This is a genomic window from Crassaminicella indica, from assembly GCF_019203185.1.
GTDB lineage: Bacteria > Bacillota > Clostridia > Peptostreptococcales > Thermotaleaceae > Crassaminicella > Crassaminicella indica.
Window position 1 is genome coordinate 1,211,100 of the sequence record NZ_CP078093.1, and the last position, 922,746, is coordinate 2,133,845.

The 922,746-nt window shown below is 31.2% G+C and carries 842 protein-coding genes, 8 tRNA genes, 6 rRNA genes, 1 other RNA gene, 9 pseudogenes, 2 CRISPR repeat arrays, 13 riboswitches and 10 other annotated features (2 of these 891 running past the window's edge); of the genes and pseudogenes, 743 read left to right on the forward strand and 123 right to left on the reverse strand.

Annotated elements, in window-relative coordinates; all coding sequences use genetic code 11:
- From KVH43_RS05730 to KVH43_RS05750, 5 genes are all read left to right on the forward strand, one after another.
- Positions 1 to 205 carry the 3' portion of a sensor histidine kinase gene (locus KVH43_RS05730; RefSeq protein WP_218283884.1) on the forward strand. The gene continues 635 nt to the left of window position 1, outside the view, so the window shows 205 of its 840 coding nt (coding positions 636-840); its start codon lies off the left edge, out of view; its stop codon occupies positions 203 to 205.
- A 346-nt stretch (positions 206 to 551) separates the two neighbouring features.
- Positions 552 to 2,027 carry a putative glycoside hydrolase gene (locus KVH43_RS05735; protein ID WP_218283885.1) on the forward strand — a complete coding sequence of 492 codons (1,476 nt, stop codon included), beginning with the start codon at positions 552 to 554 and terminating at the stop codon, positions 2,025 to 2,027.
- Positions 2,028 to 2,112: 85 nt separating this feature from the next.
- Complete coding sequence (gene pyrE / locus KVH43_RS05740) at positions 2,113 to 2,745, forward strand: orotate phosphoribosyltransferase (protein WP_276572123.1); 633 nt, start codon at positions 2,113 to 2,115, stop codon at positions 2,743 to 2,745.
- 308 nt (positions 2,746 to 3,053) lie between these two features.
- Positions 3,054 to 5,180, forward strand: a complete 2,127-nt coding sequence (locus KVH43_RS05745) for a ribonucleoside triphosphate reductase (protein ID WP_218283886.1) — start codon at positions 3,054 to 3,056, stop codon at positions 5,178 to 5,180.
- 110 nt (positions 5,181 to 5,290) lie between these two features.
- Positions 5,291 to 5,977 carry an anaerobic ribonucleoside-triphosphate reductase activating protein gene (locus KVH43_RS05750; protein ID WP_218283887.1) on the forward strand — a complete coding sequence of 229 codons (687 nt, stop codon included), beginning with the start codon at positions 5,291 to 5,293 and terminating at the stop codon, positions 5,975 to 5,977.
- A gap of 241 nt (positions 5,978 to 6,218) precedes the next feature.
- Here the strand turns inward: KVH43_RS05750 and cobO are convergent, their stop codons facing one another.
- On the reverse strand, positions 6,219 to 6,734 hold the full coding sequence (gene cobO, locus KVH43_RS05755; protein WP_218283888.1) for a cob(I)yrinic acid a,c-diamide adenosyltransferase: 516 nt from the start codon (positions 6,732 to 6,734) through the stop codon (positions 6,219 to 6,221).
- Positions 6,735 to 7,178: 444 nt separating this feature from the next.
- On the opposite strand from cobO, the gene KVH43_RS05760 reads away from it, so the two are divergent.
- From KVH43_RS05760 to typA, 9 genes are all read left to right on the forward strand, one after another.
- Positions 7,179 to 7,352: a hypothetical protein gene (locus KVH43_RS05760; RefSeq protein ID WP_218283889.1), complete on the forward strand. Its 174-nt coding sequence runs from the start codon at positions 7,179 to 7,181 to the stop codon at positions 7,350 to 7,352.
- 308 nt (positions 7,353 to 7,660) lie between these two features.
- Positions 7,661 to 9,187 (forward strand): 16S ribosomal RNA (locus KVH43_RS05765).
- Between the two features lie 65 nt (positions 9,188 to 9,252).
- Positions 9,253 to 9,328 (forward strand) — tRNA-Ala (locus KVH43_RS05770).
- A gap of 47 nt (positions 9,329 to 9,375) precedes the next feature.
- A 23S ribosomal RNA gene (locus KVH43_RS05775) occupies positions 9,376 to 12,299 on the forward strand.
- 38 nt (positions 12,300 to 12,337) lie between these two features.
- Positions 12,338 to 12,454, forward strand: a 5S ribosomal RNA gene (gene rrf, locus KVH43_RS05780).
- The 16S, 23S and 5S rRNA genes sit together here with 4 tRNA genes alongside, the layout of an rRNA operon.
- Positions 12,455 to 12,460: 6 nt before the next feature.
- Positions 12,461 to 12,536: transfer RNA gene (locus KVH43_RS05785), tRNA-Val, on the forward strand.
- Between the two features lie 39 nt (positions 12,537 to 12,575).
- Positions 12,576 to 12,659 (forward strand) — tRNA-Leu (locus KVH43_RS05790).
- A gap of 11 nt (positions 12,660 to 12,670) precedes the next feature.
- Positions 12,671 to 12,762, forward strand: a tRNA-Ser gene (locus tag KVH43_RS05795).
- A gap of 112 nt (positions 12,763 to 12,874) precedes the next feature.
- Positions 12,875 to 14,689 (forward strand): translational GTPase TypA, encoded by a 1,815-nt coding sequence (typA, locus tag KVH43_RS05800; RefSeq protein WP_218283890.1) that lies wholly within the window; start codon positions 12,875 to 12,877, stop codon positions 14,687 to 14,689.
- 28 nt (positions 14,690 to 14,717) lie between these two features.
- Here the strand turns inward: typA and cls are convergent, their stop codons facing one another.
- Complete coding sequence (cls, locus tag KVH43_RS05805; RefSeq protein WP_218284089.1) at positions 14,718 to 16,334, reverse strand: cardiolipin synthase; 1,617 nt, start codon at positions 16,332 to 16,334, stop codon at positions 14,718 to 14,720.
- A gap of 151 nt (positions 16,335 to 16,485) precedes the next feature.
- Between cls and KVH43_RS05810 the strand changes: the two genes are divergently transcribed.
- Positions 16,486 to 17,418 (forward strand): DMT family transporter, encoded by a 933-nt coding sequence (locus tag KVH43_RS05810; protein ID WP_218283891.1) that lies wholly within the window; start codon positions 16,486 to 16,488, stop codon positions 17,416 to 17,418.
- A gap of 6 nt (positions 17,419 to 17,424) precedes the next feature.
- Here the strand turns inward: KVH43_RS05810 and KVH43_RS05815 are convergent, their stop codons facing one another.
- The 3 genes from KVH43_RS05815 to KVH43_RS05825 all read right to left on the reverse strand — a co-directional run bounded on the left by KVH43_RS05815 (position 17,425) and on the right by KVH43_RS05825 (position 20,591).
- Positions 17,425 to 18,498: an NAD(P)H-dependent flavin oxidoreductase gene (locus KVH43_RS05815; RefSeq protein WP_218283892.1), complete on the reverse strand. Its 1,074-nt coding sequence runs from the start codon at positions 18,496 to 18,498 to the stop codon at positions 17,425 to 17,427.
- Between the two features lie 127 nt (positions 18,499 to 18,625).
- Positions 18,626 to 19,873, reverse strand: coding sequence for a pyridoxal phosphate-dependent aminotransferase (locus KVH43_RS05820; protein ID WP_218283893.1), 1,248 nt, complete (start codon positions 19,871 to 19,873; stop codon positions 18,626 to 18,628).
- Positions 19,874 to 19,913: 40 nt separating this feature from the next.
- Positions 19,914 to 20,591 (reverse strand): metal-dependent hydrolase, encoded by a 678-nt coding sequence (locus KVH43_RS05825; RefSeq protein ID WP_218283894.1) that lies wholly within the window; start codon positions 20,589 to 20,591, stop codon positions 19,914 to 19,916.
- A 233-nt stretch (positions 20,592 to 20,824) separates the two neighbouring features.
- Between KVH43_RS05825 and KVH43_RS05830 the strand changes: the two genes are divergently transcribed.
- A complete protein-coding gene (locus KVH43_RS05830) occupies positions 20,825 to 21,004 on the forward strand; it encodes a hypothetical protein (RefSeq protein ID WP_218283895.1) in 180 nt (59 codons plus the stop codon).
- Between the two features lie 11 nt (positions 21,005 to 21,015).
- On the opposite strand, the gene KVH43_RS05835 is transcribed toward KVH43_RS05830, so the two are convergent.
- Together KVH43_RS05835 and nhaC are read right to left on the reverse strand one after the other, a co-directional pair.
- Entirely contained in the window at positions 21,016 to 21,489 is a 474-nt protein-coding gene (locus KVH43_RS05835; protein WP_218283896.1) for a zinc ribbon domain-containing protein, read from the reverse strand.
- Between the two features lie 117 nt (positions 21,490 to 21,606).
- Positions 21,607 to 23,016 carry a Na+/H+ antiporter NhaC gene (gene nhaC, locus KVH43_RS05840; protein WP_218283897.1) on the reverse strand — a complete coding sequence of 470 codons (1,410 nt, stop codon included), beginning with the start codon at positions 23,014 to 23,016 and terminating at the stop codon, positions 21,607 to 21,609.
- 346 nt (positions 23,017 to 23,362) lie between these two features.
- Positions 23,363 to 23,552, forward strand: a riboswitch (Lysine riboswitch).
- Between the two features lie 108 nt (positions 23,553 to 23,660).
- On the opposite strand from nhaC, the gene KVH43_RS05845 reads away from it, so the two are divergent.
- From KVH43_RS05845 to KVH43_RS05870, 6 genes are all read left to right on the forward strand, one after another.
- The gene (locus KVH43_RS05845) at positions 23,661 to 24,863 is read left to right on the forward strand and encodes an aspartate kinase (RefSeq protein WP_218283898.1); all 1,203 of its coding nucleotides are present in this window, start codon (positions 23,661 to 23,663) and stop codon (positions 24,861 to 24,863) included.
- A 219-nt stretch (positions 24,864 to 25,082) separates the two neighbouring features.
- Positions 25,083 to 25,376 (forward strand): hypothetical protein, encoded by a 294-nt coding sequence (locus tag KVH43_RS05850; RefSeq protein WP_218283899.1) that lies wholly within the window; start codon positions 25,083 to 25,085, stop codon positions 25,374 to 25,376.
- A gap of 147 nt (positions 25,377 to 25,523) precedes the next feature.
- A complete protein-coding gene (locus KVH43_RS05855) occupies positions 25,524 to 26,303 on the forward strand; it encodes a short-chain-enoyl-CoA hydratase (protein ID WP_218283900.1) in 780 nt (259 codons plus the stop codon).
- 43 nt (positions 26,304 to 26,346) lie between these two features.
- Positions 26,347 to 27,195 (forward strand): 3-hydroxybutyryl-CoA dehydrogenase, encoded by an 849-nt coding sequence (locus KVH43_RS05860; protein WP_218283901.1) that lies wholly within the window; start codon positions 26,347 to 26,349, stop codon positions 27,193 to 27,195.
- A gap of 123 nt (positions 27,196 to 27,318) precedes the next feature.
- On the forward strand, positions 27,319 to 28,287 hold the full coding sequence (locus KVH43_RS05865; protein ID WP_218283902.1) for an LCP family protein: 969 nt from the start codon (positions 27,319 to 27,321) through the stop codon (positions 28,285 to 28,287).
- A gap of 155 nt (positions 28,288 to 28,442) precedes the next feature.
- Positions 28,443 to 29,591, forward strand: a complete 1,149-nt coding sequence (locus KVH43_RS05870; RefSeq protein ID WP_218283903.1) for a hypothetical protein — start codon at positions 28,443 to 28,445, stop codon at positions 29,589 to 29,591.
- 20 nt (positions 29,592 to 29,611) lie between these two features.
- On the opposite strand, the gene murC is transcribed toward KVH43_RS05870, so the two are convergent.
- The gene (murC, locus tag KVH43_RS05875; protein WP_218283904.1) at positions 29,612 to 31,000 is read right to left on the reverse strand and encodes a UDP-N-acetylmuramate--L-alanine ligase; all 1,389 of its coding nucleotides are present in this window, start codon (positions 30,998 to 31,000) and stop codon (positions 29,612 to 29,614) included.
- Positions 31,001 to 31,232: 232 nt separating this feature from the next.
- Here murC and purR point away from each other — a divergent pair, with 232 nt between their 5' ends.
- The 26 genes from purR to KVH43_RS06005 all read left to right on the forward strand — a co-directional run bounded on the left by purR (position 31,233) and on the right by KVH43_RS06005 (position 60,892).
- Positions 31,233 to 32,048 carry a pur operon repressor gene (gene purR, locus KVH43_RS05880; RefSeq protein ID WP_218283905.1) on the forward strand — a complete coding sequence of 272 codons (816 nt, stop codon included), beginning with the start codon at positions 31,233 to 31,235 and terminating at the stop codon, positions 32,046 to 32,048.
- Between the two features lie 97 nt (positions 32,049 to 32,145).
- On the forward strand, positions 32,146 to 32,412 hold the full coding sequence (gene spoVG, locus KVH43_RS05885; protein WP_218283906.1) for a septation regulator SpoVG: 267 nt from the start codon (positions 32,146 to 32,148) through the stop codon (positions 32,410 to 32,412).
- Between the two features lie 235 nt (positions 32,413 to 32,647).
- Positions 32,648 to 34,015, forward strand: a complete 1,368-nt coding sequence (glmU, locus tag KVH43_RS05890; protein WP_218283907.1) for a bifunctional UDP-N-acetylglucosamine diphosphorylase/glucosamine-1-phosphate N-acetyltransferase GlmU — start codon at positions 32,648 to 32,650, stop codon at positions 34,013 to 34,015.
- A gap of 29 nt (positions 34,016 to 34,044) precedes the next feature.
- Positions 34,045 to 34,992, forward strand: coding sequence for a ribose-phosphate diphosphokinase (locus tag KVH43_RS05895; RefSeq protein ID WP_218283908.1), 948 nt, complete (start codon positions 34,045 to 34,047; stop codon positions 34,990 to 34,992).
- A gap of 86 nt (positions 34,993 to 35,078) precedes the next feature.
- Positions 35,079 to 37,079: a methyl-accepting chemotaxis protein gene (locus KVH43_RS05900; RefSeq protein WP_218283909.1), complete on the forward strand. Its 2,001-nt coding sequence runs from the start codon at positions 35,079 to 35,081 to the stop codon at positions 37,077 to 37,079.
- 126 nt (positions 37,080 to 37,205) lie between these two features.
- Positions 37,206 to 37,763 (forward strand): aminoacyl-tRNA hydrolase, encoded by a 558-nt coding sequence (pth, locus tag KVH43_RS05905; RefSeq protein ID WP_218283910.1) that lies wholly within the window; start codon positions 37,206 to 37,208, stop codon positions 37,761 to 37,763.
- Positions 37,764 to 37,841: 78 nt separating this feature from the next.
- Positions 37,842 to 41,366, forward strand: coding sequence for a transcription-repair coupling factor (gene mfd / locus KVH43_RS05910; RefSeq protein ID WP_218283911.1), 3,525 nt, complete (start codon positions 37,842 to 37,844; stop codon positions 41,364 to 41,366).
- A 51-nt stretch (positions 41,367 to 41,417) separates the two neighbouring features.
- Complete coding sequence (locus tag KVH43_RS13240) at positions 41,418 to 42,377, forward strand: peptidylprolyl isomerase (RefSeq protein WP_255547842.1); 960 nt, start codon at positions 41,418 to 41,420, stop codon at positions 42,375 to 42,377.
- 394 nt (positions 42,378 to 42,771) lie between these two features.
- A complete protein-coding gene (spoVT, locus tag KVH43_RS05920; RefSeq protein WP_218283912.1) occupies positions 42,772 to 43,323 on the forward strand; it encodes a stage V sporulation protein T in 552 nt (183 codons plus the stop codon).
- Between the two features lie 141 nt (positions 43,324 to 43,464).
- A complete protein-coding gene (locus tag KVH43_RS05925; RefSeq protein WP_218283913.1) occupies positions 43,465 to 45,081 on the forward strand; it encodes a putative polysaccharide biosynthesis protein in 1,617 nt (538 codons plus the stop codon).
- 31 nt (positions 45,082 to 45,112) lie between these two features.
- Positions 45,113 to 46,600, forward strand: coding sequence for a bifunctional methyltransferase/pyrophosphohydrolase YabN (gene yabN, locus KVH43_RS05930; protein ID WP_218283914.1), 1,488 nt, complete (start codon positions 45,113 to 45,115; stop codon positions 46,598 to 46,600).
- A 70-nt stretch (positions 46,601 to 46,670) separates the two neighbouring features.
- Positions 46,671 to 46,949 (forward strand): HU family DNA-binding protein, encoded by a 279-nt coding sequence (locus KVH43_RS05935; RefSeq protein ID WP_218283915.1) that lies wholly within the window; start codon positions 46,671 to 46,673, stop codon positions 46,947 to 46,949.
- Between the two features lie 54 nt (positions 46,950 to 47,003).
- The gene (locus tag KVH43_RS05940) at positions 47,004 to 47,246 is read left to right on the forward strand and encodes an RNA-binding S4 domain-containing protein (RefSeq protein ID WP_218283916.1); all 243 of its coding nucleotides are present in this window, start codon (positions 47,004 to 47,006) and stop codon (positions 47,244 to 47,246) included.
- A gap of 103 nt (positions 47,247 to 47,349) precedes the next feature.
- Complete coding sequence (gene yabP / locus KVH43_RS05945) at positions 47,350 to 47,640, forward strand: sporulation protein YabP (RefSeq protein WP_218283917.1); 291 nt, start codon at positions 47,350 to 47,352, stop codon at positions 47,638 to 47,640.
- Between the two features lie 57 nt (positions 47,641 to 47,697).
- Positions 47,698 to 48,207 carry a spore cortex biosynthesis protein YabQ gene (gene yabQ, locus KVH43_RS05950; protein WP_218283918.1) on the forward strand — a complete coding sequence of 170 codons (510 nt, stop codon included), beginning with the start codon at positions 47,698 to 47,700 and terminating at the stop codon, positions 48,205 to 48,207.
- Between the two features lie 65 nt (positions 48,208 to 48,272).
- Positions 48,273 to 48,584, forward strand: a complete 312-nt coding sequence (locus tag KVH43_RS05955; RefSeq protein ID WP_218283919.1) for an FtsB family cell division protein — start codon at positions 48,273 to 48,275, stop codon at positions 48,582 to 48,584.
- Between the two features lie 110 nt (positions 48,585 to 48,694).
- The gene (locus KVH43_RS05960) at positions 48,695 to 49,123 is read left to right on the forward strand and encodes a S1 domain-containing RNA-binding protein (protein ID WP_218283920.1); all 429 of its coding nucleotides are present in this window, start codon (positions 48,695 to 48,697) and stop codon (positions 49,121 to 49,123) included.
- A gap of 47 nt (positions 49,124 to 49,170) precedes the next feature.
- Complete coding sequence (locus KVH43_RS05965) at positions 49,171 to 50,085, forward strand: Ppx/GppA phosphatase family protein (protein ID WP_218283921.1); 915 nt, start codon at positions 49,171 to 49,173, stop codon at positions 50,083 to 50,085.
- A gap of 305 nt (positions 50,086 to 50,390) precedes the next feature.
- Positions 50,391 to 52,781 carry a stage II sporulation protein E gene (spoIIE, locus tag KVH43_RS05970; protein ID WP_218283922.1) on the forward strand — a complete coding sequence of 797 codons (2,391 nt, stop codon included), beginning with the start codon at positions 50,391 to 50,393 and terminating at the stop codon, positions 52,779 to 52,781.
- Between the two features lie 118 nt (positions 52,782 to 52,899).
- Positions 52,900 to 53,631: a vWA domain-containing protein gene (locus tag KVH43_RS05975; protein WP_218283923.1), complete on the forward strand. Its 732-nt coding sequence runs from the start codon at positions 52,900 to 52,902 to the stop codon at positions 53,629 to 53,631.
- Between the two features lie 56 nt (positions 53,632 to 53,687).
- On the forward strand, positions 53,688 to 54,581 hold the full coding sequence (locus KVH43_RS05980) for a protein kinase domain-containing protein (RefSeq protein ID WP_218283924.1): 894 nt from the start codon (positions 53,688 to 53,690) through the stop codon (positions 54,579 to 54,581).
- A gap of 95 nt (positions 54,582 to 54,676) precedes the next feature.
- Positions 54,677 to 56,068, forward strand: a complete 1,392-nt coding sequence (tilS, locus tag KVH43_RS05985; protein WP_218283925.1) for a tRNA lysidine(34) synthetase TilS — start codon at positions 54,677 to 54,679, stop codon at positions 56,066 to 56,068.
- Positions 56,069 to 56,130: 62 nt separating this feature from the next.
- Positions 56,131 to 58,065, forward strand: coding sequence for an ATP-dependent zinc metalloprotease FtsH (gene ftsH, locus KVH43_RS05990; RefSeq protein ID WP_218283926.1), 1,935 nt, complete (start codon positions 56,131 to 56,133; stop codon positions 58,063 to 58,065).
- Positions 58,066 to 58,292: 227 nt separating this feature from the next.
- Positions 58,293 to 59,135, forward strand: coding sequence for a fumarate hydratase (locus tag KVH43_RS05995; RefSeq protein ID WP_218283927.1), 843 nt, complete (start codon positions 58,293 to 58,295; stop codon positions 59,133 to 59,135).
- A gap of 14 nt (positions 59,136 to 59,149) precedes the next feature.
- Positions 59,150 to 59,716, forward strand: coding sequence for a Fe-S-containing hydro-lyase (locus tag KVH43_RS06000; RefSeq protein WP_218283928.1), 567 nt, complete (start codon positions 59,150 to 59,152; stop codon positions 59,714 to 59,716).
- A 3-nt stretch (positions 59,717 to 59,719) separates the two neighbouring features.
- Positions 59,720 to 60,892 carry an NAD(P)-dependent malic enzyme gene (locus tag KVH43_RS06005; protein ID WP_218284091.1) on the forward strand — a complete coding sequence of 391 codons (1,173 nt, stop codon included), beginning with the start codon at positions 59,720 to 59,722 and terminating at the stop codon, positions 60,890 to 60,892.
- 52 nt (positions 60,893 to 60,944) lie between these two features.
- On the opposite strand, the gene KVH43_RS06010 is transcribed toward KVH43_RS06005, so the two are convergent.
- Positions 60,945 to 61,118 (reverse strand): hypothetical protein, encoded by a 174-nt coding sequence (locus KVH43_RS06010; protein WP_218283929.1) that lies wholly within the window; start codon positions 61,116 to 61,118, stop codon positions 60,945 to 60,947.
- Positions 61,119 to 61,305: 187 nt separating this feature from the next.
- Between KVH43_RS06010 and KVH43_RS06015 the strand changes: the two genes are divergently transcribed.
- From KVH43_RS06015 to KVH43_RS06140, 26 genes are all read left to right on the forward strand, one after another.
- The gene (locus KVH43_RS06015) at positions 61,306 to 63,471 is read left to right on the forward strand and encodes a sensor histidine kinase (protein ID WP_218283930.1); all 2,166 of its coding nucleotides are present in this window, start codon (positions 61,306 to 61,308) and stop codon (positions 63,469 to 63,471) included.
- A complete protein-coding gene (locus KVH43_RS06020; RefSeq protein WP_218283931.1) occupies positions 63,452 to 64,786 on the forward strand; it encodes a sigma-54-dependent transcriptional regulator in 1,335 nt (444 codons plus the stop codon). The genes KVH43_RS06015 and KVH43_RS06020 overlap by 20 nt, the downstream gene beginning before the upstream one ends.
- 253 nt (positions 64,787 to 65,039) lie before the next feature.
- On the forward strand, positions 65,040 to 66,422 hold the full coding sequence (locus KVH43_RS06025; protein ID WP_218283932.1) for an aspartate-alanine antiporter-like transporter: 1,383 nt from the start codon (positions 65,040 to 65,042) through the stop codon (positions 66,420 to 66,422).
- Between the two features lie 134 nt (positions 66,423 to 66,556).
- Positions 66,557 to 68,056 carry an acetyl-CoA hydrolase/transferase family protein gene (locus KVH43_RS06030; RefSeq protein ID WP_218283933.1) on the forward strand — a complete coding sequence of 500 codons (1,500 nt, stop codon included), beginning with the start codon at positions 66,557 to 66,559 and terminating at the stop codon, positions 68,054 to 68,056.
- Positions 68,057 to 68,202: 146 nt separating this feature from the next.
- Positions 68,203 to 69,879, forward strand: coding sequence for an acyl-CoA mutase large subunit family protein (locus tag KVH43_RS06035; protein ID WP_218283934.1), 1,677 nt, complete (start codon positions 68,203 to 68,205; stop codon positions 69,877 to 69,879).
- 51 nt (positions 69,880 to 69,930) lie between these two features.
- On the forward strand, positions 69,931 to 70,329 hold the full coding sequence (locus KVH43_RS06040) for a cobalamin B12-binding domain-containing protein (protein WP_218283935.1): 399 nt from the start codon (positions 69,931 to 69,933) through the stop codon (positions 70,327 to 70,329).
- 83 nt (positions 70,330 to 70,412) lie between these two features.
- Complete coding sequence (gene meaB, locus KVH43_RS06045) at positions 70,413 to 71,348, forward strand: methylmalonyl Co-A mutase-associated GTPase MeaB (RefSeq protein ID WP_218283936.1); 936 nt, start codon at positions 70,413 to 70,415, stop codon at positions 71,346 to 71,348.
- Between the two features lie 109 nt (positions 71,349 to 71,457).
- Positions 71,458 to 71,862, forward strand: a complete 405-nt coding sequence (gene mce, locus KVH43_RS06050; protein WP_218283937.1) for a methylmalonyl-CoA epimerase — start codon at positions 71,458 to 71,460, stop codon at positions 71,860 to 71,862.
- A gap of 50 nt (positions 71,863 to 71,912) precedes the next feature.
- Positions 71,913 to 73,460: a methylmalonyl-CoA decarboxylase subunit alpha gene (gene mmdA, locus KVH43_RS06055; RefSeq protein WP_218283938.1), complete on the forward strand. Its 1,548-nt coding sequence runs from the start codon at positions 71,913 to 71,915 to the stop codon at positions 73,458 to 73,460.
- A 95-nt stretch (positions 73,461 to 73,555) separates the two neighbouring features.
- Positions 73,556 to 73,963, forward strand: coding sequence for an OadG family protein (locus KVH43_RS06060; RefSeq protein WP_218283939.1), 408 nt, complete (start codon positions 73,556 to 73,558; stop codon positions 73,961 to 73,963).
- Between the two features lie 43 nt (positions 73,964 to 74,006).
- Complete coding sequence (locus KVH43_RS06065; protein ID WP_218283940.1) at positions 74,007 to 74,396, forward strand: biotin/lipoyl-containing protein; 390 nt, start codon at positions 74,007 to 74,009, stop codon at positions 74,394 to 74,396.
- A 37-nt stretch (positions 74,397 to 74,433) separates the two neighbouring features.
- Positions 74,434 to 75,573: a sodium ion-translocating decarboxylase subunit beta gene (locus KVH43_RS06070; RefSeq protein ID WP_218283941.1), complete on the forward strand. Its 1,140-nt coding sequence runs from the start codon at positions 74,434 to 74,436 to the stop codon at positions 75,571 to 75,573.
- A gap of 130 nt (positions 75,574 to 75,703) precedes the next feature.
- Positions 75,704 to 76,693, forward strand: coding sequence for a biotin--[acetyl-CoA-carboxylase] ligase (locus KVH43_RS06075; protein WP_218283942.1), 990 nt, complete (start codon positions 75,704 to 75,706; stop codon positions 76,691 to 76,693).
- 128 nt (positions 76,694 to 76,821) lie between these two features.
- Positions 76,822 to 77,592: a type III pantothenate kinase gene (locus KVH43_RS06080; protein ID WP_218283943.1), complete on the forward strand. Its 771-nt coding sequence runs from the start codon at positions 76,822 to 76,824 to the stop codon at positions 77,590 to 77,592.
- A 214-nt stretch (positions 77,593 to 77,806) separates the two neighbouring features.
- On the forward strand, positions 77,807 to 78,784 hold the full coding sequence (gene dusB, locus KVH43_RS06085) for a tRNA dihydrouridine synthase DusB (RefSeq protein ID WP_218283944.1): 978 nt from the start codon (positions 77,807 to 77,809) through the stop codon (positions 78,782 to 78,784).
- Between the two features lie 248 nt (positions 78,785 to 79,032).
- Complete coding sequence (greA, locus tag KVH43_RS06090) at positions 79,033 to 79,509, forward strand: transcription elongation factor GreA (RefSeq protein ID WP_218283945.1); 477 nt, start codon at positions 79,033 to 79,035, stop codon at positions 79,507 to 79,509.
- Positions 79,510 to 79,527: 18 nt separating this feature from the next.
- Positions 79,528 to 81,003, forward strand: coding sequence for a lysine--tRNA ligase (gene lysS / locus KVH43_RS06095; RefSeq protein WP_218283946.1), 1,476 nt, complete (start codon positions 79,528 to 79,530; stop codon positions 81,001 to 81,003).
- A gap of 691 nt (positions 81,004 to 81,694) precedes the next feature.
- Positions 81,695 to 83,221: ribosomal RNA gene (locus KVH43_RS06100) — 16S ribosomal RNA — on the forward strand.
- 65 nt (positions 83,222 to 83,286) lie between these two features.
- A tRNA-Ala gene (locus KVH43_RS06105) sits at positions 83,287 to 83,362 on the forward strand.
- 47 nt (positions 83,363 to 83,409) lie between these two features.
- Positions 83,410 to 86,333: ribosomal RNA gene (locus KVH43_RS06110) — 23S ribosomal RNA — on the forward strand.
- A gap of 100 nt (positions 86,334 to 86,433) precedes the next feature.
- Positions 86,434 to 86,550 (forward strand): 5S ribosomal RNA (gene rrf / locus KVH43_RS06115).
- Between the two features lie 407 nt (positions 86,551 to 86,957).
- Positions 86,958 to 87,464 (forward strand): thioredoxin family protein, encoded by a 507-nt coding sequence (locus tag KVH43_RS06120; protein WP_218283947.1) that lies wholly within the window; start codon positions 86,958 to 86,960, stop codon positions 87,462 to 87,464.
- 388 nt (positions 87,465 to 87,852) lie between these two features.
- Complete coding sequence (gene nrdJ, locus KVH43_RS06125; RefSeq protein WP_218283948.1) at positions 87,853 to 90,207, forward strand: ribonucleoside-triphosphate reductase, adenosylcobalamin-dependent; 2,355 nt, start codon at positions 87,853 to 87,855, stop codon at positions 90,205 to 90,207.
- A 91-nt stretch (positions 90,208 to 90,298) separates the two neighbouring features.
- Entirely contained in the window at positions 90,299 to 91,105 is an 807-nt protein-coding gene (locus tag KVH43_RS06130; RefSeq protein ID WP_218283949.1) for an AIM24 family protein, read from the forward strand.
- Between the two features lie 12 nt (positions 91,106 to 91,117).
- The gene (locus KVH43_RS06135; RefSeq protein WP_218283950.1) at positions 91,118 to 91,819 is read left to right on the forward strand and encodes a TerD family protein; all 702 of its coding nucleotides are present in this window, start codon (positions 91,118 to 91,120) and stop codon (positions 91,817 to 91,819) included.
- A 168-nt stretch (positions 91,820 to 91,987) separates the two neighbouring features.
- Positions 91,988 to 92,074: riboswitch (cyclic di-GMP riboswitch) on the forward strand.
- A 160-nt stretch (positions 92,075 to 92,234) separates the two neighbouring features.
- Positions 92,235 to 94,202, forward strand: coding sequence for a methyl-accepting chemotaxis protein (locus tag KVH43_RS06140; protein WP_218283951.1), 1,968 nt, complete (start codon positions 92,235 to 92,237; stop codon positions 94,200 to 94,202).
- Between the two features lie 38 nt (positions 94,203 to 94,240).
- On the opposite strand, the gene KVH43_RS06145 is transcribed toward KVH43_RS06140, so the two are convergent.
- Complete coding sequence (locus tag KVH43_RS06145; RefSeq protein ID WP_218283952.1) at positions 94,241 to 95,452, reverse strand: SpoIIE family protein phosphatase; 1,212 nt, start codon at positions 95,450 to 95,452, stop codon at positions 94,241 to 94,243.
- A gap of 157 nt (positions 95,453 to 95,609) precedes the next feature.
- Positions 95,610 to 95,843: a binding site (T-box leader), on the forward strand.
- A gap of 37 nt (positions 95,844 to 95,880) precedes the next feature.
- Between KVH43_RS06145 and asnS the strand changes: the two genes are divergently transcribed.
- From asnS to KVH43_RS06170, 5 genes are all read left to right on the forward strand, one after another.
- Positions 95,881 to 97,272 carry an asparagine--tRNA ligase gene (gene asnS / locus KVH43_RS06150; RefSeq protein WP_218283953.1) on the forward strand — a complete coding sequence of 464 codons (1,392 nt, stop codon included), beginning with the start codon at positions 95,881 to 95,883 and terminating at the stop codon, positions 97,270 to 97,272.
- Between the two features lie 30 nt (positions 97,273 to 97,302).
- On the forward strand, positions 97,303 to 97,728 hold the full coding sequence (locus KVH43_RS06155) for a nucleoside recognition domain-containing protein (protein WP_255547825.1): 426 nt from the start codon (positions 97,303 to 97,305) through the stop codon (positions 97,726 to 97,728).
- On the forward strand, positions 97,722 to 98,192 hold the full coding sequence (locus KVH43_RS06160; RefSeq protein ID WP_218283954.1) for a nucleoside recognition domain-containing protein: 471 nt from the start codon (positions 97,722 to 97,724) through the stop codon (positions 98,190 to 98,192). Before KVH43_RS06155 ends, KVH43_RS06160 begins: the two co-directional genes overlap by 7 nt.
- Positions 98,193 to 98,204: 12 nt before the next feature.
- On the forward strand, positions 98,205 to 98,576 hold the full coding sequence (locus KVH43_RS06165; protein ID WP_218283955.1) for a VOC family protein: 372 nt from the start codon (positions 98,205 to 98,207) through the stop codon (positions 98,574 to 98,576).
- Between the two features lie 159 nt (positions 98,577 to 98,735).
- Positions 98,736 to 100,787 carry a sensor domain-containing protein gene (locus tag KVH43_RS06170; protein WP_218283956.1) on the forward strand — a complete coding sequence of 684 codons (2,052 nt, stop codon included), beginning with the start codon at positions 98,736 to 98,738 and terminating at the stop codon, positions 100,785 to 100,787.
- A gap of 35 nt (positions 100,788 to 100,822) precedes the next feature.
- Here the strand turns inward: KVH43_RS06170 and KVH43_RS06175 are convergent, their stop codons facing one another.
- A complete protein-coding gene (locus KVH43_RS06175) occupies positions 100,823 to 101,257 on the reverse strand; it encodes a hypothetical protein (RefSeq protein WP_218283957.1) in 435 nt (144 codons plus the stop codon).
- Positions 101,258 to 102,065: 808 nt separating this feature from the next.
- Here KVH43_RS06175 and fusA (KVH43_RS06180) point away from each other — a divergent pair.
- The 9 genes from fusA (KVH43_RS06180) (at position 102,066) to disA (ending at position 113,351) form a co-directional block, all read left to right on the forward strand.
- Positions 102,066 to 104,132, forward strand: coding sequence for an elongation factor G (gene fusA / locus KVH43_RS06180; RefSeq protein ID WP_218283958.1), 2,067 nt, complete (start codon positions 102,066 to 102,068; stop codon positions 104,130 to 104,132).
- A gap of 250 nt (positions 104,133 to 104,382) precedes the next feature.
- A complete protein-coding gene (locus KVH43_RS06185) occupies positions 104,383 to 104,853 on the forward strand; it encodes a CtsR family transcriptional regulator (protein ID WP_218283959.1) in 471 nt (156 codons plus the stop codon).
- A gap of 2 nt (positions 104,854 to 104,855) precedes the next feature.
- A complete protein-coding gene (locus KVH43_RS06190) occupies positions 104,856 to 105,362 on the forward strand; it encodes a UvrB/UvrC motif-containing protein (protein ID WP_218283960.1) in 507 nt (168 codons plus the stop codon).
- A gap of 17 nt (positions 105,363 to 105,379) precedes the next feature.
- A complete protein-coding gene (locus tag KVH43_RS06195; RefSeq protein WP_218283961.1) occupies positions 105,380 to 106,408 on the forward strand; it encodes a protein arginine kinase in 1,029 nt (342 codons plus the stop codon).
- 62 nt (positions 106,409 to 106,470) lie between these two features.
- Positions 106,471 to 108,918, forward strand: a complete 2,448-nt coding sequence (locus KVH43_RS06200) for an ATP-dependent Clp protease ATP-binding subunit (protein WP_218284093.1) — start codon at positions 106,471 to 106,473, stop codon at positions 108,916 to 108,918.
- A 395-nt stretch (positions 108,919 to 109,313) separates the two neighbouring features.
- Positions 109,314 to 109,754: an ACT domain-containing protein gene (locus KVH43_RS06205; protein WP_218283962.1), complete on the forward strand. Its 441-nt coding sequence runs from the start codon at positions 109,314 to 109,316 to the stop codon at positions 109,752 to 109,754.
- A 40-nt stretch (positions 109,755 to 109,794) separates the two neighbouring features.
- Entirely contained in the window at positions 109,795 to 110,676 is an 882-nt protein-coding gene (gene thrB / locus KVH43_RS06210) for a homoserine kinase (RefSeq protein ID WP_218283963.1), read from the forward strand.
- Positions 110,677 to 110,810: 134 nt separating this feature from the next.
- The gene (radA, locus tag KVH43_RS06215; protein ID WP_218283964.1) at positions 110,811 to 112,181 is read left to right on the forward strand and encodes a DNA repair protein RadA; all 1,371 of its coding nucleotides are present in this window, start codon (positions 110,811 to 110,813) and stop codon (positions 112,179 to 112,181) included.
- A gap of 117 nt (positions 112,182 to 112,298) precedes the next feature.
- Complete coding sequence (disA, locus tag KVH43_RS06220; RefSeq protein ID WP_218284094.1) at positions 112,299 to 113,351, forward strand: DNA integrity scanning diadenylate cyclase DisA; 1,053 nt, start codon at positions 112,299 to 112,301, stop codon at positions 113,349 to 113,351.
- Between the two features lie 28 nt (positions 113,352 to 113,379).
- Here disA and KVH43_RS06225 read toward each other — a convergent pair whose 3' ends face one another.
- A complete protein-coding gene (locus KVH43_RS06225; RefSeq protein WP_218283965.1) occupies positions 113,380 to 113,775 on the reverse strand; it encodes a nucleoside triphosphate pyrophosphohydrolase family protein in 396 nt (131 codons plus the stop codon).
- 274 nt (positions 113,776 to 114,049) lie between these two features.
- On the opposite strand from KVH43_RS06225, the gene KVH43_RS06230 reads away from it, so the two are divergent.
- The 70 genes from KVH43_RS06230 to rpsI all read left to right on the forward strand — a co-directional run bounded on the left by KVH43_RS06230 (position 114,050) and on the right by rpsI (position 168,556).
- Positions 114,050 to 114,526, forward strand: a complete 477-nt coding sequence (locus KVH43_RS06230) for a CarD family transcriptional regulator (RefSeq protein WP_218283966.1) — start codon at positions 114,050 to 114,052, stop codon at positions 114,524 to 114,526.
- Between the two features lie 142 nt (positions 114,527 to 114,668).
- Positions 114,669 to 115,790 (forward strand): PIN/TRAM domain-containing protein, encoded by a 1,122-nt coding sequence (locus KVH43_RS06235; protein ID WP_218283967.1) that lies wholly within the window; start codon positions 114,669 to 114,671, stop codon positions 115,788 to 115,790.
- Positions 115,791 to 115,856: 66 nt separating this feature from the next.
- Positions 115,857 to 116,558 (forward strand): 2-C-methyl-D-erythritol 4-phosphate cytidylyltransferase, encoded by a 702-nt coding sequence (gene ispD / locus KVH43_RS06240; RefSeq protein ID WP_218283968.1) that lies wholly within the window; start codon positions 115,857 to 115,859, stop codon positions 116,556 to 116,558.
- Between the two features lie 10 nt (positions 116,559 to 116,568).
- A complete protein-coding gene (gene ispF / locus KVH43_RS06245; RefSeq protein ID WP_218283969.1) occupies positions 116,569 to 117,054 on the forward strand; it encodes a 2-C-methyl-D-erythritol 2,4-cyclodiphosphate synthase in 486 nt (161 codons plus the stop codon).
- A gap of 41 nt (positions 117,055 to 117,095) precedes the next feature.
- Positions 117,096 to 117,317 (forward strand) — a binding site (T-box leader).
- An 83-nt stretch (positions 117,318 to 117,400) separates the two neighbouring features.
- Positions 117,401 to 118,843: a proline--tRNA ligase gene (gene proS / locus KVH43_RS06250; RefSeq protein ID WP_218283970.1), complete on the forward strand. Its 1,443-nt coding sequence runs from the start codon at positions 117,401 to 117,403 to the stop codon at positions 118,841 to 118,843.
- 61 nt (positions 118,844 to 118,904) lie between these two features.
- Positions 118,905 to 120,494, forward strand: a complete 1,590-nt coding sequence (gene proS / locus KVH43_RS06255) for a proline--tRNA ligase (RefSeq protein ID WP_218283971.1) — start codon at positions 118,905 to 118,907, stop codon at positions 120,492 to 120,494.
- 192 nt (positions 120,495 to 120,686) lie between these two features.
- Complete coding sequence (gene gltX / locus KVH43_RS06260) at positions 120,687 to 122,165, forward strand: glutamate--tRNA ligase (protein ID WP_218283972.1); 1,479 nt, start codon at positions 120,687 to 120,689, stop codon at positions 122,163 to 122,165.
- Positions 122,162 to 122,373 (forward strand) — a binding site (T-box leader). Its footprint overlaps the gene before it by 4 nt.
- Before the next feature lie 73 nt (positions 122,374 to 122,446).
- On the forward strand, positions 122,447 to 123,124 hold the full coding sequence (gene cysE / locus KVH43_RS06265; protein WP_218283973.1) for a serine O-acetyltransferase: 678 nt from the start codon (positions 122,447 to 122,449) through the stop codon (positions 123,122 to 123,124).
- On the forward strand, positions 123,111 to 124,508 hold the full coding sequence (gene cysS, locus KVH43_RS06270) for a cysteine--tRNA ligase (protein ID WP_218283974.1): 1,398 nt from the start codon (positions 123,111 to 123,113) through the stop codon (positions 124,506 to 124,508). Before cysE ends, cysS begins: the two co-directional genes overlap by 14 nt.
- A gap of 131 nt (positions 124,509 to 124,639) precedes the next feature.
- On the forward strand, positions 124,640 to 126,295 hold the full coding sequence (locus KVH43_RS06275; RefSeq protein WP_218283975.1) for a glutamine--tRNA ligase/YqeY domain fusion protein: 1,656 nt from the start codon (positions 124,640 to 124,642) through the stop codon (positions 126,293 to 126,295).
- 151 nt (positions 126,296 to 126,446) lie between these two features.
- Entirely contained in the window at positions 126,447 to 126,872 is a 426-nt protein-coding gene (locus KVH43_RS06280; RefSeq protein ID WP_255547827.1) for a Mini-ribonuclease 3, read from the forward strand.
- Between the two features lie 13 nt (positions 126,873 to 126,885).
- Complete coding sequence (locus KVH43_RS06285; RefSeq protein WP_218283976.1) at positions 126,886 to 127,260, forward strand: hypothetical protein; 375 nt, start codon at positions 126,886 to 126,888, stop codon at positions 127,258 to 127,260.
- 11 nt (positions 127,261 to 127,271) lie between these two features.
- Complete coding sequence (gene thyX, locus KVH43_RS06290) at positions 127,272 to 128,045, forward strand: FAD-dependent thymidylate synthase (RefSeq protein ID WP_218283977.1); 774 nt, start codon at positions 127,272 to 127,274, stop codon at positions 128,043 to 128,045.
- Between the two features lie 42 nt (positions 128,046 to 128,087).
- Positions 128,088 to 128,831: a 23S rRNA (guanosine(2251)-2'-O)-methyltransferase RlmB gene (gene rlmB / locus KVH43_RS06295; protein ID WP_218283978.1), complete on the forward strand. Its 744-nt coding sequence runs from the start codon at positions 128,088 to 128,090 to the stop codon at positions 128,829 to 128,831.
- 7 nt (positions 128,832 to 128,838) lie between these two features.
- Positions 128,839 to 129,354 (forward strand): NYN domain-containing protein, encoded by a 516-nt coding sequence (locus tag KVH43_RS06300; protein WP_218283979.1) that lies wholly within the window; start codon positions 128,839 to 128,841, stop codon positions 129,352 to 129,354.
- A gap of 120 nt (positions 129,355 to 129,474) precedes the next feature.
- Complete coding sequence (gene sigH, locus KVH43_RS06305) at positions 129,475 to 130,128, forward strand: RNA polymerase sporulation sigma factor SigH (RefSeq protein WP_218283980.1); 654 nt, start codon at positions 129,475 to 129,477, stop codon at positions 130,126 to 130,128.
- A gap of 74 nt (positions 130,129 to 130,202) precedes the next feature.
- Positions 130,203 to 130,279: transfer RNA gene (locus KVH43_RS06310), tRNA-Thr, on the forward strand.
- 89 nt (positions 130,280 to 130,368) lie between these two features.
- Entirely contained in the window at positions 130,369 to 131,562 is a 1,194-nt protein-coding gene (gene tuf, locus KVH43_RS06315) for an elongation factor Tu (RefSeq protein ID WP_218283981.1), read from the forward strand.
- Positions 131,563 to 131,871: 309 nt separating this feature from the next.
- The gene (gene rpmG, locus KVH43_RS06320) at positions 131,872 to 132,021 is read left to right on the forward strand and encodes a 50S ribosomal protein L33 (protein ID WP_218283982.1); all 150 of its coding nucleotides are present in this window, start codon (positions 131,872 to 131,874) and stop codon (positions 132,019 to 132,021) included.
- Positions 132,022 to 132,073: 52 nt separating this feature from the next.
- A complete protein-coding gene (secE, locus tag KVH43_RS06325) occupies positions 132,074 to 132,292 on the forward strand; it encodes a preprotein translocase subunit SecE (protein WP_218283983.1) in 219 nt (72 codons plus the stop codon).
- A 12-nt stretch (positions 132,293 to 132,304) separates the two neighbouring features.
- Positions 132,305 to 132,823 carry a transcription termination/antitermination protein NusG gene (nusG, locus tag KVH43_RS06330; RefSeq protein WP_218283984.1) on the forward strand — a complete coding sequence of 173 codons (519 nt, stop codon included), beginning with the start codon at positions 132,305 to 132,307 and terminating at the stop codon, positions 132,821 to 132,823.
- Between the two features lie 83 nt (positions 132,824 to 132,906).
- Positions 132,907 to 133,332 (forward strand): 50S ribosomal protein L11, encoded by a 426-nt coding sequence (gene rplK, locus KVH43_RS06335; protein ID WP_218283985.1) that lies wholly within the window; start codon positions 132,907 to 132,909, stop codon positions 133,330 to 133,332.
- A gap of 60 nt (positions 133,333 to 133,392) precedes the next feature.
- Positions 133,393 to 134,091: a 50S ribosomal protein L1 gene (gene rplA / locus KVH43_RS06340; protein WP_218283986.1), complete on the forward strand. Its 699-nt coding sequence runs from the start codon at positions 133,393 to 133,395 to the stop codon at positions 134,089 to 134,091.
- A gap of 60 nt (positions 134,092 to 134,151) precedes the next feature.
- Positions 134,152 to 134,286, forward strand: a sequence feature (ribosomal protein L10 leader region).
- Positions 134,287 to 134,335: 49 nt separating this feature from the next.
- Positions 134,336 to 134,833, forward strand: coding sequence for a 50S ribosomal protein L10 (rplJ, locus tag KVH43_RS06345; protein WP_218283987.1), 498 nt, complete (start codon positions 134,336 to 134,338; stop codon positions 134,831 to 134,833).
- A gap of 30 nt (positions 134,834 to 134,863) precedes the next feature.
- The gene (gene rplL / locus KVH43_RS06350) at positions 134,864 to 135,226 is read left to right on the forward strand and encodes a 50S ribosomal protein L7/L12 (protein ID WP_218283988.1); all 363 of its coding nucleotides are present in this window, start codon (positions 134,864 to 134,866) and stop codon (positions 135,224 to 135,226) included.
- Positions 135,227 to 135,772: 546 nt separating this feature from the next.
- Positions 135,773 to 139,516, forward strand: a complete 3,744-nt coding sequence (gene rpoB, locus KVH43_RS06355; RefSeq protein WP_218283989.1) for a DNA-directed RNA polymerase subunit beta — start codon at positions 135,773 to 135,775, stop codon at positions 139,514 to 139,516.
- A 47-nt stretch (positions 139,517 to 139,563) separates the two neighbouring features.
- Positions 139,564 to 143,052: a DNA-directed RNA polymerase subunit beta' gene (gene rpoC, locus KVH43_RS06360; RefSeq protein WP_218283990.1), complete on the forward strand. Its 3,489-nt coding sequence runs from the start codon at positions 139,564 to 139,566 to the stop codon at positions 143,050 to 143,052.
- A 144-nt stretch (positions 143,053 to 143,196) separates the two neighbouring features.
- Positions 143,197 to 143,442, forward strand: a complete 246-nt coding sequence (locus KVH43_RS06365) for a ribosomal L7Ae/L30e/S12e/Gadd45 family protein (protein WP_218283991.1) — start codon at positions 143,197 to 143,199, stop codon at positions 143,440 to 143,442.
- A gap of 102 nt (positions 143,443 to 143,544) precedes the next feature.
- On the forward strand, positions 143,545 to 143,961 hold the full coding sequence (gene rpsL / locus KVH43_RS06370) for a 30S ribosomal protein S12 (RefSeq protein WP_218283992.1): 417 nt from the start codon (positions 143,545 to 143,547) through the stop codon (positions 143,959 to 143,961).
- A 125-nt stretch (positions 143,962 to 144,086) separates the two neighbouring features.
- Positions 144,087 to 144,557, forward strand: coding sequence for a 30S ribosomal protein S7 (rpsG, locus tag KVH43_RS06375; protein ID WP_218283993.1), 471 nt, complete (start codon positions 144,087 to 144,089; stop codon positions 144,555 to 144,557).
- A gap of 83 nt (positions 144,558 to 144,640) precedes the next feature.
- Positions 144,641 to 146,710: an elongation factor G gene (gene fusA / locus KVH43_RS06380; protein WP_218283994.1), complete on the forward strand. Its 2,070-nt coding sequence runs from the start codon at positions 144,641 to 144,643 to the stop codon at positions 146,708 to 146,710.
- Positions 146,711 to 146,801: 91 nt separating this feature from the next.
- Positions 146,802 to 147,995, forward strand: coding sequence for an elongation factor Tu (tuf, locus tag KVH43_RS06385; RefSeq protein WP_218283981.1), 1,194 nt, complete (start codon positions 146,802 to 146,804; stop codon positions 147,993 to 147,995).
- A 387-nt stretch (positions 147,996 to 148,382) separates the two neighbouring features.
- Entirely contained in the window at positions 148,383 to 148,694 is a 312-nt protein-coding gene (gene rpsJ / locus KVH43_RS06390) for a 30S ribosomal protein S10 (RefSeq protein WP_218283995.1), read from the forward strand.
- Between the two features lie 105 nt (positions 148,695 to 148,799).
- Positions 148,800 to 149,429, forward strand: a complete 630-nt coding sequence (rplC, locus tag KVH43_RS06395; RefSeq protein WP_218283996.1) for a 50S ribosomal protein L3 — start codon at positions 148,800 to 148,802, stop codon at positions 149,427 to 149,429.
- A gap of 29 nt (positions 149,430 to 149,458) precedes the next feature.
- Positions 149,459 to 150,082 (forward strand): 50S ribosomal protein L4, encoded by a 624-nt coding sequence (gene rplD, locus KVH43_RS06400; protein WP_218283997.1) that lies wholly within the window; start codon positions 149,459 to 149,461, stop codon positions 150,080 to 150,082.
- Complete coding sequence (gene rplW / locus KVH43_RS06405) at positions 150,082 to 150,375, forward strand: 50S ribosomal protein L23 (protein ID WP_218283998.1); 294 nt, start codon at positions 150,082 to 150,084, stop codon at positions 150,373 to 150,375. The genes rplD and rplW overlap by 1 nt, the downstream gene beginning before the upstream one ends.
- A 34-nt stretch (positions 150,376 to 150,409) precedes the next feature.
- Entirely contained in the window at positions 150,410 to 151,243 is an 834-nt protein-coding gene (rplB, locus tag KVH43_RS06410; RefSeq protein ID WP_218283999.1) for a 50S ribosomal protein L2, read from the forward strand.
- Between the two features lie 92 nt (positions 151,244 to 151,335).
- A complete protein-coding gene (gene rpsS / locus KVH43_RS06415) occupies positions 151,336 to 151,620 on the forward strand; it encodes a 30S ribosomal protein S19 (RefSeq protein ID WP_218284000.1) in 285 nt (94 codons plus the stop codon).
- 29 nt (positions 151,621 to 151,649) lie between these two features.
- On the forward strand, positions 151,650 to 151,985 hold the full coding sequence (gene rplV / locus KVH43_RS06420; protein ID WP_218284001.1) for a 50S ribosomal protein L22: 336 nt from the start codon (positions 151,650 to 151,652) through the stop codon (positions 151,983 to 151,985).
- A gap of 16 nt (positions 151,986 to 152,001) precedes the next feature.
- Positions 152,002 to 152,745: a 30S ribosomal protein S3 gene (rpsC, locus tag KVH43_RS06425; protein ID WP_218284002.1), complete on the forward strand. Its 744-nt coding sequence runs from the start codon at positions 152,002 to 152,004 to the stop codon at positions 152,743 to 152,745.
- A gap of 30 nt (positions 152,746 to 152,775) precedes the next feature.
- The gene (gene rplP / locus KVH43_RS06430) at positions 152,776 to 153,216 is read left to right on the forward strand and encodes a 50S ribosomal protein L16 (RefSeq protein ID WP_218284003.1); all 441 of its coding nucleotides are present in this window, start codon (positions 152,776 to 152,778) and stop codon (positions 153,214 to 153,216) included.
- Positions 153,206 to 153,406: a 50S ribosomal protein L29 gene (gene rpmC, locus KVH43_RS06435; protein ID WP_218284004.1), complete on the forward strand. Its 201-nt coding sequence runs from the start codon at positions 153,206 to 153,208 to the stop codon at positions 153,404 to 153,406. Before rplP ends, rpmC begins: the two co-directional genes overlap by 11 nt.
- Positions 153,407 to 153,434: 28 nt before the next feature.
- Entirely contained in the window at positions 153,435 to 153,689 is a 255-nt protein-coding gene (gene rpsQ, locus KVH43_RS06440) for a 30S ribosomal protein S17 (RefSeq protein WP_218284005.1), read from the forward strand.
- Positions 153,690 to 153,715: 26 nt separating this feature from the next.
- A complete protein-coding gene (gene rplN / locus KVH43_RS06445) occupies positions 153,716 to 154,084 on the forward strand; it encodes a 50S ribosomal protein L14 (protein ID WP_218284006.1) in 369 nt (122 codons plus the stop codon).
- Between the two features lie 18 nt (positions 154,085 to 154,102).
- Positions 154,103 to 154,414: a 50S ribosomal protein L24 gene (rplX, locus tag KVH43_RS06450; protein WP_218284007.1), complete on the forward strand. Its 312-nt coding sequence runs from the start codon at positions 154,103 to 154,105 to the stop codon at positions 154,412 to 154,414.
- A 28-nt stretch (positions 154,415 to 154,442) separates the two neighbouring features.
- The gene (gene rplE / locus KVH43_RS06455) at positions 154,443 to 154,982 is read left to right on the forward strand and encodes a 50S ribosomal protein L5 (protein WP_218284008.1); all 540 of its coding nucleotides are present in this window, start codon (positions 154,443 to 154,445) and stop codon (positions 154,980 to 154,982) included.
- A 12-nt stretch (positions 154,983 to 154,994) separates the two neighbouring features.
- Positions 154,995 to 155,180: a type Z 30S ribosomal protein S14 gene (locus KVH43_RS06460; RefSeq protein ID WP_218284009.1), complete on the forward strand. Its 186-nt coding sequence runs from the start codon at positions 154,995 to 154,997 to the stop codon at positions 155,178 to 155,180.
- Positions 155,181 to 155,208: 28 nt separating this feature from the next.
- The gene (gene rpsH, locus KVH43_RS06465; protein WP_255547829.1) at positions 155,209 to 155,604 is read left to right on the forward strand and encodes a 30S ribosomal protein S8; all 396 of its coding nucleotides are present in this window, start codon (positions 155,209 to 155,211) and stop codon (positions 155,602 to 155,604) included.
- A gap of 31 nt (positions 155,605 to 155,635) precedes the next feature.
- On the forward strand, positions 155,636 to 156,175 hold the full coding sequence (rplF, locus tag KVH43_RS06470; protein WP_218284010.1) for a 50S ribosomal protein L6: 540 nt from the start codon (positions 155,636 to 155,638) through the stop codon (positions 156,173 to 156,175).
- A 17-nt stretch (positions 156,176 to 156,192) separates the two neighbouring features.
- Positions 156,193 to 156,555, forward strand: a complete 363-nt coding sequence (rplR, locus tag KVH43_RS06475; RefSeq protein ID WP_218284011.1) for a 50S ribosomal protein L18 — start codon at positions 156,193 to 156,195, stop codon at positions 156,553 to 156,555.
- Positions 156,556 to 156,572: 17 nt separating this feature from the next.
- A complete protein-coding gene (gene rpsE, locus KVH43_RS06480; protein ID WP_218284012.1) occupies positions 156,573 to 157,079 on the forward strand; it encodes a 30S ribosomal protein S5 in 507 nt (168 codons plus the stop codon).
- Positions 157,080 to 157,092: 13 nt separating this feature from the next.
- Positions 157,093 to 157,275: a 50S ribosomal protein L30 gene (gene rpmD, locus KVH43_RS06485; RefSeq protein ID WP_218284013.1), complete on the forward strand. Its 183-nt coding sequence runs from the start codon at positions 157,093 to 157,095 to the stop codon at positions 157,273 to 157,275.
- A 17-nt stretch (positions 157,276 to 157,292) separates the two neighbouring features.
- Positions 157,293 to 157,733, forward strand: coding sequence for a 50S ribosomal protein L15 (rplO, locus tag KVH43_RS06490; RefSeq protein ID WP_218284014.1), 441 nt, complete (start codon positions 157,293 to 157,295; stop codon positions 157,731 to 157,733).
- A gap of 1 nt (position 157,734) precedes the next feature.
- Complete coding sequence (gene secY / locus KVH43_RS06495; protein WP_218284015.1) at positions 157,735 to 159,012, forward strand: preprotein translocase subunit SecY; 1,278 nt, start codon at positions 157,735 to 157,737, stop codon at positions 159,010 to 159,012.
- A gap of 60 nt (positions 159,013 to 159,072) precedes the next feature.
- The gene (locus KVH43_RS06500; RefSeq protein WP_218284016.1) at positions 159,073 to 159,717 is read left to right on the forward strand and encodes an adenylate kinase; all 645 of its coding nucleotides are present in this window, start codon (positions 159,073 to 159,075) and stop codon (positions 159,715 to 159,717) included.
- 4 nt (positions 159,718 to 159,721) lie between these two features.
- Complete coding sequence (gene map, locus KVH43_RS06505; RefSeq protein ID WP_218284017.1) at positions 159,722 to 160,468, forward strand: type I methionyl aminopeptidase; 747 nt, start codon at positions 159,722 to 159,724, stop codon at positions 160,466 to 160,468.
- Between the two features lie 18 nt (positions 160,469 to 160,486).
- The gene (locus KVH43_RS06510; RefSeq protein ID WP_338028365.1) at positions 160,487 to 160,765 is read left to right on the forward strand and encodes a KOW domain-containing RNA-binding protein; all 279 of its coding nucleotides are present in this window, start codon (positions 160,487 to 160,489) and stop codon (positions 160,763 to 160,765) included.
- Positions 160,766 to 160,792: 27 nt separating this feature from the next.
- On the forward strand, positions 160,793 to 161,017 hold the full coding sequence (gene infA / locus KVH43_RS06515; RefSeq protein WP_218284019.1) for a translation initiation factor IF-1: 225 nt from the start codon (positions 160,793 to 160,795) through the stop codon (positions 161,015 to 161,017).
- A 16-nt stretch (positions 161,018 to 161,033) separates the two neighbouring features.
- Entirely contained in the window at positions 161,034 to 161,147 is a 114-nt protein-coding gene (gene rpmJ / locus KVH43_RS06520; protein ID WP_029267374.1) for a 50S ribosomal protein L36, read from the forward strand.
- 165 nt (positions 161,148 to 161,312) lie between these two features.
- Positions 161,313 to 161,684: a 30S ribosomal protein S13 gene (gene rpsM / locus KVH43_RS06525; protein ID WP_218284020.1), complete on the forward strand. Its 372-nt coding sequence runs from the start codon at positions 161,313 to 161,315 to the stop codon at positions 161,682 to 161,684.
- Between the two features lie 19 nt (positions 161,685 to 161,703).
- The gene (gene rpsK / locus KVH43_RS06530; protein ID WP_218284021.1) at positions 161,704 to 162,102 is read left to right on the forward strand and encodes a 30S ribosomal protein S11; all 399 of its coding nucleotides are present in this window, start codon (positions 161,704 to 161,706) and stop codon (positions 162,100 to 162,102) included.
- Between the two features lie 24 nt (positions 162,103 to 162,126).
- Positions 162,127 to 162,747, forward strand: a complete 621-nt coding sequence (gene rpsD, locus KVH43_RS06535; protein ID WP_218284022.1) for a 30S ribosomal protein S4 — start codon at positions 162,127 to 162,129, stop codon at positions 162,745 to 162,747.
- A 63-nt stretch (positions 162,748 to 162,810) separates the two neighbouring features.
- Complete coding sequence (locus KVH43_RS06540; protein ID WP_218284023.1) at positions 162,811 to 163,758, forward strand: DNA-directed RNA polymerase subunit alpha; 948 nt, start codon at positions 162,811 to 162,813, stop codon at positions 163,756 to 163,758.
- Positions 163,759 to 163,782: 24 nt separating this feature from the next.
- Entirely contained in the window at positions 163,783 to 164,124 is a 342-nt protein-coding gene (gene rplQ, locus KVH43_RS06545; RefSeq protein WP_218284024.1) for a 50S ribosomal protein L17, read from the forward strand.
- Positions 164,125 to 164,268: 144 nt separating this feature from the next.
- Positions 164,269 to 165,105: an energy-coupling factor transporter ATPase gene (locus KVH43_RS06550; protein WP_338028366.1), complete on the forward strand. Its 837-nt coding sequence runs from the start codon at positions 164,269 to 164,271 to the stop codon at positions 165,103 to 165,105.
- A complete protein-coding gene (locus KVH43_RS06555; protein ID WP_218284026.1) occupies positions 165,093 to 165,944 on the forward strand; it encodes an energy-coupling factor transporter ATPase in 852 nt (283 codons plus the stop codon). Before KVH43_RS06550 ends, KVH43_RS06555 begins: the two co-directional genes overlap by 13 nt.
- Before the next feature lie 5 nt (positions 165,945 to 165,949).
- Positions 165,950 to 166,747: an energy-coupling factor transporter transmembrane component T family protein gene (locus KVH43_RS06560; protein ID WP_218284027.1), complete on the forward strand. Its 798-nt coding sequence runs from the start codon at positions 165,950 to 165,952 to the stop codon at positions 166,745 to 166,747.
- A gap of 89 nt (positions 166,748 to 166,836) precedes the next feature.
- Positions 166,837 to 167,589, forward strand: coding sequence for a tRNA pseudouridine(38-40) synthase TruA (gene truA, locus KVH43_RS06565; protein WP_218284028.1), 753 nt, complete (start codon positions 166,837 to 166,839; stop codon positions 167,587 to 167,589).
- A gap of 120 nt (positions 167,590 to 167,709) precedes the next feature.
- Positions 167,710 to 168,138 (forward strand): 50S ribosomal protein L13, encoded by a 429-nt coding sequence (rplM, locus tag KVH43_RS06570; RefSeq protein WP_218281769.1) that lies wholly within the window; start codon positions 167,710 to 167,712, stop codon positions 168,136 to 168,138.
- Between the two features lie 25 nt (positions 168,139 to 168,163).
- Positions 168,164 to 168,556: a 30S ribosomal protein S9 gene (rpsI, locus tag KVH43_RS06575; RefSeq protein ID WP_218281770.1), complete on the forward strand. Its 393-nt coding sequence runs from the start codon at positions 168,164 to 168,166 to the stop codon at positions 168,554 to 168,556.
- Positions 168,557 to 168,672: 116 nt separating this feature from the next.
- On the opposite strand, the gene KVH43_RS13430 is transcribed toward rpsI, so the two are convergent.
- Positions 168,673 to 168,774, reverse strand: coding sequence for an IS3 family transposase (locus tag KVH43_RS13430; RefSeq protein WP_218284097.1), 102 nt, complete (start codon positions 168,772 to 168,774; stop codon positions 168,673 to 168,675).
- 18 nt (positions 168,775 to 168,792) lie between these two features.
- On the opposite strand from KVH43_RS13430, the gene KVH43_RS06585 reads away from it, so the two are divergent.
- The 20 genes from KVH43_RS06585 (at position 168,793) to KVH43_RS06680 (ending at position 188,692) form a co-directional block, all read left to right on the forward strand.
- Positions 168,793 to 169,059: a hypothetical protein gene (locus KVH43_RS06585; protein WP_218281771.1), complete on the forward strand. Its 267-nt coding sequence runs from the start codon at positions 168,793 to 168,795 to the stop codon at positions 169,057 to 169,059.
- 225 nt (positions 169,060 to 169,284) lie between these two features.
- Complete coding sequence (locus KVH43_RS06590; protein WP_218281772.1) at positions 169,285 to 170,235, forward strand: Rpn family recombination-promoting nuclease/putative transposase; 951 nt, start codon at positions 169,285 to 169,287, stop codon at positions 170,233 to 170,235.
- Between the two features lie 2 nt (positions 170,236 to 170,237).
- On the forward strand, positions 170,238 to 170,441 hold the full coding sequence (locus KVH43_RS06595) for a hypothetical protein (RefSeq protein ID WP_218281773.1): 204 nt from the start codon (positions 170,238 to 170,240) through the stop codon (positions 170,439 to 170,441).
- A gap of 111 nt (positions 170,442 to 170,552) precedes the next feature.
- A complete protein-coding gene (locus tag KVH43_RS06600; RefSeq protein ID WP_218281774.1) occupies positions 170,553 to 171,728 on the forward strand; it encodes an AI-2E family transporter in 1,176 nt (391 codons plus the stop codon).
- 65 nt (positions 171,729 to 171,793) lie between these two features.
- Positions 171,794 to 172,123: a MazG-like family protein gene (locus KVH43_RS06605; protein WP_218281775.1), complete on the forward strand. Its 330-nt coding sequence runs from the start codon at positions 171,794 to 171,796 to the stop codon at positions 172,121 to 172,123.
- A 98-nt stretch (positions 172,124 to 172,221) separates the two neighbouring features.
- Positions 172,222 to 172,941 (forward strand): N-acetylmuramoyl-L-alanine amidase CwlD, encoded by a 720-nt coding sequence (gene cwlD, locus KVH43_RS06610; RefSeq protein WP_218281776.1) that lies wholly within the window; start codon positions 172,222 to 172,224, stop codon positions 172,939 to 172,941.
- Between the two features lie 574 nt (positions 172,942 to 173,515).
- The gene (locus tag KVH43_RS06615) at positions 173,516 to 173,761 is read left to right on the forward strand and encodes a (2Fe-2S) ferredoxin domain-containing protein (RefSeq protein WP_218281777.1); all 246 of its coding nucleotides are present in this window, start codon (positions 173,516 to 173,518) and stop codon (positions 173,759 to 173,761) included.
- A 2-nt stretch (positions 173,762 to 173,763) separates the two neighbouring features.
- The gene (locus tag KVH43_RS06620) at positions 173,764 to 175,488 is read left to right on the forward strand and encodes a [Fe-Fe] hydrogenase large subunit C-terminal domain-containing protein (protein ID WP_218281778.1); all 1,725 of its coding nucleotides are present in this window, start codon (positions 173,764 to 173,766) and stop codon (positions 175,486 to 175,488) included.
- Complete coding sequence (locus tag KVH43_RS06625) at positions 175,485 to 176,654, forward strand: SpoIIE family protein phosphatase (protein ID WP_218281779.1); 1,170 nt, start codon at positions 175,485 to 175,487, stop codon at positions 176,652 to 176,654. Before KVH43_RS06620 ends, KVH43_RS06625 begins: the two co-directional genes overlap by 4 nt.
- 14 nt (positions 176,655 to 176,668) lie before the next feature.
- Positions 176,669 to 178,135 carry a 4Fe-4S dicluster domain-containing protein gene (locus tag KVH43_RS06630; RefSeq protein ID WP_218281780.1) on the forward strand — a complete coding sequence of 489 codons (1,467 nt, stop codon included), beginning with the start codon at positions 176,669 to 176,671 and terminating at the stop codon, positions 178,133 to 178,135.
- 167 nt (positions 178,136 to 178,302) lie between these two features.
- Positions 178,303 to 179,856: a spore germination protein gene (locus tag KVH43_RS06635; RefSeq protein WP_218281781.1), complete on the forward strand. Its 1,554-nt coding sequence runs from the start codon at positions 178,303 to 178,305 to the stop codon at positions 179,854 to 179,856.
- Positions 179,857 to 179,860: 4 nt separating this feature from the next.
- On the forward strand, positions 179,861 to 181,018 hold the full coding sequence (locus KVH43_RS06640; protein ID WP_218281782.1) for a Ger(x)C family spore germination protein: 1,158 nt from the start codon (positions 179,861 to 179,863) through the stop codon (positions 181,016 to 181,018).
- Between the two features lie 3 nt (positions 181,019 to 181,021).
- Positions 181,022 to 181,231, forward strand: coding sequence for a hypothetical protein (locus KVH43_RS06645; protein WP_218281783.1), 210 nt, complete (start codon positions 181,022 to 181,024; stop codon positions 181,229 to 181,231).
- Between the two features lie 5 nt (positions 181,232 to 181,236).
- On the forward strand, positions 181,237 to 182,397 hold the full coding sequence (locus KVH43_RS06650; RefSeq protein WP_218281784.1) for a Ger(x)C family spore germination protein: 1,161 nt from the start codon (positions 181,237 to 181,239) through the stop codon (positions 182,395 to 182,397).
- Between the two features lie 98 nt (positions 182,398 to 182,495).
- Positions 182,496 to 184,463, forward strand: a complete 1,968-nt coding sequence (locus tag KVH43_RS06655; protein WP_218281785.1) for a methyl-accepting chemotaxis protein — start codon at positions 182,496 to 182,498, stop codon at positions 184,461 to 184,463.
- Positions 184,464 to 184,623: 160 nt separating this feature from the next.
- Positions 184,624 to 185,499 (forward strand): metal ABC transporter solute-binding protein, Zn/Mn family, encoded by an 876-nt coding sequence (locus KVH43_RS06660; RefSeq protein WP_218281786.1) that lies wholly within the window; start codon positions 184,624 to 184,626, stop codon positions 185,497 to 185,499.
- Between the two features lie 10 nt (positions 185,500 to 185,509).
- Positions 185,510 to 186,280: a metal ABC transporter ATP-binding protein gene (locus KVH43_RS06665; protein WP_218281787.1), complete on the forward strand. Its 771-nt coding sequence runs from the start codon at positions 185,510 to 185,512 to the stop codon at positions 186,278 to 186,280.
- Complete coding sequence (locus tag KVH43_RS06670; protein ID WP_218281788.1) at positions 186,273 to 187,088, forward strand: metal ABC transporter permease; 816 nt, start codon at positions 186,273 to 186,275, stop codon at positions 187,086 to 187,088. Before KVH43_RS06665 ends, KVH43_RS06670 begins: the two co-directional genes overlap by 8 nt.
- A gap of 121 nt (positions 187,089 to 187,209) precedes the next feature.
- Positions 187,210 to 187,377, forward strand: coding sequence for an alpha/beta-type small acid-soluble spore protein (locus tag KVH43_RS06675; protein ID WP_218281789.1), 168 nt, complete (start codon positions 187,210 to 187,212; stop codon positions 187,375 to 187,377).
- Positions 187,378 to 187,519: 142 nt separating this feature from the next.
- Positions 187,520 to 188,692, forward strand: a complete 1,173-nt coding sequence (locus KVH43_RS06680; RefSeq protein ID WP_218281790.1) for a polysaccharide deacetylase family protein — start codon at positions 187,520 to 187,522, stop codon at positions 188,690 to 188,692.
- A gap of 26 nt (positions 188,693 to 188,718) precedes the next feature.
- Here KVH43_RS06680 and KVH43_RS06685 read toward each other — a convergent pair whose 3' ends face one another.
- Complete coding sequence (locus KVH43_RS06685) at positions 188,719 to 190,047, reverse strand: sodium-dependent transporter (protein WP_218281791.1); 1,329 nt, start codon at positions 190,045 to 190,047, stop codon at positions 188,719 to 188,721.
- A gap of 347 nt (positions 190,048 to 190,394) precedes the next feature.
- On the opposite strand from KVH43_RS06685, the gene KVH43_RS06690 reads away from it, so the two are divergent.
- The 23 genes from KVH43_RS06690 (at position 190,395) to eutM (KVH43_RS06800) (ending at position 209,981) form a co-directional block, all read left to right on the forward strand.
- Positions 190,395 to 191,498 (forward strand): GerAB/ArcD/ProY family transporter, encoded by a 1,104-nt coding sequence (locus KVH43_RS06690; RefSeq protein ID WP_218281792.1) that lies wholly within the window; start codon positions 190,395 to 190,397, stop codon positions 191,496 to 191,498.
- Between the two features lie 138 nt (positions 191,499 to 191,636).
- Positions 191,637 to 193,265 (forward strand): Na/Pi cotransporter family protein, encoded by a 1,629-nt coding sequence (locus KVH43_RS06695; RefSeq protein ID WP_218281793.1) that lies wholly within the window; start codon positions 191,637 to 191,639, stop codon positions 193,263 to 193,265.
- A gap of 539 nt (positions 193,266 to 193,804) precedes the next feature.
- Positions 193,805 to 194,896, forward strand: a complete 1,092-nt coding sequence (locus KVH43_RS06700; RefSeq protein ID WP_218281794.1) for a hypothetical protein — start codon at positions 193,805 to 193,807, stop codon at positions 194,894 to 194,896.
- A gap of 1 nt (position 194,897) precedes the next feature.
- Positions 194,898 to 195,164, forward strand: coding sequence for a hypothetical protein (locus KVH43_RS06705; RefSeq protein WP_218281795.1), 267 nt, complete (start codon positions 194,898 to 194,900; stop codon positions 195,162 to 195,164).
- A gap of 47 nt (positions 195,165 to 195,211) precedes the next feature.
- Positions 195,212 to 195,508, forward strand: coding sequence for a BMC domain-containing protein (locus tag KVH43_RS06710; RefSeq protein ID WP_218281796.1), 297 nt, complete (start codon positions 195,212 to 195,214; stop codon positions 195,506 to 195,508).
- A gap of 27 nt (positions 195,509 to 195,535) precedes the next feature.
- Positions 195,536 to 195,838 (forward strand): BMC domain-containing protein, encoded by a 303-nt coding sequence (locus tag KVH43_RS06715; RefSeq protein ID WP_218281797.1) that lies wholly within the window; start codon positions 195,536 to 195,538, stop codon positions 195,836 to 195,838.
- A gap of 61 nt (positions 195,839 to 195,899) precedes the next feature.
- Positions 195,900 to 197,393 carry an aldehyde dehydrogenase family protein gene (locus KVH43_RS06720; protein ID WP_218281798.1) on the forward strand — a complete coding sequence of 498 codons (1,494 nt, stop codon included), beginning with the start codon at positions 195,900 to 195,902 and terminating at the stop codon, positions 197,391 to 197,393.
- A 69-nt stretch (positions 197,394 to 197,462) separates the two neighbouring features.
- Entirely contained in the window at positions 197,463 to 200,003 is a 2,541-nt protein-coding gene (gene cutC / locus KVH43_RS06725) for a choline trimethylamine-lyase (protein WP_218281799.1), read from the forward strand.
- 34 nt (positions 200,004 to 200,037) lie between these two features.
- Positions 200,038 to 200,988 (forward strand): choline TMA-lyase-activating enzyme, encoded by a 951-nt coding sequence (gene cutD, locus KVH43_RS06730; RefSeq protein ID WP_218281800.1) that lies wholly within the window; start codon positions 200,038 to 200,040, stop codon positions 200,986 to 200,988.
- A 32-nt stretch (positions 200,989 to 201,020) separates the two neighbouring features.
- On the forward strand, positions 201,021 to 201,374 hold the full coding sequence (gene eutS / locus KVH43_RS06735; RefSeq protein ID WP_218281801.1) for an ethanolamine utilization microcompartment protein EutS: 354 nt from the start codon (positions 201,021 to 201,023) through the stop codon (positions 201,372 to 201,374).
- Positions 201,371 to 201,826, forward strand: a complete 456-nt coding sequence (locus KVH43_RS06740) for a EutP/PduV family microcompartment system protein (protein ID WP_218281802.1) — start codon at positions 201,371 to 201,373, stop codon at positions 201,824 to 201,826. The genes eutS and KVH43_RS06740 overlap by 4 nt, the downstream gene beginning before the upstream one ends.
- Before the next feature lies 1 nt (position 201,827).
- Positions 201,828 to 202,499, forward strand: a complete 672-nt coding sequence (locus KVH43_RS06745; protein ID WP_218281803.1) for an ethanolamine utilization protein — start codon at positions 201,828 to 201,830, stop codon at positions 202,497 to 202,499.
- On the forward strand, positions 202,481 to 203,326 hold the full coding sequence (gene eutJ / locus KVH43_RS06750) for an ethanolamine utilization protein EutJ (protein WP_218281804.1): 846 nt from the start codon (positions 202,481 to 202,483) through the stop codon (positions 203,324 to 203,326). Before KVH43_RS06745 ends, eutJ begins: the two co-directional genes overlap by 19 nt.
- Positions 203,327 to 203,339: 13 nt before the next feature.
- The gene (locus KVH43_RS06755) at positions 203,340 to 203,645 is read left to right on the forward strand and encodes a BMC domain-containing protein (RefSeq protein ID WP_218281805.1); all 306 of its coding nucleotides are present in this window, start codon (positions 203,340 to 203,342) and stop codon (positions 203,643 to 203,645) included.
- Positions 203,639 to 203,902, forward strand: coding sequence for a EutN/CcmL family microcompartment protein (locus KVH43_RS06760; RefSeq protein ID WP_218281806.1), 264 nt, complete (start codon positions 203,639 to 203,641; stop codon positions 203,900 to 203,902). The genes KVH43_RS06755 and KVH43_RS06760 overlap by 7 nt, the downstream gene beginning before the upstream one ends.
- A gap of 17 nt (positions 203,903 to 203,919) precedes the next feature.
- Positions 203,920 to 205,248 (forward strand): 4Fe-4S dicluster domain-containing protein, encoded by a 1,329-nt coding sequence (locus tag KVH43_RS06765; protein ID WP_218281807.1) that lies wholly within the window; start codon positions 203,920 to 203,922, stop codon positions 205,246 to 205,248.
- A 1-nt stretch (position 205,249) separates the two neighbouring features.
- A complete protein-coding gene (locus KVH43_RS06770; protein ID WP_218281808.1) occupies positions 205,250 to 205,798 on the forward strand; it encodes a BMC domain-containing protein in 549 nt (182 codons plus the stop codon).
- 39 nt (positions 205,799 to 205,837) lie between these two features.
- The gene (locus tag KVH43_RS06775) at positions 205,838 to 206,515 is read left to right on the forward strand and encodes a cupin domain-containing protein (RefSeq protein WP_218281809.1); all 678 of its coding nucleotides are present in this window, start codon (positions 205,838 to 205,840) and stop codon (positions 206,513 to 206,515) included.
- Between the two features lie 18 nt (positions 206,516 to 206,533).
- On the forward strand, positions 206,534 to 207,103 hold the full coding sequence (locus KVH43_RS06780) for a BMC domain-containing protein (protein WP_218281810.1): 570 nt from the start codon (positions 206,534 to 206,536) through the stop codon (positions 207,101 to 207,103).
- Positions 207,104 to 207,122: 19 nt separating this feature from the next.
- Positions 207,123 to 208,646, forward strand: coding sequence for an acetaldehyde dehydrogenase (acetylating) (locus KVH43_RS06785; protein ID WP_218281811.1), 1,524 nt, complete (start codon positions 207,123 to 207,125; stop codon positions 208,644 to 208,646).
- 1 nt (position 208,647) lies between these two features.
- Positions 208,648 to 209,298 carry a phosphate propanoyltransferase gene (locus tag KVH43_RS06790; RefSeq protein ID WP_218281812.1) on the forward strand — a complete coding sequence of 217 codons (651 nt, stop codon included), beginning with the start codon at positions 208,648 to 208,650 and terminating at the stop codon, positions 209,296 to 209,298.
- A 20-nt stretch (positions 209,299 to 209,318) separates the two neighbouring features.
- Complete coding sequence (eutM, locus tag KVH43_RS06795) at positions 209,319 to 209,612, forward strand: ethanolamine utilization microcompartment protein EutM (RefSeq protein ID WP_218281813.1); 294 nt, start codon at positions 209,319 to 209,321, stop codon at positions 209,610 to 209,612.
- Positions 209,613 to 209,699: 87 nt separating this feature from the next.
- Positions 209,700 to 209,981, forward strand: a complete 282-nt coding sequence (eutM, locus tag KVH43_RS06800; protein ID WP_218281814.1) for an ethanolamine utilization microcompartment protein EutM — start codon at positions 209,700 to 209,702, stop codon at positions 209,979 to 209,981.
- A gap of 362 nt (positions 209,982 to 210,343) precedes the next feature.
- On the opposite strand, the gene KVH43_RS06805 is transcribed toward eutM (KVH43_RS06800), so the two are convergent.
- The 3 genes from KVH43_RS06805 to KVH43_RS06820 form a co-directional block, all read right to left on the reverse strand.
- Positions 210,344 to 210,496 (reverse strand): hypothetical protein, encoded by a 153-nt coding sequence (locus KVH43_RS06805; protein WP_218281815.1) that lies wholly within the window; start codon positions 210,494 to 210,496, stop codon positions 210,344 to 210,346.
- 679 nt (positions 210,497 to 211,175) lie between these two features.
- Positions 211,176 to 211,940: a response regulator transcription factor gene (locus KVH43_RS06815; RefSeq protein WP_218281817.1), complete on the reverse strand. Its 765-nt coding sequence runs from the start codon at positions 211,938 to 211,940 to the stop codon at positions 211,176 to 211,178.
- A 5-nt stretch (positions 211,941 to 211,945) separates the two neighbouring features.
- Positions 211,946 to 213,136, reverse strand: a complete 1,191-nt coding sequence (locus tag KVH43_RS06820) for a histidine kinase (RefSeq protein ID WP_218281818.1) — start codon at positions 213,134 to 213,136, stop codon at positions 211,946 to 211,948.
- 703 nt (positions 213,137 to 213,839) lie between these two features.
- On the opposite strand from KVH43_RS06820, the gene KVH43_RS06825 reads away from it, so the two are divergent.
- Positions 213,840 to 214,754: a choline kinase family protein gene (locus KVH43_RS06825; RefSeq protein ID WP_218281819.1), complete on the forward strand. Its 915-nt coding sequence runs from the start codon at positions 213,840 to 213,842 to the stop codon at positions 214,752 to 214,754.
- Positions 214,755 to 214,989: 235 nt separating this feature from the next.
- Positions 214,990 to 216,639: a phosphoenolpyruvate carboxykinase (ATP) gene (locus tag KVH43_RS06830; RefSeq protein WP_218281820.1), complete on the forward strand. Its 1,650-nt coding sequence runs from the start codon at positions 214,990 to 214,992 to the stop codon at positions 216,637 to 216,639.
- Positions 216,640 to 216,695: 56 nt separating this feature from the next.
- Here the strand turns inward: KVH43_RS06830 and KVH43_RS06835 are convergent, their stop codons facing one another.
- Positions 216,696 to 217,121 carry a hypothetical protein gene (locus KVH43_RS06835; RefSeq protein WP_218281821.1) on the reverse strand — a complete coding sequence of 142 codons (426 nt, stop codon included), beginning with the start codon at positions 217,119 to 217,121 and terminating at the stop codon, positions 216,696 to 216,698.
- Between the two features lie 380 nt (positions 217,122 to 217,501).
- On the opposite strand from KVH43_RS06835, the gene KVH43_RS06840 reads away from it, so the two are divergent.
- A complete protein-coding gene (locus KVH43_RS06840) occupies positions 217,502 to 218,605 on the forward strand; it encodes a GerAB/ArcD/ProY family transporter (protein ID WP_218281822.1) in 1,104 nt (367 codons plus the stop codon).
- Positions 218,606 to 218,625: 20 nt separating this feature from the next.
- Here KVH43_RS06840 and KVH43_RS06845 read toward each other — a convergent pair whose 3' ends face one another.
- Both KVH43_RS06845 and KVH43_RS06850 read right to left on the reverse strand, forming a co-directional pair.
- On the reverse strand, positions 218,626 to 219,315 hold the full coding sequence (locus KVH43_RS06845; RefSeq protein ID WP_218281823.1) for a Crp/Fnr family transcriptional regulator: 690 nt from the start codon (positions 219,313 to 219,315) through the stop codon (positions 218,626 to 218,628).
- Between the two features lie 42 nt (positions 219,316 to 219,357).
- Entirely contained in the window at positions 219,358 to 220,578 is a 1,221-nt protein-coding gene (locus KVH43_RS06850) for a NupC/NupG family nucleoside CNT transporter (protein WP_218281824.1), read from the reverse strand.
- A 356-nt stretch (positions 220,579 to 220,934) separates the two neighbouring features.
- On the opposite strand from KVH43_RS06850, the gene KVH43_RS06855 reads away from it, so the two are divergent.
- The 3 genes from KVH43_RS06855 (at position 220,935) to pfkA (KVH43_RS06865) (ending at position 222,994) form a co-directional block, all read left to right on the forward strand.
- Complete coding sequence (locus KVH43_RS06855) at positions 220,935 to 221,753, forward strand: purine-nucleoside phosphorylase (protein WP_218281825.1); 819 nt, start codon at positions 220,935 to 220,937, stop codon at positions 221,751 to 221,753.
- A 43-nt stretch (positions 221,754 to 221,796) separates the two neighbouring features.
- Positions 221,797 to 221,958: a XapX domain-containing protein gene (locus tag KVH43_RS06860; RefSeq protein ID WP_218281826.1), complete on the forward strand. Its 162-nt coding sequence runs from the start codon at positions 221,797 to 221,799 to the stop codon at positions 221,956 to 221,958.
- Positions 221,959 to 222,034: 76 nt separating this feature from the next.
- Positions 222,035 to 222,994 (forward strand): 6-phosphofructokinase, encoded by a 960-nt coding sequence (pfkA, locus tag KVH43_RS06865; protein ID WP_218281827.1) that lies wholly within the window; start codon positions 222,035 to 222,037, stop codon positions 222,992 to 222,994.
- Positions 222,995 to 223,185: 191 nt separating this feature from the next.
- Here pfkA (KVH43_RS06865) and KVH43_RS06870 read toward each other — a convergent pair whose 3' ends face one another.
- The gene (locus KVH43_RS06870) at positions 223,186 to 223,317 is read right to left on the reverse strand and encodes a transposase (protein WP_255547695.1); all 132 of its coding nucleotides are present in this window, start codon (positions 223,315 to 223,317) and stop codon (positions 223,186 to 223,188) included.
- Positions 223,274 to 223,432: a ribbon-helix-helix domain-containing protein gene (locus KVH43_RS06875; RefSeq protein WP_218281828.1), complete on the reverse strand. Its 159-nt coding sequence runs from the start codon at positions 223,430 to 223,432 to the stop codon at positions 223,274 to 223,276. The genes KVH43_RS06870 and KVH43_RS06875 overlap by 44 nt, the downstream gene beginning before the upstream one ends.
- A gap of 99 nt (positions 223,433 to 223,531) precedes the next feature.
- On the opposite strand from KVH43_RS06875, the gene KVH43_RS06880 reads away from it, so the two are divergent.
- From KVH43_RS06880 to KVH43_RS06905, 6 genes are all read left to right on the forward strand, one after another.
- Positions 223,532 to 223,942 carry a hypothetical protein gene (locus KVH43_RS06880; RefSeq protein WP_255547696.1) on the forward strand — a complete coding sequence of 137 codons (411 nt, stop codon included), beginning with the start codon at positions 223,532 to 223,534 and terminating at the stop codon, positions 223,940 to 223,942.
- A gap of 63 nt (positions 223,943 to 224,005) precedes the next feature.
- Positions 224,006 to 225,147, forward strand: a protein-coding gene (locus tag KVH43_RS06885; RefSeq protein WP_420829623.1) for an IS3 family transposase whose coding sequence is annotated in 2 segments (ribosomal slippage) — positions 224,006 to 224,246 and positions 224,246 to 225,147 — 1,143 coding nt in all. Because the reading frame shifts where the segments join, the coding sequence is not laid out codon by codon here.
- A gap of 52 nt (positions 225,148 to 225,199) precedes the next feature.
- Entirely contained in the window at positions 225,200 to 226,033 is an 834-nt protein-coding gene (locus tag KVH43_RS06890; RefSeq protein ID WP_218281830.1) for an RNA-guided endonuclease InsQ/TnpB family protein, read from the forward strand.
- Positions 226,034 to 226,227: 194 nt separating this feature from the next.
- Positions 226,228 to 226,374, forward strand: coding sequence for a hypothetical protein (locus KVH43_RS06895; RefSeq protein WP_218281831.1), 147 nt, complete (start codon positions 226,228 to 226,230; stop codon positions 226,372 to 226,374).
- A 63-nt stretch (positions 226,375 to 226,437) separates the two neighbouring features.
- Complete coding sequence (gene galE, locus KVH43_RS06900) at positions 226,438 to 227,424, forward strand: UDP-glucose 4-epimerase GalE (protein ID WP_218281832.1); 987 nt, start codon at positions 226,438 to 226,440, stop codon at positions 227,422 to 227,424.
- A gap of 199 nt (positions 227,425 to 227,623) precedes the next feature.
- Positions 227,624 to 228,076 (forward strand): Hsp20/alpha crystallin family protein, encoded by a 453-nt coding sequence (locus KVH43_RS06905; protein ID WP_218281833.1) that lies wholly within the window; start codon positions 227,624 to 227,626, stop codon positions 228,074 to 228,076.
- 52 nt (positions 228,077 to 228,128) lie between these two features.
- On the opposite strand, the gene KVH43_RS06910 is transcribed toward KVH43_RS06905, so the two are convergent.
- On the reverse strand, positions 228,129 to 228,524 hold the full coding sequence (locus KVH43_RS06910; RefSeq protein ID WP_218281834.1) for a DUF134 domain-containing protein: 396 nt from the start codon (positions 228,522 to 228,524) through the stop codon (positions 228,129 to 228,131).
- A 276-nt stretch (positions 228,525 to 228,800) separates the two neighbouring features.
- Between KVH43_RS06910 and KVH43_RS06915 the strand changes: the two genes are divergently transcribed.
- From KVH43_RS06915 to KVH43_RS06970, 12 genes are all read left to right on the forward strand, one after another.
- Positions 228,801 to 230,054, forward strand: coding sequence for a GntP family permease (locus KVH43_RS06915; RefSeq protein ID WP_218281835.1), 1,254 nt, complete (start codon positions 228,801 to 228,803; stop codon positions 230,052 to 230,054).
- Between the two features lie 43 nt (positions 230,055 to 230,097).
- Positions 230,098 to 231,255 carry a glycerate kinase family protein gene (locus KVH43_RS06920; RefSeq protein ID WP_218281836.1) on the forward strand — a complete coding sequence of 386 codons (1,158 nt, stop codon included), beginning with the start codon at positions 230,098 to 230,100 and terminating at the stop codon, positions 231,253 to 231,255.
- Positions 231,256 to 231,367: 112 nt separating this feature from the next.
- Positions 231,368 to 232,408 (forward strand): CdaR family transcriptional regulator, encoded by a 1,041-nt coding sequence (locus KVH43_RS06925; RefSeq protein ID WP_218281837.1) that lies wholly within the window; start codon positions 231,368 to 231,370, stop codon positions 232,406 to 232,408.
- 621 nt (positions 232,409 to 233,029) lie between these two features.
- Positions 233,030 to 233,872, forward strand: coding sequence for a CPBP family intramembrane glutamic endopeptidase (locus tag KVH43_RS06930; RefSeq protein WP_218281838.1), 843 nt, complete (start codon positions 233,030 to 233,032; stop codon positions 233,870 to 233,872).
- 133 nt (positions 233,873 to 234,005) lie between these two features.
- On the forward strand, positions 234,006 to 234,407 hold the full coding sequence (locus tag KVH43_RS06935; RefSeq protein ID WP_255547843.1) for an RNA-guided endonuclease TnpB family protein: 402 nt from the start codon (positions 234,006 to 234,008) through the stop codon (positions 234,405 to 234,407).
- Between the two features lie 192 nt (positions 234,408 to 234,599).
- Positions 234,600 to 235,085, forward strand: a complete 486-nt coding sequence (locus KVH43_RS06940) for a CPBP family intramembrane glutamic endopeptidase (RefSeq protein ID WP_218281840.1) — start codon at positions 234,600 to 234,602, stop codon at positions 235,083 to 235,085.
- Between the two features lie 252 nt (positions 235,086 to 235,337).
- The gene (locus KVH43_RS06945) at positions 235,338 to 235,928 is read left to right on the forward strand and encodes a DUF3137 domain-containing protein (RefSeq protein ID WP_218281841.1); all 591 of its coding nucleotides are present in this window, start codon (positions 235,338 to 235,340) and stop codon (positions 235,926 to 235,928) included.
- An 86-nt stretch (positions 235,929 to 236,014) separates the two neighbouring features.
- On the forward strand, positions 236,015 to 236,332 hold the full coding sequence (locus tag KVH43_RS06950; protein ID WP_218281842.1) for a CPBP family intramembrane glutamic endopeptidase: 318 nt from the start codon (positions 236,015 to 236,017) through the stop codon (positions 236,330 to 236,332).
- Between the two features lie 254 nt (positions 236,333 to 236,586).
- Positions 236,587 to 236,931 (forward strand): SunI/YnzG family protein, encoded by a 345-nt coding sequence (locus KVH43_RS06955; RefSeq protein ID WP_218281843.1) that lies wholly within the window; start codon positions 236,587 to 236,589, stop codon positions 236,929 to 236,931.
- Between the two features lie 215 nt (positions 236,932 to 237,146).
- A complete protein-coding gene (locus tag KVH43_RS06960) occupies positions 237,147 to 237,914 on the forward strand; it encodes a L,D-transpeptidase family protein (protein WP_255547697.1) in 768 nt (255 codons plus the stop codon).
- A gap of 206 nt (positions 237,915 to 238,120) precedes the next feature.
- Positions 238,121 to 239,149 carry an amidase domain-containing protein gene (locus KVH43_RS06965; protein WP_255547844.1) on the forward strand — a complete coding sequence of 343 codons (1,029 nt, stop codon included), beginning with the start codon at positions 238,121 to 238,123 and terminating at the stop codon, positions 239,147 to 239,149.
- Between the two features lie 126 nt (positions 239,150 to 239,275).
- Positions 239,276 to 240,742, forward strand: coding sequence for a methyl-accepting chemotaxis protein (locus KVH43_RS06970; protein WP_218281845.1), 1,467 nt, complete (start codon positions 239,276 to 239,278; stop codon positions 240,740 to 240,742).
- Between the two features lie 101 nt (positions 240,743 to 240,843).
- Here KVH43_RS06970 and KVH43_RS06975 read toward each other — a convergent pair whose 3' ends face one another.
- A complete protein-coding gene (locus KVH43_RS06975; RefSeq protein ID WP_255547698.1) occupies positions 240,844 to 241,110 on the reverse strand; it encodes a hypothetical protein in 267 nt (88 codons plus the stop codon).
- Between the two features lie 139 nt (positions 241,111 to 241,249).
- Between KVH43_RS06975 and KVH43_RS06980 the strand changes: the two genes are divergently transcribed.
- The 9 genes from KVH43_RS06980 (at position 241,250) to KVH43_RS07020 (ending at position 251,393) form a co-directional block, all read left to right on the forward strand.
- Positions 241,250 to 242,842, forward strand: a complete 1,593-nt coding sequence (locus tag KVH43_RS06980) for an NAD(P)/FAD-dependent oxidoreductase (RefSeq protein WP_218281846.1) — start codon at positions 241,250 to 241,252, stop codon at positions 242,840 to 242,842.
- A gap of 554 nt (positions 242,843 to 243,396) precedes the next feature.
- Positions 243,397 to 244,527: an NAD/NADP octopine/nopaline dehydrogenase family protein gene (locus tag KVH43_RS06985; protein WP_218281847.1), complete on the forward strand. Its 1,131-nt coding sequence runs from the start codon at positions 243,397 to 243,399 to the stop codon at positions 244,525 to 244,527.
- Positions 244,527 to 246,179, forward strand: coding sequence for a cobalamin B12-binding domain-containing protein (locus tag KVH43_RS06990; protein ID WP_218281848.1), 1,653 nt, complete (start codon positions 244,527 to 244,529; stop codon positions 246,177 to 246,179). The genes KVH43_RS06985 and KVH43_RS06990 overlap by 1 nt, the downstream gene beginning before the upstream one ends.
- Positions 246,180 to 246,312: 133 nt before the next feature.
- Positions 246,313 to 246,873 carry a hypothetical protein gene (locus tag KVH43_RS06995; protein WP_218281849.1) on the forward strand — a complete coding sequence of 187 codons (561 nt, stop codon included), beginning with the start codon at positions 246,313 to 246,315 and terminating at the stop codon, positions 246,871 to 246,873.
- A gap of 537 nt (positions 246,874 to 247,410) precedes the next feature.
- Positions 247,411 to 247,902, forward strand: a complete 492-nt coding sequence (locus KVH43_RS07000) for a 4Fe-4S binding protein (protein ID WP_218281850.1) — start codon at positions 247,411 to 247,413, stop codon at positions 247,900 to 247,902.
- A gap of 96 nt (positions 247,903 to 247,998) precedes the next feature.
- Positions 247,999 to 248,229 carry a glutaredoxin family protein gene (locus KVH43_RS07005; protein ID WP_218281851.1) on the forward strand — a complete coding sequence of 77 codons (231 nt, stop codon included), beginning with the start codon at positions 247,999 to 248,001 and terminating at the stop codon, positions 248,227 to 248,229.
- A gap of 45 nt (positions 248,230 to 248,274) precedes the next feature.
- On the forward strand, positions 248,275 to 249,372 hold the full coding sequence (locus tag KVH43_RS07010) for an acyl-CoA dehydratase activase-related protein (protein WP_338028329.1): 1,098 nt from the start codon (positions 248,275 to 248,277) through the stop codon (positions 249,370 to 249,372).
- Complete coding sequence (locus tag KVH43_RS07015; protein WP_218281852.1) at positions 249,326 to 250,435, forward strand: acyl-CoA dehydratase activase-related protein; 1,110 nt, start codon at positions 249,326 to 249,328, stop codon at positions 250,433 to 250,435. Before KVH43_RS07010 ends, KVH43_RS07015 begins: the two co-directional genes overlap by 47 nt.
- Complete coding sequence (locus KVH43_RS07020; RefSeq protein ID WP_218281853.1) at positions 250,410 to 251,393, forward strand: acyl-CoA dehydratase activase; 984 nt, start codon at positions 250,410 to 250,412, stop codon at positions 251,391 to 251,393. Before KVH43_RS07015 ends, KVH43_RS07020 begins: the two co-directional genes overlap by 26 nt.
- A gap of 72 nt (positions 251,394 to 251,465) precedes the next feature.
- Here KVH43_RS07020 and pyrB read toward each other — a convergent pair whose 3' ends face one another.
- The 3 genes from pyrB to KVH43_RS07035 all read right to left on the reverse strand — a co-directional run bounded on the left by pyrB (position 251,466) and on the right by KVH43_RS07035 (position 253,910).
- Positions 251,466 to 252,386 carry an aspartate carbamoyltransferase gene (gene pyrB / locus KVH43_RS07025; protein WP_218281854.1) on the reverse strand — a complete coding sequence of 307 codons (921 nt, stop codon included), beginning with the start codon at positions 252,384 to 252,386 and terminating at the stop codon, positions 251,466 to 251,468.
- Positions 252,387 to 252,593: 207 nt separating this feature from the next.
- On the reverse strand, positions 252,594 to 253,136 hold the full coding sequence (gene yyaC, locus KVH43_RS07030; RefSeq protein WP_218281855.1) for a spore protease YyaC: 543 nt from the start codon (positions 253,134 to 253,136) through the stop codon (positions 252,594 to 252,596).
- Between the two features lie 60 nt (positions 253,137 to 253,196).
- Complete coding sequence (locus KVH43_RS07035; RefSeq protein WP_218281856.1) at positions 253,197 to 253,910, reverse strand: tRNA lysidine(34) synthetase; 714 nt, start codon at positions 253,908 to 253,910, stop codon at positions 253,197 to 253,199.
- Between the two features lie 259 nt (positions 253,911 to 254,169).
- On the opposite strand from KVH43_RS07035, the gene KVH43_RS07040 reads away from it, so the two are divergent.
- The 32 genes from KVH43_RS07040 (at position 254,170) to KVH43_RS07195 (ending at position 282,344) form a co-directional block, all read left to right on the forward strand.
- On the forward strand, positions 254,170 to 254,637 hold the full coding sequence (locus tag KVH43_RS07040) for a COG2426 family protein (protein WP_218281857.1): 468 nt from the start codon (positions 254,170 to 254,172) through the stop codon (positions 254,635 to 254,637).
- Positions 254,638 to 254,722: 85 nt separating this feature from the next.
- Positions 254,723 to 254,825, forward strand: a riboswitch (SAM riboswitch).
- Positions 254,826 to 254,919: 94 nt separating this feature from the next.
- The gene (gene metK / locus KVH43_RS07045) at positions 254,920 to 256,110 is read left to right on the forward strand and encodes a methionine adenosyltransferase (protein ID WP_218281858.1); all 1,191 of its coding nucleotides are present in this window, start codon (positions 254,920 to 254,922) and stop codon (positions 256,108 to 256,110) included.
- A gap of 272 nt (positions 256,111 to 256,382) precedes the next feature.
- Complete coding sequence (locus KVH43_RS07050) at positions 256,383 to 256,688, forward strand: sigma factor (protein WP_218281859.1); 306 nt, start codon at positions 256,383 to 256,385, stop codon at positions 256,686 to 256,688.
- A 92-nt stretch (positions 256,689 to 256,780) separates the two neighbouring features.
- A protein-coding gene (locus KVH43_RS07055; protein WP_420829625.1) for an IS1182 family transposase occupies positions 256,781 to 258,240 on the forward strand; the annotation gives its coding sequence in 2 pieces (ribosomal slippage) (positions 256,781 to 257,363 and positions 257,363 to 258,240; 1,461 coding nt in all).
- A 26-nt stretch (positions 258,241 to 258,266) separates the two neighbouring features.
- Complete coding sequence (locus tag KVH43_RS07060) at positions 258,267 to 258,536, forward strand: sigma-70 family RNA polymerase sigma factor (RefSeq protein WP_255547845.1); 270 nt, start codon at positions 258,267 to 258,269, stop codon at positions 258,534 to 258,536.
- Between the two features lie 30 nt (positions 258,537 to 258,566).
- Positions 258,567 to 258,710 carry a YvrJ family protein gene (locus KVH43_RS07065; RefSeq protein ID WP_218281860.1) on the forward strand — a complete coding sequence of 48 codons (144 nt, stop codon included), beginning with the start codon at positions 258,567 to 258,569 and terminating at the stop codon, positions 258,708 to 258,710.
- A 134-nt stretch (positions 258,711 to 258,844) separates the two neighbouring features.
- Positions 258,845 to 261,064 carry an SF1B family DNA helicase RecD2 gene (gene recD2, locus KVH43_RS07070; protein WP_218284102.1) on the forward strand — a complete coding sequence of 740 codons (2,220 nt, stop codon included), beginning with the start codon at positions 258,845 to 258,847 and terminating at the stop codon, positions 261,062 to 261,064.
- A 119-nt stretch (positions 261,065 to 261,183) separates the two neighbouring features.
- Positions 261,184 to 261,918, forward strand: coding sequence for a ComF family protein (locus KVH43_RS07075; RefSeq protein WP_218281861.1), 735 nt, complete (start codon positions 261,184 to 261,186; stop codon positions 261,916 to 261,918).
- Positions 261,919 to 261,946: 28 nt separating this feature from the next.
- Positions 261,947 to 262,366, forward strand: a complete 420-nt coding sequence (locus KVH43_RS07080) for a TIGR03826 family flagellar region protein (protein WP_218281862.1) — start codon at positions 261,947 to 261,949, stop codon at positions 262,364 to 262,366.
- A 79-nt stretch (positions 262,367 to 262,445) separates the two neighbouring features.
- On the forward strand, positions 262,446 to 262,721 hold the full coding sequence (locus tag KVH43_RS07085) for a flagellar biosynthesis anti-sigma factor FlgM (protein WP_218281863.1): 276 nt from the start codon (positions 262,446 to 262,448) through the stop codon (positions 262,719 to 262,721).
- Positions 262,722 to 262,781: 60 nt separating this feature from the next.
- On the forward strand, positions 262,782 to 263,279 hold the full coding sequence (locus tag KVH43_RS07090; RefSeq protein ID WP_218281864.1) for a flagellar protein FlgN: 498 nt from the start codon (positions 262,782 to 262,784) through the stop codon (positions 263,277 to 263,279).
- Positions 263,280 to 263,291: 12 nt separating this feature from the next.
- Positions 263,292 to 265,067: a flagellar hook-associated protein FlgK gene (flgK, locus tag KVH43_RS13245; RefSeq protein WP_255547702.1), complete on the forward strand. Its 1,776-nt coding sequence runs from the start codon at positions 263,292 to 263,294 to the stop codon at positions 265,065 to 265,067.
- A gap of 26 nt (positions 265,068 to 265,093) precedes the next feature.
- Positions 265,094 to 266,026, forward strand: coding sequence for a flagellar hook-associated protein FlgL (flgL, locus tag KVH43_RS07100; RefSeq protein ID WP_218281865.1), 933 nt, complete (start codon positions 265,094 to 265,096; stop codon positions 266,024 to 266,026).
- 20 nt (positions 266,027 to 266,046) lie between these two features.
- The gene (locus KVH43_RS07105; RefSeq protein ID WP_255547703.1) at positions 266,047 to 266,613 is read left to right on the forward strand and encodes a DUF6470 family protein; all 567 of its coding nucleotides are present in this window, start codon (positions 266,047 to 266,049) and stop codon (positions 266,611 to 266,613) included.
- Positions 266,614 to 266,641: 28 nt separating this feature from the next.
- Entirely contained in the window at positions 266,642 to 267,076 is a 435-nt protein-coding gene (gene fliW / locus KVH43_RS07110; RefSeq protein ID WP_218281866.1) for a flagellar assembly protein FliW, read from the forward strand.
- An 11-nt stretch (positions 267,077 to 267,087) separates the two neighbouring features.
- On the forward strand, positions 267,088 to 267,312 hold the full coding sequence (csrA, locus tag KVH43_RS07115; RefSeq protein WP_218281867.1) for a carbon storage regulator CsrA: 225 nt from the start codon (positions 267,088 to 267,090) through the stop codon (positions 267,310 to 267,312).
- A gap of 90 nt (positions 267,313 to 267,402) precedes the next feature.
- Positions 267,403 to 267,945, forward strand: coding sequence for a coiled-coil domain-containing protein (locus tag KVH43_RS07120; protein WP_218281868.1), 543 nt, complete (start codon positions 267,403 to 267,405; stop codon positions 267,943 to 267,945).
- A gap of 217 nt (positions 267,946 to 268,162) precedes the next feature.
- The gene (locus tag KVH43_RS13340) at positions 268,163 to 269,821 is read left to right on the forward strand and encodes a flagellin N-terminal helical domain-containing protein (RefSeq protein WP_218281869.1); all 1,659 of its coding nucleotides are present in this window, start codon (positions 268,163 to 268,165) and stop codon (positions 269,819 to 269,821) included.
- A 417-nt stretch (positions 269,822 to 270,238) separates the two neighbouring features.
- Entirely contained in the window at positions 270,239 to 270,412 is a 174-nt protein-coding gene (locus KVH43_RS07130; protein WP_218281870.1) for a carbon storage regulator, read from the forward strand.
- 196 nt (positions 270,413 to 270,608) lie between these two features.
- Positions 270,609 to 271,757, forward strand: a complete 1,149-nt coding sequence (locus KVH43_RS07135) for a flagellin N-terminal helical domain-containing protein (RefSeq protein WP_218281871.1) — start codon at positions 270,609 to 270,611, stop codon at positions 271,755 to 271,757.
- Positions 271,758 to 271,879: 122 nt separating this feature from the next.
- Positions 271,880 to 273,736: a motility associated factor glycosyltransferase family protein gene (locus KVH43_RS07140; protein ID WP_218281872.1), complete on the forward strand. Its 1,857-nt coding sequence runs from the start codon at positions 271,880 to 271,882 to the stop codon at positions 273,734 to 273,736.
- Positions 273,737 to 273,747: 11 nt separating this feature from the next.
- Positions 273,748 to 274,092: a DUF8042 domain-containing protein gene (locus tag KVH43_RS07145; RefSeq protein WP_218281873.1), complete on the forward strand. Its 345-nt coding sequence runs from the start codon at positions 273,748 to 273,750 to the stop codon at positions 274,090 to 274,092.
- 25 nt (positions 274,093 to 274,117) lie between these two features.
- On the forward strand, positions 274,118 to 275,173 hold the full coding sequence (pseB, locus tag KVH43_RS07150; protein ID WP_218281874.1) for a UDP-N-acetylglucosamine 4,6-dehydratase (inverting): 1,056 nt from the start codon (positions 274,118 to 274,120) through the stop codon (positions 275,171 to 275,173).
- 85 nt (positions 275,174 to 275,258) lie between these two features.
- Positions 275,259 to 276,455, forward strand: a complete 1,197-nt coding sequence (pseC, locus tag KVH43_RS07155; protein ID WP_218281875.1) for a UDP-4-amino-4,6-dideoxy-N-acetyl-beta-L-altrosamine transaminase — start codon at positions 275,259 to 275,261, stop codon at positions 276,453 to 276,455.
- A 9-nt stretch (positions 276,456 to 276,464) separates the two neighbouring features.
- Positions 276,465 to 277,211 carry a cytidylyltransferase domain-containing protein gene (locus KVH43_RS07160; RefSeq protein ID WP_218281876.1) on the forward strand — a complete coding sequence of 249 codons (747 nt, stop codon included), beginning with the start codon at positions 276,465 to 276,467 and terminating at the stop codon, positions 277,209 to 277,211.
- 24 nt (positions 277,212 to 277,235) lie between these two features.
- Positions 277,236 to 277,871: a formyltransferase family protein gene (locus KVH43_RS07165; RefSeq protein WP_218281877.1), complete on the forward strand. Its 636-nt coding sequence runs from the start codon at positions 277,236 to 277,238 to the stop codon at positions 277,869 to 277,871.
- 4 nt (positions 277,872 to 277,875) lie between these two features.
- The gene (locus KVH43_RS07170) at positions 277,876 to 278,523 is read left to right on the forward strand and encodes a formyltransferase family protein (protein ID WP_218281878.1); all 648 of its coding nucleotides are present in this window, start codon (positions 277,876 to 277,878) and stop codon (positions 278,521 to 278,523) included.
- Entirely contained in the window at positions 278,501 to 279,205 is a 705-nt protein-coding gene (locus KVH43_RS07175; RefSeq protein WP_218281879.1) for a WbqC family protein, read from the forward strand. Before KVH43_RS07170 ends, KVH43_RS07175 begins: the two co-directional genes overlap by 23 nt.
- A 5-nt stretch (positions 279,206 to 279,210) precedes the next feature.
- The gene (locus tag KVH43_RS07180) at positions 279,211 to 280,251 is read left to right on the forward strand and encodes an N-acetylneuraminate synthase family protein (protein ID WP_218281880.1); all 1,041 of its coding nucleotides are present in this window, start codon (positions 279,211 to 279,213) and stop codon (positions 280,249 to 280,251) included.
- On the forward strand, positions 280,248 to 280,931 hold the full coding sequence (locus KVH43_RS07185) for a PIG-L deacetylase family protein (protein ID WP_218281881.1): 684 nt from the start codon (positions 280,248 to 280,250) through the stop codon (positions 280,929 to 280,931). The genes KVH43_RS07180 and KVH43_RS07185 overlap by 4 nt, the downstream gene beginning before the upstream one ends.
- A gap of 1 nt (position 280,932) precedes the next feature.
- Positions 280,933 to 281,991: a UDP-2,4-diacetamido-2,4,6-trideoxy-beta-L-altropyranose hydrolase gene (pseG, locus tag KVH43_RS07190; protein ID WP_218281882.1), complete on the forward strand. Its 1,059-nt coding sequence runs from the start codon at positions 280,933 to 280,935 to the stop codon at positions 281,989 to 281,991.
- 191 nt (positions 281,992 to 282,182) lie between these two features.
- The gene (locus KVH43_RS07195; RefSeq protein ID WP_338028330.1) at positions 282,183 to 282,344 is read left to right on the forward strand and encodes a YjfB family protein; all 162 of its coding nucleotides are present in this window, start codon (positions 282,183 to 282,185) and stop codon (positions 282,342 to 282,344) included.
- A 93-nt stretch (positions 282,345 to 282,437) separates the two neighbouring features.
- Here the strand turns inward: KVH43_RS07195 and KVH43_RS07200 are convergent, their stop codons facing one another.
- Positions 282,438 to 283,799, reverse strand: a complete 1,362-nt coding sequence (locus KVH43_RS07200) for an RCC1 domain-containing protein (protein ID WP_218281884.1) — start codon at positions 283,797 to 283,799, stop codon at positions 282,438 to 282,440.
- A gap of 531 nt (positions 283,800 to 284,330) precedes the next feature.
- Between KVH43_RS07200 and KVH43_RS07205 the strand changes: the two genes are divergently transcribed.
- Both KVH43_RS07205 and KVH43_RS07210 read left to right on the forward strand, forming a co-directional pair.
- Positions 284,331 to 284,699 carry a hypothetical protein gene (locus KVH43_RS07205; protein WP_218281885.1) on the forward strand — a complete coding sequence of 123 codons (369 nt, stop codon included), beginning with the start codon at positions 284,331 to 284,333 and terminating at the stop codon, positions 284,697 to 284,699.
- Between the two features lie 54 nt (positions 284,700 to 284,753).
- On the forward strand, positions 284,754 to 285,155 hold the full coding sequence (locus KVH43_RS07210) for an RpnC/YadD family protein (RefSeq protein ID WP_218281886.1): 402 nt from the start codon (positions 284,754 to 284,756) through the stop codon (positions 285,153 to 285,155).
- A gap of 153 nt (positions 285,156 to 285,308) precedes the next feature.
- Here KVH43_RS07210 and KVH43_RS07215 read toward each other — a convergent pair whose 3' ends face one another.
- Positions 285,309 to 285,755, reverse strand: coding sequence for a YaaR family protein (locus tag KVH43_RS07215; RefSeq protein WP_218281887.1), 447 nt, complete (start codon positions 285,753 to 285,755; stop codon positions 285,309 to 285,311).
- A 145-nt stretch (positions 285,756 to 285,900) separates the two neighbouring features.
- Here KVH43_RS07215 and fliK point away from each other — a divergent pair, with 145 nt between their 5' ends.
- The 17 genes from fliK to KVH43_RS07300 all read left to right on the forward strand — a co-directional run bounded on the left by fliK (position 285,901) and on the right by KVH43_RS07300 (position 309,736).
- The gene (fliK, locus tag KVH43_RS07220; protein ID WP_218281888.1) at positions 285,901 to 288,432 is read left to right on the forward strand and encodes a flagellar hook-length control protein FliK; all 2,532 of its coding nucleotides are present in this window, start codon (positions 285,901 to 285,903) and stop codon (positions 288,430 to 288,432) included.
- 11 nt (positions 288,433 to 288,443) lie between these two features.
- Positions 288,444 to 288,623, forward strand: coding sequence for a hypothetical protein (locus KVH43_RS07225; protein ID WP_218281889.1), 180 nt, complete (start codon positions 288,444 to 288,446; stop codon positions 288,621 to 288,623).
- A gap of 83 nt (positions 288,624 to 288,706) precedes the next feature.
- The gene (locus KVH43_RS07230) at positions 288,707 to 289,063 is read left to right on the forward strand and encodes a flagellar protein FlaG (protein WP_255547704.1); all 357 of its coding nucleotides are present in this window, start codon (positions 288,707 to 288,709) and stop codon (positions 289,061 to 289,063) included.
- Positions 289,064 to 289,101: 38 nt separating this feature from the next.
- The gene (gene fliD, locus KVH43_RS07235; protein WP_218281890.1) at positions 289,102 to 291,090 is read left to right on the forward strand and encodes a flagellar filament capping protein FliD; all 1,989 of its coding nucleotides are present in this window, start codon (positions 289,102 to 289,104) and stop codon (positions 291,088 to 291,090) included.
- A gap of 20 nt (positions 291,091 to 291,110) precedes the next feature.
- Positions 291,111 to 291,497, forward strand: coding sequence for a flagellar export chaperone FliS (fliS, locus tag KVH43_RS07240; RefSeq protein WP_218281891.1), 387 nt, complete (start codon positions 291,111 to 291,113; stop codon positions 291,495 to 291,497).
- 12 nt (positions 291,498 to 291,509) lie between these two features.
- On the forward strand, positions 291,510 to 291,995 hold the full coding sequence (gene flgN / locus KVH43_RS07245) for a flagellar export chaperone FlgN (protein ID WP_218281892.1): 486 nt from the start codon (positions 291,510 to 291,512) through the stop codon (positions 291,993 to 291,995).
- Positions 291,996 to 292,921: 926 nt separating this feature from the next.
- Entirely contained in the window at positions 292,922 to 294,595 is a 1,674-nt protein-coding gene (locus KVH43_RS07250) for an AAA family ATPase (protein WP_218281893.1), read from the forward strand.
- A 189-nt stretch (positions 294,596 to 294,784) separates the two neighbouring features.
- Positions 294,785 to 296,452 carry an AAA family ATPase gene (locus tag KVH43_RS07255; RefSeq protein ID WP_218281894.1) on the forward strand — a complete coding sequence of 556 codons (1,668 nt, stop codon included), beginning with the start codon at positions 294,785 to 294,787 and terminating at the stop codon, positions 296,450 to 296,452.
- A 340-nt stretch (positions 296,453 to 296,792) separates the two neighbouring features.
- Positions 296,793 to 297,323, forward strand: a complete 531-nt coding sequence (hpf, locus tag KVH43_RS07260; protein WP_218281895.1) for a ribosome hibernation-promoting factor, HPF/YfiA family — start codon at positions 296,793 to 296,795, stop codon at positions 297,321 to 297,323.
- 180 nt (positions 297,324 to 297,503) lie between these two features.
- Positions 297,504 to 297,995, forward strand: a complete 492-nt coding sequence (locus KVH43_RS07265; protein WP_255547846.1) for a DUF5317 family protein — start codon at positions 297,504 to 297,506, stop codon at positions 297,993 to 297,995.
- 105 nt (positions 297,996 to 298,100) lie between these two features.
- On the forward strand, positions 298,101 to 300,788 hold the full coding sequence (gene secA / locus KVH43_RS07270) for a preprotein translocase subunit SecA (RefSeq protein ID WP_218281897.1): 2,688 nt from the start codon (positions 298,101 to 298,103) through the stop codon (positions 300,786 to 300,788).
- 20 nt (positions 300,789 to 300,808) lie between these two features.
- Positions 300,809 to 301,907, forward strand: a protein-coding gene (gene prfB, locus KVH43_RS07275; RefSeq protein ID WP_218281898.1) for a peptide chain release factor 2 whose coding sequence is annotated in 2 segments (ribosomal slippage) — positions 300,809 to 300,883 and positions 300,885 to 301,907 — 1,098 coding nt in all. Because the reading frame shifts where the segments join, the coding sequence is not laid out codon by codon here.
- 74 nt (positions 301,908 to 301,981) lie between these two features.
- On the forward strand, positions 301,982 to 304,141 hold the full coding sequence (locus KVH43_RS07280) for a Tex family protein (RefSeq protein WP_218281899.1): 2,160 nt from the start codon (positions 301,982 to 301,984) through the stop codon (positions 304,139 to 304,141).
- A 19-nt stretch (positions 304,142 to 304,160) separates the two neighbouring features.
- Positions 304,161 to 305,873, forward strand: a complete 1,713-nt coding sequence (locus KVH43_RS07285) for a LytS/YhcK type 5TM receptor domain-containing protein (RefSeq protein ID WP_218281900.1) — start codon at positions 304,161 to 304,163, stop codon at positions 305,871 to 305,873.
- 1 nt (position 305,874) lies between these two features.
- Positions 305,875 to 306,609, forward strand: coding sequence for a LytR/AlgR family response regulator transcription factor (locus tag KVH43_RS07290; protein WP_218281901.1), 735 nt, complete (start codon positions 305,875 to 305,877; stop codon positions 306,607 to 306,609).
- Between the two features lie 141 nt (positions 306,610 to 306,750).
- Positions 306,751 to 307,725, forward strand: a complete 975-nt coding sequence (locus tag KVH43_RS07295; RefSeq protein ID WP_218281902.1) for a TAXI family TRAP transporter solute-binding subunit — start codon at positions 306,751 to 306,753, stop codon at positions 307,723 to 307,725.
- A gap of 43 nt (positions 307,726 to 307,768) precedes the next feature.
- Positions 307,769 to 309,736 carry a TRAP transporter permease gene (locus tag KVH43_RS07300; protein ID WP_255547705.1) on the forward strand — a complete coding sequence of 656 codons (1,968 nt, stop codon included), beginning with the start codon at positions 307,769 to 307,771 and terminating at the stop codon, positions 309,734 to 309,736.
- 38 nt (positions 309,737 to 309,774) lie between these two features.
- Here KVH43_RS07300 and KVH43_RS07305 read toward each other — a convergent pair whose 3' ends face one another.
- Complete coding sequence (locus tag KVH43_RS07305) at positions 309,775 to 310,272, reverse strand: DUF1850 domain-containing protein (RefSeq protein WP_218281903.1); 498 nt, start codon at positions 310,270 to 310,272, stop codon at positions 309,775 to 309,777.
- 202 nt (positions 310,273 to 310,474) lie between these two features.
- Here KVH43_RS07305 and KVH43_RS07310 point away from each other — a divergent pair, with 202 nt between their 5' ends.
- The 10 genes from KVH43_RS07310 (at position 310,475) to KVH43_RS07355 (ending at position 318,699) form a co-directional block, all read left to right on the forward strand.
- Entirely contained in the window at positions 310,475 to 310,945 is a 471-nt protein-coding gene (locus KVH43_RS07310; RefSeq protein ID WP_218281904.1) for a hypothetical protein, read from the forward strand.
- Between the two features lie 49 nt (positions 310,946 to 310,994).
- Positions 310,995 to 311,112, forward strand: a riboswitch (FMN riboswitch).
- 102 nt (positions 311,113 to 311,214) lie between these two features.
- On the forward strand, positions 311,215 to 311,841 hold the full coding sequence (locus KVH43_RS07315) for an ECF transporter S component (RefSeq protein WP_218281905.1): 627 nt from the start codon (positions 311,215 to 311,217) through the stop codon (positions 311,839 to 311,841).
- A gap of 273 nt (positions 311,842 to 312,114) precedes the next feature.
- Entirely contained in the window at positions 312,115 to 312,570 is a 456-nt protein-coding gene (gene tsaE, locus KVH43_RS07320; RefSeq protein WP_218281906.1) for a tRNA (adenosine(37)-N6)-threonylcarbamoyltransferase complex ATPase subunit type 1 TsaE, read from the forward strand.
- Positions 312,567 to 313,289 carry a tRNA (adenosine(37)-N6)-threonylcarbamoyltransferase complex dimerization subunit type 1 TsaB gene (gene tsaB / locus KVH43_RS07325; RefSeq protein ID WP_218281907.1) on the forward strand — a complete coding sequence of 241 codons (723 nt, stop codon included), beginning with the start codon at positions 312,567 to 312,569 and terminating at the stop codon, positions 313,287 to 313,289. The genes tsaE and tsaB overlap by 4 nt, the downstream gene beginning before the upstream one ends.
- Positions 313,276 to 313,737 (forward strand): ribosomal protein S18-alanine N-acetyltransferase, encoded by a 462-nt coding sequence (rimI, locus tag KVH43_RS07330; protein ID WP_218281908.1) that lies wholly within the window; start codon positions 313,276 to 313,278, stop codon positions 313,735 to 313,737. Before tsaB ends, rimI begins: the two co-directional genes overlap by 14 nt.
- Before the next feature lie 125 nt (positions 313,738 to 313,862).
- Positions 313,863 to 315,101, forward strand: a complete 1,239-nt coding sequence (locus tag KVH43_RS07335) for an efflux RND transporter periplasmic adaptor subunit (protein ID WP_218281909.1) — start codon at positions 313,863 to 313,865, stop codon at positions 315,099 to 315,101.
- A gap of 1 nt (position 315,102) precedes the next feature.
- Positions 315,103 to 315,816 (forward strand): ABC transporter ATP-binding protein, encoded by a 714-nt coding sequence (locus tag KVH43_RS07340; protein ID WP_218281910.1) that lies wholly within the window; start codon positions 315,103 to 315,105, stop codon positions 315,814 to 315,816.
- A 10-nt stretch (positions 315,817 to 315,826) separates the two neighbouring features.
- The gene (locus KVH43_RS07345; RefSeq protein WP_218281911.1) at positions 315,827 to 317,044 is read left to right on the forward strand and encodes an ABC transporter permease; all 1,218 of its coding nucleotides are present in this window, start codon (positions 315,827 to 315,829) and stop codon (positions 317,042 to 317,044) included.
- 108 nt (positions 317,045 to 317,152) lie between these two features.
- Positions 317,153 to 317,344 carry a hypothetical protein gene (locus KVH43_RS07350; RefSeq protein ID WP_218281912.1) on the forward strand — a complete coding sequence of 64 codons (192 nt, stop codon included), beginning with the start codon at positions 317,153 to 317,155 and terminating at the stop codon, positions 317,342 to 317,344.
- Positions 317,345 to 317,397: 53 nt separating this feature from the next.
- A riboswitch (Fluoride riboswitch) is annotated at positions 317,398 to 317,462 on the forward strand.
- Positions 317,463 to 317,517: 55 nt separating this feature from the next.
- Positions 317,518 to 318,699, forward strand: a complete 1,182-nt coding sequence (locus KVH43_RS07355; protein ID WP_218281913.1) for a cation:proton antiporter — start codon at positions 317,518 to 317,520, stop codon at positions 318,697 to 318,699.
- Positions 318,700 to 318,738: 39 nt separating this feature from the next.
- On the opposite strand, the gene KVH43_RS07360 is transcribed toward KVH43_RS07355, so the two are convergent.
- Positions 318,739 to 318,960 carry a hypothetical protein gene (locus KVH43_RS07360; RefSeq protein ID WP_218281914.1) on the reverse strand — a complete coding sequence of 74 codons (222 nt, stop codon included), beginning with the start codon at positions 318,958 to 318,960 and terminating at the stop codon, positions 318,739 to 318,741.
- A gap of 133 nt (positions 318,961 to 319,093) precedes the next feature.
- Here KVH43_RS07360 and KVH43_RS07365 point away from each other — a divergent pair, with 133 nt between their 5' ends.
- Both KVH43_RS07365 and tsaD read left to right on the forward strand, forming a co-directional pair.
- On the forward strand, positions 319,094 to 319,534 hold the full coding sequence (locus KVH43_RS07365; protein ID WP_218281915.1) for a hypothetical protein: 441 nt from the start codon (positions 319,094 to 319,096) through the stop codon (positions 319,532 to 319,534).
- A gap of 83 nt (positions 319,535 to 319,617) precedes the next feature.
- Positions 319,618 to 320,670, forward strand: a complete 1,053-nt coding sequence (gene tsaD, locus KVH43_RS07370; protein ID WP_218281916.1) for a tRNA (adenosine(37)-N6)-threonylcarbamoyltransferase complex transferase subunit TsaD — start codon at positions 319,618 to 319,620, stop codon at positions 320,668 to 320,670.
- Positions 320,671 to 320,902: 232 nt separating this feature from the next.
- Here the strand turns inward: tsaD and acpP are convergent, their stop codons facing one another.
- Together acpP and abc-f are read right to left on the reverse strand one after the other, a co-directional pair.
- Entirely contained in the window at positions 320,903 to 321,136 is a 234-nt protein-coding gene (gene acpP, locus KVH43_RS07375) for an acyl carrier protein (RefSeq protein WP_420829651.1), read from the reverse strand.
- Between the two features lie 154 nt (positions 321,137 to 321,290).
- On the reverse strand, positions 321,291 to 323,204 hold the full coding sequence (gene abc-f / locus KVH43_RS07380; RefSeq protein ID WP_218281918.1) for a ribosomal protection-like ABC-F family protein: 1,914 nt from the start codon (positions 323,202 to 323,204) through the stop codon (positions 321,291 to 321,293).
- A 198-nt stretch (positions 323,205 to 323,402) separates the two neighbouring features.
- On the opposite strand from abc-f, the gene KVH43_RS07385 reads away from it, so the two are divergent.
- The 5 genes from KVH43_RS07385 (at position 323,403) to KVH43_RS07405 (ending at position 328,362) form a co-directional block, all read left to right on the forward strand.
- Positions 323,403 to 324,053 carry a redox-sensing transcriptional repressor Rex gene (locus tag KVH43_RS07385; protein WP_218281919.1) on the forward strand — a complete coding sequence of 217 codons (651 nt, stop codon included), beginning with the start codon at positions 323,403 to 323,405 and terminating at the stop codon, positions 324,051 to 324,053.
- A gap of 463 nt (positions 324,054 to 324,516) precedes the next feature.
- On the forward strand, positions 324,517 to 325,656 hold the full coding sequence (locus tag KVH43_RS07390) for an acyl-CoA dehydrogenase (protein WP_218281920.1): 1,140 nt from the start codon (positions 324,517 to 324,519) through the stop codon (positions 325,654 to 325,656).
- A 59-nt stretch (positions 325,657 to 325,715) separates the two neighbouring features.
- Positions 325,716 to 326,501, forward strand: coding sequence for an electron transfer flavoprotein subunit beta (gene etfB / locus KVH43_RS07395; protein WP_218281921.1), 786 nt, complete (start codon positions 325,716 to 325,718; stop codon positions 326,499 to 326,501).
- 18 nt (positions 326,502 to 326,519) lie between these two features.
- Positions 326,520 to 327,746, forward strand: coding sequence for an electron transfer flavoprotein subunit alpha (locus KVH43_RS07400; protein ID WP_218281922.1), 1,227 nt, complete (start codon positions 326,520 to 326,522; stop codon positions 327,744 to 327,746).
- Between the two features lie 124 nt (positions 327,747 to 327,870).
- Entirely contained in the window at positions 327,871 to 328,362 is a 492-nt protein-coding gene (locus KVH43_RS07405) for a MarR family winged helix-turn-helix transcriptional regulator (protein WP_218281923.1), read from the forward strand.
- Positions 328,363 to 328,386: 24 nt separating this feature from the next.
- On the opposite strand, the gene KVH43_RS07410 is transcribed toward KVH43_RS07405, so the two are convergent.
- Positions 328,387 to 328,557: a DUF362 domain-containing protein gene (locus tag KVH43_RS07410; RefSeq protein ID WP_218281924.1), complete on the reverse strand. Its 171-nt coding sequence runs from the start codon at positions 328,555 to 328,557 to the stop codon at positions 328,387 to 328,389.
- Between the two features lie 165 nt (positions 328,558 to 328,722).
- Between KVH43_RS07410 and KVH43_RS07415 the strand changes: the two genes are divergently transcribed.
- The 3 genes from KVH43_RS07415 to KVH43_RS07425 all read left to right on the forward strand — a co-directional run bounded on the left by KVH43_RS07415 (position 328,723) and on the right by KVH43_RS07425 (position 333,028).
- Positions 328,723 to 329,535 (forward strand): Asp23/Gls24 family envelope stress response protein, encoded by an 813-nt coding sequence (locus KVH43_RS07415; RefSeq protein ID WP_218281925.1) that lies wholly within the window; start codon positions 328,723 to 328,725, stop codon positions 329,533 to 329,535.
- A 242-nt stretch (positions 329,536 to 329,777) separates the two neighbouring features.
- Positions 329,778 to 331,142 (forward strand): NADP-specific glutamate dehydrogenase, encoded by a 1,365-nt coding sequence (gdhA, locus tag KVH43_RS07420; RefSeq protein WP_218281926.1) that lies wholly within the window; start codon positions 329,778 to 329,780, stop codon positions 331,140 to 331,142.
- A gap of 143 nt (positions 331,143 to 331,285) precedes the next feature.
- The gene (locus KVH43_RS07425; RefSeq protein ID WP_218281927.1) at positions 331,286 to 333,028 is read left to right on the forward strand and encodes a CAP and S-layer homology domain-containing protein; all 1,743 of its coding nucleotides are present in this window, start codon (positions 331,286 to 331,288) and stop codon (positions 333,026 to 333,028) included.
- A 59-nt stretch (positions 333,029 to 333,087) separates the two neighbouring features.
- Here KVH43_RS07425 and cobT read toward each other — a convergent pair whose 3' ends face one another.
- Positions 333,088 to 334,131: a nicotinate-nucleotide--dimethylbenzimidazole phosphoribosyltransferase gene (cobT, locus tag KVH43_RS07430; protein ID WP_420829626.1), complete on the reverse strand. Its 1,044-nt coding sequence runs from the start codon at positions 334,129 to 334,131 to the stop codon at positions 333,088 to 333,090.
- Between the two features lie 158 nt (positions 334,132 to 334,289).
- On the opposite strand from cobT, the gene KVH43_RS07435 reads away from it, so the two are divergent.
- Complete coding sequence (locus KVH43_RS07435) at positions 334,290 to 335,171, forward strand: DNA-3-methyladenine glycosylase family protein (RefSeq protein WP_218281928.1); 882 nt, start codon at positions 334,290 to 334,292, stop codon at positions 335,169 to 335,171.
- Positions 335,172 to 335,180: 9 nt separating this feature from the next.
- Here the strand turns inward: KVH43_RS07435 and KVH43_RS07440 are convergent, their stop codons facing one another.
- Complete coding sequence (locus tag KVH43_RS07440; protein WP_218281929.1) at positions 335,181 to 335,843, reverse strand: TetR/AcrR family transcriptional regulator; 663 nt, start codon at positions 335,841 to 335,843, stop codon at positions 335,181 to 335,183.
- Between the two features lie 148 nt (positions 335,844 to 335,991).
- Between KVH43_RS07440 and KVH43_RS07445 the strand changes: the two genes are divergently transcribed.
- The 9 genes from KVH43_RS07445 (at position 335,992) to KVH43_RS07485 (ending at position 347,449) form a co-directional block, all read left to right on the forward strand.
- Positions 335,992 to 337,884 carry an OPT family oligopeptide transporter gene (locus KVH43_RS07445; protein WP_218281930.1) on the forward strand — a complete coding sequence of 631 codons (1,893 nt, stop codon included), beginning with the start codon at positions 335,992 to 335,994 and terminating at the stop codon, positions 337,882 to 337,884.
- A gap of 452 nt (positions 337,885 to 338,336) precedes the next feature.
- The gene (locus tag KVH43_RS07450) at positions 338,337 to 340,256 is read left to right on the forward strand and encodes an OPT family oligopeptide transporter (RefSeq protein WP_218281931.1); all 1,920 of its coding nucleotides are present in this window, start codon (positions 338,337 to 338,339) and stop codon (positions 340,254 to 340,256) included.
- An 88-nt stretch (positions 340,257 to 340,344) separates the two neighbouring features.
- The gene (locus tag KVH43_RS07455) at positions 340,345 to 340,704 is read left to right on the forward strand and encodes a PqqD family protein (RefSeq protein WP_218281932.1); all 360 of its coding nucleotides are present in this window, start codon (positions 340,345 to 340,347) and stop codon (positions 340,702 to 340,704) included.
- 1 nt (position 340,705) lies between these two features.
- Entirely contained in the window at positions 340,706 to 341,053 is a 348-nt protein-coding gene (locus KVH43_RS07460) for a hypothetical protein (protein ID WP_218281933.1), read from the forward strand.
- A gap of 538 nt (positions 341,054 to 341,591) precedes the next feature.
- Positions 341,592 to 342,461: a DUF3100 domain-containing protein gene (locus tag KVH43_RS07465; protein WP_218281934.1), complete on the forward strand. Its 870-nt coding sequence runs from the start codon at positions 341,592 to 341,594 to the stop codon at positions 342,459 to 342,461.
- Positions 342,451 to 342,924 carry a hypothetical protein gene (locus tag KVH43_RS07470; protein WP_255547707.1) on the forward strand — a complete coding sequence of 158 codons (474 nt, stop codon included), beginning with the start codon at positions 342,451 to 342,453 and terminating at the stop codon, positions 342,922 to 342,924. Before KVH43_RS07465 ends, KVH43_RS07470 begins: the two co-directional genes overlap by 11 nt.
- Positions 342,925 to 343,008: 84 nt before the next feature.
- Positions 343,009 to 344,325: an amidohydrolase gene (locus KVH43_RS07475; protein WP_218281936.1), complete on the forward strand. Its 1,317-nt coding sequence runs from the start codon at positions 343,009 to 343,011 to the stop codon at positions 344,323 to 344,325.
- 133 nt (positions 344,326 to 344,458) lie between these two features.
- Positions 344,459 to 345,481, forward strand: a complete 1,023-nt coding sequence (locus KVH43_RS07480) for a TAXI family TRAP transporter solute-binding subunit (protein WP_218281937.1) — start codon at positions 344,459 to 344,461, stop codon at positions 345,479 to 345,481.
- A 57-nt stretch (positions 345,482 to 345,538) separates the two neighbouring features.
- On the forward strand, positions 345,539 to 347,449 hold the full coding sequence (locus KVH43_RS07485) for a TRAP transporter permease (RefSeq protein WP_218281938.1): 1,911 nt from the start codon (positions 345,539 to 345,541) through the stop codon (positions 347,447 to 347,449).
- A gap of 31 nt (positions 347,450 to 347,480) precedes the next feature.
- Here KVH43_RS07485 and KVH43_RS07490 read toward each other — a convergent pair whose 3' ends face one another.
- Positions 347,481 to 347,909 carry an Lrp/AsnC family transcriptional regulator gene (locus tag KVH43_RS07490; RefSeq protein WP_218281939.1) on the reverse strand — a complete coding sequence of 143 codons (429 nt, stop codon included), beginning with the start codon at positions 347,907 to 347,909 and terminating at the stop codon, positions 347,481 to 347,483.
- Positions 347,910 to 348,066: 157 nt separating this feature from the next.
- Between KVH43_RS07490 and KVH43_RS07495 the strand changes: the two genes are divergently transcribed.
- The 32 genes from KVH43_RS07495 (at position 348,067) to KVH43_RS07650 (ending at position 403,719) form a co-directional block, all read left to right on the forward strand.
- Positions 348,067 to 349,464, forward strand: coding sequence for an oxaloacetate decarboxylase subunit alpha (locus KVH43_RS07495; protein WP_218281940.1), 1,398 nt, complete (start codon positions 348,067 to 348,069; stop codon positions 349,462 to 349,464).
- Positions 349,465 to 349,479: 15 nt separating this feature from the next.
- Positions 349,480 to 350,667, forward strand: a complete 1,188-nt coding sequence (locus tag KVH43_RS07500) for a pyridoxal phosphate-dependent aminotransferase (RefSeq protein ID WP_218281941.1) — start codon at positions 349,480 to 349,482, stop codon at positions 350,665 to 350,667.
- 134 nt (positions 350,668 to 350,801) lie between these two features.
- Complete coding sequence (locus KVH43_RS07505; protein ID WP_218281942.1) at positions 350,802 to 351,608, forward strand: divergent polysaccharide deacetylase family protein; 807 nt, start codon at positions 350,802 to 350,804, stop codon at positions 351,606 to 351,608.
- A gap of 65 nt (positions 351,609 to 351,673) precedes the next feature.
- Positions 351,674 to 351,839, forward strand: a riboswitch (cobalamin riboswitch).
- A 158-nt stretch (positions 351,840 to 351,997) separates the two neighbouring features.
- Entirely contained in the window at positions 351,998 to 353,104 is a 1,107-nt protein-coding gene (locus KVH43_RS07510) for a DUF4430 domain-containing protein (RefSeq protein WP_218281943.1), read from the forward strand.
- A gap of 13 nt (positions 353,105 to 353,117) precedes the next feature.
- Positions 353,118 to 355,145: a hypothetical protein gene (locus KVH43_RS07515; RefSeq protein ID WP_218281944.1), complete on the forward strand. Its 2,028-nt coding sequence runs from the start codon at positions 353,118 to 353,120 to the stop codon at positions 355,143 to 355,145.
- The gene (locus tag KVH43_RS07520; RefSeq protein WP_218281945.1) at positions 355,138 to 355,839 is read left to right on the forward strand and encodes a hypothetical protein; all 702 of its coding nucleotides are present in this window, start codon (positions 355,138 to 355,140) and stop codon (positions 355,837 to 355,839) included. The genes KVH43_RS07515 and KVH43_RS07520 overlap by 8 nt, the downstream gene beginning before the upstream one ends.
- 3 nt (positions 355,840 to 355,842) lie before the next feature.
- Positions 355,843 to 357,426, forward strand: coding sequence for a hypothetical protein (locus KVH43_RS07525; protein WP_218281946.1), 1,584 nt, complete (start codon positions 355,843 to 355,845; stop codon positions 357,424 to 357,426).
- A complete protein-coding gene (locus tag KVH43_RS07530; RefSeq protein WP_218281947.1) occupies positions 357,407 to 358,378 on the forward strand; it encodes an AAA family ATPase in 972 nt (323 codons plus the stop codon). The genes KVH43_RS07525 and KVH43_RS07530 overlap by 20 nt, the downstream gene beginning before the upstream one ends.
- Position 358,379: 1 nt before the next feature.
- Positions 358,380 to 359,219, forward strand: coding sequence for a DUF58 domain-containing protein (locus KVH43_RS07535; RefSeq protein ID WP_218281948.1), 840 nt, complete (start codon positions 358,380 to 358,382; stop codon positions 359,217 to 359,219).
- The gene (locus KVH43_RS07540; RefSeq protein ID WP_218281949.1) at positions 359,220 to 360,755 is read left to right on the forward strand and encodes a BatA domain-containing protein; all 1,536 of its coding nucleotides are present in this window, start codon (positions 359,220 to 359,222) and stop codon (positions 360,753 to 360,755) included.
- Positions 360,745 to 363,264, forward strand: a complete 2,520-nt coding sequence (locus KVH43_RS07545; protein ID WP_218281950.1) for a VWA domain-containing protein — start codon at positions 360,745 to 360,747, stop codon at positions 363,262 to 363,264. The genes KVH43_RS07540 and KVH43_RS07545 overlap by 11 nt, the downstream gene beginning before the upstream one ends.
- 34 nt (positions 363,265 to 363,298) lie before the next feature.
- Positions 363,299 to 364,786 (forward strand): prenyltransferase/squalene oxidase repeat-containing protein, encoded by a 1,488-nt coding sequence (locus tag KVH43_RS07550; RefSeq protein WP_218281951.1) that lies wholly within the window; start codon positions 363,299 to 363,301, stop codon positions 364,784 to 364,786.
- 458 nt (positions 364,787 to 365,244) lie between these two features.
- Positions 365,245 to 366,039, forward strand: coding sequence for a DUF4430 domain-containing protein (locus KVH43_RS07555; protein ID WP_218281952.1), 795 nt, complete (start codon positions 365,245 to 365,247; stop codon positions 366,037 to 366,039).
- A 90-nt stretch (positions 366,040 to 366,129) separates the two neighbouring features.
- Positions 366,130 to 370,059: an outer membrane protein assembly factor BamB family protein gene (locus KVH43_RS07560; RefSeq protein ID WP_218281953.1), complete on the forward strand. Its 3,930-nt coding sequence runs from the start codon at positions 366,130 to 366,132 to the stop codon at positions 370,057 to 370,059.
- Positions 370,060 to 370,080: 21 nt separating this feature from the next.
- Complete coding sequence (locus KVH43_RS07565) at positions 370,081 to 373,257, forward strand: outer membrane protein assembly factor BamB family protein (RefSeq protein ID WP_218281954.1); 3,177 nt, start codon at positions 370,081 to 370,083, stop codon at positions 373,255 to 373,257.
- 12 nt (positions 373,258 to 373,269) lie between these two features.
- Positions 373,270 to 376,620: an S-layer homology domain-containing protein gene (locus KVH43_RS07570; RefSeq protein WP_218281955.1), complete on the forward strand. Its 3,351-nt coding sequence runs from the start codon at positions 373,270 to 373,272 to the stop codon at positions 376,618 to 376,620.
- 185 nt (positions 376,621 to 376,805) lie between these two features.
- A riboswitch (cobalamin riboswitch) is annotated at positions 376,806 to 376,994 on the forward strand.
- Between the two features lie 169 nt (positions 376,995 to 377,163).
- Positions 377,164 to 377,310: a DUF2292 domain-containing protein gene (locus KVH43_RS07575; RefSeq protein ID WP_218281956.1), complete on the forward strand. Its 147-nt coding sequence runs from the start codon at positions 377,164 to 377,166 to the stop codon at positions 377,308 to 377,310.
- 186 nt (positions 377,311 to 377,496) lie between these two features.
- A complete protein-coding gene (locus KVH43_RS07580; RefSeq protein WP_218281957.1) occupies positions 377,497 to 378,321 on the forward strand; it encodes a DUF4430 domain-containing protein in 825 nt (274 codons plus the stop codon).
- Positions 378,322 to 378,516: 195 nt separating this feature from the next.
- Positions 378,517 to 383,181, forward strand: coding sequence for an outer membrane protein assembly factor BamB family protein (locus KVH43_RS07585; protein WP_218281958.1), 4,665 nt, complete (start codon positions 378,517 to 378,519; stop codon positions 383,179 to 383,181).
- A gap of 21 nt (positions 383,182 to 383,202) precedes the next feature.
- Positions 383,203 to 384,756, forward strand: a complete 1,554-nt coding sequence (locus KVH43_RS07590) for an Ig-like domain-containing protein (RefSeq protein ID WP_218281959.1) — start codon at positions 383,203 to 383,205, stop codon at positions 384,754 to 384,756.
- Positions 384,757 to 384,825: 69 nt separating this feature from the next.
- The gene (locus KVH43_RS07595) at positions 384,826 to 388,188 is read left to right on the forward strand and encodes an S-layer homology domain-containing protein (RefSeq protein ID WP_218281960.1); all 3,363 of its coding nucleotides are present in this window, start codon (positions 384,826 to 384,828) and stop codon (positions 388,186 to 388,188) included.
- A 410-nt stretch (positions 388,189 to 388,598) separates the two neighbouring features.
- Positions 388,599 to 389,849, forward strand: a complete 1,251-nt coding sequence (locus KVH43_RS07600; protein WP_218281961.1) for an S-layer homology domain-containing protein — start codon at positions 388,599 to 388,601, stop codon at positions 389,847 to 389,849.
- A 9-nt stretch (positions 389,850 to 389,858) separates the two neighbouring features.
- Positions 389,859 to 390,032 (forward strand): hypothetical protein, encoded by a 174-nt coding sequence (locus tag KVH43_RS07605; protein WP_218281962.1) that lies wholly within the window; start codon positions 389,859 to 389,861, stop codon positions 390,030 to 390,032.
- A gap of 57 nt (positions 390,033 to 390,089) precedes the next feature.
- Positions 390,090 to 390,308: a hypothetical protein gene (locus KVH43_RS07610; protein WP_218281963.1), complete on the forward strand. Its 219-nt coding sequence runs from the start codon at positions 390,090 to 390,092 to the stop codon at positions 390,306 to 390,308.
- Between the two features lie 146 nt (positions 390,309 to 390,454).
- A complete protein-coding gene (locus KVH43_RS07615; RefSeq protein ID WP_218281964.1) occupies positions 390,455 to 391,393 on the forward strand; it encodes a DUF4430 domain-containing protein in 939 nt (312 codons plus the stop codon).
- A gap of 8 nt (positions 391,394 to 391,401) precedes the next feature.
- Positions 391,402 to 392,286, forward strand: coding sequence for an energy-coupling factor transporter transmembrane component T (locus KVH43_RS07620; protein WP_218281965.1), 885 nt, complete (start codon positions 391,402 to 391,404; stop codon positions 392,284 to 392,286).
- On the forward strand, positions 392,259 to 393,839 hold the full coding sequence (locus tag KVH43_RS07625) for an ABC transporter ATP-binding protein (protein WP_218281966.1): 1,581 nt from the start codon (positions 392,259 to 392,261) through the stop codon (positions 393,837 to 393,839). The genes KVH43_RS07620 and KVH43_RS07625 overlap by 28 nt, the downstream gene beginning before the upstream one ends.
- Before the next feature lies 1 nt (position 393,840).
- Positions 393,841 to 394,470: an ECF transporter S component gene (locus KVH43_RS07630; protein WP_218281967.1), complete on the forward strand. Its 630-nt coding sequence runs from the start codon at positions 393,841 to 393,843 to the stop codon at positions 394,468 to 394,470.
- A 2-nt stretch (positions 394,471 to 394,472) separates the two neighbouring features.
- Entirely contained in the window at positions 394,473 to 395,324 is an 852-nt protein-coding gene (locus tag KVH43_RS07635) for a prenyltransferase/squalene oxidase repeat-containing protein (protein ID WP_218281968.1), read from the forward strand.
- Positions 395,325 to 395,413: 89 nt separating this feature from the next.
- The gene (locus tag KVH43_RS07640) at positions 395,414 to 400,192 is read left to right on the forward strand and encodes an S-layer homology domain-containing protein (RefSeq protein WP_218281969.1); all 4,779 of its coding nucleotides are present in this window, start codon (positions 395,414 to 395,416) and stop codon (positions 400,190 to 400,192) included.
- 439 nt (positions 400,193 to 400,631) lie between these two features.
- Positions 400,632 to 402,011 (forward strand): alanine/glycine:cation symporter family protein, encoded by a 1,380-nt coding sequence (locus KVH43_RS07645; protein WP_218281970.1) that lies wholly within the window; start codon positions 400,632 to 400,634, stop codon positions 402,009 to 402,011.
- 343 nt (positions 402,012 to 402,354) lie between these two features.
- Positions 402,355 to 403,719 (forward strand): aldehyde dehydrogenase family protein, encoded by a 1,365-nt coding sequence (locus tag KVH43_RS07650; protein ID WP_218281971.1) that lies wholly within the window; start codon positions 402,355 to 402,357, stop codon positions 403,717 to 403,719.
- Positions 403,720 to 403,789: 70 nt separating this feature from the next.
- Here KVH43_RS07650 and KVH43_RS07655 read toward each other — a convergent pair whose 3' ends face one another.
- Positions 403,790 to 404,677 (reverse strand): LysR family transcriptional regulator, encoded by an 888-nt coding sequence (locus tag KVH43_RS07655; protein ID WP_218281972.1) that lies wholly within the window; start codon positions 404,675 to 404,677, stop codon positions 403,790 to 403,792.
- Positions 404,678 to 404,793: 116 nt separating this feature from the next.
- Between KVH43_RS07655 and KVH43_RS07660 the strand changes: the two genes are divergently transcribed.
- The 14 genes from KVH43_RS07660 to KVH43_RS07725 all read left to right on the forward strand — a co-directional run bounded on the left by KVH43_RS07660 (position 404,794) and on the right by KVH43_RS07725 (position 423,131).
- Complete coding sequence (locus tag KVH43_RS07660; RefSeq protein WP_218281973.1) at positions 404,794 to 408,564, forward strand: phosphoribosylformylglycinamidine synthase; 3,771 nt, start codon at positions 404,794 to 404,796, stop codon at positions 408,562 to 408,564.
- 227 nt (positions 408,565 to 408,791) lie between these two features.
- A riboswitch (purine riboswitch) is annotated at positions 408,792 to 408,893 on the forward strand.
- A 174-nt stretch (positions 408,894 to 409,067) separates the two neighbouring features.
- Complete coding sequence (locus KVH43_RS07665) at positions 409,068 to 410,396, forward strand: NCS2 family permease (RefSeq protein WP_218281974.1); 1,329 nt, start codon at positions 409,068 to 409,070, stop codon at positions 410,394 to 410,396.
- 161 nt (positions 410,397 to 410,557) lie between these two features.
- A complete protein-coding gene (purE, locus tag KVH43_RS07670; RefSeq protein WP_218281975.1) occupies positions 410,558 to 411,040 on the forward strand; it encodes a 5-(carboxyamino)imidazole ribonucleotide mutase in 483 nt (160 codons plus the stop codon).
- Between the two features lie 116 nt (positions 411,041 to 411,156).
- Complete coding sequence (gene purC / locus KVH43_RS07675; RefSeq protein WP_218281976.1) at positions 411,157 to 411,861, forward strand: phosphoribosylaminoimidazolesuccinocarboxamide synthase; 705 nt, start codon at positions 411,157 to 411,159, stop codon at positions 411,859 to 411,861.
- A 22-nt stretch (positions 411,862 to 411,883) separates the two neighbouring features.
- A complete protein-coding gene (gene purF, locus KVH43_RS07680; RefSeq protein ID WP_218281977.1) occupies positions 411,884 to 413,299 on the forward strand; it encodes an amidophosphoribosyltransferase in 1,416 nt (471 codons plus the stop codon).
- Between the two features lie 10 nt (positions 413,300 to 413,309).
- Entirely contained in the window at positions 413,310 to 414,344 is a 1,035-nt protein-coding gene (purM, locus tag KVH43_RS07685; protein ID WP_218281978.1) for a phosphoribosylformylglycinamidine cyclo-ligase, read from the forward strand.
- Positions 414,332 to 414,961: a phosphoribosylglycinamide formyltransferase gene (gene purN / locus KVH43_RS07690; RefSeq protein ID WP_218281979.1), complete on the forward strand. Its 630-nt coding sequence runs from the start codon at positions 414,332 to 414,334 to the stop codon at positions 414,959 to 414,961. Before purM ends, purN begins: the two co-directional genes overlap by 13 nt.
- A gap of 1 nt (position 414,962) precedes the next feature.
- Positions 414,963 to 416,501 carry a bifunctional phosphoribosylaminoimidazolecarboxamide formyltransferase/IMP cyclohydrolase gene (purH, locus tag KVH43_RS07695; protein WP_218281980.1) on the forward strand — a complete coding sequence of 513 codons (1,539 nt, stop codon included), beginning with the start codon at positions 414,963 to 414,965 and terminating at the stop codon, positions 416,499 to 416,501.
- Between the two features lie 175 nt (positions 416,502 to 416,676).
- Positions 416,677 to 417,939, forward strand: a complete 1,263-nt coding sequence (gene purD / locus KVH43_RS07700) for a phosphoribosylamine--glycine ligase (RefSeq protein ID WP_218281981.1) — start codon at positions 416,677 to 416,679, stop codon at positions 417,937 to 417,939.
- Between the two features lie 336 nt (positions 417,940 to 418,275).
- Positions 418,276 to 418,530 (forward strand): hypothetical protein, encoded by a 255-nt coding sequence (locus KVH43_RS07705; protein WP_255547708.1) that lies wholly within the window; start codon positions 418,276 to 418,278, stop codon positions 418,528 to 418,530.
- Positions 418,511 to 418,825 (forward strand): YbjQ family protein, encoded by a 315-nt coding sequence (locus KVH43_RS07710; RefSeq protein WP_218281982.1) that lies wholly within the window; start codon positions 418,511 to 418,513, stop codon positions 418,823 to 418,825. Before KVH43_RS07705 ends, KVH43_RS07710 begins: the two co-directional genes overlap by 20 nt.
- A 330-nt stretch (positions 418,826 to 419,155) precedes the next feature.
- A complete protein-coding gene (locus KVH43_RS07715; RefSeq protein WP_476695948.1) occupies positions 419,156 to 419,782 on the forward strand; it encodes an ABC transporter ATP-binding protein in 627 nt (208 codons plus the stop codon).
- 12 nt (positions 419,783 to 419,794) lie between these two features.
- Positions 419,795 to 421,792 carry a COG1361 S-layer family protein gene (locus KVH43_RS07720; RefSeq protein WP_218281983.1) on the forward strand — a complete coding sequence of 666 codons (1,998 nt, stop codon included), beginning with the start codon at positions 419,795 to 419,797 and terminating at the stop codon, positions 421,790 to 421,792.
- On the forward strand, positions 421,785 to 423,131 hold the full coding sequence (locus tag KVH43_RS07725; RefSeq protein ID WP_218281984.1) for an ABC transporter permease: 1,347 nt from the start codon (positions 421,785 to 421,787) through the stop codon (positions 423,129 to 423,131). The genes KVH43_RS07720 and KVH43_RS07725 overlap by 8 nt, the downstream gene beginning before the upstream one ends.
- A 44-nt stretch (positions 423,132 to 423,175) precedes the next feature.
- On the opposite strand, the gene KVH43_RS07730 is transcribed toward KVH43_RS07725, so the two are convergent.
- Complete coding sequence (locus KVH43_RS07730) at positions 423,176 to 423,565, reverse strand: CBS domain-containing protein (RefSeq protein WP_218281985.1); 390 nt, start codon at positions 423,563 to 423,565, stop codon at positions 423,176 to 423,178.
- 254 nt (positions 423,566 to 423,819) lie between these two features.
- Here KVH43_RS07730 and KVH43_RS07735 point away from each other — a divergent pair, with 254 nt between their 5' ends.
- Genes KVH43_RS07735 through recX form a run of 8 tightly spaced genes read left to right on the forward strand, consistent with a single transcriptional unit; the run spans position 423,820 to position 428,670 of the window.
- On the forward strand, positions 423,820 to 424,608 hold the full coding sequence (locus tag KVH43_RS07735) for an Mrp/NBP35 family ATP-binding protein (RefSeq protein WP_218281986.1): 789 nt from the start codon (positions 423,820 to 423,822) through the stop codon (positions 424,606 to 424,608).
- Positions 424,608 to 424,973 carry a NifB/NifX family molybdenum-iron cluster-binding protein gene (locus KVH43_RS07740; RefSeq protein ID WP_218281987.1) on the forward strand — a complete coding sequence of 122 codons (366 nt, stop codon included), beginning with the start codon at positions 424,608 to 424,610 and terminating at the stop codon, positions 424,971 to 424,973. Before KVH43_RS07735 ends, KVH43_RS07740 begins: the two co-directional genes overlap by 1 nt.
- 17 nt (positions 424,974 to 424,990) lie before the next feature.
- Positions 424,991 to 425,821, forward strand: a complete 831-nt coding sequence (locus tag KVH43_RS07745) for a 4Fe-4S binding protein (RefSeq protein ID WP_218281988.1) — start codon at positions 424,991 to 424,993, stop codon at positions 425,819 to 425,821.
- A complete protein-coding gene (locus tag KVH43_RS07750; protein WP_218281989.1) occupies positions 425,812 to 426,666 on the forward strand; it encodes an ATP-binding protein in 855 nt (284 codons plus the stop codon). Before KVH43_RS07745 ends, KVH43_RS07750 begins: the two co-directional genes overlap by 10 nt.
- 3 nt (positions 426,667 to 426,669) lie before the next feature.
- Positions 426,670 to 427,026: a NifB/NifX family molybdenum-iron cluster-binding protein gene (locus KVH43_RS07755; protein WP_218281990.1), complete on the forward strand. Its 357-nt coding sequence runs from the start codon at positions 426,670 to 426,672 to the stop codon at positions 427,024 to 427,026.
- A 47-nt stretch (positions 427,027 to 427,073) separates the two neighbouring features.
- On the forward strand, positions 427,074 to 427,511 hold the full coding sequence (locus tag KVH43_RS07760; protein WP_218281991.1) for a Fur family transcriptional regulator: 438 nt from the start codon (positions 427,074 to 427,076) through the stop codon (positions 427,509 to 427,511).
- 4 nt (positions 427,512 to 427,515) lie between these two features.
- Positions 427,516 to 427,974, forward strand: coding sequence for a DUF134 domain-containing protein (locus tag KVH43_RS07765; protein WP_218281992.1), 459 nt, complete (start codon positions 427,516 to 427,518; stop codon positions 427,972 to 427,974).
- A 54-nt stretch (positions 427,975 to 428,028) separates the two neighbouring features.
- Entirely contained in the window at positions 428,029 to 428,670 is a 642-nt protein-coding gene (gene recX / locus KVH43_RS07770) for a recombination regulator RecX (RefSeq protein WP_218281993.1), read from the forward strand.
- Positions 428,671 to 428,737: 67 nt separating this feature from the next.
- Here the strand turns inward: recX and KVH43_RS07775 are convergent, their stop codons facing one another.
- Together KVH43_RS07775 and KVH43_RS07780 are read right to left on the reverse strand one after the other, a co-directional pair.
- Entirely contained in the window at positions 428,738 to 429,661 is a 924-nt protein-coding gene (locus tag KVH43_RS07775; RefSeq protein ID WP_218281994.1) for a pseudouridine-5'-phosphate glycosidase, read from the reverse strand.
- On the reverse strand, positions 429,643 to 430,749 hold the full coding sequence (locus tag KVH43_RS07780; protein WP_218281995.1) for a PfkB family carbohydrate kinase: 1,107 nt from the start codon (positions 430,747 to 430,749) through the stop codon (positions 429,643 to 429,645). The genes KVH43_RS07775 and KVH43_RS07780 overlap by 19 nt, the downstream gene beginning before the upstream one ends.
- Positions 430,750 to 431,004: 255 nt before the next feature.
- Between KVH43_RS07780 and KVH43_RS07785 the strand changes: the two genes are divergently transcribed.
- From KVH43_RS07785 to KVH43_RS07810, 6 genes are all read left to right on the forward strand, one after another.
- On the forward strand, positions 431,005 to 431,577 hold the full coding sequence (locus KVH43_RS07785; protein WP_218281996.1) for a helix-turn-helix domain-containing protein: 573 nt from the start codon (positions 431,005 to 431,007) through the stop codon (positions 431,575 to 431,577).
- 81 nt (positions 431,578 to 431,658) lie between these two features.
- On the forward strand, positions 431,659 to 432,558 hold the full coding sequence (locus KVH43_RS07790) for a trans-4-hydroxy-L-proline dehydratase activase (protein WP_218281997.1): 900 nt from the start codon (positions 431,659 to 431,661) through the stop codon (positions 432,556 to 432,558).
- A 4-nt stretch (positions 432,559 to 432,562) separates the two neighbouring features.
- Positions 432,563 to 434,935 (forward strand): trans-4-hydroxy-L-proline dehydratase, encoded by a 2,373-nt coding sequence (gene hypD / locus KVH43_RS07795; protein ID WP_218281998.1) that lies wholly within the window; start codon positions 432,563 to 432,565, stop codon positions 434,933 to 434,935.
- A gap of 42 nt (positions 434,936 to 434,977) precedes the next feature.
- Positions 434,978 to 435,784 (forward strand): pyrroline-5-carboxylate reductase, encoded by an 807-nt coding sequence (gene proC / locus KVH43_RS07800; protein WP_218281999.1) that lies wholly within the window; start codon positions 434,978 to 434,980, stop codon positions 435,782 to 435,784.
- Between the two features lie 429 nt (positions 435,785 to 436,213).
- Positions 436,214 to 436,717, forward strand: a complete 504-nt coding sequence (gene xrtK / locus KVH43_RS07805; protein WP_218282000.1) for an exosortase K — start codon at positions 436,214 to 436,216, stop codon at positions 436,715 to 436,717.
- Entirely contained in the window at positions 436,710 to 439,466 is a 2,757-nt protein-coding gene (locus tag KVH43_RS07810) for an MSEP-CTERM sorting domain-containing protein (protein WP_218282001.1), read from the forward strand. The genes xrtK and KVH43_RS07810 overlap by 8 nt, the downstream gene beginning before the upstream one ends.
- A gap of 62 nt (positions 439,467 to 439,528) precedes the next feature.
- Here KVH43_RS07810 and KVH43_RS07815 read toward each other — a convergent pair whose 3' ends face one another.
- From KVH43_RS07815 to KVH43_RS07830, 4 genes are read right to left on the reverse strand one after another with little or no spacing between them, the layout of a single operon-like run.
- The gene (locus tag KVH43_RS07815) at positions 439,529 to 439,735 is read right to left on the reverse strand and encodes a hypothetical protein (protein ID WP_218282002.1); all 207 of its coding nucleotides are present in this window, start codon (positions 439,733 to 439,735) and stop codon (positions 439,529 to 439,531) included.
- Between the two features lie 56 nt (positions 439,736 to 439,791).
- Positions 439,792 to 440,616 carry a MetQ/NlpA family ABC transporter substrate-binding protein gene (locus KVH43_RS07820; RefSeq protein WP_218282003.1) on the reverse strand — a complete coding sequence of 275 codons (825 nt, stop codon included), beginning with the start codon at positions 440,614 to 440,616 and terminating at the stop codon, positions 439,792 to 439,794.
- 19 nt (positions 440,617 to 440,635) lie between these two features.
- Positions 440,636 to 441,286, reverse strand: coding sequence for a methionine ABC transporter permease (locus tag KVH43_RS07825; protein ID WP_218282004.1), 651 nt, complete (start codon positions 441,284 to 441,286; stop codon positions 440,636 to 440,638).
- Positions 441,283 to 442,275: a methionine ABC transporter ATP-binding protein gene (locus KVH43_RS07830; protein ID WP_218282005.1), complete on the reverse strand. Its 993-nt coding sequence runs from the start codon at positions 442,273 to 442,275 to the stop codon at positions 441,283 to 441,285. Before KVH43_RS07830 ends, KVH43_RS07825 begins: the two co-directional genes overlap by 4 nt.
- Before the next feature lie 127 nt (positions 442,276 to 442,402).
- A riboswitch (SAM riboswitch) is annotated at positions 442,403 to 442,507 on the reverse strand.
- A 152-nt stretch (positions 442,508 to 442,659) separates the two neighbouring features.
- Between KVH43_RS07830 and KVH43_RS07835 the strand changes: the two genes are divergently transcribed.
- A complete protein-coding gene (locus KVH43_RS07835) occupies positions 442,660 to 442,968 on the forward strand; it encodes a YerC/YecD family TrpR-related protein (protein ID WP_420829627.1) in 309 nt (102 codons plus the stop codon).
- 39 nt (positions 442,969 to 443,007) lie between these two features.
- Here KVH43_RS07835 and ilvD read toward each other — a convergent pair whose 3' ends face one another.
- A complete protein-coding gene (gene ilvD / locus KVH43_RS07840; protein ID WP_218282006.1) occupies positions 443,008 to 444,666 on the reverse strand; it encodes a dihydroxy-acid dehydratase in 1,659 nt (552 codons plus the stop codon).
- A 62-nt stretch (positions 444,667 to 444,728) separates the two neighbouring features.
- Positions 444,729 to 444,989, reverse strand: a binding site (T-box leader).
- A 388-nt stretch (positions 444,990 to 445,377) separates the two neighbouring features.
- On the opposite strand from ilvD, the gene mgtE reads away from it, so the two are divergent.
- The 21 genes from mgtE to KVH43_RS07945 all read left to right on the forward strand — a co-directional run bounded on the left by mgtE (position 445,378) and on the right by KVH43_RS07945 (position 469,920).
- The gene (mgtE, locus tag KVH43_RS07845; protein ID WP_218282007.1) at positions 445,378 to 446,715 is read left to right on the forward strand and encodes a magnesium transporter; all 1,338 of its coding nucleotides are present in this window, start codon (positions 445,378 to 445,380) and stop codon (positions 446,713 to 446,715) included.
- An 85-nt stretch (positions 446,716 to 446,800) separates the two neighbouring features.
- The gene (locus KVH43_RS07850; protein ID WP_218282008.1) at positions 446,801 to 447,406 is read left to right on the forward strand and encodes a hypothetical protein; all 606 of its coding nucleotides are present in this window, start codon (positions 446,801 to 446,803) and stop codon (positions 447,404 to 447,406) included.
- A 99-nt stretch (positions 447,407 to 447,505) separates the two neighbouring features.
- Positions 447,506 to 447,871 carry a holo-ACP synthase gene (acpS, locus tag KVH43_RS07855; protein ID WP_255547709.1) on the forward strand — a complete coding sequence of 122 codons (366 nt, stop codon included), beginning with the start codon at positions 447,506 to 447,508 and terminating at the stop codon, positions 447,869 to 447,871.
- Positions 447,872 to 447,901: 30 nt separating this feature from the next.
- The gene (locus KVH43_RS07860) at positions 447,902 to 449,455 is read left to right on the forward strand and encodes an NAD(P)H-hydrate dehydratase (protein WP_218282010.1); all 1,554 of its coding nucleotides are present in this window, start codon (positions 447,902 to 447,904) and stop codon (positions 449,453 to 449,455) included.
- A 67-nt stretch (positions 449,456 to 449,522) separates the two neighbouring features.
- Entirely contained in the window at positions 449,523 to 450,152 is a 630-nt protein-coding gene (locus tag KVH43_RS07865) for a LolA family protein (RefSeq protein ID WP_218282011.1), read from the forward strand.
- A 74-nt stretch (positions 450,153 to 450,226) separates the two neighbouring features.
- Positions 450,227 to 451,402 carry an alanine racemase gene (gene alr / locus KVH43_RS07870; RefSeq protein ID WP_218282012.1) on the forward strand — a complete coding sequence of 392 codons (1,176 nt, stop codon included), beginning with the start codon at positions 450,227 to 450,229 and terminating at the stop codon, positions 451,400 to 451,402.
- A gap of 146 nt (positions 451,403 to 451,548) precedes the next feature.
- The gene (locus KVH43_RS07875; protein WP_218282013.1) at positions 451,549 to 451,824 is read left to right on the forward strand and encodes a CopG family ribbon-helix-helix protein; all 276 of its coding nucleotides are present in this window, start codon (positions 451,549 to 451,551) and stop codon (positions 451,822 to 451,824) included.
- Positions 451,817 to 452,176, forward strand: a complete 360-nt coding sequence (locus KVH43_RS07880) for a type II toxin-antitoxin system PemK/MazF family toxin (protein WP_476695942.1) — start codon at positions 451,817 to 451,819, stop codon at positions 452,174 to 452,176. Before KVH43_RS07875 ends, KVH43_RS07880 begins: the two co-directional genes overlap by 8 nt.
- A 470-nt stretch (positions 452,177 to 452,646) precedes the next feature.
- Positions 452,647 to 455,451, forward strand: a complete 2,805-nt coding sequence (locus KVH43_RS07885; protein WP_218282015.1) for a phosphodiester glycosidase family protein — start codon at positions 452,647 to 452,649, stop codon at positions 455,449 to 455,451.
- Between the two features lie 183 nt (positions 455,452 to 455,634).
- A complete protein-coding gene (locus KVH43_RS07890) occupies positions 455,635 to 457,191 on the forward strand; it encodes a glycoside hydrolase family 26 protein (protein ID WP_218282016.1) in 1,557 nt (518 codons plus the stop codon).
- Positions 457,178 to 458,263, forward strand: coding sequence for an SGNH/GDSL hydrolase family protein (locus tag KVH43_RS07895; RefSeq protein ID WP_218282017.1), 1,086 nt, complete (start codon positions 457,178 to 457,180; stop codon positions 458,261 to 458,263). The genes KVH43_RS07890 and KVH43_RS07895 overlap by 14 nt, the downstream gene beginning before the upstream one ends.
- A gap of 15 nt (positions 458,264 to 458,278) precedes the next feature.
- Positions 458,279 to 459,688, forward strand: a complete 1,410-nt coding sequence (locus tag KVH43_RS07900; RefSeq protein WP_218282018.1) for an MBOAT family O-acyltransferase — start codon at positions 458,279 to 458,281, stop codon at positions 459,686 to 459,688.
- A 470-nt stretch (positions 459,689 to 460,158) separates the two neighbouring features.
- Positions 460,159 to 460,659: a hypothetical protein gene (locus tag KVH43_RS07905; protein ID WP_218282019.1), complete on the forward strand. Its 501-nt coding sequence runs from the start codon at positions 460,159 to 460,161 to the stop codon at positions 460,657 to 460,659.
- 38 nt (positions 460,660 to 460,697) lie between these two features.
- On the forward strand, positions 460,698 to 462,269 hold the full coding sequence (gene murJ / locus KVH43_RS07910) for a murein biosynthesis integral membrane protein MurJ (RefSeq protein WP_218282020.1): 1,572 nt from the start codon (positions 460,698 to 460,700) through the stop codon (positions 462,267 to 462,269).
- 29 nt (positions 462,270 to 462,298) lie between these two features.
- A complete protein-coding gene (locus tag KVH43_RS07915) occupies positions 462,299 to 464,458 on the forward strand; it encodes a DUF5693 family protein (RefSeq protein WP_218282021.1) in 2,160 nt (719 codons plus the stop codon).
- Entirely contained in the window at positions 464,451 to 465,569 is a 1,119-nt protein-coding gene (gene csaB, locus KVH43_RS07920; RefSeq protein ID WP_218282022.1) for a polysaccharide pyruvyl transferase CsaB, read from the forward strand. Before KVH43_RS07915 ends, csaB begins: the two co-directional genes overlap by 8 nt.
- Positions 465,559 to 466,281, forward strand: coding sequence for a WecB/TagA/CpsF family glycosyltransferase (locus KVH43_RS07925; protein WP_255547710.1), 723 nt, complete (start codon positions 465,559 to 465,561; stop codon positions 466,279 to 466,281). Before csaB ends, KVH43_RS07925 begins: the two co-directional genes overlap by 11 nt.
- A 110-nt stretch (positions 466,282 to 466,391) precedes the next feature.
- A complete protein-coding gene (locus tag KVH43_RS07930; protein ID WP_255547711.1) occupies positions 466,392 to 467,219 on the forward strand; it encodes a transketolase in 828 nt (275 codons plus the stop codon).
- Entirely contained in the window at positions 467,219 to 468,157 is a 939-nt protein-coding gene (locus KVH43_RS07935; protein WP_218282023.1) for a transketolase family protein, read from the forward strand. The genes KVH43_RS07930 and KVH43_RS07935 overlap by 1 nt, the downstream gene beginning before the upstream one ends.
- Positions 468,158 to 468,303: 146 nt before the next feature.
- The gene (locus tag KVH43_RS07940) at positions 468,304 to 468,771 is read left to right on the forward strand and encodes a protease complex subunit PrcB family protein (RefSeq protein WP_255547712.1); all 468 of its coding nucleotides are present in this window, start codon (positions 468,304 to 468,306) and stop codon (positions 468,769 to 468,771) included.
- Between the two features lie 132 nt (positions 468,772 to 468,903).
- The gene (locus tag KVH43_RS07945) at positions 468,904 to 469,920 is read left to right on the forward strand and encodes a muramidase family protein (RefSeq protein WP_218282024.1); all 1,017 of its coding nucleotides are present in this window, start codon (positions 468,904 to 468,906) and stop codon (positions 469,918 to 469,920) included.
- Between the two features lie 87 nt (positions 469,921 to 470,007).
- On the opposite strand, the gene KVH43_RS07950 is transcribed toward KVH43_RS07945, so the two are convergent.
- Positions 470,008 to 470,691: a Crp/Fnr family transcriptional regulator gene (locus tag KVH43_RS07950; RefSeq protein WP_218282025.1), complete on the reverse strand. Its 684-nt coding sequence runs from the start codon at positions 470,689 to 470,691 to the stop codon at positions 470,008 to 470,010.
- Positions 470,692 to 470,808: 117 nt separating this feature from the next.
- On the opposite strand from KVH43_RS07950, the gene KVH43_RS07955 reads away from it, so the two are divergent.
- The 7 genes from KVH43_RS07955 to KVH43_RS07985 all read left to right on the forward strand — a co-directional run bounded on the left by KVH43_RS07955 (position 470,809) and on the right by KVH43_RS07985 (position 480,442).
- Positions 470,809 to 474,660, forward strand: a complete 3,852-nt coding sequence (locus KVH43_RS07955) for an acyl-CoA dehydratase activase (RefSeq protein WP_218282026.1) — start codon at positions 470,809 to 470,811, stop codon at positions 474,658 to 474,660.
- Between the two features lie 19 nt (positions 474,661 to 474,679).
- Complete coding sequence (locus KVH43_RS07960) at positions 474,680 to 475,039, forward strand: cupin domain-containing protein (protein WP_072725055.1); 360 nt, start codon at positions 474,680 to 474,682, stop codon at positions 475,037 to 475,039.
- Between the two features lie 12 nt (positions 475,040 to 475,051).
- A complete protein-coding gene (locus KVH43_RS07965; RefSeq protein WP_218282027.1) occupies positions 475,052 to 475,414 on the forward strand; it encodes a cupin domain-containing protein in 363 nt (120 codons plus the stop codon).
- Positions 475,411 to 476,406, forward strand: a complete 996-nt coding sequence (locus KVH43_RS07970; RefSeq protein ID WP_218282028.1) for an ABC transporter substrate-binding protein — start codon at positions 475,411 to 475,413, stop codon at positions 476,404 to 476,406. The genes KVH43_RS07965 and KVH43_RS07970 overlap by 4 nt, the downstream gene beginning before the upstream one ends.
- Positions 476,387 to 477,217 (forward strand): ABC transporter permease, encoded by an 831-nt coding sequence (locus tag KVH43_RS07975; RefSeq protein WP_218282029.1) that lies wholly within the window; start codon positions 476,387 to 476,389, stop codon positions 477,215 to 477,217. Before KVH43_RS07970 ends, KVH43_RS07975 begins: the two co-directional genes overlap by 20 nt.
- Entirely contained in the window at positions 477,141 to 477,836 is a 696-nt protein-coding gene (locus KVH43_RS07980; RefSeq protein ID WP_218282030.1) for an ABC transporter ATP-binding protein, read from the forward strand. Before KVH43_RS07975 ends, KVH43_RS07980 begins: the two co-directional genes overlap by 77 nt.
- A gap of 212 nt (positions 477,837 to 478,048) precedes the next feature.
- Positions 478,049 to 480,442: a Lon protease family protein gene (locus tag KVH43_RS07985; RefSeq protein ID WP_218282031.1), complete on the forward strand. Its 2,394-nt coding sequence runs from the start codon at positions 478,049 to 478,051 to the stop codon at positions 480,440 to 480,442.
- Between the two features lie 5 nt (positions 480,443 to 480,447).
- Here KVH43_RS07985 and KVH43_RS07990 read toward each other — a convergent pair whose 3' ends face one another.
- Positions 480,448 to 481,017, reverse strand: a complete 570-nt coding sequence (locus KVH43_RS07990) for a 5-formyltetrahydrofolate cyclo-ligase (protein WP_218282032.1) — start codon at positions 481,015 to 481,017, stop codon at positions 480,448 to 480,450.
- Positions 481,018 to 481,286: 269 nt separating this feature from the next.
- On the opposite strand from KVH43_RS07990, the gene ftsE reads away from it, so the two are divergent.
- The 52 genes and pseudogenes from ftsE to KVH43_RS08250 all read left to right on the forward strand — a co-directional run bounded on the left by ftsE (position 481,287) and on the right by KVH43_RS08250 (position 547,513).
- Complete coding sequence (ftsE, locus tag KVH43_RS07995; RefSeq protein WP_218282033.1) at positions 481,287 to 481,973, forward strand: cell division ATP-binding protein FtsE; 687 nt, start codon at positions 481,287 to 481,289, stop codon at positions 481,971 to 481,973.
- A complete protein-coding gene (gene ftsX, locus KVH43_RS08000; protein ID WP_218282034.1) occupies positions 481,963 to 482,859 on the forward strand; it encodes a permease-like cell division protein FtsX in 897 nt (298 codons plus the stop codon). Before ftsE ends, ftsX begins: the two co-directional genes overlap by 11 nt.
- A gap of 20 nt (positions 482,860 to 482,879) precedes the next feature.
- Positions 482,880 to 484,013 (forward strand): murein hydrolase activator EnvC family protein, encoded by a 1,134-nt coding sequence (locus KVH43_RS08005; protein WP_218282035.1) that lies wholly within the window; start codon positions 482,880 to 482,882, stop codon positions 484,011 to 484,013.
- A gap of 190 nt (positions 484,014 to 484,203) precedes the next feature.
- Complete coding sequence (locus KVH43_RS08010; RefSeq protein ID WP_218282036.1) at positions 484,204 to 486,672, forward strand: sugar phosphate nucleotidyltransferase; 2,469 nt, start codon at positions 484,204 to 484,206, stop codon at positions 486,670 to 486,672.
- A 27-nt stretch (positions 486,673 to 486,699) separates the two neighbouring features.
- Positions 486,700 to 495,240: a GH36-type glycosyl hydrolase domain-containing protein gene (locus tag KVH43_RS08015; RefSeq protein WP_218282037.1), complete on the forward strand. Its 8,541-nt coding sequence runs from the start codon at positions 486,700 to 486,702 to the stop codon at positions 495,238 to 495,240.
- Between the two features lie 269 nt (positions 495,241 to 495,509).
- Positions 495,510 to 496,856, forward strand: a complete 1,347-nt coding sequence (locus tag KVH43_RS08020; RefSeq protein WP_218282038.1) for a short-chain fatty acid transporter — start codon at positions 495,510 to 495,512, stop codon at positions 496,854 to 496,856.
- A 76-nt stretch (positions 496,857 to 496,932) separates the two neighbouring features.
- The gene (gene atoD, locus KVH43_RS08025; RefSeq protein ID WP_255547713.1) at positions 496,933 to 497,583 is read left to right on the forward strand and encodes an acetate CoA-transferase subunit alpha; all 651 of its coding nucleotides are present in this window, start codon (positions 496,933 to 496,935) and stop codon (positions 497,581 to 497,583) included.
- A 3-nt stretch (positions 497,584 to 497,586) separates the two neighbouring features.
- Positions 497,587 to 498,237: a CoA transferase subunit B gene (locus tag KVH43_RS08030; protein ID WP_218282040.1), complete on the forward strand. Its 651-nt coding sequence runs from the start codon at positions 497,587 to 497,589 to the stop codon at positions 498,235 to 498,237.
- A 94-nt stretch (positions 498,238 to 498,331) separates the two neighbouring features.
- Positions 498,332 to 500,068 carry a single-stranded-DNA-specific exonuclease RecJ gene (gene recJ / locus KVH43_RS08035; RefSeq protein WP_218282041.1) on the forward strand — a complete coding sequence of 579 codons (1,737 nt, stop codon included), beginning with the start codon at positions 498,332 to 498,334 and terminating at the stop codon, positions 500,066 to 500,068.
- A 182-nt stretch (positions 500,069 to 500,250) separates the two neighbouring features.
- Complete coding sequence (locus tag KVH43_RS08040) at positions 500,251 to 501,090, forward strand: BglG family transcription antiterminator (protein WP_218282042.1); 840 nt, start codon at positions 500,251 to 500,253, stop codon at positions 501,088 to 501,090.
- Positions 501,091 to 501,388: 298 nt separating this feature from the next.
- Positions 501,389 to 503,404 (forward strand): glucose-specific PTS transporter subunit IIBC, encoded by a 2,016-nt coding sequence (gene ptsG, locus KVH43_RS08045; RefSeq protein ID WP_218282043.1) that lies wholly within the window; start codon positions 501,389 to 501,391, stop codon positions 503,402 to 503,404.
- 285 nt (positions 503,405 to 503,689) lie between these two features.
- Complete coding sequence (locus KVH43_RS08050; RefSeq protein ID WP_218282044.1) at positions 503,690 to 503,950, forward strand: HPr family phosphocarrier protein; 261 nt, start codon at positions 503,690 to 503,692, stop codon at positions 503,948 to 503,950.
- A gap of 14 nt (positions 503,951 to 503,964) precedes the next feature.
- Entirely contained in the window at positions 503,965 to 505,668 is a 1,704-nt protein-coding gene (gene ptsP / locus KVH43_RS08055) for a phosphoenolpyruvate--protein phosphotransferase (RefSeq protein WP_218282045.1), read from the forward strand.
- Positions 505,669 to 505,732: 64 nt separating this feature from the next.
- Positions 505,733 to 507,061: a glucose-6-phosphate isomerase gene (locus KVH43_RS08060; protein WP_420829652.1), complete on the forward strand. Its 1,329-nt coding sequence runs from the start codon at positions 505,733 to 505,735 to the stop codon at positions 507,059 to 507,061.
- 29 nt (positions 507,062 to 507,090) lie between these two features.
- Positions 507,091 to 507,948 (forward strand): class II fructose-1,6-bisphosphate aldolase, encoded by an 858-nt coding sequence (locus KVH43_RS08065; RefSeq protein ID WP_218282047.1) that lies wholly within the window; start codon positions 507,091 to 507,093, stop codon positions 507,946 to 507,948.
- Between the two features lie 13 nt (positions 507,949 to 507,961).
- A complete protein-coding gene (gene pfkA / locus KVH43_RS08070; protein ID WP_218282048.1) occupies positions 507,962 to 508,924 on the forward strand; it encodes a 6-phosphofructokinase in 963 nt (320 codons plus the stop codon).
- A gap of 206 nt (positions 508,925 to 509,130) precedes the next feature.
- Positions 509,131 to 509,595: a PTS sugar transporter subunit IIA gene (locus KVH43_RS08075; protein WP_218282049.1), complete on the forward strand. Its 465-nt coding sequence runs from the start codon at positions 509,131 to 509,133 to the stop codon at positions 509,593 to 509,595.
- Between the two features lie 79 nt (positions 509,596 to 509,674).
- A complete protein-coding gene (locus tag KVH43_RS08080; protein ID WP_218282050.1) occupies positions 509,675 to 510,733 on the forward strand; it encodes a PTS fructose transporter subunit IIC in 1,059 nt (352 codons plus the stop codon).
- A gap of 196 nt (positions 510,734 to 510,929) precedes the next feature.
- Positions 510,930 to 511,247, forward strand: coding sequence for a PTS fructose-like transporter subunit IIB (locus KVH43_RS08085; protein ID WP_218282051.1), 318 nt, complete (start codon positions 510,930 to 510,932; stop codon positions 511,245 to 511,247).
- A gap of 30 nt (positions 511,248 to 511,277) precedes the next feature.
- Positions 511,278 to 513,239 (forward strand): BglG family transcription antiterminator, encoded by a 1,962-nt coding sequence (locus KVH43_RS08090; protein WP_218282052.1) that lies wholly within the window; start codon positions 511,278 to 511,280, stop codon positions 513,237 to 513,239.
- A gap of 24 nt (positions 513,240 to 513,263) precedes the next feature.
- Positions 513,264 to 514,250 carry a mannose-6-phosphate isomerase, class I gene (gene manA / locus KVH43_RS08095; RefSeq protein ID WP_218282053.1) on the forward strand — a complete coding sequence of 329 codons (987 nt, stop codon included), beginning with the start codon at positions 513,264 to 513,266 and terminating at the stop codon, positions 514,248 to 514,250.
- 239 nt (positions 514,251 to 514,489) lie between these two features.
- Positions 514,490 to 515,107, forward strand: a complete 618-nt coding sequence (locus KVH43_RS08100) for a TetR/AcrR family transcriptional regulator (RefSeq protein WP_218282054.1) — start codon at positions 514,490 to 514,492, stop codon at positions 515,105 to 515,107.
- A 19-nt stretch (positions 515,108 to 515,126) separates the two neighbouring features.
- Positions 515,127 to 519,371, forward strand: a complete 4,245-nt coding sequence (locus KVH43_RS08105; RefSeq protein WP_218282055.1) for a 2-hydroxyacyl-CoA dehydratase — start codon at positions 515,127 to 515,129, stop codon at positions 519,369 to 519,371.
- Between the two features lie 159 nt (positions 519,372 to 519,530).
- Positions 519,531 to 520,025, forward strand: coding sequence for a DUF2975 domain-containing protein (locus tag KVH43_RS08110; RefSeq protein WP_218282056.1), 495 nt, complete (start codon positions 519,531 to 519,533; stop codon positions 520,023 to 520,025).
- Between the two features lie 11 nt (positions 520,026 to 520,036).
- A complete protein-coding gene (locus tag KVH43_RS08115; RefSeq protein ID WP_218282057.1) occupies positions 520,037 to 520,264 on the forward strand; it encodes a helix-turn-helix domain-containing protein in 228 nt (75 codons plus the stop codon).
- 13 nt (positions 520,265 to 520,277) lie between these two features.
- Positions 520,278 to 520,877 carry a TlpA family protein disulfide reductase gene (locus tag KVH43_RS08120; RefSeq protein ID WP_218282058.1) on the forward strand — a complete coding sequence of 200 codons (600 nt, stop codon included), beginning with the start codon at positions 520,278 to 520,280 and terminating at the stop codon, positions 520,875 to 520,877.
- 74 nt (positions 520,878 to 520,951) lie between these two features.
- Positions 520,952 to 521,061, forward strand: a riboswitch (TPP riboswitch).
- A 62-nt stretch (positions 521,062 to 521,123) separates the two neighbouring features.
- Complete coding sequence (locus KVH43_RS08125; RefSeq protein ID WP_218282059.1) at positions 521,124 to 521,414, forward strand: thiamine-binding protein; 291 nt, start codon at positions 521,124 to 521,126, stop codon at positions 521,412 to 521,414.
- Entirely contained in the window at positions 521,386 to 522,264 is an 879-nt protein-coding gene (locus tag KVH43_RS08130; RefSeq protein WP_218282060.1) for an ABC transporter permease, read from the forward strand. Before KVH43_RS08125 ends, KVH43_RS08130 begins: the two co-directional genes overlap by 29 nt.
- A complete protein-coding gene (locus tag KVH43_RS08135; RefSeq protein ID WP_218282061.1) occupies positions 522,164 to 523,168 on the forward strand; it encodes an ABC transporter substrate-binding protein in 1,005 nt (334 codons plus the stop codon). Before KVH43_RS08130 ends, KVH43_RS08135 begins: the two co-directional genes overlap by 101 nt.
- A gap of 13 nt (positions 523,169 to 523,181) precedes the next feature.
- Positions 523,182 to 523,937 (forward strand): ABC transporter ATP-binding protein, encoded by a 756-nt coding sequence (locus KVH43_RS08140; RefSeq protein ID WP_420829628.1) that lies wholly within the window; start codon positions 523,182 to 523,184, stop codon positions 523,935 to 523,937.
- Positions 523,938 to 524,084: 147 nt separating this feature from the next.
- Positions 524,085 to 524,309 carry a DUF1659 domain-containing protein gene (locus KVH43_RS08145; RefSeq protein WP_218282062.1) on the forward strand — a complete coding sequence of 75 codons (225 nt, stop codon included), beginning with the start codon at positions 524,085 to 524,087 and terminating at the stop codon, positions 524,307 to 524,309.
- A gap of 33 nt (positions 524,310 to 524,342) precedes the next feature.
- The gene (locus KVH43_RS08150) at positions 524,343 to 524,558 is read left to right on the forward strand and encodes a DUF2922 domain-containing protein (RefSeq protein WP_255547714.1); all 216 of its coding nucleotides are present in this window, start codon (positions 524,343 to 524,345) and stop codon (positions 524,556 to 524,558) included.
- A gap of 219 nt (positions 524,559 to 524,777) precedes the next feature.
- The gene (locus tag KVH43_RS08155) at positions 524,778 to 525,377 is read left to right on the forward strand and encodes a competence protein ComK (RefSeq protein ID WP_218282063.1); all 600 of its coding nucleotides are present in this window, start codon (positions 524,778 to 524,780) and stop codon (positions 525,375 to 525,377) included.
- An 80-nt stretch (positions 525,378 to 525,457) separates the two neighbouring features.
- The gene (locus tag KVH43_RS08160) at positions 525,458 to 526,237 is read left to right on the forward strand and encodes a hypothetical protein (RefSeq protein ID WP_218282064.1); all 780 of its coding nucleotides are present in this window, start codon (positions 525,458 to 525,460) and stop codon (positions 526,235 to 526,237) included.
- Between the two features lie 662 nt (positions 526,238 to 526,899).
- Entirely contained in the window at positions 526,900 to 527,439 is a 540-nt protein-coding gene (locus tag KVH43_RS08165) for a DUF5698 domain-containing protein (protein ID WP_218282065.1), read from the forward strand.
- Positions 527,440 to 527,754: 315 nt separating this feature from the next.
- On the forward strand, positions 527,755 to 528,813 hold the full coding sequence (gene cmr1, locus KVH43_RS08170; protein WP_218282066.1) for a type III-B CRISPR module RAMP protein Cmr1: 1,059 nt from the start codon (positions 527,755 to 527,757) through the stop codon (positions 528,811 to 528,813).
- Positions 528,810 to 530,600, forward strand: a complete 1,791-nt coding sequence (locus KVH43_RS08175) for a Cas10/Cmr2 second palm domain-containing protein (RefSeq protein ID WP_218282067.1) — start codon at positions 528,810 to 528,812, stop codon at positions 530,598 to 530,600. Before cmr1 ends, KVH43_RS08175 begins: the two co-directional genes overlap by 4 nt.
- Positions 530,597 to 531,679: a type III-B CRISPR module-associated Cmr3 family protein gene (locus KVH43_RS08180; RefSeq protein ID WP_218282068.1), complete on the forward strand. Its 1,083-nt coding sequence runs from the start codon at positions 530,597 to 530,599 to the stop codon at positions 531,677 to 531,679. The genes KVH43_RS08175 and KVH43_RS08180 overlap by 4 nt, the downstream gene beginning before the upstream one ends.
- Positions 531,680 to 532,987, forward strand: a complete 1,308-nt coding sequence (locus tag KVH43_RS08185) for a Card1-like endonuclease domain-containing protein (protein ID WP_218282069.1) — start codon at positions 531,680 to 531,682, stop codon at positions 532,985 to 532,987.
- A gap of 30 nt (positions 532,988 to 533,017) precedes the next feature.
- On the forward strand, positions 533,018 to 533,872 hold the full coding sequence (gene cmr4 / locus KVH43_RS08190; RefSeq protein WP_218282070.1) for a type III-B CRISPR module RAMP protein Cmr4: 855 nt from the start codon (positions 533,018 to 533,020) through the stop codon (positions 533,870 to 533,872).
- 10 nt (positions 533,873 to 533,882) lie between these two features.
- The gene (cmr5, locus tag KVH43_RS08195; protein ID WP_218282071.1) at positions 533,883 to 534,314 is read left to right on the forward strand and encodes a type III-B CRISPR module-associated protein Cmr5; all 432 of its coding nucleotides are present in this window, start codon (positions 533,883 to 533,885) and stop codon (positions 534,312 to 534,314) included.
- A complete protein-coding gene (gene cmr6 / locus KVH43_RS08200; protein WP_218282072.1) occupies positions 534,304 to 535,251 on the forward strand; it encodes a type III-B CRISPR module RAMP protein Cmr6 in 948 nt (315 codons plus the stop codon). The genes cmr5 and cmr6 overlap by 11 nt, the downstream gene beginning before the upstream one ends.
- Before the next feature lie 183 nt (positions 535,252 to 535,434).
- Positions 535,435 to 536,381: direct repeats of the CRISPR family, unit length 30 nt; unit sequence GTAGAACCGAAACATTAGATGTATTGAAAT.
- Positions 536,382 to 536,514: 133 nt separating this feature from the next.
- A complete protein-coding gene (locus KVH43_RS08205; RefSeq protein ID WP_218282073.1) occupies positions 536,515 to 537,489 on the forward strand; it encodes a helix-turn-helix transcriptional regulator in 975 nt (324 codons plus the stop codon).
- A gap of 22 nt (positions 537,490 to 537,511) precedes the next feature.
- Positions 537,512 to 538,210: a CRISPR-associated endoribonuclease Cas6 gene (locus KVH43_RS08210; RefSeq protein ID WP_218282074.1), complete on the forward strand. Its 699-nt coding sequence runs from the start codon at positions 537,512 to 537,514 to the stop codon at positions 538,208 to 538,210.
- A gap of 4 nt (positions 538,211 to 538,214) precedes the next feature.
- Positions 538,215 to 539,936 (forward strand): hypothetical protein, encoded by a 1,722-nt coding sequence (locus KVH43_RS08215; protein ID WP_218282075.1) that lies wholly within the window; start codon positions 538,215 to 538,217, stop codon positions 539,934 to 539,936.
- The gene (locus KVH43_RS08220) at positions 539,936 to 540,871 is read left to right on the forward strand and encodes a type I CRISPR-associated protein Cas7 (RefSeq protein WP_218282076.1); all 936 of its coding nucleotides are present in this window, start codon (positions 539,936 to 539,938) and stop codon (positions 540,869 to 540,871) included. The genes KVH43_RS08215 and KVH43_RS08220 overlap by 1 nt, the downstream gene beginning before the upstream one ends.
- 1 nt (position 540,872) lies before the next feature.
- Positions 540,873 to 541,619, forward strand: a complete 747-nt coding sequence (gene cas5b / locus KVH43_RS08225; RefSeq protein ID WP_255547715.1) for a type I-B CRISPR-associated protein Cas5b — start codon at positions 540,873 to 540,875, stop codon at positions 541,617 to 541,619.
- A gap of 106 nt (positions 541,620 to 541,725) precedes the next feature.
- A complete protein-coding gene (gene cas3 / locus KVH43_RS08230; protein ID WP_218282077.1) occupies positions 541,726 to 544,266 on the forward strand; it encodes a CRISPR-associated helicase Cas3' in 2,541 nt (846 codons plus the stop codon).
- Positions 544,267 to 544,283: 17 nt separating this feature from the next.
- Positions 544,284 to 544,756 (forward strand): annotated as a pseudogene (locus KVH43_RS08235) (CRISPR-associated protein Cas4).
- An 11-nt stretch (positions 544,757 to 544,767) separates the two neighbouring features.
- The gene (gene cas1b / locus KVH43_RS08240; protein WP_218282078.1) at positions 544,768 to 545,769 is read left to right on the forward strand and encodes a type I-B CRISPR-associated endonuclease Cas1b; all 1,002 of its coding nucleotides are present in this window, start codon (positions 544,768 to 544,770) and stop codon (positions 545,767 to 545,769) included.
- Position 545,770: 1 nt separating this feature from the next.
- Entirely contained in the window at positions 545,771 to 546,058 is a 288-nt protein-coding gene (gene cas2 / locus KVH43_RS08245) for a CRISPR-associated endonuclease Cas2 (RefSeq protein ID WP_218284116.1), read from the forward strand.
- Between the two features lie 181 nt (positions 546,059 to 546,239).
- Positions 546,240 to 546,597: direct repeats of the CRISPR family, unit length 30 nt; unit sequence GTAGAACCGAAACATTAGATGTATTGAAAT.
- Between the two features lie 127 nt (positions 546,598 to 546,724).
- Positions 546,725 to 547,513: a hypothetical protein gene (locus KVH43_RS08250; protein WP_218282079.1), complete on the forward strand. Its 789-nt coding sequence runs from the start codon at positions 546,725 to 546,727 to the stop codon at positions 547,511 to 547,513.
- 18 nt (positions 547,514 to 547,531) lie between these two features.
- Here KVH43_RS08250 and KVH43_RS08255 read toward each other — a convergent pair whose 3' ends face one another.
- Both KVH43_RS08255 and KVH43_RS08260 read right to left on the reverse strand, forming a co-directional pair.
- Positions 547,532 to 548,017 carry a permease gene (locus KVH43_RS08255; RefSeq protein ID WP_420829653.1) on the reverse strand — a complete coding sequence of 162 codons (486 nt, stop codon included), beginning with the start codon at positions 548,015 to 548,017 and terminating at the stop codon, positions 547,532 to 547,534.
- Positions 548,018 to 548,067: 50 nt separating this feature from the next.
- Positions 548,068 to 548,541, reverse strand: a complete 474-nt coding sequence (locus KVH43_RS08260; RefSeq protein WP_218282081.1) for a permease — start codon at positions 548,539 to 548,541, stop codon at positions 548,068 to 548,070.
- 308 nt (positions 548,542 to 548,849) lie between these two features.
- Here KVH43_RS08260 and KVH43_RS08265 point away from each other — a divergent pair, with 308 nt between their 5' ends.
- The 25 genes from KVH43_RS08265 (at position 548,850) to KVH43_RS08385 (ending at position 579,023) form a co-directional block, all read left to right on the forward strand.
- The gene (locus tag KVH43_RS08265; RefSeq protein WP_218282082.1) at positions 548,850 to 550,016 is read left to right on the forward strand and encodes a CdaR family transcriptional regulator; all 1,167 of its coding nucleotides are present in this window, start codon (positions 548,850 to 548,852) and stop codon (positions 550,014 to 550,016) included.
- 220 nt (positions 550,017 to 550,236) lie between these two features.
- A complete protein-coding gene (locus KVH43_RS08270; RefSeq protein ID WP_218282083.1) occupies positions 550,237 to 551,595 on the forward strand; it encodes a GntP family permease in 1,359 nt (452 codons plus the stop codon).
- Positions 551,596 to 551,865: 270 nt separating this feature from the next.
- The gene (locus KVH43_RS13345; RefSeq protein WP_276572119.1) at positions 551,866 to 552,732 is read left to right on the forward strand and encodes a methyl-accepting chemotaxis protein; all 867 of its coding nucleotides are present in this window, start codon (positions 551,866 to 551,868) and stop codon (positions 552,730 to 552,732) included.
- 190 nt (positions 552,733 to 552,922) lie between these two features.
- Complete coding sequence (locus KVH43_RS08280; protein WP_218282084.1) at positions 552,923 to 553,612, forward strand: Crp/Fnr family transcriptional regulator; 690 nt, start codon at positions 552,923 to 552,925, stop codon at positions 553,610 to 553,612.
- 176 nt (positions 553,613 to 553,788) lie between these two features.
- A complete protein-coding gene (locus KVH43_RS08285; protein WP_218282085.1) occupies positions 553,789 to 555,030 on the forward strand; it encodes an ABC transporter substrate-binding protein in 1,242 nt (413 codons plus the stop codon).
- 2 nt (positions 555,031 to 555,032) lie between these two features.
- Positions 555,033 to 555,734: a GTP-binding protein gene (locus KVH43_RS08290; protein ID WP_218282086.1), complete on the forward strand. Its 702-nt coding sequence runs from the start codon at positions 555,033 to 555,035 to the stop codon at positions 555,732 to 555,734.
- Positions 555,727 to 556,737, forward strand: coding sequence for an ATP-binding cassette domain-containing protein (locus tag KVH43_RS08295; protein ID WP_255547848.1), 1,011 nt, complete (start codon positions 555,727 to 555,729; stop codon positions 556,735 to 556,737). Before KVH43_RS08290 ends, KVH43_RS08295 begins: the two co-directional genes overlap by 8 nt.
- 28 nt (positions 556,738 to 556,765) lie before the next feature.
- The gene (gene hcp / locus KVH43_RS08300; protein ID WP_218282087.1) at positions 556,766 to 558,412 is read left to right on the forward strand and encodes a hydroxylamine reductase; all 1,647 of its coding nucleotides are present in this window, start codon (positions 556,766 to 556,768) and stop codon (positions 558,410 to 558,412) included.
- A 21-nt stretch (positions 558,413 to 558,433) separates the two neighbouring features.
- On the forward strand, positions 558,434 to 558,757 hold the full coding sequence (locus KVH43_RS08305; RefSeq protein ID WP_218282088.1) for a cupin domain-containing protein: 324 nt from the start codon (positions 558,434 to 558,436) through the stop codon (positions 558,755 to 558,757).
- Positions 558,758 to 558,925: 168 nt separating this feature from the next.
- On the forward strand, positions 558,926 to 560,131 hold the full coding sequence (locus KVH43_RS08310; protein WP_218282089.1) for an iron-containing alcohol dehydrogenase: 1,206 nt from the start codon (positions 558,926 to 558,928) through the stop codon (positions 560,129 to 560,131).
- A gap of 258 nt (positions 560,132 to 560,389) precedes the next feature.
- A complete protein-coding gene (locus KVH43_RS08315) occupies positions 560,390 to 561,199 on the forward strand; it encodes an EFR1 family ferrodoxin (protein ID WP_218282090.1) in 810 nt (269 codons plus the stop codon).
- Positions 561,200 to 561,410: 211 nt separating this feature from the next.
- Positions 561,411 to 563,291 carry a molecular chaperone HtpG gene (gene htpG, locus KVH43_RS08320; protein ID WP_218282091.1) on the forward strand — a complete coding sequence of 627 codons (1,881 nt, stop codon included), beginning with the start codon at positions 561,411 to 561,413 and terminating at the stop codon, positions 563,289 to 563,291.
- Between the two features lie 154 nt (positions 563,292 to 563,445).
- Positions 563,446 to 564,456, forward strand: coding sequence for a glycosyltransferase family 2 protein (locus KVH43_RS08325; RefSeq protein WP_218282092.1), 1,011 nt, complete (start codon positions 563,446 to 563,448; stop codon positions 564,454 to 564,456).
- Positions 564,457 to 564,479: 23 nt separating this feature from the next.
- Positions 564,480 to 566,216: a GT-D fold domain-containing protein gene (locus KVH43_RS08330; RefSeq protein ID WP_218282093.1), complete on the forward strand. Its 1,737-nt coding sequence runs from the start codon at positions 564,480 to 564,482 to the stop codon at positions 566,214 to 566,216.
- A gap of 50 nt (positions 566,217 to 566,266) precedes the next feature.
- Positions 566,267 to 567,568 (forward strand): UDP-glucose dehydrogenase family protein, encoded by a 1,302-nt coding sequence (locus KVH43_RS08335; protein ID WP_255547716.1) that lies wholly within the window; start codon positions 566,267 to 566,269, stop codon positions 567,566 to 567,568.
- Positions 567,565 to 568,548: an NAD-dependent epimerase/dehydratase family protein gene (locus KVH43_RS08340; RefSeq protein WP_218282094.1), complete on the forward strand. Its 984-nt coding sequence runs from the start codon at positions 567,565 to 567,567 to the stop codon at positions 568,546 to 568,548. The genes KVH43_RS08335 and KVH43_RS08340 overlap by 4 nt, the downstream gene beginning before the upstream one ends.
- Before the next feature lie 380 nt (positions 568,549 to 568,928).
- Positions 568,929 to 569,202: a binding site (T-box leader), on the forward strand.
- 125 nt (positions 569,203 to 569,327) lie between these two features.
- Entirely contained in the window at positions 569,328 to 569,600 is a 273-nt protein-coding gene (gene ilvN, locus KVH43_RS08345) for an acetolactate synthase small subunit (RefSeq protein WP_218282095.1), read from the forward strand.
- Positions 569,601 to 569,657: 57 nt separating this feature from the next.
- Positions 569,658 to 570,650, forward strand: a complete 993-nt coding sequence (gene ilvC, locus KVH43_RS08350; protein ID WP_218282096.1) for a ketol-acid reductoisomerase — start codon at positions 569,658 to 569,660, stop codon at positions 570,648 to 570,650.
- Positions 570,651 to 570,681: 31 nt separating this feature from the next.
- Complete coding sequence (gene ilvB, locus KVH43_RS08355) at positions 570,682 to 572,331, forward strand: biosynthetic-type acetolactate synthase large subunit (RefSeq protein WP_218282097.1); 1,650 nt, start codon at positions 570,682 to 570,684, stop codon at positions 572,329 to 572,331.
- Positions 572,332 to 572,457: 126 nt separating this feature from the next.
- Complete coding sequence (gene cimA, locus KVH43_RS08360) at positions 572,458 to 574,032, forward strand: citramalate synthase (RefSeq protein WP_218282098.1); 1,575 nt, start codon at positions 572,458 to 572,460, stop codon at positions 574,030 to 574,032.
- Positions 574,033 to 574,044: 12 nt separating this feature from the next.
- Positions 574,045 to 575,307, forward strand: a complete 1,263-nt coding sequence (gene leuC / locus KVH43_RS08365) for a 3-isopropylmalate dehydratase large subunit (RefSeq protein ID WP_218282099.1) — start codon at positions 574,045 to 574,047, stop codon at positions 575,305 to 575,307.
- An 11-nt stretch (positions 575,308 to 575,318) separates the two neighbouring features.
- Positions 575,319 to 575,813, forward strand: coding sequence for a 3-isopropylmalate dehydratase small subunit (gene leuD / locus KVH43_RS08370; protein ID WP_218282100.1), 495 nt, complete (start codon positions 575,319 to 575,321; stop codon positions 575,811 to 575,813).
- 31 nt (positions 575,814 to 575,844) lie between these two features.
- Positions 575,845 to 576,915, forward strand: coding sequence for a 3-isopropylmalate dehydrogenase (gene leuB, locus KVH43_RS08375; protein WP_218282101.1), 1,071 nt, complete (start codon positions 575,845 to 575,847; stop codon positions 576,913 to 576,915).
- A 137-nt stretch (positions 576,916 to 577,052) separates the two neighbouring features.
- The gene (locus KVH43_RS08380; protein WP_218282102.1) at positions 577,053 to 578,426 is read left to right on the forward strand and encodes a glycosyl hydrolase family 18 protein; all 1,374 of its coding nucleotides are present in this window, start codon (positions 577,053 to 577,055) and stop codon (positions 578,424 to 578,426) included.
- A gap of 231 nt (positions 578,427 to 578,657) precedes the next feature.
- Positions 578,658 to 579,023 (forward strand): phage holin family protein, encoded by a 366-nt coding sequence (locus KVH43_RS08385; RefSeq protein ID WP_218282103.1) that lies wholly within the window; start codon positions 578,658 to 578,660, stop codon positions 579,021 to 579,023.
- A 20-nt stretch (positions 579,024 to 579,043) separates the two neighbouring features.
- On the opposite strand, the gene KVH43_RS08390 is transcribed toward KVH43_RS08385, so the two are convergent.
- Positions 579,044 to 579,727 carry a DUF421 domain-containing protein gene (locus tag KVH43_RS08390; protein WP_218282104.1) on the reverse strand — a complete coding sequence of 228 codons (684 nt, stop codon included), beginning with the start codon at positions 579,725 to 579,727 and terminating at the stop codon, positions 579,044 to 579,046.
- A gap of 489 nt (positions 579,728 to 580,216) precedes the next feature.
- Between KVH43_RS08390 and KVH43_RS08395 the strand changes: the two genes are divergently transcribed.
- The 5 genes from KVH43_RS08395 (at position 580,217) to KVH43_RS08415 (ending at position 585,890) form a co-directional block, all read left to right on the forward strand.
- The gene (locus tag KVH43_RS08395; protein WP_218282105.1) at positions 580,217 to 580,369 is read left to right on the forward strand and encodes a DUF1657 domain-containing protein; all 153 of its coding nucleotides are present in this window, start codon (positions 580,217 to 580,219) and stop codon (positions 580,367 to 580,369) included.
- A gap of 11 nt (positions 580,370 to 580,380) precedes the next feature.
- Positions 580,381 to 580,860, forward strand: coding sequence for a stage V sporulation protein AC (gene spoVAC, locus KVH43_RS08400; protein ID WP_218282106.1), 480 nt, complete (start codon positions 580,381 to 580,383; stop codon positions 580,858 to 580,860).
- Entirely contained in the window at positions 580,861 to 581,862 is a 1,002-nt protein-coding gene (spoVAD, locus tag KVH43_RS08405; RefSeq protein ID WP_218282107.1) for a stage V sporulation protein AD, read from the forward strand.
- A gap of 17 nt (positions 581,863 to 581,879) precedes the next feature.
- On the forward strand, positions 581,880 to 582,233 hold the full coding sequence (gene spoVAE / locus KVH43_RS08410) for a stage V sporulation protein AE (protein WP_218282108.1): 354 nt from the start codon (positions 581,880 to 581,882) through the stop codon (positions 582,231 to 582,233).
- A 222-nt stretch (positions 582,234 to 582,455) separates the two neighbouring features.
- The gene (locus KVH43_RS08415; protein ID WP_218282109.1) at positions 582,456 to 585,890 is read left to right on the forward strand and encodes a pyruvate carboxylase; all 3,435 of its coding nucleotides are present in this window, start codon (positions 582,456 to 582,458) and stop codon (positions 585,888 to 585,890) included.
- Between the two features lie 49 nt (positions 585,891 to 585,939).
- Here the strand turns inward: KVH43_RS08415 and KVH43_RS08420 are convergent, their stop codons facing one another.
- Entirely contained in the window at positions 585,940 to 587,685 is a 1,746-nt protein-coding gene (locus KVH43_RS08420) for a flavocytochrome c (protein WP_276572120.1), read from the reverse strand.
- 225 nt (positions 587,686 to 587,910) lie between these two features.
- On the opposite strand from KVH43_RS08420, the gene KVH43_RS08425 reads away from it, so the two are divergent.
- From KVH43_RS08425 to KVH43_RS08450, 6 genes are all read left to right on the forward strand, one after another.
- A complete protein-coding gene (locus KVH43_RS08425) occupies positions 587,911 to 590,259 on the forward strand; it encodes an ATP-dependent DNA helicase (protein WP_218282110.1) in 2,349 nt (782 codons plus the stop codon).
- Positions 590,260 to 590,467: 208 nt separating this feature from the next.
- Positions 590,468 to 591,553 carry a putative NPN-dependent ornithine cyclodeaminase gene (locus KVH43_RS08430; RefSeq protein ID WP_218282111.1) on the forward strand — a complete coding sequence of 362 codons (1,086 nt, stop codon included), beginning with the start codon at positions 590,468 to 590,470 and terminating at the stop codon, positions 591,551 to 591,553.
- A 137-nt stretch (positions 591,554 to 591,690) separates the two neighbouring features.
- The gene (locus tag KVH43_RS08435; RefSeq protein ID WP_218282112.1) at positions 591,691 to 593,307 is read left to right on the forward strand and encodes a DEAD/DEAH box helicase; all 1,617 of its coding nucleotides are present in this window, start codon (positions 591,691 to 591,693) and stop codon (positions 593,305 to 593,307) included.
- A gap of 137 nt (positions 593,308 to 593,444) precedes the next feature.
- On the forward strand, positions 593,445 to 593,690 hold the full coding sequence (locus KVH43_RS08440) for a hypothetical protein (RefSeq protein WP_218282113.1): 246 nt from the start codon (positions 593,445 to 593,447) through the stop codon (positions 593,688 to 593,690).
- 144 nt (positions 593,691 to 593,834) lie between these two features.
- The gene (locus KVH43_RS08445; protein WP_255547717.1) at positions 593,835 to 594,623 is read left to right on the forward strand and encodes an ABC transporter ATP-binding protein; all 789 of its coding nucleotides are present in this window, start codon (positions 593,835 to 593,837) and stop codon (positions 594,621 to 594,623) included.
- A gap of 3 nt (positions 594,624 to 594,626) precedes the next feature.
- Entirely contained in the window at positions 594,627 to 596,285 is a 1,659-nt protein-coding gene (locus KVH43_RS08450) for an ABC-2 family transporter permease (protein WP_218282114.1), read from the forward strand.
- A 175-nt stretch (positions 596,286 to 596,460) separates the two neighbouring features.
- Here the strand turns inward: KVH43_RS08450 and cspD are convergent, their stop codons facing one another.
- Positions 596,461 to 596,661 (reverse strand): cold-shock protein CspD, encoded by a 201-nt coding sequence (gene cspD / locus KVH43_RS08455; protein WP_218282115.1) that lies wholly within the window; start codon positions 596,659 to 596,661, stop codon positions 596,461 to 596,463.
- Between the two features lie 83 nt (positions 596,662 to 596,744).
- Entirely contained in the window at positions 596,745 to 598,352 is a 1,608-nt protein-coding gene (locus KVH43_RS08460; protein WP_218282116.1) for an amidohydrolase, read from the reverse strand.
- Between the two features lie 88 nt (positions 598,353 to 598,440).
- On the opposite strand from KVH43_RS08460, the gene KVH43_RS08465 reads away from it, so the two are divergent.
- The 4 genes from KVH43_RS08465 to KVH43_RS08480 all read left to right on the forward strand — a co-directional run bounded on the left by KVH43_RS08465 (position 598,441) and on the right by KVH43_RS08480 (position 603,330).
- Entirely contained in the window at positions 598,441 to 599,892 is a 1,452-nt protein-coding gene (locus KVH43_RS08465; protein ID WP_218282117.1) for an alanine/glycine:cation symporter family protein, read from the forward strand.
- Positions 599,893 to 599,994: 102 nt separating this feature from the next.
- Positions 599,995 to 601,455 (forward strand): alanine/glycine:cation symporter family protein, encoded by a 1,461-nt coding sequence (locus KVH43_RS08470; protein WP_218282118.1) that lies wholly within the window; start codon positions 599,995 to 599,997, stop codon positions 601,453 to 601,455.
- Between the two features lie 188 nt (positions 601,456 to 601,643).
- Positions 601,644 to 602,297, forward strand: a complete 654-nt coding sequence (locus KVH43_RS08475) for a response regulator transcription factor (RefSeq protein WP_218282119.1) — start codon at positions 601,644 to 601,646, stop codon at positions 602,295 to 602,297.
- Positions 602,284 to 603,330, forward strand: a complete 1,047-nt coding sequence (locus KVH43_RS08480; RefSeq protein ID WP_218282120.1) for a sensor histidine kinase — start codon at positions 602,284 to 602,286, stop codon at positions 603,328 to 603,330. The genes KVH43_RS08475 and KVH43_RS08480 overlap by 14 nt, the downstream gene beginning before the upstream one ends.
- Positions 603,331 to 603,576: 246 nt before the next feature.
- On the opposite strand, the gene KVH43_RS08485 is transcribed toward KVH43_RS08480, so the two are convergent.
- Together KVH43_RS08485 and KVH43_RS08490 are read right to left on the reverse strand one after the other, a co-directional pair.
- A complete protein-coding gene (locus KVH43_RS08485) occupies positions 603,577 to 604,416 on the reverse strand; it encodes an ABC transporter permease (protein WP_218282121.1) in 840 nt (279 codons plus the stop codon).
- Positions 604,406 to 605,179, reverse strand: coding sequence for an ABC transporter ATP-binding protein (locus tag KVH43_RS08490; RefSeq protein WP_218282122.1), 774 nt, complete (start codon positions 605,177 to 605,179; stop codon positions 604,406 to 604,408). Before KVH43_RS08490 ends, KVH43_RS08485 begins: the two co-directional genes overlap by 11 nt.
- Before the next feature lie 403 nt (positions 605,180 to 605,582).
- Here KVH43_RS08490 and KVH43_RS08495 point away from each other — a divergent pair, with 403 nt between their 5' ends.
- From KVH43_RS08495 to KVH43_RS08510, 4 genes are all read left to right on the forward strand, one after another.
- A complete protein-coding gene (locus KVH43_RS08495; protein WP_218282123.1) occupies positions 605,583 to 608,561 on the forward strand; it encodes a hypothetical protein in 2,979 nt (992 codons plus the stop codon).
- A gap of 16 nt (positions 608,562 to 608,577) precedes the next feature.
- Positions 608,578 to 611,340 (forward strand): amidohydrolase family protein, encoded by a 2,763-nt coding sequence (locus tag KVH43_RS08500; protein WP_218282124.1) that lies wholly within the window; start codon positions 608,578 to 608,580, stop codon positions 611,338 to 611,340.
- 374 nt (positions 611,341 to 611,714) lie between these two features.
- A complete protein-coding gene (locus KVH43_RS08505) occupies positions 611,715 to 613,043 on the forward strand; it encodes a radical SAM/SPASM domain-containing protein (protein ID WP_218282125.1) in 1,329 nt (442 codons plus the stop codon).
- Positions 613,044 to 613,073: 30 nt separating this feature from the next.
- Positions 613,074 to 615,833 (forward strand): DEAD/DEAH box helicase, encoded by a 2,760-nt coding sequence (locus KVH43_RS08510; RefSeq protein ID WP_218282126.1) that lies wholly within the window; start codon positions 613,074 to 613,076, stop codon positions 615,831 to 615,833.
- 273 nt (positions 615,834 to 616,106) lie between these two features.
- Here the strand turns inward: KVH43_RS08510 and KVH43_RS13440 are convergent.
- Together KVH43_RS13440 and hsp18 are read right to left on the reverse strand one after the other, a co-directional pair.
- A pseudogene (locus tag KVH43_RS13440) lies at positions 616,107 to 616,231 on the reverse strand (spermidine/putrescine ABC transporter ATP-binding protein); the annotation flags it as partial.
- Between the two features lie 626 nt (positions 616,232 to 616,857).
- A complete protein-coding gene (hsp18, locus tag KVH43_RS08515) occupies positions 616,858 to 617,304 on the reverse strand; it encodes a heat shock protein Hsp18 (RefSeq protein WP_218282127.1) in 447 nt (148 codons plus the stop codon).
- A 190-nt stretch (positions 617,305 to 617,494) separates the two neighbouring features.
- Here hsp18 and KVH43_RS08520 point away from each other — a divergent pair, with 190 nt between their 5' ends.
- The 3 genes from KVH43_RS08520 (at position 617,495) to asnA (ending at position 620,330) form a co-directional block, all read left to right on the forward strand.
- Positions 617,495 to 618,208 (forward strand): metallophosphoesterase family protein, encoded by a 714-nt coding sequence (locus KVH43_RS08520; RefSeq protein ID WP_218282128.1) that lies wholly within the window; start codon positions 617,495 to 617,497, stop codon positions 618,206 to 618,208.
- A 245-nt stretch (positions 618,209 to 618,453) separates the two neighbouring features.
- A complete protein-coding gene (locus tag KVH43_RS08525) occupies positions 618,454 to 618,855 on the forward strand; it encodes a hypothetical protein (protein ID WP_218282129.1) in 402 nt (133 codons plus the stop codon).
- Between the two features lie 95 nt (positions 618,856 to 618,950).
- Positions 618,951 to 619,199 (forward strand) — a binding site (T-box leader).
- Between the two features lie 120 nt (positions 619,200 to 619,319).
- The gene (asnA, locus tag KVH43_RS08530) at positions 619,320 to 620,330 is read left to right on the forward strand and encodes an aspartate--ammonia ligase (protein WP_218282130.1); all 1,011 of its coding nucleotides are present in this window, start codon (positions 619,320 to 619,322) and stop codon (positions 620,328 to 620,330) included.
- Positions 620,331 to 620,452: 122 nt separating this feature from the next.
- Here asnA and KVH43_RS08535 read toward each other — a convergent pair whose 3' ends face one another.
- Positions 620,453 to 622,066: a putative manganese-dependent inorganic diphosphatase gene (locus KVH43_RS08535; protein WP_218282131.1), complete on the reverse strand. Its 1,614-nt coding sequence runs from the start codon at positions 622,064 to 622,066 to the stop codon at positions 620,453 to 620,455.
- A 179-nt stretch (positions 622,067 to 622,245) separates the two neighbouring features.
- Here KVH43_RS08535 and KVH43_RS08540 point away from each other — a divergent pair, with 179 nt between their 5' ends.
- The 3 genes from KVH43_RS08540 to KVH43_RS08550 are packed head-to-tail and all read left to right on the forward strand — an operon-like array spanning position 622,246 to position 624,519.
- Entirely contained in the window at positions 622,246 to 623,094 is an 849-nt protein-coding gene (locus KVH43_RS08540) for an amino acid ABC transporter substrate-binding protein (RefSeq protein WP_218282132.1), read from the forward strand.
- Between the two features lie 16 nt (positions 623,095 to 623,110).
- Positions 623,111 to 623,752 carry an amino acid ABC transporter permease gene (locus KVH43_RS08545; RefSeq protein WP_218282133.1) on the forward strand — a complete coding sequence of 214 codons (642 nt, stop codon included), beginning with the start codon at positions 623,111 to 623,113 and terminating at the stop codon, positions 623,750 to 623,752.
- 11 nt (positions 623,753 to 623,763) lie between these two features.
- Positions 623,764 to 624,519, forward strand: coding sequence for an amino acid ABC transporter ATP-binding protein (locus KVH43_RS08550; protein WP_276572127.1), 756 nt, complete (start codon positions 623,764 to 623,766; stop codon positions 624,517 to 624,519).
- A 22-nt stretch (positions 624,520 to 624,541) separates the two neighbouring features.
- On the opposite strand, the gene KVH43_RS08555 is transcribed toward KVH43_RS08550, so the two are convergent.
- The gene (locus KVH43_RS08555) at positions 624,542 to 624,997 is read right to left on the reverse strand and encodes a spore coat protein (protein ID WP_338028376.1); all 456 of its coding nucleotides are present in this window, start codon (positions 624,995 to 624,997) and stop codon (positions 624,542 to 624,544) included.
- 180 nt (positions 624,998 to 625,177) lie between these two features.
- Between KVH43_RS08555 and KVH43_RS08560 the strand changes: the two genes are divergently transcribed.
- The 11 genes from KVH43_RS08560 (at position 625,178) to KVH43_RS08610 (ending at position 634,539) form a co-directional block, all read left to right on the forward strand.
- Entirely contained in the window at positions 625,178 to 625,411 is a 234-nt protein-coding gene (locus tag KVH43_RS08560; protein WP_218282135.1) for a hypothetical protein, read from the forward strand.
- Positions 625,412 to 625,586: 175 nt separating this feature from the next.
- Positions 625,587 to 626,519 carry a cation diffusion facilitator family transporter gene (locus tag KVH43_RS08565; protein ID WP_255547718.1) on the forward strand — a complete coding sequence of 311 codons (933 nt, stop codon included), beginning with the start codon at positions 625,587 to 625,589 and terminating at the stop codon, positions 626,517 to 626,519.
- A gap of 65 nt (positions 626,520 to 626,584) precedes the next feature.
- The gene (locus KVH43_RS08570; protein WP_218282136.1) at positions 626,585 to 627,301 is read left to right on the forward strand and encodes a tRNA threonylcarbamoyladenosine dehydratase; all 717 of its coding nucleotides are present in this window, start codon (positions 626,585 to 626,587) and stop codon (positions 627,299 to 627,301) included.
- 145 nt (positions 627,302 to 627,446) lie between these two features.
- Positions 627,447 to 628,271, forward strand: a complete 825-nt coding sequence (locus KVH43_RS08575) for a transporter substrate-binding domain-containing protein (protein WP_218282137.1) — start codon at positions 627,447 to 627,449, stop codon at positions 628,269 to 628,271.
- Positions 628,272 to 628,368: 97 nt separating this feature from the next.
- On the forward strand, positions 628,369 to 629,031 hold the full coding sequence (locus tag KVH43_RS08580; RefSeq protein WP_218282138.1) for an amino acid ABC transporter permease: 663 nt from the start codon (positions 628,369 to 628,371) through the stop codon (positions 629,029 to 629,031).
- Positions 629,015 to 629,737: an amino acid ABC transporter ATP-binding protein gene (locus tag KVH43_RS08585; RefSeq protein ID WP_218282139.1), complete on the forward strand. Its 723-nt coding sequence runs from the start codon at positions 629,015 to 629,017 to the stop codon at positions 629,735 to 629,737. Before KVH43_RS08580 ends, KVH43_RS08585 begins: the two co-directional genes overlap by 17 nt.
- A gap of 515 nt (positions 629,738 to 630,252) precedes the next feature.
- On the forward strand, positions 630,253 to 631,143 hold the full coding sequence (sleB, locus tag KVH43_RS08590) for a spore cortex-lytic enzyme (protein ID WP_255547719.1): 891 nt from the start codon (positions 630,253 to 630,255) through the stop codon (positions 631,141 to 631,143).
- 15 nt (positions 631,144 to 631,158) lie between these two features.
- The gene (ypeB, locus tag KVH43_RS08595; protein ID WP_218282140.1) at positions 631,159 to 632,499 is read left to right on the forward strand and encodes a germination protein YpeB; all 1,341 of its coding nucleotides are present in this window, start codon (positions 631,159 to 631,161) and stop codon (positions 632,497 to 632,499) included.
- 191 nt (positions 632,500 to 632,690) lie between these two features.
- Positions 632,691 to 632,975 (forward strand): hypothetical protein, encoded by a 285-nt coding sequence (locus KVH43_RS08600; protein WP_218282141.1) that lies wholly within the window; start codon positions 632,691 to 632,693, stop codon positions 632,973 to 632,975.
- A 770-nt stretch (positions 632,976 to 633,745) separates the two neighbouring features.
- Positions 633,746 to 633,819 (forward strand) — tRNA-Gly (locus KVH43_RS08605).
- 75 nt (positions 633,820 to 633,894) lie between these two features.
- Positions 633,895 to 634,539, forward strand: a complete 645-nt coding sequence (locus KVH43_RS08610) for an MBL fold metallo-hydrolase (protein WP_218282142.1) — start codon at positions 633,895 to 633,897, stop codon at positions 634,537 to 634,539.
- 33 nt (positions 634,540 to 634,572) lie between these two features.
- Here the strand turns inward: KVH43_RS08610 and KVH43_RS08615 are convergent, their stop codons facing one another.
- Together KVH43_RS08615 and KVH43_RS08620 are read right to left on the reverse strand one after the other, a co-directional pair.
- Positions 634,573 to 635,661, reverse strand: a complete 1,089-nt coding sequence (locus KVH43_RS08615) for a GerAB/ArcD/ProY family transporter (RefSeq protein WP_218282143.1) — start codon at positions 635,659 to 635,661, stop codon at positions 634,573 to 634,575.
- A 523-nt stretch (positions 635,662 to 636,184) separates the two neighbouring features.
- Positions 636,185 to 636,457 carry a hypothetical protein gene (locus KVH43_RS08620; RefSeq protein WP_218282144.1) on the reverse strand — a complete coding sequence of 91 codons (273 nt, stop codon included), beginning with the start codon at positions 636,455 to 636,457 and terminating at the stop codon, positions 636,185 to 636,187.
- Between the two features lie 573 nt (positions 636,458 to 637,030).
- Here KVH43_RS08620 and KVH43_RS08625 point away from each other — a divergent pair.
- The 10 genes from KVH43_RS08625 (at position 637,031) to rlmD (ending at position 646,958) form a co-directional block, all read left to right on the forward strand.
- Positions 637,031 to 637,288 (forward strand): spore coat protein CotJB, encoded by a 258-nt coding sequence (locus tag KVH43_RS08625; protein ID WP_218282145.1) that lies wholly within the window; start codon positions 637,031 to 637,033, stop codon positions 637,286 to 637,288.
- A 13-nt stretch (positions 637,289 to 637,301) separates the two neighbouring features.
- Positions 637,302 to 637,874, forward strand: a complete 573-nt coding sequence (locus KVH43_RS08630) for a manganese catalase family protein (protein ID WP_218282146.1) — start codon at positions 637,302 to 637,304, stop codon at positions 637,872 to 637,874.
- Between the two features lie 211 nt (positions 637,875 to 638,085).
- The gene (locus KVH43_RS08635; RefSeq protein ID WP_218282147.1) at positions 638,086 to 639,627 is read left to right on the forward strand and encodes an ABC transporter substrate-binding protein; all 1,542 of its coding nucleotides are present in this window, start codon (positions 638,086 to 638,088) and stop codon (positions 639,625 to 639,627) included.
- Positions 639,628 to 639,641: 14 nt separating this feature from the next.
- Positions 639,642 to 640,583 (forward strand): ABC transporter permease, encoded by a 942-nt coding sequence (locus KVH43_RS08640; protein WP_218282148.1) that lies wholly within the window; start codon positions 639,642 to 639,644, stop codon positions 640,581 to 640,583.
- An 8-nt stretch (positions 640,584 to 640,591) separates the two neighbouring features.
- Complete coding sequence (locus tag KVH43_RS08645) at positions 640,592 to 641,401, forward strand: ABC transporter permease (protein ID WP_218282149.1); 810 nt, start codon at positions 640,592 to 640,594, stop codon at positions 641,399 to 641,401.
- 11 nt (positions 641,402 to 641,412) lie between these two features.
- A complete protein-coding gene (locus tag KVH43_RS08650) occupies positions 641,413 to 642,375 on the forward strand; it encodes an ABC transporter ATP-binding protein (protein ID WP_218282150.1) in 963 nt (320 codons plus the stop codon).
- Positions 642,376 to 642,387: 12 nt separating this feature from the next.
- Positions 642,388 to 643,341, forward strand: a complete 954-nt coding sequence (locus KVH43_RS08655) for an ABC transporter ATP-binding protein (protein ID WP_218282151.1) — start codon at positions 642,388 to 642,390, stop codon at positions 643,339 to 643,341.
- 124 nt (positions 643,342 to 643,465) lie between these two features.
- Positions 643,466 to 644,107, forward strand: coding sequence for an HAD family hydrolase (locus KVH43_RS08660; protein ID WP_218282152.1), 642 nt, complete (start codon positions 643,466 to 643,468; stop codon positions 644,105 to 644,107).
- Positions 644,108 to 644,205: 98 nt separating this feature from the next.
- Positions 644,206 to 645,576, forward strand: coding sequence for an RsmF rRNA methyltransferase first C-terminal domain-containing protein (locus KVH43_RS08665; protein WP_218282153.1), 1,371 nt, complete (start codon positions 644,206 to 644,208; stop codon positions 645,574 to 645,576).
- A gap of 17 nt (positions 645,577 to 645,593) precedes the next feature.
- On the forward strand, positions 645,594 to 646,958 hold the full coding sequence (gene rlmD / locus KVH43_RS08670; RefSeq protein ID WP_218282154.1) for a 23S rRNA (uracil(1939)-C(5))-methyltransferase RlmD: 1,365 nt from the start codon (positions 645,594 to 645,596) through the stop codon (positions 646,956 to 646,958).
- A gap of 392 nt (positions 646,959 to 647,350) precedes the next feature.
- Here the strand turns inward: rlmD and KVH43_RS08675 are convergent, their stop codons facing one another.
- Entirely contained in the window at positions 647,351 to 647,509 is a 159-nt protein-coding gene (locus tag KVH43_RS08675; protein ID WP_218282155.1) for a hypothetical protein, read from the reverse strand.
- Positions 647,510 to 649,196: 1,687 nt separating this feature from the next.
- Between KVH43_RS08675 and KVH43_RS08680 the strand changes: the two genes are divergently transcribed.
- From KVH43_RS08680 to KVH43_RS08690, 3 genes are all read left to right on the forward strand, one after another.
- Positions 649,197 to 650,588, forward strand: a complete 1,392-nt coding sequence (locus KVH43_RS08680; protein WP_218282156.1) for a DUF6884 domain-containing protein — start codon at positions 649,197 to 649,199, stop codon at positions 650,586 to 650,588.
- Between the two features lie 994 nt (positions 650,589 to 651,582).
- Entirely contained in the window at positions 651,583 to 652,428 is an 846-nt protein-coding gene (locus KVH43_RS08685) for a 3'-5' exonuclease (protein WP_218282157.1), read from the forward strand.
- Positions 652,429 to 652,591: 163 nt separating this feature from the next.
- A complete protein-coding gene (locus tag KVH43_RS08690) occupies positions 652,592 to 653,314 on the forward strand; it encodes a hypothetical protein (protein ID WP_218282158.1) in 723 nt (240 codons plus the stop codon).
- Positions 653,315 to 653,459: 145 nt separating this feature from the next.
- Here the strand turns inward: KVH43_RS08690 and KVH43_RS08695 are convergent.
- Positions 653,460 to 654,601 (reverse strand): IS3 family transposase gene (locus KVH43_RS08695; protein ID WP_420829629.1). Its coding sequence is split into 2 segments (ribosomal slippage): positions 653,460 to 654,361 and positions 654,361 to 654,601, totalling 1,143 coding nucleotides; the frame shifts between segments, so codons are not numbered across the junction.
- A 279-nt stretch (positions 654,602 to 654,880) separates the two neighbouring features.
- Here KVH43_RS08695 and KVH43_RS08700 point away from each other — a divergent pair.
- On the forward strand, positions 654,881 to 655,267 hold the full coding sequence (locus tag KVH43_RS08700; RefSeq protein ID WP_218282160.1) for a hypothetical protein: 387 nt from the start codon (positions 654,881 to 654,883) through the stop codon (positions 655,265 to 655,267).
- 357 nt (positions 655,268 to 655,624) lie between these two features.
- Here KVH43_RS08700 and KVH43_RS08705 read toward each other — a convergent pair whose 3' ends face one another.
- Positions 655,625 to 656,485, reverse strand: coding sequence for a hypothetical protein (locus tag KVH43_RS08705; protein WP_218282161.1), 861 nt, complete (start codon positions 656,483 to 656,485; stop codon positions 655,625 to 655,627).
- Between the two features lie 504 nt (positions 656,486 to 656,989).
- On the opposite strand from KVH43_RS08705, the gene KVH43_RS08710 reads away from it, so the two are divergent.
- The 9 genes from KVH43_RS08710 to KVH43_RS08750 all read left to right on the forward strand — a co-directional run bounded on the left by KVH43_RS08710 (position 656,990) and on the right by KVH43_RS08750 (position 663,207).
- Entirely contained in the window at positions 656,990 to 657,115 is a 126-nt protein-coding gene (locus tag KVH43_RS08710; RefSeq protein ID WP_218282162.1) for a helix-turn-helix domain-containing protein, read from the forward strand.
- 89 nt (positions 657,116 to 657,204) lie between these two features.
- Positions 657,205 to 657,531, forward strand: coding sequence for an IS66 family insertion sequence element accessory protein TnpA (gene tnpA / locus KVH43_RS08715; RefSeq protein ID WP_218282163.1), 327 nt, complete (start codon positions 657,205 to 657,207; stop codon positions 657,529 to 657,531).
- A 109-nt stretch (positions 657,532 to 657,640) separates the two neighbouring features.
- Positions 657,641 to 658,018, forward strand: coding sequence for an IS66 family transposase (locus KVH43_RS08720; protein WP_218282164.1), 378 nt, complete (start codon positions 657,641 to 657,643; stop codon positions 658,016 to 658,018).
- A gap of 75 nt (positions 658,019 to 658,093) precedes the next feature.
- Positions 658,094 to 658,600: a GNAT family N-acetyltransferase gene (locus KVH43_RS08725; protein ID WP_218282165.1), complete on the forward strand. Its 507-nt coding sequence runs from the start codon at positions 658,094 to 658,096 to the stop codon at positions 658,598 to 658,600.
- Positions 658,601 to 658,784: 184 nt separating this feature from the next.
- Positions 658,785 to 659,483, forward strand: coding sequence for a lantibiotic protection ABC transporter ATP-binding protein (locus tag KVH43_RS08730; protein ID WP_218282166.1), 699 nt, complete (start codon positions 658,785 to 658,787; stop codon positions 659,481 to 659,483).
- Positions 659,480 to 660,238, forward strand: a complete 759-nt coding sequence (locus KVH43_RS08735; protein WP_338028332.1) for a lantibiotic immunity ABC transporter MutE/EpiE family permease subunit — start codon at positions 659,480 to 659,482, stop codon at positions 660,236 to 660,238. The genes KVH43_RS08730 and KVH43_RS08735 overlap by 4 nt, the downstream gene beginning before the upstream one ends.
- Positions 660,238 to 661,023, forward strand: coding sequence for a lantibiotic immunity ABC transporter MutG family permease subunit (locus tag KVH43_RS08740; RefSeq protein WP_218282167.1), 786 nt, complete (start codon positions 660,238 to 660,240; stop codon positions 661,021 to 661,023). The genes KVH43_RS08735 and KVH43_RS08740 overlap by 1 nt, the downstream gene beginning before the upstream one ends.
- Complete coding sequence (locus KVH43_RS08745; protein WP_218282168.1) at positions 661,016 to 661,711, forward strand: response regulator transcription factor; 696 nt, start codon at positions 661,016 to 661,018, stop codon at positions 661,709 to 661,711. Before KVH43_RS08740 ends, KVH43_RS08745 begins: the two co-directional genes overlap by 8 nt.
- 29 nt (positions 661,712 to 661,740) lie before the next feature.
- Complete coding sequence (locus KVH43_RS08750) at positions 661,741 to 663,207, forward strand: HAMP domain-containing sensor histidine kinase (protein WP_218282169.1); 1,467 nt, start codon at positions 661,741 to 661,743, stop codon at positions 663,205 to 663,207.
- Positions 663,208 to 663,466: 259 nt separating this feature from the next.
- Here the strand turns inward: KVH43_RS08750 and KVH43_RS08755 are convergent, their stop codons facing one another.
- Positions 663,467 to 664,600: an MGDG synthase family glycosyltransferase gene (locus tag KVH43_RS08755; protein ID WP_218282170.1), complete on the reverse strand. Its 1,134-nt coding sequence runs from the start codon at positions 664,598 to 664,600 to the stop codon at positions 663,467 to 663,469.
- A 222-nt stretch (positions 664,601 to 664,822) separates the two neighbouring features.
- Between KVH43_RS08755 and KVH43_RS08760 the strand changes: the two genes are divergently transcribed.
- From KVH43_RS08760 to KVH43_RS08780, 5 genes are all read left to right on the forward strand, one after another.
- A complete protein-coding gene (locus KVH43_RS08760; protein WP_218282171.1) occupies positions 664,823 to 665,455 on the forward strand; it encodes a hypothetical protein in 633 nt (210 codons plus the stop codon).
- A 115-nt stretch (positions 665,456 to 665,570) separates the two neighbouring features.
- Positions 665,571 to 666,131, forward strand: a complete 561-nt coding sequence (locus tag KVH43_RS08765; RefSeq protein ID WP_218282172.1) for a hypothetical protein — start codon at positions 665,571 to 665,573, stop codon at positions 666,129 to 666,131.
- 12 nt (positions 666,132 to 666,143) lie between these two features.
- Positions 666,144 to 667,415 carry an ATP-binding protein gene (locus KVH43_RS08770; protein WP_218282173.1) on the forward strand — a complete coding sequence of 424 codons (1,272 nt, stop codon included), beginning with the start codon at positions 666,144 to 666,146 and terminating at the stop codon, positions 667,413 to 667,415.
- Between the two features lies 1 nt (position 667,416).
- The gene (locus KVH43_RS08775) at positions 667,417 to 668,319 is read left to right on the forward strand and encodes a response regulator (RefSeq protein ID WP_218282174.1); all 903 of its coding nucleotides are present in this window, start codon (positions 667,417 to 667,419) and stop codon (positions 668,317 to 668,319) included.
- A 164-nt stretch (positions 668,320 to 668,483) separates the two neighbouring features.
- Positions 668,484 to 669,761: a dicarboxylate/amino acid:cation symporter gene (locus KVH43_RS08780; protein WP_218282175.1), complete on the forward strand. Its 1,278-nt coding sequence runs from the start codon at positions 668,484 to 668,486 to the stop codon at positions 669,759 to 669,761.
- A 32-nt stretch (positions 669,762 to 669,793) separates the two neighbouring features.
- Here the strand turns inward: KVH43_RS08780 and KVH43_RS08785 are convergent, their stop codons facing one another.
- Positions 669,794 to 670,606 carry an NAD(+)/NADH kinase gene (locus KVH43_RS08785; RefSeq protein WP_218282176.1) on the reverse strand — a complete coding sequence of 271 codons (813 nt, stop codon included), beginning with the start codon at positions 670,604 to 670,606 and terminating at the stop codon, positions 669,794 to 669,796.
- Between the two features lie 163 nt (positions 670,607 to 670,769).
- Positions 670,770 to 671,963 carry an RNA-guided endonuclease InsQ/TnpB family protein gene (locus tag KVH43_RS08790; RefSeq protein WP_218282177.1) on the reverse strand — a complete coding sequence of 398 codons (1,194 nt, stop codon included), beginning with the start codon at positions 671,961 to 671,963 and terminating at the stop codon, positions 670,770 to 670,772.
- A 397-nt stretch (positions 671,964 to 672,360) separates the two neighbouring features.
- Here KVH43_RS08790 and KVH43_RS08795 point away from each other — a divergent pair, with 397 nt between their 5' ends.
- The 9 genes from KVH43_RS08795 (at position 672,361) to KVH43_RS08830 (ending at position 679,572) form a co-directional block, all read left to right on the forward strand.
- Complete coding sequence (locus KVH43_RS08795; RefSeq protein ID WP_218282178.1) at positions 672,361 to 673,275, forward strand: RluA family pseudouridine synthase; 915 nt, start codon at positions 672,361 to 672,363, stop codon at positions 673,273 to 673,275.
- Positions 673,276 to 673,393: 118 nt separating this feature from the next.
- Positions 673,394 to 674,428 carry a sensor histidine kinase gene (locus tag KVH43_RS08800; protein ID WP_218282179.1) on the forward strand — a complete coding sequence of 345 codons (1,035 nt, stop codon included), beginning with the start codon at positions 673,394 to 673,396 and terminating at the stop codon, positions 674,426 to 674,428.
- A gap of 94 nt (positions 674,429 to 674,522) precedes the next feature.
- Positions 674,523 to 674,726 carry a thioredoxin domain-containing protein gene (locus KVH43_RS08805; protein ID WP_218282180.1) on the forward strand — a complete coding sequence of 68 codons (204 nt, stop codon included), beginning with the start codon at positions 674,523 to 674,525 and terminating at the stop codon, positions 674,724 to 674,726.
- A gap of 9 nt (positions 674,727 to 674,735) precedes the next feature.
- A complete protein-coding gene (locus tag KVH43_RS08810) occupies positions 674,736 to 675,050 on the forward strand; it encodes a TlpA family protein disulfide reductase (protein ID WP_338028377.1) in 315 nt (104 codons plus the stop codon).
- A gap of 9 nt (positions 675,051 to 675,059) precedes the next feature.
- Positions 675,060 to 675,194, forward strand: a complete 135-nt coding sequence (locus KVH43_RS13265) for a CD1871A family CXXC motif-containing protein (protein ID WP_255547720.1) — start codon at positions 675,060 to 675,062, stop codon at positions 675,192 to 675,194.
- Position 675,195: 1 nt separating this feature from the next.
- Positions 675,196 to 676,029, forward strand: a complete 834-nt coding sequence (locus KVH43_RS08815) for a 4Fe-4S binding protein (protein ID WP_218282182.1) — start codon at positions 675,196 to 675,198, stop codon at positions 676,027 to 676,029.
- 158 nt (positions 676,030 to 676,187) lie between these two features.
- Entirely contained in the window at positions 676,188 to 676,952 is a 765-nt protein-coding gene (locus KVH43_RS08820) for an ABC transporter ATP-binding protein (protein ID WP_218282183.1), read from the forward strand.
- Positions 676,939 to 678,828, forward strand: coding sequence for an ABC transporter permease (locus tag KVH43_RS08825; protein ID WP_218282184.1), 1,890 nt, complete (start codon positions 676,939 to 676,941; stop codon positions 678,826 to 678,828). The genes KVH43_RS08820 and KVH43_RS08825 overlap by 14 nt, the downstream gene beginning before the upstream one ends.
- A 69-nt stretch (positions 678,829 to 678,897) precedes the next feature.
- Positions 678,898 to 679,572: a response regulator transcription factor gene (locus KVH43_RS08830; protein WP_218282185.1), complete on the forward strand. Its 675-nt coding sequence runs from the start codon at positions 678,898 to 678,900 to the stop codon at positions 679,570 to 679,572.
- A gap of 113 nt (positions 679,573 to 679,685) precedes the next feature.
- On the opposite strand, the gene KVH43_RS13270 is transcribed toward KVH43_RS08830, so the two are convergent.
- A complete protein-coding gene (locus KVH43_RS13270) occupies positions 679,686 to 679,814 on the reverse strand; it encodes a hypothetical protein (protein ID WP_255547721.1) in 129 nt (42 codons plus the stop codon).
- A gap of 203 nt (positions 679,815 to 680,017) precedes the next feature.
- Between KVH43_RS13270 and KVH43_RS08835 the strand changes: the two genes are divergently transcribed.
- Positions 680,018 to 680,188 carry a 4Fe-4S binding protein gene (locus KVH43_RS08835; protein ID WP_218282186.1) on the forward strand — a complete coding sequence of 57 codons (171 nt, stop codon included), beginning with the start codon at positions 680,018 to 680,020 and terminating at the stop codon, positions 680,186 to 680,188.
- Between the two features lie 109 nt (positions 680,189 to 680,297).
- On the opposite strand, the gene KVH43_RS13275 is transcribed toward KVH43_RS08835, so the two are convergent.
- Positions 680,298 to 680,420, reverse strand: a complete 123-nt coding sequence (locus KVH43_RS13275) for a hypothetical protein (protein ID WP_255547722.1) — start codon at positions 680,418 to 680,420, stop codon at positions 680,298 to 680,300.
- 619 nt (positions 680,421 to 681,039) lie between these two features.
- Here KVH43_RS13275 and KVH43_RS08840 point away from each other — a divergent pair.
- Positions 681,040 to 682,236, forward strand: a complete 1,197-nt coding sequence (locus KVH43_RS08840) for a dicarboxylate/amino acid:cation symporter (RefSeq protein WP_218282187.1) — start codon at positions 681,040 to 681,042, stop codon at positions 682,234 to 682,236.
- 52 nt (positions 682,237 to 682,288) lie between these two features.
- On the opposite strand, the gene KVH43_RS13445 is transcribed toward KVH43_RS08840, so the two are convergent.
- The gene (locus KVH43_RS13445) at positions 682,289 to 682,543 is read right to left on the reverse strand and encodes a KTSC domain-containing protein (RefSeq protein WP_420829630.1); all 255 of its coding nucleotides are present in this window, start codon (positions 682,541 to 682,543) and stop codon (positions 682,289 to 682,291) included.
- A 250-nt stretch (positions 682,544 to 682,793) separates the two neighbouring features.
- Between KVH43_RS13445 and KVH43_RS08850 the strand changes: the two genes are divergently transcribed.
- From KVH43_RS08850 to KVH43_RS08875, 6 genes are all read left to right on the forward strand, one after another.
- Positions 682,794 to 684,713, forward strand: coding sequence for a PrkA family serine protein kinase (locus KVH43_RS08850; RefSeq protein WP_218284126.1), 1,920 nt, complete (start codon positions 682,794 to 682,796; stop codon positions 684,711 to 684,713).
- A gap of 78 nt (positions 684,714 to 684,791) precedes the next feature.
- Complete coding sequence (gene yhbH / locus KVH43_RS08855) at positions 684,792 to 685,961, forward strand: sporulation protein YhbH (protein ID WP_218282189.1); 1,170 nt, start codon at positions 684,792 to 684,794, stop codon at positions 685,959 to 685,961.
- 14 nt (positions 685,962 to 685,975) lie between these two features.
- Positions 685,976 to 687,349 carry a SpoVR family protein gene (locus tag KVH43_RS08860; protein WP_338028378.1) on the forward strand — a complete coding sequence of 458 codons (1,374 nt, stop codon included), beginning with the start codon at positions 685,976 to 685,978 and terminating at the stop codon, positions 687,347 to 687,349.
- Positions 687,350 to 687,542: 193 nt separating this feature from the next.
- Positions 687,543 to 689,000, forward strand: coding sequence for an IS4 family transposase (locus KVH43_RS08865; protein WP_255547723.1), 1,458 nt, complete (start codon positions 687,543 to 687,545; stop codon positions 688,998 to 689,000).
- A 1,199-nt stretch (positions 689,001 to 690,199) separates the two neighbouring features.
- The gene (locus KVH43_RS08870) at positions 690,200 to 690,670 is read left to right on the forward strand and encodes a hypothetical protein (protein WP_218282190.1); all 471 of its coding nucleotides are present in this window, start codon (positions 690,200 to 690,202) and stop codon (positions 690,668 to 690,670) included.
- A 281-nt stretch (positions 690,671 to 690,951) separates the two neighbouring features.
- Positions 690,952 to 691,149, forward strand: coding sequence for a hypothetical protein (locus KVH43_RS08875; protein ID WP_218282191.1), 198 nt, complete (start codon positions 690,952 to 690,954; stop codon positions 691,147 to 691,149).
- A gap of 231 nt (positions 691,150 to 691,380) precedes the next feature.
- Here the strand turns inward: KVH43_RS08875 and KVH43_RS08880 are convergent, their stop codons facing one another.
- Together KVH43_RS08880 and KVH43_RS13375 are read right to left on the reverse strand one after the other, a co-directional pair.
- Positions 691,381 to 691,944, reverse strand: coding sequence for a tyrosine-type recombinase/integrase (locus KVH43_RS08880; RefSeq protein WP_338028379.1), 564 nt, complete (start codon positions 691,942 to 691,944; stop codon positions 691,381 to 691,383).
- The gene (locus KVH43_RS13375; protein ID WP_338028333.1) at positions 691,920 to 692,048 is read right to left on the reverse strand and encodes a site-specific integrase; all 129 of its coding nucleotides are present in this window, start codon (positions 692,046 to 692,048) and stop codon (positions 691,920 to 691,922) included. The genes KVH43_RS08880 and KVH43_RS13375 overlap by 25 nt, the downstream gene beginning before the upstream one ends.
- A 233-nt stretch (positions 692,049 to 692,281) precedes the next feature.
- Here KVH43_RS13375 and KVH43_RS08885 point away from each other — a divergent pair, with 233 nt between their 5' ends.
- The 3 genes from KVH43_RS08885 to KVH43_RS08900 all read left to right on the forward strand — a co-directional run bounded on the left by KVH43_RS08885 (position 692,282) and on the right by KVH43_RS08900 (position 694,050).
- Entirely contained in the window at positions 692,282 to 692,539 is a 258-nt protein-coding gene (locus KVH43_RS08885) for a peptidoglycan recognition protein family protein (RefSeq protein WP_218282192.1), read from the forward strand.
- 160 nt (positions 692,540 to 692,699) lie between these two features.
- Positions 692,700 to 692,870 (forward strand): LysM peptidoglycan-binding domain-containing protein, encoded by a 171-nt coding sequence (locus KVH43_RS08895; RefSeq protein ID WP_218282193.1) that lies wholly within the window; start codon positions 692,700 to 692,702, stop codon positions 692,868 to 692,870.
- Positions 692,871 to 692,892: 22 nt separating this feature from the next.
- On the forward strand, positions 692,893 to 694,050 hold the full coding sequence (locus tag KVH43_RS08900) for a COG1470 family protein (RefSeq protein ID WP_218282194.1): 1,158 nt from the start codon (positions 692,893 to 692,895) through the stop codon (positions 694,048 to 694,050).
- 19 nt (positions 694,051 to 694,069) lie between these two features.
- On the opposite strand, the gene KVH43_RS08905 is transcribed toward KVH43_RS08900, so the two are convergent.
- Together KVH43_RS08905 and KVH43_RS13505 are read right to left on the reverse strand one after the other, a co-directional pair.
- Positions 694,070 to 695,214 (reverse strand): IS3 family transposase gene (locus KVH43_RS08905; RefSeq protein ID WP_255547724.1). Its coding sequence is split into 2 segments (ribosomal slippage): positions 694,070 to 694,968 and positions 694,968 to 695,214, totalling 1,146 coding nucleotides; the frame shifts between segments, so codons are not numbered across the junction.
- Positions 695,215 to 695,279: 65 nt separating this feature from the next.
- Positions 695,280 to 695,486 carry a transposase gene (locus tag KVH43_RS13505; protein WP_476695944.1) on the reverse strand — a complete coding sequence of 69 codons (207 nt, stop codon included), beginning with the start codon at positions 695,484 to 695,486 and terminating at the stop codon, positions 695,280 to 695,282.
- A 5-nt stretch (positions 695,487 to 695,491) separates the two neighbouring features.
- Between KVH43_RS13505 and KVH43_RS08910 the strand changes: the two genes are divergently transcribed.
- Positions 695,492 to 695,770: a hypothetical protein gene (locus KVH43_RS08910; RefSeq protein WP_218282195.1), complete on the forward strand. Its 279-nt coding sequence runs from the start codon at positions 695,492 to 695,494 to the stop codon at positions 695,768 to 695,770.
- Between the two features lie 33 nt (positions 695,771 to 695,803).
- On the opposite strand, the gene KVH43_RS08915 is transcribed toward KVH43_RS08910, so the two are convergent.
- Positions 695,804 to 696,295: a hypothetical protein gene (locus tag KVH43_RS08915; RefSeq protein WP_218282196.1), complete on the reverse strand. Its 492-nt coding sequence runs from the start codon at positions 696,293 to 696,295 to the stop codon at positions 695,804 to 695,806.
- A 198-nt stretch (positions 696,296 to 696,493) separates the two neighbouring features.
- On the opposite strand from KVH43_RS08915, the gene KVH43_RS08920 reads away from it, so the two are divergent.
- The gene (locus tag KVH43_RS08920; protein WP_218282197.1) at positions 696,494 to 696,919 is read left to right on the forward strand and encodes a DUF4158 domain-containing protein; all 426 of its coding nucleotides are present in this window, start codon (positions 696,494 to 696,496) and stop codon (positions 696,917 to 696,919) included.
- A 148-nt stretch (positions 696,920 to 697,067) separates the two neighbouring features.
- Positions 697,068 to 697,739: a hypothetical protein gene (locus KVH43_RS08925; RefSeq protein WP_218282198.1), complete on the forward strand. Its 672-nt coding sequence runs from the start codon at positions 697,068 to 697,070 to the stop codon at positions 697,737 to 697,739.
- A gap of 19 nt (positions 697,740 to 697,758) precedes the next feature.
- Here KVH43_RS08925 and KVH43_RS08930 read toward each other — a convergent pair whose 3' ends face one another.
- The 7 genes from KVH43_RS08930 to KVH43_RS08955 all read right to left on the reverse strand — a co-directional run bounded on the left by KVH43_RS08930 (position 697,759) and on the right by KVH43_RS08955 (position 701,317).
- Positions 697,759 to 698,136, reverse strand: coding sequence for a CHAP domain-containing protein (locus KVH43_RS08930; protein WP_218282199.1), 378 nt, complete (start codon positions 698,134 to 698,136; stop codon positions 697,759 to 697,761).
- A 541-nt stretch (positions 698,137 to 698,677) separates the two neighbouring features.
- On the reverse strand, positions 698,678 to 699,232 hold the full coding sequence (locus KVH43_RS08935) for a hypothetical protein (RefSeq protein ID WP_218282200.1): 555 nt from the start codon (positions 699,230 to 699,232) through the stop codon (positions 698,678 to 698,680).
- A 14-nt stretch (positions 699,233 to 699,246) separates the two neighbouring features.
- On the reverse strand, positions 699,247 to 699,447 hold the full coding sequence (locus KVH43_RS08940; protein WP_218282201.1) for a hypothetical protein: 201 nt from the start codon (positions 699,445 to 699,447) through the stop codon (positions 699,247 to 699,249).
- 686 nt (positions 699,448 to 700,133) lie between these two features.
- Positions 700,134 to 700,445: a hypothetical protein gene (locus KVH43_RS08945; protein ID WP_218282202.1), complete on the reverse strand. Its 312-nt coding sequence runs from the start codon at positions 700,443 to 700,445 to the stop codon at positions 700,134 to 700,136.
- A 341-nt stretch (positions 700,446 to 700,786) separates the two neighbouring features.
- Positions 700,787 to 700,888: a transposase gene (locus tag KVH43_RS13450; RefSeq protein ID WP_255547725.1), complete on the reverse strand. Its 102-nt coding sequence runs from the start codon at positions 700,886 to 700,888 to the stop codon at positions 700,787 to 700,789.
- A gap of 8 nt (positions 700,889 to 700,896) precedes the next feature.
- Positions 700,897 to 701,202 (reverse strand): IS200/IS605 family transposase, encoded by a 306-nt coding sequence (gene tnpA, locus KVH43_RS08950; protein WP_255547726.1) that lies wholly within the window; start codon positions 701,200 to 701,202, stop codon positions 700,897 to 700,899.
- Positions 701,159 to 701,317 (reverse strand): ribbon-helix-helix domain-containing protein, encoded by a 159-nt coding sequence (locus KVH43_RS08955; RefSeq protein ID WP_218281828.1) that lies wholly within the window; start codon positions 701,315 to 701,317, stop codon positions 701,159 to 701,161. Before KVH43_RS08955 ends, tnpA (KVH43_RS08950) begins: the two co-directional genes overlap by 44 nt.
- A gap of 99 nt (positions 701,318 to 701,416) precedes the next feature.
- Between KVH43_RS08955 and KVH43_RS08960 the strand changes: the two genes are divergently transcribed.
- Positions 701,417 to 702,358, forward strand: coding sequence for an RNA-guided endonuclease InsQ/TnpB family protein (locus KVH43_RS08960; protein ID WP_255547727.1), 942 nt, complete (start codon positions 701,417 to 701,419; stop codon positions 702,356 to 702,358).
- 12 nt (positions 702,359 to 702,370) lie between these two features.
- Positions 702,371 to 702,661 (forward strand): annotated as a pseudogene (locus KVH43_RS13290) (zinc ribbon domain-containing protein); the annotation flags it as partial.
- A 296-nt stretch (positions 702,662 to 702,957) separates the two neighbouring features.
- Here KVH43_RS13290 and KVH43_RS08965 read toward each other — a convergent pair.
- Complete coding sequence (locus KVH43_RS08965) at positions 702,958 to 703,707, reverse strand: Fic family protein (RefSeq protein ID WP_218282203.1); 750 nt, start codon at positions 703,705 to 703,707, stop codon at positions 702,958 to 702,960.
- Between the two features lie 662 nt (positions 703,708 to 704,369).
- Between KVH43_RS08965 and KVH43_RS08970 the strand changes: the two genes are divergently transcribed.
- From KVH43_RS08970 to KVH43_RS09010, 9 genes and pseudogenes are all read left to right on the forward strand, one after another.
- The gene (locus tag KVH43_RS08970) at positions 704,370 to 704,627 is read left to right on the forward strand and encodes a hypothetical protein (RefSeq protein WP_218282204.1); all 258 of its coding nucleotides are present in this window, start codon (positions 704,370 to 704,372) and stop codon (positions 704,625 to 704,627) included.
- Between the two features lie 339 nt (positions 704,628 to 704,966).
- Positions 704,967 to 705,227, forward strand: a pseudogene (tnpA, locus tag KVH43_RS08975) (IS200/IS605 family transposase); the annotation flags it as partial.
- A gap of 42 nt (positions 705,228 to 705,269) precedes the next feature.
- On the forward strand, positions 705,270 to 706,163 hold the full coding sequence (locus tag KVH43_RS08980) for a hypothetical protein (RefSeq protein ID WP_218282205.1): 894 nt from the start codon (positions 705,270 to 705,272) through the stop codon (positions 706,161 to 706,163).
- A 67-nt stretch (positions 706,164 to 706,230) separates the two neighbouring features.
- Complete coding sequence (locus KVH43_RS08985; protein WP_218282206.1) at positions 706,231 to 706,416, forward strand: hypothetical protein; 186 nt, start codon at positions 706,231 to 706,233, stop codon at positions 706,414 to 706,416.
- 245 nt (positions 706,417 to 706,661) lie between these two features.
- Positions 706,662 to 708,122 carry an aminotransferase class I/II-fold pyridoxal phosphate-dependent enzyme gene (locus KVH43_RS08990; protein WP_218282207.1) on the forward strand — a complete coding sequence of 487 codons (1,461 nt, stop codon included), beginning with the start codon at positions 706,662 to 706,664 and terminating at the stop codon, positions 708,120 to 708,122.
- Positions 708,123 to 708,294: 172 nt separating this feature from the next.
- Positions 708,295 to 708,834, forward strand: coding sequence for a helix-turn-helix domain-containing protein (locus KVH43_RS08995; protein WP_218282208.1), 540 nt, complete (start codon positions 708,295 to 708,297; stop codon positions 708,832 to 708,834).
- Between the two features lie 131 nt (positions 708,835 to 708,965).
- A complete protein-coding gene (speE, locus tag KVH43_RS09000) occupies positions 708,966 to 709,820 on the forward strand; it encodes a polyamine aminopropyltransferase (RefSeq protein ID WP_218282209.1) in 855 nt (284 codons plus the stop codon).
- Positions 709,807 to 710,658 carry an agmatinase gene (speB, locus tag KVH43_RS09005; RefSeq protein WP_218284129.1) on the forward strand — a complete coding sequence of 284 codons (852 nt, stop codon included), beginning with the start codon at positions 709,807 to 709,809 and terminating at the stop codon, positions 710,656 to 710,658. Before speE ends, speB begins: the two co-directional genes overlap by 14 nt.
- A gap of 34 nt (positions 710,659 to 710,692) precedes the next feature.
- On the forward strand, positions 710,693 to 711,976 hold the full coding sequence (locus KVH43_RS09010) for a dihydroorotase (protein ID WP_218282210.1): 1,284 nt from the start codon (positions 710,693 to 710,695) through the stop codon (positions 711,974 to 711,976).
- Positions 711,977 to 712,297: 321 nt separating this feature from the next.
- Here the strand turns inward: KVH43_RS09010 and KVH43_RS09015 are convergent, their stop codons facing one another.
- Positions 712,298 to 712,540, reverse strand: coding sequence for a DUF5320 domain-containing protein (locus KVH43_RS09015; protein ID WP_218282211.1), 243 nt, complete (start codon positions 712,538 to 712,540; stop codon positions 712,298 to 712,300).
- 232 nt (positions 712,541 to 712,772) lie between these two features.
- Positions 712,773 to 712,995 (forward strand) — a binding site (T-box leader).
- A 52-nt stretch (positions 712,996 to 713,047) separates the two neighbouring features.
- Between KVH43_RS09015 and ileS the strand changes: the two genes are divergently transcribed.
- Positions 713,048 to 716,155, forward strand: a complete 3,108-nt coding sequence (gene ileS, locus KVH43_RS09020) for an isoleucine--tRNA ligase (RefSeq protein WP_218282212.1) — start codon at positions 713,048 to 713,050, stop codon at positions 716,153 to 716,155.
- Between the two features lie 144 nt (positions 716,156 to 716,299).
- Entirely contained in the window at positions 716,300 to 718,033 is a 1,734-nt protein-coding gene (locus KVH43_RS09025; protein ID WP_218282213.1) for a putative bifunctional diguanylate cyclase/phosphodiesterase, read from the forward strand.
- Between the two features lie 119 nt (positions 718,034 to 718,152).
- On the opposite strand, the gene KVH43_RS13455 is transcribed toward KVH43_RS09025, so the two are convergent.
- Together KVH43_RS13455 and KVH43_RS09035 are read right to left on the reverse strand one after the other, a co-directional pair.
- A complete protein-coding gene (locus KVH43_RS13455) occupies positions 718,153 to 718,542 on the reverse strand; it encodes a hypothetical protein (protein ID WP_218282214.1) in 390 nt (129 codons plus the stop codon).
- A gap of 35 nt (positions 718,543 to 718,577) precedes the next feature.
- Entirely contained in the window at positions 718,578 to 719,021 is a 444-nt protein-coding gene (locus KVH43_RS09035) for a cell wall hydrolase (protein ID WP_218282215.1), read from the reverse strand.
- A gap of 196 nt (positions 719,022 to 719,217) precedes the next feature.
- Between KVH43_RS09035 and KVH43_RS09040 the strand changes: the two genes are divergently transcribed.
- The 6 genes from KVH43_RS09040 to rlmN all read left to right on the forward strand — a co-directional run bounded on the left by KVH43_RS09040 (position 719,218) and on the right by rlmN (position 723,998).
- Complete coding sequence (locus KVH43_RS09040) at positions 719,218 to 720,405, forward strand: DEAD/DEAH box helicase (protein ID WP_218282216.1); 1,188 nt, start codon at positions 719,218 to 719,220, stop codon at positions 720,403 to 720,405.
- A gap of 79 nt (positions 720,406 to 720,484) precedes the next feature.
- The gene (locus KVH43_RS09045) at positions 720,485 to 720,862 is read left to right on the forward strand and encodes a CoA-binding protein (protein ID WP_218282217.1); all 378 of its coding nucleotides are present in this window, start codon (positions 720,485 to 720,487) and stop codon (positions 720,860 to 720,862) included.
- Between the two features lie 131 nt (positions 720,863 to 720,993).
- Complete coding sequence (locus tag KVH43_RS09050; protein WP_218282218.1) at positions 720,994 to 721,668, forward strand: MgtC/SapB family protein; 675 nt, start codon at positions 720,994 to 720,996, stop codon at positions 721,666 to 721,668.
- A gap of 60 nt (positions 721,669 to 721,728) precedes the next feature.
- Positions 721,729 to 722,487: a peptidylprolyl isomerase gene (locus KVH43_RS09055; RefSeq protein ID WP_255547728.1), complete on the forward strand. Its 759-nt coding sequence runs from the start codon at positions 721,729 to 721,731 to the stop codon at positions 722,485 to 722,487.
- Positions 722,488 to 722,644: 157 nt separating this feature from the next.
- Positions 722,645 to 722,890: a DUF1292 domain-containing protein gene (locus KVH43_RS09060; protein ID WP_218282219.1), complete on the forward strand. Its 246-nt coding sequence runs from the start codon at positions 722,645 to 722,647 to the stop codon at positions 722,888 to 722,890.
- Positions 722,891 to 722,951: 61 nt separating this feature from the next.
- Positions 722,952 to 723,998, forward strand: coding sequence for a dual-specificity RNA methyltransferase RlmN (rlmN, locus tag KVH43_RS09065; protein WP_218282220.1), 1,047 nt, complete (start codon positions 722,952 to 722,954; stop codon positions 723,996 to 723,998).
- A 45-nt stretch (positions 723,999 to 724,043) separates the two neighbouring features.
- On the opposite strand, the gene KVH43_RS09070 is transcribed toward rlmN, so the two are convergent.
- Positions 724,044 to 724,286, reverse strand: a complete 243-nt coding sequence (locus KVH43_RS09070) for a hypothetical protein (RefSeq protein WP_218282221.1) — start codon at positions 724,284 to 724,286, stop codon at positions 724,044 to 724,046.
- Between the two features lie 126 nt (positions 724,287 to 724,412).
- On the opposite strand from KVH43_RS09070, the gene KVH43_RS09075 reads away from it, so the two are divergent.
- From KVH43_RS09075 to KVH43_RS09100, 6 genes are all read left to right on the forward strand, one after another.
- Entirely contained in the window at positions 724,413 to 725,684 is a 1,272-nt protein-coding gene (locus tag KVH43_RS09075) for a M14 family metallopeptidase (protein ID WP_218282222.1), read from the forward strand.
- A gap of 183 nt (positions 725,685 to 725,867) precedes the next feature.
- Positions 725,868 to 726,272, forward strand: a complete 405-nt coding sequence (locus tag KVH43_RS09080; RefSeq protein ID WP_218282223.1) for a universal stress protein — start codon at positions 725,868 to 725,870, stop codon at positions 726,270 to 726,272.
- Between the two features lie 38 nt (positions 726,273 to 726,310).
- A complete protein-coding gene (mnmL, locus tag KVH43_RS09085) occupies positions 726,311 to 727,267 on the forward strand; it encodes a tRNA modification radical SAM protein MnmL/YtqA (protein WP_218282224.1) in 957 nt (318 codons plus the stop codon).
- Between the two features lie 222 nt (positions 727,268 to 727,489).
- On the forward strand, positions 727,490 to 728,551 hold the full coding sequence (gene gap / locus KVH43_RS09090; protein ID WP_218282225.1) for a type I glyceraldehyde-3-phosphate dehydrogenase: 1,062 nt from the start codon (positions 727,490 to 727,492) through the stop codon (positions 728,549 to 728,551).
- A 115-nt stretch (positions 728,552 to 728,666) separates the two neighbouring features.
- On the forward strand, positions 728,667 to 729,344 hold the full coding sequence (locus tag KVH43_RS09095) for an HAD family hydrolase (RefSeq protein WP_218282226.1): 678 nt from the start codon (positions 728,667 to 728,669) through the stop codon (positions 729,342 to 729,344).
- A gap of 179 nt (positions 729,345 to 729,523) precedes the next feature.
- Complete coding sequence (locus KVH43_RS09100) at positions 729,524 to 730,327, forward strand: GTP pyrophosphokinase (RefSeq protein ID WP_218282227.1); 804 nt, start codon at positions 729,524 to 729,526, stop codon at positions 730,325 to 730,327.
- Between the two features lie 97 nt (positions 730,328 to 730,424).
- Here KVH43_RS09100 and KVH43_RS09105 read toward each other — a convergent pair whose 3' ends face one another.
- Positions 730,425 to 731,063, reverse strand: coding sequence for a nitroreductase family protein (locus KVH43_RS09105; RefSeq protein ID WP_218282228.1), 639 nt, complete (start codon positions 731,061 to 731,063; stop codon positions 730,425 to 730,427).
- A gap of 143 nt (positions 731,064 to 731,206) precedes the next feature.
- On the opposite strand from KVH43_RS09105, the gene KVH43_RS09110 reads away from it, so the two are divergent.
- From KVH43_RS09110 to KVH43_RS09170, 12 genes and pseudogenes are all read left to right on the forward strand, one after another.
- Positions 731,207 to 731,899, forward strand: a complete 693-nt coding sequence (locus KVH43_RS09110; protein ID WP_218282229.1) for a metallophosphoesterase — start codon at positions 731,207 to 731,209, stop codon at positions 731,897 to 731,899.
- A gap of 90 nt (positions 731,900 to 731,989) precedes the next feature.
- Positions 731,990 to 732,430: a hypothetical protein gene (locus KVH43_RS09115; RefSeq protein ID WP_338028334.1), complete on the forward strand. Its 441-nt coding sequence runs from the start codon at positions 731,990 to 731,992 to the stop codon at positions 732,428 to 732,430.
- Between the two features lie 58 nt (positions 732,431 to 732,488).
- Positions 732,489 to 733,640 (forward strand): N-acetylmuramoyl-L-alanine amidase, encoded by a 1,152-nt coding sequence (locus tag KVH43_RS09120; RefSeq protein WP_218282231.1) that lies wholly within the window; start codon positions 732,489 to 732,491, stop codon positions 733,638 to 733,640.
- A 163-nt stretch (positions 733,641 to 733,803) separates the two neighbouring features.
- On the forward strand, positions 733,804 to 735,552 hold the full coding sequence (gene prdR / locus KVH43_RS09125; RefSeq protein WP_255547729.1) for a sigma-54 dependent transcriptional regulator PrdR: 1,749 nt from the start codon (positions 733,804 to 733,806) through the stop codon (positions 735,550 to 735,552).
- A gap of 345 nt (positions 735,553 to 735,897) precedes the next feature.
- Positions 735,898 to 737,187, forward strand: a complete 1,290-nt coding sequence (gene prdC, locus KVH43_RS09130) for a proline reductase-associated electron transfer protein PrdC (RefSeq protein ID WP_218282232.1) — start codon at positions 735,898 to 735,900, stop codon at positions 737,185 to 737,187.
- Between the two features lie 34 nt (positions 737,188 to 737,221).
- On the forward strand, positions 737,222 to 739,084 hold the full coding sequence (gene prdA, locus KVH43_RS09135) for a D-proline reductase (dithiol) proprotein PrdA (protein WP_218282233.1): 1,863 nt from the start codon (positions 737,222 to 737,224) through the stop codon (positions 739,082 to 739,084).
- A 16-nt stretch (positions 739,085 to 739,100) separates the two neighbouring features.
- A complete protein-coding gene (locus KVH43_RS09140; RefSeq protein WP_218282234.1) occupies positions 739,101 to 739,379 on the forward strand; it encodes a CBO2463/CBO2479 domain-containing protein in 279 nt (92 codons plus the stop codon).
- 28 nt (positions 739,380 to 739,407) lie between these two features.
- Positions 739,408 to 740,133, forward strand: a complete 726-nt coding sequence (gene prdB / locus KVH43_RS09145) for a D-proline reductase (dithiol) protein PrdB (protein WP_218282235.1) — start codon at positions 739,408 to 739,410, stop codon at positions 740,131 to 740,133.
- A 92-nt stretch (positions 740,134 to 740,225) separates the two neighbouring features.
- Positions 740,226 to 741,476 (forward strand): annotated as a pseudogene (gene prdD / locus KVH43_RS13510) (proline reductase cluster protein PrdD).
- Positions 741,473 to 742,480 (forward strand): proline racemase, encoded by a 1,008-nt coding sequence (locus KVH43_RS09160; RefSeq protein ID WP_218282238.1) that lies wholly within the window; start codon positions 741,473 to 741,475, stop codon positions 742,478 to 742,480. Before prdD ends, KVH43_RS09160 begins: the two are co-directional and overlap by 4 nt.
- Before the next feature lie 135 nt (positions 742,481 to 742,615).
- Positions 742,616 to 743,578, forward strand: coding sequence for a sulfite exporter TauE/SafE family protein (locus KVH43_RS09165; RefSeq protein WP_218282239.1), 963 nt, complete (start codon positions 742,616 to 742,618; stop codon positions 743,576 to 743,578).
- 145 nt (positions 743,579 to 743,723) lie between these two features.
- Entirely contained in the window at positions 743,724 to 744,437 is a 714-nt protein-coding gene (locus KVH43_RS09170; RefSeq protein ID WP_218282240.1) for a PrsW family intramembrane metalloprotease, read from the forward strand.
- Positions 744,438 to 744,482: 45 nt separating this feature from the next.
- Here the strand turns inward: KVH43_RS09170 and KVH43_RS09175 are convergent, their stop codons facing one another.
- Entirely contained in the window at positions 744,483 to 745,487 is a 1,005-nt protein-coding gene (locus KVH43_RS09175; RefSeq protein WP_218282241.1) for an ABC transporter substrate-binding protein, read from the reverse strand.
- A gap of 183 nt (positions 745,488 to 745,670) precedes the next feature.
- A complete protein-coding gene (locus KVH43_RS09180) occupies positions 745,671 to 746,087 on the reverse strand; it encodes a hypothetical protein (protein ID WP_218282242.1) in 417 nt (138 codons plus the stop codon).
- A gap of 129 nt (positions 746,088 to 746,216) precedes the next feature.
- Here KVH43_RS09180 and KVH43_RS09185 point away from each other — a divergent pair, with 129 nt between their 5' ends.
- The 6 genes from KVH43_RS09185 to KVH43_RS09210 all read left to right on the forward strand — a co-directional run bounded on the left by KVH43_RS09185 (position 746,217) and on the right by KVH43_RS09210 (position 753,248).
- Complete coding sequence (locus KVH43_RS09185) at positions 746,217 to 746,561, forward strand: hypothetical protein (RefSeq protein ID WP_218282243.1); 345 nt, start codon at positions 746,217 to 746,219, stop codon at positions 746,559 to 746,561.
- A gap of 59 nt (positions 746,562 to 746,620) precedes the next feature.
- Positions 746,621 to 746,836 (forward strand) — a binding site (T-box leader).
- 36 nt (positions 746,837 to 746,872) lie between these two features.
- The gene (locus KVH43_RS09190) at positions 746,873 to 747,067 is read left to right on the forward strand and encodes a hypothetical protein (protein WP_218282244.1); all 195 of its coding nucleotides are present in this window, start codon (positions 746,873 to 746,875) and stop codon (positions 747,065 to 747,067) included.
- 17 nt (positions 747,068 to 747,084) lie between these two features.
- Positions 747,085 to 749,745: a valine--tRNA ligase gene (locus tag KVH43_RS09195; protein ID WP_218284132.1), complete on the forward strand. Its 2,661-nt coding sequence runs from the start codon at positions 747,085 to 747,087 to the stop codon at positions 749,743 to 749,745.
- Between the two features lie 72 nt (positions 749,746 to 749,817).
- Positions 749,818 to 751,110, forward strand: coding sequence for a bifunctional folylpolyglutamate synthase/dihydrofolate synthase (locus tag KVH43_RS09200; RefSeq protein WP_218282245.1), 1,293 nt, complete (start codon positions 749,818 to 749,820; stop codon positions 751,108 to 751,110).
- 18 nt (positions 751,111 to 751,128) lie between these two features.
- Positions 751,129 to 752,985, forward strand: coding sequence for a sigma 54-interacting transcriptional regulator (locus tag KVH43_RS09205; protein ID WP_218282246.1), 1,857 nt, complete (start codon positions 751,129 to 751,131; stop codon positions 752,983 to 752,985).
- 56 nt (positions 752,986 to 753,041) lie between these two features.
- Complete coding sequence (locus KVH43_RS09210; protein WP_218282247.1) at positions 753,042 to 753,248, forward strand: hypothetical protein; 207 nt, start codon at positions 753,042 to 753,044, stop codon at positions 753,246 to 753,248.
- Positions 753,249 to 753,273: 25 nt separating this feature from the next.
- Here the strand turns inward: KVH43_RS09210 and KVH43_RS09215 are convergent, their stop codons facing one another.
- On the reverse strand, positions 753,274 to 753,528 hold the full coding sequence (locus KVH43_RS09215) for a TIGR03905 family TSCPD domain-containing protein (protein ID WP_218282248.1): 255 nt from the start codon (positions 753,526 to 753,528) through the stop codon (positions 753,274 to 753,276).
- Between the two features lie 150 nt (positions 753,529 to 753,678).
- Here KVH43_RS09215 and KVH43_RS09220 point away from each other — a divergent pair, with 150 nt between their 5' ends.
- Positions 753,679 to 754,620: a YncE family protein gene (locus KVH43_RS09220; RefSeq protein WP_218282249.1), complete on the forward strand. Its 942-nt coding sequence runs from the start codon at positions 753,679 to 753,681 to the stop codon at positions 754,618 to 754,620.
- A 31-nt stretch (positions 754,621 to 754,651) separates the two neighbouring features.
- Here KVH43_RS09220 and KVH43_RS09225 read toward each other — a convergent pair whose 3' ends face one another.
- Positions 754,652 to 755,182, reverse strand: coding sequence for a DUF4364 family protein (locus KVH43_RS09225; protein ID WP_218282250.1), 531 nt, complete (start codon positions 755,180 to 755,182; stop codon positions 754,652 to 754,654).
- 108 nt (positions 755,183 to 755,290) lie between these two features.
- Positions 755,291 to 755,494: an alpha/beta-type small acid-soluble spore protein gene (locus tag KVH43_RS09230; RefSeq protein WP_218282251.1), complete on the reverse strand. Its 204-nt coding sequence runs from the start codon at positions 755,492 to 755,494 to the stop codon at positions 755,291 to 755,293.
- A gap of 257 nt (positions 755,495 to 755,751) precedes the next feature.
- Here KVH43_RS09230 and KVH43_RS09235 point away from each other — a divergent pair, with 257 nt between their 5' ends.
- Positions 755,752 to 756,441, forward strand: a complete 690-nt coding sequence (locus tag KVH43_RS09235; RefSeq protein WP_218282252.1) for a 4Fe-4S double cluster binding domain-containing protein — start codon at positions 755,752 to 755,754, stop codon at positions 756,439 to 756,441.
- Between the two features lie 14 nt (positions 756,442 to 756,455).
- Here the strand turns inward: KVH43_RS09235 and KVH43_RS09240 are convergent, their stop codons facing one another.
- The gene (locus KVH43_RS09240) at positions 756,456 to 756,644 is read right to left on the reverse strand and encodes a hypothetical protein (protein ID WP_218282253.1); all 189 of its coding nucleotides are present in this window, start codon (positions 756,642 to 756,644) and stop codon (positions 756,456 to 756,458) included.
- A 218-nt stretch (positions 756,645 to 756,862) separates the two neighbouring features.
- Here KVH43_RS09240 and KVH43_RS09245 point away from each other — a divergent pair, with 218 nt between their 5' ends.
- A complete protein-coding gene (locus KVH43_RS09245) occupies positions 756,863 to 757,936 on the forward strand; it encodes a polysaccharide deacetylase family protein (protein ID WP_218282254.1) in 1,074 nt (357 codons plus the stop codon).
- 11 nt (positions 757,937 to 757,947) lie between these two features.
- Here the strand turns inward: KVH43_RS09245 and KVH43_RS09250 are convergent, their stop codons facing one another.
- A complete protein-coding gene (locus KVH43_RS09250) occupies positions 757,948 to 758,877 on the reverse strand; it encodes a Na/Pi cotransporter family protein (protein ID WP_218282255.1) in 930 nt (309 codons plus the stop codon).
- Between the two features lie 165 nt (positions 758,878 to 759,042).
- Between KVH43_RS09250 and pdaB the strand changes: the two genes are divergently transcribed.
- From pdaB to dapF, 13 genes are all read left to right on the forward strand, one after another.
- Complete coding sequence (gene pdaB, locus KVH43_RS09255) at positions 759,043 to 759,819, forward strand: polysaccharide deacetylase family sporulation protein PdaB (protein WP_218282256.1); 777 nt, start codon at positions 759,043 to 759,045, stop codon at positions 759,817 to 759,819.
- 85 nt (positions 759,820 to 759,904) lie between these two features.
- Positions 759,905 to 760,106: a binding site (T-box leader), on the forward strand.
- Positions 760,107 to 760,186: 80 nt separating this feature from the next.
- Positions 760,187 to 761,683: a sodium-dependent transporter gene (locus tag KVH43_RS09260; protein ID WP_218282257.1), complete on the forward strand. Its 1,497-nt coding sequence runs from the start codon at positions 760,187 to 760,189 to the stop codon at positions 761,681 to 761,683.
- 454 nt (positions 761,684 to 762,137) lie between these two features.
- Positions 762,138 to 762,773: an IS607 family transposase gene (locus KVH43_RS09265; RefSeq protein WP_218282258.1), complete on the forward strand. Its 636-nt coding sequence runs from the start codon at positions 762,138 to 762,140 to the stop codon at positions 762,771 to 762,773.
- Positions 762,751 to 763,944, forward strand: a complete 1,194-nt coding sequence (locus KVH43_RS09270; RefSeq protein ID WP_218282259.1) for an RNA-guided endonuclease InsQ/TnpB family protein — start codon at positions 762,751 to 762,753, stop codon at positions 763,942 to 763,944. The genes KVH43_RS09265 and KVH43_RS09270 overlap by 23 nt, the downstream gene beginning before the upstream one ends.
- A 166-nt stretch (positions 763,945 to 764,110) precedes the next feature.
- Positions 764,111 to 765,331, forward strand: a complete 1,221-nt coding sequence (locus KVH43_RS09275) for a Mur ligase family protein (RefSeq protein WP_218282260.1) — start codon at positions 764,111 to 764,113, stop codon at positions 765,329 to 765,331.
- Between the two features lie 111 nt (positions 765,332 to 765,442).
- Complete coding sequence (locus tag KVH43_RS09280) at positions 765,443 to 766,084, forward strand: single-stranded DNA-binding protein (protein WP_218282261.1); 642 nt, start codon at positions 765,443 to 765,445, stop codon at positions 766,082 to 766,084.
- An 807-nt stretch (positions 766,085 to 766,891) separates the two neighbouring features.
- Positions 766,892 to 767,032: a hypothetical protein gene (locus tag KVH43_RS09285; protein ID WP_218282262.1), complete on the forward strand. Its 141-nt coding sequence runs from the start codon at positions 766,892 to 766,894 to the stop codon at positions 767,030 to 767,032.
- A 111-nt stretch (positions 767,033 to 767,143) separates the two neighbouring features.
- Positions 767,144 to 768,082 carry a 1-phosphofructokinase family hexose kinase gene (locus KVH43_RS09290; RefSeq protein WP_218282263.1) on the forward strand — a complete coding sequence of 313 codons (939 nt, stop codon included), beginning with the start codon at positions 767,144 to 767,146 and terminating at the stop codon, positions 768,080 to 768,082.
- A gap of 58 nt (positions 768,083 to 768,140) precedes the next feature.
- A complete protein-coding gene (locus KVH43_RS09295) occupies positions 768,141 to 769,916 on the forward strand; it encodes a sigma-54-dependent Fis family transcriptional regulator (RefSeq protein ID WP_218282264.1) in 1,776 nt (591 codons plus the stop codon).
- Positions 769,917 to 770,062: 146 nt separating this feature from the next.
- A complete protein-coding gene (locus KVH43_RS09300; RefSeq protein ID WP_255547731.1) occupies positions 770,063 to 771,355 on the forward strand; it encodes an L-cysteine desulfidase family protein in 1,293 nt (430 codons plus the stop codon).
- Between the two features lie 123 nt (positions 771,356 to 771,478).
- Positions 771,479 to 772,003 (forward strand): hypoxanthine phosphoribosyltransferase, encoded by a 525-nt coding sequence (gene hpt / locus KVH43_RS09305; protein WP_338028380.1) that lies wholly within the window; start codon positions 771,479 to 771,481, stop codon positions 772,001 to 772,003.
- Between the two features lie 410 nt (positions 772,004 to 772,413).
- The gene (gene lysA, locus KVH43_RS09310) at positions 772,414 to 773,697 is read left to right on the forward strand and encodes a diaminopimelate decarboxylase (RefSeq protein ID WP_218282266.1); all 1,284 of its coding nucleotides are present in this window, start codon (positions 772,414 to 772,416) and stop codon (positions 773,695 to 773,697) included.
- 44 nt (positions 773,698 to 773,741) lie between these two features.
- Positions 773,742 to 774,575 carry a diaminopimelate epimerase gene (gene dapF, locus KVH43_RS09315; protein WP_218282267.1) on the forward strand — a complete coding sequence of 278 codons (834 nt, stop codon included), beginning with the start codon at positions 773,742 to 773,744 and terminating at the stop codon, positions 774,573 to 774,575.
- A 20-nt stretch (positions 774,576 to 774,595) separates the two neighbouring features.
- On the opposite strand, the gene dapD is transcribed toward dapF, so the two are convergent.
- From dapD to KVH43_RS09340, 5 genes are read right to left on the reverse strand one after another with little or no spacing between them, the layout of a single operon-like run.
- Positions 774,596 to 775,333, reverse strand: coding sequence for a 2,3,4,5-tetrahydropyridine-2,6-dicarboxylate N-acetyltransferase (gene dapD / locus KVH43_RS09320; RefSeq protein WP_218282268.1), 738 nt, complete (start codon positions 775,331 to 775,333; stop codon positions 774,596 to 774,598).
- 39 nt (positions 775,334 to 775,372) lie between these two features.
- Positions 775,373 to 776,122 (reverse strand): 4-hydroxy-tetrahydrodipicolinate reductase, encoded by a 750-nt coding sequence (gene dapB, locus KVH43_RS09325; RefSeq protein WP_218282269.1) that lies wholly within the window; start codon positions 776,120 to 776,122, stop codon positions 775,373 to 775,375.
- Between the two features lie 19 nt (positions 776,123 to 776,141).
- Entirely contained in the window at positions 776,142 to 777,026 is an 885-nt protein-coding gene (gene dapA / locus KVH43_RS09330; protein WP_218282270.1) for a 4-hydroxy-tetrahydrodipicolinate synthase, read from the reverse strand.
- A 48-nt stretch (positions 777,027 to 777,074) separates the two neighbouring features.
- Entirely contained in the window at positions 777,075 to 778,073 is a 999-nt protein-coding gene (locus tag KVH43_RS09335) for an aspartate-semialdehyde dehydrogenase (protein ID WP_218282271.1), read from the reverse strand.
- Between the two features lie 54 nt (positions 778,074 to 778,127).
- Positions 778,128 to 778,889 carry a DeoR/GlpR family DNA-binding transcription regulator gene (locus KVH43_RS09340; protein ID WP_218282272.1) on the reverse strand — a complete coding sequence of 254 codons (762 nt, stop codon included), beginning with the start codon at positions 778,887 to 778,889 and terminating at the stop codon, positions 778,128 to 778,130.
- Between the two features lie 270 nt (positions 778,890 to 779,159).
- On the opposite strand from KVH43_RS09340, the gene KVH43_RS09345 reads away from it, so the two are divergent.
- The 8 genes from KVH43_RS09345 (at position 779,160) to KVH43_RS09380 (ending at position 785,809) form a co-directional block, all read left to right on the forward strand.
- Positions 779,160 to 780,326 carry a M20 metallopeptidase family protein gene (locus KVH43_RS09345; RefSeq protein WP_218282273.1) on the forward strand — a complete coding sequence of 389 codons (1,167 nt, stop codon included), beginning with the start codon at positions 779,160 to 779,162 and terminating at the stop codon, positions 780,324 to 780,326.
- Positions 780,327 to 780,348: 22 nt separating this feature from the next.
- Entirely contained in the window at positions 780,349 to 781,290 is a 942-nt protein-coding gene (locus KVH43_RS09350; protein WP_218282274.1) for a type II CAAX endopeptidase family protein, read from the forward strand.
- Between the two features lie 16 nt (positions 781,291 to 781,306).
- Positions 781,307 to 782,149 carry a DegV family protein gene (locus tag KVH43_RS09355; RefSeq protein WP_218282275.1) on the forward strand — a complete coding sequence of 281 codons (843 nt, stop codon included), beginning with the start codon at positions 781,307 to 781,309 and terminating at the stop codon, positions 782,147 to 782,149.
- 73 nt (positions 782,150 to 782,222) lie between these two features.
- Positions 782,223 to 782,435, forward strand: coding sequence for an alpha/beta-type small acid-soluble spore protein (locus tag KVH43_RS09360; RefSeq protein ID WP_218282276.1), 213 nt, complete (start codon positions 782,223 to 782,225; stop codon positions 782,433 to 782,435).
- 101 nt (positions 782,436 to 782,536) lie between these two features.
- Positions 782,537 to 783,277 (forward strand): class I SAM-dependent DNA methyltransferase, encoded by a 741-nt coding sequence (locus KVH43_RS09365; protein ID WP_218282277.1) that lies wholly within the window; start codon positions 782,537 to 782,539, stop codon positions 783,275 to 783,277.
- Positions 783,278 to 783,378: 101 nt separating this feature from the next.
- Positions 783,379 to 783,579: a cold-shock protein gene (locus tag KVH43_RS09370; RefSeq protein WP_218282278.1), complete on the forward strand. Its 201-nt coding sequence runs from the start codon at positions 783,379 to 783,381 to the stop codon at positions 783,577 to 783,579.
- A gap of 408 nt (positions 783,580 to 783,987) precedes the next feature.
- Entirely contained in the window at positions 783,988 to 784,431 is a 444-nt protein-coding gene (locus tag KVH43_RS09375; protein ID WP_218282279.1) for a MarR family winged helix-turn-helix transcriptional regulator, read from the forward strand.
- 16 nt (positions 784,432 to 784,447) lie between these two features.
- Positions 784,448 to 785,809, forward strand: a complete 1,362-nt coding sequence (locus KVH43_RS09380) for an MATE family efflux transporter (protein WP_218282280.1) — start codon at positions 784,448 to 784,450, stop codon at positions 785,807 to 785,809.
- 49 nt (positions 785,810 to 785,858) lie between these two features.
- On the opposite strand, the gene KVH43_RS09385 is transcribed toward KVH43_RS09380, so the two are convergent.
- Positions 785,859 to 786,185 (reverse strand): hypothetical protein, encoded by a 327-nt coding sequence (locus KVH43_RS09385; protein ID WP_218282281.1) that lies wholly within the window; start codon positions 786,183 to 786,185, stop codon positions 785,859 to 785,861.
- A gap of 764 nt (positions 786,186 to 786,949) precedes the next feature.
- Between KVH43_RS09385 and KVH43_RS09390 the strand changes: the two genes are divergently transcribed.
- Positions 786,950 to 788,284, forward strand: coding sequence for a peptidoglycan bridge formation glycyltransferase FemA/FemB family protein (locus KVH43_RS09390; protein ID WP_218282282.1), 1,335 nt, complete (start codon positions 786,950 to 786,952; stop codon positions 788,282 to 788,284).
- 35 nt (positions 788,285 to 788,319) lie between these two features.
- Here KVH43_RS09390 and alr (KVH43_RS09395) read toward each other — a convergent pair whose 3' ends face one another.
- Positions 788,320 to 789,486, reverse strand: a complete 1,167-nt coding sequence (gene alr, locus KVH43_RS09395; protein WP_218282283.1) for an alanine racemase — start codon at positions 789,484 to 789,486, stop codon at positions 788,320 to 788,322.
- Positions 789,487 to 789,833: 347 nt separating this feature from the next.
- Here alr (KVH43_RS09395) and KVH43_RS09400 point away from each other — a divergent pair, with 347 nt between their 5' ends.
- The 5 genes from KVH43_RS09400 to KVH43_RS09420 all read left to right on the forward strand — a co-directional run bounded on the left by KVH43_RS09400 (position 789,834) and on the right by KVH43_RS09420 (position 797,046).
- On the forward strand, positions 789,834 to 791,357 hold the full coding sequence (locus tag KVH43_RS09400) for a M1 family metallopeptidase (protein WP_218282284.1): 1,524 nt from the start codon (positions 789,834 to 789,836) through the stop codon (positions 791,355 to 791,357).
- A gap of 20 nt (positions 791,358 to 791,377) precedes the next feature.
- The gene (gene yfcE / locus KVH43_RS09405) at positions 791,378 to 791,920 is read left to right on the forward strand and encodes a phosphodiesterase (protein ID WP_218282285.1); all 543 of its coding nucleotides are present in this window, start codon (positions 791,378 to 791,380) and stop codon (positions 791,918 to 791,920) included.
- A gap of 109 nt (positions 791,921 to 792,029) precedes the next feature.
- Positions 792,030 to 792,761, forward strand: coding sequence for an N-acetylmuramoyl-L-alanine amidase family protein (locus tag KVH43_RS09410; RefSeq protein ID WP_218282286.1), 732 nt, complete (start codon positions 792,030 to 792,032; stop codon positions 792,759 to 792,761).
- A 191-nt stretch (positions 792,762 to 792,952) separates the two neighbouring features.
- Positions 792,953 to 794,947 (forward strand): methyl-accepting chemotaxis protein, encoded by a 1,995-nt coding sequence (locus tag KVH43_RS09415; RefSeq protein WP_218282287.1) that lies wholly within the window; start codon positions 792,953 to 792,955, stop codon positions 794,945 to 794,947.
- A gap of 395 nt (positions 794,948 to 795,342) precedes the next feature.
- Positions 795,343 to 797,046 carry a copper amine oxidase N-terminal domain-containing protein gene (locus KVH43_RS09420; RefSeq protein ID WP_218282288.1) on the forward strand — a complete coding sequence of 568 codons (1,704 nt, stop codon included), beginning with the start codon at positions 795,343 to 795,345 and terminating at the stop codon, positions 797,044 to 797,046.
- A gap of 64 nt (positions 797,047 to 797,110) precedes the next feature.
- Here the strand turns inward: KVH43_RS09420 and KVH43_RS09425 are convergent, their stop codons facing one another.
- A complete protein-coding gene (locus tag KVH43_RS09425; RefSeq protein WP_218282289.1) occupies positions 797,111 to 797,377 on the reverse strand; it encodes a late competence development ComFB family protein in 267 nt (88 codons plus the stop codon).
- Positions 797,378 to 797,636: 259 nt separating this feature from the next.
- Here KVH43_RS09425 and KVH43_RS09430 point away from each other — a divergent pair, with 259 nt between their 5' ends.
- The 7 genes from KVH43_RS09430 to KVH43_RS09460 all read left to right on the forward strand — a co-directional run bounded on the left by KVH43_RS09430 (position 797,637) and on the right by KVH43_RS09460 (position 804,639).
- Positions 797,637 to 798,785, forward strand: coding sequence for a DUF362 domain-containing protein (locus KVH43_RS09430; protein ID WP_218282290.1), 1,149 nt, complete (start codon positions 797,637 to 797,639; stop codon positions 798,783 to 798,785).
- A 295-nt stretch (positions 798,786 to 799,080) separates the two neighbouring features.
- Entirely contained in the window at positions 799,081 to 799,791 is a 711-nt protein-coding gene (locus KVH43_RS09435) for an MIP/aquaporin family protein (RefSeq protein ID WP_218282291.1), read from the forward strand.
- 22 nt (positions 799,792 to 799,813) lie between these two features.
- Complete coding sequence (gene glpK, locus KVH43_RS09440) at positions 799,814 to 801,313, forward strand: glycerol kinase GlpK (protein ID WP_218282292.1); 1,500 nt, start codon at positions 799,814 to 799,816, stop codon at positions 801,311 to 801,313.
- On the forward strand, positions 801,295 to 801,456 hold the full coding sequence (locus tag KVH43_RS09445) for a hypothetical protein (protein WP_218282293.1): 162 nt from the start codon (positions 801,295 to 801,297) through the stop codon (positions 801,454 to 801,456). Before glpK ends, KVH43_RS09445 begins: the two co-directional genes overlap by 19 nt.
- A 37-nt stretch (positions 801,457 to 801,493) precedes the next feature.
- Positions 801,494 to 802,990: an NAD(P)/FAD-dependent oxidoreductase gene (locus KVH43_RS09450; protein ID WP_218282294.1), complete on the forward strand. Its 1,497-nt coding sequence runs from the start codon at positions 801,494 to 801,496 to the stop codon at positions 802,988 to 802,990.
- Positions 802,991 to 802,994: 4 nt separating this feature from the next.
- The gene (locus tag KVH43_RS09455) at positions 802,995 to 804,260 is read left to right on the forward strand and encodes an NAD(P)/FAD-dependent oxidoreductase (RefSeq protein ID WP_218282295.1); all 1,266 of its coding nucleotides are present in this window, start codon (positions 802,995 to 802,997) and stop codon (positions 804,258 to 804,260) included.
- 37 nt (positions 804,261 to 804,297) lie between these two features.
- Complete coding sequence (locus tag KVH43_RS09460; RefSeq protein ID WP_218284134.1) at positions 804,298 to 804,639, forward strand: DUF1667 domain-containing protein; 342 nt, start codon at positions 804,298 to 804,300, stop codon at positions 804,637 to 804,639.
- 74 nt (positions 804,640 to 804,713) lie between these two features.
- Here KVH43_RS09460 and plsY read toward each other — a convergent pair whose 3' ends face one another.
- Positions 804,714 to 805,304, reverse strand: a complete 591-nt coding sequence (gene plsY, locus KVH43_RS09465) for a glycerol-3-phosphate 1-O-acyltransferase PlsY (protein WP_218282296.1) — start codon at positions 805,302 to 805,304, stop codon at positions 804,714 to 804,716.
- A 299-nt stretch (positions 805,305 to 805,603) separates the two neighbouring features.
- Here plsY and KVH43_RS09470 point away from each other — a divergent pair, with 299 nt between their 5' ends.
- Positions 805,604 to 806,185 carry an RNA polymerase sigma factor gene (locus tag KVH43_RS09470; RefSeq protein WP_218282297.1) on the forward strand — a complete coding sequence of 194 codons (582 nt, stop codon included), beginning with the start codon at positions 805,604 to 805,606 and terminating at the stop codon, positions 806,183 to 806,185.
- Between the two features lies 1 nt (position 806,186).
- Positions 806,187 to 807,035 (forward strand): DUF4367 domain-containing protein, encoded by an 849-nt coding sequence (locus KVH43_RS09475; RefSeq protein WP_218282298.1) that lies wholly within the window; start codon positions 806,187 to 806,189, stop codon positions 807,033 to 807,035.
- A 79-nt stretch (positions 807,036 to 807,114) separates the two neighbouring features.
- Here the strand turns inward: KVH43_RS09475 and KVH43_RS09480 are convergent, their stop codons facing one another.
- On the reverse strand, positions 807,115 to 807,381 hold the full coding sequence (locus KVH43_RS09480) for a hypothetical protein (protein ID WP_218282299.1): 267 nt from the start codon (positions 807,379 to 807,381) through the stop codon (positions 807,115 to 807,117).
- 440 nt (positions 807,382 to 807,821) lie between these two features.
- Between KVH43_RS09480 and KVH43_RS09485 the strand changes: the two genes are divergently transcribed.
- Both KVH43_RS09485 and KVH43_RS09490 read left to right on the forward strand, forming a co-directional pair.
- Positions 807,822 to 808,508 (forward strand): TIGR01906 family membrane protein, encoded by a 687-nt coding sequence (locus tag KVH43_RS09485; protein ID WP_218282300.1) that lies wholly within the window; start codon positions 807,822 to 807,824, stop codon positions 808,506 to 808,508.
- Between the two features lie 103 nt (positions 808,509 to 808,611).
- A complete protein-coding gene (locus KVH43_RS09490; RefSeq protein ID WP_218282301.1) occupies positions 808,612 to 809,130 on the forward strand; it encodes a peptidylprolyl isomerase in 519 nt (172 codons plus the stop codon).
- 18 nt (positions 809,131 to 809,148) lie between these two features.
- On the opposite strand, the gene KVH43_RS09495 is transcribed toward KVH43_RS09490, so the two are convergent.
- Entirely contained in the window at positions 809,149 to 809,535 is a 387-nt protein-coding gene (locus KVH43_RS09495; RefSeq protein WP_218282302.1) for an NUDIX hydrolase, read from the reverse strand.
- A 310-nt stretch (positions 809,536 to 809,845) separates the two neighbouring features.
- Here KVH43_RS09495 and pssA point away from each other — a divergent pair, with 310 nt between their 5' ends.
- The 9 genes from pssA to aroQ all read left to right on the forward strand — a co-directional run bounded on the left by pssA (position 809,846) and on the right by aroQ (position 818,110).
- Positions 809,846 to 810,361 carry a CDP-diacylglycerol--serine O-phosphatidyltransferase gene (gene pssA, locus KVH43_RS09500; protein ID WP_218282303.1) on the forward strand — a complete coding sequence of 172 codons (516 nt, stop codon included), beginning with the start codon at positions 809,846 to 809,848 and terminating at the stop codon, positions 810,359 to 810,361.
- Positions 810,362 to 810,446: 85 nt separating this feature from the next.
- Positions 810,447 to 811,808: an RsmF rRNA methyltransferase first C-terminal domain-containing protein gene (locus KVH43_RS09505; protein ID WP_218282304.1), complete on the forward strand. Its 1,362-nt coding sequence runs from the start codon at positions 810,447 to 810,449 to the stop codon at positions 811,806 to 811,808.
- A gap of 9 nt (positions 811,809 to 811,817) precedes the next feature.
- On the forward strand, positions 811,818 to 812,543 hold the full coding sequence (locus KVH43_RS09510; protein WP_218282305.1) for a pseudouridine synthase: 726 nt from the start codon (positions 811,818 to 811,820) through the stop codon (positions 812,541 to 812,543).
- An 82-nt stretch (positions 812,544 to 812,625) separates the two neighbouring features.
- Positions 812,626 to 813,681 carry a 3-dehydroquinate synthase gene (aroB, locus tag KVH43_RS09515; RefSeq protein WP_218282306.1) on the forward strand — a complete coding sequence of 352 codons (1,056 nt, stop codon included), beginning with the start codon at positions 812,626 to 812,628 and terminating at the stop codon, positions 813,679 to 813,681.
- Between the two features lie 14 nt (positions 813,682 to 813,695).
- Positions 813,696 to 814,994 carry a 3-phosphoshikimate 1-carboxyvinyltransferase gene (gene aroA / locus KVH43_RS09520; protein WP_420829631.1) on the forward strand — a complete coding sequence of 433 codons (1,299 nt, stop codon included), beginning with the start codon at positions 813,696 to 813,698 and terminating at the stop codon, positions 814,992 to 814,994.
- Entirely contained in the window at positions 814,972 to 816,072 is a 1,101-nt protein-coding gene (aroC, locus tag KVH43_RS09525; protein ID WP_218282308.1) for a chorismate synthase, read from the forward strand. Before aroA ends, aroC begins: the two co-directional genes overlap by 23 nt.
- On the forward strand, positions 816,060 to 817,145 hold the full coding sequence (gene aroE / locus KVH43_RS09530) for a shikimate dehydrogenase (protein ID WP_218282309.1): 1,086 nt from the start codon (positions 816,060 to 816,062) through the stop codon (positions 817,143 to 817,145). The genes aroC and aroE overlap by 13 nt, the downstream gene beginning before the upstream one ends.
- 16 nt (positions 817,146 to 817,161) lie before the next feature.
- On the forward strand, positions 817,162 to 817,680 hold the full coding sequence (locus KVH43_RS09535; RefSeq protein WP_420829632.1) for a shikimate kinase: 519 nt from the start codon (positions 817,162 to 817,164) through the stop codon (positions 817,678 to 817,680).
- Positions 817,661 to 818,110 (forward strand): type II 3-dehydroquinate dehydratase, encoded by a 450-nt coding sequence (gene aroQ / locus KVH43_RS09540; RefSeq protein WP_218282311.1) that lies wholly within the window; start codon positions 817,661 to 817,663, stop codon positions 818,108 to 818,110. The genes KVH43_RS09535 and aroQ overlap by 20 nt, the downstream gene beginning before the upstream one ends.
- A 21-nt stretch (positions 818,111 to 818,131) precedes the next feature.
- On the opposite strand, the gene KVH43_RS09545 is transcribed toward aroQ, so the two are convergent.
- Entirely contained in the window at positions 818,132 to 818,845 is a 714-nt protein-coding gene (locus tag KVH43_RS09545) for a hypothetical protein (RefSeq protein WP_218282312.1), read from the reverse strand.
- A gap of 148 nt (positions 818,846 to 818,993) precedes the next feature.
- On the opposite strand from KVH43_RS09545, the gene KVH43_RS09550 reads away from it, so the two are divergent.
- Positions 818,994 to 819,278: a hypothetical protein gene (locus KVH43_RS09550; RefSeq protein WP_218282313.1), complete on the forward strand. Its 285-nt coding sequence runs from the start codon at positions 818,994 to 818,996 to the stop codon at positions 819,276 to 819,278.
- Positions 819,279 to 819,431: 153 nt separating this feature from the next.
- Here KVH43_RS09550 and KVH43_RS09555 read toward each other — a convergent pair whose 3' ends face one another.
- From KVH43_RS09555 to KVH43_RS13515, 3 genes and pseudogenes are all read right to left on the reverse strand, one after another.
- Entirely contained in the window at positions 819,432 to 820,262 is an 831-nt protein-coding gene (locus KVH43_RS09555; protein WP_218282314.1) for a VCBS repeat-containing protein, read from the reverse strand.
- A 186-nt stretch (positions 820,263 to 820,448) separates the two neighbouring features.
- A pseudogene (locus tag KVH43_RS09560) lies at positions 820,449 to 820,883 on the reverse strand (transposase); the annotation flags it as partial.
- 274 nt (positions 820,884 to 821,157) lie between these two features.
- Positions 821,158 to 821,304 (reverse strand): annotated as a pseudogene (locus KVH43_RS13515) (IS701 family transposase); the annotation flags it as partial.
- Positions 821,305 to 821,407: 103 nt separating this feature from the next.
- Between KVH43_RS13515 and KVH43_RS09565 the strand changes: the two are divergent.
- A pseudogene (locus KVH43_RS09565) lies at positions 821,408 to 822,082 on the forward strand (transposase); the annotation flags it as partial.
- Positions 822,083 to 822,137: 55 nt separating this feature from the next.
- Here the strand turns inward: KVH43_RS09565 and KVH43_RS09570 are convergent.
- Positions 822,138 to 822,716, reverse strand: coding sequence for a hypothetical protein (locus tag KVH43_RS09570; protein WP_218282316.1), 579 nt, complete (start codon positions 822,714 to 822,716; stop codon positions 822,138 to 822,140).
- A gap of 442 nt (positions 822,717 to 823,158) precedes the next feature.
- Between KVH43_RS09570 and KVH43_RS09575 the strand changes: the two genes are divergently transcribed.
- The 11 genes from KVH43_RS09575 to mnmA all read left to right on the forward strand — a co-directional run bounded on the left by KVH43_RS09575 (position 823,159) and on the right by mnmA (position 833,901).
- Positions 823,159 to 824,331, forward strand: coding sequence for an ABC transporter substrate-binding protein (locus tag KVH43_RS09575; RefSeq protein WP_218282317.1), 1,173 nt, complete (start codon positions 823,159 to 823,161; stop codon positions 824,329 to 824,331).
- Positions 824,324 to 825,397, forward strand: a complete 1,074-nt coding sequence (locus KVH43_RS09580; protein ID WP_255547732.1) for a FecCD family ABC transporter permease — start codon at positions 824,324 to 824,326, stop codon at positions 825,395 to 825,397. The genes KVH43_RS09575 and KVH43_RS09580 overlap by 8 nt, the downstream gene beginning before the upstream one ends.
- A complete protein-coding gene (locus KVH43_RS09585) occupies positions 825,394 to 826,179 on the forward strand; it encodes an ABC transporter ATP-binding protein (RefSeq protein WP_218282318.1) in 786 nt (261 codons plus the stop codon). The genes KVH43_RS09580 and KVH43_RS09585 overlap by 4 nt, the downstream gene beginning before the upstream one ends.
- 169 nt (positions 826,180 to 826,348) lie before the next feature.
- The gene (locus tag KVH43_RS09590) at positions 826,349 to 827,239 is read left to right on the forward strand and encodes a DMT family transporter (protein WP_218282319.1); all 891 of its coding nucleotides are present in this window, start codon (positions 826,349 to 826,351) and stop codon (positions 827,237 to 827,239) included.
- Between the two features lie 151 nt (positions 827,240 to 827,390).
- Complete coding sequence (locus tag KVH43_RS09595) at positions 827,391 to 828,362, forward strand: RluA family pseudouridine synthase (protein ID WP_218282320.1); 972 nt, start codon at positions 827,391 to 827,393, stop codon at positions 828,360 to 828,362.
- A 116-nt stretch (positions 828,363 to 828,478) separates the two neighbouring features.
- Positions 828,479 to 829,003 (forward strand): signal peptidase I, encoded by a 525-nt coding sequence (lepB, locus tag KVH43_RS09600; RefSeq protein WP_218282321.1) that lies wholly within the window; start codon positions 828,479 to 828,481, stop codon positions 829,001 to 829,003.
- Positions 829,004 to 829,096: 93 nt separating this feature from the next.
- Positions 829,097 to 829,513, forward strand: coding sequence for a CBS domain-containing protein (locus tag KVH43_RS09605; protein WP_218282322.1), 417 nt, complete (start codon positions 829,097 to 829,099; stop codon positions 829,511 to 829,513).
- Between the two features lie 135 nt (positions 829,514 to 829,648).
- Positions 829,649 to 831,313, forward strand: a complete 1,665-nt coding sequence (locus KVH43_RS09610) for a nucleoside kinase (protein WP_218282323.1) — start codon at positions 829,649 to 829,651, stop codon at positions 831,311 to 831,313.
- A gap of 109 nt (positions 831,314 to 831,422) precedes the next feature.
- On the forward strand, positions 831,423 to 831,893 hold the full coding sequence (locus KVH43_RS09615) for a DUF456 domain-containing protein (RefSeq protein WP_218282324.1): 471 nt from the start codon (positions 831,423 to 831,425) through the stop codon (positions 831,891 to 831,893).
- Positions 831,894 to 831,909: 16 nt separating this feature from the next.
- Positions 831,910 to 832,740 (forward strand): deoxyribonuclease IV, encoded by an 831-nt coding sequence (locus tag KVH43_RS09620; protein ID WP_218282325.1) that lies wholly within the window; start codon positions 831,910 to 831,912, stop codon positions 832,738 to 832,740.
- Positions 832,741 to 832,818: 78 nt separating this feature from the next.
- Positions 832,819 to 833,901, forward strand: a complete 1,083-nt coding sequence (mnmA, locus tag KVH43_RS09625) for a tRNA 2-thiouridine(34) synthase MnmA (protein ID WP_218282326.1) — start codon at positions 832,819 to 832,821, stop codon at positions 833,899 to 833,901.
- A 49-nt stretch (positions 833,902 to 833,950) separates the two neighbouring features.
- Here the strand turns inward: mnmA and deoD are convergent, their stop codons facing one another.
- Both deoD and KVH43_RS09635 read right to left on the reverse strand, forming a co-directional pair.
- Positions 833,951 to 834,649 carry a purine-nucleoside phosphorylase gene (deoD, locus tag KVH43_RS09630; protein WP_218282327.1) on the reverse strand — a complete coding sequence of 233 codons (699 nt, stop codon included), beginning with the start codon at positions 834,647 to 834,649 and terminating at the stop codon, positions 833,951 to 833,953.
- 117 nt (positions 834,650 to 834,766) lie between these two features.
- Positions 834,767 to 835,174: a RusA family crossover junction endodeoxyribonuclease gene (locus KVH43_RS09635; protein WP_218282328.1), complete on the reverse strand. Its 408-nt coding sequence runs from the start codon at positions 835,172 to 835,174 to the stop codon at positions 834,767 to 834,769.
- A gap of 126 nt (positions 835,175 to 835,300) precedes the next feature.
- Between KVH43_RS09635 and lepB (KVH43_RS09640) the strand changes: the two genes are divergently transcribed.
- The gene (lepB, locus tag KVH43_RS09640) at positions 835,301 to 835,831 is read left to right on the forward strand and encodes a signal peptidase I (RefSeq protein WP_218282329.1); all 531 of its coding nucleotides are present in this window, start codon (positions 835,301 to 835,303) and stop codon (positions 835,829 to 835,831) included.
- A gap of 389 nt (positions 835,832 to 836,220) precedes the next feature.
- Positions 836,221 to 838,587 carry a Lon protease family protein gene (locus KVH43_RS09645; RefSeq protein ID WP_218282330.1) on the forward strand — a complete coding sequence of 789 codons (2,367 nt, stop codon included), beginning with the start codon at positions 836,221 to 836,223 and terminating at the stop codon, positions 838,585 to 838,587.
- 20 nt (positions 838,588 to 838,607) lie between these two features.
- Here the strand turns inward: KVH43_RS09645 and KVH43_RS09650 are convergent, their stop codons facing one another.
- From KVH43_RS09650 to KVH43_RS09660, 3 genes are read right to left on the reverse strand one after another with little or no spacing between them, the layout of a single operon-like run.
- The gene (locus tag KVH43_RS09650) at positions 838,608 to 839,186 is read right to left on the reverse strand and encodes a TetR/AcrR family transcriptional regulator (RefSeq protein ID WP_218282331.1); all 579 of its coding nucleotides are present in this window, start codon (positions 839,184 to 839,186) and stop codon (positions 838,608 to 838,610) included.
- Between the two features lie 25 nt (positions 839,187 to 839,211).
- On the reverse strand, positions 839,212 to 842,331 hold the full coding sequence (locus KVH43_RS09655) for an efflux RND transporter permease subunit (RefSeq protein WP_218282332.1): 3,120 nt from the start codon (positions 842,329 to 842,331) through the stop codon (positions 839,212 to 839,214).
- 11 nt (positions 842,332 to 842,342) lie between these two features.
- Complete coding sequence (locus KVH43_RS09660) at positions 842,343 to 843,458, reverse strand: efflux RND transporter periplasmic adaptor subunit (protein WP_218282333.1); 1,116 nt, start codon at positions 843,456 to 843,458, stop codon at positions 842,343 to 842,345.
- 245 nt (positions 843,459 to 843,703) lie between these two features.
- Between KVH43_RS09660 and nth the strand changes: the two genes are divergently transcribed.
- From nth to KVH43_RS09685, 5 genes and pseudogenes are all read left to right on the forward strand, one after another.
- Positions 843,704 to 844,351, forward strand: coding sequence for an endonuclease III (gene nth, locus KVH43_RS09665; protein ID WP_218282334.1), 648 nt, complete (start codon positions 843,704 to 843,706; stop codon positions 844,349 to 844,351).
- A 76-nt stretch (positions 844,352 to 844,427) separates the two neighbouring features.
- A complete protein-coding gene (gene trxB, locus KVH43_RS09670; RefSeq protein ID WP_218282335.1) occupies positions 844,428 to 845,372 on the forward strand; it encodes a thioredoxin-disulfide reductase in 945 nt (314 codons plus the stop codon).
- Positions 845,373 to 845,434: 62 nt separating this feature from the next.
- The gene (gene grdC / locus KVH43_RS09675; RefSeq protein WP_218282336.1) at positions 845,435 to 846,967 is read left to right on the forward strand and encodes a glycine/sarcosine/betaine reductase complex component C subunit beta; all 1,533 of its coding nucleotides are present in this window, start codon (positions 845,435 to 845,437) and stop codon (positions 846,965 to 846,967) included.
- Between the two features lie 5 nt (positions 846,968 to 846,972).
- Positions 846,973 to 847,911: pseudogene (grdD, locus tag KVH43_RS09680) on the forward strand (glycine/sarcosine/betaine reductase complex component C subunit alpha); the annotation flags it as partial.
- Positions 847,912 to 848,056: 145 nt separating this feature from the next.
- Positions 848,057 to 850,060 carry a cell division FtsA domain-containing protein gene (locus tag KVH43_RS09685; protein WP_218282338.1) on the forward strand — a complete coding sequence of 668 codons (2,004 nt, stop codon included), beginning with the start codon at positions 848,057 to 848,059 and terminating at the stop codon, positions 850,058 to 850,060.
- A gap of 23 nt (positions 850,061 to 850,083) precedes the next feature.
- On the opposite strand, the gene KVH43_RS09690 is transcribed toward KVH43_RS09685, so the two are convergent.
- Positions 850,084 to 850,158, reverse strand: a tRNA-Met gene (locus KVH43_RS09690).
- A 302-nt stretch (positions 850,159 to 850,460) separates the two neighbouring features.
- On the opposite strand from KVH43_RS09690, the gene KVH43_RS09695 reads away from it, so the two are divergent.
- From KVH43_RS09695 to KVH43_RS09815, 25 genes are all read left to right on the forward strand, one after another.
- Positions 850,461 to 851,960, forward strand: a complete 1,500-nt coding sequence (locus KVH43_RS09695; protein WP_218282339.1) for a VanW family protein — start codon at positions 850,461 to 850,463, stop codon at positions 851,958 to 851,960.
- A gap of 60 nt (positions 851,961 to 852,020) precedes the next feature.
- Positions 852,021 to 852,716: a DUF2225 domain-containing protein gene (locus KVH43_RS09700; protein ID WP_218282340.1), complete on the forward strand. Its 696-nt coding sequence runs from the start codon at positions 852,021 to 852,023 to the stop codon at positions 852,714 to 852,716.
- Between the two features lie 149 nt (positions 852,717 to 852,865).
- Positions 852,866 to 853,426: a bifunctional adenosylcobinamide kinase/adenosylcobinamide-phosphate guanylyltransferase gene (gene cobU, locus KVH43_RS09705; protein ID WP_218282341.1), complete on the forward strand. Its 561-nt coding sequence runs from the start codon at positions 852,866 to 852,868 to the stop codon at positions 853,424 to 853,426.
- A gap of 11 nt (positions 853,427 to 853,437) precedes the next feature.
- The gene (cobS, locus tag KVH43_RS09710; protein ID WP_218282342.1) at positions 853,438 to 854,163 is read left to right on the forward strand and encodes an adenosylcobinamide-GDP ribazoletransferase; all 726 of its coding nucleotides are present in this window, start codon (positions 853,438 to 853,440) and stop codon (positions 854,161 to 854,163) included.
- 18 nt (positions 854,164 to 854,181) lie between these two features.
- Positions 854,182 to 854,769 (forward strand): alpha-ribazole phosphatase, encoded by a 588-nt coding sequence (gene cobC / locus KVH43_RS09715; protein WP_218282343.1) that lies wholly within the window; start codon positions 854,182 to 854,184, stop codon positions 854,767 to 854,769.
- A gap of 61 nt (positions 854,770 to 854,830) precedes the next feature.
- A riboswitch (cobalamin riboswitch) is annotated at positions 854,831 to 855,009 on the forward strand.
- Between the two features lie 89 nt (positions 855,010 to 855,098).
- On the forward strand, positions 855,099 to 856,502 hold the full coding sequence (locus KVH43_RS09720) for a cobyrinic acid a,c-diamide synthase CobB (protein ID WP_338028336.1): 1,404 nt from the start codon (positions 855,099 to 855,101) through the stop codon (positions 856,500 to 856,502).
- Positions 856,492 to 858,018: a cobyric acid synthase gene (locus tag KVH43_RS09725; RefSeq protein ID WP_255547733.1), complete on the forward strand. Its 1,527-nt coding sequence runs from the start codon at positions 856,492 to 856,494 to the stop codon at positions 858,016 to 858,018. The genes KVH43_RS09720 and KVH43_RS09725 overlap by 11 nt, the downstream gene beginning before the upstream one ends.
- Positions 858,019 to 858,020: 2 nt before the next feature.
- Positions 858,021 to 858,962, forward strand: coding sequence for an adenosylcobinamide-phosphate synthase CbiB (gene cbiB, locus KVH43_RS09730; protein ID WP_218282344.1), 942 nt, complete (start codon positions 858,021 to 858,023; stop codon positions 858,960 to 858,962).
- A gap of 11 nt (positions 858,963 to 858,973) precedes the next feature.
- Positions 858,974 to 860,053 (forward strand): threonine-phosphate decarboxylase CobD, encoded by a 1,080-nt coding sequence (cobD, locus tag KVH43_RS09735; RefSeq protein ID WP_218282345.1) that lies wholly within the window; start codon positions 858,974 to 858,976, stop codon positions 860,051 to 860,053.
- Positions 860,043 to 860,927 (forward strand): GHMP family kinase ATP-binding protein, encoded by an 885-nt coding sequence (locus KVH43_RS09740; protein ID WP_218282346.1) that lies wholly within the window; start codon positions 860,043 to 860,045, stop codon positions 860,925 to 860,927. The genes cobD and KVH43_RS09740 overlap by 11 nt, the downstream gene beginning before the upstream one ends.
- An 11-nt stretch (positions 860,928 to 860,938) precedes the next feature.
- Complete coding sequence (locus KVH43_RS09745) at positions 860,939 to 861,559, forward strand: precorrin-8X methylmutase (protein ID WP_218282347.1); 621 nt, start codon at positions 860,939 to 860,941, stop codon at positions 861,557 to 861,559.
- A 17-nt stretch (positions 861,560 to 861,576) separates the two neighbouring features.
- Entirely contained in the window at positions 861,577 to 862,698 is a 1,122-nt protein-coding gene (cbiD, locus tag KVH43_RS09750; protein WP_218282348.1) for a cobalt-precorrin-5B (C(1))-methyltransferase CbiD, read from the forward strand.
- Entirely contained in the window at positions 862,691 to 863,320 is a 630-nt protein-coding gene (gene cbiE / locus KVH43_RS09755) for a precorrin-6y C5,15-methyltransferase (decarboxylating) subunit CbiE (protein WP_218282349.1), read from the forward strand. The genes cbiD and cbiE overlap by 8 nt, the downstream gene beginning before the upstream one ends.
- Complete coding sequence (gene cbiT, locus KVH43_RS09760; protein WP_218282350.1) at positions 863,304 to 863,900, forward strand: precorrin-6Y C5,15-methyltransferase (decarboxylating) subunit CbiT; 597 nt, start codon at positions 863,304 to 863,306, stop codon at positions 863,898 to 863,900. The genes cbiE and cbiT overlap by 17 nt, the downstream gene beginning before the upstream one ends.
- Positions 863,901 to 863,903: 3 nt before the next feature.
- Positions 863,904 to 864,653 (forward strand): precorrin-4 C(11)-methyltransferase, encoded by a 750-nt coding sequence (cobM, locus tag KVH43_RS09765; protein ID WP_218282351.1) that lies wholly within the window; start codon positions 863,904 to 863,906, stop codon positions 864,651 to 864,653.
- Positions 864,653 to 865,690, forward strand: coding sequence for a cobalt-precorrin 5A hydrolase (gene cbiG, locus KVH43_RS09770; RefSeq protein ID WP_218282352.1), 1,038 nt, complete (start codon positions 864,653 to 864,655; stop codon positions 865,688 to 865,690). The genes cobM and cbiG overlap by 1 nt, the downstream gene beginning before the upstream one ends.
- 3 nt (positions 865,691 to 865,693) lie before the next feature.
- Positions 865,694 to 866,992 carry a glutamyl-tRNA reductase gene (gene hemA, locus KVH43_RS09775; RefSeq protein ID WP_218282353.1) on the forward strand — a complete coding sequence of 433 codons (1,299 nt, stop codon included), beginning with the start codon at positions 865,694 to 865,696 and terminating at the stop codon, positions 866,990 to 866,992.
- A complete protein-coding gene (cobJ, locus tag KVH43_RS09780; protein ID WP_218282354.1) occupies positions 866,985 to 867,725 on the forward strand; it encodes a precorrin-3B C(17)-methyltransferase in 741 nt (246 codons plus the stop codon). Before hemA ends, cobJ begins: the two co-directional genes overlap by 8 nt.
- The gene (gene cobK, locus KVH43_RS09785; protein WP_218282355.1) at positions 867,722 to 868,486 is read left to right on the forward strand and encodes a precorrin-6A reductase; all 765 of its coding nucleotides are present in this window, start codon (positions 867,722 to 867,724) and stop codon (positions 868,484 to 868,486) included. The genes cobJ and cobK overlap by 4 nt, the downstream gene beginning before the upstream one ends.
- A complete protein-coding gene (locus KVH43_RS09790; RefSeq protein ID WP_218282356.1) occupies positions 868,479 to 869,129 on the forward strand; it encodes a precorrin-2 dehydrogenase/sirohydrochlorin ferrochelatase family protein in 651 nt (216 codons plus the stop codon). The genes cobK and KVH43_RS09790 overlap by 8 nt, the downstream gene beginning before the upstream one ends.
- A gap of 13 nt (positions 869,130 to 869,142) precedes the next feature.
- Positions 869,143 to 870,075: a hydroxymethylbilane synthase gene (gene hemC, locus KVH43_RS09795; RefSeq protein WP_218282357.1), complete on the forward strand. Its 933-nt coding sequence runs from the start codon at positions 869,143 to 869,145 to the stop codon at positions 870,073 to 870,075.
- Positions 870,076 to 870,077: 2 nt separating this feature from the next.
- Positions 870,078 to 871,595 carry a uroporphyrinogen-III C-methyltransferase gene (cobA, locus tag KVH43_RS09800; protein WP_218282358.1) on the forward strand — a complete coding sequence of 506 codons (1,518 nt, stop codon included), beginning with the start codon at positions 870,078 to 870,080 and terminating at the stop codon, positions 871,593 to 871,595.
- Between the two features lie 15 nt (positions 871,596 to 871,610).
- Positions 871,611 to 872,585 carry a porphobilinogen synthase gene (hemB, locus tag KVH43_RS09805; protein WP_218282359.1) on the forward strand — a complete coding sequence of 325 codons (975 nt, stop codon included), beginning with the start codon at positions 871,611 to 871,613 and terminating at the stop codon, positions 872,583 to 872,585.
- Between the two features lie 3 nt (positions 872,586 to 872,588).
- Positions 872,589 to 873,878, forward strand: coding sequence for a glutamate-1-semialdehyde 2,1-aminomutase (gene hemL, locus KVH43_RS09810; RefSeq protein ID WP_218282360.1), 1,290 nt, complete (start codon positions 872,589 to 872,591; stop codon positions 873,876 to 873,878).
- 76 nt (positions 873,879 to 873,954) lie between these two features.
- Positions 873,955 to 874,452, forward strand: coding sequence for an SEC-C metal-binding domain-containing protein (locus KVH43_RS09815; RefSeq protein WP_218282361.1), 498 nt, complete (start codon positions 873,955 to 873,957; stop codon positions 874,450 to 874,452).
- 38 nt (positions 874,453 to 874,490) lie between these two features.
- Here the strand turns inward: KVH43_RS09815 and KVH43_RS09820 are convergent, their stop codons facing one another.
- A complete protein-coding gene (locus KVH43_RS09820) occupies positions 874,491 to 875,687 on the reverse strand; it encodes a pyridoxal phosphate-dependent aminotransferase (RefSeq protein WP_218282362.1) in 1,197 nt (398 codons plus the stop codon).
- Between the two features lie 431 nt (positions 875,688 to 876,118).
- Between KVH43_RS09820 and KVH43_RS09825 the strand changes: the two genes are divergently transcribed.
- The gene (locus tag KVH43_RS09825) at positions 876,119 to 877,450 is read left to right on the forward strand and encodes a replication-associated recombination protein A (protein WP_218282363.1); all 1,332 of its coding nucleotides are present in this window, start codon (positions 876,119 to 876,121) and stop codon (positions 877,448 to 877,450) included.
- Positions 877,451 to 877,488: 38 nt separating this feature from the next.
- Here the strand turns inward: KVH43_RS09825 and KVH43_RS09830 are convergent, their stop codons facing one another.
- The 4 genes from KVH43_RS09830 to KVH43_RS09845 all read right to left on the reverse strand — a co-directional run bounded on the left by KVH43_RS09830 (position 877,489) and on the right by KVH43_RS09845 (position 882,432).
- Positions 877,489 to 879,504 (reverse strand): MFS transporter, encoded by a 2,016-nt coding sequence (locus KVH43_RS09830; RefSeq protein WP_218282364.1) that lies wholly within the window; start codon positions 879,502 to 879,504, stop codon positions 877,489 to 877,491.
- Positions 879,479 to 880,378 (reverse strand): ABC transporter ATP-binding protein, encoded by a 900-nt coding sequence (locus KVH43_RS09835; RefSeq protein ID WP_218282365.1) that lies wholly within the window; start codon positions 880,376 to 880,378, stop codon positions 879,479 to 879,481. Before KVH43_RS09835 ends, KVH43_RS09830 begins: the two co-directional genes overlap by 26 nt.
- Positions 880,353 to 880,760 carry a GntR family transcriptional regulator gene (locus KVH43_RS09840; RefSeq protein WP_218282366.1) on the reverse strand — a complete coding sequence of 136 codons (408 nt, stop codon included), beginning with the start codon at positions 880,758 to 880,760 and terminating at the stop codon, positions 880,353 to 880,355. Before KVH43_RS09840 ends, KVH43_RS09835 begins: the two co-directional genes overlap by 26 nt.
- A gap of 385 nt (positions 880,761 to 881,145) precedes the next feature.
- Complete coding sequence (locus KVH43_RS09845; protein WP_218282367.1) at positions 881,146 to 882,432, reverse strand: homoserine dehydrogenase; 1,287 nt, start codon at positions 882,430 to 882,432, stop codon at positions 881,146 to 881,148.
- A gap of 213 nt (positions 882,433 to 882,645) precedes the next feature.
- Between KVH43_RS09845 and KVH43_RS09850 the strand changes: the two genes are divergently transcribed.
- The 36 genes from KVH43_RS09850 to KVH43_RS10025 all read left to right on the forward strand — a co-directional run.
- Positions 882,646 to 883,440 (forward strand): SDR family NAD(P)-dependent oxidoreductase, encoded by a 795-nt coding sequence (locus tag KVH43_RS09850; protein WP_218282368.1) that lies wholly within the window; start codon positions 882,646 to 882,648, stop codon positions 883,438 to 883,440.
- A gap of 52 nt (positions 883,441 to 883,492) precedes the next feature.
- The gene (gene gcvPA / locus KVH43_RS09855) at positions 883,493 to 884,893 is read left to right on the forward strand and encodes an aminomethyl-transferring glycine dehydrogenase subunit GcvPA (RefSeq protein ID WP_338028337.1); all 1,401 of its coding nucleotides are present in this window, start codon (positions 883,493 to 883,495) and stop codon (positions 884,891 to 884,893) included.
- A gap of 37 nt (positions 884,894 to 884,930) precedes the next feature.
- Entirely contained in the window at positions 884,931 to 886,499 is a 1,569-nt protein-coding gene (gene gcvPB, locus KVH43_RS09860) for an aminomethyl-transferring glycine dehydrogenase subunit GcvPB (protein WP_218282369.1), read from the forward strand.
- 399 nt (positions 886,500 to 886,898) lie between these two features.
- Positions 886,899 to 887,360: a chemotaxis protein CheX gene (locus KVH43_RS09865; protein WP_218282370.1), complete on the forward strand. Its 462-nt coding sequence runs from the start codon at positions 886,899 to 886,901 to the stop codon at positions 887,358 to 887,360.
- 5 nt (positions 887,361 to 887,365) lie between these two features.
- Positions 887,366 to 887,836: a tRNA (uridine(34)/cytosine(34)/5-carboxymethylaminomethyluridine(34)-2'-O)-methyltransferase TrmL gene (trmL, locus tag KVH43_RS09870; RefSeq protein ID WP_218282371.1), complete on the forward strand. Its 471-nt coding sequence runs from the start codon at positions 887,366 to 887,368 to the stop codon at positions 887,834 to 887,836.
- Between the two features lie 117 nt (positions 887,837 to 887,953).
- Positions 887,954 to 889,585 (forward strand): Na/Pi cotransporter family protein, encoded by a 1,632-nt coding sequence (locus tag KVH43_RS09875; RefSeq protein ID WP_218282372.1) that lies wholly within the window; start codon positions 887,954 to 887,956, stop codon positions 889,583 to 889,585.
- A gap of 277 nt (positions 889,586 to 889,862) precedes the next feature.
- A complete protein-coding gene (locus tag KVH43_RS09880; RefSeq protein ID WP_218282373.1) occupies positions 889,863 to 890,711 on the forward strand; it encodes a DegV family protein in 849 nt (282 codons plus the stop codon).
- A gap of 116 nt (positions 890,712 to 890,827) precedes the next feature.
- Positions 890,828 to 890,933, forward strand: a riboswitch (glycine riboswitch).
- Between the two features lie 3 nt (positions 890,934 to 890,936).
- Positions 890,937 to 891,010: riboswitch (glycine riboswitch) on the forward strand.
- Positions 891,011 to 891,101: 91 nt separating this feature from the next.
- Positions 891,102 to 891,491 (forward strand): GrdX family protein, encoded by a 390-nt coding sequence (locus KVH43_RS09885; protein ID WP_218282374.1) that lies wholly within the window; start codon positions 891,102 to 891,104, stop codon positions 891,489 to 891,491.
- 31 nt (positions 891,492 to 891,522) lie between these two features.
- The gene (trxB, locus tag KVH43_RS09890; protein ID WP_218282375.1) at positions 891,523 to 892,464 is read left to right on the forward strand and encodes a thioredoxin-disulfide reductase; all 942 of its coding nucleotides are present in this window, start codon (positions 891,523 to 891,525) and stop codon (positions 892,462 to 892,464) included.
- A 20-nt stretch (positions 892,465 to 892,484) separates the two neighbouring features.
- Positions 892,485 to 892,805 carry a thioredoxin TrxA gene (gene trxA, locus KVH43_RS09895; protein ID WP_218282376.1) on the forward strand — a complete coding sequence of 107 codons (321 nt, stop codon included), beginning with the start codon at positions 892,485 to 892,487 and terminating at the stop codon, positions 892,803 to 892,805.
- A gap of 64 nt (positions 892,806 to 892,869) precedes the next feature.
- The gene (locus tag KVH43_RS09900) at positions 892,870 to 894,156 is read left to right on the forward strand and encodes a glycine/sarcosine/betaine reductase component B subunit (RefSeq protein WP_218282377.1); all 1,287 of its coding nucleotides are present in this window, start codon (positions 892,870 to 892,872) and stop codon (positions 894,154 to 894,156) included.
- 45 nt (positions 894,157 to 894,201) lie between these two features.
- Positions 894,202 to 894,672 (forward strand): glycine/sarcosine/betaine reductase complex selenoprotein A, encoded by a 471-nt coding sequence (gene grdA, locus KVH43_RS09905; RefSeq protein ID WP_218282378.1) that lies wholly within the window; start codon positions 894,202 to 894,204, stop codon positions 894,670 to 894,672.
- A 38-nt stretch (positions 894,673 to 894,710) separates the two neighbouring features.
- Positions 894,711 to 896,021: a glycine reductase complex selenoprotein B gene (grdB, locus tag KVH43_RS09910; RefSeq protein WP_218282379.1), complete on the forward strand. Its 1,311-nt coding sequence runs from the start codon at positions 894,711 to 894,713 to the stop codon at positions 896,019 to 896,021.
- Positions 896,022 to 896,290: 269 nt separating this feature from the next.
- Positions 896,291 to 897,823 (forward strand): glycine/sarcosine/betaine reductase complex component C subunit beta, encoded by a 1,533-nt coding sequence (grdC, locus tag KVH43_RS09915; protein ID WP_218282380.1) that lies wholly within the window; start codon positions 896,291 to 896,293, stop codon positions 897,821 to 897,823.
- Between the two features lie 11 nt (positions 897,824 to 897,834).
- On the forward strand, positions 897,835 to 899,022 hold the full coding sequence (gene grdD / locus KVH43_RS09920; RefSeq protein ID WP_255547735.1) for a glycine/sarcosine/betaine reductase complex component C subunit alpha: 1,188 nt from the start codon (positions 897,835 to 897,837) through the stop codon (positions 899,020 to 899,022).
- Positions 899,023 to 899,208: 186 nt separating this feature from the next.
- Complete coding sequence (locus KVH43_RS09925; RefSeq protein ID WP_218282382.1) at positions 899,209 to 900,228, forward strand: BMP family lipoprotein; 1,020 nt, start codon at positions 899,209 to 899,211, stop codon at positions 900,226 to 900,228.
- A gap of 128 nt (positions 900,229 to 900,356) precedes the next feature.
- Positions 900,357 to 901,862 carry an ABC transporter ATP-binding protein gene (locus KVH43_RS09930; protein WP_218284139.1) on the forward strand — a complete coding sequence of 502 codons (1,506 nt, stop codon included), beginning with the start codon at positions 900,357 to 900,359 and terminating at the stop codon, positions 901,860 to 901,862.
- Positions 901,852 to 902,979 (forward strand): ABC transporter permease, encoded by a 1,128-nt coding sequence (locus KVH43_RS09935; protein ID WP_218282383.1) that lies wholly within the window; start codon positions 901,852 to 901,854, stop codon positions 902,977 to 902,979. The genes KVH43_RS09930 and KVH43_RS09935 overlap by 11 nt, the downstream gene beginning before the upstream one ends.
- Positions 902,980 to 903,912 (forward strand): ABC transporter permease, encoded by a 933-nt coding sequence (locus KVH43_RS09940; RefSeq protein WP_276572121.1) that lies wholly within the window; start codon positions 902,980 to 902,982, stop codon positions 903,910 to 903,912.
- Positions 903,913 to 904,054: 142 nt separating this feature from the next.
- On the forward strand, positions 904,055 to 905,443 hold the full coding sequence (gene rpoN, locus KVH43_RS09945; RefSeq protein ID WP_218282384.1) for an RNA polymerase factor sigma-54: 1,389 nt from the start codon (positions 904,055 to 904,057) through the stop codon (positions 905,441 to 905,443).
- Between the two features lie 161 nt (positions 905,444 to 905,604).
- Positions 905,605 to 906,648 (forward strand): sugar-binding transcriptional regulator, encoded by a 1,044-nt coding sequence (locus KVH43_RS09950; RefSeq protein ID WP_218282385.1) that lies wholly within the window; start codon positions 905,605 to 905,607, stop codon positions 906,646 to 906,648.
- Positions 906,649 to 906,680: 32 nt separating this feature from the next.
- Positions 906,681 to 907,694, forward strand: a complete 1,014-nt coding sequence (gene gap / locus KVH43_RS09955) for a type I glyceraldehyde-3-phosphate dehydrogenase (RefSeq protein ID WP_218282386.1) — start codon at positions 906,681 to 906,683, stop codon at positions 907,692 to 907,694.
- A gap of 89 nt (positions 907,695 to 907,783) precedes the next feature.
- Positions 907,784 to 909,028 carry a phosphoglycerate kinase gene (locus KVH43_RS09960; RefSeq protein WP_218282387.1) on the forward strand — a complete coding sequence of 415 codons (1,245 nt, stop codon included), beginning with the start codon at positions 907,784 to 907,786 and terminating at the stop codon, positions 909,026 to 909,028.
- Positions 909,029 to 909,046: 18 nt separating this feature from the next.
- Positions 909,047 to 909,793 (forward strand): triose-phosphate isomerase, encoded by a 747-nt coding sequence (tpiA, locus tag KVH43_RS09965; RefSeq protein ID WP_218282388.1) that lies wholly within the window; start codon positions 909,047 to 909,049, stop codon positions 909,791 to 909,793.
- Between the two features lie 18 nt (positions 909,794 to 909,811).
- Positions 909,812 to 911,104 carry a phosphopyruvate hydratase gene (gene eno, locus KVH43_RS09970; RefSeq protein ID WP_218282389.1) on the forward strand — a complete coding sequence of 431 codons (1,293 nt, stop codon included), beginning with the start codon at positions 909,812 to 909,814 and terminating at the stop codon, positions 911,102 to 911,104.
- 214 nt (positions 911,105 to 911,318) lie between these two features.
- Positions 911,319 to 911,552 carry a preprotein translocase subunit SecG gene (gene secG, locus KVH43_RS09975; RefSeq protein WP_218282390.1) on the forward strand — a complete coding sequence of 78 codons (234 nt, stop codon included), beginning with the start codon at positions 911,319 to 911,321 and terminating at the stop codon, positions 911,550 to 911,552.
- A gap of 56 nt (positions 911,553 to 911,608) precedes the next feature.
- Positions 911,609 to 913,618, forward strand: a complete 2,010-nt coding sequence (locus KVH43_RS09980) for a sodium-translocating pyrophosphatase (RefSeq protein WP_218282391.1) — start codon at positions 911,609 to 911,611, stop codon at positions 913,616 to 913,618.
- Positions 913,619 to 913,669: 51 nt separating this feature from the next.
- The gene (locus KVH43_RS09985) at positions 913,670 to 913,993 is read left to right on the forward strand and encodes a DUF1294 domain-containing protein (protein ID WP_255547736.1); all 324 of its coding nucleotides are present in this window, start codon (positions 913,670 to 913,672) and stop codon (positions 913,991 to 913,993) included.
- A 104-nt stretch (positions 913,994 to 914,097) separates the two neighbouring features.
- The gene (gene rnr, locus KVH43_RS09990; protein WP_218282392.1) at positions 914,098 to 916,215 is read left to right on the forward strand and encodes a ribonuclease R; all 2,118 of its coding nucleotides are present in this window, start codon (positions 914,098 to 914,100) and stop codon (positions 916,213 to 916,215) included.
- 73 nt (positions 916,216 to 916,288) lie between these two features.
- Positions 916,289 to 917,107 (forward strand): Cof-type HAD-IIB family hydrolase, encoded by an 819-nt coding sequence (locus tag KVH43_RS09995; protein WP_218282393.1) that lies wholly within the window; start codon positions 916,289 to 916,291, stop codon positions 917,105 to 917,107.
- A gap of 98 nt (positions 917,108 to 917,205) precedes the next feature.
- Positions 917,206 to 917,673, forward strand: coding sequence for an SsrA-binding protein SmpB (gene smpB, locus KVH43_RS10000; protein ID WP_218282394.1), 468 nt, complete (start codon positions 917,206 to 917,208; stop codon positions 917,671 to 917,673).
- Between the two features lie 12 nt (positions 917,674 to 917,685).
- Positions 917,686 to 918,046, forward strand: a transfer-messenger RNA (tmRNA) gene (gene ssrA, locus KVH43_RS10005).
- 148 nt (positions 918,047 to 918,194) lie between these two features.
- On the forward strand, positions 918,195 to 918,470 hold the full coding sequence (yqfC, locus tag KVH43_RS10010; protein ID WP_218282395.1) for a sporulation protein YqfC: 276 nt from the start codon (positions 918,195 to 918,197) through the stop codon (positions 918,468 to 918,470).
- Positions 918,471 to 918,484: 14 nt separating this feature from the next.
- Positions 918,485 to 919,678: a sporulation protein YqfD gene (gene yqfD / locus KVH43_RS10015; protein ID WP_218282396.1), complete on the forward strand. Its 1,194-nt coding sequence runs from the start codon at positions 918,485 to 918,487 to the stop codon at positions 919,676 to 919,678.
- 55 nt (positions 919,679 to 919,733) lie between these two features.
- Positions 919,734 to 920,690, forward strand: coding sequence for a PhoH family protein (locus KVH43_RS10020; protein WP_338028381.1), 957 nt, complete (start codon positions 919,734 to 919,736; stop codon positions 920,688 to 920,690).
- A gap of 41 nt (positions 920,691 to 920,731) precedes the next feature.
- Positions 920,732 to 922,746, forward strand: partial view of an HD family phosphohydrolase gene (locus tag KVH43_RS10025; protein WP_218282397.1) — the 5' portion only. 82 nt of this gene lie beyond the right edge of the window; 2,015 of the gene's 2,097 nt are visible here — the first part of the coding sequence; the start codon lies at positions 920,732 to 920,734; the stop codon falls past the right edge of the window.

A 922,746-nucleotide genomic window follows, 5' to 3' on the forward strand; every position in this document is an offset into this window, starting at 1 on the left:
TGTATTACCAGAAAATATGCATGAAAAAATATTTGAAAAAGGATTCTCTACAAAAGCAGGAGAAGATCATGGCTATGGTCTAAATATTGTAAAGCAGATTATTAATAAAAATAAAGGAAGAATAACGGTAGAAAGCTATGAAGGTGTAGGGACGCTTTTTACTATATTTTTACCTATGAGAAAGCACATGGCTAAGTGCTCTTAATCTTTTTCTATATTTATTAAATATTTTCCATTATATGCAAGTCTGAAATTCTTTTCAACTAATCTATGTATGCTACATAAAACTGATTATTTAAATAATATACATTTCTATTGTCTAGCTTTCCATATTGTATATATTTTGCTTGTGCTTTTATTTATGGGAGCGCTTTTTTTATTTTTGTCTATTTGTCTGTACTTTAAAAATCCTATATTTGAATATTTACTTTGGAATTTTCTATAAAAAATGTGAATAAATCATTTATAGTAAAAATTTCATAGTAAGAAATCTATAAGTTTTTTGTCATATCATGGTATAATAGAGTAAAATAAAAAAGAGAGGTGTCTAAATGAGTAAAAAAAAGAAAATTTTAGTTGCAGCAGTGATTGCCATAACCATGGGAAGCATTACTATGCTTAGTGGATGCCAGGCACCATCCTCAAAGGCAGATGGAACGACTGCTAACGAGGTTTATGAAGAGAATAAAGGTAGTGAAGAAACTACATCTAAAGAAGCAGAAAAAGAAGAACAAGAAAATATTGTTTATATCAGTGCCAGCAAATTAAATGTTAGACAAGAGGCTAGAAAGGATTCGCCTATTGTAAATAGCTTTATGAAGGGTACTGGCGTTGAGGTTATAGAAGAACAAACAAATGAAAATGGAGACATTTGGTATAAAGTTTCTTTTGATACAATAGATGGAAAAAAGACAGGTTGGATCAAATCCGACTATACAGTAAAGAATCGTACAGAATTATTGGATGAGTCTTTAAAAATATTAGATTTTTCACCTCAGGAAAAGGTAGATGAATATAAAAATAATCCTAGAGTGAAGGTCAAAGGTGTTTATATGACAGAGCATTCCTTTATAGGGCAGGGCTTTGAAAGACTTTTAAAGCTTGCACAGGATACAGAAATTAATGCGTTTGTTATAGATGTAAAAGATGATGATGGGATTATGCTATTCCCAACAGAAGCAGCAGCAAAATATTCTCCAGAAGCAAATGAAAGAGCAAGAATTAGTGTTGAAAAATTTCAAGAAAGAATGCAAATTTTAAAGGACAATGGTATTTATACTATTGCAAGAATTGTTACCTTTAAAGATCCTACTTATACAAAACAGCATCCTGAAAGGGCTATTCTCGATAAAAGAACAGGAAAAACATTTGTAAGCAAAGATAAGCTAAGATGGGCATCTCCTCATGATAGAGAGCTTTGGAAATATGATATAGAAGTAGCTAAGGAAGCTGCAAAAATGGGTTTTAATGAAATACAATTTGACTATGTTCGCTTCCCTGCATCAAATGGAAATAAGCTTGATAAAGTTTTAGATTATAGAAATGATAGTAAAGACTATAGCAAGCCTCAAACTATTCAGCGTTTTTTACAGCAGGCTTATAAGGAGCTTTCAAAAGAGGAAGTTTATGTGAGTGCAGATATATTTGGACTGGTAGGATCTGTTGCAGATGATATGGGATTAGGTCAATATTGGGAAGCTATAAGCAATGTAACAGATTATGTATCCCCTATGATATATCCAAGTCATTATGCGAATGGAACGTATCATTTATCTATTCCAGATGCATATCCTTATGAGACGGTATATCAATCTGCAAAGGACTCTATTGTAAGAAATAAAAATATAGAAACTCCTGCGACTATAAGACCGTGGATACAGGATTTTACAGCTAGCTGGGTAAGGGGACACATCAAGTATGGAGCTAAGCAGGTAGAGGATCAAATTAGAGCATTAAAAGAAAATGGGATAGAAGAATATTTGCTATGGAATGCAGGTAATAAATACTCTAAAGACGCGCTAAAGTAAATTGACAGTAGATGGATCTCGTGATAAACTAAATCAGATTAACCTTTAAAAATAGTCCAGTGAGGCTAACAAGGGAGGAATAAAAATGAATATGAGTAAAGAAATTGCAAAAAAACTTTTAGAAATTCAAGCAGTAACTATAAAAAGTCCAGATGATTTATTTACTTGGGCATCAGGAATCAAATCGCCTATTTATTGCGATAATCGGTTGACCATGAGTTATCCTAAAGTAAGAGAATTGATTGCAGAAGGATTCGAGAAAATCATTAAGGCAAATTATCCTGAAGTAGAAGTAATAGTAGGAACAGCTACAGCTGGAATTCCTCATGCTGCATGGATATCACAAAAAATGAATTTGCCTATGGCTTATGTAAGAAGTTCAGCAAAAGAGCATGGAAAAGGCAATCAAATAGAGGGGATTGTAAAGAGTGGTCAAAAGGTAGTAGTTATTGAGGATTTACTGTCAACAGGAGGAAGTTCTATGAAGGCAGTAAAGGCACTGCAAAAGATAGGAGCAGAGGTTTTAGGGGTTGTAGCAATATTTACTTATGGATTTCCAAAGGTAGATGATATTTTTAGAGAAGCAAAGATCCCATATAAAACGTTGACAAGCTATTCTGTTCTTCTTCCTATGGCAATAGAGATGGGGTATATAAAAGAGACACAGAGAGAGCTACTAGAAAAATGGAGTAAAGATCCTTATATATTTATAAAATAGTAGGATATGCAAAAGCATATCCTTTTATACTTTTTAAATTGTACTTTGTTATAAAAGTGATTTACTTATCTTTCTAAATTCATTTTTTTATATATTTCTTTTTTTATGTTGAAGTTGGATCCCTATATCATTTAAACTAACTTTTTTATAAAACTAAGAACATAAGAGTATCATAGAGAATATATGTTAAAAGGGGTCAAAACTTGTAATAATTAGTCCAAAGGATTATTGTCATAAGTGTGGACAATGATGCATAATATACAATATGTAGTACATACATTTGAAAGCAACACAATAGGAGGGGTATCATGTCAGTTACTAAGGTTCAGAAGAGAAATGGTGAGATTGTCGATTTTGATAGTGTAAAAATTAAAGCGGCTATCTTTGCAGCGGCAAAATCTGTAGGTGGAAAAGACGAAATGGTGGCAACAAAACTTGCAAAGATGGTGGTTGAGATTATAAATGAAACATATGGAGCGAGTATACCATCTGTAGAAGATGTTCAAGATATAGTAGAAAAGGTATTAATAGAGGAAGGGCATGCTAAAACAGCAAAGGCATATATTCTTTATAGAAAGAGACACGAAGAGATTCGAGAAGTTAAGAATTTATTTATGGATGCAGAAAGAATGATCGAGGAATATGTAAATCTAGAGGATTGGCGAGTTAATGAAAATGCTAATATGGGATTTAGTCTTCAGGGACTTAACAATCATATTGTAGAAAGCATTACTAAAAAGTATTGGTTAAATAAAATTTATAGAAAAGAATTAAGAGAAGCACATATCCGAGGAGATTTGCATATTCACGACTTGGGATTGTTAGCTCCTTATTGTTGTGGATGGGATTTAGAAGCTTTTTTAAGATATGGCTTTAGAGGAGCAAAAGGAAAAATTGAGTCAAAACCGCCAAAGCATTTAGAGTCAGCTCTTGGGCAGCTTGTAAATCTACTTTATACACTTCAAGGGGAGTCAGCTGGTGCACAAGCTGTATCTAGTCTTGATACATATTTAGCACCTTTTATTTATTATGATAATCTTAAATATGAACAAGTAAAAAAGGCTATTCAACGATTTGTATTTAACTTAAATGTTCCTACAAGAGTAGGCTTTCAAACACCTTTTACTAATGTTACGTTAGATATTACACCTCATCCACTTCTTAAAAATCAACCAGTAATCATTGGTGGAAAAAGAATGGATAAAACTTATAAAGAGTTTCAAAAGGAAATGGATATATTTAATATGGCCTTTTGTGAAGTTATGATGGAAGGTGATGGTGCAGGAAGAGCGTTTAGCTTCCCTATTCCAACGGTAAATATAACTCCTGATTTTCCTTGGGATTCAGAGCCTGTAAATGCTATTATGGAGATGACAAGAAAGTTTGGAACGCCTTATTTTGCAAATTTCTTAAACTCTGATCTATCACCTGAGGATGTTCGATCTATGTGTTGCCGTCTAAGACTAGATAATCGTGAGCTTAGAAGAAGAGGTGGAGGCTTGTTTGGTGCAAATCCATTGACAGGTTCTATTAATGTAGTTACATTAAATATGGCAAGGATCGGATATACTGCTAATTCGATGGAAGAATTTAAACGTAGAGTAAGAGAGTTAATGGAGATTGCAAAGGAAATATGTGAAAGCAAAAGAGTTGTTTTGGAAAAGTATATGGATGCAGGATTATATCCTTATTCGAGATTTTATCTTCAAGGGGTTAAGGATAGTACAGGAGAGTACTTTAAAAATCATTTTTCAACAATAGGTTTAAATGGTATGAATGAAGCCTGTGTAAATTTATTAGGTGTAGATATCACAACGGAAGAAGGAAATGAATTTGCTGTTGAGATTATGGAATTTATGAATAGAGTTATTCAAATATTCCAAGAAGAAACAGGAAGTTTATGGAATCTTGAAGCATCTCCTGCCGAAGGAGCAAGCTATAGATTTGCTAGATTAGACAAAAAAATGTATCCAAATATTTTCACACAGGGAAATGATGAACCGTACTATACAAACTCTACGCAGCTTCCTGTAGGTTATACAAATGATATTTTTGAGGCAATCGAGCTACAAGAAAGATTGCAGACGTTATATACAGGCGGAACAGTATTACATGGCTTCTTAGGAGAAGAAATTGATAGTATAAAGACATGTAAAACTTTATTGAAAAAAGTTATGGAAAATAGCAGTATTCCTTATATTACTATTACGCCAACCTTCTCTATTTGTGGAGAACATGGATATATATCAGGGGAACATTTTGAATGTCCTCATTGTGGAAAAGAAACAGAGGTTTGGACACGAGTGGTAGGATTCCATAGACCTGTTCAAGCATGGAATAAGGGTAAGCGAGAAGAATTCAAGGATAGAAAAGAATTTTCCTGTGAAGAAAGCTTAAAGCATCATCAAGCTACTGTTAAATTAAATATTGGTTAAGAAATCTAAGATATTTAATAAAACTTTAAGAAAATAGATGAATTTTAAAGGCAAGGGTTAAAACCTTGCCTAAATTCATGAATATATTAATAATCAAAGAGGTGTTGAATGTGAATATTGTAGGGCATGAAAAAACTTCTTTTATTGATTATCCTGATCAAATCTGTACAGTTTATTTTGTAGAGGGCTGTAATTTTCGCTGTTCGTATTGTCACAACAGCCATATTATAAAAGGAGAAGGTAGAACCATTAGTGAAGAAGAAATCTTTTCTTTTTTAAATAAAAGAAAGAAGTTTATAGATGCTGTATGTATTTCTGGAGGCGAACCAACGCTTTATGAAGAAACATATGCATTAATAAAGAAAATAAAAAAAGAAGGATTATTGGTAAAATTAGATACTAATGGCACTAACCCTAAAATGTTAAAGCAATTACTTGAAGAAGGGCTAATAGATTATGTAGCTATGGATGTAAAAGCACCCCTTCATAAATATGAATACGTTACTAAAACAAAGGTGAATATAAAAGATATAGAGAGAAGTATTGATATTATTAAAAATTCGAATATAGATTATGAATTTAGAACAACTGTATGTAAAGAATTATTGACTAAAGAAGATATATTAGAAATAGCAGAATATTTAAAGGGAAGTAAAAGATATTCTATACAAAACTTTAGAGATGGAGAAACGGTATTAGAGGGAAAAAATCAACTGCATCCATATGATGCAGAAACATTAGAAGAAATTAAAGAAAAAATCGAAGGGCATTTCCAAATTTTCAAGGTTAGAAAGTAAAAATATTGATGTATATAATATAAATTTTATAGATAAACAACTTCACTCACTACATTCAAACAATGAAGGTTCTTAACGTATTTTTTATGAAATTTCAGTAAGTTTTTTTACAAAAGTTATCGAAGTCATTCACTTATCTTTATATATTTCTTTTTTATGTTGATGTTGTTTATCTATAATAAAATATTGAAGCTTAAAATATGTTAATAATTGGAATGTGCTTATGATATAACTAATTGTATTATTTATCAATACCTTCTCGACTTAAAACACCTTGTGTATAGTAGTGTTTGATTTCTCTCATTTCTGTTACTAAATCAGCTTTTTTTATAATCTCCTCAGGACAATATCTTCCCGTAATCACTAATTCTGTAGGATCAGGCTTATATTCCAATAGAGATAATACATCTTGAGTAGAAAGGAGTTTGAAAAATACAGCAATAGTAATTTCATCTAAAATCACTACATCATATTTTTTGCTTTTCAAAATATCTTTTACCTTTTTTAAACCTTCCTGTGCAGCTAGTATATCTTCTTTAGCTGGTTCTTTTGTAATAAAGCAGCCGTGTCCATAGAGAGCTACATCAACATTTTCTAGTTTTTTTAATATTTTTAATTCATTATACTCCATAGACTTTACAAATTGAGCAACAAAAACCTTTTTTCCTGCACCTAATGCCCTTATTGTTAAACCTAATGCTGCTGTGGTTTTTCCTTTTCCATTTCCAGTATAGACATGAATATATCCTTTATTCATAAAACTCACCTCTTTCAATAATTCAAACAGTATTGAGGATGATATCTTTTAGGTCAACTAAATTTTATTTTTTATCATCTATTCTTTTGATAAATATATAATTAAAAAACAAGGCTGGAAATATTAAATACTTTAACCCTTCTACGCTCAAAATACCCCTCAACTCCTATTAATACTTACTTATAAAAGTAACATAAAAACATTTTGTTTTCAATAAATTTCCAATAATAATACTGCTTTACAAGAAATCATAAATTGATTGGATATAAATAACAAAATCAGACACCTGAATCTTAGGAATAATTTGGCTAATTAAACAAATGATTTTTCAATTCACTAAAACATGATAATCATATAATGAAAAAATTTGCTATAATGATAGTGAAATATTAAAAAAATGAAATGGCAAGCAGTAGCCTGTGATAATTTTGGGAGATGATAAAAATGAAAAGATATAAAGGAGATTTTTACAAAAGAGACTTTGATTATGAAGAGGATGCTTATGATCGATTGAAAGCTATGCAAAGAAAAAAAATTTTCACAAATAAATCAACTATGAAAAAATATGAATTTGATTATGAAGAAGATCCTTATGAACCCATTGATAGAGAAGAGTAATCATGAAATAATTTACATTGATGTTATGTGCAATATGTGTTATAGTGTTTACTGTTCTTTAAAAAATGCAAAAAAGTTTTTTAAAAAATATTGACAAGCAGTCAGAAACATGGTATAGTATATTTTGTCACGTGCGAGGAATAAAAGAGAAAAATAAAAAGCACTTGACAGATGAATGGAAATGCTATAAGATATAAAAGTCAGCTCGAAAGAGTTGGTTTGAAAAAGTTTGATCTTTGAAAACTATACAGTGTAAGAAATTAAGCCAGATACTCGTTATAAACGAGAAACGTTCAATTCGAATTCTTTTATTTGAGAGTTTGATCCTGGCTCAGGATGAACGCTGGCGGCGTGCCTAACACATGCAAGTCGAGCGAGAAGCTGTCAATGATCCTTCGGGAGATTTGATTAGTGGAAAGCGGCGGACGGGTGAGTAACGCGTGGGCAACCTGCCCTATACACAGGGATAGCCTCGGGAAACCGGGATTAATACCTGATAAAGCTCTAGTACCGCATGGTACATGAGTCAAAGCTTTAGCGGTATAGGATGGGCCCGCGTCTGATTAGCTAGTTGGTGAGGTAACGGCTCACCAAGGCAACGATCAGTAGCCGACCTGAGAGGGTGATCGGCCACACTGGAACTGAGACACGGTCCAGACTCCTACGGGAGGCAGCAGTGGGGAATATTGCACAATGGGCGAAAGCCTGATGCAGCAACGCCGCGTGAGTGATGAAGGCCTTCGGGTCGTAAAACTCTGTCCTAAGGGAAGAAAACTGACGGTACCTTAGGAGGAAGCCCCGGCTAACTACGTGCCAGCAGCCGCGGTAATACGTAGGGGGCGAGCGTTATCCGGAATCACTGGGCGTAAAGGGTGCGTAGGCGGCCGATAAAGTCTGGGGTGAAAGGCTACGGCTCAACCGTAGTAAGCCTTGGAAACTTATTGGCTTGAGTGCAGGAGAGGAGAGTGGAATTCCTAGTGTAGCGGTGAAATGCGTAGATATTAGGAGGAACACCAGTGGCGAAGGCGACTCTCTGGACTGTAACTGACGCTGAGGCACGAAAGCGTGGGGAGCGAACAGGATTAGATACCCTGGTAGTCCACGCCGTAAACGATGAGTGCTAGGTGTCGGAGGTTCATCCCTTCGGTGCCGCAGCTAACGCATTAAGCACTCCGCCTGGGGAGTACGGTCGCAAGACTGAAACTCAAAGGAATTGACGGGGACCCGCACAAGCAGCGGAGCATGTGGTTTAATTCGAAGCAACGCGAAGAACCTTACCAGGACTTGACATCCTCTGCATTAACCTTAATCGGTGAAATCCCTCCGGGGACAGAGAGACAGGTGGTGCATGGTTGTCGTCAGCTCGTGTCGTGAGATGTTGGGTTAAGTCCCGCAACGAGCGCAACCCTTGTCTTTAGTTGCCAGCATTTCGGATGGGCACTCTAGAGAGACTGCCGGGGATAACTCGGAGGAAGGTGGGGATGACGTCAAATCATCATGCCCCTTATGTTCTGGGCTACACACGTGCTACAATGGCTGGTACAACGGGAAGCGAAGGAGTAATCTGGAGCAAATCCTAAAAGCCAGTCTCAGTTCGGATTGTGGGCTGCAACTCGCCCACATGAAGCTGGAGTTGCTAGTAATCGTGGATCAGAATGCCGCGGTGAATGCGTTCCCGGGTCTTGTACACACCGCCCGTCACACCACGGGAGTTGGGGGCACCCGAAGTCAGCTATCTAACCTTATGGAGGAAGCTGCCGAAGGTGAAATCAATAACTGGGGTGAAGTCGTAACAAGGTAGCCGTATCGGAAGGTGCGGCTGGATCACCTCCTTTCTAAGGAGAAAGGCTTAACTTATACTGTATAGTTTTGAAGGATCAAACCTTCAAAAGTTAATTATGGGGACGTAGCTCAGCTGGGAGAGCACCTGCCTTGCACGCAGGGGGTCAGGGGTTCGATCCCCCTCGTCTCCACCACATGTACTTTGAAAACTGAACAATGCATATAAAATACAATTTTTACTGGTCAAGCTATAAAGAGCATAGGGCGGATGCCTTGGCACCAGGAGCCGATGAAGGACGTGGTAAGCTGCGATAAGCCTCGGGTAGCTGCAAGCAAGCGTTGATCCGGGGATTTCCGAATGGGGAAACCTACTTAAGGTAATACTTAAGTAACCATTACTGAATCCATAGGTAATGGTAGGCATACCAGGGGAACTGAAACATCTAAGTACCCTGAGGAAGAGAAAGAAAACTCGATTCCCTAAGTAGCGGCGAGCGAAAGGGGACTAGCCCAAACCTAAAGAATTTTCTTTAGGGGTTGTGGATATACTCATTAAGAAAGAGGTATTGTAGTCGAAGAAGTCTGGAAAGGCTCACCGTAGAAGGTAATAGTCCTGTAGGCGAAACAAGAAGACTTTCGAGTATACTCCAGAGTACCACGAGACACGTGAAACCTTGTGGGAAGCAGGGGGGACCACCCCCCAAGGCTAAATACTACCTGGTGACCGATAGCGCATAGTACCGTGAGGGAAAGGTGAAAAGAACCCCGGGAGGGGAGTGAAATAGAACCTGAAACCCTATGTTTACAAGCAGTGGAAGTTCTTTTTATGAACGACCGCGTACTTTTTGTAGAACGGGCCAACGAGTTACGGTATGCAGCAAGGTTAAGTAGTTATGCTACGGAGCCGCAGCGAAAGCGAGTCTGAATAGGGCGATTTTAGTTGTATGCCGTAGACCCGAAACCGGGTGACCTATCCATGAGCAGGTTGAAGCGGAAGTAAAATTTCGTGGAGGACCGAACCCATGTCTGTTGAAAAAGGCTGGGATGACTTGTGGATAGCGGAGAAATTCCAATCGAACTCGGAGATAGCTGGTTCTCCCCGAAATAGCTTTAGGGCTAGCCTTAAAAGTTGTGATACGGAGGTAGAGCACTGAATGTCCTAGGGGCCCTCACCGGTTACCGAAGACTATCAAACTCCGAATGCCGTAATCATAATTTTAGGAGTCAGACTATGTGTGATAAGATTCATAGTCGAGAGGGAAACAGCCCAGACCGTCAGCTAAGGTCCCTAAGTACAGGTTAAGTGGAAAAGGATGTGGGATTGCATAGACAACTAGGATGTTGGCTTAGAAGCAGCCATTCATTCAAAGAGTGCGTAATAGCTCACTAGTCGAGTGATCCTGCGCCGAAAATTACCGGGGCTCAAACCTGTCACCGAAGCTACGGCATCCCTTTGGGATGGGTAGGGGAGCATTGTATACGGGTTGAAGCTGTACCGTAAGGAGCAGTGGACTGTATACAAGAGAGAATGTTGGCATGAGTAGCGAGAGGCAGGTGAGAATCCTGCCCGCCGAAAACCTAAGGTTTCCTGAGGAAGGTTCGTCCACTCAGGGTTAGTCGGGACCTAAGCCGAGGACGAAAGTCGTAGGCGATGGACAACAGGTTGAAATTCCTGTACCACCGAAAATCGTTTGAGCAATGGGGTGACACAGGAGGATAGGTTAAGCGCACCGTTGGTTGTGTGCGTCCAAGCGTTTAGGAAGTCGAGATAGGCAAATCCGTTTCGATAATTCTGAGACGTGATGGGGAGCGAAAAACAAGTAGCGAACTTACTGATTCCACACTGTCAAGAAAAGCCTCTAGCGAGATTGTAGGTGCCCGTACCGCAAACCGACACAGGTAGGTGAGGAGAGAATCCTAAGGCGAGCGAGAGAACTATTGTTAAGGAACTCGGCAAAATGACCCCGTAACTTCGGGAGAAGGGGTGCCACGTTAGGGTGCAAGCCCGAGGTGGCCGCAGAGAATAGGCCCAAGCGACTGTTTAGCAAAAACACAGGTCTCTGCTAAGTCGAAAGACGATGTATAGGGGCTGACGCCTGCCCGGTGCTGGAAGGTTAAGGGGAAGTGTTAACGAAAGTGAAGCACAGAACTTAAGCCCCAGTAAACGGCGGCCGTAACTATAACGGTCCTAAGGTAGCGAAATTCCTTGTCGGGTAAGTTCCGACCCGCACGAAAGGCGTAACGATTTGGGCACTGTCTCAACAATAGACTCGGTGAAATTGTAGTACCGGTGAAGATGCCGGTTACCCGCAGCAGGACGGAAAGACCCCGTGGAGCTTTACTGTAGCCTGACACTGGATTTTGGTATTACATGTACAGGATAGGTGGGAGACTGAGAAGCATGCACGCCAGTGTGTGTGGAGTCGACGTTGGGATACCACTCTTGTAATACTGAAGTTCTAACCATAAGCTGTGAATCCAGCTTTGGGACACTGTCAGGTGGGCAGTTTGACTGGGGCGGTCGCCTCCTAAAGAGTAACGGAGGCGCCCAAAGGTTCCCTCAGCGCGGTCGGAAATCGCGCGAAGAGTGCAAAGGCAGAAGGGAGCTTGATTGCGAGACACACAGGTCGAGCAAGGACGAAAGTCGGGCTTAGTGATCCGGTGGTTCCGAGTGGAAGGGCCATCGCTCAACGGATAAAAGCTACCCCGGGGATAACAGGCTTATCTCCCCCAAGAGTCCACATCGACGGGGAGGTTTGGCACCTCGATGTCGGCTCGTCTCATCCTGGGGCTGAAGTAGGTCCCAAGGGTTGGGCTGTTCGCCCATTAAAGAGGCACGCGAGCTGGGTTCAGAACGTCGTGAGACAGTTCGGTCCCTATCCGCTGTGGGCGTAGGAAATTTGAGAGGAGCTGTCCTTAGTACGAGAGGACCGGGATGGACGTACCTCTGGTGCATCAGTTGTCACGCCAGTGGCACAGCTGAGTAGCTATGTACGGAAGGGATAAGCGCTGAAGGCATCTAAGCGCGAAGCCCCCCTTAAGATAAGATTTCCCATGGAGTTAATCCAGTAAGACCCCAGAAAGACGATCTGGTTGATAGGTCGGAGGTGTAAGGGCAGTAATGTCTTTAGCTGACCGATACTAATAGGTCGAGGGCTTGACCAAAATATGCATTGTTTAGTTTTGAGGGTATAATATAATAATCCAGTGGCAATAGCGAAGGGGTCACACCTGTTCCCATACCGAACACAGAAGTTAAGCCCTTCAGCGCTGATGGTACTTAGGCGGAGACGCCTTGGGAGAGTAGGTCGCCGCTGGTTATATTTGGGCGCATAGCTCAGCTGGGAGAGCACCTGCCTTACAAGCAGGGGGTCATAGGTTCGATCCCTATTGCGCCCACCATAATTTAATATTTGTTGAATAATATAGTTTATTTGGTATGCGGGTGTGGCGGAATTGGCAGACGCACTAGACTTAGGATCTAGCGCCTTGTGCGTGGGGGTTCAAGTCCCTCCACCCGCACCATCTTGTTATAAGGAGAAGTACTCAAGTAGGCTGAAGAGGACGGTTTGCTAAACCGTTAGGCCGGGTAACCGGTGCGCGGGTTCGAATCCCGCCTTCTCCGCCAATGTATGAAAGATACCTGTCAAGAAGATAGGTATCTTTTTTAATGATTTTACAGCAAATATACTTTTTTGCTATAATGATATATTATTAATTTATTTGAAAGGAAGTTTTCCATGATTCAAACAAACATAAGAAATATTGCCATTATTGCCCATGTTGACCACGGTAAGACAACTTTAGTAGATGAAATGTTAAAGCAAAGTGGGACTTTTCGTAGTAATGAGCAGGTAGAAGAAAGAGTAATGGATTCTAATGATTTAGAAAGAGAGAGAGGGATCACTATTCTTTCAAAGAATACATCTATTATTTATGAAGGTGTAAAAATAAATATAGTAGATACCCCTGGACATGCTGATTTTGGTGGCGAAGTAGAAAGAATCATGCAGATGGTTGAAGGTGTTTTATTGTTAGTAGATGCTTTCGAAGGACCTATGCCTCAAACAAAATTTGTATTAAGAAAGGCTTTAGATGCAGGATTAAAACCTATTGTTGTTGTTAATAAAATTGACAGGCCTGAAGCAAGAGTGGAGGAAGTTTTAGATGAGGTATTGGATTTATTTATTGAGTTGGATGCAGATGATGAACAATTAGATTTCCCTGTAATTTATGCTTCTGCAAAATCAGGAATTGCAAAATATGAGTTGTCAGATACTAATGAAGATATGCTTCCTCTGTTTAATATGATTTTAAAAGAAGTACCAGCCCCAAAAGGGGAAATAGATGATGGACTTCAGCTTAGGATTTCTTCTATTGATTATGATAAATATGTAGGTAGAATTGGTATTGGAAAAATTACTAGAGGTACTATCAAAAAGAATCAAGAAGTTGTGTTATGTAGTGCAGATGGTACACTTCAAAACTTTAGAGTAAGTAAGCTATATACTTTTAGTGGATTAAAAAAGGAAGAAGTCAATGAAGCAGAGTTTGGAGAAATTGTTGCTTTATCTGGAAATGATGATATAAATATTGGGGAAACTATTTGTTCCACAGATAAAATCGAACCACTACCTTTTGTAAAGATTGACGAGCCTACCCTTGCAATGAATTTTATTGTAAATAATAGTCCTTTTGCAGGGAGAGAGGGGAGCTTTATAACAAGTAGACATTTGAAGGATAGACTTGAAAGAGAACTTTTATCAAATGTTGCATTAAGAGTTGAAGAGACAGATTCTCCAGATGCTTTTAAAGTTTCAGGAAGAGGAGAACTACATCTTTCTATTTTGATTGAAAATATGAGAAGAGAAGGATATGAGCTATCTGTGTCTAGACCTGAGGTAATTCTAAAAGAAGTAGATGGCGTTTTATGTGAGCCTATGGAGCATGTAGTAATCGAAGTACCAGAAGAATATATGGGAACGGTTATTGAAACATTAGGACAAAGAAAAGGTGAAATGACCAATATGATTTCTAATGGGAGCGGAGTTGTAAAATTAGAGTTTCATATACCTGCAAGAGGACTCATAGGCTATCGTTCTCAATTTATGACAGATACACGTGGAAATGGTATACTCAATCATGTATTTGCAGGATACGAACCTTATAAAGGTGAAATTCCAACTAGAACAAAGGGTTCTTTAGTAGCATTTGAAACAGGTACAGCTATAACCTATGGATTATATAATGCACAAGATAGGGGAAATTTATTTATAGGACCTGGAACGGAAGTATATGAAGGAATGATTGTAGGAGAAAATTCAAGAAGTGGAGATATTGTTGTAAATGTCTGTAAACGTAAGCAGCTTACTAATATGAGAGCTTCAGGCGCTGATGATGCAATGAAGCTTGTTCCTCCTGTAGATATGTCTTTAGAGAAAGCTTTAGAGTTTATTGCTGAAGATGAATTAGTGGAGGTAACGCCTGAAAATATTCGTTTAAGAAAGAAAATATTAAATAAAGAAATGCGTGCAAAGGCAGCTAATAAAAAGTAGGAAGTGCATAATTGTGCTTCCTACTTTTTTATAATAATGGGGAAAATAATCTTGCTGCCGATTCTTTTATTTTGTTGATCATAGGTCTTTTTAAAAATTCTTCTAAATTTAATTCTATGCTGTCGCTGATATCTATCAAGAAGTTTTTTTCCATTCCTGAAACGATTTTTTCATCATAGATAAAAGCATTTACTTCAAAGTTTATTTGAAAGCTTCTTATATCAAAGTTTGCTGTACCAATAGATGCAGCAACACCATCTACAAGCATTATTTTTGCATGAATAAATCCTTTTGTATATTGATAAATTCTTACACCTGCTTCTAGTAATTCTTCTATATTAGACATGGAGGCCCAAAAAACAGTTTTATGATCTGGTTTGCTCGGTAAAATAATTCTTACATCTACTCCGCTTAATGCGGCGGTTTTTAAAGCCATCATGATACTTTCTCCTGGGACGAAATAAGGTGTATTAATCCATATTCGATCTTCAGCAGATGATATAATAGAAAAATAAGCTTGCATAATAGATTCCCAATCAGAATCAGGGCCACTCGCAGCAATTTGTATCAACTGTTCTCCATAATAATGAAGCTTTGGAAAATAATTTTTATCAAAATCAATTTCTTCCTTTGCGGTGAATAGCCAATCCATCAAGAAAATATTTTGAAGACCATAAACAGCTTCTCCTTCAACCTTTAAATGACTATCTCTCCAAAAACCTAAATTAGGATCTTTTCCTAGATATTCATCTCCAATATTAAGTCCTCCTAAGAAGCCTATTTGACCATCGATGACGATGATTTTTCTATGATTTCTATAATTTAGTTTTCTGCTAAGAACAGGAAAAGCTACAGGAGAAAAACCATATATATGAACGCCTGCATCTCTCATTTCACGCAAATAACCTTTGCCTAATCTCCAGCTTCCTACACTATCATAAATTACTCTTACCTCTACCCCTGCTCTTGCTTTTTCCATAAGAATTTTTTTTATGAGCTTGCCAATATGGTCATTTTTTATAATAAAATATTCTAAGTGAATATGATGCTTTGCCAATTTTAATGCTTTTATAATGGCTGTAAAGGTTTCATCACCATTAGTTAAGACTTTTAATCGGTTATTTATAGTAAATGGGGCTTTAGAATTGTTTAATATTAAACTAATAAGCCTTTTTTTTACAAAGCTTTCGTTATTTTTAAATAATTCCTTATCCTTTATAGCGTCTCTTTGAATATGAGCTACCTGCTCGAAATAAGGAAAGTCTCTAGTTTTTTTATTTTTGAAAATCTTTTTTTTGCGTACATTTTGTCCCATCAATAAATAGAAGATAAAACCAGCAATAGGAATCAATACAAGTACGAGAAGCCATGCAATAGTCTTTGAAGGATTCTTATTTTCCATAAATATAATGATAGCAATAAATATGGTATATATAGAAAATACAGTACCGATATAGCCTTTGAGCTTTTCTACTACTATAGTGAAGCCTTGCTTTGAAAATAGATCATTTAAGATATTGTGGTTAAGGGTTGTAAATTTAAAAAATCCTTGTTCTTGAATAGTTAGAGCATTTCCGACAATGGTAAAAAGGACAAGGATTAGAGCAATACAGATCCATAATTTATATTTATATTTTATATACATGTCATTCACCGTTCTCTCCACCCAAATATAACTACACTATTATTATACGCAAATTTAGCTTATTTGTTTATCCTAAAATAAAATTGATTTAAATATATATATTTATGATATAATCTCTTTGGTAATAAGTTCAAGAAAGAGAGTGACCTAAATGAAAAATAATTGGCTAAAAGGAACATTATTAGTAATACTATCTACATTTGCTTATGGAAGTATACCAGTAATAACAAAACTATCCTTTGAAGAAGGCTTGAATGTTTCTAGTATACTATTTTTTAGATTTTTTATCGCAGCTATTATTACATGGGGATATATTTTTTCAAAGAATATGCATTATAAAACTAGTTTATCACATTTTCTTTATTTATTGCTACTTGGAGCTGTAGGTTTTTTAGGAACTAGTTTCTTTATATGTAGTGCGTATACATATATTTCAGGATCTCTTGCTACTATTATATTATTTACCCATCCAGCAATGATTGCAGGTTATGAAATGGTTGTATTGAAAGAAGAAAAGGATATCAGAAAGCTTTTAGCATTGATAGTTTCAGGAATAGGGATGGTTTTAGTAGTTTGGAGTGACAATATACACATAAATTTAATTGGAGTTATTTTTAGTTTATTGTCTGCCCTTTGTTATTCTTTTTATGCATTAGGGTTAAGTGAAAAGAGGACAAAGGCGATGAATTCTGTTGTTGTAGCTGGATATGTAGCATTTTCATGTGCTGCTGTGTATTTTATACAAGGAATGCTAAATAATAATATTTTCCTGCCAAGCACATCAAAAGGCTGGATGTATATTTTTATTCAAGCATTATTTTGTACAGTATTTCCTACTATTGCATTTTGTAAAGGAGTTCAGTTAATAGGCTCTAGTACATCAGTAATTATAAGCACCTTTGAGCCTGTAGTAGCTTGTATAACAGGATTTTTTATTCTAGGAGAGGTATTGACCCTTCCTATGATGCTTGGAGGAGTACTTATTTTATCAGCAATTTTTATACTTCAAATTCCAAAGGAAATAAAGATAACATTATTAAACGAAAGTGGTCAAAAGAGATTCAATAAAAATAGAGGAGTTTAAGCTCCTCTAAAGATTCTTTAATCCTTCCATAAGTTCATTAATCACTTCTTTTACAGATGTGATTTTTTCAATTTTATAAACCTTTGCTCCTGCGAAGGCAAAGCCTTTTTCAAAGTTTCCCTTTTGTGCTTGAATAAGTGCATCAGCAATGCAGTATAATGTTTCTTTTGGATTGCATGGCTTTAAGCAGTTTATACATTTGATGCCTTTAGGTTTACCTTGTTCATAAACCTTTTTTATGAAATCATTTCTAATAGCACGTCCGGGCATACCTACAGGGCTTTTAATAATCATAATATCTTCTTCTTTTGCATCAATATAAGCTTGTTTGAATGCATCTGAAGCATCACATTCGTGAGTGGCAACAAATCTTGTAGCCATTTGTATGCCTGAAGCACCAGATGATAATATTTCAGCAATATCCTTTGAATCATGAAGCCCACCACCTGCGATGATAGGAATTTTCCGAGCGTATTTTTCTTCGAAAGGCTTAATGGCTTCTAATACTTCCTGAACAATTTTTTTAAGAGAAAAATTCTCTTTATCCTCAAGCTGTTCAACAGAGAAACCTAAATGTCCTCCAGCTTCAGTACCTTCTACTACAATTGCATCAGGTAAATAATTATGTTTTCTATCCCACTGCTTGCAAATCAACCTTGCTACCTTTCCAGAAGAAACAATAGGGGCTATTTTTGTAAGAGAATCTTTTGCTAGCTCTGGTAATTTCATTGGCATACCAGCACCAGAAAAAATAATATCTACTTTTTCTTTTACAGCTACTTTTACCATATCTTCAAAGTTAGAAAGAGCTGTCATAATATTTACTCCAATAATTCCTTTAGGAGCAAGCTCCTTTGCTTTTCTAATATGATAAGTTAGACCATCTATGTTGGCTTGAAATTTATTCCTGTGATAATGAGCTAGATTGAAGCCTGGTTCAACGCCAGAAATCACACCTATGCCACCACAGTTTGCCACAGCCGAAGCTAAGTTTGATAAGGAGATACCCACACCCATACCACCTTGTACGATAGGTACTTTGGCGATTAAATCTCCTATTTTTAATTCAGGTATATTCATTTCAACACTCCTCTGTAAAATACATACTTAGAATTATTATATACCAAAATATGATATTGTACAAAACATTTATTGACAAAGGAGATTGGAAATTTTAGGTGCTATGGATATAAAAGCAAAAAATATATTATTTTTTTACAGCTTTTATAGCTTTTACAAATTTTTCTGGAGCTTTTGAACACTTTTCCTTTGAAACAGAACAAACGGCAAAGCGTATGCCTTTTTTTAGGGGAACAGCAAAAACAGCATCTTTTGTTAATTCTTCACAGACTCTTTCAGGATCATCACAAGGGATTGTAATAAAGAATCCAGCTTTATAAGGACAAACCTTAAGACCTACTCTTTTGGCTTCTTCTAAAAACGCATTAGCTCTTTCATTTAGCATATCATGTAGTTTTTTTCTTTCGGCTTCTACTTTTTCTAGTAATTCCTTATTTTCAAATATTTTTGTTAAGACAACCATAGCAGGTCGTGTACCATTAGACCATACCCCTCTATTAGAGAATGAATTTATTTGCTTAAATTCTTTTGCAACCTCTTCATTAGAGGATATACCAATCATTGCACCACTTCTCATTCCGTATAGTGTATATCCCTTTGACATACTAAAACCTATGATTATCAATATATTTTCTGGCAAATTGTTAAAGTATTTCATAAAAGAACGAGAATTTTCTCCTGCGAAGTCAATATAAGCTAAATCTACAAATAAAATGATTTTTTTATCTTTATTTTTTGCAGCTGTTTTTAAGACATCTATGACATTTTTCCACTCTTCATCAGATAAACTATATCCAGTAGGATTATGAGCTGGAGAATTTAGTAAAATCACTAAGTTCCTTTGTTTTTCCAAAATGGCATTTACTTTTTCTGTAAAAGAAGATAGGTGGAATTTATCATTTTTATCAAAGAGAGTATAGGTTTTTAAATTCCTATTATGTTCTTCTGCGATGGTATGGTATGGGCCCCAATACCAGTCAGAGGTTAAAATATCATCTCCCTCTTTTGAATAATTTCTTATAGTATGTCTAATAGCACCACTACCACCTGGAGTTGCTACAGCTTCTATATATCCTTTAGGAACAAATTCTTTAAATGCAGCTTTTTTTACAGCTTCTAAAAAGCTAGGAAGTCCTGCAATAGGTGCATATGCTGCGAATTCTTCTGATGGAAGGCTTCTAAGTATATCAATTACTGTTGATAAAATAGATAAATTACCTTCATCGTCCATTAAAGCACCAATAGATGCGTTCACAACATGATTAGAGCCAATTTTTTTTGCCATAGCTTGAGCAGCATTATTCACAGCAAAAATTTTATCATTTCCACTAATCGTTCTTGAATGAGGTGCAACCATAAAAAAAGATTTTGACATAATAAAACCCCCTAAATATGTAGGAATATTTTTTTATTTATTAAAATACATATACTTCATTTGGCTTTAAAATGATTACTTCTGCACTATTCATTTCTTCCTTTAAAATATTAGGATCTGCTTCAATGATAGGGAAAGTATTGTAGTGCATAGGAATTACTTTTTTAGGCTTGATAAAATCTATAGCACGAGCAGCATCTGTTATGTCCATTGTAAAATTACCACCTATTGGTATTAAAGCTACATTAATATTTTCTACCTCTAAAAGCTTCATATCCATAGTAAGTCCTGTATCTCCAGCATGATAAAGCTTTTTTTCATTTACTTCAATTACAAATCCACAAGGATTTCCGCCATAAACCATACCTTTTTCTGTTTCTATGCCAGAACCATGAAGTGCAGGGGTCATTTTTACTGTTCCAAAATCAAATGTTGTTCTTCCTCCAATATGCATAGGATGGATAGTTACTCCTTGTTTTTCTAAGAAGCATGCAATTTCATAGTTTGTGATAACTGTTGCATTACATTCTTTTGCAATGGCTAGAGTATCTCCCAAATGATCTGCGTGACCATGGGTAACAAAAATATGAGAGATATCATTAAAATCAGTATGCTTTACTTTAGCTTGAGGATTGTTGGTAATAAATGGGTCAATTAATGCTTTAAAGCTTCCTTCTTCAACATAAAAACAAGAATGTCCTAAAAATTGAATTTTCATTGAATCACTCCTTTTAAAAAGAATATACTTATTATTAGTATACTATAAACAAAATAATTTATAAAAGTGATAAATAGCTTTGTGAAAGTAAATTTGTTATAAAATACAGAATTATTCTAAATTTTCCTTGCAAAGCATATGTTTTTGGTTATAATATAAGTGGAAATGTAGAAAGTAGTCGAAAGCTTAGAGATTTTATATAGTATATATAACCTTAGAGAGGGGGATAACGTATGGATTATGTAAAAAGATTGATGGAAAAGAGAGAGTTATTGATGGATAAATATATTATGTTTATTCAAAAAAATAATTTATCAGAAGATGAAATAAAAGATAAAAAAAGAATCAATAGAGAGCTTATTCATATAGATTTTGAGATTGAAAAAGCAAAAAAAGAAGCAAAGATGAGTTAAAACCTGAGTGACTACTCAGGTTTTTTTTCAATGTCATCTACGGCTGTATGTTCTACTTCTTTGTTTTCATCTGCTTCTTCAAAGTTTACAGCTTCTTCATTAATTTTTTCTAATATTAATAGCTTTAGCTTATTGCCGCAATTAGAACAGTATTTATCATTTTCATCTACTTCATATCCGCATTGTTCACATTTTATAATCCCTTTTAAAGATTCAATTTTTAATTGATATTCTTTTGTTCTTTCTAGAGTAGCTTTTATTTCTATAAGTGAAGACGAAACCTCTTCATCGACTTCTATATGGGGATCTTTTTCAAATAAAGCATACATTTTTTTACCCAAATCATAATAAAGCTCCTCAATTCGTGTTAGATCCTTTGATAGAGCGATTTTTAGCTTTGTAAGCTCAGTTACATCAGAAGAAATTTCTTTAATGGCTTTTGTACTATCAAGCATTCCTTGTTTTACTTTGTTTAATATATTCATAGTGTTTCCTCCTCAAAATAATATTTACTAAATAGATATTTTTGTAGGTATATATTATTCCTATAAAAATAAAAAAATTTAAGAATCCCTTCCCTATGATTTAGGGAAGGGGTTAAGCTATACATCTTCTTCGGTTTTTTCTTCTTTAGAAGCAGGAAGCTTTTCCATTGTTATGCCTGTAAATCCATAGAACATAGATACTAATGGGTTAATCCAGTTTAACAAAGCATATGGTGCATATGCAAAGGGATGTACCATCAATGTAGTATACATGAAGTTACCGCAGGTATTCCAGGGAACGAAAGGTGAAGTAATTGTACCGAAATCTTCAAGGCATCTAGAAAGGTTTTTTGGATGAAGACCTTTTTCTTCAAAAGCTTCTTTAAACATTCTACCTGGAAGAACTATGGACATATATTGATCTCCTGTTGTAAGGTTGCAGAAAATACAAGTTAGGAATGTAGTTACAACAAGAGAACCTCTTGATTTTGCTACTTTTAACATCTGTTCTACGATTGCATGAAGCATGCCTGTTCTTTCTAAAGTACCCCCAAAGGACATAGCAAGCAATATTAAGGATACCGTCCACATCATACTATCCAATCCACCACGAGATAATAAGCTGTCGATTGCTTTGACTCCTGTTGATGCTTCATAGCCATAATGAGCAGCATATATAATTTCTTTCATACCAGCACCTTGGAAAATATAAGCAAATAAACCACCAAGAAAAGTTCCTCCAACAAGTCCTGGTAGAGCAGGAACTCTAAAGATTACCATAGCAATAACTAAAATTGGAGGGATTAATAATAAAGGACTGAGATTGAAATTTGTATTTAAAGTATCTAAAAAAGTATTAATTAAAGCGGTATCAAGTTCTTTACCAGCGTATTTAAAGCCTAATATTCCAAAAATAACACAAGAGATTAATAAGCTAGGACCTGTTGTAAAGCACATGTGTTTTATGTGATCAAATAGATTTGAACCAGCCATAGCAGGCGCTAAGTTAGTAGTATCAGAAAGGGGTGACATTTTATCACCAAAGTAAGCACCAGAAATAATTGCACCTGCAACTATTGGAGAAGCAATCCCAAGACCTGCCCCAACACCCAGTAGAGCAATACCTACTGTACCAGCAGTAGTCCAAGAGCTTCCTGTTGCAAGAGATACAATAGCACAAATAAGGCAAGTTGCGACTAAGAAGATACCTGGAGAAATCATTTTAAGACCGTAATAAATCATTGTAGGAACAACACCAGATAAAATCCATGTACCGATAATACATCCGATGACCATAAGAATGAGTATAGACTGCATAGCCATTTTAATGGTTTCAAGAATTCCCTCTTCGATATAGGCCCATGTATATCCGGCTCTTTTAGCAACTAAGGTTGCAAATACTATTGATGCCAAAATTGCCATATGAGGGTCTCCTTTAAAAATCTTTAGTGTGCTGATGAGTGCCATGATTAAAAATAAAATAACAAGCATAGCTTCTCCAACTGTGATTTTCCTTTTGACTTCCATACAAATTCCTCCCTTTTTTTGATTAGTGGAAATGTAAAATTCTTCAAGGTTATAATAAGTATAACATTCTACTCGAAAGAAAACAATAAAAATTTAGAATTATCAGAATAAAACATGTTATCAAAAAATTTCCTGCAACTTGAAAAAACTATTATTTAAAAGGATGAAATTTTTATTAAATAATACAAAGTCATTCACTTATCTTTAATATATTTCTTTTTTATAAATTGATTTTTAAGTTATTATTTCAAAATATATGCAGAACATTCAGAACTTTAATATTATGATAGAAATTTGACAAAACTAAAAACATATGCTAAGATACGGGAAAATAAAAAATATTTTGTTGTGTCTTAGAGGTTGCGATTGTTCAATAGTACTATGAAGGAAGGATAGGGAACTGATGATAGCATAGGAAAGGGAACATCGCCGAAATGTATAGATTTACCTAAATCTATATGTTGGGTTCATATTGAATAAATATGAAACTGTCACTGATGAATGACCCAGTTTATCAGTGAGGCGCTATTTCACACAGGGTGAAAGTTCAATTTTGCTGAAAAAACAGCTAAGAGTGCTTTTACTCTTAGCTGTTTTTATTTCTAAGATACAATAGCGACACCAAATGATTGGAGGAGAACTGAATGCTGGTAGTGCAAAAATATGGAGGGACATCTGTAGGTAGTATTGATATGATCAAGGCTGTAGCCAAAAGAGTAGCTGATAGAAAGAAAAAAGGCGATAGTGTTGTTGTGGTTGTATCTGCAATGGGAAACACTACAGATAAGTTAATAAGGATGGCAAAAGAGCTTTCAGACCAACCTAAAAGACGTGAGCTTGATATGTTAATATCTACTGGAGAGCAAGTGTCTATATCCCTTTTATCTATTGCTCTGAATGAAATGGGGTATGAAGCTATATCCCTTACTGGATTTCAAGCAGGTATAGAAACGGAAGGATATCATACGAAGGGAAAAATTCAAGATATTGATATACAAAAGGTAAAAAAATATTTAGATGATGGGAAAATAGTTGTTGTTGCAGGGTTTCAAGGAATGAATGGCAGTGGTGATATCATGACTTTAGGGAGAGGAGGATCTGATACAACAGCAGTAGCAATTGCTGCAAAACTGGAATGTGCTTGTGAAATATATACAGATGTAGATGGTATTTATACTATTGATCCAAGATTATTTCCTACTGCAAGGAAGCTTGATGAGATCAGCTATGAAGAAATGATGGAAATGGCAAGCTTAGGGGCTGGTGTTATGGAGACTAGAGCGGTGGAAATCGGACAAAAATTCAACGTGCCTATTTATGTTGCATTAAGCAACGAAGAATGGCCAGGAACGTATATAAAGGAGTTTGATGCGACTATGGAAAGCAGAGCAATTACGGGTTTATCAGCGAGTAATAAGGATTTGATGGTAACAATTAATCATGTGCCTTATGACAGTAAAAATATATCAAGAATCTTTGGGAATTTGGCTGAGAAGGATATCAATATTGATATGATTAGTCAAACAGCACCTTTAAATGGAAAAGTAAATGTGTCTTTTACAGCTCCAAAAACAGATGAAGATATTATTTTAAATATAATGGAAAATTTAAAAAGAGAATTAAACAATATAGAGATTGATATAGAGAAGAATATTACAAAATTATCTGTTGTAGGGATAGGTATGAGAAGTCAATCAGGAGTTGCAGCAAAAATGTTTGAGATATTTGCTGAAAATGATATTGAATTTAAGCAAGTTACTACTTCTGAAATTAGAATATCTTATACAATAGATACAAAGGATACTAAAAAAGCTGTTGAAGCAATTGCAAGGGAATTTAATCTATAAAATCTATAATAGTGCAAAACTCTTTCGATAAATTTCCAGTAGCATAAAATAAAAAAACGAGATGTGAAATTTTCACATCTCGTTTTAGCGTTAATCATTATTTTGTTATAATTAGGGTGAAGTAAATTACAAATAATGTAATTAATCTACTTTGCTTTAAATTATTTTGTTAAAATAGATAGAGACTACTAGCACGAGAAAATTGGAGGTTTTACTTGTATGGATAAAAAGTTAAGAAATATGTTTAAATTTATGTATTTTATTATACAACAGGTAACCGTTGGAGTTATGTATTGGTTGGTACATAGTTATTATAATGTATGTAATAGTATAACAAATAAACTTTTATTAGGTATTGTTTTCATAGTTAGTGTAATTATCCCTAATATACAAAATAATGATAAATTGATAGAAAATAGAACAGTTATTTTATGTTTAGAAACTAGTATCGCTGTTATAGTATTTAGTATTTTATATTCAAAAATTGGAGTTCCCACTATCATATTTAAATAATATAAAAAATGGTATAGTACCAACGATAGTACCATTGGTTGACAAAAAATATATATTTTGTTAAAAATTTATCATTAAAAGGGTTCCTATTTTCCAATATTAGGTGTATAATCAAAAATAGAGAAGCGTAATATAGGAGGTGCAGATATGGATTACAAATTTATTCAAATGGTGCAGCAAGAAAGAATTGCTGTTTTAAAACTAAATAGACCAAAAGCATTGAATGCATTGAACTCTGAAGTTTTAAAGGAATTAGAATTAGCAGTAGACCAATTAGAGGCAGATAACAATGTAGATGTGGTTATTATAACAGGAGAAGGAAAAGCTTTTGTTGCTGGAGCAGATATTTCAGAAATGAAGGATTTAGGAGCAGAAGAAGGTAGAGTATTTGGAAATTTGGGACAGAGAGTATTCAGAAAAATCGAAAAAATGGAAAAACCTGTGATTGCTGCAGTCAATGGTTTTGCTTTAGGTGGTGGATGCGAATTAGCAATGTGTTGTGATATACGTATAGCTAGCAAGAAAGCAAAATTTGGGCAGCCTGAAGTAGGATTAGGGATTATACCAGGATTTTCTGGAACGCAAAGACTTCCAAGACTTGTAGGAATAGCTAAAGCTAAGGAGTTAATTTTTACAGGGGATATAATAAAAGCAGAAGAAGCTGAAAGAATTGGTCTTGTCAATAAGGTTGTAGACCCTGAAGAATTGATGAATGAAGCGATGGATTTAGCAAAGAGAATTGCTAAAAATGCTCAAAGGGCTGTAAGATATGCTAATATTGCAATCAATAGAGGTGTTGAGACAGATATTGAAACAGGCATTGAAATAGAGGCTGATTTATTTGGATTATGTTTTGCTACAAAGGATCAAAAGGAAGGTATGACTGCTTTTGTAGAGAAGAGAAAAGCAGTATTTAAAGGAGAATAAAATTTAGTTTTATCATAAATATTTACATAGAGGGGGTCATTTTATGAAAAAAATTGGTGTTTTAGGAACAGGAACAATGGGTGCTGGGATTATCCAAGTATTTGCACAAAAAGGTTATGAAGTTTATATGAGAGCTAGAAGACAAGAATCTATAGACAGAGGAATAAAAACAGTTACAAAGAACCTAGATAGAAGCGTTAAAAAAGGTAAAATGACAGAAGCGCAAAAGGAAGAGATTTTAGGAAGAATTCACGGTTCTACAGAGCTTGAAATTATCAAGGATTGTGATTTAATTATCGAAGCTGCTACAGAAAATATGGAGGCTAAGAAAAAATTATTTGCAGAAATTGATGAGTTAGTAAGACCTGAAGTAATATTAGCTACAAATACATCATCTCTTTCTATTACAGAAATTGCAGCAGCAACTAATAGACCAGATAAAGTAATTGGTATGCACTTTTTCAATCCAGTACCAGTAATGAAGCTTGTTGAAATCATAAAAGGTCTTGCAACTTCAGAAGAAACAAAAGCTACTATTGTAGAGCTTACAAAAGAAATTGGGAAAACTCCAGTAGAAGTTGAAGAAGCACCAGGCTTTGTTGTAAATAGAATATTGATTCCTATGATAAATGAAGCAGTAGGTATTTTAGCTGATGGTGTTGCAAAGGCTGAAGATATTGATGAAGCAATGAAACTAGGTGCAAACCATCCAATAGGACCTTTAGCTTTAGCAGATTTGATTGGGAATGATGTGTGCTTAGCAATCATGGAAGTATTATACAATGAATTTGGTGATTCAAAATACAGACCACACACATTGCTTAGAAAAATGGTTAGAGGCAATTTATTAGGAAGAAAAACAGGTAAAGGCTTCTACGATTATAGTAAATAAAAAATTTAAGCTCCCTTTGTGGGAGCTTCTTTAGTTTTTTGGGGATTTGTAATATAATTTTAACTTAATGAATATAATGATTGTGATACAATGATTTCAGAAAACCTCTGAAAGGAGAATGGCATGAAAACTTTTTTAAAAATATTTGCAATCGCTTTTTTGTGTTTTATTATAGCTATAGGAGTTGGTGTATGGGTATTTTCTAAGTTTTACAAGCCTCCTACAGATGTGGTAGTAAGTGATAGAGGGAAGATAGAAAATACAGAAATTGTAGACAGTAAAAAAGAGCAAGTAGTAGAAGAGGAAAAAAGCGAGCTAGAAAAACTGATTGAAAATAGTAAAAGAATAAATGTTTTATTATTAGGTATGGAAGGAGCAAGAACAGATACAATTGTTTTTGCAAGCTTTGACCCTGAAAGCAAAAATGTTGATTTAGTATCTATACCGAGAGATACTTATTATGCTCGGAGAGGATATAATGCTCCTGAAGAGAAGAAAATAAATGCTGTTTATGGAGATCATGGCATAAAAGGTACTATGAGTGCCGTTAGCAATGTATTAGGAGGTGTACCTATTCATCATTATGTGAAGGTAACTTATTCAGGAGTAGAAAGAATTGTAAACTCCCTAGGAGGAGTAAAAGTAAATATTCCTATGAATATGGACTATGATGATCCTTACGCTAAGCCTCCACTGCATATTCATCTTAAAAAAGGAGTACAAGTTCTCGATGGAAAACACGCTATACAATTTTTAAGATTTAGAAAAGGAAATAATGGTGGAGGATATCCAGACGGAGATTTAGGACGTATAAAAGGACAACAGCAATTTATGAAAGCGGCAATAGAAAAGGCACTAGGCTTTAGACTTCCAGTTGTTGCTAATACTGTTTTTAAATATGTAAAAACAGATATGGATTTATCAGATATTGGAATACTGGCAAAAAATGCTTTGGGAATGACAAAAGAAAATTTAAAAGCTTATTCTCTTCCAGGGAGAGCATCAAGTCAAAACCATTTATCTTATTTTATACATGATCCAAATGCAGTAGAAAATTTAATAAAAGAAATATATAGTCGTCAAAAGCTATAAAGGAGCAGTATTTGCTGCTCTTTTATGGTTTATAAAAATAGGGGTATAGATAAAATGTGATAATTTGGAAATAATAAATTATAAAAGCATTAGAAGGTTTTTTGCATAAAATGTAGAATAATTATTTTTGATATCACAAATAGGAGTGAAATCAAATGAAAAAAGGAAATATAAGTGCATTTTTAGGAATTTTAGTTGTTGTTGCTGTGGTAAGTGGTGTTATCACTTCGTTTATGCTATTTAATAAACAAAAGGAAAGTATTAAGTTATCGGATAATATAACAGACCCAGTGATAAAGGATGACAAAGAAGAGGCTAGTATAAATATGGATGAAATACTAGCTGGAGTAGATGAAATGTATTTAGAATCTTATTTAGGGTCTAGTCATATTATAGAAATAAATGATAAAGACCTAGCTTCAATTGTTGATCGATTAAAAAGCTTAGAATTGAAGTTGTTAATGAAAGCAGATAATGCAGAGGAAAATATAGAAGTATATAATGACTGTTTGTATGCTATTCACATTAAGAATAAGAATATAAAAATAAAAGTAAACGAAAAATATGTAATGGTTGAGGACGTGCAAGGGGAAACCCATTTGTTTGAAGGAGACTTAGAGCAATTAAAGGCTTTGAATGAAGCATTAAGAGCTATTTACATGGAGCAATACAAGACTAGTGAATTGTTTGAAAATGTTAAGCTTATATGTATTGAAGCGAAAGATGAAGAAAAAAGATGGATATTAAATGAAGAAGGCGCAGAAAAGCTTCTAAAAACTATCCATTTAATAGCTCCTGTTGATGGAAAAGAAATGGCAAGCACTCCTTGCAGCTATCCAGACTATGTAGTTACTATAGAAACGGAAGATCAAAAGTATATAATGCATATTGTAGATGAAGAAATTCTTGCATTAGATACATCGGATAATTTTGTTTATTATGAATATGATAAGAAATTATGGGATTATATTCATGAAAACTATGCTGTAGCATTTAGGAAAGATAGCAATGACTTTAAGTATTTGCTAAAGAGCTCTAAAATTATTGTAGATGATAAAGAAAACTTGTTTGATTTTGAAGATGATACTTATTATACTTTAGAAATACCAAGATGGCTTATGAAATCAAAAACAAAAGAAGTTGAAGAAATTCCTAATGATGAAGCTTTAAAGTATAGTATGCAGTTTATAGTTGATGGAGAGGCTATAGAAGTAAAAATATATGAAAACTATATAGCCTACAAAGGGAAAAATTATTATAGTGAAAAAATTAGTGAAATAATAAAAGGTGCATTAAGCGTATAAAAAAGGTTAAGGAGGATTCCTTAACCTTTTTTATTTAAAAGCATTTGTCCAACCTTATATATATCCCCTGCACCCATTGTTAATACTAAATCTTTTGGCTGAGCTTTGTCTTTTACATAGGCTACTATTTTTTCAAAATTATCCATGTATATGACATTCTTGTTGTAGGATTTTATTTTTTTTACTAAATCCTTTGAATGAATTTCTCCTGTATCCTTTTCTCTTGCTGCATAAATATCTGCAATAATAATTTTATCTGCTTGATCAAAAGAATTAGCGAAATCATTTAATAGTGCTTTTGTACGAGTATAAGTATGAGGTTGGAATATACACCATAATTTATTATGAGGAACTTTAGCTGCTGCTTTTAAAGTTGCTTTTATTTCTGTAGGATGATGGGCATAATCATCAACGATAGTAATATCACCTAATTTGCCTAATATGTCAAAGCGTCTATGTGTTCCGTGGAAATTTTTTAAGTTTTTGATTATTTTTTCTATAGGCACTCCTAAAGAATGACAGCAAGCAATAGCAGCTAGAGCATTGTTTACATTATGTTTACCAGGGATATTTAATGAAAAACTTCCTAAAAATGAATTTTTATGAAATACATCAAAATCTGCAAAACCATTTTCATTAAAATGGATATTTTCTGTCCAATAATCACAAGATGCGTCAGAACCGTAGGTAATGATTGGACAATCAACACTAGAGAGCACTTTTTCAACGTTTGGATCATCTTTAAAAGCAATCAATAAGCCACTCTTTGGAATAAGTCTTGCAAATGCTGTGAAGGTATCTACGATATGATCTATATCCTTAAAATAATCTAGATGATCTTTATCAATATTAAGTATAATCCCGATACTAGGGAAAAATTTTAAGAAGCTTCCTACATATTCACAAGCTTCTGTAACAAAATATTCACGATTTCCTACTTTAACATTTCCTCCTATTTGGTCTAATTCTCCTCCAATAAGGATTGTAGGATCAAAATCGCTATATTCTAAAATGATAGAAATCATAGAAGTGGTTGTTGTTTTTCCGTGTGTTCCTGAAACAGCAATGCTTTTTTTAAATTTTTTCATCAAAAGTCCTAATATTTCGGCCCTTGAAACAATAGGAATATTTTTTTTCTTTGCTTTTACAAGCTCTGGATTATCACTCTTTATGGCGGCAGTATAAACAACTAAATCACAGGAAGGTAAATTATGTGCATTATGTCCGATATAAATTTTTGCCCCTTTTTTTGAAAGCTTTTCAGTAATACTAGAAGCTTTCATGTCAGATCCAGATACTTCATAGCCAAAGGTAAGGAGTACTTCAGCAATTGCACTCATGCTTATTCCACCAATACCAATAAAATAGATATGATTTACATCATGTTTGTCTAAATCAAAATCAACCATAAAAAATTCTCCTTTAATGAAAATTTAATTTTTACTATTATTACCATATTCATATAAATCTATAGATATTTCTTGAAAATGGAAAGAACAAAATAAAAAATCTAGTGAAATTATACCATAAAATTTTTTTGAGGAAAGAATAAAAGAAAAAATATTGGTTGAATAATTTTATAATACCGAATAAAATTATATACAAATGATAAAAATATTCGGAATAGGGAGCGTAAAGAATATGAAAATAAAGAGAAATGGAAGAATTGGAGCTTTAATTAAGATATTGAATGATAATCCTAACAAAATTTTTACTTTAAATTATTTTACAAATAAATTTAATGCTGCAAAATCAAGCATTAGTGAAGATATTGTCATAGCAAAAAAGTTGATGGAGGATCTAAAGCTAGGAAAGATTGAAACAATCCCAGGTGCTGCAGGGGGAGTGAAATATATTCCCTTAATAAGTAAAGAGGATACAAAAGAGATTTTAGAAGATGTATGTAAAAAGCTTTCAGAGCCAAATAGAATTATTCCAGGTGCATTTCTTTATATGGCAGATATTATTTATAATCCTAATATCGTTCGAAAGCTAGGAGAAATATTTGCTACTCAGTTTTCAGGAAAAAAGATAGATTATGTAGTAACTGTTGAAACAAAAGGGATTCCTATTGCTCTTATGACAGCAAATGCACTTAATGTACCACTGATTATTTTAAGGCGAGATAGTAAAGTTACGGAAGGATCTACTGTAAGCATTAATTATTTATCAGGGACAACTGGAAAAATTCAAACTATGTCTATTTCTAAAAGAGCAATAAACACAGGTGCAAAGGTTATTATTATTGATGATTTTATGAAAGCTGGAGGTACGGCAAAGGGAATGATAGATATGATGAAGGAATTTGAAGCGACTGTAGTTGGAATAGGTGTTATGATTGCGACAAAAGAGCCAGAAGAAAAAGTTATTAAAGATTATGTTCCGTTGCTAATCTTAGACAAGGTAGATGAAAAAAATAAATTGATTAATATTTATGCGAATGAACGGTTAGTATAAAAAATTCTAAATCTTTACAAAATAAAAGAAGGAAATCGGGAAAATTTGGAGAATATGTTATTAACTCGTAAGTTAAGACTGGGAAGGTGGTGATAATATGGAGGTTACTGATGTACGTGTACGTAAAATCAGTGATGAAGGCAAGATGAAAGCTATTGTGTCAGTAACTTTTGATAATGAATTTGTAGTTCATGACATAAAAATTATCGAGGGACAAAATGGATTGTTTATAGCGATGCCGAGCAGAAAGATAGGAGAAGGAGATTTTAGAGATATTGCTCATCCTATTAACTCAGAGACTAGAGCAAAACTTCAAGAACATATATTTAATGAATATGAGAAAGTAAAAAACAAGGAAGAATAAAAATTTATTCATTGAATAAGAAAAAAGGCCCTTTGGAGAGATTGTTTGATCATTCAAAGGGTTTTTCTTTTTTTGTGAATCCTTTTAGTATATAAAAAAAAATGATATACTAAATGACGGATAAGCACAGACTTTTATTATTAATAAAAACAAAAAAATTGTCATAATCAGTAGAAAAAAATTAATTTTATAACCAACAATTTGTAAAAATAATGTATAATAAGGAGTGGTGTAGATGGATAATATATCGGCTGTTATTTTAGCTGCGGGTGCAGGGACAAGAATGAAATCAAAATTACCAAAGGTTTTACATGATGTTTGTGGAAAACCTATGGTAGAACATATAATTGATGCAGCAGAAGAAGTAAATGCTAAAAAAACAATCGTAGTAATCGGTCATAAAGGAGATAAAGTAAAGAAAGCTATTGAGCATCGAGGAGTGGATTTTGCGCTTCAAAAAGAACAATTAGGAACTGGTCATGCAGTGATTAAAGCAGAAGAGTTAATTGAAGATGAAGGAAATGTATTGCTTTTATGTGGAGATACTCCTTTGATAAAGGGAGAGACACTAAAAGCTTTAATAGATTTTCATATAAAAGGAAATTTTCAAGGAACTATTTTAACTGCGGATTTTGAAAATCCTAAAGGATATGGAAGAATTGTTCGGGATGATGAAGGAAATGTAGTAAAGATCGTTGAAGAAAAGGATGCAAATGAACAAGAAAAAAGGATTACAGAAATAAATTCAGGTATGTATTGCTATAATGCAAAATTGTTGAAGGAAGCCCTTAAAAAAATCACAAATGACAACAAGCAGCAGGAGTATTATATTACAGATGTGATTGAAATATTAAGAAAAGAAGGGTATAAAGTAGGTGCATTTAAGGTAGAGGATAATGCAGATATTATGGGTGTTAATTCAAGAGTTCAGCTTGCATGTGCTGAAAAAGTTATGAGAGAAAGAATTTTAACAAAGCATATGGAAGATGGTGTAACTATTATTGACCCTAAAAATACATATATTGAGAAAAATGTAAAGATTGGAATAGATACAGTAATTTATCCAGGAGTTATTTTAAAAGGTGATACAAGTATTGGAGAAGATTGTATTATAGGACACAATACACGTATTGAGAATTCTACTATAAAGGATCAAGTACAAATTCAAAATTCAACTATCATTGATAGCTTTATAGATCAAGGATGTACGATAGGTCCGTATGCTTATTTAAGACCAAATAGCAGATTGGGCAAAAAAGTAAAAATTGGAGATTTTGTAGAAGTTAAAAATTCTAGCATTGATGATGGTTCAAAAGCATCTCATTTAGCTTATGTAGGAGATGCAGAAGTTGGAAAAAATGTAAATATAGGTTGTGGTGTAGTATTTGTCAATTATGATGGTAAAAATAAACATAAAACCATCGTTGAAGATAATGCCTTTGTAGGAAGTAATGTAAACTTAGTTGCTCCTGTTGTAGTAAGAAAGAAAGGATATATAGCAACAGGTTCTACAATTACTAAGGAAGTTCCAGAGGGGGCGCTATCTGTAGCAAGAGAGAAGCAAAAAAATATATCTGGCTGGGTAGAAAGAAAGGGCTTATGAAAAAAAGATTAATTTAGGGAGGATCAAAAATGAATATCAATGGACAAGAGATAAAGGTTTTTGCTGGAAATGCCAGTAAGGATTTGGCTCTTAAGATTTGTGAAAGCTTAGGGATAACTTTAGGAGATGCAGAAGTAGGTTCTTTTAGTGATGGAGAGATTTCTGTAAATATCAATGAAACAGTAAGAGGTGCTGATGTATTTGTTGTACAGTCTACCTGTGCACCTGTAAATAGACACTTGATGGAGCTATTAATCATGATAGATGCATTAAAGCGTGCTTCTGCTGGCAGAATAACAGCAGTTATACCTTATTATGGATATGCTAGACAAGATAGAAAAGCAAAAGCTAGAGATCCAATTACTGCAAAGCTTGTAGCAGATCTTATCACTAGTGCAGGGGCAGATCGTGTGCTTACAATGGATTTACATGCAGCACAAATTCAAGGATATTTTAATATTCCTGTAGATCATCTTTTAGGTGTGCCTATTTTAGCAGAATATTTCAAAAAGCTTAACTTAGAGGATATAGTAGTAGTATCTCCTGATCTTGGAAGTGTTACAAGAGCTAGAAATTTTGCAAATATATTAGATGCACCGATTGCGATTATTGATAAAAGAAGACCAAAGGCAAATGTTTCAGAAGTAATGAATATTATTGGAGATATAGAAGGCAAAAATGTTATTTTAGTAGATGATATGATTGATACAGCAGGAACAATTACAAATGGAGCAAAAGCATTAAAGGATTTTGGTGCTAGGGAAGTGTATGCTTGCTGTACTCATCCTGTTTTATCAGGTCCTGCAATAGAAAGAATAAAAGATTCTGTTATAAAAGAACTTGTAGTATTAGATACTATTCAGCTAGGAAAAGAGAAAAAATTAGATAATATAAAAATTTTATCTGTGGCAGATATTTTAGCAGAAGCTATTAGAAGAATATATGAAAATGAGTCTGTAAGTAAATTGTTTGGATAAAAAAAGTGGAGATTTTCTCCACTTTTTATAACACATAAAAATGTTTGGGCAATGGGCAAATCAACTTTTATAGGAGGAAAATATTCATGAAACGAGGGATTCGATTTAAATTAATCGTTAGTTTCATATTATTAATTACAATACCAATGGCAGCAGTAGGGGTGAATTGCTTTAAAAATTCTGTTCATATTATGAAAAAAGAATTAAAAGCTGGAATGGCTACTACTATGAAGGAAGTAGGAAATATGATTGATTCACATTTAGAGGAATTAGAAGAAAATATCAGCATTTTTTCAACAGATGCTAATGTAGAACAAATATTTAATAATCCTGATTCAGTAAAATGGATGATAGAATACTTTGGAAACTATTGCAAAAATCATACTGATGTACTTAGTGTTTATATTGGTACAAGGGATAAAAAATTATATGCATATCCAGTGATAGTAGACCTTGAGGAAGGATGGGATCCAACAACAAGACCGTGGTACAAGGATGCTGTTAGTAAAAATACTTTTGTCTGGTCAGAACCATATGTAGATGATGATACAGGCAAAAATGTTATTACAATATCTAAACCAGTATATGATTCAAGACATGGAAATGAATTTGTAGGAGTTGTAGCTATTGATATTTCATTAGAACAATTATCAAATGTTGTTGATAATGTAAAGCTAGGAGAAAAAGGATATGCTTTTTTAGCAGATCGTAAAGGAAAAATATTAGCACATCCTAAAAAGGATCTGCTTGGAAAGGAAATTTTAAACAAAGCTATAGCTACAGCAATTAATCAGAAAAGCATTGATACTATAGATTATGTAGAAAATGAAGATGGAATAGAAAAAGAAAAATTTGCAGTAGTTACTACGATAGATAGAGTTGGATGGAAGTTAATTGGAAATATGTATGTAGATGAAATAAATGATCAATATCAAACACTGCTAAAATCTACATTAATCATTGGTGCTTTAGCTCTAATCATAGCAATTGGTATATCTGTTTTTATATCAGGAAATATTACTAAACATTTAAGAGCTTTATCAATGGATATGGAGAAAATAAAAGAAGGAGATTTAACAGTTGAGTGTAAAGTTCAGTCAAAGGATGAAGTAGGAACGCTGGCAGAAAGCTTTCATACTATGAAGGAAGGGCTGCGTACCTTGCTAAATGAAGTAAGCAAAGCTAGTAGTGAAGTAGGTCATTTTGCGGAAACTTTAGCTGCATCTTCCCAAGAATCAAGCGCTTTTTCAGATGAAATAGCAAATGCAGTAGATGAAATAGCAAAGGGAGCATCTCATCAGGCAGGGGAAGCAGAAAATGGATCAAACATGGTAGGTGCTTTGGCAAGCAAATTAGAAAGCTTAGAAAAAGATGCTAAAGATATGCTAGATAGTTCTCAGCTTGTTTTAAAAGCAAATAAAAAAGGAGTAGAAACAGTTAATTTATTAAAGGATAAGACGAAGGTGAATAATGAAGCTATTGAAAAAATTGTAACAGCTGTAACAGAACTTGATACACACTCACAAAATATAGGAAGTATATTAGAAACTATTAGCATTATAGCAGAGCAAACAAATTTATTAGCACTAAATGCAGCTATTGAAGCAGCAAGAGCAGGGGATGCAGGTAAAGGCTTTGCAGTAGTAGCAGAAGAAATAAGAAAATTAGCAGAGCAGTCGAAGCAATCAGTAGAAGAAATTAGAGAAATGACTGTAAATATTCAGGAGCATACACATGCAGCTGTAGATGTCATGAAAGAAGTAAAACTGAGAAATACAGAACAGGTGATGGCTGTAGATGAAGTAAATGTATCTTTTGAAGAGATTGTACAAGGAATAGAAATAATTGGGGATAAAATACAAGTCATTAATGAATATATAAAAAATATGAATGATGATGGGCAAAATATTGTAGCAGCTATAGAGAATATATCAAGTATTTCTCAACAAACAGCAGCTTCTTCAGAACAAGTGAGTGCTTCTATGCAGCAGCAAGCAGCTACTATTGAAGAAATAGCAGGAATTTCAGAAAAACTAAATCAATTAGCTATAAAATTAAACGATCAATTGAATCGGTTTAAGGTATAAAGGGCAGTCGCAAAAGCGACTGCTTTATATATTTTTTTTATGTTGATGTTGTTTATCTATAGATGAATAGTTATATAAATATATGTTATAATAGTTTAGAAATTGCAAAAAGAAAGGATGCATAATATGCTTGTAGTTGTTGGTTTAGGAAATCCAGGAAAACAATATGAAGGAACAAGACATAATGTTGGATTTGATACAATAGATGAGTTAGCAAATAAAAATAATATCAGTATGAATAAGGTAAAATACAAGGCAGTAATAGGAGAAGGATTTATTAAAAATAAAAAGGTTATGCTGGTAAAGCCTCAGACATATATGAATTTAAGTGGAAGAAGTGTAGTTGAAATTGTAAATTTCTACAAACTCCCTATGGATGATTTAATAATTATTTATGATGATATTGATACAGAAGTAGGAAAATTAAGAATAAGGAAAAAAGGGAGCGCAGGAACCCATAATGGCATGAGGTCTATTATTTATGAGATACGATCAGATCAATTTCCGAGAGTAAGAATTGGTATAGGAAAGCCAAAATACGGAAATCTTGCAGAATTTGTATTGGGTAAATTTTCAAAAGAAGAAAGACCTTTTATAGATGAAGCTATAAAGAGAGCGGCAGAATCTATAGAAACCTTAATCAGTGAGGGAATAGATATTGCTATGAATAGATATAATGGTTAATAGGAACGTTGTATATTTATATATGAAGCCCAGTCATAAGGTCTGGGCTTATAGTGGTGCAGTCAATGAAGGGTGTGAATGATTTTGCAGGAAAATATATTGATCCAGGGGATTAGGCATTTAAAAGAATATGAGGAGTTAAAGAATAGTTTCAATAAAGGCTTAAGTCCTACTATGGTGCATGGACTTATGGATTCTCAAATTCCTCATATTGTATTTGCTATGCATGAGGCTTTTCACAAACAATGTTTGATTATTACTTATAGTGAATATCAAGCAAAAAGAATTTATGAAGATTTAAGGTTTTTTATAAAAAATAAAGCTTATCAGTATCCTGCTAAGGAATTGGTATTTTATCATTATGATGCGCATAGCCATCAAAGACTTGAAGTAAGATTAAATACGATGATTAAACTTGTTGAAAAACAAGAATGTATTGTTGTAGCATCTATTGAAAGCTTGCTTCATAAATTAATGCCAAAGGATGATTTTGAGAAAAACTTTTTAAGTATAAGGTATGGTGAGACTATTGATCTAGAAAAAATAATAGCTGATTTTATTTTATTAGGATATGAAAGAGTAGATATGGTTGAAGCTAAGGGTCAGTTTAGTGTCAGAGGAGGAATTATAGACTTTTTCTCTGTTACTTCTGAAAACCCTTATAGAATAGAGCTTTTTGACGATGAAATAGATTCAATTCGGAGCTTTGATATTCATTCGCAGTTATCTTTGGAAAAACAAATGGAGGTTTTTATTACACCCGTTAAAGAAGTTTTGTTAGATGATGATAGGAAGAAAGAAGCTATCAAAAAAATAAGGAATGCTTTTAAACAGCATGAAAAGAAAATAAAAGGAAAAAGCTATAATAGATTGAGTGAAAAGATCAACCGTTTTATTGAAGAGCTTGAGCTACAAAAGCATCCTCAAGGCTTTGAAAATTATTTGAATTATTATTATGAAATACAGGAATTATTTATTGACTATTTGGAAAAAGATGCTCTTATTTTCATAGATGATCCCTCTCGTGTAAAGGAAAGAGCAGAGCATGCATACAAAGAAATTGAAGAAAGCTTTAAAGGTTTATTAGAAAAGGGGGAAGTTCTCCCAGAGCAAATAAAGCTGATTGCAAGCTATGAAGATTTTTTATATGCCATAAAGAAAAAGCATATTTTTGTATTAAACAGTTTACCTAAAAAGGATCCTTATTTTGAACCCAAAAATATAGTAAGCTTTTCTTCTAGAATGGCACAAGCCTTCCACGGGAAAATGGATATATTTTCAAATGAGATAAAAGCATATAAATATAGAGGTTACAAAATAGTTTTATTATGTGGGACAGAAAAAAGAGGAAAAAGATTAGAAGAAAGCTTAAAAGAAAAAGGGATTGAAGCTATTTTTATAAATGATATAAATCATCCTATTCAATCTGGTCAGACTTTTATTCTTCAAGGAAATATTAATAAGGGCTTTGAGTATATTTCTAGTAAATTTTTGGTCATTACAGAAGATGAAATTTTTGGCACAGTAAAAAGGAAGAAAATATCGAAAAAGAGAAAAGATGCTAGACCTATTAAATCCTTTATAGACCTTAATATAGGAGATTATGTTGTTCATGAAAATCATGGAGTTGGAAAATATATAGGAGTAGAGCAATTAAAGGTAGAGGGAGCTAAAAAGGATTATTTGAAGGTGAAATATTCAGGAGAGGATATATTATATGTTCCTATTGAGCAGATGGATATGGTACAAAAATATATCGGAGCTGATGGAGCAAGACCTAGGCTAAATAAGTTAGGGACAACAGAATGGAAAAAGACGAAGGCAAAGGCTAAAGGGGCTATTGTAGATATGGCAAAGGATTTATTAAAGCTAAGTGCCATTCGAAAGGAAAGTAAAGGGTATGCTTTTTCACCAGATACCCCTTGGCAACGTCAGTTTGAGGATAGTTTTCCTTATGAAGAAACTCCTGATCAAATTAAATGCATAAAAGAATTAAAGGCAGATATGGAAAAACCTATCCCAATGGATAGATTGCTTTGTGGAGATGTTGGATATGGTAAGACAGAGGTGGCTATAAGAGGAGCTTTTAAATGTGTTATGGATGGAAAGCAAGTAGCTTTTTTAGTACCTACAACAATTCTTGCACAGCAGCACTACAACACATTGATCAACAGATTTAGTCAGTTTCCTATTACTATAGAAATGCTAAGTAGATTTAAAACAGAAAAAGAACAAGCCCAAATCATAAAGAAAGTAAAGGTAGGAGCTGTAGATATTCTTATAGGAACCCACAGGCTGATATCTAAAGATGTAGTTTTTAAGGATTTAGGACTTTTGATTATTGATGAAGAGCAAAGATTTGGTGTGCAGCATAAGGAAGCATTAAAGCGTATTCGAAAAAATGTAGATGTACTTACTCTAACGGCAACACCTATTCCGAGAACACTTCATATGTCACTCATTGGACTTAGAGATATGAGCATTATAGAAGATCCTCCTGAAGAAAGATATCCAGTACAGACTTATGTGATAGAGTATAATGAAGAGATGATAAGAGATGCTATATTAAGGGAGATGGGAAGAGGAGGTCAAGTTTATTTTGTTTTTAATCGTGTAAGAGGAATTCAGCAGATGGCTACGAAAATAAGGGAGCTTATTCCTGATGCAAGTGTTGCTGTTGGACATGGACAAATGAGTGAAAGACAGCTAGAAAATATTATGCTTGATTTTATGAATGGAGAATACGATATATTAGTTTGTACAACTATCATTGAAACAGGACTTGATATACCTAATGTCAATACAATTATTATATATGATGCAGATAAAATGGGACTTGCACAGCTTTACCAGTTAAGAGGAAGGGTAGGTAGATCTAATCGTTTAGCTTATGCGTATCTTACTTATCAAAAGGACAAGATTCTTACTGAGGTTGCAGAAAAAAGATTAAAGGCTATTAAAGAATTTACTGAGTTTGGATCTGGCTTTAAAATAGCTATGAGAGATCTTGAAATAAGAGGTGCAGGAAATCTTTTAGGAAGTCAGCAGCACGGCCATATGGCTGCTATTGGATATGACTTATACTGTAAACTATTAGAGGATACTGTAAGAGAGCTTAAGGGAGAAGAAATACAAGAAGTTCCTGATACAGCTATAGAAATTAATGTAAATGCTTTCATACCTGAAAAATATATAATGAATGAAAGCCATAAATTAGAAATATATAAAAAAATTGCTTCCATTAAGGATAAGCAGGACGTTTATGATTTAGAAGAAGAAATAGAAGATAGATTTGGAAATATTCCAGAAGCTGTTATGAATTTAATTGCTATTGCATATATTAAGGCGATGGCACAAAGAATGGGGATAGTTACTATATCAGAAACAAAGATGCATGCTAAGTTTGTTTTTGATGAAGCTAGTAGAATAAATCCTTTAATGATTAGTGAGATGATTGGATTTTATGGAAATCGAATAGATGTAAATGTTGGAAATAATCCACACATAAGATTAAAATACTATTTTTATAATAATAGGTTAAAAGAAATCAGTGGATTCTTAGAAAAAATTAGTGGTTTTAATAAAAATGAATTTCAGTTATAATAGATTTTAGGGAAAATATGTATATGATAGGGAGAGGATCTTGTGAAATCCATGAAGACAAAAGCAAAAACTATTTTTGTAATGCTACTAGTTTTTACTCTTGTTTTTGCAGCAGGGTGTGCAAAAAAAGCAGTAAATGAAAAAGATATTGTAGCAAAGGTAGGCGATAAGGTAATTAGTAAGGATGCATATAATAAAGTATTATTCATGCACAAAAAAATTATTGAAAGCAAGCGTGGGGATCAGATTTGGACTGAAGATGTAAATGGTAAGACTTATCTTCAGGCAGTACAAGAAGAGGTTTTAGATAAGATGATTATGGAAGAGGCAATTATTCAGTATATGGAAAAGGAAGAAGAAAAGGTTGATGATAAAGAAGTAGACGAACAATATAAAGCTCTTATGCAGGGTATGAAGGGGCAAGAAGGAGCAGAAAACTTTTTTAAAGAATTAAAAGAAGAGGGAATAGATGAAAGCTTTTGGAAAAGTCAAATAAAAAGAGACCTTTATGTAGGCAAGTTTCAAGAAAAAACTGTCAAAGCTTTAGCTTTGACGGATGAGAAATTAAAAAAATACTATGATGAACATAAAGAAGAGTATAAGGATATACAAGTAAGAGCAAGTCATATATTAGTAGATCAAGAAGAAAAAGCAAAGGAGCTATTAAAGAGAGTAAAGAACGGAGAAGATTTTGCTAAGCTTGCAAAAGAAAATTCTAAATGTTCATCTAGTAAGAAAGGTGGAGATTTGGGGTATTTTGGAAGGGGAAAAATGCTACCAGAGTTTGAGAAAGCAGCTTTTTCTTTAAAAGTAGGAGAAATAAGTGATATTGTAAAGACGGAATATGGTTATCATATTATTAAAGTAACTGATAGAAAAGAAGAAATGATAAAGTTTGAAGATATAAAAGAATACATTAGAGGAGTTATGGTTCAGTCTGCTATAAAGAATAAAATGGATCAAGTAAAAGCTTCCTTTAAAATTGAAAAGTTTTTAGAAAATATTCAATAAATCTGTGCTTAGCACAGATTATTTTTTTAGTAAATGATAACAATAGATGAGTATTATTCTATATGCTGAAAATATTAAATATTTAGTTATATATAGGGATCCAACTTAAAAATGAAATATAAAGAATAGTTCATTCCAGATAACTTTTGAAAAAACAAAACTTCATTTTTTTGTGTTGATGTTGTTTACCTATATTGAAAAAACATGAAAATTATAATATAATGGCAAAAAACGAATAAAGTCGAAAAATGTCGAGAAGAAAAAATGTAATATTTTTATAAAGGGTTGTTTAGAAAATTTTCCAAACATGCATAAAAGAAGTATATTAGTAAAATAATAAATTTACAATAATGATGCAAGATTGATCACACAAAGATACTAGGAGGGAAAATAAGTGAAAGCTACAGGAATAGTTAGAAGAATTGATGATTTAGGTAGAGTTGTAATACCAAAAGAAATAAGACGTACCTTAAGAATTAGAGAAGGAGATCCACTAGAAATATTTACAGATAGAGATGGAGAAGTAATCCTTAAAAAATATTCTCCAATCGGAGAGTTAACTGAATTTGCAACTGAATATGTTGAGTCTTTAAATGATGCTTTAGGACAAGTTGCTATTATTGCTGATAGAGATAATATCATTGCCGTAGCAGGAGCTTCTAAAAAGGAATTTTTAGAAAAAAGGGTAAGCAGATCCTTTGAAAAGGCAATGGAAGGCAAAAAAGCATTAATTATTACAGAAAAAGAAAAAGTCTGCCCATTAACTGCTGATGGATCAGATGAAGAGAAATATATATCCCAAGTTATTGTCCCAATTGTTTCTCAAGGAGATTCTATTGGAGCTGTTGCTCTTTTATCAAAAGAGGAGGATAAGCCATTAGGAGAGTTAGAATTAAAGGTAGCAGAAACAGCTGCGAGCTTTTTAGGAAAACAAATGGAGCAATAAATTTGAGGAATAATACATAAAATATTTGTAGTAGCCTATGGCTACTACTTTTATGTTTTTGGAATAAAATAATACAAATACAGCTTTTTTTGATATAATAGATTTGTTTCACTATGATCATTGAATATTGGAGGAGGATTCATGAGCGGTAAATCATTTTTAAAGGGTGCTGCTATACTTGGAATAGCAGGAATTATTGTAAAAATAATGGGAGCTTTTTTTAGAATTCCCCTTGCAAATATGATCACTAGCGAGGGAATGGGATATTATCAAACATCATATCCTATATATGTTGCTCTTTTAACTATATCAACAGCTGGAATTCCAACAGCTATATCAAAGCTTGTTGCAGAGAAAAATGCAATAGGAGATCGATATGGTGCTCATAGGATATTTAAGGTTTCATTTATATTGCTATTTGCACTAGGGCTTATTACATCTTCTATTTTATTTTTTGGGGCAGGAAGTATTGTTAAGTTTATGAAGAATGAAGGAGCTCGTTATTCTATGATGGCTATTGCTCCAGCATTATTATTTGTACCTATTATGGCTGCTTTTCGTGGATATTTTCAAGGACTTCAAGATATGGTACCAACAGCTATTTCTCAGATTATTGAACAATTTGGAAGAACTGTTGTAGGATTTTTACTTGCATATTTTCTTTTAAATAAGTTTAATAAGGGATTAGAGCTTGCAGCAGCAGGAGCATCCTTTGGAGCAGCAGCAGGAGCTATTACAGGAGCTTTGATGATTATTTTTATTTATTTTAAAAGAAGAGATAAAATTTTACATAAAATTAAAGGAGGCGCTCGTTTAAAGCAAGAGCCTGCTGGTAAAATTCTTTCTCAAATACTTGCGATTGCTATTCCTATTACTATTGGAGCTTCTATCCTACCAATAATGAATACGATTGATGCAACTATTGTGATGAGAAGACTTCAAGCTATAGGGTATTCGCCTGATATGGCAAATGATTTGTATGGACAGTTAACTGGTATGGCAGCACCTCTTGTGAATTTGCCTCAAATTATTACAGTAAGCTTAGCAGTAAGCTTGGTACCTGCTATTTCTGAAGCTAAGCAAAGAAGAAATATGACTCTTGTAAGAAATAATATTCAAATGGGTACGAGGGTGGCACTACTTATTGGACTTCCAGCAGCTATTGGGCTAGTAACATTATCAAAGCCTATTATGCTGCTACTTTATCCATTAATACCAGAAAGTGCTGCTAGCGCTGCAGAGTCATTGTCAATTCTTGGATTCGGGGTAATTTTTTTAACATTGGTTCAAACCTTTACAGGAATACTACAAGGGTTAGGAAGACCTACTGTTCCTGTAATAAATTTGTTTATAGGATCGATTTTCAAAGTATTAGCTACTTATTTTTTAACAGCAATACCTTCATTAAATGTAAAGGGAGCTGCTATTGGTACAGTTATGGCTTATATGGTTGCGGCTATTTTAAACTTTTTTGCAGTAAAAAGGCTTACAAGAACAAAGTTCAGCTTGGCTAATTTTGTGATAAAGCCGATTATTGCTGTTGCTGCTATGAGTGTATCTGTTTTATTTGTATATAGATGGTTTGTAGATGTATTTGGGAATAAGCTAACAACATTAGCTGCAATAGGTATTGGTGCTGTTATTTATGGCTTGATGCTTCTTACAACAGGAGGGATTACAAAGAAAGATTTTGAAATGCTTCCTGGAGGAAGAAAGATCAGCAAAATACTGAGTATGATAGGACTTTTAAGGAAATAATAGTTTATAAAGATAGATTGAGGGTGAAGGGATGAAAAAACTTACGATTATAGGGTTAGGACCAGGGAGCAAAGAGTATTTAACCATTGGTGCTATGGAAAAAATGAAAAGTAGCAGTATGATCTATCTAAGAACTTCTATGCATCCTGTAGTAGATTATTTAAAGCTTCAGGGAATTGTTTATGAAAGCTTTGATGATGTTTATGAGAGTCAAAAAAGCTTTGATGATGTTTATGAAACTATCGTAGGAAGAATAATAGATTTATTAAAGGAAAAGGATGTAGTTTATGGTGTTCCCGGTAGTCCTTTTGTAGCAGAGGTTACTGTACAATTACTGCTTGAAAGAGCAGAAAAATTAGGCTTTACTATAGAATTTATTCCTTCTGTTAGCTTTGTTGAAGCGATATTACATGCTTTAAGAAAAGATCCTATTAAGGGATTAAAGATAATAGATGGATTAGCACTTGAGCATCAGTCTCCTGATGTTCAAACAGATGTAATCGTGACTCAGGTATATAATAAATTTGTCGCATCTGAGATAAAATTAAAATTGATGGAATACTATAAAGATGAACATCCTATTGTAGTTATAAGAGCAGCAGGAATACCAGATGAAGAAAAGATAGAAAATATAATGCTATATGAATTAGATCGTATAGAATGGTTAGACTATTTGACAAGTATATATATTCCTAAGATTGGTGATAATACATTAAAAGTATATACGATGAAGGATCTCTTAAAAATAATGAAAAAATTAAGGGGAAAAGATGGATGTCCGTGGGATAAAGAACAAACCCATGCTAGCTTAAAGCCTTATGTGATAGAAGAAGCATATGAAGTTTTAGAGGCTTTAGATAAGCAGGATATGGTTCTTTTGCAAGAGGAATTAGGAGATTTGCTACTTCAAGTTGTTTTTCATTCACAGATCGCTTCTGAGTTTGGAGATTTTGATATTTCAGATGTGATAACAGGAATATGCAGGAAATTGATCGACAGACATCCTCATGTATTTGCAGAACTACATGTAGATTCTACATCAGGTGTAATAAAAAATTGGGAGGAGATCAAGAGGAAAGAAAAAAATGAAAAGACGTATACAGAGAGTTTAAAAAGGATTCCAAAAGCTCTTCCAGCGCTTATGAAAAGCTATAAGGTTCAAGAAAAGGCAGCAAAGGTTGGATTTGACTGGGATGATGTAGGAGATGCTATAAAGAAAGTAAGAGAAGAGCTAGAGGAGTTACTAGAAGTATATAATACAGATAAATATGATCAAATAACAGAAGAAGTAGGAGATTTAATTTTTGCTGTTGTAAATGTGGCTAGATTTTTAAAGGTAGATCCAGAAATGGCATTAAATAAAACTATTCAAAAATTTATAGATAGATTTGAATTTATTGAAATGACAGCACAAAATGATGGAAGAAAATTGGAAGAAATGTCATTAAATGAGATGGACGAGCTATGGAATCTAGCAAAAATACATAAAAATAAAAAAAAAGATAAAAAATATTACTAATAAAGAAGGATTTTTCAATAAAAGATAGAATATGCTAATACGTATTCTAAATATCAAGGAGGTAATGATTGTGAATAAAGCTGAATTAGTTGCTAGTATGGCAGAAAAATCAGGACTAACAAAAAAGGATGCAGAGGCTGCATTAAATGCATTCATTAAAAGTGTAGAAGAAGCTCTTGTAAATAATGATAAAGTTCAGTTAGTTGGATTTGGAACTTTTGATGTAAGAGAAAGAAAGGCAAGACAAGGTAGAAATCCAAGAAATCCTGAACAAATTATTGATATTCCCGCTTCAAAAGCACCTGTATTTAAAGCAGGTAAAGCATTAAAGGAAATGGTAAATGCTTAATAAAGAAAGAAAAAGCAGCTAGTCTGCTTTTTTATTTTTAGGAGAGAAGTGACAATGCGTTTAGATAAGTTTTTAAAAAATAGTAGATTAATAAAAAGAAGAACTGTAGCAAAGCAAGCTTGTGATCAGGGGCGTGTGAGTATCAATGAAAAAGTGGCTAAGGCTTCTAGTGAAGTTGAAGTGGGAGATATTATAACCATTGTATTTGGTACTAGAACAACAAAGGTAGAAGTATTAGCGCTTTCTGATCATGCTACAAAGGATGCAGCAAAAGAAATGTATCAAGTGGTAGAATAGTACCCTATAAGGGTGCTATTTTTTATGCTTAAAATAGGAATAAACAAATATATACAAGCATATGTTTAAAGTAGGATATTAGAGGAAAAGAGGGATAATGTCAATGGAAGAAAGAAAAGTTTCTAAAAACAGGAGCCAGAATATTATTCTTGAAAATAGGGAAAAGCTTAGTGTATCAGGGGTAGAGCATGTGACAAGCTTTGATGAAAATACAATTATTTTAGAGACTGTTAAGGGAATTTTAACAATAAAGGGAAATGGGTTGGATATCAATAAATTAAATTTAGATGATGGGAATGTTGTGGTGGAAGGAACTGTTGATGCAATGATGTATAGTGATCGTGATAGTATGGGGAATAAGGGGATAGGTTTTTTAGGAAAAATGTTCAAATAACCGCAGGGCGGTTATTTTTTTGTGGATTAGACAAGTATTATGAATTGAGGTGGATATATGATCACTTATGTATCTGAGCAGATATATGTTTTTTTAACTACTTTATATGGAGGGATTATTATTGGATTTATTTATGATTTGTATAGAATTCTCCGATGTATATTTAAACCTAAAAAAATTGCAACAATAATAGAGGATCTGATTTTTTGGATTGTTATTGCTATTATAGCTGTTCACGTATTATTATTTAGTAATGATGGGCAGTTAAGGTTTTATGTTTTTTTAGGATTTTTAATAGGAGCTATTCTTTATAATAGGATTTTAAGTAGATTTGTAATCAGAGGTATATTAATTTTGCTCAATAAGCTTAAAAGCTTATTGATGAAGCTTTTAAGGATAATTTTGTTTCCTATAAAAATAATAAAAAAATTTTTTGTAATGTTATTCTGTCCATTAAAGAAGAAATTTTCTCCTTTATATCTTAGAATGAAAAGATTATTTTTGATGGTTAAAATATGGTATCGGGATATGGTAAAATATACTAAATTTATGCGAAACAAAAAATAGAAGGAATTTTTATATTTTTATAGAAGTATGAAGGTAAACTAAGATCAATATGAGGTATAGGGACGATGGGAAAATATAAAAAAAATACGGTAAAAAAGAAAAAAGGATTTTTTCATATAGCTTTATTGATCTTTGGACTTTACATATCTTGGATATTTATAAAGCAGCAGATAGAATTAAAAGAATTAAAGCAGCAAGAGGAAGAGCTTAATAAAAAAATTATAGAGCTTAAAAAGGAAACAGCACGTTTAGAAGAAGAAAAGCAATTAGGAGATGATCCAAAGTTTATTGAAAAAGTGGCAAGAGAGAGGCTTAAAATGGTAAAACCAAATGAAATTATTTATATAGATATTAATAAAGCTAAATATAATAAATAAAAATTATAAAGATAGAAGGGAGCGTATTGACAGGTTTATAAATATAATTTATAATGAGTGCAAATAATATATTGTAATTATTTAATTTTAAAAGGAGGAAGATTAAATTTATGCCCGTTGAAGTTGGAAAAGTTGTAGAGGGCACTGTAACTGGCATTACAAATTTTGGTGCTTTTGTTCAACTGCCAGAAGGAAAAACAGGTTTATGCCACATATCAGAAGTAGCAGATGATTATGTAAAAGATATTAGTACGTATCTTAAGGAACAACAAAAGGTAAAGGTAAAGGTTATCGCTATTGATCCAAAAGGAAAAATTAGTCTTTCTATTAGAAAAGCACAACCAAAACCTCCTAAAAAAACTAATCCTAAACCAGCAGCGTTTGATTGGAAGCAAAGGGAGAAGGATAGACAGATGTCTTTTGAAGATAAATTGTTAAAATTCTTTAAGGACAGTGAAGAAAAACAACAGCAGGTAAGAAAACATATGAAAGACAGTAGAAGAGGAAATGGATTCAATAGAAAAGGAGTTGCTAGATAATAAGAACCGAGACAATGTCTCGGTTTTATATATTGGAGGAATATTTTATGCTTAAATTGGGAGCTATTGATATTGGAACAAATTCTATGCGGATGATTATTGCCAAAATAGAAAAAGGGAGAATAGTTGAAAGCATTAAAATTTTAAAACCAACAAGAATGGGTGAAAAGGTTGATCAAACGAGCAGGTTATCAAAGGATGCAATAGATAGAAATATTAAGGCTTTAAATGAATTCGTAAATATTGCTTGTAAAGAAGGAGTAAATAAACTACCTATTATTGCAACAAGTGCAGTAAGAGATGCAAAAAATAAGGAAATATTCATAAAAAGAGCAGAAGAAGAGGTTGGTGTAAAGGTTGATGTCATCACTGGAGAAAGAGAAGCAGCATTAGGATTTATGGGAGTTTTGAAGGGAATTAATAAAGATGATGAAAATATTTTAGTAATAGATATTGGTGGAGGCAGTACAGAATTTATTTTTGGCAATAAAGAAGGGATCAAATTTCTTTGCAGTTTAGATATGGGTGCTGTAAGAATGACAGAAAAATTTGTAACTACTGATCCCGTTTCTAAAAAAGAAGTAGAGGATATACAAAAGGCAATTGCTGATTGTATGGAATCTATGATTGATTCTTTAGGAAAATTTCAAATCGATAAAATAATAGGTATAGGAGGAACTGCTACGACATTAGCTGCGATTTCAAAGAAGATGAAGGTTTATGATAAAGCTATGATTCATAATACAAAGCTTTGTCATGAAAAAGTGAAAGCGATTCTTTCTGATTTTTTATCTAAAACTTTAGAGAATAGAAAAAAATTAGATGGACTTGAGGAGAAAAGAGCAGATATTATTACAGCAGGAACTATTATTTTAGATAAAATATTAACAATGCTGAATGTAGATGATATCACGATTAGTGAATATGATAATTTAGAAGGGCTGATTTTTGAACAATTATAGTAAAAGTATAGCAACTCGGCAAATGAGTTGCTTTTTAAATTTATATTTTATGCTTTTTTAAAAAAAATATACTAATTTTTTATCGATAAAGTATCACTCTTATCAACAAAGTTTAACAGTAAAAGTATTTGCAGTTTGGTCATATAGATAAGATAGCTGGACAATATAGACTATATTTATGATAATTTGTAAAAATGCATCGTGAGCTGTCTTAAATTTCTTTATAGGAAAGCAGGTAACTTGACAAATCTTTTATTCACCCATTGATATAATTTTCTTAACAATATGAAATGGGTGGTGTAAAAATGGCAGATAAAATAAATGTTATACCTTATCAAAGAGTATATAGTGGACAAGCTCATACATATATGGGAGAAAGGAAAAAAACAGGAATTTTCCATTTGTCTAAAAATATGTTTATGCTTGTGCTAGTAGGATTTTTATTGGGAAGGGCAAATATTTTAGATGGGCTTGCACCCTTTGGGATTGCATTTTACATATCTTTACTAACAAAAGATAAAAAGTATTCATATATAGGATTATTTGTATTGTTAGGAATGTTTACAACTCATATAAATACAGCAAAATATATTATTGCTTTAGCATTATCATTTATTGTATTTTTGGTTATAAGGGATAAAGTAAGAGCTAAAACCTTTATGACAGCAATTGCAGCAAGCTTTGTTATGTTTCTAGCAGGACTTATCTATATGCTTGCTACAGAAATATATATATATGATTTAGTTATGGAAGGCTTTGAGTCGGTTGTTGTTTTTGTATTTGTTTACATACTATCTTATGCAGTGCCAATAATTATACAAAGAAGAAACAGGAAGGTATTATCAAATGAAGAATTGATTTGCATAGCTATATTATCAGCTGTTGTTGTATCAGGGTTAGCTAATATTGTGATAGGAAATTTTAGAATAAAGAATATATTTGGTATTTTATTAACATTAATATTTGCTTATAATGGAGGGGCTAGTATTGGAGCAAGTGTAGGAATAACGATAGGTATTATTACAAGCATGTCAAGTATCGAAACGCCAATGGTTATTAGCATATATGGATTTTCAGGATTGCTTGCTGGTATATTTAAAGATTTGGGTAAAAAAGGTTCTGCTATAGGGATTATTTTAGGGAATGCCATACTTACTTTTTACATAAATGGGTCTACAGAGGTATTAATACAGTTTGAAGAAATCATAGCTAGTTGTATGCTTTTTATTATTATGCCAAGAGCTATGATGCAATATATGGAGAAATTTGCAAATGCTAATAATTATAAAATAGATAAGACACGCAGTGAAAGAATTAAGGAAATGATATATCTTAGATTAAAGGAGTATTCAAATGCATTTTCAGAGTTAGCTACAACTTATGGAAATATTGCGGAGAAAGAAAAGCTTATTGATCAAAATGATATGGCAAATATGGTAGATGAAGTAGCAGAAAAGATATGTAAACATTGTGGTATGTGCAGAAGCTGTTGGCATAATAATTTTTATAGTACTTACAATGATATTGTGAATGTGATTTCTTATTTGGAGTCTTATGGGAAGATAAAATCAGAAAAAATTCCTCAAGTACTGAAAAAGAGATGTATTAAGCTAGATTCTTTAATAGATGCTATAATGGGTCGTTTTGAAGTTCACAAGGTTCATTATGAATGGCAGAGAAGACTATTTGAAAGTAGACAACTGGTAGCTGAACAATTTGAAGGTGTAGCACATATCATTGATGATTTGTCTAAAGAAATAAATATGAAAATAGATTTTAGAACAGAAGTTGAAGATGCTTTATATGTAGCCTTTGATAAGGAAGGAATACCTATTGACAAAATTACTGTGCTAGAGAAGGAAGATGAAAAATTCGAGATTGCAATAGAAAAAAGAGCTTGTTTTGATAGAAAGCAATGTGATGAAAGGATAGCCCCTATAGTTTCTAAAGTAATAGGAAGAGATGTTGTACGAAAACCAAAGCTTTGTAAAGCTGATGCAAAAACAGGAAATTGTTCCTTTACATTGACTGAAGCAGAAAAGTATAGAATAGCAACAGGCGTTGCTAGAGTATCAAAGGATGATATTTGTGGAGATAGCTATTCTTTTATTGATCTACCTGATGGTAAGTATATGATGGCTTTAAGTGATGGAATGGGATCAGGAGAAAGAGCAGCAAAGGAAAGTCAAGCGAGTATATCTGTATTAGAACAGTTGATGGAAGCAGGCTTTGAAAAGGATGTTGCTATAAAAACTATTAATTCTATACTTGTTTTAAAATCCTCTGAAGAGACATTTTCAACAATGGATTTATCTATGGTAGATTTATATACAGGTAAAGTAGAATTTGTAAAGATAGGAGCAGCCTCTAGCTTTATAAAAAGAGCAAATGGAGATGTAGAGGTAATTAGGTCCACATCTTTGCCAATAGGGATTCTTAATAATGTAGATATTGAAAGCTTTGGACAAAGGTTAAATAATGGGGATTTTGTTGTTATGATGTCGGATGGTGTATTAGATGCAGATTCAGATGTAGATGAAAAAGAGCAATGGATTATATCTGCTCTAAAAAAAATAAAAAGCAAGAATCCTCAACGTATTGCAGATGATCTTTTAGATATGGCTATAAAAAAATATGGAAATAAGATAAAAGACGATATGACAGTGATGATTTCGAAGGTATGGGAGGTAAGATAAGAGCCGTAGTGGCTCTTTTTTTAGTTCTTTTCTTTTGATAAATATTAATTTGAATTGTATATAAAAAGCTATATTCGCCAATAATCTAGAAAAAAGTATAGTAAAGGGGAGGATTTGAATGGAGATTAATCAGATAATTTTGGTTACAGATGGAAAATCAAATATCGGAGGAAATCCTGTAACAGCAGCAATGGAGGCAAAAAAAGAAAATATTGTTGTGAATGCTATTGGGATTATGGATAATGGTAGTTGTGATGAAGATGCTTTATGTGAAGTAGAAAAAATTGCACAGGCTGGCGGTGGAGTATGGGAAAATACGATGATTAAAAATTTAGGAAAGACTATGCATGTTCTCACACAAAAAACAGTTAATAAAACTATTGAAACTATTGTAGGAAAACAGTTAAAAAAAATAGTAGGAGCAGACCTTTTTGATATTCCTCCTAAGGTAAGAAGCAAGGTGATCGATTATATGGACCAGCTTGAGGAAGAAGTAGCTATAAAGTGCTGTATTTTAATGGATTGCAGTGCAAGTATGAAAAATAAGATGAGTACAGCAAGGCAAAGCATTATAGAGTTAATGAATTCTTTGAATGGAAGAAAAGGTAAGAGTGAAGTGGCAGTGATTGCTTATCCTGGAGAAAATGGAGAATGTACAGCTTTAATTAGTGATTTTACACAAGATATACAAGCTTTGAAGGATAGGATATTTGCATTAAAGGCTGGTGGTACTACTCCTACAGCAGCAGCTATTAATAAAGCTGTTTTGCTGATAAAAGGTGAGCAAGATGAAAATTTAGAAGATATTATTTTAAATAGTGAACCATTGTTAAAAGAAAGTATGGTATAAAAACGACTAGCAATAGTCGTTTTTTCATATGAAAAGGCGATTAGGAGGTAAAAGAGATGGCGGATATAAAATTATATCCAGGATTTTTAGTGAAGGGAAAGTGGAATAATAATCAATATAAAATCATACAGTTGATAGGAGCAGGAGGGATTGGACAAGTTTATAAGGTTGAAGATGAAAAGAAAAAAATTTGGGCATTAAAAATAAGCAGACAGATGCAGAGCATTACTAAGGAGTATGAGATGTTAAAAAGATTCTCTCATATAGATCTTGTTCCTAAAGTGAATGAAATAGATGATTTTTGCTGTGGAAATAATCAATTATACTATATTGTTATGGAATATATAGATGGAAAGAATTTGAAAGAATATATAAAAATAAAACCTATGAATATAAAAGCTATTATAGGTCTTACTCTACTTATTGGGAAAGCTTTTTTAATTCTTCATAAAAATAATTTTGTTTTTGGAGATTTAAAATTAGAAAATTTAATGATTGATGCAAAAAATAATGTAATAAGAATTATTGATTTAGGCGGGGTAACTCATATAGGATCTTCAGTGAAGGAATTTACTCCTTTATATGATAGAGCTAGTTGGAATATGGGGCTGAGGCGAGCTGATGAAAAATATGATTTGTTTAGTTTGAGTATGTTTTGTATTATTCTTTTGTTACGAAAAAATTTTACTCCAGGAAAAATATCTGTGGATAAATTGATAAAAAAATTAAAAGATATGCACATATCCAAAAAATTAGTTAATATTCTCCACAAGGGGATAAGGCAAGATAATATATCTTTTGAAGTATTTTTAAAAAGCTTAGAGGACATATATATAAATGGTATTGATAAAGAAGGAAATATTGTATGGGATAAACAGAATTTTGCAGTGAATGTTTTATTGGTGAGCAGTATACTACTATTTATAGGGATAATGTATGAATATTTATAAAAAAGTATTTTGTTTTAGGAGGGTTTTACAGGGAACATATAGAAATATAAGAAAGTCCTTTTTAGATAAATAAAGGACTAGATAGGAGTAGATAAATGCTTGAAAAATTTATAAGGACGGTAAAACGGCACAATATGTTTCAAAAAGGAGATGGGATTGTAGTAGGAGTTTCAGGAGGTCCTGATTCGATAGCTCTTTTGCATCTTTTTTGGAGGATAAGGGAGGAATACGATTTAAAGCTTTATGCAGTTCATCTAAATCATCAATTTAGAGGGGAAGAAGCTGATGAAGATGCAGATTATGTAAGAAGGTTTTGTGAAAATATAGGCGTAAAAGCTTTTATATTTAGTAAAAATGTTAGCTTGTATAGTAAAGAAAAGGGGATAACTTTTGAAGAGGCAGGAAGAGAAATTAGATATGGATTATTTGATGAAGTCATGAAAAAAATGAATGCAAATAAAATTGCTGTAGCACAAAATATGGATGATCAAGCAGAAACAGTACTTATGAGGCTAATGAGAGGAACAGGGCTTGAGGGACTAAGTGCGATTGATTATGTAAGAGATGAAAAAATTATAAGACCGATTTTAGATATTAGAAGAAAAGAAATTGAAGATTATTGTAATGAATATAATTTAAAGCCTAGGATTGATAAGACAAATTTAGAAGCTGTTTATACAAGAAATCGTATAAGATTGGAATTGATTCCATATATAGAAAAATATTTTAATAAGAATATTAAAGAAACTTTATCAAGAACTACAAATATTATAAGAGAAGATAAGGATTTTTTAAATATTGCTGCGAAAAAGGCTTATCATCAAGTAGTTATAAAAAATAATTCAGATATAAGAATTAACAAAAAAGCATTTGAAGAAAAGCATCCTGCTATTCAGAGAAGAATATTGCGTGAAGCAATTAATCAAAGCATGGGAGAGCTAAAAGATGTACAGCATAAGCATATAGAAAAATTATTGGATTTTATAAAATATGGTTCTGTAGGTAGAGAAATTCATTTGCCAAAGGGCATTTATGCTGTTTTGGATTATGATGCGATGATGATCAAGAAAGGAAAAAGAAAAATAGAAAGAGATGAATTTGAATACAATATAAATATTGGTGAAACATTAAATATAAAAGAGGACAAAGCCTTTTTAAAAGCCGTAGTAATAGACCGTAAGGATATAAAAAATATATCTAAAGGACAGGATAAAAAGTATTTTGATTTTGATAAAATAAAAAGTCACCTGATTGTTAGAAATAGAAGAAATGGAGATAGATTTACACCTTTTGGAATGAAGGGAAGTAAGAAGCTTAAGGATTTTTTTATTGATGAAAAAATTTCTCGAGAAGAGCGAGATAAAATTCCACTTGTATGTGATGGGGAAGAAATTATATGGGTGATTGGACATAGGATGAGTGAAAATTATAAAGTCGAGAAGGAGACAAAGAATGTATTAGTTATTATATATAAAAAATATAGCTAAAAAATTTTTCAAATATTTAATAATTGAAGGACAGTTTAATTTATTGTTTTATATAAGAAAATATGGTAGAATTAAAAGATGTTAAATTCAAGAAAGACAGTTTGAAGGGAGGGCTTTGGTTGAAGAAGTTTTTTAGGGGAGCTAGCTTCTATATACTAATATTTATTATTATCATTTCTATTGTACACTTCTACGGACAGCCAGCACAAGATAAATTAGATTTATCAGTTTCTGAGTTTATCAACCAATTACAAAAGCAAAATGTGAAAGAAATCACAATAGTTGAAAATGCTATTGTAGGGAAATTGAAAAATAATCAAGAGTTTAAAACATATATACCACCTGTTGTTCGTACGGAAGTATTGACAGAAAAATATATACTTCCCCAAATGGAAAGTGGAAAGTTAACTGTTAAAGGAGAACCACCAGCAAAAACACCATGGTTCTTTGAGATACTACCTTCTATATTTATGGTTTTAATTTTTGTTGTATTCTGGTTTGTATTTATGCAGCAGTCTCAAGGGGGAGGAAGCAGGGTAATGTCCTTTGGGAAAAGTAAAGCAAAGCTGCATAAAGAAGATGAAAGAAAAAAAGTTACCTTTGATGATGTTGCAGGACTTGATGAAGAAAAAGAAGAACTGCAAGAGGTCGTTGATTTCTTGAAGAATCCTAAAAAGTACATGGAATTGGGAGCAAGAATTCCAAAAGGAATTTTAATGGTTGGACCTCCAGGAACAGGGAAAACATACCTTTCTCGTGCTACTGCAGGAGAAGCTGGAGTACCATTCTTTAGTATAAGTGGTTCCGATTTTGTTGAAATGTTTGTAGGGGTAGGAGCATCACGTGTTCGCGACCTTTTCGAACAAGCAAAGAAAAATGCTCCATGTATTGTATTTATAGATGAAATCGATGCAGTTGGAAGAAAAAGAGGAGCAGGTCTTGGTGGAGGTCATGATGAAAGAGAGCAGACTCTAAATCAATTACTTGTAGAAATGGATGGCTTCGGTGTTAATGAGGGTATTATCATTATTGCTGCAACTAATAGACCTGATATATTAGACCCAGCATTACTTCGTCCAGGTAGATTTGATAGACAGGTAATGGTAGGAGTTCCTGATATCAAAGGAAGAGAGGAAATATTAAAAGTACATTCCCAAAATAAACCATTAGCTGAAGATGTAGATTTAAAGGTTTTAGCTAGAAGAACACCAGGATTTACTCCAGCAGATATTGAAAATTTAATGAATGAAGCAGCACTTTTATCAGCTAGAAATAACCTTAAAAAAATAAGTATGAGTATTATAGAAGAAGCTATTACAAAAGTTATTGCAGGACCAGAAAAGAGAAGTAGAGTCATTAGTGAAAAGGACAGAAAGCTTACAGCATATCATGAAGCTGGTCATGCAGTTGTAGCTAAAATGCTACCAAATTCAGATCCTGTACATCAAGTAACAATTATTCCTCGAGGTAGAGCAGGCGGATTTACTATGTATCTACCAAAAGAAGAAAAGACTTATACTACAAAGACAGAAATGGAAGATAGAATTGTACAATTGTTAGGTGGTAGAGTAGCAGAACAATTGGTATTACATGATATTAGTACAGGAGCAAGCAACGACCTAGAGCGTGCTACAAGCATTGCAAAAGCCATGGTAACAAAATATGGTATGAGTGAAAATTTAGGGCCTATTGCTTATAGCTCAGAAGATGAAGTGTTCTTAGGAAGAGATTTTTCAACAAAGAGAAATTATTCAGAAGAAATTGCTTCTAAAATTGATAAGGAAATAAGACTGATTATAGATGAAGGCTATGAAAAAGCTGAACGTTTATTAAAAGAAAATATGGATAAGCTTCATCTTGTAGCCAATACACTTCTTGAAGTTGAGACGCTAAATGCTGAAGAATTTGAAAAATTATTTACTGAGGAGCAAAATTTTGTTGGCTTAGAAAAAAAAGATGATCAAAGTAATGATGATATAGATTTAGACAAAGAATAATGAAAGCCCCTTTGGTTTTGTGCCAAGGGGGTTTTAAAAGCGCAAAAATAGTCAAAGCAACAAAAAAGTATGTAGAATATAAGATGATTTCCCAGGAAATAATAAAATGATGAGGAAAAGAACCGAAGTAGGTTCTTTTTTTGTATAGTGATTTGATATTTTTGAAATTAGTGTATAATATAGGTAAATAGTCTGAAAATGAAATGTAGAAAAGGAGAAGTGAGAATATGAGGAAAATAGATGTAAAAGAGATTGAAAATGCTGTAAGAGACTTATGTATAAAAGCAAATCTTTATTTAGGAGAAGATGTTATGAATGCTTTTGAAGCAGCAGAGAAAAAGGAAACTTCTCCTATTGGAAAGGAAATCATTAAAATTCTTATTAAGAATGCAGAAATTGCAAAAAATGAAGAAATGCCTATTTGTCAGGATACAGGAATGGCTATTTTTTTTGTTGAAGTTGGACAAGCTGTTCAATTGGTTGGAGGGAGCATTACTGAAGCCATCAATGAAGGAGTAAGAAGAGGATACAAAGATGGCTATTTGAGAAAGTCGGTAGTAAAAGATCCACTCATAAGAGAAAACACAAAGGATAATACACCTGCTATCATATATTATGATATTGTACCAGGAGAAAATGTTAAAATTACTTTTGCACCAAAGGGATTTGGTAGTGAAAATATGAGCAGAACAAAAATGTTAAAGCCTTCAGATGGTGTAAAAGGGGTTATAGACTTTGTTACTAATACGGTGATGGATGCAGGACCTAATCCATGTCCACCTATTGTTGTAGGTGTTGGGATAGGAGGAACTATAGATAAAGCAGCAGTGCTTGCAAAAAAAGCATTAACAAGACCTATTGGGAGTTATAATGAAAAAGAGCATTTAAGAGATATAGAAAAGATTCTATTAAAAAAAATAAATAATTTAGGAATAGGTCCTCAGGGTTTAGGAGGAAATACAACAGCTTTAGCTGTACATGTAGAAAGTTATCCAACACATATAGCAGGATTGCCTGTGGCTGTAAATATTAACTGTCATGCTGCAAGACATGAAGAAATTATCATATAGGTGAGGTGAACAATATGACTATAAAAAAAATATCTACACCATTAACAAAAGAAAAGGTAAAAAAGCTTAAAGCAGGAGACACAGTTTATATATCAGGTACTATTTATACAGGAAGAGATGCAGCTCATGCAAGATTGGTAGATGCGATACATAAAGGAGAGGAGCTACCTTTTGATGTAAGAGATGCTATAATCTATTATGTAGGACCAACTCCTGCAAAGCCGGGAAAACCTATTGGTTCTGCTGGACCTACTACTAGCTATCGTATGGATGATTTAACGGTGCCACTTCTGAATAAGGGATTAACTGGAATGATTGGAAAGGGACTAAGAAGTCAGAAGGTAATAGAGGGAATGAAAAAAGAAGGAGCTGTATATTTTGCTGCAATTGGTGGAGCAGCAGCTCTTATTGCTAATGCGATAAAAAAAGCACAGATCATTGCTTATGAAGATTTGGGAACAGAGGCTATTAGAAAATTAGAGGTAGAAGATTTCCCAGTAATTGTTGTCATAGATCATGAAGGGAACAATCTTTATGAAACAGAAAGAGAAAAATATGAAATATTAGAGGAGGAAAAATAAATGATCAACTATAATGAACTAGCTTTAAAAATGCACAAAGAAAATAAGGGAAAAATTTCAGTAGAAAGTAAAGTAGCTTTGGAAAATAAGGATGATTTATCTACTGCATATACTCCTGGAGTAGCAGAGCCTTGCAGAGTGATTCATAAAAATAAAGATGCTGTTTATGAGTATACTTCAAAGGGAAATATGGTAGCAGTAGTGAGCGATGGAACAGCTGTTTTAGGGCTAGGGGATATAGGTGCTTATGCAGCGATTCCTGTTATGGAAGGAAAGGCAGTACTTTTTAAAAGCTTTGCAGGTATTGATGCTTTTCCGATAGTTTTAAATACAAAAGATACAGATGAAATTGTAAGAACTATTAAGATGATAGAGCCAATGTTTGGGGGAATAAATCTTGAGGATATTGCAGCACCTCGTTGTTTTGAGATCGAAAAAAGATTAAATCAGGAATTGGATATTCCTGTATTTCATGATGATCAGCATGGAACGGCTATTGTCGTATTAGCAGGATTGATTAATGGTTTAAAACTAGCAAATAAAAGATTGGATGATATAAAAGTAGTGATTAATGGTGCTGGGTCGGCTGGTATAGCTATTACAAGGCTGCTACTAACTGCAGGGGTTAAGGATATTGTTCTTTGCGATAAAAATGGAGCGATATTCGATGGAGCAGAGGGGCTAAATGAAGCACAAAAGAAAATTGCAAAAGTGACTAATCTTAAAAAACAAAAAGGGAATTTAAAAGATATTATGAAAAATAAAGACGTTTTTATAGGTGTTTCAGCACCTAATATTGTAACAAAAGAAATGGTATCATCTATGAATGAAAATGCGATTGTATTTGCTATGGCAAATCCTGTTCCTGAAATTATGCCAGAAGATGCAAAGGAGGCAGGTGCATTTATCGTTGGAACAGGAAGATCGGACTATCCAAATCAAATTAATAATGTATTAGCATTTCCAGGGATCTTTCGAGGGGCACTTGATGCAAGAGCAAAGCAGATTACAGAAAATATGAAGGTGAAAGCTAGTTTTGCTATTGCAAATGTTTTAAATGAAAGTGAATTAAGTGTAGAAAAAATTATTCCAAATCCTTTTAACAAAGAGGTAGCAATAGCAGTAGCTGAAGCTGTTATGAAAGCGGCTAAGGAAGATGGAGTAGCATGTATTTAATAAATAGAGCCTTTTGTATAATCAAAAGGCTCAGGTTGTATATAAAGAAACCTTATTTACTTAGATTTCGATACTGTGAATAATTATTTTTTACCTTTAGTAATCCATTCATGCTTGGTGTATAGCTCACACCTTTTTCTTCCATGATTTCTCTTTTAATCTTTTCTTGTTGACTTTCTTTTTTTTGACTTTCTTCATTTTCTTTTGGTTTAACTTTATTCTTCATTTTTTCAATTTTGAGCTGTTGTATCTGAGCGTCAATTTGTTTTATTTGATTTTGCAGTTCCTTTGTTTGAGTATTTTTTGTTTTTATGTCTATATCACTTTCCTTGATAGTTTCTATTCTTTTTTATAGAAAATTGTTTAAATATTTTGTACAATAGATACAAAGATAGAATAAAAGGGTGAATAATGTGAAAAGTTTAAAGGTAAAAATACCCATATTGATTATTACTTTGGTTTTATTTGCTGTAATAGGAAGTACTTATGTAACGTATAGGATTGCTAGCAAACAAATGAGACGACATATAATCAATAAAAATACAATTATTGCAAATATGATTTCTGATCAAATCAATCAGTATTTATCAGATGCTAAAAATACGGTGAAATATGTTGCGCAAAATACTGATGTAGAGGATATGGAAAGAATAAAGAAGGAAATTAACCAAATTTATAAAAGCTATAGATGGCTAGATGTAATGTTTTATATGACACCAGATGGAAGAATTACTTATAGTGTTCCTCATAATGATGTTATTTATCGTAGAGATTATGTAAAAAGAGAATATTATAAGCATCTTATTAAGAATAAAGAAACATATATAAGCAAGGTTTTTATAAGCAGTATATTGAATCAGCCTCATATTATGATTGTTTCTCCAATATTAGATGAGTATACAGGAGAAATAAGAGGGATTATCGGTGGAGGTGTTCCTTTAGAAGCTATTCGTAAGATTGTGGAAAAAACACAAAAGTCATATGATGGGAAAATTTATGTAGTTGACGGAGCAGGCAAGGTGTTAGTTAGTCCAGATCATAATGAAATGTTCAAAGAGATTGTATTAAAAAGAAATATTGAAATAGAAAATAAAGTCGTAGAGTTAGAAGAAATATTAAAAAAATATTCACAAGGAGTGGGGCAGTATCAAAGTGATGGACATAGCGTATATGTGTCCTTTAGTAAAATTGAAAATTATAAAGGAATGGTTATGGTCGAACGAAATGAAGAGTATATAGGAAAAGAAATTAAACAAATTCAATATGAACTCATACCATTGATTTTTAGTATTATTGCTATTGCTTTTTTTTTAAGTATATCTTTAGCATATACAATTACAGAACCTATTGAAAAATTAGTAGAGTATGTAAGAAATATTAGTAAGGATATTCATGAAGGTATGAAAGGCTTTAAAGTGACTAAAAATAATGAAATTGGAGAATTAGAGCTTGCTTTTTGTAGGATGAGTAAGGAATTGAGTATAAAAATAGAGGATTTAAAAAGTTCTCATAAAAGAGAAAAGGATACTAGAAAATATTTAAAAAATATATTAAGAAGTGCAGGTAGTGGGATCTTTGTTATTAATGATAAAGAGCAAGTAGTGATTTTTAATAGAGCTGCTGAAAAGATTACAGGGATAAAGAATGAAAATATTGTTGGGAAATATGTAAGCGAATTATTAGAGGGTATAAAATTACCGAAAGCAATTTTTGATAAGTATTCTAATATACATGGGGTGATTGAAGAGGAATATAAAATTAAAAGAATAGATGGTGTAGAGGTTCCGATTACGATAATGATTTCTCCTATATATGATGATTCGGATAAATCTATTGGATTAGTTTGTCTTATGAAAGATCTAACTCAGATTAAGATGCTAGAACAACAATTAAGAAGAGAAGACCGCTTAAAAACTATTGGAGAATTATCCTCATCTATTATACATGAGATAGGTAACCCTCTAGCAGGAATGACAAATCTTTTGGAGGTGTTAAAAGATCATGTGGTGGATGAAAGTTTAAGGGAAGAACTAATTGATGCGATAAGAGAAGAAGTAGATATGCTCAATAATATTGTGATTAATTTTTTAGAGTTTACCCGTATGAATAATAATAAAAAGGTATATATCAATATATTGCATATTATAGATAGTGCCATTAACATTTTAAAACCAGAGATAAAATATAAAACTATAAGAGTGATAAAAAATTTTCCAAGGCAAATCCCTTTTATAAAAGTAGACCCGTCTGCTATGAGACAGGCATTTGTGAATATACTAAAAAACAGTATCCAAGCAGTAGATATGTGTGGAATTATTGAAATAAAAGTGCAAATATTTGAAGGTATATTGATGGTTTCTATAAGAGATAATGGAAAAGGCATAAGTGAGCAAAAGATTGATAAAATCTTTAATCCTTTTTTTACAACGAAAGAAGATGGAACAGGATTGGGGCTTTCTATTGTTCATAAAATTATAACAGATAATGGAGGAACTATTTCTGTAAAGAGTGAAGTTTCAAAGTATACAGAATTTACATTATCCTTTAAGGGGGAGACAGATGAAAATATTAATTATTGATGATGAAAAAAGTATAAGATTGTCTCTACGAGTAGCTTTAAGTAAATTAGGAATAAAAATATTAACAGCAGCTTCTGGTGAAGAAGGAATTAAGATTTTTGATAAAGAAAGACCAGATATATGTATTGTGGATATTCATTTACCAGGAATTAGCGGGATCGATGTATTAAAGTATATAAGAAAAAAGGATAAAGAAAATATTGTCATGATTATTACCTATATTAGTGAGGTAAGGCTTGCTGTTGAAGCTATGAAATTAGGTGCAAATGATTACTTTACAAAACCTTTTAATATAGAAGAAATTAAAGAAAGCATAAACGATAATATAAAATATATCAAAAAGGCACAAGAGATTTCTTATCAGGAAAAGAAGCAAATAGCAAAAATCATTGGAGAAAGTAAGGCAATACATGAGGTGAAATGTATTGCTCAAAAGATAGGGAATATACCTTATGATACGTTTATATTGATTCAAGGAGAGAGTGGAACAGGAAAAGAAATTATTGCAAAAGCAATCCATTTTAATGGAATAAGAAAAAATAAACCTTATGTTGCGTTGAATTGTGCTGCAATTCCTAAAAATCTGCAAGAAAGTGAATTGTTTGGATATGAAAAAGGTGCATTTTCTGATGCAAAACAGCTTAAGAAGGGACTTATAGAAGAAGCAAATGAGGGGACCTTGTTTTTAGATGAAATTGGAGATATGGATATACTCCTTCAAGCAAAGCTTTTAAGGGTGCTGCAGGAAAAAAGATTTCGCCGTATAGGAGGAATAAAAGAAATTGAATTTCGTGCAAATGTTATTGCAGCGACAAATAAAGATTTATTAAAAGAAATAGAAAAAGGAAATTTTAGAGAAGATTTGTACTATAGATTGAATGTAGTTCCAATATACACAACGCCTTTAAGAGAAAGAAGGGAGGATATAGAAGTATTAATAAATTATTTTATTGATCAATATAATGTGGCTTTAAATAAGAAGGTACGGGGAATGACAGAAGAAGCTATGGAAATTTGTAAAAGCTATGAATGGAAGGGAAATGTAAGAGAATTAAAGAATTTTATAGAAAGGGTGATGATTTTTCAAGAAGAAAATTTAATCGATGTGAAAAATTTACCTGAAAATATCATAAGCAAGCACAGTGAAAATAAAGGTAGTCTTATAATAGGTAGCAATCTTGAAGATATTGAGATGCAGGCTATTAATATAGCGTTAAAAGAAAATAACTGGAATATTTCAAAAACAGCCAAACATTTAGGGATTTCTCGTGTAACATTGAGAAGAAAAATAGAAAAATACAGTATTCATAAATAAAATATGGAAACATTTGAACCACAAGTGGTAAAAAATTTACCACTTGTATATTTTTTTTGACTTTTCTAAAAAACAAAAGCTTGTAAATTAGACGTTTTAAAATATTATCCAATTGGAATAGTTTTTGCATTTAAATTTTATTATATACACAAAATAAAAAGAATAAGTTTTTTAACTATAGAAATAGGAGGTGTACCGGGAAAACGATTACAGGGAATGGTTTAGTACAAAAATATAAAGAGGAGGAGATAATATGAAATTTGATGTAGCAGCTTGGCTGATGAATCCATTTATATTAATGTTTATATCAGTATTTATTGGAATGTTATTTGGAAAAATAAAATTCGGTAAATTTAACTTTGGTGTATCTGGAACATTGTTTGCTGGACTTTTAATAGGCTGGTGGGTACTTGGATATGCAAAGGGATTTGCTGAAGGCGATGCAGGATATAGTTCAGCACAGAAATTGATAAAAACAGGAGTGATTGATAAGGGTTTTTTCTATTTATTTCTTATTTTATTTGTTGCAGCAGTAGGGTTATTAGCAGCAAAGGATATGGGGACTGTTCTTAAAAAATATGGAGCAAAATTTGTTCTTTTAGGATTTTTTATTACATTTTTAGGAGCGGCATCTACTTATGGTATGACATTGATGAGTCCATTGTTAGGAGTAAATTCTAATCCATATGAAGTATCAGGTGTTTATACGGGGGCGCTTACAAGCTCGCCAGGACTTGCAGCAGCTATTGAAACAGCAAGAGGACATGCGATGCATAAAGCTGAAGTATATGATACGCTGAAGGATGAGGATAAGGCAAAAATTTTAAATGTAATCGATTCAACAGGGAAGTTAACCCCAGAAAATACACCTTTGTTATCGGAAGCGCAAAAAGCACAATTAATAAAAAATGCAGAAGCGGGGATTGGAGTAGGTCATGCTATAGGATATCCTATTGGAGTATTAATAGTTATTCTTTGTGTAAATTTCTTTCCTAAAATCTTTGGTATGGATGTACAAAGAGAACAGGAACAACTAAGAAAGGAAATGGCAGCAGCAAAATCAAAAACAGAAGGAAAAGAAATTGAAGAAACCAGCTTTGATCTTACAGCATTTGCAATTGCTTGTTTCTTTGGTTATACTATAGGCAAAATTAAAATATATCTTCCATATCTGGGGGATTTTGGTTTAGGTTCTACAGGTGGAGTATTAATTGGTTCGTTAATTCTTGGACATATAGGAAAAATAGGATTTCTTAACTTTAGAATGAATAACAAGATATTAGGTGTTGTAAGACAATTATCTCTTGCATTTTTCTTAGCTATTGTAGGGTTGAGATATGGTTTTAAAGTATTTGATGCTGTATTTGGTGGAGGTTGGTATTTAGCAGTTGTAGCATTAGTAGTAGGTATAATGGCAATGACAATTGGTTTCTTTGTAGGAAGATATGTATTAAAAATTAATTGGATCATGTTATCTGGAGCTATTTGTGGAGGGATGACATCAACACCTGGACTTGGAGCTGCTGTTGATGCTATTGGTAGTGATGACCCTGCTGCAGGATATGGTGCAACTTACCCAGCTGCGTTATTAGGCATGGTGATTTTCACAATAATATTACATAATTTGCCTATGTAAATTGGTATATGTACCAAGAAAGAAAAAATAATTTATGTATTTTGTAGGGATAATAAAAGTATTCAAATACAAGGAATACTTTTAAAAACATAAATTATAAATAGGCATGTTGAATATAAAGGAGGACGATTTATATGTTAGGAAACAGAATTAGAAGAGAGGATTTAAAAGGGAAAATAGTATCTGCAGAAGAAGCAGCTATGCTGATTAAAGATGGAATGACTATAGCTACAAGTGGTTTTACTCCTTCTGGATATCCTAAAGCAGTACCATTAGCTCTTGCTAAAAGGGCTGAAGAAGGAGAAGAAATAGGAGTAACTATTATTACAGGAGCCTCTGTAGGAGATGAATTAGACGGTGCATTAACAAGAAGCGGTGTAATGAAAAGAAGATTTCCATATCAGACAAATAAATATTCAAGAGATGCTATAAATAAAGGGAAATTAATGTATCAAGACATGCATTTAAGCCATGTTCCACAATTTGTAGATTATGGATTCTTTGGTAAAATAGATATAGCAATTGTTGAGGGATTAGCTATAACTGAGGAAGGTGGTATTATTCCTACTACTTCTGTTGGAGTTGCACCTCATGCTGTAAAAAATGCTGAAAAAGTTATTGTTGAAATTAATACAAGTCAACCAATGGCTCTAGAAGGAGTACATGATATATATATTCCAGAAAGGCCACCATACAGAAAACCTATCCCGATCACCCATCCTAAAGATAGAATTGGTACTTCTTATATTCCTTGTGATCCAGAAAAAATTGCAGCAATTGTTATAACAGATATAGCAGATAAAGTGAGACCATTAGGAGCGATTGATGAAAATTCAAAAAAGATATCAGGCTATATAATTGATTTTTTAGAGCATGAAGTAAAAATGGGAAGACTTCCTAAAGATTTATTACCATTGCAATCTGGAGTTGGTTCTGTTGCTAATGCGGTTTTAGGAGGACTTGTTGAGTCTAAGTTTGAAAATCTTACTTGTTATACAGAAGTGATTCAAGACGCTATGTTTGATCTTATTGATGCTGGAAAAGTAACTGTTGCTTCTGGAACGTCATTTACACCATCAGAGGAAGGCTTAAAAAGACTTCTAGATAATATAGATCACTATGCAAAGCATTGTATTTTAAGACCAATGGAAATTAGTAATAATCCTGAAGTGATAAGAAGACTTGGTGTGATTGCTATGAATACAGCAATAGAAGTAGATATTTATGGGCATGTAAATTCAACAAATATAATGGGATCTCGTATGATGAATGGTATAGGGGGATCTGGAGATTTTACAAGAAATGCATATTTATCTATCTTTACAACTGTATCTACAGCAAAAAATGGAGATGTTTCTTCTATTGTGCCTATGGTATCTCATGTAGATCATACAGAGCATGACGTATGTGTTGTGGTAACGGAACAGGGACTTGCTGACTTGAGGGGAACTTCACCAAGAGAAAGAGCAAGAAAGATTATAAAAAATTGTGCACATCCTGATTATAGAGATATTCTTATGGATTATCTAAAAAGAGCTGAAAAAGGAAGGTTTATGCATGAGCCGCATATGATGGGTGAAGCATTATCATGGCATGAAAGATTTTTGCAGACAGGAAGTATGACAATAAAATAACGTACATCTGTATCTAAACACACATGTATGTTATATAACAGAATGTATACACATATACTTTGCTGAACTTACTACAAAAGATTATAATTTGTGGTATGCTAAAAATATATTAGATAAATATATAAGCTTTAAAAAGGAGGAAAAATATGTTTGAAAAAGAGAAACTAGCCAAAGTAAAAGAAAGTTTAAATGCTTATGAAGCAAAGGTAGCAGAAACTATACAAAAAAGACCTGAAAGAAAAGAAGTATTTGAAAGTGGTTCAGGGTCAGTTGTAAATAGACTCTATACCCCTCTTGATATTGAAGATTTTGATTATGAAAGAGATTTAGGAATGCCAGGGAGCTTCCCTTATACTAGAGGGGTACAGCCTACTATGTATAGAGGAAGATTTTGGACAATGCGTATGTATGCAGGATTTGCTACTGCAGAAGAGTCTAATAAACGTTATAAATATTTAATTGAGCAAGGATCAATGGGACTTTCTGTTGCATTTGACCTTCCAACGCAAATTGGGTATGATTCAGATCATCCATTATCAGAAGGAGAAGTTGGAAAAGTTGGAGTTGCAATAGATTCTTTAGCAGATATGGAAATTTTGTTTGATGGGATTCCACTAGATAAAGTTTCAACTTCTATGACCATCAATGCACCAGCATCAGTGCTTTTAGCTATGTATATAGCTGTGGCAGAAAAACAAGGTGTAACACCTGATAAACTAAGAGGTACAATCCAAAATGATATATTAAAAGAATATATAGCTCGTGGAACGTATATCTTCCCAACAGAAGCTTCAATGCGTTTAATTACAAATATATTTGAATACTGCTCTAAGAATGTTCCATTATGGAATACGATTTCAATTTCTGGATATCACATCAGAGAAGCTGGTTCAACTGCTGCTCAAGAGGTTGGATTTACACTTGCAGATGGTATTGCTTACGTAGAAGCTGCAATAAAAGCAGGGCTTGATGTAGATACATTTGCACCGAGACTTTCTTTCTTCTTTAATGCACATAATGATATTTTGGAAGAGGTTGCTAAATATAGAGCAGCAAGAAGACTATGGGCAAGAATAATGAAAGAAAGATTTGGAGCGAAGAAGCCTAAATCAATGGCACTTAAATTCCATACACAAACAGGTGGTTCTACACTTACTGCACAACAGCCAGAAAACAATATTGTTCGTGTTGCTATTCAAACACTTGCGGCAGTTTTAGGTGGAACTCAATCACTACACACAAATTCTAAAGACGAAGCATTGGCGCTTCCTACAGAAGACTCTGTAAGAGTTGCACTTAGAACACAACAAATTGTAGCTTATGAGAGTGGTGTTGCTGATACAGTAGATCCATTAGCAGGTTCATATTATATTGAAGCAAAAACAAAAGAAATAGAAGAAGAAGCGATGAAATATATTAAGAAAATTGATGAAATGGGTGGCGCACCAAAAGCTATTGACAATGGATATATTCAACAAGAAATTATGGATGCAGCATATAACTATCAAAAGGATATTGAGACTGGAAAGAGAATTATTGTTGGTATGAATAAATTCCAAATCGAAGAGGAAGCACCTAAAGGATTATTAAAAGTAGATCCTTCTGTTGGAGAATTACAAAAGAAAAAGATTCAAGAACTAAAAGCGAAAAGAGATAATGAATTAGTAAAAGAAAGACTAGAAGCTTTAAGAGGCGCTTGTCAAACTGATGAAAACTTAATGCCATATATTTTAGATGCTGTAAGAGCGTATGCTACTTTAGGAGAAATATGTGGTGTAATGAGAGAAGTTTTTGGAGAATATCAACAGAGCGTACAATTATAAAAAGTTAAATATAAATAGAATTGGGAAGATTAAATGAGGGAGGAAAAATTTATGGATAGACCTATTAGAGTATTAGTTGCAAAGCCAGGACTTGATGGACATGATAGAGGAGCAAAGGTAATTGCAAGAGCGTTAAGAGATGCAGGGATGGAAGTTATTTATACTGGATTAAGACAAACACCAGAGCAAATTGTTAATGCTGCTATTCAAGAGGACGTAGATTGTATTGCGATGAGTATTTTATCTGGAGCACACAATACATTACTTCCAAATGTTGTAGAGCTTCTTAAGGCAGAAAATGTAGATGATATTTTAGTAATTGGTGGAGGCGTTATTCCTGATGATGATATACCTTTCTTAAAAGAAAAAGGTATAGAAGCAGTATTTACCCCTGGAACACCAACTTCAGTAACGATAGATTATATCAAAAATAATATTAAAAGAAAATAATCAACATAACTATAAGTGCAGATTCAGACCAATTGGTCTGTATTCTGCAATTATAGTATGTTTAGAAAATAGGTGGTGGGTCAATGGATTTAGCAGAGAGATTATTAAAAGGAGAAAAAAGAGCTGTTGCACGATTGATTACAATGGCAGAAAATCATGACAGCGAGGCTATTGAAATATTAAAAAAACTATATAAAAAAACTGGTAATGCACATGTTATAGGGATTACAGGACCTCCGGGAGCAGGTAAAAGTACATTGACAGATAAACTTGTAAAAGCGTTAAGAAAAGAAGGAAAAAGGGTTGGGATTATTGCTGTTGATCCTACGAGTCCTTTTACAGGAGGTTCAATATTAGGGGATCGAGTTAGAATGAATGAACTAAGTATGGATTCAGGTGTTTTCATAAGAAGCATGGGAACAAGAGGGCATTTAGGAGGATTGTCTAAGGCTACAGCTGCTGCTGTTAAGATTTTAGATATATATGGTGCGGAATATATATTCATTGAAACAGTAGGGGTAGGACAGTCTGAAGTAGATATTGCAAAAAATGCAGATACAACGCTTATGGTAATGGTACCGGGTCTTGGAGATGACATTCAGGCAATCAAAGCAGGGATTATGGAAATAGGAGATGTATTTGCAGTAAATAAAGCAGATCGAGACGGTGCAAAAAGAACTGCAACAGAAATTGAAATGATGCTAGATTTCAATAAATCTGACTGGAGACCGCCTGTACAAAAGGTAATTGCTGTCGAAAATAAAGGGATAGATGAATTATTGGCACACATTAAAGAGCATATGAATCATTTAAGAGAAACAGGAAAGCTAGAAAAGAAAAGAACAGAAAACAGCAAGCTAGAGATTGTAGATCTGATTCAGCAGAAATTGATGAATATGATATTAGATCAATCAAGTAAAGAGGAAATGGTAAACCAATTAGCAAAAGATGTTGCTTTAAGAAAATCTGACCCATATTCTGCGGCAGAAATTGTACTGGAAAAAATCAAGAAAGCATAGAGCTTGAAAAGCTAAAATGCAAGAAAAATTGTAATTTTGAAAATGGTAGTGTATGATGTGTTAAGGGTTATTACCCTATGGAAATATTAAAAAATGAGGAGGATGAAAAATGAAAGTATTAAAAGTTGACCATATTGGTGTTGCTGTAAAAAATCTTGAAGAGAGTTTAAAATTTTATCAAGAAATATTAGGACTTGAATTACAAGGAACGGAAATAGTGGAAGAACAAAAAGTAAAAGTAGCATTTTTGCCTGTTGGAGACAGTGAAATAGAATTATTAGAATCTACTGATCCAGATGGTCCTATTGCAAAATTTATTGAGAAAAAAGGAGCAGGACTTCAACATATTGCACTAAGAGTGCCAAATATTGAAGAAGCAATCAAAGAATTAAAAGAAAAAGGTGTTAGAATGATTGATGAAAAACCAAGATATGGTGCTGGTGGTGCAAAAATTGCATTTTGTCATCCAAAGAGTACAAATGGTGTATTGTTAGAACTAAGTGAAAGAAAATAGTTCGCAGCTGTCAAATGTGACAGCTTCACAAGTGATAGGAGGTTAGACAAATGGCAAACAAAAAAATAGAAGATTTGCGTAAACGTAAGGAAAAAATTACTCTTGGTGGTGGACAAAAGAGAATTGATAAGCAGCATGCATCAGGGAAGCTTACTGCTAGAGAAAGAATAAATTTATTATTTGATGAAGGTACTTTTGTTGAATTAGATGCTTTTGTAAAGCATAGATGTACAAACTTCGGAATGGAAAGCCAAGAAGCTCCAGGAGAAGGGGTTGTTACTGGATATGGTATGGTTGATGGAAGACTAGTTTATGCATTTGCCCAAGATTTTACAGTTATTGGAGGTTCTTTAGGGGAGATGCATGCAGCAAAAATAGTAAAAGTATTAGACAATGCATTGAAGGTAGGAGCGCCGGTTGTTGGACTAAACGATTCAGGAGGAGCAAGAATTCAAGAAGCAGTAGATGCCCTTTCAGGATATGGGAAAATATTCTTTAGGAATACTATTTGCTCGGGTGTAATTCCTCAAATATCAGCAATTATGGGACCTTCTGCAGGTGGAGCTGTATACTCTCCAGGAATAACAGACTTTATTTATATGGTAGATCAAACTAGTAAAATGTTTATTACAGGACCACAGGTTATTAAAACAGTTACTGGTGAAGAAGTTTCAGCTGAAGATTTAGGTGGTGCAATGACACACAATTCAACAAGTGGAGTTGCGCATTTTATCGCTCAAGATGATGAAGACTGTATCATGCAAATTAGAAGACTACTTAGCTTCTTACCATCTAACAATATGGAGACAGCTCCTCACTATGAAACAGAAGATGATATTAACAGACTTATTCCAGAACTTGATGATCTACTTCCAGATAATCCAAACAAACCATATGATATGTTTGATGTTATATCTAGAATTGTAGATGACGGTGATTATTACGAGGTTCAACCGTATTTTGCTAGAAATATTATTACTTGCTTTGCAAGGATTAATGGAAATACTGTTGGGATTATTGCAAATCAACCAAAATTCCTTGCAGGTTGTTTAGATATCAATGCTTCTGACAAATCAGCGAGATTTATAAGATTTTGTGATGCTTTTAATATTCCGTTGCTTAATATTGTAGACGTACCGGGTTTCTTGCCAGGAACAAATCAAGAATACGGCGGAATTATTAGACACGGAGCAAAAATGCTTTATGCATATAGTGAAGCAACAGTACCAAAGGTAACATTAGTTACAAGAAAAGCATATGGTGGTTCATATATTGCAATGTGTAACAAAGAATTAGGAGCAGATATAGTACTTGCATGGCCAAGCGCTGAGATTGCTGTTATGGGACCACAGGGTGCTGCAAATATTATCTTTAGAAAGGATATCAAAAATGCAGAAAATCCAGCCGAAGAAAGAGCGAAAAAAATTGAAGAATATACAGCTGAATTTGCAACTCCTTATAAAGCAGCAGAAAGAGGCTATGTAGATGATGTAATCGAACCAAGTACAACAAGACCAAGACTTGTAGATGCATTTAATATGCTTATGTCAAAGAGAGAAACAAGACCTGCTAAAAAACACGGAAATATTCCTCTATAAGGAGTAAAATTAATAAAAACATGCTGAAATATAAAAATAATAATATTTGTTTTATTAATTTTACAAGTTGAAATAGTAAAAAGAGAGGTGAAAACATGGATAAATTATCGTTGTTAGATAAATTTAAAGACCCTAATTTAATACATAATCTATCTGATGGAGATAAAATGCTAGCTTCTTTGCAGGTAATGTTCCTTGGGATGACTGTAACCTTTGTAGCATTATGTATTCTATGGGGATTGATTATAGTAATGTCTAAAATGCTTAATAAAACGGAGAAGGAAGAGAAAAAGGTTGTCGAGGATTCAGCAATAAAACCAGAATTAGCGCTAGAGAAAGAAGATGATGAAGAAGAATTAGTTGCAGTAATTACTGCAGCTATTGCAGCAAGTCTTCAAACTTCTACCCATAATATTATTGTAAGAAACATTACAAGAGTAAGCGATTCAACACCAGTATGGGGGAGAATGGGTAGGATGGAGCAGATGAATAATAACTACTAGAACATTTATATTATGGATAAAAGCTTAGAGGAGGAGTATAAAAATGAGAAAGTTTAATATAACTGTAAACGGAAAAGCATATGAAGTGGAAGTAGAAGAAGTTGGCGGAGCTATAGCTTCAGCACCAGTACAAAGACCTACAGCACCAGTAGCAAGACCAGCAGCGCCAAAGCCAGCACCAGCACAAAAGCCAGCAGCACCAACGCCAGCTCCAGCTGGAGGAAATACAGTGACAGCTCCAATGCCAGGAACGATTTTAGATATAAAGGTAAATGTAGGAGATACTGTAGAAAACGGACAAGTATTATTAATTCTGGAGGCTATGAAAATGGAAAATGAAATCATGGCACCTGCAGCTGGTAAGGTTGTAGCTATCAATACAAGTAAGGGTGCTTCTGTCAATGCAGGAGATACATTGGTAGTATTAGGATAGTCATGTACCCAAAACCAAAAAGAAAGGAGATGTAGCAATGGTACAAACTATCATAAAATTTTTACAAAGTACCGGTTTTTATGGATTTAAAGACTATCCTTTAAATATTGTTATGATTTTTATTGCATTTGTGCTTTTATATTTAGCAATCAAAAAAGGCTTTGAACCGTTACTATTAGTACCGATTGCATTTGGTATATTTTTAACAAATTTGCCATATGCGAATATGATGCTGCCACATGGAGAACATGGTCAACCAGGAGGACTTTTATGGTATTTCTTCCAAGGAGATGAATTAGGAATATTTCCACCAATTATCTTCATGGGTGTAGGAGCCATGACAGATTTTGGACCGCTTATTGCGAATCCAAGAGCTTTATTATTAGGAGCAGCAGCTCAATTTGGTATTTTTACTACGTTTATCGGTTCAATTTTGTGGGGGTTTACAGGACAACAAGCAGCATCTATTGGAATTATTGGAGGAGCAGATGGACCAACAGCAATCTTTTTAGCTTCGAGACTAGCTCCAGAATTATTAGGAGCAATTGCTGTTGCAGCTTATTCATACATGGCACTAGTGCCAATCATTCAACCACCGATCATGAAGCTTTTAACAACAAAAGAAGAGCGTATGATTAAAATGGATCAATTAAGACCCGTTTCTAAAACAGAAAAAATATTATTCCCTATTATAGTTACATTAGTAGTATCTTTAATGCTTCCACCAGCAGCAACATTAATAGGTATGTTAATGCTTGGAAACCTGTTTAAAGAGTCAGGAGTTACTGGTAGACTTGCAGATACTGCACAAAATGCGCTAATAAATATTATTACAATTCTATTAGGACTTTCAGTAGGAGCTACTGCTACAGCAGAGGCATTTTTAACAGCACAGACATTAAAGATTATTTTCTTAGGTGTATTAGCTTTTGGAGTAGGTACAGCAGCAGGTGTGATATTAGCAAAGATTATGAACAAGCTTTCAGGTGGAAAAATAAATCCACTTATTGGTTCAGCTGGTGTTTCAGCAGTTCCAATGGCAGCTAGGGTTTCACAAGTAGTTGGACAGAAAGAAAATCCTTCAAACTTCTTATTGATGCATGCTATGGGTCCTAACGTTGCAGGTGTTATTGGTTCGGCAGTTGCAGCAGGAGTTATGCTTTCATTGTTTGGGTAATATATAAACAGGCAGATTTTTATTTGCCTGTTTATTTTTTTAGGAGTGTATTTTCAAATATGCTTCTGCTTTTTATAGTATAATATTTTTATTAAAACGTAAGGAGTAAGGATGAAGGGGATGTGGATGGATGAAAAAAAATATTTTAGAAGCCCTAAAGAAGAACAAAGATGCTTTTATTTCAGGAGAGGAGTTAAGTAAGAAAATAGGAGTAACAAGAACAGCTGTATGGAAGCATATAAAACAATTAAAAGAAGAAGGATATGAGATAGAATCTGTTTCAAGAAAAGGATATCGACTGACTAAAGAGCCAGATACATTAGATGCAGATGTTCTTGAAATAGAATTAGCAAGTAAAAATATTGGTAGTAAAATTTATCATTTTGAATCTATTGATTCTACAAATAATATGGCAAAAAAAATGGCATCAGAAGGTGCTGCTGAGGGTACTATAATTATTGCTGAGGAGCAGACTGGTGGAAGAGGAAGACTGGGAAGAACATGGGTATCGCCTAAGGGGACAGGTATTTGGATGTCTATTATTTTAAGGCCTAATATAGCACCTACGGAAGCTGCAAAAATCACACAAATCACAGCAGCTGCTGTTGCGAGTGGTTTAAGGAAGATTATTGGGGAGGATGTGGGGATAAAATGGCCAAATGATATTATTATCCACAGGAAAAAAGTATGTGGAATTCTCACAGAGCTGAGTGCTGAATTGAATTCAGTAAACTATATAGTTGTAGGAATCGGTATTAATGTGAATATGGATACGAAAGACTTTCCAGAAGAAGTTAGGCGTATTGCAACATCTATTAAGGCTTGTGTTGGAAGGACTGTTTCGAGAAAAAATATTGTAAAGGAAATACTTCATAGCTTTGAAGAATTGTATTCAGATTTTACATACAATAAAAATATAAAAAAGAGCATTGAAATTTGCAAAAAATATTCTGTTACTTTAGGAAAAGAAGTTAAAATTAAAAATAAGGAAAAAGAAGTTGTAGCAAAGGCTATTGACTTAACAGAAGATGGACAACTCCTTATAAAAAATCAGTCGGGAGTTATCGAGAAGGTTTTTTCAGGGGAAGTCTCTGTCAGGGGGATTGTAGATTATGTATAGAAAAATTGTTAATAGGAAATAATGCATGAATCAAAGGTTAATTTTTTATTGCAAAAGAATTGAGCAGATGATAACATATAGAAAGAAAATTACATATAAAGAACAAGTGAGAAAGGTTGAGCGAAGATATGTTATTAGCGTTTGATGTCGGGAATACAAATATTGTTTTAGGAGCTTATAAAGGAAAAGAATTATTGCATTTTTGGAGATTTGCAACAGATAAATCTAAGAGTTCGGATGAATATGGTATGCTCATCAATCAATTATTTCAATATGAAGGATTAAGTCTTAAGGATGTAAAGGATGTAATTATTTCATCAGTTGTACCGCCAATTATGTATACACTCGAACATACAGCATTAAAATATTGTAATAAAAAAGCTATTGTAATAGGACCTGGCATCAAAACAGGAATGAATATAAAATATGATAATCCAAAGCAAGTTGGAGCAGATAGAATTGTCAATGCTGTTGCAGCATATGAAAAGTATGGTGGTCCTTTAGTTATTGTTGATTTTGGAACTGCCACTACATTTTGTGCTATTTCAAAGAAGGGAGAATATTTGGGAGGCACAATTGCTCCGGGAATAAAAATATCTAGTGAAGCATTGTTTCAGCATGCAGCTAAATTACCTAGAGTAGAGCTTGTAAAGCCCGGAAAAGTCATCTGCAAAAATACAGTAAGCAGTATGCAGTCGGGAATAGTTTATGGATATGTGGGATTAGTGGACTATATTGTGTGTAGAATGAAAGAAGAATTAGGAGATTCTCATACAAAGGTGATTGCTACAGGAGGACTTGCAAGTCTTATAATGAGTGAATCTAAGATGATTGATGCAATAGATAAAATGCTTACCCTTGATGGACTTAGAATTATTTATGAGAGAAATAAAAGGTAATCAATTAGGGTCATTTTTTAGAATTGTTTCTAAGAATGACCCTAATTATACTATTGTTTATATAGGTAAACAACTTCAAAACGAAATATAAAGAACAGTTCATGCCAGATAACTTTTGAAAAAACAAAAGTTATCGAAGTCATTCACTTATCTTTATATATTTCTTTTTTTATGTTGATGATATATATATATATAAAGAGTAGGTGGTAGCAAAATGAAAATTGGAAATGTAGAATTAGCAAATAATGTATTTTTAGGACCGATGGCAGGAGTGACAGATCTGACTTTTAGATTATTGTGCAAGGAACAAGGAGTAGGTTTAGTCTATACAGAAATGGTAAGCTGTAAAGGATTGTACTATAATGATCAAAAAACAGTAAAGCTTCTACAGATAGATGAAAAAGAAAAACCAGTAGCTCTACAAGTTTTTGGCAGTGAACCAGAGGTTATGGCAAAAGCAGCAGAAAAATTAAATGATCATGAAAATGCTATATTAGATATTAATATGGGATGTCCTACACCTAAAATAGTCAAAAATGGAGATGGTTCAGCACTTATGAAAAATCCTAAATTAGCTGGAAGGATCATAAAAGCTGTAGTAAATGCAACAGATAAGCCTGTAACAGTAAAGATTAGAAAAGGCTGGGATGAATCCTCTATAAATGCAGTAGAGATTGCCAAAATTGCAGAGGAAAATGGTGCAAAAGCTGTTGCTGTTCATGGGAGAACAAGAGAACAATTTTATACAGGAAAAGCTGATTGGCATATTATAAAAGAGGTAAAGGAAGCTATATCGATTCCTGTTATTGGAAATGGAGATATTTTTACTGTAGAAGATGCAATAAAAATGAAAGAAATTACAAATTGTGATGCAGTTATGATTGCAAGGGGAGCTCAAGGAAATCCATGGATATTTAAACAAGTAGCACATTATATGAAAACGGGAGAGATACTTCCTAAACCTACTGTAGAAGAAAAAATACAAATGGCATTAAAACACTTAGAAATGCTTATTGAAAATAAAGGAGAATATATTGCTGTTAGAGAGATTAGAAAGCATATAGCATGGTATCTAAAAGGAATAAGAAATTCTGCTAAAATTCGAGGGAATATAAATACTCTACAAACAAAAAAAGAAATAGTGAAGAATCTAATGGATTTTTCAAAAAATTTCCAAAAGGAACACAGCTAATCTTTGTAGTAAAGCTTGACAATGTATACCATGTACATTATAATATTTCGCATATGGTAGAAAAATGAATAAAAAATTTTGAAAATTCATCGTGTGTTATAAAAAGCACTGTATTAACAGTGCTTATTGTAGTACAATAGAAATGTTTTCCATTCGTTTTTAAGAATAAATTTATTTTGGGGACATATAATTATTAACAAATCTTTTTAAAGATTTTGTTCTAAATTGTGGAAAAGGAGAGGAAACCAATGAGTGAGAAGGAGATTATATTAACTCGTGAAGGATTAAAGAAAATAGAGGATGAATTAGAGCATCTAAAAACAGTTAGAAGAAAAGAAGTAGCAGAGAGAATAAAAGAAGCAATTGCTTTTGGAGATATTAGTGAGAACTCAGAATATGATGAAGCAAAGAATGAACAAGCTCAAGTAGAAGAGAGAATTGCAAAGCTTGAAATGATGCTGAGAAAAGCAAAAGTATTGGATGAAGCAGACATTTCTTTAGATACTGTAAATATTGGAACAACTGTAAAAGTAAAAGATTTAGAATTTGATGAAGAGATAGAATACACCATTGTAGGGTCAGCTGAAGCAGATCCGTATGAAGGCAAAATATCTAATGAAGCTCCAGTAGGAAAAAGTTTATTAGGAAGTAAAGTTGGAGATATTGTAACTGTACAAGTGCCAGATGGTATTATTAAATATGAGATTTTAGAAATTAAAAGATAATTTGGGGGTGTACAAAAGATGAGTGAAGAAATGAATCTCAGTGAAGTACTTCAGGTGAGAAGGGATAAGCTTAAAAAGCTTAGAGAAATGGGAAGAGACCCATACAAGATAGAAAAATATGACCAAACACATTTTAGCCAAGATATAAAAGATGCTTTTGAAACAATGGAAGGAAATGAAGTTTCTATTGCAGGCAGAATTATGGCAAAGCGTACAATGGGGAAAGCTGCTTTTATTGATATACAAGACAAGCAGGGAAGAATGCAATCCTATGTTCGTAAAGATGCTATTGGTGAAGAAGAATATGATGTATTTGTTACATATGATATAGGAGATATTGTAGGAGTTAAAGGAACTGTTTTTAAAACAAAGCAAGGAGAAATATCTGTAAGAGCAACAGATGTAAAATTGCTTTCAAAATCACTAAAGCCACTTCCTGAAAAATGGCATGGATTAAAAGACAAGGAATTAAGATATAGACAAAGATATGTAGATTTGATTGTAAACCCAGAAGTGAAAAAGACTTTTATAGCTAGAACAAAGGCTATAAAAGCATTAAGAAAATACTTAGATGATCGTGATTTCTTAGAAGTAGAAACACCAATACTTGATTCGGTAGCGTCAGGGGCTAATGCAAGACCATTTATTACTCACCATAATACATTAGATATTGATATGTATATGAGAATTGCTACAGAACTACATCTTAAGAGATTGGTTGTAGGTGGTCTTGATCGTGTATATGAAATTGGAAGATTGTTTAGAAACGAAGGAATGTCTCCAAAGCATAACCCAGAATTTACTACAATTGAATGGTATATGGCTTATGCTGATTATGAAGTAATGATGAAGATGTGTGAAGAAGTGGTTGCAGAAATGGCAATAGCAGCGTGCGGATCAACAAAGGTTACATTCCAGGGTCAAGAAATTGATTTTACACCTCCGTGGAGAAGAATAAGAATGGTAGATATGGTAACAGAAGAAACAGGTATAAACTTTGAGGAAGTAGAAACAGATGAAGAAGCAAGAAAAATTGCAAAGGAAAAAGGAATAGAAGTAGAAAAAGAAATGACAAAGGGAGATATTATTAATTTATTCTTTGAAGAATTCTGTGAAGAAAAAATAATACAACCTACATTTGTTACGCATCATCCAGTTGAGATTTCACCATTTGCTAAGAGAGATCCAGAAAATCCTCGTTATACACATAGATTTGAAGCTTTTGCTAATACTTGGGAAATTGCAAATGCATTCTCAGAATTAAATGATCCACTAGATCAAAGAGAAAGATTTGAAGCTCAATTGAGAAAGAAAGAATTAGGAGACGATGAAACAGCTATGATGGATGAAGATTTTCTAAATGCTCTTGAGGTAGGTCTTCCTCCTACAGGAGGTATTGGAATCGGTATTGATAGACTGGTTATGCTTCTTACAGATTCCCCAACCATTAGAGATGTGATCTTCTTCCCAACAATGAAGCCAATTGAAAAATAAAGCATAGGGTATACTTTATGTATACCCTGTATTTTTTATGTTATATGATTTATTTAGAAATGGTAATTTAATAATATTTATATATATAGGGATCCAACTTCAAAATGAAATATAAAGAACAGTTCATTCCAGATAACTTTTGAAAAAACAAAACTTCATTCCATGAAAAAATACTAAACCTTCAAAACTCACTTCGTTCAAACAATGAAGGTTCTTAACGTATTTTTCATGAAATTTCAGTAAGTTTTTTTACAAAAGTTATCGAAGTCATTCACTTATCTTTATATATTTCTTTTTTTATGTTGATGTTGTTTACCTATATATATAAGGAAGTTACAAAAAAAATCAAATGAATAATATCTTTAAATAACTATATAAAAAATATATAGAAAAATAGAGAAAACAAGAATAATTTTTAGAAAATCACATATAATGATAAATGTGAATAAAAAAATGAACTTGAAATGTACTTGTATTTATGATATAGTAAATATCGTCGCTGATGAGCAGAAGCTTTCAGCGAAGGAAATTTAAAAGGTTACCATAAAGTACCTTTAAAAAATAGTTGACATAATATATAATACGTGATAAACTGATATATGTCTTCTGATGATGAACCTTGAAAATTATACAGTGTAAGAAATTAAGCCAGATACTCGTTATAAACGAGAAACGTTCAATTCGAATTCTTTTATTTGAGAGTTTGATCCTGGCTCAGGATGAACGCTGGCGGCGTGCCTAACACATGCAAGTCGAGCGAGAAGCTGTCAATGATCCTTCGGGAGATTTGATTAGTGGAAAGCGGCGGACGGGTGAGTAACGCGTGGGCAACCTGCCCTATACACAGGGATAGCCTCGGGAAACCGGGATTAATACCTGATAAAGCTCTAGTACCGCATGGTACATGAGTCAAAGCTTTAGCGGTATAGGATGGGCCCGCGTCTGATTAGCTAGTTGGTGAGGTAACGGCTCACCAAGGCAACGATCAGTAGCCGACCTGAGAGGGTGATCGGCCACACTGGAACTGAGACACGGTCCAGACTCCTACGGGAGGCAGCAGTGGGGAATATTGCACAATGGGCGAAAGCCTGATGCAGCAACGCCGCGTGAGTGATGAAGGCCTTCGGGTCGTAAAACTCTGTCCTAAGGGAAGAAAACTGACGGTACCTTAGGAGGAAGCCCCGGCTAACTACGTGCCAGCAGCCGCGGTAATACGTAGGGGGCGAGCGTTATCCGGAATCACTGGGCGTAAAGGGTGCGTAGGCGGCCGATAAAGTCTGGGGTGAAAGGCTACGGCTCAACCGTAGTAAGCCTTGGAAACTTATTGGCTTGAGTGCAGGAGAGGAGAGTGGAATTCCTAGTGTAGCGGTGAAATGCGTAGATATTAGGAGGAACACCAGTGGCGAAGGCGACTCTCTGGACTGTAACTGACGCTGAGGCACGAAAGCGTGGGGAGCGAACAGGATTAGATACCCTGGTAGTCCACGCCGTAAACGATGAGTGCTAGGTGTCGGAGGTTCATCCCTTCGGTGCCGCAGCTAACGCATTAAGCACTCCGCCTGGGGAGTACGGTCGCAAGACTGAAACTCAAAGGAATTGACGGGGACCCGCACAAGCAGCGGAGCATGTGGTTTAATTCGAAGCAACGCGAAGAACCTTACCAGGACTTGACATCCTCTGCATTAACCTTAATCGGTGAAATCCCTTCGGGGACAGAGAGACAGGTGGTGCATGGTTGTCGTCAGCTCGTGTCGTGAGATGTTGGGTTAAGTCCCGCAACGAGCGCAACCCTTGTCTTTAGTTGCCAGCATTTCGGATGGGCACTCTAGAGAGACTGCCGGGGATAACTCGGAGGAAGGTGGGGATGACGTCAAATCATCATGCCCCTTATGTTCTGGGCTACACACGTGCTACAATGGCTGGTACAACGGGAAGCGAAGGAGTAATCTGGAGCAAATCCTAAAAGCCAGTCTCAGTTCGGATTGTGGGCTGCAACTCGCCCACATGAAGCTGGAGTTGCTAGTAATCGTGGATCAGAATGCCGCGGTGAATGCGTTCCCGGGTCTTGTACACACCGCCCGTCACACCACGGGAGTTGGGGGCACCCGAAGTCAGCTATCTAACCTTATGGAGGAAGCTGCCGAAGGTGAAATCAATAACTGGGGTGAAGTCGTAACAAGGTAGCCGTATCGGAAGGTGCGGCTGGATCACCTCCTTTCTAAGGAGAAAGGCTTAACTTACACTGTATAGTTTTGAAGGATCAAACCTTCAAAAGTTAATTATGGGGACGTAGCTCAGCTGGGAGAGCACCTGCCTTGCACGCAGGGGGTCAGGGGTTCGATCCCCCTCGTCTCCACCATGTGTACTTTGAAAACTGAACAATGCATATAAAATACAATTTTTACTGGTCAAGCTATAAAGAGCATAGGGCGGATGCCTTGGCACCAGGAGCCGATGAAGGACGTGGTAAGCTGCGATAAGCCTCGGGTAGCTGCAAGCAAGCGTTGATCCGGGGATTTCCGAATGGGGAAACCTACTTAAGGTAATACTTAAGTAACTATTACTGAATCCATAGGTAATGGTAGGCATACCAGGGGAACTGAAACATCTAAGTACCCTGAGGAAGAGAAAGAAAACTCGATTCCCTAAGTAGCGGCGAGCGAAAGGGGACTAGCCCAAACCTAAAGAATTTTCTTTAGGGGTTGCGGATATACTCATTAAGAAAGAGGTATTGTAGTCGAAGAAGTCTGGAAAGGCTCACCATAGAAGGTAATAGTCCTGTAGGCGAAACAAGAAGACTTTCGAGTATACTCCAGAGTACCACGAGACACGTGAAACCTTGTGGGAAGCAGGGGGGACCACCCCCCAAGGCTAAATACTACCTGGTGACCGATAGCGCATAGTACCGTGAGGGAAAGGTGAAAAGAACCCCGGGAGGGGAGTGAAATAGAACCTGAAACCCTATGTTTACAAGCAGTGGAAGTTCTTTTTATGAACGACCGCGTACTTTTTGTAGAACGGGCCAACGAGTTACGGTATGCAGCAAGGTTAAGTAGTTATGCTACGGAGCCGCAGCGAAAGCGAGTCTGAATAGGGCGATTTTAGTTGTATGCCGTAGACCCGAAACCGGGTGACCTATCCATGAGCAGGTTGAAGCGGAAGTAAAATTTCGTGGAGGACCGAACCCATGTCTGTTGAAAAAGGCTGGGATGACTTGTGGATAGCGGAGAAATTCCAATCGAACTCGGAGATAGCTGGTTCTCCCCGAAATAGCTTTAGGGCTAGCCTTAAAAGTTGTGATACGGAGGTAGAGCACTGAATGTCCTAGGGGCCCTCACCGGTTACCGAAGACTATCAAACTCCGAATGCCGTAATCATAATTTTAGGAGTCAGACTATGTGTGATAAGATTCATAGTCGAGAGGGAAACAGCCCAGACCGTCAGCTAAGGTCCCTAAGTACAGGTTAAGTGGAAAAGGATGTGGGATTGCATAGACAACTAGGATGTTGGCTTAGAAGCAGCCATTCATTCAAAGAGTGCGTAATAGCTCACTAGTCGAGTGATCCTGCGCCGAAAATTACCGGGGCTCAAACCTGTCACCGAAGCTACGGCATCCCTTTGGGATGGGTAGGGGAGCATTGTATACGGGTTGAAGCTGTACCGTAAGGAGCAGTGGACTGTATACAAGAGAGAATGTTGGCATGAGTAGCGAGAGGCAGGTGAGAATCCTGCCCGCCGAAAACCTAAGGTTTCCTGAGGAAGGTTCGTCCACTCAGGGTTAGTCGGGACCTAAGCCGAGGACGAAAGTCGTAGGCGATGGACAACAGGTTGAAATTCCTGTACCACCGAAAATCGTTTGAGCAATGGGGTGACACAGGAGGATAGGTTAAGCGCACCGTTGGTTGTGTGCGTCCAAGCGTTTAGGAAGTCGAGATAGGCAAATCCGTTTCGATAATTCTGAGACGTGATGGGGAGCGAAAAACAAGTAGCGAACTTACTGATTCCACACTGTCAAGAAAAGCCTCTAGCGAGATTGTAGGTGCCCGTACCGCAAACCGACACAGGTAGGTGAGGAGAGAATCCTAAGGCGAGCGAGAGAACTATTGTTAAGGAACTCGGCAAAATGACCCCGTAACTTCGGGAGAAGGGGTGCCACGTTAGGGTGCAAGCCCGAGGTGGCCGCAGAGAATAGGCCCAAGCGACTGTTTAGCAAAAACACAGGTCTCTGCTAAGTCGAAAGACGATGTATAGGGGCTGACGCCTGCCCGGTGCTGGAAGGTTAAGGGGAAGTGTTAACGAAAGTGAAGCACAGAACTTAAGCCCCAGTAAACGGCGGCCGTAACTATAACGGTCCTAAGGTAGCGAAATTCCTTGTCGGGTAAGTTCCGACCCGCACGAAAGGCGTAACGATTTGGGCACTGTCTCAACAATAGACTCGGTGAAATTGTAGTACCGGTGAAGATGCCGGTTACCCGCAGCAGGACGGAAAGACCCCGTGGAGCTTTACTGTAGCCTGACACTGGATTTTGGTATTACATGTACAGGATAGGTGGGAGACTGAGAAGCATGCACGCCAGTGTGTGTGGAGTCGACGTTGGGATACCACTCTTGTAATACTGAAGTTCTAACCATAAGCTGTGAATCCAGCTTTGGGACACTGTCAGGTGGGCAGTTTGACTGGGGCGGTCGCCTCCTAAAGAGTAACGGAGGCGCCCAAAGGTTCCCTCAGCGCGGTCGGAAATCGCGCGAAGAGTGCAAAGGCAGAAGGGAGCTTGATTGCGAGACACACAGGTCGAGCAAGGACGAAAGTCGGGCTTAGTGATCCGGTGGTTCCGAGTGGAAGGGCCATCGCTCAACGGATAAAAGCTACCCCGGGGATAACAGGCTTATCTCCCCCAAGAGTCCACATCGACGGGGAGGTTTGGCACCTCGATGTCGGCTCGTCTCATCCTGGGGCTGAAGTAGGTCCCAAGGGTTGGGCTGTTCGCCCATTAAAGAGGCACGCGAGCTGGGTTCAGAACGTCGTGAGACAGTTCGGTCCCTATCCGCTGTGGGCGTAGGAAATTTGAGAGGAGCTGTCCTTAGTACGAGAGGACCGGGATGGACGTACCTCTGGTGCATCAGTTGTCACGCCAGTGGCACAGCTGAGTAGCTATGTACGGAAGGGATAAGCGCTGAAGGCATCTAAGCGCGAAGCCCCCCTTAAGATAAGATTTCCCATGGAGTTAATCCAGTAAGACCCCAGAAAGACGATCTGGTTGATAGGTCGGAGGTGTAAGGGCAGTAATGTCTTTAGCTGACCGATACTAATAGGTCGAGGGCTTGACCAAAATATGCATTGTTTAGTTTTGAAGGTATAAGTGTTAATGAAAAGCAGTATATGATAGATTTTAGTAATCTGTTTAAAGTTTATATTTAGCAAAGAAATTATCTAGTGACTATAGCGAAGGAGTTACACCTGTTCCCATGCCGAACACAGAAGTTAAGCCCTTCAGCGCCGATGGTACTTAGGTGGAGACGCCTTGGGAGAGTAGGTCGTTGCTAGATAATTTTTTTTATTTAAAAAAGAAATTACCCTTTATATTTTGTTTTGAAGTTTTTTTCTATAGGTAAACAATTTCAAAATGAAATATAAAGAACAGTTCATTCCAGATAACTTTTGAAAAAACAAAACTTCATTCCATGAAAAAAAACTAAACCTTCAAAACTCACTTCGTTCAAACAATGAAGGTTCTTAACGTATTTTTCATGTAATTTCAGTAAGTTTTTTTACAAAAGTTATCGAAGTCATTCACTTATCTTTATATATTTCTTTTTTAATGTTGATGTTGTTTATCTGTATATTATAAGTCTAAAATAATATGTTGAATCATATATATAAATGGATATGGAAAGAAAACTTTTAATGTTATGATAGATTTGTTTATAATTAGATGAAAATAAGGGGGGATTTGATGAGTGTTCAAGCACTTTTTAAAAAAGGACTTTCCTTTATGGAGTTTGTAAATAAAGATAAAGATACTTATAAAGAAAGAACTTTAGAAGTATATAATAGCATTGAGTTAGATGAAGCTTTGCAAGCGGATATTAAAAAAATTAATCATCTAGTAAATGTTTTGGTATTTGCTGAAATATGGTGTCCTGATTGTATGATTAATGTACCAGCTCTTCAAAAAATGGCAGAGTTAAACTCAAATTTTGTAATTTCTATTGTATCTAGAGAAGGTAATGAAGCTTTTATGGACAACTATAAAGTGAATGGTAAAACTAAAATACCCACCTTTATCATTATGGACAAAGATTTTAATACGTTAGGCACTTTTATAGAGCAACCCCAAATTTTAAAGGATATTGAGGAAAAAGGAAAGCAAGTGGAAGTAATTGTAGCAAAAAGAAAATATAAAAAAGGAGAGTATATTGTAGAGACAATAAAAGAAATATTAAATATGCTGAGAAAATAGATGGCAAATAACCATCTTTTTTTTTGACAATAAAACCTTCAGGTGCTACAATATATAGTGCACATTGAAACTTAATATACCAAATGATGTTATTTAAGATATATTTATACAATATCTAGTACATATTATAGATAAACAAATTTAAAATGAAATATAAAGAACAGTCCATTCCAGATAACTTTTGAAAAAACAAAATTTCATTCCATGAAAAAAAACTAAACCTTCAAAACTCACTTCGTTCAAACAATGAAGGTTCTTAACGTATTTTTCATGAAATTTCAGTAAGTTTTTTTGCAAAAGCTATCAAAGTCATTCACTTATCTTTATATATTTATTTTTTAATGTTGATATTGTTTATCTATATTAATGATTTTGAGAGGAGTATTTTATGATTAAGGTAAAAAAACGGAATGATCAAATAGTAAATTTTGATAGTATCAAAATAAAAAATGCAATCGAACGAGCTATGGCAGAAACAAAATCAGGAATAGATAATGATTTAAGTAAAAAGATTTCTTATTTAATACAAGAAAAAATAAGAAATACAACATCTCCAATACATGTTGAAGCAATACAAGATATGGTAGAAGATTTATTGATGTCAAGTGATAGAAGAGATGTTGCAAAAATGTACATAATTTATAGAAATGAACAAAATCAAAAAAGAAAAATGAGAAAAAGGATTGAGGATCGATTGCTAACAGATGAGTTTATCAGTAAATATAAGCATAAAACTTCACCTATGGAACAACTAGGTAATTTTGTATATTATAGAACTTACTCTAGATGGCTGCCAGAGGAAAAAAGAAGAGAATGTTGGTGGGAAACAGTAAGAAGAGCTGTTGAATATAATTGCAGTTTAGTTCCAACTACAAAGGAAGAAGCAAAAAAGCTGTATGATAATATTTATAATCTTCGTCAATTTTTATCTGGACGTACCTTTTGGGTAGGAAATACACCAGTAGCGAAAAATTATCCAATGGCAAATTATAATTGTTCTTTTTTAAAAATAGAGCAATTTGAGTCCTTTAAGGATTTATTTTATTTACTGATGGTGGGTTCTGGAGTTGGTCTTAGGATTTTAAAAGAGGATGTGAAAAATCTTCCAAAGGTAAGGCTTGATTATGAGCTTATACATGAAGATTATATGCCTGTTCCTAAAAATGAAAGAGAAGATAATACTAGTTTAGAATTTTTCCACAATAATATTGCTAAAATTACAGTAGGAGATAGTAAGGAAGGATGGACCCAAAGCTTAGATTTCTTCTTTAAGCTTTTATATAGTAATGAATATAGAAATGTAAAAACTATAATTGTAAATTATGATAATGTAAGACCAAAAGGAGAGAAACTAAAAACATTTGGGGGAACTGCAAGTGGACATGAAAGTCTTAAAAATATGTTCTTTAAAATTGATCAAGTAATTCGTAAAAACAAACAAAGTCCGCAGCAAAAGAAATATAAACTAAAGCCTATTGACTGTTTAGATATTGCCAATATTATTGGAGAGAATGTTGTTGTAGGTGGTGTTAGAAGAACAGCTGAAATGGTATTAATAGATGCAGAGGATCAAGAATGTATAAATGCAAAATCTAATTTATATAAACAAATTGATGGACAATGGATTGTAGATAAGAGCATTATTCATAGACAAATGAGCAATAATTCAATATATTATAGAAAAAAACCTACAAGGGAAAGGCTTCATTGGCAGATTGAACGAATGAGATATTCAGGAGAGCCTGGATGGATCAATGAGGAAGCAGGATTAAAAAGAAGACCAAATATGAATGGTGTTAATCCATGTGGAGAAATTCTTCTTGATTCACAAGGTCTTTGTAACTTAACAACAGTGAATGTATATGCTTTTGTAGATAAAAATGGAAAATTAGATTTAAAAGGTTTGCTTGAGGCGCAAAGGTTATCTGTAAGAGCAGGTTATAGAATGACTTGTGTGGAGTTGGAGTTGCCAAATTGGGATGCAGTGCAACAAAGAGATAAATTAGTAGGCTGTTCTTTAACAGGATGGCAGGATATGGTCAATGCTACAGGTATTACAAAGGAAGAAGAAGCAGAACTTTTAAGGAAGCTAAGAAAAGTAGCTCATGAAGAAGTGAAAAAATATGCTGCTGAAATTGGAGGAAAAGAACCTTTGTTGGTAACTACTGTAAAACCTGAGGGAACATTAAGCCAGTTGCCTACTGTATCTAGTGGGGTTCACTATTCTCATTCACCTTTTTATATAAGAAGAATTCGTATAAGTTCAGATGATCCATTAGTAAAGGTTTGTGAGGAATTAGGGTATCCGGTATTTCCTGAGGTTGGACAAGAATGGGACAGCTGTGTTACAAAAGTAGTAGAGTTTCCTGTAAAAGCGCCAAAGGGGAAAACAAAATATGATGTTTCTGCAATAGAGCAGCTTGAAAATTATAAAATGTTTATGAAAAATTATGTTGATCACAATTGTTCTATTACGATACATGTAAGAGAGCATGAATGGGAAGAAGTAGAAGAGTGGGTATGGAATAATTGGGATGATATAGTTGCATTATCATTCTTATCACTAGATGATAATTTTTATAAGCTGCTTCCTTATGAAGCAATTACTGAAGAAGAATACAACAAAAGAGTAGATGAAATGAAGCCCTTTATTCCTTCTTTACTTAGAAAATATGAAAAAGAAGAAGCAACATTGGACATAGGAAATGATGGTTGTGATAATGGTATTTGTCCTATAAGATAAAAGTTTAATCAAGTATTTTGAAATACCCTCTAAAATCTATGTTTTAAAAATGATATAATTTATTTAAATAAATAGATAAGGGGAGAATATAATGGGTTTTCAATTATCAACTTATGAACATTTAACAGGAGCAACAAAGCAAACACCAGCATATTCATGTGTAGCACAAGGAAGTGGCTTTTTCTTTGCTAAAAAAGGAGCAATGGTTGCAGATCAGGGTCAATTTAAATATGAAAAAGTATTATTAGATCCAAATGCAGGTGGTGGGATAGCTAGAGGTCTTATTAATAACATCTCTAGAAGATTAACTGGTGAGAACATGGAAATTATGAAGGTAACAGGAAATGGCATGTGTATATTAGCTTTTGCAGGAAGAAATGTGACTATTGTACCACTTGAACCTGGAGAGCAAGTAGGGGTAGAATCTGAAAATATATTAGCTTTTACGGGAAATTTAACATATGGTGTTCGTTTCATAGGAGCAGGAGTATTATCTCAAAAGGGATTATTTACCACAAATTTTAAAAATAATTCAGGAGAAACAGGATATGTAGCTATTATTACAGATGGAAATGCAATTGTGCTACAAACACCTTGCAGAGTAGATCCAGATGCGATTATATGTTGGACAGGTCCAGATCCAAGTTTAAAAGCAGATGTAAACTGGAAAACATTTATAGGGCAAACATCAGGTGAATCTTATATGTTTGAATTTAAACAAGGAGGAAATACAGTAGTGCTTCAGCCTTCAGAAAGGAAAGCAGGATTAGATGTAGGAATTGATAGAGGTGAAACAGTAGGAACTCAATCGAGTGCTTTTGATAACTCTGTAAATAATGCCCAAGATATGATGGGGCAGGTGACAAATACATTAGGAAATTTCTTTAACAATAGATAGGGAGGTATATATATGGGATTAAGTGGTCTTGGCGGACTAGGAGGAAATAGCGGAAACAATCAACCACAAACAGCAGGATTAGGAAGCTTAGGAGGTCTTGGTAGTGGAGCTAGTAAACCAGTATCCCTAAAAAAGGGTCAAAAGGTATCGCTAAAAAAGGCTGCATCAGATATTGGATTAGATGCAAATGTTCTTTCTAAGATTCATATAGGACTTGGATGGGATGTAAATAAATTTGATGGAAGAGATTTTGATTTAGATGTATTTGCATTTGCAGTAAAGAATGATGGAAAGGTAAGAAATGAAAAGGATTTTGTATTTTATGGAAATAAACAACCAGCAGGGCTTGGAATAACATTAAGTGGAGATAATCGAACAGGGCAAGGAAGTGGAGATGATGAAATCGTCTTTGTAGACTTAAACACAGTACCTACTGAAATACAAAAAATTATATTTGCTATTACGATTTATGAAGGAAAAGAAAGAGGCCAAAACTTTGGAATGGTTGAGAATGCTTTTGTAAGATTGGTAGATCAAAATACGAATAGGGAATTTTTAAGATATGACCTTTCGGAGGATTATAGCTTAGAAACAGCTGTAGTTGTTGGAGAGCTATATAGACATAATGGAGAATGGAAATTTAACGCTATTGGTTCTGGCTTTAATGATGGACTTGTTGCCCTTTGTGCTTGTTATGGAGTAGATGCAGAATAAAAAAAAGCAGCGATTGCTGCTTTTTTTATATGAATTTATTCATTTATCTTTACATAAACTATGTAAGGGAATGGTATAAAAAAATAGAGGAAAAAATCAATATATGTCGAAATAAATCAAAATAGAAAACAATATTTTTGATTATTTTTAAAATTGAATAGAAAAGGAGGACGATAATAGCAAACTTATGGAAACATAAGGACGCAAAGACATGGGTCTAAGGTAGAGAACTACTATGATCGCCAGTTTGCCGAAAATCAATGGGCAAAGGTGTCTGATCGAGAGACACCTTTTTATTTTAGAAAATGAGGAGGTGTAAAAAGCTATTAGATTGTTTATAAAAAATAGATGAAATTACAAGGATTGTTGAAAATAAATTATAAGGTACATATAAAATGAATAAGGAGGTTTTTTTGTGAAAAGTTTGAAATATAAAATTACTATACCTGTATTCATATTTTCTATTTTGGTTATTCTTATATTATCAGGAACAGCATATTATCAAGCAAAAGATATTATTATGAATGATATAGAAGAAATAGCACAGAGTAAGGCAGATAAAATTGTAACTATGGCAGATGATAAAATTCAAGGCTGGAAAGAAATTATTGAATTGTTAGGGTCTGTAGAGGTAGTAAAAAAAATAGATTATGAAGGATTAAAAAAGCTTATTTCTGAAAATAAAAATATTTTTAATGAATTTGAAGCAATTATTATGTCTGATATAGATGGAAATTATTTAAGTACAAATGGGCAAGGAGGTAATATAAAGGATAGAAAATATTTTTCTAAGGTCATAGCAGGACAAATTACTATATCAGAGCCAATTGTATCAAAAACCACAAGACAGCCTGTTATAGTAATTGCAGCTCCTATAAAAGATGATATGGGAAATATTATTGGATTAATTGGAGGAACTGTAAATTTATCTACTATCACAGATATAGTCAATGCTGAAAAATTAGGAGATACAGGCTATGCTTATATGGTTGATCAAGAAGGCTTAGTTATGGCACATCCTAAAAAAGAAATGATTCTTAATTATAATGCTTTAGAAAAAGGTAGTGATTCTCAAATTGCACTGACAAAAAAAATGGTAAAAAGAGAAACTGGTGTAGAACATTATGAATTTGAAGGTGGGAAAAAAATAGCAGCGTATGCACCGCTACACTCTACAGGATGGTCTGTTGCAATGACTACATATGAAAGCGAAGTAACAGATAATGTAGCTATATTTAGAAATACTATTACAGGTATTGGAATGATTATGATTATTGTAATGGGATTATTAATTTATTTTCTAATTAATAGATCTATTAAGCCTATTTTGAAAATAGCTGAACTTACAAAAGATGTAGCTAAAGGAAATCTTCAGGTAAAAGTAGATGTACAGACTGATGATGAAATAGGTGTACTTGCTAATAATTTTAATAATATGATTGAAAATATGCGCAGTCTTCTATCAGAAATGAATGAAATGGGTATGACGGTAGCATCTACAGCTCAGCAGATGATGGCTTCAACAGAGGAAGCAAGCACAGTTTCTGAGCAAGTAGCTAATACGGTATCAGAGCTAGCAGAGGGAGCTACAGAACAAGCACAATCTACCCAAAGAGGAAGTAATATGGTAAATGAACTAATAAAAGGTATTGGAAAAATTGTTGATAATACTGAGCATGCTGAAAAGCTTACAGTTATGACAAAGGAAACTGTTGATGCAGGAATTCAGATTGTAGAGTACCAAGAGATTAAGGCAGTAGAGAATAAAGATGCGACAATGAATGTAGGAAAAGAGATTTTATTACTTGATAAAAAATCAAAACAAATTGGGCAGATTATTGAGTTAATCAGTAGCATTGCTGAACAAACCAATTTGTTAGCATTAAATGCAGCTATTGAAGCAGCAAGAGCAGGAGAAGCAGGAAAGGGATTTGCTGTTGTTGCAGAGGAAGTAAGAAAGCTTGCAGAAGAATCAGGAAGAGCAACTAAAAATATTAGTGATTTGATAAATGAGATTCAGACAAGTGTAGAAAATGCTGTTAAGGAAATGGAACAAGCAAAATTGATAGTAACAGAGCAAGAAAACGCTGTAAAAGAAACGGTAAATGTTTTTGAAGATATATTAAAATCTGTTTCAGATCTTACAGATAATATGAAAGGAGTAACGCTTGCCTGTGAAAATTTAAATGAACATGCAGCTGTTGTAGGAGAAAATATTGAAAATATTGCAAGTATTACAGAAGAAAATGCTGCTGGAGCAGAGGAAGTAGCAGCTTCTACAGAGGAGCAATCTGCAACACTTGAAGAGCTATCTTCATCAGCAGAACAGCTTGCAAGTTTATCAGGAAAGCTTCAAGAAACTATAAATAAATTTAAAATATAAATAAAAAATGTATAGCGATTGCTATACATTTTTTAGATCTAATCATGTATTTCCATTCCTAAAATACATACATCATCTTCAAAGGTTTTACTTTTTCTTAAATTGATTATTTCTTCATAGACATGGTTTATGAAGGAATCTATTTTTTTATGAGAATGCTTTAATAAAATGCTATGAAGATCTTTTTGAGATATAGTATGAGGATATTCTTTAGTTTCTGTTAATCCATCTGTATAAAAGATGAGTTTATCTCCTTTTTGAAGAGCTATTGTTTTACTTTCGAAGTTTATATTTTCAAAAACACCTAAAATAGTACTTCCTCCTTCCTTTAATTCTATACATTCCCCGTTTCTAATGATTAAAGGATAAGGATGACCACATCTCATATAAGTAAATCTTTTTGTTTTATTATTATAAAGCCCATAAAATGCAGTTAAGTATAGGTTTTCAGATATATTAATTAGTTTTCTATTGAGATAGTTAATAAAAGCTGCTGGATGCTGAAAAAGATAATTACTCGTTTCCATAATCGCTTTTACCATAGCTGTAATCATAGCAGCAGGAACACCGTGACCAGATATATCACTTAAAAATATTCCTAAAGAGTTTTCATTTATTTTTATAAAATCATATAAATCTCCACCTATTTCTTCTAGAGGCTTGTAGATAGCAGACAAGGATACTCCTTCTAATTGAGGGAGCTTATTTGGGATAAGATTTTGCTGAACATTTTTAGCAAGGGCTAATTCATCTCGAATTCGGCTGTGATAAGCTTCGATCATTTCATTTCTTTTCTGAAGCTCTAATTTGCTATTTTCAAGCTCTGTAATATCATCTAATATAACTAAAACCATGTCTTCACCATTGTAGTTAATATACTTGGTAGTAAATTGGAAATATTTTTTTATGGATTTTTCATTTATATAGAAATTTCTAGTTAATATTTCTTTAAAGGTGGGAGTTTGATCATGAAATGCTTTTAATATAGAGTTTCTAATAATACAGCTTTCACAATTGCTTGTAGTACCACAATTTTTATTTTCATCAACTGAGTATTGACAGCCAATGATATTTCCACATAGTTTGCCAATTATTTTATCTTCTTTTTTATTGAATAAAACGCTGAAAGGTTCATTGAATTGTTGTAACTTCATATTTTTGTCTACTAAAAAAATAGCAGATGTAATATTTTCAAATATAATATTTAAAAAATGATTAGAATCCTTTAATTGTTCTACAGAAAGCTTCATGATATCACCTCGAAAAATTGGACTAAACTCATTGTAACATATTATATAAAAGCATAGGTATATTTTTATATATTAAAAATTTATGGGCAAAATAAATAGGAAAAGTTTTGACATATTATTTTCTAAATATTATAATATCAGTGATACAACTATATTGTAAAAAACAAGGACGAGAAGAGTAGGTATGAGAAAACGTCAAAGCGAGTCGGTGGTGGTGAAAGACCGATACGGGATCTGTACTGAAGAACATCTCTGAGTTTCTAACCGAAATCATTTATGAAAGTAGGCTTAGACGGCTAAAACCGTTATCATTGAAAAGTATTTTTGTACTGATGAGTTGGCCATTTGGCAATAAGGGTGGTACCGCGGAATTTAGCCTTTCGTCCCTAATAAGACGAAAGGCTTTTTGATTGAGGAGGAGAAAAAACATGAAAACAATATTGATTAAAGACATTTATAGACAAACAGAGAAATATCAAGATCAAGTGATTACTATTTCAGGTTGGGTAAGGACTTTAAGAGCATCAAAGGCTTTTGGCTTTATTGAAGTGAATGATGGAAGCTTTTTTAAAAACCTTCAAGTAGTTTTTGAAGAAAATTTAGATAACTTTAAAGAAATTTCAAAGCTTACAATAAGTTCTTCTATTATAGTAGAAGGAAAGCTAGTATTAACACCAGGTGCAAAACAGCCATTTGAGATAAAAGCAACAAAAATTGAAGTGGAGGGAACATCTGATAGAGATTATCCTCTTCAAAAGAAGAGACATACCTTTGAATTTTTAAGAACTATTGCTCATTTAAGACCAAGAAGTAATACTTTTTCAGCAGTATTTAGAGTGCGTTCTATTGCAGCTTATGCGATTCATAAGTTTTTCCAAGAAAGAGGCTTTGTTTATACTCATACACCAATTATCACAGGAAGTGATTGTGAAGGTGCAGGAGAAATGTTTAGAGTCTCTACATTAGACTTAGAAAATCTTCCAAGAAATGAGGAAGGAAATATAGATTTTAAGAAGGATTTCTTTGGAAAAGAAACAAATTTAACAGTGAGTGGACAGCTAGAAGCGGAAAGCTATGCACTAGCTTTTAGAAATGTATATACCTTTGGACCAACCTTCAGAGCAGAAAATTCAAATACTGCAAGACATGCTGCAGAATTTTGGATGATCGAGCCTGAAATTGCTTTTGCTGATCTTGAGGATGATATGGAATTGGCAGAAGATATGATCAAATATGTAATAAATTATGTGCTAGAAAATGCTCCAGAGGAAATGGAATTTTTCAATAAGTTTATTGATAAGGGCTTATTAGAAAGATTAGATAATATTGTCAGCTCTGATTTTGTAAGAGTTACTTATACAGAGGCTATTGAGATATTAAAAAAAGCTGATGCAAAATTTGAATATCCTGTAGAATGGGGCTGTGATCTTCAAACAGAGCATGAAAGATACTTAACAGAAAAAGTATATAAAAAACCTGTATTTGTAATGGATTATCCAAAAGATATTAAAGCATTTTATATGAGACTTAATGATGATGGTAAAACAGTAGCAGCTGCTGATTTGCTTGTTCCAGGAGTTGGAGAAATTATTGGTGGTAGTCAAAGAGAAGAAAGAATAGATGTACTAGAAAAGAGAATAGAAGAGTTAGGTCTTAATAAAGAAGATTATTGGTGGTATTTAGAGCTTAGAAGATTTGGAGGAACGAAGCATGCAGGCTTTGGATTAGGATTTGAGAGACTTATCATGTATATTACAGGAATGAGTAATATAAGAGATGTAATTCCTTTTCCAAGAACAGTAAAATATGCTGAGTTTTAAGAAAGTATAAGTAAAAAGGGGTTGGGAAAGGTGATTGATTCTATTAAAACAGGTATTAAAAAGGGAATAGAGACTACATGGATGCTCGGAAAGATTATTATTCCTGTATATATTTTTATAACTTTTTTAAAACATACACCAGTTCTTGACTGGATATCAAATGTGTTTAAGCCTCTTATGGGGGTGTTTCATTTGCCTGGAGAAGCTGCGATAGTACTGGTTTTAGGAAATGCTTTGAATATATATGCAGCACTAGGAGCAATTAAGGCTATATCATTAACACCTATGCAAATAACTACCATAGGAATTATGCTATCTTTTTCCCATTCTTTATTTGTTGAGACAGCAGTTGTCAAAAAATTAGATGCAAATATAGGGAAAGTTATTGCTTTAAGAGTTGGCTTAGCTGTTATTGTAGGAATTATGGTAGGACAGGTAGGTGCATTATTATGTTAGAAATTTTTAAAGAAGGTTTATTAGGAAGTTTAGAATCTGTATATTCTATAGCAGTTATTGTAATTCCTTTAATGATTATCTTACAGATAGCAAAAGATTATAATGTTTTGAACAAACTATCAGAATATTTTAAAGGGATTACAAAGCTGTTTGGTATATCAAAAGAGGCAGTTCTTCCATTATTAGTAGGTATTATCTTTGGAATATCTTATGGAGCTGGCGTAATTATTCAAAGCTCTAAGGAAGGGGATTTGACAAAGAAGGATTTGATTTTGCTGGTAGCCTTTTTAGTTGCTTGTCATGCAGTTTTTGAGGATACGCTATTGTTTGTTGCAGTAGGTGCAAATGGATATGTTTTATTGGGATTAAGGCTTTTTATAGCCATAGGGATAACATATTTTTTGTCGAAAAGAATAAATTTAAAAGATATTACTTCGTTAGATAATGGTGGTGAAAAAAAATAAAGGAGGTGTATTATGAAATTTTCATTTAATCATAACAATATTAATGTTTTAGATTTAGAAAAAAGTATTGCCTTTTATAAGGAAGCTTTAGGATTAGTAGAAACTAGAAGAAAAGAAGCAGAGGATGGAAGCTTTGTGCTTGTATTCTTAGGAGATGAAACAACTCCTCATAGACTAGAGCTTACATGGTTAAGAGATTGGGAAAGACCTTATAATTTAGGAGATAATGAATTTCATCTAGCGTTTACTACAGATGATTATGAAAGAGCTTATTCGTTACATAAAGAAATGGGATGTATTTGTTATGAAAATAATAAAATGGGTCTTTATTTTATTAATGATCCTGATGGCTATTGGATTGAAATATTACCTGAAAAAAGATAAACTTCTATAGCCAATATATGATTTTATAGAATCAATCATTAAAGTTGAAAGCTCGTGCAAATATAAGCACGAGTTTTTTTGTAAAATAAAAGCGTATAAAATATTGTAAATATATGTTAAAATATGTATAAAAAACAATTAAAAAGAAAGGAATTTGTAATGAAAGAAAAATTAATTTTTCGTAAAATATTAGGATATATAAGAGAATTTCTCCCAAAATATAATATTTTATATATGATAAGCTTATTATTAGTGTTATGGTTTTTATGTGTTCGTATTTCTTTTGCTCAAAATATAGCAACTATTCATATAATGGCTTTGACAGTTTTTTGGTTTACTAATGAAAGCATTCCTTATTATTTTGCATATAGCTTTATTATTTCTTTTATGCTACTAAGAGGAAAAAAGATGATACGAAAAACTTTAGCATTAAAAAATATAGTGTTAAAAGAGAGAGATCAATTATTAAGCACAAAAAATTCACAAACTATAAATCATCAAAAAGAATTAATGAGGGCGTTAAAAGAGCTAAAGGAAAGTGAGGAAAAATTTCGATCCTTTTTTCAAACAGCTATTGATATGATATATGTTTTGGATAAAAATGGAATAATTTTGGAGATGAATCATTCAGTACAAGAGACTTTGGGGTATTCTCAAAGAGAAATGTGTTATAAATCATTGGCTATGTTTTTAACTTCTGATTCAAAAAAATTATTTTATGAGAATCTTTCAATAATTTTCAGCAAGGGTTTTAGCCGTTTAGAAATGCAGTATATATCGAAAAATAATGATATCATTACGGTAGATTGTTCAAGCTCTGTGATCTATGATGAGAAAAATGAGCCTAAGTATATTGTTGCATTTCAAAGGGATATTAGTAAATTGAAAAAGAGCGCAGAAGAAATACAATATTTAGCTTATCATGATACTGTTACTGATTTGCCAAATAGAAGGCTTGGAAAGGATATATTGCAGTTTGCTATCCATAATGCTTTAAGAAAGCAGAGTATGGTAGGGGTTATGTTTGTAGACTTAGATAGATTTAAATGTATTAATGATTCTTTAGGACATGGAATGGGAGATACTCTTTTAAAGTATGTTGGAAAAAGATTTAAGGATTGTGTTCGAGAAGATGATTCTGTTGTACGCTTAGGCGGAGATGAATTTATGATTATATTGAATAACATAAATACTTCAAATAATGTGTGGAACATAGCAGATAGAATGATTAGAACTTTTTCAAAACCATTTTGGTTAAATGAAAAGGAAATACATATTACTTGTAGTATTGGGATTGCTATGTTTCCTGAGCATGGGGAAGATGTAGAAACTCTATTGAAAAATGCAGATATAGCGATGTACCAAGCAAAGGAGAGTGGACGAAACAACTTTAAATTTTTTGACAATAAATTGAATCATAAGGTTGATGAAGAAATGAAAATTAAAGAAGGAATTATAAGTGCCATAAAAAGAAAGGAATTTACTTTATATTATCAGCCTAAAATTCATATAAATTCTGGTGAAATTGTAGGATGGGAAGCATTGGTAAGATGGAATCATCCACATATGGGATTCATTTCTCCAGCTAAATTTATACCTATTGCTGAGAAATCTGGATTGATAAAAAATATAGATAAGTTTGTGTTAGAGATGGCTTGTAAACAAATAAAAGAATTAGTAGATAAAGGGATAAGACCAAAAAGTGTTGCTATTAATATATCTTCTAGTCAATTCAATGATAGCAATTTTATAAATACACTTGATAGGATTATAGCTGAAGTAGGTGTTGATCCTAAATTGTTGAATTTAGAAATTACAGAAACTACGGCTATGCAGGATACTTATTATGCAAAGATGATTTTTGAAAAGATAAAAAAAAGAGGTATAAGTTTATCATTAGATGATTTTGGAACAGGATACTCTTCGCTGAATTATTTAAAATCATTTCCTATAGATGTACTGAAAATAGATAAATCCTTTGTAGATGATATTTGTTCGGATCAAGTAAACAACACGATTGTTGCAGCTACTATTACAATGGCTAAGGTTTTAGATATAATAGTAGTTGCAGAGGGTGTAGAAACAAAGGAGCAGTTAGAGCTTTTAAAAATGGCTGGATGTGAAGAATGTCAAGGGTATTTATTTAGTAAACCAGTACCTATAGAAAAAATGGAGGAGATGCTCATAAAACAAAAATTTTCAAAAGCATAGAAGTGTATAAAAGAAGACAGGATATATACTGTCTTCTAGCCAACCATTAATCGAGTTATATATTTGTTTTGACCTTTTATTGGATATACTCCAAGCATATAGTAAGAACATGGTTTAAGGAAATACTTATCCTTTGGAATATATTCGTCAATAAATTCAGCAATAAAACTACTTTCAAGCTCACTACTGATCATTAATAAAGGCGGCTGGCCTTCATAATCCTTACATGAGAATTCATTAGGTGTTAGAATATGACATTCTTTTTCGATATGTTCTTCAATTAAAATATTTTTAAGCTCTTTCACAACAACATACTGATTATATCCTATATCGAAGGATTCTTTATGATTTCTTCTCAGCCAGCTTCCATATTTTTTCCCTCTATATTTTATTTTTTTTTCAAATTTTTCATTTTCTGAAATACCTAATTTGTTTAGGTACTCTTCGTACATTTTTTTAGTAATTTTCATAATAAAACCTCCATTATTTCATAATATAGATAAACAACTTCAAAACGAAATATAAAAGATATGTTATCGAAGTCATTCACTTATCTTTATATATTTCTTTTTTTTATGTTGATGTTGTTTATATATTTAAAAAAAAATTTATTGTAAGCCGGCTTTTTATTTGTATAAATAAATTTCTGTAAATAATTTCAAAGTCCTGCATAAAAAGGTATATTTTTCTGAATTTTCGATCGACTACATTTTTTTCACTTTTCAATTTTATGTCTATAATTCGAATAAATAGCAATAAATTGTAAAAGCATATGAAAAAACTAAACCTTCAAAACTCACTTCGTTCAAACAATGAAGGTTCTTAACGTATTTTTCATGAAATTTCAGTAAGTTTTTTTACAAAAGTTATCGAAGTCATTTACTTATCTTTATATATTTCTTTTTTAATGTTGATGTTGTTTATTTATAGGTAAACAACTTCAAAACGAAATATAAAAGATAGTTCATTCCAGATAACTTTTGAAAAAACAAAACTTCATTCCATGAAAAAAAAACTAAACCTTCAAAACTCACTTCGTTCAAACAATGAAGGTTCTTAACGTATTTTTCATGAAATTTCAGTAAGTTTTTTTACAAAAGTTATCGAAGTCATTCACTTATCTTTATATATTTCTTTTTTAATGTTGATGTTGTTTACCTATATATACAAAAAAATGCAAATATTCTTAAATAGGAAGGAATTTTCAGAAAAGTAAAGAATATATTTATTAAGGTTATCTAAACATTACAACAAATATTGGAGTGAGGGGGAAGACAAATGAAGGCGTATGTGAGTAATCAGATAAGGAATGTAGCATTAGTTGGACATGGGGGTTGCGGAAAAACAGTTTTAACAGAAGCTATGTTATATACAACGGGAGTTACAAATAGAATAGGCAAAACAGAAGACGGAAATACAGTATCAGATTTTGACAAGCAAGAAATAGCTAGGAAGCTTTCTATTAGTACGAGTTTAATTCCTATTGAATGGAATAAGGATAAATATAATATATTGGATACACCAGGATACTTCGACTTTGTAGGAGAGGTAAATAGTGCTTTAAGAATTGCTGGGGGAGCAATTATTGTAGTAGATGCAAGCTCTGGAGTTGAGGTTGGAACAGAAAAAGCTTGGGAATATACAAGTAAAAGAAAAATGCCTAGATTCATATTTTTAAACAAAATGGATAAGGAAAACGTTAATTATGATAAGGTCATTAATCAGTTAAGAGAAAAATTTGGGAAGTCCATAGCACCTTTTGCTATTCCATTAGGAACAGATCGAGGACTACGAGGACTTGTAAATGTAGTGGATTTAGTTGCAAGAGAATATAATGGAAAAGAATGTGTAGATGCGCCAATTAAAGAAGAATGGATGGATAGAATTCAGCCAATTAGAGATATGCTTATGGAATCTGTAGCTGAAAGTGATGAAGTATTAATGGAAAAATATTTTGAAGGAGAAGAATTTACAGCAGAAGAAATTCATGAGGGGTTGCGTAAAGGTGTTTTGGAAGGGTCTATTGTACCGGTTTTAGTTGGTTCTGCAGTTAACAATATTGGTACTCATACACTCCTTAATATGATTGATACTTATATGCCAACACCAAAGGATATGAAGCCTTATGAAGGAATAGATCCTAAAGACAAAAGCGATGTTCTTAGAAACATAAGTGTTGAAGAACCATTTTCTGCATTAGTTTTTAAAACTATTGTTGACCCTTATGTTGGAAAGATCTCTCTTATGAAGGTTATTTCTGGAGAATTAAAAGGAGATATGGAGGTATATAATCCAGAAAAGGATAAAGTAGAGAAAATAGGAAGCCTATTTTTGATGAGAGGAAAAAGTCAGATTCCTGTTGATAAAGTCGTTGCAGGAGATATAGCAGCAGTTGCAAAGCTTCAATATGCTCAAACAGGAGATACCTTGTGTGATAGAAGCAATCCTATTCAATATAGTAAGATTGAATTTCCTCAGCCTACATTATTTATGGCAGTTGAGCCAAAGGCAAAGGGAGATGAAGAAAAAATTAGTTCAGGACTTAGTAAACTAACAGAAGAAGATCCAACTTTTGTTGTTAAGAGAAATAAGGAAACAAAACAGACGCTTATAGGCGGACAAGGAGATATGCATATTGATGTGATTACAAGCAAGCTTAAAAATAAATTTGGTGTAGATGTAAACTTAGTAGATCAATTAATACCATATAGAGAAACTATAAAAGGAAAATCAGATGTACAAGGAAAACATAAAAAACAATCTGGCGGACATGGACAATATGGAGATGTGAAAATAAGATTTGAACCATGCCAAGAAGAATTTATATTTGAAGAAGAGATATTTGGTGGAGCTGTGCCTAAAAACTATATACCAGCTGTTGAGAAAGGCTTGAAAGAATGTTTAGAATGTGGAGTTTTAGCAGGATTTCCAGTGGTAAATATGAAAGCTACATTATATGACGGCTCTTATCATGATGTAGATTCTTCTGAAATGGCATTTAAGATTGCTGCATCATTAGCATTTAAAAAAGGAATGGAAGCAGCAAATCCTATACTTCTTGAACCTATTATGCATGTAGAGATTATTATCCCAGAGGATTACATGGGAGATATTATGGGAGATATGAATAAACGACGTGGAAGAATACTGGGAATGGAGCCTATTGGAGATGGTAATCAAAAGGTGATTGCAGAAGCTCCTCAAGCAGAGCTATTTAAATATGCAACAGACCTTCGATCCATGACACAGGCAAGAGGAAGCTTTACAATGGAATTTGCAAGATATGAAGAGGTGCCAGCGCATCTTAGTCCAAAAATAATTGAAGGGGTAAAGGCAAAAAAATAAAGATGGTGTAGTTACCATCTTTATTTATGAATACAGAACGATATTAAAAGAGCATAATATATAAGAGAAAAAAGTCAATAATTTATTGGCTTTTTTTAAATGCTAAAAATATAGAAAGAATTATAGAAAAATAAAGATAATTAGATATATATTTGAAAAAATGCGATAAATGGTAAAAAATCAAACTTGAATAAAGAAAATTTTTTTACTAAACTAAAGTCAAAGAAAGTCAAAGATTAGGGAGATGCATATGGCAAGATTAAGTGATCTTATTGAAATTTTTATAAAGGAATTATTAAAGGATGCTAATAACAGAGGGATTGAGATTCAAAGAAATGAATTAGCAAATTATTTTAACTGTGCTCCTTCACAAATCAATTATGTGCTAACAACTCGATTCACTGTGGATAAAGGATATCTTATTGAAAGTAGAAGGGGTGGGGGAGGACATATAAAAATTTTTCAGATAAATGTAGATAAGAATCAGTATATCAGAATGCTTCTAGAAGAAATAGGAGATCAAATCAGTAAAATGAAAGGAGCTTCTATTATTGACGTATTAAAGGAGAAAAAAATGATTACAGAAAGAGAAAGCGTATTGATGAAAGCGGCTATTAGTGACAGAAGTATGAATATACCTATGAATATAAAAGATGAAGTAAGAGCGAATTTGCTAAAGAGCATGATTATTTCTATATGCAACTATAACGGGAGGGAATGAAAATGTTATGTGAAAAATGTCATAAAAGACAGGCTACTGTGCATTTGACTAAAATACTCAATAATAAAAAAACAGAAATTCATTTATGTGATCAGTGTGCAAAGCAAAATGAAGCAGTTGCTTTTGATACATCTTTTTCTATTAACAATTTTTTAGCAAGTATACTTGATTCTATACAGGACTCTCCTATAAAAGTAGATTATGTGAAAGCTACAAAATGTGATTATTGCGGAATGACATATGGAAAATTTAAGCAGTTAGGAAGATTAGGATGTTCAAAATGCTATAATGCTTTTGAAGAAAAATTAAACACTTTGATAAAAAGGATTCAAGGAAGTGAGAGTCATATAGGGAAAATACCAAAAAGAGCAGGAGGTTCTTTGAGAATAAAAAATGAAATAAAGGAATTAAAGATTAAGCTGAATGATGCTGTAAGAAATGAAGCATATGAAGAAGCAGCAGTACTTAGAGATAAAATAAAAGACCTTGAAAAGAATATAAAGGAATAGCTCTAGGAGGTGATTAGATGACAAAGTGGATGCAAGAGTCAGGACCAGATAACGATATTATTATTAGTAGCAGGATAAGGTTAGCTAGGAATGTGGAAGATTTTCCATTTCCAGTAGCACTTACAAAAGGGAAGAGTAAAGAGGTTGCTAAAGTTGTTTCAGATGCAATTCTTCAAGGAAAGAGTACTTTAAGAAATGATTTTGAGTTGATTACATTAGAAGAAGTATCTCAATTAGAAAGACAGGTTTTAGTAGAAAAGCATTTAATTAGTCCAACTTTAGCTACAAATTATGAAAAGGGTGCAGCACTTTTAAATAAAGATGAGTCTGTAAGTATTATGATTAATGAGGAGGATCATATAAGAATACAATGCTTGCTTCCAGGATTTCAATTAGATGAAGCTTGGGACATAGCCAATAAGATTGATGATGTTATAGAAGAGGAAGTAAAGTATGCTTTTGATGAAAATTTAGGTTACTTAACATCTTGTCCTACAAATGTAGGAACTGGAATTAGAGCATCTGTCATGATCCATTTACCTGCGTTGACAATGACTGGATATATAAATAGAATACTTCAAGCTGCAAGTCAGATTGGTTTAGCTGTAAGAGGTATTTATGGAGAGGGAACTGAATTTGCTGGAAATTTATTTCAGATATCTAATCAGTTGACTTTAGGAAGAAATGAAAAGGATATTATAGGAAATCTTAAGGATGTTACAAGACAAATAATTCAAAAGGAAAGAGATGCTAGAAGTACATTATTATCTAATAATGGCATACAGCTTAAAGATAGAGTTTATAGAGCTTTTGGCATTTTATGTAATGCAAGGATTTTAAGCTCACAGGAATGTATGAAGCTTTTATCAGATGTAAGATTGGGGATAGATGTAGGATTGTTAGAGGATATTAATATAGATAATGTAAATGAGATAATGGTAATGACACAACCAGCATATTTACAAAAAATAGCAGGAAAAGCTTTGAGCAGTAATGAAAGGGATATTAGACGGGCAAGTTTAGTAAGAGAAAAGTTAGGAAAATAAAGACTTGTGAATAATTGAGTATGAATAGTCAAACCTAAATATAGGAGGTGCTTTATATGGATATGTTTAGCAGATTTACAGAGAGAGCGCAAAAAGCAATTGTTCTTGCACAAGAAGAAGCAAAAAGTCTTAGACATAATTATGTTGGAACAGAGCATATTTTGCTAGGACTACTAAGAGAAGGGCAGGGTGTTGCAGCAAGAGCATTAGCAAATATGGGAGTAAGTCTAGATTATGTAAGGGAAAGAGTTAAAAATATTATTGGCTTGGGAAATGAGTTAAGTCCACAATTATTAGGTTTTACTCCTAGAACAAAGAGATTGTTTGAGCTTAGCTTTGCAGAAGCAAGAAGGATTGGACATAATTATATAGGAACAGAGCATTTACTTTTAGCTCTTATTCATGAAGGTGAAGGTGTAGCAGCAAAAATTTTGATAGATAGCGGTGTAAATCTATCAAAGGCAAGGAATGAAGTAATGAAGCTTTTAGGAAATTCAAATGAGCATCAAGGAGAAGCTGCTCGTGCTGCAAGTAATAAAAATACACCTACTTTAAATGAATATGGAAGAGATTTGACAGAGATGGCGAGGGAAGGAAAGCTTGATCCTGTAATTGGAAGAAGTAAAGAAATAGAAAGAGTAGTACAAATATTAAGCAGGAGAACAAAAAATAATCCTTGTTTGATTGGAGAACCCGGAGTAGGAAAAACAGCTATTGCAGAAGGATTAGCGCAAAAAATCGTTGCAGGAGATATTCCAGAAACATTAAAGGATAAAAGGGTAGTTACATTAGATTTGGCTTCTATGGTGGCTGGAGCAAAATATCGTGGAGAATTTGAAGACCGACTCAAAAAAGTAATGGTTGAGTTAAGGGAAGCAAAGGATGTTATTCTTTTTATTGATGAGATGCATACAATAATTGGAGCTGGTGCAGCAGAGGGTGCTATTGATGCATCAAATATTTTAAAGCCTGCTTTGGCTAGAGGAGAATTGCAGGTTATTGGGGCAACTACTTTAGATGAATATAGAAAGTATATTGAAAAGGATGCAGCCCTTGAGAGAAGATTTCAACCTATTCAGGTAGAAGAACCAACTGTAGAAGAAACAATACAGATTCTAAAGGGATTAAGAGATAAATATGAAGCACATCATGGAGTAAAAATTACAGACAAAGCGTTAGAAGCAGCAGCAAAGCTTTCTCATAGATATATTACAGATAGATTTTTACCAGATAAGGCTGTGGACCTAATTGATGAAGCTGCATCAAGAATAAGGTTGAAAATTGTAACACAGCCTCCAGAATTAAAGGATTTAGAAGAAAAATTAGAAGAGCTTGCAAAGGAAAAGGAAGAAGCTATCAGCGCTCAAGACTTTGAAAGAGCAGCTAGAGTAAGAGATGAAGAAAAACAAATAAAAGAAGAGCTAGAAAATAGAAAAAATAATTGGAAAGTAAAGGGCAATCAAGAAGCATCTGTAGGAGAAGAAGAAATTGCAGAAACTGTATCAAATTGGACAGGAATTCCAGTTAAAAAGCTTGCACAAGAAGAATCAGAGAAGCTTTTGAATATGGAAAAACTGCTTCATCAACGTGTAATAGGACAAGAGGAAGCTGTAAAAGCTGTTGCAAGAGCGGTAAGAAGAGCTCGTGTAGGACTTAAAGATCCAAAACGTCCAATTGGTTCTTTTATATTCTTAGGACCTACAGGAGTAGGAAAAACAGAACTTTCTAAAGCATTAGCAGAAGCTTTATTTGGAGATGAAGATGCTTTAATTCGAATTGATATGTCTGAATATATGGAAAAACATGCTGTATCTCGTTTAGTTGGTTCACCTCCAGGATATGTAGGACATGATGAAGGAGGACAGCTTACTGAAAAGGTAAGAAGAAAACCATATTCAGTTGTTTTATTTGATGAAATTGAAAAAGCACATCCAGATGTATTTAATATGCTTCTTCAAATATTAGATGATGGAAGACTTACAGATTCAAAAGGAAAAGTGGTTGATTTTAAAAACACAGTTGTTATTATGACGTCTAATGTAGGTGCTCATACTATTAAGAAGCAAAAAACCTTAGGATTTGCAAGTGGAGCAGAAGATGAAAAACAAACTGCATATGAAAAAATGAAGGAAAATGTGATGAATGAATTAAGAAAAAGCTTTAGACCAGAGTTTTTAAATAGAATTGATGAAGTAATTGTTTTCCATTCTTTAGAAAAAGAACATATTAATGAGATTGTAGAGTTAATGGTGAAGGATTTAACTAAAAAAATGAAAGCTTTAAATATAAAGCTTGAAATATCAGAAAAAGCCAAAAAGCTACTTGGAGAAAAAGGATTTGATCAAGAATATGGTGCAAGACCACTAAAACGTGCGATTACTAGAATGCTTGAGGATGCTTTATCTGAGGAAATATTAAAGGAGAATATTTCCAAAGACGATGATATTTTTGTAGATGTAGAAAATGGTGAAATTGTATTTAAAAATAAACTAAAATTAAATAAAGGATAATAAAGCTGCATAAAAATTGCAGCTTTATATATTTATTTTTTAATGTTGATGCTGTTTATCTATAGGTAAACAACTTCAAAATGAAATATAAAGAACAGTTCATTCCAGATAACTTTTGAAAAAACAAAACTTCATTACATGAAAAAATACTAAACCTTCAAAACTCACTTCGTTCAAACAATGAAGGTTCTTAACGTATTTTTCATGTAATTTCAGTAAGTTTTTTTACAAAAGTTATCAAAGTCATTCACTTATCTTTATATATTTATTTTTTAATGTTGATGCTGTTTATCTATAAAGTGTTGTATAGGTTATAAAAATATGTTAATATGATAAATATAGTTCGTGAGAGATAAACAATTGTATATTTTAAGCGAACAAGAGAGGTGAAATAAGTGACAGAAAGAAAATTTTTGATTATTGATACAGCCATTTTGCCAGATATTTATGAAAAGGTACTACAAACAAAAGAGTTGCTAAGAACAGGTAAAGCAAGAGGGGTAACAGAGGCAACACAAATGACAGGGATTAGTAGAAGTACTTATTATAAGTATAAAGATTTTATTTCTACTCCATCTGAAGGAAGCAGGGGGCAAAAGGTAACTATTACTTTATTATTAGACCATACGCCAGGAAATCTATCACATATATTAAATATAATGGCTCAGTGCAATGTTAATATATTGACGATCAATCAAGATATACCTATTAATGGGATTGCTAATATAAGCATTACATTTGATATTTCTGAGGCGAATATGGGAATAGATGAGATATTAGATGAATTAAGAAGCCAAGAAGGTACATCTAAGGTAGAATTAATTGCTATGGAATAAAAATGTATTCAAAATAGAGAGTATTGGATAGGTGGTAGATATGTTTAAGATAAAAGTACCAGCAACAACAGCTAATATGGGATCTGGATATGATACACTTGGGATGGCACTCACATTATATAATGAATTTGAGATAGAAAAAATAAATAAAGGAATAGAGACAGTAGGCTTTGGAGAAATCGGTTTAGAAGAGAATTTGGTGTACATAAGCATGAAAAAAACGTTAGAGCTTTATGGAAAAAAAGCAGATGGATTAAGAATTATTGCAAAGAAAATAGAGGTTCCTATGAGTAGAGGATTAGGGAGCAGTGCTACTTGTATTGTTGCAGGGATTATGATAGCTGACAAATTGATGGATAATATATGCAGTAAAGATGATATCATAAGAATAGGAACGGAAATAGAAGGACATCCTGATAATATTGTACCAGCGGTCATTGGTGGGATGAGTGTATCTATTTATGAGAATAATAAAGTGATATATTCAAAAGTAAATGTTCCTAAAAGCTTAAGATTTGCAGTGCTAATTCCTAATTTTACTGTTTCTACCCATGAAGCGAGAAAGGTTGTTCCAGAAAACTATAGTAAAAAGGATTGCATTTTTAATCTATCAAGAGTAGCAATGCTTGTAGCTAGTATGAATAATGGAGAAATTCATCATTTGAGAATGGCTACTGAGGATAAAATTCATCAACCATTTAGAGCTAATCTAATTCCTAATATAGATAAGATTTTTAGGGCTTCTAAGGATTTAGGATCAAAAGCAGAATTTATTAGCGGATCAGGATCAACTCTGATGGCTATTATTGATAAAGAAAATATTCATTTTGAAGAAAAAATGAATAAATTTCTAACAACTATTGAAGGTACCTGGAATGTTAAAATATTAGAAGTGGATAGGTGCGGTGCATTGTATTTATAAGAGGTTTTATGGCGTTTTGTCATAAAGCCTTTTTTCATACTCAGGTTTCATTGACGAGCATAGAATGAAAGTATAAAATCAAAAGAGAAAGGATATAGTTTTTATAAGAGATAAAACGGAATTTGGAGGAATATATGGCAAAAAAAGAAAAAACTATTTTTGTATGTCAAAATTGCGGCTATGAAAGTCCTAAATGGATGGGGCAATGTGTATGTGGCAGTTGGAACACTATGGTAGAAGAACGGATTAGTGCAACCAATCAGTACAAAAAATCACCAACTATTACAAGTTCTACAAAACCTTTATCGATTAAAGAAATAAAATCAAGCAATTATGATAGACTAAATACTTATATAAAGGAACTTAACCGAGTATTAGGAGGGGGAATGGTAAAGGGTTCACTAACATTAATATCTGGAGAACCTGGAATTGGTAAGTCTACGTTAATATTACAAGCAAGCAGCAATATTGCAAAGGAGTATGGTACAGTTCTTTATGTTTCAGGAGAAGAATCAGAAGAACAAATAAAAATGAGAGCAGAAAGACTTTGCGCAGTAGAAGATAGATTAATGATTGTATCAGAAACTAATGTGGATAGGATTAAGGAATATATACAAGAATTATGTCCTGTATTTGTAATTATTGATTCTATACAAACTCTTTTTAAACCAGATTTATCTTCTGCACCTGGTAGTGTTTCTCAGGTACGAGAATGTACAAATAATATTATGCATCTAGCTAAAACAAAAAATATTCCTATATTTATTGTTGCACATGTGACAAAAACAGGAGAATTGGCAGGGCCGAGGATATTGGAGCATCTTGTAGATACGGTACTTCATTTTACAGGAGAGAGGACTCAAGAATTTAGGGTTGTTCGAGCTTTAAAAAATCGTTTTGGAACAACTAGTGAGATTGGTGTTTTTGAAATGAGAGAAGAAGGATTAATGGAGGTTGCTAATCCATCAGAAATGTTTTTAGAGGGGCTTAACAATATGGAAGGATCTATTGTTATTAGTAGTTTAGAAGGAACAAGGCCTCTGCTTTTAGAAATTCAGGCATTAGTTGCTCCAACCAATCTAGGATTTGCAAGAAGAGCAGCCATTGGTATTGACTTAAATCGATTGAATTTAATTTTGGCAGTTTTAGAAAAAAAGGTAGGAATTCCTCTTATGAATCAAGATGTTTATGTAAATGTAGTTGGGGGACTCAAGCCTGAAGGAACTTCATCAGATTTAGGGGTAGCTCTTGCTATTTACTCAAGTATGAGAGGATTAATAATTCCTACTACAAATACTATTGCTATTGGAGAAATCGGGTTGACCGGAGAATTAAGATCTGTTTCCAATATAGAGAAGATGATTAAAGAGGCTGCAAAAATGGGATTTAAAAGATGTATACTCCCTAAAAAGATTATAAAAAAATTAAAATTAGAGGAACAAATTAAATTGATAGGAGCAAATTCTTTAAAAGATGCCATAGATTGTATGTTTTTTGAAAATTAAATGCAATATGTCTTTGATTAGGATGTATAGATGTAATATAATAGGAAAGATAGGAGAAATAAGATTGGGAGGACAATACAATTGGTAAGAGAAGATAAGGTAAAAGAAGAAGATATAATGGAATCGATTAAGATACTAGCTCCTGGTACGCCTTTAAGAGAAGGACTAGAAAATGTTTTAAGAGCTAAAACAGGGGCTTTGATTGTTATAGGGGATAATGAAGAAGTGATGAACCTTGTAGATGGAGGTTTTTCTATAAATGTTGATTTGTCAACGGCATATTTGTATGAGCTGGCAAAGATGGACGGGGCAATTATACTAAGTTCAGATGCAAAAAAAATATTATATGCAAATACGCAGTTGATTCCTGATCCGTCTATACCTTCTTCGGAAACTGGTATAAGACATAGAACTGCTGAGAGAGTGGCTCGACAGACGGGGCTTATTGTTATATCTATCTCACAAAGAAGAAACATTATAACTATTTACAAAGGCTATTCCAAATATATTGTCCAAGATACCAATAAAATATTAAACAAAGCAAATCAAGCTATTCAAACTTTGGAAAAATATAGAAAAGTTTTAGATCAAGCAATGACTAATTTAAGTGGTTTGGAATTTGAAGATTTAGTTACTATTCAAGATGTAGCTATAGTACTCCAAAGAACAGAAATGGTTATGCGTATTGTTTCTGAGATAGATAAATATATTAGCGAATTAGGAAATGAAGGACGCCTTGTAAGTATGCAGTTAGAAGAATTATTAGCCAATGTCAAAGAAGATGGAAAATATGTAGTTGAAGATTATATGGTGAAGGATGAAAATGTAAATTATAATACAGTAAGTAGGCAAATAAAAAATCTATCTTCTGAAGAACTATTGGATTTATCTAATATTGGCAAGATTTTAGGCTATAATGGAACCTTGAATGATTTATTAGATATACCTGTTTCACCACGGGGTTTTAGAATTTTAAGTAAAGTTCCAAGACTGCCTATGTCTGTAATTCAAAATGTAGTAGAGCATTTTAGCGATTTTCAGAGCATATTAAAAGCATCTATAGAAGAACTAGATGATGTAGAAGGAATTGGTGAGATTAGAGCAAGGGCTATTAAAGAAGGACTAAGAAGGGTACAAGAACAAGTACTACTAGATCGACATATTCGTTAAATAAAAAAGCACCAAATATTGGTGCTTTTTAGTATAAGCTGTATTTTCCAAGAGTATTAATATTTTTACATTGTTTAGTTAATATTTCATGAATATCAAGGTCTAGTGAATTACAAATCGCTACTAGATAGAATAAATGATTTCCCATTTCTTCGTTTATTTTGTCTTTGCAAATATCACAAAGATCTCCAGAAATATGATTTTCTAAAAAATCCTTTAATTCATCATAAGAAATATCTTTTGGTATTTCTTGTGCCTTTGCATTGATATGAATACATCCACAGCTTGTAGCGGCTTTTATAATAGATCTATTTACTCTTGCACAACTCTCTTGATATTTTGATATAATATCAAGAATACTTTTATGTCGAATAAGCACTTCTGAAACACTATTCTGAAATTTATGAAGAATAGAATTGTCCATTGATCTTATCACCTCTGTAAAAAAGTTCTACTCAAGTTTATTCTAGCATATTATAGATAAAAGTTAAAGGTTATTAGATTAAATTTAATTTTAGAGTTGAAAATAGGAAAATTAGCCTGTTTCGTGGTAAAATATGAGAAAAAAGGGGATATTATTCTGAAAAATAAAGTTGACAATGCTTGTAACGTGTGGTAAAATAAATATTTTCTTGACAGAACCTACCCCTTATTGTATACTGAATATAGGGAATGTACAATGTGGGAGGTTTTGCTGGATGTTCAATATCGGTGATAAAGTGGTTTACCCTATGCATGGTGCAGGGATTATTGAAGCCATAGAAGAAAAAGAGATATTGGGGAAGAAGCGTAAATATTATATTATGAAGATGCCTCTAGGAGATATGAAAGTAATGATCCCTCTTGATAATGTAGAAGATATCGGATTAAGAGAAATCGTATCTTTAAAGGAAGTAGATCAAGTAGTAGCTGTATTAAATGACGATATTTCTAAGATGCCTAAAAACTGGAATAGACGATATAGAGCAAATATGGATAAGATAAGAAGCGGAGATATTTATGAGGTTGCTATGGTTGTGAGAAATTTAACCTTAAGAGATAGAGAAAAAGGTTTGTCGACAGGAGAAAGAAAGATGCTAGCGAATGCAAAACAAATCCTAATAAGTGAGATTGTATTGGCTAGAGGCATAGAAGAAAAGGTTGCTGAAGATTTAATTGACACAGCTATTCAATAATGTGAAGCGTCGTGATGACGCTTCACTTTTATCATTGCAGATATGTTTTACCAAAATATACAAATTTTGTTGAAATTAGATCGTGTTTAGTTATAAAATAAAATTAGCATGGTTATACTTTTAAAACAGGAGGTGAAGAAATATGTTCAACAAAATCGTAAGAGGTGCATTAACCTTAGCGGGTGCTTCAGTTGGTTATGCAGCTGCTATATTCTTGATAAAGCTGGCTAAAGTTCAAGACTTTGTACAAATGCCAGAGATTACACCTGTTATGGGAATTGTTGTGAGTGTTATAGGTGCGATATTAGGTGGAATTATATTTTTTACTATTACTCCGTGGTTGATGAAAAAAGGTTTAAGTTCAGCAAACTGGGTAGAGGGAGAGCTTCAAAAAATTCCTACTATGGATATGGTTATTGGAGCTTTAGGATTAATCATTGGGTTGGTTATTGCTTATTTAATTAGCAGCTTGCTAATGGGGATATCTATTCCATTAGTTGGACCTATTTTATCTATCATGCTGTATATATTTTTAGGATATTTAGGTGTGAGCTTAGCAACGAAAAAAAGAGAAGACTTAGGGAATATTTCTATGCTGTTTAAAAAGAATATAGCAGCTAAGGAAAAGGTAGAGACAAAGAAAGAAAATAGTGGTATTCCTAAAATATTAGATACTAGCGTGATAATTGATGGTAGAATTGCAGATATCGTGCAGACAGGCTTTGTAGAAGGACCTATTGTGATTCCAGAGTTTGTTCTTGAAGAATTAAGACATATTGCAGATTCATCAGACAGTCTAAAAAGGGCAAGAGGTAGAAGAGGGTTAGATATTTTAAATCGTATCCAAAAGGAATTGCCTATAGAAGTAAAGATTACAGATAAAGATTTTGAAGAGGTGTCAGAAGTAGATATAAAATTATTAAGACTTGGTCAATTTATGGGTGGAAAAGTTGTTACAAATGATTATAATTTGAATAAAGTTGCTGAACTTCAAGGAGTACCTGTACTGAATATTAATGAGCTTGCAAATGCCATAAAACCAGTAGTTCTGCCTGGCGAGGAAATGGTTGTACAAGTGATAAAAGAAGGAAAAGAATCAGGGCAGGGAGTAGCGTACTTAGATGATGGAACAATGATTGTTGTAGAAGGTGGAAGAAAACATATTGGAGAGACTATGGGGGTTCTTGTTACTAGTGTGTTGCAAACTGCTGCAGGAAGAATGATTTTTGCAAAGCCTAAAATGATGGTTGATAAAACGGCATAATCGTTTATAATAAAATTGTACCCAGCATATGCTGGGTTTTGTTTTGAAATAAATGAGGTGAAAATTTTGAGAAAAGAAAAATTTGTTTCTGTGATTATTGCGGCAGCAGGAAAAGGGAAAAGAATGAATAGCCATATTAATAAACAGTATTTGAATATAGGAGAAAAGCCTGTACTTGCTCATACTATCGAAGTTTTTAATAAGTGCTCTTTTATTGATGAAATAATTGTTGTAACACATCCTGATGAAGTTGCATATTGTAAAGAAAAGGTGATAAATTTTTTTGGGCTTGAAAAAGTAACAAAGGTTGTAGCAGGAGGTAAAGAACGTCAAGAGTCGATATTTAATGGGTTAAAGGCAGTATATCAAAAATGTGATATTGTAGTTATTCATGATGGTGCAAGACCGTTTGTAAGAGAAGAATATATTTTAAAGAGTATAGATGAGGCGATAAAGCATAAAGCCGTAGGGGTAGGTGTACCTGTAAAGGATACAATCAAAGTAGTGGATGAGGAAAAAAATATTAAAAATACGCTAAATAGAAATGTTCTTTGGGCTATACAAACTCCACAGACCTTTGACTATCAGTTGTTGTTGAGAGCCCATAAAAAAGCGATAGAAGATGGATATTTGGGTACAGATGATACTGTGTTAGTTGAAAGATTGGGTGAAAAAGTGAGAATGCTTATGAGTAGCTATGACAATATAAAAATAACTACACCAGAAGATTTGTATATAGGAGAAGCTATTTTAAGGAATAGAAAATAGGAGGTTTTTTATGCGTATTGGTATGGGATATGATGTACATAAATTAGTTGATGGAAGAAAACTTATATTAGGTGGTGTTGAAATACCATATAAAAAGGGACTATTGGGACATTCTGATGCAGATGTACTCCTTCATGCTATAAAGGATGCATTGCTTGGAGCAGCAGCTCTTGGAGATATTGGAAAGCTATTTCCAGATACGGATGATAAGTTCAAGGGGGTTTCTAGTATAAAATTGTTATCAGAAGTAAATACTATTCTTCATACTAAAGGATATATAGTAAATAATATTGACAGTACGATTATTGCACAAAAGCCTAAAATGGCTCCATATATAGAGCAAATGAGAAGAAACATAGCAGATACTTTAGGGATAGGAGTAGATGCTGTGAATGTAAAGGCAACTACTACGGAAGGATTGGGCTTTACAGGAATGGGTGAAGGTATTGCAGCTCAAGCTGTTGCAAGTATTATAAGATTTTCTGTTGACAAATAAGCCAATATTGGTTAATATGTATTTAAGTTTAATTAAAAATGGTAAAAGCTGTGATAGGGAATAGTAGGATAGATGATTCTTTAAGAGAGCAAAGTTCATAGGCTGAGAGACTTTGTAAGAGGTATCTTTTCGAACCCGCCCTGGAGCTTAAGACTGAAAATCAGTAAGTCTTTACGGAGCTAGACCGTTATATCTAGTTTGAGAGGATTCTTTTGAATTAATTAGAGTGGTACCGCGGAAAATTATGCCCTTTCGTCTCTAGATGTAGACGAAGGGGTTTTTTTATGAAAGACTTTGTTGTTTTGATTAGAAATAAGATATTGTCTATGAAGAAAGGAGAAGGGATATGGCAAAGAAGGAAAAAGCATTTGTAAAAGATATAACACCTATGGAGGTTGACTTTCCACAATGGTATACAGATGTTATTAAGAAAACGGATATGGTAGATTATTCACCAGTAAAAGGATTTATGGTTATTAAACCTTATGGCTATGCTATATGGGAAAATATTCAAAGCTATATGGACAAAAGATTCAAAGATACAGGACATAAAAATATGTATTTTCCATTACTTATTCCAGAAAGCTTATTAAAAAAAGAAGCAGAGCATGTTGAAGGATTTGCACCAGAGGTAGCGTGGGTAACTCATGGGGGAAATGAAAAGCTTGCAGAAAGACTATGTGTACGACCTACATCAGAAACTATTATCTGTTCTATGTATTCAAAATGGTTAAATTCATATAGAGATTTACCTTATCTTTATAACCAGTGGTGTAGTGTTGTAAGATGGGAAAAATCTACAAGACCTTTCTTAAGAACATCAGAGTTTTTATGGCAAGAAGGACATACTTTGCATGAAACGGAAGAAGAAGCACAAGCAGAGACTATTCAAATGCTTAACATATATAAAGAAACAGCAGAAGAATTATTAGCGATTCCTGTTATAACAGGAAGAAAGAGTGAAAAAGAAAAGTTTGCAGGAGCTCAGGCTACTTATACGATGGAAGCATTAATGCATGACGGTAAAGCACTTCAAGCTGGTACATCTCATAATTTAGGGCAGCATTTTACAAAAGCATTTGATATTACATTCTTAGGAAGAAATGGAGAAATGCAGCATCCATACCATACATCGTGGGGTGTATCTACAAGATTAATTGGCGGTATTATAATGGTTCATGGAGATAATAGAGGATTAGTACTTCCTCCTAGAGTAGCGCCAACTCAAGTGATTATTATTCCTATTGCACAGCATAAGGAAGGTGTCTTAGACAAAGCTTATGAGCTTAAGAAAGCTTTAGGAGAAGATATTAGAATAGAAATTGATGATAGTGAAAACAATTCACCAGGTTGGAAGTTTAATGAATGGGAAATGAAAGGAGTTCCAATCCGTATAGAGATAGGTCCTAGAGATATAGAAAATAATCAAGTAATGATTTTTAGAAGAGATACCTTAGAAAAGCAAGCTGTTCCAATGGAAGGATTAAAAGAGACAGTAACAAAATTGTTAGATGATATTCATTATAATATGTTAGAGAAAGCTCGTAGATATAGAGATGAAAAAACTTATTATGTAGAAAATTTTGAAGACTTTAAGAAAAAGCAAGAAGAAAAACCTGGTTTTGCAAAGGCTATGTGGTGTGGAGATCGTGCATGTGAAGAACGAATAAAAGCAGAAACAGGTGCGACGATAAGATGTATTCCATTTGAGCAAGAGGATTTGGGAAATAAGTGTCATTTTTGCGGAAAAGAAGCAAAGCATATGGTATACGTAGCAAGAGCATATTAAAAGAGGTGGTTATCATGATAACCACCTTCATTTATAAATAAAAGGGAAAGGGGATTTAAAAATGAGAGCATCAAAACTGTATTTAAATACTTTAAAGGAAGTTCCTTCAGAGATTGAAAAAATATCAGAAAAGCTACTCATTAGAGCTGGTATTATGAGAAAGGTTGGGGGAAGCTATGCCTATTTGCCATTAGGATACAGGATTATTGAGAAAATAAATAAAATAGCAAAAGAAGTATTCGATGAAGCAGGAATACAAGAATTTACTATGCTTTCACAAGCAAGTGAAGAATTATATGCACAACTTGTGAAAAAAGACTTAAAGTCGTATAAGCAGCTTCCGTTTGGATTTTATCAAGTGCAAACAGTGTGTCAAAATGCGGAAAATAAAAAAGGAAATATCAATTTTTCTATAGTTACTTTTGATAAAGATTTAGAGGGCTTAAATAAACACTTTGAAGCTTTACACACATATTATGAAAAAATATTTAAAAAATGTGGATTACCTACAGTACAAGTGAAGGATATCCACAATGAAGAAGAAATATTATCTGGTAAATTTGTAAGGATTTCTGATGAAGGAAAAGAAGAAATCGCTTTATGTAAGGATTGTGGTTATAAGGCTACAAGAAAACGAGCAAAATGCATTGTAGATCTACCTAAACAAGATGAGGAAATGTATCCATTAGAAGAAGTTTATACACCAAATGTAAAAACTATTGAAGAACTAAATAAATTTTTGGATGTAGAAGAAGAACGACTAATGAAATGCTTATTACTAAAAGGAAAGGATAAATTTATAGCAGCATTTATTCGCGGAGATAGAGATTTAAATTTAACAAAGCTAGAAGATGGGCTAAATTTAGAACCGATGGAACTAAGTTTTGCAGAGGCTGAAGATGTAGAGCGTATTACAGGTGCAAAGACAGGTTTTGCAGGTCCAATAGGGATAAAGGATGTTACTATAGTTGTAGATGATGAAGTAGTAGAGATGAAAAATGCTATAGCAGGTGGGAACAAAACAGATTATCATATTAAAAATGTAAATTATGAAAGAGATTTCAAGGCTGATTATATTTTTGATATAAAAACCATAAAAGAAGGAGACAAATGTCCGAAATGTAATGGGCATATATCAATTAAGAGAGCTACCCAATTTGGGCAAATAAAGAAACTAAAAACAGACTATAGTCAACAATTAGGAGTTACATTTATTGATGAGCTTGGAAAAGAAAAACCTGTGTTTATGGGTAATTATATATTAGATATTACAAAAATATTATTTGGTATTGTAGATGCTAATCATGATGAAGGTGGAATTATATGGCCAATGAGTGTTGCACCTTTTCATGTAATAATTACTGTAGTGAATGTAAAGAAGGAAGAACAAGTCCTTTTAGGAGAAAAAATATATAAAGAATTATTAGATGCAGGCATTGAAGTATTGTTAGATGATAGAAACGAAAGAGCAGGAGCTAAGTTTAAAGATGCAGACCTTTTAGGTATTCCTATAAGAATTACGGTAGGAAAAAAAGCAGGAGAAGGTATTGTGGAGTATAAAATAAGAAATAAAGAAGAAAAAGAAGAGATTACTTATAATCAAGCAGTTTCAAATGTATTAAATATGTTAAATGTTGTTATAGATAAATAACTTCAAAAGTTATCAAAGTCATTCACTTATCTTTATATATTTCTTTTTTAATGTTGATGTTGTTTATCTATATAGTATAAAATAAAAGGACTAAAGGGTAAAATAGCATATAAGGGTAAATCAGTTGATAATAAATGTATTTTTCGATATAATGAATGAATATAAAAAGTTTTTTAATTAGGAGGAGCTTGTATGACGGTAAGAGTTAGATTTGCACCAAGTCCTACAGGATTTGTACATATAGGAAGTTTAAGGACTGCTCTATATAATTATTTATTTGCAAAACAAAATAATGGTAAGTATATATTGAGAATAGAAGATACAGATAGAACAAGATATGTTGAAGGTGCCATAGAAAATATGATTGAAGCTTTAAAATGGGCTGGCATTGAGCATGATGAAGGAGTTGTGCTTGAAAATGGAAAGCTTGTTCAAAAAGGAGAAATGGGACCATATGTCCAATCAGAAAGACTTGAAATTTATCAAAAATATATTCAAAAGCTACTTGAAGAGGGACATGCATATTATTGCTTCTGTTCTAAAGAAAGATTAGAAAGAGTAAGAGAAGAACAAAAGAATAATGGAGAGACTCCTAAGTATGATGGTCATTGCAGAAATATTTCTATAGAAGAAGCAAAGAGAAGGATTGCGAGTGGGGAAGAATATGTAGTGAGATTAAAATTTCCTGAAAATAGAGAGATTGCTTTTTCTGATGTAATAAGAGGAAATGTAGTGGTTAATACAAATGATTTAGATGATCAGGTACTGATGAAAACAGATGGATTCCCAACATATCATTTTGCTGTTGTGGTAGATGATCATTTAATGAAGATTACTCATGTAATTCGTGGAGAAGAATGGATTATATCAACACCAAAGCATGCTTATTTATATGAAGTATTAGGATGGGAAGCACCAAAATTTGTACATCTTCCAAATATTTTAAATAAAGATAGAAAGAAATTAAGTAAAAGACAAGGGGATGTTGCTGCAGAAGACTTTAAGAGAAAAGGATATCTTCCGCAAGGACTTGTAAATTACTTAGCACTTGTAGGTTGGAGTCCAGAGGATAATCAAGAGATTTTCTCTATGGAGGATTTGATTGAAAAATTTTCACTAGAGAGAGTATCTAAAAGTGGAGGGGTATTTGATACAGACAAGTTAAACTGGATTAATGCTCACTATATGAAAGAAGCTTCTGTTGAAGAGATTACTGATTTAGCTATTCCTCATCTTGTAGATGCTGGATATATTACAAAAGAAGAAGCGAAAGAGAAATATGAATGGCTAAAGGATATGGTACAATTACTACAGGATAGACTTTCCTTTGCTGGTGAAATCGTAGAAAAAGCAGATATTTTCTTTAAAACAGAAATAACACCAGAAGATGAAAAAGCTGAGGAGGTTCTAAAGCTTGAGCATCTACCGCATCTATTAGAAGTATTTGCACAAAAGGTAAAGGAAGCTGAAATAGTTGATGAATCATTTGGAAAAACAGCATTAAAAGCTATTCAAAAAGAAACTGGGTATAAAGGGAAAAATCTTTTTATGCCGATCAGAGTGGCACTAACAGGAGAAGTACATGGTCCTGACTTGAATTTGATGATGAAAGTTTTAGGGAAACAAAATATACTATCTCGCATAGAATATGTAAAAACACATCTATTATAAATGCAGTGATTAGGAGAGTAGGTTTAAAAAAGCTGACAGAGAAAAGCTATCGTTGGCTGAGAGTAGCTTAAGTGTTTTTTAAACTGAAGTGCACCTATGAGCAGCTGTCCGAAAATTAGTAGGCACAGTCGGTAAGCGCCGTTAATGCTAAATAAGCTGAGGGGAAACCCTAAGCAGAGTGGAACCGCGAATGACCTTCGTCTCTGTATATGGAGAGGAAGGTTTTTTTATTTAACTTTAACAAATTTTGCCACTTATCACTATGGAAAGGAGGATGGGATATGTTAAAATTATTAAGAGCTCTTAATGAAGATATTGAAGCTGTTTTAGATAGAGACCCTGCTGCAAAGAGTAAGCTTGAAGTGCTTTTGTGCTATCCATGTATCCACAGTATTATTAGTCATCGCATTGCCCATGCCTTGTACAATAGAGGATTTGTGGTATTGGCAAGATTTATATCTCAAATGGCAAGATTTTTTACAGGTATAGAAATTCATCCAGGAGCGAAAATAGGCAAAAGGCTTTTTATTGATCATGGTATGGGTGTGGTGATTGGAGAAACAACTGAAATTGGTGATGATGTTACTATTTATCAAGGTGCTACTTTAGGTGGAACAGGAAAAGAAAAAGGAAAAAGGCATCCTACAATAGGAAACAATGTTGTAATAAGTAGTGGTGCTAAAGTATTAGGTCCTTTTAAAGTAGGGGATAATTCAAAAATAGGTTCAGGTTCTGTTGTATTAAAGGAAGTGCCACCAAACTGTACAGTTGTAGGGGTGCCGGGGCGTATTGTTGTTAAGGACAATGTAAAAATAAGGAGCATTAGTAAACCTGATATTGATTTGGATCAAGTTCATTTACCAGATCCAATAATGCAAGAGTTAGAATGCTTGAGAAAAAGAATTGCTCATTTAGAGAAAATGCTTGAGGAGGGGGAAAAGAGAAATGAAGCTATATAATACACTTACAAGAAAGAAGGAAGAATTCATACCAATAGATAAAAATAATGTAAAAATATATGCTTGTGGTCCAACGGTATATAATTACTTTCATATTGGGAATGCAAGACCTTTTGTTGTGTTTGACACATTAAGAAGATATCTTGAGTATAGAGGGTATAATGTAAAATTTGTACAAAATTTCACAGATGTAGATGATAAAATTATTAATAGAGCAAATGAAGAGGGAATAACACCTAAAGAGGTGAGTGAAAAATATATAGAGGAATATTTTAAAGATGCAAAAACTATAGGTGTAAGAAAAGCAGATGTACATCCTAAAGTAACTGAAAATATTGATGATATTATATCATTTGTACAAAAATTAATAGATAGGGGATATGCTTATGAAGTAAATGGAGATGTATATTTTGATACATCAAAATTTAAGGATTATGGAAAATTATCTAAGCAAAGCATAGAGGATTTAGAAGCTGGAGCGAGAATTGAAGTGAATGATGTGAAGAAAAGTCCAATGGATTTTGCTTTATGGAAAAGTCAAAAACCGGGAGAAATTGCATGGAGTAGTCCGTGGGGGAAAGGTAGACCGGGATGGCATATTGAATGCTCTGTTATGGCTACAAAATATTTAGGAGAAACTATTGATATTCATGCAGGGGGGCAGGATTTAATTTTCCCACATCATGAAAATGAAATCGCTCAAAGTGAAGCTTGTACAGGGAAACCATTTGCTAAATATTGGATGCATAATGGATATATTACTATTAATAATGAAAAAATGTCGAAATCAAAGGGGAATTTTTTTACAGTAAGAGATGTACTAAAAGAATTTGACGGAGAAGTAGTGCGTTTTTTCCTATTATCAGCGCAATACAGAAATCCAATTAATTTTAGCAGGGAGCTTATGGAGCAAGCGAAAAATGGCTTGGAAAGACTGTATAATGCGAAAAATAATTTATTTCATTTACTCCAAAATGTAGAAGAAAGAGATATTGATGAAGAAGAAAAAGCATTGTTTAAAGTGTTTGAAAAGTACAGGGAAAAATTTATTGAAGCAATGGAAGATGATTTGAATACAGCAGATGCTATTGCAGCAGTGTTTGAATTAGTAAAAGAAATAAATTCTCATGTAAATGAAAAGGCTTCAAAGGAGTTTGTACAAAAAAGCTTAGAGCTATTTATGGAATTGGCTAGTGTCTTAGGAATTGCTACAAAAGAGCAAGAAAATTTAGATGAAGAAATTGAAAAGCTGATAGAAGAAAGACAGCAGGCTAGAAAGAATAGAAACTTTGCATTAGCAGATAAAATAAGAGATGATTTAAAGGCTAGAGGGATAATTCTTGAAGATACACCACAAGGAACAAAATGGCATATACAAAAATAAAAAAATAGCCGATTAACTGAATCGGCTATTTTCCGTTGAAACTTTTTGATATATTTATATGAATGCGTTATAATTATATTCAAAATACAAATAATTTTAATAAAGCAATGAAGGAGAAAGGTCGTGTATGCATGGAGAATAAAATATCATCAAATTTTATAAGAAATATTATTATAGATGATTTAGAATCAGGAAAACACAAGGAAATTGTTACTCGTTTCCCACCAGAGCCAAATGGATATTTACATATTGGACATGCTAAAGCTATTTTTGTAGATTTTGAATTAGCAGATGAATTTGGTGGTAGAACAAACTTGCGTTTTGACGATACGAACCCAATAAAAGAAGATACAGAATATGTAGAAGCGATCAAGGAAGATATTAAGTGGCTAGGTTATCAATGGGATGGGCTATATTTTGCATCTGATTATTTTGAAGAAATGTATAATAGAGCAGTATTGTTAATAAAAAAAGGAAAAGCTTATGTATGTGATTTGTCTGCAGAAGAGATAAGAGCATATCGTGGAACCTTGAAAGAACCAGGGAAACCAAGCCCTTATAGAGAAAGAAGTGTAGAAGAAAATTTAGACTTATTTGAGCGCATGAAAAATGGTGAATTTAAAGATGGTGAGAAGGTATTAAGAGCTAAAATAGATATGGCATCACCTAATATGAATATGCGAGACCCAGTAATATACCGTATATCTCATACTACTCATCATAATACAGGAGACAAATGGTGTATTTATCCTATGTATGATTTTGCACATCCATTAGAGGATGCAATTGAGGGGATTACGCATTCGTTATGTTCTTTAGAATTTGAAGATCATCGTCCGTTGTATGATTGGTTTGTTAGAGAATGTGAAATGGAGCATGTTCCTCGTCAAATTGAATTTGCAAGACTAAACTTAACAAATACGGTGATGAGTAAAAGAAAATTAAAGCAATTAGTAGATGAAAATTATGTTGATGGATGGGACGACCCACGCATGCCGACACTTGCAGGATTGAGAAGAAGAGGGTATACACCAGAAGCTATTCGCAACTTTATTAAAGAAACAGGTATTGCAAAAAGCAATAGTGTAATAGATTCTATGATGCTTGAACATTTTATCAGAGAAGATTTAAAATTAAAAGCACCGAGAACAATGGGAGTTTTAAGACCGTTAAAGGTAGTTATTACAAATTATCCTGAAGACCAAGTAGAAATGCTTGATGCTGAAATCAATCCTGAAAATCCTGAAATGGGAATAAGACAAATTCCATTTTCAAGAGAAATTTATATTGAACAAGAGGATTTTATGGAAAATCCGCCAAAAAAATATCACCGATTATACCCTGGTAATGAAGTAAGATTAAAGCATGCATATTTTATTAAATGTAATGATGTTATTAAAGATAAAAATGGAAATATATTAGAAATTCATTGTACATATGATAAAGAAACAAAAAGTGGAACAGGATTTACAGGAAGAAAGGTAAAGGGAACTATTCATTGGGTAGATGCAAAAAATGCAGTACCAGCAGAATTTAGACTATATGAGCCTTTGATTTTAGATGAAGAACAAAAGGAAGATAAAACTTTCTTAGAATGTGTAAATCCAAATTCGTTAGAAATACTACAAGGCTTTATTGAGCCAAATATGAAAGATGTAAAACCTCAAGATAAGTTTCAGTTCTTCAGACATGGATACTTTAATGTAGATCCAAAATATACAACAGAAGAAAAGATAGTATTTAATAGAATTGTATCGCTAAAAAGCTCTTTTAAATTAAAGAAATAGCTAGAAAATGTCGTTAGTCTTAAAATGATAAAGATTGACGACATTGCTCTTTTCTGCATGAAACTGCTTTTATGTTTGGGAAAATTATAGTATGATGGAATAAGACTATAATAATGGAGAATATAAAAATACAAATAAGGTAGGGTTTTTGATGGATAAAAATTTTGTTGAATTTATGCACTTGGAGAAAAAAAGTGAAGAAGAAATTAGATTTATATCACCTTTGGTGCTTGCTTATATTGGAGATGCTGTTTATGAAGTTTATATTAGAGAATATATTCTTCACAGATATGGAGGAAATGTAAATAAACTCCATAAAATTGCTACAAGATTTGTAAAAGCAGGAGCACAAGCAAAGGCTGTACATGGTTTGGAAAAAGAGCTACCAGAAAAGGAATGGAATATAATTAAAAGAGGAAGAAATCAAAAATCAGGAACTGTTCCAAAGAATGCAGAGCTTGTAGATTACAAATATGCTACAGGTTTTGAAGCGTTGATTGGATATTTATATTTATTAGGAGATACAGGGAGAATAAAAGAAATTGTTAAAAGAGCTATACAAATAATAGAAGAATAGGTGGATGAAAATTATGAACAAAAGAGAAAAAAGAATGATTTGGATAATACTTATATTGCTAGCGGTATTGACTTGTAAATCATTAATCTTTGATCAGGTAAAGGTTAAAGGGGAGGCTTTGCTTTTCAAGCAATTTGTAGAGAAGACGGTTCAGAAAGAGGAAAGATATAATAATTTTTTGGAGAAAATAGGAATAGCGAGCAAAAAAATAGTTGATATAAAAAAAGTTCACAATGATGGAAGTTCTCGTATTCTTGTTTATTTTGGAGAAAAAGCAAAGGAAATAAAGATTTCTGGAGCTTATCGTGCAACAGTAAGAGGATATATTTTTCATGTTATTCCTTATAAGGAGTTTAAATTAGAAAGTAAATGGGAAGAAGAAAAATAGGAGGAAAATATATGAAAGTAGAATTAATTCAATATACACCACAGCCTGAGAGAGTAGTAGCTGCTGCTGCAAAGCTTTGCTATTCAAGAGTAGGCGTAGATGAAATAATGGAAAATTTGACAGATGAAAAAATAGATAGCTTTTTAAATATGTTAATGGATTTAGGACACGAATCTCCTATAGAGCATATAAGCTTTACATTTGCAGTAGAAGGGGTTAGTAGAGTTCTTACCCATCAGTTAGTAAGACATAGAATAGCTAGTTATTCACAACAATCTCAAAGATATGTAAAGCTTGATCAGTTTGAATATATTATTCCACCTAGTATCGAAGCTATTCCTGAAGCAAGGGAAAAGTTTATACAAGCTATGGAAGATGATCAAAAAAAATATAATGAGTTAGTAGAGATTTTACAAAAGAAGCATTATGATAGATTGCTTGAGGAAGGAAAAAGTGAAAGCTTTGCAAGAAGAATGTCTGAAAAAATGGCGATTGAAGATAGCAGATATGTGTTTCCTAATGCATGTGAGACAAAAATTGTATTTACTATGAATGCAAGAACATTGTTGAATTTTTTTCATCATAGGTGTTGTCAAAGAGCTCAGTGGGAGATTAGAGAAATGGCTACAAAAATGTTAAAGCTAGTAAAGGAAGTGGCTCCTGCTATATTCAAAAATGCAGGACCAAGCTGTATTTCTGGTTCATGTCCAGAAGGAAATATGACTTGTGGAAAAATCGATGAAGTAAGAAAAGCTTTTTTACAACCGATTACCCATAAAATATAAATAAATGGGAAATATAAAGAAAAATGATAAAGAGGTGCAAATATGAATTCGGATAAGATTGAAGGAAGAAATCCAGTAATAGAAGCTCTAAGAGCAGATAGAGCAATAGATAAGATTATGATTGCAAATGGAGCGGAAGGTTCCGTCAAAAAGATTATCGGTATGGCAAAAGATAAAAACATACCTATTCAATACGTAAAAAAGCAAAAGCTTAATGAGATTTCTGTATCTCATGCTCATCAGGGTGTGATTGCTTTTGTAGCAGCTCATACATATGTAGAAGTTGAGGATATATTGAAAAAAGCTGAAGAAAAAAATGAAGATCCATTTATTATTATATTAGATGAAATTACAGATCCTCATAATTTAGGGTCTATTATGAGAACTGCTGATGCTTGTGGGGCTCATGGTGTGATTATTCCCAAAAGAAGGTCTGTAGGGCTTACGGGGATAGTTGCGAAGACTTCTGCTGGTGCTATAGAGTATGTTCCTGTTGCGAAGGTATCTAACATTGTGAGAACTATAGATTTTCTAAAATCACAAGGACTATGGGTAGTTGGAGCAGATATGACAGGAGAGAAGAAGCATTATGAAGAAAATCTAAAAGGAAAAATTGCATTAGTAATTGGAAGTGAAGGTAAAGGGATAGGAAGATTGGTAAAAGAAAAATGTGATTTTTTAGTAAATATTCCTATGAAAGGGGAAGTCAGCTCTTTGAATGCATCGGTAGCAGCAGCTGTTCTTATGTATGAAGTGGTTCGTCAAAGAGAGGAAAGAATAGGGTGATTGGATTTTGAATCAATTTTTATTGGTAGATGGATATAATGTAATAAATGCTTGGCCTCATTTAAAGGAAGTAGGAAAGGTGAATTTAGAGGAAGCAAGAGATGCGCTTGTTCAAGAGTTGGTGGATTATAAGCATTATACAGGATATTCTGTTATTGTTGTATTTGATGCTCATTATGTAAAGGGAAGTGATGTAAAACGCTTTTTTACAAAGGGAGTAGAGGTAGTATTTACAAAAGAACATCAGACAGCGGATTCTTATATAGAAAAAAAGGTAGAAGAACTTATGAAAGACAGAAAAAATTCTGTGATGGTTGCTACATCAGATTGGGCAGAGCAGCAGGTTGTATTGGGTAGCGGTGCTATAAGAATTTCTGCAAGGGAATTAAAAATTGAATTAGATAAAATAATAAAAAAAATCCATAAAAAAGCAGCAGCTTCTAAACAAATACGTTCCACTATTGAAGATCGAATAGGCAAGGATATTGTCGAAAAGCTTGAAAAATGGCGCAGAAATCAATGATTTTCTTGACTAGACGATAAAAGTTAAGTTATAATAAATATACGATTTTGTGCTTTTGTAAGTAGGGGTAGGTTATACATAAAAATTGGGTAGCACAAAACAAAAAAAGTGCTGGAGGAGATGTTGGTGGCAATCGGTAATGAACGAGAGGAAGTTGCTGAAAAAACTGAATTAAGAGTTGATGAAGATGTTGTTGAGGATGCTAGACAAGGTAATTCTAAAGCACAGGAATATCTTATTAAAAAATATAAAAATTTTGTTAGAGCAAAAGCAAGATCTTATTTTTTGATTGGAGCAGATCGGGAAGATATTATTCAAGAGGGGATGATAGGTCTTTTTAAGGCTATTCGTGATTTTAAACCGGACAAGCGATCCTCCTTTAGAGCTTTTGCTGAAATATGTATTACAAGACAGATTATTACAGCGATTAAAACAGCTACAAGACAAAAGCATATTCCTCTAAATTCATATGTTTCTTTGAACAAGCCAATATATGATGAAGAATCAGATAGAACATTACTAGATGTTATATCTGGAGCGAAGATTTCTGATCCTGAAGAATTAATTATATCAAGGGAAGAACTTGCACATATTGAATCGAAGATAGGAGAAATATTGAGTGATTTGGAATGGACTGTACTTATGTCGTATCTTCAGGGGAAATCTTATCAGGAAATGGCTGCTGAACTGGACAGACACGTAAAATCTATTGACAATGCACTTCAACGTGTAAAAAGAAAGCTAGAAAGGTATTTAGAGGTAAGGGGAAGTTAAGTGTTGTAAAAAAATATCAAAGCAAAAACCATTGACTTTAAATTTGATTCGTAGTAAAATAAGTGATGGTGAGTGCCCATGTGGCTCAGGTGGTTAGAGCGTCGCCTTGGTAAGGCGGAGGTCGGCGGTTCGAATCCGCTCGTGGGCTCCATGTTAGGTTTTAATACATAGATACACCCGGATGAGTTTACTTGAAAAATCATCATTATAGAAATCATATATAAAAAGGAGGAGAAACAAATGGCAAAAGCTAAATTTGAGAGAAATAAGCCACATGTTAACATTGGAACAATCGGTCACGTTGACCACGGTAAAACAACATTAACAGCAGCGATTACAATGACATTAAACAAAAGATTTGGAACTGGAGAAGCAGTAGCATTCGAAAATATCGATAAAGCTCCAGAAGAAAGAGAAAGAGGAATCACAATTTCAACAGCACACGTTGAGTATGAAACACCAAACAGACACTACGCACACGTTGACTGTCCAGGACATGCTGACTACGTTAAAAACATGATTACAGGAGCAGCACAAATGGACGGAGCGATCCTAGTAGTTGCAGCAACAGATGGTCCAATGCCTCAAACAAGAGAGCATATCTTACTATCAAGACAAGTAGGTGTACCATACATCGTAGTATTCTTAAACAAATGTGATATGGTAGACGATGAAGAATTATTAGACTTAGTAGAAATGGAAGTAAGAGAATTATTAAACGAATATGAATTCCCAGGAGATGATACACCAATCGTTAGAGGATCAGCATTAGAAGCATTAAACGATCCAGATGGACCATGGGGAGATAAAATCGTAGAATTATTTGAAGCAATCGATGAGTACATTCCTGAGCCACAAAGAGATACAGACAAGCCATTCATCATGCCAGTAGAGGACGTATTCTCAATCACAGGAAGAGGAACAGTAGCAACAGGAAGAGTAGAAAGAGGAATCCTAAAAGTACAAGATGAAGTAGAAATCGTAGGATTATCAGAAGAGCCAAGAAAAGTAGTAGTAACAGGAGTAGAAATGTTTAGAAAGCTACTAGATCAAGCACAAGCAGGAGATAACATCGGAGCACTTCTAAGAGGTGTGCAAAGAGATGAAATCGAAAGAGGACAAGTATTAGCAAAGCCAGGAACAATCAATCCACATACAAAATTCAAAGCTGAAGTTTACGTATTAAAGAAAGAAGAAGGTGGAAGACATACACCATTCTTTAAAGGATACAGACCACAGTTCTACTTCAGAACAACAGATATCACAGGATCAATCGAGTTACCAGAAGGCGTAGAAATGTGTATGCCAGGAGATAACGTAACAATGGAAATTGAGCTAATCAGCCCAATCGCTATTGAAGAAGGATTAAGATTTGCTATCCGTGAGGGTGGTAGAACAGTTGGAGCAGGTGTTGTTGCTCAAATTATTGAATAATTAAAGGTTGGTAAAAAGGACTAGGTTTGAAACCCAAGCCTAGTCCTTTTGAATAAAATTGCAATAAAAATCAACATTATGGCTATACTAAAAAATAACAAATAAATACAGAGAAAAAAGCACTAAAGCACAAGTGTTTTTTTCTGTGTGCTTATAAAGGCAATTTATTGCATTAAGCAATCAGCAAAAACTATGTTGACACAGATGAAAAATTGTGATAGCTTTATTAAGTAATGGTATTATAATGAGATATTTGTGTCGAATTGCAAGATAGTTCATATAAGGGTTAGTATCCTAGGAGGTGTAAGCATGAGAGTAAAAGTAACTTTAGCATGTACAGAATGCAAACAAAGAAATTATCATACTATGAAGAATAAAAAGAACAATCCAGACAGATTAGAAATGAAAAAATACTGCAAATTCTGTAAAACTCACACAACTCACAAAGAAACAAAATAATCCTTTATAGTATTTATGTTTTGTACAATTAACATATAAGGATGTGAATAGTATGGCAGTACAAACAAATACAAATAAATTAGGCAAATCACAAAATGTAGGTAAATACTTCAAAAATGTTAAAGCAGAACTTAAAAAAGTAATTTGGCCAAATAAAAAAGACTTAATTTCGTATACTACAGTAGTAGTAGTAACTTGTGCGATTACAGCAGCTGGAATTTGGCTAGTAGATACAGCTTTAGGGAAAGCTCTTCAGCAAATTATTAAATAGTGAGGGAGAAATATGTCTGAAAAGCCAAAATGGTATGTAGTTCACACCTATTCTGGACATGAAAACAAAGTAAAGGCAAATATTGAAAAGCTTGTTGAGAATAGAGGTATGGAAGATATTATTAGTGAAATTGTTGTACCTACAGAAGAGAAAATAGAAGTTAAAAATGGGAAGAAAAAATCAAAACAGAAGAAAATTTTCCCTGGCTATGTGCTTATTAAGATGATTATGAATGATGAGTCTTGGTATGTAGTAAGGAATACAAGAGGTGTTACAGGTTTCGTAGGTCCAGGGTCTAAGCCGATTCCTTTGAGTGATGAAGAAGTGAAGAAAATGGGAATTGAAGAACCAGTTGCAGAAATCGATGTTGTTGTAGGAGATACAGTAAAAGTTATATCCGGTCCATTTGAAAGTTTTATTGGCGTTGTCAAAGGAATCAACCTAGAAAGACAGATATTGAAGGTGCTTATTTCAATGTTTGGAAGAGAAACACCTGTAGAACTTGATTTTGCACAAGTAGAAAAATTATAATTTGCTTTAAAAAAGCTTATATGCTTTTTAACATAAAAATCTTATATGCAGATTAGCTGTATGAAAAATGAGGAGGTGTACTAATGGCAAAAAAAGTTACAGGAATGATTAAACTACAAATCCCTGCAGGAAAAGCTACTCCAGCACCACCAGTAGGACCAGCACTTGGACAACATGGTGTGAATATTATGCAATTTTGTAAGGAGTTTAATGCAAAAACTGCAGATCAAGCTGGTTTGGTTATACCAGTAGTTATTACAGTTTATCAAGATAGATCATTTACATTTATCACTAAAACACCACCAGCAGCTGTACTATTAAAAAAGGCAGCAGGTCTTGAGAGTGCTTCTGGTGAGCCAAATAGAAACAAGGTTGCAACAATATCAATAGACAAAGTAAAAGAAATTGCTGAATTAAAAATGCCTGATTTAAATGCTGGTAGCTTAGAAGCTGCTATGAGTATGATCAAAGGTACTGCTAGAAGTATGGGTATTGTCGTAGAAGAATAATATCCAGTTTAGTGGGAGGTATACTCAAAAAACCGTTAAAACCACAAAGGAGGTAAAAACATGCCAAAAAGAGGTAAAAGATATCAAGAAAGTGCAAAATTAATAGATAGAACAGCTCAATATGGAACAGAAGAAGCATTAAAGTTAGTAGTAGATGCTGCAAAAGCTAAATTTGATGAGACTGTTGAAGCACACATTAAGCTTGGAGTTGACTCAAGACATGCAGATCAACAAGTTAGAGGTGCGATTGTATTACCACATGGTACAGGTAAAACAAGAAAAGTATTAGTTTTTGCAAAAGGTGAAAAGGTTAAAGAAGCTGAAAATGCTGGTGCAGATTATGTCGGAGCAGAAGACATGGTTCAAAAAATTCAAAAAGAAAACTGGTTTGACTTCGATGTAGTAGTAGCTACACCAGACATGATGGGTCTTGTAGGAAGACTTGGTAGAGTATTAGGACCAAAAGGCTTAATGCCAAACCCTAAATCAGGAACTGTTACTTTCGAAGTAGAAAAGGCAGTAAAAGAAATCAAAGCAGGAAAAGTAGAATATAGATTAGATAAAACAAATATTATTCACGTACCAATTGGAAAGGTATCTTTTGGTGCAGAAAAATTAATTGAAAACTTCAAAACATTAATGGATGCAATAATTAAAGCAAAGCCAGCGGCTGCAAAAGGACAATACTTAAAAAGTATTACTGTAACAAGTACAATGGGTCCTGGTGTAAAAGTTAATCCAACAAAAGTAATGGATTAATTTTCTAAGAAAAAGTCATTGACATGAACTCCATGCAATGATATAATCCATTATGTTGCAAATAAAAATGAATACAAACCGTAGACAGTAGGTACCATATGGTTTAAATAAGCCTACCGAGGTAATTCGATATAGATTCGAAAGAATTTTAGAACCTCTCTATGTCTACGGTAGAGAGGTTCTGTTATTTATATAACAGAACGGTTTTAGCAATTTTAAAATTGCAGAGGAGGTGGACACCAAGATGTCAAGCAACTTAGAGATCAAAAAGCAGATTGTAGAAGAGATCAAAGGAAAGTTTTCTAAAGCACAATCAGCAGTAGTTGTAGATTACAGAGGATTAACTGTAGAAGAAGCAACTGAGTTGAGAAAAAAAATGAGAGAAGCTGGTGTAGAATATAAAGTATACAAAAATACTTTAATGAGATTGGCTGTAAAGGATACTGATTTTGAATCTTTAACAGCAAATTTAACAGGACCAAATGCTGTTGCTTTTGGATATGAAGACCCTGTAACTCCAGCAAAGATCTTAAATGATTTTGCAAAAGATCATAAAGCTTTAGAATTAAAAGCAGGTGTCGTTGAAGGACAATATTATGATGTTGATACAATCAAAGAAATCGCAGAAATTCCTTCAAGAGAGGTATTACTTGCAAAACTTCTTGGAAGTATCAAGTCGCCATTATCAAATCTTGCTTACTTACTTCAAGCTATTGCAGATAAAAATGGCGCAGAAGCATAATTAATGAAAAATTTTCGGAGGTGTAGTAAAATGACAAAAGAGCAAATTATTGAAGCTATAAAAGGTATGACTGTACTTGAGTTAAATGAATTAGTAAAAGCATGTGAAGAAGAATTTGGAGTATCTGCAGCAGCACCAGTTGCTGTTATGGGTGGAGCAGCAGCACCAGCAGCTGAAGAGAAGAATGAATTTGATGTAATTTTAACAAGCGCTGGAAGCCAAAAAATTAAAGTAATCAAGGCTGTAAGAGAGATTACAGGTCTTGGATTAAAAGAAGCAAAAGAATTAGTTGATGGAGCTCCTAAAACATTAAAAGAAGGAGTTGCTAAAGAAGAAGCAGAAACAATGAAAGCAAAACTTGAAGAAGTTGGAGCTGGCGTAGAGCTTAAGTAATCAAATAAAATAAAAAGGCACTCTGGAGAAATCCAGAGTACCTTTTTATAATGCATTAGAAAATAATACCTTCAAAAAGGAAAAATAAAAAAGTCAACCTTGAAATTTTTTCGAAGGAAGACTTTTTTATTTTTAAGGAAATGATTCAAGAACAATGAATAAAAACAAATGAATAAATCAATTATAACATAAAATTGAGGGCTTGACAACAGATAAAGATTATGATAGCATTATATACTGCCATAGGAGGCGAAAACTCGCATTAAATTGTATAAAACCTATCAATAATGGCAATATTATGAATTATGAGAAGAATAGTATTTATGTCTTTGACTTCCAACTTTTACATTTAAAAGTTGTTAATATAGATAAAAATTTGAACAAAAGACCTCCTTTCACATCTAACAATACAACTATAAATTTTTTTGTGTGTGAATATTTGGGGTTTTTTATGATACATAGGAAACTATAACCTTATGTATTTCAAAAAAGTCAATCTTAATATTTAAGGAAGACTTTTTTATACTACTACAAGGGGTGAAAATTATGCCACATCCTATTAAGGCCGGAAAAAGAACGAGAATGAGTTATTCAAGTATTGAAGAAGTTGCACAGATGCCAAATCTTATTGAAATCCAGCGAAAATCTTATGAATGGTTTTTGCGAGAAGGGTTAAGAGAAGTCTTTGAAGATATTTCTCCAATTCAAGATTATACTGGCAATTTGATTTTAGAATTTATTGATTATTCCTTAGATGGAGAACCTAAATATGAAATAGAAGAGTGCAAGGAAAGAGATGTTACATATGCTGCACCGCTTAAGGTGAAGGTTAGACTCATTAATAAGGAAACTGGAGAAGTGAAGGAACAGGAAGTATTTATGGGAGATTTCCCACTTATGACAGACAAAGGGACCTTTATTATTAATGGAGCTGAAAGAGTTATTGTAACACAGCTTGTAAGATCTCCAGGGCCATATTATGCTGTTCAGTTAGATAGAACAGGGAAAAAGCTATTTTCAACGACGGTTATTCCAAACCGTGGTGCATGGCTAGAATATGAAACAGATTCAAATGATATTATATCTGTAAGGGTTGATAGAACAAGAAAGCAACCTATGACAGTATTGCTTCGTGCAATGGGATTTGGTACAGATGCAGAAATCATCAACCTTTTAGGTGAAGATGAAAGATTAATGCATACCTTAGATAAGGATAATACGAAATCTCAAGAAGAAGGATTATTAGAAATCTATAAGAAGCTTAGACCTGGTGAACCACCAACTGTTGAAAGTGCAAAGTCATTAATTGATTCATTATTTTTTGATCCAAAGCGTTATGATCTAGCAAAGGTAGGACGTTATAAATATAATAAAAAGCTATGCATTTCAAATAGAATAGCAGGTCATATAGCTGCAGAGAATATTGTAAATCCATATACAGGTGAGATTTATATAGAGGAAGGCCAAAAAATTAGCAGGGATATGGCCAAAGCAATAGAGAATGCAGGTATTAAAGCGATAAATATTATCGATGAAGAAGGAAAAACTGTAAAAGTAATAGGAAATCATTTTGTAGACATTAAGGAACATATACCTTTTAGTATAGATGATTTGAATATAGAAGAGAAAGTTCATTTCCCTGTACTAAAAGAGATATTAGATACTTATACAGATGAAAATGAAATAAAAGAAGCATTGAAAGAGAGAAGAAAAGATTTATCGCCTAAAAATATTATTATTGATGACATCATTGCTTCTATAAGCTATATATTAAATCTTGCACATGGTATAGGTGAAGTAGATGATATTGATCATTTAGGAAATAGAAGACTGCGCTCAGTAGGAGAGCTTTTACAAAATCAATTTAGAATTGGTCTTTCAAGAATGGAAAGAGTTGTAAAAGAAAGAATGACCATTCAAGATATTGATGTAATTACACCGCAGGCGTTAATTAATATTAGACCAGTAGCAGCTGCTATAAAAGAATTTTTTGGAAGCAGTCAGCTATCGCAATTTATGGATCAAACTAATCCATTAGCAGAGCTTACGCATAAGAGAAGATTATCTGCATTAGGTCCTGGAGGGCTTTCGCGTGAAAGAGCAGGCTTTGAAGTTCGTGACGTTCATCATTCTCACTATGGACGTATGTGCCCTATAGAAACTCCAGAGGGACCGAATATCGGTTTGATTGGTTCACTGACTACATATGGTAGAATCAATGAATACGGATTTATTGAAGCGCCTTATAGAAAGGTAGATAAGGAAAGAGGCGTTGTAACAGAAGAAATTCATTATTTAACAGCAGATGAAGAAGATCCAGTAATTATTGCTCAAGCTAATGAGCCGTTAGATGAAGAAGGAAGATTTATAAATCGCAGAGTTACTGCAAGATGCAAAAATGGAGATATAGATGTTGTACCAAGAGAAGAAGTAGACTATATGGACGTAACTCCAAAGCAAATGGTTTCTGTTGCAACAGCGATGATTCCGTTCTTAGAAAATGATGATGCAAACCGTGCATTGATGGGATCAAACATGCAGCGTCAGGCTGTGCCTCTTGTAAAGCCGGATGCACCAATTATAGGAACAGGTATGGAATATATTGCAGCAAGAGATTCTGGAGTAGTACTTCTTGCAAAAAATTCAGGTGTTATTGAAAGAGTTTCAGCTGATGAGATTGTAATAAAAAGAGATTCGGACGGTGGTCGTGATCGATATAAACTTCTTAAATTCAAGCGTTCTAATCAAGGAACTTGTATTAATCAAAGACCGATCGTAAACAAAGGAGAGCATGTAGAAAAGGGAGAAGCTATTGCAGATGGTCCTTCCACAGATAAAGGAGAAATTGCATTAGGAAGAAACTTGCTTATAGGCTTTATGACGTGGGAAGGATATAATTATGAAGATGCGATTCTTTTAAATGAAAGATTAGTTATGGAGGATGCATTATCTTCTATTCATATAGAAGAATATGAATCCGAAGCAAGGGATACAAAGCTAGGACCAGAAGAAATTACAAGAGATATTCCAAATGTTGGAGAAGAAGCTTTAAAGGATTTAGATGAAAGAGGAATTATTCGTGTTGGAGCAGAAGTGAAATCAGGAGATATACTAGTTGGTAAGGTTACTCCAAAGGGAGAAACAGAGCTTACAGCAGAAGAAAGACTTCTTCGAGCTATATTTGGAGAAAAAGCTAGGGAAGTTAGAGATACGTCTTTAAGAGTGCCTCACGGAGAGAGTGGAATTATTGTAGATGTAAAAGTATTCACAAGAGAAAATGGTGATGAACTTCCACCAGGAGTGAATGTACTCGTAAGATGTTATATAGCTAAAAAAAGAAAGATTAATGTTGGAGATAAAATGGCAGGACGACATGGAAACAAAGGGGTTATTTCAAGAATATTACCAGAAGAAGATATGCCATTTTTAGAGGATGGAACACCTTTACAAGTTGTTTTAAATCCACTAGGAGTACCATCTCGTATGAACATTGGTCAGGTACTTGAAGTACATCTTGGTTTAGCTGCAAAAAAATTAGGCTGGCATGTTGCAACTCCTGTATTTGATGGAGCAAGAGAAAAAGATATACAAGAAGCTTTAAAACAAGCAGGGTATCCAGAGGATGGTAAGCTTCAGTTGTATGATGGTAGAACAGGTATGCCTTTTGATAATAGAGTAACAGTAGGATATATGTACATGCTAAAGCTGCATCACTTAGTAGATGATAAAATTCATGCTCGTAGTACAGGTCCGTACTCTTTAGTTACTCAACAGCCTTTAGGTGGTAAAGCACAATTTGGAGGACAAAGATTTGGTGAGATGGAAGTTTGGGCATTAGAAGCTTATGGTGCAGCTCACACGCTTCAAGAAATCTTAACGGTTAAATCAGATGATGTAGTTGGACGTGTAAAAGCATATGAAGCTATTGTAAAGGGTGAAAACATTCCAGAGCCAGGTGTTCCAGAATCATTTAAAGTACTGATTAAAGAACTTCAAAGCTTAGCTTTAGATGTAAAAGTTCTTACAGAAGAAGACACAGAAATTGAAATTAAAGAATCTGTAGATGATGATGGAAGTGAACTAGACACAATTCTTGATGGAGAAGCTTATTTAGCACCTGAAGAAAATCAAAATAAAGAAAATGAAGAAAGTGAAGAAGATGAAGAAGATGAAGAAGATGAAGAAGATGAAGAAGAAGAAATGGAAAAAAACCTTGATACATTAGATGATATTGATGAATCCGTATTGGAATATTCAATAGAAGATGATTATGATGATTTTAAATTTTAATAAATCTAAAAGATTACTATAAGCCATAATGAAGGGAGAGAAACTCCTTGTTTGAATTAAACAATTTTGAATCTATAAAAATTGGGCTTGCTTCACCAGAAAAAATTAGAAGCTGGTCAAAGGGAGAAGTTAAAAAACCTGAAACAATAAACTACCGTACATTAAAGCCAGAAAAGGAAGGACTTTTCTGTGAAAAAATATTTGGTCCTACTAAGGACTGGGAATGTCATTGTGGAAAATATAAAAGAGTAAGGTATAAAGGTGTTGTTTGTGATCGATGTGGTGTTGAAGTTACAAAATCAAAGGTAAGACGTGAGAGAATGGGGCACATAGAGCTTGCTGCTCCAGTATCTCATATTTGGTATTTCAAAGGAATACCAAGCAGAATGGGATTACTACTTGATATGTCTCCAAGATCCCTTGAAAAAGTATTATATTTTGCTTCTTATATAGTAACTGACCCAGGAGAAACATCACTAAGCTATAAACAATTATTAAATGAAAACGAGTATAGAGAATATAGAGACAAGTATGGCAATGCATTCAAAGCTTCTATGGGAGCTGAAGCGATTAAAGAAATTCTTGAAAAGATTGATCTTGAAAAATTAGCAAAAGAGTTAAGATTAAAGCTACGAGATAGCTCAGGACAAAAGAGAATAAGAGCTGTTAGAAGATTAGAGGTAGTAGAAGCATTTAGAAAATCTGGGAATAAACCTGAATGGATGATTTTAGATGTTGTACCGGTTATTCCACCAGATTTAAGACCAATGGTGCAACTAGATGGAGGTAGATTTGCTACTTCTGACTTAAATGATTTATATAGAAGAGTAATCAATAGAAATAATCGACTAAAGAGATTGTTAGATCTAGGAGCTCCAGATATTATTGTTAGAAACGAAAAAAGAATGCTTCAAGAGGCAGTAGATGCACTTATTGATAATGGAAGACGTGGAAGACCTGTAACAGGTCCTGGAAATAGACCATTAAAATCATTATCAGATATGTTAAAAGGAAAGCAGGGACGTTTTAGACAAAACTTGCTTGGAAAGCGTGTAGACTATTCTGGACGTTCTGTTATAGTTGTAGGCCCTGAGCTTAAATTTTATCAATGTGGTTTACCAAAGAAAATGGCTTTAGAGCTATTCAAGCCTTTTATTATGAAGCGTCTTGTAAAAGATGGATATGCTCATAACATTAAGAGTGCTAAGAGAATGGTAGAAAGAGTAAAGCCAGAGGTATGGGGTGTATTAGAAGAAGTGATAAAAGAGCATCCAGTTCTTCTAAACCGTGCTCCGACTCTACATAGACTTGGAATTCAAGCCTTTGAACCAATATTAGTTGAAGGAAAGGCTATAAAACTGCATCCTCTTGTTTGTACAGCTTATAATGCAGATTTTGATGGAGATCAAATGGCGGTACACGTACCGCTTTCTGTAGAAGCACAAGCTGAAGCAAGATTCTTAATGCTTTCAGTAAATAATATACTAGCACCAAAAGATGGTTCACCTATTACAACACCTACTCAGGATATGATTCTTGGAAGCTACTACTTAACAATTGAAGAAGAGAATCAACCTGGAGAAGGAATGATTTTTAAAGATTTTGATGAGATGCTTATGGCTTATCAAAATGGAGTAGTAGGTTTACATGCAAGAGTAAAGGTTAGAAGAAAATTAGATAAAGACGATGCAGGAAAGCTTGTTGAAAGTACAGTAGGAAGATTTATATTCAATGAAAAAATTCCTCAGGAACTAGGCTTTGTAGATAGAGAAAATGATCCATATAGTTTGGAGATAGATTTCCTTTGCGATAAGAAAAAGCTTGGAAAAATCATTGATAAATGCTTTAGAAAATATGGAAATACTGTTACAGCAATAATGCTTGATAACATAAAGGAAATGGGATTCCATTACTCTACAATAGGTGCTATTACTATCGGTGTAGCTGATATGGAAATACCAAAAGAGAAGGAAATATTACTTTCAGAAGCAGATGCTATTGTAGATAAGTATGAAAAAGCTTATAGAAGAGGTCTTATTTCCGATGAAGAAAGATATGAAAAGGTAATCAGAACATGGTCGGAGACTACTGAAAAGGTAACAGATGCTCTTATGGCAAACTTAGGTAGACTTAATAATGTATTCATTATGGCTCATTCAGGAGCAAGGGGTAGTAAAAACCAGATACGTCAGCTAGGTGGTATGAGGGGGCTTATGGCCAATGCATCAGGTCATACAGTAGAGCTTCCTATAAAAGCTAACTTCCGTGAAGGTTTATCTGTTCTTGAATATTTTATATCAACACATGGTGCTAGAAAGGGTCTTGCAGATACGGCTCTTCGTACTGCTGACTCAGGATATTTAACAAGAAGACTTGTTGATGTTAGTCAAGATGTGATTATTAGAGAAGATGATTGTGGCACAACAGAGGGTATGTATGTAGAAGCATTTAAAGATGGAAATGAACTTATAGAGTCATTATATGATAGAATAGTTGGTAGATATGCAGTAGAGGATGTACTGCATCCTGAAACAGGAGAAATAATCGTAAAGAAAGGCAGCGAAATTAAAGAAGAGGCTGCAGATAAAATTGTTAAAGCAGGTATAGAAAGAGTAAAAATAAGAACAGTTCTTAATTGTAAAGCAAGACATGGTGTATGTGGTCACTGTTATGGAAGGAACTTAGCAACAGGACAATCTATAGATGTTGGAGAAGCTGTTGGGATTATTGCTGCTCAATCCATTGGAGAACCGGGAACGCAGCTTACAATGCGTACTTTCCATACAGGTGGAGTTGCAGGTAACGATATTACACAAGGTCTTCCAAGGGTAGAAGAATTATTTGAGGCTAGAAAACCAAAAGGACTTGCTATTATTACAGAAATTCCAGGTGTAGTATCTATTAATGAAGCCAAAAAGAATAAAGAAGTAATAGTAACAGATGACGATGGACAGCAAAAGACATATTCAATTCCTTATGGTTCTAGGATAAAAGTAAAGGAAGGTCAAAGAATAAAGGCTGGGGACCCTATAACAGAAGGTTCTATAAATCCTCATGACATATTAAAGATAAAAGGTGTAACAGGTGTTCAAGAATATCTTGTAAAAGAGGTTCAAAGAGTTTATAGACTTCAAGGAGTTGATATTAACGATAAACATATTGAAGTCATTGTAAGACAAATGGTTTCAAAGGTTAAGATAGAAACTGCTGGAGATACAGAATTGCTTCCTGGAGGGCTTTGTAATATTCATGAATTTGAAGAAGTAAATAAAAAAGCAGAGGAAGAAGGATTAACACCTGCAACAGCTAAAAGAGTTCTTTTAGGAATTACAAAAGCATCTTTAGCTACAGAATCCTTCTTATCAGCAGCATCATTCCAAGAAACTACAAGAGTTCTTACAGAAGCTGCAATAAAGGGAAAAGAAGATCATCTGATTGGATTAAAAGAAAATGTAATCATTGGTAAATTGATTCCAGCAGGTACAGGAATGAAAAGATATAAAAGTATTGCTATAGAGCGTAGAGATGCTGAATAATGGTAAAAAATTATGAGTTGACAGCATACAAAGTTAGTGCTAGAATGATAAAGTGTGCAATTAAGAGATAGTTGACTTTTTAAATACACATAAAGATTATGCAGTTGCATAATCTTTATGGTGTTTAATAAAGGAGGAAACTATATGCTTGAAGAATTGAAAAATGAAAAGAAGTTAGTAGTAGGCACAAAGCAAGCTTTAAAAATGGTGAAGGAAGATAAGGCGCAGACACTTTTTATTGCAAAAGATGCAGAAAAACATGTTACAAGAACTATTGAAGAAGAAGCTAAGGAAAAAAATGTACAAATTGTTTATGCTGAATCAATGAAGAAGCTTGGAAAAGCTTGTGGGATCAATAGAGGTGCTGCTACTGCTGTCATACTAAAATAGCAGCTTAAATTAAACAAAGCTAATAAATAATGCAAAACATCATAGGAATGCTCCTATGTGAAATAAATTTCTTTTTTGAAATTTTGGAAGGAGGTGCATGGAATGCCTACAATTAACCAATTAGTGCGTAAATCAAGAGAAAAAGTTGAGTATAAATCAACTGCTCCAGCACTACAAAAAGGATTTAACTCTTTACAAAGAAAAGCAACTAATATTAGTTCACCTCAAAAAAGAGGAGTTTGTACATCTGTAAAGACTGTAACTCCTAAAAAACCTAACTCAGCTCTAAGAAAAGTTGCCAGAGTAAGATTGACAAATGGTATTGAGGTTACTGCTTATATACCAGGAATTGGACACAATCTTCAAGAGCACAGTGTTGTTTTAATCAGAGGTGGAAGAGTAAAAGACTTACCAGGGGTTAGATACCACATTGTAAGAGGTACCCTTGATACAGCAGGAGTTCAAAACAGAAATCAAGGAAGATCTAAGTACGGTGCAAAGAAACCTAAGAAAAAATAATTGAACGTCGAGCGAAAATGCGCCCATCTTATTGGGTGGGCTTAATATATATTGCATTAAGCACGACGGCAATCTTTTGGTTGTCGAGTACCGATGAGAGAATGATTGTTAAGGAGGGAAGAAAAGTGCCAAGAAAAGGACATGTACCAAAAAGAGAAGTTTTACCAGATCCGATATATGGAAGCAAGATTGTAACAAAGCTAATCAACAATATCATGCTAGATGGTAAAAAAGGAACTGCTCAAAAAATTGTATATAATGCATTTGAAATGGTAAAAGAGCAAACAGGTGAAGAACCATTAGAAGTGTTTGAAAAAGCAATGAATAATATTATGCCAGTTCTTGAAGTTAAAGCGAGACGTGTAGGTGGTGCAAACTACCAAGTACCAGTAGAAGTAAGACCTGAAAGAAGACAAACATTGGGTCTTAGATGGTTAACAACTTATTCTCGTAATAGAGGCGAAAGAACTATGGTAGAAAGACTAGCGAAAGAAATTATGGATGCTGCTAATAACACAGGAGCAGCTGTTAAAAAGAAAGAAGATACACATAAAATGGCAGAAGCTAATAAAGCATTTGCACATTATAGATGGTAATTACTTCTTATTAGTTATATTGTCGCCGATTTTGGGGACAATATTTTCTGTAGCAATGCGGAACCAAGAAAGGAGGAGAAAATGTGCCTAGAAAGTTTCCATTAAAGAAAACTCGTAATATAGGGATTATGGCTCATATAGATGCGGGTAAAACAACAACAACTGAAAGAATATTATTCTATACAGGAAGAACACATAAAATTGGTGAAGTGCATGAAGGTGGAGCAACAATGGACTGGATGGAGCAAGAACAGGAGAGAGGTATTACTATTACTTCTGCTGCTACAACTTGCCAATGGAAAGGTCATAGAATAAACATTATTGACACACCGGGGCACGTGGACTTTACTGTAGAGGTTGAAAGATCACTTCGTGTACTTGATGGTGCAGTAGCTGTATTCTGTGCAAAGGGTGGTGTTGAACCTCAATCAGAAACAGTATGGCGTCAAGCTGAAAAATATCAAGTTCCTAGAATGGCATTTGTTAATAAAATGGACATCATGGGAGCTGACTTCTATAATGTTGTGGATATGATGAAGGATCGTTTAAAAGCGAACGCAGTGCCAATTCAATTACCTATTGGAAAAGAAGATACTTTTGTAGGACTTGTAGACCTTATAGAAATGAATGCAAGAATCTATAAAGATGATCTAGGAAGAGAAATAGAAACTACTGAAATTCCAGAGGATATGTTAGAACAAGCTGAAGAATACAGAATGGCATTAGTAGAAGCTGTAGCTGAAGCAGATGAAGAATTAATGATGAAATATCTTGAAGGAGAAGAACTAACAGTAGAAGAGATAAAAGAAGGAATCAGAAAGCAAACTATTGCAAATAATATGGTTCCAGTATGCTGTGGTTCTGCATATAAAAACAAGGGTGTTCAGTTAATGTTAGATGCTGTAGTTGACTTTATGCCATCTCCTTTAGATATTCCAGCTATAAAAGGAGTTCTTCCAGATACTGATGAAGAGGCTGAAAGACCTGCAGATGATAAAGGACCATTCTCAGCGTTAGCATTTAAGATTATGGCAGATCCATATGTAGGAAAGCTTGCTTTCTTCAGAGTATATTCAGGAGTGCTTAAATCAGGATCATATGTTTACAATTCTACAAAAGGCAAAAAAGAAAGAATTGGACGTATTCTTCAGATGCATGCAAATAGTAGAGAAGAGATATCTGAAGTGTATGCTGGAGATATTGCTGCGGCAGTAGGTTTAAAAGATACAACAACTGGAGATACTCTATGTGATCAAGATAATCCAATTATCTTAGAATCTATGGAATTCCCAGAGCCTGTAATTGAAATTGCAATTGAACCAAAAACAAAAGCAGGACAGCAAAAGATGGGTATGTCTTTAGCAAAGCTTGCTGAAGAGGATCCTACTTTTAGAACTTGGACAAATGAAGAAACAGGTCAAACAATTATTGCTGGTATGGGTGAACTTCACCTTGAAATTATCGTAGATAGATTGTTAAGAGAGTTTAAAGTAGAAGCTAATGTTGGTAAGCCACAGGTTGCTTACAAAGAGACAATTACTGCTCCAACAGAAGTTGATACAAAATATGCTCGTCAGTCTGGTGGACGTGGACAATACGGACACGTTAAGCTTAGAGTTACACCAAAAGAGCCAGGAACTGGATATGAATTTGTCAACTCAATTGTTGGTGGAGCTATTCCAAAGGAATATATTCCTCACGTTGATGCAGGTATACAAAGTGCTATGGAAAATGGTATATTAGCAGGCTTCCCAGTAGTTGACGTAAAAGTTGAATTATATGATGGTTCTTACCATGAGGTAGACTCATCAGAAATGGCATTCAAAATAGCTGGTTCTATGGCGTTTAAAGAGGCTATGAAAAAGGCAAAACCAGTATTACTTGAGCCATACTTTAAGGTTGAGGTTGTTGTACCTGAAGAGTACATGGGAGATGTTATCGGAGATATCAACTCTAGACGTGGAAAAATTGAAGGAATGGAACCAAGATCAGGAGCACAAGTAATTAGAGGATATGTGCCACTAGCAGAAATGTTTGGATATGCAACAGACCTACGTTCAAAAACACAGGGTCGTGGAACTTATGTAATGCAATTTGATCACTTTGAACAAGTGCCAACTAGCATTGCTGAAAAAATTATTAATGGTAAATAGATTGTTGCCAGATGAAAGTCTGGCAGCAAAATAAATTCCTTAGTGAATAAAAATCACAAAGATATTTGGGATTGAAAAGGAGGAGAAACAAATGGCAAAAGCTAAATTTGAGAGAAATAAGCCACATGTTAACATTGGAACAATCGGTCACGTTGACCACGGTAAAACAACATTAACAGCAGCGATTACAATGACATTAAACAAAAGATTTGGAACTGGAGAAGCAGTAGCATTCGAAAATATCGATAAAGCTCCAGAAGAAAGAGAAAGAGGAATCACAATTTCAACAGCACACGTTGAGTATGAAACACCAAACAGACACTACGCACACGTTGACTGTCCAGGACATGCTGACTACGTTAAAAACATGATTACAGGAGCAGCACAAATGGACGGAGCGATCCTAGTGGTTGCAGCAACAGATGGTCCAATGCCTCAAACAAGAGAGCATATCTTACTATCAAGACAAGTAGGTGTACCATACATCGTAGTATTCTTAAACAAATGTGATATGGTAGACGATGAAGAATTATTAGACTTAGTAGAAATGGAAGTAAGAGAATTATTAAACGAATATGAATTCCCAGGAGATGATACACCAATCGTTAGAGGATCAGCATTAGAAGCATTAAACGATCCAGATGGACCATGGGGAGATAAAATCGTAGAATTATTCGAAGCAATCGATGAGTACATTCCTGAGCCACAAAGAGATACAGACAAGCCATTCATCATGCCAGTAGAGGACGTATTCTCAATCACAGGAAGAGGAACAGTAGCAACAGGAAGAGTAGAAAGAGGAATCCTAAAAGTACAAGATGAAGTAGAAATCGTAGGATTATCAGAAGAGCCAAGAAAAGTAGTAGTAACAGGAGTAGAAATGTTCAGAAAGCTACTAGATCAAGCACAAGCAGGAGATAACATCGGAGCACTTCTAAGAGGTGTGCAAAGAGATGAAATCGAAAGAGGACAAGTATTAGCAAAGCCAGGAACAATCAATCCACATACAAAATTCAAAGCTGAAGTTTACGTATTAAAGAAAGAAGAAGGTGGAAGACATACACCATTCTTTAAAGGATACAGACCACAGTTCTACTTCAGAACAACAGATATCACAGGATCAATCGAGTTACCAGAAGGCGTAGAAATGTGTATGCCAGGAGATAACGTAACAATGGAAATTGAGCTAATCAGCCCAATCGCTATTGAAGAAGGATTAAGATTTGCTATCCGTGAGGGTGGTAGAACAGTTGGAGCAGGTGTTGTTGCTCAAATTATTGAATAGTTAAATAATGAAGCCGAGGGATTTCCCTCGGCTAAAAAATAAATAGAAATGATCATAAAATTTATATGACAAGGCAATTCAAAAAGGCTTGTTTGTTTTCTGTGTAAAATTACTATTAAATCACAAAAAAAAAATAAAGTCAAGACTTGTTTAATGATCAATATTCAAATATACTATAATAGTGTGTTTGCGGGACTGCAATGACGTGGAAGGTTGCCAAATGAATGTTTTGGGAAATTTTCACTGAGAATGTCCGTTCAAGAATCGGGCGACAGAATATCAGTAAGCTTTCCGAATTTAAAACAACTGGGGAACACCCGGGAGAGTGTACTGTGTTCTAGTCGTACGTGAAAAAAGTATGCGTGCGATGAAAAGGAGGGAAACACAATGGCAAACAAACAAAAAATTAGAATTAGATTAAAGGCTTTTGATCACAAAATTTTAGATCAATCATCAGAAAAAATCGTAGAGACTGCGAAAAGAACAGGTGCAGATGTATCAGGACCTGTGCCACTACCAACTGAAAAGCAAATAATTACGATTTTAAGAGCTGTTCATAAGTATAAAGATTCTAGAGAACAGTTTGAACAAAGAACACATAAAAGATTGATTGACATCTTAAATCCAACACCTAAAACTGTTGATGCGTTAATGAGATTAGATTTACCAGCAGGTGTTGATATTGAAATTAAATTATAATGAATGTAGCTACTAAGAAGTAGGTTGATATATATGCCTATACCTCTCTTAGTATGATTACAAAATAAAATGTAATCCGCTGTAAGAACATCAGGAGGTGTAAAAATGAAAGGTATTTTAGGAAGAAAAATAGGAATGACACAAATCTTTAATGAAGAAGGAAGTGTGATTCCAGTAACAGTTGTTGAAGCTGGACCAGTTTATGTAACGCAAATCAAAACTGTTGAAAAAGATGGATACAATGCTATCCAAGTAGGATATGAAGACAAAAAAGAAAATAGAGCAAACAAGCCAGAAAAAGGACATTTTGAAAAAGCTGGTGTAAGTCCTAAGAAATTCGTAAAAGAATTCCGTGTAGAAAATGCTGCTGACTATAAAATTGGTCAAGAAATTAAAGTGGACATTTTTGCTGATGGAATCAAAGTAGATGTTACAGGAACTTCAAAGGGTAAAGGAACACAAGGTCCGATTAAGAGACATAATCAAGCAAGAGGACCTATGGGTCATGGTTCTAAGTATCATAGAGGACCAGGTTCGTTAGGTGCCAGCTCATATCCAAGTAGAGTATTTAAAGGAATGAAAATGGCTGGAAGAATGGGTAATGAAACGGTAACAGTTCAAAACCTTGAAGTAGCAAAAGTAGATGTAGAAAAGAATCTTATATTAATAAAAGGAGCAATTCCAGGACCTAAAGGTGGAGTTGTTACAATAAAAGAAAGTGTTAAAGCTAAGTAATAATCTAGCTACAGAAGGGAGGAAGTAAAATGCCAAAGGTTGATTTATATAATGTTTCAGGTCAACAAGTAGGTGAAATCGAATTAAGTGAAAATATCTTCGGAGCTGAAATAAATACAAGTGTATTGCATGAAGTTGTAAAAAACTATTTAGCAAATCAAAGACAAGGTACACAATCTGCTAAAACAAGAGCAGAGGTTAGAGGTGGCGGTAGAAAGCCATGGAGACAAAAAGGAACAGGTAGAGCACGTCAAGGAAGTATCAGAGCACCACAATGGGTTGGTGGAGGAGTAGTATTCGCACCAAAACCAAGAAGCTATAGATATACATTACCAAAGAAGGTAAAAAGACTTGCTATGAAGTCTGCATTAACTGCTAAGGTAAAAGAAAATGAAATTGTTGTTTTAGATGAACTTAAAATGGATGCGTTTAAAACAAAAGATATGGTAAATATCTTAAACAACTTAAAGGTGGAAAAGAAAGCATTAATCGTTCTTGATGAGAAAAATGATTATGTTATAAAATCAGCTAGCAACATCAAAGGAGTAACAACTACTCTTGTAAACACATTAAATGTTTATGATATTTTAAACCATGATAAGTTTATCGTAACAAAAGACGCTGTACACAAGATAGAGGAGGTGTACGCATAATGAAGACACCATACGATATCGTGAAAAAGCCATTAATCAGTGAAAGAAGTATGGATGATATGGCTGAAAGAAAATATACTTTTATAGTTGATATAAACGCTAATAAAACAGAAATCAAAAAAGCTGTTGAAGAAATTTTTGGCGTAGAAGTAGAAAAAGTAAACACAGTGCGTGTAAAAGGTAAATACAAGAGAATGGGAATGAATGTTGGGAAAAGACCTGATAGAAAAAAAGCGATTATTAAATTAACTCCTAACAGCAAAGAGATCGAATTCTTTGAAGGAATGCAGTAGATAAAAGTACGAGTAAAGAAGGAGGGAAAGAGCAATGGGAATCAAGAAGTTTAACCCAACTTCTCCAGCGTTAAGACAAATGACAGTTTCTACGTTCGAGGAAATCACAAAAAAAGAACCTGAAAAGTCATTGTTAGTACCACTTACAAAAAAAGCTGGAAGAAATGCACAGGGTAAAATTACTGTTCGTCATAGAGGTGGCGGTGCGAAAAGAAAATATAGAATTATTGATTTTAAAAGAAATAAAGATGGTATACCTGCAAAGGTAACTGCTATCGAGTATGATCCAAATAGATCAGCTAATATTGCACTTTTAACTTATGCAGATGGTGAAAAAAGATATATTATTGCTCCTAACAAATTAAATGTGGGAGATACAGTTATGTCTGGAGAAGGTGCAGATATAAAGGTAGGAAATGCACTAAAGTTAAAGGATATTCCAGTGGGTACAGTTATCCACAATATTGAAATGAAGCCTGGAAAAGGTGCTCAATTAGTTAGAGCAGCAGGAAATTCTGCTCAACTTATGGCGAAAGAAGGAAAGTATGCACAGGTTAGATTACCTTCCGGTGAGGTAAGACTTGTAAGTATCAATTGTAAAGCAACAATTGGTCAAGTAGGAAACTTAGATCATGAAAATATTACAATTGGTAAAGCGGGACGTAAACGTCATATGGGTATTAGACCTACTGTAAGAGGTTCTGTAATGAACCCTAACGATCACCCTCATGGTGGTGGAGAAGGTAGAGCCCCTGTAGGAAGACCTTCGCCAATGACTCCTTGGGGTAAACCAGCAATTGGATACAAAACTAGAAAGAAAAATAAATCATCAGATAAATTCATCATCAAGAGAAGAAATCAGAAGTAGTAGAGGAAAAGAGGTCATGGAAAAGATAGTGGCCTTGGCCTCGTAGTCCTCAGGTCAAGCAGATGAAGTTTCCGAAGGGAGGAAAAGTAGGTATGAGTAGATCATTGAAGAAGGGGCCTTTTGTTGAGCCTAAGCTTTTACGCAGAATCGAAGAAATGAATGAAAAAAATGAGAAAAAAGTAATCAAAACATGGTCAAGAGCATCAACAATATTTCCACAAATGATAGGCCATACAATTGCTGTGCATGATGGAAGAAAGCATGTTCCAGTTTATGTAACAGAGGATATGGTTGGTCATAAGTTAGGTGAGTTTGCACCTACAAGAACTTATAGAGGACATGCAGATAACGAAAAATCATCAAAGGTTAAGAAATAGTAAGATAGATACGGAAGGAGGTTGCTAAGGTGGAAGCTAGAGCGATTGCAAAATATGTTCGTATATCTCCAAGAAAAATGAAGCCTGTTGTAGATATGGTTAGAGGAATGAATGCTGATGAGGCGTTAGCTGTTTTAGAATATACGCCAAGAGCTACTGCTAAAATACTTGCAAAGGTAATTCAATCAGCAAAAGCAAATGCAGAAAATAATCATGAGATGGATGCGGATAAATTATATATTGCTGAAGTATATGCAAATCAAGGTCCTACAATGAAGCGTTGGAGAGCAGCTTCAATGGGTCGTGGTGTGAAAATATTAAAAAGAACTAGTCATGTAGGAGTTGTACTAAAAGAAAGAGACTAAGAAGGAGGGAGAAGTAATGGGTCAAAAAGTAAGTCCACACGGCTTAAGGGTTGGTGTGATTAAGGACTGGGATTCTAAATGGTATGCAGATAAAGCAAATTTTGCAGACCTTTTAATCGAAGATAATAAAATTCGTAAGTATATAAAAAAGAAGCTTTATACTTCCGGAATAGCAAGAATCGTTATAGAAAGAGCTGCTAATAATAAAGTAAAGGTAAATATCTTTACAGCAAAGCCTGGTATGGTTATCGGTAAAGCTGGAGCAGGTGTTGAAGAATTAAGAAAAGAAATAGAGAAGCTAACAGGGAAGAGCGTTATTGTAAATATTAATGAAGTGAAAAGAGCAGAGATGGAAGCACAATTAGTTGCTGAAAATGTAGCATTTTCACTAGAAAGAAGGGTATCCTTCAGAAGAGCTATGAAGCAAGCTATTGGTAGAACAATGAAAGCTGGAGCTCAAGGAATTAAAATCATGACATCAGGAAGACTTGGTGGAGCTGAAATGGCAAGAAGTGAGAAGTACAGTGAAGGAAATGTACCTCTTCACACATTAAGAGCGGATATTGATTATGGTTTCGCTGAAGCAGATACTACTTATGGAAAAATTGGTGTAAAAGTATGGATCAATAAAGGAGAAGTTCTTCCTGAAACAAGCGAAGCTGTAAAAGAAATGAGAAGAGCTAATAGAGCAAAGCAAGAATTTAAACCTAGAAGACAAAAAAACGATAGAAGAAATGATAGAAGAAGCGAAAGAAAATAGTTCTAAAGCGAGGGAAGGAGGAAACGGACGATGTTAATGCCTAAAAGAGTAAAGCGTCGTAGAGTGCATAGAGGCAGAATGAAAGGAACAGCACAAAGAGGCAATAAAATAACTTACGGAGAGTATGGAATTATGGCTCTTGAGCCAGCGTGGATTACTTCAAATCAAATTGAAGCTGCCAGAATCGCTATGACGAGATCTATAAAAAGAGGGGGTAAAGTGTGGATTAAGATATTCCCTCATAAGCCAGTAACACAAAAGCCTGCTGAAACACGTATGGGTGCTGGTAAAGGTTCTCCAGAATATTGGGTAGCTGTAGTAAAACCAGGTAGAGTAATGTTTGAATTAGCTGGCGTATCAGAAGAAAAAGCTAGAGAAGCTATGAGACTTGCAATGCATAAGCTTCCTATTAAATGTAAATTTGTAACACGTCAAGATACAGAAAAGGGTGGTGAAGCGAATGAAAGCTAATAAGCTTCGTGATATGACCGTACAAGAATTAAATAATAAATTGATAGAACTTAAAAATGAACTTTTTAATTTAAGATTTCAATTAGCTACAGGTCAGCTTGAAAACCCAATGAAAGTAAAAAGTGTACGAAAAGATATTGCTCGTACAAAAACCATCCTTAGAGAAAAAGAATTAAAGAAGAACGCATAAATAAGGGTACGGAAGGAGGTCTTTACTCGTGGAAAGAACAAGAAGAAAGACAAGAGTAGGTCGTGTAGTAAGTGACAAGATGGAAAAAACTATAGTAGTAGCAGTAGAAGATTTTGTACGTCACCCACTATACGGAAAAGCAGTAAGAAGAACAAAAAAATTCAAAGCTCATGATGAACATAATGAGTGCAGAATTGGCGATCGTGTAAGAATCATGGAAACTAGACCGTTAAGTAAGGACAAAAGATGGAGACTAGTAAATATCGTAGAAAGAGCGAAGTAATTGTATAACCGGAAGGAGGTATTACTATGATTCAACAAGAAACACGCCTAACAGTTGCTGATAATTCAGGAGCTAAAGAGCTATTATGTATTCGTGTACTAGGTGGTTCTAAGCGTAAGTATGCAAATATTGGTGATGTGATTGTTTGTGCAGTTAAAGATGCAACACCAGGCGGTGTTGTTAAAAAGGGACAAGTCGTTAAGGCTGTAGTAGTAAGAAGTAAATTTGGTACTAGACGTGCAGATGGAAGCTATATAAAATTTGATGAAAATGCAGCGGTTGTAATCAAAGATGATAAAACCCCTGTAGGAACTCGTATTTTCGGGCCGGTTGCAAGAGAATTGAGAGAAAGAGATTTCATGAAAATTGTTTCACTTGCACCAGAAGTACTATAGCTTGAGGAGGTGTAATGAATGCACATTAAAAAAGGTGATACAGTAGTAGTGATATCAGGAAAAGATAAAGGCAAAAAAGGTAAGGTGCTAGAAGCACAGCCTAAAAAGAATAGAGTAATCGTTGAAGGCGTAAATATGCTTACAAAGCATCAAAAGCCAAATGCGAAGGTACAGCAAGGTGGAATTATTCATCAAGAAGGACCAATTCATGTTTCAAATGTAATGCTTTGGGATAAAAAGGCTAATGCGCCTACAAGAGTAGGATACAAAGTTTTAGAAGACGGAACGAAAGTAAGAGTATCTAGAAAGACCGGAGAAGTAATCGAGTAAGATTGAAGCTTGAAGGGAGGTTAAATAAGTGGCTAGATTAAAAGAACTATATACTAAAGATATAGCAAAAGCTTTAATGGAAAAGTTCGGGTATAAAAGTGTAATGGAAATCCCAAAACTTGAAAAGGTTGTTGTAAATATGGGATTAGGAGATGCAAAAGATAACTCAAAACTTCTAGAAGTTGCTGTGCAGGAATTAGCAACAATTACAGGTCAAAAGCCTATTGTTACAAGAGCAAAGAAATCTGTTGCAAACTTTAAAGTACGTGAAGGTATGCCTGTAGGTGCAAAGGTAACTTTAAGAGGAGAAAGAATGTTTGAGTTTGTAGATAGATTGTTCAATATTGCATTACCAAGGGTAAGAGACTTCAGAGGTGTAAATCCTAACTCGTTTGATGGAAGAGGTAATTATGCCCTAGGAATTAAAGAGCAATTAATATTCCCTGAGATCGATTATGATAAAGTTGACAAAATAAGAGGAATGGACATTATATTTGTTACGACAGCTAAAACTGATGAAGAAGCACGCGAACTGTTAAGATTGTTAGGAATGCCATTCGCTAGATAAGGAGGGAAAGTAGTGGCTAGAAAAGCTCTTAAAATTAAACAAGCAAGAAAACAAAAGTTCTCAACAAGAGAGTACAATAGATGTAGAATTTGCGGAAGACCACATGCTTATTTAAGAAAATTTGGTATTTGCCGTATTTGCTTTAGAGAATTAGCATACAAGGGTGAAATACCAGGCGTTAAGAAAGCAAGCTGGTAAGGAATATAAGGAAGGAGGTACTTATACTATGATGACAGATCCAATTGCAGATATGCTTACACGTATAAGAAATGCGAATATAGTGAGACATGAAACAGTAGATATTCCTGCTTCAAATATGAAAAAATCAATTGCTGAAATCCTTCTAAATGAAGGGTTTATCAAGGGATATGATGTAATTGAAGATGGAAAGCAAGGAATCATCAGATTACAAATGAAGTACGGAAGCAACAAAGAGAGAGTTATTAGTGGACTTAAGAAAATATCAAAACCAGGTTTAAGAGTTTATGTAAAGAAAGATGAAATACCAAAGGTATTAGGCGGACTAGGAATAGCGATTCTTTCAACTTCTAACGGTATCGTTACAGATAAGGAAGCTAGAAAACTAGGAACAGGTGGAGAAGTAATCTGCTACGTTTGGTAATAGATAATCTTAAGGTATAGGAGGTGCAGCTATGTCAAGGATAGGTAAACTACCAATCACAATTCCAGATGGGGTAGAAGTTAAAATAGATGATAAAAATCTTGTTACTGTAAAAGGACCTAAGGGACAATTACAAGAACAAATCAATAAAGACATGAAGATTACAGTAGAAGAAAATACACTTACAGTAGAAAGACCTACAAATAATAAAATTCACAGATCCCTACACGGTTTAAGTCGTACATTGATCAACAACATGATCGTTGGTGTAACAAAAGGATATGAGAAAAAGCTAGTAATAAATGGTGTAGGTTATCGTGCAGCTAAACAAGGAAATAAATTAACAATGTCTTTAGGGTATTCACATCCAGTTGAGATGATAGATCCTGAAGGTATTACAACAGAAGTTCCAAATCAAAATGAAATTATTGTAAAAGGTATCAACAAGCAATTAGTTGGAAACTATGCTGCGAAGATTAGATCTTGGAGAGAGCCTGAGCCATATAAAGGTAAAGGTATTAGATATGACAACGAAGTAATCCGTCGTAAGGAAGGTAAGACAGGTAAGTAGGAAAGGAGTGAAAAGAAGTGATTAATAAGGAGAGTAAAAACGCAAAAAGACAAAAAAGACACTTGAGAATCCGTAAAAAAGTGTCTGGAACTCCTGAACGCCCAAGATTAAGTGTATATAGAAGTTTGAAAAATATATATGCGCAAATTATCGATGATGTAGCAGGAAAAACTTTAGTTGCTGCTTCAACGTTAGATAAAGAGATAAACGTAAATCATGGAGGCAATAAGGAAGCTGCTAAATTAGTAGGAGAGCTTGTTGCAAAGAGAGCATTAGAAAAAGGAATTAACAATGTTGTATTTGATAGAAGCGGATATATTTATCATGGTAGAATAAAGGAACTAGCTGAAGGAGCAAGAGAAGCTGGGTTGAAATTCTAGCAGAAGGAGGGAAATGAATGAAACGTCAACTTATTGATGCGAGCAAACTGGATTTAAAAGAGACAGTTATTAATATAAGCCGTGTAACAAAAGTTGTAAAAGGTGGTAGAACCTTCAGATTTAGTGCAACTGTTGTTGTTGGAGATGAAAATGGATACGTTGGAATTGGTTCAGGTAAAGCACAAGAAATTCCAAATGCTATTAAAAAAGGAATTGAAGCGGCTAAAAAGAATTTAATTTATGTTCCAAGAGTAGGTACAACAATCCCTCATAGAATAGAGGGACACTTTGGAGCTGGAAGAGTATTAATCATGCCAGCTAAAGAAGGTACAGGAGTTATCGCAGGTGGACCTGTACGTGCCGTTTTAGAACTTGCAGGAATTAAAGATGTAAGAGCAAAATCATTAGGAACAAACAACTCAAGAAATATGGTTAATGCAACAATAGAAGGACTTAAGAACTTAAAAACAGTTGAAGAAGTTGCAAGACTTAGAGGTAAATCTGTAGAGGAACTATTAGGTTAGGAGGGGAAAGACCTTGGCTAATATGTTAAAAATAACATTGGTAAGAAGTACCATCGGGTCCAAGCCTCAACATAGAAAGACAATCGAAGCGCTAGGACTAAAGAAAATTAGACAAACAGTAGAGAAAAAAGACAATCCTCAAATGAGAGGTATGATTGAAAAAGTAAGACATTTAGTAGAAGTAGAAGAAATATAGGTCAAGGAGGTGTAACCATGAAGCTACATGAGTTAAGACCGGCAGAAGGTTCAACAAAGAACAGAAAAAGACTTGGAAGAGGAACTGCTACAGGACAAGGAAAAACTGCTGGACGTGGACAAGACGGACAAAAATCTCGTAGCGGTGGTAATGTAAAACCAGGATTTGAAGGTGGTCAAATGCCTCTATACAGAAGACTACCTAAGAGAGGTTTTACTAATGTATTTAAAAAGCAGTGGACAATTATCAATGTAGATACATTAAATAGATTTGACGAAGGTACTGTTGTAACTCCTGAATTACTTTTAGAAAAAGGAATCATCAAAAAAATCGTTGATGGTGTAAAAGTATTAGGTAATGGAGAGCTACAAAAGAAAGTAACTGTACAGGCACATAAATTCAGCCAGTCAGCTGTAGAGAAAATTGAAGCTGCTGGAGGAAAGGCAGAGGTGATCTAACGTGCTATCTACCCTAAGAAATGCTTGGAAAATTCCCGATTTAAGAAAGAGAATGCTCTATACGTTGATGATGATGGTAGTATTTAGACTAGGCTCATGTATTCCTGTTCCAGGGATAAACAGAGAGATATTAGCTCAATTATTTAAGCAAGGAGAAAATGGTATCTTTGGTTTATTCAACCTATTTTCAGGAGGAGCCTTTGGGAAGTTTACAATATTTGCTCTAAGTATTACACCATACATTACTTCATCAATTATTATGCAGCTTTTAACTATTGCTATACCTAGTCTAGAAGCTCTTGCTCGAGAAGGAGAAGAAGGAAGAAAAAAGATAGCACAGTACACAAGATATGGAACGGTTGTATTGGCTTTAATTCAAGCTACAGGTGTAAGTGTTGGTCTATTCCGTCAAGCACTTATTGCAAGTGATTTTTGGTCAATAACTGTTGTAGTGCTTACATTAACAGCAGGAACAGCCTTCTTAATGTGGCTAGGTGAACAAATTACTGAAAAAGGAATAGGAAATGGTATTTCTCTAATTATATTTACAGGGATCATTTCTAGACTTCCTTTAGGTGTAGCACAAACAATTGAGAAATTAAAAATTGGAGAAGTTTCCATCATTTCTTTATTAACATTTATGGTAATAGCAGTGCTTGTAATAGCAGGTGTCGTAGCAATACAACAAGGTACAAGAAAAATTCCTGTGCAATATGCAAAAAGAGTAGTTGGAAGAAAAATGTATGGGGGACATAGCACACATATTCCACTTAAAGTGAATCAAGCAGGTGTTATTCCTGTAATCTTTGCTATTTCACTACTTCAATTCCCATTAACATTAACATATTTCTTTCAAGGTGGAGCATTTTCAAGCTTTGTACAGAAGTGGCTATCACCAGCAGGAAATCCTGGAGTTTGGATTTACTCTATTTTGTATATGATTCTAGTTATATTCTTTACTTACTTCTATACAGCAGTTACTTTTAATCCAGTAGAAGTTGCAGATAATATGAAAAAGCATGGTGGATTTATTCCAGGAATTCGTCCAGGAAAACCGACTTCTGAGTATTTAGGTAGAGTATTAAATAGAATCACATTAGCAGGTGCTATATTCCTTGCAATCATTGCAGTAATGCCTACGATTATACTGCAATTTACAAATATGCAATTTAGATTTGGTGGAACCTCTCTGTTGATTGTAGTAGGGGTTGCATTAGAGACAATGAAGCAAGTAGAAGCACAGATGATGATGAGACATTACCAAGGCTTCTTAAAATAGATAGGGAATCATGGGGGCTTCCCCATGTGTACCTTCATCAAAATCCGGGAGATGATATTAATGAGATTAGTCTTATTAGGGCCTCCAGGGGCAGGAAAAGGAACACAAGCTTCAGGAATTGTTGAAAAGTTTAATATACCTCATATATCAACTGGAGATATATTCAGAAAAAATATAAAAGAGGGAACGGAATTAGGAAAGAAAGCAAAGGCATATATTGATCAAGGACTTTTAGTTCCGGATGAATTAGTTATAGCCATTGTAGAAGATAGACTTCAACAAGAAGATTGTAAGAATGGTTTCTTGCTTGACGGATTTCCTAGAACAGTAAAGCAAGCTGAAGAATTAGATAAAGTCCTTTCAAAAATGGATACATCGCTAGATAAAGTAATCAATGTAGATGTGGATAAAAGTATACTAGTAGAAAGAGCTGTCGGAAGAAGAATTTGTAAAAGTTGTGGAGCAACATTCCATGTGAAGTTCAATCCTCCTAAAGTGGATGGTGTATGCGATAAATGTGGAAATGAATTATATCAAAGAGCAGATGATACGGAAGAAACAGTCTCTAAAAGGATTGAAGTATATCTTAATGAAACAAAACCTCTAATTGATTATTATGAAGATAAAAAAATTCTAGCAACAATAGATGGACAACAAGAAATAAGCAAAGTATTTGATGATATTGTAGCTGCTTTAGGAGCGTAGTAAAATGATTATCTTAAAGTCGAGCAAAGAGATTGAATATATGAGAGATGCAGGAAAAATTGTTGCTTATGCCCATGAAGCAGTACGTAATGCTATAAAGCCTGGTATTACTACAAAAGAATTAGATGAAATTGCAGAAAAAGAAATAAGAAAGCATGGTGCTATACCAGCTTTTAAGGGCTTATATGGATTTCCTGCAAGCATTTGTGCTTCAATAAATGAGGAAGTTGTTCACGGAATACCTGGATTAAGAATATTAAAAGATGGCGATATTATAAGTGTGGACATTGGAGCTAAACTTAAAGGATATAATGGTGATTCTGCGAAAACTCACCCAGTAGGAAATGTGAGTGTTCAAACGAAAAAGCTCATAGAAGTGACCAAACAAAGCTTTTATGAAGGATTAAAATTTTGTAGAGAAGGGTATCGGTTATCTGATATTTCTCATGCAGTACAAAATTATGTAGAGAGCAATGGTTTTTCTGTTGTTCGAGATTTTGTAGGTCATGGAATAGGGCAGGAAATGCATGAGGATCCACAAATTCCTAATTTTGGACCTCCAGGAAAGGGTCCAAGACTGAAGGCTGGAATGGCTTTAGCAATAGAACCAATGGTTAATATGGGAACTTACAAAGTAAGAGTTCTTAGTGATGATTGGACTGTTGTTACGCTAGATGGAAAGCTTTCAGCTCATTATGAACATACAATCGTCATCACAAAAGATGATCCAATTATTTTAACAAGCCTTTAAGCGTAAGAGGTGAAAAAAGTGAATACGACTCATGAAATTACAGTTGGTCAAATAGTTAAGTCGAAAGCTGGAAGAGATAAAGATAGAGCATTTATTGTGATCGGTATTGTCGATGAACAATATGTTCTAATAGCTGATGGAGACTTAAGAAAAATTGATAAAGCAAAGAAAAAAAAGGTGAAGCACTTACAAAAATATAATATAATCAGTAATGAAGTAAAAAAAAGAATAGAAAATGATGAAAAAATAAGTAATTTATTTTTGAGACGTGAACTGGAAAAACTGGGTCTTAGTTAACCTAGGAATAGGAGGGTTAATTTCCTAATGGCAAAGAATGATGTGATAGAGGTTCAAGGCACAGTTGTGGAGGCTTTGCCTAATGCCATGTTTAAAGTTAAATTGGACAATGGACACGAAATACTAGCACATATTTCTGGTAAGCTTCGCATGAACTTTATCAGAATATTACCTGGTGATACAGTTACAATTGAATTGTCCCCTTATGATCTAACTAGAGGGAGAATTACTTGGCGAGGCAAAGGCAAGTGATTAAGGAGGGATAACAGTGAAAGTTAGAGCATCCGTTAAACCTATATGTGAAAAGTGTAAAATTATAAAAAGAAAAGGCAAAGTAATGGTTATTTGCGAAAATCCTAAGCATAAACAAAAGCAAGGTTAATATTTTTGCTAGTATCGTGTAAATTCGTTTCACGTAATCTCATGATATAAATATTAGTATATGAGTGTGCGGCTGCTTTTAATCTAAATTTAGATTAAAATCTTATAACTAATATTGTATATAAAAAGCTTTTTACAGAGTACAGATTCAGGAGGTGTAAAAATAATGGCAAGAATCGCTGGTGTGGACTTACCAAGAGAAAAAAGAGTAGAAATTGGTTTAACATATATCTACGGTATAGGTAGAAAAACATCTAATAATATACTAGACAAAGCAGGAATTAATCCTGATACTAGAGTAAGAGATCTTACTGAAGAGGAAGTAGGTAAGTTAAGACAAATTATAGATAATGAATATCAAGTTGAAGGTGATCTTCGTAGAGAGATTGCTTTAAACATTAAAAGATTAAAAGAAATTGGTTGTTATAGAGGAATACGTCATAGAAGAGGTCTTCCAGTAAGAGGTCAAAAAACAAAAACAAATGCAAGAACTAGAAAAGGACCTAAGAAAACAGTTGGACGTAAGAAAAAGAAATAGTTAAAGGAGGGTAAATGGCATGGTAGCTAAAAAAGCAGCGAAAACTCGTAGAAAAAGACGCGAGCGTAAAAATATAGAACGTGGTCAAGCACATATTCAATCAACTTTCAACAATACGATTGTTACGCTTACTGATTTACAAGGAAACGCACTATCATGGGCTAGTGCAGGTGGATTAGGCTTTAAAGGTTCAAGAAAATCTACTCCATTTGCAGCACAAATGGCAGCAGAAGCTGCAGCTAAAACTGCTATGGAACATGGACTAAAAACAGTAGAAGTATATGTAAAAGGACCAGGAGCTGGAAGAGAAGCTGCAATTAGAGCACTTCAAACAGCTGGACTTGAAATAAGCTTAATTAAAGATGTTACTCCAATACCACATAATGGATGTAGACCACCAAAACGTAGAAGAGTTTAATAAGGATTAGGAGGTGTAAGAATAATGGCAAGATATACAGGACCATCTTGTAGACTTTGTCGTAGAGAAGGACAAAAGCTATATTTAAAAGGTGAAAGATGTTATTCAGATAAATGTGCAGTAAGTAGAAGAGCATATGCTCCAGGACAACATGGACAAGGAAGAAAGAAATTATCCAACTATGGTTTACAATTAAGAGAAAAGCAAAAAGCTAAGAGATACTATGGGTTATTAGAAACTCAATTCAGAACTTATTTTGAAAAAGCTGAAAAAATGCAAGGTATCACTGGTGAAAACTTACTATCAATCCTTGAAACTAGACTTGATAATGTTGTATATAGAATGGGATTTGCAGCATCAAGAAAAGAAGCAAGACAATTAGTAAGACATGGGCACTTTACAGTAAACGGTAAGAAAGTAGATATTCCTTCTTTCTTAGTTTCTGTTGGTGATGTTATCAAAGTAAGAGAAAAGAGTGCAAAATCTCCTAAGTTTAAAGCAATGACTGAAGCTGCAACAAATGTACCAAAATGGGTAGAAGTAAATGCTGAAAGCTTAGAGGGGAAAGTAGTTTCTCTTCCAACTAGAGAAGATATTGATATTCCAATAGCTGAACACTTAATTGTCGAGTTATATTCAAGATAATAAGTACTAGAATCAGTTACCCTCATAGTGTATAGATAAAAAGGAATAAGGAGGGTTAAAATTATGATTGAGATAGAAAAGCCAAAAATTGAGTGTGTAGAACTAAGTGAAGACAATACGTATGGGAAGTTTGTTGTTGAACCTTTAGAGAGAGGTTATGGGATTACATTAGGAAATAGCCTAAGAAGAATATTGTTATCATCTCTTCCTGGTGTTGCAGTTACATCTGTTAAGGTTGAGGGCGTACTTCACGAATTTTCTACAGTTCCAGGAGTAAAAGAAGATCTTACAGAAATCATCTTAAATCTAAAAGAATTATCTGCAAAAATTCATTCTAATGAACCAAAGGTTGCGAGAATTGAAGCTCAAGGCCCAGGAGTGGTAACTGCAGGTGATATTATTGCAGATGCAGATGTGGAAATATTAAATTCTGATCTTCATATTGCAACTTTAGAAGATGATGCAAAATTAGTGATGGAAATATCACTTTCTAAGGGTAGAGGATATGTTCCAGCAGAGAATAATAAGACACTAGGAATGCCTATAGGTGTGATCCCTGTTGATTCTATCTATACTCCTGTTAGAAAAGTTAGTTATCACGTGGAAAATACAAGAGTTGGGCAAGTTACAGATTATGACAAGCTTACTCTAGAAATATGGACGGATGGTAGTATAAAACCAGATGAAGGTGTTTCTTTAGGTGCTAAAATCATGAATGATCACTTAAGATTATTCATTGATTTAACAGATCACGTAGATAATGTGGAGATTATGGTAGAAAAAGAAGAAGACAAGAAAGAAAAAGTAATGGAAATGACCATTGAAGAGCTTGAACTTTCGGTAAGATCATATAACTGTCTAAAAAGAGCTGGAATTAATACAGTAGAAGAGCTTACTCAAAAATCAGAAGAAGATATGATGAAGGTAAGAAATCTAGGTAAGAAATCCCTTGAAGAAGTACAGCACAAACTACAGGAACTTGGTTTGAGCTTAAAACCTAGTGAAGAATAGTATAGGTCGAAGGAGGGAAAAGACATGGCAGGACATCGTAAATTAGGCCGTCCAACAGGTCATAGAAAGCTAATGCTAAGAAATCTTGTTACAAGCCTGTTAAAAGAAGGACGTATCAAAACTACTGAAACAAGAGCAAAAGAAACGCGTAAGCTTGCAGAAAAGATGATTACTCTTGGAAAAAGAGGAGATTTACATGCAAGACGTCAAGCACTTGCTTTCATATTAGATGAAACAGTAGTAAAAAAGGTATTTGATGAATTAGCTCCAAAGTATCAAGATAGAAATGGTGGATATACAAGAATATTAAAGCTAGGACCTCGTAGAGGGGACGCTGCTGAAATGGTTATTATAGAATTAGTATAAGAAAGTAAGGGATTAAGTGAATAACTTAGTCCCTTTTATTTTTATATTTGTAAACATTTGTTGATAAAAAGGGAACAATCTATTGGTATTCTACAAAATAAGAGGTATAATATATAGGAATAATGTATGAATGAGGTTGATTCAATGAAAAATATTATAAAAATACATGATTTAGTTTATGAATACAGAAAAGATGAAGAAGAAAAGGTTCAGGCACTAAAAAAAGTTTCATTAAATGTAAAAAAAGGTGAATTTTTAGTAGTTATTGGACATAATGGTTCTGGGAAGTCAACGATGGCAAAACATATGAATGCCTTACTTCTTCCAAGTGGTGGTAAGGTTTATGTAAAAGGATTAGATACATTAGAGGAAAAAAATACTTGGGAGATACGACAAACTGCAGGAATGGTATTTCAAAATCCTGATAATCAGATTGTAGCAACTATTGTAGAAGAAGATGTGGCCTTTGGGCTTGAGAACTTAGGGATTGAGCCAGAAGAGATTCGAAAAAGAGTAGAAGAAGCATTAAAGACTGTAGATATGATAGAATTTAGAAAAAAAGGACCTCATTTATTATCAGGAGGACAAAAACAAAGAATTGCCATTGCTGGGGTTATTGCGATGAAACCCGAATGTATTATTTTTGATGAGCCTACGGCAATGCTTGATCCAGTGGGAAGAAAAGAGGTTATGGATACGATTTTAAAGCTGAATAAACAAGAAGGTATTACTATTGTTCATATTACTCACTTTATGGATGAAGCTGTAAATGCGGATCGGATTGTTGTAATGGAGGAAGGAAATATAGTCTTAGAAGGAACACCAAAAGAAGTATTTTCACAAGTAGATACCTTAAAAAAATTAGGATTAGATGTACCTCAGATAACGGAGCTTGCACATCAGCTTAAAAAAGAAGGCATGAATATTCCAACAAATATATTAACAATAGATGAGATGGTGAATTACTTATGTCAATTATAATTGAAAATTTAACGCATGTATATAATGCAAATAGTCCGTTTGAATCAACTGCACTCAACAATATAAATATAACAATTGAAAAGGGAGAATTTATAGGTCTTATTGGGCATACTGGTTCGGGGAAATCTACACTTACTCAGCATTTAAATGGTCTTCTTAAACCTACATCTGGGAAAATAATCATTAATGGATTTGATATTACTAAAAAAGATGTATCGTTAAAAGAAATAAGACGAAAAGTTGGTCTTGTATTTCAATATCCAGAGCATCAGCTTTTTGAAGAAACTGTTTATAAGGATGTAGCCTTTGGACCGAAAAATTTAGGACTTAATGATTCTGAAATAGAAAATAGAGTAAAAGAAGCTATTGAACTCGTTGGATTATCTTATAATGAAATAAAGGAGCGATCTCCTTTTGAACTTAGTGGAGGACAAAAAAGAAGAGTAGCTATAGCAGGCGTCATTGCTATGAAGCCAGAAATATTAATATTAGATGAACCTACTGCAGGTCTTGACCCTAAAGCTCGTGATGAAGTATTAAATCAAATAAAAGAGCTTCATAAAAAATATAAAATGACTATTATTTTAGTATCCCATAGCATGGAGGACATTGCAAGATTGGTAGATAGAATTATTGTAATGCATAAAGGAAATATAGCATTAACAGGAAAGCCTAGTGAGGTTTTTAAGAATGTAGAGCTTCTAAAAAGTATTGGACTTTTGGTACCTCAAATTACCTATCTGATGAAAAAATTGAGAGCTATGGGAATGTCAGTAAGAGAAGAAGTTTTTACGGTAGAAGATGCAAAAAATGAAATATTAAAAATGATAGGGAGATAGGCGAAATGTTAAGAGATATTACAATAGGACAATACTATCCAACAAACTCAGTCATACACCGATTAGATCCAAGAGTAAAAATTGTCTCAACATTTATATATATTGCTTCACTATTTATTGTGAAAGATTTTTTTGCATATAGTTATATATTGTTTTTTTTAGGAACAACCATTTTTTTATCAAAAGTACCTTTTAAATATATGCTAAAAGGTCTTAAACCATTGTTTTTAATAATTATTCTTACCTTTAGTATGAATATTTTTATGACAAAAGGAGAAATAATATATCAATTAGGCCCATTAGATATTACCTTAGAAGGTATCCATCAGGCCGTATTTATGGCTACAAGATTGATATTATTAATTGTTGGAACATCTATTTTAACTCTTACAACATCACCTATACAGCTTACAGATGGTATAGAAAAGCTCCTTAATCCATTTAAAAAAATTGGTGTGCCTGCTCATGAGCTTGCTATGATGATGACTATAGCTTTAAGATTTATACCTACACTTTTAGAAGAGACGGATAAGATTATGAAAGCGCAAATGGCAAGAGGAGCAGATTTTGAGAGTGGGAATATATTAAGTCGTGCAAAGAGTCTAGTCCCTTTATTAGTACCTCTTTTTATCAGTGCTTTTAGAAGAGCAGATGAACTAGCAATGGCAATGGAGGCAAGGTGCTATAGAGGTGGCGAAAACAGAACGAGAATGAGAGAGCTAATGCTTCATAAAAGAGATTTTGTAACTGGTATAGTTACAGCAATCCTATTAATAGCTGTAATTTTAGATCGTTTTATATAAAAAAGTATAAATTATTTATAAAATAGAACCTTGATCGTTTGAACGAACTAAGCAAATTTTAGAAAAGATCTATGATAAAGGTGAAGGATATGAAAAATGTAAAATTAATTATAGAATATGATGGTACAAATTTTAGTGGTTGGCAGATACAGCCAAATGCTAGAACTGTGCAGGAAGTGATTGAAAAATCACTAGAGAAAATAATGAAGAAGCCTGTAAAGATTAATGGTTCAGGTAGAACAGATGCAGGAGTTCATGCTTTAGGACAGGTAGCAAATTTTTGTGAGAAATTTAGCATTCCTGTTGAAAAAATTCCTTTAGCATTAAATGCCTTATTACCAAAGGAAATCTCAATTAAGAATGCGATAGAAGTTCCTAAAGACTTTCATGCTAGATATAATGCTGTTGGGAAAGAGTATATTTATAAAATCTATAATGGAGCGATAAGAAGTCCAATACTTCGAAATTATACATATTTTGTTCCTAAGCCTTTAAATATAGAAAAAATGAAAATGGCTTGTGATTATTTTGTTGGAGAACATGATTTTAAAGGCTTTATGGCATCTAAAAGTGGTGTAGTAGATACTATAAGAAATATTTATGCTTTACAGGTTTATAAAAAAGATGAAATATTAATTATTAAAGCAATAGGAAATGGGTTTTTATACAATATGGTAAGAATAATAGCAGGGACTTTAGTAGATGTAGGAATAGGTAAAATAAAAGTAGAAGATATTCCATATATTATAAAAAGTGGAAAAAGGGAAAAAGCAGGTCATACAGCACCACCTCAAGGATTATATCTATCAAAAGTTTTTTATCAACTGCCTATTATTCCTTGACACACACGGATACATGTAATATAATATTTGGGTAATGTGCATATTAAAAAAACCACTAGCCCCGGTTTTTTTAAATATAGACGCGATAGATTATGAAAAGAAGTGTTAGGAGGGAAACACATGAAATCATTCGTTGCTAAGCCACATGAAGTAGAAAGAAAGAGGTATGTAGTAGACGCTGAGGGAAAAAGATTAGGTCGCTTAGCTTCACAAATTGCAGCAATTCTAAGAGGAAAAAATAAACCAACATATACACCACACGTTGACACAGGAGATTATGTAATTGTGATCAATGCAGAAAAGGTTGAAGTAACTGGAAAGAAAATGGATCAAAAGATGTACAGACATCATACAGGTTATGTAGGTCATATGAAAGAAATGACTTATAAGCAAATGCTACAAAAGCATCCTGAAAGAATTATTGAATTCGCAGTAAAGGGTATGCTTCCAAAAAACAGCTTAGGAAGAAAAATGTTTAAGAAATTAAAAGTATACAGCGGTTCTGAGCATAATCATGAAGCTCAAAAGCCAGAAACTTTAGATATATAAGTTTGATGGGGAAGGAGGAAATATAATGGCGAAAGTACAATACTACGGAACAGGTAGAAGAAAAACTTCTATTGCTAGAGTTAGATTAGTTCCAGGAGAAGGAAAAATCACAATCAATGGAAGAGATATAGATCAATACTTTGATTATGAAACATTAAAAAGAGACGTTAGAATGCCTCTTGTACTTACTGAAACTGAAGGTAAGTTTGACGTTATAGCAAAGGTTCATGGTGGTGGATTCACAGGACAAGCTGGAGCGTTAAGACATGGTATTTCAAGAGCTTTATTAAAAGCTGAAGGAGAGCTTAGACCAATCCTTAAAAAAGCAGGTTTCTTAACAAGAGATCCAAGAATGAAGGAAAGAAAGAAATACGGATTGAAAAAAGCAAGACGTGCACCACAGTTCTCCAAGAGATAATATTTTATCAATTACCAAACAAGTTTGCTTGGAATTACAAAGTATGCTTGTTACGATATCAAAGCGTTGGGAGAATGAACTGATACATGTCAAGTAGACAGGTAATTTAATTAAAATTATACACATATGGGTGCTTGATTTCGATATTCCATCGGAGTCAAGCATCCTAATTTTTTTTGATATCTTCTGTTGTTGTAGAATTCGATAAATTCGATAATCTTTTTTTAGAGCTTCTAATGAAGAGAATTTCTGTAACCGTCAAATATTTTCTGCCTAGTAGTTTGTACCTTACTTATGGAAGAAAAAATATCAAAAAGAAAGATCATCAGGTATTTCATGCTGTCAACCTTAAAGAAAAAACTTCTAAAAACGTATCTACTACATCTACATCGTATCCAGCAAATAGTATTAAAATTGAGATAGGAAAAGCCAAAATATATATTCAAAATAATGACAAGGCTTCTCTATCATCCGTTTTGGAAGCGATTATGAGGACATGTTAAATATAGATATATAGATAAAATAGATATAGTATACTTAGCTTGTGGGACTACGGATCTTAGGAAAAGTATTGATGGATTAAGGTACCAAGCTTTATGAAATCGAAAAAAAGCTTAGAGAAGAGCATAGTGAAAAAGAAGATTACTATAATATATGTTATAAAACAAGACTTATGATGAATTATTTGTATGGTATAATAAATATATACCAAAGAAGATGGTGATTAGATGGGAAAAGATAGGAAACTATATAATGAACATGATTTAGGATATAAACATATACTTTCACATAAAAAGAATTTCATAGATTTTTTAAAAAGCTTTGTAAAAAAAGAATGGGTAGATATAATAGAAGAAGAAAATTTAATACTAATAGATAAAGAATTTATACAAGAAGATTTTAAAGAGGAAGAAGCAGATATAGTATATAAAGTGAATATAGATGGAAAAGATGTAATATTTTATGTATTATTAGAGCTACAATCGAGAGTAGATTTTAGAATGCCAATAAGGCTCTTGATGTATATGACAGAGATATGGAGAGATGAGCTTAAAAATACAGATGAAAATATCAAGAAGAGAAAAAATTATAGATTACCAGTAATAGTGCCGATAGTATTATACAATGGAAAGAATAAATGGACAGCAGTAAGAAGCTTTAAAGAAATATTAAATGGATATGAATTATTCGAAGAAAATGTTGTAAACTTTAAATATTTATTATTTGATGTAAATAGAATGGATAAGGAAGAATTATTTAATATAGCAAATGTAGTAAGTAGTGTATTTTTATTAGATCAAGATGTAGAAATAGAAGAAATAATAAAAAGACTTAAATTAATAGGAAGAATAATAAGAAGTAGTGCAACAAAGGAGCAGGAAAAATCGTTTAGAAGTTGGCTTTTAAATATATTTAAGAATAGATTTGAAGGAGAGAAAAGAGAGAATATATATAGATTACTGGTAGAAGTATCAGAAATGGAGGTGGATGATATGGTGAGCAATTTAGGAAGAAAGCTAGAAGAAGAATTTAATTATAGAGAAAAAAAGGGAATACAGCAAGGAAAGAAAGAAATGATAAGGAATTTATTACTATTAGGAGTAGATATTGAAAAAATTATAAAGGCATCAGAATTAAGTAAAGAAGATATAGAAAAAATAAAAAGAGAAATTAATTAAGTATGACAGGTGAGCTAATAAAAGAGCATGGATATGATGATGAGATTTGTATTGATGAAGAAGGAAAAGAGTATATATGCATTATTAGATTGCAAGATAACAATATTGATCCTAACTATTTAGGAGAAAGGCTAATTAAATGGACTATGATTTTAAAAGAATTTAAAGACTATTATAGAAACTTGTATAGTAATGAAATGATATAGAGATATGGGATATGAATTGGCAACTATCGAAAATGTTAATAAGAATTAAGGATTTACTAAAGAATGATACAATTATATATAATGATTGGTTGAGAAATGGAGAGGATGAGGGTGAAAGGCTGGTACCAAAAAAGAAAATTTGGGCATTATATGAATATACTTATAGTTGTGATTCTTTCTATTGTATTTTATAAGTTTATGGATAATATGAATGATTTATATTCCTCTGTTTCCACGAAAATAGGAAAAATTGTAAATGTATTAAAACCATTTATGGCATCTGTACTAATTGCATATATTTTAAACCCGATGGTGAAATGGTTTGAGCGCAATTTAGTAAACAAAGCTTTTAAGTTAAATAAAAAAACAAAATATAATAGATTAATTAGTACGGTTTTAGTATTTATTATATTGATATTGATTATAGTTCTTATCATTTCTTGGGTTGTTCCAAGAATTGCTATGAGCATTAAGGATTTGTTGAGTACCTTCCCGACATTTATTGAAGAGCATGAACAAAGACTTGTAGCTTGGATTGATAATTTATATAAACATGATGTGTATGATATAGAAGGAGAATTGCGAAAAAATATTAATGAGCTGTTCCATAAAGGTAGTCAAATATTTAAAGCTAGTTTAACTAATCTGATGCTTAGTATTATTGATATTACCTCAAGAACATTAAATATCCTTTTATCATTAGTAGTATCCTTTTATATTTTAATTGACAAGGATAAGTTATTAAAAGGTGCAGAAAGATTATTAAGAGCATTGCTTGAGGATAAATATGTAGATAATTTTAAGAAATTTTGTAAAGAAGCAGATAATACCTTTGTAAAGTTTGTAATAGGAAAATCTATTGATTCATTTATTATTGGAATAATAGCTTTAATAGTTCTATCTTTGATGAAAAGTCCATATACGTTGTTAATAGGAACAATTGTAATGGTTTCTAATATGATTCCATATTTTGGACCTTTTATTGGTGCTATTATAGGATTTATTTTTGTAGCTTTTGTTAGCATAAAAAAAGCATTGTGGGTACTTTTTTTCCTATTTTTATTACAGCAATTTGACGGGTTATATTTAGGTCCTAAAATTTTAGGAGATAAAATGGGTGTTAGCCCACTTTGGATTATATTCTCCATTGTTTTAGGAGGAAGCTTATTCGGTGTCATTGGTATGTTTTTAGGTGTTCCTGCTATATCGGTTATAATCATGGCGATAAGGAGATTTATAGATAGAAGATTGGAAGAAAAGAAAAATAAAACATTGATCTCAAAATAAGTAGATGATAATCTCTGCTTTATTTTTCCAATACTTGATCCTTTAGAAGGGGGAGAAATAAAATAATGGATAATTATACAGCTTTTAAGCAAATTAGTTTGCCAAAGTTAAATAATTTACAGCTAAGTCTTGAGTCTACTTGTTTAAAGCTAATGGAGGAAGCAGGAGAATTGGCACAGGCAATAGGAAAATTTAGAGGAATGAATGGTGAAAAAATACATCTAAAGGAGCAGGAAGTAGTGGAGATGATAAGTAAAGAGCTTTTAGATGTAGCACAGGTTGCTGTGTCTATGATGTTTGTACTTGAGGAAGAATATGGAATAAATATAAAGGAAAAGGTAGATGACCATATCAATAAGCTAGTAAAAAAAGGATATATTAAAATAGAAAAATAGTATTAGGTTATAAAGCAGAGTGAAAACTCTGTTTTTTTTCATATATTTTTTTCTATTGAATAAGATTAAATAGAAAAAAATAGGGAGGATTCAATAAGATGAGCATACTGATCATAAGGAAAAAGTGGTTTGCATTAGGATTTATGATTATTATTGCGATGCTTTTGATTTTTTGTATGAATCAAGCGTTAGAAATATTCAAAACAATCACTTTAAATAAAGTGATTATAATAGATGCAGGTCATGGAGGAATAGATGGAGGAGCTGTTGGGAAAAATGGTATTTTAGAGAGTCATATTAATCTTGAGATTGCACTAAAAGTAAGAAGATTATTAGAGCAGGATGGTGCTATTGTTCTTTTAACAAGAGATAAAGATGTTGGATTATATACTGATGATGGAAGCATCAGAAAGAAGAAAAATGAGGATTTAAGGAATAGAAAGAAGCTAAGAGACGAGAGCAATGCTGATATATTTGTTAGTATACATATGAACAGCTTTAGTGAGTCAAAATATTATGGTGCTCAAACCTTTTACCCTAAAAACTCAGAGGAAAGTAAAAGACTGGCAGAGCTTATTCAGGAAGAATTAATTAGAGTGCTTGATAATGGAAATAATAGAGTAGCAAAACAAAAAAGTGATGTATATTTGTTAAAGGAATGTAGTATACCAACTGTCTTAGTAGAATGTGGTTTTTTGTCTAATCCTATAGAGGAAAGACTGTTTCAGGATGGAAAATATCAAGAGCAGGTAGCATGGAGTATTTATATTGGTATCCTTAGATATTTTCACGAAGAAGGAAAAATGAATAATATGTAAAGCTTCTAAAAATTCAAATTTGCACGATAAAAACAAATAAAAATTATTGTGGATAAAATGTGAATAAACTTTCATAAAAAGTATAAACATGAGTAAAATCAATAGCTGTATATATATTAGTTTATCCACAGATTTATCCATAGCTCTTGTTTTTACTTTTTGTTTATATGTGGACAAGCATTAAAAAGATTATGAAGATATTCAAATATAGCCTATTAAGAGAGCGTATTTATTCACAACATTTATCCACATCTAAATAAATAACCTTTTGAAAAATTGTCCTAGGTAATACAAGAATATTGCCTCTCATATAATGAATTAGCAGGGAGGGGATAGCTTGAACAAAAGGATTCTTTGGATAGGGATATGTATTTTATGCATTATTATATTATTATATGTAGATAAGATTATTGAATAGCATAATATTTTATTTATGGATATATATGTATCCATAAAAATTTTATAAAATGTTGATAATTTTTTAACAAGGTAGTATACTGATGGTAACATTGAAAAACAAAAATTTAATATATATTTCCAATCAATTATTTATATAAAGATGGGAGTGGTAAGGGTGGTAACAATTCGTGTATGTATAGGGAGTGCCTGTCATTTGAAAGGAGCATATAATGTTATCCATAGGCTACAGGAAATTGTAGATGATAGAAATTTAGAGGATAAGGTAACTATTAAAGCTGATTTTTGTCTTGGAGAATGTACTAAGGCTGTTTCAGTAAAAGTAAATGATAGTGATATTATTTCAGTAGATGAAAATAATGTAGAAGCATTTTTTGAGGAATTTGTTCTTGGGAGGTTATAAAATTGGGCATATTAAACTTTTCACAGGCAAATTGTAAAAATTGCTACAAGTGTTTACGGGCTTGTCCTGTAAAGGCAATAAAAATAAAAAATGAACAAGCAGAAATTGTGGAAGAATTATGTATTGGCTGTGGACAATGTTTAATAATTTGTCCTCAAAATGCTAGACAAATAAAGAGTGACCTCCAAGAAATAAAGGATGCAATAAAAAGCAATAGAAGAATGATTGCAAGTATTGCACCTTCATTTGCGGGAGCATTTTCTATGAAAGATGCAAGACAAATCGTAACAGCGCTAAAGCTTTTAGGTTTTCATATTGTTGAAGAAACTGCTATTGGAGCAGAAGCTGTTGCAATATTATATAAAGAGTATGTAGCTTTAGGAAAATATGAAAACCTGATTACCACTTGTTGTCCTTCCGGAAATTATTTAGTAGAAAAATATTTTCCATCGTTGATAAAATATTTAATCCCAGTGGTTTCACCAATGATTGCTCATGGAAAAATACTAAAAAATGAGTATGGTATGGATAGTTATGTAGTATTTATAGGTCCTTGTACAGGAAAAAAAATAGAATCTATCAATTTTCAACATAAAGGTATTATTGATGCAGTGATTACCTTTGAAGAATTAAAAAAATGGTTAGAAGAAGAAAATATTATACTAAAGGAGCTTGCACCAAAAAATTTTGATAAAGAGAGTTCAAGGGAAGGCTGTGGATTTCCAATAGACGGTGGAGTCTTAAAAAGCTTTATAAATGATGATAAAGGTAAGTATGAAATAATTAAAGTAGATGGTATAGACCAATGTATGAAGATATTTCAGTCTATTAAGCAGGGTAATATAAAAAATGCTTGTATAGAGGTAAGCACATGTAGAGGAAGCTGTGTAGGTGGCCCGGGAATGCTTAAACACGAAAATGACTTTTATAAAATTCAAAAGAAAATAAAGGAATATGTAAAAAGTAAAGAAGCTTCCTTTATGGACAAGCGCTATGAGGATATAGAGAATATTAATTTTACAAAGAAATTTTTTGATAGAAATTTGTCAAAGAAGAAAGCAAGTGAAGAAGAAATAAGGAGTATTTTAAGAAAGATAGGAAAATATGAACCAGAGGATGAACTAAATTGTGGAGGCTGTGGATACAATACATGTCGTGAAAAGGCTCAAGCTGTATACGAAGGAATGGCAGAGCTTAATATGTGCCTTCCTTTTATGAGGAGTAAAGCCGAGCGATTGACAAATGTTATATTTGAAAATACGCCAAATATTATTATATTAGTAGATGAAAATATGCATGTGAAAGAGTTTAACCCAACGGCAGAAAAAATTTTTAATATAAGAGCAGAAGAAATAAAGGATAAACCTATTTCTGTGATAATAGATGATCATATATTTCAAAAAGTTAAAGAAACTAAAAAAGATTTTATTGGACATAAGGTTGCTTATCCTCAATATGGTGTGGTATTATTACAAAGTATTTTATATCTAGAAAAACAAAATATTTTGTTGGCCATTATGACAAATACTACATTAGAAGAAAAACATAAAAAAGAATTGATTAGGGTAAAAGAAAAAACTATTGATGCAGCTCAAAGAGTTATTGAAAAGCAAATGCGTGTAGCTCAAGAAATAGCAAGTCTTCTTGGAGAAACAACGGCAGAAACTAAGATGATCTTAACAAAATTAAAACAAATCGCTTTAGATGAGAATGGTGATGCGAAGTGACCTATTTTATAGATGTTGCCTTTGATAGCTTAAATAAATATGGAGAAGAGCTATGTGGAGATAAGGTAGAAATTATCAGAACAGAGGATAGTATGATTATTGTACTAGCAGATGGATTAGGAAGCGGTGTAAAAGCAAATATATTAGCAACTTTAACTTCAAAAATAGCTGCAACGATGTTAATGGAAGGGGCTAGTATTGATGAGACAGTAGATACTATTATGAATACTTTGCCTGTATGTAGTGTAAGAAAAATTGCTTATTCAACTTTTACAATCATAAAGATTAATAATGATGGAGAAGTATATGCTGTTGAATATGATAATCCACCCTTATTTCTTATAAGAGAAGATGCGTATATTAATATAGAAAAAAGAAGTATTCCAATGAATGAAAGATTCATTAAAGAAAGCAATTTTACATTAAGACCTGGAGATACGCTAACTGTAGTAAGTGATGGAGTGATTCATGCAGGAGTAGGTGCAATACTGAATTTAGGCTGGCAATGGGATAATGTAAAAGATCATTTGACTAGGATTTCAGGAAAGGAAAAATGTGCAAAAAATGTTACTAAAAATTTGATAGAAGTATGTCAAAGCCTATATGATAATAAGCCGGGAGATGATACTACTGTAGTTACGGTAAAATTCCGAAAAGGTGAGGAAATAGACATGTTTACAGGGCCACCTAAAGATAAGAATGATGATCCGTATGTTGTTAAAAAGTTTATGCAAGGAGAAGGAAAGAAGGTAGTTTGTGGAGGAACTGCTGCAAATATTGTGGCAAGAGAATTGAAAGAAGAGCTAGTTGTAAATATGGATTTTTATGATAAGGATATTCCTCCTACAGCTAACATCAAAGGCATAGACCTTGTTACAGAAGGAGTTTTAACGCTATGTAAGGTTGTAGAAAAAATAAAAAAATATATTAATACATCTGAAACAAATGTTGCATATAGACCAAAGGATAAGGATGGTGCATCAAGATTAACAAAAATGCTTATTGAAGATTGTACGCATCTAAATTTATGGGTTGGGAGGGCAGTAAATCCTGCTCACCAAAATACGGGTTTTCCACTTGATTTAACCATAAAATTGAAGGTAGTAGATGAGTTAATTGAACTTATGGAAAAGTTAGGGAAAAAAGTAAAGGTAACATATATATAGTGAGGAGTGTGGGGATGAGAAAATTTGAAAGTAATGTACAGTTGATAAAATATGAAGTATTAAGAGAAGTAGCTAGATTTGCTATGGAAGGAACTCTTGAGGAAAATTATGAAAAAATTCCAGAGATGATTATTCCAGGACCAAAACCGAGAACAAGATGTTGTATATATAAAGAAAGAGCTATTATGGTAGATCGAGTAAAGCTTGCAATGGGAGGAGATAGGAGCAATCCTAATATTATAGAAGTTTTAGATATTGCATGTGATGAATGTCCTATTAATCGTTTTACAATTACAGAAGCTTGCAGAGGATGTCTTGCCCATAGATGTTCAGAGGCTTGCCCTGTTGGTGCAATTTTTCATGTTGGACAAAGGGCTTATATAAACCAAGAGAAATGCATAGAATGTGGAAGATGTAGAGATGCTTGTCAATATAATGCAGTTTCTGATGTATTAAGACCTTGTAGAGAAGCTTGCCCTACAAAAGCATTAACTATTGATCCAAATAATAGAAAAGCTGTTATTGATAATGAAAAATGTATACAATGTGGTGCATGTGTTATTCAATGTCCTTTTGGTGCTATTATGGATAAATCATATATTGTAGATGTTATTGATTTGTTAAATACAAGGGAAGAAAATAATATTAATGTATATGCAGTAATTGCACCTGCTATTGCAAGTCAATTTACAGAAGCTAATATAGGGCAGGTGGTAACAGCAATAAAAAAATTAGGATTTCATGATGTAGTAGAAGCAGCTTTAGGTGCAGATATTGTTACCCTTCATGAAGCTCATGAGTTTAAAGATACAATAGAAGATAAAAAAGTAATGACAAGTTCATGCTGTCCAGCTTTTGTCTCTTATATTAAAAAGTGTTATCCTGAATTTGTAGATAATATATCTACTTCTGTTTCACCGATGATTGCAATATCAAGACTTATTAAAAATATTGATCCTTGTGCAAAAGTAGTATTTATTGGACCATGTATGGCAAAAAAAGCAGAAATGCAAGAGGAAGATATTAAGGGGAGTACAGATTATGTCCTTACCTTTGAAGAGTTATGTGCAATGATTGATGCGGCAGGTATTGAAATTGAGAAATGTGAAGAAGATGTTTTAAATAATGCATCCTTTTTTGGAAGAATATTTGCAAGAACTGGAGGACTTACAGAAGCTATTAAGCATGTAATCGAAGAAGAGAATATTTGTGTAGATTTTAAACCAATTTCTTGTGATGGGATTGCAGAGTGTGATAAAGCATTAAAAATAGCAAAAGTAGGCAGACTTCAAGGGAATTTCATTGAGGGAATGGCGTGCAAGGGAGGATGTATTGGAGGTGCAGCATCCTTGCATCATGGACCGAAAGATAAAAAAGAAGTAGATAACTATGGAAAACTTGCTATTGAGAAAGGTGTAAAGGATGCTATTAGAATATTTGATATAGATAAAATAGATTTACATCGAAAGCATAAAAAATAAATCAACTCGTTATTTAAGCTCCTAGATAGTCTAGGGGCTCATTTTTATATTTCAATCAAATAAGAGCATAGCTTTTTAAAATGCATGTGGATAAATATTGCATAGAAAAATGTGTTGTAACAGATAATAGTAAATATCGAAGAATATAGCATTGTTGAGGTGTTTTTATGCTTAGAATATTAAAAGATAAGATTTTAGGAACTAATAGTAAAAAACAGTCTAATAAAACAAAGGATATAAAATTAACAAAATCTCTTGAGGAAAATATAGATTCATTTAAAAAAGTATTTGAGCCTAATGAAACCATTATTTTTAGAAGAGTAGAAAGCAAAGATTGGGATAAGCTAAAGTGTTGTCTGATTTTTATTGATGGAATGGTGGATAAAATAGATATTCATGAAAACATAATATTACCTATGATGAATAGTAAGCCTTTACAGAAAATAGGAGAACAAAATATTTTAGATATATTAGAAAGAAAAATCATTAATGCTTCAGGTATAAAAAAAGAAAAAGATGCTAATGAAATGATGATGAGTATTTTATCTGGAAGTAGCGTTATTTTGGTTGAAGGGTATTGTGAAGGCTTGATCATAGATACAAAAGGATGTGAAAAAAGATCTATTACTGAGCCTACATCAGAGCAAGTAGTGCGAGGACCAAGAGAAGGGTTTACAGAATCTATTATACCGAATTTAGCACTAATCAGAAAGAGAATATTAAGTCCTGATTTAAAATTTAATTTTATGGAAATAGGCGTTAGAACGAAAACAAAGGTATGTATATGTTATATAGAAGGATTAGCAAATGAAAAAATTGTAAGAGAAGTACAAAAAAGATTAGATGATATTCAAATTGATGCAATACTTGAATCTGGATATATAGAAGAATTCATAAAAGATGCTCCATTATCACCCTTTGCTACAGTTGGAAATACAGAAAGACCAGATATTGTTGTTGCTAATCTTCTTGAGGGGAAAATTGGGATTGTGGTTGATGGTACACCATTTGTATTAACACTACCTTATTTGTTTATCGAATATTTTCAAGCAAATGAAGATTACTACAATAATTACATATATTCTTCTATAAATAGATTGCTTAAAGTATTTGCATTTTTTTTATCAACAAGTGTACCAGCTATTTATGTTGCTTTAGTAACATTTCATCAGGAAATGATACCGACTCCCCTTATTTTAAGTATTTCAGCAGCAAGGGAAGGTGTTCCGTTCCCTACTATCATAGAGGCATTGCTTATGCTACTTGCATTTGAATTATTGAGAGAAGGAGGGGTGAGGCTTCCAGCTCCAATTGGTTCAACTATAGGCTTTGTTGGTGCTATTATATTAGGACAAGCAGCTGTAGATGCAAGATTTGTTAGTGCACCTATCGTAATAGTTACAGCCCTTACTGGTATTACCAATTTTTTAATTCCTAAAATGATTGGACCTATGATTGTTATTCGAACAATATTTTTATTTCTTTCAGCATTTTTGGGATTATATGGTTATATATTTGGAATTATTGGCTTGTTTATTCACCTTATGGCGATAAGATCCTTTGGTATTCCTTATATGACTAATATTGGATCTGTGAAAATGCAGGATATAAAGGATACTGCTATTAGAGCTCCGTGGTGGTATATGTATTACCGTCCAAAGCTCATCGGTGGGAAAAATCCTATTAGAAAAAAAGATTCTCAAATTCCAGAAAAGAGGTAACAGAATGAAAAAAATAATCCTTATTTTTATCATATGCATGTATATAATCATTGCTTCAGGCTGCTGGAATTATAGGGAGATTAATGATGTTTCTATAGCAGTAGGTACAGCAGTAGATTATGATAAAGAAAAGGATGAGATTATTTTAACAACAGAAGTTGTATATCCTATGCTAATTGATGGAAAAACCAAAATGAAAACTGAAATTATTAAAACAAAAGGGAAAAATATATTTGAAGCCATTAGGAATATGATTCCTTTAACAGGGAAAAAAGTATTTTGGGCTCATGCAAAGGTTATTATTATTAGTGAGGAGGTAGCAAAGAATGATAAAATCCTTATAAGCTTAGTAGATTTTGTAAAAAGGGATGCTGAGTTTAGGGATGATATATGGATGATATTGTCAAAAGAGAAAACTGCTGGAGAAATTTTAAAAACAGATGCAATGATACAGAATATAGTTTCTTTTCAACTAGAAGAAATTTTAAAAAATGAGAGAGGGATAGAAAAATATCATGCTGTTCCATTATGGAAGTTTGTAGATGATTTAGAGACAGAAGGTATTGATCCTACTCTTCCTACAGTAAAAATAACACCCTATAAAGACAAAAAGATTATTCAAATGCATGGAACAGGTATTTTTAAAGCTTCAAAGCTAGTAGGATGGCTCGATGGAAATGATTCAAAGTGTTTTCTGTTCATCATGGATAAAATAAAGGGAGGAGTTATTATTGTAGAAGAAAAAACACCTAAAGAACCAGTAAGAGTAGCATTAGAAATATTTAAAAACAAGACAAAGACGAAGTCTACATATGAAAATGGAGAAATAACTATAAATATTAATATAAATACAACTGTGAATATAAACGAATTGGAAAATCAGATAGATTTCATAAATGAAAGAGGAAGGAGTATGGTAAAGAAAGATGCTGAAAAATTAATAGAAAATAAAATAAAAAGCATTATAAAGAAGGTCCAAAAAGAATATGATAGTGATATTTTTGGATTTGGTTCTATTATTGAGAGAGAGCATCCAAAGCTTTGGAAAGAGATAAAGGATGATTGGGATAAAATATTTAAGGATTTAAAGATAGAAGTAAAAGCAGAAGTAAATATTAGAGGAAGTGCATTAAGATCAAAGCCAATTAAGGTGGGAAGTTGATATATGGTTATCTTAATTATATTGGTTTATATTATCATTGGTGTTGTTGAAATTGTTCCACTAGTAAAAAAGAATCAGAAAAAAGAATTGATCCTTTATAGCATAACTTTTATAGCTGCATTTATAATGAGTATACTTCTTAGTTTAGGAGTGAAGATTCCAAGTCCTGCAAAGCCTATAGAAAAAGTTGTAAAGATGATTATAGGTGGATAAGAGATATGATGAAAAAAAACAAGCTATTAATTTTTATGATAGCTTTAAGTTTATTGCTTTTTTCGGGCTGTTGGAACTATAAAGATATTGATGAGATGAGGCTAGTTGCAGGCATGGCATTAGATTATGATGAAAAGGGAAAAGAGTATATTACTACTATTGAGATTATAAATCCAGCATCAGAAAAAGAGGCTCAAATGCATGGAGAATTATATCAGAGTAGAGGGAAATTACCTTTTGATGGTGTAAGAGATATTATTACGAAAACAGGAAGGAAATTATATTGGGCACATGCAAAAACTATTATTATTAGTCAGGATATTGCCAAAAAAAGAATAATACCGATTCTTGATTATATATATAGAGATGCTGAATTTAGAGAAGATATGAGACTTATAGTTTCAAAGGAAAAAACTGCTAGAGAAATATTAGAAAGCTATCATGAGAAGGATGTACATCCAATAATTTCATTTCATTTAGATGATGCCATAGAATCAGAAAATAATATTGCAAAGTATCATTGTGCACAAATATGGAAATTCATAAAAGATTTATATTCTGAAGGAATATCTCCTACATTACCTACTATAAGGAATATAGTAGTTGAAGGAAAAATCCAGCCTTATATAGGAGGACTTACAGTATTTAAGGGTGATAAAGCAGTTGGATGGCTTGATGAGGTTGAAGCTCAAGGTTTTTTATGGACTATTGATCATATATATGGAGGGCTTGTTGTAGTAGAATCTACTATGAATAAAAAAGCTACTAGGATAACATTAGAAATATTAAAAAATAATACAAAGGTAAAACCTATATATATAGAAGGTAAACTTACTATGAAAATTGATGCTGAAACAGATGTAATGATAGGAGAAATAGGGGGAACACAAGATTTTATTGGCAAGGAAGGAAGAACGATATTAAAAAAAGATGCTGAAAAGCAAATTAAACAGCAAATAGAAAACGTCATAAAGAAAGTACAAAAAGATTATGATAGTGATATTTTTAAATTCAGCAAAAGCATAAAAAAAGAAATGCCAAATGTGTGGAAAAAAATAAAACCAGATTGGGATAAGGTTTTTAAAGACTTAAAAACAGAAGTAAATGTGGTTGTAAATATTAAAGGAAGTGCATTGAAATCTAAGCCAATTAGAGTAGCAAAATAAATTTTTATAAAACTAAACGATAAAAATATGATAAAATTATGAAAAGAGATAAAATTATAATATATAAGAGGTACAGTGTATTCAAGGGGGGATATAAAATGAAAGTAAAAGCTAAGCTTATATTAGCATTGGTTTTATTATCGAGTATAGCATTGATAACAGTTTCTTCTTTAAGCTATATTAATATCAAAAAAGAGATCGAAAAAAATATTCAGTCACAAATGAAAGGTGTTGCTGACGGGGTAAGTAATCACTTTAATCAGTGGATTTTAACAAAAGAAAAAAATTTGAGCATTACACATAGTATTTTAACAAATTTAGAAAAAGAAGAAATAGACTATAAAAAGTATATGGAGGTATTTAAGGAAGATACTGATTTATCTTCTATGTATATGGGCTTTGAGGATGGAAGGTATTTTGATGGAGGAGATTGGATTCCCCCAAAGGATTGGGATCATAGAAAGCGTCATTGGTATATAAAAGCAAAATCAGAGGGGAAAGTAGTATTTACGGAGCCTTACATAGATTCAGAAACAAAAGATTATGTTGTTTCAGTAGCTATTCCTATAAAGGATGCAGAAAACAATATAGAAGGTGTTATTGCAGAGGATATAATACTTACAGCTATTACGAAAACGGTTGGAAATATTAATATTAATGGATATGGACATGCTATATTAATAGATGATAAGGGGACTATTTTTTCACATCCTAATGAAAAATTGCTAAATACGAATATTTTAGAAAATGAAGAGTTAAAAGCTGTAGGGAATGAGATACTCCATAATGGTGAGGGAAATATAGAATTTAAAATAGATGGTGAAGAACAGTATATGGTATATAAGAAATTTCCAATAACAGGATGGATTTTAGGCGTTATTGCTGCTAAAGAAGATATGTATAAATCTCTTTTTGATATAAAAAAGAAGTATATAATGATTAATGGTATAGCACTTATGCTTATTGTTTTGTTTGCATTGTATTTTTCACGCAGATTAACACTACGCCTTGCAGAGCTTACAAAAAATGCAGAAGAAATTGGAAATGGTAATTTGACTGTTCAATCGAATATGTCAGGAAAGGATGAGATTGCTGTATTGTCTAATGTATTTGACAAAACTGTAAAGAATATAAGCGCTTTGATACATAAAAATAAAAATATAACAGATAAAATAACAGATGCATCTTGTGTTATTATGAATTCAGTACAAGGAGTAAGATATGCTAGTGAAGAAATTTCAAAAGCTGTTGGACAGATTGCAGCTGGTGTAAACAATCAAGCAGTAGAAGCTAATAGTAGCTTTGAGAGGACAAAGGATTTAGCAGAAAAAATTCAATATATGAAGAATTATATAAAAAATGTAACATATCATGCTGAAAACATGAAGGAAAAAACAGAAGAAGGCATTAATTCAATAATGAAATTGAATCAAAAATTTGAGGGAAACACAAAAGCATCAAAAAGTGTTGCAGAAGAAATAGGAAGACTTTCTAAAAAATCAAAATCTATAAGTGGTATAATAGAAACAATAAAAGCTATTGCAGAACAGACAAATCTTTTATCACTTAATGCAGCTATTGAAGCAGCAAGAGCAGGGGAAGCTGGAAGTGGCTTTGCTGTTGTAGCAGCAGAAGTAAAAAAATTAGCAGAACAGTCGTCTAATGCTACAAAAGAAATACAAAATATAATAGATGAAATAAAAGAAGATATTGTTCAAACTAATAACAAAATGGAAGAGGCTCAGGGGATTATTAGAGAAGGGAATGAATATTTAGGAAAAACAACAGAAATTTATAATGAAATTAAAAGATCAGCAGATGATGTAATAGGGCAAATAAAATGGTTAAATGAAAATATACAGCATATGGATCAAGCTAAGAGAGCTGTAGTGACTTCTATTGAAAAAATATCATCTGTAGCACAGCAAGCAGCAGCAACAACACAACAGATTAGTGCATCTGCACAAGAGCAGACCGTTTCTATGGAAGAAGTAGCATTATCTATGAATCAGTTAAATGAAATGATTAATGAACTAGCTCAGTCTATGAAGGTGTTTAAAGTTTAAAAAAATGGAGTTTACTTGCATAAGTAAGCTCCATTTTTTTAAACTTATAAAATTAATATAGTTAGGACAATAATAGAAAATAGACAGATATGAAAATGACTTGCATTTACATTTGCAGTAGGAATATAATATACATATAAAAATAGGAAGGAGTATGAATATGAGAAATGTATTGAAAATATGTTCTTATCTAATCCTTAGTATGATAGTATTTTTTTCTTTAACAGCTTGTAATAAAGAAGCATCTAATATAGAAAAGCTAACTGTAGCAGTATCTATAGTTCCTGAGAAGACTTTTGTAAAATCAGTAGGAGGAGATTTGATTGAAGTTGTTACTATGATTCCACCGGGGAATAGTCCTGAAAATTATGCACCTTCTCCAAAGGAGCTTGAGATGCTTAGTAAAGCTTCTGTTTATTTTTCAATAGGAGTGCCTACTGAAAAAGCCAACATTATTCCAAAGCTATCTAGTATAAGTGAAGATATTGATATTGTGCCTTTAGATGAAGAGGTTTCAAAGGTTTATAAGGATAGAGAGTTTTCACCTGGAAAGAGAGATCCTCATATATGGTTATCTCCTAAAAGGGTAAAGCTTATGATAAAGGTAATAGAAGATAAGCTGTGTGAAATAGATCCTAAAAACAAAGACATATATATAAAAAATGCCGAAGAATATATAAAAAAAATAGAACAGTTAGATGTGAAGATAAAAAAATCTATAGAAGATTTACCTAAAAAAGGATTTTTGGTATATCATCCTGCTTTTGGATATTTTGCAGATGATTATGGATTGAAAATGGTTGCTATAGAAAAGGATGGAAAAGAAGCAACAATAGAAGATATAAAGAGAATTATTGATTATGCTAAAAAGGAAAATATCAAGACTATATTTTATCAAGCAGAGATTGATTCAAAGCAGTCTAGAGTAATCGCTGAAGAAATAGATGGTGAAGCTAAAGAGGTAGCTCCTTTAGCACCTAATTATATAGAAAATATGGAGAATATAGCAAAAGCCTTTGCAGATTCCGTAAAATAGAGGTGGTAATATGAAAAATGCAGTAGAAATAGAAGGAATTGATGTCTTTTATAATGATGTACAGGTTCTTAATAATATAAATTTAAAAGTAAAAGAAAATGATTTCTTAGCGATTATTGGACCGAATGGAGGAGGAAAAAGTACGCTGTTAAAAGCTATATTAGGACTGATAAGATTAAGAACAGGGTGTATTAAAATTTTTGATGAACCTTTAAATAAATCTAAAGAGATTATAGGCTATGTACCACAGTTTAGTAGCTTTAATAAAAGCTTTCCTATAACAGTAAAAGAGGTTGTACTAATGGGAATGCTTAAGAAGAATAATAAGCTATTTATGAAATTTAATAGTGGAGAAGAGAATAAAGCAGAAAGAATTATGAAAAAATTGGATATTTTTCAATTGAAGGATAGACAGATTGGACAGCTTTCAGGAGGTCAGCTACAAAGAGTACTGATTGCTAGAGCATTAGCAGTAGAACCTAAAATACTCCTTTTAGATGAGCCAACAGCAAGTCTTGATGCTAATGTTAAAACTCAAATATTTAATATTTTAAAGGATTTAAATGAAGAAATGACTATAATTTTGGTTACTCATGATATGAGTGCTATATCTACTTATGTAAAAAATATTGCATGCTTAAATAAGGAGTTGTTTTATCATGGAGAACCAAGATTAAATGAAGAGATTTTAGGGCGTGTTTATGGTTGTCCAGTAGATATTATTGCACATGGGATTCCTCATAGAGTTTTGCATGAGCATAAGGAGGTTAAACATGATTGAAGGAATTTTTGCATATAAATTTTTGCAACATGCATTAATAGGTGCAGTTTTTGCGAGTATTGCTTGTGGTATTATTGGAACGGTTATTACAGAAAGAAAAATGATTATGATGAGTGGAGGTATTGCTCATACTGCATTTGGGGGAATCGGTATAGGATATTTTCTAGGTATTGAACCTATAATAGGAGCACTTGTTTTTTCTATTATGGCAGCTTTAGGAATTGCCAAAATAAATAAAAAAACTAATACAAGCAGTGATCTTTTAGTAGGAATGTTTTGGTCCTTTGGAATGGCTATAGGGATTATTTTTATATACTTAACTCCGGGATATCCTCCTGACATATCATCTTATCTTTTTGGAGATATTTTAACTATATCTAAAATTGATTTATATATTATATTTTTTTTAGATATGATTATTGTATTTGCAATTTCTGCTTATTTTCAACAGTTTAAAGCTTTTTTATTTGATGAAGAATTTACACAAGTTGTTGGAGTGAAGGTGAGTTTTTTAGAATATATGCTGTATATTTTAATAGCTTTAACCATTGTTATTTTGATAAGGGTAGTTGGAATTATATTGATCATTACCCTTCTTACAGCACCAACATCTATTGCAAAGCAGTTTACTTATAATTTAAAAAAAATAATGCTTTTATCTATATTTATAGGAGTTTTATTTTGTTTTTCAGGATTATATCTTTCTTATATATTTAAAATTCCTTCAGGGGCTGCTATTATTATTTTTTCTGTTTTTGCATATTTATTTGTGTCGCTTGTTAAGAATAGAAAAAGAATTTCTTATTAAAGGATTAGCTTAAAGTTTTTACTGCATTTGGTTTATATTCATAAAACTACAAGGAATTTATAAAATAAAAAAACAAATACTAATAATGAAAAGGTAAAAATTTATTTAAGGAGTTGAAATTATGGCTAAAAATAAAGCAGTAGTTCTTGAAGCAAGAGCAGCCTTAAATCAATTCAAATTGGAAATATCAAATGAATTAGGTTTATCTAAAGAATTAACTTCAAGGAAAAACAGATACGATAGTGGATATATGGTAAAAAAATTAATTGAAATATCTAAAGAAACTTAAAGAAGAATAAACCTCTTTTGCGATAAGGCAGGGAGGTTTATTTTATTTACTATAGAAAAATTTACAGGGTGTAAGTTTATAAAAAATACAAAAACTATTTTTTAAAGAAAGATTCTTATACAAATATGAAAGGGTAATGCTTATGAAAAAATGCATAGGAGCTTTTGTTTTATTTATAGTTATATTTTTTCCCTTTCAAAGCTTTGCAGAAAATGAAAGCTTGAATAATTTTATTTATATTGTTGTCAATGATCAGTTAGTATCCTTTCATGACACTTATCCTGTAGTAAAAAATGGAATAACTTATGTACCGATTAGCGCATTATCAGAATATTTAAAGGTTCATACAAAATGGGATCAGAGAAATAATTGTGTTTTTATTAGAAAGGGAAATAAAGAAATAATATTAGATCTTTCTCTTAAAGCGTTATTTACAGATAAAGGACAAATTTTAACAGATTGCATATTTTTAGAAAATAATCATACGATGGCTCCTTATAAGTTTATTGCTAATTACTTTGGATATGAGGTAAGCTATATTGATGAAGGTCCTATTGCAAGAGCAAGAAATGCTGCTTTATCAGTAGGAGATGATGAGTTGTTTTTTATGCTTCAAAATAAGATCATTAAAGAAAAGGAAAGGATTTTAGGAGAAATAAAAAAGAAACAAGAAGAAGCAAGAATGAAAAAGAGATTATTAAAAAAACAAGGAAAAATTGTATATATTACATTTGATGATGGTCCTAGTATATATACAGAAAAAATACTTAATATTTTAAATCAATATAACGCCAAAGCAACCTTTTTTATGCTTTCAGATAGAATAAGAATATATAAGAGCGTTGTTCGAAAATTAATAAATGAAGGTCATTCTGTAGGACTTCACGGGGTAAGCCATAATGTAAGAAAGATTTATAGATCTCCAAATACTGTTGTTTCTGAAATGAATATTTGCAATACATCTTTACAAAAGGTAGCAGGTATAAAAACTAATTTGATTAGAGTTCCTTATGGAAGCGTACCTTATATGACAAGTTCTTATAGAAAGGCAGTAAAAAGAGCAGGATATAAAATGTGGGATTGGAATGTTGATAGCAGAGATAGCTTAAGGAAAAATATTTCTCCGAATGTTATTATTAATAATGTAAAAAAACAAGTAAAAAGACATCGTGTACCAGTCATATTACTTCATGAAAGAAGCACGACTGTTAAGGCTCTTCCTCAAATATTAAAATATCTACAAAAAAATGGGTACAAACCTGTACCCATCAACAAAAGTCAAGATCCCATAAACTTTTGGAACAGGAGATATTAAGCCACATTATAGTGGCTTTTTAAATTTTAACCAATTCCTCCATAAATAATTCCTAAAACTAAAACAATGGCTGCTACAAATACAAAAATATATTTTGCAAAAAATCCCCACCATTTTCCTAATGGTCTTAAAGCACCTTGATTTACCTCAGCTTGTGCGCGTTCTATTCCGTAAATCCAGAAGAATGCAATAGCTGCAAGTAGTGCACTAAGAGGTAATAAATAGATGGTAATAAAATCTGCAAATTTTCCAAATAAACTCATATTGAGATCTAGGGGAATACCAAAAACAATGCCAATACATGCAGCAGCAATTACACCTTTTTTTCTACTAAAGCCAAGTCTATCCATAAATGCTTCTACTATTACTTCCATTAAAGCTACTTCTGTAGAGATGGCAGCGAATATAATACATAAGAAAAATGCAATACCAAAGAAAGTTCCTCCGCTTAGCTTTGTGAAAATATGAGGCATTGTAATAAAAAGCAGAGGAGGACCAGCTGAAACATCTAAATGAAATGCAAATGCTGCTGGAATAATGATAAATGCTGCTAAAAAAGCTGCTGATGTATCAAAAAAAGCAGTTTGTATTGCAGAGGAAGGAATGTCCTCATCTTTTCTTAGATAACTTCCGAGTACTAGCATAGCACCTCCACCTAAAGATACTGTAAAAAATGCCTGTCCTAATGCCATAATCCAAGTAATAGGTTTTAGTAGGTAAGACCAATCAGGTAGTAGTAAATAATTTACTCCTTCAATAGAGCCAGGCAGGGACAAGGATCGAACCATAAGTAGGATAAAAATAATAAACAATGATGGCATCATGATTTTATTTACTTTTTCAATACCTTGTTTTATTCCAAATATGACAATGCTAAGTGTGATCAGTATTGCAAGTATGTTCCAAAATATACTTTCAGGATGTCCTGCAAAGCTTTCAAAAGCACTATCAATATCCATATGATGAAAAGCACCTAATACAGCTAAAGAAAAATATTTTAATACCCATCCTACTACAACGGAATAGAATGTAAATATTCCTCCTATTGCAGCTACAGGGATACTCCCTATTATTGCACCGAATGGAATATTCTTTTCTTTAAATACTTTCTCAAAAGCACCTATAGGACCTCTTTGTTGAGATCTACCAAATGCAAATTCTCCCATAAGTCCAGTTGTTCCTAATAAAAAGACAAATAAAAGATAAGGAATAAGAAAGGCTGCTCCTCCAAATTGTCCTAATCGCCAAGGAAACATCCATATATTACCTAGACCGATGGCAGAACCAATACAAGCTAAAATAAATCCAAGTTTTCCTGTCCAAGTTTCTCTTTCTACTAAGTTTTTTGATGACATGATCTTCACCGTCCTTTTCTAAAAATAAAAAAACTTTCCATAGGAAAGTTTAAGGTACACAAAAATAAAACCCTGTATAGGGAAAGCTTATTTACTACCTATCTACAATCCTACCTATTTAAGAAATAATAATATAAAAACCTACAAAGCTACAAATGATTCTACTAAAGACTTTTTTATTATAGGAAAAATGCATACTGCTGTCAACAAAGTTTGTGGATATTTTTCCTGATTTTTTTGAAAAATATCATTTAATCCACATTTATAAGATGGATTAATAAGTTGAAAATATAAAAAGAACAATATGGTTAAACTATTGAATAGTTACTGAAAGCAAGGAGGAGCAAATGATGAATAAAGAGGTGATTTCTGATAAGCAGGCTATATCTATTGTAGTACTTTTTATGTCTGGTACATCTACTATGCTAATGCTAGCATTAGATGCATATGGTGATTTTTGGTTAGCTATTATTTTTGCTGTAGTAATAGCATTATTCACTACATTTATATTTTCTCAGTTACATGGCATTTATCCAGAAAAAGATTTTTTTGATATGTGTGAAGCTTGTTTTGGGAAAAGTCTCGGAAAGGTGATATGCATTTTATATATTTATTTTATTATTGAAGAAGCAACAGCAGTACTAATAAATACTAAGCAATTCATTACAGAAACAACTATGCCCGAAACACCTCAGACAATAGTAATTATTCCACTTATGCTTTTATGTGTTTGGGCTGTGAAAAGTGGAATTGAGGTTATAGGTAAGTGGTCAGAGCTTAGTATGATTATTTTTGTAAGCTTGATAATTATTATGGGAATATTATTAATTCCACAGATGGAGCTTGATAATTTTGAGCCTATATTGTATAAGGGAATCAAACCAGTTTTGAAAGGAACTTTATCTGCATTCACATTTCCTTTTGGTGAAATTGTAATGCTTGCTATGGTATTTTCAAATTTTAAAACGAAAAAATCTGCTTATAAAGTTTATATGCTTGGAATATTTATATCAGGAATAATTGCATTAATGACTTCAATAACTACAATTTTAGTTTTAGGGATAGATATTGCTACAACTTCATATTTTCCTGTTTTTAATGCAGCATCAGGAATTGATATTGGAGATTTCATACAAAGACTTGAAATAATAGCAGCACTGATTGGAGTAATAGGTGCATTTCTTAAAAATAGTATATTGTTATTAGCTGTGTGTAAAGGAATTACAAAAATATTTCATCTTACGAACTATCATTTGATGATTATACCTGTTTCATTACTCATCATCAATTATTCTAATATTTTGGTAGATAGTAGAATGAGATTTGTAGAATGGAATGAGAAGGCTTGGTCTTACTATGCTGTTGTGTTTGAGCTTTTTATACCAATGATTATGCTGCTCATTGCTACAATAAAAAAAGGAGCTATGGATTCAATGAGAAAGCAGCAGTAAGTAAATCGTCAAAAGGAATATATTTCAAGTGTCGAATTTAATAAAATTAACACAGATTTAACAAACATAGCAAGAAAATAATGTATGCTATAAATGAGAATAGTTGATATAGTAGAATTTTGGGAGGGTAGGTATCGTATGAAGATTTTTTTTGAATTGCTTGGAGGACTTGGTTTATTCCTTTATGGTATGACCATTATGGGAGATGGATTACAGAAGTCCGCTGGGGATAAAATGAAGAAAATTATTGAAGTACTTACAAACAACAGAATTATGGCTGTTCTAGTAGGTGCTGTAGTAACAATGATTATTCAGAGTAGTAGTGCGACTACTGTAATGGTTGTAGGATTTGTAAATGCAGGAATTATGAACTTAGTTCAGGCTACAGGTGTAATTATGGGTGCTAATATAGGAACGACAATTACGGCACAGATTGCATCATTAAAATTAACAGAAATTGCACCTATTGTAGTTGGAATCAGTGTAGGAGTTTGGCTTTTTACTAGCAATAAAAGAGTAAAAAATATTGCAGAAGTTTTTATAGGATTTGGAATTTTATTTATTGGTATGGATTTTATGAAGCATGCTGTAAAGCCTTTAAGAGAATATGAAGGGTTTAGAGATATGCTTCTTAGCTTTGGAAGAGGAACCTTTACAGATTCATTAATGGCAATTTTTACAGGATTTTTTGTTACTGCTGTTGTACAAAGTAGTAGTGCTACAACAGGAATATTGATTGCATTAGCTAGTGAAGGATTGCTTCCAATTGAAGCATCTTTACCAATTATATTTGGTACAAATATTGGAACCTGTGTTACGGCAATGCTTTCAAGTATAGGAGCAAATAGAACAGCAAAGAGAGCTGCTTTTATTCACTTTATGTTTAATATATTAGGAACATTAGTATTTATGCTATTATTTAAAGATATGACTATTGCTCTTGTAAAGAAGTTTTCGCCAACAGACGCAGCAAGACAGCTAGCAAATGCTCATACATTCTTTAACATTGCAAATACTTTATTGTTATTACCTTTTGCGAATATACTCGTAAAGTTAGCAAAAAAGGTTATTGTTGTTAAGGATTTTGAACGCACAAATCAAAGAGGAATTCAATACCTTGATGATAGAATGCTTGAAACCCCATCAGTTGCTATTGTTCAGGTAATCAAAGAAACATTGAATATGGCTAATTTAGCTTTAGAAAGTTATGAAAAATCAATGAATGCTTTCTTTGAAAATAGTGAGAAAATAGCGAATGAAACCTTTGCAATAGAGAAAGTCATTAACAGTATGGAAAGAGATATTGCTGAATATTTAGTAAAGCTTTCAAATACAAGCCTTTCTGCAAAACAACATGAAATTGTGAATGGATTATTTAATACTATAAATGATATAGAAAGAGTTGGAGATCATGCAGATAATTTAGCAGAATTAGCGATTTATCGAGTAGACAATAAATTAAACTTTAGTGAACAGGCTACAGGAGAATTAAAATCTATGCATGATCGTGTAGTAAAATCTTATAATCAAGCGATTCTTGCTTTAAAAACAGGGAATGTAAGTATAGCTAAAAAAATTCTTGAAAGAGAAGGAGAGATTGACCATATGGAAAAATCTCTTAGAGCTAATCATATTGAAAGATTGAATAAGCAACTTTGTAGTGCAAAATCAGGAATCGTATTTTTAGATATTATTAGTAACCTAGAAAGAATAGCAGACCATGCATCTAATATCGCTTTAGCAGTAATGGATACAACAGAAAAATAAAAAAGGATGATAGGATGATTTATTCATCCTTTTTTATTTTTGAAAAGCTAAATTAATTTCTTAACGCTGCAAGAAACTTTTATCATAAAATGCTTGAATATGATAAACAGTCGTTACTGATTTAAGTTTAAAATAAAAATTTGTGCCATAGTGCAATAAAGTAACCATAGTACAAGAAAATCAAAAAATGGTAGAAATTATACAGTAAAAAATATTGATTTGTACCATAGAAGAACACATTATTTTGTTATTCTTAACATAAGATTAAAAAAAAAGAGTGCAATTATAGAATTGAATATTATGTTATTTGATTCAGGTCAAGGTTTGTATATTACTATTTAAGTTCAGAAAATTATGAAAATAATGCGTAATATTATAAAAATTAGCGATATAAATGCAATAAAGTTGTCAAGGTGCAACTCAAAGGAAAACGTTAACAGAATTGTTTATGTATATAAAACTCTGTAAAAAAAATTAATGGTTAAAATAGCCATTTTATTTAAAGCAAATAAAAAAATTAAAGGAAGGGAGTTTTGTGTGTGTTAGAAAATCAACCAGTAGCTAATGCATCTGCAATTGCTGCTAAAAAGAAGCTGTCAGCCCAATTTTTCAGAAAAGGGATTACAATCGCATTACTTTCAGGTGTAACATATGGGTTTTATTCAGCATTTTTAACTTTAGGTATGACTAAGGGAGTTTGGGCTGATTGGTTTGGTCCAAACAAAGCAGGTTTATCAGCTTTTGTTATTACATTTGTATTAGCAGCAATAGGGAGTGCAGTAAATGATACATTAAGTGCTATCTGGGCAATGTTATTTGCAGCAGTACATGGTAAGTTTGGAGATTTTTTAAGATGTCTTAATACTACCCCGGGTCGAGTAATGGTTTTAGCTGCTCTAATTGGAGGGCCTGTTTCTAGTACAGCTTATGTTGTTGGTCTTCAAAAAGCTGGTTCAATTATTATTCCTATTACTGCTCTTTGTCCAGCTATTGGAGCTATTTTAGGAAGAATTTTATTCAAGCAAGAATTAAATAAGCGTATGATGCTAGGGATTGCTATTTGTGTTCTTGCTAGTTTTATGATTGGTAGTACAAGTATTAGTGGAGATGCAAAAGAAGGAGCTTTTTTAGGTGTTTGTATTGCTTTTATTGCTGCGCTTGGCTGGGGCTTTGAAGGCTGTGTAGCTGGTTATGGTACATCTATGATTGATTCTGAAATTGGTATTGCTATTCGTCAGGTTACATCAGGTCTTTCAAATCTAATTATACTACTTCCTATTTTTGGAATGATTGCAGGAAATGTTGGTATTTCAACTCATCTTGCATTTGAAGCATTTACAAGTGGATCTGCTATGATTTGGTTTGCTATAAGTGGTTTTTTTGCATATATTTCTTACATGTTTTGGTATAAAGGTAACAGTATGTGTGGTGCAGCTTTAGGAATGGCTTGTAATGGAACATTTTCATTTTGGGGACCGTTTTGTTGCTGGTTAGTACTTGGCGTATTTTGTGGTATCGATGGTTGGTCGCTACCACCTATAGCTTGGGTTGCTGCTGTACTTATGGTGATTGGTATTTTAATCATTTCAATGAATCCAATGGACTTATTTAGAAAAAAGGAGGAAAAGTAATATGAAACCTCTTAACTATGCTATTTTGAAATATTTTACAAAGGTTGAAGATGCTTGTGCGGAAGATGTTATTGAAGCCTTGAAAGATGAATATGGTAATTTCAAAGCTTTGAATAAAAAAGATGTACTTTCCGCTTTAATGACAGCTGAAGCTAATGGTCTTCTTGAAGAATCAAGATTTGAAATGTCAGAATCTGGTGAATTGTTGATTTATTACCGTGCCAATGAAGAAGGAGCAGCTACAATCAATAAATATATTAAAGATTAAAAGCTTAATAAAGATAAACAAACATTGAAGGAAAAGGAGGGAATGTAGTGCGATATTATGGAGAAGAAGCATTAGGTCTTATTGAAACAGTAGGGATGGTTCCTGCACTTGAGGCAGCAGATAAAATGCTAAAGGCCGCTAATGTTGAATTGGTATCATATGAAAATGTGGGTTCTACTCTTGTTACGATTATGGTAAAGGGGGATGTTGCTGCTGTTAAGGCGTCTGTAGAAGCTGGAGCTATAGCAGCTGCTGCAATAGGTAAATTAACAGCAAAAAATGTTATGCCACGACCTATAAGAAGTATTGGAGACATTGTTTCTATATATGATGTTGACAAATAAAAGTAAATTAGGGGAGAGGAACTACATATGAGCAAATATAATGCTTTAGGTTTAATAGAAACATTTGGTATAGTTTTTGTTTTAGAGGCTGCAGATGCAATGTGTAAAGCTGCTGATGTTGATTTGATAGGCTTTGAAAACGTAGCTTCTGGTTATATTTCTGTGTTAGTTTGTGGAGATGTAGGAGCATGTAAAGCAGCTGTAGAAGCTGGTGTAAAAGCTGTAGAGGATATGGATGCTGAAGTTTATAGCTCAGTTGTTATTGCAAGTCCACATCAAGATCTTGAAAAAATTATTTCACGATATTCACTTGATGTTTTAAATGCTTGATGAATTGTTAATATAGTATGGAAAAATATAGATTTAATGCAGAGGAAAGGGAGAGACATAAATGAATATTATAGATAATGATTTGCTCTCCATACAAGAGTCTCGAATTATTATAGAAAATGCGAGCAAAGCACAAAAAATGCTGGCAACTTTTCCACAGGAAAAATTAGATGAGCTTGTGGAGCGTATGGCAGAAGAAATTGGGAAACATGTTCGTGAACTGGCAATCATGTCAAAAGATGAAACTGATTATGGAAAATGGCAGGATAAATATATAAAAAATCGATTTGCTTGTGAATATGTAACAAATAAACTTAGAGGAATTCGCTGTGTAGGCATTATTAGGGAAGATAAGGAAAATAAGACTATGGATGTAGGAGTACCTATGGGGGTAATTGTTGCATTAATTCCTGCGACCAGTCCTGTTTCTACTACCATCTATAAAGCTTTAATTGCAATCAAGTCTGGAAATGCAATTGTTTTTTCTCCGCATCCTAGAGCTAAAAAGACAATTGGTAAAGCACTTGATATTATGATACGTGCTGCTGAGGGATATGGGTTACCAGAAGGAGCAGTTTCATATTTGCACACTGTAACACCTGCTGGGACAATAGAATTAATGAATCACAAAGAAACGTCTCTGATTATGAATACAGGTGTTCCGGGAATGCTTAAGGCAGCATATAAGGCTGGGAAGCCTGTGATTTATGGGGGTAATGGTAATGGACCGGCATTTATTGAACGTAGTGCCGATATAAAACAGGCCGTAAGAGATATTATTGCCAGCAAGACTTTTGATAATGGAATGGTATCATCAGCCGAACAATCTGTTGTTGTAGACAGTTGTATTGCAGCTGAGGTAAAACAGGAGATGCAAAACAGCGGTGCATATTTCATGACAGAGGAAGAATCACAAAAACTTGGTTCACTACTTTTTCATTTAGATGGAAGTATAGACTCTGAAATGGTTGGTAAATCTGCGTTAGAATTAGCAAAAAGAGCAGGCTTTTGTGTTCCTGACAATACATTAGTACTGATTTCTGAGCAAAAATATGTTTCTGAGACGAATCCTTATGTTAAGGAAAAGCTTTGTCCGGTTTTAGCTTATTACATTGAAGACGATTGGATGAATGCCTGTGAAAAATGTATAGAGCTATTATTAAGCGAGAGAAATGGACACACTCTTGTAATTCACTCAAAAAATGAAGATGTAATTCGTCAGTTTGCATTAAAAAAACCTGTAGGCAGAGTACTTGTAAATACAGCCGCTTCCTTTGGAAGCATGGGTGTAACAACTAATTTATTTCCTGCGTTAACACTTGGAAGTGGATCAGCAGGTAAGGGAATGACATCTGATAATGTTTCACCAATGAATTTAATTTATATTCGTAAAGTAGGATATGGTGTGAGAAATATAGATGAAATAACTAATGGAGTTTTGACAATAGAAAAAACAGCTATGAGTTGTATGCCAAAGCCTAAAGAGCATAATCAATATGAAATGAAGATGCTACAGCATATCTTGGAAGAGGTTATAAAAGAAATAAAAAAATGAAGAATGATAAACCATGTTAAGTGATATGCCAAAATGAGAAATATAATAAAAGAATTGGAGGTAAGAATTTTGGATATTCGTGAATTTTCAAACAAATTTGCAGAAGCTACTAAAAATATGTCTGCAGAAGAACAGGCAGCTTTAATGAAGATATTTGAAAGTATTTCAAGAGAAATTGAAAAAGATGATGCTGAAGGCTACAAACAGTCTGATGTGAAAGAGAATGGAGTTCCAAATGGTATGACTGAACGTCTAAAAAGGCTTAAGGAAACTTATATGAAGTGGAAACCTTCCATTACTACATATCGAGCACGTGCTATTACAAAGATTGCTAAGGAAAATCCAGGTATGCCTAAAATTTTGTTAAGAGCTAAAAGCTTTCGATATTGTTGTGAAACTGCACCCTTAGTAATTCAAGATGATGAATTGATTGTTGGATCTCCTTGTGGTGCGCCTCGTGCTGGTGCTTTTTCTCCTGATATAGCATGGAGATGGTTGGAAGAAGAGATAGATACAATTGGTACACGCCCTCAAGATCCATTTTATATATCAGAAGAAGATAAGAAGTATATGCGTGAAGAGCTTTTCCCATTTTGGAAAGGAAAATCAGTTGATGAATATTGTGAAGACCAATATCGCGAGGCTGGAGTTTGGGAGATTTCAGGTGAGTCCTTTGTTTCAGATTGCTCATACCATGCAGTAAATGGTGGTGGAGATTCTAACCCTGGATACGATGTAATCCTAATGAAAAAAGGAATGCTTGATATTCAAAATGAAGCAAAAGAAAAATTAGCTAAGCTAGATTATGAAAACCCTGAGGATATTGAAAAAATATATTTTTATAAATCTGTTATTGATACTACTGAAGGAGTTATGATCTATGCTAAGCGTTTATCTGAATATGCAGCAGAACTTGCAGCAAAAGAGACAGACCCTAAGCGTAAAGCAGAGCTACAAAAGATTTCTGAAATAAACAAAAGAGTACCAGCTCATAAGCCTAGCACATTTTGGGAAGCAATTCAGGCTGTTTGGACTGTAGAATCTTTATTAGTAGTTGAAGAGAACCAAACAGGTATGTCAATTGGTCGAGTTGACCAGTATATGTACCCATTCTACAAGGCAGATATAGAAAGTGGTCGTATGACTGAGTATGAAGCATTTGAGCTAGTTGGTTGTATGTTAATTAAAATGTCAGAGATGATGTGGGTTACTAGTGAAGCTGCTTCTAAATTCTTTGCAGGCTATCAGCCATTTGTGAATATGTGTGTTGGTGGTGTTACTCGTGAAGGCTTTGATGCTACAAATGATTTGACTTACTTATTAATGGATGCAGTTCGTCATGTTAAAATTTATCAGCCATCTTTAGCTACACGTATTCATAATAAGTCTCCTAGAAAATATCTAAAGAAAATTGTTGAAGTTATTCGTTCAGGTATGGGATTTCCAGCATGTCATTTTGATGATGCTCATATTAAGATGATGTTAGCAAAAGGCGTTTCTATAGAGGATGCTCGTGATTACTGTCTAATGGGTTGTGTTGAACCGCAAAAATCTGGTCGTCTATACCAGTGGACTTCTACAGGTTATACACAATGGCCTATTTGTATTGAATTAGTTTTAAATAGAGGAGTGCCACTATGGTATGGTAAGCAGGTTTGTCCTGATATGGGTGATTTAGATAGCTTTAAAACTTATGAGGACTTTGAAAATGCTGTTAAGGAACAGATCAAATATATTACTAAGTTAACTAGTATTGCTACAGTTATATCACAACGTGTTCACAGAGAATTAGCGCCAAAGCCACTCATGTCTATTATGTATGAAGGTTGTATGGAAAAAGGTAAAGATGTTTCTGCTGGTGGTGCTATGTATAACTTTGGTCCTGGCGTTGTATGGACAGGGTTAGCTACGTATGTAGATTCTATGGCTGCTATTAAAAAGCTTGTATATGATGATAAAAAATATACTTTAAAACAACTAAATGAAGCATTAAAAGCTGATTTTGTTGGATATGAACAAATTAGAAATGATTGCTTAAGGGCTCCTAAGTATGGCAACGATGATAACTATGCAGATTTTATTGCTACTGATTTGATTAACTTTACTGAGATGGAACATCGTAAGTATAAAACTTTATATTCGGTGCTTAGTCATGGTACTTTATCCATCTCTAACAATACGCCATTTGGTCAGTTAACTGGTGCATCTGCTAATGGACGTAAAGCTTGGACACCATTATCTGATGGAATTAGTCCTACTCAAGGAGCAGATTATAAAGGACCTACTGCGATTATCAAATCTGTTTCGAAGATGGCTTGTGATAATATGAACATCGGTATGGTTCATAACTTTAAGCTTATGGCAGGGCTATTAGATACACCAGAAGGAGAAGAAGGTCTCATTACACTATTGCGTACTGCTTGTATGTATGGGAATGGTCAAATGCAGTTTAATTATTTAGATAACAATACATTATTAGAAGCACAGAAGCATCCAGAGCAGTATCGTGATTTGATTGTTCGTGTGGCAGGCTATAGTGCATTCTTTGTTGAGCTTTGCAAAGATGTTCAAGATGAGATTATCAGTAGAACTATGTTGACACATTTTTAAATAGCCAAATCAATCAAATGGGAGATTGGATAAGATGAGCAATAATAAATCAACTAAAATTGAAAGAAAAGCATTTATATTCAATGTACAAAAATATAATATGTATGATGGACCAGGAGTAAGAACACTTGTGTTTTTTAAAGGATGTCCATTGCGTTGTAAGTGGTGTGCCAATCCTGAAGGCTTAGAACAAAAATATCAAGTGATGTTTAAAAGTGGATTATGTATTGATTGTGGTGCTTGTGTTTCTGTTTGTCCAGTTGGAATTCATACTATTAATAATGAAGGAAAGCATTTGGTAGATCATAGTATTAATTGCTTAGGATGTAATAAATGTAAGGAGATTTGTACTGAATCTGCATTATCTATTGCAGGAGAAGTAAAAACCGTTTCTGAGCTTTTAGAAATTATACAAGAAGACAAAGATTTTTATGATCTTTCAGGTGGAGGTGTTACTTTAGGTGGTGGTGAGGTAACCATGCAACCAGAATTTGCTGCGAATTTGCTTATGGCCTGTAAGCAGGAAGGAATAAATACAGCAATTGAAACTTGTGGTTATGCAAAGCTTGAATCTATACTCAAAATTGCTGAATTTACTGATTTATTCCTTTACGATTTAAAGCATATTGACTCAGAAAGGCATTATAAGCTAACAGGAGTACGTAATGAAAGAATCTTAGAAAATCTAAAGGAACTCCTTCGACGTAGGTACAATGTAAAAATAAGAATGCCTCTTTTAAAAGGCGTAAATGATAGCAAAGAGGATATTAAAAGAGTAATTGATTTTTTGATGCCTTATAGTGATTACAAGAACTTTAAGGGAATAGATTTACTTCCTTATCATAAACTGGGTGTAAATAAGTATAAGCAGCTGGGAATGATTTATCCAATAGAAGGAGAATTCAAATTAAGTAATGATGAGTTAGAAACTATTGAGAGTTGGATAAAAGCATATGATTTTAAAGTTTCAGTGATAAAGCATTGATAAATTAAAAAATAGATGGAGAGGTAATTTTTATGGGAGTTGTTAGTAAAAAAGCTATACAACGTGTCATACAAGAATCAGTACCTGGAAAACAGGTTACTATTGCTCATGTTATTGCATCTCCTACTCAGGATATTTATGAACGCTTAGGGGTAGATGATAAAGGTGCAATTGGAATTTTAACAATAACACCATATGAAACGGCTATTATTGCAGCTGATATTGCAACAAAGGCTGCGGATGTTGAAATAGGATTTTTAGATAGATTTACTGGATCCTTGACGATTACTGGTGATGTACAATCTGTTGAAACAGCACTTAATGCGATAAATGACACACTGAAAAATCTGTTGAATTTTACAACAGCTCCTATTACAAGAACATGAGAAAGAAGAGAATAATGGTAGTTGGACCTACACAATGTGGGAAGACCACATTGGTAAATGCATTAAATGATTATGATGGTCCACTTAGAAAAACACAGGATATTATTTATGGAAAAAATACAATAGATGTTCCTGGCTCTTATATTGAAAATGCATGGATGTATAAGCATCTGATTGCAGTATCTCAGGATGCATCTCATGTTTTAATATTAATTGATCAGTCAAGATGTGATAATGTGTATTCCCCTGGTTTTGCTAAAGCCTTTAGATGTCCAGTAATTGGTGTAATAACGAAAGTTGATTTAATGGTGGAAAATGAGGAGTTATGTTATAAGCAATTGAAGCAGATAGGAGTAGAGGAGCCTTATTATAAAATAAGTGTTCTAAGAGGAATAGGGATCGGAGCATTAAAAGAATACTTGTTTTCAAGACAGAAAGTAAAGGGGGATTAAAATGAGGTTTATAACCGAAGAAGATTTAAGAGAATTATTTAGAAAAGAACCTTTTACTACTTATAAGATAGAAGCAGACAAAAGACTTACACCGGGAGGACGTCAGTTTTTGAGAGATCGTGGGATAAATATAATCGATGATGATTCTTGTATTAAAAAAAGTACTGAAGGTGCAAAAAAACAATCTAAAGATATAGAAGCAATGCATAATTGGAAAAAGAAAATGTTTTATTGCAGGATGAAGTCAATGGAAGCATTATTTCTTATGACTGCGGAGGAACTTTTAAGTAGAGATGTTTTTTTAGCGCAAAGGCTTATCGATTTAAGTAAACAATTTTCAACCATTAAAAATGCTCTAGAGGAGAAGGATACTACTACAACATTTTTTTATAAAGAATGCAGTGGGATAAATATAGATAATTTTTCTGATAATTTAGATGATTGTTTTGAAATTACAGAGTTTCATATACAACTTAAAAATGGTAGAGAAATTATTATTTTGCATAGACTACGTTGTGCGCTAAGAGAATTAGAACCTTTTATTTTAGAACTATTTGATAGTGAAAATGAATTTTGTAAAGAGATTATTGGGAAGGTTAATCAGAGTATTAATGCCTTGTCACAAATAATTTGTTCGATTGTTGGAGGTAAAATATGTCAGAGAAAAAATTAAATTATGAATACTGTGACCAGTTTGTCCAAGACTTTGAAGATGTAGTTAAAAAACCAATAGTCAGTAAATCCTCCGTTTACTATACTGGAGTAGATTTGGGTACAGCATGTGTTGTTTTAGCGGTTTTGGATGAAAATTATAAGCCGGTTGCAGGTGCTTATAGATATGCTGACGTAGTTCGTGATGGTATGGTTGTAGATTATATTGGTGCAATAAAAATTGTTAGAGAGTTAAAGCAGGAGCTTGAAGAAAAATTAGGAACAGAACTTATCTATGGAGCTGCTGCAATACCACCGGGTACAGATGATTTGGATTCAGGGGCTGTTAAAAATGTGGTTCAGGCGGCTGGATTTGAAATAACAAATCTTCTTGATGAACCTACAGCAGCAAATAAAGTACTTAAGATTCAAAATGGAGCAGTTGTTGATATAGGTGGTGGAACAACAGGAATTTCAATATTAAAAAACGGTGAAGTTGTTTATATTGCTGATGAGCCGACAGGAGGTACTCATTTTTCCTTAGTTGTTTCTGGTGCTTATAAAATGTCATTTCAAGAAGCAGAAATATATAAGAGAGATTCAAAAAATCATAAAGAGCTATTGCCTGTATTAAAGCCTGTTATTGAAAAAATAGCATCTATTATCAATCAACATATTAAAGGTCATGATGTTAAGGAAATATCTTTAGTAGGTGGAACTTGCTGTCTAACAGGTATTGAAGAGATTATAGAAAAAAAGACAGGTATTTTTACCCATAAACCTCAAAATCCTATGTTTATAACTCCTTTAGGAATAGCACTTAGTTGTACAAAAGAGATTATAGAATAGGGGTTGCTTGGTTATGGAATTTAGGATTATAAAATCGCCATCAAAGGGTACGATTGATATTCTTATGAAGCGATTAGGAATAGGTGTTGATAATGATTTAAGTTGTGTTGGTGCAATTGGTTTAGTACAGGGGAGAATGATAGATATGATTTTTGCAGTTGATATTGCGGAGAAGGCTGTCGGTGTTACAGTATCAGATATTAAAGGGAGTTGTCCACAAAATATGATAATGATAGCAATCTTTGGTGATACGGCTTCTGTTGAGTCAGCTATTTTAGAGATTAAATCTAATTTTAAAAAGGAGAAAACTATATGTTAACTGCAAGATTAATTGATAATATATGGGCAACTAGAAAAACAGATTTATTAAATGGATTTAAATTTATGCTAGCAGAAGTAATTGGTGGTAGTGATAGAGGTCAGCGCATAGTTGTTATAGATATTATTGGTGCAGGTATTGGAGATAGAGTGATTGTTTGTACGGGTTCAGCAGCTCGTAAAATGTTAGGCAATGATGATATTCCGGTTGATGCAGCAGTTGTTGGAATTATTGATGAAGATTGTAATTTTGAATAAATTCAGGAGGTATAATAATGAATCTTCTTGATATGGTAAGAGAAGCCGGCATTGTTGGTGCAGGAGGAGCAGGGTTTCCTACTCATGCAAAACTTGCATCAAAGGCTGAATATATACTTCTTAATGGAGCTGAATGTGAACCCTTGTTGAGGGTGGACCAACAGCTTATGGAGTTGTTTGCAGATGAAATTATAAATGGATTTACAGCAGCAGGGAAATTTGTTGGAGCAAATAAAGCGATTATAGGTATAAAAGGAAAGCATAAAAAAGTAATTTCTATACTGCGTGATAGGATTGAAGCACTTCAGGTAGCGGATTTTGTTCAAGTGAAAGAAATACCAGATATTTATCCAGCAGGTGATGAGCAAGTATTAGTTCATGAATTAACAGGTAGAGTTGTTCCAGAAGCAGGTATCCCAATTCAAGTTGGATGTGTTGTATTAAATTCAGAAACTGCATTAAATATATATTATGCATCTATTCAAAAGCCAGTTACACAAAAATATATAACAGTTGCAGGAGATGTTCCGAGATCTCTAACCGTAAAGGTACCAGTAGGTACACCTATTATAGATGTATTAAAGCTAAGTGGTATTGAAAACTTTGACAACTATAAAGTTATTGATGGTGGTCCTATGATGGGTCCTGTTATGAACAGCTTAGATGGATATGTTACTAAGAAAAATAAGGGATTTGTAATTTTAAAAAAGGATCATTATCTAATAAGAAAGAAATCGGTTAGCCTAGAACAAGCAAAAAGAGTGAACAAATCTGCTTGTGCCCAGTGTCGTATGTGTACAGATTTGTGTCCACGTTATCTTCTTGGACATGAAATGCAGCCACATAAAATAATGCGTGCTTTAAATTATAAATTAACAGACATTGAAAATCAAAAAATTGCACAGCTATGTTGTCAGTGTAATTTATGTGAATTGTTCTCATGTCCAGCAGGACTTCATCCTAAATCTGCAAATCTTTATTTTAAAGATAAATTAGCACAACAAAATATAAGATATAAACCAAACAAGTCAGAATTTACAGCTCGTAAAAGTAGAGAATATCGTTTAATTCCAAGTAAAAGACTTATCGCTAGATTAGGTTTAAATAATTTTGACAAACCAGCTCCTATGACAGAAATTGAATTAAAACCAGAATTGGTATATATATCAACAAATCAGCATGTAGGAGTACCTGCAGTTCCTATTGTTTCTGTTGGTGATCATGTTGAGATAGGCCAACAAATAGGTAAAATTCCAGAAGGTAGCTTAGGTGCGAGCGTACATGCAAGTATTTCAGGAAAAGTAGTTGAAATTGAAAATGATTTTATTGGAATAAGGAGGGGTTAATATGTCAAAAGCAATCGGTATGGTTGAATTTACAAGTATTGCACGTGGAATATATGCAGCAGATCAAATGGTAAAGGTTTCTGATGTGGAAATAGTTACAGCTGGTTCTACTTGTCCTGGTAAATATATTGCAATTGTTCATGGAGATGTTGCATCAGTACATGATTCAGTGAGCACTGGAGAAAGAGTGGCAGAAGAATATTTGGTTGATTCAATCATTATACCAAATGTTAGCCCTTTAGTATTTCCAGCAATTACAGGTGCAACAATGCCAGATGATATTCAGGCTTTAGGAATAATGGAGTCTTTTTCTCAAGCAACAATGATCATTGCTGCTGATGCAATACTTAAGGTAGCAAACCTACAGCCAATAGAGATCCGTTTGGGAAATGGATTAGGAGGCAAATCATTCTTTACTTTTACTGGTGATGTAGCTGCAGTTCAAGCTGGTGTTGAAGCAGGGATGGCTATTGCAAAAGAGAAGGGGCTTTTAGTAAATGCAGAGATTATACCTTCTCCATCAGAGGAATTGATAGAATCTTTATTCTAATACATAAGCTTTAAAAAGCATATGAAAGGATGTGAAGGAATGAAAAGACTGATTTGTGCAAAAGATATTGAAGCTGCTCAAAAACAGGGAGAAAAAGTGATTTATATTGACAGCAATACAATTATTACACCATCAGCAAAGGATGCAGCTATAGTCTGTGGGATAGCTTTTTCTACAGAAGAACCTGTTTCTGATACAAAGATTACTTGTAAAGAGAAAGAAAGCAAACCATCAAAAGCCTGCGAAGGTGGGTTAGACAGTGATATGATTTATAAGTTATTCAAGGCTATGATGGATAAAGGACTTTTAAATGGAATACTTAATTCACTTACGAATACTAAACCATATGAAGCTGAAAGCATTTGTGAGGGTTTGAAGGTGATACGTGGCAATTCAGTAAAGCTTGATGTTTTTGATACGGGAAATCCTAATGCAAAGGTGTTTTATCAAGAGTTAATTAGTAAAGAAGAAGCTGATATGAGTGCAGGATTCTTAATGATTGATCATTCCAAATTTGACTGGGAATTGAATTATCAAGAAATTGATTATGTGATGGAAGGGACATTAACAGTTACGATAAATGGTAAGACATTAACAGCATATCCTGGAGATGTACTCTATGTTCCATCAGGTTCAAAAGTTACTTGGGGTTCTCCTGATAAAGCTAAGGTGTTTTATGTTACCTATCCAGCCAACTGGGCTGATCTAATAAGTTAAAGTTAGGAGGATTAGGTAATGCAGGCACTTGGATTCGTTGAAACAAAAGGGCTTATTGCAGCTATAGAGAGTGCAGATGCTATGTTAAAATCAGCAGATGTAAAGCTTTTAGAAAAAACGTATGTTGGTGGTGGTCTTGTTTCTATTGCTGTAACTGGTGATGTTGGAGCGGTAAAAGCAGCTGTAGAGGCTGGTGTAGCTGCAGTAAGAAAAATTGATGAAAAATTACTGATTTCACAACATATTATTCCCCGTCCACATGAGGAATTAGCTAGTATAATTGTAACAACAAAACCTTCACGAGAAGAAGTATCATTAGAGGAAATTGAAAAAACAAAGAATGATTCAGAAAAAACAAATATTTCTCTACAGATAGATTTTAGTAAGGTTCCTGATAAGGAAGCTATAGATAAGATGGTACTTGAATATAGTTTAGAACAAACTATTAAAGCTCTTAAAAAATTTAAGGTTGTAGAGCTTCGGAATCTGGCGCGTGAATATAAGGACTTTGGTATAAAAGGAAGGAAAATCTCTAAGGCAAACAAGAAATTGCTCATTGCAGAGTTTAGAGAATATTACAAGAAATAGAAGAATGGAGGGAATTTAATTGGAAAACTTTGATCAAGATTTACGTTCAATACAAGAAGCAAGAAATCTTGCTAAACTAGGAAAAATTGCTGCAAATCAAATTGCAGATTATACGGAAGAACAGATTAATAAGATTGTATACAATATGGTTAGAGTAGCAAAAGAAAACGCTTTTTCTTTAGCGAAAATGGCTGTAGAAGAAACTGGATTTGGTAAAGTTGAAGATAAGACATATAAAAATTATATGGCTTCTGTTATGCTCTATGATGCAATTAAAGATATGAAGACAATTGGTGTTATTAGAGAAGATGTACAACGACAAGTAATTGATATTGCTGAGCCTATGGGTTTATTAATGGGGATTGTACCATCAACGAATCCAACATCTACTGCTATTTTTAAAGCAATAATAGCAATTAAAGCACGTAATGGAATTGTGTTTTCACCACATCCTTCTGCATTAAAATGTACATGCAAGGCTATAAGCTTAATGCATGATGCAGCAGTAGAAGCAGGAGCTCCTAAGAACATAATAAGTAGTATTTCTACACCAAGTATGCAAGCTACAAACGAGTTAATGAAACATAAAGATATTGCTATGATTATTGCAACTGGAGGGCCAGGAATGGTAAAGGCAGCCTATAGTGCAGGAAAACCTGCTTTAGGTGTTGGTGCTGGTAACTCACCAGCTTATATTGAGAGAACTGCTAATGTTCAAAAAGCAGTTAGTAATATTATTGCAAGTAAGACTTTTGATAATGGTACAATTTGTGCATCAGAACAATCAATAATCGTAGAAGAGTGTAACCGTGAAGTAGTAGTAGCTGAATTAAAGAAACAGGGCGGATACTTTATGACAGATGAAGAAACTAAAAAAGTTTGTAAGCTGTTATTTAAAAATGGACACACGATGAATGCTAAATTTGTAGGCAGAAGTCCACAGGTTATTGCAGAGGCAGCAGGAATCTCTATTCCAGAAGGAACAAGAGTTCTAATAGGAGAGCAGCAGGGTGTTGGTGAAGAATATCCATTATCCTATGAAAAGCTGACAACAGTTCTTGCTTTTTATACAGTGAAAGATTGGGAAGAGGCATGTAAACTTAGCATAGAATTACTTCAAAATGGTATAGGTCATACTATGAGTATTCATACTGAAGATAGAGATATGGTAATGAAGTTTGCTAAAAAGCCAGCAGCTCGTATTTTAGTTAATACAGGTGGCTCTCAAGGTGGAACTGGTGCAAGCACTGGACTTATACCTTCCTTTACGCTAGGTTGTGGTACATGGGGAGGAAGTTCAGTTTCTGAGAATGTTACACCAATGCATTTGATTAATATTAAGAGAGTTGCATATGGCTTAAAAGATTGTAATACATTAGCTTCTTCTGATATATCTTTTAACTATCCTGAACTGAATAATTATGCTACAAGCTCCTGTACAAATAGTTCTTCTCTAAACGGATTAAAAATAGATTGTAATGATCATGAAAAGCTTCTAAGTCTTGTAAATGAATTAGTAAGGGCTATGAAGGGAGTAAAATAAAATGGATAATTATGAACCAATTATAAAGCTTTTACTAGAGGCAGTTAAAGGTAACATATCTTCAATAGATAAAAAAGAAGATACAAATGAAATTCCAGTAGGTATTTCTAATCGTCATGTACACCTTTCACAGGCAGATATGAACTGTTTATTTGGAGAAGGATATCAGATGACAAAGATAAAAGATTTATCACAGCCTGGACAATATGCTTGTAAGGAAACAGTAACAATCTGTGGACCAAAGGGTGCAATTGAAAAGGTTAGAATTTTAGGTCCAGTGCGTAGTAAGACGCAGGTGGAAATATTAGCAGGAGATTCCTTTAAGTTAGGTGTAGTTCCAACGGTAAGATTATCAGGTGATTTACATGGAACACCAGGAATAACATTAGTTGGTCCAAATGGTTCTGTACAAATTACAGAGGGTGTAATTGTAGCACAAAGACATATTCATATGAATTGTGAAGATGCAAAACAATTAAATGTGCATGATGGACAAATCGTATCTATTAAGGTCGATGGACCAAGAGGTGGTATTTATAATAATGTTGTTATTAGAGCAAATGATGCTTCTGCTTTAGAGTGTCATATTGATATAGAAGAAGCAAATGCTATGAATATTAATTCATTATCGAAAATTAAAATAATAAAATAAAAATTTAGGGGGAAAGAAAAATGAAATATGATGCATTAGGAATGATCGAAACAAAGGGATTAGTAGGATCAATTGAAGCTGCAGATGCAATGGTAAAAGCTGCAAATGTTTATTTAGTTGGTAAAGAGCATGTTGGTGGCGGTTTAGTAACAGTAATGGTAAGAGGAGATGTTGGTGCTGTAAAGGCAGCAACAGATGCTGGAGCTGCAGCAGCACAAAGAGTTGGAGAATTAATATCAGTTCATGTTATTCCACGTCCACATATAGAAGTTGAGACAATTTTACCTAAGGTAGAAAAAGAAGGCGAAAAGTAGTATTTAAAGAGTATAGCAATAATAAATAATAGATCGGATGATCAAGGAAACTTATTGTAGAAAATAAAAATTTAGGGGGAAAGAAAAATGAAATATGATGCATTAGGAATGATCGAAACAAAGGGATTAGTAGGATCAATTGAAGCCGCAGACGCAATGGTGAAAGCTGCAAATGTTACCCTAGTGGGCAAAGAGCATGTTGGTGGCGGTTTAGTAACAGTAATGGTAAGAGGAGATGTTGGTGCTGTAAAGGCAGCAACAGATGCTGGAGCTGCAGCAGCACAAAGAGTTGGAGAATTAATATCAGTTCATGTTATTCCACGTCCACACATGGAAGTTGAGACAATTTTACCTAAGGCAGAAAAATAGTAACCGTCAAAGATTTTCTGCCTAGTAGTTTGTACATTACTTTGCTAGAATAACAGATAACAAAATCTATTGTATAGGAGGAGTTACCTGTTATGAAGGAAGAATCACCAGCTATTGACTGGGAAGAATAAATCATCTTTATCACAGCTTCTTACTTGGGACAGTGAACTCCCCAAAAAACTAAAAATTGAACTAAAAAAAGATCAATCCAGTAAGAGATAATTCTCATACTGGATTAAATTTTATCAGGTATTAAATTTATTTTCTATGCATCTATTTTTTGACGGATACTTTACTTAATATTAATTAAGCAGGTTTGACTTAGCTATGCTGCTACCCCAGAGTTCGAAAAATATTTTTTATTATAATTTTTTCTTTTTTTCATATTCTTCTATTTTTTTTGTCAAATTCTGAGTAGCCTTAGTATTTTCTATCATTATATTTGCAAATTTCCATACAAATATCACTAAGAAAACAAAAAGAATTGTATTAATTATTTGAAAAACACCTGTCATATGCAATCCTTTCTCAGTGATTAATAATCAATAAAAATAATCACTAAATTTTTTTACCCCAAATACTATATATTCCTGAAATCTTAGCTCTTTTGGTATACATTTTGTATCGGATCTGGAACGTAAGAAACTTTTTTTGATTTTTCTCATTCAAAAGTACTAGTGTTTTCACTTCTAGTACTTTTAGTAACTATCTCTCTTACTTTTTATTTTAATCTCATCCCCTTTTGTTAGAATATTCTATTTCTTACTAAGTATAGCACTCATATTATTAGAAAAAAGTAGAAATTTGTAATCAATTACCAAATAATCATTAAGTTTAAAGCTTCAGATATTTTAAGTCCTGAGTAAGCCAATAATGTAACGATAGCATAGTCTCTCTTACATCCTTTTTCTAATATTGTCTGCCTAAAAGTTTCTACCTGGCTTTTATTGATATCCGTAGGACTAGCTCCAGTAGAGTGGATATTTATATAATCTTTCTTTGCTATGGTCTATAGCAAAATCATTTAACATGACAGTCAATGAACTGATGAAGTTGAATGGTTTGAAGGATAGTTTGATCTATAAAGATCACTCATCAAGGATTATATAAAAAATAAAACTGATGAATTACAAAATATAATGGATGAACAAAGATATGACTATGCAAGAATAGATATCATTATTAGACTGAAATTTAGTCTTTTAGCTTTGATGCTTGTGCATACTTTCTATAAGATTTTGGAGTCATATCCATTTGTGAATAGAATACTCTATTAAAATAGGATGCATCTGAAAATCCACATTCTATTGCAATACGATAAGCAGGATAATTAGTTTTCTCTAATAACTGACAAGCATGTTGTATTCTAAGCTTCATTACATATTCAGAAAATGATATGCCCATTTCTTTTTTAAAGACACGACTAAAATATTTAGAATTTATAAAGACTTTAGAAGAAACCTTTTTTAAAGTGAGCTTTTCTCTAAAATGTTCTTTGATATATTTTAATGATTCTTCTATAAAATGTTGACGGCATTCTTTAGGTTTTGTACTTTTTTTATTATCAAATTCCTTTACTCTGTATTTAGCGGTAGAGGTTAATATTTTGCAGAAAACCTGTTTTAGTACAGCCGGCTTTACAGGCTTTAATAGGTAATCTAAAACTTGTAGTCTGATGGCCTTTTGTGCATAATGAAAATCGGATAATGCAGATAAAACGATAATAGATGTATTTGGAAGAAATTTTTTAATTTCTTCGATGGCACTCATACCATCTAGTTCAGGGATCATTATATCCATTATAATAATATTTGGTTGATACTGCTTAGCTAATTTAATTGCTTGAACTCCACTTTCACAGGTTAATAAAGTATCATCTTGAGTAAGTTCTTGAAGGATAATGGATTTTAGGAAATCTTGCTCGAGTATTTCATCTTCTACAATTAGGACTATGCTCATTGCAATCACCTCGCAGTATGTTGGGTAGGAATTGTTATGGTAACAGTACTTCCACTATAATCAGATTTTACAATTTTTAATCCGTACTGCTCACCATAATATTGTTTTAAGCGTTTATCTGTACTTCTAAACCCTAAACCTGATTTGTTTTCATAGTTTTGTATTTTTTGTAAAGCATCTTCAGAAAAACCATTACCATTATCTATAACAGAAATGATTATATTGTTTTTGATCTTTTTAGCGCATATGCATATCTTTCCACCGTCACGTTTTGGAGTAATACCATGAATAACAGCATTTTCAAGTATAGGTTGAATGACCATGTTGAGTATTTTATAAGACTTGATATGATCTGGTACATCAATCTCATATTCTAAACGATTTTTAAACCTTGCTTTTTGTATATATAAATATTTTTCAATGTTATCAATTTCAGTTCCTATGGTATGTAGTTGGTGGTCTTGCTTTAAATTATATCTAAGCAAATCGGATAGGCAATAGATAAGCTCCTCGGTTTTGTGGGAATTCTCAAAATATGCAATACGAGCAATACAGTTTAAGGTATTAAACAGAAAATGAGGATTAACGACCAAAGACATATTTTTAGCTTCTAAGTCAATAATTTTTTTTTCAAGTATTTCTTTTTCGATAGATAATTTTTCCACATCAGAATATGTATGATTAATGGTTTTTGATAAGTCAAAAGAAATATCTTTAGCGATTTGCTTGCATAATTGTTCATGTATTTTAATTTTATCGTATTCTACAGTTTTTAATGAAGATATAGATTTAGCTACATTCTCTAATTTAGGAAATTGATATTCATGAAAAGATTGAATGTTGATCATATATTTTTTATATTCATTTTCCTTTAAATATACCTGCAAACCAGCTAGATAACCTAAAATTTCGTCATTTACCACAATAGGCAAAAGGATGTTTTCAAGTCCATATTTACATACAAATCTATTCTCTGTATGTGAGTTTAATCTACATTTATAGTCAGGGCATGCTTGACTAACGTTTTCCTGACATACACGGGTACAAAAATTTGGAGAAGGTATAAATTCAAATAAAATATTACCATTTATATCAATTAAAAATAGAGGAATATCTGATAAGGATAAAAGATTACTATAGCGTGTATATAAATTTGATGTTATTAATTCCTTTAGTATTTTTTTAGTTTTATGCATGCTTTTATTACATCCCTTCTGAATTAGGATATATAATCATAATGAAGAAATTTTACAAAAGTTATCGAAGTCATTCACTTATCTTTATATATTTCTTTTTTTTATGTTGATGTTGTTTATCTATAGGTAAACAACATCAAAACGAAATATAAAAGATAGTTCATTCCAGATAACTTTTGAAAAAACAAAACTTCATTCCATGAAAAAATACTAAACCTTCAAAACTCACTTCGTTCAAACAATGAAGGTTCTTAACGTATTTTTCATGAAATTTCAGTAAGTTTTTTTACAAAAGTTATCGAAGTCATTCACTTATCTTTATATATTTTTTTTTTATGTTGATGTTGTTTACCTATATAAAAAAGTTTTGAACTACTTTTAGTATTATTATAATGAATAATAATCCAAAAGTAAATAATACTAACTTTTATGTAATAAAATGTTAAAGATGAACAGTATCAGTATTTGTTGTTTTAGATTTTTGGCATAAAGTAGATATTATACAATTTTTTTTATTTAATAATAAGTATGCCAAAATTGTGATTTTTCCATTTTTTCTTTTATCAAAGGGATATTTATTGTAATAATACCGTTAACTTATTAGAATTGTGCTATAATCATTATTGTATAGAAGATTATTTATGCAAGTATGAATGAAAAGTATAAAGAAGAATAGATTAAAATATGAATGGTGGAAATACTGATGAGAATGGAAGAATTAGTACAAGAAAAATTACGTTTGGTTTTTAATGACAATAGCATCATTTTTGATAGATCACGTTCTGCAGGTGGACTTACTAACTATAACTATATTATGAATATAAAGGGTATAGTATATGTTGTTAGACAACCGGGTTGTATGACTAATTTTATGATTGATCGAAAAAGTGAAAAGGTTAATAATAAAATTGCATCAGAGTTAGGTTTGAATTCTAAATGCATTTACTTTGATGAAATGAGTGGCATTAAAATTAGTGAATATATTGAAAACAGTAAAAACATTGCTCAAGCTGATCCAAGCTCTATAAAAAATATAAAAGCTGTTTCTAATCTAATGAAAAAGATTCATACTAGTAAAAAAAGCTTTTATAATTCTTTTGATTGGCAGGTGGAATTAAACAAATATGAACAGATTATTAAGGATTTAAAGGGTAGTTTTTTCTTTGATTATGCTGAATTAAAAAAGCAGTTAATTGATTTTATGCAAAAAAATATAAAAAATAAAGTTCTTGTACCCTGTCACAATGACACAGTACCAGAAAATTTTATAATAAATGATAACGGAAGAATTTATTTAATAGACTGGGAATATTCTGGAATGAATGATCCAAGCTGGGATATAGCTTCGTATATTCTTGAATCAAAGCTGAATGAAGAAGCTATTTTATATCTACTTTTGGATTATTATGGTCAGTATCCTTCTGCTTCTGAAATATTAAAAATTAAATGCTATATGCTAGCACAGGATTTGCTTTGGATGGTATGGGCAATGATTAGGCACTATAGTGGAGATGATTTTCTTGATTATTGTTGCTTTAGATACGAAAGATTTAAAAAGAATATCAAAGAAATCATATTATCATCTAATTATCCAATCGCTGAAATGGTAAAAAAATAGAACTATAAAAAGATATCCCTCTAGGATTATTTTTCCTAGAGGGTTTCTTTATTTTTGCAATAAATAGTATAGCACATTTAAATAAATATGATAAAAAATACTTTTAATTATGATGTTTTTTTGCTAAAATAAGTGTGAGGAAAGTATAAAAATGTTTTTAATTATGCTATTTATAAAAAAATAGCATAACATATTAAATGTAAGATCATTATAGAAATAAAAGGGAGCGATTTTTATGACAAGCAATGATATTAAATTTTCAAGAATTAGAAGTACAATACAAACCGCATTTTATAGAAATAATGTTGTAAAAATAAATTCGATAAAAGAAGCTTATAAGCTCGCTAAAGATTCACCAGGAACTATTGTAACGGATATGTCTGTATATAAACCGGAAGAATTAGGATTAGATACTGAAACAAAAGTATTATTATTTAATGATGGATTGGTAACAGGAAGATGTGCGGCTGCAAGAAAAATAATAGGAGAAGCAGGAATAGATACAGAAAAATATGCAGGAATTGTAAGAGAAGCAGTATACAATACAAGATATAAAACTATGTATTATGCACAGGTTTATATTGGTCTAGATAAAGATTTTATGGTAAAAGCACATCTTTTGATTCCACAAGGGCATGAAAATATATTATATAATTGGATGTTAAATTTCCAGATTATAACGGATTCATATAAAAAAATGTATAAAGCTTCAAAAGTTTTTCCTAATGAAGGAGATATATACATATTTGGTGATCCAGATTGGCAACATGAAGAGCATCCATTAGGATTAACATTGTTTGACCCAGAAAATAATTGTGCAGCTCTATTAGGAATGAGATATTTTGGAGAATTTAAGAAGGGAACATTAACTCTAGGCTGGGGAACTGCAAATAGAAATGGATATGCTGCATGTCATGGTGGACAGAAAAAATATACTTTATCGAATGGAAAAAGTTTTGTTGTTGGAGTTTTTGGATTATCAGGATCAGGGAAATCAACATTAACCCATGAAAAACATAATGGAAAATATGATATTGCTGTATTACATGATGATGCATTTATAATATCTACAGAAAATGGTTCATCTGTAGCTCTAGAGCCATCTTATTTTGATAAGACACAAGATTATCCTGCTGATTCACCAGATAATAAATATTTATTAACAGCACAAAATTGTGGAGCTATGATCAATGAAGAGGGTAAGTGTATTTTAGTTACAGAAGATATACGAAATGGAAATGGACGTGCTATAAAATCGAAGCTGTGGGCACCAAACAGGGTTAATAAATTCAAAGAACCAGTGAATGCAATCATTTGGCTAATGAAGGATCCAACTCTACCACCAGTATTAAAAATAAATAATCCAGAGCTTGCTACAGTAATGGGAGCAACCTTAGCTACTAAGAGAACTACTGCCGAAAGATTAGCAAAGGGAGTAGATATGGATGCTTTAGTAATCGAACCATATGCGAATCCGTTTAGAACGTATCCTTTGAGTCATGATTATAAAAAATATAAAGAATTATTTACGAAAAGAAATGTAGAATGCTATATTTTTAATACGGGATTCTTTATGGACAAGAAAATTTCTAAAGAAGTTACTATTCAATCATTAGAAAAAATAGTTGAAGGAAGTGCTCAATTTAAGCAGTGGGGAAGCTTTTCTGATATAGAAATTCTAGAAATTGAAGGATTTATGCCGAATATGAATGATAAAAAATATATACATGAACTTCTTGAAGGAATAGCATACAGGATAGCATTTATTGAATCAAGAAATGTTGAAAAAGAAGGAAGAGATAAGCTGCCAGAAGAAGCAGCAGATGCTTTGAAAAAATTAATGAAAGAAATCAAAAAATGTAATATTGTCTTTGAGGTTGCTTAAAATGGAAGATATAAAAACTTCCCCCACTTTAGTGAGAGCAAGTGGGGGATTGTTTTTTAATAATGTGGATAGAAAGGAAATCTTCTGCGTCTATAAGGATATGGTTGGTATGGTCTGTGTGGTCTGTAATATGGTTTTCTCCATATGGATACTAAAATTAAGAACCACAATAACAAACTTGTACCGAAGGATTGGGCTGAGGTAGATTGTTCTTTAGAATAAGAGCTTGTTAAGAGTATTCTTTTTACGTTGTCAATTTTTCTTCTATGTTCATTTGAAACAAAGCCTTCTATTTGAGAGAGCAAATCAAGATTTTTAATATATTGCTGTATAGTCTTTTCAGGAACAGAATTTGCAATTCTAGCAATTTCATCTAAAATATATTTTTCAGATTTATCTCCATATTGCTTCATAAACTCTTCAAATTGATTCATTTGGTTAGCTGGGAACAACATAGGTTCAAACATATAATTGGCATTCATATAACATTTCCTCCTCTCTATTCAAAACTTTATTTAAGGATAGATACTTTTTTTAGTTCTCCTGTAATATAAGGTATGCAAGTTATAGGACAGGTGTTACTTAAAAAATGATTTTTTTGGTTAAACTTTTTAGAAGAAAAAGTAATAATTTCCCGGGGAATATTAATAGGAAAGAAAGATAGAATATGTTTCATGATGATATTTGAAATAAAAAGGAAAAAATTTCAGTAAGTTTTTTACAAAATTTATCAAAGTTATTCACTTAGCTTTATATATTCGCAAAAATCACAATATAAAATCATAAAAGTAATTTATTTGGGAAAAATATTTAGTATTGGTATATGTCTGAAAAATTTTATTAAATATAAGGAATAGATAACATGAAATTCAAAATAGGGCTTTATCAATTTTTTATAATAATGATCATTTTTCCTTATGGAAGTGCAGTGCTTTTCTTTTTAGCACCTGAAACAAAGCAAGATGCGTGGATTGCTATGATTGTATATTCATTAGGTGGAATCCTTCTTCAACTTTTATATACAGCATTATATTACAGATATCCCCAAGATACTTTAGTTACATATCTTCCTAAAATTTATGGAAGAGTTATAGGAAATATATTAGGATTCATATATATAGGTTATTTTGCTTATATAAGCTCAAGGGTATTGAGAGATTTTTTAGAGCTTATAAAAATTACTAGTTTAGAATATACTCCAATGCTTGCTATAGGAATTTTTTTTATAATCATTATTATTTACACCGTATATAGTGGAATAGAAAACATATCAAAAACTGCTCAGTCTTTTTTTATAATGATTATTTTCATGCCTGTTTTTGTATGGTTGCTTATTGTATTTACTGGAGGCATATTTAGAGTGAGTAATCTTAAACCTATTTTACAAAATGGAATTATGGAAGTAATAAAAAAAGGATGGAAGCTGATAGCTTTTCCTTATGGAGAAACAATTGTATTTACTATGATTTATCCTTTTGTTTTAGAACGCAATAAAATACGAAAGGTAGCTATTTTAGCTATTATTTTTGAAGGGATTATTTTATCATTAAATACTATATTATTGATAACTACATTAGGTGTTGGAGAGGCAAGCACATCTATTTGTCCTCTTTTTCAAGTTGTCCAACGTATAAATATAGGTGGGATTATAACAAGATTAGATGTTATATTTGTAGTTATATTAGTCGTAGGAGGATTTTACAAAATCAGTATTTTTATGTATGTTTCAGTTTTAGGCGTAGCACAAATGACTAGCTTTAAAAATATAAAATTTTTATCATTTGTATTTGGTATACTGATTTTGTATTTATCACAAATTATAGCTAAAAATTACATGGAGCATATTGAAATTGGACTGGATTTAGTAGTCAAGTATGTTCATGTGCCTTTGCAAATCATTGTTCCTATTTTGACTTTGATAATAGTTTACAGCAGAGACTTTTTATATTATGAAAAAAGAGGATGAGCAAATCATCCTCTTAGGTGTTACATAGAGTGGTCTATCATATTTATAAGCTTTTCGTATTGTTTTTTGTTTACATATATTTTTCCTTTTTCAACAGTTATTAATTCATTCTCTTTTAAATTTTTTATAATTCTATGAACGGTTCTTAGACTGATTCCAAGTTCATCAGCAATATGTTGACGTTTTTTATTGATCAGAACAACAGCTTTATCTTGTATATCGTATTCAACAAACTTGATAATGAATGAAATGAGGGAATCCATAGCTGAATGCATAAAAACGGCTCCATTTCTATAAATAGTAGGATAAAACTTTTTAGCTAAGAGCCTTGCAATTGTAGTAGAAAAAAGAATATCCTTTTCAAACCATTTTAAAAAATCTTCTTTAGACATCCTTAATGCAGTACAATCTGTTACTGCTTCAACTGTACATGCTATTTGTGATTCTTCAGCTAATATCTCTAATGCGCCAACAAAATCAGTGGAATCGATATATGCAAAACCATAAATATTGCCATTAGCAAATTCATTTAATACTCTTAAAGTGCCAAAAAGGTGTATATAAACATATTTTACTTCTGCATCTTTTTTGAGCATTATGCTTTTTGCAGGAAAGTTTTTTATAACACATCTTTTTTTTACATCTTCTGGCATGTTTTTCAGAAGCTTTTCTAAATCTGTATTATCTTTAATAAACCTTTCTATTGACATATTCATCCCTCATAGATTATCAATAATAAAAGCTGTACTGAACTATATTAGAATACCTGCGATAGTAGCTGTCATAAAAGCTGCTAAGCTACCACCTATCAATGATTTTAATCCAAGCTTTGCAATATCAGAGCGTCTTTCAGGAGCAAGGGAGCCGATACCACCAACTTGAATTCCTATAGAACTAAAGTTTGCAAAGCCACAAAGTGCGTAAGTTAATATAACTATAGTTCTATGATTAAGAGCTCCTGCTTTTATAAGCTTTGAAAGGTTTGCATAAGCAAAGAACTCATTGATTACAATTTTTTGTCCTAAAAGATTACCTGCTTCAACTGCATCACTAAGAGGAATTCCCATGATGTATGCTAACGGAGCAAATAATCTACCTAATATCCATTCAAGACTTAAATAGTCTAGTCCAAGTAAATTACCTACAAAACCTATTAAAGCATTTATTAAAGCTACAATAGCAATGAAAGAAAGAAGCATAGCACCTACATTTAAAGCAAGCTTTAAACCTTCGCTAGTTCCTCTAGCTGCTGCATCGATTATGTTTGCATCTATTTCGTCTAACTCGATTTTAACTTGTCCTTTTGTTACAGGTGTTTCTGTTTCAGGTACCATAATTTTAGCGATAATTAAACTTGCAGGTGCGGACATAATACTTGCTGCAATTAAATGGCCAGCTTCAACACCCATAGAAACATATCCAGCCATTACACCACCAGCAACAGTAGCCATACCACCAGTCATTATAGTCAATAATTCAGATTTTGTCATTGATTTGATAAAAGGTTTAATCACTAATGGTGCTTCAGTTTGACCAACAAATATATTAGCAGCAGCAGATAAAGATTCAGCACCACTTGTACCTAATAATTTTGACATTATTTTTGCTAAAACTGTTACAATTTTTTCCATAATACCTACATGATATAAAATAGCCATTAGTGCTGAAAAGAAAATAATAGTAGGTAATATTTGTAAAGCAAAAATAAATCCAAAGCTTTCTATATTTAATAAATCTCCAAATAAGAATGCTGTACCTTCTTTTGTAAAGTTTAATAATTTAGTTACTAAATCATTAAGAACATTAAAAAGCATTCTTCCTGGCGTCCATTTTAAAATCAAGACACCAAATATAAGCTGCATTCCTACGCCCATACCAACTAGTTTCCAATCAATAGATTTTTTATTATCCGATATAAGATAAGCAATTAGGATCATTATACCAAGACCCAAGATACTGATTAATTTTTCCATAATTTTTTTTGCACCTTCCCTTTGATAATTTTTATTAAAAAGGGAAAGCGTTTTCGAATGATTTGAAGTATATCAAAGTTTTTTATAAATTTCAATATTTTTTTGTATAAATAAAATTGGTAAATATTAAATATTGCTAAAGGTGACATGTGTCATTTTTTTTTATTTTTTTATTTGTTATTCTTTTAAATGCAAATAGCAAACTGATCAATTTATCTAGGAAACGATTTCAAAAAATTTCTAGATAAAAAGATGAAAAAAGGGAAGCGTTTTCGAATAAATAAAATTATAAAAATTATAAAAATATTATATCCATATTAAAAAAATTATATTAAAATAAAGTATGGAGGTTAACAATGAATTATCAAGAGAAAATAAATGAAGCATCAAAATATATTTTAGCTCAAACTAAATGCCAACCTGAAATGGGTCTTATATTAGGTTCAGGTTTAGGTGCAATTGCAGATCAAATAGAAGATGCAGAATATTATCCTTATAATGAAATTCCACATTTTCCAGTTTCAACAGTAGAAGGACATGCAGGAAGATTGGTGATTGGAACTTTAGAAGGTAAAAAAGTTATTGCTATGCAAGGAAGATTTCATTTTTATGAAGGGTATACTATGAAAGAAGTTACTTTTCCTGTTCGCGTAATGAAATCATTAGGGATAAAAACATTAATAGTTACAAATGCGGCAGGTGCTGTAAATGCAGAATATAATCCAGGAGATTTAATGCTTATTAATGATCATCTTAATCTGTCAGGAACTAATCCACTGATTGGAAAAAATTTAGATGAGTTTGGCACACGTTTTCCAGATATGTCTAACGCATATGATAAAGCTTTAAGAAAAAAAGTAAAAGAAATTGCAAAAGCTTTAAATATTGATTTGCAAGAGGGTGTATATGCTTGTATGAGTGGACCTGCTTATGAAACACCTGCAGAAATAAGAATGCTAAAGGTGTTAGGAGCAGATGCAGTAGGTATGTCTACTGTACCAGAAGTAACTGTAGCTATTCATAGTGGAATGAAGGTAATAGGTGTTTCTTGTATGACAAATATGGCTGCAGGGATACTAGACCAGCCATTAGACCATAGTGAAGTAATGGAAACTTCAGCAAGAGCTAGAGAAAAATTTATTACACTTATGAAGAATGTGATCAAGCAGATATAAAAAAACATGATCGGAGCTATAATATGTTATAAGGAGGGGAAAAATGAAACTAGAACTTATAGCCCTAATAGTAGGGATTATTACAGGTGGAATATTTACATTTGCTAAGCTTCCTCTACCTGCACCACCAAGTTTAGCAGGAATAATGGGGATTGTTGGTATATTTTTAGGATCTAAAATAGTAGAGCTTATAACGAAGGGTTAAAAAAATATTTTAAATAAATATTTTTTAACTTGTTGAATATTTGGTTCTGCTGCAAAGCAAATGAGAGGTGACACACTTGAGACGGATTGGTGTTTTAACTAGTGGAGGAGATGCTCCGGGAATGAATGCTGCTATAAGAGCAGTAGTGAGAGCAGGAATTTATAATAATATACAAGTGATGGGAATTGCAAGAGGATATGCAGGACTTATAAATGGTGAAATAAAGGAAATGGATTTAGCATCTGTTGGAGATATTATTCATAGGGGCGGAACAATTCTTAAAACAGCAAGATGTGAAGAATTTAAAACAGATGCTGGAAGAGAGAAAGCGTTAAATGTTCTAGAAGTCTTTGGAATAGATGGACTTGTTGTAATCGGTGGAGATGGTTCTTTTATGGGAGCACAAAAGCTTAGCCATGCAGGGATTAAGACTATAGGTATTCCAGGAACGATAGACAATGATCTATCATATACAGATTATACAATTGGTTTTGATACCGCAGTAAATACAGTATTAGATGCTGTGAGTAAAATAAGAGATACGTCTACATCTCATGAAAGAATAAGTATAATAGAGGTCATGGGAAGACATTGCGGAGATATAGCTCTTTATGCAGGCTTAGCAGGTGGAGCAGAAAGTGTTTTAGTACCGGAAGAAGAGTTTGATATAGATGATATTTGTAAAAAACTTATTCAAGGAAAAGCTAGAAGAAAGCTTCATCATATTATTATGCTTGCAGAAGGAACAGGAGATGCTTTGGAATTAAAAAAAGAAATATTCAATAAAACAGGAATTGAAGCAAGAGTTACTGTATTAGGTTATATTCAAAGAGGAGGTAGTCCTACAGCCTTTGATAGAATACTAGCAAGTAGAATGGGTGCTAGAGCAGTAGAACTGCTGATGGAAGAAAAATCTGGCAGAGTTATAGGGATTAAGAAGAATGAATTAATAGATATGGACATAGATGAGGCTCTTTCAGCAAATAGAGAATTTCATAAAGAAATGTATGAATTGACAAAAATATTATCAATATAAAGAGAGGATGTTAGCATCCTCTCTTTATAAATTAAAAGCATCAGATAATTTGGTATAAAAATTAGATTTATAAATTCGGCACAAGAAAACCTCCGTTGTTTATCTCGGAGGATGAATTGTGCCTTTAATTTTTAGGTTAAATACCTAAAAATTAAACATTCTTTTGGGTTTGGATATATTTTTGAATGGTTTCAGATTAATAATTCATATTCTAATTCGTCTTTAAAAATATTATGACGATACTTAGGACAGAAAACAATATGATAATTGATGTTATATTTACTGTGACTTATTGTCTTGTTTTTTGTATTTTTCAATGACATACTTCATACCTTCTTCAATTAAGTCATTAGCATTTGTTTTTAATTTGATAGCCAATATTTTGATTTCAGTGTATAAATCTTCGTCTAATGTAGTGTTAATATTCTTTCTTGCCATTTTTAAACACCTCCTAAACTAATTTTAGCACATAGTTGACTATACATCAATGGTGTGTTAAAATAAACACATGGATAACAATGTTAAGGAGGCGAAAATATGAAGTTATCGTTTAAATTTAAGCCAAGTTTTACAATTAAACAGTTAAATATTATAGAAGAATTATCTTTTCATACAACAAAACTTTACAACATAGTTAATTATGAATTGAGAGAAAATGGTTTTAAATCTTATGTAGATATAGAAAAAATGTTTAAATCTAATTGGCACTGTGATTTTCTTCATAGTCATACAAGACAACAAACTTTCAAAGTATTAGAGCAAAATTGGAAATCATATTTTGCAAGTATTAAAGATTTTAAAGCAAATCCACATAAGTATAATGGATTACCTAAACCACCTAAATTTAAAAATATACAGAACAGAAAAAATGAAATTATATTTACAAATCTGGCTATTAGATTTAAAGAAAATACATTAATGTTATCTCTTTCTAAAGCATGGTGTTAGTATAGTTTTATGGACACAAATTGGTTAAATATATAAAATAATAACTGAGAGGATGTGTCCATAATGAACAATAAAAAATTCAATCAAGATTTTAAAAAGACAATTGTAGATCTTTATTATTCTGGTCGTTCTGTAAAAGAATTAAGCAGCGAATATGGTGTTTCAGATGTCACTATATATAAATGGATTAAAAGATTTTCTCCTATATCTACATCAGATGGAAAAACTACTACATTAAATGATGTAGCAGAATTAAAAAAACAAATTGCACGCCTTCAGGAGGAGAATACTATCTTAAAAAAGGCTATCACCATATTCGCCAAAGCATAAATGACGATCAATTATTTAAAGTTATTACAGAGCAGTCTGATAAACATTCTATACAAGCTATGTGCAAAATACTAGAAGTTTCTCGTAGCTCTTATTATAATGCACTTTGTCATACACCTTCTAATCGAGAACTTGAAAATAAAGAACTAAAAGAAACAATTTATAACATCTATACTCAATCTAAAAGAAGATATGGTGCTCCTAAAATATATCATATGCTTTTAAAAAAAGGATACACAGTTAGCATAAAAAGAGTACAGAGAATAATGCGAAAGCTTGGTATTTATGCTATTACAGTCAAAAAGTATAGACCTTATTCAACAAAACAGAAAGTCATAGAATATCCTAATCTACTTAATCGTGATTTTCAAACCACTGCACTTAATCAAAAATGGGTAACGGATATCACTTATATACATACGATAAAAGATGGATGGTGCTATCTTGCATCTGTTATGGATCTTCATTCTCGTAAAATAATAGGGTATTCATTTGATACTGCTATGACTGTAAATATAGCCTTACAGGCTGTAAAGAATGCTTATATTTCACAAAATCCTACAGATACACTTGTATTGCATTCTGATTTAGGCTCGCAATATACAAGCATGGAATTTGGGAGGTACCTTAAATCTAAGGGGATACAGCATTCCTTTAGTCGTAAAGGGTGTCCTTATGACAATGTTACTATTGAATCATTCCATTCTGTATTAAAAAAAGAAGAAATTCATCATGTAAAATATATAGATTTTTATACCGCTAAATTAGCTATATTTGAATACATTGAAAGTTGGTACAATAGAAGTCGTATTCATGGATCATTAAAATATAAAACCCCTCAACAAGTAGAAGATGAGGCCAAAATTGTATGTTAAAAACTAACTTTTTGTTGTCCAAAATATTGACATAGATCCAGCAATTCAAAAAATGTTTGAGGTAGAGAGTTTAAATTTTGAAGTTTCTAATAAACTTCAAAGCCTTATAAACTTTAATAAATTGCAACAAGTAAGAATAAAGTGGGATAATTCTTTAAAACAATGGTATTTGATTGTAATATACAATAAGCAGGAATTAGAGCCAGTAAACAATACTAATATTATGGCTATTGATTTAGGTTTGGATAATCTTGCTACACTAACTTTTAAAGATGGAAATGAAACTTATCTTTTTTGTGGTAAAAAACTAAAAGGCATTAATGCTTTTGTAAACAAGAAAATTGCTTATTATCAAAGCATTGAAATGAAAAAAATAGGTTCTGATAAGTTTAAAAACACTAAAATGATTAATTCATTAAGAAGATATAGAAATAATTATGTTAATGATTATCTTCATAAAACAAGCAAAAATATTATAAATAAAGCATTAGAGCATAAGGTGAAGAAGATAGTTATAGGTAAAATTAAGGGTATCAAACAAAATATGAATTACAATAAATCTTTTGTTCAAATACCAATTCAAAGACTTGCAGAACAAATTAAATATAAAGCTAAGCTTCAAGGCATTGAAGTTAAATTCAAAGAAGAAAGTTACACAAGTGGTTGCAGTGCTTTCGATTTAGAGCCTATAACTAAAAAATACTACGATAAAACTCGCAGAGTGGTTAGAGGACTTTTTAAATCAAATTTTGGATTGGTAAATGCAGATGTTAATGGAAGTCTAAATATATTAAGAAAAGAAGAAAAATGTATTCCTGAAATAGTGCAAATTATGAGGGATAAAGGGAGTGTGTCCTCCCCGTTGAGAGTAAGGGTTGCCTGTTAAGGTGGAAACTTAAATATCAAACCTCTCACGAAGCCACCGATTAATGTCTCGGTGGTAGTTCACGAGTTAAAGTAAAAAGTTCAATACACTGAAAGATAAGCTGTCGCTTCACAAAGGCTTCGCCTCCTTTAAAATTGAATTTGGTTTCAAGTTATGCAAATGTCTATAGTATAATATATTAATAGGTGATAAATTTGAAATATTATACTATAAAAGATAAATATAAAAATATTAATAAATCACCTAAAATGAAAAAAATAATTAAAAGCTTACAAAGACAAGTATCAAGAAAATATGAAATTATAGGAAAAAGCTATGAAAAAATAATGGCTGTGAGGTAAGCTTTTATGTTGCATCCATTGGATATGGAGCGAGAGAATTAAAATAATAAGTGGGGTGATGCGATGATTTTAGTATGTGGAGGAGCAGGATATATTGGAAGTCATACTGTATATGAGCTTGTAGAACAAGGAGAAGAAGTTATTGTTGTTGATAATTTACAAACTGGGCATAAAGGTGCAGTACATGAAAAATCAAAGCTTTATCAAGGAGATATTCGTGATAAAGAATTTTTAGATAAAGTGTTTAGTGAAAATAATATAGAAGACGTTATTCACTTTGCAGCAAATTCTTTAGTTGGAGAGAGTATGGTCAATCCCTTAAAATATTATGACAATAATGTATATGGAACACAAGTATTATTGGAGGCTATGAATAAACACAATGTGAAAAGAATAGTATTTTCATCTACAGCTGCAACATATGGAGAACCTGAAAATATTCCTATTTTGGAGAATGATAAAACAGAACCCACTAATCCATATGGAGAGACGAAGCTAGCTATGGAAAAAATGTTTAAATGGGCTGACTATGCATATGGAATCAAATACATTTCTTTAAGATATTTCAACGTAGCGGGAGCACATACAAATGGTAAAATTGGAGAAGATCATAATCCAGAAACACATTTAATACCATTGATCCTTCAGGTACCTCTTGGTAAGCGGGAGCATATTTTCATATTTGGTGATGATTATGATACCCATGATGGAACATGTATTAGAGATTATATTCATGTAACTGATTTAGCAAATGCACATATTTTAGCAGTACAAAAGTTAAGAAATAATGGAGAAAGCTCTATTTACAACTTAGGAAATGGAGAAGGCTTTACAGTAAAAGAAATGATAGAGGCTGCAAGGAAGGTGACTAATCATCCGATTCCAGCAGTAGTTAAAGATAGAAGAGCAGGAGATCCTGCAAAATTAGTAGCATCATCAAAAAAGGCAATGAAAGAGTTAGGATGGCAGCCCAAAATTTCAAATATAGAAGATATAATTGCTAGTGCGTGGAAATGGCATAAAAACAGCCCTAATGGATTTGAAGATTAAGGGGTGAGCAGATATACCTTGAAAATAAAAACCAAAGAAAATTAAAGGAATTTACCGAATATTTAATCAAAACCTTCATAAGAAGAATATAGAGCTAGAAATAACAAAATATTATAAAAATAAAGGCTTGAATGATATTCGTATAAATGGTATATAATAATTAAGGTCAAAGAAAGTCAAATATATGGAGGTGTTGCTTATGTTTGGAATGATTCCTTTTAACAGAAGAAATCAGCTTCAAAGAAGAAGCAATGATTTGTTTGGCGTTGGAAGCTTTTTTGATGAGTTTTTTAACGATTCATGGTTTATGCCAATGAGTATGCAAAATAGTCAGATGAAGGTAGACATAAAAGAAAATGAAAAAGAATATTTTTTAGAGGCAGAACTTCCAGGCGTGAATAAAGAAGACATTAATATTGATCTTAGAGATGATTACCTTACAATTTCTGTAAAAAGCAATGAAGTGATTCATGAAGAAAGAGAAAATTATATTAGAAAAGAAAGAAGATACGGTTCAATGTCAAGAAGCTTTTATGTAGATAATATTGAACATGAAGGAGTAGAAGCAAAATTTGAAAATGGTATTCTTACAATAAAATTACCTAAAAAAGAAATAAAAGAAGTAAAAAGTAGAAGAATAGATATTCAATAGTAAAATGAGCTGTCTCAGAATAGAAGATATATTCTATACTGTGACAGCTTTTTTATAAATCTTGAAGCCCTAAGCCTTGATGCATTTTATTTTTTCTTCCGTGTCTATTTCTATGACAGATGCAGGTTTCACATTCTCTTTTATCTTCAAATTCACTACAAAGCTTATAATTGCCACCTTCTATTTTTAAAGCTTTTCCGTTTATCAAGCAATTTGCTAACTTTTTTCTTGCTTCTTCATAGATTCTTTGTAGAGTTGTTCGAGCAATTCCCATTAAATTTGCACTTTCTTCTTGAGTGAGTCCTTCTAAATCCATTAGCCTGATAGCTTCATATTCTTCTACAGTCATATAAATATATTCTTTTATATTATTAAAATCATCGATAGGTCCAAAAGTATTAACCTTTGGTAAAAAGCATACTCTTCTCCATTTCCTTGGTCTTGCCATAATTTTTTCCCTCCTAATAGTATATTTGAGTTTGATATATATTATATCATATATAGCTTTAGTTTTTTACAAGCATATGATCTCAACTTAATTTTTGAAAGCTTTCGCATCGAAAAAGATGGAAATTTGTCAAATGCACAATAAAATTGGTGATTTGGTCAATATATTTTTATTAAAAATTTATATATAATGAACTCAAGTTGATAGAAAACGTTATCACCATTTCAAAAAAAATAGGAAAGCTTTTCAAAAATAAAAGAGAGAGAGGCGAAGAAAATGCAAGTAAGTGCTTTAGGAGCAGTTGTTGGATTAGTAGTCGCAATTATTTTGATTTTAAGGAAAGTACATCCAGCTTATGGACTGATTACAGGAGCTATTGTAGGTGGATTAGTAGGTGGTGCAGGACTTGGAGAAACAGTTACATTGATGATTGGAGGAGCTAAAAATATTATGCCTGCAGTTTTAAGGATTTTAACAGCAGGAATATTAGCAGGGGTATTAATAGAATCTGGTGGAGCATCAAAAATGGCAGAGACTATTATAGAAAAAATAGGAGAATCAAAGGCCTTAGCTGCATTGATGATTGCTACTTGTGTATTAACAGCAGTAGGGGTATTCGTTGATGTGGCAGTTATTACTGTATCACCAATTGCTTTAGCAATTGCACAAAGAACAAACATTTCAAAATCAGCTGTTTTATTAGCTATGATTGGTGGAGGAAAAGCAGGAAATATTATGTCGCCAAATCCAAATACAATTGCAGCAGCAGAAACTTTCAAATTAGATTTATCCAGTGTTATGGCAGCAGGAATTGTACCAGCGATTTTTGGCTTGATAATTACATATTTTTTAGCAAAATCTTTAATAAATAAAGGGAATACTGTAAAGGATGAAGAATTAACTGAAATATTTGAAGAAAAACCAAGTTTCTTCGCAGCAATTATAGGACCATTAGTAACAATTGGATTATTGTCATTAAGACCAATTGCAGGAATTAAAGTAGATCCATTGATTGCATTGCCTTTAGGTGGATTGATAGGATGTTTAGCAATGGGGAAGATAAAAAATATCAATACTTATGCAGTGGCAGGACTAACTAAAATGAGTGGAGTTGCCATTTTATTGATCGGAACAGGTACTATAGCAGGAATTATCGCTAATTCTGCATTAAAAGATGTAATTATTGATGGGTTAAGTAGTTTTGGACTTCCAGCTTTTGTGTTAGCACCGATTTCAGGTATACTAATGTCTGCTGCAACTGCTTCAACTACTTCAGGAACAGCAGTAGCAAGCTCTGTATTTGGCACAACTATTTTGGCATTAGGAATAAAACCATTAGCGGGAGCAGCAATGATTCATGCTGGTGCCACTGTATTAGACCATTTACCACATGGAAGTTTTTTTCATGCAACAGGAGGAAGTGTATATTTAGATATTAAGAATAGATTAAAAGTTGTTCCGTATGAATCTTTAGTAGGTTTAACGATGACAATTATTTCAAGTGTTATTTATGGGGCGATTTTAGCTTAATATTAATTGAGTAAATATAAATGGGAAGAGGTTAGTGTAGAAAATGAAAAAGGATATGACAATTGTTTTAGCTCCAGATTCTTTTAAAGAAAGTATGACTGCAAAGGAAGTCTGTGAGGCAATGGAAAGAGGCATAAAGAAAGTTGATGCAAATATTAAATGTATTAAGGTACCAATGGCTGATGGAGGAGAAGGTACTATGCAGTCGTTGGTAGATGCAACAGATGGAAAAGTATATAAAGTAAAAGTTCAAGGACCTTTAGGGAGAGAAGTAGAAGCTGAATATGGAATTTTAGGAAATGGAGAAATAGCTGCTATAGAAATGGCAAGTGCTAGTGGCATTCAATTAGTATCAGCGAAAGAAAGAAATCCAATGAAAGCTTCTACCTTTGGAACAGGACAGTTGATAAAAGCTTGTTTAGATCATCCAATAAAAAAATTGCTAATTGGAATAGGAGGCAGTGCAACCAATGATGGTGGTGCTGGGATGATACAAGCTTTAGGAGGAAAATTACTAGACAAAGACGGAATAGAACTTCCTTTAGGTGGAGGTGAGCTAGGAAGACTAGCAAAAATTGACTTAAGTAATTTAGATACTAGATTAAGAGATATAGAAATAGAAGTAGCGTGTGATGTAAACAATCCTTTAGTAGGACCGAAGGGAGCTTCTTATGTGTTTGGACCACAAAAAGGAGCAACAGAAGAAATGGTAAAAATATTAGATGAAAATCTTGAACATTACGGAAAAAAAATAAAAGAATTTTTAGGGAAAGATATTATGAATGTACCTGGAGCAGGAGCAGCAGGTGGATTAGGTGCAGGGCTTATGGCTTTCTTAAATGGAACATTAGTAAACGGTATTCAAATGGTAGTGAAATATACTAAGCTAGAAGAAAAAATAAAAAATGCAGATATTGTTTGGACAGGTGAAGGAAGTATAGATCATCAAACAATATATGGAAAAACTCCACTTGGTGTAGCACAAGTTGCAAAAAAATATAATATTCCAGTAATTGCTTTAGCTGGAAAAGTAGGGCATGGAGTAGAAGTGTTATATGAAAATGGTATAGATGCAATTTTTAGCATTATGCAGGGTGTAAGCTCTTTAGAAGAAGCTTTAGTTGATGGAAAAAAGAATACAGAAAAGGTAAGTGAAAATATAATTCGAATGATCAATATGATACAAAAGAAAATAAAATAGTAAAAATATGTAGTTTTATTATGTAAATAATGTTACTATCATTATGATTCGCTAATAAATATTGGTGAATCATAATTTTTATATTTTTGACTTTTACATAGGGAGGATATGAATGAAGTTATCTAAAAATCTAGCTCAAAAAATAGTTAAAGAAATGATGAAGGTTATTCCTTATAATGTAAATGTTATGAATGAAAAAGGTATGATTATTGGAAGTGGCGATCGAAATAGAATTGGAAAGATACATGAAGGAGCGGTGAAAGCTATTGAAAAAAAGCAGATGATTGAAGTTCATAAACTTGGAAAGGGTGCTAAGCTCGGGGTGAACGAACCTATTTTGATTAATGGAGAAGTTGTTGGAGTTGTTGGTCTTACAGGAGATCCCGAAGAAGTTCGTCCTTTTAGTAAATTGGTTCGTGTTACAGCTGCTTTATTAATTGAACAGGCGAAAAGATTAAAACAAGATCAAGAAAAAGAAAAACAAATGGAAGAATTTCTTTATGAATTAGCCTATAGAAAAAAAGAATATGATAAAGAATTTTATTCATTATCTAGCAATTATGGTGTAAATCTTGATAATAATTATCAAGGGATTATATTGATTGGAGAAAATATGGAAAATTTTGAGAAAACATTAAAAAAGTTACTTCCTATGTCTACCCATTTTTTACGATTAGATGCTCAGCGGGTGGTATTATTTTTAGAAGAGAATAAAAAAAATCATATGCTAATTCAACTGCTTGAAGATCAAGAGGAAATAAAAAAAATGGGAGTAGGTGATTTTTCTAAGCCTTTTTCTAATTCTTTAGAAAAAGCAGGGCTTGCTATTGAGATAGGGAAAAAAATAATGCCGAGTAAAAAAGTATATACATATAAAGAATTGGAATTTTTTATTGGTCTAACACATGAAAATAAAAATAAAAGAATTCATTTGATTAAAAGCTTAGAAAGAGCAGGAGAAAAGCTAGAACTAATAAAAACACTTCAAACATATATTGAAGCAAATGGAGAAATGAACGAAACAGCAAAACATTTGAATATACATAGAAATACTTTAAATTATCGTTTGGAAAAAATATATGAGTTAACAGAAAAGCATCCTAAAAATTTATTAGACTTAGTAGAGTTGCTTTCAGGGATTGTATGGAATTAGTGCATATTTTTTCATCTATAAGAAAAGAAGGGAGCGTTTGATGGTCTAATAAATATAGATATAGATTTAGCTATGGAGGTTTTAACTTTTTGAGCAATCATATTGATTTATCTAATTCTATGTGTTTTAATTGTTAAATATATAGGGATCCAACTCAAGAAATTAAAAAAGAGTTAAAAATATAATTCATCAAACAGTAGCTAGGTGTTCAGAATCAGAAGATGAATTATTTAATGATTTTTCATCAGTTTACCAAAAACTCAATTCTCTTAAAGACAAAATAAAGTCTATTGTATATGCAAAAAGCTTTTATAAATAATTAAACTTTGAAGTTGGATCCCTATAGATAAACAACATCAACATTAAAAAAGAAATATATAAAGATAAGTGAATGACTTCGATAACTTTTGTAAAAAAACTTACTGAAATTTCATAAAAAATACGTTAAGAACCTTCATTGTTTGAACGAAGTGAGTTTTGAAGGTTTAGTATTTTTTCATGGAATGAAGTTTTGTTTTTTCAAAAGTTATCTGGAATGAACTATCTTTTATATTTCATTTTGAAGTTGTTTACCTATATATATAAGAATTTTAAAATTATAAGAAGTTAGGAGATGGTTTTGTGAAAAAATATTTAAAAATGGTAGGAAATATATTTATGTATTCAATTATATATTTTGTACTTCAAATTGCAGCAATATTTGCTGGTAGTATTTTTTATGCAATAAAGTATGCTGGTAAGGTTCCAAATGAAGAATTGGTAGGCAAAATTCAAGAAGGTATTACACAAAATACATTTATTTTTGTAGCCACAGCTGCAATTGTTACGTTAGTGATTTATATGCTAATACTAAGAAACAAAGAGGAAAACTTATGGCAAAGGTGTAAATTTGAAAAGCTTTCTGTAAAACAGTATATATGGATTGTGCTTGGGCTTATCAGTTTATCCTTTGTTAGTAGTAATGTAGTTATGTCTACACAACATTTATTTAAAAGCTACGAACAGGTTTCAAAAAGTATAGCAGCAGGAAGTGCATCATTTTTAGGGGCAATTTGTGTATTGATTTTATTGCCTATTTTTGAAGAAGTTTTGTTTAGAGGACTTATTTTTAATGAATTAAGAAAACATATCAATATTATTATTAGCGTTGCTTTGCAGGCTCTTATATTTGGTCTTTTTCATGGGAATATGTTACAAGGCATTTATACTTTCTTTTTAGGTATAATTTTAGCCATTATTTATGTTTGGAGTAAATCTATATGGGCGCCTATTGTAGGTCATATTGTCTATAATATTATGGGGATTATTGTATTCCCAAGAATACTTAATTATAGTATAAAATTTGCGACTATACTTATTATTCCAGGTGTTATAGCTTCAGTAGGTTTTATGATTCCTTTATATTTGCAATACAAAAGATCTTATGAGGAATTATCTAATGTAGATGCATCTATTCAATCATAATATTTAGTGCCTATCATATTAAATAATGTTCAAAAATTTATGGAAGATGTTAATAAAAATGGGATAGAACTTAAATAAATGAATATTGTATCGAGTATTTATATTATTAACTAAAAATAAAATCTAACAAAGAATAAAGGTTGCTAAATTACATGAAAAAGTAACGAATCAAAGATTGGATTTTATTCATAAATTATCTAAAAGAATTATAAGCGAAAACCAAGTTGTAGTTCTTGAGGATTTAGCGGTCAAAAATATGATGAAAAATGATAAATTAGCACAAAGTATTTCAGATGTAAGTTGGTATAAATTTGTTACTATACTTGTATATAAAGCAAAGTGGTATGGAAGAAAACTTCATAAAATAGATAGATGGTATCCATCATCAAAAACTTGTAGTGAATGTGGGTATGTTATGGAAGATATGCCATTACAAATAAGAGAATGGAAATGTCCTAAATGCGACAGTATTCATGATAGAGATATAAATGCAAGCAAAAATATTCTAAAACAAGGATTAGTAGATATAGCATAAAAATAAGAACCGTAGGTCTTACGGAGATAGCCTGTGGAGATAGTAGGTTACGAGGTTTATGAAGCAGGAAAAGTTCTTGGATACACCAAGAAGCCCCCACTTCAGCGTGATCAAGTGGAGGGAGAGTTCACAGCTAGAAAAAAGTCAAGATGAGGATAAATTACACCCAATACATTAAAAGGGAGGACAAATATGAGAATGCTAAAGACTTGTAATGATTTTTTGTATAACATGAAGACTCCCAAATATGTGGTGTTCATGGCATGTGTAGGTTATGCATCTTCAATTATTCTCTTAAACATTATCTACTTGATTATGGGTATTAATTTTAGTCAAGATGGAGGACCAACTTATATTAATGTTTTGGATGAAATATTATTTGCCATAATTTTATCTCCTATAATTGAAACTTTAGTATTTCAAACATTTGTATTTACAGTGATGAAAGAAATGAGATGGTTTAAAAGTAAAGAATTTTTAATTATGCTATTCTCTGCTGTGTGTTTTAGCGGAATGCATATGATTTATAATGCTTATTATGCTATGAGTGCATTCATAATAGGGTTGATCTTAGCATATTCATTTTCAATTTATAGTAAAAAGGGAAAGAAAGCATCTGTAGTAGTTATTTTGATACATAGTTTTATAAATATGATATCGGTTATATTTTCATATTAGGAAGAAGATTAAATTGTAGAGATAAGGGGGATTTTGTCAACAAGTAATTTTATTACCTATATAACAGTAGAAAAGCAATTCTTATACTCTTGGTTGCTCTTTTGCTGTTTAGTTTAAAAAAATTTATTTAATAAATATTATGAAATATTGGTGTAATATGAAATTTGCTTATAATTTTTTGTATTGTTGTTATACAAATCTAAAATGGACATTTGAGGATAAAGACAAATTATAAATAGAGAGGTGCTGGGAATGGGTTGGATTGGATATGATACGGAAGAAAAATGGATACAGTTTAGTAGAGAAATAGATGGTAAATACGTAGAAGGTGGATTATTCAAATCTTCACAGGTTAAAGCAAATATATCTAATTGGAGAATTGTTTTAGATACACAGCTTATTGCAACAGGGCGAACACGTACTACTCATACTAGGATACGAGCACGTTTTGTGAATATATCAGGATTTACTTTTAAAATTCATAAAAATGGCTTATTTAGTAAGATAGGTAGATTATTTGGTATGCAGAATATATTGATAGGCGATAGCATATTTGATGATAAATTCATAATTAAAGGAAATGATGAACAAAAAGTAAAACAATTATTTTCAAATAAAAAGATTAGAGAAATGATAAATGCTCAATCTGGAATATATTTGGAAATTACAGATGAGTACGGAGGTAGTAATATATTAGAGAATAATATTGCCGAATTAAAGTTTAGTGTTGATGGTGAAATAAAAGATGTAGATAGATTAAAACAATTGTTTGAATTATTTGAGAAATTATTAAATGAGTTATGTAATATGGGAATGATAGATAGGATAAATTCTAAATTATAAGCTCGCTGGAGGTTCAAAATGATAGCGAATAATAGTTGTAGATCACAGAAAAAAACACTAACAATCTACTTGGAAGAATTAATGTTTTGGATGAAATATTATTTGCCATAATTTTATCTCCTATAATTGAAACCTTAGTATTTCAAACATTTGTATTTACAGTGATGAAAGAAATGAGATGGTTTAAAAGTAAAGAATTTTTAATTATGCTATTTTCTGCTGTGTGTTTTAGTGGAATGCATATGATTTATAATGCTTATTATGCTATGAGTGCATTTATAATAGGGTTGATCTTAACATATTCATTTTCAATTTATAGTAAAAAGGGAAAGAATGCATCTGTAGTAGTTATTTTGATACATAGTTTTATAAATATGATATCGGTTATATTTTCATATTTGTGAAATTTTCATATTAGGAAGAAAAGAATTAAATTGTAGAGATAAGGGGGATTTTGTCAACAAGTAATTTTATTGCTTATATAACAGTAGAAAAGCAACTCCTTATACTCCGGGTTGCTACGAAGAATGCTTTTGAGAAAAGCGAATTAGACTTAAAAAAATACAAAACAGATAATTACTTAAAAGGGAACAAGATTGCTTAGTCAAACTTGCAAACTAGTGTTTTAACTAGACATATTATAAAAGGAGAGAAAATAATGAATAGTATATTGTTAGCAATTGCAATAATTTTTGTAGTAGTAGGAAGCCTTTCGTATTTGTTATCTACAAGCTATTGTATAACAAATGGACAAATTATTATTAGAAGTGGCTTTGCTAAAACAAATATTGCTATTAGTGAAATAAAGCATATTTTTATATCTAATCAGTATTCACAACCAGAAGAAAAGGACGAAACATGTATATACCTATCAATGTCATATTACAATGTAACGGATAGGATAGTTATTAAAATGAATAATAATAAAACATACTTTATTGCTTTAAACAACATTCAAAAATTTATAGAAGATGTTAAGAAAAATGGGATAGAACTTAAATAAATGAATAATATTTTCATCACCTTAAAAGAATTGTTTACATGGAGATAAAGTAGAATTATATGATGTAGTGGCTATTTAGCCCCTTATCGAATTTGAACAAATTAAAATTATATGAGAATGGTAAAGACTTACTGTTCAGAAAAGAAAACGTATAGAACTGTAGTAATAGACAATCCTTTTTCTTGCATATAATGAATTATGCAGGGGGAGGGATAATGTTGAAAAGATGTTTATTATGGATAATGATCTACAGTTTATGTATGAGTATGCTGCTTTATGTAGGCAGCTTTTTTGAGCATACAGAAAACAAGGTGGACTTAAATGCACCTATAAGATTATGTAAGGAAAATGAATATGTAGGATGGGAAGAAAAAAAGCTTAAAGAAAATCCTGATTATAAAAATCTTTGGATACTTATAGATATTAATGAAAAAAGATTAGAATTGATTGATTTAGATTATAAAAAAATTCTACGAAAATACAGAATTGCAAGTGGCAAGCCAAGTACTCCATCTCCTATTGGTAGTTGGAAAATTATTGGAAAAGGAAGATGGGGAGAAGGCTTTGGTACAAGGTTTATGGCACTTAATGTACCGTGGGGCAAATACGGAATACATGGTACCAACAAACCAAATTCTATTGGATGGGCATCTTCTCATGGTTGTATAAGAATGAACAATAAGGATGTAGAGGAGTTATATAAGTTTGTCAAAGTAGGTACTCCTGTGACCATACAGGGAGGTGTCTTTGGTCCTTTTGGGAATGGATTTCGGATAATAGAGCCAGGCTTTAGGGGTTCAGATGTTTATGAAGTACAAAGGTTTATGAAAGAAAAAGGATATTATCCACTATGGGTGGATGGTATTTACGGAGAAGGTATGAAAAGATATGTGATTAAATTCAGAAAGGATCATGGACTAAATCTTACACATAATATAGATGGAGAATTTTATAAAGCTTTAGGAATACAGTTGTTTGAATAAAAGTTTCTGCTGAGATATAGTAGGAACTTTTTTTATTAGGCAAAATAATTTTATATAAAAATGTGGCAAGAATCCTACTTTTTTATTTTTTTACATATACTTTTATGAATAGCTTTTAAGGAGGGAGCAGCATGCTTATATTTATTACAATGAAGAAAAAAAGATTAATGATATTATTAGGAATTTTTACTTTTTTTATTTTGTGCATGCTTTTATTCCTTTTTGTTCCTAAAGTATCTACTGTTTTTGTAGAACAAGAAATATCACATGAACTACAGAAGATTTTTGATAAAAGAACTAATGCTATTTTAAATAATGATATGGAAGCGCTTAAAAATCTATATGATTGTTCAAGAAAATATGGATTATGGGCTTATGAGCATGAGAAGAAAAAAATGAAATATTTACATGGATGGTCTGAAAAACAGGGAATAAAATTTACAGATATTAATCCAATTGTAATGGTGAAATGGATAAAGGATAAAGGAGATCGCATTACTGTTAATTTGACTGTCTGTTCTGAGTATAAATATGTTTATGAAAACGATCCAGAAAAAATAAATCTTTTTAGAATAGGAACTTATCATTCTTTAGATATTAGACCTACTGAAGAGGGGTGGGTGATTATTAGAGAATGGTATACAGATCCATTTGCAGATTCTATGCATCTTGAACAAGTAAAAACAGAAAAAATAAAAGAATATATATTATCTCAGGATGTCAGAGATTTCTCAAATATGATAGAAAGAAGAAAAAATGCTGTATGCTATGCAGATAAATATTGTGGAGCAGCAGGTGATAGAGAATACTCTTATAATAAGAAATATAAAAACTATAATCCATTAGGAGGAGATTGTGCAAACTTTGCTTCTCAAATTTTGTACGAAGGAGGAAAATTTAGAAAAAACTATTCATGGAATTATGGAAAGGGTGCTACAAGGGCGTGGATCAATGCGCATGGCTTTAAAGATTATATGCTCTATAGTGGAAGAGCTTCTAAGGTTGCTTATGGAACTTATGACAAAGTATATAAAGCTGCTTATAAGCTTTTACCTGGTGATTTTATAGCTTATGAAAAAAATGGAAAGATTACACATATATCTGTGATAACAGGTGCTGACTCTAAAGGGTATCCTCTTGTAAATTCGCATAATACAGATAGATATAGAGTACCATGGGATCTTGGCTGGAGTGATAGAGATATAAGGTTTTGGCTTATTCATGTGCATTTTTGAAAAATTATAGAAACCAAAGTTTCTTTATATGATTACTATGATTTTTATTTGAAAATATGATGACATATGTATTTATATAATGTATAATAATGGTAAACTTGGGGCAGGTATAGGGGGGGACGAATGATGTTTAGGAACAGAAAAATAGTAAAACAAATAAATGAACTTATTGAAAATTTTGAGAGTAATGATGTGAGTAGTTTGGAGAAAGCAGATAAGGAGAATTATGGAAATAAGGTTGTGAAATTATTTACAAAGATATTAAAAACCTGTAAGGTGAGTATACCAAGAATCAATCAGCTGATAAAAGGGACATTACGTATAGCAACGGAAGTGAGTACCTTTAATGTAGGCTTGTTTCATTTTTCAAGTGATATAAAAAGAGTAGCTATAAAACTAAAAGAAGCTTCTGAAACTATGGGGGCAGCTATTCAGCAAACAAATGCAAGTATGACTCAAGTAGCAGATACAATAGTGGAACATGCATCTTCTGTTGAAAATATTTTAGTACAAACAGATACATTATTAAAGATTACAGAAACAAATGATAAAATGATTAAGCAAATGAAGAAGATGCAGGCAGATGTCTCTAATAGTGCTGTTTCAATGGATGAAGATACGAAAAATTTATTATCAGTAATAGAAGAAATGAAAAATATTGTTGCAGGGATTAGTGAGATTGCAGGGCATACAAATTTATTGGCTTTAAATGCAAGTATTGAAGCAGCAAGAGCAGGTGAAAATGGTAGAGGTTTTGCAGTAGTTGCAGATGAAGTTAAAAAGCTTGCAGAAAGCACAAAAGAACAATTACATTCAGTAGAAACAATGATGCTTACAATAGAGGCTGTATCGAATAAAAGTAGAGAAAGTGTGAAAGATACATTAAAAGCTATTGGAAATATAGATAAATATACAGAGCAAATGATAAGAGCTTTTGCTGAAAGTAGAAGCGTTATAGAATCTGTAAGTAGTGGAATCAAAGTTATGGCAGATAGTACGGAAGAAATTAGTGTAGCTAGTCAACAAGTGAGTGCAGCTATGCAGGTTGTCAGTGAAGATAGTAATAAATTATTATATGTTGCAGATGATCTATACAAAAAATCAGAAGAAATTAGCCGGTTAGGAAATGAAATAGAAAGAATAGAAGAGGAGTTATCACATCTTTCTAAAATCAGTGGAAAAATGAGCAATGAAGCATATTTTAAAATCAGCAACGATGATTTTATAGAAATACTAGAGCATGCTATTCATGGGCATATAAATTGGATCAATACGTTGCAGAAGATGGCTGAAGAAATGAAAATTCAGCCAATACAAATAGATGGAACAAAATGTAAATTTGGGCATTTTTATTATGCTGTAAATCCTGTTCATACTGAAATCAAAAGAATTTGGGGTAAAATTGAGCAAATTCATCTAGAACTCCATGCATTAGGACATTATGTTATGGAGCATATTGAAAATAACGATAGAATCAGTGCGCAGAGAGATAGTAAAAAAGCAAAGGAATATTCTCAGAAAGTAATGGAAATGTTTGTTGCCTTAAAGGAAAAAACAAAAGAACTTTCACAACAAGGAATAGATGTTTTTTAAGATAAGAGTTCAAGGTTTAATTTGGATATAAATGTAATACAGTACTAGAAAAGAGGTGGAAATTTCCGCCTCTTTTCTAATATGAATTAGGGTGACAGGAATTATTTTTGATCGGTGTAATTTTTTGTTTTTATATTACTTACTACATTACAAACTGTATCGCATGTTCCAACTGATGCAATACCAGTGAACAAGCCGTAGATGATATATTCTGCCGTAGATGAGAATTTTAAGAACAGAAAGCTACCTAATACACCTAATGGCAGAGCGATTAAATGAGCATATCTTTTGGCAAGTCCAAATTTTTCTAGCGTTTCGGTAATACCAAAAACGACAACAATCAATATACCTATTTTAGAGTCTATCAAGATATCACCCCTGCTTTAAGATACGATAAATAGGACGAGGTTGTGATACATTTTATAAAATAGATCATTAAAAATGTGCATATTAGATAATATAAATGTGATATAATATCTCATAGCTTGAAAGAAAGGAAGAAAAGAGATGATTCGTGTAAACGAAGTAAAATTATCATTAGATGAGAACACAAGTATTCTAAAAGAAAGAATTGCAAAAAAATTAAAGATAAATGAAAAGGATATTATTGATTATAAAATATATAGAGAATCAATAGATGCGAGGAGAAAGAATATTTCATTTGTTTATAGCATTGATGTACAGGTGAAAAATGAAGAGAAAATATTAAAGAAGAATAAAAATGTAAAAAAGAGTCCTTCTCTTGAATATAAGGATATAGCTTCAGGAAATAAAAGATTGGAGAATCAACCTATTATTATTGGTATGGGACCTGCTGGTATGTTTGCAGGATTAATTCTTGCAAAGAGAGGATATAGACCTATTATATTAGAACGAGGAGAAGATGTAGATACAAGGACAAAGGATGTAGAAAGCTTTTGGAATATTGGAAAACTCAAAATAGATTCAAATGTTCAGTTTGGTGAAGGGGGAGCAGGAACCTTTTCAGATGGAAAATTAACCACTAGAATAAAAGATATAAGATGTAGAAAAGTATTGGATGAATTTGTAAAGATGGGTGCACCAGAGGAAATTCTTTATGTGCAAAAGCCTCATATTGGAACAGATATTTTAAAGAATGTAGTAAAAAATATAAGAAAATCCATAGAAGCTTTTGGGGGAGAGGTTAGATTTAAAAGTAAAGTAACGGACTTTTTCATAGAAGATGGGAAGATAAAGGGATTGGAGATTAATGGAAGTACAAGAATAGCTGCGAAAGAGGTGATTTTGGCTATAGGTCATAGTGCAAGAGACACTTATGAAATTTTACATAAAAGAGGAGTACAAATTAGGCAAAAGCCTTTTTCAATAGGGGTACGCATAGAGCATCAACAGGGCATGGTGAATAGGTCTCAGTATAAAGAATTTGCAGAGCATCCAAGATTAGGTGCTGCTGATTACAGACTAACTTATCAGAGCAAAAATGGTAGAGCGGTTTATACATTTTGTATGTGCCCGGGAGGAACAGTTGTTGCTGCAGCATCTGAAGAGAATATGGTAGTAACTAATGGTATGAGTGAATATAAGCGTGACAAAGAAAACGCGAATAGTGCTTTATTAGTACAGGTAAATACAGATGATTTTGAAAGTGATCATCCACTTGCAGGTGTAGCATTTCAACAAAAATGGGAAAAACTAGCCTTTCAAGCAGGAGGCAGTAATTATTTTGCACCAGCTCAATTAGTAGGGGATTTTCTAAAGGATGTACCGTCAAATAAATTAGGAAATGTAAAGCCTTCTTATTTACCGGGTGTGAAATTAACAGATTTAAAAAAATGTCTTCCAGGCTTTGTGATAGAGTCTATGAAGGAAGCTATTATTGAGATGGATAAAAAATTAAATGGGTTTGCCATGAGCGATGCAGTCATGACAGGAGTAGAAACAAGAAGCTCAGCACCTATTAGAATAGAAAGAAATGCGGATACAATGGAAAGCATCAACATAAAAGGTATGTATCCTATTGGGGAAGGAGCAGGATATGCAGGGGGGATTATTTCTGCTGCGGTAGATGGGATAAAAGCAGCAGAGAGGATTATAGAGAAATATACACCTTTCATATAAGAATAACCAGCAATTTGCTGGTTATTTTAGTATATGAATAGTAGTGTTGTGTTTTGAAGTTGGAATCTTATATTTGAAGCTTTACAATACATATCAAATATGATATAATATTCTTGCTAAGAGTACGCGAAAAAATCGTGTCTTATCCTATAAAAGAATAGAAGCAATTAAATTAAAGAAAGCTTTCATTTAAATTTTGTCTGATCAGGACATTGCTTTTCTTTATTATTCTTTCTGATTATTTATTCTATCATTTGCTTATATTTAAAAATTTTACCTTGTATGAAAAGATCATAAAAATTGAATAAAAATTTTATCCTGTAATCATTTTTGACTGTGCATACTGAATGTATGTGTGGTAGAGAAATGTTAATTTTTTACACCTCTATAAATGCAGAATATTACAAAAATTACATCTATTTACAAAACAACATGAGGAAACACATGGATGTGTTGTTGTGTGCTAAATATATGGTTTCTTAATATTTATGAATAACTAGTGAATTGAAACGATAGTGCTGTAGAAATAAGAAGAATAGTAGGGAGGTTGTTAGATGAAAGGAAATTTATTTAAAGAACTTAAATTTGCTGTTATCGGTGCAGGACATGGAGGACAAGGAATAGCTGGTTATTTAGCTTATAAGGGATATAAAGTTAATCTATATAATCGTAGCATTGAAAGAATTAAGAAGATTAAGCAAAGAGGGTATATTGATCTTGTAGGAGATGTTGTTGGAAGAGGAATACTAAATTTAGTTACCAATAGTATTGAACAAGCTATAAAAAATGTAGATGTAATTATGGTTGTGTTACCTGCTAGTGCACACAAATTCATTGCAAACAATATTGCGCCTTTTGTAACAAAAGATCAATATATTGTCCTAAATCCCGGAAGAACAGGAGGCGCATTAGAGTTTAAGAGTATTATCGCACGGCATAATCCATTAAAGGAAGTTTGTATTGTGGAAGCACAAACACTTCTTTTTGCATGTAGAGCGTTAGAAGAAGGAAAGGTGAAAATATTCAGCAAAAAAGAAGAAGTAAAAGTTGCAGCCCTTCCAGCTGTAAGGAATCATGAATTCATCAATAAAATCAATGAAGTGTTTCCAGAATTTACACCAGCTTCAAGCGTGCTAGAAACAAGCTTTAATAATGTAGGTGCTCTCCTTCATCCTATTCCAACAATTTTAAATTGTGCTAGGATTGAAAATACAAAAGGGGATTTTAGATATTATATAGATGGCATTACTCCTGCTGTAGCTAAAATTATTGAGCAGGTAGATGAAGAAAGAATTCAGGTGGCGAGAGCTTTAGGGGTTAAAGTTATGTCTTTAAAAGAATGGTTGGCATACACATATAATGCTTATGGAAATACCCTATGTGAAGCGTTAAAGAATGCAAAAGGATATTGGGGAATTCAGGCACCTATGAGTTTGGATACTAGATATATTTATGAAGATGTACCTCAAAGCTTAGTTCCTATTTGGGATATGGCAAACCATCTAAGTTTGCAAACTCCAACTATTCAAGCCATTGTTCACTTAGCATCTATTCTTCATAATACGGATTATTATAGAAGTGGCAGAAAAGTAATAGATATGGGACTAGAAGGATTATCTATAAATGAAATACAGGCTTTCGTCATCGATGGTCAAGTATCAGATTCAAGAGGAGTGGTAGCGTAATGAAAAAATATTTAGGAGCAGCAATTGGAAATTGTGTACATGTAGGTGGTGTTGTAAACTTTTTAAGACTTGCAGAGGAAGAAGGAAATACTGTTGAATTTTTAGGAGCAGCAGTTAAAATAGAAAAATTGATAGCTGCCATTATTAATATAAAGCCTGATGTGGTGAGTATAGGTTTTAGATTAACTCCTGATGCAGTAAGACCTTTACTTAATGAACTTAAAAAACATATATATGAAAAAAATTTAAAAGATATAGAGTGGATTTTTGGTGGAACAAAACCTGTAGCAAAGATTGCAGAAGAATATGACTTTTTTTCTAAAATATTTGATGGTACAGAGGATTTAGATGATGTCATCAATTATATAAGAGGAAGAAATTTAAAAGAAGCTTCAGGGAATGAACCTCAAAATATTGTTGAAAGAATAGCATCTAAGTATCCATATCCAGTTATTAGGCATCATTTTGGTCTGCCATCCTTTGAAGAAACATATGAAGGGATAAAAAAGATTTCAGAGGCAAAGGTTTTAGATGTGATTTCTATAGGGCCAGATCAAAATGCACAGGAAAACTTTTTTACACCAGAAAAAATGGATCATGATTTAGATGGAGCAGGTGGAGTACCATTAAGAAAAGTAGAAGACTTTAAAAAATTATATGAAGCTTCTCAAAGAGGCAATTACCCGCTATTAAGATGCTATAGTGGAACAGCGGAAGTTTTTCGGTTTGCAGAAATGCTGAAGGATACTATAAATAATGCATGGTGTGCTGTGCCTCTATGCTGGTACAATGTATTAGATGGAAGGGGTCAAAGAGAAGTTTTAGAATCTATTACACAGAGCCAGCAGTTGATGAAGTGGCATGCAAAGAGAAATATTCCTATAGAGGTAAATGAAGCCCATCATTGGAGTTTAAGAGATGCTCATGATACTATTGGTGTAGCTATGGCATATTTAGCAGCTTATAATGCAAAGAAAATGGGTGTCAAAAATTATATTGCTCAATATATGTTTAATGTACCTCCATCTATGTATCATAGTATGGACCTTGCTAAAATGCTTGCAAAAATAGAGATGATTGAATCATTAGAAGATGAGAACTTTAAAGCATATCGACAAGTAAGGGCAGGACTTGCGAGCTTGAGTGCGGACTTAGATGTAGCAAAGGGGCAATTAGCAGCTTCTACCTATCTTGCTATGAGCATAAAACCTCATATTGTTCATGTAGTAGGCTTTAGTGAAGCAGATCATGCAGCAAAGCCTGAAGATGTAATTGAAAGCTGTAAAATTGTAAGAGGAGTTATAAGATCTACACTTCATGGAATGGCAGATATGACTAAGGATCAGGCTGTGAAGAATAGAAAAAATGAGCTAATAGAGGAAGCAAAAATTTTATTGAACACAATAAAATCTCTATATCCTGAAAGTAAAGATCCTTGGAGTGATCCAAAGGTACTTACAGATGTTATCAAGAGGGGAATTATTGATGCACCACATTTAAGAGGAAATAAGAGTGCAAAGGGAACTTTAGAAACAAGGATCGTAAATGGAAAATGTATGGCTTACTCTAAAAGATTAGGAAGAGTCGTTTCTGAAAAGGAGAGAATTACTGAACTGTTGAATAATGAAATCGATAAAAGCTTTTCTGCATAAAAGGTAGTCGATCGACTACCTTATTTTAAATTAAAAAAATATATATAATCTTACACCATAATGTATTTGATAGCATAATATGTAATGAAATCATAAAACGATATGTACTAGCCTTTTGAATGGAGGGGGTAAAGTGGAGGAGGTTAATAGAGAAGAATTAATTTTAAAGGATTCAGAGATGGAGCTAATAGATACAAATGCTTTAGAGCATATAGAAAAAAAATCTAATAAAAGCTTATCAGTTATGCTTGAAAAGCTTTTGCGCAATGACAAGATTCTGCCGATTCTATTCTATGCATGGATAAATAGGCAAGAGAAAAAAAGTATAGAACCTTATTGGACTGATCAACTAAAAAATATAGTAGAAAAGGCGGAAAATCTATTAGAGGTTTTGTATGCATTAGATGATTATACAAAGGATGAAGAAAGGTATAATGGTACTTATAAGCAAAATAAACCAGTAGAGCTATTAGAAGTTATCAGACCCCATGTATATGGTATTAGTAGACAAAAAATAGATCAAGCAATTGCAGTAAATGATTGCTTGAGCCGATTAAAGGAAAATAAAGGTGATTTAATAGAAGTATTTGAAAATATTACAGATATATTGGAAATACTAGAAATAAAAAAAGGTACTGATATGAAAAAAACCTTAAATAAAGCAAAAGAGATCATACAAATTATGAAAAGGTAAAAGTTTCTGCTCTGCAGGAACTTGTTTCTTTTTGTAGCTTTTAGGGAATAATATATACATAGTTTAATGCTTGTATATTTTTAAAATTTATATTGACAAAATAAGAAAAATATACTAAAATGTAAGCAACCCCCTATGGGAGGGGGTAAATAAAAAGGAGGTTTGTCTATGTATATAAATGTTTCAGATAAAGCAAAGGAAATGATTACAAAGCAATTAAAAGAGAAGGAACAAGAAAGTGCCTTTTTAAGAATATTTATCAAGGGCTTTGGTTGAGGTGGTCCAACATTTGGAATAGCCCTGGAAGGGTCAAAAGATGATGAAAAAGATTACCTTGAAGAAGTAAATGGATTAAAGATCATAGTAGAAAAAGATTTATTAAATCAGTTTAAAAATTTTCAAATAGATTATTCTGATGGATGGTTCTCTAAAGGATTTAGAATTATTGCAGGAGCAGGAGGTTCATCTTGCTAAAAAATCCAAGAGGAGCATTATACTAGGATAATTGTTTTAGTTTTACAGCAAGGAGTTGAGACAATGGCCGCAAAAAAATCACATCAATCATGGTCATGGATTTTAATGGTGCTATTCATCACACTATCTATTGTAGATATACGTTTTGGATTATTAGGATTTATCTGTATGGGTGCTCCTATTTATCATGCTTTACGAGGAGAAGGAAAAATTCATTGTTCTAAATATTGTCCAAGAGGTTCTATATTAGGTAAATTTCTTCAATATATAAGCTTAAACAATAATTTGCCAAAAGCTTTTAGAGGAAAAAATGCGAAGAATATATTATTAACGATTATGATGGTTATGTTTGGTATATCTTTATATCATGCATTTTATCAACCTAATGTGCTAAGAGCAGTAGCTTTTGCTGTTTTTAGATTGATGATGGCATCATTCATATTAGGGATTATAATGGGAGTTATTTTCAAGCCACGCAGTTGGTGTCAAGTATGTCCTATGGGTCATGCAACAGGGCTAATAAAAGAAAGTCAGGATAAAAAAGCGAAAAAATAAATAAAAAATTGAATCAGTTGCTTGATTTTGTGTGTAAAGCAGTAGTATAGTGGGTATAGAATGATTGAGTATTTCAAAAATAAGGAGGAGTTTTATATGAGTAAAAATGTAGTAGTATATTCAAGTAATACATGTATATACTGTAAGGAAGCAAAGGATTATTTAAAATCATTAGGAGTGGAATATACAGAAAAAAATGTTTCTACAGATATGGCAGCTAGAAAGGAATTGATCAAAAAAGGATTCATGGGCGTGCCAGTAATTATGGTAGATGATGAAGTAATTCAAGGATTTGATAAAGACAAAATAGATGAATTATTAAAATAGTGTATTAAAAACGTGCTGTGACGAAAAGTCGCAGCACGTTTTTAGTTGTTTAAAATAAAATTTTGTTTAAAATCTAGTGAAATTGCTAACAATTATATAGGAGATGAAGGAATAGAAAATAGAAAGGATCAGATGCGTATGAAAATTGGCATACCTAGGGGATTGTTCTATTACTATTATTATCCTCTTTGGACAAAATTTTTTGAAACATTAGGAGCAGAAGTTATTGTATCTGGAAAAACCAACAAGCAGATTATAGATAGTGGTGTGCAGCATACAGTAGATGATGCATGTCTTCCTGTAAAGATATACCATGGTCATGTAATGGATTTGAAGGACAAGGTTGATCTTATATTTGTACCCAAAATTATGAGTATTTATAAAGGTGAATATATTTGTCCTAAATTTTGTGGGCTACCAGAAATGATCAAAAGTTCATTAAAGGATTTACCGCCTATTATAGATACAACTATTGATTTTCATAAATCCAAAAAAAAATTATTGAAAACTGTATATGAGATAGGAAAATATGTTACGCATGATAAAAATAAAATTCATTTTGCATTTGAACAATCGCTCAAGCAGCATAAAGCTTATATGGATTATATGAAAAAAGGGATACTACCTACAGATATTGATGGTAGCAAAAGGCTTCAGTGTATTCATTCGTGTAAAAATAAGAAGAAAATCCTTCTTTTAGGACACCCCTATAATATATATGATGCATATCTTAGTATGAATATCATAGAAAAATTAAGAAAAAATCATCTTCATGTGATGACGCAGGATACTTTTGATACTAGGATTATTAATGAAAAGGCAGCAACAATGGATAAGAAGATGTTTTGGAGCTTTGGAAGAAAAGTATTAGGAGCAGCTCTTTATGCTATGGAACAAAAAGATATTCAGGGGATTATTTATCTATCAAGCTTTGGATGTGGTATAGATTCTGTTATAGCAGATATTATTGAAAGAAGAACAAGGAGAAATGCTGATAAACCATTTATTTTGCTCACATTAGATGAGCATACAGGGGAAGCTGGAATAGATACAAGAATAGAAGCATTTGTAGACATGATTCAATGGAGGGAAAAAAATGAAAATTACATTTCCACACATGGGAAATATGTATCTACCAATTAAAGCTATGTTTGATGATTTGGGAGTAGAGGTTGTTGTACCTCCTAAAAATAGTAAAAAAACATTAGAAATTGGTACTAAATATTCACCTGAGCTTATTTGCTTGCCTATGAAGATCAATTTAGGAAATTATGTAGAAAGTATAGAAAAAGGTGCAGATACTATTGTAGTGACAGGAAGCTGTGGACCTTGCAGATTTGGTTATTTTGCAGAGGTAGAAAAGGAGATTTTAAAGGATTTAGGTTATGATGTGGAATTTGTAGTATTAGAAGCACCTGATGGAGACATAAAGGAATTTTATAACCGAATTAGCAAAATTGCTAATACAAAAAATATGATAAAAATTGCAAAGGCATTAAAGGGTGGTATAAGTGTACTAAAGAAAATTGATAAGCTTGAAGAGCAAGTACTAAAATTAAGACCTTACGAAAAAAATAAAGGAGATATAGATAAAGTTTATAAGAAACTTATAAGCAATCTTGAAAATATTACTGGAGCTCAAAAAATGCTCCAATTGATCAGTCAAGCTCAAAGAGATATAGAAAAAATACCTCTTGATTATAACAGAGATGTTCTAAAGGTTGGGTTAGTTGGTGAAATTTATACAATAATAGAAGATTTTGCGAATATTGATATAGGAAAAAAATTAAACGAGCTAGGTGTAGTAGTACATAAGTCTCATTCTACTTTCAGATGGCTACTAGAGCATCTATTTTACAATAGCATAGGAGGTACAAGAGAAAAGGATATAAGAAAAGCTGCAAAGCCATATGTGAAAACTATGGTAGGAGGGCATGGAAGAGAAACGATAGGAAATACGATTATTTATGCAAAGGAAGGCTATGATGGTGTAATACAAGTAATGCCTTTTACTTGTATGCCTGAGATTGTTGCGATGAGTTTACTTCCTCAAGTACAAAATGAGCATGATATTCCAGTTATGACACTGATTATTGATGAGATGACAGGAGAAGCAGGATATGTTACAAGGCTTGAGGCATATGTTGATCTATTAAGAAACAGGAGGGAAAAATACAAAAATGAAAAAATGCTATCTTGGCGTTGATATTGGCTCTGTGAGTACAAATATTATTGTCATGGATGAAGATGAAAAAGTATTAGACACATTGTATATAAGAACACAAGGAAAGCCTATTGAGACAGTAAAGAAGGGGCTTTCTCAGATGAAGGCAAGACTGGGAAAAGATGTATTAATTTGTGGGGTAGGCACTACTGGAAGTGGTAGAAATCTAGGAGGTATTATTATTGGTGCTGATGCTGTCAAAAATGAAATCACAGCTCATGGTATTGCAGCACTGCATTTTGTCCCTGATGTAAAAACGATTATAGAAATAGGTGGACAAGATTCTAAAATTATTCTTCTTCGAAATGGTGTTTTATATGATTTTGCAATGAATACAGTTTGTGCTGCTGGAACAGGTTCATTTTTAGACAGACAGGCAGAAAGATTAGGCATTCCTATAGAAGAATTTGGAAAGCTTGCACTAAAATCAAAAGCAACTGTAAGAATTGCAGGAAGATGTGCTGTATTTGCAGAATCAGATATGATTCACAAACAACAGCTTGGACATAATCAGGAGGATATTATCAATGGCTTATGTGAGGCGCTTGTGAGAAATTACCTTAATAATTTAGGAAAAGGTAAAGAAATTCAATCACCTGTCATATTCCAGGGAGGGGTTGCTGCCAATATAGGAATTAGAAAAGCTTTTGAAAGAATATTAGGTTGTGAAGTAATTGTACCGAGGTTTGCAAGCGTAATGGGTGCAATCGGATCAGCTCTTTTGGCAAAAAAAGAGGTAGCGAAGAAAGGGACAACGAATTTCAAAGGGTTTGAGGTTGCAGACAGCAATTATACCGTAAAGAGCTTTGAATGTGAACATTGTCCAAATATGTGTGAGGTTGTAGAATTTTATAGAGATGAAATAATTGTTGCAAGATGGGGAGATAAGTGTGGTCGCTGGAGTAACATCAATGTGCAAAGTGAGAAATTGGCACAATAAATGCTTATAAAAATAGCTTCGAGAAAGCTGGTGTGTTTTCTTGAAGCTATTTTTTATAAGCATCTAGTATGATCAACCCACATTCAGTAATTTTGTAATGAGTGCCATTCGAACATATACACCAAGCTTTGCTTGTTCAAAATATACAGCACGCGGATCTTTATCTAATTCATAAGCTATTTCATCGACTCTAGGAAGTGGATGCATAATGATCATGTCTTTTTTTGCATTTTTAATTTGTTGAGAATTTAAAATATAAGAACCCTTTAGCCTGTTATAGTCAGCTTCGTTGAGAAAACGCTCCTTTTGTATTCTTGTCATATATAATATATCTATTTCATCAATTACTTCTTCTAATGTGCTGACTTCCTTTAATAAAACTTTGTTCTGTATAAGCTTTTCTTTGAGTGAATCTGGCAGTGAAAGCTCTTTTGGTGAGATTAAAATAAATTTGTGGAGATTGTATCTTGCTAGTGTTCGAATTAAAGAGTGAACAGTTCTTCCAAATTTTAAATCACCACAGAATGCAACAGTTTGATTTTCAAAAGAAGCTTTATACATATGAATTGTCAGTAAATCCGTTAATGTCTGTGTTGGATGTTGATGAGCACCGTCTCCTCCGTTAATAATAGGGATATGAGCGTATTTTGAAGCCAGTTTTGGAGCACCTGCTTTTGGATGTCTGATAACAGCAATATCTGCATAGTTAGATATAACTCTTATTGTATCTGCAATATTCTCTCCCTTTGAAACGGAACTTGTGGAAGCATCACTAAAGCCTAATACTTGTCCTCCTAATCTTAACATAGCTGATTCAAAACTTAGTCGTGTTCTGGTACTTGGTTCGTAAAAAAGTGTGGCTAAAATTTTTCCTGTGCAGATTGAATTATATTTTTCAGGATTGAGATACATTTTTTTTGCTAGTGCTATGAGTGCATCTAGCTCTTTTTTAGTAAAATCCTCAGGATCGATAAGATGTCTGATTGTTTTCATTTTTATCCTCCTTTTTGGTCTCTCCGAACCAGTTTAAAGGTATTAAAAAACCTTTTAACCATAAGGAAAAAAGGCACAATAAACTATATCCTTTGCTTGCCTTTTTAACCTCACAGGGTTAAGTTAAAGGTCTTTTTTATTGTTAATAGGTTATCATATAAGCTTTTTTATGTCAATGCAAAACTGAGCTTTATGAGAAGGAAAGCTTTATGATAAATATGTTGCTAGCATAAAGGTGTCTACAATAACTTCTGCCATTTTCATTACAAGGCTTAAGCGAATATTGTGGATTGAAAAACAGTCATCCTTGTTGAGTTTATCAACAATTCCAACAATAGACATTTGCCCAACACCAGGTAAATTTTTTCCGACACCCTTTCCTGGAAAAATAGGCCCCCTTTTTATATGGATATTGCCGATGAGTTCTTCACTTCCTAAACAGGCATCTACTGCAATAAAGAATCCATTAGGGTGTTTACCCTTTATTCTTTCTAAAGATTCCTTAATATTTACTGCATGAATAGGATGATCCAAAGTACCATAAACAGGAAATCTAAAGTTTTTATTTTGAAGCAGGGTACCAACTAGAGGACCTAAAGTATCACCAATACAGCGATCGGTACCGATGCATATAATGACTGTATTACTTGAAATTTTTTCTTTTATTAATTCCGATAATATTTGTGAAGCATTTTCATTCGTGTAATGTACGCGTTTTTTATATAGGTATTTATGAAAATCATCCTTCAAAGAGAAAACACCCCCTTATATGATATATATCAAGAGGGGGTGAAAAATATGATACAAAAATTATTTTGCCCAAATATTTAACTGTTCTTTATTATTTAATGCTTTAATAATCCGAGCTTTTGCATTTGGAATATCTTCAGAAATTTGATTTAAAAGGTTTTTCATATATTGTCTTTGTGTTTTTCCGTCTACAGGACAAGGATTTTTCACAACAGGAAGATTATGCTTTTTTACAGCCGAAACAATGTCTTCTTCTGATGCATATATAAGAGGTCTGATGATAGTCAGATTTTTTCTATCTAAAAATGTTACAGGATCAAAGGTACTTATTCTGCTCTCATAAAGCATACTTAAAAATAATGTTTCTACTGCATCATCAGCATGATGTCCTAGTGCAAGCTTTGTTACCCCATGCTCTTTGCAAATGGTGTGGAGCTTTCCTCTTCTCATTCTAGCACACATGGCACAAGGGTTTTTATCTTTTCTATCTTCAAATATCACTTTTCCGATTTGAGTTGGTTGAATTATATAAGGGATATTTAGGTCATGACAGAATTTTTTTAAAGGGGTAAGATCAAAATCATTGAAGCCTAAAGTCAATGTAAAAGCTTTTAATTCGTATTTTACAGGAGAAAAGTATTGAAAAAGCTTTAAAGAATATAAAAGAGCAGTACTGTCCTTTCCTCCTGAAAGCCCAACTCCTACTATATCTCCATCTTGAAGCATATGAAACTGTGCTACAGCTTTTTTTACGCATCCTAGTATTTTTTTCATATTATAAATCCTTTCTTTTATTATATAACTTATCGAATAACTAAAAAGTGGAAAGAAGAAAATAAACAACTCCATATAAATAAAATTATATAAAAATCAACAAAAAATACATATTAAGTTATTATTACAAAAATAGTGCTTCATAAAAGCTATAGCTTGCTATATAATGATTGTAGATATAGATAAACGTATTATTGATTAAAAGATTATTGTGTTTACCGAGAATAAAAAACTATATAGATAGAAGAGGAAGATTTTTATGGAGCAAATACTTACATATATTTCAAATGAAATAATGGTTTTATTAGTAGCAGCAATGCCTCTGATGGAATTAAGAGGTGCTATTCCAATAGGGGTATCTTTGGGAATAACACCTCTTCACGCTACAATATTAGGGTTGTTTGGAAGCATGATTCCAGTTCCTTTTTTATTGCTTTTGTTAAAACCTATTTTTATAAAAATGAAAAAACATCCTTATTGGAGAAAGCTTGTAGATTGGATTACAAAAAGAACATTAAGAAAGACAGAAAAAGTGCATAAGTATAAAAGCTTAGGACTTCTATTGTTTGTAGCTGTACCACTGCCTACTACAGGAGTATGGACAGGAGCTATTGCAGCATCACTATTGAATATTCCATTCAAACAAGCATTTACTGCTATATTTATGGGCAATACTATTGCAGCGCTGATTATTATGACAATTAGCCATGTGGCTGTAAATTTATAAAATGAATAATTTTCCAAAACAAAAAAGTTGACATATTTTTTAAATATGATAGAATTACCTTGATAAATTAAATATAAATCTTGATGCCTTATCAAGAGTGGAGGAGGGACTAGGCCCTATGATTCCCGGCAACCGGTATTTTTACACGGTGCTAAATCCTACAGAATGTAATTTCTGGAAGATGAGGACAAAGAAATTCCAACCTCTTCTTGTGATGAAGAGGTTTTTTTTAAACAGATTTTAGGAAATAATAATTATAATAATTATGAAGGAGGTAAAAAAATGGCAAGAAGATTATTTACTTCAGAATCAGTTACAGAAGGACATCCAGATAAAATATGTGACCAAATTTCAGATGCTATATTAGATGCAATTTTTGAAAAGGACCCTAAAGCTCGTGTTGCAGCAGAAACATCTGTAACAACAGGTCTTGTACTTGTAGCAGGAGAGATTACTACAAATTGTTATATAGATATTCCAAAGGTAGTAAGAAAAACAATAAAAGAAATTGGTTATGACAGAGCAAAATATGGATTTGATTGTGATACTTGTGCAGTGCTTACTTCTATAGATGAGCAATCTCCAGATATTGCTATGGGTGTAGATGAAGCATTAGAAAGAAAAGAAGGAGCAATGGAAGATGCTGTAGAAGCAATCGGGGCAGGAGATCAAGGGATTATGTTTGGGTTTGCATGTAATGAAACACCAGAGCTTATGCCTATGCCTATTGCTCTTGCTCATAAGCTTGCAAGAAGATTAACAGAAGTTAGAAAAAATGGTACACTAGATTATTTGCGTCCAGATGGAAAAACGCAGGTAACTGTAGAATATGAAGATGATAAACCTGTAAGAATAGATACTATTGTTATTTCTACACAGCATAGTCCAGAAGTAACAAGAGAGCAAATTGAAAAAGACTTAATTGAGCATGTAATCAAAAATATTGTTCCAGCTGAACTATTAGATGAAAAAACAAGATACCTTATAAATCCTACAGGTAGATTTGTTATTGGTGGACCACAAGGAGATGCAGGATTAACAGGTAGAAAAATTATCGTAGATACATACGGTGGATATGCAAGACATGGTGGTGGTGCATTTTCAGGAAAAGACCCAACAAAGGTTGACCGTTCAGCAGCTTATGCAGCAAGATATGTTGCCAAAAATATTGTAGCGGCAGGGCTTGCGGACAAATGTGAAATAGAGCTTGCTTATGCAATCGGTGTTGCACAGCCTGTATCTATACTTGTAGAAACATTTGGCACAGCTAAAGTATCTGAGGAAAAATTAGAAGAGCTTGTAAGAAAGCACTTTGATTTAAGACCAGCAGCAATTATTAAAGATTTAGATTTAAGAAGACCAATATATAGACAAACTGCTGCATATGGACATTTCGGCAGAACAGATATCGATCTTCCATGGGAGAAAACAGATAAGGCTGAAATATTGAAAAAAGAAGCACTAGGTGAATAATAAAAAAGATGAGGCGTTTTAAAATGCTTCATCTTTTTTATTGTTTTAAAATAATAGCTTTAGTTAAGGATTGAGGAAGAAGCTTTAAGTTGAAGGACAACTAATTATTAGTCGGAGGCTTTAGTAATTATTTTTACGAGAATATGTATTGAGTTTTATTAAGTAAAAGTCAACTAAGAGTTAAACGACTTTTTCTTTTTTATTTTATAAATTTTAAAATTTCCATAGACCATGGTATTAAGAGGATCGGTCCTCCACAGGGAGGAAGGTATATGGAATATAAAATGAAAAAGCTTATCAATATGTGCAAAGCTGGAGATGAAAAAGCAAAAGAAGAGATGCTTAAAAAGCTAAAGCCTCTGATTTTTGTATCTATTAAGAAATACTATTTTGGGAATGAAGAATGGAATGATTTGCTTCAGGAAGGAGCAGTTAAAATATTAAATGAAATTGAGCGATTTGATGAGGCAAAGGGAGTACCTTTTTTGGGCTATATAAAGCTACAGCTGAAATTTTTCTATATGGAAAAAAGGAAAAAAGTAAGAAAAGAAATTTCTCAGACTGTTGACAAAGTATAAAAAAGCGAGAATTCTTTTTTTTTCAAAAAGGATTTTCGCTTTTTATGTAGAATAAATATATATAGAATAATTTCCCGAAGGGACTGATTGTATTGTTAACTAAGAATAATGGATACCAAAATAGAATTGAAACTGTTATGATTGAGAACCTAGTTTCTGAAGATCATTTGCTTAGAAAAATCAATAAATATATTAACTTTTCATTTATATATGATTTAGTAGAAGATAAGTATTGTTTAGATAATGGAAGACCATCTATTGATCCAGTTGTTTTATTTAAGATGATGTTTATTGGATATCTTTATGGTATTCGCTCCGAAAGGAGATTAATGGAAGAAATCAAATATAATATTGCTTATAGATGGTTTTTAGGTTATGGAATTACTGATGAGATTCCTCATCATTCTACTATTAGTCAAAATAGAAGACGTAGATTTACAGGTACTGATATATTTGAAAAAATTTTTTCAAATATAGTGAAACAAGCAATAGATAATAATTTGGTATTGGGTAAAATACTATACACTGATTCTACTCATCTTAAAGCTAATGCTAATAAAAATAAGTATGAAGAAAAATATATTAAAGTTGAAGTAAAAGAATATGTTGATGATTTAGAAAATGCAATTAATGAAGATAGAATAAATCATGGTAAAAAACCTCTAAAAAAAAAGAACATGAGCCAGAAATAAAGAGAATTAAATCTAGCATTACAGATCCTGACAGTGGTTTTATGCATAGAGATAGAAAACCCAAAGGTTTCTTCTATCTAGAACACAGAACGGTGGATGCAGAGAATAACATTATTACAGGTGTTAATGTTACTCCTGGTAATATTAATGATGCAACACCTTATCTTCAAATATTAGATGAACAAATTGAAAAATATGGTTTTGAGGTGAAATTTGTAGGACTTGATGCTGGATATTTTACTGCTCCAATTTGTAAAGGTTTAAATGATAGAAATATACAGGGTGCTATAGGTTACAGACTTGGACCACATAAAAAAGGAAAGTTTACAAAAAATAGATTTCAATATGTTGATGAATGGGATGTTATAATGTGCCCAAATCTTTATCCAATGCATTATAAAACTACTACCCGTCAGGGTTATAGGGAATATATCAGTGATAAAAATAATTGCTCTGAGTGTCCATATAAAGAAAAATGCTTATATGATGGTAATGAAACTAGAACAATTAGACTCCATGTATGGGAAAAATATAAAGATAAAGTTAAAAGGTTTACTATGTACGATCAGTTAGGGAAGCGGATTTACAAGAGAAGAAAAGAAACCGTTGAGCGAAGCTTTGCAGATGCTAAACAACTGCATGGGCTTCGCTATGCCCGCTTTCGCGGAATTGAGAAAGTCAAAGAACAATGTCTTATGACAGCAGCAGTACAAAATATGAAAAAGATAGCGATGATACTATCATCTCTATCTTTTAATTCTTTTTTGAATGATTATTCTCATAAAATATTAAGCTACGCTTATTTTATATTTAAAAAAGACAAACCACTGAAATTTTTCAATGGTTTGTCAGCAACCTGAGAAAAGAAATTTCTCTTAATAAAGAAATAGATACAGGGGAGGACCATGTATCTTTTATAGATCTATTTGCTAATGAAAAGGTGAATATAGAAGAAGATTTATTAAAATCAGAAAACTACTATTTTTTAGAACAAGGATTAAAAGCTCTGACTGAAAAGGAAAAAAGGATTATTGTCCTTTATTATGGGATGAATTTGAATATGAGGCAAATTTCTAAAGCTTTAGGTGTTCACTATCAGACTGTTGTTAAGACGAAGGAACGAGCATTAGGAAAAATGAAAAATCATTTTTTATAATACTAAAATTTTTTGAAAGGAGGCGAAAATATGGAAGAGATTTATACTCATGTTGCAAACTTAGGATTTCCTATTGCTGTATCAATCTATTTATTAATTCGGATTGAAGGAAAGCTAGAGAAGCTTAGTGCGAGCATCAATGAGTTAACAAAAGCTATTGTCAGTCTAAAATAAAAGAGCGAATAAAATTACTTTATAGGTTGTTTTATAACCCATAAAGTAATTTTATTTTGAATTTAAATGAAAGGGAAGAGATTAAGACTTTTATGCTATAATATACATATCAAATCCTTTAGGAGGACATTATGATCGTAGAAATACAAGGTGTATTATCAGAAATTATTTTTCAAAATGATGCGAATGGCTATACGGTTGCTATTGTTGAAACGGAAGAAGAACAGATAACAGTAGTAGGGTATATGCCTGTTATAAATACTGGAGAAACCTTTTGCTTTTCTGGAAAGTGGATAGTTCATCCTAAATTTGGAGAACAACTGGAGATTATATCTTATAAAAGAATCATGCCAAATACCTTAGAGGGAATTGAAAAATATTTGTCATCAGGTATTATTAAAGGAATTGGACCAAAGCTTGCAAAAAAGATTGTTGAGCAATTTGGAAAAGATACTCTTGATATGATGCAGTATACTCCACATTTATTAACAAAGGTAAGCGGTATAGGGGAAGCAAAGGCACGAAAAATTGCAGAATCCTTTAAGGAACAAAGAGAAATCAGTGAGATAATCCTTTTTCTTCAAGAATATGGTGTAACACCTAATTATGCTATAAAAATTTATAAAAAATATAAAGAAAATACAATTGCATATATACAAGAAAATCCTTACCGTTTAGCAGAGGATATATTTGGAATTGGATTTAAAATTGCAGATGCTATTGCAAAAAGAATGGGAATTGATCCAACTTCACCTTATAGAATAATGTGTGGAATAAAGTTTATACTTACCCAATCTCATCTTGAAGGACACACATATACACCAAGAGAGGAATTAATTGAAGAAACTGCCAAAACATTAGATGTAAAAAAAGAGCTTATAGAAGATGCACTTACTCAAATGGCGTTAAATAATGAAATTCATCTTGAAAACATAGAAGGTAAAATAGTAGTTTATGCTATGTCTTATTTTTATGCAGAGAGCTATGTGTGCAAAAAAATGGTTGAAATGGCTCAAGCATCATTAGAGCCTATTGCAGAGGATTTAGATAAAGAGATTGAAGCAATAGAAGAAAATGAAAAAATATCTTTAGCAAAGAATCAAAAAGAAGCGGTAAAGGAATCTGTAAAAAATGGTATATTGGTTATTACAGGAGGACCGGGAACAGGAAAGACTACAACTATTAACAGTATTATAAAAATGTTTGAAAATCATAATCTTAGTATTATGCTAGCTGCTCCTACAGGAAGAGCTGCAAAAAGAATGAGTGAAGCAACGGGAAGAGAGGCAAAGACGATTCATAGACTTTTAGAATATGCTTATATAGATGAAGAAGTAGGTATGAGCTTTGGAAAAAATGAAGAAGAACCTTTAGCTTGTGATGTAGTGATAATTGATGAAATGTCTATGGTTGATATTCTATTGATGAAAGGTCTGTTAAGGGCGTTGCTTCCGGGGACTAGATTGATTTTAGTTGGAGATGTCGATCAGCTTCCATCTGTAGGTCCAGGAAACGTATTAAGAGATATTATTGATAGTGGGATTATAAAAGTTGTAAGGCTGGATAAAATTTTTAGACAGGCTCAGGAGAGTATGATAATTGTTAATGCCCATAGAATAAACAAAGGGGAGTATCCATATATTAATAAAAAAGAGAAGGATTTTTATTTTATAAAAAAAAGAAATCAATTACAGGTAGTACAGACTATAAAGGAATTATGTAAGGAGAGATTGCCCAAATTCAGTAGCTGTGATCCTATCAAAAATATTCAGGTGCTTACACCTATGAAAAAAGGACAAGTAGGGATGTTTCAGTTGAACAATGTGCTGCAGGAGATTTTAAATCCACCTAGTTCTAAAAAGCAAGAAAGACAGATGAAGGATAAAGTCTTTAGAGTGGGAGATAAGGTCATGCAGATGAAAAACAACTACAACTTAAAGTGGAGCACAATTGATGGAGAAGAAGGAGAAGGAGTCTTTAACGGAGACTTTGGCTATATACAAAAGATTGATAATGAAGAAAAGGAAATGATTGTTTTGTTTGATGAAGAAAAATTGGTTACCTACGATTTTTCTCAGCTTGATGAATTAGAACTAGCATACTGCATAACTATCCATAAAAGTCAAGGGAGTGAGTTTCCGATTGTAGTTATGCCTATTTTTTGGGGGCCACCTATGCTTTTAACAAGAAACCTTTTATATACAGCTGTTACAAGAGCTAAAGAATTAGTAGTAATGGTAGGCATTGAAGGGAGTCTTAAAAATATGGTAGATAATTATCGCGTTATCAGAAGAAATTCAGGACTAGGGAGCAGACTCAAAAAATTTTTGACAGAAAATTTGATTGAGTTTTAAGGAGATTAATACTATTATACCTTGCTTTTTTATGATAATATTTTGATATATATGTTCATTAGAAATCTATTTTGCAAGGTTTCTTTATATGATCTTGCTGACAAAAGGGAGCAAGGCAAATGAATTTAGGTGCATATATAGATACTTTTCTTGATTTGATTTATCCTCGGAATATTTATTGTATATTATGTAATGAAAGCATTAAAAAAACAGAAAAATATTCCTTATGTAGTTCATGTATACAAAAGATCAAGTTTATTGAGGGGAGAGCTTGTGAAAAATGCGGAAAGCCTTTAGAAGATTTTTATTTCCTACAGGAATGTCCTGATTGTATAAAGACAAAGCATTTTTTTACAAAAGGCTTTTCTTGTGTAGAATACAATGAGCATATGAAAGAACTTGTATATAAGTTAAAATACAAAAATCAAAGATATATAGCTTATCATATGGCAGAGATTATGGTAGATAAGTTAAAAAAACAAAAGTTATCTAATATAGATTATATTGTTCCTGTGCCTTTATACAAGAAAAAAGAAAAAAATCGGGGGTTTAATCAAGCTGATCTACTTTCTAAATACATAGGAAAAGCGATGGATTGGAAAGTATCGAGAAAGAATCTTATTAAAATAAAAGACACAAAGGCTCAAAACCAGCTTACAAGAAATGAAAGAAAAAACAATTTAAAGGACGCTTTTTCTGTTAGATTGTTAGAGCAGTTTACAGATAAAAATATACTTTTAGTTGATGATGTATATACTACAGGAAGTACGGTAGATGCCTGTTGCAGAGAAATAGTAAAAGCAAGACCTAAAAAAATATATGTTATATCCTTTGCTACAGGAAAAAATATATAAATTTCAATGAATTTAAGGGGGAAAAGGCATGGCTGAAATTAGAAATTGCAAAGAATGTGGCAGACTTTTTCAATATACTGGTATCAGTAAAATATGTCCGAGATGTCAAAAAAAGGATGAAGAAGATTTCAAGGTTGTAAGAGAATACATTTATGAGAATGAAGGGGCAACTCTTACAGAAGTATCAGAAGAAACAGGTGTAGATGAGGATAAAATTCTTCGCTTTTTAAGAGAAGGAAGACTTGAAATAGTAGGAGAAAATTCAGCGCTTATTCTTGAGTGCGAACGTTGTGGAAAACCTATCAGAACAGGAAGATTTTGTGATGCTTGTGCACATGAATTACAAGCTGGATTAAAAAGTGGTTTTGAGAAGGTTGATAGATTAAAATCAAATGTTGATAAGCAAAAAGAAAAAATGTATACAGCAGAAAGAAAAAAAAGAAGATAAATTTTATAAAACATGTAAACATCATCCTCACTTTTGCCGATACTAAGGTATAATCATTCGGCAGAAGTGAGGTGTTTTTATGAAGGTCACGAACAATCCAAATATACAAAAAATACTTAGTACGTATAGAAAGAATACAAAGGCTGTAGGAAATACTAAAAAAATGAAGCAAAAGGATGATCAAATCCAAATATCTGAAAATGCAAGAGAATATCAATTTGCGCTAAACGCTTATAAAAAGCTTCCAAAGATGAGAGAAGAAAAGGTAGAAAAAATAAAGCAGCAAATGATTTCAGAAAATTACAGTCCATCTGCAGAGGAAGTTGTAGAGCGTATTTTTGATAGAAGAGTTTAGAAATTTTGAAGGTAAGCTTACCTTCGAATTTTTTTAAGTTTCTTTTAAGGAGGCTCTTAAATGTCAAAATCTATTGAGCAGTTAATTCTTGCACTTAGCAAAGAGTATGAGATATATAAAGGTTATTTAGAATTAGCAAAAAAGAAAAGAGATGTAATAGTAGAAGGAAATATAAAGGAATTAGAAAAGATTACAAATGACGAACAGAGTATAGTGGTAAGTATGGGGAAAATAGACGAAATACGAACAGCAATTATCGGAAATATTTTATTTGAGCAAAAAATAGATTGGGTTGAAAACATAACAGAGCTAGCAAGTTCTATAAAAGATCCAGAAAGAACAGAAATATTATCATTAAAGGATAAGCTAGGAAGTATTTTAAAAAAAATAAAAGAGGTCAATGACTTAAATACCAAGCTGCTTGAGCAGTCATTAGAGTATATTGAATTTAATGTAAATTTATTGACTAATGCAGAAGTAAAAGGGAATACCTATGGAAGTAAAGCTGATGAGAATGAGTTAAAGCACAGACCAAATATATTTGATGCAAAGGTATAAGGTGGGGTAAAGATGAGTGGAAGTTTTTTTGGTTTAAATATAGCAAGAACAGGATTATTTTCAAGTCAAAGGGCACTTCAGATTACTGGACATAATATTGCTAATGCAAATACGCCTGGCTACAGCAGACAAAGACTAAACGTTACAGAGTCTAATCCTATAGGAATACCCGGTGGACAAGGAATGCAGGGAACAGGAGTAGATACTACAAGCATTCAGCAAATTAGAGATGCATTTTTAGATTTTAAGATAAGAAAAGAATTTACAACAAGTGGAGAATGGGAGCCTAGGTTAGAAGCACTACAGCAGATAGAAGCAATATTTAATGAGCCTTCTGACAGTGGAATAAGAAAGGTAATGGATGAATTTTTCTCAGCACTACAGGAATTAAGTGAAGGTGAAAAAGCTGATAATCTTACTGTAAGAGCACAAGTTAGGCAAAGAGGAATTGCACTGGCTAAAACTTTAAATCATATGTATAATCAGCTATCTGATATGCAAAAAAATACTGACTTTGCAGTAGAAACAACAGTTGATCAAATTAATGGCTATGCAAAGGAAATTGCAAAATTAAATAAGCAAATTTCTATCTATGAGTTAGATGGTAGTCATGCTAACGATTTGAGAGACCAAAGAAATTTATTAATAGATAAGCTATCTGAATTAGTGGATATTGATGTAAAAGAAATTCCTAATGGGAATAGTGAAAATCTAGGTACAAATATGAGAATTATGATTGGTGGAAATATTTTAGTATCTAATGAGAACTATAATACATTAAAAGCTACACCTAGAGAGGGCTTAAATAACTATCTAGATCAGCCAAGACTTTTAGAAATAAAGTGGGAGGATGGAACGACCTTTTCTTGCCGTGGAGGAAAGCTAAAAGGACTTTTAGATGTAAGAGATAATATAGATGGAAAAGAAAAAGGGATTCCTTACTATATGGATAAACTAAATAAATTTACTACAACTTTTATACTCAGATTTAATATGCAACATGGATCAGGATATGGGCTAGCTGGAGCTGGAACAGGCATTCCATTTTTCAATAGTGCTTATTTGATGAAAATACCAGATACTACTCCAGCAACACCTGTGCCAGCTGGATATAAATATCTTAAAGATACAAATGGAAATACAATTAAAGATGCAGATGGAAACTTCTATATAACTAAAGATATAGATTATGGAGGTATGCAATATGTATCAAATGTAGATATAAATGCTTTAGGTGGAAATTCAGATGCAGATATTATTCAGAAGTTCGAAGAGAAGAATCAAGGTTATACTCTTTTTAAGGTAGAAGGAGCATCTGGAAGTGTATGGCTTAAGATGAAAATAGTAAAAGCTGGAGATGTTGATATTTCTAATGAAATTTATAATAATTTAAACAATATTGCAGCAGGTAAAAAAGCATATGACAGTGATAGTGATGGAGTTTTAGATAGTGCACTCACAGGAGATGGAAGTAATGCATTGGCTTTAAATGAGTTAAGACATGATGGAAATATGTTTGCCTGGGGAACACCAGATGACTATTTTAAATCGCTGATTTCAAATCTAGGGGTTGATGGGCAGGAAGCTGTTAGAATGGTAGATAATCAAGCAGTGTTGATTAAAGATATTGATAATAAAAGACAATCCATATCAGGAGTATCTCTTGATGAGGAAATGACAAATATGATTAAATTTCAGCAGTCATATAATGCTTGTGCGAGAATGATTACAGTAGTAGATGAAATGCTAGATAAGATTATTAATGGGATGGGCGTTGTAGGAAGATAAATTTTATAAAGTTGAGGTGAGAAAAGGTGAGAATTACAAATTCTATGATGAGCAATACGATGCTCCTTAATTTAAATAATAATTTAAGAAGATTAGATAAATGGAATAAACAAATGTCTACAGGAAAAAAGTTTACTATGCCTTCTCATGATCCTATTGGGGTATCAAAGAGTTTAGGGTTAAATACAGCAGTAGCAGAAATAGAAAGGTACAAAAAAAATGCAGAAGATTCTTTGTCATGGCTTAATATTACGGAATCAGCTGTGGAAGATATAGGAAATATACTTCAAAGAGCAAGAGAGTTAGCTGTAAGTGCAGATGGAACGGAAACAAAAGAGGATAAACAAAAGATCAAAGTAGAAATAGATCAATTAAAAGAACAGCTTATAAAGGTTGCCAATAGTACTTATTCTGGGAAATATATTTTTTCAGGATATAAAACAGATCAAAAATTATTGGATAATAATGGGATATATCTAATTGATTCAAAAAATGATGAAAAAATGGAATATGAAGTAGGGACTGCAGAGAGAATAGATGTAAATACGTTGGGACATAAATTGTTTGGAATAGATGTAGGATCTTTAGATACATTAAATACCAATGAGGCTGCGGAAGGAAACAAAGCACAACTAATAGCTGTATTTGATGACTTGAGTAATTCACTAGATACTGATAACCAAGCTGGAATTGAAAAGGCTCTAGGTAGAATAGATGAACATATGGAAAATGTATTGCAAATTCGAGGAGAAATTGGTGTAAAAACCAATAGAATGGAAATGACTATTAATCGAATTGAGAAAGATGTTATAAACTTTACAGAGTTACTTTCTAAAAATGAAGATGCAGACATGGCAGAGGTTATAATGAAATTTAAGAATGATGAAAATATATATAGAGCATCTTTGTCAGTAGGGGCAAAGGTTATTCAACCTAGTCTTGTTGACTTTATAAGATAATTTTCACTGGAGGTGAAAATATGGAGCTTCGTATTACAACAACTCCAGCACTGATTGGTATTAAAACTACTCCGGGAAAAATGTCTATACAGCAGCCAAAAGCAGATATAAAGATGACTACCAAGCTTCCTAAGGTAGAAATTCATACAGAACCTGTAAAGGTACAGATTGATCAATATCCTTGTCGTGCAGAAATAGGGTTCAAAAATTATATAGACTTGACAAAGGATACGGCTAGCTTTGCAAAACAAAAGGCTATGGAAGGGATTGCACGGATTGTAAGACAGGGAAATGAAATGGCAGCTATTCAAAATAAGACAGATGTTATTCCTGAGCAGGCAGAAGAAAATGCATATCATTTATTTGATAAAGAGTTTAATTTTGATCTGATTCCTAAGAGTAGACCCAAAATTGACTTCATCGGAGGAAAGGTAGATATAAAACCTATTGAAGGAAAAGTCAATATGGATGTAGGAGTCAATAAACCTATTATTGATTATAAAATGGGGAAAGTGGATATATATTTGAGACAAAAAAATAGTATAAACATTGAGTATGTAGGAGGAAGGTTCAACCAATTAGGTTGAACTTTTGAACTAAAAGGGAGGATTCTTTATGATTCTTAATACAAAGCATTTTGGAGAAATAGAGATAGAACAGGAAAAAATTATTACCTTTGAAGAAGGCTTGTTAGGCTTTGAGGATATAAAAGAATATGCTATGATTCTAAATCCAGATAAAGAAGTAGCTTTTCATTGGCTTCAAGCTGTCAATGAACCGAGTTTAGCATTTGTTATTACAAATCCATTTTTATTTAAAAAGGATTATGATTTTTATATTCCAGAAAAAATAGTAGCTGCATTAGAGATCGAAAAAGAAGAAGATGTAGTGATATTTAGCATTGCTGTTGTGCCACAGGATATAAAAAAGATGACCATTAATCTAAGAGGTCCTTTGATTGTGAATACAAAGAATAAAAAAGGGAAACAAATTGTATTAGATACAGATAAATATCCTTTGAAATATTTTATATTTGAGGAAGATAGATAGGAGGGAGCAGTATGTTAATACTCAGCAGAAAAAAAGATGAAAGCATCATTATTGATCAAAAAATAGAGATAAAGGTGATTGCTATTGAAGAAGGAAAAGTAAGATTAGGTATATCTGCTCCTAAAGATTTAGAGGTCCATAGGAAAGAAATATATATAGAAATTCAAAAAGAAAATAAAAAGGCAGCAGTAGGAAACTTGAGTCTGAAAGGATTAGGTAATTTGTTGAAAAAATAGATAAAAATTCTGTAGGCTTCGAATAAACTTCATATTCTCACACAATAGATAATATGATACAATGATATAAAAAACATAGGGGATGATTCTATGAATAACGAAGATAAATTATTTAATTTAATGGAGAAGATGTATAGTGAATTGCAAGAAGTACGAAAAGAGGTTAAAGATAATAGCAATAGATTGAATAATATTGAAACTAGACTAGATAACATGGACAATAGACTAGATAATATTGATATTAGGCTAGAGAATGTTGAGACAAGGTTAGAAAATGTTGAGACAAGGCTAGAGAATGTTGAGACAAGACTAGAAAATGTTGAGACAAGGTTAGAGAATGTTGAGACAAGACTAGAGAATGTTGAGATAAGGCTAGAAAATGTTGAGACAAGGTTAGAGAATGTTGAGACAAGGCTAGAAAATGTTGAAACAAGGCTAGAGAATGTTGAAGATAGATTAGATAATATGGATAATAGACTAGATCGCATTGAAAATGTTGAAAAAACAATTCTTTATTATACTATTGGACTAGATAAAGAAATCAATGAAGTGTCACAAACAATTAAAGAGCATAATAATATGTTTGATGCATATAGTGTAGAACAATTAAAAAAGCAAAAACAAGAGCAATAATTTGCTCAAAGAATAATAACTATAGAAGTAGGGAATAAATTCTCTACTATTTTTTTTACAAAAAAATTATAAAAAACACTAAAGTATAAAAAACTCATGCCGATAATAATAATACAAGCAATAAATAAACCTTACATATCGGCCGAGTGTGAGATGAAAAACTAAATAAAACAATTGGACAGGATGTCTATAAAAATCATTCAGGGAGGAATGTAAAATGAGAATCAACCATAACTTAATGGCAATGAACACACATAGACAAATGGGAATTAATCAGTTTAATTCTTCAAAGTCTATTGAAAAATTATCTTCAGGTTTAAGAATCAATAGAGCTGGAGATGACGCAGCAGGACTTTCAATTAGTGAAAAAATGAGAGCACAAATAAGAGGACTTAATCAAGCATCAAGAAATGCTCAAGATGGTATTTCTATGATCCAAACAGCAGAAGGTGCATTAAATGAAACGCAAGCTATTCTTCAAAGAATGAGAGAACTTGCAGTGCAGTCATCAAATGCAACAAATACAGATGAAGATAGAGCAGCACTACAAGATGAAGTTAGTCAGTTAAAAGCAGAAATAGATAGAATAGGAAATACTACAGAATTCAACACAAAAAAATTACTTAATGGAGATATGGCAGGAGATGGAACAACTATTGTTGGAGAAAATGTAACTACAGGTGCTGTATCTATGACACAGCAAGCTGCTAAAACTACAGCAACTAATGTTATGAAATCAGCTGATTTATCAAGCTTGGACTTTACTGTAAAAGATACAATTACAATAGATGGACATGATATAGAAATAGATTGGGAAAAACATCTATCTGATGCAGATCAAAATTTACTAAAAAAAGATTATAGTGGTACAGCTATGACAGCTGATGAAGAAGCAGCTGCATTAAAAGCTGTAGAGGATGCAATCAATAGTGCTATAGACGAATATAATTCATCTAATGCAGCTGGTGCAAAAGTATCTCATGTAAATCTTTATACAGATGCTACAAATAAAGTAGTAATAGAAAGTGGTATAAAAGGTGAAGAATCAGAAATTACTTTTACAGGCAAAGCAAATAGTATTGCTGATGAAATTCTAGGGGATGCTTCTCAAGGGACTATAACAGATAAAGGTGATAATATTGTTGACTTTACATTAGCTGGTACAGAAACACTTCAATTTGAAATAAATGGAGTATCATTAAAAACAGCTGCTTTAGCTGCTGCTACTTCTGGTACAACTTCAGGAGATACAGTTGCTACTGATTTACAGACAAAAATTAATGCTGCTATTTCAACTTATAATACAAATGCTGGATTAAGTAAAGGTGATGAAGGTTTTATTGAAGATGTAACTATAGATGCAAAGGACGGCAAATTCATTATAACAAGTCCAACAGGTTCTATTAGCTTTACAGAACAAGACGGGGACAATACTTTAGAAAATATGGGGCTAACTGATACACAAACAGAAGCTGCAGCACAAGGGGCAGTAAGTCTTCAAATCGGTGCAAATAGAGGGCAAACTATGTCATTTGGTATTAGTGACATGAGATCATCAGCTCTTAAAGTAAATACAGTAGATATATCTACGCAGTCAGGAGCATCAATGGCAATTGATGATATAGATAGTGCTATTCAAGCAGTATCTAAACAAAGAAGTGCATTAGGAGCTGTTCAAAACAGACTAGAGCATTCTATCAAAAACTTAGATACATCATCAGAAAATCTACAAGCAGCAGAAAGTAGAATTAGAGATGTAGATATGGCAAAAGAAATGATGAACTTCCAAAAGAACAATATCCTACAGCAAGCAGCACAATCAATGTTGGCTCAAGCTAATCAAGCTCCACAAGGAGTACTTCAGTTGTTAAGATAATTAGTGAACCAATTTTAATGTATTAAAATTGTGTAAGTTGGGTTTTGTTATAATTCAGGGACGAATTATAAAACTCAGGGACGAGTAAAATACCTAATATTAATATATTACGCTCAGGGACGAGTTGATACGACCTATATATTTGCAGGACGCAAAAAGGTATAGGTGTATTAACTCGTCTTTTGTTTAAAGATATAAATAAAGAATATAACGGCTGATGGATGAGTTGAGTTTATATATTTTTCAACTCATCCTGCTGGAGAAAAAATTGAAACATCACTAAGAAATGACAAAATTCGACACACTGATTTAGTAATATATATATGGTCCTATAGAATTATAAAAAACAAGCATATAAGACTATATATATGGGACTAAAATATTATAAATAAAGTTGAATTTCAAGGAGGAAGAAAGATGTTAGTTATAGGCAGGAAGCCAGGAGAATATGTAGTTATAGGGGAGAATATTAAAGTAAAGGTAGTAAAAAGCAATGATGGAGATCTAAGACTTGCCATCGATGCACCCAAAGATATAAAAATTGTTCGTGGAGAAATATACGAACAAGAACACTTACAAGAAGCTAAATAAAGATATAAACTCAGGGACGAGTTGACTTTTATGACTATACAGCAGGATGCTGAAATAGTCATAAGGTTAGGCTCGTCCCTTTTAAATTTGTTATTTTTAAGTATCACAGAATCCCGGGAACTGTGATGCTTATGAATAAATATAAAGAAAGTGAGAAAGGAAGCTCACTAAATAAAAAAATCAAGGAGGAATAAAAATGAGAATCAATCACAATTTAATGGCAATGAACACACATCGTCAGTTAGGAGTTAACAATTTAGCAGGAGCAAAGTCAATTGAAAAATTATCATCAGGATATAGAATAAATAGAGCAGGTGACGATGCTGCAGGTCTTGCAATTTCTGAAAAAATGAGAGGACAAATAAGAGGACTTAATCAAGCTTCTAGAAATGCTCAAGATTCTATTTCATTAATCCAAACAGCTGAAGGTGCATTACAAGAAACTCAAGCGATCCTTCAAAGAATGAGAGAATTAGCAGTACAATCTGCCAATGATACAAATGTTAGTGTAGATAGAGATAAAATCCAATCAGAAGTAGATCAATTATCAAGAGAAATTACTAGAATTGCAGAAACTACTGAGTTCAATACACAAAAATTATTAAATGGAGATAAACAAAGTGCAAGTGCAGCTATAACTTTCCACATAGGAGCAAATGCTGACCAAAATGTTGATTTAACAATTAACAATATGGATGCAAAAGCGTTGCGTGTAACTAAAGCTACACTTACAGAAACTACAATTTCAGGAGATTTAAAAGCTACTAATGTAACAACAAATTCTGTTACAATTAAAATTACTACTGGTACAGCAGCAGCTTCTGTTTCTGTAGCAGGTTCAGCAAGTGCTGGATATACTATAAATGTTACAGCTACTACTGGGACAACAGTAAATGCGTTAAAAACTACATTAGAAGGAAATTCAACAATTGCTAGTTTGTTAAATTTTGCTGATGGAACTACTGCAGCAATAACAGCAACAACAGCTGGTGTGACAGTAACTGCTGCTGATTATTCAGATGCAGATTCTAAAAGTGGAAGTGGTATTCAAGTAAATACTCAAAGTGCTGCAAATACAGCTATAACAACTATCAATAATGCTATTAATACGGTTTCAAAAGAAAGAGCTAAATTAGGTGCTATGCAAAATAGATTAGAGCATACGATCAAAAACCTAGATACAGCTTCTGAAAACCTACAAGCTTCTGAATCAAGAATCAGAGATGTAGACATGGCGAAGGAAATGATGGAGTTCCAAAAGAACAACATCCTTCAACAAGCTGCTCAGGCAATGCTTGCTCAAGCAAATCAAGCACCTCAAGGCGTACTTCAGCTATTAAGATAATTATAAATGTACATAAAAGAGTCAAAGATTTTTTCTTTGGCTCTTTTGTATATTATTTAAAGATTTTGTAAAAAAATCCGATAAATAATAAGAACACTTTTATGAAAGGTTGGTGAAAACTGGTGGACAATCAGCAGTTATTATTAAATATAGAACTTCTTAAAAAACATGGATATACTGAAGAGATAATTAAAAATCCTATACTAGATATTGAAAAAAATAATCAAGGATATGATAACTTACGATATCAAACAGAAGATGGAAAAAAAATATATATTCATAGTAAATATAATATGCAAAGAGAATGGAAAAGTCTTGAAAAAGATCTTAATCTAGAAGAAAGGGATGCTATATATATTGTATATGGTTTGGGATTGGGATACCATATTAAAGAATTAAAAAAGAAAATTAGTAGTAGAAGCTATATATATGTTATTGAGAAAAATTTAGATATTGTTTCTACTTACATGAGGACTCAAAACTTTTTAGAAATTGCTACTGGAAATATTTTTTTCTTTTTTGGAAGTGATGAAGAAATTCTTACAAGAATCAATCAGAAAATATTTGCTTTCAATGTAATGCCTCTTTTTGGAAATTTAACTAATCTAATTCTTCCTTCTTATAAAAATATATACGGAAATTGGATAAATGAAATGCAGAGAAAAATTTTTGATACTATTAGGCATGCTTATTTTATGCTAGGAAATGATATGGAAGATACAATTATTGGAATTAAAAATAATTTAGAGAACATCAATACATTACTTGAAAGTCCTAGTATTGAATTATTAAAAAATGCGTATTCAAATAAGCCAGTTATAATTGTAGCAGCAGGACCTTCTTTAGATAAAAATATTCATGAGTTAAAAAAACTGCAAGGAAAGGCTTTGATTATAGCAACGGATGCAGTTTTATCTACTTTGAAAAAATATGAAATTGTTCCTGATGGGGTGGTAACTATTGAAAGAATGTTACTAACCTATGAGAAGTTTTATAAAGATAAAGAAATCAATCCTAAAACCGTTTTTATTGGTCCTACTGTTGTGCGACCAGAAATATTTTCTACATTGAAAGATAACAAAAAATTAATTTGTCTAAAGCAAGGAGAAAAGATAAACGAATGGATAAATAATGATATTCTAGGAGAGAATCGCTTGCTTTCAATGGGAACATCTTGCGCTCATATAGCTTTTTCTTTTGCTAAATATATTGGGGCAAATCCTATTATATTTATTGGACAAGATTTGGCATACACTAAGGATGGTGTTACCCATTCTAATGATGTTGAAATTAAGAACAAAGTAGACACTACAAATAATCAACAAATCACTTTTGTTAAGGGAATAGACGGAGAAATGTTACCTACTAGTCATGCTTTCAAACAGTTTTTAACTTGGTTTGAATTAGAGATTGGTAAGGATAATGGAACAAGAGAATATATTGATGCTACCGAAGGAGGGGCATATATCTCTGGTACAAAAATAATGACTCTAAAAGAAACTATAGAAAAATATTGTAATGAGAAAGTTATTCCATTACATGAGAAGGTTCCAAAAAGCGAAAAATCAGAAGAAAAATATGATAGAGCTATTATAGAAGTAGAGAAATTAATTGAAAAATTTCAACAAATCAAAAAGGAAGCTAATTTACAAATATTAAGGTTAGATAAGCTTCAAACTAAAGTAATTCGAAATAAAAAAGATTTTAAGATGAAAGACAAAGAAAAAATTTATAAAGTTCTTAATCAAGGAAAAGAAATAGAAGATTTAATACTAAAGCATGATATTGCTAGAACTCTTTTTCAGGCACCTTTTATGATGGCAGCTACAAAGGTAAGAATGTTAGGAAATGAAGCAAGCTATGAAAATATGAAAGAAAATGTGCAAATTCAAAAGAAAATGGTAGCATCTTTTATAGTAGGGTGTTACAGTGTCATAGAGGTATTAATAGATGTTCTTCAAAAAATGAAGAAAGAATAGGAGGCGAACAAATGAAGGAACAAGAAATATTAGTAAAAGAGACAACAGAAGAATTAAATACTTATTTACCTAAAATGATTAATGGAATAGAAAATTTTGTAGAATATGTAATGCAATCAAAGGAACAAGATGCTCAAAAACTATTACCCGTTATTTTTGAAGGGTTAGAGTGGATTGCACAAGCAATTTATTTAAAGAATAGGATAAAACAAGGAACTATGAAGGAGCAGGAGTTAGTAGAAAAATTACCACTGCTTATAGATGCATATGAAAATAGGGATTTTATTTTAATTAGTGATATTTTAGATTATGAAATAAAACCGATACTAGAAAAATGGATTCATCGGATACATTAAATAAAAAGAAAAAGGTGGTTTAAATATGTTAAATAATTCTTCTATTTTAATAACAGGAGGAACAGGTTCCTTTGGAAAAAAGTTTATAGAAATGATTTTTGATAGATATAAACCATCTAGAGTAGTAATTTATTCTAGAGATGAATATAAACAGGATTTAGTTAAGAGAGAATTTTTAGCTAAACTTACATATAAACAGTTTAAAAAACTAAGATTTTTTATAGGAGATGTTAGAGATAAAGATAGATTATACAGGGCTTTTGATGGTATAGATTATGTAATCCATGCTGCTGCAATGAAACAGGTACCAGCTTGTGAATATAACCCATTTGAAGCAATAAAGACCAATATACATGGGGCTCAAAATATAATAGATGCTGCAATTGATAGAGGGGTAAAAAAAGTTGTAGCCTTATCAACAGATAAAGCTGTTAATCCAATCAACTTATATGGAGGAACAAAATTAGTATCGGACAAATTATTTATATCTGCCAATGCATATTCTGGAGGTAAAAGTACAATATTTTCTGTAGTAAGATACGGAAATGTTGCTGGAAGTAGAGGATCGGTCATACCATTTTTTAGAAATTTAATAGAGCAAGGAAAGATGGAATTACCGATCACTGATTTTAGAATGACAAGATTCTGGATTACGCTAGAAGAAGGGGTAAATTTAGTATTCAAGGCGTTAGAGGAATCTAGAGGGGGAGAAACTTATATATCCAAGATACCTTCTTTCAAAATAACAGATCTAGCGAAAGCAATGCTAGATGATGTACAAATGAATGAGGTTGGAATAAGAGAAGGAGAAAAGCTACATGAAGTAATGATAACAAAGGATGATTCAAGAACAACCTATGAATATGAAAAGCATTATATTATATACCCACATTTTGATTGGTGGAATTCTAAAAAGCATTTTACTCCAGGTGGGAAATTAATAGAAGAGGGATTTGAATATAATTCAGGTAATAATACAGAGTGGCTAAGTGTAGAAGATCTAAGAAAAGCTCTGAAAGATTTGAACATGATTCCAAATATATCAAGTAGAAAAGTGGAAGTTGCAGCAACAATTGATTAGATAGAAGCTTTAAAATAATTAGTTAAGAGATAGTACGTTTAAAAGATAAAGTATAATTTAAAATAATACTGGAGTGGATGATGAAGTGAGTGATAAATTAGCAATATTAGGTGGAAAACCTGTACGAGATGAATTTTTACCTTATGGAAAACAATGTATAGATGAAGAAGATATAGAATCGGTTGTTAAAGTATTAAAGGGAGATTATCTAACAACAGGTCCGAATGTAAGAGAGTTTGAAGAAAAAGTAGCTCAATATGTAGGGGCTAAGTATGCTGTTGCAGTTTCAAATGGTACGGCAGCATTACATGCGGCATGCTTTGCTGCAGGAATACAAGAGGGAGATGAAGTGATCACCACTCCTATAACCTTTGCAGCATCTGCTAATTGTGTTTTATATCAAGGAGCAAAACCAGTATTTGCAGATATAGATCCTAAAACTTATAATATTGATGTAAAAGATATAGAAAGAAAAATTACAGATAAAACAAAAGCCATTATTCCAGTAGATTTTACAGGACAAGCAGTTGATTTAGATAAAATCATGGAATTAGCAGATAGATATAATCTTACGGTAATAGAAGATGCAGCCCATGCATTAGGGACAGAATATAAAGGAAAAAAGATCGGGAGTATAGCACATATGACAGAGTTTAGCTTTCATCCAGTAAAACATATTACTACTGGAGAAGGTGGCATAGTTACGACAAATGATGAAGAATTATATAAAAAACTTTCACTTTTTAGAACTCATGGAATTACAAGAGATAAAGAATTGTTAGTGAACAAAGAACAAGGTTCTTGGTATTATGAGCAGTTAGATTTAGGATATAATTATAGAATTACAGATATACAGTGTGCTTTGGGAACAAGCCAATTAGAAAAAATACAAAAATTTATAGATCGAAGAAGAGAATTGGTTAGAAAGTATAATGAACAGCTATCAGATATAGATGGAGTAATTACGCCATATGAAGAAGTATATTCAAACTCAAGCTGGCATCTTTATATTATACAGCTAGAGCTTGAAAAGTTTAAGGCAGGGAGAAAAGAGATATTTGAAGCATTAAAGGCTGAAAATATAGGAGTGAATGTACATTACGTACCTGTATACTATCATCCATATTATCAAAAGCTTGGATATAAAAAAGGATTATGTCCAAATGCTGAAAAGTTGTATGAATGTATGATTACATTGCCATTGTTTCCTAAGATGAATGATAGAGATTTAGATGATGTAGTTAAAGCTGTAAATAAGGTTTTAAGCTACTATAGAAAGTAGGTAGTGAATATGAGAAAAGTAGTTGCGATAATACAAGCAAGAATGGGTTCTACAAGGTTATCAGGAAAAGTAATGAAAGATTTATTTGGAAAAACTGTACTAGATCATGTAATAACAAGAGTTAAACAAAGTGAATATATAGATGAAATAGTTATAGCTACAACTACATTAAAAAGAGATAATATAATAGTAGAAGAAGCGAAAAAATGTGGAGTAAAATACTTTAGAGGTAGCGAAGATGATGTTCTAAGTAGATATTATTATGCTGCAAAAGAAAATAATGCAGATATTGTTGTTAGGATAACGTCAGATTGTCCATTAATTGACCCTATTGTAGTAGATGAAATTGTTAAATTTTATATAGAAAATGATTATGAAATTGTATCAAATGCAGGAGTAGATTTAAGTCAGAGAACGTATCCACGAGGACTTGATACAGAAGTATTCTCATTTGAAGTTTTAGAAAATGCATTTAAAAACGCTAAAGAAAAATATCAAAGAGAACATGTTACACCATATATATATGAAAATAGTAAAAAAATCTACTACTATAAAAATGACATAGATTATTCAAAATATAGGTGGACATTAGATACAAAAGAGGATTTTGAATTAATTAGAGAAATTTATAAATATTTTTACAGGGGAGAACATGATTTTTATAGTGATCAAATTTTAAATTTAATGAAGAAAGAACCTGAATTAGTTAAAATTAATGAAAATATAGAACAAAAAAAGATAAAAAGTAATTCTTAAATAATAGATAGTGGAGGCGTTAAAGTGATAATAACACTTTTATGTGATAATCCGAATAGTTGGATTAGACCATATATAGAAGAATTAGTGGAAGAATTAACTGAGCTTAATCATGAAGTTTATTTTATAGATCGCTATAAAGAAATAAAGAATGGACATATAGCATTTTTTTTAGGGTGTGAAAAAATTATTCCGAAAAAATATTTAAACTTGAATAAACACAATTTAGTTATACATGAAAGTGCTCTTCCAAAGGGAAAAGGATGGAGTCCATTAACTTGGCAGGTGCTTGAAGGTGAAAATCAAATACCAATTACATTATTTGAAGCTGTTGAAAAGGTAGATGCTGGAGATATTTATCTTCAAGATATAATAAAACTTGATGGTACAGAATTACTTACTGAAATAAAACATAAACAAGGAATAATGACTAAAAAATTAGTATTAGAATTTATAAAGAAATATCCTAACATAACATGCAAAAAACAAGAAGGAGAAGAATCCTTTTATAAGAGAAGGACACCTAAAGATAGTGAATTGGATGTGAATAAAACAATAAAAGAACAATTCAACTTACTTAGAGTGGTAGATAATGAAAGATATCCTGCTTTCTTTTTTATAGATGGACAAAAATATACTATAAGAATATATAAGGAGTGATTGAGTGAAAATTGCTTATTGGGGTCATTATAAACAAATAATACATTCTAAAAACATTCGAAATATTAAATATTTTGTTTTTGAGAATGAAAAAAGTCCAAAAGAATTACTAGAGTATGCTAGAAAAAATAATGTAAGATATTATTTAATAAAATCTAAAAATGATATGTTAAATATATTAAAGGATGAAGAAATACCAGATTTGACTATAGTGGGAAGTTTTGGTAAGATTTTTACACCAGAAATGATAGAATATGTAGAGAGGAAGATTATAAATATTCATCCAGGGATTTTACCTTTCTATAGAGGAAGACACCCTTTACCACAGGCTATTTTAAATAAAGAAACAGAAATGGGAATTACAGCTCATGTATTAAACCAAGAAATAGATTATGGGGAAATAATAACTTTAAAAAAATTAAAAATTGATTATTCAAAAAGCTATAAATTTAATGAACAAAAATTATATAATTTAGTTCCTGATGTATTTGATGAAACTATTAAAAAATATATAAAACGAGAAATAAAATTTTTAGTAAACAAAGGTAAAAAAGGAACTTATTATAAACCGTTAAATAAGAATCTATTAAGAAAAGTAATAAATAGCAACATACTGAAGGAGTTATTTTATGATGAGAAAAATAGCAATTAGTCAACCAAGATACTTACCTGCTTGCAATTATATTGAGAGAATGATCATTTCAGATGTTTTTGTTATGCTAGATAATGTTCAGCATCAAAAGAGAGCTTTTGAACATAGAAATAGAATACGTACAACTAATGGATGTTGCTGGTTATCAATTCCTATTGATAGAAAAAATTCTAAAAGTGATAAGATAAAAGATTTATTAGTATTAAATGATGAAAGTTGGGAAGAGAACCACTATAAAAATTTTGTGCACAATTATAAAAAAACACCTTTTTATGATGAGATAATTAAATTATTAGAAGAATTTTATTCGAAAAAAAGAATATATTTTAATGAAGTTGTTAGGGATATGTTAAATATTTTAATTAATTATTTGGAACTAAAAGTTAAGGTTGAATGGGCTTCAAATTATATTTGGAAATGTAAAAAAGATGATCTATTAATTGAAATCACTAAATATTTTGATGGTGATATATATATATCAGGACCTAATGGTAGAAATTACATTGATAAAAATAAATTTATAAAAAATGATATAGAATTAGTTTTTCATGAATACAATCATCCTGTATATAATCAAATTTGGGGAGATTTCATTCCATATATGACAATATGGGATATGCTATTTTATTGTGGAAAAGATACTGTTAAATATATTAAAACTGGATTTTTGAAAAAGGAGTAATTAATATGCAAATAGGAAATAAGAAAATTGGTGAAGGATACCCCTGTTTTATTATAGGTGAGATAGGAAGTAATCATAATCAAGACTTAAATACTGCTTATAGACTAATAGATATGGCTTGTGAAGCAGGTGTGGATGCTGTAAAATTTCAAACTTTAAAACCTAACGATATTGCAAAAATGGATACGCCAGCTAATGTTTATGGAGAAGCTGAATTTACAAAGGGTAAAAAATATTGGCATGAAGTGCTTAATGATATAGTAATGCCATATGAATGGCATAAAGAATTATTTCAATATGCAAAATTGAAAGGGTTAATAGTATTTTCGACTCCTGAGAGTATTGAAGCTGTAGATTTATTAGAAGAACTTGAAGTGCCAGTATATAAAATTGCCTCTATGGATATAGGATATAAGCAGCTATTAGAAAGAATAGGGAAAACAAACAAGCCTGTAATATTATCATCAGGAATAGCTTCAGTGAAGGATATTTTTGATGCTATAGAAATATTGAGGAAAAATGGGACAAATGAAATTGCATTATTACACTGTGTTTCAGACTATCCTCCTAAATATGACTATATGTCATTAGAAATGATTAATTATTACAAAAATACTTTTAATATTCCGATAGGCTTATCAGATCATTGTGAAGATAACCTATTAGATGGTGTAGCTGTAGCTTTAGGTGCAAAGATAATAGAAAAACATATTACATTAGATAAGCGTAATCCTGGACCAGATCATAGTTTTGCCTTGGATAAAAAAGGATTGAAAAATTTAGTGCAAACAGTGAGAAATGTTGAGAAAGCTATACCTATTAATGAAAAACTATTTGAAAGTAAAAATAGAAAAAAGGAGCTATATGGTAGAAGTATTATATGTATAAAAAGTAAAAAGGCTGGAGAACAGATACTGCTAAAAGATATAGATTTTAAAAGACCTGGTAATGGAATAACTCCTAAAGATGTGGAAAAAATTATAGGTTTAACATTAAAAAATGATATTGAAAAAAATCATGTTCTTAGATGGGAGGATTTTCAATGAAGAAAATCTTAGTTGTAGCTGCTCATCCAGATGATGAAATATTAGGGTTAGGCGGAACTATAAGAAAGCATGTAAATAATGGTGATATAGTAGATTGTGTTATTTTAGGAGAGGGAATGACATCAAGGACTGTAAGAAGAGAAGATATAGATAGTACGTTATTAGATGATTTGCATAATGATACACTTAAAGCAGCAGAAATAGTTGGTTTTAGAAATATATATTTTTCAAATTTTCCGGATAATAGATTTGACTCAGTAGATTTATTAGATATTATTAAAGAAGTAGAAAAACATATAAAGGATATTAGACCGGATATAGTATATACTCACCATTATGGTGATTTAAACATAGATCATAGAAAAACTTTTGAAGCTGCTTTAACAGCATGCAGACCAGTAGGAGATTATTGTGTAAAAGAAATATATTGTTTTGAAACACCGTCTTCTACAGAGTGGAATTTTAAATATGAAGACAATACATTTAAACCGAATGTGTTTATAGATATAGAGGAAACTTTAAAAGATAAATTAAATGCTATGAATTGTTATAAAACAGAGTTAGGACAATATCCCCATCCAAGGTCATTAAAGGCTTTGGAAATTATAGGACAAAGATGGGGAACTGTGGTAGGTAAAAAATATGTAGAAGCCTTCGAACTTATTAGAAAGGTAGATTAGAATGAAGACTGTAGCCTTTAGAGCAGATGGTGGTCAAAATGTAGGTATGGGTCATGTAATGCGTTGTCTGTCGCTTGCGAAAGAGTTTAGAAGAAATGGATATAAAGTATATTTCATAAGTAAGCTTACAGAAGGAATTAAAAAAATAGAAGAAGCAGGATTTGAAGTAATAAAGCTTACTAGTAAAGGAAAAATTAGTTCTAAAGAATTTTATTATGGAGATATAAAAGAATTAAAAAAAGAAGCAGAAGAAATGATTGATTTCAATAAAAAGTATAATATAGAAATACTTTTCATTGATACTTATAATGTAACAAAAGAATATTTTTTAAGCATAAAGCCATATGTAACTAAATTAGCCTATATAGATGATGTGAATAAATTTGTTTATCCAGTAGATATTTTGATTAATGGTAATATTACTGGTGAATATATGGATTATAAGAAATATTCAGAAGATGAAATTATGCTTTTAGGACCTAAGTATAATCTTATAAGGGATGAATTTAGAAATCTTCCAGAGCGAGAAATAAATAAAGAAGTAAAAGAAATAATGATAACTACAGGTGGATCTGATCCTCATAATATGAGTACTAAGTTGTTATACATGTTATTGGAAGATAATAAAATTGGTAAGCTGAGATTTAATGTTATAGTAGGAAATGGATTTATAAATAAAGAAGAACTAAGTAAAATCAGCAAACAAAACAAAAACGTTGTACTGTATGAAAATGTAAAAAGAATATCTGAAATAATGCTTAGATCTGATATAGCAATATCTTCTGGAGGTAGTACGTTGTATGAGTTGTGTGCTTGTGGAACGCCAACCATGGCTTTTATATTGGCAGATAATCAAGAATTTATTGTTGAAAAAATGGATGAATATGGTTATGTTAAGAGTTTAGAATGGTATAATAAAATAGATAAAGATATATTCTTAAGTAAATTGAAATCATTAGTATTTGATTATAATTTAAGACAAGTTATAAGTCAAAAGGGACAAAAACTTCTTGATGGAAATGGTGCTAGTAGAGTTGTGAAAAAAGTAAGTAAGAGTTAAATCGTAGATATATAGGAATACCAAAATTTATATGAGATAATGTTTTTATAAAAATTATGGAGGTGTTATCTATCTTTTTTGAAATCGACAACTAAATATTATAAAGAAATAATAAGAAATACCGATACATTAATAAGAGGATAAAAGATAAAAAAATAATAAAAGGAGCTGATCCTATGGATATTGCAGCTATGTCAACAATAATGAGCCAAGAGAAGGTTATGCAGCAGGCAAGTTTATCAGTAATGAAAATGGCAATGGACACATCGAAGTCACAATCTGTTGAATTAACAAAAATGATGGAACAGTCAGTAAATCCTCATGTTGGTGGGAACATCGATATAAAGTTATAGGGGTTAGGATGTTATACAAATGAAGAGTTAGAAAAGTTATTTAGAGAGAATAAGAAGCTCTTGGGGGTAATGCTCCAAGAGCTTAACTGTTACCTAGACATCTCCACAATCATTTTTTACTCCCCAAATGATCCCTTGATTATCTATAATATAAATATTATAATCTTGGTCACTTGAAGGAAATTTTTTTATATCACTCATGATTTTAACCGGTGCTTTTGAACCCGCTTTTTTTTCATCCCATAATGTTCTATCAGCACCTACAAAGACTTCATTATTTTCTGTTAAAATATATAAATGATGCTTTTCCGCTTGAGTAAAGGTATATAAAGAACAAATATCTTTTACATGATCAAAAATTTTAACAGGATTATTTTCTGTCTTTGCATCATTATTGATATAAGTACATTCCATTTCGTTAAGTCGTACTCCCCAAGCCCATAATTCTCCATTTTTTTTGATGGCATAATGAAATTCTTCAGGAGTTAGATACAATTCTTTCACATCGTCTAAAACTTTTTTAGAAGGGTTTCCAACTAAATCCCAAAGTTCTCCGTTTTTCTTTAATACAAAATTATTAAAGTCTACATCCGTATAAACTTTCTCTACATCATCCATGATTTTCTTAGGAGCATATACAGGGGTATTGTTACCATCTTCTATTTGATAGTTGGAGTTAGATCCATATCCCCAGAGCTCATTATTTGTCTTTAAAATAAAAACATTACTTCCATCAGTACTTACACTTTTTACCCCATCTAATATCTTTTTAGGTGTATAACAAGGATCAGTAGATCCATTTCCAAGTATTGCTTCACCTAAAAATCCATGATTATCTCCCCAAGTGAAAAGATCATCATTTTCTAATATTGCATAACTAAGTCCATTCCATAAACAAGCTGTTTTGACATGCTCTAATATTTTTACTGGTTTAAGTACAGGATCACAATGTCCTACTCCAAGCTTGCCTCTTGCATTAAAACCACATGCCCACAATTCTCCATTTTCTGTAATATAAGCTGTGCCACCTTGATTAGGAACTGTCGCTTTAACGTGATCTGCAAGCTTAAAAGGTTCCTTTCGATCTATAGTAGTTCCATCTCCTAACTGACCATATTTATTATCTCCCCAAATCCAAAGTTCTCCATTTTTCTTAATAGCTTTGATATTAAATCCTCTATTAAAAGATGCTGTTTTAACATTCGTTAATACCTTAACTGGCTTCTCATTGCCTCTAATTGTAAAAAGATCTCCATTTTTTGATAAAGCTAATGCTTGACCTCTATCCATATCTAGAATTTTCATATTATCTTCAATGGGTTTTAAATTTATTTTTCTAGTATCTTGTTCAGCTGCATAAGACGTATCAATGGACATATCTTTATTACTTTCACTATACGTGAAACTTAATAAAGTAATGATACAAAGACAAATCCCTATGATTTTTTTAATCATCTTATCCCTCCTCGGTTTTAAACGCTGATAAGATTATAGCATAAAAAAGGAATTACCATGTTATAATATGGTAATTCTTTATAAGTTTTATTTTATGGATGATGTTTTGCAATAACTTGTGCATTGGTGGATATAACTCTCCACGGATCATAAAAAACACAACCATGATTAGCACGTTTACCATTAAAATAATATCTGTTATATTTGTAAATTGTACCATCTTTGTCTAATGACTTTTCAAACGGAGTATGTTTATCATTTGCTGAATATCCATATGGGTTTGTTGTATTACCTGTGTAAGTATTGGGGCGAAAAAGGGAAATGCCCACCTGTGGTAAGATAGTTGTCGTAGGAGAGAATTTATGATATTCTCGAATAAAGATAAAAAAGGGTTGCCTGTTAAGGTGGAAACTTAAATATCAAACCTCTCATGAAGCCACCTCTTAATGTCTCGGTGGTAGTTCACTAATTGTAAAATAAATATTAATTGCTATTATGAAGTAAATATTAATAATTCAGAGGTGAGTAATTTTGGAAGGTAGAAATCTAATTATGAATTTAAAGAAAAATCTAGAAAGGGAAAAAGAATTCGAAAATCCAGGAGGAGGAATATCAACAATCAAATCAATCACAGAAAAAAGCATTGTGTATATGAGGGGAAATTCTAGGTTTTACTTAAATTTTTCAGATATTGAACAAGCTTATAGTTATTTTAAAGGAAAGATATGCACTACAAATGATTTAAAGGAGTATAAACCTCAAATATTTGATTCCAAGCATAAAGGACATAGCTGCAATTGTACTTTTTTCTTTTTATTATTAAAGCATTTGGATCTAATTGAGGGAGACATTCAAGGGAGTGGAAGAAGAGGAAATCCATTCTACATAAAAATTAAGTAAATTTAGGTTAAAGACCAGCTATTAAACGAGTTAGAGTTAATATTTCTACCACTTATGAGTAGTAAGAGAGAAAAGCTAGAGGTACTTAAAGAAGCAGTTGAAATAGAAAGCCAGTTAGATATGGATATAAGCTTAAAGGAAAAGGTAATAGCAATGACGCTTGTGGCTAGTGATAAGATTGTGGATAGAGAAGAGTTAGAGAAAATATGGGAGGTGGTTAGGATGTTTAAATTTATCGAATTTGCAGAGAAAAAAGGTATGGAAAAAGGTATAGCACAAGGAATAGAAAAAGGTATAGCACAAGGAATAGAAAAAGGCATAGAAAAAGGGAAAATAGATATGATCAAGAAACTTTTATCTTTAGGAGCGAATGAAGATATGTTGATGGAAGCATCAGGATTGTCTTTAGAAGCGATAAAGAAAATAAAGGAAGAAATAGATAAAGAAAAGCATTAATGACAGGATAGATTTCCTGTCATATTTTTTGAATAATTATTGAAAATTTATACAGAATTTAATTTGGAACAATTTACAAAAAATTATGGGTGGTGTATTGATTTTTAATGAATGTAATATATGATGTGACGCTTCGTTTTTATTGAGGCCTTTTTACATAAACATATCTAATAGAATGCCACGAATATCATCTAATTTTTTGACAATTTTAATACGATCCACTTCTTGACTTAAAAAATCATTTGTAAGATCTGCAAGAGCTTTGTCTACCTGTTTAACTTGTGAAAAAACACGATGGCGACCTCTTCTATCTAAAAAATTTTCCTTTGTAAAAACATGAGAATTTGTTACAACAATATTTAAAAATTCCTTTACAAGTTTTTTGTAATCTAATAAATCCTGTATGTATAATCGATCTCCAATTTTTTCTGACTTTTCAACGATCTTATCATATATTTTTTTTGCATGCTCTTTTACTTCATCTGATTTAATCTTTTCAAATTTTTCCATAAATGTAGTTTGAATGCTTAATGCTTTTGCTTTATTGACAGGAGTATTTTTTTGTATATTTGGTGTTTGTATAGGTTGTATTGTATTCAAAAAAATCACGACCTTTCTTTCGACACTTCCTATTTAATATTATCGGCACTATATTAAAAAATTGTTAGTGGGATTTATTATAAAGAAAGATAGAAAAAATGTCGATATATACAAATAGGAAATAGAAAATAGGGAGATAGGAATAATGAATGGTTTGATGCATTTAAACTTTGCAAGTGTGCAGAAGGCGTATGGTGGGACGATAAAAAAGCCTTTTTCTGTGAATGGGATTTTATTAGGAAAACAGAAAAATAAAGTACAAATAGATGTCGGAAATAAGAAGATTGTAGAAGCAGTATTAAAAGATCGTATAAACGAACGTGTAGGAGATCGAGTTTTTATTGATAAATCTCAGATTATTTCCATGAGAATTTATGATAAATTAGAAGATAGTCAAGCTTTAGATATAGATCAATATGCAGAAATACTAAAGGGCTATGGAGTAGCTGTAAATGAAGAATCGCGAGGGGCAGTAAAGGAGCTTGAGAAGTTTGATATTCCTTTTAGCAGGGAATCTATTGAAACCCTTATCATGTCTAAACGATATATGGAGGTAATTCATCAAGAGTTAAATCATGATACAGCTGTTAAGCTGCTAGATAAGGATATAGATATAGAAAAGGATTCTTTGGAAAAGGTTGCAAATGCTATTAAGGAAATCAAGGAAGAAGAAAGTAATGTATCCCCTTGGAGACTTTTTAGTAAAGATAATGAAATGACTACAGAAGAAGCTGAGAGAATAGCAAAAAGTATTTATGGAAGTGCTATGGGAAAAGACATTATTGATATTATAAAAGCATTACATAGAGCAAAAGCTGCTGTAAATAAGAAAAATATAGAACGGATTTATGATATATTTTATAGGCTTGGAAAGCTTGAAGGAATGCAGGACGAAGATTTTGTAAATATTTATAAGGAAGGTATAAAGCCTACTATTCAAAACTTATATAATGCAAAATATCATGTAAAAAAAAGTGTTGTACCTTCAAATGGAGAAGCTTCAAGGTGGGCAGTAAAGAATTATGAAGAATATGGGATAAAGCCTATAAAAATTACGAACAGAGATTTGAAATTAATAAAGGAAAAAATTATATCGCATTTAAAGGAAATAGGAATACAGCCTACAAAAGAAAATGTAAATTTGGCTAAGCTTTTTATAAAGATGGGAATTTCTCTAACAAAAGAAAGCATTGAGCAAGTTTCAGGGGTAAAGGAAGCTTTTAATACATTAATGAAAAAATTTGATGTAGAAAAAGCATGCAAAATGCTTAAAGGCGGTTTGGATATTGAGAAGCAAGATATTAGAAGATTAACTGTAATGAATCAATTTGGATTGTTTTCAAAAAAAGTAAATGATCTTTCTCAAGAAGTATTTGTAAAGGGAATTAATAAAATTACCAATATGAATCAGATTTTTGATAAAGTAAGTACATTGAGCTTTCATCAAATTTCTTTTCATTTATCAAAGGGTATTCCTTTTACGATAAAAAATATCAGTAAAACTTATGATAAATTAAATGAAGTAGATTCAGTTAAGAATATTACTTTAAAAGATGAAGCAAGAATTAAGGATTATGTAAAAGCTAATGAAGAAAGCTTAAAAATAAAAGCTGTACCTCAGGGAATGATAGCGGCCTTTGATGCTGGAAAAGCACTTTTTACAAATGGATTAAGGGTAAGTACTGTAAATATTAAACGTGTTTTTGATATATACGGGAAGTATAGCAGAATAAGAAGAAAATTATCTCCTCAGATGATAATGGATAGTGTACAAGAGGGAAAAGCTTTAGAAAATATGACGTTAAAAGAATTAGATGAATATGCAGATGATAAATTAAAAGCTGAAAAGCTAAGTGAAAATGTAAAAAGAGATGTGTATATTCAAAGAATGAAAGGGATGCAAAAATTAGTAAATTCTTTTTCGTCAATGGGTGAAGAAAAAAGAAGTATATTGCCTTTATTGATAAAGAATAATATGCCTTTTTCGCTAAGAGAAATAGAAGGTATTTCTTTGTTTTTAAGAAATCAACAGCAGATAGGGCATAAAATTGGTGAGATGGTTCAGTTGATAGGTCAAATACATGATCCTAACTTTAGAAAAGCTATTCTAAAGCTAGATAAATTATCAAGGAAAATGTCTCAGAGGTTAAAGAATGGAGAGTTAGAAGGGGATAAAGATTACCAAGAATTGATCCAGCATTTAGAAAGCATGGAAAAAGAATTTAATGATTCAGAAGAAAAGGATCAGTTAAAAGAGCATATAAAGCACCTAAAAACCTCTATGAAAATTCAGAAGAAGCTTAAGACATTTCAGTTTCCTGTATTGATGGGAGATAAATTTAGGAATCTACAAATATATGTACAAGATAGTGATTTCTTGAAAAAGCAAAAGGAAAAGTCATTGACTATGCTTATGAATCTAGATACAAATAATTTAGGTCAGCTACAGATAGCAATGAAGGTAGATAAGGGATATGTAGATTTAACTATAGGTGTTCCTGAAAAAAGTAGTGTAGCTTCATTGAAAAAACAGCTCCCGTATTTAAAAACAATGCTTGAAGAGATAGGTTACAAGCTTAGAGAGATTACATTTGATGGGATAGAGAAGCATTATATTTTAGAAGGAAACAACCAAAGCAAGGGAAAGCAAAGGGGGATTTTCACCTTAGAAATATAGGGGGAATATGAATGTATAAAAAATTCAAAATCAATGAAAGGCTTATTCAAAAAGCATATTTTTTAGATGATACAGCTTTTAATGATATAAATGAAGAACAACATAGCTTACAATTAGAGGATCAATTTCCTAATGAGTTTTACAAGGTTTTAGGTAAAGTATTGACTTTTGTTGAGAAAGCTGATGAGTAGGAAAAATGTATTTTTTCTATATAAAGTAAGTATAAATATGAGCCGATAATGTAGATATAAGCTAAAATAGAGGAGGTATTTATATGAAGATCGATGGAGTAATGAGCATAAGCAATCAATATCAATTTATGGGAAATGATTTAGGAGCAGACAGAAATACAGAAGAAGCAGTACAAAATACAGAAGCTGCTCAAAGCAAAAGGGAAAACTTTCCTGGAGAACATCAACTGATAGAGGCTATAGAAAAATCAAATAAAGATTTAAAGCTAGATAATACAAGCTTGCATTTTTCAATTCATGAAAAAACAAAGCAGATCATGGTAAAGATTATTGATAATGAGACAAAAGAAACGATTCGAGAAATCCCATCAGAAAAAATATTAGATATGGTAGCAGCGATGATGGAAAGGACTGGACTATTTGTAGATCAAAAGGCATAATTATTTAAAATGAAAATGGTATGAAAGGAAGTGAGATGATGGATAGATTAAGAATTACGGGGATGTCTGGTATAGATACAGAAAGCATGGTTACTCAGTTAATGCAAGCAGAACGAATGAAGGTAGATAAGCAGTATCAAGCGAAGGAGCTTAATAAATGGAGACAGGAACAATATAATGATGTAAATAAAGAGCTTGCTAATTTTATATTGGATGTTACTAAGGAATTTGGAGTAAATAGAAAAAGCTATGGTTCGATGATTCAAGATATTTCATCTTTAAGCTGGGTGAAAAAGGCCAGTAGTTCTAATGAAGATATATTTACAGCAAAAGCAACTGCTAAGGGGATAACAGGAACACATAGCGTAAAGGTTAAACAGCTAGCAGATGGAGTGAATGTAGCTAGTGTCAGTGAAGTTAAGGCAGGTACTGATAAAGCAACTAAAGATACAAAATTAAGCGATCTAGGAGTAGCAGTAGGTAATATAAGCTTTAAGATAAATGGAACTGAAATCACACTAGATAATACAGGTGATGATAAAACTATTGATGATTTAGTAACTGCAATAAATAGTGCAACAACAGCTAGTGGAGACTTATTAGGGCTTCAAGCAAGCTTTGACGATCAATCAGGAAGATTCTTTTTATCTACTAAAGAAACAGGGGAAAATGCACAGATAAAAATAACAGATGATGTTGAAAACTTATTTACTGGAGCTAATAATAAATTTAATATGGCTGTTTATACAACGATGGAGAAGGTTTCAGAAAGTACTGCTGCAGTAGGTACTGCTACAAATGCAAGTGCTTTATCTTCATTAAGCATCGCTGATGGAAGCATAAGACTTAAATTGGGAGATAAAGAAGCTACAATTTCTTTTAATGCTACTGATACAATTGAACAGTTGGTTGAAAAGATAAATAATTCAGGGTTAGGGATTACTGCAAGCTTTGATGATACTACTCATAAGCTTAATTTAAATGCTAAAAATCAAGTAATAACAGTTTTGGAGGATACTCAAGAATTATTTACAGGAACAAATAAGTTTAATATGTCTACATCTGATGATTATTTAGGAGGTAAAGTAGGTCAAAGTGCTATTATAGATTTTGATGGGGCAGAAAATATTGAATATGATTCTAATCAATTTACTATTAATGGTATAGAAATGGATTTAAAATCTGTATCAGCAGATCCTGAAAATGATACATTTAAAGTTAGTGTAGATACAGATGTAGATGCTGTTTATGATAAGATTAAATTTTTTGTAGATAAATATAATGAATTAATAGATAAATTGAATAAAAAAATATCTGAAAAGAGATATAGAGACTTTAATCCTTTAACAAAAGAACAAAAAGAGGCTATGAATGAAAATGATATTAAGCTTTGGGAGGAGAAAGCAAAGAGTGGTCTTTTAAAAGATGATGAAATCATTAACCGTACTCTTCAGAGCATGAGAAGTGGATTGTATCAAAAAGTTGAAGGGCTTACAGGTCAATTTAGTCAATTAACACAAATTGGGATAACTACAGGAGAATGGAAGGACAAAGGAAAATTAGTCATTAGTGATGATCCACAAAAAGGATTAAAAGCAGCTATCAAAAAAGATGTAGATGGTGTATTAGAGCTTTTGTTTAAACCTTCTTCTATTATAAAAAGTGATGCTACTCTTACAAAAGATGAAAAAGATACTAAGAGAAAAGAATCAGGGATTATAAATCGTTTATTTGATGATCTTGTAACAGGAATGAAAGATATTGTAAATAAATCAGGAACAGGAGATAATGCATCATTATATAGAGATGTAAAAAGTAACATACTAATAGATTTTGTTACTAAGATGGGTTCTATCAGTAATTTGGATAAAGATATTTTTAGTATAGAGAAAAAAATTAAAGATGAAGAAAGAAGATTGAAAAGCGTTGAAGAAAGTTATTGGAGAAAATTCACAGCTATGGAAAAGGCATTAAGCCAAATGCAATCTCAAAGCTCATGGCTAGCGGGACAACTAGGCGGTATGTAAAAATAAAGGAGTTGGTTAATATGGCAATACGTAATCCTTATAGTGGATTTAATCAATACAAGCAAAATAACATTATGACAGCAACACCGCAGGAGTTGACGTTGATGCTTTATAATGGAGCTATTAAATTTGTGAATCAAGCTATTTTATTTATAGAACAAAAGAATGTGCAAAAATCACATAATGCTATTATGAGAGCTAGTGATATTATTATAGAATTAAATGCTACATTAAATATGGATTATGAGATTTCAAAGGGATTAAGACCTATTTATGATTTTTTAGTGGAAAAACTGACAGAAGCAAATATTAAGAAGGATAAAAAGATACTAGAAGAGATTTTACCGATTTTTACTGATTTGAGGGATACTTGGAAGCAGGCTATGGAGCTTGCTAAAAAGAAATAATGAGGCGATTTTATGGATAAAAAACAAATTATTGATGAGTTGATCAATATTTCTAAAAAAAAGGAAGAAGCTTTAAAAGAATTATTGGATTTAACAAAAATACAAGAAGCTTTGATAAATAATCAAGATTTAGAAAACCTAGCTGAAGTTATAAATAAAAAGCAGATGATTATGAAAAGTATAGATGATATTGATATGCACTTTTTAGGTATTTACAATCGCTTCAAAAAAGCATTGGGTATTAGAGCTATAGAAGATATAGATACATCGAAATATCCTGCTTTAAAGGATTTAAAGTTAAATATCAGCAATATTATGATATTGCTTAAGGCTATTGAAGATATAGATAAGAGGAATAATTCTCAATTGCATGCAGCATTTGACAAAGTAAAAGAAGATATGAAGAAATTAAAAGCTAAGAAGCAAAGCTCTAAAATTGCATCAAGCTATCAGCGAAAATATGCAGCTGTACAAGGTGTATTTATTGACCATAAATAAGGTAGATACAATATTTTAGATATTGATAAAAGCATAAAAAACGTGTATAATACTAGATGCATAGTTTAGGTCTGTGATTGAAAGTCCATGCCAGTCGCAGGCAAAGGGACCCACGTAAGGCAGTTTTAAAAATGAAACTGCTGATCATGGTGCGGCTTAGAGGTAAGTCCTGCCAGATATATTCTGAGAGAAGTAGTAGTGATGGCAACCCCAGAGCGAACCTTCCAGCAGGCGAGTGTGGGGGCAAAGATCAGGTCAGCTAACTATGTACATAATCCTTGATAAAAAGATCAAGGATTTATTTTTTTATAATAAATTTACAGAAAAATATAGAATATTTTGATATAAAACTACATATAATAATAAGTTGTAAAAATAAACTGCTGTTTAAGCATGAAAAAAGGAATAAGAAAAATGGAGAAAAATAAGTAAATTATATATAAATGCATTACAATTTATGCCACTAAGCGTCAAAAAAATACTTGTCCACTAAAAATACACAACTTTTTCCACAGATAGATTTATTGAAAAATGACTTATCAACAGTATTATCCACACTATCCACAGAAAAACATTCAACACTTTTTCAACTTGTGGATAAACTGTGTTAATATATCTGATATATAACACAAATAGATATTTTTTTTAGAAGAATGTATATAAAACATATAATTTTTAGAAAATTCTGTGGATAAAATAGTGGATACTGTTGAAAAGTTTTAGTAGTTGAGGGATAAATAACGCCATGGCACAATCAGTCATGGCAGTTTTTGTGATTGATTGTTGATGTTTTATTTTGAAATTATTCATCAATTCATTTAAGAGATACATCCATTAAAACAAGGGTTGATTTTGAGAAATAGATCAATGATGATTGGTTATGATATAATAATAAGTAATAACCTTAAATTAGAGGAGAAAAATTTATGAAGAAAGTACCGATAGGAATAAGTGATTTTAAAGAGTTGATAACTGAAAATTATTATTATGTAGATAAAAGTTTATTTATAAAAGGAATCATAGATGATGGAGCAAAGGTAATACTGCTTCCAAGACCTAGGCGTTTTGGAAAGACACTTAATATGAGTATGCTTAGATATTTTTTTGAGAAAAGTGATGAAGATAATAAATATTTATTTGAGAATTTAAAGGTGAATAAGTATAAAGATATAATGGGTATGCAGGGGAAATACCCAGTCATTTATCTAACCTTTAAAGATGTAAAAGATACAAAATTTAAAAAATCCTATGAAAAAGTAAAAGATATTATATCTGATGAATATGATAAATTTAGATATTTACTAGAATCTGAGTACTTAAGTGATGTTGAAAAGATTTATTTCAAAAAAGTGCTATATAAAGAAGCTTCTCAAGGTGAATATGAAATGAGCTTAAAAAATTTAAGCAAATATTTATATAAACACTATAAACAAAAAATAATTATTTTGATAGATGAATATGATGTTCTTATTCAAAGTGGATATTTAAATAACTATTATAGTGAAAGTATAGAATTTATGAGAAATTTTTTAAGTGGTGCTTTAAAAGATAATATATATTTAGAAAAAGGAGTAGTAACTGGAATATTAAGAGTTGCGAAAGAAAGTATATTTTCAGGACTTAATAATTTAAAAGTTTGTACAATGCTAAACGAAGATTATAGCAGTAACTTTGGTTTTTTAGAATATGAAGTGAAAAAAATTTTAAAATACTATAATATAGAGTATGAAATTGATGAAGTTAGAAATTGGTACAACGGATATATATTTGGAGAAAATGTAATATATAATCCATGGTCAATACTTAGCTATGTAGATAACTACAAAGAAGGATTTAAAGCTCATTGGGTAAATACAAGCAGTAATGATTTAGTCAAAGAAATTCTTACAAGTTCAGGAGAAGCAGTTAAAAAGGAACTCGAAGATTTAATGATGGGTAAAGACATTATTAAAATAATAAATGAAGATATATCGATGAAGGATATAGATAAAAGTGCAGAAAGTGTATGGAGTTTTTTACTTTTTAGTGGATACTTAAAAGTTGTAAGGAAAAAGCGTAAAGAAGGAAGACTTTATTGCAATTTAAAAATACCAAATAAAGAGGTATTATATTTGTATGAAGAAATAATTATGATGTGGTTTAAGGAAAATATAAATAATGAAAAATTCAATTTGATGTTAAAAAGTTTAATAAATAAAGATATAGAAACATTTGAAGACATATTAGCTGAATTTGTATTAAGTAGTATAAGTTATTTTGATGTATCTGGTGATGATAGTGAAAAGGTATATCATGCATTTGTTCTTGGGATGCTAATAGCACTTTCAAATGAATATGAGGTTAAATCAAACAAAGAAAGTGGATATGGAAGATATGATGTAGCATTAATTCCAAAAGATAAAAATAAACTAGGGATAATTATGGAGTTTAAAAAAGTAAATAAAAGAAGAAAAGAAACTTTAGAAATAGCTTGTAATAATGCATTAAAGCAAATAAAAGAAAAAAATTACAAACAGGAATTATTAGATAGAGGAGTTAGAGATATAATAGAGCTTGGGATTGCTTTTGAAGGAAAAGAAGTTTTAGTAGTTGAGGGATAAATAACGCCATGGCATAATTAGTCATGGCAGTTTTTGTGATTGATTGTTGATGTTTTATTTTGAAATTATTCATCAATTCATTTAAGAGATACATCCATTAAAACAAGGGTTGATTTTGAGAAATAGATCAATGATGATTGGTTATGATATAATAATAGGTAATAATTTTAAATTAGAGGAGAAAAATTTATGAAGAAAGTACCGATAGGAATAAGTGATTTTAAAAAATTGATAACTGAAAATTATTATTATGTAGATAAGAGTTTATTTATAAAGGAAATAATAAATGATGGTTCGGAAGTAATACTTCTTCCAAGACCTAGGCGTTTTGGGAAGACACTTAATATGAGTATGCTTAGGTATTTTTTTGAGAAAAATGATGAAGATAATAAATATTTATTTGAGAATTTAAAGGTGAATAAGTATAAAGATATAATGGATATGCAGGGGAAATACCCAGTCATATATCTAACATTCAAAGATATAAAAGATGGAAATTTTCAAAAGTGTTATGAAAAAATGAAAGAAATTATATCGAAAGAATATTCAAGACATAGGTATTTGATAGAAAGTCAATTTTTAAATGAAGAAGATGAAATATATTTTAAAGACATATTATATAAGAGAGCATCTCAAGTTGAATATGAAACAAGTCTTAAAAATTTAAGTAAGTTTTTAAGTGAATATTATAATCAAAAAACAATTGTGTTGATAGATGAATATGATACACCAATACAAAGTGGATATTTAAGTGGATACTATAAAGAAATAATAGAATTTATGAGAAATTTTTTGAGTGGTGCTCTTAAAGATAATGAGTATTTGCAAAAGGGAGTTCTTACTGGAATATTAAGAGTAGCAAAAGAAAGTATATTTTCAGGACTTAATAATTTGGAAGTTTTTACTATATTAAAAAATAGCTATGGTGATAAATTTGGTTTTTTAGAAAGTGAAGTAGAAGAAATATTAAAGCATTATAATATAGAATATGAAATGGATGAAGTTAGAAAATGGTATAATGGATATATATTTGGAGAAAATGTGATATACAATCCATGGTCAATACTAAATTATGTAAAAAATCATGAAAATGGATTTAGACCTTATTGGGTAAATACGAGCAGTAATGATTTAGTAAAAATAGTATTGACAAAAGCAGGAGAAACAGTAAAAAAAGAACTTGAAGATTTGATAAAAGGAAAAGCTATTGTAAAACAAATAAATGAAGATATAGTGATGAATGATGTAGAAAATGGATCGGAAAATGTATGGAGTTTTTTGCTTTTTAGTGGGTATTTAAAAGTTATAAATGAAAATTTAAAAATGGGGAGAAGTTTTTGTACATTAGAAATACCAAATTTTGAAGTGAAATATCTATATGAAGAAATAATATTGTCTTGGTTTAAAGAAAGTATTAATAATGAAAAATTTAATTATATGCTAAAGAGCTTGACAACAGGAGATATAGAAACATTTGAAGATATATTTAGTGAGTATATAATAAAAAGTGCAAGCTATTTTGATATAGAGGAAAGTGAAAAATTCTATCATGCATTTGTGCTTGGAATTTTAGTAGCGTTAAATGAGGAATATGAAGTAAAATCAAATAGAGAAAGTGGATATGGAAGATATGATATAATGATAATACCTAAAGATAAAAGTAAGATGGGTATAATAATAGAATTTAAAAATGTAAGCAAAAGAAGAAAAGAAACATTGGAAATTGCAGCAGATAAAGCAATAGCGCAAATAAAAGATAAGAATTATAAACAGGAATTATTGGATATGGGAATTGAAAACATAATGGAGCTAGGAATAGCATTTGAAGGAAAAGAAGTTTTAGTAGTTGAGGGATAAATAATGCCATGGCATAATCAGTCATGGCAGTTTTTATAAATTAAGAAATCAATAAAAGAGAATCATTACAAGATTTTTATTTAGTTCTCTAAAAAACAAGATAAATTTTTCAAGCAAAACTACATTTTTATGGTTAAATAGTTGTTTGAGAGGTTTTTAAGTGGGTAAAATATAAATATAAAACTTGTCCAAATGAAAAAATAGATAATTTTTCAAAATGGAGGAAAAGTATAAATATATATGGAATAGTAATATACTAAATGAATTTTTAGTATTGGTTACAATTTTGAGTTAATTCTTTTAACTCATGGATTATATTTGCTGGAAGGAGCTGAAGTATATGATAGTGAAAGTAAGTGGAAAAAATTTAGAGATTACAGATGCATTAAAGGACATGGTAGAAGGGAAATTAGAAAGATTTGGAAAATACTTCAAGGAGGATACAGAGGCTCAAGCGACATTAAGTGTAGAAAAAAATAGACAGATTATTGAGATTACAATACCTATCAATGGAACTATCCTTAGAGCAGAAGAAGCTACTGAGGATATGTATTCATCAGTAGATAAAGCAATTGATAAATTAAAAAAACAGATTCAAAAACATAGAACAAAGCTTGAAAAGAGAAATAAAGGGCATGATACTATTCGATTTGAAAATATTCCGACTTTAAAGGATACTTTTGATGAAGAATCGCATATTGTAAAAACTAAGAGATTTCCAGTAAAGCCTATGGATGCAGAAGAAGCAGTATTGCAGATGGAGCTTTTAGGACACAACTTCTTTGTATTTACGAATAGTGATACAGATGATGTAAATGTTGTATATAAAAGAAAAGATGGAAATTATGGTTTGATTGAACCAACATACTAAAAAATCAGGGTAGCGAAAGCTACCTTTTTTTTATGGAAATATGATTATTAAGTAAAATAAATATTTGTAAAAATTGTTATTTTGGATTACTATATGTATATATGAAAAAAATGGAGGAAAAGGTAATTAAGAATCAAATACTATTAAAAATGGGCTTCTGGGGAGTGGTGTAAATTGTTAATGGTAGGGACAATTATAGGTTTTATTTTGGGAAAAATAAGAGGAGGTAAATTAAGAAATTTGAAGTTTTTGCATATACGATTGTGGCCTTTACTTATTCTTTCGTTGTTGATGCAAGTTGTTCTAATTTTTTCTGATAAAGTTCCTTTGTTGATTAAATATAGCACGTATGTTTATAGTTTTTCATTAATTTTAGCAGTAATTGCTTTGGTGGTGAATATAGATAAAAAAGGATTTTGGGCAATACTTATAGGTGTAATACTAAATTTAATACTGATCTTTATTGATCCTGCAAAACTGCCTGCATTTTTATCTGTTTTGAACTTTCGTATTGTTATTCCAAAATATTATATTTTATCAGATGAATTAGGCATAGGTGATATGTTTGTCAGTTTAGGAATGCTTTTATTTATACATGGGGAAATGCTTAGAAGTAGATTTGGACAAAGACCTACAACAATGATAAAATTTCAATATAAAGGGAAACAATAAGGAAGGACAGAGGTTCTTCCTTTTGTAATCGTTATTTAATTTGCACCATTGTTTTATTGTGTTAAAATGGAAATTGGAGTATGATTCACTCATTTGGAGAGGATGATGAAAATGAAGCTTTTAGAAAAGATATTTGGTAGCTTTAATGATAGAGAGGTAAAAAGGCTTTTTAAGATAGTTGATAAAATAGAAGCTTTTGAAGAGAAGATTAAGAAATTAAGTGACGAAGACCTAAAAAATAAAACAAATGAATTTAAAGATTTATTAAGTAAAGGAAAAACATTAGATGATATACTTCCAGAGGCTTTTGCAGTAGTAAGAGAAGCAGCTTTTAGAACTTTAGGCATGAGACACTTTCCTGTACAGCTTTTAGGAGGAATTGTCCTTCATCAAGGAAGAATTGCAGAGATGAAGACAGGAGAAGGTAAAACATTGGTTGCAACAGCTCCGGTGTATTTAAATGCCCTAGAAGGGAAGGGAGTACATGTTGTAACTGTAAATGATTACTTAGCAAAGCGTGATATGGAATGGATGAGCAAAGTATATAATTTCTTAGGCTTAACAGTAGGCTGTATTGTTCATGGAATGAGCAATGAAGAAAGAAGAGCTGCATATAATGCAGATATTACTTATGGAACAAATAATGAATTTGGGTTTGATTATTTAAGAGATAATATGGTGTTATATAAAGAGGAAATGGTGCAAAGACCTCTAAATTATGCTATTGTGGATGAGGTAGACAGTATTTTAATTGATGAAGCTAGAACACCTCTTATTATTTCTGGAGCAGGACAAAAATCGACAAGACTTTATCAAATTGTGGATCAATTTGTAAAGACTCTAAAAAAAGAAGAGGATTATGTAATAGATGAAAAAGCGAATACAGTAGTGCTTACAGATGAGTCAGGTGGAGGTGTTGAAAAGGCTGAAAAGTTCTTTGGTCTTGAAAATTTAGCAGATTTAGAAAATATGGAAATATCACATCATATAAATCAAGCATTAAGAGCTCATACTATGATGAAGAGAGATAAGGATTATGTTGTAAGAGACGGAGAAATTATTATTGTTGATGAATTTACAGGAAGACTTATGTTTGGTAGAAGATATAGTGATGGGCTTCATCAAGCAATAGAGGCAAAGGAAGGCTTAGAGGTACAAAGAGAATCAAAAACTTTGGCTACTATTACTCTTCAAAATTATTTTAGAATGTATAATAAATTAGCTGGTATGACAGGAACAGCAAAGACAGAAGAAGATGAATTCAGGCATATATATAATATGGATGTTGTTGTGATTCCAACTAATAAGCCTATTCAGAGAAAGGATTTACCTGATTCGATATATAAAACAGAAGAAGGAAAATTCAAAGCAGTAATAAATCAGATTGTTGAAAAACACAAAGTTGGTCAGCCAGTTCTTGTAGGTACTATATCTATAGAAAACTCTGAGCTTTTGAGTAAGATGTTGAAAAGACAAGGTGTTCCACATGAAGTGCTAAATGCAAAGCATCATGAAAGAGAAGCAGAGATAATATCACAAGCAGGAAGACTTGGAGCTGTGACTATTGCTACTAATATGGCAGGACGTGGTACAGATATTGTTTTGGGTGGAAATCCAGAGTTTATGGCAAAAAAAGAAATGAAAAAGATGGGATATAGTGATAATGTACTATCTATGGTTACAAGCTTTTCCCATACAGATGATGAAGAGATTATAAAAGCAAGAAAGGTATATAATGACCTTTATAGTGAAATCAAAAAGACTACAGATGCTGAACGCGATAAGGTGTTAGCAGTAGGAGGACTTGCTATTCTTGGTACTGAAAGACATGAATCAAGAAGGATTGACAATCAGTTAAGAGGTCGTTCAGGACGTCAGGGAGATCCAGGTTCGTCACAGTTTTTTATATCTCTTGAAGATGATTTGATGAGATTATTTGGGAGTGAAAGAATACAAGGTGTTGTAGAAAAATTAGGAATGGAAGATGATGAGCCTATTGAAGCTAAAATTCTTTCAAAATCAATAGAAAGTGCACAAAAAAGAGTAGAAGGTAGAAACTTCGCTATAAGAAAGCATGTTCTTCAATATGATGATGTTATGAACAAGCAAAGAGAAGTTATGTATAAAGAAAGAAAAAGAGTTCTTGAAGGAGAAAATTTAAGAGAGCATATTATGGGGATGCTTTCAAGCTTAGTAGATAGTGCTATTGAAAATTATACGGCTGAAGCTAAATATCCTGAAGAATGGGATTTAAAAGGGTTGGAGGATTATCTAAAAACAATATTCCTGCCAAAGGGAAGCCTTCAGTTTGATGATTTAGAAGAAATGACAAAGGAAGATTTAAAGATAAGAATAATGAAAATAGCAGAGAATTTGTATCAACAAAAGGAAGAAGAAGTTGGACCAGAAAGAATGAGAGAATTAGAGAGAGTAATTCTACTTCGAATTGTAGATACAAAATGGATGGATCATATTGATGCTATGGATCAATTAAGACAGGGGATTAGTCTTCGTGCTTATGGACAGGAGGATCCAGTAAGAGCTTATCAGATGGAAGGCTTTGATATGTTTGAAGCTATGATAGCTAGTATTCAAGAGGATACATTAAAACATTTATTTAATGTAACAGTTCAAACAGAAACAGAGAGAAAACAGGTTGTAAAGGTAACAGGAACTAGTGGACCGGATGCACCTGTAGGAAAGAAACCAGTTACGAAGGAAAAAAGAGTGGGAAGAAATGATCCTTGTCCTTGTGGAAGTGGGAAAAAATATAAAAAGTGCTGTGGCAAATAATTATAGAAAGAAGGGATTATATGGTACAGTTAGAGCAGCTAAAATATGAGCTGAGTACTCTAAAAAAACCTTTAGATGATTTGAGGGTTTCTCTTTGACATAGAAAATTTAAAGCATGAAGTAGAAGAATTAGAACGAAAATCAATGGCACAGAATTTTTGGGATGATCCTCAAAAGGCACAAAAAGTCCTTCAAAAGGCAAAAGGGCTAAAGGATAAGCTAAAAAGCTTTGAGGATATTCACGAAAAATATGAAGAATTAGGTATTTTGATCGATATGGCGATTGAAGAATCAGATTTGTCTGTAGAAAAGGAAGCTAAAGAGGAGCTTGAAAAGCTTAAAAAGGATATAGAATCTTTAAGAATAGAAACGCTGTTATCGGGAGAATATGATAAAAACAATGCGATTATTTCTATTCACTCGGGAGCAGGAGGATTAGATGCTCAGGATTGGGCTGAAATGCTCCTTAGGATGTATACCAGATGGGCTGAGAGGAAAGGCTATAGAGTGAAAACACTTGATATTTTACCAGATACAGAAGCAGGTATCAAAAATGTAACCTTACTAATCGAAGGGGAAAATGCTTATGGGTATTTAAAAAGTGAAAAGGGTGTGCATCGTATTGTAAGAATTTCGCCATTTGATCCATCAGGAAAAAGACATACTTCCTTTGCATCTTTAGATGTGATGCCTGAGCTAGATGAAGCTATAGAGATTGATATAAATCCAAATGATTTAAGAATAGATACTTATCGTGCTAGTGGAGCAGGAGGACAGCATGTAAATAAGACAGATTCAGCTATTCGAATTACACATATTCCTACAGGAATTGTAGTACAATGTCAGAATGAGCGTTCTCAGCACAGCAATCGTGAGACAGCTATGAAAATGCTAAAAAGTAAGCTTATAGAGTTAAAAGAAAGAGAACATAAGGATAAAATAGAGGATTTAAAAGGAGATTATAGTCAGATTGCATGGGGAAGCCAAATAAGATCTTATGTTTTTCATCCATATAATATGGTAAAAGATCATAGAACTAATACAGAAGTAGGAAATGTTCAAGCTGTAATGGACGGAGAAATTGATATATTTATAAACGAATACCTAAAAAAAATGTAGGATAAAGAAAAGGCGTGAAACATACTTACGCCTTTTCTTTATCCTTGTAAAAAATATTGTTTGGAGGAATGATAATGAAAATAGTAAATCAGTTGGCAAAGGAATTTCAGATCAAAAGCTATCAGGTACAGGAGACTATAAAACTGATAGATGAAGGAAACACTATACCATTTATTGCAAGATATAGAAAAGAAGCAACGGGTGGATTGAGTGATGAAGTTTTAAGGCAAATTTATGATAGGCTTACATATTTAAGAAATTTAGAAGAAAGAAAAGAAGAAGTCATAAGATTAATAGATGAACAGGGAAAATTAACAGATGAGTTAAAAGAAGAAATACTTAAAGCCACAGTTCTTCAAAAAATAGAAGATTTATATAGACCATTTAAGCCAAAAAGGAGAACAAGGGCTACAATGGCAAAGGAAAAAGGTTTAGAGCCTTTAGCAGAAATGCTTTTGAAGCAGGAAGTTATTGAAGGAACTATTGAAGGTTTATCAGAGCCTTTTATAAACTCGGATTTAGGAGTAAATACAGTAGAGGATGCAGTAAATGGTGCAAAGGATATTATTGCAGAAATTATATCTGATAATGCTGAATACAGAGAGAAAATCAGAGCATTGAATTTAAAAAAAGGAATAATTCAATCAAAGGCTCAAGATGAGGATGAGAAAACTGTTTATGAGATGTATTATGATTTTCAAGAATCAGTGAATAAAATAGCCAATCATAGAATTTTGGCTATCAATAGAGGAGAAAAAGAAAAAAAATTAAAAGTAAAGCTATTAAGTCCTGATGAAGAAATAATAAATTATCTACAAGATAAAGTGATAACAAATCCAAAAGCTATTACTACTAAAATTCTATTAGAGGCAATAGAAGATAGTTATAAAAGATTGATTAGTCCATCTATTGAAAGAGAAATAAGAAATAGTCTAACAGAGAGAGCTGAAGAAGAAGCTATAAAGGTATTTGCAAAAAATACAAAGCCTTTATTGTTAATCCCTCCTGTTAAAAATGTTCGAGTGTTGGCGATTGACCCAAGCTTTAGAACAGGATGCAAGCTTGCTATATTAGATGAAACAGGTAAATTGTTAGATTATACGACTATTTATCCAAATGAACCGCACAATAAGATTGAAGAATCAAAAAAGATTATGAAGGAGCTTATTGAAAAATATGATATTGATATTATTCCTATTGGGAATGGTACAGCTTCAAGAGAAACAGAGTTGGTGGTAGCAGAAATGCTAAAGGATATAAAAAGAGAGGTATATTATACTATTGTCAGTGAGGCAGGAGCATCTGTGTATTCTGCATCAAAGCTTGCAACAGAAGAATATCCAGATGTAGATGTATCTATTAGAGGAGCGATTTCAATTGGTAGAAGATTGCAGGATCCATTAGCAGAGCTGGTAAAAATAGATCCTAAAAGTATAGGAGTTGGACAATATCAACACGATTTAAATCAAACTAAATTAGGACAAGCTTTAGAAAATGTAGTGGAGGATTGTGTAAATAGTGTTGGTGTTGATTTGAATACAGCTTCTCCTTCTCTACTCAATTATGTATCGGGTATTTCTTCCTCTATAGCAAAAAATATTGTAAAATATAGGGAAGAGAATGGTAAGTTTAAAAACAGAAATCAACTGAAAAAAGTGAAGCGATTAGGAGATAAGGCATATGAGCAATGTGCAGGGTTTTTAAGAATTTCTGATGGAGACAATCCTTTAGACAATACAGCTGTCCATCCAGAGTCCTATGCAATCACTATGAGGTTGATAGAAAAATTAGGTTATACTATTGATGATATTAAGGAAGGGAAATTAAGAAATATTGATGAAAAAATAAACGAGTATGGTAAAGAGCTTGCTGGGTTAGCAGAAGAACTAGAGGTTGGGCTTCCAACTTTAAAGGATATTATATCAGAAATAAAAAAACCAGGCAGAGATCCAAGAGAAGAAATGCCTAAACCAGTATTTAGAAGTGATGTGTTAAAAATGGAAGATTTAAGGATAGATATGATAATGACTGGCACAGTAAGAAATGTTGTTGATTTTGGAGCTTTTGTAGATATTGGTGTGAAGCAGGATGGATTAGTACATATTTCTCAATTAAGCGATAGGTTTGTAAAAAATCCAATGGATGTGGTTTCTGTTGGAGATGAAGTAAAGGTAAAAATTATTGGATTAGATATTGAGAGAGGAAAAATTTCTTTGAGTATGAAGCAGGTTTAAGTTTATTGGAGGGGGCTTGATGATTTTAAACATTATATTAGGACTTGCAAATAAATTTGGTAATCTGTTTGTTTTTGCATTCATATTATCGAGATTAAGATCATTTCGGAATCTTATTGCAAAAAGGCCTGTAAAGCTAATTGATAAACTGATTTTATCTTCTGTTTTTGGTATATTTGGAATTATCGGAACTTATTTTAGTATAGAATTTGAAGGAGCATTGGTGAATACAAGGATCATTGGTGTTGCAACAGGAGGACTTTTAGGAGGTCCATTAGTAGGGCTGTTGGCAGGACTTATAGCAGGAATCCATAGAGGTATGATTTTTGCTGGCAGCTTTACTACAACTGCTTGTGCTGTATCTACTGTATTTGAAGGGATTATGGCAGGATTTATGGGTAAATTTATTCAAAATAAGAAGAAAAAATGGATGTATGCGGCACTTACAGGAGCTATTGCTGAGAGCATGAGAAAAATTTCTGTTCTAATTTTTTCAAGACCCTTTGAGGATGCAGTCAGCTTAGTAAAAGCTATTTGGATTCCAATGGTTGTGATTAATTCACTAGGTTTGGCTCTTTTATTTGTTATTATTGATAATATATTCACCGAGGAAGAAAAAATGGGAGCTCAGCAGGCAGAGTTGACTCTTAGGATTGCTGATAAAACCTTACCTTTCATCAAAAAGGGGTTAAGTTCAAAGGATATTCAAAAAGTAGCACAAATAGTTTATGATATGACAGAATATAATGCTGTAAGCTTTACTAATACAGAAAAAATTGTAGCTCATGCTGGAGCTGGGACAGATCGGCATGAGGTAGGAAAGCCTATTGTAACAGATATTACGAATCACGTACTTGCTACAGGAGAACCTATTATTTTAGGGCATTGTAGTGAAAAGCTGTGTATGTATAGAAATCACAATTGCCCCCTTGAATCTGTTGTTATGTTTCCATTAAAGGAAAATGATAAAGTCATCGGAACTTTTAAGCTCTATAAAGGCGTACCTAATGCAATAACAGCTATTGATGTGGAGCTTGCAAATGGATTAGCAAAGCTTTTTTCTACTCAGTTGACGCTAGGAAAGCTTGAATATCATTCAAAGCTTTTGGCTGCGGCTGAGCTTAAAGCGTTACAAGCTCAGATAAATCCTCATTTTTTATTTAATTCTTTAACTGTGATCGGTTCTCTTTGCAGAACCAATCCTGATAAAGCAAGAAGCTTAATTACTCACCTTAGTAATGTTTTTAGAAAGAATTTGAATATGAACAAAGAGGTTATAGATTTAGAAGTTGAATTAAATCATGTAAAATCTTATGTAGAGATTGAGAAAGCAAGGTTTGAAGAAAAATTGGAAGTAATTTATGATATAGAAGAAAACTTAAATTGTATTCTTCCTCCTCTAACTCTTCAGCCAATTGTAGAGAATGCTATAAAGCATGGACTTCTTCCTAAAAAGAATGGCGGGAGGGTAAGTATTACTGGAAAGAAGCAAAAAAACGAAGTAATCATTCACATTGAAGATGATGGAGTAGGTATAGAAAAGGAAAGACTCTTACAGATTATGAGTGATAAGCAGATACATGAGGATTCTTTGGGTATTAACAATGTAAACCAAAGATTAAAGGGAATGTTTGGAGAAAAATATGGACTACAGATAGAGAGCAAAGTAGGAAAAGGAACTGTTGTAGTTCTAAAAATTCCTGTTATAGAGCATGCTGAGGAGTGTGATTAGATTGCTCAGGGTTATGATTGTGGATGATGAAAAATATATTCGTGATGAGTTAAAATATTTTCTAAAAAAATATGACGATATAGAAATTGTTGGTGAAACGGGTGATGGAGAAGAGGTAATGAAATTAATAAAAAAATTATCTCCAGATCTAGTATTTTTGGATATTCAGCTTCAGCATATGAATGGTCTTTTGTTGGCTCGAAAAATATTAGATCAGGAAAATTCTCCATTTGTTATTTTAGCAACAGCATATAATGAATATGCTATTCAAGGCTTTGAAATAAATGTAAGTGATTATATATTAAAGCCTTTTTCAGAAGAGAGATTAAAATCTGCTATTGATCGAGTTAAGAAGCAGATGAATAAAGAATATAAGTATGCACAAAAAGATGAAGAAGTAGAAATTAATAAATTATGTGTATTTCAGAGAGATCGTTTTATTCTAATGGATATAGAAGAAATTCAATATATTGAATCTAGGCATCAAGATATTGTTGTTCATGCAAGAGGGGGAGAGTATAGTTGCAATTTTTCGTTAAAGGAATTGGAAGAAAGATTTAAAAAGAAAAGGTTTATTCGTACCCATAAAAGCTATATTGTAAATATTGATTATATAAATGAGATTATTCCGTGGTTTAATTATACGTATAAGATAAAAATAAAGGGAAAGGAAGAAGTAGAAATACCTGTTAGCAGAAATTATTTGAAGAAATTTAAAAAAATATTAGGCATATGAAGCAGAGAGATCTGCTTCTTGCTTTTTATTGAAAATAAATGCAGGTTATTTTAAAATAGTGCAACAAAATGTAAATAAATTTTAATATTTCTAAAAATAATATATAATTTTATCAAATAAATAGGTAAGGGGGAAAACTAAATGAAGAAAAAGCTATCAATACTTTTAGTATGTATGTTAGCATTAAGTGTTTTTGCTGTTGGATGTTCAAAATCAGAAGATCAAGCTTCAAAGGCTAAGAAAACGTTTGTAACAATTGCTACGGGCGGTAGTTCAGGACCATATTTTGCAATCGGTGGTGCGATTTCTAATATTTTAAATGAAAAGCTTGAAAATGTGAATGCATCTGTACAATCTACAGGAGCATCTGCAGTCAATGCAACACTACTTGGAGAGCAAAAGGCTGAGCTTGCTTTTGCGATGAATGATGTCATCAACTATGCATATACGGGAACAGAGGTTTTTAAGGATAAAGGAAAAGTTGAAAATTTAAGAGGTATTGCTGCGCTTTATCCAAACTTTGTACAGGTAGTAACATTAGAAGGAAATGGAATCAATGAGATTTCAGATTTAAAAGGAAAGAGAGTTGGAGTAGGAGCTCCAGGAAGTGGTACAGAAGTAAATGCTCGTCAAATTTTAGCAGCTCATGACATTACTTATGATGATATTGATGAAGATTTCTTATCATATTCTGAAAGTATTGAGCAGTTAAAAAATGGTGCAGTAGATGCAGCATTCTTAACTTCAGGACTTCCAAACTCAACAATTATGGATATTTGCACAACTCATGATGTGAAAATTGTACCAATAAGAAAAGCTGTGGTAGAAAAATTAGCAGCAGATTATCCATTCTATTCTTCAGAGGTAATACCAGCAGGAACTTATGACAATAAAGAGGATGTTGAAACTGCAGCAGTTACAACATTGCTTGTAACAAGAGCAGAACTAAGTGATGATGTAGTATATGATATTACAAAAACAATATTTGAAAATTTAGATGCATTACATCAAGCACATTCTGCAGCGAAGAGAATTAGTTTAGATACAGTAAAAAAAGGAATGCCTATTCCACTACATCCAGGAGCAGAAAAATATTATAAAGAGCAAGGAAAATAATAAAGAGGGCATTGAAGATGCCCTTTCTTTGTAGGGATATGGATTGAAAAATAGAAAGGGTGATAAGATGTCAAAGGAGCAAGAGATGGGCTTAGGACATGAAGCCATACTTGAAAAATATGATGCAGAATCTAGATTTAGAAAATTTAACAAAAATAGTATTCCTGGAATGATTGTATTTATTATGTGTATTGGATTATCATTATTTCATCTTTATACTGCAGCAACAGGTCCTTTGGTTACATTGATGCATAGGGCAGTCCACACTACAGCTGTAATGGCTTTAGTATTCATTTTGTATCCATTTTCTAAAAAATCTTCTAAGAAAAAAGCATCTATTTTAGATTGGATTTTTGCAGTATTGTCAATAGTATTAGGATTGTATATTGTTATGAATTATAATGACCTAGTGCTTCGTGCAGGAATGCCTAATAATACAGATATTGCATTTGGGATTATGGCAATTATATTGGTATTAGAAGCAGGAAGAAGGATTACTGGGAATGAGATTGCAATTTTAGCTGTATTATTCTTAATTTATGCTTATGTAGGACCTTATTTGCCAGATATTATTGCACATAGAGGATATAGCATAAAAGATATAGCAGAATATATGTATCTGACTATGGAAGGAATTTTTGGTATTGCTATTGGCGTATCTTCAACATATATTTTCTTATTTGTATTATTTGGAGCATTTTTATCAAAATCAGGAATGGGTCAGTTTTTTAATGATTTGGCAATGGCTATTGCTGGAAAAGGCAAGGGAGGTCCTGCAAAGGTAGCTGTTATTTCTAGTGGTTTACTTGGTTCAATCAATGGTAGTGCTGTTGCGAATGTGGTAACAACAGGAGCATTTACTATTCCGTTAATGAAAAAGATAGGATATGAACCCGAGTTTGCTGGAGCGGTAGAAGCAACTGCATCTTGTGGAGGACAAATTTTACCACCTGTTATGGGAGCAGCAGCATTTATTATGGCAGAGTATTTGGGGATAAAATATATTCATATTGCAGCAGCTGCTGCTATTCCAGCTCTTTTATATTATCTTGGAGTAATTGTTATGATTCATTTAAGGGCTTCAAAAAATGGTTTAACAGGACTTCCAAAAGAACAATTACCAAGAGTTTCTGAGGTTTTAAAGCAAAGAGGACATTTGTTGATTCCATTGATTGTTTTACTATATCTTTTGATTTCAGGAAAAACTCCTATTTATGCAGCATTTTATTCTATTATTGCAACTATTCTTACTAGTGCATTAAAGAAAGAAACGAGAATGAGTTTTAAAGATATTATTGATGCATTAGAAAGCGGTGCGCGTACAGCTTTAGGAGTTGCAATGTCTTGTGCCATTGTAGGACTAATCATAGGGGTTGCAACACTAACTGGATTTGGATTAAAGCTTGCAGGTGCTATTCTCTTCTTAGGAAAAGGGAATTTATTTATCACATTAGTCCTTACAATGATAGCATGCATTGTTCTTGGAATGGGTCTTCCATCTATTCCAGCATATATTATTACAGCGACTATGGCAGCGCCAGCACTTGCGAAAATGGGTGTACCACATCATGTATCTCATATGTTCGTGTTTTATTTTGGAATGCTTGCCAATTTAACACCGCCAGTGGCATTAGCAGCATTTGCAGGAGCTGGTATTGCAGGTGGAAATCCAGCAAGAACAGGATTTCAGGCTGTAAAGCTAGCGTTAGCTGGGTTTATTGTGCCGTATATTTTTGTATATTCACCAGCTCTTTTATTGATTGATACAACACCTATAGGTGTGATCTTAGCAACTATTACAGCAGTGGTTGGGGTTGTTGCCTTAGGTGTAGCTGCAGAAGGATATTTATTCGCAAAGGTAAATATTTTATATAGAGTAGTTATGTTTGCATCAGCTATCCTTCTTATGATGCCGGGAATTAAAACAGATATTGTAGGTTTTGTACTATTCTTAGTAATATTCTTTATTCAAAAGATGCGAGGAAAAAGAGGAGATTTTATTACTGCATAAAAAATAGCTGTTTCTTTGTGAAACAGCTATTTTTATGTTTATTGTATGAATTTTTCATATACATAAGAAAGAATAGAAATCTTTTTTGTATATATTTTACAAGGAGCATCATTTGGAACTATTTCATAAAGCTTTAGTCTTTGGTTATTAAAATAAAATGTATGCTTTGCAAAGCTTGAGATGCCATAAGTAAGAGTTGGCATTTTTTTATCGATCTCTAAAAAGTAAATCCAACCGTTCTTAACTACTGTTTTTTTTCCTGCATAATCAGGAACTCCAGCACCAAAGGCTTTAAATCTTGTATAGTCTAGTATAATATTATAATCACAATCTACATAAAATATTTCCTCCCAAGGCTCTAATTCCACAGAATGCATCCAATGCATAGTAAAGTGATCATTTGGAGAAATTGTATGAATAAAAATAATTTTTGAATGCTTTGTATCTTCTAATATTAATACAGGGATATGGATGAAAATCATTAAAATAAAAGCTAAAATTAGAAAAATGATAACAAATTTATTATATTTTTTCACAAAAACCCCTCCAATTTGTTACTAATTTATAATGTTCTATGAAAAATAGGAAGAATCCTCTAAGAAATTGGAGGAATTATGAAAAATATGTTGAATATAATTATCACAAAGTTTTTTTAGAAATAAATGTTTTTATGAATAAATACTATAGGAATTAATATGATTTTAATAAAAGATAGATGCTTTTAAAGGGGAAATGTGAATGGAAATAATGCCTATGCAAGCAATAATATTCGGTTCTATTCCAGAGTCAATTTTGATCTTATGGGCAGGATTGATGTTAATGGGTATAAAGCCGCAGATTAAGAAGGTTGTTGTTGTAGGAATATTACAAGGAGTAAGTGTATATTTTATAAGAAAATATATGGATTTTGGACCTCATATGATTGCAACAACGCTATCTCTTATTATTTATACGTATATTTTCATAAGAGTAAAATGGAGCGTTGCTATTTTTTCTGTTATGGTGCCTTGTATTATTGTTACGATAGTGGAAGGGTCTTTGATGATTTTTACAGATGCTAACTTTGTGTATATATGGTCTAGTAATTGGTTGAGATTATTATATTTATTGCCTCATGAAATCATATTAGGGTTTATCATATATATAGGCTACAAGGAAGACATATCATTATGCAATGAATTTACATGGCTTGAAAAGATAGCAGGATAAACTTGAAAAAGAAATAAAACTAATATATAATGTGATTAGAATTTAATAGGGTAGTCTTCGGGGCAGGGTGAAATTCCCGACCGGCGGTAAAGTCCGCGAGCGGCGAAAGCTGCTGAACTGGTGAAATTCCAGTACCGACAGTATAGTCTGGATGGAAGAAGATAAAAGCTTTTTTTGGTATGTACTGCGCCTGAAGATATTTATTCAGGCGCTTTCGTTTTATATATAATCCTTACGAGGACTGCCGAAAAGAAGGAGGATTTTTTATAATGAATAAAGCAACAGCTATTGAAAAAAAATCTTGTAGATTAAAATCTATAGGAACAGTAAATGGACTTACGAAGATATCAATATTATCTGTATTTGCATATGTGATAATGTTCATAGAAATTCCAATATTTTTCTTACCAGGATTTTTAAAAATTGATTTTAGTGATTTACCTGCATTGATTGGGGGATTAGCTTTAGGACCAGCTGCGGGGATTATGATTGAGTTTATTAAAAATCTTCTGCACTTTATTACAAAGACAACTACAGGAGGCGTAGGAGAGTTTGCAAACTTTTTAGTAGGGATTGCTTTAATTATTCCGGCGAGCATTTCTTATCAAAAATATAGAACAAAAAAAGGAGCAATGGCTGGGATCATCGTAGGGGTTATTACGATGAGTGTTGTAGGAGCACTTGCAAATTATTATATGCTTCTTCCTTTCTATGCAAAGGTGATGCCACTAGAGCAAATTATTTCTTTAAGTGCAGCGGCGAATGATGCTATTGTAGATATAAAGACTTTAGTATTGTATGGTGTTGTACCTTTTAACTTAATAAAAGGTATTATGGTAGCTATTTTAACTGGTTTTCTTTATAAGAAGCTTTCTCCTATTTTGAAAACAAGATAATACAACAAAAAAGAATTCTTGCTGAAAAGAATTCTTTTTTGTTGTATGAATTCTCTTGCAGCATTTTTTGAGAAAATATATAATGATTGTATGATTTTGGAGAGAATATAAGTAATGAATAGTATATTTAATCTGTAAGTATAGATAAATAACTTGATTTACAAAAGTTATCGAAGTCATTCACTTATCTTTATATATTTCTTTTTTTTATGTTGATGTTGTTTACCTATATAAATGTTATTTATATAAGAAAAGCTAATAGAGGTGTGGAAAATGAAGATAATTAGTAATAGTGAACAAAAAACTTATGCTTTAGGTTATAAATTAGGTACCTTATTAAAGGCTAGTGATGTAGTATGTTTAACAGGAGATTTAGGAGCAGGAAAAACTACTATTTCAAAGGCAATTGCAAAAGGACTAGAAGTCGATGAATGTGTTACAAGTCCTACCTTTACAATTATACATGAATATGAAGGGCGTATTCCTTTATACCATTTTGATGTATATCGTATTGGAGAAATAGAGGAAATGGAGGATTTAGGATATGAAGAATATTTCTATGGAGAAGGGGTATGTCTTATTGAATGGGCATCACAAATAGAGGAGCTAATCCCAAAGGAACATTTATGGATTCATATAAAGAAGGTTGATGAAAATACAAGGGAAATAGAAATCAATGGTACAAGTGAGCATTTTCAAACAATCATAGAGGAGTTGAAAAATATATGAAGATATTGGCTTTAGACACTTCGTCTATTGTTGCTACAGTGGCAGTGATGGACGATGATCGATTAATCGGAGAATATATTATAAATCACAAAAGAACGCATTCACAAAAGTTGATGCCCATGATAAAAGCTTTATTAGAAAGCTGTGAGGTAACTATGAAGGATATAGATATTGTGGCTGTTGCAAAGGGGCCTGGATCTTTTACGGGACTTAGAATTGGTGTTGCTACTGCAAAAGGACTTGCACATGCTCAGAATATTCCTGTTGTAGGAATATCTACTTTAGATGCATTAGCATTTAATATGCCTTTTTCTGAAGGGATTATATGTCCTATTTTAGATGCTAGAAGAAATCAAGTATATACAGCTGTGTATAAATGGGAGAATAAAGATTTATATAGCATAGAAAAACCAGCGGCTATGAGTATTAAAGAATTAGTAGAAAAACTTATAGAAAGACCTGAAAAGGTTACATTCTTAGGAGATGGAATAGAGGCTAATAGAGAATATCTCATAGAAAGATTAGGAGAGCGGGCAGTATTTTCACCTAATAGTGTTAAGATGCAGAGAGCTTCTTCTGTTGCAGAGCTTGCTATGGAAAAAGCAAAAAATGGAGAAATACAAAATTATTTTGAATTGGTACCAACTTATTTGAGAAAATCTGAAGCAGAAAGGCAATATGAAGAGAAAATGAAAAGGTGTGGAAATGGTGAAAGTTAGGTCAATGACTTTAGAAGATGTTGATGATGTTTTTGAAATAGAAAAAAGCAGTTTTCCTATTCCGTGGTCTGTAGAAGCCTTTACAGCTGAAATAGAGCATAATGAAAAGGCTAGATATGTTGTTTTGGAAAAAGAAGAAAAAGTTATAGGTTATGGAGGGTTTTGGAAGATATTAGATGAAGGACATATTACAAATATTGCAGTACATCCATCTGTAAGAGGAAAAGGTTATGGCAATTTGATTGTCGAAGGATTGTTAAAAATTGCGAAAAGAGAAGAGATTAAAGAAATGACTTTAGAAGTTAGGGTGTCAAATAAAGTAGCACAAAGGCTGTATGAAAAATATGGATTCAAAGCCTGTGGTATTAGACCGAAGTATTATCAGGATAATGGAGAAGATGCTGTGATCATGTGGAGATCAGAAAAGCATTCTGAAGAAAAGATTTAGGATAAAGTTAGGGAATTTGTAAGGAAATTGTAAGGAAAAAATAGCTTTTTTATGATAAAATAGGAAATACAAAGGATTGAGGGCATACATTGTATGCCCTATATGTATGAGAAAGGAGTTTTAGCATGTTAAAGGGGAAAAAAAAGAAGGTGCTAATTATAGCAACGATCATTGCAGTGATGTTTGCTATAGGGATAGGAAAGGTTAAAGCGAGTAAAAAAGGACAAACTCCTATTATGAGCGTTGAAACTGTAGAGATTAAGAAACAAAATATAGAATCTCATATTCAGGTAACGGGTCAAATTTTGTCTATGGATAAAAGAGAGATTGTTTCTGATGTAGAAGAAAAAATTGAAAAAATGCTTGTAGAAAAAGGTCAAAAAGTAGAAAAAGGTCAAGTCCTTATGGAACTAGAAAAAACAGATATCCTTTACAAAATCAAGGAAGCTCAAGCAAGCTTATCAATAGCTGAAAATGATTTGGAGCAATTAAAAGCAGAATTAGAAATCGAATTGAGTAATGCAGAAATTAAGTATAAAGATGCAAAGGATAATTATGAAAAAAATAAACAGCTTTATGAAGCCAATGCATTAAGTAAGAGTGAATTAGATGATTCGAAAAACAATTTAGATGAAATGTATAATCAATATGCTTTGGTTAAGAAAAAAATAGGAGATAGAGAAAATACTGGAGAAATTGCAAAAAAGAAAAAGCAGATAAAGCTTGCTAAATTGCAGCTAGAAAAAGCAAATGAGGATCTAAAAAAATATACTATTAAAAGTCCTATTACAGGAACTATTGTAGATATGAAAATTTCAGAAAGCGGTATTATTGAAAATCATGTTCCACTTATGTATATTCAGGATGTAGATCATTTAGAAATTGTTACAGATGTTAATGAATATGATGCAAGTAAAATAAAAATAGGAGATAGTGTGAAGATTACAGGAGATGCTTTTGAAGGAAAAGAATATAAAGGGAAGGTAGAATATGTTGGTCCCTTTGCAAAAACTGTTCAAACAGGAAGAGGAAAAGAAAATGTTGTTGAGATTAAGGTGGCTATAGAGGATATAGATTCATACTTAAAACCAGGTTTTTCAGCTAAGATGGATATATTGACAGAAAGTAAAAAAGATACTTATGTACTACCTTATGAAGCTATATATACAAAGAAAAATGGAGATAAAGTTATTTTTATTGTAAGAAATGGAAAAGTCAAAGAACAAAAGATTGAAACAGGTATAGAAAGCGACTTGGAGATTGAGGTAATAGGAAAAGAATTAAAGGAAAAGGACCGAGTGATAATGAATCCTACTGAAAATATTAAAGATGGTATCGAGGTCAAAGAGAATAAGGTGATGTAATATGATAAAAATAGAAGGGTTAAAAAAAGTTTATAAAAATGGGAATATTGCTGTAGAAGCTTTAAAAGGAATAAATCTTACGGTAAAACCTAAAGAATTTGTATCCATAATGGGTCCATCAGGTTCAGGAAAGTCTACCATGATGAATATTCTAGGATGCTTAGATAAACCAAGTGATGGGAAATATGAGTTAGATGGAGAGATAATAGAAGGAATGAATGATGATCAGCTAGCAGTGATTAGAAATAAAAAAATAGGATTTGTATTCCAATCCTTCAATCTTCTTCCCCGTATTTCGGCTCTGAGGAATGTGGAGCTACCGATGATCTATGCAGGAGTATCTCCAGAAGAAAGAAGAAAAAGAGCTATAAATGCGTTAGAGAGAGTGGGATTAGGAGAACGAATGAATCATAAATCAAATGAGCTTTCAGGAGGTCAAAGGCAAAGAGTGGCTATTGCAAGGGCTTTAGTTAACAATCCTTCGATACTTTTAGCAGATGAACCTACAGGGAATTTGGATACAAAAGCAGGAGATGAAATCATGGAAATCTTCCAGCAGTTGAATAATGATGGAGTTACTATTGTTATGGTAACTCACGAACCAGAAATTGCAGAGCATACAAAACGAATAATAACCTTTAGAGATGGTGAAATCATAGAAGATAAAATGGTAGAAAATCAGATTATATTAAGTGCTAAGGCAGTAGGAGAATAGAGGTGTATTCATGAATGTTTTAGAAAGCATAAAGGTAGCAATTAGTGCTATTTGGGTAAATAAGATGCGTTCTCTTTTAACAATGCTTGGAATTATTATAGGGATATCTTCTGTTATAGCAGTAGTTGCTCTAGGACAGGGGAGTCGAGCTGCAATTGATAAGGAGTTTGAACAATTTGGTGCAAGCAGGGGATTTATTCGGACTAATTGGAGAGAAACTGTTACACAAAAGGATTATTTAACGCATAGCGATATAGATGCATTAAAAAAGACTTTCGCAGAAAAGTTGGATGCTATAATACAAAATATAGAAGAAGCTGGAAAAATAAAATCAAAAAATGATATGATTAGTATTTCATTAATTGGTGCTAATGAAAATTATAATAAAATTGAAAAAATAAATATGCTAAAAGGTAGGTATATATCAGAGAGCGATGTAAAAGCAAAAAGATCTGTTGCAATAATAGATAAGGACACAGCTATGGATGTTTTTGGAAGGACTAATATTTTAGGAGAAAATATAATGGTTGATACCGGTTATACAAAAGCGTCCTTTGTAATTGTTGGTTTGTATGAAAAGCCAAAGAGTACCCTTCAAAGCTTAGGAGGAGGGGAAAGAAAGCCTGATATTTTCGTTCCTGTTACTACCCTTGAAAAAATAATGGGGATGGGAGATTATTTATGGGGAATACAAGTAAGCTTTAAAAGAAATGTAGATGTACAAGCAACTATTGACAAAATGCTTAAGCTAATAGAGAGAAGACATGGAAATATTGGAGAAAATAAGTATATAAGCTATACGGCAGAAGGTGAGATGCAATCCTTTACTAAGATTACAGGAGTTGTAACAGCAGTTATTAGTGCTATTGCTGCAATATCTCTACTTGTTGGTGGGATTGGTGTAATGAATATTATGCTTGTTTCTGTTACGGAAAGAACGAGAGAAATCGGTATTAGAAAAGCTATTGGGGCAAAAAGAAAAGATATATTATTGCAGTTTCTTGTTGAATCTGTTATTGTATCGGGAATTGGCGGTATTATTGGTACAGTAATAGGCATAGGTATTTCATTTGTTATTGCAAGATTTATTAAAATTCCTCCTAGCGTATCTATTAGTACGATTGCTATTGCATGGCTTTTTTCAGCAGGTGTTGGAATTTTCTTTGGAATATATCCTGCAAATAAAGCATCAAAATTGGATCCTATTGAAGCATTAAGATATGAATAAAAAAGAGTTGCTCATTTTTGAGCAGCTTTTTTGTATATTTTACAGAATGCTACAAATACTATTATAAGCATTATCAACATAAAAAATTCAAATAAAAGGAGGAATACAATGGCAAGTAGAGAACAATTGCAGGCAGTAGCATCTAATTGCAGTCAGTTTCAAAATGCAAATGAAAGCTCCTTTACTGCATCTATTGGAACAAATCGTACCTGTGAAAATTGTAAACATTTTACAAAAACAGGCAAGTGCGATATAAATCTAGTAGATGAAATATTGACAAGAATTACAAATGAAGGCTAAAATAATACTATATTTTTAGTGAAAATATTGACAGGTCTGCGAATTATAGTATAATGTAGATAGGTGATGGAGCTCACCTTAAACATTGCAGATTGCAATTGATGGCTCCTACTTAGATTTATTCATCTAAGTAGGGGTTTTTTTATTTTTCTTTATAAGAGAGGATGACGTATATGGGATTTAGTTTAGCAATTATTATTTTATTAGGTATTGCATTGAAAAAAATATTTGATGCTGTAAAGCTTCCTGGGTTCTTAGGGATGCTCATTTTAGGAGTAATTATTGGACCTTATGGACTTAATATGATTAGCTCTGATATTTTAGATATTTCAGGGGATTTACGAAAAATTGCATTAATTATTATTTTGATAAGAGCAGGTCTTGGAATTCAAAGAGATACGTTAAAGAAAGTAGGTACTGTAGCTGTAAAAATGAGCTGTATTCCAGGAATTCTTGAAGGCTTTACTATTATGCTTTTAGGAAGCTTTTTATTTGGAATATCGAAGATAGAAGCTGGTATGTTAGGCTTTATTATAGCTGCTGTATCTCCAGCAGTAGTTGTTCCACTCATGCTTTCTTTTATGGATAGAAGATTAGGAGAAAATAAAGGGATTCCTACTCTAATACTTGCAGGAGCTTCAATTGATGATGTTTTTGCAATTACTATATTTTCAACATTTTTAGGGTTATATACAGGAAATAATGTAAACATTTCTATGCAGATAGTAGGAATTCCTGTATCTATTATTTTGGGAATGCTTATAGGCGTTGTAGGAGCTATATTGATGGTGATGCTTTTTAAAAAATGCAGTATAAGAGATACAAAAAAGGCACTTATATTATTAGCAGTGGCGATTATTATTACTACTATTGAAGAATATTTAAAGGGGATAATTCCTATTGCTAGTTTATTAGGGGTGATGGTGGTAGGATTTTATATTCGTGAAAAATCTAATAAAATCGCAGATGCATTATCTCAAAAGTTTAATAAAATATGGGTATTTGCGGAGCTTTTGTTGTTTGTTTTAGTGGGTGCGCAAGTAAATATCCATGTTGCTTTTCATTCAGGCTTTTTAGGAATGATAGTAATATTAATAGGATTATTGGCAAGGTGTGTAGGTGTATTAATATCTACTTTGGGTACGGATTTAGACTGGAAAGAAAGAATTTTTTGCATGATTGCTTATGTACCAAAAGCAACAGTACAGGCAGCGATTGGAGCAGTACCATTGGAAGCTGGTGTTCCATCTGGAGAACTGATATTAGCGATTGCAGTACTTGCTATAATTATTACGGCACCATTAGGAGCAATAGGAATAAAGGTTTCTGGAGAAAAGTGGTTATCTCATAGCTAAAAAAAGTTCAACAACCAATTTATAGGTTGTTGAACTTTTTTATGGTGCTAAATCTTTTGGATCTACTTTAGATATGAAAGGCTGTATTGCAGATTTTTCTGCTAAAAATAAGTTGATCAAATCTGTTTCATCTATTTCAGAAATCATACCATCAGGCATAATATTTTCTTGACTTAATCTTTCTAAAAAGCTTTCATCATTAAATGAATAATCTAAATCTTTATTTTTTCTGCTTTTTTCATGCTTCTTATTTTTACTCAAAATATTCAACTCCTTTTTATCATTCTTTATTGATTAGTATTTCACAAATAATATGAAGTATTCTGAACAATGGATAACTATTTTGCATATAAAGAATTAAGGAAAAGAATGAATAAAAAAGGAGGGAAGCTGTGTGGGAATGGAGGAAGTAGGAAAAGCTTTAACGCTGTTCAATATGGAATTTCTTTCTTCTGTTACAGCTATGGTATTAGCAGTAAATTTAATTACTCAGGTGATTAAAGAAGTATTTTTAAATGAAAATGTAAATCAAAGAATTCCTAAAATGATTACGCTATTCGCATCAACTATAGTTGTACTTGTGCATCATTATAGAGTTTGGAGCTTGACACCAGGTGTTTTTCACAATTCTATCATAGAGCTTATATTTTTAATTTTTGTAAATAGTGTATTTATTGCTGCTCTTTCTATGGGAAATTATAAAATCTTAAATTTGACAAAGGATAAAGAAGTAAAAAAAATGAAAGAGCAGATGGCTGTTAATGAAGCCAAGCTTCAAAGCTTTGATGATAAAAAAAATGATGAGGAAAGAGAAGATTTTGGAGAACTATTTTAAAAAGGACAGAGTAAATTTTGCTATTTAGCATGGGTTTGGATATAATATAGAGGATGAACAAAAGATAAGGAAGGTGCAATATTGTGAGTGATTTATTATCTTCTAAAAATGGTGAATATTTTCTAACTCTTGCTATAGAGAGCAGTTGTGATGAAACGTCTGCTGCAGTTTTGAAAAACGGAAGACAAGTTTTATCCAATATTATTTCTTCTCAAATAGATGTACACAAAAAGTTTGGAGGAGTTGTTCCTGAGGTTGCATCTAGAAAGCATGTTGAAAATATAGATATCGTGATTGAAAAAGCTCTAGAGGAAGCAGGTGTTACTTTAAAAGATATTGATCATATTGGTGTGACGTATGGTCCAGGTCTTGTAGGAGCTCTTTTAGTTGGAGTATCCACAGCAAAAGCTATGGCATATGCTTTAAATATTCCATTAGTTGGTGTTAACCATATTGAAGGACATATTTGTGCAAATTATATAGAACATAAAGAGCTAGAGCCTCCCTTTTTATGTTTGATTGTATCGGGCGGACATACGCATCTTGTGCATGTAAAGAATTATGGAAATTATGATATTTTAGGAAGAACACGAGATGATGCAGTAGGAGAAGCCTTTGACAAAGTTGCTAGAGCAATGGGATTAGGATACCCAGGAGGACCTATTATTGATAGGTTGGCAAAGAATGGAGATGCAGAAGCGATCGAATTTCCTAGAGTATACTTAGAACCAGAAAGCTTTGATTTTAGCTTTAGTGGATTGAAATCAGCAGTACTAAATTATTTGAATTCCCAAAGGCAAAAAGGACTTGAAATTAAAGAGGAGGATGTGGCAGCTTCTTTTCAAGCAGCTGTTGTAGAGGTGTTGGTGCATAAAGCGATAAAGGCTGCAAAGCTTAAAAATTTAAATACAATTGTTTTAGCAGGAGGAGTAGCTGCTAATAGTGGACTTAGAGAATCTCTTTATAAAGAAGCAAAAAAGGAAGGGATTTATTTAAAACATCCATCTATAAAATTATGTACTGATAATGCAGCTATGATTGGTTGTGCAGCGTATTATAACTATATGAATGGTTTTATTTCAGATTTGTATTTAAACGCTATTCCAAATTTAAAGCTAGGAGAAAGAAAATTATGATTTGATAAAATTATTCAGAAGATTTTGTGGATAACAATGTGGATAGTGTGGAAAACATATCAAAGGTTGTTAAAAAGAAAGGATTTTCAAGCAAATATGTGGATAACTTTATAAAAACTGTTGAAAAGTTGTGGATATAAATGGGTATAACAATATATTATATATATATGCTGTGAATAAAGCATATATGTATAAAAATATTAAAAAAAACAAGTAGTTTGGATGCTCCAAACTACTTGTTTTCTTCTACATAATTAACTATATCCCCAATGTTTTTGAAACCTTCTGCATCTTCATCAGGAATTTCAATGTCGAATTCATCTTCAATAGCCATGATGATTTCAACAGCATCTAATGAATCTGCTTCTAAATCTCCCATTAGTGAAGTTTCCATTGAGATTTCTACATCTTCATCTAATCCTAATTGATCAATAATAATCTCTTTTATTTTGTCAAATACCATAATATGTATACCTCCCTAATTGAAATATTTCTTATAACCACTAAAGTGGTTTTTTAACGTGATTATTTTACCACATATAAATAGAAAATACTATAAGAAATACTGTTTTCAATATTTTTTTTTAGTTTATCATAAAAAAAACAGTTTATACATTTATTTACTCTAAATATTCTTCCCATTTTTCATAAAGATTATCTAGTTCTATTTTTAAATGGTTCATTTTTTGATGAAGCTCCTTGCTTTTTTTAGGATCTGAGTAAATTTCTTCTTTGCACATTTCTTGTTCAAGCTGGCGAATATTTTCTTCAATAGAGAGAATTGTTTCTTCTAAGCTTTCACGTTCTTTTTTAGCTCTGCGTTTTTCTTTTTGTTTTTCCTTTTCCTTTCTTCTTTCATCTTTTAATTGTGTTTTTGTTTTTTTTATTTCTACCTCAGGCGTTTTGGAATCCTCTAATTGTTTCTTTTTTTCTTGATAATATTTATAGTTTCCTAGATATTCAGTGATTCCTTCTGATGAAAGGTCTAAAATTTTTGTAGTTACTTTATTTAAAAAGTAGCGATCATGAGAAATTACTAGTATAGTACCATCGTAATTGGTTAGTGCTTCTTCTAAAGCTTCTTTTGAAGCAATATCCAAGTGGTTAGTTGGCTCATCTATTAGTAAAAAATTTGCCTTTGATAGCATAAGCTTAAGAAGGGCTACACGACTTTTTTCACCACCACTTAAGGTAGAGATTTTTTTTAATACATCTTCACCACTGAACAAAAAAGAGCCGAGAAGTGTTCGAACTTCAGTTTGTGTTAGATGGATTTTTTCTTCCCATATTTCATCAATTATTGTATTTGAAGTATTTAAATCGGATTGTTCTTGATCATAATATCCTATATGAACATTATGCCCTAAACGAATTATTCCAGTATCATAAGGAAGCATTTTTAGTAAAATCTTTAATAAAGTAGATTTACCAATACCATTAGGACCAATAAGACCGACTCTTTCTCCTCTATAAATAGTAAATGAAACATTTTGGAAGAGTTTATTGCTTCCAAAGCTTTTTGATAAATCCTCGACGGTTAAAACATCTTCTCCACTTTTTATTTGTGTTTCAAATCTGATTTTAGTTCTTTTATGAAGGTGTACAGGCTTTTCAAGTAGGGATATATGCTCTAATCGCTTTTCTCTACTTTTTGCTCTTTTAGCAAGCTTTTCAGTGCCATGCTGTTTAAACTTTCTGATGAGTGATTCTTGTCTTTGAATTTCCTTTTGCTGTTGGAGATATTCTTTCATTTGTTGTTCATATATGACTTTTTTCTTTTCAACATAGTCAGAATAGTTTCCGTTATACTGAGTAAGTTTTTTGTTTTCGATTTCATAAATTTTATCTACAACTTCATCTAAAAAGTATCTATCATGAGAAATAAGTAGAATAGTGCCATGATAAGATTTCAAGAAAGCTTCAAGCCATTCTACAGCATCTATATCAAGATGATTTGTTGGTTCGTCTAGTAGTAAAATATCAGGTTTTCTAAGGAGAAGCTTTGCTAAATTTACTCTTGTTTTTTGTCCACCACTAAGGTGTATAATAGGTTGGTCAAATTCATCTTCTGAAAAGCCTAAGCCTTTTAGGACTCCTCGGATCTCACTTCTATATCCATAGCCATTTTTATTTTGAAATTCTTCAGATTTGTATGCATAAAGCTCCATTAACTTGTTAAGACTTTCAGATGAATGGGTACTATGCTCTGCTATTTCTTTTTCTAATGATCTTAATGTTTCTTCCATTTTAATCAAATCATCAAACACCTGTAAAACTTCACCAAAGACTGTATTAGAAGGTGATAAAACAGCACTTTGTTCTAAATAGCCGATAGTAGTATTTTTAGATATATAAAGCTCTCCATTATCATAAGGATATTCTCCTGTTATTATTTTAAACAAGGTAGATTTTCCAGCACCATTTGCACCTACTAAACCTATTTTTTCACCAGCATTTATGCTAAAAGATATATTTTCTAATATAGCATTTATTCCAAAAAATTTATGAATGTCATTACACGATAAAATGATCATATAGATCCTCCTTGCTAGGTGTATTCGTATTATATTGTACCAAAAAATATAAAAATATAAAATGAAAAGGATGTTTTCTAGTATGGATCAAAGGAATAGATTGTATATAAATGTGCTACTGTGTAGATTGACATATATATATCACAGTGATATAATTTGTTAAAAAAAAACAATTAATAAAGATAGAGGACGATCAAAATGCAAAAATCAAATACGAAAATATCAATGGCTGTAATTAGAAGATTACCCAAGTATCGAAGATATTTAGAAGAGTTATTAGATAAGGGCATTAATAGGATTTCTTCAAGAGAACTAAGTAAGATTATTGGTTTTACTGCATCTCAAATAAGACAAGATTTAAACAATTTTGGAGGCTTTGGGCAGCAGGGGTATGGTTATAATGTGGCAGCACTTTATGAAGAAATCGGTAAAATATTAGGATTAGATAATGTATATAATACAATTATTATAGGTGCAGGAAATTTAGGTCAAGCAATAGCAAATTATACTAATTTTGAAAAGGCTGGATTTATTCCTAAAGCGATGTTTGATATTAATCCTAGATTAATTGGGTTAAAAATAAGAGATATTGAAATTATGGATGCAGATAATATCGAAGAGTATATCAAAGAAAACAATATAGATATTGGGATTATTTGTACTGATAAAGAGCATGCACAAGATGTAGCAGATAAGCTAATCAAAAGTAATATCAAAGGCATATGGAATTTCGCACCTACAGACTTAAATGTTCCTGAACATATTATGCTAGAGAATGTACATTTAAGTGAAAGCTTATATACATTATCCTTCTTACTAAAACACAATCGTGAGCAGGAAGATGTGTAAAATGAAAAAGGATTTTGTCAAAAAATGTACGGAAAAATGTACAGACAAACAAAAACTGTTCGTGTATTCGTACAAATTGACATCAAATTAACAATTAAAATCAAAGAAACAAGTAAAAACAAAGAAGTGGCTGTATGGAATTTTGTACAGTCGCTTCTTTGTTTTTAGTACATATGTGTTAAATTTAAGGGAATTTATGTAAATTATTACAAAATATTGAATAAATAAAAAGAACGATTCTTATAATGAATATTTTGGTAAAAGAATAAAATTGATATAGAACATAGAAAAATACAAGCTCTCAGTACTATATGAAATGAATAAGTAAATAGATTGCAAAAAAAACAAACAATAAAAAATATATGAATTATATTGTAAATTTGGCATGGTTTGTGCTAATATATAGAAGAGTGCTGTGAAAAAAATATCAATTTTTTTTAAATATAAAGAGGAGGGAATTAATGTGCAATTCAAATTGACCAAAGAACAAGAAATGGTTAGAAAGATGGTTAGAAGTTTTGCTGAAACTGAAGTACAACCTTTAGCAGCAGAAGTAGATGAAACAGAAAGATTTCCATGGGAAACTGTTGAAAAGATGGCTAGATACAAAATGCTAGGTACTTTTGTTCCAAAGGAATATGGTGGAGCAGGTGCTGACGAAGTTGCATATGCAATTACTGTAGAAGAGCTTTCAAGAGCTTGTGCTACAACAGGTGTTATTTGTTCTGCACACAGTTCACTATGTGCATGGCCAATTATGAAATATGGTACTGAAGAACAAAAGAAAAAATATTTAGTACCTCTAGCAAAGGGAGAAAAGCTTGGTGCATTTGGTTTAACTGAGCCAAACGCAGGAACAGATGCTGCTGGACAACAAACAACTGCAGTACTTGATGGAGATGAGTGGGTACTTAATGGTTCTAAAATCTTCATTACAAATGGTGGAGCTGCTGAAATCTATGTTGTTATGGCAATGACTGATCAAACAAAAGGAACTAGAGGAATCAGTTCTTTCATAGTTGAAAAAGGAACTCCTGGATTTAGTATTGGTAAAAAAGAAGATAAAATGGGTATTAGAGGTTCTGCTACTACTGAGCTTATTTTTGAAAACTGTAGAATTCCTAAAGAAAACCTATTAGGAGAGATTGGAAAAGGTTTTAAAATTGCTATGTCTACTCTTGATGGAGGTAGAATTGGTATTGCTGCTCAAGCACTTGGTATTGCTCAAGGAGCATTAGATGAAACTGTTAAATATACTAAAGAAAGACAACAATTTGGTAGACCTTTAGCTAAGTTCCAAGCATTACAATTTGAAATGGCAGATATGGAAACTAGAGTACAGGCTGCTAGATTATTAGTATATAATGCAGCATGGAAAAAATCTCAAGGACTACCTTATTCTAAAGACGCTGCTATGGCTAAATTATTTGCAGCAGAAACTGCTATGTATGTAACAACTAAAGCAGTTCAATTACATGGTGGATACGGATATACAAGAGAATATCCAGTAGAAAGAATGATGAGAGACGCTAAGATCACTGAAATATACGAAGGTACTTCAGAAGTACAAAGAATGGTAATTTCAGCTCACTTATTAAAATAATAAAAAAATCGTTTAAGAATAAATACTTGTATTAGTACTTTATAAAAGGAGGAAGAAAGATGAAGGTAATAGTTTGTGTAAAGCAAGTTCCTGATACAAACGAAGTTAGAATAGATCCTGTAAAAGGAACGCTTATTCGTGATGGTGTTCCAAGTATCTTAAATCCAGATGATGCAAATGCATTAGAAGAAGCATTAGCATTAAAAGACAAATATAAAGATGTTCATGTAACAGTAATTACAATGGGACCACCTCAAGCTGATGAGATGCTAAAGGAATGTTTAGCTATGGGAGCAGATGAGGCAATTTTACTAAGTGACAGAGCTTTTGCTGGTGCTGACACTTGGGCAACTTCTAATACAATTGCAGCTGCAATTAGAAAAATAGGAGATTACGATATTATATTTGCTGGAAGACAAGCAATCGATGGAGATACTGCACAAGTAGGACCACAGATTGCAGAAAGACTTGGACTTCCTCAAGTTACTTATGTACAAGATTTCCAAATCGAAGGAGATGAAATCAAAGTACAAAGACAGTTAGAAGATGGTTATGAAATAATTAAAGTTAAAAAACCAGTGCTTTTAACTGCAATTAAAGAATTAAATAAACCAAGATATATGTCTATCGAAGGAATTTATGATGCATATAAGCAAGAGACTACAGTATGGTCATTAGCTGATTTAGATGTTGAAAAGCATGAAGTAGGATTAGATGCTTCTCCAACAAAGGTATTCCGTTCATTTACACCAGAACCAAAAGGAAAAGGTGTAATGCTTGATGGAACTGTTAAAGAAATGGTAGAAAAACTAGTTGTGAGCTTAAAACAAAAACATATAATCTAATGAATTGGAGGGAGAAAAATGGCTGTTGTTATATATAAAGATAAATGTAAAGGATGTAAGCTATGTTTAAAAGCATGTCCTTTTGATGCTATCGATATGGTTGATGGTATAGCTGTAATTAATGATAAATGTACTGCTTGTGGAGCTTGTGTAGAGGCATGTCCTTTCAAAGCTATTGAAAAACAAGTTGCAGATGCTCCTAAGAAAGATTTATCTGCATATAAAAATGTATGGGTATTTGCAGAGCAAAGACAAGGTAAAATTATGCCTGTTGTAATAGAGCTTTTAGGAGAAGGTAGAAAATTAGCAGATGAAATCGGAACAGAACTTTGTGCAATTGTAGTTGGAAATAATATCGAAGGTTTATCAAAGGAATTAATTGCATATGGTGCTGACAAGGTATATGTAGCACAGCATGAATTATTAGAAAACTTTACAACTGATGCATATACAAAAGTAATCACTGATGCTATTAATGAATATAAGCCAGAAATCGTTTTATATGGAGCTACTCACATCGGTAGAGACTTAGCACCGAGATTAGCTGCTAGAGTAGATACTGGACTTACTGCTGACTGTACAAAGCTTGAAATAGATCCAGAAGATAAAAAAATCAAACAAACTCGTCCAGCTTTTGGTGGAAACATCATGGCTACAATCGTATGTCCAAACCACAGACCACAAATGTCTACAGTAAGACCTGGTGTTATGGACAAAGCGCATAGAGATGATTCAAGAACAGGTGAAGTAATCGAGGTTAACGTTCAATTAACAAAAGAAGATATAAGAACAGAAGTTTTAGAAGTAGTAAAAACTAAAAAAGATATGGTATCTTTAACAGATGCTGATGTAATTGTATCTGGTGGACGTGGACTTGGAAAACCAGAAGGTTTTGAGCTTATTAAACAATTAGCTGACAAACTAGGTGGAGTAGTAGGTGCATCTCGTGCTACAGTTGATGCTGGATGGATCGATCATTCACACCAAGTAGGTCAAACAGGTACAACAGTTAAGCCAAAGCTTTACATTGCTTGTGGTATTTCAGGAGCGATCCAGCATTTAGCAGGTATGCAAAGCTCTGATATCATTGTTGCAATCAATAAGAATCCTAATGCTCCAATTTTTGAGGTTGCTGACTTTGGAATCGTAGGAGACCTATATGATGTTGTTCCTGCTTTAATTGATGCTTTAGATAGAGCTGAAGATTTAGTGGAAGCATTAAAAGAGGTTGCAGCATCTAAATAGTATTTTTTATATTAATTTAACATACGGGCGACTGATCTTTTGACAGTTGACCCGTTTTTTATTGCGGTAATTGAAATGCATTATCAATAATGGTATAATAACAAAAGACTAGAAGGACTAGGTGATGAAGATGGCTAATTATTATCATGAAATCAATAGAATGATTGATAAGCTTATGCATAAAGTTTTAGTATATGACCGAAAGGGCTTTAAAATCAATGGAAAAGAAGAATTATCTTTATTAGATATACATGTTTTAAGAAAGATTGGACAGGAAGATAATAAAAAAATATATGAGTTAATAAATGATTTGGAAATAGATAGAGGTGTAGTGGCTTCTGTTACGAAAAAATTAATATTAAATGGATATATTATAAAAGAGAGATCAGAAGAGGATAAAAGAGTGTATATCATAAAATTAACAGATGCAGGAAAAGAAATGTATGAGAAGACTTTGAAGGTTCAAAAGGATTTGTTGGATTTTGTATTGAGTGAAGTAACTTTAAATGAAGAAAAAGCCATATTAAAGTTTTTGAGTAAAATTAATCAGACTACATTATCTATTGATCAGGGAGAAATTATACAAAAAAATAATAACGCCCTAATGGGAAAATAGGGCATTATTATATGTATTTAATAATTATTCTTGAACTGGTGCGTCTACAGGACAAACATTAGCGCAAGCACCACAATCAATGCATGCTCCTGCATCGATTACATATTTGTCATCTCCAGCGCTGATTGCGCTTACTGGACATTCTGGTTCACAAGCTCCACAACTAATACAAGCATCTTTAATTACATAAGCCATAATAAAATCCTCCTCTAACTGTTATTGATTGTTTTTATGCATTTAGCATGATTATATTTTAACAAAATACTAATATATGAACAATAAAAAAATAAAAATAATAGGTTTAATTTAAAAATATATAATGATTATCATTCTATATTTATTAAGAAAAGGAGAATGATTATGAAGGTGATTGCACTAGTTGGTAAAAGTGGTACTGGGAAAAGTTATAGAGCTTTGAGCCTTGCGCATGAAAAGAATATAAATTATATAATTGATGATGGATTATTTATAAAAGGAAATAAAATAATTGCAGGAAAATCTGCAAAAAGGCAGGCAACTTCTGTAGCAGCAGTAAAAACAGCACTTTTTATTCATCAAGACCATAGAGAAGAAGTAAAAGGAGCTATAAAGGAGGAAAAGCCAGATGGAGTATTAATTTTAGGTACCTCTAAAAAGATGGTGGATAAAATTTCAATGCAGCTTGATATAGCTCCTATTGAAGAATATATATATATCGAAGATATTTCATCAAAGGAAGAAAGAAAAATTGCAAAAAAACAAAGAAATGAATATGGCAAGCATGTAATTCCTGTTCCTACCTTTGAGATTAAAAAGGATTTTTCAGGATATTTTATAGATCCTTTGAAAATATTAAGAAGGAGAAAAGATGATACTGTGCAAATATCTGAAAAATCAGTTGTGAGACCTACCTTTAGTTATATGGGAAAATACATGATTTCTGATAAAGTAATCAAGGATTTGGTTAATTATTCAGCTAAGCAAGTAGAAGGAATCCATAAAGTTTCTAGAGTAGATGTTCGCAATTATCAAAGTGGAGTTAGTATATATGTGGAACTTGTAGCTATATATGGAAATCCTATACATGAGATAGCTAAAGAGGTTCAAGCGAAAATAATGAAAGAAGTAGAGCATATGACAGCGTTAAATATATTAGCAGTAAATATATTTGTAAAAAAAATAAGCGTTTCCTGATGTTGAATATTTATGCAGCAGATATTATATAAAGCATATTGCATACACATTTATATGCATTTTGATAATATAGATTATTCTTTCTTCAATATATTATGTTTTTTTTCTAAATTTTGAATAGAAGCTAAATAATTGCGAATATTTACAATATAAAATCATTGTGTTATAATCAGCTTGACAATATGTGAAATAAAAAATTTATTTCTACTGCTTTTTATTTAAAAGAATGAGGGGGTCTCAAAATGCCAAATCAATTAAATGCACAGGATTATATTGAAAGAGTAATTGAGAAAGTGAAAAAAACTGATGCAGATCAACCTGAGTTTTTACAAGCTGTTGAAGAAGTATTACCTACATTAAAGCCTGTAATAGAAAAACACCCAGAGTATATAAAAGCTAATCTTTTAGAGAGATTTGTTGAACCTGAAAGACAAATCATTTTTAGAGTACCATGGGTTGATGATCAAGGAAATTTACAGGTAAATCGTGGATTTAGAGTTCAATTTAATGGAGCGATTGGACCTTACAAGGGAGGATTACGTTTTCACCCATCAGTTTATCTTGGAATTATTAAATTCTTAGGATTTGAGCAAATATTAAAGAATTCACTAACAGGTCTTCCAATTGGAGGAGGTAAAGGTGGTTCTGACTTTGACCCTAGAGGAAAATCTGATGATGAAATCATGAGATTCTGCCAAAGCTTTATGACAGAGTTATATAGACATATTGGGCCAGATGTTGACGTTCCAGCTGGAGATATAGGTGTTGGAGCAAGAGAAATTGGATACCTTTATGGATATTATAGAAGACTTAGAGGAGCATTTGAAAACGGAGTGCTAACAGGAAAAGGTTTATCTTATGGTGGAAGCTTAATAAGACCAGAAGCTACAGGCTTTGGTGTAGCTTATTTCTGTCAAGAAATGTTAAAGCATGAAGGAGAGACTTTTGAAGGTAAAACAGTTGCATTATCAGGATTTGGTAATGTTGCTTGGGGTGCTTGTAGAAAAGTTGCAGAATTAGGCGGTAAAGTAGTTACATTATCAGGACCAGATGGATACATTTATGACCCAGATGGTATTGTAACAGAAGAAAAAATTAATTATTTATTGGAAATGCGTGCTTCTGGTAGAGATAAAGTAAAGGATTATGCCGATAAATTTGGCGTTGAATTTTTCCCAGGAGAAAAACCATGGGGAGTTAAGGTTGATATTATTATGCCATGTGCTACTCAAAATGATATTCACCTAGAGCATGCTAAAAAAATAGTTGAAAATGGTATTAAGTTTGTTTGTGAAGGTGCAAACATGCCTACTACAAATGAAGCGATTGCATACTTACTAGAAAATAATGTTATTGTAGGACCTGCTAAAGCTGCTAATGCTGGTGGAGTTGCTACATCTGCTCTTGAAATGGCTCAAAACAGTATGAGATATTCTTGGACAGCAGAGGAAGTAGACCAAAAGCTTCATCAAATCATGATTAATATCCATAATAATGCTATGAAAGCTGCTGAGGAATATGGATTTGGTTATAACTTAGTTGCTGGTGCAAATATTGCTGGGTTTATTAAAGTAGCAGATGCAATGTACGCACAAGGAAATTATTAAGATTAAAAAAGAATCGTGAAAGCGATTCTTTTTTTAGTGGGACAATACTGTTACATATATTAAGGAAATATTACATTTTCAAGACAATCAGGATAATTCATCAAAAGATGTATTAAAATATATATGAGGAGGGATGATGCTATATGAAAAATAAATTTCAATATATTCTTTTGATGATTTGGATACTTTTAATAAGTGGAATATATGCGGTTAGTTATGCGGAAAACGCAGAGGGCTATTTTCCTCCACAGCCAAAGGATATTACAGTGCTTGTTTCTAAGCCTACTATAAGTATGCAACTATTCTTAAATAACAACAGCGTAAAAGAAATAGATATGAAATTAAATGGAAAATCTGTTACTGCCCAGTATGATGAAAAACAGCAGATGGTTTTTTATGTACCGAAAAAGCCTCTTAAGGCAGGACAATATAAAGTAGATTTGAATATAGCTTTAGAGGGACAAAAATTTATAAAGGAAAGCTGGAAGTTTTATGTTGGTAAAAATGCAGTAGAAGAGCTACCAAGTCCTTCAGAAGAACAAAAAAAAGCATTGAATTATTCTAATAGATATAGAAGACTTCTAGGAATTTCCGAATTTAAATTAAATGATTCGTTGAATGCAGCAGCAATGGCTCATTCAAATTATATGGCGTTAAATAAGAAGTTTACGCATGATGAGTTTACAAATGATAAGGGGTTTACTGGAACACAGGCGTATAATAGAGCAGGGGCTTTTGGATATATAGGAAATTTTGTAGCAGAAAATGTTAGTTCAGGATCAAAGGATTATCAAGATGCAATTGATGGTTTAATTGATGCACCTTATCATCGATTAGCTTGGATTTATCCATATTATTTAGATTTAGGGTATGGAGCAAAGGATCAATATTATACCTTTAATTTTGGAGGAAAAAAGGCTTTAGAAGATAAGATGATTGTATATCCTATAGAAAATCAAACAGATGTGGCTGTTTCATGGGATGGTAATGAAATCCCTAATCCATTAAGATTTTATAATACAACAGGAACAGTAGGATATCCTATTTCTCTATCTTATTTTAGTAAAAATGATATTGAAAAATTTACTATAGAGAAGGTTACATTGAAAAATAGTAAAGGAGTTTTAGTTGATAGCTATGTTAATACTCCACAAAAGGATGATAAATTGCATGATAGTATATTGATTATTCCTTCTAAGCCTCTAGAAAAAGGTGAAAAATATACTGTATTTGTGAAAGGAAAAATAACATTTAAGGATAAAAAGGTGAAAGATATTGTCAAGACCTGGAGCTTCACAACAGTAAAAGAAGAAAAAAGTAAAAATGAATGGATGAAAAAATATATATACAAGGATGTAAAAGGTCATTGGGCTCAAAAAGATATATTAGATTTGGGTGAGAGCGGTATTTTATCACCTAAATTCAATAATTTATATAAACCAGATGACAAGATTACAAGGGCAGAATTTACTGAGTTTATTGTAAACGCATTAGGGCTTCATACAAAGCCTTATGAAGGAATTTTTAAGGATGTGAAAAAGGATACAAACAAAGCAGTTTATATTGAAGCTGCATATAGAGCTGGGATTATAAAAGGGATGGGAGATGGAAGCTTCCATCCAGACCGTGAGATTAGAAGAGAAGAAATTGCTGTCATTGTTATGAAAGCTTATGAGAAAAAAGGAAGTAAGCATAAAATCAATCAATCTCCTGTCTTATCATTTATAGATAAGGACGATATAGCCCCTTGGGCGTTAAAGGATGTAAAGTTGGCTTATGAAATAGGGATTATAAAGGGACGGGATACTGGTAAATTTGCACCAAAGGATTTTGCAACAAGAGCTGAAGGTGCAGTTTTGGTTAAAAAATTATTAGAAAAAATTTAACAATATCTAAAAAATCAGATGGAAATATTATCCATCTGATTTTTTAAAACATTTTTTATTTAAGGTCTTTTACCCATTTCTTTTACCATAAAGGTAGCAGCTTCTATAAAATTAAATGCAAGGGCAGCACCTGTTCCTTCTCCTAGCCTTAGCTCCATATCAAACATAGGCTTAAGTCCAACAAGCTCTATAGCTACTTTTCCTCCTCTTTCAGCAGTATAATGAGAAGGTATAAGAAAATCTTTTACTTTTGGTTCAATGGTGATTGCAATAAGAGCAGCAGCAGTAGATATAAAGCCATCTACTACTACAGGAATTCTTTCGGCAGCTGCTCCTAGCATAGTCCCGACCATTCCTCCTATTTCAAAGCCTCCTATTTTAGACAGTACATCGATGCCATCTTTAGGGTCAGGCTGGTTGACTTCAATAGCTTTTCTGATAACAGCTGCTTTGTGCTTTAATTTTTCTGTAGGAAGTCCTGCACCTACTCCAACAATTTCTTCTGGATCAATCCCTCCTATAACTGAAAAGATGGCAGTGCTAGGAGTAGTATTTCCTATACCCATTTCACCTGTTCCGATTAGTTTTTTTCCATTTTTAATCTGATCTAATGTAACCTCTATACCAATTTCTAAACTTTTTATAGCTTCTTCTCTTGTCATGGCAGGGCCTTTTGCCATATTGCTTGTACCGTATCGAATTTTTCTATTGATTACCCTATGGTCTTGAATATCTTTTGCTATACCTATATCTACAATAACTACATCAGCACGTGCTTGTTTTGCTAAAGCGCATACCCCCGTCAATCCTTTTGCAAAATTAGGAGTTTGTATGGCTGTGATGCTTTGAGGATCTGGTGCTATTCCTTCTTCATAAACACCATGATCTGCAGACATAACAATAATTGCTTTATTGTCTACAGAGGGAAAAGGATTTTTTGTAATGCCAGCTAATTGAATGGCTAAATCTTCTAACCTGCCTAAGCTTTTTAATGGTTTAAATAAGCTGTCTATATGAAGGCTTGCTTTTTTCATAGCTTCTGCATCTAGAGTACTTATTTTTTTGAGTGTTTCATTTAGTAATTTCATATATTTTCCTTTCATTTTCTATTCTCCACATTGGGGTATCTATTACAAAATTTAATTTGACTTTATTATAGAATAATTTGTATTTTTTTTCAATAAATAAAAAAGTTAATGTCAAAAAAATGGGTAATATAAAAATAAGTTATAAAAAAAGTTAAAACATAGGAGGAATACATTTGAAATATAAGATTATTGAAAAAGAGGGAAAAGTTATTGTAGAAGATATAAAAGATTTTGAGCCTGCTCATATTTTTGAGTGTGGACAGTGCTTTCGATGGAATAAAGAAGCTGATGGCAGCTTTACAGGAGTAGCAAAAGGAAGGGTCATCAATGTTTTAAAGGATGAAAATAGAGTTATATTTAATAATACTAATAAAGAAGAGTTTTTGAATATATGGGTAGACTATTTTGACTTAAATAGAGATTATGAAGAAATAAAGAAAAGATTGGCAAAGAAGGACTCGGTGATGAAAAAAGCTATTCACTATGGAACAGGAATAAGGCTTTTGAATCAAGATGAATGGGAAATATTGCTTTCTTTTATTATTTCTTCAAATCGTAGTATTCCATTGATTAAAAAGTCTATTGAAAGCTTATGTAGAAGATATGGAGATTTTATAGAAGAATACAGAGGAAAAAAATATTATGCTTTTCCAAAGCTAGAAGAGCTTCTTAATAAATCAGTTGAGGAAATCAAAGAGAGTCATACAGGCTATCGAGCAAAGTATATTGTAGATACAGTAGCAATTGCAGCAGAAAGGCAGATTGAAATATACAATTTGAAAAAGCTATCTACATCAGATGCAAAAAAACAATTGCTAAAATTTAGTGGAGTAGGACCTAAGGTTGCAGATTGTATTCTATTATTTTCTATGAGGAAATTTGATGCTTTTCCTATAGATGTATGGGTTAGAAGAATCATGGAATACTTTTATTTTCCCGAAGGAACAACATTAAAAAAGCTACAGCTATTTGCAAAAGAACATTTTGGAGAAGAAGCAGGGTTTGCTCAGCAGTATCTTTTTTATTATGCAAGAGAATTAGGAATTGGAAAATAGAATACATGATTACCATTTTCTACCTAAATTAATGTGACCATAGTTAAAGAATTTCTTAGTCTTGGGCGAATTATTTTCTAATGAAATACTTGCCCATAGATTTTCGTATAGTTGATTTCTAATACTGTTTAAATCTATTGACTTATAAATAGTTGAAAGAGCTATAAGTCCTTCTATTCTTGAAATGATATCAATTACAGTCATTTCCTTATCAAGGGTGTTCTTGATAAGTTTTTTCTTTTGACCTTGATCAATAATATCTTTTAGAATGCTACTAATATTTTCATAGTATTCATTGATCCTTTTAGAAAGTTCACAGAATCTATTAGAATAAAGTTGAAAAATTGTAATAAAGTTAATAGGAGCATTGAAATCATTACCAATCATTAGTGAAAGCTTAGAATTAAAATCTAAAATACATTCAAAAAATGATTCTAGTTGCTGTTTAGGATTATCTGACTTAGTTATTGAATGTGTGATTTGTTTTTCTAAATTATCTAATATAAAGTAAATACTATTAAATAGTAAATCTTCTTTTGATTTAAAATGGTAATAAATAGAAGGTTTTTTTATATTTACTGCATCTGCAATCATGCTCAATGTCGTATTTTCATATCCTCGGACTAAGAAAAACTTTAGTGAAGCCATTAGAATTTTATTTTTTGTAGTCATTTTGTCACCTACTCTCTATTTTATAATATTATATATCAAACTGTACATAGATTCAAAAAATATTGAATTGTAACGCTAATGGAAGTATTATATAATGAAATAGATGAAAATTAGATGGGGAGTTTTTGAAAGATAGGGAGATGATATAATGGCTGATAATAATAAAGAATTTAAGCCATTTATAACAGCAGATAAGATACTTCCTGAATTGACTTTTATATCAGTTATTTCGGGAATTGTGTTAGCAATAGTATTTGGTGTAGTAAATGCGTACTTAGGATTGAAGGTTGGTATGACAATAAGTGCTTCCATACCAGCAGCAGTTGTAGCAATGAGTGTAACACGGGTAATTATGAAAAGAGATTCTATACTAGAGAGTAATATGGTTCAAACTATTGGATCGGCTGGTGAATCATTGGCTGCAGGGGTAGTGTTTACAATCCCTGCAATGTTTCTATGGTCAAATTCAGTAGGAATAGATGCTCCTAGTGTTAAGTTTATAACATTGGTATCTTTATTTGGGGGAGTTTTAGGAATTATGTTCATGATTCCTTTAAGAAAAGCATTTATTGTAAAGGAGCATGGACATTTACCTTATCCAGAGGGGACAGCTTGTGCAAATGTACTTTTAGCAGGTGAAGAAGGCGGAGAGAAAGCAAAAGCAACATTTGCAGGGATAGGATTTGGTGCAATATACAAGCTATTAACAGATGGTTTTAAATTATTTCCTTCAAAATTAGAAGTATATATTAATAAACCATTTAATACATTAATAGGTCTAGATGCATTGCCTGCTGTATTAAGTGTAGGATTTATAATAGGAAAAAGAATTGCAGGTTTTATGTTGGCTGGTTCATTAATGGGATGGTTTGTGATTATTCCTTTGATATCAGAATTTGGAATAAATAGTAAGGCTATTATATTTCCTGCATCTGTTGCTATTGGAAAACTTAGTAGTTGGGATATATGGAATGCTTATATAAAATATATAGGTGCAGGGGCTGTGGCTTTTGGAGGAATAATCAGTCTTATAAGATCTATTCCTATTATATATGAAACAATTATAGAAACTATAAAAGATTATCATGAAATTATAGGAGGGAAAAGTACTTTACGAACAGAACAAGATATACCTTTGTCAACAATAGGATTGACAATAGTATTTATTATATTTGCAATAACTGTATTGCCATCTATTGGAATTGGTATAGTAGGTGCTTTGTTGATTGTAATATTTGGATTTTTTTTCGCAATAGTATCTTCTCGTATAGTAGGACTTGTTGGGAGTTCTTCAAATCCTATTTCAGGTATGACAATTGCCACTCTAATAATTTCATCGTTAGCATTTAAAATGAGTTGTGGTGCAGGAAATGAAGTAATATTTGCTGTATTTACGGTAGGAGCTATTATATGTATTATTGTAGCTATGGCAGGAGATACTTCTCAAGACCTTAAAACTGGATTCTTAGTAGGAGCGACTCCTTATAAACAACAAATAGGAGAAATTATAGGGGGTGTAGTAAGTGCTTTAGCTTTAGCTGGAGTGCTGGTTTTACTAAATAGGGCATGGGGATTCGGGTCATTTGAACTTCCAGCTCCACAAGCAACACTTGTAAAATTAGTAGTTGAAGGAGTTATGCAGGGGAACCTACCGTGGTCTTTAATATTTATTGGTGTAGGGATTGGAATAGTTATAGAACTCCTTGAATTACCAATACTTCCTATAGCTATAGGTTTATACCTTCCAATCAATCTTACTACCACAATTTTTATAGGAGGACTTATAAGAGGTGTTTTGGATTGTATTAATTTAGATGATTTTGAGAAAAATGGAAAAATAGATTTTGGTATTTTATATGCATCAGGTATGATTGCTGGTGAAGGTGTTGTTGGTGTTATATTAGCTTTGTTAGCTGTATTAAATATAGATATTTCAGTAGGTGTAAATATTGGTAGCTTTGGGACAATTATTTTGTTTGGATTACTTGTATATATGCTTATGAGATGGTCATTATTTAAAAAGATATATAAATATGAATAAAATATATAAGAGTAGTCATTAATTGATTACTCTTTTTAAATTTATATTTTGCTTTATTAGAGTAAAGTAATAAAAAATATTTATATAAGTTTCTGTATAAATATAAAAAGAAGAGGTCAGGTAATTATCGAATACTGTTAGATGAAATAAAATAATTTAATAGAACGATTATAAATAAGATAAATTATAAGCTTGAATCATTTGTTATAGCTATATACCGACCGTTAGATAAAGGGAAAATCGCATATCTAATACGTGTAAGAAGTAAAAAAATAAGAGCAAAAGCATTTGGGATTTTATAAAAAAATGAATAAATTCGTGTATTTGACTTTTAAAAAAAATCTGTCTATACTACAATCAAGGTTGCAACCGTTTAAAGAAAAAAAGAATACTTAAAAATTTTCGAAATATTTTTTAAAAAACAACAACAATAAAAAGGGAGGGAATATAGCATGGCGAGTGCAAATAAGACACAGGAATTTAAACCTTTTATTCCTGCAGATAAGATTTTACCAGAATTTACATTTGTTTCAATATTATTAGGAATCTTATTAGCTGTAGTATTTGGTGCAGCAAATGCATATCTAGGATTAAAAGTAGGTATGACAATTAGTGCATCTATCCCAGCAGCAGTAATTTCAATGGGACTTATTAGAGGTCTTTTCAAAAAAGAATCTATACTCGAAAATAATATGGTCCAAACTATAGGATCAGCTGGAGAATCTCTAGCAGCAGGAGCGATATTTACACTACCGGCTTTATATATTTGGATGAAAGAATGGAATATGGGATCTCCAGATTTATTATCTATAACAGCTATTGCTTTATGTGGTGGCCTTCTTGGAGTACTTTTCATGGTTCCTTTAAGAAAAGCGTTAATCGTAAAAGAACATGGTGTACTACCATATCCTGAAGGAACAGCTTGTGCAGAAGTATTGCTTGCTGGTGAAGAAGGTGGAGAAAAGGCAAAGATTACATTTACAGGATTAGGAATAGGTGCATTATATAAGTTTATTGCTGATGGGTTCAAATTATTCCCAAGTGAAATAGAAACAGCGATCCCTGGATATAAAGGGGCAGCTATTGGTGCAGATGTGCTACCAGCATTACTAGGTGTTGGATTTATTATAGGACCTAAAATTTCTGCATATATGTTAGGTGGTGCTGTTCTTGGATGGTTTGCGTTTATTCCACTTATTGCTAATATTGGAGATATGGGTAATATTGTTATGTACCCAGCATCTGTACCTATTAATGAATTAGGATATTGGGGAATTTGGAATTATTATATAAGATATGTAGGTGCTGGAGCTGTTGCTTTTGGTGGTGTATTTAGTTTGATTAAATCTTTACCACTAATTATTCAGACCTTTAGAGATGCTATGAAGGATTATTCAGGTGGAGCAGGTGGAAACGCAAATATTAGAACAGACCATGATATGCCAATGAAACTTGTTTTGATTGGATCTTTAGTAATTGTTTTAGCTATGATGATGTTACCAATTATACCAGTAGGCTTTGGTGGAGCTTTATTAATTGCGATTTTTGGTTTCTTCTTTGCAACTGTTTCATCAAGAATTGTTGGTCTTGTTGGTAGTTCATCAAACCCTGTATCAGGGATGACTATTGCAACATTAATAATAACTGCTATTATATTTAAGGCAAGCGGAAATGATGGGCATGTGGGAATGATTGCAACATTAACTGTTGGTGCAATTATATGTATCATTGCTGCTATGGCAGGGGATACTTCTCAAGACTTAAAAACAGGTTTCTTAGTAGGGGCTACACCTTATAAACAGCAATATGGTGAAATTATTGGTGCGATAGCAGCTGCCCTTGCAATAGGTGGTGTTTTAACATTATTAAATGAAGCATGGGGATTTGGATCTACTGAACTACCAGCACCTCAAGCGACTTTGATGAGATTAGTTATAGAAGGTGTTATGGGTGGAAACTTACCATGGGCTCTTGTATTTACTGGAGTAGGTGTAGGGATTACAGTTGAATTACTAGGATTACCTGTTCTTCCAATTGCTATTGGTTTATATTTACCAATTCATTTAAGTACACCGATTATGGTAGGTGGTATTGTTAGAGGAATATTGGATAAAAAATTAGAAAAATCAAGTGAAGAAACTCATAGTATTAAAGAAAAAATCGAATGTGGTATTCTTTACGCATCAGGTTTGATTGCAGGAGAAGGATTAGTGGGTATACTACTTGCGCTATTTGCTGTATTTGGAGTTAATCTTGCAGAAAAGCTAAATATTCATTTAGGGCAAATAGGAGCTTTGATATTCTTTGCAGGACTTACATTCTCACTTATGAAATACTCACTATTTAAGAAAAGTTCATCTAAGAAACTTTAAGAATTAAAAAAATAGTATAATATTTGAAAATATGAAAAAGGGGATATTTTTAATATCCTCTTTTGAATCTATAAAGAGAGGTGAGATTATGGGTAGAAAAATAAAGAAGAATGATAATTATTTAGAGCTAGTTCCTTCTAAAAATAAAAATCAGAAATGGAAAATAAATGATGATGGCTTTGTTCAACTGATTATCCCACGAGAAGGATTTTTAGATAAAATTGTAAGGTTTTTCTTTAAAACACCTAAAGTCATGCGAATAGATTTAGATGCTCATGGTAGCTGTGTATGGAAAGCTATTGATGGCAATAGGAATATTGAACAAATCGGTGAAATTATAAAAAGAGAGTTTGGTGAAGAGGCTGAGCCTCTTTATGAAAGACTTGGGACTTATATAAATATTTTAAGAAATAATAAGTTTATAACATTAGAGAAGGTAAGTGAATAGTATGTTAGGATTTATATTAAAGGTATTATTGCTTGGTGTGACTATTGCTTTTTTGCTTGCGTGGGGATATGTAAAGCAACAAAGAAAAACAGAAGAGTTATTAAATACACTATATAGAAAATGTGAAGATAAAATCATAAAGGAATTAAAAAAGACAGATGCCCTTACAGGTAAGGATATTGAAAAAATTATTTATGGAACAAAAGCTTCTCTTTTTTGGAGTAAAAATAAATTACAGGTTACTAATTCAAAAATAGTCATGAAGCATTTGATAATGGATATGATAAATAAAGGGACTATTGAGGAAGTATTAAATAGCAAGCCTAAAAAATATAAATTGAAATATTGAGATTGTCTTAATGATGAAAGATAAATGGTATAAATCTCTTAATTTTAGCATAAAGAGGTTCATACCGTTTTTTTTATTAAAGGCCCAATATATAGGCAAACAACTTCAAAAAGAAATATAAAAGATAGTTCATTCCCGATAACTTTTGAAAAAACAAAACTTCATTCCATAAAAAATACTAAACCTTCAAAACTCACTTCGTTCAAACAATGAAGGTTCTTAACGTATTTTTTATGAAATTTCAGTAAGTTTTTTTACAAAAGTTATCGAAGTCATTCACTTATCTTTATATATTTCTTTTTTTATGTTGAAGTTGTTTACCTATATAACAAAGCGACAATAATTATTTGAAAAAGATAAAAAATTATTAAATTATGTTTTTGACAAAATTTTAATTGGAAATATATTGTGCATATAGAATAAATATGGTAGTATTTATTTTATAGTTTGTTATTGAAAAACAATTGTATATACCAAAGAAACAAAATAGCTATGTAGAAAAGTGAAGAGAATTTTAAGACAGAAAGGAAGGGCAGATATGGAAAAGAAAAGATTAATAGAAGATGAACTTATAGAAACAAAAAATAGAAGTTCAATATTTACAAAGCTTTATATTTCGGTATTATTCATTGTTATTATTTGTGAATTTATAGGCATTAAAAAGATTGCTGTTGGACCTGGACAGATTGTATTACTACCTATGTTGTATGCAGTAATTATAGGAATGGTTATTACACCTGATCTTTTAGGAAAACCAGTAAAAGTATTAAGAACATTGATTTCTGATGAAGTAATGGAGCTTGCTGGCACTATGGTTATGTTTGCACTCCTTCCATTGGGAGTAAAATATGGAACCTTAGTAGGACCAAATATTGTAAAGGTTGTACAAGCAGGACCAGCATTTTTACTTCAAGAGTTAGGAAATTTAGGAACTGTATTTATAGGACTTCCACTGGCACTTTGTTTAGGACTTAAGAGAGAAGCTGTAGGTGCAACGGTTAGTATATGTAGAGAGCCTACCCTTGGGGTAATCGGAGAAAGATATGGGATCAATTCTCCAGAGGGTACAGGAGTTTTAGGAACATATATGATGGGAACTATTTTTGGAACCATATTCTTTGGACTTTTAGGATCTTTTGCTCCTTCTACTGGAATTCATCCTTTAGCATTAGCTATGGCGTCTGGAATGGGAAGTGGAAGTATGATGACAGCAGCATCATCAGCACTTGCTGAAACAGTACCAGCCATGAAGGATACAATCCTTGCTTATGCAGCAACAAGTAATATGTTAACAGGTGTAACAGGTCTTTACTGTGTTGTATTTATTGCTTTACCATTATCAAATTATCTATATAAAAAATTAGCGCCAAAGTTTGATAAAAAAGGAGGTCATGCAGATGCTAACTAGGACAATCAATCAGTCCAAAATTATGATAGTTATTGGAATGATGATTTTAATCGGTCAAAGAATAGCACAAATGATTAATCATAAGTCAGTAACGCCAATAGGTCAGATGGTTCCTGGAATATTAGCCATTTTATTAGTTTGTATGCTTTCTTTAAAGATAAAAGAGCTTTTACCTAATTTGAAGTTTCCAGCATTTGCATGGGCTACGTTGATAGCACTTATTCTTAGTATGCCTTTTATGCCTACAGCAAAAATATTTTTACAATATACAAATAATGTAAATTTTTTAGCAACAACAACACCGATTCTAGCTTTTGCAGGTATTTCTGTTGGAAATAAAATTGATCAATTGAAAAAAATAAGCTGGAAACTTGTTATTATTTCTATCGCAGTGTTTATTGGTACATATTTTGGATCTGCTCTTGTTGCCCAGATGATATTAAAAATGCAAGGGATTATTTAGTGATTTATAGGTAATCTATTTTAATAGGTTACCTTTATATTTTTATGGTAGATTATTTTTGTTTTAAGAAAGGAGATAAGAATAATGGATAAAAAACAATTAAAAGAAAAAGTTTGTCAAGTAATCGATAAAAACAAGGAAAAAATTATTCGTTTAGGAGAGTCTATTTATAACCATCCAGAGTTAGGATATAAGGAAGTATATGCTACAAATTTTATCAGTGAAGAGTTAGAAAAGTTAGGATTAACTGTAGAGAAAAATATTGCTGTTACAGGATGTAGAGCTAGGTTAAATGCTGAGAATGAAGGACCAAGAGTAGCTGTTTTAGGAGAAATGGATGCTGTTATATGTAAAGAACATATTGATGCTGATCCTGAAACAGGAGCAGTTCATGCATGTGGGCATAATATACAAGTAGCCTCTATGTTTGGTGTAGCAGTAGGGCTAACCCTTTCAGGAGCTTTAGAAAAATTAGGTGGGAAAGTAGATTTTTTAGCAGTACCTGCTGAGGAATATGTTGAGCTTGAATATAGAAGTAAATTAAAGGAAAAGGGAAAAATAAAATATTTTGGTGGAAAGCAGGAACTCATTTACAGAGGTTATTTTGATGATGTAGATATTGCTATGATGATGCATGTATTAAATTTAGGGGATAAAAAGGTATTAATAGGTGGAAAAGGAAATGGGTTTGTTGGAAAGAATGTTCAATTTATTGGAAAAGAGTCACATGCTGGAGGTGCACCAGAAAAAGGTATAAATGCTTTAAATGCTGCTATGCTAGCTATTAATAATATTCATGCACAACGAGAGACTTTTCCAGAAAGTGAAAGAATTAGAGTTCATCCAATTATGACAAAGGGTGGAGATATTGTGAATGTTATTCCTGCTGATGTACGTATGGAAATGTATGTAAGAGGTAGAACTATTCAAGGGATTCTTGATGCAAATAAAAAAGTAAATCGCTCATTAAAGGCAGGGGCTATGGCTATTGGTGCAAAGGTTAAGATTAATGAAATACCAGGGTATTTACCTCTTTTAAATCATGATGAATTAGATAATATTTTTAAATTAAATATATTAGATTTTGTAAAAAAAGAAGAAATTATAGAAGATGGAGATTTTACAGGTTCATTTGATTTTGGAGATGTATCTCATTTGATGCCATCTTTACATCCGTTTATAGGTGGAATTAAAGGAGAGCTTCATACTCGGAATTTTAAAAATGAAGACCATGAGCTATGTTATATAGTACCTGCAAAATCAATGGCAATGACAATTATTGATCTATTGTGGGATGAAGGTAAAGTGGCAAAGAAAATGATAAAAGATTTCACGCCAAAGATGACAAAGGAGGAATATGTAGGTTTTTTAGAGAAAATATCTGGTGTAATTACTGAATAAACTTATAAAAATAGGGGTTAGGATTGCATAAAGAATACTGTAATCTTAACCCCTTAATTATGCGAAATATAATTTTTTATATATAGAAATAAATATAATCTTTACAGCATATAGTAAAAAAGGGGGATAAAAAATGAGAAAGAGAAAAATATTGAGCTTATTATTAGCATTTGTATTGGTAGTTGCAGTTTTTGCAGGATGTGGACAAAAAACAGAAACTAGCACAAATGAGAAACCATCAAAGCAGTTTGTAACAATTGTAACAGGTTCAACAGGTGGTACTTATTATCCTGTAGGAACAATTTTTTCTTCATTGTGGAATGAAAAACTAGGAGATAGGGGTGTTGTAGCTTCTGTTCAATCTTCAGGAGGATCTGTAGAAAACTTAAATATGTTAAAGGCAGGGGAGGCGCAGCTTGGAATTGCAATGGCGAATTTAACTTTATTTGCATACAAAGGAGAAGGAAAATTTAAGGATAATCAATTTGATAAGGTTCGATTTGTTACAGCACTATGGCCTGATGTTACACAATTGGTTGTGACAGAAGACTCAGGAATTGATTCTTTGAGTGATTTGAAAGGAAAAAGGTTCAATGTTGGTGGTGCAGGGTCTGGAACAGAATATAGCTGCAAGCTTATGTTTGAGCATGTAGGAGGGCTTACATTTGATGATGTAAATACAGAGCATTTAGGATATTTTGAAGCTTCAAGTGCTATGCAAAACGGGCAGTTAGATGGCATGAATGCAGAAGGAGGATTGCCTACTTCAGCAGTTTCAGAAATATTTGCAAGCAAGACACCGGTAAAAATGTTAGAATTTAGCGATGAAGATTATAAAAAACTTCATGATGTAGCGCCATACTATGGTCAATTTACAGTACCTTCTGGATTGTATTCAAAGCTTGATAAGGATATAAAAACAGTAGGGATTAAGTCTACACTTATTGCTAGTGCAGATTTAGATGAAGATTTAGTTTATGAATTAGTAAAATCTATATATGAAAATTATGATGAAATATCAGATGCACATAAAGCACTAGAGTTTGTAAGATTAGAAGAAGCTATAAAAGGATTACCTCCAGTTCCCCTTCATCCAGGAGCAGTAAAATATTATAAAGAAAAAGGAATAGAAATTCCTGAAGAATTATTGCCATAATGTAAAGTACCCGACTAGTAAACTGGTCGGGTGTAAAAATCTGAAAGGAGGGATCGTATGACAAATAAAAAAAAGAAAAAAGAATCAATAGTAGAAAGAAAGCTAGTAGGGAAAGCGGCTTTGTTTGTTACAATTTTAGCAATATTTACATCTTTATTTCATGTATGGATGAATAGTGCAAGTTTGATGATTGCTATTAAGAAAAATTCGATTCATTTAGGACTTATGTTAGGACTTACATTTTTAATGTATCCAGCATCAAAAAAATCACCAAAGGATAGACCGTCAGTGCTTGATTGGATTTTATGTATTCTAGGAATTAGCATAGGCATGTATATATTCTTTACTTATGATAGTCTTGTTGAAAGATCACTCATTCCAAACAAGTGTGATTATATATTTGCAGTTATAGCAATTCTTTTAACATTAGAAGCAGGAAGAAGAACAGTGGGATATATTTTGCCGATTCTTTCTATATGCTTTATATTGTATGCAAAATTTGGATATATTTTTCCAGGAAAGCTTGCTCATCAAGGATTTTCTTGGTCAAGAATATTAACAAGAATGTATTTAACAGATGCAGGTATTTTTGGAATTACCCTTATGGTATCTGCTTCTTATGTATTTATGTTTATTTTATTTGGTTCTTTCTTGAGCAAGACAGGAACTGCAAAGTTTTTCAATGATTTTGCTTTGGCCTTTGCAGGGAGACTAAGAGGAGGTCCTGCTCAGGTTGCAGTAATGGCTAGTGGATTAATGGGAACAATAAGTGGAAGTTCACAGGCGAATGTAGCTACTACTGGAAGCTTTACTATTCCCCTTATGAAGGAAGTTGGGTATAAGCCTAGATTTGCAGGAGCAGTTGAAGCTGCTGCGTCTACTGGAGGAATCCTTATGCCACCAATTATGGGTGCAGCATCTTTTATGATGGCATCTTTCTTAGGAATTCCATATATAAAGGTAATGTATGCAGGAATTATACCAGCAATATTCTATTATTTTGCTATTTTTACAATGGTAAATTTTGAGGCGAAAAAGATTGGATTAAAGGGAATGGATAAAAGCCAGCTACCAGACATTAAAAAGGTAATAAAAAATGAAGGACATTTGATGATCCCTATTATTATTATATTGATTTTATTGATTAAAGGTTTGACACCTCTATATGCAGCATTTTTTGGATTGATTGCAGTAATTATTACAAGTATGTTAAGGAAATCAACAAGGATGAACTTGAAAAAATTTATAGAAGCTTTAGAAGAAGGAGCAAAAAGTGCTGTTCCTGTTGCTACAGCATGTGGTGTTGTAGGGTTTATTGTTGGTGTAGTTTCTATGACAGGACTTGGACAAGTGGTTGCATATAATATTATGCAGCTTTCATTTGGACAATTATGGCTAGCACTAACTCTTGTTATGATAGCATCTATATTTTTGGGAATGGGTCTTCCTGCTTCGGCATGTTATATTATTACTGCAAGCATTGCTGCTCCAGCACTTATAAAAATGGGAGTTGAACCGTTAGCAGCTCATTTCTTTGCATTTTACTATGGTACTCTTTCAGCAGTAGTACCACCTGTAGCGCTTACATCTTATACTGCTGCAGGGATTGCAGGGGCAAATCCAACAGAGGTTGCTTTTAGTGGATTTAAGCTTGCCTTTGCAGGGATTATGATTCCATTTATGTTTGTATATTCTCCTATTTTATTGATGCAAAATGTGGTTGTATGGAGATTAATTTTGGCAATCGTTACAGGATTATTAGGGATAGTAAGTCTTGGAGCAGCAGCAGAAAATTATTTTATAAGTAGTCTGAGGGTATACGAAAGAATTTTAGCATTTATAGCAGCGTTATTATTAGTTAAACCGGGAATTATATCTGATGCAATAGGAATAGGATTACTAATTTTATTTGTGTCTTTACATTATATTCGATATAAAAAAGCACAGGAAACTAATGTTGCTTTATAAAAAATGAGTATGGAATCTTTCATACTCATTTTTAGAGAATAATTTTATTTTCAATAGGAGACGATAAAATAATAGAGGTATTTGTATTGCCCATTTTTTTTATGGAATCAATTAAATTTTCTAACTCTTCCATACTTTCTACCATTACTTTTAATGTCATGCAATCTCCACCTGTTACATGATGACATTCTATTATGCTGTTTTTATGATGTGCGTAATCTAAAAATTTTTTATAATGATCCCTGTCCATGGAAATGTCAATGAATGCTTGTATATTTTTATTAAGTTTTTTTGGATTAACAGTGGCTTTGTAGCCTGTAATAATACCATTTTCTTCTAATCTTTTGACTCTTTCAGATACTGCAGGTGAGGTTAAGCCTACTATTTTTCCTAAATTCTTCATAGAAATTCGACAATTTTTCTGTAATATTTCTAGAATTTTCAAATCAGTAGAATCCATAATTATCCTCCACTTAAAAAAATAAAGAAAAATCAGATATTAATTATCATAATAAAGCAATATTATTATAACACTTTTTGTAGCAACTGTACATAAAAGGTATAGCTTGATAAAATAATAGTAAGATCATGTAAAATGAATGGTGAGGGATGAGAATATGGCAAAGGTTAAAATAACAGAAACCATTTTAAGAGATGCACATCAATCATTAATTGCAACTAGAATGAAAACAGAAAATATGCTACCTGTGTTAGAGCAATTAGATGCAGTTGGATATCATGCTTTGGAAATGTGGGGAGGGGCAACATTTGATGCTTCTTTAAGATTTTTAAATGAAGACCCATGGGAAAGATTAAGAACTATTAGAAAAAAAGTTAAAAATACTAATTTACAAATGCTTTTAAGAGGTCAAAATATTTTAGGATACAAGCATTATGCAGATGATGTAGTGATAGAATTCGTAAAAAGATCTATTGCTAATGGAATAGATGTTATAAGAATATTCGATGCTTTAAATGATGTAAGAAATTTAAGAGTAGCTGTAGAAACAACAAAAAAAGAGGGAGGACATGCTCAAACAGCTATTTCATATACAATAAGTCCCGTGCATACAACAGAGACTTATGTAAGTTTGGCAAAAGAAATGGAAGAAATGGGAGCAGATTCTATTTGTATTAAAGATATGTCAGGTCTTTTGACTCCGTATTATGCATATGAACTTATATCAGCTATAAAAAAGGCAGTAAAAGTTCCTTTAGAGCTTCATTCTCATACTACTAGTGGTTTAGCTAGTATGATGTATCTAAAGGCTATTGAAGCAGGTGTTGATATTATTGATACGGCAATCTCACCATTTTCTATGGGAACTAGTCAACCACCTACTGAATCTATAGTTGCAACACTAAAAGGAACAGAGTATGATACAGGAATTTCAATTGAGAAACTAAATAAGATTGCAGAGCATTTTAGACCATTGAGAGAAAAAAGTCTAGAAAGTGGACTCCTTAATCCGAAAGTATTAGGGGTTAATATTAATACGCTGATTTATCAAGTACCAGGAGGGATGCTTTCCAACCTTGTTTCTCAGCTTAAAATGCAAAATGCTTTAGATAAATTTGAAGAGGTGCTAAAAGAGGTACCAAGAGTAAGAGAAGACTTAGGATATCCCCCACTTGTAACGCCTACAAGTCAAATCGTAGGAACGCAAGCAGTGTTAAATGTAATTACTAAAGAAAGATACAAGATGATTCCAAAGGAAGTAAAGGCTTATGTAAAGGGAATGTATGGAAAGCCTACTGTAAAAATAAAGCCTGAAATAATTAAAAAAATTATTGGAGATGAAGAAGTGATCACTTGTAGACCTGCAGATTTAATCGAGCCTCAGCTACAAAATATTAGAAATGAAATGAAAGAATATCTAGAACAGGAAGAAGATGTACTATCTTATGCATTATTTCCACAAGTAGCTGTAGAATTTTTCAAGTATAGACAGGCGAAAAAGTATAAAATAGATAGCGATTATGTTGATAAAGTATTAAAGACATATCCAGTATAAAAAGGGGGAATTATGATGAATTTTGAATTATCAAGAAAAAATAAAGAAATATCTCCATCTCTTACACTTGCTATCACAGCAAAAGCAAAAAAAATGAAAGCAGATGGTATAGATGTAGTAAGCTTTGGAGCTGGAGAGCCTGATTTTAATACACCAGAGCATATCAGAGCTGCTGCTATTGATACGATGGCAAAGGGGCTTACAGGATATACTGCGGCATCGGGACTTCCTAATTTAAAAATGGCGATTTGTGATAAATTAAAAAATGATAATAATTTAGATTATAGTTCTGAAAATATTGTTGTTTCTAATGGAGCTAAGCATTCACTATTTAATGCATTGCAAGCAATATGTAATCCAGGGGACGAGGTGATTATTTCTGTTCCGTATTGGGTAAGCTATCCAGAGCTTGTAAAGCTTGCAGATGCCAAACCGGTTTTTGTTGAAACTTCAGAAGAAGAAGGCTTCAAATATACAAAAGAAAGCTTATTAAGAGTGATCAATAAAAATACAAAGGCGATTATTTTAAACAGTCCAAATAATCCAACAGGTACAGTTTATACAGAAAATGAATTAAAAGAAATTGCCGAAATTGCAGTAAAGCACAATATTTTCATTATTTCTGATGAAATTTACGAAAAATTAATATATGATGGAAAACATAAAAGTATTGCTTCTTTAGGTGATGATATAAAAAAATTAACTATTGTGATTAATGGTATGTCAAAGGCGTATGCTATGACTGGATGGAGAATAGGATATTTAGCAGCAGACAAAGAAATTATTAGCATTATTAATAATATTCAAAGTCATGCTACCTCTAATCCTAATACTATTGCACAGTATGCGAGTATAGCTGCTTTAAAGGGAGATCAAAAACCAATATATAAAATGATAGAAGCATTTGTAGAAAGAAGAAATTATATGGTTGAAAAGATCAATAGTATTGATGGATTATCTTGTAGAATGCCAGAAGGAGCATTTTATGTAATGGTAAATATATCAAAAATTATAGGAAAGACCTTTAATGGATTTACTATTAATAGTTCAATGGATTTTGCAGAGTATTTACTAGAGAATGTAAACGTAGCAGTAATTCCAGGGATCGCTTTTGGTGCAGATAATTATATTAGATTATCCTATGCTACTTCTCTTGAAAATATTCAAGAAGGATTAAAAAGAATAGAAAAAGCTATTCAATAATAAAATAATTGTTTTGAAAAAGCATCTGTGAGGATGCTTTTTTTTTCATGAAAATATATTAAACTAATTGGAATATATTTCTATGTGTTTAGCATAGTATATTAGCATAAAAACGCATAGAGGATGTGAACCTTATGTTCATAGTTGTTACGAAAAAAAGATTGTATAAAGTAATTATAGCTTTACTAATTGTGTGTTTGTTGATGATATGTATTTTTATAAAATGCAGGAAGAATACAAAAACAAATGGAGAGCCAGTTGGATATGTAGTATTGGTGATTGATGATTTAGGTTATCATGGGGATGGAATGGAGGAGCTGTTAAAATTAGATATACCTATTACAGCTGCGGTAATGCCTTTTTCACCATTTACAAAGAGTGATGCAGAAGCTGTACATAAAGCAGGTATTGAGGTAATAATGCACGTACCAATGGAGCCAGTTGTTGGGAAAAAGGAATGGTTAGGACCGAAGGGAATTACTTGTGACTTATCTGATGAAGAAATAAAGCTTAGAATAAAAGAAGGATTAGATGAAATAAAATACGCTGTAGGGATGAATAATCATATGGGTTCAAAAGCTACACAAGATAAAAGAGTAATGAAGGCTATCCTAGAAATTGCAAAGGAGAATAATTTATTTTTTTTAGATAGCAAAACAAACCCTAATTCTATTGTAGCAGATGTAGCAAATGAATTAGATGTTATTTGCTTTGAAAGAGATGTATTTTTAGATAATATAAAAAATCAAAGGGCAATAGAAAAACAGTTGAAAAAACTTGGTAATATTGCTTTAGAAAAAGGGTATGCGATAGGAATAGGACATGTAGGAGCTGAAGGAGGAAAAGTAACAATCAATGCTATAAAAAATATGTATCCTATTTTAGAAAAAGAAGGAATTAAGTTTGTAAATTTATCAAAGTTAAAGAGAAATTTACATTAATATGTGAATATGGCAATAGGTTGACAATATGGTAATAAATGCTATAATGTGAATGATATGAAAATTAAATAAAATAGTGTAAGGATTTAGGGAAAAGGGTGAAAATCCCTTACTGTAGTCGCAGCTGTAACCGGCGATGAAAATCAGAATATGCCACTGTCAAATGAATGGGAAGGCCTGATTGGAAGATGACCCGGGAGTCAGAAGACCTGTCGTTACATACTTTTGTAATCCTCCGACTTAGAGGAGAAGAAGAATATTGGTGTTAAAACACAGAAATATCTATTGGGTAATTAAGTATTTTTGAATGATCCCAGTATAAGTACATCTGAATCCTCTTCCAGGTTGGAAGGGGATTTTTTCAATATACGTATTAGGGGGAATGAAGTGTGAAAAAAATAAAGAGCTTGATTACATTACTTCTTGTAATCTCAATGGTATTTTCTTCATGTGGATTTAGTATGGCACAGGGGAAGGATACGGATTCGAAATCGAATGTGGTAGTTATAGATGGTGTTAAATATAAGGGGTATAAAGGACCTGTACAAGGAGAAATCAAATATAAGGAAGGCAGGCCAGCAAATCAGAATTCAAAGGTATATAAAGCATCTGGTGATATTGAAAGTCCATATCATGTTGATTTAGTTGTAACTACTGATTTTGGTCATAAAAAAATATATGCAAAAAATGTTGGGCTTGTAAAAGATGAAGTTGGAATGGAAGTATTATTTAGAAATTTAGATATTCAAACTGCTTATGGTGGTGGGTTTGTGAATGCGATTAATGGGATTGAATCAAAGTTTACATTTTATACAGGAAAAAATAGAAAAAAACAAGATTGGTTTTATTGGGTAAATGGTATTTTGGCGCCAGTAGGTATAGCTGAATATAGACCAAGTCCAGACGATGTAATATGGTGGGATTATCATGATTGGAGTATAACTATGTTTGCACCAGCTGTGATTGGTTCTTATCCTCAGCCTTTTAAAAATGGATTCTGGGGGAAAAATCCAGGAACAGTTATTATGTATACAGATGGCTACAAAGACGAGGCAGAAAAATTAAAAGCGAGTCTTATAAAACAAGGGGTGAAAAAAATAGATTTGGCAGCTTACAATCCAAAAGCTTTAGAAAAGCCAAAGAAATATTATATATTATTAGGAACATGGAATAAACTAGCAAAAAAAAGCAAGCTAATGAAGGATATCAATAGAAAAAATAAATTAATTGGAACGTATGTGAAATTTGAAGGAGGAAAACTAAAAGCTTTAGATTTTAAAGGAAAGACTATTTCATCTTATGATCATGCTGGAGCTATTTATGCTTATGCAGCAGGAATAGGAAGTGTTAATCCAATATGGATGGTTACAGGAACAGATGATGAATGGGTAAATAAGGCATTAGATGTACTTATTAATAAACCAAAGTCTATTGATAGATATTTTAGTGCAGTTATATCAAAAAACGGCATAGAAAATGTACCGTATGTTCATTAAAGGATGTGAAAGAATGAAAAAAATAGGGTTTTTAGTGAGTATCCTGATTTTTATAATTTGTTTTTCAATTATAGGACAAGCTCAAACTATTGACATAGAAGTAAATGTTGGTTTTGATGGAAAAATAAAGCTTGGTGGAATGAATCCTATAAAAATTATTTTAGATGCTAAAGAAAATGAATTGGTAGGAGATCTAAAAATATATGTAGGAGAAAGAATTTATACTCATCCTATAAATTTGAAATCAAATACTAAAAAAGAATATATGTTTTCTATACCTGTTTTGAAAGAAAATGAAAAGCTAGAGGTAAATATTGAAAAAGATGGACAAGTTATAGAAAATAAGACGATTACTTTAAAAATTCTTCCTAAAAATACAGTATTTATAGGTGTTTTAAGTGATACTCCTGAAAATTACTATGGAATAAAGGAAATGCATAAAGGTTTATTTCATGATAAAAATATTGAAGTAATCAAATTAAATGAAGAAATGTCGTATACCGTAAAGGAATTAGAAAATTTGAACATATTAATTCTTGATAATTTTTATACAAATAATCTATCAAATGAAAGTGAAGAAATATTGAAAAAATGGATTGCTAATGGAAATATATTGTTAATTGGTGATGGAAAATATGCATATAAAAATTTAACAGGATTCCTTAAAGGGATAGAAGAGAAGAAAAATATAGGGGATGGATGGGTGATCCCTGTAAAAGGTAATGCATTTATCAATATGATAAATAAAAATATTACTCCTTTTGGGATAAATAAAATATTAAATAATGACAATTTAGATAAAAGAATCAATGCTTCAAAGAACCTTTATGGAGCAGCAGATTATTTATTAACACCTAATTACAAAACAGTATGCTTTTTATTTTCATTTTTAATAATTTATATTCTTTTATTAGGAATCTTTATGTATTTTGGAAAGAAAAAATGGTTATTCTCATCGATAATTATGATTGCCTGTATTGTTTTTTACGGATTTTCTTTTATAGGAAATCTTGATAAGCTAAAGGCTGTCAGTGCAGCCGTAAAAATATATCATCATGGGTTAGATTGCTATAAATTTACTAGTATTTATCCAGATAAAGAAGATAATATACGTCTTCAATTTGTTAATGGTCATTTTATAGATGTGCTTAATGGCACAGACTATGTATTAGACCCAGTTGATAAAAAGGTAGATTATATTATAAAAAAAGATGAAATAGATACAAATGAACCATATTCTTTATATAGAGAAGAAACACAATGCATAAAAACACATAATATTATGGCTTATATAGATAATGATACCTTTAAGGGGGAAATCATCAATCCAATAGCAGACAAGATGTATAATTGCTTTTTACTTGTAGGTGATACGGTGATTCCTTTAGGTGATTTAGATGGAAAAGAAAAGAAGCGTATAAATTACAAACTAGATCATAGCTTGAGAAATCTAGGAGATTATAATTATCTTGAAAAAATTTATGAAACAGCGGAATTAGATGATTATGAAAGACAAATGTTTGAATATTATTTTTATAATATAGATGCATTTTCATATACTAATCATCTTATCGGTTTTAGTAAGGGGCTCGAAAAAGTAAATGTAAAGGACGGAAAAGGAAATATTAAGGAAATAGCTTGTAATGTATTTGATTTAAATATGAACTATAAGGAAAATGTATATATTCCTTGTGAGATTATTAAGCCTATTACAGATTTTGAAGAAAATGAAGATAAAAGAGAATTTATTTTAGAAGATGGAAAAGAAGTAAAAGTATATTATGCTATACCTAAAAATATCTATGTAAAAGCTATTAAACTTTATACAAAGGTTGATGGAGGCAGAATTGATTTAGAAATTTATAACCAAGAGGAAAATATCTGGGAAGAGCTGACTTCTGAAAAGCTAAAGCAAGAGGCTGTAACAAAATATATTTCAAAAGGTCCTCTTATGATAAAAATAAAAGGAGAAGGAAGAATGATGCTTCCTCAGATTGAGATTAAAGGAAACAAAAGGGAAGCAGGTGGTGGGAATGTCTAAAATTTTTCAGATAAACAAAAGAAATAAGGGGCTTATTTTAGCTTATGTGTTGATTTTAAGTATGGTTTTACTAGGATATTTATTTATGGTGGCTATGAGAGCAGATGGTTATCAGCCTGAAATTTATGAAAAAGGATATATGTATTTTATTATTTTAGCATTTTTACTGTCTACTATGCTTTTATCGTTATGGGAAATAAAAGAGAAAGATGTATGGAAGGGATTGTTTGATGTATTTATTTTTACTATTTCTGCAGTTCCTTTGATTTTAATGATATTTATGGTAGGGCAAATATCGAGGCAAGATATCTTATTCCCATTATTATTTCAAATTTTATGGGGAGTAACTATTTTTAGTATAAAAAATTTATTCAGAGATCTTAATATTCATAATACGGGAAAAGCTTTTTTGTTGATTATTTTTAATTTTTTTATATTAATCCTCAGTATGATTTATTTATACTTTTATAGTCAATATGCAAATCTTGTTATTACGACAGTCTTTGATAAAGATATTCCAAGTATATTTCTTTTAAATCCATTAATATCTTTAATAGGATATTTGAATGAACAGATAGGTGGAAGCAATCAAATGGGAAGGCTACCTATTATTATATGCTTTGTATTTTGGGGGATTTTTTCAAGTAGCATTTTTTATGTATCTAATAAAATAAAAAGACACCAAGGGGTGTAGAAGATGAAGCATGTAGATAGGACTTTAAAGCAATTACGTAATAAAATTTGGATCGAAAAAATGCTAGAGAGTATTATTAATGCATTCTGTATCTCTAGCATAGGATTTTTTTTGTGCATTAGTGGTGCACATTTTTTTCCAATTGTTTATGCGTTGAAAAAATCTTTAGTATTTATTCTAGGGGTTATTATTTTAGGAATAATGATAGGTTTTTTTAAGCGACCAAGTATACAAGAAACTGCATTACTTGGTGATTCATTAGGATTTCAGGAGCGTCTTTTGACTTATTTAGAGTATAAGCACGAAGAAAACGTTATGATTGAAAATTTTAAAGAAGAACTTGCTAGTGCTTTAGCAGTTTTTGATTTAGTAAAGAAATACAAGATAAAATTGCCGACAAAAAGAATAATCATGAGTGTTTTGCTGTTTTTTTTAGCCACTGGAATATATTTCATTCCTTCTTTATCAATGGAGGTAGCAAACGATCAAGAAGCAGTTCATAAAGAATTAAAAGAAGAAGCTCAAAAGCTAGCAGCACTAAAAGATAAGCTTGAAAAAAGCTTAGAAGATAAAGCTTCAATAAGTGAAGAGAAGGAAGAGCTTTTTTTCATATTAGAAGAAACAGAAGAAAAGCTAAAAAATAGCTTTGACTATGATGAAGGCGCTGTAAATGTTATGGAGGCTCAGAAAAAAATAAAAAATATAAGCAGTGAAAAGCTAGGGGAAGAACTAAAAAGCGTAGCAGGAGTTTTTGAGGGATTAGGTCAAAATGGAGAAGCCATAAAAGATGCGTTTGCATCAGGAGAGGTAGAAAAAGCAGTAAAAGCTTTAAGCCAGCAAAGCTTTTCTCAAAAGGAACAGAAAAGAATTATTGAAAATATAGAAGAAATGGAAAAAAGATTAAAAAGTTCAGAGTACATGAAAAAAGAGCTTTTAAAAAATATGAAAACAGCTTTAAAGGAACAACCTACAGGAGAAAGAATATCACAAGCTATAGAAAATAATAAACAAAATAAAGAAATAAAAAAAATGGTTGAAGAAGCAGAAAGCAAATTAACTAGCATGAAGGAAAGACTGTTAGCAAAAGGAGATAAAGGTTTTAATAGTGTTGGGGGAGAAGAGAAGGCACATGATTTTGCCAATGGTGAAAATGAAGATACCAGAAATGGAGAAATAAGCAATCAAATGGGAAATGAAAGGGTTTTAGGCGAAGCTGCTGATCATTCAATGAAAGAGGCTAATGGTGTAGGGGGTAGTAATGGTACGGATTTTGAATATGAAGAACTTATGGGAAAGGAAGGAACATTAGAAAGACAAGCTTCATCTAGACTTTGGAAAAATGAACAAGAAAGTTCTTTTCTAAAGGCTTCTTGGCAAGATGAAGGAAAATTTATAAGTAAAGAATCAGATCATGCAGTAGCAACAAATGGAGAAAACGTATCCCTTGACTACCTATATAGAAAATTTCAAAAAGAGGGAATGGAATATATTAAAAAGCAGGAAATACCACTATCGCGTAAAGAAATGGTGCTTCAATATTTCAACAAATTGAATGGAGGACTGGAAAATGGAAGAGTCGATGATTAGAAATTTTTATGATGATTTTGAAGAAATAGTAAGAGAAATAAAAAAGCAGATTATAGGACAGGACGAGATTATTAGGAAAGTTCTTATAGGGATTATTGCGGGAGGAAATATATTGATGGAGGGAACACCGGGGCTTGGGAAAACAGTGCTGGTTAAGACGTTTTCAAAGGTATTAGATCTACCATTTTCAAGAATTCAATTTACTCCTGATTTGATGCCAGCGGATATAACAGGAACAGAACTAGTAAAGCAGAATCAAGATGGAATTAGTTTTCATTTTGAAAAAGGACCTATTTTTAGCTCTTTAATTTTAGCAGATGAAATTAACAGGGCTACTCCAAAGACTCAGAGTGCTCTTTTAGAAGCTATGCAAGAAAAAACTGTAACTATTGGAAAAACTACCTATAAGCTAGATGAGCCTTTTTTTGTTTTGGCAACAGAAAATCCTTTGGAAATGGAAGGCACTTATTCTTTGCCAGAAGCACAATTAGACAGATTTATGTTTAAATTAAATATTGATTTACCTCAAATGGAAGATTTGTTTAAAATTATTGATTTAACAGTAGAGAAAGAAAATGAGCCAAATATTCAAAAGCGTGCAACAAAAGAAAAAATACTAGCAATGAAAAAAGCGGCTATGAAAGTACCTGTAGCGGCAAAGGTAAAGGAAAAGGTAATAAAAATTATGATTAGTACTCATCCAGATAGAAGCGAACTGCAAATTGTAAAGGATTATGTAAAATGTGGTGCAAGTCCTAGAGGGGTGCAGTCTATTATTGCTGCTTCTAAGGTGAGAGCATTATCAGAAGGAAGATTTCATGTAGCATTAGAAGATATCTATGATTTAGCAATTCCTTGTCTAAGACATAGAATCTTTTTAAACTTTAAAGCTATGGCAGATAAGGTAGATACGGATTGGATTATCAAGGAAATATTAAAGAAGGTGAAATAGCTTGGATGCTTTTTTAAAAGAAATAGAAAAATTAAATATTTTACCTAGAAAAAGATTAATTAAAGGTGGAAAAGGGAACTACAAGGGTCAAGGCTTTGGCAATTCATTAGATTTTTATGGTCATAGAGAATATGCTGTGGGAGATGATGTTCGGAAAATAGACTGGAAAGCTTATAGTAGAACAAAAAAATTTTATATAAAAGAATTTACAGAAGAGCGTCAGATGCATGTAAATATTATATTAGATTATAGTGCTTCTATGGACTTTGGTATTCCAAATAAGTGGGAAGTAGCTAAAAAATTTGCATTAGGGATGAGCTATTTAACGTTAAAGCAAAATGATTATTTAAGCTTTTATATTTTAAATGATGAGATGAAAAGCATTCAAAAAAATGTAAAGGGCAAGGAGTATCTTTATGAATTATTGAAAACGATTTCTCAAAGCAAGGCTAAAGGGAGTACCGATTTTCAATGTATTTCTAATGTTGATTTTTTCATGTCTGGAATTACCTTTATAATTTCTGATTGCTTTGGAGAAGGACTAGAACAAGCACTTAATATTTTATGTGTAGGAGGGCAAGAGGTTGTTTTAATCCATGTGCTGTCACCAGATGAACTAAATCCTTCTTATGAAGACGAATTAAAGCTTGTCGATATGGAAACAGGAGCTATAAGAAGAATTCAGTTTAATGATAAAGTTAGAGAAATATATATAAAAAAAATGAAAGCATTTATTGAATCGTGCAAAAATATCTGCATTTCAAGGAAAGTAAGCTATGTACTTGCTCCAACGGATCAGAATCCAGCTAGAATGATGGCTAAATTGTTAGGAGGTTTTTAAATGAAGCTTTTAAATCCATTGGGGCTACTCCTCGGTTTATTATTGGGGATTATTATTCTTCTTTACTTTAAGAAAAAGCAAATTGTAGAAAGAAAAATTTCTAATATTGATATTTGGGATGAAGTAATTAAGGAAGTTGAAGGAGTAAAGTCAAGAAAAATAAATAAATATCTTCTTTTAATATTGCAGTTGATTGTAGGAGGATGTATTGTACTTGCATTTTCAAAGCCTGTATGGCTACAAGCTTTTAAAGGTGAGGAAATTACCTTTGCTATGGATTGTTCTATTACTATGAAGTCATTAGAAAAAGGAAAAACTCATTTCCAAATGGCAAAGGAAAGAATAGAAAATTGTATTGAAAGCTTAGATAAAAATAAAAGAATTAATTTAGTTTTATGTAACAATAAAAGTACTATTTACTTAAAAGCTGCAAAAAAAGAAGAAGCGAAAAAAGCGCTTGAAAAGCTATCTTGTAGCAATGAAGCCCTAAATATAGATAATATGCAGGAGATATTAAAAAGCTTATCAGGAGAAAAAATTATTGTAACAGATAAAGAGCTACATTTGAATAGTAAGATGCTTAAGATAGGAAAAGAATTTGATAATGTTGGGATTATTAATGCAAGCTATGATTACTATACAGATACTTTATTGTGCAGAATCAAAAATTATGGAAAAAGTGAAAAAAATATTATATTAGGACTTTATGATAATAAAAAGAGAGATTTGCAGAGTATACATGTGGGTGCAAAGGAGGAAATTGATGTAAGCTTTCAAGGGCTTAAAGGTTCTAAGCTATGGACGTTAAAAATAAAAAATAAGGATATGCTGTTAGAGGATAATACTTTTACAATTCCTTTAGGGGAAGCATATAAAAAACAAGTTTTATTGATTGGAGAAAACTCATTTTTAGAAAAAGCTCTTTTTAGTATTCCAAGTATTTGCGTTGAAAAACAAAAAATAGAAGAGCCTATAAAAAAAGATTATGATTTGTATATTGTAGGAACAGAAGAATATGCAAAAGAATTGCCATCGGATGCAAATATTTGGTTTTTATATCCTAAACCAGAAGAGATAGAGGGAAAGCTTAAGGTAGCAGCGATGGTGAAAGCAATAGATAGTCATTTTTCAAAAGATTTGGATATGACGAAAGTATATACACGTCCAATTCCTTATTTAAAAGAGAAAGAGGGATATGTTACAATCCTTCAAGCAGATGGAAAACCTATTATGATTTGTGGAAAGGAAAATAATCAAAAGAAAATTTATGAAAGCATAGATTTTTATAAAACAAACTTGGCAATGACGATAGATTTTCCAATACTTGTTGATAATGTGATAGATTGGTTTTTTGATGGGTGTAAAATAAATGCTCCGAATAATCCTCCTGCAAAGCTTGTAGTAGGAAATATAAAGCATATGGGGAAAGCGAAAGAAAATGCAGAAATTTTAGAAATAGATTTTACTAACATTTTAATAGTAGTTGCACTTCTTTTCATGGTTTTTGAATGGGAGGTGTATAAACGTGCAGTTTAATGGAGCATTAGATATAAAATATATAATTTTTTTTGTTGGTATTTTTATTTATTATTTTATACAAGCATTTAAATTTTATAAGAATTTTTCTAAAAAGAAGTTTTGGGTTTGGGTGTCTTTAAGATTTATAGCAGTAATATGTTTAATACTTGTTATTATAGATGTTCAAGTAATTTATACAAATCAAGATACAACTACTTTATTTGTGGTAGACAGATCACTAAGTGTAGAGCATGAAAAAAATCATATAGAAGAATATATAAATAAACAGATTAAAGAGAAGAAGTCAAAAGACAGCTTTGGTGTTATTACCTTTGGAAAAGAGCCTATGATTGAAAAGATTATTACAAAAGCTTCAGAAGTTGTTAGGCTTGAAACAAAGGTAGATGGTGATTTTACAAATATAGAAAAAGCTTTAGCTTTTGCGACGGAATATTTCCCGGAAAGTAAAAATAAAAGATTAATTCTTTTTACTGATGGCAATGAAAATATGGGAAAAGTAGAAAATATTTTAGAAAGCATGAAAGCAAAAAATGTAAATATTTGTATATATCCGTTGGAGGGGAAGGATCAAAGCGATGTGCAGTTAACAGCATTGAAGCTCCCTCAAAATATTCATAATGGTGAGAGGGTACCTTTGACGGTTATATTAGATGCAAATATACAGGCAGAAGGAACACTTTATGTTTTTCAAAATGATAATAAAATTTTAGAAAAAAGAATAAAGGTTCATAGAGGAAATAATATTTTTACATTTCAAGCTCTTATAAATAAAGAGGGAAATACAGCTTTTAGAGGGGAAATTCAATTTGAAAATGATTTGAACTATAAGAACAATGCGATTACAACTACAGTTATGGGAAAAGCAAAGCCAAAGGTATTGATCGTAGGAAAAAAAGAAGATACAAAGAATTTAGATAATATATTAACGAGTTTAAATATTTATCATCAAAATTATTCTCCCAAAGAAGTAGTTGACACAGTAGAATTTCTATCAAGCTTTGATGCTTTTTGTTTAGTAAATGTTTCTCATAAAGATATATCAAAAAATTTTGAAAAGAATTTAGATACTTGTGTAAAAGATCAGGGAAAGGGACTTTTTGTAATAGGGGGAGAAAAGACATTTGCTTTAGGAGAATATAAGGATACAACTCTTGAAGAAATCCTCCCTGTATCCTGCAGAATGAAAGGAAATAAAAAACAGCCTAATACAGGATTAGTTCTTGTTATTGATGCATCAGGGAGTATGGATGATGAGAGTTACGGAGTCAAAAAGATTGAAATGGCAAAGGAAGCTGCAATGAGATCTATAGAAATTTTGGAATCAGATGATTATGCAGGGGTTCTAGCCTTTTCTGATAAAGTAGAGTGGGTGGTTCCGTTTCAAAGAGTAACAAATAAGGAAAAAATGAATGAAGAAATAGGAAAGCTTGCTTCAAAGGGAGGGACACTTATAAAACCTGCATTGAATAAAAGCTTAGAAAAATTAATCAATGTAGATACAAAGGTAAAGCATATTATTTTACTTACAGATGGACAAGGAGAAAAGAAAGGGTATGAAGCTTTATTAAATACTTTGAAAGAAGAAAAAATAACTGTTTCTACTGTAGCATTTGGAAAAGATGCGGATACGGATTTATTAAAAAGCTTAAGTAAAAGTACAGATGGAAGATATTATTTTGCCAAAGATTTTTATAGTATCCCTAAAATTTTTGCAAGAGAGACATATTTGGCTACAAAAAAATACCTTAATCAATCAATATTCGAACCTAAAATTGTAAATAAAGAAGATTTTTTTCATTGGAATACGGTTCCAAAATTAAGAGGATATATTGGAACAGGAATAAAAACAAATGCAAAGCTTATTTTAAAAAGTGATAAAGACGATCCCATTCTTGCTTCTTGGCAATATGGACTTGGTAATGTAGTAGTATTTACTTCTGACATAAGTGGAAATTGGAGTCATGATTGGATAAAGTGGAGAGGCTTTCAAAGGTTTTTAGGAAATATAATTAATTATTGCTTATCCTCTTATGATGGAGATGATATGAATGTGCAGATAGTCAAAAAAGGAGCAAATTTAGATTTATATGTAGATACAGGAGTGAAGGATTCAGCTCAGATGGTTGAGGTAGTGCTACAAGGACCAGATAATATAAATAAAAAAATTTTATTGAATCAAACTATGGTAGGAAAATTCAAAGGAGAAGAGCTTCTGGAGGAAAAAGGAACATATATTCTAAATTTTAGATTGAAAAAGGACGGGAAAATATTGAAGAAAACAACAAGAATGGTACATCTTGATTATTCTCCAGAGTATGCACTAGGTAACATAGGAAGATTAGATGATTTTTATTTTGAAATAGGTGGAGAAATTTTAGATAAAAATACAAATGTTTTTGAGTTACCTATTAAAAATAAAAACAGATCCAATATACCTTTAGCTTTTATTTTATTACCCTTAGCTCTAATAGCTTTTATTGGTGATATATGGATAAGAAAAAGATAAATATTTTAAATATAAATAAAAAGAGGTGTTTTAAATGAAAAAAAGTAGTTCAAATTGTTTAGTATTTGTATTAAGCTTTTTTATGATTTGCAACTTATTATTTGTAAATGCTTATGCTACTGATTCTAAAATTTCAAGAGAAGATGTAAAAAGGGCAGCACAAAAGACGATCAATTACTACCATGATACATATAGAGATAAGGAGTATGCTGGAATACTTGATTGGCCAGCATTAGGATTATTTGGCTTTGGTGAAGATGTAAGTGGACCTAAGTGGACTGTGAATGGCAAGAATGGAGCTTATTGGAGAGAGGAAGAGGTTAAACAAGGAATAGGACTTTGGAAAACAAAAAATACAGATTACCAAAGAACAATAATAGGGGTATGTGCTGCAGGAAAAGACCCTAGAAACTTTGGAGGGAAAAATCTAGTAGAAATTGAAAAAAGTACAATGCTCCCAAGTGGACATTTTGCAGATAGTGTGGCGGATAATGATACTGGAGAACCTGTAGGAGAAGATTTAGTAAATGCCCATATTTTTGGTATAATCTCTCTTCACTGTGCAGGAGAGCCTATTCCAAATAGGGATAAATGTTTATATTGGCTTGAAGATAAACAAAATTTAGATGGAGGATTTACATTTGATGTAAAATATTTTGATGATCCAGATGATTATAAATTAGTTGAATCAGATGTAGATATGACAGCAGCAGCTTTGATGGCTTTTGCTATATTGGGGGAAGATGAATCAAATCCTCATGTGAAAAAAGCGTTAGATTTTCTTCATAGCAAACAACTTGAGAATGGAGGCTTTGAGTCTTGGGGAACTGTAAATCCTGAAAGCTGTGCATGGGTTATTCAAGCTTTGACTCTTTTAGGACAAGATCCTATGGGACCTGAGTGGACTACAAAATCAGGAGACAACCCTGTTAGTGCCATGCTCAAGTTTCAATTAGAAAATGGAGGATTTACACATGTATTAGACGAAGAAGATATGCTCCCTATATATGATAGTGGAATTTCTACTTATGAAGCATTGTATGGTATGGCAGATGCTTACAACAAAAAGTCTACATATGATATGCTTTTTGAAAAATATAGACCAGTTGCTGAAAAATATTTATTTTCTGATTTAAAGCAGGGAGATTTTGCTTTTAGAGAAATTATGGATTTGGTTTATGATTATGTAATTCCTGTAGCTGAAGATGGAGCATTTAAACCTAATGAACCTGTAAAAAAAGATGATCTTTCTAAGTGGCTGAAAAAAGCTTTTGATTTAAAAAAGGATATAAATATAGAGAAGGATAATATTACAGGGGAGGAATTTATAGGAATACTTGTGAAAGCTTTGGGATTAGAAGAGAAAACTAAAAAACATGGGATTTTACAGATAGCAAAGGAAAAAGGATGGCTTTATCCAGAATTTGATGCTCAAAAGACAGTTAATAGAGCACAATGTGCTTGGACTTTAGCACAAGTAAAAAAAGAAATAAACAAAGGATATCAATTTATTGCAAAATAAAGAATAATACGATATGAGTTTACAAAAGTTATCAAAGTCATTCATTTATCTATATATATGAAGTGATGAAAATTTTATCGAATCTTGTAAAGTGATTGTGAAATAAAATAGTTAGCAAAATATTGACAATATATGTAAAACAATATAGAATTTAGAAGTATAGGGTAATATTTAATATTATTTCATAAATATTTTTGGAAATTAAATATATAGCTTTTGTTTGAAATAAGAAAATATTTGTGTAAATCAAAAGGAAAAAAATTAATTAAATTGATATGTATAAATTAAGTTAGAGCTGACTAGAAAACTAGAGGCACTACCTATTATTGGTGGTGTCTTTTTGTTTTTGTATGCATGATAATGTGTACAAATAATAGAATATTGCATTTCATAATTTAAATGGTGTGTAGAGGATTGGAAAATATTTAGAGAAAACAAAAAAATAAGGAGGAATTGGGATGAAAAAAGTATTTTCATTAACATTGGTATTAATGCTTGTATTAGGTGTATTTTGTGTAGGTGCTTATGCAGCAGATAGCGAGATAAATCAATTGACTTTAGATGATGGAAGCGATTTTACAGTAGTAAAAAATATTGGACAAACAGAAACAATGACAGTAAAAGGATTAACGAGTTCTTGGCAAAAGATAGATATTGTAAACAAAGCTGGAATTACTTGGACAACTTCAAATCCAAGTGTAGCTATATTTACAGAAGGTGTTACAGTTTCAGGAAAAGACACAGTGACAGTTATAACTGTTGGAAAAGGACGTGCACAAATTAAAGCACATTTTGATGGGAAAGAAATCTACAGTAATATAGTTGTAGAAGGGAATGATACAATTTCATTAGTAGAAAATGTAAAGGTTCAAGCAGCAGGAGATACGATTACATTTGATAAAACAACACCAGTACCTCTTTATTCATTAAAGAGTGTATTTGGAGCAGGATTTAATGATGCAGATGTTTTAAAGAAAAAACCAACAGCAATGCATGCATTGTTATATGCTTTAGAATTGAAGTATGATCCTGATACTAAAGCTACATGGGACTGGGATTGGGTACGTGCAAATGTGGAAGTTACTTCAGAAGGTTCTTTTGTAACAAAGATAGGAAGCGATAGAGGAGATTGGACAAAAGGATGGCAATATAAAATAAACAATAATTCAAAATATGAAAAACAAGCTTCTTCTATATATGAATTAAAAGCTGGGGATATTGTAAAGTGGGAATTAGCTCCTTGGCAAAACTAAATAAAGCTTTAAAAAAACTCTAAATATTTTCCTTAAAAGGGATTAGCATGCTAATCCCTTTTTGAAATATAAAAAAAGGGGGAAGTGAAAATGCAGAATAATTGCAGAAAAACTCTTAGTGTTTTTATAGTTTTGACTATGATTATTAGTATGATCATTCCAGTATTTGCAGAGTATGATGGGACTAAGCATAAAACTGTATTAGATGCAGTTTATGATGATTCAAAGGAAACTGTTATTGATTTGGTTTATAAAAATACTTTAGAAATGTTGAGTATTTCTAATGAAGAGTTGAAAATTATAGATCAATATCCTAAGAATAATGGTGAAAATGTGGATATTAATAAGGAATTTTATTTATTGTTTAATAAGCCTGTTGAAATTGTTGATAATTTAGAAAATATGTTTATTCCATTGCTTAAAAATTATATAAATGTGAATTATGGATTAGATTCAAATAATTTAGAAAAACAAAAATTATTTTCAGAACATACTGTGCTTGAAGTGAGTAAAGATAATCCTTGTAAGGTGATTATAAATATAGATGAGATTTTAAGTGCAAATAATTATTACAAAATTTTTATTAATGGATTAGCAATAAAATCAAGGGATCAAGATGAATTTTGGAAAGACAAAAATAAATGGTGGAGTGTTTTGAGTGATCCTGAGTGTCAAATTTATTTTAATACAAATAATGGAGAAGTAGTTCCTAATATTATAACAATCAACAACAAAATGACTAAAAGAATACAAAAGGATAAAAAGTTACAGCTAGATGCTATTGTAAAAGATATAGAAGGCAATATCATAAAAGATTGCAAATTAAAATGGATAAGCAATAATCTTAATAGAGTGAAAATTAATGAAAATGGATTATTATCGGCAAAAAGCCCAGGATACGTTACAGTAACAGCACAAGTATATAACATGCCAAATATTAAGGATACCTATCAAATAGAAGTAAGAGAAAATTTTAATCAACAGCTCATAAACAAATGGAGCGCAAAATTAGAGAGAAAAGACTATATAGGACATCCAGTAGTAGAATCAGATAATTCTGTATATGCAATAGTGTGTGATGCAAAATGGACAATTGAAAATGGATATTATTGTATTGTAGCATATAATCAAGATGGTACCAAAAAAGAAACATTCAAAAGTTCTATTATAGATCCTGTACAGATAGCAATAAATGAGATAGAAGGACAAACATATATATTTGCAATAAAGGATCATAAAAAAATCGTTATGATAGATACTCAAACAGGTCAAATCGTTAGAGAAAGAAAATTAGATATAGATGGAAAAATAATTACTACACCAGTAGTCAATAAAGAAGGGAAAATATTTGTAGGTGCTACAAATGGTAGAATCTATGCAGTAGATGGAGGATCACAGGAAGATAGATATTTTTGGAGCTTTGATGCAGAAGGAAGTGTTTTTGCAGGTTATGAAGGTTATTATGGAAATAATAAATTGACACTAGATCATCATGGAAGGGTTTATGCTGTATCACATTATACTCTATGGGCAATTGATCAAGCTACAGGAAATTTGTTATGGAAGTTTGTTAATCCCGAGCATGAGAAATTTACTTGTCAACCAGCAGTAGCTAGTGATGGGAGAGTATATATTCATGATGAACAGACTGTTTATGCTTTGAGTAATAAAGGAAATGAAATATGGCATAAGGATTTTATAAACATATCTAACGCTAGTCCTCTTGTAGATGTAGATGAAAATATATATTTGAATTCAGATAGCTTTGTAAAACTTGATAGAGAAAATGGACAATTGTTAGAAGAATATCCTTATATTACAAGTTATTATAGATTGGGAAAAGATGGATATCTTTATACAGATAAAGCTATTTATAATGAAAATAGAGAACCAATTGCTTATTATGATGAATATAAAAATAATCTTCCCTGGTTCCATTATTCATCATTTGATTTAGGAGAGGATGGAAACATATATAGATTAATTATAAATGAAGGAAATGTAATTGGTATAGAAGCTGTATATCTTCATGACATAAGTAATGCAATTCCAAAGGAAGTGAAAATATATGAAGAAGATAAAGTTGTCATATTTCCAGATGAAAAATATAGAGTGAAGGTAGATGTATTAGATGAAAAGGGAGCTAATTTACCAACTATAGGATTAGTATGGGAAATAGATAATGAAAATATTGTCAAAATAGATGATACAGGTCTTATTACAGCAAAAACAATAGGAGAAACAATGCTTACAGTAAGGGTAAAGGATAAGCCAGAAATAAATAAAACTGTAAAGATTGAAGTGATCAATCCACCAACCCCTAAAAAAATGTATTTTGTATATGATAAGGGAGATGGTGATAATGAAACTGAAAACCAGAGGTTGGTAGGAGAAAAATTAACAGGAATTGTTGGAGAAGGCTTTGAGGGTATTCGTGTTTTTATAGAGGATGAAAAAGGTAAATTTGTACCTAAACAGCCTATCAAGTGGTCATTAGAAGATAATAATATTGTAGATATGCTCAATTATCAGGGAGGCAGTGGAGACTACAATATTCGATATAATGCATGTCTAACAGGAAAAAAAGTAGGTAGCACTAAACTTATAGCTACTATTGAAAAGTATCCAGAGATTACTTGCAGTTTGGAGATAGAGGTTATCCCTACTCAATATGAGATTAAGTGGTCTATTCCATTAGAAGGATATTGGTGGGAAAAGAGAGCTTATCATGTTATGGGAAAAAATAATGAAATCTTTTATGTGAATCAGAACAAGCTTATTGCAATAGATAAAAGAAATGGAAATAGATTATGGCAATCAGAAATAGGAGATTATTTTGGTATTCAGTTAGGAAAACCAAAGGTCAATGATGAAGGTACTATTCTTCTATATGCTGAGGATTTTACAGCTATTATAGCAGTAAATCCAAAAACAGGAGAAGTTATGTGGAATTTTATAGAAGGGAAGGATGGTATCAAGGACATAAAGATTCATGCTGATAGTATATATGCATTAACAAAAAGTGGAAAAATTTATAAGTTTAATAAAGAAGGTGAGCTTTTATGGGATATACCTCTTAATATAGGTCAAGACAATGGAGGAATGATTCTTTCAAATAATGGAGAATTATATGTTTCAATGGATGGAACTATTTATCATGTGAAAGATAATAAAGAGAAGGAAGCTATTTACTCACGAAAGCGATGCAGATTATATTTAGAAGAAGTTATTTTGGGCGAAAAGCTTGTTCTTCAAAAAGAGGAAAATGAAAAATATAGCTTAATTACAATAGATTTTAATGGGAATGAGCAGTGGATTTATGAAGATATTAAGGAAAAGGTTGCTTTAAGCTGTGATGAAGCAGGAGCTGTATATGCGATAGAGAAAAAATATATAATGGATCCACAAGAAGGGATTCCTGTTTACTTTATTAATCCAGATGGAACAGAACGAGCAAGACAAACTATTAATGTGGCTACAGGAAAGAGAGCTATATTTAAGCCTGTTATTGGTAAGGATGGATTGGTATATATATCTTTATCAGAGGTATTTGTATTAGATCCAGATGATGGAGAAATCTTGTGGAAAGCACAAATGAAGGATGCTTTTTCAAGACAAACGCCTGATAGTATTACTGTGGATGAAGAAAGCATTGTATATATTACAGCAGGAGAAAGAGGATTGGTTGCTTTAAAGGGAAAGGTACAAAATCGTACAGGATTCCAGTTAAATGTTTTAGGTAAGCATAGGCTAAAACCAAATAGTTTGAAGGATTTAAAAATAGAAGTAAGAAACAATGAGATGGAAACGAAAAACATTGCAGTTATTATTGGGTTTTATGATGAAAAAGAACAATTAATTCATCAAACTAATTTTAAAGATGTATTAAAGACAAAGGAAACAAAGATATATATGTATGGTTCGAGGATACCAGTAAAAGGGCAGTTTAAATTAAAAATTATACTAAAAGATCAAAAAACTAAAGAAACTCTTTGTAATGATGAAATTGATATCAAATAATGAAAAGGAGGGAGTTCAGATATGATAAATAAACGAAAGAAGCTTTGTATATATATAATTATGTTTTGTATGCTTTTTAGTATAAGTATACCTACTAGCTTTGCAATAGAAGGAAAACCAACAGTGACAATAGATTGGGAAAGACATTTAAATAGTGGAAGCTATGGAAAACTAAGGTATGATGAAATTCCTGCTGTCCATAAAAATGGTAATATCTATGTAAATAATGAAAACGGCTATTTATTTGCAATAGCACCAGATCGTACGGTAGCGTGGAAGGTAAATATATTTCAAAAAGGAAGAGCAGATTCTAAAGGAGGGGCAGGTCCTGTATTTGATAAAAAAGGAATAGCTTACATAGCATCAGCAGATAAAAATATATATGCTATAACAGCTGATGGTAATATCCTTTGGACGTTTAAAATGGATGCTGTAGTAGCACCTGGAACTTCTTGTGCATTAGGAAAAGCTGGAACCATTTATTCTGTATCAGAAAATGGAAAGCTTTATGCTATAAATAAAGAAAATGGGGAGAAAAAATGGGACATAGAACTTTATATTTCAGGGAGCTGTAATACCCCAGTAGTATCTCCAAAGGATGGAACTATTTTTGTAGGAAGCAATTGTTATATAAATGCTATCACAAATGATGGGAAAATAAAATGGCATAAAAAGTTTGAGGATCGTTGCCTTTATGAATACAGTTATGAAACAGGAGATTCTATGGAAAAGAGAATGGCTGTAGGAGAAGATGGCACTCTTTATTTTATGACTTATGCATTAGAAAATCATATACAAAACAAATCTAAAAATAGAATTCACGCCTTTAATGGAGAAACAGGGAAAGAAAAGTGGCATAAGGATATTTATCAATATGTTACTGCACCAGCTGTTGATAAAAATGTAGTTTATTATAAGACACAAGATAATAGACTTCATGCTCTTAATAAAGAGGGGAATGAAATCTGGGTGTATAAGGCTGAAAATGAATTATATTTACACAAACCGCAGCTTTATAGACGTCCTGTAGCTATAGGCTACGATGGCACAATATATGTACCTATGGGGAAAAATTTATATGCAATAAATCCTGATGGGTCAAAAAAATGGAGCAGTACAGGTGGAACAACTATGCTTTATACAGCTTCAAAGCCTAGTTTTAGGGGAGAAATTTATTGTGTGGGAGAAAACGGAAGACTAGTAAAATTTACAGAGCATAATATAAAGCGTAAGCCAAATAGAGTAGAGATTCATCAAAAAGTATTTGCTCTTACAAAAAATTGCACCTATAGAATAAATGTAAATTTATTAGATACTTATGGTTGTCCTATGGATACTAGTAGGTTAAATTGGACAAGTAGTGATGAAAAAATTGTGCAAGTAGATCAAAATGGAAATGTAAAGACTATTAAAAAAGGTGTTGCGAAGATAACTGCTACTGTTTCAGATAATAAACAAATATCAGATACTGTAACAATTCATGTAGTAGAAAGTGCTGATAGTATTTTAAAAGTAGACCCAAAAGTTTTTGATTTAGAAGAGGGTCGTGGAACAGTAATTGCTACAAAAATTTTAACAAAAGATGGTATAGAGATTTTAGGGGAAGAATTAGAATGGATAAGTAAAACACTTCCTATTGTAAAGGTTAGTCAAACTGGTAATGTGGTGGCTGTGAAAGAAGGTAGAGGAGAAATAAGAGTTCGGATAAAAAATTATCCTAAAGAAGAACAAATTATCCATGTAAATGTAAAAAGGGTGCCTATTAAAAAGGTAGGACAAGAGGAGATAAAAAAAGCACTTAATTCTACAATAGGATATTATGCTCGTAAAGGAATTAATAAGGATTGGGAAGCTTTTGGAATGAATGCAGCAGGAGAAGATATTTGCCAATATAAGATAAATGGACAAACTTACATACAAAAGCTAAAAAATAAAATAAAAAATGAGGGTATAGAAGATAAGATGACGGATTATGAAAGAATAACCCTTGGAATTTTGGCAGCAGGAGAAGATCCTACTAAATTTGAAGGTATTAATTTTATTGAAAAAATATATAATTGGCCTGATTTAGGTCAAGGGATGAATGCAGCTATTTGGGGACTTATTGCTCTTGATGCAGCTAATGCAGAAATTCCTTTAGATGCAAAGCATACGAGAGAGTCGTTCATCAAATATATTTTAAGCAATATGAGTGGCGAAGGATGGTCATGGGGTGGTGGTGATACTGCTGATGTAGATATGACAGGTATGGCACTTTGTGCATTAGCTCCTTATAAAGATAGATTAGATGTAAAAGTAGCTGGAAACAGAGCTATCAAATGGCTTAGTAAAAATCAATCAGAAGATGGTAGGTTTGGCACATGGGGTAATTATACATCAGAGTCTTGTTCTCAGGCAATTATGGGTTTGACAGCCTGGGGAATAGATCCACAAGGACCAGAGTTTACAAAAAGATATGGTAATGCTGTTACAGGACTTTTGAGTTATCATTGCCAAGATGGGATGTTTATCCATATAGATACAAAAGATCCGAGTTTTGCTACGCCACAAGGATTACAAGCATTAGCTGCATTATTAGATTTTAGTAAAAATAAATGTTCTACAATATTTTATAAAATTAATGCCAATAAAGGAGAAGCAAAAGCGATAACAGCTATAGAGATTATGCCAGATGGTATAGAAATAGAAGAAGGACAGAGGATTCAGTTAAGAGTAAAAGATCAAATTGGAAGAGAAATAGAAAATAAAAAAATTTGTTGGGAAAGTAGCGATGAAACAATAGCAATGGTTGATAAAAATGGATTAATACAAGGAATAAAGGCAGGAAAAGTAAATATATGTGCAAGTCTTAAGGAAGATAAAGAAGTAAAGGATACTTCTAAATGCACTATTGTAGGAAAAATATTTGAAATAAAAAATGTTCAAATAGAAGATGTTGGAAATGGAAAAAATATCAGCTTTAGCATAAGAAATATCACAAAGGATGATCAGTCAGTAGTGGCTATTGTAGGACTTTATGATAAAAATACCAATAGACTTATACAGCAAGAATATGTTGAAAAGGTCTTTGATCCACAGGAAAGCTATGATATTAAGACTTTCTTCTCTATACCAACGGAAGGAGAATATATGCTAAAGTTGATGATATGGAATGATTGGTTTAAAGGAAGACCTTTAATAGATGCTGTTACAGAATAAGGGGGGGATAAGATGAAGCTTTTCAATAAAAAAATATTATCACTGCTTCTAGCGATTGCTGTAATATTTTCATTTATGCCTTTAGCATATGCATCTAATGGGATAACGGCAAATATAGAAAAAGAAGGAGAAAAAGTAAATATTATAGGGACTACAACACCTAATACAAATGTAAGCTTATTGATTATAAGAACCAGTGATCAAGATAAATGGTATGCAAATCAAACTAAATCAGATGCAAAGGGAAACTATAATTTTTCATTTGAAATAGCAGCAGGATCATATAATGCCATTATAACAAGTAATGGTGTACAAAAACAGCAAAGCTTTGATGTAAAGGGAGAAAATACAGCAGTAGTAACTGTTCGTGTAGAAGGGAAAAATGAGACTTTACTCCCTGAAACAGAAGTTATTATTCAAGATGGGGAGAGCACCTTACTTTCTACAATTGAAAAAGGGTTAAAAGAAAATGATGTTCCCTATAAGCTATCATCAGATGGTATGATTGAAAGTATAAAAGGAGAAGTTGGCTGGCAGTGGATGATCAATAATAAAGGAAATGTGTCCATGCCTAATCAAAAGCTTCATGCAGGAGATGAAATTGTACTGATTGATGATGAAATATGGGATCCAATAATTACTAAGCTAGAAGTTTCTAAAAAGACAGTTAATGCAGGTGATACCTTTACTGTTACTTTGAATAAAATAATAGATACAATAGCTCCAGTAAAAGGACAACCTATTTTTTATGCAGGAGAAATAAAAGAAACGGATGAAAATGGACAAGTAATATTTATAGCAAAGGGAAGTGAAGAACAGAAGATTACTTGTAATCCAAGTGGAAGCTTGATAAGACCAGTACCAATTAAAATAAAGGTAAATGGTTCTAGTGATGGAGGACAAGGTTCTAAGGAGCAACACATCAGTGTAGATATGAGAATTGAAGGTTATAAAGGAACTGTTTTTAATGGAAAGATAAGTTTTAATACTGCTGATTATAGAACAAGCGATGGAAAATATACATTTACTGGACCTGATGGTACAAGCTATACAAATCCTAGACCAACAGTATTGTTAGCCACAGTACTTGCTTGGAATAAAGCGGGAATAAGGGATAATAAAGTAAATAGTAACGCTAACTACGTAGCAAGAATGGCTGGAGAAGAAGAGTTTGATTTTAAATCAAAACATCCTAAATGTGGTTGGATGGTTAGAGTAAACGATATATTAATAAACAAAGGTGTAGGAGAATGGGAAATAGAAGATGGTGATAAAGTTGAATGGTACTATACAGATATAGATTCTTATTTTGGATATATTGATGTATCTCCTACAAATTTGAAAACAGGAGAAAAATTGTATGTGAAGGTAAGTGGAAAGAGCAATAGAGAAAAAGATTTTGGAGGGCAAGGAAGAAATAAAAATATAGAAGGAGCTACTGTATACGTAGGAAATCAAACCTATATAACAGATAAGGATGGAAAAGTAGAAATTCCAATGAATAAAGCAGGAACATATGAAGTATATGCTATAAAGTTAGATAAAAATTCTAAACATGCAGGATATTATTTCCCATTAGTATCTAGAACTGAAAAAATAAAGGTAAATGTTACTGGAGAAAATAAAGTTGATAAAAGTATTATTGAAAACGAAGAATATATTAAAATGTACAATATAGTAGCAGATCCAAATGCAAGTGAGAAAGATATTACAAAAGCAACAAAAGAAGCAGGAAATAAATTAAAAGAAAAGGCTAATGACATAAAAACAGAAAAAGATGCACAAAAAGTAGTAAGTGGTGCTAAGGATGTTGCAAAGATTATAGAAAAAGCAGCTGAACGTATAACTACCCAAGAAGGAGCAAAAGAGGTAGCAAAAGAAAGTATAAAAGTAGTAAATATATTAATTAAATCAGCAGAAAAATTATCAAAGGATAGTGATAAAAAAGAAGTAAGCAAAGCTGCGAAAGAAAATATGAAAGCTGTAATAAAGTTAATGGACAAATTAAATGATACAAAAGAAATCAATAAAGTAGCGGTGGATATAATTGATGCTACTGGAAAATTGATTCAACATGTTGGTAAAGAAAATGGAAAAGAAATTATTGAAGGTACAATCAAAGTTGCACAAAAAGCAGTTAAAAAAGCAAGTGTAAAAGAGCTTAATAAAAACCAAATAAAAGTCGAAAAAGAAAAGGTAGTAGCAATAGTAGATACAGATAGTATAAAAGAAATAGCTAAAAATACATCAGCTACAGTAAAAGTAATCAAAGAAAAATTAAAGAAAAATGGTATTGAAGATAAAAAAGAAATAGAAAATAAAATAACTATAGCGATACCAAAGGTAGACAAACAAGAAGTAGAAGCGAAATTAGCAAAGGATATGATGAAGATATTAAAACAAAATGGTATCGAAAAAGCAGAAATAAAAACAGAAAATGCAGTATTTAAGCTAACACCAAATACCTTTAATGAAAAAGAAAATAATGAAGAAATTGCTTTGATTGCAAAGACAGTTAATAGAAGCACTCTAACGCCACTTGAAAGATATAAAGTACCAAAGGGCTGCATTGTAGTAGATTTTAATGCTAAGGCTAAAGATGAAGAAATAAATAGCTTTAATGAGTCGATTGAAGTAGGTATACCTTATAAAGGAAAAGTAAATAAAGGAGAAGTAGTACAAGTATTTTTACTAAAGGAAAATGGAACTATAGAAAATATGGGTGGAAAATATGACTCTGATACAAGGATGGTAACCTTTAAAACTCCTCACTTTAGTAAATACTTTGCTAAGAAGGTAAAAGAAATAAAAGTAACATTTAAAGATCTTCAAGGCTACGAATGGGCAAAGGAAGCAATAGAAGCTATGGCACAAAAGGGTATAATAAGTGGTCGTGAGGAAGGTATATTTGATCCATCAGCAAACATTACAAGAGCAGAATTTGCAACACTTATGACAAAGATGATGGGTTATGCTACAGAAAACATGGAAGTACCATTTACAGATGTAGCAAAGGATGCGTGGTACTACTCATATGTAGGAGCAGCATATAAAAATGGTATTATTAGAGGTAGAAGTAATACTATATTTGATCCAAAAGGAAATATAACAAGAGAAGAAATGGCAATAATTGTTGCAAAGGTTCTTGACAAACAAGGATATGAAAAGGTAGGATTAAATGGATTAGATATATTTAAAGATAAAGAAAATATAGCATCATGGGCAAAAGAAGGAGTAAGCTTATGCGTAAAAGAAAAAATAATTAGAGGAATGGGAAATGGACAATTTAATCCAAAGCAAAATGCAAATAGAGCCCAAGCTGCTATGATGCTTTATAAGCTTTACAATTTAATAAATCAATAAAAAAAGCTGCTAGCAATTTTGCTAGCAGTTTTCTGTATATAGGTTGATGAAAATTTTATCAAATTATGTTATGAAAAATGATTGTGGAAGAAAACAGTCAACATATATTGACAATATATGTAAAGTAGTATAGAATTTAGCAGTAGAGGATAGTATTTAATATTATTCTATAGATATTTTTAAAAATTAAATATACAGCTTTTAGGTTCATTTATTTTTAAGATAAATGATTAAAAGGGAATCAGGTGAAAGTCCTGAACGGTCCGGCCACTGTAATTGGGGAGTGCTCCTTCAATATGCCACTGGGAAACTGGGAAGGCGAAGGAAAACGTTGATCCATAAGTCAGGAGACCTGCCAAAAGCTTTAAGTATATATCCTTCCGAGGAAAGGAGAGGTACTACATGAGATTTGTTTTTAAATCAAATGAGTTAATGTTAAAGTATCAAGATCCTTATCTTCAGTGGAAGTTAAGGATTTTTTATTTTATACCTGATTGACCTCTAATAGATTAAGAGGATAAAAAACGTTAGGGGGAGATATGCTTGAAACAAGAAAATATTTGTGTAAATCAAAAGGAAAAAAAATTAATTGAATTGATACGTAGTACTGAATATGGAGAAATTCGAATTATAGTACAAGATAAATACCCAATAAGGGTAGAAGAGATTAAAAAATCAATAAAGTTATAAAAACTAAAGTATAAAAATTAAGTTAGAGCTGACCAGAAAACTGGAGGCACTACCTATTATTGGTGGTGTCTTTTTGTTTTTGTATGCATGAGAATGTGTACAAATAATAGAATACTGCACTTCATAGTTTAAATAGGTGCAGTCATTGGAAAATATTCAGAGTAGAAAATGAAAGGGAGGATAAAAATGAAAAAAATATTTTCGTTTATATTAGTATTAACACTTGTTTTAAGCTTTGCAGGTGTACAAGCCTTTGCAACAGAAAATATTACAGATATTACCTTTGAAGATGGAAATGATTTTACTCTTGGTAAACAATTATATGATATGGAGGAAATAAAAGTTGTAGGTTTGACAGCTAATCATAAGAAAGTAGCTATTAACGATACAAAAAATATTCAATGGAGAACTTCAAATCCGGGTGTTGTTAGATTTTTTGATGATAATTGGAATGAAGTGAATACTATAAATGGAAAAGATACAGTAAATGTTTTAATTGTAGGAAAAGGAAAAGCTAAGATAGAGGTTACTTACAAAGGATTATATGTTCATAGCAATGTATATGTATCTGGCAATGGAGAAGCAAGTGTAGAAAACATTAAAATGAATGTAAATGGTGAAAAAACAGGTAAATTTGAGGTTAAAATCCAAAGATTAGAAAACTTTTCGCTAAAGAACATTTATGGAAGAAGTTACAATGATTCTGGAGTGATGAAGGATAAAGTTACTGCATTACATGCATTTTTGTATGCTCTAGAATATTATCATGATTCAGATGGGTGTATTGCTGTGACTGATCCTAATTGGGATTGGGATTGGGTAAGCAGAAATGTAAAAGTTGGTTATAATGGTGCATTTGTACAAAAAGTAGGGTTGGATGAAAATTATGGAATGACTGGCTGGATGTATAAAGTGAATGGAGAAATGCCTATGCATGCAGCTTCTCAACATGAATTAAAGAATGGAGATAGAGAATTGTGGTTTTTTGGTACATGGGGAAAAAGTAAATAAAGGTTGAATAATTTCTGAATATTTTCCATTTGCTTTATTAAGGAGAATTAGAAAAAACTAATTCTCCTTATAGTTGTTTAAAAAATATGGTATTAAAATTAAACAGCTGTTAGTGAATAGAACTAATACTTATAAAGAATCTTTAAAATTATTAGAGATGACTTTTTATAAAATAAAAAGGGGGAGGTTTAGTTTATGAAGAAAAATAAAAAGATTTTTAGTATTTTTTTAACTTTAGTAATTATATTTACAATATTTTTTTCATCTTTTGCTAGTGGAATTTATATAGAGCCTATTAAAAGAAATTATACTGGAGGAGAAAAAATAGATCTAACAGCAGATTTGTATGATGGAGAAAAAAAGGTTACTAGTGGTATTGATTGGTATTATTTTGATAATGACAAAAAGAAACATATTATTACAGGAGATAGTGATAATATTGAATTTATTGTACCTAATAATATGATAGATAAAACTGTTTCTACTGTAGTATATGCAGTATATAATGGTAATTCACAAAAAATTTCTATAGATATTGCTCCTCAAGCACCAGTTGCTTCAGAGCCATTAAAATTAGTTGAAGTAAGTCCTGTAAAAGGTGTATCAGGAATAAAAACAAACAGGGAAATAAGTCTTACCTTTAATAAAGCAGTAGTATTAAATGAAGAGTGCGGTGGATCACCTAAAGTGATTGTAAGGTATGATAAAGAAAAAGATGGGATATTAGATGATTTTTATCCTAATGGATTAGTTTGTATGGGAATGAAAAAACATAAATTATTGTTTAGTGAAGATAAACCAGAAAAAGTGGTGATACAATTATGTGATAAAGCTGGTAATCCTATTGAACTTGAAAAAGATCATAAATATGAAATTGCTATTTCTGGAAATTGGATTAAAGCAAAAAATAGTGATGAAAAATTTGAAGGAATAGGAATGAAAAAAAGGGGAGAGTGGATTTTTGACACAAAACAAACATGTGAATCTTTAAAGCTTCTATCAAAAATTCCAGTTAATGGAGCTAAAAAAGTAAAAAAGGATGCAGAAATAGCTCTTATATTTAATCAACCTGTTGAAATAGGAAAAGGCTTTGAAAATTTTATGCCACCTAAAGTAACATTGTACTATGATGCAGATTCAGTTAATAAACCTGATACAAAATATAATCCTAATATTTTTAATCAGCTTATCTTTGATAAAGAAAATCCAGAAAAAGTGATAATTAAAATAAAGAAGAATAAAAGAGAGGAAAAATTACTCGAAGAAAATCATGTATATGCATTAGAAGTAGCTAAAGGCTGTATTCAAGCTAAGAATACTGGTGAAAAATTTGAAGGGATAAAAAAAGGAGAGTGGATTTTTGATACAAAACAAAATGATATAGATATTATAGTAGAAAGATTTTACATATATAAGGGAGAAGCTATTAAATTAAAGGTAGAAAAAAATGATAAAAAAATAATATGGAAATCATCTGATCCTAAGATAGCTAAAATAGATGAAAATGGAGTACTTACAGGACTAACTAAAGGAAAGGTAGAAATTGAAGCTTTTGTAGAAGGAGAAGAGGATAAAAAAGGTTCTGTTGAAATGACAGTATTAGAATATAAGCCAAAAACAATATATATATATAGGCAAGATAAAGATTATAGGATGAATGCGGGCGAAAGTAAGAAACTTTATATTCAGGCAGTAAGTGAAAACGGCCAGGTGATAAAAGACTATAAGCTTGTAAAATGGTATTCTTCGAATACTGATATATTGACAGTAGATAAAAATGGCTTAGTAGAAGCAAAAAAAGGAGGCTATTCTACAGTACATGCAGAAGTGCTTGCAAATTCTCAGGTTAAAGCTACAAAAATAATTGAAGTAAGAGATAAAGTTTTGAAACAATTAGTGCCTCAGTGGAGATATATATTAGATAAAGGTTATCAAAGGAAAGGTCATCCTGTTGTTAGCTCTGATGGTTCAGTATATATATTATTAAATAGAAGAATATTAGCAATAAATAGTAATGGAACGAAAAAAGAAACCTTTAAGAATATAATTCAAATAGATAGTGAACCTATTGGGATAGAAAAAATTGATGGTAAAGAATATTTATTGGCAACTAATGAGAGTGAATTATTATTAATAAATCCACAAACAGGAAATGTTGAATGGAAAGCAAAATTAAAAGACCGTATAGTGTCTAAGCCAGCTGTTGATTCTAAAAATGGAAATATTTATGTATTGTGTTGTGATGACACTAATGATCATAGAACAGTATATGCTATTAATAAAAATTCAGAAAAATATTTATGGAGATATGATGTAGGAAGTTGGCATAGTAGTGAAGATGTCAAGGGGATAAGTATTGATGAAAAAGGAAATATATTCATCGTAACGGGTAACAAAATTTGGATATTTAATAAAGCTGGAAAGTTTTTGTGGAATTTTAAAAATCCAAATAATAGAGAATTTAAAAGCTTAGTAACTATCGGGGAAAATAATACAGCTTATATAATAGATTCGAATTATAATAGATCAGATAATATTTTGTTTTCTTTAGATATAGATCAAAGACGTGAAAAATGGAGAAAAAAATTTGACGATATTAAAAGTAAACGACCATTAATAGATAAGAATGGAAATTTATATATTTGTGCTCAGCATGAAGGAAAGTATAATTTATTACAATTAAATCCTCAAACAGGTGATGTAGATGCAAAATATGATCCTTGTGGAGCATATGCATTAATCGGAGAAAATGGCTATTTGTATTCTAGCGAAAATGTTTTTGATAAAGATCACAATATACTTTCTTATTATTATGAAAAGGTTGGTAATAAACCTCATCCTGAATTTGAATTAGGAAGAAATGGATTGATTTATAGAACATTGGAAGGAGAATATGATTTTGAAATAGGTGCTATAGAAGCTGTAAAGTTATGTGATGCTACAGATACTAAAATTTCTGGTTTGAGAGTTTTGAATAAGCTTCCTATAGATATGTTTGTAGGAGATGAGATGAAAATTGCTGCAGGAGCAGTGAATAAGAATGGAGCATTTATAAAGGGCGTGGAGCTTGAATGGCAATCTGAAAATACAGATGTTGCTACAGCAGTTTATGGTAAGATTACTGCAAAAAAAGTTGGGACAGCAAATATTAGTATAAAAGTTAAAGATAAAGAGATTAGAAAAAGTATAGAAGTGAAAGTAAAAAAAGCACCTATTCCTAAAAAAATGTATTTTGTATATAGCAATCTTGTAGAACATCCTAAAAAGATAGAAAAAATAACTGGTTACTGTGGCGAAAGCTTGCCATCGGCATATATTTTCATAGAAGATCAATATGGTAATTTTATGACAAAACAGCCAGTTACATGGTCTGTAAGCAAACAAGGAATAATAGGCTATAAACTTTATGATACGGGCAGTGGCGTTCATGAAATAAAATATCAAGCTGTTTTATCAGCTCAAAAAGCTGGTGAGACGATGTTGAAAGCAAGCTTAGATAGCAATCCTAATATTTATTGTGAGATTCCTATAACAATAAAATCTAAACGTTCTGATACTATATGGGAGCATAAGATTGAGTACGATCAAAGCGAGAAAAATAAAAATTGTTATCATGTAATGGGTAAGAAAAATGAAATTTATTACACCACTAAAAATAAACTAGCGGCAATTAGTAAGGAAAATGGGAAAAAGTTATGGGAATCTGAAATAAAAGGTGAATTTGGTGCTCCTCAAGTTAGTGAAGATGGTGATATCTATATATTTGCAAATGAGAAGGTCTATAGGGTAAATCACGAAGATGGAAAAATGTTAGAAAAATTCAATACATCTTCGAAAGTTAAAAATCTAATTATTGCTGATGATTGTATTTATGTACTTAATAATGAAAACAAATTATATAAATTAGATAATCAATTAAATAAAATATGGAAAACTCCTTTAAATGTAGGGGAAAACTATGGATTGCTTCTTGTTAATAATAAGCTGTATATCTCTAAGGAAGATAAAATATACAATATTACAGAAGATGCACATATGAAACTTGTTTATGAAGATGAACACACCGAATTATGGTTAGAAGCATCAACGAAAGATGGCGATTTGATTATTCAAAAAAATAATTTAGGTAATTATAGTCTTATATCTATAAATAATGAAGGAAAAGAAAACTGGAAATATGAAAAACTAAAAGGAAAAGTTGGAGTAGGCTGTGATGAAAATAGCAATGTTTATGCTGTAGAGATTAATACTGAAGCAGAAAAAGAAATCTATTATTTAGATCAGAATGGTAAAGAGAAGGTTAAAACTACATTTGTAGATACAAATGATAGTTGTTTTGATGGGGTATATAAAGTTGTTGTTGGAAAAGATGGCACAGTATATATTACTACAACAAAAATCAATGCTTTTTCTCCAAAAGGAGAATGTCTATGGCAGAAGACGTTATTTGGAGCATTTACTATATATATACCTCAGAGCATTACTGTAGATGATAATGGAATTGTGTATATTGGTGCTGGTAGAAGAGGAGTTTTGGCTTTAAAAGGTAGAGAACAAACAGGTGTTCAAGTATCGATTAAAGGTAAAGAAACTGTGGCTTTAAATACTTTTAAAGATCTAGAAGTTGAATTGATTAATCATGAAGAAGGGAAGGATATTGATTTAAAAATTACTTTGGAGGATATAGATGCTAAAAAAGCATTAAGTGAAACTCATTTTGAAGATGAAATTAAAGCAGATACAACGAATATTTATAAATTTGGTGTAAAAATACCTAAAGAAGGAAACTTGAAAGTAAAATTAGAGATTTTTGACAGAAAAGATAAAAAATTGATATGCCAAGATGAAATAAACTTATAAAAGAGAAAGGAGGATTATATAATGAGGTATATGAAGAAGTTGTTAGCTTTTAGTATTACCTTTTGTATTATTTTTAGTATAAGTATAACTCCTGTTTTAGCAGATAAAGAAGTTAAAAAAGCTACTATTGAAGATGTTGAAAAAGCCATAGACATGACCTTGAATTACTATAAAACTAGAGAACAAATCAATAATGATTGGGAAGCATTTGCTATAAATGCAGTAGGTGAAGATGTAGAGGATAAGTATGGAACGAGTGGAAAGACATATTTGACTCTTTTAGAGGAAGAAATTAGAAAAAATGGTGTAGGAGGTCAAATGACAGACTATGAAAGAAGAGTATTAGGAATTGTATCAGCAGGAGGAGACCCTACTAATTTTGCAGGTATAGATTTAATAGATAAGATTATTAGTTGGCCTGATTTGAGTCAAGGAATTAATGCTCCTATTTTTGGATTGATTGCGTTAGATGCATCTAATGCAATTGTTTATGATGGCGCGAAGCATACAAGAGAGTCATTTATTGAATATATTTTAAATCATATGAGTGGTGATGGTTGGAATTATAATGAAGGGGATATTCCAGACCCTGATATGACTGCTATGGCTCTTTATGCTTTGGCTCCTTATAAGAATAGACCTCGGGTAAAAGAAGCTGGAGAAAAGGCAATAAAATGGCTAAGCGAACATCAATTAAATAATGGTGGTTATAAATCATGGGGAACAATCAATTCAGAGTCTTGTGCTCAGGTAATATGTGGTTTGACAGCTTGGGGGATAGATCCTCAAGGTCCAGATTTTACGAAAAAAGGTGGAAATGTTGTAACAGCATTTTTAGATTTTCAAGTGAAAGAAGGAAAACAAAAAGGACAATTTATGCATGTAAAGGAATATGGTGCTGATCCTGGAATGGCTACCCAACAGGCACTATATGCATTAGCAGCTTTAAAGGATTATATGAATAAGGGAAAATCATCTATTTTTTATAAAATAATTTCTAATAGCAGTGGATCTAAAGAAATTACTGCTTTGGAAATATATCCAGATAGGCTTGAATTGGAAACGGGAAAAACTTTTAAGCTTGGAGTAAGAAATCAAAATAATAGGTTTATAAGCAATGATAATGTTGAGTGGATGATTACTAATAAAGATGTAGCCACTATAAATGAGCATGGGGTATTGCATACATTAAATAGTGGAAAGACAAATATTATTGTGAATTTAAAGGATCATGAGAATATAAGAGATATGATTGAAATAAATGTAATCAGGCAAGATTTTAAGATTGAAAAAATTAAAGGATGCGATGATTCTAAAACAAATAAAAATGTAGAATTGAAGATTACAAATATTTCAGATGAGGAAAAGGATGCTGTATGTATTGTAGGATTGTATGATAAGGATACGCATCAACTGATTCAAATGAATTATATTTCAAAGAAATTTTTACCTCATGCGAGTCATTATATTAAAGCAGGCTTCGATATTCCAGAAGAAGGAAATTATGAAATAAAGGTAGTGGTATGGGATAATTGGAATAATAGAAGACCACTTGATGAAGCTGTGATTCAATAGAACAGATATATTTTGTCATTCATGAGGTAATTTTTTACCTTATGAATGACATTACAAAGGAGGAACAAAATGAATAGGATAATGAAAAGTGCATTGCCTGTACTAATTGCTTTTATGATGCTTTTTACTATTATACCTTTAGGTTATGCTCATGATGATTTGACTATAAACCTTAATCATGAAGGATTGAATGTAATAATAGATGGGAATACATTACCTAAAACCTTTGTAAGTCTTGTGATCAGAAGAATAGAAGATGGAGATAAGATGTATGCTGATCATATAAAAGCAGATGCTCAAGGGAATTATAAATTTCGTTTTAAAATAGATGTAGGAGAATATGAAGCTATAGTAAGTAGCAATGGCATACAAAAATCAAAAGAATTTTTTATCAAAGAAGGAAGTGTTGCAACAGCAACTGTACGTGTAGAAGGTAAGAATAAAACATTAGTACCATTAACTGAAGTACAAATTCAGAATGGAGAAACTTCTCTTTTGACTGCTATAAAAAAAGCATTTAAGAAAAATGGTACTGAGTATGAAATGAAAGGAGAAATGATCTATAAAATAGCTGGAGAAGAAGGATGGCAGTATATAATTAATAATCGAGGCGGTATGGCTGTTCCAAGCACTAAGCTTCATGATAAAGATGAGATTGTTCTGATCGATGATAAGATATTAAATCCAGTAATAACAAAGCTAGAAGCTTCAAAGATCCAATTAAATGCTGGAGAAGAATTATCAGTTATATTAAAAAAAATAGATAGTACAGGTATGACTCCAGTAAAGAATAAGCCGATTTATTTTGGAAATCAAGTAAAAAATACAGATGAAGAAGGAAAGGTAGTATTTAAGGTATTAAAAGCAGGAGAATATACTATTAATTCTCCACTGACAGGAAGCTTGATAAGACCTGTACCAATAGAAGTAAATGTAAAAGGTTCTGACAGTTCTGATGAAAGTGGAGGAAAACCAAATGTAGGTAAAAATATTTCTGTATATATGAGAATAGAAGGATACAGGGGAACTATTTTTGACGGGAAAATTCACTTTAATCCAGAAGAATATAAAGATGAAAATGGAAGATATACAATAACTGATATTGATGGAAATAAACATACAAATGATAGACCAACAGTATTATTGGCGACAATTGTTGCATTAAATCAAGCCGGAATAGGAGATCATCGAATATGGACAAATGATAATTATATAGCGCGAATGGCAGGAGAAGAGGAATTTGATTTTAAAGATGAACATCGAACTTGTGGATGGATGATTAGATCAAATGATTTGCTGATTCCTATAGGAGTAGGTAAATATGAAATACACGATGGTGATGAGATTGTTTGGATATATACAGCTATGGATGCTTATACAGGATATATAGATGTATCTTCAACTTCTCTTAAAACAGGAGAAAAGCTTACGGTAACAGTAACTGCTAAGTCAAATAGAGATCAAGATATAGGAGGATATGGAATAAAGTCGTTAGTAGAAGGAGCTACTGTATATGTAGGAAATCAAACTTATATAACAGATAAGGATGGAAAAGTAGAAATTCCAATGAATAAAGCAGGAACATATGAAGTATATGCTATAAAGTTAGATAAAAATTCTAAACATGCAGGATATTATTTCCCATTAGTATCTAGAACTGAAAAAATAAAGGTAAATGTTACTGGAGAAAATAAAGTTGATAAAAGTATTATTGGAAATGACGAATACATTAAAATGTATAACAGAGTAACAGATCCAAATGCAAGTGAAAAAGATGTTACAGAAGCAACAAAAGAAGCAGGAAATAAATTAGAAGAAAAGGCTAATGAAATAAAAACAGAAAAAGATGCACAAAAAGTAGTAAGTGGTGCTAAGGATGTTGCAAATATTATAGAAAAAGCAGCTGAACGTATAACTACCCAAGAAGGAGCAAAAGAGGTAGCAAAAGAAAGTATAAAAGTAGTAAATATATTAATTAAATCAGCAGAAAAATTATCAAAGGATAGCGATAAAAAAGAAGTAAGCAAAGCTGCAAAAGAAAATATGAAAGCTGTAATAAAGGTAATAGACAAATTAAATGATACAAAAGAAATCAATAAAGTAGCAGGAGATATGATTGATGCTGCTGGAAAATTGATTCAACATGTTGGTAAAGAAAATGGAAAAGAAATTATTGAAGGTACAATCAAAGTTGCAGAAAAAGCAGTAGAAAAAGCAAGTGTAAAAGAACTTAATAAAAATCAAGTAAAAGTCGAAAAAGAAAAGGCAGTAGCAATAGTAGATACAGATAGTATAAAAGAAATAGCTAAAAATACAGTAGCTACAGTAAAAGTAATCAAAGAAAAATTAAAGAAAAATGGTATTGAAGATAAGAAAGAAATAGAAAATAAAATAACTATAGAGATACCAAAGGTAGACAAACAAGAAGTAGAAGCGAAATTAGCAAAGGATATGATGAAGATATTAAAACAAAATGATATCGAAAAAGCAGAAATAAAAACAGAAAATGCAGTATTTAACCTAACACCAAATACCTTTGATGAAAAAGAAAATAATGAAGAAATTGCTTTGATTGCAAAGACAGTTAATAGAAACAATTTAATGCCACTTGAAAGATATAAAGTACCAAAGGGCTGTATTGTAGTAGATTTTAATGCTAAGGCTAAAGATGAAGAAATAAATAGCTTTAATGAGCCGATTGAAGTAAGTATACCTTATAAAGGAAAAGTAAATAAAGGAGAAGTAGTACAAGTATTTTTACTAAAGGAAAATGGAACTATAGAAAATATGGGAGGAAAATACGACCCTGCTACAAGGATGGTAACCTTTAAAACTTCACACTTTAGTAAATACTTTGCTAAGAAGGTAAAAGAAATAAAAACAACATTTAAAGACCTTCAAGGCTACGAATGGGCAAAGGAAGCAATAGAAGCTATGGCACAAAAGGGTATAATAAGTGGTCGTGAGGAAGGTATATTTGATCCATCAGCAAACATTACAAGAGCAGAATTTGCAACACTTATGACAAAGATGATGGGTTATGCTACAGAAAACATGGAAGTACCATTTACAGATGTAGCAAAGGATGCGTGGTACTACTCATATGTAGGAGCAGCATACAAAAATGGTATTATTAGAGGTAGAAGTAATACCATATTTGATCCAAATGGAAATATAACAAGAGAAGAAATGGCAGTAATTGTTGCAAAGGTTCTTGACAAACAAGGATATGAAAAGGTAGGATTAAATGGATTAGATATATTTAAAGATAAAGAAAATATAGCATCATGGGCAAAAGAAGGAGTAAGTCTTTGCGTAAAAGAAAATATAATTAGTGGAATGGGAAATGGACAATTTAATCCAAAGAAAAATGCAAATAGAGCACAAGCTGCTATGATGCTTTATAAGCTTTACAATTTAATAAATCAATAAAAAAAAGCTGCTAGCAATTTTGCTAGCAGTTTTTAGTAAATTAATAGCTTAAATTGAAATAGTAATAGTATTTTAATATGTGTCCATTTGCAACTAAAAAAGTTGACAGCATATGTAAAACAAGATAAAATCTAGTACGTGTAAATTTTTGATATATTGTTTAAGTTATGCAATTTTAAAAACTAAATTGGTACTTATGGATAATGAAGGGGCTTTAAAACTTTTGTAAACAAAACAAATTAACTCTTTAGCCGATAGTCTATTGAAGTAATTAATAGTATCACCATGTGGTAACTTATATATAATACGAAGGTATAGTGATATGCTATATTTATTTTTGGTAAATTCACCAATTTAACTTTTTATTTTGCAGAACTAGAGTTAGAAATTATAAAATGGAGGTAAAAACAATGAAAAAATATATAAGTTTTTTATTAGTAATAATGATTATGTGTATGCCTATTACAAGCTTTGCCAATCCACTTACTGATACAATTACTAATGCAGTTGAAAAAGGAACAGATGTAGCAAAGGACATAGCAACCCATTGGGCGAAGAACTTTATTGCACAATTAGTAAAGGATGGAGTTTTTAGTGGTTATCCAGATGGAACATTTAGACCAGATGCAAACATAAAAGTATCAGAGTTTACTGTACTGGTACTTAAAGCAAATAAGATTGAAATAGAGAAAGCAGAAGGTGTTTGGTATCAAGGAGTAGTAAATACTGCGATTAATCATGGAATTATCAAACGAGGTGAATTTGATAACTATGATAGATATATAAACAGAGGGGAAATGACACGCATGATCATTCGTGCATTAAACGAAAATCCAAGCACAGGAAAAACACATTTTGCAGATGATAGTCAAATTCCTTCACACTTAAAAGGATATGTAAAAAAAGCAGTAGAATTAGGAATTATCGGAGGCTATCCAGATAACACATTCAAACCATTTGGTAATGCTACAAGAGCCGAATCTACAGTAGTAATTCAGAAAATGAGGGATTCACGTAACGGTATACTTAAACCAATAGACCCACAACCACCTGTAGTAGTTGAGCCACCTGTGGTAAAAGAGCCTTCGCCAATTACAACTATGCCAGAAAGACTATATAAAATGCCTATAAAATGCTTATTTGATCCTTCAACGGATATTAGAGAAATCAATAGAAAAATGAAAGCAATTGAATCTCATAGACAAGCGATAAAAAAAGTGATACAACAATCAAAAGAATTTATTCCTATTTACTATGGATTTGATTATAGGGACTACTCGGACTATAAATCAAAATGTAAATACTATATTGCAGGTTATAGAAAACTTGACGGAGAACTGCTTACAACAGATGAATCATTGGATATACTTATCAAAAACAATATAAAAAATCAAATCATTCAAAAATCAAGATTTTTTACTAGTGATGATTTGGTATATCTGAATGAGAAAGGAAGAAAAACTGTAAGGGGAATTATTCAGTTTAAATATACTTCTCATAATAATCCTCCAAAGGGAATAGAAGTAGGAAAATGGTATGAGCAAGATATAGAAGTTGTTTGGCATCAACCACTTTTAAATGAAGGGCAAGGCAATTGGGTTCATTCTGAAATACTTTTTGATACTACAAAATATATAGGGCAACCAAGAGAGATAAAGTAGGTGACAATTTTGAAAAAACGAAACTTAGTAGCTTTAATAATGATATTGGTATTGCTAGTTCCTCTAGCAGTACCTTTAACTGTATATGCAACTACAAGGGATGATGTTAAAATAAAGGCTGTTAAAGAGAATAGCGTATGGAGACAAAAGTTAATTTTTTCTGTGTCTTTTACTCCTTTATAAGTTGTTTCTTTTATTTTTGTTTGAGAGTGTAGTATAATGTATTTAAGGAGTGACACAATGGATAAAAATATTATGGATATACTTAATAAATTGCTTGAAGGTCAAAAGAAAATAGATGAATTAGTAGAAGGACAGAAAAAAATAAATGAAAGAATTGATAAAATAGAAGCAGAAGTAAAGGGAGAAATTAAAAGCATTAAGCATGATTTATCAAAAGTAGAAATAATTACTACAAGTAATAGTTACGATATAGCAAAATTAAAGGCTATAAAATAATAAACATTAAGAGTACATCTTGGGTGTACTTTTTGTTTTTTTTGAGGTATATTGTCTGAATTTATAGATGAAAAATGACAGAAAATGTTGAAAAATATGGAATTGGATGATAAAATCTATGTTGTAATGAACGGAGGTTATTATAGATGAAAAAATTTTTATTAATATTTTTAATGCTAGCTATAGTGTGTACTTTTAGTGGTTGTGGTGAAAAGGTAAATGTTGAAGATGGAAAAGCTCATGTGATTGTTTCAAGAGATTTTGGAAATGAAAGATTATCAGAAAAGGATGTGAACTTTTCGAAGGATGCAACTGTTATGGAAATAATGGAAGAAAATTTTGATATTGAGACTGCTTATGGTGGTGGCTTTATAAATGGGATTGATGGCTTAAAGTCAGAATTTACTGGAATGAAAGATAAAAAGAAAATCGACTGGTTTTACTATGTGAATGGAATATTATCTGAGGTAGGAGCATCAGATTATTATATAAGTCCTAAAGATATTGTGATTTGGGATTATCATGATTGGGATAATAATATTTACGGTTCGAGCATTATTGGTGCATACCCTTTAAACTTTATCAATGGTCATGATGGTAATGTATATAAAACAGAAATTTTATATACCAAAGATTATAAAAAGGAAGGGAATGCTCTTTTAGAATATTTAAAAAAGCAAGGCGTTAAAGATATAGAGAGTATGAGTTTAGAAAAAGGAGATTTAAAAAATCTAGATAGTAATTCTATTGTAATTGGTTCATGGGAAGATATTAAAAATATAGATTATATTAATGAATTTTACAAAAATGGAAGTAAATGTGGAATGTATTTCAAAGTGGATCAAGATATAAAGGGATTAAATAATAAAGGAGAAGTTGTAAAGCTATATCAAAAAGGAGCATTGATTACGTCTGTTGTAAAAGAATATGGGGGAGCAGCTAGTATGTGGCTAATCACTGGAAATGACGGAGAATGCATTAAAAAAGCAGTAAAGCTTTTATATGAAAATCCAAAGAAGGTTAAAGGAAAATTTTCTGTACTTGTGACAGATGACGAAGTAATAAATATTCCAATAAAGAATTAGGTGATTGTATGATAAAAATACATCCGTTTACAATGATAGCGTTTTCAAGTATTTTATTTTTTATGACATTAATTTATACTCATCCACTGTATAGCTTATCCATACTTGTTTTTATAATTGTTGGAACTTTGCTTTTAGGGAAAGGCAAAGAGGTTAAAACAACAATGAAATATGGGATGTATGCAGCTATATCGATTATGATTATTAATCCTTTAGTGTACCAGGGTGGAAGAACAATTCTTTTTAAGAGTCCAAGATTATTTCTTATAGGGAAGTTAAAAATTACTTTAGAAGCTTTGGCGTATGGTGGAAATATGGCATTAAAGCTATTATGTATAGTATTTATTTTTTTATTTTATGCGGCGATGACGGATCGAGATGAAACATTTAGTTTATTTTCAAAATATGCTCATAAGCTTACACTTACACTCTCTATGACTATCAATATCATTCATAGACTAAAATTAGAAATTCTTAGGGTAAAGGATGTAATGATTTTAAGAGGTGTAAATTTTAAAGAGAAAAATTTGATAAAAAGAATGAAGGCATATTATCCTATTTTAAAAGTAATATTTATAGCTTCACTAGAAGGTTCACTAGATAGAGCTGAAAGCTTATATTCTAGAGGATATGGAAAAGGGATAAGGACTTCATATTCTCAAATTAAGATGAGAAGAATAGATTATTTTATGAATGGAATAAATTTGACACTATTATTCTTACTAGTATACAGTATATATTCAAATGTTGGCTTTGTGAAATTTTATCCTACATTTCAAGGCTTTGATTTAACAGATATTAAATTTCTTATTTATATAGATATAGCCCTATTTGTAGTTATATTGTTAATTAGGGGGTGTAAAAAATGGAAATTTTTAAAATACAGGATTTAACATATTATTATCCAAGAAAGGAAGAACCTGCTTTAAAAGATATTAATTTATCTGTAAAAGAAGGAGAGTTCTTATTGCTTCTTGGAAAATCAGGTTCGGGAAAATCTACATTAGGAAGGGTATTCAATAGAATTGTTCCAGAATTTTATGGTGGAAAAATAAAAGGGAATATAACTAGTAAGGTAGATGTTGGGATGGTTTTTCAAGATCCTGAAAAACAGTTAGTGATGGATCAAGTGGAGAGGGAGATTGCTTTTGGGCTTGAAAATATAGGTATAGACTATGAAATCATGCGAAAAAAAGTAATGGAGACATTAAGCTTTTTAAATATATGGGATATAAAAGATAAAAAGACTTATGAACTTTCAGGAGGACAAAAGCAAAAGACAGCAATTGCTGCAACTATTGCAATGGGATATAAGTTTTTAGTTTTAGATGAACCAACATCTCAGCTTGATCCTGTAGCAGCAGAGGAAATTCTTCATATTTTAAAAAGAATGAATGAGGAATTAGGCTATACTATTATTCTTATCGAGCAAAGAATAGACAGATGCTTTCATTTAGCAGATCGAGTAGTATTTATGGAAAATGGACAAATTGTGTTCGATGGAGAAGCAGAGGAATTTGTAGTATTTAGTTATAAAAATGAAAAAAACTTTTCTCCAACTGTTGCAAATTATTTTGCAAGATTAGGAGAAAAGCATATTCCTCTTACAGTAAAAGAGGGAAGAAAAAAATTAAGAAAAGATTTATTATTGAAAGAAAATATAGTATTTGAGGGATTAAAAAAAGAAGCTATTCAAAACAAAGAAGCAATATCTATAAAAAAGCTTTATTTTACATATGAAAATGGAAAGGAAGCCCTAAAGGGAGTAGACTTAAATGTTTTTAGAGGGGAAGTTCTTGGGATTATGGGAGAGAATGGTGGAGGTAAATCTACCCTTCTTAAAAATATTTCAGGACTTGTAAAACCTACTAAAGGAAAGATTTTTGTCAATGGAGAAGTAGGATATCTTTCTCAAAATCCAAATGATTATTTATTTAATGATACGGTTTATGAAGAACTAAAATATACATTAGATCAAAAAGGAATAAATGATTTATCAAGAATCGAAAAAGTATGTAAAGAGCTTGATATTTTAAAGTATAAAGATAAAAATCCGAGGGATTTAAGTGGTGGAGAAAAACAGAGAGTAGCACTTGCTTCTATTCTTGTAATGGAGCCTGAAATACTGATATTAGATGAGCCTACAAGAGGACTTGATAGAGCATTAAAAGAAATATTAGGAGGAATAATACGAGATTTACAAAGAAAAGGAAAAACAGTTATTTTGGTAACTCATGATGTTGAATTTGTAGGAAAATACTGTGATAGGGTTTGTCTTATGTTTGATGGAAGTGTGGCACAGGTTGGTTCGAAATATACTGTTCTAACAGATGGTATTTATTATGCTACGCAGATGAACAAATTGTTTAGTGGATATGTTGATAAAATTCTTACCTTAGAAGATGCTGTAGCAGCAGTAGCTTCTTTGAAAGAAGGAGTTATTTAATATGAATTATGGTGTTATTTCAGCTGGAATACTGCTTGTTTCTTTCATTTATGTTTTTATATCTTACGAAAGACGAAATATTTCTGTAAAAGAAATATCATTATTAGCCACATTATCGGCATTGGCAGGGGTAGCTAGAGTTCCTTTTGTAGCTCTTCCCAATGTACAGCCTACTACTTTTTTGGTGATGATTTCAGGCTATGTGTTTGGACCAAAGTTTGGGTTTATGACAGGAGCTTTTGCAGCATTTGCTTCAAATTGCTTTTTAGGGCAAGGACCCTGGACTCCGTGGCAGATGTTAGCTTGGGGACTTGCAGGTTTTAGTGCAGGGATATTCAAAAAATTTTTCAAATATCCTTCAAGATTATTTTTTAGCATTTTAGCATTTTGTTGGGGATTTTTATTTGATTATATAATGAATTTATGGCACTGGTTATTTTTTGTATATCCTCTTAATTTACAAAGCTTTATATTTACGTATATTAATTCTTTTTATTTTGATTTGATGCATAGTGTAGGAAACTTTGTTTTTGCTTATTTATTTGGAAAGGATTTTATCAACATATTATCACGATTTAAAGACAGGATAAGCTATACTGAGATTCCTGTTGAAAAAATAAAGGAGGAATAGTAATGAGAAAAATTACAGCTTTAACTATTGCATTCATTATGATTTTTACAAGCTTTTCATTTGCTTTGGATTTCAATGCTACAGCAAAGTATTTGGAAAAGCAAAAATTAGATGAGTGGGGTATATTAGCTTTATATTCTTATGGGAAGGATGTAAAAAACAAAACCTTGAAGAAAGTGGATGCTTCTAATATTACAACAGATTATGAAGCATACATAATGGGTGCTGTACCAAAAGGGGAGGATGTTTCTTCTTATGCAAAAAAAATCATAAAAGCTCAAAGAGAAAGTGGGAAATTTGCAGATTATATAGATGGTACAGGAGAAGATTTAATCAATGCACATATATGGGGAATCATTTCTTTATATACAGCTAATAAAGAAGGCTATGACAAGAAAAAGGCTTTAGAATGGTTAAAGGAAAACCAGAATGAAGATGGTGGATTTTCAGTATTCACAGGAATGAATTATTCAGATGTTGATTTAACAGCTATGGGACTTATTGCATATAGCATATTAGGACTTGATAAGGAGCATGAAAAGGTAAAAAAGGCTATAAATTTTATTGAAAAAAATATAGATAAAAAACAAACTTGTGAAGGGGTAGCTTACTACATATTAGCAAGAACAAAATTAGGAATGGATATAGACAAAAATCTATACAACAAACTTTTAAAATATCAATTAAAAGATGGTTCCTTTAAGCATTTAAAAAGAGCTTCAAAGGGAAATTATATGGCAACTTGGCATGGAATGCTTGCTATGATGGATTATAAAAATAAGAGTTCTGTATTTACAAGACTACATGATATGAATAAGGTAAAGAATGAGAAAAAAAAGGTTGCAAAGAAATAATAGAGCGTATAAAAAATGGATATATGATTTTTTAGGTTCTTTATTACTATATTAAATATAAAAAAATATTTTATTTAAGGGAGGAAACAATGAAAAAAAGAAATATTAAATTATTAATGTCTTTTATAATGATATTTGCAATGATTTTTACAAGTATAGGAGCTAATTTTATAAATCCTTATGTTGTAAATGCAGAAGGAAATAATACTGAAGTTACTGCAAAAATTGCTGTAGTTGGAAAATATAATGAGGTTTTATTCTCTCCACAAGAAATTACCGTTTCTAATGCTGTATATGTTTCAGATATACTAAAAGCTACTGGTCTTGAAGTGAAGGAAAGTGATGCAGGATTTGTAACTAGTATAGGAGATTTTGAAAATGGAGCTGCTGATGATACATACAATATGTATAGTGGTTGGATGTATACCATTAATGATGAGCAACCTGATGATGCTCCTAGTAGAGTAAAGATTAAAGAAGGAGATAAAATATTCTTTTACTATGTGAAAGATTATACAGATGAATTTAAATGGAATAATTTTATTGATGTTAATGTAAGAGTAGAAAATAAAAATGACACAATTTTAGAAAACACTCAAGTCACTGTATTGAAGGGTAAATCTGTTCTTGCAGCTATAAAAGAGGCATTAAATAAAAAAGACATTACCTCTGATATAGATATGTCAGGAACAATCAATAAAATAAACGAAGTTGACTTATTAGCAGAAGGATTCTTTTGGGGTTATACAGTGAATGATGATCTGAATAAAAGTAAAATTTTAAATAAAGACTTTGGTGATAATTGCTTAGATGTTGATATTAATTCAGGAGATGAGATTGTAGTGTATCCAACGGATATGGCTACAATTGGGTATGCTAAAATAGAAATAGATAAAACAGAGGTTTTAGAAGGACAATCATTTACAGTAACAATATCTAAAGATGATCTTACAATGACAGGAACTTATCAAGCGGCACAAGGAGTTAATGTTCATTTTGATGGAAAAGAATACAAAACTGATGAAAATGGACAAGTTACCATTATTCCAGAAAAAGCAGGAGAATATGAAATCTATGCAGATGGAGAAGGAATTGTAAAAACAGATAAGAAAAAGATTATTGTAAAAGAAGCACAAAAAATTAGGGTGAGAGTAGAAGGAAAAGATAATACATTATGTGACAAAGAAGTATCTATAACTGATGAAAAAACAGCTTTAGATATATTAAAAAAAGCAGTAGACGGACAGATCGGATTTAATGATTTTGGTATGATAAATGAAATATGTGGAGAAAAAGCAGAATGGGGAGTAAATCAAGCGTATTGGGGATTATATATCATAAAAAACAACGAAATATCTGAGGCGAGTAAGGGGGCAAATGAGCAAACAATTGATGGAGTAGATGAAATATTATTTCATGTAAACAAATCAACAGGACTCCCTGTATTAGAATATAAGCAGGATGGAGATAAACAAAAAATAATTGTTAAATCAAATGTATGGGGAAATATTCATCTAGTAAAAGATGCAAATATAGAAATTAATGGACAAAAATATACTACAGATGATAATGGAGAAGTAGTAGTAGAATTACCAGAAGGAGAATATATTGCAACAGTATATAAAAATAATGATGGAGAATATCCAGAATTAATTAAATGTGCACAAAAATTATCAGTGAATTATAAGAATATAAAAATATTATTAGACTTAGATATGTTGACAGTAGGAAGTACACTAAATATTACAGCAAAGGTTTTTAATCAAGAGGATGAAGAACTAAAAGATGAAACTGTAAAATGGTATACAAGCAATCCAGAAATAGCAACAATAGATGAAAATACAGGAATTGTTAAAGGTATAAAAGAAGGAAAGGTTACTATTACAGGAAAACTAGCAAGTAATGAAACGATAACAGCATCAATAGATTTATTTGTAGAAGAAAAAATAACAAATAAAGTAAAAATTAATAAAGGCATAGATGATTTAAGAAAACATTACAATAAAGACAATGAGTTTAACATTACAAAAGCTTTAAGCTATAAAGCTACAAGTAATAATATTCAAAATGATTTAGAAATTATTAAAGAAAAATATAAAATTAGTAGTAATCTTGCTTCTGCTTCAGAATATGCAAATGCTATCATTGGTTTAATAGCTTTAGGAGAAGATCCAAGAGATTACAAAGGAAAAGATTATGTTAATGAATTAGTTCAATTACAAAAAGAAGATGGTAAATTTATATTAGGTAAATATGATGATTATCCAACTGTATCTGCTATTAGTATTATTGCATTAGATATGGCAAAGGCAGATTATCGAGTAGAAGATGCAGTAAAAGCATTGATGAGTTATCAGAATGATGATGGAACTTTTGGTCCATTTAAGGATATTGATACATTAGCTATGTCAATAAAAGGACTGTATAATCATAAAGATGTAGCAGGTGTCAAAGAATGCATCAACAAAGCAGTAGAAAAGCTTTTAGATGAAAAGGAAAACATAATAAATAAGAATGCTAATACGCTTGCAACTGTTATACAAGGACTTATTTCAGTTGGAGAAAATCCATTAACAAATAAATGGACTGTTGATGGAAAAACAATGTTAAATTGCTTATTTAAGTATAAAAATGGAGATACTTTCGGAAATGATTTAGCAACAGAACAGGTTTTTGCAGCTTTGGCTGATTTATATAAGAAAGAGTCTATGTATACAGGAGCTAAAATAAATAATGAAGGCTATGATGAATTATTTATACCAGTAAAAGAAGACAATACAGAAGATAGTGATATAAAAGAAGGAGATAAGGCAACTATTTCCATAGAAGGGGTTAATCATCAATATATTATATCAAAGACAGATATTGATTTAGAAAATGGAGATACTGTTTTTTCAGTAACTAAAAGGATACTAGATAATAGAGGAATTAGCTTTGAAGAAGATGATGGATATTTTGTAAAAATTAATGGATTAGGTGAAAGGGATAAAGGTGTAAAAAGTGGATGGATGTATAATGTAAATGGTGTTACTGTATCTGAAAACTCTAAAGATTGTCATGTTAAAAATGGAGATAAAATAGAATGGTTCTATACTTTAGACTATACAACAGATTCAAGAAACACTAGCAATACGAATAGTGAAGTAAAGGATGAGTTAGACAAGCAAATTGATAATGCAAAAAATATTATTGATAATAAAAATGCAACTGAAAGTGAAGTAACAAAGGCAGTTAAGGATATAACAGATCAATTAAATAAAAAGGTTGAAAAAATCAATTCAAAAGAAGATGCAAAGAGCTTTGTAAAAGATATAAAAGATATTGCAAAAGTCATGGATAAAGCTGCAAAATGTATAAAAACAGAAGATGGTGCAAAGGATTTAGCAAATGAAAGTGTAAATATTGTAAAAGGTTTATCAAAAATTACTGAAAAATTAAAAGAAGATAGCGAACAAAAAGATATAGCTCAAGCAGCAGCAGAAAATATGAAGACTATATTAAATATAATGGATAAAATAAAAGATGTAAAAGAGATTAATAAAATAACAGTAGATATGTTAGAAGCAGCAGGTACATTAATGAAAGAAATAGAGAAAGACAATAGTGAAGCAATAAAAGAAAAAGTAGTTGAAATTGCTAAGAAAGCAGTAGATTTAGTAGGGACACAAACCTTTGAGAAAAAGCAATTAAAAACAGAGAAAGATAAAGTAATAGCAAAGGTTACTGCAAGTAAGATAAAAGATTTATCAAAGAATATAGCAAAAACAATTAAGAAAATGCAAGAAAGCTTGAATAAGAACAATATTAAAGAAACGTTTGAAAAGAGATTAACAATTGCAGTAGCAGAGGATACAAATAAAGAAATAGAAGTAAATCTGCCATCAGATATGATAAAAACAATAAAAGAAAATGGTATAGAGAAGGTAGAAGTAAATACACAAACAGCTTTATTTAATGTGACACCAAAGACTTTTGGAGAAGGAGCGGAAGATAAAGAAATTGTCCTTAGTGCAAAAAAAGTAGATAGAAAGGACTTATCTGCTCTTACAAGACATAAAATTCCAGAAGATAGCATTATCGTAGATTTAAGTGCAAAGGTAGGAGAAGAAAAAATTAGCAATTTCAATGAGCCAATGATAATAAGTATTCCTTATAAAGGAAAAATAGAAAAAGGAAAAGAAATAGAAGTATTCTATTTAAGTGATAATGGCACAATTGAACCTATGGGTGGAGAATATGATAAAATTACAAAAATGATAACCTTTAAAACGGAGCATTTTAGTAAATATTTTGCAAAGAAAGTAGATAAAGAAATGGCTAATACCTTTAGAGATCTTCAAGGCTATGACTGGGCAAAAAAAGCAGTAGAGGTTATGGCTAATAAAGGAATTATTAGTGGTAGAAGTAAAGATGTATTTGATCCATCATCAAATATTACAAGAGCAGAGTTTGCAACATTAATTACAAAGATGCTGAAATATAAAGGAGAAGAAGAAATACCATTTAAAGATATAGATAAAAATCAATGGTATTATAGTGCTGTAGCAGCAGCTTATAAAAATGGATTGATAAGTGGAAGAAGTGAGACTGTATTTGATCCAAACGGAAGTATAAAAAGACAAGAGATGGCTGTGATTATTTCAAAAGTATTAAATAAAAAAGGATATGAAAAAGCAACTATTGATACATTAAATACATTCAAGGATAAAGGTGATATTGCATCATGGGCAAGAAACGGTGTAAGCCTTTGTGTAAAGACAGGTATTATTAGTGGTATAGGAGATGGAAAATTTGCTCCGACTCAAAATGCAAATCGTGCACAGGCTGCTGTGATGCTTTATAAGCTTTATAATTTGATAATGAAGTAAAGTAAAAATTATGACAAAATCCTAAGGCTTTAAGGTTTATAAAATATAAATACTTGAAGCTTTAGGGTTTTTTATAGTAATCTAATGAATAGAATATATGAAGATAAAAAAAGGAGATGAGCATATGAAACCAAAGACTAAAAAAGTTATTGCAATAACTATTGCAGGAATGATGGTGATTAGTACATTTGCTACTGTAGTCTCTATTCTCTAAAAGTATATATTTTTTTAGACGGATATGATTTTCATACGTTAAGAAAATTATATCCATTTTTATTTTTTATGTAATTTCAGTAAGTTTTTTGTACAAAGGTTTAATAGATAGAGTATTAAAATAAAATTCAAAATATTTAAAAAATAAGAGGAAATTAAAGCTAATATATGGAATATACATTTTAAAAAGATATATAAAAGGTAAAAGTAAAGGGGGATGACTTTTATGGAAGAATTTCTAGACCTTATTGCAAAGATTTCAGGATGGATTTGGGGTATGCCAATGATGATTATTTTAGTTGGCGGAGGAATATGGATGAGTATTGCTTTAGGATTTTTTCAATTTCGATACTGCCCTTTTATCATCAAAGAAACTTTTGGAAAGATTTTTGCGAAAGCTGAAGGCGAAGGAACTATATCACCTTTTCAAGCTGCAACTTCAGCATTAGCTTCTACAATTGGAGCATCTAATATTGTTGGAGTTCCTGTTGCTATAGCATTTGGAGGACCAGGAGCTATATTTTGGATGTGGCTGGTTGCAATTTTTGGATGTGCTCTAAAATTTTCAGAGGTTATGCTTGGGATAAAATATCGTGAAAAGAATGAAGAAGGAAATTATGTAGGTGGACCTATGTATTATTTATCTAAGGGCATAGCTCCTATTTTAGGAACACTATTTGCTTTTGGTTTAATGATTGAATTGATACCATCTATTGCAACACAAACTGTTTCAGTTGTTCAGACGGCAAATACGATAGGCATACCAAATATTGCAACAGGTATTGTTGTAGCAGCTATTGTAGGGCTTGTTGTATATGGTGGAATTAGAAGAATTGCACAGGTTACAGAAAAGTTGGTTCCATTTATGGCAATTTTATATTTTATTGGTGCTGTAATTATTATTCTAACCAATATTACTGAAGTTCCTGTAGCAATAGGTTTGATATTTAAACATGCATTTACACCTGCTTCAGCTGCTGGTGGTTTTGCAGGAGCTGGCATTGCAACAGCAATGAGATGGGGAATTGCTAGAGGTGTTTATTCAAATGAAGCAGGTATGGGTACTGCGCCAATTGCTCATGCTGCAGCAGTTACAGATCATCCTGCTCGACAAGCTATGTGGGGAATCTTTGAAGTAATTGTAGATACATTGATTGTTTGTACTACAACAGCCCTTGTTGTATTAACAACAGGTATTTGGAAAGAGGTACCTGCAAGTGAGGCAGCTTCTATGCCTGCTCGTGCTTTTCAAGGTCTGATGGGGGATAGTATTGGAGGAGGAATTGTTACCTTTAGTATATTGTTGTTTGTACTTTCTACAATCATTGTTATCGTTTATTATGGTGAAAAGCAAGCTGAATATCTTTTCGGAACTAAATTTTCTAAAGTCATGAGAGCTGTATATATATTATCTATTTTTTTAGGGGCTGTTGGTGGAATTGAATTTTTATATCAATTTTTGGATATTTTATTAGCAGCGATTATTATTCCAAATATGATTGGTGTTGTACTGATGACAAAAGAAATAAGGAAAATGAAAAATGAATTTTTCAATGATCCAAAGTTTTATCCAAGTGCTAAAATAAAAGACAGAAGCAGTATTTAGAAAAATTATTTGTAAAAGAAAAATACAGATGTAAAAAACTGAGAATTTTTTAAATTAAAAAAATTCTCAGTTTTTTTTATTTATGAATAGAAGTGCTAAGCTAATGTGAATATGATAAAAATTTATTTGATAAAAGGTAGAGAAAATCATATTCGATCATATAGAAAATTCAAAAAGTACAAACATATACAAAAAAATATGCATAAACAATAGCAGTTAAGTGTAATTCTAGAATTTTTTAGAAGAAATTATGAAAATATAATGAAATTATAAAAAATATATGTTACAATGTTAATGTTAAAATATTAACGTTAAAATGTTAACAACTATGGAGGGATTGAGTATGGAAGCAAAGGCTTATATTGATGCTTTAGTTGAAAAATCAAGAATTGCTCAAAAGGAATTTGAAAATTTCACACAAGAACAAGTTGATGCAATTGTAAAAGAAGTTGGTAAGGTAGTATATGACAACGCAGAAGAATTAGCAAAAATGGCTGTTGAAGAAACAGGCATGGGTGTTTATGAGCATAAAGTACTTAAAAACAAAGGAAAGTCAAAAACTATTTGGAACAGTTTAAAAGGAAAAAAATCTGTTGGCATTATAAATAGAGATGAAGAAACAGGAATCGTTGAAATTGCAAAACCAATGGGAGTTGTTGGAGCTGTTACACCTACTACAAACCCAATCGTAACACCAATGTGTAATGCAATGTTTGCATTAAAGGGAAGAAACTCTATTATTATAGCACCTCATCCAAGAGCAAAAAAATGCAGTGCAGAAACTGTAAAAAGAATTAACGAAGCACTAAAAAAACATAATGCTCCAGAAAATTTAATTCAAATCATTGAAGAACCATCTATTGAAAAAACAAATCTACTAATGAGTGCTGTTGACGTAGTTGTAGCTACAGGTGGTATGGGAATGGTAAAAGCTGCATACAGCAGTGGAAAGCCAGCTTATGGTGTTGGTGCAGGAAATGTACAAGTTATTGTAGATAGAGATGTAGATTTTGATGATGCTGCAAAAAAAATCATTGCAGGAAGAACATTTGATAATGGTATCATCTGTTCTGGAGAGCAAACTGTTATTGCTCATGAAGATGATTATGATAAAGTTATAAAAGCTTTTGAAAACAATGGAGCATACTATGTAAATGATCCAGAAACAAAAGAAAAATTCAGAAAAGCTATTTTTGTAAATGGTACAATTAATAGAGACGTAGTAGGACAATCTCCACAAAAGGTTGCAGAGTTAGCAGGTGTTGAAATTCCAGCAGATACAAAGGTAATCCTTATCGAAGCTGATGGTATTGGTGCAGAGGATGTACTTTGCAAGGAAAAGATGTGTCCAGTAATGGCTACGTTTAGATATAAAACCTTTGAAGAAGGAGTAAAAATTGCACAAACAAACCTAGAGCTTGAAGGAAAAGGACATAGTGCTGCAATTCACTCAAATAACAATGAACATATCGATTATGCAGGAGAGAATTTAACAGTAAGTAGATTAGTTGTAAACCAACCATCTTCAACTACTGCAGGAGGAAGCTTCTTCAATGGCTTTGCACCTACAACTACATTAGGTTGTGGATCATGGGGAAATAACAGTATTTCTGAAAACTTTACTTACAAGCATATGATCAACATTTCAAGAATCGGTCATTATATGGCAGATAGAGTAGCTCCTTCTGATGAGGAATTATGGGCATAATAAAATTAAACATAAATTAAAATATTTAAACAACCAATCTTTTTCAAAAAGATTGGTTGTTTTTGCTATCTTAACAGAATAATAAGTCTATCAATTTTTGTGTAGCAATAGGAATAGGGATTTTTTTATTGATAAGAAGCCCGATACTTCTTTCTGGGGGTTTTTCCTTTATATCAAGAATAAATATTTCTTGCTTTTCTAATGCTTCCTTTATGGTATCTAGCATAACAAAGGAAATGCCTAGCCCGATTTTTGTAAGCTCTATTAGTAAATCAATACTTCCTAGTTCAAATTCAGGAACAATGCTTACATGATGTTTTTTGATAAAGTCTTCAAAAAAGCTTCTAGTAGTTGAATTTTTTTGAAGGCTTAAAAAAGGATAATTTTCTAGCTCTTTTAAGGAAAGCTTTTTTTCTTTTAAGAATTTGAAATTTTCTCCAGCAATAAAAACATCCTGTATTTTTTTTATTTCTTTATATTCTAGTTCTTGATTTCCTTTTTTAAATGGGAGATTGATAATACTTATATCAACACTTCCCTTTTTTAGAAGTTCTGTACATATGGGAGAAGGTGCATTAGTTACATGAATTTTTATGCTTGGATATAGCTCGTGAAATTTTTTGAAAAAGGGAAGGAGATAATATTTACAAATAGTATCACTTGCACCAATTCTTACTTCCCCTCTTTCTAAGGAATGGATTTGCTGGAGGCTTCTTTCTCCAGCTTTTATAAAATTGAATGCTTGTTCGATATGCTCAAATAAAAGCTTGCCTTCTGATGTTAATTTTACCTTTTTTGTATGGCGAAAAAAGAGCTTTGTACTTAATTTTTCTTCTAAGGCTTTAATAGATTGGCTGACAGCCGATTGAGAAATATAAAGCTCATGGGCAGCTTGAGAGAAACTCAAGTATTTTCCTACATAATAAAATACTTTGTATAGCTCAAAATGAATATTCATTTATAATCACTCCTAATGTATATTATTAATATTATTAATTTTATTAATTAATTTTATTATGATACAATCAAATTGTAAAGAGGTCAATCATACTTTGAATAAAGTGAGGGGATCAAATGAATAGAGAAGTGAGAAGAATTTATGTAGAAAAAAAATCAGGGTTTGATATAGAAGCAAAGCATTTATATAAAGACTTGGTAGAAAATCTAGACATAAAAGGGTTAAAAGGCGTTAGGGTACTTAATAGATATGATATTGCAGGTATATCTGAAGAAGAATATATAAAAACAAAGGGAACTATTTTTTCAGAACCAAATGTAGATCATGTTTATGATGAAAGATTTCCATATAATGAGAAGGACCGTGTATTTGCTGTGGAATACCTTCCAGGACAATATGATCAAAGGGCAGATTCAGCAGAGCAGTGTGTTCAAATTTTTACACAAGGTGAAAAGCCTAATATTGCAACGGGAAAAGTTTTTGTATTAAAAGGAGAAATATCAGAAGAAGCATTTTTAAAAATCAAAAGCTATTGTATCAATCCAGTGGATTCAAAAGAAGCAGCTTTAGAAAAGCCAAAGACTTTGGATATGGAGATAAAAGCTGTAGCTGATGTAAAAATCATAGAAGGGTTTATAGAAAAAGATGAGAAGGAACTATCTGATTTTCATAAACTATTAGGATTTGCTATGACATTTGAGGATTTAAAGTTTTGTCAGAAATATTTTAAGAATACAGAAAAAAGAAATCCTACTATTACAGAATTAAGAGTGATTGACACTTATTGGTCAGATCATTGTAGGCATACAACTTTTTTGACAAAGATTGAAGATGTACAAATAGAAGAAGGTTCATTTAGCAGTGTGATTAAGAAGGCTTATGATGAATATTTAAAATCAAGAGCATATGTATATGAAGATAAGCAGAAAGATATTACTCTTATGGATATTGCTACGATGGGCATGAAGGAGCTTAAGAAAAGAGGGAAGCTTGAGGATTTAGATGAATCAGAAGAAATCAATGCATGCAGTATTGTGGTAAATGTAGATGTAGATGGGAATGATGAAGAATGGCTTGTAATGTTCAAAAATGAGACGCATAATCATCCTACAGAAATAGAGCCTTTTGGGGGGGCTGCTACCTGTCTAGGGGGAGCAATAAGAGATCCATTGTCAGGAAGAAGCTATGTTTATCAAGCAATGCGTGTTACAGGAAGTGCTGATCCAAGAGCAAAAATTGAAGATACTCTACCTGGAAAATTGCCACAAAGGAAGATTACTCGTGATGCAGCAGCAGGATACAGCTCTTATGGCAACCAAATAGGTCTTGCAACAGGGCAGGTTTCCGAAGTTTATGATGAGGATTTTGTAGCAAAGAGAATGGAAGTAGGTGCAGTTATTGCAGCAGTACAAAAGGAAAATGTAGTAAGAAGCAAACCAAAAGAAGGGGACGTAGTGATTCTACTAGGTGGTAGAACAGGAAGAGATGGTTGTGGAGGTGCAACAGGATCTTCAAAAGAGCATACAGAAGAATCTATTTTAACATGTGGTGCAGAGGTGCAAAAGGGAAATCCTCCAACAGAAAGAAAAATACAAAGATTATTTAGAAATCTAGCTGTAAGCAAGATGATCAAAAAATGCAATGATTTTGGGGCAGGGGGTGTTGCTGTAGCTATAGGAGAATTAACAGATAGCTTGGAAATAGATTTAGATATGGTGCCTAAAAAATATGAGGGCTTAGACGGAACCGAGCTTGCCATATCCGAGTCACAAGAACGTATGGCAATTGTAATTGATAAAAAAAATATAGATGCTTTTGTAAATTTTGCTAATGAAGAAAACTTAGAAGCTACAGTAGTGGCGAAGGTTACGAATGACAATAGACTTAAAATGAAATGGCGTGGAAAAACAATTTTAAATTTAAGTCGTGGATTTTTAGATACTAATGGTGTAAAACAAAAAATAAAGGTTATGGTCAAAGCTGTAAAGGATAAAGAGAATTATTTTGAAAAGCTGCCAAAGGGTTTAGAATCTATTATGGATTTAAAGACTGCATGGCTGAAAAATTTAGAAGATATAAATGTAGCTAGTCAGAAAGGATTAATTGAAAGATTCGATAGTACTATTGGAGCAGGAACCGTACTAATGCCTCTTGGAGGTAAACACCAAATGACGCCTGCGGAGGGGATGGTAGGAAAAATTCCTGTACTAAAAGGAGAAACCAATACAGGTACAATTATGACTTATGGATATAATCCCAAAATAGGAAAATGGAGTCCTTTCCATGGAGCATTATATGCTGTTATAGAAGCAGTTGCAAAGGTAGTTTGTATTGGCGGAAATTATAAAAATATTCGATTGAGTCTTCAAGAGTATTTTGAAAAGCTTGGGAATAATCCTGCTAAATGGGGAAAACCATTTAGTGCTTTACTAGGTGCTTTATATGCACAAAAAAAATTAGGAATTCCAGCAATTGGTGGAAAGGATAGTATGTCAGGAACATTTAAGGATATGCATGTTCCCCCTACTTTAATAGCATTTGCGGTAAACACAGTAGATGTAAGAAAGGTAATTTCTCCAGAATTTAAAAGGAAAAATAGCAAGGTAGTACTAATTCCTTTAAAACGAGATAAAAATGAATTGCCTGATTTTGAAGAGCTAGACAAAAATTTTAGTGCGATTACGCATCTGATAGAAAATGGTAAGATTTTATCTGCACAATCTGTTCGAAATGGTGGGATTGCTGCAGCGATAAGTAAAATGAGCTTTGGAAACAAAATAGGGATGGTATTTGAAAATGAAATGGATATGCAAGAATTATTTTTACCGCAATATGGGTCAATCATTTTAGAAATAGATGAAAAGGAAGATGTTAAAGCTTTATTACAAGGAATAGACGTACAGGTGCTTGGATATACAAAAGAAAATACGATTACTGTAAATGATGTAAGGATCAATATAGAAGATGCTATAAAAGTATGGGAAGAACCTCTTGAAAATGTATTTCCAACAAAAGAATTTTCTACAGGATCACCTAAAAACATTTATTATGATGCAGCTGTTAAGAAGCAAGCTAGTATAAAAATTGCAAAGCCAAGAATATTTATTCCAGTATTTCCAGGAACAAATTGTGAATATGATACAGCGAGGGTTTTTGAAAGTAGTGGTGGTATTGTAACAACTATGATATTTAAAAATTTAACAGCAAAAGCAATAGAAGATTCTATAGAGAAAATGGTAGAAAATATAAACAAATCGCAGATTATAGCTCTTCCTGGAGGGTTTAGTGCAGGTGATGAGCCAGATGGCTCAGGGAAATTTATTGCAACGGTTTTTAGAAATCCAGCAGTGAAAGAAGCTGTAATGAATATGTTAAAACAAAGAGATGGATTAATGATAGGGATATGCAATGGATTTCAAGCCCTTATAAAACTTGGACTGCTTCCCTTTGGAGAGATTAGAGAAGCTTCTCCTAATGCACCAACCCTTACCTTTAATAAAATAGGGAGACATATTTCATGCTTGGTAAGAACAAAGGTTGTTTCTAATCTATCTCCTTGGTTAAGTGGTGTAAAATTAGGAGATATCCATACAGTTGCTGTATCTCATGGTGAAGGAAGATTTATTGCTAATAAAGAAGAAATGGAGAAAATGATTCAAAATGGGCAAATTGCAACTCAATATGTAGATTTAAATGGAAATCCTACCTATGATATTCACTATAATCCAAATGGTTCTTTTGAAGCTGTTGAAGGAATTACAAGTCCTGATGGTAGAATCTTTGGAAAAATGGGACATACAGAAAGAATGGGACAAAATGTTGCAGTAAATGTAGATGGAAATAAAGATCAAAGCATCTTTAAAGCAGGGGTAAATTACTTTAGATAAAAACCGGGGAATTAAATATATAATGATCATCAAACAAATACATTTTAGAGAATACAAAAATATTAGAAAATATAGGCAAAACAATTCAAAATAAGAATTATAAAGGATATAAAAAAGAAAAATGTTCGTGTTTATACAGATTAATCACAATAAAACTTAAAAAATATTCGAAAAAGTATTGACGAAAAAAATTTCCTCTGATATGATAATAGTGTAAGAAGAAATGAATGAAAATTAAATTAACTACTCATATAATTTCGGAAATAGGGTCCGAGAGTCTCTACCAGGCAACCGTAAATTGTCTGACTATGGGTGAAAGCGTATCTAGGGTTCCGGCCGTATGGTGTCAGGTCCGAGTGATACGGGTATTATATTTTAATACTACACCGTGGGGATAAAAGCCCGGACGGGGAGGTTTCACTTTATGAGTAATAGCCTTCCCGTTCGGGTTTTCGTGCTTTACAAATAGAAATAATCCCCAAAATATAAGGAGGAAAGAGACGATGGAAATAACAAACAAAAAAGCAAACTTAGGAATGCTTGAAAGCTTATTTAAGCTATCTGAGAAAAAAACCACTATAAAAACTGAAATAATTGCAGGGATTACTACATTTATGACAATGGCGTATATTTTGATTGTTAATCCAGGCATATTAAGTGCTACAGGAATGGATAAGGGAGCAGTGTTTACGGCTACAGCTCTTTCAGCAGCATTTGCTACATTTTTAATGGCATTTATGGCAAATCTTCCATTTGCATTGGCACCTGGTATGGGTCTAAATGCATTCTTTGCTTTTTCTGTAGTTTTAGGAATGGGATATAGCTGGCAGTTTGCTTTAACTGCAGTTTTAATTGAAGGAATTATATTTATTGTACTTACTTTAACAAATGTTCGTGAAGCAATTATTAATGGTATGCCTATGGTTATAAAAAATGCAGTAAGTGTGGGTATTGGTTTGTTTATTGCTTTTATAGGATTTCAAAGTGCTGGTATTATTGTAAAAAATGATGCGGTATTAGTAGGGCTTGGGAATGTGAAGGATCCAGGTGTATTACTCGCTTTAATAGGGATTGTTATTACAGGAATACTTCTTGTGAAAAATGTAAAAGGTGCGTTGCTAATAGGTATGATTATTACAACTATTGGTGGTGTTGTTATTGGAAAAACAGTTATGCCAGATCATTTTATTAGTACACCTCCATCTATCAAACCAATCTTTTGGCAATTTGTTGGAATGAATGAGATATTTTCATGGAATATGGTGCTTGTAGTATTTACTTTCTTATTTGTAGATTTATTTGATACGTTAGGAACATTGATTGGTGTTTCTACAAAGGCAAATATGCTAGATGAAAATGGAAAAATTCCAAAAGTAAAGCAAGCATTGTTTGCAGATGCCATTGGTACAACTGTTGGATCAATGCTTGGAACAAGTACAGTAACTACATTTGTAGAAAGTGCATCTGGTGTTGCAGAAGGAGGAAGAACAGGGCTTACAGCTCTTACAACAGGATTATTATTCTTAGCGTCTGTAGTATTTGCACCAATATTTACTGCTGTTCCACCACAGGCTACCGCAGCTGTATTAATCTTAGTAGGAATGTTTATGATGAGTCCAATATTAAAAATTAATTTTGATGATTTTACAGAGGCAATTCCAGCATTCTTAACTATTATAATGATGCCTTTAACTTATAGTATTGCAGAAGGACTTGTATTTGGTGTGATTTCATATGTACTATTAAAAGTTATGGCAGGAAGAACAAAAGAAGTTCATCCAATGATGTATATTATCACAGCACTATTTATCTTTAAGCATATAGCTGGTTAAATTAAATAGCCCGAAATAGATGAAAGGTCTATATCGGGCTTTTTCTGTCGAAAATGTGATTGAATATTCTGAGTTTTAGATAAGGTAAATCTGCAAAAACATTGGAAATAAAAAATAGATCAAAATATAATAAGAAGAGCTAAAAACTAGGAGGGATAAATATGAAGGTTGCAATTATTATGGGAAGTGATTCAGATTATAAGGTTGTTGAAAAAACAGAGAAGGTTTTAAAGGATTTTGGTGTAGAAACACAGGTGCGTGTTATTTCAGCACATAGAACACCTAATAGAGCTATGGAATTTGCTAAAGAAGCTGAAGAAAATGGGGTGGAAGTTATTATTGGAGCTGCTGGAAAGGCTGCACATTTACCGGGTGTGTTAGCTGCCTTTACAGTATTGCCTGTTATAGGACTTCCTATAAAGTCATCAACAATGGATGGACTAGATTCATTATTATCTATTGTGCAAATGCCGAAGGGAATTCCTGTAGCGACTGTTGCAATTAATGGAGCAGAAAATGCAGCACTTTTAGCTATACAAATATTATCTGTAAAATATACGCAGTTAAGAGAAAAGTTAAAAGCTTTTAGAGAGATGCAGGAAAAAGAAGTGATTGAAAAGGATGAAGCTTTCTTAAATAAATAAATTAACAATGAAAATAAAAAGAACGTTTATACCAGATAACTTTTGAAAAAAAATGTATCATGTAAGTTATAAAATTTGATATTTATATAAATACAAAAATATAGGAGGATTGGAATATGGAAAAATTAACAATGCTTTATGAGGGAAAGGCAAAAAAAGTATTTAAAACTAATGATGAAAAAAGATATATTGTAGTATATAAGGATGATGCAACAGCTTTTAATGGTGTTAAGAAAGGAACAATTAAGGATAAAGGAATTGTTAATAATAAAATGTCAGCGTTATTATTTAAAATATTAGAAGAAAAAGGGGTTCCTACGCATTTTGAAGAATTATTAAGTGACAGAGAGATGCTTGTAAAAGCTGTTGAGATATTACCCATTGAAGTTATTATAAGAAATATGGCTGCAGGTTCATTATCCAAAAGACTTGGGATAGAAGAAGGAAAAGAATTGAAAGAAACGGTATTAGAATTCTGCTACAAAAATGATGAATTAGGTGATCCAATGATTAATGATTACCATGTGTATGCTATGGAGCTTGCTACAAAAGAACAAGTTGAAATCATAAAAGAATATGCTTTTAAGGTAAATGAAGTATTAAAAGTATTTTTCCTTGAAAGAGGATTAAAATTAATTGATTTTAAATTAGAATTTGGATTATATGAAGGACAAGTGATATTAGCTGATGAAATTTCACCAGATACTTGCAGATTATGGGACAAAGAAACAAATAAAAAAATGGATAAGGATAGATTCAGAAGAGATTTAGGAGATGTGGAAGAAATTTATCAAGAAGTATTAGGCAGAATTCATCAATAGATAAAACCTTTAGGAGGGAATTATGTTTAATGGCATTGATTTAGATAAATTAAAAGAGGAATGCGGTATAATTGGAATTTATGCTCCAGGAATAGAGAATATATCGCAGTTAGCTTATTTTGGACTTCATGCATTACAGCACAGAGGACAGGAGAGTGCTGGAATTGCTGCAAATAAGAGTGGAGAAATTCATTATTATAAGGAAATGGGACTTGTGCAGGAGGTTTTTTCAGATAAGGTTATTGAAAGACTTCAAGGTGATATAGCAATAGGACATGTAAGGTATTCTACTACAGGAGAAAGCTATGTAACTAATGCCCAGCCTTTGGTTGTACACCATAAAGGTGGAGCTATTGCTCTTGCACATAATGGAAATTTGGTAAATGCAGGTGAAATTCGAGAAAAGCTTGAAGATGATGGCGTGATTTTTCAGACAAGCATTGATAGTGAAGTTATTGCTAATATGATTGCAAGAAATCATAAGATGGAGATAGAAGAAGCTATAAAAAATACGTTAAAGGAGCTTCGGGGTTCTTATGCTTTGGTGATCACTTGTAAAGATAAGCTTATTGGGGTGAGAGATCCACAGGGGCTTAGACCTTTATGTCTTGGAAGGATTGATGGTGGATATGTATTAGCTTCAGAAAGCTGTGCTTTTCATGTGATTGGTGCAGAGTTTATAAGAGATGTATCTCATGGTGAAATGATTATTATCGAGAATAATAAGATTAAGAGCATTAAATATGACAAGGACTCAAAAAAATCATTATGTTCTTTTGAATTTGTTTATTTTGCAAGACCAGATAGTACAATAGATGGACAAAGTGTATATGTAGCTAGAAGAAATGCGGGAAAAATTCTTGCAAAGGAGCATCCTGTAGATGCTGATTTAGTTATTGCAGTACCTGATTCTGGAACTGTGGCAGCAATCGGTTATGCACAAGCGTCAAAGATTCCTTTTGGAGAAGGTCTTATAAAAAATAGATATGTTGGAAGAACTTTTATTCAGCCAGATCAAAGAATGCGTGAGAGAAGTGTAAAATTAAAGTTGAATGTATTGAAGGAAAATATTAAAGGAAAAAGGCTTGTAATGGTAGATGATTCTATTGTAAGAGGAACAACAAGCAAACAAATTGTGGATATGCTAAAGCAGGCAGGTGCAAAGGAAGTTCACGTAAGAGTATGCTCGCCACCAGTAAAATATTCTTGCTATTTTGGTATTGATACACCTACTAGGAAAAATCTTGTAGGAGCTGTATATTCAGTAGAAGAAATAAGAGAAATGATTGGGGCAGATTCTTTAGGTTATTTAAGCATAGAAGGATTAGTTAAATCGATCAATATGGAAGGATGCAGTCTCTGTACAGCTTGCTTTAGTGGTGATTATCCTATAGAGGTTCCAAAGCAAGGAAGTAATTATTTATTTGAGAAAAGATAGAGGGGATAAGATGGAAAAGTTAACTTATAAAGATGCAGGAGTAGATGTTACGGAGGGAGTAAAAGCAGTTAAGCTCATGAAGGAGCATGTAAGGAAGACTTTTACTAAAAATGTTCTTTGTGGTTTAGGAGGATTTGGCGGATTATTTGAACTAGACTTAGAAGGATACAAAAAACCTGTATTGGTATCAGGAACAGATGGGGTAGGGACAAAGCTTAAGATTGCATTTTTGATGGATAAGCATGATACAGTAGGTCAAGATTGTGTAGCTATGTGTGTTAATGATATTTTGTGTCAAGGGGCAAAGCCGTTATTTTTCCTTGATTATATTGCAACAGGGAAATTAAAGTCTGAAAAAATTGCAGATATCGTAAAGGGGATAGCAGATGGATGTATCAAGGCGGGTTGTTCTCTTGTTGGAGGAGAAACAGCAGAGATGCCTGGCTTTTATAGTACTGGAGAATATGACATGGCAGGTTTTGCAGTAGGCGTTGTAGATAAGGAAAAAATTATTGATGGATCTAATATAAAGATGGGAGATGTACTCATAGGACTCCCTTCTAGTGGGATTCATAGTAATGGATATTCACTAGTTAGAAAGTTGTTTTTTAATACATTAGATTATAAAGTAGATCAGTATATAAAAGAATTAGGATGTACTTTAGGAGAAGAATTAATTAAGCCTACTAGAATTTATGTAGATGTTTGCAGTAAAGTTATGGAAAAATTCTCTATAAAGGGAATGATACACATGACTGGTGGAGGCTTTTATGAAAATATCCCAAGAATTCTGCCACGTGGATTAGGAGTAGATATTTATTTAGGGAGTTTTGACATATTGCCAATCTTTTGTTTGATTCAAAATTTAGGAAATATAGAAACTAATGAAATGTTTAGCACCTTTAATATGGGAATAGGAATGATCATGATAGTATCAGAGGAAGATGCTGAAAAAATGATTGAATATTTAAAGAGTTTAGATGAAAAAGCTTATATTATTGGCAGAGTTACTGCAAAGGAAGGCGTTATATTATGTCAAAAATAAATATAGCAGTATTGGTATCTGGTGGAGGGACAAATCTGCAAGCACTTATTGATCATATTGAAAATGGTTATATAGATGGAAAAATAGAAGTAGTGATTTCTAGCAAAGAAGATGCGTATGCTCTAAAAAGAGCTAAAAAGCATGGGATTGAAGGAATTTATATAGGAAAAAATAATTACTATAGCTTAAAGGAGAGAAACCTTAAAATTCTTGAAATATTAGAAGAGAAACAAATAGACTTAATTGTTCTTGCTGGATATATGAGCATTTTAGATGAGAAGCTTGTTAAAAGATATAAAAATCGCATTATGAATATTCATCCTTCTTTGATCCCTAGCTTTTGTGGAAAAGGCTTTTATGGGAAGAAGGTACATCAAGCAGTTATTGATTATGGTGTAAAGCTAACAGGTGCAACTGTGCATTTTGTAGATGAAGGAACAGACACAGGTCCTGTCATCCTGCAAAAAAGCGTAGATGTAAAGGATGATGATACAGTAGAGGATTTAGCAAAAAGAGTATTGGCTATAGAGCATGAAATTCTTCCTATGGCAGTTAAGCTATTTGCTGAGGGCAAATTAAAGGTTACAGGAAGAAAAGTAAGAATAGGGGGCTTTTAAGATGATTAAGCGTGCTTTAATAAGTGTTTCTGATAAAAGAGGGATAGTTGAATTTGCAAAAAAACTGACTAAGCTAGGTGTTGAAATTATATCTACTGGTGGAACAGCAAAGATACTTATGGAAAATGATATAAGAGTCATTCCTATATCAGATATTACTGATTTTCCAGAATGTCTTGACGGAAGAGTAAAAACCTTGCATCCAGCAGTTCATGGAGGACTGCTTGCAATAAGAGATAATTCTGATCATATGAAGCAATTAGAGGAATTAAAAATAAAGCCTATTGATTTGATAGCAATTAATTTATATCCTTTTAAGGAAACTATTTCAAAGGAAGAGGTAAAACTAGAGGAAGCTATTGAAAATATCGATATAGGTGGACCTACAATGCTTAGAAGTGCAGCAAAAAACCATAAAGATGTGGTAGTTGTTTGCAATCCTGATGACTATACATTGATTATAGATGAATTAGAAAAAAATAAAGAAGTATCTTATGATACAAAATATCGATTAGCACTAAAGGTATTTGAGCATACAGCGCATTATGATGCTTTAATAGCTGATTATTTAAGAAAGCAAATTGATGAAGATTTTCCAGATTTACTAACTATGACATTTGAAAAGGTACAGGATTTAAGATATGGGGAAAACCCTCACCAAAGGGCAGTATTCTATAAAGAAATTACGCAAACGAAAGGTTCTTTAGTAGAAGCTAAAAAGCTTCATGGTAAGGAGCTTTCCTTTAATAATATAAATGATGCAAATGGAGCATTAGAGCTTTTAAAAGAATATACAGAGCCTACAGTAGTAGCAGTAAAGCATACTAATGCTTGTGGGGTAGGAACTGGATATGATATTTATGATGCTTATCTAAAAGCATATAAATGTGATCCTATTTCTATATTTGGTGGGATTATAGCTGCAAATCGTACTATTGATAAAAGAACAGCAGAAGAGATAAATAAGATTTTTGTGGAGATTGTTATTGCTCCTTCTTTTGATGAAGAAGCATTAAATATTTTAAAATCCAAAAAGAATATAAGGCTTTTAGAGCTTTCAAATATAGATAAAAAACAATTTGCAGATGCAATAGATATAAAAAAAGTAAATGGTGGATTATTAATACAAGAGCTTGATAATGAATTGTATGGACAAGAATTAAAGATTGTTACAGAAAGAATTCCTACAAAGAAAGAAATGGATGATTTAGCTTTTGCATGGAAGGTTGTAAAGCATATTAAGTCTAATGGTATTGTTTTAGCCAAAGATGGACAGACAATCGGTATTGGACCTGGACAGGTGAATAGAATTTGGGCAGTAGAGAATGCTATCAAGCAATCAAATGTATCTGTAAGGGGAAGCATTATGGCATCAGATGCGTTCTTTCCATTTGCAGACTGCGTAGAGACGGCGGCAAAGGCAGGAGTTACAGCTATCATTCAGCCGGGTGGATCTATAAGAGATCAGGAGTCTATTGATATGGCAAATAAGTACGGTATAGCAATGGTGTTTACTGGAATGAGGCATTTTAAGCATTAAAGAATATTTGTGGGGGCTGATTCTTTACGGATTTTATCATGCAACGAAGCTAAGTTTTCTTAACAAAATCTTTATAAGCATTTACTAATCTTTTTACATTCAGCAAGTCCATATCAAATTTGATTAGTAAATATTTTATTATATAATTGAAGTTGTTAAAAGGAGGTTGCCTCATATGAAGATATTGGTAGTTGGTAGTGGTGGTAGGGAGCATGCTATTGTATGGAAACTCCATAAAAGTCCGAAGGTAGATAAAATTTATTGTGCACCAGGAAATGCTGGAACTCATTCAATAGCTGAAAATGTAGATATTAGGGTAGATGATATTGAAGGTCTTTGTGCTTTTGCAAAGGAAAATAAAATAGATTTAACTGTTGTAGGGCCTGAGGTTCCATTGGTGCTAGGTATTGTAGATCGTTTTGAAAAGGTAGGGTTAGCCATTTTTGGGCCTAATAAAAAATGTGCTCAGCTAGAAGGGAGCAAAGCATTTACAAAGGAATTTTTAATAAGACATCATATTCCTACAGCTAGATATAAAAGCTTTACGAGCTTTGAAGAAGCAAAAAAAGCAGTAGGTATTTATGGATATCCTATGGTTATTAAGGCAGATGGATTAGCAGCTGGAAAAGGTGTTGTGATTGCAGACGATGAACATGAAGCTTTAAGAGCTATAGATGAGATGATGAAAAATAGGAAATTTGGAGAAGCTGGAGAAAAAATAGTGATTGAAGAATATTTAACAGGGACAGAAGCTTCTATATTGTGCTTTGTAGATGGAGAAAGTATTGTACCTATGGTAAGTGCACAGGATTATAAAAAGGTTTTTGATGAAGATGAAGGACCGAATACGGGTGGGATGGGAAGTTATTCCCCAAGTATTATATATGATGAAAAGCTTAGTAAAGAAGTAAGAGAAAAAATCCTTGTTCCTACTATTGAAGGCTTTAAAAGAGATGAATTGAATTTTAAAGGGATTCTTTTTATTGGTCTTATGATTACGAAAGAAGGAGCAAAGGTTTTAGAGTTTAATGTTCGATTTGGAGATCCAGAGACTCAAACAGTACTAGTAAGGTTAAAGACAGATTTAGTAGAAATCATAGAGAGCATTTTAGAAGGAAGCTTAAAGACACAAAAAATCCTGTGGAGTAATAAAAAGGCAGTTTGTGTGGTTCTCACATCAGGAGGATATCCAGACAGCTATGAAAAAGGAAAAGAAATTCAAGGTCTTGCAGATATAGATGATGATGTATTTATTTTTCATGCAGGGACAAAGATGCTAGATGGAAAAATTTTAACTAATGGAGGAAGAGTGTTAGGGGTTAGTGCTTTAGGAGATACTATAGATGAAGCTCGAAAAAAAGCGTATGAAAATGCGTCAAGAATTTCTTTTGATAATATGTACTATAGAAAAGATATCGGAAAAATAATAAAAAAATAATAATTATATAAATTCTGACATAATATAATAAAAACATAGGTCGATTGGGTCTATGTTTTTATTTTGCAGTACTAGGGCGAAGAGCCCACGGTTTTAATAATGGGATGAAAGCCATTTTTTTCAAAATTGATGTTGTAGTATAAGTTGATAACATATACAATAGAATTATATAGTTAAACAACTTCAAAACTCACTTCGTTCAAACAATGAAGGTTCTTAACGTATTTTTCATGAAATTTCAGTAAGTTTTTTTACAAAAGTTATCAAAGTCATTCATTTATCTTTATATATTTCTTTTTTCAATGTTAATATTGTTTATCTATAGTATATAATAAAATGAAAGGAATAGTGATAAAGGTGATGATAAAAGATATTGTTATAACAGTTGTTATAACAATAATTGCTGTAATTATTGCTCTGTTTTATGCTTGTGGTATATTTTCTTCTATTATACAAGGAAATATTTCTTTTTTATTGATAGGAATATTAGCTATTGCATTGATAAGTTTATTGTTAGCATTAATCTATAATATGTATATAAGAATAAAGGAAATTAAGGAGGAAGATAAAGATGATCTTAGTAAATACTGATTTTATTAGCGGTAAAAAATTAGAAACAATTTCTATTGTAAAGGGAAGTACAATACAGTCAAAGCATGTTGGAAAAGATATTTTAAGTGGATTAAAAACTTTAGTAGGTGGAGAACTTGGAGCTTATAGAGAAATGATGGATGAGGCAAGAGCTATTGCTACTAAAAGAATGGTAGAAGAAGCTGAAAAGTTAGGAGCTGATGGGGTAATCAATATAAGATATGCTACTAGTGCAATTATGCAGGGAGCTGCTGAAGTAATAGTTTATGGAACAGCTGTGAAGTTTATAGGCTAAAAAAGAACTATATAATACTATATATGATTATTAAGGAAGGAGCATTATATTTTGCTACTTCCTTTTAATATATATGTAGGTTTTAAGATTATTTTAATAGTAATTCTGTCGATTGTAATGTTTTTGTAACGATTTTTATGTGAATTTGTTGTATACTATAAATTGGTAAAGACTTTTATGGGATAAAAATGTAAGGGGGATTTGTAGGCTTAAAAAATGGTGATGACTGTGAATAGCGTATAAAATTAAAGGATAGAAGGGGGGATTATTATTATTAATATAGTTGAAATAAAGAATGTTCGAAAGGTATATAGAGTAGGGGATGAAAAGATAGTAGCCTTAAATGATGTTTCCCTGGAAATAAAAAAAGGAGAAGTTTGTTGTTTTTTAGGAACTTCAGGTTCAGGCAAGTCTACCCTTTTAAATATGATGGCGGGACTTGAAAAACCAACAAAAGGAATCATAAAGATCAATGGGAAAAATGTTGAAAAAATGAATGAGAAACAGCTTGCAAAGTTTCGACAAAAGTATATAGGGTTTATTTTTCAGTCGTATAATCTATTGCCAGCACTTACAGCCCTTGAAAATGTAAGCTTACCGTTAACCTTTAGAGGAATGAAAAAAAAGGAAAGAGAGAAAATTTCCTTGGAAATGTTAAATGCTGTTGGCCTTAAAAAATATGTTACGCACAAGCCTACCCAAATGAGTGGAGGGCAGCAGCAGAGAGTAGGAATTGCTAGAGCTTTTGTTAGCAAACCACCTATTATTTTTGCAGACGAACCAACAGGAAACTTAGATTCCAAAACAACCCATGAAGTAATGCACTTAATGCTAGAAATAGCAAAAGAAAATGATCAGACACTAATCATTGTAACTCATGATAGAAGTATTGCAGAATATGCAGATAAAATTGTATATATTTTAGATGGGAACATTGAAAAGATTGAAGAAAAATAAGGGGGAAAGAGGATGAAGAATAGGACAATTATTGGACTTTTGATATTTATGATGTTGATTAGTATTTGTAGTACAGAAAGCATCATTTCATATGCAGAGGATGATGGCTATGCAAATTTGATTATAGGAAGAAATAGAGAAGTACCTACTTTTGAACCAGGAGAAGAAGTAAGATTTGTTATTCCTATAGAAAATATAGGTACTGGTAATGCACAGGATGTAGTTGTATCTTTAGATACAAGTGATTTGAAAAATTTTCCTTTTGAAATGGAAAAAATGTCTGCGACTAAAAGAATTTCATCTATTCACGGAAAAAGCGATGAAGATGTAGCATTTTATTTGAAGGTTGCTATGAATGCAGAAGCAAAAACTTATCCTATCAATGTAAATGTTAGATATAGTGGCGGAAGTGCATCAGCAACAGTATATGTAAAAATACAAGAAAACCGTCAAAAGCCTTCTTTGAAACTAATGAATGTAAGATATAAAGAAGGAAGTATATTTGCAGGGCAACATACTACGATGACGCTAGAGCTTCAAAATGCAGGAGAAACAGTAGCAAAGGATATAAGCTTAAGCTTTGAAGGACTTAAGGCAGATGGTATTAGATTAGATGGTTATGTAGATATACCAAAGATTCAAGAGATACAAGGAAAGCATTTTAAAGAGGTGCCAGTAAAAATATATGCAGATGAAGATTTAAAAAGTGGTACATATGAACTTGATCTTGTAATGAAGTACAAGGATGAATATTTGCATGAATATGAAGAAAAGAAAAAGATATATGTACCTGTAGATGGTGTAGAAGATCAAGAATTAGATTTTGGATTTGAAAATTTAACTTATCCTGAAGATGGTATAAATACGAGTGAGGATTTTATTATTGCTTTTGATTTAAAGAATTTATCAGGAAAGGATGCAAAAAACTTAAAGGTTAGTGTAGATGCAGGAGCTGAAATATTACCAAAATCAGCATCTATAAAAAATATAAAGACTTTAGCTTCAGGTCAATCTACGCATATGGAGTTTAAATTATTTGCAAAGGATGGTATTGAATCAAAAAGTTATCCTGTAAAGATTAATGTAGAATATGGATTAAAGGGTTCAAAATCAGATGAAAATCATTCATTAAGTCAATATGTTGGTATATTTGTAAAGGGAGATTATTCAAACTTAACACCAAAGGTTATTATAGATAATTATAATTATGGTAAGGAATATATCAAAACAGGGGAAACTTTTCCTCTTACTATAACCTTTTTTAATACGAATAAAAGCACAGCTGTAAGAAATATTAAGGTAACCTTAAACTCAGAAGGAGATGTCTTTGCACCTGTGGGAAGTAGCAATTCTTTCTTCATAGAAGAGATCGGCGCAAATGCTCGTGTGAAAAAGACTATAAAATTAAAGGCTAAGGCAGATGCAGAACAAAAGACGTATAATCTAAATGTAGATATGGAATATGAGGACAGCACAGGAAAAGATCATTCAGCAAAGGAAAATATAGGGGTAAATGTGATTCAAGAAGTAAGATTTGAGACATCAGATGTTAAAATTCCAGATGAATGCTTTGAAGGAGAGCCTTGTGGATTATCTATAGATTTTTATAATCTAGGAAGAGGAACTTTAAGAAACATGATGATTCATACAGAAGGTGATTTTGAAATAAAAGATGGGAGCAGTTATATAGGTAATGTAGAGGCAGGTAAGGACGATTATTATGATGTTTCAGTAGTTCCAACAAAGGAAGGGAAAGCAGCTGGAAAAATTATATTCAAATTTGAAGATGCTGTAGGAAATCCATATGAGATCGTAAAAGCTTTTGAAATCAATGCACTAAAAATGGAAGCACCACCTATGCCTCCAGAAGGTATGGAAATGGAAGGAGCAGAGAATGATTCATCAAAAAAATGGATTTGGATTTCAATAGGCGTTGTGGTAGCTGTTGCAGGCTTTGTAATATATAGAAAGCGAAAAAAGAAAGCCAAGGAAGTGACTATAGATGAATAGTTGGGATTTATTCAAAATGGGCTTTCACAACCTATGGAGAAAAAAGACGAGGACATTTTTGACTGTTTTAGGTGTAATTATTGGGACATGTTCTATTGTTGTAATGATATCTATTGGTATTGCAAATGATAGAGGAACTAAAGAATGGATTGAAAGCATGGGAGATTTAAGTGTTATTGAAGTAGAGTCTTCAAGATATTATTATGATGATTCAAGAAGCTCTAAAAAAGAAGCAACTCTTGATGATAAAGGAGTTGCAAAGCTTGAAAAAATCCCAGGGGTAAAAGCAGTAATGCCTATAAAGCAAATGCGACTTAAAGTACAATCAGGAAAAATGCTAGGACGTGTTAATGTAATAGGTGTGAAGCCTGAGATTATGGAGGATTTTGGATTTACTGTAAAAGAAGGCAGACTTCTTTTACCATCTGATAAAGAAGCGTTAGTTTTTGGTAGCGAAGTTGCTTATGATTTTTATAATCCTAGATCAAGAAACAGATATAATTATTCAGAGGAACCAAAAGTAAAGCTGTTAAACAGCAAATTGATAGTTACATCTGATATGAACTATGGAGAAAAAAGAAGAAATCAAAGTAGGTATTATGATGACTATAAACCACCAAAGCCTCATAAGGTAAAAGGGGTAGGGCTTTTAGAGGAAAGTGGTGGCGAAAAGGATTGGAATGCCTATATGAATATGGCTACACTTGAAAAATATATAAAAGAAGATAAAGCTGCAAGACATGAAAGAAGGAGATCTTCTGATAATGAAGATCAATATGAGAGCATCAAGGTAAAGGTAGAAGATATTGAACAGGTAGAAGAAATCCAAAAAAAGATAAAGGATATGGGATTTCAAGCACATAGCTTGACAGATTGGTTAAAGTCTATGAAGGAACAGATGAGAAAAACACAGGCTATATTAGGTGCTATTGGTGGTGTAAGTTTGCTTGTAGCTGCTATTGGAATTACGAATACTATGATTATGAGTATTTATGAGAGAACTAGAGAAATAGGTGTTATGAAGGTACTTGGAGCAAATCTTGATGATATTAAAAGATTATTTTTATTTGAAGCAGCTATGATTGGTTTTGTTGGAGGTATATTAGGTGTAATGATTAGTTATGCATTATCCTATGGGCTTAATAAATTTGGAGAAGGCTCTATGAATGGTATGGGGATGATGGGAGGCATGGCAGGGAGTGGTGGCATGTCTATTATCCCTATAGAACTTGCATTGATAGGAGTTGCTTTTGCAACGGTTGTTGGGATTATATCAGGATACTTACCAGCAAGACGTGCTATGAATTTAAGTGCATTAGAAGCTATAAAAACAGAATAAGCAAATAAAGGAGCTAGTTATAGCTCCTTTATTTATTATTATTGTTAATCAGCAATATCCTGCTTTTTAATGAAATAATCAATAATATCTTCAAAAGAAATCATACCTAATACTTTTTTACCTTCTACAATAGGCATAGCAACGATGTTGTTATTTCTTAACCGTTTGGAGATTGTAAGAATATCTTCGTCTTTATTAGAGGTGATTACATCTTTTGTCATTACCCATTCTAAAGGGCAGCTATCATAATGACCTGGTGATATTAAAAATCTGTAAAGATCTGCTTTTACGACCATTCCTGCTAACTCGTTATTTTCATCAATAACAGGTGCTCCGTTGATATTCTTTTTATTCATTATCTTTAGAGCATGGGCAAGGGTGTCATTGGTTTTAAAAGTAATAGCAGGTTGATTCATAATATCTTTTCCTTTCATAAAATTCCCCTCCTTTAAAATAAATGATGGCTATATATTCAATCTTATATCCATTTTATTCTATTTAAAAATATTTTATTATTTTTCTGAATATTTGTCCAATATTATTTTTTATTTGTATATGTAGTGTATTGAGAAAGCAGTTGATTAGAATTATTAGTCATGAGACATAATAAAATGGATATTTGACAATAATAGAAAATGGAGTATACTATAATTAGCAAATGCCAATTATGATGAAGGAGAGGTTATAGATGATACAAAAAGAGAAGCCGATGGAAGGTACAAGCATTAAAAAAATTATCGCTGTAATGAGTGGTAAAGGAGGAGTAGGAAAGAGTTCAGTTACTTCTTTAATGGCTGTAGCTTTAAGAAATAAAGGGTACAAGGTAGGAATTATGGATGCAGATATAACAGGCCCTAGTATTCCTAAAATATTTGGCGTAAATAATCAAAGAGCTTTTTCTGATGGAAAAAGTATAGTACCTGTTGAAACTGTTACAGGCATTAAAGTGATATCATTAAATCTGTTAGTGGATCAAGAAGATGCTCCAGTTGTTTGGAGAGGTCCACTTATTGCAGGAACAGTAAAACAATTTTTTACAGATGTGGCATGGGGAGATTTAGATGTATTACTTATTGATATGCCTCCAGGAACAGGAGATGTACCACTTACTATTATGCAGTCAGTTCCAGTAGACGGTATTGTGGTTGTTTCTTCTCCACAGGATTTGGTCAAATTGATTGTGAAAAAATCTGTCAATATGGCAAAAATGATGGCAACACCTATTTATGGTATTGTTGAGAATATGAGCTATTTTGAATGTCCAGACTGTAATAAAAAACACTATATATTTGGAGAAGGTAAAATAGAAGAAGCAGCAAAGGAAATGAATATAGACGTAATCGAAAAACTTCCAATTGATCCTGAATTTGTATCATTATGTGATGAAGGAAAAGTTGAAGTATTTGGAAAAATGCGTTTTGGATTTTGTGAAAGCTTTGGAAATAAAATAGAAGATAAAATAGGAGGGATTGAATAATGAAAATATGTGTTTCAAGTTTAGGAAATGAAAAGGGTGCTATGATGGATTCAAGATTTGGGAGATGTCCATATTTTGCAATCTATGATACAGAAACAAAAACATATGAGTTTATTGAAAACAGTGGTGTAACAGCATCAGGTGGAGCTGGTATTGCTGCAGGGCAGCAGGTTGTAAATAAAGGAGTAGAAGTACTTATTACTGGATTTTTAGGTCCAAATGCTATGAAGGTATTGATGGGTGGAAAGGTTAAGCCATATCATGGAAAAGGTGGAACTATAGAAGAAGAAATCAAATTATATGAAGAAGGAAAGCTAGAGATTATTGAAAATGCTGGACCTGCACATTTTGGAATGGGAAAATAACGAAAGGACTGGTAAAGATGAAAATTGCAGTCTTAAGTGGTAAAGGCGGTACAGGAAAAACGACTGTATCTACAAATCTTGCCAAGATAATGAATTGGAATTATGTAGATTGTGATGTGGAAGAACCGAATGGATTTATATTTTTAAAGCCTAAGGTGATTAAAACAGAGGAAGTAAAAATCCCTGTTCCCAAAATAGATGAAGAAAAGTGTATTAATTGTAATAAATGTGTAGCTGCGTGTCAGTTTAATGCTTTGGCTGGGACAAAAACAGATATTATTCTATTTGAAAAATTATGTCATGGCTGTGGTGCATGTACGCTTGTTTGCCCAGTAAATGCTATTACAGAAGAGGGAAGAACTATTGGAAAAATAGACATAGGTGAAGCAGAAGCTATAAAGTGTATGAGAGGTATTTTAGATATAGGAGAGCCAATGGCACCTCCTATCATTAAAAGGCTGAAGGAATTAGTGGATGATTCACCGACTATTATTGATTGTTCACCTGGAAGCTCTTGTTCTGTAGTATCAGCTATTGATGGAGTAGATGTAGCTGTTTTAGTAACAGAAGCTACGCCTTTTGGTCTTCATGATTTAAAAATTGCTGTAGAACTTGTAAGACAAATGAATATACCATTTGGGATTATAGTTAATCGAGCTGATGAAGAGCATGATTTGATTACGAGATATTGTGAAGAAGAAAAAATTAATTTATTAGGAAAGATTCCTTATGATAAAAAGGCTGCTGTTTTATATTCAAAGGGAAAGCTACTTGTAGAAGATAAAGAATATAATGATAGGTTTAAAGAGATTGGAGAGAAGATTTTGGAGGTGAAGGCATGCAGTTAGTTATTATTAGTGGAAAAGGTGGAACAGGAAAAACGACAGTTGCTGCATCCTTTGCTTATCTTAGCGATAAGAGTATAAAAGTAGATTGTGATGTTGATGCATCTAATCTTCATATTATTCTCGGAGGAGAAGATATAGAAAAAAGATCATATATAGGTGCAAAGCTTGCTCATATAGACATGAACAAATGTATAAAATGTGGAGAATGTGAGAAGGTCTGTCGATTTGATGCTATTGCTGATTTTAAGATAGACTCATTAAAATGTGAAGGCTGTGGTGCATGTAAGATAGTATGCCCTAAAGGAGCTATTTCTTTAGAAGATGAAATCACAGGAGAAACAATTTTAACACAAACCCAAAGAGGCCTTTTATCAAGAGCTGAGATGGTTATTGGAGCAGAAGGTTCAGGAAAGCTTGTAACACAAGTAAGAAAGAATGCTATGGCTCATAAAAAAGAAGATGAATGGGTTATTATGGATGGAACTCCGGGAATAGGCTGTGCTGTGATGGCTTCTATTACAGGCTGTGATGCAGCATTAATTGTTGTAGAGCCAACTCAGTCAGGAATCAATGATTTTGAGAGGGTTTATTCTTTGACAAAGCATTTTAATATTAAAGCCTTTGCATGTATTAATAAATATGACATTAATGAAGAGATGAGCATAGAAATAGAAAAAATTTGTCAAAGAGAAGGAATAGAATTATTAGGGAAAATTCCTTTCGATCCTTGTGTTAAGATGGCTGCAAATGAGTTAAAGCCTATTGTAAGCTATGAAAAAAGTAAAGCAGCGAAAGAAATTATAAATATATGGAATAAATTTAAAAATAAATATGAGGAGGAGTAAAAAATGAAAGTAGCTATTGCTAAGGATGGTAATTTTGTATCAGGGCATTTTGGTCATTGTGAAGGATTTGAAGTTTTTGAAGTGAATAATGGAGCTGTTGAAGGAAGAAGCTTCCTAGAAAATCCAGGCCATCGTCCAGGCTTCTTGCCGCCATTTCTTGCTGAAAGAGGAATAGAAGTGATTATTGCAGGTGGAATGGGAGCTACTGCACAAGAGCTTTTTAAAGAAAATGGTGTAAAAGTAGTTGTAGGTGCACAAGGGAAATTAGAAGATGTAATCAATGCATATGCAAGTGGTAATTTAAAATCAACAGATAGTGTATGTACAGAACATGCACATGAAGGGCATTGTAATGATTAGGCAGAATTTACTCTGCCTTTTTTCATATAATATATAAGGTGGTTAAAATGAAGAGTAAAATGCAGATGATTGAAGAAATTTTAAAAGAGAAAAATATTAAATTAACAAAGCAAAGAAAAGCAATTATGGAGGTTTTCTTAAACTATGATGAGCATTTTAAACCAGAGGAAGTACATGCTTTAGTGAAAAATAAAGGAATCGGCTTAGCTACTGTGTATAGAACTATAGAAATATTAAAAATACATGATATAATAGAAGAAATAACTATTGAAAAAGATAGATATTATGAATTAAAGCTGTTTAGTGAAAAAAGGATGCATATTCATTTTACATGTAAAAAATGCAATAAAATCTATGACTATGATAAGACAGAAATGATTTTAGATTTGATTCGACTAAGGAACTTTACAGAAAAAGAATATGATGTAGATGTGGAAGATATAAAGATCATTATGAAGGGAATCTGTCAAAATTGTAGGAGGTGAAATTTTGCCTAGGCCGACGAAACCAAGAAAAATTGCTTTTATGCCTGAAAATAGATATTTTATACCTGTTGGAAAGATGCGATGTCATCTTGAAGAGGTTCAGTTAAAGCTTGAAGAATTGGAAGCTATGAGACTGAAGGATATTGAAAAGCTTTCTCAGGAGGAATGTGCAGAAAAAATGCATGTTTCAAGACAAACCTTTCAGCTTATTATTGATGAAGCTAGAAAAAAGGTTGCTAAGGCGCTTACAGAAGGAAGACCTATTAGCATTGAAGGTGGAAATTATACTTTAAATATTTGTAAATATATATGCAAAAATTGTGGATATGAATTTAAAGAAGCATATGAAAAGGAAATTCATGTTTGCCCGAATTGTGATTCAGATGAGGTTGTATGTGTTGAACAGGGAAGATTTTGCATGAAAGGTTGTAGAAAGCCCTGGTGCAGAGGAATGAAAAAATAAAAGCCGAGATATTTTCTCGGCTTTTCATTATGAATTAAGATAGAGGTGAAATATATGTTTAAAATTACAAAAATCGAGCAACAAAAAAATGAAAATCGTGTAAGCATTTATGTAAATGATGAATTTTTTTTAGGAATTCATAAGGAAATCGTCTATATGTTAAGGTTAAAGGTAGGTCAGGAGGTTGATACAGAAAAATTTGAAAAAATCGTTATGGAAGAAACTTATTTGAAAGCCAAAAGCAGAGCATTAAAATTACTACATTTTTCTTCTCGCACAGAAAAAGAAATGAGGGAAAGACTGAAAAATTATGAATATGATGAAGAAACTATTGAAAGAGTAATAGCTTTTTTGAAAGAATATAATTTTATTAATGATGCTCAGCTGGTAAAGCATATGGTTAAAAATAAATCATTAGAAAAAAAATATGGCAAAAATAGAATTAAGCAGGAGCTATACAGAAAGGGCATTGATATGAATTTGATAGAAAATACTATTGAACAAGAAATAGATGAAGAAAAAGAATATGAAAATGCATTAAGCTTGGCAAGAAAGAAGCTAAATACTATAAAGGATACAGATAAAAGGAAGGTATATCAAAAGCTGGGAAGATATTTATCATATCGAGGATATGAATATGATTTGATTAAAAAAGTCATAAAACTGCTTCAAAGTGAAAAGGAATCCTTTGACTAAAAATATTTGCACATTAAATATATATCAAAAAGACTCCTGATTAGGAGCCTTTCATAAAAAATGAGGTTTATTTTTGGTATAGCTTAGAAAGTTCAACTGCTAATTTTGCACCTAACCTTGCATTGTTGTATACAAGCTGAATATTTGATGATAAGCTTTTTCCACTAGTAATGGCTTTTATTTTTGAAAGTAAGAAAGGAGTTGTTTCTTTTCCCTTTATGCCTTTTTCTTTTGCTTCTTTAAGCGCATCTTCTATAGCATTGGTGATGGTATTATAATCCATTTCATATTCTTTTGGAATTGGATTTCCTACAACAACTCCACCATTTAGGTTTAAATCCCATTTTGCTTTTAGTGCTTTTGCAAGTTCTGTTTCTGAATCAATGCGATAATCTACATGAAATCCACTTTTTCTTGTAAAGAATGCAGGGAATTCCTCTGTACCAAAACCAACAACAGGAACTCCGTGGGTTTCTAGGTATTCTAAAGTTAGTCCTATGTCAAGGATAGATTTTGCTCCTGAACAAACAACAGCTACATTTGTATGGCTAAGCTCCATTAAATCTGCTGAAATATCAAATGTTTCTTGAGCTTCTCTATGAACGCCACCAATTCCTCCTGTAACAAATACCTTAATCCCTGCTAAAGCTGAAATAATCATCGTAGAGGCTACTGTTGTAGCACCATTTAGTTCCTTTGCGATTATGAAAGGAAGATCTCGTCTACTTGCTTTTAATATATCTTCTCCTTTTCCCATGTATTCAAGTTCATCATCGGTTAGACCAACCTTAAATCTTCCTTTTAAAATTCCTATTGTTGCAGGAATAGCACCGTTTTCTCTTATAATATTTTCAACGGCTCTAGCAGTTTTTATATTTTCTGGATAAGGCATACCATGAGATATGATAGTTGATTCTAATGCTACAACAGGCTTGTTTTCCTCTAATGCTTTTTGTACCTCTGGATGGATGTCTAAATATTTTTTATACATAAATTCATCTCCTTTGAAAGTTTTTGAATATTTTCTACGGACAGGGTTGGATTGATGGTATTCTCATGTGAAAGGGCAATTATAGAAGCAGAACTTGAAAATTTTGCACTATCGCTTAAAGAAAAGTTATTTAAATGACTATAAATAAGTCCTGCCATAAATGCGTCTCCAGCCCCTGTAGTATTGACTGCCTTTATTTTAGGAGTAGATAAAAGAATAGATGTATTTTCATTTCTACAATATACTCCAAGCTTTCCAAGACTTATAAATATATTTTTTACGCCTTCCTTTAGAAAATAATCAGCAGCTTTTTTTAGATCTTCTTTTGTATTAATTTTTATTCCTGAAAGTATTTCAGCTTCTAGCTTATTAGGTTTTATAGTGTGAAATAAACCTATAAAATTTTTTACTTTCTTTGCTTTTGTAGTAGATACAGGATCAAGGAAAAAATCTACTTCTTTAAAATTGCTTACTAAATAATGAAGAATTTCTTCTGGAATATTTGTATCTACGACTATTAATTGGGCATTTTTTAGCATAGGACTTTTTTCTCTAATAAAATCAATGGTGATTTTATCAAAAATATCCATAGCTGAAACTGCTAATTTCATATCTCCATTTTCATCTAAAATTGAAAGATATATAGAAGAAGGAGTATTTTTTAAAGATAAAATATGTGTTGTATCAATTCCAGAGAGTTTACATTCCTCTAAAATTTTATTTCCGTATAAATCATCTCCTACGGCAGAAATCAATTTTGTATTTATACCTAAATGCACTAGATTTTCTGCTATATTTCTTCCAACCCCTCCAAGAGACATTTTTACATCTCCTGGATTAGAATCATGAAGCTTCAAAGTGTGATTTGTAAAGCCTTGAATATCTACGTTGGTTCCTCCTATTACAGCAACATATTTATCTTTTCTTATGATATAGCCTTTCCCTAAGATATATCCTTTTTTCATCAAATTTGTAATATGCACTGCTACAGAGGAACGGGTAATTCCCAACCTTTTAGCCAATTCTTGTTGAGAGATTAAAGGATCTTTTTTAATTAAAGCTAGAATTTCTTTTTCTCGCAGTGTCACAATTATCACCAACTTTTGCTTAGTAAATAAACTTATGTTTATATTATAACCGAATATTATGAATGATGTAAAGAAATTTTTGTAATATAACAGATATATTAATGAATATGATGATAGTATGATTCATATATATAAATTATATTTCATTATCGTAAAAAAATAGTAAAAATAGATAGACGTTGTAGGAAAGATATAGTACAATAAGAATAAAATTGTTAAAATTTTCTAAAAACGTATTGAGAGAGGGACAAAAGAATGGCAGCTGATGTAGGAAGAAAGATTAAAGATTTAAGAACTAATAAGAATTTAACACTAAAGGATTTAAGTGAAAAGACAGGATTATCGATAGGCTTTTTATCCCAATTGGAAAGAGGGCTTACAACTATAGCTATTGATGCTTTAGAAAAAATAGCAGATTTTTTAGATGTAAATATATCTTATTTTTTTAAGAAACCAGAAAATAGTAAAAGGATAGTGTTGAGAAGCTATGAAAAAAAAGCGTTTGAAATCGTTAATAGTCAGTTTATTCATTATCATTTAACTAATGATATTGAAAATAAAGAACTTTTGCCAAGATTAATTGAAATACTGCCAAGCAATGTAGATGAGGAAATTACTCCTTATCAACATGAAGGAGAAGAGTTTATTTATGTTTTAGAAGGAATACTTACCCTTTTTGTAGCTGATGAGCAGTATGAATTGTATCCAGGGGATAGTGCACATATTGATTCAAATATGCTCCATAATTGGGCTAATTACACAAATAAAACGGTTAAGCTGTTAGCTGTAAATATACCTAATTTTTTCAAAAAAAAGAATGATATATAAGTGAAATTTATGGTTGTGAAATAGATTTAATTATGATGAAATATAGCTGTGAAAAAGCTTTTATAGTTAGAAGGTGATTTTTTGAATAAAGGAAGAATTATAAATATCCAAAGATATTGTGTACATGATGGTCCGGGGATTAGAACTACGGTGTTTTTTAAGGGGTGTCCTCTAGCTTGTTGGTGGTGTCATAATCCTGAGAGTCAAAGATATGAAAAAGAAATTATGTATAATGAGGAAAAATGTACTCTATGCAAAATGTGTGAGAAAAAATGTGTGGTGCAATGTATTAGATTAAAAGAACATATTTTTTATGATCCTAATCAATGTGTATTTTGTGAAAATTGTATTGATTTTTGTATAAATAATGCAAGAGAATTAGTAGGCAAGGAATATACATTAAGTGAATTGATGCAGGAAATTGAAAAAGATCAAATTTTTTATGATGAATCAGGTGGGGGAGTAACTTTATCTGGTGGGGAAGTTATGAGTCAGATTGAGTTTGTAGAAGAGTTGGTAAAATCTTGTCATAGTAAAGGAATAAGTGTTGCTATTGATACATGTGGATATGCTCCCTTTGAAAGCTTTGAAAAAATTATTAATTATACAGATGTATTTTTGTATGATTTGAAAATAATGGATCCAAAAAAGCATGAGCAATATACAGGAAAAGATAATAAAATTATTTTAAATAATTTAAAATGCTTATCAGAAAAAGGAGCTAGTATTTATCTAAGAATTCCTTTAATAGAAGGGATAAATACAGATGATGAAAACATAAAGGAAATGATTATATTTACTAAGGACTTAAATATTCAAAGGGTTCATTTGCTACCATTTCATGAAATAGGCAGCGACAAATATAAAAGGTTGAATATGGATTATAAAAGGGAATATCTCAAGAGGCCATCTGATATAGTACTAAATAAAATTAAATCTATGTTTGAAAAATCTAATTTCAAGGTAAAAATAGGGGGGTAAAAGGATGGAAAGAGGAATGAATGAAAGAATTAAAAAACTAAGACATCAAAGTTTGACTACAAAACCACATATTAGTATTGAAAGAGCAGTCCTTGTAAATGAAGCATATCAAAAATATGCAGGAGTAGTTGAAATACCGATTCTTAGGGCATTGACCTTTAAGCATATTCTAGAGAATAAGAAGCTTTGTATCAATGAAGATGAACTTATTGTAGGAGAAAAGGGAGAAGGACCTCAATCTACACCTACATATCCTGAACTTTGTTGCCATACACTAGAAGATTTTGATGTAATGAACAATAGGGAATATATTTCTTTTAAAGTAAGTGAAGAAGTAAAAAGCATTCAAAAAGAAGTAATTATTCCTTATTGGAAAGACCGTTCAATCAGGAAGAAAATTTTTGACCATATGACTCCAGAATGGATTGATTGTTATGAAAGTGGTATATTTACAGAATTTATGGAGCAGAGGGGGCCAGGGCATACAGTAGCAGATGGAAAAATATACAAAAAAGGATTTATTGGATTTAAAAAGGATATTGAAGATGCTATTGGAAAATTAGATTATTTCAATGATCCTAATGCTTACGAAAAGAAAATCCAGCTTCAAGCTATGGCTATTTGCTGTGATGCAATCATAAGCTTTGGAAAAAGATATGCAGCATATGCAAGAAAGCTTGCGTCAAAAGAAACAGATGAGAGAAGAAAATTGGAACTTTTAAAAATTGCAAAAAATTGTGATGTTGTTCCAGCATTTCCTCCAAAGACTTTTCATCAGGCTATACAAATGTATTGGTTTGTACATTTAGGTGTAACTATTGAAATGAACAATTGGGATGCTTATAGTCCGGGAAGATTAGATCAGCATCTATATCCTTTTTATAAAAAGGATATAGAAGAAGGGATATTGACACGAGATGAAGCAAAAGAATTATTAGAATGTCTATGGGTAAAGTTTAATAATCAACCAGCTCCTCCTAAAGTTGGTATTACTTTAAAAGAAAGTGGAACTTATACAGATTTTGCAAATATTAATAGTGGAGGAGTAAAACCAGATGGCTCTAATGGAGTTAATGATGTTAGCTATTTGATTTTAGATGTAATGGATGAAATGAAACTCCTTCAACCTAGTTCTAATGTTCAAATTAGTAAAAAGACTCCTTTAAAGTTTTTAAAAAGAGCCTGCGAAATTTCTAGAAAAGGATGGGGACAGCCTGCATTTTATAATACTGATGCAATGATTCAAGAAATGCTAAGGGCAGGAAAGGATATTGTAGATGCTAGAGAAGGTGGAGCAAGTGGGTGTGTTGAAACGGGAGCTTATGGAAAAGAAGCATATATTTTAACGGGATATTTGAATATTCCTAAAATACTAGAAATTACTTTAAACAATGGCTTTGATCAAGTAAGAGGAAAGCAGCTAGGTTTAAAGACAGGAGATCCTAGAAATTTTGAAACTTATGAAGAATTTTTTGAAGCATTTAAAAAACAACTCAATCATTTTGTAGATATTAAAATAAGAGGAAACCACATGATTGAAAAAATCTATGCTACCAATATGCCTGTTCCATTTCTATCTGTTATTACAAGTGATTGCATTGATAAGGGAATGGATTATAATGCAGGAGGAGCAAGATATAATACAAATTATATTCAAGGGGTTGGTATTGGTACGGTAGCAGATTGTTTAGCTTCTATTAAATACAATGTTTTTGATAAAAAAAGATTTACTATGGATGAACTACTTAAGGCTTTAGATGATAATTTTGAAGGACATGAAATGATTCATCACATTGTTAGAAATAAAACGCCTAAATATGGAAATGATGATTCGTATGCAGATGAATTGATGCTAGATGCTTTTAATGCTTTTTATGATATTGTAAATGGAAGGAAGAATATGAAGGGCGGTGTTTATCGCATTGATATGCTGCCAACTACTTGTCATGTATATTTTGGATCGGTTATGATGGCAAGTGCAAATGGAAGGCTTTATGGAAAGCCTGTATCTGAAGGAATTTCCCCAGCTAAAGGAGCAGATACAAATGGACCTACCGCAGTTATAAAATCAGCAGCTAAAATGGATCATCTAAGAACAGGAGGAACACTCCTTAATCAAAAATTTACTCCTTCTGTGTTAGCAGGGGAGGAGGGACTAGAAAATTTGGCATCTCTTATTAGAGCATATTTTAATATGGATGGACATCATATTCAGTTCAATGTAATTGATCGAAAAACTTTGATAGATGCACAAAATAATCCAGAGGAATATAAAGATTTGATCGTAAGGGTTGCAGGTTATAGTGATCATTTTAATAATTTGAGCAAAGCATTGCAGGATGAGATTATTGAAAGAACAGAGCAGACTTTTGCTTAAGGAGTATATTATTTATAAATATTTTATAAAGGAGGGCTTGTTGTGCAAAAGACAATAGGATTTATTGGTGCTGGGAATATGGGGCAGGCGATCATGGGTGGTATTTTAAAATCAAAATTAGTTTCAGCAGTAGATATTATTATGTCTGATTTGAGTGAAGAAAGATTAGAACTGGCAAAAGAATGTGGTATAAAAGTAACAAAGGATAATAAGGAAGTAGCAAAACTTTCTGATATTTTGGTATTGTCCATAAAACCTAATATTTATTCTTTAGTCATTAAAGAAATAAAAGATTATATAAAGAATGATGTGATTATTATAACCATTGCAGCAGGGAAAGACATTTGTAGTACAGAAGAAAGCTTTGGAAGGAAAGTTAAAGTGGTTCGAGCTATGCCTAATACCCCAGCTCTAGTAGGGGAAGGAATGACAGCTATTGTACCTAATGAAAAATTAACAACTGATGAAGTGGATGAGGTAGTAAAAATTTTTAATAGCTTTGGAAAGGTTGAAATAGTTAGTGAAAAGTTGATGGATGCAGTAACTTCTGTTAGTGGATCGTCTCCTGCATATGTATTTATGTTTATTGAAGCTATGGCAGATGCAGCAGTTTTAGATGGTATGCCAAGAGATCAAGCTTATAGAATGGCAGCTCAAGCAGTACTTGGAGCAGCTAAGATGGTACTAGAAACTGGGAAGCATCCAGGAGCATTAAAGGATATGGTATGTTCTCCAGCAGGTACAACTATAGAAGCAGTAGCTACTCTTGAAAGAACAGGATTTCGTTCATCTATTATATCAGCAATGCAGAGTTGTACAAAAAAATCTATTGAAATGTCGAAAAAATAGAAAAGTATATTAATATATTTCAGATTTTAGACAAAATAAGATAAGCGTCAAAGAGGTTCTTTCTCAAAAATAAGCGAATCTAGTCTTGAGGTTCGCTTATTTTTATTAATTCAAAACATTGATTCTTCTTTTTCATATATTATCTAGTTAGAGTATTTAAATCTGTTTTTAATATTATATTTAATAGTATATATATTGTCTTTGCGATTGGATATAATATAGTCTACACTATTCCGATTATACCATATATTTACAAAATATGATTTTATAAATTAAATTATTTTTCTAATAGTGATACAGCGAAATTAGCAAATAGTTTAATGGTTTATTATTTAGCGAAAAAATATTATCGAAAAACAATAAAAAAATATTGAAATATAATAATTGATTGTGTATAATGTAAATGTAAATTTATGGGGGGGATTGCATTTGTTTGTTTATATATGGATTATATTTATAGCTGCATGTATAAAAATGATTTTCAAATATGGAGATTTTCAGTACATATTGTTTATTTTAAAGCCTGTAACAAAAATTGTGGAATTAGTTTTAGGAGTTGCTTTTAAATATTATGAAGGGATTGGATTTATCAATGCTGATTTTAAAATTCATATAAGCAGAGGATGTTCAGGAATAAATTTTTTTATTATGGTATTTTTGATGATTAGTTTTTCATTTCTTTTTAAGATACGAAATAAAAATAAATCATTAGTAGCATTGATTTTTTTTATTGTTGCATATTTTATTACAATTATTGCAAATGCTTCAAGGATTATAGTGGCTTTTTTGATTATGAATACCATAACATTTAATATGAAATATGAAAGATTGATGCATCAGTCTATTGGTGTTGTTTTTTATTTTAGTTATTTAATCATTACATATTATTTGTTTTCAAAAATATTTCAAAAAGGAGATGAATCTCATGAATAAAATATATAAACCATACCTTATATTGATAACGTTAACGCTTCCTCAAATAATTATTTTTATTCTATTTACTAAAATATTTGGATTGATTAGTTCAGAACTATCTAAAAGTAGTATAGAGTATTGGAGATTAGCAGCAATTTATTTAGGTTCAGCGTTGATTATATTTACATTGTGGAATATAAGAAACTGGATAAATAAAAAAGATATACAGCCATTATGTGCTCTTTTGATCTTTATAGTATATACCATATTTTTAAGCGTTTATTTTTACAATGATACATACATTATTCCTTCTGATATTCCAGATTATATGTTTTTAGGTATAAGACCTAGCATTACTATTTTAACACTTATTATGCCAGTGCTTATTCATTCTATGCTGTTGTTGGTTCATTTTAGTGTTGAGAAAGTAGAAAAAGGTAGCAATTCAAAGGACTTTTATAGTATGATTGGTATTCCAGTATTTTGTTATGTATTTATATATATATTGTTGAATGATAATTCTCCTATTGAAAAGCTTACCCCTATATTATTTATTATGAGTATAGTAGCTTTTTTCTTTTTCTTCATACGAATTATTTATAGACTTTTAAATAAAAGGGCTGATATATGGCAAAAGAATTTAGCTTTTTTGAATCTTTTGGGTTCTTTGATAGGGTTATGCTTAAATCAAAGCTTTGGAAATATATTTGGAGATTTTTCTCATATTGGCTTTTATCTGTTTGCCATGATAACAGGTGTATTAATGTTAATTCCAGATATGGAGAATAAAAGAATCAGGCTCATTTTGTGGGTATTAAAAAGTATTACCTTTGTTTTTACCTTTTACTTTTTCATTGTTTTTCTTCCTTATATACTGTTGTCATTGATTGGAATGATTTTTTTCGGATGTGGTGCTTTAATGCTTGTGCCAATGCTTTTAATGTTTTTACATGTAAAAGCTTTGTGGTCTGATTACTATTATTTAAAGGCTTTTTATGAAAAGAAGATTTTAGCTGCATTGTTTTTAATAGGGGTTTTAACAATTCCTGTATTTATGATGATGATTATAAAAAATGATAAAGAAAATTTAGATAATGCACTGACCTTTACATATCAAAGAAGCTATGAAGATAAAAATGAAGCACATATAGACATAGCTGGAGTAAAAAGAGCTTTAAAAAATATAAAATATGTAAAAGGAAATAAAAGAAATAAGCTTGATGTTTTTACTACGGATATTCCTTATTTTACTTCACTATATAATGAATATGTGCTAGATGGATTATCAATATCTAATAAAAAAATAAAAAGGCTTGAGGATGTATTTTTAGGTGAATCAGATATAGTGCTAAATGATGAAAGACAATCAAAAAATCAAGTATTTATCAAAGATATAAAAACGCAAACAATATATGATGAAAAAGAAAAGGTACTGAAAAGCTGGATAGATTTTGAGTTGGAAAATAGAGGAAGAGAACAAGAGGAGTTTAACACAACATTTAAGCTTCCAAAAGGAAGTTATATTAGCAATTATTATTTATATGTAGGGAATGAAAAAAAATACGGTTTGCTTGCAGATAAAAGAGCTGCCGATTGGATTTATCAAAATACAAAAGCTATAAAGAGAGATCCTGGGATTTTAACAGATTTGGGAAATAATAAAATAGCATTTAAGGTATTTCCATTTAATGGTGGAGAAATAAGAAAAACAGGAATAGAAATCCTTCATAAAGCTCCAATCACTATTAATATTGATGGACATAGGATTGATTTAAAGGATGAACATATTAAGCATTTAAATAAAAAAGAAATTATTATAGGTAAGGGGCTTGCTTATATTCCAAAGGAAGTGAAGAAAAAATTAGAAAGAACAACAAGAGAGCAAAAGTATTATTTTTTAATAGATTATTCAAAAGAAAGTGATGGAAAAATAAATGACTATATAGAAAGGGTGAAGAATTATATTAAAGATTATCATATTGAAAATAAAGTAGAAGAAATAATTCCTGTAAACTTTGAAGAAAAAAGGATTTCATATAATAAAGAGTGGGAAAAACATTTAAAACATATTGACGTAAAAGGTGGATTCTTTTTAGAATATACGATAAAGAAGATTTTTTATGATAATTATGTAAAAGATAGCAGTGAGTATCCAGTTATTATTGTTGTTACAGATGATATAAGTAAAGGAGTAGGGTTGGAGAAAATAGATGAATTTTCATTTGCTTGTCCAGAAGGGGTATATTATTATCATTTAGATAGAGAAGGAAAAATTACAGGGTATTCAAGTCAGTTAAGAAAAACTATGGATCGAGTGGAGAAAATACCAGTATTAGTTTGGAAAGATAAAAATGGAAAAGCATATTATTTACAAGATGTAGAGGAAGATAGTATAGTTCTTTTAGATGATAAATTAGAAGTAAATATAAAAGAAGAGAAAAATGCTAAATGGGAAAATGGAGCTATGCTTCAAGGAATGTATATGAGTTATATGCTTCATCCAGAGAAATATTTTGAAAAGTCCTTGTCTATTGTAAAAAATAGTATTATATCTCATGTGATGAGTCCAATGACTTCTTTTATAGTTCTTGAAAATGAAGCTCAAGAAAAAGTTATGCTGGAAAAACAAAAGCAAATTTTAGCAAGGAAAAAACCAGTTCATATAGGAGATATGACGGAAATGGATGAACCTTCTTTATGGGTTATGCTACTGCTTATGGGGATTTTTATGAGTAGACAATTATTATTAGTTAAAAGTAAAGAATAGATTATTGTAAGGATAGTTTATTTGGGAATAAATAGGGTATAAGGTGGTCAATGACCACCTTATTACACATCTCTTTTTTTAGTAACCTTTGTGGTGTCTTCATAAAATCTAAAGGTGTCAATTATATCCACATCTCTTTGCATATCAAGAGGCATTACATAAGCATTTTGCGTTTTTTCTATAATAGGATGGTTTTCTTTATTGTAGGTAGCATCAATCCTATCCTGTGGTCTTTCTGAATCAGAATGAATTCCTTTATCATTTTTCATATGATCATCTCCTCATTAATATTATTTCACATAATGAGAAAGATATGATTTTTATATTAAAAAGCAGGAACTACTGCACCATTATATTTTTCTTCAATAAATTTTTTTACATCTTCAGATTGTAGTACTTTCATAAGCCTCTGAATTTTTTCGCTGTCCTTATCTTCAGGACGAACTGCTACTATATTTGCATATGGGGATTCGCTGCCTTCTATTAGTAAAGCATCTTCTTTAGGATTAAGATTTCCTTCTAATGCAAAGTTTGTGTTGATTACACTTGCAGCTACATCATCTAATGTTCTAGGAAGCTGTGCTGCATCAACAGGCTTGAATGTTATATTTTTAGGATTTTCTATAATGTCCTTTTCAGTTGCTTCAAGTCCTGCATCTTTATTTAATTTTATTATTCCTTTTGCATCTAATAAAATGAGTGCACGTCCTTCATTAGTTGGATCATTTGGAATAGTGATTGTAGCTTTGCTTTGTAGTTCATCAACAGATTTAATTTTTTTAGAATACAAACCAAGAGGTTCAACATGAACGTTTCCTGCACTTACAAGATCTAATTCTCTTTCTTTATTAAATGTTTCTAAATAAGGCAAGTGCTGAAAGAAATTTGCATCGATTTCTTTTTCTGCTAAAGCAAGGTTAGGTGTTACATAATCTGTAAATTCTTTTATTTCTAGCTTTATACCTTCCTTTTCAAGCTTTGGCTTGATAAATTCTAATATTTCTGTATGAGGTACTGGTGTTGCACCAATTGTAAGGGTTATTGTGTCTGATTTTTGTTGTGCAGTAGGTGTTTCTTTTTTCGCACATCCTGTAAATAATAAGGATAAAGCTAATAGACATACTAATACTTTTAAAATATTTTTTTTCATTTTGCATACCTCCAATTTTTTATTTTTTATTGATGCTTTGTGCAATTTTATTGCCAGCAGTTTGAATGATTTGTACAAGGATAATCAAAAGAATAACTGTAGCAATCATTACATCTGTTTGGAAACGGTGATAACCGTATCTTACAGCTAAATCTCCAAGACCACCTCCTCCAACAACTCCAGCCATAGCGGAATAGCTTAAAATATTGATAATGGTAATGGTAATACCAAGAATCAAGGATGACATAGCCTCAGGAAGCAGTACTCTAAAAATTATTTGGTGAGGGGTTGCTCCCATAGAGATAGAAGCTTCTACTACACCCCAGTCTACTTCCCTTATACTTGTTTCTACAACTCGTGAAAAGAAGGGAGTTGCAGCTATAACTAATGGAACAATAGCAGCAGTTGTGCCAATAGTTGTTCCAACAACAAGTCTTGTAAAAGGAATAATAAATATCATCAAAATGATAAAGGGTAGTGATCTAGCTACATTGATAATATATGAAAGTATGTTGTGAATATATGGATTTGGAAGAATGTGATTTTGGTCTGTTACAACAAGAATTATCCCTAATGGCAATCCTAAAATAATTGTAAAAATCACAGAGATAAATACCATATATAAGGTTTCTAATAAAGATGGTGTAAGAAGTTCTATCCAATGATTCATTGCTTTAACACCTCCGCTTTTACATTGTTTTTTTCTAGAAAAGATATAATATCTAATAATTTATGGCAATCTACATTCATTTGAATAGTGAGCTTTCCAATGGGCTTTTCTTGGATATATTCAATTTTTCCAGAAAGAATATTTACATCTACATCAAATTTTTTTGTGATTTTTGAAATAAGTGGTTTATCTGCACTGCCCTTTGTAAATGATAAATTTAATACTTTTCCTTTCATATATTGCTTTGGTAAAGCTTGATCGTGATCTACAAAATGCTTTGTGACAGAGTTGCCGGGCTTTGAGAAAATATCAATAGTAGAACCTTCCTCTATCAAGCATCCACCTTCAAGAATTGCTACACGGTTGCATATTTCTTTGATTACTTCCATTTCATGAGTGATGACTACAATAGTCAATCCAAATTCTTTGTTGATATTTTTAAGTAATGTTAGAATCTGCTTTGTAGTTTTCGGATCTAGTGCCGATGTTGCTTCATCACAGAGGAGTACATCAGGTTCATTTGCTAGAGCTCTTGCAATACCTACTCTCTGCTTTTGACCTCCACTTAACTGAGAAGGATAAACATGAGCTTTATCAGAAAGCTCTACAAGCTCTAAAAGATGATTTACCTTTTCTTTGATGATTTTTTTAGGTGTTTTTACAAGTCTTAATGGAAAAGCAATATTTTCAAATACATTTTTACTATGCAATAGATTAAAATTTTGAAAAATCATGCCTATTTTTTTTCTTGCATTTCTCAATTCGCTGTTTTTTAAAGTCATTAAGTTTATGCTATTTACAAATATGTCACCACTTGTAGGCTCTTCCAATCTGTTTATACAGCGAATGAGAGATGATTTTCCTGCACCACTAAGACCAATAATGCCATAAATATCCCCTTGATTAATATTTAAAGATATATCCTTAAGAGCGACTACTTGGTTTCTTCCATTCGTATAAATCTTTGATAAATTCTTAATTTTTATCATAACTTCACCTCTTTATAACTATATAGTACTAAAACAAACAAGTAATAAAATAACCCCTGCTGATGAAAGAGGGGGTTAAAAAAACCTCTTTCATTGAGAAAGAGGCATATATAACAATTGCTTCCTTCTCTCATCTGTCGATACAATGTATCGCAGGAATTGGCACCGCTGCATAAAATATGCCGGTTGCCGGGTTTCATAGGGCCAGTCCCTCCACCACTCTGGATAAGAGATATCCGTTTATTAACTTTTGCTTTGATTAATATAAAGTATAATGATTTTTTAGAATTGTGTCAATAGTTTTTTTAAAAAATTATATTTCAATAAAAAGGAGATAATAAATAAATATAGAATATTATTTAGATAAAGGGAAAAGGTGGTGGAATGATGACTTACGAGTCAAAATTAAAAAATGAGTTTACTGATGAATTGTTTGAAGCAATATTATTACTCAAAAATATAGAAGAATGCTATAGATTTTTTGAAGATATATGTACTATAAAGGAGATTCAAGCATTATCCCAGCGTCTTAAAGTAGCAAAGCTTTTAAGAGAAAAGAAAACCTATAATGAGATTGAAGAAATAACAGGAGCGAGTACAGCGACCATCAGCAGAATTAATCGATGTCTAACATATGGAGCTGATGGATATAATTTGATATTGGATAGATTAGATGAACAATCAAAAGAATAAAAGCAGTGCAACCTTCTCTATTAAAAGGTTGCACTGCTTTTATTTTAATACAGCTCCTGTACTTGCTGAAGTAACTAATTTTGCATATCTTGCTAAATATCCTTTTTTTACTTTTGGTTCAGGCTTTACAAAACAATTTTTACGTTTTTGTATTTCTTCTTCACTTAATTTAACTTCTAATTTTTTATTAGGAATATCAATATGAATGATATCTCCATCTTCAATAAGACCAATAAGACCTCCTTCCATAGCTTCAGGAGATACATGACCAATAGCAGCACCACGAGTTGCTCCAGAGAATCTACCATCTGTAATGAGTGCTACATCCTTGTCAAGCCCCATACCTGCAATAGCAGAAGTAGGGGATAGCATCTCTCTCATACCAGGACCACCCTTAGGACCTTCATATCTTATAACTACTACATCTCCCTTTACAATCTTTCCATTAAAGATTGCAGATACTGCTGCTTCTTCTGAATCAAATACCTTTGCAGGGCCAATGTGTACCAGCATTTCATCAGCTACTGCTGATTCTTTTACAACTGCTCCATCTACTGCTAGATTTCCCCTTAATATAGCAAGGCCACCTTTATTTCTATAAGGGTTTTTAATAGGATGAATGATATCAGTATCAAGTACTTTTTTATCTTTAAGGTTTTCACCAACAGTTTTTCCAGTAACGGTCATTACATCTAGGTTGAGTAATCCTTTTTTTGTTAATTCCTTCATAAGTGCAGGGATTCCTCCTGCACGATGTAGATCCTCCATATGATGTTTACCGCTAGGGCTAAGCTTTGTAAGATATGGTGTTACTTGACTGATCTCATCAAACAATTCAAGTGGTAACGATATACCTGCTTCATGAGCAATTGCTGGTAGATGTAGTACTGTGTTAGAAGAACCAGCCATAGCCATATCTACAGTAATTGCATTTTTAAATGCATCTATTGTTAGAATATCTAATGGCTTTATATCATTTTTAACACATTCCATTACCTTCATACCAGCATATTTTGCAAGTTGAATTCTTTCACCAGAGTGAGACATAGCAGTACCATTGTATGGAAGGCCCATTCCTAAAGCTTCTGTTAAGCAGTTCATACTATTAGCAGTAAAAAGTCCTGAGCAAGAACCACATCCAGGACATGATTTTCTTGCTAATTCTTCTAATTCTTCTTCTGTCATTTTATTATCTTTAAAAGCTCCAACACCTTCTATGACACTACTAAAATCTAGTGCTTTACCATTATGCTCTCCAGCTCGCATAGGACCACCACTTACTACAATTGCTGGAATATTTAGTCTTGCAGCAGCCATTAGCATTCCTGGAACGATCTTATCACAGTTTGGAATAAGGACTAATCCATCAAAACCATGTCCTATTGCCATTGCTTCAATAGAATCAGCAATAAGCTCTCTACTTGCTAGTGGATATTTCATACCATCATGCCCCATAGCAATTCCATCACAAATACCTATTGCAGGAAATTCTATAGGAGTACCTCCTGCCATTGCAACGCCCATTTTAGCAGCCTTTGCAATTTGATCTAAATGCATATGTCCTGCTATTATTTCATTTTGAGCATTGACAATACCAATAAGAGGTCTGTCTATTTCTTCTTTTGTATATCCCATACCATAAAATAGAGATCTAACAGGAGCTCCCTTTGCCCCTTTTTTTATTTGGTTGCTTCTCATAAAAATTCCTCCTTTGATTGTATAAATAAAAAATCTCTCGTTCCTAAGATATAGTATTATATCCTAGGGACGAGAGATTTTCCCGCGGTACCACCCTAATTATAATTCACTAATATGAATTACCTCTTCAGGTCAATAATTTAACCCTAGCCATATAACGGTGGCACTTCTACGAATTGTAGAATCCCGGCCTTGCCTACTCCAATAGTTTCGACTTAGCAGCTTCGGAGTGATTATTATATACTGCTTTAACGCTGATTTTCACCAAACATCAGCTCTCTGTAGTTAAAGGATAGTATTTTTCTCTCCATCATTGCTTTTGATTTGTATTTTTCTGAAAATTAATTAAGCATATTTTACTACTGATTTTGTTGTTAGTCAATATAAAATCTTTTGAAAAATGAGATTTATGGATAATAAAAGTTTTTCAAATATTAAATGAAAAATAAACATATAATAACAAACAGGCAATTAAAGAGAAATAAATATTGAGAAAACTTGATAAGTAGGGGAAGATAACATATAATAATAATAATAATAAATCTTTTTCTCTACTGTTGAGTAGGGTTTTTTATTTTTTAAATTAAAGAAAGGCTGGTGATGGTTGTGGATACTAGTCCCTTACCTAAACGGAAAACTAGTAAAATAAATATTTTAAATAGAGCCATAACCATCATTTGGTGTTTATGGCTCTTCTAAGGAGGGCTTTGTATGAAGGATTATATAATCGAATTGATGAACACCAAAAAGTATGCTCAGGCACGAAAAGAAGTGCTAGAAATGAATTCAGTAGATATAGCTGAACTTTTAGAAGAAATGGATACAAATAATGCACTGATTCTTTTTAGAATGTTGCCAAAGGATATTGCAGTAGAGGTGTTTGCCAACCTGTCTAATGAGAATCAAATGTATATTATTAATGCAATTACAGATAAAGAAATAAGTTATATTATGGATGAGCTGTTTTTTGATGATATGATTGATATTTTAGAAGAAATGCCTGCAATTATTGTAAAGAAAATATTAAAAAATACGAAGGAAGAAGAAAGAAAGCTTATTAATCAGTTTTTGAATTATCCTGCAAATTCTGCGGGAAGCTTGATGACAATAGAGTATGTTGGACTTAAAAAAGAAATGACTGTAAAGCAGGCTATGGAATATATCAAAAAAATTGGAATTGACAAAGAAACTATCTATACCTGCTATGTTATGAATGAAAATAGAATATTAGAGGGGATTGTATCCTTAAGAAAGCTTGTTGTCAGTGATGATGATAAAACGATTGAAGAAATTATGGACACAGGAGTTATTTATGTAAATACTTTTGATGATCAAGAAGAAATTGCTCATCTTTTTAAAAAATATGATTTTATAGCATTACCTGTTGTAGATAAGGAAGAAAGACTTCTTGGGATTATCACTATAGATGATATCGTGGATGTTATAGAAGAAGAAAACACAGAAGATTTTCATAAAATGGCGGCTATGGAGCCTTCTGAAGAAGAGTATCTTGAAACCAGTGTCCTTACATTAGCAAGAAAAAGAATTCTTTGGCTGCTTGCACTTATGATTTCAGCCATATTTACAGGAAGCATTATTCATAAATTTGAAGATGTGCTGACATCTGTTGTAGCACTTGCAGCATTTATGCCTATGATTATGGGAACAGGTGGTAATGCAGGAGCACAGTCTGCTACGCTTATTATTAGGGGGATGGCGTTAGAAGAGATTGATCTTAATGATATTTTAAAAGTAATTTGGAAAGAGCTAAGAGTGAGCTGTATTGTAGGCATCATTTTATCTTTGGTAAATTTTATTAGGCTTTATTATTTTCAACATGTAGATATTAGGATTGCTGCTACAGTATGTCTTAGCTTGATTGTTGTGGTGATAATAGCAAAGCTTGTGGGTGGAACATTACCTATTATTGCAAAAACTTTAAAACTTGATCCTGCTATTATGGCTAGTCCAATGATTACAACTATTGTAGATGCTGTATCCTTATTTGTTTATTTTTCAATAGCGACTAAATTTTTAGGTATTGCATAAATATAGGACTATAGTCCTATTATTGCATATAGGCTTTGTTTACGATATATTTATGAAGACAGGGAAAAATTTGGAGGTTAAAATAATGGCAAAAAACGTTGTTTTAGATGAATATATTATGAAAAAAAACAAGATACCCGTATTAATAAAAGATACAGAGTGGAAATCTCTTTTTGAAGAATGTATGACAAAGTCTATGAAAAAAACTGCGAAAGCTTTAGAAGAAAAGGTAGCTGAAGAAAAAGAAGCAATAAAGCAATATAATATTCATAGAAAACTTAAGCAAAATTTAATGGAAAGAATTCTTAAGCTGTCGGATGAAGTAAATAATAATCAAAAGGAATCGTTGTTGATTCAATTAGAGGATGCTAAAGAAAAATTACTTGAGGTGAATGACCGAATTGACGAGCTTCAGTTTAAGCTTGAAATATTGCCAAAGGAAATAGAAGGTTTAAATATGGAGCTTTTGAAAGAGTCTGTTGAAATAGCTTATAAGGATATAGAAGATGGAAATAAAAAGCTTAAGGAGCTTACAGAAGAAATAATAAAATTAAGAGATCAGCTAAAGAATAGTTGGGATGAAAAGCTTAATTTAGAAAGTCGAGTAGAAACCTTATATGCTTATTTGCATAATACATTAGGATATGAACAAACTAATAAATTAGATAAACAATTTCTTTCAAGCATGTAAAAATTGCGCAAAAGTATGTGATTTTTACATGCTTTTTTTGCTAATAAAATTATTTTTATGTAAAATATAATTATGAGAAATAGAATAGGAGATAAAAATATGAAAGGAATAGGAATAGATATTATAGAAATAGAAAGAATATCTAATGCTATAAGCAGGAATGATAAATTCTTACATAGAATATTTACACAAAAAGAGATCAATTATTTTTCAACGATCAATTATCGTGTTAATACTATTGCAGGAAATTTTGCAGCAAAAGAGGCTGTTGTGAAGGCATTAGGCACAGGCTTTAGGAATTTTAAGTGGACAGATATAGAAATTCACAGAGACACTTTAGGAAAACCATATGTCATTATCTATAATAATGCAAAAAAAACAGCACAGGATAAAGGAATTAAAAAAATACATATTAGTATATCTCACAGCAAAGCTTATGCTGTAGCACAAGCCTTTGCGGAATAATGAGGATCAGATTTAAGGAGTGAGCATTTTATGAAAGTTGTAAATAGTGAACAAATAAAGCAGTTAGACCGTATTGCTATTGATGAGTTTTTGATCCCTGGTATTGTATTAATGGAAAATGCAGGGTTGGCTGTAGTGGATGAAGTCTTAAAGTCTATTAAAGATAAAGAAAATAAAGAAGTAATTATTGTCTGTGGAATGGGAAATAATGGTGGAGATGGTTTTGTTGTAGCAAGACATTTATTGAATAAAGGAATACCTGTAAAGGTATTTATCACAGGAAATCCAGCTGATATAAGTGGAGATGCAAGGAAGAATTATAATATTATTCATAAATTAAATGTAGACATTCATATTTTAGTAGGCGTTAACAATTTGAAAAAATTCTCAGAAATTATTAAAAGCAGTAGCCTGATTGTTGATGCTATTTTTGGCACAGGATTGAAAAGAGAAGTTGACGGATTGATTAAAGAAGTTATTCATATAATCAATAATTCAAAAAAAGAAGTTATAGCCATTGATCTTCCATCAGGGATTTGTGCAGATGATGGAAGCGTTTGCGGGATAGCAGTAAGGGCTACTAAAACTGTTGTTTTGGCACTTTTAAAGCTTGGAAATATTAATTATCCTGGGGCTGATTATGTAGGAGAGATGATTCTAAAGGATATAGGTATTCCAAATAAAGCTGTAGAAGATATGTCATTAAATATTAATTTAATTACAAATAATATGGTAAAAGAGTATATGCCTGTTAGAAAAAGAGATACTCATAAGGGAACCTATGGTAAAGCTTATATTGTAGCAGGATCTACAGGAATGACAGGAGCTGCAATTCTTTCTTGTGAGGCAGCTTTAAGAAGTGGAGCAGGATTACTTAAAATTCCTGTACCACAAAGCTTAAATACTATTATGGAAACAAGGCTTACAGAAGCGATTACTGTACCATTACCAGAGTTTAGGAAAGGCGTAGTAGGCATTAGTGATATTGAAAAGATTATTAAGACAATGGAAGAGAGCGATGCAATTGCTGTAGGTCCAGGAAGTGGAAGAAGTAGGGAATTAGAAGAGCTTTTAAGAAATATGCTAGAGCATACATCAAAGCCTATTGTATTAGATGCAGATGCTTTGAATGCTTTAGCGGATAGAAAGGAATTGTTGGAGCTTATTAGATCTAAAGCAGTTATGACACCTCATGAAGGAGAGATGGCAAGACTAACTGGATTAGAAATTGATTATATAAATAACAATAGAATAGAGGTAGCGTCAGAGTTTGCTAAAAAGTGGAATGTAGTAGTTGTATTAAAGGGTGCAAGAACAGTTGTTGCAGGACCAAAGGGAGAAATATATATCAATACAACTGGTAATCCAGGAATGGCTACTGCAGGAAGTGGAGATGTACTTACAGGGATTATAACAGGACTGATTGCTCAAGGAATCAAACCTTTAAATGCTGCTGCTGTAGCTGTATATATTCATGGAGCTTCAGGAGATTTAGCAGCACAAAAAGTTGGAGAATATGGCTTGTTGGCATCAGATATTGTAAAGGAAATACCTTTTGCTATAAAAGAGATTGTAGGAAGATAAATATAGATGCATAAGAAGGATAAGTTTCACGTAAAGATGAATATAGGAATCTTTACGTGGAGGGGTTATGATGAGAGGTAGAGGAATAATATTGAGTATTTTTATTATCCTTCTTATTACAGGGTGTGCGCCAAAGACAGAACAAGATATATTTTATGATGTTCAAAAAAAGCTTCATAAAATGGAGAGCTATACCTGTCGAGTAGAAATTACTTCTATAGGTAATAAAGGTTCGCAAAAATATGTGATGAAGCAGTGGTTTAAAAAGCCTAATAGATATAAATTGGAAGTTATATCACCTGAAAATTTAAAAGGGAAAATTACTTTATCAAATGGGAAAAAGGTTTGGATATACCATCCTGGGATTGAACAGACATGGATTACGGACGAATTTTCAAATGAGGAGCAGAATCTGTTCTTGGGATATTTTATAAAAAATTTTTTGAATTCAGAACAGGTAAATGTAAATGTTGAAGGTTTAGACGATAAAAAATATTTTGTGATAGATACAGATATTCCTGGAAATCATGCATATTATCATAAAGAACGTTTATGGATAGATATGGAAAAGATGCAGCCCTATTTATTGGAGGTATTTGACGTAAAGGGTGATAAGAGAATAGAGGTAAAATATGAAGTGTTTGAATATAATCCAAAGCTTAAAGAAGAGCTATTTTATTTTCAAGCTGATGATTGATAAAGATGAAGCTTAACAAGAGAAAAATTATACGAGGTAACAAAGGCTTACATACAAAATGGGGGGATAAAAGGATGTTATCATTAGAAAAAACAAGACCTGTGTGGGCGGAAATTAATTTGGATCACCTTGCACACAATATGAGGGAAATAAGAAGGGTTGTAAAAGATGATGCAAAGGTTACTGCTGTTATAAAGGCTAATGGCTATGGTCATGGTGCTGTAGAAATTGGAGAGATACTTCTTGAAAATGGAGCAGATAGATTTGCTGTTGCTACATTATCAGAAGCATTAGAATTAAGACGTGTATACAAGGATGTACCTATATTAATTTTAGGATACACAAAAGAAACAAATGCTGAGGAAGTCATAAATAATAAAATTACTCAGACTATTTATTCGTTAGAACAAGCGAAAAAGTTTTCAGAAAAAGCACAAGATTTAAAGAAAGATGTAATATTTCATATAAAGCTTGATACAGGTATGAGTAGAATAGGATTTCAGACAAATAAGGATGCTGTTTTAGATATAAAAGAAATTTTTAATCTTCCTAATGTAGTAATAGAAGGTATGTTTACTCATTTTGCAGTTGCTGATGCATCAGATAAAGCTTTTACATATGAGCAATATGAAAAGTTTATGAGCTTTTCAAATATGTTGGAAAAAGAAGGTATAAATATTCAAATAAAGCATGTATCTAATAGTGCAGCTATTATAGATTTGCCTGAGATGAATTTAGATATGGTTCGTGCTGGTGTGATTCTTTATGGATTATATCCATCTGATGAAGTTAGAAAGGATGTTTTAGATTTAAAACCAGTGATGACACTAAAAGCCAAAGTGAGCCATGTAAAGGAATTACCTGAAAATGTTGGAATAAGCTATGGATTAAAGTATGTTACTAATAAAAAATCAAAGATAGCTACTCTTCCTATTGGATATGCAGATGGCTATACGAGAATGCTATCAGGAAAAGCAGAGGTTTTAATAGGAGGCAAAAAGGTACCTGTTGTAGGTAGAATTTGTATGGATCAATGTATGATTGATGTAACAAATGTAGAAAATGTTAAGGTAGGAGATGAAGTTGTCTTAATAGGAACAGATGGAACAAATACTATCTTAGCAGATGATATAGGAAATTTGCTTGATACAATAAACTATGAGATTGTATGTATGGTTGCAAGACGTGTTCCAAGAGTATACATAAGAAGAAATGAAGTGGTAAAAATAAAAGATTACCTTCAAGAATAATATAAATTTTGGAAAGAGTGTATAAAAAGTAGTCATATTGACACACTTATAATTAATAGTATATAATGTGATATAGCTTTTAATATATACTAAAATGGATACAAATGTCTTTATATAGATTTTTATAATTTCAGGAGGTGCCCTATATGGCTGAGTCTAAACGAATTATGATCAGTTTACCAAATACTCTTTTGGAGGAAGTAGATAATATTGTAGCAATAGAGAAAAGAAATAGAAGTGAATTTATTAGAGAAGCAATGAAATTATATATTCGAGAAAGACGCAAAATTCAAATAAGAGAAAGCATGAAAAAGGGTTATAGGGAAATGGGGGCTATGAATTTAACATTATCAGAAGTAGGTTTAGATATAGATATGGATGTATTGTCAAATTATGAAGCTAAGTTAGCGGAGTGTGAGTAATGTGATTGTAAAAAGAGGAGATATTTTTTATGCAGATCTTAGTCCTGTTGTTGGTTCCGAACAAGGAGGGGTAAGACCAGTTCTTGTAGTTCAGAACAACATCGGGAATAAATATAGTCCAACTATCATTGTGGCAGCAATCACCTCACAAATTAACAAAGCAAAAATGCCTACCCATGTTGAAATTAGTGCTTCGGAATATGGATTAACAAAGGACTCAGTAGTTTTGTTAGAACAAGTTCGAACTATTGATAAAAGAAGGTTGAGAGAAAAAATAGGGCACTCCGATGATGAGATGATGGATAAGGTGAATGAGGCGTTATTAATTAGCTTTGGATTAATAGATTTTTGAATATAAAAATTGGCTGATGCTAAAAGTATCAGCTAATTTTTTTATATTTAATATTTGTAGTTATTGATTATCCTAATTATGTCTATGTTACCGTCATAATATATTTTTTTTCAATATCTTTCAATATTTTATCCTCCCAAAATAGATTCAAATGATTTTTTTACCATTATATTTATAAAAAATTATAACAAAAATCATCTGAATTAATTCAATAATGTACTTTTATAGTATTAATCATTAGTTTAATGTATGATATTTTAAATTATACCATATTTTAATTGTGCCTAAATATTACAATATTCGAATATAATTGTAATACATTCGTAACCCTATTTGAGTGTCATATTGATATAATGGTAGTGTAGCTTTAAAAATTTTGTAGAGCATTTAAAAATATATGCTAATACAAAATTTACATAGATTATTATATGAAAATTATAAGCAGGAAAAAGGAAGGGGGAGCATATAATATGCAGAAATGGAAAAAGATATTAATTTCTTTTGGATTAGCGTGTTCGTTGACTTTTGCCAATATGCCAAACATTGTTTATGCAGATTGGAATAATACCGTTTATGAAGAGAGAAATGAAAACAATATAGCAAAAGGTGTAAAACATGAACATATTCTTAAGTTTACAGATGGTGGCTGGGTAAATATTAATGTGATTAGGGTGAATTTAGATGAAGAGGATGCAAGCTTAGATTTATTATTTCATCAAGATGGACTAAGTCAAAAGGCAAGATTATCAACATTAGTAAATCAAAGAGAAAATATAATAGGGGCTATAAATGGTGACTTTTTTAGTATGAAAACAGCAGCAACAATTGGACCTATGGTAAGAAATGGAGAACTTCTTACGACTACATCATATACAGATCATATGGTACCTACATTTAATTTGTCAGAGGATCATATACCTTTTATTAAAAAATGGACAAATCCAAATATTATATTGACAAATGAAAATACTGGATTTGAATTAAAGGTTCTTGCGGTTAATAAAGAATCTGATTATGAAAATACTTGTATTATTTATACGCCAAAATGGGGAGAAAAAACACCAGCCCTTAGTCCTAAGCTTGCAAGTGGTATAGAGCTGATTATAAAAGATAATATTATTCAGGATATGGTAAAAGCGCAGACAGGAAGCTATATACCTAAAGATGGATATGTATTATTTGCAACAGGACAAAAGGCAATAGAGGTTGGACAAAACTTTGTTGTTGGAGATTATGTAAATTTTTCTGCTGAGACAAATCCAAATTTTGAGGATTTAGCTCTAACTATTTCTGGAGGATCAATTATTGTAAAAGATGGACAGGTTGTATCTGATTATTATATGAATATCAAAGGAAAACATCCAAGAACTGCTTTAGGTATAACAAAAGATGAAAAAGAGGTCTTCTTTGTTACTATTGATGGTAGAAGCAGATCATTTACAGGGGTAACGCAAGAAGAATTAGGACAAATTATGCTCTCTCTTGGAGCATATAATGCTATTAATTTTGATGGTGGTGGTTCTACAGATATGGTATTAAGACCTCTTGGAGAAGAAAATAGGAAAGTGATCAATAATCCTTCAGAGGGCAGAGAGAGAAGAATTATGAATGGTATTGGTGTTGTAAGCTATGCTCCTCAGCTTGAAGAAATTGGAGGGATTATATTAGAAGCAAAAGATGAAAATATGCTCATAAATACTTCAAAACAATTTACATTAAAAGCATATGATGAAAATTACAATCCGGTAGAAATAGATCCTAATGCTGTAAAATGGCATGTTAGCGGTGTAAATGGAGAATTTGATAATAATTGTTTCAAAGCAACTACTTCAGGGGTTGGAGCAGTAGTAGCTGAGTATGAAGGAAAATATGCTACCTTTCCTATTAGAGTTATAGATAATCCTGTAAGCTTAAGGGTATTTCCATCACAAATACATATAGATAAAAATAAAAGGAAATATATTAAAGCAAAGGTAATAGATAAGGACGGCTATGGAGCAATAGTAGATATTAATGAGTTGAATGTAGATATTCCTGATAATTTAGGAAATATAGATAGTGAAGGATATTTTCAAAGTTCTAATGAGTCAGGTTCAGGACTTATGAAGGTATCTTACAAAGGACTTAGTAGCTATGTGCCTATTGTGGTAGGTTCAAAAGAAGAGGTTGTAGATGATTTTGAAAATAATAATGGAACCTTTTTAGCTTATCCTAATGAGGTAACAGGAGATTATAAATTGTCAGATATTAGTAAAGTAGGCGATTATTCAGGGGAAATTTCCTATGATTTTACAACTACAGATGCTACAAGGGCTGCTTACTTGGTATTTGATAATGGTGGAATAAATTTTGATAAAGCTCCTGAAAAAATTGGATTGTGGGTATATGGTAATGAAAGTGGACATATGCTAAAGGCAAAAATTGTCGATGCAAGCGGAAATCCTACAAATATCACATTAGTACCTAGCATTGATTGGGCAGATTGGAAGTTTGTTGAAGCTGTTATCCCTAAAAGCATAAAGAGTCCTTTTAAGCTTGAAAGAATATATGTTGTGGAAACTAATAGTCTTTCAAAGGATATAGGGAAAATTTATATTGATCAGTTAACTGCAATGTATCCAAATGTTTACAAAGGAGGTATTCCAAAAACAGATAAATTTGTAGACAGCAGAAATAAAAAAGCTAATTTAAGAGGAGAGGATTCCTTTAGACTATTTGTAAATTGGTCTATTCCATCTGATGATAAAATATTAGATAAAATTGCTAATATGTCTAATAATATGGCGCAAATGAATTTATTTACAGAGCCTATAGGAGATTTATTAAAAGAACAATTAAATCAGCCAAGTATTATAGCTAATGGAGGGTATGGTTCTAGTAAATATAAGAATAGTTTATTCATTTATTTAGATAATAGCAAAGGGTCTTTAAGAGAAACAAATTTTGAACAATGGCGTTGGTTTTTAAATACTGTAGAAAATATAGATAGCAAAAATATATTTATTGCATTACCAAAACCGATAAGATTTAAAGATCCATTAGAAGAAAAATTATTTAAGGATACATTAAAAAAAATGAAGCTAGAAAAAAATGCAGATGTTTGGGTTATAACAGGAGATAATGATATTTTCTCAATTTACCCTGAAGATGGCATACACTATGTGAATTTAAATGATTATCATGATATGGAGATGTTTACAATTCCTAAAATTATATTATTTACTGTAAATGATGATGAAGTAACATATGAAATTCTTTCTGTCGATGAAAAATAGATTTAAAAAGTAAAGGCAATAAGAAAATCACGCTTTGAATATTTTAATGCGTGATTTTCTTTATGAGGATAAATGTATACAATGCTAGTGATTTCATTACATTGAAATTTATGCTATAATAGTGAAGAATTTGTAAAAAAGATGTGTTTAAGTTATATTTGAAAGGGAGGCTTTAATCGATTTATGAAAAAAAACAGTTTTTTATTATGTGTATTTATTATTTGTTTTTCAAGTTTTTTTGTTTATGGTAATACAGTAGAAGCTTTTGATATGGGGAATGAAAATTATAATCAGTATACAACATATATAAATTATGCAGATGGATATATGATAAATTACCCTAAGGATATGTGGGTAGATACTACGCTATCTTCGGTTAAAACAGTTATAGGAAATGAAAAAAGAGAAATTGAGATATATTATGATGATTTTAGGAATACACATCATTCATCAATGGGGTATATAAACTATAGTAATGCATTTATAAAAAACAGTACGGACCACTATAAAGAATATGAGAATATGATTTTAGTAAATGGGATGCAGACACATTTACTAAAATGGAGCAGAAAAAAGCTCTCTAGAGTAGAAAATGATAAAAATTATTATGTGAGTGCAGAAATTATTAAAAATAGTCATGAAGTCTATACCATTTTTATAAAATCAGCAACACCTTTTGAAAATTATGAAGAGTATATGGATATTATTAATAGTTTTCAGTTAATAGAAAAAGTAGATAATCATCATATCAATGTAAAATTCAAACCTGTACAAAAAAATCTAAATGATGAAACAAAAGCATTCTATCAGAAATATTTTTTAGAAAGTGATAAATTAAGATGGGGAATCTTTGAATATACTGCCCCAAAAAGTTTTTGGTATCTTAATGCATTAGAAGATAAGATTGACTATACTTTTCAGTTTTTAGTCAGATACCAATCACTAGATGTGCCTTTTCCTATGGAAGAAATGGTAAATGCCTATAAAAATAATCGATACGTAGAGCTAACGCTTCAAACTATGCATATGGGGCAAGACAATTCTAGTATTACATACGATATTTTAGATGGAAAATATGATGATTATTTTCAAAGGTATGCAAAAAAAATAAAAGAATTTAATCATCCTATCCTTTTTAGATTAAATAATGAAATGAATGGAGATTGGTGTGTCTATTCAAGTTATTATAGCTCTAAGGATACAAATCTTTATAAGGAAGTATGGAGATATGTTTATAAAATTTTTGAAGAAAACGGTGTAGATAATGTGCTGTGGGTATGGAATCCTAATGATGTATCATTCCCAAATTTCAAATGGAATCATTATTTGAATTATTATCCAGGAGATCAATATGTAGATATCATAGGACTTACAGGATACAATACAGGAACTTATTATCAAGGCGAAAAATGGAGAGAATTTGATGAAATTTACCCACAGCTTTATTCAGAATATATATCTATTTTTGAGCAGCCCTTTATGATTACAGAATTTGGGTCAAATGAGATTGGTGGAGATAAAGTCAAGTGGATAAATGATATGTTTGATGGATTTTCTTCTAATCAATATAAAAATATTAAGGTAGCTATATGGTGGAACGGTATTGATTGGGATAAAAATATGAATCCGGCTAGAATTTACAGGATGGATAGAAGAGAAGAATTCATAAATACTTTTAGAGAAAGATTAAAATATTTTCATGAAGGAAAAGAGGAAGGATTAGAAAATGAAACAATTTAAAAGGATTATATTATATTTTCTTCTGTATGCATTGATTATACAGTTTGGTTTGGAATATGTAATTCCTGTTCAGGCTGTGTATAATGATCGATTAAGCTATGATGCGGTAAAGAATCGTCCCACAAATATAGAAGCTGTTTTTGAACAAGTGAAAAGAATAATTGATCAAGAAAATTTAAAGGACTATGTAATTATATTAGGGGATTCAGTTGGATATAGTAATCCAGGTCCTGCTGAATCTTCTTTAGCACATTTTTTAAATGAAAAAGCAAAAAAATACGGTAAGTCTTTTAGGGTATTTAATCTTTCTATGCCAGCTATGCAGACAGGAGATATTTATACGGTACTCCTTAAGATGAAAGAATATGGTATATCCTCTGATCATTTAATCATAAATATTATTTATGCTGGATTTGTAGCACGTAATCCTGATCCTTCACCTGTTTTTTGGTTGAAGGATCAATTAAAGGAAGTAGATCCTAATGCTTATTATCATATAGAAAAACAGTTAATTGCAAATGAAAAGGTAGAAGAAAATATTATTAAGAAAAAACTTAAGAATGCTAAAAATATTATGTATGAAAATATAGCTGTATTTAAATATAAAGATTATATACAGGCTTATTTGATTGATAAATTCAAAAGCTTAAAGGGTAATATTGTAGAAAGAGAAGACATTAAGCCCTGGTATGAAAAGGAATTTCTGAAGGATTTATTAAAACAACCTATGTATCAAAGAGAATTTAGTGATATAGCCTTTGTGATGGATGAGAGCAATCCTCAAATATATTTTTTAAATAAAATTATTCAGTTGCAAAAGGATAAAGATACACTTATTTTTCTTGCAGCAATGAATGATGAATTATTAAAGGATAATACATCAAAGATTGGGTTTCAAGAAAATTTAAATAAAATAGATGCATATTTTAAAAATAAACCAGTAACATACATAAATTTTAATAAAAAAATAGATTATAATCTTTTTTCAGATCATGTCCATTTAACTCCAGAAGGCTATGAAATTTTAGCTGAAAAGCTGTGGAATGAGATTGTTAAATGGAATATTAATTAATGGAGGATATAAAAAATGCTGTTTCATTCTTTTGAATTTATGATTTTGCTTTTTATTACATTCATGCTTTTTTATTCTTTTCCAAAACAAAGAATTTATCTGTTGGCTTTAGTTAATATACTCTTTTATGGAGCATCAGGAATAAGCTATTTAGTATTATTTATGCTTGTATCACTGATTACATATGTGTGTGCACTGCATTTAGATAAAAGCTATTATAAAATACTATATACCATAGGAATACTTGTAAACCTTTTGAATTTAGCATTTTTTAAGTATACAGGATTTATATTGAAAAATCTTGAAAAAATCATAGGTATTACTTTTCCGTGGCAGGAGCATTTATTAGCGAAGATTATGTTGCCTGTAGGGATTTCTTTTTATACATTCCAGCTAATAGCTTATTTAGTAGATGTAAAAAGAAAAGAAATAAAGCCTTGTGATTCTTTTATAAGCTTTTGGGTATTTATTTCTTTCTTTGGACAGCTGATTGCAGGACCTATTATGCGTGGGAAAGAGTTTATTCCTCAAATTTTGAATGTACAGAAAAATCCATTTACCTTGAGCAATATAAAATATGGTTTTTATTATATTACTATGGGACTTGCTAAAAAAATAATATTTGCGGATTTTTTAGCTTCTAAGGCTGATTTTTATTTTAGTCAAGTAATGAATTTGAATACTCTAGATGCTTGGTTTGCAGCTTATCTGTTTGCATTTCAGATATACTTTGATTTTTCTGCGTATAGTGAAATTGCTGTAGGTATTGGGCATTTATTTGGATTAAGGTTAAAGCTTAATTTTAAATCTCCATATATTAGTGGAAACCCATCAGAATTTTGGAAAAGATGGCACATTACTTTGTCTTCTTGGATTAAGGATTATATTTATATTCCATTAGGGGGGGCAAAAAAAGGAGTTTTTCTACAGTATGTAAATTTAATCATAGCTATGGCACTATCAGGTCTTTGGCACGGAGCAGCTTGGACTTTTATAATATGGGGAACTTATCATGGTGTTTTAAGTGTACTTCATAAAATTTATAGAAAAAATATTTCTTTTAATCGTAATAACAAGCTTTACAAGCTTATATCTATTTTTGTATTTTTTCATTTAACTACAATAGGATGGGTATTTTTTAGAGCAGGAAGCTTTAATGATGCACTTTATATGATCAAAGAGATGATTACACTATCGAATATGACTTATAGTCCTAGATACTTTATTTATTTTGGATTTATTGCTTTTCTTTATTGCATTCACTTATTAGAATATTTTATTAGAAAGAATGATATTACTTTAACAAAGCTGTGGGAGAAGTATTTTCCTCCATTTATACGTGCAGCTGCCTATATTGGAATTTTGATTATATTAATTTTATTTACAAAAACAGAGGAGAGCAGTTTTATTTATTTCCAATTTTAAATATAATTCTATAGATGTGTGCTTCTAAATATTATCTTTAGAAGTATACATCTATATTTTTTATAAAATTATATTATAGATAAACAACTTCAAAATGAAATATAAAAGATAGTTCATTCCAGATAACTTTTGAAAAAACAAAACTTCATTTCATGAAAAAATACTAAACCTTCAAAACTCACTTCGTTCAAACAATGAAGGTTCTTAACGTATTTTTCATGAAATTTCAGTAAGTTTTTTTACAAAAGTTATCGAAGTCATTCACTTATCTTTATATATTTCTTTTTTTTATGTTGAAGTTGTTTACCTATAGATAAACAACTTCAAAACTCACTTCCTTTAAACAATGAAGGTTCTTAACTTATGTAATAAAAAATTAATAAATATATACACAATAAAAAAACATTTTATGATAAAATGATAGAGTATGCAATATGTTGTCAAATATGAATGGTTAAGGGGGATTACAGATGAAAAAGAGCCAGAGGTCGTTGCTAATAATTATGAGTACCTGTATAGGTTTGTTGTTGTTTTCTTATGTAGCGATAGCTATGAGTAGTGAGGCTGGATCACAAGAGGATCCACTTGTTAGTAGAGGGTATGTAGAGCATAGAATAAATCAGCTTAAATATTATATAGATGAAAAAATAAAAGAAGCGTTGGAAAAGAATGATACAAGTAATTATCAAGGAAATGTGCAGGGAGCTGTTTTTGAGATAATAGAGGTTCAAAAAGGACAAAGGGTCATTGGTGGTGCAAGCACAGAAATGATTATCCGTTCTGGACAAGCAGCTGCTATTGCAAGTGAATCTGGAGGAGTAGCAGATTTAATTTCTGGAAAAGATTTAAAGTCAGGAGAACTTATACCCCTAAATCATTTGCTGTTATTACCAAGAGGAGATGGTAGAGGTGTACAAGTTCTTATGGACAAAACATATATATTAATCAAAGGAAGTTATGAGATTCAATAAAAGCGCCTGCGCGCTTTTTTTCAGTCATGGAGGTTGCGATGAATAATTATAAGAAAACCATCAAAACAATTTTTGCAGTTATAGGTTTAACTTTTTTTGCAAAATTTTTAGGATTTTTTAGAGATGCTTTATTAGGCAGTAAGCTAGGAGCTAATATGGAGTCTGATGCATATATTATGGCACTCAATAGTACTTCGATTATATTTGTAAATATTGGAGCTGCTATTGTTACTGCAACTATACCTATTATTGTAAGAATTTTTAATAAAGCTACAAAAAAAGAAGCTTTTTCTTTTGTGAATAATCTGTTAAATATTTTAATCTTTATTGCATGTATTCTTACCGTTTTAGGAGAATTGTTTTCTAAACAAATTATGGGTCTTCTTGCTGAGGGCTTTGAGTACTATAAGTTTCATTTAACTGTTCAATTAACAAGGATTATGTTTCCTATTTTGATTTTTATCTGTATTACATATGTATTTGTATCATTATTGCAATCTATGGAAAGATTTAAAGTAACATCTATTATTAGTATCCCAGCCAATGTGATGATCATAGTTTTTTTATGCTTTTTTTCACAAAAATATGGTGTAAAGGGATTGGCTGTTGTTACTACTATTGGATGGATACTTCAATTTTTAGTAATGACCCCTTTTCTATATAAGGAAGATTACAAATATAATCTTCGTATAAACTTTAAAGACCCATATATAAAAGAATTTTTTTCAATGATTTTGATAATTATCATTGTAGCATCTGTAAATCAATTAAATATTTTATTAGATCAAAAACAAGCATCTTTTTTAGGACATGGAAAAATATCTTTTCTATATTATGCAAATATATTGTATCAAGCTATTACTACTACTACTGTTTTAGGAATCAATACTGTCATGTTTCCAAAATTTGCAGAAAAGGCAGTGAATTTGAGTGAAAAGCAGTATGCTCAGTTTATTGCTGCTATTATCAAATTAATGACATTTGTGTTACTGCCAATGACAGCAGGGATTGTTCTTTTAAGAAATCCAATAATAAGTTTAGTTTTTGAAAGAGGAGCATTTACCCATCATGCTGCTGTTATTACAGGCTCAGTGTTTGCTTGCTATGCTTTAGGTATGATTAGCTTTGGTATTTTAGATGTTGTGAATAAAGCCTTCTATGCACGAAATGATAAAAAAATACCTGTTCAATATGCTTTACTCATAATCGTTTCAAATATGATCCTCAATTGGATTTTAGGACCAAAATTTGATGTGGTTGGATTGGCTATAGGAACAGCTTTAGCATCTACTGTGGGGAGTATTGGACTGATGAGAGCATTCAAGAGAAAAATGGGATATTTAGATGTTAAAAGCTTATGGAATACTTTTATAAAGGTGATATTAAGCTGTTTGGTGATGGCTATAGCAGTAATGCCAACATTGAAAATACTAAATGTATATTTTTATGATAAGGGACTAATAGGCAAAATCATTGTAGTGATAATTCCAAGTATTGTAGGTGGTGTAGTATACGCTTTTGTAACTATGAAGCTAAAATTAGAAGAAGCTTTTACATTATATAATCATTTTGTTCAACCATTAATAAAGAAATTAAAAGGGAATAGATGATGAAATACTATGAAAAAGGACGTGAGAAGATGAAGAAAAAATATATTTTATTATTTATATTGATCTTTTCTTTATTGATTGTTTCTATTACAGCTATGAAAAGAATCCATATAGAATCAAACAATAAGACAGTAGATGTTATATTAGATTATAAAGAGTTTGAAAAAATGGCAAAGCAATCAGATGAGGATTTAGAATGGTGGTTTAGAAAATTCAAAACATTAGGGGTTAGTGGTGTAGGTTTAAATGAAGAAAGCTTTGAATCTATGATAGAGGAAAATAAACCTATAAAGGTTGAGATGATCGGAAGTATCATAAAGGATATGAATTGGAAAAAAGAATATCCTAAAGCCATAGTAGAACTTTTTGAGAAAGAAAAAATAGATTCATATGATGTTTTGGCAAGAACAAAATCAAAAGAGCTATATGAATTTATTAAAAATGGACTAGAAAGTAGATATGATAAAAGTAAATTTAAAATCATGGAAGAAAAGGATGAATATCTATTTATATTAGATGGAACAGCAGAGGATGCTTTGTATACGCAAATTGAAAAGGTCTTTGATGTTAAAAATAAAGGCTTTAAAGAAGTTTCAAAGCTTTATTCTTCAAAATTGATAAGGTTAGGATTAGGATTAGATGAAAAAAAGGTAAATTTAATAAAAAAGAGTGGATTGAAGGTAGTTCCAAGACCTTATAATTATAGTAGCTGGAGCTCTAAAAAGCTAGTTGAAGGTACTATTAATGATTATAAAAAATTTCATATTATTCCTCCTTATATGATCTTTGGTGGGGGAGAGGTTTTAGGTTATCCAAAGAATGTTAAAGCTTTAGAAGATTATATGAAAAAAAATAATATAAAGGTTGGAATGATTGAATCAGGTGTACAAAGAGAACATATCAAGCAAAAGGGCTTATATGATCTGACAAGAAATTTAGATTATGATAGTGTAAGAGTTTTTAGTGTATTGAAATTTATTCAGAAGAGATTTCAGTATTATAACTATAAAGGTGCAGAGGAAATAGAAAATAGCTTAAATCGTGCTGTAACAGAAAGAAATATAAGAGTTATATATTTTAAGCCTTTCAAATATGATGATTATATTTATGTAACAGACTATAAAGAATATGAAAAAATGTTTGATAGATTTAGAACAAGATTAAGTAGTCATGGAATGAAAATAGGCCCTGCTAGTGTAATGGATGCGAATAAAGTAAGAAATCGATATAAAATAATGATTGGATGGGGAGTAGTAGCTGCTGGGATTTTACTACTTGAGAATATTGTAAGGTTAAAAGAAAAAATAAGCTATATCCTATTAGGTATTGGAATCGTTGGGGTAACAGGGATATTTTTAGTAAAGCCTCATATAGGAGAAATTCTTTTAGCATTAAGTGCAGCTATTATATTTCCTTCTCTGAGCATGGCATATTTTTGCAGTAGGTGTAGTATTTACTATAAGGAAGGAATTCAACAAAAATCTATTTTAAAAGATTTTATTGTTGTTATAAAAGATTTAGTTATATGCTCTTTGATATCCTTGATAGGATCATTCATGGTAGGAAGCATTCTTTCAGATATTGAATATTTATTAGAAATGAGTATTTTTAGAGGAGTGAAGTTTAGCCAATTAATTCCAATTGTTATATTCATCATTCTTTATATGGGGTATTTTGGATATAAAAGAAACAAAGGTATTTATGAAGCTAAAACGTTAAAATGGGAAGATATAAAAAATTTATTATTTGATGATGTAAAGATTATTTATGTAATAGTGGGTGCTGTTTTATTGGTTGTAGGATATATATATATAGCTAGAACAGGTCATGAAACTTCAATACAGCCATCTAATTTAGAAATGATATTTAGAAATATGCTAGAAGAAAAATTTTATGCTAGACCGAGAACAAAAGAATTTTTATTTGCATTTCCAGCACTAATGTTAGGTTTCTTTGTAGCAAAGAAAAGGATAAAATGGCTTACTTTTATATTTGGATTATGTGCAGTGATCGGACAAACCTCCATTGTAAATACTTTTTGTCATTTAAGAACCCCTATGCTTTTATCTATTGTAAGAACAGGATATTCATTGATATTTGGTATTTTGATAGGAAGTATTTATGCTTTGCTGCTGTATAGTAGTGTGAAGCTCTTAAAAGTCATGAGAGGAGCAGCACATCATGAGTAAGGTTGTCATTTCAGGTTATTATGGCTTTAATAATGTGGGAGATGAATCTATATTAACTTCTATTGTAGATAATTTTAAGAAGTATAAAAAAGATATAGAAATAACAGTACTTTCAGCAAATCCTGAAAGTACTTCCCAAAAATATGATATCCAAGCAGTAGATAGAAAAAATTTATGGCAAATTTATAAAGCCATAAAAGATTGTGATCTGTTTGTTAGTGGTGGAGGCAGTTTGCTTCAGGATGTTACAAGCCACAGAAGTATTACCTATTATTTAGCTATTATTTTCATGGCTATTCTTTTAAGGAAAAAAATATTGATTTATGGACAAGGAATTGGCCCTATAAATAAAAGCTTTAATCAATATATGGTAAGGTGGATTTTAAATAAAGTAGATGCTATTATTGTAAGAGATGAGGGTTCTCAAGAATTATTAAAGCGTATTGGTGTAAATGTACCTCCAATTTATGTTACAACAGATCCTGTTATCAGTTTAAGAAAAGGAAATATTGAACTAGGAAGAGAAATTTTGATAAAAGCAGGAATTGATCCAGAAAGGAAAAAACCATTAATTGGATTTGCAATTAGAGGTTGGCGTGAGCGCGATGAATTTATATCAAATATATGCAATATAGCAGATAAACTCATTGAAAATTTTGATATGGATGTTGTATTTATTCCCTTCCATTTTGGAGAAGATATAAAAATAATGGAAGATATACAGAATAGAATGAAACAAAAAGCTTTTTTTATTAAAAATAGATATGATATAAATGAAATGTTAGGAATTGTTGGAAATCTAAACCTTCTTATAGGAGTAAGATTACATTCTTTAATATTTGCTGCAATTATGAATACGCCATTTATTGCTATTTCTTATGATCCGAAAATTGATAGCTTTATGAAATCTCTACAATTAGAACCACTATGCAGTACAGAAGCTTTAAATGATGTAGATTTAATCTTAGAGATAGAAAAGGTACAAAAAAATCATGAAAGCTATAAGGAGCTTTTAGAAGAAAAAGTAAAGCTTCTTCAAGAAAAATTAAGGGTCAATGAACAGATCGTCATTAAGCTTTTAAAGGAAGGAGGTTGCAGCAGTGAGGCATAAAGTAGAGATAATGGGAGTATGCATTGATCAAGGTAATTTAGAAGATGCATATAATAGATGTATAGAATTTATAAATACAAAGGGTTGTAAAATGATTATTACACCAAATACAGAAATTATTATGCGAGCACAAAAGGATTCAAAATTATTTCAAATTATCAATAAGGCTGATTTGGTGATCCCTGATGGTATTGGTCTTATATATGCATCTAAAATTCAAGGAAAAGGTCTTAAAGAAAGAGTTACAGGCGTTGATCTAATGTATAAAATATTAGAATATTGTAACGAAAATAAAAAGAGCATATATATTTTAGGAGGAAAGCCAGAAGTTGCAGAGAAGGCTTGTAAAAATATAAAAAATAAATTACCGGGAGTAGAAATAAAAGGATGTCATGATGGGTATTTTAAAGAGGAAGAGGAAATTAATATTATAGAAAACATCAATAGATTAAATCCTGATATATTATTTGTTGCATTAGGAGTACCAAAGCAAGAAATATTTATGGATAAATATAAAGAAATGCTTAGTGCAAGGATTGTCATGGGTGTTGGAGGAAGTGTTGATGTTTGGGCAGGAACTGTAAAAAGAGCTCCTAAAATATATCAAAAGTTAGGACTTGAATGGTTTTATAGATTACTCAAAGAGCCCTGGAGATATAAAAGGATGATGGTACTGCCAAAGTTTATGATAAAAGTACTATTTCAAAAATGAAATTGATTAAATATTTTACTGTGATATAATATTGAGGTAAAAATGCTTTTATGAATTAAGAGATTAAGAAATATTTAAAAAATAATTATATACATAAGGAGGGTTTTCGGTTGGCAAAGGTAGATTATGAAATGTTAAAGAAAAATGCCACAGAGATTCGAAAAGGAATTATTAAAGCAGTACATGCAGCTGGATCTGGTCATCCAGGAGGATCTTTATCTGCTGCAGATATTTTAACAGTACTTTACTTTTATAAGATGAAGGTAGATCCTAAAAATCCTAAATGGGAAGAAAGAGATAGATTTGTACTATCTAAGGGACATGCAGCACCTGTTCTTTATGCAACATTAGCAGAAAAAGGATTTTTCTCAAAGGAAGAATTACTGAAATTAAGACATATAGGAGCAATGCTACAAGGTCATCCAGATATGAAAGGTACTCCAGGAGTTGAAATGTCCACAGGATCTTTAGGACAAGGATTTTCATGTAGTATTGGTATGGCTTTAGCTGCAAAGCTTGATAAAAAAGACATTAGAGTTTATGCTCTACTTGGAGATGGAGAAGTGCAAGAAGGAATTGTTTGGGAAGCAGCAATGGCAGCAAGCCACTATAAACTAGATAATTTAACAGCAATCCTAGATTTTAATGGCCTTCAAATAGATGGGAAAAATGAAGATGTTATGAATATTCATCCGATCAAAGAAAAGTGGGAAAGCTTTGGATGGCATGTATTAGAAATAGATGGACATAGCTTTGAAGAAATTATCTCAGTACTTGATAAAGCTGATGAAATAAAGGACAAACCTACTATGATTATTGCAAAAACTATTAAAGGTAAAGGCGTTTCATTTATGGAAAATCAAGTAGGTTGGCATGGTACTGCACCTAAAGATGATGAAAAAGAAAAAGCATTAAAGGAATTAGGGGGTGCCAACTAATGAATAACAAAATTGCTACAAGAGAAGCTTATGGAAAAGCATTAGTGGAATTAGGAAAGGTTAATGAAAAGGTTGTTGTATTAGACGCAGATTTATCAAAATCAACAAAAACTGCTGCATTTCAAAAGGAATTCCCAAATAGATTTTTTAATATGGGAATAGCAGAACAAAATTTAATGGGAACGGCAGCAGGCTTTGCAACAAGTGAAAAGATTCCATTTGTAAGTACCTTTGCTATGTTTGCATCAGGCAGAGCCTTTGAAATTATTAGAAACTCTATAGGTTATCCAAAACTAAATGTAAAGGTATGTGCAACTCATGCTGGGATTACAGTAGGAGAAGATGGTGCATCTCATCAAGCCTTAGAAGATTTAGCTTGTATGAGAGCAATTCCTAATATGGTAGTTTTAAACCCTGCTGATGCAGTATCAGCAAAAAAAGCTGTATTTGCTATGGCAGAATATAATGGTCCTGTATATGCAAGATTTGGTAGAGCTGCGGTACCTGTGATTTATGATGAAGACATGAATTTTGAAATAGGAAAAGGAATAGAAGTAAAAGAAGGAAAGGATGCTGCTATTATTGCAACAGGAATTATGGTTGCAGAGGCTATAAAAGCAAGAGAGATCCTATCAAAGAAAGGAATTGAAGTAAGAGTAATCGATATGCATACAATCAAGCCTATTGATGAAGAAATCCTTATAAAGGCTGCTAAAGAAACAGGTGCAATCGTAACAGCAGAAGAGCATAATATCATAGGTGGACTTGGTTCAGCTGTAGCTGAAGTATTAGTGGAAAATTACCCTATACCAATGAAAAGAGTTGGAACATTAGATACATTTGGTGAATCAGGAAAGCCAGCAGAATTGATGAAAAAGTATGCTTTAACAGCAGAGGATATTGCTAAGGTAGTTGAGGAAGTTATCAATAAAAAATAATTATTATAAAGAATACTGAGAAATGTAGCGTTTCTCAGTATTTTTTATATTGTCTTAAAAATTTAATATATTCAAATTCCTTGAGAATATTTGTACCACCTTTGGAATAAGATTTAGTATATAGATAGGTAAAAGGGGGGATACCAGTGAAAGGAAAATTTAATCTTAAGGCGCTAAGCTGGAAGAAAATTTTGATTGTAGCTATTGTAATTATGCTTATTATAGCAGCATTTTATGCTGTCAAATATTTTGTAAAGGATGATGATGGCGTGCCTTTTGAATTATTAAGTGAAGAACAAATCCCACAAAAGATACAAGAAATTTTACCAAGATATAAAAGCTTAGAAAGAGCTTTAGCTTGTAAAGTTGATGGAGAAATATTTGTTATTGCAACAAGGGGAGAAAAACCTACAGGTGGATATACGATTCAAATAGATAGTATTGAGAAAGTAAATATAGATGGTAAAACAAAGTTAGTTGTTTATACTACATTTAAAGATCCAAAACCAGGGGATATTGTTACCCAAGTAATTACATATCCTTATGTTGTAGTAAAGACAGAATTAGAGGAGCTGCCAGATAAGATTGAACTAAAAGTAAAATATGACGATTAAACTATAAAATGGCAATTGGCTGTATTCTAGGATACAGCCCATTGCCATTATTTACATAGATGATTCTGAAAGATTATGTCGAATTATGTAAAACGAGAAAAGGTAAACATAATTTGATGGGAGGAACATAAGATGAATTTCAGAAAGATACTTGTTTCTTGTACTTTAGGAACGACTCTTTTTTTGGGGAGTATTGGAATTACTTATGGACAAACATATACAGTACAAAGCGGAGATGTGTTTTGGAAAATCGCTTATGAACATGGGGTAAGTACAAAAGCTTTAATGAAGGCTAATAATATGGATGAAAATACTATCATATATCCAGGACAGAAGCTAACAATACCTGTAAAGGAGACTGTTCATATTGTGCAGTCAGGAGATACTTATTGGACTATTAGTCAAAAATATGGGGTGAACTTTAAAGAGCTACTCTTATACAATAATGCTGATGAAAATACATGGCTCAATATAGGAGATAAAGTAAAAATACCTTCGAGTAATAGTACAGACAGTAGTAATATAGAAAATAATAGCAGTAATAATAATCAACAAAGCTATGTAACATATATGAAATATACAGTAAAGTCAGGGGATGATCCCTGGAAGCTATCCCTTAAATATGGCATACCAATGCATGAGATTTTAAAAGCAAATAACATAGATGAAAATGATTGGTTAAATGTAGGAGATGTGATAAAAATTCCTGTACATCATGTATCTGTAAGAGCTACACCAGGAGCTAAATATGGAGAATATTTGGATTGGTGGACAGAAGCACAATATGTGATTCCTATTGGAACAGAATTTACTTTAATTGATTTCGCAACGGGAAAAAGATGGAAAATGAAAAGAACAATCGGTGCTAATCATGCAGATTGTGAACCATTAACAAAGGCTGACACAGCAATCATGAAAGAGGTTTGGGGTGGAGCTTTTAGTTGGCAGAGGCGTCCAGCAGTAGTTGAGTACAAGGGAAGAAGGATTGCAGCATCAGCAGCATCTATGCCTCACAGCATTCAGTATATAACAAATAATAATTTTAATGGACATATGGATATTCATTTTGCAAATAGTACAAGGCATAAGGATGGAAAAATAGATTGGGAACATCAAAAAAATATAAAAATAGCAGCAGGAATTAAATAAACTGTATACAAAAAAAGCAAGAATTCTTTTTTAAAAAGTGCTCTTGCTTTTTTGTATAGTATAAAACTTGCGTAATAAACATGATGATCAATGCCACAATAGACTTATTAGATGATCTTTGTTTAAGATAGTAATAGTTCTATTTTGTATATGGATAATTTTCTGATCACAAAGAATTTTCAATTCTCTAAATAAAGATGGTCTAGATACATTTAGATGCTCTGACCATGTTTTTTTTGAGTAAGGTAAAAGAATAACGTTATTACATTTATATTCGTCCATAAGATATAGTAGTGAAAATGCAATTTTTTGCTGAATAGATGAGTAAGATAATAACTCTGTTTTTAGATTTAATGAAAGTATTCGATTAGCAAATGAATTTAAAAAATTAATCAATAGTGAAGAGTCTTTACTTAATAAATTGAGAATATTTTGTTTAGTAATAAGAAGAATAGTGCTTTTCGTTTTGGCAAAGATATTACAAGGATATGTATTTGTTTTTGAAAAAACAGACCCTTCACCAAATAAGTCGCCTTTTTTCTTGTAAAGAATACTGATAACTTTTCCAGAAGCTAAATTTTTTTGCACTTCAATGCATCCTTCTAAAATAATTCCAATATATTTAGTTGTTTGATCCACGCTAAAAATCAAATCTCCCTTTTTATAAGATTTCACTATATATTCAATTGAAGATAAAGCGTTATTTATTTCTTGCTGTGTTTTATTTTTAAAAAGAACAGAATTAGTAAGAAAGCTAGATATATTTTTCATTTCGACCTCCTAATTTTTTAAAAAAAGTATCTCTAGATACATGTAATCTGGAATTATTATACTATAATGATAATACAATGTAAATGAAAAAGATAATCAATATCGACGGGGGTTATTATGAACAGTATTGGAATAGATATAGGGTATGCTACATTAAAATGTATAGTATTGAATGATGAAAAAAAACAAGTTTTTCAAAGTTATATTTTTCATCATGGAAATATAAAAAAATTATTGAAGAAAGAATTAAGTAATATTGAAGAAAAATTTAATATAAAAAGGTGTTATATTGGGTTTACAGGAGCGCATGGAAAAGCATTTGAAAAATATCATGTAAATGATATTTTAGCACTTACGGAAGGTGTTTTATATACCGATGAAAACATTAAATCTATCATTGAAATAGGAGCTCAAACTTCTAGGTATATTACGGGATTTTCAAATAATACTAGATCGAATATAAAATTTTCTATGAATTCAAGTTGTTCAGCTGGTACAGGATCTTTTTTAGAAGAACAAGTATCGCGATTAGGTATCAAATTAGATGAATATTCAAATTATACTAAGAAAGCTACAAAAATGCTTAGAATTGCGGGTAGATGTAGTGTATTTTCTAAGACAGATATGATTCATCATCAGCAAGAAGGTGAAAAAATTGAAGATGTATTATTAGGGCTTTCATATGCACTTGTTAGAAATTATAAAGCAAATGTGCTACAGCGAATAAAGATTGAAAAGCCAGTTATGTTTGTTGGTGGTGTTGCGAAAAATGAAGGAGTTGTTAAAGCTTTAAAAGATGTTTTTCAATTTGATGATGATTTGGTAGTTTATGATAATTGTTCGAATATAGAAGCTTTAGGAGCAGCTTTATTGGCAAGAGATAGAAATTTATTATGTGATTTACAAAATATATTTGAACAATTAAAAGACATGGATGTAAAAAATAATGATGAATTTTTTTATAAACCTCTTAAATGGTATGGAGATAATGATTGTACAGGTAAACATGTTTGTAAAGTTGTACATGATACTATTATAGATGGATATATAGGAATAGATATAGGTTCTACTAGTACGAATCTTGTATTAATAGATAAAAATAAAGATGTGTTATCTTATAGATATTTAAGAACGAAAGGAAATCCTAAAAAAGCTGTAAAACAGGGAATGAAATCTATTCAAGATGAATTTAAAGGAAGATTAAAAATACGAGGTATTGGTACAACAGGTTCGGGTAGAGTTATGATTGGAAAAGAAATAAAAGCAAATTTGATTGTAAATGAGATTACAGCACAGGCTAAAGGTGCTATTGAAATGGATAAAGATGTAGATACGATTTTTGAAATAGGAGGGCAGGATTCAAAATATATAAGAATACAAAATGGGCGTGTTGTTGATTTTGAAATGAATAAGATTTGTGCTGCTGGGACAGGTTCATTTATTGAGGAACAAGCAAAGAAATTAGGAATCTCTATAGAAAAATATGAAAAAATTGCATTAAAAGGAAAACAACCTTTGAATTTAGGAGACAGGTGTACTGTTTTTATAGAAGGAAATATTTCAAAAGCTATAGCACAAGGAAAAAGTAAAGAAGACATTGCGGCTGGACTTAGTTATTCTATTGTTCAAAATTATTTAAATAGAGTAGTTGCAAATAAACCTATAGGAAATAGAATTTTTTTACAAGGAGGAATAGCACACAATCAGGCAGTAGTGAATGCATTTAGAGCAGTACTTGGAAAGGAAATTGGTATTCCACCGTTTTTTAGTGTTACAGGAGCATACGGTGTGGCATTATTAACAAAAGAAGAAGTAGAGAGTAAAAAGAATAAAAAAATTATATCTCGTGAATTACGAGATATGGAAAGTGAAATTAAGGAATTGTTCTTAAAGGGATACACAGAAAAAATAGATGATAATAAACTTACGATAGGAATTCCTAGAGTTTTATTTATGCATAAATTATTTCCGATGTTTAACGAATTTTTTAAAGTTTTAGGATTTAATGTTTTATTATCTGAAGAAACAAATAAAGAAATAATAGCATTAAGTCAAGAATATTCATTAGATGAAACTTGTTATCCTATAAAACTTATTAATGGTCATGTAGCAACACTTATTAATAAAGGTGTAGATTACATATTTTTGCCTAGCTTATATACAATGAAGCATCCAATATCTAAGGCAAGAGAAAATTATGCATGTGTATATATGCAAACTGTGCCACAAATTGTATCACGGACTATGGATTTGGAAAAAAAGGGGATTAAACTTTTATCTCCAGCTTTGTCTTTCAAGTTTGGCAAAAAATATATGATGAAAGCATTGATGGATTTAGGGCAAAAGCTTGGTAAAAATAAAATTCAGACATCATTGGCTTTGGCAAAAGGAATGAAGAGATTTAAAGAATTTGAAAAAGAGGTTGAAAATTTAGGAAAAGAGTTAATTGATTCTCTTGAAGAAAATGAAAAAGCTTTTGTTATTATTACAAGAACTTATGGAATATCAGATAAAGGTTTAAATATGGAGATTCCACGAAGATTGAGAGAAATGGGCTATAAAGTTTTTACTTTGTCAAATCTTCCTGCACATAATTATGATTTGTCTGATGATTATTCTAATATGTACTGGCCTTTTGGAGAACATATTTTATCAGGTGCAAAGATTGTAAAGAAAAATAAAAATCTTTATGCTATATATCTAACTAATCATGGTTGTGGACCAGATACGATATTAAGTCATTATTTTAAAGAAGAAATGGGAGAAAAGCCTTATTTACATATAGAAGTAGATGAGCATGCATCTAATGTTGGAGTAATAACAAGATTAGAGGCTTTTATAGAAAGCTTAAAAAATACTAAAATGAATGAAGTTGTCAATAAGAAAGGGAAAATTATAACGGAAAATAGTAATTTTCGAAAAAAAATATATATACCTTATTTATATCCATATAGTCATTTGTTGCAGGGAATGTTTAGAAAAAAAGGAATTGATGCAGATATTCTTTTGCCTACAAATGAAAGAACTCTAGAAATTGGTAAAAAGTATGCAACATCAAAAGAATATGTATCTTTAATAGCTTTATTGGGAGATGTATTTTCACAAATTAAAAATATAGATAAAAATTCATCTATATGGATTCCACAAACGGAAGGAAGTGAGACATTTGGACAATATAGTAGATTGTTAGAACAAAAAATTAAATTGGAAGGTTATTATGATATTAAAGTTCAATCTCCATTTATAGAAGATTTATTAGAAGATAAAAAATATGGAATGGATTTTTTATTAATACTTATTGCAGGAGATATTGTCATGGCTGCAAATAGAGATCAAAGAGATGCTTATTTAAAAAGAATATTAAATGAGATTAAAAATGGAACTTTTAATGAAAATTCATTGATAATGATAGCTAATAATATATATAAACAATTATCAAAAGAAAAATATGAAAAAAATATATATGCATTAGGCGAATTGAGTGTAGTATTTAATCCTATACTTAACAATTATCAACTTGAAAGATTAGAGCATAAAAATAAAGTTTATTATCAACCTATTTCAGAAACGATGTATTTTAAATGGGTAGATTTTTTGAGAAAAGAAAAAAGAAAAAATTTGTTATTAAGTAAAATGAAAAACATAATGAATCAAGTTTCAAAAGAACTAGGAGTATATAGTCCATTTGATAAAAATTTAGATGAGATGATAAAAATAGCTGATGAAAAATTGCCACTATATTCTGGAGGTAATGGAAGATATAGAATGGTAAAATCATTGAGATGTTCAGATAATATTAATGGTTTATTGCTTTTAACTTCAATGTATGAAAATACAGGAACTATTTTGAAGCTTTTAAGGGATCAAGATGAAAAAGTAATGAGTGTTCCTTCTATAGAATTGTGTTTTGATGGAACTTTACATAGTGGAAATGATGAAAAAATTAAAAATTTCATTTATTACATATAAAAAATAAGGAGGAGTAAAAATGAAAGAAAAATTTTTAAAGAACATACCTTTTGAGGAAGTTTTGGAGTTGAAGGATTTGGTAGATTATGCAGAGGGAAGAGTAAGTAGTAAAACACTTGTACAAAGAAGTGATTTGAGTATAACGTTGTTTGCTTTTGATAAGGGAGAGGGGCTTAGTACTCACTCTGCACCTGGTGATGCGATGGTATATGTTATGGAAGGCAGTGTAAAAGTTAGCATTGGTGAAGATATAAATGTTGTTTTAAAAGAAGGACAAACAGCAGTTATGCCTGCAAATATTCCGCATGCTTTAGAATCAATTGAAAAATTTAAAATGTTGCTTATAGTTGTAAAACCTCAAAAAGAAAATAAGAGATAGGAGATTTTATTTATGGGAGAAAAATATATAAAAAATATAGATTTTGAAAAAGTGTTAGATTTTAAAAATTTAATTGAATATGTAGAAGGAGGTGTTGAAAGTCGTACTCTTGTGCAAAGAGAAGATTTTAGTATAACTTTATTTGCTTTTGATCAAGGAGAAGGGGTAAGTGCTTATTCAATGCCTGGAGATACAATGATTTATGTATATGAAGGAAAGGCAGAAGTAGTTATTGATGAAGATAAAAAATTTATTCTTGAAAAAGGAAAAACAATTGTTGTACCACCAGATGTAATTCATAGCTTTGATGCAGTAGAAAAATCTAAAATACTGATTATTATAGTAAAGCCACAAAAACGAGGAGGGGATAAATGATGAAACAAAAGATAGCATTGATTTTGATTGTAGTATTAAGTATAACCATGTTTTTTGGTTGCAATCAATCACAAAATAAAGAGGCAGAAGTATCGTGTGAAATGCCAAAAGAAGAAATAAAAATAGTTATAAGCGGACCAAAAGCACCACCAACATTTCCGTTGCTTAGAATGATAGAAACAAAAGCATTAGGAGAAAATGTGAAAATTGACTTTAAAATATGGAATGGTGTAGAAGAATTATTGGCTATAGCTACTAATTCAGAATACGGATTTTTAGCTATGCCAGTAAATACATCAGCTAAGTTATATAATAAGGGTGTGGATATAAAGCTTACCAATGTAAATACATGGGGAGTTATGTATTTATCGACTACAGATTCAAAATGTAATAGGTGGGAAGATTTAAAAGGGAAGAAATTGTATGTACCTTTTAAAAGTGCTCCACCTGATATTATTACACAATATTTCTTAAAAGAATATGGGTTGGAAGCAGGAAAAGATGTTGAGATTATTTATTCAACCCCATCAGAGATTGCACAGATGGTAAAGGTAGGAGAAGCTGAATATGCAATGAATATAGAACCTTTTATAACAGCAAGCAAGATGGGAAATGAGAATTTAAGAGTTGTTTTCGATTATATGGAAGAGTGGAAAAAAATAAAAGGATCTGAATATGATATTCCTAATGCAGGGATCGTCACAAATAATAAGTTTTTAAAAGAACATAAAGAACTGGTAGAATTATTTGAAAAGGAATATGAGAAAGCAGTTATATGGACATTAGAAAATCCTAAAGAGTCATCAAAATTAGTAGAAAAATATCTTGGATTAAATAAAGATTTAATAGAAAAATCTATGCCGACTTTAGGACTTAAATATAAACAGTCTAATAATGCAAAGAACGATTTGGAAAAATATTATGAAACCCTTTTAAATTTTAAAGCAGATAGTATTGGAGGGAAAACTCCAGATGAAAACTATTATTACTAAGAAAAATAGTGATATTTTAAAAACTCTAATTGTCATATTAATCCTTTGGGGAGGGTTATCGGTGATTTATTCACCTATAATCCTTCCAGGACCTATTAAAACATTGCAAGCTACATGGAATGTTTTGGTTGATGTTGACTTTCTAAGTCATGTATTGATTACTTTGAAAAGACTTTTCATAGGTCTTTTTGGTGCGGTGTTATTAGGAAGTATTTTAGGACTAGCAATAGGTGAATGCAAAAGGATGAAGTATTTATTTGAGCCTGTATTTCATATTATACAGGCTACTCCACCTATATCATGGTTAGCTCTTGGGATGATTTGGTTTGGATTAGATGGGCAAGCTACTATATTTATTGTATTTATTGCAAGCGTACCTATAATGATTATTAATATTATAGAAGGATTTGAGAATATTGATCCTAAGCTGATTGAAATGGCAATGATTTTTCATTTTTCAAAAAAAGATATTTTGTTTGAGATTATACTTCCATCATTGAAATCTTATTTTAAATCTGGAATTACTATAGCTGTGGGATTAGGTTGGAAATTAGTAATTATGGGAGAAGTTCTAAGCTCTAGTACAGGGATAGGAGCACAGATCACTAATGCACGATTGAATATTGAAACAGGAAAGGTATTAGCATGGACAATTATTATTATTTTATTAGGGGTTTTATCTCAAAAGTTAATAGATTTTGCATTTGATTTTAGAAGTAAGGAGAAAGAAAATTATGGTTTTGCAAATGAACAAAATAGAAAAAAGATTTGGCGAGGTTATCGTATTAAAAGATTTTTCGCTAAAGGTTAATGAAAAAGAAATTCTTTGTATCATTGGACCATCTGGATGTGGAAAATCTACGATGCTTAATATTGTGTCAGGATGTTTATCACCTTCTAAAGGAAATTTAGTAAACAAAAGTAAAAATATTAGTTATGTATTTCAAGAAGATAGATTGCTTTCATGGAAAACTGTTTATGAAAATATTTATATTGTAAATAAAAAGGCATCAAAAGAGCATATGAAATTATTGATTGAACAGGTAGGACTTACAGGCTTTGAAAATTATTATCCTTTAAAGTTGAGTGGTGGAATGAGGCAAAGGTGTGCCATTGCAAGAGCATTTAATTATGAAGCTGATTTATTACTTATGGATGAACCATTTAAATCTCTTGATTATAATTTGAGATTTAGTATGATTGAGCATTTACTAAATCTTTGGGAGATGAAGAAAAATTCAATTATATTTGTTACTCATGAAATAGATGAAGCACTTTTGCTTGGAGATAGGATTTTAGTATTGTCAAATAGACCTACAAAAGTAATCAAGGAATTTGAAATAAAAAAATTAAAAAGAAAAAGGAGTTTAAGAGATGAAATATTGATGAGAATAAGAAATGAAATTGTGAGTTGCCTTGTAAAACAATAAATATCTTCAATATAATACCATAATACAGTACTATTAACAATAGTTAGTATATCCTACTTTTCGTGTCCATGCTTTTATACTAATACCACTCCTTCTTAATCATATTATCATAAATAAACTACTACTTTTTCATCATATATTTAAAAATTTAAATTTTATATAAATACATAAGAGGGTATATATAAATATAAAATAAGATAGGAGGTGTCATGATGATTGAAAAATATGAAGTGCCTATAGAAAAACTGAAGAATAAATGTGATGTTAGTTGTTTTGATTTTGATTCAACAAAGGACCTTTATCCACTACAAGGAATTATTGGTCAAAGGCGAGCAGCGAAAGCGTTAGAATTTGGACTAGATATTAAGAAGAAAGGATACAACATATTTGTGTCAGGACAAAGTGGGACAGGAAGAAATAGCTATACTTTGTCTATTACTGAGAAAAAGGCAGAAAATAAGGAAACACCAGATGATTGGCTATATGTACACAATTTTAAGAATCCAGACAGTCCTATTGCACTGCATGTAAAGAGCGGTATGGGGAAAATTTTAAAAAAAGATATAGAAAATATGATTGAGCTGTTTAAAAAGGAAATTCCTAAGGTTTTTACAAGTAAAGAATATGAAAACCAAAAGAGTGTATTAATCCAGCAATATCAAAATTATACTCAAAAAACGATTAATGACTTAAATGTAATGGCAGAAAAATATGGTTTCATTTTCAATCAAACAGATAAAGGGTTAATTAGTATTCCATTCAGAGATGGACATCCTATGAGTGAGGAGGAATACAGAAATTTAAGTACTGAAGAACTAGAAAAATTAAGAAAAAACTCTAGTGAGCTAAGCTTAGAAACTGTTGATGTCTTTAATAAGATAAGGAGCTTAGAAGAGGAATACAGAAATAGCGTAAAAGAATTAGATGAAAAAATGGCTCTAGACGTAGTAGCTTTTCATATAAATGAAATAAAGAAAAAATTTGAAGATAGACAGTGTGTTATAGAATATTTAAAAACTCTACAAGAAGATATTATTGATCATATAGGTAAGTTTAAAGTTGACAAAAATGAACAGATGAATAATCCGTTTGCAATGTTTCAAAGATCTTCAGAAGCTTTTTTTGACAGATATTTAGTAAATCTTTTTATTGATCATAGTGAAAAATCAGGTGCACCTATTGTAAATGAAACTAATCCAACCTATTATAATTTAATTGGTAGAATTGAGTATAAAAATGAATTGGGTGTAATGAAGACGGATTTTACACAGATAAAACCGGGTGCGCTGCATCAAGCTAATGGAGGATATTTGATATTACAAGCTAAGGATTTACTCACAAATCCTTTTGCGTGGAATGCCTTAAAGCGTGCATTAAAAACAAATAGCATAAATATTGAAGGCTTAGACAAACAAATTGGATATGTAGTTACATCTACACTTAAGCCTCAGCCAATTCCTCTTTCTATAAAGGTGATTTTAATAGGAGATGCATATACTTATTCTATGCTTTATTACTATGATGAGGATTTCAAAAAACTATTTAAAATTATGGCTGACTTTGATATTGAAATGGATAGAAATAATGAAAATATCTATAAAATGGCTAGATTTATTGCAACTCATTGTGAGAAAGAGGGGCTAAAGCATTTTGACAGAAGTGCTGTTGGAAGAATCATTGAATACAGCTCAAGGCTTGCAGAGGATCAAACAAAGCTTAGCTCAAGGTTTAATCAAGTGGTTGAAATTTTATATGAAGCAGATAGATTTGCAGAAATGATGAATTCAGATATTGTAAAGCTTGAACATATTGAAAAAGCTATAGAAGAAAAGAAATATAGAAACAATAAATATGAAGAAAAGATTCTTCAAATGTTTGATGAAGGTACATTATTACTAGAGGTAGAGGGAGAAGGAATCGGAGAAATAAATGGACTAGCTGTTACTGGAACAGGGGAATATAGCTTTGGAAAACCAAGTAAAATTACTGTTGCTACATTTAGAGGAAAAAATGGGATTATAAATATAGAAAGGGAAGTCAAAAAAAGTGGAAGCATCCATGATAAAGGTGTACTCATTTTAAATGGATATTTTGGAGAAAAATTTGCACAGGAAAGACCGCTATCTTTATCAGCAAGTATTGTATTTGAACAACTATACTCAGGAGTAGATGGAGATAGTGCATCTAGTACAGAGCTTTATGCACTTCTTTCGAGTCTTTCAGCAGTTCCTATTAAGCAGTATATAGCAGTAACTGGTTCTGTAAACCAAAGAGGGCAAATTCAGCCTATTGGTGGAGTTAATGAAAAAATAGAAGGATTTTTTAAAGTATGTAAATTAAAAGGACTAACAGGAAAACAAGGTGTGATGATCCCTCATCAAAATGTAAAAAACTTGATGCTTTCTGATGAAGTTATTAAAGCTGTTGAAAATAAAATGTTCCATATTTATGCAGTAAAGACAATAGAAGAAGGGATTGAGGTACTAACAGATAAACAAGCAGATACTGTTTATGAGCTTGTACGTAAGAAGCTTTTAGAATTTTCAAAGGAAGAGAAAAAATCTCCAAATAAAAAGCAAAGGAAAAACACAAATAGGGCAAAATAGTTGCCCTATTTACATTGGATTAATTGTGTTTCTGTAATAATATAGTCAACTGGATAATCAAAAGCATCATTAGGAATTTTATCTACTATTTGAAAATCAAATGCTAGAGCAATAGCTGGAACATTAGTTGAAAGCTTGTCTAAAAAGCGATCATAATATCCTCCACCATAGCCAATCCTATATCCTCTCTTATCAAAAGCTACTCCAGGAACAAGAATTAGATCTAATAGCTCCTTATCTACTTTTCGAATATATTCCTCTTTTGGTTCTAAAATACCATAACTACCTTCTTTAAGCTCTTTTTTTGGATCTAAAAGCTTTGATAAAATCAGTTCCTTTGTTTTTGGAATGCTAATAGGAATAATAACATTTTTATTTGAACGTAATAAATCTTCAATTATTAAAGATGTATTTACTTCATTTCTAAAGGATATGTAAACCATGATGTTTTTTGCATTCTTGTATAAATTAAATAGCTTTAATTTATGAAAAATAGCTTCACTCCTTGAGTAGATAATTTCCTCAGAGAGTGATTTTCTTTTTTGTAGTATTTCTTGGCGAAGCTTTTTTTTCATTTTTAAATCCTTCTTTCTATATGTAAAAATAGAAATTGTATTATAAATAATTGTAGGTGTTTTGCTGAAATCATTATATCAGAATAGGAAATATTTTCAAAGTGCTAATAGTGAGTTATGTTTGGAAATTATTAAAAAAAATAATATAATAGACTCAGAAGTTTATATTTTTTGAAGAAATAAGACAAATGTACCAGAAATTTATAATAAAAAGATAGAGGAAATTTAGAAAGATATGTAGAATTATATAGCTTTAGGAGTTGATAAAGGTGATAAAATTTTTAAATGTAACAAAAGAGTATAGAGAAGGCACACTGGCTCTTTCAAATATTAATATACACATAGAAAAGGGCGACTTTGCTTTTATTGTAGGACCGAGTGGAGCAGGAAAATCAACATTTATTAAATTATTATTGAAAGAAATAGAACCAACAAAAGGGAAAATTACTATACATGGCATGGATATCACAAGATTAAGTACAAGAAAGATTCCAGCGCTTAGAAGAAAAATAGGTGTAGTTTTTCAAGATTTTAGACTACTTCCTAATAAAACGGTTTATGAAAATGTAGCTTTTGCTATGGAAATCATTGAAGCTACTCCAAAGGAAATCAGAAGACAAGTTCCAACAATGCTTGCTATGGTAGGGCTTAGTGGAAAGGCAAAAATGTATCCTCATGAGCTTTCAGGAGGGGAACAGCAGAGAGTTTCTATTGCTCGTGCTATTGTAAACAATCCATCTGTTTTAATTGCGGACGAGCCTACAGGAAACCTTGATCCAGATACAGCATGGGAAATTATGAAGCTTTTAAAACAAATTAATAGAAGAGGTACAACTATAGTTATGGCTACTCATGCCAAAGAAATTGTAGATGTGATGCAGCAGAGAGTTATTGCAATAGAAGGCGGAAAAATTGTTCGAGATGATAAGAAGGGTGTGTACGGCTATGAAGACTAGAACGGGTGTATATATGGTCAAGGAAGGATTTAAAGGTCTTTGGCGAAATCGCATTATGGGAACTGTATCTGTAGTATCTATTACATGTGTGTTAATGATTTTAGGAATTATATTTATGATTATATTAAATGTAAACAGCTTGGCAGAAACAGTTAAAGGACAGTTTGATTCTATACAAGTGTATTTAAAGGATGATTTAACAGAGAGTCAGATAGAAAATGTGGGAAGCATTATTAAGGGAATAGATGGAATAGACTATGTAGATTTTCTATCTAAGGAACAAGCTTTAGAGAATGCAAAAAAGAAGTGGGGAGATAAAGGGTATCTTTTAGATGGACTAGAAAAAAATCCCCTTCCTAATTCATATATTATAAAGCTTAAGGATATAGCCTATGCAGATTATGTAGTAAGTAGGATAGAGGGTTTGCAAGGATTAGAGGAGATAAAATATTATAAAGACATTGTAGAGAAGCTTTTAAAGATTACAAATTTTATAAGGGTTACAGGGATTATTATTATTGGTATTTTAATACTTATTTCTATGTTTATTGTTGGAAATACTATTAAACTAACTGTTATTGCAAGACGTAGAGAAATTAATATCATGAAATATGTAGGTGCTACCAATTGGTTTATTAGATGGCCTTTTTTAATAGAAGGGGTTTTGTTAGGGTTGATCGGATCGGTTATTGCCTTAGGGGTTGTTGGATTTAGTTATCAGCGTATATTTGATTTCATAACACAAAAGCTATATGTTATGCTTTCTGCATATATGATTCCAGCACCTGTATTTATTGAAAATACAGCTGTTATTTTCATTGTATTGGGCATGGGAATTGGTGCTTTGGGAAGTATATTCTCCATGAGAAAATTTTTAAAAGTATAAAGATTGATTAGGGGGAGCAGATGATGCAAATAAAATATAAAAAATTGTTTATGGTTGCAATGCTGATCATAGCTTTACTGATTACAGAAAATACTTTTGCATTAGATGTGAGTAGCGATAAAAGAAAGCTTAATGCTATAAATAATCAGATTAATAAAGTGCAAAAAGAATTGAATGACAATAAAAAGAAACAAAAAAGTCTTACTACTCAAATAAACGAATTAGATAGAAAAATTGATAAACAGGAGAAGGAAATATCAGATATCCAGACAGAGATTAACAAAACAAAAAAGAAAATTGCTAAAGCAAAAGAAGAACTACAAGAAGCAGAGAAAAATATTCATGATAAAAATGATATATTGAATGCTCGATTAAGGGTTATGTATAAAAATGGAGATATTGGATATGCAGAAGTGCTTCTTGATTCAGAAAATATTATAGATTTTTTGTCTAATTTGGATATGATCAAAAAAATATTGCAGCAGGATATGGATTTATTATCGTATATGAAAGAACAAAGAGATGAAATTGATAAAAAGAAAAGAAATTTAGAAACTCATAAAAGCAGTATGGACAGAATGCTTAAAAATATGCATCAAAAGCAAAAAGAACTAGAAGTTAGTAGAGGAGAAATCCGCAAGGTTAAGGAGGAGCTTCTAAAAAATAGCAAAGAGCTGGAAAAACAAATTGATGCAATGAATGAATATGCAAAAAAAATTGCTGAAGAGATTAGAAGAAAGCAATCAGGTGGAAAATATATAGGAGGGAAATTGGCTTGGCCAGCTCCTGGATATACAAGAATCACTTCTCCATATGGATATAGAATTCATCCAATTCTTAAAAGAAGAAAGCTACATACAGGAATTGATATAGGTATTCCATATGGAAAAAATATTGTAGCTGCAGGAGATGGTACAGTTATCAAAGCTGGTTGGTATGGAGCTTATGGAAAAGCAGTAATGATAGACCACGGTGGGGGTATTGTTACATTATATGGGCATAATTCTAGACTTGTTGTAAAGGAAGGGCAAAAAGTAAAAAGAGGTCAAGTTATTTCAAAATGCGGTAGCACAGGCTATTCTACCGGACCGCATCTTCATTTTGAAGTGAGGAAAAATGGAAATCCTACTGATCCAATTCCTTGGGTGAAATAGCTATATGAAGGTCATATACTTTAGGTATATGGCTTTTTTTTGTAAAGAAACGAATATTCCCGATACTCCTTGAATATAATAATTAACATGTTTTAGTGGGAATAGCTTAAATAATCACAGTTTTTTTGGAAACAATAAATAATACAGTATTCCATATACATCAATTATTTTAGACATTTTTGGAAAAGGAGTGATCGTTATTAAAGCAGTAATTATGGCAGGTGGAAAAGGAACAAGATTAAGACCTCTTACTTGTGGGATTCCAAAGCCAATGGTTCCTATTTTCAATAAGCCTGTAATGGAATATTCAATTGAATTATTAAAAAAATATAATATTGATGATATAGCTGTTACTATGGCTTATCTTCCTTCCGTTATAACAGATTATTTTGGAAGTGGAAAAGAATGGAAGGTGAAGCTTAATTATTTTATAGAAGAGATTCCTCTTGGAACAGGTGGAAGTGTGAAAAATGCAGAAGAGTTTTTAGATGATACCTTTATTGTCATCAGTGGAGATGCATTGACAGATATAAATATAAAAAAAGCAGTGCAGTTTCATAGAGATAAAAAATCAAAGGCAACTTTGATATTAAAGAAAGTTTCTGTTCCATTAGAATATGGAGTAGTCATTACAGATGAAACAGGAAAAGTTATCAGATTTTTAGAAAAACCAAGCTGGGGAGAAGTATTTAGTGATACTGTTAATACTGGCATTTATATATTAGAGCCAGAAGTATTAGATGATTATAAAAAAGGGGATAACTTTGATTTTAGCAAAGATCTTTTCCCCAAATTATTAAAAGAGCAAGTGCCTATGTATGGATATATTATGGAAGATTATTGGAACGATATTGGGGATTTGAATTCTTATATGAAAACTCAATTTGACATATTAGAAGGGAAGGTGAAAGTAAAATTAAATTGTGATGAAGTACAAAAGGGGATATGGATTGATGAAGGAACAAAAATAGGAGAAAATGTGAAGCTATATCCTCCTGTTTATATAGGAAAAAATACTATTGTAGGGGATGCGGTAGGTATTCACCCATATACTATTATTGGAGAAAATTGTGAGATCGGAAAAGAAGCTACTTTAAAAAGGAGTATATTGTGGAAAAATATCAAAATAGGAGGGAACACCCATTTAAGTGGTACAACTGTTTGTAGCAATACACAAATTAAAAATGGCGTAAATATATATGAGAATTCTGCTGTAGGAAGTGGAACTCTATTATCAAAAGGAGTTATTGTAAAACCTAATATAAAGATTTGGCCAGATAAAAAAATTGAAGAAGATACGATAGTCAGTCAAAATTTAGTATGGGGAACTAAGCAAAGAAAAACTATTTTTGGCTATAAGGACGTGTCAGGAAATATTAATATAGATATTACACCAGAATTTGCTTCAAGACTTGGTTCAGCATTTGCTTCAAATCTAGAGAAGGAAGCGACAATTATTGTCAGCAGTGATAAATCTAATGCATGTGATATTATAAAAAATTCTTTTATATCAGGAATTCTTTCAACGGGTGCAGGTGTAATTAATCTAAAAGATGCTTCTATGCCTATGAATAGATTTGCTGTAAGGCACTATGATGCAGATGGAGGTATTCACATTCGTTTAGATCCTTACGAGAAGGATTTAGCACATATTGAGTTTGTAGATGAAAATGGTGCCAATATAGACAGAAATATGGAGAGAAAGATAGAAAATTTGTTAAATAGAGATGATTTTAAAAGATGTAGTGTTGAAAATATAAAAAGTGTCATGCATGTAGATAATTTTTCATCTTTATATATGAAAAATGGTATAAAGCTTATGAGCGATATATCTAAAATTAAGAGATGTAATCCTAAGGTAATGATTAGTTCAACGTGCAAAAATGTTTTAAATCTATCAGAAAGCTTTTTTCAATCTATGGGCTGTCAAGTACAGTGTGAGTATGATTTATATAAATATAAAAGCTTAGATGAATATATAGCAGATTTCTCTAGTAAAATACAGAAAAATACAGAAAATATAGGAATGATTCTCAGTAGTAATGGAGAAAATATGATACTGATTGATGAAAAAGGCAGAATTATTGATAAAGAAATGTATACACTTTTGGTTACAAATATTTTATTAAAGCTCGGCATTAGCAAAGAGATTATCGTTCCATATACAGCTCCTAAAGTAATTGATAAAATGGTAAGCTCCTTTCAAGGAAAAGTTATAAGAACTAAAACTGCTCCTAGCTATATTATGAAGGAAATGCTAAAGAATGATTATGAAGAAAATATGTACCTACAGTATATTTTAAATTATGATGCTATTTTAGCAGCAGGAAAAATCATTGACTTTTTAATTAGCAGAGATTGCTCTTTAAGTGATTTAGTTGATGAACTTCCAGATTTTTATCTGATTAAAAAAGAAATTGCATGCGATTGGCAGGATAAAGGAAGAGTTATTAAAGAGATGATAATTAATCATAAAGGAACAAATATGGAACTTTTTGAAGGGATAAAGATTAATAATGATAAGGGCTGGGCATTGATTCTTCCTGATAGTGAAAGAGCTGTATTTAATGTTTATACAGAAGGGCTTTCAGAAGAATATGCAAAGGAGCTTTCCACTCAGTTTAGTCAAAAGGTAGAGAATATATTAAATAATAATTAGATCAAATAGTTGGAGGGATGCAGGGGTATGTTCCTCAAAAAGAATTATAGAATAGAAAGTCATGAAAAAATAGAAATGAAAGATGTTTTACTCAATAATGATGAATTAAATCATCATGCTTTAGAGATTGCAAAATCTCATGTTATATCAAAAAAAAGGGGGAAGATTAAACCACTTTTAGCTAGATTAAATCACAACTTTAAAATAATTACTTCTATTTATACAGGATTGAATGCAGAAGCCAAAAGAGGAAATGAATTATCTCCTGCTTCTGAATGGCTGCTGGATAATTATTACAAAATTGAGGAACAAGTGCAGGTCATTAGACAAAGTCTTACAAAGGATAAAGCGCTAAAGCTCCCTATTTTAGAAAATGGATACTTAAAAGGTTATCCAAGAGTTTATAGTATAGCTCTTGAGTTAGTTTCACATACAGATGGAAGATTAGATGAAGCATTATTAGTGAACTTTATTAAAGCTTATCAATTTCATAAAGTTCTTGCTATAGGGGAAATTTGGGCGATTTCTTTGATGATTCGTCTTGCCCTTGTGGAGAAAATACGCAATATTAGTGAAAAAATATATGAAAACCAAGAACAGTGGAAAAAAGTTGAAAGAATACAAGGAAAAGATCAAGCAACTATTTTAGAGCATGTAAAAAGAGAATTTGAAAATATGGAGAGCTTTAGTCCTTCTTATATTGAACATCTGTTTAAGAAGCTTAGAATGGAAGGAATAGAGTCAGGACAGGTAATAGATACAATTGAAAAAAAATTAATGGAATTGGATACATCTATTCATAAAGTAATAGAGCTTGAGCATAAAGAACAAGCAGCAAGGAAAATATCTATAGGCAATGCTATTATTAGTTTAAATATGGTTTCAAAGCTGGATTGGAATGATATATTTGAGTCTTTATCTAGAGTTGAAGAAATACTAAGAGAAGACCCCTTAAACATTTATCAAGCAATGGATTTTGCTTCAAGGAATTATTATCGCCATGAAATTGAGAAAATTTCTAAAATGTGTCATGCTTCTGAGATAAAGGTAGCAAGAAAAGCTTTGGAATATGCAAAAAATACTACGGATCATCATGGAAAGGACAAAGAAAAACATGTAGGTTATTATATTGCTGATGAAGGAAGAAAAAAATTATTACAAGCTTTGAATTGCAAAAATACAAATATTTATTTTCATGATTATCCTCTTTCTGTATATTTAGCACCTATTATTTTTATCACAGGATGTATTTCGCTGATATTAGCTAGTTATGCTTATAGTGTGTCTCATAATATATTTTTGAGTATATTAGCAGGAATAATTAGTTTAATTCCTGCTAGTGATTTGGCGGTAAACTGCATCAACTGGATTGTTACATATAAATTTGAACCAGCCTTTTTACCTAAGCTCGAATATAAAGAAGGAATTACAGAAGATGCTGCTACTATTGTAGTTATTCCTACATTAATTCCCAATGAAAAAATTTTGGAAGAATTGTTAGAGAAGTTAGAAGTATATTATTTAGGAAACAAGGATAAAAACATATATTTTGCAATAGCAGGAGATTTTAAAGATGGTGAGCGTGAAAAAGAGCCTCAGGATGAAATGATTATTAATAAGGCATTACAAGGAGTAAAAGCATTAAATGATAAATATTCTGAGGATAAGGAAATATTTTTTTACTTTCATAGATATAGGCAATTTTGTGAGAAACAAAAAAAATGGATGGGCTGGGAAAGAAAAAGGGGTGCTTTGGTAGAACTAAATGAACTCCTTACAGAATCAAAAAGCACATCTTATAGCATTATTTCAGGAGATTTATCTCATATCATAGGTAAGATCAAATATGTTATTACTATTGATGCAGATACTATTTTGCCAATGGATTCAGCAAAAAAATTGATTGGAACTATAGCTCATCCATTGAATAGAGGGATTTTGAATAAAGAAAAAGGAATTGTAGAAGAAGGCTATGGATTGATTCAACCTCGAATTAGTGTTGATGTGGAAAGCGCTAGTAAATCTACATTTACAAGAGTTTTTGCAGGACAGGGAGGGATTGATCCTTATACGACTGCTTCTTCAGATGTATATCAGGATTTATTTGGAGAAGGTATATTTACAGGAAAAGGAATATATGATCTTTCATTATTTCATGAAACTTTAAGAGATGCAATCCCGGATAATACAGTACTTAGTCATGATTTGTTGGAGGGGAGCTATGTAAGAGTAGCCCTTACTACAGATATTGAATTGATTGATGGTTATCCATCAAGATACAGTTCATTTATGATGCGGCTGCACAGATGGATTAGGGGAGATTGGCAGCTCATTAGATATTTATTTCCTACAATAAAAAATAGGATGGGAAAAGCAGTAAACAATCCCCTATCTAAATTATCTAAGTGGAAGATGCTTGATAATTTAAGAAGAAGTCTTGTTTCTGTAAGCTTGTTATTTTTGTTTATTTTTGGGCTTATAGCTTTTCCTGGGAAATCTTTTGTTTGGGTTGGATTTGGACTCTTTACAATATTTTTTCCTTGTTTTATAGAGAGTTTAAATAATTTGCTTAATAAATATTATAAGACTACAAGGGAAAGAACTAATGGTAATCTCATATATGGGCTTAGAGCTGTTTGCTATCAAGCATTGCTTAACTTTATATTTTTACCTTACCATGCCTTTATGATGCTTGATGGCATTGTAAGAACTTTATATCGTGTATATATTTCAAAGAAAAACTTGTTAGAATGGACTACAGCAGCAGATGTGGAGAAAAGATTAAAAAACGATACGGTAAGCTTTATAAAAAGAATGAAGGTATCTATTTTTATATCAATTTTCCTTTGGCTGCTTGTATGGGCAATACTCCCTAATCATTTGGTATATGCTACAGTCATAGGCTTTGTATGGGCAGTATCTCCTGTTATTGCTTATATTGTCAGCAAGGAAGCTGTTAAAAAGACTCAATTAAATGATGAAGATGCAGCTATACTAAGAAGGCTAGCAAGAAAGACATGGAGCTACTATGAAGATTTTGCAGGAGAGCTTGATAATTATCTTCCACCAGATAATTATCAAGAAGACCCTCCTAATGGCATAGCTCATAGGACATCTCCAACTAATATTGGATTTTTACTATTAGCTACTTTGTCTGCTAGAGATTTTGGTTATATTTCAACTACAAAAATGGTAGAACGGATTGAAAGAACATTGTCTACTATTGAAAGGTTAGAAACATGGAAAGGACATTTATATAATTGGTATGATACAAAAACATTAGAAGTATTAAGACCATTCTTTGTTTCAACTGTTGATAGTGGGAATTTGATTGGATATATGATCACCTTAAAGGAGGGGCTTTTAGAATATATAAAAAGACCTATTCTCGATAAAAATATATTATTAGGGATCAAAGATACATTATCTCTAACAAAGGAAGCATCATATATAGAAAATATATCATTAATTTTGGAAAAGGAACAATTAACTTTAAAAGACTGGAAACAGTTGTTTAATGATTTTGAAAATATGGATAAATCATCTTATTGGCATAAAAAGCTTTACAATATGATAGATGATTTCAAAAAAGAGATTGATTTATTTTTTGTAGCTACAAAAGTAAATGAAAAAGGGTATGAAAAATTAAAAGAAAAATTAGAGGCTATTAACGGGGCAGTATCATTAATAGAGCTCAATAGTATTTATAAAGAAATCCTTGAAGATATCAATAAAATTTCAAAGAAAAACAGTCAAGGAGCTTTAATAGCACTTAAAAATAGAATATTTACTGCTAATGAGTATATTGAAGAAAAAATTGGACAAATTAAAAATTTAATCACAAGGATAGAGAGAATCATAGAGGCTACAGATTTTACTGAGTTGTATGATACAAAACAAAATTTATTTTCTATAGGATACAATGTAAAAGAGGAAAATCTTGTAAATTCATATTATGATTTATTGGCTTCAGAAGCAAGGCTTACAAGCTATATTGCTATTGCAAGAAAGGAAGTACCTAAAAAACATTGGGCAAAGTTAGGAAGAGCCTTGTCTGTCGTAGATGGGTATAGGGGCTTAGTTTCATGGACAGGAACTATGTTTGAATATTTCATGCCTCCACTTATTATGAAAAGCTATCAGAATACATTGCTAGATGAAACATATGGAACTGTTATAAAGGCACAGAAAAAATATGGACAAAAGAGGAATGTTCCTTGGGGCACTTCAGAATCTGGTTACTATGCTTTTGATATTAATTTAAATTATCAATATAAAGCTTTTGGTGTTCCAGACCTTGGGCTGAAGAGAGGGCTTATTCATGACATGGTTATATCACCGTATTCAACTCTTTTAGCTCTTCCTTTTGATGATAAAGAAGCTATGAAAAATATAAAAAGACTTATAGCTGATGGTGTAGAAGGAGACTATGGCTTTTATGAAGCAATAGATTATACACCAGAGAGATTGCCCTTTGGAAAGAAGAAAGGAATTATCAAAAGCTTTATGGCTCATCATCAAGGAATGGGATTTTTGGCTCTTAATAATTATTTAAATGAAAACATCATGCAAAAAAGATTTCATGGAGATCCTGTAATGAAATCAGCAGAAGTTTTACTACAAGAAAAAACTCCTATAAGAGTAATCATTACAAAACAATATAAAGAACCTATAGAGCCTTTGGAAGCACCTAAAAAAGAAGAGATTTATGTAGTGAGAAAATATAGGGATTTAGATAGTATAATCCCTAGATGCCATATACTGTCAAATGGAAGATATTCTATTATGATTACTGATGGAGGTAGTGGATATAGCAAAAAAGAAAATATACAGATTACTAGATGGAGAGAGGATAGATTAACAGAAAGATATGGAAGTTATATTTTCTTGAAAAACTTAAATACAAATAAAGTATATACATCTGCTTTTGATCCAATGAATGTGGAATCTGATGGTTATGAAGTAATATTTTCTTTAGATAAAGCAGAATTTATGCGAACAGATGATAATATAGATACCCATACAGAAATTGTTGTATCTTCAGAAGATGATGCAGAAATCAGAAAGGTAACATTAACAAATCATGGAAATGAAGTGGTAGTAATGGAGCTTACAAGTTATTTTGAAATTGTTTTGGCATCACAGGCAGCAGATATGGCTCATCCAGCATTTAGCAATTTATTTATCAGAACAGAACCTATTCTTTCTTATGACAGTATTATTGCTTCGAGAAGACCAAGACTTGAAGAAAAAAATACTGTATGGATGTGTCATACCATGATAGTAGATGGAGAAACTGTTGGAAACTTAGAATATGAAACTAATCGAGGAAATTTTATTGGAAGAGGAAGACATATAGGAAATCCATTTGCCCTTTCTAATTCTCTTACGAATACAACAGGACCTGTACTCGATCCGATTATGAGCTTAAGAAGAAAAGTAAAAATAGATCCGGGAAAAAGCGTAGTTGTATCTTTTATCACATCAATAATAAGTAGTAGAGAAGAAGCTATAGATATGGCAAGAAAATACCATGATCTTTCATCTATCAATAGAGCTTTTAACTTAGCTTATACAAGAAGTATTATAGAGACTTCTTATTTGAATTTAAAGGCTGAGGAAATAGAGGTATATCAAGATATGATTCCACACATTTTGTACTTAAGTCCTCATAGGAGAAAATACGAGGAAATATTAAGACAAAATAAAAAGGGTCAATCAGGACTTTGGGCTTATGGTATATCAGGTGATATTCCTATTGTATTAGTAAGTATTAGTCGCAAAGAGGATATACATATTGTTCATGAAGCATTAAAAGCCCATGAATACTGGAAAATAAAGGGGCTTTCTGTAGACTTAATTATATTCAATGAAGATAAAAGCAGCTATTTACAGCCTCTACAAGAGCTTCTCAATGAAACAGTATTTTCAAAATATGGCCATGATATAATGAATAAATCAGGAGGCATATATATAAGAAATGCTAATATTATGCCAGAAGAAGATCGTAATCTTCTTTATACAGTAGCTAGAATAGTTCTAAAAGGAGAAAAAGGATCTATTCGTCAGCAAATTGAAATGAATGATAAAGCTATAAATGCTTTTAAAGAAAAAGATTTTAAAGGAGAAAATGTATCGTATACAAGCTATGATGAACCATTAAGTGTAGATTATTTTAATGGATATGGGGGCTTTAGCAAAGATGGAATGGAGTATATCATAAGACTTAAAGAAGGATGCAATACCCCTGCTCCGTGGATGAATGTCATTGCTAATGAAAATTTTGGTTTTCAAATTACAGAGAATGGATCTGGCTTTACATGGGCTGAAAATAGCCGAGAAAATAAATTAACACCGTGGTCAAATGATCCTATAACAGATCCACCGAGTGAAGTGATTTATATAAGAGATGAAGATTGTGGGAAATATTGGTCTATCACACCTCTTCCAATCAGAGAAAAGGAAAGCTATACTATAAGACACGGTATTGGTTATTCAACATTTACCCATAACAGCAATGGTATTGTGCAGAAGCTTAATGTATTTGTGCCGAAGAGTGAATCTGTTAAGATCAGTTTTATAAAATTAAAAAATAATTCTAATACTAAAAAGAGTTTGTCTAGTGTTTATTATATAAGACCTGTACTTGGTGTGAGTGATCAGATTACCCAGCAGTATATTACTACACAAATGGATGAAAAAAGAGAGGTTCTTCTCATTAAAAATAAATATAATACTGATTTTCCAGAAAGCTGTGCATTTATTGCTTCATCAGAAAAAATATTAACATATACAGGAGATAGAGAAGAATTTGTGGGAAAAAGAGAGGATTTAAGTAATCCGAAGGCTTTAAGAAGAGAAAATCTGTCAAATAGTGTTGGTGCAGGCTTTGATCCTTGTGCTGCAATACAAATATTTATTGAGCTATCACCTGGTGAAGAAAAAGAATTTGTATTCTTACTTGGACATGCAAAAAATATAGAGAAGCTTGATAAAATTATTGAAAGCTATAAAGAAGTTAAAAGTTGTAAAAATGCATTGAATGAAGTAAAAAGCTACTGGAAGGAAATTTTAGGAACTATTAAAGTAAAAACTCCAGATAAATCTATGGATTTACTAATAAACTATTGGTTAATGTATCAGACAATTGCTTGTAGACTTTGGGCAAGATCGGCATTTTATCAATCAGGAGGTGCTTATGGCTTTCGTGATCAGCTTCAGGATGCAATGAATGCTATGCCTGTAATGCCAGAAGCTTTAAGAAAGCAAATTCTTCTTCATTGTGCACACCAATTTGTAGAAGGTGACGTACAGCACTGGTGGCATCCGGGGGCTGGAGAAAAAGGCATACGCACTAAGTTTTCTGATGATTTGCTATGGCTTCCTCTTGCTATAGCAGAATACGTAGAGTATACAGGCGATACTACAATACTATATGAACAAGTTCATTTTTTAGAGGATAATCTTCTAAATGAAGAGGAAGATGAAAGATATGGAATTCCTAAAATTTCTGAAGAAAAAGCTTCCGTTTATGAACATTGTATAAGAGCTATTGAAAGAGGACTTAGAGTTGGAGAACATGGAATTCCTCTCATGGGCTCAGGAGATTGGAACGATGGAATGAATACTGTGGGCAATAAAGGAAAAGGAGAAAGTATTTGGCTAGGTTGGTTTCTTTATGATATTCTAAATAAATTCTCTAATATTTGTGAGAAAATGAAAGAGCCAGATCGTGCTAGGAGATATTTAGAAGCATCAAAGGATATTGCAAAATCAATAGAAGAAAATGCATGGGATGGTGAATGGTATAGACGTGCATATTTTGATGATGGAAGACCACTAGGCTCTATAGAAAATACAGAATGCATGATAGATTCTTTAGCACAATCGTGGGCAGTTATTTCAAGAGGTGGGAGAGAAGAACGCAAAAAAATAGCAATGAATTCTGCTGAAAGACATTTGGTAAAAAGGGAAGAAGGAATGATTCTTTTGTTTACGCCACCATTTGATGAAAGTGATTTGAATCCTGGATACATTAAAGGATATGTGCCGGGAGTAAGAGAGAATGGAGGACAGTACACCCATGCAGCAACTTGGGTCATTAATGCTTTTGCTATGATGGGAGATGGAGACAAGGCATGGGAGCTATATAATATGATAAATCCAATAAACCATACAAGAACTCCTATTGAGTGTGCTACTTATAAAGTAGAACCATATGTGATGGCAGCGGATGTATATGCAGTAAATCCTCATACTGGAAGAGGTGGCTGGACTTGGTATACAGGAGCTGCTGGTTGGATGTATCGAGTAGGACTTGAATATATATTAGGGGTAAAGAAAAAAGGAGATATCCTTTATATCAACCCTTGTATTCCAAAGGAATGGAAGGAGTATACAATAAAGTATAAATATAAAGCTACGGATTATCATATTATTGTGAAAAATCCAAAAGGGGTCAATATGCATATAGATAAGATAATCATAGATGGTGCAATAAATAAAGAAAAAAATATTCCTTTAGTAGATGATAAAGCAATACATAAGGTAGAAGTAATTTTAGGATAAAGTGCAATATGAATAAAAATATAGGCTATAGTAGTGCAAAAAACAGAATCTAGTCTAATATAGGCTGTGGTTCTGTTTTTTTTTATATATTTTTTTCGGATAAAACGATAAAAGGATGAAAATAGAAGTAATTGAAAATATTATCATTAATTTAACGTCAAACCATTCTTATGCAGGTTGAATTTTCCATATACTGTGATAAACTATAAAATGTGGTACAAAATGTATCTTGTATATATTTAATTACATTTTATAAGGAGGGGACTCAAGTGTTTAAACGTATTACAAAATTATGTGTAAGTATTGTTCAAAAGTATTTACCAGATCCATTTTTATTTGCAGTTATTTTAACATTAGCAGTTTTAGTATTGGGTATGGTAACTACTGGACAAGGCTTAGTAGATATGGTAATGCATTGGAGTGATGGATTTTGGAAATTATTAAAATTCTCTATGCAAATGGCGTTAGTGCTTGTTACAGGACATACCTTAGCAAATGCTCCTATTATTCAAAAAGGTCTTAATCGTTTAGCGAAAATTGCTAAAACACCTACACAAGCAATATTAGCAGTTACTTTTATTTCAACTATTGCATGTTGGATTAACTGGGGCTTTGGATTAGTTGTTGGTGCCCTTTATGCAAGACAGTTAGCAAAAGAGGTAAAAGGGGTAGACTATCGATTACTTATAGCTTCAGCTTATTCAGGATTTGTTGTATGGCACGCAGGGATTTCAGGATCTATTCCACTAAAATTAGCTACAGCAGGAGATGGGTTAGCAATAGCCACAAATGGAGCTGTAGTAGATCCAATTGCAACGAGTACAACTATTTTTTCAACCTTTAACTTAGTTATATGCGGAATCATATTATTTACAATGCCATTATTAAATAAGGCTATGCATCCAAAAGAAGATGAAGTCATTGCAATAGATCCTAAACTACTAGAAGATGAAGGAGCTGCTGCAAAAGTTGAAAATCCAACACCTGCAGATAGAATGGAAAATAGCCCAATACTTTCTATGATTATTGGTGCAATGGGATTAATATTTGTTTTTTATTATTTTAAAGAGAATGGTTTCAAATTAAATTTAGATATTGTTAACTTTATTTTCTTATTTGCAGGGATTATTTTACATGGTACACCTAGAAGATTTCTTGATGCTATCAATGTTGCTGCAAGAGGAACAGCAGGGATTATTCTACAATTCCCATTCTATGCAGGAATTATGGGTATGATGACAGGTGTAAATGCAGAAGGGGTATCATTTGCAAAAGTAATTTCTGAGTGGTTTGTAAATATTTCAACAGCAACAACCTTTCCACTATTCACTTTCTTAAGTGCAGGGATTGTTAACTTTTTTGTACCATCAGGTGGTGGACAATGGGCTGTTCAAGCACCTATTATGATGCCAGCAGGAAAAGCTTTAGGCGTTTCTGCAGCAAAAACAGGTATGGCTATTGCATGGGGAGATGCTTGGACTAATATGATCCAACCATTCTGGGCATTACCAGCATTAGGTATAGCAGGTCTTGGTGCAAGAGATATTATGGGATTTTGTATTATAGACTTAATATATACAGGAATTATTATTGCATTAGGTCTAATGTTTTTATAAAAGGTGGTCTATAAAAGTCTTTAAACAAAGGGCTTTTATAAAGATATGAAGCTTTAAAAATATGGAGGTGTTTATTTTGAGGAATAAAGTGGTAACAATTGAAGAAGCTATGAGTCACATAAAGGATGGTATGACAATCATGATTGGTGGCTTCATGGCTTGTGGTACACCAGAAAAATTCATGGATGTATTAGTTGAAAAAGGCGTAAAGGATTTAACAATCATAGGCAATGATGCAGGATGGCCTGATAAAGGGATTGGTAAATTAGTTGTAAATAAGCAAGTGAAAAAATTAATTGCATCTCATGTAGGATTAAATCCTGAGGTGGGAAAACAAATGAATTCAGGAGAATTAGAAGTGGAATTAGTGCCACAAGGAACGCTTGCTGAAAGAATTCGTGCAGGTGGAAATGGACTTGGGGGAATTTTAACTCCAACAGGTGTTGGAACAATTGTAGAAGAAGGAAAAGAAAAAATTACAGTAGATGGAAAGGTTTATCTTTTAGAAAAGCCATTAAAGGCTGATATTGCGTTGATAGGTGCTTCTATTGCAGATAAAAAGGGTAATCTTTATTACAATAAAGCAACTAGAAATTTCAACCCAATGATGGCAACTGCTGCTGATTTAGTCATTGTAGGGGCAGAAAAGATTGTTGAAGTTGGAGAAATTGATGCTAATGATGTCATGACACCAGCTCTTTTCGTAGATTATATGGTGGAGGTGTAGAATATGAATGCAAAAGAAATTATTGCAAGACGTGTAGCTAAGGAATTAAAAGATGGAGATGTGGTAAATCTAGGAATTGGATTACCAACAATGGTAGCAAATTATATTCCTGAAGGGGTAGATGTTACTTTCCAATCTGAAAATGGATTTGTAGGATTAGGACCTGCTCCTGAGGAAGGAAAAGAAGATAAGGATTTAGTAAACGCAGGAGGTATGCCTGTAACTATAGTACCAGGTGCAGCATTCTTTGATAGTGCGACTTCCTTTAGTATTATAAGAGGAGGACACGTAGATGTAACTGTTTTGGGAGCTCTTCAAGTAGATGAAAAAGCAAATCTTGCAAACTGGATGGTTCCAGGAAAGATGGTGCCAGGTATGGGGGGAGCAATGGATTTAGTAGTAGGAGCAAAAAAAGTAATCATTTCTATGACTCATACACAAAAAGGAAAGCCAAAAATTTTAAAAGAGTGTACTTTACCACTTACAGCTGAAGGTCAAGTGAATATGATAGTTACTGAAATGGGTGTAATGGAGTATACAGATAAAGGATTAGTATTAACAGAAATTAATCCAGAATATACGGTAGAGGATATAAAAGCGGTTACAGAAGCAACATTTACAGTTGCAAATAATTTAAAAGAAATGGAATTCTAATTTATGGAGCCTATATAGGCTCCTATTTTCATGGATTTTACAAAGCTTAAAAATCCTTATATACTAGATAGTATATGAAGGGTGGGACAAAAAAATGCACAAAACAAATTGGGAAATGATTGATAAAGATAAGTCTATAGATCATTTTGACAGGGCAGATGCTATTATAAAAAAGATTCTGATGAATAAAGGTATTACTACAGAAGAAGAAATAGAAGAGTTTCTTTCGGAAAAACCTCAAAAAACTTACAATCCTTTTTTATTGAAGAATATGAAAGAAATTGTAAATACTATTATTGATTATATCAACAAAAAAAAGAGTATATGGATTTATGGAGATTATGATGTAGATGGTATAGCTAGTATTTCTTTATTGATGGATTTTTTGTCAAATTTTACAAATAATCTTCATTATTATATTCCTTTAAGGGAAGAGGAAGGCTATGGACTTAATTGTGATGCTATAAAAGATATTAAGGAAAAGGGAGGGGAATTAATTATAACTGTGGATTGCGGTTCAACATCAGTAGAAGAGGTTGAACTTGCAAAGAACTTGGGGATGGAAATTATTGTAACAGATCACCATAATCTTTCTGAGGAAGTACCAGATTGCTTGATTCTTAATCCAAAGCAGGAGGATTGTCCTTATCCTTTTAAATTTTTATGTGGCTGTGGGATTGCATTTAAACTAGCACAAGCTATTCAAAAAAATATGGGAGCACCTAAAAAATATTTGAGTGATATACTTGATTTAGTAGCGTTAGCAACAGTAGCAGATGTTGTTCCTTTAATAGATGAAAATAGAACTCTATTAAAATATGGTCTAAAAAAGCTGAACAATCCAACAAGACTAGGATTAAAATATTTAATAGAAGCTGTTGGATTAAAGGATAAAAATATTAGTGCAGGGCATATTGGATTTGTATTAGGACCTCATTTTAATGCTAGTGGAAGAATTGATGATGCAAGAGCAGGAGTTGAACTGCTTCTAAGTAAGGAACAGCATAAAATAAAGTATTTAGTAGAGCATTTAGTTACGTGCAATAATGAGAGAAAAGCTATTCAAAAAAAGGGACTAGAAATTTGTAAAGCTAAGGTAGAAAAATATTATATGAATGATCTTTTCTTAGTCATTGATTCAGAAGGGACTCATGAAGGGGTTATAGGAATTGTTGCAGGGAGGATTAGAGATTTATATTATAAACCTACTTTAATTGTAACAAGATCTCAAGATGAAGGAATATTAAAGGGGAGTGGAAGAAGTATTGATGATATAGATATTTATGAAGAAATGAAAAAATGTAAGGATTTATTTATAAAATTTGGGGGGCATAAAAACGCTTGTGGTTTTTCTATTGAGGAAAGCAAATTAGAGCTTCTTAGGAAAAGACTTAATGAAGAAGCTTTTAAAATAAAAAAACAGAGTCCTAATAAATTTGTGAAAACAATAAAGATAGAATGTGAATTGAAGCCATCACAAATAACAGAAGAATTTGTAAAAGCTTTAGAAAAAATAGAACCTTATGGTATGGGGAATGAAAAGCCTTATTTTCTTATAAGACAAATTAAAGTTGATAATAATAAAGAAAAGGTTGTTATGGGAAAAAATCATGAGCATTTAAGATTAAGAGGAGTATCTGAAAAATATCATGATTCTACGGAGATTTTAGCTGTTGGATTTGGATTGGCAGAAAATTATGTAAACGAGCTTAATTGTCCTGAAATAGTAGATATAGTAGGTTTTCCTAACATAAATGAATGGAATGGATACAAAAATATGCAGCTAATGATTCGAGATATGAAAGCGTATAAAAGTAATATTTCTGAATAATGGTTTAAAATAAACATAAAAAAATATATAAAGATAAGTTATCTGGAATGAACTATCTTTTATATTTTGTTTTGATGTTGTTTATATACAGTATTATTGACATATGGATTAAAATAAAATACAATAGGTTAAAATAAAGATGTGTTTATACAAATAGGATAACGTTCTCATGGAGGATTGCCGTGGAAAAGTATGTTATAAAAAAGATATTAAGCAATAATGTAGTATTGGTAGAAAATCAAAATCAAAATTATATTCTTGTTGGGAAGGGTATCGGCTTTGGAAAAAAGAAAGGGTTTGTATTAGAAAATCCTCAGGTTATTGAGGAAAAGTTTATTTCATTAAAAGGGCTTTCTGAAAATGAATATGAAAGTTTTCTGAGTAAAATAGATCCTAAGATCATAGAATTAGTCGAAAAAATCATGGTAATGATAAAAAAGGAGTTAGGAAAAGAACTTAATCCAAATGTACATGTAGGACTAATTGATCATATTAATTTTGCTATAAAAAGGTTAAAAGAAGGCATTGAGATTGTGAACCCTTTCTTGTTCGAGACAAAATTACTTTATCCAACAGAATACGATTTAGCTGAAAAAGCTGTTGATATATTAAAAAATCATTTGAATATTGATATTCCAGAAGCAGAGATTGGATTTTTAGCTCTTCATATTTATGGTGGTAGAGAAAATAAAAGTAAAAAAGAAGCTTTGAAAAATTCAAAAATGCTTAATACAATATTAAATTATATTGAAAAGAAATTCGATATGCATATAGAAAAAAATTCCTTTGATTATAAAAGGTTTATTATGCATTTAAGAGGTGTAATAGATCGGGTAGTCAATCATAAGACTATTGAAAATATACTTTTATCAAAAGTAAAGGAAGACTTGATGATTGAATTTAAAGTAGCTTATGATTTATCAAAAATAATGGAAAAAACTTTAAAAATAAATATACCAGAAAGCGAAATAGGATATATAGCAATGCATTTACACAGATTAAATAGTCAAAAATCTAGATGAATTTATATCAAAAATAAAAAAAGTGTTGAATGTGAAAACGTTTTATGATATTATAATGGTACAAAATCAATTGAATATATTTCATGATTTTACGTGTTACTGATTCGATCAGGCATGAGTAAAAGAATGTAGTAAAATAGATTTAAGTCTATTTTATCTTTCTTTTGCTCATGCCTTTTTGCATTTTCATTTGTGAATAATATCCGATCTTTAAAAGTGATCACTAAAAAGTTGGATGTTCCTATAAAAAAATAAACATACTAATACTAAATAATACTAAAAAAAGGAGAGGTGTAATATGAAAAAAGCATTTGGCGTATTGCAGCAAGTTGGTAAAGCGTTAATGTTACCTGTAGCATTACTTCCAGCTGCAGGGATTATCCTAGCATTAGGTGCAACACTACAAAATCCATTTTTATTAGAAAAAATTCCAGCACTAGGTGGATCAGGATTTCAATTGTTAGCTAGTCTTATGTCTAAAACTGGTGGTATTGTATTTGGCAATCTTCCATTATTATTTGCTATTGGTGTAGCTGTAGGATTAGCTGGAGGAGAAGGGGTTGCAGGAATTGCTGCAGCTATTGGATATTTGATCATGAATGTTACAATGGGTGTTTTAGTACCAGCCTTTAAACCAGAAATCGTCGAAAATGCTCATGCATTCACGGAGATTTTAGGAGTTTCAACTCTTCAAACAGGAGTATTTGGTGGTGTTATTGTTGGTATTATGGCAGCTAGTCTTTATAAAAAATATTATAATATAGAACTACCACCATATCTTGGATTCTTTGCAGGAAAAAGATTCGTACCGATTGTTACAGCAGTATCATCAATAATCTTAGGAGCTGCTATGATTTTTGTATGGCCTCCAATTCAAGGTGGATTAGATGCGTTTTCACATAGTATGATTGATACAAACAAAACATTAGCGGCATTCATATTTGGTGTTATTGAAAGATCATTGATTCCATTTGGACTTCATCATATTTTCTATTCACCATTCTGGTTTGAATTTGGAGAATATACAACAAAAGCTGGAGAGCTAGTTCGTGGAGATCAAGCGATTTTCTTCAAGCAGTTAATAGATGGAGTACCTTTTACTGCAGGTACATTTATGACAGGTAAATTCCCATTCATGATGTTTGGTTTACCAGGAGCAGCATTAGCAATGTATCATGAAGCAAGACCTGAGAAGAAAAAGTTAGTTGCAGGTATTATGGCATCAGCAGCTCTTACATCTTTCTTAACAGGTATTACAGAGCCAATTGAGTTTACATTCCTTTTCGTAGCTCCAGCATTATTTGCAGTTCATGCATTATTTGCAGGTTTATCATTCATGACAATGCATTTATTAAATGTAAAAATTGGTATGACTTTCTCTGGTGGTATAATTGACTATTTACTATTCGGGGTATTACCAAATAGAACTCCATGGTATTTAGTAATTCCAGTAGGATTAGTATTCTTTGTAATCTATTACTTTGGATTCCGTTTTGCAATAAGAAAATGGAATATTAAGACACCAGGTCGTGAAGCTGATGATGAAAGTGCAGTAAATGTAGATGTTCAGGCAGGAGATTTAGCAGTAAATGTATTAGAAGCATTAGGTGGAAAAGGAAATATTAAAAACTTAGATGCCTGTATTACACGTCTTCGTGTAAGTGTTAATGATATTAAAAAAGTAGATAAAGCACGAATTAAAGCATTAGGAGCTTCAGGAGTGCTAGAAGTTGGAAATAATATTCAGGCTATATTTGGTCCAAAATCAGACCAATTAAAATCACAAATTAAAGATGTAATGGATGGAAAAACAGTAACAAATTCTATTGATATAGAAAAAAAAAATAGTGATGTAAAGGGAAATGATTATTTTGTAGCTCCTTTAAATGGTAAGCTTTTAGCATTAAAGGATGTGCCAGATCAAGTATTTTCTCAAAGAATGATGGGAGATGGATTTGCAATCGAGCCAATAAATGGAGAAGTGGTATCTCCTGTAAATGGTAAGGTTACAACTTTATTCCAAACAAAGCATGCAATAGGTATTACAGCAGAAAATGGACGTGAAGTATTAATTCACTTTGGTATTGATACAGTAAAGCTTAAAGGAGAAGGCTTTGAAGCACTTGTAAACCAAGATGATATAGTAAAGGCTGGTCAACCAATTCTTCGTGTAGATTTAGAAAAAATAAAAGACAAAGTGCCTTCTATTATTACACCAATTATATTTACAAATCTTTCTGAGAAAGAAAAAGTATCTTTCAAAGCTGGTGTAAAGGTAACATGTGGACAAAAAAATATTGTAAATATACAATAATTTGATATGAAAAATAGATACCTCCTAAGCTGATATAAGGCTAGGAGGTGTCCTCAATTTTAATACCTATTGACAACTGTTTAATATTAGCGTAAAATTCTTATGAAAGCATGAAGAAATTAAAAAGCGTGTTACTGATTCGATCAGGCATTAGCTAGTGATTTTAGGTGAAAATATAATTGATATATTTTTATCTAGTCATTAGTTGATGCTTTTTATAATGAATACGAATCGTAAGTAATGGTAAAATAAAATAATAAGAGAATATTAAGGAGGAAATTTAAAATGGAAAAAATAGTAAAAATTTTAAATGATTCAGGAATGCATGCAAGACCAGCAGGAGCTTTCGTAAAAAAGGCAAATGAATTTTCATCAGATATAAATATTGAAGTTAATGGGAAAGCTGTAAATGCAAAATCTATTATGAATCTATTAAGTCTTGGACTTAAAAAAGATGATGAAATAAAAATTGTTGCAAATGGTGATGATGCAGCAGCAGCAGTTGAAGCTTTAGCTGACTTAGTAAATTCAAAATTTGGTGAATAAGAGGAGGTTTTTGCATGCTATTTGGTAAAGGGGCATCTAATGGAATCGCATTAGGGAAGGCATTACTTATAGAAAATGAGCCCTTAAATATAGAAAAGAAAACCATTGAGAATACAGAAATAGAAAAGAATAAATTTTTAGAAGCTTTAAACATTTCTAAAGAGCAGCTATCAAAGGTTAGAGATAAAGCTTTAAAAGAGCTAGGAGAGGAAAAAGCAGCTATTTTTGAAGCTCATTTAATGATTTTAGATGATCCTGAAATCATGAATCAAACAAAGGATAAAATAGAAAATGAAAAGGTAAATGCAGCATTTGCATTTAAGGAAATCGCTAACCAATTCATTATGATATTTGAATCAATGGATAATGAATATATGAGAGAAAGAGCAGCAGATATTAGAGATGTTTCTGATCGTGTGCTAAGAAATATAGTAGGGCAGAAAGTTATTGATTTGTCTATGCTAGATGAAGAGGTTATCTTAATTGCAGATGATTTAACACCTTCTGATACAGCTACAATGGACAAGGAGAAGGTGTTAGGCTTCTTAACAAATATCGGAGGACGTACATCTCATACTGCTATTATGGCTAGAAGCTTGGAGATTCCAGCTGTTGTAGGTCTAGGAGATATTACAGATAAGGTTAAAAATGGAGACTATATTATATTAAATGGAGAAACTGGAGAAGTAATCGTAAATCCTAATGAAGAGGAAATTAACAAGTATAAAGCTCTAAAAGAAAACTATGAAAAGGAAAGAAAAGAGCTTGAAAAGATTATCGGTCAAAAAAGTGTTACACTAGATGGTAGAGAAGTAGAGCTTGTAGGAAATATTGGAACTCCAAAGGATATCGAGGGGCTTCTGAAAAATGATGCAGAGGGAGTAGGATTATATAGAACAGAATTTATCTATATGGATAGAGATAGTATGCCTACTGAAGAAGAACAATTTGAAGCTTATAAAAAAGTATTAGAAGGTTTAGGAGATAAACCAGTAGTTATAAGAACATTAGATATTGGTGGAGATAAAAAGCTTCCATACTTAAAAATAGATGAGGAAATGAATCCTTTCTTAGGTTATAGAGCTATAAGACTTTGTCTTGATAAAAAAGAAATATTTAAAACTCAATTAAGAGCGTTGCTTAGAGCAAGTGTATATGGAAACCTTAAGATAATGTTCCCAATGATTTCAAGCCTTGAAGAATTATTAGCAGCAAAAGAAGTATTAAACGAAGTGAAGAAGGATTTAGATAGTGAAGGAATAAAATATGCAGAAAATATAGAAATTGGTATGATGATCGAAGTGCCATCTGCAGCGATCATTAGCGATATTTTAGCAAAGCATGTTGATTTCTTTAGTATTGGTACAAATGATTTAATCCAGTATACTACTGCAGTAGATAGAATGAATGAAAAAATTCATCATCTTTATAGTACATTTAATCCGGGTGTTTTAAGATTGATTAAAATGGTTATTGATAATGGACACAAGGAAAATATATGGGTTGGTATGTGCGGAGAAGCAGCAGGAGACAAAAAAATGATTCCAATTTTACTAGGAATGGGTCTAGATGAATTTAGTATGAGTGCATCATCTATACTACCAGCTAGAAAACTAATCCGTTCATTAAAATTTGAAGACGCAAAAAAAATTGCTGATAAAGTTTTAAGCATGGGTTCAGCAAAGGAAATTGAACGTTATTTAGAAAATACTATATAGATTTTTTGAGCATTATAGATTAAAATTAAAATTAGAGAGTAAAAATCTATTGATAAGGGGATCTATTATGGAGAATATACGTTTCGATTATTCAAATGCATCTATTAAAGAGCATGAAGTGGAATACTTAAAAACGCAAGTAATAGAGGCGCATAGAATGATCCATGAAAAGTCAGGGGCAGGAAATGACTTTTTAGGATGGGTTGATTATCCTTTAAATTATGATAAGGAAGAATTTGAAAAGGTAAAAGAAGCAGCAGCAAAAATAAGAAAAGATTCTGATGTATTGATTGTTGTAGGAATTGGAGGCTCATATTTAGGAGCTAGAGCTGCTATTGAAGCACTTAGCCATTCTTTCTATAATATGATGGATGGTGTAAAAATATTATTTGCAGGAAATAATATCAGTGGAACGTACCTTAAGCACTTATTAGAAGTAATTGATGGAAAAGACATAAGCATCAATGTTATATCTAAATCAGGAACAACTACAGAGCCAGCTATAGCTTTTAGGGTACTTAAGAGCTATATGGAGAAAAAGTACGGCAAGGAAGAAGCAAGAAAAAGAATATATGCTACTACTGATAAGGAAAAAGGTGCTTTAAGAACATTAGCAGAGAAAGAAGGCTATGAGACATTTATCATACCAGATGATGTAGGTGGAAGATTCTCAGTACTTACTCCAGTAGGACTTTTACCAATTGCAGCAGCAGGTCTTGATATAGATGAAATTATGCGTGGTGCAAAAGACGCTAGAGAATTGTACATGGAAAAGGATTTAGAAAATAATATGTGCTATCAATATGCAGCTGTTAGAAACATATTATATCGCAGTGGAAAAACTATAGAGGTTATGGTAAATTATGAGCCAAGCCTACACTACATAGCTGAATGGTGGAAGCAGTTGTACGGAGAAAGTGAAGGAAAAGATGGAAAAGGTATATTCCCAACAGCAGTAGATTTTTCAACAGATCTACATTCTATGGGTCAATATCTACAAGATGGAAGAAGAGATTTATTTGAAACAGTATTAAATATAGAAGCGCCAAAATTAGATATTACTATTGAAGAAGACGAGGATAATCTAGACGGATTAAATTACTTAAGCGGTAAAACAATGGATTTTGTAAATAAAAAGGCTTTTGAAGGAACATTACTTGCACATGTAGATGGAGCTGTTCCAAATATTATTATAAATGTGCCTAAAATGAATGAATACTATTTTGGTAATCTTATTTATTTCTTTGAAAAAGCATGTGCTATCAGCGGATATTTATTAGGTGTTAATCCATTTGACCAGCCTGGAGTAGAAAGCTATAAGAGAAATATGTTTGCACTTCTTGGAAAGCCTGGATATGAGGAATTAAGAGAAGTATTGCAAAAGAGAATATAATAAAATCTATTATTTAAGGAGGAGAAAAAATGTTAGTAACTGGAAAAGAAATACTAAAGCACGCTCATGAGAATGGATATGCAGTAGGAGCTTTTAATGTCAACAATATGGAACAAGTACAAGCTATTATTGAAGCAGCAGAGGAAACTCAATCTCCTGTAATCATTCAAGCAAGTCAAGGTGGACTTAAATACGCAGGTGTAGAGTATATTGCTGGAATGGGTAAAATTGCTGCAGAAAAAGCTTCAGTTCCTGTTGCTATTCACTTAGATCATGGAACAGATTTCAAACAAATCATGGCATGTATTCGCAATGGATTTACTTCTGTTATGATTGATGGTTCTCACCATGAATTAGAAGAAAACATAAAAATAACAAAGCAAATCGTGGAAATGGCACATGCTGTAGGTGTATCTGTTGAGGCAGAGCTTGGAAAAATCGGTGGAACAGAAGATGATATATCTGTAGATGAAAAAGATGCAACTTATACAGATCCAGATGAAGCTGCTCGTTTTGTAGAAGAAACTGGAGTTGATTATTTGGCTATTGCAGTAGGAACAGCTCATGGACCTTACAAGGGAGAACCAAAGCTTGATTTTGATAGAATCAAAGTAATAAAAGAAAAGCTTAACATGCCTTTAGTACTTCATGGTTCATCAGGTGTACCAGAAGAAAGTATTAAAAAAGCTGTTAGTCTTGGAATCAACAAAATCAATATTGATACGGATATAAGAATGGCATTCCATAAAGCTGTAAAAGAATTTGTAAGCAAAAACCCAGATGTTTATGATCCTAGAAAGATTGTAGGCCCAGCAAGAGTAGCGATGAAGGAAGTTATTGCAGAAAAAATGAGAATGTTTGGCGCTGCAGGCAAGGCTTGGAGATAGGAGGTAATATCCATTGAAGACCATAGGTGTACTAACCAGTGGAGGAGATGCTCCAGGAATGAATGCAGCCATAAGAGCTGTAGTTAGAGCAGGAATCTATAATAATATAAAAGTAATGGGAATTGAACGAGGATATAATGGATTAATAAATGGAAATATTAAAGAGATGAATCTATCTTCTGTTGCAGATATTATTCATAGAGGAGGAACCGTTTTAAAAACGGCAAGATGTGAAGAATTCAAAACAGAAGAAGGAAGAAAAAAAGCTTTAAATGTACTAAAAGTTTTTGGTATAGAAGGACTTGTTGTAATAGGTGGAGATGGTTCTTTTACAGGTGCACAAAAGCTTAGTGAAGCAGGAATCAAAACAATCGGAATTCCAGGAACTATTGACAATGACTTAGCATATACAGACTATACCATTGGTTTTGATACAGCACTAAATACAGTACTTGATGCGATTACTAAAATCAGAGATACTTCAGCATCTCATGGCAGAGCAAATATTGTTGAAGTAATGGGAAGACATTGTGGAGATATTGCATTATATGCAGGTCTTGCTGGTGGTGCTGAAAGTGTTATCGTACCAGAAGAAGAGTTTTCTATTGATGATGTATGTAGAAAGCTTATTCAAGGAAGAAGCAGAGGAAAGCTTCACAGTATTATCATGTTGGCAGAAGGAATAGGTGGAAATGCCTTTGAATTAGGAAAAGAAATAGAAGAAGTAACAGGAATCGAAACAAAGGTTACTGTTCTTGGACACATTCAAAGGGGAGGAAATCCTTCAGCCTTTGATAGAATCCTTGCAAGTAAGCTAGGAGCAAAAGCAGTAAGCTTGCTAATAGAGGGCAAATCAGGAAGAGTTGTAGGTATGAAGGATCATAAAATTATTGATATGGATATTCATGAAGCTTTATCCATGGAAAGACAATTTGATAAGGAAACATATAAATTGACAAAAATACTTTCTATATAACACAGTCATTTGACTGTGTTATTTTTTGTATAAAAAATCAGAAATGATGAGAGATTGAAAAAATATAAGATTATTTAAGCTATCAAATTTATAATGATTACCACATTAATCTGGCAATAGGAGTTTTTATTAACTTATTAAAAACATGTTATGATGAATATAAGAAAAAAATCTATAAAAAAAAAAACGATGGGAGAGATGGAGCTATGGAAAAAATTATAAATACTGATTTGATAGATTTAAATTTAAAAGCTGAAACAAAAGAAGAAGCTATAAAGACACTGATAAAGAGAGTAGATAAATGTGGAAGATTAAACGATATAAATGAATATCTAAAGGTTGTGCTAGAGAGAGAAAAACTGTCTACTACAGGAATAGGCTTTGGGATAGCGATACCACATGGAAAGAGTGATGCTGTAAAAATTCCAACTTTAGCGTTTGGTAGATGCGAAGATGGAATAGAATGGCAATCTTTAGATGGTAAGGTTGTAAAAATCATTTTTCTTATTGCAGTACCAGAAGAGGCAGCATCTAATCAACATTTAAGAATTTTAGCAGCCTTATCTAGAAGAATGATGAATGAAGAATTTAGAAAGAAACTATTAGAAATAGTAGATGAGAAAGAACTAATGAATTTATTAGATGATATTTTAGCAGAAATAGCAGCTTAAAAGAATTGCTATTAAGATAGAATATAAAGGCTTTGTAATATAGAATTTATCAATAAAATTTAAAAAGGAGGATATTTCAATGAAAGGTGAATTGAAAAATATAAGAACTTATCTTATGACAGGTGTATCTTATATGATTCCTATTGTTGTAATAGGTGGGGTATTGATTGCTCTAGCTATTGCATTAAGTGGGGTTGAAGCTGGAACTGGAGCAAATGTAACTAATCCAATTCTAGAAAAGATGCTAAATATAGGAGTAAAGGCTTTTGGACTTATGGTACCTATATTAGCAGGATATATTTCTTTTGGTATTGCGGATAGACCAGGATTAGCACCGGGACTTGTTGGTGGAGCATTAGCTAATGAAATAGGAGCAGGATTTTTAGGAGGAATTATAGCAGGCTTTGTAGCAGGATATACAGCTAAATGGATAAAATCATGGAAAGTACATGTTCAGTTAAGAGCTATTATGCCAATATTTGTTATTCCTTTATTAACATCATTAGTTGTAGGGACTGTAATGTATATAATTGGTGCTCCTATTAGTAGTTTGATGGAATCAATGACAGCAACTCTAAAGAGTATGGGAACAGGAAATGCAGTATTACTTGCAGTTATTATGGGAGCAATGATTGCTTTTGATATGGGTGGACCAATAAACAAGGTTGCATTCATGTTTGGAGCAGCTATGATTGGCGAAGGTGTATATACAATTATGGGTCCGGTAGCAGTAGCTATTTGTGTGCCTCCTATAGCAATGGGAGTTGCAACACTTTTAAATCCTAAAAAATATACAGAAACAGAAAAAGAGGCTGGTAAAGGTGCTATCGCAATGGGGCTTATAGGTATTACAGAAGGAGCTATTCCATTTGCAGCAGCAGATCCATTTAGAGTAATTCCTTCTATTGTGGTAGGATCATCTATTGGAGCAGCAATTGCTGCAATAGGAAAAGTAGGAGATCATGCACCACATGGAGGACCAATCGTACTTCCTGTAGTAGATAATAGGATAATGTTTATCATAGCAGTATTAGTTGGCGTTGCAGTAGCAGCACTTATGGTAAATATATTGAAAAAAGATGTAGTAGAAGAGAAAAAAGAAGAAAATGATGATGAAGAGATTAGCATAGAGTTTTAATGTATATTAAAGCTAGCTGTTTTACGAACAGCTAGTTTGTTTTAAAGATATAAAAATAAAATAAATTTTACCACATTGATAAGGTAATTATTATTAATCACACAGTTGTTTTGATATGGTATTATAATATTAGAGAAGAAATTGAAGTGTTTTAAAATAAAAAAATTACCACAAGTATAAAGAAAGGAAGATGGATATGAAAATATTAGCTGTAACTGCTTGTCCAACAGGTATAGCTCATACTTATATGGCTGCAGAAGCATTAGAAAAGGAAGCGAAAGAAAGAGGCTTTGAAGTAAAAGTAGAGACTCAAGGGTCTATAGGAATTGAAAATGAAATTACAAAAGATGATTTAGAGGGTGCAGATGTAGTTATTTTGACAAAGGATATGGCTATAAAAGGAAAAGATAGATTTAAAGGAATTCCTGTTGTGAATGTAGCCATTGGAGATATTATTAAAAAAACAGGATTATTACTGGATAAGATTGTTGATCATTTGAATAGTAAAAAATAGAAAGAGAAATCCCCATAGAGGAGAGTTTATATGAGTCGAATCATGAGAATTGCTAAAATTTTATTGGAAAGTAAAGAACCTGTTACTATTAATAAAATAGCTTCAGAACTTAAGGTGTCCAATAAGACAGTGCGTAATGATTTGAATAAGCTTCAGGATTTTGTTGAAAGAGAAGGGCTGAGATTGAGCAAAAAGACTGGTGTAGGTACAAGTATTGAAGGCTCTGAAGAAAATAAAATACAGCTTTTGCAAAGACTTAAAAAAGATATTGATTATGTTGAACCTTATTCCCGTGAAGGAAGGCAAAACTATATCTTAAAAAGACTTTTCATGGATAGTAAGAGTATTACTATCCAAGAGCTTGCTGATGAATTATATGTTTGTACAGCAACTATTAATAATGATTTAAAAGATCTTGAAATATGGCTCAAGGATTTTCGTTTAAAATTAAAGAAAAAAAGAAACTATGGGGTAGAGATTGTAGGAAAAGAAGAAGATTATAGAAAAGCTATTTCAAGCATCCTTTCTCAAAGTAAGAAAGTTGAGGAACTTCAAAAGTTATTATATTCAGAATATAAAGGAAGAATTGATTATAAATCGATGGTACAGCTTAAAGCACTAATGGATATAGATTATAAAAAGCTAGAAGAACTATTAAATGGGGTAGAAAAACAACTAAAATTTAGATTTTCTCAAGAAGCATATATTAGCTTGGTGATTCATATTGTTATATCTATGAGAAGGATAAAAGAAGGTAAGGATATTTTATTATCTAAGACAATTTTAAGCAATATTAAAAATACAGAAGAGTTTCAATGCGCAAAAGAAATGAGTAGTAAAATGCAAAAATACTTCAATGTAGTGATACCAGAATCAGAAATAGGATATATTACTCTTCACATATTAGGAAGTAAAATTTACCAAAAAGACTTAGGAGATTTGGAATTTTCCTTTGAAAAGATTGAAGAGTCAGAAATTGCAGTAGAAATAGCTAAAAGTATTGTAGATGTGGCAAGCGATGCATTGAATATGGATTTGAGAGAGGATCAAGCACTTATTAATGGATTGGTTTTGCATTTAAGACCAACAATAAATCGTTTGAAATATGGATTGACTTTAAATAATCCTATTTTAGAAGATATCAAAAGTAATTATCCAGATATTTTTGGAGTGGCTTGGATGAGTAGCAGAGTATTTGAAAAATATTTGGATAAAAGGATACCAGAATCAGAAATAGGATATATTACTCTTCATCTAGGAGCAGCTGTAGAAAGAAATAGACGACAAATAAAAACTTTGGTAATTTGCCATAGTGGTATAGGTACTTCTCAACTACTATCAGCAAGACTTCAAAGATGCTTTAAAGAAATTGAGATTTTAGGTATTGTTTCTTCTACAGAATTGACGAAAGATATGCTTGATGATGCTGACTTGATTATATCCACTGTTCCTCTTCAAATAGATAGATTTGTATTAGTCATTAGTCCTCTTTTTACCCAATCAGATATAAAAAAGGTAGATCAATATATTTATAAGATTCGTCAAAAAATGGTACATAATGATGTGAATGGAAATTTTATTGAGAAAGAGTTTTTTTATAGAAGTAAAAAAATAAAAAATAAAGAAGCAGTAATCTGTGAGATGTGTGAATACTTAGAAAGAAAGCAGTATATTAAAAGAAATTTTAAAGATAGCGTATTGTTAAGAGAAAATATTATGTCTACAGAAGTAGGAAATGGTATAGCTATTCCCCACGGAGATCCCAAAGAAGTAAAAAAATCTTGTATTGCTCTTACTGTGTTAGAACATCCAATGAAATGGGATAAAGAGTTGGTAGAATTTATTTTTATGATTTGTATTGCTGAAAAGGATATGGCAAAAACCAAAATTCTTATTAGAAATTTATATAAAAATATGCATAAATCTGAATTTCTAAATGAACTGAGAAAAGGAGATAAAAATATCAAAATTATGTTAGATAGATTATTATAAAAGGCATAAGTGGGAGGTGGGTATATGTATCCACTAAAATTTGAGCATATATATGTAAATAAAGTTTGGGGTGGAAGAAATTTAGAATCTTTTAGAGAAGATTTGCCCGAAGGAAAAATTGGGGAGAGTTGGGAAGTTGCATGTCGTAAAGATGTAGTAAGTATTATTTCAAATGGCAAATATAAAGGAATGAGCTTGGATAAGTTAATATTAAAAGAAAGTGATGCTATTCTTGGGACAAAAATTTCAAATAAACATTTTCCATTACTTATCAAGTTTTTAGATGCACAAAGCAAATTATCTATTCAAGTGCATCCTAATGATTTTTATGCTCTTCAAAATGAAAATGATTTAGGAAAGACAGAAGCATGGGTTGTATTGGATGCTCAAGAAAATGCTAGTATGGTATTAGGGGTGAAAGATTGTTCTCCTGATGGTTTTAAAGAAGCTTTAGAGAAAGGCGATTTAGAACCATATCTGAATCGTATATCGGTTAAAAAAGGAGATGTATATTTTATTCAAAGTGGCTTAATTCATACTATGGAAGGTGTTTTAGTAGCCGAGATTCAGCAAAATAGCGATACTACTTATAGAGTATATGACTATAATAGAGGTAGGGAACTTCATATAAAAAAAGCAATGGATGTCATCGATTTTTCAATTCATGCAAAAAAAGCTTCAGGGCTTTGTATTCATAAGGAAGGTTATGAAAAGACTTATTATTGCTATGATCATAATTTTTCTTTAGAGAAATATAAGATTGAAGGTAGTTGTATAGAAAAAAGTGATAAAGAAAGATTCTATATTTTTATCTGTATAGATGGAGAAGGTCTAATTCGATATTCTAATGGGATTGAAGAAATTAGAAAAGGGGATACAGTATTTATTCCTGCAGGTTTAGGAGCATATACCTTAGATGGAAATTTTACATTATTAAAAGCTTATGTTCCAAATATAGAAAAACTAGAAAAAGAAATTCTGGGTGAAATTAAATATCTGTCTGATTGTTAAGAAGTTTACAATAAAAAATAGTAAAAATCATCTCTATTGACATAAAAAATAACGAGCGTTATTATATATAATAATAACGCTCGTTATTTTTTATATTTACATTTTCATTTATATAGATAAACAACATCAACATAAAAAAAGAAATATATAAAGATAAGTGAATGACTTCGATAACTTTTGTAAAAATCATGTTGATATGTATATTGGGTATATAAAAGGGGAGTGAGAGAAAGAAAAAAATGATAGATGATGGAAATCCTACAAAACAAAAAATATTAGAAACTTCTTTAAGACTGTTTTCAAAAAATGGATATAGTGCTACCTCTGTAAGACAGATCTCTCGTGAAGCTGGTTTTAGAGAGAGTGTTATATATAATCATTTTTCAGGAAAGTACGATATACTAAAAACTTTATATGATGTTGAAATAGCTTCTGTTCGCAGTGAATTTTTAAAAAATATAGATATTGATGAAATCAAAAAGGATCCTAAAAGATTTTTACAGAGAATAGCTGATAAAATTATGATTTATTCTAATGATGAGGATCGAGCAAAATTCTTAAAAGTCATTATGATGGAAATGTTTAGAGATAGCAGAGCAAAGGAGCTTGTAAAGAAAGATATTTTTGAGAACAGCAAAATCATGCTCAAAAATATTTTTTTTAAAATGAGGAAAGCTGGGTTAATAAAGGAAAAAGATCCATTAATGCTTGCTAATGAATTTTTAGCTACTTTAATATTTTTTAACCTAGAGCATCTTCTGTCAAATGAAAGGAATGAAAATAAAGCATTTAGACATAACTTAGTAAAGAAACACATTGACTTTTTCTGGGAAAATGTGAAATTGAATGAATTTTAGTAATAGGGGGATTAGAGGCATGAAGAAAGTTCTCAATGTAGGACTTGATGTAGGTTCAACAACGGTAAAGATGGTTATATTAGATGGAAAACTAGATGTTCTTTATAAAAAATATGTAAGACATTTTTCAGATATAAAAAGCACAGTTACAAGCATACTAGAAGATGCAAAAGCTGTTTTACAAGACAATTTTATTACAGCAATGATTACAGGTTCAGGGGGATTTAATATTGCAACGAAGCTTGAAGTTCCCTTTATTCAAGAGGTAATCGCTTGTACCAATACAATTGAAAATATTATTCCAACAACAGATGTTGCTATAGAGCTTGGTGGAGAGGATGCAAAAATTACATATCTTGGAGAATCGATTGAACAAAGAATGAATGGAACCTGTGCAGGGGGTACAGGTGCTTTTATAGATCAAATGGCAGCACTTCTTCAAACAGATGCTCAAGGACTCAATGCATTGGCTAAAAAGCACAAGATCATCTATCCGATTGCATCGAGATGTGGAGTTTTTGCTAAAACAGATATTCAGCCTCTATTAAATGAGGGAGCTGCAAAGGAAGACATTGCAGCATCTGTTTTTCAGGCTGTTGTCAATCAGACCATTAGCGGACTTGCTCAAGGAAGACCTATCAAAGGAAATGTTGCATTTTTAGGAGGTCCTCTTCATTTTTTATCAGAGCTTAGAAATCGATTTATAAAAACCTTAAAGCTTGAGGAGAAAAAAGTTATTTTTCCTAAAGATTCGCAGTATTTTGTAGCTATAGGAGCAGCCATTTCTTCTAAAAATGAAAATCCTATTTCTGTTCAAGCTTTTTATAAAAGAGTACCAAGAATTTATGGAAAAAGCTATGAAGAGAATAAAAAGATTGCTCCTTTATTTTTAAATGATATAGAATACAACAAATTCAAGGAAAGACACAGCAAAGCGAAGGTAAAGAAAGTAGACTTAAAAACTTATGAAGGAAATGCTTATTTAGGCATTGATGCAGGGTCTACTACAACAAAGATTGCCCTTATAGATGAGGAAGGAGGACTTTTATATTCTCACTATGGAAGCAATATGGGAAAACCGTTAACCTCTACTATTACTGCATTGAAGGAGCTTTATAAAAATATTAATAAAAAGACTAAAATTGTAAATTCGGCAGTAACAGGCTATGGGGAGCATTTGATAAAAGCTGCTCTTAAGGTAGATATAGGAGAAATAGAGACGGTTGCTCATTATAAGGCGGCTGAATTCTTTCTTCCGGGAGTAGATTTTGTATTAGATATTGGTGGACAGGATATGAAGAGCTTAAAAATTCATAATGGGGCTATTGATTCTATTATGCTAAATGAAGCATGTTCATCAGGCTGTGGTTCGTTTATTGAAACCTTTGCAAATTCACTAAATCTAGAGGTAGAAGCATTTACAAAAAAAGCAATAAAATCAAAAAATCCAGTAGATCTTGGGACTCGTTGTACTGTATTTATGAATTCAAGGGTAAAACAGGCTCAAAAGGAAAATATAGATGTAGCTGATATTTCAGCAGGCATATCCATATCTGTCATTAAAAATGCACTATATAAAGTTATAAGAATGAGAAATCCAAAGGATTTAGGAGAAAAAATTGTTGTACAGGGTGGAACATTTTATAATGATGCTGTTTTAAGAGCTTTAGAAAAAATCATTGGAAAAGAAGTGATAAGACCTGATATTGCAGGAATTATGGGTGCTTTTGGTGCAGCACTTATTGCAAAAGAGCAATTTAGTACAGGATATGAAAGTAAATTATTAAAGATGGAAGAGCTTACAAATTTTAAAACAGAAATATCTATGAAAAGATGCGGATTGTGTGGAAATAATTGTCTTATTACAGTTAATCATTTTTCAGATGGAAGAGAGTTTATATCAGGTAATCGTTGTGAAAGAGGAGCTGGTATAGAAAAAAAAGAAAAGTCAATTCCAAACCTTTATGCATATAAGTACAAAAGAGTATTTAATTATAAACCATTATATAAGGATAAGGCAAAAAGAGGGATAATAGGTATTCCTAGAGTCCTTAATATGTATGAGGATTATCCATTTTGGTATACTTTCTTTACCCAATTAGGATATCAAGTAATTCTTTCAGGTCGTTCATCGAAAAAAATATACGAACTTGGGATGGAAACTATTCCATCAGAAAGTGTATGTTATCCAGCAAAGCTTGTACATGGTCATATTATGGATCTAATTAATAAAGGAGTTAAAAAGATTTTTTATCCATGCATTCCCTACAACAAAAAAGAAGATAAGGATGCAGGAAATAACTATAATTGTCCTGTAGTTACCTCTTATGCAGAGGCTATTTATGCTAATATTGATCCTTTAAAGAATGGAGAGATTATGTTTTATCATCCTTTTCTACCAATAGATGATGAAAAGAGAATGGAAAAAAGATTGATAGAAGAGCTGTCAAGAGAAAATATTCCTAAAATGGATATAAAAAAAGCTGTAAGATTTGCTTATAAGGAGCTTGAAGCTTATCGATATGATATAAGGAAAAAAGGTGAAGAGGCTTTAAAATATATAGAAGAAAATCAACTAAAAGGAATAGTCTTAGCAGGAAGACCGTATCATGTGGACCCTGAGATTAACCATGGGATTCCAGAGCTTATAGAGTCTTTAGGCTTTGTAGTACTTTCTGAGGATAGTGTGAGTCATCTTACAAAACCAGAAAGACCTCTGCGTGTGGTAGATCAATGGGTATATCATTCAAGACTTTATAGAGCTGCTACCTTTGTTGCAAAAAATAAAAACCTAGAGTTCGTTCAGCTAAACTCCTTTGGCTGTGGCTTAGATGCTATTACTACAGATCAAGTACAAGAGATATTAGAAAGATACGGAAAAATATATACCTTGTTGAAAATAGATGAAATAAATAATCTTGGAGCTGTAAGAATTCGTATTCGATCTCTTCTTGCAGCTATTAAAGAAAGAGATAAGAGAAATTTTGAACCAAAGAAACTTTATGAAAATGATGAAAGGGTGCTGTTTACGAAGAAAATGAAAAAAAATCATACGATTTTAGTTCCACAAATGTCACCTATTCATTTTCAGTTTTTAGATGTAGGATTTAAAAAAGCAGGATACAATGTGGAAGTTTTAGGAGATGTAGGAAAATCTGCTATAGATGAGGGACTTGCATATGTGCATAATGATGCATGCTATCCAGCAATTATTACAATAGGACAGATTATGGAAGCTTTAAAATCAGGAAAATATGATTTGAACAATACTTCTGTTATGATATCCCAAACAGGTGGAGGGTGTCGTGCAACCAATTATATAGCCTTTTTAAGAAAAGCATTAAAGGATGCAGGCATGGAGCATATACCGGTGATTTCAATAAATGCATCAGGACTAGAGAAAAATCCAGGGTTTAAGCTAAAGCCCACTACACTAGATAATTTAATGATGGGGCTTATTTATGGAGATCTTTTAATGAGAGTTTTATTAAGAGTTCGTCCTTATGAAAAAATAAAAGGCTCAGCCAATGCTTTGTATCAAAAATGGGTAAAAAAATGCAAAGAAAGCTTACTTAGAGGTAGGAAAAAGGATTTTAAAGAAAATATAAAAAAAATTGTTGAAGACTTTGATAATTTACCAATCGATGAAGATTTAGTAAAACCAAGAGTAGGTGTAGTAGGAGAAATACTAGTAAAATTTCATCCAGATGCGAATAATCATGTGGTAGACTTTTTAGAAGCAGAAGGAGCAGAGGTAGTTGTACCAGATCTTACGGATTTTTTATTATACTGTGCGTATGATCGCAAAACAAAGTATGAAAAATTGTCTGGAAGCTTTATAGGAATGATTATGGGAAACATTACTATAAACGGGATTGAAACTTATAGAAAGGATATGAGAAAGCTTCTAAAGAAGAGCAGTCGGTTTGAACCTCCAAAAGAAATTTATGAGTTAGCTCATCTTGCAAAAAAACATTTATCCTTATGTAATCAAACAGGAGAAGGTTGGTTCCTAACAGCAGAAATGGTGGAGTTAATAGAAAGTGGTACAGAAAATATCTTGTGTCTTCAGCCATTTGCGTGTCTTCCTAATCATATTACAGGAAAGGGAATGATTAAGGAGCTTAGAAGAAGCTATCCAAAAGCCAATATTGTGCCTATTGATTATGATCCTGGTGCAAGTGAAGTGAATCAAATCAATCGTATAAAGCTTATGCTTTCAGTAGCCTTCAAAAATTTAGAAAAGGAAGAAAGCTATGCATAATAAAAGGACTTCTCAGGAGAAGTCCTTTTAATGTTAGTGTATTTAGAATTATAAAAAAAGCGAGGAAACAATAAGTTATCGTTTTTCGATAAAAAAATATTGAAAAACATTTTATAGCATGGTAATATAGATTAGTAAAATAATAAGGGAGGTATGTGTATGAGGTATTATGGAAAAGGATCTTTAACTAGTGCTTTAAAGATTTTGTTAAATATTTTGCTTACTATTGGGGTTGGAATGTTTATCTATTTATCCATTCATGTATTATCAAGTAATGATTTAAATATAAGTTTGATCAGAAAAAGCATTATTTATACTTTGTTTGTAATAGGCAGTATTTCCTTGATGATGATTATTTTTCATTTAAGACAAATTTTAGATTCTTTAATATATGTAAATCCATTTATAAGAGAAAATGTAAAAAGATTAAGAAATATAGCTATAGAATGCTTTATTATTACAGGATGCTATTTGATTAACTTTTTTATAAATCCTAAATATGTAGATTTTAATCTTATAACTATAGATATGAAAGGCGTTCATACAGATATGGAATTTTTTATATTTTTCTTTTCGGGTTGTTTTATTTTAGTATTATCAAAAGTTTTCCAGCAAGCTGTTGAAGTAAAAGAAGAAAATGATTTTACTATTTAGAGGAGGTTGCTATGGGGATTGTTATAAATTTAGATGTGATGATGGCAAAGAGAAAAATCTCTCTTACAGAGCTTGCAGAAAGAGTGGGGATTACAAATGCTAATTTATCTATACTTAAAAATAACAAAGCAAAGGCTATAAGATTTACAACATTAGAAGCTATATGTAGAGAACTTAATTGTCAGCCAGGGGATTTATTAGAATATGTTCCTGATAAAAAAAAATCAGAGATTTTATAAACTGGAGGTAAAGATGAAGAAGCCATTCAAGATATTATTAATAATTTTAGCAAGTATAATTTGTTTATTGGCAGTAGCGGTTATAATAGGACCAGCTGATCCTATCATGTTAACAGAAGAAGAAGAATCACAGCAGTATGAAGAATATAATGAAAAATTTAGTAATCTTAATATATCAGGATTTGAAACGAAAGATCTGAATAGTGAGAAAATCACTTCAGATATTTTTAAGGATTATAAAATTACTATGGTGAATATTTGGGGAACTTTTTGTAGCCCTTGTGTAGAAGAAATGCCGGATATAGGAAAGGCTTATAAAAATTTACCTAAAGGATCAAATATTATAGGCATATGTGTTGATGCTGGAGATGATGAAGATACTGTAGAAGCTGCACAAAAAATCATGAAAAAGTCAAATGCTGATTTTCGTGTTTTGATTCCTGATGATGTGTTGAAGAAGCAGTTGTTAGATTTCGTGACTTTTTTTCCTACTACAATATTTGTAGATGAGAAGGGAAATATTGTGGGAGATGTATATAATGGAGGACGTTCAGAAGAAGATTATAGGAAAGCGATCATAGAAAAGCTTAAAATGGTAGAAAATACAAAATAAATATTTATAAAATACACCTTGAGTAGAAAAGTATTGATTTTATTCAAAAAAAGTATATACTAAAAATAGTAAATAAAATAATCAATGGGAGCTGATGTTTTTGGCTGAGAGGGAATAAAAAATATTCCGACCATGAGACCTGATCTGGGTAATGCCAGCGTAGGGAATGCACATAAAAACTGCTGCCTATTCTGAGCAGCATTTTTTTGTTGGAAAAATTTTAAAGATTTAGAGAGGAGCGAAAAAATGGCAAATGTAAACGTAAGTATACAGGTTTTGCCTGTAGTTTTAGAAGAAAGGATATATCCCGTAGTAGACAAAGTGATTGAGCTTATTGATAAAAGTGGTGTAAAGTATGAAGTAGGGCCTATGGAAACTACCATGGAGGGAGATTTAGATAAGCTTTTAGACATTGTAAAAAGAGCACAGGAAATTTGTGTAGAAGAAGGAGCCAGTAGAGTTATTTCTATGGTAAAAATTGACTATAAACCAGAGGGCGTGACTATGCATGAAAAAGTGGGAAAATACAGGAGATAAAGTACTACCCATTGCTTTTATTGTTTTTTTAATTATTTTATGGGAAATACTTATAAAAATATATAATATACCAAAATATATACTTCCAGCACCATCTTCTATAATAAGTGCTTTGATCGAATATAGGCAAATTTTGTGGGAACATACAAAAACTACTATTGTTGAAGCTAGTATAGGCTTTGTTATAGCTACTATATTTGCAATTTTTGCAGCAGGACTGATGAATAAGTATGAACTTCTGAAAAAAATCATCTATCCGATATTTGTCATATCCCAGACTGTTCCTATTATTGCTTTAGCACCTCTTTTTATGATTTGGCTGGGATTTGGGATTTTGCCCAAAATTGTAATTGTTGTGTTGGTTTGTTTTTTTCCTATTGCTGTAAGTGTTATAGAAGGACTAGAGACTGTAGATCAAGATCTTATCAATTTGATGAAGGTTATGGGTGCAAAGCCTTTTCAAATATTTATAAAGGTACAGATGCCAGCCACACTGCCAGCATTTTTTTCAGGGTTGAAAATTGCAGCTACTTACAGCATTATGGGTGCTGTTTTGGCAGAATGGATTGGAGCTAAAAGTGGTTTAGGAGTATATATGACTCGTGCCATGAACTCTTTTCGTATAGCAGCTTTATTTGCAGATATATTTGTCGTGGTGATCTTAAGCATTGGCATATTTCAATTGATTGAAAGAGTTTCAAAAAAAATTATGCCGTGGAATCAGCAAACAAATCAAAGGAGAGATTTACATGTTAAAAAAAGTAAAAAATTTATTGATCGTTCTATTGGTAATGGTTTTAGGTTTATCAGGTTGTGCCGAGAAGAAAGAGGAAGTACAAAAGGAAGATAATAAACTTCAAAAAATTACGGTAACACTAGATTGGACGCCAAATACAAACCATACAGGTCTTTATGTTGCAAAGGATAAAGGATATTATAAAGATATGGGACTAGATGTTGAAATTATTCAACCAGCAGAAGGAACTGCAGAACAGCTAGTAGCATCAGATAAAGCACAGTTTGGTATAAGCTATCAAGAGCAAGTAACATTAGCTAGAGTAGAAGATGTTCCTGTGGTATCTATTGCGGCAGTTATACAGCATAATACATCAGGCTTTGCATCTTTGAAAGAAAAGGGGATTAAAACACCAAAGGATTTTGAAGGAAAAAGATATGGTGGTTGGGGTTCTCCTATCGAGAAAGCAACGTTAAAGGCACTGATGGACAAGCATGGAGCAGATGTAAAAAAAGTTCAAATCCTTACTAGTGGGGCAACAGATTTTTTTGCTTCAAGTAAAAAGGATATTGATTTTGCATGGATTTTTGAAGGATGGACAGGGATTGAAGCAAAGCTTAAGGGAATTGAACTAAATTATATTGATTTAGGAAAAGAAGATTCTGCTCTTGATTATTATACACCTGTTATTATCACTAATGAAAAAAATATAAATGAGAAGAAGGATTTAGTAAAGAAATTTATGGAAGCTACAAGTAAAGGATATGAGTATGCTATAAAAAATCCTGTTGAGGCTGCTGATATTTTATTAAAATACGCACCAGAATTAAATAAGGAGTTAGTTGTTGAAAGTCAGAAATTCTTGAGTGATAAGTATAAGGCAGAGGCAAGCCAATGGGGAATTCAGAAAAGAGAAGTATGGGAAAATTATACAAATTGGCTTTTCGATAGAGCTTTAATTGCAAAGAAAATTGATATAGACGCTGCATTTACTAATGAATTTTTACCTAAAGAATAAGGAGTAGAAAGAAATGCAAACACCTAAAATTAGGTTAACTAATGTGCATATGGATTATATTTCCAAAAGAGATGTCTTAAAGGTATTAGAGAATATCAACTTATATGTAAACAAGGGAGAATTTGTTTCCATAATAGGTCCTAGTGGCTGTGGAAAAAGTACTTTGTTTCATATTATTACAAAATTAGAGAAAGCATATGAAGGTTTAGTAGAAATAGATGGAGAACCTTTAGAAAAATCTAATCAAAGAGCAAGTTATATGCACCAAAAGGATTTACTAATGCCCTGGAGAACGCTCATAGATAATGTGATATTGCCTCTTGAAATTCAAGGAAAAAATAAAAGAGAGGCAAAAAAAGAGGTAAAAAAGTATTTTGATACTTTTGGATTAGAAGGATTTGAACAAGCATACCCTAATGAATTATCAGGTGGGATGCGACAAAGGGCTGCACTTCTTCGAACATTCTTAGTAGATAGTGAGCTTTTGCTGCTTGATGAGCCATTTGGAGCATTAGATGCAATTAATCGTTCAAAAATGCAGGAGTGGCTTCTTGACATATGGCGTCAATTTAAAAGATCAGTTCTTTTTATTACTCATGATATAGAGGAAGCAATTTATTTATCAGATAGAATTTATGTACTTAGTCAAAGACCTGCAAGAGTTTTAAAAGAAGTAAGAATAAGTTTTGAAAGACCGAGGAAAAAAGATATTGTTGTTACAGAAAGCTTTTTAAACTATAAAAAAATATTGATGGATGCATTAAAATAATGAAAAGATCAGGCTTAAGCAAGTGTATGAGTCTGATCTTTTTTTATTGGAGAATATGATAGCAATTAATTTAACAGATATTTTTATTTTTTGATACTAAACTTTTTTAAAAAATATCATCTATATAAATGAAAGGAGGAGATAAATATGGCAGTAAGTGTAAAAATGGGTCCTTCAAAGCTAAAGATTACTTTTAGTAATGGAATGGATGACAATGGAAATGAAAAAAAGAGAAGCAGAACCTATTCAAACATCAAGCCTACTGCGAAGGATCAAGACATCTATGATGTCGCAACTACCTTGATTGGGCTGCAAAACAGCAAAGCCCTTGAAGTTGAAAGGGTAGATGAAAAAGAAATAGTAGAAGCTTAGTCAGAAAGCAAATAAGAAAAGGAGGTGTTATGATTGTTAACAAAGAGATTAGAGATGATTTTTCAAAATCAAGGTGGCAAAACTACAAAAATATCTGTAGACAATGCAAAGGAGGATTTGACAAAAGAGCAAGTAGAATCAGCAATGCAGGTAATAATTGATAAGAACATATTTCAAACCAACAGTGGTGAGCTAACAGGTATTGATTCTGCAAGAATTGTTACAACAGATATTGATGAAATCATTTAATAAAAAGTAGCTTGGGGAATCCCAAGCTACTTTTTATTAAAGAAGTATATATTTTTTGCATTTATAAAAATTCATCCATTGAAGCTATAAAAAGAACATATGAAAAATAGGTTTATTCAGAAAAAACTCCATTATCTTACAAAAGTAGAGATAGACATTTATGAGAACAAGTTGTATAATAAAACAAAACATATGTTCGACAAAACGAGGGGTGATAAGATGAAAAACATTGATAACATTATAAAAGTGGGCATATGTGCATTGATTCCTATTTATCAACTCAATATGGGGAATGTTACAAAATTGATTACAGAAGATGGACGAAGCTTTATAGATAAAAGAACGATGAAAACAGTATTAAAGATTATTGCTAGATACTATACTATACATATTGAAGCTTGTAGAGAAAAATATGGACAAGTCTTACATCAACGGTTAAGTGTACCTATTTTATTCCACCAAAGATTACTTTTAATACCTTTTAAAATGAGAAAACCTAAATTTGTAAAAGATGGAGCTAAGGGATACATTAACCTTTATGATATTGAAAAAGTAACAGAAAAAGAAAAATATGTTATGATCCAGCTTAAAAATGGGGTAGAGATTGCTGTTTTAAATAAAATGAAAACCGTACAAGATCAAATAAATAAAGCAAAGCTAATAGCAAGTGATATGAATTGTTTTATAGATGATTTATCATATAGATCAAGAGATTTTTATATAGAATATAATCGTCCAGCTACAAAAGGAGATGTTGCTAGACTTCAAGAGGAGCTTGTTCAATTAAAGGATGTGTTAAAAAAAATGCTGCGATTTTAACCTTTTTGTAACTTTTTCAAATTCTCTATATGGTATACTTTTTTCAGATTTGATAACATTTAGAGAAAGGAGATGCAATAATGAAAAATTACAAAAGATTCATAGCACTTGGACTTATGAGTGCAGTCATGGTCACAACAGCAGCTTGTGGAGGAGAAGCAGTTAAAGATATGGCTAGTAGTATGAAAGTAGAGAGCATGAAGACCTCTAAAGCAGATTCACTAGGATATACTTTTTCTGAAGTGAGTGAAAAACCTGAAATTCTAAAGGAATTTACAAAGATGGATGCAGATTATGCAGCTTACCTAAAAAGTAATCCATTTAGCGTATTATTTTTAGATGAAAAAATGAATATAACAGATGAAACAGATGTATATTCTTTACCAGAAAAAGAAGATTCAACAGCTTTATATTTATACATAAAAAATGATAAGGTGATTAATGCAAAATTAGATGCATTTAATGGAGAAATAAATACAGAAGGATATACTTATGATACTTTATTTTATGATTATAGTAATAATATGGAAAAACAAGCAAAAGAGAAGGATTTTCCATATGATTTAGAAAACAATAAAGATGATGCTGAAAAAGAACTAAAGGCTAAATTTGAAGGGAAAGGTATAGACGAGCTTCAAGATTTCTTAAAGGTTTATACACCGTTAAGAAAGTATGCGAGAAAAGATACAGATAAAACACTTGAGTCATATATGATCATTAGCGAAATTGGATATACTGCAAGTAAGACTATTAACGTAATTGTTAAAGATAATAAAATCGAAAAATTATATATAGATGAAAGCTATAGACCAGATAATGATCCTATTGAGATGTTAAAGGCAGTTACTGAGAAAAAATGATAGATTAAAAGATAGAGTACTTCTAAATGAAGGAAATATCTTTTTTTATTGTGTTAAATGAAAAAAAGATTTGCACTTTTTAACTATATATGATATACTTAAAAAGTTAGTTTGTTATTTAGAAAAATATGGGAATGTATCACCAAATAACTTTTTGCAATAAGCTTATCATTATTTTCAAAATTATTATAAAGATGTCTCACTTCATTCAAGCAATGAAGGATCTTTTCTATAATATCTTTTGTTACCCCTAGCTATATAGGTAAACAACATCAACATAAAAAAAAGAAATATATAAAGATAAGTGAATGACTTCGATAACTTTTGTAAAAAAACTTACTGAAATTACATGAAAAATACGTTAAGAACCTTCATTGTTTGAACGAAGTGAGTTTTGAAGGTTTAGTATTTTTTCATGGAATGAAGTTTTGTTTTTTCAAAAGTTATCTGGTGGAATGAACTGTTCTTTATATTTCATTTTGAAGTTGTTTGCCTATAGATAGAAAATATGTAAGGTTTAATTATAAAATGTACTTAAATAACTGATTATTTACTAACATAAAATCGTGATGTTAGTTTTTTTGTTTTGAAATAGATGATATGAATTAAATAATGATTTAGGATAAGCAAGAAACGAACAAAAATTCAAAAGGAGGGATTTGATGACAAACAGTATAATATTTGCACTTGTAGGTGTGTTTTTAACGACTGCTTTTACAAATGTTTTAGCGACATTAAAAACTATATTGATATCGAAAAAAATTATGAATCCAGTTTATATTTTAGTATTTGTAGATGCGATGATTTTTGCAACAGTTATTGCAAAAATGAATAGTTCAAAGGGAATTCATTTTACTATTGCTTATGCATTAGGGAAGACTATGGGGGTTTTTATTGGAGGTAAACTTGAAGAGCGTTTAGCACTTGGTATTTTGGAAGTCGATGTATTTTTTAATAATAAAAATAAGATGATACAAATAGCTGAAAGACTTAGAGAAGCAGGCTATACTGTAAATAATTTTATAGCTAGAGGAAATAATGGGGATAAAAGGTATAAAGTTGAAATAGTGATTAAGAGAAAAGAATTCAAAGTGCTTGAGGATATTATGGATGCATGTGGTGTGCATAATCCAACATTGAAAATTAAAAATGTGAACAAGATAAATGGTAAAATCACTACAACTAGAATTAAAACAGTTTAATTTATTAAAAGCAAAATCATTATGAAAAAAAGCTAAAACAATTAAAAATACATGAAAGTTTGTATATACTAAAACCAATAAATCCTTATTTTTCAATGGTAGAACCGAAACATTTAAAAAAGATGTATAGATTGATATACATCTTTTTTTGTGCGTAAATCTAAAAATCAAATAAAGGTAAATGTAGTCGACAAATGGAAAATTTTATAATAATATTATATAAAAGAGAATATATGGAAATGATTGTTATATAAATTTTTAACAAATAGAAAGTGTTGTAGGGTTAGATTTAAATAGGCAAAAAGGGGGAGGAATTTGAAAAAAGTAAAAATAAATTTAGAGATTGTTACCCATATGTTAAGTTTTGGGAATAATACAGAAAAACCAGAATTTAGAATACCAGAATTAAAAGCACTTATGAGGAATATTTTTAGAGAACTATATGATTTTAAGGATGTAGATGATATGAAAAATAAAGAAGAAATTTTATTTGGGAGTTTAAAGAAAAAATCACCTATATCATTGAAATTAAAATCAATGAAAGTATTTAATGAAGAAGTAGAAGTATTGCCTCATAAAAAAAGTGTAAAAATGAAAGCTATACCACCGAAAACAAAAGTAACTTTATACATGTTTGGAAGAGATGAAGAAAAATTAGATATGTACATGATATTATTGATTTTGTCATCTATTATAGGTTCTTTAGGGAGACGAAGTAGAAAAGGTTTTGGTTCCTTTAAAATTATTAGAATTGAGGGGGAAAAAGAGAGCCAATATAAAGAGTATGGTGAGTTAATAAGTAAAAGTGCTGTAGATATATTTAGAAAACTTGAAGAAATATGTTGTGATAAATTTTACAAAATGAGGAAAATAGATATATATAAAGATAAGCATGATAGATTGAGTATTGTAAACATAAAAGACTTCAGCAATAAATATAAATTGAATTATCCTTATGCAGAAAAGATTCATATAATAAAAATCGAAAAGAATATTAGATATAAAGAATTAATAAAATATATTTCTAAATTAACTCATGATCGACTATGTTTTAATATAAAAGGAAGAAAAGATTTTAGGGAAGGAATTCCTTATAAATATAGAGTAGATAAAAATATATTAGGAAATTATAGATCTAATAGCAGGTTTGCAGCACCTGTAGTTGTGTCATTTTGGGAAAATAGCAAAAATAAATATTTAATACTTAAAGAATTGAATATTAACTATCAATTACAAGCGTTATGTAAACAAGAAAATAAAGGAAAAAAACAAGAAGAAAAATATAGTTATAAAGAGTTTGAAAAAGCTAATATAAGTTATGTAGATAAGTATATTAATAAGTTAATTTATATAGCTAAAGGAGAAAAGAAATGAGTTATTTATTGGGGGTAACTATAGGACCTGTACAGACTTATATACAAGAGTCAAAAAAGCTTTTGGACTTATATAATAGTAGTAAAATTATATCGAATCTAATGAAAAACGTCTATAAATACATAAAAGGAAAGAATGCAAACATTGAGGTTATTTATCCAAATTATCAAGATATACAAGGCGTGGACTATTCTAATTATATAGTTTTTGAAATACCAGAGATAATAGATCTAAATGATATAGAAGAGAAAATATATAAAGAAGTTAATGAATCTGTAGCAAAAGAATATGAGTGCGATTTAAAAGAAGTATTTTATTTGTTCTGGGCAATAGAACAAATAAAAAATAATGGATATTATGAAGCTTATAAAGAATTGACAAGATTTATAAAAAGCTTGAAAAATACTTATGAATTTGATCAAAACCTTCAAGAAAAAGGGAAAAAAAAGTGTTTAATTTGTGGGAAAAGAAATATTACTGATAAAAAATCAAAGGATAAAGAAGAATTATGTAGGTTGTGTTTGTTTAAAAGAAATTACAAAGAAAGAAATAAGGCGGATAAAAATAAGTTTTTATCAGTGGATACAATTGCTATAGAACCTTGGAAGAGAAAAAATAAAGAAAAAATAAAAGAAATAACAGCAAAATTAAGTGAATTGTTTTTAGAAGCAGATAAATATTATAATCCAAATGAAATAGACAATATAATTAATACATTAGAGAAAATTAATAAATTTCATAGGACAGGAATAAATCAAGGAATAGAAAAAGATTTAGAAAAAAAATTAAAAAAGATAAAAGGTGAGCTAAAAGGCAAGAAGGATTTAAAAGAAATCTTAGAAGGACTTAAAAGTATAAGAAAAATTATGAATGATGTTTATAATGATGAGAAAGTAAGTCTGCCAAGTTATGAATATTGTTTTATTCAATTTGATATAGATAATCTAGGTCGTTTGATGAGCGGTGAATATTTAGATGGTAGAAAAGATTTAAAGACATATCAAAAGGACTTTTCTAGGATATTGATTAAATTTGGAAGTGTTTTAGTAGAAGCATTGAAAAATACAGCTTGCCAAATTATTTATTCAGGAGGAGATGACTTTTTAGGAGTAATGCCTAAAGAAGAAATTATACGTGTTGTAGAGATAATAGATAAAATTTTTAAAGAACAAGTCCCAAAAGAGTACGAAGAGTATGTGACATATTCAATGAGTATCACGATTGGGCAATGCAAAGATCCAATGAGTTATGTTTTAAGAAAAACAAGAGCAGAACTAGAAAAGGTAAAAAAAAGATTTGAGAAAAAAGAGATAGAAAAAAATGGTATGGCTATAACATATATTATAAACAATAGTAAAGAAATTACATGCTATTTACAAAGAGAGAATAGTAACAGGTTACTAGAAATTATTAAGTCTTTTGAACTTATAAAAAATAGATTGTCATTTTCTTATATATATCATTTTGAAAAAATGCTTTCCTTGCTAAAGCATTATAATCTGAGCTTTGAGGAGTTAAGATCGTTTTTGGATATTACAAAATGCGAATTAAGAAGGTTTTTATTGAGAAGTAAAAATGTAAAAGAAAAAGATGATCAAGAAGTGGTAGATAAGTATATTCAAAATTTTGTAGACTTTATAGAAGATATTATTTACAGCAATAGAGAACAGATTAGTGCAAATTCAGAAAATATTGATTTTAAAAACATCATTAATATTATGCATATGAACGAAAAATTATCTAAAATTGATTTTCAACTAAATAAAGTAGAGGTGAATGAAAAATGAAAAGTTTATTGAAGATAAAACCTTGTGATAATACTTTTTTTAGAGATGGAAATCAATTTAATTTTGATATTCATGAGGTAATACGGAGTAAAAATACACCTTATCCATCTGTATTTTTTGGAGCTATCTTCACTGCTTTATTAGCTCATAATGATGAGTTTCGAAGAGCTTTTTTTAAAAAGGCAAATTATGATCATGAAAAAATATTGGCTTTGCAGCAGGTTTATTTATGGGATGAAAAAAATAAAAAAGCATATATCAAAGCTCCACTGGACTTGTTTATTAATGAAAATGGGGATGTAGTTTTCGGAGAATTTAAAAAAGTAGATTCTAAATTGCATTCTCTATCCTTTGAATGTTTTTTACAATGTCCTGAAGATAAAAATTATAAAAGAGTAAGCAATAAATATATTAACATAAAAAATATTTATGATGCTTATGCAAAAAAGCAAGGTATAAGGCTTGAATTAAAAGATGAAAATGAAATTTTTATTAAAAACTACAAAATAGGAATAGGAATAAATAAGAATACAAAATCCATAAAACATGGGAACATGTATAGAATAGAGCAGACAGAATTTATTAATAATAACTGGTCTTATGTTGTAGAATATGAAATCAATAGAGAATATTTAGAAACTAACTATAATGGAATAGATTTTGATAATTTAGAACAAGGATACTTAAAATTAGGAGGAGAAAATAAGGTTTGCAAATTTGAAAAGCATATAAATGAAAAAATTTACAAATTTCACAAGAAAAGATTAAAAGAAATAAATTCTAATAAAGTTAAAATACTCTTGACTAGTGAGACATTTTTTGATGAAGATGTAAAAGATATTTTTAAAGGAGATTTAAAACTCTTAGGAATGGTTAATGATAAACCTATACATATTGGTGGTTACGATATGCAGGGAAAAGGAAGTGCCAGAAAAATGTATAAGGGGTATGATGCAGGAACTATACTTTTGGTAGAAGGACTTAATAAAAAAAATGTAAAAAAAGAAATATGTAAAAAAATTAATAGAAATAATCCAAAAGGATTCAATCAGTTTGTAATATTAGAGGGGGATTTTTAAATGACAGAAAAGAGTTCGATTAATCTAGTTGTATGTTCAACACTTAATCAAATTACTAATTATTTGACGATTATAAAATACAGACCAAAGAAAATTTTTAACATTACATTCCATAAAGATATTTTACCAAAGTTTAATATAAATATTAAACCACACAAATGGGACAAGCAGTTAAAAGAAACTATTGGAGATGAATATATTTTTGAAGAGGATATAAAACTTAGTAATATATATGATCTAGGAGATATAAAAGAAAAATTAAAAGAAAAAATTATAGATAAATTACCAGATGAAGAAGTAATTTACTGGAATGTAACAGGAGGACAACGAACTATTGCTTTAGCAATCAGTGAATTAATAAGAGAAAAAAATAGGAAGAAGGATCGTGTGATATATATAGAAGGAAATACAGAAAAACTAATCTATAACAATTATAAAGGGGAACTAATAAATTATGAAGATATATCATATAAAGCTTCTTTGCTTAATTTTGATAAAGCTTTAAGTTTGGTTGGATTTAAATGTAATTCTACGAAAATAAAGAGTACTATGATATTAAAAAAAGAGGGAGTAAGTACAGAAAACGAAAAACAAGCTGAATATAGCTTTTATAAAGCATTATATAAAATTGTAAAATTACAAGAAAAACGATGTAGAAGAAAATATAAAATAAGCTTTGATGGAAAAGAATATAATGATTGTTTTAGAAATCTTTTGTTAAAAATCAATACATTTGAAAGCGGAGAAAAAAGACAAATGTTTGCAAAAGAGCTATTTAATATATTAGTAAAGGAACATAAGGAACTGAAGGATACAAAATACTTTACAAAAGATATAGAAGAAATTAAAAAATCATATCCAGCAGGATATATATTTGAAAAACTAACAGCTTATAAAATTTATGAAATAATAAAGAATAATCACAAAATCATTGGTATGGAGACTAGTTTGAAAATTTATTTTAATGATGAAGAAAAGCCTAATCATATAATTGATGAGTTAGATATTGTTTTATTAACAGATACAGGAAAGATTATTAACTTTGAATGTAAATCAGGTGGTATGAAAGGAGATAATGCTAAAAGTCACAAATATACAACTTATAGATTATCAGGTGTATTTGGTATGCCTATATTATTATCGCCTCTTTATTACAAAGAAACTTTAGACGATTTTAAAAATGAAGATGAAATCCTCAAAAATCAGCTACAAGCATTTAGAGCAGCAAAAGCAGCTGAACTTGAAGTTTTTACGATAGATAAAATAGAAGAAGGATTGAAAAAATTGGGATATAGTAGGAATTCATAGAGTATTTAATAAATATAAGGGGGATATAAAATGTATAAAACAAAAGAAATTATCTATATTAAAGCAATTACACCTATCCATGCAGGATGTGGACAAAATATTGGAATTGTAGATATGCCTATACAAAGAGAGAGACACTCTAATATACCAAAAATAGAAGCTTCTAGCTTAAAGGGTTCTATAAAGTATAGTCTATATAAAAAAATTGAAAAGAAAAAAGAAGCAGAGGAAAAGAAAAAAGAGCTATATACTATATTTGGTTCAGAAGATGAGGCAGATTATGCAAGTGCTATAGGTTTTACGGATGCAAAGTTATTATTTTTTCCTATTAAATCGACTACAGATATTTTTAAACTTATTACTTGTCCCTATATAATCAAAAGATGGATAGAAGATTTAGAATTTGAAAATGAAGAAACAAAAAACGAATTTAATATGAAACTAGATGATGGAGAATTTATAAGCAATAGTAATGAAGAAAAAATTGTTTTAGAAGAATATATATTTGAAAAAAAGAAACGATTAGAAGAAAAAAGTAATATTTTTGATATTTTCAAAAATATAGGAATTGATGTTAGTAGAGTTACTATTATATCAGATTCAGATTTTGAGGATTTGGTTACTATGTATACTGAAGTTATTACAAGGAATAGAATAAATATTAAGACTGGAACAACAAAAGATTCTGCACTTTTTACAGAAGAGTATTTACCAGCAGAAACGATTCTTTATTTTATGGTATTAGGTTCACCTTCATTTAAAAATGAAGATGTTAAAACGGCAGATAATGTGCTGGAATATTTCAAGAAAAATGTGGATAAAGTGTTTCAAGTAGGAGGAAATGCAACTATAGGAAAAGGATTTGTAAAGATGTTAGGAAAGTAGAGGGATAGTTATGTCTGAAATTAAAAATATAAATTTAGAAGTTGCGAGCTTTGCAATAGAAAAAGTTAAGAATGTTTGCAATAATAAAAAAATGGATAAAAATTATAAAACTTTAGTAAAAAAGATGCCTGCTTTGATTCAAAAAAATGGACTTATACTTACTTTGGTTTTTAATTGGTCAAAAGTAGAAAAGCTTCATCATAAAGAGGTTTTGAAAAATATCATCCATTGGCATAAACAAAATAGTAAAATTAAAGATTTTGAAGGTTTTAAAGAAGTTGATTTTGACAAAAATGAAAAAGATACAAAAGTGATTGAAAAATATATAAAGGCAGTTACAGATTTAGATCAAAGAGAATATAGATTATTAACTAAGGAAATGATGTCGTTGTTTGGTTGGATTAAAAGATTTGCTGAAGGGATGATTGAAGGTGAAGAATAAAATAAAGAGTAAAAAAGAGGATAAGAGTGGAGAAAGTAAAGAAAAAAAAGATAAAGAAAATTTAAAAAGATGTTATACATACAATTCATTAATGAAATGTTTAGACAAATACAAAAGAGAAAATATTAATAAATCGCTTTTAATTAATAAATTTACTAGTATTTCAAATATGGATAAGTATATGTATTATTCAGTAAATGAAAATGAAAAAAAATTACTTAAATCTATTCGTGAGGAGTATAATTGCATTAAAAAAAGTCTACAAGAAACACATGATTGGCTGAACTTTTCTGCAAGAATAGATGACAAGCTGATCATAGGGTTAGGAAATCATTCTATATTTGAAACAGATATTACTTTGCATCATATATATGGAATACCTTATATACCAGGGTCTGCTATAAAAGGTACCTTAAGAAATTATATTATACAAAAATATTTTAAAGAGTGTATAAATTGTGATAAAAATTGTAATGATGATTGCAAAAAAAATGATAAAGATTATAAAATTTTTACAGAAATTTTTGGAGGAAAAAATACGAAAGGAAAAGTAATCTTTATGGATGCATTTCCTGTAAAAAGTTTCAAAATAAAAATGGATGTGATGACACCACATCATAGTAATTATTATGAAAAAAATGTACTACCATTAGATACTGATACACCTAAGCCCATAAAGTTTTTAGTATTGATGAAAGATAGTACAGATGATGATATTACATTCGAATTTAATTTAGGAATAGATAAAATATTAGCTAATAAAAAATTAAGTAAAGAAATTGAAAGTAATATAAAGAACATTAATAAAGAATTATGTAATTATCAAATTGTAAAGGAATTTGTGAAAAAAAATTTTAAAGAAGCATTAAATTTTAATGGAATCGGTGCAAAAAAATCAATAGGATATGGATACTTTGAGATGGATAGAGAATTCTAAGAATGATATTTCATAGAGATTGAAATTGTTTAAAACCGTATAATGTCTGAAATTACTAATTTTCCAGATGATTTTATTAGAGAATTTATTAAAAGCAAAATCATTATGAAAAAATAGCTAAAATAATTGAAAATACATGAAAGTTTGTATATACTAAAACTAATAAATCCTTATTTTTCAATGGTAGAACCGAAACATTAGATGTATTGAAATTGGTTATTTGCACAAATGGTATGGGCGATTATCGAGTAGAACCGAAACATTAGATGTATTGAAATTGACAACTTTTAATCGTTTCACCATTTACATAAATTTCGTAGAACCGAAACATTAGATGTATTGAAATTTTATTTCGTCTGCTGTGTAGTTTTCAAGTCCTAAGTAGAACCGAAACATTAGATGTATTGAAATAATAGTAATAGTAGTAGTAATACTGGAGATACAAGTAGAACCGAAACATTAGATGTATTGAAATATGTTATTTAGTTGTAGCAACAAACTGCCATGTTTGTAGAACCGAAACATTAGATGTATTGAAATAATTTCAACTGAATCAATTATAAAATTTTCTTCTATAGTAGAACCGAAACATTAGATGTATTGAAATAATACATTATTACTCTTTAACTGCCCTAACGCAAGTAGAACCGAAACATTAGATGTATTGAAATTAATGTGCTTCTGGCTTTATATTTTGCAGTTACAGTAGAACCGAAACATTAGATGTATTGAAATTATTGTAATTCTAATACTTCATTTTTTCTCAATCGTAGAACCGAAACATTAGATGTATTGAAATAGGACAATTCTTTGATAATCATGACCATCCCATACAGTAGAACCGAAACATTAGATGTATTGAAATTAGTCATCATACTCCGGAACACAATTAGCAGGATTGGTAGAACCGAAACATTAGATGTATTGAAATGAGATAGGATAGTAAGTATTTGTGTCCCCATAGTAATCGTAGAACCGAAACATTAGATGTATTGAAATAATTGTAACACCTAAAGAAATTGCTACTTACTATAGTAGAACCGAAACATTAGATGTATTGAAATAATTCTCCTAAAGTATCTATAGCTCTATCGATCATAGTAGAACCGAAACATTAGATGTATTGAAATATTTGACTTTTAAGCCTTAAGCCTCTATCGACTACAGTAGAACCGAAAAATTAATAAAAATAAAAAATTAAGGGCAATATATGCCCTGTTTTTTTATGGATGCATATGGTATTATTTGTAAAGGAGGGGAAAGATGAGCAATACAATAATAAAGAATGTAGTGTATGCATTAAAAATTATTGAAGTGTTAAAATTTAAAGGAAGACAAACTATGGAAGGACTAGCGGATTATTTGTATATTAATGAAGATAAAGTAAAAAGACTTATAGGTGCTTTAAGAAAAGTTCCAGGAATAGATATAAAAGGTATTAAAGGTCCTCATGGTGGATATGAACTTATTTTAAATACTATATGGGATGAGTTTTTTCTAGATGAAAAGGAATTAGAAGCTTTAGTATTAGCACATAAATTTATTAAAAAAGAAAGTGGATTTTACTTGAGAAAAGAGTATGAAATGGCTTTAGATAAAATAAGGGAAAGAAGCAATATGACATTAAAATGTGTGGAAATAGAGAGGGTTAGTAGAAATAAAGATACAAAGACTATTGGAGATCAAGAAATTGAAAATGTTAGAAAAATAGAGAAAGCAAGGGATAATTGTCAGAAGATAAAAATAAAATATTTTTCTGTAAATAGTAAGACTACTTCTGTAAGAATAATTCACCCTTATAATGTTTATTATTATGATACTAATGGAGATTTTTATTTAGTAGGCTATTGTGAAAAGCGTAAAGAAAAAAGAGATTTTAAGATTAAGAGAATAAAAAATATAGAGATATTAGAGGAACGCTTTAAAAGTCCAGTATTCGATTTTAGTAAATACACAAAAGGGTGCTATGGACTCCATAGAGGAGAAGTTATGCATATAAAGCTTAAAATTTCTTATCCATTTAATGTATTTGTAAAGGAAGATCCTGTTGTTGAAAATCAAATTATTCAAGAGCTTAATGACAATGAAATTATATTTGAGGGGGATATGAGCGGAGAAGATGAGATCATTACTTGGATTTTGAGTATGGGAAAGTGTGCAAAGGTCTTAGAGCCTGTAGAATTGCGAGAAAAAGTAATCCAGAAAATAAAAGAAAGTTTAAAGAGTTATGAAGAATAAGATGTAACGGAGGGAAAGAGGGATGAAGTATTTTGAATTAAGGACAACTGTCTATCTAAAAGAAGATATAATTATGAAAGATGTAGGTAATACGATAGCTAAACATATTAATTATTGTATGTCTAAAAGTGAGAGTTTAAAAGATTTACATGCTAAGAAATTGCCTAAGCTATATTGCTTTGATTATCTTTATCCATTTGAAGAAGATAGAGTTTATAGACAAAACCATGTATATGTTTTTAGAATGAGAACACCAAAAGAGAATATTGCTAGAGAAATGAGAAAAGTACTTAGCTTCTATGAAAGTAAAGCCATCAAGCCGTTAGGTTGTGATTTAAGGATAAAAAGATTTAAGGGAGTAGAAGAGCTATATACCATAACCCCTACTATAACTACGATAGATAATAAAAATTGGATTGTTGGAAATGATTTTGATTTATTATGGAAGAGAATAGATAATAATTTAGAAAAAAAATATCAGTTGTTTTTTGGAGAGAAATTACATATTAAAGGAAGTGCAATTGAAATTTTAGAAATAAAAAATAAGAAACCTATAGTAATGAATTATAAAGATGGGAAAGTATTAGGAAATAAATTTTCTATTATATTTAAACCTGATGCTGTTGCCCAAAAGCTTGCATATATGGCTGTTGCTTGTGGATTGTTAGAAAAAAATTCATCTGTTGGAGCAGGGTTTTGTAAAATAGGAAAGAGGGGGTGATGCTTTGATTTACAATCTATTAGATACTTTTAAAAAAGCATATGCCATAAAGGGTGATGATTTGGTTATAGAAAACCACAAGCTAAAAGAAGGCTTATACATAAAAATTAAACAAGATAAGACTATGGAAAGCACTATTATTACTAAAGATTCAGTAGAAGATGATACCTATGAATGGTTTAGAAAAGCTGATTTTTATTCATGTATTATTAATACAAATAAGGCAGTAGGCGATAAAAAAATTCATAGTAACAATTATCTAACTTTATTTATAAAAAAGAAAATCTTCTATGGAGATGAAAAGGAGATTTTACCTAAAGAAGAACTACTACAGAAAATAAAAAAATATTATGACATATTAAGAAGTGATAAATACAATAATGAAGGAATCGAGAGGGATTTAGGAAGAAAAATAGACTTAGAAAAGTTTGAATATTGTCAAAATACAATCATAGAACAAATCAACTCAATATACGATATCATCATAAAAAATGACAAAGCTTTTGATAACTATGTAAGAGTATATTTTGACTTTAATGACTGGAAATTATATGAATTAGAATTTAACAGATATTTGTATCCAAATGTATTCAATTCATCTAAATATAATATATCTATAGGTAATCACTTATATGGATTATCAAACATGAATATGGGGCTAAATAGTAAAAAACCTTATTTAGAACATAAAACACTTAAGTGTAAAGTTCCATTTCATATAGAAGTAAAAGATGCATTGCTTCTCTATAAATATGCTATGTGGCTACAAAGCTGCAAATTAGGACCAAACTTTAAGTCATTTGATTATGATTATAAAGTACCTTTAAAGGATTATAAAAGTGGAGAGACAGATATATATTTTATTAATTTAAGGAATAAAAACGGAGAAATAGAGTTTGGAGATTTTGATATTATTCCAGGCTTTGAAGAAACAATTGATTTTGAGATTTATAATTACATAGAAGCTTCTTATTATGATTTAAGTAAAAAAACTATTATAAGACCAGAATATGTAAAGTATAACAGTAAGAAAAGATATAATCTACTCAATGCTGTAGATGATTTTTTGTACAATAAAAGATTGATACAAAGCTTTAGAGTAGATTTTAAGGATATAAAACCACCTAAATGGGGAAATAAGAAAATTTGTAATTTGCTTATCATGACAAGAGATGTTGTGTTTAACTATATATATAAAAATGATGCAAATGGGTTAAAAGCTTTTGTGAAAAAATTATACAAGGATTTGGTTATAGAACAAATAAAGCAAGGAAAAAAGAAAGGAATAGATGCACTGAATACATACATTGCGGTAAAAAAATTATTTCAGTTAGGAGGAGAGGAATTAGTGAAAAAGATCAAAGATATTAGAAATGAAATAGAAGCTTTTATTGAAGACAAAGAAAATCATGATCTAGAGGATAAGTTTCAGTACTCTTTTTTAGCAGGGCAGATTAGCTATTATTTAATGAGTCAATCAAAAGCTAAAAGCAGAAGTCATGATGTTGTAGAAAGAATATGCAATTATAAAAATGTTAAAAAGATTAATGACGAATTAAAATTTTGGTTTAAAAGATATGGACATGCGATTTCTTTTGATTATGCAAAATTTAATAAAGCATTTTCTATGGTATTAGGCTTTGATAAAAGTGAAGCTATTGATGAAGATATTTTTTTAGCAGGTTATTTGGGAGACAATATATTTTATAAAAAGGAGGAACAATAATGAAATTTAAAAATAGAGTATTTGGATTAGTTGGAATCAGTGCAAAAATGGCAAATTGGAATGCAGATTTTTCAGGAAGACCAAAGAGTACATCGAATAATGAAATATTTGGAAGTGACAAGGCGTTTAAATATCCTATCAAATACTTATGGGATCAAGAAGGGGAAAAGGTACTATACATTAAATCATTTAAAGAAGATAAAAATGGCATCAAACCAAGATCTCTTAAAGAAAGGTACGAGTATGTTTTTGATACAAAGCTAGAGAAGAAGAAAAAAGATAAGGATGTTTTGAAAAATTTATTTAGTGCAATAGATGTTATAAATTTTGGAGCTACCTTTGCTGAAGAAGGTCAAAATTTGTCTATTACAGGAGCTGTTCAAATTGGACAAGGTATGAATATATATACAGATACTAATGTAGAGATTCAAGATATATTATCACCATTTAGAAATCCAAAAGATGCTGATGCAGAAGCATCTTCATTAGGTACTAAAATCGTTGTGGATGAAGCTCATTATCTATATCCATTTTCAATAAATCCTTATGTATATGATGAATACATAAATATAATTGATGGATTTGAAGGATATACAAAGGAAGCTTATGAAAAATACAAGGATGGATGCTTAAGAGGTGCTACAGCTTTTGCTAGTAATAGTAAATTTGGTTGTGATAATGCGTATGCAATCTTTATTTTGCTAAAAGAAGGCAGTAAATTAGCATTACCGAACTTGGTAAGCTTCATAACTCTTAAAAAGGAAGGTGATAAGGTAATTATTGACTGTAGTAGCTTGAATGATTTGTTATCAGAAAGCATTCTAAAAGAAGTAGAGAATATAGAAATTTACTATAATCCTTATGAAGTTGAAATTAAGGGTCTAAGTATTAATAAAGCTAAATTCATGAATATTTTTACGAGAGAAGTGATTTAGTTTGAAGCTTTTAAAATTTAATTTACATGGAAAGACAGCTCATTTCAAAAAACCAGATGTGAATGCTTATGCCTATTATACTTATAGTCATATTCATAAAATCGCATTATATGGCATAATTGGTGCAATTCTTGGATTAGGGGGATATACTCAACAGCAAAATAAACAGTACCCTGAATTTTATGATCTATTAAAGGATGTAAGAGTAGGAATTGTTCCAATAGGAAAGGAAAGAGGATATTTTTCTAAAAAGATGATCACCTTTAATAACTCTGTAGGATATGCAAATATCGGTGCAGATAAAGCACCTTGTAATTTGGTTGTCAGAGAACAATGGTTAGAGGATGTATCTTGGGATATATATATAGCTTTAGATGATTTAAAGGATTATGAGTTAAAAGAAAAGATGATAGATTATATACTTAATAGCAAAGCAGAGTTTTTGCCTTATTTAGGCAAGAATGATCATATAGCTAATATTTGTAATACTCAACTGATTGAATGTGAAATTACAGAAGCTGCTGAACAAATACATAGTTTGTTTTATTATGATGAAATAGAGCTAGAAGATGGGGCAGTAGATGAAGATCAAATTCCGTATTTGTTTAAAGATTATATGCCTGTTGCTTTAAATAAGGAGAACAATATGTATGAGTTTGCTCAAATAGCATTTACCAATAGAGCTATAGAGGATGTTAAGGATCAGACTATTATCTTAGATACAGATAAATACATCGCTTTACTGTAAAGAAAGCTTGATTTTTATCAAGTTTTCTTTACTAAAGCCTTGCAACTATTCGTTTTTATTTTTTATCCATAAAAATTCTATTTGATTTATAAACAGGGGGAAGGTTATGCTCAAGCTAAAAGATTTGATTAATGATGCCAACATTTATTTAGCCCATATTCGTGATAAAAAAGATAATGAAACTCTACAAGAACATTTAGATCTTACTTATACCTATTATAAAAAGCTTTATAAAGAAAAAGAAATCAATAAGATTTTAGATAGAGGATTAAAGGAGTTTTATATTAACAAAAAGAAAGAAAAAAGCTTATTATCAGATGAGGGTAAGAGGATTTTTTTAGATTTATTTGATGGAGCTATATATTATCATGATTTAGGGAAAATTAATCCGTCATTTCAGAAGCTAAAAATGAAAAATCAAGCATTTGAATCTATTCCTGCAACAGAAGATTCTACACATGGACTATTATCAGCACTACTTTATATAGATATTTTTTATGATGATATAAAGAGTAGTACGTTAGACAAATATGAAAAAAATGTTTTATTAATATTTATGCTTGCTTTTTCTTATGCAATATCTAGACATCATACTTATTTATTAAACCTAGAAGAACATATAGACAAACTCAAGAGTTTACTTTCAGCAATTAAGCATGCTCCAACAAAGGTTATGAATTATTATAAGGTAGATAGATTACTTACAAGAGAAAAAATATTTGAAACCGCTATATTCAAGCAGTATGCTAGTAAAATAGAAAAAAATATATTATCAGGAGACATTTTTTATCTTATCAACAAGCTGTTGTATAGTTTAATTATTGCATGTGATTACTATGCTACAAGTGATTATATGAATAAAAAAATAGAAGATTTTGGACAAATTGAAGAGGTAGGAAAGATTTATGAAAAGCTTGAAGCTGGGAATATATTAAAAGGAATTAGAAAGTATGCTGCATATAAAAATGGATTATGTAGTGTTTCTCCTTTTGATAAAGATTCTATAAACAATTTAAGAAGTGAAATATTTTTAGAAAGTGAGAAAAGACTACTTCAAAATATGGATGAAAACATATTTTACTTAGAAGCTCCTACAGGAAGTGGAAAGACTATCAATTCTCTAAATTTAGGACTAGCTTTAATTAAAAATAAAAAGCTTAAAAGATTGTTTTATGTATTTCCCTTCAACACCTTGTGTGATCAAACATATGAAGTGATTTCAGAATATTTAGAAAAAGATAATACAGTGATTATTAATTCATTAAAACCTATAAAAATGATTGAAAATGAAGAGCTAGATTATGATAAAGCTTATTTAGATCGATTATTTTTACATTATCCATTTGTATTAACTAGTCATGTGAATTTTTTCAATTATCTTTTTTCAAATGGTAGAGAAAATCAAATTCCTCTTGTTCATATAGCAAATAGTGTAGTGATTTTAGATGAAATTCAAAGCTATAAGGTTTCTATATGGAAAGAGTTGGCAAATATGATAGACTTATATGCTAGAATACTAAATATTAAATTTATTATTATGTCAGCTACTTTGCCTAAAATAAGTATGTTATGTAAAAAAGAGAACTTAGGTATAAGCTTAATCAAAGATTCTCAAAAGTATTTTAGTGATCCTAAATTTAAAGATAGGGTGAAGCTTGATTATACTCTTTTAGATAAAGGAAAGCTTTCAGTAGATGCATTGGCTGATTATATAGTAGCTTATAGAAAGAATATAGGAGAAGGACGCATACTTATAGAGTTTATAAATAAAACAAGAGCGAGAGAATTCTATAATTTACTTAGAGAAAAAGATATTAATAAAGATACACTTTTTGAACTAACAGGAGATGATAATGCTTTATTTAGAAAAGATTTATTAAAAAGATTAAAAGAGCAAGAAAAGGGAGAATATGTATTAAAAGATGTAATTGTGGTGTGTACTCAGGTCATAGAAGCTGGAGTAGATATTGATATGGATATAGGTTTTAAAGATATTTCTATTTTAGAAGCTGAGGAACAATTTTTAGGAAGAATTAATCGATCAAACACGAAGAAAAATGCAAAGGTATATTTTTTCTATTGTGACGATACAAAATCTGTATATAGAGAAGATTATAGAACCCAGTATTCCTTATTAGATAAAAAATATAGAAATATTCTTGCTATGAAAAATTTTAAAGATTATTATGCTGAAGTTTTACAGTTTATAGAAAAGAAAAAATTGCAATCTAATGATAATGCTTATGCTGTTCATGAAAATAAGCTGAAATTTTTAGAGTACAAAGAAGTATGTAAAAGATTAAAGCTTATTGATACAGTAAGTTATAGTGTGTTTATTGCTCATGAGCTGGTAAATCCAGCTACTAAAGAACGTATTTGTGGCAAAGAGGTATGGAAGAGATTTAAAGATTTATTAAAGGATACGGAAATGTCTTATAGCAAAAAGCAGATTTATTTATCTCAAATCAAAGAAGAAATGAATTATTTTATATATCAAGTGTATGAACAACCTAATTTTACTGATGACGATGAGATAGAAGATATATATTATATAGAAGATGGGGAAAAGTATTTTAAAGATGGAAAGTTAGATAGATTATTGTTCACAAAGGAAGTCATATCTAAAAAAGGAGATCCATTTCTATGAAAATCACAGGAACTTTAATGAATTACTATATACATTGTAAAAGGCAGTGTTGGCTTCATGGGAATAAAGTAAATTTGGAGGATTATAGTGAATTGGTTAAGATAGGTAAAGAAATGCATAATCAGAAATTAGATAAAAAAAACATACAGAAATTACTATTGAAAATATTAAAATTGATAAAATTAAGGGAGAATATTTAGTAGAATACAAAAAATCCAATGCGGATATAAAAGCAGCAACATGGCAAATTTTATATTATCTATATATATTAAGAGGAAAGGGGATATATAAAAAAGGAAAACTTATATGTATGGAAAAAAATAAAGATGTAAAAAAGGTTGTAGAAGCAAGGCTGACAGAGGAAATGATAAAGATTATAAATAAGGTTGAAAAACAAATTGAAGATTTAATTCTATCTGAAGAGATACCAAAAGTAAAACTCACTAGTAAATGCAAAAAATGCGCATATTATGCATATTGTGCATTATAGGGGAGGTACGCATGGGAGAAGCTGTAAGATATATTATGTCAGAAGGTGAATTAAAAAGAAAAGATAACTCTATTTGCTTTCGAAAAGGAGGAAGAAATTATTATATACCTATTGAGGGTATTAAAGAAATCTATTGTTTAAATGAGGTTTCTATAAATACGAAGCTATTAGATTTTTTAGCTAGCAATGGAATTGTTTTGCATTTCTTTAATTATTATGGAAACTACTCAGGCACTTTTTTTCCTAGAGAAAAGTATATTAGTGGAAGAATTACTGTAAAACAAGCGAATAAATATTCTTATGAACGTTTAAAGGTTGCTAAAGCTATAGTAAAGGGAATAGCTATTAATGTAGTAGAAGTTTTATACAGCTACTACAAAAATGGGAATCATGAGATTAAAAACAATATAGATATTATTCGTTATGAAATCACAAAAGCTTTAGATCCGTTGACTAATATAAAAGAGGTATTATCTATTGAAGGGGCTATTTGGACTCAATTTTATGATGCTTTAAGAAGGATATTGAATAAGGATTTTGAGTTTTTAAAAAGAGTAAAAAGACCTCCAGATAATCCAGTTAATGCAATGATTTCTCTAGGAAATAGTATTTTATACACAAAAACTATAACGCAAATTTATCATACACATCTAAATCAAAGCATAAGTTTTTTGCATGAACCATCAGATGGCAGGTTTTCACTAGCTTTAGATTTATCTGAAGTATTTAAGCCGATTATTGTATTTAAAACTATTTTAAAATTGGTCAATAAAAAAATGATCAAGGTAGATAAACATTTTGATAAAGCTTTAAAATACTGCATTATGAATGAAGACGGAAAACAAATTTTTATAAAAGAATTGAACCAGAGATTAGAAGAAACTTTTAAGCATCCAAAATTAAAAAGAAAAGTATCTTACAATACAGCTATAAAATTAGATGCATTAAAATTAGTAAAATATGTACTAGAAGACCAAGCTTTTGTTCCTTTTAATGTAAAGGAGTTGGTGTGATATTAGTAAAAAATATAACTATAATTATGTCTTTTTATTTTATGATGTAGATGAAAAGCGATGCAACAAGGTATTTAAGGTATGTAAAAAATATCTTAATCATTATCAAAAATCTGTATTTAGAGGAGAAATATCACCATCTAAGCTATTGAAATTGAAAAAAGATTTAGATAAGATTATAGATAAGGATTATGATTATGTATCTGTGATTAAATTATTGAATCAAAGCTTTTTTGAAGAAGAACATATTGGTAAGTATGATTTACAAGATGGAGAAATGTTTATTTAAGTATATTTCATAATGATTTTCAAAATTAAAACTGCTATGAGACAGTTATTGCAAAGGCTTGATTAGGTTTTTAATGTAACTTTTCAATTATTATCAAATCATTAGAAAAAATTCTTGAAAAGGATTTAAAATACTTGATTGTGTAATCAAACAAGTATTTTAAAATGGCTATTTTTCAGTGGTAGAACCGAAACATTAGATGTATTGAAATGCGGAATTCAGACAAGGTTTTTTTTTCGGTACCGGGTAGAACCGAAACATTAGATGTATTGAAATAATAGTAATAGTAGTAGTAATACTGGAGATACAAGTAGAACCGAAACATTAGATGTATTGAAATAAAAAATAAATATAGATTTTGACCATAAAATCGACCGTAGAACCGAAACATTAGATGTATTGAAATTTTAACTTCGCTTCAATATTATTATCACGTCTTAACTGTAGAACCGAAACATTAGATGTATTGAAATTCTGTATACGCCCAATCAGGCAAATTAAAAGTTATAGTAGAACCGAAACATTAGATGTATTGAAATTCGCCTAATAAACTCATGCTTATATTTTCAGTAACGTAGAACCAATTGTTTTGGTGGACAGAAATTAAAAAGTAGGTGTATAATATAGGACATGACGGTATTCTAAATTTAGAAGGGTGATTACTATATGAAAAAGTTTGCATTATTAACAGTGGTATTATTTAGTGTATTTTGGGCGGTTGGATGTATGAGTAATAAAGAAATACGTATATCGCAAGTTGAAAAATCAGTTTTAACTACAGATGAAGATTTAGCTAAAGAGAAACAAGAGACGGATTTAAATAACGAGATTAGCATTGAGACGGAAAGTGGAATCAAAAATAAAATGGATAATGATGTTCAAGATATATCGTCGTTTATACCTAAAGGGTGGGAAGTCTTAAAAAAATATGATGAATTAGCCATAGCAGAAGGAGATTTAAATAAAGATGGGATAATGGATAAAGCCTTTGTAATTGAGCAAAATAATCAATCTGAATATGTATCTCCAAGAAATTTACTAATAGTTTTTGGGAATAAAGATAATACTTATACACTATCAATAAGGGCAGAAAAAGCTATTCTTCTTGCAAATGAAGGAGGAACTTTTGGAGATCCTTTTGAAGATATAGTTATAGATAGAGGTTCTGTCTTGATAAAGTTTATGGGTGGTTCCAGTAGATGGCATAGGTATTTTAGATTTCGTTATCAAGATAATGGCTGGTATTTAATTGGATTTACAGAAGGCTCATATGAAGCTATTGGTGATTCAATGTATTGTCTTCAAGATGACTATAACCTAATTACAGGTGATTATATAGGTGAGAAATTAGAAGATGGCAAAATCAAAACTATAAAAAAGAATATAGGGAAAAAACAACTTTTGAATTTAAAAGACTTTGTTGCAGATGAATATGATATTTCTAATAACAATTGAAATTATTTAAGAATTTTTTTAGAAATTTTCTACTTTTTCATATATTTTTTTTATCTCTTCTTTAGGTATTATATGAGAAAGAATATATGCAATAATGATTATTCCTGGAATGTCAACTAATAGCCGAGTTATAGCAAATTTTGAACCTAAAGAAGACATTTCAAATAAAAACATAGGAAGCTTTGTTGTAGACCATGCTCCTATAAATATAAGTATATTACTAAATTTAACACCTTTTTTCATAAATATAGCAGCTACGGGAAATGCACCATATAAAGGACCTGCAGCAGCAGAACCTATAATAATAGCTAAAAGAATTCCCTTGATTCCAGAGTTTTCTCCCATATATTTCACCATAGTTTCTCTAGGAACCCAAATATCTAAAAGACCTAGTAATAAAAATACAGGTGGAATTACTAATGCCATTTCTTTAAATGAATATCCTGTTATATTTATTGCCTTCAAACCAATTTCTTTATTCAATAAAAATATTACACCTAGCATAACTAAAGTTAATATAAAAAATCTATATCTTTTTATTATATTCATAAATTTTAGACCACCTTTCCTATAATAAATGCTACTATAAAAGAAAATAGAAAGGCTAAAACATTTCTTGCAATAGTAAGCCGTTTATTAAAATATTTTATTTCAACAGGTGCAGTAATAATTCCTACCATCATTAATGCTGATATAAAAGCTCCAATTTGCATATAACCAGCACCGTTTTCAATTAACATTGCCGATGTTGGAAAAGCAACAAAGCCTGGAATAAGTGTTATTGCCCCTAAAATTGCAGAAATCAAAGTTCCATACCAGCCAGATTCAGAACCTATAACTTTAGAAATAAACTCAGTATTAAAAATAGAAAGCATAATTCCTACTAATACAATAACTCCTAAAAATTGAGGTAGTATATTTTCAAAAGCTTTCCATGACTTTTTTAAAGCTTTTTTTGTTTTATTCTTATCTTTATAATACGATATTCCCAAAAGAGCTATTGTAATAACATATAGACTTAAACTCAAAAAAATACCTCCTTATAAAATAATATTCTTTTAATTCATATTAATTTAAACATTTTTTTATCAATTAAATCAATATTCATATAAGCATGCAAGTATTATATGCTACAGTTTTTTTATTGTCAACCATGAAAAATAAGACAGTCAACTTGTTTCTATTATTTCTTAATGATAAAATATAGTCAGTATCAGCTAATATGATAGATACAACAAAGTTATCTGAAATGAACTGTTTTTTATATTTCGTTTTGAAGTTATTTATCTATAAAATATATTAAAAATAATATAAACATCAAAAAGGATGGTAATATATGATTTTAAGCCAAGAATTAGCCCAGAAATGTGTTGAACGAATCATTGAAAATCTTGGTAATTATATTGAAATTAATATTATGAACAATAAAGGAATTATAATTGCTAGTGGTAGCAAGGGTAGAATAGGTACATATTGTAAATTTGCAGAGGAAGCTATTAAAAAAAAGAAAAGTATAAATATTTATAAAGAAGATGTAGAAAAGTATGAAGGGGTAAAAGAAGGTATAAATATCCCTTTTTTTTATAAGGAATCCATTATTGGGGTTATTGGAGTAATTGGTGATCTAAGTTATTTGGAGAAAACAGCTAAAATCGTTAAGATGGTTGTTGAGCTTATAATAGAACGGGAGTTGTTAAAAGAGGGAGAGTATATATATTCAAATAAAATTAGGCTTTTAGTAAATAGGATATTAAAATTACATAGAGAAGAGGATAGTTATAGTATAATGCAGTTTGCATCTGAGTTAGGATATGATTTATCATTGCCGCGTGTTGCATTTTTATTATATTTTAAAAACATAGATGATTTAGATTTAACTAATGTGACTAATATATATAATCAATTTACTAAGGAAATGGAATCATTAACAAATATAGATACTCAAGATATAATTAGCAATATAGATACAAACAAAATACTTATTTTTAAAGCGGTAAATAATACTGAATATAGTTACGTTAAAAAATATATTTTAGATTTTTATATGCAATTAAAAGACAGAATTAAATCAAAGCTAGGTAAAGAAATATATTTTACAGTAGGTTCTTTATATGAAAATGTGCTTGACATAAAAGAAAGCTATAAGGAAGCAATGTTTATGTTAGAATATTGTATAAAATATGAAATAAATAAGGAAATAGTCTTTATTGATGATTATATTATAGAATATCTTTGTACTAAAATACCTAAGAAATATCTCGAACATTTTCTGTCGAAATATGCAAAAAAAATTAAAGGAAAAGATGAATTAATAAATACAATTAAAGGTCTTATAAAAAATAATATGAATCTGAAAAAAACGGCAAAAGATTTATATGTACATAGAAATACTATTATATTTAGGGTAAATAAGATAAAAGAATTACTCGGTGTTGATCCTATGCATAATGATACAGATAGAGTATTACTTAGGCTTTTATACAATTATATAAACAATAATTAAATTAATTAAAAGCTTTTAGGTAATAGGAACAATATAATGTAAAAAAATGTATAATTACATAGAAATTTGTACTTATGTAACAAATTTCTATGTAATTTTTTGTTGTTTATAATAAAGATTTATTTTCATAAATATTATAAAATTATATCGAAACATTTATTCTATAATTTTACATATTGTAAGGATTAATTAGTATTAAAGCTAGAAAGGAGACAATTAAATGGTTCAAGGTTCAATCTTATTAGTTATTTTGTTATTAGGAATAGGATTCATAGTATTATCAACTTCCAAATGGAAATTACATCCATTTATTTCTTTGATTCTTGCAGCATATGGTATTGCTTTTGCAGCAGGGATGCCTGTACTAGAGATAGGAAAAACTATTAGAAATGGTTTTGGAGGAATACTTAGTTATATTGGTATTGTTATAATATTAGGTACTATTATTGGTACAATATTGGAAAAATCAGGCGCTGCTATAACTATGGCTGATACAGTTTTAAAAGTAGTTGGAGAAAAACGCCCAGGATTAGCTATGAGTATTATAGGATATATTGTATCTATACCTGTTTTTTGTGATTCAGGTTATGTTATTTTATCATCTTTAAAAAGATCTTTAGCAAAGAGAACTAAAAGTTCTTCAGTAATGATGTCAGTTGCTTTAGCTACAGGTCTTTATGCTACTCATACTTTAGTTCCTCCAACACCAGGACCTATAGCAGCAGCTGGGAATTTAGGATTAGAAAATAGTTTAGGATTAGTTATTATAGTTGGAATTATTATTTCTGTTATAACAATGTTAGCAGGGTATTTTTGGGCTACTATAAGTGGGAAAAAATATAAATCTAATGAGGATTTTGAAGAACTAGATATAAATTATGAAGATATAAAAAATCAATATGAGAGTTTACCTAGTCCTTTGAAGGCATTTGCACCGATTATTGTACCAATTATATTAATAACACTTGGTTCAATTGCAGCTTTTCCTACACATCCTTTTGGAGATGGTACATTATTTACTATTTTTAGTTTTTTAGGTAAACCAATAAATGCACTTTTCATTGGATTTTTATTTGCATTATCGTTATTACCTAAGCTAAACGAGGAAACACTTAGTGGTTGGATAGGAGAAGGTTTAAAGAGTGCAGCAATTATAATTATGGTAACTGGTGCAGGTGGGGCCTTAGGGCAGGTATTAAAATCGACTCCAATTGGAGACTATTTAGGAATTACATTAGCAAAATATCATTTAGGTATCTTTTTACCATTTATAATAGCTGCTGCTTTAAAGACTGCACAAGGTTCATCAACAGTAGCTCTTGTTACAACCTCTGCTTTAGTAGCACCATTACTTTCAAGCTTAGGTTTGGCATCTGAAATGGGTAGAGTATTTACAGTTATGGCAATAGGAGCAGGAGCTATGACAGTTTCACATGCCAATGATAGCTTCTTTTGGGTAGTTACTCAGTTTAGTGGAATGGATGTATATACAGCATATAGATCTCAAACTATTGCTACATTGGTACAGGGGTTAGTAACAATAGCTGTAGTTGCTTTATTATCATTTATTTTTGTTTAAATTATAGATAAACAGCTTCAAAACTCACTTTGTTCAAATAATGAAGGTTATTAACGTATTTTTCATGTAATTTCAGTAAGTTTTTTTACAAAAGTTATCAAAGTTATTCACTTATCTTTATATATTTCTTTTTAATGTTGATGTTGTTTATCTATATATATTATACAAATAGAAAGGTTATAAGAGTAAAGAAAGCCTTCTTTACTCTTATTATTTGGTTTAAAGAAATTTCTTAAAGAGTGTAATAAAAAATAATATGAGGTGATGATAGTGTGGAAACATAAAGTATCAATAGAATTAGCAGAGAAAATAGTTAAAATGATACATGATGTTACTGGTAATAATGTTAATTTTATGGGTGAGGGTGGAGAAATTATAGCAACAATGCAACCAGATAGACTTGGGACAATACATCAAGGAGCATTAAGGATAATGAATGGAGAAATTGATGAATTGGCTATAACAAAAGAAGAAGCAGAAAAAATTGATGGAGTAAAGGCAGGCTACAATGGAGTAATAAAACTTGATGATGAAAGAATAGGTTGCATTGGGATAACTGGAGATCCACAAATTGTCAAGTCACTCCAGAAAATGGCTGCAATAGTAGTAATAGAAGAAATAAGAAAAGAAAGGGACAGTAAAAGGCAAAAAGATCTGATAGAAAAAATATCACTTGAAATTAAAGAAGTAACTTCTGCTTTGGAAGCGATTACGACAGGTGCAGAAAATATATTAAGTGAAACTCAACAAATAGAAGTTATTACAAAAGAAACAGAAATGAATATAAGCAATATAAGTCAAGTATTAGATTTTATAAATAATATCTCTAAACAAACAAACTTATTAGGACTTAATGCAGCAATAGAAGCAGCTAGAGCAGGAGAAGTAGGAAAAGGATTTGCAGTTGTTGCTGAGGAGATAAGAAAACTATCAATAAATTCTTCTGAAAGTGTCAACAATATTAATGAAATTTTAAATAATGTAAGTTCTTCAATAATGCAGTTATCAACGGGAATTGAAAAAAATTCACAAGTGATTGAAAAATTGACTTCAGCATTACAACAAATTTCGATTAGTATTATTAATATTAATAATGATTCACAAAATTTAATTACTATAAATCAAGAAAAGTATTAGATATATTTTGAGTGTGTAAATAGAGAAAATAAAGATTATAAATAATAAAGCCCCCATCTTGATATAAGATGGGGGCTATTTGCTACTTATTAAAGATATTTATTGTATGGGTTGTGAGATCTATGTTAGAATGTTTTCATAGCATTATAAAATAAGTTAAATTATATTAAGGAGTGAAGAGCACAGTTTTATGTATGCTAAATGGTTAGATAAACTGAAAAATGTTAAGCTATTTGAAAATATTGAATCAGATGAATTGAATAGGATGCTGCTTTGTTTAAAACCAAAGGTAGTATTTTATAAAAAGAAAGAGTATGTAACTATGTCAGAAGATGAATTTATAGGAATAGGAATTGTTATCAAAGGTGAAGTAATTGTTACAAAAGAAAATGCTGCAGGTGATAGAGTGATTATGGCAAAATTAAAAGAGAACAGTATATTTGGTGAGACAATTGCTTTTTCTAATAATGATAAATGGCCTGCTTCAGTAATTGCTTCAACAGATTGTACTGTATTATTTTTACCACCTGATAAAATTGTAGGAAATTGTCCTAGAATGTGTATTGGGCATAAATTATTGATACAAAATATGTTAAGAATAGTTTCGCAAAAGGCTATTGAGCTTAATAGAAAGATAGAATATTTATCTATGAAAAGTATAAGAAGCAAAATAAGTGCATATTTATTAGAACAATACAATATTGTTGGAAAAAATAAATTTATGATCTCTTTAAAAAGAAATGAACTAGCTGAATTTTTAAATGTATCTAGACCATCATTGTCTAGAGAAATAATTAAAATGAAAGAAGAAGGTATTATTGATTTTTATAAATCTTCCTTTGAAATTATTGATATTGAAGCATTAAAATTAAATATATAGTTTGAATATGAATATATTAGATTAAAACGGTTGAATGAAATACTTGAGCAACCGTTTTTTTTATATAAAAAAAATTGCGTAACATAGGATACGGAAATAAAAAAATGCAGATGATACAATAAGGATAACAAAAACAACTTATTCATAGTAGATAAGTAAATCTGTGGGGTGAAAAAATGGAGAAAAAATATTTTGATATTAAAGATACATTATTTGATATTACTGAAAAATATAAAGAAGCGATTGATCTGTTAGTTTCAGTAGGCTTTGATAACATAAAAGATGAAAAGCAAAGAAAGACAATTGGAAAAGCAATCACATTAGAAACAGCATTAAAAATGAAAAAAATAAATGCAGATACTTTTATAAAAAGATTAATAGATATGATTGAAGATAAGCAAAATAATATAGACAAGTTATCAGAAGTAAATGAAATAGCAAAAAATACAGATGTGAAAATTGAAGGAATATTGCCGTGTCCTGTAAGAGTACCATTGATGGAAGCTTTTCAGGAGTGGTTAGAAGAAAATGAGGATAAATTAGATATTACGATAGGATATGAATTGAAGGCTGCGTCTATGGGTGTGGATTGGTTAAAAACATCTTTAGAAAAAACAGGAGATGCAGATGTACTAGCAGACATATTTATATCAGCTGGGTTTGATTTGTTTTTCGATAAGGATTTAATTGGAAAATATAAAGCTGAAGATGTATTTGAAGATATTACGGGGATGGAGCATTATAATAAAGATTTTGAAAATGAATATATAAGTTTAAAAGACCCAGACAAGCAGTATTCAATGATAGGAGTTGTACCAGCAGTGTTTTTAGTAAATACAGAAGAATTGAACGGACTTAAAATGCCTACAAGCTGGGAAGATATATTAAGTGAAGAATTTGAAAATAAAGTAAGCTTGCCAATAGGAGATTTTGACCTATTTAATGCTATATTATTAAATATTTATAAAAAATATGGTGAATACGGTGTGAAAAAATTGGGTAAAAGTTTATTAAAGAGTATGCATCCATCAGAAATGGTTAAATCTCATATCAAAAAATCAGAAAAACCAATTGTTACAATAATGCCTTATTTTTTCACAAAGATGATTAAAAGAGATGGCCCGATGAAAGCTGTATGGCCAAAGGATGGTGCTATTATTAGTCCAATATTTATGCTAACTAAAAAAGAGAAAAAAGAAAAATTAAAACCAATTGTAGATTTTTTCGCATCAAAGAAAGTTGGAGAAATATTATCACACAATGGAAAATTTCCAAGTGTAAATCCTAATGTGGATAATATGATTTCAAGTGAACATAAATATATGTGGATTGGTTGGGATTATATTAAAAAGAATGATATAGGAAGTTTAATAAACAAATGTGAAAAACTGTTTAATGAAGCAGTTAGTGAGGTGTAAATATGAATTTAATAACGATCTCAGGCCCTCCTTCATCAGGAAAAACATCAGTAATATTAAAAACAATTGCAGCATTGCATCAAAGAGGATTGACTGTAGGAGTAGTAAAATTTGATTGTTTGTATACTGATGATGATGTTTTATATAAAAAGGCAGGTATTCCTGTTAAAAAAGGTTTATCAGGTTCTTTATGTCCAGATCATTATTTTGTGAGTAATATTGAAGAAGTTGTTCAGTGGGGTAGAAAGCAAGAGCTAGATGTATTGATTACAGAAAGTGCAGGACTTTGCAATCGTTGTTCACCATATATTAAAGATATTAAGTCGGTATGTGTTATTGACAATCTAAGTGGTATTAATACACCTAAAAAAATTGGACCTATGTTAAAATCAGCAGATATTGTTGTAATAACAAAGGGTGATATTGTATCTCAAGCAGAAAGAGAAGTTTTTGCTTCAAAGGTTCATTCTGTAAATCCTAAGGCAATCATAATGCATATCAATGGATTAACAGGACAAGGTGCATTTGAACTGAGTACATTGTTATATGATGAAAAAGAAGATGTAGAAACTGTTAAAGGAAAAGAATTAAGATTTTCAATGCCATCAGCTCTTTGTTCATATTGTTTGGGAGAAAGAAGGATTGGAGAAGATTATCAGATGGGGAATGTTAGAAAGATGAAATTAGGTGAAGAAGATGATTAGCATAAAAGATATAGAAAAAATGAAAATAAATGAAATTAAAAATAAATATCCATTTTCTATTTCGTTTTTTCAAAACAATAACTTGCATTTAGAAGGGTATGAAGAAATCACATTTGAACAGTACTTCAATCATTTTACTGAAGAAGAAATAGAAGAATGGGCAATAGATGTTGAAAAATTAAAAGCAGATTTTATAGTTTATATCAATGAAATGTTGGAGTTTCTTGGAATATCTGAAGATGATAATATAGATTCTCTGACAATTGTGGCAGGTAAGAATAAAAATGGAGAAAAAGAGAACTTTGAAAAGCTTACTATTCATAAAAGTGAAATTGTATCAATAGTTGGACCAACAGGTTCAGGGAAAAGCAGATTATTAGCTGATATTGAATGGGCTGCTAATAAAGATACTCCTACAGAAAGAATTATTTTAATTAATGGAAAGATTCCTGATAAAAAATGGCGCTTTTCATCTTCAAATAAATTAGTTGCACAATTATCTCAAAATATGAATTTTGTAATGGATTTAACTGTAAGAGAATTTATAGAGCTACATGCTAAAAGTAGAATGGTTGAAGATGAACAAGAAATAATAAAGAGAATTATTGATGCAGCTAATCACTTAGCTGGTGAACAATTTGATTTGGACACGCCTATTACAAGTCTTAGTGGTGGACAATCTAGAGCTTTAATGATAGCAGATACAGCAATATTAAGCAGATCACCAATTGTTTTAATAGATGAAATAGAAAATGCAGGAATAGACAGAAAAAAAGCTTTAAAGCTTCTTGTTAATGAAGAAAAAATTGTTTTAATGGCTACACATGATCCTATCTTAGCTTTAATGGCAGATAAGAGAATTGTTATTAAAAATGGTGGGATTGATAAAGTAATAGAAACAAATAGTGAAGAAAAAGAAATGCTTATTGAATTAGAAAAAATGGATGCAGTTATAAGTAAATTGAGAGCTAATTTAAGAAAAGGTGAAATATTAAAAAAATAATATATTATTCAAAGGAGGAGATTTTTAAATGAGTATGTTTTGTTATCAATGTCAAGAGGCAGCAAAAGGAACAGGTTGTACAATTCAAGGTGTCTGTGGAAAATCAGAAGAGGTTGCAAATTTACAAGATTTAATGATTTATACGTTAAAGGGTATAGCGTTAGTAGCACAAGAAGGTAAAAAGATAGGAGTTAAATTTCCTAAAGCAGATCATTTTACAATGAATGCTTTATTTATGACCATTACAAACGCTAATTTTGATGATGCTGTGTTCATTGAAAAAATTAAAGAAGGAATAGCACTAAGAGAAGAAATGAAAGAAGAATTAAAAAATAAAGGGGTAGTATTTAATGATTTACATGATGCTGCTATGTGGAGCTCTGATTCAGATTCAGCTATAAAGGCAAAAGCAGATTCTGTTCAAGTAGGTGTTTTAGCTACAGAAAATGAAGATATTCGTTCTTTAAGGGAATTAATAACTTATGGAATAAAAGGTATGGCGGCTTATGCAGAGCATGCATATAATCTAGGAAAAGAAAACGAGGAAATTTATGCATTTATTTCAAAAGCATTAGCAGCAACACTAGATGATACATTAAGTGTAGATGAATTAGTTGCTCTTACATTAGAAACAGGAAAATATGGTGTAGATGTAATGGCAATGCTTGATGCTGCTAATACAGGTGCTTATGGAAATCCAGAAATTACTGAAGTGAATATTGGAGTTAGAAATAACCCAGCTATTTTAATATCAGGTCATGATCTGAAAGATTTAGAGCAGTTGTTAGAACAAACAAAGGGTACAGGAGTAGATGTTTATACACATAGTGAGATGTTACCAGCTCATTATTATCCAGCATTTAAAAAATATGATCATTTTGTTGGAAACTATGGAAACGCATGGTGGAAGCAAAAAGAAGAATTTGAAACATTTAATGGACCGATCCTTTTTACAACTAACTGTATCGTACCACCAAAGCAAGAACATATAGAAAGAATTTATACTACTGGTTCTACAGGTTATCCAGGATGTAAGCATATTGAAGCAGATGAAAATGGAAAAAAAGATTTTTCTGAAATTATCGAGCATGCTAAGAGATTAGCTCCACCTACGGAAATAGAAACAGGTAAAATTGTTGGAGGATTTGCCCATGCACAAGTTTTTGCACTAGCAGATAAAATAGTAGATGCTATAAAATCTGGTGCAATAAAAAAATTCTTTGTAATGGCTGGCTGTGATGGAAGAATGAAATCTAGATCATATTATACTGAGTTTGCAGAAAAATTACCAAAGGATACAGTTATTTTAACAGCTGGTTGCGCTAAATATCGTTATAATAAATTAGATTTAGGCCAGATTGGAGGAATTCCAAGAGTACTTGATGCAGGACAATGTAATGATTCTTATTCATTGGCAGTTATTGCTCTTAAATTAAAAGAGATATTTGAGCTTAATGATATTAATGAATTGCCAATAGCATACAATATTGCTTGGTATGAACAAAAAGCAGTAATTGTATTACTTGCATTACTTTACCTTGGTGTAAAAAATATTAAGCTTGGACCAACACTACCAGCATTTTTATCACCTAATGTAGCAAAAGTGCTTGTTGATAATTTTGGTATTAACGGGATCAATAGTGTAGACGAAGATTTAGAACAATTTTTAGGATAAGCTAAAAGAGAGGGGAAATTTATGATAGAGCAAGTATTCAGTTATAGTACAGAAGATAATACAGCTGTTGAAAAAATTATTATGGATGAAAATATCAATTATATTCATATGATTTTTAACAAAGGAGAAGGATTGCCTGAGCATTATTCAAATTCTAATGTTTATATGACAGTAATTAAAGGTGTACTGTCAATACAATTAGATGAGCAGGAGGTTCATGAATATGTAAGAGGAGCTATACTTAAAATTCCTTATAATACAAAAATGAATGTAAAGAATCTTCATGATGATGTTCTCGAGCTAATTGTTATAAAAGCTCCAGCACCAGATCATTTTAATAAATAGATAGAATAAGACATCAATGCATAATCTTATGTGTTGATGTTGTTTATCTATAAAATGAAAAATTAAAATATTAACAATTGCCTGATAAAATAATTGACAACCTTTTATGATCCCTTTATAATTTATTATAAGCAAAATGATAAAAAATTAACGAAAGGGGTTTGCATTGTGTGGGAAAAAACTATGCCAATTAATGAAGTAAGAGAATTAAGAGGAAAAACCAGTATATTTTTAGGAGCAGGTGCAATTGAAAAAATATTTGATATAGCTAAGGAAATAAGAGAGAAAGGAATTGATAAGGTAGCAATCGTAACAGGAAAGTCATCTTATATAAAATGTGGTGCGTGGCATTATGTAGAAAAAGCCCTGAAGGAGAATTATATTGAGTTTGTATTATATAATAAAGTAACTCCAAATCCATTAAGCACTCAAGTTGATGAAGCAACAAAGATGGCAATAGAATTAGGAGCTAAAGCAGTTATTGGTATTGGTGGTGGAAGTCCTATTGATACAGCAAAATCTGTGGCAATTATGACTTTATATAAAGAATATACAACAGCAGATTTATATGAGTATAAATTCACACCAACTAAGGCTCTTCCAGTAATAGCTATTAATACAACACATGGAACAGGAACAGAAGCAGATCGATTTGCAGTTGTAAGCGTATTAGAAGGTGGAAAAGAATATAAACCAGCGATAGCTTATGATTTTAGTTATCCAATATATTCTATAGATGATCCAAAATTAATGGTATCCCTTCCTAAGTCGCAGACAGCATATACATCAATAGATGCTATTAACCATGTTGTAGAAGCTTGTACTACAGCTGTAACGACTCCATATTCTGTAATGCTAGCTAAAGAAACAGTAAGGTTGATGGCTAAATATCTACCAGTGGCATTGGAAAATGGGGAAGATTTAGAAGCAAGATATTATCTTACATATGCTTCTACAATTGCAGGAATTTGTTTTGATAATGGCATGCTTCATCTGACTCATGCTTTAGAACATCCGTTGAGTGCTATAAAGCCTGATTTAGCACATGGTTTAGGATTAGCTATGTTATTGCCAGCAGTAGTGAGAAATATTTATCCAGCAAGAGCTGAAGTATTAGCAGATGTATTATCTCCAATAGTGCCAGAGCTTAAGGGTACAAAAGAAGAAGCTGAAAAAGCAGCAACAGGTGTTAAGGAATGGTTAGCAACAGTTGGTGTTAAGGAGACATTAACTGATTTAGGATTTAAAGAAGAGGATATAAAAAAATTAGTTGAATTAGCATTTACAACTCCTAGCTTAGATTTATTGTTAGGCTGTTCTCCAATACCAGCAACTAAAGAATTAGTAGAGAAGGTTTATAGAGAATCTTTATAATAATATTGTAAAATATTTATAATTTAAGCCATAGCTCATAGAGCTATGGCTTATAATTCACCGTCACGCCCGAAAGGTTATGCCGGTGAATTATTTTTTTTTGAAAATTTTTACTATGCTTTAATTATATCTTTTTATAACAAATTAGTAAAATAGATTTATTATGAGCTTAGACATTATAGCATAATAGTTCTAAGCGTAGTATAATAAGAGTTGGTAAATATTCACATAACTAAATTGATTATAGGGGGGATTATAGTGAATAAAAAAATAAATACATTATATTTTAGTGCAACAGATACAACTAAAAAAATAGTATTAGGAATAGCTGAGAAGCTTTCAAAGAATATGAGTAATATCAATCATATTGATTTTACACTACCAGAAGCTAGAAAAAAGCCTGTATCTTTTACAAAAGAAGATGTTGTTGTTGTAGGTGTTCCTGTTTATGCAGGAAGAGTACCTAATGTATTGCTGAAATATTTAAATACGATTACAGGGAATGGTGCATTAGCAATTCCTGTAGTTGTTTATGGTAATAGAAATTATGATGATGCTTTAATAGAATTAAAAGATATTTTAGAATCAAATGGGTTTAAGGTGATTGCAGGAGGAGCATTTATAGGAGAACATTCATTCTCTAAAATTCTTGCAAAAAATAGACCAGATGAAAAGGATATGGCTATAGTAAGTGATTTTGCAAAACAGATATATAAAAAAATAACTACGCAGGATGAGATTCAAACTGTAATTGTAAATGGAAATAAGCCTTATAGAAAATATTATATGCCTAAAGATAAAAATGGTAATCCTGTGGATATTAGAAAGGTTAAGCCAAAAACAAATAGCAATTGTATTGATTGTAAACTTTGTGTAAGTATTTGTCCTATGGGTTCTATTGATTATCAAGATGTATCTAAATTCAACGGAATTTGTATTAAATGTGGTGCCTGTATTAAAAAATGTCCTGTTAATGCAAAATATTATGATGATAAAGATTATTTAAGACATAAGCATGAATTAGAAATAGATTGTATAGAGAGAAGAGAACCAGAAATTTTTATATAAAAAAGTATTGACAAATCATTAATAAAAGTGTATTTTAAAATTGGAATTAGCACTCGCCTTGAGAGAGTGCTAATAATATAAAAATTTTAAATAAGAAACCTTCATTTTAGATGTTAATGGAGCATTAAATATATTGACTATCAATCTTCTTTTGAAGCCCCCAGTTTAATGAAGTAAGTGGGGGTAGTTCACGATGAGGGGAGCGATTAAATTGGAAAAAAAACAGTTTCAAGCAGAATCTAAACGATTATTAGATTTAATGATTAACTCAATTTATACCCATAGGGAGATTTTTTTAAGAGAGTTGATTTCTAATGCTAGTGATGCAATCGATAAAATTTATTACAAAGCATTAACAGATGAGAATTTGACTTTTAATAAAGATGATTATTATATTAAAGTGTCATATGATAAGGAAAATAGGATATTAAAAATCTCTGATACAGGGATAGGTATGACAAAAGAAGAGCTTGAGGAAAATTTAGGTGTTATTGCAAAGAGTGGTTCTTTTACATTTAAAAAAGAAAATGAGTTAAAAGATGGCTTTGATATTATAGGACAGTTTGGTGTAGGATTTTATTCTGCATTTATGGTGGCTGATAAGGTTACTGTAATAACTAAAGCTTTAGGAAGTGATGAAGCTTTTAAGTGGGAAGCAACAGGTGCAGATGGTTATATTATTGAACCATGTGAAAAGGAAGCTGTTGGAACAGATATTATATTAAAAATAAAAGAAAATACAGAGGATGAAAAATTTGACGAGTATTTAGAAGAATATAGATTAAGGGCGATCATTAAAAAATATTCCGATTTTATTAGATATCCTATAAAAATGGATGTAACGAAAAGAAAATTAAAAGAAGGTACAGAAAATGAATATGAAGAATATGTAGAAGAAACAATTGTAAACAGTATGGTGCCTATTTGGAGAAAAAATAAAAATGAGCTTAAAAAGGAAGATTATGAGAATTTTTATGCTGAAAAGCATTATGGCTTTGATAAGCCGGCAAAATATATTCATATTAGTGTAGATGGAGCTGTAAGATATAATGCTATTTTATTTATTCCAGAAAAAATGCCTTATGATTTTTACACTAAGGAATACGAAAAAGGTTTAGAGTTATATTCTAATGGTGTATTAATCATGAACAAATGTGCAGATTTGTTACCAGATTATTTTAGCTTTGTAAAAGGAATGGTTGATTCAGAAGATTTATCCTTGAATATATCAAGAGAAATGCTACAGCACAACAGACAGTTAAAAGTTATTGCAAAAAACATTAAAAATAAAATAAAAAATGAATTAAAAAATATGTTGAAAAATGAAAGAGAAAAATATGAGCAGTTTTATAAAACATTTGGAAGACAGTTAAAATATGGTGTTTATAGCGATTTTGGTGCCAATAAAGAAGTGTTACAAGATTTATTGATGTTTTATTCCTCAAAAGAGAAAAAAATGGTAACTTTAGAAGAATATATATCTCGTATGCCAGAAGAACAAAAATATATCTACTATGCTGCTGGAGAAACAAATGAGAGAATTGAAAAATTACCTCAAACAGAATTAGTAGCAGAAAAAGGATATGAGATATTATACTTTACTGATGATATAGATGAATTTGCTGTTAAAATGCTTATGAATTATAAAGGCAAGGAATTCAAATCTGTTTCAAGTGGTGATTTAGGGATTGAAGAAGAAGATAATGAAAATGCTTCTAATAAAGAATACGAGGATAGCAAAGAAGTTTTTGAATATATGAAAAATGTTTTAAAGGGTAAAGTTAAAGATGTAGTAGTATCAAAAAGATTAAAAAATCATCCTGTATGTTTGTCAAATGATGGAGAATTTACTATAGAAATGGAAAAAGTATTAAATGCTATGCCAAATCATCCAGAGATAAAAGCAGATAAGATTTTAGAAATAAATGTTCAACATGATATATTTAAGACATTAAAAGAAGCTTTTGAAAATGATAAAGAAAAGCTAAAGCTTTATACAAATATATTGTATAATCAAGCATTGTTGATAGAAGGATTGCCAATAAACGATCCTGTGGCTTTTACAGAAGATATTTGCAAAATAATGATTTAATAATTGTTATTTATAATGATGTAGAGCAGATGACATTAGTCATATGCTCTTATTTTTTTGTAGTTTTTTATTTTACACTATTATGTAACACTAGTATTGCTAATTAAATACTATAATAATAAATATTTGCATTTTAAATGAGAAGGAGATAAATATGGTGAAAGTATCTATTGTAATGGGGGTTTACAATGGTGAAGAATATTTGAAAGAAACTATAGATAGTATTTTAGCTCAAACATATCCAAATTTAGAGTGTATTATAGTTAATGATGGTTCTACAGATGGTACTAAAAATATACTTAATGCGGTTAAAGATGAAAGAGTAAAGATTATTCAATTAAATAAAAATCAAGGTGCAGCTAATGCATTAAATATAGCTATTGAAAAAGCAGAAGGGGACTGGATTGCTATACATGATGCAGATGATATCAGTTTGCCTGATCGTATTAAGGAGCAAGTGGCTTATGTAAAAAGGAAGCCTCATGTGGTGGCTGTAGGCTCCTTTATTAAATGTATTGAGGGAAAAAATATTTCAGCAAAAAAGATTACACATATGAAAAGTATTGAAAGATATAAAAATTCAATCATTACATGGAAGCAGATAAAAGAGGAGCTATTTAAAGGCTCTCCTCTCACTCATGGTTCACTTTTTATATCTAAGAAAGCTTATTTTAAGGCTGGAAAATATAATCCTAAATATAGAATTGCTTATGATTATGATTTGTATATGCGCTTAGCATTTATAGGTCCAATAGAGAATATACCTAAAGTTTTATATAAATATAGAATATCATCTAATTCATTATCCAATTTAAATATAAAAAAAACAGCTAGTGAGTTTTTAATAGCTTCTACTAAATATATCCGAGATTACTGTTTTTATAATAAAAAAAATAAACCCTGTGTAATAGTTTATGGAACAAATAGAGGTTGCCAAATGTTCAAAGAATTAATGATGCTAGAAGAAAATTTGAAGATTAATGAAATGAGGTTTGATTATAAAAAGGAGAATGTTGAAAATGATTATATGGACTATAAGGATGGTAAAATAGATGCTTTCATTATTCTTAGTAATTTTACAGATGAATTAAAGCTAAAAAATTTCTTAAAAAACAAAGGATTAAAGTTAAATAAAGATTTTTTTACCTTATGGTCGACCCTGTAAAGTTTTTGAAGGGAGGTTAATGTATGAAGAACAATAATATTTATGACTATGAACAAGCAATAATGGATATTGATCAAGTATTGGATTTTATAGATGAAGCTATAAAAAAGCATAAGCCTCTTTCTATTAGTCGTTTTGGGCATGGAGAAATAGCTTATATGGGATGGCTACAATTTCCCAATTGGACAAAATTTTTTGAGCCAAATAGTTCTTATGCAGGTGCAACAGCATCTATAGCAACAATTAAAGAAGCTTTAATCAAAGCATTAAAGGCTACGGATATTGTAGGCTTTCATACATTATGTGGTAAAGCTATGGAGGATCAAGAAGCTGCTAAGCTAACCTTAGAATTTATAAAGTATTTAGATTTTAGACCAAAACATGTTTGTTCAGCTTTTATTACCCATGAAATGATAAAAAATGATAGATTTTGGAGATGTTTAAAAGACAAAAAAATTGCATTAGTTGGTCGAAGAGCAGCTGAGGCTTATCATATTTTTGAAGCTCAAGGTATTCATGTAGTTTATACTACTATTTTGGAAGGCTATGAGGAAATAGAAATTGTTTATGATGAATTATATAAGAGAACAGATTGGGATATTGCTTTGCTTTCTGCGGGAATTCCAGCAACTATTCTTGCTCCTAGATTAGCTAAAAAAACAAATAAAGTTGTAATAGATTTTGGTCATGCATTAGATAAACTTATTGATGGAGAAAATTTTAATTATGAAAAAATATTAAGGAATTGGAAGGCGAGGAATACTAAAAAAATGCTTGTATCTATGGTTATGGCTGTTCATAATGGTGAGATATATTTAAAAGAGGCTTTAGATAGTATGTTATCTCAGACATATAAAAATATTGAAATAATAATTGTAAATGACGGTTCTACTGATACAACAAAGGATATATTAGATCAGATAACTGATAATAGAGTAAGGGTTATTCATTTAAAGGATAATAGAGGTGCTGCTAATGCACTAAATATAGGCATTAAGGAAGCGAATGGATCGTGGATTGCAATACAAGATGCAGATGATAATAGTTATCCAACTAGAATAGAGGAACAGGTAAAATATGTTCTTGAACATCCTTTATTAGTAGGAGTAGGATCTTTTATTGAATGTATAAGTGGAAGAGATAATATTTCAGAGTATAATTTAAAAAGTATTGCTCAAAAAAGAAATTTTTTTAGATCGAGAGAAGAAATTAGAAAAAATATTTATTATGGATGTCCTCTTACTCATAGTTCGGTAATGTTTTCTAAAGATAGTTTTTTTGATGTAGGGGGATATAATACGGATTTTAAAATTGTTTATGATTATGATTTATGGCTTAGGTTATTAGAAAAAGGTGAAATTGAAAATGTACCAAAAGTTTTAGTGCAATATCGTATGCATAATGAATCTTTATCTAATAAAAATGCAAGAGAAACTCTTAAAGAAATACAAATTGCTTCATCGAGAGCAATTTATAGGCTTTTTAGAAGAAATAAAAACTATATGCCAAAGGTTATGGTAATAGGATCAAAAAAAGGATGTGAAAACTATAAAGAGTATATTGCTCCTAACAGTGGCTTGAAAGTAGAAGCTTTTATACATGAGCGTTGGCAAGTTCCTTATATTAGCAGGTGTTTAAAGGAAGGGAAAATTGATGCAATTATTGTTCTAGATGGACGTGGAAAAGACAAAATTATGGATGATTTAAAAAGAAGAGGTTTAAAGTTAAATACGAATGTGTTTTGCTTGTATAATTTTTGAAATAATTTGTTTTTATGTTTATAGATACTAAATAGTAGGAGGGGGAAATATTGAAGATCGGAGTAGTTGGAGGTCTTGGACATATTGGGCTTATTCAAGCTGTATGTTTGGCTAAAATTGGATACAAAACTATTGCTTATGATATAGATAAGATGAAGATAGAAGGTATATTAAAGGGGAAAATGCCTTTTTATGAAGAAGGCTTAGCAGAATTGATAATGGAAACTATAAATAAAAATTTACTTAAGTTTACTTCTAATATAAAAGATCTAAAGAGAGCAGATATTATTTTTATATGCGTAGGAACACCTTCTTTTCCAAATGGTGAGGCGGATTTATCTCAGGTATATTCAGCAGTAGAACAAGTGGCTGAAAATAGAGATAGTCATTGTATTGTGGTAATAAAAAGTACAGTTTCTGTAGGAACATGTCGTAAATTAACTGATAATTTAAAGAATAAAGGACTTTCAGAGAGGATTACGATTGTTTCAAATCCTGAATTTTTAAAGGAAGGTTCTGGTATAAAAGATTTTTGGAATCCAACAAGGATTATTGTGGGGAGTGAGATAGAGCAAATTGGTAAAGAAGTTTCAAAATTATATCAACCACAAGGAGTTCCAGTACTTTTGACTAGTTGGGAAAATGCTGAAATGATTAAGCTTGTAAGTAATGCTTTTTTAGCTACTAAAATTTCTTTTATTAATGAAATATCATTTTTATCTGAAAAAGCAGGAGCAGATATTAGAATTATCAGTAAGGGTATTGGGCTAGATCCAAGAATAAATCCTCATTTTTTAGAAGCAGGGGTGGGTTTTAGTGGTCCATGTCTTGAAAAAGATTTGAAATCTTTGATATATCAATTTCAAAAAAAACAAGAAAAAGCTAGTATATTAGAGTCAGTTTTACAAGTAAATGAAAGACAACGGCAAAGAATAATAGAAAAATTGGAAGAACAATTAGGAACTCTAAAAGGCAAAAAAATAGGTGTTTTAGGTATGGCTTTTAAGGAAAATACAGATGATGTGAGACGATCTCATAGCTTAGAAATTGTGAAAAATATTATAGCTCAGGGGGGAATTGTAACTGTTACTGATCCTTGTGTAAAAAAGCCTGAAGATGGTGGAATTTCTAAAGAAGAATTGTCAAATGTTGAGTGGGTAGAATCACCATTAGAAGCCGCAAAGGGTAAAGATGCTATTCTCATATTGACAGCATGGGAAGAATATAAAAAATTAGATATTGATAAGGTAAAAGAAGCTATGATAAATCCACTTATTATTGATGGTAGAAATTTATTTGAGGTAGAGGATATGAAAGCAAAAAATATTCATTATATAGGGGTGGGAATATGAAATGTTTAGTTACAGGTGCAGCTGGTTTTGTTGGTTCTCATCTTTGTACGACTTTACTAGAACAGGGAAATGAAGTATGGGGATTAGATGACTTGAGTACAGGAAAAAAGGAGAATTTAGATCATCTTAACGAAAATGCTTGCTTTCATTTTAAAGTAGGCTGTATATCTAATGAGAATTTATTATCTGAGCTTATTAAAAAAGTTGATATAATTTATCATTTAGCTGCTATTGTGGGGGTAAAGCGATATGTGGAAGATCCAGTAAAAGTAATAAATGTAAATGTATGCTACACATCTAAATTGTTGGAGATAGCATGGAAATTAGGAAAGAAAGTTGTATTTACTTCTACATCTGAAATATATGGTAAAAGTGAAGATATTCCTTTTAAAGTGGAAGGAAACAGAGTTTATGGTCCTTCTACTACGAATCGGTGGTGTTATGCTGTATCAAAAACTGCAGATGAACATCTATGCTTAGGGTATGCTAAACGAGGTCTTCCTATAGTAATTCTTCGCTATTTTAATGCATATGGACCTCGTGCTGATACTTCACCTTATGGTGGTGTTATTACTAGATTTATTTATCAGGCTCTTATGGGTAAACCATTAACTGTACATGCTGATGGAAGCCAAACCCGTTGTTTTACCTATATAGATGATATTATAAAAGGAACAATTGAAGCAGGCAAGCGTTCTGAGGCAGAAGGGAAAATTTTTAATTTAGGGAATCATCGTGAAATATCTATTTTAAATTTAGCGCATAATATTTTGGAAATATCAGAAATTAAAGGAAAGATTATTTTTCAACCTTATGAAGAATTTTATGGACTTAGTTATGAGGATATTCCTAGAAGAAGTCCTGATTTGTCTATAGCAGAGCAAATATTAGATTATTTTCCTATTATAACTCTTGAAGAAGGTCTAAAGAAAACCTTAAATTGGTATAAAAAACGGTTATGTAATCAATATAGTATTTAAATAGAAGAATTGGGAAAAAACCCAGTTCTTTTTAATTAGGTTTTAATATTGTTTATTTATAGGGATCCAACTTCAACATAAAAAAAGAAATATATAAAGATAAGTGAATGACTTCGATAACTTTTGTAAAAAAACTTACTGAAATTTCATAAAAAATACGTTAAGAACCTTCATTGTTTGAACGAAGTGAGTTTTGAAGGTTTAGTATTTTTTCATGGAATGAAGTTTTGTTTTTTCAAAAGTTATCTGGAATGAACTATCTTTTATATTTCATTTTGATGTTGTTTACCTATATAAAAAAAATAAAAAAATTTAAAAAAAAGTATTGACGAAGGATAAATTTGATAGTACAATATGTTTAATCCATTTAACAGAATATTTTAATAGTTATGACGGAGAGAAAAATACTTGTTCTTTGATTACAGAGAGCTGACGTTTGCTGAGAGTTAGTATCAAAGTAGTATATAATAATCACTCCTGAACTGCTTAGCCGAAACAAATTTTGGAGTAGGTGAGGCCGGGATTCTACAGATTGTAGAAGTGCCACCGTTATATGGCTAGGGTTAAAAGCTTTGTCTTTGGACCTGAAGAGTCAATTCATGCGAATGAATTGTAAATTAGGGTGGTACCACGGGAAAATCTCTCGTCCCTAGGATATAAGTATTTGTATCTTAGGGATGGGAGATTTTTATATATTCTTTAAGTAAAGTCAAGTACAAAATAAGCTTGTTGTATAAGAAAAAAATACAGAATATTCAAAAAAATAAGGAGGCGATAATATGAATCGTGTTTTGTTTGCAGAGGTGAATAATCAACCAGAGGTATTGATGCGTATTCTTGGTCTTTTGAGAAGAAGAGAATTTCACATAAAGAGTATTAGCATGGTAGAAGCAGAAAATCCGACACTTGCACATTTGATGATTACAACAAAAGAAGAAGTTAAAAGTATTGAAAGAGTTATGCGTTCAATGGAAAAAATCATTGATGTTTATAATGTAAAAGCGGTAGATGAAAATATGAAAAAAGAACTTAGCTTATATAAGGTAATGTAAATATTTTTAAATATTTATAAAATATAAAGAAAAAGAAGATAAAGGGAGAGATGAAAAATGGCAAAAATGTATTATGAAAAGGATGCAGCATTAGAATTATTTCAGGGGAAAAAAGTATCAGTTATAGGCTTTGGTAGTCAAGGTCATGCTCATGCACTGAATTTAAAAGAAAGTGGAGTAGATGTAGTTGTTGGTCTTTATAAAGGAAGTAAGTCTTGGGAAAAAGTAAAGGAAAGTGGACTTGAAGTGATGACAGTAGCTGAGGCTGTAAATGCTAGTAATGTAGTAATGATGCTTGTACCTGACGAAAAGCAGGCAAAGCTTTATAAAGAAGAAGTACAGCCTTATCTTAATGAAGGAGATGCATTAGCATTTGCTCATGGATTCAATATACACTTTAATCAAATTGTACCTCCTAAAAATGTAGATGTTTTTATGGTTGCACCAAAAGGGCCTGGACATTTAGTAAGAAGAGTATATGAAGAAGGTGCAGGGGTTCCAGCATTGTTTGCAGTATATCAAGATTATACAGGAAAATGCAGAGATTTAGCATTAGCTTATGCTAAAGGAATAGGAGCAACAAGAGCAGGTGTTTTAGAAACTACCTTTAAAGAAGAAACAGAAACAGATTTATTTGGAGAGCAAGCAGTACTTTGTGGTGGAGTTACAGAGCTTATTAAAGCAGGCTTTGATACATTGGTAGAAGCTGGATACCAACCAGAAATTGCATATTTTGAATGTCTTCATGAAATGAAATTGATTGTTGACTTATTATACGAAGGTGGATTTGAAAACATGCGTTATAGTGTTAGTGATACAGCAGAATATGGAGATTATATGGTTGGTAGAAGAATTATAAATGAAGAAACAAGAAACGAAATGAAAAAGGTATTAAAAGAAATTCAAACAGGAAATTTTGCAAAGAATTGGATTACAGAAAATATGGCCAATAGACCAGTATTTACTGCCATGAAAAAAGCAGAACTTGAGCATCCAATAGTAGAGGTTGGAAAAAATTTAAGAGCAATGATGTCTTGGCTAAAAAAATAAGTTTATAAGGATAGGGAGGTAGGCATAAGTTATGAAACTTACTGGGGCAGAAATTATACTAGAATGTCTAAAGGAACAAGATATAGATAAAATATTTGGATATCCAGGGGGAGCTGTGATTCCTTTATATGATGCTTTATATGACAAAAAGGATTATTTTGAACATATACTTACTTGTCATGAACAAGGAGCGAGTCATGCAGCCGATGGATATGCAAGAAGCACAGGTAAGGTAGGTGTTTGCTTTGCAACATCAGGCCCTGGAGCTACAAATACAGTAACAGGCATTGCAACTGCATATATGGATAGCGTGCCACTAGTAGTCATAACAGGGCAAGTGCCTGCCAACCTTTTGGGAAAAGATTCATTTCAAGAAGTAGATATTACAGGTATTACATTACCTATTACGAAGCATAATTATTTTGTAAAGGATGTTGAAAAATTAGCAGATATAATCAGGGAGGCCTTTAAAATTGCTAAAAGTGATAGACCAGGACCAGTGCTTGTTGATATTCCTAAAAATGTATTTTTAGAAAAAGCATATTATGTAAAAAAAGAAGTACTTAATGAAAATATTAGATCATGTATTGTTGAAAATAAGGATATAATTAAAGCGGCAGATATTATAAATAATGCATCAAAGCCTGTCATATATGCAGGTGGAGGGATTATTTTATCTGAGGCATCTAAAGAGTTGTATAAATTATCTACTAAGGCAAATATTCCTGTTGTGAATACATTAATGGGACTAGGGAGTTTTCCAAGAGATCATGAGTTATCTTTAGGACTTGTAGGAATGCATGGTAAGAGAGAAGCAAATTTAGCTGTTTGCGGTAGTGATTTAATAATTGCAATTGGTGCTAGATTTAGTGATCGCGTTATCGGAATTGCAGAAGAATTTGGACCAAAGGCGAAGGTTATTCATATAGATATTGATGCATCAGAAATAGGGAAAAACAAAGATGTTGATTTGTGGATTTTAGGGGATGTAAAAAAGGTTTTATCTGATATTGTAGATTTACTTATTCACAGAGATAGAAATAAATGGCTTGAAGAAATTGAAGGCTTTAAAGTAAAGAAAAAACTAGAAGGATTTCGTGCTGAAAATATTTTAGCTTGTGCCTATAAGGTATTGGGAGATGAAACGATTGTTACTACTGAAGTAGGGCAGCATCAGATGTGGACAGCACAGCATTTTCCATTTAAAAAACCAAGAACCTTTATCTCATCTGGTGGATTAGGTACTATGGGTTATGGACTAGGAGCAGCTATTGGTGCACAAGTGGGTAATCCTGATAAAAGGATACTTCATATAGCAGGAGATGGAAGCTTTAGAATGAACTGCAATGAGCTTGCCACAGTAGCAAAATATAAGCTGCCTATAATTACATTGCTTTTTAATAATCAAACATTAGGAATGGTCAGACAGTGGCAGAAAATGTTTTGCAATAGGCGATATGCAGAAACAGATATGACGCAGGAAGTAGATTATATAAAATTGGTAGAAGCTTATGGATTAAGAGGAGATAGAGTGGATAATTTATTTGATCTAGAGGAAGCTTTAAGACATGCTGTGAAATCAGGAAAAGGCACAGTGATTGAATGTATATTGTCAAAGGACGATTGTGTATTTCCTATGGTTCCACCTGGAGCACCTATTAATCAGATGATTTTAGAATAATTTGCTATGGAAAAATTTATATACGAATGGGCAAATAGAGAAAAGGATGTAAAAATATCTCAAGAGTCCCTGAATAAACTTCAGGGGCATTTTTTGCAACCAAATATAGGTGAGAGGAGGTATAAAATGGAGAAAAAAGTAAAAATATTTGATTCAACCTTAAGAGATGGAGCTCAAGGTGGAGGCGTTTCCTTTTCTGTGGAAGATAAGATCAAAATAGTAAAAGCTTTAGATCAATTAGGTGTAAGTTATGTTGAAGCTGGTAATCCAGGATCTAATTTTAAGGATTTGGAATTTTTCAATAAGATAGAGAAAATCAATCTTAAAAATTCAAAGCTAGTGGCTTTTGGAAGTACTAGAAGAAAGGGAATTAAGGTTTCAAATGATGAAAATGTGAAATCACTACTTACAGCAAATACAGAGGTAGTAGCTATATTTGGAAAAGCATGGGATTTTCATGTAACAAAGATTATAAAAACTTCTCTAGAAGAAAATTTGAAAATGATAAAAGAGACTATTCGATTTTTGAAGGATAGAGGAAAAGAAGTTATTTTTGATGCAGAACATTTTTTTGATGGTTACAAAGAAAACCCAGAATATGCTTTTGATGTTTTAAGAGCAGCAGTAGCTGGAGGTGCTGATAGTTTAGTATTATGTGATACAAATGGGGGTGCTTTTCCAAACGAGGTGTATGCAGCTACAAAAAAAGTAGTTGAAGCTTTTTCGGTGGAAGTAGGGATTCATTGTCATAATGATTGTGGTATGGCTGTTGCAAATTCTATTATGGCAGTAGAAGCAGGGGCTGTTCAAGTGCAAGGAACCTTTATTGGTATTGGGGAGCGATGTGGTAATGCAAATCTTTCCACATTGATTCCAAATATACAAATGAAGAAAGGTCTTTATTGTATACCTGATAAGCATTTAAAAAAGCTTACATCTAGTGCAAGATATATTGCTGAAATTATAAATGTTCCTTTAGATGGCAGTATGCCTTATGTAGGGAATAGCGCTTTTGCTCATAAGGGTGGAATGCATATTGATGGGGTAAATAAAGAAGCACATTCTTTTGAACATATGAATCCAGAGCTTGTTGGCAATAGAAGAAGATTTCTAATGTCAGAAGTTTCAGGAAAGACTACGATCCTTCCGATGCTTCAAAAGCTTGATACAAGGATTAGTAAAAATTCGCCAAAAACACAAGAAATTATAGATAAGCTAAAAAGACTTGAACATATGGGGTATCAATTTGAAGGAGCAGAAAGTTCATTTGAGCTGATTATTAGAAAGCACTTGGGAAAATACAAACCATTTTTTGAATTAAAATATTACAAAGTTATTGAGGAAGAGCCTTTCAATAATAGAGAAGGAAGTTCTTCTGCATTAATTAAGGTAATGGTAGATCAAAAAGAAGAGATAACTGCTACAGAAGGAAATGGACCTGTAAATGCATTAGATAAAGCATTAAGAAAAGCACTTGAAGTATTTTATCCAAGCTTAAAAGCTGTGCATTTAACAGACTATAAGGTGAGAGTATTAAATGCTGAGGATGCAACAGCAGCAAAGGTAAGAGTGTTGATTGAATCTACTGATGGGAAAGAAGTGTGGAGCACAGTAGGTGTATCTACAAATATTATTGAAGCAAGTATGATTGCACTAATAGATTCTATTGAATATAAGCTTATAAAAGATTCAGAAAGCTAGGAGGAATATATTATGGGAATGACTATGACGCAAAAAATATTAGCAGCACATGCAGGACTTGATTATGTAAAACCGGGACAATTTATTGAAGCTGATTTAGATATTGTACTGGGAAATGATATTACAACACCTGTTGCCATAAAAGAATTTAGAAAAATGGGTGCAAAGGAAGTTTTTGATAAAAAGAAAGTAGTGATTGTACCAGATCATTTTACACCCAATAAGGATATTAAAGCAGCAGAGCAATGTAAAATGATTCGTGAATTTGCATATGAAAAGGAAATTGAAAATTATTTTGAAATAGGAGAGATGGGAATTGAGCATGCACTTTTACCAGAAAAAGGATTGGTTGTAGCAGGAGATGTAGTAATAGGAGCTGATTCTCACACGTGTACTTATGGGGCATTAGGAGCTTTTTCAACAGGGATTGGAAGCACAGACATGGCAGCGGGAATGGCAAGAGGAAAATGTTGGTTTAAAGTACCGAGTGCTTTAAAATTTGAATTAAAAGGAAAACTGCAAAAATGGGTAAGTGGAAAAGATGTAATTCTTCATATTATAGGTATGATTGGTGTAGATGGAGCTCTTTACAAATCTATGGAGTTTATGGGAGAGGGATTAAAATATTTATCTATGGATGATCGCTTTACTATGGCAAATATGGCGATAGAAGCAGGAGGAAAAAATGGGATTTTCATGGTAGATGAAAAAACTATAGCATATATGAAAGAGCATAGTCAAAAGGAGTATAAAGTTTATGAACCAGATGAAGATGCAGAGTACGAGATGACTTATGAAATAGATTTAAGTAATATAAGACCAACAGTAGCATTTCCACATTTACCAGATAATACAAGAACTATTGATGAAGTAGGAGATGTAAAGATAGATCAGGTGGTGATTGGTTCTTGTACAAATGGTAGAATAGAAGATTTAAGAGTAACAGCTGAAATTTTAAAGGGTAGAAAGGTTGCTAAAGGGGTTAGAACTATTATATTCCCTGGAACACAAAAAATTTATCTACAGGCTATACAAGAAGGATTAGCTGAAATTTTTGTAAAAGCAGGAGCTGCTTTTAGTACACCAACCTGTGGACCATGTCTTGGAGGTCATATGGGAATCCTTGCAAAGGGAGAGAGGGCAATTGCTACAACGAACCGTAATTTTGTAGGAAGAATGGGACATCCAGAATCAGAAGTTTATCTATCAAGTCCAGCAGTTGCAGCAGCTTCAGCTGTGGTAGGGAAAATTGCAAACCCTGAGAATTTAGAATAGGAGGAAAAAATATGAAAAAAAGAGGAGTAGCTTTTAAATATGGTGACAATGTAGATACAGATGTTATTATTCCAGCAAGATATTTGAATACATCAGATCCAAGTGAGCTTGCAAAGCATTGTATGGAGGATATTGATAGGGATTTTGCAGAAAAAGTGAAAAAAGATGATGTTATTGTAGCCAACAAAAATTTTGGCTGCGGTTCTTCTAGAGAGCATGCTCCAATAGCGATTAAGGCTAGTGGCGTATCATGTGTTATTGCAGCTACCTTTGCAAGAATATTTTACCGCAATGCATTCAATATAGGGCTACCAATCCTTGAGTGTGAAGAGGCAGTAAAAGGAATTGATTTAGGAGATGAAGTAGAAATAGATTTTGAAACAGGTGTTATTTTTAATGTAACAAAGAATGAGACTTATAAGGCAGAGCCTTTCCCACCATTTATACAAGAGATTATTGCAAAGGATGGGCTTGTGAATTATGTTAGTGAGAACATGATTGATTAGAACATATACTAACAGATTGGAGGCAATAATAATGAAATATAATATAGCAGTAATTCCTGGAGATGGAATAGGACCTGAAGTAGTAAGGGAGACTATTTTGGTGCTTGAAAAAATAGGTGAGCTTTATCGACACAAATTTAATTTTACTGAAGCTTTAGCAGGAGGCTGTGCTATTGATGCATGTGGAGAACCCCTTCCAGAAAAAACTTTAAAGGTTTGTAAAAGCAGTGATGCAGTATTACTTGGTGCTGTAGGGGGAGAGAAGTGGGATAGTCTTCCTGGCAATAAAAGACCTGAACAAGCTTTGTTAGGACTTAGAAAATCTTTAGGACTTTATGCAAATCTTCGTCCGGCAATACTCTTTGAGCAATTAAAGGATGCTTGTCCTTTGAAGTCCGAAATTATAGGAGATGGTCTTGATATTTGCGTAGTTCGTGAGCTTACAGGTGGAATTTATTTTGGAGAAAAGGGACAGAAGAATACAAATTTTGGAAAATCAGGCTATGATGTAGAAATATATAGTGAAGAAGAAGTAAGAAGAATTGCAAAGGATGCTTTTGAAATTGCAATGAAGAGAGATAAGAAAGTAACAAGTGTAGATAAAGCAAACATATTAGAAAGCTCTAGACTTTGGAGAAGGGTGGTTAAAGAGGTAGCTGTAGATTATCCTGAAGTAACATTAAATCATATGTATGTAGATAATGCAGCTATGCAGCTTATAAGAAATCCAAAGCAGTTTGATGTTATTGTTACAACAAATATGTTTGGAGATATTTTATCTGATGAAGCAAGTATGATTACAGGTTCTATAGGAATGCTACCGTCTGCAAGCTTAGGAGGCAATATAGGTATGTATGAACCAGTACATGGCTCAGCACCAGATATTGCAGGAAAAGATTTGGCAAATCCTATTGCTACAATTCTTTCTGCGGCTATGATGCTTAGATATTCCTTTGATTTAGAAAAGGAAGCTTATAGTATAGAAAAAGCTGTAAAAAAAGTACTAGATCAAAATTATAGAACAAGGGATATTGCTAGTGAAGGAGCAGAAGTAATTGGTACAAAGGAAATGGGAAGATTGATAAGAGAAGCATTAATTTAATAGAAGTTTTTCGTTGAAGTCAGTTTTTTATAAAAATCATAAAATAATGTCATGAGAAAATAAAAAATGAATAACTATTTTTTTGGCAAATGAATAAGATAATATAGATAAACAACTTTTAATAAGGGGGTGAATATATGCGGAGTAGTTCAAGTATTATTTATACTGTTCAAACTGGAGATACGCTATACAATATTGCTAGAAGATTTAATACAACAATAGAGGATATTATGAAATTAAATGGATTAACTAGTACGGAATTAATACCTGGTCAACGTCTTAAAATTCCTCTATATACGGAGGTAATTGTCAATGTGGATGTTGCAAACATTCGCAAAGGACCTGGTACTTATTATCCAATAATAGCACAAATGAATAGAAATGCACGTCTTCCTGAAGTAGGAGCTTGGAAGGATTGGAAAAAAGTGAAGTTGTTTGATAATAATAAAGGATGGATTCGAAAAGATTTGGTAAAGGTATATATACATGACGGAGAAAGACCAATAATAGGGAATTTAGGGTTTTATACGCTAGAAGAAGGACCTACATTACCTAGTTCTTATGATTCTTTTGTGAAGAATACATTTGCTATATCGGAAACAGGGCTTTTCTTATTTCAAATTAATAAGAATAATCCAACAGAAATTGTAAAATTTGGGGATTTTACAGATGAGTATGTAAAAGATATTGTATCTATTGCTCATAGGCAGAATATTAAAGCTTTACCTGTTGTGCATAATTTATTATACAAAGATGGAGGAACAAAAACCTCAAAAGATGTAGTAAAAACTTTAGTTTCAAATAAGCAAAATCGTCAAGCATTTATTCAAAATGTTATCAAGCTTATTGAAAAATATGATTTTGATGGAGTAAATATTGATATTGAAGATGTTTATTTAGAAGACAGTAAAAATTTATCAGCGCTGTATACAGAACTAGGAGAAGCCTTAAGAAAAAAAGGATACTATCTATCAGGATCTATTCCTGCTAGAGTAAGTGATGAGCCATTTAATCCTTTCTCTGATCCATTTGATTATGAGATAATTGGAAAGGCAGTAGATGAATTTGTTGTAATGCTTTATAATGAGCATGGATGGCCTGGAAGTGGGCCAGGGCCTGTTGTTTCAATAGGATGGATGGACAGAGTATTAAATTATGCAAAGAGTAAAATGATGGCGGAAAAAATTGTAGGTGCTGTTTCTGTATTTGGATTTGATTTTAATCTAACTACAGGGAAAAACACTTATGTAACTTATGATATGGCTATGAAGCTTGCAGATAAATACAATAAGGAAATTATTTTTGATGAAAAGACACAAACACCAACCTTTGCTTATGTTGATGAACAAGGAAATCAACATGAAGTATGGTTTGAAAATAAAGATAGTATTTATGAAAAGGCTAAAAAAGTATGGGAATTAGGTGTAAAAGGACTTGCACTTTGGAGACTTGGCATGGAGGATCCAAATATGTGGCCAATGCTTAAAGAAGACGTAGTAATAAAAAAATGATAAATATATAAAAGCTCATATTTTTAAAAAATATGAGCTTTTACATATTATCATTATTAAACTCAATAAAAATAGATATTGCTTTTGTAGAGATTTTTTATTGCTGTTGATTATATTGAGGTTCTTCGTTCTTTACAAAATCAACTCTTCCTTGAAGGGTTTGAGAAAAGCATACATAAAAATACCTTTAAGAACAAATACTGTATGTATACTACATAGGAGGTGAAGTAATTGGAAGAGAAAAAAAAGGAAAGAAATAATACTAGTATAGGAGGTATGCTATTAAGAATTTTAGTATCAATGATTGTATTAGCAGTTGCTGCATTTTTAACACCATATTTTTCGATAGCTGGATGGATTCCTTTACTTTTAGCTGCAATAGCTATTGGGATCATAGATTATTTAATAGAAAGCTTTACTGGATTTGATGCTTCTCCTTTTGGTAGAGGGATTACAGGATTTGTTGTGTCAGCAGTAATTATTTACTTAACAGGAACGCTTGTTAGAGGTGTGAATGTAACATTTTTAGGAGCAATTTTAGCAGCATTTGCTATAGGGATTATCAATATGATTATTCCTGGAAGAAGTGTATTATAAAAGCCCAGATTTTCTGGGCTCTATTTTTTTTCAAATGGTTGTATAAATAATCCATCATCTTCAAGCCATTCTGCATAAAAAACATCTTCAAACTTTTTGATGTTTTGAGCTTCGAGCTGTGCTTTTAACCAATTTTCATTAAATCCACTAGCTCTTACATTATCCCATAAAACTACGCCATCACTTATTAAGGTGATTGGTAAATAGACTGGCTTTGCTGGCAAGTTTAAATCTTTTCTTGTTGGTGTTGTATAATCTGATTTTTTTAATATAGAAATTTTTCCATCTGATTCTAAGATAACATATTCAATTTCACGTATGGAAAAAACATCTTTTTGCCTGAGCAAATTTAAAAATTCATTTATATCTAGTTTGTTTTTTTTCAATTCATTTCGATCAATTTTTCCTTTACGGATTAAAATGGAAGGATTTTCTTCTAAAAGAGCTCTAGTTTTCATAAACTTTTGTGTTATAAGCTCGATAACAAACATTAATAATCCCCACAAAGACATAGCAAATAGAACGTGAAGAATATCTGTTTCTTTATCGTATATTGCATTTCCTAATAGTTCGCCTAAAACAAGAGCAGAAATAAAATCAAAGGGAGTGATTTGACTAAGCTGTCTTTTTCCTAAAATTTTCATGATTATAAATAGTGCTATAAATCCAACAATGAGTTCAATAGCTGTATGAATCATATGCATATATTATATACCTCCTAATTTTAAAATCTATAGATAAACAACTTCACTTATCTTTATATATTTCTTTGTTAATGCTTATATTGTTTATCTATAGGGATCCAACTTCAAAATGAAATATAAAAGATAGTTCATTCCAGATAACTTTTGAAAAAACAAAACTTCATTCCATGAAAAAATACTAAACCTTCAAAACTCACTTCGTTCAAACAATGAAGGTTCTTAACGTATTTTTTATGAAATTTCAGTAAGTTTTTTTACAAAAGTTATCGAAGTCATTCACTTATCTTTATATATTTCTTTGTTAATGCTTATATTGTTTATCTATATAAATAATAGATTTAACAAAAATAAGAAAATATAAACATATTTTGATGAAGAAGAAATGAAAAGGCCATAATAAATAAAAAGAGATTATATGACAATTTGTGAATGAATATAAGAAAACAGTGGAAAAATAAGATAAGAAGAAATATGAAATGAGGGATGAGCTTGACAGTAGCTTCAAAAGTAAAACAGACTTTAGCTAATTTAAAGGGAATTAAAAGTACTATGCAGTTGTATTTTATACAAACAGAAGATAAAAATGCTAAAGCTATATATGAAGAAGCTATTAAAAAGCTAAAGCCATATTTATTACATTAGAGGAGATGCATATGTCTAGTAAAAAAAATAAAAAACTAACACCTATACAACAGGAATATCAGAAGTTTGCGAAAATGAGAGAACCAAAGAGAAAAGTTTTTCGAAATACTTTAAGAGCATTTATTGCTGGTGGAATTATTTGTACAATTGGACAGGCTCTTCAATTATTGTTTATCAAATATTTTGATTTTACAGAAACAACAGCAGGAAATCCAGCTACAGCAGTTTTGATTATGACTACAGTATTACTTACAGGCTTGGGGGTATATGATAAAATTGCCCAATGGGCTGGTGCTGGAACTATTATTCCAGTTACAGGCTTTGCCAATACAATAGCTTCTTCTGCTATTGAACACAGGAGTGAAGGCTATGTATTAGGAGTAGGAGGAAATATGTTCAAAATTGCAGGACCGGTGATAACTTATGGAGTCTTTTCAGCCTTTGTAGTGGCACTTATAAAAATTACAATAAAATGGTTAGGAGGAATATAGATGCTTAAAGGACATCAGACATGGGTATTTTCTTCCAAACCTGTCATATTATCATCTGCTGCTGTTGGAGGACCATTTGAAGCACAAGGAAATTTAGCAGATGATTTTGACATCCTTCATGATGATTTGTGGTTAGGACAAGATAGCTTTGAAAAAGCAGAAAAAAAGATGCTAGAACAAGCTTGTGAAAAAGCTATTGAAAAAGCAGGAAAGAAAAAGGAAGATATGGGATTTTTCATTAGTGGAGATTTAATGAATCAAATAATATCAAGCAGTTTTACTGCACGTACCTTAGGAGTACCTTATTTAGGTATTTTTGGTGCATGTTCTAGTTCTATGGAAGGGTTATCTTTGGCATCTTTACTGATAGATAGCAATTGTGCAGAATATGTTATAGCAGGAGCGTGCAGTCATAATGCATCAGCTGAAAAGCAGTTTAGATATCCAACAGAGTATGGTTCACAAAAGCCTCCTACAGCTCAGTGGACTGTAACAGGAGCAGGTGCAGCAGTATTAGGGAAAAGTGGAGAAGGACCGAAGGTTGTTTCAGCTACAATTGGAAGGGTGATAGATATGGGAATATCTGATCCTTTTAACATGGGAGCTGCTATGGCTCCAGCAGCTGTTGACACTATCGAAGCTCATTTTAGAGATTTAGATATTGAACCAAATTATTATGATTTGATTGCTACAGGAGACCTCGGAGCGGTTGGACATAGGATTGCTGGAGATTTACTCATAAAAAATGGAATGAAAATTCCAACTGAAATTTTTACAGACTGTGGATTGTTGATCTATAAGGAAGAACAGAAGGTTATGGCAGGAGGTAGTGGCTGTGGATGTTCTGCAGTAGTTACTTATGGACATTTTTTAAATAGATTAAGAAAAGGGGATTTAAAAAGAATTTTGATTGTAGCAACGGGTGCTTTGATGTCTCCTATGTCTTATCAGCAAAAAGAGAGCATTCCTTGTATTGCTCATGCTGTATCTATTGAGATATAGAGAAGGGGTGAAAAACTTTGGAAAAATTTATTTGGGCTTTTATTGTGGGAGGAGGAATATGTGTAATTGGACAAATTATGCTAGATGTATTTAAGCTTACGCCTGCCCATACGACAAGCACTTTAGTTGTGGTAGGAGCAATACTTGGAGGACTTGGGCTTTATGATCCACTTATAAAATTTGCAGGAGCAGGAGCTTCTGTACCTATATGCAGCTTTGGCAATGCTCTTGTAAAGGGTGCTTTGATGGAAGCAAAGAGAAATGGGGTTATTGGAGTACTTACAGGAATATTTGAAGTAACGAGTGCAGGTATTTCTGCTGCGATTATTTTTGGGTTTTTAGGGGCTTTGATTTTTAAACCAAAAGGATAAATAAACCAATAGATAGCAAAATGAATATATTGAATAAAAGCAGGATTTTCTGCCTGCTTTTTTGATGGAAGTAAAATCACAATATATTTATATAAATGGGAAAATATTTCGAAAAATCACTTGTAGAAAGATGCAATATATTATAAAATAATGTAATTATAAGCGAATATTTATACCCTTTTAAAGGAAAATGTTTGCATTTATATGAAAGTGGGGGATATTATGAAAAAGTTCAAAAGAGTTTTAGTGGCAAACAGAGGAGAGATTGCCATAAGGATATTCAGAGCTTGCAGTGAACTTGGAATAAGAACTGTAGCCATTTACTCTGATGAAGATAAAAACTCTCTTTTCCGAACAAAAGCAGATGAATCTTATCTAATAGGTAAAAATAAAGGGCCAGTGGAAGCTTATTTAAATATGGAAGAAATAATAAAAATTGCATTAAAAAAAGGTGTAGATGCAATCCATCCAGGATATGGATTTTTATCAGAAAACACAGAGTTTGCTAGAAGATGTCAAGAAGCAGGAATAGAATTTATTGGACCAACTCATGAAATGATGGATCAGCTAGGAGATAAGATAAAATCGAAATTAGTTGCAAATCGTGTAGGAGTACCAACTATACCGGGAGTAGAAAAGCCAGTAACAAATGATGAAGAAGCAGTTGAATTTGCAAGATACTGTGGATATCCAGTAATCCTTAAAGCTGCTGCTGGTGGTGGCGGAAGAGGCATGAGGATTGTAAGAGACGAAAAAGAGCTCTTAACAGAATTTCGTAGTGCAAAAAACGAAGCAAAAAAAGCATTTGGAATTGATGATATTTTTATTGAAAAATATCTTGAAAAGCCAAAGCATATAGAAGTACAAATATTAGGAGATAAATATGGAAATATCGTACATTTATATGAAAGAGATTGTTCAATTCAAAGAAGGCATCAAAAAGTAATTGAGTTTACACCTGCTCTTTCTATATCAGAGGAGCAAAGACAAAAAATATGTAATGATGCATTAAAGATTGCAAAAGCTGTAAATTACCAAAATGCAGGAACTGTTGAATTTTTAGTAGATATGCATGGAAATCATTATTTTATTGAAATGAATCCTAGAATTCAGGTGGAGCATACGGTAACAGAGATGGTAACAGGAATAGATATTGTGCAGAGTCAGATTTTAATTGCACAAGGATATTCACTAGATTCGAAAGAAATTGGTATTCAATCACAAACAGATATAGTTCCTCGCGGATATGCTATTCAGTGTAGAGTAACAACAGAAGATCCATTGAACAACTTTGCACCCGATACAGGAAAGATTGATATTTATCGAACAGGTTCAGGCTTTGGTTTAAGACTAGATGGAGGAAATGGATTTACAGGAGCTATTATAAGTCCTTATTATGACAGCCTTTTGGTAAAGGTTACTTCATGGTCTAAAAGCTTTGAAGATGCTATAAGAAAAGTTCATAGAGCGATCAGGGAGATTAAGGTTAGAGGAGTAAAAACAAATATTCCATTTCTTGTAAATGTATTAAATCATGAAGCATTTAAAAAAGGTCAATGTGATACAGGATTTATTTCTGATAATCCAGAGCTTTTTGAGATTTCTCCAAAAGAAGATAAAGAGCTTAAAGTACTTAAATTCATAGGAGAAAAGGTAGTAAATGAAACAAAAGGAAATAAGATAGAATTTGATGTTCCTGTTGTACCGAGGGTTAATATGCCAAAGGATTTAAGAGGAACGAAGCAGCTCTTAGAAGAGAAGGGACCAAAGGGTGTTGTAGCATGGATTAAAAATCAAAAAAAATTATTATTAACAGATACAACTATGAGAGATGCTCATCAATCTCTTATGGCAACAAGAATGAGAACAAAGGATATGAAAAAAATCGCAAAAGCTACTTCTGTTTTAGCAAAAGATTTATTTTCCTTAGAAATGTGGGGAGGAGCAACCTTTGATGTAGCTTATAGATTTTTAAAAGAATCACCTTGGGAGAGATTGGAAGTCCTTCGCAAAAAGATACCAAATATATTGTTTCAAATGCTTATTAGAGGGTCGAATGGAGTAGGATATAAAAACTACCCAGATAATGTTATAAGAGAATTTATCAAAGAATCTGCAAATAGTGGGATTGATGTATTTAGGATATTTGACTCATTAAACTGGCTAAAGGGTATGGAAGTGGCAATAGATGAAGTATTAAAGAGCGGCAAAATTGCCGAAAGCTGTATTTGTTATACAGGAGATATTTTGGATGAAAGTCGAGATAAGTATACATTAGATTATTATGTAAAAATGGCTAAAGAAATAGAAAAAATGGGTGCTCATATATTAGGAATAAAAGACATGTCAGCACTCCTTAAGCCACATTCAGCTTATAAGCTTATTAAGGCACTAAAAGATGAAATTAGTATTCCAATTCATCTGCATACCCATGATACAAGCGGAAATGGTGTTGCAACAATTCTAATGGCAGCACAAGCAGGTGTTGACATTGTAGACACAGCCTTTAATAGTATGGCAGGACTTACGAGTCAACCTGCATTGAATTCAGTTGTTGCAGCTCTTGAGAATACTACTAGAGATACAGGATTAGTTCTTGATGATTTACAAAAAATTGCTGATTATTGGTCAGATGTAAGACCTGTTTATAGTCAGTTTGAATCAGATTTAAAATCAGGAACAGCAGAAATTTACAAGTATGAAATTCCTGGAGGTCAATACTCTAACCTAAAGCCTCAAGTAGAAAGCTTTGGACTAGGTCATAGATTTAATGAAGTAAAAGAAATGTATAAAACAGTAAATGAAATGTTAGGAGATATTGTGAAAGTTACACCATCTTCTAAAGCAGTAGGAGATATGGCTATTTTTATGGTTCAAAATGATTTGACACCTGAAAATATTTATGAAAAGGCAGCAGACATGGCATTTCCGGATTCTGTGGTTGCATACTTTAAGGGAATGATGGGGCAACCTATGGGAGGATTTCCAGAAAAGCTTCAAAAGCTGGTATTAAAGGGAGAGAAACCTATTACTTGTAGACCGGGAGAACTTCTTCCACCTGAAGATTTTGATAAAATAGAAAAGGATTTAAAAGAAAAGTTTGATATAGAGCCTACAAAGAAAGAAATATTAAGCTATGCATTGTATCCAAAGGTATTTGAAGAGTATTTAAAATATATAAAAGAATATGGAGATTTTACTAAGATGGGCAGTGATATTTACTTCCACGGATTAAGTGAAGGAGAAACCTGCCAAGTAGAAATAGCTGAAGGAAAGGTGTTAGTCATTAAGCTTTTAGAAATCGGCAGATTAGATGAAGAAGGAAATAGAACTGTAACCTTTGAAGTAAATGACAGCACAAGAGCTATAAAAATTTATGACAAAACTAATGGAGAAACAAAGAAAATAGACAATTTTAAACAAAAAGCAGATCCAAATAATCCGCTAGAGATAGGAGCTAGTATCCCAGGTAAACTTATAAAGGTTCTCGTGAAAGAAGGGGAAGCTGTAAAGGAAAATCAAATCGTTGCAATCGTAGAAGCAATGAAGATGGAAACAAATATTACAGCTCCAGTAAAAGGGGTAGTAGAGTCTATTATTGTTAAGGAAGGTCAGCAGGTAGAGTCAGGAGAATTATTGATAAAATTAAGTGAATAGGCTTTGCTAATAAAGAAAGATCCGTGTTTTATAAAACACGGATCTAATATTATTTCAAATTTTTACAAGCACTATCTCCAGCAATTTTGCCAAATACAATGATGTCTGTTAATGAGTTACCCCCTAGTCGGTTTGCGCCATGAATACCTCCAGTTACTTCTCCAGCTGCAAATAATCCTTTGATTATTTGGCCATCTATATTTATAACTTCAGCTTTTTCATTAATTTTTATACCGCCCATTGTATAGTGAACAGCAGGTGCAACTTGAATACCATAAAAATTAGGTTTTTCAATTTTAAATTTCATAGATTCTCTACCAAAATCTTCATCTTTTCCATTAGAGACAAAGCTGTTGTATTTTTCAATAGTTTTTTGTAATTCATTTGCGTTTATATGCAAAGCTGTAGCCAATTCCTTTAAAGATTTAGCTTGCGTTAATAGTCCTTCATTAGAGTATTTTTCTATTGCCTTTAAGCTTTTTCTTATATTTTCATCAAATATGAGAAAGCTTACATGATTTCTTTGATTCAATTCTGCTTGAGAAACTACATCTCGTGTTGCTAGTTCGTTGACAAATCTTTTTCCTAGTTTATTTACTAGAATAGCTCCATTACCTCTTACGGCTTCTGTGATCAGATGATTATCATTAGGGATAACTGTTGGATGGATTTGAATTTCTTTCATATCAACAAAAGCAACATTTAAATCTTTAAGGAGTTCAATAGCATCTCCTGTAGCACCTGGACTGTTAGTTGTACCAAAGCCTTTCAAATCACTTCTGTATTTTTTAACCAAATCTTGATTAGCTCCAAATCCTCCTGTTGCTAAGATTACTGACTTGGCATAAATATTATAAGATTCTCCGTCTAATGTTTTTACACTAATACCTGTGACCTTTTCACCATCATATAATATTTTAGTAGCTTTTGTAGCAATTCTTATATCAACACCCAAATCTTTTGCTGTTTTTTCTAAAGTATCAAATAATTGCTCTCCTACAGCATATCCTCCCTTTGGCCTATGGGCACGATCTACACTAGAACCACCTAATCTTCCTACATCAGATAGATCCATTCCATATTTTGTCAACCATTCTACTATTTTAGAAGATTCATTAGCTAATATCCTCACTAAATTTTTATCATTTATATATTTTCCTCCCTTTAATGTATCTTCTATAAACTTTTCAGGAGTATCATTTATGTTTTTTAATTTTTGAAATCTTGTTCCTGATGCATTTAGTCCTCCTGTAGCAAATTTTGTATTGCCTCCGAGGATAGGCAGTTTTTCTACTAATAGAACATCTGCACCATTTTCTTTAGCTTCTATAGCAGCTGTAAGACCTGCTCCGCCTCCTCCTACGACAACAATATCTGTATGAACATCTTCGATATTTTTATTTTGAGAACTATTTGTTAAAGCTACTAGAGGGATACCAGATTTTTTTACAGCATCAGCAATGGCGTTTTTTATATCCTTACTGCTTTTTGTAGCGCCAGTTACACTGTCTACAGACAAGCTGTTGTTTTTTATTACTTTTTCAGCAATAAACTTAAAAACATTTTTTGCCATTTTAGATTCTTTGTTTTCTAATATTTCAATATTAGTTATTTTTCCATCTTCTATGGATACAGCTACTTTTACTTTTCCTCTTTTTCCCATGGACTCTCCAATATATTTTCCTTCTAAATTTACAGTAGGATGATCCTTCATATATCTATAGCCTATAACAAATACAACAAGAACTAGTCCTATAATCAAAAAACTTAGGATTTCTTTTGTTTGTTTATGCAACTTATTCATCTCCTTTTGTCATTTTATAGATAACTAACTCGAAAATTAAATAAAATAATATCCATACCATCATACATAAATATTATAGTAAACTTCTACCTCTTTTGCCAGTGGAGTAAATTTAGATATAGCTTAAAAAGTATTTTGGTAATCATCTTATGTTTTATAAGTACAAATATATGTATAATATAATAAGAACATATAGGATATTGAAGGGTTGATTATATGAAAAATACAAAGGAAATAAAAATATCCGTTAGAAATATAGTAGAATTTATATTGCGTTCTGGAGATTTGGATACGGGTTTTAGAAGTATGACAAGAGCAGTAGAAGGAACAAGAGCTCATCAAAAGGTGCAAAGGAATCAAGATGAAAATTATGAAGCAGAAGTTATATTAAAACATAAATTTGAATATAAAGGATATACATTTTTAATTGAAGGTAGAGCAGATGGGATTATAAAAGAAGCTTTATCTATTTGTATAGATGAGATAAAATCTACTACAAAGCCACTTGAAAGTATTGATGAAAATTATAATAAAATTCATTGGGCTCAAGCGAAATTTTATGCGTATATTTATGCTCTGCAAAATGAATTAAATACTATTGATGTGCAGTTAACTTATTTTCATTTGGAAACAGAAAAAATTAAGTATATAAGAAAAAAATTCAAATTTGAAAATTTAGAAGAATTTTTTTATGAAGTTATAGACAAATATATAGTTTGGGCAAATTTTACTTTTGATTGGTCTAATATTCGTGATGATTCAGTGAAAAAATTAACTTTTCCTTTTGAGAGGTATAGGATTGGACAAAGAGAACTTGCAGTTTTGGTTTATAAAACCATTAAGGAGCAGAAAAAGCTGTTTTTACAAGCACCCACAGGAATAGGAAAAACTATCTCAACTCTTTTTCCAGCAGTGAAGGCTTTTGGGGAAGGACTTACTTCTAAAATATTTTATTTAACAGCAAAGACTATTACACGACAGGTGGCTCAGGAAGCTTTTATAAAAATGAGAGAAAACGGATTAAGAATCAAAACGTTGACTTTAACAGCTAAGGACAAGATATGCTTTAAAGAAGAAAGAAACTGTGAACCAGAATATTGTGAGTATGCAAAGGGACATTTTGATAGAGTGAATGATGCTATTATTGACATACTTCAAAATGAAGATGAATTATCTAGGTCGGTGATAGAAGAATATTCAATAAAGTATAATATTTGTCCATTTGAGCTTTCTCTAGATTTAGCTACATGGTCAGATGTCCTTATTTGTGATTATAATTATATATTTGATCCTAGAGTATCTTTAAAAGGCTTGTTTGAATTTCATAATAATGATTGTACATTTTTAATTGATGAAGCACACAATCTAGTAGATAGAGCTCGTGATATGTTTTCAGCAACTCTTTACAAGAAGCCTTTTTTAGAGCTAAAAAGAATATTTAAGGACAAAGAGCCTAGCGTTGCAAAAGCATTAGATAAACTCAATAAGTATATGCTCAAAGTAAAGAAGCTTTGTGATGATAAAAGCTATTACATACAAAAAGAAATGCCAGAGGACATATTGTATTTATTAAATAGATTAATATCTGAGAGTGAAGAATTTCTAGCTACTAAAAAAGGAGCAGAAGGACATAAAGAATTATTAGAGTTATTTTTTGAGTGTTTAGCTTTTATAAGAATAGGAGAGCTTTATGATGATAGGTATGTAACTTATGTAGAGAAGGAGAATAATGATGTATTGTTGAAAATGTTTTGTCTTGACCCTTCTTATTTATTAAAAGAAGCTATCAAAAGAGGAAAATCAGCAATATTTTTTTCAGCTACATTATCACCTATAGATTATTTTAAGGAGATATTAGGGGGCGATGAAGAAGATAAGACGATTATATTGCCTTCACCCTTTGAACAAAAGAGTCTATGCCTAATGATAGCAAATAATATTTCAACAAAATATAAGGATAGAGAATATAGCTACGATAGTATAGTAGATTATATAAAAGCAATCGTATCCCAGAAAAAAGGTAATTATTTAATATTCTTTCCATCTTATAAATATATGCAGGATGTTTATGAAAGGTTTCAAGAAAAGTATCATGAATATAATACAATGATTCAATCAAATACTATGAATGAAGAACAAAGAGAAGCATATCTATTAAAGTTTGAAACAGACTCTAAAAATACGTTAGTAGGCTTTGCTGTAATGGGAGGAATGTTTTCAGAAGGAGTGGATTTAAAAGGGGATAGATTAATAGGTGCAATTATTGTAGGAGTGGGACTTCCACAAATATGTTTAGAGAGAAATATCATAAAAGATTATTTTGATAAAAAAAATAATAAAGGCTTTGGATATGCATATACTTATCCAGGAATGAACAAGGTCTTACAAGCAGCAGGAAGAGTTATTCGTACAGAAAAAGATAAAGGAGTAGTACTTTTAATAGATGAAAGATTTAACTACTCAAGCTATAAAAGAATATTTCCTAAGGAATGGAATCATTATTCTGTAATAAATTCAGAAAAAGAGATGGTAAAAAAATTAAAAGAGTTTTATATAGATGAATAGACGGAGTAACATTTATTTGTATTTGTTATTTACATAGAATAAGGAAACCTGATTATGTTTCTTGATATGATTCATAGAATTATGATATGATAAGTGGTAGTTTGGCAAATTTTGATAAATGTAGAACAATTATGACAAAATTTTCAGAGATACAAATATGGTGTATCTTTGGACAGCATTTGTTTTAATCATAAGGAGGAGTTTTTGTATGTTTAAAATACCTAAATATAAACATCCAGATTTTAACAAAGAATTATTTCTAGCTGCTCCAGATGTAAAAATAAAGAGAGTAATTAAAGATGGGGTTGCTCCAAATAATTATCATGTAACTTCTATGTATCCTGAATATTTTAAAGTAAATGGAAGATGGATTTTAGCAACAGAAAGTAGAATGGATTGTGTACCAGTTATTATAGATGATGAAACTATTGAAATGAAAGAATTTAGAAATTTGAAAGTAGGAGATCAAGTAATTATTGGTAGAACTGAAGATGGAAGCGAAGGAATTTATCTGCATGTAAATGGATTTATGGAAGAGGAGAAGGAAGGAGATGTATTTGCTTTTAGAACTGGAAGATCTAGGGAAACTGCTTTTACTAAAGATTATGAAGAGTTAGTTGAACTTTTAAAATATGAGAAGGAAAATGGATATATTGTATGGGTGCTAGGTCCTGCTGTATCCTTTGACTATAGCTCTAGAAAGTCAATGGCAGATTTAATAAACGAGGGATATGCCCATGCAATTTTAGCTGGAAATGCTGTAGCTACTCATGATATCGAAGGAGCATTATTTGGTACAGCTTTAGGACAAGATATTTATAATCAAGATTCAAAGCCTAATGGACATTATCATCATTTAGATGCAATTAATAAAGCAAGAGAGATGGGATCATTACAAAGATTAGTTGAAAATGGAGACGTTAAGAATGGAATTGTTCACGCATGTATCAAAAATGATGTACCAATGGTTTTAGCAGGTTCTATAAGAGATGATGGACCTCTTCCTAATGTATATTCAGATGTATATGACGCACAGGAAGCAATGAGAAGCCATGCAAAACGAGCGACTACGGTAATATGTTTAGCTACACAGCTTCATACCATTGCTACAGGAAATGTAACTCCGTCATATACAGTTGTTGATGGAGAGGTAAGACCTGTATATATTTATGCGGTAGATGTTTCAGAATTTGTATTAAATAAGTTAAGAGACAGAGGAACATTACAAGGAAAAACTATTGTAGCAAATATTCAAGATTTCCTGGGAAAATTAAGGGATCGTTTGATAGATTAGATGTATGCTTCATTTGTTTGAGATTTTTTGATCAATATAATGAATATTTAAAGGAAATAAGAAAAAAATACTAAAAGTAAGAGATTAATGATATAATAAGATACTTGTTGAATGAAAAAATGAAAAGGAATGATAAAATGCAAAAAATAAGATTTGAAGAAATGAATTGTTCAAAGGAAATAAAAAAAGCAGTAAATGATATGGGATTCGAAGAGGCAACCCCTATACAGGCGTTAGCTATTCCACTTATCTTTGAAGGAAGAGATGTAGTAGGACAAGCTCAAACCGGAACAGGAAAAACAGCAGCCTTTGGAATACCTGCTATAGATAAAGTATCACCAGACAAAAAAGAAACACAGGCTCTTATATTATGTCCAACAAGAGAACTAGCTGTGCAAGTTTCAGAAGAACTTTCAAAGCTTGCAAAGTATAAAAAGGGAATAAATATATTACCAGTTTTTGGAGGACAATCTATTGATAGACAAATTAGGGCACTTAAAAAAGGAGCACAAATTGTTATAGGAACTCCTGGTAGAGTGATGGATCATATTCGAAGAAAAACTTTAAAGCTTGATAATTTAGAAATATTTATATTAGATGAAGCTGATGAAATGCTAAATATGGGATTTAGAGAAGATATTGAAACTATCCTTAAAAGCGTTCAGAAAAAAAGACAAACATTACTTTTTTCAGCTACAATGCCTAAGGCTATATTAGAAATTATAAATAAATATCAAGAAAATCCTGAAATCGTTAAGGTGGTTCATAAAGAATTAACAACGCCAAATATCGAACAAATGTATATAGAAGTAAAGGAAAAGGATAAAGTAGAAGTTTTAACAAGATTGATAGATATGTACAATCCAAAGCTTTCTATTGTATTTTGTAATACAAAGAAAAAAGTGGATGAAGTTACAGATCTTTTACAGAGCAGAGGCTATTTAACGGACAAAATACATGGAGATATGAAGCAAACGCTAAGAATGAATGTAATGAATAAATTTAAGCGTGGAGATATAGAAATCCTAGTTGCTACAGATGTTGCAGCAAGGGGACTAGATATAGATGATGTAGAATATGTATTTAATTTTGATGTTCCAGCCCATGAAGATTATTATGTTCATAGAATAGGCAGAACAGGCAGAGCAGGAAAAACTGGAAGCTCATTTTCATTTGTAACGGGAAGAGATTTTTATCTTTTGAAAAATATAATGAAATATACTAAGAAAAAAATCAAGCAGCATCCTATACCTACTATTAAAGATATTGAAACTATCAAAACAGAGGCTTTTATAGATAGAGTTAAGAGAAAAATTGAAGAAGGAAATCTTCAAAAGTATATTAAGATTGTTGAAAAATTAATAGAGGACGATTATCCTTCTATTGAAGTTGCAGCAGCTCTTCTTAAGATGGAACTAGATATGCCAGAGGCTAAAGAAATAGAAAGACCTAAGAAGGTAATAGATACAGGTGCTCAAGAAGAGGGCATGGTTAGAATGTTCATTAATATTGGAAAAAACAAAAAAATAAGAGCAAGAGATGTAGTTGGAGCAATAGCTGGAGAAACAAGTATTAAAGGAAAAAATATAGGGGTAATAGATATTCATGATGATTATACATTTGTAGAAGTTCCTGAAGAATATGCAGAGGAAGTTCTTGCTAAGATGCGTAAAAATACTATAAAGGGTAATAAGATTACTATAGAACCTGCTAAAGGGAAAAAAGTTAGAAGAAAAAGGAAGAAAAAAAAGTAAAGTTTAGATGAAATTATGCTGTACTACAAAGGTAGTACGGTTTTTTTTATATAAAGAATAGCAAAATAAAAAGGGAATTCAGAAAATTTATAGAATAAATAATATAATAAAAACTTAAAGGATAAGGGGTATGAAAAATGGCGAAACTTTATTATTGTGCAGAATGTAGAAAAATTGAAAAGGATGCTAATAAGTGTGGCGTATGCAATAGTGAAAAAGTAAAACCTTTAAAGGTTGGAGCGCCGGTGAATGTTATTGGTACAAAGCAGAAAGGAAAAATTTTTAAGATTAAAGAAGATGGTGTAGATTTACTAATTATAAATCAAGCAAAGGAAAAGATTATAAAAGGCTACAAGCATGAAGAAATTCAAAAGATTTTTTAATAGTTTAGATTACCTGCAGGATTGCAGGTAATTTTTATGTGCTTTTTAAGTTCTTTTATAGTATATAAGGTTATGGTATAATGTTCCATAGTTCTTGTATCGGAAGATTGCATAAATTTTATTATATGAATTAGGAGGATGAGCATGGATATGGACCCAATTATTAAAATACATGATTTAAGGATACGTTATGGATCTGGAGAGGATGTTTTAAAGGGAATCAATGTAGAGATATATCCAGGACAAATTATAGGATACATTGGACCTAATGGGGCTGGGAAAAGTACTACAGTAAAAATTATTCTTGGTATATTAGATAATTATAGAGGAAAAATAGAGATTTTTGGAAATGATATTTCGGTGGACAAAATTTCATATAAAAGAAGAATTGGATATGTACCAGAAACTGCTGAAATATATGATAATTTAACAGCATATGAATATCTTACCTTTTTAGGAGAAGTTTATGGTATGGAAATAGAGACTGTGGAAAATAAGGCTAAAAAGCTTATGGGGTTATTTGGAATAGAAGAACATTTTTATGATAGAATTTCTTCTTATTCAAAGGGTATGAAGCAAAAGCTATTGATTATATCAAGCTTGCTCCATAATCCAGACATATTGTTCTTAGATGAACCTTTAAGTGGATTAGATGCAAATAGTGTGATGGTTTTTAAGGAGATTCTATCATCACTTGCCAAAGAAGGAAAAACTATCTTTTACTCTTCTCATATTATGGAAGTTGTGGAAAAAATAAGTCATCGTATACTGTTGCTGAATAATGGTCAAATTGTTGCAGATGGAACCTTTGAGGAGCTAAAGGAAAAAAGTAGAGAAGGTTCTTTGGAAGAAATATTTAATCAATTGACAGGATTTCATAAACATAGAGAGATTGCAGATGAATTTATAAAAACTCTTAAGGAGGAGGTATAAGGAATGAAAGATTTTAAATCCTTAAAGGTTTTAGATAAATTTCGATTTATTTTTGAAAGATTAGGTGTAGACTACAAAGTAATGAGAAAAATATTACAAATGAAATTAATCATGGATACGAGAAGAGTGCCAACAGCTATGAATAATTACGAAAAGGATAAAGATAGCAATTTATTTATGAAGTCTTTGTTTATATATGGATTGCTTGGTTTGATTATTTTATTTGATATGATTTCTTCATTGCCATTATTTGTAAAATTAAATTTTTGCTTTGGCATATTGATGTTTATGATAATGACTACCATGATTTCAGATTTTTCATCTATTTTATTAGATGTAAAAGATAAAAATATTTTATTGACGAGACCTATAGATGCAAAAACTATTAATATAGCCAAAATTATTCATATTTTTATTTATCTATTTATAATTACTATGAGTATGGCAGGACCTTCTTTAATAGCTGGTATAATAGATTATGGATGGTTGTTTGGTATATTATTTTTTATAGAATTAATACTTATTGCGAGTTTTATTGTTTTTATATCTTCTTTACTATACTGTTTTATCCTTTATTTTTTTGATGGAGAAAAATTAAAGGATATGATTACTTATTTTCAAATTATATTGTCCATTACTATTACTATTGGCTATCAGTTTATAGGACGGATGTTTCATATTTTTAGAGAAGATATAGTTTTTACTCCAAAATGGTGGACGTATTTTATTCCTACGACTTGGTTTTCAGCTCCTTTTGAATTATTTATCAACCATAATTATGTAAAATATAATATTATTTTAAGTATTTTATGTGTTTTAATACCTTTGATAGCTTTGATAATACATATAAAGCTGGTTATTCCTTATTTTGAAAAAAATCTTTCAAAGTTAAACCATCATAAAGGTAAAAATGCTAAATATTTTGAACTAAAAGAAAAAATTCAAAAAAAATTAGCAAAAATATTTTGTTTTAATAAAATGGAGAATATATTTTTTAGATTTACACAAAATATGCTCTCAAATGAAAGAACTCTCAAATTAAAAATATATCCTAATATTGTTTTTGCAGCTGTTTTTCCACTTATTATTATTGGAAGAGATATGCTAGATGGCAATTCTATAGGAGAGGCTATAGAAGAGATGTCTAATATCAAATTATATTTATTTATATATTTAACTGTACAAATGGTGTCTAGCTCGATTTTAATGATGAGTATAAGTGAGAAATATAAAGGTGCATGGATTTATAAAATTTTACCTATAGAAAGTCCTCGGTATATATACAAGGGTGCATGGAAAGCTTTTTTACTGAAGTATAATATTCCTGTATTTCTATTTGTAAGCTTTATATTTTTGTTAATTTATGGATATAAAATTATTATTGATTTAATTTTAATTCTATTAAATATGCTTTTGCTTAATATATTGATTTTTAGAAATTCGTCAAAAAGACTTCCTTTTAGTAAGAGCTTTAAGCATATTCAGGAAAATGGTGCAGTAACATTTTTTTTCTCTGCTTTTATTTGTAGTATGTTAGCAGGTATACACTTTTTGGTGAGAAATACAATTTGCGGAAGATTGATTTGTTTAGGTATTGTGTTATTACTTGATTTATTTTTGTGGGAAAAAAGCTTTCAAGATGAGTTTGAAAATTCGATATAAATGATAAAAGTGGAAGAAAAATATGCTTTTTCTTCCACTTTGTTATGTTATAAAAAAAAGAGTTATTGCATAGGCAATAACTCTTTTTGTCGTTATTATCTTAAATATATATAAATAGAAATTATTATCTTCTAAATAGGTTTCATATTTATTATATTAAAATAATACTTTGAAATTAAAGTTTAACTACATTACTAGCTTGAGGTCCTCTGTTTCCTTCAGTAATTTCGAATTGAACTTGTTGACCTTCTTCTAAACTTTTGAATCCATCTCCTTGAATAGCAGAGAAATGTACAAATACGTCATCTCCACCCTCTACTGAAATAAATCCATAACCTTTTTCTGAGTTAAACCATTTAACTGTTCCTGTTTTCATTTAAAAATCCTCCAAAAAATTAAATTTTATTTTCGAAATTAATTATATCATATATAGATATAAATAGCAACAGGGTATTTGAATTATTGAAGATATTTTTTATATACGATTTTTCCATTAACCATTGTCATTTCAACACAAATATCTTTGATTTTATTTTCGTCAATATTGAAAATATCTTCACTTAGAACTATTAAATCAGCAAGTTTACCTACCTCTAAAGAACCTTTTATTTTCTCTTCAAAAGAACTATAGGCTCCGTTGATAGTAAATGCTTTCAAGGCTTCTGTTACGGAGAGTTTTTCATTTGGAAGATATGCTTCATCAGGCATAAGATTTAAATCTTTTCTTACTACAGCTGAATAAATATTTTCAAAAGGATTAAAATTTACAACAGGTGCATCAGACCCCCCACAAACTTTGATACCTAAATCGTACATAGTTTTAAAGGCATAGGATTCATCAGCACGATGACCTACTCGGTCACGAACGATATGTAAATCGTAATCTAAGAAAATGGGTTGAACATAAGCAATTAGATTTAAATCTTTCATGGAATGAAGGATTTCTGAATTTGTTATTTGTGCATGGACAATGCCATGTCTATTATCTTTATTTTTATCATATGAGGAAGAATTTTTTATAGCATCTATAAACATGTCCATTGCTTTATCACCTATAGCGTGAGCAGCAACTTGGAAACCATGTTTCTGGGAATAATCAAACAACTCATTAAGTTCCTCTTGTTTAAAACTGGCAATTCCTTTATTTTTAGGGCAGTCGCTATAATCTTCTCGAAGCAGAGCTGTTCTAGCACCTAAAGAACCATCTAAAAGCAGTTTAAGAGGACCTATTTTAAAGAATGTATCTCCCATACCTGTTTTATATCCTAATTCAACAAATTCTTCAAATGAGGGTTTGTCGAAAAATAAGCATTGTTGATAAACTCGAACAGGTAATTTTTTCTCTTTATTAAGTTCTTTGTATGCTGTAAGAACCTTTTTATAATCTTGATCTGGCATAGTACATAAATCATCTGTTTGGACTGAAGTAATACCGTTTTTAAGGAGATGATTACATGTAGTTAAAATCATTTCCTTGATATCATCTAGAGAAGGAGATGGGACTGCGCTATATAAAATATTTAGTGCATCTTCTTGAAAAATTCCGTCTTCTATATGGATATTAGGATCATTTTTATCTAAATGCTCTATACCAATAATATTTAGTGCAGCTGTATTACATACGCTTATATGACCACAAATACGAGTAAATAAAATAGGAATATCTTTTGAAATTTTATCTAAATCAGCTCTTTTAGGAAATCTGTTTTCTGCAAGGTTATCTTGATTCCATCCACGACCCAGGAGCCATTTTTTACCTATAATGGAATGAGCTTTAATAAAATTCTTTGCTGCTTTTATTATATTTTCAATAGAATCTAATTTAGTCAAATCCATTTTTTTTAATGTATAGCCATAATTTAAAAGGTGCATATGACTATCATTAAATCCTGGAAGGAGTAGTTTTCCATCAAGGTAAATGACTTCATCATAAGTAGCTGTTATTTCCTTTGCAGCTTCGTTAGAACCTAAAAAATCAATTTTATTACCATTAATACCTATAGCTTCATAAAATGTATTTTGAGAGTCAAGTGATGCTATTTTTCCATTTACAAATAATGTTTTCATAGTAAAATCTCCTATTTAAAAAATTTTATTTGGTATAATGGAATACAAATAAAGAAACTTTGAAAACTGAAGTTTGTGGGGGGATTATATGGAATTGATTATAAACTATATAGCAGACTTTTTGTGGGATTGGCCGCTAATAGTAACGATTCTTTCAACTGGTATTTACTATACATTAACATGTAAATATTTTCAAATCAAGTATTTTAAGCATATTTGTAAAAGTACATTTGGAAGTAGTGAAAATACAAAAGAGTATAATGCAAATTCTCTTACTACATTGGAGACCTTTTTTACGGTAATTGCTACTACTTTAGGGATTGGAAATATAACAGGAGTTGCAACGGCCATTTCACTTGGTGGGGCTGGTGCTTTATTTTGGATGATTATAACTGGAATGATTGGTATGATCATAAAGATGGCAGAGGTAACTCTTGCAGTTTATTATAGGGATGAAAATGAAGATGGAAGTTTTGATAGTGGTCCCATGCAGTATATAGAAAAAGGGATAGGTGTTTGTATGAATTTTGGAAAGCTTCATGTACCCATTGCTATCTTTTGTATTGGGATTATGTCAACTTTATTTATAACTATACAAAATTATCATGCATCTGTTGCAATTTCAGGTATTTTTAACATGAATGTAATATATATTGCATTTATATATTTAGTTGTATTATATTATGCAATTTATAAAGGGATCAAAGCAGTAAGCAAAATATTTAAAATAACGATTCCCATAATCTCTTTGATTTATATAGGATCAGGAATCTTAGTAGTTTTAAGGAATTTAGATTTATTGTTGCCATCTATAAAGCTAATCATTTTGGATGCATTTGATATTAATGCATTATTTGGAGGAATTGCAGGAAAAGGTATTGCAGAAGTCGTAAGACAGGGGGTATCTAGAGCTGTATACTCTAATGAAGCTGGATGGGGAACTACGCCTATGATTCATGCAAAAGCAAATACAGATCATCCAATAAAAATAGGATTTTTGGGTGCTATAGAAGTTTTTTTTGATACGATTATTATATGTTTTACAACGGGAGTAGTTGTTGTAATATCCATGGTTTCTGGGAATTTGGGTGTTGGAGATGAAATTGTTATAAAAGCGTTTTCTATGGGTATAGGAAATGGAGCAAAAATAATTATACCTACTATCATTTTCTTGTTTGGATTAACTACTTCTATAGGCTGGTATTCCTATTATGAGACTATATTTAAGTATATACATAAAAGATCAAAGATCAATGTATTACCACTAATAAAAGTGATGAAGTATATTTATCCATTACCAGGATTTTTTATGGTTTTATATGTTAGTAAAAATGGAGCGCCAGGAAAGCTTCTTTGGGCTTATTCAGATATATTAGCAGGACTGCCAACTTTTATAAACATCTTTGCTGTTTTGATATTGTCCAATAAATTTTTTGATTTACTAGAGGATTATGAGTTAAGGTATATCAAAAAAGTTGAACCAGAGGAAAGAATACCCATTTTTTTCAAAGAAGAAGATGATGAATATTATAATTTTTAGGAATTGTGTGAAAATACACATAAAAATTTGATGTGTATTTGACATTTGTTTTTTATACTCTCTCTAAGGAATAAAATAAAGAGATAAGGGGGAGTTTTTTTTATGGAACAAATTTTAGATGCTATAGTCGGTTTTTTGTGGGGAACACCGCTTATAGTAGGCATTCTTTTCACTGGTTTTTATATTACAATTAGAAGTGGATTTTTTCAGTTTGCTTTCTTTGGGCATATAATGAAAAATACTTTTGGTAAAATGCTAAAAGGAAAAGATGATAGTCATGGAGGTAAAGGTCTTTTATCGCCAATCGAAGCTGTTTCAACTGCTATAGGAGGGTCTGTAGGGGTAGGAAATATAGGCGGTGTTGCTACAGCTATAGCTACAGGTGGTCCTGGTGCAGTATTTTGGATGTGGATTTGTTCTCTAATTGGGATGATTATAAAAACAGCTGAGGTAACTTTAGCAGTTCATTATAGAAATACTGATGAAGATGGGAATCCATTTGGCGGACCTACCTATTATATTGAAAAAGGCTTAGGAGAAGAAAAAGGTTTTAAATTCTGGCCTGTACTAGCAGTTTTATTTGGAGGAGGTATATTTGCAACTTTCTTTATTACTTTACAAAACTATACTGTTTCAGAAGCATTAGATTCAGCTTTTGGAATAGGTATGATACCAGCATCTTTGATATATTGTGTATTAACTTATGCCATGATTTTTGGAGGAATAAAGCATGTGGGTAAAGTAGCTGGTAAGATTGTTCCGATTATGTGTCTATTTTATATCGGATCTTGCTTGATTATTATAGTTACGAATATATCTGAACTTCCAGGGGCGTTGGGCCTTATATTTAAGTCTGCATTTTCTGGAACAGCTGCTATAGGAGGATTTACAGGTGCAGGGGTTACACAAGTAATAAGATTGGGAGTTTCTAGAAGTGTTTATTCAAATGAAGCAGGTTGGGGTACATCGCCTATGATTCACTCTACTTCAAAAACAGATCATCCAGTAAAGCAGGGATTATGGGGTGGATTTGAGGTGTTTGTGGATACTATGATTGTATGTACAATGACAGCACTTGCAATTATTATTACAGGGCAGTGGTCTTCGGGATTATCTGGTGCAACACTTACATTATCTGCATTTGAAATAGGGGTAGGCTCTTTAGGTAAAAATATTTTAGCTACAGGTGTATTTCTATTTGGAATAACAACTTCTTCTGGCTGGTATTCATATTATGAAATTATTCTAAGACATGTTTTCAAAGAAAAATCAGATATTAAGAATAAAATTTTGAAGGTTTATAGATTGTTGTACCAGATTCCCGGAGTTTTGATGGTATTATATGCTGTAAGCTATGGGCTTCCAGGAAAGTATGTATGGTATTTTGCAGATATTTCATCAGCTGTGCCAACCTTTGTAAATATATTTGCAGTACTATTTTTATCTAATAAGTTCTTTGAATTATTAAAAGATTACAAAGCTAGATATTTAGGGATTGGAAAAGTAGATTTAAGCTGTAAATTATTTTATGAAGATGGAGTAAGTGGAAAGGAAAAACTTTGAGTAAAATAAATTCAATATTTTGATTTTGTAAATAGGATAGTATATTATAACAGACCTCTTGATTTTAGAAATGTAAATTTACTAAAATCAGGTCGTCTGTTTTGTTCTATATTTAAAGGACTTATATGACTTATTTCATATAAAAGTGTTATAATAAATTAGAATTTACTAAAAGGAGTTAAGTTCGTATGTGGATCAATATCATTGAAGATGAAAAAAATTTAAATGCTATTTTGAAGACTTACTTAGAAAAAGAGGGTTATTCTGTGAGAAGTTTTTTAAATGGCAATGATGCGATTGAAGCTATAGGTCTAGAAACGGATTTATGGGTGATAGATATCATGCTACCTGATATAAATGGATTTACTATTTTTAATAAAATAAAGGAAGCTACACCCCATGCATATACTATTTTTATTTCTGCTAGAAACCAAGATATAGATCGAGTGGTTGGTCTTGAAATGGGATGTGATGATTATATTTCAAAGCCTTTTATGACAAGAGAACTCATCATAAGGGTGAACAAATTATTAAAAGCATCAGTAAAAGATAAAAGCGTATTAAAGGCAGGAAAATACGAGATATGTATGGATCGGCATAAAGTTTTCTGCGATAAAAAAGAGATCGAATTTTCTGCAAAAGAATATGATCTTTTAATTTATTTTCTTCAAAACGCTAATATAGCTCTTTCTAGAGAACAAATTTTAGAGCGGGTTTGGGATGGTGCTTATCAAGGTTCTCAAAGAGTTGTAGATGATACTATAAGAAGGATCAGAAAAAAAATGCCGGAATTAAAGATTGAAACTGTTTATGGGTATGGGTATACATATGAAAGAAAATAGTATGAAAAATAAACCATTAGGTTTTCAAATATGGATAATTATTACGATATTTATAGTTTTGATTACTGTTATAGTTTCTGCTACAACAATTATTACCATAAATAAAACAAGCAATTTAGATATTGATATTTTTGATAAAAAATTATTTGGAAGTCTTTTTAAACTTATGATCTGCATTATTATAATAAGTATTATAGCAGCAAAAATGATTTCCAATACAGTAACTGAGCCTTTACGCTTTTTGGAGAGAAAAGTTAGATTGATTGCAAATAAAAAATGGATAAAAAACATTAAGCTTGATAGGAAAGATGAAATTGGGAAATTAGCTTATTCAATAAGTAAGATGCAAGATAATTTAGAAAAACTAGATAAAGAAGAAGAATTTTTTTTACAAAGCTTATCTCATGAATTGAAAACACCTATTATGGTTATTAAGAATTATTGTCAAGCACTTCATGATGATGTATATATAAACGATTCTATGGATGATACAATCAATGTTATTGAGGAAGAAGCCAATGCTTTAGAAACAAAAATTGGCAAGCTTTTATATGTAAGTTCCCTTGAATATGTGCTAGAAAAAGAAGACAACTTTGAATGTATAGAATTAAAAGAAATGATAGAACATCTTACAGATAGGATTTGTCATTTTAATGAAAGGATAAATATAGAACTACAATTAGAAAAGTGTTTTGTCATGGGGATAGAAGAAAAATTACAGGTTGCAATAGAAAACATTTTAGATAATTGTGTTAGATATGCAAAGACATATATTAAAATTAAAACTAGAGAGGTAAGGGCTAGCAAATATGAAGGATTTTATGTTGAAATTTCCATTATCAATGATGGAGATGATATACCGAAAGAAGTAAAGGCACATTTATTTAATAAATTTTATAAGGGATTGAATGGGAATTTTGGGTTAGGACTTTATATTACTAAAAAGATTATAGAATTTCACAAAGGAAGTGTTGGTATTGAAAATTTAAAGGGTGAGGTTATATTTACCATTAAACTACCACTTGTGGAATAAACAAATCACTTAGATTTTTTTATACAATTATAGACAAGCATTTTTTGAACCAATGGTGAGACGTTTGCTAACAATGCTTATGATAATTATTTCGTTATAGTTGAGAATACAATCGGTGATATGCTTACTGCATATTACAAGGGTTAGTTAATGATTATTTATTATATTAGCAAAGTTAAAAATGCAAAAACTACTCCTAAAAGAAAAGGAGTAGTTTTTGATAATGCCAATTGTATCAAAAATTTTTTATCTAGATTTTATTAATTTTTTTTCTAAATAAGCTACACATTGATACATAAGTGATGCAAGAATAGCTAAAATTATGACGCTTGTCATTACTAAATCAAGCTTGAAAACTTGCCCACCGTAAACAATCAAATATCCTATTCCTGCTTGAGATACTAAAAACTCTCCGACAATTACACCAACCCATGAAAGTCCCACATTAATTTTCAATGCATTAATGATGGTAGGAATACTTGCAGGAATGATAACTTTTTGCAGTATTTGTACCTTTGTTGCACCAAAGGTTTGAAGCATTTTTATTTTATCTTCATCAACTTCTTTAAAGCCTCCATATACACCTAAAATTGTTACGATAATGGATACGGTCATTGCAGTAAAAATAATGCCTGTGATTCCTGCGCCTGCCCAAAGGATAATAATAGGTGCTAAGGCTGTTTTAGGCAATGCATTTAAAATGACCATATAAGGGTCTAAGACTTTAGAAATAAAATCTGACCACCATAAAAGGATAGCGACTAAAGTTCCTAAAAAAGTTCCTAATAAAAAGCCGATAATGGTTTCAAAGGAGCTAATAACGATATGTTTAAACAATGAACCATTTTTTGCAAGCTTTAAAAATAAATGCCATATTTCGGAAGGACAGCTTGTAAGAAAAGTATCAATGATCTCAAGTCTAGCAGCCATTTCCCAAAGGGCAAAAAATATAATAAGTAAAGATAGCTGTGTAATGAGGATGTATTTTTTTCTTTTTTTATGCATATTTAAAAAGTTTAGATGGTCTTTAGAAAATTGCTTATGGGTGTCTTTTTTTATTTTATGCTCTATTGTCTTATCTAACATGAACATCAAGCTCCTTCCATATAGAATTGAAATAATGCCGAAATTCAGGAGCTTCTCTAGAGGAAAGAGGTGTCCTTTCATTTTCAAGAGTTAGTTTAATTTCATGTATACTTTTTACTGTTGCAGGTCTTTTTGATAATACAATTACTCTGTCTGCCATAGATATAGCTTCTGCTATATCATGTGTTACCATAATAGCTGTCTTTTTTTCTTTTTTTAATATACGACCAATATCGTCAGCTACAGCAAGTCGAGTTTGATAGTCTAGTGCGGAAAAAGGTTCATCAAGTAGCAGTAGTTCAGGTTGAATTGCTAAAGTTCTGATGAGTGCTACTCTTTGACGCATACCTCCTGATAGTTGTCTTGGGTAATGATCTTTAAATTCCCCTAATCCATACATTTCTAATAATTTTTCAGTTCTGGCTTTTGTATCTTTATTTAATTTGTTTTGTATTTCTAGTCCAATCAAAACATTATTTAAGATATTTCTCCATTCAAATAAATGATCTTTTTGGAACATATAGCCGATTGTCTTATTTGTACCACTTACGGGTTTACCATTTACAATGATTTTTCCAGAAGAAGGTTTAAGAAGTCCAGATATGATTGATAAAATAGTTGATTTTCCACAGCCACTAGGACCTACAATAGAGACGATTTCTCCTTTGTATACTTCAAAAGATAAATCCTTTATAGCGAGTGTTTCACGTTCTAAGGTATGATAATTCATAGATATATTTTTGATTTCTACAATTTTTTCCATAGGTCTATTCCCCCTAAGCCGAAAACTTCAATATATTTTCATAGTATTCAATAGGAAAAATATTTGTTACTTTATTGATGAAAAGCAATAATCAAAGTTTAATAAGATGTCTAGAGAATTAAGAGAGGTGAATTTTTATTACCATTCGACAAAACAAGAGCAATTTCATCAAAGGAATAATTGTGAAATATATAGAAATATAAGAAGTAATGTTAAATATTGAAAAAATGTAGAATTATTTTAAAAATATGATACTAATTTAAAGTGTTAATTTATGATGAGTGATTGTATATATTTTAAATTTTCATGAAAATAATGTATAAAGATTAATATTGTTCTTATGATTTTATAAAGTTAGGTAAAAAATTTAGTGCAGAACAAAAGGATAGAGAGGAGCTTGATTATGTTAGTTGAAAAAGCATTAATGAAAGAAGAAGTTAAATTAATATTGCCTAATTACAAAGAAATAGGAGAACAAATCGAGAAATTAAGAGATAGTTTACTAGGAATGCCATTAGGAAATAAGAAGAGATCGGATGAATACTATAGAAATAATTTTTCCATTCTAGGAGGAAGAGGAACAGGTAAAACAAGTGTGTTACTTTCTCTAATGAATTGTTTAAGAGCAAAAAAGAACATAAATAATGATTTTGTTATGCCTTTGATTGTTCCTGATAAGATTAGTGAGGCAAGTGACGTACTGGGGTGGATTATAGATTCTTTTGAAGATGAAGTAAATAATTGTGTGAAAAAGTACTGTGAAAAATTAAAAGGAAGGAATTTTGAACATAGTGAATATTTTAAATACTGTATCAAGGAAGAGAAAACAGAGCTTGAAAGATTATTTATAAAGTTACAAGAGGATTATGTATATCGAAAGATTAGATATTATGAAGTTATTAAGGAAAATTATGTAGGAAAGAACGAGTATCGAAAAGATAATTTGAGAATATTAAATGCTGATATAGAATTAGGTAAAACTTTCAATAAATTTATTGATGAATTGATTTTTTTTAAGAAGAATAAGTTAAAAGAGGATGAAAATGGTAAAGAACCATTAATTTTTATATTTTTTGACGATGTAGATATTTGTCATGAACGATGTATAGAAATTTTATTAACTATTTTAAGATATTTAACACATCCTAATATTGTTACAATCACATCTGGCGATTATAAAATATTCCATGAAGAATTGACAATGGAGTTCTTGAGAAAAGATCAGGTTTTTAGAGAATCGTTAATGACAAAGATATATAGTGATAAAGAAGATAGTTATAGTGAAAATAAGCAAACAGCTTTAGAGATACGAAAAGAATTAAGTCATAATTATTTAAAGAAGATACTTCCTCCTGTTTTTCGATATGAAATTAAAGAGTTATCAAATGAGGATAAAAAGGATTTTGGCTATATTGAAAATAATAAAAAAGATCAGAATAAAGAAGATAATAAAGGACATTTATTAAAAAAATTAAAAAAAATAACAAACATTGATGAGAAGGAGCTAGAAATATATCTTAGAATTTTTGATAATACACCTAGAGGATTAGCGAATGTATATCAGTTTGTATGTGATAATGGAGAGTTTGATATAAAAAAACGAAAGCAATTATTGCATATTATTGTAGATACAAATAATCAATTAAAAAAATACAAAAAATATATTTACAAGATGATTCATTTAGACAAAAAAATATCTTCAGATGAAAGTCCAAGGATAAATTATGAATTATTGGGTTTATATTTTTATAAATTATATTCTGAATGTAATGAAATTGAAAAAAGAAGAGAGTTATTTGATGACTTTGTTGTATTATTTAGTTTATTGAATTTTTTTGAAAAAATAGATATAAACTTGGACAAAAGAATAAATGAGCAAGAGAGTGGTAAGGTACTTATTGAAATCTTAAAAAGTAGAAATGAAGCATTATATCCTAATGTATATGATATTAAGGAAGATAAAAATAAGGAGAGTGCGACAGATGATAAAAAAAATAATGGTTGTATAAAGCATATGAAAGATATATCTAATATGCTAAAGCTATATGATTGGGCATCTGAGGATATTTTTAGAAATAAAGCAGAAAGATTTTATTTTGAAGGAAAAATATATGGAAAATATATTAGCAAATTTGCAAAAAAATATTTTGAACAAATAAATAGTAGCTTTAATACTGATGAAAATCTAGACATAGGAGGAATTTTCAAAAAAATATATGAGAGTGATCCGAGATGGGTTAGAAATAAAGTGAATTTTATATATGAAAACTCTAAAACAATAGATGAAATTTGGAAAGATAAGTGTATAGAAACTATAGATATTATGTTTAAATTAACTGGAAAAAAGAAATCAGATATACTTAAAGAAGTAAATAAAGAGGCAGGAACAGATTATAACAAAAAGTTAATTATTCGAAAAATTGAGGCTAAAGAAAATTTAGGAAAAGGAGATCCAGAAAAAATAAAAAGAGTTTTTGATAAGTTGTTAGAATGGTATGATGATTCGAATGAAATTGAATTTGAAGAATATTTTGCAGAGCTTAAAAAACTTTATGAAGAATATTTAATCTATATAAATTGTGATAAAGAAAATAATTTAGAACGAAAAATAGATGAATTAAAAACAATTATAAAGGAAAAAGGAGAAAATCGCTTAGAAAAAATTATAGAAGAAATTAATAATAACTTAGAAGAAACCATAGATTATACTTTAAGTGGAATTGCTGAAACTTTTGATAAAGAATCTTTGAATAGTTGGCAGCAAGTTTATGAAGTGTATAGAGATATTTTTTTAGAATGCAGAAAATATATTACACCAAAGGAAAAAGGGAATAAAAATGATGAAGAGTATTATGCTGATGAAGAAGTTGTACTAAAATCAGATATAGAGGAAATACTTCTTAAAATAAGATCATTTGATATTTTGGGGGTAAATGGAATTGTTGATGAGCTATTAAAAGAATTTTATTATATAAATAAAAAAGTGTTGAAAAATAAAATAAAGGAAATGAAGCACAAAATAGAGACTATAGGATTAGAAAAAAGAATAAAAAAGCAGATACAAAAGTATTTAGAAATTGTAGAAAATAGTCCAGTAGAGATATTGAAAGGAGACAATAGGAAAGTAGGAAAATTAAGAAGAAAATTATGTCAAGAAGATTTAAAAAAAGTATTTTATGAATATGTACAAGCGAGTACAATGATTGAATATTTAAGTAGGAAAAATATTAATGATGAATTTAGTGAGTTCAGGAAGCAGATTGAAGCAAATCAAGATGGAAAAGGATTAGGAAGATACTTGAAGGAAAGAGTTAATAAAAGAGCGTTATACAAGGAATTTAATGAAAAATTTAAGAAAGAGTTTATAAAAAGTATTGGATAATTGAAGGGGTAAAATTATGTTCAGAGAAAAAATGGATTTACGTGTAAAAATTTTAACTCTTCCTTTTACAGAATTTACTTTTTATAAAGAAGATTACTTTGAAAAATTAGCAAAAAAAACGAATACAAATGAATATAATAAATATTTTCAAGAAGAGTTTTTGAATAAAATCTATCCAATACTAAATAGAAATCAAAAAATTAATAATTTAGATGAAATAAAGTTATTAGTACAAAAATATTATCCTCAAGAAAAGTTAAATACAAGTAGCTATACTAAGAATGGATTTTTAGAATTTTATCTAAATTATTTAACAGAGCTTAGTAAAATATTTTTGACTCATAGAAATGGAAATATTGCTTTAAAGTATTGGGAAGGATCTAGTGAAAAAGATTTATTAGGACCATATAAAGGACTTCATAAAGTAGTATTTTGGAATTCTCTTAATAGAATGTTTACAACGGATATATTAGTTATTTTATACCTTTTGGAAAATGGAATGGAAGAGGAATATTATTTAAAGGGATATCATTCAAATGTTATGGTTGAAGATTTACAGTTGCAAAATATTCTTAGTAAAGGGGTAGCAGAGACCCATATGCATATGAATGCAGGGATTGATTTTGCTGTAACTTGGCAAGAATTAATGTCTGTTAGTAGAAAAAGTATTAAAAAAAATAGAGAAAAAATCATTAATGAGGATAAAGTTATAGGGAAAGATATTCAGTTAAATATTTATATAAATGCAATGGCGATTACTAGAATATTATTGGCAAAATATCTTTCTGATAGAGATAATTTATTTCAAGCGAAGTCCCAAAATTTAATTTGCTATTATGAAAAAATGAATTTTAAAGATGGATTAAGTGTATTAGATTTTTTGAAAAAGATATATAAAGGAGAAAATTTAAAAAACGATATTATTGATTATGAATTGTATTTTGAGGATTTAAAAGCTAAATTTAATTTAACTGAAACAGTAGACGATAAAAGTAAAGATTGGGAATATGATTTTGCTAAAAAGGATATTATTCATAAGATATTGTGTACTTATGGAGAATATTCTATAGTAGAGAATATCTTTTTGTTTCGATCATTAAAGTATATAAGAAAACATAAGGAAGATGAATATTTTGCTAAAATTTTTTGGCAATATATACGAATAAAAAATGAAGTATTTCAACTAAAGGTACAAACAAATTATATAAGAGGATTAGATAACTTTATAGATTACTATAATCGTTCTGTTGAGAGTGATTATAAAAAAAAGGAACTCATGGGATTGATTATGAGTACTCAATTCAAAAATACCAGTTTGCAAAAGCTAGAAGGAAGAATTACTGTAGGAAGTGCAACGAGTGTTGAGGGAATTAAGAAAAGTTTAAAAGAAAAAATCATAGCAGTATTAGAAGCTTATCAAGAAATTTCCGAGAAATTATCAGAGCAAAAAAGAAAAATTCCAGACATTGGTTTAATTATACATTTTATAAAAAAGAAAGATAAAAAAATGATGGAAAAATGCTGGGTTAATTATAAGGAAAAGGAAGAATCAGCTCAATTATATTTTAGAGAAATGCAGGAGGAGTATTTTAGACAAATACAAGCAATTAATGAATTAAGAGAGGATATAGAAGGATTATCTGATTATATTGTAGGGATTGATGCAGCGGCAATAGAAAATGATACAGAACCGTGGGTTTTTGCACCTATATATGAATTTGCGAGAAACAGTGATACGCACAAATTAGTATATAGTAAAGGTTATCATAAAAGAATAAAAAATTTGGGATTTACATTTCATGCTGGGGAAGATTTTAGACATATTTTAACAGGAATACGAAGAATTGATGAAGTAATAAAGCATTTTAAATTTCATGCAGGAGATAGAATCGGACATGGTATTGCAATTGGTATAGATCCAAAGAAGTGGGTACTTGATAACCGAATTACTATTCTTCCGCGCATAGAGCATATAGAAAACTTATTATGGATTTGGGGCTTATGCAAAGATGGAAACTTTGCAAGAAAAATTGATGCACATTATCTAGAAAGAGAAATCTTGATGAGGGCAGAGGCTATTTATCAAAATATGAATGGTATAACAGTATATAATCTTTGGAAGGCATATCAAAATAAGTTTAAGATATTTCGTATTAGTCAAAAGTATGGAAATGCTATTAAAAACAGAGATATAAATAATCATACAGTAATTTGCAATAATGAGCTTTTTTGTTTTTACATTCAATCTGAATATGCAATGCTTTGGGATTCCGATAAATTGACGCATGCACAACATTGCAAATGTTATTTAAAAAAGATGTTAGAACCTATTGAGATTGAGGTAAAAAAAGAAGATATTGATATGATAATAGAAGTTCAAAAATTTATTCTATCTCAAGTAAGCAAAGCTGGAATTATTATTGAAACCAATCCTACATCAAATACAGCTATAGGAAACATAGAAAATTTATTCGAACATTATGTACATCATTTAAATCAAAATGGATTAGATGATGTACATCAAATTGAAAATGGTATTATTGTAAGTATTAATTCAGATGATCCATCTGTATTTAATACAAATGTAAGCAATGAGTTTGCTTATACATATTATGCGTTGATAGAAAAAGGATATGCTAAAGAAGATGTACTTAAATGGATTAATAAGGTAAGAAAAAATGGTATGGCAAGTAGTTTTATTGAAACAAGAAAGTTAACTTATGAGCAAAAAAAAGAGGAGGTAGAAGATATAATCGAAAAGCTTAATAAATATATTTGATTATATATGGATAGTTTATGGAAAATTTTATTATAAAAAATAGAAGCGTATTGAATTTGGATAATATAGTTTATTTATGAAATATAAGGTAGCGCATTATTGACAGGGTAATTCAATAGTGGTAAAATTTCTAATAGAATGGTATTTGAGAAAAGGAGGTATAATGTGATGATCAAGAATGGGAAATTACTTCTTAAGTGGGGAAAGAAAGAGGTAAAAGATACAGCAAGAGTTGGAGTTATGTATTGTTTTAAGAGCTGTGAAAAAAATCAAAATTAGTAAGTTTATATAATTATGTTGAATGAAAGGCTCCTGTTTTGGAGCCTTTTTTAAAATGCTTATGAGCAAATTTATATAAAGAGGAGAATTACAATATGGGCTTTGTGGAACGAGAAATAGAACTGGGTAAAGTATATAAATTTCCTAAAAATCTAAAAAAGGTTTATTATCAGGGAAAAATTATTATTATATCTGTAGATACGGCAAATTGGTTAGTTTTTGATGATGAGAATGAATGGATGATTTTTGATATGTTAAATAATCAGAAATCGATAAATGAAGTTTATGAAGCAACTAGTTTAAAAAGTAATCAGATGGTCGAAACTTTTATAAAGGTGGTTACACAAATTGAAGCTAAGTGTTTTGAAAATAAAAATATTTCTAGAGATGATTCCGTAAATATGTTTGTTTATTTGACAAATAGTTGTAATTTAAGATGTCCACATTGTTATGTATATGCTGGAGAAAAAGATGAAAAAGAATTAAATTTAGATGAATGGAAAAAGATTATAGGGGATTTCAAAAAACGAGGAGGTGATAATATTACTTTTAGTGGTGGAGAAGTAACTATGAGAGAGGATCTTATTGATATTTTAAAATTTACAAAAGAATTAAATATAAAAACTACTGTATTGACTAACGGTACTATATGGAGCGAAGAACTTATAATAAAAGCGAGTAAATATATAGATGAGATACAGATAAGTATTGATGGATATGATGAAAAGAGTAATGCAAAAATACGAGGAAAAGGTAATTTTCAAAAAGCAATAGACACGGTAGATAGATTTTATGAATTAGGAGTTAAATTATCTATTGCAGTTACCCCATTATATGAGGATATTGATAATTTTATTATCAGATTTGAAGATTTTGCTAAAAGTATGATAAAAAAGTATAATGATAATATCTATATGAAATTAAATCTAGAATTAATTAAAGGCAGAGATGTAGATTTAACAGAAGAAGAAAATGAAATTTATAAAAATAAGTTAAAGGAATTAACAGAAAAAATATATCCAAATTATTATATAAACAATTTTATATTGAATCATTCTGATAATTATATTATTGATAATTGTGGATATGGAGAAATAACAATCGCTGCTAATGGAGATGTGTATTGTTGTAATAGAATTTATGAGATAGATCCTGTAGGAAACATATTAGAAATAGGGATAGAAAAAGCATTTGAAAAATTGAAAGAAATAAAGAAAAAAACAAGTGTGGATAATTTGTTACCATGCAAAAATTGTGAATTAAAATATATTTGTGGTGGAGGGTGTAGAATAAAGTATTGTTCTCCATTTAAAAAAGAACAATTTTGTAACAAGCAAGGATATAGAAGAGATTGCACGGAAGAATATAAAAATAGTTTTTATAAAAATATGATAGAAAGTAATGAATTTATGTATTCTTATTAGATGTATGTACATATGAAAAAAGGTGAAAAAATGGCTGATATAATCTTTGTTTTGAATAGATATGAGAGTGAGCGATTTGAAAAACCGACAATCGAAGTTTTTAGTTGTATATATAATAAAATTAATAAAAATAAAACTTTTGCTTCAGGACAATTAAAAAATTATAATTTTGATGAAAATCAAAGGCCTCAAAATATATCCGAAAAAGATTTTATACAGATTAGAAATTTATTAAAAGATAAAAGAAATTCACAAATAAAGGATCATATATATGCATTAGATGAAGAGGTGCTTATTAGATTATTAAGTATATTGTGTAATCAAAAAGTGTTATATTATAAATCAGAGCGAAAGGGTAAGTTATATATAATAGATAAATTTTCAGATTATCTGAATTCTTATGAAATAAGGATTGTATATAAAGTTTTAAAAAATAATACATATAAGTTTAGTGTAACATTAGAAAGAGAAGATAGGAGAATTATGCTTAGCACTAATACAGTGTTTTTTACTTTTAAAAAATATTTTTTTGTGATATTTAAAAATCGTATATTTTTTATTAAGCAATGGATTGATCATAGATTTATGAATAATTTAGCAAAAAAAAATTGGAAAGTGTCACCTACCTTTTTAAAAAATTATAGCAATACGATTAAGATTGAAAGTAAAGAAAAAATTTATTTTAGGAGAAGCGTAGAGGATTATAGCGTTGTTGATAATATTATTCCAAAGGTATCTTTTTATGTTAAGCTAGAGGAAAAAAAATTAAAAGGTTTATTAAAGTTTAAATATGATGAAACAGAAATTGATAGTTATGAAAATAATGAGATTATTATAGATGATATAAACAAAAGAAAAATTCTTCGAGATAGAAGAGAAGAAAATAAGGCGATTCAATTATTAAGAAAAAACAATTGGAAACATTCAAGAAAAAATTTATATTATTGTAATGATCATGAACAGTTTTCAACAACATTAGAATTATTTATAATAAACGGTTGGAGTATATATACACAAGATAATAGAAAATTAAAAGTACTTAGACAACCTAATATTAATATTTCTTCTGGTATAGATTGGTTTGATTTAAGGATTAATTATTCATACAATGAAGAAAAAATAGCACTTTCACGATTGCTTAAACATATTAAAAAAGGTGAAAATTGGATTAAACTAAAAAATGGAGAAGCTATTTTAATTCCAGAAAGTATTATAAAGAATAGTAAATTTATTACGAAAAATAAAAAAGATAGTGATTTATTAAGAATACATAAAAAATATATAGGACAGGTAAAAAATTTATTTGAAGAAATGAATGTAAAAAAACAAGTCATGGAAGATTTGGAATCTTTAGTATTTTACAAAGATATGAAGGTTAAATTTGATAAAGGTTTTTGTGCACAATTGAGAGATTACCAATTAAAAGGAATCAAATGGTTGTGTTCTTTAAGTGTTAATGGATTCGGAGGATGTCTAGCTGATGATATGGGGCTAGGAAAAACCTTGCAAATTATAGGTCTTTTATCAGAACAAACCATAAAAAAACAGAAAGGAATAACTGTTATTGTTGTTCCTAAAACATTATTATTTAATTGGAAAAGTGAAATTCTAAAATTTAACTCAGAATTGAAATTTATAATATATCATGGCATACATAGAGATATTTTACGAGAACAGATGAAGAATGAAACAGATGTTGAAATTATTATTACTACTTATGGAACTATAAGAAATGATATAGATGTGTTTAAGGAATTAGATTTAAAATATCTCATTTTAGATGAAGCACAAGCCATTAAAAATTTTAATGCGAAGACATATAAAGAATTGAATAAATTGAATCCAAGAAATAAAATAATTTTGACGGGGACACCGATTGAAAATAATTTAAAAGAATTATGGGGATTCATGGATTTTTTAAACCATGGATTGTTAGGTTCATATAATAAATTTAGTAAAGATTATATAAATATACAGCAAGATGCAAATAAATTAAATAAGTTAAGAAATATAATAGGGTATTTTATATTAAGAAGAATGAAAAAAGATGTATTAAAAGAACTTCCACCTAAAATAGAGCAAAATATATATTGTGAAATGACAGATAAACAAAAAAGTCTTTATGATGCGTTGAAAAAAAGAATTAGTGATGATTTAAATAATTTAGATTCTTATGTAATTAAATCAAATGCTAAGGTGTTAGAAGGTTTGACATATTTAAGACAAGTAAGTTGTCATCCAAAGTTGCTTAGAAAAGAATATAATATTCTTAATTGTTATCAATCAGGAAAATTTGATATATTAAAAGAATTACTAAAAAAAATTAAACTGAGTGGTAATAAAGTATTAGTTTTTAGTCAATTTACTTCTATGTTACATATAATTAAAAAATATCTTATTTCAAAGGGATGGGAGTATAGTTATCTAGATGGAAAAACGAATGATAGGGAGAAAGTTATAAAGAATTTTGAAAAAAGCGAAAATAACAATATATTTCTTATTAGTATTAAAGCAGGTGGTACAGGAATTAATCTTTCTTCTGCTAATTATGTAATTATTTATGATCCTTGGTGGAATCCAGCAGTAGAAAACCAAGCTATAGATAGAGCTTATAGAATTGGTCAAAAGAAAAAGGTTAATGTATATAGACTTATTACAAAAGATTCTATTGAGGAGAAGATTATGGATTTAAAGGATCGAAAAGAACAATTATCAAAAAAATTATTAGATAATCAAGATTATGTATTTAACTTAACTGTTGATGAGTTAAAACAGCTAATAATAGATTAACTTTACAGAGAGGATTGATTCCCTATTACTGGACATTATCTCAGCTTTTCTTAAGAATACATAGTTTTTTCATTATATCAAGATATATCATCTATTTACGGTATGCTCTTGATATTGAGCATTTGCATCCATGATTTCTTAGCTATGGGCAAGTCAGAAACTATAGAGCATAGCATTTTTTTAAGCTATCATGGCTGCCGAGTTCTCTTTGCCATACCTTTGTTATAGCGAAATATTCAGTTTTTTATGCCACAAATTTGTCTGTCTTTTAGGAGACACAGCTTCTGCTATATCATGTGTTACCATAATAGCTGTCTTTTTTTTTCTTTTTTTAATATACGACCAATATCGTCAGCTACAGCAAGTCGAGTTTGGGAAAAAGGTTCATCAAGTGATAAATCCTTTATAGCGAGTATTTCACGTGCTAAGGTATGATAATTCATAGATATATTTTTGATTTTTACAATTTTTTTTATAGAAATATATATGAAAAAATTAGAAGAGAGAAAGTTAAAATGTAAGCTTTATGAAGTAGGGGGATGATTAAAGTTTATAGGATGTTTGTATTTGCGATAAGTAGAATTGCAGAGATTAGTACTAGTACATTTATTGTTATTAATAGTTGGTTGAGTCTTTTGTTTTCAATTATTCTTTGTATGATAGAATCAATATATTTTACCATATATATTGCAATACAATTAAGCAAAACACCGAAAATAAGTTGTTGAAAAGAGATAGTTAACATGTTAGTTTAACCTCCTTTCAAAAATGGATTCTTTACAATCGTTTTGTAGACCATGTTATCACCTCCATTGGTAATAATATGAATTTTGAGTGTTTCGTGGATAAATATTGCAACAATGGTAAAAATCATCCCCATAAAATTAGTAAAAAATTATTATATGCAAAATTGATTAAGATTATATTATTAATCTAACCATTTTTATCAAATTTATGTTAGTGTTAAATTTTAAAATAAGCATGAGAAAAACAGGTGTGGGTACACCTGCTTGTCTATTTGTGATTAATGAATATCTATTTTTCTCTTTCTTATATTTGTTTTTTCCAATTTTGGCAAAGTGATTTTCAAAACACCATCCTTAAAAGAAGCATCTATTTTTTCTTCATTTACATTATCGATATAGAATTTTCTTTTAAATTCGCCATAACTTCTTTCACGCCTTACATAATTATCTTTTTCGTCATTTATGGTTTCTTCTCTTTTAGCAGTGATGGTTAAATAATTGCTTTCATAATCAATATCAATAGCTTCTTTGTTGATTCCAGGCAAATCTGCTTCAACTATATATTCATTTTCTGTTTCTTTTAGATCAACTTTAAAGCTGTTGCCCAAAGTAGTCATTGGAGCAAAAAAATCATCATCAAAAAAGTTGTTAAAAAGCTGACTAAAGTAATCTCCTCTTTTTGCTAGAGGATGGTTATTTCTTTTAAAAGGAACCATACCAAACATTTATAGTACCTCCTTTGTTTTTCCTACTTAATTATTTTACCCTCAAAAATAAAAATTAATGTATAGAAGAGTAGAATTTTTAGAAGAAGAAGCGTAGAAGTAATGCGAAAAATTGGGTATCATAGTAAAAGAAAGGCTAATCATCTATAAGAAATATATGGAAAAATTTTTGTATATGGAGGGATAATTTATGAAGATTGCGATTATTACAGATATTCATGCTAATATATTTGCACTAGAAGAAGTACTTCAAGATATAGAAAATAAAGGCATAGAGAATATCTATTGTTTGGGAGATTTAGTGGGATATGGACCATTTCCTAATGAAGTAATCAATTTAATAAAAGAAAGGAATATTCCTACTGTACAGGGAAATTATGATCATAGTGTAGGGGAAGAATTATTTGCTTGTGGTTGTGATTATAAAGATAGTAAATCAATGGCATTGGGAACAAAATCTTTATATTGGTCACAAGAAAATACAAAGGAAGAAAACAAAAAGTGGCTTAGGGAATTGCCTAAAAAAATAGAGATTGAAGTTGAAGGTCAAAAGATATTACTGGTGCATGGTAGTCCTAGAAAAAATAATGAATATCTTTATGAGGATGCAAAAGAATTAGAAGAAATTGCTGAGAGCATTAATGCAGATATTATGGTATGTGGTCATACACATAAACCTTTTTACAAGCTAGTAAAAGGGATTTATATGATTAATGCAGGTAGTGTAGGGAAACCAAAGCATGGAAATCCGAAGGCTACCTATGTCATAATAGATGTGCAGCGTGAGGGTGTAAAAATACAAATCATTGAAGTGGCGTATGATTATGAAAAAATGGCTAAAGCCATAGAAGATAGCGAAATTCCAAGTGAGTTTGCTGAGAAAATACGAAAAGGGATAGCATGATAAGTTAGTCTTTTGGCTAGCTTGTTTTTTTATAATTTGAAATTATGATATAATTAGAAATATAGTTGCACTTTGATAATATGATAGATGGAGTAGCATAAGCAAAAGTCTATCAGTACATACTGCTGGTTGGGAGTTGTCCAAAGCAGAAATGAATTGATGACGGTTAGCTACCCAAGAATTCCATACATGAATGCGTGTGGAGTGTCATAAAAAGAATAAGATAAATAGAAAGGAAGAAAAATATGATTAAGACTTATACCCATAATAGGATATCTTCTGTGTATCAATATATGATCATGGGAATAGGTATTATATTGATTTTATATTCCATATATGATCAACACTATTATAAAATATTTTTAGGGCTATTGTTGATTTATGCTTCTTTTTTTGAAAAAAATGTTTTTATTGCTGAAGAAGGAGTATTGATTCAAACCAAAAAAATTAGAAGCAAAAAAGAAAGAATGATAAAATTTGCCCAAATGCAGCGTATAAGTATTCAAAAAAGAAATGATAAGGCTATGCTTTTTTGTGAAATGGGTAATGTAGGATATAAAGTAATTGTAGATGCTACAAACGTGGATAAAATAATAGGATTAGCTAAGAAGCATAATAAAAAAATAGATATTTATTATGTAGAATAAAAGTGAGGAAGAAAAAGCTGCTTAATAAAAAATAAAAAAGTGTTGACTTTTTGTAACATTATTCGTATAATAATTTACAATAGTTGAAAAGTTCATCAAAAACGATGATGAGAAGAGTAAATTTAGGATGTAGTTTCAGCGAGTTGGTGGTGGTGAGAGACCAATACGAAGCCTATTTTGAAGAACATCTCGGAGTTTCTAACCGAAATCCTTATGGAGAGTAGACTTAGACGGAGCCAAACCGTTATCAATTGGACAGTATCGAATTTTATTCCGTACTGATAAAGTTGAGCAGTTTAGCTAATTTGGGTGGTACCGCGGAAGTATAACCTTTCGTCCCTTAGGTGGGATGAAAGGTTTTTTTGTATATGAAAAAACATTATATAGCATGGCCGTGCTTATTTTGTATAATCAATAAATCAAAGAAAGAAACTAATCAATATAAGATAATAGGAGGAATAAAAATGGAAAGATTAATGATCCCTAAAGGATATGATCCAAAACTAGATATTAGACAAACAGAAATCGCAATCAAACAGGTAAAAGATTACTTTGAAACAAAATTGGCAGAGCAAATGAACTTAACAAGAGTATCAGCACCATTATTTGTGATTCCTGAAACAGGAATGAATGATAACTTAAATGGAGTGGAAAGACCTGTAGCTTTTGATGTAAAAGGAATTGGTGGAAAAGTAGTGGAAGTTGTACACTCTTTAGCGAAATGGAAGCGTATGGCATTATATAGATATGGCTTTAAAATGGGAGAAGGTTTGTATACAGATATGAATGCTATTCGTAGAGATGAGGATTTAGATAATTTACATTCTATTTATGTAGATCAATGGGATTGGGAGAAAGTTATTGCAAAGGAAGATAGAAATGAAGAAAGTTTAAAAAGTATTGTAAGAGATCTATATAAAGTATTTAAGAGTACAGAAAGCTATGTGTGCAGTCTTTATGAACAATATGTACCTTTTTTACCAGAGGAAATTAGTTTTATTACTACACAGGAATTAGAAGATATGTATCCTGAATTAACACCAAAAGAAAGAGAAAATGCTATTGCAAAAGAAAAAGGTGCAGTATTTATTATGAAAATTGGGGGTGCATTAAAATCAGGAGAACCACATGATGGTAGAGCACCAGATTATGATGATTGGGAATTAAATGGAGATATTATCTTTTGGAACCCAGTGCTTGAAATTGGTTTTGAATTATCTTCTATGGGTATTCGTGTAGATAAAGAAGCTTTAGAAAAGCAATTAAAGATTGCAGGGTGTGAAGAGCGTAAAGAATTGGAGTTCCATCAATTATTATTAGAAGAAAAACTACCTTTCACTGTAGGTGGAGGAATTGGGCAATCAAGAATTTGTATGTTCTTTTTACAAAAGGCTCATATTGGTGAGGTACAAGCAGCTATATGGCCAAAAGATATGATAGAAGCTTGTGAAAAAGCAAATATTTATCTTTTATAAAAAAAGTACTTGTTATATTAATGTAAAAATTAAAGCTTGATAATGAAAAGACACTGAAAATTAGGAATTGAATTCCAGCTTCAGTGTCTTTTATTTCATACGAAAAGTCCTTTGTAAGCTTTTTATTTTAGTGCATTTAAGGCTTCCGAAATTTTTGGAACTACTTGTTTTTTTCGAGAAAGGATATTTGGAGCAAATATGCCTTGTTCAGATGGTACTCCAAATGTAGAAGTAATAAAGGTATTATTATTACATATGAATAAAAGATAAGATCCTTCCTTCAATATGTCTGTAATTAGCAGTAAAGTTAAAAAATAATCTTTATTATTATGAACTTTATTCATATAATTTATGAATTCTTCTTTCCTATTTAGTACCTCTTCAATATCTAAGGTAAAGACTTGTCCAATCCCTGCTTTTTTATCTTCTAAAACGAATTCTTTGAAATCTTTATAAAATATTTCTTCTATGCTTTGTCCTTCAAGGGAAGTTCCTGCTTTGAACATTTCCATTGCAAAGTTTTCTATATCTAAATTTAATATACGATTTAATTCCTCTATTGATTTTTTATCTAAGCTTGTAGTAGTAGGAGATTTAAAAAATAATGTATCTGATAAAATACCTGATAAAAGTACTCCTGCTATAGGGTAAGGAATTTCTATATTTTGTTCTTTAAATATTTGATGTATGATGGTGCAAGTACTTCCTACAGGCATATTTCTAAAGTTTATAGGACTTGTAGTACAAATATCTCCTAATTTATGGTGATCAATGATTTCTAGTATTTCTGCTTCGTTTAGACCTTCTGCACTTTGGCTGTATTCGTTATGATCTACTAGGATTACTTTTTTACGGCCTGGTTTTAAAATATGTTTTCTATTGATAAAGCCTAAGAATGTATTTTGATCATCTACAATAGGATAGTTTATATGATTTGTATTGATTATTTCTTCTTTTATATCCTCTAAATATTCATTTTCATGAAATTTTATAATGCCAGATTTTTTCATGATAGAGGATACATAATTACATTGATTAATAAGCTTTGATGTTGTATATGTGTCTAGAGGAACAGAGATAATAGCAACCCCTTTTTCACGAGCTGAGTTTAAATAATGCTCAGGTACTTCGTTGTTTCCTGTTACAATAATCAATTTTACCTTTGACTCAATAGCGTGTTCAATAATATCATATCGATCTCCAACAATGATAATCTTATTTTCATTTAAGCTACCCTTTATGGTTTTATAATAAAATGCGATGATAGAGATATTTCCTTTTATAATCTTATCTTCTCCTGTTAGAATTTTTCCATCTAAAGCATCTACGATATTTGAAAGAGATGTATGAAGATGATAAAAATCTCCTTGAATTAATCCCATAGCAATATCTTTCATAGTGATAATACCTAAAAGCTTATTATTTTTATCGATGATAGGAAGCATTCTTTGATTGCTGCTTCCCATTAACTTATAAGCATTAATGATAGAAGATTTAGGAGAAATACTTTTGACAGTATCATAATTTAAATCTTTTACTTGTGTTTTCACATTTTTTATAAGGGTTGGCTTAGATATATTGAAGTAGTTTAATACATATTCTGATTCTTTGTTTATATTTCCTAGAACACAGGGAATAGTAGCATCACCTAATTGATTTTTTAAATATGAAAAAGCAATTGTAGAAGCTACTGAGTCTGTGTCAGGATTCTTATGTCCAAATATAAAAGTTAACATATAAAACCTCCTTTTGAAAATAGTTAAGGGCATATAAAGTATTATACCAAAGGAATTAACCTGTGTATCTAGAAAATTTTTCTTTTATTAATTTTTTATAATTTAACGCTTTACAAATTTATCGCAGTAAAGTATAATGATAACTATAAAAAATTTATAATAATTAGGGGGAGAAATGAATGAAAAAGAAAATAATGTTCTTATTTATAACAGTGATGATGTTTAGTATATTGTTATCAGGATGTGGTAAGGAAGTAGCAAAAGTAGATAATCAATCTGAGCAACAAACAAAGATAAGTGAAGAAAAAGATAAGTCTTTAGAAGCAATAAAGAAAAAAGGAGTATTAGTATTAGGACTTGATGATAGTTTTCCACCAATGGGCTTTAGAGATGAAAAAGGAGAAATTGTAGGATTTGATATTGATTTAGCAAAAGAAGTTGCAAAAAGAATGGGAGTAGAACTAAAGGTACAGCCAATTGATTGGGATGGAAAAGTTCTTAGCTTAAATAATAAAGATATTGATGTGATTTGGAATGGGTTGACTGTTACAGAAGAAAGAAAAAAACAAATTGGCTTTTCTAAAGTTTATCTTGAAAACAAACAGGTGATTGTTGTAAAGAGTGATTCAGATATAGAAACGAAGAAAGATTTAGCTAAAAAAATCGTAGCTGTTCAATTAGGAAGTAGTGGTGAAGATGCACTAAATGCTGATACAGATACAATAAATGCTATAAAAGAGCTTGTAAAGTTTTCTAATTATACAGAAGCTTTGTTAGATTTAAAAGCAGGACGTGTAGATGCTGTTGTGATTGATGAAATTGTTGCTAGATACTATATGTCAAAAAGACAGGGTGAATATAAAGTTGCAAAAGAGGATTTTGGAAAAGAAGGGTATGCTATAGGATTTAGAAAAGGCGATACGGCTTTTATTGATGAAGTAGATAAAATATTAGATGAAATGAAAAAAGACGGTACAGCTGCAAAGATTTCTCAAAAGTGGTTTGGAAAAGATATTGTAGCAAAATAAAAAGGAGGTGTTCTAAGTGTCGTATGTTGCAAATGTAACAGGATTTATATTAAGGGGAAGTATCATTACGCTGCAATTGTATGCAGTAACAATTATATTCTCTATTCCATTAGGGATGCTCTGTGCACTTGGAAAAATCTCCAAATTCAAATGGGTAAATAAATTAATTGGAATATATACTTGGGTATTTCGGGGAACTCCACTGCTCCTTCAGCTTTTCTTTACTTATTATGGACTATCAGTATTTGGAATTAAATTGGGAAGGTTTCAAGCAGCAGCAATTACATTTATTTTAAATTATGCTGCATATTTTACAGAAATATTTAGAGCTGGAATTGAATCTATAGATAAAGGACAGTATGAAGCAGCAAAGGCATTAGGAATGAATTATCGTCAGACTATGTCAAGAATTATACTTCCTCAAGCTATAAAAAGGGTACTTCCTCCAACTAGTAATGAAGCTATTACACTTATTAAAGATACAGCTCTTGTTGCAGCTATTGGTATGGGAGATATTCTTAGAGCTGCTAAAGAAGTATTGACAAGAGACTTTAAGGTTACATCCTTTATTATAGCAGGAATTATTTATTTACTATTGACATCTATTGTAGTAATGATATTTAAAAAATTAGAACAAAAATATGCTATATATGAGTAGGTGTTTTAATGATGGATATAATACGGATAGAAAATATTTATAAAAATTTTGGTGATTTAGAAGTTTTAAAGGATGTATCTTTAAAGGTAAAAAAAGGAGAGGTTATCTCTATTATTGGGCCTTCTGGTTCAGGAAAGAGTACACTCCTTAGATGTATAAATTATTTAGAAAAGATTGATTTAGGAAGGATTGAGATAGAGGGAAAACCTATTGTAGATTGTGAAAAAGGAAATAGAAAGTATATCTTAGAGGGGGATATAAGAAAAATATGCAAAAAGGTGGGGATGGTTTTTCAAAGCTTTAATTTATTTCCACATAAAACTGTACTAGAAAATATTATTGAAGCACCAATTATTGTTGATAAAATGAAAAGAGAAAAAGCAATAAAAATAGCAGAAGGACTTCTTAAAAAGATAGGATTATTAGATAAAAGAGATGTTTATCCAGGAAAACTTTCGGGTGGACAAAAACAAAGGGTAGCTATTGCTAGAGCTCTTGCTATGAATCCTAAAATTATGCTTTTTGATGAACCTACATCGGCTCTTGATCCAGAATTGGTTGGGGAAGTTCTCAAGGTTATGAAAGAATTGGTAAAAGAAAGAATGACAATGCTTATTGTTACACATGAGATGGCTTTTGCAAAGGAAGTATCTGATCGAGTAATTTTTATGGATGGTGGAAAAGTTATAGAAGAGGCTCAACCAGAAAAATTATTTACAAATCCTGACCACCCTAGAATAAAAACATTCTTAGATAAAATGCTTTAAAAAGAACCCAAAAGGGTTCTTTTTATTGTAGAGTATACATACCAGTATTTTTCATGTAGTTAAATATACCTTCGCCATGTTCTTGTTCTTCCTTTTGAATGTGATTAAGTATTTGTCGGACATTGGTATTAGTACATTCAAAAATAGTAGTATTGTAAGTACTAGATACATATTTTTCTGTCATTAATGCATCTTGGCATAGCTTTGCATCGTTTTCATTATATGTACTTCCTTGTCCTTGATTAAATAGATTTTGCTGTTGTTGTCCTTGCTGAGGAAGAGCTGGGATTTGTCCACTTAGGATTTGATTAATAGTATTTAAGTGTTCTTGTTCTTTTGAAGCATATGTGCTGAATAATTGCTTCAATTGAGGATCTTGTGCACGGTTAGCAAATTCTTGATACTTTTGGATACAAGCTTCCTCGTGACTTTTTTGGTCTTGTAAAAGTAATCTTTCCTTTTGATTTAAAAACATAATTCTTACACCTCCTAGCATTATTATTTACGATATGGTATAAAATATTCTAGAGTGTTAATGATATGAGGAGATGTTGTTGATAAAAAAATGCACAAATATATTTAAAAAATTCATAAAGTAGAAGGTTTTTTACAATATTTGTCTAAAATATTAATAAATAGAATAGTTTGAGGTGATAATATGAAAAAGATTCAAGCTATAAATGATATACTGGATGATGATTTTTATGAATTAATGGATGTTGTGAAGTTATTTTTAGGATTTACTCAGGAATTATTAGAAAAAGGAATTATTACAAAAGAACAATTTGATGAAATGACAGCATACAAAAGAAAGTTTATTAATTATGTGGAAAATGAGATGCATTTTGAAAATGAACTAACAGAAGAATGTATTTTACAAAAGAATGTGTAAGTGTTTAAGAGTCTTTCTATGAAAGGCTTCTTTTTTTTAGATATGAGAAAGATGATCGTATTCATTATCAATTGATAATAGATAACGTATATTGTCAAAGTTTTAAAATATTGAAAAAAGGTATTGCAAAAGGATGTAAAGAGAATATAATATAATGTAAGGATATCAATTGAAAATGAAAGAGAAGGGTGTGTATGCCATAGATATGGATAATAAAGAAAGATTGAAACTAGGCAATAAAATTATGTGTATTACGATTGTTTTAAATGTGTTACTTACAATATTTAAAATAGGTGTTGGTTTCATAGGTGGTAGTACTGCTATTATAGCAGATGGACTTCATTCGGCTTCAGATATTATTACTTCCATTGGTGTGATTGTTGGTATGTTTTTAGCATCTAAGCCAAGAGATGAAAAACATCAGTATGGGCATGAAAAAGCAGAATCAATAGCAGGCTTTTTTTTAGCAGCAATTTTAATTTTGACAGGAATCAATATAGGCTTTAGATCTATAAAAATGATTTATCTGAATCATTATCAGATTCCACATATCTATACAGGAATTGTTGCATTTATTTCTATTATTATAAAGGAGTATCAATTTAGAATTACTATGAATGCTGCTGAAAAATTAAGCAGCAATGCCATGATGAGTGATGCTTGGCATCATAGATCAGATGCTTTCTCATCTATTGCAGCGCTTATTGGTATAATAGGTGCAAGGTTAGGATATGGGTTTTTAGATCCATTAGCAGGAATTATCGTTTCAATGATTGTTGTAAAGGTAGGTATAGGTCTATTGCTTTCCTCTGTAGATGAATTGATGGATGGGGCGATTGATCAAGAAAAAATGAAACAAATAAAAAAACAAATAGAAATGATTGAAGGAATAAAAAGTGTAACAGATTTTAGAGGTAGAAAACATGGATCTAAAGCTTTTATTGATATAAAAATTTGTGTTGATCCACTTATTTCTGTATATATGGGACATAATATTGGAGAAAAAGCGGAAGAATTGATTTTGTCTCAGATTAAAAATGCAAAAGAAGTGATTGTTCATATAGACCCTTGTGATAACAAAAAATGTGATAAAATCTGCAAAAAGTAGAGCGTTGATTTTTTTATAGAACAAAGATATAATCATACAGTAGACATATCTTAGGAGGAAAAACTATGGAATTACATGCTTTTTCTCGTACTGAATTGATTATAGGTACAGAAAATCTAGAAAAACTAAAAAATAGCAAGGTTGCTATATTTGGAATTGGTGGAGTAGGAACTTTTGTAGCAGAGGGACTTGCAAGATCAGGAGTAGGAAGCTTTGTTTTAGTAGATGATGATGATGTATGCATTACTAATATCAATCGTCAAATCCATGCATTAAGAAGTACTGTTGGAAGATCTAAGGTAGAACTTATGAAAGAGCGTATACTTGATATTAATCCAAATGCAAAGGTAGAAATATATAAAATGTTATATACAGCAAAAACAGCTGAAGAGTTATTAAAAGATGAATATGACTATGTGGTAGATGCTATCGATATGGTATCGTCAAAATTAGATTTAGTAGAAAGGTGTTTTAATAGAGGAATTAAGATAATCAGCAGCATGGGTGCCGGAAATAAGTTAGATCCTACTCGATTTGAAATCACGGATATTTATAAAACTTCTATTTGCCCTTTAGCAAAAGTTATGAGAAAAGAGTTAAGGAAAAGAGGGGTAAAGAAGTTAAAGGTAGTATATTCTAAGGAAGAGCCTATAAAACTTAAAATGGTAAAAGATGAAGCGTGTTTTGCTAAACGTCAGATTCCAGGAAGTATAGCCTTTGTACCTTCTGTGGCAGGACTGATTATTGCTTCTGCTGTAGTAAGAGATTTAATAGAGTTGTAAACCTTGATTCATTATGAATTAAGGTTTTTTTGTGCAAAAAAAAAACAAAAAAATTTTTAAATATACACTTGAATAATTATTTGAATTGATGTATAATAATTCACATGATAACAAAACATTTAAATTTCAAGGGGGTAAAAATGAAATGTTTAAAAAAAATAGCAAAAAATTATTAGCAGTATTATTAATGGTATGTATGGTATTTGCATTTTCAGGATGTACAGAGAAAAAAAGCAGTGCAGATGAAGCTTTAGGAAAAGTGGAACAGATCAAAAAGGCAGGAAAGATTGTAGTTGGTACATGTGCAGATTATCCACCTTATGAATTTCATAAGGAAATTGATGGCGAAGATACAATTGTAGGATTTGATATTGAGATTGCAAAAGCAGTTGCAGAGGAGCTTGGTGTTGAGCTTGAAATTAAAGATATGAAATTTGATGGATTATTGCCAGCACTTGTTGCAGATAAAATTGATTTTATTGCAGCAGGGATGTCAGCAACAAAAGAAAGAGCAGAAAGTGTTGATTTTACAAAACCATATTATAATGAAGAGCAAAAGATATTAGTGAAAAAAGAGTTGGCAGATAAAATAAAAACAAAAGAAGACTTAAAGGGATTGAAAATAGGAGCTCAAAAAGCAACTACACAAGAAGAAATTGCTTCAAGTATTGAAGGAGCAGAGGTAAAAGGACTTAGCAAAATTACTGATTTAGTATTAGAATTAACAAACGATAAAATCGATGGCATTATTTTAGTAGGACCAGTAGCAGATGCTTATGCAAAACAAAATGATAATTTAGCTGTTCCAGAGCTTTATTTTAAAAATGATAATGATAAAGGTGTTTCTATAGCGGTTAATAAAGGCAACGAAGATTTAGTTAAAGTCATTAATCAAACATTAGATAAATTAATAAAGGAAGAAAAAATCAAGCAGTTTGTTGTAAAAGCAACAGAGCTAGCTAATGAATAATAATGAACGAATAGCAAAAGGTGATTAGTTCATTAGTTACCTTTTGCTTAAATTTTGTTGATATATTGTGAAATGATAACAATAGGAGGTGCCATAATTGGATATAGTATTTTTAACAAAATATTATAAGTTTTTTATTAGTGGAACAGGTGTTACTTTATTTCTTTCTTTTTTTGGCGTTATTTTTGGTGTTATTTTTGGTATTTTCTTAGCTTTGATGAAGATGTCTAAAAAAGCAGTGTTAAGATTTCCTTCTGTAGCTTATATTGAATTAGTAAGAGGAACGCCTCTTTTGGTGCAATTATTTATTGTTTATTATGGATTACCTTTATTAACAGGGGTAGAATTTCCAGATTTAATGCTTGCAATTATTGCTGTATCCCTCAATAGTGCAGCTTATGTAGCAGAAATTATTCGTGCAGGGATTCAATCTATTGATAAAGGACAGATGGAAGCTGCAAGATCTTTAGGAATGACTAATGCAATGGCTATGAGATATATTATTATTCCTCAAGCCTTTAAAAATATTTTACCAGCACTTGGAAATGAATTTATTGTATTGGTGAAAGAATCAGCTATTGTTTCCGTTGTTGGTATTTATGATTTAATGTATCGAGCAGATACAGTAAGAGGAATATCCTTTAAGCCTTTTGCACCGTTAGTTATTGCGGCGATTATTTACTTTATTATTACATTTACCCTTTCAAAATTAGTGGGGAACCTTGAGAGGAGGTTGAATGCTAGTGATTCACATAACTAATTTAAATAAAAGCTTTGGTGATATTCATGTTTTAAAAGGTATAAATGAACATATTAAAAAGGGAGAGGTTGTAGTTATTATTGGTCCAAGTGGGTCAGGTAAAAGTACTTTTTTAAGATGTTTAAATCTTTTAGAGGAGCCTACTAGTGGAGACATTGTTTTTGAAGGCGTTTCTATTATGGGTAAAACAAATGATATAAATAAGCAAAGAGAAAAAATGGGAATGGTATTTCAGCAGTTTAATCTATTTCCACATATGACAGTCCTTGAAAATATTACTCTTGCGCCAATAAAAGTAAAAAAAATAGAAAAAGCAGAAGCAGAGAAAATTGCGTTTCGTCTATTAAAGAGAATTGGTCTTTTTGATAAAGCAAATAGTTATCCAAATCAACTATCAGGAGGGCAAAAACAAAGAATAGCTATTGCGAGAGCCTTAGCCATGTCACCAGATGTAATGCTTTTTGATGAACCAACTTCAGCTCTAGATCCAGAAATGGTTGGAGAAGTATTAGATGTAATGAAGGAATTAGCAGCAGAGGGGATGACTATGGTAGTAGTTACCCATGAGATGGGATTTGCAAGAGAAGTTGCAACAAGAGTGCTTTTTATGGATGAAGGAAAAATTGTGGAAGAAGCTTCACCACAAGAAATATTTGAAAACCCTAAACATCCGAGAACAAAAGATTTCTTAGGAAAAGTATTATAAACTAACAAAATATTCGTGAAAAATAATATCTATTTTTCACGAATATTTTCGTATATTAGTATAAAATACTGGTTTTAAATTTTATTAGATGGATACTGTATATTCTTGATGACTTAAGAAAGAATTTGTAACACAATTGTTATTGATTATATGAGAATATTTATGGTATATATATAAGGGATGGGAGATTGATTACTGGTATGAAAAATGGTGCTGGATTGAATAACAAATAGTGAAAACGTCAATAATATAGAAGTTTTCATATAATAATATTTATGTTAAGGAGAATGAAGGATGAATAGATTAAAAACTTTAATGGTAGGTTCTATTTATTTTGTTTTATTAGCAAGTGTTACAATTGGGATTGCAAATTTAAGCAGAATGATTAGTTATTAAGGAAAATGGCCTAAAAGGGCCATTATTTTTTTTATGTTAATGTTGTTTATCTATAATGAAAGTATAAATATATTTAATTTTACAGAAAATAAAGAAGAATATATTAGGAGGGGAAAGTTTTGAAGAAAAATACAATGATTGTGTGTTTTACCTTAATTATGAGTTTTTTAATAGGTATATTTTTTATAGATATCATTTATGCAGATATTTTATCATGGGGGTCTCGTGGGGAAGAAGTAAGAATAGTTCAAACAAAATTGAAAAACTGGGGCTATTATTATGGTCAAATAGATGGGATTTTTGGAAAAAAAACTTATCAGGCTGTAGTGAAGTTTCAAAAAAAGAATGGACTCCTCGTAGATGGAAAAGTAGGAGCACAAACAAGACGTGCATTAGGAATTCCTCAAAAAGGAATTTCAGCAAAATATAATGAAACTGTAAAAATTTCACAAAAAAAGTTGAAGCAGTGGGGATATTATAAAGGTGCAGTTGATGGTATATATGGACCGAAAACATATGATGCAGTTACAAAATTTCAAAGGAAGAATGGACTAAGAGTTGATGGTATTATAGGGCCAGATACAAGAAAGGCATTAGGGATTATTGAAAAACCATCTAAAACAGAATATATGTCTACAAGTGGAGGTGTTTCGAGAAATGATGATATTCATCTTTTGGCGATGGCTATACATGGAGAGTCGAGAGGAGAGCCTTATGTAGGACAAGTCGCTGTGGGGGCAGTTATTTTAAATAGGGTAAAGAATCCTTCTTTTCCTAATTCTATTGCAGGAGTTATTTTTCAGCCGGGTGCTTTTACAGCAGTAAATGATGGACAAATTTATTTAACTCCTAATGAAGAGAGCTATAAGGCAGCGAGAGATGCACTTAATGGATGGGATCCAACAGGTGGAGCAATTTATTATTGGAATCCTGCTACTGCTACAAGTAAATGGATATGGACGAGGGAAGTTACGTTAAAGATTGGAAAACATTGGTTTGCACATGAGTAAGAATGGGGGAGAAATATGAAAAAAAGTTTTTTAATATTATTAGGGGTACTACTTATAGGAACAGGGATTTGGGGATATACGCAGTATGAGCAAAATAGGGAGAATAAGATTTTTTTAGAGAATCAATTTAATAGAATGTTTCATGATATGGTGGTAGATGTAGAAAATATACAAGTGAACCTTTCGAAAGTTATGGTTACGGGAACACCAAAACAAAATGTATTATTGTTTTCAGATATTACTCATCTTTGTTATGACGCTCAGGAAAAATTAAGTCAACTTCCAATTGCTCATAAAAATGTGAGCAGAACAGAAAAATTTTTAAGTCAAGTAGGAGATTTGAGTGCAGCTTTAGCTAGGAAAAATCTCGAAGGAAAGCCTTTAAGTCAAAAAGAAAAAGAAACTTTAGAAGAACTTCATAATTACTCAAATTATTTATCTAAAGAATATATTACATTACAGGATAATATGGCAAAACAGGGAATGTATATAGGTGAATTAAGGAAAAAGGCAAATGAAAAATTAAAAAAGGCCAATAAAAATATGCTGAGTACTAGTTTTATAAATATAGAAGAAAAGATGCAAAAGTATCCTGAATTAATTTATGATGGTCCTTTTTCAGAACATGTAAGGAAAAGAAAGGTAAACCTGACAGAAAGAAAGATAGAAAAAGGAGAAATAGAAAAAATAGTAGAAAATTTTTTAGATGATTCTATAAAGTATGAAGTGAATTTTATTAGTGAGACGGATTATGGAACTATACCTGTATATGTATTAGAATTAAAATCAAAAAAAAGAGAAAAAGCTATTACAATGGCAGTTACTAAAAGAGGTGGTCATGTTTTGTGGCTGCTTGATCCTAAGAAAATCAATGAAGCTAAAATATCGGAGCAAGAAGGAATAAGGATTGCTCAGGATTTTTTGAAAGAAAGAGGCTATGAAAACATGATACCTACTTATTCATTAAAGTATGATGGACAACTATTCATTAATTTTGCATATATGCAGGATAATGTTATCATTTATACAGATTTGATTAAGGTAAAAGTTGGATTAGATGAAGGGAAAATTGTAGGCTTTGATGTGGAAGGCTATTTGATGAATCACCGTGAAAGAAACATTTTGAAACCTAAAGTAACTATAAAAGAGGCAAGAGAGAAAGTGAGTATTTATGCGAAAAATTCAAAGCCAAGACTTGCTATCATTCCAACGGAGGGTGGAGAGGAGGTTTTGTGTTATGAATTCAAAGCAGAATATAAAGAGGATACATTTTTAATATATATTAATGCACAAACAGGAGAAGAACAAAAAATATTACAGGTGATTATAAAAGATAATGGTGTATTAATGCTGTGAAATTTATAGCTTTTAGATAAATTAAATAAGTTTTTACATAAAGAAGATCTTGTATTTTGCAAGGTCTTTTTTTTTGAAGGATTTAGCTAATAAAATATCATATACCATAAGACAACCTGTAACAGATATAAATAAAATACATAGTATAGTAGTGCAAAAGGGGATGAAATGATTTATGAAGGAGGGAGAATATGCGTAGAAAATCAAATGGACTTGATAAAAAATTAGAGAAAGCTGCTAGAAATATTAATGTATCAGAGCAACAATTAGAGCAACTTTCAAACCTAGCTAATAAATATAAATATAAATCACAACGAGAAATAGAAGAAGAAATGATTAACATGATCAATACTTTTTCTAAAAAAGAGAAAAGGGATTTAATAAAAAGGCTACAAATGCTTAAGAGAATGACCGATTTATTAGATGATAGTCAAACAAAAAAGATAGACAAGTTTATTAAACTTTTGTCAAGATAAATTTAAGGAGTAAGTATTAAAAGCTTACTCCTTTAATTATAGGTAAACAACTTCAAAACGAAATATAAAGAACAGTTCATTCCAGATAACTTTTGAAAAAACAAAACTTCATTCCATGAAAAAATACTAAACCTTCAAAACTCACTTCGTTCAAACAATGAAGGTTCTTAACGTATTTTTCATGAAATTTCAGTAAGTTTTTTTACAAAAGTTATCGAAGTCATTCACTTATCTTTATATATTTCTTTTTTTATGTTGATGTTGTTTACCTATATTTTGCAACTGTAATTTTAAACTTTAATTTATTTAGGTAAAGAAAGTAGAACATTAAATAAAATATATTGATTATTTTATACATTTCTAATGTTATAATATCATTGGGATAAAGTACCAATCAGACTCGATAATGGACACAATAGATATACAGAAGAACATTTATTCCAACATCTTCTTCATCTCAAAGAGCAACGAAACAGAGAAGGTTTACTGCGAAACACCGAATATAGTGTATAAGAGCAAATGGTACATACCAACTGTAGATAAAGGGAAAATAATAGATACAACATACTTAAATACGAATGATGAAACTACAAAGTTTATTTTAGATAAATGTCCCACTAGAGCACCGGGGAAATTATCGTTTATGCGTGATGGTAAAGTAACACAACAGGTAAAGTGAAATTAACAGGAAGATGGTGAATTACTCTAGACTATTTTTGTAAATATTGACAATTTTGCAGATTAAGACTATAATAAAATTGATCATAAATGCGGGCATAGCTTAATGGCAGAGTCCTGGCTTCCCAAGCCAGTTGTGCGGGTTCGATTCCCGTTGCCCGCTCCAAACAAATCAAAATAAGCCCTACAGTAAATCTGTAGGGCTTATTTTGGTAATAATATAAGAAAAAGGAGTTAGAAGATGCGATTAGAAAGACTTATTGTTGGAATGTTAGAAACAAATGGATATATTCTTTACGATGAAAATATGTTGGAAGCTTTGATCATTGACCCAGGAGATGAAGCTAAGACTTTTGTAGAGTATATTAGTAGAAACCGATTAAAACCTATAGGTATTATTCTTACACATTATCATTATGATCATATAGGAGCTGTATTGGATTTGAGGAAAAAATATTCTATGCCTGTATATATTCATAAAAAAGATGAAGAAGGATTAAAAGATCCTTGTATCAATCATTCAGTAAGTAGCTTTAGAAAATCTATTTCTATTATTCCAGATCAAACATTAAAGGATGGAGATACAATAAAAACTTCATGGGTAACTTTAGAGATTATTCATACTCCTGGGCATACACCTGGAGGTATTTGTATAAAGGTAAAGAATAAAAATATAATATTTACAGGAGATACGATTTTTAATATTGATTTAGGAAGAACGGATTTAGAAGGTGGAGATTATCATGCAATGAAAAATTCTATTAGAAACAAGGTTTCTAAATGGAGTGATGATATGATGATTTATCCTGGTCATGGAGATCTTGCTTCTATGGCAGATGTAAAGAAAAAGAATATGGAATATTTAGATATAATAAAAAGAAGATGATTAAATATAAAGCATTAAGATATTAGGGGGCCTTTAGTTATTGAAGAAGGCCTTCTTTTTTAAAATAGCAATAATAAATAGAATAATAGGAAAAATACCTTGAAAAGGAAAAGTAAAATAAAACCATGTATCTGTTTGAAATTTGGAATAATGCATGACACTATCATATTGAAAATAAGATAAATTAATTACAAGTAAAGAAACAGGGATTATAATAAATCTATGATCTTTACAGTTAAAGGTCTGTGCAATTCCTTTACAAGTGCATAATAATAATATACTGATTTTAACAAAACCACCTAAGACAAATATAATTAAAATAATAGCTTCTGTTCTTTGAAAGGTATTGCCTATATTGATTCTTGAAAAAGTGTGATAAGTAGGATAGTGTACACGTGATGCTTCATTGATTCCTAACACTAAAATATTGGTTGAAGAAATAATGAATAATATGAACCCTCCTAAAAGCAATCCTATAATATAAATTTTATAAGAAGATTTTTTTTCATTAAAGCTAGAAAAAACTATTGAAAATGCAATAATTTGAGAAAATGGAAATGAAAAAGTATTCAATGCACCTTTGACAATTGGATGAATACCATTATTAAATATAGGTAAAATGTTGTTTATATTCATTTTAGGAATTAATAAAATAATTGCAAGAAATATAATAAAAATTGCTACAATTAGCAAAAATGCGCTCCATCTGCCTAAAACTTCAATTTTTTCCTTTACCACCCATGCACATAGAATTAAAAGAAAGATCATTGGGATAATTTTTGGAGTTTCTATAAGACTAATTGTACTTATGAAATTACCGAAATTAACTAAAACATCAGATGTCCAATAAAACATAAAGCAAGTAAATAATAGTATAATTCCTTTTCCTAGTATTTTTCCGAAGCAAATTTCAATGATGTCAAATAAATTTTTATCATGAAAAATATTGTGAAGTTTGATATATATTAGGGAAAAAGGGATTGCCATAAATATTGCGAAAATGATGGCTAACCATAAATCTTTTCCAGCTTCTAGTCCCATTATAAAAACTGATGAAGAACCTATTATAAACAAAACAATTAGAGAGATACCGTGTGTATTAGAAATAACTTCTTTGTTCATTATTAGCCTCCACTTTATAGTTTATGTTAAATAGAATGATGTATTATATAGTTTTCCCAAATACCTTTAGTTTATGGCAAAATGATTTTAATTTTTAATAATCATTATTACCCATAATATTGTTTAAATGGGTTTAAGTGGTAAAAAAATAATTATAGGAAGATAAAGAGGTAGAATAATGTTTTCAAATATTTTGTATATAAAGGAGATGTATATGCTAAAAATATTATTTATGACATAATAGCAAAATTTTGGTCAGATGTTAGTTTTTTAAATGAAAATAATAATAAAAAAATATGTATGAAGAATACAGGATATATTTTGTTGATAGTACATTACAATATGAAAAAAAGCAATAGGGAATGTTAAGTATAAGTGCTTTGTGTGTGATATGAAAATAGTGACATATAATCGAGCCCCTTTTTATTAGTATTTATACAAAAAATATAAGCCACTTTTATCCAGTGGCTTATATAATAAGTTTTAGATGATCTTTTATATCAAATATATATTTTAGTGAAGGTTATTTAATCAACTTCAATTTAGTAATATCAAAGGTATTTTCTTTAGTTATTGCTTCAAGTATACCAATTTCTTCTTTAATAGAATTAATACCTTCTGTATTTCTAAATACCTGATCATGTGTAATGTTAAGCTTTTGTTCAATACGATCTTGACCTTGTTCTAAATTTTTAAGACGTTGGTTAATAGTCTTAATTTCAGTATCCATTGAACTTAATTTTTCATTAATATTCTTTACTTCATTTAATAGTTGTTGCAATAATTCATTTAACATTATAATCATCCTTCCATATGCGGTTCCTAATTTACATTATATAATTTTTGCATGTTTTATTCAAATAGATAAAAGCCACTCGTTATATAACTAGAAAGGTTTTTAGTCATATAGAAATTAATAAAAGCTATTAAAAAACAGCTTTTGAAATTGCTTCAGATTGTCTATATTCTTGAGCTAAAATAGTTGTTATAAGTTTAAATGGCCTATGTCAAAAGAATTAAAAATTGAACTTAAAAAAGATCAATCCAGTAAGAGATAATTCTCCTACTGGATTAAATTTTATCAGGTATTAAATTTATTTTCTATGCGTCTATTTTTTTGACGGATACAATATGTGGGATGTAAATCTTCTATATGCATATCTATTCTATCTAATATAGGTCCTGAAATATTTTAATTGACCATGTGGGATGTAAATGTAAGCATTAGCAGGGGTTATGATTTGAAAGTTATTGGATATATATCTAATTAATTAATAAGTTTTTGCAAAGTGCTGTTTTTGTAACATAATATAAAAAATATACATAATATGGTATTGCGATAACTTATAATAGTAGGGGGAAAAGATGTATGCATAAAGAAAGATTAGATATGCTTTTAAAAGTCATGGAATTGGAAGACTGTTGTGTAGACTTGAATCTATATCTTGATACACATCCTACAGATCAAAATGCACTCATGCAATACAACACATATGCTTGTCAGCTTATGGCATTAAAAAATCAGTATGAGTGTATATATGGGCCATTATCAAACTTTGGATCAGCACAAAGTCAGTATCCATTCAGGTGGATAGAAGATCCTTGGCCTTGGGAAATTGAATACTAAAGGGGGATGCTTTATGTGGATCTATGAAAAAAAATTACAATATCCTGTAAAAATAAGCTGTAAAGATCCAAGAATGGCTCAGTATGTTATGACACAGTTAGGAGGGCCTGATGGAGAATTATCTGCAGCTCTAACTTATTTAAATCAAAGATACAAAATGCCTACAAAAAAAGCAACAGCACTTCTTACGGATATCGGAACTGAAGAACTTGCTCATGTTGAAATGATTCAAACTATGATTGTAAAATTAACAGAAGATGTAAGTATAGAAGAAATAAAGAAAATGGATATGGGACAATATTATGCAATAAGAGATACAGCTGTATATCCTGCAGATAGCACTGGAAACCCTTGGACTGCTAGCTATGTTTCATCAACTGGAAATCCTGTAGCAGATTTATATAATGATATGGCTGCAGAAAAAAAAGCAAAAGCTGTTTATGAGAATTTGATAAAATTAACAGATGATCCGTTGTTAAAAGATTCTTTAAGATTTTTATTGGATAGAGAAATAGTGCATTTTAAACGTTTTGGAGAGGCATTACGAAGTGTAGAGGCTTATAATCAAAGCAAAAAATGCTATTAACAAAAAACCAGGAACTTCCTGGTTTTATTTTTGTATAAAAATTGTATTAAGAACTCTACGTATTTATTTGTGTGGAGTGTCAAAGAAAATAAAGTATCAGAAACTTCAAAAACATAGTATTTATAATAAATTTCGACAAAAAATTCTTGATATCTTTTCATAATTCATGTAGGATTACAATTGGTGAAAAAATTTTGAATGAGGTGAAAAAATGAAAAGAAAAACTTTTGTATATTTTTTGATTTTATGCTTGAGTATGGCTGTTTTAGGGACAGGCTGTGGAGATTCTAGTACAAATACTGTGAAAGAAACGAATAGTAATGAAACTGTTGAAGGTGGAAAAGTTGTTATGGCTATAGAACAAGATATGGATTCTTTAGATCCACACTTTTCAGCAGCGGCAGGAACAAAAGAAATATTATTTAATATTTTTGAAGGATTAATGAAGCCTGATGAAAAAGGTAACGTTATTCCAGCAGTAGCTGAAGATTATAGCATATCAGAGGATGGACTGACCTATACATTCAAATTGAGAAAAGGAATAAAGTTTCACAATGGAGATTTTGTAACTGTAGAAGATGTAAAATATTCTTTAGATAGAGTAATGGGAACAGAGACAGGAAAGCCGTTAACATCTGATTTAAAAAATGTTAGAAGTGTAGAAATTGTAGATGATAAGACAATCCTCATTCAATTAAAGGAAGTAGATGCTTCCTTATTAAGTAAATTAACAGTAGCAATTGTGCCAAAGTCAAATGAAAAAAATTTCACTAAGCATCCTATTGGTACAGGACCATTTAAGTTTGTTGAATATTTGCCAGAACAAAGGCTTGTAATAGAAAAGTTTAATGATTATTGGAAGAAAGGTATTCCACATTTAGATAGAGTAGAGTTTCGAATTTTGCCAGATAGGGAGGCTTCATTATTAAGCTTTAAAGCAGGAGAGATTGATATGTATCCTCGTCTTCCAAATGAGCGTGTAGAAGAATTAGGAGATGGATTTGAGACGGTATCAGGACCACAAAATCTTGTACAGCTAATGGTTATGAATAATAAAAGAGCACCTTTTAATGATATACGTGTTCGTAAAGCTATTAATTATGCTGTAGATGTGGATGAAATTATAGAGGCAGTTGCTTTTGGATATGGTTCAAAGATAGGTTCAAATATGAGCCCAGTAATGGAAAGATACTATGAAGATGGATTGGATGATTTGTATTCTATAAATATAAAGAAGGCAAAACAGCTTCTTAAGGAAGCAGGATATGAAGATGGATTGAAAGTAAAGATTGCTATCCCTTCTAATTATCAATTTCATGTAGATACAGGAAAAGTGATTGTTCAGCAATTGGAAAAGGTTGGTATAGAGGCAAAAATCGAACTTGTTGAATGGGGTGTATGGTTAGACCGCATTTATAAAGGAAGAGATTATGATATGACTATTATTGCTTTTACAGGAGAATTAGATCCAGGTAAAATGTTAAAAAAATATACTTCAAATGCAAGAAATAATTTTATGAATTATAAAAATGCAAGCTATGATAAATTGATTGAAAAGGCAGAGAAGGAAGTGGATCAGAAAAAAAGAGTTCAAATTTATAAGGAAGCACAAAAAATCCTAGCAGAGGACGCTGTATGTGTGTTTATTATGGATCCACAATTTACAATGGCTATGAAGAAAAATATTAAAGGCTACAAGCTATACCCTATTTATGTGCAGGATATGTCGTCTGTTTATTATACGAAATATTAGGTAGGAGAGTCATTATGAATTATTTGCTAAGGCGAGGATTTACTTTAATTATTACCCTTTTACTGATTTCAATATTTACATTTATATTATTTCAGATTATACCAGGAGATCCAGCTATGACTATTCTTGGAATGGATGCAGAACAAGGTCAAATAGAAGCTTTACGGTCGCAGATGAATTTTGATTTACCTATAACACAAAGATATTTAAAATGGATGGGAAATGTATTAAAAGGAGACTTGGGTCAGTCTATTCGTTTTTCTATGCCTGTAACAAAGCTAATCGGAAGTAGACTGTCTGTAACCTTATCCTTGGCAGTAATGGCTATAGGGATTGCTACCATTGTAGCGATCCCTCTTGGCATTTTATCAGCTAGAGTTAATGGAAAATGTATAGATGCTGTAATTTCAATTTTTACTCAATTTGGAATGGCTATTCCTTCCTTTTGGCTTGGGATATTATTGATGTATATATTTAGATTGAAATTACATTGGTTTACACAAGGAGGATATGTTCCGTGGAGTAAAAGTGTATGGGGTGCTTTTTGGTCACTCCTTTTACCAGCTATTGCGATTGCTATACCTACTATTGCTATACTTACAAGATATTTAAGAAATGCTTTGCTTGAGCAGCTAAAGCTTGACTATGTGAGGACAGCTTATAGTAAAGGACTTAAGGAAAGAGCAATTATTTACAAGCATGTTTTAAAAAATGCACTGATCCCTGTAGTAACGATTATGGGAATGATTATCACCAGTGTATTAGGTGGAAGCTTATTAGTAGAACAAGTATTTGCTTTACCAGGATTAGGAAGATTGCTTATTGCATCTATTCAGTATAGAGATTTTTTTCTTATTCAGGGAATGGTTATGTATATTGCATTTGTAGTAATTTTAGTGAATTTTTTTGTAGATGTATTTTATAAGGTGATAGATCCTAGGATCCAAATGAAGTAGGTGAAAACATGATACGTAAAAATAATTTTAATTTATATATAGGAATGTTCCTCGTAACAGTTCTTTTGCTTTTGATGGTTATCAGTATTTTTTATACTCCTTATGACGTGAATGAAATGGTTATTAAAGACCGATTTCAAGAACCAAGCTTTAAGCATCTTATGGGGACGGATAATTTTGGAAGAGATATTTTAAGCCGTATTATGAAAGGGGCACAGATAGCATTTTTAGTAGGAACAGTTTCAGTGGCTGTATCTTTTATATTTGGAACTGTGATTGGTGCTGTAGCAGGTTATATAGGCGGATGGTTAGATGAAATTATTATGAGATTTATTGATGCCTTAATGGCGTTTCCAAGTATATTACTAGCTTTGGTGTTTATTGCTGTATTTGGAGCATCTACACAAAATACAATTATTGCCATAGGTATTCGCGGAATTCCTACCTTTGCTCGTATTGCAAGAAGTGGTTTTATACAATATAAGGAATTTGAATTTGTAAAGGCTGCCAAATCCATAGGAGCAAATCATATGCGCATTATGTTTATACACATATTACCGAATGTACTGTCTTCTCTGATTATTGCTGCATCAATGGGATTTGCAAATGCAGTACTAGCTGAAGCAGGTCTTAGCTATCTTGGATTAGGTGTACAACCACCTGACCCAAGCTGGGGAAGAATGTTAAAGGAAGCTCAAAATTATATTATAAAAGCGCCATGGTATACATTAGCTCCGGGAATAATGATTACTATGTCTGTATTAGGTTTTAATTTATTAGGAGATGGCATCAGAGATATTAGAGATCCACGTGGGTAGGAGGAGTATATATGGATACATTGTTAAAGGTAAATAATTTGCATATAGGCTTTTCTACAAAGGAAGGACTGCTTACAGCGGTTGAAGACAATTCTTTTTCTGTAAAAGAAGGAGAAATACTTGGGATAGTTGGAGAATCAGGATGTGGGAAGAGTATTACTTCTTTAGCTATAATGGGATTACTGCCAAAACATGCAAGGATTACAAAAGGAGAAATCGTTTTTGCAGGAAAAAATATTACATCTTTAGACAAAGAAGAAAGAAGGAAGCTAAGAGGTAAAGAAATGACTATGATTTTTCAGGAGCCTATGACTTCTTTAAATCCAGTTCTTAAGATTGGAGATCAAATTATAGAGGGCTTGATGCTGCATACAAGATTATCAAGAAAAGAAGCAAAAGAAAGAGCTATTGAGATGATGAGGAAAGTTGGATTGCCGAGACCAAATCAAATATATGATGCATATCCCCACGAGTTATCAGGGGGAATGAGACAAAGAATTATGATTGCTATGGCTTTAATTAGTAAGCCAAAGCTGTTGATTGCAGATGAGCCAACTACGGCTTTAGATGTAACAATTCAAGCACAGATTTTACAATTGATGAAAAAAATGAATAAAGAAATGAAGACAGCTATGCTTTTGATTTCTCATGATATTGGTGTGATTGCTAAAATGTGTCATCGTGTAATTGTCATGTATGCAGGACATATTTTTGAAGAGGCAAGTGCAGAAAAAATTATAGAAAAAGGTATACATCCATATACGAAGGGCTTGATGGAATGTATTCCTACACCTGAAAAGCGTGGGAAAGTTTTGTATGCAATTCCAGGAAGAGTTCCTTCTTTAAATGAGCGTAGCAAGGGATGTCCATTTGCCTTAAGGTGTCCGAAAGCTTTTCAACAATGTTATAATGAAAAGCCAGCTCTGGAAAAAATTAGTAAAGGGCAGCGTGTAAGATGTTTTTTGGCACAGTAAGGAGAGAGGAAAATGTCACAAGAATGGCTTGTACAGGTGAAAAATCTTTGTAAATACTATCCTGTTTTTAAAAAGAAATTTTGGGAAAAGAAAACCTATGTAAAAGCAGTAGATAATGTTTCATTTTCTATACGAAGGGGCGAAACCTTTGGATTGGTAGGAGAAAGTGGATGTGGAAAGTCAACAACAGCCTTTATGATAAATGGATTACTTCAGCCAACTCATGGTGAAATAAAGTTTGATGGCAAGGATATTACACTTGTTAAAGAAAAAGAAATTCGTGAAAAAATGCAAGTGGTTTTCCAAGACCCATATGCTTCTTTGAATCCTAAAAAAAAGATAGGGTGGATTGTAGAAGAACCTCTTTTGATTCACAAAAAATATAGTAAAAAAGAACGGCAGAAAAAGGTATCTGAGATGATGGAATTGGTAGGTCTTGATGAAAGCTTTAAAAGTCGTTATCCTCATGAATTAAGTGGAGGACAAAGGCAGCGAATAGGTATTGCAAGAGCATTGATGCTAAGTCCTCAGTTTATAATTGCAGATGAACCTGTTTCAGCTTTAGATGTTTCTGTGCAGGCGCAAATATTAAATCTTTTGAAAGAGTTACAGTCAAAGCTTAGATTAACTTATTTATTTATATCACATGATTTAAATGTAGTACATTATATGTGTGATCGTGTAGGGGTTATGTATTTAGGCAAAATTGTTGAAGAGGCTCCTGTTGAGAAGATTTATGAAAAAGCAATGCATCCTTATACAAAGCTATTATTATCTACGCTTTCTGGAGGTGTAGATTTTGATGAAAATCAGATATTTTTAAAAGAAGAAAGTTTATTAGAAAATAGTGGAGAAGGATGTGCGTTTTATCATAGATGCCCTTATGCAATGGATGTATGTAAAAGATTGTTGCCAAAACTAGAACAAGTAGAAAGGGAACATTTTACTGCTTGCCATCTTTATTAGACTTGTGGTAAGAATACTCCCACTTTTAAAGTGGGGGATGAATTTAGCAAAATACATTTTACTATATAACATGCTTTTTAGTAAAACATGATATGATAGATATGTAGGAAGGGTGTAGTTCACTATGTATAATATTAAGGCGGTTATTTTTGACTTAGATGGTACACTAGTAGATTCTATGTGGGTTTGGAGACAAATAGATATAGATTACCTAGGAAAAAGAGGAATTGCTTTACCTGATGATTTGCAGAAAAAAATAGAGGGTATGAGCTTTACAGAGACAGCTCATTATTTTAAAAAAAGATTTAAGCTAGAGGATTCTATAGATGAAATTAAGGATGAATGGATGAAAATGACAAAGTCTTATTATGAAAATAATATAGAATTAAAGACAGGTGTATATGCTTTATTGATGAAATTAAAAAATAAAGGTATAAAGATGGGTATAGGTACAAGTAATGCAAAGGAACTAGCTGAAGCAGTTCTTAGAAAAAACAATATTATTGACTTTTTTGATACAATTCGTACTAGCTGTGAAGTTGAAAAGGGAAAGCCACATCCCCATATTTTCCTAAAGGTCGCAGAGGATTTAGGCGTTATGCCTGATCAATGTCTAGTTTTTGAAGATACCTATGCAGGTGTACTTGCAGGAAAAAGAGCTGGTATGAAGGTATTTGCGGTTGCAGATGAAAGTTCATCCTTATATAAAGATGATATTAGTTCGTTAGCAGATCAATATTTGGAAGGATTTGAAGAGATTGCATAAGCCGAGTAGATACTCGGCTTTTTACAAATAAATAGCTTTAAAATGAAATATAATATAAGCAGTATAAATAAGCATAAGCTTATAAATGAGGTGATACATTGATAGAGTTACCAAATGATTTTAAAGAAAAAATGAAAATATTATTAAAAGAAGAATATAAAAAATTTATAGAGAGTTACAATGATCCAAAGACACAGGGATTAAGAGTAAATACACTTAAAATAGCTTGTAAGGATTTTGAAAAAATAAGCCCATTTAGTCTAAAAAAGGTTTCTTGGGCAGAGGAAGGGTTTTATCATGAAGTAGACAAGCCTGGAAAACATCCTTATCACGAAGCAGGTCTTTATTATATCCAAGAACCTAGTGCTATGGCAGTAGGAGCATTACTTGATCCTCAGCCGGGAGAGAGAATATTAGATTTATGTGCAGCACCAGGTGGAAAATCTACTCATATTGCTGCTAAATTAAAAGGAGAAGGATTATTAGTATCTAATGAAGTTTATCCAGCAAGAAGTAAAATCCTTTCTCAAAATATAGAAAGATTGGGGATTAAAAATTGTATTGTTACTAATGAAAGTCCAGCCCGACTGTCAAAAAAGTTTAAAAATTATTTCCACAGAATTTTAGTAGATGCTCCTTGTTCAGGGGAAGGTATGTTTCGAAAGGATCCAGATACTTGCAAAGAATGGAGTATAGATAATGTATCTATGTGTGCAGAAAGACAGCTAGATATTTTAGAACAAGCACAAAAAATGCTAATGCCAGAAGGTATTTTAGTATACTCTACATGTACCTTTTCGCCAGAGGAAAATGAAGGGGTAATAGAAAAATTCATTAAAAATTATCCTGAATTTTATATAGAAGCAGTAAAAACTTATGATGGATTTGCTAAAGGAAGACCTGAGTGGATATTATCAGATGATGAAGATTTAAAGAAAGCTATTAGGCTATGGCCTCATCAATTGAGAGGGGAAGGGCATTTTATTGCAGTTTTAAAGAAAAGAGATGGAGAAGTTGCTAAAATAAAAAATAAGAAAAAGCAGATAGATAAGAAGGCTTTGAAGGATTACTATGACTTTGGGAAAAAATATCTAAATAAAATACCAGAAGGCAAATTTATAGTTTTTGGAGAACAACTATATATTTTACCAGAGGATACTATTAATCTTGAAAATTTAAAAGTAATTCGACCAGGATTGCATTTAGGAACTTTGAAAAAAAATAGGTTTGAACCATCTCATGCATTTGCTCTTTCTTTAAAGCCTGAAGATGTAAAAAATAATATTTTTATGGATGCGATGAGTCAAGATATAATAGCTTATTTAAAAGGAGAGTCTATAAGCTTTGAAGGAAAAAACGGATGGAACCTTGTAAATGTAGATGGATATTCCATAGGATGGTGTAAAATTGTAAATAATATACTTAAAAACCATTATCCAAAAGGATTAAGATGGGTTGGACAAATATAGGAAATTAGGAGGAAATTATGAAGAAAAAAGACATAATAGAATTAAAAATAGAAGATTTAGAATTTCCATTAAAGGGGATAGGATTTTATGAAGATAAAAAAGTATTTGTAAAAAATACTATTCCGGGACAAGTTGTTCGTGTTTTCATAAAAAAAGTTAGAAAAGATTATGCAGAAGGAAAATTATTAGAAGTAATAGAAAGAGCTTCTATAGAGGAAGCATCTTTTTGTAAGCACTTTGGTGCTTGTGGTGGATGTAGCTATCAGACAGTTCCTTATGAAAAGCAGCTTCATATGAAAGCAGAACTTGTGAAAGGATTATTAGATGAAGCGAATATAAAGGATTATGAATTTTTAGGCATCGAAGCCAGTCCAGAAGAATTTGCCTATAGAAACAAAATGGAATATTCTTTTGGCAATGAAAAAAAAGGTGGAGAATTGAATTTAGGAATGCATAAAAAAGGAAAATTTCATGATGTTGTAACGGTAGATCAATGTAAAATTGTGGATGAAGATTTCAATACTATTCTTTCAAGTATGTTAAATTATTTCCGGGGAAAAGGTGTACCTTTATATAACAATAAAACTCATGAGGGATATTTAAGACATTTGATTGTAAGAAAAGCAAGGAAGACAGAAGAGATTCTCATTAATCTTGTAACTAGTACACAAATTGCATTTGATATGACTGAATTGATAGAGCTTATGAAAAATCTAAAATTAGAGGGAAAACTTGTAGGATTTTTGCATACCTTTAATGATAATTTATCAGATGCAGTTGTAAGTGATGAAACAAAGCTTTTATGGGGACAAGATTATTTTACAGAAGAAATACTCGGATTAAAATTTAAAATATCAGCTTTCTCATTTTTTCAAACTAATTCACTAGGTGTAGAGAAGCTATATAGTATGGTACTAGATTTTATGGGAGATGCAGATAATAAAACTGTATTTGATTTATACTGTGGTACAGGAACTATTGGGCAAATTGTAGCGAAAAGAGCTAAGAAGGTTATAGGTATTGAACTGATAGAAGAAGCAGTAGAGGCTGCTAATAAAAATGCCAAAATGAATGGACTTAGCAACTGTAAGTTTATAGCAGGTGATGTTTTGAAAAAGATTGACGAATTAATAACCAAACCAGATATAATTATTCTTGATCCACCTCGTAGTGGGGTTCATCCAAAAGCTTTGAAGAAGGTATTAGATTATAGAGCACCTGAAATTATTTATGTATCCTGCAATCCAAAGAGTTTAGCTGAGAATCTTATAGAAGTACAAAAGGCAGGATATAAGGTGGAGAAGGTAAAATGTATGGACATGTTCCCACATACGGCGCATGTGGAGACGGTTGTGTTGATTAAAAGAAAACTGTCCAATTAAAACAAACCTTTTCAATTTAAAATAAACTTTTTGCATGTTTAAAATAAAGTCTTGTAATGAAAGAGTTTGTTCGATATATGGTCAAAAAAAATGGAAGTAAAAATGGAATTGTTAAGGGGAAAGAATCATGGTTTGAGTCTTTATTCTGGACCCTTATTTTTTTGCATAAAGGATTATGGGGGATGGTTCAATTGTATCCGTCAAAAAATAGATGCATAGAAAATAAATTTAATACCTGATAAAATTTAATCCAGTAGGAGAATTATCTCTTACTGGATTGATCTTTTTTTAGTTCAATTTTTAGTTCTTTTGGGATTTCACTAGCCAAAGGAAGAAGCTCACTATGCTCTTCTCTAAGCTTTTTTTCGATTTCATAAAACTTGGCACAATAATTAAACCCTATTAATGCTCTTGATTCTTTGAGGGCTTCTGTAATATGGTTGATGGATACTAATGTTATTTTCTTTACAAAAAGATCTAATAGTTCCTGTATGAAAAGAAAATCTATTCAAAATATCTTCCCAGTCAATAGCTGATGAATCTTCCTTCATAACAGGTAACTCCTCCTATACAATAGATTTTGTTATCTGTTATTCTAGCAAAGTAAGGTACAAACTACTAGGCAGAAAATCTTTGACGGTTACAGATGGAACGCCTTGTGAGCTCGAAAGTTTCATGCAGGGTGTGGTCGATGGGAAAAGGTGGAGATAATTTCAAACCCTTACCTATTCGAATAGTTCATCAGAAGACTTGGCAGTCTAAAAGATATTCATTACATATGTCTCTGATGTACTTCACTTGGTTTTCTGTTAAACTGTATAAACAATATTCCGTTCCAAAATGTCTTGTATTAAACAGTGCAGAATCATCATTGAATTCTCTAAATAAGGTTACATCAAACCATTTGAGCCTTTTATTGTTTATTACACAATTATATTTTAATAATTTTACAATATTTTCACTTAGAACACACTTGATAATTTTTTGTTCATTTTTATATCCATAATTTTTCACTGATAATATATCTTTTGTCTCTGAAATTTCTTTAATTATATCTTTATCATTTTCCCAACATCCAAATTCAATATATTTGCATAATGGGATGATATATGATATTAGTCTTTGCCAAAATTTTTTATACCTTATGTTGAATATGTCTTCTGAGCTATTTGTACGAATAACCAAACCTTTTTTGAATATTTTTCCATATATAAAATTCCTTTCCTATGTTTATTTTAGAATAAAAAATCAATATAGCTCTCTTCTTTTAGAATACCATAATATAATTAGTATAGAAATAATAATATACATATAATTTATAAAAATTCCTTTGATAACAGTGCTATAATCATTAAATTGATGTAATATTTTAAATAAAGATAGGTATTGAGTTATTGATATTTCTTTATAATTAACACTAAAATTGTCTACTGTTACTTATTATAGTAAATTGTCATATGATGAATTCTTAGACTATTATGAAAGCAATAAATATAGTATCAACAGAAATATAGTGACTTATAACGGCGCGGATTTCATAATTTCAGAAGAGGAGTATGATGAAGATTATAAGTATTATTTTATAGATATTGATTTGTATATGAATGAATAATGTATTAAAGACCAAGTTTGAAATTTTAACTTGGTTTTTTATGTTGTACGAGGCATGTTACCGAGTCGATGGTTTGAAAGAATAGTTCAGTTGAGAATGAGAGTAGAATTTTATTCTTTTTATGTAGCTAAAAATATATGGTACTTTGAGTAAAATAATACCAAATTATGATATAATATTGGTGTACATGTTAAATAAAGGTAAACTTGATTTTGTTTTCAGGTGGGATTGAAGCAGCAATGTACCTTATTGATAAGAAGAACAACCGAATTTCAAAGATAAAAGAGAAAACCTTTTCAGAACTCTGGTTTAAGGAAAGGGAACATCTATAGGAATGGCTGGCAAATGAACCCTCAGCTTTTGGTGAAGATTTACTTATCATTTAGAAAGAATTTGATGGTTTTGTAGATACAAAGGAACGGTTTGATTTCCTTACTTTGGATAAGGACGGCAACTTGGTAATAGTTGTTCCTTGACATTGAACAGATTATATCTATGAAGGATGCTCAGGACTATGTAATTAAAATGGTTGAAAAAGTTCTAAAAGATTATTTGAAGAAATATAAGAAGTAAGTGGATTTGGTGATGTCAGAAGAAAGAAGGAGATATCAAAGGAGGTAGAGAAGTTGAGGATTGCTTTAATTTCATGTACAAGCAGTAAAAAAACATATAAATGTCCAGCAAGAGAATTGTATTCAGAAAGCCCAAGATTCCGGCTGGCATATGATTTTGCAAAGCTAGTTTCAGATAAAATATTTATTCTTTCGGCAAAGTATGGTTTGGTGCCAGAGGATAGGGTCATTGAGCCTTATAACGAAACATTGAAAGAGAAGAGTGCTCAGGAACGTCGAAATTGGGGAGATACAGTGTTAAACGAATTACGTAAAGTTTCTGATATAGAACACGATGAGTTTATTGTTTTAGCGGGTAAAGTTTATAATGAAAAATTGCTGCCCCATCTAAGTAAATTTTGGATACCTCTTAAAGGTAAGGCATTGGGTAAGTGGATTCCTGAGTTAGAAAGACTGATTCACCTTGAAAAAGAAACAGATAAAGTAGATGTCCTTCATATGCTTTTTAATGGCTTGCCACGACTTGATTGGATGATGATAGATGAGATTCCATATCAAAACGGCATTTATATCATGTTTGAAAAGGGCGAAAGCTATCGAGGTATGGATAGGATAGTTCATATAGGTACTCACCGAAGTCAAGGCCGGTTAAGGAAAAGGTTAAAAGACCATTTTGAGAAAGAAGATGCTGATGGTAGCATCTTCCGAAAAAATATCGGACGTGCTTTTTTGAATATGAATTCTGATCCGTATTTACGAGTATGGGAAATTGATATGCACCATTCTAAGAATGTAAGAAATTACGGGCATTTAGTCAATGCACGGTTGGAAACTGAACTTGAGGCAAAAATTAGCCAGTATTTAAGAAATAATATCACTTTTGTTTGTTTTCCAGTTGATGAAGAAGCAGAACGGTTGAGATTGAAAAAAGGTATTATTGCAACACTTAACAAACATCAAATGTTTGGTCCGAGTAATAATTGGTTGGGCCTGAATAGCCCTGTGCTGGATATTGCGAACAGTGGTCTTTGGAATAGACAGGGGTTGAAAGGGCAACTATTATCAGATGAGGAATTAGAGCGAGTTAAGTGGCTTGCCAGATTTGGAAACGATGGTTATAGAAATAATAAGGGTCATAGGACACAAGTAAAAAGAGCCGTAAAGCATATCAGAACGGTTGGAGAAATTCCTGATTCAGGTCGGAAAACGGCTGATGATGTAAGACAGTATATAGAAAAATTGTTGCAGGAAGCAAAGATGAGAGGCGAAGATTATATTGATTTGGTTTCAGGAAATATTCATAAGCAGTTGGGGATGAAAAACAGGATGCCGCAGGTGTGCATAATTATGTATGAGAAAATGATGCCTGGTGATGAAGTTTTGCATACAATCCCGAGTGGTAAGAGTTCAACTATAAAAATCAGGTATGATCTAAAAAATAGATAAATATATGGATTAATTTGGGTTGGGAGTTTGATATAGGGTGAATGATATAAATATAAATGTCTGTTAATGTCAAGATAAGACTGGTGTTAGTATAATATTGTAGACACGAAAAGCCGAACACTTTAAAATAGAGATAAGAAAAGGAAGTGTTAATAATGGCTAGAGGTCAAAAGAGATATATAGATGAATTCAAGTATTTAAAGAAAAAACCAAGTAATAGAGAGCTAGAGAATAAAAGATAGAGAAAGAAATACTAAATATTTATAAAAAAAGTAGAAACCGCTATGGAGCACCTAAAATAAATGATGGAACTCCACAAGAACTTATAAAAATAAAGTGAATGGCACTATACTGGATACATCGGCAAAAGGAAACTGTTTCCATATAAAGAAAAACGAATTACTGATACTCAATTGTGATGGTTGATAACAAGTTGTAAAATAGCAAACCGGTTAATGTAGAATTTTACTTTAACCGGTTTTTTGTTCTTTTTTGAATGGTTATTCTCATAAAATATTAAGCTACGCTTATTTTATATTTAAAAAAGACAAACCACTGAAAAAATTCACTAGTTTGTCAGCAACCTGAATCCTTAAACTTAAGGACTGCGATATCTTCGCCTTATTAGGTGATGCTGCTTATGACAGCGTGAAACTGTTTAAATTATGCGAAGAGCTATCATTTCACCTAGTTACTGATATAAATCTCAGAAAATCTAAGTCAGTTGATAATATTAAGAATGAGTATAGAAAAAGAAACTTCTATTTTATCGATTCTCCTATAGGAGAAAAGATATATAAACAAAGGTAACCGTCAAAGATTTTCTACCTAGTAGTTTGTATCTTACTTTGCTAGAATAACAGATAACAAAAAAATTGTTAGAATGTAGAGGAAATTTATAAATTGGATTATAATGGATACATAAGCAGAAATATTATACAGTTATAAAGATTTAAGAGTCTAAACAATTTACTTAAAATAGTTGCAGGTGATTATGATGAATTACATTGTTTTTGATTTAGAATGGAATAGTTTTAAAAATATAAAGGGACAGGTTTACTATTATAAGAAATTTAACGAGAAAACAAAATTTTTTGATGAAATAATAGAAATTGGTGCAATAAAATTAAATGATAGATTAGAATATATTGATAGTTTTAGAGTATATATAAAACCAACCATTTATAAAAAAATAAATCCAAGAATTATAGAACTTACAGGAATTGCTGATGAGGATTTAAAATATGGATTTGATTTTAAGAAATGGTTAGGGAAAGATTATATATTATGTTCTTGGTGTGATACTGATATCAAAGTACTAAAAAGAAATATAAAATATTATAATCCAAAATATAAAATAGAATCGCTGTTACTTCCATATATAGATATTCAAAAATATTGTTGTGAAGTCTTAGGATATGATAGACGGGTAAGTTTGCATGAAGTAATAAATGCAGAAAACATAGTTGCATCAACAGATAAACTTCATCAAGCATTAGATGATACTAAATTAACAGTGGATATTTTTAGAAAAATATTTGATAAAGAAAAAATAAGAAATTACATAATTAATGATGTAGATTGTATTTATGATTCAATGAATTTAAATATTACAGTCGACATGTTAGATAGAACTAGATTAAGAGCTAGATGTGCAAGTTGTGGTAAATATAGTAAAAGATTAAAATTGAGTTTTGATAATAAAAAAAGAAGAGTAAGTATTTTAAGCTATTGCAGTAGTTGTGGAATATATACGAAGCAAAGAATAAAGATAAAGAAAAATTTATTAGGGGATTTAGTATATGTTTCGAGGAAGAAAATAGTTGAATTATCAAGATAGTAAATAAGGAGGAATGTAAGGGTATTACAAGAATAATCAATACTTAAAAAATTAGAAGGATTTAATCAGTTAATAGAGGATTTATTGAAAAAGAAGAACGAAGTAAGTAGGGTGTAATTTACGACAGGAGCCTATTGTTATTTAATAAGGAGATAAAAACTAAATGGAAGAATTGATTAGATTATATAAAGAGATGATAGAGTTTGTAAATAAAAAGAATATTAGAACTAAAGATAAAAAATTGACATCTTTATTTCATGTGAAAGGAAATTTATATAAAGGAGATTTGATGATAATTGGTAGAGCTGTGAATGGTTGGGATGAAGGTGAATGGGTGCATGGTGAATTAAATAGTATAGATGAAATTGAAAGATATGTTGAAAAAATAATGAATATAAGTATTACAACAGAGAGGTGTCCACTTAAGTGGGTAAAGGAATGTTGGGGTAATACAACAGGATATAATACTAAAAAATCAGCTTTTTGGAGAACTGTACAGAAGCTTTTAATAGAAAAAGAATTAAAGGACTATTGGTGGAGTAGAATAATTTGGACAAATCTTTATAAAATAGCACCTTATGAAGGCAATAATCCAAAACTAACTTTAATGAAACTTCAATTAGACAAATGTTGTGAAATATTGAAAAAAGAAATAGAAATATATAGACCTCAAAACATTGTTTGCTTTACTGGGGTAGATTGGTTCGAAGTATTTAGTAATCGAATTGACAATATAAATCTTTTAGAGGTAGATGATAAAACAGTTGATGCAGTAGGCAAGTATATGTTTAATGATAATACCTTTTCAAATATTATTATTGCAAAACATCCACAAGGGAAAGATGAAAATATGATGGTACACGAAATACAAAAATATTGTATATAGCTAAGATAAAGTTCTGTGTTAATGACATAGAAATTTATTATATTGGGAAAAATGAGCTGATAATTTGCAAATAACAAAAATTTGATATTAGAATGTTCAAAGGAATGGATCTATGTCAATATTTTGGACAACAAAAAGTTAGTTTTTAACATACAATTTTAGCCTCATCTTCTACTTGTTGAGGGGTTTTATATTTTAATGATCCATGAATACGACTTCTATTGTACCAACTTTCAATGTATTCAAATATAGCTAATTTAGCGGTATAAAAATCTATATATTTTACATGATGAATTTCTTCTTTTTTTAATACAGAATGGAATGATTCAATAGGAGCATTGTCATAAGGACACCCTTTACGACTAAAGGAATGCTGTATCCCCTTAGATTTAAGGTACCTCCCAAATTCCATGCTTGTATATTGCGAGCCTAAATCGGAATGCAATACAAGTGTATCTGTAGGGTTTTGTGAAATATAAGCATTCTTTACAGCCTGTAAGGCTACATTTACAGTCATAGCAGTATCAAATGAATACCCTATTATTTTACGAGAATGAAGATCCATAACAGATGCAAGATAGCACCATCCATCTTTTATCGTATGTATATAAGTGATATCCGTTACCCATTTTTGATTAAGTGCATTGGTTTGAAAGTCACGATTAAGTAGATTAGGATATTCTATGACTTTCTGTTTTGTTGAATAAGGTCTATACTTTTTGACTGTAATAGCATAAATACCAAGCTTTCGCATTATTCTCTGTACTCTTTTTATGCTAACTGTGGATCCTTTTTTTAAAAGCATATGATATATTTTAGGAGCACCATATCTTCTTTTAGATTGAGTATAGATGTTATAAATTGTTTCTTTTAGTTCTTTATTTTCAAATTCTCGATTAGAAGGTGTATGACAAAGTGCATTATAATAAGAGCTACGAGAAACTTCTAGTATTTTGCACATAGCTTGTATAGAATGTTTATCAGACTGCTCTGTAATAACTTTAAATAATTGATCGTCATTTATGCTTTGACGAATATGGTGATAGCCTTTTTTAAGATAGTATTCTCCTCCTGAAGGCGTGCAATTTGTTTTTTTAATTCTGCTACATCATTTAATGTAGTAGTTTTTCCATCTGATATAGATATAGGAGAAAATCTTTTAATCCATTTATATATAGTGACATCTGAAACACCATATTCGCTGCTTAATTCTTTTACAGAACGACCAGAATAATAAAGATCTACAATTGTCTTTTTAAAATCTTGATTGAATTTTTTATTGTTCATTATGGACACATTCTCTCAGTTATTATTTTATATATTTAACCAATTTGTGTCCATAAAACTATACTAACACCATTTGTTGATAAAATAGTTGTAGCTGATAGTGGGAAAATAAAGATATACTATAAATTTAATGGGTCAGAGAAAGTAATGAAAGAGTTAATAGGTTAATATAGGGGTCTTGCAAATGCAAGGCTCTTTTATTATAATTTAGACAAGATGATGGAAGAAGATAAAGATACACTTGTAGAATGATATGAAGTAAAACAGAAGAGGTGTAGAATGAAAAAAAATAAAGTATTAATTTTTACAAAAATGCTTTGTACACTATTTGCAATTGGAACTATAATTTTATTGTATATAATGTATAAAGATATTGATATTGATTTCAAATTCATAATAGGATATGTATTTTTAACTTTTTTCTTACTTTTATACATTCCTATTATTACCATTTTAAATGCAAGAAAATTAAAATGGGCTGAGATGAGGAAAAGATTTTTTAAGTTTATTGCTTTATTTATTTTAGTTGGTACTTTGCATTATATTATTGATTACATTTTTAGACCATCAAAGATAGGTTTTTTTAGAGCGTTTTCTAGTGCTGTAGGTTCAGCCTTTGGCTTATCATTTATAGATGTTACACTTTTAAAAAAGAAAGAGGATTAAGAAATTTTATGACACTTTATTCTTAAAATATGACATAATAGAATCTTGGTATTAACATTATTTTTTACAGAGCCTTGATTTATATTATGGCGAATTAATATATAAGCTATTACATAAATCATCTACACCTAGCACACACTACATGTGGAGATGGTGGTACGATTACAACGTCAGAACCCTTGATTTTACTGGAGTTTAAGCAGTTTTATGACTTCTACAGTTTTAGCAAAAATAGCGAGAATTACCCCCAAAAAGACCTAAAAAGGGGTGTCAAAATCAAAATCGTAATATGACCTGGTATGCGGGAACACGTCAACCAGCAGTAGTTTTTTTACTGTCTATTATTTTCAAATATTATCAATTTTCACTGTCAAGTGAATCAAAAAAAATAAACTCTCTTAATATTTTTTGAGACGGTTTATAGTTTTTAATTAAATCAGTATATTCTTCAACATACCATTTGTTTAGATATTTTATATATTTACAAGTATTATTAATATCATCTTCCAAGTTATCTGCAGCAATTATATTTTGTAAATTTGAATTAATCCCATATATATGGATGCCTGGATTAATTAAAAGTGGCAATTGGCCAACAATAAAACTTGTATTGCATAAATAAAATAATCCAAAATATATTTCTGATGGCTCCATATCTTTGTATCTTGTTAAATAAACATTTGCATCTTCTTTAAAACGTTCAATGCTAAGCAGAATTTTTTCAATCCATTTAACTTCCCGGTTAAACCTTTCATACACAATTGCGTTTTCATTGAGCTTAATATGTGGAAGTGTTCTCTTTATCATTTCAAAATTTAAATGCTGATCAATATCCAAGTCACCGATAATATCAATTAAACCGTTATTTACACAGGTATAAATTATATCACCCCAAATGCTTGATAGATCTTGAAGTAATAATTCAATTTCTCTATGTCTAGCACATCTTAAAGGAAATGACTCGATATCTTTCTCTTTAGCCCGATGGTAATCTGGAAAGAAATTTACTAATAAATAGAATACATAACTTACAACATACCCCAGACTTAAACTTAACCATATTGTAGAATTGGATGATTTAAGAAATAAAGGTTCTGCAAAAGTAGGAATGCATTCCCAGAGTAAATAATCACTTTCTTTTATTATTACTACAAGTACAGGAAAAAGTAAAATTGTGAGTAATTGAAAGTACTTGTGCCTAATGATGAATTCTTTCATATCCTTTCCCCATTCTTATCAACGAAATACCCTTCAAATTCGCAATCCAAAGCTTTTGCAATCGCTTCTAATTCCTTCATTGAAAAGTTATCCCGCTTTATTTATTAGCCATATTCTGATTTGTAGTGCCAAGCCTTTTGCTGAGCTCTACAATCGTCACATTTTTTCTCTTAAGTAAGATTCGGAGCTTTTCTCCCATTGTCAGTTTCATTAAATATCACCTGCCTAAGTTAAATAATACACCATATAGTGAATATCTGCAATAAAATCATATCCCTCAATTGTAAAATGAAATTCCATAGCATTTTAATGAATAAAGTCCTCAAATAGTAATGAAATCTGCTTAAAAGATCCTATGGATTTTCATGATACAAAAATAACTGAATGGTTTATATAACAAACAGGAAAAGTGAGTAAGTTCATGATTCCTGTTTTATTATGTATTTATTTCAATATTCTTGATTGTTACGGTTAAATAGCTGGCGGCATGAAAGGAGATTTATCATGTCTAAGTATTTAACCTTTGAAGACCGTCTTGAAATAGAAGTTTCACTAAAAGATAATCATTCTTTTGGTGAAATTGCTAGAAAATTAAATAAAGATCGCACTACAATTTCTAAAGAAATGTAATCGTCAAAGATTTTCTGCCTAGTAGTTTGCACCTTACTTTGCTAGAATAACAGATAACAAAATCTATTGTATAGTAGGAGTTACCTGTTATGAAGGAAGAATCACCAGCTATTGACTGGGAAGATATTTTGAATAGATTTTCTTTACATAAAGGAACTATTAGGTCTTTTTGCAAAGAAAATAACATTAGCATCCATCAACTATATTACAGAAGAAAAAATATCAAAAAGAAAGATCATCAAGTATTTCATGCTATCAACATTAAAGAAAAAACTTCTAAAAACGTATCTACTACATCTACATCGTATCCAGCAAATAGTATTAAAATTGAGATAGGAAAAGCCAAAATATATATTCAAAATAATGACAAGGCTTCTCTATCATCCATTTTGGAAGCGATTATGAAGAAATGTTAAATATAGATAAAATAGATACAGTATACTTAGCCTGTGGGGCTACTGATCTTAGGAAAAGTATTGATGGATTTTAGTTATACTACTATCGCTTAGAAAGAAATAAGTTTAAATGGCCTATGTCAAAAGAAGAAGCCCTAAAAGAATCAAGATTTTACCAAATTTCCTTATCTTTTTAGAAAATGGAACACTTGAAATAGATAATAATGGCGCTGAAAGATCCATAAAGCCATTTATAATAGGTCGTAAAAACTGGCTCTTTTCAGCATCATCAAAAGGAGCAGATTCAAGTGCACTGCTTTATAGTATTATAGAAACAGCAAAGCTTAATCATCTAGCAGTAGAAAAATATCTACTATACTTGATGGATGAATTATCAAAGCTTCAAAACAAAGATAAATCATCTTTATCACAGCTTCTTCCTTGGGCCAGTGAACTCCCAAAAGAACTAAAAATTGAACTAAAAAAAGATCAATCCAGTAAGAGATAATTCTCCTACTGGATTAAATTTTATCAGGTATTAAATTTATTTTCTATGCATCTATTTTTTGACGGATACTTTAAAATGAATATATCAATTAGATTAGAAAATCAAAATGATTTTAGAAATGTAGAAAACATGACAAGAGAGGCGTTTTGGAATTTATATCGACCTGGTTGTGTGGAACATTTTATTATTCATAAAATCAGAAAGATAAGTGCTTTTATCCAAGAATTGGATTTTGTTGCATGTGATGAAGATATAATTGTTGGCAATATAATTTACTCAAAAGCAAAGGTCGTTAATAAAAATAAGGAAGAATTTGAAGTTCTATGTATGGGGAGGCCTCTTGGAGTATTGCCTACTTATCAAGGTAAAGGAATTGGAACTTTACTTATGAAACACTCTATTAAAGTTGCCAAGACATTAGGGTTTAATGCAATTGTATTAGAATTATATAAATGTTCTTTAAAAGGAATTTCAGGCAAGTACTACGAGGATTCTGTTTTTGAAATAGATAATGAGGAATTAAATATTTTCGATAAACTGTTTCCATATAAAGAAAAACGAATTACTGATACTCAATTGTGATGGTTGATAACAAGTTGTAAAATAGCAAACCGGTTAATGTGGAAGTTTACTTTAACCGGTTTTTTGTTTAAAAAAATAATAAAACTTTATAAAAACTTTATAATTGCAAATTAAAGTATTATTTGCAAAGGAAATTAACGATTATTTATTCAAACCATCAATATTCAATGGAGGGATAATCAATATGGGAAATTTAATACTTGAGGCTAAAAACTTAAAAAAATATTATGGAAAGCAGCTTGCTGTAAATAATGTTTCATTGCAAATTCCAAAGGGATCTATATACGGACTTTTAGGCCCTAATGGTGCAGGCAAGTCAACAACTCTAAAAATGCTTACAGGTTTAATAAATCCAAGTGGAGGTGAAATTATTGCTTTTGGTGAACCCTGGCAACGCAGGCATCTTTCTCGAATTGGTTCCCTTATAGAGTCTCCATCACTTTATGGAAATCTGACAGCATTTGAAAATCTTTTAATTCATACAAGGCTTATGGGAATATCAGAAGAAAAGATTTATGATGTCCTTGAACTTGTGGATTTAAAGGATACAGGTAAAAAACTTACATCGCATTTTTCAATGGGAATGAAGCAAAGACTTGGAATCGCGATAGCACTTATAGGAGAGCCAGAACTGTTGATTCTTGATGAGCCAACAAATGGGCTTGATCCGGTGGGGATACAGGAGCTAAGGGAACTTATTTGCTCATTTCCCAAGAGGGGAATAACGGTTATTCTTTCAAGCCATATATTGTCGGAGGTTTCTCAAATCGTTGACAATATTGGTATTATAAGTGAAGGTATGCTTAAGTATCAGGGAAGGATAAGCCGTGGGGAAGATATTGAAGAGCTATTCATGAGCGTAGTAAAGGAGGGGAAAAGATGATAAATATAATGCAGTCGGAATTTCTAAAATATAAAAGAACATTTACAAGGAAATTGATTATTTTTGCACCACTATTTCTTGTGATATATGCACTGTTTCAAAAGCTTTTTATGCCTGCTGATTATTTAAGGCCTTGGCAGCTGCTTATAGACCTTGTATACAACTGGTCGCCTGTATTATTTATACCAATCGGAATGGCATTATTTGCAGCATTAGTGAAGTTACAGGAAGAGAAGGCAGGAAATTACCGGGGGTTGTGTACACGTAATATTTCGCCTTTTCTTATATGGGTTGGTAAAGTAATAGTAATGGCAGTACACACGCTGCTTGCTACAATAGTTTTTATTATTTCAATAATAATCTCTGGATTTATCACAGCTGGTGGGGCTGTTCCGTGGTTTAAAATTTTTGCAGGTGGGGTTGTTTTATGGGTAACATCCCTAGCATTAATACCAATACAACTATGGGCGGCTACATGGAAGGGCACATTTATAAGTATGGCTTTGGGCTTTACAGGAATGATTGCAGGAGTTATAGCTGCAGCAAAACCATATTGGGTATATGTGCCATGGAGTTGGCCTACGAGGCTTATGTGTCCAATAATAGGGATACATCCTAATGGAGTCTTATTGGAAGCATTGGATCCACTAAGAGATCCTTCGGTAATACCAATCGGGATAATACTATCGATTATGGCATTAATAATATCTACAATATTAACTGCAGTTTGGTTTACCAAAAGGGAGGTAAAATGATGAGGATATTATGGTCAGAATGGATAAAAACCAAGCGTACACCAATAAGATGGCTTGTATTTTTAATGCCGGTAATTTTTTCTGGGTTTATTATTTGGTATTATTCCAATCTAACAATAAAGGCAGATGTTCAGATATCAATATTTCAAACCTTTTTTGAAATCTGGTCGGTACTGATTATTCCATTAGGTGCTGGCTTAATATCTGGCCTTATGATACATCAGGAAGAGCTTGCTGGAAGTTTCAATGGCCTTCTTGGTGCAAAATTGCAAAGGCGTGATTTATACCTTGGAAAACTTGCAATTATTATTTTGTGTGTATCAGTAAGTACTTTGATTGCTGTGGTGACACTTGGGGTTGGATTAGTTTTTATATTAAATATATCAATAACATGGTGGATTTTTATTGTATCAGCTATAATGCTGATAATAGGAATGCTTCCATTATTGGCATTTCATCTATGGATAAGCTTTGCCTGGGGAATGGGTGCATCAATAGGCATTGGAGGAGGCGGTATGCTTATAGCAGCACTCATGGTAACAAGTCTTGGCGATAAAGTGTGGAAGTTTGTGCCGTGGGCATGGCCTGTAAGATTATCGATTCTTCCAGGAGCTTACCTGCTATATAAGCTTGGCATGAAATATCCCCCAGAGCTTGTTTCTTCGGGATATATAATAAATCAAATTTTAGAAGGGCTTATACCGACTTTGACACTTTTTATAGTAATGCTGATCTGTGGTATAATATGGTTTAAAAAGTGGGAAGGAAGAAAAGTGTATGAGTAAAATCTTAATTATAGATGATGAAGAAGATATTGTTGAACTTCTAAAGGATTCTCTGGAAAGCAAAGGACACATCGTCTTAACTGCCCGTGATGGAATTAAAGGGGTAGAAATGGCAAAGAAGCAGCCGGAACTTATAATACTCGATATTATGATGCCGGGAATAGATGGATATGAAGTTTGCAGAAAAATAAGGGATATAGTTTTATGTCCCATAATATTTTTAAGTGCAAAACAATCTGAAACTGACAGAATTAAAGGTCTTGCTCTTGGTGGGGACGATTATGTAGTAAAGCCCTTTAGCCTAAAGGAACTTCTTGCAAGAGTTGAAGCACATTTGAGAAGAGAGAAAAGAGCAGTTTTTCTCAATGAAACAGGGAAAAGGGTGTTTTTAAATTTCGGAAAGCTTACAATAGATTTAAGGTCTCGCCAGGTACGGATAAATGATATTCTTGTAGCTCTTACGAAGCGTGAATTCGATATTATTGAGCTGTTGTTATTACACCCTGGGCAGGTATTTTCAAAAGAACAGATATACGAAAAGGTATGGGGTTATGACGCAGAGGGGGATTCCTTTACAGTAACGGAACATATAAAAAATATTAGAGCAAAGTTTAGTGAAATAGACCCAGATACTCAATATATCTCTACGGTATGGGGAATAGGCTATCGCTTTGAGAAACTTAAATAGGATAATTTGAAATTCATAAGGAGATTCAAATGCTGGAAAAAAAACCTTTAAAGACACAATTTATAATAAGTTTTACATTGATTATTATAATAAGTCTGCTTGCAACAATGCTTACTTACTATGCTGGATATAGTATATATAGAAGGATTGAATACAAGAGACTATATCCTGCAAACTATTATGAAAATAAAATTCCTGAAATTGAGGAGTATATACGTAAGGCAGATTCTTTTATATTAAGTGAGGAGGGAAGACGGTCCCTTGATAAAATAATTCCTTTTGAAGGTATAGTATATCAAGTTATAGATGAAAGCGGGAATAAAATATATGGAACGGATAATTATGATATTATCAAGAGCAAAGAGGAATTATACAAAAGAATCAACACCACAATTGGAACAAGAGAGGGATATGCTAAAACTATTCCAATATTTGATTCTAAGGGAAAAATGCTTGGGGCTGTCTCGCTATATTATACAATAAAGCCCTATTATTTTAATAAGTCGGATAAAATATGGATAATCCCATTATTTATCGTAATTATTTTTTCTCCTTTTATTTATATAATAATTTTCACACTGTTTTTTTCAAGAAAATTTGCGTGTAATATAGGAAAACCTGTTGATGTGCTTATAAGGGCGTCAGAAAAGGTTAAGGAGAAGGATCTTGATTTTGAAATAGAATATAATGCTGATAACGAACTTGGAAAACTTTGTACTGCTTTTGATGAAATGAAAAATGAGCTTAGACAATCCCTAATTTTACAATGGAGGATAGAGCATGAAAAACATGATATGGTTGAGGCTCTTGCGCATGACCTTAAAACGCCTTTTTCTGTAATACAAGGATATGCTGAATCCTTGTTGGATAGTGGTTGTAACGACAAGCAAAAAATAGAAAAGTATTTACGGGTAATAGAAGCAAATGCATATAAAGGCTCGAGATTGATAAAGGAGATGCTCTACGTTTCTGAATTGGAAAGCACTGACGAAGGGCTTCGTATTGTTTCGATGGATATAGAAGCTTTTTTAATTGGGAAAAAAGAAAGCTATGAAATAATTACAAAGGATAAAGGGATATATTTTAATGTTAATATTAACTATGAAAATCATAATAAAAAAGTAATTCCTGTTGACGAAAATAAACTTGAGCGTATTCTGGATAATATTGTATTAAATGCTATTCGCTTTACACCTGAAAACGGAATAATAACAATAGATGTCTACATCAATAGTGAAAGTATTCGTTTTAAAGTATGTGATACTGGCAATGGATTTAGCAGTGAAGATTTGGAAAATGGTTTCAATAAATTCTATAGAGGTGATAAATCACGATCTTCCAAGAATGGTCATGCAGGACTCGGCCTTTACATTGCAAAGAAGTTGGTTAATATGCATGGAGGAAGCATTAAGGTATTTAACTTAAAGGATGTCGGAGCCTGTGTAGAGTTTGATTTATATTTCTCACCAAATAATAGTGATACTATAGATTACTGATAGAAGTATCAAAAGTGGAAGTGAATGATATGGTGAGACTCAATTTATAATTATTTTTCTTCCCATTTTTTAAATATAATAGAAATAAAACTACTCCTGAATTGATAGAAAAGGTGCTAAAGATTTATGATCAGGATTATTTACAAAATGGTAAAGTAAAAGCTACTTATCATAATTTATTTTTTTATATAAGAGCGAAATATGTATGCTAAAAATAAAAGAATCCTTCTTAGATAAGTCAAGAAAGATTCTTTTATTTTTATACAATATTTATCGTATATTTTTCTTGTGTGCCTAAATCGAGTAGAAATTCGGCAATATCTTTTGAGGCATTTGGTTTTTTTAGTCTAGCCATATTTTGTTTGAAAATATTATATTTTTCTAGATCTTCTTTTAACAAATTGATACAAGAAATAAGCGAGTTAGGACTATTGGCTATCATACCTATGCCATTATTTAATATAAATTCTGTATTTCGTTCCTCTTGACCGGGAAGCTTAGAGGTAACGATGATAGGAAGTTCTTTATTAAGGGATTCAGTAACAGTTATTCCACCAGGCTTTGTAATAATAAGGTCGCTTACGCTCATAAGCTCATCTATATTATTAACATAGCCAAATACTTTTAAATTAGGTCGATCAATTTTTTTAAGATATTTGTATAAATCCTCATTTTTACCTGTAACAACTAATAATTGAAGGTCCATGTTATAAGTAAATAGATAATTTAATGTATCTGTAATGTTACCAAGACCTAAACCTCCTCCCATAATTAGGGCAGTGAATGTGTTTTTTATTTTTAGCTCTGAACACAATTTATTTCTATCTGGATGAAGATTAAATTTTTCATCTACTGGGATGCCGAAAAATTTAGCTTTTTCCTCTGGAATTTGCCAATACTGAAACTGATAGGCAAAGGTTTCAGATGGGAAAATATAATAATCTACTTCTTTATTTATCCAGCTTGGATGTATTGTGTAGTCAGTAAGGATGGTGACCAAGGGGATGTTGATTTTACCTTTTCTTTTCATAACAGATAAAGCTTCTGCAGGGAATGGATGTGTACATACAATTACATGGGGCTCAAAATCTGCTAATAGCTTTGAAAGCTTTCTTGACAATAATATTTGATTTAAAAATTCGCTTACATCAGAAATAGAACTATCGGTATATTCAGAACGATTGTAAATAAATCTATATAGAGCAGGCATATATTTAATTGATTTCATATATGTCTCAATAATAATTTTATGAAGATGATGATGCATATAGTTGAAAGTATCAATAATTCTTATATTATGATGATGCCAATGATTTTTAATATGTGCTGCAACCGTTTTGGCAACTTGATTGTGACCTTCTCCAGCAGACACAGTAAAAAATAATATATTCATATAGCTCACCTCCTAAGTGAATATTATACCATTTTTAAGTAAAGTTTTAACCATTATCTAAAGAAAATATACTTTTTTTAAAAGCATACAAAAAATTCCATATGATTATTTTAATGAATGCTTTTATAATGAGCATATAGTATTTTGCATAAGCGTATGTTAAAATAGGTTTTATATTAATAAAACTATTTTAGGAATGCAAATATTTATGGTGGTGATCATTTGAAAAAATATATTTTAGAAAAAATATCGAATACTTTATTAAGTAAAATTTTTCATATAGCTTCTTTTGAAGCTGTGGACTGGATATGGGTCAATAAAGAAATATTTAAAGACTTATTATATAACCTAGATTTAGATAAAGAATTTGATGAAAAAATACTAGATAGCTTTTTAGAAGCTGTTGATGATAAAGAGATTATTAATGCACTGATAAACCCTTTTCAAAAAGAAGGATATACACCGATCAATCAATGGTTATTTGCAAATTTTGAAAAAGGATATAAAATCACAGAGGACATAGAGACGATTATATTTGTAAAAGAGAAATACTACAGAAAGCTTTTGATTAGAGCGATGCATCAATACAGTTGGATTTTAAAGGCAATGGCAATCGATACGTATAAAATGAGGATAGATGATAAAAGCTTAAAAGAGATTTATGAAGAGTTATATGATGAAAATACCCGTATTGTTGAAGAAATATTATCAAAGGGGCAGTATGAGTTTTTGATAGGAGTTTGGAAATTTATACAAGATACAAAAGAGTTATATTTTTATAAGGCAGGTAAATTTTTTAATAGCTGGTCACAAGGGGAAGTAGATGCTAAATTTGAAGAATTGATTTTAAAATAGATTTTAGGGACTTTTTTCCTAACAATATCTAATTTTTGATCGAAATAGCCATTTTTTCATGCTTTAGTGCTATAATAAAAAGTAGATATGTACTATATTCTGGAAGGGGATTTTCATGAAAGGAAGCACAAAGGACATCAAAAAAATTGCAGATCAAATTGAGAGAGCAGAGGCAGTAGGAAATAAACTACAGTTAGAAAAATTGATAGATGAAATGATCCGAACTTGTAAAAATATAAAGCTTGAATTAGAAGAGAAAAAGAAAATAGCTTATGAGATAAAATTAGAAAAGATTAATACAATTCCTTTTGTTTATAAGCCTGTATTAAGAAAAAATTATTATGAAGGTACTTATTTAGAAGAATTTGCTGAAAGAAGAACTGCTGAATTGAAAGATGCAAAAGCATTAGATATACATAATAGATTTTGGCAAAACCATGAGGTACTAAGAGGGAATATATTTGGCTCTGTTCCTGCAGAATTAATCGGTAAGGATGCAGTCAATAGATTAACTTATTTTGGATGGGATGAAGTTGATGTGAATGTACTAGAAGTACAAGAGCGTAAATGTGATATGAAAGCATTAGTAGAGTATTGTGAACTGCATTTTAGTCATTTTCTTATTGTAAACGAAAAATCAACAGGGACTGAACTTATTCTACATTATGATATCTAAGAAGGTGTTATATTGATCAAGAGCAAAAAAAGAATAGAGAAGATATTTGCAATTTCTATTGTAACTGTATTTATGGGGCAGATTTATTTAAGTCCTTTTTCGACAACATTTCGGTTTTCTTTAGGGGTTATTGTTCTTTCGCTTTTGCTAATCTACTTTAAAAACATTTCTATTATTACTACTACAAATGTTGTAGGGATATGTGTTTTTGTATTTCGATCTTTTGTATATATGGTATCTTACCCAGAAGTTGGTTTTGAAGAAGTAATCTCCATTTATTATCCTGTAGGAATATTTTATATATTGTTTGGGATATTATTCAAAATATTAGATATAAGAAACAAATTGAATAAATCTATTTTGTTTATAGCATCTTTATGGTTTTGTGATAGCATTTCAAATATGGTAGAGGTTTTTTTGAGAAAGGAAATGGGTGCATATTCTTTTGAAAGAGTGACGTTAGCTATTATTTTAATAGGAATGATTCGGGCGATTTTTACTATTTATATTTACCATGGGGTTCTTTATTACAAGGACAGATATGATAGAGAACAAAGAGAAAAGAAATATAGAGAGCTAATTATGCTTATTGCAAATTTAAAAGCAGAGTTGTTTTTTTTAAGAAAATCCACTATTGATATTGAAAATGCTATGAATAAAAGTTATGAACTATATGAAAAACTTCGGGAATCTACTTTAAGAGATCATGCTTTGCTGATAGCGAAGGATATACATGAAATAAAAAAGGATTATATTCGTGTGGTTACAGGAATAGAAAAAACATTAAAGGAAGAAAATGATAGCCTATATATGAGTATAGAAGAGATTCTTACTATTATTAAGGGGAGTACACAAAAGCTTATTGATATGCAAGATAAAAAGATTATTCTTAGGCTTAAATACAAACATGATTTTAAAACAAATCAATTTTATCCATTGATTTCCATATTGAATAATTTAATAATCAATGCAATAGAAGCAATAGAGGACATTGGCGTGATTACTGTCATAGAGAAAATAGATGGAGATAATTGTGTTTTTCAGGTTATAGATAATGGTAGTGGTATAGAAATAGAGGATATGGATTTAATTTTTGAACCAGGGTTTTCTACGAAATTTAATATGAAAACTGGAGAAATGTCAACAGGAATAGGGTTGACGCATGTGAAGCATATTATTGAAAATCATTTTAATGGAAAAATTCATGTGGAATCAGAAAAAAACAAAAAAACTATTTTTACTGTAATTATTCCAATGAAAACAATGATACAAGGGAAGATGTAAAGTGAATCATAGATTTTATATTATAGATGATGATAAAGGAGTTAGAAGAGTTTTAAAAAATATTATTATCCAGTATGATTTAGGAATTGTAATAGGAGAAGCAGACAATGGGAAAGATGCAATAAAGGATATTCAGGCATTAGATCCTCATATTGTATTGGTAGATTTATTACTTCCAGGGTTAGATGGAATTAGTATTGTGACAGAAATAAAAAAAATGAAGTGTGCTGTAAACTTTATTATGATTTCACAAGTAACATCAAAAGAGATGATATCAAAAGCATATACTATGGGGATAGAATTTTTTATAAATAAGCCTATTAATGTTGTGGAAGTCATATCTATTATCAACAAAGTAAAAGAAAAATTAAACATGCACGAAGTGATAAGCTCTTTTGAACAGGCTTTTCATAATATGAGCATGTTAAAAGATTATAAAAGTAATATAAAGATACCGACTGTTTCAGAAAGGGATCGTATTAAGAAGGTGCTTTCCCAGTTAGGGATTCTTGGAGAAGCTGGAAGTAATGATCTTGTTGAGCTACTTTTATTAATTTTGAAACAGGAAGATACAGAAAAAAATGGATTATTAAACCGAAAATTATCAGAATTATATAAAATGTTAAATAAAAGATACCAGAATGATCACAAAACTTCATGTAATATAGGTGCTATAGAGCAGAGGATTAGAAGAGCAATAAATAAAGCATTGAAAAATATCGCAAATATGGGAATTGAAGACTATGGAAATGAATTTTTTATAAGATATTCAAATACATTATTTGATTTTAAGGAAGTAAGAAAACAAATGGATTTTGCTAGAGGGAAATCAAATTATGGTGGGAAAATTAGTATTAAAAAATTTATTGAAGGAATTATTGTTGAATTGAAAAATGTATTTTAAAAAGAGTCAAAGCTTTTAAAGCTTTGATTTTTATTACTGTCAATAATTAGATAATTCAATAATATGCAAGATGGTGTGAGTATTATTTCGTAGGAAGCTGTTGGATTCTGTAGGGAGGTATATATGATTACAATAGATAAATAAAAAGAAAAAGGAGGATATGTATGAGTAATAAAAAAATGGGTTTAACAACCAAAATATTTATCGGATTAATTTTAGGTCTTATTACAGGTCTTATTCTTAACAAAATGGGACCATCTTATTTACGTGATAATATTTTAGTAGGAGGTGTATTTACACTTGTAGGAAAAGTATTCTTAAATGCTATTAAGATGATGGTTGTACCATTGGTATTTATTTCTTTAGTCAATGGTGCTGCATCTATTTCTGATATTAAAAAACTTGGTAGAGTTGGAAGCAAAACCATTGGATTTTATCTTGTAACAACAGCAATTGCTATTTCTATTGCAATAGCTCTTTCAACATTTGTTCAACCAGGGGTTGGACTAGATATGTCAGCTCTAGTGAAAACAGAACCAACAATTAAGGAAAGTAAGCCTTTGGTAGATGTAGTCATAGATATGGTACCGACAAATCCTATTTCAGCAATGGCGAATGGAAAAATGCTACAAATTATAGTGTTTGCAATTTTAATGGGTACAGGAATTGCAGCATTAGGAACAAAACTTCAATCTGTGAAAGATGCATTTGATAAAATGAATGACTTGATGATGAAAATGGTTGAGTTTGTTATGCTTTTAGCACCTGCTGGTGTATTTTGTTTGATTGCTAAGACTTTCTCAGGATTAGGATTTTCAGCTATGAAGCCTCTAGCAAAATATATGTTCTGTGTATTATTTGCATTAGTACTACATGCAGGCTTTACTTATACAGGATTATTAGTAGGATTTACAAGATTGAATCCAATTAAATTCTTTAAAAAATTCTGGCCTGCTATGGGTGTTGCATTTTCAACTGCAAGTTCAAGCGCTACTTTGCCTGTAACATTAGAAACTGTTGAAGAAAAGCTTGGGGTAGATAAGAGTATAGCATCCTTTACAATTCCTCTAGGTGCAACGATCAATATGGATGGAACTGCTATTATGCAAGGAGCTGCAACTATATTTATTTCACAGCTTTATGGAATTGATTTGACAATGGGGAATATATTGACAGTTATATTAACAGCAACACTTGCTTCAGTAGGAACAGCAGGGGTTCCAGGAGTTGGATTGATTATGCTTTCTATGGTGCTTCAAGCAGTAGGATTACCAATAGAAGGAATTGCTATGATTATAGGTATAGATAGAATTTTAGATATGTGTAGAACAGCTATTAATATTACTGGAGATGCTATGTGTACAGTAATTATTGCAAAATCTGAAGGAGAATTTAATGAGGCTATATATAATTCAGAAGTAAAAGAAAAGGTAATTGAATAATAAAAAGGGGATGAGAAGTCATCTCCTTTTTATTATAAGAATTTTTCTTTTACCTTATTCCAAAAATCATAATCCTTTAATCTTAATATTTTAGGTCTTAAGTCGGACATTTTTAAATGAATTTCTTCGATTTCATAGTGTTTGTATTCCATACCGTCTGTGATGATAAGGATAGAGTTTTCAAAAGTGTACTCAGGAAATATTTTTATAGTAGAATTTTCAGGTACAATAATACTAGAGGTAAAAGAACGATAAGCAGTAGTAGTAATAGGTGCTATAGGAGTTATTTGCAATAGATTAAGTCTTGGATCTACAATACTTCCACCTAGAGAATAATTATAAGCAGTACTTCCTGTAGGGGTTGCGACTAAAACACCATCTCCACTAAATTTCTCTAAAAAACTATCATCTAATGAAATATTAAGATGAATAGTTCTGGATTTGTCTCCTTTTATAGCTATTTCATTTATTCCAATTATTTCAATACAGTGAGTTTTTGTACATACAAGAGCTTCAACAGGATGAAGCTCTTGTATAATATAATCGCCTTTTTCATAACGAAAAATAAATTCATCTAATTGATATGGTGATAACTCCTGAAAGAAACCTAAGTGTCCTGTATTGATACCGATAATCGGCATATCAGGAAAATTGTTTTCATGTAATGTGCGAAGAAAGGAACCGTCTCCTCCAATGCATATAATTAAATCTGCGTTTTGGTCAAATTCTTCTGGTACGAAGAATCCATTTTTTTCAAGCTTGTGTTTTAAAACTCTACTAGTTTCTTTAGAAATAGGACGATTGTTAGATACGACATTTACTATACGTGTTTTAATATTGCTCATGATATCAGCTTTATAAGATCTATAAAAATCTTAATAAATATATATAAATTATAGATTTTATTCATACACTCAATATTTTTACAATATTAGTGTACATAATAGCATTTCTCTACAATGCTATACCGCAAGCCAACGGTACTTTTGTTCACTTCCTTTCTTAAAATCAAGCAACTAATTTTCCAAAATGAAAATGTAGAGTAGTTACTTGATTTATATTCTTATAATTCAATGTTTTATTTTTATTGTGTTTATTAAAAATGTTGATGCTTGAATTAATATCCCTATCTAATGTCATACCACACGTACACTTATAAACTCTTTTTGATAATTCCATGCTCTTTCGATTACCACAATTTGAACAAGTTTTAGAGGTATAAGCTTCATTTATATAAACCACTTTAACATCATGCAATTTTGCCTTGTATGTTAAAAATGTCTTGAATTTACCTAACCCCCAATTTTCTTTTATACTTCTGTTTAATTTTGTTAAATTTGATTTTTTAATCATTTGCTCTTGTGATAAATCTCCAAGAATTAATTCTTTATTATTTAAGACTAAATATTTTGTTATAGTATGAATAAAATGCTCTTGTTGTTTCTTTCTTTTCTCATATAATCTTTTTAAAGCCTTAGTTAACTTTTTATATCTTCCACTACCCTTTTTCTTTGTATCTCTCATTGACCTTACTTCATCTATTTTTTTATTCCAATACTTATCATATCTTGGGTTTATAATTTCAATAACTTCTCCATTTTGATTTATACCTGTTGCAAATTTAGAAATCCCTAAATCTATTGCCAAAATATTACTTTTGTTGTTTTCTTTTTTGTTAACTTCATAAGACACAGAAATTAAATATTTGTTTCTAACTTTAATAATCCAAACCTCTCCATAATTTGTTGGTATTTCATTAACATCTACTTTTATTTCATAAAAACCTAATTTAATTCTATCTTCTTTTATTTTCACATATTGCTTAGGTGTTTTAAGTGGATAAAAATAATCTTTATCCTTATATCGAGGAAGTCTAGTTTTTTCTCCTCTACTTCTTTTTTTAACACAATTATCATAATCTACTGCTAGATCCATACAAACTGCATGAAGATATTTTGCATATACTTTTGCATAATCTGTATTTTGCTCACGTAGTAGCTTAATTTGACTTCTCTGTTCTGTCATTTTCATGTTTTTATTGTAACAAGTATAATATTCTTTTCTTTGAGCTAAATAAGTATTATAAAGGAGTTTACATAAAAAACTATCTCTTTCTATATCTGCTATTTGCTCTTTTGTAGGGTGTATTTGAATTTTTTTGCATAATACAATACTATTTTCATTTTTCTTCTTGAATCCCATCTTCAAAAATCTCCTTTACCACTTTTTTTATTTTCTTTTGCTTATAACCTCTACTACCATAAAGCCTAGCAGAAAAAACATGAACTATTGTCATTTTGAATACATTAATATCACCTCTGATATTATAACACCATAGATGTGCAAATCGTTCAATAGATTTTTATATATTTTTATCAACTGTTAAAGTCACCTTCTTTATTATTTAGTACATTTTAACATATCCATTATTTTTATAAAAGAATAAAGATCATATAAAGATTATTGGTAAAATAAAAGAAAAGTAGTCTAAAAGTTTTAGACAAGGAAATATTAGTATTAGAAAAAGATTTGAAATTGACGGAAATATAATAAGACAATATAATAAAAAATAGACATTTTAAGATAGTAGGTGAATTGATTGAAAAGAGAAGAGAGTGAAATTCGTTCAGATGTACTAACATTTTATGTAGATGAAGAACATTCAGGATTATCCTTAAAAGAGGTATTGTATGATCAGATGAGATTATCAAGTAGATTAGTAAGAAAGGCAAAAAGAAAGAAAAATATAAGGGTCAATGGCAATCGTATTTCATTTCATGCTATTTTACGAAGAGGAGATATTGTTGAAGTTATTATGGAAGAAGAACCAAATCAATTTGAGCCTGAAGATATACCAGTAGAAGTAGTATATGAAGATGTTGACTTACTTATTGTTAATAAACAGCCTGGAATTGTTGTACATCCTACAAGACGACATCCTACAGGTACTATGGCAAATGCTCTTATCAATTATATGATAAAGAAGGGTGAAAGCTTTAAAATAAGATTTGTAAACAGATTAGATAGAGATACTTCAGGACTTATTATAATTGCAAAAAATCCATATGCTCAACAAGAGCTGTCAAAGCAAATGCAGGAAAATAAGGTGGAAAAAATATATCTATCTGTAGTAAAGGGGGTTATCAAAGAGCATAAAGGAACTATTGATGAGCCTATTGGAAGACCCGACCCAGATAATATTCAAAGGAAGGTTTATGCTCAAGGGCAGCCATCTATTACGCATTATGAAGTGATTGATCGTTTAGATGATGCAACGGTGATTAGGGTAAAATTAGAAACAGGAAGAACTCATCAGATTCGTGTACATATGTCACATATTGGATATCCTTTGATTGGTGATGAGCTATATGGTTATGTAGATGAAAAACTTATAAAAAGACAAGCACTACACGCAGAAAAATTAATTTTTTATCAGCCGAGAACAAATGAACTGATAGAAGTAACAGCCCCTATACCAAAAGATATAAAACAGCTTATTGAGAAGTTAAGATAAAAGAATTGGGAGAAGTTTCCCAATTCTTTGTGCTTGAATAGATGAAAAAATATGAACTTTGACTTGTGTTAATATAATCAACAGCTAACAATTATAATACAAGAGGTGTATTGTTACCATGAATTTTAAAAAATATATATTGGATAAAAAATATTTAATTTTATTTTATATTATTTTAATGACTTTTATATCATTGGTAATATATTTAGATATAACCGTAAAGGTAAGTATTAATAATATATTGTATATAAATTTTGTTTCTATTGTTTTGCTTTTATTTTATTTGATAGGAGAATATTTAGTATATAAGAGGTATTATGAAGATATAAATTATATTTTAAAAAATAGAAAAGAAGATATAATAAATTGTTTACCTAATCCTAATAATTATGTACATAGCTTGTATAATGAACTTTTAATTAATATTTATAATCAGCAAAATGAAAAAATAGATAAATTACATGAAGAAAAAAAGGAAAATTTGGAATTCATGACTTCGTGGGTACATGAAATAAAAACTCCTATTTCAGTAAGTAGGCTTATTATAGAGAATAGCATGTCAAAATCTAAAGAAGAAATATTAGATAGTTTAGAAGAAGAAATAGATAAAATAGAAAATTATGTGGAACAAGCACTGTATTATTCAAGATTAGATGATTTTTCAAAGGATTATTTGATAAATGAAATAAATATAGAAAAAGTTGTAAAAGAAGTTATAAAAAAACATGCTAAGACATTTATAAATAAAAGGATTAAAATTAATATTGAAGATATAAATATGAGCGTAAATACTGATAAGAAATGGTTAATATTTATTATAAATCAAATTATAGATAATTCATTGAAGTATACAAGTGAAGATGGATATATAAAAATTAACATTGAAAAAGATGGAAAAGAAAAGAGGCTTGTGATTGAAGATAATGGAATAGGAATAAAAAAAGAAGATATATCAAGAATATTTGATAGAGGATTTACTGGATATAATGGGAGAAAGAGTTATAAGTCTACGGGAATGGGACTTTATTTATCAAAGAGATTAGCGATAAAATTGGGACATGATATAACTGTAGAGTCAAAATTTAAAGAATATACAAAAGTTATAATTCATTTTCCTAAGCTTATAGATTATTTTACTGTTACAAAATCGTAAGATTAATATTTTGTTTTGTAAGATAAATGAATTGTTAAAATCAAATAAATCGTATAAAATGTAAAAGTAGTTTATTTTGTAAAGGAGTGAAAATATGAGGAAATTTATTAGTTTTATACTTATATTTATTATAGGTATAAGTATTGTAGGCTGTGGAGAAAAAAAAGAAGAAGTATCTTTAAATGATTTAAAAGCTATGCCAGAATTTGAACTAAAAGATGTAAATGATAAAGATGTTAATAATGAAATATTTAAAGATAATAAGCTTACAATGGTAAATATTTGGGCAACTGGCTGAGGTGCGTGTATAGAAGAGATGCCTGAGGTTCAGGCATTATATACTGAGATGAAAGAGCAAGGAGTAAATGTAATAGGGATTGTTGCTGATGGTATTGATAATGAAATAGTTGTATTAGACGTTTTAAGAAAAAGTGATGTGACATTTAAAAATATTATACCAAATGATAAATTTGTAGATGATTTTTTAAATAAAATAAATGCAGTGCCGACAACTATATTTGTAAATAGCAATGGTGAAATAATTGGTGAACCAGTAATTGGATCAAGGGATAAAGAAGGATATAAAGAAATAATAGAAGAAGCTTTAAAAAACGTAAAATAGGTGAATGATATGAAAAACAGAATAAGAGAGATGATATTTATTGTAGGAGCTATTTTTATTGGAGTAGGTATATATAGAGGGGAAGTAGGAAGGGTATTTATAAAAGCGATAAATATATGCTTGGAGTGTATAGGGATTGGTTAAGATGAAAAGAAGATTAGTTCAGATAATGACTAGTATAGGGATAAATGGTTATTTTAAAGGTTTTTTAAAAGGAAGTATTTACAAAGGAGATTTGAAAAAAATATGTGTACCGGGACTTAATTGCTATTCTTGTCCAGGAGCGTTAGGATCATGTCCTATAGGGTCATTACAAGCGATTATATCTGATATAAAATATAAATTTTCATTTTATGTAGTTGGTTTTCTTATGTTAATAGGAGGCTTATTGGGGAGATTTGTATGCGGATGGTTGTGCCCTTTTGGTTTTATTGAGGAATTACTTTATAAGATACCTTCTCCAAAATTTAAGGTTAGTAAAAATCTTCAAAAATTGAAATATTTAAAGTATGTAATATTGATTGTATTTGTAATTTTATTACCTATGCTTTGGGTTGATGATATAGGTATAGGATCTCCAACATTTTGTAAATATATATGTCCTGTTGGAACTATTGAAGGGGGAATACCTCTCGTTATTTTAAATGAATCATTAAGATCAGCAGTTGGTTTTTTATTTGCGTGGAAGTTAACATTATTAATTGTAATTGTCATATTGTCTATAGTGGTGTTTAGACCATTTTGTAGATTTATATGTCCGTTAGGTGCGATATATTCATTATTTAATCCTATTAGTATATATAGATTGAATATAGATTTGAATAAGTGTACACAGTGCGGAGCTTGTAGTAAAAAATGCAAGTTAGATATTGAAGTTTATAAAAATCCAAATAGCTTAGAATGTATAAGATGTGGGGAATGTATCGATAGTTGTCCTCATAATGCAATAAAAAGTCAATTTAGTTTAAAGAATAGATAAGGGGTCTCGTTTGAGCTCCTTTTTTTTATATATAAAAGGTGACAAAATTGTAAGCTGTATATGATATTTTGTTAGTTAAATAAATGGTTTTAAGCAATTGATTTATGTAAAATAGCATTAAAGAATAATAAAAAATAAACTCATAGGAGGTAATATCAATGAGAGTTGTTTTAGATGCTAAAGATTTAAAGAAGGTATACGGCTCAAAAGGAAATGTTTATACTGCACTTCGTGGAATAAGCTTACAAATAAGAGAAGGAGAATTTGTCGGTATAATGGGACCATCTGGAGCAGGAAAGAGTACTCTTTTAAATATAATATCAACTATAGATAGTCCAACATCAGGTACTATAACTATAAATGGAGAGAATATATTAAAATTTAATGAAGAAAAATTATCTTTATTTAGAAGAGATAATTTAGGTTTTATATTTCAAGATTTTAATTTGCTTGATACTCTAACTGTTAAAGAAAATATATTACTTCCATTAGCTCTTGCTAAGGTAAATCCAAAAACAATTGAGAGAAAGGTAACTGAAATAGCAAATAACTTAGGAATAGCTGATATATTAAACAAATATCCATATGAGATTTCAGGTGGACAAAAGCAAAGAACAGCATCTGCTAGAGCGATTATTAATGAGCCTAAGCTTATACTTGCTGATGAACCTACTGGAGCTCTTGATTCTAAATCATCAGCAGAGCTGTTACAAGCTTTAAGTGATCTAAATGAAAAAAATAAAGCTACTATAATGATGGTAACACATGATGCTTTTGCAGCAAGCTATTGCAAGAGGATATTATTTATAAAAGATGGGACATTATTTACAGAGCTTGTAAAAGGAGAAAGCAGGAAGGAATTTTTCAATAAAATACTTGATGTTTTAGCAGTTTTGGGAGGGAATAGCAATGACCTTATTTAATATTTGTATTAAAAATATAAAGAGAAATTTTCGAAATTATTTTATATATTTTATGTCAATAGTATTTAATGTAATTATATATTTTACATTTGTTTCTATTAGATTTAATGAACAAATTTTAAAATTTCTTGAAGGAGAATATAAAATTTTAGTATTGTTTAAATTTTCATCTATATTGATAGCTATATTTTCATTGATTTTTATATGGTATTCAACTTCTTTTTTTATGAAGAAAAGGAAAAAAGAAATAGGTATTTATTCGTTGTTGGGAGTTAAGAAAAAGCAAATCGGAAAAATGTTATTTTATGAAAATGTAATAATGGGAATAATGGCTTTAGGTATAGGTCTATTGCTAGGAAGTATATTTTGTAAGCTATTTATAATGATATTGTTTAAATTTATGAATTTTTTAGTAGAAGTAAAATTTACAGTGAGCTTTGATGCAGTTTTAAATACTATTGTTACTTTTGGAGTGTTATTTTTGATTACATCTGTATATGGATATACAATAATTTATAAATTTAGTCTTATTGAACTTTTTAAAGCAGAAAATATTGCAGAAAAAGAGCCTAAATCATCAGTAATTATGGCTTTGATTTCAATATTAATTATAGGAGTAGGTTATGTAGTAGGACTTAATGTTACAACAAAAACTTTTTTAGTGAGTACAGGTACTGTTCTTGTAACATCTGTTGTTGGAACATTTATGTTTTTTAATTATTTTTTAATTTTTGCTATGAAGGTATTAAAGAAAAATAAAAGGAGATATTATAAAGGAATTAATATAATAGGGATAAATCAGATTGTATATAGAATAAAAAGTAATTCAAGAACACTTTCTATAATAGCTATACTCAGCGCAGTTACATTGACATCTATAGGAATAACATATACTTTATATTATACTGTATCAAAGGAAAATTCTATTTCACATCCTTTTTCATATTCATACATTACTAATAGTGAGATTATAGATGAAAAAGTTGAAAATATTATAGCTAAATATCCAAAAAATAAATTGATAGATTCAGTAGAAGAAGAATTTATTAAAGTTTATGCAAAGGTTAATGACAATAAATCAGGAAAAGCTTATTTAATATCAGAAAGTAAATTCAATAAAATCGCTAAAATAAGAGGTTTAAAAGATAGAATACATTTAGGCAATGATAATGAAGTTGTATTATTAAAATATTATAGATCTAAAGAAAAAATTGCTACAGGAAAATTGGTAGAGTTGTTATCAGAAAATAAAAAGCAAGAATTTAAAGTTGTAGATCATAAGCAGTATTATGCTATGAATAGATATAAAATCGAATCGACTTTTGTTGTTAAAGATAATATTTATAACAAATTTTATGATAAAAGCAATATTGATAGAATAAAGGGATATAAGGTCAAAAATGAATTAGACAGTAAAGAATTGACAAAGGAGATTATAAAAGCTGTGCCAGCTGATGTTGAGTTGAGTTATTGTTTAGAAAGCATAAGTGCTTTGATACTTATGGGAATGCTTTTATTTATCGGAGTTTTCTTAGGATTAGTATTTTTGATTGCTAGTGGTAGTGTTATTTATTTTAAACAGTTAACAGAGGCTAATGAGGAAAAGGGAAGATACTTAATATTAAAGAATATAGGAGTTAGTAAGAAGGAAATAAAAGTATCTATTGCAAAGCAAATGGGTGTAATATTTGGGCTTCCATTGACTGTAGGAATAGCACATAGTTTAGTTGCTATTGTTATGAATTATAAATTATTTAATCTTAATATGATAAGCCCTGCAATTTTAACTATAGGTGGCTATATACTAATTTATTTGGGATATTATTTATTGACAATAAATTCATATAATAAAATTGTAAATTCAAAAACTGTCTAATAATAGGCAGTTTTTTATCGATTTAAGGTATAATATAATTAGATTATTATATATTGATGGAGGATTAATATGTTTAAAATTATGATAGTTGAAGATGATTTGAAAATAGCACAGATTGTAAAGGAAAATTTGATAAAATGGTCTTTTGATGTCGAAGTTGTAGAAGATTTTTCTGATGTTTTGAATATTTTTAGCAAGTATAAACCTCATTTAATATTGATGGATATTAATCTTCCTTTATATGATGGGTTTTACTGGTGTTCTCAAATAAGAAAATTATCAAAGGTACCTATAATTTTTATATCTTCTAGAAATACAAATATGGATATTATTATGGCTATTAATATGGGTGGAGATGATTTTATCAATAAACCTTTTTCGATAGATGTTTTAGTTGCAAAAATTAATGCTGTACTTAGAAGGACGTATTCTTATATGGATGCAGAAAGTGATATTGTAGAGTATAAGGATGTTTTTTTAAATATAAAGGATAATTGTATTTTGTATAAAGGAAGACAAATTGAACTTACTAGAAATGAATTTAAAATTATATATATATTAATGAAAAATGCAGGTAGTGTTGTAAGTAGAGAAAAGATCATGAAAAGTTTATGGGAAGATGAAAGCTTCGTAGATGATAATACATTAACTGTAAATATTAATAGGCTTAGAAAAAAGCTTGAAGAAATAGGGATTGAGGATTTTATTAAAACTAAAAAAGGTAAAGGTTATATTATAATATAGGTAAGTAAAAATACTTTATTTTATAAATAGCAGAAATATAAAATAACTTATAAAAATCAAAAATAGAGCCCAAAAGGGCTCTATAAGCTGAGTGATAAGAGTTGTATCTTTTATTAACAGTTGTATCCTCTACCGAAGTATGGACAGCAGAACAATACTACTAGCAACAAGAAGAAAAACAATAAACTGCTATCACAGCCACCAAAGATTCCACCAATTCCACCACATTGAGCATCTGCCATAATATTATGCCTCCTTTATGATAATCATTTCAAATTCTTTTCTTTTGTTCTAATACAAAGTATGTAAGTTACAAGCTATATGTTCCAAAATTTTGAAGGACTATTCATTCAAATATGGAATAACAAATAATAGCATTGATGTTGTGGGATAAATGAACACTTAAAAAAGGTTATCATATTCTAATAGATAGGAGGAGTTTGTTATGGTTATAAGTATAGATCAAAGTAAATGCAGTAGGTGTAGAATGTGTATTGAAATATGTCCAGTTGGTGCTATTGAAGAAAAGGATTTGATAATGGTAGATATGTTTAGATGCATAAAATGCCGTTCTTGCGTGGTGGCTTGTCCATCAAAAGCTATCGTTATAAAATAAAAAGTATTAAATATGTAGATCAGGATTTCTCCTGATCTTAAAGAAGGTGTAATAACAGATGGCTGACAGAAAAATTATGTAAGGAGAATTGGGAAAATCCCAATTCTTTCTAATATCTTCCAAAACCACAAAAATTACAGAATAATATTACTAATAACAAGAAGAAAAACAATAAACTGCTATCACAGCCACCAAAGATTCCACCAATTCCACCACATTGACTATTAGACATCTATTTACACCTCCTTAATAAATATGTATTTATTGAATCTGTTTTGTTTTTGTCCTAATATAAAGTATGCAGGTAGAAACATATATGTTACGAAATTAGGTATTTATATGTATAGAATTGGGAAAATCCCAATTCTTTTTTTTAATAACGGCCACAAGAGCAAGGACCACAGAATAATACTACTAAAAGCAAGAAGAATAATAATAATTCATCTCGACTATTAAATAAACCAAATCTTCCGTCAGCCATTATTTAATCCCTCCTTTATTAGATATGTAATATTGTATTTTCTTGTCCTTTTTCTAATATAGATTATGTAAGATACAAGATATATGTTACAGATAATATGATATTTATTAAAAATAATTAGATAATGATATTATGTAAAATTGAGAAATTTTCTGGTTTTTGGCTTTAATATTTTTATATCCTTATAAAACTGAAAATTATGAAAAATAAATATTTATTCATTTTGTGTATTCATACAAAAAACAAATGTATTTTATTTATAAACAAATTTGCTAAAAAGTATTGAAAAATAATAAAAATTACTTTATACTACATAGTATCTTTATTAATTGTTTTGAATAAGATAAAAGAGACTAAGGAGGAAGGAATTATGCAAAAGAAAATGGGATTACTCCCAAAGCTGCTTTTAGGAATCATTTTTGGTATTATTATTGGATTGATTTCAAAATCTATAGAAATGTATATACCAGTAAGGTTATTAAGTACATTTAGTGGTATATTCGGAAATTTTCTAAAATTCATTATTCCATGTATTATTATTGGATTTGTAGCACCAGGTATTGCTGATTTAGGGAAGTCTGCTGGTAAAATGTTAGGTATTACAGCGTTGTTTGCTTATAGCTCAACCATCATTGCTGGAACATTTGCTTATGTTGCTGGTTCTAGTATATTATCTAAAGTGATAAAAGTTGGAGAAACAGCAGGTAAATCAAATATTGATTTATCTCCATATTTTACAATAGAAATGCCACCGATAATGGGTGTTATGACTGCTTTAGTATTAGCTTTTGTACTAGGTGTAGGAATGGCAAGTATCAAAGGAAAGGATTTAAAAGGTGCTTTATCTGATTTTCAAAGTATTGTAGAATTAGTGATTAAAAATGTAATTATTCCTTTTATTCCAATACATGTTGCAGGGATTATGGCAAAATTAACAACTACAGGAGAAATATTTGTAACAATCAAAGCATTCTCAACAGTATTTGCAATTATTATTCCATTACAAATCATATATGTGCTTTTGCAATATATAGTTGCTTGGATGTTTACAAAGAAAAGTCCTGCTGTATGTATTAAAAATATGCTTCCTGCATATTTTACAGCAATTGGTACACAGTCTTCAGCAGCAACAATTCCAATTACAATGCAAAGTGCAAGAAAAAATGGAATAGCGGAAGATGTTGTTGACTTTGTTGTTCCACTATGTGCTACTATCCATTTAGCAGGGGATACAATTACATTGGTATTGTTATCTATGGGTGTGATGATGATTGCTGGAACTGTTCCAACATTTTCAATGATGCTTCCATTTATTCTTATGCTTGGAGTTACAATGGTAGCAGCACCGGGAATACCAGGTGGAGGAGTAATGGCAGCATTAGGGCTGCTTGAAGGAATGCTTGGATTTACAGGAGCACAGCAAACTCTTATGATTGCATTGCACTTTGCACAGGATAGCTTTGGTACAGCTGCAAATGTTACAGGTGATGGTGCTATTGCACTGATTGTAGATAAGCTTATTAGAAAAAAAAATAATACTACTTTACAAAAGGCAGAAAATGCTTAGAAAAATAATAAAACAGGGTTAGAAATTTAGCCCTGTTTTGTTATTTTCAGAATCAATGGATGCGTTTGTATGGATACGTATTTCGAACATGATAATGCAAGTAATATCCAATATCAGATGAATGGATTAAATTATTATAAATAGATTGGGGAACACCTCGGTGTTGATAGGTTTCACCAGAAATAAATGTTATTTCTAATATTTGATTAGTAGGATCATAGCCTATAGATTCAATAACGTTTGAATGTACCTTTACTTTTGTCATTCCATTCTCTCCTTTGTCTAAATTTTTATTGAAAAGACACATTGAAATAAAATGGTACAAGTAAATTATACTAAATGCTTATTTAAAAAAATGTAGAAAGTTGTTATTGTTAAGAAAAAAATTATGAAGTACAGCTTTAATGTTGATGTTATTTCTCTATATTATAGTTTTAAAATAGAAATTGGTAACATACATATTATTACAAGCAATATTTTGTCTATAAGATCAGGAAATGAAAAGTTTTTTATAATGCATTGTGTTTTCTAGAAAAGGGGGGCTTCAAGAGTTTATGATGGATTTTTCTGTAATTATTAAGAAGGATAGAGAAGAAAGGAAAAAGCAGCATTTTGAAGGAACATTTCTAGACTATCTTGAAATTTTGAAAGAAAATCCTTCTGTATGTATGTTAGCACATCAAAGAATGTATGAAAGAATTATGGAAAAGGGAGTAGAAGTAATCAATACAGAAGAAAATCCAAGATTGAGAAGGATATATGGCAATGAATTGATCAAAAAATATAATTTTTTTAAGGATAATTTTTTTGGTATAGATAAGAGTATTATGAAAATAGTAAGGTATTTTCATACAGCAGCTATGAAAGGTGAAGAATCTAGACAGGTGCTTTATCTAGTAGGTCCTGTAGGAGCAGGCAAATCATCACTCATGGAAGCGTTAAAAAGAGCATTAGAGCAAGGTCCACCTGTATATGCAATAAAGGGATGTCCAATGAGGGAAGAACCTCTTCATCTTGTACCAAAGCATTTAAGAGATCAATTTGAAGAATTGTTAGGTGTAAAAATTGAAGGAGATTTATGTCCTATTTGTAGATATAGGTTAAAGCATGAATACAATGGTGAATTTGAAAGAATTCCTATTGAAACGGTAGATTTTAGTATTCGCTCAAGAAAAGGAATAGGTGTAGTTCCTCCTGTTGACCCAAATAATCAGGATACTTCTGTTTTGACAGGTTCTGTAGATATATCAAAACTAGATCTATATCCTGAAGACGATCCGAGGGTATTGTCTTTAAATGGAGCATTTAATGTTGGAAATAGAGGGATTGTAGAGTTTATAGAGGTATTTAAAAATGAGGTAGAGTATCTTCATACGATGATTACTGCAACCCAAGAAAAAAGCATTCCGTCTCCTGGAAAGGGGGCTATGATTTATTTTGATGGCATTATTTTAGCACATTCTAATGAAGCAGAATGGAATAAGTTTAAAGCAGATCATACAAATGAAGCAATTCTAGATAGAATTGTTAAGATAGAGATTCCTTACTGCCTTGAATTAAATGAAGAAGTGAAAATCTATGAAAAGATTCTTAAAAACAGCAATTTTAAAGCACATATTGCACCGCATACAATAGAAGTGGCTTCTATGTTTGCTATACTGACAAGGCTTGCTCCTTCAAATAAAGTTGATCCTTTAACAAAATTAAAAATTTATAATGGAGAAGAAATTGTAGAAAAGGGTAGTACAAAAAAAGTAGATATATTAGAGCTTCGTGAAGAATCAAATAGAGAAGGAATGACAGGAATATCAACTAGATTTATTATGAAGGCAATAGATACTGCATTAGTAGAATCAGAGCATGATTGTATACATCCTATTTTAGTTCTTGAGGTTTTGGTAAAATCAGTAAAGGAATTATCTATTAGTGACGAGGAAAAGAAAAAATATTTGAATTTTATTCAAAATATTATAAAAAAAGAGTACCATAATATTCTTGAAAAAGAAGTAACAAAAGCATTTATTCATGGATATAACGAGCAAGCAGAGGATTTATTTAATAATTATTTAGACCATGCCGAAAGCTATGTCAATAAGACAAAAATTAAAGACAGAAGCACAGGTGAAGAGTTAGAGCCTGATGAAAAATTCTTAAGATCCATTGAGGAACAAATTGGTATTTCTAGTGGAGCAGCAAAAGGCTTTAGACAAGATGTAACTTCTTATATGTTTTATTTGATGAGAAGTAAAAGTAAGATTGATTATAAGTGCTATGAACCTTTAAAGGAAGCTATTGAGAAGAAGCTTACAGCTTCCGTAAAGGAATTGAGTAGAGTTATTACCCGTACAAAGGTAAGAGATAAGGAACAGAATAAAAAATATGATGCTATGGTAGAAGAAATGAAGAGAAATGGATATTGTGATCACTGCTGCAATGTTATTTTGAAATATGCTGCCAATAATTTATGGAAGGATTAAAGCTTAATATATAGACATACATGCTTAAAAATGTATGTCTATATCATTAATTTTTATACTAATACGGAGGTGAGACGGGTGGCCATATTTCGAGAATTTGACAGCAGGGGCAGGGATAGGTCCGCAGAAGACAGAAGAAGACACAGGCAGCTAGTAGAGGATTCTATTAAGAAAAATATTGGAAATATTATTGCTGAAGAAAGTATTATTGGTCAGAGTAAGAATAGAAAGATTAAAGTCCCTATAAAGGGAATCAAGGAATATCAGTTTATATATGGAAAAAATCAAAAGGGAATAGGTTCAGGAACAGGAAATGAAAAAAGAGGAGATAAAATAGGAAAGGATGCTATGACTGATGGTCAAGAAAAAGCTGGGAATAATGAGGGAGAAGATATTTATGAAACAGAGATAACTATTGAAGAGCTGATACAATATTTATTTGAGGATTTAAATTTACCTTATATGCATAGAAAGAAGTTTAGTGAGATTGAATCAGAAAAGAATTTTAAAAGACTTGGATATCAAAGAAAAGGTATTCCACCGAGACTTGCGAAGAAAAGATCTGTTATTGAGAAAATAAAGAGAAAAAAGGCATATGAAAGAGGAAAAAAAGAAAATGAGAATTATGATAAAGAGAAAAGGTTTCCTTTTAAGGAAGACGATTTAAGATATTATCGGGTGCGTGAGGATGTAAGAAGAGAAAGTAATGCAGTAGTGATTTGCATTATGGATACTTCAGGTTCTATGACACTTACAAAAAAATATTTGGCAAGAAGCTTTTATTTTCTTTTGTATCAATTTGTAAGGCTAAAGTATGTTCATGTAGAGATTGTGTTTATTGCACATACGACTACTGCTAAGGAAGTTAGCGAGGATGATTTTTTTCATAAGGGAGAATCAGGTGGAACTTATATTAGCAGTGGTTATGAGAAGGCTTTAGAGATTATTGAAAAAAGGTATAATCCTGAAGTTTGGAATATTTATGCATTTCATTGTAGTGATGGAGATAACTGGTCAGAGGATAATAAAAAAGCAGTTGAAGCTGCTAAGAAATTATGTGAAACTTGTAACCTCTTCGGATATGGAGAGATTGCACCAGGATATTATACGAGGATGAGTACTATTAAAGCGGAATATAATTTAAAGGTGAAATATCCAAACTTTTCGATTGTGACCATGTCAAGAAAGGAGGATATTGTTCCTGCTCTTAAAAGATTATTAGATAAAGAAAAGGGATTGCAGGAATAATAATTTTGCTTATGATGGAATATACCATTAAAGAGCTGGAGCTGTGGAATGAAAAGATTGAGGCAATAGCAAAAGAAAATGGGCTTGATTTTTATCCTCAAGAATTTGAAATATGCAGCTATGAAGATATGATTTGCTATGAAGCATATGTTGGGATGCCTTCTCATTATCCTCACTGGAGTTATGGCAAAGCTTATGAGAAGAAAAAAACACTTTATAGGTATAATGTGACAGGTCTTCCATATGAAATGGTTATAAATTCTAATCCATGTATTGGATATTTGATGAGAGATAATACGCTGCTTTTACAGATTTTAACTATGGCTCATGTATATGGTCATAATGATTTTTTTAAAAATAATAGATTATTTACTGAAGGAACTAGAGCAGAAGATACAATAGAAATGTTTAAAAATCATGGAGATAGGATTAGAAGCTATATACATGATCCGAGTATTGGATATGAAAGAGTAGAAAGCATATTAGATGCCGCTCATGCATTAAGATTTCAGACATCTAGGGTAATAGGGTGCAAAAATCTATCAGAAGAAGAGAAAAAGAAAAGAATTCTTGAAAAATATTATAATGAAATAAAGATCACAAGTATTATTGATGAGAAAAAGAATATTCCTTTTCCTGACCTTGAAAAGATCCCTTTAGAGCCTACTGAGGATATTATGGGTTTTTTAATTCAGTATGGAAAACTTGCGGATTGGGAAAAGGACATATTAAGTATTGTAAAAGAAGAAACATTATATTTTATTCCTCAGATTGAAACAAAGATTATGAATGAAGGATGGGCAAGTTACTTTCATTATAAGATTTTGAACCAGCTAGAGCTATCGCAGGAATTGTATATGGAATTTTTAACAAGACACAATCAAGTGATTAGGCCTTTTTTAGGAAGTGTCAATCCTTACTATATGGGATTTAAAATATTTGCAGATATTGAAGAAAAATATGGAAAAGATAAGCTGTTTGAAGTTAGAAAAATGGAAAGAGACGAATCTTTTATTAGAAGATACCTTACGAAAGAGCTGTGTCATGAAATGAATCTTTTTGAGTATAAAAAGAGAGAAAAAGATTATTTGATAGAAGAAATAAGCGATGAGGAAGGATATAAAATAATAAAGAATACTTTAGCAAGCAGTACAGGGATGGGGGACATACCTTTTATAAGGGTAATAGAGGTTCTAAAAAAAGATAATACTCTTTTAGTTGTTCATGAATATGATGGAAGAGAATTGGAATTATCTTATGCTTATGAAACATTAAGATATTTACAAAGGCTCTGGGGTGGAAAAGTAGAATTAAGAACAATTGTTGATAATATAAAAAAACGAATTATATGTGATGAAAACAGAAATATTTTTTTGAAAAAAGAGTAAAGAGATAGGAATAAATTTCCTGTCAGATTAAATATTTTACGCTTCATGCAGATAAGTTGTATTCCATACACTAATAGGGTTAGTACCACATAGCCATCAAGCTAAGGAATTACTTGAAAATTCATTGCCCCCCATTCGACAAAAAAATAGTATACTAATGCTACTTACATTTTTAAGGGGGTAGTAGTATACTATGGCAAAAGCGAAAGTACTAAAGAATATAGCGATTATAAAAAATAATATGCAACAAATGATTCAAGAAATCCTTAAAATAATTTCAAAAGAAGAAATAGAAAAAATTGCAAGAGAAGTTGGTTTTATTCAAAGACAGGGAAAAATTCAAGCTTGGGAATTCCTTTATTTATGTGCCTTTTCAGGCTTAGATATTTCTAAAAACACTCTTGTAGCAATGAGTGCCAATTTAAACTCAGAAATCAATACTGAAGTCACTACACAGGCTATACATGAGCGTTTAAATCATAAGGCTGTAGCTTTTTTGCAAGAAATATTTACAAGACTATTAAATAGAATCGCTTTATCTGATTCTAAGATAGAAACTGCATGGGATAAGCACTTTGATAGAATTAGAATAGTTGATTCTACGGCATTTCAAGTTCCTGAAATGTACAAAGAAGAATACAAGGGCTCTGGCGGAAGCGCTCAAACTGCTGGTATCAAAATACATCTTGAATATGATTTAAAAACTGGAAAGTTCATGCATGTTGATGTAGGTCCTGGAAAAGAAAATGACAACACCTTTGGAAGTAAAATAAATGAAACTTTTAAAGAAAGAGATCTTGCTTTAAGGGACTTGGGCTACTTTAGTTTGAAAGACTTTAAAGCTTTAGATGATAAAGGCGCTTCTTACGTTTCAAGGCTTAAGCCAAATGTAGCTGTATACCTTGAAAATGATGATCTAGAGTATTATAAAAATGGACAAATAAAAAAATCTACTATGTACAAAAGGATTAATTTGGCAGATATAGCAATGAAAATGGATGCAGGCGAAATATTAGAATTAAAGGAAGTGTTTTTAGGAAGAATCGAGAAGCGAAAAGAGCGATTAGTCATATACAAATTAACTGATGAACAGCTAAAAGAGCGCAAATCCAAAGTGGAAAAAACAGCTAAAAAGAAAGGTATTAAAAAAAGTGAAAACACAATAAAACTATTGGGCATCACTATGTACATTACAAACATTGATAGTTCTATATTGCCTAATGATCAAATATATGAAATATATTCTTTGAGGTGGCAGATCGAGATTTTATTTAAGACATGGAAATCAATATTTACTATTTCAAAAGTGAAGCCAGTAAAAATAGACAGATTTAAATGCCAGCTTTATGGGAAACTCATTTTATTGATATTAAGTTCAGCAATAATGTTTAAAATGAGAAATGAACTTCTAAATACAGAACAGTTAGAAGCAAGTGAAATCAAGAGTGCAGAGATTATAAAACAGTATATTCAAAAAGTATATTTAGGTTTAATAAATACACATTTAAAAGCGTGCACAATATTAGTAGAAATATATGTATGCATAAAAAGAAATGGGCGAAAATCACACCGCAAAGGTAAAAAAACCTTCTTTGATATTCTAGGAGTATCCTACCACTACCAAGAAAAAGTATGTAGATTCGCCGCATAAAACAATTTAATAATACCATAAATTTAAAACCTATGTCTTTAAAAAAATAATTTTTATCGTAGGTTTTTTTGGCATACAGTAAAAATGACTTATATTTTTAGACACGTAAAAGAAAATACGTTTGATTCTATGTTTCAGATTTTTCTACCTATAATTTGGAAAACTCAATATCTTTACAACCTGCTAAATTCCTTAGCTTGATGGCTATGGGTTAGTACCAGAATGTGTGACATGAGATGCAAAGTAAAATGTTTTTCAATGATTTCAAAATACTTTATACCCTATGACAGTGTTGCTGGTTCTAACCCAATAAATAGGAATTAAATCTTAAATTGTGGTAAAATTAGGATATTGGAATATAATATATGATCTTGGAGGAGTAATATATGAATATTGTGATGAATGGTGTATTACTGGGTTTAGTTTGGTTTGTAATTTTACTCATTATTATGTATATCATAAATCGATATATGTATATAGCCAACATTATTGGCGGAAAAATTATAAGTTTTTTTGGATACTTATTGCGTAAAATTAAGAGGAAATAGGAAAACTTTTGAACTATATAGGGGTCTCGCCACATAGCCATCAAGCTAAGGAATTTAGCAGGTTGTAAAGATATTGAGTTTTCCAAATTATAGGTAGAAAAATCTGAAACATAGAATCAAACGTATTTTCTTTTACGTGTCTAAAAATATAAGTCATTTTTACTGTATGCCAAAACATTATTCGTCAATCCTAACCTTATTTATAGTGGTGAACGTGATAATATTGAAGTAACGCTAAAAGCTTTATTTATAAATTCAAAAACATTATTTAAAAAGTTTCCAGTAGCTCTTTTTTAAAGAGTTATTTTTTTATTATGCATTTATTTTTGTAGTTATCAAATTTGATAACTACGAAATCTTCCTTAACTCCTGATTTTATCAGACTTTTCATTAAATTTTAGGGTTATTTACTCTCACTCTCTATTATATAGAGAGTAGAGAGGGCTTTGCTCTTGATAAAATTGCAAATTACTTACTTATTTGTAATTTAAAGGTTTTAATCGCAACAAGTTTATGTTATTATAATTAAAGATTGTTGAATGCATTCTTCAATAATAAACCAATTTATTTTTTAAAACAAAACCAAGAACATTATCAAATTCTAGTGGGATAATAGATAGGATACCAAAGAGTGCTTGGGCAAATCTGGATATGCATTGTAAATATAGAGGAAAAGATGGAAATAAGCAGAAATTCAAATTTAACTGGATTTGGAATGGAAGACCATTTGTGATGTCGACAGATACAGTTGCATTTGCTTGGGATGATAAATTTAGAATTAGCTCAAGAGATGTTTCTTGTGATATACGTTATTCAAATGGTGGTTGGAATTATACAAGAGATTTTGATGATGTTGAAGTAAAACCAGGAACAGGTTTTAGAGCTTCGTTCAATATGATGGATATGCCTAAAAAACAAAACGATGCATATGCTAAGCAGGGAATTGGATATTTTAAAATTACAAATCCTAAAAATTTATCAGATATACAAATAGTTTGGAAATATGGTCATTCCACATTTTCATTTGGGGGATTTTGTCTAAATGTAGGTTGGTCATCTATTTCTGCTAATAAAGGTACTGAAGTAATGGATAGAGGTGATAAAGTATTTAGTCTAGATTAACCCGCTAAAGCTAAGTTTATTAATATTCAATAAAGGAATATAAAAACAACATAAGAAAAGTATCACCGAGATTTAATATATATCTCGGTGATATGTTTATTTTATATTGTTAAAAACGAACTTATGGGTTATTTATTAGTCTAATAACTTAATTTTATAATCCTTTTTTTAAAAGTACCATATATCAAAAGTTACGGAACTTGGTTCTAGTTTTTGGATTTTTATTGGCTTTTTACACGAATCGTAGCCGTATGCCATATCATATTAGGAGGGTGTAATATATGAATTTTTTTAAGTATTTACTATTATGTATAATAAGTCCTTTTATAATAACATTTTTTTCTTTTCGATTTGGATATATTATTGGTCCAGGAGATGATGGATCTGGCATAACTATTGCAGCTATATCACTTTTGAATACAACAATAATAGTAGGATTTTTTATATTATTTGATATATTAAAAAATAAAAATATATAATTTGTTTCATTTATAAAGTTATAATATTATGTCTAATAAGGGGATTTTGAAATCCACCCGTACCTTGACTTCTTGCCTTTTTCATATACAATTGACACTGCCGAAAAAGAAGAACCTGAATTTAGAAAACTCAATATCTTTACAACCTGCTAAATTCCTTAGCTTGATGGCTATGGGGTAGTAACACGGAAGCTGTCATGTACTGTAAAGTAAATGGTAATAAATTTAAGTCTATAACAAATTAGCCTTTTCCTTCATTTTTTCCTTTGAAGGATTCGTATAAAGTAAAGTTGTATGAATATTACTATGACCTGCTTGATTAGCTACTTCATGAACCGAATATCCACTCTCCAAAGCATGAGTACACCAAAAGTGTCTTAGCTTATGGGGAGTTATTTTATTGCTGAATTTATTAAATACCTGGTTGATTCTACTTCGATTTAATCGTTCACTTTGTCTACTATTGAATAAATAGTTGCCATGATCTACTCTTTCGCTAAGATATGACTTAAGAGCATTTACTATTTTTTCACCAATATATACTATCCTTTCCTTATCACCTTTTCCACTTTTTACGATTATTTCTCTTGCTGTTAAATTTATATCTTCTAGCTTTAAGTTTAAAGCTTCAGATATTCTAAGTCCTGAGTAAGCCAATAATGTAACAATAGCATAGTCTCTCTTACATCCTTTTTCTAATATTGTCTGCCTAAAAGTTTCTACCTGGCTTTTATTAATATCCGTAGGACTAGCTCCAGTTGACTGGATCTTTATATAGTCCTTTTTCGAAACGATCCTTTAAACCAATTCAAATAAAGCTTCATATGTCTTAAATAACTTTTGATTGTATTCTCACTTTTATCATCTTTTCTTAAATACTCTTCAAATAAGTTTAACATAAATACCTCCTGTAAATTATGTTTAGTATAATTGTATTTGTTGTTTTTTTGACAAAACGTACTAAATTATTTTACAAATTTTCATATGAATAGTAGATGGAATTTTAATTAGCAGTATTAGACAAAACAAGTCAAAAAACACCGGTTTACATTTTGGGTGTGAATTTCGTTTATATATAGTGAAAGGCGCTTAACCGGTTAAAGCTTTCAAATAAAAAAGGTGTGTGAGTAGGATGAAGATTATAGAAACCTATCTTAAATTTAAAAATGATCTAACAAAAATGAATAAGCCTTCTATAATTGTCATTCATCATGCAGCACATAGTAGTGCGACTTTAGATGATAACATTAGGTGGTATTTAGAAGAAGGATTTCGTGGATTTGGCTATCATTTTCTTATCACAAAGAAAGGACAAGTCTACAGGGGTAGGCCTGAAACCACTATAGGAGCTCATTGCAAAGGCTACAATAAAAGATCTTTAACAAGGTAACTTTGAAGTAGAAAAAGCATCTAAAACACAATTAGAAGCGCTTATAGAATTATGCCAATACTTATGTAACAAATACAGTATAAGCACTATAAAAGGACATAGGGAGCTAAGCTCTACTTCCTGTCCTGGACAGAACTTTCCTTTAGGGGAAGTTAAAGAAATGGTATTTAGTAGCTTAGGTAGGTTTCGTATTGATACTTATACTGTAAAGGTAGGAGATACTCTATGGTCTATATCAAAATCATTTAATATAACAGTTGATGAACTAGTGCAATTGAATGGTTTGCAGGGTAGCTTGATCTATAAAGGTCAAATATTAAAAATTATGTAGAGAAGAAAAGGAGAGATAAATCATGAATACTACAGAAGAAAAATTACTTCCTCAAATATCGATTGAAGATATGAATGCTGATTGTATTTCTACAGAAGTTATTACTAATAAAAATATTGAAGAAAATTCTATAGTAAAAATAGTATCTACATCTACTGAATCTATACTTAACAAAGGTGAAGCTGAATTTAATAGGCAATTACGTGCAGTAAGTACAGGTGGTGTTAGTATACTAAGCTTAAAGGTATTAGGTAAGGTTGACAATATTGAGCTTGGTAACAGCCCTGAGACCAAAGAGCTTGTACCGTTATTAACTATAAATCAAAATAATACATTTGAAGTAAAAATAACAAATAATTCAACTAGAGATAAATATGGGACGGTTGGAATTTTTATGAATGGTAGAGTAATAGGGAATAGTAGCGTACGTCTTCTTAGAAACTCTACAAAAACAATCACATTAGATATGTCTGTTCCAGGACCAGGAATACATACTCTTAAAGTAAGCGTGTCTGGTGATTCAGGTGGAAGGTTTAGTGCTGATATATCTAAAAAATTTTATTGGTGTGCAATGAAAGGTAAGGCAGTGAAATTTACAGTAAATTCTCCATCTCATAAAACTTATATAAGAGGAGAAAAAGCCCCTTATAACGTAGAAATTTTTAATGTTGGGACTGAACGCATTACAAAGGTACATCTTAAAGCTATGGAGAGTAATAATGTTATAATAAATCAAGCTTTAAGATTCCCATCTTTCTTACCACCGGGAGGAACAGTAACATTCACTGCTAATTATACTGCTCATGTTGCAGGAACACATACTATAAAATTCGAGTTAGATCCTAATAAAACGGAATTTAATAGAACTGCATTAATGAATGCCATTGGTGAAGATTTGATTGAAACCGTTACAGGAAAATGGATGCCAAAAATTGGAGATAAGGTATGGGTTTGTGGTAAAAAGATAGAAAAAGGAGATTTACCAGAAGAAGCAAATAAGCATATAAATAGCAACATTCCGGTTCAAGTGAGTGTTGTATTAACCATAATAGGTTTAGCTATTAATCCTCTTAATGGACTACTTTTAGCGGGTATAACTATTAGTTTACAATTAAACGACTATAATCAAGATAATCTAGCTAAAAAATTTAATGATTTTGGATTTATGTCAATATATTAGACACAAAAAGTTGAACTTTTTATGAAATCTTTCTAGCCAACTCTTCACATTTTTGTGGAGATATATACCCAATACTACTATGAATCCTTTTTCTGTTGTACCAGGATTCTATATATTCAAATATAGCTAACCTTGCAGTGTCATAGTCTAAGTATTTAACTAGGTGAACTTCCTCTTTCTTTAAAGAGGCATGGAAAGATTCTATACATGCATTATCATAAGGGCATCCCTTTGCACTAAAAGAATGAGAGATTATTTTGGTTTTTTCTATGTATTCTTTGAAAGCGTAGCTTGTATACTGACAGCCTAAGTCACTATGGAGTATTAGTGGACTATTTGGTTTCTGTAATTTAATAGCATTTTTTACTGCTTGTAGTGCCAAATCGGTATCAATAGTTTTAGACATAGCATATCCTATTATTTTCTTACTATATAAATCCATAACTGAAGCTAAGTAGCACCAACCGTCTTTGATTGTGTGGATATATGTAATATCCGTTACCCATTTTTTATTAATGGTGGTTGCTTCGAAGTATCTATTTAAAATGTTTTCTTTTTCTACTATTTTCTTTCTTGAAAGCATAGGCCTAAATTTCCTTGTTATTATAGACCTTATACCTAATTTTTTCATTAAACGTTGAGTTCTCTTTAAGCTAATAGTTATACCCAGGGCTTTCAGTGATTCATTTATTTTAGGTGCTCCATAGCGATTTCTACTTTCTTTATAAATATTTAGTATTTCTTTCTCTATCTTTTTATTCTCTAGCTCTCTATTACTTGGTTTTTTCTTTAAATACTTGTAATAGGAGCTTCTACATACCTTTAAAACCTTGCACATTAGCTTAATATCATGATATTTTTTGTTATTAGTTATGAATTCAAATATGCTACCTACTTCCTTGCGAATATGCCCATAGCCTTTTTTAATATTTCAATTTCCTCTTCAAGTTTTGCATTTTTCTTAAGTAAATCCTTATACTCTGACGCAGTTATAGTATTATCTTTATCTACTACCACAGGTTTATTTTTCTTTATCCACCCAGTCATTGTTGATTTTGATACGGCATATTCGTTATTTAACTCTGCCAGGCTCTTTCCAGAATTATAAAGTTCTACAATTGTTTTCTTGAATTCATCTGTATATCTCTTTTGACCTCTAGCCATTATTAACACTTCCTTTTCTTATCTCTATTTTAAAGTGTTCGGCTTTTCGTGTCTACAATATTATACTAACACCAAAGCTCATTCATATCTTTGAGCATCAAGTATTTGAACAGGCGAATAGGGTATTTGGCACTACGACCATGAGTTAGATTATAATTCTTTTCTACTTCCTCTATGACAAATGAAAAGTCTACTAGTTCTTTGATTTTGCGGAGTATGTGATCTTTTTGAATAAGTATATCGTATAAGTCAGCATATTTACTAATCATCATTTTCAGTGACCTCGATTAATGGTACAATCATTTCTATAGCGGCGGGTTCAATTGCTTGTGTAGTTTTTCCAGAAGTAGCTGCTGCAGTAAAATGGACTATTGGTTCAGGGATTGTATTTGCTGCAATTTTGGACAAACTTGATAGCAGAGACGATATATTACAAGAGGAGTTATTCACTGAAACTGCTAAAACTTTTGAAATAAGAACAACGCTTGTAGTTACAGGATCACCTAAAAGACCAAAAGTTATTTGTGGTAAATTAGAAATAAGACTTGTTTATTAAACAATATAATGAAAGATGAAGAGATATAGTTCTTCATCTTTCATTATATTTATTCATTTTTTTATCATATATTCCATTAAAATATTTTTCGAGGTATTTTAAATTAATGTCATCATTATCAACTTGATATATTTCATTTTTTTTATTATTTTTAATATAAATATATTTTGTACCTTCATTTATAAATATTAACATCTTTTCTTTATTTTTTTCAAAAAAAATGATAGAAAATGTTTTTTTATTTGTAAAATTGATATTTTTTTTAAAAGGTACTTTACGATATTTAAATTTTTCAAAATACTTTATAAGTTCATTAATTGTTTCTTTATTGTCAATAGATAATTCTTTTCCTTTTTGGGAAAATTGATCCCAATATAATATTTTTAAGTTCAGATTAGTTTTTTCTTTTAAGTTAGTATCTAATAATTGATTTATAGTTTTAGGTGAAAAATAAGGATATACATTATAAATTATAAATAATACAATAAAAGTAATAAGTATATATGTATTTGTTTTTTTTGACATATTAAAACACCTTTTCTATATGTTTTATTTTTATAAGTAAGCACTAGGATTAACCATTAGTTTAACGTATAGTATATACTCCTATTATACCATAATCTTATTCCATTTTTTAGCAATTAGAATTATGCAAATAGTTTTTTTAGCAAATCATATAAACATGATATAATATAGTTAAATAAACTATTTGGAGTGATTTTCATGAAAAGAAATTGGCAAATAAGGTTTCCAAATAACAAAAATGAGATACCAAACGCTGTTATAGATTATATTGCAAAGCAATTAAATATTGATAGTAAAATATTTGATGGATATGATTTGAATAAGAGATCATACTTTTATCACAAATCTCAAATACGTGAATATTTTGGTTTCCGTGAAGCTACAGCTGCTGATGGAGATAAAGTAAAAGATTTCTTAATAGAAAATATACTATACTTAGAAATGAATTATGAACGATTGAAAGTCGAAGCTCTAAATAAATTTAAGCTACTTCATATTGAACCACCTACTATTGATCGTCTTGAACGTATCATCAAATCTGCAATCCATACATATGAAATTAAATTCTTTAAAGAAACCTATAGTAAAAGTCCAACTTCATCTGTTGATAAGATGGATACTTAAAATTAGAACTTCCAATGGATCTTTTTCAAAACATTCCATATAATGTTAAAATGAGAGAGTGTTTTTTATACGTCAAATGAATGGTTCGTCTAATTTACTTTTTTAATTTATTTCTAAAAAACAAATTTAAAATAGGGGTGTGCTAAATATGAAGAAAATATACTTTTTGGGTTTATTATTTCTTTTAGCTATTTTAATATGTTCTTGTACTTCTAGTATTTCAAAAGATGAAACTGTAAAAATTGAAAGTAATAACGATATTGCAAATAATTCTCCTTCCATTATGAAAGATATAGAACTACTGTCAGATGAAGAATTGTTATTTCGTTATGTGGGGGATATAGAATTAGCCTGTCCTGATTTAAACTTTGAATCATCTTCTGATATTGCTTCTGAAGAATTATTTGATTTTTTTCTATTTTCATTATGGGAAGGCCTAAGCTTAAAAGAAAGAGATGAACAATACCAAGATTATTATGATAAATGGTTTAATGCTGAAACAAATAGTTTTCATATACCTTCTGATGATATTACTGAGCAGTTAAATAAATATTTTAAAGATTACTCATTTGATCTAACAAAAGTTAGTTGCTATAATCCATCCATAAAAAAAATAGAAGTTCTTATGCTCGATGGTTGGGGCGGTGATTTATTCCCTAAAATTCAAGAAAAACATATTGATCACAAAAACAATAGGCTTAAACTAATTGTTAGTTTCTTCATGGATGATCAATACACAGAAATCATGAAAACCAAATCATATATATTTGAGTTTTATTCGGATAAAGGATATTATCTTATACAAGATAAAAAAATATGACCGCAAAAGCGGTCATATTTTACAATACGATATATCCATAAGCTTTCCTTCTTGGAGGAAAACTACTTTTAGAACATTTTTTCACAATTCCATCATCCCTCGAAATTTTATTATCACCATTTGCATTAGCCTCAGTATAATATACTGTATCACCATCAACAAGTTCTACAAATATAACATGGCCAGCTGATGTTGTTTGTGCTGAGCACGAACAAATGGAGTTTGTAACTGGTCCCAAACTATCAGATCTTTTTGTTACATTAGATGTATTAATATTTTTATACCATTGGCCACCACTATTAGTACCATGGAAAGTTAATCTTTTTCCTGTCTTTTCATGAGCTCTTCCCCAGCAGAACCAAGTACATTGTCCTGCATAACCAGCATTATAATACATATTACTTCTTCTATAACTAGTATTTGTAATATTCATATCAGATAGACGTTGTCCAACAATTAATGTAGTATTTAAAGGTTCTGTTTCTAATTTACTTGAATCAACCCAAATAATACCTTGATCCTTCTGCCCATAAAATATTTACTGTATTGTTTGGTCCAGCATAACTATTTTGTGAAGGATAAGTTGATGTACTTGGACCAAAATATACTGGTGTTTGATGTACTACTTTACCTGGGGTAGTACCAGCATAGCTGTCATCAAGTGCAAAATAGATATAAAAATATAGTGATTTCAACACTTGTAGAGAACTTAAAAAGATGAATATTTTCTTAAATATCATAAATATCATTGGTGCCTGAAACACGCTATTTTACTACGTTTATAATTTCACTTTGCACCCTGTGACACATTTGCTGGTACTGGGCCATTATACATAAAAATACCCTACAGGGTAGACTTTTTTTAAGTGTCTACTCTATAGGGTACATTTTAAACTGTTATCCATGATGTGGCTTTTAAAGTGTCTCATTTATATTAGCTATACCCCTTCATAGAGTTTTTGCAATCGCAAATATAAATTTTTATCATTGCTTTTTACAATATCCATTACTTTTTTTGTCAAATCTAGCCAATTGACTTTTAAATTTTTCATATTTTCTTCTGCTACTTGCAATGTACCATACGGGTTAAAATTGTTAACATGTGCTGTTGCTTTTACAGTCATCAAATCATTATAGGTACCAAAAGTTCCACCTGTACCTTTTCCAATTGAATCTAAGTACGCACAGTATATTCGCATCTCCAACTCAGTTGCCTCATTAGGATTTACATCATTGATTTTGACACGTTCTCCAGTTGTTGTACACATAATTGGATCTTCTGGAGTGGAATCATCTGCATATTTGATTGATATAACTTTTCCTCGATTAATTCCTTCAGTTATCAAAATCCATCTACCTAAAAATTTTCTATTATTTTCTACTTCATTGAGATTTAATTTTGTTTTATCTAAAATTTCATTGAACTTATTATCACATTGTTTTTCATCATTTTTATAGGAGTTACATATATTATAATTACTACTAATTCTCATCTCGATCTCCTCTCCTACGATAAAGTTATACGTATTGAAGCTGTTTTACTATCCCATGGAGCCATTGCATTATAGAATGTAGCTGTAAATGTGTAAGATTGACCAGACTTATTGGTAGTTAGAGTACCATCAGGCTTAATTGTAGCATGTACTCCATCTACTTTATAATATCTCTTAGCTTCATAACCATGATTCTGATCATCCCATAGCATCACAGTTTCATTGACATTTTCATCACAAAGAACGTTATTAGCCTTTACAAATCTACTACTATTTGTACCAATTTCTGTAACTTATACATAAAGTTGCATATTATCATCAAAAATTAAATCAGTAAACGCAACTTGAGTTAAAGGTGGAGCAGGTGTAGCAAAACTTACTGAACACAAAGATAATACTAGTAAAACAACTAAAAATAAACCTGTAAATTTTTTTATAATATTTCCTCCTTTTTTTCTACATATTATAGCATATATACAATAAATGTAAATAAAGTTAATAAGTTAATATTTTTACAAAATATTTCATATACTTACATAAAAATACAGCATTAGACATAAATCAACAAATAAATACGAGTATCAAGCTAAGAATTTAAAATAGTTATGCAAGAGTTAAATTTTGTATATTGTTTATCGACAATTGACGCTAGCACCAACGCAACACAATTGTAATTGTGTTGCGTTCGAGAGATTTGTAGTTTACTCTTCATTGTTCGAAGTTGCACGATGCTTCATGCCTCTAAAGAATCAATATTCCATCATATGCTCATGTTTAGCATAATTTCAATTTTTTTTCACATTATCCCAAATCCTGTGTATCTGACAAGTCGGGTATGGGTCAACTTTTTATTATTTAGGGATAGCTCTTATGTATCCAATAATATTAATCCCTATACAAATTATATATATATCAGATTTATTGGGTCAAAGATTACACTGTAAGTTTTTAGTTTATCTTTTGAAGTATTATACTCTTTTTCAGACATAGTTCCTGCTAAATTTGCATATCTTGATTGATCATTAAAACCTAATCCTATTAGAGAGCCATCAGATTTTACATTAAACACATTAAACAACAGTAAAGCAAAAGGTATTAAAGTCCATACCATAAAAAACAGTTCTAAATTTTTAGGTTGTAGCTTAAAATAGAAAAACAGTTCTATTATTGCAAATATAATTATCCCTTTTGCTTTTTTAATAAGTTTTCCCATATAAATACCACCTTTTCATATATTTCCTTTTAAAAAATTGATTTTAGAAACTTTTTCAATCTAATATTATCAAAATTTTTATACCTTCTTAAGAGGGGACTATACAAGACTATTTGAATTCTATACAAAATTTAACTAGTCTTGATAAATACTTAACATATATCCCCTCTTTCCTAATACTTTCTTTATTAATCATAAAATACCTTTTTTAAAAAGTATATCTTCCACTGGAACAATAAATATTTCACGTTTATTTTTTATAAATTCGGCACAAGAAAACCTCCGTTGTTTATCTCGGAGGATGAATTGTGCCTTTAATTTTTAGGTTAAATACCTAAAAATTAAACATTCTTTTGGGTTTGGATATATTTTTGAATGGTTTCAGAAGATACTGCTTTAGCAGTACCAATATAATATCCTCTACTCCATAAGCCACGCCCCAAAATTTAGATTATTTTAACTTGGGGAAGCCTTTAAATATCTCATTAGCAGATATACTTTTTAGTTTTCTAACTATATCTACTGGTGCAACAATTGGTGGAGCAGATATGAAAAGATGGACATGGTCAGGCATTATCTCTTGTGGGGTAAGTTCGTAATCATAACAATGGCATATTACTTTAAAACATTTTAATAATTCATATTCTAATTCGTCTTTAAAAATATTATGACGATACTTAGGACAGAAAACAATATAATAATTGATGTTATATTTACTGTGACTTATTGTCTTGTTTTTTGTATTTTTCAATGACATACTTCATACCTTCTTCAATTAAGTCATTAGCATTTGTTTTTAATTTGATAGCCAATATTTTGATTTCAGTGTATAAATCTTCGTCTAATGTAGTGTTAATATTCTTTCTTGCCATTTTTAAACACCTCCTAAACTAATTTTAGCATATAGTTGACTATGCATCAATGGTGTGTTAAAATAAACACATGGATAACAATGTTAAGGGGGTGAAAATATGAAGTTATCGTTTAAATTTAAGCCAAGTTTTACAATCAAACAGTTAAATATTATAGAAGAATTATCTTTTCATACAACAAAACTTTACAACATAGTTAATTATGAATTGAGAGAAAATGGTTTTAAATCTTATGTAGATATAGAAAAAATGTTTAAATCTAATTGGCACTGTGATTTTCTTCATAGTCATACAAGACAACAAACTTTCAAAGTATTAGAGCAAAATTGGAAATCATATTTTACAAGTATTAAAGATTTTAAAGCAAATCCACATAAGTATAATGGATTACCTAAACCACCTAAATTTAAAAATATACAGAACAGAAAAAATGAAATTATATTTACAAATCTGGCTATTAGATTTAAAGAAAATACATTAATGTTATCTCTTTCTAAAGCAATTCAAAAAATGTTTGAGGTAGAGAGTTTAAATTTTGAAGTTTCTAATAAACTTCAAAGCCTTATAAACTTTAATAAATTGCAACAAGTAAGAATAAAGTGGGATAATTCTTTAAAACAATGGTATTTGATTATAATATACAATAAGCAGGAATTAGAGCCAGTAAACAATACTAATATTATGGCTATTGATTTAGGTTTGGATAATCTTGCTACACTAACTTTTAAAGATGGAAATGAAACTTATCTTTTTTGTGGTAAAAAACTAAAAGGCATTAATGCTTTTGTAAACAAGAAAATTGCTTATTATCAAAGCATTGAAATGAAAAAAATAGGTTCTGATAAGTTTAAAAACACTAAAATGATTAATTCATTAAGAAGATATAGAAATAATTATGTTAATGATTATCTTCATAAAACAAGCAAAAATATTATAAATAAAGCATTAGAGCATAAGGTGAAGAAGATAGTTATAGGTAAAATTAAGGGTATCAAACAAAATATGAATTACAATAAATCTTTTGTTCAAATACCAATTTAAAGACTTGCAGAACAAATTAAATATAAAGCTAAGCTTCAAGGTATTGAAGTTAAATTCAGAGAAGAAAGTTACACAAGTGGTTGCAGTGCTTTCGATTTAGAGCCTATAACTAAAAAATACTACGATAAAACTCGCAGAGTGGTTAGAGGACTTTTTAAATCAAATTTTGGATTGGTAAATGCAGATGTTAATGGAAGTCTAAATATATTAAGAAAAGAAGAAAAATGTATTCCCGAAATAGTGCAAATTATGAGGGATAAAGGGAGTGTGTCCTCCCCGTTGAGAGTAAGGGTTGCCTGTTAAGGTGGAAACTTAAATATCAAACCTCTCACGAAGCCACCGTTGCTTGTCTCGGTGGTAGTTCACCAATGTCTATTAGCTTCAAAAGATAATTATATGGATGTACACAGAAGGAATTAACTGCATATTCCAGTGATGTAAAGTAAGTCTATTGATGTAATAAAATAGAAAATTTCAAGTAAACTACAAGTATTGAAATTACTATGCTTTTATATCTACTTTACACTTCATGGTAGTAGACCAACTATTTCTCAAATATATGTTTAGGTCATAGTTAAAAACAAAGAACCGATTCTAATTTAAGAATCGGTTCTTTTAATAAGATTCAGATAAAGATCTAAGCTACGTTCAACTTCTACTGCCACTAATTTTATAAAGTCTGTATAATCATCAGTACTATTTGCTTTATCTAATGAATTATAATAATCTATTCTGTTTTCATTTCGAATTACAATTGGTGGATATCCGTTTTTCATAAGTTCTAAATTCAATAAAAGTCTAGCAGTTCTACCATTTCCATCTATAAAAGGATGAATACCTACGAAGATCCCATGTAGATATGCTGCTCTTTCTATTGGATGAAGTTTCTGCGCATCTGTTTTATACCAAGTAATTAGCTTCTTCATCTCTTCTGGAACACTTAAAAAATTTGGTGGTGTATGTGTTGCACCACTTATGATCACATCTTGATCTCTATATGTCCCAGCATACTTATCAGATATTCCTTTTAAAACTAATCTATGTATATTTTTAATTTGCCATTCACTTAATGATTCTTTATTTTGTACGATTTCTTCAACATACAAAATAGCTTCTTTATGATTAACTATTTCTAAATGTTCTCTTAAAGTTTTTCCACCTACCGTAATTCCTTCTAGGACAACTTTTGTTTCCATAAGGGTAAGCGTATTGCCTTCTATAGCATTTGAATTATATGTCCATTCCAGTAATAGACTTTCTCGAATACTCTTTACTGTATATTCTGGAAGTGGTCTATGACTATCTAATAATTTCTTTTTTTCTTCTATTCTTTTAAAGAATCCCTCCATGTTACCATCACCACTTTCAATTCAAATTTTTAATATTTTCTAATGCATTCTAATTAGGATATACATAAATAAGAACAACTATTTACCAAACAGCCTATTAAAAAATGATTTTTTCTTATATAGAATTAGTGATTTTTTTCATCCTTAAAAGTATAGCTTCTTTTATTCTCATACACATAGCGTGTGGTTTTAATATGCTACGCATAAATCCAAAACGACATACTAATTATGTCGTTTGACCCTTGTATAGCTATTTATTTCAAAGCACCTGCATCTTTTGAAATTTTATGTACCATAGATAGGTTGAGATAGACCAGTTATATCACCTATCTGTTTTGCGTATATCCTTAGCTATAAAGATTTACGACATAATTATTACGTAACTCCTATTAAAACCTCCTAATTGATATAAATAATATCATTTATATAATTTTGATTCAATATAAACTTTCAAATTATATAAAAATCTTTAAAGTATACAGTTCTATAAACGATGGTATATGGAACTAATTACAGGTATATTAATAATTCTAATTCGGAAGAGTAGTAGATTTATGGCTTAAAATATTTTAAATAGGACATTAAAGAAAAAGAGGATTTTCTTAACGTGGTTCATTCTTGAAAGTTTATTAAGAAAATTTGGTGTTTTTCTTGTCGTTTGTATGTTGATTTTATCAATAAGTTTTATGTATGCTGCTTCAGATGAGGCTAATTTATCAAAAAAAGAATTTTTAAAACAAAAAAGTTTAAGTTATAATGAAATTATAAAAGAGCTAGGGGCTGTAGTAATAAATGAATTTGATGCTAGACGAGTTAGTTCAAATATAAGTTTCAAATTAGAACAGAATTGGAATACAGGAAAACAAGCATATTTTATTTGTTATTGGGCATGGGAATCTGCTCCATATATTTTTTTATAAATTAGAAGGAGGTAACTTATGATTTTTCTTGTTTTTTTAGTATCATTAATTATATGTTATTGTATATCATATATTTCAGTACATTTTGCATCTGATTTTATAATATTGCATATATATCTAGCAACAAGTTATCTTATATCTGTAATAATTGCTATATATTATGACTATAAAAAAAATAACCCCCAAAATAAGTAACTTAAGTTGTGCAAATTTTAACACGATTAGCAGAAGTCTCCTATCCTCTATAGGTGGGAGATGAATGCGTAAATACAACTTGCTTCTATTATTTTTTTGTGCTAAACTAAAGTTAGTAGTAAATAATAGAAATTAGTTATAGTGATGAAATTAGATACAAATAATCATTCAGTATTCTTGTTGCATTATTATCTTGTATTAGTTATAAAATACAGAATAGAAGTAATAAATGATGATATAAGCAATAGACTAAAAGATATATTTGAGAAAATAAGTCCAAATTATAATATAACTACCCAAGAATGGGAACATGACAAAAATTATGTTCATGTATTATTCAAAGCACATCCAAATAGTGAATTGTCAAAATTTATAAACATTTATAAAAGTGCGAGCAGTAGAGTTCACAATTTGTAATCAAAATATGAATATAGGAGAAGGTTAAATATGAGTGATATAAGTGTAAATAATAAAGATTGTATATATACTATAGGTGATTTATGTAAGCAAGATTTTCAACAGTTTGATTTAAAAGGAAAAGGATTTGCACAACAACTTGATCCTTGGAAAGATCCAACATTTGTTTTGAGAATTAATGATGATTTATTACGAGCATATACGAGAGGAATTATTGAGTTTTATTTTACAAATAAAAATTTTAGTATTTCAGAATTAGAACAAGTTTTTGTGAATCATTTTTATGATCTTTTTTTATCAAAGATCAATATTTTGTGGGGAAAAGAAAGTAAATATAAATCGAATGATAAAGTTTTTATGCCTCCGTTCATTAAATATGCAATAGATTGCATTGGATCTAGAAAAACCTATGATAATGATTATGATACTGATATTAGTGAACATATACCTGAAATTCAAATTATTAATCCTAATTATATTGAATGGACACCACATTCAAAAGATGATTTATGTTATGGACCACCAGATGAAGAGTGTTATAGAAAATGGGTATATTTAAACAACTATAATCAAGATAGAATTGATTTAAGATATGGTAGTGATTATTCTTCTATAGAGTTCTTATTCAATAGTTTTATAGAGGAAAGAGAAGGTAATGATAATGTAATGTTTGGAGTAGTAGATCATCAAATTGTAAGTATAACTAGCGATGCTAGTGTATTAGATATCCTTGTAGCAACGCTATTAGGGGTTAATGGTTGTGAATTTGTTCAACAAAGGGCAGGAAGAAGAGAGGAAGATTATTTTAAAAGTTATGGGCATATATTAAACTTTCATAAGTATTATCGTTTGATGGCTTTTTCTACTGTTCCATATAAATTTGATCCATATTTATTCAATAAAGAATCAAATGTATATTATTAACAATTAAACCGGATCAACACCTTATCTTCAAATATTAAATGAACAAATTGAAAAATATGGTTTCGAGGTGAAATTTGTAGGACTTGATGCTGGATATTTTACTACTCCAATTTGTAAAGGTTTAAATGATAGAAATATACAGGGGGCTATAGGGAATATATCAGTGATAAAAATAATTGCTTTGAGTGTCCATATAAAGAAAAATGCTTATTCGATGGCAATGAAACTAGAACTATGTATAGGAAAAATATAAATATAAAGTTAAAAGGTTTACTATGTATGATCAGTTAGGGAAGCGGATTTATAACAGAAGAAAAGAAATCGTCTGACAGGAATAAATTTCCTGTTTCTTTTTTTTGCAAAAATAAGTATTCTAATAAATGAGTATTATTTTTAAATTTTGTAGAGATATGTTAAAAAAATTTATATTGACAATAGAAAATAGATATTATAACATATCTTGTACTTAATTTTTTAAAGAAAAGTAGGTGGTGGAATATGTTATCGAATCAAAATAAAACGCCGTTATTTGATGCTTTAAAAGCTTATCATGAAAGAGGGGTAATTCCATTTGATGTACCAGGTCATAAGCATGGAAATGGAATACCTGAGTTTGCTGAATTTGTTGGAAAAAAGGTATTAGAAATAGATGTTAATTCTATGAAGCCACTTGATAATATTAGTAATCCGATAAGTGTTATAAAAGAAGCTGAGGAATTAATGGCAAATGCTTATTGGGCAGACCATTCCTTTTTTATTGTAAATGGTACTTCATCTGCAGTACAGGCTATGATTATGAGTGTATGTCAGCCCGGAGATAAAATTATCCTACCTAGAAATGCCCATAAATCAGCGATAAATGGACTTATATTAAGTGGAGCTTTGCCTGTTTATATACAGCCAGAAACTAATGAAGAGCTTGGGATTGCTATGGGAGTATCTGTAGATAGTGTAGAGAGAGCAATTGCAAAAAACCCAGATGCGAAAGCAGTATTTATAATTAATCCAACATATTACGGAGCTGTTTCAGACCTTGAAAATATTGTAAAGCTTGCTCATAAGCATGGAATGGCTGTTTTAGTAGATGAAGCTCATGGTGCACATTTTCGTTTTTCTAATGATCTTCCAATGGAAGCTATGGAATTAGGAGCAGATATGGCTGCTGTAAGTCTTCATAAAACTGGAGGTTCTCTAACGCAAAGTTCAGTTTTATTATTAAATGAAGGTTTAATTGATAAAAATACTGTGAAAACTATATTGAATTTAACACAGACTACTAGTGCTTCTTATCTTTTAATGTCAAGCTTAGATGTAGCTAGAAAAATGCTTGCGACTAAAGGGGATACAGTACTGTCTAAAATATTAGAGCTTACAAGGGAAGCTAGAGATCAAATCAATAAGATAGATGGACTTTATGCTTTTGGAAAAGAATTAATCGGAACGCCTGGTGTTTTTAGCTTTGATGAAACAAAATTAGGAGTAAATGTTACGGGGCTGGGTTTGACAGGATTTGAGGTTTATGACATATTAAGAGATGAATATAATATTCAAGTTGAGCTTGGAGACGTTTTAAATATCCTTGCGATTGTAAGCGTAGGAGATACGGAGGAATCACTTAAAGCATTGGTCGATGCTTTAAAGGATATCAGTGAAAAATATAGAGGAAGTAAAAAAACTCAAATAAAATATGCAAAGATTGCTCTAGAAAATCCAGAAGTGATAGTTTCTCCTAGGAATGCTTTTTATACAAGAAAGAAATTTATAAAATTAGAGGAAGCCGAAGGAGAAATAAGTGGAGAATCTATTATGGCTTATCCGCCAGGAATCCCTATTGTTACACCGGGTGAAAGAATTAGCAAAGAAATGATTCATTATATCAATTTCTTAAAAAGTCAGCATAGTATGTTGACAGATTCACAAGACCCTTATGTAGAGAAAATTAAAGTTTTGGGGTTGTAAATAGCGTTCTATAAGGACGCTATTTTAGTATAATAAGATCACATAAATAGTATTGACATTTTCTAAAAAAATAGTATATTTAATATTGGTAAACTTATAGTTTACTAATATTAAATATAGATGATAACAACTTAAAATCAGGAAAGGATAATCCTTGGATAGGAGTGCAAAGATGGATATTGGTAGGAAGCTAAAGGCTCTTAGAAATTTAAATGGTTTAACCCAAGAAGAGTTGGCTACAAGGACAGATCTTACAAAGGGATTTATTTCTCAAATAGAAAGAAATTTAACTTCTCCTTCTATAGCAACTTTGATGGATATTCTTGAAGCACTAGGCACAGATATTAAGAGGTTCTTTAGTGAATCAGAAGAAACAAAGGTTGTTTATAGAAAGGATGAAGTTATATCTAGTGAAAATGAAAAACTAGGATATACTATTGACTGGTTGATTTCAAATGCACAAAAAAACAGTATGGAACCTATCCTTATGACTATAGAAAGTGGTGGGAAAAGCAATATTGAAAAGCCTCATGAAGGGGAAGAATTTGGATATGTCTTATCTGGCAGTATATATGTGTGTCTTGGAGATAAGAAATATAAAGTAAATAAAGGGGAAAGCTTTTATTTCAAATCCCATAAAGAGCATTATTTAGAGAATAGCTTAAAAAGAAAGGCTATTGTGTTATGGGTATCCTGTCCACCTTCATTCTAAATGTAATTATGAAATATTCAATGAGCATCATTTAATAAAAAATATATGAATGAAGCTGTAAAAAAAGCAAAAGCTACTATTGTAAAGTTATTTAAGAGAGTAGCAAAATAAAAGAGTAGGAGGAAAAAAATATGGAATTATGGTATACAGAAAACTATACAGATACTGTTAAATTTTCAATTAAGGTAAAAGAACAGCTTTATACAAAAACTAGTCAATTTCAACAGATTGATGTTTTTGATACATATGAATTTGGAAAGCTACTTACAATAGATGGACTTGTTATGATTACAGAAAAAGATGAATTTATTTATCATGATATGATTACTCACGTGCCAATGGCAACAAACCCAAATATCAAAAGTGTTTTGGTTATTGGTGGTGGAGATGGAGGAACAGTTAGAGAACTTACTAGATATAAAACAATAGAAAAGATTGATATGGTTGAGATAGATAAAGTAGTTGTAGATGCTTCAAGAGAGCATTTTCAGATTACTGCATGTAAATTAGATGATGAAAGAGTAAGTCTTTATTTTGAAGATGGCATCAAATTTGTAGAAGGAAAAGAAAATATATATGATCTAATCATTGTAGATTCAACAGATCCTATAGGACCTGGAGAAGGACTTTTTACAACAGAATTTTATAGAAATTGTTACAAAGCATTAACAGAAGAAGGTATTCTTGTAAATCAAAATGAAAGTCCTTATTATGAAGCTGATGCAAAAGAAATGATTAGAGCAAGCAAAAAGATCAAAAATATTTTTCCGATTGCAGAAGTATATCAAGCGCATATTCCAACTTATCCTTCTGGACATTGGTTATTTGGGTTTGCATCTAAAAAGCTTCATCCAGTAAAAGATCTTGATGCACAAAAATGGAATGACTTAGGATTAAAAACAAAATATTACAATACAGATCTTCATGTAGGTGCTTTTGCACTTCCTAATTATGTTAAGGAGATGATTGAAACTGGAGCGTTTTAAAAATATTTTAACTTTTTTAGGATTTGATAATGAATATAAAGATTCAAAAATAGTTGTTTTTGGGAGTCCTTTTGATGGGACAACATCCTTTAGACCGGGAACAAGATTTGCACCAAGCATTATGAGAAATGAGTCTTATGGATTAGAAACATATAGTCCATATTTAGATAAAGATTTAGAAGATATTTCTGTATTTGATGCAGGTGATTTAGATTTTCCTTTTGGAAATACAAAAAAGGTACTAGACATGATTAGAGATTTTACAGCAGAGCTTGTAGAAGATGGTAAAATACCTGTAATGATTGGTGGGGAGCATCTTGTAACATTACCAGCTGTAGAAGCTGTGTATAAAAAGTATAAAGATTTATATATTCTACATTTTGATGCGCATACAGATTTAAGAGAGGATTATTTGGGAGAGAAGCTGTCTCATGCAACTGTAATGAGGAGAATTTGGGATTTTATTGGGGACAATAGAATCTACCAGTTTGGAATAAGATCAGGAGAAAAATATGAATTTGAGTGGGCGAAAGAGCATACAAGGTTAACAAAGTTCAATTGTAATGGGTTAAAGGAAGCAGTAAAAGATATAGGAGATAGACCTGTATATGTAACCATTGATTTAGATATTCTAGATCCTTCTGTTTTCCCAGGAACAGGGACTATTGAACCAGGAGGAATATCTTTTCATGCTATGATGGAAGTAATAAGTATGATTAAAGATCTAAACATTGTAGGAGCTGATGTTGTAGAGCTTTCCCCTCATTACGATGCGAGCGGTGCTTCAACAGCAGTGGCTTGTAAGATTCTTAGAGAATTGGTGTTAGCTATTGAGTGAAAGCATAAAAAGGGAAATATAGGGAGAAGATTTTATGAAAACCTTAATAAAAGGAGGATGGGTTATAGACCCATCTCAAAAGATCAATGAACCTTTAGATTTATTGATTGAACATGGAAAAATAATAAAAATAGAAAAAAATATTCAAGTGGAAAATAAAAAGGTCATTGATGCTAGTGGTAAATATATTGTACCCGGGCTTATTGATATGCATGTACATTTTCGTGAACCGGGGTTTGAAAAAAAGGAAACAATTAAGACAGGAGCTTTGTCTGCAGTAGCTGGAGGCTTTACAAGTGTTGTATGTATGCCTAATACAAGTCCTGTGATTGATAATGTTCATACGATAGATTATATAAAAGAAAAGGCAAAAGATGCAGCTTGTAATATATACTTTATGGGAAGCATTACAAAAGATTTAGAAGGAAAAATTCTAACTCCTTATAAAGCTTTAATCAATGAAGGTATTGTTGGTATTACAGACGATGGTAAGACTGTTATGAACACTAGAGTTATGTATGAAGCAATGGAAGAGGCAAAAAACTTAGATCTTTTAGTGAGTACTCATTGTGAAGATATAGATATGGTTTATGATCGATCTATAAATAGAGGTGAAATATCAAAACAATTAAATTTAGAAGGTATTCCTCCTTTAGCAGAGGAAGTGATTATTTCAAGGGATATTTTCTTAGCAGAAAAAATAGGAGCTAAGGTTCATATTCAACATATTTCTACAAAAAATGGAGTACAGCTTGTAAGAGAGGCAAAGAAAAAAGGAGTCAATATATCTTGTGAAGCTGCCCCACATCATTTTACCTTGACTGATAAGGAGATATTAAAAAAGGGAAGCAGTGCAAAAATGAGTCCTCCTTTAAGAACAGCAGAAGATGTAGAAGCTATAAAGGAAGGTTTGTTAGATGGAACTATTGATTTGATTGCAACGGATCATGCACCTCATACGAAAGCAGATAAAGATAAAAATTTAGTAGAAGCTGCTAATGGTATTATAGGACTTGAAACAGCTTTAGGATTAGCACTTACCGAGCTTGTTCATAAAGGAAGCATGACACTTGAAGCTTTGGTAAAAAAGATGAGCTATAATCCAGCAAAGCTATTGGATATTCCAAAGGGTACATTAAAGCTTGGTAGCGATGCAGATGTTACAATAATCGATATTGAAAAGGAATGGGTTGTTGATAAAGAACAATTTTATTCAAAAGCAAGGAATACACCGTTTGATGGATGGAAATTAAAAGGAAAAGCTGTGATGACAATAGTCGGTGGTGAAATAAAATATATAGAAAGAAGTATATTATAAGTTTATCTATAGCCTATGTATAGGTAAACAACATCAACATAAAAAAAGAAATATATAAAGATAAGTGAATGACTTCGATAACTTTTGTAAAAAAACTTACTGAGATTTCATGAAAAATACGTTAAGAACCTTCATTGTTTGAACGAAGTGAGTTTTGAAGGTTTAGTATTTTTTCATGGAATGAAGTTTTGTTTTTTCAAAAGTTATCTGGAATGAACTATCTTTTATATTTCATTTTGAAGTTGTTTGCCTATAGTTTATATGATTTTCATAAAATAATAAAAAGATAGGAAATAAAATTAATTCCTATCTTTTTATTATTTATGCTTCACTTTTGCCAGTATCTTTATTTAATCTGTCCTTTATTGCTTCAAGTTCATTTTCAAGAATTTCTTTTCTTCTTTCAAGAAACTCTTTTTCACTTCCTATCCATCTACATAGTCCTAAACCTCTTCCATAACCTCTGTTATATCTTACTGAATCATTATAAATATTACAATTACCTCTTCTTCTTCCAGTTCCTGCACCCATTCCCATTGGTCCTGTTCCATCTAATCTTGGCATATAATCATCTCCTTTTTTATTTTTAGCATATGCTATTTATCTTTATTGTAAAACAGTTTTGGTCATATGTCAATAACTCTGCGAAAAAAATTTTGGTCATATGTTCAAAATTATAAAAAGAGTATAGTGTCTTTATTGAAATGATATGTAAAATTATGTTTACAAATTTCAGCCTATCCCTTGACAAATTTATTATTTTACAGGTAAAATATAATGTAAAATTATAAAATAATAAAAGGTTAGGATAAGGACAGTAGTAAAAAGATTGCGTATACAGAGAAATAATCATTTGGTGAGAGATTATTACAAATCTTTTTATGAAGATCACCTTGGAGCTGAAATCCTGAAAGTATAATACGAGTAGGGATTTTCGCAGGCATGCGTTATGATGCATTGAGTGATAAGACGTATAAGTCTTATAATAAGGGTGGTACCGCGGTTTATTCGTCCCTAAGCATTTGCTTAGGGACTTTTATTATTGAAAAATAAATAGAAAGGATGAAGGAGATGGAAAAATTTAAGACTTTATCTGATTTACCAATAGCTGAAGTTCAAAACAAAATTTCAGATTCTTGGGATAAAAATAATCTCTTGAATAAATGTGTTGAAACAAGAAAAGATGGGAAGCCTTTTGTATTTTTCGAAGGACCTCCTACTGCAAATGGAAGACCAGGAATCCATCACGTAATGGCTAGAACATTAAAAGACTCTGTTTGTAGATATAAAACTATGACAGGTCATCAAGTAAAAAGAAAAGCAGGTTGGGATACGCATGGATTACCTGTAGAGATTGAAGTTGAAAAGCAATTAAATTTATCTGACAAACAAGAAATTGAAAACTATGGAATTGATAAATTTAATAAAAAGTGTCGTGAGTCTGTATTCTCCTATGAAAAACAATGGAGAGAAATGACAAGAAGAATGGGATATATGATTGACCTAGACAATCCATATATTACGTTAGATAACGATTATATTGAATCTGTATGGTGGATATTAAATAAATTCTTCAATGAAGGTTATATGTATGAAGGTCATAAAATCCTTCCATATTGTCCTAGATGTGGAACAGGACTTGCTTCTCATGAGGTAGCACAAGGATATAAAGAAATAAAATCTAATACTGTAATTGCTGCTTTTAAAAGAAAAGATGCAGATGAGTATTTCTTAGTATGGACAACTACACCTTGGACATTATCATCAAATGTTGCACTAGCTGTACATCCTGAAGAAACTTATTTAAAAGTAAAATCAAAGGGAAATGTATTTTATGTAGTAAAGCAATTGGCTAATAGAGTACTTGGAGAAGAATTTGAAGTATTAGAAGAATTAAAAGGAAAAGATTTAGAATATATGGAATATGAACAGTTAATGCCTTTTGTAAAGCCTGATAAGAAAGCATTTTTTGTAACAGTTGCTGATTATGTAACTACTGAAGATGGAACAGGTATTGTTCATATTGCACCAGCTTTTGGAGAAGATGACTATCAGGTTGGTAGAAAATATGATCTTCCTGTAATTCAACCAGTAGATGAAAGTGGAAAATATACGGCTACTCCTTGGGAAGGTAGATTTGTAATGGATCCTGATGTAGATGTGGAGATTATTAAGTGGTTACATGCAGAAGGAAAGTTATTCAAAAAAGAAAAGGTAGCACATAATTATCCGCACTGCTGGAGATGTTCAACACCACTTTTATATTATGCGAAGCCAAGCTGGTATATTGAAATGACAAAACTAAAGGATCAATTGATTAAAAATAATAATACAGTAAATTGGTATCCTGATTATGTAGGAGAAAAAAGGTTTGGAAACTGGTTAGAGAACTTAAACGATTGGGCATTATCTAGAAATCGTTATTGGGGTACACCACTGAATATTTGGAGATGTGAATGTGGACATACTACCTCCGTTGGTTCAAGAAAAGAATTAGCAGAAAGAGCTATTGAAGATATAGACGAAAATATAGAATTACACAGACCATATGTAGATGATGTGCATTTAAAATGTGAAAAATGTGGCGGTACAATGACAAGGGTTACAGAGGTGATTGACTGCTGGTTTGATAGTGGGGCTATGCCTTATGCACAACATCATTACCCATTTGAAAATAAAGAGAATTTTGATGAAGAATTATTCCCAGCAGATTTTATTTGTGAAGGGATTGATCAAACTCGAGGATGGTTCTATTCATTACTTGCAATTTCTACATTTGTTAAAGGTGTATCTCCTTATAAAAACGTATTAGTAAATGACTTGCTTTTAGACAAAGATGGAAGGAAGATGTCTAAATCAAGAGGAAATACAGTAGATCCATTTGAGCTTTTTGATAAGTATGGAGCAGATGTATTAAGATGGTATTTACTTTATGTATCTCCTGCATGGACACCAACAAGATTTGATTTAGATGGACTAAAAGAAGTACAAAGTAAATTCTTCGGAACTATTAAAAACGTTTATAATTTCTTTACTCTATATGCTAATACAGATGAAATCAATCCAAAGGAATTCTTTGTTCCATATAATGAGCGTCCAGAGCTTGATAGATGGATTTTATCAAAATACAATAGTTTAATAAAAGACGTAAAAGCAGAGCTTGAGATATATGATTTAACAAAAACTGTGAGAAAAATTCAGGATTTTGTAAATGAAGATTTATCGAACTGGTATATAAGACGTGCACGTAGACGTTTTTGGGCAACAGAACTAACAGAAGATAAAAAGGCTGTGTACAATACAACTTATGAAATATTAGTAGGTATTTCAAAAATGGTTGCACCATTTGCGCCATTCTTATCAGAAGAGATGTATAGAAATTTAACAGGAGAAGAATCTGTACATTTAGCATACTATCCAGAAGTAGATGAAGCTCTAATAGATAAAAAGGTAGAAGAAAGAATGGACCTTGTTAGAGATTTAGTTGGCTTAGGACGTGCAGCAAGAGAAAAATCAAAGATCAAGGTTCGTCAACCTGTTAAAGAAATTATGATTGATGGAAAATATGAATCATTAATTTCTGATTTAGTACCACTTATCAAAGAGGAATTAAATGTGAAAGAAGTGGTGTTTGAAAAAGAATTGAACCAATTTATGAACTTTAGCTTAAAACCAAACTTTAAAGTTGCAGGGCCTATATTTGGTTCAAAAATAAAACTTCTTGGAAAAGCATTAGCTAGCCTTGATGCATCTAGTGTAGTACCAAAGCTTGAAAATGGTGAAACAGTAGAAGTATCAGTAGATGGAGAGACTTTCTCTTTAAGCAAAGATCATGTATTGATTACTATTTCTGCAAAGGAAGGATTTACTGTACAGATGCAGAATAATCTGTTTGTAATTTTAGAAACAACTCTAACACAAGAGTTAATCGATGAAGGGTTTGCTCGTGAATTTATTTCTAAAGTTCAACAAATGCGTAAAAACAATGGATATGAAATGATGGATAAAATTAGAATTTACTTTGATGGAGATGATGAAATCACTAAAGCTATAAATATCCATAAGGATTATATTATGCAAGAAACTTTAGCAGAAAGTATTGAGATGGTATCAGATAATAGCTTTGAGCAACAAAACTTAAATGGTCATAAGACAGGGATTAAGCTAGAGAGAATATAATAGAAAAATCAGCCGTTTGGCTGATTTTTTCGATTCTGAAATATATAAGCTAATAGAAGTGATATTGAGAAATATTTTTAACTATGGTAAAATATTTCCGAAATGGAACAGAGTAAGCTTTTAATGATTAGCTGGAGGAGTTGTATGAATAAGGTAAATAATGAAATAAGAGCAGATATACAAAATGTTGCAGGTCTAAAAACAACCCAAGAAAAATTGCGTATAGCAGAAAAAGTATTCAACAATACCAGTGAAGGAATTGCTGTTACAAACTCACAAGGAATAATACAGTGGGTAAATCCAGCATTTACTGTTATTACTGGATATAGTGCAAGGGAAGCTATTGGAAAAAATCCTCGTATTTTGCGTTCTGAGAGGCATAATAAGAACTTTTATAAGCAAATGTGGAAAAAACTTATAGAAAAGGGAGAGTGGAAGGGGCATATATGGAATAGACGAAAGAATGGAGAAACTTATCTAGAATGGCTGAATATTTCTGCTGTAAAAGATGATAGTGGAAAAACTCTTCAATATGTTTCCGTATTTCATGATCTTACAGATAGTGTAATGAAAGAAGAGCATATAAAATATCAAGCTTATCATGATGTTTTAACAGAACTCCCCAATAGAGAGTTGGTAAAGGATCGCTTGAATCTGGCATTAGCTCATGCGTATAAGAACAATAAAATGCTTGCGGTGATTTTTTTGGATTTGGATCGGTTCAAACGTATTAACGATATTTTAGGGCATCATATTGGAGATATGCTCCTTCAAGCTGTAGCAAAGAGATTAAAAAAATGTGTGGATGCAGGAAATACAGTTGGACGATTAGGTGGAGATGAGTTTATTATCATTCTTGAAGAGATAAAAAGCGTACAAAACGTTATAAAAATAGTACATAAGATTTTTCATATTTTTGAGAAGTATTTTTTATTAAAGGGTCATGAAATCTATGTGACTGCAAGTATAGGGATAACCATTTATCCATCTGATGGAGATAGTATGGAAGGTTTGATGCAAAATGCTGAAGTGGCTATGTATCGTGCAAAGGAGAAAGGGAAAAATAACTATCAATTATATACTCCACAGATGAATGAAAGCGCATATGAACAGTTGCTTATGGAAAATGATCTGTATAAGGCATTAGAAAAAAAAGAATTTATTCTTTATTATCAGCCACAAGTAAAAACTACTACAGGAGAAATTATTGGAGCAGAAGCACTTATTCGATGGAAGCATCCTAAATTAGGACTTATTTCTCCAGCTAAGTTTATTCCATTAGCAGAAGAAACGGGCTTTATTGTTCCTTTAGGAGAGTGGGTTTTACGAAAAGCTTGTGAACAAAATATACTTTGGCAGAAAAAAGGATTAAAAAATATTAGAGTTTCTGTAAACCTTTCACCACTGCAATTTAAGCAAAAGAATCTAATAGAAAAAATTACGAAAATCATAAAAGAGACAGGAATAAGACCGGAAGATTTAGAGCTTGAGATTACAGAGAGTAGTGCTATGCTAGATCCTAATTTTACAATAAAGACATTAAAAACATTTAATCAAATGGGTATTAAAATAGCTATTGATGATTTTGGTACTGGATATTCTTCTTTGGCTTATTTTAGAAGTTTTCCTATTCATAAAATAAAAATAGATCAGTTGTTTATAAGAGATCTTAATAAAGATGAAAGCAATAAAGCTATTGTTCTTGCTATTATGGGGATTGCTAATAGCTTAGGATTAAAAGCTATTGCTGAGGGTGTTGAGACCAAAGAACAGTTAAATTGGCTAAAAAAATATGGCTGTGATGAGATACAGGGATATTTATTTAGTCCACCTGTAAGTTCATGGGAATTTGAAAAAATACTAGTAGAAAAACAGTAGTATTGAGGATACTACTGTTTTTCTTAATAAGAGATCGTATCAAGAGGAAGCATTAAATTATTAGTTTTGTTACAAGAAAAAGACTACTTCACTATGGAGTAGTAGTCTGTAATACAATATTATTTAAATATTTCTACAAACTTAATAGAATAAATATCACACACTAAGTAATTATCTGTTTCTGGTTCTTGTATAACGATGTAACTGATTCCAACATCAAGTAATTTACCTTCACGATCTATGAGCATATTTGTTCCAATTAAAAACTCTATTTTTACATATTCACCGATTTGTGTTTTTAAATATCCTTGAGTATAATTAATATCGTCTTGAACAGGTGGACCAGGTTCAAAATCAAAATTTGGTGGTATTTGAGTAGCAGGTGGTGTTATAGGTGATGGGTTATTTGGTGGCATAGCTTCTTCGTGGTTTGATGGCATAGGCATACTTGGTGTCATTGGATACATTGGCATCCAGGGATAGTAGTAGTTTGGAAAATCATTAAACATAAATAAACCTCCTTAATAAATATATTTAGAGCATATTAAGTTTTAGCATATAGTTCTGTTGGATTATAAAAGCAATGCTGACCTACTTTTACTTGGAAACGACCTGTTCCATTTCTGGGGAATGTATAAGGACAAGTAGGTTTAAATGGGTTGAAATACCATAGTGAATAGCCAACAGTAAATAATCTGTTTCCAGAAAGTGCCCAATCTGCTATATTATAATGGACTTGTTCTGGTGGATTTGCCCAAATTGTTTGTGGATTTGCTTTTCCTCCAAGAACAGAACGAACACAATCGAATTGACCTTTTTGATAAATGATTTTTCGGATATCACCCTGCCCTATACGGTGATATTCTCCATAAGGGATTCTTTTTCGATTCATGATAACCGTGGCTACAGCTTTCATTCCATTATCTCCTTCACCACCTGCTTCACACTTAATAATTCTTGCAAGGAGTTCTCTATCTGAATAAGCCATGTTTATTCACCTCATTTTTGTTGCTGATAATATTAATTTATGCATGAATTAAAAAAATGCTACTAAATATTTTAAAGGAATAGTTATAAAATGATTGAAAAACTATTTATAAGAGTTATCAAAGGCATTCGCTTATCTATATTTTGAAAAATAGGGTATAATATATAAAATCAATAAAATAAAGGAGAAACAGATTATGGATAAACAATTTAAGGATTATAATTTTAAGGATTTTATTTTAGAGAAGCTTGAAGAAAATCATATTATCACACCTACAAAAATACAATCTGAAACTTTTTTGTTAACATTAAAGGGAAAGGATGTTATAGGAAAAGCCAAAACAGGAACAGGAAAAACACTTGCTTATTTGCTGCCTATGATAGAAAAAATTGATCCCTCCAAAAGAGAACTTCAAATGTTAGTGTTAGCACCTAGTAGAGAGTTGAGCCTTCAGATTAAAAGAGAAGCAGAGCTTATTACTAAAGGGACAAATATTCTTGTAGAAGCTGTTGTAGAAGGCATAAAATTAGAAAAACAATTAGAAAAATTAAAGAAAAAACCTCAATTGATTGTTGCAACGCCAGGGAAATTAGTACAGATCATAGGGCTAAAAAAGATCAAAATGCATAATGTAAAGATTATTGCATTAGATGAAGTAGATCAAATTTTAGAACAAGGATTACGGGATAAAATTTTTGCAGTTGTGAATAAAACATTAAAGGATCGACAGCTCTTGAGTTTTTCGGCAACTATTTCAAAAGAAGCAAAAGAAATATTAAATAAATTAATGAAAGAACCTGTGTTTGTAAATTTAGATCATGTAGAACCAATCCCTTCAAAAATAGAGCATCAATATATTATAACTAAAAAATTAAAGAAAACAGAAACTTTAGTAGAAATTTTAAAGAATGTCAAGCCTAAAAAAAGTTTGATATTTATTAATAATAATCAAAATGTAGATCGTTTTGTAAAAGAATTGAAAAGTGAAGGATTTTCTGTAGGTGGTATACAAACAAGAACAAAAAATCAAGAAAGGCAACATTTATTAACTTCTTTTAATAAAGGGAAGTTAAAAATTCTTGTTACGACAGATCTTTTTACAAGAGGTATGAATTTTCAAGAAGTAAGTCATATTTTTAATATGGATTTACCACTTAATCAAACAGATTATTTACATCGTGCAGGTCGTACGGGAAGAATGGATAGGGAAGGCGTTGTAATTAATATTATAAGAGATAGAGAAAAATTTATTTTATATAAGATGATGAAATCTCTTAATATAAAGGTTATACCAATAGTTATTAGAAATGGGAAACTGATTCCTGTGCAAGAGATTATTAATAGAAAAAAAGTTACAAATAAGAATTATGATTACAAAAGATAAATATGGGTATGGTATACTTATAATAGATAAAGGATAAATAAAAAATTTTAAGAGAGCATAAAAGAAAGGGATGATATTTATGAATGGTCAAGAAATGCTAAATTATAAAAATTGGGCTGTTGTAGGAGATGTATTGAATCCTTCAAAATTTGCTCATAAGATTAAAAATAGGCTAATAGATGCAGGCTATAATGTATTTTTAATAAATCCTAGAGACAAAAGTGGAGAAGTTTTTTTAAGTCTTAAGGATATAAAAGAGCAAATTGATGTTATTGACCTTTGTATTAATCCAAATACAGGAATGAAAATTATTGAGGAAGCACATGAATTAGGAATAAATAAAGTTTTAATACAACCAGGAGCTGGAAGCGAAGAGATTAAATCATTTTGTAAAGAAAAAGGAATTACTTATCTTGAAAGCTGTGTATTGGTGGAATTATCAAAAAAAGGAATATAAACAAAAAAGAGGAACAAATTTGTTCCTCTTTTCATATAATAAAGGAAACATTTCAATAGATGCAATGTAATGGTGCATTTTATTTGATTATGATAAAATGATAGATATTAAGCTATTGAAAGGAGGATAAGATGATTAGCTCTACTGAAATTATTTTTAGATTAGTGTTGGCAAGTATTTTAGGAGGACTAATAGGATTAGAAAGAGAATCTAATAATAGACCAGCAGGGTTTCGAACTCATATTTTGGTTACTGCAGGAGCAGCACTTATAATGCTTATATCTATGTATGGCTTTAATGGTTTTGGTGTAAATGGTTCTGGAGGAGAACCAGCAAGACTGGCAGCACAGGTAGTAAGTGGTATTGGTTTTTTAGGAGCAGGAACGATTCTAAGGCAAGGAAATTGTATTCATGGATTAACTACTGCTGCAAGTCTTTGGGTTTGTGGTTGTATAGGATTAGCGATAGGAAATGGATACTACTTAGGAGGATTAGTTACAGCAGGAATTGTCTTATTTTCTTTGATAAGTTTAGGATTATTTGAAAAAACTGTATTTAAAGATAAGTATAAAACTTTACATGTGATATGCTGTGAAAGACCAGGACTAATTGGAGAGATTGGAACTTTATTAGGGCAGTATGATATCACTATAAAATATATAAAAATGTCTCCTTTTGAAGAATATAAAGATAACAACCTTCATATTGATATTACGGTTAAGGTGCCGATTCATTTTTCACCAGAAATATTATTTACAAGCATCGGGAAAATAGAAGGGATCAAAAGTGTAAATTGGGAAGGATAATAGACTATATAAAAAGATTATGTTATGATAAGAAAGAAAATAAAAAAAAGGAGAAATAAAATGAGCAAAGAAATTTTAGCAACAGTTAGTGGTACTGAAATTACGAAGGAAGATTTAGACTTAGTATTAAAGCATGCACCAAAAGAGCAACAAATGCAGTTAAATACTTTAGCAGGTAAAAAATATTTGTTAAATGAGATGATTACCCAGCAAATGCTTTATTTAGATGCTAAGGAAAAGGGTTTAGATAAGGAAGAAGAATATTTAAAAGAACTTAAATCTGTAGAAGAAAATTTACTAAAGCAATATGCTGTTAAAAAATTATTAGAAGATGTAAAGGTTGATGAAGCTGAAATCAAGGAATATTATGAAAAAAATCCAGAGCAATTTACAACAGGTGATTCTGTTAGAGCAAAGCATATATTAGTGAAAGATGAAGAAAAGGCAAAAGAGATATTAAAAGAAATACAAGATGGAAAGAATTTTGAGGAAGCAGCAGCAGAATATTCAGAATGTCCATCTAAAGAAAAGGGTGGAGATTTAGGATATTTTCAAAAGGGACAAATGGTGCCAGAGTTTGAAAAGGTTGCTTTTGAACTAGAAGTAGGAGCAATGGGTGAGCTTGTAAAAACTCAATTTGGTTATCATATTATTAAAGTTGAAGATAAAAAAGCTGCTAGTACAATGCCTTTTGATCAAGTAAAAGGGCAACTTGAGCAATATATATTAAGAAATAAACAAAATGAAAAATTTAAAAGTTATACAGATCAATTAAGAGGGAAGTATGAAATTACATCAAATGAAGAATTGCTCAAATAGGTCAGAAATTATGTTCTGATCTTTTTTCGTGATAAAAGTATAATACTAGATGAAAAAGTTTAGAAAATGAAGCATTTGTCAAAAATAAAGAATGTTATAGACTAGAGGATTACTTCAATATATAATTATTATACAAGTATATGAGAGGAGATTAGATATGCAAGAAAAAAAGATTGTAACATTTATTGATGAAGAAGGAAAAAAAATAGATTTTGAAGTTGTTGATACCTTAAATATTGAAGAAGACAAATATGCACTATTAGCTCCTGTTGGAGAAGAAGAAGATGCTTATGTGTACAAAGTTATTGAGGTAGATGGAAAAGAGGAGTACATAGCAATCGAGGATGATGATGAATTTGCTCGTGTAACTGAAGAGTATGAATCTTACTTTGATGAAGAATAGACCTTAGTGAAAACCTTACGCTAAGGTTTTCCTATACTTATAAAAGAAGGAGTTTATTTATATGGAGCGTAAAATAGATTTAAAAAGCTGTACGATGAAGCAACTTGAAATTTTTATAGAATCTATTGGAGAAAAGAAATTTAGAGCAAAACAAATTTTTGGATGGATCCACAAGGGAATAAATGATATCGATAAAATGAGTAATCTTTCAAAAAATTTAAGGGAAAAGTTAAAAGATAAAGCAAATATAGGAAAGATCAAAATAGAGGATGTGTTGATTTCTAAAATTGATGGTACTAGAAAATATTTGTTTCTTCTAGAAGATGGAAATATTATAGAAAGTGTATTGATGAAATATAAGCATGGAAATTCTGTTTGTGTGTCTTCACAGGTAGGCTGTAGGATGGGATGTACATTTTGTGCTTCTACTATTGATGGAGTTATAAGAAATTTAAGTGCAGGAGAGATATTAGATCAAGTATTATCCATACAAAAGGATATTGGGGAAAGAGTATCAAATGTTGTAATAATGGGAAGTGGAGAACCCTTTGATAACTATGAAGAAATACTAAAGTTTTTTGATATTATAAACCATCCAGAGGGTTTGAATATAAGTCTTAGAAATATAACAGTATCTACTTGTGGGCTAGTGCCTCAAATATTAGATTTAGCAGAAAGAAGACTACAAGTTACTCTAGCAATTTCTTTGCATGCTTCAAATGATTCATTAAGAAGTAAGATGATGCCTATAAATCGCAAATATCCTTTAGATGAATTGTTGAAAGCATGTAAGATATATACAGATAAGACAAATAAAAGAATTACCTTTGAATATGCACTTATTAAAGATGTGAATGATACTACAGAGCATGCTAATGAGTTAGCGAGAAAAATAAAAAATATATTATGTCATGTAAATTTGATTCCTCTTAATAAAATAGATGAAAGAGAATATGATACTGCAAAAATAGACAGAATAAAAAAATTCCAAAAAATATTAAAGACTAATGGCATTGAAGCAACTATAAGAAGGGAATTAGGTAGTGATATCAATGCTGCTTGTGGTCAATTGAGAAGGAAATATGATAAAAAAAGAAGAAGTAGATAGAAAAATTTATAGAATCTCTACAGCTGTAAATACTGTAGAGATTTTTTATAGAAGGAATTTATTTCCTAAATATTTTTTAATATCTTTAGGGTCGCTAAGAGGAGTAATAATAATTTCACGTTCACTTTCTTGAAAATATATTAAAATTTCAGTATTTCCTTCAAGAAAAGCTTTTGCTACTGTTTCTTCTTTAACTTCTCTTACTTTATTTTTATGATGCTTCTTTTTTTCAAATTCTTTTGTAAAGTAATATCCTGTCATTCTGATTACTTTTGTATACCTTTTCATTTTCTACCTCCTAAAATCATATATCGTATTTAGTATAACATAATTTTGATAATGTATGAAAAGTGAAGGCACATATTTATGAAAAAAAGAATATTATAGTAATAGTAGATGATAGGGGGGATAGGATTGAGAGTTTTAAAGAGAGGGGTTCAGGGAACAGATGTAATGGAGATTCAAGCACTCCTTAAAAAAATAGGATATGACCCAGGTCCTATTGATGGAATATTTGGAGAAAAGACAGAAATGGCTGTGAAAAAATTTCAACAGGATAATGGACTCATACCTGATGGAATTATTGGATCTAATACCATGAAAGTGTTACAACCACTTTTATTAGGATATGATATTTATACAATAAAAGCAGGAGATACCATGTATAAAATAGCAAGGAAATATTATACGAAGGTTATAAATATTATAGCAGCGAATCCTAATGTAAATCCATATTATTTACAGATAGGACAAAAAATTATTGTACCATATGGTATAGATATTGTAGATACAAATATTGACTATACATATGATATTATGAAAAGAGATATTGAAGGGCTGAAGGTAAGATATCCATTTTTAGAGGTAGGTATTGCAGGGAAAAGTGTTTTGGGAAGAAATTTATATTATATAAAATTAGGAAATGGACCTAATCAGGTTTTTTACAATGGTGCACATCATTCATTAGAATGGATTACATCTTTACTACTTATGAAGTTTATTGAAAATTTTTCAAAGGCATATATAAGAGAAGAAGTTATAAGAGGATATAATACGAAGGATATATGGGAAAAAAGCTCTATATATATTATTCCTATGGTAAATCCAGATGGTATAGATTTAGTACTTAATGGACTACAAAGAAATAATCCATATTATTATCAATTAATAAAATGGAATAAAGGAAATATAGATTTTTCAAAGAACTGGCAAGCTAATAATAGAGGTGTAGATTTGAATCATAATTATGATGCATTATGGGAAAAGTCAAAGGAAGCAGAGAAAGAATATGGTATTTATGGTCCAGGTCCTACAAGGTACTCTGGCCCATATCCAGAGTCTGAACCTGAATCAAAGACGGTTGCAGATTTTACTAGAAATCATAATTTTAGATTGGTGCTTGCATATCATAGTCAGGGAGAGGTAATATACTGGGATTTTGAAAATCTCGCTCCCATTGAAGCAAAAAAAATAGGAGAATTTTTTGCTAAGGTAAGTGGATATACATTAGCTGAGACTTATGGTATTGCATCTTATGCAGGATATAAGGACTGGTTTATAGATAAATATAGAAGACCTGGGTATACTATTGAAGTAGGAAAAGGGGAAAATCCTCTTCCAATTGAACAGTTTGATAAAATATATCATGATAATGAAGAAATTCTATTATTAGCACCACTTGTATAAAAGCGGCTTTTTGCCGCTTTTAATATGAAAAAATTTTGTATATAGATATCACTCATTTATGCATATGGAGTGTCACGTATACTAGCAGGACATAATAGTTTGTAGTATAATGTTATTGGAAAAGAGTTTTTGTAATATACAAAGTAAGTTAATACGAGTTCCATTTTTGAAAGGGGTTTTAAAGTGGAAAATATTCAAAATATCATGGTATGTGTAACACAGCAAAAAACTTGTGAAAGACTTATTAGAAGAGGTGCACAAATAAGAGACGAATATAATGGAGAGCTTTTTGTTATACATGTAGCAAAAGAAGGCTATCATTTTTTAGGGAAGTCAAAAGATGGAGATGCTTTAGAGTATTTATTTGAACAAGCAAAGGCTTATGGTGCAAACTTGACTGTGGTAAGATCTAATGATGTATTAGAAACATTAAAAAAATTAACTGAAAAAAATAATATAGATTTAATTGTAGTAGGAGAATCCTATGAGAAGGAAGAAAAAAATGTAGTAAGAAAATTAGAAAAGAAATTACCTAAAGGAGTAGAGATTGAAACGGTACCTGTAGAGCAAAAAGAAAAGGTATGCTAAGGTGCAAATAGAAAAAAGCATAGAAGGGAAATGAATCAGTGAAAAAAAATAGATACAGGATATATTCACAATATTTAAAAGAAAAATATGGAGAAAAGGTATATAAAATTCCTATCAATCTTCCTGTAACTTGTCCAAATAGAGATGGCGTTATTGCTAAGGGTGGATGTATATTTTGTGGAGAAGAAGGTGCTGGTTTTGAAAACTTAGAGCATACTATATCAGTTACAGAGCAGCTCAATACTAATATAGCTTATATTCAAAAAAAATATAAAGCTAGAAAATTTATTGCATATTTTCAAAACTTCACAAATACCTATTTACCTTTAGAAAAATTCAAGGAATATATCCTTGCAGCTTGTAAAGAGAATATAGTAGAAATTGCAATATCTACACGACCAGACTGTATAAATGATGTATATTTAGACTTTTTAAGAGAGGTCAAAGAAAAAAATAATATCAATATATCTATAGAATTAGGTCTTCAGAGCGTTAATTATCATACATTAAAGAAAATAAATAGAGGACATACTCTCGCAGAATTGATTGATGCGGTACTTCGTATTAAAAATTATGGTTTTGAAAGCTGCGTGCACATGATTTTAAATCTTCCGTGGGATAATAAAGAAGATGTGATAGAAGGAGCTAAAATCATATCAGCTCTTGGTGTAGAGCAAGTAAAGCTACATTCTTTATATATTTTAAAGGATACGGTTATGGGAAGCATGTATGAAAATAAAGAATTTGAAATTATTTCATTAGAGGAATATATAAATAGTGTAATAATATTTTTAGAGTATTTAAATCCTAATATTATTGTTCAAAGGTTGATTGGGAGAGCACCAAAGGAAAATACTATTTTTTGCAACTGGAATACTAGTTGGTGGAAAATAAAAGACGCTATTGATGAAAAAATGGAAAAATTAGATAGTTATCAAGGAAAAAAGTTTAATTATTTAAATGGAAAAGCTATAAAACAATTTATCAATACATAGACAAGATATTTATTTTGTCTATGTATTTTTTTGTCTAATAAAATATTAATATTTTAAAAGAGATTTTTTTATTTTTGACATAAAAAACAATTATAATATATACAATTGGCAATATTTATGTTAATATTATAATATAATATAACACAATAAATAAATAAAACATACAATTACACATATATCTATTGATATATGTGTATATATTTGATGATAGGGGGATATAATATGTCAGTAAAAGTAGGGATTAATGGTTTTGGAAGAATTGGTAAAAATGTATTAAGAGCATGGTTAGAAAGACAAAAGGATATTGAGATTGTGGCTATTAATAGCACAAGTGGACCAGAAAAGCATGCTCATATATTTAAGTATGATTCGCTTTATGGAATATTGCCATATGAAGTAAAGGCTACTGAAAATTCAATTGTCGTAGGAGATAAAGAAATCGCATTTACAGCATATAAAGATCCAGCACAAATTCCATGGAAGGAATTGGGGGTAGATATTGTTATTGAATCTACAGGAAAGTTTAGAACAAAAGAAGAGTGTCAAAAGCATATTGAGGCAGGAGCAAAAAAGGTAATTATTACTGCTCCAGGGAAAAATGAAGATAAAACAATTGTTATGGGTGTAAATCATATTGAATATGATCCAGATGAGCATGATATTGTATCTAATGCATCATGTACTACAAATTGCTTAGCTCCAGTTGCAAAGGTGCTTCATGATGAGTTTGGAATTGTAAAAGGATTAATGACAACAGTACATGCATATACAAATGATCAAAAAATATTAGATTTACCACATAAAGACTTAAGAAGAGCAAGAGCTGCAGCTGAGTCTATTATTCCTACTACAACAGGTGCTGCTAAAGCTGTAGCGAAGGTACTACCAGAATTAGAGGGCAAACTGCATGGAATGGCAATGCGTGTGCCAGTTCCTGTAGTTTCTGTAGTAGATTTAGTTGTTGAATTAGAGAAATCTACTACAGTAGAGGAAGTAAACGATAAATTGAGAGAAGCTTCAGAAGGGGCGTTATATGGTATTTTAGGGTATTCTGATGAGCCGCTTGTTTCAATAGATTATAAAAAGGATTATCGTTCGTCTATAGTAGATGGATTATCTACTGCAGTGGTTGGAGAGAATATGATAAAAATTGTTGCATGGTACGATAATGAATGGGGATATTCTAATAGAGTGATTGATTTAGCTGAGTATATTGGTGAAATAGGATTTGGTTATAAACATAATGAATGTAAAAAAGCTATTGGATGTTATTGTATGGCATAAAATACGTGAAAAAATAATCCTGTGATGAAAAGCAGGATTATTTTTTCATATTCATTTAAAATGATATAATAGGAGTAGTTCAAATTATAATGAATCAAATATTAAGGGGGCTATTATGAAGGATATATTAATAGTTTGGGATATTGATGGAACATTGATTAACAGTAAAGGCTGTGGAAGAGCTGCTATGGAAAAAGCTTTTTATCAGCTATTTGGATTAGAAAAAGCATTTAAAGAAGTGAATATGGCAGGAAGATTAGATGCAATGATTGTAAATGATGCTTTTGATAAAAATAATATTATCAATAGAGATATTGATTTGTTTTTTGATATTTATTGTAAAGTTCTTGAAGAAATGCTTATTGATAAAGACTATATAAAAATTTTACCAGGGGTGAAAGCTATTCTTGAGCATAATAGTCAGGAATATAATATTTTCCATGCTTTAGGAACAGGAAATATTGAAAAAGGAGCAAGGATTAAGTTAAAACCACATAATTTAAATAAATATTTTAAGGTAGGTGCTTTTGGAGATGAAGCAATAGAAAGATGGGAAATGGTTCATAAGGCTATTCAGCGTGCTCAAGCTTTTAATGGAATAATATATAATAGAGAAAATATTTATGTTATAGGAGATACAAAATTAGATATTGAATGTGCGAAAATATTAGGAATAAAAAGTATCGCTGTAGCTACGGGTGCCCATAGTGCAGAGCTGTTAAGGGAATATGCTCCAGATTATTTATTAGAAAGCTTAGAAGATAAAAATAAATTTTTAGGGATATTTGGTTGAAAGATATGATAGTATATATATATTTAGGAACATCTTGAACAATTGTAAAACTTATCTTACAATAAATATTGGAGTGTATTATATTTCAGATATATATAGAATAAATAATGGTAGGCATTATAAGGTTGCCTAAGAAGATAATTGAATAAGGTGCAATAGCAGCATAAGTAAGGGGTGAGATGCACGTGAGGCACTGGAAAAAGATTCTGATACCTTATGAACAAGCAGTAGAAGAATTAAAGGTAAAATTTAAAGCAATTCGTAATGAACTTAGGGAAATGAGTGAGTATTCTCCTATAGAGTTTGTTACAGGAAGAGTAAAAAAAGTATCTAGCATTTTAGAAAAAGCTCAAAAATATGGGATTCCTGAGGATGAAATCGAAGAAAAAATAGAAGATATTGCTGGGATTAGAATAATGTGTCAGTTTGTAGATGACATATATAAAGTGGTAGAATTGATTGAACAAAGAGATGGAAAAGACTTGAAAATTGAATATGTAAAAGATTACATAAAAAACAGGAAGGAAAGTGGATATAGAAGCTATCATATTATTATAAAATATCCTATACAAACAGCTTTTGGGCATAAAGAAATTCTTGCTGAAATTCAAATACGTACCTTAGCAATGAATTTTTGGGCTACTATTGAACATTCCATTAATTATAAGTATAAGAAAAATGTTCCTGAGCCTATTAAAGAAAGACTAAAAAAATCAGCAGAAGCTGCGTATCTTTTAGATAAGGAAATGTGGGCTATTCGAGATGAAGTAATAAACGCACAAAAGCTTTTTGAAGCAAGATCGAATACAGTTTCTAGTATTGTTAATAATATTCAACTTTTAAAGAGTGTTGGAAAAGGAGAAAGAGCTAAAGCATTTCAGAAAAAATTTAATAAAGCTTTAAGAGAAAGCAATACTATTGAACTGACTGAATTATCTGAAGCTGTGAAGCATGCTGTAGATAAATATAAAGCATTTGAATAAAGATAAAGTAGCTTTATTAAACCTATAAAGATATGTATATTCTATAAAAAGCGAGAATACTTTTTGTTTTAAAAAGAATTCTCGCTTATTTTGTCTATTATTCAATTATTGTCAAAACTTCTTCTACTGATTTTCGAGGTGGGCTTTTTAATTCTCCACTAGGAACACCAATAGGTGTCATGGCAGCTAGGAAATAGTTTTCTTTATCTAAACCAATGAAAGCTTCAATTTCTTTTGCGGCATAGTTTGAGCTAGTCATCCAGCAAGTGCCATAGCCCATATTCGCAGCAGCAAGCATAAGATTTTCCATAGCTGCTCCTATGTTTTGAATAGCAGGATTTGTTTTTGAAAGATTATGTATTTCTTCTGTTGAAGCACCTATTTCTTTCAATACATCAAGACCAGTAGGCTTGTAGGAAGTCTCAGTATATACAAGAACAAGTACAGGAGCATTTCTGAATACTGTTGAAAATCTTAAAAATTTAGTAAAGCTTTTTTTCATAGCTTCATTTTTAAGTGCATCTGCTAGTTCAGCATTTTTTCTTTCAATAATTTTTGCGATTTGTTCAATTTTTTCCTTGTTTGTGATAACAACAAAATGCCAATTTTGAACGTTTTTACCTGAAGGGGCATATGTAGCAGCTTCAATCATTTTTTTGATATCTTCTACAGGAACAGCATCTTCTTTAAATCTTCTAACGCTATGTCTTTTGTAAATAAATTCTAAGTTACTCAAAAGATCATCCTCCTTAACTTTTTTACATTTGATATTATATATGATTTGTAAAAACAGTTCAATTTAATTTAGCTTTTGTTAAGAAAATCTTTCTAATTTAGGGTATAATATTTAAGTAATTTCATGTTAAAGTAGGTGAATAAATGGCGATATATGTGATTGGTGATTTGCATCTTAGCTTTGGTGTAGATAAGCCAATGGATATTTTTGGTGCTCATTGGGTAAACCATCATGAAAAAATTAGAAAAAACTGGATAAATTTAATAAATCATAATGATTTAGTATTAATTCCTGGTGATACTTCTTGGGCTATGAATTTAGACGAGGCAATGGTTGATTTAGAATGGGTGCATTCTCTTCCAGGACAAAAAATATTAATTAGAGGAAATCATGACTATTGGTGGAGTTCTGTCACAAAGATGAATAGATTGTTTGAAGATATAAAGTTTTTGCAAAATAATTATTTTATATATGAAAATTATGCTATATGTGGCACAAGAGGATGGATATGCCCAAATGATTATAAATTTACTGAACATGATAAAAAAATATATGAAAGAGAGCTGCATAGATTGAAATTATCAATAGAAGCTGCTGTAAAGGATGGATATAAGGAGCTATTAGTTATGACTCACTATCCACCTACTAATGATAAATTGCAGCCTTCTGAATTTACTAAAATATATGAAGCTTATGGAGTCAAGAAAGTAATCTATGGACACCTTCATGGAAAAGAATCTTTTGATGGTGGACTGCAAGGTGAGAAAAATGGTGTTTATTATTATTTAACATCTTGTGATGCATTGGAGTTTAAACCATTAAAAATTTTAGATTGATCAGTCATTTATTATTAGGGCTAATAATGATAATGCTCTGCATATGTTATAATATGAGGAAAACATATTTTATGACAGAGGTGGAATATGGTGAAAAATAAGAAATATAATAAAGGAATATTGGTAAGAACCTGTAAAAGATGCAAAAAAATTATTGATGAAAGATCATTATATGATTATTGTCCAGAATGCTTTAGAAAGATTGAAGAAATTTTTGATAAAATTGAGGAATATTTAAAAGAATACCCTGGAGCAACTGCTTTTGAAATTGAACAAGAAACAGGAGTTCCATATCATATTATAAATAATTTTGTTAGAGAGGGAAGACTTATTGAGATTCCAAATGAATATTTGAATTTTGAATGTAAAAGATGTGGTTGCTTGCTTCTTTCAGCACATCATAAATATTGTCCTTCATGCAGGAGAGAAATAGAAAAAGAGCTTGAGTCAACGAAAAAACAGTTAAGAAAATCGCTCAATCATGAAAATGCAAAAATGCATATAAAACATGGAGAAGGAAGAAGAAAATAAAACTAAAACGATATCATTTTTTTATTTTCTGCATATCTATTAAGCAGGAGGTGAAAAAATGAGAAGATTTCATAGTTATACAGTAGAAAGTTATTTAGCTTATTTAAGAAATTTGAAATTGAAAAGAAAGATTACAGACATTCATTTGCATCATACGTGGAAGCCTACAAAGAAAACTTATTATTTAGCAAGCAATAAAGAAAAAATTATTTATGGTATGTGGAAATATCATACTCAAACACTGAAATGGCGTGATATTGGGCAGCATGTGAGTGTTTCTCCTGATGGACTTATATGGGATGGAAGAGATGTAAATTTAATGCCGGCTAGTATTTCAGGACATAATAAGAATGCTTTTGCTATTGAAATGATTGGAAACTTCGATAAGGGCTATGAAAAGCTTGAAGGAGCACAATTAGAGGCTGTTAAAAAGCTTGTTAAAGGATTATTTGAGATCTTTCATACCAAAAAATTAATATTTCATAGAGAATATTCCAATAAAACTTGTCCAGGGACATCTTTGAATAAAGCTATGTTTCTTGAAGAAATAGAAAATCGTATAAAAATATTAGGAGATTCTGTAGCCACGAAGGAACAGATGAAACAATATTTACTAACGGTTAATCCAGTGCCTAAAATTCAGTGTACTCCAGAGGAAATAGTGAATTATTATCTTAATGAAGGAGCTACAGAAGGAGTAAGAGGAGATATAGCTTTTGCTCAGGCGCTTCTTGAAACAGGATTTTTTAGGTTTGGAGGGATTGTTCTTCCTGAGCAGAACAATTATGCAGGTCTTGGGGCTACTAATGCTACTCAAAAAGGAAGAGCAGCAAGCTTTTCTAGTCCACAAATAGGGGTTAGAGCACATATTCAGCATTTAAAAGGATATGCAAGTAAAGAGCCTTTAGTTAATCCTGCTGTAGACCCTAGATATACAATATTAGCAGAGCGTGGACTTTTAGGTTCTTGTATATATGTAACGGATTTGAATGGTAAATGGGCTATTCCGGGGAATGATTATGGAGAAAAAATATTAAAAATTTTTGATAAATTCATATTCTTTTCTGTGAAGGAAGAGTCGGCAAACAGAGAAGGTATTTTAGAAGAAAATAAAAAATTGAAAGAAGATAATATGAGAATGCAGGAAAAGATAAAAAAATATGAAGCATTATTTAATACAATAAAAAAAGAAATAGATCATTTTTCATAGACTGCTTTTAAATAGCAGTCTATATATTTTTTGAAAAAAACATAAAAACTTTAATATATTCAGATAATTATGTCAAATGAATGGAATTCAATAACGGTATTGTATATAATAGGATATATAGGGGACGGGAGATTTATTTTGTTTATGTATTGGGGGGGGAAAGGTGCTGTATAATTATGATAAGATTTTAGCAAAGGATGTAATGTGCAAAAGATACATTACATTGAAAGAAAATTATCAGCTAAAGCATGCTATAAAATTACTATTAAAAAATAATATGAAGGAGGTATTTGTAACAGATGAAAAAAATAAATTAAAAGGAATTATTACATTGACAGATATATCGAGATTAATGAAGCAAAAGTTTAGTGAAAGCTTGATTTTAAAGGAATGCATGATCGATAACCTAATAACTATTAAAAAGGATATTGCTTTATTGGCGTGTAGAAATATAATGCGAAAAAATAAAATAGGAATATTGCCAGTAGTGGAGCATGAATATTTAATAGGGGTCATAAGAAAACAAGAAATTATGGATTTTTTTTATATGGGACTTGAAAAAGCAGGAATAAAACTGAACCATGTGATCAATTGTCTTCACGAAGCAGTATGTGTAATAGATGAAAATGGTAGAGTTGTTATTTGGAATAAAAGCGCTGAAAAGTTATATAATGTTCCAGCAGTAAAAATATTAGGAAGACCCTTAGGAGAATTTTTTCCTGATGCTATGGATGTAAAGGTTTTTAGAACAAAGGAACCTGTAGAAAATGTTTACCATTCTCCCAAGGAAAATTGTCATATTGTGATAAATTCAGCACCTATATTTTTAGATGGAAAATTTTTAGGAGTAGTCAGTACAGATCGTGATGTTAGTGAATTAAGAAAATTGACTAATGAATTGCAAAAGGCAAATGATACGGTAGAATTTTTAAAAAGGGAAGTAGAGAGATTTTCTAATGATGGTTTTGGAAAAGTAATAGGAAAAAATCCAAAGCTATTAGAAAAAATTGAACTTGCTAAACAAGTTGCTAAAACAAAAGTAAATATATTAATTACAGGAGAAAGTGGAACAGGTAAGGAGGTTTTTGCAAGAGCTATACATGAATGTAGTAGTCAAAAGGGCTTGTTTGTTCCAATTAACTGTAGTGCTATTCCCAATGAATTATTTGAGAGTGAATTATTTGGATATGAACAAGGTGCATTTACAGGAGCTAATAGAAAAGGGAAAATGGGTTTATTTGAAATGGCTAATAATGGAACTATTTTTTTAGATGAGATTGGAGATATGCCATTATTTATGCAGGCAAAGCTATTAAGGGTTCTTCAGGATAAGGTAGTTAGAAGAGTTGGTGGAGAGAAATATAACAATATCAATGTTCGGGTTATATCAGCAACAAATAAAAACTTAAAAAAAATGGTTGAATTAGGTAGCTTTAGAGAAGATTTGTATTATCGATTAGATGTAGTTCAAATAAAGCTACCTCCATTGAGAGAAAGAGGTGGAGATATTGTTTTATTAATGGATTATTTTTTGAAAGAATTATCAATGCAGAATAATAAAGATGTTAGATACATAGATCCAGAGGTTGTGAAAATTTTGCAAAATTACAATTGGAAGGGAAATATTAGAGAATTGAAAAATACAATGGAGTATTTAGTAGTTTTGTGCAAGGGAAATAAAATAACAACAGATTTAATTCCTAATTATATATTAGAAGAAATTAAAAAAAATAAGAGAAGAGAAGGAGGGTCTTTAGATTTAAATAAAGCAATTGTAGAGTTTGAAAAAGATATGATAAAGGAAGCTTTAAAAATGGCTAAGGGGAAAAAGGCTAAGGCTGCAAAGCTTTTAAATATACCAAGAGCTACTTTATATTATAAGATAGATCAGTATGAGATAGACTGTCAATAATTTGACAAACGTCAAATTGTTGACAGTCTATTTTATTTAATATTTTAAACAAATAAATCGTTGAAAAACATGCAATTGACAAAAAAATCAGAAAATAATAAATAGATTCTCTGTAAAATTCTGTCAGTATTCTGACGCTATTTTCGTGTATACATAAAATCTATTATAACTATAAAAAATATAGATATTTTTTATAGCAGTAAAATAGCAATGTTGGATTTAATTTTCAATATTCCATATATTTGGAACAATTCTTGCATAATTAATATATTAAAAATTTAACAATATATAACATATTTTTAAAGAAAGTATGATACATAAAAACTAGTGTAAGGGGGTGAAAACATGATTATTACAATACCATTGAAGCAGCATGTAGGAATGCCATGTAAGCCAATAGTCAAAAAAGATGAAGAAGTAAAAAGGGGTCAATTGATTGCCGTACCAGATGGTTTAGGAGCTAATATTCATGCTAGTGTTTATGGAAAGGTTATAGATGTTGAAAATGAAAATATTATCATTGAGGCGGATGAGGAGCAGCCAGATACTTATGTAAAAATTAAGGAAACAGATGACTATTTTGAAGCTATTAAAGAAGCTGGAATCGTTGGAGCAGGAGGTGCAGGTTTTCCTACACATATAAAATATAAATCAAAATTAGAAGGTGGTTATGTCATTGTAAATGCAGCAGAGTGTGAACCAATATTGAATCATAATACACTTCTCCTTGAAAAAGATCCAGCAATGATCGTTAGAGGCTTGAAGTATGTTATGGAAATCACTAAAGCTGCAAAAGGATATATTGCTATTAAGCCTATTCACAAAAAAGTGCTTATGGCTGTAGGGCGTGCTTGTAAGGATGAAGAAAATATAGAGGTTAAATTTTTACCAAATATGTATCCTGCAGGAGATGAAAGAGTAATTGTTAGAGAATTACTTGGTGTGGTTTTAGAGCCTGGACAGCTGCCTATTGAAGCAAATGCGATCATATCTAATGTAGAGACTATTAAAAATGTGACTTTAGCAATTGAAGAAAGAAGACCAGTAATAACGAAGGATATTACTGTTGGTGGAAGACTTAAAAATACTCCTAAGGAAGGAAAGGTATTCTTAGATGTACCGATAGGTATGCCTATAAGTAAATATATAGAAGAATGTGGGGGGTATGTAAAGCCTTATGGAGAAATTGTAGTAGGAGGACCTTTTACAGGAAAACGTGGGGAAGAATCAACTCCGATTATAAAAACTTTAGGTGGAATTTTAGTAAGTATGCCTTTCCCTAGTGAAAAAAGAAAGGTAGGCGTCATTGCCTGCGAATGTGGTGCTCAAGAAGAAAGATTAGAACAAATTGCTGTAGGAATGGGTGCTGATGTAGTTGCTGCTACAAAATGTAAAAGAATGATTGAAGTAAATGGTCGATTTAGATGTGATAAGCCAGGTACTTGCCCGGGACAGGCAGAAAAGGTATTGGAGCTTAAGAAAAAGGGAGCAGAGGTAATTATCACTGGAACGTGTCAGGATTGAACGAATACAGTGATGAAAGTAGCTCCTAGGTTAGGAGTTCCAGTATATCATAGTACAGATCATGTTTTAAGGGCAGTTGGACATAAGCTTTATAGAAGAACAGGCAAATAAAGATGTATCAAATTGTTATAAAGGAGGTTGTCGTATGTCAATAACACTAGAGACTGCACAAGAGCATGCAAATGATATGGCTGTTACTTGCTGCAGATTCGAGGCTGGAACAGTAATTGAACCAGCAAATTTAGAAGATCCAAATATACTCCCAGATTTAGAGGATTCAGGTTTATTATCAATACCTGAAAGCTGTCTAACAATTAGTCAAGTATTAGGTGCAAAATTAAAAGAAACTGTTGATGCATTAACGCCTTTGACTCCTGAATTATTAGAAGGCATTAAGACTTCAGAATTCAAGGAAGAGGTTGAGCAAGAGAAAGAGGATATAGCAGAAGTAGCATCAGTAGCTCCTGCTTTAAGTGCATCAGGAAGTGTTGTGAAGATACATATAGGAGAAGGAAAAGATATTAATTTAGAAATTCCTTTATCTGTAGTGGGAGGTGTAGCAGGAGCACCTATTGAAAAGCCAGCACAGACATCTGATGCTACTAAAGCAGTAGATGAAGTAAAAGAAGAAGTATGTGAAGAAAAAGTTGTAAGAACATTGACTAGAAAGCATTTCAAGATAGATAAGGTTCAAATGGGAGCTGAAACAAAAATTGATGGAACAACACTTACAATAAGAGAAGATATTTTAAAAGATGCTGTTGAATCAGAGGAATTAGTTATTGATATGAAATTGGATATCATCACACCAGATAGATATAAAGAATATAGTGAAACTATTATGGATATCCAACCTATTGCTGTTAAGGAAGAGGGAGAAGTCGGTGAAGGTATTACTAGAGTAATAGATGGAACAATTATCATGGTAACAGGAACTGATGAAGATGGGGTTCAAATTGGTGAATTTGGTTCTTCGGAAGGGATTTTAGATAGAAATATTATGTGGGGAAGACCAGGTTCTCCTGAAAAAGGTGAAATTTTTATCAAAACGCAAGTAACTATAAAAGCAGGTACAAATATGGAAAGACCAGGGCCAATGGCTGCTCATAGAGCTACAGACATTATTACTCAAGAAATTAGAGAAGCTCTTAAAAAATTAGATGACAGTTTAGTTGTAAATACGGAAGAATTTAAGCATATTCGACGTCCAGGAAAACATAAGGTTGTATTAGTAAAAGAAATTATGGGTCAAGGTGCTATGCATGATAACTATATTTTACCAGTAGAACCATGTGGGACATTAGGAGCTAAGCCAAATGTTGACTTAGGAAATGTACCGGTTGTTGTTTCTCCGCTTCAAGTATTAGATGGATGCATTCATGCATTGACTTGTATCGGACCTGCTTCTAAAGAAACAAGTAGACATTATTGGAGAGAGCCGTTAGTACTAGAGGCGATGCATGATGAAGAATTAGACTTAGCAGGTGTAATATTTGTGGGTTCACCTCAAGTAAATGCTGAAAAATTCTATGTATCAAAAATACTTGGTATGACTGTAGAAGCTATGGATGTAGATGGTGCAATAGTGACTACTGAAGGATTTGGAAACAATCATGTTGATTTTGCAAGCCATATAGAACAGATTGGTAAGAGAGGAATTCCAGTAGTCGGTATGACTTTCTCAGCTGTTCAAGGACAGTTGGTTGTAGGAAATGAATATATGGATGCTATGGTTGATAATAATAAATCAGCTCAAGGAATTGAAAATGAAATCCTTGAAAATAATTGCTTAGCTCCAGAAGATGCTATTCGTGCAGTATATATGTTAAAGGCGAAAATGGCAGGAGAGAAAATTAAAAAAGCAGAAAGAAAATGGAATCCAAACGTTAAGTTAAATAACGTGGATGTGATCGAGCAGGCAACAGGTAGAAAGATTGAACTTGAGCAAAATGAACAATCGTTAGAAAAGAGTAAAAAACGTAGAGAAATATACGAAGTAGAAGAATAAGATAGGGTGATTATGGATGGATAGATTAAAATACATATCTTCTGAAAGGTTTTTTGAAGGAATTGTTGTAGATGTGAATGATTGTTCTGTAACTATAGACCTTAAAGGAAGAATGGGCCAACTAAAGGTTCCAAGAAGGCTTGTTATAACTGAATACGACATGAAGGTGGGTCAGGAAGTTGGCTTTATGATGAGCTATCCTGAAATACTAGGTCCAGATGTTGATGAAGAGTATGCGCGCCTTGCAAGGCGACAACAGCAAGTAAATAAAAGATTACAAGAAAAAAGTGTATAGGATTATAAAAGAAGAGGGGGTAAAAATCGTGAGTTTGACAGTTGTAAAAGGATTACAATCAGAGATATTTGTTCCAATTACTCCTCCAGCAGTATGGACTCCTGTAACAAAGCCATTAAATGAGATGGTTATAGGACTTGCAACAGCTGCAGGTGTACATTTAAAATCAGATAAAAGATTTAACCTTGCAGGAGATACTAGCTTTAGGCTAATACCAGGAGATACAAATAGTGATGACTTAATGGTATCACATGGAGGGTATGATAATTCAGATGTAAATAAAGATATTAACTGCATGTTTCCTATAGACAGAATTAGAGAACTAGCAGAAGAAGGCTTTATTAAGGGCATAGCTCCTGTAAACTTTGGATTTATGGGTGGTGGAGGAGACGTTAAGGTTTTCACGGAAGAAACAGGGCCTCAAATTGCTAGACAATTAAAAGAAGAAGGTGTTGATGCAGTACTTCTAACAGCTGGATGAGGTACTTGTCACCGCTCTGCCGTGATTGTGCAGAGAGCAATTGAGGAAGCTGGAATCCCAACAATCATTATTGCAGCACTACCTCCAGTAGTAAGACAAAATGGTGCACCAAGAGTTGCTGCTCCATTAGTTCCAATGGGTGCAAATGCTGGAGAACCACATAATGTAGAAATGCAAACAGCTATTGTAAAAGAAAGTCTACAAGCACTAGTTTCTATTGAGACTCCAGGAAAGATTGTACCACTGCCTTATGAATATGTAGCTAGTATATAATAGTATTCTTCCCATCTCTAGGATTAGAGATGGGAAGAATTTAAAAGCATATCAAAGCGCTTTCATAATGATTTGCAAAGTAGGTGAAATATATGGAAGGGGTAACAATACTTAGAAAACTTGTGATAAAGTCGTTTCACATAAATAATGTAGAGTTTGGAAATAAAACAGCAATAAAAGGGAATAATTGCATCATTGATTGTCAAAAAATTATCGAACTTGAAAATTCAGAAGATTTAATCAAAAGAATTAACATAGATATTATTAAACCTGGAGATTATGACAAATATGTAAATACGATAATGGATATCATTCCTATATCTGCAAAGGTTCTAGGAAGTATAGGTGAAGGAATTACTCATACTTTAACAGGTGTTTATGTAATGTTGACAGGGGTAGATGCAGATGGAAGACAAATGGGTGAATTTGGTTCTTCTGAAGGAATACTTAAAGAACAGATGTTTTTTGATAGGGCAGGGACTCCTTCTAAGAATGACTATATTATTCATTTTGATGTGACATTAAAGGGTGGATTACCATTTTCTAGAGAGCTTCCATTAGCTGCACATAGAGCTTGTGATAGATTCATTGGAGAATATAGAAAAATATTAAAGCAAAAGGATGGAAGAGAAAGCAGCGAAGTGCATGAATATTTTGACAAAGTTAGGCATGGGAAAAAGAAGGTACTTATCATTAAGCAAGTTGCAGGGCAGGGTGCAAACTATGATAATTTTATTTTACCGAATGAACCAAGTGGGATCATGGGTGGAAGATCAATCATAGATATGGGTAATGTACCTATTATTATATCTCCAAATGAATATAGAGATGGTGCAATAAGAGCAATGACATAAAAAAGGTAGGTGATAAGTATGGGAATAGGACCATCAACAAAAGAGACAACATTGCATCATTTTAGAGATCCTCTTTTAGAGGTTGTTTCAAATGATCAGGATATAGACCTACTAGGGGTATTAGTGGTCGGAACACCACAAGGAAATATGGAAAAGCACTATGTTGGAAAAAGAGCAGCTGTATGGGCAGAAGTTATGAGGGCTGATGGTGTAATAATATCATCAGATGGATGGGGTAATTCTCATGTAGATTATGCCAATACCATAGAAGAGATTGGGAAAAGAAATATTCCACTAGTAGGAATAACCTTTAATGGGATTCAAGGGAAATTTGTAGTGACTAATGAATATATGGATACTATTGTAGATATTAATAAATCCAAAGAAGGAATAGAGACAGAGGTTGTTGGGGAAAACAATGTGAACGAACTTGACTGTAAAAAAGCATTGGCTTTTTTAAAATTAAAAATGAGGGGTGAAAGAAAATGAAAGCGATTAGGTCAATTCATGTAATCGACTCGCATACTATGGGGGAACCAACACGTATTGTAGTAGGTGGTGTACCAGTAATTCCTGGAAAAACTATGCCTGAAAAGAAAAAATATCTTGAAGAGCATCTTGATCATTTAAGAACAGGAATTATGCATGAGCCAAGAGGACATAATGATATGTTTGGTTCAATTATTACACAGCCTATTAATCCCGAAGCAAATTTAGGAATTATTTTTATGGATGGTGGCGGATATCTAAATATGTGTGGACATGGGACTATAGGAGCTTGTACTGCTGCTGTTGAAACAGGAATGGTAGAAGTAACAGAGCCTTATACACAAGTTAATTTGGAAGCACCAGCAGGATTAGTAAGAGCAAGGGTTAAGGTTGAAAATGGAAAAGCTAAGGAAGTTTCATTTGAAAATGTACCTTCATTTTTATATAAGCAAGATGTAGAGATTAAAGTGCCTAAAGTAGGTAAGGTAACTTTGGATATAGCTTTTGGAGGGAGTTTCTTTGCTATAGTTGAAGCAAAACAATTAGGGGTAAAGGTTGAGCCTAAAAATGTACATAAGCTTACTGAATTAGGGATTACTATAAGAGATATTTTAAATAATGAAATTGAAATTCAGCATCCTGAATTGGAGCATATTAAGACAGTTGATTTAGTAGAGATTTATGATGTTCCTACAGATCCAGAAGCAAATCTTAAAAATGTTGTTGTTTTTGGTGAAAGCCAAGTAGATCGTTCGCCGTGTGGAACAGGAACAAGTGCAAAACTAGCTACTTTGTTTGCAAAAGGAAAGATTAAAGAAAATGAAATATTTATTTATGAAAGCATTATTGGAACGAAATTTAAAGGAAGAGTAGTTAGAACAACAAAGGTTGGAGAATTTGATGCAGTAATTCCAGAGATTACTGGAAGTGCTTATATTACAGGATTTAATCAAATAATTATAGATCCAGATGATCCGGTTAAGTATGGTTTTACTTTTAAATAAAAAAACCCCCATAGAAAAGGTATTGTTAGAGTAATAAATATATTACTCTAACGATACTATGGGGAAATAAAAAAATTTCATGTACAAAAAGATTTTATGTGTTTTTTTAAAATATGTCAATAAGGGGGAAAAGCTGTGTTAACAGGTGTATTAGGTATATTAGGAGCTTTCGGCTTGTGGTTTGCTGCTGTATTTGGAATAGATTTTAATAAAAATAAAGATAAACTTGAAGAACAGACTTCATGGATTCATACAATTTGGATTGGATTTTTAACAAACTTTTTTGATACTTTAGGGATTGGTTCCTTTGCTCCATTAACCGCACTATTAAGAGGTTTTAAACAAGTAAAAGACAGAGTATTGCCAGGAACTTTAAATGTTTCCTGTACATTACCTGTTATTTTAGAAGCATTTATATTCATAAAAGTTGTGCATGTTGATATGATCACATTGGTTGCTATGCTTGCTGCAGCAACAGTAGGTGCATGGGTAGGTGCTGGAATTGTTTCTAAGCTTCCTGAAAAGAAGGTTCAATTAGCAATGGGGATTGCATTATTTGTAACAGCATTATTGATGCTTGCAGGACAAATGAACTGGATGCCTGGCGGAGGTAATCCACTTAATGAAGCCTTTGATGGCGTTCAAAATGGATTGATTTATCAAACAATGGATGTTGATGGAACTATGCTAGGTGTTCCAATTGGAGTAACTGGTGCGAAGTTGATCATTGGTGTAGTTATTAATTTTATACTTGGTGCTCTAATGTGTGCAGGTATCGGTCTGTATGCTCCTTGTATGGCTTTGGTATATTTATTAGGGATGTCTCCAAGAGTTGCATTTCCAATTATGATGGGTTCTTGTGCATTCTTAATGCCAGTTGCGTCAGCTAAATTTGTTAAAGAAGGAGCTTATAATAAAAAGGCATCAATGGGAATTATTATTGGTGGAATTGTTGGTGTATTAATCGCTGCATATATTGTTAAATCATTACCGCTTAAGATATTAAAATGGTTAGTAATTTTAGTTATTTTCTATACTTCTGCAACACTTCTAAAAGCTTCACAAAAAAATACACAAAAAACAGACAATGCAGCATAATTTTACTATATAAAATAGATCATAAAAATATGACTTCTGCCAAAAGCAGAAGTCATATTTTTATGATATTTCTAAAATTATCCTTTCTAAAAATTAGCTAAACTACAAATACTAAGAGTAGCAATGAAATGAAAGGATGTATTTTATGAATACAAGATTATATGTGATTGCAATCGCACCGGGACTTGCATTAGCTTTAGGCATTTATCTGACAGATCGCTATGATAGAGAACCTGTAAATTTATTAACAAAGGTATTTTTTTTAGGAGCATTGTCTGTTATTCCAACAGCATTCGTAGAAAAAATTTTGTTATCATTAAACATATTTGGAGGCATTTTAGGTACAGCATACACAGCTTTTATAGTTGCTGGGCTTACAGAAGAATTTTTTAAAAGAGAGGTAGTATTAAGGACAGCTTATCGCCATGAGGCTTTTGATGAAAAACTTGATGGAATTGTCTATGCTGTTTTTTCTGCATTAGGTTTTGCTACAGTTGAAAATATTATGTACGTAGTATTTCGTTTTGCGACAAATCCTTATATAGGACTTTATCGAGGAATTTTATCTGTTCCTGCACATATGCTATTTGGTGTTACAATGGGGTATTATTTATCTTTGTCAAAATTTGCAAAGCATGAAGTATTAAGAAAGAGTTATTTAAAGAAGGCTTTGGCAGTACCTGTAATTCTTCATGGTATATTTGATTTTGTTTTGATGGCAAATATTCCTATGCTGATGATTTTTTTTGTACCATTTGTTATATATTTATGGGTGATTAATTTGAGAAGATTAAATGAATATACAAATGAGTCAAGAAGAATTTATGAAGGGTTAAGAGATCAAGATGATGAATTGTAAAGAATAAAAAAGATGGGAGTAGTATAGTATTACTCCCATCAAATATTATTTGATAGATTCCATTGCTTTTTTAGCAAATTTTGTAGTTACAATTTTTTCATAAGGAGCTCTTTTGTCTAATTCACCAGCTAATTCTATAATGTCCATCATATGATTTAATCCTTCTTCTGTCAGAATTAAATCAGGCTTCCATGTATCCTGCTCCTTATATCTCTTTGCAACTGCTGTAAGAATACTAATGTCTGCATCAGGAAACTGCTGTGAAATTGATTTAGCAATTTCTTCAGGGGTATGATTTTCTACCCATTTCATACCTTTATAAATTGCATTTGTAAATTTTTGTATTGTTTCTGGTTCTTTTTCTATGAAGCTTTTCTTTGCACAGTAGCAGGTGTAAGGAATATATCCTCCAGCTTCACCAATAGAAGCTACAATATAGCCGGCACCTGTTTTTTCAAGCTTTGAGGCAACTGGTTCAAACAATGTAACAAAGTCTCCTTCTCCACCAGTAAAAGCTCCTGCCATAACAGCAAATTGAATATCTGTACGTACATTTACATCTTTTCCAGGAAATACATTGTTTTTCTTTAGTACATATTCTAATGTCATTTCAGGCATACCGCCTTTTCGTCCACCTATAATGGTTTTACCTATTAAATCTTTAAAGGTAAAGCTAGGCATAGGTTCTCTTGCAACTAAGAAAGAACCATCTCTTTGGGTGAGTTGAGCAAAGTTTACTGCATAGTCATCTTTTCCTTGATTAAAAACATAAACAGATGCTTCAGGACCCATAAAACCTATATCTACTTGATTAGATAAAAGTGCGGTCATAGTTTTATCAGCACCTTGACCATTAATAAGTTCAATTTCAAGACCTTCTTCTTTAAAAAACCCTTCTGATATTGCTACATATTGAGGTGCATAAAATACTGAATGCGTTACTTCTGCTACTCTTACCTTTGTAAGAGCTTTTTCTCCACAACCAGTAAAGGTAATGGATAAAAGCATAAGTAGTGAAAGGATAATAGCTATTTTTTTTATGGCTTTCATATAAAATCCCTCCAAAATAATAAAAGTTTTTATATGATTTTATTATATTCAATAAAAAATCAATGGTTACAAAATGAAGCTTAATATTTGAAATGATTCAAGATTAAAAAGAAAATAGAAATATGTATAGATATTAATAATTGATGGTAAATTGGAAATAAAAAAAAGAAAATTGCTGATGGATTATTTTTTATATGCAAAATAATTTAGCATTAAAAAGAAAGAGAATATAGTTACAGAAAAAATGAATATATAGCCTAAAATATTATATAGGTTGATGGCTTGATATAGTATTGCAGTGAATAATAGGATTATCCATAGTATTATAAAAATTCGTAGGATTAATTTTAAATTGAACCAATATGAAAGTAAAGCATTTGCGGTGACAAAAATGAGATAAAACAATAATATAAATCCTATTAATGCTAAAAAAATTCCTGCTATGGGATGATTTGCAATGGTTTGGATCGAATGAAAGGATTGATCTATAGTAAGCCAAGTATTATTATATACATTTAAAAGTTTGTTGCTAAAGAATGTACATAAAACTCCTAATAACAACTTAAGTATATAATTTATTATATTAAATTTTCTCTTCATGAAAATTCCCCCTAAAAATGAATTATGCAAATTCTATAAAAAAATGCAAAAAATAATATTAAATGGAAACAATATAGAATATAAGTATATATAAGAGAAACTTATGGGTTATGAAAAGGTGGGGGTTTTATGAATCACAATATAAAAATTGATGAAGGAAGATATAAATATGGGTACGTAAAGGGAAGAGTAGATGGCTTTGAGTGGTATGCATTAGTTCACAAGGAACAGAGTGAAAATGGCATTAATCCTGTAAATCTTCAAAATGGACAGGGTAGAGTTACACGGCTATGTGTATATAAAGATGTGGTAGAACATGGAGGAAATCCTTATGCACCTACATGCAGCATAAAAAGGTTTATATATGCAAATTATAAAAGAGAGTGGGATGTATTAAATAGCAGTTACATAGGGATGGTAAAAGAATTGGTTAGCTATTTAGAAAAAAGATATTCTTTAAGAATTGTAAAATAATTAGCTTTATATATTGACTTTTATTGTAGAAAAAATATATAATAATGAAAAAATGATTGTAAAAAACATTGAAGAAGAGGAGTAAATAATCAACCCCCTCTAGAGAGAGAAATCCATAGGCTGGAAGATTTCTTAGGGGAGTGTTATTGAAGGTAGCTTCTGAGTTGCTGAATTGAAATAGAGTAGGTTCAGCCGGGAAATCCCGTTATAGAAAGATAAGTGCCAGTAAAACTGGAATTAAGGTGGTACCGCGAAATTTCCCTTTCGTCCTTATATAGGATGAAAGGGTTTTTTATTTTGGGAGTGAGAGCATGTTTTTTATAGGTATAATTCTTTTGATGCTTGGGGCAATGTTTGTTTATAGGACAAATGATTGTATAAAGCTTTTTAAAGTGAAAAATCTTATTCGCCTAAAAGTGATAGGATTAATAGTTTCAATTATAGGCGTTTTGATGATTCTATATGGAGATTTTCCAAAAGGTTTAGAATTTATCAGAATATTTTAAGAAAGAGGAGTGTTATGATGACGATTAAAAATTTGGATAAAACATATAATCCACAAGAATTTGAAAAAAGAATCTATGATACTTGGATGGAAAAAGGTTATTTTAAGGCAGAAGTGAATCCTGAAAAGGATTCATATACAATAGTATTACCACCACCTAATATTACTGGACAGCTTCATATGGGACATGCTCTTGACCATACACTACAAGATATCTTGATTAGATGGAAAAGAATGCAGGGCTATGAGGCTTTATGGCTTCCAGGAACAGATCATGCTAGTATTGCAACGGAGGTAAAGGTAGTAGAAAAAATATTAAAAGAAGAAGGAAAAACAAAAGAAGAGCTTGGAAGAGATGAGTTTTTAAAAAGAGCATGGGAATGGAAGGAAGAATATGGTGGAAGAATTGTAGAACAAATGCAAAAGCTAGGAAATTCATGTGATTGGTCAAAAGAAAGATTTACAATGGATGAAGGCTGTAACAAGGCTGTAAAAGAAGTTTTTGTAAGATTGTATGAAAAGGGATATATATATAGAGGAAACCGTCTGATCAATTGGTGTCCAGATTGTAAAACTTCACTTTCTGATGCAGAAGTTGAACATGAAGAGCAGGCAGGACATTTCTGGCATATAAAATATCCAGTAAAGGATAGTGATGAATTTTTAGAAATTGCTACTACAAGACCAGAAACTATGTTAGGAGATACAGCGGTAGCAGTACATCCAGAAGATGAAAGATATACTCATCTAATTGGAAAAACTTTAATATTGCCAATTGTAGAAAGAGAAATTCCTATTATTGCAGATGAATATGTAGATAAAGAATTTGGTACAGGAGCAGTAAAAATTACACCTGCTCATGATCCAAATGACTTTGAAGTAGGACTAAGACATAATTTAGAGCAAATTACTGTTATGACAGATGAAGCGAAAATGAATGAGCATGCAGGTAAATATGCTGGCATGGATCGATATGAGTGCAGAAAAGCTTTGGTAAAAGATTTAGAAGAGGCAGGATTTTTAGTAAAAGTTAAAGAGCATACACATAATGTAGGAACTTGTTATAGATGTCATACAGTTGTTGAACCAAGACTTAGTGATCAGTGGTTTGTAAAGATGGAAGAGCTTGCAAAGCCAGCTATTGAAGCTGTAAAAGCAGGCAAAACAAAATTTGTACCAGAACGCTTTAATAAAATTTATTATCATTGGTTAGAAAATATCAGGGATTGGTGTATTTCAAGACAATTATGGTGGGGACATAGAATACCTGCTTACTATTGTCAAGACTGTGGAGCATTGATGGTAGATAGAGATATGCCAATCAGCTGTAGCAAGTGTAGCAGTACTAACTTAAAACAAGATGAAGATGTATTAGATACTTGGTTTAGCTCAGCATTATGGCCATTTTCAACTCTTGGTTGGCCAGATAATACAGAAGAATTAAAGTATTTTTATCCTACAGATGTATTGGTAACAGGATATGATATTATATTCTTCTGGGTTGTAAGAATGATGTTTTCAGGTCTTGAGCAAATGGGAGAGGTTCCTTTTAAATATGTATTTGTACATGGATTAGTACGTGATTCGCAGGGAAGAAAAATGAGTAAGTCTTTAGGAAATGGAATCGATCCATTAGAAATTATCAGTCAATATGGGGCAGATGCTTTAAGAATGACTTTAGCTACAGGAAATAGTCCTGGAAATGATATGCGTTTTTATATGGAAAGGGTAGAAGCAAATAGAAATTTTGCAAACAAATTATGGAATGCAACACGTTTCGTGCTTATGAATTTAGATAAAGAAGGCTTTGATAAAGAAAAATGTATGAAAAGCTTCACTCTTGCTGATAAATGGATTGTATCTAGAATGAATAGAGTTGCTAAAGAGGTTACTGACAACTTGGAAAAATTCGAACTAGGAATGGCTGTGCAAAAAATTTATGACTTTATTTGGAATGAATACTGCGATTGGTATATTGAATTGGTAAAGCCAAGACTTTATGGAGATGATGAAGATAGCAAAGAAACAGCATTATATGTATTAACAATGGTACTTGAAAATATATTGAAATTATTACATCCATTTATGCCATTTATTACAGAGGAAATATGGCAGCATCTTTCTACTACAAAGGAAGAGAGTGTTATGATTAGCCAGTGGCCTAAATATGATGATGCTTATGTTTTTGAAAAAGAAGAAAAAGATATGGAGCTTATTATGGATGCTATCAGAAGTATCAGAAATATTCGTGCTGAAATGAATGTAGCAGCGTCTAAAAAGGCAAAGGTGATTGTTGTTGCATCAGAAGATGCTTATAAAGCAATAGATACAGGAAAAAGTTACTTTATGACTTTAGCTAGTGCTTCAGAAGTAGTACTGCAAAGTGAGAAAAAGGATATTCCAGAGGATGCTATGTCAGCAGTAGTAGCAGGAGCTGAGATATTCCTTCCGTTAGATGAATTGGTTGATTTTGAGAAAGAAATGGAAAGACTACAAAAAGAGAAAGAAAAGCTTGAAAAAGAACTAAAAAGAGTAAATGGAAAGCTTTCAAATCAAGGATTTTTAGCAAAAGCACCAGCGAATGTTGTAGAAGAAGAGAGACAAAAGCAAGAAAAATATCAAAGCATGATGGATAAAGTATTAGAAAGAATTGATACTATGAAAAATAAAATGAAGTAATAATAAGCCGGGTATTATACCCGGCTGTTGTATATAAAAGTTGAAAAAAATGAAAGGAATGGAGGAGAAACTATGAACTATGAAGAGGCTTTAGATTATATTCATGATACTTATAAGTTTGGTAGTAAATTAGGGCTTGAAAATATTACGTATCTATTAGATTTAATGGAAAATCCTCATGAAAGTTTGAAAATCATTCATGTAGCAGGGACAAATGGAAAAGGGTCAACATCTAATTTCATAGCTTCTGTTCTTATGGAGCAGGGGTATAAGGTAGGTCTTTATACTTCTCCATATCTAGAAGAATTCACAGAAAGAATAAGGATAAATGGAGAGAATATTCCTAAAGATTATTTGGCAAAAATCACAGAATATGTAAAGGGAAAAGTCCTTGAAATGATTGATGCAGGAATGAATCATCCTACTGAGTTTGAAATCGTTACAGCGATTGGGTTTGAATATTTTAAAAGAAGTAAAGTCGATTTTGTTGTTTTAGAAGTTGGAATGGGAGGAAGATTTGATGCTACAAATGTCATTAAAAATCCTTATGCTTCTGTTATTACCCCAATAGATATAGATCATATAGATTATTTAGGAGACACTTTAGAGAAAATTGCTTATGAAAAAGCTGGGATTATAAAAGAAAATAATTATGTAGCTGTTTACCCTCAAAAAATGGAAGCTATGAAGGTCATAGAAGAGATTTGTAATAAAAATAATACGAAGCTATTCAAAGCACCAGTTGAAACTATTGAAATATTAGAGCAGTCAAATAAAGGACAAAGCTTTTGTGTGGATTATGGAAATGAAAAATTAAAGCTATCTATATCTATGATTGGAGATCATCAAATAGAGAATGCGACCGTAGCATTAACTGCTTTATATATTTTAGAAAAAGAACATCATATAAAAATAGAAAAAAAAGCTTTATGTAATGGTTTTAAAAAAGCGATTTGGCCGGGAAGACTAGAGATTATGAGAAGAGAGCCTATAGTGCTTATAGATGGAGCACATAATATTCAAGGAATGAAGGCTTTATCAAGGGTGTTGAAAAAACTGTTTAAAGGCAAAAATATTATATTGGGGTTAGGTATTTTAGCGGATAAGGATAGTAAGATGATTGAAGAAATTGTTCCTCTTGCAAAAAAATTAGTCATAACAAAGCCTAATAGTCTTAGAGCTATGTCTGTAGAAGCTCTAAAAGAAAAAACAGATTCTTTTCATAAACCCACTATAATTAAAGAAAAAATTTCAGATGCAGTAAAGACAGCCCTTTCTTTGGCAAGTGCAGAAGATATAGTGGTATTTGCTGGATCTTTGTATATGATTGGAGAAGTAAGAAGTATATTAAGGAATAAAGAGTAATTTTAAAGGATGATCTGAATGTTTAAAAATAAAGATTATATTAAGCAATTTACGGATATGATGTCAGAGGGGTTTATTTTTATAGATGATGAAGGAAAAATTCAAATATATAACGAAAAAGCAAAAGAAATATTTAGAATAAGCTGTCATGAAGATATTGGACACGATGGAGGAAGGCTTAATCTAGGAGATATTGTTATTATTGGAGATAATTGCTTAGGAAAAGATGATGGGGGTCTTACACCAAAGGATTTAACTTATATAGGTATTTATGATGATAAAATTAATATAAAAGATGCATTTGTAGGGATTGGTGTTTATAAAAATAAAGATTGTAAACCTATATATTTTCATAAAAAATTAGATGAGAAAAAAGATGATCTTATTTTGGACACAGTTTTTCAAAACATAAAAATAAATGTACATATAAATTTTATTAAAAAATATATTGCCATTATAGTAGAAAATAAAAGGTTTCAGCTACCTTATATGAATGCTATAGGTCATATGGTAGTAATTGATAAAGCTACAAAAAAAGTAAAATTTTATCAAACAAGAGGATATACTGCTCGAGGGGAGAGCATTGCTAATTTATTATTAGGAAAATCTTTTAGAGCGAAGGGAAAAAACGTAGAACAATTAGATGTACTAGGAAAGAATATATTTGATATTCATGAAGGTGGAGATACTATAAAAGAATTTTATCAAGTAGCAAGAGGATCAGATATAAGCTATAAGGATAAATTTACAGAAATCAATGGATTTTTAACTCTGTGTACATTGCTGCCTGTAACTATAGAAGGAAAAAGAGTAGGAGCAGCTTTAAAGGTTGAAGATATATCTATGCTTAAAAAGATTATCAAAGAAAGAGATGAAGCGTTGCTACATGTAGAAGAGATGGAAAAAAAGCTAAAGGAAGAACAGGATACAAAGGATTTGTTTTCATCGATATTAGGAGAAAGTAAAGAAATGAAAGCTGTGAAAAAATTAGCATATAAAGCATCTAAAACAGATTCAACCGTATTGCTTTTAGGGGAAAGTGGGACAGGAAAAAGCTTGCTTGCACATGCTATTCATAAAGCAAGTAATTATAAAGACCAACCTTTTATCCATGTAAATTGTGGTGCTATTCCAGAGCAGCTTTTAGAGAGTGAGTTATTTGGATATGAAAAAGGAGCTTTTACAGGAGCGAGAAGAGAAGGAAAAGCAGGACTTTTCGAAGTAGCTGATAAAGGTACTATATTTTTAGATGAAATAGGAGAAATGAATTTATCTGTACAAGTAAAATTATTGAAGGTTTTACAAAATAAGACTTTTTTTAGAGTTGGAGGGACAAAAGAAAAATCTGTAAATGTAAGAATTATTGCAGCTACTAATAAAAATTTAGAAGAAGAAATGAGAATTGGAAAATTTCGTGAAGATCTATATTATAGAATTAATGTTTTTCCTATATGGATGCCACCATTAAGGGAAAGAAGAGAAGATATATACCCATTTGTACAGCAAATCCTTCCTAAAATATGTAAAAAGCTAGGCTGTGAAAATAAAAGTGTTTCAGGGGAAGCGTTTTATATGCTTTTAGAGTATGATTGGCCAGGAAATGTTAGAGAGCTTGAAAATGTTTTAGAACGAGCAGTAAATCTATCAGAGGGGAATATTATAAAATCTATTCATTTACCTATCAGCAAAAAGTATGGTAAAAAAGAAGAAGTAAAGCCTTTAAAAGAAGCTATATATGATGTTGAAAAAAAGTGTATAGAAAATGCATTAAGATTATATAATGGCAATAAAATAAAAGCAATGAAGGCTTTGAAGATAGGGAAGACATCATTTTATGAAAAATTGAAAAAATATAATATTCAGTATAAAAAGTAAAACATAAAATCCTCCTAAGTGAATATAATAAAATATACTAATTAGGAGGCATTTTTATGAAGGTACTCATGTTTAGGCTTTTTAAAAGACTTACTGATGAACAATTAATAAAAAAAATTCATGAAGCCTTTAGGGAATTGAGATTTGAAGATAAATACTATAAAGAAAAATTAATCTATTGCGATGAGCTCATAAGAGAAGCAAAAATAAGAAATTTGTGTTGTTCTAAAGAAATATTTTACCGAGAAGTATTATATAAATAAAATCGCCCAAGTGAGGCGATTTTATTTATGCAATTTCTTCTTTTTTTAATGCCATTAAAGCTTTAGATAACTGATCAGGACAAGAAGTAGATTTATTTCCACATTTAATTCCACTTAATCTTGATATGGCTTCATCTACAGACATTCCTTTAAGTAGTATGCTTAAGCCTAGTGTATTACCAGGACATCCACCGTGGAATTTTACCTCTTTGATCGTATTATTTTCTACAGAAAAAGATATTGCTTTTGCACAAACACCTGTTGTCTTATAAGTATACATATTCAATCCTCCTAATAAAAATATAATCTATAAACGATATTAATATATAAAAGAAAAAAGGTCAATAGAAACAATTCACAACAAATCAATAGCTGCATAAAATGATATAAAGGGAATAGAAAATATTTGACTGATCTTAGGGGTGAAGGGATGGGAAATAACTTTGAGAACATGATTTTTGTAGCTAATATGGGAGAAGATACGATTTCTGTTGTGGATATTACCAATACGATAGAATTGTATAAAATAGGATTGAATGAGGAGTATTTTCATAAAGTGAGGAAACCAACCCTTGGGCCGCATCATATGATAATTGATTACAATAAAAAATATCTTTATATTACAAATTCGCATAATGGAAGTATTAGTATTGTTGATTTAATTAAAAATAAGGTTATTGATAATATTTATGTAGGAAGCTGTCCAAGTCATATGGTGTTGAGTAAAAAAAATAAAAGCATATATGTTTCTAATACAGACTCAAATTCTATTTCTGTGCTGAGTATGGAAAAAAAAGAATTATTAGCACAAATACCTGTTGGAAGGATGCCTCATGATATTCAACTTAGTAAAGATCATAAAAAGCTTTATGTTGCAAATGTAGATTCAAATACTTTAACAATCATTGATACTATTACCAATGATATCGAAAAGTCTATACATGTTCATGGAAATCCTTACCATATTGCATTGAATAAAGATGGAAGTTTGATATTTATTGTAAACACTAGTTTTTCAAGTAGACAAGGAGGAAGTATTACTATATTAGACAGTAAAGATTTAAAAGTGATTGAACGAATAAGAATAGGGAAAATGCCTATAGAAGCAGTAATAGGAAAAGATGAAAAAATTTTATATATTACTGATGCGGAGTTAAATGCTGTAAATGTTTTAAATATCAGGGAAAAAAGGTTAATGGACAGAGTATATGTAGGGAGAATGCCGGGAAGCATTAAAAAAGATCATAAAGGTCAATATTTATTTGTAGGAAATATGCAAGACAATAGTTTAACTGTGATTGATGCTAAAGCGTTAAAAATTTTAAAAACTATTCCAGTAGGAATAGAACCTAGTGGAATTTTATGTATATAACCCCCTTTTATTTGAAAGCTTATAAAGGGGGTTATGATTCTATTAAAAGATTGATAATTTGCCCGTAAATATTTTGAGCTTCTTTTTTCCATTTATCACAGATTTGTTTTGCGTGTTTATTAGATACTACGTTTAATTTTAAGTCGATTAAAGTAATATGATTTTCAATTACTTTCAAATCGACAATATAGTCATTTTCTTTTTGCTTTTTATAGCTTGCTGTAACTTGTCTTTCTTTTAGCAATATTTTTTTCTTTTCTTCAATAGATTCTTCTAATGTATCAATTAATTCGTTTGATAATCTGTTTTCAAAATATTGAAGTGTACGTTGTCCTTTTTCTGTTATTACATAGAAAAAGCTACTGTTACTTTTACTATATTCGAGCATTCCAGTATCAGTTAGTTCTCCAAGAAATTGTTGCAATAAAAAATAATTCATATAGTCCTTTTCCATAACAAATTGAGTAATTTGTGTATTTGTAAGAGGCATTGAAAATTTATCAAATATGTACAACAATATAAGCTTATGCTCAGCTAATCGTTGTGTATTATTGTCAAACATGATCTCACCTGCTTGCAGAGTTTTCTATATTGATTATAGCATATTATCAGTAAAAAGGAAAAAAATAAAAGGAGAAATGACTTAATCATTTCTCCTTTTATTTTACATTTATTTACCAGCCATACTTTTTTCAGCAGCTTCAACTAATCGTTTAGTCATATATCCTCCAACATAACCATTTTGTCTAGAAGTTAAGTTTCCTTTATCAATACTTTCATAATTTGCAAGTCCAAGTTCATTAGCGATTTCAGCTTTCATTTGATTTAAAGCCATTCTAGCTTCAGGAACAACTGTTTTATTATTTTTTGCCATCGTTTTTCCCTCCTAGTTAAGTTTAATACAACATCGTTTGATGTTGTATTATTAATTTAACCAAATTAAAAAAGAAATATGTTAGTATTTTTTGTAATGTAGTATAATTATTGGGGAAAATGAAAAAAATAATTAAATTTATAATTTTATAGGGATTCAACTTCAAAATGAAATATTATGTTGAAGTTGGATTCCTATAGATAAGCAGCTTAAAAATGAAATATAATAAACTTAAAGTTTAAGGGAAGGAAATGCTTATGAATCAAACGGCTATATTAAAACAAAAAATAAAAGAATGGGGAGCTTCAAAGGTTGGATTTGGATATTTAGAAGATGTATTACCAGAAAATCTTAAGCATTTAAAAACAGGTATTTCGATTGCTGTAAGATTATCTGATGAAATTATTAGTCAAATAGAAGATATGCCGACACATACTTATTTTCACCATTACAGAACAGTAAATGCTTTTATTGACCAAATGACTTTAAAAATAGCTCTAGAGCTTCAAAATTTGGGTTATTTGGCTATGCCTATTCCAGCATCTCAAAGCGTAAATAAAGATGGGAAAAAATATCGTGGAATTTTTCAGCATAGAACTGCAGCTACTAGAGCAGGTATTGGATGGATTGGCAAAAATGCGTGTTTAGTAACTGAAGAATTTGGACCGAGAGTAAGGCTAGGAACAGTTCTTACTAATATGGATGCAAATTATGATGAGCCTATTGAAAAATCTCAATGTGGAGAATGTAAGAAATGTGTGAGCATTTGTCCTGCATTAGCACTGAGAGGTGGATTATGGCATCCAGGAATTAAAAGAGAAGAATTAGTAGATGCAAAGGCTTGCAGTATGCATATGCATAATCATTATCAGCATATAGGAAGAGGTGTGGTATGCGGACTTTGCATACGTGTATGTCCTAAGGGAAATAAAGTATTAAAAAGATAGGGTAGAAGACTACCCTATGTCAATTTTCTATTCATTTTTACCTTTACATCTTTTCGAATACCATGTTGATGACTGCTTTCTAATTGAGCTTTTTGAGATTTTGCTTCTCTTAGAAAATGCCTTTCGTCGATTTTAAATGTTCTTCTGCTTGATTCTACTCGATGTCCTTTAATATTAGTATATTGGCTTCTTATAGTAGACAAGAGCAGACCTCCTTTAAAAGTTTTGAATGGGAATACCTCATATTTAGTTTTTGTGCATAGATAAAAATTATGTCTTGTAAAAATTTGATTTTACGATAAAAAATTATAAAAGCTTACAAAAAATAAACTTTTTTCAAGGTGTACAAGCTAGAATATTAATTGATAGTATTATATAATATAGATAAATATATTTATATACGAAAATGAGGGAGGAAAAGATGAAAATACATAAAAAAATTATTGCAGTATTTATTTTAGCAGGATTATTATTTACTGGATGCACTTCAAAAGCTTCCCTAAATACTGACAAAGAAGAAAAAGAGGTTGTTAAAGTAGAAAAAAAGGAAGAAAAAAAAGACATTGACCTACAAAAGATTCAGCCTAATGAAGCAGGTCAGATTATGGTACTTATGTATCATAGTATAGGAGAACCTGAAGCTGAATTTACAAGAACACCAGATAATTTTAGAAAAGATTTACAAACTTTATACGAGAAAGGATATAGACCTATTAGTTTAAAGGATTATGTATCAGGAAATATTACAACAGAGGCAGGTTTTACACCTGTTGTATTAACCTTTGATGATGGATGGCAAAATAATTTTAATTTAATGAAAAATGAAAACGAAGAATGGGTAATAGATCCAGATTGTGCTGTTGCAATTTTAGAGGAATTTCACAAAGAGCATCCAGATTTTCCGCTAGAAGCCACTTTTTTTATAAATGATAATATCCCATTTGGGCAGGAAGAGTATTTAGAATATAAGCTGAAATATATTGTTGAGAAGGGAATGGATATAGGAAATCATACAGCAACTCATGTGGATTATAAAAATGTGGATGCTGAGAGAATTCAAAAAGAATTAGGGAGTATTGTAAAATTAGTAAATAAATATTTACCTGATTATGAAGTAAATACTCATGCTCTTCCTTATGGGTCAAGACCTAAGGATAAGAGCTTATATAAATACTTAGTGTCAGGGAGCTATGATGGTATAGAGTATCATAATATTGCCATATTAAATGTAGGTTGGGATCCATATAAATCTCCTTATCATATCAAATTTGATCCTTTTTCTATTCACCGTGTAAGGGGGAGTGACCTCCAAAAATATGTTAAAGGGGTAGGTATGTATGATTGGCTTAATCATTTTGAAAAAGGAAATCGAGTAAGATATGTATCTGATGGAGACCCTGATATAGTAACAGTTCCTGAAAATTATAAGAAAGTAATTGATCTTCAAAAAACAGGTAAAAAGAAAATAAGAACTTATATATTAAAAAAATCATAAGATAGCTCAAGCTATCTTATGATTTTTTTAGATACTAATACGAATAATTTTACAAAAGGAAGCAATAAAATAACATTGATTATATTAAATAATGTGTGTGCATGGGCAATTTGTCTTACTGAATTGAGAGGACTTAAGATGCATACAAAATGAGAAAATGAATAGATAAAAGGATATAGGATTATTGAGCCTGTTATATTGAATAAAAGATGAATAATGGCAGCTCTTTTTCCGTTTTTATTAGTAGCTATGCTAGAAAAAAGTGTTGTAGCACATGTACCAATGTTTTGTCCCATAATAATAGGTGTAGCTTGATAAATATTTATAAGTCCTAAGTGAGCAAGGCTTTGAAGCATTGCAACAGAAGTGCTGCTACTTTGAATTATGGCAGTAGTTATAGTACCTATGAAAATTCCCTTTAAAGGATTATTTTCTATAGACAGTATGAATTCTTTAAAGTTCATGAGATTTTGTAATGGGTTTAGAAAAGAAACCATCCATTTCATTCCTAAAAAAAGAAATGAAAATCCAATGAAAAATTTACCGATGTTTTTGCATGCTTTGGAAAACCTTAAGAAGAACAATACTATGCCTAAAAGGAATAAATAAGGGACAAATAGGAAAAAATCAAAGCTTACAAGCTGTGCTGTAAAGGTAGTGCCTATATTTGCACCCATCAATATAAAAGCTGCTTGATGAAGGTTCATTGCTTTAGAATTTACTAAACTGACAACTAATATTGAAGTTGTGCTGCTACTTTGAGTAAGAGCTGTTGCAGCAATTCCTGAAAATATACCTAATATAGGATTTGCTGTGAGGAGGGTAACTATTTTTTTTAATTGATTACTGCATAAATTCTTTATAGAGTTGTTTAATAAAATCATACCTATAAAAAAAAGCATTATACCACAAAAGGTTCCTACAATGATAGCAAATAACATAAAACCTTGCTCCTTTTCAATATTTGGAAAAAGTCTATCTTTAGTATTTTACAAAGGAAGACTTTTTTTTATGACTAAAAATATTGAAATATTTTTAGCATATTAGCATAATTTTAGAATACATTTAGTATTATAATAACAATGGATAATTGAGGGGGAGTTAAGATGAGAATATGGATTATTAATCGAAGATTGGTTTTAAGTACCATATTCATTTTATTGTTTGTAGGGGTGTCCTTTTTTTATCTTGGAGATTTTGGAGAAATGATTGTAGGTGTAATGAATAGAGATAAAGCTTTACCTATATATTGTGTAGATACAGAGGAAAAGAAAATTGCAATAAGCTTTGATGCAGCTTGGGGAGATCAGTATACAGATGGCATATTAGATATTTTAGATAAATATAATGTAAAAACAACATTTTTTTTGGTAGGATTTTGGGTGGATAAATACCCAGATATGGTAAAAAAAATTCATGAAAAGGGGCATGATATTGGAAATCATTCTAGTACACATCCTCATATGTCAAAATTATCTGTAGAACAAATCAGTAAAGAACTAAATGAAACAGGGGAAAAAATCGAAAAAATTACAGCAAAAAAACCGATATTGTTTAGACCACCATTTGGAGATTATAACAATCAATTAATTGATACAGCAAAAGAAAATGGATACTATACTATTCAGTGGGATGTGGATTCCCTTGACTGGAAAGAATTAGGTGTTCAACCAGTAGTAGATCGGGTTACACGAAATGTGAAAAATGGATCTATTGTGTTGTTTCATAATAATGCAAAATATGTATTAGAGTACCTACCACTTGTGATTGAAAGATTGCAAAAAGAAGGATATGAAATCGTACCTATATCAGAACTAATTATAAAGAAAGATTTTTATATAGATCATACAGGAATGCAGAAACCAAAAAAAGAAAATGAATAAGTCGATGTAAGGCAGATGAAGGCGAAAATATTATGTTGACTTTTTTAAAAAGGTTTTGTATAATAATACACAACTATAAAAATAGTCAAATGCTTTGAAAGAGAATAGTAAAAAAATGATGTTCTACAGAGAGTAAGCTGGTGGTGAGAGGCTTGCGAACTAGTTTTTTGAACCCGCTCTGGAGCATATGGTGATTAAGCCATTACGTTTCTAATCACGTTACGATTAGCTTAAGTGAGCCAATTGGCTAATAAGGGTGGTACCGCGAGTAAGTTCTCGTCCCTTCTCGGGATGAGGACTTTTTTGATTTTTGTTTTAAAAGTTTATGTAAACATTGTTCTGTAAAATAAAACAAAGGAGGAATTATATGAGTAAAAAAGAACAATGGGGTAGCAGATGGGGATTCATTGCTGCATCCATGGGAATGGCTATAGGAACAGGGAACATATGGAGATTCCCACGGGTGGCAGCATCTAATGGAGGAGGTCCATTTCTAATTGCTTGGACTGTTGCTTTATTTGTTTGGGCCATTCCATTGCTTATGGGTGAGATGGTAATGGGTAGAAAAACAGGCTTAGGAACTATAGGAGCCTTTCGCGATTTTGTAGGACGTAAATTTGCGTGGATGGGGACATGGATTGCTGCAATATGTTTGGCAATTATGTTTTATTACTCAGTTATTATGGGCTGGTGTATGAAGTATTTCACATTGGCTATTTCAGGTGCTTTTAAACCTGGAATGGGAACAGAAGCTACCGAAGCTATATGGAATACTTTTACGACTACACCGTCACAGACAATATTTTTTCACTTTATAGCTATAAGCATTGCAGGGGTTATTATTTATAAAGGTGTAAATGAAGGAATTGAAAAAGCTAGCAAAATTATGATCCCAACATTATTTTTATTATTAATTTTTGCAGTAATAAGATCCCTAACACTTCCTGGTGCGACAAAGGGTCTTGAATATTTATTCAGTCCTAAGTTGCATATGCTGAAAAATCCTAAAATTTGGCTTGAAGCATTTACCCAAGCAGCATGGTCAACTGGAGCTGGATGGGGCTTTATTATCACTTATGCAGTTTATACAAAGAAAAAAGAAGATATTGCGGCAAATTGTATGATTATGGGCTTTGGAAATAACGTAGGCTCTTTAATTGCAGGACTTACAATACTTCCAGCAATATTTGCTTTATCTCCAAATCAAGCATTTATTAATGAAGCAATCACTTCTGGAAATACGGGACTTGCATTTATTTATTTAGCACAGCTTTTTCCAACAATGCCAGCTGGAAGATTGCTTGCAGCAATTTTCTTTTTAGCTATGGCTATTGCAGCATTATCATCGTTACTTCCAATGATCGAGGTTGGTGTAAGGAATTTAATGGATATGGGTATGAATCGTAAAAAAGCAACGCTACTTATAATTATTGGAGGGTTTATATTTGGAATTCCTTCAGCTTATAGTCTAGATTTTTTAAATAATCAAGACTTTGTATTAGGAATTGGTTTATTGATAAGTGGATTATTTGTGGCATTTGCTCTAATGAAATATGGATTAGAAGAGATAAGAAATAAGATCATTAATACAGAATGGTCAGATATAAAGGTAGGAAAATGGTGGAGTGTATGTGTGAAATTGTTCCCTGTATTTTTTGTAAGTCTTACTGGATGGTGGATGTGGCAGGCTGTAGGTTGGTATCCTGATAGTTGGTGGAATCCATTTGAAGTATATAGCCCTGGAACAATATTACTTCAAGTTGCTTTTTGGATTATTATAGGACTTTTGACTAATAATCTATTAGCAAATAAGATTGGACAAGGAAGAGATATTACTGAAATATCTTTAGGAGAGGAGAAATAATATGTCAGGAACATCTATTTTTATGATGAGTATTACCTTGGGCTTTTATTTTATAGGATTTATTTTATTGCTAAACAAAGCTTTTAAATCAGAGAATAGTTAATATTATAGATGAATGAAAAGAGGTGTGGTCGTGCATACCTCTTTTTTTATGTGCGCCCAGCATGGGCGATAACTTGGCGGTGAAAGTCCGCTGTGGGCTTGGTAGTGGGAACCACTAGCCGAAGGCAAGGGTGTCCACCGTGAGGTGGAATCTGAAGGAAGTGTTAATGGTAGATAAATTAATTATCTACCTCCTACTCGATAGAAAAAGTACATATTTTATACAAGAAAGAGAAAAATAAGATAAAGTAGCACTCTTTGAGGTGATTTTAACAGTCGATAAAAATATATAAAAATCTATAAAAAACCATTAAACAATTTGTATATTTCTGATATTCTAATATCAGAGGTGATGTTAATGTATTCAATAGGAAAATTTTCAGAAAAATTAGGTGTAACAATACAAACTTTAAGGAATTGGGATAAAGAAGGGAAATTGTGTCCAATTAAACTTGCTAGTGGACACAGAAGGTATACAGATGAACATTTTATAATAGCTAGTAATTTACTTCAAAAACCCTTACCACGAAAAACTATTGTCTATGCAAGAGTATCTTCAAATAAGCAAAAGAATGAATTAGAACATCAACTTGAAAATTTAAAGCAGTTCTGTATTGCTAAAGGATATGTTATAGATGAAATCTTTTCAGATATTGGAAGTGCTTTAAATTACAACAGACCTAAATTTCAAAAAATGTGGGATTTAATTTTATCTAATCAAGTTGAAAGAATAATAATTGCTTATAAGGATAGGTTTGTACGATTTGGTTATGAATTCTTTGAAAGCATTTGTAAAAAATATAATGTAGAAATTATAGTTATGAACAACACAGAAGAAAAAACTTACGAACAAGAAATGGTTGAAGATTTAATGACAATAGTTCATGTTTTTTCTGCTAGGCTTTATGGTAGTAGAAGTTATAAGCAAAAGAAAATAAAAAAAGTGGTAAAGGAGTTTTTTGAAGATGGGATTCAAGAAGAAAAATGAAAACAGTATTGTATTATGCAAAAAAATTCAAATACACCCTACAAAAGAGCAAATAGCAGATATAGAAAGAGATAGTTTTTTATGTAAACTCCTTTATAATACTTATTTAGCTCAAAGAAAAGAATATTATACTTGTTACAATAAAAACATGAAAATGACAGAACAGAGAAGTCAAATTAAGCTACTACGTGAGCAAAATACAGATTATGCAAAAGTATATGCAAAATATCTTCATGCAGTTTGTATGGATTTAGCAGTAGATTATGATAATTGTGTTAAAAAAAGAAGTAGAGGAGAAAAAACTAGACTTCCTCGATATAAGGATAAGGACTATTTTTATCCACTTAAAACACCTAAGCAATATGTGAAAATAAAAGAAGATAGAATTAAATTAGGTTTTTATGAAATAAAAGTAGATGTAAATGAAATACCGACAAATTATGGAGAGGTTTGGATTGTTAAAGCTAGAAACAAATATTTAATTTCTGTGTCTTATGAAGCTAACAAAAAAGAAAACAATAACAATAATATTTTAGCAATAGATTTAGGGATTTCTAAATTTGCAACAGGTATAAATCAAAATGGAGAAGTTATTGAAATTATAAACCCAAGATATGATAAGTATTGGAATAAAAAAATAGATAAAGTAAGGTCAATGAGAGATACAAAGAAAAAGGGTAGTGGAAGATATAAAAAATTAACTAAGGCTTTAAAAAGATTATATGAGAAAAGAAGAAAACAACAAGAGCATTTTATTCATACTATAACAAAATACTTAGTCTTAAATAATAAAGAATTAATTCTTGGAGATTTATCACAAGAGCAAATGATTAAAAAATCAAATTTAACAAAATTAAACAGAAGTATAAAAGAAAATTGGGGGTTAGGTAAATTCAAGACATTTTTAACATACAAGGCAAAATTGCATGATGTTAAAGTGGTTTATATAAATGAAGCCTACACATCTAAAACTTGTTCAAATTGTGGTAATCGAAAGAGCATGGAATTATCAAAAAGAGTTTATAAGTGTATGTGTGGTATGACATTAGATAGAGATATTAATTCAAGTATTAATATTTTTAATAAACACAATAAAAATAAAGCACTGAATTATAAAAATATAAATCAAGTAACTACTCTACATTTTCATTTTGGAAAATTAGTTGCTTGATTTTAAGAAAGGAAGTGAACAAAAGTACTGTTGGCTTGCGGTATAGCATTGTAGAGAAATGCTATTATGTACACTAATATTGTAAAAATATTGAGTGTATGAATAAAATCTATAATTTTTATATATTTATTAAGATTTTTATAGATTTTATAAAGCTGATAAATGCATGTTATTTGAAGGAGTAAATATATATAATAAAGTTTTTTCGAAGCTAAAAAAAATAGGGATTGCAGGAACAAATGGAAAAACTACAACAGCTAAGATATTATGTCAAATATTAAAAGAACAAGGAATACATATTGGATTTATTAGTAAAGATGAAATTAGCATTAATGAGGAAAGAATAGAAAATGAATTTAAAGATTTAAATGAGGAAAAATTATCTTTTTTTTTAGATGAAATAGTTAAAAATGATGTAGAAATTGTTATAGTAGAAGTAGATGATAGATGTTTAGAGAAAAATATTTTTCAGGGTATAGATTTTGATATTATTATATATACAAGCATAGAGATAGAATATATGAATAGTATTCAAAGCATAGAATTTTATATGAAGTTGCAAAAAAGTCTATTGAAGTATCTATCAGATAATGGAATTATTATTATCAATGCAGATGACCAAAATAGCTTCAAGCTATTAGAAAATATAAAGGATCGATTAATTATTACTTATGGACTTTCTTCTAAAGCTACTATTACAGCATCAAGTATAGATATTGCACCTATTCAATTTAATTGTTGTATACAACGGGGAATGACCTCACTAAATAATATGGATATTGAGCCGATGGAATTTCCGATCAATATGGATTTTATTGGAATACATAATGTATACAATGCTTTGGCTTCTATTGCAATAGTACTTATCTATGGTATTTTGCCAGAAAATATTATGAAAGCAGTAAAAAAATTTAAAAGCATAAAAAGAAGAATGTATAAAATTAATAATGATCAGTATCAAATTATAGATGATAGATGTCAGAATCCAGCTAGTTTTGAAGCTGTATTTGAAGCAGTTCAAAGTATTGATTATGAAAAATTATATATTGTAAATAGTATTATAGGCAGCAAAGGAATAGAATTAAATAAAAGGAATGCTAAGATTATTGCTAATTGGATGAGAGGATTAAAATCTGCTAAATTGATTACAACCTGTAGTATAGATGTAGTAGATGGTAAAGATAAAGTTTTAGAAGATGAACGAATTGGATTTTATGAAGTTATGAAAGAAAATGGAATATTTTGTGATCATAAAGATAGGTTGGAAGATGCATTAGCGATTGCGTTATCTCATGCGAGCAAAAATGATTTGATTCTACTTCTTGGAGGCAGTGGAATGGATGAGGGTGAAAATTTGATTATGAAGCTTTTAAAAGGGAAAAATTAATTTTCTCTTTTTTTTATTTCATTAGCATAATCTCGTCCGATGGTGAATAAATATAGTTGTAGATTAGCCCTTAAAGAGTACATAAGAATTAGGAAGGAGCGTGGGGGTTAAATGACAGATCGAGTAATTGATACGAATATAGTAACAGTTGTAGGAGAGATTTATTCACCTTCAGTTTTTAGTCATGAAATGTATGGAGAAGGGTTTTATACTTTTGAGATAAAAGTTCCTAGATTAAGTGAATATAATGACATATTGCCTGTGACTATTTCAGAACGATTGATAATGGATTTAGATATGAATATAGGAACAGTTGTTAAGATTGAGGGACAGTTACGATCATACAACAAATATGTAGATGGAAAAAACAGGCTTATTTTAACTATTTTTGCTCGTGATATGTCACTATGTAAAGAAGAAGTGAAAAATCCAAATTATATTTTTTTAGATGGTTATATTTGTAAACCACCTGTATATCGATCAACACCGTTTGGAAGAGAGATTACAGACATGTTGATTGCTGTTAACAGACCGTACAATAAGTCTGATTATATTCCATGTATTGCTTGGGGGAGAAATGCAAGATTTTCAGAAAAACTAAAGGTAGGAGATCATTTGAAAATATGGGGAAGAGTACAGAGCAGAGAATATCAAAAAAAATTAAGAGATGATAAAGTAGAAACAAGAATAGCTTACGAGGTATCTATATCAAAAATGGAAATGAGTGATGAAAATAATAAAGCAGCCCAATAAAAATAGAGTAATTTTTATAGCTTAATGGAAATCACACTTTTTTATGTATATTGTTTGATAACAAAAATACAAAGGGAGTGTGATTTTTTATGCATAAAGGAATTGAGCAATCTGCCCAATTCCTTTATACAATTAGCATCTTCCGAAAAAGCTATCGAATCCTCCACAGATACAAAATAGTATTATTAGCAATAATAAGAAGAACAACAAGTTATCATCACATCCACCAAAAATGCCACCGATACCGCCACATTGTTGATCAGCCAAAAAAATACACCTCCTTTAGTCAATTTCTAAGTAACAAAATCTTTAAAGTACATCTTAGTTCTTTTAACATTTTTTCAATAAGATTATCAAAGGTATTTTTGATTTTTTATATTTCATCATTAAGCTTTAGTATTGTTTACTTATAATAAAATATGCATTGAGGATCATATATGTTACAAATAAAAATAAATAAAAGACCAAGATGGGACTTGGTCTTTTCATGAGGTGTTAGCAACGCCCGAAGTAAGGCCAGCAGAATAAAACTACTAATAATAAGAAGAAGAATAACAATTCGTCTCCGCATCCACCGCAATATCCATCAGCCATGTATTTACACCCCCTTTTATAATTATGTATATATTTATTTTTTTTCTTAATATAAAGTATGCTAGATACAGGACATGTGTTACATTTTTAGTAAACCTTATTTACGGCTTTAGACATGGTATAATGGTGCTTTGCATCAGTAATTATGTTATAATATATTTAGTCAAGTGCGAGGCGTGAAAATATTATAAAACTGAATTAGGAGTGAAGAAAGTGAACTATTGGGTCATTGGAGGGGCAATCCTTTTTATTATACTCATTAGTATGCAATATTCTTTAAATAAGATTATTGTACTATTGAAAGAAATCAAAGAAATATTATATAGATTAGATATAAAAGATAAGATTAAATAAGTATTTTATATAAAAAACAAAAAATTCTTTGCAAATGAGTGAATTTGTGTTTATAATAGATTTGTATCTTTTGAATATTAAGGAATAGCTAAAGAATAAGAAGGGGATATAATGATTACTACAGTTACCTTAAATCCCGCCATTGATCGGGCATATGTTATCAATGATTTTAAACCAAATAAGAAGTATCATTTAGATATAGATGAAGTAAAAATTACTGCTGGTGGTAAGGGGTTAAATGTAGCACGAGTAGCTGCTATTTTAGGAGAAAAAGTGAATGCTACAGGATTACTTGGAGGATACTCTGGCAAATTTATTCAAGAAGAATTGGACAAGCTTAATATCAGTACATCCTTTGTACCAATAAATAAAGCTTCTCGAATATTTACTGCTATTGTAGATCCACTCAATAATACAGAAACAATTGTAGCGGAAAAGGGACCTGTAGTAACAAAAAGAGAGCTTAATGCGTTTGTAAAAGAGTTTGTGAAAATTTTAAAATACAGTGAAATAATTGTTGCAGCAGGATCTGTACCAAAGGGACTTCCTAAAACTATTTATGGGGACATGGTAAAGATTGCACGGGATAATAATGTAAAGATGATTATTGATGCTAGTGGAAGCTATTTGGAAGAGGCGATAAAAGCAAGACCTTTTATGATTAAGCCTAATCTTGAAGAACTAGAGGAGTTAGTAGGATATCAATTGGATAGTGAATACAAAATTGTTTTTGAATGTAAGCATATCTGCAAGCAAGGGATAGAAGTTGTAGGAATTTCTATGGGAGAGGCTGGTGCCATTTTTGTTACAAAAGATGGGGCTTATAAGGTGTGTGCACCAAAAGTATCTCAAATTAATTCAGTAGGATGTGGAGATGCATTTGTAGCAGGGTTTGCAGTATCTATTTATAGAAAAAATACTTTAGAAGAAGCTTTTAGAATGGCTGTAGCTACAGGAACTGCTAATGCAATTGAGGGAAAAATTGGATATGTGAATTTGGAATTTGTAAAAAAATTCTATAACGAAGTAAAAGTAATAAAGTTGGACTAATGTGCCAGCTTTTTTTTATGATATAATCGTATTGAATATAATGATAAGGATGATGATTATGAACCTTACGAATATTGTTTCGAGTGTTCAAAATATTGCTGAAGCTATAGCAAGCGTTATTAAGGTAGATGTAACTATTGTAGATAATGATCTTAATAGAATTGCTGCTACAGGACGGTATAAAAATCATATTGGTGAAAAAGTAAATAGACATTCTGTCTTTGGTTTTGCACTTCAGCAAGGAGAAAGCTTTATTATTGAAAATCCTAGAAATCATGAGGCCTGTCTTAAATGTGAAAAGATAAAAGAATGTAAAGAATATGCAGAAGTTTGTTGTCCTATTAAAGTAAATGATGAGATCATTGGAGTCATAGGACTTATTGCTTTTGAAGAAAAGCAGAGAGAAGCTATTATAGATAATAAAGTAAATCTTATGGAATTCTTAAATAGAATGGCAGATTTGATAGCTTCAAAGCTATTAGAAAAAGAAAAGACATACAGGATGAAGCTTTTAGCAAGAGAACTAGAAACAGTACTTCATTCTGTAGATAGAGGGATTATTGCAGTTAATGAGAATGGATTAGTACTCCATTATAATAAAAAAGCTGCGCAATTATTTAAAATGAACGAAAACGAAGTAGTTCATATGAATATAAAACAATTATTAGAAGATTTTGACTTAAGCAGTTTTATTACGAAAAATATTCCTATAAAAAATAGAGAATTTAGTTATAAAAGGAATGGATATTATTTTAGAGGAGTATTTGATGCAAATCCTATTTTAGCAGGAAAAAAGAATTTTGGATTTGTTTTTACCTTTAGCAAGATTTCTGAGGTGCTAAGTGTAGTAAATGACATTGCCACAAGGACGATGGCAACAAGCTTTGATCATATTATAGGAAATAGTGGCTGTCTTAAAAAAGTAAAATATGCGGCTAAAAGAGCTGCAAGATCAACTTCAACTGTTTTAATTCAAGGAGAGAGTGGAACGGGTAAAGAATTATTTGCTAGAGCTATACATTTTTATAGTGATCGAGCAAAAGAACCCTTTATCCCTATCAATTGTGCAGCTATTCCTGAGCAATTATTAGAGAGTGAACTTTTTGGATATGAGGAAGGTGCTTTTACTGGATCTAAAAAAGGTGGAAAAACTGGTAAATTTGAATTAGCCCATAAAGGAACTCTGTTTTTAGACGAAATTGGGGATATGCCAATCCATCTTCAAACAAAGCTTTTAAGAGTATTGCAGGAGTATGTGATTGAAAAGGTTGGAGGAAAAGATTTTATACCTATAGATGTCAGAATTATTGCAGCAACAAATAAAAAGTTAGAAGAACAAGTATTAGAAGGTGCATTTAGAGAAGATTTATTTTATCGTTTAAATGTGATTCCGTTAAATATTCCACCACTAAGACAGAGGAGAGAGGACATAGAGGTTTTAGTAGAATATTTACTTGAAAAATGTAATAGAAAGCTAGGGAAGAATATTTTAAAAATTGATGAGTATGCATTAAAAATACTTATGAACTATAAATGGCCTGGCAATGTAAGAGAACTTGAGAATACTATTGAATATGCTGTAAATATGTGTAGTGGGAATAGGATTACACCACAAGATTTGCCAAACAGACTAAGAAATAAAGAAATAAATTTGAAAGAGAAGGACTTTGAAAGAATTGTTCCTATTAAAGAATTAGAAATAAAAGAAATAAAAAAAGCTTTAGATTACTTTGGAAATACAAAGCAGGCCATAACAAAGGCAGCTAAGGCTCTAGGAATGAGCCGAGCAACGCTTTATAGAAAATTAAAAGATTATGGGATAAAACAGTCTTAAAATGAGAATATATTCTCATTTTAAGACTGTTTTTATCTTATTATGAGAAAGTACAATATAAGAACGTTGAAATTCTAATCTTTATTTTTGGCATAAATTTTGCAATTTTCTCTTTATAGAATATTAAAAAAGAAGGAGGGTTTTCTGTGAAATATAGAAATCTTATAATTGAAACGTTAAAGAGAGAAGTTGTACCTGCTATGGGTTGTACGGAACCAGTAGCAGTAGCATTAGCTTGCGCAAAGGCAAAAGAATTAATAGATTTTAATTATATAAAAAAAGCAGAGGTTTATGTGAGTCCTAATATATATAAAAATGGTTTAAGTGTAGGAATTCCAAATACTAATGAAGTAGGACTTCATATTGCAGCAGCTTTAGGGTTTATTGGAGGAAAGAGTGAAAAAGAGTTGCAGGTTTTAGATGGAATTCAAGAAAAGGATGTTGTTTTAGCAAATGAGTTGTTAGAAAGTGGAAAATTAACATTAGGGATTAAGGATACTAAAGAAAAGATATATGTTGAAGTAAACTTCGTATCAGATCAAGGAAGTAGTAAGAGTATTATAAAAGGAAAGCATAATCGATTTACTTATTTAGAAAGAAATCAAGAAGTTTTATTAGAAGAAAAGGAATGCATTGGAAAAGCAAAGGATGATATGAATTTATTATATACTTTAAAAATAAATGATATTATAAAGGAAATAGAAAAAATACCTTATGAGGAAATTGCCTTTATGATGGAAGGCATTGAAATGAATGAAAAGATAGCAATGGAAGGACTAAAACAAAAAAGAGGAATGGGTGTAGGGTTTAGTTTATATGAAAATATGAAAAAGGGAATGTTATCAGATGATTTGATGAATTATGCTATGATGATTACTGCTGCTGCATCAGATGCAAGAATGTCTGGAATGAGTATGTCTGTAATGAGTAGTAATGGAAGTGGAAATAATGGGCTAACAGCAATTCTTCCTATTGTAGCCTATAAAAATAAATTTCATGTAGAGAAGGAAAGATTAGCAAGAGCATTGGCAATTAGTCATATTATGAATAGTTATATTAAATATTATATAGGAAGATTATCTGCTATTTGTGGCTGTGGTGTTGCCGCAGCAACCGGTGCAAGTGTGGCGATTGTATGGCTGATGGGAGCAAATGATAAACAAATAGAGGGAACTATAAAAAATATGATTGCTAATGTTAGTGGTATGATTTGTGATGGTGCAAAGGTTGGATGTGCATTAAAACTTGCAACTTCCGCAGCTACTGCTGTTCAGTCAGCTATTTTAGCATTAAATAATAATATTGTACCTGCTAAGAATGGTATTGTTGCAGATACAGCTGAAGAAACAATAAAGAATTTAGGAACATTATCTCAAGAAGGAATGAGTATTACAGATCATGTTATATTAAAAGTTATGAAAAATATGCAAGCTTCCTAAAAAAAGAAAAATAAGTAAAAATTGTCGAGTAAGTTCTTATAATTGACAAAGTAAAGAATATAGATTAGAATATTGACTTATAAAGGATACTGATTGAAACTGGAGGCGAAGCAAAATATGAGTATAGAAAATAAGAGAAAAGAGATTCTTTTTTCTAGAGAAGATATTCAGAAGAGAGTAGAAGAATTAGGAAAGCAAATTACAAAAGATTATGAAGGAAAAAAAATATTAGCTGTATCTTTATTAAAGGGCAGTTTTATTTTTGCTGCAGATATAGTAAGAGAAATTGATGCGCCTGTTCGTGTTGAATTTATGGCTACTTCAAGCTATGGGCATGGAGAAAAATCTTCAGGAAATGTAAAGGTTTTATATGATTTAAATATGGATCTTGAAGGCTATGATGTTTTAGTAATTGATGATATTGCTGATACAGGTCTTACAATGAAATATGTATTAGAGCATCTAAAAGCGAAAAATCCAGCGAGTATTAAATGCTGTGTATTATTAGATAAGCCGTCAAGAAGAAAAACAGAGCTTAAAGCAGATTATGTTGGATTTACTATACCAGATAAGTTTATTGTAGGATATGGATTAAATTACGGTGATTATTATAGAAATGTTCCTTATGTATTTGCTTTTGTTGATTAAGTGATGAAACTCATATAAAATACAAATGATTAGACTGATAAGTTATAAGACCAACAGTAGTTTATGCTGTTGGTTTTTTTACAGTTTATTGATTCCGGAAAAAAGGAATTGTGTTCATAAAAACGGAAAAATTATAAAGGGAATGAATCTGCAAATATATAAATAAATCATAAAAAGAGTTTAATATTTTAAAAGTTCGAAAAAGTGAACGGATAGAAGATAGAGCTTTTTTATAATTGGTAAATTAAATCATAAAAGGTATTAAATATAATAAAAAAATTATTTTTATAAACATGAATGAAGTAAATCCTTTTATTAATTCAATAAATTTTATTTTTATTGTTAAATTGGCACAGACATTGCTAATAATATTGTTTGAAATAATATAAAATAATTAAGGAGTTGAAGTAATGAAAGGAACAGAAATCATAGGTAATAATTTTTACTTCGGAGGATGTGATACAGTAAAATTAGCTAAAAAGTATGGAACTCCTCTTTATGTTATATCAGAAGACTATATATGTGAAAGATGTAAAGAAGTAAGAGAAGATTTTTTGAATAAATATGAAAATACTAGAGCTGTTTATGCAGGCAAAGCATTTTTAACATTAGAGATGTGTAGAATTATAGAAAGAGAAGGACTTGGAATAGATGTTGTTTCAGGTGGAGAAATATATACTGTTATAAAAGCAGGTTTTCCAATGGAAAAAGTAATATTTCACGGAAATAATAAAACAATAGATGAAATAGAATTGGCAGTCAAAAATAATGTGGGCAGAATTGTTGTTGATAATTTATATGAATTAGATTTGCTAAATAGTGTAGCACAAGCTCATGGTAAAAAAATGAAAATTCTATTTAGGATTACTCCTGGGGTAGATAGTCATACACATAAATATATTAGTACAGGGCAAGTAGATTCTAAGTTTGGAATACCTCTTAAAGGAAATATCATAAATGAAGCTATAAAAAGGGCTATTGATGTATCAAATGTTGAATTAATGGGCTTTCATTTTCATGTAGGCTCACAGCTTTTTGACAATTCCTCTCATATAAAAGCTGTTAAAACATTAGTCAAATTAATGAATGATATGAAAGAGGAAGTAGGATTTATTACAAAAGAATTAAATACAGGTGGAGGATTTGGTATCTATTATGTAAAAGGAGATACACCAAAGCCTTTAAATTATTTTACAGATGCTATTATGCATACTATTCAAGATGAGTGTAGCAAATATGGTCTTTCAATACCGCAGGTGATTATTGAACCAGGAAGATGGATTGTAGGAGAAGCAGGTATCACTTTATATACAATAGGTTCTATTAAAAAAATACCTGGCGTGCGAGTTTATGTAGGGGTTGATGGAGGATTTCCAGATAATCCAAGATCAGCACTTTATGATGCAAAATATGAAGTAGTTGTTGCAAATAAAATGGATAAAGAAAAAAATAATTTGGTAACAATAGCAGGAAAGTGCTGTGAGTCAGGAGATATTCTAAGATATGATTTAAAAGTACCTTCTCTTGATACGGGAGATATTTTAGTATTTAAAAGTACAGGTGCATATCATTATTCTATGGCAAGTAATTATAACAAAATACCAAGACCTGCTGTTATTATGGTAAAAAAAGGGACAGATCGTTTGATAGTAAAAAGAGAAACTTATGAAGATTTATTAAGGAATGAGCTGTAAAGACGGTATAATAATAGCATAAAGGGAATGAAGGAGGCTTTATGATGAAATTTACGAAAATGCATGGAGCAGGAAATGATTTTGTATTATTCAATGGTCTAGAACAAAAGATTGATGATTATGGAAAATTGGCTTTACAGGTATGCGACCGACATTTTAGTGTAGGTGGAGATGGCATGATGGTTGTTGAAAAAAGTAATATAGCAGATATGAAGATGATTTATTTTAATTCAGATGGTTCTCAAGGTGAAATGTGTGGCAATGGTATAAGGTGTTTTGCTAAGTTTGTATATGATAATAAAATTTTGGATAAAGAAATTTTTACTGTAGAAACTTTAGCAGGAATAAAAACTATATGGCTTGATGTTGAAAAGGATAGAGTAAAATCTGTAAAAGTAAATATGGGAAAGCCAATATTTAATGCAAAAGATATACCTGTTGCGTATAAAGAGCAAAGAGTCATTGAAAAAAATATTGAAATAAATGGGCAAAAGATAATTTTTTCATCTGTGTTAGTAGGGGTACCTCATACGGTGATTTTTGTAGATAGTATTAATGATATAGATATTAATGAACTAGGACGTAAAATAGAAAATCATCCTATCTTTCCTAAAAAAACAAATGTAAATTTTGTTGAGATAAATAGTCGCAATAGTATAAATGTATACACATGGGAAAGAGGAGCAGGAAGGACATTAGCGTGTGGTACTGGTTGTTGTTCAAGTGTTGTAGTTGGAAATGTTTTAAATAAGCTTGATAAAAAAGTAGAGGTTCGAGCGGAAGGTGGAATAATTGAAGTTGAAATAAAAGATGAATTTGAAATTTTTATGAAAGGTACTGCTACCACAATTTGTGTAGGAGAATTTAAACAATTTTAAGCTGAGGAAATTCCTCAGCTTTAGCCTCTTAAATCATCTAATAATTTTGTTTTATCGGCAGTCTTTTCATCTTTTTCTTTGATGATTTTTGCAGGGGAACCAGCAACAACAGCACCTTTAGGAACATCTTTTGTAACAATAGCTCCAGCAGCAACTACTGCTCCTTTCCCTACTCGAATACCTTCTAATATAACAGCGTTAGCACCAATCATTACGTCATCTTCTATTATTACTGGAGATGCACTAGGGGGTTCTAATACGCCTGCAATAACAGCTCCTGCACCTACATGTACGTTTTTACCAATGGTAGCACGAGCTCCAAGTACAGCATTCATATCGATCATAGTTCCTTCTCCGATTTCAGATCCTATATTAATTACAGCACCCATCATAATTACTGCGTTTTTTCCGATTTTTACGCGATCTCTTATTATAGCACCCGGCTCAATCCGTGCATCGATTGCTTTAATATCAAGCATAGGAATGGCAGAGTTTCTTCGGTCGTTTTCTATTTCATAATCTTTTATAAGATTTTTATATTTTGATAAGTAATCTGAAACTTGATTATACTCACCGAATAGAATCCAAAAATTTTCATGACCAAATTTTTTGATGTTATCAGCTGGAGCATCGTTAAGATTACCGTTTACATAAGCTTTTACAGGTGTAGATTTTTTTGCATTTTTAATAAACTTTGCAATGGCATAAGGATTTGTTAAATCTATATTTTCATTAGTTGATTTTTTTTCTGTATTCATTAGTGAAATCAGTCCTTTCTTTTTCTATTATCATTTCTATTATTTTAGCATGTCATTCATATTATAGAAACCATTTTGTTTAGATTTTAGAAATTTTGCAGCTTTTATTGCACCTAAAGCAAATATATCTTTAGAAAGGGCTGTATGCTTGATCTCTATGATTTCATCAGGACCGGCAAAAATGACTGTGTGTTCTCCAACGATACTGCCTCCACGAATAGCGTGGATACCTATTTCTTTATTTTTTCTTTTTTCACTTCGACCGTATCTTCCGTAGATAAATTCTTTTTCATTCTGAAAAGCTTCGTTGATGCTATTTGCAATCAAGTAAGCTGTACCGCTAGGAGCGTCAACCTTTTCATTATGATGCTTTTCTATGATTTCAATATCGAAATCCTTTAGTGAAGTAGCTGCTTTTTTAGCTAAATCTGTAAGAACATTGACTCCTAATGACATATTTCCTGTTTGAAATATAGGTATTTGTTTAGAAGCCTCTGTAAGGTTTTTTAAATCTTCTCCACTAAGTCCTGTAGTTGCTACAACTAAAGGAGTTTTTGTATCTAAGCTATATTTTAAAATTTCTAGTAATGCACTGTGATGAGAAAAATCTATAATGACATCGGCTTTTTCTTTGCACTCACAAGCGTTTTTATATACAGGAAATGGATTTTTGAATTTATTTGCATTTATATCGATTCCTGCTATGATTTCTATATCTTTTTCTTGTGTGATTAGCTTTACTAAAACTCTACCCATTTTTCCATTACATCCACTTAAAATTACCTTCATTAAGAAAATCCTCCCTTTTTTATTGGATAAGACCATATGCTTGCATGTTTTGTTTTAAAGTTTCTAAATTTTTATCATCCATTGGTACAAGAGGTAATCTTAGATTACCTACATCAAAATTCATCAAATTCATAGCTGTTTTTACTGGAATAGGATTAACTTCAATGAATAATGCATCAATTAATGCTTTCATATCAAGCTGAAGTTTACAAGCTCCTTTTACATCACCGTCCATGAATTTTTGTACCATTTTATGAGTATCCTTAGGAGTGATATTTGCAACAACAGAAATTACACCAGAGCCTCCTAGAGATAATAAAGGTACAACCATATCATCGTTACCAGAATAGATATAAAAGTCATCAGGAGTTAGACGTGATATTTCTGCGACCTGAGCGATATTGCCACTAGCCTCTTTTACACCTTTTATATTAGGGTATTTATCTGCTAAACTCGCTAAAGTTTTAGGAAGTATATTTACTCCAGTTCTGCTAGGGACGTTATAAACGATGATTGGAATACTTATAGCTTCTGCAATTGCACCAAAGTGAGCTATAAGTCCTTTTTGTGTGGTTTTATTGTAATAAGGTGTGATGATTAATACAGCATCTACACCTATTTTTTCTGCATATTGACTCATCTTTATAGCATGATCTGTACAGTTGCTTCCCGTTCCAGCGATTACTGGAATACGTCCATTTATTTTTTCTACTGTAAATTTAATGGTTTCTTTTTTTTCTTCATCTGTCATAGTAGATGCTTCTCCAGTAGTACCACAGATGATAATTGCGTCAGTTCCTTGTTCTACATGCCAGTTTAATATTTCTTCTAGCTTTTTAAAATTAACCTTTCCATCTTTAAAGGGGGTAACCATGGCAACGCCAGAACCGGTAAATAAACTCATAAAAAACCATCCTTTCATTTATTTAAAAATTCATATTATTTATGCTGATTATTTTAATGTAGGAATCAAAAGCTCTGCTATTTGAATAGTATTTGTTGCAGCTCCTTTTCTAATATTATCTGCTACTACCCATAAATTTAGACCATTTTCAAGACTGAAATCTCGTCTTATGCGTCCCACATAAACTTCATCAGTTCCTGTAGCACTTCTTGCTAGAGGATATATATTGTTAGCTACATCATCTTGAAGTATAACTCCAGGAGCATTTTTTAAAATGCTTTTTACATCCTCTAATTCAAATGGTTTTTCAAATTCAATATTTATAGATTCACTATGAGAATTTTTTACAGGAACTCTTACAGTAGTTGCTGTAATCTTTAGATTATAATCATTTAAAATCTTTTTTGTTTCATTAATCATTTTCATTTCTTCTTTTGTATAACCATTTTCTAAGAATACATCAATATGAGGAAGACAATTTCCAGCGATAGGATGTGGATAAGCTGATAGAATATCATTACCTTTTAAGCCTTCTTCTAAATCGGCTACACCTTTTACACCTGAACCAGATACAGCCTGATAAGTAGAGTATACAATTCTTTTTATCTTATATTGGTCATGTAGAGGCTTTAAAGCAACAACTGCTTGGATAGTAGAACAGTTAGGATTTGCTATAATTCCTTTATGCCACTTTATATCTTCAGGATTTACCTCAGGAACAACTAGAGGAATATCCTTTTCCATTCTCCAAGCACTGCTATTATCTACAACGATTACTCCCTTTGAAGCAGCAATAGGAGCAAATCTTTTACTAATATCTCCACCTGCTGAGAAAAGAGCAATATCAATAGCTCTATCAAAAGAGTTTTCAGTTAATTCCTCTACTGTAAATTCTTTTCCTTTACAAGTTAGCTTTTGACCAACTGATTTTTTAGATGCGAATACATATAAATTTTCATATGGAAAATCTCTTTCTTCTAGTACTTTTAAAAATGTTCTTCCAACCATGCCAGTAGCACCTACTACTGCAATATTTATTTTTTTCATATTTTAACCTCCTAGAAGCATATTTTTAATAAAGCTAAATACAATGTGTTGTACTTATATTTTTCCAATTTCCACCTGAACGTTTTTTTTAGCTATTTTATTGAGTTCTTCTTTGTCTGCTTTATCATCTGTAATGAGTATATGAATTTGATCAAGGCTACATACATTTGCAAATGTAATTCTTCCTATTTTTCTATAATCTGTAATAACAATATTTTGTCTGCTGTTTTCAATAACAGCCTTTAAAAAGTCGCTGCTATCAATGGTTGAAGTACTCAAACCTGTATGATTAATGCCAGCACAAGGGATAAAGGCTTTATCAAAATAATAATTTTTCAAATTATTTATTGCTCTAGAACCTAAGATGTTGCCCTTGTAGTTTTTGATATGACCTCCGATCATAACTGTTTCAATATTAGGGATTTGACAAATTTCTTTTGCTATATCTAAGGAATTGGTAACAACTGTAATATTTTTATCTTTGAACATTGGAATCATAAGCAGACTGACCATACTGCCCATAAGCATGATAGTATCGCCATCATCTATAAACTGTACTGCTTTTTTTGCAATCTTTTTTTTCTCTTCAAGGGCTTTTGTCTTTCCTTCTTCTATTGATGGAATCCACCTTGATTTTTCTATTCGAACGGCTCCACCGTGAGTTTTTTTGAGAAGTCCTTTTTTTTCTAAGGCTGTAAGATCTCGCCGAATTGTATATATGGATACACTAAAGGTATTTGTTAATTGCTGTAGATTTACAATTCCTTCTTTTTCGATAAGGTCTAGTATTTTTTTTCTTCGAGCTTCTGTAATCAAAACAATGGCCCCCTGTATTTAATTTGATGATTAACTTCTGCTAATAATATTATAATATATTTATGAATATTTGGTTACATTTATGATATATGATTATATAATATATGTCAAAATGTTTTTGAAAGATTTCAGAAATTTAAGATTTATATAAGGAAGTTTATATAACAAAAGGGTTATTTAACGTAAAAACTAAAAACTTTTTCTTCCCTAAGCTCCCAAAAAACGATAAAATACTTTATAGGTGATTTTATTATAGTATGGGGTGAAAATATGATTCATATTGAAAAAGAAATTATAAAGCTGAAGGATGAAGTAATGCTTATAAGAAGAGAATTGCATAAGATTCCTGAAATTGGCTTTGAGGAAGAAAAGACTAGTCAATTTATTGCAAAAAAGCTTGAGGAGTATGGGATAAAGGTTTATAAAAACATTACCAAAACAGGTGTTGTTGGTTATTTAAAGGGAAGCGTTGGTAAAAATACAATTGCATTTCGGGCAGATATGGATGCGCTTAGTATAAAAGAGGAGACTAATCTTTCTTACAAGTCGGAGCATGAGGGATTTATGCATGCATGTGGACATGATGCACATATGAGTGTTGTTCTTGGACTTGCAAAATATTTATCTTTTCATAAAGAAAATGTAAGAGATAATATAGTTTTCTTATTTCAACCAGCAGAAGAAGGTCCTGGTGGTGCACAGCCTATGATTGAGGAAGGAGTTCTTGAGAAATTTAATATTGATAAAATTATAGGACTTCATGTTTATCCAGAAGTAGTACAGGGGAAAATTGGGTGCAAAAAAGGTGCTTTGATGGCTCAAACAGGTGAATTTGATATAAAGGTATATGGGGAGAGTAGTCATGGTGCAATTCCTCAAAAGGGGAAGGACAGTATTGTTATTGCCGCGAATATTATTTCAGCTTATCAGACTATTATCAGTAGAAGTACGAATCCTATAGAGGGAGCTGTGCTGACCATAGGAAAGATGTGGGCAGGTGAAAGAAGGAATGTTATTGCAGGTAGTGCATATTTAGAAGGTACAATTAGGACTTTTCATGAAGAAGTATATAAAAAAATAAAGGAAAGAATGTCAGCAATAGCTAAAGGCATTGAGAAAATGTATGATTGCAGAATAGAAATTACCTTTCGTGATATGTATCCAGCGGTAGTGAATGATGACGAGCTAGTAGATGTGCTTATAAATGCTATTGGTAATGAAAATATTGAATTTATTGAACCGCAGATGATTGCTGAAGATTTTTCATATTTTCAAAGACAGATTCCGGGACTTTTTTTCTTTTTAGGTGTTAGGAATGAGAAAGAAGGATATGTATATCCTCTGCATCATTGTCAATTTAATTTTCATGAAGAAGTATTACTTACAGGAATACAAGTATATGTAAATATTTTAAGAACACTAAAGGGATTAGAATAGTTATGCAGAAGGGGTGAATTATTTGGAAAAAAAACATAGAATTGGATTGTTAGGAATAAATATATTATACTTTATTACAGCTATTTTATTATTAACTGTAGGATATTATGTACAGAGTAAAGATATAAAAATGGGACTGATTATTACAGAATATATACTTGTTTTATTGCCGCCAATCATTTATATCAAAATAAAAGGAGGTAGTTTTAAGAAGATTTTAAGACTAAATCCATTAAAATTAAAATATACATGGATGGTTATGGTCATTACAATCCTTATTTATCCAGTAGCTTTGTTTTTTAATTTGATTGTTATGACGTTTCTTAGTAAGTTAGGAAGAATTGAGCCTCCGCCTATTCCTACTGCAAACAATATAGGAGAATATTTTGTACTAATGCTAATTATTTCTATGTCCGCAGGAATATGTGAAGAAGTATTTTTTAGGGGATTGGTTATGCGAGGATATGAAAGATTAGGTCAAATCAATGCAATTGTAATATCTGCTATTTTGTTTGGGCTATTTCACTTTAATCTTCAAAATTTTGCAGGACCTATTATTCTTGGACTGGTTTTCGGTTTTTTAGTATATAGAACAGATTCTATATTTGCAGGAATTATTGGTCATATGACTAATAATGGTATAGCAGTAACGTTAGGCTTTATTCTAAACTATTATAATTCAAAGCTTAATCATTCAAAAGAGGTATTGCAGCAACAGATGCCGAATACAATGCAGTTAATTTTAGGAACTATTCTTATAGGCATTATTGCCGTTGCTACAGGAGCTGTAGCTTATATTTTGATGAAAAAGCTTATAAAAGAAACAAAGAATATATCCTATGAGGTAGAAAATTATGAAGAACCTAAAAAAATGTCTATATTTGTATTTACACCGATACTGCTAACAGTTATTATATTTATATATGTTTCGTATGCACAGTTAAACTATATTATGACTAAATAAAGTTGGGAGTGTTGAAATGGAAAAAATCGCTATTGTGACGGATTCTTCATGTGATTTGCCAGATGAAGTTGTAAAAAACTATGATATAAAAATAATTCCTCTTCGAATTATTTATTCAAAGAGAGAATATAGAGATCGAATAGAAATTTGTGCTGATGAAGTTTATGAGAAATTAGAAAATGAGATCCCAAAAACTTCTTTACCATCTCCTGAAGATGTAAATGATTTGTTTAAAAAATTACAAGAACAAGGATATACTCATGTTCTTGGGATATTTCTTTCTAGTGCTTTAAGTGGTACCTATAACATGATAAAGAAGTTGGCAGAAGCTTTTAAAGGATTAAAATTCAAATTAGTAGATTCTAAAACATTATCTATGGGACTTGGATTTTTAGTACTTAAAGCAGCAGAGGAAATAAAAAAGTCTAATGATTTTTTGAAAGCTTATGAAATGACAGAAAAAGCAATCAAAAACTCGAGCCTTTTTTTTGTATTAAAGACACTAGATTATCTAAGAAAAGGTGGAAGAATAGGTTTAGTTGAAGGAACTATAGGAGAACTTCTTGGAATCAAGCCTATTATATCTGTAGATGAAGAAGGAAAATATTATCCTTATGCAAAGGTTAGAGGAAGAAAAAAGTCTATAGAAGAACTTTATAAAATCATAAAGGAAAAATTAAAAGATAAGAAGTGCAAAATCGCTGTTATGCATGGATATGCTGAAAAAGAAGCACAGAAACTCATTGAAAAAATAAAAGAAATTGAAAATGTTGAAGATGCTTTTTTCGGTCAAATCAGTCCTGTTTTGGGTGTTCATACAGGACCTGGGTTAATTGGAGTAGGTGTTTTTGAAGTATAAAATATCATGATGTAAAAATTTAGGTATAAAAATTATACCCCTTACCAATAATACAAATAGGGGAGGGGTATAGATGTCTAAGAAAAATAGTGTGAAAAACAAAAAGAAAAAAATAGAAACTATTGAAGACAAATGGAAATATGAAATTGCAAAAGAGCTAGGATTATTGGAGAAAGTGGAGCAGTTTGGCTGGGGTAGCCTTACTGCAAAGGAAACAGGAAAAATAGGAGGGCTTATAACTGTTAAGAAGAAAGAACTGAAAAAAGCTAAGGAGATTGAGGGATAGCATGTCTATCTCTTTTTCTTTTCTAAAAGTAATGGAATCATATATAATATAAAGATGAAATTGTATTTAATATATTTAAATGATTATAAAGGAGAGTTGAAATGAATAGCTATAGTGCTTTTGCTTATGTATATGATCAATTAATGGATGATGTAGACTATATTGGGTGGGTGGATTATCTCGAAGAAATATTTAAACGATATAATAAAAGACCTAAAAATATTGTAGAGTTAGCTTGTGGAACAGGAAATATTACTAATATTTTAGCGAAAAGAGGGTATAATCTTATTGGGGTAGATATATCAGAGGATATGCTTTTTGTAGCTCAAGAAAAAGCAAGAGCTATGGGTGTTGATGTAATCTATTTGAATCATGATATGAGAGAATTGTTTTTACCAAGTGAATTAGATAGTATTTTGTGTATTTGTGATGGGATTAATTATATTATTGATGAGAAGGATTTATTAAATGTATTTAGTTCTGTTTATAATCATTTAAAGGACAAAGGATTATTTATATTTGATATTAGTTCCTATTACAAGCTATCGAATATACTTGGTAATAATACGTATGCTGAAAATTTTCAAGAAGTTTCTTATATATGGGAAAACTATTTTGATGAGGAACAAGCAACATGTGATTTTGATTTAACGATCTTTATAAAAGAAGGAGATTTGTACAAAAAGCATGAAGAATCCCATTGTCAGAGAGCTTATAAGGAAAATGAAATAATAGAAAAATTAAAAGAAGTAGGATTTCATAAAATAGAAACCTTTGAGGCGTTTACTTTTTCTAAACCTAAAAATAAAAGTGAAAGAATTTACTTCGTATGTGAGAAATAATTGAAAAAATATTCCATTCATTGACATAAATAAATACCTATGATAAAATTTATATAGCGTAAAAAATTTTACGCATGAAATTTGTTAGGAGGATTGTTTCAATGGAAAAAGGTACTGTAAAATGGTTTAACGCAGAAAAAGGGTATGGATTCATTTCAAGAGAGAATGGTGACGATGTTTTCGTACATTATTCTGCAATTGATATGGATGGGTACAAAACTTTAGAAGAAGGTCAAGCTGTTGAATTTGAAGTAGTTCAAGGTGAAAAAGGACCTCAAGCTACAAACGTTACTAAAGCGTAATAAAAGCTTGTACATAGAAGTGTAATAAAAAACTTTAATAACTTGTAGCATGCGATAGCCCTGATATTATCAGGGCTTTAATTATGTATATAGATATTAACATAATTAAAAAAGGAACTTAATAAGATGAAAGATAATATGGCTTTAATGAAAAAAGTAATATTGCTTGATAAACACAATTAAAAAAGACTTTTCTTTAAAAGAAAATAAAAATATTGTTAGTTTAGGTGATTAAATAATTCAAAAGAATGGACAGTTGACTGATTACCATATCTTGATTTAGGTAATGCTTGTCCATTTTTTATTTACCTTTATTTTTTTATTGACGTATGGGGAAAGATTATGTTAAAATACAAAAAGTAAGAAATCAAACTATTAGAAATCGTACCATATAAGGAAGGGATTCTTTTGGAAGATAATTTAATAGAAATTAAGCAATTCTTTTTTAAAACAATGCCGAATATACGAAAACATTTGTTAATAGATTTTTTTAAAAAAGAGTGTTCTGTGTATGATATGAATAAAAATCAATATAAAACCATATTGATTCTTAAAAATCATGGATTGAAGAGTATGACAGAGCTGTGCAGTATGCTCCAGCTAGAAAAGGGAAGTTTTACAACAATTGTAGATGTACTTACAGAAAAAGGATATGTCATTAGAACAAAAGATGAAAAAGATAGAAGAAAACATGTAATTCAGTTAACAGAAAAGGGAATTGAATTTGCAGATGGACAAATCAATAAATGGAATGAACATTTAATGAGAAAATTAGATAAATTATCAAAAGAGGAGCAGGATAGATTTTTAGATGCTATGAAAGCTTTAGATGATATATCCAATAAATTATAGATTTGGAGGTTTATATATGGATGAAAAAAGAAGAAATATGATGAGTAACGAACCAATTAATAAACTGCTATTGAGATTTTCTATCCCAGCGATTATTGGAATGCTTGTGAATGCTTTATATAATATAACAGATGGAATTTTTATAGGGCATGGAGTAGGACCATTAGCATTAGGAGGAACAACCATCGCTATGCCTATTATGATGGTGATGATGGCGATAGCTTTTACTGTAGGAACAGGTGCTGCATCTGCAATTTCAAGAAGAATGGGCAAAAAGAATGTAGAAGGTGCAGAAAAAGTATTAGGTGAAGCAATTTTTCTTAATTTTATAATCAATACCGTTGTTACGGTTATTGTTTTTTTATTTACAGATCAATTATTGATTTTATGTGGTGCCACAGATGCAATAATGCCTTATGCTAAAGAATATACTAATGTAATAGCTTATGGAATACTTTTGAATAGTTTTGCAATGTCTACAAACAATTATGTAAGGGCTGAAGGCAATGCGAAAGTTGCGATGATTAGTATGATTGTAGGGGCAGGTATTAATATTGTATTAGACGCTATTTTTATATTTGAATTGAAAATGGGTGTAAAAGGAGCAGCTCTTGCAACTGTTATAGCTCAAGCTTGTAGTGCAATTTGGCTATTATATTTTTATATAAAAGGACAGAGCCTTCTGAAGATTAGAATTTCAAATTTTTATTTGACAAAAGAAAATGTGAAGGAAATCATTACAGTTGGAATGGCTGCATTTTTTAGACAAATAGCAGGAAGTATATTAATGATTATTGTGAATAAGAGTTTGGTGAAATATGGAACAGAGTATCATGTAGTAGTCCTCGGGATTATCAATAGGTTTTTTATGTTTATGTTTATGCCTTTATTTGGTATAGCACAGGGCTTCCAACCTATTGCAGGATTTAATTATGGAGCGAAAAAGTTTGATCGTGTGCAGCAATGCTTTAAATATGCAGCACTTTATGCTAGTATACACAGTATATTTGCTTTTTTAGTTATGCTAATGTTTCCTAAAATGATCATAAGTATATTTACAAAAGATCAAAAAACCATAGAATTAGGTGTACAAGGACTTAAGATGGTCATATGGGGATTGCCATTTATAGGATTTCAAATAATAGGATCAACTTTATTCCAAGCTATTGGCAAAGGATTAGAATCCCTTATTCTTACTATGTCGAGACAAATTATTATTTTAATTCCATTAGTCTTAATTTTACCTTTGTTTATAGGTATAAAAGGAATATTCTATTCTTATCCTATATCAGATATTGCTGCGGCGATAATTACTTTTATATTATTAATGAAAGAAAAGATAGTTTTTACAGGAAATACGGTAAAAGAAGAGTTTTAAATATAGTAAAAAATCAAAAGAATTGGGACTCCCAATTCTTTTGATGAAGTTAAACACATACAAAGGATTCTATTTTCTTTAAATCTGTACCATAATAAATCCACCAAAAACCAATCCATCTGTAACCTGAAATAGATTTTCTTCCTATATATACTGGGTAGAACCAAAAACTATCACCATTTTTTAACCAAATATAGGTATATTTTCTCTTACATCGTCTAATAGAGCCGGGATCTATTTTATATGGTTGCATAGGAATTTCAGATGGAGGTGGTGCTAGAGGTAAATTTCCTGGACCAAAAGGTGACATTCCTGGTGGAGCAAAGGGTGGCTGCTGCCAAGCAGTTAAAAATGGATTGAAAAAATAATTTTGCATATAAGCACTCCCTTCTAATATATGTATTATATTATATTCTGATATAAGAAAATGTGTTATATTGGTAGATATAAAAGGTTTGATTTTGTATTATTATAAAAAGAGTTGAGAATTTCCCAACTCTTTTTGTTTAATAACGACTACAGAAGTAAGGCCAGCAGAATAATACTACTAACAATAAGAAAAAGAATAATAAACTGCTGTCACAATCGCTAAATATACCGCCGATTCCGCCACATTGTTTATCAGCCATTGATTTTCGCTCCTTTCTATTTAAAATATGTGATAGATTAATATTTATTAAGTGTTCTAATATAAATTATGTAGATAAAAGGACATGTGTTACAAAGTTATGGATTTTTTTAAAAAATTTTTTTAATGTAATGCTTATTTGTTTCATACTGTTTATCTATAATAATATCTGGTGAAAATAAATATTAAGCCTATAATACCTAATAAAGATAGAATTAAACTTTTTCTTCTATGCATAGAATCCCTCCAAATAAATGATGAAATACAACATTATATGATGTAATAGCTTGTAATATTACTATTATTGAAGGAAATGTTAATACATATAAAGCAATAAGAATTCCAATAAAATAAGTTGCTATTGAACTTATTAGTGATTTATGCTTATATATATATTGAGACAATAAAATGTAGATGCTTGATTAAACCTTATGTCGATTAAGTATATTTATGCAAATGAGAAAATCTAGCTGAAGCATTTATATTTTAAAATACAGGTGAGGAGACTTAAGATGTATAATTTCAAGGAAATAGAAAGAAAACAATTGAATGATTTTAATAATAATTCTAAAGGACATATTTTTCAGACATCTTATTGGGCAGATGTGAAAAAAGAATGGAAAGCTAAATTTTTAGGAGGTTACAATCAAAAGGGAGAGCTAGTATTAACAAGTGTATTGCTTTTAAGAAAAATTCCATATATGAATCAATATATGGGGTATATACCAAGAGGATTTCATTGTGATTATAGTGATAAAGCATTAGTTGCTGAATTTACAAAATTTATGAGAGATTATGCTAAAAAAAATAAAATAGCTTTTATATCTGTTGATCCAGATATACATTTAAATGAAAATGAAAAGCCTGTTGAATTTGGAAAGAATGTTAAAGAAATGTTAGTTGATATTGGATATAAACATAAAAATACAAAAAACTTTGAAAACATACAACCTAATTTTGTATTTCGACTAAATTTTGATATGGAAAAAGAGCTTGAAGAGCGGAAAAAATCAATTTTTGATAATTTTTCAAAGAAAACAAAATATAATATTAAAGTTGCTCAGGATCGAGGGCTTACTGTAGAAGTTTATGATAAGGATAACATCACAGATGAAATTATTGATAAATTTCATGAAATCATGGTTATTACAGGTAAAAGAGACAATTTTATTACAAGACCGAGAAATTATTTTAAAGATATGATTGAAAAAATCTATCCTTATTGCAGAATGTATATGATCAAATATAACTATGAGTTAGATTATAGTAGGATTAAAGAAAAGCTTGATCGTCAACAAAATAACAAAGAAAGACTTGAAAAAAGAAAAAATGATACACAAATTCTTTTGAAAAATGAGACAGATGAACAAAAAATAGAAAAGCTGAATAAAAAGTTATCCGACATAGAAAAGAGAATTAAAGATAGCCAAAGACAAATCACAAGCTTTGAGGAAAGAATCAACAGCATTGCAGCATATAAGAATAAAAAAGAAGTATACATAGCTGGTGCAATATACTTATACTATGGTGGAAAAGGATGGTATTTGTATGGTGCATCTCATAATGAACTTCGAGATACAATGCCAAATTATTTAATGCAATGGAAAATGATTGAAGATACATTGGATTTAGATTGTTATATGTATGATTTTAGAGGTGTTTCAGGAGACTTAAATCCAGATAATCCACTTTATGGACTTTATAAATTTAAAAAAGGATTTAATGGAGATTTTGTAGAGTTTGTTGGTGAGTTTGATTTGGTTGTAAATAGCTTTGTGTATAGTATGTTTAGATTTGCCCTTCCTAAATTCAAAAAGATAAGAGCTAAGCTTAAAAATAAGAAATAAATTGAATAGAAAAGTACACCATAAAGTATATTTCTTTATGGTGTATTTTTATCTAATTTGGAAATTGCAATTTCTTTATTAACAATGGAAGCTTCATTATTTGTTAAAGGTTCCATTGTTTTTATATATTTTCTTTCAATATCTTTTCCAATAAAAAAAGAAGGGGTTATAATTTCTACCAGTGTGCCTACATCGATTTCATTTTTATCAGTTATGTCAACTAATAAAAATTGCATGTTTGCTTTACCAATTGTTTTTAAAGGTATATTTCCTACATAAACTAAGCTTCGAGGATTTTTATATCTATACAAGGATTTCAATGCACTGATGAACACGTCTTTTAATGAATAATCCTTTATTTCCCTTCCAACTTCGAAGCCATCATAAAATCCTATTGGAATGATTCCTACTCTAATATCTCGTTTGGCTTTATAGGCAATCCCATAGCCTACAAATTTTCCTTTTTTAATACGTCTTGTATCAATAATTTTTCCCATAAACCTGCCTACCTTTTTAATATGAAGGTCTTTTTTATCAGAAATCTTTCCATACATAGCATTTCCTATTCTGACCATATTGAATCTTGCTTGAGGCAGGTCAAGAGCTGCTTTACTATTTGCCATGTGCATAAATTGAATATCTATGTTATTTTGTTGCAACTTTTTTATGCAGTTATTAAAAATATTTAATTGTTTATTTGCATAATCTTGATTATAAACAGCAGCAAAATGAGAAAAAACTCCTTCTAAGGAAACATGCTTTAAATTTAGATATGTGCTTATAAATAAATCTAGGCTTTCTGGATCAAGTCCAAATCTATTCATTCCTGTATTGATTTTTAAATGAAATTTTGCAATTTCATTTTTTTCAGCAGCTTTTTCGGACAGCTCTATTAAGTCATTAATATTGTCTATGCTAGGGGTTATATGAAAATCTAATACTTTGTCTGCATCAAAGTAAGGACTTAAGATGAGAATAGGTTTAGTAATACCATGTTCTCTTAATTTGATAGCTTCATATTCAAGTCCAACGCCAAAATAATCTACTTGACTTTCTATGTAGTGGGCGACTTCAATTAATCCATGACCATAAGCTTCACCTTTTACTATGGCCATAATGGATTGTTCTTGCATTTCTTTTTTTATTTCTTCTAAATTGCTTATTATATTATCAAGATTTATTTCAAAAAAAGCATTACACATAAATTTTCATCTCCTGTTATGTTCTTTATAGATACTATCCTTTTTTCCTGTTTTTCCATACTAGTATAACATACTAATTTGTTAACTGAAATGAATTAAATTTTCAGTAAATATTGTTTGTTATACTAAGAATCGACAAAAATTTTCATATCCTTTATTATACTTAAAATATCTCCAAATTTCTTTGTATTCATGCTTTAAAATTAATTTTTTAATAAAGTAATTTCTATAAGACTCTGCTATAGAAGGTTTGTTGAAATATAGCAAAATTTCATATATACTGATGATGAATGATATGTTTTGTGATTGATTTGAGCATAAGGGAAGGTTATTTTAGGAGGTAGCTGATGAAAAAAAGATACATTGCACTATTGTTGGCAATCTACGCTGTGACCTTATATTTTATTGTCTTAACAGGTGTAAATAATTTAGCAGATAGGTTAAGATCTACAGACGAAGAAGGTGCTGATAATAAATATACTGCAAATGGAATATATTCTAACCAATTGATCAATAATTATGATATTTATGTTGACTTTGATCCAATTAAGAAAATGTATAATAGCAAACAAACAATTATATATGTGAATAATACAGATACTACTTTAAATGAAATATATCTTCATATATATCCAAATGCTTTTAAGAGTGAAGCAACAACACCATATATTATAGATGATTATGGTACGCCGTATGTTCATGGCTTTAGTAAAGGTGATTTTCAGATTTATAAGCTACTAGTAAATGAAGAAAATACAGCTTATAATATAGATAAAAACAATGTAACTATTTTACATATAAAATTAAAGCAACCTATTAAGCCTAAGGAAAATATTAAAATTTATATGGAGTATGGAGGAGTACTGCCTAGAGCTCAGCAAAGATTTGGTTATGGGAAAGATACCTATAATTTTGGAAACTGGTATCCTATAGTGGCGGTTTATGATGATACGGGGTGGAATCTTGATCCATACTATAAGCTTGGAGATCCTTTTTATAGTGATATTGGGAATTATCATGTTACTATTGCAGCTCCTAAAGATATGATTATTGCTGCGTCTGGTAATATAATATCTGAAAAAATAGAGAATAATAAAAAAATATGGAAAATAGAAGCTATGTTAATGAGAGATTTTGCTTGGACAGCTAGTAAGGAATTTATAAAATTAGAGAAAGAAATAGATGGTATATTGGTAAAAGGTTATTTTATTAGAAATGATCAAAAAGTAAATACTGATGCTTTAAAGGCAGCTTGTGATGCTATTAAGGTATTTAACCGTGTGTTTGGTAAATATCCTTATGAGCAGTATTCTGTAATAGCGTCAAATCATATAGGTGGTATGGAGTACCCCGGACTTGTTTTTGTAAATGAAAAGTTTTATAATAATCAATTATTGGAAAGGCTTAAAAAAGTAATTGTTCATGAGACAGCCCATCAATGGTGGTATTCTGCAGTAGGAAATAATGAAGTAGATGAACCCTGGTTAGATGAAGGGCTTACAACATATTCTGAATATATATTTTTTAAAGAAGCATATGGCAAAAAATATGGAGAAAATTATTTTAAGAAATATATATATAATAGCTATAATATGAGGAAAAATCAATTAAATGATGAAGTGATTGCAAAATCTTTAGATAAATTTAAAAATAATTCTGAATATCATGCAGTAGCTTATAAAAAAGCAGCTATGTTTTTTTATGAAATAGAAAAGAAATACGGAGAAAGAAAAATGTATAATATTCTAAGAAATTATTATATGAATTATAAATTTAAAAATGCGAATACATATCAATTTTTAAAAATATGTGAAGAGGTGACTAATGACAATTTTGATCATTTAGCTAATAAATGGTTGTATCAAAAATAAAATAAGAAAGAGGAGATAGTATGAAATTATTTTTTATATCAGATATTCATGGTTCAATATACTATTTAAAAAAAGCATTAGAAAGCTATGAGAGAGAAAAGGCGGACTATTTAGTACTTTTAGGAGATGCTTTATATCATGGTGCTAGAAATCCACTGCCAAAGGAATATAATCCAAAGGAAGTAGCAGAATTATTGAATTCATATAAAGATAAAATTATAGCTGTAAGAGGAAATTGTGATAGTGAAGTGGATCAAATGGTCATTGAATATCCTATGATGGGAGATTATGCGATTATTCTTTATAATAATAGAAGGCTATTTTTAACGCATGGACATATTTACAATAAAGATAATATCCCTAAAATCAGTAAAAATGAGGTTTTGATTCATGGACATACACATATTCCTGTAGCACAAAAATATAATGACATTTATTTATTTAATCCAGGATCTATTACACTACCGAAGGAGAACAATCCTCATACATATGGTATATTAGATAATAATCTATTTGAGATTAAGGATTTAGATGGAAATTTAGTAAAATCAATTGAGTTATAAGTGTTTTCCCATACACCGTTAAGGGTATGGGAATTTTTTTTAGTGCTTATTAATATAGACAAAATGATGGGAATATATTTTATTATGAATATTATAAAAAGGTGATGGTATGCTAAAAAGAACTGTTTTTATTGTAATAAAAATAAATAAAAAGGCTTTGTTAGCATTGAGCATATTTATTCTTGCTTTATTGATAATTGGTGGATGGAAAGAGAAGAGCTTACAAACTGTTTTTGGATATTCTTTAAGCAAAAAAGTTGTTATAGACCCCGGTCATGGTGGAATTGATGGTGGAACTGGAGAGTATTTTGGATTTTTAGAAAAAAATATAAATTTGAATGTAGCATTAAAATTAAAGAAATATTTAACAGATGAGAAATTTGATGTAATAATGACAAGAGAAAAAGATATTTCTTTAGAGGAAAAAAGTCCTATAAAAGCATCAAGATATTTACGAGACCTAGATGCGAGAAAGAGGATCATTAATAATGGAGATATTTCTGTTAGTATTCATGTAGATGCCAATCCAGATAGTATTAAAACAAGAGGTGTTAAGATTTATTATTATCCTAATTCTATAGAAGGTAAAAAATTAGCACAATCAATTTGTAATTCGATAAATAATATAGTTTATAAAAGGTTTTTAAACACAAATAGAATAAAAGCAGTAATAGCACCAGAGGATTTTTATGTTTTGAGAGAAACACAGATTTCATGTGTTTTGATAGAAATAGGTTTTATAACAAATCCTGAAGATAGAAAGCTTCTTAAAAGTGAAAAATATAAAGCAAAAATGGCTAAGGCTATTTGTGATGGAATTATACAATATTTAAAAGAATAGGAATTTGATATACATATATGCAAAAGTTACAAATGAATGATATGTAAAGAAAAGTTGTATTATGCCGATTAATATAGAAATATATTCTTTATCATCATTATGTTAAAAATCATAAAAACAGGGTATAAGTCTATAAAAGAGAGGAGGATACATAAGCTTTACAGTTATAAAACATAAAGGATGGTGTGTAGATGAAAAGTATAAAATTTAAACTAATTGCTATTTTTTCTGCATTATTAATCATTATAGGTGCAGGACTTGGGATTATAGCTTCGATGAAGGCTTCTAACTCTTTATTAAGTGAGATAGAATATGTGCTTCCTCAAATTGCAAAAGAAGCTTCAATGATTTTAGAAAGTAGGATTGATGCAGAAATAAGAGTTTTAGAAGAAGTGGCAGGAAGAACAAGGATATCTCAGCCTTCAAATCCTTTTGAAAACAAAAAACAAGCATTAGTTGAAGAAATTAAGAAAAATGGTTATTTAAGAATGGCTATTATGGACAAGAATGGCATAGCTACTTATCAGGATGATAGTATAAAGGATTTAAGTCAACGTGAATATTTTAAAAAAGCAATAAAGGGAGAAAGTGCTATATCAGATCCTATTATTAGCAAAGTAGATGGTTCGGTAGTAGTAGCATTGGCTGTGCCTATAAAATATAATAATGAAATTACAGGAGTATTATTAGCTATTAAGGATGGAACATTTATAAGCGATTTGGCGAAGGATATAAAATATGGAGAGAGTGGATATTCATATTTAATTAGTAAAGATGGAACAATTATTGGACATGCGGATAATAAGCTTGTATTAGCTAAACACAATTTGTTAAAGGAAGCGAAAAGTGATAGCAGCTTAGAACAATTAGCAGCTTTAACAGAAAAAATGATAGCAGGAGAGACTGGTGTAGGAGGATATGAATTCAAAGGTGAAGAAAAGTACATGGGCTATGCTCCTATAAAAGGAACAGGCTGGTCTATTGCAGTAACTGCTTTGAAATCTGAAATATTCAATGAATTGCAGCAGCTAAAGACATATATTTTTATTGTTACTTGTGTTATGTTGATGATTGCGCTTATACTTACTTATTTTATAGGAAATTCTATTGCAAACCCAATTGCTCAAGCTACAAAGCAGGCTGAGATATTATCTAGTGGTGATTTTACAAAAGATATTCCAAAAGAATTATTGAGTAAAAAGGATGAATTGGGAAGACTTGCAAAAGCTTTTGAGGAGATGAAAAATAATTTAGGTCAATTAATCAAAAATGTGGCAGATTCTTCAGAACAGGTGGCAGCAGCTTCAGAAGAATTAACAGCAACAGCTCAGCAGTCGGCATCAGCTTCAGAAGAGGTGGCTAATACAATTGAAGAAATCGCAAAAGGTGCAACAGATCAAGCAGGAGATACAGAACAGGGTGCTAATAAAACATTGGAATTAGGTAAAATCATAGAATTAAATCAACAATATGTTAATAAATTAAATGATGCGTTTATAAAAATTACAAGCGAGATTCAAGAAGGCTTAGAGACCATCAATGATTTAACAAATAAAACAGATGAAAGCTTAATAGTATCTAAGGAAATATATGAGGAGATTATAAGAACAAATCAAAGTTCAGAAAAGATTGGACAGGCAAGTACTACAATTGCTTCTATTGCAGAACAAACAAATCTATTGGCATTAAATGCTGCCATAGAGGCTGCAAGAGCAGGTGAAGCAGGAAGAGGCTTTGCAGTAGTAGCTGATGAGATCAGAAAACTTGCAGAGCAGTCTACTGCATCAACTAAAGAAATTGATTCAGTGGTAAAAGAATTACAGGAGAACTCTCAAAAAACAGTCATGATGATTGAAAAGGTTTCTAAAGTTACAGAAGAACAATCAGGAAAGGTAAAAATAACAGAGCAAAAATACAACGAAATAGAAAATTCAATAAAAGAAGCTGTAGCGTTGCTTGAGAAATTAAATAACGCTGAAAAAGAAGTTGAATACAAAAAAACTGAAATTATAGACATTATTCAAAATTTATCTGCTATTGCACAGCAAAATGCTGCTGGCACTGAAGAAGTTTCTGCTTCTACAGAAGAACAAACTGCTTCTATGCATGAAATTGCTAGTGCTAGTGATGGATTAGCTCAATTGGCACAGGAATTACAGGAAGCAATAAGTAAATTTAAGCTATAAAATTTTTAGCATCTCTTGAAAATAGAGATGCTTTTTTATGTGCTAATTATGAAAACTGAAAAAGGGAAGGAAATACATGATGAAGAAGCATTATATGAAGAAAATAACTTAAAATCTAAAAATACATTGAAAATAATTGTATAATATAGGATAATATTGATTTGGAGGTATACCGTTTAAATAAATTTTGTCTAAAACTTCACTATATTAAGTATATTTACTGTTTTATCTTTTAAAAAAGATTGTCCGTAATAAATAAAATAGAAAATTATATTCGATATAGAAACACATATTTTGGAAATAATTTTATAAAAACTGCTTGACTTTTCTGCAAAAACCTATATTTATTAATGTATAGCATATATAAATTATTAAAATTTGAAGGAGGAATAGGTATGGCAAAACACAAGGCTTTAAAAATAGTGTTAGTAACAGCCCTAATTGCAGGAACTCTTATAACAACTCCTGTATTTGCGAGTGATAGAAATATAATAAGAGATCCTAGTCACCCTGCTAATGAGGAAAATTATGTTGCAGAAACAGTTTTATCACCAAATAAACATGATCCTAGAGTAAAAATAGGTGAAATCGTCTATAAAATTTATGACAATCATGTACCAAACGGAAAAAACTGTTATCTTTATAAAACAGTTTATAGGGATAGCGAGGTTCAAAAATTTACAGGACATAAAAAATTAGATAAAGCTATAAATGAGTTGATTCTTAAAGACGCTCTAACAGATGTATGGTATGACTATGCAGTAGAAAGTATTTATTCTATCAATGGTGTACCTATTGAAGATACAAAATATGCCTATATGGGAGGAAATATTCACCATATTGCAGATAGACTTAATGAATTATCAAAAGAACCAGAAGATAGAAAAATTCCAAATGTTACTGCAATAGAAGAAATCAATACTTACAGAGAAGTCTTAGGATTACCTAAAAAAGATATGACAGAAGAAGCAGCCGCAGAAGAAATGAGAAACTTTTTAAGGAATCCTATTGAATTTGAAGGTATCAAAATAAAAGAAGCAGCACAAAATCAAAATAATGAAAATATTAATCTAGTAGCAAACAAAGACCTATCTGTAGAAGTTAATGGATTGAAACTTGAACTTGATGTAGTACCATACATCAAAAATGGTCGTACTATGATTCCGTTTAGGGCAATTTTTGAAGCTCTAGGGGCAGAAGTAGACTATGACTTTAATAATCAAAATGAGAGAAAAGTATGGGGTATAAAAGGTGAAAATAAAGTTGATATGATTATTGGTAGTCCTAAAGCTCTAAGAAATAACAAAGAGGTATATATGGATACTATACCTGAAATCAAAGATGGTAGAACATTTATTCCTGTTAGATATGCTTCTGAATGGTTAGGGGCTAAAGTAGATTGGAATGATGAAACAAAAACAGTTTTGATTAATACAGAAAATAAAAAGACCGAGGAAGTAAAGAAAGAAAAAGTAAAGCAGCAAGAAACTAAAAAAGAAGAAATCAAAGAACCAGCTTATAAGAAAAGTTGCAAAACATTAGAAGAAGCAGGAATTGCTTATATGAACAAAATAGATGAATTAGAAAGTATCGACGGAACAAAATATGAAAAAGTATATAAAATGACTAAAAAAGATTTCCCATTTGAAGTAGATGGGGTAGTGATTACAGATATAAGAATAGGTGGTTCACCTTTTAAAAAACATAAAAATGTCATACTTTTAAGTGGTTATGTAAAGGATAGAGAAGAAGGAATAGCAAACGGAACTTTTAATATTGCATGTACAGATAATAAGAATAATTTTAGAGTAAGAAATGGTGGAATAGCAGCAGATGAATGGACATTTAATAAATATAAAAGCATGTATCCAAATTTACCCTTGAAAATGTTGAGCGATTATAATAAAGGTTTGATAGATATAGATACAAAGCAAGGAGAAAAATTTACTTACATATTTACAGTACAAGATGATTTAGATGATCTAAGAGGCTTTAAAGATGCTATGACCTTTAGTTTGAAGGATGTAAAAAATATTATATTATATAATAGCATAGATGGAACAGAATTATTTGTTTTTGATAAAAACGAATTGAAATAAAATTGGTATCTTTTGATATCAATTTTTTTTATTAAAAATCAGGCTTAAATTTGAGCCTGATTTTTTATAAGTTGTGTCTGACATTTTTTTGAACAAGTTCAATAGCCGCAACGATTTTTTGAATGACATTTATTTGAAATTGTCTATCTAATTCATTTGATTTTGCAAAGGCTTTTCCTTTTTCACTCACTACATACAATGGAGGTAAATTATTTAGGGTTAAGGCTTTTATATCTTTTATACATTTATCACAGGTGCATATGTGATCATATTTTTCTAAAACAGATGGTAATAAATGATTGACAATATCCTCCATGAAGTTTCTTGGCAATGGTATCCCACCTTTCTTTTCGTTCAAACAATGAAGGTTCTTAACGTATATAAAACTATTGTGATAAGACCAATTTTATTTTACACCATTTCAATAGTAAAGTATGGTGTATTTTGTCGAAAAATTACTTTTTTCATAATTTTTATATCTGCATGTATTTTTTTCACTAAAAATAATCTATTCTTTGATTGAAATTGTTGATATAATCAATATAAACATATTGAATTGATAAATAATTCTAATTTTTTGGAGGGATAAAATGGAGATTGTTTCTTTGCTAGAGTGTAAAGATTATGAATATAGTAAATTAAGAGCATGTATGAAAAAAGCCTTTGAGCATTTAGGAGGAATTGAAAAATATATAAGTAAAGGAGAAACTGTTCTTCTAAAAGTAAACTTGCTGATGAAAAAAAGACCAGAAGAAGCTACTACTACTCATCCTAACTTTGTTAAAGCTTTGGCAGAAGAGTTAATAGAATATGGTGCAAAGGTAATAATAGGAGATAGTCCGGGAGGTCCTTTTAACAAAAAAATACTAAAAGGGATTTATAAAGTTTGTGGTTATGAAGATATTGTAAAAGATTTACCTGTAGTACTAAATTATAATACTAACTCAGTAGAAATTAGCAATGATAAGGGCTTAATTTTAAAAAAGATAACAGCTATTGAAGTATTAAAAGAGGTGGATAAAGTAATATCTGTATCGAAATTGAAAACACATGGAATGATGATGTTTACTGGAGCAGTAAAAAATATGTTTGGTGTTGTTGCAGGACTAGAAAAAGCTGAGTATCATGTGCGTATGCCGAATAATGTAGATTTTTCAAATGCATTAGTGGATATATGTTTAGCTTCCAAGCCTGTTTTATCATTAATGGATGGTATAGTAGGGATGGAAGGGGCTGGTCCTAGTGCAGGAGATCCAAGAGATGTAGGTGTTATACTTGCTTCTACTAGTCCATATCATTTAGATATTGTAGCAACAAGGATTATTGGTCTAGAACCTATTAAAGTACCTACTATTGAAAGATGTATAGAACGAGGATTGTGTAAAGGTGATTTTGAAGATATAAAACTAATAGGAGATGATATAGAAAAATTTATACTTAATGATTTTGCTGTACCTGAAATAAGAAGCTTGGATTTATTAGAAGGGAAGCTTCCAAAATTTTTAAGAGATATTATTAACGGACTTTTACAGCCAAAACCAGTATTTTTACATGATCAGTGTATAGGGTGTAGTGATTGTGCAAAAAATTGTCCACCCAAAGTGATAAAAATGGTTCATAACAAACCTATTGTAAATTTAGATGAATGTATAAGGTGCTTTTGCTGTCAGGAATTATGCCCAGTAAAGGCAATAAATATTCATCGTCCACTACTTATGAAATTATTGTCTAAGATATAGATTATTATTGGATTTTTTCATAAAATGAGGATATTTAAAATATATATAATAACGGAAGAAAATATAATTTTTTAAAAAGTCTATCAAACAACAGGGATGCTGTCTGTAAAATTTAAAGAAAATTATGAAAATTATACATAATATATGGGTTATTGTTTTTGTAAGTAAATAAAATATGAAAAGAAATTTAATAAAAGAAGGGGTGAGCAGTGAAATGTTTTAGATAAGGCTTATATGTTGAAACTATTTTAAAAGCAGTAAAGGTTTATGTAAAAACAAAATGGGAGGGAAGAGTATGTCAGCTTTTATGGGTGAAGTAATAGGAACAATGATACTTATTCTTTTAGGCTGTGGTGTGAATGCAGGGGTTACATTAAATAAATCTTATTCAAAAGCTTCTGGCTGGATTGTAATTACTGTGGGATGGGGTCTTGGCGTTGCTATGGGTGTTTATGCTGTTGGAAATATAAGTGGTGCGCATCTTAACCCAGCAGTAACTATAGGATTAGCAGCAGTTGGACAATTTCCGTGGAGTGATGTTCCAGGATATATAATTGCTCAAATGATAGGAGCAATTATAGGTGCGACACTTGTATGGCTTCATTACTTACCACATTGGGCTGAGACAGAAGACAAAGGATCTAAATTAGGAGTATTTTCAACAGGTCCAGCTATAAAAAATACATTTGCCAATTTACTTAGTGAAATTATAGGTACTTTTGTATTAGTATTAGGGATATTAGCAATTGGAACAAATGAATTTGCAAAAGGATTAAATCCATTGATTGTTGGTATATTGATTGTAGCTATTGGTATTTCTTTAGGAGGGACTACTGGATATGCAATCAACCCTGCTCGTGATTTAGGACCTCGTATTGCGCATTTTATACTTCCAATAGCAGGTAAAGGTGATTCAAATTGGGGGTATGCTTGGATTCCAGTTGTTGGTCCTATAATTGGTGGAATATTAGGTGGACTTTTCTTTGTTACATTCTTTGGTGTTTAAATTAGAATTGGGGGGATACAATATGAAAAAATATGTTATGGCATTAGATCAAGGAACGACTAGCTCTAGAGCAATATTATTTGATCACGATGGAAAGATTGTAAAGGTTGCTCAAAAGGAATTTACACAAATATATCCAAAAGCAGGCTGGGTTGAACATGATGCTATGGAGATTTGGGGGACGCAAATAGGAGTAGCAAAGGAAGTATTAGAAACTACAGGGATTAAAGCTGATGAAGTAGCTGCGATTGGGATTACTAATCAAAGAGAGACGACTGTAGTGTGGGATAAATTTACTGGAAAACCTATTTATAATGCAATAGTATGGCAATCACGTCAGACTGCAAGCATTTGTGATGATTTAAAGAAAAAAGGCTTAGAAGATTATGTTCGAGAAAATACTGGACTTGTTATTGATGCATATTTTTCAGGAACAAAGGTTAAATGGATTTTAGATAATGTTGAAGGGGCTAGGGAAAAGGCAGAAAAAGGAGATTTAATATTTGGTACTATTGATACATGGCTTATTTGGAATTTGACACGGGGAAAAGTACATGTAACAGATTATTCAAATGCATCAAGAACTATGCTTTATAATATTAAAGAGCTTAAGTGGGACGATAAGATTTTAAAAGAATTAGATATTCCTAAATCTATGCTTCCAAAAGTAAGTCCATCTAGTGAAATTTATGGATATACTAATAAAGAAATTTTTAGTGGTATAGAAATTCCGATTTCTGGAGCAGCAGGAGATCAACAAGCAGCACTATTTGGTCAGGCTTGTTTTTCAGCAGGTATGGCAAAGAATACATATGGTACAGGATGCTTTATGCTGATGAATACAGGTGAAGACTTAATTCCATCTAAGAAAGGTCTTCTTACAACTATTGCTTGGGGAATAGATGATACTGTTGAATATGCACTTGAAGGAAGTATCTTTGTTGCTGGTGCATCTATACAGTGGTTACGTGATGAGTTAAGACTTATTGATAATGCAAAGGATAGCGAATATTTCGCTACACAAGTTGAAGATACAAATGGAGTATATGTAGTTCCTGCTTTTGTAGGTCTTGGAGCGCCTTACTGGGATATGTATGCAAGAGGTACTATTGTAGGTTTAACAAGAGGAGCAAACAGAAATCATATTATTCGTGCAACTCTTGAATCTATTGCTTATCAAACAAGAGATGTATTAGAAGCAATGCAGGAAGATTCAGGTATTGATCTTAAGGCATTAAAGGTTGATGGTGGTGCTGTTGCAAATAACTTCTTAATGCAATTCCAATCTGATATTTTAAATGTAGATGTTCATAGACCAAAGGTAATTGAGACAACTGCTCTTGGAGCAGCGTACCTTGCAGGACTTGCAGTAGGGTTCTGGGAAAGCAAAGAAGAAATTGCAAATAAATGGAATGTTGATAGAACATTTAAGCCAGAGATGTCTCTATCAGAAAAAGAAAAATTATATGCTGGTTGGAAAAAAGCAGTAAGTAGATGCTTAAAATGGGAAGCAGCAGAATAAAACTGAATAATTTGATTTATATAAAAAATAAAATTATAGGAACAATTTTAGGGTTTAGTGCGTATAGTATAATAAAAAAAATTTATATGGAAGGCATGAGAATTGGAGAGCCGTGTGAATTAGCCTATGAAAATGTAGGTTAGCTTCATACGGCTTTTTATATAGCAAGGAGGGATATAAATGTATGATGTAGCTATTATAGGGGCTGGAATAATAGGCACTTTTATTGCAAGAGAATTATCTAGGTATAAATTACGTATTGTTATTTTAGAAAAGGACAATGATGTAGCCAATGGAACAACAAAAGCAAATAGTGCAATTGTACATGCAGGATATGATGCAAAGGCAGGAAGTAATAAAGCAAAATTTAATGTTTTAGGAAATGCTATGTTTGATAAGGTATGTGATGAATTAGATGTACCATTTAAAAGGATTGGATCGTTGGTAGTTGCTTTTAATGAAGAAGATATGCAGACTATTAAGATGCTTTATGAAAATGGGATAAAAATCGGGGTACCTAATATGAAGATTATTGATGCAAAAAAAGTAAAAGCTATGGAGCCTAATATAAATGACTCTATTGTGGGAGCTTTATATGCACCTACAGCAGGAATTGTTGGACCATTTGAGTTAGCCATTGCATTAGCAGAGAATGCAATAGATAATGGAGTGGAGTTATTATTGAACCATGAAGTGAATGGGATAGATAAAGTGGAAGGTGGATATAAAATATATACGAATAATAATACAATCAATACAAAATATATCATAAATTGTGCAGGTTTATATGCAGACTATATTTATGGAATGGTAGCTAATAGTCATTTCAGAATTATACCTAGAAGAGGACAATATTATTTGTTAGATAAAAGTGCAGGAAATATTGTGAATAAAGTGATTTTTCAATGTCCTACCAAACTAGGAAAGGGAGTATTGATCACACCAACTGTTGATGGAAATATTTTAATTGGGCCTGATGCACAGGATTTAGATGATAAGGAAGCTGTTGATACTACCAGAGAGGGGCTTTCATTTGTAAAAGAAACAGCAAGAAAAACATGTAGTAAAATACCATTTCATAAGAATATAACAACTTTTGCGGGCTTAAGGGCAGAACCAAATACAGGGGATTTTATTATTGAAGCATCAAAAGAGGTAAAAGGATTTATTAATGTTGCAGGGATAAAATCCCCAGGGCTTTCATCTTCACCAGCTATTGCAAAATATGTGGTTGAAATAGTAAAAAGCATGATAGGATGTCTTGAGGAAAAAGAAGATTTCAATCCAAGAAGAAGAAAAAGAATTCGATTTGCAGCATTAAGTGATGAGGAAAAATTAGAAATCATCAAAAAAGATCCAAGATATGGGAGAATTATTTGTAGATGTGAGACAATTACCGAAGGAGAAATTGTAGATGCGATCCATAGAAATGCTGGAGCTAGAACAGTAAATGGTATTAAAAGAAGGGTAAGACCAGGAGCTGGAAGATGTCAAGGTGGATTTTGTGGACCTAGAGTTATGGAAATTTTAGCTAGAGAATTGGGAAAAGATATGAAAGATGTTGTAAAGGAAGGGTCAAATTCATATATTCTTACAGATTATACAAAAGAAAATATTGAATATGAAATAGCCAAAGAGCTAGTAGCATCGTCTCACGATGAGGAAAGTAGGAGGTGATTTTATGTTAAAGTATGAGGTTGTTGTGATTGGTGGTGGTCCTGCAGGGCTTGCTGCAGCTATAGAAGCTAAGAAAAATGGTGTGCAAAGTATTTTAGTAATTGATAGAGATAGAGAATTAGGAGGAATTTTACAGCAATGTATTCACAATGGTTTTGGTCTTCATGTATTTAAACAGGAATTAACAGGTCCTGAGTATGCTGAGCGTTTTATTAATGAATTAAAAGAAATGGATATAGCATATAAATTAGATACGATGGTATTAGATATTAGTGAAGACAGAGTGTTAAGCGCTATTAATACAAAGGACGGATTTATGAAAATAAAAGCAAAAGCAGTTATCTTAGCAATGGGCTGTAGGGAAAGAACTAGAGGTGCAATTGCAATTCCAGGAACAAGACCTGCTGGGATATTTACTGCAGGTACAGCCCAAAGATATATAAATATGGAAGGATATATGGTAGGAAGGAGAGTAGTCATATTAGGATCAGGAGATATAGGACTTATTATGGCAAGAAGACTTACATTAGAAGGGGCAAAAGTTTTAGCAGTAGCTGAATTGATGCCTTTTTCAAGCGGACTTACAAGAAATATTGTACAATGCTTAGATGATTATAATATTCCTCTTTTGTTGAATCATACAGTTATACAGATTAAGGGAAAAAATCGAGTAGAAGCTGTTGTAATTGCTCAAGTTGATAATGATAAAAAACCTATACCAGGAACAGAAAAAGAATTTGATTGCGATACACTGCTTTTATCAGTAGGATTGATTCCAGAAAATGAGCTGTCAAAAAGTGCAAATGTTAAGTTATCTCATATAACGGGTGGACCTATTGTGAATGAGTCTATGGAGACTACTGTAAAAGGAATTTTTGCATGTGGCAATGTGCTTCATGTACATGATCTTGTAGATTGGGTTACAAAAGAAAGTCAGAAGGCAGGAAAAAGTGCAGCAAGGTTTATAAAAAACCAATTAAAAGATTCTAAAGATATCGTGAAAACGTTTGCGGGAGATGGAGTTTCTTATATTGTTCCTCATATGATCAGAACTCATAATATTGAAGATACATTAGATTTACTCATGAGGGTAAAGGAGGTTTATAAAAATAGTAAATTGATTGTTAAAGCAGATGGAAAAATTATAAAAGAAATTTATAAAAAGCATATGGCACCAGGAGAAATGGAAAGAATAAGTATTCCTTCAAGCATATTGAAAGAACAAAGAATAAGGGAAATATCTGTGGCTATTGGAAAGGAAGGTGAATAGGGTGGATAAAAAAGAGATTATCTGCATTGTTTGTCCAATGGGCTGCAGACTTACAGTAAGTAAAGAAGAAAATGGTTATAAGGTTACAGGAAATAGCTGTAAAAGAGGAGCAGCTTATGGGATTAAGGAAATGACAAATCCAACTCGAGTCATTCCGACTACGGTAAAAATAAGAAATGGATTTTTAAAGAGACTTCCAGTAAAAACAAATGGATCTATTCCAAAGGAACTTATTTTTAAATGTATGGAAATTATAAATAGCGTTGAAGTTGAAGCACCAGTAAAGATAGGAGATGTGATTATTGAGAATATATTAGGAACAGGGGTAGATGTTGTAGCTACAAAAACTATGGCAAGTATTTCATGTAAGAAGATATAAATAAAAGTATTTTGTGAAATAAGCAAGAAGCTTATGAAAGTCAAAGAAAACTGCCAAAGATATTGAGGCAGTTTTTATTTCTTAAAATTTATTTTTGATTCATTCCCAGATAACAATCTTTTTATATTTCCTTTATGCTTATAAATAACAAAGGAGCCTAAACACAAAGCATATAATGTAAATGATATAGGCTTTTTTAGGATAAAAGACACAATTGGAAAGGAAGCAGCAACAGTAATGGAAGCCAAAGAAACAATTCTTGTAAGTCCAGTAATTAAAAAATGTATGATCATTAATATAAATCCGATAAGCGGATATAGAGCAAAAATAGTTCCACCAGCAGTAGCAACACCTTTGCCTCCTTTAAAGCCTAGAGAAAAAGGATAACAGTGGCCAATGACTACAAAAGCAGAAGCAATGACACCACCTTGAATGCCTAATAATTTTTTTCCAATAATGGCTAGAATAAATCCCTTTAAAAAGTCTAATATAAAAGCAGTACCCCCCGCTTTTGGACCTAGTGTTCTAAGGACATTTGTAGCACCAGAATTTCCGCTACCATGCTTTCTTATATCAATATTGCCTATAAATTTCGCAGTGATGTAAGAAAAAGGAATACTTCCAACTAGATAGCTTATGATTATGAGCATAATATATTTTGACATTTATATACCTCCTTTTTAACTATTTTATCATCATTTAGCAAAGAGCTGTATAGAAATTTAAAATATTTTATTAAAATATTTTAAAAATGTTTTTTGTGGCATAAGTAGAGGAATCTTTGTTTGTATAAATAATGAAATATATGGTAAAATAGTCCCCATCTCTGATACGAGGTGGGGGCTATTTACTACTTTACTTTATATAAATATTTTAATAAATTATAAAAACAATGAACCAAAATTCAATTAGCTGTCTCTTATTATATAGAGGGTGCACCCAATGAAAAAGAGGAGGGAATGAATTGGATGAAATTGAAATTATTCTAAGATCAAAAGCCGGCGACTTAGAAGCTTTTGAAGATTTGTATAAATTATATAGCCCACAAGCATTAAAAACAGTTTATTTAATGACTTACAACAAGGAATTAAGTGAAGATATAGTACAAGAAGCTTTTGTGCAGTGCTTTAATAATTTGAAAAATCTTAAAGATCCACAAGCTTTTAAATCATGGTTATATAAGATTCTTAGAAGAATTAGTTGGCGTTATATCAAAAAGGAGAAAAAATTAATACCTGTCGAGAATATAATTGATAAATACCAATACAACAATAACCAGAAAAATTCGTTTGAAAGCATTGAACAAAGTGAAACAAGAATGTTTATATTGGAGCTGCTTGACAAATTAAGCTTGCCACTAAAAACTACGGTGATTCTTTATTACTATAACGAAATGTCAGTAAGTGAGATTTCAAAGGTTTTAGGCTGCTTTGAAGGGACTGTAAAGTCAAGGCTTTATAAAGCAAGAAAACGAATAGAAAGAGAACTTTTAAAAGCGAATGGGCAATTTTATGTTAAAGAGTTATTGGGAAAGGAGTGGATTTAAAATGAAAAAACAGAAACAATTTGAAGATATTATAAAATTAGAATTGAATATAAGAGCTAGTGATATAACTCCATCTTTAGATTCATTTCAAAATATTAAAAAAAGAATTATTGAAAAAGGAAGGAATGAAAATAATATGTCAAAAAAATATAATTTTAAAAATAATAGATTTATGAAAACTGTAGTTGCTGCAATGTTGTGTATGACATTTTTAACAGGTGCTTACAATGTTTCCAGCGATATGAGAGCATTTGCAAATTCTATAATAGATAAATTTGTAAAAGGTTATGCTTCAGATAAAACTTATTATAAATTACCTGAAAAGGATGAACTTCAAAAAGAGTTAGGTTTTGAAGCTAAAGTTCCTGAAGCTCTATTAGATGATTTCAAATTTGTTGATGGTACTACCTCAGTATATGTAGATGGATCTTCTGATGAAATATATGATTCAAATAGAAAAGAATTTGGAGCAACCTATAAAAAAGCTTCTAAAAATTCAGATGCAGATTTGAGCTTAACCATTTGCAACTATGAATTTGATTCTGATACTTATAAAAATACAGAAAAAATAACCTCTGCAAATAAAACTTTTTTATATAAAAGATTTAAATTTCATATAGTTCCATCTGACTACAAGCAATCTCAAGAAGAATTAGAAGATGAAAAAAATGGATATGTTAGTACTATATGGATTGGTAGTAAAGCTTCAGATTTTAATGATAAATATACAGATGCTCAAGCTTTAATATGGCAAGATAATAATATATATTATCAGTTAATAGACAATGGATATAAGCTATCAACTGAAGATATGATAAAAATGGCAAAAGAGATTATAAAAATGGATTAGGTTAAAGTATACCTACACGTTTCAATTATAGCGTGTAGGTTTATTTTTATGTTTTTTGATAGGAGTTGTGAAAATGCCTTTAAAATTGCATATTGAGATTTCCACTTGGTTCTAAATTAATAGTGAAGGTGATCGTTGAAGAAGGAGTAATATTTATTATAAGTGTAATTTTAGGAGCATGACGCCTTGTGCCAGATATAAATTGCAAGTCAAAGTCAATATTGGCTTTTATAAGCAATGTAATAGCAGCATTTACTTCAGCGAGCTTCATGGTATCTGCATTAGCAAACCTGCAAAAAGCTTTTGATGCTAATAAAGTGGCGATGTCTTTTGTGTATTTAGGCATTATCTTTACTCCTTTCCTAGTTTTCTATAATATTTTATGTAACAGCATCTTTGATTGCGATGCTTTTCACAGATTTATCTTAAATTTACATAAATATTTACTTAAACTTATTTTTATATATTCCTTTTTTATATTGATGTTGTTTATCTATAGGGATCCAACTTTAACATAAAAAAAAGAAATATATAAAGATAAGTGAATGACTTCGATAACTTTTGTAAAAAAACTTACTGAAATTTCATAAAAAATACGTTAAGAACCTTCATTGTTTGAACGAAGTGAGTTTTGAAGGTTTAGTATTTTTTCATGGAATGAAGTTTTGTTTTTTCAAAAGTTATCGGGAATGAACTATCTTTTATATTTCATTTTGATGTTGTTTACATATATATATTTGGTTAATAATTAAGAATAAAAAGCTATAAAAGAATGGAGAAGATAAGGTGAAAAAAAGGAAGTGTGTTTTTAAGGTTAGTCAAGGTATGATAATGATTTTTTTACCAATAGTATTATTATTAACTATTCTTCAAGCATATGCTTTGAATAAAAATTTCTATTTAGAAGAATTTGAAAAATATCATGTATATGAAGCTACAAAAATAAAACAAGAAGATTTAGATAGAGTTGTAGACAAAATGATAAAATATTTAAAGGATAATGATAAAGATTTAGATATTTTTGTAAAAATTAATGGAAAAGATACGGAAGTCTTTGGAGAACGTGAAAGATTACATATGGTTGATGTAAAGAAATTATTTAAAAAAGGATATACTTTGCAAAGGGTGGGTATATTTATTTTGATCCTTTCTTTTATTGTATTACTAAAAGGGACAAAAGATCCATATAGAAAAATTTATAAAAGCTTAGAGTGGGCAAGCTTTTTATCTTTAAGCTTTATGATATTTCTTTTTATATTGATACAAACAGATTTTTATCAATATTTTACGTACTTTCATAAAATTTTCTTTAAAAATGATTTGTGGATTTTAAATCCAAAGACAGATAGATTAATTCAGATGCTTCCTTTGGGATTTTTTAAGGATATTGTAATAAAAGTAGTAGCTTGGTTTATGGGAATAATGGCTTTTATTGGAGTTTTTTCATTTTATAAAAAAAGGCGTATATATTAATCTTAGACAAGTATTTTTATGTCATGCCAAAATTATCTTGCATATATAAGCAAAATGTAGTAAAAAGGAATAGAGGATTATAATAATGAAAGGATGATTGAATATGAAAAATCCTATTGTAACTATTGAAATGGAAAATGGTAATAAAATCAAGATAGAATTGTATCCTGATGTAGCACCTAATACAGTAAATAATTTTATATCTTTGGTACAAAAAGGTTTTTATGATGGGTTGATTTTTCACAGAGTTATATCAGGCTTTATGATTCAAGGAGGATGCCCAGAGGGGATTGGTATTGGAGGACCAGGATACTCTATTAAAGGTGAATTTAGCATGAATGGTTTTAAAAATGATTTAAAACATACAAAAGGTGTTATTTCTATGGCAAGAGCTGCGAATCCTGATTCTGCAGGATCACAATTTTTTATTATGCATGAAGATTCACCACATCTTGATGGACAATATGCAGCTTTTGGGAAAGTAATAGAAGGAATAGAAGAAGTAGATCGTATTGCAGCTACAAAAACTAATTTTCAAGATAAGCCATTAGTAGATGAAAAAATGAAAAAGGTAACGGTTGAATTATTCAGTAAAGAATACCCTGAACCAGAAAAACTTTAATATAAAAGCTGGCATATATTATGTCAGCTTTTGATGTACAGTGGATATTGCTTTTTCGAAAATTGCTTTTTCTGGAGAAATAGGATTGGGAAGATGACCAATAGGAAACCATTTTACATCACTGCTTTCAAAGCTGCATTTAAGTTCTCCTGAGATATATTTACAAGCATATACATGAACATGTGATTTATCGTATCCATTATCATAAACGAAGTCATAAATTTTTTCTATGACTTTACATTTTATTCCTGTTTCTTCCCATACTTCACGGACTACGGTTTCAGTATGGGTTTCTCCTGGATCTAAAAATCCTCCTGGTGGTGACCAAACCATAGGATGCCACCTTCTTTTGACTAAAAGAATTTCATTATCTTTAATAACGATTCCAATTGCAGCAGTTTTCATTATAAGCACTCCTTATAAAAATAGTCAAGATATACCGACTATTTTTTATGATCAAATTAGAAGGATATGACATATTAAATCTATTGTATTATAATGATATGTAGTTTAACATATAAACTTATCTACTTAATTGTAATTATATAACAATAATATAAAAAATACCACAAAAAAACCTTTGAATAATGAAAATTTTACTGTACAATAGTATATGTAATAGATATATTATCCATCCTAATATAATATTATAATCATATAAGGCTTATAACATAAAAAGCTTTTTTTTAAAGTGAACGAAGATAGGGGGAGAAAAGTGAGATATAAAAGACAGATACCAAATATATTTACACTTTTTAATTTAACATTGGGTATATTGGCAATCATTTCAATATTTAATGAAAACTATGTTATATCAGCAATTTTAATTATTGTTGCAGGAATGATGGACAGAATGGATGGAAAATTAGCAAGGAAATTAGATGTAGTGAGTGATTTTGGAAAAGAATTAGATTCGTTATGTGATTTGATTTCTTTTGGTTTAGCTCCAGCGTTATTGATGTGGCATTTGAATCTAATGGAAACAGGTGATATTGGAATCATTGTAACATTAGTTTTTGTGCTTTGTGGAACTATAAGGTTAGCAAGATATAATATTATGGAATTTGATGGTGTGTATATGGGGATTCCGATAACAATTTGTGGCGGACTTGTAGCGCTAGTGGCGCTTTACTCTACAAAATATGTGGCAAATTTACGTTTTCTATTAATCACTATGTTGTTTTTATCCTATGCTATGGTAAGCAAAAAAATTAAGCTGAGAAAAAGATAAAATTGAACCCACCTATAATGGTGGGTATCATTTTGCCCAAACCTTGACAATAATAAGAGAGATAAATAGAAAGAGGAGAAAAGAAATGTACTTACCTGAAAAATTTATTCATAAAATGCAAATGCTATTAGGCAGTGAATTTCAATTATTTTTAGATTCTTATGATGATGAAAGATTCCAGGGACTGAGGGTGAATACTTTAAAAATTTCTGTAGAAGATTTTAAAAAAATTTCGCCGTTTAAATTAAGACAAATTCCCTGGTGTAAAAATGGATTCTATTTTGAAGAAGGACAAAGACCTGCAAAGCATCCATACTATCATGCAGGCTTATATTATATTCAGGAACCTAGTGCTATGGCTCCTGTAGAAATATTAAATCCTACTCCTAAGGATTATGTGTTAGATTTATGTGCTGCTCCCGGAGGAAAATCAGTGCAAATTGCTACAAAGCTTATGGGAGAAGGAGTATTAGTTACAAATGATATCAATATGAATCGTGTAAAGGCATTAATCAAAAATATAGAATTATTTGGAGTGAAAAACGCTGTTGTTACCAATGAAAGACCCGAAAAGATACGCAAATACTTTTTAAGTTATTTTGATAAAATATTGGTAGATGCTCCTTGTTCAGGAGAGGGGATGTTTAGAAAAGATTCATCTATGGTAAAAAGCTGGGAAAAGCATGATGAAACATATTATGCACCGATACAAAAACAAATTTTAGGAAATACTGATGATATGTTAAAAGAAGGGGGAAGATTACTTTATTCTACTTGTACCTTCTCACCAGAGGAAAATGAATGCATTATAAAAAATTTTATAGATAATCATGAAAACTTTAGGATTGTAGATATACCTAAAAATAATGGTTTGTCAAAAGGGATGCCTAAGTGGGCTAATGGAGAAGAAAATTTAGAGAGGTGTGCAAGATTATGGCCTCATAAAATAGAAGGAGAGGGACATTTTTTAGCTCTTTTAGAAAAAGATTTAGAAGAAAAAGATAATGTTGTTAATTTTGAAAAGAACTCTGAGGTGAAATTACATAAGGAATTTTGTGAATTTGTAAAAGAAAATCTAAATATTTTACTAGAAGGAAAATTTGAAATATATAGTAATAATCTGTATTTAGCACCTAAAGGGCTGCCAATATTAAAAGGACTGAAAATTTTAAGAACAGGATGGTTTTTAGGAACCTTTAAGAAAAATAGATTTGAACCAAGTCATGCTCTTGCAATGGGATTAACATTTAAAGATGCTAAAAGAACTGTAAACTTTCATCGAGATGATCCAAATGTTATAAAATATTTAAAAGGAGAAACATTAAATATTAGTGGAGAAAAGGGATGGACGCTTATTTGTGTAGATGGCTTTCCATTAGGATGGGCTAAGCAAACAGGAAATATGCTCAAAAATTATTACCCACCAGCTTGGAGATGGATAGACTAGGAGGAATTTATGGCAAAGGGAAAACGACTAGATAAGGTACTTAGCAATATGGGCTATGGTACTAGAAAAGAAATAAAAAGTATTATTAAGAAAGGACGAGTAAAGGTAGACCATCAAGTGATAAAGGATAGCAGTATGCATGTAGATCCTTATGAAAATCATATAGAAATTGATGGGATGAAATTAATTTACAAAGAGTTTATCTACATTATGATGAATAAACCTCAAGGTGTGATTTCAGCGAGCTTTGATCCAAAAGTTGAGACAGTAGTAGATTTATTAGATCATTCTTATCAAATATTCAAGCCATTTCCTGTAGGAAGATTAGACAAAGATACGGAAGGATTATTGATTCTTACAAATGATGGTAAACTTTCTCATGATTTACTATCTCCTAAAAAGCATGTATCAAAGACTTATTATGCACATATTAAAGGAAAAGTAGATCAGCAAGATATACTTTCATTTAAAGAAGGTGTAATATTAGATGATGGATATAAAACATTACCTGCTGAATTGAATATTATTAAAAGTGATGAAATATCAGAAATAGAACTAACGATTTATGAAGGGAAATTTCATCAGGTGAAAAGAATGTTTGAAGCAGTAGATAAAAAAGTAATATATTTAAAGAGAGTAGCTATGGGGGATTTGAAATTGGATCAAGGTTTAGGCTTGGGAGAATATAGAGAGCTGACACAGGAAGAATTAGGGAAGCTAAAAAATAAACTATAGATCATAGCTACATTAGAAAAGTGGTGAAGACTCATTAGCTGGGTCTTTTTTTAACTATTAAAGAGGGAGGAATTCATAAAAAATGCGAAGGCTAAATGTAAATCTTCCACAAAATGATTATCCAATACTAATAAAGAAGGGATTATTCAATAATATTGGGGAAGAGATAGAAAAAATTCATGAAAATAAAAAAATAGTAATCGTTACAGATGATAATGTGGAAAAATTATATGGAGAAAGAATCAAAGCACATCTTGGAAATGATTTTAAAATGAAAATGATTGTGATAGAGCCTGGAGAGAAAAGTAAATCTATTAGTGTACTGCAATATATTTATGATGAAATTTTAGATTTTGAAATAACAAGAGGTGATTTAATCATAGCATTTGGAGGAGGGGTAGTTGGTGATCTGACAGGTTTTGCAGCTGCAACACTTCTTCGAGGAATTCCATTTATACAAGTACCAACCTCCCTTTTAGCTCAAATCGACAGCAGCATAGGGGGAAAGGTAGCTGTGAACTTGCCTAAGGGAAAAAACTTAGTAGGGAGCTTTTATCATCCAAAAGCAGTATTTATAGATCCAGAGCTTTTACATACACTAGATAAAAGATTTTTCTATGATGGAATGGCTGAAGTAGTCAAATATGGTTGTATCAAGGATGAAAAGCTTTTTAAAGATCTGTTTTCATATAGTGAGGAAGAATTATTTGAACATATAGAAGAAGTGATATATCGCTGCTGCTATATAAAAAAAAGTATAGTTGAAAAGGATGAATTAGATACAGGGGAGAGAATGCTTCTAAATTTTGGACATACTTTAGGACACGCTATTGAGAAATACTACAAGTATGAAAGATATACTCATGGAGAAGCTGTTGCAATAGGGATGTATCGTATAACAAAAAAGAGTGAAGCTATGGGGATGACAGAAAAAGGAACAGCTAATTTGATAAAGGATATGCTTTGTAAATATGATTTGCCTTATGAAATGCCAGATATTGATAAGGAAAAAATTATTGAAGCTATTGTTTTTGACAAGAAAAATAAAGGAGAATATATGAATATGGTGTTAATTAATAAAATAGGGAAAAGCTTTATTAAAAAAATTCATAGAAAAAATATTTTTTCTTATATATAAAGGGGATGATGTGTGTGAAGAGTGTAGAAATTATTCCATCTCCGTTAAAAGGAAATGTAAAAATTCCTCCATCAAAAAGCTTGAGTCATAGAGCTATTATTTGTGCAGGTCTTTCTGAAGGAGAGAGCCATATAGAAAATATTGCATTTTCTGATGATATTATTGCAACTCTAGAGGCTATGAAGTCTTTTGGTATTATAGCAAGAAATTCAGAAATAGATATTGATGGAATATGTAGTGTTTATATAAAGGGAAAAGGAAAGCTAGAATTATTGAGAAATCAAATCGACTGTAAAGAGTCTGGTTCTACTATTAGATTTTTAATTCCTATGGCAGGGCTTTTGGGAGAAAAGGTAACTTATACAGGGAGAGGAAAGCTTGTTGAGCGACCTCTTGATGCTTATTATAAAATATTTGAAGAGCAGGATATAGCTTATTATAATCATGAAGGAAAGCTTCCTTTAAGTGTAGAGGGGATATTAAAGCCAGGAATTTTCAATATGAAAGGAAATGTTAGCTCGCAGTTTATAACAGGACTTTTATTTGTATTGCCAATCCTTCATAAAGATTCTAAAATAATTATTACAACAGAGCTTGAATCTAAGGGCTATGTAGATTTAACCTTGGATATATTAAAAAAGTTTTCGATATATGTAGAAAATAATAATTATAAAGAATTTTATATTAAAGGAAATCAAAAATACAAGCCTACTGAATATAGAGTAGAAGGAGATTTTTCACAAGCAGCATTTTTCATTGTAGCAGGAATATTAGGAGATGAAGTTGTGTGTAAAGATCTAAACGTAGCTTCTTTACAAGCAGATAAAGCAATTTTAGATATTGCAAAAAAAATGGGAGCGAAGCTATGTGTATCGGACGATTTTATTAAAGTAGAAAAATCAAATACCAAAGGCATAATAATAGATGTATCACAATGTCCTGATTTAGTTCCTATTCTTTCTGTTTTAGGAGCACTCAGCAAAGGAACAACAAAAATAGTGAATGCTGCAAGAGTGCGTATAAAGGAATCGGATCGTTTAAAGGCTATGGCAACAGAATTAAATAAATTAGGTGCAGATGTAAAGGAATTAACGGATGGTTTAGAGATTCATGGGAAAGAACAATTAAATGGTGGAATAGTTGATAGCTGGAATGATCATCGTATTGCGATGGCTTTAGCAATTGCTTCTATAAAATGTACAGGTCCTGTTATAATAAAAAATAGTGATGCAGTAAAAAAATCTTATCCGAGATTTTGGAAAGATTTTGAAAAACTAGGAGGAAAAATAAATGAGCGGTATATGGGGAAATAACATAAAGGTTTCTATTTTTGGAGAATCTCACGGAAAAGGGATTGGTATTGTAATAGATGGCCTTGTAGGAGGGATAACTTTAGAGTTAGATTATATAAAAAGAGAGCTACAAAGAAGAGTACCTGGGAAAAACAGATTATCTACTTCAAGAAAAGAAAAAGATACATTTCATATTTTGAGTGGATATTTCAATAACAAAACAACAGGAACACCTCTTTGTGCTGTTATATACAATACTGATCAGCGATCAAAGGATTATGAAAAAGCAAAATTCATGATGAGGCCAGGACATGCTGACTATACTGGCTATATGAAATATTTTGGAGCTAATGATTATAGAGGTGGAGGACATTTTTCAGGAAGAATAACAGCACCGATTGTTTTTGCAGGAGCAATAGCAAAACAAATTTTAGAGAAAAAGAATATAGTTATTGGAAGCCATATAAAAAGTATAGGATATATAGAAGAAGATGGTTTTGATGCTGTGAATATAAAAGAAGAGCTTTTGAAAAAATTAACGCATAAAGAATTTCCTGTTATGGATGATGAAAAGGAATGTAGAATGAAAGAACTTATTTTAAAAGCAAAGTCTGAGTTGGACTCCATAGGAGGAATCATTGAAACAGCAGTAGTAAATTTACCAGTAGGAATTGGTTCTCCATTTTTTGATTCTATAGAAAGCAAGCTTTCTCATATATTATTTTCAATACCTGCTGTGAAAGGTATTGAATTTGGAGAAGGATTTGGTATGACAAAAATGAAAGGGTCACAAGCTAATGATGAATATTTTATAAAAGAAGATAAAATAAAAACTTATACTAATCATAATGGTGGAATTCTTGGTGGAATTAGCAATGGAATGCCTATTATTTTTAGGACAGCATTTAAGCCTACTCCTTCTATTGGAAAAATTCAAAGAAGTATTGATATAGAAAAAAAAGAGAATATAAAGATGAAAATTGAGGGGCGACATGACCCGTGCATTGTACCGAGGGCAATACCAGTAGTAGAAGCTGCTACAGCAATAGGATTATTGGATCTTTTGATAGAAAAGGATGGGATAGGATGGATGATTTAGATAAGTTAAGAAATGAAATTGATAATATAGATTGCCAAATGGTAAAGCTATTTGAAAGACGTATGGAAACTGTATTAAAAATTGGGGAATATAAAAAGAGAAATCATATGCCTATATTAGATAAGGATAGGGAAGAGATGATTATAAAGAAGAATATTGCTCACTTAAAGAATAGATATTTTCACAAATCAGCGGTAGCATTTTTCGGTAGCATTATGGAAATTAGCAGAAACCTTCAAGAAGAAAGTATTGAAGAAAAGCTAGGCGTGAAGCTTTATGGTCTTATAGGAGAAAAATTAATACATAGTTTTTCTCCTGATATACATGAAAATATTCTTAAAAAGCTAAAGATCAAAGGACATTATCATTTGTTTGAGGTCAAGAGAGAAAATTTAAAGACTGCTTTATATGGTTTAAAAGCTTTAGGGATAAGTGGTGTCAATGTAACAATTCCTTATAAGGTTGATATTATAAAATATTTAGATGAACTTTCAGAAGAAGCTAAAAGAATAGGTGCTGTGAATACAATATGCTTTAAAGAAGGGCAAATAATTGGATATAATACAGATTATTATGGATTTGGTAAGATGCTACATAGAAATGATATTAAAATAAAAAATAAAAAGGCTGTTGTGTTAGGAACAGGAGGAGCTTCAAAGGCTGTTGTGCAGTATCTTTTAGATTATGGAATAGGACAAATAGCTATTGTGAGTCGAGATGCTCATAAAGGAAAAGAAAAGTATAAGGAATTTTTGGTGGTTGATTATGAAGCTGTAAAAGCTTTAAAAGGGTATGATATGATAATTAATTGCACTCCTTGTGGAATGTATCCTCATATAGATTGTTCACCTGTAAAAAAAGAAGAGCTTTTAAATTTTAATACTGCTGTGGATTTAATATACAATCCACAAGAGACTTTATTTTTAAAGAATGCGAAGACAGAAGGATTAAAGGCTGTAAATGGACTTTATATGTTGGTAGGTCAAGCTTTGAAAGCTCAGGAATTGTGGAATGATTTAAAAATTGATTATTCTATTTGTGATGAGGTTTATAAAAAACTTTTAACGATATAAGATTGGTGGCATGAAAATGAGAAATATAGTACTAATAGGAATGCCTGGATGTGGCAAAACAACTATAGGGAAGCTTTTAGCAGAAAGCCTTAATATGAAATTTTGTGATGTTGATGCGTATATTCAAGAAAATACGAAGAAATCTATTTCTGAGATTTTTAAAGAAGGGGAAGCTGTATTTAGAAGCATTGAAAGAAAGGCAGTAGAAAAAATAAGCAAAGAATATAATATTGTCATATCTACTGGAGGGGGTGTAGTAAAGTCTTTTGTAAATATACAAAATTTAAAAAAAAATGGAATCATAATATTTATTAATAGACCAATAGAAAAGATATTTGAAGATATTGATATAAGTACTCGGCCATTGATTAAGGATAGGAAAGAAAAGCTTTATTTATTATATAAAGAGAGATATGCTTTATATAAAAAGTATTGTGATATTGAAGTGATGAATACGCAAACGTTGAAGGAAGTGGTAGAAAAAATTATCAATAGCTTATCAGGAGATGAGAAAATTGAAAATATTAATCATTAATGGACCTAATATTAATTTTTTAGGGATAAGAGAAAAGCATATATATGGAGCAGTAGCTTATGAAGAAATGTGTATATACTTATATGAAAAGGGAAAAGAATTAGGCTTAAAAGTAGATATTGTACAGAGCAATATAGAAGGAGAAATTATAAATTACATACAGAATGCTTATAAAAAGTATGATGGCATTATCATTAATCCAGCTGCTTATACTCATTATAGTATAGCAATATATGATGCGTTAAAAGCAGTAGGTATTCCAACAGTTGAAGTACATATTAGTAACATCCATAATAGAGAAGAATATAGAAAAAAATCTGTTACAGCTGCGGCTTGCATAGGACAAATCTGTGGGTTTGGTATGTATGGATATGTTTTGGCAATGATGGCATTAGTGAATAAAATAGGGGACGGTTTTTTACATGATTAAAGGACAACCGTCCCTTTTTGTTTATTTTTCTGTTGGAGCATCATCTGTATCAGCTTCTATGCTATTATTTTCCTCAGAGCTACTCGTAGAAAGGTTTTTATCATCTTCTTGATCATCATCTTCATCTGTATTATCAAATAATGACATGAGTTTCATCATTTGAGCCATTTTCTTAAAATTATCAATATTTTTTACTTGCTCTGGTGGAAGCATAGGAGCAATTGCATCAATAATATTATTAATTTGAGCAGACATATCTCCATTTTCAGATCTTACTGCCTTTTGTATATTTAAAATATTTTTTACATCTTTTACTTTTTCTGCGACTGATAGAACGTTTATGATTTTTTGTATATTTGCTTTACTGTCTTTATTCATACTCTCACTAAAAACATGCAATGCTTCTTTAAAAAGAGCTATGTTTCGTTTTCCAAATATATTGCCAGACTGAGATACATTTCTTTTTAAGTCATTGAGAGCAGTAGCTTTTTTTACATTTTCTAATAGATTAGACATTTTGTCTAAAGTATTTGTATTAAGGACAGGGGGTTTGGGAGCATCATAATCTCTAGTACTCAATGTAGGTGCTATATTTTTATTTCTTAAAAAAGCAAATAGCAATAGGGGAATGACAAAAATAAATATCTTATTGTTAAATGATGGAAACCTAGCAATGCCTAGTTCATCTACAGGTACGTAAATTTCATTTTGATCAAAGGGAATCAATTCATTCATATTCTTCCTCCTAAAAACAATCTTTGTTTTATCATATGCGAAAGCAGAAATTGTGTTACGAATATATATAAAGATTTCAAGTAATAAATAAATAAAAATAGTCATAGATTTAAGTGAGCGATCACAAAATTATGATGGAGGTGGGAAAATGGATCGAAAGAAAATAGAAAAATTTATAAAATCCATGGGAGATATCCAGCCTACAGATGAGCAGAAAAAGATGATGGAACAAGTGGCTTCTAAATATGGAGATAAAAGTGAAGAAGAGATTATGAAAGAATTAAAAAAATTAAAGAAAAGTATGATGCAGAATACAAAGAAATATAAAAAGCAAATGCAAGCAATAGAGCATATGAAAGATTTTTTAAATGATGATCAGAAAAAGAAGCTAGAAAAAATTATGAAATTTTTAAACGAGGAAAATGAAAAATAGGCTGAATTAGCCTATTTTTTTAGTTCTATAATATTTAGTGTTGGTGAAAACTAACACTAATTTTTTGTATAAAAGAGTCTGTAAATAACTTTGTGATTCTCTTTACCAACACTATTTGACAAAGAGCCAAAATTTTTAGACAGCTTAACATGATTATTTAACTAAATAAGTTGAATACTGAGCCCCTTTTGTATTCCACTTATCATTTTCAAATTTTAAAATTGATTCAACATGAGAAATTGTATCTGCATTACTAGTACCTACTATTCTTTGATATCCTTTCAATTCAAATGTTCCATCTCTATTATAATCAATAGGCTCTAACTGTGAAAATGGATATATCCAAGGTTCTACTTTTTGCAATAACTTCCCTTCTTTATCGTAAATACCTTGTTCTATATACATATCTTTACTAGCACTTACATCTAGTAATACCTTCTTATTTAAATCTTTAAATTCAATTTCCGCCTTATATCCATCTATATATTTCCCATTTATATCAATACCTGCATTTTCTTTATCTGTAAATATCACAGATGGCTTATTATCTTTAAAAGTAGCTATCATATGATCTACTATTCCACCACTTCCTCCTGTAGATGCACTTACCATTACATCTTTTACTTTATCTCCAGTAAAATCTCCTATAAACAACATTTCTTTATCTTGATATCCCCTAAAATCTTTGTATGTTGCTTTTGAATATTCTTTAGTTTTTCCATCTTGAACTACAACAGTTAACGTATCGCAAAATATATCGCTAACTGTTTTTGTTCCAACTAATATAACATTATCTTTAATGTTATCTCCTGTTACATCTTCTAACTTGTAATCTACGACATATGCCTTATCACACATTTTAGTAAATTTATCTCCTATTTTAAATTCATCATTTTGTGCATTTACATTTGCACCCCCCATTGCTCCTAAAGCCAAAACTCCTGTTAATAACAAAACACTTGTCTTTTTTATAAATGCTTTCATATTATCTACCTCCTATATTTATTGTACAAAATTAAATATTTTAAGTGGTTACAAAAAAGTTACAAATTACAAAGTATTTCTATTTTTTATTTCCGATACAATCCATATAACAATAGGAAAAAATACTTGACTATAAAAGTGCAATTTTACTTGAAAAATTTTACAGTTAAATAATCAAAGTCATTTCTATGCAATTTTCAAATACTCAAAAATTTTATTAATAGGTTTACCTTGTATTGCAGCATTATAAATATTAATAACTTGTGTTTTTCTTAAATTGTTTTGTATTTTTTTAAATCCATTGTTGAAACTTAAGGCTACGCCTGAACATAATTTGGAGTAAGTGTAAGCTACTAACATTATTATTAGATATCTAGTAATACTTTTTGGGCTTCTAACTTGATATCCATTTAATCCTAAATTTCTTTTACAATTTCTAAAAAATGGTTCTATTATCCATCTATCGATGTATCGATTTAATATATCTAAAGGTGCTAATGATGTATCTAAAGAAATAAATGCTTTCAAGCATCCATCTTTATGAAATGAATCTTTAGGATAACTTAATACTATAGATACTTTTTTCATATCATTTAATTTTCCAACGTAGTTGTAAATATATAGGTAAACAACATCAACATAAAAAAAAGAAATATATAAAGATAAGTGAATGACTTCGATAACTTTTGTGAAAAAAACTTACTGAAATTTCATGAAAAATACGTTAAGAACCTTCATTGTTTGAACGAAGTGAGTTTTGAAGGTTTAGTATTTTTTCATGGAATAAAGTTTTGTTTTTTCAAAAGTTATCTGGAATGAACTATCTTTTATATTTCATTTTGAAGTTGTTTGCCTATAGTATTCTTTATCTTTGACGGTGACTAAGTCGAAGACTTCCTTTTTTTATTGGTTTTGGAAGAGATTTAATTATATTAGAAGCAATTTCTATTTTGCTCATATTATTTTTATCATAAATTTCTATAGAATAAGGTAAAACTAGGCCATCACAAAAAAGTAAAGCAAGTACAATTTGATGTCCATAAAACTATACTAACACCACAAGGTTTTGCATAAATGTTTTTAATTTTATTGTAATGGAAAATTATTGAAGTGTTTTTGCACTTTCATAGGTTGAAAATAGAAAATTACATTTTCTTGAAAAATATTTTTTAAGATACTCAAAAAAAGCTCGTTATTCTGTTAAAAGAATTATTATGGATATGTATTCACCATATATGACACTTGTTAAAAAGCTATTTCCAAAATCTAAAATTGTAATAGATAAATTCCATATAATTCAGCTTTTTCATAGAGCTTTTAATAAAACTTGTATAAAACTTATGAACTCTAATGATAAAAATTATTATAAATATAAAAAATATTGGAAATTGCTATTGAAAGATGCCTTTAAAGTAGATTATATTAAAATGAGTTTTCATCGTAGTTTTAAGAAAAATATGCGAGAAATAGATATTATTAATTACTTGCTAGACCAAAATTCTGAACTAAAAGCTTCATACAACCTTTATCAAAGTATTTTATATGCTGTTAAAACAAAAAATTATCAATTACTTGAGAGTATTCTTAACAATAATCATTCAGATATATCTGATTACATGAAAACATCTATTAAATCTATTAAAAAGTATAAAGACTATATAAAAAATACATTTGAATGTGATTATACAAATGGATTAATTGAAGGAATTAATAATAAAATAAAGGTAATAAAAAGGATTGCATTTGGCTACAAAAGCTTTTTTCATTTCAAGAATAGAATACTTATAAGTCAAAATTTATTAAAGTTAAAAGCCGTCTAAAACCTATTCGGTTTTAAACGGCCAACAATTAACTTTGTGATTCTCTTTACCAACATTATTTGACAAAGAACCTTTTTTTGCCTGTAATGATATAAATTATATCATCTAAGGAGCTATTAGTTTGAATATTAAAAGTACCTGATTTAAGCTTTGAACTAAGCTTAAGTTCTTCTATTCTGCTAATAAATTTTGCAGTATCATCAATAAGCTCTTTTTCTTTTAAGATTTTAGCAATACCCATTCCAGGAGTACCACTAGGAATATTAATTTTTACAATAGCAGGTCCAGGAGCTATTTGTTGTGGAGGTGTAGCAGTTGTTTCCTCAGAGCTTGAAGCATCAGGGATATTTTGAACTTTTTCTTCATTTTCAGAAATTATGTTCTCATTGCTAGATTCATTTGCTGCTTCATTTATGGTAGGGAGGCTATTATTTTCTTCTAAAGATGCTTGTTTAGTTTCATTGCTTACTTTTTCATTTGGTGTAGCTTCATTAATACCAATAGCAGTTTTTTCTGTAAAAGCTAATGAATCTGTGACTTTCCAAGTAATAACAGTTGTCATTACTAGTATGATTGCAGATGCTAAAAGCAAATCGCTTATTTCATATAACAGATCCTTTATTTTTTCCCACATAGATAATCCTCCCTTTTGATTTTTTGCTGTAATTAAAGGATAGCATAATTTCTTATACTTTTTCAACATATCTATTTAACTTTCTTTTTATAATTTTTTGATCTAATATTTTAATTTTTTTTCATGTTCTTTTTTATCATTATTTCATATGTTAAGCCCCTATAATGAAGTTGAACGACTTAAGTATTTATATATTATTTTAAAATTTTTATTGACAGAAATAAACAATATTGGTATAGTTTGAATTGGAAATGATAATGAATTTCATTTTGTTTAAATAATGAGATTCATTATATAATTATAATTAATAATCAAATGTGTGATAAAAGAATAATGAATCATGTGAATGAAAAAAAGGAGGTGGAGGAATATATTTTTTTAAAGTGAAAAATTTTAAACTGGATAATTATATTAAAAATATTATGAAAAGGTGGAGAATAATATGAAAAAACTAAAATTTTACTTATTTTTAATTGTAGTAGTATTATCATTAGGGTTAATAGGTTGTGGTGATCAAGAGACAGCATCAAATGAAACAAATAATATAGCACAAGAGGCAAATGAAGAAAAAAAAGAGATTAGATTTAAGGATATATTAGGTAGAGAAATTGTGTTAGAGAAGCCAGCTGAGAGAGTATTTCTTGGGTTTTACTTTGAAAGCTTTCTTGCTATAGATGGATCTTTTGATAAAGTAGCTGTTATGTCAAAAGGAGAGTGGAGAGACTTTTTTTATTCTCAATATGTAAAATATGAGCAAGACATGCCAGAGCTTAAGGATATAATGGACTCAGGCTCTATTTATTGTGGTAAATTTAGTATGGAAAGATTAATCAATGCAAATCCAGATGTAGCTATTTTAGCACCATTTCAATATGAAACATTAGGAGAAAATGTTCAAAAACTTGAAGCTGCTGGGATTCCAGTAGTTGTTGTAGATTATAATGCGCAAACTGTTGAAAAACACATTGCTAGTACTGAAATCATAGGAAAAGTAATGGGAAAAGAAGAACGTGCAAAACAACTTGCAGATGAATATGTAGCAGCAGTAAAGGATGTTCAAAAACGTGTAGAAAAATATAAAGATTCCCCTAAACGTGTGTATATTGAGTTAGCTAATAAGGGTGCTAAGGTATATGGAAATAGCTATGGAAATTATATGTGGGGAAATCTTGTGAAGTTAGCAGGTGGAAAAAATATTGCTGCTGAAAAAATTAAGAGTTATGGTGCATTAAGTCCTGAGTATATATTATCAGTTGATCCAGAAGTGATTTTCTTTGCAGGTTTAACTTTTAGTGATCCAAGTAAAGATTTTATCCCAATGGGATTTAATGTTGATGATGAGGCAACTCAAGAAAAACTTAAGGATTATCCTAATCGTCCTGGTTGGGAGAGATTAACTGCTATTAAAAATAAAGAAGTTTATTGTATGGATCATTCTGGATTAAGAAGCTTATATGATTATGTTTATTTACAATATATTGGAAAAGCTTTATATCCTGAAGCATTTGAAGATGTAGATCCAATAAAAAATCACAATGCTTTTTATGAAAAGTATCTTCCAGGAATTGATGCGAATGGAAACTTTATGACAAAGTGGAGGGTGGATAATGAATAATCCAAGTGCTGTAATGCAAAAACGTAGTCACAGCATTGACGGAAAGGCTGTTTATAGAAAAATCAATCAAAAACGTAGAGTTATATTTTTTTCCATATTAGCAAGTATGATAGTAGGGTTAATAATTGATGTAATGGTTGGCCCAGCATGGTTGAGTATAAGTAATGTTATAAATGCTATAAAACAAGGGCCTGATGCAAAAGGATTAAGTATTGCTATTGTATGGTCTGTAAGATTACCTATGACCATGACTTGTATTTGTGTTGGAGCATCATTAGGTATGGCAGGAACACAAATGCAAACGATTTTAGGAAACCCTCTTGCAAGTCCTTATACTCTTGGAATATCTGCTGCAGCAGGTTTTGGTGCAGCGCTGGCTTATCTTACAGGTTTTCCTGTTAAGGATGCGTTGTGGATTAGTGTTCCTTTATCGGCTTTTATTATGTCGTGTGCTGCTTGTTTGACTATGTATGTATTAGGAAAAATCAAGGGGATAGATTCAAAGACTATGGTTTTGTTTGGGATTGTTATTAACTTTTTCTTTCAAGCTCTGCAATCCTTAGTTCAGTTTAGTGCTACACCAGAAGTAGCTCAAGAAATTGTTTTTTGGATGTTTGGTAGTTTATTAAAATCTACTTGGACAGGTGTTGTTGTAAGTGGTGCGATTTTTATCGTAGGTTCTTTAGTTTTATCTCGTTATGCTTGGAAGCTTACTTCTCTTTCAGCAGGTGAAGAGAGAGCAAGAAGTCTTGGAGTTAATACAGATAGATTGCGTCTACATGTATTTATCATTAGTGCAGTCCTTACAGCAGGGGCAGTTGCCTTTGTAGGAACAATTGGATTTATTGGTTTGGTAGCTCCACACTTTGCACGTTTACTAGTAGGCGAAGATCAGCGTTACTTATCTCCTTTATCAGCATTGTTTGGTGCACTTTTAATGCTTACAGCTTCAATTATAGCCAAAATAGTTGTGCCTGGAATCATAGTGCCTATTGGAATTGTAACATCATTAGTAGGAGTACCATTCTTACTCTACTTAATTTTAAGGAGGTCTGAAGTAAGATGATAAAAATGAAAGTTTCAAATCTTGCTGTTAGTTATCAACATAAACCAGTAATTAAGGATGTTTCTTATACCCTTAAGGGTGGTGAAATGACATCAGTTATAGGGCCTAATGGTACAGGTAAGACTACTATGATTAAAGCGATTGCACATTTGATTAAATATAAAGGAAAGGTAACTTTAGAAGATTCAAATGGTCAACCTATTTCTAAGAATAAAATTGCTTATGTACCACAAATGTCAACAACAACAACTACGTTATCTGTATTTGAAATGGTTTTATTAGGAAGAGTAAAAGAACTTAGTTGGAAGGTAGAAAAGCATCATCTTGATGCAGTAACACAAATGCTAGATGGGCTTGGATTATTATCGCTTAGTGATAGGCCATTTTGCAGACTAAGTGGAGGCCAGCGTCAGTTGGTAACAATGGCTCAGGCATTAGTTTCAAAACCAAAAGTATTGCTACTAGATGAACCTACCAGTGCACTTGATCTTAGGCATCAACTTCAAGTTCTTGATGTAGCACAACAATATACAAAACAAGAAGGAATTATTACAGTGGCAGTGCTTCATGATCTTGCTTTAGTAGCACGTTATAGTGATAATATTCTTCTGTTACATAATGGTTATGTAGAAAAAGAAGGATTACAAAGAGATGTATTAAAGAAAGATTTATTACAAAAGGTTTATCAAGTGGAAGTAGATGTAAGTGTTAGTAATAAAGGATATACTACAGTAACTCCAATAAGACCTTGCAATATTAAACAACTAGAATATACTGCATAATTTTTTATATATAAATAACTCAAATATATTTTAATAAATTTGCATATCGATATCTGAGAGTGTTTGATTTAAAAAAACAAACTACTCTCAGATATTAAATTATAAAGGGAAAAGCTTTGTAGTATTAGAATATGGGGTAGATATTATATTTAAAGAAAAGGAGAAAAAAATGAAAAACGGTGTAATTCTTGCTATTCTATCATCACTTGTTTTTAGTATTATGAATGCTTTTGTAAAGGCAGTCAGTTTATCAGTTCCCTATGCGGAGGTTGTATTTTTTAGAAGTATTATAGGAACCATTCTTATTTATTTAATAATGAAACGCAATAAAGTTGGATTCTTGAGGAAAGGTATACCGTTGCTTGTATTAAGAGGTGTTTTGGGAGCTCTTTATCTGCTTGCTTATTTCTATACTATTTCTAAGATACCTCTAGCAGATGCAAGTATATTGGTACATTTATCACCTTTCTTTGTGATTGTTTTCTCAGTTATTTTCCTAAAGGAGAAAATATCCAAAAAAACAATTTATCTGCTTCCAATTGTTATTTTGGGTGCTATGTTAGTTATTCAACCATTTAATTATTCCACTTACTCTATATATGCGTTGTTTGGTATTATTAGTGCTATATTTTCAGCAGGCGCATCAATAACTATACGTTATTTGAGTAAAAAGCACCATACCTATGAGATTATTTTTTATTTTCTTGCAACAGCTACCTTAGTATCTATTCCCCTTATGTGGAATGATTTTATTATACCGACAGCTCGTGAACTTTTTTACCTTGTATGCATTGGAACTGTTTCTTTATTAGGGCAAGTATTTTTAACTAAAGCTTTTACTCACGAGAGTGCTGCTGTTGTAGCTGTAACTCGTTATATAGGTATTGTTTTTAATGGAATGTGGGGATTTTTATTTTGGACAGAAGTGCCGGATATGCTAACTGTTTTAGGAGGAGTACTTATTGTAACTGCTTGTATAGCTCAATCATGGAAAAAACAAAATGCAGTTATATCAGATAAAAAAACAAAAAATAACAAGCTAAATATGAAAGTACAATAAGAGAGTGAAAGCTCTCTTTTTTTATGATTATGAAATATTGTGCCTTTAATTTTTAGGTTTGATGCTTAAAAATTAAACATTCTTTTGATTTCATATTTTGTTATGATAATATGGTGGTAGTTTACGATATAATAAAGTAGAGGTGAAAAATATGAGAGAAATACACGTAGGAAAAAATGAGGCAAATCAAAGAATAGATAAATTTCTTAGAAAATATATGGCAAAGGCTTCGTTGAGTTTTATTTATAAAATGATTCGTAAAAAAAATATTAAGGTAAATAAAAAGAGGACAGAAAATCACTACATATTAAAGGAAGGGGACAATATTCAGCTATATTTAAGCGAAGAGACTATAGAAGGATTTATTGAAAAAAAAGAGATCAAGAAGATAAAGAGAACTTTCAGTATTGTCTATGAGGATAAAAATGTTTTATTGGCAGAAAAGCCTCAAGGACTTTTAGTGCATGAAGATTTAAAAGAAAATGAAAACACATTGGTGAATCAAGTAATAAAATATTTATATGATAAGAAAGAATATAATCCAGAAGTAGAAAAAACTTTTGTTCCTGCAAGTGTAAATAGACTTGATCGAAATACTAGTGGGATTGTAATATTCGGAAAAAATAATAAAGCTTTACAAAACTTAAATGAAATGATTCGAAAAAAGGATGCCATAAGGAAATATTACTTAACTATTGTAAAAGGAAAACTAGAAGGAAAAAAGGAACTTAGAGGATATTTAATAAAAAATGAAAGAAAAAATAAAGTAGTAGTTATCGATAAGAAAAGGCAGGGTGCAAAAGAGATTCATACAATTTATCGATCAATTCAAACTAACGGACAATACAGTTTAGTAGAGGTTGAAATCATTACAGGTAGAACTCATCAAATACGTGCACATTTAGCAAGCATTGGACAACCACTCGTTGGAGATAGCAAATATGGAGATATAAAAATAAATGAATTTTTCAAAAAAAAATTTGGATTAAAGCATCAGTTTTTACATGCTTATAAAATATCTTTTAAAAAATGCATTGGAAATTTAGATTATTTAAATGGAAAAAGTTTTTATTCAGATTTGCCAAAAATATTAGAAAATATAAAAACAGATTTATTTTCATAATCATTATAAAAACGTATATGAAGGTGTATTAAGGGAGAAATCCTAATTCTTGATTGTTCAAATTTCAAATACATGATAGAATAAATTGTACTGAAGTTTAATAAGGAGAGATAAAAATGAATAGAAAAGAGCTTGTAGAATGGATTAAAACCATAGTTATATCTGTAGTGATTGCAATGGTTATAACACAATTTGTAAGACCTACCTTGGTTAAGGGTTATTCTATGTATCCAACTTTGAATGAATATGATTATTTGATTATTAATAAAATTCCTTATATGATGCATGAACCAGAAAGAGGAGATATAGTGGTATTCAAATCCCATTTAAAGACATTAGAAGGAAAAGATAAAGATCTAATTAAGAGAGTGATAGGTGTTGCAGGAGATAAAATAAAAGTGACAGATGGAGAAGTTTATGTAAATGGAGAAAAATTAAATGAACCATATATTAATGGAGATTATACTCCTGGTGAGGTTGAGCTTGTGGTTCCAAAGGATATGATCTTTGTAATGGGAGACAATAGACAAAATAGTTTAGATAGTAGAGATGAAAGAGTAGGACCTGTTAAGATAGATGTTGTTAGAGGAAAGGTTTTGGTTAGATTATATCCATTTAATAAAATCGGAAAGGTTAAGTAAAAAGCTTAGGAAATTTGCCTAAGCTTTTTTGTTTATTTTTGTGTTTAATTGCACATGATAAATAATGAAAAATATTAAAGGAGGTTGATTGTAATGAAAGTTAGAGATTTGATGACAAAAGAAGTATCTTTTGCAAATACTAATACACCAATTAGCCAAATTGCAACAAAAATGAGAGATTTAGATGTAGGATCTATTCCAGTTTGTGATCAAAATAATCGTGCAATTGGTATTGTTACAGATAGGGATATTGTTCTTCGCAGTGTTTCAAATGGAAATATTGATGTAAATGCACAAGACGTTATGTCAGGTCAATTAGTTTATGCAACACCAGATATGCATGCGCATGAGGCAGCAAAGCTTATGGCAGATAATCAAATAAGAAGGCTACCTGTAATAGAAAATGGACGTCTTGTAGGGATACTATCCATAGGAGATTTAGCTACTGTAAACATTTATATAAATGAGGCTGGAGATGCTTTAAGCGATATTTCTCAATCAAATAAATAAAATATGTAAAGAAAGGGAAGTTCCTGAAAAAAACAGGAACTTTCTTTCATTTATGGGAAGATTAAATGTTTAATTTTGGGTATAATAGAATATGAAATAGATTCATAAAACAACAATCATAAGGGGGAGTGCAAGATGAATACTGATAAAAAAATAAAGATTGTCATTGATGGTGAAAAAGAAATAGAAGTTTATAAAGGAATTACCCTAAAGGAAATCAGTAAAAAATTTAAAGATAATACTAGATACATTATAGTTGGCGCAAAAATGAATAATCAATTAAGAGAATTAGACTATGAAGTACATGAAGATGCTAATATTGAGCTTGTTGATTTATCTACAGCAGATGGAATAAGAATTTATCAAAGAAGCTTATCCTTTGTTTTTATAAGAGCAGCTATGGAAATTCTATCAGGCTGTAAAGTAACTGTTGAACATTCTTTAAGCAAGGGCTTGTATTGCGAAATACATTATAAAAGGGAAATAACAGAGGAGGATGTTAAAAGAATTGAAGCTAGAATGAGAGAGATCATTGAGGAGGATGTACCTTTTACAAAGAGTAGCGTATCTATAGAAGAAGCAAAGAGAATTTTTAAAGAATTAGGACTAGAAGCTAAAACTGAGCTTTTAGATTTTAGAAAAAGCCCAGAAATAAATATATACAGCTGTGGATGGTTAAAGGATTATTTTTATGGGTATATGGTTCCAAGTACAGGTTATTTAAAATTGTTTCAGCTAAAATATTATGCTCCGGGAGTAATTATACAATATCCTGAAAAATATAATCCAAATGAAATTCCTCCCTTTGAGGAACAAAAGAAGCTTGCGAATATATTTAGAGAAGCAGAAAAATGGGGAGAAATAATGGAGGTTGGCTATGTTGCCAATTTGAATAAAAGGATTATAGATAAAGAGTATCCAGAGCTTATTAGAATAGCAGAAGCTCTGCATGAAAAAAAGATTGCACAAATAGCAGATAAGATTACAGAAAAGAATAAAAGAATTATCTTAATTGCAGGACCATCTTCTTCTGGAAAAACAACTTTTGCTCAGAGACTAGCTATTCAGCTAAAAGTAAATGGATTAAAACCTGTGGCATTATCGGTAGATGATTATTTTGTTGATCGAGAGCTTACTCCAAGAGATGAAAATGGCGAGTATGATTTTGAAGCATTAGAAGCTGTGGATTTAGATTTGTTCAATGAGCATCTTACAAGATTGTTAAATGGAGATCGTGTAGAAATTCCCACATTTAATTTTCATAAGGGATTGAGAGAATATAGAGGAAAATTTATGCAAATAAAAGAAGATCAGCCAATTATTATTGAAGGAATACATGGACTCAATGATAAATTAACAAAAGATATTACTCAAGATAAAAAATTCAAAATATATGTTAGTGCATTAACTCAATTAAATATTGACGATCATAACAGAATACCTACTACAGATACTAGACTTATTAGAAGAATTGTAAGGGATAGTAAATATAGAGGACATTCTGCTCTTACTACATTAAAGCTTTGGAATTCTGTTAGAAGAGGAGAAAAGAGAAATATTTTTCCATTTCAGGAAGAAGCAGATATTATGTTTAATTCTGCTTTGGTATATGAATTAGCAGTCCTCAAAAAATATGCAGAGCCTCTTTTAAATGAAATATCAGAAGAAGAACCGGAATATACAGAAGCAAAAAGACTTTTAAAATTCCTTCATTACTTTGTTTCTATAGAAGAAGATAATGTTATCCCTCAAACTTCTATCATAAAAGAATTTATTGGCGGAAGCTGTTTTGAAGAATAAATTTATTGTAAATTTAAAAGCAGTGAAAAAATCACTGCTTTTGCTTATTTAAAAAATGGTTGAAATAAAGAAGCTTGGGTAAAATTTTATTGTAAAAGGGAGTGTTTTTGTGCTATTTGTAGTAATTATTCTGATGATAATAGGTCTAATAGGCAGCTTTATACCTGGAATCCCTGGAAATGGATTGATTTTTTTATCAACATTAGGATATGGTATGTTTACAAGGTTTGAAAAGATAAGTGTAAGTTGGATTATATTTTTTGCAGTTCTTACTATTTTAGCTTTTATATTTGATTATGTTTCTAGTATGCTAGGAGCAAAGAAATTCGGGGCTACAAAACCAGGAATTATTGGAGGAATATTAGGAGGCTTTATTGGATTCTTAATGTTAAATATACTAGGATTATTAATAGGTCAATTTTTAGGTACATGTATAGGAGAATGGTCTTATGGAAAAGAGTTAAAGGATTCTATGAAATCAGGTGTTGGAACTATTGTTGGATATATTTTAGGGGTTGTAGTGAATACAACTATTGGTTTAACGATAATAGGAATATTTTTAATAAAAGTATTAAGATAGAAAGGTTGTGAAAAAGATGTTGAATATAGGGTGTCATTTATCAATATCAAAAGGTTTTTATAAAGCAGTAAAAGAAGCATTAAGTATTAATGCTAATACTTTTCAATTTTTTACTAGAAATCCAAGAGGAGGAAAAGCTAAAGAACTAGATTTAGAAGATATAAAAAAATCAAACGAGCTAATGGAAAAAAATAATTTTTCATTTATTTTAGCTCATGCTCCATATACAATGAATTTATGTTCAGCTAAACCAGATATTCGTGAATTCGGAAAGAATATATTAAAAGACGATTTAGAAAGGTTAAAACACATTCCAAACAGTTTATACAATTTTCATCCTGGTTCTCATACAGGACAAGGAGTTAAAAAGGGTATTGAACAGATTATAAATGCATTAAATGAAGTAATAAAAGAAGATATAGACACTTGGATTTTATTAGAAACAATGAGTGGAAAAGGAACAGAAGTTGGAAAATCACTTGAAGAACTTAAACAAATTATTGATGGAGTTAAATATAATGATAAAATAGGCTTATGTTTAGATTCGTGTCATTTGTATTCAAGTGGTTACGATATTGTGAATAATCTTGATGGAGTCATTGAAGAAATTGATAATATTATAGGACTTAATAGGGTAAAAGCATTTCATTTAAATGATAGTAAGCATGAGTTAAGTAGTAATAAAGATAGACATGAATTAATAGGAAAGGGAACGATAGGGTTGGATGCTATTATAAATATTATAAATCATCCTAAGCTGTCGCATCTTCCATTTATATTAGAAACACCTAATGATGTAAAAGGTTATGAAGAAGAAATAAAAATTTTGAAAGATAAATATAGATAAAAAACTTCAAAGCTTATTCACTTATCCTTATATATTTCTTTTTTGAAGCTTAGTAAAATGAAAAGGTGATAAAAATTGATGAGCAAAAATAAAGTAGCTGTTGGCTTAAGTGGTGGTGTTGATAGTACTGCTACAGCGTATATTCTTAAAAAAGAGGGATATGATGTTATAGGTATTACAATGATTGTCTGTGATGAATATGACAAGGATTGCAATGTAATTGAGCCTAAGTTTGTAAAAGATGCAAAACGAATTGCTAAAATTCTTGATATCCCTCATTATATAGTAGATTATAAAGATATTTTTAAAATAACTGTTAAAAAGGAGTTTGAAGAGGAATATTTAAAAGGCAGAACACCTAATCCATGTGTTACATGTAATCGGATTATAAAGTATGGAAAACTCATAGAAACTGCTCATAGCTTAGGTGCATATTATATTGCTACTGGTCATTATGCTACTATTCGTTATGATAAAGAGCTAAAAAGATATCGAATTTTTAAGGGCGTAGCAGAAAGAAAAGACCAGGCATATAATCTTTATTCTTTGAGTCAAGAACAATTAAAGCATATATTATTGCCTCTTGGGAAATTTAATTCAAAGGAAGAAGTTAGAAAATTGGCATTTGAAATTGATCCTATGATTGCAAAAAAAAATGATAGTACAGGTATATGCTTTGTTCCAAATGAAGATCATATATCCTATCTTACATCTGTATCTTCAAATGCATCAAAAAGTGGTAATTTTGTAGATAAAACTGGAAAAATAATTGGAAAACATAAAGGAATTGTTTATTATACAATTGGACAGAAAAGGGGACTTGGAATAAATTGCAATCGCCCAATGTTTGTAGTTGCAATAGATGCTGAAAAGAATGAGATTGTTCTTGGAGAGGATCAAGATACTTATTCAATAGGATTAATAGCTAAAAATGTAAACTTTACGCTTTTTGATAAGCTAGAAGAGGAACTTAGAGTAGAAGCAAAGGTTTGTCAGTGGGGATGGTTTTTACCTGCTACGGTTTTTAGCTTAGGAAAAGGATGGGTTAAAGTTATATTTGATAAAAAGGAACGAGCTATTGCACCAGGACAATCAGTAGTATTTTATCATGGAAATGAAGTTATTGGTGGGGGGATCATAGAATCGGTTATAAAGGAATAATAAATTATATATAAAAAAATGAGGGAATTGGTATGAATCGATTCCCTCATTATGCTAACTCTAGTCCAATTTCAATCATATCTGTTAATGTTTTTTCTCTTTCTTGAGCTGTTGTTTCTTCATGTGTAACTAAGCTGTCGCTTACAGTTAATATTGCAAGGGCATTCACACCTAGTTTAGCTGCATTCATATAAAGAGCTGCTGCTTCCATTTCTACTGCTAATACACCCATATCTGCCCATTTTTTCCAAGCATCTGGATCTGCATTATAGAAAATATCACTAGAAAGAACATTTCCAACCTTTGTAGGAATCCCTTTTTGGTCAGCAATATTTTTAGCTTTTAATAATAATTCAAAGCTAGCTGTAGGAGCATATGTTCCAGGTAGACCGTACTGTTGAGCATAGCTTGAATTTGTTGAAGCACTCATTGCTAAAATTACATCACGAACCTTTACATCTTTTTGATAGGAACCACATGAACCAATACGAATTAAGTTTTTTACACCGTATTCTGTGATCAGTTCATGAGAATAAATTCCTATTGATGGCATTCCCATACCTGTTCCTTGCACAGAAACTCTCTTACCCTTATATGTTCCTGTATAACCATACATACCACGAACCTCATTATAGCATGTTACATTTTCTAAAAAGTTCTCAGCTACGTATTTTGCACGTAGTGGATCTCCTGGTAAAAGAATCGTTTCTGCAATATCACCTTTTTTTGCACCTATATGTACTGTCATCTTTATTCCTCCTCTAAAAAACTTTAATTATGGTGCTTAATATTATTTTCTCTTATTTTGTCTTATTTCGTCAAGAGGTATTTGGAAATTTATGTTTAAGATATATTCAATAAAGGGTTATTTTATAGGATCAACAGAATAGTTTACTTTATATTTACTAGCTTCATATAATTCTATTTCAATTCTAGGATTTTCTTTATCAATATAATCAAATAACAAAACAGGCTTTAGCTGTTTATCGTTTTTGATGATCCCACTTTTTTCAATACCATCACAAATACTTTTAGGGTAATTGTGCAAATCTCCCATTCTTTTGTCTGGGAAATAAAGATTAATAATAGTAATAATGTTTCCCTTTAAAGGAGGTCCATCATACTGTTGATTAATAAAACCAGCAATTTTATTTTCATAAGCAATATATTTGCTGTGTTTACCTTGTCTTGGCATCCAAACCTGTCCATGAACGTTTTTAAGCTTGAAATTTGATTTACTGATAGGTTTACCAGGTACAGAAATTTTTATCATTTTTACACCTCCAGAGGATATTCTAACATAGATCTAGCATATAATAAATTAAAGATACTTTATGAAGTTATAATATTGTTAAAATGTGGGAAAACTTGATAAAAAGAGTTATTGGGATGTGATGATATGTTAGATGTGGTATTTAAGTGGTTAAAATGCATATTGACTGTTATTGTTGTTACCCTTTTATTAGAAAGATTTGTTTTCGGGTTTACAATTGTACAAGGGCTATCTATGCAGCCAACACTTAAAAATAATGATAAACTATTTATCAACAAGCTTGTTTATCTGTTTGAAGATCCACACCGTGGAGATATTATTATTTTTCATCCTCCTATTGATGAGAGAGAAGACGAATTATTTGTTAAAAGAGTGATTGCTGTGGAAGGAGATCATTTTCAAATAAAAAGAGGAAATTTATATATTAATAATAAGTTAATTGAAGAGCCATATATTATACATGAGGATTATCAGGATCGATTATATAGTTTAACTAGCGGGATTGTACCTAAGGGTATGGTATTTGTTATGGGAGATAATAGAAATGACAGTAATGATAGCAGGTGCTTTGGCTTTGTACCAAAAAAAAATATAGCAGGAAAAGCTGATTTTAGAATATGGCCTTTAGATACGGTACATGCTTTTTCTTCTAAATGATGAAAGAAGACAAATATGTCTTTTTTTTGTTGAATTTTTAGTGTTTGATGAATAGGCAAACAACATCAAAATGAAATATAAAAGATAGTTCATTCCAGATAACTTTTGAAAAAACAAAACTTCATTCCATGAAAAAATACTAAACCTTCAAAACTCACTTTGTTCAAACAATGAAGGTTTTTAACGTATTTTTCATGAAATTTCAGTAAGTTTTTTTACAAAAGTTATCGAAGTCATTCACTTATCTTTATATATTTCTTTTCTTTATGTTGGTGTTGTTTACCTATATAGAAATGATTAAGGAGGCTTTTTGATAAAAATAGATGGAGAGATGGACAAGATTTATGAATAAAATGGATTAAAGAAGGATAGGAAGGAAGGGGGATCTTATGCATAAATACAAAGAACTTTCCTATAAACAATTAAAGAAAATATACAATCTTGATAATTTTGACTTTCAATCAACAGAGGAATTAAAACCTATAGATGGTATTATAGGGCAAGATAGGGCTTCGAAAGCTATGGAATTTGGATTGCATGTAAAAAATTCAAAATATAATATATTTGTTGTTGGAGTAAAGGGAACTGGTAAAAAAAGTTATGTAAAGAAAATAGTAGAAAAAAATGCAAAGTTAGAAAATATACCAGATGATTGGTGTTATGTTTATAATTTTGAAGAGCCAAGTCGACCTATTTCTTTGAATGTACCTCCTGGGATGGGAAAAATATTTTGTGATGATATGGATGAATTAATTAATGAGCTTTTAGAAGAGATTCCAAAAGCATTTGTTGATGAAGCTTATGAACGAGAAAAGACAGAAATCATTAAAAAATATCAGGAAAAAAGAAATACCTTATTAGAAGAATTAACAGCATATTGTTTGGAAAATGGTTTTGTGATAAAAAATACAAACAAAGGCTTTGCGCTTGCGCCACTTATTGATGGGAAGGCAATGAGTGATCAAGAATATCAAGAATTAGATGAAGAACAAAGAAAAGAAATTGAAAGGAAGGCAGAAGATGTAGAAATAAAAGCATTAGAATTATTGAGAAAAATAAAAGCTGTTGAATATAAAGCAAAGAGGAATATAGCTAAATTAGATCGGGAATTAGCAAAAAAAGTTATAAAACCTTGTATGGATATACTCTTTGATAAATATAAAGAGAATGAAAAAGTAATAAAATATTTGAAAGCTGTTAAAAAAGATATTGTAGAGAATATATATGATTTTGATGTAGAAGAAGATGAACAAGAGGATTTGTTAGAAGAAGATTTTATTAAAAAATACAAAGTAAATCTATTTGTAGACAATAGCAATAATGATGGGGCACCTGTAATTATTGAATACAACCCTAATTATCAAAATCTTACAGGAAAAATTGAGTACGAAAATGAGCAAGGGTCATTAAAGACGGATTTTACTATGATTCGACCTGGTGCTATTCACAAAGCAAATGGTGGTTATTTAATTCTTCAAGCAGATCAGGTGCTTAGAAATATTAAGTCTTGGGATACTTTAAAAAGAGTAATAGAAACTAGTGAAGTAAGGGTAGAGGGTCTTAGAACTCATTTAGGAATTATAGATATTGCTTCATTGAAGCCTGAGCCTATACCAGTGAATTTGAAGGTAATACTTATTGGAAATTCATATATATATCGCCTTCTTTATGAATACGATGAAGATTTTGAAAAATTATTTAAAATAAAAGTTGATTTTGATTCTGTGATGGATGCAACATTAGAGAATGAGATGAAAATGGCTCATTTCATAAGTTTTTTTTGCAACAAAGAGGGGCTTAAGCATTTAGATGTAAGTGGTGTTGCAAAGGTTTTAGAATATAGTCATCGTATTGCAGGAAGTCAAAAAAAGCTTACTACAAGATTTAACAAATTGGTTGAAATATTAATTGAAGCGGATGTTTGGGCTGAAATGGAGCAGAGCTTATTAATTCAAGAAAAACATATAAAAAGAGCGTATATGGAAAGAATATACAGAAATAATCAAATCGAAGAAAAAATAGAAGAAATGTATAAAAACGGTAAAATTTTATTTAGTTTAAAAGGAAAAAAAGTAGGTAGAATTCATGGTTTATCTGTTATTGATTTGGGAGACTATATTTTTGGGAAGCCTTCTGTTATTACGGTTACAACTTTTGCGGGGAATAAAGGGGTTATAAATATTGAAAGAGAAGTAGATATGAGTGGAAGTGTTCATGATAAGGGAGTGATGATTCTAGAAGGTTATTTAAATGAAAAGTTTGCACAAAAATATCCTTTAAGCATAACAGGGAAAATATGCTTTGAACAAAATTACAGTGGCATAGATGGAGATAGTGCATCAAGTACGGAGCTTTATGCATTATTATCTAGTATAAGTGATGTGCCTATTCATCAACATATTGCAGTTACAGGATCTGTAAACCAAAAAGGTGAAATACAGCCAGTAGGAGGGGTAACGGAAAAGATTGAGGGCTTTTTCTCTTTATGCAAATATTATGGACTTACAGGAGAGCATGGAGTTATCATTCCTCATCAAAATATTGAGGATTTAGTTCTTTCTGATGAGGTAATAGATGCTGTAAAGGAAGGAAAGTTTCATATATATCCTATTGCTACAATTGAAGAAGGAATAGAAATATTAACTAATCAATCCTTTGAATATATTTGTGAGAAGATTAATAAAAAATTAGAAGAATATAATCATGAAAAAAAAGATGAGAGAAAAAGTAAGGGACCAAGAATGTTTAGAAGATAAAGAAATAGGTGGCTTGCCACCTATTTCTTTATACCATTTAATAATAGATCATGTAGATTTTCTATATTTATTTCTTCTGAGTAAGAATCCTTTATAAATATTTTGCTAACTTGAATGTGATGAACGCTACCCATGAAAGCTAATGCAGCAGTATAAGGATTAACATTTCTAAAAATACCTTCATCTATGCCAGCTTGAATCAAATCTGCAAAGAACTGAATTTGTTTTATCCTATTGTTTTTCATGATTTTATGAACCTCTAAACCAATATTATAAGCTTCACGCATAAATATTTGAGCTAAATCACCATGCTTTGTCATAATTTCTTCTTCAATAAGAATATAGCGTTTCAATTTATCCATAATAGTTTTTTCTTTTTCAATAGCTGCGATTAGATTTTCATAGTAAAGATTAGCATAATATTTCATCATTTCTATAAACAATTGTTTTTTACTATCAAAATATTCGTAAATGGTACCTTTACCAACACCAGCTTTAGCTGCTATTTCACTGACTGTTGCTTTATGGAATCCATCTCTACAAAATATTTTCATAGCAGCTTCAATAATTAATTGTTTTTTGTCTTTTACTTTTTTCATGTCAAACCTCCAACAAACCTAAGAACTAATGGTTTTCATGAATAACTTTTTTCTTTTTGCCTTTAAATTTGGATTTTATTTTTATCAGTATGTCATCAAATACGGTATATACAACAGGTATAAATGCTAGGGTCAATACTGTTGATAGCAGTAGCCCACCTACAACTACAGTAGCCATTGGAGCTTGTGTAGATGCTCCTTCTCCGATTCCTAGTGCTAATGGCATTAATCCTAAAACGGTTGTTAGTGTTGTCATAAGAATAGGTCTAAATCTTGTAGCAGCAGCTTGAATGATAGCTGTTTTTCTACTCAACCCCTGTTCTCTTAATTGATTAATATAGTCTACTAAAACAATGGCATTATTTACAACTATTCCAGCCAACATAATAACACCAATAAATGCTGGAACAGATAGGGAACGTTTTGTGATGAAAAGACCAATCAGTCCCCCTGATAATGCAAATGGTACAGAAAGCATTACTGTAAAAGGATGTAGTAATGATTCAAATTGTGATGCTAAAATCATATAAACTAAGATAATAGATAGAAGCAGTGCTTTTGCAAGACTTGAGAATGCTTCCATCATGTCTTCTTGTTGTCCTGTAAAGTTGTAACGATATCCTGATGGTAATGGATGCTCTTCAAACTTTTTCTGAATGTCGTCTGTTACAGATTTTAAATCTCTACCATATAATTGAGAAGATATTGTAACTGTTCGAACCTGATTGATTCTTTTAATCTGCGTAGGAGAATTTCCATATTCTATATCAGCAATTTGACCAATAGGAACTACGGTACCTGTAGGAGATTTGATTAATATTTGCTTCATATTTTCAATAGAATCCTTTACATGGTCATCTAAAGAGAGATTCACATCGATTTCATCTCCATCATATTTAAAATTAGTGGCTTTTACGCCATCTACTGCTGCTTTTAAGATATTTGCTAAATCATATGTGGTAATACCATAGTGGGAAGCTATTTCTCTATCCAAAATTACTCTTGCTTCTGGTTCTCCTTCTTCTGTATCTAGACTTACATCTGCTGTACCAGGAATAGATTTTACAATTTTTTCAAAATCCTCCCCGATGGATTTTAAAAGTTTAATATCATCTCCTTTGATTTCTATTTCAATAGGAGCTTTTTGTGGACCGCCACCTGCCATAGAGGAAGCTTCACTAACAGAAATATCTGCTCCTGAAATAACAGATATTTTTTTTCTTACTTCATTTACAATATCTTCTGTAGATCGTTTTCTATTCTTTTGATCTACTAATGCACACATGACAGTTGAACTGTTTGAAGCAGAAGATGAAAATCCAAGATTTGACGAAACGATAGTAAATACTTTTTCTTTTTCAGGAATATTATTTACAATGTTTTCAACCTCAGAAACGATTTTATCTGTATTTTCTAAGCTGGTGCCAAAAGGAACTTCTATTTTAACACTAAACATCCCTTCATCTTCCTTTGGAAAAAATTCTGCACCAATCATACTGACTAAAGCAATGGAAGAAATGAATATTGCTAAACCAACAAAAATAGTTGTTTTTCTATGATCTAGGGTGAATTTCAATATATTTCCATAGAATTTTGCTACGCTATCAATAAAGCTTGAGAATATATCTAATAGCTTTCCTAAAGAAAAACCTGTATGCTTTCTTTCCTTTACTTCTCCAACCTTTAGAATTTTAGAAGATAGCATTGGTACAACTGTAAGGGAGATGACTAAAGATGCGAGTAATGAAAATGTTACTGTGAAAGATAGCTGTTTGAACACAATAGAAGTAAAGCCTTCAACGAAAACAATAGGTAAGAATACAGCTATTGTGGTCATTGTTGAAGCAAATACAGCCATTCCAACTTCTTTAGCACCTTTCATTGCAGCATCTTTTCTTGAAAGTCCTTCTTCTCTTAGACGATAAATATTTTCCAAAACAACAATAGAGTTGTCAACAAGCATACCGATTCCTAATGCTAAGCCTCCTAAAGAGATTAAGTTGATTGTAAGGCCTCCAAAATACATAAGGGCAAAGGTTGCAATAATGGATACAGGGATTGCAATACCAACAATAAAGGTTGAGCGTATGTTTCTTAAGAACAAATAAAGAATAATGACTGAAAGACAGCCTCCTACAACTGCATTTTTTGTAACATTATTGATTGATTTATTGATAAATTTTGATTGATCTACGCCTACAACAATGTTTAGTTGAGGATAGTCCTTTTGTATAGTAGCCACTTCTTGTAAAACCTTTTCGGCAACTTTTACTGTATTGGCAACAGATTGTTTCTTTATGGCAATTCCTAGAGCATTCTTTTTATTGACTCTGATCAAACTTTCTACGTCTTTATAATCAAGAGAAATATTAGCAATATCTGAAAGCTTTATGATTTCGCCATTTTTTAGAATAATCGGAACTGCTTTTATGTCATCTATAGTTTTAAATTCTCCAGTAGTTCTTGCTAATAATTCCTTTTCTCCTTTATTTACTCGACCACCTGGTAAATTTAAGTTTTCAGCTTTTAATATATTTTTAATTTGTGTAAGGGTTAGTCCGTAGCCAGATAATTTGTCTTGGTCTACTTTGATTTTTACTTCTCTTTCATTTTCACCATAAGTATCAACAGATGCAACACCATCTATTCTTTCAAAGCGAGATAAGATTTCATCTTCTATAAGGCTTTGAAGCTTTCCACTGTCCATATCAGAGGATATACCAAGCTGTATTATGGGCTGGGCGTTAGGGTCTATTTTTAATACTAAAGGAGTGGAAGCATCATCAGGTAAAATGCCTTTTACTAAATCAACTTTTTCTCTCATTTCAAGTGCTGCCATATCCATGTCTGTATTAGACTCAAATTCAGCTACAACAATAGAACTGCCTTCTCTTGAATAAGAAGATAGATTTTTTAATTTACTAACAGTAGCAATGGATTGTTCGATTGGTTTTGTAATGAGTGTTTCTATTTCTTCAGGTGCTGCACCGCTATAATTTATAGAAACGATTGCTACAGGAATTTCCATTTCTGGATAAAGGTCAATTGGAAGCAAATTTAAACAAACACCACCTAATAGGATTGCAATTAGCATAAACATGAGGGTGGTAACAGGTCTATTTACAGATATTTTTGATAAATTCATAGTATCAACTCCTATTCAGTGATTTTTACTTTATTTCCTTCATCCAAGTAGTTTTGACCTTTAGTTACGATTACATCACCTACATTTAATCCGTCCAATACTTCAACCTCTTTACCATTATCAAGTCCTAATGATACTTCTCTCATTTGAGCTTGATTATTTGTGATTACAAATACAACTTCTTTTCCTTCTTTTACAACTACTGAATCAGATGGAATCGTAATAATATTCTCTTTTTTATCAGAAACAATGCTGATTTCTGCAAACATACCAGCTTTTACTAAATTGTCTTTATTTTCTAATGTTATTTTCATTGGATAGGTAAGTCCATTTTTTGTAGGTGCTGGAGATAATGCAAATATTTTTCCTTTTAAAGGCTCCTTGCTTGCTGATTTTACAAGGATATTTACAGAATCACCTTTATGAACCTTGTTAATGAGATGCTCTGATATATTTGTTTCAATAAGAACTGTATCTAAGTTTGCAATAGTTATAGCAGGCATGCCGTTTGATGCCATTTCGCCTTTGCTTATATCTACAGAGGTGACAAAACCAGAAATAGGTGCTGTAATAGTACAATTAGATAGTTGTGATTTAGCATTTTCAAGAGCTACTTTTGATTGCTCTACTTGAGCTTTTACCATATTTAATTGTGCATCAGATGCTTGAAGCTGTGATTGTTCGAAAATCTGCTGAGAAATGACTCCTTGTTCATATAAGGCTTTATTTCTTTCATAGTTTTTCTTTGCATTCGCGATTTGTTCTTCTTTTAATTTTAGATTTGCAAGAGAAGCATTGTAGGCAGCTTCAGCCTGTTTTACAGCATTAGATAAATCTGTTGGATCTAATTCAAAAAGTACATCGCCCTTTTGAACTTTATCTCCGATTTCTACATATACATTGATTACCTTCCCAGGAACTTTAGGAACAACACTGGATTCTTCAATAGGCTTTATTTTCCCTGATAATGTTGTTTTTAGTATTAAGCTATTTTTTTCTACTTTAGTTGTTTGAACATTTACTAATTTTTCTTCTTTTGCTGCAACTATTTGTTTTTTTCCACATCCTGTAAACACAATAGTTACAAATAGAATTGCTGTGAATAGTAAGATGATTTTTCTGTTCATTTTATCCCTCCAAAACTGACCGGTCGGTCAATATATTTTCAAGATTTATTTTATATGTATATGCAAACATGGTCAAGAAAAAAATGTAAAAAAATAAGTTTTTTTAAAAGTTAATATAAGATAATTGTTGTAGAATATTCTATAGATGATTAAAATGATTAATAATATTATAAAGTTTATATAGGGGATACTAGGGTAGAAATAGTAAAGTCAGATGTTGAACATAGTTTAGAGAGGAAGATTTTATGCGTGTAAAAAAATCACAAGCGGAAATAAATAAAATTTTAAGAGTACTAGAAGATATGTATCCAGATGCTAAGTGTGAGTTGAATTATCATAATGCCTTTCAAATGCTTATTGCTACCATTCTTAGTGCACAGACAACGGATAAGAAAGTAAATAAGGTTACGAAAGAATTATTTGAAAAATATAAAACACCAAAAGATTTTTTGCAGTTAGAGATAGTTGAACTAGAAAATATAATAAAAGAAATAGGGTTATATCGTAGTAAGGCAAAAAATGTATTAAATACTTGTAGAATATTAGTTGAAGCATATGATGGCAAGGTACCTAATAGTAGAATAGAATTAATGAAACTGCCAGGAGTAGGTAGAAAAACTGCAAATGTAGTATTGAGTAATGTTTTTGGAGTACCAGCAATAGCTGTGGATACCCATGTTTTTCGAGTATCTAATAGAATTGGCTTGGCAGATAGTGATAATGTAAAGGATACAGAAAAACAGCTCATGGAAAATATTCCTAAAAATAAATGGACTAAAGCTCATCATATGTTGATCTTTCATGGAAGAAGAATTTGCAAAGCTAAAAATCCAAAATGTGATATGTGTTTATTAAAGCAGCATTGTAAATATTATAATGATTGTATACAATAAGTATAAAAGAGAAGAAACTCTCTTTTCCATTATATGCATGATAGATAGGAATATTATATATTAAAGGAGGATTAAAATGGAAAAACTATATGACGTAATCATAATAGGAGCAGGACCTGCTGGACTTGCAGCAGGTCTATATGCAGCAAGAGCGAAAATGAAAACATTGATTTTAGAAAAGGATAAAACAGGAGGTCAGATTGTTACGACAAATGAAGTAGCAAATTATCCAGGCTCTATTCAGAATGCTACAGGGCCAAGCCTTATTGCAAGGATGGTAGAACAGGCAGAGGAATTTGGTGCAGAAAGAAAGAAGGATACAGTGATAGATGTTGATTTTACTGAAAAAGTAAAGGTAATAAAGGGAGAGAAGGAAGTATATAAGTCTAAGGCAGTAATAATTGCAAGTGGTGCTACACCAAAACAAATTGGTTGTCCAGGAGAAAAGGAATTAATAGGAAAAGGAGTATCCTATTGTGCAACTTGTGATGCAGACTTTTTTACAGGTTTAGAAGTATTTGTAATAGGAGGAGGAGATTCTGCATTAGAAGAAGCTATGTATCTAACGAAATTTGCCAAAAAGGTTACGATTGTACATAGGAGAGATGAGTTAAGAGCTGCAAAATCAATTCAAGAGAAAGCATTTAAAAATGAAAAAATAGATTTTATGTGGGATACAGTAGTAGAAGAAATAAAAGGAGATGGAATTGTAGAAGCTATTGTATTTAAGAACAAAAAAACAGGTAAAATTACAGAATATCATGCAGATGAAAATGATGGAACATTTGGGATATTCCCATTTGTAGGATATAAACCTCAAAGTGATGTATATAAAGGAAAAATTGAATTAACAGATGATGGATATGTTATAACAGATGCAGACATGAGAACAAGTGTAGCAGGTGTATTTGCTGCTGGAGATATTAGAGTAAAATCCTTAAGGCAGGTAGTAACTGCTACAGCAGATGGTGCAATTGCAGCTGTTGCAGCAGAAAAATATATTGAAAATCATTTTGATTAAAGAGATAAAGAAAAATGGGTGATATATATCACCCATTTATTAAGGTTTTGGAGGTATAAATAATGAATAAGCCAGTAATTAAAGGTGCAGGATATGTTCTTGTACATACTCCTGATATGATCATTCATAATGGAACAACTCAGACTACAGAAAGAGTTACAAACCCTGATTCAGAATACCTTAAAAAGCTTCCAGAACATATTAGAAGCTATGAAGAGGTTTTAAATTATGCTCCTAATCAAGTGTACATAGGGAATATGCATCCAGAGGAATTAAGAGAATATGCTTTGCCGTGGTGTAGTAAAGATGCTAATTGCAAGGATCGTTTTGGGAAATTTGGAGAAATTATGCCTCAGGATGAGTTCATTGCGCTTATGAAGATTGTAGATGCATTTGATCTTGTAAAAATAGAAAAGGGCTTTAATAAAATATTAAAAGAAAAGCTTAGGCATCATCATTTATTGAAGGATGATGTAGCAAGGCTAAAAGAAGGAGAAGAATTATCTGAAATTGAGAAGTTTATAAATGAGCAGAATGCTGAAGCTATTTATCATGAGGGAAATTTAGTTGGTTGTGTAAAAAGAGCTCATGATGTAGATGCAAATTTAACTTCACATATTCTTTTTGAAAATTTAGTAGTAAAAGCTTCTGGTGTACTTGCGTTTAAACATCTTGTTGATAAGAATAATCTCAATGTAGCAGATATTGACTATATTATAGAGTGTTCAGAGGAAGCTTGTGGAGATATGAATCAAAGAGGTGGAGGAAACTTTGCAAAGGCTATTGCAGAATGTTCAGGTGCTATAAATGCAACAGGTTCAGATACAAGAGGCTTTTGTGCAGCACCAACTCATGCATTGATTCAGGCAGCATCTCTTGTAAAGGCTGGAACCTATGAGAATGTAGTTATAGTAGCAGGAGGAGCTACAGCAAAGCTTGGAATGAATGGAAAAGACCATGTAAAAAAAGAATTGCCTATATTAGAAGATGTAGTAGGTGCATTTGCAATACTTGTTAGTAAAAATGACGGTATAAATCCAATCATTAGAACGGATTTAGTAGGAAGACATACAGTAGGTACAGGTTCATCTCCACAAGCAGTAATCACTTCACTAGTTACAGCACCTCTTGATAAGGGAGGATTGAAGATTACAGATATTGATAAATATTCTGTTGAAATGCAGAATCCAGATATTACAAAACCAGCAGGAGCAGGAGACGTGCCAGAGGCAAACTACAAAATGATTGGTGCTTTAGGAGTTAAAAGAAAAGAATTAGATAGAAAAGAGCTTCTAAATTTCGTGAAAGAACATGGTATGCCTGGTTGGGCACCAACACAAGGACATATTCCGTCAGGAGTTCCTTATATAGGCTTTGCTAAGGAGGATTTAACAGAAGGTAAATTAAATAGAGTGATGATTATAGGAAAGGGAAGCTTATTTTTAGGGCGTATGACAAACCTGTTTGATGGTGTATCTGTAGTTATTGAAAGAAATTCAGGAGTAGAAGAAACAGTAGGGGTATCAAAAGAAGAGATAAAAAATATGATAGCGGAGGCTATGAAAGATTTCGCATCACATCTACTAAAGGAATAGGGGTGATGATTATGGGACAAAAAAGAGCGGTGAAACAAATAATAGGAAAAACCTTTATAGAAATTGCTGATGCTATAAAAAGTGGCGAATTTGGAGAAAAAATAAGGATAGGCCTTACAATATTAGGAAGTGAGCATGGCATAGAAAATTTAGTAAAGGGTGCTGAAATAGCAGCAAAAAAAGGAGAAAACTTTGATATTGTTCTTATTGGACCAAAGGTGGATACATATTTAGAAATTGTAGAAGTAGAATCAGAGAAGGATATGCATAAAAAAATGGAGGAATTATTAGATAGTGGATACATAAAAGCATGTGTAACTATGCACTACAGCTTTCCAGTTGGTGTGTCAACAGTAGGAAGAGTAATCACACCGGGATATGGAAAAGAAATGTTTATAGGAACAACAACAGGAACATCATCAGTAAATAGAACAGAGGCAATGGTAAAAAATGCATTGTATGGAATAATTACAGCAAAAGCGATGGGGATAGAAAATCCAACAGTAGGAATATTAAATGTAGATGGAGCAAGACAGGTAGAAAGAGCATTAAAGGAACTAAGAGATAATGGATATAATATTAACTTTGCAGAATCTATGCGTTCAGATGGCGGAGTCATAATGAGAGGAAATGATCTTCTTGCAGGAACAGCAGATGTGATGGTAACAGATACGCTTACAGGAAATATTATGATGAAAGTATTTTCATCATTCACAACGGGAGGAAGCTATGAAGGCTTAGGATATGGATATGGTCCGGGTGTAGGAGAAGATTATGATAAAATCATTCTTATCCTATCAAGAGCATCAGGAATACCAGTAGTATCAAATGCCCTTAGCTATGCGGCAAAGGTAACAAAAGGAAAAATACTAGAAATAGCAAAGGAAGAATTTGAAAAAGCAAAGAAAGCAAAGCTTGATGAAATATTAAAGCATTTAAGAAAAGATATAAAAGAGTAGCAGATAATTTTTAGAACTCCGGAGTAGCCGGAGTTTTTGAAATAATAGATGGCGATGGAAAAAGGAAATTGTAAAATTATGAAGAATATAATAAAAAGATAAAGGTTCAAATGTGAAAGAGGTGCGAAAAATGACAGATTCTACATTGACCAAAATAAGTCCACATGAAGCTATTTTTTCATTGGATATTGGTACAAAGAGTGTTGTAGGTATTATTGCCAAAAAAGAAGATGAGAAGTTTATGGTCATAGATGTTGAGATGATGGAATATTCAAGTCGTGCTATGTATGATGGACAAATACATGATATTGATAAGGTTGCTCAGGTTGCAAAAAAAGTAAAAGAAAAACTTGAGAATAGATTAGGATTTAAATTAACACGAGTAGCTATTGCAGCTGCAGGTCGAGCTTTAAAAACTTGTAGAGTTCAAGTTAGCAGAGAGATTGATAGTACAAAAGAAATCGAGCAAGGGACTATTAATAGTTTAGAAATTGAAGGGATACAAAAGGCACAGGAGATGCTAGATAACAAGATTAGTAGCAAAGATACAAAATATTATTGTGTTGGATATACAGTAGTAAATTATTACTTAGATGATAATATGATTACATCTTTAAAAGGGCATAGGGGTGATAAGATTCAAGCTGATATTTTAGCTACTTTTCTACCTCATATTGTTGTAGATAGCTTATATTCTGTAATGAATAAAATAGGACTAGAAGTAATCCATTTAACACTTGAGCCTATTGCGGCTATTCATGTTGCAATTCCTCCTAAACTTAGATTATTAAATTTAGCATTGGTTGATATAGGGGCAGGGACATCAGATATTGCTATAACACAAGATGGAACGGTAGTGTCTTATGCTATGGCATCTATTGCAGGAGATGAAATAACAGAAGCAATTGCTAAGGAGTTTTTGTTAGATTTTGATACTGCTGAAAGGCTAAAAGTAGAGTTAAATAAAAAGGATAGTCACACTTTTGAGGATATTGTAGGAATTCCTTATACAATGACTACGGAAGAAATAGTAGATAAAATAGCTCCTGTTATTGAAAAGCTTGCTTTTGAGATTGCAGAAAAAGTAATTCAATATAATGGAAAATCACCAAGTGCTGTTTTTTGTATAGGTGGAGGGAGTCAAATACCAACCTTGACAAAATATTTAGCAGATAAATTAGGATTAAGACCAGAAAGAGTAGCTATTAGAGGCACTGAGATTATTGAAAATATAGAATTTTTATGCAAACAGCTCGAAGGTCCGGAATTTATTACACCTATTGGAATTGGTATTATCAGTGTAAAGGATGGAGATGATAATTTTATAGAAATAAGTGTGAATGAAGAGCTGATAAAATTATTCAATACTAAAAAGCTTTTTGTATCAGATGCTTTGATTAGAGCAGGGATTAATGCGAAAAGATTAATTGCTAGAAGAGGGAAGAATTTAAATATTTATATAAATGGGCAAATAAAAACAATAAAAGGGAGTTTTGGAGAGCCAGCAAAAATTTATTTGAATGGAAAGCTGAGCAGTCTTGATGAAGAAATTAATCATAAAGATCAAATTAAAATTGAATGGGCTATTGATGGAGTAGATGCGAGTATTTCATTAAAAGATTTAATAAAGGACATAAATTCTATAAATTTTAATGGGCTAGATATTCATTTAATGAATAAATTATTGGTAAATGGAAAAGAAGTTCCTATGGATTATAAGATCATGGATGGAGATCATATAACTTTTGAGGAAATTCATACAGTAGAGGAGCTTTTAAAAAGATTTAATGTTGATTATCAAAAAACTATTGTGCGTGTAAATGGGGTAGAGGTTGAAAAAGCTTATAGATTAAAGCATAAAGATGAGATTGTAACGCTAGATAGAAAAGCAGCGGTATCGGTGAATGAAAATAAAGTAGAAAATAATAAAATTAAAGTAAGTATTAATGGACAAGCAATTGAAATACCAAAAAAAAATAGGGAGCTTATTTTTGTAGATATTTTTGATTATTTTGATTTTGACAGAACAAAAGTAAAGGGAATCCTTATTATGAAATTAAATGGAAAAAAAGTAGGGTATACAGATCCGATAAAAAATGGAGATGATATAGAAATATATTGGAAAAACAACTAGAGAGCTTTCTCTAGTTGTTGTTTTGGTTGCGGAGGCAGGATTCGAACCTACGACCTCCGGGTTATGAGCCCGACGAGCTACCGCTGCTCTACTCCGCGATAATTTATTTTCAATAATATTATATGTAGAGGAATAAAAAATATTACTGTATTTTAAAAAAAGGAGGGAGAAAATCCCCTCCATTAATAAAAGGGGGAAAACTAACTGTGGATCCATGTCCAATACATACTATGCATGTACGAAAAAAATGTTACAAAATGATATTGGTAGTAAATGTTAAAAAGTTATGTTACACTATTTAATGGAGAAAACTTGTAGGATATTTGGTATATAGATTTTTATCATATAATAAAATACATTATAAGATTTTGTAATAAAATTTACCAAAGGGGGAAGTTTTTTGGATCTACAAGGAAAAGATCAAGCCCCAAAATCAAATACGGGCATAGCACTTATCATTGTTTTATTAAGTTTTCTTATTTCTATTACAAGTATAGTTTTTTTTCTTCTTTATAAAGATACTATTTATGATGGTGTAACGATAGAATATTTAGATGTTGGAGGCTTGTCTATTACACAAGCACAAAAAAAGATACAAAATCACTTTAGAGATATATTAACTGTAGGACAAATTCATTTTATATACGGAGATAAAGTTTGGAATATAAAAAATAGCGATATAGGATATGATTTTGATTATACGAAGGTTGTAAATGAGGCTTATAAGATAGGAAGAGAAGGAAATTATTTTGAAAGGTTACAAAAAATTCTATCTTTGTATACAGCTCCTCATAATATAAGTTTATCTCCTGTTTATGATAATGAAAAATTAAACGGTGTTATATATGCTATGCAAAATGCTATTAATCAACCTGCAAAGGATGCTACGATTACTAGGATAAATGGAAAATTCACAATTAGAGATGAGCATGTGGGGCAACAATTAGATGTAGAAAAAACAAAGATGCTTTTATCAGAGGAATTGCTGAAAAATAAATTTGAAAATGAAATTACGATAGAACTTCCTGTTGAAATAATTTCGCCTCGAATTACTTCAGAGAGCTTGAGTACCATTCATGATTTGCTAGGAGAATATACTACAAAATTTAATATTAATAGAAAGGGAAGAACACAAAACCTCAGATTGGCAGCTAATAAAATAAATGGGGTAGTTCTTATGCCTAGGGAAATATTTTCATTTAATAAGATAGTAGGACCGAGGAGGAAGGAACTTGGCTATAAAGATGCGCCGATTATAGTAAAAGGAGAGGTAGTACCAGGATTAGGTGGTGGTGTGTGTCAAGTATCTAGTACATTATATAATGCTATATTGCTAAGCAATTTAGAAGTAGTTGAAAGATATAATCATACTCTTCCTTCTAGCTATGTAGCAAAAGGATTAGATGCAACAGTTTCTTATGGTGTTTTAGATTTTAAATTTAAAAACATAATGAATACTCCAATTTATATAGAAAGCTATATAAAGAAAAATTTATTAACTGTGAAAATATATGGTTGTAAAATGGATAATAAAACTATAAGAGTAATAACAGAACAAAATGAAGTAGTGAAAAGACCTTTAGAAATAAGATATGATGCGAATTTGCTGCAAGGAAAAGAAAAAATAGAACAAAAGGGAAGAGATGGATATAAGGTTACTACTTATAGGATTATTTATGAAAATGGAAAAGTTGTGGAAAAACAGAAAATTTCAAAGGATTATTATAAACCGAAAAAACAAATTATTATTAAAGGGACCAAAAAACCTCCTGTATCAAATATAAATAATGAAAAAGAAAATTCTAAAGATAGAATACAAGCTGATGAAAAGACAGATATTCCTTCACAAAATATTGAGGAGAATTCTACAGAGGAAATAGAGCTAGACTCTATCCAATAAATTAAGAGCAGTTGTAGCAAAAAATAGACTAGCAAATACAGGTTTTAAAGAGGTGAAGCAATGAATAAAGTACTATATGACAAAGAGATACAATGTCCTGTATGCAAGAATGTTTTTCACACTAAGAAAGTTAGAAGCTCTGCTGTGAGAGTAGAAAAAAGAGATACAGATTTTTGTGTATATTATAATGGAGAAAACCCGATATTTTATGCAGTGTTTGCTTGTCCAAATTGTGGATATGCTGCTCTTGAAAGTGTATTTCAGGAAATTAGTCCTTTGGGTAAAAAAATGATTTTATCAGAGATTTCACCTAAATGGGTACAACGAGATTTGGGAAAGGAAAGAACAGTTGATAATGCTATTGAGGTTTATAAATTGGCTTTGCTTTGTGCGGAATTAATGAATCAGAAAAAGGGTATATTAGGGATGCTTTGCCTTAGACTAGCATGGCTGTATAGATATATTGGTGAAGAGAGAGAACTAGAGTTTCTCGGTCATGCTGTAAATTGCTTTGAAGAAGCTTTTCGATATGAACCTTTACCTATTGGAAATTTAGATGAAGTTTCTTTATTATATTTGCTAGGGGAATTAAATAGAAGATTAGAGCAATATGATGAGGCAATTGACTGGTTTAATAAGGCAGTAAGCAATAGGGAAATTAAAAGAAAAAGAAAGTTAGACATGTTAGCTAGAGAACAATGGCTTTTAGCAAAGGAAGAATATAAAAGGCAGAAGGGTCAAAGCCAATCTGCATAAAAGGATACATAGGTGATTTAAGCTTGTATAGGAGTATAAATTGCGTGTATATACAAAATTTGATATAGTTATCTTTAGTTAACAGTCCCTTTAAAAGGGACATATTTTTTTGAAATATATAGTGTGAAAGATTAGAAAGAGGTGATTGTATGGGAGGAAGGATTACACTGGTTACAGGTGGTGCAAGAAGTGGAAAAAGTAATTATGCAGAAAGCTTAGCAAAAGCTGAAAAGAAAAATGTTGCATATTTGGCTACGGCTATTCCTTTTGATGAGGGCATGAAGGATAGAATAAAAAAACATAAGGAGTCTAGACCAAAGATATGGACAACTTATGAAGGCTATAATGATTTATATAAAATGATCCCTAAAATAAAGCGTGAGCATGAGGTAATACTGTTAGATTGTATTACTATTATGGTAACAAACTTAATGTTTGAAGAAGATGTAAATTGGGACAAAATCAGTCATGAAGTTATAGACAATATTGAAGAAAAGATAAAAGACCAGATTATTAAGCTTATAAAAGCCATTCGAGAAGAAGACATTTGGTGTATTATGGTTACTAATGAATTAGGAATGGGAATTGTGCCTGAAAATAGAATATCTCGCATATTTAGAGATATTGCAGGAAGAATAAATCAACTTATTGCAAGAGAAGCGGATGAAGTGTATTTTACTGTTTCAGGAATTCCTATGAGGTTGAAATAGGAGGAAATGCTATGAAAAAATTTATTGTAATGCTTCAGTTTTTAACTCGTATTCCTATTAATTTGTATTTAAAAGTAGATGAAAAAGATTTTTCAGATGGGATTATATATTTTCCATTGGTAGGGCTTGTCATCGGCATGTTTATGGTATCCTTTCATTATATAGGATATAAGCTAGGAGGTGCTTTTTTGGCTGCTACTATATCAGTTGTTTCTGAGGTTTTTATTACTGGAGGACTGCATTTAGATGGATTGGGAGATACCTTCGATGGGATTTATAGTAATAGACCAAAGGAAATTATATTAGAGATTATGAAAGATAGTAGATTAGGAACAAATGCAGCATTGGCTATATTTTGTACTATTCTTTTAAAAATTGCATTCATTTATAGCTTTTCATTACCAGATGTTTATGGAGTATTACTACTTATGCCTGTTTTTTCAAGGTTGTCTATTGTTTATGCTGCAAGATTTTCTGTATATGCAAGAAGTAGCGGAATGGGAAATCTGTTTATAGGAAAGACCAACAACAAGCATTTAGCAATAGCAGTAATGATTGCAATTTGTATATCCTTTATAAATATTCGAGCAATTCCTTTTACTCTAATATGTTTTTTGTTTAGTATTTGGTATATAAAACACATTAGCAGTAAAATAGGAGGAATGACAGGAGATACATTAGGAGCATTATGTGAGCTTTCAGAATTAGTATATTTACTTTATTTTTCCAGCATATAAGAGAAGGTGGGGAGCTATTTGAAGTTGATATTTGTAAGACATGGAGAAACAGAAGATAATAATAAGGGATTATATTGTGGATGGAATGATGTGGAGCTTACTGAAAAAGGAATGATGCAAGCAAAGAAGGTTTGTGAAAAATTAAAAGAAAGAAAGATAGATTATATTATTACAAGTGATTTGAATAGAACCATGAAAACGGCAGAAATGATTAATAAGTATCATCATAAAAAAATTATTTTAGAAAAAAAGTTAAGAGAAATGAATTTTGGTCTATGGGAGGGATTAAGCTATAAAGAAATAAAGAAAAAATATGCAAAAGAATTAAGTGGATGGGAAGCGGATTGGATTGATTATGCACCTCCTTTTGGAGAGAGTGTAAGGCATATGTATAAAAGGGTTACATCGTCTATAGATAATATTATTGCTGAATATAAGGATAAAAATATTTTGATAGTATCTCATGCAGGATGTATTCGAGCTATTTTAGCTTATTTGATTGGGAATGGGATAGAAGATTATTGGAAGTATAAAATAGAAAACTGTGGTATTACTACAATTGAAATGGTTGATAAATTGCCTGTTCTGATTGGACTAAATCAATGATATGTATTTATATAAAATAAAAGCTGTTGAAATAAATGTCGTATTTTGATAGGATTGAATAAAGTGAATAATGAAAATGGGTGTCGTAAGACTTAAAAAGGAAGTTCGGTGAAAATCCGACACAGCCCCCGCTACTGTGAGTGAGGATGAAATCGGTAAAATACCACCTAGCATATAGGGAAGGTATCGAGAGTAAAGTGATTCACGAGTCAGGAGACTTGCCTATTTGATTCATTTGAAGTACCTTCGGCGGGAAGGGAAGAGAAAGTTTTAATGCTCATGCCCTGGCTAGTGATGGTCGGGGCATTTTTTGTGAAGGGATGATTACTATGAGATTGCCTAGATTTGTGATAGCAGGCACGCAAAGCGGAGTAGGAAAAACTACTATTTCTACTGGAATTATGGCTGCTCTTAAAAAGAGGGGAATAAAGGTTCAACCCTTTAAGGTAGGACCAGATTATATCGATCCTGCTTTTCATACTTTTGTAACAGCCAATAAATCTAGAAACTTAGACAGCTGGATGCTAGATAAAAATAGTATTATAAAACTATTTGCTAAAAATGCGATGAATAAGGATATATCTGTTATTGAAGGTGTTATGGGCTTATATGATGGATATGGAGTAAAAAAAGATGAAGGAAGTACAGCGCATGTTTCGAAAATTCTAAATGCACCTGTCATTTTAATTATTAATGGAAAGGGAATGTCTTCAAGTGCAGCTGCTCAAGTATTAGGATATAAGTTGTATGATGAAGGTGTAAATATAAAGGGCGTTATTATTAATAACATTTCAGGAGAAGTTCATTATGATTTATTAAAAGAAAGCATTGAAAGAGATACAAAAATAAAATGTATTGGTTTTTTAAAGCCTAATAAAAATATTGAGTTGAAAAGTAGACATTTAGGATTAGTACCTAGTGTAGAGGTAGAGAACTTAAAAAGGAAAATAGATGAAATCGCTAAGATGGTAGAAGAAACTATTGATTTAGATGCACTATTGGCTATTGCAGGAACAGCCGAAGAAATTTCATACAAACCAGAAAAATATAAAAGGATTGTAGGAAATGTAAACATTGGAGTTCCTTTAGACAAAGCTTTTAATTTTTATTATGAAGATAATTTAGATTTATTAAAGGCTTTAGGAGCAAACATAGTATATTTTAGTCCTTTAAAAGATGAGGAATTACCTAAAAATCTCCACGGGTTATATATAGGGGGAGGATTTCCAGAGATATTTGCAAAGGATTTAGAAGAAAATATTTCTATGAGAAATAGTATTAAAAAAGCTATTGAGAAAGGTTTGCCGACCTATGCTGAATGTGGAGGGCTTATGTATCTGTCAAAAGGGATTACCACATTAGAGAATCGAGAGTATGAAATGGTAGGTATATTTAATACAAAAGCCAGTATGACAAAAAGGCTTCAAAGATTTGGATATGTTTATGTAAATATCGACAAATCTTGTGCAATTGCAGAAAAAAAATATTCTGTAAAAGCCCATGAATTTCATCGTTCAACAGTAGATGATATTAAAGAAGATGAATATGTATACACTGTGAATAAAATAAGAAATGGAGAAATCGTTAAGACGTGGAAATGTGGATTTAAAAAGTATAATGCTTTAGGGGCGTATGCACATATTCATTTTTATAGTAATATGAGCATTGCAAATGACTTTATAAAAAATTGTATATCTTTTAAGAATAGGAGTTGTGAAGAATATGAAAAGTAAAAGTTTAATGTTTCAGGGAACAGCTTCTTCTGTAGGAAAGAGTTTGCTTACAGCAGCATTCTGCAGGATATTTTATCAAGATGGTTACAAAGTAGCTCCTTTTAAATCACAGAATATGGCACTAAATTCATATATTACAAAAAAGGGAATGGAAATGGGAAGAGCTCAGGTGGTGCAGGCTGAGGCTGCTAAAGTAGAACCTAGTGTACTCATGAATCCTATTCTTTTAAAGCCAACAACAGATAAAAAATGTCAGGTGATTTTAAATGGTAAAGTATATCGGAATATGTCAGCAGTAGAATATCATGAGTTTAAACCAACCTTAGCAAAAATGGTAAAAGATTCATTTGATGAATTAGCAAAGCATTATGACATTGTAGTATTAGAAGGAGCAGGAAGTCCTGCGGAAATTAATTTAAGAGATAAGGATATTGTAAACATGGGGATGGCAGAAATGGCAGATGCAGATGTAATCCTTATTGGGGATATAGACCGTGGAGGGGTTTTTGCTTCTATCTATGGAACGATTATGCTCCTTACAGAAGAAGAAAGAAAGAGAGTAAAAGGAATTATAATCAATAAATTTAGAGGAGATGTAGAGATATTAAAACCTGGAATCAAAATGTTAGAAGAATTAACGGGTATTCCTGTTTTAGGAGTAGTTCCATATTATAATGTACAAATAGAAGATGAGGATAGTTTGGCTGAAAGATTTAGGACTGAAAGAAATAATAAAGGACAAATAGAGGTTGCTGTTCTTTATTTACCCCATGTATCTAATTTTACAGATTTTAATGTATTTGAAACGCAAGAAGATGTAAATTTAAGATATGTCATGAGAGGACAATCGATTGGAAATCCAGATATGTTGATTATACCTGGTTCTAAGAATACACTTGAAGATTTGATTTATTTAAAGGAAACAGGTTTAGCTAAAGAAATTTTCAGATTAAATAAAGAAGGAAAATTAATTATAGGAATTTGTGGGGGATATCAGATGTTGGGTAAAAGACTTTGTGACCCTTACGGAACAGAAAGTGATATAAAGGAAATTAATGGACTAGGGCTACTAGATATAGAAACTGTTTTTGAACTAGAAAAGACGACAACACAAGTAGAGGCAGAAATTGTAGCAAAAGTTCAAAATAATTTTGAAGGAATCAAGGGGATGAAGATAAAGGGATATGAAATCCATATGGGTCAAACCCAATTAGGAAAAGAAAGCTTTGTGTTAAATCATATCAAGAAAAGATTAGATGATGAGGTTTGTATTGAGGATGGAGCTGTGAGTATGTCAGGAAATGTAATGGGTACTTATATTCATGGTATATTTGATAATATTGGCTTTACAAGAAAGTTGTTAAATAATATAAGAAAAGCTAAGGGATTAGATGAAAAAGAAAGCAATGTAGAAAGCTTCGAATTATTTAAGGAAAAGGAATATGATAAGCTTGCAAAAATTGTTCGTGAACATGTAGATTTAGAAAAAATATACAATATTATTCAGGGTGAATAAGGATGATTACAATAGGAATTGGCTACATAGCAGATTTAATATGGGGAGATCCTTACTGGATTCCACACCCTATAAAGTTTATAGGGAATGGGATAAAAAATACAGAAAAATTTTTAAGAAAATATGCTAAGAGTAATAAGGATGAAAAATTATTAGGGATATTTTTGACAATTATTATAGTATGCAGTGCATATATTATAACATTTTTAATGATTAAGGTGTTTGCGTATATAAATCCTTATTTAGGATATGGTGTAGAAGCTTTTTTGATTTTTCAGATACTGGCAACAAAGAGCTTAGATGTGGAAAGTAGAAAGGTTCTAAAGCAATTAGAAAAAAATGATATAGGAGAAGCTAGAAGATTTTTATCATATATTGTTGGAAGAGAAACAAGTGAATTAAATGAAGATGAAATTATAAGAGCTACTGTTGAGACGGTTGCAGAAAATACTTCTGATGGTATTATAGCACCTTTATTTTATATTTTTATAGGGGGTGCACCATTAGGGATGGCTTATAAAGCAGCTAATACATTGGATTCTATGGTTGGATATAAAAATGAAAAATATTTATATTTTGGCTGGGCTTCTGCAAAATTTGATGATATTTTAAATTATATACCTGCAAGATTAACAGCGATATTTATGATTTTAGCAACCTTTTTATTAAAATATGATTGGAAAAATTGTATATACATAATAAAAAGAGATAGGAAAAATCACAAAAGTCCAAACTGTGCATATCCAGAAGCAGCTGTAGCAGGAGCATTAAGAATACAATTAGGGGGAATAAATACATATTTTGGAAAAAAGGTTTATAAGCCTACGATAGGAGATCTATTAAGGTCATTAGAAAAAGATGATATAGCTAGAAGTATAAAAATTATGTATATTACGTCAGCAGTATGTTTTATTGTTTTGACGATTGTAAAAATAGGTATATAGGAGCGGATAGGATGAAAAAAGTAAAACATGGTGGAAATATATATGAAATTGCAGAAAAATTAGGGATAAAAATGGAAGAAATTATTGATTTTAGTGCAAATATAAATCCCCTTGGTGTACCTAAGAGATTTAAAGAAGCTTTGATTAAAAATATAGATAGTATTGAAAATTATCCTGATCCGGAATATCATCAGTTAATTCAAGCAATAGCAGAGAAATATCATATACCTAGAGAATATATAACTGTTGGAAATGGTGCAACGGAAGTTATATTTTCAATGATTTCAAGCTTAAAACCAAAGAAAAGCATGCTCATTGCTCCTACTTTTGGAGAATATGAGCGAGCGTTGGTACGAGCAGGAAGTAATATACAGTATTATAATTTAAAGGAAGAAAATGATTTTGCAGTGGAGCAGGATATTTTAAAAGTTATTGATGAAAGCTTTGATTTAGTAATTCTTTGCAATCCAAATAACCCAACAAGTCAATTAATCGAAAAAAATATAATGGTAAAGATTTTAAAGCATTGTAGGAAAAATAATGTTTATCTTATGCTTGATGAAGCTTTTATTGATTTTGTAGATGAACCCAAAAAGGAAACAATGCTTTTGTATATAAAAGAATATAAAAATCTCTTTATTATTAAAGCATTAACAAAGTTTTATGCTATTCCAGGTCTGAGAATTGGTTATGGCATTACCTCTAACTGTAGATTATTAAAAAGCATGAATGATCATAAAGAGCCTTGGACGATTAATAGTTATGCAGCTATGGCGGGAATGGTTTTAAAGGATCAAATATATATCAATAAAAGTAGAGAATGGATTATATCAGAAAGAAAAGCTTTTTTTAATGAATTAAAAAAAATCAATAAGATTAAAGTGTACAAGCCTAATGGGAATTATATATTATTTAAGCTTTTAGAACATAAAACGGATTTAAAAGAAGCACTTTTAAAAAATAAAATATTGATAAGAAGCTGTAGCAATTATAAAAATTTAGATCATTCATTTTATAGAATAGCGATCAAAGATAAAAAATCAAATGAAATTTTTATAAAAGCATTAAAAGAGGTACTATATGAAGGTTAAAGGGATTTGTCCAGCTTCTTGCGGAGAACTTTTGCAAGGAATCATTGGAAAGGGAGAAAAATTAATATCTTATCCAATAAATATTTATTCATCTGTAACAGTAGAGGAAAAAAAAGCTCCAGTTAGAGATCCAAAATTTAAAAAAGCTATAAATGCTATGTATAAAACAATTGATTACTTTGGTTTGCATAAAAGTGTTGGAGATACCTTATCAATTAAAGTAGATTCTAATATACCTATTGAGAAGGGAATGGCAAGCAGTACAGCAGATATTGCAGCAACGGTAGCAGTAACAGCAAAATTAATAGGAAAAGAAATATCTTTAGATGAATTAGCAAAGATTTGTACACAAATTGAACCAACAGATAGTACAATATTTCATACATTAACTCTTTTTGATCATTTAAATGGAGTAAGGATAAATAGCTTTGATTGGGATCTAAACTTAGATATATTGATTTTAGAATCACAGGAAAGCTTAAATACGCAAGTTTTTAGAAGGAAGGATTATAGCTGTTTAAGAGCGATTAATAAACCTAAAGTGGAAAAAGCTTATGAAATATTTAAATTAGGCTATGAAAAAAGAGATCCTTCACTTTTAGGAAAAGCAGCGACAATTAGTGCATTAGCAAATCAAAACATTTTATATAAAGAAAAGCTTGAAGAGATTGTAGATATTTCTTTAAAGCTTGGATGCTATGGTGTAAATGTTGCTCACAGTGGTACAGTACTTGGCATTATTTTTGAAAAAAATAAAATACATAGAGCAGAATTAGTGGATAGATTGCAGGAAAAAGGAGTTTATGAATATTATTATAAATATTATTTTGCGAAGATGGTAAAGGGTGGCGTAAGCATAGTATCGGAAGATTAGGAGGAGAAAATATGAGTGATTATATAAAGGTTCCACATTTAATTGAAGAGAGAAGCTTTGAAATTATCACAGAAGAATTAGGAGATAAAACTTTTCCAGAGGATATAGCAAAAATCGTAAAGCGTGTGATTCATACTACGGCAGATTTTCAATATGCAGAGATTTTAGTTGTTTCAGAAGATGCTATTAACTCTGCAAAAAAGGCAATAAAATCAGGTGGACATATAGTGACAGATACAAAAATGGCAATGTCAGGAATTAATAAGAAAAAGCTTTCAGAATATGGAGGAGAGGTGCATTGCTTTATATCAGATGAAGATGTAGCAAAAACAGCAAAAGAAAAAGGAACAACAAGAGCAATGGCAGCAATGGAAAAGGCGATAAAAGATGAAAAGAACAAAATATTTGTCATAGGCAATGCGCCTACTGCTTTATTTAAATTAAAACAATTTATTGAAGAAGGAAAGGTAAAGCCGGATTTAGTAGTAGGTGTACCTGTAGGATTTGTTGGAGCTGCTGAGTCTAAGGAAGAATTTGAAAAATTAAATGTTCCATATATTGTTACAAGGGGGCGTAAAGGAGGAAGCACTGTAGCAGCTGCTATTGTGAATGCTATTTTGTATATGCTGTAGGAAGAAGAGGGAGAAAGATGGTGGATAGATATATTGTAAAGAACGGAAAGAAAATGCGATATGGATATACAACAGGATCATGTGCTGCTGCTGCCTCAAAGGCTGCTGCTATTATGGCTTTGACAAAAAAGAAGATGAATTTTGTTAGGATTGATACACCAAAGGGTTGGAAGCTTGATATAGAAATAAAAGAATATAATATAGGAAAAGGTTTTGCTATTTGTTCTGTTGAAAAAGATGGTGGAGATGATCCTGATAATACCCACGGGATTTTGATAACCTCTAGAGTTGATATTATTGATGAACCACGGATTGAGATTAAAGGGGGAAAAGGAGTAGGGATTGTTACAAAACCAGGACTAGCTGTAGCTCCTGGAAATCCTGCTATTAATCCTGTTCCCCAAAGGATGATTCAAAAAGAAGTATTAGAGGTTTTACCCAAAAATAAGGGAGCAATCATTACTATATCTGTTCCTAAAGGGGAAGAGATTGCAAAGAAAACCTTTAATCCCAAACTAGGAATTGTAGGTGGAATTTCTATTCTTGGAACATCTGGTATTGTTGTACCTATGTCAGAGGAAGCATTTAAGGAATCTCTAGCCATTGAGCTAAAAATGGCTGTACAAGAAGGAATAAAAAAACTAATTTTAGTGCCAGGAAATTATGGAAGAGATTTAGCTGTAAAGCACTATCAATTTAATGAAAAGCATATTATAAAAACTAGTAATTTTATAGGCTTTATGCTTGAACAATGTATAGCAAATGAGATAAAGAAAGTACTCATGATTGGACATATTGGAAAGTTTGTAAAGCTTTCTGGAGGGATTTTTCATACTCACAGTAAAGTGGCAGATGGAAGAATAGAAATTATAGCATCGAATTTGGCTCTTTTAGGAGCTTCTACAAAAGTTATTGAGGAATTATTTGAATGTGTTACAACGGAAGCTGCCATCAAAATTATAGAAGAAAATGGATATGAAAGAGTGTTTGAAGTTTTATGTAATAAAGCAGAAAATAGGTGTAAAAGTAGAGCTTATGATCAATTAGAGGTTGGCATTATTATGTTTTCTATGGATCAGAAGATTTTAGGGGTAGGAGATAGAGCAAAAAAATTGTTGGAGGAATTTAAAAATGCATAAGGTGTATGTTCTCGGTATGGGGCCTGGAAGCAAAGAATATATACTGCCGGTTACAACAGCAATTATAAAAAGTTGTGATGTTTTAATAGGTGGAAAAAGAAATTTACAGTATTTTGAACATCTTAATAAAGAAACCTTTTATATTGGATCAAATTTAGATAAGCTAATAAAATATACGAAGGAAAATAGATATGATAAAAAAATTGCTTATTTGCTTTCAGGTGATACAGGCTTTTACAGTATGCTTAATTTTTTAAAGAAGCACTTTAGAACAAGTGAATTAGAGGTTATTCCGGGAATTAGCTCTTATCAGTATTTAGCAGCAAAAATTAAAGAATCATGGCATGATGCATTTATTGGAAGCTTGCATGGAAGGACCTTTGATTTTATAGAGACGATAAAAAAACATAAAAAAGTTATATTACTTACAGATTATAAATATTCTCCTAAGGAGATTGCGAGGAAATTAGTCGAAAATAAAATAAGCGGAAAGCTTATGGTTATAGGAGAAAATCTTTCTTATGATCATGAGAAAATTACTAAGGGAAAGCCTGAAGAAATTATAAACATGCCAGACTTTGGCATGTCAGTGGTGGTGATAAAGGATGAAATGGACTTATAAAACGCCAGGAATACCTGATGAATTATTTATTAGAGGAAAAGTTCCTATGACAAAGGAAGAAGTAAGAGCTGTAACTTTATCTAAGCTGAGATTAGAAGAGCATTCTACTATGATAGATGTGGGAGCAGGTACAGGATCTATTGCTATTGAAGCTGCTCATATTTGTACAAAGGGTAGAGTAATTGCTATTGAAAGAAATATAGAAGGTATAGAATTAATCAAAGCAAATAGTGAAAAATTTGAAGTTGATTTAAAAATTATTCACGGCAAAGCATCAGAAAAGTTAAAGGAATTAGATTCCTTTGATAGAGTTATGATTGGTGGTAGTGGAGGAGAATTAGAAAAAATCATTAATATTTGCTATGACAAATTAAAAGAAAATGGTATATGTGTTATAAATTGTATAACAATAGAAACTTTATATGAAGCTATTGAAAATCTTAAAAAAAATGGATTTTGCGATATAGATGTGATATCAGTGAATATTGCTAGAGGAAAAGCTTTAGGAAGATATACGCTAATGGAAGGTTTAAATCCTATATATATTATTTCAGGGATAAAAAACAAAGGGAGGCAATAAAGAATGGTATATTTTATTGGAGCAGGTCCAGGAGACCCTGATTTGATTACGGTAAAAGGAAAGAAAATTATTGAAGAGGCTGATGTAATTATTTATGCAGGTTCTCTTGTAAATAAGGAGATCATTGATTGTAAAAAAGATACGGCAGTTGTATATAATAGTGCTTCAATGACATTAGAAGAAGTAATTAAAGTAATGGAAAAAGCAGTAAAAGACGAGAAACTCGTAGCTAGAGTGCATACAGGAGATCCAAGTATTTATGGAGCTATAAGAGAGCAGATAGATATATTGGAAGAAAAGGGAATTAGTTATAAGGTGATCCCAGGAGTAAGCTCTTTTGTTGGAGCGGCAGCGGCTATAAATAAGGAGTTTACTTTGCCAGGAGTTACCCAAACAGTTATTTTAACAAGGATGGAAGGAAGAACGCCTGTTCCTGAAAAAGAAAGCCTTGAAAAATTAGCTGAGCATAAAGCATCTATGTGTATATTTTTATCAGTACATATGATAGAAGAAGTAGTAAAAAGGCTTTTAACCCATTATCCTTTATCAACACCTATTGCAGTGATTCAAAAGGCTACTTGGGATGATCAAAAAGTTGTAATTGGTACATTAGAAAATATTACACAAAAAGTAAAAGAATCTGAGATTAATAAAACAGCTCAAATTTTAGTAGGGGATTTCCTGGGAAATGAGTACGAGTACTCTAAGCTTTATGATAAGACATTCAGTCATGAATTTAGGACTGCAAAATAATGAATAAAGCAATTATTACATTAACAAAGGGTGGTATGAAGCTTGGCTTAAAGTTACTTAATTCTATAGACCAAGCTGTTTTATATGTACATCCGAGGTTTTATATGGAGTGTGAAAATATAAAAAAAATTGATGGGAAGATGACTGAATTTATAGGAAAAATATTCCATAAATATAGATGTTTGATTTTTATTATGTCTACAGGAATTGTAGTAAGAGCTATTGCTCCTTATATTCAAGATAAAAAAACAGATCCTGCTGTAATTGTATTAGATGAAAGAGCAAGAAATGTAATCAGTCTTTTATCTGGACATATAGGAGGTGCAAATGACTACACAAAAAAAATTGCAAAAATGATCAATGCAAATCCTGTAATTACGACTGCTTCAGATGTGAATGAATCTATAGCAGTAGATACGTTAGCAATGGAATTAGATTGTGAGATAGAAGATTTTTATGATGCAACGAAGGTAACAGCCCATATTGTAAATGGCGAAAAGGTTGGACTTATTTCAGATATTTTTATAGATAAAGAGATGCCACTTAATATCATAAAAGTTGACAAAGAGAATATAGATGATAAATTTAAAGGTCTTATTTACATATCAGAAAAAAATATCAATAAGCCTATAGGAATAGATTGTGTAGTACTTAGACCTAAAAATATTATTTTGGGTATTGGATGTAGGCGTGGAAAAACAGAAGAAGAAATTATAAATGCTGTGGAGGATACTCTTAATATATTGAAGCTTTCAAAAAAATCTATAAAGCATATAACAACAGTAGATGTAAAAAAGAATGAAGAAGGACTAATAAAAGCAGCAAAAGTATTAAAAGTACCGTTAATAATAGTAGATCGAAAAGATATAAAGAAAGTAGAAAGTCAATTTGAACAATCAGAATTTGTAAAAAAACAAATAGGCGTTGGAGCAGTATGTGAGCCTGCTGCATTTTTAACTAGTAAAGCTGGAAAAATGCTTCAAAAAAAGAAGGGTTATGACGGTATAACAATAGCGGTGTTTAGAGAAGGTGAGTAGAAAATGGAAATTGTTGTAGTAGGGATAAATCATAAAAATTCTCCAATTGAAATCAGAGAAAAAGTTTCTTTTTCAAAAAGCGATTTAGAAAAGGCGTATGCTGTTATAAAAAAAAGTGAGCATGTGAAGGAAGCAGTTATTTTATCAACCTGTAACCGAAGTGAAATTACAGCTGTAGTTACAGATGTGAATGAAGGAATTCAGTATTTAAAGGATTTTTATTTTGATTTTTTTCATGTAGAAAAAAATGTGCTGGATATGTATTTTTTTGTAAAATATTCAGATCAAGCAGTAAAGCATGTGTTTCAATTAGCTGCAGGGCTTGAATCTTTGGTGCTAGGGGAGGACCAAATATTAGGACAAGTAAGAAATGCTCATGAATATGCATTGGAAAAAGGCTGTACATCAAAAATATTAAATAAATTATACAGAGAAGTTATTACAACGGCAAAGAGAATAAAAAGAGAGACATCAATATCACAAAATTCATTATCCATTAGTTCTATTGCTGTGAAATTGATTGAAGATATTTTTGATGATTTAAAGGACAAGAAGGTTTTGGTTATAGGTGTTGGTAAAATGAGCCGTATTGCTATAGAAAATTTAATATATAAAGGGGTAAAAGAAATATATGTAACAAATCGAACGGTAGGACATGCTGTTGATTTATCTGAAAGATACAGAGAGATTCGGGTTGTGGAATTTAAAGAGCGCTACAGTATGATTTCAAAAGTAGATATTATTATTACTTCGACAAGTGCGCCCCACTATATTTTAAAAAATGAAGAATTCAAAAAGAATTTCTATAATGGACATAGACTTTGTATTGTTGATATTGCAATGCCAAGAGATGTAGATCCTCAAATAAAAAACATAGAGGGGATATCTGTATATGAACTAGATGAACTAAAAAAAGTATCACTTGAAAATATGGAATCAAGACTTAAAGCTGCACAAGATGCAATAAAGATTATTATTGAAGAATGTATTCAATTCGAAAATTGGTATAATTGTATTCCTGTATTTCCAGTCATTGAAGAAATTCAAGAGCAAAGCTTTTATATATTAGAATCAGAAATAGAAAGCTTGATGAAAAGGCTTGATAAAGCTTCACAAAAGGATAAGGAACTTATTGAGCTTGTTATGAGAAGCATGGCGAAGAAATTAATTAAAAGACCTATTTTGAATCTAAAGAGAGCGGGAGAAGACAGAAAAGGGAAGTTGTATGCAAAAATTGCAAGCGAATTGTTTGGAGCAAATATATATAGCTGTAGGAAGAAAGGGAGGCAGCAGAATGCATAATAAAGGAAAAATATATGTAATAGGGCTAGGGCCTGGGAGTAGAGAACATATGAGCAAGAGAGCTTTAGATGCTATTTTGGATTCAGAAGTTGTTATAGGATATAAAACATATATTCATTTAATAAAGGATTTGTTAGATGAAAAAGAGGTAATTGATTCAGGAATGAAAAAAGAAGTTGAAAGATGTAATTTGACTATTGATAAAGCATTAGAAGGAAAAAGAGTCTGTATTATAAGTAGTGGAGATGCAGGTGTGTATGGAATGGCAGGGATTATGCTTGAAGTGAAGTATGAACGGAATGCAGATGTTGAAATAGAAATAATCCCTGGAATTACTGCAGCTAGTGCAGCAGCTTCTGTTCTTGGAGCACCAATGATGCATGATTTTGCAGTAATATCATTAAGTGATTTATTGACGGATTGGAAGCTGATAAAAAAGAGAATTGAATGTGCTGCTAAAGGAGATTTTATCATAGCACTTTATAATCCTAAAAGTAAAGGGCGTGTTTATCAAATTGAAGAAGCAAGAGAAATTATAATGAAGTATAAGGAAAAGGATACACCTGTAGGAATAGTAAGAAATGCAAAAAGAGATGGCGAAGAAGTAATTATTACTGACCTTGAAAACATGTTAAAGTACAATATTGATATGTTGACGGTAGTAATTATTGGAAATAGTAAAACTTATGTAAAAAACGGAAAAATGATTACTCCTAGAGGTTATCAATTATGATTATGATTTTAAGCGGCACAAAGGATGGGAGAGAAATTGTTAGCATTCTTTTAGATAAGGGGTATCCACTCATTGTAACGACAGCTACAGCTTATGGAGGAACTCTTATTGAAAAAAATGATTTGTGTAGTATTATTTCTAAAAAACTAAATAGGGAAGAAATGGAAAGGTTAATAATAGAAAAAAAGGTAGAGGTTTTGATTGATGCAACGCATCCTTATGCTGTGGAAGTGTCAAAGAATGCTATGGATGCTTGTGAAAATACAAAAACTATTTATTTTCGGTTTCAAAGAGAAAATGTAGATTTAGACCAGTATAAAAATCTGATCAAATATGCTTTTACTTATGAAGAAGGGGTAGAAATATTAAAAAAAATAGATGGCAATATTTTGCTGACTACAGGAAGCAAAACATTAGATATTTTTGCAAAAGATTTAAAAAAAGAAAGATTATTTCCTAGAGTACTACCAGTAAGCAAAGTTATTAAAAGCTGTGAACAATTAGGAATTAAACCTTCAAATATTATAGCAATGCAGGGGCCTTTTTCTATAGAAATGAATATGGAAATGATTAAAAAATATAAAATAGATGTTATGGTATCTAAGGAAAGTGGTGACATTGGAGGAATTATACAAAAATTGGAAGCTGCTAAAAGAATGGAGATTCCTGTAATTTTAATTAAAAGACCTAATATAGTATATAAGAATATTTTTGAGAATATGAAGCTTTTAATAGAAAAAGTGAGTGAAATATATGGATAAGTATTACCCTATCATGTTAAATATATTTGGAAAGAATTGTGTTGTGATTGGGGGAGGAAAGGTAGCAGAGAGAAAAGTACTTGCTCTCCTAGAGTGTGGTGCTAAAGTGAAGGTGATAAGCCCTAATAGTACAACAAGATTAAAAGAATTACAACGAGAGAAGCATATCGAACTAATAGAAAGGGAATATCGCTTTGGAGATATAAAGGGGAGTTTTCTAGCATTCATTGCAACAGACCAAAGAAAGGTCAATAAGTCTTGCTTAGAAGAAGCAAGAAATGAGGGGATTCTTGTGAATGTAATAGACAAAGCAGAATTTTGCGACTTTACAGTTCCTAGCGTTATAAGAAGAGGAGATTTGCATGTAACTGTTTCAACAAATGGAAAAAGTCCTATGCTTTCTAAAAAAATAAGAGAAGAGTTAGAAGAAATTTTTGGAGAAGAATATGCTGCTTTTATCAATGCTTTAGGAGCTTTAAGGAAGATTGTTTTAAAAGATATTGAAGAAGTCTATATAAGAAGAAATATTTTTGAAAGGATTGTATATAGTGATGTGCTTAAAAGGTATAAAGCTGGAGAAATCAATAATATAAAAGAAGCAGTTTTGAATTTATACGATGATATCAAAAAAGATTATAGATGAAAAGGTGAAAAAAATGGTAAAAAAGAAAATTATTATAGGTTCTAGGGCGAGTGAACTTGCACTTAAACAGACTTATTGGGTAATTGATAGATTAAAAGAGAAATTTCCTCAATATGAATATGAGGTTGTAAAAATTAAAACTATTGGAGATAAAATTTTAGAGAAGACATTAAATAAAATTGGTGGAAAGGGATTGTTTGTAAAGGAAATTGAAGCAGCTCTTTTAAAGAATGAAATTGATTTAGCTGTACATAGTATGAAGGATGTACCAACAGTAATGGCAGATGATTTAATCATTGGAGCTATTACAGATCGAGAAGATCCGCGAGATATTTTGATTAGTAAAAATGGTTTGCCCCTTGAAAAATTACCACAAGGTGCAAGAATCGGTACAAGTAGTTTAAGGAGAGCTGCACAGCTGTTATATTATAGACCTGACTTTGTGATAGAGCCTATTCGCGGGAATATAAGGACGAGAATGAAAAAAATAGAAAGCATGAATTTAGATGGTGTGATTCTTGCTTCTGCAGGGCTTATGAGAATGGGATGGAAAAGTGAAATATCAGAATTTATCTCAGAAAGGATATGTATACCAGCAGTTGGACAAGGTGCTTTGGGAATTCAGATTAGAAAAAATGATACTTTTATAGGAGGTATTGTAAAAGAATTAAATAATTCAAGTGTTGAAATTGCTGTAAAAGCTGAAAGAAGTTTTATGAGGACACTTAATGGAGGATGTCATGTGCCTATTGGTGCATATGCAAAATTAAAAGAAGATAAAATTTGTATGACTACAGTTATAGCTTCTCCAGATGGGAAAAAATTGATAACACTTGAGGATTCCTGTTATAAAGATCAATATGAATTGTTAGGGATAAAAATGGCTAAGCTTAGTCTACAAAAAGGCGGAGACGAGATTTTAAAAAATATTGAGGCAGGTGATTAGATGTGAAGGTAGGAAAAGTATTTTTGATAGGAGCAGGCCCTGGAGATTATAAGCTGATTACCCTAAAAGGGATAGAATGTATAAAAAATGCTGATGTTGTATTATATGATCGATTGGCAAGCTCTAAGTTATTAAAGTTTGCAAGAGAAGATGTTGAATTGATTTATGTTGGAAAAGCTCCGAACAACCATGCTTATACACAGAAAGAGATCAATGCATTACTTGTAAAAAAAGCTTTGGAAGGAAAAAATGTTGCTAGATTAAAGGGAGGAGATCCATTTGTTTTTGGTAGAGGTGGAGAAGAAGCAAAAGAATTAAAAGAAAATGGAATCAGCTTTGAAATAGTTCCCGGTATTACTTCAGCTATATCTGTACCAGCTTATGCAGGAATACCTGTAACTCATAGAAATGTAAGTTCTTCCTTTCATGTTATTACTGGAAATGAAGATCCAACAAAAGAAGAAAAGGCTGTTGATTATGAAGCTTTAGCAAAATTAGAAGGAACACTTATATTCTTAATGGGTGTAAAGAATATAGAAAAAATTTGTCAAAGTCTTATAAAATACGGACAAAGTCCGAGCAGACCAGTAGCTGTGATTATGAAGGGAACTACTACCGAGCATAAAATGATTAAAGGAACTCTTAATAATATTCATGAAAAGGTAATAGAAAATGGATTAAAAAATCCATCTATTATTATTGTAGGAGAAGTAGTGAATTTATCTGACGTATTAAGATGGTATGAGGATAAGCCATTATTTGGGAAAAAAGTTTTAGTTACACGGACAAGACAGCAAGCAAGTTATTTATCTAAAAAGCTTGAAGCTTTGGGTGCAAAGGCTGTAGAGTTTCCGACTATAAAAATTGAGCATCCAGAGTGCTTTGATGAAATCGATAAAGCCATAAAAGCAGTTGAGAAATACAAATGGATTATATTTACTAGTGTTAATGGTGTAACTGCATTTTTTGATCGAATGAAAAATTTAAAAATAGATATAAGAAAGCTTCTTGGTGCAAAGCTTGTAGCAATAGGACCAGCTACTGCGAAAGCTTTAGAGGATAAAGGGTTTATTATTGAATATATACCAGAAGAATATAGAGCAGAAGCTATTATTGATGGATTAAAAGATAAAATTAAAGAAGGAGAGCATATTCTTTTACCGAGAGCAGATATTGCTAGAGAAATTTTAATTGAAGAATTAAAAAAATTAGGGGCTATTGTAGATAATATACATATTTATCGTACGGTTATTCCTAAAAATGATCAAGATAAGCTGATTAGTATATTAAAAGATGAAAATATCGATGTTATTACATTTACGAGTTCTTCTACTGTTAAAAACTTTATGAATATTTTAGGAGAGAACAATAAAATGCTGTTAAAAGGAAAAAGAATAGCTTCTATTGGACCTATTACTGAAAAAACTGCAAGAAAACATGGATTAGAGGTTGATATACAGGCAAAAGAATTTACAATAGATGGTCTTGTTAAAGCTATTAATAATTATTATAACAGTTAGGTGGGAGGAATTATTATGAATTTACTAAATAGACCAAGAAGATTAAGAAGAAATGCTGCTATAAGAGGACTAATACAAGAAACAGTATTGAATGTAAAGGATTTTATTTACCCATTATTTGTAGTAGAAGGGGAAGGGATAAAAGAGGAGATCGAAAGTCTTTCAAATAATTATCACTTTTCTATAGATATGTTAAAGGATGAAATAGATGAAATTACAAATTTGGGAATAAAAGCAGTGATTCTTTTTGGTTTGCCAGATAAAAAAGATTCTTATGGTAGTGAAGCTTACAGCGATGATGGAATTGTTCAAAGAGCAATAAGAGAAATAAAAAGAATAAATGAGGAATTGTTAGTTGTTACAGATATTTGTATGTGTCAATATACGGATCACGGACATTGTGGTATTTTAAAAGACGGTTATGTAGATAATGATGAGACATTAAAATATTTAGCTAAAATTGCTCTATCTCATGCAAAAGCAGGTGCTGATATGGTAGCTCCTTCAGATATGATGGACGGAAGAATTGCTGCTATTCGCAGTATTTTAGACGAAAATGGATTTACTGAAGTTTCAGTTATGGCTTATAGTGCAAAATATGCTTCTGCTTTTTATGGACCATTTAGGGCTGCTGCAAATTCTGCACCAGAATGTGGAGATAGAAAAAGCTATCAAATGGATCCAGCTAATAGTGACGAAGCATTAAGAGAAGTGGAGCTTGATATAAAAGAAGGAGCAGATATTGTTATGGTCAAGCCTGCACTTTCTTATTTAGATGTTATAAGAAGAGTAAAAGATAAATTTAATATGCCTTTAGCTGTTTATAATGTAAGTGGTGAGTATGCAATGATTAAGGCAGCAGCAGAAAAAGGTTGGATAGATGAAAAAAGTATTGTTTTAGAGAAATTATTATCTATGAAAAGAGCAGGAGCAGATATAATTATTACATATCATGCAAAGGATGCTGCTCAGTGGTTAAAGGAGGAATAAAAAATGAATTTTCAAAGATCAAAAGCATTATTTGAGGAAGCAAAACAATTTATTCCAGGTGGTGTAAATAGTCCTGTAAGAGCATTTCCATCTGTTTTTATGGATCCACTTTTTATCAGGAAGGGAAAAGGAAGCAAAATATATGATGTAGATGGGAATGAATATATTGATTATGTTGGTTCATGGGGTCCTTTGATTTTAGGACATGCTCATGAAGAAGTGACAAATGCTTTAAAAAAAGTAATTGATATGGGAACAAGCTATGGTGCTCCTACTGAGATAGAGACAGAGCTTGCGAAATTAGTATGTGAGGCAGTACCATCTGTTGAATTAGTAAGAATGGTTAACTCTGGTACAGAAGCTACTATGAGTGCACTAAGACTTGCAAGAGGGTATACTGGAAGAAAAATGATAGTAAAATTTGAAGGGAATTATCATGGTCATTCAGATAGTTTACTTATTAAAGCAGGTTCTGGGGCATTAACAATTGGTGTTCCTAATAGTCCAGGTGTACCAGAAGATATTGCACGAAATACGATTACTGCACAGTATAATGACATAGAAGGCTTAGAAGATATCTTTAAAGAGTATGGAGAACAAATCGCAGGGGTGATTGTTGAACCTATAGCTGGAAATATGGGGGTTGTACCAGCTAAACAAGAATTTATGGATGCGTTAAGAAAGATTACAGAGGAATATGGTGCCCTTTTGATTATTGATGAAGTAATGACTGGATTTAGAGTGTCTTATAATTGTGCACAAAGTTTATATAATGTTAAACCAGATATTACAACTTTTGGAAAAATAATTGGAGGAGGTCTTCCTGTAGGGGCTTATGGAGGAAAAAGAGAAATAATGGAAAAAGTAGCACCGATAGGACCTGTCTATCAAGCAGGAACTTTATCTGGAAATCCTTTAGCTATGACTGCAGGATATGTAACACTTAAGATATTAAGAGATCATCCAGAAATCTATGAAGATTTAGAAAAGAAATCTAAAAGGTTAGTAGATGGGATAAAAGAAAATGCACAAAAATTGGGAGTAAAGGCAAGCTTTAATCGTGTAGGTGCTATGCTTTCTATATTCTTTACAGAAAAAGAAGTTGTAGATTTCAAAACAGCTATGAGCAGTGATACAAATAAGTTTAGCATATATTTTGAAGAGATGCTAAAATCAGGAATATATTTAGCACCCTCTCAGTTTGAGGCTTCTTTTATATCAGCTGCTCATAGTGATGAAGACATAGAAAAAACAGTTGAAGCTAGTTTCTATGCCTTGAAAAAAATTGTTTAATATTTTAAGATGACATAAGAAGCATTATGTGGTAAAATGCTATGGATGAAACTTTAAGGAAAAAGGAGAAGTAAGCATGAGTTTATTTGAAAATTGGAGAGAACTAGCATATCAACATGAAACAAAGCAAAGCTTTGATAAATTTTGGAATAAATATGCTGTTACTGAGAAAAAAATTTATGAAGAGGTTTTAGAAAATCATGGACAACCATTAGAAGGTGTATTAAAGGAATTGGCGGAAAAATATGAGACTTCTAATGAATATTTTATGGGTTTTTTAGATGGAATAAATGAAAGCTTAAGGGAAGCATTAGATTTAGAAGAAATTACAGAAGATAGTATGATAAAGCTAGATATTGATTTTGAAAAGCTTTACTATAACATGTTAGAAGCAAAAGCAGATTACTTATATACTCTTCCACAATGGGATAAAATATTAGATGAAGAAAAAAGAAAAGAAATTACTAAAGCACAAAGAAGTGCAAAAACTATTGTAAAAGAGAATAAGATAGGAAGAAATGAACCTTGTCCTTGTGGAAGTGGTAAAAAATACAAGAAATGTTGTGGAAAATAATAAAAAATACATTCCTTGCTAAAAAGGAATGTATTTTTTTATTTTCTTTTAGGATATTTTTTAAGAGCGACTTTTAAAATATCCATCGCTTTTTTTAAATCATTTTCATTCAAAATATATGCTATGCGAACTTCATCTTCACCAGCATTTGGTGTAATATAGAATCCTTGAGCTGGTGCGAACATGACGGTTTCACCATTCAAATCAAAATCCTTTAATAACCATATTATAAATTCTTCAGCATTTTTAACAGGTAGCTTTGCAATTACATAAAAAGCGCCTTCAGGATTTTGACAAACTACCCCAGGTATTTCTTGAAGCTTACTATAAAGAATATCTCTTCTTTTTTGATATTCAGATAGTACTTTTTTAAAGTAATCTTCAGGAACATCATAAAGGGCTGCTGCACCAATTTGTTCAAGAGTAGGACAACACAGTCGCCCTTGACAGATCTTTAAAATCTGAGCAATCAATTTTTTGTTTTTGCTTAAAATAGCACCGATTCTTGCACCACAAGCGCTGAATCTTTTAGATACACTATCGATTAATATTACTTGATCTTTTATACTAGGAATACTTCCAAAGCTTTTAAATTTTAGACCATTATATACAAATTCCCTATAGACTTCATCAGATATAATAAATAAATTATGTTTTTTAGCAATATCAGCCAGTAGATTTACTTCTTCTTCTGTAAAAACAGCTCCAGTTGGATTTCCTGGATTTGTTACGAGTATAGCTTTTGTTTTATTGGTAATTAATTTTTCGATTTCTTCTTTTTTAGGCAAATGAAAACCTGAAGAAGCCTCAGTTATAAGCGGAACAGTTTTTATACCTGCTATGGCATTAAAACCTGCATAATTTGTATAAAAAGGTTCAGGTATGATTACCTCATCTCCATAATCAGCAATAGCTAATAGTGTAAAAAGAAGGGCTTCGCTTCCTCCGTTTGTAATAAGCACTTCATCTTTTTCAAAATGCATATTATATTTTTTATAATATCGAATGATTGCCTGGATCAATTGAGGGATTCCCTGTGATGCTGTATAGGCTAATACCTTTTCGTCAAAGCTTTTTATGGCTTCCATGAAATTTTTTGGCGTTTCAATATCAGGCTGTCCAATATTTAGATGATATATTTTTTTTCCATCTGCTTTTGCTTTTTCAGCATAAGGGGTTAATTTTCTAATGGGTGAGGCTTGCATAGCTGTAATTCTCTGAGAAAAATTTTCCATAGTCCCTCCTATTTTGCACCATAAAATTCTTATTAATAGGTATATGTTTACATTATGGCGAATTGTGTCAAAATTATAATAATATTATGTTAGCAGACAAATGATAGAACGTCAAGTAGTTAATGAGGTGATTTGACAAAAAATGACCAGAATATAAGCAAAAAATAAGCAAAAGGATTCCACTTTTTTATATTGATGTTGTTTGTCTATAGATAGTTGCTAATTATATAGATAAACAAATTCAAAACGAAATATAAAGAACAGTTCATTCCAGATAACTTCCTATATGTTATAAAGATGGAAGTTGATGAAATGATGATATGTGATTATAGGAGTTTTCATGGAATGTTTTTTATTTAAATATTTTGGAATGCTTAGGATATATGATACACTGTAATTGAATTTTATTTTCATAAGAAAAGGTGAGAGATATGGATTTGTTTGATATGGTAAGAGAACAAAATATAAAAAAGGATGCTCCATTAGCAGAAAGGCTAAAGCCACAAAGATTAGAGGATTTTGTTGGTCAAGAGCATATTTTAGGAAAAGGAAAACTTTTGTGGAGAGCAATAAAGGCAGATAGAATTACATCACTTATTCTTTATGGCCCTCCAGGAACAGGAAAAACTAGTTTAGCTAGAATTATTGCTAATTCAACAAAATCAAATTTTGTTCAATTAAATGCAGTTACATCAGGAATAAAGGATTTAAAGGAGGTAGTAAAAGAAGCAGAGAATGCTCTTGGTATGTATAATAAAAAGACAATATTATTTTTGGATGAAATTCATAGATTTAATAAGGCACAGCAAGATGGATTATTACCATATGTTGAAAATGGTACACTTGTATTGATTGGTGCTACAACAGAAAATCCATTTTTTGAGGTGAATAATGCGTTGATTTCAAGATCTATGCTTTTTCAATTAAAGCCATTAGATGAAGCTGCTATGAAAAAAGTAATTTATAGAGCTATAACAGATGTAGAAAATGGGTTAGGCATGTTTAGGATTGATTTAGAGGACGAAGCTGTAGATTTTTTATGTAGTGCTGCTAATGGAGATGCAAGGAAAGCATTAAATGCATTAGAGCTAGCTGTGCTGACAACAGAAAAAAATGAAGAGGGAAAGATTTATATAAGCCTTAATGTGGTAGAGGAATGTCTTCAGAAAAGACATATAAATTATGATAAGAATTGTGATGCTCATTATGATGTGATTTCAGCTTTTATTAAAAGCATGCGAGGATCAGATCCAGATGCGACGCTACATTATCTTGCTAGAATGCTTTATGCTGGAGAAGACCCTGTATTTATTGCTAGAAGAATTGTTATTGCAGCATCTGAAGATGTAGGAAATGCTGATCCAAATGCATTAGTAATTGCAAATAGTGCTGCACAAGCAGTCAAGTTTATTGGAATGCCTGAAGCTAGAATTATTCTTGCACAAGCAGCTGTTTATGTAGCAACATCTCCAAAAAGTAATGCAAGCTATGTAGGAATAAATAATGCTTTAAAGGACATTGAAAATAGAGATATTGGAATAGTTCCTATGCATATTAGGGATATGACTGCTAGAAGAATAGAAAATAATTACAATCCTAAAATGAATAATAGCGTATATTTATATCCACATGATTATCCAGAAGGTTATGTAAAACAGCAGTATTTGCCAGATCGTTTAGTGGGAACGAAATATTATTATCCTAAAGAAAATGGATACGAAAAAAATATTGTTCATAGGCTCAATGCTTTGAAAGAAAAATAAAATGTCAACATGATGTGCTGTTGACATTTTATTTTTTTCTAAAAAGATGCTTTTATAAAGTCTAATGCATTTTTTTGTGAATACCATCCAATTATTGTATTTCTATTTTTCAAGTAAAAGATAACACAATATTTTCTATCCTTTAAAGAACTCATATTATAAGATTTTAAAAGCTTTTCTATATTATTTTCATCTTTGATTACTATTGCTTTGTCTTTTAGTTCTTTTATATGTGTAGGATCAAATTTTGATATTTCTTTATAAATTATATCTGGATTTGTTGAATCTTTTATTTTTGTAACAACGGCATATTCGATATCCTTAGGCAGTATTCTTACATTTTTATAGTATCCTTTTTGTTTTAACCATTTTTCGAGTCCATTATAAGACTTTTTCAAATCTAAATAAATCGTTTTAAAATCATCCTTTTGTTTATAAGATGCTTTTTCTAAATTTTTAGGATAAACAATACGAATCTCTGCCCACTTTGCTTGATTAGAATTCATTTCTTCATAAGTTTGATTAATTATATCTTCCTTGAGAATATCAACAAATTCTTTGATTTCATTTTGATTGAAAATTGTTATTTGTCTATCTACATTATACGCTTCTATATAAATACAATCTATGTTGTTTACATCTGTACTAAATATTTTATTATTAATAATTTTGTATTCCTTTGATTCATATATTTTCTTTATATATGGATTTTTATATTTCATTGCATAGGGAATGGAGTATTCTCTTATTAATGTATTTCCATTTTTGTATTTATATCCTATTGCAACAGATGTTGTTCTTTCATCTCTTGTTTTTATACTGTTTTCTATTGTTTTTTGATTATTTATAATCATTTGATGAAAATTTTGTATATTTATAAGATTTTCTTTTTCATGAAATAAATGATCATCCTCTTTAAAAGTGTTAGTATGATGATCAAAATATGCACCTTCTATGTTTTTTATATCTGGCAGGCGCTTTTCATATCCTGTTAAATCTAATTCTATAGCACCTATTAAAAGAATCATGATTATAATGAATGGTACAAATCCAAATAATCTGTGAAATATCCATATGGATTTTTGTAATATCATTTCAGCTATAATATATCCAAACAAAGCTCCTATGAAAAATCCAAAATATAACCAGCTTTGTGTATTATTTGTTATTTTCGAAAAATATAGTCCTCCTAATATCATTGTACAAAATGTAACACTATATTTAAATAATGGTTTTAATATATTAAAAACAATAGTATCGGTAGCATTTTCAAGATTTCTTTTATGATATAAAACTTTTGAAGCGAAAAACAATCCAACCAACAGTATAATATACCATAGCATTAATAAATGACTTATTTCTGAATGGTCAAAAATATGTGTTATAGGCATAATATTTACAGCAAAATTTTCTAAAATGAAATAATTAGGAACAAATCCAAATAATAGTTTATCTAAAAATAGCATAAACAATCCTGTAAAGCCTAAAGGTAAAAATAAAAATATTAAAGAAAGTATACCTTGAATAAAAGATACTCCACTTATCATTCCTGTAAAGATGGTTATGAAAAACGTTGTATAGTTAAGAAGTAAGGTAATAAAGAACCAATGGTATATATCAGAAATAGCAATCGTTGTATTTATGTTTTTACATAGATTAGAATACGTAATAAGCATAATGATAAAGTTGAGTAAAACAGGTATTAATAGAATGATTATGCCTGATAAAATGTGACTGTTTAAGAGTATATTTCTTGTAAATGGTAAGGCATGAAGCATTCCTGATGAATTTTTTAGTTGTAAATATCTAAAAATAAGAACACCTAGTATAATTGGAATTGCTATTGTACAGATAATTTCAAGGCCATTGTGCTGTATATTGATAAAATTTTCAATGGTATAATAAACTCGATCTGGATGTTCAATATTTACTATAAAAATATATAAAGGACCTGCAAAAAGTAAAAGTAAAAAGTATAGAAGTCCCATTCCCCAAAATCTTTTTAAATCTTCTTTTATAAGTGTTTGATTAAAAAATGATGTTTTCAATTTCATAGCCTATACCCCCTAGCTCATATATAAATATTTCTTCTAAAGAAAGTGGCAATATATCCAATATTATTGGTTGATATTGTCTTAATGTAGATAACACCTTTTCCTGTTCTCCTTTTATTATGAATAAGTGAACACTTCCTGTCTTTTTTTGATGCAGTATATTTAGTTTTTTATGCAGCTCTGTTGGGAAGCCGTCTTTATATACAACTTGAATCTTATGTATATCAGACTTTAAATTATCTAAATTATTTTCAATAATCATTTTTCCTTGATGCATTATTCCCACATGATCGCATATGTTTTCCAGTTCCTTTAGATTATGAGAGGATATTAGTACAGTTGTCTGTCTTTCTGCAACATCTTCAATTACTAAATTCCATATTTTTTTTCGCATCAATGGATCAAGGCCATCGATTGGCTCGTCAAGAATCATAACTTCTGGCATCATAGATAAAATAAGCCAAAAGGCTACTTGCTTTTGCATTCCCTTTGAAAGCTTGTGAATTTTTTTGTTTTCATTTATTTCAAATACTTGTTTTAATTTTTCATAGCGTTCTTGATTCCAAGTAGGATATATGTTTTTATAAAATGTTGCCATAGCTTTAATAGTATATTGAGGAAAAAAGTATAAAGCATCTGGTATATAACCTATTTTGGCTTTTAATTGTGAATTTTCGTATACTGCTTCTCCTAAGATTTTTATTTCTCCTTGATCTTGCTTGTATATTCCTGTAAGGTGCTTTATCAATGTAGTTTTTCCAGCTCCATTTGAACCGACCAATCCGTAAATAGAACCTTTTTGTATATTTAAGTTAACATTTTTTAATGCTTGGAAATTATCAAAGTATTTATCTAGATTTCTCACATGAATCATTTTTTTGTCCTCCTTTCATGTTTTCGTACACTTCTTCTATCAAATTCAATAGCTCTGATTTGTCTAGACCTAAATAGATCAGCTCAGATAAGTTCTTTTTTATTTCATTTTTTAGTCGTTTCAATTTCTCTTCATCTACCTTTTCTATTTGCTTTGCAACAAAATTTCCTCTTCCTCGTACAGTATAGATGTAGCCTTGCCTTTCTAACTCTCTATAAGCTTTTTGAATAGTATTTGGGTTTATAGTGAGTTGTTTAGCTAATTCTCTGACGGATGGTAATTTCTCATCTTCCTTGAGTACAGTATTTATAATTAACTGTTTAAATTTTTCTACTAGCTGTTCATAGATTGGTTTTCTACTTTTTAAATCTATTTGTATCATTTTACACCTCCTTAAAAAATATTATATGTATTATGTGTATTATTAATATTAATACACTTAGGATTATATTCCATTTTTATATTTTTGTCAAATATATTTATTATAAATAAACAACATCAATATTAAAAAAGAAATATATAAAGATAAGTGAATGACTTTGATAACTTTTGTAAAAAAACTTACTGAAATTTCATAAAAAATACGTTAAGAACCTTCATTGTTTGAACGAAGTGAGTTTTGAAGGTTTAGTATTTTTTCATGGAATGAAGTTTTGTTTTTTCAAAAGTTATCTGGAATGAACTATCTTTTATATTTCATTTTGGAGTTAGATCCCTATATATTAAAAATCAAAAATTTAACCCCCACTGTTAAAAGTGGGGGTGCATTATGATAGATTTTCTACTCTTAATATACTTGCAATTTCATTTACAAATCTATTTTGCTTTATTTCTTCTAATGCTTTATCTAATTGATTACGTTCTACTTCGTGAGTGATAAAGATGAGCGGAACAGATTGATTTCCTCTTGCTCTTTGTACTACAGATTCTAGACTTATATTATATTTTGAAAAGGTTGATGCAATCTTTCCTAGTACTCCAGGCTTATCTACTACTTCTGTATGAATGTAATACTGGCTGATTCCTTCACCGATAATGTTTAAATTTATTTCTTTAAAAGGATCAATAGATTGATTTTTATAATCTGTTTTAATGATTTTGCAGATCTCTAAAATGTCTCCGACTACAGCACTTCCTGTAGGCATAGAACCTGCTCCTTTGCCGTAAAGCATTAGTTCACCTACAGCATTACCTCGAATAAAAAGAGCATTAAATTCATTGCTCACAGAAGCTAGTGGATGATGAATAGGAACTAATGTAGGATGTACGTAAAACTCGAAATTTTTATCAAGCTTTTTTGCAGCAGCCAATAATTTTATTTTATATCCTAATTGAGAGGCGTATTCGATATCCTTTTTAGAAATTTTAGTAATCCCTTCTCTTGGAATTTCATTAGGAGAAATTCTTATGCCAAAAGCTACAGAAATTAAAATAGATAGCTTAAAGGCTGCATCTTCTCCTTCTATATCAGATGTTGGGTCTGCTTCTGCATAACCTTTTTTTTGGGCTAATTTTAAAGCTTCATTAAAATCCATTTCAAAGTCGCTCATTTGTGTAAGGATATAGTTTGTTGTTCCATTGATAATCCCGACAAGCTCATCAATTTTATTAGCAGAAAGACTTTGTGTTAAAGTATTAATAATAGGGATTCCTCCACCTACGCTTGCTTCATATCTTAATGCCACGCCATATTTTTTTGCTAATTCATAAAGGATATCACCATAGGTTGCAATTACTGCTTTATTGGCTGTAACAACATGTTTTCCGTTTTTAAAGGATTCTTTAATATATTCAAAAGCAGTATCTATTCCTCCCATTACTTCAACGATTATATCAATTTCAGGATCTTGAATTATTTTATTAGGATCAGTAGTTAATATTTCTTTTGGTACAGAAATATCTCTATTTTTCTGTATATCTCTAACTAAAATCTTTTTAATTTCTATGCTACTTCCAATATAGCTTTCAACTTTATTTTTATTATTTTCTATGATATTCCATACTCCTTTACCAATATTACCAAGACCTAACAATCCTATTTTTATATGTTTCATATGTAATTCCTCCTATTTTTATTGTGTTGTGTTTGCGAAATAAATACAAATGTTCGCGAATAAAAAACTATGGCATAATATTAACATATTTTTATAATGTATACAATATGTTTTTATAAAAATATTCACATATTATTATATTTTGGTATAGATTGTACGTGTATAGGAATATAAATGAAATAGACTAAATTTAAAACATATTGGGGGGATTATATGCTACAAAGAAAAGATTTTTTATCATTGGAGGGTAGGGTTGCTGTTATTTCAGGAGCGGCAAGTGGAATTGGATTAGCTACAGCACAGCTTTTATCAGCTTATGGTGCAAAAGTAGCAATGCTTGATGTAAATGAAAAGGGAGAAGAAGAAGCTGAGCTTATTAGAAAAGAAGGAAGAATAGCTAAATTCTATAAATGTGATGTAACATCTATTAAAAATGTAAAAGAAGTTGTTGATGCTATAAAAGAAAAGTTTGGACGTATTGATATTTTATTCAATAATGCAGGTGTTACAGTTAGAAAGACAGTTGTTGGATTAAATGAGCATGAATGGGATTTTGTATTAGATGTAGGGCTAAAAGGTACATATTTATTATCTAAGCATGTGATTCCAATTATGGCAGAAGGTGGCGGTGGTAGCATTATTAATACAGGTTCTGGATGGGGATTAAAAGGAGGAGATAATGCAGCAGCTTATTGTGCTGTAAAGGGAGGAATTGTTAACTTAACTCGTGCTATGGCAATAGATCATGGAAAGCATAATATTCGTGTAAATAGTGTTAATCCTGGAGATACGGATACAGAAATGCTTAGGGAGGAAGGTCGTCAAACAGGGATAGTTGTAGATGAAAAAACACAGAAGAAATATCTTATTGATTGTGGAAAAGACAGACCGCTAGGAAGACTTGGAACTGTAGAAGATATAGCAAAAGTAGTACTATTTTTAGCTAGTGATCTCTCAAGCTGGATGACAGGTAGTGCAGTAGTTGTTGATGGTGGTGGAATAGCATAATTGGTGGTTGTATAAAAGTATTAAAAGCTATAAACATATAGGAGGGAAAAAAATGAGCATACAAGGATTTAAATCACATCCATATATTCCAAATTCTGTTGTAGATGTACAACAGGAGATGTTAAAGGAAATAGGAATAAATAGTCTTGAAGAGCTTCATGCAGAAATTCCAGAAGAGATAAAGCTTAAGGGAAATATGAATCTTCCAAAGCCTTTTAGCTCTGAATATGAATTAAGACGACATGTTGAGGGATTATTGAAAAAAAATAAAACTTGTAAAGAAAATATTAACTTTTTAGGGGCTGGTTGCTGGCAGCATTATGTACCAGCTATATGTGATGAGATTAACTCAAGAGGAGAATTTTTAACTGCTTATGGTGGAGAGCCATACAATGATTTTGGAAGATTTCAAGCATTATTTGAATATCAAAGCTTAGTTGCAGAGCTTGTTGATATGGATGTAGTAAATGTTCCAACTATGGATGGGGCACAAGCAGCAGCTACAGCAATTAGAATGGCAGGAAGAATAACAAAAAGAAATGAAGTATTAGTGCCAAAAGCTATGGATAAGGAAAAATTTTTGATTATGAAAAATTATTGTGCAAAAGATTTAACCCTTATTAAAGTAGATTATGATATAAAAACAGGACAATTAGATATTGAAGATTTAAATAAAAAAATTTCTGAAAAAACGGCAGCAGTATTTTTTGAAAATCCTTCTTTTCTAGGATTCATTGAAGAACATGGACAAGAAATTTCTGATATTGCACATAATGCAGGAGCCCTTAGTGTTGTAGGAGTAGACCCAAGTTCGTTAGGGGTAATGATACCTCCTAGTCAATATGGTGCAGATATTATTAGTGGAGATTTGCAGCCATTAGGGATACATATGAATTATGGTGGAGGACAGTCAGGATTTATGGCTACTCGTGATGAAGAAAGATTTGTAATGGAATTTCCATCACGTTTATTTGGAATAGCACCAACTATCGTTGAAGGTGAGTATGGATTTGGAGATGTTGCTTATGATAGAACTTCTTTTGGTCATCATAGACATGAAGGAAAAGAATATGTTGGAACGCAAACAGCACTTTGGGGGATTACAGCAGGTGTATATCTAGCAACAATGGGGCCAGTTGGTATGTTTGAATTAGGTCAAGCTATTATGCAAAAATCTCAATACGCAATAAAAAAAATTAATGCAATAAATGGTGTAAAGGGTTCATTATTTGATGCTGTAAGCTTTAAAGAGTTTGTAGTAAATTTTGATGAAACTGGAAAAACGGTAAGAGAAATCAATAAATTTTTAATAGAAAAAAACATATTTGGTGGAAAAGATTTATCAAAAGATTTTCCAGAGCTAGGAGAAAGTGCTTTGTATTGTGTGACTGAAGTGCATACAAAGGAAGATATTGATCGATTGGTAGCAGCTCTTGAAGAATGTGTGAAATAATAAGTTGAGATTTTGGGAAGAGAAAGGATGGATAAGAATGAAAAGGATCAATAGAAACTACAAAGTAAGAAACTTTCACCAAGCAAAATGGGATGAACCGATTATATTTGAATTGAGCAAAAAGGGAGAAAGAGGAGTTTTAGTTCCAAAGGCTGAAGATGAAATTGTAGATTTGGTTGGAGATGGGATTTCAAAGCTTCCTAAAAATATGATGAGAAAGGAAGCTCCTAATTTGCCAGAAATATCTCAACCAAGAGTGTTAAGACATTATATGCGCTTGTCTCAAATGACACTAGGTGCAGATGTAAATATAGAAATTGGGCAAGGAACTTGTACTGTAAAATATAGTCCAAAAGTAAATGAGCAATTAGCAAGAATGCCTGAAATGACAGAAATACACCCACTTCAACATGAAAGTACTGTTCAAGGTATTTTAGAAATTATGTATAAAACAGATCTTTTAATGCGAGAAATTTCTGGTATGGATCGTTTTACATTCCAGCCGGGTGGAGGAAGTCAGGCTATTATGACTATGGCATCCGTAGTGAGAGCTTATCATCAAGCTAATGGGTGCGAAGATAAGAAAGATGAAATCATTACAACTCTTTATTCGCATCCATCAGATGCAGCAGCTCCAGCATTGATGGGATATAAAATTATTTATATTCATCCAGATGAAAATGGGTATCCAGATTTTGAAGCTTTTAAAGCAGCCGTATCTGAAAGAACAGCAGCATTTTTTGTTGCAAATCCAGAAGATACTGGAGTATATAATACTAGGATACAGGAATTTACATCTCTTGTACATGAAAATGGAGGGCTTTGCTGCTATGATCAAGCAAATGCAAATGGCTTACTTGGTGTCACAAGAGCAAGAGAAGCAGGCTTTGATATGTGTTTTTTCAACTTACATAAAACATTCTCAACACCTCATGGTTGCGGTGGACCTGCAACTGGAGCTATGGGAGTAACAAAAGAATTAGAAAAATTTATGCCAGCTCCACTAATAGATTTTGATGGAGAAAAATATTTTTTAAATTATGACATTACAAATAATTCATATGCTGTAGGGAAGGTTAGATTATTTAATGGTGTAGCACCTGTTGTGATGAAAGCTTATGCATGGATTATGAGCATGGGTCCAGAGGGATTGTATGAGGTTGCTAAAATAGCAGTGCTAAATAATAATTATTTATTTAAAAAGCTCATGGAGTTAGATTGTGTAGATGCACCATACATTAGAGGAAAACAACGCATAGAGCAAGTTAGATATACAATAGAAAAATTAACTAAAGATACGGGTATTAAGACGGAAGATGTACAAAGAAGGATGATGGATTTTGGTATGCACTATTGGACTAGTCACCATCCATACTATGTTCCAGAGCCAATGACATTAGAGCCTACCGAAACCCCATCAAAAGAAGATTTAGATGAATATATTGCGACTCTTGAATATATATTTAAAGAAGCTTATGAAACACCAGAAAAATTCAAAAATGCACCATATTGTAGCTCGTGTCATAGAGTTGATGAATCATATATGGATGATCCAAATAAATGGGCAATAACTTGGAGGAGTTATCTTAAAAAATCTACTGTTTAATAAAATTTATGAATGATCCTTTTCAAAAGGGTCTTTTTTTTTGAAAAAAGATCAGAAACTAAAAGTTCGATTTTTCCAAAATTGTATAAGAATTACATAATTTTCTCATACTATGAATAAAAAATTTTATTTGAGGTGATTGTGTGAGAAGAGATAGGAAAGTCAGTGGATACTCATGTTATTATTATTACTGGAACAGATCCAATTGCTACGGATACAATAGGAGCAAGAAATTATATTAGATAAAAACAAAATAAAAAACATACATGGAAATCAATAGGAGATAAAAAACATAGAGAAAATTATCTAAAATATGTGAAAAATGTATAAAAAAATCATATAAATATGATATAATAACAGCAATAACCTTACACTCTAGCATAAGAAAGGAGTATTACAATGAATGTAGAGTTGATAAATCCTTTTATAAAAGCCAGTAAGGATATTTTACATCAAATGGCAAACATACCATGTGAGATGGGAAAAGTGTTTACTAGAGAAGGTTCTTTTGACGGTTCAGATGTAATGATCTTTATAGGATTAACTGGTCAATTAAAAGGACAAGCAATTTTAGGAATGAATGAAGATATGGCAAGAAAAATTGCTTCTAATATGATGGGCGGTATGCCAGTTAACAATTTAGATGACATTGCGAAAAGTGCTATTTCAGAACTTGGGAATATGATTTTGGGAAACGCAGCCACACTACTTTATAATAAAGGTATTACAATAGATATTACACCACCTACTCTTTTGATTGGAGAAAAATTATCTGTATCTACAAGCTCAAAGGAAACAATTACCGTTCCATTGAATACAGATTGTGGTATAATTGAATTAGATATTGCAATAAAGGAGTAGATAATATGTCTATAAATATAGTATTGTTTGAACCAGAAATACCACCAAATACAGGAAATATTGCGAGAACTTGTGCAGCAACAGGAAGTAGATTACATTTAATAAAACCTTTAGGATTTTCAATTGATGATAAGCATTTAAAGAGAGCTGGATTAGATTACTGGGATTTGTTGGATTTACATATCTATGACAATATTGATGAATTATTTGCTAAATATAAAGGTGCGAAATTCTTTTTTGCAACAACAAAAGGAAAAAATTTCTATACGGATATGAAGTATGAAGACGAATGCTTTATTGTATTTGGAAAGGAAACGGCTGGTTTGCCAAAAGAAATACTTAATAAAAATGAAGATAATTGTATAAGAATTCCTATGGTTAAAAATGAGAGAGCAAGATCTTTAAATTTATCAAATTCTGCTAATATCATATTATATGAAGCATTAAGACAAACAGGTTTTGTAAATTTAGTGTAAAGGGCGCATGTGCGCTTTTTTTTATGAAGAAAATTTAATAAAATTAACAAAAGGCATTAAAAATGGTGTATTATATAAAAGGTGTGCATTTATTACATAATTATAGGAGGGGCATAAATGGAAATCTTCTTTGGACTAATTGGAGGGCTAGGATTATTTCTTTATGGAATGACTATTATGGGTGATGGGCTGGAAAAGTCTGCTGGAGATAAGATGAAAAAAATTATCGAAGTCCTTACAAATAATAGAATCATGGCAGTAATTGTTGGAGCATTGGTTACAATGATTATACAAAGCAGTAGTGCAACTACCGTTATGGTTGTAGGTTTTGTAAACGCAGGAATTATGAATTTAACTCAGGCTACAGGAGTTATTATGGGTGCTAATATAGGAACTACTATAACTGCTCAAATCGCCTCGTTAAAATTAAGCTATATTGCTCCTGTCGTGGTTGGAATAGGTGTTGGAATATGGCTTTTTAGCAACAATAAAAAGACAAAAAATGTAGCAGAAATTTTTATAGGGTTTGGTATTTTATTTATTGGTATGGACTTTATGAAAGATGCGGTAAAACCACTTCGTGAATATGCAGGGTTTAAAGAAATGCTACTTAGCTTTGGAAATCCAACATTTACTGATTCATTGATGGCTATATTTACAGGATTTTTGATTACTGCAGTAGTGCAGAGTAGTAGTGCGACTACAGGTATTTTAATCGCTTTAGCGAGTGAAGGACTTTTACCTATAGAAGCTTCTTTACCCATTATATTTGGAACCAATATTGGAACTTGTGTAACAGCTATGTTATCAAGTATTGGAGCGAATAGAACAGCAAAAAGAGCAGCATTTATTCATTTTACTTTTAATGTAGTTGGTACATTATTATTTATGATATTCTTTAAAGATATAACTATTACGATTGTGAAGCATTTTTCACCAGAAAATGCAGCAAGGCAATTGGCTAATGCACATACTCTTTTCAATATTGGAAACACATTACTATTACTACCTTTTGCTACAATATGGGTAAAACTTGCTAATAAAGTGATCCCTATAAATGATTCTGAAAAGAGAGAAAAAAGAGGTGGTAAGTATCTTGATGATAGGATGCTAGAAACACCATCTATTGCTATAGGACAAGTAATAAAGGAAATACTTAATATGGGTGATTTAGTTTTAGAGAGCTATCGAACCTCTATGAAAGCTTTTTTTGAGAAAAGTGAGAAATTAGCAAATGAGACCTTTAAAATGGAAAAAATTATAAATACGATGGAACGAGAAATTGCTGAATATCTAGTTAAATTATCTAGTACTAATTTATCAGGGAAGCAACATGAACTTGTGGATGGATTGTTTAATACGATTAATGATATTGAGCGGGTAGGAGATCATGCTGATAATTTAGCTGAATTAGCCATTTTTGCTTCGGAACGTAAATTAGTATTTAGCAAAGGGGCTATAGAAGAATTAAAGCTTATGCATAATCGTGTAATGAAATCATATGATCAAGCAATTCTTTCATTAAAAACAGGAGATATGAATATGGCAAGAAAGGTTGTTGAAAGAGAAGGAGAAATTGATCATATGGAAAAATCACTTAGGACTAGTCATATTGCAAGATTAAATAAACAGGAATGTTCAGCAGGTGCAGGAATTATATTTTTAGATATTATTAGCAATCTTGAAAGAATAGGAGATCATGCTACGAAAATTGCTTTTTCTGTAATAGATGCATCTGATAAATTTTAAGATTTAAGTATAAGACTTCTTCATATATGGGGAGTCTATTTTCTATTTTACGTATCAATATAATATTTTTATAATCATCAACATAAAAAAATAAATATATAAAGATAATAACTTTTGTAAAAAAGCTTACTGAAATTACATGGAAAATATGTTAAGAACCTTCATTGTTTGAACAAAGTGATTTTTGAAGGTTTAGTTTTTTTTAGTTGTAAAAACAATGTATAGATAATAAAATAATATAGATAAAATCAACTTATCATGATAGGAGGGAATGTGATTGAAGCCTATAAAAATTATAACAACAAGCTTATCTGATATTCCGAAGGAGCTTATCGATAAATATGATATTACAGTTTTACCATTAACAATAAGGTTTGGAGATAATGAATTTAAAGATAGAGAGGATTTAAGCCCAGAAGAATTTTTTAATAAACTTCAAGCTTCTGATGAATTGCCTAGTACTTCTCAAGTCATTCCAAGTATTTTTATGAAGGAAATGAAAAATGCTTTAGAAAATGGATATGAAGTAATAGTTATTAATGGATCTTCAGGTGTTAGTGGAACTCATCAATCATCACTAATAGCAAAGAAGGAATTGGCGTCTGATGATATAACAGTAATTGATACTTTATCACTTTCATATACTTGTGGAATGATTGCAGTAGAAGCAGCAAAAATGGCAAAGGAAGGTAAAAGCAAAAAAGAAATTATAGAAAGAGTAGAAAAAATGAAAGAGAAAGCTGATCATATTTTTTCTGTAGAAACTCTTGACTACCTTAAAAAGGGTGGAAGGCTTAGTAATACTAAGGCAACTATTGGAAAAATATTAAATATAAAACCTATTTTGACTATAAAAAATGGAAAAGTAGAACTTTTTGATAAAGTAAGAGGAAGTAAAAAAGTAATACCTAAAATGATTCAAATTGCAAAAGAAAGAGGTTTAAAGCATGGATCAGAATATGTGTGTATAGCACATGGGGCAAATATTGACGGATTAGAAAAGCTTAAAAAAGAGATTATGGATACTTTTGAGCCAAAAAAAATCATTACTACGGAAATAGGATGTACCATAGGGACTTATACTGGTCCAGGAATATTGGCTCTTCTTTACATGAGAGATGAATAAAATGTGAAATAAATAACAAAAGTTGCCAAAAAATTGTTGTAAAGGTATATTGTTTGTATTATAATGAATATATAGATAATTCTAATGATTGTTTGAAATGTATAAAAATATTCTGGTTGAAAAATGCGGGAGAGAATCCTAATTGGGTCGCCGAAGGGACAAGCAAAACGATATTGCCTATCTTTTTGTGAAATTCTCAGGCAAAAGGACCGTATTTGGACAGAACTCTGGAAAGCTTTTTAAAAGCACCGAAGGAGCAATTCTATCTATTAGAAGAAACTCTCAGGTTCAAGACAGAGGCATATGGCAAACATGAGTTTGTCATGTGCCTCTATTTTCATAAGAACAAAAAACGTTTTCCTAGCTGTATAAAAAGTGGAGTGAATGAATATGAAAAAAGTTCTAATTACAAATAATTTGAAAGTTTTTGAAGAAAATAAAGAAAAAATGGATATAATTTATTCAAAAGATTATACATATCTTGATGTTCTTATAATTACGAGAAACAAGATACATGAGGGATATAGATTGCTTACTCACCCTCTCTCAGGAAGCGTTAAGCCTAATGAGACTCCTTTTAAATCAGTCATTATGACAAAGAAAAAAAATGAGCTTCATATTAAATCACTTGAAATAATTGAAGAAAGTATTCAGACGGCAGAGAAGTTTATAAAAGGGAAGAAAATACCTCTTTGGACAGAAAAAATATTAGAGGATTTTAAACTTATTGACTATTGTCTTATAAAGAGTGCAATAGAAAGTATGGATCAATTTTTTTGATTATTTTAAACAATTAAAAAGGAGGATTAAAATGGAAAAACTATATGACGTAATCATAATAGGAGCAGGGCCTGCTGGACTTGCAGCAGGTCTATATGCAGCAAGAGCGAAAATGAAAACATTGATTTTAGAAAAGGATAAAACAGGAGGTCAGATTGTTACGACAAATGAAGTAGCAAATTATCCAGGTTCTATTCAAAATGCTACAGGGCCAAGCCTTATTGCAAGGATGGTAGAACAGGCAGAGGAATTTGGTGCAGAAAGAAAGAAGGATACAGTAATAGATGTTGATTTTACTGAAAAAGTAAAGGTAATAAAGGGAGAGAAGGAAGTATATAAGTCTAAGACAGTAATAATTGCAAGTGGTGCTACACCAAAACAAATTGGTTGTCCAGGAGAAAAGGAATTAATAGGAAAAGGAGTATCCTATTGTGCAACTTGTGATGCAGACTTTTTTACAGGTTTAGAAGTATTTGTAATAGGAGGAGGAGATTCTGCATTAGAAGAAGCTATGTATCTAACGAAATTTGCCAAAAAGGTTACGATTGTACATAGGAGAGATGAGTTAAGAGCTGCAAAATCAATTCAAGAGAAAGCATTTAAAAATGAAAAAATAGATTTTATGTGGGATACAGTAGTAGAAGAAATAAAAGGAGATGGAATTGTAGAAGCTATTGTATTTAAGAACAAAAAAACAGGTAAAATTACAGAATATCATGCAGATGAAAATGATGGAACATTTGGGATATTCCCGTTTGTAGGATATAAACCTCAAAGTGATGTATATAAAGGAAAAATTGAATTAACAGATGATGGATATGTTATAACAGATGCAGACATGAGAACAAGTGTAGCAGGTGTATTTGCTGCTGGAGATATTAGAGTAAAATCCTTAAGGCAGGTAGTAACTGCTACAGCAGATGGTGCAATTGCAGCTGTTGCAGCAGAAAAATATATTGAAAATCATTATTAAAGATAGGGGGAGGAATTTATATGTTAGCACTTGATAAAAATACTTTTCAAAAAGAAGTTTTAGAGGCATCTGGATATGTGCTTGTGGATTATTGGAGTGATGGCTGTGAGCCATGCAAAGCATTAATGCCAGATATAGAAGAGCTTGCAGCTGAATATGAAGGAAGAGTAAAATTTGCAAAATTAAATACTATGAAAGCAAGAAGGCTTGCTATATCACAAAGAGTATTAGGACTTCCAACAATTGCATTATACAAAGATGGTGAAAAAGTAGATGAAGTGACAAAGGAAGCTGCAACAAAAGCTAATATTCTTGCTATGCTTCAAAAACATGTAGGATAGTTTACAACTCACGCTGGTGAGTAAGTCACCAGTTGTGGGTAAAATATAAAGGGAGGTGAATGATGTGCGCCTAGAATTGGGGAAAATTAATATTAGCGATGTTCAATTTGGTGATATGACCAAAGTAGAAAATGGAACATTATATGTAAATAAGGAAGAAATCATCAACATTATCATGGAAGATGATCATATCAAAAGCGCACAGGTAGAACTTGCCAAGCCAGGGGAAGCAACTAGAATAACTCCTGTAAAGGATGTTATTGAGCCAAGAGTAAAAGTTGAAGGGCAAGGTGGCATATTTCCTGGAGTAATAAATAAAGTTACTACTGTAGGTTCAGGCCGCACGCATGTATTAAAGGGAGCTGCAGTTGTTACTTGCGGCAAAATTGTTGGATTTCAGGAAGGTATCATTGATATGAGTGGTCCTGGAGCCGAGTATACTCCATTTTCAAAGCTAAACAATATTTGTTTAGTAATTGAACCAATAGATGGTTTAAAACAACATGAATATGAAGCTGCTGTAAGAATGGCAGGATTAAAAGTAGCTAGCTTTATTGGTAAAGCTGGTAGAGAATTGGTACCAGATGAAGTAGAAGTTTATGAAACAAAACCATTATTTGAGAGTGTCAAAGAGTATCCTGATTTACCAAAAGTAGCATATGTATACATGCTTCAAACACAAGGGTTGCTTCATGATACTTATGTTTATGGAGTAGATGCAAAAAAAATTGTTCCTACAATTCTTTATCCAACAGAGATAATGGATGGAGCAATACTTAGTGGTAATTGTGTATCTGCTTGTGATAAAAATACAACTTATCATCATCAAAATAATCCAATTATTCATGACTTATATGAAAGACATGGTAAGGATATAAATTTTGTAGGAGTAATTATTACAAATGAAAATGTATATCTTGCAGATAAAGAAAGATCATCAAATTGGACTGCTAAGCTTTGCAAATATTTAGGTCTTGAGGGAGTAATTGTATCTCAAGAGGGCTTTGGAAATCCAGACACAGATCTTATTATGAATTGCAAGAAAATAGAAGACGAAGGTGTAAAAACTGTAATTGTAACAGATGAATATGCAGGTCGTGATGGGGCATCTCAATCTCTTGCAGATGCAGATCCAAAAGCAGATGCTGTAGTAACAGGTGGAAATGCAAATGAAATCATTATTCTTCCACCGATGAAGAAAATAATAGGTATGCTAGATTATGTTGATAAAATTGCTGGAGGATTTGATGGCAGTTTAAGACATGATGGAAGTATTGAAGTGGAACTTCAAGTGATTACTGGTGCAACAAATGAATTAGGATTTAATAAGTTATCTGCTACAGGCTTTTAATAAGAACTATTTTAAAATGAAAAACAAAGGGAAAGGATGGTAACCATGGGTTTATTTGAAGGTAAGAAAGTCATCATCATTGGTGACAGAGATGGGATACCAGGTCCTGCTATTGAAGAATGTTTAAAAGGCACAGGCTGTGAAGTAGTTTTTTCTGCTACAGAGTGCTTTGTCTGAACGGCAGCAGGAGCAATGGACCTAGAAAATCAAAATAGGGTTAAAAATTTAACAGAAAAGTATGGTGCAGAAAATATTATAGTAATTTTTGGAGCAGCAGAAGCAGAAGCTGCAGGATTAGCTGCTGAAACTGTAACAAATGGAGACCCTACTTTTGCAGGTTCATTAGCGGGAGTCCAGTTAGGACTTAGAACATACCATGCTGTAGAGCCAGAATTTAAAGATGCTGTAGATCCAGAGGTGTATGAAGAGCAAATTGGTATGATGGAAATGGTATTAGATGTTGATGCAATTGTCGAAGAAATGAGATCGATGAGAGAACAATTCTGTAAATATTAAAAAGAATTTCCCATTTAAAATACGAGAGGGGGGGAAATATGAGCACTATTAGAGTTGTTCATTATATAAACCAATTCTTTGCAGGTATTGGAGGAGAAGAAAAAGCAGATATAAAACCTGAGGTAAGAGAAGGAGTTGTAGGGCCTGGAATGGCTTTAAAAGCAGCTTTTAAGGATGAAGCCGAAATTGTTGCTACAGTTATTTGTGGTGACTCCTATTTTAATGAAAATATTGAAGAAGCAAAAGCTGTTATTATTGATATGGTGAAAAAGTATCATCCGGATATGTTTATTGCAGGTCCAGCTTTTAATGCAGGTAGATACGGTGTAGCGTGTGGAACGATTAGTAAAGCTGTAAAAGAAGAGCTAAATATTCCTGTTGTAACAGCTATGTATCCAGAAAATCCTGGAGCAGATATGTTTAAAAAGGATATTTATATTATAGAAACAGGAAATTCTGCTGCTACAATGAGAAAAGCTATTCCAGCATTAGCAAAGCTTGCATTAAAACTTGGAAAAGGTGAAGAAGTAAAAGCGCCTAGTATTGAAGGATATATTCCGAGAGGAATAAGAAAAAATATATTTAGAGAAGAAAGAGGCTCAAAGAGAGCTGTAGATATGTTGATTAAAAAGCTTAATGGTGAAGATTATGTTACAGAATATCCGATGCCTGAGTTTGATCATGTTACACCAGGTAAAGCTATTAAAGATATATCAAAAGCAAAATTAGCAATAGTTACTTCTGGAGGGATTGTACCGAAAGGAAATCCAGACCATATCGAATCATCAAGTGCATCTAAATATGGCAAATATGATATAGCTGATTTTAGTGATTTAACATCTGAAACCCATGAAACAGCACATGGTGGTTATGACCCTGTTTATGCAAATGAAGATGCTGATAGAGTATTACCTGTTGATGTATTAAGGGAATTAGAAAAAGAAGGGAAAATCGGAGAACTTCATAGATACTTCTATACAACTGTAGGGAATGGTACATCTGTTGCAAATGCTAAGAAATTTGCAGAACAATATGCACAAGAATTGGTGGCAGATGGTGTAGAAGCTGTTATTCTAACATCTACCTGAGGAACTTGTACGCGTTGCGGTGCAACAATGGTAAAAGAAATAGAAAGAACAGGAATTCCTGTTGTGCATATGTGTACTGTTGTTCCTATTTCATTAACAGTTGGAGCAAATAGAATCGTACCTACAATAGCTATTCCTCATCCGCTAGGGAATCCAGCGCTAGACCTAGAGGAAGAGAAAAAATTAAGAAAAAGATTGGTTGAAAAAGCATTAAAAGCATTAGAAACAGAAATAGAAGATCAAACTGTTTTTGAAGATTAAGTCTTTGCCAGCTGTTGATGCAGCTGGCAGCTGCTTACTATAAATGGGTGGTGAAGATCACCCATTTATTTAAAATTATACAATAGTTTTAGTGATTGTATTATATTTATTAAAAGTTTTAATAAAATAGCGATCATCATAAACATTTTTTATATCTATACAATGTATTTATGTTTGTAATATACTAAAAATAGATTATGGAATAGTCTGTAGCTGCGAGCTGCATAAGACTTGTGGCAAATTTTTTAAAATTATGTGGAGGTGGAAAAATGAGTTATCCAGTAATTAAAGGTGCAGGATATGTTCTTGTACATACTCCTGATATGATCATTCATAATGGAACAACTCAGACTACAGAAAGAGTTACAAACCCTGATTCAGAATACCTTAAAAAGCTTCCAGAGCATATTAGAAGCTATGAAGAGGTTTTAAATTATGCTCCTAATCAAGTGTACATAGGGAATATGCATCCAGAGGAATTAAGAGAATATGCTTTGCCGTGGTGTAGTAAAGATGCTAATTGCAAGGATCGTTTTGGGAAATTTGGAGAAATTATGCCTCAGGATGAGTTCATTGCGCTTATGAAGATTGTAGATGCATTTGATCTTGTAAAAATAGAAAAGGGCTTTAATAAAATATTAAAAGAAAAGCTTAGGCATCATCATTTATTGAAGGATGATGTAGCAAGGCTAAAGGAAGGAGAAGAATTATCTGAAATTGAGAAGTTTATAAATGAGCAGAATGCTGAAGCTATTTATCATGAGGGAAATTTAGTTGGTTGTGTAAAAAGAGCTCATGATGTAGATGCAAATTTAACTTCACATATTCTTTTTGAAAATTTAGTAGTAAAAGCTTCTGGTGTTCTTGCGTTTAAACATCTTGTTGATAAGAATAATCTCAATGTAGCAGATATTGACTATATTATAGAGTGTTCAGAGGAAGCTTGTGGAGATATGAATCAAAGAGGTGGAGGAAACTTTGCAAAGGCTATTGCAGAATGTTCAGGTGCTATAAATGCAACAGGTTCAGATACAAGAGGCTTTTGTGCAGCACCAACTCATGCATTGATTCAGGCAGCATCTCTTGTAAAGGCTGGAACCTATGAGAATGTAGTTATAGTAGCAGGAGGAGCTACAGCAAAGCTTGGAATGAATGGAAAAGACCATGTAAAAAAAGAATTGCCTATATTAGAAGATGTAGTAGGTGCATTTGCAATACTTGTTAGTAAAAATGACGGTATAAATCCAATCATTAGAACGGATTTAGTAGGAAGACATACAGTAGGTACAGGTTCATCTCCACAAGCAGTAATCACTTCATTAGTTACAGCACCTCTTGATAAGGGAGGACTAAAGATTACAGATATTGATAAATATTCTGTTGAAATGCAGAATCCAGATATTACAAAACCAGCAGGAGCAGGAGACGTGCCAGAAGCAAACTACAAAATGATTGGTGCTTTAGGAGTTAAAAGAAAAGAATTAGATAGAAAAGAGCTTCTAAATTTCGTGAAAGAACATGGTATGCCTGGTTGGGCACCAACACAAGGACATATTCCGTCAGGAGTTCCTTATATAGGCTTTGCTAAGGAGGATTTAACAGAAGGTAAATTAAATAGAGTGATGATTATAGGAAAGGGAAGCTTATTTTTAGGGCGTATGACAAACCTGTTTGATGGTGTATCTGTAGTTATTGAAAGAAATTCAGGAGTAGAAGAAACAGTAGGGGTATCAAAAGAAGAGATAAAAAATATGATAGCGGAGGCTATGAAAGATTTCGCATCACATCTACTAAAGGAATAGGGGTGATGATTATGGGACAAAAAAGAGCGGTGAAACAAATAATAGGAAAAACCTTTATAGAAATTGCTGATGCTATAAAAAGTGGCGAATTTGGAGAAAAAATAAGGATAGGCCTTACAATATTAGGAAGTGAGCATGGCACAGAAAATTTAGTAAAGGGTGCTGAAATAGCAGCAAAAAAAGGAGAAAACTTTGATATTGTTCTTATTGGACCAAAGGTGGATACATATTTAGAAATTGTAGAAGTAGAATCAGAGAAGGATATGCATAAAAAAATGGAGGAATTATTAGATAGTGGATACATAAAAGCATGTGTAACTATGCACTACAGCTTTCCAGTTGGTGTGTCAACAGTAGGAAGAGTAATCACGCCAGGGTATGGAAAAGAAATGTTTATAGGAACAACAACAGGAACATCATCAGTAAATAGAACAGAGGCAATGGTAAAAAATGCATTGTATGGAATAATTACAGCAAAAGCGATGGGGATAGAAAATCCAACAGTAGGAATATTAAATGTAGATGGAGCAAGACAGGTAGAAAGAGCATTAAAGGAACTAAGAGATAATGGATATAATATTAACTTTGCAGAATCCATGCGTTCAGATGGCGGAGCCATAATGAGAGGAAATGATCTTCTTGCAGGAACAGCAGATGTGATGGTAATAGATACGCTTACAGGAAATATTATGATGAAAGTATTTTCATCATTCACAACGGGAGGAAGCTATGAAGGCTTAGGATATGGATATGGTCCGGGTGTAGGAGAAGATTATGATAAAATCATTCTTATCCTATCAAGAGCATCAGGAATACCAGTAGTATCAAATGCCCTTAGCTATGCGGCAAAGGTAACAAAAGGAAAAATACTAGAAATAGCAAAGGAAGAATTTGAAAAAGCAAAGAAAGCAAAGCTTGATGAAATATTAAAGCATTTAAGAAAAGACTATAAAAAAGAAACAGAAAGCGAAGAAGGAGTAGTTGCACCTTCTAAGGAAGTAGTAACAGGCTCTATATCTGGAATAGATATAATGGATTTAGAAGCTGCTGTAAAGGTGCTATGGAAAACAGGAATTTATGCAGAAAGTGGAATGGGGTGTACAGGACCAATTGTTCTTGTAAATGAAGAAAGAATAGATATTGCAACAGAAGTGCTAGCAAAAGCTGGTTTTATTGAAAAGGAAAGAGATATTTGTTAGAAGTTTAAGTATAATCTTGATAATAAAATGGAAATATAAATATGAAAAGAAACTGTAAATATTTAATTTTATTTACCATTAAAAAATTCAAAAAATATGGTGTTATGATAAAGGAATTTTGAATATTTTAGCGAATACATAATATTATTCTTTTTGTGGGAAATCAAAATAGAGGAGGAATTCAAAATGTTTAAAAAGGGATTAGCAATTTTATTGACAGTAATACTTGTTGCTGGATTACTAGCAGGTTGTGGACAAAAAACACCAGAGCAAGCGGAAAAAACAAAATTAAAAATTGCTATGGTAACAGATGTAGGTGGAGTAAATGATCAATCGTTCAATCAATCAGCTTGGGAAGGCTTAAAAAGAGCTGAAGATGAATTAGGAATTAAAGTTTCTTATAAAGAATCTAGACAAGATGCTGACTACGGTCCAAACATGGAATCTTTATTAGATGAAGAGAATGATTTAATCTGGGGTATAGGATATAAAATGGGTAATTTAGTAAAAGAAGAAGCTGAAAAAAATCCTGAGCAAAAATATGCTATTGTTGACTATGCTTATGAAAAAACACCAGAAAATTTAGTAGGTGTAGTATTTAAAGCTGAGCAATCATCATTCCTTGTAGGTTATATAGCAGGGAAAATGACAAAAACTGGAAAAGTTGGATTTGTTGGTGGAGTTAAAGGAAATGTTATTGACGGATTTGAATATGGATACAGAGCAGGTGTAAAAAAAGCAAACAAAGATGTAAAAGTTTTAGTTCAATATGCTGATTCTTTTACAGATGCAGCTAAAGGTAAAGCAATTGCTAATCAAATGTATAAAGATGGCGCAGATATTGTATTCCATGCTGCTGGTGGTGTTGGTGATGGTATTATAGAAGCTGCTAAGGAACAAAATAAATTTGCAATTGGTGTAGATAGAGATCAAAGTAATCTAGCACCTGAAAACGTACTTACATCAGCAATGAAGCATGTAGATACTGCAGTTTTTGATATAGCAAAGAGTTTAAAAGAAGGAAAATTCCCAGGAGGAACAACAGTTGTTTATGGACTTAAAGAGGGTGGTGTAGATATTGCTCCAACTTCTAACAAGCATGTACCAGCTGATATTTTGAAAGAAGTAGAAGATCTAAAGCAACAAATTATAGATGGAAAAATTGTAGTTCCTTATAATGAAAAAACTTTTAGTGAATTTAAATAAAAAAAGTGATATAATAATATAAAATGAAAATCAAGTAGCTCAGGCAAATAGTCTGGGCTGCTTCGGTATTAAGTGATTAGGAGGTTATTCTATTGAATCACATCAAGTTTGATGAAAAAGCTGTGGAAATGAAAAATATCACAAAGGTTTTTGGTAATTTCACTGCAAACGATAACATTAATTTGACGGTTCATAAAGGGGAAGTACATGCTTTATTAGGAGAAAATGGAGCAGGAAAAACTACGCTTATGAACATTTTGTATGGTCTATATCAGCCTACCTTTGGTGAAATAAGAATCAATGGGAAAACGGTAACAATGACAGATCCGAATGTAGCTATTCAACATGGAATAGGTATGGTACACCAGCATTTTATGCTTGTGGAGCCTTTTACAGTAGCAGAGAATATCATATTGGGAAAGGAAACGACTACTAGCTTTGGAAAGCTGGATATTAAGGAAGCGGTTTCACATGTGGAAGAATTGTCTAAAAAATATGGTCTTTATGTTGATCCTTATGCGAAAATAGAGGATATTACTGTAGGGATGCAACAAAGAGTAGAGATTTTAAAAGCATTATATAGGGGAGCTGAAATCTTAATCTTAGATGAGCCAACAGCTGTATTAACACCACAAGAAATTCAAGATTTAATAGATATAATTAGAAATCTTACTAAGCAGGGCAAATCTATAATTATAATTACTCATAAATTAAAAGAAATAAAACAAATTGCTGATTATTGTACAATTATTCGTAGAGGAAAGCATATTGATACAGTAGATGTTAGTGTAACTACTAAGGAAGAACTAGCAAATAAAATGGTTGGAAGAGAAGTAAATTTTGTTGTAGAAAAAAAAGAAAGAGAAAGGGGAGACGTTGTACTAGAAATAAATAATTTAGTAGTTAAGGATAATCGTGGGATTAATGCAGTAGATGGATTGTCTCTTAAAGTACATGCTGGAGAAATTTTAGGGATAGCAGGAGTTGATGGAAATGGACAAAGTGAATTAATTGAAGGGATTACAGGACTTAGAAAGATAGAATCAGGAAAAATAATTATGCAGGGAAAGGATATTACAGGAAGGACACCAAAAGAGATTTTAGAGCATAAGATTTCAACAATTCCAGAAGATAGACAAAAAAGAGGGTTAGTATTAGATTTTAGTGTTGAGGAAAATATGATATTAGAAAATTATTACAAAGCACCTTTTGCTAAAAATGGAATTCTTCAAAAAGATAAAATAAAAAGCTTTGCAAAAAAATTAGTAGAGAGGTTTGATGTTCGTCCTCAGGATGAGACGTTAAAGGCTCGTGCTTTATCAGGTGGAAATCAACAAAAGGTAATTATAGCAAGGGAAGTAACTAATAATCCAGAATTATTAATTGCAGCTCAACCTACTAGAGGTTTAGATGTAGGAGCTATTGAATATGTTCATAAGGCACTTGTAGAACAAAGAGATAAAAATAAGGCTGTGTTGCTTGTATCTCTAGAATTAGATGAGATAATGAATGTATCCGATAGAATTGCAGTAATTTATGAGGGAAAAATAGTAGGGATTGTAGAAGCAAATAAAACAGATGAAAATACGCTTGGTCTCATGATGGCAGGAGGAGGTACAGGCAATGAAAAATAAAAAAAATTCATTAAAAGAAATGTTATTTAGTGGAAATTTTACGATTACATTAATATCTATTTTGTTAGGACTTGCTGTAGGAGCTATTGCTTTAAAGATAGCAGGATATAGTCCAATAGAGGCATATTCAGTAATATTAAATGGTATATTTGGAAAGCCTAAATATATTTCATATACAATTATTTATGCTACACCTCTAATTATGACAGGGCTTTCAGTAGCATTTGCTTTTAAGACAGGATTGTTCAATATTGGTGCAGAAGGACAGTTTATTGTTGGAGCTTTAGTAGCGACATTAGTAGGTTATTTTGTGAAACTACCTATAGTGCTTCATGCTATTGTAGTATTTGCTGCGGCTATAACTGCTGCAGGTATATGGGGGGCAGTTGCAGGCTTTTTAAAGGCTAGATTTGGAGTTCATGAGGTTATTGCAACTATTATGTTAAACTGGATTGCTTTGTATTTAAATAATTATGTTATTATGCTAGAAGGTTTTAAAAGACCTAATAGTGAAGCATCTTATAAAATATGGGATACTGCAACAGTTGGAATTTTAGAGAAGTGGCGTTATACAGATGCAGGAAGAGTTTGGTTAAAAGCTCATCCAATACTGCAGAGTATTTTTAAAACACCTATAAATTTAGGAATTATTTGTGCTATTTTATTGGCTGTTTTGGTTTGGTTTATATTGAGCAAAACTACATTAGGATATGAATTAAGAGCTGTTGGTTCTAATAAATATGCTGCTGAATATGGTGGAATCAATGTAAATAAAAGTATAATTATTTCAATGAGTATAGCTGGAGCATTAGCAGGTGCTGCAGGTGCGATGCAAGTAATGGGTATATCAAAACAGGTTTCAATTTTAGCAGCTATGGAAGGATATGGATTTGATGGAATTGCAGTTTCTTTGATTGGTAGTAATGGAGCGTTTGGATGTATTTTTGCAGGATTACTTTTTGGGGCACTAAAATATGGAGGACCTAAAATACAATCTGCTATGGGAGCACCATCAGAGATTGTAAGTATTGTAATGGGAACGATTGTATACTTTATTGCTATGCCAAAATTCATCAAGATGCTTTTAGATGCAAGAAAAAGAAAAGAGGTGAAATAGGTGATTGATAATATAGGTTTTATTCTTGGGACGACATTAATGTATTCAACGCCACTTATTTTTGCAGCTTTAGGAGGGGTTATTTCTGAAAATTCAGGAGTTGTTAATATAGGTCTTGAAGGGATGATGACTCTAGGAGCGTTGGTAGGTGCAACAGTAGGGTATTTCACAGGAAATCCATGGTTAGGGCTACTCTGTGCAGGACTGGCAGGAGGATTATTAGCTATATTACACGCTATTGCATCTATTACATTTGGAGCAGATCAAGTAGTATCAGGGATTGCGATTAACTTTTTAGGACCAGGAATTGCATTGTTTTTAAGTCGTATATTTTTTGAAGGTGCTACTATGACAAAGTCTATTGATTTAGATAATAAAATCCCTAGACCTTTAGATGGAATATTTCAACAGAATTCATTCTTTGACTTGGTATTTAATCAGTATGCAACTGTATATATTGCATTGCTTTTAGTGTTTATTGTATGGTATATGCTTTATAAGACGAAGCTAGGGCTTAGAATTAGAGCTGTAGGAGAACATCCAAAAGCAGCAGATACATTAGGAATTAATATTTATAAAATTAGATATTTTAGTGTTATTTTGTCTGGTATATTTGCAGGCTTTGGAGGAGCGGCAATGAGTCTTGCAGTAGTTTCTAACTTTCGTCCTACATTGATTTCTGGACAAGGCTTTATTGCCCTTGCTGCTATGATTTTTGGAAAATGGAAGCCTCAAGGTGCTATGTGGGCTTGTTTATTGTTTGGTGCTGCTCAAGGTATAGTAGTATTCTTAGGTAGTACAGCTATTTCAATATCATCACAGATTTTAGCTATGCTGCCATATATCATAACATTATTAGTTTTAATAGGTTTTGTTGGAAAGTCTGCAGGTCCTGCAGCAAATGGTGTACCATATGAAAAAGGAGAGAGATAGACAAGGTATATGCCTTGTCTTTTTCCTTTGGATTGAATGGATGTAGCTTTATTTCCTTAAAAATTAATGATATAATGAGAGAAAAAGAAGACCAAAAATTTAAATAAATACTTATAGACAAGAGAGAAGGTGAAGGTTTGAGATGAAATTAGGGTTTAATTTAAACATCGAACAAGTCCAAAAGCTAGTGATGACTCCTGAGCTAAAGCAGGCTATTCAGATATTACAATTTAATTATCAAGAATTGAATCAGTTTATTGATGAGCAAGTATTAATCAACCCTCTTCTCGAAATAGGTTCTTCTAAAGAGAGCGAATTAAGGAAAAAACAAGAAGAAAAAACGGATCAGAATGAAGTTGATTGGAAAGAATATTTTAAGGAATATGATGATATTAGCTACAAACAATATAATTTTAATAAAGATAGAGAAGAAGTATCCTTTGAGCAATTTGTATCTTCAGATATTACATTAACAGAGCATTTGTTGTTTCAATTGCAATTTGCTGTTTTAAAAGAGCAATATATCAATATAGGAAAGTATATTATAGAAAGCCTAGATGTAAATGGATATTTAAATACAAATATTTCTGAAATTGCATCATTTTTTTATGTAAATGAAGAAACAGTAGAAGATGTATTATCTGTTATTCAAACCTTTGATCCCCCAGGAATTGCTGCTAGAAGTTTAAAGGAATGCTTAATTATTCAGGTAAAGCAAAAAGGAATAGAAGATGATAAAATTCTAAAAGTTATATCAGAGCATCTAGATGATGTTGCAGAAAATAGGTTAATGAATATTTCAAAAGCTTTAAATATATCTACGAAGAAGGTTCAGGCTATTACAGATTTTATTAAGACTTTAGAACCAAAACCAGGAAGAGCTTTTAGTTCAGGAGAAGAAATAAAGTATATTACACCAGATGTAAATGTAGAAAAGATCGATGGGGAATACGTTGTCATTGTTAATGATACTACAGCGCCAAGGTTGTCTATTAGTTCATATTATAGAAAAATGCTTTTGCACGAAAATAAAGACTCAAACACATCAAAATTTCTTACAGGTAAGTTAAATTCAGCCATGTGGCTTTTAAAAAGCATAGAGCAAAGAAGACAGACTATCTATAATGTTGTAAAAGCGATTGTTGATTATCAAATTGATTTTTTTGAAAAAGGGAGACAACATCTAAAGCCTTTAACGCTAAGACAGATTGCTGATGAAGTAGGAGTTCATGAATCTACTGTAAGCAGAGCAATAAATGGAAAGTATATGCAGTGCCCTAGGGGTGTTTTTGAAATAAAGTTCTTCTTTACTAGTGGAGTATCAAATCGTTTAGGAGAAGGAATTGCTTCAGAAAGCATTAAAAGCATGATTAAGGATATGATTGATCATGAAGATAGTAAAAAACCTCTAAGTGATCAAGAAATATCTAACAGATTAAAGGAAAAAGGAATAAAAATTTCAAGAAGAACAGTTGCAAAATATAGAGATGAAATGAAAATTTTATCTTCTTCAAAGAGAAAAAGATTTTAAAAGACGTGAAATTCACGTCTTTTTTGTTGATATTTATATGAATTTATGCTATTCTATAGCTGGATATTTTTTTAACCCAAATGGGACAAAAAATGTCTACGGGGACAAAAAACGTCCCAAAGAGTAAATATATAGGAAATTATAAAAGGGGCATGTAACTGATGTGGATAAGAGAAAACGCTGAAATCGATGAATGGATTGAGATACAAAAAAGAATTGTACCAGAATTTGTAGAAACTTTAATCAATCGATACAAAATGCTTAGACTCATCCAGCATCATCAGCCAATTGGCAGAAGAAATTTGGCAAATGCATTGGGAATGGGAGAAAGAATTGTACGTAGAGAAGCAAATATTTTAAAAAAACAGGGATTTATAGAAATTAAAGCTGAAGGAATGAATGTTACAAGATTTGGATATACTAGTTTGGAAATGCTAAGAAGCTATATACATAGGTTTAAAGGACTTAATAGCATGGAAGAAGAAGTAGCCAAAAAATTAAATATTCATAAGGTGTTAATTGTACCTGGTTCCTATGATGAAGATGAACTTGTTTTAAGAGAAATTGGTCGTGTTGCATCAGTTTACCTTAAATCTATATTAAAAAATGATATTGTCATAGGTATTACAGGTGGTCAAACAATGGCTATGGTTGCTGAAGAAATGAGTGAAGATGATTTAAAACACTCCAATATAGCTGTTATCCCAGCTCGTGGAGGGTTAGGAAAAAATGTAGAAAAGCAATCTAATACCATTGCAGCAAAAATTGCCAAAAAGCTTAATGCATCTTATAATCTTCTTCATATGCCTGACAACATATCAAAAGAGCTTTTAAAAAGCTTATCAGAGGATCCAAATATAAAGGAAGTAGTAGATTATATTCAAAAAATAGGAATACTTGTTTTTGGGATAGGTAGAGCTGATAAGATGTCTGTAAGAAGAGGATTAAGCGAAGAAAAAATAAATACTTTAAAGCAGCATGGTGCTGTAGCAGAAGCTTTTGGGTATTATTTCAATAAAGATGGAGAAATAATACAAGAAGTAAATACTGTAGGTGTAAGCTTAGATCATTATAAAGGATTACAGCATATTATTGGTGCAGCTGCTGGAACTGAAAAGGCTGAGGCAATTATTGCAATAAGCAAGTTGAATGAGAATCTTACATTAGTGATTGATGAGGGCTTAGCAAAAAAAATTTTAATATAAAAAATACATATATATATTAAGGAGGATGTTTCATGAGTGTAAAAGTAGCAATTAATGGTTTTGGAAGAATAGGAAGAAATGCATTTAAGGTAGCTATGGAAAAGACAGATGCTAATTTTGAAATTGTAGCTATCAATGACTTAACAGATCCTGCAACATTAGCACATTTATTAAAATATGACAGTTGCTTTGGTAAATTCAATGGTACAGTAGAAGTAAAAGAAGGTGCTATTGTTGTAAATGGAAAAGAAATAAAAATATATGCAGAAAGAGATCCAGAAAACCTTCCATGGAAGGAACTAGGAGTAGAGATCGTTATCGAATCTACAGGAATCTTTAGAGATAAAGAAAAAGCTGAAAAACACATTAAAGCAGGAGCGAAAAAAGTAATTATTTCTGCACCAGCAAAGAATGAAGATATTACAATTGTTCTAGGTGTAAATGAAGAAAAATATGATCCAAAAAATCACCATGTAATTTCAAACGCTTCTTGTACAACAAACTGTTTAGCACCATTTGCTAAAATTGTTGACGAGAAATTTGGTATCAAAAAAGGATTAATGACAACTGTTCACTCTTATACAAATGACCAAAGAATTTTAGACCTTCCACATAGTGATTTAAGAAGAGCTAGAGCTGCAGCGGAATCTATTATTCCTACAACTACAGGAGCTGCAAAAGCAGTAGCGTTAGTATTACCACAATTAAAAGGAAAATTAAATGGTATGGCAATGCGTGTTCCAACACCAACTGTTTCTGTTGTAGATTTAGTTGTTGAATTAGAAAAGCCAGCTACAGTTGAAGAAATCAATGAAGCATTCAAGGCAGCTGCTGAGGGAGAATTAAAAGGTATATTAGGATACAGTGATGAGCCACTAGTATCTGTAGATTATAGACAAGATCCTAGATCTTCTATTGTAGATGGATTATCAACAATGGTAATGGATGGCAACATGGCAAAAATCGTTTCTTGGTATGATAATGAGTGGGGATACTCAAATAGAGTAATAGATTTAGTGAGCTATATCATTAGCAAAGGATTATAAAGGTTGTAGATGATGGGTTCGATCTTATATCAGATTGAACCCTCTATTCAAAATCATATAAGATCAATCGTTGACGAATAGAAAATAGTATGTTACATATATTAGAGGAGCATTATAATATAAGGATTAGAGGTGAAAGGATATTGAATAAAAAAAATATCGAGGATATTCAAGTAAAAGGGAAGAAGGTACTTGTTCGTTGTGACTTTAATGTACCTATGGATGAAAATAAGAATATAACAGATGACATTCGTATCCGAGCAGCGCTTCCAACAATCAAGTATCTTATTGATCATGAAGCAAAAGTGATTTTAATGTCTCACTTAGGCAGACCAAAAGGCGAACCAAATAAAAACTTTAGTCTTGAGCCAGTAGCAAAAAGACTTGCAGAGTTATTAGGAAAAGAAGTAGTTTTTGCAGCAGATGATGAAGTTGTTGGTGAAATGGCAAAAAAAGCTGTTTCAGAAATGAAAGATGGAGAAGTTGTATTGCTTCAAAATGTTAGATTTAGAAAAGAAGAGACAAAAAATAATCCTGAATTTGCAAAGGAATTGGCAAGTCTAGGTGAAGTTTTTGTTAACGATGCTTTTGGTACAGCTCATAGAGCACATGCTTCAACAGCAGGAGTAGCGGATTATCTACCATGTGTATCGGGTTATTTGATTCAAAAGGAAATCGATATAATGGGTAAAGCTTTAATGAACCCAGAAAGACCTTTTGTTGCTATATTAGGAGGAGCCAAAGTTTCTGATAAGATTGGTGTAATTAATAATTTATTAGAAAAGGTTGACACCTTGATTATCGGTGGTGGAATGGCATATACTTTCTTAAAAGCAAAAGGACTTGAAATAGGAAAATCATTACTTGAAGAAGATAAGATAGAGCTTGCAAAAGAATTGATGAAAAAAGCAGAAGATAAAGGTATAAATTTATTATTACCTGTAGACGTAGTTGTAGCAAAGGAATTTAAAGCAGATGCAGAACATGAAACTGTAAAAGTTGAAAATATTTCTGCAGATGTAATGGGACTTGATACAGGAAAAGAAAGTATCGAGCTATTTAGCAAGGTAATAAAGAATGCAAAAACAGTTGTTTGGAACGGCCCTATGGGAGTATTTGAAATGCCAGCCTTTGCATTAGGTACAAAAGGTATAGCTGAAGCTATGGCAGCGTGTGACGGTACAACTATTATTGGTGGAGGAGATAGTGCAGCAGCAGTAGAACAACTTGGATTTGCTGATAAAATGACACATATATCAACAGGTGGTGGAGCAAGCTTAGAATTCCTAGAAGGAAAAGAACTACCTGGTATTGCTGCGATTAATGATAAGTAATTCACAGGGGGTAAAATTATGAGAATGCCTATTATTGCAGGGAACTGGAAAATGAATAAAACTATAAAAGAGGCAGTTGAATTTGTAAAAAGCATTAAAGACCGTGTAGCAGGAACAGATGTAGAAGTAGTATTATGTGTACCTTATACATTACTTCAACCTGTAAAAGAAGCTGCAAATGGTACAAATATAAAGGTTGGAGCTCAAAATATGCATTGGGAAGAAAGTGGTGCATTTACAGGAGAGATTTCACCTTTAATGCTAAAAGAAATTGGTGTAGATTACTGTGTAATCGGTCACTCAGAAAGAAGACAATATTTTAACGAAACTGATGAAACAGTAAATAAAAAAATCCATACCGCTTTAAAACATGGAATAAAACCTATTGTTTGTGTGGGTGAAACATTAGAAGAAAGAGAAAGCGGAAAAATGGAAGAAGTAGTAAAAAACCAAGTAGTAAAAGCTTTTAAAGATGTAAAAGGTGAAAGCGTAAAAGATATTGTAATTGCTTATGAGCCTATATGGGCAATAGGAACAGGTAAAACAGCTACAGCTCAGCAAGCTAATGATGCAATCTATAAAATTCGAGAAATTGTAAAAGAATTATACGGGGAAGAAATTTGTACAGAAATACGTATTCAATATGGTGGAAGTGTAAAGCCGAATAATGTAGAGGAAATTATGAATCAAGAAGATATAGATGGTGCTTTAGTGGGTGGAGCAAGCTTAAAGCCTGATGATTTTGTACAACTTGTAAACTTTTAATTCGAAAGGAGAATACATATGCCAACAACAATTACTGATGTTTATGCAAGAGAGGTATTAGACTCAAGAGGAAATCCTACCGTTGAGGTAGAAGTTTATTTAGAAGATGGAAGCATGGGAAGAGCAATAGTTCCTTCAGGTGCTTCAACAGGAGCTTTTGAAGCTGTTGAATTAAGAGATGGAGATAAAGAAAGATACTTAGGAAAAGGTGTCTTAAAGGCAGTTGAAAACGTAAATGAAGTTATTGCTGATGAAATCATCGGAATGGATGCGTTAGATCAAATAGGCGTTGACATGACTATGATTGAGCTAGATGGAACAGAAAATAAAGGAAAACTAGGTGCTAATGCAATACTTGGAGTATCTATGGCAGTTGCAAAAGCTGCAGCAGAATCTCTTGGAATGCCATTATTCCAATATTTAGGTGGAGTAAATGCTAAAACATTGCCAGTTCCAATGATGAATATTTTAAATGGTGGAGAGCATGCAGATAACAATGTAGATATTCAAGAATTCATGGTTATGCCTGTAGGAGCAAAATCTTTTAGAGAAGCATTAAGAATGGGTGCTGAAATATTCCATAATCTTAAGAAAGTATTAAAAGATAAAGGGTTAAATACAGCTGTAGGTGACGAAGGTGGTTTTGCACCAAACTTAACTTCTAATGAAGAAGCTCTTGAAGTAATTATTGAAGCTATTAAAAATGCAGGATATACTCCAGGAGAAGATGTAAAACTTGCATTAGATGTAGCTGCAACAGAACTATATGATAAAGAAGAAAAGAAATATAACCTATCAGGAGAAGGTGTTGTAAAAACATCTGAACAAATGGTTGATTTCTATGAAGAATTAATAAATAAATATCCAATCGTTTCTATAGAAGATGGATTAGATGAAGAAGATTGGGAAGGATGGAAATTATTAACTGAAAGATTAGGAAAGAAAGTACAGCTTGTTGGGGACGATTTATTTGTAACAAATACATCAAGACTTGAAAAAGGTATTGAAAGAAAAACAGCTAATTCAATTCTTATTAAGTTAAATCAAATTGGTACAATAACTGAAACACTTGATGCTATTGAGATGGCAAAAAGAGCAGGTTATACTGCAGTTGTATCTCATAGATCTGGAGAAACAGAAGACGTAACTATTGCAGATTTAGTTGTAGCTGTAAATGCGGGTCAAATCAAAACTGGTTCTGCATCAAGAACAGATAGAATTGCAAAATACAATCAATTATTAAGAATTGAAGAATTATTAGATGCAACATCTAAATATGCAGGAATGAAAGCTTTTTATAATTTAAAGTAAAGTGTATACTTTTAGAAAAAAATGGAAACCATAAAAGGGTAGAATGATCTACCCTTTTATTGATGTTATTGAAGAAAATTATCTTATAAATGATGATAAAACAAGGTATTTGTACTTATGAAGTTCTAAAGGTATAGTATGCTGCAATATGTGTTGATTTTCAAAAATAGCTGTGTTAAAATAGGTATGTTAAATAGATAGAGGAGGTGGAAACATGGAAACAGTGTTTATGATTATACAAGTTATTGCTAGCATTATACTGATAGCAAGTATTCTTTTACAATCTGGTAAGAGTGCAGGATTATCAGGTTCAATTGCTGGTGGTGCTGAACAGCTTATGGGAAAACAAAAAGGAAGAAGTTATGAAACACTACTAAGTAAAGTAACTAGTATTGGAGCAGGTGTTTTTATAATAACTTCTATCGTTTTGGTTTATCTTCAAAAGTAATCAATGAAAGAAATACTAGAGCCATTTGGTTAGATTACAAAGGAGGCATATGACAAATGAATTTTGAAATACTCGCACCTATTTTAGGTGTTGTTGCGTTAATTTTTGCTTATACACTTTCTGCAAAAATTAACAAAGTTGATGTAGGAACAGATAGAATGAAAGAAATCTCTACATATATTCATGAAGGAGCTATGGCTTTCTTAACAAGAGAGTATAAAATTTTGATTCCATTTGCAGTTATAATATGTATTGTAGTAGGCGTTAGTATTAGCTGGAAATCAGCAATATGTTTCATTATTGGAGCATTTTTCTCTGCTTTAGCAGGATTTTTTGGAATGCAAGTTGCAACAAAGGCAAATGTTAGAACAGCTAATGCGGCAAGAGAAAGTGGTATGAATAAAGCATTAAGCGTTGCTTTCAGCGGTGGAGCTGTTATGGGGATGGCTGTTGTTGGTTTGGGTATTTTGGGACTCGGTACATTATATTATATCTTTAAAGACCCTGAAATTATTACAGGATTTGGTTTAGGTGCATCATCTATTGCGTTATTTGGACGTGTTGGTGGTGGTATTTATACAAAGGCTGCTGACGTAGGTGCAGACCTTGTTGGTAAAGTAGAGGCAGGAATTCCAGAGGATGACCCAAGAAACCCGGCAGTTATTGCAGACAATGTTGGAGACAACGTTGGTGACGTTGCTGGTATGGGTGCAGACCTTTTTGAATCTTATGTTGGTTCTATTATTTCAGCAGTTACACTAGGGCTTGTAACAGTTGGTGCTGCAAATGGGGATTTATTCCCAACAGTTGATGCTGTAAACGGAGCGATATTCCCATTAGCTTTATCAGCATTAGGAATTATTGCATCTATTATTGGTACAATGTTTGTTAGAGGAGATGAAAATGTAAATCCTGCAGTAGCATTACATAGAGGTACTTATGTAGCTGGGGCAATCGTTATTATTGGAGCATTTTTCTTAAGTAAAAATCTTCTTGGTAACTTAAATGCGTTTTGGGCAATTGTTGCTGGTCTAGTTGTAGGAATGGCAATTGGTAAAATTACAGAAGTATATACTTCTAGTGAATATGCTTCTGTTAAAAAAATTGCACAGCAATCAGAAACTGGTCCTGCTACAACAATCATTAGTGGTTTAGCAGTAGGTATGTATTCAACTGCATGGCCATTATTACTTATTTCTGTTGGTATTTTAGTTGCACATAAATTTGCTGGATTATATGGTATTGCATTAGCAGCTGTAGGAATGTTATCTACAACAGGAATTACTGTAGCAGTAGATGCTTATGGTCCAATTGCAGACAACGCTGGTGGTATTGCTGAAATGTGTGAACTTCCAAGTGCTGTAAGAGAAATTACAGATAAATTAGATGCAGTTGGAAATACTACAGCAGCAATCGGTAAAGGATTTGCTATCGGTTCAGCTGCATTAACAGCATTAGCTTTATTTGCTTCTTATTCTAAAGTAGTCGGATTAAAAGCAATAGATATATTAGATCCTTTAGTAGTTATTGGTTTATTAATTGGTGGAATGCTTCCATTCTTATTCTCAGCTCTAACAATGGAATCAGTTGGTAAAGCTGCTTTCCAAATGATTGAAGAGGTAAGAAGACAATTCAAGGAAATTCCTGGAATTATGGAAGGTAAGGGAAAACCTGATTATGCTAGATGTGTAGACATCAGTACAGGAGCAGCTTTAAAAGAAATGCTTGTGCCAGGTATTATGGCAGTTGCTGCACCAATCGCAACAGGAATTATTCTTGGACCGGCAGCATTAGGTGGATTGCTTGCTGGAGCATTAGTTTCAGGAGTACTTATGGCGATCATGATGGCAAATGCTGGTGGTGCTTGGGATAATGCGAAAAAATATGTTGAAGAAGGACACCACGGTGGAAAAGGTAGTGAAGCACACAAGGCAGCAGTTGTTGGAGATACAGTAGGGGATCCATTTAAAGATACATCTGGTCCATCTATCAATATTTTAATCAAGCTTATGACAATTGTTGCAGTTGTTTTCGCACCATTATTCGTAAACGGTGGATTATTATAAGATGATTTAAAATACCATCTGTGATATAATACAGGTGGTATTTTTTTATATATGGAGGAAAAAATTAAAATGACAGTTGAAAATTTATGTAAATTACCAGTGTTTTATTTTTTATTATATTTAGGATTAATAAATTTATATGGATTGATAATCACAGCAGTTGACAAATATAAGGCGAAAAAAGAAAAGTGGAGAATACGAGAAAGGACTTTTTTTATAATTGCAATAATTGGTGGAGCAGCAGGGGTAATGATGGGAATGACAATGTTTCGTCATAAGACGCAACATAAAATTTTTTATATAGGGATACCTATTTTATATGTATGTAATATAATTTTTATTTTACTTTTAATATATTTTATATATGTAAAATAATGTGATTTATAGACTGTTCAGAATATGTGATGGTTTTAAAAAATATTATGATGGGTAAAATAAAGATAAGAATAATAGTGTCTACAATGATTGGAGGAATTATATTGGCTATTAAAGAAAAAATCCTTGAATTTATGAGAGAAAGTGCATATAATCCTATGCTAGACGTAGAACTTGCAAATGTATTTCAAATCGAACCACAACAAATGGGTGAATTTTATGCTGTGCTAGATGAAATGGAGAAAGCAGGACAAATTATTAAAACAAAAAAACATAGATATGCAGCACCTGAAAGGATGAATTTGATAGTAGGAAAATTACAACAGCATCAAAAAGGTTTTGGTTTTATTTTATCTGAGGTAGAAGGTTATGATGATGTTTTTATTGCGTCTACGGATATGAATGGTGCTATGCATAATGACCGTGTAATTGGCAGGATTACTAAAAAAGGTGGAGATGGTAAGCGGGCGGAAGGAGAAATCATTCGCATTTTAGAGCGTGCAAATACAGAAATCGTAGGAACGTTTGAAAGTAGTAAAAATTTTGGTTTTGTAGTTCCTGATGATGCTAGAATTAAAATGGATATATATATACCAAAGAGTGAGATCAATGGGGCAAAGGAAGGTTATAAGGTTGTTGCTCGTATTACAAAATGGCCTCAGCCTAGAAGAAATCCAGAAGGGAAAATTATAGAAGTTTTAGGACATAAAGATGATGTAGGAACCGATATAATATCTATTATGAAAAAATATAAGCTACCTGAAGGCTTTCCTAAAAAGGTGGAAGAAGAAGCGGCTAGAATTATAGAGGAAATCCCAATTGAAGAAATAAATAGAAGAATAGATTTAAGAGATAAAAAAATTGTAACTATTGATGGAAAAGATGCAAAGGATTTAGATGATGCAGTATCTGTAGAAATATTGCCAAATGGAAATTATCTTTTAGGAGTACATATAGCAGATGTTACCCATTATGTAAAGGAATATAGTAAATTGGATAAAGAAGCTTTTAAGAGAGGAACTAGTGTATATTTAGTAGATCGTGTTATTCCTATGCTTCCTAAAAAATTATCTAATGGCGTATGTAGTTTAAATCCAAAAGTAAATCGTTTGACTTTATCTGTAGATATGGAAATTGATAAAAAAGGCAAGGTAGTAAATCATAAAATTTATGAAAGCGTTATTAAAACTTGTGAGAGAATGACTTATACAGATGTATCGAATATTTTAGAAAATGGTGATGAAGAGCTTAAAAGTAGATATGCATATTTACTAGATGATTTTAAGAGAATGGAACAGCTTGCCAAAATACTTAGAAAGCGAAGAGAAGACAGAGGCAGCATAGATTTTGATTTTGATGAATCTAAGATTGTATTAGATGAACAGGGGATACCTATTGAAATAAAAAAAGCAGAAAGAAGAATCGCTAATAGAATCATAGAAGAATTTATGCTTATCTGTAATGAAACAGTAGCAGAACATTTCTATTGGGCTGATTTACCATTTGTTTATAGAATCCATGAAGATCCTGATATGGAGAAAATAGAAAGTTTCAATAAATTTATTCATAATTTTGGATATCATTTAAAAGGTGTAACTAATGATATTCATCCTCGTGCATTGCAGGATTTGCTTAAAAAGGTAGAAGGAAGAAAAGAAGAAAGAATCATTAATACAATTATGCTAAGATCTTTAAAAAAGGCTAGGTATTCACCTGAGAATTCAGGACATTTTGGATTGGCAGCACAAAATTATTGTCATTTTACATCTCCAATTAGAAGATATCCAGATTTACAGATTCATCGTATTATAAAAGAGTCTTTATCGGGAAATTTAACTGGAAAGAGAATAAAAAAATTAAAAGGAATAGTTGAAAAGGCAGCAGAACAATCTTCAGAAAAAGAAAGAATAGCTGTTGAAGCAGAAAGAGAGACTGAGGATTTGAAGAAAACGGAATATATGAGTCATCATATAGGAGAGGAATTTGAAGGGATTATAAGTAGTGTAGTGTCTTTTGGGATGTTTGTTGAGTTGGAAAATACTATCGAAGGATTAGTAAGAATTAGTTCTTTGGTAGATGATTACTATATTTATGATGAGGAAAATTATTGTTTTACTGGTGAGAGAACAAAGAAAACCTATAGAATTGGTGATGAAGTAAGGGTAAAGGTTATTAGGGCAGATATTTCTCAAAAGGAAATTGATTTTATGTTGATTCAATAGTAGAATAATGAGAAGATACTTTTATGTATCTTCTTTTTTCGAGAATTATTATAAGAAAGGCGGAAATTAAATCATGTACAAATTAGTAGTAAGTGATATGGATGGTACCTTGCTAAATAGTGAGAATGAAGTATCAGAGGGTAATAAAAGAGCATTTAAGGATTTATTAGATAATGATATTCATGTTGCTATTGCGACAGGAAGAATTTATACATCTGCAAGGGTATATGCAAAGCATTTAGGTATTGTTACTCCTGTAATTGCATGCAATGGTGCAATAGTTAGGAATTTAAAAAATGATGAAATTATATATGAAAGTCATATAGACAAAGAAGATTGTTTGAAGGTATTAGAAGTAGCAAAAAAATATGATGTGTATTTTCATTTTTATACTGCAAATACATTTTATACAGAAAGGTTAGCTCATAGTTCTTTAAAATATTCAGAATGGAATAAGACTTTAAAAGAGGAAGATAGAATTGATATTAGGATAATTGATAATGCATATAAGCATATTGAAAGAAGCAAGGAAAATATCTACAAAATACAAATGATTAGTGATGATCAAGCTTTATTAAGCAATGTAAGAAAAGAACTAGAAGCATTAGGGACAATCGAAATCTGCAAGTCATGGCATAACAATATTGAGATCATGAATAAAGGTGTTTCAAAAGGAAATGCTCTCCATCAACTAGCACAGTCTTTAGGAATCAAAAGAGAAGAGATAATATCCTTTGGAGATAATGAAAATGATATTAGTATGCTTACATATGCAGGACTTGGTGTAGCTATGGGAAATGCAGAAGAATTTGTAAAGAGCAGTGCAGATTATGTGACAGATACAAATGATAAAGATGGTGTTGCAAAGGCATTAAGAAAATTTGTTTTATAAATTTTGCTGGGTAGTAATAGATGCTTGACATGAAATTTGTTTCATGCTATGATATATATCTAGTACAGGTATAGATTACTTTAAAAGTGGGTGTTTGCATGGGACAAGGAAAAGTAGTTGCAAATAATAAAAAGGCGAGACATGACTATTTTATTGAAGAAACCTATGAGGCAGGGATTGTACTGACAGGAACAGAAGTAAAATCCATTCGAATGGGTAGAATCAATTTAAAGGATAGTTATGCTCGCGTAGAAAATGGTGAAGTATTTGTTTATAACATGCATATTAGTCCCTATGAAAAAGGAAATATATACAATGTTGAACCTGTAAGACCTAGGAAGCTATTACTGCATAAAAAAGAAATAACAAAATTAATAGGATATACAACACAAAAAGGGTTGACATTAGTACCTATAAAGGTTTATATCAATAGTAGAGGCTTAGTAAAGCTTGAGCTTGCAGTAGCAAAAGGGAAAAAGCTTTATGATAAGCGAAGTGATATAGCAAAAAAAGAAGCAAATCGCCGCATTCAAAAAGAAATACGTCAGCGACAAAAGTCTTATTAGACTTTTATATATGGGGGCGTACAGGTTTCGACGGGGGTTTGGAGTCAATAGTAGCGAGTGGAGGTTTTTCCTTGGGGTCCGCCTTAAAAAACTGGGGAATTAAATATAAACGCAAACGATAATTACGCTTTAGCAGCTTAATAAACAGCTGCTCGTTCTACCTAAGCTTCCCACGGTTTAGGATAGAACGTCATCAAGGTGGGGAACTGCTTTGGGGGTGTCTCGACCCAAAAGTGGATTAATTGAGACTGGTCTGATCAAAAGCCTGTCATTGGGCGTTTGTGAAGATGAGAATTTAAAACAATGACTGCACTCGGAGAAGCTGTTGATGAAGGACTTTCGGACAGGGGTTCGATTCCCCTCGCCTCCACCAATAAAAGAAAAGGAGCTGTTGGTTAATCAATTTAATGATTAACCAACAGCTTCTTTTTTATGTTTAGCGTGAAAGTATGTGTTATTGAAAATGAAGTAATACAGTATGGTTTAGACGCATAAACTTAATTGTAAAGGGGGAGTGTTTTATGAAAAGCAAAACAAAAGAAATAAAAGAAAGCTTATCTGAGCTATTAGAACTTCCCAAGGATATTATGTTAGATCTTCCTAGAATTACTTTGATTGGAAATTTACAACTGTATATAGAGAATCACAAAGGAATTATTGAGTATTCTAAGACTATAATAAGAGTGAATACAAAAAGTGGAGTTATTAGGGTAACAGGAAGAGAACTTTCAATAAAAACCATTATTACTGAAGAAATGATTATATGTGGTAAAGTTGAAAATGTTGAATTTATATAGTAGGGGGGATAATATTGCTTGTTGTAAAGCTATGGAACTTCTTCAGAGGATATGTTCTAATTAAAATAGAAGGCCTTTGTCTTGAAAAGTTCATAAATTATGCTATTGCAAGAGGGATATATCTTTGGGATATTGTTAGAATAGATTACACTACACTTGAGGCAAAGGTAAGCCTTAGAGGATATAAGGAGTTAAGACATATTGTAAAAAGAGCAGGTTGTAAAGTAAGAATTAGAGAAAAAATAGGGTATCCTTTTTTTATGCATAAAATTAAAGCAAGAAAAATGTTTACTATTGGATTTGTTGTCTCTATGTTTATTATCGTTCTTATGACATCTTTTATATGGAATGTTGAAATTAAAGGAAATGATAAGATACCGAAAGAAGCTATACAAAAATATTTGACGAAGCTTGGATTATATGAAGGTGTATTTAAATATAAATTAGATATATCTGATATTGAAAACAGTATGATGATAGAAATGAAAAATTTAGCGTGGGTAGGAATACAAATACAAGGGACAAAAGCAATTGTAGAAATTGTAGAAAATACAGATCCACCAGAAAATATACCTAAAAGTATTCCTTGCGATATTGTCGCCGCTAAAAAAGGAGTTGTTGAAAAATTTATTGCTAAGAATGGAGATGCACTGGTTGAAAAGGGAGACATAGTAGAAAAAGGACAAATATTAATAACAGGAGTCATTACAAGAGAGGGATTAGATACAAGGTATGTGCATGCATTGGGAGAGGTTTTTGCAAAAACATATTATGAAGAAAATGATGAAATGTCTTTGATAAAAATAAGAAAAATTAAAACAGGGAATAAGTTTACAAGAAGAATTATAAAAATTGGAAATAATCAAATTATATTAAGTTTAGGAGAAATACCTTATAATAATGTTATAATTGAGAAAAAGAATAAAAGTCTTCCAGAGTGGAGGAATATTAAAGTTCCTGTCGAAATTATAATAGAAGAATATTATGAAGCTATGGATCAGAAGGATGCGATAGATAAAAATACTGCTAAAAAAGCATTAAGGGAAAATATGATGGTAAACATTATGAAAAAGATGCCCAAAAATATCAAGATTTTAAATAAGCATATAAAATTTATTGAAGAAAAGAATAAAATTAAGGCAAAACTTATTATTGAAGCATTAGAGCAAATTGGAAGACAACAAAGAATACAGACAATCATTAAGTAAGGAGGACTATTGCTTGGAACAAAAATTAACAGAAAAAAGAATAAGCATGAATGAAATGGATTACACCAAAGAATTATTTGGTAATTTTGATACAAATATTAAAATTATCGAAAAGACATTCAACGTAGATGTTGTATCTAGACAAGGTGAAATTGTTATTATAGGAAATTCTAAAGAAGCTGATATGACTAAAAAGCTTATTAACAGACTTATTAAAGCACTAGAAGCAGGGGAAATATTAGATAGCCAAAAAATTAATTACTATATTACGCTTTTTAAAGAAGGAAAAGAAAATGAAATCGAAGGGTTATTAGATGATATTATTTGTATAAGTGCTAGGGGAAAGCAAATAAAGCCCAAAACATTAGGACAAAAAAAATATGCTGAAAGTATAAAAAGGAATGATGTAGTCTTTGGTATTGGACCTGCTGGAACAGGAAAGACTTATTTGGCAATGGCAATGGCGGTAAGTGCTTTCAAAAATAAAGAGGTAAGCAAAATTATTCTTACAAGACCTGCTGTTGAAGCTGGGGAAAGCTTAGGCTTTTTACCAGGAGATTTACAAGAAAAGGTAGATCCTTATTTAAGACCTCTTTATGATGCTTTATATGATATATTAGGTGGTGAAACTTTCTTAAAATATAAAGAAAGGGGAATGATAGAAGTAGCACCTCTTGCATACATGAGGGGGAGAACATTAAACGATTGCTTTATTATTTTAGATGAAGCACAAAACACTACAAAAGAACAGATGAAAATGTTTTTGACAAGATTAGGTGTAGGATCAAAAGCTGTTATAACTGGAGATATTACACAAATAGACTTGCCAAAAGGAAAAGCTTCTGGTCTGAAACAGGCAGTAGAAATATTATCTGATGTGGTAGGTATAGGCTTTATCTTTTTAAATGAAAATGATGTAGTAAGACATGCATTAGTACAAAGAATAATTAAAGCATATGATAAATATGAAAAAAAGAAAGAAACAGCAATTAAGAGCAAAGAGAAACGATAGCTAAAGGCTATTCCTATTGGATAAACTAGGAGGAAATATATATGACTTTTTTTAAGAATGTCATGAATAAAATGAATGAAACGGTTCTTTTAAAATTTTTTCAAAAAAAAGTTGTAAATAAGATTATGTTAGCAAGTATTTTTTTTCTTTTGATTTTTTTTAGTATGATTACTAGTCTTGCACCTCAAAAATATGAATTGCAAGTAGGACAAAAAGCACCTGCTGATTTGAGGGCTCCTCGAGATATTGAAAATAAAATAGCGACTGATAGATTAATTGAAAAAGCTATGGAAGCTGTTGAGCCAAGAGAAAAAGTTGATCCGATGATTCAGATCGATATAAATAAAAAAATTGAAAAATTCTTTGAAAATGCTTATGAAGTTCGCAATATGTCAGAGACTACAAATGAAGAAAAATTATCCTTGTTAAAAGAAAAAAATGATATTAATTTAAATGATGAAGAACTTAGATTGGTACTTTTAGCTCCTGAAAAGCAGCTAAAAGGAATTGAAAGTTATATATATGAAATTATTACACGTGTTATGTCTACAGGGATTAAAAAAGAAGAAATCGAAGAAGAAAAAACAAATATAGAAAATTATTTTAAAGGGCTTAAAGATTTTTCAAAGGAAATTCGATTATTAGGAAGAAAAATAGTAAATTCATCTATACAGCCAAATCGATTTTTAGATGTAGAAAGAACTCAACAAAAGAAGGAAGAGGTAAAACAAAGCATTGAAAAGGTTATTGTTAAAAAAGGAAATATTATTGTAAATGAAGGAGAAATCATCACAGAAGAACAATTCCAGCTCTTAAAGGATGCAGGAATGACAAAACAAAATGGCAAAAAGGATTTTTCATTGCATTTTGGAGTGATGATTATAGTTCTAATAACACAAGGATTATTGATTGGGTATATGTATGTATTTCATAAAGAAATGCTTTCATCTGTATCGAAGCTTTATCTAATCTTTATCATATTTTTATCGGTTTACTTAGCTTCTAAAACAACATACATTATTTCTCCATACATTGCACCGATAGCAGGAGCTGCAATGCTTATAGGGATTTTAATTGATACAAGATTAGCCATAGCAGTTAATTTAGTAATGACAATTCTTCTTACATTAAGCAGTGGTAATGATATGGATTTTTTTGTTACTGCATTAGTAGGGGGAACAGTAGGTGCTTTTGGTGTTACACATACTCATCAAAGGTCAAATATATTTTTATCAGGGCTAATGGTTAGCTTTAGTAATATGATGATAATTATTGGACTAGGACTTATGAATCACTATGAACTGTCAAAGATTGTTTCTAATGCTTCTTATGGAATAGTAAATGGAATATTTTGTGCTATTCTGACTATAGGATCACTACCATTATGGGAATCTGCTTTTCAGATTTTAACACCTCTGAGGTTATTAGAATTATCTAATCCTAATCAGCCAGTTTTAAAAAAATTATTGGTTGAGGCACCAGGGACTTATCATCACTGCATAATTGTTGGGAACTTGAGTGAAGCAGCAGCAGATGCGATAGGGGCAAATGGATTATTGGCAAGAGTAAGTGCATATTATCATGATATTGGAAAATTAAAGAGACCTTATTTATTTAAGGAAAATCAATTGACAAGTGATAATCCTCATGACAAGCTTACTGCTAGTTTAAGTGCAATGATTATAACAAGTCATGTAAAAGATGGAAAAGAAATAGCAAAACAGTATAAACTGCCTCAAGAAATTATTGATGTTATCGAACAGCATCATGGAAATACATTAGTCAAATATTTTTATCATAAAGCTATGAATGAAGATAGTGTTGAAGAAATAAAAGAGGAAGATTATAGATATAAAGGAAGAAGACCACAGTCTAAAGAAGCTGCTATTGTTATGTTAGCTGATTCAGTAGAAGCAGCTGTAAGAAGTATGCCGGGACCTAATAATGAAAAGATCAAACATTTAATTGATAAGATAGTAGAGGACAAGCTTAGCGATGGTCAATTAGATGAATGTGATATTACTTTAAGAGATTTGGAAAAAATTAAGACATCTTT

Bases quoted from the DNA above. Each gene is read 5' to 3' on its own strand.
- KVH43_RS05735 (WP_218283885.1), top strand. From the start codon at position 552: ATGAGTAAAAAAAAGAAAATTTTAGTTGCAGCAGTGATTGCCATAACC.
- pyrE (WP_276572123.1), top strand. From the start codon at position 2,113: ATGAATATGAGTAAAGAAATTGCAAAAAAACTTTTAGAAATTCAAGCA.
- KVH43_RS05745 (WP_218283886.1), top strand. From the start codon at position 3,054: ATGTCAGTTACTAAGGTTCAGAAGAGAAATGGTGAGATTGTCGATTTT.
- cobO (WP_218283888.1), bottom strand. From the start codon at position 6,734: ATGAATAAAGGATATATTCATGTCTATACTGGAAATGGAAAAGGAAAA.
- KVH43_RS05760 (WP_218283889.1), top strand. From the start codon at position 7,179: ATGAAAAGATATAAAGGAGATTTTTACAAAAGAGACTTTGATTATGAA.
- typA (WP_218283890.1), top strand. From the start codon at position 12,875: ATGATTCAAACAAACATAAGAAATATTGCCATTATTGCCCATGTTGAC.
- cls (WP_218284089.1), bottom strand. From the start codon at position 16,334: ATGTATATAAAATATAAATATAAATTATGGATCTGTATTGCTCTAATC.
- KVH43_RS05810 (WP_218283891.1), top strand. From the start codon at position 16,486: ATGAAAAATAATTGGCTAAAAGGAACATTATTAGTAATACTATCTACA.
- KVH43_RS05815 (WP_218283892.1), bottom strand. From the start codon at position 18,498: ATGAATATACCTGAATTAAAAATAGGAGATTTAATCGCCAAAGTACCT.
- KVH43_RS05820 (WP_218283893.1), bottom strand. From the start codon at position 19,873: ATGTCAAAATCTTTTTTTATGGTTGCACCTCATTCAAGAACGATTAGT.
- KVH43_RS05825 (WP_218283894.1), bottom strand. From the start codon at position 20,591: ATGAAAATTCAATTTTTAGGACATTCTTGTTTTTATGTTGAAGAAGGA.
- KVH43_RS05830 (WP_218283895.1), top strand. From the start codon at position 20,825: ATGGATTATGTAAAAAGATTGATGGAAAAGAGAGAGTTATTGATGGAT.
- KVH43_RS05835 (WP_218283896.1), bottom strand. From the start codon at position 21,489: ATGAATATATTAAACAAAGTAAAACAAGGAATGCTTGATAGTACAAAA.
- nhaC (WP_218283897.1), bottom strand. From the start codon at position 23,016: ATGGAAGTCAAAAGGAAAATCACAGTTGGAGAAGCTATGCTTGTTATT.
- KVH43_RS05845 (WP_218283898.1), top strand. From the start codon at position 23,661: ATGCTGGTAGTGCAAAAATATGGAGGGACATCTGTAGGTAGTATTGAT.
- KVH43_RS05850 (WP_218283899.1), top strand. From the start codon at position 25,083: ATGGATAAAAAGTTAAGAAATATGTTTAAATTTATGTATTTTATTATA.
- KVH43_RS05855 (WP_218283900.1), top strand. From the start codon at position 25,524: ATGGATTACAAATTTATTCAAATGGTGCAGCAAGAAAGAATTGCTGTT.
- KVH43_RS05860 (WP_218283901.1), top strand. From the start codon at position 26,347: ATGAAAAAAATTGGTGTTTTAGGAACAGGAACAATGGGTGCTGGGATT.
- KVH43_RS05865 (WP_218283902.1), top strand. From the start codon at position 27,319: ATGAAAACTTTTTTAAAAATATTTGCAATCGCTTTTTTGTGTTTTATT.
- KVH43_RS05870 (WP_218283903.1), top strand. From the start codon at position 28,443: ATGAAAAAAGGAAATATAAGTGCATTTTTAGGAATTTTAGTTGTTGTT.
- murC (WP_218283904.1), bottom strand. From the start codon at position 31,000: ATGGTTGATTTTGATTTAGACAAACATGATGTAAATCATATCTATTTT.
- purR (WP_218283905.1), top strand. From the start codon at position 31,233: ATGAAAATAAAGAGAAATGGAAGAATTGGAGCTTTAATTAAGATATTG.
- spoVG (WP_218283906.1), top strand. From the start codon at position 32,146: ATGGAGGTTACTGATGTACGTGTACGTAAAATCAGTGATGAAGGCAAG.
- glmU (WP_218283907.1), top strand. From the start codon at position 32,648: ATGGATAATATATCGGCTGTTATTTTAGCTGCGGGTGCAGGGACAAGA.
- KVH43_RS05895 (WP_218283908.1), top strand. From the start codon at position 34,045: ATGAATATCAATGGACAAGAGATAAAGGTTTTTGCTGGAAATGCCAGT.
- KVH43_RS05900 (WP_218283909.1), top strand. From the start codon at position 35,079: ATGAAACGAGGGATTCGATTTAAATTAATCGTTAGTTTCATATTATTA.
- pth (WP_218283910.1), top strand. From the start codon at position 37,206: ATGCTTGTAGTTGTTGGTTTAGGAAATCCAGGAAAACAATATGAAGGA.
- mfd (WP_218283911.1), top strand. From the start codon at position 37,842: ATGATTTTGCAGGAAAATATATTGATCCAGGGGATTAGGCATTTAAAA.
- KVH43_RS13240 (WP_255547842.1), top strand. From the start codon at position 41,418: ATGAAGACAAAAGCAAAAACTATTTTTGTAATGCTACTAGTTTTTACT.
- KVH43_RS05925 (WP_218283913.1), top strand. From the start codon at position 43,465: ATGAGCGGTAAATCATTTTTAAAGGGTGCTGCTATACTTGGAATAGCA.
- yabN (WP_218283914.1), top strand. From the start codon at position 45,113: ATGAAAAAACTTACGATTATAGGGTTAGGACCAGGGAGCAAAGAGTAT.
- KVH43_RS05940 (WP_218283916.1), top strand. From the start codon at position 47,004: ATGCGTTTAGATAAGTTTTTAAAAAATAGTAGATTAATAAAAAGAAGA.
- yabP (WP_218283917.1), top strand. From the start codon at position 47,350: ATGGAAGAAAGAAAAGTTTCTAAAAACAGGAGCCAGAATATTATTCTT.
- yabQ (WP_218283918.1), top strand. From the start codon at position 47,698: ATGATCACTTATGTATCTGAGCAGATATATGTTTTTTTAACTACTTTA.
- KVH43_RS05955 (WP_218283919.1), top strand. From the start codon at position 48,273: ATGGGAAAATATAAAAAAAATACGGTAAAAAAGAAAAAAGGATTTTTT.
- KVH43_RS05960 (WP_218283920.1), top strand. From the start codon at position 48,695: ATGCCCGTTGAAGTTGGAAAAGTTGTAGAGGGCACTGTAACTGGCATT.
- KVH43_RS05965 (WP_218283921.1), top strand. From the start codon at position 49,171: ATGCTTAAATTGGGAGCTATTGATATTGGAACAAATTCTATGCGGATG.
- spoIIE (WP_218283922.1), top strand. From the start codon at position 50,391: ATGGCAGATAAAATAAATGTTATACCTTATCAAAGAGTATATAGTGGA.
- KVH43_RS05975 (WP_218283923.1), top strand. From the start codon at position 52,900: ATGGAGATTAATCAGATAATTTTGGTTACAGATGGAAAATCAAATATC.
- KVH43_RS05980 (WP_218283924.1), top strand. From the start codon at position 53,688: ATGGCGGATATAAAATTATATCCAGGATTTTTAGTGAAGGGAAAGTGG.
- tilS (WP_218283925.1), top strand. From the start codon at position 54,677: ATGCTTGAAAAATTTATAAGGACGGTAAAACGGCACAATATGTTTCAA.
- ftsH (WP_218283926.1), top strand. From the start codon at position 56,131: ATGGTAGAATTAAAAGATGTTAAATTCAAGAAAGACAGTTTGAAGGGA.
- KVH43_RS05995 (WP_218283927.1), top strand. From the start codon at position 58,293: ATGAGGAAAATAGATGTAAAAGAGATTGAAAATGCTGTAAGAGACTTA.
- KVH43_RS06000 (WP_218283928.1), top strand. From the start codon at position 59,150: ATGACTATAAAAAAAATATCTACACCATTAACAAAAGAAAAGGTAAAA.
- KVH43_RS06010 (WP_218283929.1), bottom strand. From the start codon at position 61,118: ATGAAGAATAAAGTTAAACCAAAAGAAAATGAAGAAAGTCAAAAAAAA.
- KVH43_RS06020 (WP_218283931.1), top strand. From the start codon at position 63,452: ATGAAAATATTAATTATTGATGATGAAAAAAGTATAAGATTGTCTCTA.
- KVH43_RS06025 (WP_218283932.1), top strand. From the start codon at position 65,040: ATGAAATTTGATGTAGCAGCTTGGCTGATGAATCCATTTATATTAATG.
- KVH43_RS06030 (WP_218283933.1), top strand. From the start codon at position 66,557: ATGTTAGGAAACAGAATTAGAAGAGAGGATTTAAAAGGGAAAATAGTA.
- KVH43_RS06035 (WP_218283934.1), top strand. From the start codon at position 68,203: ATGTTTGAAAAAGAGAAACTAGCCAAAGTAAAAGAAAGTTTAAATGCT.
- KVH43_RS06040 (WP_218283935.1), top strand. From the start codon at position 69,931: ATGGATAGACCTATTAGAGTATTAGTTGCAAAGCCAGGACTTGATGGA.
- meaB (WP_218283936.1), top strand. From the start codon at position 70,413: ATGGATTTAGCAGAGAGATTATTAAAAGGAGAAAAAAGAGCTGTTGCA.
- mce (WP_218283937.1), top strand. From the start codon at position 71,458: ATGAAAGTATTAAAAGTTGACCATATTGGTGTTGCTGTAAAAAATCTT.
- mmdA (WP_218283938.1), top strand. From the start codon at position 71,913: ATGGCAAACAAAAAAATAGAAGATTTGCGTAAACGTAAGGAAAAAATT.
- KVH43_RS06060 (WP_218283939.1), top strand. From the start codon at position 73,556: ATGGATAAATTATCGTTGTTAGATAAATTTAAAGACCCTAATTTAATA.
- KVH43_RS06065 (WP_218283940.1), top strand. From the start codon at position 74,007: ATGAGAAAGTTTAATATAACTGTAAACGGAAAAGCATATGAAGTGGAA.
- KVH43_RS06070 (WP_218283941.1), top strand. From the start codon at position 74,434: ATGGTACAAACTATCATAAAATTTTTACAAAGTACCGGTTTTTATGGA.
- KVH43_RS06075 (WP_218283942.1), top strand. From the start codon at position 75,704: ATGAAAAAAAATATTTTAGAAGCCCTAAAGAAGAACAAAGATGCTTTT.
- KVH43_RS06080 (WP_218283943.1), top strand. From the start codon at position 76,822: ATGTTATTAGCGTTTGATGTCGGGAATACAAATATTGTTTTAGGAGCT.
- dusB (WP_218283944.1), top strand. From the start codon at position 77,807: ATGAAAATTGGAAATGTAGAATTAGCAAATAATGTATTTTTAGGACCG.
- greA (WP_218283945.1), top strand. From the start codon at position 79,033: ATGAGTGAGAAGGAGATTATATTAACTCGTGAAGGATTAAAGAAAATA.
- lysS (WP_218283946.1), top strand. From the start codon at position 79,528: ATGAGTGAAGAAATGAATCTCAGTGAAGTACTTCAGGTGAGAAGGGAT.
- KVH43_RS06120 (WP_218283947.1), top strand. From the start codon at position 86,958: ATGAGTGTTCAAGCACTTTTTAAAAAAGGACTTTCCTTTATGGAGTTT.
- nrdJ (WP_218283948.1), top strand. From the start codon at position 87,853: ATGATTAAGGTAAAAAAACGGAATGATCAAATAGTAAATTTTGATAGT.
- KVH43_RS06130 (WP_218283949.1), top strand. From the start codon at position 90,299: ATGGGTTTTCAATTATCAACTTATGAACATTTAACAGGAGCAACAAAG.
- KVH43_RS06135 (WP_218283950.1), top strand. From the start codon at position 91,118: ATGGGATTAAGTGGTCTTGGCGGACTAGGAGGAAATAGCGGAAACAAT.
- KVH43_RS06145 (WP_218283952.1), bottom strand. From the start codon at position 95,452: ATGAAGCTTTCTGTAGAACAATTAAAGGATTCTAATCATTTTTTAAAT.
- asnS (WP_218283953.1), top strand. From the start codon at position 95,881: ATGAAAACAATATTGATTAAAGACATTTATAGACAAACAGAGAAATAT.
- KVH43_RS06160 (WP_218283954.1), top strand. From the start codon at position 97,722: ATGTTAGAAATTTTTAAAGAAGGTTTATTAGGAAGTTTAGAATCTGTA.
- KVH43_RS06165 (WP_218283955.1), top strand. From the start codon at position 98,205: ATGAAATTTTCATTTAATCATAACAATATTAATGTTTTAGATTTAGAA.
- KVH43_RS06170 (WP_218283956.1), top strand. From the start codon at position 98,736: ATGAAAGAAAAATTAATTTTTCGTAAAATATTAGGATATATAAGAGAA.
- KVH43_RS06175 (WP_218283957.1), bottom strand. From the start codon at position 101,257: ATGAAAATTACTAAAAAAATGTACGAAGAGTACCTAAACAAATTAGGT.
- fusA (WP_218283958.1), top strand. From the start codon at position 102,066: ATGAAGGCGTATGTGAGTAATCAGATAAGGAATGTAGCATTAGTTGGA.
- KVH43_RS06185 (WP_218283959.1), top strand. From the start codon at position 104,383: ATGGCAAGATTAAGTGATCTTATTGAAATTTTTATAAAGGAATTATTA.
- KVH43_RS06190 (WP_218283960.1), top strand. From the start codon at position 104,856: ATGTTATGTGAAAAATGTCATAAAAGACAGGCTACTGTGCATTTGACT.
- KVH43_RS06195 (WP_218283961.1), top strand. From the start codon at position 105,380: ATGACAAAGTGGATGCAAGAGTCAGGACCAGATAACGATATTATTATT.
- KVH43_RS06200 (WP_218284093.1), top strand. From the start codon at position 106,471: ATGTTTAGCAGATTTACAGAGAGAGCGCAAAAAGCAATTGTTCTTGCA.
- thrB (WP_218283963.1), top strand. From the start codon at position 109,795: ATGTTTAAGATAAAAGTACCAGCAACAACAGCTAATATGGGATCTGGA.
- radA (WP_218283964.1), top strand. From the start codon at position 110,811: ATGGCAAAAAAAGAAAAAACTATTTTTGTATGTCAAAATTGCGGCTAT.
- disA (WP_218284094.1), top strand. From the start codon at position 112,299: ATGGAATCGATTAAGATACTAGCTCCTGGTACGCCTTTAAGAGAAGGA.
- KVH43_RS06225 (WP_218283965.1), bottom strand. From the start codon at position 113,775: ATGGACAATTCTATTCTTCATAAATTTCAGAATAGTGTTTCAGAAGTG.
- KVH43_RS06230 (WP_218283966.1), top strand. From the start codon at position 114,050: ATGTTCAATATCGGTGATAAAGTGGTTTACCCTATGCATGGTGCAGGG.
- KVH43_RS06235 (WP_218283967.1), top strand. From the start codon at position 114,669: ATGTTCAACAAAATCGTAAGAGGTGCATTAACCTTAGCGGGTGCTTCA.
- ispF (WP_218283969.1), top strand. From the start codon at position 116,569: ATGCGTATTGGTATGGGATATGATGTACATAAATTAGTTGATGGAAGA.
- proS (WP_218283970.1), top strand. From the start codon at position 117,401: ATGGCAAAGAAGGAAAAAGCATTTGTAAAAGATATAACACCTATGGAG.
- proS (WP_218283971.1), top strand. From the start codon at position 118,905: ATGAGAGCATCAAAACTGTATTTAAATACTTTAAAGGAAGTTCCTTCA.
- gltX (WP_218283972.1), top strand. From the start codon at position 120,687: ATGACGGTAAGAGTTAGATTTGCACCAAGTCCTACAGGATTTGTACAT.
- cysE (WP_218283973.1), top strand. From the start codon at position 122,447: ATGTTAAAATTATTAAGAGCTCTTAATGAAGATATTGAAGCTGTTTTA.
- cysS (WP_218283974.1), top strand. From the start codon at position 123,111: ATGAAGCTATATAATACACTTACAAGAAAGAAGGAAGAATTCATACCA.
- KVH43_RS06275 (WP_218283975.1), top strand. From the start codon at position 124,640: ATGGAGAATAAAATATCATCAAATTTTATAAGAAATATTATTATAGAT.
- KVH43_RS06280 (WP_255547827.1), top strand. From the start codon at position 126,447: ATGGATAAAAATTTTGTTGAATTTATGCACTTGGAGAAAAAAAGTGAA.
- KVH43_RS06285 (WP_218283976.1), top strand. From the start codon at position 126,886: ATGAACAAAAGAGAAAAAAGAATGATTTGGATAATACTTATATTGCTA.
- thyX (WP_218283977.1), top strand. From the start codon at position 127,272: ATGAAAGTAGAATTAATTCAATATACACCACAGCCTGAGAGAGTAGTA.
- rlmB (WP_218283978.1), top strand. From the start codon at position 128,088: ATGAATTCGGATAAGATTGAAGGAAGAAATCCAGTAATAGAAGCTCTA.
- sigH (WP_218283980.1), top strand. From the start codon at position 129,475: ATGTTGGTGGCAATCGGTAATGAACGAGAGGAAGTTGCTGAAAAAACT.
- tuf (WP_218283981.1), top strand. From the start codon at position 130,369: ATGGCAAAAGCTAAATTTGAGAGAAATAAGCCACATGTTAACATTGGA.
- rpmG (WP_218283982.1), top strand. From the start codon at position 131,872: ATGAGAGTAAAAGTAACTTTAGCATGTACAGAATGCAAACAAAGAAAT.
- secE (WP_218283983.1), top strand. From the start codon at position 132,074: ATGGCAGTACAAACAAATACAAATAAATTAGGCAAATCACAAAATGTA.
- nusG (WP_218283984.1), top strand. From the start codon at position 132,305: ATGTCTGAAAAGCCAAAATGGTATGTAGTTCACACCTATTCTGGACAT.
- rplK (WP_218283985.1), top strand. From the start codon at position 132,907: ATGGCAAAAAAAGTTACAGGAATGATTAAACTACAAATCCCTGCAGGA.
- rplA (WP_218283986.1), top strand. From the start codon at position 133,393: ATGCCAAAAAGAGGTAAAAGATATCAAGAAAGTGCAAAATTAATAGAT.
- rplJ (WP_218283987.1), top strand. From the start codon at position 134,336: ATGTCAAGCAACTTAGAGATCAAAAAGCAGATTGTAGAAGAGATCAAA.
- rplL (WP_218283988.1), top strand. From the start codon at position 134,864: ATGACAAAAGAGCAAATTATTGAAGCTATAAAAGGTATGACTGTACTT.
- rpoB (WP_218283989.1), top strand. From the start codon at position 135,773: ATGCCACATCCTATTAAGGCCGGAAAAAGAACGAGAATGAGTTATTCA.
- KVH43_RS06365 (WP_218283991.1), top strand. From the start codon at position 143,197: ATGCTTGAAGAATTGAAAAATGAAAAGAAGTTAGTAGTAGGCACAAAG.
- rpsL (WP_218283992.1), top strand. From the start codon at position 143,545: ATGCCTACAATTAACCAATTAGTGCGTAAATCAAGAGAAAAAGTTGAG.
- tuf (WP_218283981.1), top strand. From the start codon at position 146,802: ATGGCAAAAGCTAAATTTGAGAGAAATAAGCCACATGTTAACATTGGA.
- rpsJ (WP_218283995.1), top strand. From the start codon at position 148,383: ATGGCAAACAAACAAAAAATTAGAATTAGATTAAAGGCTTTTGATCAC.
- rplC (WP_218283996.1), top strand. From the start codon at position 148,800: ATGAAAGGTATTTTAGGAAGAAAAATAGGAATGACACAAATCTTTAAT.
- rplD (WP_218283997.1), top strand. From the start codon at position 149,459: ATGCCAAAGGTTGATTTATATAATGTTTCAGGTCAACAAGTAGGTGAA.
- rplW (WP_218283998.1), top strand. From the start codon at position 150,082: ATGAAGACACCATACGATATCGTGAAAAAGCCATTAATCAGTGAAAGA.
- rplB (WP_218283999.1), top strand. From the start codon at position 150,410: ATGGGAATCAAGAAGTTTAACCCAACTTCTCCAGCGTTAAGACAAATG.
- rpsS (WP_218284000.1), top strand. From the start codon at position 151,336: ATGAGTAGATCATTGAAGAAGGGGCCTTTTGTTGAGCCTAAGCTTTTA.
- rpsC (WP_218284002.1), top strand. From the start codon at position 152,002: ATGGGTCAAAAAGTAAGTCCACACGGCTTAAGGGTTGGTGTGATTAAG.
- rplP (WP_218284003.1), top strand. From the start codon at position 152,776: ATGTTAATGCCTAAAAGAGTAAAGCGTCGTAGAGTGCATAGAGGCAGA.
- rpmC (WP_218284004.1), top strand. From the start codon at position 153,206: ATGAAAGCTAATAAGCTTCGTGATATGACCGTACAAGAATTAAATAAT.
- rplN (WP_218284006.1), top strand. From the start codon at position 153,716: ATGATTCAACAAGAAACACGCCTAACAGTTGCTGATAATTCAGGAGCT.
- rplX (WP_218284007.1), top strand. From the start codon at position 154,103: ATGCACATTAAAAAAGGTGATACAGTAGTAGTGATATCAGGAAAAGAT.
- rpsH (WP_255547829.1), top strand. From the start codon at position 155,209: ATGATGACAGATCCAATTGCAGATATGCTTACACGTATAAGAAATGCG.
- rplF (WP_218284010.1), top strand. From the start codon at position 155,636: ATGTCAAGGATAGGTAAACTACCAATCACAATTCCAGATGGGGTAGAA.
- rpsE (WP_218284012.1), top strand. From the start codon at position 156,573: ATGAAACGTCAACTTATTGATGCGAGCAAACTGGATTTAAAAGAGACA.
- rplO (WP_218284014.1), top strand. From the start codon at position 157,293: ATGAAGCTACATGAGTTAAGACCGGCAGAAGGTTCAACAAAGAACAGA.
- KVH43_RS06500 (WP_218284016.1), top strand. From the start codon at position 159,073: ATGAGATTAGTCTTATTAGGGCCTCCAGGGGCAGGAAAAGGAACACAA.
- map (WP_218284017.1), top strand. From the start codon at position 159,722: ATGATTATCTTAAAGTCGAGCAAAGAGATTGAATATATGAGAGATGCA.
- infA (WP_218284019.1), top strand. From the start codon at position 160,793: ATGGCAAAGAATGATGTGATAGAGGTTCAAGGCACAGTTGTGGAGGCT.
- rpsM (WP_218284020.1), top strand. From the start codon at position 161,313: ATGGCAAGAATCGCTGGTGTGGACTTACCAAGAGAAAAAAGAGTAGAA.
- rpsK (WP_218284021.1), top strand. From the start codon at position 161,704: ATGGTAGCTAAAAAAGCAGCGAAAACTCGTAGAAAAAGACGCGAGCGT.
- rpsD (WP_218284022.1), top strand. From the start codon at position 162,127: ATGGCAAGATATACAGGACCATCTTGTAGACTTTGTCGTAGAGAAGGA.
- KVH43_RS06540 (WP_218284023.1), top strand. From the start codon at position 162,811: ATGATTGAGATAGAAAAGCCAAAAATTGAGTGTGTAGAACTAAGTGAA.
- rplQ (WP_218284024.1), top strand. From the start codon at position 163,783: ATGGCAGGACATCGTAAATTAGGCCGTCCAACAGGTCATAGAAAGCTA.
- KVH43_RS06550 (WP_338028366.1), top strand. From the start codon at position 164,269: ATGAAAAATATTATAAAAATACATGATTTAGTTTATGAATACAGAAAA.
- KVH43_RS06555 (WP_218284026.1), top strand. From the start codon at position 165,093: ATGTCAATTATAATTGAAAATTTAACGCATGTATATAATGCAAATAGT.
- KVH43_RS06560 (WP_218284027.1), top strand. From the start codon at position 165,950: ATGTTAAGAGATATTACAATAGGACAATACTATCCAACAAACTCAGTC.
- truA (WP_218284028.1), top strand. From the start codon at position 166,837: ATGAAAAATGTAAAATTAATTATAGAATATGATGGTACAAATTTTAGT.
- rplM (WP_218281769.1), top strand. From the start codon at position 167,710: ATGAAATCATTCGTTGCTAAGCCACATGAAGTAGAAAGAAAGAGGTAT.
- rpsI (WP_218281770.1), top strand. From the start codon at position 168,164: ATGGCGAAAGTACAATACTACGGAACAGGTAGAAGAAAAACTTCTATT.
- KVH43_RS06585 (WP_218281771.1), top strand. From the start codon at position 168,793: ATGAAGAGAATTTCTGTAACCGTCAAATATTTTCTGCCTAGTAGTTTG.
- KVH43_RS06590 (WP_218281772.1), top strand. From the start codon at position 169,285: ATGGGAAAAGATAGGAAACTATATAATGAACATGATTTAGGATATAAA.
- KVH43_RS06595 (WP_218281773.1), top strand. From the start codon at position 170,238: ATGACAGGTGAGCTAATAAAAGAGCATGGATATGATGATGAGATTTGT.
- KVH43_RS06605 (WP_218281775.1), top strand. From the start codon at position 171,794: ATGGATAATTATACAGCTTTTAAGCAAATTAGTTTGCCAAAGTTAAAT.
- cwlD (WP_218281776.1), top strand. From the start codon at position 172,222: ATGAGCATACTGATCATAAGGAAAAAGTGGTTTGCATTAGGATTTATG.
- KVH43_RS06630 (WP_218281780.1), top strand. From the start codon at position 176,669: ATGAGAAAATTTGAAAGTAATGTACAGTTGATAAAATATGAAGTATTA.
- KVH43_RS06635 (WP_218281781.1), top strand. From the start codon at position 178,303: ATGCTTAGAATATTAAAAGATAAGATTTTAGGAACTAATAGTAAAAAA.
- KVH43_RS06640 (WP_218281782.1), top strand. From the start codon at position 179,861: ATGAAAAAAATAATCCTTATTTTTATCATATGCATGTATATAATCATT.
- KVH43_RS06645 (WP_218281783.1), top strand. From the start codon at position 181,022: ATGGTTATCTTAATTATATTGGTTTATATTATCATTGGTGTTGTTGAA.
- KVH43_RS06650 (WP_218281784.1), top strand. From the start codon at position 181,237: ATGATGAAAAAAAACAAGCTATTAATTTTTATGATAGCTTTAAGTTTA.
- KVH43_RS06655 (WP_218281785.1), top strand. From the start codon at position 182,496: ATGAAAGTAAAAGCTAAGCTTATATTAGCATTGGTTTTATTATCGAGT.
- KVH43_RS06660 (WP_218281786.1), top strand. From the start codon at position 184,624: ATGAGAAATGTATTGAAAATATGTTCTTATCTAATCCTTAGTATGATA.
- KVH43_RS06665 (WP_218281787.1), top strand. From the start codon at position 185,510: ATGAAAAATGCAGTAGAAATAGAAGGAATTGATGTCTTTTATAATGAT.
- KVH43_RS06670 (WP_218281788.1), top strand. From the start codon at position 186,273: ATGATTGAAGGAATTTTTGCATATAAATTTTTGCAACATGCATTAATA.
- KVH43_RS06675 (WP_218281789.1), top strand. From the start codon at position 187,210: ATGGCTAAAAATAAAGCAGTAGTTCTTGAAGCAAGAGCAGCCTTAAAT.
- KVH43_RS06680 (WP_218281790.1), top strand. From the start codon at position 187,520: ATGAAAAAATGCATAGGAGCTTTTGTTTTATTTATAGTTATATTTTTT.
- KVH43_RS06685 (WP_218281791.1), bottom strand. From the start codon at position 190,047: ATGTCATCAAAAAACTTAGTAGAAAGAGAAACTTGGACAGGAAAACTT.
- KVH43_RS06690 (WP_218281792.1), top strand. From the start codon at position 190,395: ATGATGAATAAAGAGGTGATTTCTGATAAGCAGGCTATATCTATTGTA.
- KVH43_RS06695 (WP_218281793.1), top strand. From the start codon at position 191,637: ATGAAGATTTTTTTTGAATTGCTTGGAGGACTTGGTTTATTCCTTTAT.
- KVH43_RS06705 (WP_218281795.1), top strand. From the start codon at position 194,898: ATGAAACCTCTTAACTATGCTATTTTGAAATATTTTACAAAGGTTGAA.
- KVH43_RS06715 (WP_218281797.1), top strand. From the start codon at position 195,536: ATGAGCAAATATAATGCTTTAGGTTTAATAGAAACATTTGGTATAGTT.
- KVH43_RS06720 (WP_218281798.1), top strand. From the start codon at position 195,900: ATGAATATTATAGATAATGATTTGCTCTCCATACAAGAGTCTCGAATT.
- cutD (WP_218281800.1), top strand. From the start codon at position 200,038: ATGAGCAATAATAAATCAACTAAAATTGAAAGAAAAGCATTTATATTC.
- eutS (WP_218281801.1), top strand. From the start codon at position 201,021: ATGGGAGTTGTTAGTAAAAAAGCTATACAACGTGTCATACAAGAATCA.
- KVH43_RS06740 (WP_218281802.1), top strand. From the start codon at position 201,371: ATGAGAAAGAAGAGAATAATGGTAGTTGGACCTACACAATGTGGGAAG.
- KVH43_RS06745 (WP_218281803.1), top strand. From the start codon at position 201,828: ATGAGGTTTATAACCGAAGAAGATTTAAGAGAATTATTTAGAAAAGAA.
- eutJ (WP_218281804.1), top strand. From the start codon at position 202,481: ATGTCAGAGAAAAAATTAAATTATGAATACTGTGACCAGTTTGTCCAA.
- KVH43_RS06755 (WP_218281805.1), top strand. From the start codon at position 203,340: ATGGAATTTAGGATTATAAAATCGCCATCAAAGGGTACGATTGATATT.
- KVH43_RS06760 (WP_218281806.1), top strand. From the start codon at position 203,639: ATGTTAACTGCAAGATTAATTGATAATATATGGGCAACTAGAAAAACA.
- KVH43_RS06765 (WP_218281807.1), top strand. From the start codon at position 203,920: ATGAATCTTCTTGATATGGTAAGAGAAGCCGGCATTGTTGGTGCAGGA.
- KVH43_RS06770 (WP_218281808.1), top strand. From the start codon at position 205,250: ATGTCAAAAGCAATCGGTATGGTTGAATTTACAAGTATTGCACGTGGA.
- KVH43_RS06775 (WP_218281809.1), top strand. From the start codon at position 205,838: ATGAAAAGACTGATTTGTGCAAAAGATATTGAAGCTGCTCAAAAACAG.
- KVH43_RS06780 (WP_218281810.1), top strand. From the start codon at position 206,534: ATGCAGGCACTTGGATTCGTTGAAACAAAAGGGCTTATTGCAGCTATA.
- KVH43_RS06790 (WP_218281812.1), top strand. From the start codon at position 208,648: ATGGATAATTATGAACCAATTATAAAGCTTTTACTAGAGGCAGTTAAA.
- eutM (WP_218281813.1), top strand. From the start codon at position 209,319: ATGAAATATGATGCATTAGGAATGATCGAAACAAAGGGATTAGTAGGA.
- eutM (WP_218281814.1), top strand. From the start codon at position 209,700: ATGAAATATGATGCATTAGGAATGATCGAAACAAAGGGATTAGTAGGA.
- KVH43_RS06805 (WP_218281815.1), bottom strand. From the start codon at position 210,496: ATGACAGGTGTTTTTCAAATAATTAATACAATTCTTTTTGTTTTCTTA.
- KVH43_RS06815 (WP_218281817.1), bottom strand. From the start codon at position 211,940: ATGAGCATAGTCCTAATTGTAGAAGATGAAATACTCGAGCAAGATTTC.
- KVH43_RS06820 (WP_218281818.1), bottom strand. From the start codon at position 213,136: ATGCATAAAACTAAAAAAATACTAAAGGAATTAATAACATCAAATTTA.
- KVH43_RS06825 (WP_218281819.1), top strand. From the start codon at position 213,840: ATGAGAATGGAAGAATTAGTACAAGAAAAATTACGTTTGGTTTTTAAT.
- KVH43_RS06830 (WP_218281820.1), top strand. From the start codon at position 214,990: ATGACAAGCAATGATATTAAATTTTCAAGAATTAGAAGTACAATACAA.
- KVH43_RS06835 (WP_218281821.1), bottom strand. From the start codon at position 217,121: ATGAATGCCAATTATATGTTTGAACCTATGTTGTTCCCAGCTAACCAA.
- KVH43_RS06840 (WP_218281822.1), top strand. From the start codon at position 217,502: ATGAAATTCAAAATAGGGCTTTATCAATTTTTTATAATAATGATCATT.
- KVH43_RS06845 (WP_218281823.1), bottom strand. From the start codon at position 219,315: ATGTCAATAGAAAGGTTTATTAAAGATAATACAGATTTAGAAAAGCTT.
- KVH43_RS06850 (WP_218281824.1), bottom strand. From the start codon at position 220,578: ATGGAAAAATTAATCAGTATCTTGGGTCTTGGTATAATGATCCTAATT.
- KVH43_RS06855 (WP_218281825.1), top strand. From the start codon at position 220,935: ATGAATTATCAAGAGAAAATAAATGAAGCATCAAAATATATTTTAGCT.
- KVH43_RS06860 (WP_218281826.1), top strand. From the start codon at position 221,797: ATGAAACTAGAACTTATAGCCCTAATAGTAGGGATTATTACAGGTGGA.
- KVH43_RS06870 (WP_255547695.1), bottom strand. From the start codon at position 223,317: ATGTCATTGAAAAATACAAAAAACAAGACAATAAGTCACAGTAAATAT.
- KVH43_RS06875 (WP_218281828.1), bottom strand. From the start codon at position 223,432: ATGGCAAGAAAGAATATTAACACTACATTAGACGAAGATTTATACACT.
- KVH43_RS06880 (WP_255547696.1), top strand. From the start codon at position 223,532: ATGAAGTTATCGTTTAAATTTAAGCCAAGTTTTACAATTAAACAGTTA.
- KVH43_RS06890 (WP_218281830.1), top strand. From the start codon at position 225,200: ATGTTTGAGGTAGAGAGTTTAAATTTTGAAGTTTCTAATAAACTTCAA.
- galE (WP_218281832.1), top strand. From the start codon at position 226,438: ATGATTTTAGTATGTGGAGGAGCAGGATATATTGGAAGTCATACTGTA.
- KVH43_RS06905 (WP_218281833.1), top strand. From the start codon at position 227,624: ATGTTTGGAATGATTCCTTTTAACAGAAGAAATCAGCTTCAAAGAAGA.
- KVH43_RS06910 (WP_218281834.1), bottom strand. From the start codon at position 228,524: ATGGCAAGACCAAGGAAATGGAGAAGAGTATGCTTTTTACCAAAGGTT.
- KVH43_RS06915 (WP_218281835.1), top strand. From the start codon at position 228,801: ATGCAAGTAAGTGCTTTAGGAGCAGTTGTTGGATTAGTAGTCGCAATT.
- KVH43_RS06920 (WP_218281836.1), top strand. From the start codon at position 230,098: ATGAAAAAGGATATGACAATTGTTTTAGCTCCAGATTCTTTTAAAGAA.
- KVH43_RS06925 (WP_218281837.1), top strand. From the start codon at position 231,368: ATGAAGTTATCTAAAAATCTAGCTCAAAAAATAGTTAAAGAAATGATG.
- KVH43_RS06940 (WP_218281840.1), top strand. From the start codon at position 234,600: ATGAGAATGCTAAAGACTTGTAATGATTTTTTGTATAACATGAAGACT.
- KVH43_RS06945 (WP_218281841.1), top strand. From the start codon at position 235,338: ATGGGTTGGATTGGATATGATACGGAAGAAAAATGGATACAGTTTAGT.
- KVH43_RS06955 (WP_218281843.1), top strand. From the start codon at position 236,587: ATGAATAGTATATTGTTAGCAATTGCAATAATTTTTGTAGTAGTAGGA.
- KVH43_RS06960 (WP_255547697.1), top strand. From the start codon at position 237,147: ATGTTGAAAAGATGTTTATTATGGATAATGATCTACAGTTTATGTATG.
- KVH43_RS06965 (WP_255547844.1), top strand. From the start codon at position 238,121: ATGCTTTTATTCCTTTTTGTTCCTAAAGTATCTACTGTTTTTGTAGAA.
- KVH43_RS06970 (WP_218281845.1), top strand. From the start codon at position 239,276: ATGTTTAGGAACAGAAAAATAGTAAAACAAATAAATGAACTTATTGAA.
- KVH43_RS06980 (WP_218281846.1), top strand. From the start codon at position 241,250: ATGATTCGTGTAAACGAAGTAAAATTATCATTAGATGAGAACACAAGT.
- KVH43_RS06985 (WP_218281847.1), top strand. From the start codon at position 243,397: ATGAAAGGAAATTTATTTAAAGAACTTAAATTTGCTGTTATCGGTGCA.
- KVH43_RS06990 (WP_218281848.1), top strand. From the start codon at position 244,527: ATGAAAAAATATTTAGGAGCAGCAATTGGAAATTGTGTACATGTAGGT.
- KVH43_RS07000 (WP_218281850.1), top strand. From the start codon at position 247,411: ATGGCCGCAAAAAAATCACATCAATCATGGTCATGGATTTTAATGGTG.
- KVH43_RS07005 (WP_218281851.1), top strand. From the start codon at position 247,999: ATGAGTAAAAATGTAGTAGTATATTCAAGTAATACATGTATATACTGT.
- KVH43_RS07015 (WP_218281852.1), top strand. From the start codon at position 249,326: ATGAAAATTACATTTCCACACATGGGAAATATGTATCTACCAATTAAA.
- KVH43_RS07020 (WP_218281853.1), top strand. From the start codon at position 250,410: ATGAAAAAATGCTATCTTGGCGTTGATATTGGCTCTGTGAGTACAAAT.
- pyrB (WP_218281854.1), bottom strand. From the start codon at position 252,386: ATGAAAACAATCAGACATCTTATCGATCCTGAGGATTTTACTAAAAAA.
- KVH43_RS07035 (WP_218281856.1), bottom strand. From the start codon at position 253,910: ATGAAAAAAATACTAGGATGCGTAAAAAAAGCTGTAGCACAGTTTCAT.
- KVH43_RS07040 (WP_218281857.1), top strand. From the start codon at position 254,170: ATGGAGCAAATACTTACATATATTTCAAATGAAATAATGGTTTTATTA.
- metK (WP_218281858.1), top strand. From the start codon at position 254,920: ATGGCAAGAAGATTATTTACTTCAGAATCAGTTACAGAAGGACATCCA.
- KVH43_RS07050 (WP_218281859.1), top strand. From the start codon at position 256,383: ATGGAATATAAAATGAAAAAGCTTATCAATATGTGCAAAGCTGGAGAT.
- KVH43_RS07065 (WP_218281860.1), top strand. From the start codon at position 258,567: ATGGAAGAGATTTATACTCATGTTGCAAACTTAGGATTTCCTATTGCT.
- KVH43_RS07075 (WP_218281861.1), top strand. From the start codon at position 261,184: ATGAATTTAGGTGCATATATAGATACTTTTCTTGATTTGATTTATCCT.
- KVH43_RS07080 (WP_218281862.1), top strand. From the start codon at position 261,947: ATGGCTGAAATTAGAAATTGCAAAGAATGTGGCAGACTTTTTCAATAT.
- KVH43_RS07085 (WP_218281863.1), top strand. From the start codon at position 262,446: ATGAAGGTCACGAACAATCCAAATATACAAAAAATACTTAGTACGTAT.
- KVH43_RS07090 (WP_218281864.1), top strand. From the start codon at position 262,782: ATGTCAAAATCTATTGAGCAGTTAATTCTTGCACTTAGCAAAGAGTAT.
- flgK (WP_255547702.1), top strand. From the start codon at position 263,292: ATGAGTGGAAGTTTTTTTGGTTTAAATATAGCAAGAACAGGATTATTT.
- KVH43_RS07105 (WP_255547703.1), top strand. From the start codon at position 266,047: ATGGAGCTTCGTATTACAACAACTCCAGCACTGATTGGTATTAAAACT.
- fliW (WP_218281866.1), top strand. From the start codon at position 266,642: ATGATTCTTAATACAAAGCATTTTGGAGAAATAGAGATAGAACAGGAA.
- csrA (WP_218281867.1), top strand. From the start codon at position 267,088: ATGTTAATACTCAGCAGAAAAAAAGATGAAAGCATCATTATTGATCAA.
- KVH43_RS07120 (WP_218281868.1), top strand. From the start codon at position 267,403: ATGAATAACGAAGATAAATTATTTAATTTAATGGAGAAGATGTATAGT.
- KVH43_RS13340 (WP_218281869.1), top strand. From the start codon at position 268,163: ATGAGAATCAACCATAACTTAATGGCAATGAACACACATAGACAAATG.
- KVH43_RS07130 (WP_218281870.1), top strand. From the start codon at position 270,239: ATGTTAGTTATAGGCAGGAAGCCAGGAGAATATGTAGTTATAGGGGAG.
- KVH43_RS07135 (WP_218281871.1), top strand. From the start codon at position 270,609: ATGAGAATCAATCACAATTTAATGGCAATGAACACACATCGTCAGTTA.
- KVH43_RS07145 (WP_218281873.1), top strand. From the start codon at position 273,748: ATGAAGGAACAAGAAATATTAGTAAAAGAGACAACAGAAGAATTAAAT.
- pseB (WP_218281874.1), top strand. From the start codon at position 274,118: ATGTTAAATAATTCTTCTATTTTAATAACAGGAGGAACAGGTTCCTTT.
- KVH43_RS07160 (WP_218281876.1), top strand. From the start codon at position 276,465: ATGAGAAAAGTAGTTGCGATAATACAAGCAAGAATGGGTTCTACAAGG.
- KVH43_RS07175 (WP_218281879.1), top strand. From the start codon at position 278,501: ATGATGAGAAAAATAGCAATTAGTCAACCAAGATACTTACCTGCTTGC.
- KVH43_RS07180 (WP_218281880.1), top strand. From the start codon at position 279,211: ATGCAAATAGGAAATAAGAAAATTGGTGAAGGATACCCCTGTTTTATT.
- KVH43_RS07185 (WP_218281881.1), top strand. From the start codon at position 280,248: ATGAAGAAAATCTTAGTTGTAGCTGCTCATCCAGATGATGAAATATTA.
- pseG (WP_218281882.1), top strand. From the start codon at position 280,933: ATGAAGACTGTAGCCTTTAGAGCAGATGGTGGTCAAAATGTAGGTATG.
- KVH43_RS07195 (WP_338028330.1), top strand. From the start codon at position 282,183: ATGTCAACAATAATGAGCCAAGAGAAGGTTATGCAGCAGGCAAGTTTA.
- KVH43_RS07200 (WP_218281884.1), bottom strand. From the start codon at position 283,799: ATGATTAAAAAAATCATAGGGATTTGTCTTTGTATCATTACTTTATTA.
- KVH43_RS07210 (WP_218281886.1), top strand. From the start codon at position 284,754: ATGAGTAGTAAGAGAGAAAAGCTAGAGGTACTTAAAGAAGCAGTTGAA.
- fliK (WP_218281888.1), top strand. From the start codon at position 285,901: ATGAATGGTTTGATGCATTTAAACTTTGCAAGTGTGCAGAAGGCGTAT.
- KVH43_RS07225 (WP_218281889.1), top strand. From the start codon at position 288,444: ATGTATAAAAAATTCAAAATCAATGAAAGGCTTATTCAAAAAGCATAT.
- KVH43_RS07230 (WP_255547704.1), top strand. From the start codon at position 288,707: ATGAAGATCGATGGAGTAATGAGCATAAGCAATCAATATCAATTTATG.
- fliD (WP_218281890.1), top strand. From the start codon at position 289,102: ATGGATAGATTAAGAATTACGGGGATGTCTGGTATAGATACAGAAAGC.
- fliS (WP_218281891.1), top strand. From the start codon at position 291,111: ATGGCAATACGTAATCCTTATAGTGGATTTAATCAATACAAGCAAAAT.
- flgN (WP_218281892.1), top strand. From the start codon at position 291,510: ATGGATAAAAAACAAATTATTGATGAGTTGATCAATATTTCTAAAAAA.
- KVH43_RS07250 (WP_218281893.1), top strand. From the start codon at position 292,922: ATGAAGAAAGTACCGATAGGAATAAGTGATTTTAAAGAGTTGATAACT.
- KVH43_RS07255 (WP_218281894.1), top strand. From the start codon at position 294,785: ATGAAGAAAGTACCGATAGGAATAAGTGATTTTAAAAAATTGATAACT.
- hpf (WP_218281895.1), top strand. From the start codon at position 296,793: ATGATAGTGAAAGTAAGTGGAAAAAATTTAGAGATTACAGATGCATTA.
- KVH43_RS07265 (WP_255547846.1), top strand. From the start codon at position 297,504: ATGGTAGGGACAATTATAGGTTTTATTTTGGGAAAAATAAGAGGAGGT.
- secA (WP_218281897.1), top strand. From the start codon at position 298,101: ATGAAAATGAAGCTTTTAGAAAAGATATTTGGTAGCTTTAATGATAGA.
- KVH43_RS07280 (WP_218281899.1), top strand. From the start codon at position 301,982: ATGAAAATAGTAAATCAGTTGGCAAAGGAATTTCAGATCAAAAGCTAT.
- KVH43_RS07285 (WP_218281900.1), top strand. From the start codon at position 304,161: ATGATTTTAAACATTATATTAGGACTTGCAAATAAATTTGGTAATCTG.
- KVH43_RS07295 (WP_218281902.1), top strand. From the start codon at position 306,751: ATGAAGAAAAAGCTATCAATACTTTTAGTATGTATGTTAGCATTAAGT.
- KVH43_RS07310 (WP_218281904.1), top strand. From the start codon at position 310,475: ATGGAAATAATGCCTATGCAAGCAATAATATTCGGTTCTATTCCAGAG.
- KVH43_RS07315 (WP_218281905.1), top strand. From the start codon at position 311,215: ATGAATAAAGCAACAGCTATTGAAAAAAAATCTTGTAGATTAAAATCT.
- tsaE (WP_218281906.1), top strand. From the start codon at position 312,115: ATGAAGATAATTAGTAATAGTGAACAAAAAACTTATGCTTTAGGTTAT.
- tsaB (WP_218281907.1), top strand. From the start codon at position 312,567: ATGAAGATATTGGCTTTAGACACTTCGTCTATTGTTGCTACAGTGGCA.
- rimI (WP_218281908.1), top strand. From the start codon at position 313,276: ATGGTGAAAGTTAGGTCAATGACTTTAGAAGATGTTGATGATGTTTTT.
- KVH43_RS07335 (WP_218281909.1), top strand. From the start codon at position 313,863: ATGTTAAAGGGGAAAAAAAAGAAGGTGCTAATTATAGCAACGATCATT.
- KVH43_RS07340 (WP_218281910.1), top strand. From the start codon at position 315,103: ATGATAAAAATAGAAGGGTTAAAAAAAGTTTATAAAAATGGGAATATT.
- KVH43_RS07345 (WP_218281911.1), top strand. From the start codon at position 315,827: ATGAATGTTTTAGAAAGCATAAAGGTAGCAATTAGTGCTATTTGGGTA.
- KVH43_RS07350 (WP_218281912.1), top strand. From the start codon at position 317,153: ATGGCAAGTAGAGAACAATTGCAGGCAGTAGCATCTAATTGCAGTCAG.
- KVH43_RS07355 (WP_218281913.1), top strand. From the start codon at position 317,518: ATGGGATTTAGTTTAGCAATTATTATTTTATTAGGTATTGCATTGAAA.
- abc-f (WP_218281918.1), bottom strand. From the start codon at position 323,204: ATGATCATTTTATCGTGTAATGACATTCATAAATTTTTTGGAATAAAT.
- KVH43_RS07385 (WP_218281919.1), top strand. From the start codon at position 323,403: ATGCAAAAATCAAATACGAAAATATCAATGGCTGTAATTAGAAGATTA.
- etfB (WP_218281921.1), top strand. From the start codon at position 325,716: ATGAAGGTAATAGTTTGTGTAAAGCAAGTTCCTGATACAAACGAAGTT.
- KVH43_RS07400 (WP_218281922.1), top strand. From the start codon at position 326,520: ATGGCTGTTGTTATATATAAAGATAAATGTAAAGGATGTAAGCTATGT.
- KVH43_RS07405 (WP_218281923.1), top strand. From the start codon at position 327,871: ATGAAGATGGCTAATTATTATCATGAAATCAATAGAATGATTGATAAG.
- KVH43_RS07410 (WP_218281924.1), bottom strand. From the start codon at position 328,557: ATGGCTTATGTAATTAAAGATGCTTGTATTAGTTGTGGAGCTTGTGAA.
- KVH43_RS07415 (WP_218281925.1), top strand. From the start codon at position 328,723: ATGAAGGTGATTGCACTAGTTGGTAAAAGTGGTACTGGGAAAAGTTAT.
- gdhA (WP_218281926.1), top strand. From the start codon at position 329,778: ATGCCAAATCAATTAAATGCACAGGATTATATTGAAAGAGTAATTGAG.
- KVH43_RS07425 (WP_218281927.1), top strand. From the start codon at position 331,286: ATGAAAAATAAATTTCAATATATTCTTTTGATGATTTGGATACTTTTA.
- cobT (WP_420829626.1), bottom strand. From the start codon at position 334,131: ATGAAAGGAAAATATATGAAATTACTAAATGAAACACTCAAAAAAATA.
- KVH43_RS07440 (WP_218281929.1), bottom strand. From the start codon at position 335,843: ATGACTACAAAAAATAAAATTCTAATGGCTTCACTAAAGTTTTTCTTA.
- KVH43_RS07445 (WP_218281930.1), top strand. From the start codon at position 335,992: ATGGCTGATAATAATAAAGAATTTAAGCCATTTATAACAGCAGATAAG.
- KVH43_RS07450 (WP_218281931.1), top strand. From the start codon at position 338,337: ATGGCGAGTGCAAATAAGACACAGGAATTTAAACCTTTTATTCCTGCA.
- KVH43_RS07455 (WP_218281932.1), top strand. From the start codon at position 340,345: ATGGGTAGAAAAATAAAGAAGAATGATAATTATTTAGAGCTAGTTCCT.
- KVH43_RS07460 (WP_218281933.1), top strand. From the start codon at position 340,706: ATGTTAGGATTTATATTAAAGGTATTATTGCTTGGTGTGACTATTGCT.
- KVH43_RS07465 (WP_218281934.1), top strand. From the start codon at position 341,592: ATGGAAAAGAAAAGATTAATAGAAGATGAACTTATAGAAACAAAAAAT.
- KVH43_RS07470 (WP_255547707.1), top strand. From the start codon at position 342,451: ATGCTAACTAGGACAATCAATCAGTCCAAAATTATGATAGTTATTGGA.
- KVH43_RS07475 (WP_218281936.1), top strand. From the start codon at position 343,009: ATGGATAAAAAACAATTAAAAGAAAAAGTTTGTCAAGTAATCGATAAA.
- KVH43_RS07480 (WP_218281937.1), top strand. From the start codon at position 344,459: ATGAGAAAGAGAAAAATATTGAGCTTATTATTAGCATTTGTATTGGTA.
- KVH43_RS07485 (WP_218281938.1), top strand. From the start codon at position 345,539: ATGACAAATAAAAAAAAGAAAAAAGAATCAATAGTAGAAAGAAAGCTA.
- KVH43_RS07490 (WP_218281939.1), bottom strand. From the start codon at position 347,909: ATGGATTCTACTGATTTGAAAATTCTAGAAATATTACAGAAAAATTGT.
- KVH43_RS07495 (WP_218281940.1), top strand. From the start codon at position 348,067: ATGGCAAAGGTTAAAATAACAGAAACCATTTTAAGAGATGCACATCAA.
- KVH43_RS07500 (WP_218281941.1), top strand. From the start codon at position 349,480: ATGAATTTTGAATTATCAAGAAAAAATAAAGAAATATCTCCATCTCTT.
- KVH43_RS07505 (WP_218281942.1), top strand. From the start codon at position 350,802: ATGTTCATAGTTGTTACGAAAAAAAGATTGTATAAAGTAATTATAGCT.
- KVH43_RS07515 (WP_218281944.1), top strand. From the start codon at position 353,118: ATGAAAAAAATAGGGTTTTTAGTGAGTATCCTGATTTTTATAATTTGT.
- KVH43_RS07520 (WP_218281945.1), top strand. From the start codon at position 355,138: ATGTCTAAAATTTTTCAGATAAACAAAAGAAATAAGGGGCTTATTTTA.
- KVH43_RS07525 (WP_218281946.1), top strand. From the start codon at position 355,843: ATGAAGCATGTAGATAGGACTTTAAAGCAATTACGTAATAAAATTTGG.
- KVH43_RS07530 (WP_218281947.1), top strand. From the start codon at position 357,407: ATGGAAGAGTCGATGATTAGAAATTTTTATGATGATTTTGAAGAAATA.
- KVH43_RS07540 (WP_218281949.1), top strand. From the start codon at position 359,220: ATGAAGCTTTTAAATCCATTGGGGCTACTCCTCGGTTTATTATTGGGG.
- KVH43_RS07550 (WP_218281951.1), top strand. From the start codon at position 363,299: ATGAAAAAAAGTAGTTCAAATTGTTTAGTATTTGTATTAAGCTTTTTT.
- KVH43_RS07555 (WP_218281952.1), top strand. From the start codon at position 365,245: ATGAAAAAAGTATTTTCATTAACATTGGTATTAATGCTTGTATTAGGT.
- KVH43_RS07560 (WP_218281953.1), top strand. From the start codon at position 366,130: ATGCAGAATAATTGCAGAAAAACTCTTAGTGTTTTTATAGTTTTGACT.
- KVH43_RS07565 (WP_218281954.1), top strand. From the start codon at position 370,081: ATGATAAATAAACGAAAGAAGCTTTGTATATATATAATTATGTTTTGT.
- KVH43_RS07570 (WP_218281955.1), top strand. From the start codon at position 373,270: ATGAAGCTTTTCAATAAAAAAATATTATCACTGCTTCTAGCGATTGCT.
- KVH43_RS07580 (WP_218281957.1), top strand. From the start codon at position 377,497: ATGAAAAAAATATTTTCGTTTATATTAGTATTAACACTTGTTTTAAGC.
- KVH43_RS07585 (WP_218281958.1), top strand. From the start codon at position 378,517: ATGAAGAAAAATAAAAAGATTTTTAGTATTTTTTTAACTTTAGTAATT.
- KVH43_RS07590 (WP_218281959.1), top strand. From the start codon at position 383,203: ATGAGGTATATGAAGAAGTTGTTAGCTTTTAGTATTACCTTTTGTATT.
- KVH43_RS07595 (WP_218281960.1), top strand. From the start codon at position 384,826: ATGAATAGGATAATGAAAAGTGCATTGCCTGTACTAATTGCTTTTATG.
- KVH43_RS07600 (WP_218281961.1), top strand. From the start codon at position 388,599: ATGAAAAAATATATAAGTTTTTTATTAGTAATAATGATTATGTGTATG.
- KVH43_RS07610 (WP_218281963.1), top strand. From the start codon at position 390,090: ATGGATAAAAATATTATGGATATACTTAATAAATTGCTTGAAGGTCAA.
- KVH43_RS07615 (WP_218281964.1), top strand. From the start codon at position 390,455: ATGAAAAAATTTTTATTAATATTTTTAATGCTAGCTATAGTGTGTACT.
- KVH43_RS07620 (WP_218281965.1), top strand. From the start codon at position 391,402: ATGATAAAAATACATCCGTTTACAATGATAGCGTTTTCAAGTATTTTA.
- KVH43_RS07625 (WP_218281966.1), top strand. From the start codon at position 392,259: ATGGAAATTTTTAAAATACAGGATTTAACATATTATTATCCAAGAAAG.
- KVH43_RS07630 (WP_218281967.1), top strand. From the start codon at position 393,841: ATGAATTATGGTGTTATTTCAGCTGGAATACTGCTTGTTTCTTTCATT.
- KVH43_RS07635 (WP_218281968.1), top strand. From the start codon at position 394,473: ATGAGAAAAATTACAGCTTTAACTATTGCATTCATTATGATTTTTACA.
- KVH43_RS07640 (WP_218281969.1), top strand. From the start codon at position 395,414: ATGAAAAAAAGAAATATTAAATTATTAATGTCTTTTATAATGATATTT.
- KVH43_RS07645 (WP_218281970.1), top strand. From the start codon at position 400,632: ATGGAAGAATTTCTAGACCTTATTGCAAAGATTTCAGGATGGATTTGG.
- KVH43_RS07650 (WP_218281971.1), top strand. From the start codon at position 402,355: ATGGAAGCAAAGGCTTATATTGATGCTTTAGTTGAAAAATCAAGAATT.
- KVH43_RS07655 (WP_218281972.1), bottom strand. From the start codon at position 404,677: ATGAATATTCATTTTGAGCTATACAAAGTATTTTATTATGTAGGAAAA.
- KVH43_RS07660 (WP_218281973.1), top strand. From the start codon at position 404,794: ATGAATAGAGAAGTGAGAAGAATTTATGTAGAAAAAAAATCAGGGTTT.
- KVH43_RS07665 (WP_218281974.1), top strand. From the start codon at position 409,068: ATGGAAATAACAAACAAAAAAGCAAACTTAGGAATGCTTGAAAGCTTA.
- purE (WP_218281975.1), top strand. From the start codon at position 410,558: ATGAAGGTTGCAATTATTATGGGAAGTGATTCAGATTATAAGGTTGTT.
- purC (WP_218281976.1), top strand. From the start codon at position 411,157: ATGGAAAAATTAACAATGCTTTATGAGGGAAAGGCAAAAAAAGTATTT.
- purF (WP_218281977.1), top strand. From the start codon at position 411,884: ATGTTTAATGGCATTGATTTAGATAAATTAAAAGAGGAATGCGGTATA.
- purM (WP_218281978.1), top strand. From the start codon at position 413,310: ATGGAAAAGTTAACTTATAAAGATGCAGGAGTAGATGTTACGGAGGGA.
- purN (WP_218281979.1), top strand. From the start codon at position 414,332: ATGTCAAAAATAAATATAGCAGTATTGGTATCTGGTGGAGGGACAAAT.
- purH (WP_218281980.1), top strand. From the start codon at position 414,963: ATGATTAAGCGTGCTTTAATAAGTGTTTCTGATAAAAGAGGGATAGTT.
- purD (WP_218281981.1), top strand. From the start codon at position 416,677: ATGAAGATATTGGTAGTTGGTAGTGGTGGTAGGGAGCATGCTATTGTA.
- KVH43_RS07705 (WP_255547708.1), top strand. From the start codon at position 418,276: ATGAAAGGAATAGTGATAAAGGTGATGATAAAAGATATTGTTATAACA.
- KVH43_RS07710 (WP_218281982.1), top strand. From the start codon at position 418,511: ATGATCTTAGTAAATACTGATTTTATTAGCGGTAAAAAATTAGAAACA.
- KVH43_RS07720 (WP_218281983.1), top strand. From the start codon at position 419,795: ATGAAGAATAGGACAATTATTGGACTTTTGATATTTATGATGTTGATT.
- KVH43_RS07725 (WP_218281984.1), top strand. From the start codon at position 421,785: ATGAATAGTTGGGATTTATTCAAAATGGGCTTTCACAACCTATGGAGA.
- KVH43_RS07730 (WP_218281985.1), bottom strand. From the start codon at position 423,565: ATGAAAGGAAAAGATATTATGAATCAACCTGCTATTACTTTTAAAACC.
- KVH43_RS07735 (WP_218281986.1), top strand. From the start codon at position 423,820: ATGATACAAAAAGAGAAGCCGATGGAAGGTACAAGCATTAAAAAAATT.
- KVH43_RS07740 (WP_218281987.1), top strand. From the start codon at position 424,608: ATGAAAATATGTGTTTCAAGTTTAGGAAATGAAAAGGGTGCTATGATG.
- KVH43_RS07745 (WP_218281988.1), top strand. From the start codon at position 424,991: ATGAAAATTGCAGTCTTAAGTGGTAAAGGCGGTACAGGAAAAACGACT.
- KVH43_RS07750 (WP_218281989.1), top strand. From the start codon at position 425,812: ATGCAGTTAGTTATTATTAGTGGAAAAGGTGGAACAGGAAAAACGACA.
- KVH43_RS07755 (WP_218281990.1), top strand. From the start codon at position 426,670: ATGAAAGTAGCTATTGCTAAGGATGGTAATTTTGTATCAGGGCATTTT.
- KVH43_RS07760 (WP_218281991.1), top strand. From the start codon at position 427,074: ATGAAGAGTAAAATGCAGATGATTGAAGAAATTTTAAAAGAGAAAAAT.
- recX (WP_218281993.1), top strand. From the start codon at position 428,029: ATGTTTAAAATTACAAAAATCGAGCAACAAAAAAATGAAAATCGTGTA.
- KVH43_RS07775 (WP_218281994.1), bottom strand. From the start codon at position 429,661: ATGTATAAAAAATATTTAGACATCCATCCAGAGGTACAAAAAGCATTA.
- KVH43_RS07785 (WP_218281996.1), top strand. From the start codon at position 431,005: ATGGCAGCTGATGTAGGAAGAAAGATTAAAGATTTAAGAACTAATAAG.
- hypD (WP_218281998.1), top strand. From the start codon at position 432,563: ATGGAAAGAGGAATGAATGAAAGAATTAAAAAACTAAGACATCAAAGT.
- KVH43_RS07810 (WP_218282001.1), top strand. From the start codon at position 436,710: ATGAATAAAATATATAAACCATACCTTATATTGATAACGTTAACGCTT.
- KVH43_RS07815 (WP_218282002.1), bottom strand. From the start codon at position 439,735: ATGAAAAATGATAAAGGAATTCATTCTGATTCAGAAAGACCACAGGAT.
- KVH43_RS07820 (WP_218282003.1), bottom strand. From the start codon at position 440,616: ATGAAAAAAAATATTTTAAAAGTATTAGTATGTCTATTAGCTTTATCC.
- KVH43_RS07825 (WP_218282004.1), bottom strand. From the start codon at position 441,286: ATGAATCATTGGATAGAACTTCTTACACCATCTTTATTAGAAACCTTA.
- KVH43_RS07830 (WP_218282005.1), bottom strand. From the start codon at position 442,275: ATGATAAAAATTAAGAATTTATCAAAGATTTATACGAATGGAAGAAAC.
- KVH43_RS07835 (WP_420829627.1), top strand. From the start codon at position 442,660: ATGATGACTTACGAGTCAAAATTAAAAAATGAGTTTACTGATGAATTG.
- ilvD (WP_218282006.1), bottom strand. From the start codon at position 444,666: ATGAGAAGCAACCAAATAAAAAAAGGGGCAAAGGGAGCTCCTGTTAGA.
- mgtE (WP_218282007.1), top strand. From the start codon at position 445,378: ATGAAGGATTATATAATCGAATTGATGAACACCAAAAAGTATGCTCAG.
- KVH43_RS07850 (WP_218282008.1), top strand. From the start codon at position 446,801: ATGGCAAAAAACGTTGTTTTAGATGAATATATTATGAAAAAAAACAAG.
- acpS (WP_255547709.1), top strand. From the start codon at position 447,506: ATGAAAGGAATAGGAATAGATATTATAGAAATAGAAAGAATATCTAAT.
- KVH43_RS07860 (WP_218282010.1), top strand. From the start codon at position 447,902: ATGAAAGTTGTAAATAGTGAACAAATAAAGCAGTTAGACCGTATTGCT.
- KVH43_RS07865 (WP_218282011.1), top strand. From the start codon at position 449,523: ATGATGAGAGGTAGAGGAATAATATTGAGTATTTTTATTATCCTTCTT.
- alr (WP_218282012.1), top strand. From the start codon at position 450,227: ATGTTATCATTAGAAAAAACAAGACCTGTGTGGGCGGAAATTAATTTG.
- KVH43_RS07875 (WP_218282013.1), top strand. From the start codon at position 451,549: ATGGCTGAGTCTAAACGAATTATGATCAGTTTACCAAATACTCTTTTG.
- KVH43_RS07885 (WP_218282015.1), top strand. From the start codon at position 452,647: ATGCAGAAATGGAAAAAGATATTAATTTCTTTTGGATTAGCGTGTTCG.
- KVH43_RS07890 (WP_218282016.1), top strand. From the start codon at position 455,635: ATGAAAAAAAACAGTTTTTTATTATGTGTATTTATTATTTGTTTTTCA.
- KVH43_RS07895 (WP_218282017.1), top strand. From the start codon at position 457,178: ATGAAACAATTTAAAAGGATTATATTATATTTTCTTCTGTATGCATTG.
- KVH43_RS07900 (WP_218282018.1), top strand. From the start codon at position 458,279: ATGCTGTTTCATTCTTTTGAATTTATGATTTTGCTTTTTATTACATTC.
- KVH43_RS07905 (WP_218282019.1), top strand. From the start codon at position 460,159: ATGAAAAAGAGCCAGAGGTCGTTGCTAATAATTATGAGTACCTGTATA.
- murJ (WP_218282020.1), top strand. From the start codon at position 460,698: ATGAATAATTATAAGAAAACCATCAAAACAATTTTTGCAGTTATAGGT.
- KVH43_RS07915 (WP_218282021.1), top strand. From the start codon at position 462,299: ATGAAGAAAAAATATATTTTATTATTTATATTGATCTTTTCTTTATTG.
- csaB (WP_218282022.1), top strand. From the start codon at position 464,451: ATGAGTAAGGTTGTCATTTCAGGTTATTATGGCTTTAATAATGTGGGA.
- KVH43_RS07935 (WP_218282023.1), top strand. From the start codon at position 467,219: ATGAATAACAAAATTGCTACAAGAGAAGCTTATGGAAAAGCATTAGTG.
- KVH43_RS07945 (WP_218282024.1), top strand. From the start codon at position 468,904: ATGAATTTCAGAAAGATACTTGTTTCTTGTACTTTAGGAACGACTCTT.
- KVH43_RS07950 (WP_218282025.1), bottom strand. From the start codon at position 470,691: ATGAAAAATATATCTAGCTTTCTTACTAATTCTGTTCTTTTTAAAAAT.
- KVH43_RS07955 (WP_218282026.1), top strand. From the start codon at position 470,809: ATGAACAGTATTGGAATAGATATAGGGTATGCTACATTAAAATGTATA.
- KVH43_RS07960 (WP_072725055.1), top strand. From the start codon at position 474,680: ATGAAAGAAAAATTTTTAAAGAACATACCTTTTGAGGAAGTTTTGGAG.
- KVH43_RS07965 (WP_218282027.1), top strand. From the start codon at position 475,052: ATGGGAGAAAAATATATAAAAAATATAGATTTTGAAAAAGTGTTAGAT.
- KVH43_RS07970 (WP_218282028.1), top strand. From the start codon at position 475,411: ATGATGAAACAAAAGATAGCATTGATTTTGATTGTAGTATTAAGTATA.
- KVH43_RS07975 (WP_218282029.1), top strand. From the start codon at position 476,387: ATGAAAACTATTATTACTAAGAAAAATAGTGATATTTTAAAAACTCTA.
- KVH43_RS07980 (WP_218282030.1), top strand. From the start codon at position 477,141: ATGGTTTTGCAAATGAACAAAATAGAAAAAAGATTTGGCGAGGTTATC.
- KVH43_RS07985 (WP_218282031.1), top strand. From the start codon at position 478,049: ATGATTGAAAAATATGAAGTGCCTATAGAAAAACTGAAGAATAAATGT.
- KVH43_RS07990 (WP_218282032.1), bottom strand. From the start codon at position 481,017: ATGAAAAAAAAGCTTCGCCAAGAAATACTACAAAAAAGAAAATCACTC.
- ftsX (WP_218282034.1), top strand. From the start codon at position 481,963: ATGAAGACTAGAACGGGTGTATATATGGTCAAGGAAGGATTTAAAGGT.
- KVH43_RS08005 (WP_218282035.1), top strand. From the start codon at position 482,880: ATGATGCAAATAAAATATAAAAAATTGTTTATGGTTGCAATGCTGATC.
- KVH43_RS08015 (WP_218282037.1), top strand. From the start codon at position 486,700: ATGTTCCTCAAAAAGAATTATAGAATAGAAAGTCATGAAAAAATAGAA.
- KVH43_RS08030 (WP_218282040.1), top strand. From the start codon at position 497,587: ATGAATGCAAAAGAAATTATTGCAAGACGTGTAGCTAAGGAATTAAAA.
- recJ (WP_218282041.1), top strand. From the start codon at position 498,332: ATGCACAAAACAAATTGGGAAATGATTGATAAAGATAAGTCTATAGAT.
- ptsG (WP_218282043.1), top strand. From the start codon at position 501,389: ATGAAAAAAGCATTTGGCGTATTGCAGCAAGTTGGTAAAGCGTTAATG.
- KVH43_RS08050 (WP_218282044.1), top strand. From the start codon at position 503,690: ATGGAAAAAATAGTAAAAATTTTAAATGATTCAGGAATGCATGCAAGA.
- ptsP (WP_218282045.1), top strand. From the start codon at position 503,965: ATGCTATTTGGTAAAGGGGCATCTAATGGAATCGCATTAGGGAAGGCA.
- KVH43_RS08065 (WP_218282047.1), top strand. From the start codon at position 507,091: ATGTTAGTAACTGGAAAAGAAATACTAAAGCACGCTCATGAGAATGGA.
- KVH43_RS08075 (WP_218282049.1), top strand. From the start codon at position 509,131: ATGGAAAAAATTATAAATACTGATTTGATAGATTTAAATTTAAAAGCT.
- KVH43_RS08080 (WP_218282050.1), top strand. From the start codon at position 509,675: ATGAAAGGTGAATTGAAAAATATAAGAACTTATCTTATGACAGGTGTA.
- KVH43_RS08085 (WP_218282051.1), top strand. From the start codon at position 510,930: ATGAAAATATTAGCTGTAACTGCTTGTCCAACAGGTATAGCTCATACT.
- KVH43_RS08090 (WP_218282052.1), top strand. From the start codon at position 511,278: ATGAGTCGAATCATGAGAATTGCTAAAATTTTATTGGAAAGTAAAGAA.
- manA (WP_218282053.1), top strand. From the start codon at position 513,264: ATGTATCCACTAAAATTTGAGCATATATATGTAAATAAAGTTTGGGGT.
- KVH43_RS08100 (WP_218282054.1), top strand. From the start codon at position 514,490: ATGATAGATGATGGAAATCCTACAAAACAAAAAATATTAGAAACTTCT.
- KVH43_RS08105 (WP_218282055.1), top strand. From the start codon at position 515,127: ATGAAGAAAGTTCTCAATGTAGGACTTGATGTAGGTTCAACAACGGTA.
- KVH43_RS08110 (WP_218282056.1), top strand. From the start codon at position 519,531: ATGAGGTATTATGGAAAAGGATCTTTAACTAGTGCTTTAAAGATTTTG.
- KVH43_RS08115 (WP_218282057.1), top strand. From the start codon at position 520,037: ATGGGGATTGTTATAAATTTAGATGTGATGATGGCAAAGAGAAAAATC.
- KVH43_RS08120 (WP_218282058.1), top strand. From the start codon at position 520,278: ATGAAGAAGCCATTCAAGATATTATTAATAATTTTAGCAAGTATAATT.
- KVH43_RS08125 (WP_218282059.1), top strand. From the start codon at position 521,124: ATGGCAAATGTAAACGTAAGTATACAGGTTTTGCCTGTAGTTTTAGAA.
- KVH43_RS08130 (WP_218282060.1), top strand. From the start codon at position 521,386: ATGAAAAAGTGGGAAAATACAGGAGATAAAGTACTACCCATTGCTTTT.
- KVH43_RS08135 (WP_218282061.1), top strand. From the start codon at position 522,164: ATGTTAAAAAAAGTAAAAAATTTATTGATCGTTCTATTGGTAATGGTT.
- KVH43_RS08140 (WP_420829628.1), top strand. From the start codon at position 523,182: ATGCAAACACCTAAAATTAGGTTAACTAATGTGCATATGGATTATATT.
- KVH43_RS08145 (WP_218282062.1), top strand. From the start codon at position 524,085: ATGGCAGTAAGTGTAAAAATGGGTCCTTCAAAGCTAAAGATTACTTTT.
- KVH43_RS08155 (WP_218282063.1), top strand. From the start codon at position 524,778: ATGAAAAACATTGATAACATTATAAAAGTGGGCATATGTGCATTGATT.
- KVH43_RS08160 (WP_218282064.1), top strand. From the start codon at position 525,458: ATGAAAAATTACAAAAGATTCATAGCACTTGGACTTATGAGTGCAGTC.
- KVH43_RS08165 (WP_218282065.1), top strand. From the start codon at position 526,900: ATGACAAACAGTATAATATTTGCACTTGTAGGTGTGTTTTTAACGACT.
- KVH43_RS08175 (WP_218282067.1), top strand. From the start codon at position 528,810: ATGAGTTATTTATTGGGGGTAACTATAGGACCTGTACAGACTTATATA.
- KVH43_RS08180 (WP_218282068.1), top strand. From the start codon at position 530,597: ATGAAAAGTTTATTGAAGATAAAACCTTGTGATAATACTTTTTTTAGA.
- KVH43_RS08185 (WP_218282069.1), top strand. From the start codon at position 531,680: ATGACAGAAAAGAGTTCGATTAATCTAGTTGTATGTTCAACACTTAAT.
- cmr4 (WP_218282070.1), top strand. From the start codon at position 533,018: ATGTATAAAACAAAAGAAATTATCTATATTAAAGCAATTACACCTATC.
- cmr5 (WP_218282071.1), top strand. From the start codon at position 533,883: ATGTCTGAAATTAAAAATATAAATTTAGAAGTTGCGAGCTTTGCAATA.
- KVH43_RS08205 (WP_218282073.1), top strand. From the start codon at position 536,515: ATGAGCAATACAATAATAAAGAATGTAGTGTATGCATTAAAAATTATT.
- KVH43_RS08210 (WP_218282074.1), top strand. From the start codon at position 537,512: ATGAAGTATTTTGAATTAAGGACAACTGTCTATCTAAAAGAAGATATA.
- KVH43_RS08220 (WP_218282076.1), top strand. From the start codon at position 539,936: ATGAAATTTAAAAATAGAGTATTTGGATTAGTTGGAATCAGTGCAAAA.
- cas3 (WP_218282077.1), top strand. From the start codon at position 541,726: ATGCTCAAGCTAAAAGATTTGATTAATGATGCCAACATTTATTTAGCC.
- cas1b (WP_218282078.1), top strand. From the start codon at position 544,768: ATGGGAGAAGCTGTAAGATATATTATGTCAGAAGGTGAATTAAAAAGA.
- KVH43_RS08250 (WP_218282079.1), top strand. From the start codon at position 546,725: ATGAAAAAGTTTGCATTATTAACAGTGGTATTATTTAGTGTATTTTGG.
- KVH43_RS08255 (WP_420829653.1), bottom strand. From the start codon at position 548,017: ATGCTAGGTGTAATATTTTTATTGAATAAAGAAATTGGTTTGAAGGCA.
- KVH43_RS08265 (WP_218282082.1), top strand. From the start codon at position 548,850: ATGATTTTAAGCCAAGAATTAGCCCAGAAATGTGTTGAACGAATCATT.
- KVH43_RS08270 (WP_218282083.1), top strand. From the start codon at position 550,237: ATGGTTCAAGGTTCAATCTTATTAGTTATTTTGTTATTAGGAATAGGA.
- KVH43_RS08280 (WP_218282084.1), top strand. From the start codon at position 552,923: ATGTATGCTAAATGGTTAGATAAACTGAAAAATGTTAAGCTATTTGAA.
- KVH43_RS08285 (WP_218282085.1), top strand. From the start codon at position 553,789: ATGGAGAAAAAATATTTTGATATTAAAGATACATTATTTGATATTACT.
- KVH43_RS08290 (WP_218282086.1), top strand. From the start codon at position 555,033: ATGAATTTAATAACGATCTCAGGCCCTCCTTCATCAGGAAAAACATCA.
- KVH43_RS08295 (WP_255547848.1), top strand. From the start codon at position 555,727: ATGATTAGCATAAAAGATATAGAAAAAATGAAAATAAATGAAATTAAA.
- hcp (WP_218282087.1), top strand. From the start codon at position 556,766: ATGAGTATGTTTTGTTATCAATGTCAAGAGGCAGCAAAAGGAACAGGT.
- KVH43_RS08305 (WP_218282088.1), top strand. From the start codon at position 558,434: ATGATAGAGCAAGTATTCAGTTATAGTACAGAAGATAATACAGCTGTT.
- KVH43_RS08325 (WP_218282092.1), top strand. From the start codon at position 563,446: ATGGTGAAAGTATCTATTGTAATGGGGGTTTACAATGGTGAAGAATAT.
- KVH43_RS08330 (WP_218282093.1), top strand. From the start codon at position 564,480: ATGAAGAACAATAATATTTATGACTATGAACAAGCAATAATGGATATT.
- KVH43_RS08340 (WP_218282094.1), top strand. From the start codon at position 567,565: ATGAAATGTTTAGTTACAGGTGCAGCTGGTTTTGTTGGTTCTCATCTT.
- ilvN (WP_218282095.1), top strand. From the start codon at position 569,328: ATGAATCGTGTTTTGTTTGCAGAGGTGAATAATCAACCAGAGGTATTG.
- ilvC (WP_218282096.1), top strand. From the start codon at position 569,658: ATGGCAAAAATGTATTATGAAAAGGATGCAGCATTAGAATTATTTCAG.
- ilvB (WP_218282097.1), top strand. From the start codon at position 570,682: ATGAAACTTACTGGGGCAGAAATTATACTAGAATGTCTAAAGGAACAA.
- cimA (WP_218282098.1), top strand. From the start codon at position 572,458: ATGGAGAAAAAAGTAAAAATATTTGATTCAACCTTAAGAGATGGAGCT.
- leuC (WP_218282099.1), top strand. From the start codon at position 574,045: ATGGGAATGACTATGACGCAAAAAATATTAGCAGCACATGCAGGACTT.
- leuD (WP_218282100.1), top strand. From the start codon at position 575,319: ATGAAAAAAAGAGGAGTAGCTTTTAAATATGGTGACAATGTAGATACA.
- leuB (WP_218282101.1), top strand. From the start codon at position 575,845: ATGAAATATAATATAGCAGTAATTCCTGGAGATGGAATAGGACCTGAA.
- KVH43_RS08380 (WP_218282102.1), top strand. From the start codon at position 577,053: ATGCGGAGTAGTTCAAGTATTATTTATACTGTTCAAACTGGAGATACG.
- KVH43_RS08390 (WP_218282104.1), bottom strand. From the start codon at position 579,727: ATGCATATGATTCATACAGCTATTGAACTCATTGTTGGATTTATAGCA.
- spoVAC (WP_218282106.1), top strand. From the start codon at position 580,381: ATGTCTAGTAAAAAAAATAAAAAACTAACACCTATACAACAGGAATAT.
- spoVAD (WP_218282107.1), top strand. From the start codon at position 580,861: ATGCTTAAAGGACATCAGACATGGGTATTTTCTTCCAAACCTGTCATA.
- KVH43_RS08415 (WP_218282109.1), top strand. From the start codon at position 582,456: ATGAAAAAGTTCAAAAGAGTTTTAGTGGCAAACAGAGGAGAGATTGCC.
- KVH43_RS08425 (WP_218282110.1), top strand. From the start codon at position 587,911: ATGAAAAATACAAAGGAAATAAAAATATCCGTTAGAAATATAGTAGAA.
- KVH43_RS08430 (WP_218282111.1), top strand. From the start codon at position 590,468: ATGTTTAAAATACCTAAATATAAACATCCAGATTTTAACAAAGAATTA.
- KVH43_RS08435 (WP_218282112.1), top strand. From the start codon at position 591,691: ATGCAAAAAATAAGATTTGAAGAAATGAATTGTTCAAAGGAAATAAAA.
- KVH43_RS08440 (WP_218282113.1), top strand. From the start codon at position 593,445: ATGGCGAAACTTTATTATTGTGCAGAATGTAGAAAAATTGAAAAGGAT.
- KVH43_RS08445 (WP_255547717.1), top strand. From the start codon at position 593,835: ATGGATATGGACCCAATTATTAAAATACATGATTTAAGGATACGTTAT.
- KVH43_RS08450 (WP_218282114.1), top strand. From the start codon at position 594,627: ATGAAAGATTTTAAATCCTTAAAGGTTTTAGATAAATTTCGATTTATT.
- cspD (WP_218282115.1), bottom strand. From the start codon at position 596,661: ATGAAAACAGGAACAGTTAAATGGTTTAACTCAGAAAAAGGTTATGGA.
- KVH43_RS08460 (WP_218282116.1), bottom strand. From the start codon at position 598,352: ATGAAAACATTATTTGTAAATGGAAAAATAGCATCACTTGACTCTCAA.
- KVH43_RS08465 (WP_218282117.1), top strand. From the start codon at position 598,441: ATGGAATTGATTATAAACTATATAGCAGACTTTTTGTGGGATTGGCCG.
- KVH43_RS08470 (WP_218282118.1), top strand. From the start codon at position 599,995: ATGGAACAAATTTTAGATGCTATAGTCGGTTTTTTGTGGGGAACACCG.
- KVH43_RS08475 (WP_218282119.1), top strand. From the start codon at position 601,644: ATGTGGATCAATATCATTGAAGATGAAAAAAATTTAAATGCTATTTTG.
- KVH43_RS08480 (WP_218282120.1), top strand. From the start codon at position 602,284: ATGAAAGAAAATAGTATGAAAAATAAACCATTAGGTTTTCAAATATGG.
- KVH43_RS08485 (WP_218282121.1), bottom strand. From the start codon at position 604,416: ATGTTAGATAAGACAATAGAGCATAAAATAAAAAAAGACACCCATAAG.
- KVH43_RS08490 (WP_218282122.1), bottom strand. From the start codon at position 605,179: ATGGAAAAAATTGTAGAAATCAAAAATATATCTATGAATTATCATACC.
- KVH43_RS08495 (WP_218282123.1), top strand. From the start codon at position 605,583: ATGTTAGTTGAAAAAGCATTAATGAAAGAAGAAGTTAAATTAATATTG.
- KVH43_RS08500 (WP_218282124.1), top strand. From the start codon at position 608,578: ATGTTCAGAGAAAAAATGGATTTACGTGTAAAAATTTTAACTCTTCCT.
- KVH43_RS08505 (WP_218282125.1), top strand. From the start codon at position 611,715: ATGGGCTTTGTGGAACGAGAAATAGAACTGGGTAAAGTATATAAATTT.
- KVH43_RS08510 (WP_218282126.1), top strand. From the start codon at position 613,074: ATGGCTGATATAATCTTTGTTTTGAATAGATATGAGAGTGAGCGATTT.
- hsp18 (WP_218282127.1), bottom strand. From the start codon at position 617,304: ATGTTTGGTATGGTTCCTTTTAAAAGAAATAACCATCCTCTAGCAAAA.
- KVH43_RS08520 (WP_218282128.1), top strand. From the start codon at position 617,495: ATGAAGATTGCGATTATTACAGATATTCATGCTAATATATTTGCACTA.
- KVH43_RS08525 (WP_218282129.1), top strand. From the start codon at position 618,454: ATGATTAAGACTTATACCCATAATAGGATATCTTCTGTGTATCAATAT.
- asnA (WP_218282130.1), top strand. From the start codon at position 619,320: ATGGAAAGATTAATGATCCCTAAAGGATATGATCCAAAACTAGATATT.
- KVH43_RS08535 (WP_218282131.1), bottom strand. From the start codon at position 622,066: ATGTTAACTTTTATATTTGGACATAAGAATCCTGACACAGACTCAGTA.
- KVH43_RS08540 (WP_218282132.1), top strand. From the start codon at position 622,246: ATGAAAAAGAAAATAATGTTCTTATTTATAACAGTGATGATGTTTAGT.
- KVH43_RS08550 (WP_276572127.1), top strand. From the start codon at position 623,764: ATGGATATAATACGGATAGAAAATATTTATAAAAATTTTGGTGATTTA.
- KVH43_RS08560 (WP_218282135.1), top strand. From the start codon at position 625,178: ATGAAAAAGATTCAAGCTATAAATGATATACTGGATGATGATTTTTAT.
- KVH43_RS08565 (WP_255547718.1), top strand. From the start codon at position 625,587: ATGAAAGAGAAGGGTGTGTATGCCATAGATATGGATAATAAAGAAAGA.
- KVH43_RS08570 (WP_218282136.1), top strand. From the start codon at position 626,585: ATGGAATTACATGCTTTTTCTCGTACTGAATTGATTATAGGTACAGAA.
- KVH43_RS08575 (WP_218282137.1), top strand. From the start codon at position 627,447: ATGTTTAAAAAAAATAGCAAAAAATTATTAGCAGTATTATTAATGGTA.
- ypeB (WP_218282140.1), top strand. From the start codon at position 631,159: ATGAAAAAAAGTTTTTTAATATTATTAGGGGTACTACTTATAGGAACA.
- KVH43_RS08600 (WP_218282141.1), top strand. From the start codon at position 632,691: ATGCGTAGAAAATCAAATGGACTTGATAAAAAATTAGAGAAAGCTGCT.
- KVH43_RS08610 (WP_218282142.1), top strand. From the start codon at position 633,895: ATGCGATTAGAAAGACTTATTGTTGGAATGTTAGAAACAAATGGATAT.
- KVH43_RS08615 (WP_218282143.1), bottom strand. From the start codon at position 635,661: ATGAACAAAGAAGTTATTTCTAATACACACGGTATCTCTCTAATTGTT.
- KVH43_RS08620 (WP_218282144.1), bottom strand. From the start codon at position 636,457: ATGTTAAATGAATTATTGCAACAACTATTAAATGAAGTAAAGAATATT.
- KVH43_RS08625 (WP_218282145.1), top strand. From the start codon at position 637,031: ATGCATAAAGAAAGATTAGATATGCTTTTAAAAGTCATGGAATTGGAA.
- KVH43_RS08630 (WP_218282146.1), top strand. From the start codon at position 637,302: ATGTGGATCTATGAAAAAAAATTACAATATCCTGTAAAAATAAGCTGT.
- KVH43_RS08635 (WP_218282147.1), top strand. From the start codon at position 638,086: ATGAAAAGAAAAACTTTTGTATATTTTTTGATTTTATGCTTGAGTATG.
- KVH43_RS08640 (WP_218282148.1), top strand. From the start codon at position 639,642: ATGAATTATTTGCTAAGGCGAGGATTTACTTTAATTATTACCCTTTTA.
- KVH43_RS08645 (WP_218282149.1), top strand. From the start codon at position 640,592: ATGATACGTAAAAATAATTTTAATTTATATATAGGAATGTTCCTCGTA.
- KVH43_RS08650 (WP_218282150.1), top strand. From the start codon at position 641,413: ATGGATACATTGTTAAAGGTAAATAATTTGCATATAGGCTTTTCTACA.
- KVH43_RS08655 (WP_218282151.1), top strand. From the start codon at position 642,388: ATGTCACAAGAATGGCTTGTACAGGTGAAAAATCTTTGTAAATACTAT.
- KVH43_RS08660 (WP_218282152.1), top strand. From the start codon at position 643,466: ATGTATAATATTAAGGCGGTTATTTTTGACTTAGATGGTACACTAGTA.
- rlmD (WP_218282154.1), top strand. From the start codon at position 645,594: ATGAAGAAAAAAGACATAATAGAATTAAAAATAGAAGATTTAGAATTT.
- KVH43_RS08675 (WP_218282155.1), bottom strand. From the start codon at position 647,509: ATGAAGGAAGATTCATCAGCTATTGACTGGGAAGATATTTTGAATAGA.
- KVH43_RS08685 (WP_218282157.1), top strand. From the start codon at position 651,583: ATGATGAATTACATTGTTTTTGATTTAGAATGGAATAGTTTTAAAAAT.
- KVH43_RS08690 (WP_218282158.1), top strand. From the start codon at position 652,592: ATGGAAGAATTGATTAGATTATATAAAGAGATGATAGAGTTTGTAAAT.
- KVH43_RS08700 (WP_218282160.1), top strand. From the start codon at position 654,881: ATGAAAAAAAATAAAGTATTAATTTTTACAAAAATGCTTTGTACACTA.
- KVH43_RS08705 (WP_218282161.1), bottom strand. From the start codon at position 656,485: ATGAAAGAATTCATCATTAGGCACAAGTACTTTCAATTACTCACAATT.
- KVH43_RS08710 (WP_218282162.1), top strand. From the start codon at position 656,990: ATGTCTAAGTATTTAACCTTTGAAGACCGTCTTGAAATAGAAGTTTCA.
- tnpA (WP_218282163.1), top strand. From the start codon at position 657,205: ATGAAGGAAGAATCACCAGCTATTGACTGGGAAGATATTTTGAATAGA.
- KVH43_RS08720 (WP_218282164.1), top strand. From the start codon at position 657,641: ATGGCCTATGTCAAAAGAAGAAGCCCTAAAAGAATCAAGATTTTACCA.
- KVH43_RS08725 (WP_218282165.1), top strand. From the start codon at position 658,094: ATGAATATATCAATTAGATTAGAAAATCAAAATGATTTTAGAAATGTA.
- KVH43_RS08730 (WP_218282166.1), top strand. From the start codon at position 658,785: ATGGGAAATTTAATACTTGAGGCTAAAAACTTAAAAAAATATTATGGA.
- KVH43_RS08735 (WP_338028332.1), top strand. From the start codon at position 659,480: ATGATAAATATAATGCAGTCGGAATTTCTAAAATATAAAAGAACATTT.
- KVH43_RS08740 (WP_218282167.1), top strand. From the start codon at position 660,238: ATGAGGATATTATGGTCAGAATGGATAAAAACCAAGCGTACACCAATA.
- KVH43_RS08745 (WP_218282168.1), top strand. From the start codon at position 661,016: ATGAGTAAAATCTTAATTATAGATGATGAAGAAGATATTGTTGAACTT.
- KVH43_RS08750 (WP_218282169.1), top strand. From the start codon at position 661,741: ATGCTGGAAAAAAAACCTTTAAAGACACAATTTATAATAAGTTTTACA.
- KVH43_RS08755 (WP_218282170.1), bottom strand. From the start codon at position 664,600: ATGAATATATTATTTTTTACTGTGTCTGCTGGAGAAGGTCACAATCAA.
- KVH43_RS08765 (WP_218282172.1), top strand. From the start codon at position 665,571: ATGAAAGGAAGCACAAAGGACATCAAAAAAATTGCAGATCAAATTGAG.
- KVH43_RS08780 (WP_218282175.1), top strand. From the start codon at position 668,484: ATGAGTAATAAAAAAATGGGTTTAACAACCAAAATATTTATCGGATTA.
- KVH43_RS08785 (WP_218282176.1), bottom strand. From the start codon at position 670,606: ATGAGCAATATTAAAACACGTATAGTAAATGTCGTATCTAACAATCGT.
- KVH43_RS08790 (WP_218282177.1), bottom strand. From the start codon at position 671,963: ATGGGATTCAAGAAGAAAAATGAAAATAGTATTGTATTATGCAAAAAA.
- KVH43_RS08800 (WP_218282179.1), top strand. From the start codon at position 673,394: ATGAATTTTAAAAAATATATATTGGATAAAAAATATTTAATTTTATTT.
- KVH43_RS08805 (WP_218282180.1), top strand. From the start codon at position 674,523: ATGAGGAAATTTATTAGTTTTATACTTATATTTATTATAGGTATAAGT.
- KVH43_RS13265 (WP_255547720.1), top strand. From the start codon at position 675,060: ATGAAAAACAGAATAAGAGAGATGATATTTATTGTAGGAGCTATTTTT.
- KVH43_RS08815 (WP_218282182.1), top strand. From the start codon at position 675,196: ATGAAAAGAAGATTAGTTCAGATAATGACTAGTATAGGGATAAATGGT.
- KVH43_RS08820 (WP_218282183.1), top strand. From the start codon at position 676,188: ATGAGAGTTGTTTTAGATGCTAAAGATTTAAAGAAGGTATACGGCTCA.
- KVH43_RS08825 (WP_218282184.1), top strand. From the start codon at position 676,939: ATGACCTTATTTAATATTTGTATTAAAAATATAAAGAGAAATTTTCGA.
- KVH43_RS08830 (WP_218282185.1), top strand. From the start codon at position 678,898: ATGTTTAAAATTATGATAGTTGAAGATGATTTGAAAATAGCACAGATT.
- KVH43_RS13270 (WP_255547721.1), bottom strand. From the start codon at position 679,814: ATGGCAGATGCTCAATGTGGTGGAATTGGTGGAATCTTTGGTGGCTGT.
- KVH43_RS08835 (WP_218282186.1), top strand. From the start codon at position 680,018: ATGGTTATAAGTATAGATCAAAGTAAATGCAGTAGGTGTAGAATGTGT.
- KVH43_RS13275 (WP_255547722.1), bottom strand. From the start codon at position 680,420: ATGTCTAATAGTCAATGTGGTGGAATTGGTGGAATCTTTGGTGGCTGT.
- KVH43_RS08840 (WP_218282187.1), top strand. From the start codon at position 681,040: ATGCAAAAGAAAATGGGATTACTCCCAAAGCTGCTTTTAGGAATCATT.
- KVH43_RS13445 (WP_420829630.1), bottom strand. From the start codon at position 682,543: ATGTGTCTTTTCAATAAAAATTTAGACAAAGGAGAGAATGGAATGACA.
- KVH43_RS08850 (WP_218284126.1), top strand. From the start codon at position 682,794: ATGGATTTTTCTGTAATTATTAAGAAGGATAGAGAAGAAAGGAAAAAG.
- KVH43_RS08860 (WP_338028378.1), top strand. From the start codon at position 685,976: ATGGAATATACCATTAAAGAGCTGGAGCTGTGGAATGAAAAGATTGAG.
- KVH43_RS08865 (WP_255547723.1), top strand. From the start codon at position 687,543: ATGGCAAAAGCGAAAGTACTAAAGAATATAGCGATTATAAAAAATAAT.
- KVH43_RS08870 (WP_218282190.1), top strand. From the start codon at position 690,200: ATGCATTGTAAATATAGAGGAAAAGATGGAAATAAGCAGAAATTCAAA.
- KVH43_RS08875 (WP_218282191.1), top strand. From the start codon at position 690,952: ATGAATTTTTTTAAGTATTTACTATTATGTATAATAAGTCCTTTTATA.
- KVH43_RS13375 (WP_338028333.1), bottom strand. From the start codon at position 692,048: ATGTTAAACTTATTTGAAGAGTATTTAAGAAAAGATGATAAAAGTGAG.
- KVH43_RS08885 (WP_218282192.1), top strand. From the start codon at position 692,282: ATGAAGATTATAGAAACCTATCTTAAATTTAAAAATGATCTAACAAAA.
- KVH43_RS08895 (WP_218282193.1), top strand. From the start codon at position 692,700: ATGGTATTTAGTAGCTTAGGTAGGTTTCGTATTGATACTTATACTGTA.
- KVH43_RS08900 (WP_218282194.1), top strand. From the start codon at position 692,893: ATGAATACTACAGAAGAAAAATTACTTCCTCAAATATCGATTGAAGAT.
- KVH43_RS13505 (WP_476695944.1), bottom strand. From the start codon at position 695,486: ATGATGATTAGTAAATATGCTGACTTATACGATATACTTATTCAAAAA.
- KVH43_RS08915 (WP_218282196.1), bottom strand. From the start codon at position 696,295: ATGTCAAAAAAAACAAATACATATATACTTATTACTTTTATTGTATTA.
- KVH43_RS08920 (WP_218282197.1), top strand. From the start codon at position 696,494: ATGAAAAGAAATTGGCAAATAAGGTTTCCAAATAACAAAAATGAGATA.
- KVH43_RS08925 (WP_218282198.1), top strand. From the start codon at position 697,068: ATGAAGAAAATATACTTTTTGGGTTTATTATTTCTTTTAGCTATTTTA.
- KVH43_RS08930 (WP_218282199.1), bottom strand. From the start codon at position 698,136: ATGTATTATAATGCTGGTTATGCAGGACAATGTACTTGGTTCTGCTGG.
- KVH43_RS08935 (WP_218282200.1), bottom strand. From the start codon at position 699,232: ATGAGAATTAGTAGTAATTATAATATATGTAACTCCTATAAAAATGAT.
- KVH43_RS08945 (WP_218282202.1), bottom strand. From the start codon at position 700,445: ATGGGAAAACTTATTAAAAAAGCAAAAGGGATAATTATATTTGCAATA.
- tnpA (WP_255547726.1), bottom strand. From the start codon at position 701,202: ATGTCATTGAAAAATACAAAAAACAAGACAATAAGTCACAGTAAATAT.
- KVH43_RS08955 (WP_218281828.1), bottom strand. From the start codon at position 701,317: ATGGCAAGAAAGAATATTAACACTACATTAGACGAAGATTTATACACT.
- KVH43_RS08960 (WP_255547727.1), top strand. From the start codon at position 701,417: ATGAAGTTATCGTTTAAATTTAAGCCAAGTTTTACAATCAAACAGTTA.
- KVH43_RS08965 (WP_218282203.1), bottom strand. From the start codon at position 703,707: ATGGAGGGATTCTTTAAAAGAATAGAAGAAAAAAAGAAATTATTAGAT.
- KVH43_RS08970 (WP_218282204.1), top strand. From the start codon at position 704,370: ATGTTGATTTTATCAATAAGTTTTATGTATGCTGCTTCAGATGAGGCT.
- KVH43_RS08980 (WP_218282205.1), top strand. From the start codon at position 705,270: ATGAGTGATATAAGTGTAAATAATAAAGATTGTATATATACTATAGGT.
- KVH43_RS08990 (WP_218282207.1), top strand. From the start codon at position 706,662: ATGTTATCGAATCAAAATAAAACGCCGTTATTTGATGCTTTAAAAGCT.
- KVH43_RS08995 (WP_218282208.1), top strand. From the start codon at position 708,295: ATGGATATTGGTAGGAAGCTAAAGGCTCTTAGAAATTTAAATGGTTTA.
- speE (WP_218282209.1), top strand. From the start codon at position 708,966: ATGGAATTATGGTATACAGAAAACTATACAGATACTGTTAAATTTTCA.
- KVH43_RS09010 (WP_218282210.1), top strand. From the start codon at position 710,693: ATGAAAACCTTAATAAAAGGAGGATGGGTTATAGACCCATCTCAAAAG.
- KVH43_RS09015 (WP_218282211.1), bottom strand. From the start codon at position 712,540: ATGCCAAGATTAGATGGAACAGGACCAATGGGAATGGGTGCAGGAACT.
- ileS (WP_218282212.1), top strand. From the start codon at position 713,048: ATGGAAAAATTTAAGACTTTATCTGATTTACCAATAGCTGAAGTTCAA.
- KVH43_RS09025 (WP_218282213.1), top strand. From the start codon at position 716,300: ATGAATAAGGTAAATAATGAAATAAGAGCAGATATACAAAATGTTGCA.
- KVH43_RS13455 (WP_218282214.1), bottom strand. From the start codon at position 718,542: ATGTTTAATGATTTTCCAAACTACTACTATCCCTGGATGCCAATGTAT.
- KVH43_RS09035 (WP_218282215.1), bottom strand. From the start codon at position 719,021: ATGGCTTATTCAGATAGAGAACTCCTTGCAAGAATTATTAAGTGTGAA.
- KVH43_RS09040 (WP_218282216.1), top strand. From the start codon at position 719,218: ATGGATAAACAATTTAAGGATTATAATTTTAAGGATTTTATTTTAGAG.
- KVH43_RS09045 (WP_218282217.1), top strand. From the start codon at position 720,485: ATGAATGGTCAAGAAATGCTAAATTATAAAAATTGGGCTGTTGTAGGA.
- KVH43_RS09050 (WP_218282218.1), top strand. From the start codon at position 720,994: ATGATTAGCTCTACTGAAATTATTTTTAGATTAGTGTTGGCAAGTATT.
- KVH43_RS09055 (WP_255547728.1), top strand. From the start codon at position 721,729: ATGAGCAAAGAAATTTTAGCAACAGTTAGTGGTACTGAAATTACGAAG.
- KVH43_RS09060 (WP_218282219.1), top strand. From the start codon at position 722,645: ATGCAAGAAAAAAAGATTGTAACATTTATTGATGAAGAAGGAAAAAAA.
- rlmN (WP_218282220.1), top strand. From the start codon at position 722,952: ATGGAGCGTAAAATAGATTTAAAAAGCTGTACGATGAAGCAACTTGAA.
- KVH43_RS09070 (WP_218282221.1), bottom strand. From the start codon at position 724,286: ATGAAAAGGTATACAAAAGTAATCAGAATGACAGGATATTACTTTACA.
- gap (WP_218282225.1), top strand. From the start codon at position 727,490: ATGTCAGTAAAAGTAGGGATTAATGGTTTTGGAAGAATTGGTAAAAAT.
- KVH43_RS09095 (WP_218282226.1), top strand. From the start codon at position 728,667: ATGAAGGATATATTAATAGTTTGGGATATTGATGGAACATTGATTAAC.
- KVH43_RS09100 (WP_218282227.1), top strand. From the start codon at position 729,524: ATGCACGTGAGGCACTGGAAAAAGATTCTGATACCTTATGAACAAGCA.
- KVH43_RS09110 (WP_218282229.1), top strand. From the start codon at position 731,207: ATGGCGATATATGTGATTGGTGATTTGCATCTTAGCTTTGGTGTAGAT.
- KVH43_RS09120 (WP_218282231.1), top strand. From the start codon at position 732,489: ATGAGAAGATTTCATAGTTATACAGTAGAAAGTTATTTAGCTTATTTA.
- prdA (WP_218282233.1), top strand. From the start codon at position 737,222: ATGTCAATAACACTAGAGACTGCACAAGAGCATGCAAATGATATGGCT.
- KVH43_RS09140 (WP_218282234.1), top strand. From the start codon at position 739,101: ATGGATAGATTAAAATACATATCTTCTGAAAGGTTTTTTGAAGGAATT.
- KVH43_RS09160 (WP_218282238.1), top strand. From the start codon at position 741,473: ATGAAAGCGATTAGGTCAATTCATGTAATCGACTCGCATACTATGGGG.
- KVH43_RS09170 (WP_218282240.1), top strand. From the start codon at position 743,724: ATGAATACAAGATTATATGTGATTGCAATCGCACCGGGACTTGCATTA.
- KVH43_RS09175 (WP_218282241.1), bottom strand. From the start codon at position 745,487: ATGAAAGCCATAAAAAAAATAGCTATTATCCTTTCACTACTTATGCTT.
- KVH43_RS09180 (WP_218282242.1), bottom strand. From the start codon at position 746,087: ATGAAGAGAAAATTTAATATAATAAATTATATACTTAAGTTGTTATTA.
- KVH43_RS09185 (WP_218282243.1), top strand. From the start codon at position 746,217: ATGAATCACAATATAAAAATTGATGAAGGAAGATATAAATATGGGTAC.
- KVH43_RS09190 (WP_218282244.1), top strand. From the start codon at position 746,873: ATGTTTTTTATAGGTATAATTCTTTTGATGCTTGGGGCAATGTTTGTT.
- KVH43_RS09195 (WP_218284132.1), top strand. From the start codon at position 747,085: ATGACGATTAAAAATTTGGATAAAACATATAATCCACAAGAATTTGAA.
- KVH43_RS09200 (WP_218282245.1), top strand. From the start codon at position 749,818: ATGAACTATGAAGAGGCTTTAGATTATATTCATGATACTTATAAGTTT.
- KVH43_RS09205 (WP_218282246.1), top strand. From the start codon at position 751,129: ATGTTTAAAAATAAAGATTATATTAAGCAATTTACGGATATGATGTCA.
- KVH43_RS09210 (WP_218282247.1), top strand. From the start codon at position 753,042: ATGAAGGTACTCATGTTTAGGCTTTTTAAAAGACTTACTGATGAACAA.
- KVH43_RS09215 (WP_218282248.1), bottom strand. From the start codon at position 753,528: ATGTATACTTATAAGACAACAGGTGTTTGTGCAAAAGCAATATCTTTT.
- KVH43_RS09220 (WP_218282249.1), top strand. From the start codon at position 753,679: ATGGGAAATAACTTTGAGAACATGATTTTTGTAGCTAATATGGGAGAA.
- KVH43_RS09225 (WP_218282250.1), bottom strand. From the start codon at position 755,182: ATGTTTGACAATAATACACAACGATTAGCTGAGCATAAGCTTATATTG.
- KVH43_RS09230 (WP_218282251.1), bottom strand. From the start codon at position 755,494: ATGGCAAAAAATAATAAAACAGTTGTTCCTGAAGCTAGAATGGCTTTA.
- KVH43_RS09235 (WP_218282252.1), top strand. From the start codon at position 755,752: ATGAATCAAACGGCTATATTAAAACAAAAAATAAAAGAATGGGGAGCT.
- KVH43_RS09245 (WP_218282254.1), top strand. From the start codon at position 756,863: ATGAAAATACATAAAAAAATTATTGCAGTATTTATTTTAGCAGGATTA.
- KVH43_RS09250 (WP_218282255.1), bottom strand. From the start codon at position 758,877: ATGTTATTTGCTATCATTGTAGGAACCTTTTGTGGTATAATGCTTTTT.
- pdaB (WP_218282256.1), top strand. From the start codon at position 759,043: ATGAGAATATGGATTATTAATCGAAGATTGGTTTTAAGTACCATATTC.
- KVH43_RS09260 (WP_218282257.1), top strand. From the start codon at position 760,187: ATGAGTAAAAAAGAACAATGGGGTAGCAGATGGGGATTCATTGCTGCA.
- KVH43_RS09265 (WP_218282258.1), top strand. From the start codon at position 762,138: ATGTTAATGTATTCAATAGGAAAATTTTCAGAAAAATTAGGTGTAACA.
- KVH43_RS09270 (WP_218282259.1), top strand. From the start codon at position 762,751: ATGGGATTCAAGAAGAAAAATGAAAACAGTATTGTATTATGCAAAAAA.
- KVH43_RS09275 (WP_218282260.1), top strand. From the start codon at position 764,111: ATGTTATTTGAAGGAGTAAATATATATAATAAAGTTTTTTCGAAGCTA.
- KVH43_RS09280 (WP_218282261.1), top strand. From the start codon at position 765,443: ATGACAGATCGAGTAATTGATACGAATATAGTAACAGTTGTAGGAGAG.
- KVH43_RS09290 (WP_218282263.1), top strand. From the start codon at position 767,144: ATGATTACTACAGTTACCTTAAATCCCGCCATTGATCGGGCATATGTT.
- KVH43_RS09295 (WP_218282264.1), top strand. From the start codon at position 768,141: ATGAACCTTACGAATATTGTTTCGAGTGTTCAAAATATTGCTGAAGCT.
- lysA (WP_218282266.1), top strand. From the start codon at position 772,414: ATGAAAGGAACAGAAATCATAGGTAATAATTTTTACTTCGGAGGATGT.
- dapF (WP_218282267.1), top strand. From the start codon at position 773,742: ATGAAATTTACGAAAATGCATGGAGCAGGAAATGATTTTGTATTATTC.
- dapD (WP_218282268.1), bottom strand. From the start codon at position 775,333: ATGAATACAGAAAAAAAATCAACTAATGAAAATATAGATTTAACAAAT.
- dapB (WP_218282269.1), bottom strand. From the start codon at position 776,122: ATGAAGGTAATTTTAAGTGGATGTAATGGAAAAATGGGTAGAGTTTTA.
- dapA (WP_218282270.1), bottom strand. From the start codon at position 777,026: ATGAGTTTATTTACCGGTTCTGGCGTTGCCATGGTTACCCCCTTTAAA.
- KVH43_RS09335 (WP_218282271.1), bottom strand. From the start codon at position 778,073: ATGAAAAAAATAAATATTGCAGTAGTAGGTGCTACTGGCATGGTTGGA.
- KVH43_RS09345 (WP_218282273.1), top strand. From the start codon at position 779,160: ATGATTCATATTGAAAAAGAAATTATAAAGCTGAAGGATGAAGTAATG.
- KVH43_RS09355 (WP_218282275.1), top strand. From the start codon at position 781,307: ATGGAAAAAATCGCTATTGTGACGGATTCTTCATGTGATTTGCCAGAT.
- KVH43_RS09360 (WP_218282276.1), top strand. From the start codon at position 782,223: ATGTCTAAGAAAAATAGTGTGAAAAACAAAAAGAAAAAAATAGAAACT.
- KVH43_RS09365 (WP_218282277.1), top strand. From the start codon at position 782,537: ATGAATAGCTATAGTGCTTTTGCTTATGTATATGATCAATTAATGGAT.
- KVH43_RS09370 (WP_218282278.1), top strand. From the start codon at position 783,379: ATGGAAAAAGGTACTGTAAAATGGTTTAACGCAGAAAAAGGGTATGGA.
- KVH43_RS09380 (WP_218282280.1), top strand. From the start codon at position 784,448: ATGGATGAAAAAAGAAGAAATATGATGAGTAACGAACCAATTAATAAA.
- KVH43_RS09385 (WP_218282281.1), bottom strand. From the start codon at position 786,185: ATGCAAAATTATTTTTTCAATCCATTTTTAACTGCTTGGCAGCAGCCA.
- KVH43_RS09390 (WP_218282282.1), top strand. From the start codon at position 786,950: ATGTATAATTTCAAGGAAATAGAAAGAAAACAATTGAATGATTTTAAT.
- alr (WP_218282283.1), bottom strand. From the start codon at position 789,486: ATGTGTAATGCTTTTTTTGAAATAAATCTTGATAATATAATAAGCAAT.
- KVH43_RS09400 (WP_218282284.1), top strand. From the start codon at position 789,834: ATGAAAAAAAGATACATTGCACTATTGTTGGCAATCTACGCTGTGACC.
- yfcE (WP_218282285.1), top strand. From the start codon at position 791,378: ATGAAATTATTTTTTATATCAGATATTCATGGTTCAATATACTATTTA.
- KVH43_RS09410 (WP_218282286.1), top strand. From the start codon at position 792,030: ATGCTAAAAAGAACTGTTTTTATTGTAATAAAAATAAATAAAAAGGCT.
- KVH43_RS09415 (WP_218282287.1), top strand. From the start codon at position 792,953: ATGAAAAGTATAAAATTTAAACTAATTGCTATTTTTTCTGCATTATTA.
- KVH43_RS09420 (WP_218282288.1), top strand. From the start codon at position 795,343: ATGGCAAAACACAAGGCTTTAAAAATAGTGTTAGTAACAGCCCTAATT.
- KVH43_RS09430 (WP_218282290.1), top strand. From the start codon at position 797,637: ATGGAGATTGTTTCTTTGCTAGAGTGTAAAGATTATGAATATAGTAAA.
- KVH43_RS09435 (WP_218282291.1), top strand. From the start codon at position 799,081: ATGTCAGCTTTTATGGGTGAAGTAATAGGAACAATGATACTTATTCTT.
- glpK (WP_218282292.1), top strand. From the start codon at position 799,814: ATGAAAAAATATGTTATGGCATTAGATCAAGGAACGACTAGCTCTAGA.
- KVH43_RS09445 (WP_218282293.1), top strand. From the start codon at position 801,295: ATGGGAAGCAGCAGAATAAAACTGAATAATTTGATTTATATAAAAAAT.
- KVH43_RS09450 (WP_218282294.1), top strand. From the start codon at position 801,494: ATGTATGATGTAGCTATTATAGGGGCTGGAATAATAGGCACTTTTATT.
- KVH43_RS09455 (WP_218282295.1), top strand. From the start codon at position 802,995: ATGTTAAAGTATGAGGTTGTTGTGATTGGTGGTGGTCCTGCAGGGCTT.
- KVH43_RS09460 (WP_218284134.1), top strand. From the start codon at position 804,298: ATGGGCTGCAGACTTACAGTAAGTAAAGAAGAAAATGGTTATAAGGTT.
- plsY (WP_218282296.1), bottom strand. From the start codon at position 805,304: ATGTCAAAATATATTATGCTCATAATCATAAGCTATCTAGTTGGAAGT.
- KVH43_RS09475 (WP_218282298.1), top strand. From the start codon at position 806,187: ATGAAAAAACAGAAACAATTTGAAGATATTATAAAATTAGAATTGAAT.
- KVH43_RS09480 (WP_218282299.1), bottom strand. From the start codon at position 807,381: ATGCCTAAATACACAAAAGACATCGCCACTTTATTAGCATCAAAAGCT.
- KVH43_RS09490 (WP_218282301.1), top strand. From the start codon at position 808,612: ATGAAAAATCCTATTGTAACTATTGAAATGGAAAATGGTAATAAAATC.
- KVH43_RS09495 (WP_218282302.1), bottom strand. From the start codon at position 809,535: ATGAAAACTGCTGCAATTGGAATCGTTATTAAAGATAATGAAATTCTT.
- KVH43_RS09505 (WP_218282304.1), top strand. From the start codon at position 810,447: ATGTACTTACCTGAAAAATTTATTCATAAAATGCAAATGCTATTAGGC.
- KVH43_RS09510 (WP_218282305.1), top strand. From the start codon at position 811,818: ATGGCAAAGGGAAAACGACTAGATAAGGTACTTAGCAATATGGGCTAT.
- aroB (WP_218282306.1), top strand. From the start codon at position 812,626: ATGCGAAGGCTAAATGTAAATCTTCCACAAAATGATTATCCAATACTA.
- aroC (WP_218282308.1), top strand. From the start codon at position 814,972: ATGAGCGGTATATGGGGAAATAACATAAAGGTTTCTATTTTTGGAGAA.
- aroE (WP_218282309.1), top strand. From the start codon at position 816,060: ATGGATGATTTAGATAAGTTAAGAAATGAAATTGATAATATAGATTGC.
- KVH43_RS09535 (WP_420829632.1), top strand. From the start codon at position 817,162: ATGAGAAATATAGTACTAATAGGAATGCCTGGATGTGGCAAAACAACT.
- KVH43_RS09545 (WP_218282312.1), bottom strand. From the start codon at position 818,845: ATGAATGAATTGATTCCCTTTGATCAAAATGAAATTTACGTACCTGTA.
- KVH43_RS09550 (WP_218282313.1), top strand. From the start codon at position 818,994: ATGGATCGAAAGAAAATAGAAAAATTTATAAAATCCATGGGAGATATC.
- KVH43_RS09555 (WP_218282314.1), bottom strand. From the start codon at position 820,262: ATGAAAGCATTTATAAAAAAGACAAGTGTTTTGTTATTAACAGGAGTT.
- KVH43_RS09570 (WP_218282316.1), bottom strand. From the start codon at position 822,716: ATGTGGGAAAAAATAAAGGATCTGTTATATGAAATAAGCGATTTGCTT.
- KVH43_RS09575 (WP_218282317.1), top strand. From the start codon at position 823,159: ATGAAAAAACTAAAATTTTACTTATTTTTAATTGTAGTAGTATTATCA.
- KVH43_RS09580 (WP_255547732.1), top strand. From the start codon at position 824,324: ATGAATAATCCAAGTGCTGTAATGCAAAAACGTAGTCACAGCATTGAC.
- KVH43_RS09585 (WP_218282318.1), top strand. From the start codon at position 825,394: ATGATAAAAATGAAAGTTTCAAATCTTGCTGTTAGTTATCAACATAAA.
- KVH43_RS09590 (WP_218282319.1), top strand. From the start codon at position 826,349: ATGAAAAACGGTGTAATTCTTGCTATTCTATCATCACTTGTTTTTAGT.
- KVH43_RS09595 (WP_218282320.1), top strand. From the start codon at position 827,391: ATGAGAGAAATACACGTAGGAAAAAATGAGGCAAATCAAAGAATAGAT.
- lepB (WP_218282321.1), top strand. From the start codon at position 828,479: ATGAATAGAAAAGAGCTTGTAGAATGGATTAAAACCATAGTTATATCT.
- KVH43_RS09605 (WP_218282322.1), top strand. From the start codon at position 829,097: ATGAAAGTTAGAGATTTGATGACAAAAGAAGTATCTTTTGCAAATACT.
- KVH43_RS09610 (WP_218282323.1), top strand. From the start codon at position 829,649: ATGAATACTGATAAAAAAATAAAGATTGTCATTGATGGTGAAAAAGAA.
- KVH43_RS09620 (WP_218282325.1), top strand. From the start codon at position 831,910: ATGTTGAATATAGGGTGTCATTTATCAATATCAAAAGGTTTTTATAAA.
- mnmA (WP_218282326.1), top strand. From the start codon at position 832,819: ATGAGCAAAAATAAAGTAGCTGTTGGCTTAAGTGGTGGTGTTGATAGT.
- deoD (WP_218282327.1), bottom strand. From the start codon at position 834,649: ATGACAGTACATATAGGTGCAAAAAAAGGTGATATTGCAGAAACGATT.
- KVH43_RS09635 (WP_218282328.1), bottom strand. From the start codon at position 835,174: ATGATAAAAATTTCTGTACCTGGTAAACCTATCAGTAAATCAAATTTC.
- lepB (WP_218282329.1), top strand. From the start codon at position 835,301: ATGTTAGATGTGGTATTTAAGTGGTTAAAATGCATATTGACTGTTATT.
- KVH43_RS09645 (WP_218282330.1), top strand. From the start codon at position 836,221: ATGCATAAATACAAAGAACTTTCCTATAAACAATTAAAGAAAATATAC.
- KVH43_RS09650 (WP_218282331.1), bottom strand. From the start codon at position 839,186: ATGAAAAAAGTAAAAGACAAAAAACAATTAATTATTGAAGCTGCTATG.
- KVH43_RS09655 (WP_218282332.1), bottom strand. From the start codon at position 842,331: ATGAATTTATCAAAAATATCTGTAAATAGACCTGTTACCACCCTCATG.
- KVH43_RS09660 (WP_218282333.1), bottom strand. From the start codon at position 843,458: ATGAACAGAAAAATCATCTTACTATTCACAGCAATTCTATTTGTAACT.
- nth (WP_218282334.1), top strand. From the start codon at position 843,704: ATGCGTGTAAAAAAATCACAAGCGGAAATAAATAAAATTTTAAGAGTA.
- trxB (WP_218282335.1), top strand. From the start codon at position 844,428: ATGGAAAAACTATATGACGTAATCATAATAGGAGCAGGACCTGCTGGA.
- grdC (WP_218282336.1), top strand. From the start codon at position 845,435: ATGAATAAGCCAGTAATTAAAGGTGCAGGATATGTTCTTGTACATACT.
- KVH43_RS09685 (WP_218282338.1), top strand. From the start codon at position 848,057: ATGACAGATTCTACATTGACCAAAATAAGTCCACATGAAGCTATTTTT.
- KVH43_RS09700 (WP_218282340.1), top strand. From the start codon at position 852,021: ATGAATAAAGTACTATATGACAAAGAGATACAATGTCCTGTATGCAAG.
- cobU (WP_218282341.1), top strand. From the start codon at position 852,866: ATGGGAGGAAGGATTACACTGGTTACAGGTGGTGCAAGAAGTGGAAAA.
- cobS (WP_218282342.1), top strand. From the start codon at position 853,438: ATGAAAAAATTTATTGTAATGCTTCAGTTTTTAACTCGTATTCCTATT.
- KVH43_RS09720 (WP_338028336.1), top strand. From the start codon at position 855,099: ATGAGATTGCCTAGATTTGTGATAGCAGGCACGCAAAGCGGAGTAGGA.
- KVH43_RS09725 (WP_255547733.1), top strand. From the start codon at position 856,492: ATGAAAAGTAAAAGTTTAATGTTTCAGGGAACAGCTTCTTCTGTAGGA.
- cbiB (WP_218282344.1), top strand. From the start codon at position 858,021: ATGATTACAATAGGAATTGGCTACATAGCAGATTTAATATGGGGAGAT.
- cobD (WP_218282345.1), top strand. From the start codon at position 858,974: ATGAAAAAAGTAAAACATGGTGGAAATATATATGAAATTGCAGAAAAA.
- KVH43_RS09740 (WP_218282346.1), top strand. From the start codon at position 860,043: ATGAAGGTTAAAGGGATTTGTCCAGCTTCTTGCGGAGAACTTTTGCAA.
- KVH43_RS09745 (WP_218282347.1), top strand. From the start codon at position 860,939: ATGAGTGATTATATAAAGGTTCCACATTTAATTGAAGAGAGAAGCTTT.
- cbiD (WP_218282348.1), top strand. From the start codon at position 861,577: ATGGTGGATAGATATATTGTAAAGAACGGAAAGAAAATGCGATATGGA.
- cbiE (WP_218282349.1), top strand. From the start codon at position 862,691: ATGCATAAGGTGTATGTTCTCGGTATGGGGCCTGGAAGCAAAGAATAT.
- cbiT (WP_218282350.1), top strand. From the start codon at position 863,304: ATGAAATGGACTTATAAAACGCCAGGAATACCTGATGAATTATTTATT.
- cobM (WP_218282351.1), top strand. From the start codon at position 863,904: ATGGTATATTTTATTGGAGCAGGTCCAGGAGACCCTGATTTGATTACG.
- cbiG (WP_218282352.1), top strand. From the start codon at position 864,653: ATGAATAAAGCAATTATTACATTAACAAAGGGTGGTATGAAGCTTGGC.
- hemA (WP_218282353.1), top strand. From the start codon at position 865,694: ATGGAAATTGTTGTAGTAGGGATAAATCATAAAAATTCTCCAATTGAA.
- cobJ (WP_218282354.1), top strand. From the start codon at position 866,985: ATGCATAATAAAGGAAAAATATATGTAATAGGGCTAGGGCCTGGGAGT.
- cobK (WP_218282355.1), top strand. From the start codon at position 867,722: ATGATTATGATTTTAAGCGGCACAAAGGATGGGAGAGAAATTGTTAGC.
- KVH43_RS09790 (WP_218282356.1), top strand. From the start codon at position 868,479: ATGGATAAGTATTACCCTATCATGTTAAATATATTTGGAAAGAATTGT.
- hemC (WP_218282357.1), top strand. From the start codon at position 869,143: ATGGTAAAAAAGAAAATTATTATAGGTTCTAGGGCGAGTGAACTTGCA.
- hemB (WP_218282359.1), top strand. From the start codon at position 871,611: ATGAATTTACTAAATAGACCAAGAAGATTAAGAAGAAATGCTGCTATA.
- hemL (WP_218282360.1), top strand. From the start codon at position 872,589: ATGAATTTTCAAAGATCAAAAGCATTATTTGAGGAAGCAAAACAATTT.
- KVH43_RS09815 (WP_218282361.1), top strand. From the start codon at position 873,955: ATGAGTTTATTTGAAAATTGGAGAGAACTAGCATATCAACATGAAACA.
- KVH43_RS09820 (WP_218282362.1), bottom strand. From the start codon at position 875,687: ATGGAAAATTTTTCTCAGAGAATTACAGCTATGCAAGCCTCACCCATT.
- KVH43_RS09825 (WP_218282363.1), top strand. From the start codon at position 876,119: ATGGATTTGTTTGATATGGTAAGAGAACAAAATATAAAAAAGGATGCT.
- KVH43_RS09830 (WP_218282364.1), bottom strand. From the start codon at position 879,504: ATGAAATTGAAAACATCATTTTTTAATCAAACACTTATAAAAGAAGAT.
- KVH43_RS09835 (WP_218282365.1), bottom strand. From the start codon at position 880,378: ATGATTCATGTGAGAAATCTAGATAAATACTTTGATAATTTCCAAGCA.
- KVH43_RS09840 (WP_218282366.1), bottom strand. From the start codon at position 880,760: ATGATACAAATAGATTTAAAAAGTAGAAAACCAATCTATGAACAGCTA.
- KVH43_RS09845 (WP_218282367.1), bottom strand. From the start codon at position 882,432: ATGAAACATATAAAAATAGGATTGTTAGGTCTTGGTAATATTGGTAAA.
- KVH43_RS09850 (WP_218282368.1), top strand. From the start codon at position 882,646: ATGCTACAAAGAAAAGATTTTTTATCATTGGAGGGTAGGGTTGCTGTT.
- gcvPA (WP_338028337.1), top strand. From the start codon at position 883,493: ATGAGCATACAAGGATTTAAATCACATCCATATATTCCAAATTCTGTT.
- gcvPB (WP_218282369.1), top strand. From the start codon at position 884,931: ATGAAAAGGATCAATAGAAACTACAAAGTAAGAAACTTTCACCAAGCA.
- KVH43_RS09865 (WP_218282370.1), top strand. From the start codon at position 886,899: ATGAATGTAGAGTTGATAAATCCTTTTATAAAAGCCAGTAAGGATATT.
- trmL (WP_218282371.1), top strand. From the start codon at position 887,366: ATGTCTATAAATATAGTATTGTTTGAACCAGAAATACCACCAAATACA.
- KVH43_RS09875 (WP_218282372.1), top strand. From the start codon at position 887,954: ATGGAAATCTTCTTTGGACTAATTGGAGGGCTAGGATTATTTCTTTAT.
- KVH43_RS09885 (WP_218282374.1), top strand. From the start codon at position 891,102: ATGAAAAAAGTTCTAATTACAAATAATTTGAAAGTTTTTGAAGAAAAT.
- trxB (WP_218282375.1), top strand. From the start codon at position 891,523: ATGGAAAAACTATATGACGTAATCATAATAGGAGCAGGGCCTGCTGGA.
- trxA (WP_218282376.1), top strand. From the start codon at position 892,485: ATGTTAGCACTTGATAAAAATACTTTTCAAAAAGAAGTTTTAGAGGCA.
- grdC (WP_218282380.1), top strand. From the start codon at position 896,291: ATGAGTTATCCAGTAATTAAAGGTGCAGGATATGTTCTTGTACATACT.
- grdD (WP_255547735.1), top strand. From the start codon at position 897,835: ATGGGACAAAAAAGAGCGGTGAAACAAATAATAGGAAAAACCTTTATA.
- KVH43_RS09925 (WP_218282382.1), top strand. From the start codon at position 899,209: ATGTTTAAAAAGGGATTAGCAATTTTATTGACAGTAATACTTGTTGCT.
- KVH43_RS09930 (WP_218284139.1), top strand. From the start codon at position 900,357: ATGAAAAATATCACAAAGGTTTTTGGTAATTTCACTGCAAACGATAAC.
- KVH43_RS09935 (WP_218282383.1), top strand. From the start codon at position 901,852: ATGAAAAATAAAAAAAATTCATTAAAAGAAATGTTATTTAGTGGAAAT.
- rpoN (WP_218282384.1), top strand. From the start codon at position 904,055: ATGAAATTAGGGTTTAATTTAAACATCGAACAAGTCCAAAAGCTAGTG.
- KVH43_RS09950 (WP_218282385.1), top strand. From the start codon at position 905,605: ATGTGGATAAGAGAAAACGCTGAAATCGATGAATGGATTGAGATACAA.
- gap (WP_218282386.1), top strand. From the start codon at position 906,681: ATGAGTGTAAAAGTAGCAATTAATGGTTTTGGAAGAATAGGAAGAAAT.
- KVH43_RS09960 (WP_218282387.1), top strand. From the start codon at position 907,784: ATGTTACATATATTAGAGGAGCATTATAATATAAGGATTAGAGGTGAA.
- tpiA (WP_218282388.1), top strand. From the start codon at position 909,047: ATGAGAATGCCTATTATTGCAGGGAACTGGAAAATGAATAAAACTATA.
- eno (WP_218282389.1), top strand. From the start codon at position 909,812: ATGCCAACAACAATTACTGATGTTTATGCAAGAGAGGTATTAGACTCA.
- secG (WP_218282390.1), top strand. From the start codon at position 911,319: ATGGAAACAGTGTTTATGATTATACAAGTTATTGCTAGCATTATACTG.
- KVH43_RS09980 (WP_218282391.1), top strand. From the start codon at position 911,609: ATGAATTTTGAAATACTCGCACCTATTTTAGGTGTTGTTGCGTTAATT.
- KVH43_RS09985 (WP_255547736.1), top strand. From the start codon at position 913,670: ATGGAGGAAAAAATTAAAATGACAGTTGAAAATTTATGTAAATTACCA.
- KVH43_RS09995 (WP_218282393.1), top strand. From the start codon at position 916,289: ATGTACAAATTAGTAGTAAGTGATATGGATGGTACCTTGCTAAATAGT.
- smpB (WP_218282394.1), top strand. From the start codon at position 917,206: ATGGGACAAGGAAAAGTAGTTGCAAATAATAAAAAGGCGAGACATGAC.
- yqfC (WP_218282395.1), top strand. From the start codon at position 918,195: ATGAAAAGCAAAACAAAAGAAATAAAAGAAAGCTTATCTGAGCTATTA.
- KVH43_RS10020 (WP_338028381.1), top strand. From the start codon at position 919,734: ATGGATTACACCAAAGAATTATTTGGTAATTTTGATACAAATATTAAA.